This window comes from Methyloligella sp. GL2 (assembly GCF_013341275.1).
Taxonomy (GTDB): Bacteria; Pseudomonadota; Alphaproteobacteria; order Rhizobiales; family Methyloligellaceae; genus Methyloligella.
Map to the genome: position 1 here is coordinate 1723157 of NZ_CP054476.1, position 922746 is coordinate 2645902.

Below are 922746 nucleotides of genomic sequence, written 5' to 3' on the forward strand. Positions count from 1 at the left end.
CGAACTTGTCCAGCTTCTTGCCGTCGATAGCGGCAAGGCGCGCAGCGAAGGTCTCGTTCGCCTTGGTGGCGAGCTCGGCCGTGAGGCTCCAATACTCCTGCGCCTTGAAGCTCTCGATCTCCAGCTCGCGGTCGCAGACCAGGCGCAGCGCCACGGACTGCACGCGGCCGGCGGAGCGGGCGCCCGGGAGCTTGCGCCACAGCACCGGCGAGAGGGTGAAGCCGACCAGATAGTCGAGGGCGCGGCGGGCGAGATAGGCATCCACCAGCGGTTCGTCGATCTTGCGCGGATGGGCGATGGCATCCAGCACTGCATTCTTGGTGATGGCGTTGAACACCACGCGCTCGACATCGACGCCCTTCAGCGCCTTCTTATGGTCGAGCACCTGCAGCACGTGCCAGGAGATGGCCTCGCCTTCGCGGTCGGGGTCAGTCGCCAGGATCAGCTTGTCGGCGCCCTTGACCGCCTTGGTGATGTCCGCCAGCCGTTTGGCCGATTTCGGATCGACCTCCCAGGTCATGGCGAAATCGTCGTCCGGCAGGACCGAACCGTTCTTGGACGGCAGATCGCGCACGTGACCGTAGGAGGCCAGCACGTGATAGTCCTGTCCGAGATACTTATTGATGGTCTTCGCCTTTGCGGGCGATTCGACGATTACGACGTTCATGCGCCTTCCTGCTATGGCCGTTCGGGCCGTATGCCAGTTCGTTTTGCTTGAGTCGAACCGGTCTCGTTACGCGCGAAAATGGTGTCTCAGCCGCGAGGTGTCAATTTCCGCTCTGGTTTGCCCCCGTTTTGGTTGACAACCTTAAGGGGTATAAAATACTCATCACAACTTAAGAGGGAGTCCAGACAGTCCTGCAACGTGGCGCAAAACCGCCGAGTAGGGAACTTCGGGAGGTCATGCTGAGTAACGGCCGGCGTAGCGACAAGACCCGCGGCGAGAAAGGGTCCAAGGACGAGCAGGGCGAAAAGGTAGACGAGGCGGTTTTCACGGAGAAGACCGATGCTGCCGAGTATATCGCCTCCCTGCTGGAGGGGTTGCGGCATGTGGCGGACGGTGCCGAGCTGTCGTTTCTTGCCTATCTGATCGGGGTTGCTTTGGAAGAAGCGCGCTCGGAGCAGGCGCGGGGCGACACCGCCTAGAACTCCTCCTGACGATTTTCCACCAACGAGACCAGCTGCTGGCCATGGCGCTGCAGGCGTCCGGCAAGATCCAGCTCCAGCAGCACGATCTGTACCGCGCGCGGCGCAATGCCGGTGGCGCGGATAATCTCGTCGATATCGACGGGCGAGGGGCCGAGCGCCGCCAGCACCTGCTCGCGCTCGGAACGGCCGATCTCCGGCATGGGCTCGGGCGTCGGCTGTTCGTCGGAGGCGGCCAGTTCATCCGGGAGGCTGCGCTTGCGGCCGAGCAGGGGGGCGATAGCCTCGAGAATATCGGCGGTCTCGGTGATCAGCGTCGCGCCCTGCTTCAGAAGCCGGTTGGTGCCGTAGGCGCGCGGGTCCATGGGGCTGCCGGGGACGGCGAACACCTCGCGGCCTTGCTCGCCGGCAAAGCGGGCGGTGATCAGCGAACCGGAGCGTTTCGCCGCTTCGACCACCACCACACCCAGCGAGATGCCGGAGATCAGCCGGTTGCGGCGGGGAAAATCCTTGCCGCGGGGGATCAGCCCCGGCGGACGCTCGGTGAGCAGCAGGCCGGTCTCGCCGATGGCGGCGTGGAGGTCTTCATTCTCAGGCGGATAGATGCGGTCGATGCCGCCGGCCAGCACCGCGACGGTGCCGCGCTCCAAAGCGGCGCGGTGGGCGGCGGTGTCGATGCCGCGGGCAAGGCCCGAAGCGACGACGAAGCCTTCCATGCCGAGCTCGATGGCCGTGGTGCGGGCGAATTTCTGACCGATGGCCGAGCCGTTGCGCGAGCCGACCATGGCGATCATCGGCCGCTCGGCGAGATCCAGCCGGCCCTTCACGTAGATCAAAGGCGGCGGGGCATCGATATGGGCCAGGGCCGGGGGATAACCGGTCTCGCCGGGGACCACGGCATGGGCGCCGAGCCGTTTGGCTGCCGCGAGCTCGCGTTTGGCATCGTCATAGCTGTAGATCTTCACCGCGCTGCGACCGCCCCGGCGCGCAAGTTCGGGCAAGGCCTCAACGGCGGCCTCGGCGCTGGCGAATTGATTGATCAAGGCACGGAAGGTCGTCGGTCCGACATTCTCGCTGCGGATCAGGCGAAGCCAGGCGATACGCTGCTCTTCGGTCAGCCGCCGGGCGGGCAAAATTTCGTCGGGCGGCTTACTTGCTACCAATACGTGTCTCCTCGCCACGCAACAAACGGCCGATATTGGCACGATGTCGCATATAGAGGATCACACTTAGGAACAAGGCGGCAACTGCAAGTTGCTGTTGCCCGGTGACGGCGAGGAAGACAGGCACGGCGGCCGCGGCGATCAGCGCGGAGAGCGAGGAATAGCGGGTCAGCACCGCAACGGCGATCCAGACCAGGCAAAACACCAGCGCCGCCGGCCAGTGCAGGCCGATCAGCACGCCGATATAGGTGGCGACGCCCTTGCCGCCGTGGAATTTGAGCCAGACCGGAAAGATGTGGCCGATGAAGGCGCCGAAGGCGGCGGCGATGGCGGCATTGGGCCCCCAATAGGCGGCGACCAGCACCGGCACGGTGCCTTTCAGCACGTCGCCGAGCAGGGTCAGGCCGGCGATCAGCTTGTTGCCGGTGCGCAGCGCATTGGTGGCGCCGATATTGCCGGAGCCGATCTGGCGGAGATCGCCGAGCCCGGCGGCGTGGGTCAGCAAGAGGCCGAAAGGAATCGAGCCCAGCAGATAGCCGCCGAGAAAAGCAGCCGCGTAGACGGCAAGCATAGTCCAGTCCTGCATGATTGGCCGTCCCCCCGGCGGCGCGCGTTCACAGCTTTGACGTTAGCTGTTCCGGTCCTCTGCGTAGCGATAGACGATACGTCCTGCAACCAGGGTGAGGAGCGGCCGGCCCTCCAGGCGCGCCTCGTCGAAGGGTGTGTTCTTGGACTTCGAATGCAGCGTTTCGGCATCGACCACCCAAGGTACTGCCGGATCGAAAATCACCAGGTCGGCCGGTGCGCCGATGGCGAGCTTGCCGGATTCCAGCCCCAAGATGCCCGCCGGGTTGCTGGTCAGGGGCCGCAGCAGGCTGGCCAGCGGAATGTCGCCATTGTGATAGAGGCGCAAGGCCACCGGCAGCATGGTCTCCAGCCCGATGGCGCCGTCGGCGGCCTCGGGGAAGGGGTGGCGCTTCACATCGGCGTCCTGCGGATCGTGGGCTGAGACGACGACGTCGATATCGCCGGAGGCGAGGCCTTCGGCCATGGCCTGGCGGTCGTCCTCGGTGCGCAGCGGCGGGCGCATCTTGAAGAAGGTGCGGTAGGGGCCGATGTCGTTCTCGTTCAGCGACAGGTGATTGATGGAGACGCCGCAGGTGACGGGGAGGCCCTTCTCCTTGGCCCGGCGGATGATCTCCAGCGAGGCGCGGCAGGAAATCTCCGCGGCGTGATAGCGGGCGCCGGTCATCTCCACCAGGCGAAGATCGCGCTCCAGCATGATGGTCTCGGCAGCGGCGGGAATGCCTTTCAGCCCGAGCCGCAAGGAGACCTCGCCGGAATTCATCACTCCTCCGGAAGAAAGCGTCGGCTCTTCCAGGGCGTGGATCACCAGCATGTCGAAATCATGCGCGTAGGCGAGCACGTTGCGCATAATGCGGGCATTGGCCAGGCTCAGCTTGCCGTTGGTGACGGCGATGGCGCCGGCGGCCTGCATCAGGCCGATCTCGGTCATCTCCTCGCCGGCGAGGGCCTTGGTCATGGCCGCCAGCGGATGGACGTTGACCTCCGCGGTATCGCGAGCACGGCGGAGCAGATAGTCGACCAGCGCGACATCGTCGATCACCGGATCGGTATCGGGCATGCAGATGATCGTGGTGACGCCGCCCGCGGCGGCCGCGCGGCTGGCATCGGCGAGGGTGCCGCGATGCTCCGCACCTGGCTCGCCGGTGAAGACCATCATGTCGATCAGGCCGGGGGCGAGTACGGCGCCGCCGCAATCGATCAGCGCGGTATCGCCGCCTATCTCGCCATGGATATGGCGCCCGACATCGGCGATCTTGCCGTCGGCCACCAGAACGCCACCTTGCTCGTCGAGGCCGGTGGCCGGATCGATCAGCCGGGCATTGATATAGGCGGTGGGCCGGGTCTCGGCCGCATGGGCTTTGGTGATCTCTTCCAGCAGCATCAGGCTTGGCTCTGCAAATGCGGGGCAAGGGCCTGCAACACCGCCATGCGCACGGCGACGCCCATCTCCACCTGCTCGTTAATGACGCTGCGCTGATCGTCGGCGATCACCGAGTCGATCTCCACGCCGCGATTGATGGGGCCGGGATGCATGACGATGGCATCGGGCTTGGCGAAGCTCAGCTTCTCGCGGTCGAGGCCGAAGAAGTGGAAATATTCGCGGCTACTGGGGATCAGCGCGGTGGACATGCGCTCGCGCTGCAGGCGGAGCATCATCACCACGTCGGCATCGGCGAGGCCTTCTTCCATGGAGCGGTAGACCTCCACGCCGAGGCGCTCGATGCCGCCGCCAAGCAGCGGCGAGGGGCCGATCACCCGGACGCGCGCGCCCATGGCGTTGAGCAGCAGGATATTGGAGCGGGCGACGCGGCTATGCAGGATGTCGCCGCACAGCGCCACGATCAACCTTTCGATGCGGCCCTTATGGCGGCGGATGGTGAGCGCATCGAGCAGCGCCTGGGTCGGGTGCTCATGGGCGCCGTCGCCGGCATTGATCACCGAGCAATCGACCTTCTGCGACAGCAGCTCCACCGCGCCGGCCGCCTGATGCCGCACCACCAGAAGATCGGGGCGCATGGCGTTCAAGGTGACGGCGGTATCGATCAGGGTCTCGCCCTTCTGCACCGAGGAGGTGCGGATCGACATGTTCATCACATCGGCGCCGAGGCGCTTGGCGGCGAACTCGAACGAACTCTGGGTGCGAGTGGAGGCCTCGAAGAACAGATTGATCAGGGTACGGCCGCGCAAGGCGTCGCGCTCCGCCGCCGGATGGCGGATGGCATGGGCGGCCTCTTCGGCGAGGTCGAGAAGAAAGGTGATTTCGGGAGGTTTCAGCCCTTCGATCCCCAGCAAATGCCGGTGGGCGAACGGTGGCGGAGACGTTAAGGGCGCGATGCTCATTAAAGGGAACGTATAGGCCTGGCCGCCGGTGGCGGCAAGCGCTGCAATCGGGTTTTTCCGGCAACAGTTTCTTAACCATTGATGAGATGTAAATGGCGCCAACGTAGCGGGCGATTTGCCGGGGGCGGCATTTACGTAACGTTGCGAATCAACGAAAATACAAGCAACGGTGAAGTCTTTACGGCTTTGTCAAAGGCAGTCTGGCGGAGACTGCAACAAGAGGGGCCAGGTTCAATCATGATGAGCTTGCCGTTTTTTCTATTCGCATGCGGTCTAGGTGCGGCCTGGACCCATTGGCGAAGCACGGCGATGGGATTTTGGGTGGCCGGAGTATTGGTGCTGCTCGTACTTTTCCGGGTTCATGCCAACGACGTGCTGAATATCGCGCTTTAGCGGAGCAAACATCTTGATTTCTCCGATGACGGCTTTGCGCCTGAATTCGCTCGGTTTGCTCGCCATCTGCGCGGTGTTTGGCTTCGCCTTCGCCGATCAGCTCATTTTCCACGATCTGCCGTGCCCGCTCTGCATTCTGCAGCGCGCCGGTTTCTTCGCTGCCGGGTTCGGCATTGCGCTCAATCTGACCTTCGGGCTGAAGCCCGGCCATTACGGTTTGGCGATTCTCGGCGCGATCCTCGGCGGGGCGATCGCCGTGCGGCAGGTGCTGCTGCATATCGTGCCCGGCACCGGCGCCTATGGCGACGCGTTTTTCGGGCTGCACTTCTATACCTGGGCTTTTCTGGTGTTTCTGGCCATGGTGGTGGGCTCGGCGGTGATGCTGCTGTTCGAAGAGCAATTCGCCGGGGTGAAGGAGCACGATCCTCTCACCAAGAACCTCGCCGCCTTCGCGGTACTGGCCTTCGGCTTCTTCGCGCTGGCCAACGGCGTCTCGACGGTGGCCGAGTGCGGGGCAGGGCTCTGCCCCGATAGTCCGACCGACTATCTTCTTCTGCAAAAACCGTAAGGTCGCTTAGCGGCCAAGATGCTGCAGCCGGTCCAGCGCGCCTTGCAGGATATAGGCGGCGGCCATGCGGTCGACGACCTCGCCGCGGCGTTTGCGGCTGGCATCGGCCTCGATCAGATGACGCTCCACCGCGGCGGTGGAAAGCCGCTCGTCCCAATAGACGATGGGAAGTTCGGTGAGCTTCCGCAGATTGCGGGCGAAGGCGTGAGTGGATTGCACCCGCGGGCCTTCGGTGCCGTCGAGATTGAGCGGGAGCCCTAAGACAATGGCGCCGACGCCATGCTCCTCGATCGCCGCCATCAGCTCGGCCACATCAGTGGTGAACTTGGTGCGCTTGATGGTCTTCAGCGGCGTTGCCACCGAGCGGGAGACGTCGGAGAGGGCCAGGCCGATGGTCTTGCTGCCGAGATCGAGGCCGATCAGCCGCATGCCGGGGGCAAGCTTCGGCGGCAGGTCTTCGATAGGAATGTCAGGCTCTGCGGCCACGGTGCCTCCGCATGGTTGTCATTAGGGTCAGCTTTCCTATAGTCCGCAGCAATCGGAATTAGCGAGACAAACTCGAGATAGGCTTATGAAAATCACCTGGTTCGGCCATTCCTGTTTCCGCATCGATCTGGAAGAGAGCCACATCCTGATCGATCCCTTCCTCACCGGCAACGGCGTGTTCGAGGCGGCCAATATCCCGGTTTCGGAGGTCGCGAAGGGGATCACCCATCTGGCGCTGACCCACGGCCATGACGACCACACCGGCGATACGGTTTCGATCCTGAAAGAATCGAATGTGCCGCTGATCGCCGTGTTCGAGCTTGCCGCCTATATGCAGGGCCAGGGCGTGGAGACGGCAGAATATGTGAATACCGGCGGCACGCTGCAGTTCGAGGATTTCTCGATTTCCTACGTGCCGGCCTGGCACTCCTCCTCGACCATCGTCGACGGCAAGCCGCTTTATCTCGGCGCCTGCTGCGGGATCGTGATCACGCCGAAGAACGGCAAGACCGTCTATCACATGGGCGATACCGATATTTTCGCCGATATGGCGCTGATCAACGAGATGTACGCGCCGGAAGTCGGCATCGTGCCGATCGGCGACCGGTTCACCATGGGGGCGAAATCGGCCTCGCTGGCTTGCAAGACATATTTCGGTTTCGAGACGGTGTTCCCCTGCCATTACGGCACGTTTCCGATCATCGATCAGACGCCGGATAAATTCGTCTCCGAGATGGAAGGGCAGAACGTGGTGGTGCCGAAGGTCGGCGAGCCGGTCGAGATCTGAGGCAAGGGCCGGGCTTTCGGCCCAATGGTCTCAGGCGGCTTGACCGGCCGGGCCAATTTCCCGATACCTCTGTTGCCATTATAAGGGCGCGACGCATCGAAAGCGCCTCACACCCCAACAGGTTCTTGCCAGACAGGTTCTTGAAAACATGTCCGTCGACCGCGCGACCGTTCACCGTATCGCCAAGCTGGCCCGCATCGCTATCACCGAGGAGGAGGCGGCGAAGCTGGAGGGCGAGCTTTCCGGCATCCTCGATTGGGTGGCGCAGCTCGACGAGGTGGATACGGCCGATGTGCCGCCGATGACCCGGGTGGAGGATGTCACCATCAGGATGCGCGAAGATAAGGTGACCGACGGCGATATCGCCGACGATATCGTCGCCAACGCGCCGGAAGCGGACGACCATTATTTCGTCGTGCCGAAGATTGTGGAGTAGGGCGCGATGACCGAGCTGACCGATCTCACTATTGCCGAGGCGCGGGCCGCGCTGGACAAGAAAGAGTTCTCCGCCAAGGAGCTTGCCGAAGCGCATCTCGGCGCCATCGAAGCGGCGAACGGGGCGCTGAACGCCTATGTGCTGGCAACGCCGGATCAGGCGCTCGCCATGGCGGCGCGGAGCGACGAGCGCCTCGCTAACGGCGAGGCCGGAGCGCTGGAGGGCATCCCGCTCGGCATCAAGGATCTGTTCTGCACCCAGGGCGTGCCGACCACCGCCTGCTCGCATATTCTGGAAGGCTTCACCCCGACCTACGAATCGACGGTGACCCAAAATCTCTGGAATGCCGGCGCGGTTATGCTGGGCAAGCTGAACAATGACGAGTTCGCCATGGGCTCGTCCAACGAGACCAGCTATTTTGGCCCGGCGGCCAATCCCTGGCGGCGCGAAGGCTCCGACGCCAAGCTGGTGCCCGGCGGCTCCTCGGGCGGCTCGGCGGCGGCGGTTGCGGCGCGGCTCTGCATGGGTGCGACGGCCACCGATACGGGCGGCTCGATCCGCCAGCCGGCGGCGATCACCGGTACGGTCGGCATCAAGCCGACCTATGGGCGCTGCTCGCGCTGGGGCATCGTTGCGTTTGCCTCCTCGCTGGATCAGGCCGGCCCCATCGCCCGCGATGTGCGCGATGCGGGGCTGCTGCTCAATGCCATGGCGAGCTTCGATCCGAAGGACACCACCTCGGTGGATCGGGCGGTGCCGGATTACACGGCGGAGCTCGATGCCGGTGTCAAAGGCCTCACCATCGGCGTGCCGAAGGAATACCGCATCGAAGGCTTGCGGCCGGAGATCGCCGCACTTTGGGATAAGGGCGTGGAGTGGCTGAAGGCGGCCGGCGCCAATATCGTGGAGGTCTCGCTGCCGCATACGAAGTATGCGCTGCCGTCCTATTACATCATTGCGCCGGCGGAGGCCTCGTCCAACCTCGCTCGCTATGACGGGGTGCGCTACGGGCTCCGGGTCGAGGGCGAGGATGTGACCTCGATGTATGAGAATACCCGCGAGGCAGGGTTCGGCGCAGAGGTGAAGCGGCGCATTCTGATCGGCACCTATGTGCTGTCGGCCGGCTATTACGACGCCTATTACCTGAAGGCGCAGAAGGTGCGCACGCTGATCAAGCGGGATTTCGACACCGCTTTCGAGAGCTGCGATGCGATCCTGGCGCCGGCGACGCCGTCACCTGCTTTTGCGATGGGCGAGAAGACCGGCGATCCGCTGGAGATGTATCTGAACGACATTTTCACCGTCACGGTGAACATGGCCGGGCTGCCGGGCATCAGCGTGCCGGCGGGGCTTTCTTCGGAAGGCACTCCGCTTGGCTTGCAGGTGATCGGGCGGCCTTTCGACGAGGCGACCATGCTGCGCGCCGGGCGCGCCATCGAGATCGCCGCCGGGCCGCTGGCGCGGCCTGAAGATTGGTGGAGCAAGGCCGCGTAAGGCCTTCAGGGAGGACGAAACACCATGCCGGTACCCGCGGGCAGATGCGCTAATATGGATGAGGTGCGCCAGGAGATCGACCGCATCGACAAAACCCTGGTCGATCTGATCTCGGAGCGCTTCGCCTATGTCGACCGCGCCTGGCAGCTGAAGGCCTCTCCGGCCGATGCCATGGTGCCCTGGCGGGTGCAGCAGGTGATCGACAAGGTGAAGGCGCGGGCCGAGGAGAAGGACCTGCCGCCAGAGCTGGTCGAGGCGCTTTGGCGCCAGATGATCGGCTGGTTCATCCAATATGAGGAAGAGAAGCTGCGCGCCAATGGCGCCAAATAGCTTCTGAGGCGGATAAAACGCGATGCAGGATACGCTGGAAAAGAACGAGCTTCTGATCGAGGGCGAGACCGGGCCCTGGGAGATGATCATCGGCATGGAGGTGCATGCGCAGGTGACCTCCAACGCCAAGCTGTTCTCCGGCGCCTCGACCGCGTTCGGCGGCGATCCGAACTCCCATGTCAGCCTGGTGGATGCGGCGATGCCCGGCATGTTGCCGGTGATCAACGAAGAATGCGTGGCCCAGGCCATCCGCACCGGGCTGGGGCTGAAGGCGGAGATCAACCTCTATTCGATCTTCGACCGGAAGAACTATTTCTATCCCGATCTGCCGCAGGGCTATCAGATCTCGCAATACAAGCAGCCGATCGTCGGCGAGGGCGAGGTGATCGTCGATCTGCTCGACGGCAGCCGCGTGGTCGTCGGCATCGAGCGGCTGCATCTGGAGCAGGATGCGGGCAAGAGCCTGCACGATCAGCATCCGAAGAAGAGCTTCGTCGATCTGAACCGCTCCGGCGTTGCGCTGATGGAGATCGTGTCCAAGCCGGATTTACGCTCCTCGGAGCAGGCCAAGGCCTATGTCTCCAAGCTGCGCACCATCCTGCGCTATCTCGGCACGTGCGACGGCAATATGGAAGAGGGCTCGCTGCGCGCCGACGTCAACGTCTCGGTGCGGCGTCCGGGCGACCCGCTTGGCACGCGCTGTGAGATCAAGAACGTCAACTCCATCCGCTTTATCGGCCAGGCCATCGAATACGAAGCGCGGCGCCAGATCGAGATTTTGGAGGAGGGCGGCGAGATCCATCAGGAGACCCGCCTGTTCGACGCCAAGACCGGCGAGACGCGCTCCATGCGCTCGAAGGAAGAGGCACATGACTACCGCTATTTCCCCGATCCGGATCTGCTGCCGCTGGAGCTGACGCAAGGCTGGGTGGATAGCCTGGCTGCGGATCTTTGCGAGCTGCCGGACGAGAAGCGCGAGCGGTTCATCGCCGAATTCGGGCTTTCGCCGTATGATGCGAGTGTTCTGGTGGCGGAGAAAGAGCGGGCCGACTATTTCGAAGCCGTTGCGGAAGGGCGCGACGGCAAGCTTGCCGTGAATTGGGTGAACAACGAGCTGTTCGGCCGTCTCAATAAAGAGAGCCTCGGCATTGCCGAAAGTCCGGTCTCCGCAGATCAGCTGGGCAAGCTGATCGATCTGATCAAAGACGGCACCATCTCCGGCAAGATCGCCAAGGATGTGTTCGATATCGTCTGGAGCGAAGGCGGCGAGCCGGCGGATATCGTCGAGGCGCGTGGGCTTCGCCAAGTCACCGATACCGGCGCCATCGAGGCGGCGGTGGACGAGGTGATCGCCGCCAACCCGGACAAGGTGGAGCAGGCGAAAGCGAAGCCGCAGATGATCGGCTGGTTCGTCGGCCAGGTGATGAAGGCGAGCGGCGGCAAGGCGAACCCGCAAGCGGTCAACGCGTTGCTGAAGAGCAAGCTTGGGGTGGAGTAGCCCCATTGCCGATGTCCGTCATTGCCGGGCTTGACCCGGCAATCCATTCCACTGGCCTCTCAGCGTGTTGAGACGTAACGGCATGGATGCCCGGATCAAGTCCGGGCATGACGAAGCAGAATGAGGAAGTCACCCATGACCCAGGCCATCCGCGTACATCACTATGGCGGGCCGGAGGCCCTGCAATGGGACGAGGTGGCGCTTGGGGCCCCCGGGCCGGGCGAGGCGGCGATCAGGCACAGCGCCATCGGGCTGAACTTCATCGACATCTATATGCGCACGGGCCTCTATCCGCAGGCTGAGTTTCCCTTCGTGCCTGGGGTGGAGGGCGCCGGGGTGATCACCGCGCTGGGCGAGGGCGTCAGCGATCTGGAGGTGGGCGACCGCGTCGCCTATGCCGGGCCGGTCGGCGCTTATTCGGAAGAGCGGCTGATCGCGGCCGACAAGCTGGTCAAGATTCCCGAAGGCGTCACCGCCGAGGAGGCGGCTGCCGCCATGCTGAAAGGCCTCACCGCGCAGATGCTGCTGCGCCAGGTCTATAAGGTCGGGCCGGAAACGGTGATGCTGTATCACGCCGCGGCGGGCGGCGTCGGGCTGATCGCCTGCCAATGGGCGGCTTCGCTCGGCGCTACGGTGATCGGCACGGCCGGCGGCAAGGAGAAATGCGAGCTCGCCGCCCGCCACGGCTGCACCCATGTGATCGACTATAAGAACGAAGACTTCGTCGAGGCGGTGCAGGCCTATACCGACGGTAAGGGCGTGGACGTGGTCTACGATTCGGTCGGCAAGGATACGTTTCCCGGCTCGCTGGATTGCCTGAAGCCGCGCGGGCTTTGGGTCACCTTCGGCAATGCCTCCGGTCCGGTGCCCGAGTTCAGCGCGCTGCTTCTGGGGCAGAAGGGCTCGCTCTATGCGACGCGTCCCTCGATGTTCACCTATGCGGCGGAGCGCGCCGACCTCCTGGCCATGGCGGAGGAGCTGTTCGGCGTGATCAAGGACGGTACGGTGAAGATCGACATCGCCCAGCGCTACGGGCTGAAGGATGTCGGCCGCGCCCATGCCGATCTCGAGGCGCGCCAGACCACCGGTTCCACGGTGCTGCTGCCGTAAGGCGGCGAAGTTTTTTCGCGATATCGGATTTGAAAAGAGTCCCATGGTTACGGGGCCGTGACCTGGAAGAGTCAACAGAGTCTTTCAAAATCGCCTAAGTTTACGAATAGACCCCGATATAGGCCTTTGCGTAAACCTAGATTACCAATCGGTATCCAGAAGGTTATTTTGCGTTAATACTGCCGTTTAGGAGTTATTCACTCGAAAAACCCCATGCTTCCCCTCGCTTTGATGTGCAAAACAAGCCCTCGCTCCGAAAGCACTGCGCAAGTATTTCGGAAGTTCAGGGGTAGACGTTACGGGGAACTATGAAATGGCACGTTTGGATATCTTTTCGGAGCAGATGGATCGCGCCAGCCAGAGCAGCGCACCGGACGTTCTTTTCCAGCTGGGCATCCAGTATTCGACCGGCCGCGATGTCGAGACCGATCTGGTGACGGCGCATAAGTGGTTCAATCTTGCTGCGGTGCGCGGCAACGATACGGCCAAGACCTATCGGGTCGAGCTGGCACAGCAGATGTCGGCCGATCAGATCGCCGAGGCTCAGCGCCAGGCGCGGGAGTGGCTCTCCACCCATTAAGACCTGAGGCGGCCGCGTTGGGGAGCGGCCGTCTCAGCTCTGAACTCTCGAGCTATTGGGCGTTCTTGTCTTCGCTGCCGCAATTGCGGAAGAACGATCGCATGCAGCGATAGGAGCGTCCGGCCCAGGATTCGCTGTCCTCGGGCGCGGCCTGCGGCGCGTGTTGCATCATCGCCGATGTGGAGGCGGAAGGCGGCGCTGCGCTGGGCCTTTGCGGGGCAGCAGGCGAGGGGGCATAGGCGGCGCCTTGCTCGGGAAGCGCCGATCCGTCCGCGCCATAGCCGAAGCGCGCCTTGGCATTGTCGATGCCCTTCTTGGACGCGCCGACCATGCCTTTGCCGAGATCCATCAGCGATTTGCGCTTATCGGCATCTTCTGGATCGGGGAATTTCTGTTGTTCGCGGCTGAGCCGCTGCTTGTATTCGCGCAGCTGCGGATTGGCGCTGAGCAGATCGTCGATCGGCGGCCCGTCGTAATTATAGACCTTCTCGATACCGGCACAGTTGGCCTTGCGGCTCGCCGAACAGCGCTTATGCCCGCCTTCCTTGCTGGTTTTCATCACGCAGAACAGCTTCACCGCATCGGAATAGCTGGCGCTGACTCCGCTCACCTTGCAGCGATAGGTCTGTTCGGGGCCGGTGCAGCGCACGCAGAAATCGACCGTTTCGGCGGCGGCGGGGAGGGTGGCGACGCATAGGCCGGCGGTGGCCAACCCGGCAGACGCCAAGGCTGCGCTACGCACATGCTGCAAGAGCTTCGTGCGGTTTCTTCGCACCAGCGGCATAGTTGCCAATCCCCCCTTCTTCGCCTGAAGTTATAGCACAAGAGAAGGGAGGTTGTGGCCCGTCTTGACGTGTTGTGTCGCATGCCAGCCCACGTTTGGCGCAAGGGCGGCGGAATCCTGCAAATAATTCACCCCGCGCCCCTCTCACCCATTCTCGCCTCTTGCGTGGGCCGGTTGGCGTCGAGTAGGAAGGGGGCTCGATTCTTTCAGGAGACGTATTTCAGGAGACGTGGCCGAGAGGCTTAAGGCGGCGGTTTGCTAAACCGTTATACGGTGATAAGCCGTATCGGGGGTTCGAATCCCCCCGTCTCCGCCATTTTTTATCTCACGCGAGTTCGCTTCGCTCACCGCTCCGATGGGGCGGCCTGACCGGCCGGCGCACGGTCGTGCGCTGGCTTCGCGGTTTCTTTTCGCTCACGGCAATTCGCTTCGCTCGCCGCCTCCGCGGGCGCGCCCTTCGGGCGGGGCGCGGTCGCGCCCTGGCTTCGCTTCTTTGTCGCGCGGGGGGCGATGGCTTATAGCCGCGAAGGGAGAGGTTGGTTGAGCAGGGCCATGAGGCCTTTCAGGCGACCGGTCTCCACCTCGCTGGCCTCTCCATCGGCCATGACGATTTGCGGGATCAGCGCCAGCACATAGCGGGCATCGGCCTGGTCGCCGCGCAGCAGCTTATCCAGCGCATCGGCGAATTGCTGGGTGTCCGGCACGGTCGCCGCCATCCAGACGTCCAGCGTGGTCTTGTTGACCTTGCCGGCGATGCCGCAGCGCTCCTTCTGCCAATCGAGATAGCGCCAGAGCAGGGCGGCTTCCGCCGGATGCAGCGCTTCGTCGGCATGGGCGAAGAACAGCAGGGCGATCAGCCCGTCCTCGGCCTCGGCGATGAGCCGGGCGGTGGCGTCCTCTTGCGTCTCTTTCGATTGGTTCACCGGCTTGCGGCGGCGCCCCGACCGCGCCTCGGCAATGCGGATCAGCTCGGCAAGAAAGACCGGCGGCTCTTCATGCACCTCGCCGGTGCGCGGATCGACGATCTCGATGATGCGGTCGATGCGGAAGGCGCGGATATCGCCGCGCGGCTCGCAATAGGCGCGCAACGATGTGGAGCCCATACGGCGCACGGCGTTCTCCACCACGATGAAATAGTGGCCGACGTCATATTTGTTGTCCTGGTATTTGATGCCGAGGCGGACGCCCTTGAGGCTGCCGACATCCTCTTCGTCCCGGCCGTCCAGCCGGGCGTCCCGCGCCGCGGCGCCGTCCACAGGCGCTCCCCCGGGCTGAAACCCGGGCGGCGGACCAATCCGGCGATCGCCAAACAAAGTGCGCAGTGAGAGCGACATGCAACCCTCCCGCGAAGAGAATAGCCCTATGCGGGAAGCGGATAAAGAGCGAAACGCGAGGGCGCCGGGCGGTCAGCTTGCGGCGGCGATGGTGGTGCCGGACGTACCGGCGAGCACCGCTTCCGCCTGATCCAGCGCGCCGATGGTGACGCTTGCCTTGGCTGCGAGGGCAAAGCGGCAGGCGGCCTTGACCTTCGGCCCCATGGAGCCGGAGGCGAAGCTGCTCGGGTCGCAGGTCTTCGCATCGATTTCGGTCAGCAGCCTGGCGTTCGGTGTGCCCCAATCGGCGAACACGCCTTCCACATCGGTGAGGATCACCAACCGGTCGGCGTCTAGCGCGATGCCGAGCTTGGCGGCGGCGAGGTCCTTATCGATCACCGCTTCGACACCGGTGAGGCGGCCTTCATTGTCCCGCGTCACCGGCACGCCACCGCCGCCGCAGCAGATCGGGGTCATGGCATCGGCGAGGAGATCGCGAATGGCGGGGAGCTCGACGATCTCCAGCGGCTCGGGCGAGGCGACCACGCGGCGGAAATACGCGCCGTCCTTGGCGATGTCCCAGCCTTCGGATTTGGCCAGCGCCTTCGCCGCCGCCTCGTCATAGATCGGGCCGATGGGCTTGCTCGGCTTGCCGAAGGCTGGATCGTCGGCGGCGACCACGGTCTGGGTCAGCACGGTGACGAATTGGCTCTTGGGCTGCGCGCGCTTCAGCTCCTGCTGGATGACGTAGCCGATCATGCCCTGGGACTCGGCGCTGAGCACGTCGAGCGGCATGGGCGGCGCCTCCTTATAGGCGTCCGCCTCGAGCGCCAGCAGCCCGACTTGCGGGCCATTGCCATGCACCAGAATGAGCTGATGCTCTGCGGCGATGCCGGCCAGGGCCGGCGCCACTTCGCGTAAGTTACGGCGCTGGTTCTCGGCCGTGAGGGGCTCGCCCCGCTTCAGCAGGGCATTGCCCCCGAGCGCCACCACGATCCGCATGAGGCTTCTCCGGCTTAGCCGCGGGGCTCGGCCAAGGGCTGCTGCTGGGTGATGCAGTGGATATTGCCGCCGCCGAGCAGGATCTCCCGTGCCGGCACGGCGATCACCTCGCGGTCGGGGAACAGCTTGGCCAGGGTCTCCTGCGCCAGCTTATCCGCCGGGTCGCCGAAGGCCGGCATCACGATGGCGCGGTTGGCGATGAGGAAGTTCACGTAAGAAGCCGCCAGCCGGTCGCCCGGCATGCGGGGCAGGGTGCCCTCGACGCTATCGACGCCGCCGCTCTCCTCCTCGGTGATTTGGATCGGGGTCGGCTGGTACAGCTTGTGGATCTCGAAGGGGCGGCCCTTGGCGTCGGTGGCCGCGGAAAGCCGCTCATAGGCGTCCTTGGAGATGGCGTATTGCGGATCGCTCTCGTCGTCGGTCCAGGTCAGCGCCACGACGCCCGGACGGATGAAGCAACACAGATTGTCGACATGGCCGTTGGTCTCGTCGAGATAGGTGCCGGCGCCCAGCCAGACGATCTTCTCGAGCGAGAGATACTCCTTCAGCGCCTGCTCGATCTCATCCTTGCTCAGCGAAGGATTGCGGTTCTTGTTGAGCAGGCATTCCTCGGTGGTGATCAGCGTGCCTTCGCCGTCGACATGGATGGAGCCGCCTTCCAGAACGATGGGGGCGGCATAGCGGTCCGTTCCCTCGATCTCGGCGACTTTCTGCGGCACCAGATCGTCCTGGTCCCAGGGGAAGTAGAGCCCGCCATCGAGCCCGCCCCAGGCGTTGAACTGCCAGTCGACCGCCCGCACGGCGCCCTTGTCGTCGACCACGAAGCTGGGGCCGCAGTCGCGCATCCAGGAATCGTTGTTGCTGATCTCCACCACCCGGATGTGATCGGGCAGCATGGCCCGGGCATTCTGGAACTGGCGGGGGGAGACTCCCATGGTGACCGGCTCGGATGTGGCGATGGCTTTCGCCACCGCCACGAAGGCGTCCTGCGCCGGCTTGGCGCCGAGGCGCCAATTATCCGGCCGCTCCGGCCACAGCATCCAGGTGCCGGCATGGGGCTCGAACTCGCCGGGCATGCGGAAACCGTCCGCGCGCGGCGTCGTCTCAAACGTCTTGACCATGGATACTCCTTAAGCGCGCTTGCCGCGGCTGATCAGAAACTCGCCGATAATCACGGTGACGATAACGCCGATGACGATCTGCGAGGCGTAGACGATGTCGAACTCCCCTGGCGTGTAGACGAAGAATACGATGGCCTGAAGGATGAAGGCCATGCAGATCAGCGCCAGGATCACCGCCGTGCCCCAGCCGCCCGGCACCTTATAGGGGCGCGGGCGGGCGCTGTCGGCGCTCCGCAGCTTCAGGAAGGCGCTGAAGAGCAGGAAGTAGGGCAGCAGGAAGATGATCGAGGAGAAGGCGAACAGCGCCCAGAACAGATCTTCCGCCGTCGCCGCCATCAGCCCGTAGACGATCATCACCACCGTGGTGATCACGCCGGTCCAGATCGCCGCGGTGGCCGGGGTCTTATGCACCGGATGCAGCTTGCCCAGCCCCTCGGGCAGATCACCGGCGATGGCCGCTTCCGAGGCGGAGCGATTGGCGCCGATGGTCCAGGTCACCATGTTGGAGAAGAAGGTGTACATGGCCATCAGCCCCAGCGCGGCGACCAGCGCGCCGCCGGCTCCGGTGGTGCCGAAAATCTGGCGGAAGGTGTCGATCAGACCCTCGATCAGGTTGATCTCCTCCAGCGGGATGGCGGCGAGGATGCCGAAGGTGCCGAGCAGATAGAAGGTGGCGATGATGACGCCGGCGATGAGGATGGCCAGCGGCACGTCGCGGCCCGGATTCTTCATCTCCGCGCCCGCGCCGGACATCAGCTCGAAGCCGAGGAAGTTGTAGACGATGACCGGCAGGAAGGCGAGCGAGGCATCCCAGCTCGGCGCCATGGTGCTGAACGAAATCTCGTTGGCCGGGCCGTTCTTCCAGGCCAGATAGAAGCCGCCGATGCCGATCAGAACCATGATCAGCGATTTGAACAGCGCGCCGAGATTGGGCACCCATTTGCCGACATCGAGGGCGATGATGTTGGTCCAGACGGTGATCCAGGTCAGCGCCAGGGCGATGCCGATCTGCGCCCACAGGCTGAGGCCGGGGAAGAACAGCGTGGCGAAGATGCCGGCGAACAGGATGAACACCGAAGGCTGCCACAGCGCCACGTTGATCCACCACAGCCAGGCGGTGCGGCCGCCCCAGCGGTCGCCGAAGGCGCGCTTCACCCAGGCATAGATGCCGCCTTCATCCGGGTAGGTGCTGCCGAGCTCTGCGGTGATCAGGCCGTAAGGCACGAAGAAGAAGACGAGGGTGAAAATCCACCAGAACACGGATTGGACGCCGATGGCGGCCGATGCGGGAAGCTGGTCGATGACCAGGATCGCGCAGACCGTGAACAGCGTCATGTCGAAGAGACGCAAGACTTTGTTGAAGCCGGTTCCCCCTGCAGCTTCGGTGTTTGCCGTATCAGCCATCTCAGATCCTCCCCTGGCTTTGGCTTTTCCGTCAGGTCGCGTTTGGTTGCTAGTTGGACAAGAAATCCTCGATCAGCCCTTCATGGCGCTCCTTGAGCGCCGGGGCCGGATGCCTGAGCCGCGGGTAGACGAAGGCGACCAGAAGCGCCTTCTCCGTGTGCAGCCGGTTCTCGGCCTGGTCGAAGATGATCGACTGCTTGGAATCGAGCACCTCGTCGGTGGCTTCCACGCCGCGCGAGGCGGGCAGGCAGTGCATGATCTGCACGGTCTCCGGCGCATGGGATAAAAGCTGCCGGTTGACCTGGTATTTCGGCATGAAGGCGGCGGTGCGCTCGGGAATTTCCTTCTCCTGGCCGACCCACCACCAAAGATCGGTGTAGATGAAGTCGGCATCCTTGACCGCGTCGATCGGATCGTCGGTGACGACGAAGCGGGCGCCTGAGCGCCCCGCATTCTCGCGGGCGATCTTCTGCGCGTCTTCGGAGACCTGATATTGCTTGGGCGCGGCATGGGTGAAGGAGATGCCGAGCGCGGTGCAGATCAACATCAGCGAGTAGCAGACATTGGTGGCGTCGCCCACGAAGGTGACCTTGAGGTCCTTCAGCCCTTTGGCCTTGGAGGCGTGCTCCAGCATGGTGAAGACATCGCAGACCACCTGGGTCGGGTGATTGAGATCGCTAAGGCCGTTGAGCACCGGCACATCGGAATATTTGGCGAACTCGGTGATGGTGGCGTGCTTGAGGGCGCGGATCTCCACCGCATCGACCATGCGCGAAATCACCCGCGCCGTGTCGGCGATGGATTCGCGGACCCCCAGATGAATCTCGCCCGGGCGCAGATAGAGCGCGTGGCCGCCGAGCTTTGTCATGGCGACCTCGAAGGAGACGCGCGTCCTCGTGGAGGGCTCCTCGAAGATCATGCCGAGGGAAGCGCCTTCCAGCAGACGGGGCACGGCGCGGTCGCGGTCGGCGTCCTTCAGCAGACGAATCAGCTGGAACAGCCAGCCGAGCTCGGCAGGGGAGAAGTCTTGGGTTTGGATGAAGTGGCGGAGTTTTGGGCGTTCGGCGGTGAAAAATTCCGCCGCGAGTATGTCAGACACGGTAGGTATCCATTCGAAGCAGTTTGTGGATCAATTTTACGCCTAAGCGCTTCTCAACAAAATGAAATTCTAATGATGCACAAGTGGCATTTCGTCTGTGACGTAAATGCAGGCTTAGCGGGATCGCGCGAATGCGCTAAATCTGTGCAAATACGCGCAACCAAAGCCTAGCCCGCACTCCGAATGGATCGGGACGCGGCGCTGTCGCCGGATGAGGCTCGATGCGAACTCTCCCGGCGCGCCCTCCGCTGGGGAAAGCGGCCAAGGTGCCTGCTAGCGATTCAGCAGGAAGGAGACCTTGGCGTTGATTCGGTATTTGGTGATCTTGCCGCCATCGACCGCCGCCTCGAAATTCTTGATGTAGATGGATTTTATGCCGTCGACGGTCTTCGAGGCATCCTTCACCGCATTGGCGGCGGCGTCTTCCCATCCCTTATCGGACTCGGCCAAGACCTCGATCACTTTGAGCATGCCCATCGCGGCGTCCTCCTTCGTGCGCTCGGAACTTCGATGTCAGGAGCATGACGGCCCCTTACACCTAAATGGAGAGCTGCGCGGCGATGTTCCGGCGATGTGCGAATAAAGGGGGAGGGGTGAGGGAGGCGAGCTGGCTCGCTAGTGCGGGTTGCCCGCGCCGCCGAAGACGCCGGCAGCGTTGTAGTTGCCGCCCCCGACATTCCAGGCGCCGAGCACGCCGCCGGCGGCAATGCCGTTGCGGTTGGCGAAAGAGCCGACAGCTCCACCAGTGAGATTATCGCCGGCGAGGTTGCCCTTGAAGCGATTGATTTGGCCGACCTGCTTCATGGTGCCGCCGAAGCTGCGGTGATCGAAATTCATGTTCATCTGGCCGGAGCGCAGGGCAAAATCCCAGCTCATGTTGAAATTGCCCGCCTTGGGATTGGATACGAACCCGTTCTGGCCGTGGGTGACGACGGTGCCATACATCTTGCCTGTGTAGGTCGCCGTCGCGTTCTGCACCGCAAGAGAGTCGATCTGAGCTCTGGTCGAGAGATCGTTGGAAGCCACGACCCAAATCGGATCGAGCGAGTCGATATACGTGGCTTCTCCGTAATTGCCGAAGCCGACATGCGCCCCTGCAGCGCCCCATTTCAGAAAGTCGCAACTCCCACAGCCGGGAGGATTAGGGTCTTCATCGAACCCGCCTGCAAACGGGCTCACGTAGGAATAGGGTTCTCCGTCATTATCGAAGACGCCAACACCGTCGAAGCCGAACACCTTCTCGCCTTCGACGTATTCTTGTTGGTATCTGAACCGATAGGCGGTCGTGGCCGGATCGTCATCGTTCACGTCATAGAGCACGACACGCAGCGAGTCTAAATCGCCGCTGGTATTGTAAACCGTGTCATCAGGAGACTGACTCATAACGCGGTTTACGAAACCTTCTTCCGGCACATCGGACGTTACCACGGCGGCCGAATAGCCCTTATAGACCTTCGAATCCGACACCGGCACGATGAACGGGTCGTCGCCGCCACCGCCGCCGGTTCCACCGCCACCAGTCCCGCCGCCGCCGGGATTGTTGGTGTGGTTTTCCTGGTTCTGGATTTCCTGATTGAGCTGGGTGGTGGTCGCGTCGCTCACCAGGGAGCCGAAGACCTGGACGTCGTTGAAGCTGTTGTTCTGGGCTTGCTGGGAGCCGGACTGGCCGCTGCCGCCGGTCGTGCCGCCCGCGCCACCGTTCTGGCCCCCGGCACCGCCGCCTTGGCCGCCGACGACCACGCGGCCGCGGCCCGAAAGCTGCTGGCTGAACAGGGCGGTGTCGGAGCCCGTGGTCGGACGGATGTTGGGTTTGCCGCCGGTCAGGTCGAGGGTGTAGCCCGGCTGATAGACCCTATAGGTGCGGCCGCTCGACGTGGTCAGCACCATCTGATTGCCGAACAGGAAGGAGAACAGGGTCTTGTTGCCGCCGATCATGCCCTGAAAGATGCCGCCGCGGATGGCCAGGGCGCCGGTCGGCGTCTTCACCGAAACGGAATCGGCATTCTTGGAGATCTTGCCGCCGACGAAGCGCAGCACGCCCTTGGAAAAGGAGGCGGCGATCTCGCCTTCCTTCTTGTTGGGATCGTAGACGAATTTGTCGATCACTAGGTCGGAGCCGGGGCCGACGGTGAAGGTGGAGCCGTCCACCAGCAACACCTGCACCAGGCCTTCGCCATTGGTGTTGATGCGCTCGTTGTAGAAGATGGATTTGCCGAGCTTGATCTGGGTCTTCTTGCCGTTCTCGGGCTCGCTGAAGGCGTCGGGACGCACGGCGGCGGCGACGCCCACCTTGCCGGCATCGGCCGCGCCCGCGCTAAAGCCGATGGCGGCGGCCAAAAGCCCCGCCGTCAGATAGCGCGTATTTCCCGCAAGATTCCCCATAGCGCAGCTTAGAACCTCTTCTGGATGCCCACCAGAGTCGACAGATCGTCGAAGTTGCGAATGTCATAGTTAGAATTCTGCTTGCGATATTCAAGCTGCGGGATAATCGACCAGGTCTCCGCAACCGGAATAATCAGCGCCGTACGGCCCCAGAAGGTGTCGTCCTCCTCGGTTTCGGTGCTGATGGTGTAGTCGGGCGCATCGTATTCGCGGGCGATCACGCTGGCGCCGATCTGCCAGGTCCAGGGAAAGCGATTGTTGGGCAGGGGGCTTTCGAAGCTCCAGGCAAGCCCGGCGGTGAGGGCGATCTGCCAGTTGGCGTAGAAATCGGCATCCGCCGCCTCGCGCTGGGCCTGGCCTTCCACGGTCAGGATCACGCCCGGCGAGAGGAAATAAGAATAGGTGGTGGTGGCGCGAGTCTGCCAGCCGGTCCACAGCGAGTTGGTTGGCAGCTCGTTGGAGTTCTGGAAGTCGCGGTAGCGGGTCTCCAGCCGGACATCGAGCAGGCTGCGCTCATTGGCGAAGGTGTAGAGGCGGGTGCCGGCGCCGGGCGCACCGAAATAATAGTCGCCGCCGAGATAAGTCAGGTCGCCGATGGCGTAGACATAGAGGCGGCCGTTATTCACCCCGAAGCGGCGCAGATTGTAGGAGGGGCCGGCGGTCACCTCCAACACGTTGAGATCGACGTCGGACAGCTCGAAATGGGTCGAGCTATAGGCCAGGAAGTCGAAATCGAACGTGTCGCCCTGGCGCTCGCGGTCGTAGGAATAGTGCACCGTGCCGACATTCAGCGAGCTCCAGTCGGACTGGCCCGAGGATTGCTCGTCGATGGTGAAGGGCAGGCCGTTCAGCGTCACGGTGCGGCTGGCCGGGCCGGCATTGGCATTGCTCTCCCAGCGGAGCGCGCTGAAGATCTGCGCTTCGAACGGGGCCGGCTCGACCGAGAGCGAGAGCTGCTCCAGATAAAGGCGCACCGTCTTGGCCACGTCCGGCGGGGTGGCCGGGTTGGAGAGGGTCTGCTCCAGATAGCTGCGCGAGGTCTCATAGGCGCCGAGCTTGTAATAGAGCAGGCCGGTCTTCAGCTGCAGCTGCGGCGTGTTGGGCGAGAAGATCAGCATCCGCTCCAAGGTGGTGACGGCGCCTTCGTAATCGCCCGCGGCCTCGGAGAGCTCGACATATTGGAAGGCGAGGTCGAGATCGTTGGGCCGCTCGAGCATCTGCTCCAGCAAGGCCTCGCGGCGGGCATCCAGCTGCTCTGGAGTCAGACGGGATATCTCGGCGTTGGACGAGCCGGCGGCGGCCGCGGGCATAGCGATACTCGCAGCTAAACCAAAGGCGGCTATCAAAGCCGCCAGATACGCGCCCAGCCTCATTACACCCGCCACCCTGTCTTGAAGCGGTAAAACTACCGAAGCGGCGGAGGCGCGGCAAGCGAAGGCAGGGTTCCACAAGGCGGGTTTGGCGGCTCTGTTGCCTCCGGAACACGCTGAAAAAGCGTCCGAATTTGAAACACTTCGGCCGGTTTCTTCAATGCTTAACGGGCATTAACGCTTTCTCAATGCTCCAGGCGTCTGATGAGGGCAAGCAGCGCAAGGCGGCCGACGGGCCGGAGCCTCGCGCGAGGGATGCTCCTTTCGTATCAGCGTAACCGGGGGCCAGACGTGAATAGGGTGGGTCTGCCCAGCGCAATGCCGGGCAAGAGCCATATGCTGCAAAGCCCGGCGGGTATTGCAGATGGCTTTCGCTATCTCATTGTCATTGCGTTGGTTTTTTGCCTGACCGTGTGGCTTGGCGCCTGCGGCAAGGGCAATGGCGAGAAGCTTGGCGAACGCATCGTGCCGTTGGGGCAGACCGCGCCGAAGGGCGGCGGGCGCCGTCTGGTCGGCGAGCCCTATAAGGTGGCCGGGCGCTGGTACACTCCAAAAGAAGTCCGCTCCTACAGCAAGGTGGGCGTCGCCTCCTGGTATGGCGACCTGTTCCATGGGCGCCGCACCGCCAATGGCGAGATCTACGACGTGAACCGGCTTTCGGCGGCGCATAAGACGCTGCCGCTGCCGGCCTATGCCAGGGTCACCAATCTTTCCAACAACCGGACCATCGTGGTGCGGGTCAACGATCGCGGGCCGTTCTCCAACGACCGGCTGATCGATCTTTCCAAGAAGGCGGCCGATGCGCTGGGGTTCCGCCAGCATGGGGTGGCGAAGGTGCGGGTGACCTATATGGGGCCGGCGCCGCTTTCCGGCGACGACAGCTATGAGCGGCGCTTCCTGGCCAGTCAAAGCTGGGTCCGGCATTACGCCTCGGCCGAACCGCCGCCGAACGCCGATCCGATAACCGTTGCGAGCGTCTCCAAGCCGGTCCCGGCACCGCTGCCCAAGCCTGCCGCGCTCGGTCCGCTGCCCAGCGAGCCGGCTCCGGCGGGCGGGGCGTTCTCGATTCAGGCCGGCTCGTTCAGCCAAGAGGGGAATGCCGCCAAGGCGCGCCAGACGCTTGGGGGCATTGGCCACGTTGATGTGGCGCCGGTGATGGTTGGCGATGTGCGCTATTATCGGGTGCGGGTCGGGCCTTTCGCCGACCGGGGACGGGCCGAAGCGGCGCTGCAGCAGATCACCGCCGCCGGTTATCACGGGGCGCGGGTGGTTTCGCAGTAACAGGGGTCCGCAAGAGCGCCTTGCCGCACAGTTGCACCGATTGATTTTTGCGCCTCAGGGCGAGATAGTAAACGCGGCTGTCCCGGGGGTGGGGTAGCGCGCCCCTTCCAGACCGATTGATGATGTCGCCCTTTCGAGGTTGCAAAAAACTGTCCCGGCGCCTTTTGAGCTTGAGCGCGGCATGTGCCGTGTTCTTGACCATGTTCTTGGCCGGGTTTGGCGTGGGCGTGGCGCCGGCGCAGGCGGCCGAGCCGTTCAAGACCGAGGCAGAGCACGCCATTCTGGTCGACAGCAATACCGGTCTCGTCCTTTACGAGAAGGACGCCGATACGCCGATGCCGCCGGCCAGCATGAGCAAGCTGATGACCTTGGCGGTGGTGTTCCGGGAGCTGAAGGCCGGGCGGATCAGTCTGAACAAGGAATTCGAGGTCAGCGAGCATGCCTGGCGCAAGGGTGGGGCGCCGTCCGGCACCTCGGCGATGTTCGCGCCGATCCATTCCAATATCAGCGTCGACGAGCTGATCCAGGGCACTGCGGTGCAATCGGGCAACGATGCCTGTCTGATCCTCGCCGAGGGCATCGCCGGCTCGGAAGAGGCGTTCGTCAAGATGATGAACGACTACGCCAAAGAGATCGGGCTGACCGGATCAGTGTTCAAGAACGCCACCGGCTTGCCGGAGGAGGGCCATGTGATGACGGCCCGGGATCTCGCCAAGCTGGCGCAGTATCTGATGGATACGTACCCCGAATATTATCACTATTTCGGCCAGCCGACCTTCGAGTTCACCAAGTTCACCTTCCGCAACCGCAACCCGCTGATCTTCGACGATATCGGCGTCGACGGGATGAAGACCGGCTATACCAAGGAAGCCGGCTACGGGCTGGTGGCTAGCGCCACCCGGGGCGGACGGCGGCTGATCGCCGTGGTCAGCGGGCTGAAATCGAAGAAGGCGCGGGAGAACGATCCCCGCCGCATGCTCGATTGGGGCTTCGACGGGTTCAAGCCCTATCTCCTGTTCGACAGGGACGAGAAGGTGAGCCGGGCGCTGGTCTGGGGCGGCGAGAAACATTACGTGCCGCTGGTCGGCGATGGCGATATCCATATCCTGCTGCCGGCCTTGGACGATCCGCAGCTCACCGCCACCATCGCCTATGAAGGACCGGTGAAGGCGCCGATCAAGAAGGGGCAGAAGGTGGGCGAGCTTCGGATCGTGTCGGAAGATTTGAACGCGACGAACGTTATTCCGCTTTATGCCGGCGAGGATATCGGCCAAAGCAATTTCGCCTGGCGGGGGCTCGATTCCCTGTTCGTCCTCGCGTTTGGCTGGGCGCTCTAAGCGCTGGAACGGATTTCGATATGGTGCGCTACGATCCTGGCAAATTGATCACGCTGGAAGGCGGCGAAGGCTCCGGCAAGTCGACGCAAGCGGAGATTTTAGCGACGCGTCTGGCGCGGGCCGGGCGGCGTATTCTGGCGACCCGCGAACCCGGCGGCTCGCCCGGCGCCGAGGCGATCCGCGACGCGCTGCTGCAGGGCGAGGTGTGGCGCTACGGGCCGTTCGCCGAGGCGCTGCTGTTCTCCATCGCCCGCAAGGATCACATCGACTACTCCATCGCCAAGGCGGTGACCGATGGGCGCTGGGTGGTATGCGACCGGTTCATGGATTCCACCCGCGCCTATCAGGGCGAGATGGGCGGCGTGAAGCCGGAAATTCTTCATGCCTTGGAACGCGTTACCATGGGCGAGTTTACGCCCGATCTGACCTTGATTTTGGACATTCCGGCCGAGCAGGGATTGGCGCGGGCCCATGCAAGGCGCGAGGAGAGTGAAGAGCCGGACCGGTTCGAGCGGGAAGAGGTCCGCATGCATGACCGTATCCGCCAGGCGTTTCTCGATATCGCCGAGGAGGAGCCGGAGCGCTGCGTGGTGATCGATGCTTCGCAATCGGAGGCCACGGTCTCGGAGGATATCTGGGAGGCCGTCAGCGAGCGGCTGGGGCCGTAATGGCGGCCGCCAAGAAATCCGCAAAAGCCGACGTCAAAACCGACGAGCCGGACCGGCTGGCCGGCTTTGCCGCGCCGCGCGAGGTGGCCAAGGTGTTCGGCCATGAGGGGCCGGCGCAGGAATTCATGGACGCGCTGGCCAGCGGCCGGCTGCATCACGGCTGGCTGCTGACCGGACCGGAGGGGGTCGGCAAGGCGACGCTGGCTTATGCGTTGGCGCGGCGGCTTCTGGCGCAAAATCATGCCGAACGGGGCGGCGATCCGGACGATCCGGGCGCGCCGCTTTTCGTGCAAATCGCCGGCAAGGCGCATCCTAATCTCTTGGTGCTGACCCGCACCTATAATCCGAAGACCAAGCGCTTCATGCAGTGGATCAGCGTCGACGAGGTGCGCCGCTTGCGGGGCTTTCTCGGCGCCACGGCTGCCGAGAGCGGCTGGCGGGTGGTGATCGTCGACCGCGCGGACGAGCTGAACCAGAGCGCCGCCAACGCGCTGCTGAAGGCTTTGGAAGAGCCGCCGCCGAACACGGTGTTCCTGCTTCTGGCCAATGCGGAAGGGCGGCTTCCCGCCACTATTCGCTCCCGCTGTCGCAGCTTGCGGCTTTCGCCTTTGGAGATGGCGCCGTTGCGCCAGGCGGTGGAGCAGGGCCTTGCTCTGAGCGACAGGGACGCCTCGCCCGATGCGCTGGAGACGGCGCTCTCTTTGAGCGAAGGCTCGGTGCGGTTGGCGCTGGAGCTCGCCACGGGCGAAGGGATCGGGCTTTACCGCGATATCCTCTCCGCCTTCGCCGGGCTGCCGGCTTTGGATGGCGTCTGGCTGCATAGCGAGGCCGACCGGCTTTCCAGCCCTGCCAATGTGGAGCGCTTCGAGCTGTTCTTCGCCCTGCTGCTGGGGCTGATGGAACGGCTGATCCGGCACGCCGCGACGGGGCACGGGGCCAGCAACGACGAAGAGGCGGCGATCGCGGCCCGTCTGCTCAGCAGCTCCAATCTCAAGGCCTGGGCGGAAGCCTGGGAGGCGATCACCAAGTCGAAGGCCGAGGTGCTGGGGCTCAATCTCGACCGCGGGCTTTTGCTGGTGGAGAGTTTTGGGCGGCTGCAAGCGCTCGCGAGCAAGGCCGCCGCTTAGGTTTTCTTGACGCTCCCGCCCTCAGCATGCTTGCCGGGAGAGGACGGCGCGGCTATTCCTGCCGCCATGTCAGACAGCGACGCTTACTACCTCACCACCGCCATCTCCTATCCCAACGATGTGCCCCATATCGGCCATGCCTATGAGGCCATCGCCACGGATGCGCTTGCCCGTTTCCGCCGCCTGCAGGGGCGCGACGTCTATTTCCTGACCGGGACCGACGAGCACGGCATCAAGATGGTGCAGACCGCAAAGGCGCAAGGCATCACCGCCGCCGAGCTCGCCGATAAGAACACGCCGCGCTTCCGCGCCATGGCCGAGGCGCTGAACTGCTCCAATGACGATTTCATCACCACCCGGGAAGAGCGCCATGTCCGCTCCGTCACCGAGCTGTGGAAGCGGATGGCCGATCATGGCGACATCTATCTCGACACCTATGCCGGCTGGTATTCGGTGCGGGACGAGGCCTATTACGACGAAAGCGAGCTGACGGAAGCAGACGGTCAGAAGCTCTCGCCGCAGGGAACGCCCGTCGAATGGGTCGAGGAGGAGAGCTATTTCTTCAAGCTCTCGGCCTATCAGGACAAGCTGCTGGCCCATTACGAGGCGCATCCTGAGTTCATCGGCCCCGACACCCGCCGCAACGAGGTGGTGAGCTTCGTCAAGGGCGGCTTGCGGGATCTCTCCATCTCGCGCACCAGCTTCGATTGGGGCGTGCCTGTGCCGGGCGACCCCAAGCACGTCATGTATGTCTGGGTCGATGCGCTGACCAATTACCTCACCGGGGTCGGCTTCCCGGACGAAGACTCCGACAAGTTCAAGCGCTACTGGCCGGCCGATCTGCACGTCATCGGCAAGGATATCGTGCGCTTCCACGCGATCTACTGGCCGGCCTTCCTGATGTCGGCGGGCGTCGCCGTGCCGAAATGCGTGTTCGGCCACGGCTTCCTCTATAACCGTGGGGTGAAGATGTCGAAGTCGGTCGGCAATGTGGTCGACCCGTTCACCTTGGCCGACGAGTTCGGCGTCGATCAGATCCGCTACTTCCTGTTGCGCGAAGTGCCGTTCGGCCAGGACGGCAATTATTCCACCGAGGCGATCTCCCAGCGCATCAATGCCGATCTCGCCAACGATCTGGGCAATCTGGCGCAGCGCTCCTTGTCGATGATCGCCAAGCATTGCGAGGGCGCGGTGCCGGCCCCATCTGACTTTACGGATGCGGACAACGCTATTCTGGTCGCCGCCGACGGGCTGCAAGCGCAAGTGACCAAAGCGATGGACGATTTCGCTATTCATCGTGCGCTGGAGGCGATCTGGACAGTGGTGGCCGAGGCTAACCGCTATTTCGCCGGCGAGGAGCCTTGGGCCAAGCGCAAGACCGATTTCGACCGGATGCAGACCATCCTCTATGTGACGGCGGAGGTGGTGCGCCAGGTGGCGATTCTGGCCCAGCCGGTGATCCCGCAAGCGGCCGGCGAGCTGCTGGATCAGCTCGGCGTGGAAGAAGGCGCCCGCGATTTTGCCAGCCTTGGGCAGAAAGGCCGGCTCAAACCCGGCACGGCCCTGCCGGCGCCGCAAGGCGTGTTCCCGCGCTATAGCCTGGAGACGACGGACTAAGCCCATGCCTGTGATCGACAGCCATTGCCATCTCGATTTTCCCGAGCTCGCCGCCGACCGGGAAGGCGTTCTGGCGCGCGCCCAGGCCGCCGGGGTCGATCTGATGGTGACCATCTCCACGCGGGTGAAGCGTTTCGACGAGATCCGGGCCATCGCCGAACAGAACGAGCAGGTCTTCTGCTCGGTCGGCACTCATCCGCATAATGCCGATGAGGAGCTGGACGTGACGGCGGAGGATCTGATCGCGCTTGCCGCCCATCCCAAGGTGGTGGCGATCGGCGAGGCGGGGCTCGACTATCATTACGACAACGCCCCGCGCGAGGCACAGGCGCAAGGCTTCCGCGCCCATATCGCGGCGGCGCGGGAGACCGGCCTGCCGCTGGTGATCCATGCCCGCGATGCCGACGAAGACGCGGCGGCGATCCTGGAGGAAGAGACGGCGAAGGGGGCGTTCCCCTTCGTGCTGCATTGCTTCACCGCCGGGCCGGAGCTGGCCAGGCGCGGCCTGGCGCTGGGCGGCTATATCTCGGCCTCCGGCGTGATCACCTTCAAGCGCTCGGACGAGCTGCGCGGCATCTTCGCCGATGTGCCGTTGGATCGGCTGCTGGTGGAGACGGATTCGCCTTACCTTTCGCCGGAGCCCCATCGCGGCCAGCCCAACGAGCCGGGCCGCGTGGTGCATACCGCGGCAAAGCTCGCCGAGGTGAAGGGGGTGAGCGAGGCGGAGATCGGGGCGATCACCACGGAGAATTTCTTCCGCCTGTTCAGCAAGGTGCCGCGCGAGGCGCTGCGCGCCTCCGACGCTGCGTAATTCAGAAAGCTCCGCGCCCTCGATGACCTTGAAGATCACGATCCTCGGCTGCGGCACCTCCGGCGGTGTGCCGCGTATCGGAAATTATTGGGGTGCCTGCGATCCCGCCAATCCGAAGAACCGCCGCCGCCGCTGCGCCATTCTGGTGGAGCAGGCGGGGCCGGAGGGCGTGACGCGCATTCTGGTGGATACGCCGCCGGATATCCGCGAGCAGCTTCTGGATGCCGATATCGGCTGGGTGGATGCGGTGCTGTTCACCCACGCCCATGCCGACCACGTGCATGGCATCGACGATTTGCGCATGCTTGCCATCAACGGCCGGCGCAAGGTGGAGACCTATCTCGACGCCACCACCGGGGCGGCCTTGCGCAACCGGTTTCAGTATTGCTTCGAGACCCCAAAGGGAAGCGAATATCCGCCGATCCTCAATGCCCATGAGATCGCGCCGGGGGAGGCGTTCACCGTCTCGGGGCCGGGCGGGGATATCCCCGTCATGCCGTTCCTTCAGCGGCATGGCTCGATCGATACGCTGGGCTTTCGCTTCGGCAATACGGCTTATTCACCCGATGTCAGCGATCTGCCGGAGGCGAGCCTAAAGCATTTGCAAGGGCTCGATCTTTGGATCGTCGATGCGCTGCGGCCGAGTCCGCATCCCAGCCATTTCAGCCTGTCGGAGTGTCTGGACTGGATCGCGCGGCTGAAGCCCGCCCGCGCCGTGCTCACCCATATGCATGTCGATCTCGATTACGAGACGACCAAGCGGGAGACGCCGGCGCATGTGGAGCCCGGCTATGACGGGATGGTGCTGACCAGCTCGTGAGCGGCCGGCCCGGCTATTTCCGGGTGCCGAGGGGCACGTTGACCGAGAAGCGTCCGGTCATCGAGGGATCGATATCGGAGTTCATGGTCTCGGTGTAATCCGCCGTCGCCCGGATGTTGTAGTAGTCGGTCTTGCTGATGGCGAGGCCGCCGCCGATGCTGTTCTGCGGCGAGGCCTCCGATCCGTCGGGCGTGTCGACATCGACGCTGCTTTGAAGATAGGCGAAGGGCTCGATGGTGTTGCCGTTCCAGCCGTCGATGGGCCGTCGGATCTCCGGCCGGATGGAGACTTTGGTCTCTTCCAGCTTGGTGGCGTCGGCGCCGGCAATGGGCGAGTTCGCATCCTCGGTCACGCGCGTGACGGTGCCGCTCGGGGTGAGCTTCCAATTGTTCTCCAGATTCCAATTGCCGCTGAGCCGCGCCTGGCTCAGGGTGCGGTCGGTGCCGAAACTCGCCACCGCATCCTCTCCGGCGCGGGCCCGGTCGTCGGCGTGACCCCAAGCGGTCTTGGCGTCGAAGATCACGTTGGAGGTGACCCGGTAGGCGGCGTAGGGGCCCGCCATAAAGGCTTTGCCCGACATCGATTCGGGAGTTTGAACCACGTTCTCGCGGGTTTCGTCCATCTGCACCATGCCGCCCATCAGCAGCCGGTCGTCGACCCGGTAATCGGCGCCGACATAGGTGGTGGTCGCTGCGCCATGGGTTTCGGTCTCGCCATCGGTTCCGAGATCCTGATGGCGGGTGCTCACCCAGACATCGACGGGCGCGGGGGCGCGTCGGACGGGTCCAGGAAGATGCAGCTCGTCATTGTCCTTGGCGATTTCTTCCAGCCGCTTGCGCTCGGCGGCGCTCAGCGCCGACTGCCATTCGGTCAGGCTGGTCTGCACATTGGTGACGGTGCCGCTCGGCGAAATGGTGAAAGGCGTGCTGACGGTGGTGCTGGGCGACCAGCTTCCCGAATTCAGGCGCTTGGTGACGCGGTCCTGGGTCGGGTTGCTGGAGAGCGTCCGGTTCAGGCGCTGCTCCATCAGCTCGGTGCCCATGCCCGGAATGGCTTCGCACCCGGTCGTGTCGGTGGTGGTGCATTGCGCGTTCGCCGCGCTCCCGGCAATCAGGAGCGGCAGGACGGTTAGAACGGTGTAGGCGAAAGACGTATGCCGCATGCTCATGTCCCTCGGAAGATGCGCTTTCTCGTCTATCTTCCCTCTTGAAGCAGCCTCTTTAATGAGGTCTTAAATCTAGGCGCTTCGTTGGCAGGTACGACCCGCCGCGACAATTGGCGCAGGGGGCCGGGCGGGCTCCGGCAATGATTTCAGCCTGTTACCCCGCATCTTGCGGCGCGGTTCGACCGGGTGTGGGGCTTCAATCGAAGGAGAGTGGCTTGTCACCGGAAGACTTTCTGAAACAGCGCTACGAAGCGGCGGCGGATGCGCATGATCTCGACGCGATACTCGCTTTGATTGGCGAGAATGCGGTTTATTTCTTCAGTAATGGTACGGCCTATCTTGGCAAAGATGAGATCGCCAAGGCGATTGCGGCCAATTTTGCAGCCGTTTCCAATGAGCAATTCGAACTCCGGGATGTCAGCTGCTTGCTCAATACCGGCGAGGTGGCGGTGCTGCTCTACGAGTTTCACTGGTCGGGCGACGTCAACGGCCGGCTGGTTTCCAGCGGCGGGCGCGGCACCACGGTGCTGGAGAAGGCTGACGGCAGCTGGATGGTGATGCACGAGCATCTGAGCCAGGGGCCGTTCAAGGGCGAGCGCTGAGGCCAGGCGCGGCGCGCGGCGTCAGACGTCGATGCGCTGGCCGGTCTCTGTGTAGTTGGGACCCGCCAGCTCGACGAAGGTCTCGGCGATGGCTTCCGGCGGGGTGAGGGTTTCCGGATCCTCGCCGGGAAAGGCCTCGGCGCGCATATCCGTCGCCACCACGCCGGGATCGACGATATTCACCTTCACATCGCTATCGGCGGTCTCGTTGGCGTAGGTCCGCGCCAGGGCCTCCAGCGCCGCCTTGGAGACGGAGTAGGGCGCCCAATAGGCGCGTGTGCTCTTGGCGGCGCCCGAGGTGACGAAGATGGCGCGCCCTGCATCGGAGCGGCGGAGCAGCGGATCGAGGGTGCGGATCAGCCGCCAATTGGCGGTGACGTTGATGGTCATCACCTTTTCCCAATTCACGGTCTGGATATGGGGCAGGGGCGAGAGCCCGCCGAGCACTCCGGCGTTGGCCACCAGGATGTCGAGCTTGCCGAAGCGCTCGTAAAGCGCCGGGCCCAGCGCGTCGATGGATTTGCCGCTGGCGAGATTGAGCGGGATCAGGCTCGCCGTGCCGCCGATCTGCTTGATTGCGTCGTCGACCGGCTCCAAGGCCTTCTGGCTGCGGGCGAGCAGCAGCACATGGGCGCCTTGCTTCGCGAAGGCGAGGGCCACGGCGCGGCCGATGCCACGCGATGCGCCGGTCACCAGCGCGATACGGTCTTTAAGACGGGCGGTCATAGCCACACCGTCTTATGCCGATTGGCACGGTAAGAGAAGGGAGATGCGCTTAGCCGACTTCGGCGAGCAGGGAGAGCTGCTTGTGCGGGGACGGGCCCTCGCGGTCGCGCAGCCGGGTCGGGTAGTCGCCGGTGAAGTGATGGTCGGTGAATTGCGGATTTTCGTTGTCGCGGCCTTCGAAGCCAAGCGCCCGATACATGCCGTCAACGGTCAGGAAGTTGAGGCTGTCGGCGCCGATGAAGTCGCGCATCTGTTCGACGGAGTGGGTGGCGGCGAGGAGCTTTTCCTGCTCCGGGGTGTCGATGCCGTAGAAATCGGGGTGGCGGATCGGCGGGCAGGAGACCCGCATATGCACCTCGGTGGCGCCGGCATCGCGCATCATCTGCACGATCTTGATCGAGGTGGTGCCGCGGACCAGGCTGTCATCGAGAAGGATGATGCGCTTGCCTTTGATGCGGGCCTGGTTGGCGCTGTGTTTCAGTTTCACGCCGAGCTGGCGGATCTGCTGTTCCGGCTCGATGAAGGTGCGGCCCACATAGTGATTGCGGATGATGCCGAACTCGAAGGGAATGCCGGATTCCTGGCTGTAGCCGATGGCGGCGGGCACGCCGGAATCGGGAATTGGTACGATCACATCGGCATCGAGGCCGCTCTCCTGGGCAAGTTGGCGCCCCATCTCTTTGCGCACGTCATAGACGGAGCGGCCGCCGACGATGGAATCGGGCCGGGAGAAATAGATGTATTCGAACAGGCAGAGCCGCGGCGGATGCGCGGGCACGAAACGGTGGCTCTCGAGGCGGACCTTGCCGGTTTCCTCGTCGCGATCGATGACGACGATCTCGCCATTCTCGACCTCGCGCACGAATTCGGCGCCGATGATGTCCAGCGCGCAGGTCTCGGAGGCCAGCACGTAGCTGTCTTCGCCGAGCTTGCCGAGCACCAGCGGGCGGATGCCGTACGGATCGCGCGCGCCGACCAGCTTCTTGTTGGTGAGGCCGACCAGGGCATAGGCGCCTTCGACCTGGGTCAGCGCCTCGACGAAGCGCTCGATGAATTTGTGCTTTCCGCTGCGGGCGACGAGGTGAAGGATCACCTCGGTGTCGGTGGTGGACTGGCAGATAGCGCCTTCGCGGACCAGCTCCTCGCGCAAGGTGAGGGCGTTGGTGAGATTGCCGTTATGGGCGAGGGAGAAGCCGCCGGAATTGAGATCGACGAAAAGCGGCTGGACGTTGCGGATGATGTGATCGCCGGTGGTGGAGTAGCGGACATGGCCGATGGCGGAATCGCCTTTCAGCCGATCGATCACGGAGCTGGATGCGAAATGATCGCCGACGAGGCCGAGGCGCCGTTCGGGATGGAAGCGTTCGCCGTCGAAGGTGACGATGCCGGCGCCTTCCTGGCCGCGATGCTGCAAGGCATGCAGCCCGAGCGCGGTCAGCGCTGCGGCGTCCTTGTGGTTGAAGATGCCGAAAACGCCGCATTCTTCATGCAACCGGTCCTCTTCGAACCAGTCTTTTGCGCGCTCGAGGTTTCCCATTTGCTCTGTCACCGCAACCCTCATCTCTGCCCTGTAGATAGGGCCCGTAAGATGCGCTTCAATGCTTTCGGACTGTTTGCGCTCTCCGAACCGTGAATCCTAGTGCGACCCTTCACCGCGTCTGGGTGTCATAGGACCGTTACGCAACGCGATTCCAGCAAATCCGGCCGTTAACCGACGGACTCGTTTTTTCTACTGCTGCGGTGCCGGTTCAGCCGGCGGCGTCGCAGGTGCGGCTTCCGGCGTCGTTTCCTGGGGCGCATCGGTGGCGCCCTCTGTGGATTGTTCCGACGAGCCGGGGAGTTGCAGATGCTCTTCCGGGTTTTGCGGAATGAGCGATTCGATGGCGATCTGGGTCTGCTGCAGCAGCGGGAAGGACCGCGCGTCGCGAATCCATTGCGGCTGGTCCTTGGCCAGAGCGCTGAAGATCACGAAGACGATGGCAACCAGCAGGAAGCCGCGGGCAAGGCCGAAGATGAAACCGAGGGTGCGGTCGACGGCGCCGACGCGGCTGTCCAGGACCCGATCGGAAATGCGCAAGGTGATCAGGCTCACGACGATGAGCACGATGATGAAGACACCGACGCCGAAGATGATTTGGGCTGCGGTGTCGGACGGGAAATACGGCTCGATGATGGTCCAGTATTTCGGCGTCAGATAGAGGGCGGCGACGGCTGCAACGGCCCAGGAAAAGATCGACAGGACCTCGCGGGTGAACCCGCGCACCATCGCAAGCAATCCCGAAACGAGCATGATCGTTACGAGGATGATGTCGAGCCACGAAACCGGCATGGATTAAGCCCCCTCCCATCGGTTTTCAGATTAGCATGATTCCCCGGCATGAAGCACAAATGGGGCGGAACGGCAATCATCGCGGGGCAAAGCCGCGGCGATTTTCAGCCCGCTGTTGCCGTTGCGGCATGGCGGGCGATGCGCTTTGCAACTTCCCCGGCTATTCGTCGAAAGGACCGAACTGGCTGACCAGCTCCACCAGCTCGCTCACTTCGGCATGGGCGAGGCCGGCGGATTTGGCTTGCGGCACGGCGCTGGCCGGCAGCACGGCGCGGGAGAAGCCGAGCTTGGCCGCTTCCTTCAGCCGGGTTTCGCCATGGCCCACGGGGCGAATCGCACCGGTGAGACTGACCTCACCGAAATAGACGCTGCCCTCGGGCACGGATTTATTGGCGAAGGAAGAAACAAGCGCGGCGGCGGCGGCCAGATCCACGGCGGGCTCGTTGAGCCGCAAGCCGCCGGCGACGTTGAGATAGACGTCATGGCCGCCGAGGCGCACGCCGCAGCGCGCTTCCAGCACGGCGATCAGCATGGCCAGGCGGCTGGTGTCCCAGCCGACCACGGCGCGGCGCGGCGTGCCGAGAGAGGAGGGCGCGACCAGGGCCTGGATCTCCACCAGGATGGGGCGGCTGCCTTCCATGCCGGCCAGCACTGAGGTGCCGGGGCTGGCTTCGTCGCGGTCGCTTAGAAACAAGGCCGAGGGGTTCTCCACCTCGTTCAGCCCGTCATAGCGCATCTCGAAGACGCCGATCTCGTCGGTGGGGCCGAAGCGATTCTTGACGCCGCGGAGGATGCGGAATTGGTGGCCGCTCTGGCCTTCGAAATAGAGCACGGTATCGACCATATGCTCGATCACCTTGGGGCCGGCGATCTGGCCTTCCTTGGTGACGTGGCCGACCAGAATCAGGGTCGAGCCGGTGCGCTTGGCAAAGGAGATCAGCGCCGCGGCGCAGCCGCGCAGCTGGGAGATGGTGCCGGGCGCCGAATCGATATTCTCCGCCCACAGGGTCTGTACCGAATCGATGATGATCAGCGCCGGCGCTTCGCCCTCGGAGAGGCTGGCGATGATATTGGCGGTGTTGGTCTCGGTGCCGAGTGCTACGGGCGCCTTGGAGAGGCCGAGCCGTTCGGCGCGCATGCGCACCTGGGCCGGGGCCTCTTCGCCGGAGAGATAGACCACCGGCTGGCCGGCAGTGGCGAGTTTCGCTGCGGTCTGCAGCAGCAAGGTCGACTTGCCGATGCCCGGCTCGCCGCCGACCAGGATGGCCGAGCCCGGCACCAGCCCGCCGCCGGTCACCCGGTCGAACTCGCCGATGCCGGAGGGGATGCGCGGGGCATCCAGGGTCTCCGCTTCCAGGCTCTCGAATTTCGCCGCGCGGCCCTTGCCGCCTTTGATGGAAACGAGATTGGCCGTGGCCGGCGGGGCCGGGGTCTCCTCGACCATGGAGTTCCAGGCGCCGCAGGTGACGCATTTGCCGGCCCAGCGGGTGCTGACGGCGCCGCATTCCTGGCAGATGAAATTGCGTGTCGCTTTGGCCAAGCCTTATCCCTCGCCCCCGATAAAGCGCCGGAGGGCGCGGCGGCAGATATTGGTCAGAACCTCGTAATTCACCGTGCTGGCATGGCCCGCAAGGGTCTCCAGCGGCACGTTGGGGCCGATCACCTCGGCAAAGGCACCGCGTTTGGCGTGAGTTTCCGGAATGCCGGTGACGTCTAAGGTGACGAGATCCATGGAGACGCGGCCCAGAATCGGCGCAGCGTGCGGCCCAAGATAGGCGTGGAGGCCATCGACAGCATCGCCGGCCGAGAGCAGCCAGGAGAGCCCGTCGGCGTAACCTGCTGCGATCGTTGCGATACGGGTCGGGGCTTGAAGCGTCTTGGTGGCGCCATAGCCGACCGTCTCGCCGGCTCCCGCCTCGCGGATCTGCAAGATGCGGCAGCTCAAGGTGACGACGGTCTGGAAGCGATGCTCGCACGCCTCGCTCGGCTGACCGCCGTAAAGTGCGATGCCCGGGCGGACCAGATCGAAATGATAGTCAGCTCCCATCACCACGCCGCCGGAATTTGCAAGCGATGCGGTGACTTGTGGCAGACGGCTGATGGCTTGTGCGAATCGCGTCTGCTGCGCGGCATTGGCCGGGTGCTCCGGCGTATCGGCGCAGGCCAGATGGCTCATGACCAGGGTGAGCGCGAAGGCGGAAGTGTCGGTTTTGCCGTCTAGAAACTGTTCCAGCTCATGGCCGGAGAGGCCGAGCCGGTTCATGCCGGTATCGATATGGATGGCGGCGGGATGCTTGGCGCCGGTTTCGGCGCAGAATGCGGCCCACTCGGCGATCTCGTCGGCGCTGTTCAGCACCGGGCGGATGGCGTTTTCGGCGAAGACCGGGGCGGTGCCAGGCAGCAGCCCGTCGAACACATAGATGATCGCTTCGGGGAGGAGGGCGCGCAAGGTCAGGGCTTCGCCGAGGGTGGCGACGAAGAAGCTACGGCAGCCTTCGTTCCAGAGAACCGGGGCGACCTTGTCGACGCCGAGGCCATAAGCATCGGCCTTGACCACCGCGGCGCATTCGGCCGGCGCGGCGCGATCGCGCAAGAAACGGTAATTGGCGGCGAGGGCGTCCAGATCGATGGTGAGAACGGCAGGGGCCGTCTTCACCGCATCGCCGTCTTCGCCTGTGATGTCGGAATTGGGGGCGTGTGCCCTCACTCCAACCGCTCCGGCAGCTGATCCTCCACCGCCAGATTGCCGAACTTGGTGTATTGCGACTCGAACTGCAGACCCACCGTCCCCGTGGGGCCGTGCCTCTGCTTGCCGATGATCAGCTCGGCCTTGCCGGTCACCATGTCCATCTCTTCCTGCCACTGGCGGTGCTCTTCGGTGTTCTCGCGCGGTTGGCGCCGTTCCAGATAATATTCCTCACGATACAGGAACAACACCACATCGGCGTCTTGCTCGATGGAACCCGATTCACGCAAGTCCGCCAGCTGCGGCCTTTTATCGTCGCGCTGCTCCACCTGACGGGAGAGCTGGGAGAGGGCCATGATGGGCACGTTCAGCTCCTTGGCCAGCGCTTTGAGCCCGGTGGTGATCTCCGAGACCTCCTGCACGCGGCCCTCCGAGGCGCGGCGCGAGGAGCCGGTCAGAAGCTGCAGATAGTCGACGATAATCAGGCCGATGCCGCGCTGGCGCTTCAGGCGGCGGGCGCGGGCGGCGAGCTGGGCGATGGAGATGCCGCCGGTCTGGTCGATATAGAGCGGCACCTCCTGCATCTCTTGCGCCACCTCGACGATGCGGTCGAACTCGCCCGGCTCGATACGGCCGCGGCGGATACGCTCGGAAGGAATCGAGGCCTGCTCGGAAATGATACGGGTGGCGAGCTGCTCGGCCGACATTTCCAGCGAGAACAGGCCGACCACGGCGCCGTCGGCGACTTTCCCGGTATTGGGATCGAGCTGATACGACTTCGCCACGTGATAGGCGATGTTGGTGGCGAAGGCCGATTTACCCATGGCCGGGCGACCGGCGAGGATGATCAGGTCGGAGGACTGCAAGCCGCCCATCTTACGGTCGACATCGACAAAGCCGGTGGAGAGACCGGAGAGGCCGCCATCGCGGGAATAGGCGCTCGCCGCCATGTCGATGGCGTCGGTGAGGGCGGAGGAGAAGGGGGTGAAGCCGCCGCCGTATTTACCGGTCTCGGCCAGCTCGTAGAGCTGCTGCTCGGCCATCTCGATCTGGGAGGCGGGCGGCGAATCGATCGGCGAATCGTAAGCGGTGTTGACCAGCTGCTCGCCCACCTGAATCAGCTCGCGGCGGACGGCGAGGTCGTAGATGGTGCGGCCGTAATCCTCCGCATTGATGATGGTGGTGGCGTTGGCGGCGAGGCGGCCGAGATATTGCGGCACGGTGAGGTCGTTCACCGGCTCTTCATTCTCGAAGAAGGTCTTCAAGGTGATTGGGGTGGCGCGCTTGCCGCCGAAGATCAGCTTGGTTGCTGCCTCGAAGATGCGGCCGTGCAGCGGCTCGAAGAAATGCTCCACTTTCAGGAAGCTGGAAACCCGGTCGCTGGCCTCGTTATTGACCAGGATAGCGCCCAAAAGCGCTTGCTCAGCCTCGATATTATGGGGCTGCTGGCGGAAATCCTCCGGCTCTTCGGCCGGCTCGCGCGAAAGAATCAGTGCGTTGCTCATTGGCCGGACACTAGCTCAAACGTGAAGTTTGAACAGGGGCAAGGACGTGGGGCCCGTGCCCTATGACATTGTCATCAACGCTATACACAGGAGGCGTGGAAACGCGGCTTAGAACGCGTCACAAACGAATCAGGTGAGCCTCAAACGCGACGAGGCGAAGGGGCCGGCTATTCCGGCGCGCCGGCGGTCTGCGAGCCGACGGCCCCTTCATCGGCTGCCCGAAGCTCCCGCTCGGTGTCGACCATATAGTCGCGGGTGAGGGGAAGGGCGTGCTGATTCCGGGTCAGCTGGATCTGGAACACCATCATGTCCTGATAGCGGAAGGCGGTCTCCGATCCGGCCAGATAGAATTCCCAGACGCGGCAGAAATGCTCTCCGAATCGCTCGGCCAGAATTGGCCAGGAGGCGCGGAAGCGCTGACGCCAATGGCGCAAGGTCATGGCGTAATGCAGGCGCAGGATCTCGATATCGGTGGTGTAGAGCCGTTCTCGCTCGATCGCCGGCAGCACCTCCGACAAAGCGGGGATATAGCCGCCGGGGAAGATGTATTTGGCGATGAACTTGTTGGTGGCGCCGGGACCGTCGAATCGACCGATGGAATGGATCACCGCGACGCCGTCCTCGGTGAGGAGCTCGCGGATGCGCTTGAAGAAGGCGCGGTAATGGCCGACGCCGACATGCTCGAACATGCCGACGGAGACGATGCGGTCGAACCGGCCTTGCAGGTTCCGGTAATCGCACATGCGGAAATCCGCCGCGCGGGAAAGCCCCAAGGTGCTGGCCCGCTCCTGCGAGACTTTCAGCTGCTCCTCGCTCAGGGTGATGCCGGTGACGTCGACATGGGCTGTTTGCGCTAGATAGAGGCCGAGCCCGCCCCAGCCGGAGCCGATATCCAGCACTTTCTGGCCGTCCTCCAGCCGCATCTTGGCGGCGAGGTGGCGCTTCTTGGCGAGCTGGGCATCCTCTAAGGACTGGTCGTCGCTTTCGAAATAGGCGCAGGAATATTGCCGGTCCGGGTCCAGGAACAGATCGTAGATATGCCCGTCGATATCGTAGTGATGGGCGACGTTCTTCTTGGAACGGGAGACCGGATTGAATTGGGCAATGCGCCGGGTCAGGTAGCGGAAGCGTTCCGGGACCTCGACGACGCCCGGCCATGAACCGGGCTCCAGATCCTGCAGCAGAACCACGAGCAGGTCGTAGACGGTGCCTTGTTCGACGGTCAGATGGCCTTCGGCATAGGCTTCGCCGAGGGCAAGACCGGGATCGAGGAGGATGCGCCATTCGGTTGCCGGATTGGCAACCCGGATGGCGACCTCCTGAGCAGAAGAATCACCAAACTCATACGCGCGGCCGGCAGGGTCGATGTACCGCAGATGGCCGCGGCGGACGAGCTTGTTTAGTACGTAGCGTAGCGGGCGAAGCATAGAATCCGCTGAAGTCAGTAATGGCAGGTTTCCAAAACGAACTCAGAACAGGTTCTGGAGGCGCGTCCCTAGAAACCCAGGAAACATGATAATCATGTCTCACATAGGTTCCTAGGATATTTACACGCGGATTTTTGTCGCCGTTACTACGGTTGTGGTCTCGAGCCTTACGCCTTCCCTAGGCTTTGGGCTCTTCGTCGCTCTCGCCGGCGTCCGTTTCGGTGTCTTCGACCTCCACGGTCTCCTCGATCTCGAGCTCCACCTCGGCGTCTTCCTCGAACAGCTCCTCGGCCGCGCGCAGGGCTTCGGCTTCTTCCTCTTCCTGCTCGTCCAGCGGACGGGTCACATCCTCGCCGCGGGCCTGGCGCTCCGCTTCGTCGGCAGAGCGGGCGACATTGATGGTGACGACCGGCTCGACCTCAGGATGAAGCGAGATATTCACGTCGGTCAGACCCAGCAGCTTGATGGGACGGTCGAGCATCACCTGGCGGCGGTCGATGGAGAAGCCATCGGCGACGATCTGCTCGGCAATGTCGCGGGCCGCGACGGAGCCGTAGAGATGACCGGTCTCGCCGGCCTGGCGGATGACCACGAAGGTCTTGCCTTCCAGATCCTTGGCGACGCGCTCGGCTTCGCTCTTCAGCTCCAGATTGCGGGCCTCGAGCTGGGCGCGCTCACGCTCGAAACGCTCGCGATTGGCTTTGTTGGCGCGGAGGGCCTTGCCTTGCGGCAGCAGATAGTTGCGGGCGAAGCCGTCTTTCACATTGACGAGATCGCCCATCTGGCCAAGACGGCCGATACGCTCTAGCAGAATGACTTCCATCTTTAGCTCCTATTTCAAAAGGTCGGTTTGTCAGTCGGTTTTGGTGTTGCTGCCGCCACGGGCGCGCAGGTTCAGCATCGGCTCGGCGAGGCCGATAATGGCGATCACGATGGCCACCCAGCCGAGCAGGAAAATGCCGGCATAGATGGCGGCCAGCAGCAGGCCGCGCATCGGCATGCCTTGGGTGGCGGCGTGAATGACGGCGAGCCCCTGCAGCACGAAGGCGAGGAGCAGGGCGCCGGCGAAACCGGTGGCGACCAGTCCGATCATGCCGGGCATAAAGGAGAGGATCAGCGTGACGACGAAAGCGAGGAAGAAGACATTCGGCACTTCCATCGCATTGAGCTTCGGCCAGGGGCGCATGGCGCGGCCCGAGGCGTGGCTGATCAGCCCGCCGATCCACAGGTTGAACAGGGTGACGGTCATCCAGACGATGGCAAAGGCTGCAGGCAGCGCCCGCGCCAGCACATCGCTAAGCCGTTCGGCGTTCTCCGGGGTGAACAAGGTGCCGTCGGGATCGAGCTGCTGGAAGGCGTCGCTCTGCAGCATCTGGCGAATCGATTCGCGCAAGGCATCCAGATCGTAGCCGAGGATCAGGATCATCAAGGCGCCGAGGGCGCCGGCGACCACCGCGGTCCAGCCGACCAGCCGTCCGATCGGATACCATTCGACCACCGGCAATTCGCCTTGTGGCAATTCGCCTTGGGTGGTGGAGCGCGACAGCAGCAGGAGATGGCAGAGGAAAGCGACTGGCGCGCCGATGACCAAGGCGAAGGCCAGTCCGACTATGGGGCCGAAGCTGAAGGCTAGCACGAGGCTGCCGGTAATGGCGGCGGCGATGGCGGCGCTTGCGCCCCAGCCGAGCCCGGCCAGGCAAACCGGCAGCGGCGCGAGATAGAGCAGCGCGCCGGCGAAAACCGCAGCGGTCGCGGCTGCGGCAAATAATGCGGAAGAAACCAGACCGGCGCCTGCGCCGATCAAATAGCTGGTTCGCATTTGCTGTCCCGCCTTCCTTTCAAGAAGGGGTTAGGGGCGGCCCGTCTGCCGGGCCGGCCCAACCGCGATATCGGCCTCAAAGGTGAGGCCGCGTGTCCTTACTGGACGAGATAGGGCAGGAGGCCCAGAAAGCGCGCGCGCTTGATGGCGCGGGCGAGTTCACGCTGCTTCTTCGCCGAGACGGCGGTGATCCGGCTCGGGACGATCTTGCCGCGCTCCGAAACGTAGCGCTGCAGCAGCTTCACGTCCTTATAATCGATCTTCGGCGCCTTATCGCTGGAGAAGGGGCAGGTCTTCCGGCGGCGATAGAAGGGGCGGCGGGCTGCTTGAGCGGCACTCATTCGGCCTTCTCCTCTTTTTCAGTCTTGGTTTCGGCCTTCTCGGAAGACCGGCTCTCGCTGTCACGATCCCGATCCCGATCCCGGTCCCGGGGCGGGCCACGGCGATCGCCGCGGCGGCCATCGCGATCGTCACGATCGGAGCGGCGCATCTGAGCGGAAGGCTCTTCCTCCAGCTCGTCGACGCGGATGGTCATGAAGCGGAGCACATCGGAGTTGAGGCGCATCTGACGCTCCATCTCGGCCACCGCCTCGTGCGGGGCGTCGATATTCATCAGCGTATAATGCGCTTTCCGGTTCTTCTTGATCCGGTAGGCGATGGTCTTCAGGCCCCAATACTCGGTCTTGCCGATGGAGCCGCCGCCATCTTCGATCAGTTTCTTGAAATCCTGGACCAGGGAATCGACCTGCTGGCCGGAGATATCCTGACGTGCCAGGAACACATGCTCGTAAAGAGCCATGGCTGCCTTTCCTTCTTATCGATGCTTCGGCGCGAAGCCTCTCTTGAGCACAGTCGAGGAAAGGCTCAAGAAGACGTCCTCAAGGAGCGGAGACACCGGAGGGCGGCTCAATCGCCTGGCCGCGGAAAATACGGCTCCTCCGTTCAGCCTCCGACCGAAGCTGATTTCTGTGGCGCGTTTATACGGTTTCGCCGCGCGAATGCAAGCGCTTCGACGGGCAGTTTGCCGCGGCTACATCTCTTCGTCCTGCAGCACGCGGGTGGTGCAGGGCACCTCTTTCTTCTCGGCAAGGCTGTAGGCGAGGCAATTCTCCTTGGCGAAGACCTCGACCACGTTGACGCTGGCAATCGGCGCGCCCTCGTAAGTGCCGCCAATGGAAACCGTCTCTGGGGCCTCATCGGTATTGGGCCGCTGCGGCGGGCGGCCACGCGCCTCGAAGGCGAAAATGCGGTCGTTGAGCTTGCCGGGACGGCCCACCAAGGTGAGATCGGTAAAGCCGGGATAGGGGGTGGCGGCCTCGATCTCGATCTTGACCAGCAGATTGTTCTCGTCCTCGCCGACAAGCGAGACCTTCAGCGTGTCGATCTTGGCGAGGAGGGCGAGGGCCGGATCGCGCGGGGATCGGGATTCGCCAAAGGGCCAAGCTAATGGCGCCGCGGATGCGCTCGTCACGATGGAAAAAGCGGCGACCAGTCCGGTAATCAGCGTCAGAATGCGGACGCGCGGGGTTTTCATCGACATTTCCTCCTTAGAACCTTGCTTTTTTCCGATCGCGGCGCGGCAGTTCGGCGATGGGGCCGTCGAGTTTGATGATTTGAACCGGCCGAGGGGGCCGATTCTCAATCGGCTAAACCCGGAAACCTGCGCTGGCGTTGCATCGGACACCGGTTGCCGTGTACCAATTCACGGCCCGCGATGCGGCGTTTCGCACCGGATTTTGGCGAAACCGGACTGTCAACTTGACAGCCGTGTCGCATTCGGTGTCTTTGGCGCGCTTCTGCGACAGGTAAATCCTCATTAACAATTTTCGGCACGACGTTTCTATGAGCAACGCATTCCTTTTTCCGGGACAGGGCAGCCAAGCCGTTGGCATGGGCAAGCAGCTTGCCGACGCCTTTCCGGAATCGAAGGCCGTGTTCGACGAGGTGAACGAGGCGCTGTCGCAGGATCTTTCCAACATCATGTGGGAAGGTCCGGAGGAGACGCTGACCCTGACGGAGAATGCGCAGCCGGCGCTGATGGCGGTGTCGATGGCTGCGATGGCCGCATTGCAGGCGAAGGGCGTGGACCTTGCCAAGTCCGCCGCCTTCGTGGCCGGCCATTCCTTGGGCGAATATTCGGCGCTTGCCGCCGCAGGATCCTTGAGCCTGGCCGATACGGCGCGGCTCCTGAAGACCCGCGGTAAGGCGATGCAAGAGGCGGTGCCGGTGGGGCAGGGCGCCATGGCGGCGCTGCTCGGGGCGGATCTTGCGCAAGCCAAGGCTCTGGCCGAGGCGGCTGCCGAGGGCGAAGTCTGCGAGGCGGCCAACGACAATGCGCCGGGCCAGGTGGTGATTTCCGGCGCCAAGTCGGCGGTGGAGCGGGCGGTGAAGATCGCGGCCGATTACGGCGCGCGCCGCGCGGTTCTGCTGCCGGTGAGCGCGCCCTTCCATTGCTCCTTGATGCAGCCGGCGGCCGAGACCATGGCCGCGGCGCTGGCCGATGTGGAGATCAAGGCGCCTGCGGTGCCGCTGGTCGCCAATGTGCTGGCCAGCCCGATCACCGATCCGGAAGAGATCCGCAAGCGGCTGGTCGAGCAGGTGACGGGCACGGTGCGCTGGCGGGAATCGATGCTATTTCTGCAGGAAAAGGGCATCGATGTGGTTTATGAGGTCGGTTCGGGCAAAGTGCTGACGGGCATTACGCGGCGGTTCGAAGGAATCGACGCCAAAGCCGTCGGCACACCGGACGATATCGAGGCGGCTGCGGCCGTGCTCGCAAGCTAGGATTTAGGAGAGACGCGCGATGTTCGATCTGAGCGGTAAAAACGCGCTCGTCACGGGCGCCACCGGCGGTATCGGCGGGTCCATTGCCGAGGCCCTGCATGCCCAGGGCGCCACGGTGGCGATTTCCGGCACCCGGGCGGAAAAGCTCGAGGAGCTGGCCAAGAAGCTCGGCGACCGTGTGGTCGTGCTACCTTGCGACCTGAAAGACCGGGACGCGGTGGCCAAGCTCGGCGAGGAGGCGGAAGCCGCTCTCGGCCAGGTGGACATCCTCGTGAACAATGCCGGCATCACCCGCGACAATCTCTTCATGCGGATGAAGGATGAAGAGTGGGACGACGTGCTGGCGGTCAATTTGACCTCGGTGTTCGTGCTGACGCGCAGCATCTTGCGTAATATGATGCGCCGCCGGGCGGGCCGGATCGTCAACATCGCCTCGATCAGCGGGGTGATCGGCAATCCGGGCCAGCCGAACTACGCCGCCTCCAAGGCGGGGCTGGTCGGCATGACGAAATCGCTGGCCCGGGAGGTCTCTGCCCGGGGTATCACGGCCAACTGCATCGCACCGGGTTTCATCCAGACGCCCATGACTGATGCGTTGACAGAGAAGCAAGTGGAGACTATTGCGGCTGCAATTCCGGCTGCGAAATTCGGTGTGCCAGAAGATATCGCAGCAGCGGTGGTCTTTCTTGCCAGCGACGAGGCCGGTTACATTACCGGTGAAACCATGCATATCAACGGCGGTATGGTAATGGCGTAATCGTTGATTTTTAGAGCTTGATGAAGGAATTTCAGCGGGGCAAACGGGGGTTCTCACCTTAGCCTTGGCTGCTGGCAATGTCCCACAAAGTGTGTTACCCAAACGCCGCTTTGTGGGATGAATAACAGGAAAAATCCCACTCGCTATCGACCCTATGATTTTACCGCTCGGAGGTTTCGTTAGGCCATGAGCCGGACTCGAGGGGAAGTGCGAGGCCTAAGGACTGACAGAAGGACGATGAGGCGGAAATGAGCGATATCTCGGAGCGTGTTAAGAAGATCGTTGTGGAGCATCTTGGCGTAGAAGCCGATAAGGTAACCGAGAATGCCAGCTTCATTGACGACCTGGGTGCCGATAGCCTGGATACGGTCGAACTCGTGATGGCATTCGAAGAAGAATTCGGATGCGAGATTCCCGATGATGCCGCCGAGACCATTTTGACGGTCGGCGATGCCATCAAGTTTCTCGAAAAGAACAGCTCCTAAGCACCTCTCGCTAGGCGCAGAGTTTCCTCGATTGTGCTAAATCTGGCCCTCCAGAAGAGGGTCCAAACCCGGAATCCGTGAAGCGCTCGATGCGACGTGTTGTCATAACAGGTATGGGTCTCGTCTCGCCGCTGGCTTGTGGCGTGGAAGAGTCCTGGAAAAAGCTCATCGCCGGTGAGAGCGCCGCTGCGCGGGTGGAGGGATTCGATACCTCGGATCTCGCCTGCCAGATCGCGTGCGAAATTCCGCGGGGCGATGGGTCCGACGGCACTTTCAATCCCAACGATTGGATGGAGCCGAAAGAGCAGCGCAAGGTCGACGACTTCATCGTTTTCGCGATGGCGGCGGCGAGCCAGGCGCTGGAGAATGCCGGCTGGAAGCCTACCGATTACGAAGATCAGATCCGCACCGGCGTGCTGGTCGGATCGGGTATCGGTGGCTTGCAGGGCATCGAGAAGAACTCTCTGCTGTTCCACGAAAAAGGACCGCGGCGCATCAGCCCGTTCTTTATTCCGGGACGGCTGATCAATCTCGCCTCGGGCTATATCTCCATCGAGCATGGGCTGAAGGGCCCGAACCACGCCGTGGTCACGGCGTGCTCGACCGGGGCTCATGCCATCGGCGATGCGGCCCGTCTCGTGGCCCTCGGCGATGCCGAGGTGATGCTGGCGGGCGGCACCGAATCTCCGGTCTGCCGTCTGGCGCTGGCCGGGTTCGCCGCCTGCAAGGCGCTCTCCACCCATTTCAACGATGAGCCGGAACGGGCCTCGCGCCCCTACGACCGCGACCGTGACGGGTTCGTCATGGGCGAGGGGGCCGGCATCGTGGTTCTGGAAGAGCTGGAGCATGCGCTGGAGCGCGGTGCCACGATCTATGCCGAGGTGATTGGCTACGGGCTTTCGGGCGATGCCTTCCACATCACCGCGCCGGCGGAAGACGGTGACGGGGCTTACCGCTGCATGGTCGCGGCGGTGAAGCGGGCGGGCATCGATCCTTCCGATATCGACTATATCAACGCCCACGGCACTTCGACCCCGATGGGGGACGAGATCGAGCTGCGTGCGGTGGAGCGTATGTTCGGCAATGCCGCCGGCAAGATCGCGATGTCTTCGACCAAGTCGGCGACCGGGCATCTGCTCGGTGCGGCAGGCGCGGTGGAGGCGATCTTCTCCACCTTGGCCATCCGCGACAATATCGCGCCGCCGACGCTCAACCTGGACAACCCGTCCATGGAAACGGCGATCGATCTGGTGCCGTACGAGGCGAAGGAACGGCAGATCGATACGGTGCTGTCCAACTCCTTCGGGTTTGGCGGAACCAACGCCTCCCTCATCCTGCGTCGCTACGACGGCTGACGGGCGTCCGCATTGGCTTGCCACGCCCACCCGCCTTTGGCCATATTTCGGCTGCAGTGGATAGGGGCTGCTGCGGCAAAACCGGGGCCGGTATTGCATGTCCATAAACAGCAATGGGTCGCAAGGATCGGATGATCGAGACTTGGCGCTACCGGACGAGCAAGGGGGCCATGGCCTCTCGCCGCGTGCGCGCAGCCCGCAAGAGGCGCTGCAGCCAAGACGGGTTCCGGAGCCTCCCAGAAGCGAAGCCAAGGCGGCGCAAATGCACCCAGTTCTAAGATTCTTCAATCGGCTTTTGACGCTCATCCTGCTGGTCACGGCGGTGGTGCTCGGCGGGCTGTATTTTCTCAAAGTGCAGTTCGACAAGCCGGGCCCGTTGCAGGCCGATGCGGTGACCGTGATCCCGCAAGGCAAAGGGGTGAGCGAAATTGCCGATCAGCTGGAATCGGACGGCATCATCGCCGACCGGCGGCTGTTCGTTGCAACGGTGCTGTATTTCAATACGCTGAAGCGCAAGATCAGCCTGAAAGCGGGCGAGTACGAGTTCGGGGCCAACGCCTCGATGCGCGACGTGCTCGACAAGCTGGTGGAAGGCAAGGCGATCCAGCACAAGGTGACCATCGCCGAAGGGCTGACCAGCCGGCAGGTGGTGCAGAAGCTGCTGGAGGATCCCGAGCTCACCGGAGAGATCGCCGAGGTGCCGCCGGAAGGCTCGCTGCTTCCCGATACCTATCTCTATACCCGCGGCACCAGCCGGCAGGCGATTCTCGACCAGATGCGGCAGGCGCAGCAGCTGTTCCTGGCCAAGGCCTGGGCGGCGCGTCATGACGGGCTGGCGATCGAGACCCAGCAGCAGGCGTTGATCCTGGCCTCCATCGTGGAGAAGGAGACCGCCATTGACGGGGAGCGTCCGCAGATTGCCGCGGTGTTCCATAACCGGCTGAAGAAGGGGATGCGGCTGCAATCCGATCCGACCATCATCTACGGCCTGGTCGGCGGGCAGGGCTCGCTGGGGCGGCCGATCCTGCAGAGCGAGCTGGATAAGAAGACCGAGTACAACACCTATCAGATCGACGGGCTGCCGCCGACGCCGATCGCCAATCCGGGGCGCGAGGCGATTATCGCCACCTTGCAGCCGGCGGAAACCACCGATCTCTACTTCGTGGCCGACGGGACGGGCGGGCATGCCTTCTCCGCCACGCTTAAGGAGCACAACAACAACGTCGCCAAATGGCGCAAGGTGCAGCGTCAGCTCGCCGAGGAAGCCAAGAAGAAGGCGGAGGCTGCGGCTGCCGCGGCGACGACCGACACGCCGGCCTTGGATGAAGACGCCGCGCGTTCGCTTCTGGATGCAGGCGGCGAGCCGCCTGCGCCGGTGCGCAAGCCCGATTCGGCCGGGCAGTAGCCGGGAGCGGAGCGTCTTTCCACGGACGGACGGCTCAGTTCGGGCTTTGGCAAAACCGGTGCGACTCGGCGTATAAGCCCCGGTGGGCTTTTTCTCGGCTCCGCTTTTCGCGCCATATCACGGTAGGATCATGACGCCATGAGCCTCAAAAGCATGACCGGCTTTGCCCGGGCCGACGGCGTCCATGACGGCGTGCATTGGCACTGGGAAGGGCGCAGCGTGAACGGGCGCGGGCTGGAGCTGCGCTTCCGCCTGCCGCCGGGATTCGATGCGCTGGAGCCGGAGGCGCGGAGCCTGTGCCAGAAGCTGTTGGCGCGGGGCAATTGCTCCATCAATCTGGTGATTCAGCGCGAGGCGGCTTCGGCCGAGCTGCGCCTCAACGAGGCGAGCTTGCGGCAAGCATTTCAGGCCGCGCGCCGGGCGAGCGAGATCACCGGCTTGCCCGACGTTTCCCTTGACAGTCTGCTGGCCATGCGCGGCGTGGTGGAGATTCGCGAAGGCGAGGAGAGCGAGACGGCGCGGGCGGCGCTCAATGCGGCGCTACTGGACGGGCTGTCGCAAATGCTGACCGGGCTATCGCAAGCGCGGACGCAAGAAGGCACGCGGCTTTTCGCGGTGCTGGAGGATCAGCTGGCGCAGATCGCGGAGTTGCGGGAACAGACATCGGAGGCCGCGGCGCGGCAGCCCGATGCCTTCGCCGCGCGGATCGAGGAGCAGGTCGCCAAGCTGATTTCGGGCTCGGTGCCGCTGGAGGCGGAACGGCTGCATCAGGAGGCGGCGCTGCTCGCCGCAAAGGCGGATATTCAAGAAGAGCTCGACCGGCTGCTGGCCCATATCGCGGCGGCGCGCGAGCTGATCGCGAGCGACGGGCCGGTCGGCCGCAAGCTGGAGTTTCTCGCTCAGGAGCTGAACCGGGAGGCCAACACCGTCTGCTCCAAGGCGGGCGATGTGGAGGTCAGCCATCTGGGGCTCGCGCTGAAGGGCGTGATCGACCAGTTCCGCGAGCAGGTGGCCAATATCGAATGAGAGGCAAATGACGGGGGAGATTGCACGACGGGGGCTGATGCTGGTGCTGTCCTCGCCTTCGGGGGCGGGGAAGACGACGCTGGCGCGCAGGCTTTTGGAGTCCGATGACGATATCGCCATCTCGGTCTCCTGCACCACGCGGGCGCCCCGGCCCGGCGAGGAAGAGGGCAAGGATTATTACTTTGTCAGCCGCGAGCGCTTCCTGGAGATGCAGGCGGAGGACGCCTTCCTCGAATGGGCGGTGGTGTTCGACAATTATTACGGCACGCCGCGCCGTCCGGTGGAGAAGGCTTTGGCCGCCGGGCGCGATGTTCTCTTTGATGTCGATTGGCAGGGCGCACGCAAGCTGCGCGACAAGGCGGCGGCCGATGTGGTCTCGGTCTTTGTGCTGCCGCCCTCGGCCAATGCCTTGGAGGAACGGCTGACCCGCCGGGCGCAGGATCACCCGGAAGTGGTGCAGAAGCGCATGCGCGGCGCCACCAACGAGATCCAGCATTGGGACGAATACGACTATGTGATCGTCAATTCCGATGTCGATCACTCGCTGTCCTGCCTGCGGTCGGTTTTGCAGGCGGAGCGGGTGCGTGCCGGGCGGCTCACCGGCCTGAAGGGGTTCGTGCAGAAACTGCTCAGCGAGCTTTAGCGCCGCGCGTCCAGCGCATTGGCGATCCGGCAGAAGGCCTCCACGGGCAGCTCTTCGGCGCGCGCCGTCGGGGCGATGCCGAGCCCCTCCAACACAGAGACGATGTCGGGATCGAGGCCGCGCAGCGCGCCGCGCAGCATCTTGCGGCGCTGGCCGAAGGCGGCCGCGGTTACCTTTTCCAAGGTCGCGATCTTGCAGGCCGGCTCCGGCACGTCGCGGGGAATAAGCTCGACGATCGCCGAATCGACCTTCGGTTTTGGGGTGAAGGCGCTGGCCGGCACGCCGAACAGGATCTTCGTCCGGCAGCGCCAATTGGCCAGCACCGAAAGCCGGCCGTAATCCTTGGAGCCGGGCTCGGCGACGATGCGCAAGGCCACTTCTTTCTGGAACATCAGCACCATACGGTCGAACCAGGGCGGCCAGGGCGCGGTTTTCAGCCAGCCGATCAGCAAGGGCGTGGCGACGCTATAGGGGAGATTGGCGGCGATGCGGGCCGGGGGTTCCAGCCCAAGCCCGCCATAGTCGATCTCCGTGGCGTCGCCCCTGACGACCTCCAGCTTATCCGGATAGGCGTCGGCGATCTGGGCCAAGGCCGGCAGGCAGCGCTCGTCCTTCTCGATAGCGATGACGCGCTTGGCGCCTTCCATCAAAAGCGCGCGGGTCAGCCCGCCGGGACCTGGGCCGACCTCGACGATGGCCGCGTCTTCCAGCGGGGCGGCCGCCCGGGCGATGCGCCGGGTGAGATTGAGATCCAGCAGGAAATTCTGCCCTAAGCTCTTGCGCGCCTGAAGGTCCAGCGCGGCGATCACCTCGCGCAGCGGCGGCAAGCCGTCTGGCGCGCTCACGCGGCGCTCGTCTTGGCTTCGGCGGCGTGTCCCGCCATGGCGCGGGCGAGCTTCAAGGCTTCGATCAGGCTGGTGGGATGGGCCTTGCCGGTGCCGGCGATGGCAAAGGCGGTGCCGTGATCGGGCGAGGTGCGGATGAAGGGAAGGCCGAGGGTGGTGTTCACGCCGGTATCGAAGCAAAGCGTCTTCACCGGGATCAGGGCCTGATCGTGATACATGGCCAGCGCCACGTCGTATTCGGCGCGGGCGCGCTCGTGGAACATGGTGTCGGCGGGAAAGGGGCCGGCGACGTCGATCCCTTCGGCTTGTGCGGCATCGATCGCCGGCATGATGATGGTCTGCTCCTCGTCGCCGAGACTGCCGTTTTCGCCGGCATGGGGGTTGAGGCCGGTCAGCGCCAGGCGCGGGGACGGGATGCCGAAATAGCGCCGGATGTCGTTTGCGGTGATGCGGATGGTCTTCAAGATCAGCTCGGTGGTGAGCTGCGCCGGCACCTCGCGTAGCGGAATATGGATGGTGACGGGCACGATCTTCAGCGCATCGGAGGCCAGCAGCATCACCGGCATCAGCGCTGCCTTCGGATCGGCGAGGGCGGCGAGATACTCGGTGTGACCGGGAAAAGGAAAGCCCGCCCGGTGCAGCACCTCCTTGGCGATCGGATTGGTCACCACAGCGGCGGCCTTGCCGCCCATCACCAGATCGACGGCCTGCTCGATGGCGCCTTGGATTGCCGGCGCGGCGGCCGGGTCCGGCGTGCCGGCTGCGATCTCCACCGAAAGCGGCACCGGAAGCACCGGCAGAGCACGGGAAAATACCGCAGATGCCTCGGCCGGGTCGTCGATCACGGCGATGGGGATATCCAGCCCCAAGGTCTCGGCGCGGGCGGCGATGAGATCGGGATCGGCCAGCAGCATGAAAGGCGGCAAGCCGCAAAGCTCCCGTCCCTGCCAGGCCAGCAAGGTGATATCGGGGCCGATCCCGGCGGGATCGCCCATGGTCAAGGCCAGAGGTTTGTCGCTCATGTGATTGCCTAAGGCGTTGGCGCCTCAGGGTCAATTAGCGGCGTTCGATGAACGCCTCCTTGCGCAATTCGGCGAGATAGTCGTCCGCCTTGTCCATCATTTCCTTGTTCATCAGCTCGCGCCGGGCGGTATCGCGCTCTTGCGGCGCTTCGGCCTTGGTGTCCTTGCCGCAAAGCGCATAGAGCTCGACCCGGCCGGAGGCGATGGAGGGCGCAGTCATCTGGTTGACCTCGGCATGCATCAGCATGGCGCGCTGCGGCTGACGCACCGCGGAGGCCTTGGTGGTGGAGACGCCGCCGACGGAGGCGCCGGAGAAATCCTTGGCGATCAGCGGCAGGGTATTGCAGCTGCGGAAACGCCGGCGCAGATCCTCCGCCTGGGCCAGACGCCGGGCGATGCCGGCATCGCCGCCGCCGCCGGAGAAGCTCACCCGGCGCAGCTGCAGCGTGGTGCTCTGGGCCAGGTTGATGGTGCCCGATTGGGCCAGCGCCGCATCGATGTCGCGCTGGCCGACCGTCACCGTATGGCTGAACTTCTTGCGGATCACATCCTGCCAGACCAGCTGTGCGCGAATACGGTCCTTGAGGGTCTTGACGTTGATGCCGGCCTTACCGAGGGCCTGTGCCAGGCCGGCGGCATCCAGCTTGTTCTTCTGGGCCATGCTCTCGACGACCCGGTTCACATCGCCTTCGTCGGCATAGAGCTTCTGCTCCTTGCCGGCCTCGATCTGCAGCCGCTCGTCGATGAGCATCTCGGTGGCTTTTTTCTGCAGCTCGGCGGAGGGCTTCTCGCCCGAGGTCACTGCCAGGAAGCGCATGCGCTGCTCGATATCGTAAGCCGAGATCGGGTTGTCGTTGACGATGACCTTGATGGATTGCTCGACTTGGGCGTGCGCCGGCAGCGACGCGGCAGGACTCAACGCAAGCCAAATGCCCGCGGCGAGACTGGCCCGCGCGGCGGTGCGAACGATACTGGAAATGAGGGCTGCCATCGCGGCGCTCCTCCTAGTTATCCGAATCCATCGCCGAGGCAGAGGTCTTCACGGCGTAGTCGCCCAGATATTTAAGCGAGAACTGGGCGATAATACGAGAGTCGGGCTCAATATCGCGGTCGATATAGTTGGTCCGCAGATAGGTGAGGGCGAAGGTAAAGCAATCGTCCTCATATTGCAGACCGATACCGTCCTGCAGGCGGAGGTCGTTGGCCAGGTCGTAGCGGAGCTGGCCAAGCACGGCCCAGTTGTCGGTCACAGATAGCGCGCCCCTGGTCCGGACTTCCTCGCGGCCGGAAGCGGGGTTGTGCTCTTCGTCGGCGGCGACATCGGCGTAGTCGACGGCAAGCTGGATCGGGCCGTAATTGGCGTTGGCGCCGAGATCGGTGCGCTGGATAGCCCAATCGTCCTGATCGAAGCGGCTCTGGGCGGTGAAGCCGAGATACTGATTGGCCTGGATATAGAGACCGCCGACATAGTCGGAGCTGTCGGTATAGAGGCCGGTGCCTTCGTCGAAGGCGTTGTCGCCCGCCAAGTGGAAGCTCTCGCCGAACACGGCGCGCAAGTAGGCGCCGGAGTAGAGCGAAGCGGTATAGCGGGCGCCCACATTGGCGGTGGTGCCGGTCTCGATCCGGTCGTAGCCGGAGAACTTGTCGATATCGAACAAGATGGTGTCGTCGAACACCAAGCTGTTGGCGTCCTCATTCGGGATCTTGGCCTGATTGCCGACTGAGTTGGGACGGGCAATGATCTGGCCGACCGGCTCCACCACATGGGTGATGTTGCCGGTGGTCCCGACGAAGGGATAGCTGTACTGGGCACCGGCGACGGCCTGGCCGCGCACCAGCGAGTCGTCGCCATTGGCCGAGACGTTATCGTCGTGCGAGAAGTCCTCGATGCTATAGGCATCGCCGCGCAGCTGGGCGAACGGCGTATAGACCTGGCCGAAGCCATCGATCATCTGGCGGCGCCAATTCGCCTCGATGATGGCCCGCGCCGAGTCCGGCCCGTCCTCGCGGGTCAGGCTCATGGCATTGGAGGTGAAGCTCAGCTCGCCACCGAGGACCGGCTGGTCGACGATGTAGTCGTAATCCAGGATCGGCAGCACCGAAGCCTGCGCCTCGTCGGAATCGTAATATGTCAGCCCGCCGACCTGATAGCCGCGCAGCGAGATGTAATTCCGGTCGTGCAGGCCTTCGATATAGACCTGCGAGACGCGGTCGGTCTTCAGGTTGCTGTCCAGCTTATAGTAGCGGCGGAAGGTGTCGTCGCTCTCAGCCAGGATATCCCAGCCCCAGGAGTAGTAGGGGTTGATGGCGAACTGGCCGGCGGTCTTGATGCTGCCGCGGAAATCCGAGGACGATCCGCTTTCTTCCTCGTAGCCCGGGTCGCCGACGCCGGCGAGCTCGATCTGAAAGCCGCCATTGGCCAGGCGCTGCCGCCAGGTGCCCATGAACAGCGTGCCGGCGCTCTCGGTGATCATCGGCTCGAAGGTGAAGTCGTAGTGATCCGACAGGGCGAAGTAGTACGGGACCGTCACGGTGTTCCCGAGATCGTCCGAGTGGCTGTAGCTCGGGATCAGGAAGCCGGATTTGCGCTTCACCGTCGGATCGGCGGTCTTGAAGTAAGGCGTGTAGGCGATCGGCACGCCGAACAGGTCGAACGCGGCACCCTTGAAGGTGATCGTCGCATCTTCCTTGTCGTGCTTGATCTCCTTGGCCCGGATGCGCCAGGTCGGCGCCTTGTCCGGGTTCTCGCGGCAGGGCTTACACGGGGTGAACCAGCCATTGTTGAACACGGTGACGTTGCCGGCCTCGCGTGAGGCGGTATTGGCGACGATGCGCGTGTCTTCCTGGGTGACCACCTTCAGCGCGTCGATGAAGCCGTCGCGGAAATCGTCGGTCAGCGTCATCTGGTTGGAGGTGATGACGGCGCCGTCGGGATCCTTGATGCGCACATTGCCGGAGGCCGACAGCGTGTTGGCGTTGCGGTCGTAGGTCACCTGATCGGCGAGCAGGGTGTAGTCGCCGTAATAGATCTCGACATTGCCCTTCGCCATGACCCGGTTGCGGTCGTTGTCGTAGACCATCTCGTCGGCCTGCAGCAGCATCGGCGCGTTCTCCGCTATCGACGGAGGGCTCATGATGTTGTTCAGATCGTCGGGCTTTTTCCGCTGCGCATGAGCTTGCTGGGGGAGGGCAAGCGATGCGCAAATCCCGAGCAGAAGAACGGCGGCAAGTCCCGGTAGCGACGACCGGACTGCACACGCGAAACGGCCTGCCTTAGACGCAGCAAGGCCGGGCAGGGCCCGGCTTGCGATACGCGGCATTTGGCGTACGGCTTGGTACCTGACTGGGTGTCTAAGCGCCATCACCCGTCCTCCTTGTACAAGAGCACGGTGAGGGCGAGGCTTGCGGTAATGATGACCGGCACCCACGCGGCCGCGACCGCCGATGTCAGTCCGGACATGGCGAAGTTGCGCGAGATCTCCGAAAACACGAAGAAGCCGAAACCGGCGGCAAGCCCGATGACAGCCTGGAGCTGGACGCTGCCGAAGCGGAAGGCGCTCAAGGAGCAGGTGGCGGCGATCAGAACCATGGTGGCAAGCAGGAACGGCCGGGACAGCAGCAGTTGGTACTGCACCCGGTATTGGGTGGCCGGAAGGCCGGCCCGCTCGGCAATCTCGATGAAGTTGGGCAGGTCCCAGAACGAGATCGAGAACACAGTGCCGAGACTGTCACGCACCTGGGTGGGGGAGAGATAGGTGCTGAGCAGATAACGCTCGTGCTGGGCCGGTTCCTGGCCGACGGCGCTGACCAGGGCATTCTCCAGCTCCCAGCGGCCGCGCTTGAGGATCGCACGGTTGGCGGAGATACGCTCCAGCAGATTGTTGTCGTGGTCGTATTGGAACACCGTCACGCTGCGCAGCTCCAGCCCCTGCCGCAGCACCCGGGAGGCATGCAGGACCGAGGGGCCGTCGACGCCGTCCTCGCGCAGCCATGCGCCGCCCTTGCTGCTGGTGAGCAGGGATTCGTCCTTGCCGAAGGCCGAGGTGTAGAGCTCCTCCGCTTTGGCGCGGGACGCGGCGGCGATGGGGTTGTAGGCGAGCACGAAAATCACGCCGAGCGTGAAGGCGACCAAAATCGCCGGCAGGGTGAACTGCCAGACGGAGATGCCGGCGGCGCGCACCACCACCAATTCCGACGACCGGCTCAGCATCAGGAACACCACGATGGTGCCGATCAGAACGGCGAAGGGCAGGGTGAGTTCGGAGAAAGACGGCATGCGCAGCAAGGTGATCCCCAGCAAAACGCCAGAAGAAACGTCGCCGCTGTAGTCACCAGCGCGCCGAAGCATCTCGATGAAGTCGACAAAGAAGATCAGCAGGCAGCAAAGGGCGAACATCGCCACCATTGCCACCAGGAAACGCACCGAAAAATAGCGCGCAAGCGTCCCTGCTGCACTGATGCCTGGCATCTGCGCTCTCACTTTGCCTTTATCCCCCGTGCGAACCAGTATTTTATCTTTGCTGGCTGGAACTTAACGTCCCAGCTTAATTTGGATCGCAGTTCTGGCTGCATTCTAACGTGTGCGACCCATGCCGCAACGAGAATCGCCGCTATCGGGATAGCATAAAGCGGTACGGCCGCCCATGGATTCAGGGCCACAAGGTTCGTCATTGTGATGCCGGCTAACCTCAAAGACACACATATCCCGACAACGAGCATAATCTGCCCCCAGCGACCCTGGCGCGTTGTTCGCGCGTGACCCAAAAAAGTCACCGCAATCAATGTGAAGAGGAAGGGGTAAAGGGGCGATGAAAGCCGCTCATGAAGCTCCGACCGTATCTTCCCCAACCCTCCGTCCACCTGCTTCGGGTCAAGCTCTGGATTTAAAAGCTCTCCCAAGTATAGCTGGCGAGGCTTTACATTCTTCTTACGCTTCCCGGGGGGTGCGAAGTCGGCAATGCTGATCATGTACTGGTCGAAAGCGATGATCTGCGCGCCTTTTTCTTTTTCCTTGGCGTCGGCGCTGTGCACTTCGCCGTCGAACATCACCAGATAAGAATCGTCACCCCGCTTCAGGATGCGGCTGCGCTCGGCGAGATAGGTCATCACCTTACCCGGATCGCGCTCGTCATAGACCAGGAGGCCGAGCAGATCGCCGTTTTTGTCGCGGTCGCGGATGTGGAAGGTGAGGCCTTGCTCGGGGCTGGAAAACCGGCCCGGCTGCAACACTTGCGAGATCAGATCGGTGCGCACCTGGGTCACCAGATTGGTCAGGGCGCGCACCGCCATGGGAGAGATGTAGAGGTTGATGATCAAAATCCCGATCGAAACCAGCACCCCCAAGACCAGAAAGGCGGAGCAGATGCGCCAGATGGTGGCGCCGGCCGCCGTCATCACGATGATCTCGCTGTCGCTGTTCATGCGGTCGAGCGTATAGAGCGCCGACATCAGCACGGCGTTGGGCGCGATCAGGCTGATCAGGCTCGGCAGAGAGAGCAGGGTCATCTTCAGGAAGAGGATGAAGCCTTGCCCTTGCGAGGTGATTAAGTCCAGCTGTCTCAACGCCATAGCCATCCAGACGATCATCGTCAGGGTGAGCAGGATGAGCGCGAAGGCATTCAAGACCTGCTTGAAGACATAACGGCTGAACAGCGGCGCAAAGGCCGGTATGGCGAGCGGAATATTAATGTCGCAAATCCCCGGGTCAGACGGCCCGAATCCCCTTCGCAAGCTCTCGCTTGCGAACCCCCACCGGACGCGCCAAGTCCGATAAGCACAGGGTAAAATGGCGGAAATTCGGCCAGCGCTGCGGCTTGCTTTCCACTGCGGCAGCCGGTACCACCGCCACTATACAATCCTTGCCGCTGTTGCGCATTTGCATCAATGTTCCGCGGGGGAGGGGCCGGCACCATCCGGCGCCGGTCCGTGTTTACTCAAATGCGACCTCCAGGGCCACTCTGGAGTCTTCTATATGCGGCATCCATGGAGCAGCAAGTGACAGATCAAACCGCCATTTCTTTTGCCAGTTTCACCGCCCGTGCCGACGGGACCGTCATCGTCTTCGCGGAGGAGGGGCCCAAACTGACCCCCGCCGCCAAGGAATTCGACAAAAAATCCAAAGGGGTTTTGACCAAGGCGGCGAAGCTCACCGATTTCAAGGGCAAGCCGGGCAGCTCGGTGGATCTGCTCGCTCCGGCGGGGATCGAGGCGGCGCGCCTCGTGCTGGCCGGGCTGGCCAAGCCCGCCGACATGAGCGGCGAGGATTGGCTCAATCTCGGCGGCGCCGTGCGCGGCGCGGTGACCGGCAAGGAAGCCCCGGCGGTGCATGTCTTCCTGCAGACGGTGCGCGGCGATGTCTCGCCGGAGCATGCGGCGCAATTCGCGCTCGGCGCCATGCTGCGCAGCTACAGCTTCAAGAAGTACAAGTCGCAGAAGAAAGACGCGCCCAAGGCGCCGGTGCTGAAGAAAGTGGTGATCCATTGCGCCGATCCGCGCGCCGCGCAGCGGGCCTTCCAGAAGGAGAAGGCGCTGGGGGAGGGGGTGATGCTCGCCCGCGATTTGGTCAACGAGCCGGCCAATGTGCTGACCCCGCCGGAATTCGCCAAGCGTGCCAAGGAGCTGACCAAGGCCGGCGTCGAGGTCGAGGTGCTGACCGAGGCGCGGCTGAAGCGTCTCGGCATGAACGCGGTGCTGGCCGTGGGGCAGGGCAGCGAAGAGCCGAGCCACGTGGTGGTGATGAAATGGAACGGCGCCGGCGAGAAGGGGGGCGCTCCCATCGCTTTCGTCGGCAAGGGCGTGGTGTTCGACACCGGCGGCATCTCGCTGAAGCCTGCCGCCGGCATGGAAGACATGAAGGGCGACATGGCGGGCGCGGCCTGCGTCGTCGGTCTGATGCAGGAGCTCGCCGCGCGCAAGGCCAAGGTCAACGCGGTCGGCGTGATCGGCATCGTGGAGAACATGCCCGACGGCAAGGCGACGCGGCCGGGCGATGTGGTGACCGCGGCGTCTGGCACCACCATCGAGGTGCTGAACACCGACGCGGAAGGGCGCATGGTGCTGGCCGATTGCCTTTGGTACGCCCAGGACAAGTTCAATCCGAAGGCGATGATCAATCTCGCCACCTTGACCGGCGCTATCATGGTGGCGCTCGGCAAGGAGCATGCGGGCCTGTTCTCCAATAACGACACGCTGGCCGACGAGCTTATCCAGGCCGGCAAGGAGACCGGCGAGAAGCTGTGGCGGCTTCCCATCGGTCCGAAATACGACAAGCTGATCGAGTCCAAGGTGGCCGACATCAAGAACACCGGCGGACGCTGGGGCGGGTCGATCACCGCCGCGCAGTTCCTGCAGCGCTTCGTCAAGCCGGAGACGCCCTGGGCGCATCTCGACATCGCCGGTACCGGCATGGCGTCGGGCGACACCGATGTGAACCGCAGCTGGGGCTCGGGCTTCGGCGTGCGGCTGCTGGACCAGCTGGTGCGCGATCACTACGAGAAGTAAGGCCGCAGAAGCGGGTTCGAGAGGGGGCGCCGAAATGGGCGTCCTAAGAGGGGGACGTGACGGCGCGCTTATCGGCGCGCCGTCGGCACGACAAAGACGGCGAACTGCCCAGATGCGCATAAGCCAATATTTTCCATAATATACCTTATGCGAATTTCGGATATGGGCTGCTCTGGGCGCCCTCGCGGCGTTTTCGCCAGCAATTGCAAACCCCTACACGATTTGGAGGTTGGAGATGCTCAGCGGCCGATGTGAGTGCGGCAAGGTTCGCTTCGAGGTGGAAACGGTCAGTGGGACGGTGACGGCGTGCCATTGCACCCAGTGCCGGCGGCTGAGCGGTCACCTTTGGGCTGTCACCCATGCGCCGATGGCGGGTCTGCACTTCTCTCATGACGAAAGCCTCGCCTGGTACGCCTCTTCCGACTTTGCTAAGCGCGGATTTTGCCGGTCTTGCGGCTCGAACCTGTTCTATCGCCTCAATGACGAGGACGAGATTGCGATCGCCGCAGGCTGTCTGGATGCGCCGACTGGGCTCAAGCTCGAAAAGCACATCTTCGTCAAAGACAAAGGCGACTATTACGAGATCACCGATGGCCTGCCGCAGATGCAGCGGTTCTGAGTAAGTAGGGGGCTTGCCCTGCCCTTTGGCGGTATGGCGGGAAGCGGGGGACAACGGCGCCCCCTGCTTGACGTCATTTTCTCCCCTCACGGCGTAACCTATTGCTGGGGGCGCGAAAAACGCTCTGCCGCTAGATGGAGCGGACGGCGCGATTGGGTTCCGTATGTAGCTGCAGCCTGGTTTTCTTCTTCCACGGATCGAGATCGAAAATGGCGGACGAGACTGAGCACGAAAAAGACGCGGCCGGCCGGTACACGCTGGCGGCGCTGCGCGCGATCATGGCGCGGCTGCGCGATCCGGAGACCGGCTGTCCTTGGGACGTGAAGCAGGATTATGCCTCCATCGCGCCCTACACCATCGAAGAAGCCTACGAGGTGGCGGACGCGATCCATCGCGGCGAATTCGAAGAGCTGAAGGACGAGCTGGGCGATCTCCTGCTGCAGGTCGTCTATCACGCCCAGATGGCCTCCGAAGAGAACCGCTTCGATTTCGACGATGTGACGGACGCGATCGCCGCCAAGATGGTGCGCCGGCATCCCCATGTGTTCGAGGATCCCTCGCTCCGGGACAGCTTCGAGGGCTCGCGCCGCTGGGAGGAGATCAAGGCCGCCGAGAAAGCGGCGAAGGTAAAACCGGGCGAGGGGGTCCCTTCCCTGCTCGACGACGTGCCGGCCGGGCTGCCCGGTCTCACCCGCGCGGTGAAGCTGCAGAACCGCGCCGCTAGGGTCGGCTTCGACTGGCCGGCGCTCGGCTTCGTGTTCGATAAGGCGGAGGAAGAGATCGGCGAACTGAAGGAGGCGGCGTCGAGCGGCGACCGGGCGCATATCGAAGAAGAGCTCGGCGACTTGCTCTTCGTGATGGCCAATCTGGCCCGGCATCTGAAGGTCGATCCGGAAGCCGCTTTACGCGGCGCCAACCGGAAATTCATCCGCCGCTTCACCTTCATCGAGGATGCGCTGAAGACGGACGGTAAGCGCGCCGAGGAGGTCTCGCTGGAAGAGATGGACGCGCTATGGGATGCGGCGAAGCGGGAGGAGAAGGCTTAGAAGCCCCTCCTCCGCTCGTAATCCTCCGGCTGAAGCGGCAGCCGCGGCGCCCTATTTCGGGGCGCTTTCCAGCTCTTTCTCGGCCGACTTTTCGGCCGTGCCGGTGCCGAGCGCGGCATGGGCCTCTTCCTTCTTCTCGAAGACATGCGGCTGCAGCCCGCGCTTGCTGAGCGCTTCCTGCATCTTCATGCGCATGAAGGCCGAGGTGGTGTAGCGCGTGGTGGACGCATAGTAGTGCTTCAGCATGTAGTCGATCATCTCGGCGTAGCGGTCGTAGAGGTCGCCGGCGATGCGGCAGCCATCGTGGTTGACCACGGCATTGACCCGCTTGCCCGCCTTCTTGGAGGCGTCGACCAGCACTTTCTGCAGATCGTCGACATCGGCAGGCTTGCGCACGCTCCAGCCCTCCAGATTGAGGAACAGGATATTGCGGTCCGGGTCGTAGGAGACGCGCTCGCAGAGATTGAGGTTGAGCAGATCGTCCAGCAGCTTCATCGGCTTGTCGAGGAACAGGCGCGGGTTCATCGGCACCGGCTTATGGATGATCGGTTTGAAATCCATATGGGCCAGAATATCGCGCTCGATATCGATGCCCGGCGCCACCTCAATCAGCTCCAGCCCCTCGGGGGTGAGTTGGAACACGCAGCGCTCGGTGACATAGAGCACCGGCTGAGACTGCTCGGCGGCGTATTTGCCGGCGAAGGTGATCTGCTCCACCGATTTGACGAATTTCCGGAACTTGCCCTCCTGGGCGATGACCAGCTTGCCGTCGTCGATCTCCACCTTCAGCCCGCCGGCGGTGAAGGTTGAGACGAAGACCACGGCGCGGGAGTTCTGCGAGATGTCGATGAAGCCGCCGCAGCCGTTCAGCTTGCCGCCGAAGCGGGAGGTGTTGACGTTGCCCTGCTCGTCGCATTCGGCCATGCCGAGGCAGGTCAGGTCGAGACCGCCGCCATGGTAGAAATCGAACATCTGGTTCTGGTCGATGATGGTGTCGGCATTGACCGAAGAGCCGAAGCTGGAGCCGCTGGCGAGCACGCCGCCAAGCGCGCCGGCCTCGGTGGTCATGGTGAGATAGGTGCTCACCTGCTCTTCGGCCGCGACCGAGGCGACACCGTCCGGCGCACCGACGCCGAGATTGATGACGCCGTTCATCGGCAGTTCGAAAGCGGCGCGGCGGGCGATGATCTTGCGCGCATCGAGCGGCATTTTCGGGATCGCATCGACGGGCACCCGGATCTCGCCGGACAGGGCCGGGTCGTACATCACGCCGTAATTCATGCGGTGCATTTCGGGGTCTTCGGCGACCACCACGCAATCCACCAGGATGCCGGGAACCTTGACGTCCTTCGGCTTGATGGAGCCCTGCTCGACGATGCGCTCGACCTGGGCGATGACGACGCCGCCATTGTTATAGGCGGCCATGGCCTGGGCCATGGTGTCCAGGGTCAGCGCTTCCTTCTCCATGGAGAGATTGCCGGACGGATCGGCGGAGGTGGCGCGGATCAGGGCGACGTCGATGGGGGTCGCCTTGTAGAACAGCCAGTCCGTGCCCTCGACATGGACCAGATCGACGATGTCCTCGGTGGTGATGTCGTTGACCTTGCCGCCGCCGAGACGCGGATCGACGTAAGTATGCAGGCCGACCTTGGAGAATAGGCCCGGCTGGCCGGAGGCGCAGGTGCGGTAGAGCTTGGAGATCACGCCCTGCGGCAGGTTATAGCCCTGAATCTTATTGTCGGTCGCTGCTTCGGCCACTTTCGGCATACGGCCGAAATTGGCGGCGATGACCCGCTTCAAGAGCCCTTCATGATGCAGCCGGCCCGTGCCGAGGCCTTTGCTGTCGCCGGCGCCGGCGCACATGATCAACGTCAGATCCTTAGGGGACTGCGTCTCTACGTAGCGCTTCTCGAGCGCCGCGTGCAGCGCTTCGGGGATACAGCTTTGCACGAAACCGGTCGTGCAGATCACGTCGTCGTCGCTGATAAGGGCGATGGCCTGATCGGCCGTGATGACCTTGTTTTTGTTCATGTCGAAGGCGTTTCCCAGGGCTTCCGCAGGGTTTTTCGCTCAAAACGACACGAATTGAGCGCATTGCGGCGTGTTTTGATCCCAACCGCGAGCGGCGGAACCGAAACTCATAGCCGGAATTTGCCTGTCGGCTCAAGTGGTCACCGTCGCCCAGCGCCAGGGGTGCGACATGATGAGGCCATGTTTTCGCCGCTATTCGGCAGCCGGAAGCAGTCTTTCCGGCCCGGCCAGCTTATCCAGACGCTGGCGCTTTTCGGGGGCCACGCGGATACCGAGATCGACAACGCCTTCGTCGAGCTCGGTGCGTTCCACCACCTCGCAATTCTCGTAGATCCAGTGGGTCAGCCGGCCTTCTTCGGGGCCGAGCTTGATATGCAGGCTCTCGCGGGCGGCATTCAGCCGGGCTTCGATCTCGGCGAGCAGGGCATCGAGCCCCTCCCCGCTCATGGCCGAGATCAGCACGGGGCGCGCCTGATCGCGCGGTGCCTGGTTCAGCACCTCCTGGCGGCGTCCGGCGTCGAGAAGATCGATCTTGTTCCACACCTCCAGCATCCGGTCGGGATCGGACTCGATATCGAGACCCAGCTCGGCAAGGACGGCGAGCACGTCGGCGCGCTGGGCGGCGCTGTCGGGATCGGCGATATCGCGCACATGCAGGATCAGATCGGCCTCCTCCACCTCCTCCAGCGTGGCGCGGAAGGCGGCCACCAGCATGGTCGGCAGGTCGGAGATGAAGCCCACCGTATCGGACAGCACGGCCTTGGAGCCACCGGGAAGCCGGATGGCGCGGATGGTGGGGTCGAGGGTGGCGAAGAGCTGATCTTCGGCCAGAACTTCCGCCCCGGTCAGCCGGTTGAACAGGGTGGACTTGCCGGCATTGGTGTAGCCGACCAAGGCAACCGTCGGATACGGCACGCGTTGGCGGGATTTGCGGTGCAGCTCGCGGGTGCGCTTCACATGGGCGAGATCGCCCTTAATGGCGGTGATGCGCTCCTGGATCATGCGGCGGTCGGCCTCGATCTGGGTCTCGCCCGGCCCGCCGAGGAAGCCGACACCGCCGCGCTGGCGCTCCAGATGGGTCCAGGAGCGGACCAGACGGGATTTCTGATAGGTGAGATGGGCGAGCTCCACCTGCAGCCGCCCTTCCCTTGTGCGGGCGCGGCGGCCGAAGATCTCCAGGATCAGCCCAGTGCGGTCGAGCACCTTGGCGTCCCAGGCGCGCTCCAGATTGCGTTGCTGCACGGGAGTGAGCGCGTGATCGACGATCACGAGGTCGATTTCCGAGGCGCGGACGAGGCCCTTGATCTCCTCGACCTTGCCGGCGCCGAACAGCGTTGCGGGCCGCGGCCGGGGCACCGGCACGAGGCCCTGTTCCTTCACGTCAAGGTCGATGGCTTGCGCCAGGCCGACGGCTTCTTCCAGCCGTGCCTCGGGCAGACGTTGGGAAATTTCCGGTGCCGGATGCCCGTCCTTATCGGGCCGGGGCGGCAGCACAGGCGTCAGCACCAAGGCACGAAGAATCTCGCCCGGGGCGCGGTCTTCCTCACCCCGGCGCGATTCGCCTTGCTCTAAACGTCTCGGATCGGTTCGCCGCAATTACTCGTTTGCGCTTTCCGCCTCGCCGATATCACTGAGCTGGACCGGCTGGCCTGGCATGATCGTTGAGATCGCGTGTTTATAGACCAATTGTGAGTGCCCGTCCCTGCGTAACAAGACGCAAAAACTATCGAACCAAGTCACAACCCCCTGAAGTTTAACGCCATTCACCAGAAAAATGGTGAGGGGGGTTTTTGCCTTCCGGACATGATTGAGAAACGTGTCCTGAAGGCTTTGCGCGCGCTCTGCTGCCATGGGCTTCCCCGTCCCTTTTGGTTTGGCTTGAGCCCAATTTGCTGGGCTTGTTGTCTCTCTCTCCCTAGACGCGCCATTAGACGCGAAGGAAGGCCGAATCCGCAAGAGAAGACTGTCTCTTGCTGACTCTAGGATGGTGGTTTTCGCCTAGCGAACCGCGGCGTTTCGGTCGGATGAATTAACCCCGAGGGCGCGCAATTTGCGGTGCAGCGCGGAACGCTCCATGCCAATAAACTCGGCGGTGCGGGAAATATTGCCACCGAATCGATTGACCTGGGCGAGCAGATATTCGCGCTCGAAAATCTCGCGGGCATCGCGCAGCGGCAGCGACATCAGATGCTCGCCGCCGCCGTTCACCGAAAGAGGGACCGGGGAAACGATCTCCTCGGGCAGCATTTCGGCGGTGATGATGGTTTCCGGCCCGCCGCCGACCAGAATCATCAGCCGCTCCACATTGTTCCGGAGCTGACGGATATTGCCGGGCCAGTCGTGGGATTGCAGCACGGCGACGGCGTCCTCGCCGATGGTGCGCGGCGGAAGTCCCGAGGCGTTGGAGATCTGGCCGATGAAATGGCGGATCAGCTCGGGGATGTCGTCGCGGCGCTCGGAAAGCGAGGGCACCTTGATCGGCACCACGTTGAGGCGGTGATAGAGATCCTCGCGAAGATTGCCTGCGGCCATCTCCTTCTGCAGATCGCGGCCCGTGGAGGAGACGATGCGGACATCGACATGCACCTTGGGGCCGCCGCCGATGCGCTGGAAGCGCTGCTCGACCAGGACGCGCAAGATCTTGCCTTGCGTCTCCAGCGGCATATCGGCGATCTCGTCGATATAGAGCGTGCCCTTATGGGCCTCTTCAAGCGCGCCGACCTTGCGGGGCCCGCTCCCCTCCTCGGTGCCGAACAGCTCCAGCTCCACCCTGTCCGGCACCATGGCGGCGGCGTTCATCACCACGAACGGGCCTTCGGCGCGGGCCGATTTCATATGCAGAACGCGGGCGGCCAGCTCCTTGCCGGCGCCGGAGGGCCCGGTGATCAGCACGCGGCTATTGGTGGGCGCGACCTTTTCGATGGCGTGCTTGAGCTGGGTGATGGCGGCGGAGTGGCCGACCATATCGTTGGAATGGGCGCTCTTCTCGCGCAGCTCGCGGTTCTCGCGGCGCAGCTTTGAGGCTTCCAGCGCGCGGGCGACGATCAGCACTAGCCGGTCGGCCTTGAACGGCTTCTCGATATAGTCGTAGGCGCCGCGCTTGATGGCGGCGACGGCGGTTTCGATATTGCCGTGGCCGGAGATGATGATCACCGGCAGATCGGGATGGGCATCCTTGATACGGTCAAGCAGGTCCAGCCCGTCGAGCTTGGAGCCCTGCAGCCAGATATCGAGGATGACGAGGCTGGGGCGCCGCTCTTCGATGGCGATCAGGGTCTCGTCACTGTCCTTGGCGAGGCGGGTCTCGTGGCCCTCATCCTCCAAAATGCCTGAGATCAGCTCGCGGATGTCGGCTTCGTCGTCGACAACCAGAATGTCAGACGCCATCGGTCACTCCCTCTTTCTCCTTGGCGGTCTCCGCTTGACTTTCGTCGCTGGTCGCGGGGCTGCTCTGTGATTGGGCCGGGGGCTCCTCGGCCGCCTCCTCGGTTTCAACGATGGGCAGATCGATGCGGATCGCCGCGCCGCGGGCGGCGCTGCCCTGCTCCGATTTGTCCTCAGATTTGTCTTTGGATTTGCCCTTGGACTTGTCCTTGGGGGCATCGGACAGGAACAGCGTGCCGCCGTGCTGCTCCACGATGCGCTGGACGATGGCAAGGCCGAGCCCCGTGCCTTTGGTGCGGGTGGTCATATAGGGCTCCACCAGGCGCTGGCGGTTCTCTTCCGGCAGGCCGCAGCCATTGTCGATCACGGTGATCTGGATGTGGTCGCCCTTGGGCACGTCCAGCTTGGCGGTGATCTTGCCCTTCTCGGTGCGCTCGGGATCGGCCTCGAAGGCGCTGTCGATGGCTTCGGAAGCGTTCTTCACCAGATTGGTCAGGGCCTGGGACAGAAGCCGCCGGTCGCAATTGGCGATCACCGGCTCGTCGGGCAGCTCGACCTCGAAATCGATCTCCGGCCGGCTGACCTGGAACAGGAAGATCGCCTCGCGCAGGATCTCGCGCAGATCGTGGGGCTCCATCACCGGCTTCGGCATGCGGGCGAAATCGGAGAACTCATCCACCATGCGGCCGATATCGGAGACCTGGCGGATGATGGTGTCGGTGCACTGCTCGAAGATCTCGCGATCCTTGGTGATGCTATCGCCGTATTTGCGGCGGATGCGCTCGGCGGAAAGCTGGATCGGGGTCAGCGGGTTCTTGATCTCGTGAGCGATGCGCCGGGCGATGTCGGCCCAGGCAGTGGAGCGCTGGGCGCTGACCAGCTCGGTAATGTCGTCGAAGGTGACGACATAGCCTTCCATGGTCTTGCCGGCGCCCTTGGAGGTGACGCGGACGGCGAAATAGCGCTCCTGGTCGCCGACCCGCAGCGTGATCTGATCGGTGATCAGCCGCCGCGATTGCTTCTGCTGGGCCCGCTTCAGGGAGGGGCCGAATTGCGGGATGATCTTGGCCAGTGGCTTGCCCATGACGCCCTTGGCCTTGAGGTCGAGCAAGGTCTCGGCGGAACGGTTCACCAGGGTGATGGCGCCTTCCAGATCGACACCGATGACGCCGGCGGTGACGGATGAGAGCACCGCCTCCATGAAGCGGCGGCGCTCGTCCAGCTTGGAGTTGGCGCCGACCAGCTCGTCATGCTGGCTCTTCAGCTCCGAGGCCATGGTGTTGAAAGTGGTGCCGAGGGTGGCGAGGTCGCCATCGGCCGGATTGACCGGCACCTCGATGTCGAGATTGCCCTCGGAGATCTGGTTCGCCGCGCTCATCAGCTTGCCGATCGGGGCAACCAAGCGGCCGGCGAACCACATGCCGATCCAGATGGCGGAGAGCAGCAAGGTGAGCGCGATGGCGACATACATCAGCCCAAAGGCGACCTGCACGCCGGCGCGGCGCTGCTCCAGCACCTGATATTCGGCAACGGAGGCCCGGGTCTGGCGCAGCTGGGTGAGCACCTTCGCATTCACCGGGCGGATCACGTAGAGATAGGTGTCGTTGAAATTGTCCAGGCTCTTCAGCGCGCCGACCATATTGGTGTGGCCTGGCGCGATGACGATCACCTGCCCCTTCTTGGCAAGGTCCATGGCCTGCTGCGGCGGCGGCCGATAGGGGAAGTCGGGCAAGGTGGAGGCGGTGGCGAGGATCTTGCCCTTCTCGTCGATGAGATAGGCGATGGGAATAGAGCGGATCGCGGCTTGCGCGGTGAGGAAATTGCCGAAGCCTTGCGGCCTTGAGCGGACCAGCCCCACCGCCTCGTCGATATCCTTGGCCATGCCGAGCGTGTCGGCGCGGATCACCTGGCCGTGCTCCTGCAGGTAAGCGGTGGCGACGTCGATGGAGTTCTGGATGATCGACTTGGTGCGGTCGGAGAACCAGTGATCGAGACCGCGGTCGAGCGAGATCGAGGCGAAGATCGCCAGCAGAATGGCCGGCGCCACGGCGATGACGCTGAACAGCCCGGCGACGCGGATCAGAAGCTGGGCGCCCGCCGCCTTCCTCCGCCGCGCCTTCCACAGCCCAGTGACCTGCCAGGCGAGGATGGCCACCATGGCCAGCACCAGGGCGGCGTTGATCAGCAGAACGCCGACCACAACGGTATGGGTCGGCACGATCGGCGTGAGGCCGGTGAGGATCAGATAAGTGGCAAGTCCCGAACACAGGGACAGCACCATGATGACGAGGCCGACAGTGAAGGTGATGCGCCGCCGGCTCCAGCGCTTGCGGCCTTGCGATGCGGCCGCGGGCGCCTCCTCTTCCAGAGGGTCGGCGTCGCTGGCGATGGACTCCGCTACGCCAGATGCGCCGGCTTCGTCGCTCGGCGCGTCAGCCGTCTTTGTGCCGTGCTTCTTCTTGGCGCTGTCGTTGCCGGTGCGGTCCTTGGAGGAGGTGTCCGAACCGCCGGCTCGTCGCGCCAAGGCTTTGCGCAGGCTGTCGAAAACGCTACTCACCGCTCCCCCGGACATTGCTAGAGGCTTTCAGCGTCGCTGTGGCCGAAGCGCACCGCCCTGGTGCATTAAGATCACATTGTGGCGCTTTGGCGACTAGACGCGGAAAAATCACATCCCAGGGCCGATATCTGGGGATAAGCGGGTCCGACTGCAAGACGAGCGGCAAGCCTCTAACTGCCCGGCGTGCGGATCACCTTGATGCCGAGGTCGCGGATCTTTTTACGCAAAGTGTTGCGATTGAGGCCAAGAAGATCGGCGGCACGGATCTGATTGCCGCGTGTTGCGGTAATCGCGGCGGTGATCAGCGGGAACTCCACTTTGCGCAGGATGCGGTTGTAGAGACCGGGCGGCGGCAGGTCCTGGCCGAATCCCATGAAGTAATCGGAGAGGAAGCGCTCCACGGATTCGGACAGATCGCTCGGCTGTTCGGACGGATCGGCGAAGGGCGGCCGCGTGGTGGTGGTGAGCTCGGCCTCGATCATGTCGCCGGTGATGGTGTCCTGGGCGTAGATGGCCGAAAGCCGCCGCACCAGATTCTCCAGCTCGCGGATATTGCCGGGCCAATGATAGCGCTTCAGCCGCTCGATGGCCGCCGGCTCCACGGTCTTGGGCGGCAGGCCCTCCTTCTCCGCGGTGGCCAGGAAGTGGCGCACCAGATCGGAGATGTCCTCCAGGCGCTCGCGCAAGGGCGGCAGGCGCAAGGGCACGACGTTCAGCCGGTAATAGAGATCCTCGCGGAAGAAGCCCTGGTCGATCTGCTGTTTCAGGTCGCGATTGGTGGCGGCGATGATGCGCACATTGGTGCGGATCGGGGTGCGGCCGCCGACGGTGGTGTATTCGCCCTCCTGCAGCACGCGCAGGAGACGGGTCTGGGCCTCCATCGGCATATCGCCGATCTCGTCGAGGAACAGGGTGCCGCCCTCGGCCTGCTCGAAGCGGCCGATATGACGGTTCTGGGCGCCGGTGAAGGCACCCTTCTCATGGCCGAACAGCTCCGATTCAATGAGCTCGCGCGGAATGGCGGCCATGTTGATGGCGACGAACGGGCCGGTTTTGCGCTTGCCGTATTCGTGCAGCGCGCGGGCGACCAGCTCCTTACCCGTGCCGCTCTCGCCGGTGATCATCACGGTGAGGTCGGTCTGGGTGAGCCGGGCCAGCACCCGGTAGATATCCTGCATCGCCGGGCTGCGGCCGATCAGCGGCAGGCCTTCGGCATGCTCCGGCCCGACGCGCTGCGCCTTGCGGCGCGGCTCGGCGAGCGCCCGGCCGACCACCGAGACCAGCTCGTTGAGGTCGAAGGGCTTGGGCAGATATTCGTAAGCGCCGCGCTCGGTTGCGGTGATCGCGGTCATGAAGGTGTTCTGGGCGCTCATGACGATAACGGGAAGCTCGGGACGGAGCTTCTTCACCCGCGGGATCAGCTCGAACGCATTCTCATCGGGCATCAACACATCGGTGATGACGAGATCGCCCTCCCCTTGGGAGATCCAACGCCACAGCGTGGAGGCGTTGCCGGTGGCGCGCGGCGTATATCCGGCCCGGGCCAAAGCCTGGTTCAGGACCGTTCTGATCGCTGCGTCGTCATCAGCGATAAGGATGTTTCCTTTCGCCATGGCTTATTCCTGTTCTTGTGTGGGTTGAGCGGCACCGGGTTCGGCTGCCGGCATCAGAGCGCGGAAGATCGTGCTGTTGGGACGGGAATCGCATTCGATGATGCCGCCGTGATCGTTGATGATTTTGGCGACGAGGGCGAGCCCGAGCCCCGATCCGCTCTGCTTGGTGGTGACGAAGGGGTCGAAAAGATGCGGGCGGAGATCGGCGGGGATGCCGCTGCCGTTATCCTCCACCGAGATGACCAAGGGTAAGGCGACCTTGGCGCGGCTGCCCGGCACGGAAAGCCGCACGCCCGGCCGGTAGGCCGTGGACAGGGTGATCTGCCCGTCGGTGCGATCGGCGCCGATGGCTTCGGCGGCGTTCTTGATCAGATTGAGGAAGACCTGCACCAGCTTGTCGCGGTCGCCCGGGACCGGCGGCAAGGACGGGTCGTAATTCTCCACAATCTTGATGTTCTTGGCGAAGCCGTTCTGCGCCAGCTGCTTCACATGGTCGAGCACGTCGTGGATGTTGACCGGCTCGCGGTCCAGCGGGCGCTCGTCGCCGAAGATCTCCACCCGGTCGACCAGCTTCAGGATGCGGTCCGACTCGTTGCAGATCAGCTGGGTCAGGGTGCGGTCGGCTTCGTTCATATCGCTCTCGAGGAGCTGCGCCGCGCCGCGAATGCCCGAAAGCGGATTCTTGATTTCGTGGGCAAGGATAGCGGCGAGTGCTGAGACGGAACGTGCGGCGCCGCGATGGCTGAGCTGGCGCTCGATCATCTGGGCGATGCTACGCTGCTGCAGCATGATCAGAGCGCGGCCGGGGCTGTCCGGCACCGGGCCGGCATAGAGGTCGACCAGCTTCGGGGAATCGAAGCGGAACGAGGACAGCTCCACGCCATATTCGTTGACCGTGCTGCCGGTGCGCTGCACCTGCTCGGCGAGCGAGATCACCGGGCTGCCGAAAGCGACAACCTCATCGAGCTTATGGCGGCACAGCACGGCCAAGCTCATTTGGAAGAAATCTTCCGCTGCGCTATTGGCATATTCGAGCTGAAGATTCTCGCCAACCACGAGCAAGGGATGCGGGAGAGCGCCAAGCAGAGCCTCGAACTGGAAGGTTGTTGATGATGGGCGGGAAACTGGTTCTTTCTCCAAGGCCTTCAAAAGGATATTTCCTCCTCGACCTATCTCTTATTACGTGCACATTTTTTGCGCAAATGATCCCGGTGAACTTTAATTGTGCAACATACGCAGGTTTGTTCCGCAGAGCAACATGTGAGATGCAGCGATGCGACAATCTGTTTGATCGCCGTTTTTCGGCTTATGTGAGGCCAAATTCTTGACTATCGCAGCTTTGATCGTGGCCGCGGGGCGCGGCCGCCGGGCAAGTCCCGGTACGGGGGCACCTTCAGAGACGGAAGCCGCGGCCGGCGAAGTGCCCAAGCAATATCGCGATGTGGACGGGCGGTCCTTGCTTGCCTATTCCATTGCAGCCTTTGTCGACCACCCGCGCGTCGACCAGGTTCTGGTGGTGATCCACGAGCAGGATGCCGCCCATTACGAGAGAATTGTCGGGGAATTCGGCAGCGGGCTGCTGCCGCCGGTGGAAGGCGGTGCGACGCGGCAGGATTCGGTCCGCGCCGGGCTGGAGGCGCTGAGTGCCTCAAATCCGGACAAGGTGCTGATCCACGATGCGGCCCGGCCCTTCGTCGATGCGGCGCTGATCCAGCGGGTGATCGACAGTTTGGATGCCCATACCGGCGCCCTGCCCTGTCTGGCGGTGACCGATACGCTGAAGCGCGGCAAGAACGGGATCGTCACCGAGACCGTCGACCGGGCCGGGTTGTGGCGGGCGCAAACGCCGCAAGGCTTTCATTTCAAATCGATTTTTGAAGCGCACCGGGCGGCGGTCTCGCTCGGCGGCGACTTCACCGACGATGCCTCGATCGCCGAATGGTACGGGCTGGACGTGGCCCAGGTGGAAGGCGCCGAGGCCAACCGAAAATTCACGACGGCTGAGGATTTCATCATGGCGGAGGCGATGCTGTCGGGCGGCGGCACTGTATCGGGATTGCGTGTCGGGTCGGGCTATGACGTGCATCGGACCGAGCCCGGCGATCGGGTGATCTTGGGCGGGGTTGCGATCCCGAGCGACAAGCAGCTGGTCGGCCATAGCGATGCCGATGTGGTGCTGCATGCGATCACCGATGCGTTGCTCGGCGCCATTGCCGACGGCGATATCGGGCTGCATTTCCCGCCCAGCGACGCGCGCTGGCGCGGCGCCGACTCCGTGGCCTTCCTCGAAGATGCCTTGGCCAGGGTGAAGGCCAAAAATGGTGAAATCCTCAATGTGGATGTTACGGTTCTGTGCGAGCGTCCCAAGATCTCCCCGCATCGCGATGCGATGCGCGGACGCATTGCGGAAGTTTTGGGACTGCCGTTGGATCGTATAGCGGTGAAGGCCACGACCCATGAAAAGTTGGGCCCGATCGGTAGAGAAGAAGGCATCGCGGCGATGGCCACGGTGATGCTCAATCTTGTATAGCGAACTGGACTGCGAAGAATCGGTCGAGATCGGCGAGACGCTGCGGGCCGAGGCGAAGGCGGTGCTGGAAGCCTGCCGGGCCGCGGGGCTGAAGCTTTCGGTCGCCGAATCCTGCACGGGCGGGCTGGTCGCCGGCACGCTGACGGCGATCCCCGGCTCGTCCGATGTGCTGGATCGGGCCTATGTCACCTATTCCAATACGGCGAAGACCGAGATGCTCGGCGTGCCGGCGGAGCTGATCGACGCCGAAGGCGCGGTGAGCGAGCCGGTGGCGGCCGCCATGCTGGAAGGCGTGTTCGAGCGGAGCCTGGCGGATATCGCCTTGTCGGTGACCGGTATTGCCGGGCCCGGCGGCCAGGAGACGCAAAAGCCGGTGGGGCTGGTCTATTTCGCCGCCGCCAAGCGGGGCGAAAATCCCAAGCATGAACGCGCGCTGTTCGGCGATGCGGGCCGCTCGGAGGTGCGCTCGCTCAGCGTCGACCGGGCGCTGAAGCTGCTACGCTCGGTGGTTTAGCCGGAACGGATATGGCTTGTTGGGGGCGGCTCGTCCCTTCCCTCGTCATGCCCGGCCTTGAGCCGGGCATCCAGGGGCGGTTATCTCCCGGCGGGTCGCTCTGGATTGCCGGGTCAAGCCCGGCAATGACGGAAGACGAGCTGTCGATACAGTCCTCTCCCCCCCCTCACCCGGTCCTTTGGACCGACCTCTCCCCAGCGGGGAGAAGTAAGACACTTGTCTAAGCGACAGGGCGCGGGGCGAATTTCGGCGCGCCATAGACCTTGTCGGCGCGCTCCTCGAAGGCCGCGGTGTATCGCTCCACCGCCTTGGCGAACAACCCCCCCATCAGCTTCTCCAGCATGCGCGAGCGGAACGCGTAGCGGATGTAGAAATCGATATCGCAGGTCTTCTGGTCGGTTTCGACGAAGCGCCAGCGGTTCTCCAGGAAGGAGAACGGCCCGTCGAGATACTCCACCAGGATCTGGCGGTTCTCCGGATCGAGCACCACCTCGGTGGTCAGGCTCTCGCGGATCAGCTTATAGCCGACCACCATCTTGGCGATCAGCACCTCCTTGCCCTCGCGCGTCTCCCGCTTGGTGATCTTCAGCTCTTCGCAGAGCGGCAGATAAAGCGGGTATTTCTCAACATCGGCGACGAGATTGAACATGTCCTGCGCCGAATGGCCGACATGATGGATGACTTCGTAGGTATGCATAGCGGAGGTTTAGCGCGTCTTCGTTCTCATTTGCTGCATGTCTGATTTTTCTTCCCCCGTCATTGCCGGGCTTGACCCGGTAATCCAGGGGCCGCTTGCACTGCGTTTTCCGTCCTGGATGCCCGGCTCAAGGCCGGGCATGACGCTGAGAATAATGCGGCGTATCTCCAAACGGCGGCCTCGCCGTTATTCCGCAAGACTCGCATTGCGGGCCGCTTGCAGGCGGGCGAAATCCTCGCCGGCATGGAAGGACGAGCGGGTGAAGGGGCTGGAGGCCACCAGCAAAAAGCCGCGCTCATAGCCCTCTTGCTTATAGCTCTCGAATTCCGCCGGGCTGACATAGCGGTCGATCTTGGCGTGTTTGCGTGTGGGCTGGAGATATTGGCCGATGGTTAGAAAGTCGATATCGGCCTGGCGCATATCGTCCATCACCTGCATGACTTCCGCCGCCGTCTCGCCGAGCCCGACCATGATGCCGGACTTGGTGAACACCGTGGGGCTGATTTGCTTGGCCTGCTTCAGCAGTGCCAGGGAGTGGCGGTAATCGGCGCCGGGGCGGATCGGCCTGTACAGCGAGGGCACGGTCTCCAGATTGTGGTTGAAGACGTCGGGCTCGGCCGCCAGCACGGTCTCCAGCGCCCCCTCTTTGCGGCGGAAATCCGGGGTCAGCACTTCGACGGTGGTTGCCGGCGCCTTCTCCTTGATGGCGCGGATGGTGGCGGCGAAATGCGCCGCGCCGCCGTCGCTAAGATCGTCGCGGTCGACCGAGGTGATGACGATATGGTGCAGGCCGAGATCGGCGGTCGCATCCCCCACCCGCTCCGGCTCGCTCCGATCCAGCGGGCCCGGCTTGCCGGTCGCCACGTTGCAGAAGGCGCAGGCGCGGGTGCAGATCTCGCCGAGGATCATGAAGGTGGCGTGGCGCTTGTCCCAGCACTCGCCGATATTCGGGCAAGCGGCCTCCTCGCAGACCGTGCTGAGGCCGTGGCCGTGGACGATCTTATGGGTGTCGGTGAAGGTGCGCCCGGACGGGGCGCGTACGCGAATCCAGTCCGGCTTGGGCAGCACCGGGGTATCGGGCAGCCGCGCCTTCTCAGGATGACGCGGCCGCCGTTTGTCGTTTCCGATCGTGTCGATCAGCGTTGCCATGGTCGCTCATGGCTCCTTTCAAGCTAGCTCCGGATTTTGCGCCAAACGAAGAGAAACAGGATGGCGCCCAAGGTGGCGACGATCAGCGCGCCGAGGAAACCTTGAAAATCGAGGCCGATGGCGCGGGCGAGAAAGCCGCCGATCAGCGCGCCGATAATACCGACCACCAGATTGGTCAGAAGACCGTGATTGCTGTCCGTCACCTTCTCCGCGATATAGCCCGCGATCAAGCCGATGACGATCATCCCGATAATGCCAACTCCAAGACCCATTGCTACCTCCCCAGTAGATCGAAGACCCTGACGCCTTCGGCGCCACTATAGGCGCTTCGGGCTTGCGGTGTAAGAAGCGCCACGGCAACGCACAGGCTTAATCTGCGACTTGCTATGACTTGCCGTGATTTGGGCATTCAAAGCGCTTTCACCAGCAGCTGCCAGGCGCCGTGATGGGAAAAATCGGCGAAGGGAATGGCTTCTTCTTCCGCCTCGAGCCGGAAGCCGGCGCGCGCGTAGAGCTTTGAAGCCTCCTCGTTCCAGCTCGCCACGATGACGGAGAGCGAGGATGCGTTGCTCTCCCAGGCCTTCTGGTCGGCGATGTCGAGCAGTGCCTTGCCGAGGCCGAGGCGGCGGAATTCGGGAAAGACGGCGAGCACGTTGACGTACCAGGAGCCAGGTGCCTGGGATTCCAGCTGCAGCAAGGGCTGCAGGAATTCGGGCAGCTCACTGAGGTCGCCGGTGTCGTACGGGTCGGGCTGGCGGTATCCGATCAGCGCACCGGCGGTCTCGCCGCCGATCTCGGCCAGGGTCGCGTTGCGGTAGGAGAAACCGCCCTCCTCGCGGCGGGCGCGCTCGCGTCCGACCTCCAGGATCGACTGTCCCGGCGTTTTCAGCTGGCCCCAGAGATAGGCGGCAAGGCCTTCGCCGGCGATATCGACCAGCACGGCGAGCGACGCGGTATCGCCGATTTTCGCGGGCCGAAAGCTGGCTTGCGGATGGCTGTCCACGGGCACCTCTAAAGCAGCATCAGGACCGGGTCTTCGACGTAAGTCTTGAAAGCGCCAAGCAGCTTTGCCCCCAGCGCGCCGTCGATCACCCGGTGGTCGCAGGACAGCGTCACCGCCATGACGGTGCGGGTGGCGACATCGTTGCAGACCGGTACGACACGGCGCTCGGCCCGGCCGACGGCGAGGATGCTGGACTGCGGCGGGTTGATCACCGCGGAGAAGCGGCGGATGCCGTACATGCCGAGATTGGAGATCGAGGTGACGCCGCCCTGATATTCGTGCGGGGCCAGGCGTTTGGACCGGGCACGATGGGCCAAGTCCTTCATTTCCATAGAGATTTCCTTGAGGCCTTTAAGCTCTGCCTGGCGCACCACCGGAGTGTGCAGCCCACCCTCTTCCAGCGCCACGGCAACGCCGATATCGGCATGGACGTGGCGCAAGAGGCCCGCTTCGGCCCAGGTGGCGTTGGCTTCGGGCACTTTCGCCAGCGCCATGGCCATGGCCTTGATCAGGAAGTCGTTGACCGAGACGCGGAACTTCTCCGGTCCTTCGGCAGGCGATCTGGCGTTGACCTCTTTGCGGGTCTTCAGCAGCTCGTCGATCTGGCAATCGACGCTGAGATAGAAATGCGGGACCGTCGCCTGCGCCATGGTCAGCTTCTCGGCGATCATCCGGCTCATGGTGCTGTGGGGCTCGAGCTCGTAGCTATCCGGCTCGTAAAGGGCGAAGATCTCCTTATCCGTCATGCCGCTTATGCCCGACGGTCCGGGCGCGGCGGCCTCGGCATGTTCGGGCGCGTCGCGGGCGACGATGCGGCCATGCGGGCCGGAGCCGGAGAGCGCGGCCAGCGGAATCTGCCGCTCGTTCGCCAGGCGCCGCGCATAGGGCGATGCGACGATGCGGTTGCCGGCTTTGTTGCTGCCTTTGTTGCCGCCTTGGATCCGTCCGTCCGTGCTCATAGGCCCCGCTCCACCCACCAGGCTTCGCTATGGAACTCTTTGGGCAGCGTGTCGATCTTCGGATCGAGCAGGCCGACATCCGGGCCGAAGCGCTTCTCGGCTTCGTCCATGAAGGCGTCGCGGAGCGAGGCCGGCAGGGTCTTGCCGGTCCAGGGGTCGAAGGGAATGGTTATATAGGACGGCCCGCCGTCGAAGACGGGATAGCCGAACTCGCGGAATACCGGATCGTAGAGGATCGGCTGCTGCGGATCGCATGCCGCGGCGAGCAGCTCGGGAAATTCGCCATAAAGCGCCGAGCGGCGCGGATCGAGCTCGAAGATACGCAGCACGGCTTTCTTGAAGTCGACCAGGATGGCGAAGCTGCCCTCCCAGATCTCGTCCCAGGCGGCCTCGTCGCGCTCGAAATCGTCGAATCTGCGGCAGGCCGCAAGATTGGCGGCAATCGCCTGGTCCAGCGCGTCGTCGCTTTCGCTCATCGCTGCCTCCTAGCTCCGATACGCGACCGCCTTGGCCGCGGCGACCACCTTCTCCGCCGAGGGCAGAGCCAGCTTCTCCAGATTGGCGGCATAGGGCATGGGCACATCGGCGCCGGCGACCAGGGTGGGCGGCGCATCAAGATCGTCGAAGCCCTCTTGCGCGGCGCGGGCGCAAAGCTCCGAGCCGACGGAGCAGACCGGCCAGCTCTCCTCCACGACGACCAGGCGGTGAGTTTTGGCGAGGGACCCAAGCACCGTCTCCAGATCGAGGGGGCGAAGCGAGCGAAGATCGATCACCTCCGCCTCGATTCCCTCGCCCGCCAGCGTGTCGGCGGCGTCCAAGGCGTAGGTGAGGCCGCGAGCGTAAGAGGCGAGCGTCACGTCATTGCCGGGGCGGAGGATGCGGGCGCGGCCGATGGGCAGCACCCAATCGTCGAGCTGCGGCACCGGCGATTTATGGCCGTAGAGGATCTCGTTCTCCAGGCAGATCACCGGATTGGGATCGCGGATCGCCGCCTTGAGCAGCCCCTTGGCATCGGCCGCATCGAACGGGGCGATCACCTTCAGACCCGGCACATGGGTATACCAGGCCGAGTAATCCTGGCTGTGCTGGGCGGCGACGCGGGAGGCGGCGCCGTTGGGTCCGCGGAACACGATGGGGCAATGCATGGTGCCGCCGGACATGTAATGGGTCTTGGCGGCGGAATTGACGATGTGGTCGATGGCCTGCATGGCGAAGTTCCAGGTCATGAACTCCACGATGGGCTTCAGCCCGGCGAAGGCGGCGCCGACGCCGATGCCGGCAAAGCCGTATTCGGTGATCGGCGTATCGAGCACGCGCTTTTCGCCGAACTCCTCCAGCAGGCCTTGGGAGACCTTATAGGCGCCGTGATACTGGGCGACCTCCTCGCCTATCAGGAACACATCCGGGTCAGTGCGCATCTCCTCGGCCATGGCGTCGCGCAGGGCTTCGCGCACGGTGAGCTCGACATAGTCGGTGCCGGGCGGCACGTCGGGATCGGGTGCGATCTCGGCTTTGGGGCGCGGCGTGGCGGCAGCTTCGGGCTTTGCTTGCTGCGCGGCTGGCTCGGCTTGCGGCTTGGCTTCGGCTGGCTTCGGTTCGGGCGCGGGCTCAGGCTCCGGGGCTTTCGCTTCCGCCGCGGCGATGGCGCTTTCGTCTTCGCCGTCTTCCAGCAGCACGGCGATGGGGGTGTTGACCTTCACCCCTTCGGAGCCTTCCGGCACCAGGATCTTGCCGAGCTTGCCGTCGTCGACCGCCTCCACCTCCATGGTGGCCTTATCGGTCTCGATCTCGGCGATGACGTCTCCGGTCTTCACCGCATCGCCCTCGGCGACCAGCCATTTGGCGAGGGTCCCCTCCTCCATGGTGGGAGACAATGCCGGCATGAGAACCTGGTGCGACATGGATCAGCCTAGCTCGCGCGATGGAAAGAACAGAGGACGGTCATGGGAGGTCAGGACACCAATACGTCTGTGTAGAGCTCGTCCGGATCGGGCTCCGGATCTTGCAGCGCGAAATCCGCCGCCTCGCCGACAAGCGCCCGGATCTCCTTGTCGATGGATTTCAGATCGGCCTCGGTGGCCTCGCCCGTCTCGACCAGATGCTTGCCGAGGAGATCGATGGGGTCGTGATGCTCGCGCATATCCTGCACCTCCTCGCGGGTGCGGTACTTGGCCGGATCCGACATGGAGTGGCCGCGATAGCGATAGGTCAGCATCTCGATGATGTAGGGGCCGGCGCCGGAGCGGGTATGCTGCATGGCGCGTTTTCCGGCGGCGCGCACGGCGTGGATGTTCATGCCGTCGGCCTGCTCGCCGGGAATGCCGAAGGCCGAGCCGCGGTTATAGAGATGATGCGCATTGGCACTGCCGCGCTCCACCGCGGTGCCCATGGCGTAGCGATTGTTCTCGATCACATAGACGACGGGAAGCTTCCATAGCGAGGCGATATTGAAGCTCTCATAGACCTGGCCCTGATTGGCCGCGCCTTCGCCGAAGAAGGTGACGCAGATGCGTCCATTGTCGCGATAGTGATTGGCGAAGGCGATGCCGGTGCCGAGCGGCGCCGGGGTGCCGACGATGCCGTGGCCGCCATAGAAGTCGCGCTCCACCGAGAACATATGCATCGAGCCGCCCTTGCCCTTGGCATAGCCATGGCTGCGGCCGGTGAGCTCGGCCATGACGTATTTTGGCTCCATGCCGGAGCTCAGCATATGGCCGTGATCGCGATAGGCGGTGATGATCTGGTCGCCGTCTTCCATCACCTGGCGCATGCCGGTGACGATGGCCTCCTGGCCGATATAGAGATGGCAGAAGCCGCCGATATGGCCCATGCCGTAGAGCTGGCCGGCCTTCTCCTCGAAGCGGCGGATCAGCAGCATGGCGCGATAGGCGTCGAGCTCGCTCTCATGGGCTTGCTTGGTGATCACCTTGTCGGCGATCTCCTGCGCCAAACCCTCGCCGACCGCTTCGCCATTGCTGGTGTCGGCGGGCATGGGCGAGGCGTCGTCCTGGTCTTGCGACAGGAAGCGCGGGATCGGTTTTTCGCCGTGGCCTTCAGTGCTCAAGCGGGCCTCCGTCTGCTTGTCTGCACCAGAGGCAAAGCTAGCACGGTTCGCCGAGCCCTCGCCAGATAAGCGGCCGATGATTCATAGGGAAAACGCCGCATGACGCGTGCGTCCGGCTCAGCGCTCGGAGCGCGGCATCAGCTCGGCGGTGGGCGGCTTTCGCTTCAGCATCACGATCTCGTCCTTATGGGCGAGATTGAGGATCGCACGGGCGCGCTCGTCCAGCATGTCGGGATCGAGGCTCTCGGGACGCAGCAAGGCGACGTCGCGCTCCAGGCGCTTGCGCACCTCTTGCAGTCCCGCCAGCTCGCCGTCCAGCACGTCTTTGCGCGACTGCAGCTCGGCCCGGGCCTTCAGCCCGTGGTCGCCGCTTTGCAGGCTATAGCCGAAATAGGCGCCGATCCCGCAAGCGATGAGCGGAAAGATCAGCGAGCGAACATGCAGTGCCAAGGCGGACACCCTCCCCGATTTGCGCGAATCGGCAGCATCGGGGAGGAGGCGTTAAGCCCTGGTTAGCGGCCGCGCTTGAGGATCGATTTTCCGGCGTAGCGGGCGGCGGTGCCAAGCTGCTCCTCGATGCGGAGCAGCTGATTGTACTTGGCGATGCGGTCGGAGCGGGCCAGCGAGCCGGTCTTGATCTGGCCGCAGCTCGTGGCGACGGCGAGATCGGCGATTGTCGCGTCCTCGGTTTCGCCGGAGCGGTGAGACATCACCGCGGTGTAGCCGGCATCGTGGGCCATCTTCACCGCATCCAGGGTCTCGGTCAGGGTTCCGATCTGGTTCACCTTGACCAGAATGGAGTTGGCGATGCCCTGGTCGATGCCCTGCTTCAGCCGGGTGACATTGGTGACGAAGAGATCGTCGCCGACCAGCTGGACCTTGTCGCCGAGCAGTACGGTCAGCGCCTTCCAGCCGTCCCAATCGTCCTCGGCCATGCCGTCTTCGATGGAGAAGATCGGATAATTGGCGACCAGTTCGCCGTAATATTCGGCCATGCCGGCGGCATCCAGCATCTTGCCTTCGCCGGCCAGATTATATTCGCCGTTCTCGTAGAACTCGGTCGCGGCCACGTCGAGGGCGAGATAGACATCCTCGCCCGGCTTGTAGCCGGCCTTCTCGATGGCGCCCACGACGAAGTCCAGCGCTTCGCGGGTGGATCCGAGATTGGGGGCGAAACCGCCCTCGTCGCCGACATTGGTGTTGTGGCCGGCGGCCTTCAGCTCCTTCTTCAGCGCATGGAAGATCTCCGCACCGCAGCGAAGCGCCTCGGAGAAGCGGTCCGCCCCGATGGGCATGATCATGAATTCCTGCACGTCGATGGGGTTATCGGCATGGGCGCCGCCATTGATGATGTTCATCATCGGCACCGGCAGCAGATTGGCGTCGGCGCCGCCGAGATAGCGGTAGAGCGGCTCGCCTTTGGCGGCCGCGGCCGCCTTGGCCAGGGCCAGGGAGACGCCGAGAATGGCGTTGGCGCCGAGGCGGCCCTTATTGTCGGTGCCATCGAGCTCGCAGAGAAAATCGTCGACGGCCTTCTGGTCGAAGGCGTCCTTGCCCTTCAGCTTGGCGGCGATCTCGTCATTGACGCCGGAAACCGCCTTGGTCACGCCCTTGCCGAGATAGCGGGAGCCGCCGTCGCGCAGCTCGTGGGCCTCATGGGCGCCGGTGGAGGCGCCCGAGGGCACGGCGGCCCGTCCGAAGGCGCCATCGTCCAGGGTGATATCGACTTCGACGGTGGGGTTGCCGCGGCTATCGAGGATTTCGCGGGCGTGCACGGTTGAGATAGCGGTCATGGCGTTTCCTCGCTCTCAAAAAGCCAGAATCGGAGACGGGCTTGGAATTTCGTGATTGAACGCGCGAGTGTTCACGCGAAAGGTCAGTTCAAGCCCTCTTAACAAAGGCCCGGATAAAGCGAAAGCGCGTTGTTACGTCGCTTCTGCGGGCGTGATGCATTTGCCGGCGAATTCGGCGATGCTTTTGCACAAAGAGCTTTGCGGCCTTCGACGGCGTTCATAGATGCAGGATGCGACATGTCTGTAACAGCAGGTAACACCGGCGAGACAGCGGCCTTGGTGCTGTTTTCCGGCGGGCAGGATTCGACCGTGTGCCTGGCGCACGCACTGTCCCGCTACGACCGGGTGGAGACGGTCGGCTTCGATTACGGCCAGCGCCACGAGGTGGAGCTTTCCTGCCGGGCAAAGCTTCTGGAGGCATTGCCGAAGGCGTTTCCCGATTGGGCGCCAAAGCTCGGCCCCGACCATATGCTGGATCTCAAGGCGTTGGGCGAGATCAGCGAGACGGCGCTGACGGGCGATGCCGAGATCGTCATGATGGAGAACGGGCTTCCCAGCACCTTCGTGCCTGGCCGCAATCTTCTGTTCTTCACCTATGCGGCGGCGCTCGGCTACCGGCGCGGGCTGAAGGTGCTGGTCGGTGGGATGTGTGAGACCGACTATTCCGGCTACCCGGACTGCCGCAACGAGACCCTGCAGGCGCTGCAGCAGGCGCTGCGGCTCGGCACCGAGGAAGATTTCACCCTCGAGACGCCGCTGATGTGGCTGACCAAGGCGGAAACCTGGGCTCTGGCCGACGAGCTCGGCGGCCCTCTCCTCGTCGATCTCATCGTCGAGCTGAGCCACACCTGCTATCGCGGCGATCATCAGACCCGCCACGATTGGGGCTATGGCTGCGGGGAATGCCCAGCCTGCCAACTCCGGGCTAGGGGATTTGCGGAGTGGCAGGACTTGGGCAATGCCCGCGATGCAGGCTAGAGCGGCTGCACCGTGGGACGGACGATCAGCTCGTTCACATCGACATTGTCGGGCTGGCCGATGGCGTAGGCCGCCGCTTCCGCAATCGCCTGGGCGGGGATGGCAAGATCGCGCAAGCCGTCGACCATCTTCGCGGTTTCCTCATCGGTGATGGTATTGGGCAGCTCCGATTCGACCGCGCCGGGCGAGATGATGGTGGCCCGGATATCCTGATTTTCCTGACGCAGCCCCTCGGTCAGCGCGCGGACGGCGAATTTCGTGGCGCAATAGACCGCGCTGGTGGGGAAGACGACATGGCCGGCGACGGAGGAGACGTTGATCACCTGGCCGGAGCCCTGGAACTTCATGATCGGCAGCGCCGCGGCGATGCCGTAGAGCACGCCCTTGATGTTGACGTCGACCATGCGGTCCCACTCATCTACCTTGAGGGCGGTGAGTGGCGAGAGCGGCATCAGCCCCGCATTGTTGATGATGACGTCGAGCTTGCCGAATTCCTTGTTGGCGGCATTGACGAAGGCCTCGACCGCTTCGCGGTCGGTGACGTCGACGGTCCGGTAAGCGGCGGTGCCGCCCTCAGCTTGGATTTCCTCGACCAGCGCTTTTAGCCGGTCCTCGCGGCGGGCGCCGAGCATCACATGGGCGCCGAGCGCGGCGAGATGGCAGGCAATGGCCTCGCCGATGCCGGAGCTAGCGCCGGTAATGGCGACGGATTTTCCTGCGATATTGCTCATAGGGGGAATTCTCCTTTGGTCACGAGGCGGGGCGCCCCCGCGTTCGACTAAAAGAGACAATGACGGCCAAAGGTTCGCGAACGGTAGAATGATGCTCCGGGTCTCTTGCCTAATCCTCCAAGAAACGCGTTTCCGGCCTGCGGCGGTCTTGGCATGATAAGATTGCGCACGTAGATAGGCGGAGCATGAACGGCCTGGAAAACCGGGTGTTTGAAGGAATTTGAAATGTCTGGCGAGCAAACGGAATTCGCAGCGCTTATTGATCGATACGCCAAGCGAGACGGGGTGAACCCCACGCCGATCCCCCGGCTGGCGCTGGTCCGCAGCGAGATGGCTACCATGCCGCTGCATGGGGTTTTTGAGGCTGCTCTATGCATCATTGCGCAAGGCTCTAAGCGGGCTTTGCTCGGCGACCAGGTGCTCACCTATGACGAGAACAAATTCCTTGTCATCTCCGTAGATGTGCCGGCGATCGGGCAGATCATCGAGGCGAGCCCGGAAAAGCCGTATCTTTGCGTGGTGCTCCATCTGGACCGGGAGACGTTGGCCAGCCTGCTGCTCGATGAGGCGAATGGGACTGCGCGGCCGCAAGCGCCGGCCCCTGCCCTTGCGGTGAGCACGGTCACGCCGGAATTCACCGATGCGGTTGTGCGGCTGCTGAAGCTGCTTGCCGCGCCGGAGGATATTCCGGTGCTGGCACCGCTCGCCGAGCGCGAAATCCTGTTCCGGCTGCTGCAAGGCGAGCAAGGCGCCCGGGTTCGCGAGATTGCCCTGGCCGATAGCCGGCTGCAGCGGATCAACCGAGCCATTCAATGGATCCGGGAGCATTACGCCGAGCCGTTTCGTATCGACGATCTGGCGGCGATGTCCGGCATGAGCGCATCGGCGCTGCATAGCCATTTCAAGGCGGTGACCACGATGAGCCCGCTGCAATATCAGAAGGAGCTCCGCTTGCGGGAGGCCCGCCGGCTAATGTTGATCGGCGAGCGCGATGCCGCCACGGCAAGCTTCGATGTGGGCTATAGCAGCCCGTCGCAATTCAGCCGCGAATATCGCCGCTTGTTCGGATTGCCGCCGCAGCGGGATATCGAGCGCTTGCGCGAGCTGCCGCCAGGTCTGGTCGCGGCTTGAGGCGTGGCGTGACGTGTGAAAGCGAGAGGCGACGGCGTCATACTGGCGAAAGCCGGTATCCAGCGGGTTTTCCATCGTTGGTTGCTGGATTCCGACTTACGTCGGAATGACTCCGCAGCGAAGCGCCGACGCCGACGTTCTACCTTGCGCAACTCACGCGAAATCGCCAATTTCCGCCCGAGATGACTTACGCCGTCAAAGAGATCTATTACACGCTGCAAGGCGAAGGGGTGCAAACCGGCCGGCCGGCCGTGTTCTGCCGCTTTGCCGGCTGCAATCTGTGGTCCGGCCGCGAGCAGGACCGGGCGACGGCCGTGTGCGATTTCTGCGATACGGACTTCATCGGCACCGATGGGCCGGGCGGCGGCAAGTTCAAGCAGGCCCCTGCTCTGGCGGAAGCCTGCAAGGCGGCCTGGAAAGGCAATTCCGGCACGCCGCCTTTCGTAGTGCTGACGGGCGGCGAACCGATGCTGCAGGTGGACGAGGCCCTGATCGAGGCCCTGCACGCGGCCGGGTTCGAGATCGCCATCGAGACCAATGGCAGCCTGCCGGTGCCGCGCGCCATCGACTGGATCTGCGTTTCGCCGAAAGCCGGCGCGAAGCTGACTCAGCGCTCGGGCGATGAGCTGAAGCTGGTCTATCCGCAAAGCGCCCTGCTGCCGGAGACGGTGGAGGCGTTGTGCTTCAGCCATTTTCTGCTGCAGCCGATGGATGGGCCGGCCCAGGCCGCCAATATGCAGGCGGCGGTTGACTATTGCCTCGCCCATCCCAAATGGCGCTTAAGCGTGCAGACCCATAAAGTGTTGGGACTGCGCTAATTCTGCTTAGCGATAATCGCCCTTTGCCTCTGGCTTGGGCTTAAGAAATCCCATAAACAGCGGCCATGCGTATCTATAAGGAATTCTATTTCGAGGCGGCGCACTTTCTGCCGAGCGCACCGGAGGGCCATCCGAATTCGCGGATCCACGGCCATTCTTTCCGCGTGCGGATCTCGATCGACGGGATGCCGGGTGCCGATACCGGGCTGATCGTGCATTTCGACGAGCTGGAGGCGGCAATCGCGGATGCGCGCGACGCCCTGGATCATCGGCTACTGAACGAGGTGGAAGGTCTGGAGAAGCCGACCCTGGAGCACATCACCATGTGGCTGTGGGACAGGCTGGACAACCGGCTGCCGGGCCTGGCCGAGGTCGGTATTTTCCGCGACAGCTGCCATGAGGGCTGTCTCTATTCCGGCCCGCGCCCCACAGAACGCCCTTTGGCGGCGGAGTAGGATCGTCTTATGGCCGATCTGAGCCAGCTTGGCAGTCAGACGCCGCTTCCCGCCTCCCCGGATGAAGCGGTGCTGGAGCGGGTGCCCAATCCGCATGCGGGCACGAATTATCTCGCCCGCTTCACCTGCCCGGAATTCACCTGTCTTTGCCCGGTGACGGGGCAGCCGGATTTCGCCCATCTCGTCATCGATTACCTGCCGGGCGATTGGCTGCTCGAATCCAAATCGCTGAAGCTCTATCTCGCCAGCTTCCGCAATCACGGCGCCTTCCACGAGGACACCACCGTCGCTATCGGCAAGCGCATCGTTTCTGAGATCGCGCCGCGCTGGTTCCGCATCGGCGGCTATTGGTATCCGCGCGGCGGCATCCCCATCGACGTGTTCTGGCAGGATGGCGTTTTGCCCGACGGGCTATGGGTGCCGGATCAAGGCGTTGCGCCCTATCGGGGGCGCGGCTGAGACTTTCCCGCTTGAGGTTTTATGGAACACGATCTGATCATCACCAATGGCGATGCCGCCGGCGAGCTTTTGCGCCGGAGCATTGCCGGGGCGGAGATTCTGCCGTGGCGCGATGTGCTGCATGACGGTCCGGTTCCCTTTACCGAGGATCTGGACGAGCTGAGCGCCATCCGCGCCGATTTTCTTGCCAGCCGCGGCTGGGGCACGTCGGAGCAGCTGCGCAACGATTTCGAGGCGCGGGACCGGGGGCTGGCGGTCTCCGAAGTGTTCGACCGGGTGGCGCTGTGGTTCGAGCACGATCTGTTCGACCAGCTGCAGCTGTTGCAGATTCTCGATTGGTTCGAGGCGCATCCGCCCGAGCCCGGCAAGCTGCTGCTGGTGCAGTCCTCCACCTTCCTCGGCACGCTGACGCCGGAGGATATTCCGGATTTTCGCGCTTCCGAACAGCCGGTGACCGACGAGCAGCTCTCCTTGGCGGCGCTGGCCTGGGCGGCGTTCCGCTCCGATACGCCGGAGGAATGGGCCGAGCTAATGCATCGGACCGACGATGCGCTGCCTTATCTGAAGCCCGCCGTGCTGCGCATGCTGGAAGAGCTGCCCGATCAGCGCGGGCTGAACCGCACCGAGCGGCAGATGCTGCAGCCGCTGCTGACGACCCCACTGAACCCGCCGCAGATGTTCGCCCTTTCCCAGCGCCAGGAAGAGGCGATGTTCATGGGGGATTGGAGTTTTTGGGCCTTGCTGGACGGCTTGGCGTTCGGCGAGACGCCGCTGGTCGAAGGGCTCGAGAACGCGTTCGCGGGGCCGGACGACGCGACTGCGACGCAGGTCTATCTGCAGAGCACGGTGGAGCTGACCGAGTTCGGCAAGGCGGTGCTGGCGGCCGAGGAAGATCGCTATGCGGAGAATACCATGGACCGCTGGTGGGGCGGCACCCGGCTCACGGACGAGAATCTGTGGCGCTGGAATGCCGATTCCCGCTCGCTGATCCCGCCGGGCGTGCTTTAGCTGGACGGCGACGAGGCTTTCGGTCTGCTGATACGACGGGCGTCATCCCGGCGTAAGCCGGGCGATGACGGATGAGGCGTCTCGGTTCACCACGCAATCCGACCCCCACCCTGGCTCTCCCCCTTTTAGGTGGAGGGAGACCGTGCGGCATCGTTCCTCCCCCCTAAAAGGGGGGAGCCAGAGGGGGGTCCTGTTTCGGCGCTGGAAGTCTCGCGCGGGTGCGCTGCCGCCTCGCCCTCGCCGCTAGCCCTCGTCCCGGGGCGTCTTCACCAGATAATCGATGGCAATGAGCTCGGCGAGCAGCGGCTCGAGCTCTTTCAGCGGCACCATGTTGGGGCCGTCGGACGGTGCGCTGTCGGGGTCCTGATGGGTCTCGATGAACAGGCCCGCCACGCCGACCGCAACGGCGGCCCGCGCCAGCACGGGCACGAAGCGTCGCTCGCCGCCGGTGGAAGTGCCCTGCCCGCCTGGCTGCTGCACCGAATGGGTGGCATCGAAGATCACCGGGGCGCCGGTCTCGGCCATGATCGGCAGGCTACGCATGTCGGAAACCAGCGTGTTGTAGCCGAAACAGACGCCGCGCTCGGTCAGCAGCACGTTCTGATTGCCGGCGTCGCAGAGCTTGGCGATGACGTTCTTCATGTCCCACGGCGCCAGGAACTGGCCCTTCTTGACATTGACCGCCTTGCCGGTTTCGGCGGCGGCGAGAAGAAGGTCGGTCTGGCGGCAGAGGAAGGCCGGAATCTGCAGCACATCCACCGCCTCGGCGACCGCGGCGCATTGATCCGGCTCGTGTACGTCGGTGATAACCGGAAGATCCAGGCTCTCGCGAATCTCGGCGAAGATCGGCAGCGCCTTCTCCAGCCCGATGCCGCGGGCGCTTGACGCGCTCGTGCGGTTCGCCTTGTCGAAGGACGACTTGTAGACCAGGCCGATATCCAGGCGCTGGGCCATTTCCTTCAGCGCCGTGGCCATTTCCATGGCGTGATCGCGGCTCTCCATCTGGCAGGGACCGGCGATCAGGGCGAAGGGCTTGGTGTTGTCGAAATCGGCCTTGCCGACGGCGACGGTCTTGTGGGGAGAATTCTTGAACAGAGCCATGCGCGCTTTCTGCCATCAATCGGCGCGGAAAGTCGAGATGGCAATTAGGCGGCCTTCGGTCCCAATGGAGGCTTAATGATCGGGGACGAATTCGACCCAAAGCGGGTAGTGATCGGAGACCCGGTGCTGCATTTGCGCCTTGGGCAGGTCGATATCGCGATAGAGCAGCGGGACGAAATCGATGCTGCCGGCCTTGGTGTGGTTCAGATTGAGCAGCCGCTTGTTGCCCTCTTCGAACCAGGCGATCTGGTCGTAATAGTGATCCTTCTTCGCGCCGTCCTTGGCGAAGATCGAGCGCATGACCTCATCCAAGTCCCTTGGAACGGTGAGGCCGGTATCGCTGAAAGCCCGCCAGAGCGGCGAATCGTGGCGCTCGATATTGAAGTCGCCGAGCACGATCAGATTCTGTTCCCACTCTGTGGTTTGCTCGGCCCAATCCGCCATCCACTTGGCGATGGCCCGTAATTCCGGAACGCGGCCGAGGACGTCGTCGCCATAGAGGACGTGCAGCGTGACCAGCACGAAGGTGATGTCGCCGGCGCGAAAGCCTACGGCATAAGGGGTGCGTGCGAACTGGGTGGTCAGCGCATCCGGGGAGATATCGTTGAGCTCCTCCTCCGGCACGACCAGCTCGCAGGCCAGTCCCGACAGACCGACCCGGCGTGAGTCGAACAGAAAGGCCAGGCGCTCGTTATTGCCCGCAGTGCCGCGGGTGACGTCGGTCATCAGAAGCTGCCAGTCCCGCCCGAGCGTCTTGAGCATGGTGCGGAGCGCTTTCAGATCGCCCTTCACCTCCTGGATGGCGATCACATCGAAACGCGAGACGATTTCGGTGATCGCCCATAAGGCGCGCCAGTCGCGTTTCGGCGAGTCGTCTGCGCCCGCGGTCCAGACATCGGAGAGCGAGCTGAACGCCTTCAGATTCCAGGTGGCGATAAGGAGATTAGGGACGCCGTCGCGCTTGGGGGGAATGGTGGCGTCGAGCGCTTCACGTAAGGCGAGGATTTCGGCGGTCACGGCCGGGGGCGTGTCAGTGCCATCGAATGGCCGTAGCGGACCTGACATGACGCGCCCTCCCTCTATGGTTGCAGAGAGAGGTTACACTATTTCTGCGGATAGGCGAGCCTTTAGGTGTCGGCTGGGGGTTAAACCAGCCGGCTCTGCTCCACCGCGGCCTCGATGAAGGAGGCGAAGAGCGGGTGCGGGGCGAAGGGGCGGGATTTCAGCTCCGGGTGGAACTGCACGCCGACGAACCAGCGATGCTCCGGAATCTCGACGATCTCCGGCAGCAGGCCATCGGGTGAGAGGCCTGAGAAGCGCAAGCCTGCCGCCTCCAGCGCATTGCGGTAGCGCATATTCACCTCGTAGCGGTGGCGATGGCGCTCGGCGATCTGGGTGCCGCCATAGATCTCGGCCACCTTGCTGCCGCCGGCGAGCACCGCGTCATAGCTGCCAAGCCGCATGGTGCCGCCGAGATCGCCGCCGGTCTTGCGGGTCTGCAGTTCCTCGCCGCGCATCCATTCGGTCATCAGGCCGACGACCGGTTCCGAGGTCGGGCCGAATTCGGTGGAGCTTGCCTCGGGGATATTGGCGAGATGCCGAGCGGTCTCGATTACCGCCATCTGCATGCCGAAGCAGATGCCGAAATAGGGAAGATTGCGGGAACGGGCGAATTGCGCCGCCTCGATCTTGCCTTCCGCGCCGCGCTCACCGAAGCCGCCGGGGACCAGGATACCATGCACATCCTCCAGATAGGCGGCGGCGTCCTGCTTCTCGAAGATCTGGCTCTCGATCCAGCGCTGATTGACAGTGACGTGGTTGGCGATGCCGCCATGGACCAGCGCCTCGCTCAAGGACTTATAGGCGTCCTTCATGCCGGTATATTTGCCGACGACGGCGATGGTGACCTCGCCGTCCGGGTTGGCGATGGTGTTGGAGATCTCGGTCCATTTGTCGAGATTGGGCGGCGGGGCATCGTCGATGCCAAATGCCTCCAGAACCTCGCGGTCGAGCCCTTCCCTATGATAGGCGGCGGGCACGTCGTAGATGCTGCTGACGTCCAGCGCCTGGATCACCGCCTCGGGGCGGACATTGCAGAACAGTGCGATCTTGCGGCGCTCGTCCTCCGGGATCTCCCGGTCCGAGCGGCAGAGCAGTACGTCGGGCTGGATGCCGATGGAGCGCAGCTCCTTCACCGAATGCTGGGTCGGCTTGGTCTTCAGCTCGCCGGCGCTGGGGATGAACGGCACCAGCGTCAGATGGATGAAGATCGAATCGCCGCGCGGCAGCTCGTTGGAAAGCTGGCGGATCGCCTCGAAGAACGGCAGGCCCTCGATATCGCCGACCGTGCCGCCGATCTCGCAAAGCACGAAATCGACGCCTTCATTGCCGGAGGTGATGAACTCCTTGATGGCGTCGGTGACATGGGGAATCACCTGCACGGTGGCGCCGAGATAGTCGCCATGGCGCTCGCGGGCGAGGATGTTCTGGTAGATGCGCCCGGTGGTGATGTTGTCGGCCTGGCTCGCCGGGCGGCCGGTGAAGCGCTCGTAATGGCCGAGATCGAGATCGGTTTCGGCACCGTCATCGGTGACGAAGACCTCGCCGTGCTGATAGGGACTCATAGTCCCCGGATCGACATTCAGATAGGGATCGAGCTTGCGTAGGCGGACTTTATAGCCGCGCGCCTGAAGCAATGCACCGAGGGCAGCCGAGGCAAGACCCTTGCCGAGGGAAGAAACCACGCCGCCGGTAATGAATATGTACCGCGCCATGGGCCTCGAACATACACCGGAATTGAAATGAGTCGTAGCGGAAACGGCCGTAAATCCACCGGCCATTCCGCGCAAAGTTGCCGCAAGCCTACTCGGATTGCGGCGGGGTCGGCGTTGCCGGAAGATCGGGCGCCGGCGCGGTGGCCGGAGCTGCGCTGGAGGGAAGCGCCGGAAGGTCGGAATCGGCGCCCGGAATGAGCGAGCTTCCGCCCTGATGGCCGGCGAGAATCGTGAGCAGCAGGCTGGTTGCGAAGAAGGCCGCGCCCAGGACCGCCGTGGCGCGGGTCAAGGCATTGCCCGCCGCGCGGCCGCTCATGAAGCCGCCGCCGCCTCCACCGCCGCCGCCTCCGCCGATACCGAGGGCACCGCCCTCGGAGCGCTGCAGCATGATGACGACGACAAGCGCCGCTGCGACCATCAGATGAATGACCAGTAGAACTGTGCTCATGAATCAGGTTTCCGGCGGTCTCCCGAATGGGGCCGCGTCTAACGCTTCGAATTTGCCAGGGTCTTAGCTAATTGGCGCGCGCTTGGCTAGTGGTGACTGAGGCCTTCACCTGGTTTTCGGCTTGCATCTTCGGCGGCTCGGGGCGCCGCAGAGGCATCGGCATGTAATTATTGTAATCGGTGATGTAGCGGCCGGTGCGGCATTGGAACTCGATTTTCGCCTCAAGCTCCAGATATTCGCGGACCATATCCAGCTTGGCGACGTCGAGATGCTCTTTCACCCAGTCGGGGCCGCGGGCCAAGGCGTCCTCGATTTCTGGGGTCAGCTGCTTGTCGTGCTGGGCCTTCAGCTCCTTGCAGGATTCCTTGTCGAGCGGCATGGCGGAGGCGCTGCCCATGCATGGCAGGGCCAAAGCAAGCGTCAAAACGGCCAAAGCGCAGTGTCGCAACATCGAAAAGCGTTCCGCGGAAAATCGCCTCAGAGTTGGCTGGTCTCAAAGAGCCGCGTCCGAGTTCAGACCGCTGCCTTGATAAGAGCTGTGTAAGATCAGGCCCCTCCGGCCGCCAAAATTCGCGGCCGATCTCTGCAACCAAAGCGGAGCATGGCGAAGAATCGGGCGCTTGCCAACTGCGCAGCAGCGCCGAAACGGGCTCCGGTTAACGGTTTTTAGGCATAAGTTGCCAGAATGCCATAGAAATCGTCGGCCCTGAGGCTGGCGCCGCCGACCAGGGCGCCGTTGACGTCGTCGACGGCCAGGAGCTCGGCGGCATTGGACGGTTTCACCGAGCCGCCATAGAGGATGCGCACGGCACTCCCCTGCTCCACGCCGAGCTTGGCGATGAGCTGCTTACGGATGAAGCCATGCACCTCGGCGACGTCCTCCAAGGTCGGCGTCAGGCCGGTGCCGATGGCCCAGACCGGCTCATAGGCGATCACGGTATTGGCGGCGGTTGCGCCCTCGGGCAGCGAGCCGGCGAGCTGGCCGCCGACGATATCCAGGGTGATGCCGTCCTTCCGCTGGGCTTCGGTTTCTCCGACGCAGACAATGGCGGTGAGCCCGGCCCGATGGGCGGCTGCGGCCTTCTTCGCCACCAGCGCGTCGGTTTCGCCGTGGTCGCTGCGGCGCTCCGAATGGCCGACGATCACCGCCTCGGCGCCGGCATCGGACAGCATCTCGGCGGAGATATCGCCGGTATGGGCGCCGGCGATCCCGGTATGGCAGTCCTGGGCGCCAAGGGCGACGGGGGCGCCGAACAGCGCGTCGCGGGCGCGGGAGAGCAGCGTTGCCGGCGGGCAGATCATGATGTCGGCGTTTGGCACCGCTTGCTTGGTCAGAAGATCGGAGAGGCTGCGCAACTCGCTTAGCGAGGCGCCGAGCCCGTTCATCTTCCAATTGCCCGCAACCAACGGTCTCACCACGTGCCCCCCTCTCCGGTCCGGCGCGTTCTGCGCGCCTTCTCTTTCGCTCGGTCTATCTTCGGAAACGGTGTCCGATTCTGCGGGTCAGCGGCATGGGCTTGAATGGCCTCTTAACGGCTTCTTGGCTTTACGCCTTCGTCTTGCCGGCCCGCGGCTTGCTACCTATGATGCCGCCGCCTCCCCGGAATGTCCAAAGATTGCGCTTGCATTCGGCGCTTCTGGCGTGGAAACCGGGCGGGCCGAAGACGATAAGAAACGAGACAGAACGAACAGGGCAGAGGAAACTCGACTGCCGGCGCTTTCCAGCCTTCGCGGCGAGCGCTCCCAAAGGAAGGTTTGAACCTGTGGCACTGAATACGTTGCGCAAAGGCGCCGGCCGTATGTTCGGCGTGATCCTGATCGGCCTCCTGGTGATCAGCTTCGCCGTGTGGGGCATCGCCGACATCTTTACCGGCTATGGCAGCCAGACCGTGGTCAAGGTCGGCGATATCGAGGTGGACCCGCAGGAATATCTTCGCGTGCAGCGCGAGGTGGTGCAGTCCATGAGCCAACAGGCAGGCGAGCGGCTGACCTTGCAGCAGGCGCGCGGCATGGGGCTGGATTCACGGGTGATGGATCAGCTGATCGGCGGCGCGGCGGTGGATAGTCACGCCCAGGCGCTGCATCTTGGCATTTCGGACGATGCGCTGCTCAAGGAGATCATGAAGGATCCGGGTTTGCAGGATTCGTCGGGCCAGTTCAGCCCAGCCATGTTCCAGCAGGTGCTGCGCGCTATCGGCATGAGCGAGCAGGAATTCCTGGAGACCCAGCGGCAGCGGAATCTGCGCCGCCAGCTTTTGTCCACCCTGGGCGAGGGCATCACCGTGCCGGAGGTGCTGATCAACGCGCTCGACACCTACAACAACCAGACCCGCACGCTGCGCTACATGCTGGTGCCGGAGGATTCGGTGCCGGCCTCGCCGGAGCCGACCGAGACCGAGCTGAAGACCTATTACGACAACCATGTTGCGGTGTTCACCGATCCGGAATTCCGCAAGATCGGCATCCTGTCGGTCACGCCGCAGACGGTGAAGGACCAGGTCGATCTCAGCGAGGACGAGCTGAAGAAGACCTACGAGGCGGAGAAGGCGAAGTTCGACAAGCCGGAGAAGCGCCATATCTGGCAGATCTCCTTCCCCAGCGAGGAAGCCGCGCAAGAGGCCTACGACAAGATCCAGGGCGGTGAGGATTTCGAAGCCATCGCGAAGGCGCAGAATCTCGACAGCACCGATATCGATCTCGGCGTGCTGGCGCACGATCAGATGGCCGACAAGGTGCTGGCCGACAAGGCGTTCGCGCTGGAGGAGAACAAGGTCAGCGAGCCGGTCAAGGGCCAGCTCGGCGCCATCGCGCTTCTGCGCGTGAGCAATGTCATCGCGGGCAAGGAGTCCACCTTCGAGGAGGCCAAGCCGGAGATCGAGAAAGCGCTGCTCGCCGACCGCGCCGAGAACGCCATTCTCGACCTGCACGACAAGATCGAAGACGAGCGGGCCTCCGGCGCCACCTTGGCCGAGGTGGCCAAGAAGCTTGGGCTCAAATATCGGGTGATCGATCAGGTGAGCCGCCAGGGTAATGCCCCGGACGGTAAGCCGGTCGCCGATATTCCGGACAAGGACAAGCTGCTCGGCGACGCCTTCGCCTCCGATGTGGGGATCGAAAACGATCCGATCGATGCCGGCGACGATGGCTTCTTCTGGTATGAGGTGGCCGAGATCACGCCGCAGCAGGTGAAGCCTTTCGATCAGGTCAAGGACGATGCCGCCAAGCTGTGGCGCCGCGACGACCGCCAGGCGCGGCTAGCCGCCTTCACCGACAAGATGGTCGACGAGCTGAAGACCGGAAAGTCGTTCCAGGATGTGGCGAAGGAGATCGGCACCGACGTCGAGACCACGGTTCCGCTGAAGCGGACCGGCATCGCGCTGAACGTGCTGCCGCCCGCGGTCAAGCAGGCCTTCGCCCTGCCCGCGAAAGGGTTCGGCTCGGCCGAGGCCGGCGTCCAGGGCGCGCGCATCATCTTCCAGGTGGATGCGATCCATCCGGCCGAGCCGCTGCCGGCACCGGCCAAGGCGCAGCTCGAGCAGCGTTTGAAGCTCTATGTCAGCGACGATGTGCTGGCGCAGTATTTCGATGCGCTGCAGGACCGCTACAACGTGAGCGTGAACACCGCCGTGATCGGCCGGCTCACCGGATCCGAAGGCCAGCCATGAGCGATCGGCTGACCGCGGCGGCTCAGGCGCCCGGAAACGCGGCCGGTTCCGCTGCGGTCCAGCCCGGCTTTGACGCCTTCTCGAAAAGCTATGAGGCGGGAACGCCACAGGTGGTCTGGACCCGGCTGGTCGCCGATCTGGAAACGCCGGTTTCCGCCTTTCTCAAGCTCGCCCATGAACGGCCCAACAGCTTCCTGCTGGAATCGGTGGAAGGGGGCGCGGCGCGCGGGCGCTATTCCATCATCGGCTGCGATCCTGACGCGATCTGGCGGGCCGAGAGCGAGAGCGCCACGATCTGCCGCGATCCGGAGACCGGTGAGTTCGAGGCGGAAAGCTTGCCGCCTTTGGATTCGCTGCGGGCGCTGCTGGCCGAGTCCAAGATCGCCCTTCCCGCCGAGCTGCCACCGATGGCGGCCGGAGTGTTCGGCTATATGGGCTACGACACGGTGCGGCTGGTCGAAAATCTTCCCAACGACAAGCCCGATCCGCTGGGCCTTCCTACCTCGCTGATGGTGCGGCCGAAGCTGATCGTGGTGTTCGATTCGGTGCGCGACGAGATGATCGTGGTCACGCCGGTGCGCCCTGCGGACGGTGTGGAGCCGCGCGCCGCCTATGACGCTGCCGCCGCGCGGCTGGACGAGGCGCTAAACCGTTTGGAGCAGCCGCTGCCGCATATGCCGGCGCCGGAGACCGAAGGCGTGCATCCGGAGCCAGTCCCGGTGACGGCGCCGGAGGCCTATATGCAGAAGGTCGAGCGCGCCAAGGAGTACATCACCGCCGGCGATATCTTTCAGGTGGTGCTGAGCCAGCGCTTCGAGGCGCCCTTCCCGCTGCCCTCCTTCGCGCTTTACCGGGCGCTGCGTCGGGTGAACCCCTCGCCCTATCTCTATTATCTGAATTTCGGCGATTTCGCCGTGGTCGGCTCCAGCCCGGAGATTTTGGTGCGGGTCAGCGACGGCGTCGCCACCATCCGCCCCATCGCCGGCACCCGGCCGCGCGGCAAGACGCCGGACGAGGATAAGGCGCTGGCGGAAGAGCTGCTGGCCGATGCCAAGGAGCGGGCCGAGCATCTGATGCTGCTCGATCTCGGGCGCAACGATGTCGGGCGGGTCGCCGAGGTCGGCACGGTGGAGGTCACCGACAGCTTCTTCCTGGAGTATTACAGCCAGGTGATGCACATCGTCTCCAATGTGCAGGGCAAGCTGTCCTCCGACTACGACGCGGTCGATGCGCTGATGGCGGGCTTTCCTGCCGGCACGGTCTCCGGCGCGCCGAAAGTCCGCGCGATGGAGATCATCGACGAGCTGGAGGACGAGAAGCGCGGGCCTTATGCCGGCTGCGTCGGCTATTTCTCCGCCGGCGGCGAGATGGATAGCTGCATCGTGCTGCGCACTTCGGTGGTCAAGGACGGCAAGATGTATGTCCAGGCCGGCGCCGGGCTGGTTGCCGATTCGGTGCCGGAAAACGAACAGGCCGAATGCGTAAATAAGGCGAAAGCCCTCTTCCAAGCGGCGGAAGAAGCTGTACGCTTCTCGGAACGGGCCAAGCGAGGAAGCTAACGTGGCATTGCGCGTCCGGCGTCCGCAGATCCCGTTCGGTGCAACGCCTTCGCTCGACCTCGTGCCATGCTCATTTTAAGCCTTCTGCGTCACGCCAAATCGAGCTGGAAGAATCCGTCCGTTTCCGATGCGGAGCGGAGCCTTTCGTCGCGCGGACGCGAGGCGGCGCCGGTGATGGGCGAGGCGATCGCCAATCGCGGGCTGATCCCCGATTTGGTGCTGTGCTCCACGGCGCGGCGGACGCGCGAGACCTACGATCTGGTGGCGCCGTTTCTGGAGCCGAAGCCGGAGGTCCGCTACGAGAAGGCGATCTACAATGCCGCGCCGGAGACGCTGCTGGCGCTGATCCAGGATCAGGCGCCCTCCACCGGGCATCTGATGATGGTGGGGCATAATCCCGGCTTCCACGAGCTGGCTTACGATCTGACCGGCAGCGGGCCGCAGCTTGCCCGCGACCGGCTGAGCGCCAAGCTGCCGACCTGTGGTCTGGTGGTGCTGACCTTCCAGACCGGCGATTGGCTGGATGTCGATTACCGCAAGGGCGAGTTGGCGCTGTTCCTAGTGCCCAGCGATCTGGGGCTGATCCCCTCGCCCATCGACCCGTGAGGGGTTTCCCGCAGGTGAGGCCTGGCGCCGCAAGCTCTCGAAATTGACCCTGGCAGTCGCCTTATCTTGACGGATAAGGAATGCAGGCCTAAGCCCAAGTTATGCTGACGCTGATCGATAACTACGACAGTTTTACCTACAATCTCGTCCATTTCCTCGGCGAGCTGGGCGCGCCTTGCCGCGTCTACCGCAACGACAAGATCACCGTCGAGGAGGTCTTGGCCGAGAACCCGGCGGCGATCGTGCTGTCGCCCGGTCCCTGCACGCCGAACGAGGCGGGGATCTGCCTGGACCTGATCAAACAGGCCGACGGCAAAGTGCCGATCCTCGGGGTTTGCCTCGGGCATCAGGCCATCGGCCAGGCCTATGGCGGCAAGGTGGTGAACGCGCCGGTCTTGATGCACGGCAAGCTTTCCACCGTGCATCACCAGGACCGGGGGCTATTCGCAGGCCTGCCGCAGGATTTCTCCGCCACCCGCTATCACTCCTTGATGATCGAGCGGGAGAGCCTTCCCGATGTGCTGGAGATCACCGCGGAGACCGCCGACGGCATTATCATGGGCGTGCAGCACAAAGAGTTTCCGGTGCATGGGGTGCAGTTCCACCCTGAGAGCATCGCCTCGGAGCACGGCCATAAGCTGCTCGCCAATTTCCTCGACCTTGCCAGGGTCGAGCGGCGCGGGCGCGAGACGTTGTCCAAGGACCGGGTCGGTGCCGTCTGAAGCGGTCGCCGAAATCCCCAGCATCGCCGACCTGAAACAGGCCATCGCCAAGGTTTCGGCGGGCGAGAGCCTGACGCGGCTCGAGGCGGCGGACGCCTTCGGTCTGATGATGTCCGGCGAAGCCACCCCTGCACAGATGGGGGCGTTTTTAATGGCGCTCCGCATGCGCGGCGAGACGGTGGACGAGATCGCCGGCGCGGCGCGGGCGATGCGGGCCAAGGTGCGGAAAGTCGAAGCCCCGGAAGGCGCCATCGACACCTGCGGCACGGGCGGCGACGCCAAGGGCACCCACAATATCTCCACCTGCTCGGCCTTCGTGGTGGCCGGCGCCGGGCTTCCCGTCGCCAAGCACGGCAACCGCTCGGTCTCCTCCAAATCCGGCTCGGCGGATGTGCTGGCCGCGCTCGGCGTCGATATCGAGCTTGAGCCCGAAGCCGTCAGCCGCTGCATCGAAGAGGCCGGGATCGGCTTCATGTTCGCGCCCGCCCATCATGCCGCCATGCGCCATGTGGCGCCGGTGCGGGCCGAGCTCGGCATTCGGACCATCTTCAATCTGCTGGGGCCGCTCGCCAATCCGGCGAGCACGCAATATCAGCTGATCGGCGTGTTCTCGAAGGATTGGGTGGAGCCGATGGCCGAGGTGCTCGGCATCTTGGGGCTGAAGCGCGCCTGGGTGGTGCATGGCGCCGATGGGCTGGACGAGCTCACCACCACCACGGTCAGCTATGTCTCGGCGCTGGATCGCGGCAAGGTGACGAGCTTCAAGGTCTCGCCGCGGAACGCCGGCCTGCCCGAGGCCAAGCCCGAAGATCTGATCGGGGGCGATGCGGCGGAGAACGCCGCCCATCTGCGCGCCGTGCTGGAAGGCATGGCGGGGCCGTTCCGCGATATCGTGCTGTTCAATGCCGGCGCGGCGCTAATGGTGGGCGGCAAGGCGAACTCGCTGCAGAAGGGCGTCGCCATGGCGGCGGAAGCCATCGATAGCGGTGCGGCCAAGGCGGTGCTGGAGAAGCTGATCGCCGTTAGCCAGGGCGAGCGTTAAGTCATGGCCGATATCCTCGATAAGATCATGGCCTATAAGCGCGAGGAGGTCGCCGCCGCCAAGGCGCGCGAGAGCTTCGATGCGCTGTGCAAGCGGGCGGAAGCCACGCCAGAGCCCCGCCCCTTCGCCGACCGGCTGAAAATCGGCGCCGAACACGGTTTCGCACTGATCGCCGAGATCAAGAAGGCGAGCCCCTCCAAAGGCGTGATCCGGGAGGATTTCGACCCTGTCTCCCTGGCCAAGGCTTATGAGGCCGGCGGGGCGAGTTGTCTTTCGGTGCTGACCGACGCGCCCTCCTTCCAGGGCAGTCCGCAATATCTGCGCGAGGTGCGGGAGGCGGTGAGCCTCCCGCTCCTGCGCAAGGATTTCCTGTTCGATCCCTATCAGGTGGCGGAGGCGCGCGCCTGGGGGGCGGATTGCATTCTCATCATCATGGCTGCGGTGGACGACGAGACGGCGCGAAGCCTGATCCGGGCGGCGAAGGCTTTCGGCCTCGATACGCTGGTGGAGGTGCATGACGCGGCCGAGCTGAAGCGCGCCCTGCGTCTGGATACGCCGATGATCGGCATCAACAACCGCAATCTGAAGACCTTCGAGACGACGCTGGCCACCAGCGAGGCGCTGGCGCCGTCGATCCCCGACGGTGTTTTGGCCGTCGGCGAGAGCGGCATTTTCGTGCATGACGATCTGGTGCGCCTGGCGGCGGCGGGGATTCGGACCTTCCTGGTGGGCGAGAGCCTGATGCGCGAGGCGGATGTGGCCGCGGCGACCCGAAAGCTTCTGAGCGGCAATGGCGCGGAGGCGGCGCTATGAGCGGATCGGAATTCTCCCATCTCAACGAGCGGGGCGAGGCCCGCATGGTCGACGTCTCTGCCAAGGACGTGACCAAGCGGATGGCCATTGCCGAGGGCACGGTGCTGATGGCGCCCTCGACCCTCGACCTGATCGCCGCCGGCAAGGCGCAGAAGGGCGATGTGCTGGCGACTTCTCGTATTGCGGGTATAATGGCGGCAAAGCGCACTCAAGAGTTGATTCCGCTTTGTCACCCGCTAATGCTGAACCAAGTGACAGTCGATTTCGCCATGGACCGGGATAAGGGCGCTTTGCGCGTGGAGGCCATGGTCAAGGTGGACGGAAAAACCGGCGTAGAGATGGAGGCGCTGACCGCAGTCTCGGTCGCCTGCCTCACCATCTACGATATGTGCAAGGCGGTGGATCGGAACATGGCGATCTCCGACATCCGCCTGCTGGAGAAATCCGGCGGCCGGTCGGGCCATTACCGGGCCGTGCCGGGCCCCTCGGCGGAGTAAGTCATGGCATTGCTGCCGGTCGAGGATGCGCTGGCCAAGGTCACGGAGGGGCTGCTGCCCCTGCCCGCCGAGCGCGCCTCGCTGGGTGCTGCCAGAGGCCGTGTGCTGGCTGCTGCCGTGCAGGCCAGCCTCACCCAGCCGCCTTTCGACTCTTCGGCGATGGATGGCTACGCAGTGCGCTCGGAGGATCTGGCTTCGCTTCCGGTCTCGCTGCAGCTGGTGGGCGAATCGGCCGCCGGCGGCGCCTATAACCACACTGTGGCGGCGGGCGAAGCGGTGCGTATCTTCACCGGTGCGCCGGTGCCGAGCGGTGCCGACAGCGTGGTGCCGCAGGAGAATACCGAGCGGAACGGCGAGACCGTGACGATCCAGGACGCCGAACCGCGCCGCCATATCCGGGAAATGGGACAGGATTTCCAGGAGGGCGAGACGGTGCTTGCCGCCGGGGCGGTGCTCGGCGCGCGGGAGATGATGCTGGCCGCCGCCTCCAACAATGCGGAGCTGGAGCTGCGGCGAAAGCCGTCGATCGCGATCATCGCAACGGGCGACGAGCTGGTGCCGCCGGGCTTCGATCCGGCGCCGGATCAGATCATCTCCTCGGTGCCTTACGGGATTTGCGCTCTGGCGATCCAGGCCGGCGCCGAGGCCCGCGTGCTGGGCATCGCTGAGGATCGCCCCGACAGCCTCGCCGACCTCGTCAATGCCGGCAAAGACGCCGATATCCTGGTCACCATCGGCGGCGCCTCTGTCGGCGACCGGGATTTGGTGCGGCCGGTGCTGCAGGCGCAAGGCATGACGCTGGATTTCTGGAAGATCGCCATGCGGCCGGGCAAGCCTTTGCTGTTCGGCAAGATGGAGAAGCAGCGGGTGCTCGGACTTCCCGGCAATCCGGTCTCGGCGATGGTCTGCGCCATGGTCTTCCTGAAGCCGATGATCGACAAGCTGCTGGGGCTGAAGCCGGCGGCGGTGCCCTGTGTTGGGCGGCTGGCGGAGGCTTTGGAGGCCAATGGCGAGCGCCAGCACTATATGCGGGCCACCTCGCAATGGAACGATGCCGGCGAGCGGCTGGTGCGTCCGCTTGCCTCCCAGGACAGCTCGCTGATGGCGGCGCTGGTCAAGGCCGATTGTCTGATCGTGCGCCCGCCGGATGCGTCGAAAGCGGCGCGCGGCGCGCGCGTGCCGATCCTGCCGTTCGATCTGTAGACCCAGCCCCCTATTAAGGCCTCGGCAACCGAATCAGCCCATAGACCGGAAGAGCATTTCGGGAACAGGCGGATGTTTTCGGGTTTTTCAGCCGCCGCCCTTGCGGAACACAACTAGAACATGTAGTGTTGTTCATGCTTTGTCCAATGCGGTGGCCCGAGGATTAACGATCGGGCGGGGGAATTTTCAGGGGCCTATATGCTGACTTCCAAACAGAAAGACCTCCTCATGTTCATTCATGAGCGGCTGAAGGAGACGGGGATTCCGCCCTCCTTCGACGAGATGAAGGAGGCTTTGGATCTCCGCTCGAAGTCGGGCATCCACCGGTTGATCACGGCCCTGGAGGAGCGCGGATTCGTGCGCCGCCTGCCCCATCGCGCACGGGCGCTGGAGATTTTGCGCCTGCCCGAATCGGTGCCGCAGCCCTTGGGCGCGGGCCGGCAGAAGGGATTTTCGCCGAGCGTGATCGAGGGGAGCCTCGGCCGCGTGCCGAAGGCGGATGAGGGCGAGGCCCTGCCCCAGACGGTCAGCGTGCCGGTGATGGGCCGGATTGCCGCCGGCGTGCCGATCGAAGCGATTCAACACCGCAGCCATTCCATCGACGTGCCGCCAGATATTCTCTCCAAGGGCGAGCATTTCGCCCTCGAGGTGAAGGGCGATTCGATGATCGAGGCCGGTATTCTGGAGGGCGATATCGTCGTCATCCGCAAATGCGACGATGCCAATAACGGCGATATCGTCGTGGCGCTGGTGGACGAGGAAGAAGCCACGCTGAAACGGCTGCGCCGGCGCGGCGATTCCATCGCCCTGGAGGCCGCCAATCCCGCTTACGAGACCCGGATCTTCGGGCCGGATCGGGTGCGGGTGCAGGGCCGGCTGGTCGGCTTGGTGCGGCGCTACTAGGCGCCGTTTTTCCTGGACCGCCTCGCGCGGCCTAGCGTTTTTTATCTTTGATGCGGGCGTAGTGCGACCAGGGTCTATCGCCTTGGGCGTCCGCCACAGTTTCCACTCTTAATCCTCCTTCTCTATCGTCACTGAGATAGACCGCCATGGCGCCTTCGCGTCGGAGCCGCCCCTTGTCGATGACAAGGCGTGGGGTCCGGCAGGCCGGCGGCAGATAGAGCGCGGCGATGACGATTGTGGCGCGCGCGCAGTCCTCTTCCGCCGCGGCCAGATGGTTCAGATAGGCCACGCGCAAGCCTGCGGCCTCCGTCATGCAGCCGAGGGAATCGCAGGCGAAGGCGCCGTTCGCGGCGGCGAAGGCCGGATTGCGGTCGTCGCCGTCGGCCTCCAGCCATTTCTGGGCGCTGTAATTGCGCTCGCTGCCGGGCGACAGGGCGAGCTCCCCATTGGCGCTGCGGACGGCAATCGCCTCCCCGTCCCGCTCGATCAGGAGATCGGGCCGTGCCGCCATGGTGCCGAGGAGAAGCCCGCCGGCAATGGCGGCAAGGCCCAATAGGCGCCAGGTTCTGGTCCACAGGCAAAGCCAGAGCGCGCCGATGGCGATCAGTGCCAGGCTCACCCCCGAAATTGCCGGCACGCGATCGACGGCGCCGGGCCAGGCGGAGACCGTCTTGCCGATGCTCACCATGAGCTCCAGCCCAAATCCCATGGCGGCAAGAGGCAAGGCCTCCAGGCCGAACGGCATGGCGATCAGCGCCAGCAGCGCCATAGGCATGACCAGCAGACTGATCAGCGGCGTCGCCAGGAGATTGGCGGCGAGGCCGTAATAGGCGATGCGGTGAAAGTGGAAGGCGGCAAACGGCGATGTGGCAAGGCCTGCGACAATGGTGGTGAGCGCCGCGCCGGCGATCAGCAGCGTGGCAAAGCGGAAATGCCGCCAGAGCGGGCTGACATCAGGGAGATCGGTTCCAGCCTTGGCGGCCCGCCGGGCGGATAGGGTCTCATAGATCGCCACCAGGGCGACCACCGCGGCAAAGGACATCTGGAAGCTTGGCTGGAAAATCGATTCCGGTGCCACCGCCAGGATAGCCAGCGCGGCCAAGGCGACGTTGCGCATGGTGATGGCCGGCCGGTCCAGCAGCACCGCAAGCAGCACGATGCTCATCATGATCCAGGCGCGCACGGTCGGGACCGCCGCGCCGGAAATCGCGAGATAGGCAAGCGCGGCGATGAGCGCGCTACCGGCGGCCCATTTGCGGATGGGAAAGCGCAAGGCCAGAGACGGGATCGTGGCAAGCAGCGCCCGGGCGGCCCAGAACACGGTGCCGGCCATCAGCATCATATGCAGGCCGGAGATCGCCAGAATATGGGCGAGGCCGGAGTCGCGCATGGCTTGCTGCACCTCGTCCGGCACACCGCCGCGGTCGCCGGTGATCAGTGCGATGGCAAGACCACCCTCCTCTCCCGGCAGTGCGGCTGCGATCCTGGCATTGATCGCATTTCGCACCCGGTCGATGGCCGCCCAGAGGCGAATGGTGAGGGGCAGCGGCGTTTGAAGCGCGATCTTCTCTACCCGGCTGACAGCATAGCCGGTGCCGCCGATGCGCTCGAACCAGGCTTTACGGGAAAAGTCGAAGCCGCCGGGCCTTGCCGGTGCCGGCGGCGGCATCAGCGTAGCGCGAAAACGCACCGCCTCGCCGGTGGCGAAGCCGCTTGCCGCCTCCCTTCCCGTGGTTGCGGTGATGCGGTAGGGCGTTTCGTCTTGCGGCAGCCGGTCCAGCGAGACGAGCCGCACGGTCAGCCGGCTTCTGCCATTCGGCCGCTGTTCGATTCCCTCGATCCAGCCGGTGACGGCGACGAAGGCGAGTTCGCGCTCCAAGACCGGCGCGCGCACCAGCTCGGTGCGCAGTTTGGCGGTGGCAAATCCGAGGGCGAAGCCGAGCAGCGCGATGCCGATTGCAGCGCCGAGCGGAGCCCTGCGAAGCGCGATCAGGAGACTTGCGCCAAGTAGTGTGAGAAGAGAGGCGAGCCAGATCCCCGGTTCTTGCGAAAGCGAGAAATAGGTGAGAATCCCAGCGCCGAAGACCACCGGAAGCCAAAGAAACAGGCGTGCGGCTTCGGCTTCCAGGGTCCCCACCAGGCGGCGAAAACCGGCCAGGCCGAAGCTTCGATGCCCCGGCGAAAACGCCGTTTCCTGTTCCAGCCCGCGAGTGGTCATCGCGCCCCTCAGCTGGGCGGCCGCAACGCCCTTTCCTGCCCTTACCCCGGCAGGCGCCCTATGCTAAATACGCCTCCATCGGCCCCCGGCCCTACCCCCATCTGTCATCTTAGGCTGAATCCATTCCATGAGCGATCAGGTCATCACGCGCTTTGCGCCTTCGCCGACCGGCTATCTGCATATCGGCGGCGCGCGCACCGCTTTGTTCAACTGGCTCTATGCCCGCGCCAATGGCGGCAAGATGCTGCTGCGGATCGAGGATACCGATCAGGTCCGCTCCACCGAAGGCGCGATCCTGGCGATTCTGGACGGGCTGCGCTGGCTGGAGCTCGATTGGGATGGCGAGGAAGTCTATCAGCTCTCCCGCGCCGAGCGGCACCGCGAGGTGGCCGAGCGGCTGCTCGAAGAGGGTAAGGCCTATCGCTGCTATGCCTCCGCCGAGGAGCTGCAGGCGATGCGCGAGAAGGCCCGCGCCGAGGGCCGCGCCCCCGGTTATGACGGGACTTGGCGGGACCGGCCGGCCCATGAAGCGCCAGAAGGCGTGCCGCCGGTGATCCGCTTCAAGGCGCCGGAGGATGGCGAGACGGTGATCGACGATCAGGTGCAGGGCAAGGTGACCTTCGCCAATAAGGATCTCGACGACCTGATTCTGCTGCGCAGCGACGGCTCGCCGACCTATATGCTCTCGGTGGTGGTCGACGATCACGATATGGGGATCACCCATGTGATCCGCGGCGACGACCATCTCACCAACGCGGCGCGCCAGACCCAGCTCTATAAGGCGATGGGCTGGGAAACGCCGGTCTTCGCCCATGTGCCGCTGATCCACGGGCCGGACGGGGCCAAGCTTTCCAAGCGCCACGGCGCGCTCGGCGTGGAGGCCTATCGCGAGATGGGCTATCTGCCGGCGGCGCTGCGCAACTATCTGGTCCGGCTCGGCTGGAGCCATGGCGATGACGAGATCATCTCCCCCGAACAGATGATCGAATGGTTCGAGCTTTCCGGTATCGGACGCTCGGCGGCGCGGTTCGATTTCGCCAAGCTGGAAAATCTCAACGGCCATTATATCCGCGAGACGGACGACGAGACGCTGGTGACACAGATCGAGGCGCTGCTGCCGCTTCTGGCCGATAGCGAGCCGGTTTTGGCAGCTTTGCGCGAGGGCGGCCGCGACAAGCTCCTGCGCGCCATGCCGGGGCTGAAGGAACGGGCTAAGACCCTGATCGAATTGATCGATAGTGCCGGCTTCCTGTTCGCCGTGCGGCCTTTGGCTTTGGACGAGAAGGCGGCTAAACTGCTGGACGATGCGGGACGGGAGACCTTGGGTGCCCTGCTCCCCGATCTGGAGAACATCGAGACATGGACGCCGGAGACGCTGGAGGACGCGGTTCGCGGCTTCGCGGAACGGACCGACCGCAAGCTCGGCAAAGTGGCGCAGCCTTTGCGCGCCGCGCTGACCGGGCGGACCACCTCTCCCGGTATTTTCGATGTGCTGGATGTGCTCGGTAAAACGGAATCGCTGGCCCGGATTTTGGACCAAACCGAATAGCGCCAGTTTGCCTAGAGTTTGGGCGTGCGTCTTTGCTGCAATGCAGTAAAATACTGCGGTAAATTCTTGCGGTGCAATATATGTTCCTACGCGCCGTTCTAATATCGATGAGTTGAGGGCTTGGCGGTGACGACCGATTGAGCCCGGGTCGGGGAAAATCCCCAGGGAGGCGAAAGATGAGTGTTGCAGAGACCTATGCGGCCCCGCCGGTATCGGAAGCGGCCCTGACGGCCGATGGCGAGCAGTGTCAGCTGCCAATCCGCAAAGGCACTCTGGGACCGGACGTGATCGACATCACGTCGCTCTATTCCAAGACCAATCACTTCACCTTCGATCCGGGCTTCACCTCCACCGCGAGCTGCGAATCGAAGATCACCTTCATCGACGGCGACGAAGGTGTGCTGCTGTATCGCGGCTATCCGATCGACGAGCTGGCCGAGACCGGCAAGTTCCTGGAGAGCGCCTATCTGCTGCTGAATGGCGAGCTGCCGACCCAGGATCAGTTCGACGATTTTTCTACCCGCATCGCCTACCACACCATGGTTCACGAGCAGATGAGCCAGTTCTACAAAGGGTTTCGGCGCGATGCGCACCCGATGGCGGTGATGGTGGGCGTGGTCGGGGCGCTCTCGGCCTTCTATCACGACTCCACCGATATCCGGGATCCGGAGCAGCGGGAGATGGCCTCGATCCGGATGATCGCCAAGATGCCGACCATCGCGGCGATGGCGCATAAATATTCCATCGGCCAGCCTTTCGTGTATCCGCAGAACCACCTGGATTACTCGGCGAACTTCCTGAACATGTGCTTCGCGGTGCCGTGCGAGCCCTACAAAGTCGATCCGGTGCTGTCGCGGGCCATGGACCGCATCTTCATCCTGCATGCCGATCACGAGCAGAACGCCTCCACCTCCACGGTGCGGCTGGCCGGCTCGTCGGGCGCCAACCCGTTCGCCTGCATCTCGGCCGGCATCGCCTGTCTGTGGGGCCCGGCCCATGGCGGCGCCAACGAGGCGGCGCTCACTATGCTGCAGCAGATCGGCACGGTGGAGCGCATCCCGGAATTCATCGCCCGGGCCAAGGATAAGAACGATCCGTTCCGGCTGATGGGCTTCGGTCACCGGGTCTATAAGAATTACGATCCGCGGGCGAAGATCATGCAGAAGACCTGCCACGAGGTGCTCGAGGCGGTCGGCCATGGCGACGACCCGACCCTGAAGGTCGCGCTGGAGCTGGAGCATATCGCGCTCAACGACGACTACTTCATCGAGAAGAAGCTGTATCCGAATATCGACTTCTATTCCGGCATCACGCTGCGGGCGCTGGGTTTCCCGACCGAGATGTTCACGGTGCTGTTTGCGATTGCGCGTACCGTGGGCTGGATCGCCCAGTGGAAGGAGATGATCGAGGATCCCTACCAGCGCATCGGCCGGCCGCGCCAGCTCTATACCGGCGCCAAGCAGCGCTCTTACGTGCCGATTTCGGAACGCGTGTAAGTCAGAACGGGGCTAAACCGGAGCGTGCATAAGTGAGAGCGCGCCGAAGGGCGCGAGGCTAGCCGGCGGCTTTGGCCGCCGCTTCCGCGGCAGCGCGGGTATCGCGATAGTCCAGCACCACCTTGGTGGCTTCCAGCGCCGGCGCCCGGTGTTCCTTGGCCACTTTGGCAATCACCTCATCGAGGCTTTTGAGCTGGGCGTCCCGTTCCGGCCCGCCTTGCAGCAGCGGCAGCAGCGCCTCGGCGAGCGCTTCCGGGGTGCAGTACATCTGCAGCAGCTCCGGGAAGGCCTTGCGGCCGAGGATCAGATTGGGCAAGGCCACCATATCCACGGTCATGAAATAGCGGATATAGGCGGCGAGCGGGTCGACCTTATAGGCGACCACCATGGGGATGCGGGCCAGCGCCAGCTCCAGAGTGACGGTGCCGGAGGCGGCCAGCGCCGCATCGCCCAGCTTGAAGCTCTGGAACTTGGCGTCGCTGCCTTCGACGATATGGGGCGCGATGGGCCAGTCTTTCGTGGCGGCCAGCACCCTCTCCTTCACGCTTTGCATGGTGGGGAGCACCACGGCGAGATCGGGGATCTTCTCCTTGATCAGCGCCAGCGCTTCGCCGAAGGGCTGCATCAGCCGCTCCACCTCGCTGCCGCGGCTGCCGGGCAGCACGGTCAGCACCTTGACGCCTTCGGGAATGCCGAGCTGCTCGCGCAGCGGCGCGCCGTCGAGCTGCTTAAGCCATTCGATGCGCTCGGCCAGCGGATGGCCGACATAGGTGCAAGCCGGCCCGCCGAGGCGGCGATGCGCCTCCGGCTCGAAGGGTAGGATGGCGAGGATGTGATCGACATAGCGGCGCATCTTCTTCGCCCTGCCCGGCCGCCAGGCCCAGACGCTGGGCGAGACGTAATCGATAATCGGAATCTGCGGTGCTTTCTTGCGCACGCGCTTGGCCACCTGATGGGTGAATTCCGGGCTGTCGAGAATGATCAGGATGTCTGGATCGAAGGAAAGCGCATCGCGCGCCGTCTCGTTGATGCGCCGGAGCAGGAATGGAAGCTGGCGCAGAATGGCGATGGGGCCCATCACCGCGATATCGCTCAAGGGAAACAGGCTGGGGCAGCCTTCGGCCTGCATCAGCTCGCCGCCGACACCGGCCAGCTCTAGCGGCACGCCCGCCTCTTCACGTAAGGCCGCGATCAGCCTTGCGCCGAGGGCATCGCCGGAATGCTCGCCGGCGACGAGATAGAGGCGCAAGGGGCGAGCCGTGTCAGCCATCGCTGGGCGCCTCGGCAATGAGAAACAGGCCGTGCTTGTTGGCGGCGGCGATGGTGGCCTCCCGGTCGACGATCAGCACGCGGCCGGCGCCGATGGCGATGCCGGAGAGTCCGGCTTCCGCCGCCCGCTCTATCGTGCGCGGTCCGATGGTGGGCAGATCGATGCGCTCCTCCTGGCCGGGCTTCGGCGCCTTGACCAGCACGCCGAGGCGTTTGCGGCGGAAGCGATAGCGGTTCTTGCGCAGATCGGCGCAGCGGGACAGCATGGCGTCGGTGCCTTCGGCGGCTTCGACCGCCAGCACATGGGCATTCACGATCACCGCGGCCTGGCCGATATCGAGAGCGCCCAGGGTCTCCAGCACGCGGAAGCCGACGGCAATATCCTCGCGGTCGTCGCTGCTGGGTGTCTTCTTGCCGAGAATCCCCTCGCCCGCCAGAAGCTCCGGCGCGACCTGACCGACGCCGAGCACGCGGAAGCCCTTCTCCTCGAAGAAGTTGACGATGCTGGAGAGGATCTTGTCGTCGCCGCCAGTGCCGAGGGTGATTAGGAACGGCAGGCTTTTCAGAGCACCGAAATCGACGCTCAGATTCTTCACATCGGGGCGTGTGACCTTGCCGATCATCACCAGGTCGCGGCAGCCGTTCTTTTCCAAGATCGAGAACAGCTTGCCGATCTCGCCCCATTTCATCCAGCTATGGGGATAGCGGGTTATCGCCTCGTCCGCCTCGCCTACCAGGCCAATGATATGCACCGGGCGGCCGCGGCCGAGGGTGATGTCGGCCAGCACGCAAGGCAGCGGGCCGCCGCCGGCAATAATGGCAAGGGGGCTGTCGCCGTCCGGCGCCTGCGCGCCGTCCTCAGTCCTGGTCTTGCGTAGCGCCATGGGCCGGCACGCAGAAGGATCGGTCGGAGTTGGAGCGGATGAAGGCGATGACCTGAGCGACAAGCGGATTGTCGGCGAATTCGGCCTCCACGGTCTCGCAACGCTCCATCAAGGTGCCCTCTTCGGCGAACAGCGCACGATAGGCCTGGCGCAGGCCATGGATCTGCTCGCGCGGCAGCTTGCGGCGCTTCAGCCCGACCAGGTTCAGCCCGCCGAGCACGGCGCGGTTGCCGATGGCCATGCCGAAGGGGATCACATCGCGCTCCACGCCGCTCATGCCGCCGATGAAGGCGCCGGCACCGATACGGACGAATTGGTGGATGGCGGAAAGCCCGCCGACGATGACGTGGTCTTCCACCGTCACATGGCCGGCGAGGGTCGCGTTGTTGACCAGGATGACGTGATCGCCGATGCGGCAGTCATGGGCGATATGGGCGCCCACCATGATCAGGCAATGGGAGCCGACCGAGGTCAGAAGCCCGCCGCCTTCGGTGCCCGGATTGATGGTGACGTGCTCGCGGATCACCGTGTCTTCGCCGATGGTCAGCCGGCTGGTCTCGCCGCGGTATTTCTGATCCTGTGGGCTATGGCCGATGGACGAGAACGGATAGATCTCGCAGCCGGCGCCGATTGCCGTCTTGCCTTCGACCACGACATGGGAATGCAGCCGGACGCGATCGTCCAGCTCCACTTCGGGACCGACAACGCAGAACGGGCCGATTTCGACATCCGCCCCGATTTTCGCGCCGGGCTCGATTACGGCCGTCGCATGGATTTGAGCCATGCCTATTCCGGAATTTCGGATTCTTCGACGATAACGGCGCTGACTTCGCCTTCGGCGACCACTGCCCCATCGACGACGGCTTCGGCGCGGAAGCGCCAGACCTTGCCGCGATTGCGCACCTTCTTGACGCGATAATAGACGGTATCGCCAGGCACCACCGGACGACGGAACCGCGCCCGGTCGACCGCCATCAGATAGACGATCGGCGGCTGCGTGATGTCGTCGACAAAGCGCATGCACAAGGCGCCTGCGGTTTGCGCCATACCCTCGATCAACAACACGCCAGGCATCACCGGCCGCTCAGGGAAATGGCCTTGGAAATAAGGCTCATTGGCGGTCACGTTCTTAATGCCGGTCGCGGACCGATCGCCGTCCATATCGACGATGCGATCGACCAGAAGAAAGGGATAACGATGCGGCAGGAGCCTCATGATCTCGACGATATCCGCCGTCCCGAGCTCCTCCTTAACACCGCTCTTTTCCATGCGGCCTCACTCCTATAACGAAAAAATCAAGGACTAGCCGGCTTCGCCGCTTCCCTTGTCTTCCTCAACCTTCAATTTTCCTTCGGCGAGCTGGCGCAAAATCGTCACCTCGCGGAACCAGATCCGAACCGGTTTTGCCGGCACGCCGCCCCAGCGGACGCCGGGCGGCACATCGCCCCGAACCACACTGGTGGCGGCGATCTGAGCGCCGGTTCCGACCTTCACATGGCCTTCGACACCGACCTTGCCGCCGAGGGCGACGAAGTCTCCCAGCTCAGCGCTGCCTGAGATACCGGTTTGGGCGACGATAATGCAATGCCTTCCGATCGCGACGTTGTGCCCGATTTGGACCAGATTATCAATTTTTGTCCCCTCGCCGATGACAGTATCCTTTAGAGCGCCCCGGTCGATGGTGGTATTTGCACCGATTTCAACGTCATCCTGGATCACAACACGGCCGATTTGCGGGACTTTTGCGTGTCCTGCGGGGCTCATAGCGAAGCCGAAACCATCCTGGCCGATGGCGACGCCCGAATGAATCACCACGCGGTTTCCGACCAGCGCATGGGTCAGAACGGCGTTCGGGCCGATATAGCTGTCCCGGCCGACATGGACGCGATAGCCGATCACCGCACCTGCGGCGATGCGGGTGCCGGCCCCGATATTGGCTTCCGGTCCGACGACCGCGCCGGGCTCGACGATCACGCCGTCTTCCAGCGTTGCGGTGGGATCGACGAAACCGCCGGCTTCGCCGCTCGACGGCGCCGTCTTGGGCCGCATGGAGTCCGGATAGAAGATCTCGAGCGCCTTGGCGAAAGCGCGATAGGGATCCTTGGTGATAAGACAGGCGACGCCGCTCGGCGCCTTCTCCGCAAAGCGCGGATTGACCAGACAGGCGGCCGCCTTGGTGGCCTCGAACATCGGCAGATATTTGCGATTGTCGAGGAAGGCTAGATCGCCCTGCCCGGCCTCTTCCAACGGCTTGATGTCGGAGATTTCGGTGCTGGGATCGGCGCCTTCGGCGAGTTCGGCTCCGAGCCGTTCGGCAAGCTCGCCGACGGCAAACGGACCCGCGCGATGGAAAAAGCCGGGATGTTGCATGGTTCGTTATCCACCGACTGGATGCCGAGGGCAAGCTGCCCCGGACGGGGCAGCCCTTATGAGTAACGCCGGCTTGACCTAGAAGTTGGTCGAGGCGCCGAAGCGGAAGACCTCTGTCTCGTCGTAGTCGGTCTTCAGGAAGGCCTGGGCGATATCAGCCCGCAATGGCCCGAGCGGCGAGGCCCAGATCACACTGAAGCCGGCCGAGGCGCGAAGATCGTTGCCGTCGGCAATATCCACCGCGACGTTCTTCGCAAGAGAGCTGGCGTCATAGAGCGAGCCGGCATCGACGAAGAAGGCGCCCTGCATGCCGAGATTCTCGGGGATCAGCGGCATCGGGAAGCGCACCTCCGCGGTGGCCGCATAGTAGACCTTGCCGCCAAGTGCGTCGTGGTTGGACGAGCCCAAGTCACGTGGGCCGATACCAGCGCGCTCGAAGCCGCGGATGGTCTCGCCGCCCTTGAAGAACAGGTCGGTCAGGCGCAGACAGCCCGGATCGGAGGTCGAGAGGCTGTCGCCGCAATGGGTATCGCCCCAGCCCTCGATCACACCACCCTGCAGGCGGCCGGCCAGGGTGATCTTCTTGGTCAGCGGGTAGTAGCCGCGGGCGTCACCCACGGTCCGGATGTAGTTCACCGTGCCGCCGAGACCCGCCATATCCTGGCTGAAGGAGACGAAAATACCCTGGGTCGGAGACTGCGGAAGGTTCCGGGTGTCGTAGGCCAGCGTATAGCCGATGCTGGAGACGTCGGCGGTGCCTTCGGAGGCCTTGATCACAGGCGACGCATTATTGGTAACGTCGTAGATCTCTTCATGCTCGTAGGAGTAGCGCAGGCCGAGGCGGGTATCCTCCGCCACCGGGAAGCCGAGGCGCAGCGTGCCGCCGGAGTTTTTCTGCGAGAACGAAGCGACGTCGGAGTAATCGACATCCTTGTGGAACAGGTCGAAGCCTGCCGCCAGATTGCGGCCCAGGAAGTGCGGCTCGGTAAAGCTGAAGTCGACCTGCGAGCGCTCCATACTGCCGGACACGCCCAAGCGGACATACTGGCCGCGGCCCATGAAGTTGCGTTCGGAGATCGCGATATCGCCGATGATGCCTTCGCTGGTGGAGTAGCCGACACCGAAGGAGAGCTCGCCGGTGGGCTGCTCTTCGACGCGCACAGTCAGCACCACGCGGTCGGGCGCGCTGCCGGGGCTGGTATCGATGTCGACGCTCTTGAAGAAGCCGAGCTTGCGCAGGCGTCCGCGCGCCGCTTCCACCAGGAGGCGGTTATAGGCATCGCCTTCCGACAGGCGGAACTCGCGGCGGATGACGGAATCGTGGGTGCGGTAATTGCCGACGATGTCGATACGCTCGATATAGACCCGCGGCCCCTGCTCCAGGAGATAGGTGATGTTGACGATCTGATTGGTGGGATCGCGCTCCAGCCGCGGCTTGACCTGGCTGAACGCATAGCCCTGCTGCGAGACGTCCACCGTCAGCGCCTCGACGGTCCGCTCCACCTTGGAGGCGTCATACCATTTGCCGGTGCGGGTTTTGATGTCGCCGCGCAAGGCTTCGACGTTCACCGCAGGCAGATGGGATTCGATATCCACTGCGCCGATCCGGTAGCGCGCACCCTCATCGATGGTGAAGGTGATGACGAAGCCGTCCTTATTGGGATCGACCTCGGCGATGGCGGAGACGACCTGAACGTCGACATAGCCTTCCTTCAGATAGAACTGACGCAGCAGCTCCTTATCGAGGTTCAGGCGGTCGGGATCGTAGATATTGGTGTTTTTCAGGAAGCTCAGCCAGTTGGTCCGCGTGGTGGAGATCACATAGCGGAGCTGGGAGTCGCTGTAGGAATTATTGCCGACGAAGTGGATGGCGCGCACCTTCGTGGTTTCGCCCTCGCCGATCTGATAGGTGACGTCGATCCGGTTATTGGCGACGTTGGTGACGACCGGATTGATCGACACCGAATACATGCCCTGCCGCTCATAGAGCGTTCGAATGCGTTGAACGTCAGCCTGAACCCGCGCCTGAGTGAAGACGGTCCGCGGCTTCAATGACACTTCGGCCATGAGCGCGTCGTCCTTGATCTCCTTATTGCCCTCGAAGGTCACCCGATTCACGATCGGGTTCTCGACCACGTAGATGGTCACCACCCCGGCATTGCCGCGGATGCGGACATCCTTGAACAGGCCGGTGGAGAACAAGGTTTTCAGGGATTCATCGACTTCGGCGGGGTCGTAGGTGTCGCCGACAGAAAAGGTCAGGTAGGCACGAACGGTCGCCGCTTCGACGCGCCGATTGCCCTGGACCTGAATGGAGGTGATGGTTTGTGCCTGAGCCTCGTCGCCGACAACGAGGCTGATCCCGACGGAAAGCGGAATTGCGCTAACAATCGTCAGGACGGCGAAGACCAGTCCTTTTAACAAGCTACAGCGCACCATTTCTGGTGTTGTCCCCCTCACGCCGATCCCCGTTGACGCAGTACTCGAGATCGAAGCTGGCCACTCTTTATGGCCGTAATTTGTTGACAGTCCCCCGCGGTGCGCTGGGTTCGTCTACTGCCTGGCTACACCGCAATGCGTCATACGACGACTATGAAAAGCTAATGTGAATCAGATCATTCCAAGTAGCGAAAATCATTAGCATAAGAACCAGTGCGAGGCCAATGCGGAAACCCACTTCCTGGCTTCTTTCGCTCAACGGCCGCCCCCTGATTGCCTCGATCGCGTAGAACAGAAGATGTCCCCCATCCAACATTGGAATTGGGAACAGGTTGATGAGGCCAATACTGACCGAGATGATAGCTGCGAGATTGATGACCGCAAGAATTCCGAGACTCGCAGCTTGGCCAGAGACTTGCGCAATACGAATAGGCCCCCCGAGTTGATCGGGCTTCGCCTTGCCCGTCACCACCTCGAAAATATAACCCAAGGAGCGGCTAACAACCAGATAACATTGGTTAACCGCCGAACCGAGGGCGCTAATTGGGTCTTGCCGTTGCAGGGAAACCTCACCTGCCCCGGCTTTTCGCTCGATTCCCAAGATTCCCATGGGAATCTTATTGCCGAAGCGGTCTTCGATCTCTTTCAGCTCCGGCGTGGCGGTGAGATTGACCAGATCGCCATTGCGGTCGACCACGAATTGCAGGGCATTTCCGGCGTTCATGCCGACGATCTGCTGCAGCTCGCGGAAACTGTCGATCTTGCTGCCGTCGACTTCCACGACCATGTCGCCGGGCTGGAAGCCGGCGCGCTCGGCGGCACTGTCGGGCCGCACCACATCCACCTGAGGTGCGGTGACCTGCTGGCCGAAGACGCTGAACATCACCGTGAAGATGGCGATGGCGAGGATGAAATTGGCGATCGGACCGGCAGCCACGATGGCGGCGCGCTGAGCTAGGGTTTTGCCCTGAAAACTGCGCTTTTTCTCCGCTTCGGAGAGGTTTTCGAAGGCTTCGCCGCCTTGCGCTTGGGCGCTCGCGGCGTTCTCGTCGTCGATGAATTTCACGTAGCCGCCAAGCGGGATCCAGGAGAGCCGCCAGCGCGTATCGTGCTTATCGGTGAACCCGCAGATTTCCGGGCCGAAGCCGATCGAGAATACCCGGACATCGACGCCGCACCAGCGGGCGACCAGGAAATGGCCCAGCTCGTGGAAGAAAACGACGATGGTCAAAACCAGGAGGAACGGCAGCAGGTAAGACAGGAAGGAGCCGCCATAGCCGAGAAGGCTGGTGAGAATGTCCATGGGTATCCCTTAAGGTTTTGATTTTCTTAAACGGCGGAGGCGCGCGATGCAAACCTCTTGATTGCGCTTTGAGCGCTTGCCCGCGCCGCCCGGTCGATTGCTGTGACGTCTTCGAGGCGCATGGCCGGCGTCCCGCCGCCGCTGCCCTGCTCGGTCAAGGCCGATTCGACCACCTCGGCAATCGCCAGAAAGCCGATTTCGCCGGCGAGAAAGGCTTCGCCTGCCACCTCATTGGCGGCATTGAGCACGGTGCCGGCATTGCCGCCCGCGGCCAGCGCTTCGCGGGCCAGACGCAGGGCCGGAAACCGGGCTTCGTCGGGCGATTCGAAACTCAGCGTGCCGAGCTTGGCCAGATCCAGCGGCGCCATGGGAACCGGCATGCGCTCCGGCCAGGCCAGGCTATAGGCGATGGGGGTGCGCATATCCGGCGGGCTCATCTGGGCCAGCACCGCGCCGTCGCGGTAATAGACCAGGCAATGCACCACCGATTGCGGGTGAATCAGGGCGTCGATGCGATTGGGTGCGAGGCCGAACAGATGGTGGGCCTCGAGCATCTCCAGCGCCTTGTTCATCAGCGTCGCCGAATCGAGGCTGACTTTCCGCCCCATGGACCAGGTCGGATGCTTGATCGCCCGCTCCGGCGTGACCTTGGCCATCTCATCGCGGCTCAAATCGCGGAACGGGCCGCCGGAAGCGGTCAGGCAAAGCCGCTCGATGCCCTTTTCCTCGGCCAGATTGAAGCTGCGTCCTGGTGCCGGCGTCTCGGCGGTCATCAGCTGGGCGGCGGCGGCATGCTCCGAATCGACGGGAATCAGCGTTGCGCCGTGACGGGCCACCTCGGCCATGAACAGGCTGCCGGCCGAGACCAGGCATTCCTTGTTGGCCACGGCGACGGCGTTACCTTGCGCCACGGCGGCCAACGTCGGCTCCAGCCCGGCGACGCCGACGATGGCGGCCATGGTCCAGTCGGCGGGGCGGCCGGCCGCCTCGATCACGGCCGCGCGCCCGGCGGCAGCCTCGATGCCGGTGCCGGCAAGACGGTCCTTCAGCTCCGCATAGCGGGTTTCGTCGGCGATCACCGCCAGCTCAGCCTTATGCAGAATGGCCAGCTCGGCAAGCCGCGCCACCTTGCTGCCGGCGGTCAGCGCGACGACCCGATAGGCTTCCGGATCGCGGCCGACCAGGTCCAGCGTATTCTCGCCGATGGAGCCGGTCGCGCCCAGAACCGTGACGCTCTTCGGCGCGGCGGGCGCGGAAGATACCGGAATCGGCTCAATGTGTTGGCGCAGGACGCTCATATCAAATCTCGAATTCGGGTGAGGCTACCATAGCAGAAGCCCCTGCCCCGGATGAGGGATGTTTCGCAATGCGATCAGCGCCGCAACGATGCCGGCGAGCATCAGACCGTCGATCCGGTCGAGCAGCCCGCCATGGCCGGGAATAAGCTTGCCGGTGTCTTTGGCACCAAAAAGGCGCTTCACGCCGCTTTCGGTGAGATCGCCGAGCTGACAGGCGAGCGCCAGCACCATGGCGATCAGGGCAAGGCACACCCATGAGGTGTCAAGACCGAGCGCGAAAGCGATGCCGACAAGGGCCGGCAGACTGACGCCGCAGAGAAACCCGGCCCAGGTCTTGTTGGGCGAGATCTTTGGGGCGAGCTTCGGTCCGCCGATCAGCTTGCCGCCGGCATAGGCGCATGTGTCGGCGGTCCAGGCAATGGCGAACAAGAAGAGCAAGGATGTGATGCCGTAGGCTTCGCCGGTGCGCAGCCAGATGAAGGCCGCGGCGGCGGCGCTGAAATAGACCAGCCAGCCGGTGGACCATATGAGGGCCGGCTTGCCGCGGCCGATAATCAGGGTGACGCCGAGGGCGACGGCGAGCACGAGCGCCGCTTCCGCCGGGCGGTCCACCGCCATGAACACCACCACGGCGAGAATGGTGGCGGCATGAATGACGGCGAGGCGGTCGGCCCCCTCGCCCCGCACCAGGCGCGACCACTCCCAATTGACGATGAGAGAGCCGGCGATGATCAGCAGCGCGAAGGCCCAGACGCCGACAAGCACCGCGGCGATGGCGCCGGCGGCCATGACCACGGCGGAAAAGGCCCGGGTTGCGAGTTCCCTAGAGCTTTTATTCTCGGTGGGCAGGTTCGCCTTGGCGAGATCTGGCTTGGCCGGGTCTGACTTGGCGCCGTTCGGGTCGCTCACGCGGTGGATCTCGCCGAAACGCCGCCGAAACGCCGGTTTCGCTGCTGGTATTCGGCGAGTGCGCCCTCAAACAGCTCCCTGGAGAAATCGGGCCAATAGGCGTCGACGAAGACGAATTCGCTATAGGCGAGCTGCCAGAGCAGGAAATTGCTGAGGCGCTGCTCGCCGCTGGTGCGGATCAGGAGGTCCGGATCGGGCAGACCGGCCGTGTCGAGATATCCGGCAAACGCGTCTTGCGTGACGGCGTCCGGCTCGATCCTGCCGGCGGCGGCGTCTTCGGCCAGACGCTGGGCGGCGCGGGCAATCTCGTCACGCGCGCCGTAATTGAGCGCGATGGTCAAGGTCAGCGCGGTGTTGTTCTGGGTCAGGGCGACGGCATCGTCGATCATATGCAGCACGTCGGGATCGAGCCCCTCGCGCGCGCCGATCATCTTCAGCTTGATGCCATGCTTGTGCAGATCGGCCAGATCGCGGCGGATGAACATGCGCAACAGGCCGAACAGATCGCGGATCTCGCTTGGCGGCCGCGACCAGTTCTCCGAGGAGAAGCTGAACAGGGTGAGATGGGTCAGTCCGAGCTCGAGAGCGGCCTGCACGGTCTTGCGCACCGTGTCGACACCGCGGCGGTGCCCTTCGGTGCGCGGCAAACCGCGCTCGGCGGCCCAGCGGCCGTTGCCGTCCATGATGATTGCAACATGGAACGGTACGGCTCCGTCTCCGTCGGCGAGCGAGGGCTTATCCATCGCAAGGGTCACGTCGTGCTCCTCGTTGCAGTTCGATCAGCGGCCCGGACAGGCCGCAGGCAGTCTAGACCTGCATGATTTCGGCTTCCTTGGAGGCCAAGGATTCGTCGATCTCTTTGATGACCGTATCGGTCAAATCCTGCACCTTGGTTGAGAAACCGTGGTGCTCGTCTTTGCCCATTTCGCCATCTTTTTCCATGCGCTTCAAATGTTCCATGCCATCGCGGCGCACATTGCGCACAGCAACGCGGGCTTGTTCGGCATATTTATGGGCGACCTTGGCCAGGTCCTGGCGGCGCTCCTCGTTCAGCTCCGGGATCGGAAGCCGCAGAAGCTCGCCTTCTATCACTGGATTGAGGCCGAGATCGGATTCGCGGATCGCCTTCTCCACCGCCGAGACCAGGGTTTTGTCCCAGACCTGGATGGTGAGCATGCGCGGCTCCGGCACGTTCACCGAGCCGACCTGGCTCAGCGGCATGGAGCTGCCATAGGCGTTGACGGTGATCGGGTCGAGCATGCTGGCGCTGGCGCGGCCGGTGCGTAGCCCGGCGAATTCGTGCTTCAGCACGCTCAGCGCGCCGCGCATCCGCTTCTCGATGTCATTTAGGTCGAAATCGGCCATCACACGCTCTCCCCGCGCTTCTCATCCCGGTGCGGCCGGAGACCGGATGCGCACCTTTTATATCGTTCAACCGTCTTATCCCGGCCGCGATGGCTTGCGGAATCCGCAAAAGCCGCCCGGCCGGGTGCCGGAACCGTTACCGGCCCTCGCCGCCAATGGTGGTGAAGGCCCCCTTATCCTGCAAAACGGCGGCGATCCCGCCTTTCTGCTTCAAGGAAAAAACAACTATCGGAATCTCGTTGTCCCGGGCAAGGGCGATTGCAGCCCCGTCCATGATGCGCAGGTCCTTCTCCAGCACCTCATGGAAGCTCAAGGCGTCGAAGCGGGTGGCATCGGGCACTTTCTTCGGGTCGGCACTATAGACGCCGTCGACCTGGGTTGCCTTCAAAAGCGCATTGCAGTTCATCTCCGCTGCGCGCAAGGCGGCCGCCGTATCGGTGGTGAAAAACGGATTGCCGGTGCCGCCGGCAAGAATGACGATGCGGCCCTTCTCGAGATGCTGCAAGGCGACGGGGCGGATGAACGGTTCGCAGACCGTCGGCATCGGGATCGCCGACATCACCCTTGCGGCGTGGCCGCGGGCCTCGATGGCGCTGCCGAGCGCCAGCCCGTTCAGCACCGTCGCCAGCATGCCCATATAGTCGCCGCTGACCCGGTCCATGCCCTGGGCCGCCCCGGCGAGGCCGCGATAGATATTGCCGCCGCCGACGACGAGACAGATCTCGGCGCCGAGATCGACGGCCTCGGCAACGTCGGTGGCGATGCGGTCCAAGGTGGCGACGTCGATACCGCCCTGGCGGTCGCCCATCAGGGCTTCACCGGAAAGTTTGAGAAGGACGCGCCGGTAGTTCAGAGCTGCCTGTTTTGCGGCCATAAGGTTCCGACTCCAGCGATGCGCGCCGGCGGCTTAGCGCCAGCGGTGATCCTCCCGCGAAATGCGGGAGAATCGGCCAATACACCGCATGTTTCTAAAAGCCGGAGACGGCGGCTGCAACTTCACTCCTCGCCGTCGCCCTGCTCGATCCCCTCGCCGAGGGCAAAGCGGTAGAAGCCGGTGACCTTGATCGGCGCGCCGACGGTCTTTTCTGCCTCGGTGACGGCCTTGCCGACGGACAGGTCGGTGTCCATGACGAAGGCCTGGGACAGAAGCACGACCTCTTCGTAGAACTTGCGCAGGCGCCCTTCGACCATCTTCTCGATGACGTTGTCCGGCTTGCCGGATTCCTTGGCCTGCTCGACCAGCACGGCGCGCTCGCGCTCGACCAGCGCCGGATCGAGATCTGCGGTCTCGACGGCCTGCGGATTGGCGGCGGCGATATGCATAGCGATCTGGCGGCCGAGATTGGCAAGGGCGTCCTTGTCGCCGGTGGATTCCAGGGCAACGATGACACCGATCTTGCCGAGCCCGTCGCTCATGGCATTGTGGATGTAGTTGGCCACGGTGCCGTTATCGACCGAAAGATAGGCGGTACGGCGGAGCTGCATGTTCTCGCCGATGGAGCCGACCATCTCTTTCAGGGTCTCGGCGACGGAGCTGGAACCGCCCGGATAGGCAGCCTTTTCCAGCGCGTCCAGATCACCCTTCGCGCCGAGCGCGGCTTCGGCGATCTTGGAGACCAGCTCCTTGAAGGTGTCGTTGCGGGCGACGAAGTCGGTCTCGGAATTGACCTCGACCAGAGCGGCCTCGCCATCCTTGGCGGAAAGGCCCACGAGCCCGTCCGCAGCCACGCGGCCAGCCTTCTTGGCGGCCTGGGCCAGCCCCTTGGTGCGGAGCCAATCGGTTGCCGCCTCGATGTCGCCGCCGGCCTCGTTGAGGGCCGCCTTGCAGTCCATCATGCCTGCACCGGTCTTTTCGCGCAGGTCCTTCACCATGCTCGCGGTAATCGTCGCCATTCCTTAGCCTCTAAATAGATGTTGGCGGCCCCGGGCGCGTTGCTCGGGGCCGCGAATGGGAGCCGAGTTACTCGGCCTTTTCGGTTTCGCTGCCTTCGGCGTCGCCGGACTCGTCCTTGGCGGCCGCCTTGGTCTTGGCAGGAGATTTCTTGGTGGCCGGCTTCTTGGCGGATTTGGCAGCCGTCTTGGCCGGCGCCTTCTCCTCAGCCTCGGCCGGAGCGGCTTCGGCGGGGACTTCCGCTTCGGCGGTCACCGTTTCCTCGACCACGACTTCCTCGGTCTCGAGGGCCGGCTCGGCGATGGGCTCTTCGGATTCGCCGATATCGACGCCGATCGAGCCCTGAGCACGCTCGATACCGTCAAGCGCGGCACGGGCCACCAGATCGCAATACAGCGTGATGGCGCGGCCGGCATCGTCGTTGCCCGGGATCGGATAGGTGATGCCGTCGGGATCGCAATTGGAATCGACGATCGCCACCACCGGCATGTTCAGCTTGCGGGCTTCCGCAATGGCGATGCTTTCCTTGTTGGTGTCGATCACGAACATCATGTCCGGCGGAGCACCCATATCCTTGATGCCGCCCAGCGCCCGCTCAAGCTTGTCGCGCTCGCGGGTGAGCTGCAGCAGCTCCTTCTTGGTCAGGCCGTGCGTGTCGCCGCCAAGCAGTTCCTCGAGCGATTTCAGACGCTTGATGGAGTGCGAGATGGTGCGCCAGTTGGTCAGCGTGCCACCGAGCCAGCGGTGATTGATGTAGTACTGGGCGCAGGAGCGGGCGGCTTCGGCGATGGCCTCGGAAGCCTGGCGCTTGGTGCCCACGAAGAGCACGCGGCCGCCGCTGGCCACCACATCGGAGATCTGAACGAGCGCCTGATGCAGCAGCGGGACCGTCTGGGTGAGGTCCATAATGTGGATGTTGTTGCGGTCCCCGTAGATATAGGGGGCCATTTTCGGGTTCCAGCGATGCGTCTGGTGGCCGAAATGCACGCCAGCTTCCAAAAGCTGACGCATGGTAACGTCGGGCAGTGCCATGGGCCTGCGTCTCCTTTTTTCCGGTTCTTCCTCCGCGGGGCTTGTGAAACCGGCTAAATCCGAGCGTTTCGGAGCTATCCGGCCACCGGAGCGAGAGCTGGCCCGTTGTCGTGGACCCGCAACGCATCTCCCCGCGTGTGAGATGAAGCGGGTTATAGGCAGCGATTATTTCGTTGGCAAGACATGCAGGGCAGAAAAGACAAGACATGCGGGGCAGAAAACCGTGCCCCTCGGGGCCGGCTTTCGGCGCAATCCGCCGCTCAGAGCGACTGGATCTGGCGCACCCCTTCGATCACCGACAGGGCGCCGCGCTGTTTCGGCGTGGCGCTGATGCCCTGCGGCAGGGTCAGTTCCACCTCGCGGTCCATATCGTCGAGGCGGACCAGGAGGCGAAGCGGCCCCCGGCCATTGCCGTTTCCGTTCTTGGCGAGAGTCTCGGCGATGGCCTTCATAGCGGCGTGGCTGTCCAGCACGAGACGCAAGCCGGTCGGCACACGGGCGGCGGCTTTCTCCAGCGAGGAGACGCCGAGGATGCGGGCCTTGACGGTGTCGCCGTCCATCTCCGCCTCCAGATCGAACAGCACCACATTGCCGGTCTCCAGCATCGGGCGGGCTTCGTTCAGCGCTTCGGAGAAGATCACCGCTTCGAACTGGCCGGTGCGGTCTGAGGCGCCGACGAAGGCGAAGGCATTGCCGGCGCGGCTCTTGCGCTCGCGTTTGGAGACCACGGAGCCCGCCACCTTGCCGACCACCTTCTGGGATTTGGCCTTGGCGGCAAGAGAGGACCAGCTCTCTGCGCCGATGGCATCGAGAATTTCCTGATAGTCGTCGAGAGGATGGCCGGTGAGGAACACGCCGACGGCGTCGAACTCCCGTGCCAGCCGGTCGGTGGGAAGCCAGGGCGTTACTTTGCGCAACGGCACGGGCGGCGGCGGGCTGTTATCGCCGCCGAAGAGATTGTTCTGGCCGTCATTGGCATCCTGCTGGCTTTGATTGCCGATGGCGAGGATGCGGTCGATATTTTCGAACGCTAGCGCCCGGTCGATATCCAGGCAGTCCAGAGCGCCTGCGGCGCACAGCATCTCCAGTGCGCGCTTATTGACGTGGCGCGGATTGATGCGGCGGGCGAAGTCGGAAATGTCCTTGAACGGCCCCTTCGCCTGCCGTTCGGCCGCAATATGCTCCACCGCCGATTTGCCGACATTGCGCAGCGCCGCCAGGGAATAGCGGATGGTGTCCTCTCCCGGTATGAACGGAACGTCGGAGTGGTTCACCGAAGGGGGCAGAATCTCGATGCCGAGGCGGTGGGCCTCCTGCACGAAGCCGGCCAGCTTCTCCGTGTTCCCCATATCCAGCGTCATCGAGGCGGCGAGGAACTCGACCGGGTAGTTCGCCTTCAGATAGGCGGTTTGATAGGTCAGGAAGGCGTATGGCGCGGAGTGGGATTTGTTGAAGCCGTATTCGGCGAACTTGGCGCAGGCGTCGAAGATCTCCTGGGCGGTGATCTTCTGGATGCCCCGCTCCTCGGCGCCCTTCATGAAGCGGCCGCGCTGCTTGTCCATCTCCGACTTGATCTTCTTACCCATGGCGCGGCGGAGGAGATCGGCCTCCGCCAGGGTGAAGCCGGCCATGTCGCGGGCGATCTGCTGCACCTGCTCCTGATAGGTGATGACGCCGTAAGTCGGGGCCAGGATCGGCTCCAGCTTGGGATGCAGATATTGGATGCTCTCCTGGCCGAGCTTGCGGGCGCAATAGACCGGGATATTGGCCATCGGACCCGGACGGTAGAGCGCGACCAGGGCGATCAGGTCTTCGAAGCGGTCCGGCACCATGTCGACCAGGGCGCGGCGCATGCCGAGACTTTCCACCTGGAACACGCCGACGGTCTCGCCATGGGCCAGCATCTCGAAGGTGTTCTTGTCGTCGAGGGGGACATGGAGCATGTCGATCTCCTCCCCCTTCTCGCGGATGAAGTTCACCGCCTGCTGGATGACGGTGAGGGTCTTCAGCCCGAGAAAGTCGAACTTCACCAGCCCGGCATTCTCCACCCATTTCATGTTGAACTGGGTGGCGGGAAGCTGGGCGCGCGGGTCGCGGTAGAGCGGCACCAGATCGATCAGCGGCCGGTCGGCGATCACCACGCCCGCGGCATGGGTAGAGGCGTGGCGGTAGAGCCCTTCCAGGCGCTGGCCGATATCCAGCAGCTTGGCGACGATCTCTTCGGAATCGCGGGCTTCCTGCAGCAGCGGCTCGCCTTCGATGGCCTCGGCCAGGGTCACCGGATTGGCCGGATTGTTGGGCACCAGCTTGCAGAGCTTGTCGACCTGGCCGTAGGGCATCTGCAGCACGCGGCCGACATCACGCAACACGGCGCGGGCCTGCAGCTTACCGAAGGTGATGATCTGAGCGACGCGGTCGGCACCGTAATGATCGCGCACATAGGCGATCACCTCGTCGCGCCGGTCCTGGCAGAAGTCGATATCGAAGTCCGGCATCGACACGCGGTCCGGATTGAGGAAGCGCTCGAAGATCAGGCCGAAGCGGATGGGATCGAGATCGGTGATGGTCAGCACCCAGGCGACCAGAGAGCCGGCGCCGGAGCCGCGGCCCGGACCGACCGGAATGCCATGGGCCTTGGCCCATTGGATGAAGTCGGCAACGATCAGGAAGTAGCCCGGATATTTCATCCGGATGATGACGTCGAGCTCGAACTCCAGCCGCTCGGCATAGTCCTGCTCGGTATGGCCGGGGGCGAGGCCTTGCGCCTCCAGGCGTTTGGCCAGGCCGGCCTTGGAGCGCTCGCGCAAGGTCTGCGCCTCGGCCTCGGCCTGCGCTTCGGGGGATGCGGCATCGGCGACGAAGCTCGGCAGCATCGGCGCCTGCTTCACCGGGCGGTAGGCGCAGCGCTTGGCGATCTCCACCGTATTGGCGATGGCCTCGGGCAGATCGGCGAATAACGCCGCCATTTGACTTTGCGTCTTGAAGTAATGCTCCGGGGTGACCCGCCGCCGTTCGTCGACGGCGATATAGCTTCCTTGCGCGATGCAGAGCAGCGCGTCATGGGCCTCGAAATCGTCTTGGCTGGCGAAATAGGATTCGTTGGTGGCGACGATGGGAAGCTCCAGCCCATAGGCGAGCTTCAGGAGTTCCGGCTCGACCGCCCTTTCCTTCTGGGTGCCGTGGCGCTGGATCTCGACATAAAGCCGGTCGCCGTAGAGCCGGTGCAGCAGGCGCAGCCGTTCCTCGGCCGTGTCCAGGTTGCCCTCGGCGATAGCGCTGTCGATGGGCCCCTCGGGGCCGCCGGTCAGGGCGATCAGCCCTTCGGTGCAGGCGGAGAGCTGGTCGATGCCGACGACAACCGTGCCGGTGTCTGCTGCCGTCTGATAGGCGGTGCTGGAAAGCCGCATGAGATTGGCATAGCCAGTCTCGTCCTTGGCCAGCAGCGCGATGCGGCCGGAAGGCTCCGGCGCTTCGATCTCGCCGCCGGGTCCCTCTTCCGCCGCTGTCTCGAGGCTGACGGCGAGGCTGGATCCGATGATGGGTTGGATGCCGGCATCGGCGATGACGCTGGAGAATTCCAGCGCGCCGAACAGGTTGTTGGTGTCGGTGAGTGCCAGGGCCGGCTGCGCATCGCCGAGGGCCAGATCCTTCAGCTTGCCGATCTTCAACGCCCCTTCCAGCAGCGAATAGGCCGAATGGGTGCGAAGATGGATGAAGGTCGGCTGGCCAGAGTCAGGCATGTAAACTGTTAATTCCACTGTGAGAATTCGAGCGAACGGCGCTCTTTAGCCCTCCCAGATTCTAAGGGAGCGGTGAAGCGATAGAGTGCTGCGCTCGACCGGTTATCCAGAGAGTATCCACTGAAACTGCGATGTTCGCACTCTGTTCTTACATCAAACTGTTAGATTGAAGTTATACTTTAACTGCAACCATAGGGCGGCTAAGGTTGCGAAATGGCACGGTTGAATGGGGATTTAGACTGCTACCTTAAGATGGAAATGGAGTTGCGCGTGTCCCGGACCACCCAATTTTTCATCGTGTTCAGCGACAATGCTTGGCATGTCACCGTGAATGGCGGGCGTTACGGACCGTTCCGCCAGCAGGAAGCGGCGGTGCAGGCGGCGGTCGATGCAGCCTATAGCGTCGGCAGCAAAGGCGAGGCAGCAGAAGTCCTGGTGCAGGAGCCGGAGAGCGAGATTCGCACGGCCTGGATCTACGGCCAGGATCCCTACCCGCTGGCAGCGTCCAGCCGCGCCGAAGCCTCCTAAGCGCTGACCCCTCTCCTAAGCGGGAGCCTCTACGGGCTATTCCGAGACGATCTCGGCTGAGATCACGGTTTCTTCGATCAGCTGACCGTCGACGACTCGCAGCACGCGGTCCATGCGAGCTGCGAGGTCGAGGTTATGGGTGGCGATCAGCGCCGCGACGCCGGTCTCGCGCACCAGAAGCAACAGCTCTTCGAAGACGCGTTCGCCGGTCGGCGGGTCGAGATTGCCGGTCGGCTCGTCGGCCAGCAGCAATTTCGGCGTATTGGCGACGGCGCGGGCGATGGCTACGCGCTGCTGCTCGCCGCCGGAAAGCTCTGCCGGACGGTGCTCCGCCCGCTCCGCGAGGCCGAAGGTCTCCAGCAGCGTCTGCGCCCGCGTCGCGGACTCGCTGCGGGAGCGGCCGAGGATCATCTGTGGGATGATCACATTCTCCAGCGCGGAAAACTCCGGCAGCAGATGATGGAACTGATAGACGAAGCCGATCTCCCGGCGGCGCATGCGGGTGCGCTCCTGATCGTTTAGGCGTCCGCAATCGGTGCCGCCGATGATCACCTTGCCGTCGCCCGGCTGCTCCAGGAGCCCGGCGATATGCAGCAGAGTGGATTTGCCGGCGCCGGAGGGGCCGAGCAGCGCGACGGTCTCTCCCGGATAAATTTCCGCGTTCACGCCATCCAGCACGGTGAGCGCGCGCGGGCCCTGCTTGAAGCTGTGGGTCAGCCCTTCCAGCTTGAGGGCGGGTGTTTCGGATGACGAACTCAAGGGAAACCTAGCCGTAACGAAGCGCTTCGACCGGATCGAGCCGGGACGCTTTCCAGGATGGATACAGAGTGGCGAGCACGGAGAGCGACAGCGCCATGATGACCACGGAGACGGTCTCGCCCGGATCCATATCCGCCGGCATCTGCGACAGATAATAAAGCTCCGGCGAGAACAGCTCGGTATTGGTCGCCCAGGCGATGAACTCGCGCAAGGATTCGATATTGACGCAGACCAGCACGCCGAGGATCAGCCCCGCCAGCGTGCCGACGACGCCGATACTGGCGCCGGTGATGAAGAAGATGCGCATCACCGCGGCGCGCGAGGCGCCCATGGTGCGTAAGATCGCAATGTCCGAGCCCTTATCCTTCACCAGCATGATCATGCCGGAGATGATGTTCAGCGCGGCGACCAGCACGATCAGGGTGAGGATCAGGAACATCACGTTCCGCTCCACCTGCAGCGCGTTGAAGAAGGTGGCGTTCCGCTGCCGCCAGTCGCTGATATAGATGGTGGGGCCGCCGGCATCGAGGATCTTAGGGCCGAGCTCGCCGACCTCGTCGGGGGAATGCAGCACCACTTCCAGCACCGTCACGCTGTCGGGCTTGTTGAAGTAGAGCTGCGCCTCCTTCAGCGGCATGAATACGATCGAGGAATCGTATTCGGACATGCCAAGCTCGAAGATCGCCTTGACGGGATAGCGCTTCACCCGCGGCGCGGTGCCGAGCGCGGTTGAGGCGCCGCGCGGGGTAAGCAGGCTGACCTGATCGCCGACCTTCACATTGAGGCTGCTGGCCAGCCGGGTGCCGATGGCCACGCCGTCGCCCTTGTCGAAACCGTTCAGCGTGCCGAAGCGGATATTGCCGGAGACCGATTTCAGCTCCTTCAGATCCTTCTCGCTGAGGCCGCGCACCAGAGCGCCGGTGGCGGTTGAGGGCGTGGAGATCATCACCTGGCCTTCAATCAGCGGCAGCGCATAGCGCACGCCGGGCACGGCGGCGATATTCTTGGTGACTTCGGCGTAGTTGGTGAAATCGTCGCCGAGGCTGTGCACCACGACATGGCCGTTGAGGCCGAGCATCTTGTCGAACAGCTCCTGGCGGAAGCCGTTCATCACCGCCATGACGATGATCAGCGTGGCGACGCCGAGCACGATGCCGAGAAACGAGAAGCCGGCGATGACGGAGATGAAGCCCTCCTTCCGCCGCGGCTTCAGGTAGCGCAAGGCCACAAGCCATTCATAGGGCGCAAAGGCCCCGCGGCTTGTGGGGGCATCGCTGCCGGATACGCTCATGCGTCCTCCTTGGCCTCCGCGACGGCGCCCGCCACGAGCTGGCAGGCGGCATCGAGACTGAGATTGCTCTTCTGGCCGGTGGCGCGATTCTTTACCTCGATCTCGCCGGCGGCCAGTCCCTTCGGCCCGACGATGATCTGCCAGGGCAGCCCGATCAAATCCATGGTGGTGAATTTGGCCCCTGCCCGGTCGTCGCGATCGTCATAGAGGATGTCGAGCCCGGCATGGGTCAGTCTCTCGTAGATCTGCTCGCAGGCAGAATCGGTGGCGCTGTCGCCAGATTTCAGATTGATCAGCCCGGCATCGAACGGTGCCACGGCCTGCGGCCAGACGATGCCCGCATCGTCGTGATGGGCCTCGATGATGGCACCGACAAGGCGGGAGACGCCGATGCCGTAGGATCCCATCTCGACCGGCACCAGCTCGCCGTTGGGGCCCTGCACCTTGGCATTCATCGGCTCCGAATATTTGGTGCCGAAATAAAAGACCTGACCGACCTCGATGCCGCGCGCCGACAGGCGCTTGTCTTCGGGCACTTCTTTTTCGAAGCGCTCCGGCTCGTGCACATCCTCGGTGGCGGCGTAGAGCTCGGTCCGCTGACGCACATAAGGGGTGAGATCGCCGGAATAATCGACGTCCCTCGGCGGGGCCGTCATCTCCACCAGATCCTTGTGGCAGAACACCGCCGATTCGCCGGTCTCGGCGAGAATGATGAACTCGTGGGAGAGATCGCCGCCGATCGGGCCGGTCTCGGCACGCATCGGCACCGCCTGCAGCCCCATGCGCGCGAAGGTGCGCAAATAGGAGACGAACATCTTGTTGTAGGACTTCACCGAGTCGTCCTTGGTGAGGTCGAAGGAATAGGAATCCTTCATCAGGAATTCGCGGCCGCGCATGACGCCGAATCGGGGCCGGACCTCGTCGCGGAACTTCCACTGGATGTGATAGAGGATGCGCGGCAGCTCCTTGTAGGATTTGACGCCGGCGCGGAAGATCTCGGTGATCATTTCCTCGTTTGTCGGGCCGTAGAGCATGTCGCGCTCGTGGCGGTCGGTGATGCGCAGCATCTCCTTGCCGTAGGCCTCGTAGCGCTTGCTCTCGCGCCAGAGCTCGGCCGGCTGAATGGTCGGCATCAAGAGCTCCAGGGCGCCTGCCCTATTCTGCTCCTCGCGGACGATCGTTTCGATCTTGTTCAGCACCTTGTAGCCGAGCGGCAGCCAGGAATAGATGCCGGCGCTGGATTGGCGGAGCATACCTGCGCGCAGCATCAGCCGATGCGAGACGATCTCGGCTTCTTTGGGGTCGTCGCGCAGGATGGGAAGGAAATATTGGCTTAGACGCATGAGGGCCCGTCTGAATCAAAATGCGGCGTGTCGGTCGCTGTTGTACCCGCCGCGCCGCGCCGCGAATAGTTCAATTTCGGTTTGTCGAAGAATGGGGCGCTCATACATCACTTTAGCGAAACGGTGCAATGTTAGGCGAAGGACTCGCGAGCAGCCGTCGAAATTGCACAAGCGATAAGCAGAATGATGCGAAAATCCAAAAAGATGCGGCGTCCGGTCACAATCCTTGGTGACATTTTGGCGCGGCTGGGATAGTGTCCTTTCACAACGTGTTGGAAGACGGGACTGAGAACGATCTCGTGTCACCGCGTTGAGATTGGACCCGGTCCAAGTCTTGGGAGGAAAGAGCTCTAGGCGCGCACCAACGACATAGACGCAGCCTTTTCGGTCCACCTTTCCTTTGTGCTCATACGCGGGCACGGCATGGCCAAGGACCGGGAAATCGGAGCCTAAAAAACAACTTCAAAAGGAGCGAGGCGCGCCGGCCTTGCTCTTTTTTTTGTCCGGATTCGGGCCTGCCGGCTTGGCGGGATTCGCGCCTAGCGGACGGTCTCGTAGCGCGGCAGGAACGGGATATCGTCGAGGCTGAAGCGGCCGCTGAAGACGAAGAAATAGACGGCGCCGAAGACGATGGTCGCGACCACCGTGGTGGCGATGATCTTGGGCAGGAAGCGCGGATTGGTCGGTGCGCTGGCCGTGGTGCCCGGCGGGATCTCGCCCTCCTCGCCTTGCGGCTTCACGCCGAAGGGCAGCATGGCGAACAGCACGATCCACCAAATCACAAAATAGATTGCGATGCCGAAGGCGAGGGTCATTGCTCTTACGCCTGTTCCAACTCGACCAGGGTTCCGGCGAAATCCTTCGGATGCAGGAACAGCACCGGCTTGCCGTGGGCGCCGATCTTCGGCTCGCCCTCGCCCAGCACCCGGACGCCGTCGGCAACCAGCTTGTCGCGGGCGGCGACGATGTCGTCCACCTCGTAGCAAATGTGGTGGATGCCGCCGCCGGGATTGCGCTCCAGGAAGCTTGCGATCGGGGATTTGTCGCCGAACACGCCGAGCAGCTCGATCTTGGTATTGGGAAGCTCGATAAAGACGGTGGTCACGCCATGCTCGGGCTGATCCACCTCCTCCGACACCTTGGCGTTCAGGGTGTTGCGGTAGAGATCCGCGGCGGCTTTCAGATCCGGTACGGCGATGGCGACGTGATTCAAGCGTCCGATCATGGGGAGAGATACTCCTTCACAAATGAGCTTTTGGCGGGGATGGCCCCGATATTGCGGCCAGTTGTACTGGGGTTCTGCGGCTTTCGCTAGGGGCCGTGCGTTCGCGATTTTCCTCTTACGTCATGCCCGGGCTTGACCCGGGCATCCAGTGCGTCAGCCCTGGGGCGCTTGGCTCTGGATTGCCGGGTCAAGCCCGGCAATGACGAGGAGGTATTCGCCTGAAGTTCTCAGAGCCGCGTCACCAGCACCGAGCAGACCGGCTTCTTGCCGAGCTTCTGGTTGACCGCGGCGCGGATCGCCCGGCGGAGCGCATCGGCCACCATCTTGGCGTCTTTGCGCCTGGGCCGCGGGATGCTTTCCAGCGCGCCGATGGCGGCATCGATCACCAGATCCTCGACGGGTTCGCCTTCTGCGGTCTCCTCGGCAAGGCCGATCACTGCGGCCTCCGGCTCGGCCACCAGCGTGCCCTTGTCGGAGAGAACCACGGAAAGCGCCACGGTGCCGACGAAGCTCAGCTTGCGGCGGTCGCGGACATGGCTCCCCTCCTCGGAGACGACGACGCTGCCGTCGCGATAGAGCCGGCCGCAGGGAAGCTCGTCGATGATGCGCGGCTCGCCGGGGGCCAGGCGCACCAGGTCGCCATTGCGGATGCGCAAGACCTGGGGCACGCCCATCTCCTCGGCGAATTCGGCATGGGCCTCCAGATGGCGCCCCTCGCCGTGCATCGGGATGGAGAGCTTCGGCTTCACCCAGCTATAGAGCTGTTTCAGCTCGCCGCGGCGCGGATGGCCGGAGACGTGCACCAAGTGATCCTGGTCGGTGATCACCTCGATGGCCCGGTCCGACAGGCTGTTCTGCACCCGGGAGACCGCCCGCTCATTGCCGGGAATGGTGCGAGAAGAGAAGATCACGTGGTCGCCGGCATCCAGGCTGATATTGGGATGGGATTCTTGCGCGATGCGCGCCATGGCGGCGCGGGGCTCGCCTTGGCTGCCGGTGCACAGCGCCACGATCTTGGAGGGCGGCAGGGAGGAGAATTCCGTATCCGGCACGAAGCGGAAATCCTTGTCCAGATAGCCGGTCTCCTGCGCCGCCTCGATCACGCGGTACATGGCACGGCCCGCCACCACCAGCACGCGGCCGGCATCGCGCGTCGCCTTGGCGACGGAGATGATGCGGGCGACGTTGGAGGCAAAAGTGGTGACCGCCACGCGGCGCGGGGCTTCGCGAATCAGCCGTGCCAGATGCTGGGCGACATCGGCCTCCGAGGGCGAGATGCCCTCGCGCATGGCATTGGTGGAATCGCAGATCAGCGCATCCAGCCCGGCATCGCCGATATTGCGCAAGCGCGGCTCGTCGGTCGCTGCCGAGGTGAGCGGCGTCTCGTCCAGTTTCCAGTCGCCGGTATGCAGCGCATTGCCGAGCGGCGAGCGGATCAGCACCGCGGACGGTTCCGGGATCGAGTGGGACATGGCCACCAGCTCGATCTCGAACGGGCCGATCTTGCGCGTTCCGCCCACCGGAATGACGTGGATCGGCACGTCGTCGGCGAAGCCGGTCTCCTTCAGCTTGGCTTTCAGCATCTCGGCAGTGAAAGGCGTGGCGTAGATCGGCACCTGCAGGCGCGGCCATAGATCGACGATGGCGCCGTAATGGTCCTCATGGGCGTGGGTGAGCAGCAGCCCGGCGATATTGCGGCGCTCTTCCTCGAGGAAGCCGACATCGGGAAGGATGACGTCGACGCCGGGCTCGACCTCGGTCGGAAAGGTGATGCCGAGATCGATCATCAGCCAGTCGCGGTCTTCTTCCGGACCGAAACCATAAAGATAAAGGTTCATGCCGATCTCGCCGATGCCGCCGAGCGCGGCGAACACGAAATCGGTCTCTTGGCGGGATTTACGTGAAGCCATGAAGAACTTTTACTTGAAAATGAACGCCGTTCGGAGTGGCACAACGGCGCGAATGTGACAATGCGGCCGGTTGTAATGCGCTTTTATGCGCTTGGGAAGAAGACGTCGCCGGCGGTGAGCCGTCGCTCGTCTCCGTCCTTGGTCTTGAGGCGTAGGGCACCGCCCGCATCGAGGCCAGCAAAAACCCCTTCTAAGGTTTCCTGCGGCAGCTTCACCTGCAGCGGCGTGCCGGGCGGCGCAGACCGCTCCAGCCAGGCGCGGCGGATGGCCTGAAACGAGGCTCCCTCGTCCCAGCGGGAGAGCCAGCGCGCGGTATGGGCGGCGAGCGCCTGCAAGGCGTGGCCCGGATCGGCGCCGATGCCTTGCGCGGCAAGGCTGGTGGCGGGCTGGGGAATATGATCGGGATAGGAGGCCAGGTTCAGCCCGGTGCCGATCACCACGGTGGAGCGGTTATCGGCCGGCGCGCCGACGCTCTCGATCAGGATGCCGCCGAGCTTCATATGCTCCAGCATCACGTCGTTGGGCCATTTCAGCACCAGACCGTCGGGTTTTCCCGGATCGCCCATCAGCTCGGCGACGGCGTCGTAGGCGGCAATGCCGGCCAGCAGCGAGAGCTGGCTTGCCACCCCGAGCGGCCCTTCGATGGTAAGCAGCAGGCTGGCGAAGAGATTGCCGGGGGCGGATTGCCATTCCCTGCCCTGGCGGCCGCGCCCCGCCGATTGGCGCAAGGACCAGATCCAGAGCGGCCCCTTCTCGCCGGCCTTGGCGCGGCGCTTGGCTTCGGCATTGGTGGAATCGACGGATTCGAGGCGAAGCAGGCGAAAGCCCGGGGGCAGCTTGGGTTCGGAGACCGGGCTTGCGGCCATCAGAACAGCGACTGGGCGCTTGCCCCGGCGATGGCGACCAGCGGGGCCGGATAGAGGAAGAACAGCAAGATCATCAGCCCGCTTACCGTCAGCACCGCGGCCAGGGACCGGGGCATGGGATCGAAGCTCTCGGCCGGATCGTCGAAATACATGATCTTGACGATACGCAGATAGTAGAACGCGCCGACCACGGAGAGCAGCACGCCGATGACCGAGAGCGCATAGAGCCCGGCATTGATGGCGGCGAGGAAGACGTAGAACTTGGCGAAGAAGCCGGCGAGCGGCGGAATGCCGGCCAGCGAGAACAACAGCACGCCGAACATGAAGGCCATCAGCGGGTTGGTCTGGGAGAGGCCGGAGAGCTGGTCGATGCGCTCGATCTTCTGGCCGTCGCGGCGCATCGCCATGATGAAGGCGAAGGAGCCCAGCGTCATCACCAGATAGACCGCCAGATAGACAATGAGGCCGGTGACGCCCTCCTCCGTGCCAGCGGCAAGCCCGACCAGCGCATAGCCCATATGGCCGATGGAGCTATAGGCCATCAGGCGCTTGATATTGGTCTGGCCGATAGCGGCGAAGGAGCCGAGCGCCATGGAGGCGATGGCGAGGAAGACGATGATCTGCTGCCATTCCGGCGCGATGCCCGGAAAGGCGGAGAAGATGGTGCGGGTGAACAGCGCCATGGCGGCGAGCTTGGGCGCGGCGGCGAAAAATGCCGTCACCGGGGTCGGCGCGCCTTCATAGACGTCCGGCGTCCACATATGGAAGGGCACAGCGGAAATCTTGAAGGCGAAGCCCGTCAGCAGGAAGACCAGGCCGAAGATGACGCCGAGGCTCGCTTGGGTGCCGCTGAGCGCCGTGGCGATCTCGGAGAAGCCGGTCGAGCCGGTGAAGCCGTAGATCAGCGAGGCGCCATAGAGCAGCATGCCGGAGGACAGCGCGCCGAGGACGAAATATTTGAGCCCCGCCTCGCTGGATTTCACCGAATCGCGCTGGAAGGCGGCGACCACATAGAGCGCCAGGCTCTGCAGCTCCAAGCCGACATAGAGGATGATCAGATCATTGGCGGAGATCATCAGCATCATGCCGGTGGTGGCGAGCAGCACCAGCACGGGGAATTCGAATTTCAGCGTGCCCGAACGGTGCCAATACTCGGCCGACATATAAAGGGTCACGCCGGAGCCGATCAGCGTCATGATCTTCATCATGCGGGCGAAGGGATCGGCGATGAAGGCGCCGTTGAAGGCGGTCTCGGTGCCCTGCCCCATGGCCACATAGAAGCCGGCGATCACCAGCACGACGATCGACAGACCCAGCACCAGCATGCCGGAATCGCGCCGCACAAGCACGCCGACCATCAGCAGCGCCAGCGCGCCGACGGGCAGGATCAGCTCCGGCAGAATGGTGAGAAAATCGGCGGACGACACGGGGGCGAACTCCTACGGCACCAGGGCGTAGCGGGCCTGGTCGGCCGCCGCCAGCGCGGAATGATACTGATCCATCAGCGCCGTCACCGAGACGGTGCTGAGATCGAGGATCGGCTTGGGATAGAAGCCGAAGAAGATGGTGAGCAGGATCAGCGGCGCCATGATCGCGATCTCGCGCCAGTTCATATCCTGGATCGCCGCAAGGCTCGGCTTCTCTAGCTTGCCGAACACCACCCGGCGGTAGAGCCACAGCGCATAGCAGGCCGAGAGGATCAGGCCGAAGGCGGCGAAGAAGGCCACCCAGGTGTTGACCTCGAAGCTGCCCAGCAGGGCGAGAAATTCGCCGATGAAGCCGGACGTGCCGGGCAAGCCGACATTGGCCATGGTGAACAGCATGAAGCAGAAGGCGTAGATCGGCATGCGCGCCACCAGGCCGCCGTAAGCGGCGATCTCGCGGGTGTGCATGCGGTCGTAGATCACGCCGACGCAGAGGAACAGCGCGGCGGAGACGATGCCGTGGGACAGCATCTGGAAGATGCCGCCTTGCAGCCCCTGCATGGTGACGGTGAACAGGCCCATGGTGACGAAGCCCATATGGGCGACGGAGGAATAGGCGATCAGCTTCTTCATGTCCTCCTGGGCCAGGGCCACCAGCGATGTGTAGATGATGGCGATCACCGAGAGGGCATAGATCAGCGGCGCGAAATCGGCGCTTGCCAGCGGGAACATCGGCAGCGAGAAGCGCAAGAAGCCGTAGCCGCCCATCTTCAGGAGAATACCTGCCAGAATCACCGAGCCCGCGGTCGGCGCCTCGACATGGGCGTCGGGCAGCCAGGTATGCACCGGCCACATCGGCATCTTCACCGCGAAGGAGGCGAGGAAGGCGAACCAGAGCCAGCCTTGCATCGAGGCCGGGAAGTCATGCGCCAGCAGAGTCGGGATGTCGGTGGTGCCGGCGTCCCAATACATCGCCATGATGGCGAGCAGCATGAGCAGTGAGCCGGCCAGCGTATAGAGGAAGAACTTGAAGCTGGCATAGATGCGCCGCGGCCCGCCCCAGATGCCGATGATCAGGAACATCGGGATCAGCCCGCCTTCGAAGAACAGGTAGAACAGCACCAGATCCAGAGCCGAGAACACGCCGATCATCAGCGTCTCCAGCACCAGGAAGGCGATCATGTATTCCTTCACCCGCACCTTCACCGAGATCCAGCTCGCCAGGATGCAGAGCGGCATCAGGAAGGTGGTGAGCACGACGAAGGGCATGGAGATGCCGTCGACGCCCATATGGAAAGTGATGGCACCGAGCCATTCGCGCTTCTCGACGAATTGGAAATCGGCGGTGGTGGGATCGAAATCGCGCCAGATCAGCAGCGAGATGGCGAAGGTAATCACCGTGGTCCACAGCGCGATCCAGCGGGCATTGCGCTGGGCGCTGGCATCGTCGGTGCGCAGCAGCGCGATCAGCAGCGCGCCGAGGATCGGCAGGAAGGTGACGGTGGAGAGGATCGGCCAGCTATAGCTCATCGCGGCAGCCCTCCCCCGGTGAACATGAAGTAGGTAATCAGGATGGCCACGCCGATCAGCATCACGAATGCGTAGTGGTAGATATAGCCGGTCTGGATCTTCACCACGCGGTTGGTGATGTCGATCACGCGGGCCGAGACGCCGTCCGGCCCGATCCCGTCGATGATCTTGCCGTCGCCCACCTTCCAGAGCTTGTAGGCGAGCCATTTGGCCGGACGGACGAAGATCCGGTCATACAGCGCATCGAAGTACCAGGCGTTGAGCAGGAACTGGTAGGCGCCGCGGAAACGCTTGGAGAGGCCGAACGGGATCAGCGGCTTCACCATGTAGAAGTACCAGGCGACAGCGAGCCCTGCGAACATCACGATGCTCGGCGACAGGAAGACCAGCCAGGAGACCTCGTGATGCCCGGTATGCTCGGGCAGGAAGATGGCGTTACGCCAGAAGCTGTGCACGTCGATGCCGATGAAGTCGTGCATGAAATAGGCGCCGGCGAGCAGCGAGCCGATGGCAAGCACGGCGAGCGGGATCGCCATCACCATGGGCGCATCGTGGGCGTGCTCGTAGACGTCCTTCGGTCCGCGATTGCGGCCCTCGAAGGTGAGGAACATCAGCCGCCAGGAATAGAACGAGGTCAGCGCCGCGGCGAGCAGCGTCATGACATAGCCGTACATGGCCATGGAGCCATGGGCGAGCCAGGCGCCCTCGATGATGGCGTCCTTGGAGACGTAGCCGGAGGTGAAGGGGAAGCCGGTCAGGGCCAGGGTGCCGACCAGCATCATCGCCCAGGTGAACGGCATCTTGGCGCGCAGGCCGCCCATGCGGCGCATATCCTGCTCGTCATGCACGGCGTGGATAACGGCGCCGGCGCCGAGGAACAGCAGCGCCTTGAAGAAGGCATGGGTGAAGAGGTGGAACACGCCGGCATTGAACGCGCCGATGCCGAGCGCGGTGAACATGTAGCCGAGCTGCGAGCAGGTGGAATAGGCGATCACCCGCTTGATGTCGGTCTGCACCAGAGCGACGGTCGCGGCGAAGAAGGCCGTGGTGGCGCCAATGAAGGTGACGACCTCCAGCGCGAAGGGCGAGTGCTCGAAGACCGGCGAGAACCGCGCCACCATGAAGACACCGGCGGTGACCATGGTCGCGGCATGGATCAGGGCGGAGACCGGGGTCGGGCCCTCCATGGCGTCTGGCAGCCAGGTATGCAGCAGGAACTGGGCCGACTTGCCCATGGCGCCCATGAACAGCAGCAGGCAGATCAGCGTCAGCGCATCGACCTGCATGCCGAGGAATTCCATGGTGCTGCCGACCTTGTCGGGCGCCGCGGCAAAGATCGGGTCGTATTGGATGGTGCCGAACAGGGTGAAGGTGGCGAAGATGCCGAGCGCGAAGCCGAAATCGCCGACGCGGTTGACCACGAAGGCCTTGATGGCGGCGGCGCAGGCGCTTGGCTTCTCGTACCAGAAGCCGATCAGCAGATAGGAAGCGAGACCCACGCCCTCCCAGCCGAAGAAGAGCTGCAGCAGATTATCGGAGGTCACCAGCGTCAGCATGGCGAAGGTGAACAGCGACAGATAGGCGAAGAAGCGCTGCTTGTGGGGGTCGTGGTCCATATAGCCCACCGAATAGAGGTGGACGAGGGCCGAGACCGTGTTGACCACCACCAGCATGACGGCGGTCAGCGTGTCGACGCGGATATCCCAGGATGAGGTGAGCTCGCCGGACTGGATCCAGGTGAACAGCTCGATGCGCACATCCTGGCCCTGCACGGTGACGTAATAGAAGGCGATCCAGGACAGCGCACAGGCGACCATCATAAAGGTGGTGGTTACGACCTCGCAGGCGCGGTAGCCCACGAGGCGGCCGAAGAAGCCCGCGAAGATTGCGCCGGCAAGCGGCAGGAAGAGGATCGCCTCGTACATCTCTAAGCTGTCCCCCTAGCCTTTCATCGAATGGATGTCGGCGACGTCGATGGTGCCGCGGTTGCGGAAATAGACGACGACGATGGCCAAGCCAATGGCCGCTTCCGCCGCAGCCACGGTGAGCACGATCAGCGCGAAGACCTGGCCGATCAGATTGCCCAGGAAGGACGAGAAGGCGACCAGGTTGATGTTCACCGCAAGCAGAATGAGCTCCACCGACATCAGAATGACGATGATGTTCTTCCGATTGAGGAAGATGCCAACGATGCCGAGGGTGAACAGGATCGCCGCGACGGTCAGATAATGGGAGAGACCGATGGTCATGAGAGTACCTCCCATGCGGTAAGCCGACCCCCTCCCCGGCCCTCCCCCTTGCAGGGGGAGGGAGAGAGAGCCGATAGCCCGGAATTCCCTCCCCCTAGAAGGGGGAGGGTTAGGGTGGGGGTCAAATCAGTGGCCTGCATCATGAGAGCCCCCTCCCCGATTGGACTTTGACCACTTCGATCGCCTTCTTCGGATCGCGCGCCACCTGATCGGCCGGCTTCTGCCGGCGCACGCCTTCCTTGTGATGCAATGTGAGCACGATGGCGCCGATCATGGCGACCAGCAGAATCAGCGAGGCGGCCTCGAACAGATAGACGTAGTCGGTATAGAGAATACGGCCCAGCGCCAGGGTGTTGGTGACGTCTTCTGCTTGCGCCGGCACGGTTGCGATGGTTTCCGGCGCGGTGATCCAGGCGGTGACGACGAAGATCAGCTCCAGAGCCATGATGGCGCCGACGGCGACGCCGACGGGCAGATAGCGCAGGAACCCGGCCTTCAGCTCGGCGAAATCGACATCGAGCATCATCACCACGAAGAGGAACAGCACCATCACCGCGCCGACATAGACCACGACGAGGATCATGGCGAGGAACTCGGCGCTGAGCAGCACGAACAGCCCGGCGGCGTTGAAGAAGGCCAGAATCAGGAACAGCACCGCGTGCACGGGATTGCGCACGGTGATGACCATGAAGGCCGAGCCGATCAGCACCGCGGCGAAGAGATAGAAGAACAACGCCGAGATCATGAGCGGTCCGCCATCGCAAAGTGCAATCCGCCGAGCAACCGACTTTTAATCAGTCGGTCTGCAGTGCGGACTGCCTTGGGCGCCAAAGCCGGTATTTGCATCCGACCCCCTCCCCGGCCCTCCCCCTTGCAGGGGGAGGGAGAGAGAGCCGATAGCCCGGAGCTATCCCCTCCCCCTAGAAGGGGGAGGGTTAGGGTGGGGGTCTCAAAACGTCGACGCGCAAACGCAGCCAGCCGACTCTTCATCAGCGGCTCCAAGCGTGTCTGTGTTTGCGAAGCGTACAAACCTTCCCCCAATTGATGCGGCTTACCGGTAGGGCGCATCTAAAGCAATGTTCTGCGCGATCTCCCGCTCCCAGCGGTCGCCATTGGCGAGGAGCCGCGCCTTGTCGTAGTAGAGTTCTTCGCGGGTTTCGGTCGCGAATTCGAAATTCGGTCCTTCGACGATGGCGTCGACCGGGCAGGCTTCCTGGCAGAAGCCGCAATAGATGCATTTCACCATGTCGATATCGTAGCGGGTGGTGCGGCGCGTGCCGTCATTGCGGCGCGGCCCCGCCTCGATGGTGATGGCCTGGGCCGGGCAGATCGCCTCGCAAAGCTTGCAGGCGATGCAGCGCTCCTCGCCATTGGGATAGCGGCGCAAGGCATGCTCGCCGCGGAAGCGCGGGGAAAGCGGCCCCTTCTCGAACGGATAGTTCAGGGTCGGCTTCGGCGACACGAAATAGCGCATGGCGAGCCAGAAGGCCGAGATGAACTCCAGCAGCAACAGGCCCTTGGCGGCTTTCAGCAAGCGCTTCACAGGCAGGCTCCTTGTCGGATGGCGGCGCTCATGAGCCGGTCCCCCAGAATTGCAGGACGGCGGCCACGATGACGACCATTGCCAGAGAAAGCGGCAGGAAGATCTTCCACCCGAGCCGCATCAGCTGATCGTAGCGGTAGCGCGGCACCATCGCCTTCACCATGGCGACGAGGAAGAACAGGAAGCAGACCTTCAGCACGAACCATATCACGCCGGGAATCCAGGTGAAGGGCGCCACCGGGAACGGGGCCAGCCAGCCGCCGAGGAACAGCACGGTGCCGAGGCCGCAAAGCATGACGATGGCGACGTATTCGCCGAGCATGAAGAGCAGATACGGGGTGGAGGAATATTCCACCATGAAGCCGGCGACGAGTTCCGATTCGGCCTCCAGGAGGTCGAAGGGCGGCCGGTTGGTTTCGGCCAGGGCCGAGATGAAGAAGATCACGAACATCGGCAAGAGCGGCAGCCAATACCAGCCGAACAGGCCGTAAGGGCTTTGCTGCGAAAGCACGATGTCGGAGAGGTTCAGGCTGCCGGCGCAAAGCAGCACGGTGACGATGACGAAGCCGATGGAGACCTCGTAGGACACCATCTGCGCGGCGGAGCGCAGCGCCGAGAGAAAGGCGTATTTCGAGTTCGACGCCCAGCCGGCCATGATCACGCCGTAGACCTCGAGGGAGGAGACGGCGAAGACGAAGAGAATGCCAACATTGAGATTGGCGACGGCCCAGCCCTCGTTCACCGGGATCACGGCCCAGGCGGAGAGCGCCAGCCCTGCGGTGACCAGCGGAGCGAGCAGGAACAGCCCCTTATTGGAGCCGGCCGGAATGATCGGCTCCTTGAACACGAATTTCAGAAGATCGGCGAAGGACTGCCACAGGCCGAACGGGCCGACCACGTTGGGTCCGCGGCGCATCTGTACCGCCGCCCAGACCTTGCGGTCGGCATAGAGCAGGAAGGCGATCATCACCAGAAGGATGACGATCAGCGCCACGCTCTGCACCACGATCAGCGCGAACGGAATGCCGTATTGCTGCCAGAAATCAGCCATCGGTACCGGTCGCTCCTGGGTCGGCGCCCGCATGCAGAGCGCTCAAATTGGCCATGATGGCGCTCGCCCGTGCGATGGGGTTGGTGAGATAGAAATCGGCGATCGGCGACTGGAACCGGGCCTTGTTCAGCTTGCCTTCGGTCTTAGCCAGGCTGTGCAGCGCATCGGTGCCGGCCGGGCTCACCTGGCCGAGCATAGCAAGATGGGGATGCGCGGCGAACATCGCGGCACGAAGCTGGCTCTGGCTGTCGAAGGGCAAGGTCTTGCCCAGCACGCCAGACAGCGCGCGGATAATGGTCCAATCCTCACGGGCATAGCCGGGCGGGAAGATGGCGCGCATACCTTCTTGCGGGCGGCCCTCGGTGTTGACGTAGAGGGCGTCCTTCTCGGTATAGGCGGCGCCGGGCAGGATCACGTCGGCGCGGTGGGCACCACGGTCGCCATGGCTGCCCTGATAGATGACGAAGGCCTCGCCCAGGCGGTCGACTTCCAGCTCGTCGGCGCCGAGGAGATAGACCACCTCGATATCGCCCTTCTCCGCGGCGTTGAGGATGCCGCCGACGTCCTTGCCGCCCTTGCCCGGGACGAAGCCGAGATCCAGGGCGCCGGTGCGGGCAGCCGCGGTGTGCAGCACGCTGAAGCCGTTCCAATCGTCGGTGAGCGCGCCGATCTTCTCGGCGGCCTTGGCGGCAAGCGCCAGCACCCCTGCCCCTTCGGTCCGCGCCAGAGCGCCCTGGCCGATAACGATCAGCGGCTTCTTGGCGTTCTTCAGAGCTTTCGAGAAATCATGGCTGCCATCGGCGATCTGGCCCAAGGTCTCCGGCCCTGCGCCGAGATACTCATACGGGTAAGTGAGATCGGCCTCTTCGCCGATCACCCCGATGGGGACCAGGCCTTCGCCGGACTTATAGCGCTTGCGGATGCGGGCATTGATGATCGGCGCTTCGATGCGCGGATTGGTGCCGACCAGCAGGATGGCGTCGGCCTCGTCGATCCCGGCAATGGCGGAATTGAACAGATAGCTGGCCCGGCCGAGGCTGGGGTCGAGCTTGGCGCCGTCCTGGCGGCAATCCATATGCGGCGAGCCGAGCGCCTCGGTCAGCTCTTTCAGGGCATAGACCTCTTCCAGGGCGGCGAGATCGCCGGCGATGGCGGCAAAACGCTTGCCGTCCAGCCCGTCGAGCTTCTTGGCAATGGCGGCGAAGGCCTCGTCCCAGCTGGCGGGCTGAAGCTTGCCGCGCTTGCGCAAATAGGGCTGGTCCAGGCGCTGGGTACGGAGCCCGTCCCAGACATGGCGGGTCTTGTCGGAAATCCACTCCTCGTTCACCGCATCGTTGATGCGGGGCAGGATGCGCAGCACCTCGCGATCGCGGGAATCGACGCGGATGGCGCTTCCCACCGCATCCATCACATCGGTGGATTCGACCTTGGACAGCTCCCAGGGCCGGGAGACGAAGGCGTAAGGCTTGGAGGTCAGCGCGCCCACCGGGCAGAGATCGACCACATTGCCGGAGAGCTCCGACATCATGCCCTTCTCCAGATAGGTGGTGATCTCCATATCCTCGCCGCGGCCGATGGCGCCGAGCTCCTCGACGCCGGCGACCTCGGTCATGAAGCGGACGCAGCGGGTGCAGTGGATGCAGCGCGTCATATAGGTCTGGATCAGAGGCCCGAGATATTTCTCCTCCACGGCGCGCTTGTTGTCGGCGTAGCGGCCGGCATCGAAGCCGTAGGCCATGGTCTGATCCTGCAGGTCGCATTCGCCGCCCTGATCGCAGATCGGGCAATCCAGCGGATGGTTGACCAGCAGGAACTCCAGCACGCCCTCGCGGTCTTTCTTCACCGCCTCGTTGTCGGTGTAGATGGTCGGCGGGGTACCGTCGCGCCCCGGTCGCAGATCGTTCACGCCCATGGCGCAGGAGGCCACCGGCTTCGGCATGCCTTCGACCTGCACCAGGCACATGCGGCAATTGCCGGCGATGGAGAGGCGCTCGTGATAGCAAAAGCGCGGGATCTCCACGCCCGCCATCTCGCAGGCCTGGATCAGGGTGATGCCGTCGGGGACCTCGATCTCGGCGCCGTTGATGATCAGCTTAGGCATGGGCGTGCCTTCCAGTTTCGTCGTCATTGCCGGGCTTGACCCGGCAATCCAGGGTCGAGAGCGTGGCGTTTGCAGCTCTGGATCCCGGGGTCGCGCTGCGCGCGCCCGAGGATGACGTCATAAAGTTCCTGGCCATCATCATCGCCCTACTCCGCCGCCACCGGCACCGAGGCCGGAATGGGCTTGGCTGCGTATTGATCGATGCGCTCCTCGATGACGTGGCGGAAATGGCGAATCAGCCCTTGCACCGGCCAGGCGGCGGCATCGCCCAGGGCGCAGATGGTGTGGCCTTCGACTTGGCGTGAGACGTCGAACAGCATGTCGATCTCGCGCTTCTCGGCCTTGCCTTCGGCCATGCGCTCCAGCACGCGCCACATCCACCCCGTGCCCTCGCGGCAGGGCGTGCACTGGCCGCAGGATTCGTGCTTGTAGAAATAGGAGATGCGGGCAATAGCGCGGACGATGTCGGTGGATTTGTCCATCACGATCACCGCCGCGGTGCCGAGGCCCGTCTGCAACTCCTTCAGCGTGTCGAAATCCATGTCGAGATCGTTGCACTGATCGGCCGGCAGGCACGGCACCGAGGAGCCGCCCGGAATCACTGCGAGAAGATTGTCCCAGCCGCCGCGCACGCCGCCGCAATGCTTGTCGATCAGCTCGCGCAAGGGAACACCCATCTCCTCTTCCACATTGCAGGGCTCGTTCACATGGCCGGAGATGCAGAACAGCTTGGTGCCGGTGTTGTTGGGCTTGCCGAGTGCGGCGAACCAGGTCGCGCCGCGGCGCATGATGTCCGGCACCACAGCGATGGATTCGACATTGTTGACGGTGGTCGGTGCGCCATAGAGGCCGACATTGGCGGGGAATGGCGGCTTCAGCCGCGGCATGCCCTTCTTGCCTTCCAGGCTCTCCAGCAGCGCGGTCTCCTCGCCGCAGATATAGGCGCCAGCGCCGTGAGCCAGGTAGAGATCGAAATCCCAGCCGTTTTTGTTGCCCTTGCCGATGAGCTTCGCCTCATAGGCCTGGTCGATGGCGGCCTGCAGGCGCTCGCGCTCGCGGATGAACTCGCCACGGATATAGATGTAGGCGGTGTGCGCCCGCATGGCGAAGGAAGCGATCATCGCCCCTTCAATCAGGAGATGCGGGTCGTGGCGCATGATCTCCCGGTCCTTGCAGGTGCCGGGCTCCGATTCGTCGGCGTTGATGACCAGGTAATTGGGGCGGCCGTCGGACTCCTTCGGCATGAAGGACCATTTTAGCCCGGTCGGGAAGCCGGCGCCGCCGCGTCCGCGGAGGCCGGAGCTTTTGACCTCCTCGATCACCTCTTCATGGCCGCGCGCCAGGATCTCCTTGGTGCCGTCCCAGGAGCCTCGGGACATGGCGCCCTTCAGCCCCCAATCGTGCAGGCCGTAGAGATTCTTAAAGATGCGGTCCTTATCGGCGAGCATCAGCCCTCCTCCCCATCTTTTTCGGCTTTCGCATTCATCAGCGCCGGATCCATCGCCGAGGATTCGATCGAAGCGGCGTAAAGCTCAGAATCGGTCAGGCTGCTCGGGCCGCTGAGGGGCGCGGAGAATTGCCGGCCGTTCTGGGGACCGGGCACGACCTCGCGGCCCTCGCGCAGCTCGGTGAGGATAAAGGCGAGCTTCTCGCCGTCGAGATCCTCGTAATAATCCTTGTTGATCTGCACCATCGGCGCGTTGCAGCAGGCGCCTAAGCACTCCACCTCAATCCAGGACAGCATGCCGTCCTCGGTGACGTGGCCGGGCTCGCCGATGATCTCGCGGCAGGTCTTCTTCAGCTCGTCGGAGCCGCGCAGCATGCAAGGCGTGGTGCCGCAAAGCTGCACGAAGTATTTCCCGACGGGAGCGAGGTTGAACATCGTGTAGAAGGTGGCGACCTCGTAGACCCGGATATAGGCCATATCCAGCATGTCGGCGACGTAGCGGATCGCCGGCTCGGGCAGCCAGCCGCCCATCTGCTCCTGGGCGCGCCACAGCAGCGGAATCACGCCAGAGGCCTGCTTGCCTTCGGGGTATTTCTTCAGCGTCGCCTCGGCCCAGGTCAGATTCTCCGGGCTGAAGGCAAAGCCTTCCGGTTGGTCGGTCGTTAGGCGCCGGACGCTCATCGGGCAGTCTTCTTTTGCTTCGCCTTACTCTGCACCGAGCCTGCACCGGGCGCGGCCACCAATAGACGCCGGAGGGGCGATACGCCCTCCGAGCGAAAATCGATGGTTGCCCACAATGAAGCTCTCCACAGACAGGGTCGAACCGATGCGGTTCCCCGCATCTTGCCCTCCCCCAGCATTCTCATCTCTCAACTTCGAATCTTGCCTGCATGGGCCATTGAATCAAGAGGCCGAAATATCGCGCTTCTCCTCGGTTCACCGATCGACCTCGCCGAAGACGATGTCGATGGAGCCGAGGATGGCGGAGACGTCGGCCAGCATGTGGCCCTTGCAGAGAAAATCCATGGCCTGCAGATGGGCGAATCCCGGCGCCCTGATCTTGCAGCGATACGGCTTGTTGCTGTCGTCGGCGACGAGGTAGACGCCGAATTCGCCTTTCGGCGCCTCGACGGCGGCATAAACCTCGCCTTTCGGGACGTGATAGCCCTCGGTGTACAGCTTGAAGTGGTGAATCAGGGCTTCCATCGAGGTCTTCATCTCGCCCCGGCGCGGCGGCACCATCTTGTGATTCTCCACCAGCACCGGACCGATCTCGGTGGAGAGCCGCTCGCAAGCCTGCTTCATGATTTTGACCGACTGGCGCATCTCCTCCATGCGGATGAGATAGCGGTCGTAGCAGTCGCCGTTCTTGCCGATGGGGATGTCGAAATCCATGTCGGCATAGCATTCGTAAGGCTGGGATTTGCGCAGGTCCCAGGCGGCGCCGGAGCCGCGCACCATGACGCCGGAGAAGCCCCAGGCCCAGGCATCCTTCAGATCGACGATGCCGATATCGACGTTGCGCTGCTTGAAGATGCGGTTCTCGGTCAAGAGCCCTTCGATATCGTCCAGCACCTTCAAGAAGGGATCGCAGAAGGCGTAGATATCGTCGACTAGCTTGGGCGGCAGATCCTGATGCACGCCGCCGGGCCGGACATAGGCCGCATGCATGCGGCTTCCCGATGCGCGCTCATAGAACACCATGAGCTTTTCGCGCTCCTCGAAGCCCCAGAGCGGCGGGGTCAGCGCGCCGACATCCATGGCTTGCGTGGTGACGTTGAGGAGATGCGACAGGAGCCGGCCGATCTCCGAATAGAGCACACGGATCAGCTGGGCGCGGATCGGCACGGTGACGCCGACGAGCTTCTCCACGGCCAGGCTGTAGGCATGCTCCTGATTCATCGGCGCGACATAGTCGAGCCGGTCGAAATAGGGCAGCGCCTGGAGGAAGGTCTTGTATTCGATCAGCTTCTCGGTGCCGCGATGCAAGAGGCCGATATGCGGATCGACGCGCTCCACCACCTCGCCGTCGAGCTCCAGCACCAGGCGCAGCACGCCATGGGCGGCCGGATGCTGGGGACCGAAATTGATGGTGAATTTGCGGTCCTCGGTATTCGCCTTCTCGTCGGCGGCGTCCTCGGCCTGGAATTCGGTCTCGATGCTCATGCGTTCACCCCCTCGGCCGGCTTGGCCGATGCGGCTTTGGCGTCGATGGATTTCTGAAAGCGGTCCCAGGAGACGACGAATCGCTCGTGATGGCCCTTGCCGATCTCGTGCACCCCGTCATGGGCGATGACGGCGAATTTCACCCGCGGACCGCGCACCTCAAGGCACTCGGCATCGACGGTGACAGTCATCCCGGGTGGCGTGGCCGAGGTGTGGGAGACGTCGATATGGGTGCCGAGGCTCCCCTCGCCTTCGTCCAGATGCGGCTGCAGCAGCTTCAGGCAGGTCCATTCCATCAGCCCGACCATGAAGCCGGTGGCGAAGACTTCCGGCATTGCCTGGAACTCCGGCGCTTCCGGATAAAGATGCGGCACGGTCTTGGTGACGGGCACCTCGAAGGCGAATTGCTGCTTGAGGCCTGGCGCGAGGGTGGACTTCATTTACGAATCCTCCCGCTTCTCGGCGGCAAGTCCCGCCTTCTCGTCGCCGGGAATGGCGTCGTCCATGCCTTCCCACGGGCTCATGAAGTCGAAATTGCGGAAGCCCTGCATCAGCTTCACCGGCTCGTAGACCACCTTCTTGGCCTCGTCGTCGTAGCGCACCTCGACATAGCCGGTGAGCGGGAAATCCTTGCGCAAGGGATGGCCCTGGAAGCCGTAATCGGTGAGCAAACGGCGCAAATCCGGATGGCCGGAGAACAGCATGCCGTAGAGGTCGTAAGCCTCGCGCTCGAACCAGTCCGACGCCGGATAGACGCTGACCGTGCTCGGCACCGGGGTCTCCTCGTCGGTGGTGACGCGGATACGGATGCGCGTGTTCATCTCCGGGCTGAGCAGATGATAGACCACGTCGAAGCGGCGCTCGCGCTCCGGATAGTCGGCGCCGCAAATATCGATGAAGCAGACGAAGCGGCATTTCGGGTCGTCGCGCAGGAAGGTCAGCACCTTGACGATATCCTCGCGGACCGCCTCCAAGGTGAGCTCTTCATGAGCGACCGCGAAGCCGCTCAGCGAAGATCCGAGGCTATCTGAGATATAGCCGCCTAGCTCTTCCAGTGATTTCGCCATAGGTCGGACTAGCGCTCGATGGTTCCGGTTCGCCGGATCTTTTTCTGCAGCAGGAGGATGCCGTAAACCAGCGCCTCCGCCGTGGGCGGGCAGCCCGGGACGTAGATATCGACGGGCACGATGCGGTCGCAGCCGCGCACCACCGAATAGGAATAGTGATAATAGCCGCCGCCATTGGCGCAGGAGCCCATGGAGATGACGTAGCGCGGCTCGGGCATCTGGTCGTAGACCTTGCGCAGGGCCGGCGCCATCTTGTTGGTCAGCGTGCCGGCGACGATCATCACGTCGGATTGCCGGGGGCTGCCGCGGGGCGCGAAACCGAATCGCTCGACGTCGTAGCGGGGCATGGAAGCCTGCATCATCTCCACCGCGCAGCAGGCGAGACCGAAGGTCATCCACATCAGCGAGCCGGTGCGGGCCCAGTTGATGAGATCGTCGGCGGTGGTGAGCAGAAAGCCCTTATCGGCGAGCTGATCGGAGAATTCGTCGAATCGGGAGACCTGCGGCGTCAGCAGCTCATTGGCGCTGCGCGGCCGGGCGGAGCTGCGTGCCTGATCGAGAATCGCTTCGTCGCTCAATCCCATTCCAAGGCTCCCTTCCGCCATTCATATATGAAGCCGATGGTGAGGATGCCAAGGAAGACCATCATCGCCCAGAAGCCGAAGGCGCCGACATCGTCGAAGGCGACGGCCCAGGGGAACAGGAAGGCGACTTCCAGATCGAAGATGATGAAAAGCAGCGAAACGAGATAGAATCGCACGTCGAATTTCATGCGCGCATCGTCGAAGGCGTCGAAGCCGCATTCATATGCGGAAACCTTCTCCGGATCGGGATGCTGCGGGGCGATGAAGAACGGAACGATCAGCAGCACCGCGCTGATTGCGAAGGCGATGCCGATGAAAATCACCAACGGCAAATACTCTAACAGCAGCTCGTTCATACGCTCTGCCTTCTCCCCATCTCTCAACCCGCTCCCAGCACGGGGTTGGACCGACAGCAAAAGCCATTCGTCAGTCCACCCTTCTGGCTTACCCCAGCCGGGCGTCGATGCGCAAGGCTCCGGGCGTCGCAGGTGGCGGCTTGCACGGCGCTTTCACCCGAAAAATCGGGTGGTGCGTTTCGGAATGGAAAAATGGGGAAAGTGGCGGGAGTGACGGGACTCGAACCCGCGGCCTCCGGCGTGACAGGCCGGCGCTCTAACCAACTGAGCTACACCCCCATGCCGCCCCGCTTCGGCGCTCAACGCGCGGCGGGGTCTCAGCGTGTAAGACGTCCGATTCCCCAAGTCAACACAGCAAAGCGAAGCTTTATGAGATATCTGCACTCTCGTGCGATTCGGTTAAGAAAAACCGCACCTTGAGAGGTCCCCAAAAAGACGAAGCGCTGCGCAACGGGTAGCCCAAAGGGCGACGGATGAGACCTCTTCAGGTCAGCCTTTTGGCGGTAAATGCGCGTCCCGAATGGGACTTGAGATATTTCTCAAAGTCCAGCGCGCGCTGCTTATGGCTAAACGCGCAATACCAGATGAGTTCCCACGGTATGTATTTTGCTGTGTGGGTCGATTTTCCCGCATTGTGATCTGCTAATCGGCGGCGAAGGTCAGAGGTCGCACCGATATAGTCTTGTTCGGGAGCAGCGGAGCTTCGGATGATGTAGACGTACCACATGGTCCAGCGTTGCCCGTCGTCACTTTCGCTTCGCTCAAGTTATGCCGGGCACTGCTTCGGCCTAATGGTCTAATCGTGGCTGCGCCACGCATAGCCCAAAGGGCGAAGCGTGGTGGGCGGTGAGAGGCTCGAACTCCCGACATCCACGGTGTAAACGTGGCGCTCTACCAACTGAGCTAACCGCCCCTTTTTGCTGGGGATAACAGTCGCGGGAACGGCGGCAAAGCTGATTTGCGCCGGTCCCCGCGAGGGTTTTAGCAATTTTCATAAAATATGCGAGGCCGGTATGCCGAAAATCGGCAACGCCGAAATGGGCGTCAGAACTGTCTGGCCTCGCGCCGGGACTCCTCGAAGCATCGTGGCGTCCCGAAAAAGGCGCGGCGCCCGGACGAGCCGGGCGCCGACGAGAAACTAGCTGTTGCAGGCTTCTTTAAGAGCCTTGCCGGCGCGGAATTTCGGTACGCGCGATGCCGGGATTTGCACGGTCTCGCCCGTACGGGGATTCCGACCCGTGGACGCCTTGCGATCGGCGACCTGGAAGTTGCCGAACCCAACGATACGCACCGTATCGCCGTTCTTGAGCGCCATCTCGATAGTCTTGAAGGTGGCGTCGACGGCCTTCTCGGCGGATTCCTTCGAGATCTCCGAATCCTTCGCCACTTCGGCGACGAGGTCAGCCTTGTTCATGGGTCTTTCCTTTCGTTCGGCCCCTAAGTTCCGATGCGCTTCCCGGGGCCGTGAGGAAGCGTAACCGATTCACACTCTAAAGCGTAATGACTGGCCTAAAAGCCCAGTAAAATCAACAAAAATGGTCCGACCAACATCGTTGGCCGGACCATAAAAACGCGTCAAATTTTGGACAATTTGAGTCTGGTCGAAAGCTCAGTGCGCGGTGACGCCGGTGGTCGTCTCCTTCGCCGCCGTAACCACGGAGCTGTCGTCCTGACCGCTGTCCTCGCTCCACTCGATCGGTTTGGGCTCGCGGACGAAGGCAATCTTGATCACCTCCTCCATGCGCGAGACCGGGAGGATCTCCAGCTTGTTTTTGATCTCATCGGGAATTTCGGTGAGATCCTTGGTGTTCTCCTCCGGAATGACCACGGTCTTGATGCCGGCACGAAGCGCCGCCAGCATCTTCTCCTTCAGGCCGCCGATGGGAAGCACCCTGCCCCGCAGCGTAATCTCGCCGGTCATGGCGACATCGCGGCGGACCGGAATGCCGGTCATCAGCGAGACGATCGCGGTGACCATGGCGACGCCGGCGGACGGACCGTCCTTCGGCGTTGCGCCCTCGGGCACGTGGACGTGGATGTCCCGCCTCTCGAACAGCGGCGGCTCGATGCCGAACTGAACCGAACGGCTGCGCACATAAGCGTTCGCCGCCTGGATCGATTCCTTCATGACATCGCGCAGGTTGCCGGTCACGGTCATCTTGCCCTTGCCCGGCATCATCACGCCTTCGATGGTCAGGATCTCGCCGCCGACCTCGGTCCAAGCCAGACCGGTGACGACGCCGACCTGGTCCTCCAGCTCCGCCTCGCCATAGCGGTATTTCGGCACGCCGAGGAAGTCCTCGAGATTATCCTTGGTGATCTCGATCGACTTGACGTCGGAGGTCAGCAGCTCCTTGACCGTCTTGCGGGCAAGCTTGGCCAGCTCCCGCTCGAGGTTACGCACGCCCGCCTCGCGGGTGTAACGGCGGATCACCTCAAGCAGCGCATCGCGGGTGATGCTCCACTCATTCTCCTCCAGACCGTGCGCCTTGGTCTGGGCGGGGATCAAATGGCGCCGCGAAATCTGGAGCTTCTCCTCCTCGGTGTAACCGGCGAGGCGAATGATCTCCATACGATCCATCAGGGCCGGCGGAATGTTCAGCGTATTCGCCGTGGTGACGAACATCACGTTGGACAGGTCGTAATCGACCTCCAGGTAATGGTCGGCGAACGAGCTGTTCTGCTCCGGATCCAGGACCTCGAGCAAGGCCGATGCCGGATCGCCGCGGAAATCGGCGCCCATCTTGTCGATCTCGTCCAGCAGGAAGAGCGGGTTGGTCTTCTTCGCCTTCCGCATGGACTGGATGACCTTGCCGGGCATCGAGCCGATATAGGTGCGGCGGTGACCGCGGATCTCGGCCTCGTCGCGCACGCCGCCAAGGCTCATGCGCACGAACTCGCGCCCCGTCGCCTTGGCGATGGAGCGGCCGAGCGAGGTCTTGCCGACGCCGGGCGGGCCGACCAGGCACAGGATCGGGCCTTTCAGCGTGTTGGTCCGGTTCTGCACCGCCAGATACTCGACGATGCGGTCCTTGACCTTCTCAAGACCGTAGTGATCCTCGTCCAGAACCGCCTGGGCTTCGTCCAGGTCGCGCTTGACCTTGCCCTTGACGCCCCACGGGATCGACAGCAGCCAATCCAGGTAGTTGCGGACGACGGTGGCTTCCGCCGACATCGGGCTCATCTGGCGCAGCTTCTTCAGCTCGCCGAGGGCCTTCTCCCGCGCTTCCTTGGACAGCTTGGTCTTCTCGATCTTCTGCTCGAGCTCGGCCAGATCGTCCCGGCCTTCGTCGCCGTCGCCGAGCTCCTTCTGGATCGCCTTCATCTGCTCGTTCAGATAGTACTCGCGCTGCGTCTTCTCCATCTGGCGCTTGACGCGGCTGCGGATCTTCTTCTCCACCTGGAGCACGGAGATCTCGCTCTCCATCAGGGTGAAGACGCGCTCCAGCCGCTCGGAGACCGAGGTGATCTCCAAGACCTGCTGCTTTTCGGCGATCTTGATGGCCAGATGCGAGGCGATGGTGTCGGCCAGCTTCGAGTAATCCTCGATCTGGCTCAGCGTTGCCAGGACCTCGGGCGAGATCTTCTTGTTCAGCTTCACATAGCCGTCGAACTGGGAGATGACCGAACGCGCTAACGCCTCGATCTCCTCTTCGGAGCCCATTTCCTCATGGACGCGGCTGATGCGAGCCTCGAAGTAATTGTCGTTCTCGGTGAACTCCTCGATGGACGCGCGCACGGTGCCCTCGACCAGCACCTTGACGGTGCCATCGGGCAGCTTCAGCAGCTGCAGCACAGAGGCGAGCGTGCCCATGCGGTAGATGCCGTCATGCTCGGGCTCGTCGTCATTGGCGTTCTTCTGCGCGGCAAGCAGAATCTGCTTGTCGGAGCGCATCACCTCCTCGAGGGCGGCAATGGACTTCTCGCGCCCGACGAAGAGCGGCACGATCATATAGGGGAAGACGACGATGTCCCGGAGCGGCAGGACCGGATAGACCTCCGGGACTTCGGAGCCCGTTTCTGGTTTGTTGGTGTCGTCTGTCATGGCGTTCCTTTACGCAGTCCGTCTGCTTTGTGGCTGCGGGCGCCGTTCCCGGCTCCTGCGGCCTCTGGTTTGATCCTCCCCCAAGGACCGGATGTTTTTGGGCGGTTATTCCAAGATCCCGCCTGGAAGCCATTTCAGTTGTGGCTTCGGTGGCATGGCAAGCTTAGATGGCGACCGAGCGGGCCAAATTCAAGGGCCGTCCGGCCGCCGCAACCTGTTCTGAGTCAATCGGTTGCGGGGCCTTTCCGGCGCGATCCAAGCTCGCAATACCATTAAGTCAGCGCCCATGTTGCGGTGGATTCGCAAGCATGGGCAAGCCTAAAGGCTTACGCGCTGGTGCCCAGCTCCTCGTGCCGTTCGGAATAGATGCGCAGAGGCCTCGCCTTGCCCTCGACCACTTCGGGGCTGATGACGACCTCCTCGACACCTTGCATGCTCGGCAATTCGAACATGGTGTCGAGCAGAATGCCCTCCAGAATGGAGCGCAAACCACGGGCACCGGTCTTCCGCTCGATGGCCTTGCGCGCAACGGTGCGCAATGCCTCGTCGGCGAAGGAGAGCTGGATGTCCTCCATCTCGAACAGCCGCTGATACTGCCGGACGAGCGCATTCTTGGGCTCGCGCAGGATCTCGATCAGGGCGTCCTCGTCGAGGTCGTCCAGCGTCGCAATGACGGGAACACGGCCGATGAACTCGGGGATCAGGCCAAATTTCAGCAGATCCTCGGGCTCGACCTCCTTCAAGATGTCACCGGTGCGGCGCTCGTCGACATTGCCGACCTTGGCACCGAAGCCGATCGAGGTGGATCGGCCGCGGCTGGAGATGATCTTCTCCAGGCCGGCGAAGGCGCCGCCGCAGATGAACAGGATGTTGGTGGTGTCGACCTGCAGGAATTCCTGCTGCGGGTGCTTGCGGCCGCCCTGGGGCGGGACGCTGGCCACCGTGCCTTCCATGATCTTCAGAAGCGCCTGCTGAACGCCCTCGCCCGACACGTCGCGGGTGATCGAGGGGTTGTCCGCCTTGCGGCTGATCTTGTCGACCTCGTCGATATAGACGATGCCGCGCTGGGCGCGCTCGACATTATAGTCGGCCGCCTGCAGCAGCTTCAGAATGATGTTCTCGACATCCTCACCGACATAGCCGGCCTCGGTCAGGGTCGTGGCGTCGGCCATGGTGAAGGGCACATCGAGGATGCGGGCGAGCGTCTGGGCGAGCAGCGTCTTGCCGCAGCCCGTGGGCCCGACCAGCAGGATGTTGGATTTTGCCAGCTCGACATCGCCGTTCTTGCCGGAGTGATTGAGCCGCTTGTAGTGGTTGTGCACAGCGACCGACAGGACGCGCTTGGCGTAATCCTGGCCGATGACATAGTCGTCCAGCACCTCGCAGATTTCCATCGGGGTGGGAACGCCATCGCGGGATTTCACCAGCGAGGATTTGTTCTCCTCGCGGATGATGTCCATGCACAGCTCGACGCATTCATCGCAGATAAACACCGTCGGCCCAGCGATCAGCTTACGCACCTCATGCTGGCTCTTGCCGCAGAAGGAGCAGTAAAGAGTGTTCTTAGAGTCGGATCCGCTCACCTTGCTCATTCGCCTATCCAGTTCTTAGCTGCTGTGTGGCAGACGGGATCGGTCAGCCTGCAACGATTCGGCATCATACTCCTGAAAAAGCCCCATTTCTGGGAAGGAGATTGATCTGCAACCCCCACCATAACAGCAATCTGATCATGGTAGGTTGCACTGATCAAGGATTGATTAATCGGACATTTGAGCTATAGGCCGCGCAACGCGGGATTCGCAAAAGCCCGATTTTCTTCCATGATTTGCCGGTTTTTCGGCTTGCCGAACGATGCCGCTCCCGCCCCGGGAGCCACGCCCTATTGTGACGGAATACCGCGTCTGAAGCGGCTACTCCTCGGGCGTGTCGACTTTGGCCTCGAGAATCTCACGGTCGGTGATCACCTCGTCGATCAGGCCGAAGCTTTTCGCATCGTCGGCCGTCATGAAGTAGTCACGGTCGAGCGTCCGTTCAACCGTCTCGTAATCCTGGCCCGTGTGCTTCACGTAAACGTCGTTGAGACGCTTCTTCATTTTCAGGATGTCCTCGGCATGGCGCTCGATATCGCTCGCCGTGCCCTGAAAACCGCCGGAAGGCTGGTGCACCATGACGCGGGCGTTGGGCAGCGCATAGCGCATGCCGGCCTCGCCTGCGGCCAAAAGAAGCGAGCCCATGGAGGCGGCCTGGCCGATGCAAAGTGTCGCGACCGGCGGACGGATGAACTGCATGGTGTCGTAGATCGCCATGCCCGAGGTCACCACGCCGCCCGGCGAGTTGATGTACATCGAGATCTCTTTCTTGGGGTTCTCGGCCTCCAGGAAGAGAAGCTGGGCAATGATGAGCGAGGCGACATTGTCTTCGATCGGTCCGGTGACGAAGATGATGCGCTCCTTGAGGAGCCGCGAATAGATGTCATAAGCCCGTTCGCCGCGGTTGGTCTGCTCGACGACCATGGGAACGAGGGTGCTCATATGCATATCGTGCAGGTCGCTCATCGGTATCCTTAAAAGCTTTGGTGCAAGACGCTTCGAGAGATCGCTTCGAGATGTCTCGCCAAGATGGCTCGTGAGCGGCGGATCGCGTGAGGACTCATCCCGCCGCCCGATGTCTTGGCGCTACACTATATGGGAGGGCAGACGCAAGCAGGGAAGCCCAAAAGCGTTAGCCCGCCGCCTTAGTGGTCATGATCGTGGTCGTGATCATGGTGATGATGCTCGCTCTCGCCGCCTTCCAGATCGGCGTAAAGCTCCTCTGGCGTCACCTTCTTCTCGCTGACCGTGGCGAGCTCGGCGATATAGTCGATCACCTTGTCCTCGTAGAGCGGCGCGCGGATCTCGTTCAGGGCCTGCGGGTTGTTGCGGTAATACTCGAACACCTCGCGCTCCTGGCCCGGGAACTGGCGGACGCGCTCGATCAGCGCCTGGTTCACCTCTTCGTCGCCGACCTCGACCTTGTTGCGGCTGCCGACCTCGGAGAGAAGCAGGCCTAGGCGCACGCGGCGCTCGGCGAGCTCGCGATACTCCTTCTTGGCTTCCTCTTCGGTCTTGCCCTCGGCCTCGAAGCTCTTGCCGTGATGCTCGATGTCGTGAGTGACCTGCTGCCAGATCGCGTCGAACTCGTTATCCACCAGCTGGGCCGGCAGCTCGAAATCGTGCTCCTTGTTGAGCTCGTCGAGGATCGCCCGCTTCAGCTTCATGCGGGAGGCCTCCTTGCGATCCTGCTCCAGACGCTGCTTGGCCATGTCCTGCAGCTGCTTGAAGCTCTCCAGCCCCAGCCCCTTAGCGAACTCGTCGTCCAGGGTCGGCTCGGCGGGGGCTGCGACCTCGTTCACCTTCACATCGAACTGGGCCGGCTTTCCGGCCAGGCTGGCTTCCGGATAATCCTCCGGGAAGGTGACCTCGACAGTCTTCTCGTCGCCGGCCTTGGCGCCGATCAGGCCTTCCTCGAAACCGGGGATGAAGCGGTTGCTGCCCAGCACCAGCGGCGCGCCTTCCGCAGCCCCGCCCTCGAACGGCTCGCCGTCGATCTTGCCGACGAAGTCGATGGTGACCTGATCGCCGTCGGCCGCGGCGCCATCCTTCGGCGCATAGGTCTGATTGGCCTTGGCGAGGCGCTCGATGGCCTCCTCGATCTCCTTGTCGCTGACCTCGGAGACCATGCGCTCCACCTTCAGCTTGGAGAAATCCATCGGCTCGAAATTGGGAATCACCTCGAAGGACATGGTGTAGGCGAGATCGGCGGCGCCTTCGAAGATCTTGTTGATCTCGGCCTCGTCCTCGGGCAGCTCGATCTTGGGCTGATAGGCCGGCTGCTCCTCGCGATCGGCAATCGCCTTCTGGCTGGCCTCGGTGACGGCCTGCTGCACGACCTCGGCCATGACCGAGCGGCCATAGACCTTGCGCAGGTGGTCTTTCGGCACATGACCGGGGCGGAAGCCCTTCAGACGCACCTGGCCCTTCAGCTGGTCGAGACGGTCGGACAGGCGCTGCTCCAACTCATCGGCGCCGATGACGACCTTCAATTCGCGGCGAAGGCCTTCGTTGTTGGTTTCGGTGACATTCATACGGGCTGATCCATTCGCTTATGAGTGCGGCCGGCTCGATGGCCTCGGCCGGCATTGGCAAGGTCGTGCCTTTACGGGTTGGTGCGGGCGGAGGGACTTGAACCCCCACGGCCGAAGCCACCAGAACCTAAATCTGGCGTGTCTACCAATTTCACCACGCCCGCAAGACGGATTGGCTTAAGTCACGCGCGCTATATCATAGGGTTGAAGCCCGCCGCTAGTGGGAGAAGCGGCGTTCTGGTCTCAACCTAGCGGGGCGCGACAGCGCACCCTGCTCGCATCGGCGCCGGCCTCTATTGTGGATTCCGGTTAGAGCGCTTAGCTCTCCTTGCGGACAGGCTTACCGCTAAAGTAGGTTGCCGCACCCACCTTGCAAGCCGGAAGACGCCACGTGGATTATCGAGACGGGATTATCGAGGCGATCGGCAATACCCCGCTGATCAAGCTGAAACGCGCATCCGAGGAGACCGGATGCACCATTCTCGGCAAGGCCGAGTTCATGAACCCTGGCCAATCGGTGAAAGACCGGGCCGCCCTGTTCATCATCCGCGATGCGCTGGACAAGGGCACCTTGCAGCCCGGCGGCACCGTGGTGGAAGGCACGGCCGGCAATACCGGTATCGGGCTTTCCCTGGTCGGCAATGCGCTGGGGCTGAAGACGGTGATCGTTATCCCTGAGACCCAGTCCGACGAGAAGAAGGACATGCTGCGCCTTTCCGGCGCGGAGCTGATTGAGGTACCGGCGGTTCCCTACAAGGACCCCAACAACTACGTGAAATATTCCGGCCGCCTGGCCGAAGCGCTGGCCGCCACCGAGCCCCACGGCGCGATCTGGGCGAATCAATTCGACAACACCGCCAACCGCCAGGGCCATATCGAGACCACGGCGGTAGAGATTTTCGAGCAGACCGACGGCAAGGTGGACGGGTTCATCTGCGCGGTCGGCACCGGCGGCACGCTGGCCGGCATCTCCATGGGGCTGAAGGCTAAGAATCCGGAGGTCACGGTCGGGCTCGCCGATCCCATGGGGGCGGCGCTGTACAATTATTACAAGCATGGCGAGCTGAAATCGGAAGGAAGCTCGATCACCGAAGGCATCGGCCAGGGGCGCATCACCGCCAATCTGGAAGGTGCCGAGGTGGATACGGCGTTCCAGATCCCCGATGCCGAAGCGCTGCCGGTGCTGTTCGACCTTCTGCAGCATGAGGGGCTGTGCCTGGGCGGCTCGTCCGGCGTCAATGTCGCCGGCGCCATTCGCCTGGCCAAGGAGATGGGGCCCGGTCATACGATCGTCACCATCCTTGCCGATTACGGCTCCCGGTACCAAAGCCGGCTGTTCAACCCCACCTTCCTGAAGGAGAAAGGGCTTCCGGTTCCGCCGTGGCTCGATGCGGCACCTGAGCCCGTACCTTCAGTCTTTGTTTGAATAGGATCGTTATGGACACTCTCTCCAAAGGCGCCTTGTCGACCACCTGGCTGATGGAGACCGACGAGCTGGCGCGCGAACTCGAAGCGCCCGATCTCGTGGTCGTGGACGCCTCCTGGCATATGCCGGCCGAGGAGCGCGACGCCTATCAGGAGTATCTCGCCGAGCATATTCCCGGCGCGGTGTTCTTCGATATCGACGAGATCGCCGACAGCAACAGCCCCCTACCCCATATGCTGCCCTCGCCGGAGAAATTCTCTTCCCGCATGCGGGCCATGGGTATCGGCGACGGCGCCCGGGTGGTGGTCTACGATTCGGGCGCGCTGTTCGGCGCCGCCCGGGTGTGGTGGACCTTTCGGGTGATGGGCGTGGAAGACGTCTTCGTGCTGAATGGCGGCTTGCCGAAATGGAAAGCCGAGGGGCGCCCCCTGGAGGACGGCCCGCCGCCGGTGCGCACCGCCCGCCACTTCACCGCACGGCGCCATGCGGAGCTGGTGCGCGATGCCTCCGACGTGCTCGGCATCGTCAAGGACGGCTCGGCGCAGATCGTCGATGCGCGTTCGCCGGAGCGTTTCGCCGGCAGCGCGCCGGAGCCGCGCGAAGGCTTGCGCTCGGGCCATATCCCGGGCTCGCGCAACCTTCCCTACAAGACGCTGCTCAACGAGGACGGCACGCTGAAATCGCCGGACGAGATCCAGGCGGTGTTCAAAGCGGCCGGCATCGATGTGGCCAAGCCCGTGGTGACGAGCTGCGGCTCGGGGGTCAGCGCCAGCGTGCTTGCCTTGGCGCTGGCCTTGATCGGCAATCGCCGCACGGCGGTTTATGACGGGTCGTGGACCGAGTGGGGCGGCAATGCCGATCTTCCCATCGAAACGGGCGAGAGCCGCTAGATGAGTAAGCGCTCCGCTGCCGGCAAGAAGCCGTTCACCAAGCTCGGCCATTTGGGCCGGGATCCTGAGCTCTATCGCGGCTTCGTCAATGCGCCGGCCTATCGCGGCTCGACGGTGATCTTTCCGACGCTCGATTCGCTCCTCGCCGACGATCAGGAATTCTCCTATGGGCGGCAATGCACGCCGACGGTCAAGGAGATGCAGGAGGCGTTGGCGGATCTGGAAGGCGGCGATGCCTGCTTTCTGAGTTCGTCGGGGCTTTCGGCGATCGCGGCGGTGCTGCTCGCCTTCGTCGAAGAAGGCGACCATCTCTTGGTCACCGACAGCATCTACAAGCCGACCCGGCGCTACTGCAACGATGTGCTGAAGCGGCTGGGCGTTGAGACCACCTATTACGACCCGACGATCGGCGCCGATATCGCCGAGCTGCTGCGGCCGAACACCAAGCTGGTGTTCACCGAATCGCCGGGCTCGCAGACCTTCGAAATTCAGGACATTCCGGCCATCGCCGAGGCGGCGCACAAGGCCGGCGCGCTGGTCGCCATGGACAACACCTGGGCGACGCCGCTGTTCTTCAAGCCGTTCGAGCATGGCGTCGATATCTCGGTGCATGCGGCGACGAAATATATCGTCGGCCATGCCGATGCGATGCTGGGCGCGGTGATCGCCAAAGGCGACGACCCGGTAGAGCGACTCGCCGCAATTCACGATGCGAGCGGCATGTGTCCCGGACCGGAAGACGTTTATCTCGGTTTGCGCGGCATGCGCACCATGGGGGTTCGTCTGGAGCGCCATCAGGCCTCGGCCATCGCCCTGGCCGAATGGTTCGCCGCCCGGCCGGAGGTGGAGCGGGTGCTGCACCCGGCCTTTCCCTCCTGCCCGGGGCACGAACTTTGGCGACGGGACTTCACCGGCGCCTCGGGTCTGTTCTCGGTGGTGCTGAACCCGATGTCGAAAGCGGCGCTGGCAGCCATGGTGGACGATATGGAGCTGTTCGGCATGGGCTATAGCTGGGGCGGGTTCGAGAGTCTGATCCTGCCCTTCAATCCGACCAGCTACCGCAGCGTGACGCCATGGGATGCGGCCGGGCCGGCCTTGCGCATTCATGCCGGGCTGGAGGATATCGACGACCTGAAGGCCGATCTCGAAGCCGGTTTTGCCCGCGCCGCCGAGGCGTAATACGGCGCTCCCGCCACGACCTGTTGAACACCTGCCGTTGAACACCTGCGCCCTACTGGCACGCCCCCTTCAAATCTTGCGTCTGCGCGCAGATATGCGGGGCGGGAAAGGAAGGTGCATCAATGGATTTCAAGCTCAACGATAAGCGCGCATTCGTCTCCGGCTCCACGCAAGGCATCGGCTATGCCATCGCCAAGGGGCTTGCCGAGGAAGGCGCCGATGTGGTGATCAACGGCCGCCGCCAAGACAAGGTCGATGCGGCGGTGGCGAAGCTGAAAGACGAGACCGGCGGCAAGGTCTCCGGGGTCGCTGGGGATCTCGGCACGGCGGAAGGCGTCGATAAGGTCGTCGCCGCGCTCGGCGATGTCGATATCCTGGTCAACAATGCCGGTATCTTCGAGCCGAAGCCGGTTCTGGAGATTACCGACGCGGACTGGCAGCGCTTCTTCGACGTCAATGTGATGAGCGGCATCCGCCTCACCCGTGCCCTGCTCCCGGCCATGCTGAATAAGGGCTGGGGCCGGGTGATCTTCATCTCCTCCGAATCCGGACAGAACATCCCGGCGGAGATGGTGCATTACGGCGTGACCAAGACGGCGCAGCTGGCGCTGACCCGCGGCTTTGCCGAGAGCTTTCCCGGATCGGGCGTCACCGTGAACGCCGTGCTGCCGGGTCCGACCCGCTCCGAGGGCGTGGTCGACTTCCTGAAAGAGATGGGCGGCGACGGCGATACCAGCGCCGTGGAGGCCGACTTCATCAAGCAAGGCCGCCCGACCTCCATCATCCAGCGCTTCGCCGAGCCGGAAGAGGTCGCCAATATGGTGGTCTATTTGTGCAGCGAGGCGGCCTCCGCCACGACCGGCGCCCCGGTCCGGGTCGAAGGCGGGCTGCTCCGCAGCATCGTCTAGCTCTGCCTTCGTCCAGACCTGTCGCAAACGGACAGGCGTAGCCCCCCGAATAATGCTATGAGGTGGCGATTTGGGGGGCAGCCGTCTTGCATCTCATCAAGACCATCACCGCAACGCACGCTCGGGCATTGTTGCAGCCGGGTGTCTTGGTTTGCCTGCTTTTCGCGGGGCTGTTGGCGGCGTTCACCGTGCCGGCCGAGGCGCGCAAAGCAGACATTCCCTATGCGGTGGCCCAGGCGATCGCCGAATCGCCCGCGCCTGACGGGCCGGAGAAGGTGATCGTCGGCGCCTATATCAACGATATCCAGCAGCTCGACTTCAAGACCAACAATTACACCCTTGATCTCTATGTCTGGTTCCGCTGGCGCTCGCCCGAACTCGACCCCTCCAAGACCATGGAGTTCATGAACCGCTATGCCTCGGACGACAATCTGCGGCAGGAGCTGATGGACGCGCCGGAGCGCATGCCCGACGGCAGCCTCTATTCGATCCTGCGCTATGAGGGGCGCTTCTCCACCAAATTCCACCTGGAGAAATATCCCTTCGACACCCAAGGCATGACGGTGATCATGGAGGACACGCTCTCCGGTGCCGACAGCCTGATCTATGTACCGGATGGGGAAAGCCCCATTGCCATCGATCCGGTGATCACCCTGCCCGGCTTCACCGTGGGCAAGCCGGTCATGCAGGTCACCACCAAGACCTATCCGACCAATTTCGGCGATCTTTCCGTGGCCGATGCGGAGCCCTATTCCCGCGTCGTCCTCTCCGTGCCGGTGACGCGCCCCGTGGTGGCGATGTCGATCAAGGCCTTCGTGCCCATCGCCCTGATCATCGTCTGCGCCTCGCTCGTCTTCTTCGTGCGGCCGCTCTATGTGGAGGGGCGCATCGGCCTCGGCATCACCGCCCTCCTCACCCTCGTGGCGCTGCAGCTCTCCTCGACCTCGTCGCTGCCGGATGTCGATTATCTGATGATGCTCGATAAGATCTATCTGCTGGCTTACCTGTTCATCATCCTGGCGCTGACCCGCATCGTCGCGACCTCCTGGAAGGGCGAGGATGTCAGCTATCAGGACGCCATCACCCGCACCGACCGGCGCTGGGTTTTCTGGCTGCTGCTGGCTTATGTGGCCGGCAATGTCATCGTCGCTGGCACCACGCTTTGGGCGTAGGTGCCTGGCGAAACGCATCCATATTCAGGAAATGGCGATCCCGGCAGGACTCGAACCTGCAACCCCCTGCTTAGAAGGCAGGTGCTCTATCCGGTTGAGCTACGGGACCGGTGTGTTTGCCCGCCAGCTTCGTCCCGCCGGCGGGGCGCTTAATGGGTCCAGCGGTCGGGCCGGCCGTATTTGAAATTCTCCGCATAGGATTTGGGGCGGATCTTGCTCACACCCGGCTCTTCCAGCCGGAAGGCGATGCCGTGGCGCGTGGCGTAGGCGATGGCCTCTTCCTTGGTGTCGAAGCGCATGCGGATCTGGCGCTTGGTATCGTAGGACGAGGTCCAGCCCATCAGCGGCTCGATGACGTTGGGCGTCTCGGGCTCGAACTCCAGCACCCATTCGTTGGTGCCGGCACGCCCCGACTGCATGGCGTTCTTGGCGGGTTTGTGAATCCGAGCGACCATGATTTCCCCATTCTCTTGCGGCGATGGTCGGGGCAGCAAGATTCGAACTTGCGACCCCCTGCTCCCAAAGCAGGTGCGCTACCAGACTGCGCCATGCCCCGATCGACCGCAATTGCGCAAAATGCACATTCCGCAGCCCCGCGAAAAGCAGATACAAGCTTCGCCGGCCCACGGCAAGATTGGCCAAGAGGCTTAATACCCAAACTGGCTTAAGCGAAGCTTATCCGGCGGGCGGCGCTCCGGCTAGCGAATGGCGGCGCTTCCTGGCTGAAGCGGCGTATAGTCCACCTTATCGCCCTTTTTTATGCCGGTTTTGCGAATGGTGCCGGCGGCGAGCTCGACAATCCCAATGACCGGACCGTCGGAGGGGATCGGCGTCAGCGAGAACGGCTTGGCCCGCTCATGCACACGGTTCACCCGCCAATCGGCGCCGATGAACACCATGTCCAGCGGGATATAGGTGTTCTTCATCCACATCTGGATCGGCTGGGATTCGTCATAGAGGAACAGCATGCCGGCATCGTCGGCGAGCGCCTGGCGGAACATCAGCCCCTTGGCGCGCTCTTCCGGCGTGACGGCGACCTCGACATTAAAACGGTAGGCGCCGGTCGCGGTGTTCAGCACCAGCGTGCCGTTGTCCATGGCGAAGCCTTGCGCCGGCCATAAAAGACCGAGGCCAAGAAGCACCAGGACGGCGAGCTGTGCCAGGCGCGGCGCCGCGAACGCGAAGCGCCGCGGCCCGATGCCGTTCACCTGTGAAAGGCTCAGTGAGAGGATGGACCGGCCACGCCCTCGGGGCGCAGCTCGGCGGCTGAGAGCCCCTTGGGCCCGTTGCCGTAACGAACCAGAACCACCTGCCCCGGGCGAAGCTCGGCGAAGCCGAAGCGCCGCAGCGTCTCCATATGCACGAAGATGTCCGAGGTCTGAGGACCGCGAGTCAGAAACCCGAATCCCCGTTGGCGGTTGAACCACTTTACGACGGCCCTTTCCCAATCGCTTTCCGGCACCACCGAGACGTGGGTCCGGTCCGGCAATTGCGACGGATGCACCGCGGTGGAGTCATCCATCGAGATGATGCGCAAGGCCTGTAGGCCCTTGTCGCGCCGCGCCGCTTCGCAGACGACGCGGGTGCCTTCATAAGCAGTCTGGTAATTGTCTTTTCTGAGGCAGCTTACGTGCAGCAGCACGTCGGGCAAACTCTCGTCTGGGACGATAAACCCGTAGCCCTTGGATGCATCAAACCACTTGATCGATCCGGAGACTTCAATGACCTCGAGGGTGGCGTCCTCTTCACCTCGGGTTTGATCCTCCAGATGTGGCGATTCTTTCGCCCCCATTGCCGCACTCCCCCGCTTTACACTTGCAACTTCCGGCCCTTCGACGCCCAAACGAATCGACCAGATTGCCTTCAGCGAACATAGCATCGAGGCGGTGCCTGGCCAGTGGAAAGTTCCCGGAAACCCTTGCTTCTCCACAAAATCTCGGCGAGTTCCACGAGGCGCAGAGCGTTTCGCTTTAACCGCATGATCGGCAAGCACTATCGCCGGTTTCGCAAGGATCGCGCCAAGCTTCGGTGCGGCTGTGAGACGGTTTTGCGGGGAAGGATGCAAGCGCTTCTGTAACCAGATAAAATTTCGGTTACGGTGAGGCGCGCCGCGGCCCTAAGGCGGTTGTGGATGTTGTGCAACAATATCGGGGAAAACGCCCGGCGCGATCGTCGGAGCTTCGTGCCGACGTCACGGCATTGTGCTTACCGAGCGCCCCAGTCGCGGACGCGCGTATCGTTTGAATTGAGAGATTGGAGGAACGGCCAATGAAATATCTGCACACCATGGTGCGGGTGTCCGATGTGGACCAGTCGATGGACTTCTACTGCAACAAGCTGGGGCTGAAAGAGGTCCGCCGTATGGAGAGCGAGAAAGGCCGCTTCACGCTGATCTATCTGGCCGCGCCGGGGGACGAGGGTGCCCAGGTGGAGCTGACCTATAACTGGGATCCGGAGACGTATTCCGGGGGGCGCAATTTCGGCCATCTCGCCTATGAGGTCGAGAATATCTACGAGACCTGCCAGAAGCTGATGGATGCCGGGGTGACCATCAACCGGCCGCCGCGGGACGGCTATATGGCGTTTATCCGCTCCCCCGACGAGATCTCCATCGAGCTGTTGCAGAAGGGCAAGCCGCTGCCGCCGCAGGAGCCCTGGAAGTCGATGGAGAACACTGGAGAGTGGTAGGCGCGGAGCCGTTGTCTCGAGGTCTGGGGCCGTTCAGAAGGACAAGAACAGCTGGATGATGACGGCGTTCATCAGGTCCACGAAGAAGGCCGAGACAAGCGGCAAGACGATGAAAGCGAGCGGACTGGGACCATAATGCTTGGTCACTGCGCTCATATTGGCGATTGCTGTCGGCGTGGCGCCGAGGGTGAACCCTGCGAAGCCGGCCGACAGCACCGCCGCGAAATAATCCGCCCCCATGACCCGGTAGAAGATCAAGAGGACAAATGCGGCGGTCACGGCGACTTGCAGCGCTGTGGTCGTCAGCAGGACGCCGATGGAGTCGCCGAGAGTCCAAAGCTGGAGACTCATAAGCGACATCGCCAGAAAGACCGACAGGCTGAAATCGGAGACCAAGGCCAAGGCTGGCGTGCGGCAAGGCCAGTTGAGCTTCGGCAGAAGCGCGGTGCCGAGATTGGTGATGAGTATTCCGGCCAGCAGGCAGGGAACGAAGAGCGGCAGCATGAGGCCGGCTTCGTCCAGCAGGTCCGAGGCGGCAAAGCCGATAATGATGGCGACGTGGACGACCAGCAGCGAGCGAATGACATCGACATAGTCGAAGTGATCGCTGCGTGGCTGCTCTGCGGTGACGATAAAGGCCGCTTCGTCCTTGGGGTCGGGCTTCAGCGCGTCCTTTTCGACGAGATATTTGGCGATCGGGCCGCCTAGAAAGCTCGCGGCGATGAGGCCCATGGTTGCCATCGCGACGCCAAGCTCCGAGGCGCCGGTTACACCGAATCTGTCGGCGACCGTCGGTCCCCATGCGATTGCGGTGCCATGGCCGCCGATCAGGGAGGCGGTTCCCAACAGGATGCCGGCTTGGGCCGGCAAGCCCCAGAGTGCGGCTCCGAGGAGGCCGACCGTTTCCTGAAGCAGCATGAAGACGACGGTCAGCACCAGCAGCAGGACGAGCGGACGTCCGCCGCGCGCCAAGTCCGAGAGCCGGGCGTTCAGGCCAACGGTGGTGAAGAAGTAGACCAGCAGCACATCCCTGGCGCTCAGATCGAAGACCACTTCACGGGAGAACAGAGTGTGAAGCGCCCAGGTGATCAGGGCGATCGCGATCCCCCCGCTGACTGGCTCAGGAATATTGTAGCTGCGCAGGAACGGGATCCGTTGCGTCAGATATTGGCCGACGAAGAAGACGACGAAGCCGATGGTCAAGGCGAGGAAAGCGCCGATTTGGGTCGTCTCGGTCATGAGCTGTGCCCGCTTGCCATGAGGCTTGCGCATTCGGCATGCCGCCGTCCCGGCAACGTCCGACTCGTGTCATGCCATCATGACCGATGGCGGGGATTTGGCCAGCGCAGAGGCAAAGCTTACGGAGAGATCGGCGTGAGGCGCGTGGTACCCCCTAGGGGAATCGAACCCCTGTTTCCAGGTTGAAAACCTGGCGTCCTAACCGTTAGACGAAGGGGGCGTACCGTACGCGTATGGCCCGGCGGGCAAAGCGCCCGGAGCACATCAAGGCGCCTCATATAGAATCCTTGAGCGCGGGCCGCAAGATGGCAGACGGCTTTAGAGCCGGTCAATTTTACGCGGCGGCGCTTTAAAGGGCCGCTGCGTCCTCGATGGAAAGCTCCACCGTCTCCCGGCCCTGCCAGCGATTAAGGCGGAGGCTGCCGGCGAAATGCAGCGGTTTTCCTTGCGATGCAAGCAATAGCTCGCCGAGCGGCGTCTCGGCGGCGCGGAAGGCGCAGGCCTCCAGCCGGCTGCCGTCGGGTGCGGCAAGGCTGACCCGGACATGGCCGCTGCCGACGACGCGAAGCCGGGTGATTCTGTGGGCGGCGAAGGCGAATCGCGGTTTCGGCTGGCCCGGGCCATAAGGTCCTGCCCGGTCGAGCAGGTCTAAGAGCTCCGGCGTCGCGCCCGATGCGCTCAACGTGCCGTCGAGAGAAAGCCGGCGACGCTCCATTGCGGCGGCATAGCTTTCGGCGAAGCTCTGGTTCAGAGCGGCGTGCAACGCCTCCAGCTTTTCTTGGCTTAAGCTGAAGCCCGCCGCCATGGCATGGCCGCCGCCCTTGGTCAGCACCTCGCTGTCGACCAGATCGCGGATGGCGCGGCCAAGATCGATGCCGGGAATGGAGCGGGCGGAGCCGGTGCCCTCCCCGTCGGCGCTCCAGGCGATAACCAGGGTCGGCCGCTCGAAGCGTTCGGTGATGCGGCTCGCCACCAGGCCGAGCAGGCCCTTGTGCCAATCCGCGGCCCCCAGCACCAGGCAGGCGGTGTCGGGCGTCTCGGCCACCGCCATCTCGGCGAGCTGGGCGGCCTCTTCCAGCATGCGGTCCTCGATAGCCTTGCGCTCGGTGTTGAGGGCTTCCAGCCGGTCGGCGAGGCCGCGCGCCTCGACATCATCGTCGGTGCAAAGCAGCTTGGCGCCGAGGCCGGAGAAGCCGGTGCGGCCGCCGGCATTGATGCGCGGGCCGAACACGAAGCCGAGCGTATAGGAGCTGGGCGCGGCTTCCAGGCGGGCGACATCGGCCAACGCGCGCAGGCCCGGCGTCTTCCGCTGCTGCATGATCTTGAGGCCCTGGGTAACGAAGGCGCGGTTGACGCCTTTCAGCGGCACCACATCGCAGACCGTGGCCAGGCCGACCAGATCGAGGAAGGACAGGAGATCGGGTTCGGCCAAGTCCTTATAGGCACCGCGGGCGCGGAGCTGGCGCAGCGTTGCGACGAGGAACAGGAACACCACACCGGCGGCGGCGAGATGGCCTTGGCCGGAAAGATCGTCCTCGCGGTTCGGGTTCACCACGGCATAGGCGTCCGGCAGCTCCTCGCCGGCCTGGTGATGATCCAGCACAAGCACTTCGGCGCCGGCGGCATTTGCCGCTTCGACGGCCGCATGGCTGCTGATGCCGCAATCGACGGTGAGGATCAGCGAGGCGCCCTCCTCGGCCAAGCCGCGCATGGCCCCAGGCGACGGGCCATAGCCTTCGGTCAGCCGGTCGGGAATATAGGCGCTCGCGCTTTGGCCGTGATGGCGCAAGAATCGCTCGACCAGCGCCAGCGAGGCGGCGCCGTCGACGTCGTAATCGCCGAAAACCGCCATCGGCTCGCGGGCGAGGATGGCATCGGCGAAGCGGCTTGCCGCCTTGTCCATATCCTGTAGCGAGGAGGGATCGGGCAGCAGCGCACGCAAGGTGGGGTTGAGGAAATCGGCGACCATGGCCGGCTCGGTGCCGCGGGCGGCCAGCACCCGGCCCAAGATCTCCGGCACGCCGCCTTGCTGGGCGACGGCGAGCGCCAGGTATTCGCGCTCCGGGCCGAGTCGCTCCACCCAGCGCTTGCCCAGCACCGAGCGCGCGACGCCGAGCAGCGGCTCTGCTTCGTCGGCTGTCTCGCTGGCGCGTGGAAGTGCCGTCACGGCCCCCGTCCCTTTCGTCTGACGTGTGATTTTAACACCCCGTTGCCGGGGCAAACGCCGATTTTAGCCGATTCGGCCCGGATTTCCGGCTTCGGAGCCTTCCGCGTCCAGACGTTCGGTGCGGATCCAGCGGATGGTGTGGTTCAGCGCGCGCATCACCACGGTGTGGGTGGTGACGGTCTTGGAGGTGAAGCGCACCCCTTCGATGAAGCTGCCGGAGGTGATGCCGGTGGCGGCGAAGCTGACATCGCCGGAGGCCATGTCGGAAAGCTCGTATTTGCGCTTCAGATCGGTGATCTCGGCGGCGGCGGCCTTCTCGCGCTGCTCGTCGCTGGTGATGCACAGGCGCCCCTGCATCTGCCCGCCGATACAGGCGAGTGCGGCGGCGGCCAGCACGCCCTCATGGGCGCCGCCCACCCCCATATAGACATCGATGCCGGTGGCGCGGGCGGCGGTGGTGTGGATCACGCCGGCAATGTCGCCATCGCCGATCAGGCGGATCGCGGCGCCGGTCTCGCGCACCTCTGCGACCAGCTTGGCGTGGCGGGGACGGTCGAGAATGCAGGCGGTGACGCCGGAGACGGGCACGCCTTTCGCCTCGGCGATACGTTCCAGATTCTCCTTCGGGGTGGCGTCGAGATCGACCACGCCCGGCTCGTAACCGGGGCCGACGGCGATCTTGTCCATATAGACGGACGGGACCTTGAGCAGATGGCCGCGCTTGGCGACGGCCATCACCGACATGGCGTTGGGCAGCGCCTTGGCGCAGACGGTGGTGCCTTCCAGGGCATCGACGGCAATATCGATCTCCGAATTGCCGTTGTCGTCAGTGCCGACCTCCTGGCCGGTGAAAAGTTGGGGGCTCTCCCCTTCTTCACCCTCGCCGATAACGATCCCGCCCTTGGCCGGCAGGCGCTGCAGGGCGGCATAGGCGGCGAGCACGGCGGCCTTGTCGGCGGCGGCTTCGTCGCCCCGGCCGCGCCAGCGTGCGGCCGCAACGGCCGCCGCCTCGGTCACGCTTCCGATGTCGAGATTCACGGTGGCCCAGGACTCGGCCATGTTGGCACTCGGCAGCATTGGCGGATCCTCCCAACGATCCTTGTTATCGGCCCGATTCTTTTTTCTTATACGGGGATTATAACCCTTCGATACGGATCATCTGCGGTTTGGTCACGATGTGACCGTCCTTTTCGATATCCGTCAGGGCCGCGTTGACCGCCGCCTCATTGGTCTCGTGGGTGATCATGACAACGTCGATGGGGCCGGAGGTCTCTTCCTCCTCAATCCCCGGAATCTCGGTCTTGTTGCGGTGCTGGACGATGCTTTCCAGCGAAATATGCTGTTCGGCCATGCGGGTAGCGATGGCGGCGATGACGCCGATACGGTCGAACACCGTCAGGCGCAGGTAGTAGCTGCCCTCATGGCTGCCCATCTCGGCCTTCTTGAACGGCGCTAGGGCCGAGGTCGGCACTGCGAGCGGGGGCAGGATCTGGCCGCGGGCGATATCCACCAGATCGCCGACCACGGAGGATGCGGTGGGGCCGGCACCGGCGCCGGGGCCGCTCAGCATGACGCCTTCGATGAAGTCGCCCTCCACCATGACGCAGTTTTGCGGTCCGTAATTCTCGGCGATCGGAGTGTGCTTGGCGACCATGGCCGGATGCACGCGCTGCTCGATGCCGCTTTCGGTGGCGACAGCCACGCCGAGCAGCTTGAGGCGGTAGCCGAGCGTGTCGGCGGCCTCGATATCGGCCGGGGTGATGCGCTCGATCCCCTCGACATAGATCTGGTCGAAGGCGGTCTCCACGCCGAAAGCCAGGCTGGTCAGCAGAGCAAGCTTATGGGCGCTGTCGAAGCCGCCGATATCGAAGGTGGGATCGGCCTCGGCATAACCCTTGAGCTGGGCATCCTTCAGCGCGTCCTCGAAGGTGGCGCCCTCCTCCTGCATCAAGGTGAGGATGTAATTGCAGGTGCCGTTGAGGATGCCGTAGACGCGGGAGACGCGATTGCCCTGCAGGCTTTCGCGCATCACCTTGACCACGGGGATGCCGCCGGCGATGGCGGCCTCGTAATTCAGCGCCCGGCCATGCTCTTCGGCGAGTCTTGAAAGCGCGGTGCCGTGATGGGCGAGCAGCGCCTTATTGGCAGTGACGACATGCTTGCCGGCGATCAGGGCCGCTTCGACCGCCTCTTTCGGCGTGCCGTTCTCGCCGCCCATCAGCTCGACGAAGACGTCGATCTCGGGATCGGCGGCAAGCGCAACCGGATCGTCGACCCAGCGCAGGCCGGACATATCGGCATCGCGGGGCTTGGTCTTGTCGCGGGCGGTGACGGCGACGACGGAGATCGGCCGGCCGGCGCGCTCGGCGAGCAGGTCTTTATGGGCGGCAAGCAGGCGAAGCACGCCGCAGCCGACCGTGCCAAGGCCGGCAAGGCCCAATTTCAGCGTATCGGACATAAGAAGCGGCTAGCGTGCGCGGTTAGCGGTGGAAGTCATGGGGACGACGTTATGCAGCGACTGCGCCGAGTCGGAAAGCAATTTCCGAATGTTGCGCGCAGCCTGACGAATGCGCTGCTCGTTCTCGACCAGCGCGATGCGCACGTAGCCCTCGCCATATTCGCCGAAACCGACACCCGGCGAGACCGCGACACCGGCCTTCTCCAGCAGCAGCTTGGCGAATTCCAGCGAGCCGAGATGAGCGAACATCTCCGGGATCGGCGCCCAGGCGAACATGGTTGCCGGCGGAGACGGGATTTCCCACCCGGCCCGGCCGATGGAATCGACGAGGCAGTCGCGGCGGCTCTTATAGACCTGCCGGATCTCGTCGACGCAGTCCTGCGGCCCGTTGAGCGCGGCGGTGGCGGCCACCTGGATCGGCGTGAAGGCGCCGTAATCGAGGTAGGATTTCACCCGGGTGAGCGCCTGGATCAGCCGTTCGTTGCCGACGGCAAAGCCCATGCGCCAGCCCGGCATGGAATAGGTCTTCGACAGGCTGGAGAACTCCACCGCAATATCCATGGCGCCGGGCACCTGGAGGATCGAGGGTGGCGGATCGCCTTCGAAATAGATCTCCGCATAGGCCAAGTCGGAGAGCACGATCAGCTCGTGCTTCTTCGCATAGGCCACGATCTCCTTGTAGAAATCGAGATCGGCGACCAGCGCGGTCGGGTTGGACGGATAGTTCAGCACCAGGGCCGAGGGCTTGGGCACCGAATGGCGCATGGCCCGGTCTAGCGAGGTCATGAAGGCGGAATCGGTGGAGGCCGGCAGATGCCGGATCACGCCGCCCGACATGATGAAGCCGAACTCGTGGATCGGATAGGTCGGGTTGGGCACAAGGATCACGTCGCCTGGCGCGGTGATGGCCTGCGCCATATTGGCGAAGCCTTCCTTGGAGCCGAGGCTGGCGACGATCTGGGTGTCGGGGTTCAGCTTCACCCCGAAGCGGCGCTCGTAATAGGCGGCCTGGGCCTTGCGCAGGCCCTGAATTCCCTTGGAGGCGGAGTAGCGGTTGGTGCGCGGGTTGCGCACCGTCTCCACCATCTTCTCGACGATGTGGGTCGGGGTCGGCATGTCCGGATTGCCCATGCCGAAATCGATGATGTCCTCGCCATTGGCGCGGGCCTGGGCCTTGAGCTTGTTGACCTGCTCGAAGACGTAAGGCGGAAGCCGCTTGATCCTATGGAAATCGGTTGTCATCGGTTTGTCCCTGACGCTGCTTAAGCATCATCAAAACGCTAATTGATTAAGTATCGCCTATTGAGCGCCAAGGGGCCAGCGGCGCAAGGGAAAAAGCTCAATTCTTGGCTTGAGCTTCGGCTTGCTTGGCCTCGTTTTGCAGGTCGGAGATCACGTCCTGCTGCTGATCCTTGGTCAGCGTGTCGTCATAGCTGCGGATCAGCTTGGAGATCGGCGGTGCGGTGGCGATGCCCTCCGAACAGCCGCTGACGGCGAGCGCTGCCGCGGCGAGAACGGCGAAGGGAACGAGTCGTGATACGGCCCGGCTTACCCGGCTGGAATGCACGGCTATTTCCTTTTGGTTGAAAGGCAGCGCTTAAGCCTCATATCACGCGATGCTGCGCTGCGAAAGCGACAAGAGAACCCCCCGCGAGAACCGCATAAATGTGCCATCCGATTGGGGATAAAAAGCGGATTTTGGCGCGGCGTTTCGCCTCTCCCAGACGGCGAGGAACATCTGCCTCTAGGACACAGTTTTTCTCAAGAGGTGCCGGCCGGCGGCGGCTCGCCGGCCATACAGTCCTTGTAGTCCGTGGTACGAAAGGAGATGGCGATGACGCGGCAAACCCGGCGCTCCCACGCGAAAAAGGACGGACGGACGATTTCTGCGCGGAATGCCCGGCAAGGCGAGATCATCCTGACGACGCCCTCGATGCGGGCGGTGTTTATCGCCGGACTGATTCTGGCACTGCTGGTCGCCCTCGCGGCGGGGCTCCTGACCTAACCGCCGATTTTTCCTGGAAAAAACGTCTGCAGCTCTGGACGATGCGTTTTTTCGTCCGCAGGCTGGAGTGGCAGTGGGTAATATTCCTATAGTCCAAGGCCGCTAAGAGTCGAATTCGGGTCTAGGGATGAACGGTTATGGATCAGCGGACTGACGGGACGGGGCCGACGGACCCGCCTCAGCCAGATGTTGAACGTATGGACGCATTTGCGCAGAACCTGATGCGTCTTTGCGGGGAAGGCGCGCGGGTGATGAGCGCCGTGGCCGAACGCACCAAGAGCGAGGGGCCGTACAGCGTCGCCACCGAGATGAGCGAAGCGCTGAAGGCGCTGGGCGAGGTCGCCAAGCAATGGGTGAGCGAACCGGCCAAGCTGGCCGAGGCGCAGCGCGACCTGATGCAGTCCTACAGCGAGCTTTGGGCGCGTTCCATGCGCCGCTGGCTCGGCGAAAAGGTCGATCCGGTGATCGCGCCGGATCCGACCGACAACCGCTTCTCCGACCCGGAATGGACCGACAACCAGCTGTTCGATTTCTGGAAGCAGGCTTATCTGCTGACCGCGCGCTGGGCGGAGGGGCTGACCGAGAAGACCGAAGGTATCGACGAACAGACCCGGCATAAGGCGATGTTCCATCTGGAGCAGATGCTGAGCGCGATCTCGCCGTCGAATTTCCCGGTGACCAATCCGGTGGTGGTGCGCACCACGCTTGAGAGCAACGCCGAGAATCTGGTGCAGGGCATGCAGCACCTGGCCGAGGATCTGGCCCGCTCGCCGGATATCCTACGTATCAGCCAGACCGATTATTCGGCCTTCGAGGTCGGCCATAACCTCGCCACCACGCCGGGCAAGGTGGTGTTCGAGAACGATATCCTGCAGCTGATCCAGTATCAGCCGACGACGGAGCAGGTCTATGAGCGGCCGCTTCTGATCGTGCCGCCCTGGATCAACAAATATTACGTCCTCGATCTGGTGCCGCAGAAATCGCTGATCAAATGGGCGGTGGACCAGGGCTTCACCGTGTTCGTGATCTCCTGGGTGAACCCGGATCAACGCCTGGCCCGAAAGACCTTCGAGGATTACATGCGCGAGGGCATCCTCGCCGCGCTGGAGGTGGTGAACCGCCAGCTCTCGCTGCATTACGTCAATCTCTTAGGCTATTGCGTCGGCGGCACGCTGCTCTCCGCCACCCTCGCTTATCTCGCCAATAAGGGCGACGACCGTATCGCCTCGGCAACGCTCCTGACCACCCAGGTGGATTTCACCAGCGCCGGCGATCTGATGGTGTTCATCGACGAGGCGCAGCTTTCGGCGCTGAACGAGATGATGAGCGAGCAAGGCTATCTCGACGGCTCGCGCATGTCGGCAGTGTTCAACATGCTGCGGCCGCGGGATCTGATCTGGCCCTATGTGGTGAACAACTATCTGCTGGGCAAAAAACCCCTGCCCTTCGATCTCTTGTATTGGAACTCGGATTCGGCGCGGCTGCCGGCGCTGAACCACGCCTTCTATCTGCGGGAGTTCTACCAGCTCAACAAGCTGAGCCGGGGCGAGATGACGCTTGCCGGCGAGAAGCTCGATCTGAAGAAGGTGACGATCCCGATCTATCAGCTCGCCTGCCGCGACGATCATATCGCGCCTGCGGCCTCGGTGTTCCTGGGCTCGCGGCTGTTCGGTGGGCCGGTTCGCTTCGTGGTCGCCGGTTCCGGCCATATCGCGGGGGTGATCAACCCGCCAGCCAAGCACAAATATCAATATTGGACCGGACCCTCGGCCAATACGCTTGCCGAATGGCTCGGCCAGGCGACGGAGATGCCCGGCTCCTGGTGGCCGGATTGGGCGACTTGGCTTGCGGGGCTTTCCGGCGAGAAGGTGCCGGCGCGCGATCCCACGCATGGCCGCTACCGGCCGCTGGAGGATGCGCCGGGCTCCTACGTCAAGGTGCGGACTTAAGCCTTGGCGCAGCTTTCCCTCGACGGGCTGACCATGTTCGGCCTTGCCGCCGTCAGCGCTATGCTTCTGTTCTATGCGCTGGAAGACCGCAGCCCTTGGTATGTGCTGGCCTTCGCCGTGGCGTGCCTGTTCGCGGCGCTTTATGGCTATCTGCAAGGCGCCTGGCCGTTCGCGCTTGTTGAGACGATCTGGGCCGGCGTTGCTTTCCGCCGCTGGTGGCTGCGCCGGGCAGCGTAAAGCGCTGCTCGCCCTTACGGGAAGAGCGGCAGCTGCTCGAGCCCGGTGGTCTCGTCGAAGCCGAACATCAGATTGAAGTTCTGCAAGGCCTGGCCGGCCGAGCCCTTCACCAGATTGTCGATGGCGCCGATGACGATGGCGCGGCCCGGCACCCGGTCGGCGAAGACGCCGATCTGGCAGAAATTGGAGCCGCGCACATTCTGGGTCGCCGGCACCAGCCCTTCGGCCAGCACCTGGATAAACGGCGCATCGGCATAGGCCTCTTCGAGGACGGCGCGTAAGTGGGCCGCCTCCGTGCCGGGCTTCATGGCGACATAGGAGGTGGTGAGCTCGCCCCGGCTCATGGGCACGAGATGCGGGGTGAAGGTGATGGTGACGGGGGCGTTTGCCGCCGCGCCGATCTCCTGCTCCAGCTCCGGCAGATGCCGGTGGCTGGCGATGCCGTAGGGCGAGAGCCCCTCGCCCGCCTCGGCGAACAGCGTGTTTTGCTTCAGGCTGCGGCCGGCGCCGGTGACGCCGGATTTGGCGTCGGTGATGATGCCGTCCGCTTCGATCACCCCGGCCTTCACCAAGGGGAGCAGCGACAGCAGGATGGCGGTCGGGTAACAGCCGGGGCATGCCACGATGCGGGCGTCCTTGATGGCCGGGCCGTAATGCTCGCTCAGGCCGTAGACGGCCTGTTTCAGCAGCTCAGTGGCGCCGTGGGTGCCGCCATACCATTTGGCGTAAAGCTCCGGATCGCGCAGCCGGAAATCGGCCGACATGTCGACGACCCGGATGTTGTCGGGAAGCTTGGCGATTTCCTGATGCGCGGCGGCGTGAGGCAGGCCGCAGAACACCACGTCGATGCCGTCCCAATCCACCTCGTCGGAAGAGACCAGATCGGGCAGCCCTAACGATGCAAGATGCGGGAAGACGGCGCCGAGCGGTTTGCCCGCATGGCTCTTGGCAATCAGCGTGGTCAGCTTGATGCCGGGATGGCGCGCGGCAAGCCGGATCAGATCGGCGCCGGTATAGCCCGATGCGCCGAGCACGGCTGCATTGACGATGGGATCGCTCATAGGTCGCATCTCCTAGGGTGCCGCCAGCTTTCGGGCTTTGGCGCACCGGTTATGCACGGATACCGGCCCGAAGGCCGGTATCCAGCACAATGACCTATGAGTCTCAACTGGATTCCGGCCTTCGCCGGAACACGTCGCCGACGATTAGCGCTTGGAGAACTGGAAGCTACGGCGGGCCTTGGCGCGGCCGTATTTCTTACGCTCCACGGTACGCGCATCGCGCGTCAGGAAGCCTTCCTTCTTCAGCACGCTGCGCAGCTCCGGCTCGTAGCGGGTCAGCGCCAGCGAGATGCCGTGACGGACGGCGCCCGCCTGGCCCGACAGGCCGCCACCGGAAACGGTGCAGACGATGTCGAACTGGCCCTCGCGGTTGGAGGTGACCAGCGGCTGCTTCAGGATCATCTGCAGCACGGGGCGCGCGAAATACTTATCGTGCTCCTTGCCGTTGATCTGGATGCGGCCGGGCCCCGGCTTCACCCAAACGCGGGCGACGGCGTCCTTCCGCTTGCCCGTGGCATAGGCGCGGCCTTGCGCGTCGAGCTTCTGGACGTAGGTCGGCGCCTCGGGGGCGGCGTTCTCGGTCTGGAGCGCGCCGAGATCCTCCAAAGTCTTCACCTCAGGATCGGCCATTATTCGCTCCTCGCATTCTTGGTGTTCAGGCTCGCAACATCCAGCGTCTGCGGCTGCTGCGCCTCATGCGGATGCTCGGTCCCGGCATAGACACGCAGGTTCTTCAGCTGCTTGCGGCCGAGCGGGCCCTTGGGAAGCATGCGCTCGACGGCCTTGTGCAGCACGCGGTCGGGATGCTTGCCTTCGAAGATCTTCTGGGCAGTACGGCTTTTGATGCCGCCCGGATAACCGGTGTGCCAGAAATATTCTTTGTCCCAATACTTATTGCCGGTGAACACGGCCTTGTCGGCGTTGATCACCACGATATTGTCGCCGCAATCCATATGCGGCGTATAGGTCGGCTTGTGCTTGCCACGCAGACGCGTCGCGATCAGCGCTGCAAGACGGCCGACGACAAGCCCCTCGGCGTCGATCAACACCCAGGACTTCTCGATTTCGCTCGCTTTGGCGGAATAGGTTTTCATGTTCCTCGCCTCTTTAAGATCGGCGCTTCTAACCGGAACAGCGCGCGAGCGTCAAGCATCGCGTGTTAAAAAAGTGCATTTGTTTTAGTGCATTAGCTGAGCGGTAAAATAATACCACATCGCGCGGGTTGCGACTGAGACGGGATGCGCCCTTGTGTCATAAAGAGGAATGTCCCCTAATCAAAGGCTTAGCGGCAGGGGTGGGAAATGGGCGAGCTTCAGACCAGGGATAAACAGGAGCAGCCGGCGGAAGAACCGCTGGTGCTGGAGGAGATTCGCGAGCGTGTCGCGATCCTCACGCTGAACCGGCCGAAAAAGCGCAATGCGCTGTCGGAAGCTATGATTGGGGCGCTGCAGAAGGCCGTCAGGCGCGCCGGGCAGCAGAGCGATGTGCGGGTGATCGTGCTCACCGGGGCCGGGCCGGTGTTCTCCTCAGGGCACGATCTGAAAGAGCTGACGGCGTATCGCAGCGAGGCGGATAAAGGCCGGGCAGCCTATCAGCGGATCATGACCGCCTGCTCGCGGCTGATGCTGACCATCGTGCATTCGCCGAAGCCGGTGATCGCGGCGGTGAACGGCATCGCCACCGCGGCGGGCTGCCAGCTGGTGGCAAGCTGCGATCTTGCCGTGGCGAGCTCCGAAGCCGCCTTTGCCACGCCTGGGGTCAATATCGGCCTGTTCTGCTCAACGCCCATGGTGGCGCTGTCCCGTAACGTGCCGCGCAAGAAGGCGATGGAGATGCTGCTGACCGGCGAGATGACGAGCGCGGAGGATGCGCTGGCCATGGGGCTGGTGAACAGGCTCGCCGCGCCGGACGCCTTGCTCGAGGAGACGCTTGGCTTCGCCGCGCTGGTCGCCACCAAGCCGCAAGCCACGCTGAAGATCGGCAAGGAGGCGTTCTACCGGCAGATCGACATGCCGCTGGAGGAGGCGTACGGCTATGCCTCCTGCGTCATGGTCGACAACATGCTGCATGCCGAGGCAAAGGAAGGCATTGGCGCCTTTCTCGATAAGCGCAAGCCGGTCTGGCCCAAGAACGACGAGTAGCGATACGTAGCGAATGAGCCAGGCAGAGGGCTATCACGAGCATTATAGCGATGCGGAGATCCGCGCCGTGCTGAATGGGGTGCGCAGCATCGCCATTGTCGGGGCGAGCCCGAATCCGTCGCGCCCGAGCTATTTCGTGACCAAATATCTCAAGGCCAAGGGCTATGAGGTGCTCCCGGTCAATCCGGGCCATGCGGGCAAGGAAATTGCCGGGGCGAAGGTCTACGGTTCCCTTGCCGAGATCGGCCGCCCGGTCGACATGGTCGATATCTTCCGCAATTCGGATGCTGCTTTCGGCATCACAGAAGAGGCCATCGCCATCGGTGCCAAGGTGGTGTGGATGCAGCTCGGCGTGCGCAATGACGCGGCGGCCCGGCTTGCCGAAGAAGCCGGGCTCACGGTGATCATGAACCGCTGCCCGAAGATCGAATATGGGCGCCTGTCCGGAGAGATCGGCTGGACCGGCGTCAACTCCAAGGTGCTCTCCTCCAAGCGGCCTTCGATGCGGGGCGGCACGATACAGCAGCGCATGCTGAAAGAGGACTGACGTCCCTCCCGGCTTGCTAAGATTCGCACTGCCTCCGGGCATGTCCGCCATTCTTCCCGCCCGTCTGCACTGGTAAAGTCGCGTGCGATTTATAGGGAGGAAATGCCATGAGCGATGAAAAAGCGCCCGGGTTCGACACGTTGGCGATCCATGCCGGCGCCCGGCCGGATCCGGCGACGGGGGCGCGGGTGACGCCGATCTATCAGACCACGTCCTATGTCTTCGACGATACGGAGCATGCCGCCTCGCTGTTCAATCTGGAGACCTTCGGCAACATCTACAGCCGGATGATGAACCCCACCAACGCGGTGCTCGAAGAGCGGGTCGCGGCGCTGGAAGGCGGCACGGCGGCGCTTGCCACCGCCTCGGGCCATGGCGCGCAAACCCTCATCTTCCATACGCTGTTGGAGCCGGGCGACGAGTTCATCGCCGGCCGCCAACTCTATGGCGGTTCTGTCAACCAATTCGCCTACTCCTTCGCCAAATGCGGCTGGAGCGTGAAATGGGCCGATGTCACCGATCCGGAGACTTTCCGCGCGGCGCTCAGCGACAAGACCAAGGCGATCTTCATCGAGTCCATCGCCAATCCGGGCGGGGTTGTGTCCGATATCGAGGCGATTGCCGAAATCGCGCATGAGGCGGGCGTGCCGCTGATCGTCGATAACACCCTGGCGACGCCCTATCTGATCAAGCCGAAGGAGTATGGCGCGGACATCATCGTGCACTCGCTGACCAAGTTCCTCGGCGGGCACGGCAACTCGATCGGCGGGGCGTTGGTCGATTGCGGCACGTTCGATTGGCAGGGCAGCGGCGGCCGCTATCCGACGATGACCGAGGCTTGCGAGAGCTATCACGGTATCAAGATGGCCGAGACGTTCGGCGATTTCGCCTTCGCTATCGCCGCGCGGGTGCTGGCCTTGCGCGATCTCGGCCCTGCCCTCGCCCCGTTCAACGCTTTCCTGATCCTGACCGGCATCGAGACCTTGCCGCTCCGCATGCAGCGCCATTGCGACAATGCTCTATCCGTGGCCAAGCATCTGGCGGCGCACGACAAGGTCGCTTGGGTGAATTATGCGGGCCTGCCGGGCAGCGCCTCACATGCCCTTGCCGAGCGGTATTGCCCGAAAGGCGCCGGCGCGGTGTTCACCTTCGGGGTGAAGGGCGGCTATGAGGCTGGGGTGAAGCTGGTGGAAGGGCTGGAGCTGTTCAGCCATCTGGCCAATATCGGCGATACCCGGAGCCTGGTGATCCATCCCGCCTCGACCACGCACCGGCAGCTCTCAGACGAGGCGCGCGAGGTGGCGGGTGCCGGGCCGGATGTGGTGCGGCTTTCCGTTGGTCTGGAGGATAAGGCCGATCTGATGGCCGATCTGGATCAGGCTCTGGCGAGAGTCTGAGCCCGCTCTTCCGGCACGCCGTTGGTGGCGAGCCAGAAATGGAACACGGCGGCGCCGAACAGCACCACGGCGCCGGCCTGATGCGCCAGCCCCAGCGTGATGGGTACGGCGAGCAGCAAGGTCCAGACACCGAGCGTGGCCTGCAGCATGGCGATGACCGCGACGGTGAGGCCCGATCCGATCAGGAGCTGGGGTTTCTTCGTCGCGGCGAGCCAGACGGCCTGGGCGATGGTGGCGGCGAAGACCAGATAGGCGACCATGCGGTGGTCGAACTGCACGGTGAGCGGGTTGTCGAAGAAATTGCGGATCCAGGGGGTCGCTTCCCAAAGCCCGTCCGGGATAAAGGCGCCGGCGATCAGCGGCCAGGTGTTGTAGCCGAAACCGGCATCGAGCCCGGCCACCAGGGCGCCGAGCAGCAGCTGCAAATAGATCAGCCCGAGGATAAGACCGGCGACCCAGGGGACAGCGCGGGAGGTAACGGGCTCGCGCTTTGCCGGGCCGAGGCCGAAGATCAGCCAGAGCGTGTAGCCGAAGATCAAAATGGCGAAGCCGAAATGGGCAGTGAGCCGATATTGGCTGACATCGACCCTGTCGATCAGCCCGCTTTTCACCATGTACCAGCCGACGGCGCCCTGCAGCCCGCCGAGCACAAAAAGACCGATCAGCTTGGGCCAGAGCTTCTTCGGGATATAGCCCGCAGCCCAAAACGCCAGGAACGGCAGGAAGAAGACGAAGCCGATCATGCGGCCCAAGAAGCGATGTCCCCATTCCCACCAGAAGATGCCCTTGAACCCGGCGAGGTCCATATTCGGGTTCACGCGGGAATATTCGGGAATCTGCTTATAGGCCTCGAAGGCGGCGTTCCAATCGGCATCGGAGAGCGGCGGCACGATACCGACGATGGGCTTCCACTCGGTGATGGAAAGGCCGGAATCGGTCAGCCGGGTCGCACCGCCGACCAGAATCATCGCCACGATCAGGAGCGCGACGGCCCAGAGCCAGATCCGCAAAGCGCGGATATGGTGGGGTTTGCCTGCGGTCTCGACCGCGGGCGCCTCTAGGCTATGGGCGGCGGCTGTAGCCATGGCAGATGTGTTAGCGAGCCACGGTGCGAAACTCAATGAGAAGCTGCCGCGATAGTGCCGCAGGGCGGGAGGCCCCTAGTGCCGGTCCCTGCTTCCCGCATTTGGCCCCTTCGGCTACGATGCGGCCATGGGCATACGGGTGCGCAAGCTGATCGGTACGGTAGCCATTTTGGCCTTCGTGCTCACCTATGTGCTGATCGTTGCGGCGATCGGCTCCGGCCATATTGCCGAGGCCGGGCTATGGGCGCGTTTCTTCTTTTTCCTGATCGCCGGGCTGATCTGGGTGATTCCTGCGGCGCTGATCATCCGCTGGATGCAGAAACCCGATCCCCTGCCCGGGTCTAAGTAACCACAAGTCATACTTGGCCGTTCAGGCCGCATTGACCTCGCGGAAGCGGTTCCACAGGGCGAACGGCGCGCCGGAGAGATAGAGCGCGGTATAGGTCAGGGATTGGTAGTCGCCATTGAGCGAGACCCGCGGCAGTGCGGTCAGATGCTCGCGATGGGCCGGGAAGATCATGCCCTTTCGCGTGGTGACGGCGGTCTTGAAGCCGCACTCCTTGGCCAGCCAGAAATCGCGCGGGCCGGCGCTCAGCTCGTCGCCGTAAGGATAGGCGAAATGCTCCGGCCTTGTGCCGAGCTCGGCCTCGATGCGGTCGGCCCCGCCGATCATCTCTTCCTTGGCATTGGCGGCGGAGAGCTTGGCGACGGCGTAATGGCCTTTGGTGTGGCCGCCGATGGTGACCAGCGGATCGGCGGCGAGCTCCCGCAGCTCGTCCCAATTCATGATCAGCTCGCGGCACCGCGCCATCATGTCGATGCCGTGGCGTTCGGCCAGGACGCGGACGACCTGGCGCTGCAGCACCTCGTCGATCGAGCGAAGCCACCAATAGATCTGATCGAAGCTCTTCTTCTTCTCCGCGATGGTCGCCGTGGGAAGCTGCCAGAGCGCACCGTCGCGGCAGAGCTCGATTCTGTCCGCCTGGCGGACCACCTCCTCCAGCGCGAGCCACCAAAGCTCGCCGCGGCCGTCGGCGTAATCGCTCGGCACGTAGATGGTCATCGGGATGTTCCGCTTCTTGAACAGCGGATAGGCGTATTCGGCGTTGTCCTTATAGCCGTCGTCGAAGGTGAAGCTGACGAAGCGGCGTTCATCGCCCTGTTTCAGCCGGCGTACGGCCTCGTCGAGGGTGACGACATCGAGCCCCGCCTCTTCCACCTGGTTGAGCACGGCTTCCAGGAAGTCCGGCGAAATCTCCAGGATGCGGTTGGGCGCGAACTCTTCGGGCTGCTCGGGGTGCACGCGGTGCAGCATGTAGATGAGACCGCTACCTTGGGTGTAGGGGGCGAGGAGCTTGGTGGCGCCGGAATGATACAGGCCCGACATGGCGGCCTTGAAGACGGCGGTCTTTACCTTACTCACAACAATTCTCCCCGCGCCATCAACCATTAATGCTTCTATGCCATCTACGCTTGGCAAGCCGGCCCAACATGCATTGCGGTTTCTTTCGAAAGCATTGCTAGGTGCGGATTTTGCTTAAAAAACGGTTGGGGGTTCTCGGGTCGAAAAGATGGGTCATTTTATGACATCTACAGTGTTGCAGCGTACCAGTCCGGAACGTCTTGAGCCGCTATTTGGGACAACCGAGCCGTTTCAGGTCGAGACCGGGATGGGGCCGATAACCTTATACGTGACGGACGAGATCGAGCCGCTCGAAACGGTCTGGGAGGCGCTTCAGAGCGTCTCGCCCTGCAGCCCCAGCCAGACCTTTAATTATGCCCGGGCCTGGCAGCGGCACGTGCTCCAGCCGGAGGGACGCCGCGCCATCATTGCTATCGGTTACGACGCCGACCGGGCGCTGTTTCTGTGGCCGTTCGAGCTGCGGCGGAAATTCGGTCAGACCGTGCTGGTCTGGCTCGGCCAGGATCACGCCAATTACAATATGGGCCTGTTCACGCCCGGCGTGCCGGCGCAGCTCAAGGGCCCCGATATCGCGCGGCTGCTTAACCATATCGGCGCCTGGGCCGGCGCTAGCGCGGCGCTGCTGGAAGCCCAGCCTTTCGAGTGGGGCACGTTCCGCAATCCCGTTGCCGAGCTGAAGCATCAGCCGCATCCGAGTGAGGGCTATGCGGTGAAGCTCGGCGATTTCGAAGAGCTCTACCACGCGAAGTTCAAGAAGGCGTCGCGCCGCAAATATACAACGCGCGAACGTAAGCTTGGCGAGGAAGGCGAGCTGGTCATCGGTTGGGCTTCGAGCGATGCGGAGCGCAAACACGTGCTGGAGACCTTCTTCGCCCAGCGCGAGACCCAGTTCGCCGCCATGGGGGTGGAAGACCCCTTCACCCCGCCGATCCGGGATTTCTTCCGCGAGCTGGCCTTTCTTCCCGACGACGATCCGGCGCGGTTGCGTTTGGGTTATATCCGCGTCGGCGACTTCATTGCCGCCACGTTCAGCGGTTCGGTCTGCCAGGACACACTGGCGGTCTGCATGTCCTCGCTCGGCGAAGGCGACATGCAGCGCTATTCGCCCGGCCTTGTGTTGCTGCGGCGGCAGATCGAGTGGGCCTGCAACGAAGGACTGGCCTATTACGATATCGGCGTCGGCGGCGCGCGCCATAAGGAACGCTGGTCCGACGTCGTCCGCGAGCTGTTCGACAGCTATCAGGCCTTCACGCCCCAAGGGTATCTGCTGACCCTGCCCCTGACCGGCTTCATCTGGGCCAAGCGCCGGGTGAAGCAGAACAAATATCTGTGGCCGCTGGCCAAGAAGGTGCGCAGAGCGCTGTTCGGCAAGCAGCAGGTCGAGGACGAGGACTAGGTCCCCTTCCCCGAAACGACTCTAAGTGGCGGCGACACGGCCGAACGGATGCCGCGCGCCCGCTTTGACGGTCTGGGCGCGCCGTTCGTAGATCAGCACCGGGCAATCGAAGCTGGCAAAATCGGCCAGGGCTTCGTCGGCCATGCTCTTGGCGGTGTCGGGAGCGAACAGCGCCACCATGGCCGAGAGCATGCCTTCCAGCGCCGGCTGGAACGTAACCGCCTGTGGCCGGTCGGCATGGATCACCACGCAGTCATAGACATGGCTCAGGGCATCGAAGATGCGCAGGAAACTGGCCTGGGCATTCTCCGGCGTCACCTCCGGATCGCCGGCCGGGATGACCTGCAGCTCCGATTCCTGATCGACCTGGATGACGTCCTCGAAGGCCGCCTCGCCCGCGGCCAGCTCGCGATAGCCGGGGATGCGTTCTAATCCGAGAAAATCGGAGACGGTGACCTGTCCTTGCGCGATATCGAGCAGCACGACGCGCTCTTCCTCGGCGCGTTTGCGGGCGATCTGGATCGCCTCGGGCAACGCGTTCATGGCAGTGGCCGGCACGATCAGAATGGAGCGCGGGCTTACGCCTGCGAGCTTCGCATCGAGCTGTTCCGACACGGCGTCGACGGAATGAACAACGGCGCCCTTCTCGCCCACCGTCTTACGCTCGCCGCTTGTATCGCCGGCGTGCTCGCCTTGCCGACGCTTGCGGAGATAAAGATCGAGCGCCGAAGGCGTTCCCATAGCCGCTTTGGCTGCGCTCTCGGCGCTCAGCTTGCCATTAGGCTGTGCGGCGGTGGCGGTAGTTTGGCCCTGGCGGATGCGGGAGGCCAGACTGTCGCTTTGCGGGCTTTCGTCGGTCTGTTTCCGGCGGGCAGCAGCCGGAACCGGAGGGCGGCTTCCTTGCCCGAAGAGCGATGGGGCACTTGCCGCAGCAGGCTCGGTGGCCGCTTCCATCGCCGGCTCCACCGGTACGGGATACGCGGATCTGCGCCCGGATGCATTCGGTGTGGCACGGATCAGCTCGCGGGCCACGATAAAGGCGAGCATCAGCAAGCCGACGGCCACGGTGACCAAGAGGGTGATCGGAAGCTTCTTCGGGAAAGACGGCTTCAGCGGCGGATAGGCTTTGGAAATGATGGACGCGTTGCTCGGCACTGCCCCGATATCGTGGCGAGCGCTCGCATCGCTATAGCGGGCCAGATAGGATTCCAGCAGATCGCGTTTGGATTTTGCGTCGCGTTCCAGGGCGCGCAGCTTGATCTCGGCGGCGCTCTCGCCCGAGGCCTCGGTCTTCGCCTGGCCCAAGCTTGCCGATAGCGAGTTCACACGGACGCCGGCGACTTGCGCCTCGCTCTCCAGCCCTTTGACGATCTTCCTGGCTTCGTCGCGAATCTGACGGCGCACGTCGGCGAGCTCGGAATTGAGCTGCTCGATGCGCGGATGGGAGGGCAGCAAGGTGGCGGAGAGCTCTGCGAGCTGGCGCTGCACCTGGACGCGCTGCTCGATCAGGCGCGAGATCAGCGGAGATTTCAGCACTTCGGGGGTGGCGTCGATATCGCCGTTGTCCTGGAGCATCTGGCGGATCAGCCGGGCGCGGGCTTCGGCTTCGGATTTCTGCGCCTTGGCCATGATCAGCTGGCTATTCAGCTCCGAAAGCTGCTGCGCGCTGAGATCCACATTGTTGCTGCCGGCATAGATGCCTTCCTTGGCGCGGAAGTTCTCCACGGCGGCTTCCGACTCGGCGACCTCGGTGCGCAAGGAGTCGATCTGCTTCTGCAGCCAGGCGGTGGCGTCCTTGGTCTGCTCCAGCTGAGCGTCGCGCTGCCAATTAATATAGGCCTCGGCCAAGGCGTTGGCGGCATCGGCGGCGAGCTGCGGATCGCCGGAAGTGTAATTGATGGCGATGACGCTCGATTTCTCACGCTGATAGACGATCAGGTGACTCATAAAGGCGTCGGCGGCCTTCTCGGCTTCCGACTTCTTATCGGTGCCGGTGAGCCCGATCTGTTTGAGAATCATGCCGATCAGCCCGACGCCGGAATCCTTGGCGAAGGTCGGATTGTTGATCAGGTCGAGCTTGCGTACGACTTGAAGCGCGAGATCGCGGGAGGTCAGCACTTGGACCTGGCTCTGAATGGCCTGTTCGTCCAAGCTTCGAACCGGCGCCGTGGAGCCTGCCGGCTGCCGATAGACCGATTGCTCATTCTCGATGAGGATGCGGGTTTCGGCCGTGTATTGCGGCCGCATCATCGAGAGGCTGACGAAGGTCAGGAAGCCTACGGCAAGCGAAATGCCGACGATCCAGCCTTTGGCGCGCCAGATGGCGCGGCCCAAGGTGACCAGATCGATGTCGTCGGTCACGGGTTGATTTTGCTCAGGCGGCATAGACTCAGAAACTCCCTGGAAATCCTGGCGACATTACACCCGAGCTCAGTAACCAAATGCTTAAGTGGTGGCCGGCTTCAGGACGGCTGGTGAGTATTCGTTAACTATAGAGGCTCTAAATCGAGTCCTATGGAATCGCACCTCACCAAAGGATTCGGCTGGGTCCGTATGTTGTTGATCGGACTCGCTGTTTGCACCGCCCTCGGCGGTTGTAAGATGAATGGCCCCCGGCTGAACGTGCCGGGCGCGTCGTTCTTGAACACCCCCTCGCCTCTGCCTCCGCCCGGCATGGGATTGAGGCCGGCCCGGAACACCGTTCCCGGCGCGCCTGTGGTGCAGAATGCGACGTATACGCTGGATGCGGGCGACCAGGTGCGTGTCGTCGTGTTTGGACAGGAGAATCTCTCCAATGTCTATGCGGTCGATACCAGCGGCTATATCTCGATGCCGCTGATCGGCCAGGTGCATGCCCGCGGGCTGACCACACGGCAGCTTTCCTCGGTAATTACCCAGCGGCTCGGCTCCCGATACATCAAGAATCCGAAGGTTAGCGCCGAGGTACAGACCTATCGTCCGTTCTTCATACTCGGCGAGGTGCGCACGCCCGGGCAATATGCTTACGTCAACGGTATGACGGTGGAGACGGCGGTGGCGATCGCGCAAGGCTATACGGAGCGGGCCAACGAGCGGAAGTTCCGCCTGAGCCGGAAATTCGGCGGGGTGCAGAGCACGGTCATGGTTCCGCCCGATTATCCGGTGAAGCCGGGCGACACGATCTATGTGCTTGAGCGCTTCTTCTAAGCCAAGCTTCGAGAATCAAGTCTACAAACTGAAGTCGAGGGTCCAGTGACTGAGGCTGTCCGTGTCCTTCATTGCCTCCGTGCCCCGGTCGGCGGGCTGTTCCGCCACGTGCACGATCTGGCGAAGACGCAAGCCGAGCTGGGACTGGATGTCGGCATCGTTTGCGATTCGCGCACCGGCGGCGAACGGGCCGAGACCATGCTGCGCGAGTTGTCGGATGTCTGCCGCCTCGGGATTACGCGCTTTTCCATGGCGCGCCAGCCGGGGATCGGCGATTGGCTGGCGACCCGCAAGGTCGCCAAGATCGCGGCCGAAACGGGCGCGCATATTTTGCATGGCCACGGCGCCAAGGGCGGCGCCTATGCCCGGCTCGCCGGACGCCGTTTGCGGCGTAAGCGGCCGTTTCCGCTGGTGATCTACACGCCCCATGGCGGCAGCCTGCACTATTCTCCGAAGAATCCGATCGGGCGGATCTATATCGCCGCGGAGCGCTGGCTGGCGCGGATGACCGACGCGATGATCTTCGAAAGCGAGTTCGCCGCGCGGACCTATGAAGAGATGATCTGTGTGCCGCCCTGCCCGGCCCGCATCGTCCATAACGGACTCTATCCGTATGAGTTCTACGAGGTGGAGGTGGTCGACGATGCGGCGGATTTCCTGTTCGTCGGCGAGCTGCGCGAGCTGAAAGGCGTCGATGTTTTCCTCAAGGCGCTGGCCAAGCTGCAGCAGGATCGGCCGCGGGCGGAGCGTGATGCGCGCGCGGTGATCGTCGGCGTCGGCGCCGATGCCGCCAAATTCCACCGGCTAGCCAACCGGCTGGGCTTGCGCAAGCGTGCGATCTTCGCCGGGCCGCAGCCGGTGGGCATCGGATTTGCTCGCAGCCGCTGCCTTGTGGTGCCCTCGCGGGCCGAATCCCTTCCCTATGTGGTGCTGGAGGCGGTCGGGGCGCGCATGCCGCTGATCGCCACCGATGTCGGCGGGATTCCGGAGATCACGGCCGGCGTTCCCATGCCTCTGGTTCCACCCGGAGACGTCGATGCGCTGGCGGTGCAGATGGACAGCTTCCTCGTCGATCCGCATGCCTTTGCCGAGCGCGCCGCGGCCCTGCAAGGGGTCGCCAGGCAGCGTTTTACCGTGCAGGAGATGACCGAACGCATCACCGGTCTCTATTTCACCTTGCTGGAAACCGAACCGGACGCCTGAATTAAGGCAAATCCTTTTTAACCAAGCTTGCAGGCAGAGCTTTTGCTTTGCCGCGTCTTCACTCATCCCAAAACCTTCTATGCCAAGACTGGCACCGTCTGGGAGCGGCCGCCGGACTGTGCTTGCTCGGCCTCGCGCCTGCCGCCCCGGAAGACAACGAACAACGATCCTCAAGGCCGTCCGCGGTCAAGGGGGCGCAAATTCGGTCTGGGTGGAATGCCAGGAAGCGGACGGTGGGTCGTCGGATGAGCATCATGGAACGCAGTGGGGAGTTCCCTAAGAACAAGAAGGCGTCTTCGGACCGCCGCCGCAAGAGCGGCCAGCCGCCGTTCAAGGAACGCCGCAAGGTGCCGCGGCCGCCCTTGGCGGAGATTCGCCGCGGCGCCAATCTGGATCTGCTGCCGGCGCCGGTGCTGACCGGCATCGTCCGTCTTATGGAATTTCTGCTGATTTCCGGGATCGGCTTCCTGATCTATTTCCTGCATGTGGAGTGGGAGGGACGGACCACGCATCTGGTCTATCTCGGCACGGTGCTGGCCACTGGCGCTCTCTTCACGGGCGTGGTGCAAAGCTTCGGGCTGTACCGGGTGCAGGCATTCCGCGATTTCGCGGTGAGCTATGCCAGGCTTGCCGTGGCCTGGAGCCTGGTTCTCGCCGGGCTGATGGCCTTGGCCTTCTTCGCCAAGGTCGGGGCCGAGTTCTCACGGCTATGGCTCGGGACTTGGTATTTCTCGGTGCTGGGCGCCCTGCTCGCCGAGCGCGCCACGCTCACGGTGCTCATGCGGCGCTGGGCGCGCGAGGGCCGGCTCTATCGCCGTGCCGTCATCGTCGGCGGTGGTGCGGAGGCCGAGGATATGATCAAGTCGCTGGAGGCCTCGCCGAATACCGATATCCGCATTGCCGGGATTTTCGACGATCGCGGCAACGACCGGGTTTCGCCGGTGGTGGCCGGCTATCCGAAGCTCGGCAAGATCGCCGATCTGGTGGAGTTTGCCCGCAATTCGCGCGTCGATCTCTTGATCATCTCGCTGCCGATGCGGGCGGAGAAGCGCGTGCTGGAGATCCTCAAGACGTTGTGGGTTCTGCCGGTCGATATTCGGCTTTCGGCCAACAACAACGCGCTGCGTTTCCGGCCGCATACCTATTCCTATATCGGCAATGTCCCGTTCATCGATATCGCCGACAAGCCCATCGCCAATTGGGACTTCGTCAGCAAATGGCTGTTCGACAAGATCGTGGCCGGGCTCGCGACGATCGTGCTGGCGCCGCTGATGGCGCTGATCGCAATTGCCATCAAAGTAGACAGCAAAGGGCCGGTGCTGTTCCGCCAGACCCGCCAGGGCTTCAATAACGAGCCGATCAATATCTACAAATTCCGCTCCATGTATCAGGAGAAGACGGATGCGGAAGCCGACAAGCTGGTGACCAAGGACGACCCCCGCGTAACGCGGGTCGGGCGGATCTTGCGCAAGACCAGCCTGGATGAGCTGCCGCAGCTCTTCAACGTCTTGAAGGGCGAGCTCTCTTTGGTCGGGCCGCGGCCGCATGCGCCCAAGGCCAAGGCGAAGGACCGGCTCTATGCCGATGTGGTGGATGGGTATTTCGCCCGCCACCGGGTAAAGCCCGGGGTGACCGGCTGGGCGCAGATCAATGGCTGGCGCGGCGAGACCGACACCGAGGAGAAGATCCGCCGGCGCGTCGAATACGATCTCTACTACATCGAGAATTGGTCGGTGATGCTGGACCTCTACATCCTGCTGATGACGCCCTTCGCTCTGCTCAAAACGGAGAACGCGTATTGAGTGCCGTCGCCGACCAGTTTGGCGTTGCGCGCCCGCCCTATGGCGGCAGTGCCGGGGGTGTGTTGAGTCCCGGCCTGATGCGCCTGGTGCTCGCCTATGTCTGGATTTCGGTGGCGAGCATCTCGGTGGTGCTCGCCGATCCGGCGCCGCCGGATATCCTGATCATGGGCTTGGCGCTGCTGCTGCCGGTGGTCGGGCTGGTGCGCTATACGCCGGGCCTGGCGCTCTACATGATGATCTGGTGCCTGATCATCGTCGGCGGGCTGATCGCCACCACTCAGGCCGGCATTTTCGATGTGCCGGTCAAGCATACGGTAATCACACTTTATCTTGCATTCACCTCGGTGGTGCTGGCCGGATTTATCTCATCCGATCCGCCCCGCTACATCCGGCTGATCATGTCGGCCTATCTATTTGCGGCGGTAATTGCGGCGATCGCCGGCATCATGGGCTATTTCGGCGTGGCGGGGACATATGACCTGTTCACCGAGTATGGCCGCGCCAAGGGCACCTTCCAGGATCCCAATGTGTTCGGCGCGTTTCTGGTGCCGGCGATCCTGTATTGCTTCAACACGGTGCTGCGCAGCAAGGCGCCGAAGGCGCTGCTGACCATCGGCATCGCCGCCATCTTGATCCTTGGCTGTCTGCTTAGCCTCTCGCGCGGCTCTTGGATCAACCTGATCGTCTCGATGGCGATCTTCAGCTATCTGACCTTCATCACCGCGCAGCAGAACCGCCGCCGGGTGCAGCTGCTGTTCTATCTGCTGCTTGGGATCCTGTTTGCCGTCGGACTCGTCGTCGCGGTGTTGAGCGTTCCGAGCTTTGCCGATCTGTTCGGCCAGCGCTTCGCCTTCGAGCAATCCTACGATGCCGGGCCGGAGGGCCGCTTCGGCGGGCAGTTGCGGGCGATCGGTGTCATTCTCGATCATCCGCTGGGGTATGGCGCGCTGGAGTTCGCCCGAATTTACAAGAAGGGCGATGTGCACCAGGTCTATCTCAGCATGTTCCTCAATACCGGATGGCTCGGTGGCGTCCTGTTTATCGGGCTGGTGCTCGGAACCGTGTTCTTAGGTATCCGGCGCGTGCTCGGCGGCGGAAATGCCGACGGTCTGGGCGCCGTGGTGGTGGCCGGATTCACCGGCGCCGTGCTGGAAGGCGTGGTGATCGATATCGACCACTGGCGCCATCTCTTCCTGCTGATGGCGATCGTTTGGGGGATGGCGCTCGCCAGCCCGCCGGGCGCGAGCGCGGCGATGCGGCGAGATTAGCGGGCCTCTGTCCGGAAGCGGCACACGCTTTTTCAGAAGACAATGCTTCAGAAGGCAGGGCTTCAAAAGGCAAGGCTGGTCGGAGCGGCGAGATTTGAACTCGCGACCCCCGGTCCCCCAGACCGGTGCGCTAACCGGGCTGCGCCACGCTCCGAGCCGAACCTTGAAGGGTGTGGGTATACACGCTCAGCCGCGCCAAGCAAGCGGCGTGTTCACTTCATTGACGACGAGAGGCAAATTGGTCCTCTAATCCTCGGCTAAAGCCCCCGGCCTCACTCTTTGGCTTCGGCGAGAATCCTCTGACAGGCATCGATTTCGTCGAGCAGTCCGTGGATGAATTTGCCGTAGTCGAACTCGCCGTTCGGCGCTTTCACAAATCCCACACTGCTGGCTGCCTCGGCTGCGAGATCGGGAATCAGGTGCCCGGGCGCCGACTGCCCGGCTTCGGCCGATTCGCTGGTCGACATCACCGAACGTGGACCGTTCTCGCGCAGGATCTTTTGCACGCCGCGGATGGTGTAGCCCTCGCTGTAAAGCAAGTGCCGGATGCCCTTCAGCAAAGCGACATCCTCCGGCCGGTAGTAGCGCCGGCCGCCACCGCGTTTCATCGGCTTCAATTGTGTGAATTTGGCTTCCCAAAACCGCAAGACGTGTTTGGGAACGTCGAGGTCATCGGCGACCTCACTGATAGTGCGGAATGCCTCCGGCGCTTTCTCCATGCTCTTACCCCCGCTTCGGGGCTTGAGCCTAATCCCTCAATCAGCGCAAGCCCGGTTGCAAATCTTAGCGCATATTACAACTGTCTTTCAGGTACTTGCTACGTTGCGCTCACCCTATTCCGCAGCCTTCCTCCGAGACAAAGCATTGTTGATGCTTTGCTTCATGATGTTGCTGGCCCGGAACACCAGGACGCGCCGTGGTGTGATCGGGACTTCCTCGCCGGTTTTTGGATTGCGGCCAATGCGTTCGCCCTTGTCGCGGATCCCGAAAGACCCGAATGAGGACAGCTTGACCGACTCTCCGCGCTCAAGGCTGGAGACGATCTCACGCAACACCAATTCGACCAGTTCGGCCGACTCGTTACGTGGTAATCCGACTTTCTGAAACACGGCCTCCGCCAAGTCGGCGCGTGTTAGTGTTTTCCCGCTCATACAGCACTTCCCCCAGATCGCGGGCCGAGGGAAAATGCTAATCGAGTAACTAACCTCCGGTCAATGACCGTTCGTTCAAATTCCTGATTTTGCGTTCTTTTCGACGGCGAAGTGTGGCCAAAGCGGCACGCAACTTACGATATCACCAGCGCACCAGCAGCGCGCCCCAGGTGAATCCCCCGCCCATCGCCTCCATCAGCACCAGATCGCCCGGCTGAATGCGGCCGTCCTTGACGGCGGTGTCGAGCGCGAGCGGAATCGAAGCAGCCGATGTGTTGGCATGCTTGTCGATTGTGACCACGATGCGCTCGGGCGGCAAGTTCAGACGGCGCGCCGCGCCGTCGAGGATGCGTTTATTGGCCTGATGGGGCACGAACCAGTCGATATCGGACGGCTCCAGCCCAGCCTTTTCAAGGGCTTCGTCGATCGCTTCGGCGATTTTCACGACGGCGTGGCGGAACACCTCGCGGCCATCCATACGCAGATGACCGACGGTCTTGGTCGTCGCCGGGCCGCCATCGACATAGAGCTTGTCGCGGTAGCGGCCGTCGGAGCGGATGCAGGCGGCCAGGATGCCGCGATCGGTGGCGTCGCCCGGCTGCGGCTCGGCCTCGACAACGACCGCGCCAGCGCCGTCGCCGAACAGCACGCAGGTGCTGCGGTCCTCCCAATCGAGGATGCGAGAGAAAACTTCAGAGCCGATGACAAGTGCGCGGCGGAACTGGCCGCAACGCAACATATTATCGACCGTAGCAAGGGCGAAGACGAAGCCTGAGCAGACCGCCTGCATGTCGAAGGCGGCGCCGTTGGTGATGCCGAGTTCGGCCTGGATGGTGGCTGCGCTGGCCGGGAAGGTCTGGTCCGGGGTGGAGGTGGCGAGCACGATGAGGTCGATATCCTCCGCCGCCATACCGGCATTGGCGAGAGCCGCCTTCGCCGCCTCGACGCCCATGGACGAGGTGGTCTCCCCCTCGCCGGCGATGTGCCGTTGCTTGATCCCCGTGCGCGTGGTGATCCAGTCGTCGGTGGTGCTGACGAGTTCGGAAATTTCTGTGTTGGTCATCACGTGCTTCGGAAGATATCCGCCGCACCCTTTGACAACCGTCCGCAACACACTCACGTCGACCTACACTCCCATGCCTTACGCCGCACCGCTGAGTTCAAGCTCGGCATGGAAGCGGGCGACATCGTCGGCCAGACGGTTGACCACGCCGTTGGAAGCCATGTCACAGGCCAGATCGATCGCACTGGCAAAGCCAGTCGCGTCGGTCCCGCCGTGGCTCTTCACGACAATGCCGTTTAGACCGAGAAATATGCCGCCGTTGAGCTGGCGCGGATCCATCTTTTCCTTGAGAGCGCGGAACGCGCCCTGTGCCAGCACGGCTCCAATTCGAGCGAGTAGCGAACGGCCCATGGCCGCCCGCAAATATTCCGCGATCTGCTTAGCCGTTCCTTCGGCGGTCTTCAAGGCGATGTTGCCGGTGTAGCCGTCGGTGACGACCACATCCACGGTGCCGCGGCCGATATCGTCGCCCTCCACGAAGCCGTGATAATGGATCGGAAGCGGGGCGTCCTTCAGGGCAACGGCGGCTTTCTTGATCTCGTCCAGCCCCTTCACCTCTTCCACGCCGATATTGAGCAGGCCGATATTGGGGCGCTCCAGGTGGAATACGGCGCGGGCCATGGCGGCGCCCATCAGCGCGAATTCCACCAGCTGGCGGGAATCGGCACCGACATTGGCCCCGATATCGAGGACGATGCATTCGGATTCGATGGTCGGCCAGATCGCGGCGATGGCGGGCCGGTCGACCCGCTCCAAGGTGCGCAGGCAAAATTTGGCCATGGCCATCAGCGCGCCGGTATTGCCAGCGGAGACTGCCGCCCCCGCCCTGCCGTCCTTCACCGCCTCCAAGGCAAGCCACATGCTGGAATGCCAGCGGCCCTTGCGCAGCGCCACGGAGGGCTTCTGGTCCATGGTGATGGCGACGTCGGTATGAATGATCTCGGACCGACGGCTCAGCGCCGGATGCTCGGCCAGCACCGGCTCGATCACGGTCTGGTCCCCGACCAGGATAAAGCGCAGGTCAGGATTGCGGACGAGCGCCTCCGCCGCGCCGGGAATAACCACGGCGGGGCCATAGTCTCCGCCCATCGCATCAAGCGCTATGGTGACTGGCGCACCCATACTTCCGTACCGATTAAGATGAAATAAGATGAAATAAGATGAAACATGTCTCTTGGCCGACCGGCCTTGAAGAGCCCCCGAAGCGGCCCCAGAACATACCCAAACGCGCTCGGCTTACAACCCATTACCATGCGGCGTCTGGCCCTGGTCCGATCAGCGTTTGAGCCTTTCCAAGATTGAGAATGGGTTCTCTTTAGCGGATTCTTCCGGCTCGTCCCCCTGTTCTGGCTCCCAATCGAGGTTTGCGCCTTCCTTACGGGGATAGGGATCGAGGGCGGTGGCGAAGGATTCGTAGATCAGCGGGCCGATATCGATCTTGCCGCCTTGAATCGGCTCCGGCCACTCGGCCAGCGGATCGCTCAGCGTCTCCTCGTCGAGCTCGGCCTGCCAGCGCTCGATGGCGCTTTGCGGCAGATAGTCGGCCTCTACGGGAATTTCCAGCGATGCCGGGACGGGATCCAGGCTGACCACGCAAGTCTGCGTGGCATCGGCGGTGAGCTTGCCCTTGAGAGTGACGCCACCGCCGGAGACCCGGTTCAGCGTGTAGACGAATCCGAAACGGTCAAGTGACTGAAGATCTTGAAGAGTTTTGATCTCTTCCAGCTCCGCAGGGGTGAAGCTGGCGGTTTCCTCCAGCCCATCGCGAATGGAGTCGACGGCAATGACGCGTTTGAGCGGCGACGGCGGCTCTTCGGACGGGATTTCGGGCTGGTTTCGGTCAGTTTTGCGTTTGGCCATGGTCAAGCCATCTCCGGGAATTGCACGTTGCCGGTTTCCAGTGTCTCCAGCGGCTGGCTGCGCAGATGCGCGACCGTCTGCTGCAGATATGGACTTAACAGACGGGCGGAACGCATTGCTTCTGTTTGCGGAAGCGGCAAAACCTCGGCAATGGTCTCTTCCAGCGCCGCGTTGCCTTCAGCCAAGGCTTTTTCGAAGGCAAGCGCCAGGCCGTGATTGGTGGCCGAGACGCCGCGGACCCGCTTTGGGATACGCAGATCGCTGATGCCGAGTTCCCGCAGCACGGTCTCCATATCGGCGCTGAAGCGGTCCACCAGCTCTTGCGCCAGCTCCTGGGCGGCGGGGCCCTCCTGCTTGAGCCGGTGCAGCAGCGCGAAATAATGCATCGACAGCATGACGAATCGGCCCTCGAGGGTATCGGGGACGCCGGCCTTGGCATAGAAATACGGCAGCCGCGCCTGCGCCACAATCGCGCTATAGAGTTCTTCGGCGTTGTCACGGGCGGGAGGCGTCTGCCATAACCGGCTGATAATGTTCATGGAGTTGGCCTTCGGGTAAGGTTCCACTGTAACGCGGACCAGCGCTCCGCTATAGAGTTTTTCAAGACCTTTGAGGGAGCCTGACCCTCCATGCTGGTGCCCCGCGTTTTTTGCGGATGCTCGGCGCCGGGGGCAAGCGATTTTCGAATGACGGATTGTTGGGGGCAGCCTCAGTGAAAAGGGTTACGTCGAGAGACGCCGTATCGTCAATCTCCGGGCTGATGGGGCTGGCATTGCTGGGCCTTGCCGCCGTGCCGCTATCCGGCTGTGGCGGGCAAATCGATCATCACGGCCATGTCTTCACCGATGTGGATACCAGCCTGGTGCGTCCCGGCATGACCAAGGAAGACGTCAAGCTGACGCTCGGCTCGCCCGACACGATGGGCACCATCGGCGGCGATACCTATTATTACATCTCGAGCACCAAGAAGACGGTGGCCTTCCTGAAGCCGAAGGAAATCGACCGCCAGGTCATGGCGGTTTATTTCAATAGCGCCAGTCGGGTGCAGCGGGTCGCTCATTACGGGCTGAAGGACGGTATCGTGGTGGATTACGCCAGGGACGAGTCCCCTGCCCGCGGCAAGGATATGAGCCTGGTGGAAGAGCTGTTCGGCAATGTCGGTCAGCGCAGCATGTTCAAGAAGAGCCACGAAAACCGGTCGACGCCTGGGCCTGGCTTGTAAGAGCCGGCGGCGGAGCTGGAAGGCCGAGCGCTTGCTTGGCACTCACGGACCGACAAAGAAAAAGGCCGGACCCTTCTTGGGATCCGGCCTTTTCTTTCGTCTATGCGCTTTCACCTAGTGGGCGAGAACCGCCAACAGCAGCAAGGCCACGATATTGGTGATCTTGATCATCGGGTTCACCGCAGGGCCCGCGGTGTCCTTGTAAGGATCGCCGACCGTATCGCCGGTGACGGCGGCCTTATGGGCCTCGGAGCCCTTCCCGCCGAAATTGCCGTCCTCGATATACTTCTTGGCATTGTCCCAGGCGCCGCCGCCGGCGGTCATGGAAAGGGCCACGAACAGGCCGGTGACGATCACGCCGAGCAGCATGGCGCCAAGTGCCGAGAAGGCCGCGCTTTTGCCGGCGATCAGGTCGATCAGAAAGAAGAAGGCGATCGGGCTCAGCACCGGCAGCAGCGAGGGAACGATCATTTCCTTGATCGCCGCCTTGGTAAGAAGGTCGACGGCGCGGCCGTAATCGGGCCGCTCGGTCCCCTTCATGATGCCCGGCTTCTCCTTGAACTGGCGGCGCACCTCTTCGACGATCGAGGCGGCGGCGCGCCCCACCGCGGTCATGGCGATGCCGCCGAACAGGTATGGCAGCAGCCCGCCGAGGAAGAGCCCCACCACCACGTAAGGGTTGGACAGGGTGAAGGCTGGATTGACGCCCTCAAAGTATGGGAACTCAGCCGGATTAGAGGCGAAGTAGTTCAGATCCTGGGTATAGGCTGCGAACAGCACCAGGGCGCCGAGACCGGCGGAGCCGATAGCATAACCCTTGGTGACCGCCTTGGTGGTGTTGCCGACCGCATCCAGCGCGTCGGTGGTTTTGCGGGTCGCCGCCGGCATGTTGGACATCTCGGCGATGCCGCCGGCATTGTCGGTGACGGGGCCGAAGGCATCCAGCGCCACGATCATACCGGCCAATGCCAGCATGGTGGTGACCGCAATGGCGATGCCGAACAGGCCGGCGAGCCCGTAGGTGACGAGGATGCCGGCCATGATCACCAGCGCCGGGAGCGCGGTGGATTCCATCGAGATGGCGAGGCCTTGGATCACATTGGTACCGTGGCCGGTGACCGAGGCCTGAGCCACGGAATGGACCGGGCGGTAGCCGGTGCCGGTGTAATACTCGGTTATCACCACGATCAGCGCGGTGATGACGAGGCCGACCACGCCGCAGAAGAACAGCGATTGGCCGGTGAAGGAGACATCGCCCACGGTCAGCGTCGTATCCATGCCGACGAGATAGGCGGTGAGCGGCCATAGCCCGATCAGCGAGAGCACCGCGGTGGCGATCACCCCCTTATAGAGCGCGCCCATGATCGACTTGCTCTGGCCGAGGCGAACGAAGAATGTGCCGACGATCGAGGTGACCACGCACATGCCGCCGATGGCCAGCGGATAGAGCATGATGGCCAGGATATCGGCGCTGTCGCGGAAATAGATCGACGCCAGCACCATGGTGGCGACGACGGTCACGGCATAGGTCTCGAACAAATCGGCCGCCATGCCAGCGCAGTCGCCGACATTATCGCCCACATTATCGGCGATGGTGGCGGGATTGCGCGGATCGTCCTCCGGAATGCCGGCCTCGACCTTGCCCACCAGATCGCCGCCGACATCGGCACCTTTGGTGAAGATGCCGCCGCCGAGACGGGCGAAGATGGAGATCAGCGAGGCGCCGAAGCCGAGCGAGACCAGCGCGTCGATCACCACGCGCGAGGTCGGCGCGTAGCCGTAGAACTGGGTCAGGACCAGGAAGTAGACGGAGACGCCGAGCAGCGCCAGACCGGCCACCAGAAGACCGGTGATGGCGCCGGAGCGGAAGGCGATGCTCAAGCCCTCCGCCAGGCCCTTCTTGGCGGCCTGGGCGGTGCGGACATTGGCGCGCACCGAGACATTCATGCCGATATAGCCGGCTGCGCCCGACAGAATTGCGCCGATGGCAAATCCGATGGCTTGCGGCAGGCCGAGCAGGAACAGACCGGCAAAGAAGATGACGACGCCGACGGCGCCGATGGTCATATATTGCCGCGAGAGATAAGCCCTCGCGCCTTCTTGGATCGCTGCGGCGATCTCTTGCATTTTTTTGGTGCCGGCATCGGCGGCAAGCACCGCCCGTGTCGTGGCAAGACCGTAAACGATCGAAAGCGCTCCGGCGGCGATGATCGCGTAAAGAACCCAATTCATGTGGACTGCTCCCATTCGATGCAGTTTCAACATTATTTTGGGGAGCGAGCAGGAACGATCGCCCCTGCTCAAATACACGCCTGTCCTCCCCCGTGTCAGGCGCGATTCTTAGCGGGACAAAAAAAAATGCCAAAGTTAAGGGGGAGGCGCAACAAGTGCTTCTGTGCTGCAATGCAGCATAAGCGTTGTTGTTCTGCAAAAAGAACTTGCGCTTATTTGTTGTTTTGGCCACCGAAATGGGTATAGCCGCGCTGCGATACCGGGAGTGTTTTACCGCCCTCCCCGAGGAAGCGGACCATCCCGCCCGCCTCGGTGACGGTGCCGATCCGGCGGACCGGGACAATGGCACGGGCGGCGGCGGATTCGAAGGCGACCGCTGAGGTCTCCGGCACTGCTGTCAGGATCTCGTAATCGTCGCAGGCGGAAAGGATCTGCGAAAATGCGTCCGGCTCCGCTTTACAGGCCTTTTTGGCTGCCTCGGAGAGCGGCACGGTCGTCGCATCGACTTCAGCGCTGACACCGCTTGCCGTGCAGAGCTTGGCGATATCTCCGGCCAGCCCGTCGGAGATATCCATCGCGGCGGAGGCAAACTCGCGAAGCGCCGAAGCAAGCTGCAGCCGCGGTTCGGGATAGCGGTAGCGGCGGATCAGCGCCTCGACCTGCATGGGATCGAGCTGCCAGGTGGCGGCGAGTTTCGGGTTCCGAAGCAGCCGCAGGCCGAGGGCGGCATCGCCGATGGTGCCGGAGACATAGAGCCGGTCACCGGGCTTAGCGCCGCGGCGCAACGGCGTCTTCCCCTCGGTGCCTTGGCCGAACGCCGTAATGGAAATGGTCAGCGGCCCCGGAATCGCCGAGGTATCGCCGCCGATCAGGGCAATGCCGGCAAGCTGCTGCATGGCCCTCAGCCCGTCGGCAAAGCCCTGCAGCCAGTCGGGTGGTATCGCGGGCCGGCCGTCTTCGGACGGAAGGCAAAGGGTGAGCACATAGCCAACCGGCGTTGCGGCCTTGGCGGCAAGATCGGAGAGGTTTACCGCAAGCGCCTTATGGGCGATGGCGTCGGGCGGATCGCCGGAAAGGAAATGCACCGTCTCGACGATCACATCGGTGGTGACGATGAGCGTGCTGCCGTCGCGGCGCAGGATCGCCGCATCGTCCATTAGCCCCAGCGCGGCGTCTGAGCTGGCGAGGGGCGCGAAGTAGCGGGCGATGATCTCGAACTCGCCCTCCGGTTCCGACCCCTTGGCCATGTCAGGTTTCCCGCTCTTTCAGATCGGCTGAGGCTGCGGTCTCCGCTGGCGTTTCGGTACGCGGCGGCAGATCTTCGGGCCGCACTTCCCGGGCAATGCGGTCGAGCAGCCCATTCACGACCTTGCGCTCGTCGCCTTCGAAGAAGGCCTTGGCGAGATCGAGATATTCGTTGATCGCCACTTTCGGCGGCACGTCGTCCCTGAGCAAGATCTCATAGGTGCCGGAGCGCAGGATGGCGCGCAAGGTGCTGTCGATGCGGCTGAGATGCCAGCCCTCGGCCAGGCGCGCATTGATCAGCGGATCGATGCGGCGTTGCTCGCGCACCACGCCGCGCACGATATCGTCGAAGAAGGCGAGTTCCGCCTCGTGCAGCTTCTCGCCTTCGATCTCGCTGCCGAGCCGGTGCTGGGCGAACTCGGTCACCACCTCATTGAGGTCGATGCCGGTCATGTCCATCTGGTACAGCGCCTGAATGGCGGCGAGGCGCGCAGCGCTTCGAGCCGATGCGCGCGACGGGGCTGGTTTGGTTTCGGCCATGGCTTACCGCCGGCTCGCTTGCGAGAAATGCTGTTCCAGCTCCATCAGGGCGAGACAGGCCGCGGCGGCGGCCCCGCCCTTGTTGCGCTTGTCGACGCTGGCCCGGTCCCAGGCTTGCTCCCGGCTTTCGCAGGTGAGGATGCCATCGCCGATGGGAACGGCGTGGCTGACGGCAATCTGATGCAGCCCGGCGGCAGACTCCTTGGCCACGATATCGTAATGGGTGGTCTCGCCGCGGATCACGCAGCCGAGCGCAATGGCGGCCCGGTGGCGTCCGGCGCGTCCGACGAAGCCATTGGCCAGTGCCAGGCTCAAAGCGAGCGGAATCTCTAGGCAACCCGGCACGAAAATACGTTCGTACTCGACGCCGTAACTATCGAGCTCCTCGATCGCACCGCGGGCGAGTTCCTCGGCGATGTCGTCGTAGAAGCGCGCTTCGACGATCAAGACGGACGGTGAGAATTTGCGAGCCATGCTGCCCCTACTCCAAGGTACGGTGTCCGGCTACGGTGAGGCCGTAACCTTCCAGCCCGACGATCTTGCGGGCCGGCGAATTGCTGAGCAGCACCATCTGCTTGACCCCGAGATCGAGCAGGATCTGCGCACCGATACCGTAATCGATCAGGCGCTGCTGACCGGCATCGCCATTTGCCTTGGCTTTGATGCGGCTGGCAATGGGATGAGGGTTGCCGTCCTGGATCAGCACGATGACACCGCGCCCCTCGCGGGAAACCGCCTCCATGGAGCGGTGAATCAGGCTTTCGCGCTCGCCGCCGCCGGCGAGAAGGTCGTTGAGTGTGTTCACCGCATGGACGCGCACCAGAACGGGCGAGCCGTCGGAGACATCCCCCTTCACCAAGGCGACATGCTCTGCATTGTCGACCCGGGTGGCGTAGACCTTGAGATCGAAATTGCCGCCGAAGGCACTGTCGATACCGGTCTCTGCAGCCACTTTGACCAGTTGGTCGTAGCGCAGGCGATAGGCGATCAGATCGGCGATGGTGCCGATCTTGAGATTATGGCGTTCGGCGAAGCCGATTAGATCGGGCAACCGCGCCATGGTGCCGTCGTCGTTCATCACCTCGCAGATGACGCCCGCGGGGATCAGCCCGGCGAGGCGAGCAATATCCACCGCCGCCTCGGTGTGGCCGGCGCGGACCAACACGCCGCCTTCGCGTGCGACCAGCGGGAAGACATGGCCGGGCGTGACGATATCGCGATAGTCCTTCGAAGAGTCGATGGCGACGGAAATGGTATGCGCCCGGTCATGGGCCGAAATACCGGTGCTGACCCCTTCGCGCGCCTCGATTGCCACGGTGAAGGCGGTGGCGTGGCGGGATTTGTTATCCCGCGCCATCAGCTCCAGGCGAAGCTGGTCGGCCCGGTCCTGCAGCAGCGATAGGCAGATCAGGCCGCGCCCGTGGGTGGCCATGAAATTGATGGCGTCAGGGGTGGCCATCTGCGCCGGGATGATGAGATCGCCCTCATTCTCGCGCTCTTCGGCATCGACCAGGATGAACATGCGCCCGTTACGGGCATCCTCGATCACGTCTTCGATCGGCGAGAGAGCCTGATGGGGACTCGGCTTGGCTAAGGTCACTTCGGTTTTCTCTATCCTGCCGCCTGCAAAATCTTCGGCGCGGTCCCGGAGGCTTGGACGTCGGCGCCGCTGAGGCGCTCTGCATAGCGCGCCAGACGATCGACCTCCAGGTTCACAAGGTCGCTGGCCGACAGATGCTGGAACGTGGTGTGGCTCAGGGTAAAGGGAATCAGGTTGACGCCAAATTGGCTTCCCGCCACCTCGTTAACAGTGAGCGAAACGCCGTTCAGGGCGACGGAGCCCTTGGCGGCGATATAGCGGGCAAGCTCCTGCGGCGCCTCGAAGACGAAACGGCGGCTGTCACCGTCCGGCGTAATCGAGACGATCTTCGCCAGCCCGTCGACATGACCGCTGACCAGGTGACCGCCGAGCTCGTCGCCGACCCGCAAGGAGCGCTCCAGGTTGATCTTGCGCCCCGGCTGCCATGCACCGAGCGTGGTGACGTCCAAGGTCTCGTTGGAGACGTCGACGTCGAATTCGGCTCCCTCGCCCGCTTTGACGATGCGAATCGCGGTGAGGCAGCAGCCGTCGCAAGCGATCGAGGCGCCAAGGGCGATGCTGTCTGCCGGAGAGTGACAGGCAATGCGAAAACGTCCCGCCTCGCGGGATTTCAGCTCGCCTATGTCTTGGATGAGTCCGGTGAACATGGCCTGTTCCGTTTCCACTCGGTCATGGTATCGCGGCCGAAGGAGCGGGTATGGGTGGGGATGAAGGCGCCGTTGCCGGTGAGCTTGTCGATGCCCTCGTCGACGAAGGGGAGCAGCCCCTCCTCGCCGACCTCTTCGGCGCCCTGATAGATGATCGCCTCGTCGACTAGATCGGCGTCGAGGAAGCTCTTGGCGACGGCGGGGCCGCCTTCCACGAGGACACGGGTGATCCCGGCCAGGGCCAGGCCTTCCAGCGCCTCGCGGACGCAAGGATAGCCTTCTTCGTCGCAATTCACGCGGATGATCTCGGCGCCGCGCTCCTGCAGCGCGCTTTCGTTGGTCTGGGGTTCGTCGGCACAGACGAACCAGACCGGCACCATCTCGTCGTCGAAGAGCTGTGCCTTCTTCGGCGTGCGCAGGCGGCGGTCGAGGATGACGCGGACCGGAGAGCGGCATTCCAGGCCGGGCAGCCGGCAGGTGAGGCTGGGATCGTCGGTGGTGACGGTGCCGCGGCCGATCAGGATGGCATCGCAGCGGGCGCGCTGCAGATGGGCATGGGCGCGGGCCGCTTCGCCCGTGACCCAGACCGGGCTGCCATTGCCTTCCGGGATACGTCCATCGGAACCGACGGCAAGCTTCAGGATCACCTCGGGGCGGTTCTCCGCTACGCGAAGAATGTGGCCTCGGGTAATCTCGGTGGCCTCCTCGGCCAGCACGCCTTCATCGACGGCAATCCCCGCAGCGCGGAGCTCTTCGATTCCCTTGCCGGAGGTGCGGGGATCGGGGTCGCGGATGGCGCAGACCACGCGGGCCGGGCTGGCGGCGGCAAGTGCCGAGGCGCAGGCCTCGCCCCTGCCCTCATGGGCGCAAGGCTCCAGGGTGACATAGACGGTGGCGCCCATGGCCCGCTCGCCGGCTTGCGCCAGGGCGATCGCTTCGGCATGGGGCCGTCCGCCCGGCGCGGTGACGCCGCGGCCGACGATCTCGCCTTCGGGGGTGACGATTACGCAGCCGACGGAAGGGTTCGGCCACGTGGTGCCAAGGCCGCGCCGCGCCATGGCGAGCGCCTGGGCCATATAGTCTTCATCTGTCAGTGTCATGGACCGGTAACAGCGCCGCTTTTTCGGGCGTCGCCCTTAGTCGTCTTCGAGGATCGGACCGATGTCGTCATCGGGATCGGGGCCGGTAAGCTCTCCAAGTACCGCCTCGAAATCCTTGGCCTCTCGGAAGTTCTTATACACGGAGGCAAAGCGTACATATGCAATGTCATCGAGGGTCTTCAAGGCCTCCATTACCAACTTGCCGATGGTTTCCGATTGGACATCGCTTTCGCCCATATTTTCCAAGCGGCGGACGATGCCGCTGACCAGCCGTTCCAGGCGCTCCGGCTCCACCGGGCGCTTGCGGGCGGCGATCTGAATCGATCGCATCAGCTTGTCGCGGTCGAACGGAACGCGCCGGCCGCTTCGCTTGAGCACAGTCAGCTCGCGAAGCTGGACACGCTCGAAAGTGGTAAAGCGGCCGCCGCAATCTGGACAGACGCGGCGGCGCCTTATCGTGGTGTGATCCTCGCTCGGGCGCGAGTCCTTCACTTGCGTGTTGGTGCTGCCGCAATACGGGCATCGCATGAAGGACGGCCCCCCTCTTCGGCTTCAGCAGCCTTAAGCGTTAGCGATAGATCGGGAAGCTCTCGCAAAGCGCGATGGCACGCTCCTTGACCGCTTTCTCGACCTCGGCATTGCCCTCCTCGCCATTGGCCGCGAGACCGTCGAGAACCTCGAGGATCATATTGCCGATGGTCTGGAACTCGGTGACGCCGAAGCCGCGGGTGGTGCCGGCGGGCGAGCCGAGACGGACGCCAGAGGTCACCATCGGCTTCTCCGGATCGAACGGCACGCCGTTCTTGTTGCAGGTGATGTGCGCCCGCTCCAGCGCCTTCTCGGCAACCTTGCCGGTCAGGCCCTTGGGCCGCAGATCGACCAGCAGCACATGGGTGTCGGTGCCGCCGGTGACGAGGTCCAGGCCGCCGCCGACCAGGGTCTCGCCGAGCGCCTTGGCGTTATCGACGACCTGCTTGGCGTAGAGCTTGAACTCGGGCGACAGCGCCTCTTTGAAGGCGGTGGCCTTGGCGGCGATGACGTGCATCAGAGGTCCGCCCTGCAGACCCGGGAAAACGGCCGAATTGATCTTCTTGCCGATCTCCTCGTCGTTCGACAGCACCATGCCAGAGCGCGGGCCGCGCAGGGTCTTATGGGTCGTGGTGGTGACGACATGGGCGTGCGGCAGCGGGCTCGGATGCATGCCGCCGGCGACCAGGCCGGCAAAATGCGCCATGTCGACCATCAGATAGGCACCGACGGAATCGGCGATCTGACGGAAGCGGGCGAAATCGATCTGACGCGGATAGGCGGAGCCGCCGGCGATGATCAGCTTCGGCTGGCACTCCTTGGCCAGGCGCTCGACCTCGTCATAGTCGATCTGCTGGGTGTCCTCGCGGACGCCGTACTGCACGGCGTTGAACCATTTGCCGGACTCGTTCGGCGGGGCGCCATGGGTGAGATGGCCGCCAGCGGCGAGCGACAGGCCCATAATGGTGTCGCCCGGCTTGATCAGCGCCAGGAACACCGCCTGGTTGGCCTGGGAGCCGGAATGGGGCTGCACGTTGACATAGGCGCAATCGAACAGGCGCTTGGCGCGGTCGATGGCCAGCTGCTCGACGACGTCGACATACTGGCAGCCGCCGTAATAGCGCCGGCCCGGATAGCCCTCGGCATACTTGTTGGTCAGAAGCGTGCCGGCGGCATCCAGCACAGCCTGGGACACGATGTTCTCCGAAGCGATCAGCTCGATCTCAGTCTGCTGGCGCTCGGCTTCGTCTTCAATGGCGCTCCAGAGCTCCGAATCGGAATCCTCCAGATGCTTGGTGAAAAAGCCAGATCCGCGCGTTTCGCTGCTGGTTTCGCTTGCCGTCATCTCTCACGCTCCTCGAACTAATGCCAGCCAATCGGCGGCCCTGCTTCTGCGATTGGGGCTCGTTTTCCGGCTCAAGAACCCTGCCGGGACCCATAGATTGCGCTGCCCTTAGCATATGTCGCCGGGTCAGGCTAGCTGCTGGCGCAGCAAGACCCACAGGCCGGATAGCATGGCCGATTTCGTCAAGAAAAGCGATATGAGCCGGCGCGCCCTGCCCGGAATCGGCAGTTACGCAGCGCGGGCGAGATCCATCTCGCTCCACAACACGTTCAGCGCATCCATCAGATAATCCATGTCCGCGTCGCTGTGATACGGCGCAGGCGTGATGCGGATGCGCTCGGTGCCGCGCCGGACGGTCGGATAGTTGATCGGCTGCACATAGATGCCGAAGCGGGTAAGCAGCGCATCGGTCAGCTGCTTGCAGCGGACCGGATCGCCGACCATCACCGGCACGATATGGCTGGGATTTTCCAGCACCGGCAGATTGGCCTCGGCCATGCGGCGTTTGAGCTCGGCGGCGCGCTCCTGCAGCTTCTCGCGCTCCGCCTGGCTCTCTTTCAGATGACGCACCGATGCGATGGCGCCGGCAACGACGGCCGGGGCCAGCGAGGTGGTGAAGATGAAGCCCGGCGCATAGGAGCGGACGGCATCGATCATATTGGTGGAGGCGGCGATATAGCCGCCCATCAGGCCGAAGCCCTTGGCCAGGGTGCCCTCGATAATGTCGAGCCGATCCATCAGCCCTTCGCGGTCGGCGACGCCGCCGCCATGGGGGCCGTAAATGCCGACGGCATGCACCTCGTCGAGATAGGTCAGAGCACCGTGACGCTTGGCGATCTCACAAATCTCGGCGATCGGGGCGATGTCACCATCCATGGAATAGACCGACTCGAAGGCAACCACTTTCGGTGCGTCGTCGGCATATTCGGAAAGCTGACGGTCGAGATCCTCCAGATCGTTATGGGCGAAGATGCGCTTCGGCCCGCCGCCATGGCGGATGCCCTCGATCATGGAGGCGTGATTCTGTTCGTCGGAGAAGATCACGCAGCCCGGCAGGATGCGGGCCAGCGTGGAGAGCGTCGCCTCGTTGGAGATATAGCCGGAGGTGAACAGCAGGGCCGCCTCTTTGCCGTGCAGATCGGCAAGCTCGGCTTCCAGCTCGACGTGATAATGGGTGGTGCCGGAAATATTGCGGGTGCCGCCTGCCCCGGCGCCGGCGGTGTCGATCGCCTCGTGCATGGCAGCGAGCACCTTGGGATGCTGGCCCATGCCGACATAATCGTTGCTGCACCAGACCTTGATTTCGGCCGGGCCCTCGGCCTGAAAATGCTCGGCGTGGGGAAAGTTGCCACGCTTGCGGCGGATATCGGCAAACTCGCGATATCGGCCTTCTTGCCGGAGCGCGTCTATAGCCCGCGCAAGCTCCGCTTCGTAATCCATCGGCTCTGTTTCCACCCTGAAAGGCTGCGGCCCAATTGGAAAGGACGTTCCGCTTACCCCCCTGATTACATCATAGGCCGTTCGCTCAAGGATTGGGCGAGCCTATGGTCGCAGGGTCCCTGCTGTTTGGCATAGCACAGCGATATGGGAAACGCCTATCTCCAAGGGGAGATAACCTTTCCGGCGAAGGCTTCAAGATCGGCGACCTGCGTATTTAGTACGCAGACGCCGTCGTGGAGGTGGTATCGACCTGATAGATGTCCGGGCGGAAATTGGCCATGCCGTCGGGCGTGGTCCAAGCCGAGACATAGATGAACATCACCGGCACCGGGCGCTTGAGCTTCACGATCTGCTGCTCGCCGGTCATCTTCATCTGCTGGATGCGGTTGATGTCCCAGCCGGGATTGTCCTGCAGCAGCCAGGCGACGAGATTCGAGACATTGTGCACGCGCACGCAGCCATGGCTCTCATAGCGAAGCTCCTGGGAGAAAATCGCCTTTTCCGGCGTGTCGTGCATGTAGACGGCGTGCCGGTTCGGGAAGTCGATCTTCACGAAGCCGAGGGAATTCTCCTCCCACGGAAGCTGACGGAAGCGATAGCCGTAGACCGCGTCGGAGTACCAATCCACCTGCCCCGGCCCGAGGATCTGGCCCGAGCCGTCGATGGCCTGCATGCGGTAGGTCGCCAGCATGTCGACGCCGCGTGCCTGCAGCTCCCGGGCCTTCGGCACCAGGTCGTTGCGCACGATGCTGCGCGGCACGTTCCAATACGGGTTGAAGCTGATCTGCATGATCTTGCTTTCAAGCGTCGGCGTGGCGAGGTTCGCCTTGCCGACCACCACCGTATAGCGGTCCACAACCTGGCCGTTATCCACGGCCTCCGACTGCGCCGCCGGAATATTCACGATGACGTAGCGGCCGTGCGCCTTCGGCGCCAGCTTGCGCAGGCGGGTCAGCGAGGCTTTCAGCTGCTGCAGGCGGACCGATGCCGGCACGTTCATCGCATCGACGGTCGGGCGGTCGAGCACCCCCGTCGGCGGCAGGCCGTGACGGACCTGGAATTTCTGCACCGCGCGGGTGACCGCCTCGTCATAGACGTTGGGCACGCTGGTGCCGACGAGGTCGCCGCTGATCTCGAGCCGCTGATGCAGCGTGATCACCGCCTGGCCGCGCGAGCCGGGCTTCAGGGCAAGCTCGGGCACCCGGGGCCAGCCGCCGCGGGCAACGATATTCTCGTATTGCTCGACGGTCTGACGGGTCAGCTCGATATTCTGCGAGGACAGGGTCGGGAAACCGGGGCGCGGGTTGGTGACCCATTGCGCCTTGAACGGATCGTTGCCGTCCTGATCGGTATCGCCGCGGCGGAACCAGCCCCAGCCGCGCCGCTGGCTGCTTTCCGCTGCCGGGCTGCCGCTGCTGCTGTCCTTATTGCCGAGGAATTTCTGCAGGCCGAGAAACTGGGCATGGCCGGTCGTCGGCGTATAAGCACAGAGAACCGCGCCAGCCAATGAGGCGGCGATGAGGCGCGTTGTATTGCGCTGCCAAATTTGCATTTACCGCTTCCCCCGTATTGCGGCAACCGGGGTCCCTAATTCAAAGCATAGACCCGATGGGTGCGCCACACTAGTCCCTTCGGCGTTAATGAAAAGCCAACCGGCATGCCCAACCGGGAGACCTTACGCGGACGTATCCACGCAATAAGCTTCGGCCAACATGTTGACCGGATGCGATGACTTCAAGGCCTAGCGGGGGATTGGGGCGATTTTTAGCGGAAACCGCGTCATTCGGGCACCAGAACGCCACTTTAGACGCCGAAAAACACCAATCGCCCGGACGGTTTCCCATCCGGGCGATCAAATCTCGTGGTGAAGCTCTTCGCGAGTATTCCGGCGAAACGCCGCTCGTCCTTAGAGCTGGTAGCGGATCTGATCGGTCCAGAAGCGCTCCAGCCGGATCAGCGACTGGTTCAGCACATCCAGATCGTCGCCGCCGATGCCGCCAACCTTCTGCAAGGACTTGAGCTGGCGGTCGTAGAGGTCGTTCACCACCTGAGAGACGGTGCGTCCCTTCTCGGTCAGGCTGACCCGGACCGAACGGCGGTCGGTGGTCGAACGCTCATGGCGGATATATCCGGCTTCCACCAGCTTCTTCAGGTTATAGGAGACATTGGAGCCGAGGTAATATCCGCGGCTCGTCAGCTCTCCTGCTGTCACTTCAGCATCGCCGATATTGTAAAGCAGCAATGCTTGGACGCCATTGACGTCGGAGCGACCCATACGGTCGAACTCATCCTTGATGACGTCGAGCAGAAGACGATGCAAACGCTCAACTAGTTTCAAGGAGATCAGGTAGCGTCCTTTAAGATCTTCTACCTCACCGGCGCTTTCATGCGCGCCCATATCCAGGGCTACATTCATCACCTACCCTCAGTTGTTTTTGTTCCCCAACTTTATGGTGATGACTATAGGGGCGTTGCGCTAAAGACAGCTTAAGCAAGACGCTTAAGATTGCATGAAATACCATGTTTAACTTTTGGTGATTTCACCCGGAAATTGAAGCGTATCAAAGGCCCGGCGTTAGCTCCTCCAAATGGAGCTCTTCGGGGGCCGGTTCGTCGAATAAAGAATCGATCGCCTTATCGTCGACATCGGCGAGGGTTTCGGGGTTCCATTTCGCAGGGCGCCCCTTGCCGTTGATGCGGGCATCGATGCCCTCGGCATAGTCGCGGCTGCGGATCACCTTCTGAACCAGGCGGTATTCCAGCTTCAGCGCCTCGTCGAGGCTGAGCGTCTTGCCGCGGCGCATCTGCTGCAAGGCGATCTTCAGCGAGGTGGGCGACTTCTTGCGCATTTCGGCGGCGGTTTCCTTGGCCCAGTCGGCGTAAGGCCCCTCCTCGGCGTCCAGCCGCTCCAGGATCTCTTCGACCGAGCCGAGACAGAAGATCTCGTTGATCAGCGGGCTGAGCCTTGCCAGCTCGCCCTCGCCTGGATCGCGGTGCAGCCCGTCGAGCAGCCGGTCGATGGGGTGATTATATTGCATGCCGTCGGCGATGACGTGGAAATGCGCTGCTGGGATGCAGTGGCTGACCAGCTCCAGCCGGTAGGCGTCGGCGCGGCTAAGGGTCTTGCCGGTCAGAGCCAGATAGACGCCGGTCTGGTGGCGCAGCCGCGGCAGGAAGTAGGTGCCGCCGCTATCGGGCACATGGCCGATGCCGACCTGCGGCATGCCGAGAGCATAGCCCTCGCCGGCGATGCAGTGGGTGCCGAGCAGGCTGATGCCGACCCCGCCGCCGAGGCAGAGCCCATTGATCAGCGGCACGTTGGGGCGGATGAATTTCTCCAGCACCCAGACATGCTCATAGGCCTTACGGTAGAAGGCGGCGAGACTTTCGAAGTCGCCGGCCTGCAAAAGGCCATGAACCAGCTTCAGATTACCGCCGGCACAAAACACCTTGGGATGGGTGGATTGGGTCACCACGCCGTAGATATGCGGCGCGGGCGTCCAGCGCTGGTAATGCTCGCTCAAGGCGTCGAACATTTCCGGCGTGAGGGCGTTGAGGGAGGCCGGGGAATCGAGCGTGATCATCCCGGCGCGATCGACTTCTTCGAAGGTGATGCCGAGGGTCTCGCTCACCATATATCCTCTTGATCGGATGGTCGGCGTTTGGTTGGAAGGTTGGCGGGCAGCTAGCATTTCAGAGAAAAAACCACAAGAGCGACCGATCGCCGTGCTAGACGGGAGAGGATGATCGGGAGGGAATGAAGAGTTGCGCAAAGTTCAGCCGATTGCGGTCGCTGCTTTCCTGTTCGCTTTAAGCGCCAGCGCGTTCGCCGACGAGGTTCCGCCGCTTCCCGAGCGCAAACCGACCGGAAATGCGTGGAGCGACCTGGTGGACAAGTTCAAAGCCGCGGTGCCGAAGCCCGATCCGGGACCGGTGCTGCCGGAGGATCGCCCGGCCGTCGCCTGGACCGACGAGGAGGTGAGCACCGCCAAGGCGGAATGCGATCAGCTGCTCTCTGAGTTCAAGATCGACTACGAGCCGCTTCCACCGATCCGCCAAGGGGCGTGCGGCACCCCTGCGCCGATCCTGGTGAAATCCATCGGCGACAATCCGAAGATCGACATCGTCCCGCCGGCGAAGCTGCAATGCAAAATGGCGGCGCATCTCAATAGCTGGTTCAGCGAGGTGGTGCAGCCCAAGGCGAAGAATCTGTTCGGTGCGCCGGTGGTCAAGGTGCGCAATGCCGCCGATTACGACTGCCGCAACCGCTATGGCGCCAAGGTCGGCAAGCTGAGCGAGCATGCCAGGGCGGATGCGCTGGATATCTCCTCGTTCACGCTGGAGAGCGGCTCGACGGTGGCGCTGGCCAGCAATTGGCCGAAATTCGTCACGCCTACGACGCCGCCCTTGCCGGTGCGCAATCCGAAGCGCCTCGCCGACGAGGCAGCGGCCGCCAAGCAAGCGGCCGAACGGAAGGTGCAACTGGCGCGCGCCGAATCCTCGATGATGCGGCTGGTCGGCGACAGCATTCTCGAAGTGGTCAAGATGCCGGCACGGGCGGAAGCCGCCGAAGCGCCGGGAGGCGCTGCGTTGACGCCTGCCGTCGCCGACGGTTCGCTGAAGCCGACTTTGGCCGTGGCCGGTCCGCCGAGCGAAACCAGCAAGGGCCAGTTCATGCGGGCGATCCACAAGGGCGCCTGCGCCTATTTCGGCACCGTGCTGGGGCCGGAAGCCAATGCGGCGCATAAGAGCCATTTCCATCTCGACGGCATCGACCGGGCCTCGAATTACTGCCAGTGACGCCAAGGACGTATTGCCGCTGGGCTTGGCAATGAGATGGCAATGAGGGCTCGCAAACCTTATTTCAGCCCTATCCTGGCGCTCCTGTGGCGCGGGTGATAACGTCCTGAGATTCACGGTTTTCCTCTCGTTACCCCAAGAAAAGACGTGCAGCACTCCGACGATAAAACCATTTCGCTCCGCAATGCGCGGATCAAGCGCGCCGGCACTCTCACACCGGAGATGCCGCAGCCCGGCTTTCCCGCAACGCGCCTCCGCCGCAATCGCATGGACGACTGGACCCGGCGCCTGGTGCGCGAGACGACCTTGAGCGTCAACGATCTGATCTGGCCGCTCTTCGTCATCGAGGGCGAAGGTCAGCGCAAGTCGGTCGAGACCATGCCGGGTGTGGAGCGGCTTTCCATCGACTTGGCGGTGCAGGCGGCCAAGGAAGCGGCTGAGCTTGGCCTGCCGGCGATTGCGCTGTTTCCCTACACGGAAGATGCCTTGCGCGACGAGGTGGCGAGCGAAGCGGTCAATCCGGCCAATCTGATCTGCCGGGCGGTGCGCGCCATCAAGCAAGAGGTGCCGGAGATCGGCATCATCTGCGACGTGGCGCTGGATCCCTATACCAGCCACGGCCATGACGGCATCATCATCGACGGCGAGATCGACAATGACCGCAGCGTCGAGGTGCTGGTGCGCCAGGCGATGGTGCAGGCCGAGGCCGGCTGCGATATCCTCGCTCCCTCCGACATGATGGACGGGCGCATCGGGGTGATCCGCATGACGCTGGAAGATGCCGGCTTCGTGAACACCAAGCTTCTATCCTACGCGGCGAAATATGCCTCCGCGCTGTATGGCCCGTTCCGCGATGCGGTCGGCTCCGGCCAAATGCTGAAGGGCGACAAGCGGACCTATCAGATGGATCCGGGCAACACCGAGGAAGCCATCCGGGAAGTGGCGATGGATATCGCCGAGGGCGCCGATATGGTGATGGTGAAGCCGGGGCTCGCCTATCTCGACGTGCTGCACCGGGTGAAACAGACCTTCGGCCTGCCCACCTTCGGCTATCAGACCTCCGGCGAATACGCGATGATCATGGCCGGCATCCAGAATGGCTGGGTCGACCGGCAGAAGGTGGTGCGCGAGATTTTGATCGCTTACCGCCGCGCTGGGGCCGATGCGGTGTTCACCTATTTCGCCCGCGAGATGGCCGAGATCTTGCGCGAAGAAGGCTAAGCCCGGCGGTAATCCCAGCGCCCTGCCCGTCTCTCATCGCTCAGCTTGCCTAATCGGTGACCTTGACCGAGGAGAACACGATCTTCTCGCTCGCCTGCTTGTCGAAATTGTCGCCGCTGAGACCGAAGCGCCAGCCGCGGGCTGGCGGCTGGCCGCGCAGCTCGCGCAGTTCGTCACCGTTGACGAAGAAGCTGACATGGTTGCCGCTGGCCTTGACCCGGAGCTGATTGGTGCTGCCGGGCTGCACCTTGATGGCGTCGGATTTCATGTTCTGGACGATGACCTGCCAGCGGCCGTCCTGCCGCCGGGCGATCCAGTATTTGCCGTTATTGAGGATGCCGAACTGAAAGAAGTTCGACGAATCTTCGCCCCAGAACAGGATGCCGGCGCCGAGGATGCCGTTCTCCTCCTTGGGCCAGACCGCATCGGCGCAGATATCGACATTCTCCTCGACCGTGTGGCTGATATTGAGATTGGCCTGCATATCGTCGGGCTCGAGGGCGAAGGTGAAGTTGCCGTCGGCAATCTCGACCGCGTTGTTCAGCGCCCAGCCGCCGGCGTCGTCGTCGAAATCGTCGCTGAATTTGAGCTGTGTGCCTTCGCAGGCCTGCGCGGCGGGGGCGAGCCCCAGAGCGACAGCGGAAACGAGAAATGCGAGCAGAGCGATGCGACGCGTGTTCATGGATGGCCCCTCTTCTCCAAGCGCGACAGCGTGACTTTGCAATCTCTAGCCGCTCCCCCTCTTTCCGGCAACCATACGTCGCAAATGTCCGGTAAAAACACGAGGCGTTTCATCGTTTATCCCCGTGGGTCCGCGCCGGGCTCGCCCGATGATTGCATTCGGGGCCGCAATGCCCATGTTGTAGCGTGAAGACGGGCCGCGGCTTTTATCGGCGGCGCATGGTCAGCACAGGCGAAACGAGAGGCAGATGAGCGACACCAGCAACGCATCGGACGAGATGGGCACGCCGTTCAATCCGGCATTCGACGCCGCGACGCATCCGGAACTGTTCCAGGGTGTGCTGAGGCGGCGCATCGCAGCCTTCATTCTCGACGCGCTGATCATCACCCTGTTGTGGATTTTAGCTGTCGTCGTGGTGCTGGTGCTCGGCGTGCTGACCTTGGGGCTGGCCTGGCTGCTGATCGGTGCGATCTTCCCGATCGTCGGTCTCGGCTACAACGCCATGACCGTCGGCGGGCCCAACCAGTCGACCATCGGCATGCGCCAGATGGGGCTCACGGTGAAGATGTGGCATGGCGGAACCGTCTCGCCGCTGATCGGGGCGTTCCATGCGCTGCTTTTCTGGCTGTCGCTGACCATCTTCTTCCCGATCCTGCTCTGGCCGATCATCGACCGGCAGAAGCGCTGCCTGCACGATATTTTCGCCGGTGTGGTGCTGGTTCGCGACCGTTAAGCCGGTTTTAGGGGCCGCGCGCTTCAATTCTTGGCGGGCGCCGCATCGCCAATTGCTCTCAAGGCGGACTATCCACTAGACTGCGGCTAAGGTCGAATTTTCGGGGCGAGCCTTGCGTGACGGAGCATAAGAGCAACTTTCCGGAGTTCTATATCACGGCGCCGCAGCCGTGCCCGTATCTGGCTGGGCGCTTCGAGCGCAAGCTGTTCACCCATCTCACCCCCGACAAGCCCGACGTCCTTATCGACAATCTGCTGAAAGGCGGTTTCCGGCGCAGCCAGAACATCGCCTATATGCCGTATTGCGATTCCTGCGCGGCCTGCGTGCCGGTACGGATCCTGGTGGACGAATTCCAGCCCAGCCGTTCGCTGAAGCGCATCGCGCGGTCCAACCGCGATCTGATGATGTCGCGCTGCAATCCGGTGCCCAATAGCGAGCAATATTCGCTGTTCCGCAGCTATATCGATTCCCGCCACGCGGACGGCGGCATGGCCGAGATGTCGGTGCTCGACTATTCGCTGATGGTCGAGGATAGCGTGGTGGACACCTTCCTCACCGAATACCGGGTGAAGCCCGATCCGGAAGGCGACGGTGAGACGCCGCTGGCCGCGGTGTGCCTCTGCGACCGGCTGAGCGACGGCATTTCCATGGTCTACAGCTTCTACGATCCGGAGCAGAACGCGCGCAGCCTCGGCACCTATATGATCCTGGAGCATGTGGAATACGCCAGGAGCCTCGGGCTGCCATACGTCTATCTCGGCTATTGGATCGAGGGCTCGCGCAAGATGCGCTACAAGAACCGCTTCCACCCGCAGGAGCATCTGACCTCCAAGGGCTGGGTGCGGTATGACGGCACCTCGCCGTGCGAGGAGAGCGGGCCTTGCGATGGACGGCCGCGCAAAGTCGCCCCCGCCATCACCGATTTCTAGAAAAGCCGCTTAAACGCCGATTCGCTCAGCCCTGGTTGTCGAAACGCGGGCCGAAGCTGTTCGACTTCGGGAAGCCGCGCGGTGCCATGCGGCCGGCCTGGGCGCGGTCGCCCCACCAATCGGCAAGCTCCTCGCCGGCCAAAGTGAAGGTGCGGCCTGCATTGCTGTAGGCAAGCCCCTCGGCTTTCGAGAAGGTCTTGGCATCGGCGATGCCGCCATCCTTATAGCGCTGCAGGCGGACGCCCTTGCCGCGGGGCATTTCGGGCAGGTCCTGCAGCGGGAACAGCAGCAGCTTGCGGTTCTCGCCCATCACCGCGACGCTGTCGCCGACCGCAGGCGCGCAAAGCGCCGCCTCGCCGGTGCCGACATTAATCACCTGCTTGCCCTTGCGGGTCATGGCAACGACGTCGGCCTCGGGCACCACGAAACCGTGGCCCGTGGCGGCGGCGACCAGAAGCTTGCGCTCCTTGTCGTGCACGAAAAGCTCCACCGCGTCGGCGGTGCCTTCGACATCGATCATCAGGCGGAAGGGTTCGCCATGGCCGCGTCCGCCGGGCAGCTTATTGGCGGGCAGCGCATAGAAGCGGCCATTGGTGGCGAACAGCAGCAGCGTATCGGTGGTGTAGGCTTTGACCGCCCGCTTCAGCCGGTCGCCGTCCTTGAAGCTCAGGCTTTCGATGCCGTTCTGGTGGCCCTTGATGGCGCGGATCCAGCCCTTCTCCGATAGGATGACGGTGACCGGCTCCTTCTCGATCATGGCTTGCGCCAGGTCGACTTCGGTTTCAGGCGCATCCTCGAAATTGGAGCGGCGCCGGCCGAGCTCGGTATCGGGGCCGAAGGCCTTGCGCACCTCCCTGATCTCGCCGGAAATCTTCTTCCATTGCAGATCTTCGGATTCCAGCAGCGCTTTCAGCTCTTTGCGCTCGGCCGTCAGCGCCTCGTGCTCCCGGCGGAGTTCCATCTCCTCCAGCTTGCGCAAGGAGCGCAGCCGCATATTGAGGATCGCCTCGGCCTGCACCTCGGTCAGCTCGAAGGTTTGCATCAGGGCGGGCTTGGGCTCGTCCTCCTCGCGGATGATGCGGATCACCTCGTCGAGATTGAGGAAGACGATGATGTAGCCGTCGAGCACCTCCAGCCGGTGATCGATCTTGCCGAGACGGAAATTGGTGCGCCGGATCAGCACTTCGAGCCGGTGATCGAGCCATTCGCGCAACACCTGGCGCAGGCTCAGCACATTGGGGACGCGGCCGCGGCTCAGCACATTCATGTTGAGCGAGAGCCGCGATTCCAGCTCGGTCACCTTGAACAGGGATTCCATCAGCACGACCGGATCGACGGTGCGGGTCTTGGGCTCCAGGATCAGGCGGATCTCTTCGGTGGATTCGTCGCGGATATCGCCGAGCAGCGGCAGCTTCTTCTGCAACAGAAGTTCGGCGATGCGCTCCACCAGGCGCGATTTCTGCACCTGATAGGGAATCTCGGTGATGACGATCTGATAGGCGCCGCGGCCGGTGTCTTCCTTCTCCCAGCGGGCGCGAACCCGGAAGGCGCCCTTCCCGGTCTTATAGGCCTCGACGATATTCTCGCGCGGCTCGACGATGATACCGCCCGTCGGGAGGTCCGGCCCCGGCACCAGCTCCACCAGCTTCTCTGCCGTGGCATTGGGAAATTTGATCAGATGCAGCGCCGCATCGCAGAGCTCGGCGGCATTATGGGGCGGGATGCTGGTTGCCATGCCGACGGCAATGCCGGAGGAGCCATTGGCCAACAGGTTGGGGAAATTGCCGGGCAGCACGACCGGCTCGTGGTCCTCGCCGTCGTAAGTGGCGCGGAAGTCGATGGCGTCTTCGTCGATGCCTTCCAGCAGCAGAGCGGCGACCTCGGTCAGCCGCGCCTCGGTGTAGCGCATGGCGGCGGCGTTATCGCCGTCGACATTGCCGAAATTGCCCTGCCCGTCGACCAGCGGATAGCGTACCGCGAAATCCTGGGCGAGACGCACCAACGTGTCGTAGACGGCGCGGTCGCCATGGGGATGAAACTTGCCGATCACGTCGCCGACGACGCGAGCGCATTTCTTGAAGCCGCCTTGCGGGTCGAGCTTGAGCTGCCGCATGGCGAAGAGCAGCCGCCTATGCACCGGCTTCAGCCCATCGCGCACATCGGGCAGCGCCCGCTGGGTGATGGTCGACAGTGCATAGGCGAGATAGCGCTCTTCCAGCGCCTCGCGCAGATTGATCGGCTCGATCGGCCCCGAATCGGGGGGCGGTGCTGCTTTTCCCATGAGAGTCGGTTAGCGCATCGCTCCGGCGCACTCAAGGCGGGGCATCGCTGCAGGGGTTTTGCAGTTGCCTGACGCGGGTATTGTCATCACTATTGCAATCCTGAATAGCAATAAACATCTCGATCCGGGGGGGACGATGAGTGATCAAGAATTCGGGAAGCGAAATCAGACGCCCGCAGTAAGGCCCAACCCGCCGCCGCCACATCCCTTGGATCGGCAATGGTTCGTGCATTCCAATGGAGCTTCATCGGGGCCGTTTTCCGGCCATGAGATCAAGCAGATGAAGCAAGACGGCAGCTTATCGGCAAGTGACTATCTTTGCGCTGTCGGCGCGTCCCAATGGAGCCTCGCGAGCGAGGAGCCGGTCCTAGGCAAGCTTTTCGCACCGCCACCGCCGGATCCTGTCGCCCCGGTCTCTGGCAATAGCGGGACGGTGGTCCAAGTTACCAACACCGTACAGGCCGCGCCGGCAATCAATCCGGATGGTACGTTTGGTCCGAAATCGCCGGGCGTGGCCCTACTGCTCTCGTTGCTGTTTTGCGGTGCCGGTCAGCTTTATAACGGTCAGGTCGGCAAAGGTATCTTGATGTTCGTCGGCTGCGTCTTGCTTTGGTTCGTGTTTATGGGATGGGCGATTTGGATATGGTCGGTAATCGATGCCTATACGACCGCCAAGCGGCTGAACCTTGCCTATCAGCAGCAAATGGCAATCAGGACCGTCTAGGGTGAGTGACTCTTACCATCCGGCTTCGTGCCCCTCTTGCGGCACACTACTTCGTGGTCGGTCGATCTGCCCGCAATGCGGCGCGCTCGTCCCTTTGGAATCTGGCGCTCTCAATTTCTGGCTTTCGCTGAAAGACCGAATGAGGAACCTCGGATACGGCGTTTCCCAGTCTGCACGGCGTCGGATATTGCTATGGACGGGCGCTCTGGTCCCTCTGTTGGTTTGGCCTGCCTTGTTCAGCCTTGCCTACGCGTCTTGGAAAACACGCCGCGGCGAAGGTGCCACGGAAGAATATCGCTGGATCAGCCTCATTGCGCTGGCGAATGTGGTGATAAGTTTTGTGCTTCTCTACAGCATCCACGGATGGCTAGCGGACCATTTTCTTCAATTGGTCTCCGGGCTAAAGGCCACTCTGTTTGGCGGTCAAACAGATTCCTCCCACATCTCGCCAGGCGTCCGGAAACTCGATATCTGAGCTGACTCGTATGGAATCGTTTTTGGCGACTGATTTTGCGTTTCGGAGCGAAAATTCGCGCGATCTAGGTCGCACTAAGCCGGCGCCGGCTTCTTCCGGTTCAGAAGCGTGATCATCCGCTCGCGGGCTTGCGGCATGGCCACGCCTTGCGGGCCGAAGATATGCCGGTCGAGGAAGAAGCCGGTGAGCTCGAAGCCCGAGCTGAGGTCGTTTGCCGTCACCTCCACCTGGGCATCGCGCAAAAAGGCCGGCAGCGGCAATAGCTTCTCCGCATATGGCTCGCCGGCCTCCGCGGAGACGGCCCGGCCGGAGCGCGGCGAGACATAGGTCAGCGCATCGGTGACGCCGGTGGCGGCGCAGGCGCTGAGGTCCAAGCCAAACCCCATATCGCCAAGAAAATCGAGCTCCCAGCGGACCAGCTGGGCGGGCCAGATCTCGCGCTCATCCAGATTGGCGAAGACGGCGAGCGCGGAGCGATACAGCGCCGGATGGGGATCGCGCTCGGGCAGGAGCCTAGCCATAGATGTGAGGGATTCGATGGCGGCGAGCGCCACCGGATCGTCCAGCACGCCGGCGGCATTGGCGTCGATCAGCTCCACGGTCATAGAGCCGAGATGCTCGGCCAGCCGGGCGCGCCAGGTGATGTGAACGTGATTGCTCGGCTGCAGCAGCGGACGCAGACGGCGCGAACGGCCGCCGCGCACCAGGCCGAGATGGCGGCCATGCTCGGCGGTCAGCATTTCGGCGATCACATTGGCTTCGCCCAAAGGCCGCACCGAAAGCACGATAGCGTCGTCGCGCCAATCCATGGTTTTTCACGTCCATGCCGGCAGGGGGCTTCTTGAGCCCCCATCAAACCCAGCTCTGACCCCCTCCCCGACCCTCCCCCTTTTAGGGGGAGGGAGGCCGCTGTGCCTTTGCTCTCCCCTCCCCCTGAAAGGAGGGCAGAATTCGAGATAACAGTTCTGCCTTATCCCTTGGGATAATCCAGCCCCATTTCGCGATAGCGCTCCGGATCCTCGGACCAGCGCTCGCGCACCTTCACGAACAAGAACAGATGCACCGGCGTGCCGGCGATCTCGGCAATCTCTTTGCGTGCGGCCTGGCCGATCTCCTTGATCGTCGCGCCCTTGGCGCCGAGCACGATCTTCTTCTGACTATCGCGCTCCACATAGATGGTCTGCTCGATGCGGGCGCTGCCGTCGCGCAGGGTCTTCCATTCGGTGGGCTCGACGGTCAGCGAATAGGGCAGCTCCTCGTGCAGACGCAGAAACAGCTTCTCGCGGGTGATCTCGGCGGCGGCCTGGCGCAGCGGTGCGTCGGTGAGCTGATCCTCCGGGAACAGCCAGGGGCCCGGCGGCACGCTCTCGGCGAGATAAGTCTTCAGATCGGCGACGCCGTCGCCGGTGAGCGCGGAGATCATGAAGATGCGGTCGAAGCTTCCGGTTTCGGAGAGCTTGGCCACCAGCTCCAGAAGCTTCGGCTTCTTGACTAGGTCGACCTTGTTGAGCGCGCAAGCGACGGGGCGCTTCACCTCGCCGATATGTTCGAGCACCGCTTCCAGCCCCTCGTCGATGCCGCGCTTGGCATCGATCACCAGGAGGACGAGATCGGCATCCCCTGCCCGGTCCCAAGCCGCCGCGGTCATGGCTCGGTCCAGGCGCCGCTTGGGCTGAAAGATGCCGGGCGTATCGACCAGGACGATCTGCGATTTGTCCTGAAGCGCCAGCCCGCGCACCGGGCCGCGCGTGGTCTGGGCCTTGTGGGTCACGATGGAGATCTTGGCGCCGACCAGGGAATTGGTCAGGGTGGACTTGCCGCTATTGGGCGCGCCGATCAGAGCGACGAAGCCGCAGCGGGTGCCGGTCTCGGATTCAGGCATATCGGGCGTCTCGGCCATATCAGCCATGGGCGCGCTCCCAGATCTTTTCGCGAAGCAGAAAGGCCAGTGCGGCGGCCTGCTCGGCGGCGCGTTTGCTGGCCCCCTCGCCGCGGGCCGGCTCCTCGCCCTCGATGCAGACTTCGGTGGTAAACAGCGGGGCGTGATCGGGGCCGGAGCGTCCGGCTTCCACATAGCGGGGAAGCGGCAGGCCGCGCCCTTGCGCCCATTCCTGCAATGCCGATTTGGCGTCGGCCGCGGCCTCTTCCAGCTCGTGCAGATACGGCTCCCAGAAGCGGTGGATCAGATCGCGGGCCCTCTGATAGTCGGCATCGAGGAACACCGCGCCCAGCACCGCCTCGCAGGCATTGGCGAGGATAGTCATCTTCTTGCGCCCGCCGCTGCCGGCCTCGCCGCCGCTCATTACCAGCACATTGCCGAGCTCCCAAACCTGGCCCACCTCGGCGCAAGTGTTGGCGCGGACGAGATGATTGAACCAGCGGGCGAGCTGACCTTCCGGCGCATCGGGAAAGGTGGCGGTCAAGAGTTCGGCGATGGCGAGGCCCAGCACGCGGTCGCCGAGGAATTCCAGCCGCTCATTGTCCTTGTCGGCCTTGGCCACGGCACGGGCGCTGGAATGGGTCAGCGCCAGTTTCAGAAGGCCGGGATCGCTGAAGTGGTAGCCGAGCCTATCGCAAAGCTGTTTCAGGCCGTGGTCGTTCTGCTTGCCCAAGCCTAACGCACCAGATCGAAGAGGCGCGAGCCGCGCACCGCGGTCGGCCAACGCCAGAGCTGCCAGAAATGAGCGCCCTCGCCGAGGGAGAAGAAGATCACCTGAGCATGGCCGATCAGATTCTCCACCGGCACATAGCCGACCTCGGAGAGGAAGCGGCTGTCGGTGGAGTTGTCGCGGTTGTCGCCCATCATGAAGAGATGGTTCGGCGGCACCTTATAGACCTCGGTGTTGTCGCTAATTCCGTTCTGCACCAGGTCGAGGGTGCGATAGCTCACCCCGTTGGGCAGGGTCTCGCGATATTGCGGCAGGTGCCGTTCGGCGCCGGTCGGCGTGTAGGAGGTGAAATCCTCGATGCGCTCCTTCTTCACCGGCGTGCCGTTGATGTAGAGCACGCCTTTGCGCATCTGGATCTCGTCGCCGGGAAGGCCGATGACGCGTTTGATGTAGTCGGTCTTGTTGTCGGTGGGCAGCTTGAACACCACCACGTCGCCCCGCTTCGGCAGGCTGCCGAAGATGCGCCCGGAGAACAGGTCCGGGCTGAAGGGGAAGGAATATTTGCTGTAGCCGTAGCTGTATTTCGAGACGAACAGATAATCGCCGATCAGCAGCGTCGGAATCATCGAGCCGGACGGGATATTGAACGGCTGGAACAGGAAGATCCGCACCAACAGCGCAAGCAGCAGGGCCGGAATGATGACCGTGAAGATACTGCTTCGCGGCTCGGCGTCCTGCTTCTCGACGTCGGCCGACGCCTTCTCCTCGCTGGATGATGTCATAACCGGTGCTGACCTTTCGTTGGAGAGAGCCCTATAGACCCTCGTCGGGCGCGAGGCAAACGCCTCAGCGAAGCGCCCCCTCTGGGACGGCGGAAATTATCACGATGGCCTGCGCCGTCGGGAAATCGTCGGTGATGGTGAGATCGATTCGGGTGGTGAGGCCTTCGGGCGTGATACGTTCCAGCGCCTGCAGTGCCCCGCCGGTGAGTGCCATGGTGGGGCGGCCCGAGGCAAGGTTCACCACACCCATATCGCGCCAGAACACGCCTTCGCTGAAGCCGGTGCCCAGCGCCTTGGAGCAGGCCTCCTTGGCGGCGAAGCGCTTGGCATAGGAAGCGGCGCGCAGCGCGCGGGCGTCGGATTTCGCCCGTTCGATATCGGTGAAGATGCGGTCGAGAAACCGGTCGCCGTAGCGCTCGATGGTCTTCTCCACCCGCCGGATGTCGATAATGTCGTTGCCGAGGCCGATGATCATGTCGTTTCGCTAAAGTGCGCCCTCTTCCGCCTGCGCCGCCGCCTGTTTGCGGGTGCGCCGCATGATGTCGTGCATATGGCGAATGGATTCGCGAAGTCCCACGAAGATGCCTTCGCTGATCAGGAAGTGGCCGATATTCAGCTCCACCACTTGCGGGATCGCCGCAACCGGCTTGACGTTGGTGTAGGTGAAGCCGTGGCCGGCATGGACCTCCAGCCCCTTCTCGGCGGCGAAGGCGGCGGCGGTCTCGATCCGCGCCAGCTCCCTGGCGAAATCGTCGGCCCGGCCGTCGATCTCCGCATTGCAATAGGTGCCGGTGTGAAGCTCCACCGCATCGGCGCCGACATCGGCGGCCACCGCGATCTGCTCAAGATCGGGATCGAGGAACAGGGAGACACGGATACCGGCGGCCCGCAAGGCGCGGATGAAACGGCTCAGCCCCTCGCCCTGGGCAGCAGCATCGAGGCCACCTTCGGTGGTCAGCTCCTCGCGCCGCTCCGGCACCAGGCAACAGGCATGGGGGCGATGCTGCAGAGCGATCGCCTGCATCTCCGGCGTCACTGCCATCTCCATGTTCAGCGGAATGGGCATTTCGGCGAGCATGGCGATATCGGCGTCGCGGATATGGCGCCGGTCCTCGCGCAGATGGGCGGTGATGTTGTCGGCGCCGGCATCGATCGCCACCTGGGCGGCGCGTTTGAGATCGGGATAAGGCGCGCCGCGAGCGTTCCGCAAGGTGGCGACATGGTCGATATTCACGCCGAGGCGTATGGGAGGAAATTCGGGCATTACGGTTTGTCCATTGGACGGTGGCCCTTGCGGGCCGCATGAGGCGGTTACGGTGCGCTGACGATCTCGCCCTGGGGACGGCGCAAGGCGAAACGGCGACGGCGGCGCTCCTGATAGACCTGCACGGCGGTCTTCATCAGGAAATAGGCGATCGCCGCGACGAGAAGGCCGATAGGAATACTGCCGAGCAGCGTCGGCTTGAAGATCGGCCAGATCTGCTCCCAGGAGGCGCTGAACAGGTTCCTGGAGAAATCGGCGTGGAGATGGTTTGGCGGCAAGCCGAGCAACACGGTGCCGACCTTGTAGCTGGCGTACCAGGCAATCGGATAGGTCACCGGATTGCCGACGAAGGTGCCGAAGAAGGAGGCGACGATGCTGCCGCCCATGGCCCAAGCGACCAGGGCGCTGAGGATGACATGGCAGCCGAGCAGCGGCGTGGTGGCGATGAAGCAGCCGATCGCGAAGCCCAGCGCGATGGCATGGGGGCTGGCGCTCAGGCGTTTCAGCCTGTGGGTCACGTAGAGAGTCGAGCGGGTCCAGCTCCGCCGCGGCCAAAGATGCACTCTGGCCTTGGTCAGCAAGGGCTCTTCCTCACGGCGTTTGAACAGCATGAGCAACCTCAAAGCATGCAAACGGGCTGGAAAAATGGCAGCCACTGCACGTTTCTAAGCCCTATAAAGGTAAGAAATGAACCAACGCAACCAAGTCCGCGGACGATGCGCCGCAGGATTGGGCTCCAGCGCCCGAGGTCTCGGCCAAGGTTACGGCCAAGATCACGCTTCAGCCCGTTTGACGTCGCTGACCACATCGACCGCCCGCAACTGCGAGATGAGGCCGTTCAGATGCTTCAAATCCCAGATGTCGACATCGATCAGCATTTCGGTGAAGTCGGGTAGCTGATTGGTCATCTTGATGTTGGTGATATTGCCGTCCGCCTCGCCGATAATCGCGGCGATCTTGGCCAGGCTGCCCGGCTCGTTGAGGGCCACCAGCTCCAGCTGGGCCGGAAAACGCTGTGGGTTCTCCTCGTCCATATCCCAGGTGACGTCGATCCAGCGGTCCAGCTCCTCGTCGAATTGGCGTAGCGCCGGGGCGTGGATGGGATAGATGGTGATCCCCTCCCCGGGGGTGAGAATGCCGACGATACGGTCGCCCGGGACGGCGCCGCCTTCGGCGAATTTCACCGGCAGATCGCCAGACAGGCCGCGGATCGGAATGCCGGCGAGCGGGTCCTTGCGGGACTTGCCGGAGCCGGGCCAGCGGAATTTCAGCCCCATCACCTTGCCGAATCCGAACCAGCCTTCCTCGTCGCCCTTCACCTTCTTCTGCCTGGATTTGCGCTTCGGCGCGGGCGGTGACGTGGTCTCGGCGGTCTCGTCGGGGAACACGGCCTTGACCACATCGGCGGAGGACAGCTCGCCGCGGCCGACGGCGGTGATCACGTCCTCGGCGGTTTTCTGAGACAGGCGGTCGAGGGCGCCGGCAAGGGCTTCCTCGGCGAACTCCCTGCCCTGGCGGGCGAAGGCACGCTGCAGGATCATGCGGCCCAGCCCGCCATATTGCTCGCGCACCGCCACTTTGGTGGCACGGCGGATATTGGAGCGGGCCTTGCCGGTGATCGCCAGCTTCTCCCAGGCGGGCTTCGGGTGCTGGCCGGCGGAGCAGATGATCTCCACCTCGTCGCCATTGCGCAGCGCGGTGGCGAGCGGCATCGGCCGGCCGTTGATCTTGGCGCCGACGCAGGTGTTGCCGACATCGGTATGCACCGCATAGGCGAAGTCGATGGCGTTCGCCCCGCGCGGCAGCGCGATCAGGCGGCCCTTGGGGGTGAAGCAGAACACCTGGTCCTGAAACAGCTCCAGCTTGGTGTGTTCCAGGAATTCCTCGGAGTTGTCGCCCTCCTGCAGCATCTCCACCAGATGGCGCAGCCAGCGATAGGCATTCGAGTCCTTGGACGGCACGATGGCGCCGGAGCCGTTGTCCTTATAGAGCGCATGGGCCGCGACGCCGTATTCGGCGACTTGGTGCATGCGCTCGGTGCGGATCTGCAGCTCGACGCGCTGATGGCGCGGTCCGACGATGGTGGTGTGGATCGACTGATAGTCGTTCTGCTTCGGATTGGAGATGTAGTCCTTGAAGCGGCCCGGAACGGTGTGCCAGGTGGTGTGCACCACGGCGAGCGCCCGGTAGCAGTCGACCAGATCGTCGACGATGATGCGGAAGGCGTAGATGTCGGACAGTTGCTCTAGGCTGATCTGCTTGCGCTCCATCTTGGCCCAGATGGCGTAGGGTTTCTTCTCGCGGCCGACCACCTTGGCCTCCAGCTTGGCCTCTTCCAGCTTGGCCTTGAGCGCGATCTCGATCTCGTCGATGAGGCCTTGATTGGCCTCGCGCAAGGTCTCCAGCCGGTTGACCACGGCGCGGTAGCCCTTCGGGTTCAGCCAGCGGAAGGCGTGATCCTCCAGCTCCTCGCGCAGCCATTGCATGCCCATGCGGCCAGCCAGCGGCGCATAGATATCCATGGTCTCCTGGGCCACGGTCTTGCGCTTCGGCGCCGGCATGTGCTTCAGCGTGCGCATGTTGTGCAGCCGGTCGGCCAGCTTCACCAAAAGCACGCGGATATCGGAGGAGATGGCGAGCAGCAGCTTGCGGAAATTCTCCGCCTGCTCGGCCTTCTTGGTGACCAGGTCCAGCTTCTTGATCTTCGTCAGGCCCTCGACCAGCGAGCCGATCTCGCGGCCGAACAGACTGTCGATCTTGTCCTTGGTGGCGTCGGTATCCTCGATGGTGTCGTGCAGCAGCGCGGTGGCGATGGTGGCATCGTCCAGGCGCATATCGGCGAGGATCGCAGCAACTTCGAGAGGATGGGAGAAGAACGGCGCGCCGGAGGCCCGCTTCTGATTGCCATGGGCGCGCATGGCATAGACATAGGCGCGGTTCAGCAGCGCCTCGTCTGCGTCCGGCTCATAGCTAAGGACGCGTTCGACAAGCTCGTATTGGCGCATCATGGGCGGCGTCCTGGACGAAACCGCGCAGGCGCAATGGCAGCTGCGCAAACTTGCGACGCGCGCCGCTTGAGATTTGTGGTGTGCGTTTTGGGTTTCAGGGTCGCGCCCGCACTGTAGCGGGCGCCCCTAAAATTTCGAAGCTCAGCGCGAGCGCGGTCCCGCATTGGAGCCATCCGACGGTGCCTGGGTGGCCATCCTGCGAAGGAGTTCTTCCTCGCTCATCTTATCGATCTGCGTATCGATAGACGGATCGTCCTGACCCAGCAGCGGAACGCGGCCCTCCGAATGCATATCGGGAACGGCATCGGCCTCGGGCTCATCCACCTCGACATATTTCTGCATGGAGTGGATGAAGTCCTCTTTCAGATCGTCGGTCGAGACCTTCTCGTCGGCGATCTCACGCAGAGCGACAACCGGGTTCTTATCGTTGTCGCGATCCACGGTGATCGGCGCGCCAGCCGAAATGGTGCGCGCGCGATGGCTGGCGAGGAGAACCAGCTCGAATCTGTTTTCGACCTTGTCGACGCAATCTTCGACGGTAACGCGTGCCATCGAGTCTTCCTTATTTTCGGGCTTTGCTTCTGCGCTTTATTTAGGCGTTTAAGGCCGCTAACGCAAGCGACGTCAAGTATTTCCGGGGTTTGAAGCGGGCCAATTCGCAGGCAGTAGCCCGCCATCTTGGCCCTGGCGCAGCAAATCCCGCCATAACCGGGATGCGGTCTTATGCAGCACCGGGTGGCGCCAATGGGGCGCGATATCGGCCAGGGGTCGAATCACGAAGGGCCGGTGCTGAGCTTGCGGATGGGGCAGGATCAGCGGCCGTTTACCAGCTCTGGCGAAAGGCGATGCCTCTCCGTCCCAGCCCCGAACCTGCCCGGCATAGTCCAGCAAATCGAGGTCGAGGCTGCGCGGCCCCCAGGGGGCGTGCTCGCCGCGCCGGCCGGCTTTCGCCTCGGTTTGCTTCAAAAGCCGCAACACCGCCTCGGGCGGCAGCGCGGTTTCGAAGAGGGCCACGGCATTGGCGTAGGGCTCCTGCCCCGGCTGGCCGATGGGATCGCTGCGATAGAGCGGCGAGACGGTGCTAAGGCGAAAGCGCGGGGATTGAAGCGTCTTGAGGGCTTTGGCCAGGGCGGCGTCCGGCGCGCCCCAACGGCCACGGATATTGGCGCCGAGGGCAATCAGGACCTTGGCCATGCCGCACCCCGCGGATTCGCGCTTGAACAAGCGATCGAAGGTCGCGCCTGCCACCAGGATGCCGCACTCGCGTCCGAACAGTGAACCTGTTGCGCTTTCTTGCGTTTAGCCAGTTTTGACAGGTTTGATAAATGCATTTCTATCCTGATGAACGGATGGCCTTGTTTGTCGACGGGGCCAATCTCTACGCCGCCGCCAAGGCGCTCGGTTTCGATATCGACTATAAGCGGCTGTTGCAGGTGTTCAGCGGCGAGGCCCGGATGATCCGGGCGCTGTATTACACCGCGCTTGCCGACGAGCAGGAATACTCCTCCATCCGGCCGTTGATCGATTGGCTGGACTATAACGGCTACACCATGGTGACCAAGCCGACCAAGGAGTTTACCGACGCGGCGGGCCGGCGGCGGATCAAGGGCAATATGGATATCGAGCTTGCCGTCGATGCCATGGAGCTCTCCGAATTCCTCGACCATGTGGTGCTGTTCTCGGGCGACGGGGATTTCCGCTCGCTGGTGGAGGCGCTGCAGCATAAGGGCAAGCGGGTGAGCGTGGTCTCCACGCTGGTCACCACGCCGCCCATGGTGGCCGACGAGCTGCGGCGGCAGGCGGACCACTTTATCGATCTGGCCGATCTGCAAGCCGAGATCGGTCGCAAGCCGAGCGAGCGTCCGCCGCGCGAGGCAAGGGCGCACACCGAGGAGGAAGACATGGGAGAGCAAGACATGGACGAGCAAGACATGGGCGAGCCCGACGACTTCATGGAGCCCTAGCGTATCGGTTAGGCTGCTGCGCAGCGCATTTCCCCCGAATCGCCAAGTCTCGGCGTTTACAAGTCTCGGCGTTTAGACGCCTCAGCTTTTGGATCATCGTTTCATGAAAATCGGTTTTGTCGGCCTCGGCGCGATGGGAAGCGCCATGGCCCCGCATCTTCTTTCCCTGGCCTCGCCCTTGAGCGTGCATAACCGCACCAAGGCGAAGGCCGATTTCCTGATCGCGCAAGGTGCCGAATTCGCGCCCACGCCGGGTGACGCGGCGCGCGGCGATATCGTGGTGTCCATGCTCTCCAACGACGCGGCGGTGGAAGCTGTGGTGTTCGGCGAGGACGGGATCCTGGCCGCCCTGCCCCAAGGTGCGCTGCATATCTCCATGAGCACGATCAGCATGGCGCTGGCCGAGAAATTGGCCGAGGCGCATAAGGCGGCCGGCCAGCAATATCTCTCCGCGCCGGTGTTCGGGCGTCCCGATGCCGCCGCGGCGGCCAAGCTGTTCGTTGTCGCCGCCGGCCCGGAGGATGCCTTGGCCAAAGCCCAGCCGGTGTTCGACGCGCTGGGTCAGCGCACCTTCCCCTATGGTGCGGAGGCCGAGAAGGCCAATCTGGTGAAGCTCAGCGGCAATTTCCTGATCACCGCGGTGATCCAATCGCTCAGCGAAGCGATCACGCTCGCCTCCAAGGCGGGCATCGATAAGCGGCAATATCTGGACATGCTGACCGAAACCCTGTTCACCGCGCCGGTCTACAAGACCTATGGCAATATGATCATCGAGGGGCGCTATGAGCCTCCGGGCTTTACTGCAACGCTCGGCCGCAAGGATCTCGGGCTGGTGCTGGATGCGGCAGAATCCCTGCAAGTTCCGATGTCGACAGCAAGCCTGATCGCCGACCGTTTCCTGACCTTGATGGCGACCGGCGATGGCGATCTGGACTGGGCCGCGTTGGGGCTTCTGGTCGCCCGCAATGCCGGCGAAGCGCCTGCGAGCGGCGGTCAATGACAGCGGAGCTGGCGGCGGAAACCTATGCCGCATGCGGTGCGGAGCCGCCGCCCGACTGCCGTATCTGTCCGCGGCTGGTGGAATTCCGCGAGGAGAACCGGGCGGCCCATCCCAACTGGTTCAATCATGCGGTTCCTTCATTCGGGCCGGACGATGCGCGGCTGCTGATCGTCGGGCTGGCGCCCGGGCTGAAGGGCGCGAACCGCACCGGGTTTCCGTTCATGGGGGATTTCGCCGGCGATCTGCTCTATTCGACCTTGCTGAAATTCGGCCTCGCCACGGGCCGTCACGCGCCAGAGACGCCGCAAGCCCTGAGGCTGGTCGATTGCATGATCACCAATGCGGTGCGCTGCGTGCCGCCGGCCAACAAGCCGACGCCGAAAGAGATCAGCGCCTGCCGGCCCTTCCTCGTCGAACGCATCGCAAGCCTGCCGAAGCTGATCGCGATCCTGGCGCTGGGGCGCATCGCCCATGACAGCACGCTGCGGGCCTTCGGGCTGAAGCTGAAGGATTATCCGTTCGGCCATGGGGCAAGCCACGCCCTGCCCGGCGGGCTCCACTTCTTCGACAGCTATCACTGCTCCCGCTACAACACGAATACCGGCGTGTTGACCGAAGAGATGTTCGAATCCGTCTTCGCTTCGATCCGCGAAACGCTTCGGGGAAGCTAGGCTTCGAGCTTGGCGAGCAGCTCTGCCGCGTGGGCGCCGGGATCTCGGATCTTGTCGAACACGCGGGCGACCGCGCCGTTTTCGATCAGCAAGGTGACGCGGGTCAGATAGGTCTCGCCGCCGGTCTCGAATGTCTCGAGGCGAAGCGCCGGCCAGACCCGATCCTCCACATCGCTCAGTATTGGAAACGGCAGGCCGAGCCGCGTGACCAGCTCCTGCTGATAGCCGGTGGCCTGGCGGCTGAGCGCCAGAAGCGCGATGCCCCGGGCGGCGAATTGCACGGCGAGATCGCGAAACGCCTCCAGCTCCGGGGTGGAGCCATGGGCGCCGGGAATGTCGTCCCAATTGGGCGGGTTGGGCGCGCCCGGCTGTCCGGTCCAGGGATAGACGATCAGCAGCACCTTTCCCGGCAAGGCGCCAAGATCGATGTCGCGCCCGTCGGTGGACGGCAGGGCGACGTCCGGCAGAGTCATCCCCGGCTGCATGTCTTCACCCGCGCTCACGCATGATGCGGGCCTTCTGGCGGTCCCAATCGCGCTTCTTCTCGGTCTCGCGCTTGTCGTGCAGCTTCTTACCCTTGCCGACGCCGAGCTCCACCTTGGCCACGCCGCGATCGTTGAAATAGAGCCGCAAGGGAATGACGGTGATGCCCTCGCGCTGGATGGCGCCGGAGAGCCGGTCCATCTCCTTCTTGTGCAGCAAGAGCTTGCGCCGCCGGCGCGGGTCGTGATTGTCCCGCCCGGCCTGCACGTATTCGGGGATATGGGCGTTGATGAGATACATCTCGCCGTCTTCCGCCGAAGCGTAAGATTCGGCAATATTCGCCTTCCCCGTGCGCAAGGACTTCACCTCGGACCCGGCTAGGACGATCCCCGCCTCGAGCTTGTCGCCGATCTCGTAGTTGAAGCGGGCCTTACGGTTCTCGGCGATGGTTTTGCCGGTCCCGTGCTTTGCGGCCATGACATGTGCCCTTCCCGGCTAAAGCAGCCCGGCTTTTTCGAGCGCCGCATCCACGCGCTTCGCGGTCTCCGGCATGATCGGGGCGAGCGGCAGCCGCGTCTCGCCGCTGCACAGGCCAAGGCGTTCGGCGGCGTATTTCACCGGGCCGGGATTGGATTCGACGAACAGCGCCTCGTGCACCGGCAGCAGCCGATCCTGGATTTCCAGCGCCTTCTTGTAATCCCAGTTGAGGCAGGCCTCCTGGAACTCGGCGCAAAGCGCCGGCGCGATATTGGCGGTGACCGAGATGCAGCCGCGCCCGCCATGGACGTTGAAGGAGAGCGCCGTGGCGTCCTCGCCGGAAAGCTGAATGAAGCCCTCTCCCATGGCGGCACGCTGCTGGCTGACCCGGGCGAGATTGGCGGTCGCGTCCTTCACCCCGACGATATTGGGCAGCTCGGCGAGCCGCGCCATGGTCGCCACCGACATGTCAATCACGCTGCGCGGCGGGATGTTGTAGATGATAATCGGCAGATCGACGGCATCGTTGATCGCCTTGAAATGCAGATACAGCCCTTCCTGGGTCGGCTTGTTGTAGTAGGGCGTAACCACGAGCGCGCCGTCTGCGCCGGCGGATTTGGCGTGTTTGGTCAGACGGATCGCTTCGGCCGTGGCGTTGGAGCCGGTGCCGGCGATGACCGGCACGCGGCCCGCCGCGGCCTCGATACAGGCCTCGATCACCTTGTCGTGCTCGGCATGGGTGAGAGTCGGCGATTCGCCGGTCGTCCCCACCGGGACCAGCCCGTGGGACCCTTGCGCAATCTGCCACTCGACGAATTTCTGAAACGCGTCGAGATCGAGAGCGCCGTTCTTGAAAGGCGTGATCAACGCCGTAAGTGAGCCGCGAAAAGAAGCCGTAGACACGCGGAGAAACTCCTGAGCTGAACGAGGCGCCGCCTAGGCGCCTTAGGGACCTTGGAAAAATACGGCGGACAATAGGGATTTGCGCTCAGGCCAGCAAGCATGACGATACGGCCAAGCGGTCGCATCTCTCCTCGGTTTCCCGCATTCCTTGAAACTGGTGCGGGGGACACACCATGTTTCCGACGTATTTTGGCACATTGATGGGAACGCCTCGTCGAAAATTGGTAAGGTTGTGGGGGTGTTCCGCTTCCGGTGGCGCCGGTGTTCCGGTGCTTCGGCCAATGTTCAACAGAGAGACGCAAAGATGAAACGCAGCGGCGTGTCCGCTTTCTTTGTGCTTGCTGCCGGGCTTGCGGCGGCCCTGCCCGGCACCGACGTCCTCGCCGGCAGCATCGGCATGCCGGAGCGGAACCCGACTCTGCTCGCCCCGCCGGACGTGATTCCCGAGAAGAAGAAGCCGGAGCCCGAAGAGCCCTCTCCGGTGCCGGGGATGGATTTTTCGAAGATCCTGAAACCGATCCTCGAATACAAGCTCAGCGATTCCGACAAGGCCCATTTGGGCGAGGTCGTGCGCAGCGCCTATGCCGGAAACGGCAGCGAGGCGGCGAAGGCGATCGAGCGCATCCAGGACCCGGCGGCGAAGAAGCTCGCCACCTGGTACGCCTATAAGAGCGATAACGCGGCCGCCAGTGCCCAGACCATTGAGCGCTTCCGGCTGGAAAATCCGCTTTGGCCCTCGCGCGACGATCTGCGGGAAGAGGCCGAGGCGCGGCTGTTTTTCGGCGAGGCGCGGGCGGATGAGATCGAAGCCTTCTTCCAAGTGAGCCCGCCGGAAACAGGCGCCGGCAAGGCGGCCCTGGCGGAAGCCTATCTTTCGGAAGGAAACAAGGACGAGGCGCAGAAGCTGATCGTGTCCGCCTGGCGTCAGCACCGCATGAGCGAGCGCGCCGAGAAGAAGATCCTCGAAGATTTCGACGGCATGCTGAGCGAGGCCGACCATCAGGCGCGCGTCGACATGCTGCTCTACCCGGACAAGAACAGCCTTCTTGGCGATGCGGAGCGGACCGCCAAGCTGCTGCCCGAGAAAAAGCAGAAGGTGATCGAAGCGCGCATCGCCGTGGTGAAGCGCAGCTCCAATGCCGGCAAGCTGCTGGAGGCTCTGCCGAAGGATGGCCAGGACGGCGATGTCGGGCTACTGTTCAACCGCATCCAGTATCTCCGCCGCAACGACAAGGAGGAGGAAGCCTGGACGCTTCTGCTCTCCGCCCCGCAGGATCCCGCCAAGCTCATCGACATGGAGGAGTGGTGGATCGAGCGGCGGATCAATTGCCGCGCCGCGCTGCAGGCTCATAACTACGAGGCGGCCTATCGTATCGCCGCCGAGCACGGGCCGCTCGAAGGCGAGGATTTCGACGAGGCCGAATTCATGGCCGGGTGGATCGCGCTGCGCTTCCGCAAAGATCCGAAGACCGCGCTGACCCATTTCGTGGCGCTGAAGCGGGCCGCCGACGATTCCAACAGCATGTCGCGGGCCGAATACTGGCTCGGCCGCACGGCCGAAGCGCTGGGCGACCGCAACACGGCGATCATCCATTACGCGGCGGCGGCGCGCTTTCCGCAGCATTATTACGGGCAGCTCGGCCGCCAGGCGCTGGATGCCAAGCCGGCGCGTCTTGCGGTGACCGGCACGCCGCGGCCCTCCGAAGCCGATATTCAGCGCTTCTTGCAGCGGGATTCGGTGCGGGCGATCGGGGTGGCGATGGCGGCGGATTCCGATTACCTGGCGCCGCTGTTCTACATCTCGCTGGCGCGCACGCTGAACAGCCCCGAAGAGGTGGTGCTGCTGGCCGAGCTGGCGAAACGCTGCGACCACCGGCAGATGAGCATTCGCCTCGCCAAGATCGCCTTCAACCGGGATATGCCGGTCGGCGATTACGCCCTGCCCGTCGGCATGCTGCCGGATTTCGTGCGCCTTGCCGACAAGGTGGATGTCGCGCTGGTGCATGCGCTCTCCCGCCAGGAGAGCGAGTTCAATGCCGAGGCGAAGAGCCCCGCCGGCGCCCGCGGTCTGATGCAGCTGATGCCGTCCACGGCGAAGCTTATCGCGCGCCAGTTCAAGGTGAAGTACAGCCTGGCGAGCCTCACCAACGCCGCCTACAACGTGCAGCTCGGCGAGGCCCATCTCGGCGATCTGATCAACAATTACGACGGCTCCTACTTCATGGCGCTGGTCGCTTACAACGCCGGGCCCGGCCGAGTGCGCGACTGGGTGGAGGCATATGGCGATCCGCGTGATCCCAATGTCGATCCGGTCGATTGGGTGGAGAGCATCCCCTATACCGAGACCCGCAACTACGTGATCAAGATCATGGAGAGCCTGCAGCTCTACCGCTCGCGCCTGCATGGCGAGGACGGCGCCTTGCAGCTTTGGCAGGACCTCAATCGCGGCAAGCGCGACGAGGCGGAAGAGGCCGAGGCCATGCTGTGGGTAGAGGCCGATTCCAACTAGCCGATCACCGGCGCTTCACGTTTCTCCGCTAACAGCTGTTTCCTCGCGACCAAAGCGTGGCAAAGTGGATGCGTGTGTTTTCCGCTTCGCTCCTTTCGCAACAGGACCTGTGCGAGTTTCCGATGTTCTCTTTCCGCAAACGATCAGAGCCTGCTCCGGTGCCGAAGCCGACCGTCGAGATCGACGGCTATGAAGAGATCTTCTACCGCTCCAACGACGATCTGCAGCTTTATGCGCGGGTCTATCCAGCGGCCGGCGCCGAGAAGGGGCGCCCTGCCCTTTGCCTTCCCGGGCTGACGCGGAATTCGCGCGACTTCCACGATCTGGCGATGTTCCTCTCGCAGCATCCGGAGCATCCGCGCGACGTCTATGCCGTGGATTACCGCGGACGCGGCCTGTCGGACCGCGATTCCGATTGGGAGAACTACAGCCTGCTCGTCGAGGCGAATGACGTGCTCGATCTGATGGCCATTGCCGGGTTGCATAAGGCGGCGATCGTCGGCACCTCGCGCGGCGGGCTGATCGCTATGACCTTGGCCTGCATCCGCCCCGCCGCCATCGGCGTGGTGGTGCTTAACGATATCGGGCCGGTGATCGAGACCCGCGGGCTCGCCCGCATTGCCAGCTATGTCGGCAAGATGCCGCTACCGGAGAGCTGGGACGATGCCGCCGAGATGATGCGGGAGGTGAACCAGAAGGCGTTCTCCGCCATTGGCGATGCGCAATGGATGGAGGTCGCTCGCGCCGCCTTCAACGAGAAGGACGGCAAGCCGGCGCCCGGATACGACCCGGCACTGGAGAAGGATTTCGAGGCGCTGGATCTCAGCCAGCCCGTGCCGCCGCTATGGAACCAGTTCACGGCGCTGACGCCCTTCCCGGCTTTGGTGCTGCGCGGCCAGAACTCCGATCTTCTGTCGGAGGAGACGGTGGCCGAAATGGCCAGCCGTCATCCGAACCTAAATCACGTCACCATCCCCGGCGAAGGGCATGCGCCGCTTTTGAAGGACCAGGAGTCGGTCGAGGCCGTCTCCCAATTCCTGATCGCCAACGACTAGGCTTTGGCAGCCTAGCTCTCTTCCGGGGTGTTGCTTTCCGGCGTGGTCTTGCTGGCCGCAGTGCTGCGGCTACGGCTCGACGTGGTGCGCCGCCGTGTGGTGCCCGACTTCGCGGTCGTCGATTTGGCAGCAGTTTTGGCCGTGCCGCGCTTTGCCGCCGTGGTCTTTGTTGTCGTGGTCTTGGTTGCCGTCGACTTCGTTGCGGTGGATTTGGCTGCCGGCTTCCGCGTAACAGGTTTGGCCGCCGGCTTCGCGGCGGTTTTTGCGGCTGCCGTGGATTTGGCCGCTGCCGGTTTCGCGGCGGCGGTCTTGGTGTCCGCGGCTTTGCTGGTGGTGGATTTGGCAGCGGTTTTCCGGGCGGTGGTTTTGCGCGCTGCCGGTTTCTTTGCAGCGGGCTTCTTTGCAGCGGGCTTCTTGGCAGCAGGTGTCTTGGCCGCCGGCTTTTTCGCCGCTGCAGGTTTGGCGGTGGCGGATTTCGTCGCCGTGCTTCGCGCGGTGCGCGGCTTCGCTGCCGGTTTCGGCGCTTCCGCCGCGGCCGTGCTTGCAGGCGTCTCGGTCTTCTCCGGCGCAGCAACGCTTTCAGCCTTCACGGCGCTCACCGCAGCTTGCGCCGGTGCGGTTTCCGTCTTGGTGGCAGTTGCTGCCGTGCTCGCAGCGGTGGTGGTGGTCTTATCGCCGCCGATCGGGCCGCGCTTTCGCTGCTGCCGGGCATAGAGCCAGCTGACGAAAACCAAGGCCACGATTCCAGCCGCCAGAATCAATGTGGTCGTAGAAAGATCGCTCATGAGCTTCCATTCATTCTTTGAGTTATGCGTGTGTGAGGAGCGGCTCCCCCGCCGCTTGGACAGCTATTCAGTTGTATATTGCAGCAGTATTGCAAGCGCGCAGGCCCGCGCTTGGCCGACTAACGCCCCCCGTTCCCGCCGAAGGACGGCAGAACGCGATCCAGGGCGAGACCTTCAGTGTCGGCAATCTCTTTTATGCGGGGAAGAATCGTGTTGGCAACGTCCCCTTGCGTCCCGGCTTCTTTCCACCGGATCGTCTCGGAGGAGTGGAACACCGAGGGCAGATCCTTACGCAGCTGGAAGGAGAGCTCAGTCGCCGTGCTGCGGTCGGGCGCCATACCGTCGATGGTCAGCTCCGAGCCGGACAAGGTGACCTTGCCCTCATTGAGCCGGCTGAGCGCCGCGATCGCGGCGAGTGCCGCATCGTCCCAGCGCTTCGGCGCGCCGGAGGCGACCATCAGCTTGTCGTTCAAGGTGGCGCCGCCGAAGGCGGCCTCGGCGAAATCCAGAATGCGCTTATGCATCTCCTCGCTCGGCACATTGCCGGCAAAGGTGAGGATGTTCGCTTCCAGCGCGGCGGAGAAGACGAAGGGATCGGCAACCGGGGCTTTGACCTTGCTACCCTGAATGCTGAGGCCGGTCGGGAACGGTCCGGTCAGCGCCTGGCGGAGCTGCTTATAGTCTTCGGCGCTCTTGGCCGCGCCATCGACCTGAAAACCGCTATCGGTGAGCCGCACGCCGCCGTCGCTCAAATGGGTGAGCTGTTTGAGGGCGAAGCTGACCGCGCCGAGCCATTGCTCCTTCGGCGGGCCGCCGGCCTTCACCTTCTGCTGGTCCTCGATCTCAAGATCGGCGAAATGCGCTTTGGCCATACCGAGCACCGTGCGCCGGTCCTCTTCGGAGGGCACCGAACCGCGCAGCTTGATCTTGGCGCCGTCGCGCACCGCGCTCCAGCCATAGGACTGGCTGGCCGCGTCTTTGTCCGAAGCGGCCTTGTTGTCGGCGGCGGATTTCGCTTCGTCCGGCGTCTGCTGCTTGGCGTTTTTCTTCTCTTTGGACTCGCTTGCCGCGGCCGCTTCGCCGCTGGCTTGGTCCGCACGGCAAGCATCATGCATGCCGGCAAGACCGACCGCGGCCGCCAGCAGCATGGCACCAGCAATGGACAACAGGGTCGGGCGCACCGACATGGATCTTCCAGCCCTCCGCGAGCGCAATGTTTTGGCTTGGGCCCCTGCCGTCCAAACCGCGAAACCGATGCAACCTTCGGCGCAGATGAGGAAGAGATGGCTGCCGTCTTGCTTCATGAGCGGAGCTCATGGGCGAAGCGGCGCAACTCAACCGATTTTCATTGCCTCTACGCCTCGCGCCCTGTCGCGGGGTCATCGTCAAGCGACGATTTTTGCTAAGGGCAGCGCGGCGCAGCCTGCGCAAAGATGTTGCGTTGCAGAACTATAGGCCAAGCCCGCCCCGCGAGCTAGGCAGCTTCTTGTTACAAAACATTTCGCGGCAATGGGCGGTTTGCGCGGCTTTGTCGCGGACGAAGCCGGTGCCGCCTACATTTGGCCGGTCAGGCCGAGAATGCCGAAGATGATGAGATAAGCGGCGACGATGAAGTTCAGCAGCCGCGGCATCAACAGGATCAGAATGCCGGCAATCAAGGCGATGCCCGGGCTGATCAAGGACGGGTCCAAGCTCATGGATATGTCTCCCCCTGGGGTTGGTTTGCCGCACGGATGACGAATCTGCCGGCAGCGAGCGGTAAGATAGGTGAGCCATCGCGCCTTGTCGCGTTTCGTCAGCGCCTTGTGGATGTTTCATTCGATGTCTGGCGCCGCCCGGCAACAGGTGGGAATCGGACGGTTTTTGCCCGCTTCCTTCAAACTTGGCGCCGAAACCCCCATATCGGTCATACCCTTGCTGTCTTCGCCTGCAGCCGGTAGGCACGGCAAGGGATCGGGCCAAGAGATCGAGCCTTGACCCGGTGGCGAGGGGAAGACGCTAGAATGATATTCGACGATCCGACTTTCCTGCTGGCCGTCCTGCAGATCATCTGGATCGACCTTCTTCTTTCGGGCGACAACGCCGTCGTCATCGCCCTCGCCTGCCGCAACCTGCCTGCCAATCAGCGTCTTTGGGGCCTGGTGCTCGGCACACTGGTGGCAATCACCATGCGGATCGGCTTCGCCGGCGTGGTGACCACGCTGATGACCGTCCCCTATGTGAAGATCTTCGGCGGGCTGCTGCTGGTCTGGATCGCCATCAAGCTGCTTTCGCCCGATTGCAGCGAGGAAAACGATCACGTCGAATGCGGCGACACGCTATGGCGCGCGGTGCGCATCATCGCCGTCGCCGATATCGTGATGAGCCTCGACAATGTGATCGCCATCGCCGCCGCGGCACGCGGCAGCATGGAGCTTCTGGTCTTCGGGCTCATCGTCAGCATCCCGCTGATCATGGCCGGCGCGGCCATCGTCATGGCGGCGGTGGAGCGTTTCCCCATCGTGGTCTGGGCCGGCGGCGCCCTGCTCGGCTGGATTGCCGGCGAGATCATCGTCTCCGATCCGTTCATCGCCGAGCAGCTCGACGCGGCGCATCACCACAATGTCTGGCTCTTCGGCGGGCTGATCGGTGCGGCCGCGGTGCTGAGCCTCGGCTATCTGCGGCGGCGTCACTCCCGGCGCGAAAATCCCGATCTTATCTAGCCCGGCGTGACCCCGCGCCCATCCTCCCGCCATTCGCCGGCTTCCGGATTATAGGGGCGCATGGCACCTGTCGGCCCGCCGGCCACGTGATCGGCGACGAAGGCGCCGCGCTCGCCCATGGGCTTGGGCGTGCCGGAGGTGGTGTCCTTGGCGGTCTGCAGCTCCAGCTCGGCGTTGATCTCGGCGCCGAGGATGACGATGAAGAACGACAGGTAGAACCAGAACAGCAGGATGATCACCGCGCCGAGCGAGCCGTAGATGCGGCCATATTGGGCGAAGTCGGCGACATAGAGCGAGAAGCCGGCCGAGGCGGCGAGCCACAGCACCGTGGCGATCACCGAGCCGACGCTGGCCCAGCGCCAGCGCGCCGGTTTGCGGCACGGGCCGTAGCGGTAGAGCGCGGTCAACAGCACGAAGGCGACCAGCGCCAGGAACGGCCAGCGGGCGAGCCGGACGATATAGTCGAAGAAATCGGAGAAGCCGAAGAAGGCGAAGATGTTCGGCACGTAGACGATGGCGAGCAGCATCAACAGCCCGCCGAGGATGCCGACCAGGCTGAACACCGTGGCGGCGAAATAGAATTGCAGAACTGAGCGCCGCTCCGGCTCCTCATAGGCGATATTGAGGGCGGCGAACATGGCGAGCGCGGCGTTGTTGGTACTCCAGAAGGCGAGCCCCAAGCTGAGGCCCAGCCCCCAGCCCAGCGATTGGCCGGAGGCCCCCGCCAGGCGCTCGATCTGCTGCTGCACGATGGCATAGGCCGCATCGGGCAGCAGCGTGTTGAGGAACTTGAAATGCTCCTCAATGGTATCGGGGCTGATCATCAGACCGTAGAGCGCGATCAGGGCCGCGAGCGCGGGGAAGATCGCAAACAGCGCATAGAAGGCGCAGCCGGCGGAGACGACCGAGATATTGTCCCGGCTGCTTTCATACCAGACGCGGTGGAAGATCTGGCCCCAGCCGCGCAAAGGAATCTGCACCGGCCAGGTCGCGTCCCGCCCATAGAGGTCTTCGCCCTTCGCCCCCTTCTTCGCGGCCTTGGTGGCGGCGGCAGTCTCTGTGGTCATGGGCGGCGCTTACTTTCGGTCCACTGGTCTGGCGCGCCAAAGTCTGCCATATCGGGCCGGGCTTCGCATCGGCCTCGCGCATAATCGGGGAAAAACGCCTCGCGCGGCAATTTCTGCACAGCGCGTTTTGCGCAGATCTTTTGCGTGGGTCTTTTTGCGCAGCTTTTGGGCCCTGCCCCCGGCTTTTGCTTGACGTTAAGCGGGGCGCGGCAGTGTAAAGGGCCGTTGCGTTAAGGATGGGTGGCCGAGCGGTTGAAGGCACCGGTCTTGAAAACCGGCAGGCGCGAGAGCGTCTCGTGGGTTCGAATCCCACCCCATCCGCCAAACCGTGGCCTCAGGGGACGCTTAGTGGCGGCGGTATGGAGGTCGTTCCAGTTTGACTACGATTCGAACAAGGTGATGAGGTCAGACCTCTGAGACCACTACAGCTCCTCCACCGGCGTTCAAGATCGTCTTGAGGTCGGTGACGCGGCTCTTGGGCGTGGCAATGGCGAGCAGGCGCTCCGCCCGGGATGCTGCCACATAGATTTTGCGCGCGTTCTCGACGTCTTCTTGCGCGGTGTTTGCACCAGTCAGGACACCGATAATCTGGCCGGAAGTTTGCGGTGACAGGACCACGCAGATAGCCGGAAATTCTAATCCTTTCACATCATGGATGGAGCGGGCGGGCAGGTCCGTGGCTCGTTCTGTGGACAGAAGCGACGCGAGCGAGGCATGGTTCCTCAAGCGCCGGTTGATCGTGGAGGTTCCGACCAGATCCTTGTCGAGCAGCGTCCGCGCACGCTTCAGCCATTGGTCCGCGGCCTCTCCAGACTTAGGCTCGAGCGCCTGGCCAAGGGTGATGATATCCGGTCGCCAATCACTGCCCTCGACTTCGAGCTCAGTGATATAGTTGCCATAGTCTCCTAAATTCGCAATGTGACCGCGAATTGTCAGAACGGCGCGATGAAGGCGTCCCAGTGCCTCACGACGGTTACCGGCCTCGAAGGCGTTCAGAAAGCGCATGATCGACTGCGCAAGAAGCAACGTCTTGTTGTTGCGTACATCGACGGCGCGACGGCCGGCAGCATTGCTCGCGCTAGCCCAGGTCGCTGCGAGGATCTGCGCCTCGTTCGGCCTAAGTTTGAGGTTCATAGCCAGTGCCTGAAACGCCGACCCGATCTGGGGAGACACGCCTTGCCCGCCATAGGACAGTAGGTAAACAGGCGTAGTCTCGCTCTTGTAGCGGCCGAGCGCCTTGTCGGGCGTTCCCCGGGAGGACGGGGGACGCAATTGACTGATCGCGGCACAGATCGCCGGCGAGGACCGAAAGTTGCCGCTCATCGGAAGGTGATCGACCTGGTCGAACGTGTCGGCGAACGCCTCTAGCTCACCAGTCACGCCGCCGCGGAAGCCGTAAATTCCCTGGTTGGGGTCGCAGATAATCTTAATGGTCAGGCCTGACCGTCGAAGCCAGGCGATGATGTCCAAGTCGGCTGGATTGCAGTCCTGGGCCTCGTCGACCACGATCTCGCGAAACCGGGCGGCAAGCGCAGCGCCGACGCGATCAGCGAACGTCTTGTCCGCCAATCGCTTTCGAACAACGGCGCGCACATCGTCAAAGTCCACGCGCCCTTCCTGAACGGATCGCGCTATGATGTTACGAGCGATTGTCTCCCATGCGCCAGGGCCATTCTTCGGCTTGAAACCGATGTCGTTCGCCTTGCTCTTAATCAGCGCACCCGTTTGACGGTTAAAATAGTCGAGGGTCAGGGCTCGTGCTTTGTTGTATGGCGGCTTGACGACCCAGTCCTTCTTGTCCGGCACCAACCTGGGCGCCGCCGAACACCCATCGACGCCGAAGGGCACGATGAAGAATTGCCAAAGAAAGCGATCAAAGGTTCCGATGAAGTTTGGGAATATCGGAGTGGGCAGCGCGCCGAACATCGCCAGACGCGCTGTTAACTCGTCGACAGCGGCATTCGTGAACGACAGAAACGCCACGCTTCGGTGACCAGCCTGGTCGGCGAGCAGGGCCCGGGCTCTTTCGACCATAGTCCTAGTCTTACCGGCTCCGGGGCACGCCCGCACGAACGCATGGCCGTCGCGTCCGATAATCGCTGCCTGCTCGGACGTCGGATTAAAAGCCGTTGCTGTCATGCCACCACCGCCAGGATCGCGTCTTCGATATATTGGGGAACGGTGAAGGGGTATTTAGGATCATTGGATTCGATCAGATCCGCCAGGATCTGCGCAAAGTCGCCCTTGCGGGACGCTTTGAAGATCTCGTCCAGCTTCTCCGCGCGCGTATCGCCTTCGAGTTGAACCGCCGCGTCCCACTTCTTCGCCGAGCGCTCATGAAGGGTCAGGAACGCCTTACGGAGGATGGCCGCGTTTCCGACCTCCAATAGCTCAGTTTCCAAGGTGTAGGTCGAGGTGATCGCCGTGAGACAGTCGGACGCTCGGTTCTTCACCGCTAGCTTTTCGAGGTCGACCTTGCGTTTTTCGCCGGGCAAGAGTGCGGATTTAGCTTCAGCGGATGCGTCTTCTGGGACCTGATCTTCCTTGCTGCCGAGCGGGCCGGCTTCGGCATCTTCGGCTTCGTTTTCCTGGTCCTTAATGTCGTCTGCGTTTTCGCCCTCTTTCTTAATTTTCCCCTTATCTCCGTCGGTCATGATAACTACCCGCTCCGATATTCGGGCGCCGTTCAAAGTTGCTGTCAGAAGTTTGGCGTAGGGAAGGAAATCGACCCCATCGATGGGAACGAATACGGCCGACCGGAAGAGGCGCAGTTTGTCGGGTGTATCCTTAAGTGTATGATGTTTGGCGATGACTGGCAGAAGCAAGGCTTCAGCGATACCTTCGACGAGCAACACCCTGCCGCCGAACAGAAGCGCGGCCTTGGTGACATCGAGATAGCGATCAATCTTCCTGCGATCCGTTTTGGCAAGAGCGACATGCGCCAGCGGAATGCACCGCGTCGATCGCCGCGTCATCGCCTTAAATCCTTCGAGCAGCTCCTCATCCACTGCCGGATCAGCCTTTCCTGATGACCGCATTTCGAATGCCGCGGCGTCGACTTGGGGTGGCTGGTCCGGCTCCGCAGCTTCCTTTGCAGTTGGCGCTTCGGCCTTAGCAATTGGGGCGTTGACCGACTTGAACACCACCAGCTGCTTGCTGCTGACCCAGGCCGAGAGATTGGGAGAGTGGCTAGCGACGATGACCTGTACTTGGCCGGCGGGCCCCTCTTTGGGCTTGTTCGCACGAGACTTGACGGCTTGTTCGTTCAGGAACTCCAGGACGGCAGCCTGCAATTGTGGGTGTAGATGTGCCTCGGGCTCTTCAACTAGGAAGAGGGTCAGGTCCGATTTACTGACATTCTCTAGTTCAACCGCGATCGTCGCCATGAAGAGGAGATTCGCAAAGCCGTGTCCCGAGTACTGCAGATCTTCAGGATCAACACCGTGATCAGCGAGCTTGAAGCGCAGGTCACGGGCGATTTCGACGAGATCTTCGTGCGAGGCAAAACCGAGCGCCGCTGCTTGTGGGCGCACCCCTGCTGTCAGTGCTGACAGTCCCTTTGCCACCGCTTTATCGATTTTATCGAGGACCTTATGGGTTGTGGGACGGGCAAGATGCTTAGCTAGATCCGCGGCGTCCGCGTCATCAAGAAAGTGATTGAGCAGGGCCATGATTCGGGTCGGATTGCCTGACGCCAGGACCCGCTTGGCGTCGCGTAGTGGCGGCAGGTAGACGTGCCGGATCATGTCGTGACAACCGGGTTCGGGCGTGTTGCCGAACTTCCCGGCCCAAAGACTGGGGCGATCTCCTATTGTGCCGCCAAATCGTAGCCCAAAGAGTGCTTCGATCAGACTAGCGTCTGTCGCGGCTGTGATCAGGCGCCCCTGCTGCCCCGCGTCGAGCCCGGCGAAGAGGGCCTCGAGTTCGAACCCCTTTTTGGGACTTTGGAATCGCACGTCCGTCGGTTCGCAATAGATCTCCCGACGGCCACCAAGAGGTTGTGTCAATAGGCGTATGGCATCAATCGCATTGCTTTTGCCGCTGTTGTTCTCGCCGACAAAAACCGTGAGGTCCTCCTGAAGTTCGACTTCGCCTTCATCAAACGAACGAAAATTTCGTAGCGTGATATTCTTTAAGTACATCCTCCCCCCTCGGTGCATTCCTTCCGCAACGCGCCGGCGATGGCACCTGTTAGTTATTGCAAATAACGGATAGCGGCTTTCGTAGCCGCCGAAATTGTATCTCCAATAGCTGACCTAAGGCGCAACACCTCCGTTGCAACTTATGGATGAAGGGCGGCTTACGTCTTTTCGTCAGAACCAGATCAACTGTACTGTCCCATATTGCCGCCACGGCGCTCAAGACAATCCGATAGCCGCTTCCAGCCTCTTCGAATAACACCCCGGAGTTCTGGAATGGGGCGTGAGTATTCGCTCAACCCCTGAATGTATTTCGTGTTGTTACGGCACCATCAAGACGGTATCCGGCCCCTCCTTCCTACGGTCTATGGCGTAGTCTTCGTTCTCATCGCTATCCCGCGCGCAGCCCTCCGCCTTCGGTGCCGTGACTTCCTCGCACTGCTAGATCCCGCAAAACCCCGATCCCGCGACGACGTGGCCGTCGCTTGGGTCTTGCGCTGCGGCGTGAAATCGCAAGACTGCAGCTGTTCTCAGGGCGGGGCGAAATTCCCCACCGGCGGTGAGCGGCCATGGCCGCAGAGCCCGCGAGCGCCTTCCTCTTAGGAAGGGTCAGCAGATCAGGTGCAACTCCTGAGCCGACGGTCATAGTCCGGATGGAAGAGAATGTGCGGCGCGCCCCTGCTTTGTCTTGCGGGCGCGCTTGCATGTGATCGCCTTGGGTGACGTGTCGTTCGACAAGGAGATCACATGACACACACCCGATATGCCTTCCTCAAAGCGAGCTGGCAGTCCGAAATCCTCGATCAGGCGCTTGCCGGATTTTTGGAGGTCGTGCCCGAAGACCGGGTCGATATCTTTCAGGTGCCCGGCGCATTCGAGCTGCCTTTGCTGGCGAAGACGCTTGCTAAAAGCGGCCGCTACGGTGCGATTGCTGCGGCGGCGCTTGTCGTCGATGGCGGCATCTACCGGCACGAATTCGTCGCCCAGGCCGTCGTCGACGGGCTGATGCAGGCGGGGCTGGAGACCGGGGTTCCGGTGCTCTCGGTTTCGCTGACGCCGCACGCCTTCCAGGACACCGAGCACCACCGCCGGATCTACAAGGAGCACTTCGTCCAGAAGGGCAAGGAGGCCGGCGAGGCCGCTCTCCGTGTGGCGGAACTCTATCGGGAGCTCGCCTAGGCTCTTGGCGGCGCTGGGCCGATGCGCCCCTGCAGCCGCCAAGTCGCAACGCGTTTTGAGATGCGCCCCTATTTCGACGGGCGCAGCCCTTCCCGCAGCTGATCGAGCCAGGCGAGCACGCTGCCGGCGAGCGCGCTGCCCTTGCCGAGAAGCCGGGAGAGCTCGGCTTCGGCATGGGCGCGGAGGGTCTCCTGTTTTTCCGGCAGCGGCGGCAGGATATGGGCGTAGTAGGTCTTGCCGAGGAGCCAGTGCAGCAGCCGTTCGCCGGGGAACGGCTCGTTGTTGTTGAGCGCCCGGGCGCCCTTCAGAAGATTGCGGATATCGTATTGCGTGGGGCTGATATCGGCGACCTGCTTGGGCAGGCCTAGAAGCGTGTAGACGCCGATGCGCGCTGTGCGCACCGAGCATTCCATGGTGAAGATGATGTCGTTGCTGGTCTCCACGAACTGGCCCAGCAGCGCCAGGTTGGTGCAGCCTTCGGGCACGACATGGGGGCGGTCGCCGGCTGCGCGCGGCATGAATTGCGCGGTGATATAGGGCATCAGCGCCAAGCGCACCTTGGTGTTGGCGGCGATCTCGTCGAGCCGGTCGGCGATGCCGAGGTGATAGCAAAGCTCGGCCAGCACCTCCTTCCCGGTGCAGGCGGGCATCGGCTTCTTGACGTAATTGCCCTCCTTATCCATCAGCAGCGCATAGACCCAGATCACCAGCACATCGTCCGGCTGGTCCGGGAAATGCGGTTGCCGGTTGCAGGTGAAGCTCAGCACCCAGTTGGAATCGGTGAAGGTGATGACGCCGCCGGTGACGGTCTTGCCGGAATAAGGATCGTTGACGGAAAGCTGTTTCAGCTTGTCGACGAAGGGCGAGGGCTTGCAGGTCAGGGTCGCCGATTCCCACATGGAGCCAGCGACATTGCCGTAGAATTTCTCCGGCTTGCCGAAGACCGGGGATTTCTTCGCCAGGTTCTTCCAGAGCGTCCAGTCGCTATCCTCGCCCGGATCGGTGTTGCCGCGGTCCAGCACCGGCGCGGTGTCGCTATCGCCATAGGCGGTGCCTTCGGTCATCGAGCCGGTGAGCGCGAAGACCATATCCTTCGGGCCGACGGGGATGATCTCGTCCTTGCTGCCGACCTTGCAGCGGATCGCGGTGACGGTGCGCTTGCCCCCCTCCTCGGCCATGTCGAGGTCGTAGCCGCGCGTGTCGAACTGGATCTTCACGCCCTTTGATTTCAGCAGCCGGGTGAGCGGCACGACGAAGCTGTCGTATTGATTGTATTTCGGGAAGACCAAGGCCGACATATCGTGCAGCCCGTCGATCGCATCGAGGAAGCGATGCATGTAGAGCTTCATTTCCAGCAGGCTCTGCCAATTCTCGAAGGCGAACATCGAGCGCCAGAGGAACCAGAAATTGGTCTCGAAGAAGCTGTCGCTGAAATATTCCTCGATGGTGATGTCGTCGAGGTCTTCCTTGCGCTTCAGTAGCAGCTTCAGGAGATCCCATTGGTGGGATTTGCTGAGACCCAGGGTCGAGAAATCGCGGATCTCGCCCTGTTTGTGCATCAGCCGCGACTTGGACCAGTTCGGGTCGTTGTCGTTCACCAGCCGGTATTCGTCGAGAACGCTATAGCCTTCGGGCAGCTCCAGCGCCGGCACGTCCTGGAACATGTCCCAGAAATTGTCGTAGTTCCAATTCATCTCCCGGCCGCCGCGGACGATATAGCCCTCCTCCGGACTGCCGGCGCCGTCGAGCGAGCCGCCGGCGATATCCAGCGTATCGAGGATGGTGATGTTCTCGCCTTTCACGCCGCCGTCCCGGATCAGATAGAAGGCGGCTGCGAGCCCTGCGATGCCGCTTCCGACAATCCAGGCCTTGCGCCCGTCGACCGGCTCGGTGGGAACGGGACGGTTGCGCATATAAGGCCCCATCATGTCCGGCGGGGGCAGCGTGACCGCCGGACCCTTGTGCCAGAACCCCTCCCCCACATTGGCCTCCACTTGGAATTTGGCCGGCCCCGATGCTTCTGTGGTTGAGGCTTTCTCAGTCATGCTGGTTCCTTCGTTTCGGCGAGATGTCGTCGGTGCCGGATTTGGCTCCGGCACTTTCAGATGGTGATCCACGTCTGGCTTTTGCCTGCGGCACGCAGGCTCAGGGCCGGTCCCTCGACTCCATGCTTCAAAGATGGAGAAGAGGTGAATCGCCCGCAGGCGGACATGGCTAATAGGCCAAGGCCGGATCGGGCTCGCTCCAGATCAGGAACTGGCCCACCGCTTCGACGGCCAGCGAGCCTATGGCCACTGGCAGACCGCCACTGGCAGACCGCCGAGACGATCGGGAAGATGACCGAACAGGATCCGCACCAGAACGAAGCCGCCGCCAAAGGCGGTGAAGCCGAGACCGGCATAGCCGCGCGTCGCGATAGTGGCGAGGAAGGCAATGCCGACGGCAAGCCCTGCCCAGACATTGCCCAGGCCGAGAGTCTCGGTCACGTAGACCGGGACGACGGGGAGCGGAATCGCGACGCAAAGATAAGAAACGAAGAGAATGGACGTCAGCAGATAGAAGCGCCCTGGCGTCTTGTCGCGTGTCGATTGGAAAGCCACAAGAGTCTCCTGGCTCTTCCCCGGGCCGGCGGCACAAAAAACGCACTCCGACCGGCGAGGATCGTTGAGTGCGTTGCTTGACGTGAGACGCTTACGGCCAGTTCGACTGACATCGGGTAGATAGGCGGTCCGATATTGCGTCTCAACGTCAGGCACTGTCTCGGAACCGTCTTCGGAGCCTCGTGCCGCTTCGCATCATCTAGCCTTCGCCGATGGCCGAAATCCGAGGCCGAGAAGGCCCCGGATTTAGCGATCGGACAGCTGTTCTATTTGCCGGCTTTGGTCAGCCGGCTGAGATCTTGCTCGGAGAGCGACAAAGACGCCGCTTTGGCGAAGCTCTCGACTTGCGTCACATTGGTGGCGCTGGCAATCGGCGCGGTGACGCCGTCTTGCGCCATCAGCCAAGCAAGCGCCACTTCGGCCGGCTTGGCGGAATGGGATGAAGCGACATCTTCCATCACGTCGAGAAGCCGCATGCCCCGTTCGGTCATATATTTTTCCACGCGGCTTGCACGCTTACGGCCCTTAAGGTCGGCTTCGCTGCGGTATTTGCCGCTGAGGAAACCAGAAGCGAGGCTGAAATAAGTGACCACGCCGAGCCCCTTCTCGATGCAGAGCTTCTGAAGCGCCCCTTCATAGGCGCTGCGGTCGTAGAGGTTATATTCCGGCTGCACCACCTGATAGGCTGGCAATCCTTCGGCCTCTGCCGTGGCCAGAGCTTCGCTCAGCAGCTTGGCGTCGTAATTGGAGGCACCGATGGCGCGGATCTTCCCCGCCTTCAACAGCTTGTCGTAAGCGCCAAGGGTCTCGGCATGGGTCGCTTCGGGATCGGGCCAATGGGAGAAGTAGACATCGATGGTGTCGGTCCCCAAGCGCTTCAGCGAGTGGTCGACGGCTTTGAGGATCCAGGCCTCCGAAAGTCCCTTCTCGCCGGGTCCGCCCATATCGGAGCCGACCTTGGTGAACAAGGTGATCTTGTCGCGCATGCCCGGCCGGGCGGCGAACCACTTACCGAGCATGGTTTCGGATTCGCCGCCTTTATTGCCGTCGACCCAGGCCGAATAGACATCGGCGGTGTCGATGGCGTCGAAGCCGTGATCGACAAAGGCGTCGAGCACGCGAAAGCCTTCCGCTTCGTCCATGGTCCAGCCGAGCACATTGCCGCCGAATACGATGGGGGCAATGTCGAAACCGGTATTTCCAAGTTTTCTCTTTTCCATTTTCGGTCTCCTTCTGGTTCGGACCGTGGCGCCGGTCCCGCGGCAAAGGCGGTGGCGACGGTCCTCGTTTAGGCTTGGTGTGGTCTTGGAAGGCGCTAGCGCGGTGCGGGCAGCCAGCGAGTTGTGCTGGCGCCCTCGTCATAGGTCATCGGTGCGGGGAGCTGCTCCAACTCGATGAGCAAGCCCCAAGGGGCAAGACCGAAGCGGCCGCGATTGCCCGGCCCCTCTTCCTGATCGGTCAAGGGGTATGGGCCTTCGAGAAGCGTGCCGCCGGCTGCGGCGAAGCTTTCCGAGGCGGCGTCGATATCCTCAACGGTGATGCTGAAATGGCTGATGCCGATATCCGAAATGCTCGCATTCTGCGTGCTGCGCGGACGATCGATCTCGAAGAGCTCCACATTGGGACCGTTGCCGAAGCGGAGCATGGAGACCGCGACGATGGCGGTGCTCTTGAGCAGTCCATTTTTGGACCCGATAGCGTCGCCGCTGAGGGGCGGCCGGCTCTTATCGGTCAGGGAATAGAGAACCTCGGCGCCGAAGGCCTCGACGAAGAAGGCGACCGCCTCGGCGTGGTCGGGCACGGTGATGCCGATATGTTCGATGCCGCGAAAGTTGGTTTGCTGGCTCATGTCTTGCGCGCTCATGGGATGATCTTCCTTTCGCGAAACTCGTCGATCAGGCGGAGAAACATCGCCTCGCTATCGACGACGCTTCCAAAGCCTGCTTGCCGGATGCGGGTGGTCGAGGAGATCACGTCCCAGTCGCAGTTGAAGATGAAGTCGCCGAAGCCCCACGCCGCGATCTTGTCGAAGGGCACATCGACAAGGCCGTATTTCTGCTTGATGCGATCCCAGAGCGGGCCCTTATCGGCCATCATCTCGGAGAGAGAGATCGGCATCGGCTCGGCCGGATCCATCTGCAGATGGGATGCGATACGCTTCCACAGATGGCTCCAGCGAAAGATGTCGCCATTGGTAAGGTTGTAGGCCGTGTTGCCCGCAGCCTCGGTCACGGCCCAGGCCGAACCACGCGCGAGCTGGCTCGCATCGGTCACCTGGGCCAGCTTGCCGTAGCAGATTGGCGAGCCGGGAAAACGCAGCGGCAGGTTCAATTCCTTGCAGATGGCGGCATAGACGGCGATCACCATGGCGAGGTTCATGGGATTGCCGATGGCGAAACCGCAGACCACGTCCGGGCGCAGCACCACGTAATCCCAAGCTTTGTCTCGAGGCTTGTCTTCGGCGAAGCCGGTCAGCCAATCCTCCTGGTCGTAATAGAACATCGGCGGCATGACCCGCGGATCGTCCTCATGGGCGGGCGTCGGAAAGGCGCCGAGATGAGCGCCGTAATATTTCGCCCCTTCATAAAGCAGTACCCGCTGCAGATCGGGCGATGCCGCATCGGCCGCGGCTACGAAATTGCGCAGCATGGCGAGATTGACTGCCACCTGCTCGCCCGGATCGGCATGCTCCTGATAGGCGGCGTAGAAGACATGGGTGAAAGGCCCTGCCCCGGCGAACGCGGTACGGGTCGCCGCCTCGTCGAGCAGGTCGACGGAGAGGTATTGCGCTGCGGTCTCGAAATTGGGCTTTCGCCGCGAGACGGCGGTCACCTGCCAGCCGAGCTCGTCGGCGAGATGGGTGACCAGATTGCGGCCGATCACGCCGAGACCGCCGGCAACCAGGGCGTGGTTCTTCAACATAAGCTTCTCTTCAGATGCTGTGCTGTGGGTCATTTGAGGCTGTAACGCCTCAGATATCTTTTTAGTGCCAAATAATAATACTCTATGATTTGCAATGACTTTTCGACTGGAATGAACAATGGACGATCCGAAGCTGATGCGGCTTTTCATGGCCATTGCCGATCGCGGCAGCCTGTCGGGCGTTGCGCGCGCTTGGGGCATGGCGCCCTCCACGGTGACCCATGGGCTGAAGCAGCTCGAAGACCGGCTCGGCACGCAGCTGGTGCTGCGCACCACACGGCAATTGTCGCTGACGCCGGAGGGGGAGCGCTTTCTCGGCGATTGCCGCCGCATCCTTGCCGATCTCGACGAAGTGATGACCGGGTTTTCCGAGCAAGGCCCGCTTGCCGGCGAGATCCGCATCACCGCGACGAACGATCTGGGACGCTTACGTATCGCACCGCTCATCGATCGGTTCATGGAGGCGCATCCCGATCTCCGTATCCAGCTCTTCCTCAGCGATACGGTGGTCGATCTGGTGGATGCCGGTTTCGACGTCGGCATCCGCACCGGACCGTTGCGGGATTCCGATCTCAAGGCACGGCTCTTGCTCAGAGGCAGCAAGCGGGTCTGCGCCGCGCCCGGCTATTGGCGCCGCCGCGGCAAGCCCAGCCATCCGCGCGAGCTGACGAGCCATAATTGCCTGGTGCTTAGCTCACCCGGAGACAGCCAGGCGTTCTGGTCGTTTCGCGACGGGGCGAACCGGTTTCGCGTCCGGGTGGCCGGAGACCGCACGGTGAATGACGGTCAGGCGGTGAAGGATTGGGCGATTGCCGGCGCCGGGGTGGCGATGAAGTCGGTGTTCGACGTTGCCGACGACATTGCCGCCGGACGGCTGGAAACCGCGCTTGAGAGCTACACCGCCGAGCCCACCAATCTCTATGCGGTGTTTCCGCCGCGCGGCCGGGAATCCCGCCGGGTGCGGGCGCTGCTGGATTACCTGGGCGAACAGCTCGCCAGCACCGAAGAATAGCGGCTCTTTAGACGCCGGGCGGGAGCTTTTCCAGCATCATCTCTTTGCGGTCGAGGATCTCGCCATCGACGACGAAGTTGCCGTCGCCCACGGCATGAAGCGTGCGCTTCTCTTTGCGCTTGCTGTCGTAATAGGCGGCAACGCCCTCCAGCACGATGATTCCGTGACGGTCGACGGTATCGACGACGCGGCATTCGATATTGGCCAGGCACTCCTCGATCAGCGGGGCTTGCACATGGCTCCCCTCGACCGCCGTGAGCCCGAATTTCTCGAACTTGTCGGTGTCCTCGCCGGAGCACATGCCGATGCCGACCGCCGTATCGAGCATGTCGACCGTCGGAATGGAGAGCACGCATTCCTTGGTCTCGGTGAGCGCCGTGTAGGAGTAGTTCCAAGGCCCGGTGGTGAGGGCGAACTCCGCCGAAAAGCCCATCACCATGGTCCAGGTGATGGTCATGATATTGTTCTTCTCGCCGTCATTGGTGGTGACCAGCACCACCGGTCCCGGCTCCAGCAGTGTGAAGGCCTTGTTCAGCGGCAGCGTCTCCATAGGTGTTTCTCCCGTGCTCGCTTCGTTTCGTGTCGCGTCGTCTCCTAATCTCCAGGGACTATAACGCGCCGCGATGCTGCGAGAGAGCTAGCGGGCCAGCAGCGCGTCGATATGTGCCGGGCCGATGGGCACGATGCCGGTCGGGTTGAGCGCCTTCACCGAATAATAGCCGCGGGTGATGTGCTCCATATTGACGGTCTCGCGGATACCCGGAAGCGCCAGGATGCGCTCCATATAGGCCTGAAGCTTCGGGTAATCCTTGATCTGCCGGCGGTTGGTTTTGAACAGGCCGTGATAGGCGGCATCGAAGCGGATCAAGGTCACGAAGATGCGCAGATCCGTCTCGGTGATCTTATCGCCGAAGATGTAGTCGCCGGTCAGCCTCTCCTCCAGCTCGTCCAGCATCCGAAAGACGCCCGCGACCGCCTCATCATAAGCCTCTTGGCTGGAGGCGAAGCCGGATTTGTAGACGCCGTTATTGAGCAGGTCGTAGATGCGCGGGTTGAGGGCATCGATCTCTTCGGCGAGGTCCGCCGGATAGAGCGTCACATCGGAGGGCGCGATCGCCTCGAATGCCGTATCGAACATGCGGACGATATCGGCGCTCTCATTGTTGACCAGCACATGCTGCTTCATGTCCCAAAGCACCGGCACGGTCGCGCGCCCGGTGAAATGGGGATCGGCGCGGGTATAGAGCTCGTGCATATAGGTCGAGCCGAAGAGCGGATCTTCGTCGGCGCCGTCATAGCTGCCGAAGCGCCAGCCCTGATCGGTCAGGGTCGGATTGACCACCGTCACCGGGATCAGCGTATCGAGTCCTTTGAGCTTGCGGGCCATCAGGGTGCGCGAGGCCCAGGGGCAGATATAGGCGACATAGAGCCGGTAGCGTCCGGCCTCCGCCTTGAAGCCACCCTCCCCGGTCGGCCCGGGCGCACCATCGGGGGTGATCCAGTTGCGGAAGCTGGAGACCTGGCGCACGAAGCGACCCTTTTCATCGGCCTTTTGCACCGGGTCCCAGTCTTTGGTCCATTTTCCGTCGACGAGCATTTTCGCTCTCCTCAGTAATAGATGAAGCTGCGCATGGAGACCGAGGCGATATCGATCGTCTCGTTCATGAACAGCAGCCGGTCCTTCGGATCGGCGGCGCCGGCTACGGTCAGCGCCGGGACGTAATGCTCCAGCGAGGGATGGGCGACGCTGAGCAGCGAGCCCAAGCCTTCCCGGTCGGAAAGCGCTCTGACATCGCCCGCCCCGAGCCGCTCGGCGAACAGCGCGTCGAACTCCAACGCCCAGTCGTAAGGCGTGCCGTGGCGCATGGCGCGGAGGTTATGGACGATATTGCCGGAGCCGAGGATCAGCACGCCGCGGTCGCGCAGCTCCGACAGGGCCCGGCCGATCTCTAGGTGATGGCTCAGGTCTTGCGTCATATCGATGGAGAGCTGAAACACGGGCACATCCGCTTCCGGATAGAGGTGCTTCAGCACCGACCAGGCGCCGTGATCGAGGCCCCAGCTCTCGTCGCCCTCGGCGTGATGGCTGGCAAGGATGGAGACCACCTCCTTGGCCATCTCCGGCGCGCCGGGGGCTGCGTATTGCTGGGCGAACAGCTCCGGCGGAAAGCCGTAGAAGTCGTGGATGGTCTCCGGCATGGCCGAGACGTTCACCAAGGTCGTGCCGCGCGTCATCCAATGGGCGGAGACCACCAGCACGGCCTGCGGGCGCGGAAGATTACGGCCGAGCTCGGCCCAGCTGCGGGAATAGGCATTGTCCTCGATGGCGTTCATCGGGCTGCCATGGCCGAGGAACAGCACGGGCATGCGGTCGGAGGCTTTGAGGCTGTCTTTCAGCGTTTGCAGGGATTGGGCGATACTCATAGCGACTCTCTCAAATCGAAATGTGGGGGTCGCCGCCGCGCCGTCGCCGCGGCGGCCTTGCGTCATTTGCGCCCCGGCGAATAGAGCGCGAAGGCGCCGCCACCGAGCAGGGCCAAGGCAGCCTGCACCGAGGCCCACATGACGGGGTATTCCCAGCCGCCGCCCTCATTGGCCCAGCCGAAGCCGTGGGGAAGATGCGCGCTATAGGCGGCACCCAGCAGCAGCGCGACGAAGACGGCGGAGACGATGCGCGTGGCGAAGCCGAGGATCAGGGCGATGCCGCCGGCGATCTCGAAGATCATGGTGGCGATGCCGAGCCAGCCCGGCAGGCCGAGCGATTGGAAGAAACCCGCCGTGCCAGCCGGGGTAAACACGAAAAGCTTGGTGAGCCCGTGCGCCAGAAACAGGGCGCCGGTGGTGAGGCGCAGCAGGAGCGCGGCATACGGGGCGGTCTTCATATCGATCATCGGTTTATTTCCGTCTCAGTGAGTTTGCGGCCGCTGGCCCCCATCGTAGCGGTGTCCGATGCCGCGTTGCTTGCGATGAGACGAAGGTGGGGCTTGCCGATAGAGAATGAAATGCCGATATTTGCGAAAGACCTTCGTCATTTTGTTCGTAGTAGCCAGCCATGGATCTGATCGACGGAATACGCGCCTTTGTCGCCACGGCGGAAACCGGCTCCTTCACCGGCGCGGCGGAGCGGCTTGGCATCTCCAACCGCCTGACCTCGAAATATGTCGCGGCGCTGGAACGGCGCCTCGGGGTGCGCCTGCTTCAGCGCACCACCCGCAAGGTGGGCATTACGGCGGCCGGCGAAGAGCTGCTTGCGCAAGCCCCGGCCCTGCTCGACGAGCTCGATGTCATGTTGTCGGCGGTGAGCGAGGACGCCAAGGGCTATTCGGGGGTTTTGCGGATTTCCGCGCCGATGACCTTCGGCGAGATTTACGTGCAGGAGATGCTCAGCCGGTTTGCCGCGCCGCATCCGGGCCTCACCATCGATCTTCGGCTGAGCGACACCCATGCCGATCTTGCCGCCGAGGGGATCGACCTCGCCTTCCGTATCGGCGAGGCGGCGGTCTCGTCGCTAAAGCGGCGCAAGCTGGGAGCGATCCAAAGCCTGCTTGTGGCTTCGCCGGACTATCTCAGCCGTCACCCGACCCCGAAATCGCCGGAGGATCTGATCGAGCATATCTGCATCGTCGATACCAACCGGACCAATGCCAGGCGATGGGTGTTCCGCAAAGGGGAAGAAGAGACGGCAGTCAGCGTGCCGACGCGTTTCCTGGTGAATAGTGCGCGCGTGACCCGAGATCTGGCTCTCGCCGGGCATGGCATCGCCTACCCGCCGCACTTCGTGCTCGGCGACGATCTGGAAGCCGGCCGTTTGGTGCGGCTTCTGCCCGATTATGAGAGCCCGCTGCATCCGCTCAGCGCCGTCTATCTGGAGGGCCGCACCCTGCCCCGCAAGGTCCGCGCGCTGATCGACTTCGCCTATGAGGATATCCGCCGCTCGGGGCTGGTGTGACGGAGATTTATCCTTCGCTTGGCGTCGCCGGGGCCGGTCAATCGGCGGAATTCCCCTCGACCCGATACTTGGCCGGGATATGAGCCGGCAGTTCGCCCTTTGCATCGGCCCTTGCGAGAACCGATGCGTGAATGCGAGCGTTATGCGGTATGGTACGGCCCTTTCCCCGCGTAATCGACATGCCCGCCATGCCTCTGAGCTTTGTCGGTAGCGGCACATATTCCAACGTCCGCCAGCCGAAGGTCATGGAGTCGTGCGGGGCGGCGAAGGCATCCGGCGGCGCATAGCGCTTGGGCGCGTCCGCGTCCGTGCCGAGAACGATGCGGTTGATGGTGCGGGTCTTGAACTTCAGCCCTGTGGCTTTGGCCTCTTCGATCATCCACTGAAGCGGGATCTTTGCGAGACCCGACTCTGCCTCAGCATGGCCGCCGCCGACATCGCCGTGACTGCCGGTGAACCAAACCTCGCGGGCATCTTGCCGGACGCTCTCATCATTGCTGAAGCGGTTTCGGCGATAAGGCTGATCCTCCGGCCAGAGCGTGGCGCCGAACATCCGGCGCCGTTCCGCCAGGGCCACGGCATGGCGCACCGCCTCGACGCTGGCGTTGTTCGACGTCGAAGCATGACTCTTGAGCTGCGGCACGATGCCGGGGCCGGGCTCGATCACCGAAGCCACGGTGTCGAACAGGCCGAGCAGACGGATCGGCGGACGTTCGGTTTCGAGGATGCGCTCATAGAGCTGCACCTCGGCGAAGGGCGCCTCGCGGTTGGCGCCGATGCGCTTATAGGCGCGATAGGCATAGTTCAGCAGATTGAGATTGCGCGGCGCGATCAGGCCGATCTCATGAATGAAGCCGGCAAGCATGCGCGCGGTATAGGCGCCGCGGGAAAAGCCGAAGATATAGATACGGTCGCGCTCCGTGTCGGCGGCCTTTCCATCATCGTAATGCTCGATGAGGAAGCGGTAGGCCTCCTTGACGTTCTGGTCGACCCCGAAGCCGGTGGCCATGCCCCATAGCTCTGCCGTGTGCTGCTTTGTGCGCGACCAGATGCCGTCCGGACCGATGGTGCCGACGCCGGGATCGTAATAGACGAGCTGTTCTTCGGATTTCTTCAGGCAGCCGTAAAGGCGAAGGATGTTGGTCCGCTGCAAGGCGATTCCATTGGTCGTGCCGTCCATCAAGATGACGATGTTCTTGGCCATCAGCGATCTTCCCCCAGAAAGGCCCTGCGGCGCATAGCGGCAATGCGCGCATAGGTGGCGCCCGTCCGCACCACCCGCAGTCTTGCCGGGATCGATTTGCATGGCAAGCCGAGAGAGGCGACGCTGCTCTGTCGGGGGATTGCGTTCAAGCGTTCAGCCCGGATGGCGCCAAAGGGTCTTCATTCCGGAATAATTGGCCGGTATCACAAGGCCCGTGCCGCCTGATCGTACGGCGCCAGCGAACCTGCATCTTTTCCGGAGACGTCCTCCATCATGTTTCTCAGCCCTCACATTCTCTCATTGGCTTCGGCCTTTGCGCTCTTCCTTAGCGTTTCGAGCGCGGCAAGCGCCGCTTCGTCCAAGCCATGCTCCGATGGCAGCGCGCGGCTTCCGGCGACGGGTATCTGCAGCGGCGAGGCGATGCAGCGGCTTGCCTTTGGCGGCGCCAAGAAGGCCCCGCCACCTGGCTGCGAATGGGGCGTCAACGAGACCCCGATGCCGGGCGGGGCGTATCTGCTGTATCTCGCGGCCAAATGCGGCGGGCAGGTTTCCAAGCTGAAATTTTCCGGCGGGGCACAGTCGGGGCGCTTGAGCCTCGCGACCTCGGCGTTGGGGCAAGGCAAGACTGGCGCCACCGTGGCCACGGCTTTCGCCGCCAAGGGCTCGCCCGAAAAAGCCATCTTCAAGCTCGCCGCTGCCGCGATGCCGGCTTCGGAGAAGGCGAAATGTGAGGTGCGCGAAGTCGCGCTGGATGGCGGGTACGGGTCGGATGCCTATGAGGTCGACTACAAGCCGAAATACCGGGCCGCGCTTCCCACCGACAAGTTGAATTGGGTCTGCGGAAAATACGGGCTGAACGAGGGGCGTGCCTCGTTCTGGCGGGTGTTCGGCGATTTCTCCTGGTTCTTCGATATGGGCCAGGCCTCCTATTGGGATGTCGACCCCTCGACCATCACGCTTTTGACGGCGCGGGATCTGAAGCACTGAAGCAAGCGCCTTGTGGCAACGGGCAATATTCGCCCCGCCGGTCTTGCCGATGTAAGTTGGAAGGGTGAGCGAGCAGCGACCATCGACGGGGATCAAGCGCGGCGTGTTCCGCGCAGTGGGGCTCTGCATGGTCGCCATCGGAGCGCTCGGGGTCGCCCTACCCGTTCTGCCGACCACACCGTTTCTGATTATCGCCGCCGCCTGCTTCGCCCGCTCATCGCCACGCCTCGAGGCTTGGCTGCTCGATCACCCGCAATTCGGTCCGTTCTTGCGTGAGTGGCGCGCACGCGGCGCGATCCCGCGCAGAGGAAAAATCCTCTCACTGGTGGGAATGACCTTCGGCTTCTTCCTGTTCTGGCATTTCAGCCATCCGGGCTTGCTGTTGAGCCTTGCGGTGCTTGGGCTGATGGGTATCGGCGCCGGCTATGTGCTGAGCCGGCCGTCCTGAGCCGCGCAGGCTCCCCGATGCCCTAAAGAAACATGCCGCCGGAGACCTCGATGCACTGTCCGGTGAGCCAACGGTTCCGACCGGTCAGAAGATCGGCGATCATCGGTCCGATATCATCCGGCACACCAGCCCGGCCCATAGCCGTGACCGAGGCGATGAAGGCGTTGTGGTCGGGATTGTCGCGCACGGCACCGCCGCCGAAATCGGTCTCGATGGCGCCGGGAGCCACGGTGTTCACCGTGATGCCGCGGTCGCCGAACTCCCGTGCCATATAGCGGGTCATCACCTCGACCGCGCCTTTCATCATGGCGTAGGCGGACATGCCAGGGACGCAGAAGCGGGCAAGACCCGAAGAGAGGTTCACGATGCGGCCGCCATCGCTCAAAAGCGGCAGTAGCTTCTGCGTCAGGAGATAGGGTCCCTTTACATGGATGGCGTAGAGCCGGTCGAGATCGGCTTCGCTGGTCTCGGCGATGGGCATGAGCATGCCTATGCCGGCATTGTTCACCAGATAGTCGAAGCGCTCCCTACCCCACGCCTTCAGTGTCTTACCGACCTCGGCGACGAAGCCGTCGAAAGAGGACGGGTCGGCGGTGTCGAGCTGAAAGGCGACCGCTTTCCGTCCGAGCTTCTCGATCTCGGCGACGGCGCTCTCGGCCTCCTCCTTGTTCGAATGATAGGTGAGGATGATATCGGCACCGCACGCCGCCAGATTGAGCGCGGTGTTGCGGCCAAGCCCACGGCTAGCGCCGGTAACGATCGCCGTCTTCGCGGCGCTCTGTCGGTTTTCTTGCTGTGTCATCGTACAACTCGTTTGTCATTACGTCCGTGGCTTGGATGTAATGCCTAGGCGCGCGGATTCCTTTGCCGGAAGCTCGTCGCCTCTTGCCCGATCGTCCAGATTTGGCGCGTTTTGCGCTGTTCGACGATCAGTGCGGTTCTTCGCCGTCGCTCTTGCCGGCGACCTCAAGCGCCGTCACTTTGCGCACCCAGTCCTGCCAGACCGGGTCTTGCACGATATGTGCACCGGTACGCTCCGCGCCGAGGGGCGCGAGATGGCCGCTATCGATCAGCAGCGGCGTTCCCTCGACGAAGGCCACGCAGCGTCCCGCTGCATTGCCGCAAAAGCTAAGCCGCTTGCTGATCACGGTGATGTTCGGGCTTTCGGCAAGCCCTTGCAGGATGGTGTCGATCCTCGCGAGTTTTTCGCGGTCGTAGTCGATATCGGTCAGGGGCGCACCATGCAGTGCATGGGCTGCGAGCCGCTCGCGAAGATAGGTGAATTCCGGCATCTGGCTGAAGATCAGGATCGGCACGTCTGCCTGTTCCCAGAAGGCAGTCATCGCCTTGAGGTTGTCAGGCTCCAGATCCTCCTTGCCCCAGCTATTGGCGAGCAAGATGCCGGACACCTTACCCGCCTTGGCCAGACCGACAGCCTTGCGCATCATCGCCAGGCATTCGGGACGTGTCGGCGTCGGATAAAGCGGACAGGCCACCCCGCCAATATTGCCGACCGCCACGCCTTGCGTACGGAGCGACCAGGCCGTGTCGGCGCCATGGCTGTCGCCATAGAGCAAGAGGCTCGGATGGCTGCCCGACAGGCAATCCCAATCGGCGAGGAATTCCGGGAAGGGTCCCGAATGGCTGGGATTGTAATGGCAGGTGCCGAGCCGCACCCCTTCGTAGCGGGTCCGCACGCCGTCTTGGATCTGCGCGAAGATCCGCTGCGCCTCGGGGCCGAACCGGCCGGGAAGACCGTCGGCCTGCTGCAGCCCCAAGCCGACCGCCAGGGGAAGCGCCAGGAAGACGACCGAGACCTGAACCAACCGCGGCCGCGGGATCCACTCCCGATTGCGGAACGGCCGCTCGACAAAACGCCAGCTGAGATAGGCGAGAAGCACTGAAAGCGCGATCAGCGGCAGCAGCGCGACCGGCCCGACCGGTTGGCCGAGATAGAGGCGGTAGAAGGCGAAGAGCGGCTGATGCCAGAGATAGAGCGAATAGGAGATCAGCCCGATGCCGACGAGCAGCGGCGTCGCCAACAGCCGGCCGGCGGCATTTTCTTTTGCGGCGAAAGCGACGATCAGCCCGGCAGCGCCGACGGGCACCAAACTGATCAGCCCCGGATGCGGCGTCTCTGCGTCGAACACGGTGAAACAGACGATGCTGACGGCGAGGCCCAAAAGCGCCAGAGCGTTTCGTAACCGTTCGGGCACGCGTGCGAGGCTTTCGGCGCTCAAGGCGATCAATGCGCCGAGCAGCAGCTCCCAGCCCCTTGTATGCAGGGCGAAGAAGTCGAGCGCGGGATTGGTCCGAACCGTATAGGCGGCCGAGGCAAGCGAGATGGCGGCGAGCACCAGCAGCGCCGTCCGCAGCCCGATCCGGCGGATCGAGGTCAGCGCGATCAGCAGCACCGGAAACACGATGTAGTACTGCTCCTCGACGGCGAGGCTCCAGGTGTGCAGCAGGGGCGTCAGTTCGGCGGCCGTGGCGAAATAGTCGGTCCGCAAATAGAAATAGACATTGGAGAGGAACAGCGAGACCGCGACCATGCTCTCGCCGAGCTCGGTCAGCGCGAATGGGCTCATCACCAGATAGCCGAGCACGGTGCTTGCCGCACAGATTAGAAACAGCGCCGGCAGGATGCGCCGGGCGCGGCGTTCGTAGAACCCGGCGAAGGAAAAGGTGCCGGCCTCGATGTCCTTGGCGATGATCGAGGTGATCAGATAGCCGCTGATCACGAAGAAGATGTCGACGCCGAGATAGCCGCCTTGCAGGTACGGAACCCCGGCGTGGAACAAGATCACGGGGACGACTGCGACGGCACGCAGACCGTCGATCTCCGGCCGATAGCGAAGCGGCTGCATCCCGATGTCAGTCCCCCTGCCCGGCTTTGCGGCCGCGGCTTACCACTCCTGCCTGCTTCGGTTGCAGGCAGGCCGTTGCGTTTCTTTAGCTTAGGGGAACTGAGCGGATCTGCCTCGGGTATTCTTCCGTGTACGCACAAGTTTCTCGCGCCGGCGCCGCGAGGCTATCGCTTGTTGCCGGCGGGTCTGTTGTTGGCGGTAGACTTGCCGCCCTGCTCCTTCGCAGCTGGCCGCCAGACCATCCAGGCGATCACGGCGACCGGCACGGCGAGTGTCGCCCAGGACAGCACGTCCCAGATGTCGTCGCCGAGCAGCGCAGAGGTCAGCCCTATTGCGCTGACGACGGCAATCAGCAATGGCACGCCGAAGATCCCGCCAAGGCTTTTGGCGGCTACAGGTGAGCGTTTGCGCGTCATTCTGCTGGTTGTGGCGCGGAGCTGCCGTAGCCCCGTTCAAGTTCGGCGACTTTGACGTCGGAGGTAACCTTGCGGCGGGCCAGCCACAGATAGAGGCCGCTTCCGAGCACGATGATGGTGACGATGTCCAGGATGGCCCAGAGGATCTTCAGCGGCATGCCGCCGTAATCGCCAAAATGCAGCGGCTGGGAGATCAGCAGCGTCTTCGCATACCAGGGCAGATCGCGCATATCGGTGAGCTCGCCAGTGCTGGAATCGACTAGCGCCGGTTTCAGCAGGCGCGAGGTGAGTGGCGTGTCGCCGTGCAGGAAGATGCCGTAATGGTGGCCGCTGGAGAAAGGCGATTGCGGAAAAGCGACGAAGGACGGCGTCATGCCGGGGGCGGCCGCCTCGGCGGCCTCGATCGCACTTTGCAGCGAAGCCGTCGGCGCTTGCGGCGGCTGGCCGGCATACGGCGCCACCATCTCTGCGAGCTGGCCGTTGCGCCATGCGGCAAAGACCACATCGGCGAGCGTATTGACCACGCCGGTGGCACCAACCAGCAGCGCCCAGGCCAAGGTCACCACGCCGAGAAGATTATGCAAGTCGAGCCATTTCACCCGTGTCGCCTTGTTGCGGCGGACGGTGCCGAAATCGAGCCGCCGCATGAACGGGGCATAGATCACCACGCCGGAGACGATGGCGATCACGAACAGCAGCCCCATGAAGCCGAGGAACAGCATGCCCGGCAGGCCGGCGAACATGTCCACATGCAGCCGGAACAGGAAGTACATCACCGTGTTCTGGAATTTGTTCTCACCGAGCACCTCGCCGGTCCGGGCATCCGCCACCAATCGGCGGTTGTCGGTGCCCGGTGAATCGGGCGCCGTCGCCATGCTGACGAAGACTTCGTTGGGGTGATCCTCGTCCCAGCTGACATATTGCGGGACCCAGCCCGGCATGAAGTCCTTGGCCGCGGCGAGCGCTTTGTCGACCGCGGCCTTCGGCGTGCCGGCCGGCATTTCCGGCGCTTCGATGCTGTTGCCGAGTGCCTCTTCGATCTCGTGATAGAAGATCAGCGGCAGTCCGGTGATGCACAGCATCAGCAGGAACAAGGTGCAGATCAGGCTGGTCCATTTATGGATCCAGCACCAACGTTTGATGGTTTGCGGTGTCATGACCCTCGCTGCCGCATGTCTAGAGCCGGTGGCGCCCCGATATGGCCTTATCGCGCCCGCCAGTGTTTTGTCGACTCCAACAGTCAAATTTGTGCGACGTCAACAGGGCAAGCCGCGGCACCGGCCGGAACCGGCGCCGCAGCCCTAAATTTTCGTTCAAAACTTGTAGGTGACCTGGCCGAGAACCGTACGACGTACGCCCAGGAAGCAGTCGCCGCGTGCCAGGCAGGTGCTCATATACTTCTCGTCGCCGAGATTGGTGCCGTTGATCTGATAGCGCCAATGGTCCGTCTCAAAGGACAGCATGGCGTCGTACAGCGTATGAGACGGCGTCTCGATCGTGTCCACACCATCCCAGGACGAGCCGACGTAGCGAACACCGCCGCCGACAGCGAAGCCGGAGATACCCATCACCGAGAAGCGATAGGTCGCCCAAGCGGAGGCCTGATGTAGCGGCACGGAGGCCACCTGATTGCCCTTGTTGTCGCCCTGCGTGATCTCCGCATCGGTGTAGGAGTAACCGGCGATGACATCGAGATTCTTGTTCAAGGTGAAGATGGTCTCGATCTCGCCACCGCGGGAGCGCGCCTCGCCGAGCTGGATTTGATTGAACGGATTGTTCGGATCGGTGCTCTGACGGTTTTTCTCCGTGATGTCGAACAGGGCGGCATTCACGGCGAGTGGCATGCTGTTGGAGCGGTATTTGAAGCCGACCTCCCACTGCTCGCCTTCCAGCGGCTCATAGGGCTGGTTGTAGAAGTCCAGACCCAGCACGGGTTCGAAGGACTGGATGTAGCTGACATAGGGCGTGAAGCCGTTGTCGAAGGCGTACATCAAGCCGGCGCGATAAGTGGTGGCATCGTTATTCTCATCGGCCGATCCCTCGGTCGAGTTGGTCACGTCGTCATAGCGGATGCCCAGCACCGTGATCCAGCGCCCGAACTCGATCTGATCCTGTGCATAGACGCCGGTCTGGGTCGTCCCGCTTTCCGGTACGTAAGACAGGGGCGGTGGCGTGAAGCCGTTGTTGTAGACCGGGCTGTAAAGATCGAACGGCGTTGCGACGTAGCCATAGCCCGCGCTGTTGCGCTCGGTGAAGTGGGTGTAGTCCACGCCGGTCAACAGCTTGTGGGTTATCGGCCCGGTGTTGAAGTCGGCGATCAGGTTGGTGTCGGAATTGAAGACATGGGTGGTCGGATGGCTGGAATAGCTATAGCGCGTCACGGTCCGCCGTGCCGGATCCAAGAATGGATTGAGCGGGTTGGAATAGACGTTCGGGTATAATGACCGGTAGTCCACCTTCGTGTGCGTGTAGCGCATGTTCTCGCGGAAGGTGAAAGTGTCGTTCAGCTGGCGGTCGAACAGCACCGTGACGGATTGGGTCTCGGTCTTGTACTGATCCCAGCTCGGCTCGCTGGTCATGCGTCCCCAGCGGATCTTACCGTTGGGTCCCTTGAACAGCGTTCCCTCCCAGGGAAGGAAGGCGGTGGTCGAACCGCTGTCATCCTTCTGGAAGTTGGCCAGGATGGTCAGGTTGGTGCGATCGTCCGGGCGCCAGGTGATCGACGGCTGGATCACGTAGCGATCGTAGTCGGTGTAATCGACCTGGGTGTTGCTCTCCCGGGCCACGCCGACCAAGCGATACAGCCACTTGCCGTCCTTGGTGATCTTGCCCGTGGAGTCACCCTGGACCTGCTTAAAATCGTTGGAGCCATACATCACGCCGATCTCGGTATGGTTCTCTTCCTGAGGCCGTTTGGAGATCATGTTGATGATGCCGCCAACCGAGCCGGCGCCATAGAGCACCGACGCGGGGCCTTTCAGCACCTCAATACGCTCCAGCGTATACGGGTCGACATTGCTGTTGTTGTAGTAGCCGTAGAAGCGGCGCAGCCCGTCGAGATACTCCACCGGGGCGACACCGCGCACCAGGGCCGCATCGCCGCGAACGTCGAAGCCATAAGCCTCGGCGTAGACGCCCGGCACATAGCGCAAGGCCTGCATCACCGAGGTGGCGGCCTGCTGCTGGATCTGCTCGCTGGTGACGACGGTGATCGATTGCGGGATCTCATCCAGCGGCGTGTCGGTCTTGATACCCGTGGAGCTGTTCTGAGCAATGAGGCCATCGACCGGACCCCAGGCCGATTCGACGGCCGGCTCGCTCTGCGCCGCCTCCGTCTGCTCGTTGGATGGGACGGTCGCGGTCGCTCGCACCGGCGTGGCAGTCGGTGTGGGCGGCGCTACGGGCTCGGACGGGGCCTCGACGGTGATGGCGGGTAGATCGGCGCTCGGCTCGCCGCTACTGCCATCTTGCAGGGCCGCAGGCTGTTCTTGTTCCTGCACGGGCAGCGGTGTCTGCTCCTGCGCTATGGATTCTTGTGCATAGGCGGAGCTCGCTGGAATCAAGGCAGCCGCAACGGTCAAAACGGCCAGGCGCGATGCCTGCCGCGTAAATTCGCACGCCATATCAAGGTCCCCCGGTAACTGGCGGTGTTTTCGTTCTTTTATGGCTGGCTACTTGACCGGGTTTTGGCCTTTGGCTTGCGGACGTGGCTGCCTCGTTATCCCCCGGGCGGCCAATCGTTAACGACTTGGATAGATTTCCTGACTGGAGGAGTCAACATTGTCAGCGGGACGCGGATTGCCATCCTTCGCCCCCTCGGGGACAGGTCTTGGCGATTTCTTTAGCGCGCTGAAAGAATCTTCCAACGAGCGTCGCTGCAGCAGATAAATCTTCTCAACCCTGGAACGTCGGCGCGATTCCGGCAATACTGCGTGCCGTCTTCATGCCTTAGAGAAGCAAGTCTCAATCACGAGAGAATTTTCGATGGCCGCGAAGATTATAGCTGTGGCGAACATGAAAGGCGGTGTCGGCAAGACCGCCACCGTCGTCTGTCTCGCCGAGGCGCTGGCCGCCACGGGGGCCCGTGTGCTGGTCATCGACGTGGATGCCCAGGCCAATGCCTCCCTCGTTATCGGCGGCGACCATCAGCTCGCCGAACTGATCGAAAACCGCCTAACCATCGACGGCTATCTCGACGACTATTACCTCGGCGAGAAGAAGCTCACCCTGGCCGACTGCATCATGCCGAAGGCCAGCGATGTGACCCATGGGCCCGACCATCTGGCGATCTCGCTGCTGGCGTCGAGCCCGGAGCTGCGGCTGCTGGAGCGCGAGATCATGATCGCCCTGACCGAGCGCGGCATCGGGCTGAACGCGGTGATCGGGCGCCTGTCGCGTCTGCTGGAGACCCAGCTTGCCAAGGTCTCGCGGCGCTACGACTACATTCTGATCGATTGCGCGCCGGGCATTTCGGCGATCACCGAGGCGAGCTTACGTATCGCCGATCTGGTGTTGGTGCCGACAATCCCGGATTTCCTCTCCACCGCCGGATTGCAGGCCTTCTGCAACAGCGTCTGGAAGGGTTCGCGCTTCGGCAAGGGCGTGGCCAAGGAAGGCGTGCAGCCGCGGGTGCTGGTGACGCGCCGGCGCGAGACGCGCGAGCATCGCCGCTTCATCGAGGAGATGGCGAATGAGCGCTACAAGCCGGAGCCGGCTTTCAAGCTGATGAAGACGCAGATCCCGGAGCGCACGAGCATCGCCGAGGCGATGGGCAAGACTGGCAGCGAGCCGACCTTCACCAATAAATGGGGTCCGGAGGTGGTCCCGATCCTGGAGGCTCTGGCAAAGGAAACCAAGGAGGCCGTCAATGGCACTTAGCTTGAACGGGATGGCGGTGCTCGGAAAGATTTCCGCCAATGCGAAGCTGTTCGGCGACGTCAAGGCTGATGCCGACAAGCAGGCCCGCAGCATGGTGGTGAAGCAGCTGAAGGCCAAGGCCGACGATGTGGATCAGCTTCGGGCGGTGAAGAAGGCGATCGGCCCGGCCGCTTTCGAGCATATCGTCGATGGGCTTTCGGATAACGACATCAAGTCGATGCTGAACAAGGCCGACAAATACAATCCGGCGATGAAGAAGGCGCGGCCTGCGGCACGGCGAGAGCATTTCCGCGAACTAGCCGCGGGCAAGGCGAAGCCGGTGCCGGCGCCCGAGACGCCGGCGAAGCGTCCGGCCAAGCGGAAACCCCGCCGCACGCTCAATCTGGAATCGATGAAGGCAAAGCCGCGGGCGAAGAAGCGCTAACCTCTCCGCCCGCCATCCCTCGCGGTAGTGCCTTACGCTGGCTGTTGCTCCGGCGGCATTTCCTTATTCAGCTGGCGCACGAAGCGGTCAATGATCCGCTGGATCTCGTAATGGCCGCCGGGCGCCCATTCGCTGAAGAACTCCTCCAGGATAGCTTTGCGCGCTTCGCCCATCTTCCGAAGCATCGCCCTGCCCTCGTCGGTCACGCCTAGGCTTTCATCGCCTTTGGTGACGAGACCGGCGACCTGTAAATTGGCGAGCGGCCCGGCCAGGCGATTAGGGCTAAGGCGCAAGGCTTCGGGCAGATCGGCCTCGGTCGCACCGACGATCACCTCCAGGCGCTGCAGCAGCCACATCTCCTGCGGATTCAGGGCGACGCCGGCGCGCTCTGCGAATTGGATATAGGCGAAGGCCTGGTTTTCCGGCTTGGACAGATTGCGGAAGATCCGGTTGAGGTCGCCGATGGAATTGGCGCTGCGGGGCTCGGGAAAGCCACGATTGCCGCCGCCCCCACCGCTTTCCGCGGCGCCCATCATCGGATTGGGGCGCCCGCCCTGCATCGCAGGAGCGTTTGCCCGGATCAGCGCCTTGGCGCTCCAGGCTGCATAGAAGCCGACGGCTACGACCAGAGCGAGGCTCCAAGTCGAGGGCTGGTGAACCAGGCTGGAAAGCTCGGAAAGCGAAAGCTGCGAAATCATCGTGCGCGGGCCTCCGACCGCTATGGGGTTACGCGACTTGAGCGGGGCTTTTCGACTTGCCTTGCGCCCAAATAAAAAGAGCCGTCCATTGGACGGCTCTCCAAACACTCAAAAACGATCAAGACGCGTGAAGCGCTCAACCGCCGATCCGAGCCGTCCCGGATCGTCCGTCGTTGCGGACCCAACGTACGTTGCTGCCCGACTTGGTCAGGCGGTAGCAGTAGGAGCGGCCATCCATCCAATGGCCCCATTGCTGGCAGAGCTGATCGCCCTTGACCCACCACTTGCCGGTGTCGGATGCGCTCTCGCCGCGGGCGAAGCTGGCCGCCACGGCACCGAGCGTGCCGGACATGCGCCCGCCGGTGTTGTAGCGGATCGGGATCTCGAAGCCGGAGATGCGCAGATATACGGTCTTGCCGGAGATCGCCTGGCGAAGCTCGTCGCCGGACAGCGCCGCGTTGGCAGCCATCGCAGGGACGGAAGGAAGGGCGACACAGGCGGCCAAGAGAACTGCCTTGAGTTTCATTACTACCCCATGGGATTTCGTCAGATTTGACGTGCTTTTGACTGACGGGATATGGCGCTCAGAAATTGGTCAATTCTGGGCTCGTATAAGGAGAAGTTGCGGCGCGCCGATTCTTAACCTTACCGGGAAATGAAAACCGGCCGTGGACGGCGGCTATTTCTGGTGGCTTCTCTGCCGCCGGCGCCGCGAAGCCAGCACATTGATGAACTCCACACAGGCGGCGAAGGCCATGGAGGAGTAGATGTAGCCGCGCGGAATATGGAAATCGAGGCCGTCGGCGATCAGCGCCGCGCCGATCAGGAACAAGAAGGACAGCGCCAGCATCTTGGTGGTCGGGTGGCGCTCGATGAAGGCGGCGACCGGCTCGGAGGCGAAATACATCACCGCGATGGCGACCGCCACGGCGGCGATCATCACCCCGAGATGATCGGCCATGCCGACGGCGGTGATGATGGAATCCACCGAGAACACGATGTCGATCAGGGCGATCTGCAGAATGGCCGAGGTCATCGAGCCGGTGATCGCCTTGACGCCCTCATTCGCCTCGTCGGCCTCTTCGATATCGTGATGGATCTCCCGCGTCGCCTTGACGATCAGGAACAGACCGCCGGCGATCAGGATCAGATCGCGCCAGGAGAATTCGTAGCCGAAAGCCGTGAAGGCGGGCTTGGTGAAATGCATGAACCAGGCGATGCCGGCGAGCATGATCACCCGGAAGACCAGGGCCAGCATGAGCCCGACGCGGCGGGCCATCAGCCGGCGATGCGGCTCCAGCCGCGAGACCATGAGCGAGATGAAGACGACGTTGTCGATGCCGAGCACGATCTCCATCGCGCTTAGCGCGACAAAGCTCGCCCAGGCATGCGGGTCGGTTAGCCACTCGAACATCGTCAAAGCCGGAAGACACTCATGGATGGTTGCCGCACCGCTAATAATGCAGCCAATGCGTCAGGTCCATGTTGAAGTGGGATCTGGCGGGCGCGTTTCCAGCGGCCGCGACAAAATGGTAACGGGTGGACGCCGGATCGCGCTTCAGAAGCGGCGCTTGACCTTGCCGACGACCCCGACATCCTCGCCGGAATTGAGATCGCTGCCCGGCTGCATCTTCAGATCCTCGCCCTTCTGGCCGTAAAGCACGTCGAGCCCGAAATCGAGACTCGGCAGCACGCCGAAGCTGAACACCTCGACATCCTTAGTCGTGCCTGCGTCGTTCGTGGGCGCTGTGGGCGTGCTGAGATCGGCATTGGGCGGCGCCACGGCGAGACCCGGCGCGGCCGGCTTCGCCTTATTCTCCGGCTGCGGCACCTCGGTGGTCTCAGGCGGTTTCATCTCCTGAAAGGCGCGCGCTGAAGGAGCCCCTGCCAAGAGCAGAAGGAAAGCTCCTGCAATTCCCAGAACGACCCTGCTCATTTTCCGTTCTCCAGCCTTCAGACTAACACGCCCGATAGGGCAAAACCCTGGCGGAAGCGGGTTACTCGCGGGCTAAACTTGTCGCATCGGTGCTTTTTCCGGCAAGGCGTTGCATTTGAGCAACGAAAATCGCCGTAAGCTCCCGGCGCTATTGATATTTTTCCGACAGATAGCCGATCGCGGACTGCGGTGCCAGCGGCAAAAAAGAAGCCGCCCCGAGGGGCGGCTTAGCAGGGACTGCGGCACTCGCATGGAGGCCGCTAAGGAAACTCTATGGTGCGACAGTCTTTGCCTGGCCTTCTTCAAGAGAAAGGCCGCCGCCCCTTTCGGGGCGGCGGTGGTCAGGCGAAAGGGGACTGACGCTTTCGCTTTCCAAGAACTAAGTCGTCGACACCAACTACCAGTCGACCTGGGCACGCATACCCACACCGGTGATCTGGGCGCCGTCATTGGCACCGCCGTCGATCTCCGACTGGTTCACGTTCAGCATCAGACGGGTGTAGTTGTTGAGGTGCCAGTTCAGGCCGATGAGCCAGGTGTTCTGCTCACCGCAATCGGCGCAGCCACCGTCCGACAGGTCGATGACGTCATAGCGGGCAGCGATCTGCCAGGCACCGGGACCGCCCTCGTTGACCGGACGCAGAACCTTGGTGCGGCCGAACTCACCCTCGTCGTAGTTGCGCATTTCACCGGTGATGAACCAGCTCGCATCGACATACCAACCGTCATAGGTCGGGGAGCCAAGACCGACGGAGGTCGGCGTATCGGCATTCAGCTGCATGTACTCAGACTGGACCGAGAAGGAGCCCAGCACCGCGGCGAATTCCAGACCCCAGAGGTTGTCGGCATCGGCGATCTCGCCGGTGTCGACGAAGCGGTCGGTCAGGTGGAAGTCAGCGGCGCGCTGACGGTAACGGTACAGGCCAACCTCGTTCGGGTTGCCGTCGTCACGCTGACGAACGTGGGCACCCAAATGCACGACCTTGCGGTCGGTCAGGATCGGGGCGACGGTGACACGAGCGGCGAAGGTGCTGCCCTCGTCATGGGCGTCGTCGTTGATGTTGCCGCTATAAAGACCGGCGGACGCCGTCCACTGCTCTTCCTTCTTGGAGAGACCGATACCGATCTGACGCTGAAGATCGAAAGCGTCGGTGATGGCGGCACGCTCCATAAAGGTGATGTAGCGGGAGCTGGTCTGCTCTTCGAGGGAGTTGTAGGTCTTGAACTGACCGATGGTGATGCCGACCGGCAGCGACTTGTACTGCAAGTAGGCGTCGGTCACGTCGGTCTCGCCGTCGGCGAAGTCGACCTCGAACTTGTACTTGATGTTGGTGTAGACGACACCCTCGACACCCAGACGGCAGCGACGGCATTCCGTGGCGTTGACGTCAGGCTCGCCGGTGATCGGCTGGTCCTGGTCGGCGCTGACATAGTCGGTCATCACGCGGCCGCGGACCTTGAACTTGAAAGAGCCATCCTTGCTGGAAAATTCCGGCGCACCCTTCCACTTCACCTTGAGGTCGAGATCGTCGTCCTCGGCATGCGCCATGGTGGCGCTGGTCGCGAGGATAGCGAGCGCGCTCACCCCGGCGATTAGAAATCTGTTCATTTTAAACAGTCCCCCAGTCATAACCCCTGTTCTCCTCTGAAAATGCTCACCCCATTCCGGCAGGGATCTACCGGCTGGGGCTTCTTTGCTTCCGGCTGGCACGTTCAGACGGCGTTGCACCTTTTCGCGCCAGCGAATGGTTACCGTTCTATTTCCCGGCCAATGACGGGCTTGTGACACTCAGACGACAGACAGGTTTTCAAAGGGGGACTGTGGCGCAACAAACACAGTGCGGCGGAGGCGCGCATCCACGCCTCCGCCGCATACTGAGAAAATGGCGGTATTCGCCTGTTTTTATGCGAGATTTACGCGCACGGCTGGCGCGTGCAGGACTGCGCTATTCGCGCAACGCGAAGCCTTGGGCTTCGAAAAGGGCGGCAGCTTCGGCGCCGGCCAGAAAATCCAGGAACGCCGCCGCATCGGGCGAGCTCGCCTCTTTTAGCATCGTAACCGGATAAATGATTGGCGGATGGGACTCATCCGGGAATGCGCCGACGATTCTCACCTTCGGCTCGGAGGTGGCGTCAGTCTGGTAGACGATGCCGAGCGGTGCCTCTTTCCGCGCCACCAGCGCCAGGGCAACGCGCACATTTTGAGCCTGGGCAATCTTGTCGGCGACGCTGTCCCATACGCCGAGGGACTGCAAAGCGGCCTTGCCGTATTTGCCGGCCGGCACGGAATCGACATTGGCCATGGCCAAACGCCCGTCTCCGAGAAGTTTGGCCAGGGGGAATCCCGGTGCGATCTCCGCCGTGACCTCAGAATCGGCGGGCGCCACCAGGACGATTTTATTGCCGAGCAGATTTTTCCGGGTTTCCGGATCGATCAGTCCTGCCTTTTCGACATAGTCCATCCAGTCCAGATCGGCGGAGAAGAAGATGTCGGCAGGTGCCCCCTGCTCGATCTGCTTGGCCAGGGCCGAGGTGCCGGCATAAGAGATCGCGGCACGCTTGCCGGTCTCCTTCTCCCAGGCATCGTTCACCTCATCCAGAGCGTTCTTCAGACTGGCTGCGGCGAAGACCGTCGGCCCTTTCGCATCCGCCGCCATGGCCGGCAGCGTTGCCAGAGAGACTGCCGTTATAAGAAGTGCGGCGGCGAGCGCCCGAAATGGCGCGGCTAAGACGGAATGGCGGTCCGGCATGCTTTATTCCCTCCTGGATACAGCGTTCTCCCTCATCGATAATCGGCTGCGTCATTCCCGTCCAGATACAACGCTGTCATATTCGGCCGGCCTGCTTTTACTCCGCTCTGCGAAAGCCGGTGCAGAGCGGCGTCGCGCCACTAGGAAAGCGCATCGTGCAGTGCCAAACTCAGCCCCATGACCAACTTCGGAAATAGCAATGCCATGGGCTACGATGCGGCGATTATCGGGGCCGGACCTTCGGGGCTCGCGGCGGCCTTGGCCCTGGCGCATATCGCGGAGGGTACGGGACGCCGGTTTTGCCTGATCGGGCCGCCGCCGCTTCCCGGCAGCGCGCAGGCCCGCGATACGCGGACGGCGGCGCTGATGGACAGCTCTATCGCCCTGCTGCGCCAGCTCGGGGTCTGGGAGATGCTGGCCGCCCATGCTGCGCCGCTAAAGGCGATCCGTATCGTCGACGGAGCGACGGCCGAGGGGCATACGCCGGAGATCCTGTTCAAGGCGAGCGAGATCGGGCTTGGCGCCTTCGGCTACAACATTCCCAACGCCATCTTGGTGCAGGCGCTCTATGAGCGGCTGCAGGGGCGCATGCAAGGCCGTATGGAAGTAATCCCGGTTCCGGCCGAGGCGGTGCGCCTGAGCGAGAGCGAGGCGGAGATCCGCCTCAATGACGGCCGCACGCTGCGCGCTCAGCTCGTCGTCGGCGCCGACGGGCGGCGTTCGGTCAGCCGGTCAGCCGCCGGAATCCCGGTGCAGGAATGGCGCTATCCGCAAGCGGCGATCGCGGCGAGCTTCGCCCATGAACGGCCGCATGAGAATGTCTCGACCGAATTCCACCGCCGCCAGGGCCCGCTCACCACGGTGCCCCTGCCCGATCAGCAGCGCTCCAGCCTGGTCTGGGTGACGGACGAGGCGGAGACGGAAGAGCTGATGGGGCTGGACGATGTGGGGTTTGCCGCCCGGCTGCAGTCGCATCTTTCCAATATCACCGGTGCCATTGGCGCGATCGGCGCCCGGGCGAGCTTTCCCGTCGCCGGTCTCACCGCCAAGGAATTGATCGGCGAGCGTACGGCGCTTGTCGGCGAGGCGGCGCATATTCTTCCCCCGATCGGGGCGCAGGGGCTCAATCTCGGCTTCCGCGATGCCGCCTGGCTCGCCGAGCAGCTGAAATCCGCCGTGGCGGAGGGCAGCGATCTTGGCGCGCGCGGGCCGCTCTTACGCTACGCCGACAGCCGCAAGATCGACGTAATGACCCGGACTGCCGGGGTCGATCTGCTCAACCGCTCGCTGCTGACCGAATTCCCGCCGGCGCAACTGGCGCGCGGGGCGGTTCTGCTTGGGCTCAAGGCCTTTCCGGCACTGCGGCGCCTCGCCATGCGGGCGGGGATTTCCCCGCCGCCGCCCTTGCCCCCTTTGATGCGGCAGGCCAGTTGAGACCGGGAGCGCGGCAGGACAAGTTGTCCGGCGGATCGCCGCAACCAGGGCTTCCAGGCTTGACGATCGCCGCGGCACCTGCCACGAGAGCGCGCCAGAGCGCAGTTTATCTCCCACATTCGAAACCTTGAGTTCCGTGGCCACTCCTCCTCGTATCCCGTTCTTCCGCGACCTGAAATACCGGCTGGAATATGTCGTGCTGCGGCTGTTGATCGGCTTCGTGCGGCTGTTTCCGATCGATCTCGCCGGCACGATTTCGGGCAAAACCTGGCGGCTGATCGCGCCGTATAACCGGCGACACAAGCGGGCGCTGAAGAATCTGGAGATCGCCTTCCCGGAGAAGACGCCGGAGGAGCGCGAGAAGATCGCGCTGGCGATGTGGGAAAATCTCGGCCGGGTGATGGCCGAGACCATGAATATCGACCGCATCCTGAAAGAGCCGGAGCGGCTGCACGTGACCAACGGGCACGTGATCAAGCGCTACAAGGACAAGATGGGGCCGGTGCTGATCGTCACCATGCATATGGGCAATTGGGAGCTCGGCATGTGGCCGGTGACGCTTGCGGGCGTGCGTCCGGCCGGCGTCTACCGCCTGGTGAAGAACCCCTATGTGGACCGCTATTTGCGGGCGCAGCGCAAGGCGCTCTATCCGGGCGGGCTGTTCGGGCGCGGCCGCGCCGACGGCACCCAGGAGGGCCAGAAGACCGCGCGCCTGATCATGGATTATGTGCGCCAGGGCGGCCGGCTGGGCTTCATCTCCGACCTTTACGATGCCCAAGGCATCGAGGTGCCGTTCTTCGGCTATCCGGCCAAGAGCATGCCGATCACCGCGATGATCGCCCGCCGCGTGGGCGCGCGGATCTGGATCGGACGCTGCATCCGAATCGGCAACCGGGCCTGTTTCGACGTCAATGTGAACGAGCTGCGGGTGCCGCGGACGCAAAACCAGGCCGAGGATATCCGCGAGATCACGGCCGCGATTCAGCGCTGTTTCGAGGGCTGGATTCGCGAAAATCCCGAACAATTCATGTGGTCGAACCGGCGCTGGTTCTGACCCGGCCCTGCGCCAGATGACGCCGTTGACAGCTCGGAACAGATGCGCTCATCATTTGGCTAAAAGCGAAATAAAGGGGACTGCGCCATGGCGATGGTGAGCAATGCGAAGTTCCAGATCGGCCAGGTGGTTCGCCATCGGGTCTATTCCTTCCGAGGCGTGATCTTCGACGTCGATCCCTCATTCAGCAATACGGAAGAATGGTACCAGTCGATCCCGGAGGATGTCCGGCCGTCGAAGGACCAGCCTTTCTACCACCTGCTGGCGGAGAATTCCGAGACCGAGTACATCGCTTATGTCTCGGAGCAGAATCTCATTGCCGACGGCTCCGACGAGCCGTTGCGCCATTCGCAGGTGCCGGAGCTGTTCGAGGATCTGCAGGACGGCGTGTTCCGCTTCCGCTTCGTGCAAGAACATTAGATCGGCATTAGATCGGCAATAGATCTCGGTGCTGCCGTAAGGGGCTTAAGAGCCCGCCTGCCCTGCCCCGCAGACAACCGCATCCAGATACGAAAAAGGCCGCGCGCCCTTCCGGGTCACGCGGCCTTTGAATTTTTGCGGCGCCTTCTTGCTGCGCGCTGGAGGTCCTACTGGACCGGAACGGCGGTCTTCGGTGCCACGGAGCTTCCGCCGCCGCCTTGCGATTCCTTCTGCTGCTCGGCCTCGGCTGCCTTATTGGCCAGCTCCATCTGCCGCTTGCGGATCATCTCCATCAGCTTGCGGCGGGCTTCCTGGTATTTGGCGGTATCCACCGGCGGGCCGTCATAGGCCTTGGTGAAGCCCTCCAGCGGAACCGGGAAACCGATCGCCTTGCCTTGCAGATTGACCGCCGCGACGACGATCTGCTTGCCCTTGCGGAAGCTGTCGAGCAGCTCCGGGGTCAGCTCGGTCTCGGCCTGGCAGCTGGTGGCGTAGCACAGGGTATATTGCAGACGGATCGGCTCCTGCTCGTCCACCTTGATCTGCACGCCGGCGGGAATCGCCAGGGCGATCGCGGTGGGCAGACGGACCAGAAGCGTCTCCTTGTCCTCGCCTTCCACCTTGCGGATCGCGGCGGCGACCAGCACCATGCCGGAATTGCCATCGAGTCGCTCATGGTGGGTGAGGCAGATTTCCTTGTCGTTGGTCTTGGCGGTCTTCTCGCAAAGCTTAACCCAGGCTGCCTGCGGCTGGACGGCTTCGCCGTTGGCGGCACCTTGCTGAGCAGGTTGTGCTTGCTGGGCCATTGCGGGAGCCGCGGCCAGAACAACCAGTCCGGCCAATGCACCCAGCGCCAGCGACCGCAGCGCGTTCCCCCGGGGCTTGTTCCATTGATCGTTCGACCCAAGCATAGTGAAACCCTTCCTTCATTTCGCATGTTGCAGCGATTGCGGCGAGATCGCCGTGACGCTGCCATGTTCGCGCGCCGGTCTTTGGCTACCGGTCAATACCCGAATTGAGGCGTAGACGTGACTAGAGGCATTATTCAAGAGGCTTGGCGGCGTCTGGAGCTGCATGCTGTGTTTTTTTCGCCACAGATGACCAAATGGACACAGCTTTGTGCTTCGAAAAGAGCAGCAAGCCTGAAGGCCCTTGACCGTTGCAGCATCTATAGCCAGAGGCCTTGCCGGTTGAAAGTCCTAATTGCATCCCGTGCCGCGCTTCTCGCTACAGGGCTGTTCGTCGTGATCGGCGCCGCCTCCGGTGCCGGCGCAGCCGAGCCGCAGACGGGCATCGCCATGCACGGCCAGCCGCTGCGCCAGGGCGACTTCACGGCGTTCCCTTACGTCAATCCGGATGCGCCGAAAGGCGGGCGGCTGGTGCTTGCCGAGCAAGGCTCGTTCGACAGTCTCAACCCGTTGATCGTGAAGGGACAATATGTCGAGGGCATCCGCGACTACGTCTACGAATCGCTGATGGCCCGGGCCTATGACGAGCCCTTCACCCTCTATGGGCTGATCGCCAAGACGGTCGAGACGCCGGAGGATCGGAGCTATGTGGAGTTCCAGCTCGATCCGCGCGCCAAATTCTCCGACGGCGAGCCGATCACGCCGGAGGACGTGCTGTTCAGCTTTGCGTTGTTGCGCGACCACGGTCGGCCGAACCACCGGAGCTATTACAAGAAGGTCGAAAGGGCCGAGAAAGCCGGGCCGAACGGCGTGCGCTTCACCTTCGATAGCAGCGGCGACCGGGAGATGCCGCTGATCATGGGGCTGATGCCGGTACTGCCGAAGCACGCCATCGATCCGGACCGTTTCGAGCAGACCACGTTCAAGCCGCTGATCGGCAGCGGTCCCTATACGGTGGACAAGGTGGAGCCGGGCAAGAGCATCACTTACGTCCGCGATCCCGATTATTGGGGCGCCGATCTTGCGGTCAATCGCGGCCGCTTCAATTTCGATAAGATCCGCATCGATTATTACCGCGACACCGGCGCCATGTTCGAGGCGTTCAAGTCGGGGCTGGTGCAGTTCCGTTACGAGGAAGACCCGACCCGCTGGACCGAGAGCTACGATTTTCCGGCGGTGCATGACGGCGAGGTGGTGAAGGACGCCCTGCCCCTCGGCGTGCCGGCGGGCATGTCGGCATTGGTGTTCAACACCCGCCGCCCGGTCTTCCAGGACGTGCGGGTGCGGCAGGCTTTGATCGCGCTGTTCGATTTCGACTGGATCAACCGCACGCTCTATCACGGCCAATACGAGCGCACACAAAGCTACTTCTCCCGTTCGGCGCTGAGTTCTCATGGCAAGCCCGCCGACGCCCGCGAGCGGGAGCTGCTGGCGCCCTACCCCGATGCGGTGAGCCCGGAGATCATGGATGGGAGCTTCAGCTTCCCGGAAGGCTCTCAGAGGGGGCAGAACCGCCAAAGCCGTCTGGCGGCCCTGAAGCTTCTGCAACAGGCCGGCTATACGCTGAAAGGCGGGCGGCTGGTCGATGCGAAGACCGGCACGCCCTTCACTATTGAGATCTTGGCGGCGACGCGGACCCAGGAGCGTTTGCTGCTGACTTATGCCAGAGCCTTGAAACAGCTAGGCATTCAGGTGCGAATCCGGCAAGTTGACTCGGCGCAATATCAACGGCGGAAGCAGACTTTCGACTTCGATATGATCCAGTATTACTGGCCGGTCTCTCTTTCACCCGGGAATGAGCAATCGTTCCGCTGGGGCAGCGATGCGGCCGTGACGGATGGATCTTTCAACTATCCCGGGGTGACATCGCAAGCCGTCGACGCAATGATCGCCGCACTGCTTGAGGCCAAGGACGAAAAATCCTTCGTCTCCTCGGTCCGCGCATTGGACCGTGTGCTGCTCTCCGGCGCCTATGTGGTGCCGCTGTTCCATCTTCCAAAACAATGGGTTGCCTATTGGCGCCCGCTGCAACGACCAAAACAGACCTCGCTGTTCGGCTATCTACTGGATAGCTGGTGGATCGCGCCGGAGGGAGAGGCATCGCCAGAGCCTTCCGCGCCATGAGCCCGCTTCCCGCCGAGGAACTGCAACGACCGGGGGCCGGGCCGAGCGAGTCCGTTGCCGTCGGCGGCCCGGCGCTGTTCCGCCAGCGGGCCGAACGCCGGCCTGATGCGCTGGCGCTTGCCGATACCGGCGACCGGGCGAGCTTCGGCTTTCATCCGGGCCGGAGCTACACTTACGCGCAAGGCGAGCGGGTGATCGACCGGCTGTGCGGGTTCTTTACCGATCACGGGCTGGCGCCCGGCGATATCGTGGCGATCCAAATGCCCAATGTCGCCGAGACGGTGCTGACCTATCTGGCCGCCTCGCGGGCCGGGCTCACCATCGCCGCGCTGCCCTATCTTTGGGGCGCCTTGGAGGTCTCGGAGGCCTGCGTGGCGCTGGAGCCGGCGGCGCTGATCGGCGGCGGCAAGGTTACCGACAAGACGATCCCCGAAACCCATCGCGACGTGGCGGCGTTGCATATGTGCGTGCGGCTGGTGGCGGGGCTCGGGCCCGACCTTCCCGACGGCATTGCCGGGCTCGACGCTCTGTTCGACGACGAGGCGGCGAATACAGCGGAGCCGTTCCAGCCGCAAAGCTCCCATGCGCCGGTGATGTACACCTTCACGGCGCGCCCCGATCATCCGCTGCTGCCGGTGCCGCATCGCTGCGACGAGCTGCTGGCGCTGGGCGCCATGGCAGTTCTTGCGCTTGGGCTGACCGCCGAAGACAGGCTGCTGAACGCTTTTCCCCTGACCGGGCCTGCCGGGCTCGCTCTTGGAGTGATGCCGTGGCTGGTTTCCGGCGGCGCCTTGATCCAGCATCAGCCTTTCGATCTTGAGCGCTTCAAGCATCAAGCCTTGCGCGATAAGGCGACCGTCACGGCCTTGCCGCCGGCCTATTTGGCGGCTTTCGCCGAGGACGAGGCGCTGCTCGCCGATCCCGATCTGTCGCTGCGCTGGCTGGGCCGTGTGGTGTTCGCCTGCGGTCAGGTGCTCGAGGCGCCGGATCTGTCGCGCTCGCGCATCTCGCTATTCGACGCCCATCCGCTGGGCGATCTCACCTGCGTGCTGCTGCGCTATGCCAAGGGGGCCGATCCGGCCTTGCTGCCGCGGGGCAAGCTCGCCCTCGGGCCGAAGCAGGACGACAGCATGGTTTTCGTGGAGACGGCGCTCAGCAAGAGCACCGATGCGGAGGGCGCCGAGCTTCTGTTGCGCGGGCCTGCCGTGCCGAAGGCGCAAGGGCCGGGTCTGCTCAGCGCCGATGCGCGCGGGTTCGTCGGCTCGGGGCTTCCCTGCCTTCCGGAAGAGGCCTCCGAGCCGCTGCTGCGTCTGAAATGCGATAACGAGCTAATCCAGCTCGGCGGGTTCTCGATTGCCGCCAGCGAGCTGGATACGCTCTATACCGCCTATCCCGCCTGCGAGGACGCCGCCGTCTTCACCCTGCCCGATCCGCTGCTTGGCAACCGGCTTTGCGCGGCGCTGGTGCCGAAGCCGGGTCAGGAGTCAAATTTGGTCTCGCTCAACTGGTATCTGGCCAAGCGCCAGGCGGCGGTATTCAAGCAGCCGGACCGGGTGATCACGGTGGATCGGATTCCGCGCGACCGCGAAGGCCGCGTCCTGCGCCACGAGCTGGCGGAGATGGCGGAGGCTAAAACGACCGAGACCGAGACCGCCTCTTAAGCGGCCTCTTTCACCTCGCCGGCGATTCTGGCGAGCTGCTTCAGCACCTCGCGTGCGCCGTTCAGCCGGTCTTCCGGCGTCGGCCAGTCTTCGTAATAGACCAGCTTGTGATCAGGCTGCAGCTTCACGCCAGCGCCTTCCTTGGCGATGAAGGCGATCAGCCCTTCCGGATTGGCGAAGCTCTTATTGCGGAAGGCCAGCACCGCGCCCTTGGGCCCGGCATCGATCTGCTCCACGCCAGCCTGGCGGCAGAGGCGCTTGATCTCCACCACGTCGAGAAGATGGCGCACTTCCAGCGGCAGCGGGCCGAAGCGGTCGATCATCTCGGCGGCAAAGGCCTCGATGCTGGCGGAATCTTCGGCGGAAGAGAGCCGGCGATAGAGACCGAGGCGAAGCTGGAGATCGGGCACGTAATCTTCCGGGATCAGCACCGCGGTGCCGAGATTGATGCGCGGCGACCATTGATCCTCGACCTCGCCCTCGTCGCCGCCCTTCATGGCCTGGATCGCCTCTTCCAGCATCGACTGGTAGAGCTCGTAGCCGACCTCGCGGATATGGCCGGACTGTTCCTCGCCGAGGAGGTTGCCGGCGCCGCGCAGATCCAGATCGTGGCTGGCCAGCATGAAGCCAGCGCCGAGGCTATCCAGCGATTGCAGCACCTTGAGCCGCTTCTCGGCGGCCGGCGTTAGCCGCCGGTCGGACGGTACGGTGAAATAGGCATAGGCGCGGATCTTGGAGCGGCCGACGCGGCCGCGCAGCTGATACAGCGCCGCCAGGCCGAACATATCGGCGCGATGCACGATCATGGTGTTGGCCGAGGGAATATCGAGGCCGGACTCCACGATGGAGGTGGAGAGCAGCACGTCGTATTGCCGGTCGTAGAAGGCGTTCATCACCTGGTCGAGCTCCTTGGAGCCCATCTGGCCATGGGCCTTGCCGACTTTCAGCTCCGGCACATGCTCGGCCAGGAATTCGCCGGCCTCCTCCAGATAGGAGATACGCGGCACGACATAGAAGGTCTGGCCGCCGCGATAGCGCTCGCGCAGCAGCGCCTCGCGCAGGATCACCGGATCGAACGGCGTCACATAGGTGCGCACCGCCAGGCGGTCGACGGGCGGGGTGGCGATGATCGACATCTCGCGCACGCCGGACAGCGCCAGCTGCAAGGTGCGCGGGATCGGCGTCGCGGTCAGCGTCAGCACGTGCACATCCTCGCGCAGCTGCTTCAGCCGCTCCTTATGGCCGACGCCGAAATGCTGCTCCTCGTCGATGATCAAGAGGCCGAGATCGCCGAACTCTATGCTCTTGCCCAGCAGCGCGTGGGTGCCGACGACGATATCGATATCGCCGGAAGCGATCTGCTTCTTGGTCTCGTTCAGCTCCTTGGTGGAGACCAGGCGCGAGGCTTGGGCGATCTTCACCGGCAGGCCGCGGAAGCGCTCCACGAAGGTAGCGTAATGCTGGCGGGCCAGAAGCGTGGTCGGGACAACGACCGCCACCTGCTTGCCGGCGAGCACGGCGATCAACGCGGCGCGGAGCGCCACCTCGGTCTTGCCGAAGCCGACATCGCCGCAGATCAGCCGGTCCATGGGCTTGCCCGAGCCGAGATCCTCCACCACCGCCTCAATGGCATTGGCCTGATCGCCAGTCTCCTCATAGGGAAAGCGCGCGGAGAACTCCTGATAGACGCCCTCGGGCGGATAAAGCGGCGTGGCGGAGCGGAGCTCGCGCAAAGCCGCCACCTTGATCAGCTTCTCGGCGATATCGCGGATGCGCTTCTTGAGCTTGGCCTTGCGGCTCTGCCAGCCGACGCCGCCGAGCTTATCGAGCTGCACGCCCTGCTCTTCGGAGCCGAAGCGGCTCAGAAGATCGATATTCTCCACCGGCAGATAGAGCTTGTCGCCGCCGGAATAGGTCAGCTCCAGGCAGTCATGCGGCTGGCCAACCGCCTCGATGGTGTTGAGCCCGGCGAAGCGGCCGATGCCGTGATCGGCATGGACGACGAGATCGCCGACGGTGAGGCTGGAAGCCTCAGTGAGAACGTCGCTGCCCTTCTTGGGGCGGCTACGGCGGACCAGGCGGTCGCCCAGGATGTCCTGCTCGCCGATAACGGCGAGGCCCGGCGCCTCGAAGCCGGTCTCAAGCGGCAGCACGCCGAAGGCGGCGATGTCGCGCGGAATGGCAGCGATCTCGGCAAAGCTATCGATGCTGCGGGTCTCGCTGAGCCCGTGCTCTTGCAACAGTGTCGACAGGCGCTCGCGGGCCCCCGGCGTCCAGCAGGCGATCAGCGCCCGTTTCTTGCCCTGGCGCAGCAATTTGATATGGCTGACCACGGCATCGAAGACGTTGCCGCCTTCGGCCTTTCGCTCGGCGGCGAAGGAGCGGCCATGGCGGCCGCCGAAGGAGATCACCTCGGCGCCCTCCGCGCCGTCGGGCTGCTCGAAGGGCGAGATGCGCACCACGCTGCGGTCCGACAGTGCCGCATCCCAATCGGCGCCGGTCAAATAGAGGCTCTCCGGCGGCACCGGATTATAGGGCGCCGCGCCGAAAGCCTTGCGCTCCAGCGCCTGCTCGCGGGCCTCGTAATGGTCCTGGATCTGCTCCAGACGCTTCTCCTTGGCGTCCTCGTCCAGCGGATCGAGGCTCACCGCGGCGTCGGGCAGATAGTCGAACAGCGTCTCCAGACGGTCGTGGAACAGCGGTAGCCAATGTTCCATGCCCTGGTGCTGATGCCCGGCAGAGATCGCCTCATAGAGCGGGTCCTCGCTGGTGACGGGACCGAACAGCTCGATATAGCGCTGGCGGAAGGCACGCCGCGTCTCCGGGGTGAGCGCCAGCTCGCTCATGGGCCGGAGCGTCAGCTCCTCCAGCGTGGCAGTGGAGCGCTGGGTCTCCGGATCGAAGCATTTGACGGTCTCGAGCTGATCGCCGAAGAAATCCAGCCGCGCGGTCTGGCCGCCCGGCGGAAACAGATCGACGATGCCGCCACGCACCGCATATTGGCCCGGATCGGTGACGGTGCTGGCCCGGGCATAGCCGGACATCTCCAGCCCCTCGACCAGCTCGGCCATCTTCACCACCTGGCCGGGCTTCAAATGCTGCACCGAGGCGGAGACGAAATCCTTCGGCGGCACGCGCTGCATGGCGGCGTTCACCGTGGTGAGCACGATCAGCGGCTTATTGCCGGCCTCGCGCTTGGCCAGAGCGCTCAAGCTGGAAATGCGCTCGGCGACGAAGGCGCCGTTGGGTGCCACGCGGTCATAGGGCACGCAATCCCAGGCGGGAAAGACCAGCTGCTCCACATCGGGGGCGAAGAACGAGATCGCCGCCTGCAGGCCGGCCAGGCGCTGCCCGTCGCGCGCGATATGCAGAAGCGGCTTGCCAGCGGTGCCCGCAGCGGCGGCCAGCGCGCCAAGCAGCATGGCGTCGAAGCCTTCCGGCACGCCGCCGGCGATCACCGGCTTGTTCTTCAGAAGCTCCGTCACCGGCGCGGAGAGATAGGGCGATTTTGCAGTCACGATACGAAACTCGGGCGGTTCAATCAGTCTTGTGGCGACCCTTTACGGGGTCTCTTCAGTTTTTGGTCAGCTCTTGCGGCGGCTCCGCCGGGAAGCCATGGAAACGGCGGATCTCGCCCAGCAAGCTGTCGAGCTCGGCGTCTCCGAGGCGCGTTCCCTCATAGATGCATTCGGCGAGCAGCGGGTCCGGCGCGTCGATCAGCCGTTCCAGCACGGTCAGATCGCCGTCGTCCATGGCGCCAATCGCCTCGCCGGCATAACGCCCGAGCAGAAAATCCATCTCCTTGCTGCCGCGATGGGTCGCCCGGTAGAGGGCACGGCGGCGGCGAAGCTCAAGGGTCTCGGACATGATCGGCTAGAAATCGCTTTCCTGGCGGCCCGGCGCTGCTCAAATTGGGCGTTGTCCCGGCAAATGCCAAGGGCTGATGCACCGAAGCGCGTCTCGGCTTGCCGCGGCAAGGGGCCGATGGTTAGTGCCGAGACGGCCTTCATCTGTCAAGCCAAGCGGCGCTACCCTGCGAACCGACGCAGCGATTCTCGCCATTTGCGAGGTCTTATCTTCGAAAGCTCATGCGCCCCTACGAACTCGCCCCTCTGTTTGCTCCGGTGGAAACGCTGAAAGGCGTCGGTCCGCGGGTTGCCAAGCTCCTGAAGACGCTTCTGAAGCCAAGGCGGCAGCCGGAGAGCGTGATCGTGCTGGATCTGCTGCTGCATCTGCCGGCGGGGCTGATCGACAGGGGCGAGATCGTTCCGATCTCTGAGGGGCGTATCGGCGAGGTCGCGACCTTGAAGATCCGCGTTGCCGAGCACCGGCCCGGTGGCGGCAGACGCTATGGGCGGGCGCCCTATCGCATTCTGGCGGAGGACGAGACCGGGGCACTGGAGCTGGTCTATTTCAATGCCGACAAGCGCTATCTGGATCGCATGCTGCCGGTCGGCGCGGAACGGCTCGTCTCGGGCAAGCTGGAAGCCTATGACGGGCTGTTGCAGATGCCGCATCCCGACTATATCGCCACGCCCGAGGACGGGCTTCCGGCGCTGGAGCCGGTCTATCCGCTGACGGCGGGGCTGGGCAACGCTTACGTGCGCAAGCTGATGGCCGAGGCGCTGCCGCGGGTGCCGCAGCTGCCCGAGTGGATCGATGCGGCCTGGAAGGAAAGACAGGCCTGGCCGAGCTTCCCCGAGGCGATCCGGATCGCGCATGCCCCGGAAGCGGAGAGCGATCTTCTTCCCACGGCCAAGCCGCGCGAGCGCCTGGCCTATGACGAGCTGTTGGCCAATCAGCTTGCTCTGGCGGCGATCCGCAGCCGGATGCGGCGCGCCAAGGGGCGCTGCATCAAGGGCGACGGGGCGCTGCGCGACAAGATCCTCGCCGCCCTACCCTTCGAGCTCACCAAGTCGCAGCGTTTCGCTCTGGCGGAAATCGACGGCGACATGGCGGCGGAGACCCGCATGCTGCGGCTGCTGCAAGGCGATGTCGGCAGCGGCAAGACGGTGGTGGCGCTGCTTGCCATGGCGACGGCGATCGAGGCCGGCGGCCAGGCGGCGCTGATGGCCCCGACGGAGATTCTGGCGCGGCAGCATGCCAAGACTATCGGCGATCTGGCCGAGACGGTCGGGCTCAAGCTTGCGATCCTCACCGGACGGGAGCGTGGCGCGGCGCGGCAGGCGGTTCTCGATGCCCTTGCCGCGGGCGAGATCGATATCCTGGTCGGCACCCATGCGCTGTTTCAAGAAGGCGTCGAGTTCAAGGATCTGGCCTTGGCCGTGATCGATGAGCAGCACCGCTTCGGGGTGCATCAGCGCCTTTCCTTACAGGGCAAGGGCAATGCCGCCGGGGCGGAGCTTCTGGTGATGACGGCAACGCCGATCCCCCGCACGCTGCTCCTCACCACCTTCGGCGATATGGACGTCTCGCGGCTGACCGAAAAGCCGCCGGGACGGCGCCCGATCGCCACCCGCATCGTTCCCGACGAACGGCTGGAAGAGGTGATCGCCGCGGTCTCCAGGGCGCTTTCCGACGGGGCGCAGATTTATTGGGTCTGCCCGCTGGTCGCTGAGTCCGAAACCCTTGACCTTGCCGCCGCCGAAGACCGCTATGCCGATCTGAAGGACCGGTTCGGCGACAAGGTCGGGCTGATCCACGGCAAGCTGAAAGCGGCGGAGAAGGATGCGGTGATGGCCGCTTTCGCCGGCGGCGAACTCTCCATCCTGGTCTCCACTACGGTGATCGAGGTGGGGGTGGACGTGCCCAACGCCTCGATCATGATCATCGAGCATGCCGAGCGCTTCGGCCTATCGCAGCTGCATCAGCTGCGCGGCCGGGTCGGCCGCGGCGCCAAAGAGTCCGCCTGCATCCTGCTCTACCGGGCGCCGCTCACCGAAACGGCGCGGCAGCGTTTGGCGGTGATGCGGGACACCGAAGACGGGTTCGTGATCGCGGAAGAAGATCTGCGCCTGCGCGGCGGCGGTGAGGTGCTGGGCACGCGGCAAAGCGGCCTGCCCGCCTTCCGGGTGGCGCGTCTGCCGGAACATCAGGAGCTGCTGGCGGCGGCCAGCGACGAGGCCCGCCTGGCCCTGACGCGCGATCCGACCCTGAAGGAGCCGCGCTCGGCGCCCTTGCGCACCCTGCTCTATCTGTTCGAGCGGGACGATGCGATCCGCTTGCTGCGGGCCGGATAAACGTCCTTAGGAGGCAGTCTCGTCCTCCGGAGCCGTGGCATCCTTGGTCGCGGTATCCTTGGCGGCTTCGGCCTCGAGGGCCTTCTGCTTGCGGCGCCGGCGCCCGCGGGTCTGTTCGACCAGCGACTCGATGGTGTGTTCCTTATCGGGCGAGACCAGTCCGGCCGAGATCACCAGCTTGACGCCGTCCTCGATCGGCATGTCGAGAACGGTCACGTCCTTCTCCGGCATGAACATGACAAAGCCGGTGGTCGGGTTCGGCGCATTGGGCATGAAGACGGTGATCAGCCGGTCGCCATTTCCCGCCTTCTGCTTGATCTCGTTGGGGGTCTCACCGGAGATGAAGACCACGGCGAAGACACCTTTGCGCGGAAACTCGATCAGCCCGACCTTCTTGAAGGACTGGTCGGTATCGGCGAACACCGATTGGAAGATCTGCTTCAGCAGGCGATAGACGCCGCGGACCACGGGCATACGGTCCAGCATCATCTCGCCATAGCTGAACAGCGTGCGGCCGAAGAGATTGGCGGTGAGCGCACCGATCAGCATCAGCGCCACGATGCCGACGATCAGGCCGACGCCCGGCACGTTGATCGGCAGATAGGTCTCCGGCAGATAGGCCTTTGGGATCAGTGGCTTGACCCAGGTGTCCACCAGATTGACGAAGGACCACACCACGTAAATGGTGATGGCCACAGGGCCGACGATGATCAGTCCGGTGAGGAAATAGCCGCGCAGCCGGGCGCCGAAATGCGAGGAATGACGCTCACCCGCAAGACGCAGGCGTTCCAGGCGGCTCACGTCGTCTTCGTCTTGTTCTTCCATTTGCGCTTTCTGTGTTGGCGGGCGCCCGCTGGATGCGAAACGATCTTAGGCTTGCCGCTCCTGTCGAAGCCGCGCGCCCATGCACGTCAGGGTATCTAGTCTGTGCAGCAGCCGCGCGACAATAGGCTGACGCGAATCAATTTGCACGGCTTGTGGGGCGGCGGCGGGCGCTATTCCGAGGACACCAGGAAGCAGTCGATGCCGGAGCGCTTCAGGCTGTTGCAGGCGGCGTCACTCTCCGCCTTGCTGGCAAACGGGCCGACCTGCAGCCGGTAGAAGGTGCCAAGATTGCCGAGATCGGCTTTTTTGACGCTTGGCGTCTTGCCGGCAAGGTTCGGATTGGACTGAACCTGACGCCACAACGCCATCGCCTCGCTATTCGATTTTCTCGGCGCGAGCTGGATATTGTAGGTGCCGCCCGTGGAAGCCACCTCATCCTGCTCCGGCGGCTCCGCCGAGGTGCCGCCCCAAGAGCCGAACCAGCGCGTGAAACGATTGCCCTTGGGCTCCGGCTCCGTTGCTGGCGGCGGCGCCTCCTGGGTCAGGACGGCGCGGGTTTCCGCGCTCATGCCGCTGGTGGCTGCCGGCTTAGGCGGCGACGGTCCGGCCGGCTTGCCGGGGATCAGCTCCGGGGTGGCGCTGCCGCCGCCGACGCCGAAACGGTTGAGCCAGCTGCCACTCGCCGCTGTCGGGGCCTGAGCGGTCAGTTGGCCGATCGTGCCGCCGTCCTTGATCAGGCGGCTGGCCTGGCTGGGGGCGGCTTTCTTGGCATAGCCGAACTCGATATCGGCCTCTTTCTGCAGGCCGAGCGCCTGATAGGCAAAGCCGCGATAGACTTGCGCCTCGACCCGCTGGCTCGACGGAAGGCCGAGCCAGATGGCGGCGCCGAGATCGGAGATGGCTTGCGCGGCCCGTCCCATCTTGCGGTAGGCAATGCCGCGGTAGAACAGGATCTCGGCGGCATCGCGCGAGGAAATCTCGTTCTTGTTCAGGGCGGAGCTGAGCCGCTGGGTGGCGCCGGAATAATTGCCCTGATTGATATCGACGACCGCGCCGCTCACCGCCGGATCGGTGGCGAAAGCCGGAGCTGCGGCAAGCACGGCGAAGACCGCAGCCAATACCGGCGCCAGAAAAAGGCGTTTCAGCCCTTGGCGGCGGGGTGTGCTTTGCAAGGTCTTCATCGGAGCGTCGTTCATCACCGTGCTCAAACAGTAAAAATCGGGCGAATCCGAGGCTTCGCAGCCTATTCCACGGTGACCGATTTTGCCAGATTCCGGGGCTGGTCGACATCGGTCCCCATCACCACCGCGGTGTGATAGGCGATAAGCTGCACCGGAACGGCATAAACAAGCGGTGCCACAAAGGGATGCACCGCCGGCACCGGAAGCAGGGCTTCGATTTCGCAGCCTGCCTCAGAGGCGTCGGCATCGCTCATCAGCACGATCTGACCGCCGCGGGCGGCGATTTCCTGCATATTCGATACGGTCTTTTCGAACAGATCGTCCTTCGGTGCAATCACGATGACCGGCATATTCTCGTCGATCAGCGCGATCGGCCCATGCTTCAGCTCACCCGCGGCATAGCCTTCGGCATGGATATAGGAGATTTCCTTCAGCTTCAGCGCGCCTTCCAGGGCCAGCGGGTAATTCATGCCGCGGCCGAGATAGAGCACGTCATGGGCCTTGGAGAGGTTATGGGCCAACTCCTCGTAAGCGCGTTCGTCGCGGAGCAGCGTCACCATATGGCGCGGCACCTCGCTTAAGGCGCCTACCAGCTCGCGCTCCTGGATCTCGTCCAGATGCCCCCTCGCCTTTGCCGCCGCAATGGCGAGACAGGCCAGCGCCATAAGCTGGCAGGTGAAGGCCTTGGTGGAGGCGACTCCGATCTCCGGCCCTGCCAGCGTCGGCAGCACCACCTCCGAATCCCGCGCGATGGAGGATTCCACCACATTGACGATGGAGACGATGTGCTGGCCATGCTCGGCGCAGTGGCGCAAGGTGGCCAGCGTGTCGGCGGTCTCGCCGCTTTGCGAGATGAACAGCGAAACGCCGCCCGGCTGCAGCACCGGATCGCGGTAGCGGAACTCCGAGGCGATATCCACCTCGACCGGGAGACGTGCGATCTTCTCGAACCAATATTTGGCGACCAGCCCGGCATAATAGGCGGTACCGCAGGCGGAGATATTGAGCCGGTCGATCTTGGCGAAGTCGAAGGGAAGATCGGGGATCTCCACCTGCTCGGTCTCGAAGCGGACGAAATTCGCCAAGGTATGGCCGACGACTTCTGGCTGCTCGTGGATCTCCTTGGCCATGAAATGCCGGTACTTGCCCTTGTCGACAAGCAGGGTGCGGGCCTGGGAGCGGGAAACCGGCCGCTCCACGGGGCGGCCTTTGCGGTCGCGGATGGCGAGGCCCTTGCGGGTCAGCACCGCCCAGTCGCCATCTTCCAGATAGACGATCTCGTCGGTGAACGGGGCGAGCGCGATGGCGTCGGAGCCGACATACATCTCGCCCTTGCCGAGGCCGACGGCGAGCGGGCTGCCCTGGCGGGCGACGATCATTAGATCCTCGAAGCCGGCGAAGATGATGGCCAGGGCGAAAGCGCCTTCCAGCTTCTGCAAGGTATGGAAGACGGCGCGCACCGGATCGTTGCCGGCGGCGAGCTCGCGGGAAATCAGATGGGCGATGACCTCGGTATCGGTGTCGCTGGAGAAACGGACTCCACCGGCCTCCAGCTCGGTCTTCAGCTCGCGGAAATTCTCGATGATGCCGTTATGCACCACCGCCACATCCTCGGTCATATGCGGATGGGCATTGGGCACGGTCGGGCGGCCATGGGTGGCCCAGCGGGTGTGGCCGATGCCGGTCTTGCCGGAGAGCGGCTCGGCGGCCAGCAGCGCCTCGAGATTGCGCAGCTTGCCTTGAGCGCGCCTGCGATCCAGCTTGCCGTCCTCGACAGTCGCGACGCCAGCCGAGTCATAGCCCCGGTATTCGAGGCGCTTCAATGCATCGATAAGCTGGTCTGCGACCGGCTCCTTGCCCAGAATGCCGACGATACCGCACATATTTTCTTCAAACCTTTTGGAGTTTCGCCACGATAGCTAGCCCGCGAGGGTAGCCGTCGCAATTCAAACGCTATTTCCCATTGTTTCCGTCTTTTTTGGCGCGGGCGCGGCGGGCGCGGAAACGGGTGGCCCAATCGGCGCGCTCCTCTTGCGGGGCGCGGGTGAGCGCCAGAGCGCCCGGCGCAACATCGCTGGTGATCACGCTACCCGAACCGACATAGGCGCCATCGCCGATCTTCACCGGCGCGACCAGCGCACTATTAGAGCCGACGAACGCCTCCTCGCCGATCTCGGTCAGATATTTGTCGAAACCGTCGTAATTGCAGGTGATGGTGCCGGCCCCGATATTGGCGCCCTGCCCGATCACCGCATCGCCGATATAGGTCAGGTGGTTGACCTTGGCGCCGGTTCCGACGCGCGCCTTTTTGATCTCCACGAAATTGCCGACATGGGCGCTCGCGGCGAGCTCCGCACCGGGCCGCAGCCTGGCGAACGGACCGATGGTGGCGCTCTCACCGATGGTTGCCCCTTCGATGCGGCAAAAGGCGCGGATCACCACGCCATCGCCGACGCTGACGCCGGGGCCGAACACCACATTGGGCTCGATCACCACGTCGCGGCCAATCTCGGTGTCATAGCTGAAAAATACCGTCTCCGGCGCAATCAGCGTGGCGCCCTCGGCCATGACGCGGGTGCGAATGCGCTCTTGCAGCACCGTCTCGGCGATGGCGAGCTCGGCACGGGAATTCACCCCGAGCACCGTGTCGGGATCGGCGGTGACGATACGGGCCGTCAGCCCCGCTTCGGCGGCAAGCCCGACGGCGTCGGTGAGGTAATATTCGCCCTTGGCGTTGTCGTTACCGATCTTGGAGAGCAGCTCCAGCAGCGTCTTGCCGGAGCAAAATCCCATGATGCCGGAATTGCACAGGCGGATCTTGCGCTCTTCCTCGCTGGCATCCTTGTCCTCGCGAATGCCGATCAGCGCCCCGCTGGGCTCCAGCATCAGCCGGCCATAGCCGGCCGGATCGTCGGGCTCGAACCCCACCACGACGATATCGGCGCCGTCTTTCAGCGTCTTGCCGACCTCGGACAGGGTGGCGCTGTGCAGCAGCGGGGTGTCGCCATAGAGCACCAGCACCGGCCCTGCGGCCTGCGCGATCGCGTCCTTGGCCGCGGAAACCGCATCCGCCGTGCCCTGCTGATCGGCCTGGATAAAGCTCGCGATGCCCGGCGCCAACGCTTCCGCCGCCTCAGTCACATCCTCCATACCGGGACCGACGACCAGCGCCTGCTTGCCGATTCCGGCCTGTTTCACCGCCGCCATGACATGGGCGAGCATCGGCGCGCCGGCCAGAGCGTGCAGCACCTTCGGCAGGGCCGATTTCATGCGCGTGCCCTTGCCGGCGGCGAGGATCACGGCGGTCAGATCGCTTTCAGGCGTGGCGGAGTCGGTCATGGCTTGATCTTGCATGGCTTGATCTTGGCTCGATCTTGGTCGCTTGATTTTGGCAGCTTCGATATGGGCAAACCCGGTTCCGGCCGGCCCAGTTGTGACGTATTCTTGCGCTAAATACGGTTGTAAATGCTGCGCTGCTTAACGAGTGGCGCGCCTGTCTTCCTAATGCAAACCGGTTTGAAGAGCCATAACAGGAAGATTTCTTTTGCAGCGCGGTGTGAACAGCCGCTTGGCGTTAATTGACGTTAACCGTGAAGCAGATAATCTCCCGCTTTCAGCGGCGGCATAGCGTCCGGATCGCGAGGCTGCGGCCCATTCGCCGGATCCGGATCTTAGGGCGGCAATTAGGAGGCTTACGAGTTCGATGTTTGTGAAGGATCGCGGCAGCGGTGCCCGGGGGATGGCCTCGAGCGTATTCGCAATATTCTGGGTTGTGCTTGCGGGGTTTGCCGGCGCCTATCTGTTCAGCGTGATGACCGAGCTGCCGAAAGCGGCCGCGACCGCGCCGGTGATCCAGCGCGTCACCGTCCCCGACAAGAAGGAAACCGCCGAGCTCAAGGAAGCCCTGAAAGCCCGCGAAGCCGAGGTGGCGGAGCTGAAAGCCCAGCTCGCCACAGTCACCGAACAGCTCGGCAATGTGGATCGCCGCCTGGCACCGATCGAAAAACTACTCGGGCCGGTTGCCGCTATGCCGGAGCACGACTCCGCGGTGACCACCGCGCCGCCGACGCCGGACCCGGCACCGATAGAGACGCCCGCTTCGCCGCCGCCGCCCGCACCCAAGCCGGATGCGCCCGATCGCAGCGAGGCGGAGACGCCTGCCCCGGCCCCGCAGGCCGAAGCCGAGGTGGAGCCGGAACCGGCGCCGGCGCCGAAGCCCAAACCGGAGCCGAAAGAGACCGCAGTGCCGTCGGGCAACGTTCCAGAGCCCGCTTCCGAGCCGGTGGAAGAAGCCGAAGCGCCGGCAGTTGCACCTCCGCCTCCCCCGCCGCCTGGCGGCGAGCTGACCGAGGAGCCGACCCGGACCGCGGCGCTTAACGTCACCGATCTGCCGCCCGGCACCAATCGCTTCGGCATCGAGCTCGGTGCGGTGGACTCGGCCTCCGGTCTGCAGCCCATGTGGCGCAATCTTCTGACCAAGCATGCCGCTCTGGTCGCCGGGCTGGAGGCACGGCGCGTCAAGGCGCCGGACAATCAGTGGCGTCTGGTGGCCGGACCGTTCTCCAGCGCCACGGAAGCCTCGCGCGCCTGCGCGCTGTTCAAAAAGGCCGAGCTTCCCTGCGAGCCGACCGTGTTCGCGGGCGACGCTCTGTAAGCGCCGAGGCGCGCATCCCAAAAATTCGGGCGGTTGGCACCGCAGGTATTCGCCTTGCTAAGGCTGAATGACCACGTGCCGGCCGCCTACCACTCTGGTGACGACCATCTCTTTGGCGATATTCTCGCCGCTCGGGCCGAAGGCCACGGGGCCGTAGAACGTATCGAGCTTGGTGTCGCCGACCTTATCCAGCACCTCTTCGGTCTCGATACTTTCGGCGCGCTCCAAGGCATCGGCATAGACCACCACCGCTGCGGCGCTTTGCGCGGCATGGTAGGGCGGTTCATACCCGTATTTCTGCTCAAAATGCCTGGCGAAATTCGCCGCCGAACCGAACCACTTGCCGCGGTAAGCGGCGCTCTTGATCCATTGCATCGGGCAATAAATGCCTTCGGCGGCCTTGCCGGTCTGCTCGATAATCTTCGATGAATCGCAATGGCTGACGGCGAGGATCGGCACATCGATATCGGCGGCGTCGAACTGATTGACCGCCTCGATCGCACCCCGCTCTCGGCCGGAGACCACCATGATGTCGGGCTTCAGCACACGGACCCTGGCCAAGGTCGAGCTGAGATCAGTCGGCGGGTCGGGAAGCCGGTCGTCGAGGACCAGCCGCATCCCGTTTTTCTCCGCATCGGCGAGCACGCTCGCGCGCACATCCTGGCTGAACCTGTCGCCCCGGGTGGCAATGGCCAAAGTGATCGGCCCGCTATGGGACCGTTTTTCCGTCTTGAGGATACGTTTTGCCGAGGCGAAGAGCGCGGTGAAATACCGGTCGGTGCTGGAGAGCACCGCGAAGAAGCAGCAATAATGCTTGTCGTAGAGGCTGCGTCCGGCGGCGTTTCCGGAAATCAGCGGCACGCGGTACCTTTCGGCGACCGGTGCGACGGCTTCTGTCAGATCGGTCGAATACGGGCCGAGCAGAAACCTCACCCTGTCTTGTTCGATCAGCTTCTCTGCGATTGCGGCGCTGAGATCGGGGCGCGAGCGGTCGTCGTAGAATTTCAGCTCGAGCTTATAGGGCTTGCCGCGGACGACCACGCCGCCGGCGCGATTGATGCTCTGCACGGCGAACTTGTAACCGTCGCGCATAAAAGCACCATTCTTCGCATAGCTGCCGGACAGGGAAATTGGCGCGCCTAAGACAATCACTTCCGCCTTGGCCGCATTGCCGCTCAGTGCCGCCGCGCTCAAAAACGCAGAGGCAATAGCAACAAGGACCACGGCCCAAGAAAGGCACCGCCGCATCGCTACCCCAACCTTTTCGGGAGCCTACAAAGCACTCCCGCCCTCAGCACCCGGAGCATACAAGCTGGGGGCTTTGCCGTCCATTGACGCCCAGTTGTGGTACGGGTGCGGCTCGAGCCAATACGGAAACGGCCGAAACCCTAGAGCTGCTTGGCCTGGAAAGTATCGCAGTCGGAAAACCGGCCGCTCTCGTAGCCGCGCTTGAACCAGCGCACACGCATCGCCGAGGAGCCATGGGTAAACGAATCGGGCACCACATATCCCTGGCTTTGACGCTGGAGTCGGTCGTCGCCGATGGCACTGGCCGCCTGCAACGCCTCATCGATATCGCCCGGCTGCAGGATATCGGACATCCGGTCGGCCCTATTGGCCCAAATACCGGCAAAGCAATCCGCCTGCAGCTCCATGCGCACTTGGAGCGCATTGGACTGGCTCTTGCTCGCCCCGCGCTGGGCCGCGGCCACCTGATCGGCGATGCCGAGCTGCTTCTGCACGTGATGGCCGACCTCATGGGCGACGACATAGGCTTGTGCGAAATCGCCCGGCGCGCCGAAGCGCTGCTTTAGCTCGCGGAAGAAGGACAGGTCGAGATAGACCTTCTGGTCGCCCGGACAATAGAAGGGCCCCATGGCCGCCATGCCGAGACCGCAGGCCGAACTCACCCGGCCGGAATAGAGCACAAGGGTGGGATCGCGGTAGCTGCGGCCGTTATCGGAAAAGATCTTGTTCCAGACATCCTCGGTATCGGCCAGCACAACAGAGACGAATTGCTTGAGATCGTCGTCCTCGGCAGTTCTCGGCGCCTGAGTCTGCGGTGCGGGCCCCTCGCCGGACCCCTGCAGCAGGACACTGGGATCGATGCCGAGGAACAGCATTAGCCCAAGCAGGATCAAGATGCCGACGATGCCTATTCCGCCGCCGCCGCGTCCGCCACCCATAGGTATGCGCAGCCCGCCGCCGCCGGGAAACCCGGCGCGGAAACCGCCCTGCCCGCGGCGGTCTTCGACATTGCTGCTTTGCCTGCGGCCGCGCCAGCGCATGAGAACTCCTCGGTTGTATCCGGCCCCTTTGACGACCGGAAGCCGTCATTTTGCATGGCGGGCCGCAACGCACAAGCATCCGCGGCGCCGGTCAGAGAAGCTTCAATGGACCGTCAAAATTCTGCAACATGCGCAAGGCATGTTCGCTTTGCCCGCGGCCAAAGAGCCCGGACGTATCTGCGTTCACAGTATAGCGTTGAGCCCTGGCAATCCCCGCGCCGGGGCTCGTTTTTTTTGCATCGGACCGCAGAATTCCCTGCACAAGCGCCCATCCCGGGACTCGAGCCGCCAACGAAAAGGGCGGCCAAGCGCTATGCCGGCCGCCCCGATCTCGTTGATCCGTCTTGAAGCCTCTTGAAACCTTACGGGCTGATCGAATCCGACGGCTCTTCGGAGTCCATCGACGGCGCAGCATTGGGCTCCGGCGCATCGCTTTCCATCGAGGAATCGTCGGGCATCGCGCTATCCTCCTCCGGAGGCGTCGCGTTCGGCTCGGGCTCCGCCGGCGCCATCGTGTCGGACTCCGACGGCATGGTGGATTCTTCTTCCGGCGCCGCCGCGTTCGGCTCAGGCGCGGGCGCAGGTGCGGATTCTTCCACCGCGGGCTCTTCGGTCATGGTGCTTTCGCCACCGCCGAAATATCCCATGAAATACGCGGCGATAATCAAGGCCAGGATAATCCCGCCGAGCACTATCGCCAGAAAGGCTTTGCCGCCCCCATCGCGATCACTTGCCATCTATGCCTCCCTAATAGGCTTGGTTCAGTCGCAAAACGAGCCTAGCCATGAATTGAGGCGCGGTCGAGTGACGTTTTTCCGGATTCTTCTTGCGCAAACTTCACGCTGTTTGGGGTTTGGTTTTGAAGAAGGGAAGAAGTTGCAAGAGAGCGACGGCGGCAAAATTGAGCAGAACCGAATAAAGCGCTGCATAAGCCGGTATCTCTAGGCCAAACACCTGCAACGGATAAACCGAAGAGGAAAAGCTTTGCGTTGCAGCCATATAGCTGCCGGTGGCGATACCGACCAGCCAGCCGCCGAAGATCGGCATGGCACGGAAGCTCTTGGTATAGAGCCCGAACAGGATGCCGGGGAGAAGCTGGATGATCCAGATGCCGCCGAGGAGCTGAAGCTGAATGGCGTATTCCTGCGGCAGCAGAAGGATGAACAGAACCGCGCCGACTTTGACCACAAGCGACACGATTTTGGCGACTTGCGCTTCTTCGGCATCGCTGCAATCGGGCCTGAGATAGGCCTTGTGCAGGTTGCGGGTATAGAGATTCGCGCAGGCGATCGACATGATCGCCGCCGGCACCAGCGCGCCGATTGCGATGGCGGCGAAGGCCAGCCCGACGAACCAGGACGAGAAACTGTCCAGGAACAGCGCCGGCACGGCGAAATTCGGCCCGTATTTCTCGAAACCAAAGCTATAGGCCGGGTTGTCGCCGACGCCTGCGGCAATGGCCATGTAGCCAAGCAGCGCGATCAGCCCCAGCACGAAGGAATAGGCCGAGAGCAGCCCGGCATTGCGGCGGATCACATTGCCGTTGGACGAGCTCAAAATGCCGGTCATGCAGTGGGGATAGAGGAACAGCGCCAGAGCCGAGCCGATGGCCAGGGTGACATAGACAGAGTAGCGGCCAAGGCTGTCTCCGTCCGGGACCGGCAAGGTCAGCTTGTCGGCCGGCACGGCGTCGAAGATCGCGCCATAGCCGCCGAGCTTGGCCGGGATAACGATAATCGCGGCGAACACGGTGATGAAGATCAGGAGATCCTTGACGATGGCAATCAGCGCCGGGGCCCGAAGCCCGCTGGTGTAGGTGAAGGCGGCGAGAATGACGAAGGCGATGATCAGCGGCATATGCCCCATCAGCCCATCGGCATGAAAGCCTAGCGCGCCGATCACCACCTCCATGCCGACGAGCTGCAGCGCGATATAGGGCATGGTGGCGAACAGGCCGGTGAGCGCCACGGCCAGCGCCAGCAAGCGGCTGCCGAAACGGTCGCCGATATAATCCGCTGCCGTGACATGGCCCTTCTCATGGGCGATGCGCCAGAGCCTGGGGAACACCAGATAGAGCACCGGATAGATCAGGATGGTGTACGGCACGGCGAAGAAGCCGAGAGCGCCGACGCCATAGACCAGGGCCGGAACGGCGATGAAGGTGTAGGCGGTATAGAGATCGCCGCCGAGCAGGAACCAGGTCACGACGGTGCCGAAGCGGCGGCCGCCGAGCCCCCATTCATGCAGCGCGTTGAGATCGGCCTTGCGCCAGCGGGCAGCGACAAATCCGACCCAGGTGACGAACAGAAATAGGCCGATGAAGACGGCGGTGGCGGTGATATCCACGATGCGGCGCTCCCCCTAGAGCCTGGCTATGCTTTCGGCTCGCCGCCCCGCTCCAGGGCGTAGACCAGTCCGACGATCGCTGCGCCGACCAGGACGAATCCGAGCTGAAACCAATAGAAGAAGGGAATGCCGAGAAGTGCCGGCTCGACCCGGTTATAGAACGGAACCGACATCACCACGATAAGCGGGATGGCGAAGAGAAGCCGCGGCCAGTAGCGCCGCCAGCCGGTCTTCGGCGCCTCGTTGCTCATGGTCTCCCCCCTTCTTGCAGCGGTTTTTACGTCTTTTGCTTGCCGCCTTTGACTATGGCCTTGCGCCCTTCCCGTCAAAACCTTATTGCCGGTGTGCGCGGCGCGCTTCGCGCCGATTCACCCGCATTGCCGCCTGAAGCGCAAAACCTGCCTCTATGCCCTATCGCGGCATAGACAGATGCCAGACCCGGTGATAGGCAAACCCACGCCTTTACGGGAGCCGATAGCTCAGCTGGTAGAGCAACTGACTTTTAATCAGTAGGTCCAGGGTTCGAATCCCTGTCGGCTCACCATCCTCCCTTCGCCAGCACCGCATCCACACTTCTGTTGACTTCCACATTTATGTGGAGCACCCTATCTTGCGTGAATGCGCAAGAGCTGAAGAAATGGCTGGCCAAGCAAGGTTGCACCTTCGAGACCAAGAAGGGAGGATCCGGCCATATCGTCGTTCGGCGCGGGGACCGCAAGTCGGAACTCCCTATGCATGGCGGCCGAAAGGAGCTCGGTACCGGGCTCGTGAACGCAATCAAACGGCAGCTGGGATTGAAGTGATGCTCGAATATCGGATCGAATTGGCGCCGGACGACAACGGCACCCTTCTGGTCACCTGCCCGCAAATTCCGATGGTTGCGACGTTCGGGGAGAGCGAGGCCGATGCTCGTCAGCATGCCGTCGACGCGATCGAGACCGCGCTCGCAAGCCTGATCGACGATGGCGAGGAGATTCCGGTGCCTGACGGTTCCGCCGGCCCGGCGGTACGTCTGCCCTTGCTGACCACGCTTAAGGTGCAGCTTTACTGGGCGCTTCGTTCGGCGGGGATCACCCGTGCCGAGCTCGCAAGGCGGCTCGGCTGGAATCGCGAATCCGTGGATCGGCTATTCCGCCTCGACCACCGCTCTCGCCTGGAGCAACTCGAGGCCGCGTTTGGCGCGCTCGGGCGAATCGTCGATCTGCAAGTCAGGGACGCCGCCTAGCCGGCCGCCGCATCAAGCCATGGTGAAAATGCTCGTCGTTGGCCGGGAGGGGCAGCTCGGCCGGTCTCTGGCCGAGGCCGCCAAAACCTCAAGCGATATCGAAGTGCTCGCCCTCGGTCGGCCGGATCTGGACATCACCAAGGCCGAGACCATCTCCGCCGCGCTTGACCGCTTCTCCCCCGACATTGTGGTCAACGCTGCCGCCTATACCGCGGTGGACAAGGCCGAGAGCGAGGCCGAGCAGGCCTATGCGGTGAATGCGGAGGGCCCTCGCCTTCTGGCCGAGCTTTGCGCGGCGCGGAACATTCCGCTGGTGCATATCTCCACCGATTACGTGTTCGATGGAAGCAAGGACGGGTTCTACGCCGAGACCGATGCGGTGGCGCCACTCGGCGTCTATGGGGAAAGCAAGCTCGCCGGCGAACGGAAAGTGGCCGAGGCCAATCCGAAGCACATCATCCTACGCACCGCTTGGGTGTTCAGCCCCTATGGCGGCAATTTCGTGAAGACCATGCTGCGCCTGGCCGAAACCCGGCCGGAGCTCGGTATCGTCGATGATCAGCGCGGCAGCCCCACCTATGCGCCGCATCTGGCAGAGGCGATTTTGGCCATGGCAGCGCCGATCGCCGAAGCGGATGCATCGAGCGATATCTGGGGTATCTATCACGCCGGCGGCGCGGGAGAGACGAGCTGGCACGGGCTGGCGGCAGAGGTCTTTCGCCGCTCCGCCGAACATGGCGGACCGGCGGCGGCGACCAAGCCCATCACCACCGCGGACTATCCGACGCCGGCTGCCCGCCCGGCGAATTCGCGGCTGAACTCAGGCAAGCTGGCCGAGACTTTCGGCGTGCATCTGCCCGACTGGCATGACGGCGTCGCCGAATGCGTTGCCGCGTTGGCGGCGGCGCCCGCACGCTAGAAATCGCGCTAATTTCGCGCAATCCGTTGGGGTTTGCGGCTTATCGTGCTATCGGCGCCTGCATCGTTGAGACGGGACCGGCTTCCTTGGCACTTCGTACCGCCCTCGGGCTTGGCAAAAACGCATTCGAGATCGGCGGCATCCGCGCGCCGTGGCTGCTCGCCCGCTATGGCAAGCTGGCGCTGCTGCACCGCATGGCGGATGCCTTCAACGTCACCGTGGCGCCGCGCCCGCTCGAGCCGAGCAGCGATGCGCCTTCCGGCGGGGACGCGGACATTATCGTCCCGGTCTACGACAATTACGACGACACGGCTGCGCTTCTGGAGGCGCTCCGGGGCGAGGCTCCGGGTCAGCGCAGCATCATCCTGATCGACGATTGCAGCCCCGATCCGCGCATCGTTCCGCTTCTGGAGCGGTTCGCCGCGGAGGTACCGAATGCGGTGCTGCTCAAGAATGACAGCAATCTCGGCTTCGTCGCCTCGTGCAATCGGGGCTTTGAGCAAGCCACCGGCGATGTGGTGCTGCTCAACACCGATATCGAGCTTCCTTCAGGGGCGCTTTCGCGCCTGCTTGCCCGGCTGCGATCGGACGATGATATCGCCAGCGTCACGCCCTTCTCCAACAGCGCCTACGGCGCCGGCGTGCCCGATCCGATCCGGTCCAATCCCCGCCCCTTCGGCGCATCGACGGACGAAATCGACCGGGCCTTCCAGAGCCTCGCCGGATTTGCCTCCATCGATATTCCCCGCGGGGTCGGCTTCTGCATGGCGATCTCGCGCAAAGCCCTGGACGAGGTCGGGACGTTCTCGCCGGTGTTCGGCAAGGGCTATGGCGAAGAGGCCGATCTTTGCCGCCGCGCCGCGGCCTTCGGCTACCGCAATATCGTCGCCCCGGACGTCTATGTGTTTCACAAGGAGGGGCAGAGCTTCGGCGATCTCTCCAAGCCGCGCGCCCGCGAAGGGTTGATGCTGTTCCTCGACCGGCATCCCAGCTATCCGCCAGCGCAGGAGAGCTATTTGCGCGCCGGCGATATCCGCGCTGCAGGCTTCATGGGGCTGGTGGCCCTCGCCCGGTCGCTGGGCGGCGTCGAGGATGGCAGCGACAGCGAGGATGCCCCGAAGATCTCCATCAACAAGCGCAAGCGGCACAAGGGCTATCGGCTCGGTCTGCGCTACCGGGACGAGGCCTATTTCTGCTTCGTGGAGGATGCGGAGATCGCCAAGCTGGTGTTGCAGGCTGCCGGCGTGCCGGTGCAAGACGGCTTCCTGGAGTGAGAGCGGGCCGCGCCGACATGACGGCTTGCAAGCCTGGCTTCCCAAGCGATACTAGCGGCGTTCCGGATGCGCGTGGCGAGGGTTTCACCCGCATTGCGGCCGGATTTCCGCGTGGCGTGTTTTGGGTAAGGGGTTAGGCGTGCTGCTTGTGTTTGCCGGCGGACATCGTATGGGCTCGACCTATCAGTATCTGATCGGGCTCAACGCGCTGAAGCAGCTTCGCATCCCGATTCGCCATACCGACAACCCCGCTCTCAATGTCTTCCATTTGCAGAAGATCCGCGACGGCTTCGCCAAGGCGGAAGAGACGCCGGAAACCTATTTCATGGCCAAGACGCACCCGGCCTTTCCCGAGCAGGCGGAGGCAGTGCTGAGCGCCGAGCATGCCCGGGTGTTCCTGGTCTGGCGGGATCAGGAGGATGCGCTGGTCTCCGACTTTCATTTCGCCCAGCGCCATGCCGGCCATATCTACCGCGACTTTGACGACTATTTCGCCCGGCGCGGCCGCAAGATCCTGCTGCGCAACTGCCTGCAGAAGGTCACCTGGGATGCGATCGACGACCTGCGCGTCCGGGCCTGGGATTATCTGGACCTGGTGCACGAGTTCGACCGGTCGGCGGCGGAGATGCTGGATTTCGCCGGGCTCGAAGGCGTCGACCTCACCGCGCTGAAAGACAGCGTTTCCATCGAGCAACTGCGCAAGACGCGCAACGATCCGACCGGCACCTTCTTCCGCAAAGGCGGCAAGCAGGATTTGACTGCGCTCAATCCGAGCCCGCAGGTTTTAGCGGAGATCGAGGCAATCACCTCGGAGACGGACGGCGCCAAGCTCGCCGCCGGGTTCGAGCGCGAGGACTGGCTGCGGGTGCTGTTGTTCGGCCGCGAATGCCGCGAGGCCGGTCCGCGCAAGCTTTTGCATTGGTGGCTGCAGCAGCCCCATCGGGCGAAATATTTGCGCGAGACGCTGCTGCCGAAATTCTATCGCCTCTCGCCGCGCCGCTTCATTGGCGCCATACGTAGCCGCTAAGACGCCGGCCATCACCAGAAGGACCCCTCACCCCAGATGAAGGAGCTGATCCTGCATATCGGCCTGGCCAAGACGGGCACCAGCACGCTGCAGCATTATCTGACCCAGAATGCGCTGCGGCTGGCCGATTTCGGCATCTGCTATCCCAAGACCGGACGGCGCGGCGTCGCCCATCACGGCCTCGCCGAGGTCTGCCGCATGCCCCTCACCCCGCACTTCCCGACGCTGCGCAAGAAGCTCGCCGCGGAAATGGCGCCGTTCGACCGCGCCATCATCTCCAGCGAGGGTTTTCAGAGCGCGCGCTGCTATCCCGGCGTCGTCCTGATGTTCGGCTTTCCGACACGCAAGCGACCGGTGATCCGGACAGTCTGCTATTTGCGGGAATTCCTGGAGACCGCCTGCAGCAGCTATGCGCAGAAGGTGCAGAACTCCAATCTGGCGACGGGGCTGGATGCCTTCTGCGAGCGGCGTTTCCGTGGGCTCGTCATGCAGCGCCTCTCCTTCTGGCGCTGGTTCTCCGACGATGCCCGCTTCGTGCTGTTCGACCGCGGCGAGCTGCAGGGTGCGGATATCGTGGAGGATTTCTTCTGGCAGGCCGAGGCCAAGATGCCAGGGCCGGTCTCGCAGACCGATGCGAACCCGTCGATCTCGGGCAATCTGCTTGGCTTCAAGCTGCTGCTGAACGCCCGAAAGCTGCATAATCAGGATTATTACCGCGCCTTCCTGGCACTGGCCCGGGAAGACGCCGCCTATCGCGGCCGCTTCCGGCTCTCCGATGAGGCGGCGGCCGGCCTGCGTGCCCGTTTCTCCAGCTACAATGCTTCGGTGGGTAAGCTTGCGGGCGATGTGACCTGCCGCAGCTTCGATGGAGAAAAGCCTGTCTTCGACCCCGCGACATGGGATGCCGATCTGGAGCGCTTCCTTTCCCACCCGGCCCTGGCCGAGATGCGCGAGGATGCGTCCCTAATGGCGACGCTCCGCGACAAGGCCGGGATCGCCGCCTTCACCCGAAAGCTCGGCTTCTAGAGCGTCCCGATCTCGCCGACGATCTCGCGCAGGAACCGCTCCATCGAGCGGTTCTCCGCCGTCTCCGTCAGATGCGTGGTGATGTGCTGATAGAGGCCGGGCTCGGTCGCCAGACGCTTGACCGCCTCGGCGAAGCCTTGCGGCGTCATGCGCCGGGAGAGCACGCCAGTCTCGCCATCGACCACTTGCTCGGCAATGCCGCCAACGGGCATGGCAACGACGGGCATGGCGGTGCCGAAGGCGGCGCAGACGACGCCGGATTGGCTCGCTTCCATATGGGAGCAGGCCATGGCGTCATAGCGGGAGAGGATGCCGTGAATCTCCGAATCCGGGATCCAGCGATTGATGATCTCTGCGCCGAGCCTCTCCAGCCGCGTCCGCTCCGGGCCCAGATCGCCGGAGCCGGCGAGGCCGACCTCGATGGGCACACCCTGCTCCCGCAGGATCTCCATGGCATCGACGAAGAGCGGCAGGCCCTTGTATTTCATGATGCGGCCGAAGAAGAGCAATCGAAGCGGGCGCTTGCCGTCATAGTCGCGCTCTGGCGGCATATCGCCGAAATGAAGATCCGGGTGATAGAGCGGAAAAACGCGGCGCGGATCGGCCAGGCCCCGTTCGATCAGCCGGTCGGCCACGGCATGGCTTAAGGTGATCGTGAGATCGGCCGTTTTGGCTTCGCTGCGCATCCAGCGCGTCATCCAGCCGGTCTGATCGCCGGGATGGCGCACCGCGTCGTGGATGATGGTGAGATATTTGACGCCCATCTTCTGGATTGCCGGTGCCAGCGCCGGGGTCCAGATATGGGGCATCAGCGTCACCACGGCGGCGGGCCGGTTTTTGGCCAGCCAGTCGGTCAGCTCGCGCTTCGCCTCGAAGAAGCCTGTGACGAGATCGGGAGACGCGGCCCGCTCGAAGGTCTTGATCTTGGTGACGGGAAGCCCGCTGCCTTCGAATTCCGGCGCGATCTCGCTATTGGCCGAGATGACGAAGGCGAAATCGGCGTCGTCGATCTTCGCTGCCGTCTCGGCCAGCGCATAGGTGAAGCGGCCGAGCGCACCCCGCCGGCCGAGATACATGAAGGCAACGAGGGGCTTGCTCGGGGGCGTCATCGCGGGACCGCCCCTAAACGGCGTCGATTGCTGCCGGGCGGCTCAAAGCTCGCCCCGGGCTGCGGCCAGCAGATATTTGCCGTAATCGGATTTGCCCAGCGCCGTGCCGAGCTTCTCAAGCTGTTCGCGTCCGATGAAGCCCATATGGAAGGCGATCTCTTCGGGGCACGAGATGCGGTAGCTCTGGCGCTTCTGCAGGGCGGCGACGAAATCGGCCGCATCGTTCAGCGCATCGGGCGTGCCGGTATCGAGCCAAGCATAGCCGCGCCCCATGGTCTCCACGAAAAGCTCGCCCTTCTCCATATAGGCGGCGTTGACGTCGGTGATCTCCAGCTCGCCGCGGGCGGAAGGCTTAAGATTGGCGGCGATCTCCACCACGCTCGGATCGTAGAAATAGAGCCCGGTCACCGCCCAGCGGGATTTCGGCACTTTCGGCTTCTCCTCGATGGAGAGCGCCTTGTTGTCGGCATCGAGCTCGACCACGCCGTAGCGTTCCGGATCGGAGACGTGATAGGCGAAAACCGTGGCGCCGGTGTCGCGTTCGCGCGCCCGGGTCAGTATCTCCGGAAGGCCGTGGCCGTAGAACACGTTATCGCCGAGGATCAGGCAGGAACTCTCCCCGCCGACGAAATCGGCGCCGATATGATAGGCCTGGGCCAGGCCTTCGGGCTTCGGCTGCTCGGCATAATGCAGCTCCATGCCCCACTGGCTGCCATCGCCGAGAAGACGCTGGAAATTCGGCAGATCTACGGGCGTGGAGATGATCAGCACCTCGCGGATCCCCGCCAGCATCAGCGTGGTCAGCGGGTAATAGATCATCGGCTTGTCGTAGACGGGCAGAAGCTGCTTCGAGGTGACCAGCGTCATCGGATGCAGCCGCGTCCCGGAGCCGCCAGCGAGAATGATGCCTCTCATGAAATCCCCCTAACGCGAAACTTTTAGGCCGACTGCGCCACTTTCCCGAGCCGCTCGCCGGCATAGCGCTTGTCGCGGATCGGGCGCCACCAATCCTCGTGATCGAGATACCAGGCGATGGTCTGGGCCAGCCCTTCCTCGAAACTGCAGGACGGTGTCCAGCCAAGCTCGCGCTCGATCTTGGAGCAGTCGATGGCATAGCGCCGGTCGTGGCCCGGCCGGTCGGTCACGAAGGTGATCAGCTCACGGCGCGGCGTACCATTGGCGCGCGGGCGGACTTCGTCGAGAATATCGCAGATGGCTTCCACTACGCCGAGATTGGTGCGCTCGGAGCGGCCGCCGACATTATAGGACTGGCCGACCTCGCCTTCGGTGACGATGGTGGCGAGCGCCCTTGCGTGGTCCTCCACATGCAGCCAGTCGCGGACATTGTCGCCCTTGCCATAAACCGGCAGCTCTTTCTCCTCCAGCGCATTCAGGATCACCAGCGGGATCAGCTTCTCGGGGAAGTGATAGGGCCCGTAATTGTTGGAGCAGTTGGAGAGCACGATCGGCAGGCCGTATGTGTGGTGCCAGGCACGGACCAGATGGTCGGATGAGGCTTTCGAGGCCGAATACGGCGAGGACGGCGCGTAAGGCGTGGTCTCGGTGAACAGGCTGTCGTCGAAGGGCAGATCGCCGAACACCTCGTCGGTGGAGATGTGATGGAAGCGGAAGCGGTCTTTGCGCTCGCCCGGCAGGCCGTTCCAATAGTCCCGCGCCGCCTCGAGCAGCTGATAGGTGCCGGTGACATTGGTCTCGATGAACACTGCCGGCCCGTCGATGGAGCGGTCGACATGGCTCTCGGCCGCCAGATGCATCACCGCGTCGATATCTTCTTTCCGCATGATCGCGAGCAGCGCGTCGCGGTCGCAGATATCCTGCTGATAGAAGCTGTAATTCGGGCTGTCGGCGATGGGATCGAGCGAGGCCAGATTGGCCGCATAGGTCAGCTTGTCGACATTGACCACGGCATCGCCCCGGTCGGCGATGAGATGCCGGCAAACCGCCGAGCCGATGAAGCCTGCGCCGCCCGTCACCAGTATCTTCACAAGCTTACCCTCGTCTCGTCGAAGAAAAACACCGCCTCGCTATCGGCCAGGCTCGGCGCCTCGGCGTCCTTTCCCGATAGGACCGGCTCGCCTTCGAGCGGCCAATCGATGCCGATATCGGGATCGGCGTAATGGATCGAGTGCTCAGTCTCCGGCGCGTAGAAGTCAGAGACTTTGTATATGACTTCGGTGTCCGGCTCTATGGTCAGAAACCCGTGGGCGAAACCTTTCGGGATGAAGAGCTGGTTCCAGCTTTCCTCCGACAGGACGCGGGAGCACCATTTGCCGAAATTCGGCGAGCCTTTGCGGATATCCACGGCGACATCGAAGATGGCGCCCTTCACCACCCGGATCAGCTTGTCCTGGGCGTGGGGCGGCGCCTGAAAATGCAGGCCGCGCAGCACGCCCTTAGCGGCGGAATAGGAGTGGTTATCCTGAACGAAGGGGACGGTGATGCCCGCTTCGGCCAGCTTTTGGGTGCTGAAGGTCTCGGAGAAAAAACCGCGGCTATCGCCAAATTTCCGTGGTGTCACTTCGACCACTTCCGGCAGCCCCAGCGGCGTCACCTGCATAATGGACAGGCCTTCTTTTGTTGGAGTACGGCGCCCTTCGACAGCGCGGTCATCTAACGTATGGACAATGTTGGCGTCAACCAGCAGCACGGGCTACAGAGCATGTGCAGCATTAAGGGGCAAAACGGCGGCAGGACGGCAGCAGGCCCAGCCCGCGACTTGAGGGAAATGCGGTGAAGAGTTTCAAGCGTTGCATCTTGCATATCGGCACCGCGAAGACCGGCACGACGACGCTGCAAGCCTCGTTTGCCGCGAACCGGGCAAGGCTCGCCGAGCATGGCATCCTCTATCCTCAGAGCCCCGGCGAGACCAACCACACCAAGCTTGCCGCCTATGCCACCGACGCTGGCCGGATGACACCGCAGAAGCGCTTCGCGCTGCTCCGCTTCGGCGGGAATGTCGACGCTTTCCGGCGCGATCTGGAAGAGAAGATGGCGGCGGAGTTCGAGGGAGCGAGCCAAGACACCCTTCTCTTCTCCAACGAGCATCTGCAGCTGCACCTGGCCAGCCAGGCGGAAAAGCAGCGGCTGAGGCAGCTTTTGGACCGCTGGTGCGAAGACTACCGGGTCGTCGTCTATCTCCGCCGTCAGGACAAGGCGGCCGTCAGCCTCTACAGCTCACGGCTGAAAGCGGGCGAGACGGATTTCGACCAGGTGCTGCCGAAAATCGGCCGCCGCCTGCCGGCTTTCTACGATTACCGCAAGCTTCTGGAGGAATACGGCGCTGTGTTCGGAATGGACCGGCTGGAGCCGGCGATCTTCGAGCCCGACGCACTGAAGGATGGAGATATCGTCGCCGATTTCTATGCCCGGCTTGGGATTGCAGATTTGAGCGGCTTCAAGACGGTTACCCCAGCCAATGAATCCCTGAACGTGGAAGCGCAGGCATTCCTCGCCAGCTTCAATCGATTTGTCCCCAGATTTGTTGCCGGCATTCCCGTTCCCGGGCGGGCGAGTCTGATCAATGCTCTGGGACGGGACTTCACCGGGCCGGGCCGCACCGTTTCCCGAGCAGAAGCGGAAGGCTTCTATGCCCGCTTTGCTGACGACAATGCCTGGATCCGGGAGACGTTCTTCAACCCTCGCAACACCTTGTTCGACGAGGATTTCAGCGCCTATCCGGAACACGCTGCGTATGAGCTCGCACGGGGTAACACCCTGAAAGTCGGGGCAAGTCTTGCAAGACGCGTTTTATCCAACGCCATAGGTAGGCCGACCGGGTCATAACTTCGCCAATCTGTTTTCTCCCGCGCAGCGCCAGTTGCAATCCGGCACTTGACCCGCCTTCTCCCCCTGTTACGCTCCTGGCGATTACCGGTGGGGCGCCTGCAATTTGGCCGTGTGCCGCGGGCTGCCGGTCATAAGGGCGGACAACCGCCTGATTTTGGTTGAGTGGAAGGGCGACAAGCGGAAATGGGGCGGTCCGCGAGGACGGGCGTTGGGTCCCTGCTCCGCTGCGATGTATGCCGCAGGCGGCGGCTTTGGGGGGCACGATGCCGACAGTCTATATTCATGCGGGGTCGCATAAGACCGGCACCAGCACGCTTCAGCAATTCTTGCTGCAACATTCGAATTGGCTCGCCGCGCGCGGGCTTTACGTGCCGAAAACGGGTCAAACGACAAGCGGCGCGCATCATGTCTTGGGGCGGGGGCTCGCCGAACTGCCTGGACCGCCACGGCATGCCAAGATGGGAAAGCTGTTGGCGCGGGAGCTGCGCAAGGCCGAATTGCCGGACGTGCTGATCTCCACCGAATCGTTTTCCCATATCTTCCAGACGCCGGAGCTGCTCGACCGGGTGGTGCAGTATTTCGACGGGCTGGGCTACGAGGTCGCGATCCTCTATTACCTGCGCCACCTGCCCGCCTTTCATAACAGTGCCTATAGTCAGGTCGCCAAATTGGTCCGAACTCCCGGCAGCCTGGAGGATTTTATCGGGCTTCCCGATCTCCGCCGCTCGACCGTTTGGCGGAATATCCAATCGGCCCAATCCTTCCGTCCCATGCTCCGTCCGTTCAACAAGAAGGTCCGCTCCGAGGGCATCGTCCGCTCGGTGCTTGGCGAGCTGGGGATCAGCGACCAGCCGCCGGAGGTTTTGTCCGTCAATGAAAGTCCCGGCCCCCTCACGGTGCATCTCGGCCGCTGGCTCTGCCGGGCCTTAGAGGAGGACGGCACGCAACTGATACCGCGCCAATCCAAACAATGCAGCAAGGCGATCGAGACCGCCGTCAAGGCTTATGGCGGCGAGACCGAGCGCTATATGGGGCTTACTTCTGAGCTCGCCGGGACGATCGAGGCGGTAATGGAAGAGGAGCACGAGGAGATGGCGCAGCTCCTCTGGGGCACCTCCTACGTGGAGAGCTTTCCCGGCGAAGTTGGCCGCGACTATGACTGCAACGATTTCGACGTGACGGATGCCGCTAAGCCGCCCGCCGACGAGCTGCGCGCGTTGGAACAGACGGTTCTGGACCGGTCCAGGCCGATCCTGGCCGACAGATCGCTGCAACAGCGCAACGCTTGGCCCGTTAATCTGAAGGCCTCGCTTGCAAGGATCGGGTCGTCAGTCTAGCGCACCCCACGAATGCAGACAGATTCACCGGTTGCCATCGTACCGACGCAATGGAGGCAAACGCTCCCGGTTTCTGCACTGGAAAATGCGTAAAACGGTCAGAGAAAGGCCAAGTCCGGCGGCTTGCCTTTAAAGGGCGGAACGGCTAAAGCCCACTTAAAGTCGTGGACGCAACCTCCCACGGTCTAATGTTATTACGGGTGATAGGGTTATGGGGCGTATGGGGCGCGGCAATCCACCATCCGGGCCCGGCAAAGGCTCCAAGGACGTGAAGTCAACCGCGCCGGGCGCGCGCACGTGCATTCTTGTGCTCGGCATGCACCGCTCGGGCACGAGCGCCCTAACCCGACTCCTCAACTTTGGCGGTGCGGCTCTCCCGCAAAGACTGCTCGGCGCCGGCGATGGCAACGAAACCGGGCATTGGGAACCGCAAGCCCTGGTCGATTTCCACGATCGCCTGCTGCAAGAGGTCGGCGCCACGTGGCACGATTGGGGCAGTCTCGATTTTTCGCGCCTGTCGCAAGAGCGCGTCGGTCAGCTCCGCGGCGAGCTTCTGTCGATCATCAAACAGGATTTTGGCGAAGCGCCTCTCTTCGTCGTCAAGGATCCCCGCATCTGCCGCTTCGTGCCGTTCTTCACCTCGACCTTGGCGGAAGCCGGCATCCGCGTCGCGCCAATTCTGATCTTACGCAACCCGCTGGACGTGGTGCGCTCGTTGGAAGCGCGCAAAGAGGTCTGGCCGCCGGAGTTCGGCACGGCCGACGGGGCTCTGCTCTGGCTGCGCCACGTGCTCGATGCCGACGAGACCACGCGCAAAACGCCACGTGCCGTCATCACCTATGACGACGTGCTGCAGGATTGGCGGGGAACATTCGCAAAGATCGCCAGAGACGCTAAGATCGCCTTCCCCAACGCGGCCGACGATTTCGCCTCCGACGCCGAAGGCTTCTTATCGCAGGGCCAACGCCACCAGCGCCATAGCGATGCCGAACTGCTCCTCGATCCGATCATGCGCGGCTGGGTGAACGAGACCTATAGCGCGGGCGAAGAGTTGGCGCGCAAATCCGGCTCGCCGGCGGCCCTCGCCAGGCTCGACGCGGTGCGGACCGCGTTCTACGAAGCCCTGCCCTTGCTGGCCCAGATCAGTTCCATCCGCCAAGGCGCCCTTGGTCTGCTCATCGAACGCAACCGGCAGCTGGAAGAGGCGCAATCCAGGCTGGATACCCTGGCGGAAGAGCTCATCGAAACTCCGGAGATTGAAGAACTGGAGCTGGGTGACGACGACTCGGCTCTGCCCGAGGTGCAGCAGATCCGGGCCGGAATTTCAGCGTTTAAGGCCCTCGCAGTCGGCCAGAAGGAAAAGATCAGGGAGCTCAATCGGCTGCTCACCGAGCATCAACGCGATCTTCAAGACGCCCGAAACAAGCTTAGCGCAATGCGGCGCAACGCGGCCCAATTCGATAGCCAGCTCGCCACTGCGAATGCCGAGATTGCGGCCATGAAGAACTCGGCAAGCTTTCGGATCACCGCCCCACTGCGCAAGGCAAAGACGGCGGTGAAGACCATGGCCGTCAGCAGCGCTGCGATCCGGACCGGCATCAAGCGCCGCGGCGGTCTGATCCCCACTGCCAAGAAAACGGTTCACGTCTTGCGGCATCACGGCATTTCGGGAATGCGGCTCCGGCTGCGGGCGCTTACCGACGCCCAAAAGCAGCGCACCTCAATTCGCCGGACGCTGAATTCCTATCCGCTGGTTTCGATCATCGTCCCCAACTACAACCACGCGGCGTTTCTCGAGCAGCGCTTGAAGACTATCTTCGCCCAGGCTTATCAGAACTTCGAGTTGATCATGCTCGACGACTGCTCCACCGATGGCAGCATGGCGATCATGAGGCGCTTCGAGGAGCAGTATCCCGGCAGAGCGCGTATCGTCGCCAATATCGAGAACTCCGGCAGCGGCTACCGGCAATGGGCCAAGGGCATCGCCATGGCCAGGGGCGACCTGATCTGGATCGCCGAGAGCGACGACTGGTCGGATCCGCGCTTCCTGCAAGCCCTGGTCCCCTGCTTCGAAGACGAAAGCGTCATGCTGGCCTATTGCAACTCGGCCTTCATGGATGCGGAAGGCGAGAACGTCATCTGGTCGACGCCGGAATATCTCAGCGATCTCGACAAGACGCTGTGGACCAGGCCGTTCTCGATGACGGCACCGCAGCTGGTCCGCAAAGGCTGGGCGCTGAAGAATATCGTACCGAATGTCAGCGGCGCGGTATTCCGCAATCCGCGGCTCGACACCGAGCTGTCGGCGATGCCGTGGACCGAGATGAAGATTTGCGGCGACTGGCTGTTCTATCTCGGCCTGGTGCGCGGGGGCTCCGTCGCCTATCTGCCCGATACGCTGAACTATTACCGTATCCACGAGGCCAGCACCGCCAAGGGCACCTTCCGCAAGGACGTCTATTACCGCGAGCACGAGATGATCGCGAAATATGCACTCGAGCATTTCGACGTGCCGGACGACTTTATCGAGAAGCAGCAGGAGAACCTGCAGCGCCACTGGAAGAGCTATCGCGACGACTATAGCGACGATCTGTTTGTGGCCTGCTACGAGCCGGAGCGCCTCCGCGCGGCCATCGGCCAACGCAAACCTTCGATCATGATGGCGGGTTTTGCGTTTTGCGCCGGCGGCGGTGAGACCTTTCCGATCTTCCTCGCCAATCTTCTGAAAGAGCGCGGTTACCCGGTCACCTTTCTCTCCTGCGAGATGGAGGACCGCGAGGAAGGCATCCGCAGCCTGCTGCGGGCCGATATCCCAATCGTCACCGATCTGGAGAATATTGCCGAGGTGGTCGAGGATTACGGGATCGACATCATCCACTCGCATCACGCTTCGGTGGATCACAGCATTGCCACTCAGCTTCCCAAGTCATGCAGCGCCAAGACGGTGGTTTCGATGCATGGCATGTATGAGATGATGGAACCCATCGACCGCGACGCGGTGCTGCCGCGGGTGATGGAGCGGGCCGCGGCGCTGGTGTTCACATCGCAGAAGAACCTCGAGCCGTTCGAAAATCTCGGCGTTCTGGACCATCCCAAACTGGTCGGCATTCCCAACGCCCTGCCCGAGGTTGCGTTGGCGCCCGTCAAACGCGCCTCGCTCGGCATTTCAGAAGAGGCATTCGTCGTCTGCGTCGTCACGCGGGCGATCCCGGAAAAAGGCTGGGCCGAGGCGATCGAAGCGGTGTCCCTGGCGCGGGAGAAGAGCGGGCGCGACATCCAGCTCCTGATGATTGGCGAAGGTCCCGAATACGACCGGCTCAGCAAGCCCGGCGCTGCTGGAGATTTCGTCAAATTTCTCGGCTTCAAGCAGAACCTGCGAGACTATTTCGCTGCTGCCGATATCGGACTACTGCCTTCGCGGTTCCGCGGCGAGAGCTTTCCGCTGGCGCTGATTGATTGTCTCGCGGCAGGACGGCCGATGATCGCCTCCGATGTCGGCGAGATCCGGGAAATGCTGGACGCCGATGGCGAGCTCGCCGGTGCGGTTTACAAGCTGAACAACTGGCAGCTTCCAATCGAAGACATGGCCGACTTGATCGCCGAAGCCGCAATGCGCGGGGATACGTACGATCAGATGGTCGAGGCCGCCCCGGAGGCCTATCGGAAGTTCGATCCCGATCTCATGGTCGATCGCTATATCTCCGTCTACATGACGATCCTGCGCGGCGAGGCGCCGCTCGCCGCCGCCGGGCACAGCAGCGCGGTGCCCCCCCCCGAAGAGACGGGGGCCGGCTTGTCGCGATGATTGTCTTGGTCACAGGCGGGTCCGGCTTCTTGGGCCGCCATCTGGTGCAGCGTCTGGTCGATGACGGCCATCACGTCCGCGTGCTGGATGTTGCCGATACGCGCTCGCGCGATCCGCGGGTGGAGTTCGTCGCCAGCTCGATGACCGATGAGAGCGTGCTGAACGCCGCCGTTTCGGGGTGTGAGGCGGTGTTTCACCTCGCCTCCTCGGTGGTACCGAAGACCTCGAACGACAACCCGATTCTCGATGCCCGCTCCAATCTGATCGGCACCCTGCAGCTGATGGATGCCAGCATCGATGCCGGGGTGAGCCGCTTCATCTTCGCCTCCTCCGGCGGCACGGTCTATGGCGAGCCCACGGTGGTGAAGGTGAAGGAGAGCCATCCGACCGAGCCGATCTCCTCCTACGGCATCGTCAAATTGGCGGTGGAGAAATATCTGGCTCTCTATGCGCGCCTCTACGGCCTCAACAGTATCGCGTTGCGCATCTCCAATCTCTATGGCGAGCATCAGCGCCACGATACCGGCCTTGGCGTGATCGCCTCGTTCTGCCACGGTGCCGTCACCGACAACCCGGTGAAGGTCTGGGGCGACGGCTCGGTATCGCGGGATTTCATTTATGTCGGCGACGTCGTCGATGCGATGGTCGCGGCGCTTCGTTACCGGGGCTCGCATCTGGTGGCCAATATCGGCTCCGGCGAGACCGTGAGCCTCAGCGAGATCCTGGCGCTGATCGAGGAGCTGACCGGCCGGGAGGTGGCGAAGGAGTATCTGCCCGGACGTCCGTTCGACGTCCACCGCACCTGCCTCGACGTCACCCTCGCCGACGACGCCTTGGGCTGGCGCCCCAAGACCAGCCTGCGGGACGGTATCTCCCGCGTGCTTCAGACGGTCGAGCAAGAAGAACGCTCAAGCTGACGGCACGCCTTCGCAACAACGACAACAACAAGATCTGGCTCACGTGGCAAAGAAACAGCTCTATCTTCATATCGGTCTAGGAAAGACCGGAACGACGTCGCTCCAGACCTTTTTCTGGGCCAACCGCAAGCCGCTCGCAAAGTACGGCATCCTCTATCCGACGACCGGCGCCGTGGCCGGCGCACACCATCTCTTGTCGCCGCACATCCCGCCGTTTTTGAAAGATGTCTGGGATTTCGTGCCGACCTCGAAATGGGCCCCGGAGCTGGCCCAGGCGGCAAATATGCCGGTGCTGCTCTCCAGCGAGCTCACCTCGAGCGCCAAACCCGACGTGGTCGCCCGCTTCGGCGAGGAGCTGCTGCCCTATTTCGATACCAAGGTGATCATCTATCTCCGGCGCCAGGATCACCTGATCGTCGCCGGCTACAGCCAGCAAATCAAAGCCGGCACCCAGAAGATGGATATTGGCGGGGCATTTGCCCGGCTGTTCGGCCAGTTCGACTTCAAGGCGCGGCTGATGCCCTGGATCGAAGCCTTTGGCGCAGAGAACCTCATCCTTCGCCCCTATGAACGGCGCCAACTCATAGGCGGCGATATCCGCAAGGATTTTTTGAGCGGCATTCTCGGCATCGACGATCTCAGCGGTTTCCAGACATCGACCACCAATGAGAACCCGCGCTTCGCCTATCCGGCGCTGGAATATAAGCGCATGATCAACAACGTGATCCCGGACACGCAGGCTTCGACGCGGTTCAACGAGCCGCTGCTCGCCTATTCGGCGGCGATCGACAGCAGCTCGACCGCGATCTTCCACGAATCCGATCTCTTGGCCGCCGCGGAACGGAAGATGGTGCTGAACCGGGTCCGCCCGGTGAATGCCTGGATCGCCAAGGATCTGATGGGGCGCAATGACGGGATCCTTTTCCAGGACCCGGAGCCGGATGTCGATCTTGAGCGGATCGCTTCGCTGAAGGACGTAAGCTGGTCGGCGCCGAGCGTTACGGATCAGGATCTGGCCGAGATCGGCACATTTCTAACGTCAAAGAAATACGATAAGGAATTGCTGCAGCACATCGAACAGGCGCTGCGGGAGAATAGGTTCGAGGCCTATCGCTATGCGGGCAAGCTCGCGGCCAGTGTTGGGACTTAAGGATTGAGCTAAAGAGCGCAATACCGCGGATGCATACTGGGGAATGCCAATGACGCAACTCGAATGGATCGACTCGGACAGTTTTTCGATCGGCGATTGCCGTTTCACCATTGACGTCACGCCGGGACCTAAGCGGCGCCTGTCGACAGAGAACAACTTCACGCTGGTGAAGACGAAGCGGTTTCTGTCGCTCTACGACGAAATCGAAGAAGATCTTGCGGGCAAGAAGATCCTCGAACTCGGTATCTTCGAGGGCGGCAGTCTGGTGTTCTTCGACAAGCGCTTCCGGCCGAGCAAGCTGGTGGGGCTGGATATCCGCGAAGAGCCGATCCCGGCGCTGGATGCCTATACGGCCGGCCGCGGCGACGCGGTGAAGGTCTATTACGGCACCTCGCAGGCCGATCAGGGCGCGCTGGACAAGATCTGCCAGGACGATTTCGACGGACAGGTCGACGTGGTGATTGACGATGCCTCGCATCTCTATGATCTCACCAAGGCGAGCTTCGAGATCCTGTTCAAATGGCTGGCACCGGGCGGCACCTACATCATCGAGGATTGGGCCTGGAGCTATCAGGTGCCGACCCAGGAGCGCAAACATCCCTGGTACAAGAAGACCGGCATGGCCACGCTGCTGTTCGAGCTGATCGGCGATCTTGCCGCCAATAACGCGATCGACTTCATCAGCATCGACCGCACCATGGCGATCATCACCAAGTCCAAAGCGCCGAACTCGCAGCTAACCTTCGGCAAGGATCGCCTGCGGGGCCGGTCGAGCCCGGAGGTCTAAGACGGTCCATTTCGCGGCGTCCGATGGCCACCCGCCTCGCGCATAAGCACGGCCGCCACCGTATTGGGAGACGAGAGCCACCAGTGATGAATGGGCAGAACAAGAAACGGGCGATCGTGCATGCCGGGTTGCCGAAGACGGCGACGAGCACGATCCAGAACGCTTGTTTCGAAGAGCGCGAGATGCTGCGCAAGCATGCCGGCATAGTTTATCCCGGCAGCGACCCGGCGCAGCAGCTCGCCTTGCGCACGATCTTTTCCGATACGCCGCACAGCCATCCCTCCAGTATCAACAAGGGCAAGCATAACCGTCGGAAGCTTCGGGCGGAGCTGGATCAGACTCTCGCCGCGCTGACTGCCGAAATCGAGCAGTCGGATGCGCCGGTGGTGCTGCTGTCCAACGAGGCGCTGACCAACTTCAATGCCGGCGAACTGACCCGCTTCCGCGAGTGGCTCGCCCGACTCGTGGACAGTATCGAGATCTTCTACGTGGTGCGCGAGCCGGTGGCCTACGCGACCAGCGCCATGCAGCAGATCCTCAAGCAGGGCCGCGTGCTGGAGGAGATGTATGTGAATCCGCCGAAGCCGCTTTTTCAGCAGCGGCTGAGCCTTGCCATGGAGCTGTTCGGCGCCGACAACGTCAAGGCGCTGAGCTTCGAGGCGATGTGCGCTCATGAAAAAGGTGTGATGGGCGCATTTCTCGACTTTCTCGGGGTGACGGACGGAACTGCCCGCAGCGCTCTCATGGATGCCGCTCAAAGCAAGAATAGCTCGCTCTCCGACGAGGCGGCGCAGATCCTCAGCAGCCTGAACCGGCAGCGCCCCCCAATCGTCAACGGACGGAAGGCGCGAAACCGCGCTTTGCCGAAAGAGATCCGAACCCTCGGCCGTATCGGCAGCGCCAAGTTCCGCCCGCCACGCGCGGTGGCCAAGAAAATCTTCGACGAGACCCGGGCCGACGTTGCCTGGCTGAAGGAGAATTTCGGTGTTGGCGGCTATGACGAGATCGATCTCGACCGGTACCGCGACGGGCCTATCCTGACGCCTGAGCTCGCCGATAGCCTGGCGCTCACAATCTCCGATCTGATCAACCGGCAGAAGGTTCTGTTCGATCCCGATCGCGGCATCGCACGGATGGTCTCCGAGCGCCTGCATAAGCTGGATTTTTGGGTGAGCGGCAATCTGCCGGGGCTGAAGCGCTGGTACCGATAGGACGGCTCGAACTCCGTTTTGGCAGCCGATTTCCATACCATCGTCGTCGGAGGCGGCGTTGTCGGCCTCGCCATCGCCCATGCGCTCGCCAAGCAAGCGCCGTCGGTTCTGCTGCTTGAGCGGCATGAAGCGCTCGGCACCGAAACCACCTCCCGCAATTCCGAAGTTATCCATTCGGGCATCTACTACCCGCAAGGCTCGCTACGCGCGGCGCTCTGTGTGCGGGGGCGCCCGCAGCTTTACCGCTTCGCCGCAGAGAACGGCGTCGCGACGGAGCGCTGCGGCAAGCTGATCGTCGCCACTAGCGCGGCCGAGACCGATGCGCTGAAAGCTCTGAAGGAGAACGGCGAGAAGAATGGCGTCGAGGGACTCGCCCTGCTTTCGGCGACCGAGGCAAAGCGGCTGGAGTCCGCCCTTGCCTGCAAGGCGGCGCTTCTGTCGCCGGTCACCGGCATCGTCGATGCGCATGGGCTTGTGGTGGCGCTGGAAGGCGGCTTCACCTCTGCCGGCGGCGAAGTGGTGCTGAATAGCGCCGTCGATGCCATCGCCAAAGAGAACGGCTCCTTCACCCTCGATGTCGCGGACCGGCAAGGTGGCACGGCCCGGATCACGGCCGAGCGCCTGGTGCTCGCCGCCGGGCTTGAAGCGACGCGGCTTGGCCGCATGCTGCGCTATCCCTCAGGCTACCAAGTTCCGGTCACGCGCTACGGCAAAGGGCATTATTTTGCCTTCAGCGGCAAGGCGCCGTTTCAACACCTGATCTATCCAATGCCGAGCGGCGCATGGCTCGGCACCCATTTCACCCGCGATCTTTCCGGGCGCGGCAAGTTCGGTCCCGATCTGGAGTGGACCGATCACGTGGATTACAGCTTCGACGATGCGAATGAGGCCCGCAAAGCGGCTTTCGAATCGGCCGTGCGGCGCTACTGGCCGGCTCTACCGGAGGGTGCGCTTACCCCCGACTATGTCGGCATTCGGCCGAAGATCTACGCCCAAGGCGAACCGGCTGCGGATTTCGCCATAGATGGGCCGGAAACCCATGGCATTGCAGGATTGATTGCGCTTTACGGTATCGAAAGTCCCGGCCTCACCTCATCGCTGGCGATCGGCGATTTCGTCGCCAAAATGGCCGCCAGCGGCGCGTAGCGCTAGCCCGGGACAGACAAAATGTGTATAGGGACGGAACTCTTATCGCGCCCTTGCAAGCCCGGGCGAGATAGGGTCTAAAAGCGCGCAACGCATGCGAAAACAGCCCAGAAGCGACCCCTTTTCTCGCCCACGGTTGATTTAGCTGGGCAGCCCTTACGGGCGGCCTCTTCGGGCTTTGCAATACGCGTAAGCCATGGATTTCGGTTGAGCTATTCGATGAGCGACCAGACAAGCACGGCTGCCAGTTTCAATCCCGGCGGGATCGGCGCAGGCGCAGCCGATTTCCTCAAGGCCTGGAAGCGTTGGCCCGACTGGCTGATGCTCGGCTGGTACGATTTCTCCATCAAACATCGCCGCACGCTGATCGGCCCGTTCTGGGAAACGCTGCAGGTGGGAATCTGGGTTGGGGCGCTGGTCTTGATCTTCGGCGCGATGCGCGGCGGCCAGGACTATTACCCAGTCTATGTCGCGGCCGGCGTCACGGTCTGGAATTTCATCTCCAGCAATCTGACGCGCGCTACGGCGGTGTTCTCGAAGAACTCCAACTTCATCCTGAATGTCGACAATCCGCTGATGTTCTACGTGCTGCGGCAGGTGGCCTATAACGTCTTCCGCATGGCGTTCCAGCTGCCGGTCTACATCGTCTGTGCGCTCTGGTTTCAGCCGCCGTTCGGACTGGTCACCTTGATGGCGATCCCGGGGCTGATCGCGGTGATCCTTACCGGCGTCTTCATCGCGCCTCTGATGGGCCTGATCGGCGCGCGCTACCGGGATTTCGGTCAAGCCATGTCGACGGTCACGCGGTTCTTGTTCTTCACCACGCCGATCTTCTGGTCGCCGGGCAATAACGCGATCAAGACGGCGGCAGCGGCCTATAATCCGTTCAGCTATTTCATCGCCGTGGTGCGGGAGCCGCTGATGGGCAACATGCCCTCGCTCCTCGCCTGGGTGGTGGTCCTCACCTGCGCCCTCGCCTCGCTGCTTGTCACGCTGTGGCTGTTCGGCCGCTATCAACGCAACATCGTATTCTGGCTCTAGCCATGTCCGAAGAACCTATCGTCATCAAAGCGGACAAGCTCGGCCTCAAGCTGCCGATCTTCGGTTTCAGCGGAAAGCGCCGCAAGAAGAAGAACGCCAAGGCCACCGTCGGCGGCCAGATCAAGCGCGGCAACAATCATCATGCCGCGGTGATTCCTCTGGACGGGGTCTCGTTCGAAATTCGCCGCGGCGAGCGCGTCGGGCTGATCGGACGGAACGGCGCGGGCAAGAGCTCGCTACTGCGTGTGCTGGGCGGCATCTACCGGCCGACCTCAGGCTCTGTCATGGTGGAGGGCAAAGTCTCCACCTTGTTCACCAACCAGATCGGGCTCAGCCACGAGGCCACCGGCTACGAGAACGTGTTTCTCTATGGCCGCCTGCTCGGCTACTCCAACGCCCAGATGCAGGAGATCGCCGAGGACGTGGCCGAGTTCTCCCAGCTCGGCGACTATCTCGATCTTCCGATGCGCACCTATTCGGCTGGCATGCGCACCCGGCTCGGATTTGCGGTGGTGACCGCGATGCAGCCGGACGTGCTCCTGATCGACGAGATTTTCGGCGCCGGCGACCGGCAGTTCCAGGACCGGGCGCGGGAGCGGATGAGCAACATCATCGGCCAGTCCAATACGCTGATCCTCGCCTCCCATTCCGACGATATCCTGCGCCGGTTTTGCGACCGGGTGCTGTGGCTCGACCACGGCCGCCTGGTTCAGGACGGGCCGATCGACGAAGTCCTGGCGCGATACGAACCGCCGGAGGAGGACGAGGACGAAGACGACGGTCGGAAACCGCGCGCACGGCGTGCTTCGAACAAGCCGCAGAAGCCGCGCGATCCGAACAAGCCGCAGCGCAAGAGCCGTGCCCGCAAGGATGACAAGGCGCAGCCGGAGCCCGACGCCGGCTAAACGGATTTTCGCACCTGTTATTCCCCTAAATCGCCGCTAAACATTTGCCCCGCTTTCCGGGGCTGCTAAGAAGCCTGTCTTGGGGATCGGTGCGCAGGGGACGCCGCTCGGCTCAAGACGACTTGGAAGACTTGACCCAAAGCCTGGCTCAGACTGCGCCAAGCGACTTCGTCCCGCCGCTGCGGAGAGTTTCGGAAGGATAAGTCGAGGTATGAGCGTTTGGCCCGTAATACTTTCCGGCGGCGCCGGCACACGCCTTTGGCCGCTTTCCCGTTCGCTCTACCCCAAGCAGTTCCTGAAGCTCTGGCCCGACGACGACCGCTCCATGCTGGAGGCGACGCTGGCGCGGCTGCCCAATAGCGAGGCTGTGAAGCCGCCGCTGGTGGTCTGCAATAACGACCACCGTTTCCTGGTCTCCGATTGCGCCGAAGAGGCTAGCATTCCGCTATCGGAAATCGTGCTGGAGCCGGTGGGCCGCAATACCGCACCGGCCATCGCGGTTGCCGCGCTGCTGGCCACGGAAAGCGATCCCGACGCCATTCTCGTGGTGATGCCGAGCGATCACGTGATCGCCGGCGAGGCGCAGTTCCGCGTCGCGGTGGCCAAGGCGGTCGAGGTCGCGGCGACGGGCAAGCTGGTGTTGTTCGGTATCAGCCCGGACCGGCCCCATACCGGCTACGGCTATATCGCCAAGGGCGAGGCCCTGCCCGGCTTCGGCGAATCCTACAAAGTCGCCCGCTTCGTGGAGAAGCCCGACGAGGAGACCGCTGCGGGCTATCTCGCCGAGGGCAACTACTACTGGAACAGCGGCATCTTCGTGCTGCACGCACAGACCTTGATCGACGAGCTGACCCGCGAGCAGCCGGAGGTGATCGGCGCGGCACGCGATGCGCTGGACGGGGCGGAGCGCGATCTCAACTTCCTACGGCTGGACGAGCCGAGCTTCGCCGCCTCCCCCTCCATCTCCATCGACAACGGGGTGATGGAGCATACCGGGAAAGCGGCGATGCTTCCGATCGATGTCGGGTGGAGCGATGTCGGCTCCTGGTCCTCCCTCGCTGAGCTCGGCAAGGCCGACGCGCAAGGCAATGTCCTGGCCGGTTTCGCCGCGAGCGGCGAGCAGACCGTGCTGCAGGACACCTCCAATTGTTTCGTCTACTCCACCGGTGCGCTGGTTTCGACCATCGGGCTGGACAATCTCGTCATCGTGGAGACACCGGATGCGCTGCTGGTCGCCGACAAGGCCCGCGCGCAGGAGGTGGGCAAGATCGTGGAGCGGCTGAAATCCGGCGATGGCCGCCAGCACGAGCAGCATCTGCGCCATTACCGGCCCTGGGGCTATTTCGAGCAGCTCAATCAGGGCGACCGCTTCCAGGTCAAGCTGCTGCACGTCAAACCCGGCGGCAAGCTCTCCATGCAGATGCATCATCACCGCTCCGAACATTGGGTCGTGGTGCGGGGCACGGCGCTGGTGAGCGCCGGCACCGAGGAGAAGCTCGTGCACGAGAACGAGTCGTTCTATATCAGCGCGACGGAATGGCACCGGCTGGCCAATCCCGGCAAGCTTCCGCTGGTCATCATCGAGGTGCAGTTGGGCTCATATCTCGGCGAGGACGACATCATTCGCGAGAACGACATCTACAATCGCGGCCAAGACGAGACCAATTAGCCGGCGCGCAGCCTAGCGACAAAAATCCCAAGGCATTCAATGAGCTGCGGCCATATGCGGTGGCGGTCGCGACCGTCATGGAACCGACTTGCTTCTCGTTTATGGGGACCTTGTTTATCCTGCGAAAGCATCCAAGGGAGGGAGGCAGGTTTATGCGCGTTGTGGTCTTATTGATTATCGTCATTGCGGCGCTGGTGATCGTGCAGCATCAGCGCAATGGCTGCGAATGGGGCGAATCGGGCTGGGCCCAGTGCATCCTGAGTTTCGACAAAGACGAAGCGCCGGCAACGGACGCGCCAGTCGAGCCGCAGCCGGACGTTTCTCCGTAACTTTTTCAGCTTGGCGAAGACGCGGCGCATTGCCTGCATCGCGTCTTCGCATCTCTTTGCTTCCGCCGGAGAATATTTTCCGGCCCTGCCCTTCGCCTCAGCGGGCGCGAATCAGCCAATCGGGATTGAACCAGCGATCGGCCTCGCCATCATAGGGAAGCCGGTTGATGTCCCAATGGCGGATATAGGGGGCGTAGACATCCCACACCGGCGGACCGCCGCCGACATAGACGACGCGATCGTTGAATTGCGCCAGCACCTTCTCCGGGTCCATATGGGAGCGAATCTCGAACACGGTCCGGTCCTTGCGGGCATAATCCGGCACCGCGGAGACAGTGGTCGGGCCGGCGATCAGCACATGGCCGCGGGTAACATCGAAGAAACGGGCGACGTCTTGAACGAATTCCCTATCCTTGCAGCCCTCCCATGGAAGGCGCCCGTGCAGTCCGAGCTGGCCGCGCAGGCCAATTGCAATGATGGAGCGGACATCCGCCATATCTTACCTCGCCGAGTCACTCTATTTGTGGCGGCGCATCATGGACAGATTGTCCGCCGCAGTGAAGTGCCTCGCACCCGCCCTATTCGATAAATGACAACAAACTCTCACGAGGCCGAATCCGGGCGGGAACGGCTGATGGCGATCGGGCTGATGCTCTGTGCCGTCGTCACCTTCACCTGCCTCGACACCACGGCGAAATATCTGGTCACCACGGCCTCGCTCCCGGTGAGCGAGGTCGTCTGGGTCCGCTTCACGGCCCATGCGCTGTTCACCTTCGTGCTGCTTCGGGGGCTGGGCCGGCGCGCCACGCTGAAGTCGAAGAAGCCGGGCCAGCAAGCCTTGCGTTCGCTGTTCATGTTCGGCGCCACGGCGCTCAACTTCCTGGCACTGAAATATCTGCAGCTCGACCAGACGGTGACGATCTTCTTCCTGACTCCATTGCTGGTCGCGGCTCTGGCGGGGCCGCTGCTCGGCGAATGGGTCGGCTGGCGCCGGCTGCTGGCCATTCTGGTGGGCTTCGCCGGTGTGCTGATCGTGATCCGCCCCGGCTTCGGCGGTATTCATTGGGCCGCCAGCCTCTCCTTCCTCGCGATGATCTGCTACGCGCTCTACAATATCTCCACGCGCTATCTCTCCCGCTACGACCCGCCGGAGGTCACCCAGCTCTATACGCCGCTTGCCGGCATCTTGCTGATGGCGCCGCTTGCCTTTCTCGATTGGCAAATGCCGTCCGGGCTTACGATTTGGCTGATCCTGGCGACCCTCGGCTTCTGGGGCGGCCTCAGCCATTGGCTGCTGATCCTGGCCCACCGGCACGCCCCCGCCCCAGTGCTGGCGCCGTTCATCTATATCGACCTGCTGACCAATTCGGTGATGCAGTATTTCGTGTTCGGCGACGTGCCGAGCCCGTGGACGCTGGCCGGCGGTGCGGTGGTGATCACATCGGGACTCTATCTCCTGGCCCGCGAGCGCAAGGCTGAGCCGGGCAAGGATGGCGGCCCGGCGTCCGATATCGCCGCGCTGTAGGCGTCTCCCGCCTTTTCCGATCCGATCTTCTACCCCTGCGCATTTTTCTGCGCGACACCGCGAAACTTATCCGGGGCTAAAAGGTTAATGAGGCCCAGAGGGCGTTTTGTATCGGGGGAGTAACTTTAGCGAACGTAGGGAGACGTTCGATGAAATCGCAGAAGAAGAAAGTGTCGGTATTGGCGGCGTTTATGTTGTTTTTCTCAACGACGCTCGCAATCGGCCAAGAGGCAACGGCGCAAGATCTAGCATCGACCGAGCCTGGCGTCACATCCCCCGAGCTCAAAATTGCCAAGCGCATGCCTTCGAACGTGACAATCGTTCCGAAGACACCTCTACATGCCACTGTTTCACAAGCCATTCCTGTCATCACCGGCAAAGAAAAGGCGGTCATCGAGGATACGGTGCGGATGCAGATCAAGGCGCTCAGCAAGGGCGATGCGGAAGGCGCGTTCGCCAACCTTTCGCCAAGCACGCAGCGCTATTTCGGCGGGGCGACGGCGTTCCTGACCGAGGTGCGCCACGAGGCGGCGCCGGTCACCAAGACCCAAAGCTTCAGCTTCCTGAACCTGGAGCGGCGCGATGCCGAGACGCTGCAGCCGGTACTTCTCACCGACAAGCGCGGGCAGAGCTGGCTGGCCAAGTTCCGGCTGGAGCGCCAGGGGGCTGGCGACTGGCGGGTGCTGAGCTGCGAGATCGAGGCGATCCCGGGCCAGCAGGCCTAACCCGCCGGACTTGAGCGAGGGACAGTCTAAGCGTTCCCCTCGCCGTAGCGGCGATTGAGATCGTCGGCGAAGGCTTCGTAGCGGCCTTCGCTGATCGCCTCCCGGGCCTGGGCCATCAGCTCCTGATAGAAATGGACGTTGGCCCAGCTCAGAAGCATGGCGCCGAGAATCTCGCCCGATTTCACCAGATGGTGCAGATAGGCGCATGAATATTGCGCCGCCGGGCAGCTGCTCTCAGGGTCGAGCGGGCTGTCGTCCTCGGCATATTTGGCATTGCGCATATTCTTGCGCCCGGCCCAGGTGAAGGTCTGGCCGTGGCGGCCGGATCGTGTCGGCATCACGCAATCGAACATGTCGACACCGCGCCGCACCGCTTCGACCAGATCCTGCGGCGTGCCCACCCCCATCAGATAGCGCGGCTTGTCTTCTGGGAGAAAGGCATTGGTCACCTCCACCATCTCCAGCATGGCCGCCTGCCCTTCGCCCACGGCGAGGCCGCCGATGGCGTAGCCGGGGAAGCCGATCTCGATCAGCGCGCGGGCGCTTTCCGCGCGGAGATCGGGATAGGTGCTGCCCTGCACGATGCCGAACAGCGCCTGGCCCGGCTTGGACAGCTTTCCGAAGGCGGCCTTGGAGCGGTCGGCCCAGCGCATGGAAAGATCGAGCGAGCGCTTGGCCTCTTCACGGCTAGCCGGGAACGGGGTGCATTCATCGAGCACCATCTGGATATCGGAGCCGAGCAGGCACTGAATCTCGACGGCGCGTTCCGGGGTCAGCTCGTGGCGCGAGCCGTCGAGATGGGATTGGAAGGTGACGCCGTTCTCGGTGATCTTGCGCAGCTTCGACAGGGACATGACCTGATAGCCGCCGGAATCGGTGAGGATCGGCTTTTCCCAATGCATGAAGCGGTGCAGCCCGCCGAGCCGGGCGATGCGCTCCGCGCCGGGGCGCAGCATCAAATGATAGGTGTTGCCGAGAATGATATCGGCGCCGGTCGCCTCCACCGTCTCCGGCAGCATGGCCTTCACCGTCGCCGCGGTGCCGACGGGCATGAAGGCCGGCGTGCGGATGACGCCGCGCGGCGTGGCGATCTCGCCGCGGCGGGCCGCGCCGTCTTTTGCCAGCACCGAGTATGAGAATGTGTCGGTCACGACGTTGCTCCTTCACCTCTCCCCTTTGGGGAGAGGTCGGCATGCGACGCATGCCGGGTGAGGGGTATCAGGAGATCGCGCGTTCGGTCCCCCCTCACCCCAGCCCTCTCCCCGCCGGGGAGAGGGAGCAGGCCGTGCGATTTGGATGGCCCGGTCCTCATTCGATCTCTGTCTTTCCAGGGCTAAGCAGGCAGGCATCGCCATAGGAATAGAAGCGATAGCGCTGGCGAATAGCATGGGCGTAGGCCGCTTGCATCGCCTCCAGCCCGGAGAAGGCCGAGACCAGCATGAACAAGGTCGAGCGCGGCAGGTGGAAATTGGTCAGCAGCAGATCCACGGCGCGGAAGCGATAGCCGGGGGTGATGAAGATATCCGTGTCGCCGGTGAAGGGATGGATGTGCCCCGTCTCGTCGGCGGCGCTCTCCAGGAGCCGCAAAGCCGTGGTGCCGACGGCAACGATACGCCCGCCCCTCGCCCGCACGTCATTCAAGGCCTCGGCCACGTCCTCGCTCAGCACCCCGGTCTCCGAATGCATCACGTGATCCTCGGTGTCATCGGCCTTCACGGGGAGGAAGGTGCCCGGACCGACATGCAGGGTCAGCCGGTGGGTGGAGATGCCCTTCCCCTCCAGCTCGGCAATCAGATCGTCGGTGAAATGCAGCCCGGCCGTGGGCGCCGCGACGGCGCCTTCATGCGCGGCATAGACGGTCTGATAGTCCTTCACATCGCTGGCGTCGGCCCGGCGGCGCGAGGCGATATAGGGCGGCAGCGGCATGGCGCCTATGCTGGCGATGGCCTCGTCCAGCGCGGCGCCTTCGAGGTCGAAGCGAAGCGCGATCTCGCCGCCCTCGCCTTTCCCCTCCACCGTCGCGTCCAGACTGCCGGCAAGACAGGCGCCGTTCCCGGTGCCGAATTGGATGCGGTCGCCGGGCTGCAGCCGCTTGGCCGGGCGGGCAAAGGCCTGCCAGCGCGTGGCGTCGAGCCGCTTGGTCAGATTGACGGAAATCTCGGCGACCGCCTCGCCGCGGGTGCGCGTGCCGTGCAGCTCCGCAGGGATGACGCGGGTGTCGTTGAACACCAGCGCATCCCCCGGCCGCAGCAGAGCGGCCAGATCGCGGAACTGCTTGTCCTCAAGCGCGCCGGTCGCGCCATCGACCACGAGCAGCCGCGCCGCATCCCGAGGGACGGCGGGCCGCAAAGCGATCAACGCTTCGGGAAGCTCGAAATCGAAGGCGTCGACGCGCAAATGAGGACGGTCTGCTAGCTGGCGTCGGCGGCGATGCGCGCGGAGACGATATTGTCGGGCTGGGCCGGCGGCTCGCCGCGGTTCAGCTGATCGACATTCTCCATGCCTTCGATCACCTGGCCCCAGACGGTGTATTGCCCGTTGAGGAAGGAGGCATCGTCGAAGCAGATGAAGAACTGGCTATCGGCGGAATCCGGCGACATCGCCCGCGCTGCGCCCACCGTGCCGCGCCCGAAAGGCGCGTCGGTGAACTCGGCCTTGATGTTCTGGCCAGAACCGCCCGTGCCGTTGCCCTTCGGGTCGCCGCCTTGGGCCATGAAGCCGTCGATGACGCGATGGAACACGGTGCCGTTATAGAACCCGTCGCGCACCAGCTCCTTGATGCGGGCGACATGGTTCGGCGCCAGATCGGGCCGCATCTCGATGGTGACGGGGCCGCGGCTGGTCTCGATGATCAGGGTATCTTCAGGGGTTGCCATGATGTCCTCCTCTACTGGCCGAGCAGCTCGGCCGCTTTCGCCTTGGCGGCGGCATCGCTGCTGTCGGCCGCAATTTCCATCTTCACGATCTTGTCCGGCCCCTGCACGGCGCCGGACTGCGGATCGCCCTTCTTGATCTTGTCGACCACATCCATGCCGTCGATCACCTCGCCCCAGACGGTGTATTTCCCATTCAGGAAGGACGCATCGTCGAAGCAGATGAAGAACTGGCTGTTGGCGCTGTCGGGATCCTGGCTGCGCGCCGCGCCGACCGTGCCGCGCACGAAGGGCGTGTCGGTGAACTCGGCCTTCACATCGGGATAGTCTGAGCCGCCCATGCCGGTGCCGGTCGGATCGCCGGTCTGGGCCATAAAGCCGTCGATGACGCGGTGGAACACGATACCGTCATAGAAGCCTTCGCGGGTGAGCTTTTTGATGCGCTCCACGTGCTTGGGCGCCAGATCGGGGCGCAGTTTGATGATCACGGTGCCGTCCTTGGTCTTCAGGAAGACGACATTCTCCAGATCGGCGGCGGCGGATGCGGGCTTGGCGGCAAAGGCCGGAACCAGCGCGAGCATGAGCCCGGCCAGAAAAGCGATTTGAGCTATTTTCATTTGGGCAGTTTCCTCTTGAATGCGTCGGCAACACAGGCCGGCACGAAGGCGGTCACATCGCCGCCCATTTCGGCAATCTGTCGGACAAGGGTGGCGGTGATGTGTCTGGTGCCCGGCGAGGAGGCCAGGAACACCGTCTCCAGGCTCGGCATCAGCGCCGCATTCATGCCCGCCATCTGCATCTCGTAATCGAAATCGCCGGCATCGCGTAAGCCCCGGATCAGGATGGTCGCCTTCTCGGCGCGGGCGGCGTCCACCACCAGCCCGTCGAAGGTGGCGAGCTTGAGCTCCAGCCCGGCATCCTCAGCCACGGGACGCAGCGCCTGGCCGGCAAGATCCAGCCGCTCGCCGGTGCTGAACATCGGCGTCTTCTGATGATGGGTGCCAACAGCGATCACCAGGCGATCGACCAGCTTGGCGGCACGCCGCACGATATCGACATGGCCGTAAGTGATGGGATCGAAACTGCCGGGATAAAGAGCTGTACGCATACGGGCGGGAACTCCAGACCTCTGACGGCGCCCTCCCCGATGGAGACGCCTCAGGATTCGTGAGGCCCCCTTCTAGCCGTGCGGCGGCGCTGTGGGCAAGCCCCGCGCTGCCGATGGTGAACGGTGTACTGCGCGCGGCCCCGCAATGACAAAGGGCCCGGCAATGCCGAGCCCTTAAATCGAAGTCTTTTGTTCCGTCGTCGGCGCTTCGGAGCGCTAGAAGCGCGGCCCCAGAACGTCGCTCAGATTGAAGCGATAGCCGGCACCGGCGGAAACGATCCAGGGATCGATATCCACGTCGGCGCGCACGCCGGCACCGTTCCAATGGACGTCGGTGTCGATGAAGGTCTTCTTCACGTCGGCATTGAGATACCAGCCATTGCCGAGGGAATAATCGAAGCCCGCCTGCAGGGTGAAGCCCAGCGCATCGTCGATGCTGACGCTTCTGGCGCCAAGGCGGTTCTTGCCGGTGCCTTCATCGAAGAAGGCGATATATTGCAGGCCCGCGCCGACATAAGGCTTCCACGCACCGAACGAGGTGAAGTGGTATTGCGCGGTCAGAGCCGGCGGAAAGATCCAGGAATCGGCGATCTCGCCAAGCCCTGCAATCGAGCCTTTGCCGTCGACATCGATCTTGGCGAAGCAGCAGAACAGCTCAACCGCCAGATTGTCGTTCAGAAAATAGGTCAGCGTCGCCGCCGGAATCACCTCATCGTTGACCTCGGCGTTCGCTCCCGGAATTCGCGAACCGCCGGCAGAAACCGATGCATCGGTGTCGGGCAGAACGCCGGACACCAGGCCGCGAATCATGAAGTCGCCGTGCTCGTCGCCGGCAGCCGCAGGCTGAACCGCGAAAGCGCCGCCGGCCAGGGCGAGCGCCGCGACGATGAAGGTGCTGATTTTTCTCATTTGAATGTCTCCCAGTCCCCCGCGCGACTCGCGTGTTGAGTCTCGCGTAAGTCACTCTAGTAACCGGAAGTACCGCAAATCGAGCGGCAGAGGGCCGCAGCGGTGAGATCGCGCGCCGACCGTTGCGCGGATGCAACGCTCGGCCCGCGCTAACCCCTTGAGGCTGCGGTTAGAATTGCTGTGAGAAACCGGCGTGCTGCAGCGCGCGGTTCATCCACAATGTTACGCCTCGGACCCGTCTTCGGTGTCGTCCGGGCCGACATCGTCATCGCCGTCCTCAGCGTCCTCGTCGCCCTCGCCATTCTCAATATCGGCGGGGATATGCTCCACAGAGACCACCTTCTCGTCGGCGGCGGTGTCGAACACGATGACGCCCTGGGTAGAGCGGCCGACCACGCTGATGTCGGCGATGGGGATGCGGATCAGCTGGCCGCGATTGGTCACCAGCATGATCTGGTCGCCTTCCTCCACCGGGAAGGACGCGATCAGCTCGCCATTCCGCTTGTTCACGGTCATGGCGATGATGCCCTTACCGCCGCGGCCGGAGACCCGGTATTCATAGGCGCTGGAGCGCTTGCCGTAGCCGTTCTCGGAGATGGTGAGCACCAGCTGCTCATGGGCGCTCAGCTCGGCGTAGCGCTCCGGGCTCAGGGCAACGGCTTCGTCGCTGCCCTCCTCCGGATCGGTCTCCGGCTCCACCTCGGCGCTGCCGCGGCGGATAGCATTGGCCTGGCGCACATAGGCGGCACGCTCGGCGGGGCTGGCCTCGATATGGTTGAGGATAGCCATGGAGATGATCCGGTCATCCTTGTCCAGCCTGATGCCGCGCACGCCGATGGAGTTGCGGCCCTTGAACTCGCGCACATCGTCTACGGGGAAGCGGATGGCCCGGCCGGCGGCCGTGGTCAGCAGCACGTCCTGCGCCACGCTGCAGGTCTCCACGTCGACGATCCAGTCGCCCTCGTCGAGCTTCATGGCGATCTTGCCGTTCTGGCGCACATCGGTGAAGTCGGAGAGCTTGTTGCGGCGGACGGTGCCCATATTGGTGGCGAACATCACATCCAGCTCGGCCCAGGTCTCCTCGTCCTCGGGCAGCGGCATGATGGTGGTGATGTTCTCGTCCTTGCCGAGCGGCAGCAGGTTCACAAGCGCCTTGCCGCGGGCCTGCGGCAAGGCAACCGGCAGCCGCCAGACCTTCATCTTGTAGGCCATGCCGCGGGAAGAGAAGAACAGCACCGGGGTATGGGTGTTGGCGATGAAGATGCGAGTGACGAAATCCTCGTCCCGCGTCGCCATGCCGGAGCGGCCCTTGCCGCCGCGGCGCTGGGCGCGATAGGCGGAAAGCGGCACGCGCTTGATGTAGCCCTTATGGGACACGGTCACGACCATGTCCTCGCGCTGGATCAGATCCTCGTCCTCGACCTCGCCTTCGGCCTCGACGATCTCGGTGCGGCGCGGGGTGTCGAACTCTTCCTTGACCGCGACAAGCTCATCCTTAGCGATCTCGATGATGCGGGCGCGGGAGCGCAGGATGTCGAGATAATCGTTGATCTGATCGCCGAGCTTCTTCAGCTCGTCGCCGATCTCGTCGCGCCCCAACGCGGTGAGGCGCTGCAGGCGGAGATCGAGAATGGCGCGGGCCTGCTCCTCGGAAAGCCGGTAGGTACCGTCGGCGGCGACCTTGTGGCGCGGATCGGCAATCAGCTCCACCAGCGGCGCCACATCGGTGGCCGGCCAATCGCGCTCCATCAACTGGGCGCGTGCCGTCGCCGGATCCGGCGCCTGGCGGATCAGCTTGATCACCTCGTCGATATTGGCCACGGCGATGGCCAGACCGACCAGGATATGGGCCCGCTCGCGCGCCTTGCGCAGCAGGTATTTGGTGCGCCGCCCGATCACCTCCTCGCGGAACTCGGTGAAGGCGACGATCATGTCCTTCAGATTGAGCTGCTCGGGGCGGCCGCCATTCAGCGCCACCATGTTGCAGCCGAAGCTCGATTGCAGCGGCGAGAAGCGATAGAGCTGGTTCAGCACCACGTCGGCCATGGCGTCGCGCTTCAGCTCGACCACGACGCGCATGCCCGAGCGGTCGCTCTCGTCGCGGATATCGGAAATGCCTTCGATGCGCTTGTCGCGCACCAGATCGGCGATCTTCTCGATCATCGAGGCCTTGTTCACCTGATACGGGATCTCGGTGATGATCAGGGCCTCGCGGTCCTTGCGGATGGTCTCGACGGCGACCTTGCCGCGCATCAGGACCGAGCCGCGCCCTTTGTGATAGGCGGAACGGATGCCGGTGCGGCCGAGGATGATGCCGCCGGTCGGGAAATCCGGCCCCGGCACGATCTGATTCAGCTCGTCGATATCGATGGCCGGATTGTCGAGATAGGCGATACAGGCATCGACCACCTCACCCAGATTATGGGGCGGGATGTTGGTCGCCATGCCGACGGCGATGCCGCCTGCGCCATTGACCAGCAGATTGGGGTAGCGCGCCGGCAGCACCACCGGCTCGCTCTCGGAATTGTCGTAGTTGTCCTGGAAGTCGACCGTGTCCTTGTCGATATCCTCCAGGAGATTGCTGGAGATCTTCGCCAGGCGGCATTCGGTGTAACGCATGGCCGCCGGCGGGTCGCCGTCGACCGAGCCGAAATTCCCCTGCCCGTCGACCAGCATGGCGCGCATGGAGAAATCCTGCGCCATGCGCACCAGCGCGTCGTAGACCGCGCTATCGCCATGAGGGTGATACTTACCGATCACGTCGCCGACCACGCGGGCCGCCTTGCGGTAGGGCTTGTTCCACTCCAGCCCCATCTCCTGCATCGAATACAGGATCCGGCGGTGCACCGGCTTCAGACCGTCGCGCACATCGGGCAGCGCACGGGACACGATCACGCTCATGGCGTAATCGAGATAGGACCGCTTCATCTCGTCGACGAGAGAAATGGGCCGGATATCGGATGGGCCTTCCGGGCCCCCCGGCAAGTCAGTCTGATTGTCGTCAGTCAATGCCCGAAAACCGTGTGGTTGGGTGGTGGCGGGGATCGCATTTCAGCGCCGGCGCCGCGTGTCGAAAACGGCCTCAAGAGCGGTGCCGGCGAAGGCGATGTCGGTGGCCTCTGTATAGCCGATATGACACCTGCGTCGCAACTTTTCCCCTGCGCTTTTTCGACCGCCATATTCGGGCCATTATCACAGCAATTACAATTGCTTACTCAGCCCTTCAGAGCACGGCACAAGGCATTGGGAAAGCCGGCTGCCATCCGGCTTCGAAAAACGCCGAATCTCGGCTCTGCGGGCGGAACGATTGAAAGGGAATCACGTTGGTTTTTGGTGGCCCCTGCCCAAGGGGCCGCTGCTGCGCAATAGGCGGTTCTGCCGCTTCACATTCAACTGGAGATATCGATGCGAGGCATCCTGATTTGCTCGGTTGCCGGTCTCATCGCGTGTACGGCGCCGTGCTACGGGGAAACGGCACAGCAAGAGCCGCTCGACACGCAACACCCCACCGAGACCATGGCGCAATCCCGAACGCCCGGACAGATCAACGGTCTGCCGAGCACACGACCGCGATTCCTCACCGAGCAGGAAAGCGGCGATTGGCGCGCCGGCGATCTGATCGGCTCGGCGGTGGAGACACCGGCGCATGAGACCGTCGGCGAGATCAACGATCTGGTGTTCGACGATAACGGGCGCGTGGTCGCCGCGGTGGTCGGCGTCGGCGGGTTTCTCGGCATCGGCGAGAAGAACGTCGCGCTGCGTTTCAAGGATATCCGCCTCGACCGCTCCGACGATGGCGGGGTGACGCTGATGGCCAATGTCACCCGCAACACGCTGTCCGCCGCGCCGAGCTATCGCACGCTGGAGCAGCAAGCGGTGGTCCCTGTGCAGCGGGAAGAGTGAGGCGGGCAAGGCAACAGTCTCGCCTGCTATGCGCCGACGGCGCATTCTGTCTCCCTCGTAATCTGTCTCCCCCGTAAGATGGGTTCGCGTTAAGCTCGACGCGAAACAGCACGTGGTTTTCAGGAGGGGTTCGTGGCTGCCGGCTCGCGCAAAGTCATCTTCGCCGCATTGGGCGCCAATACGCTGATCGCGCTCAGCAAGTTCGCCGGTGCCTTCTACACCGGCTCCTCGGCGATGTTCTCCGAGGCGATCCACTCGGTGGTGGATACCGGCAATCAGGGCTTGCTGCTGCTCGGCATGAAGCGAGCGCAAAAGCCCCCCGACAGGCATCACCCCTTCGGTTATGGCGCGGAGGTGTTTTTCTGGGCCTTCGTGGTGGCGATCCTGATCTTCGCCGTGGGCTCGGGCATCTCCTTCTATGAGGGGATGGTCAAGATCCTCGATCCGCACCCGGTCACCGATGCCTATGTGAACTACATCATCCTCGGCGGCGCGGCGGTGTTCGAAGCCTTCGCCTGGATCGTCGCCTTCCGCGAGTTCCGCCAGGCGCAGGACAAGCAGCGGCCGTTCCGGCTGCTTTCGGCTGTGCGGCAGTCGAAAGACCCGACCATCTTCACCGTGCTGTTCGAAGATACCGCGGCGATCCTCGGCCTGCTTGCGGCGGTGACCGGCATCGCCGTGGCCGATATCTGGGGTATTCTGTGGGCCGACGGGGCGGCCTCGCTGGTGATCGCCGCCATCCTCGCCGGCGCCGCCATCATGCTGGCCTACGAAACCAAAGGACTGCTGATCGGCGAAGCGGCGAGCCGCACCGTGACCCGCGCCATCCGCGATCTGGTCGCCGCCGAGCCGCGCATCATCAATCTCAACGAGATGCGCACCATGCATCTGGCCCCGCATGAGATCCTGCTGGCACTCAGCGTCGATTTCGCCGACCGGCTGTCCTCGCAAGAGGTCGAGGAAGCGGTGAGCCAGCTGGAGATCAAGATCAAGCAGGCCTATCCGGAGGTCTCGCGCATCTTCATCGAGGTGCAGTCGCAGAAGCGGCACGAGCAATTTGCCGCAGAAGAGGCGAAAGCGCAGGGCGCCTCTTAACGCCGCCCTGCCCGCTCCCCACCTTGGGCAGAACGCCTGGCACCCGCCGGGCGCCGTTACACCCAAGATGTTGGCAATTCAGGAGATTTCACTCATGCGTCACGCATTGTTCGCCGCAGGCCTCGCGCTCGCCCCGATCTTCGCGGTGCTTCCCGCCCAGGCTACCGAATACACGCTTGATCCGGGCCATACCCAGGTGCGGTTCGGCTGGACCCATTTCGGGTTCTCCGGCCCTGAGGCGAATTTCGACGACGTGACGGGCACGCTGAATGTCGACGAGGACGATCCGGCCAAATCGACCGTCGAGGTGACGATCCCGGTGAAGAGCATCGACACTCATGTGCCGGCGCTGGACGAGCATCTGCTGACCAAGCCGGAATTCTTCAAGGTCGAAGAGTATCCGGAGATCACCTTCAAGAGCACCAAAGTGCGCAATATCAGCGACAACAAGAAGCGCTTCGAGGTGGTCGGCGATCTGACCGTGAACGGCATCACCAAAGAGGTGGTGCTGAAATCGAAGCTCAACAAACATGGCGAGCATCCGATGTATGGCGGCGCCGAGGCGGCCGGGTTCGACGCCACCACCACGCTGAAGCGCTCCGATTTCGGCATGGACGCCTTCGTGCCCAATGTCAGCGACAAGCTGAAGGTGCGCATCACCACCGAGGCGATCGAGGCTGATGCCTATGCCAAGAAGCTGGAAGAGATGAAGGCGAAGGAAGAGTAGCCTTCGTCTAACGGGTGGGGGTCTCCGGCGGCATGAGCTTCGGCGCTTGGCGCACTTGATGCCTTTCGCCGCGGAGACCTGCGACCCGTTTGTTTAGCCAAACCACCGTCGCGTCAGCCTTGCGCATGGCCCTCTCCTTCTGGCGCAGCGCCGGGTGCTCAACGAGGTGCCACGACAGGGCCGCGAGCGCCAACGTCACTGGAAAGCTGACGGCGAAGAGCACGAGCGCGCTGGCCTGCGGCATCGCCAGGATCAGGGTCTGCTGCACCGGCCAGCACAAGATATATAGCCCGTAGGAATAATCCCCCAGCCGGTTGAAGCCGCGGATCGCACCGCCGGGAACCAAGGCGAGCCAGATCACGCCATAGGCGAGCGCGATACGGAAGGTCAGCTCGGCGAACACGGTCTCCCGGGTGACCCAGGCAAGCGCGGCCGCCCCCAAAACGGCGAGCCAATGCAGCCGGATCTTCTCGGCAAAGACAAAGAAGAAGCCGCCGAGGAAGAAACTCAAGACAAAGCGCGCGGCGCTGTCGATGGCGGCGACCTCTCCGCGCCATGGCGTGGCGAAGGTGACGAGAAGATAGGCGGCGAACAGGCCTGCAAAGCTATAGGCGATACGCCGGTTAATCAGCGCGCCGACCATCGCGAGCCCGGCCAGAAGCACGTAGCAGATCGCCTCGTAGCGCAAGGTCCAAAGCGGCGAGTTGATAATGCCGGGCGCCGGTCCGGTCTCGAACACCCCCGGCAGCGGGCTGTTATTGTCGGCCAGGCTGGCGGTGATCGGCCCGTAAATCCAGGTCTTCAAATCGGTGAAATAGGCGCTCAGCGGCAATGTCGTGACCAGCGGGCCGAGTAGCAGGGCCACGGCCAAGGAGACGACGATCAGCGCCGGGAACAGCCGCAAGGCGCGCGCCACAACGTAATCGGTCACGGTCGGCCGGGTGAGCGCGCTGCGGGTGACCAGAAAGCCGGAGACGACGAAGAACACATCAACCGCCATACGGCCGATAGGGAACGCCGCGAAATCGAATGTGAGCGGCCCCAGCTGGAGCAGACGCGGGTGGCCACCCGCGCCGAGCGCCACGCAATGATCCAGCAGCACGGCGCTGGCCGCGAGAAAGCGGATCAGATTGAAGTTGTTATCGCGCCCGTTAAAACGCGCAGCAATTGTCGGCGTCATGGGATTTCGGCGGATTTCGGCTGTTCCAACACATCCCACCCTGCCCCCGAATTGAGACAAGGCTTTGGACGCAACAGCTTACGCCACGCCGTTAAATCCCGACGATACAATTAAATTTAGCGTTAAATAATCAGAGGCGAAATTAACCAAGACCGGTCAAGATACCGGTTTAGAACGGAATTTCGTCATCCAGCTCTTTGTCGAACGAGCCGCCGCCCCCGCCGAGCGCGCTGGTCTGGCCGAACGAGCCGCCGGAATCGGGCGTATCGCTCATGCCGCCGCCGCCCTGGCGGCCATCCAGCATGGTCAGAGACGAGTTGAAGCCCTGCAGCACCACCTCGGTGGTGTAGCGGTCCTGCCCCGACTGATCCTGCCATTTGCGGGTCTGCAGCTGGCCTTCCAGATAAACCTTGGAGCCCTTGCGCAGATACTGCTCGGCGATACGGCAGAGCCCTTCATTGAAGATCACAACGCGGTGCCATTCGGTGCGCTCGCGCCGCTCGCCGGTCGACTTGTCCCGCCAGCTATCGGTGGTGGCGACGCGCAGATTGGCAATAGGCCGCCCGTCCTGGGTTTGGCGGATTTCGGGATCGGCACCCAGATTGCCGATCAGAATGACTTTATTGACCGATCCGGCCATGATGACACCTCCAGCTCGCGCATTTGGTCGGGTTTGTTTTCGTCCAGCCCCGTTCGGGCTCGCCGAGCCTTATTGAGACCGCTTGGTCTTCCGACCGCTTTATCTTTCAACCGCTTCGCCGCCGCGCAAGCCACACCTCTCTTAGGGGCGCCTGACAGGGCACGTCGTCTACCGAGGCATCGTCAGGCGAAGCCGCACCGAATCGATGCCGCCACCGCCGCCCTCTGCGATTAAAGACGCACCCTAACGCGCCGGCCGCCACCCCCGCCAGCCCGGTTTCGAGCTATCCACAGGCGCCGCAGCGTGGCTTTGTCGCGGCCATTCGCGGGCTACTGTACTCGTTTTGTTCTCATCTATCCAGCGGAAAATGCGCCTCTTTAGATTGCTCTTTAGATCTTCTATGCCTTATGAAACGCCACAACATGCCGAGATGTTATGTCGGGAGGTGCAGCTGAGCCGCGAGTAATGGCCAGCTCCTCCTGTCGGATTGAGGATTATATGCAGCGTAACGTGCAAACCCATTCTGCGCCGTCGCGGACCAAGCGCCGCCGTAAGCGCCCGGACCCCCGCAAGAAACATTTCGGCTTCACGTCGCATCAGTGGCCGTTCCTCCTGGTGCTGGTGAGCAACTGGCTGTTCGCCCTCGTCTTTCTGATCATCTGCAAGCTGGTCTGGCATTGGGTGCCGGCGGAGTGGAACACCATGGGCGACAGGATCGCTCTGGTGATCAAGGATTCGGTGTTCGCCATCCTGCCCGGCGTGATCGCCATCTGTATCGTGGCTGCGGAGCGCCTGGATCCGAAGATGTTCGTCGGGCGCATGGCCAAGCCGAACTCGGCGCTGGATATCAACACGCGCTTCATCCTGAACACGTTCGAGCAGTTCACCGCCTATTTCATCGCCCATTGCGCGCTGGCGATCTATTCGCCGCCGGAAGAGGCCCGCACCGTGGTGATCCTGACGGCGCTGTTCGTGCTGGGCCGCATCCTGTTCTGGATCGGCTATCACAAGAACCCGTATTTGCGCGCGTTCGGCTTCGGCATCACCTTTTACCCGACGGTGGCGGCGTATTTCTGCCTGGTGGTCTATATGACGACGGGCATCCGGGTTCCGCTTTAGGGGCTTCCGGCTCTCGGATCACCGCAGAGCTTTGTCAGCATCCCGATTAGGGTCTGCATCCTTCGAGACGGCGCCTTCGGCGCCTCCTCAGGATGAGGATCGAGGCGGTGCCTTTCGCCTCATGGTGAAGGGCTCGCTCGTCGCGCTCAAGTCATGCGAAGCGCGGTAGCGTCTCAAAGATAGCGAGCGTCTCGAACCGTGAGGCCCGCTTTTGCTCTTACTGAAACGCGCGGGATTGCCATTCGACCACGGAATCCAGGGGCCAGACGAACATCAGCACGTTCAAGGTGAGGTTGTCGCGGGTCATCACCCCGGTGAACAGCTCCAGCGCCACGGCGACGGCGACCGTCACCCAGACCGGCCATTTGGCGGCGAGGAAGAAGCCGACCACCATGGCCAGGATATCCATCACCGAGTTGAGCACGCTGTCGCCGTAATAGGTGTGGGAGATGGTGCCTTCGCGGTAGCGGTCGATCGCCCAGTTGCTGTTCTCGACGAGCTCCCAGCTGCTCTCGATCACAAGCGCCAGAATCAGCCTTGTGCCGAAGGAAAGCCGCCGGCCGAAGGCGAGCCACAACACGCCATAGAAGATGAAGCCGTGGATGATGTGGGAGGGCGTGTACCAGTCGGTGAGCTGCTGCGAGTTGCCCTCGCTCATCACTTCGCCTTCCCAAAGTTTCACATAACCGCATTTGCAGATCGGCAGCCTTCCCATGGCGAGCAGGATGGCGGCGGTGCCGACGATAATGCCGAAGGCGATGAGAAGCTGGGTCCGGGTGAGTCGCATGGCTGCGGAGTTTGACCGAAGCGGCGGGGCGACGCCACGGGCATCCGTATTTGGCACGACGTCATGCCCGGCCTTGTGCCGGGCATCCATGACCTCCGAGTTCACGATGAGACGAAGGTGTTCATGGATCACCGGGACAAGCCCGGTGATGACATCGGAGGGCGCGACAGGCTCGGAAGCTTATCTCTCCCTCGGCGGAAGGGAGTTCGCCATGCCATAGGCGCAATGGCGCGTCTGCTCGCTCGTTCGAGCGCTTCAAGGGAAAGCCGGGTCCTCCCCCCTAAAAGGGGGGAGCTAGAGGGGGGTCCTCTCTAGCCTCACAAGACGAGACCCTTCGCCCCCCACCCCAACCCTCCCCCTTCTAAGGGGAGGGAGTGCGCCGTGCCGCATCGCCCCTTTCGCCGGCGGCGCAGGCCCCCTATCCTTCCCCGCAAACCTCAAATCGGAATCGCGATGAAACAGACCGACGCCCTGGCGCTGCTGAAGACCGGGGCCAGCATCTTCCTCACCGGCGAGCCGGGAAGCGGCAAGACCCATACGGTCAACCGCTATATCCGGACCTTGCGCGAACACGGCGTTGCGGTGGCCTATACCGCCTCCACCGGCATCGCCGCGACCCACGGTAACGGCATCACCATCCATGCCTGGAGCGGTATCGGGGTGAACCAGTCCCTGTCGCGGCGCGATCTCGACCGCATCAAGGCCAACCGGCGCGTGGCCGGTCGGATCGAGAAGACCCAAGTCTTGATCATCGACGAGATTTCGATGCTGCCGGCCTATGCGCTGGATCTGGTGGATCAGGTCTGCCGCCATGTGCGCGAGAATCCGGCGCCGTTCGGCGGGCTGCAGCTGGTGCTGGTGGGCGATTTCTTTCAGCTGCCGCCGGTGGTGCGCCGGGAGCGGAGCGATCAGTATTTCCTCGGCGATATGGAGAGCGATTCCGGCCCGATCTTCGCCTATGGCTCCTCGGCCTGGCGCGATCTCTCGCCCGCCATCTGCTATCTCTCCGAGCAGCACCGCCAGAGCGACCGCGACTTCGTGGAGCTGCTCGCCGCCATCCGCGCCAATCGCTGCAACGGCGCCTTCCGGGAGCGGCTGCAGCAGCGCATGGCGCCGCGCGAAGCTCTTCCCGCCGATTGTACCCGGCTGTTCACCCACAACGCCTCGGTGGACGAGATCAATGCCCGGGCGCTGGATCGCCTGGAGGGCAAGCCGCACAGCTTCGCCATGGTGAGCAAGGGGCCGGAAGCCTTCGTGCGCACCTTGCAGCGCGGCTGCCTGTCGCCGGAACGGCTGGTGCTGAAGCTCGGCGCCGTGGTGATGTTCACCAAGAACGACCCCAAGGGCCGCTATGTGAACGGCACGCTGGGCGAAATCGTCGATTTCGAGCCGGAGCATGGCTACCCCGTGGTGCGGGCCCGCGACGGACGCCAGATCGTGGCCGAGCCGGCGAAATGGAAGATCGAGGAGAACGGCAAGGAGCGGGCGAGCCTGACGCAGCTGCCGCTTCGCCTTGCCTGGGCGATGACCGTGCATAAGAGCCAGGGCATGTCGCTGGATGCGGCGGTGATCGACCTCTCCCGCGCCTTCGAATACGGCCAGGGCTATGTGGCGCTGTCGCGCTTACGCGGTCTTTCCGGGCTGCATCTCCTCGGCCTCAACGACCGGGCGCTGCAGGTGCATGGCGCGGCAGTGGAGAAGGACGAGGAGTTCCGCCAGCTTTCGAAGATGGCCGCCAAGGCGCTGACTGCGGCGGAGCCGGAGGCGCTTGCCCTGCGTCAGGAGACATTTCTCGGCTCGGCCCGCGAGGCGGAGGCCCCCGCCGGCGGCTCCTTCGCGGAGCTGCGCGAAACCCATGCCAAGGCTTATATGCCTTGGAGCAAGCAAGAAGAGGCCGAGCTGGTGCGCCGCTATCAGGGCGGCGACACGGTGAGATCCATCGCCGAGAGCTTCGGCCGCAAGCCCGGCGCCATCCGCTCGCGGCTGAAGAAGCTGGAGCTGATGTAGAGGGGGCACCAACGAGCCTCCTCTCCGTCATCGTCATGCCCGGATCAAGTCCGGGCATGACGAAGTGCAAGACGGCGCGGCAGGGCCTGCCCCCTCCCCTTGAAAGGGGGAGGGTTGGGGGGGGGGGTCGGCCGGATGCGTAAGGGTCGGCAGGGGAATAGCAAGGCGCCAACGGAAGATGCTAGGAGACCCCCACCCGGCTTGGGGAAGCCCCCAAGCCGACCTCCCCCTTCTAGGGGGAGGTGCAAGGCCGTGCCCTACGCCCCTGCGCCCCCTCCCTGCGCCCACTTGCCCCTTGGAGACAACGGGCTTAAGCCTTGTCTCTGGCCCGTAGCCCCCCGACATTGGCATTCATGACATCGAAATCCATTTCCGTGCGCGGCGCGCGGGAACACAATCTCAAGAACGTCTCCGTGGACCTGCCGCGGGAGGAGCTGGTGGTGATGACCGGCCTCTCCGGCTCGGGCAAGTCCTCGCTTGCCTTCGACACCATCTATGCCGAGGGCCAGCGCCGCTATGTGGAGTCGCTCTCCGCTTATGCGCGCCAGTTCCTGGACATGATGCAGAAGCCCGATGTCGACTATATCGAGGGGCTGTCGCCGGCGATCTCCATCGAGCAGAAGACCACCTCGAAGAACCCGCGCTCCACGGTCGGCACGGTCACCGAGATCTACGACTATATGCGGCTGCTCTTCGCCCGCGTCGGCGTGCCCTATTCGCCCGCCACGGGTCTACCCATCGAAAGCCAGACGGTGAGCCAGATGGTGGACCGGGTGCTGGAGCTGGAGGAAGGCACGCGGCTTTATCTCTTGGCGCCGGTCGTGCGCGGCCGCAAGGGCGAGTACAAGAAAGAGCTCGCCGAGCTGATGAAGAAGGGTTTTCAGCGGGTCAAGATCGACGGCGAATTCTACGAGACCGGCGAGGCCCCAGCGCTGGACAAGAAGTTCAAGCACGATATCGACGTGGTGGTGGACCGCATCGTGGTGCGCCCCGACATGGCCTCGCGCCTGGCCGACAGTTTCGAGACGGCGCTCGGCCTTTCCGACGGCATCGTCTTCGCCGAGTTCGCCGACAAACAGGACGACAAGGGCGAGCCGGAGCGGATCACCTTCTCCTCGCGCTTCGCCTGCCCGGTCTCCGGCTTCACCATCGAGGAGATCGAGCCGCGGCTGTTCTCGTTCAACAATCCGTTCGGCGCGTGTCCCGCCTGCGACGGGCTGGGTACGGAGCTTACCTTCGAGGCGGAGCTGGTGGTGCCGAACCCGCTGCTGAGCCTGGACCGCGGCGCGATTCTCCCCTGGGCGCGCACCTCGGCCACCTCGCCCTATTACCGGCAGACGCTGGAGGCGCTGACCCGCCATTACAAGCAGTCCATGACCATGCCGTGGAAGGATCTGCCGGAAGAGTTCCGCGCCGTGCTGCTCTACGGCTCGGGCGACGAGGAGATCACCTTCACCTATGACGACGGGGTGCGGCGCTACTCCACCACCAAGCCGTTCGAAGGGGTGATCGTCAATATCGACCGGCGCTGGCGCGAGACCGAGAGCAGCTGGGTGCGCGAGGAGCTGTCGCGCTATCAGTCCAGCCAGCCCTGCCAGGTGTGCAACGGCTACCGGCTGAAGCCCCAGGCGCTGGCGGTGCGGGTCGGCGGCATGCATATCGGCCAGGTCTCGGACATGTCGATCCGCGAGGCGGCGGCGTGGTTCGAGGCGCTGTCGGGCACCCTCTCGCCGAAGCAACAGGAGATCGCCACCCGCATCTTGAAAGAGATCCGCGAGCGCTTACGCTTCCTCAACGATGTGGGGCTCGACTATCTGACCCTGTCGCGCGGCTCCGGCTCGCTCTCCGGCGGCGAGAGCCAGCGCATCCGGCTTGCCTCGCAGATCGGCTCCGGCCTCACCGGCGTGCTCTACGTGCTGGACGAGCCCTCCATCGGGCTGCATCAGCGCGACAACGACCGGCTGCTGGAGACCCTGAAGGCGCTGCGCGATCTCGGCAATTCGGTGATCGTGGTGGAGCATGACGAGGACGCCATCCTGCAGGCCGATTACGTGGTCGATATGGGGCCCGGCGCCGGCGTCCATGGCGGCCAGGTGGTGGCGCAAGGCACCCCGGCGGAGATCATGGCCAATCCGGACAGCCTCACCGGGCAGTATCTCACCGGCATGAAGCAGATCCCGCTGCCGAAGAGCCGGCGCAAGCCCGGCAAGCGCAAGCTCAGGGTCGTCGGCGCGCGGGAGAACAATCTGAAGGACATCTCGGCGGATATTCCGCTGGGCCTGTTCACCTGCGTCACCGGGGTCTCCGGCGGCGGCAAATCCACCTTCCTGATCGAGACCTTGTACCGGGCCGTCGCCCGAAAGCTGAACGGCGCCCGCGACATCCCCGGCGCGCACGACGCCATCGAGGGGCTGGAGAATCTGGACAAGGTGATCGATATCGACCAGAGCCCGATCGGGCGCACCCCCCGCTCCAACCCGGCCACCTATACGGGCGCCTTCACACCGATCCGCGAATGGTTCTCCGAGCTGCCGGAGGCGAAGGCGCGCGGCTACAAGCCCGGGCGCTTCTCGTTCAACGTCAAGGGCGGGCGCTGCGAGGCCTGCCAAGGCGACGGGGTGATCAAGATCGAGATGCACTTCCTGCCCGACGTCTACGTCACCTGCGATGTGTGCAAGGGCAAGCGCTATAACCGCGAGACGCTGGACATCAAGTTCAAGGGCAAGTCCATCGCCGACGTGCTCGACATGACGGTGGAGGAAGCGGCGGAGTTCTTCAAGGCGGTGCCGGTGATCCGCGACCGCATGGAGACGCTGAAGCGCGTCGGCTTAAGCTACATCCACGTCGGCCAGCAGGCCACCACCCTCTCCGGCGGCGAGGCGCAGCGCATCAAGCTGTCAAAGGAGCTGTCGAAGCGCGCCACCGGGCGCACCCTCTATATCCTCGACGAGCCGACCACGGGCCTCCATTTCCACGATGTGGCCAAGCTCCTGGAGGTGCTGCACGAGCTGGTCGAGCAAGGCAACACCGTGGTGGTCATCGAGCATAATCTGGAGGTGATCAAGACGGCAGACTGGATCATCGATCTCGGCCCGGAAGGCGGCGACGGCGGCGGCCGCATCGTCGCCCAGGGCACGCCCGAGGATGTCGCACGCGTGCCGGAAAGCTATACCGGGCAGTATCTGAAAGAGGTTTTGGGCCGGCGGAAGAAGGCTGGTGGGGCTGGTCGTGGGGCTAAGGCCGCTGAGGCGGCGGAGTAACTCCTTATTGCAATAGACGCCTTCGTGCCAAAAGCCTGCTTTTTGCGTTTAGAAGGCCCGCACGAATTTGATTTGCTCCCGTCGCCGCCTTTTCTTCCACTGGAAGGAAGTCGAGATTTTCTCGTAGTAGGTCGATATTGTAAATCAACGATTCAATCTCGGATGGTCCAAACGAAGATAGTCGCTGAGATACAAATGGTTCAATTGCATCCAAGACCTGTATCGCGTGAAATCGTCGACTTTGATCACGGACCATCGACCGAACACGTTCTATCTTACCAAGAATCTCATCAAAGCGTTTTACCGGCTCCTCATCGTCGACGCGCTCCTCAATTGTCAAAAGTAATCGAAGAGCATAAGTGTCAATCTGAAATGTCTGGAATCCCGGGCTTGCCGCCGCCCGCGCATAAGCCGTCCTGATGAAGTTCTCGGCAGCAGGAAGATTATCGGCGGCCGTCATTAAAATCGAATACTGAAGCCAGAATAACGGCTCCTTATTGACATCGACATCTCGATGAAGCCTATCAAAAAGTTCTGTGATCGCAGTAAGTCGATTTGGATCGCGCGAAAGCACATCCTCCAATATTGTAAATCTCATAAGGCTGCTCAATGCCGCCTGATACTGCCTTTCACTTTTTCTCCGTACTGCTTCAACAATAATCGAGTACGCGCTATCGACAATGTCATCGGTACTGAGGTGATTCTTAATCACGTACTCGCAGAATACTGATGACCTTACTTGAAGTATATCATCATCTAGCGCAGCAGGTCTCCAACAACCTCCCTAAACCGTGCGACGGCAGAATACGGATCCATCCTGGTCACGCTTCTCAAAAACGCCGGATCGGCCTCTTGACCGATCCACTTGAGAAGATGAATTGCAACAAACACCTTTCCGAACTCTCTATCCCCAAGCAGAGGAACCAACTCTCTATGTATCGCCTGCCTTATCTCGCTATTGTCGTATAACTGTACGACCACTTCCCTGACGTCTTTACACTGGGATATGACATCTTCTAGATTCGATGCTCTAACCCCTGATCTATCTAGCAAGCTAAGAAAATCACCTACGTCTTGTGCCCGAAATCCATTTAGATTAACGCGTTCAAGCGGCATTGGAAGCTTCTCTTGAATCTCGTGAAGCCGCACTTCTTGAACGCCAGTTCGTACCGTTACGATATATTTCGTATCGTCTGGAAGATCCGTAAGCTGCGGAATCGTTTCGACCGCTGCATTATATGAATCAAATATTATAATTATCTTTTTAAACTTCTTTAACAGCTCTATATCCTGTTGCAGCGTAACCGCGTTCGGACGGCACATAAAGCATCTATACCCATGTTCTGATAGCGTATTCGATAGTATATACAGAAATATTGTTTTGCCGTTTCCAATCCTTGAATGTATTAATAAACACTTTGATTTGGAAAGCGCCTCAACTGATTCAGAAACGATTTCTTGCCGTGCCACTACGTAATCTGACTTTGGAAGCGTTGACAGGCATCGTTTATAGTTGAAGGTGCCAAATGTAACGAGATTTCGGATTTCCAATGCGGTGGGCGGCGCAAGGGTATGCTTGTCTTTATGGGGATCGATAAATTTGAAACACTTAAGATTATACGGATCGATCGAAGGAGCTGGTTCAGGTAATGAATAGCAAAGTCTAGTGAAATTTTCTGCCCCAATCGGCAACACCTTTCCAAACGGTTTAATTCGATTCGCAAATATTCGATCTGGCTGTCCATTCGTTACAAAGAATATCTTCTCACGGGTGTTTGGATTCTGCATGAGAAGCGCTGATATATGATAATCATTCAAGCTATATCCTACAAAAAAACACGCGTCAGCGAATCTTATGTCTCGTACAAAGTCATCATACCAAATAGATTGCTCAAAATGCTGGCGTATATACGATGTCTCATTCAATACAATTTGGTCTAATACATTATCTTCTGTCGCGTTTCTTATAGTTCCGTGCAAGTGTATGACTGATCGATTTTTTAATCGTCTTGGTTTTACATCATTGTAACTATAGCTTACGGCATTTATTCGTTTAGATGAATAAGAAAATTCAACAGAATCATCGTAATTTGTAGTATAAAGTCGCATCCACGGGAGGGACACGAGATCGGACTGGTATTTCGCAACCTCTGTAACGGTAAATAGCTCGTATAGGATTTGGTATAGATTGTGATTTGATGAGTTTAATTCGTCAGCCAATACTTTTAAGTCATAGCGATCAGCCGGTACTGAAAGGATGTTTTCAAGTTCTCGTTTTAACGCGCTGCCAGCAGGAAGATGCGTTTTTCTGATATTTTTTGCTTCCTTCGAAAATCCCGACCCGAGAAACAGAATTGACCCATTTGGATTCAGCTCGTGCGGGGAATCCGAAAATGCGGGTTCTTCGATCGTGGTAGAACTCATGAAGCGCATCCCCCTAGCGAACAATAGCGTTAAGTGTGTTCAGCTAGTTAAGCACACGTAAAACGTGCCGCGCTAGTCCTACAGCGAAGTCAAATGTTGAAATCGCGGTGCCTGGTATGCCATGGGCTAGCTTCACTTGGCCTCAGCATGAGGCTTTGAGCTTGAGCTTAGGACGTGGCGATTTCGCTCGGCTCCGTCGTCATGCTCTCCCCTGCATCCGGCTAAGTCGCGTCGTGCATGCCTCCACGCACGTCTTCGGACATCCTCTGCACACAGGCGCCGACCTTCAGGATGCGGAGCGTTGCAGGACGGCGCGAGCTAGCGGTAATCACAGCCGTCACCCCGCACTTGATCCGAGGTCCAGGTGCCGGCGTGGCGCGTTTCTGTAGACCGCAGTGATTACCGGATTGCCCGGTCAAGTTTATGCTCGGGTCCGCGATGCGGGACCCGGATGCCGGGCAATGACGCCGTGGTGAGGGTTCCGGACCTCGATCCTTCGAGACGCGCGCTTTCGTTATCGCCGTGCCCCTTGGCAAACCGACTGCCATGCGCGCCCTCGGGATGAGGCGGTGGGGTGATGGTTCGGGCTTACCTGGGTGGTGCCCGCTCGGATGCTCCCCTGAACCGTTTGCCTCCACCCGCCCGCTTCGGCCTTCCCTCCCTGCGTAACTGGCTTCGTGGATGGCCGGGACATGCCCGGCCATGACGCCCTGCGTTAGGGCGACCCGCCCGGCTCGCGAGGCAACGCCTCAACACAAACAGCAGCCGTCACCCCGGACTTGATCCGGGGTCCAGTAGCCGGCGCGGTGCGTTGCGGTAGGCGGCGGTGATTACTGGATTGCCCGGTCAAGTTTATGCTCGGGTCCGCGATGCGGGACCCGGATGCCGGGCAATGACGGTCGGAGAGAGGCCTCTAACGCGCGGACTCAACATTCCGTCGTCATGGCCGGGCGTGTCCCGGCCATCCACGTATTGTCGCAAAAGCCGTTCGTGGATCCCCGGGTCAAGCCCGGGGATGACGAAGTAGAGACTGCGCGTCCTTGCCCGGAAAGGCGCCCCCCCTCAATAAATCGCCGGCACCCAGCGCTGGCTGTCGATGGGCGGGCGGACATAGCCGGGATCGGGCTGGCGCGGGGTGAGCTCGATATGCGGCCGCTCCACCTCCTCGTAATCGATCATGGAGAGAAGGTGCGAGATGCAGTTGAGCCGCGCCTTCTTCTTCACATCGGCATTGACCACATACCAGGGCGAGACGCCGGTATCGGTGTGGTGCAGCATGACGTCCTTGGCCTTGGAATATTCCACCCAGTTCTCGCGGGATTTCAGATCCATGGGCGAGAGCTTCCAGCGCTTGATCGGGTTCTCGATGCGCTCCTTGAAGCGCTTTTCCTGCTCCTCGTCGGAGACCGAGAACCAGTATTTGAGCAGGATGGTGCCGGATTTGACGAGCATCTCCTCGAACAGCGGACAGGCGCGCAGGAACTCCCAATATTCCTCGTCGGAGCAGAAGCCCATGACGCGCTCGACGCCGGCGCGGTTGTACCAGGAGCGGTCGAACAGCACGATCTCGCCCTTGGCGGGGAGATGGGGTACGTAGCGCTGGAAATACCATTGGCCGCGCTCGCGCTCGGTGGGCGTGCCGAGGGCCACGATCTTGCAGACGCGGGGGTTCAGGCTCTCTGTGATGCGCTTGATCACCCCGCCCTTGCCGGCGGCGTCGCGCCCCTCGAAGATCACCGCGACCTTCAGCCCCTCCTTCTGCACCCATTCCTGCAGGCGGATGAGCTCGAATTGCAGCTTCACCAGCTCGTCGATATAGCGGTATTTCTTCTTGGCCTTGGTCTTGGTCTTTTTGGCCTTCTTTTTCTTCTTGGGCGGCTCGGGCTCCGCGGGGGCTTCGCTGGCGCCATTGCGCAAATGCCAATGGGATTCGCGTTTCACGTCCTCGATCACGTCCTCGCGGACCTCGCCGTCATCCGGCGAATCCCCGTGCGCGGCTGCATCTCCGTTGACCTTCTTGTCCATGAACTCCATCCCCTTCGATGACGCGCGCCCTAAGCAATCGGCACGGATGCGATGCGTTTTCGCCGCCCGTTTTGCGCGATCCTGACACTGTCACAAAGATTCCATATCCCTCTGCGAAAGCAGTCAAGCTGGCCCAACGAAAGCTCGGCGAGATATTCTCTGTTTCGTCCGAATACTGCCGACGCATTGGGCGGTTTTTTCGCAATATTCCGGTTTCCCCGCTTCTCGCGCCGGGTTTTTCCCCGCATCTGCGCAACCGTTGCGCGGTTTGACCAGGCGGTACGCAACCGTGAATAAATATGCGGCAGGTCTTCGCGCGCACCGCGAAGGCGCCGGGCCGGCCGGGATTTCGCGCCGCTGTCGCAGCGCGCCCTCGGCTCTTCAGGCTTGAGACGCCGGCGGCTTGGCGCGTATTGTGCCGCGCGCCCGGGATGCGGGCGGATTATGGACGAGGCCCAATGACCGAAGATCTTTCCCTGGCGGAAATCGAACGCCGCATTCAGATCGTGGAAGACAATTTGCGCGAGCTGCAGGAGCAGGCCGCCGCCTTCTCCGGCGCGGCGGACGAAGAGCGCAGCGCGCAGCGCATCGCCGAGCAGCAGGAGAAGCTGGACCAGCTGCGCGCCCGCCGGGCGGAGCTGGTCGGCGAGGAATAGTCGCCTCGCGTCTCCGGCCTGATAGCCCTCTCCTTCGTCATGCCCGGACTTATTTGAGTGCGCTATCGCTCCGCTACTTGAGCGCGGCCCGGGCATGCATGCCGTTCCCGTGCAGCGCGATCAGGGGCCTAAGACAGGTCGCGCGCAAGCGGCGACGAAACGGAATGGATCACCGGGTCAAGCCCGGTGATGACGGTGTGCGTTGGAACGCAGGTGCCCAGCGCACTCGCCTTTTGTCATGGCCGGGCGTGTCCCGGCCATCCACGTATTTCGTCGAAGGCCATGCGTGGATGCCCGGCACAAGGCCGGGCATGACGAAACTTGAGGATTGCCGTCCCGGCCCCCTAGACCTTGCCGATCTCGGTGGCGGACGGCACCTCGATCAGCTTACCGGACTTCACGTCGTAGATATAGCCGTAGATCGGCACGTCGGCGGGCACCAGCGGGTGGGCGCGGATCACGGCAACATCCTCGGTCACGCTCTCGGCCTGGTCGGCAATAGTGAGCCAGTCGATCTGCGCGCCCATATCGGAGCCCGGCCCCTGCCCCACATCCTTCCAGCCGTCGGGGCCGATCTCGGCGGTGTCCAGGCTCTTGCTCAAGAGATCGCCCATGATCTCGTTGGTGAAGGTCTCCATGCCGCAATCGGTGTGGTGGATGACGAACCACTCCTTGGTGCCGAGCAGCTTGTGGGAAATGACGAGCGAGCGGATGGCATCGTCGCTGGCGCGGCCGCCGGCATTGCGGATGACATGGGCGTCGCCCTCGGCGAGCCCTGCGAATTTCGCCGGGTCGAGCCGCGCATCCATGCAGGTGAGAATGGCGAAGCGGCGCGCCGGCGGCATGGCGAGATCCGCCTTGTCGCCGAATTCCGCCGCATAGCCTTCATTGGCCGACAGGACCTCGTCGTGAACTTTGCTCATTGCATCTCCTCCCCAAGATTGACGCGTTTTTCTGGCGCCGGAGTGGCACGAGGCCGGGCAAGCGTATAGGCCCGGCGCGCGGCAAAGCCACCGGGGAGCTGTCTCTATTTCGGGGGAGAGTTTTGCCCTATTGGGCGGGCGTCACCGACACCACAGCCTCGTCTCCGCAATCGCCAAAGGCCGGTGCATCGCCATAGCGCAGGCAGGTGCCTTCAGCGGACTCGCTCGGCCCCAGCGCCATAGGCAGAGCCGGCTGCTGCTCCGTCACGCAGCCGCCAAGGGCCAGCGGGATAAGCAGGATGAATAGCCAACGCATCGGGTCTCGCGCTCCTCACATGATAGGCGGCAAGCGAATCGCCTGCCCTAGAGATATTGCCCTAAAACCCGTTTACAAGACGTTGGCCCGCCTCCTTGCATTGAAGATTGTCGAATTCCATTCGGCCCGCGATAGTTGCAGGTATCGAATAAGATTCCGCTTTAGCGCATATCCGACGCCGCAAGCGCCGATTTCCGGCGCACGATGACCGAAGCCATCGCCGCCGAAAATGCAATTCGCTTCTAAGGGCGGCCGGAGCCTATTCCGCGCCGGGCTTCAGCACCAGCGGCAGCACGGTGCGGCCGGGCGGGTTGCCCTCGCCGCCGGAGACGTCTTCTTCGTAGACTTCCAGATGGCCGAGCTGCTGGGCATCGGTGGAGAAGGTCACGGTGAAGTCGAACGTGCCGGGCCCGTCGGACCCGCCGCCCTGGGTATGGCCGCTGGCGAGCTCGGAGCCATCCGTGCCGGTCAGCTTCCAGTTCACGGTGCCCTCGAAGGTGCGCGAGCATCCGGTCACCTGGAAGCCGCTCTCGACGCGGGCGCCGGCGCGCGGCACCGTCACCATGACGAAGGCGGCATCGTTCAGCGCACCGTCGGAATTCTCGCAGTTATCGGGATCGGGATTGGGGGAGTACCAGCCGCTCATCGCGGCTGCCGGTCCAGTCGGCAGCAGCAGCGCAAGCGCGAACAGCCCCATGAGAGCGCTTGCCGCGCCCAGCCCCTGTCGTTTCCTCATCGCCAGCTCCTTATCGTTGAAATCCGTTGCGACCGATTCCTCAGCCGAGCGGCGCCAATTTACGCGGGCGTGCGGCGGCTGACAATTGCACTTGCGGGCAAGATTGGCGGCAGCGCCTTGCCATGTGGCCGATCGGCCCTGGAACGAGGCGGCTTTAGTCGAGGGCGCGCAGCAGGGTTTCGAGCGCGGCTTTCGCTTTGGCGTAAATTCCCGGCGCCTCGCTCTCCCGCGGTCCGCCGATGGCAATGCGGAAATGCTGATCCACGCGATGGGCGGTGGTGAGCTCGGTCAGCCATTCGATGGCGCGTTGCAGCCCGTCTTCCGCATCCATGTCCCAGACCATGACCGGCGTCCGATAGGTCTCGGCCAGCCGCTCAGCAAGCTGCGAGCCAGGCGAGACGGCAAGCCCGCTGGCATCGGTCAGGAACAGCGCCGCGTCGGCATCGCGGATATTCCATTCGGTGCGCATCGCCGGATCGGCGCTGGGCGTTTCCCGAAGCGCCGGATAGTCCTTCAGCACGCCGGGCGGCTCCGGCTTATCCTCGGCCCAGCCGCCTTGCGGGCACCAACCGCCATAGGGCACCTCATGGGCAACCGCCACATCCAGCGCGGCACGATCCACCCCGCTCTGCCCGCCGGAGATGATCTTGAGCATGTCTGGTCCTTTCACGGCGCGGCGCACGCGTCCTCGACATATTGGCAAGGTGCGGCGAATAGGCTAGAGGGCTGCAAAGCTTATCGAGGAGCGGGCTTTGCGCGAAACATTACGACTGCTGTATTACGGCCGCAGCCGGGCCGCGCACCGGTTCCGCTATGCCCTGCTGGCGTTCGATATCCTCACCATCTTGTTCATCGTCGGCACCTCGTTCGTTCCGCGCGAGCCGTGGATCGAATGGGTCGATGTGGCGTTCGGCGTGCTGATCCTGATCGAATTCGTCACCCGGATCGCCGCCACCGAAAAGCCGCTGAAGGAATTCACCCATCCCTCCACCTGGGCGGACATGGTGGCGATCGGGTCGTTCCTCGCGCCGGTCGCCGGCGAAGGGCTCGGCTTCCTGCGCATCCTGCGCACGCTGCGGCTGCTGCACACCTATCAGCTGGTGTCCCGGCTCAGGGCCGATAGCAGCTTCTTCCGGCGCAACGAGGAGACCATCATCGCGCTGGTCAATCTCGCGGTGTTTCTGTTCATCATGACCGGCGTGGTCTACGAGACCCAGCATTGGCGCAATCCGGCGATCACCAATTACGTGGACGCGCTGTATTTCACGGTGACGGCGCTGACCACCACCGGCTTCGGCGACATCACTCTGGAAGGCTCGATGGGGCGGCTTACCGCCGTCATCATCATGATCTTCGGCGTGACGCTGTTCTTGCGCCTGCTGCAGACGCTGCTCCGGCCGCGCAAGGTGCGGTTTTCCTGCCCCTCCTGCGGGCTGCAGCGCCACGAGTCGGACGCCGTCTACTGCAAGGCTTGCGGCGAAAAGCTGAATATCCCCGATGAGGGGCGGTATTAGAGATCGAGCTTGCTCTGCTGCTCGTCCTCGGCGAGCGCGGCATCGATAAAGCGTTCCGGATCGTTCAAGAAATCCCGCATCAGCCGGAAATGCTCGGTCTCCTCGACCGCGGACGGCTCCAGCCCGGCGGGGGTGAGACGCATCAGCGCCGCGCCGGGATAGGCCATCAGAATCGGCGAATGGGTGGCCATGATCACCTGACAGATGCGCGAGCGCTCCATGCGGCGCAGCAGCTTGAGGAATTCGATCTGGCGCGAGGGAGACAGCGCCGATTCCGGCTCGTCGAAGATGAAGAGGCCCTGGCGGCTGCAGCGCTCCTGAAAGAAGCGCAAGAACCCTTCGCCGTGGGAATGGGAGAGGAAGTCCGGCGGCGGGCCGCCGAGAGGCTCCCGCGCTGCCTCGTCCAGATAGCGGGCGACGGAGAAGAAGCTCTCGGCGCGGAAGAACCAGCCATTGGTCAGCTTGGGCAGCCAGCTGGCCCGCAAGGCCTGGGCCAGCTCGCCGCCCGTCGTCTCCAGCGCCTGGGAATGATCGACGGGCATATAGCCGTTGCCGCCGCCGGCCTGGTCGAAACCGGCCAGCGCTGCAATGCCTTCCAGCAGCGTCGATTTCCCGGTGCCGTTCTCGCCGACGATGATGGTGATCGGCTGTTCGAAGCGAAGCTCGAAATCGCCGCGCAGGAACGGCAGGCAGAACGGGTAATCGATCTTCGACGGCACGCGGGTATCGTCGAGCCATATCTGCTTCAGATACGGCGCCGGTAGCTTGGTACCAGATCTTCGACGGGCCATGATTCGCGTTCCCTCCGGCCGGTGTGGGGGCAGGGCCACGCTCGGCGCAGGCGTGTCCGCTGCCCAATCTGCGGCGGCTTATTCCGCTTGCGCGGTCTCGGCCTGCTCAAGCTGCAAGGTACGCTGCAGCGCCGGGCGCTGCTCCAGCCGGGCCACGTAGTCTTTGAACTCGGCGCGCTCGGGCAGCAGCTTGAACAGCGTGCCCCAGCGGAGCAGCGAGCCGATAACGATGTCGGCAGCGGTGAACTCTTCACCGAACAGATATGTGCCCTTCGACACGGCCTCGGCGGTGACATTGGTCACCCGGTCGAAATTGCCGTAGCCGAGGGTGCCCTCGCGCGGCTCCTCCTTGCGCGGGAAGGCCCGGTCGAACATGGCAGGCTCGATGCAGCTTGGCCCGAAGAAGAGCCATTTCAGATAGGCGCCGCGGTCGGGATCGCCGATCGGCTTGTTGAGCTTGGCTCCTGGAAATTCATCAGCCAGATAGGTGCAGATTGCCGCCACTTCGGAGACCACAGCATCGCCGTGGCGGAGCGTCGGCACCTTGCCCATGGGATTGAGCGCCAGATAGTCCGGCGTCATTTGCTCGCCTTCGAAGACATTGAGCAGCACCAGATCATAGGGCTCGCCCAGCTCCTCCAGCATCCAGCGGACGATGGAGGACCGTGTGGGAATGGCGTGATAGAGGGTCAACTCAGCCATGGCGTGCAAGCTCCTAGAAAAACATGGGAGGCGGACTTTACCCATTTTCCGCGACATGAAAACGGCAATCGGCGCGGCCTGCGCGCGTGCCGAAACCGGCTTGAAGCGCAAGGGCTTTCCCGATAGCAGAAAGCCATGAAACAGGTTCACATCATCGGCGGCGGGCTTGCGGGCTCGGAGGCCGCCTGGCAGCTGGCGCAGGCCGGGATTCCGGTCGTGTTGCACGAAATGCGCCCGGTGCGCGCCACCGATGCGCACGCCACCGACCGCTTTGCCGAGCTGGTCTGCTCCAACTCGTTCCGCTCCGACGATCACGAGGCGAATGCGGTGGGGCTGCTGCATGAGGAGATGCGCCGGGCCGGCTCGCTGATCATGGCGGCGGCCGATGCCCATAAGCTGCCGGCGGGCGGTGCGCTTGCCGTGGACCGCGAAGGCTTCGCCAATGCGGTGACCGAGCGGCTGGAGGCCTGCGAGACGCTGACGGTCGTGCGCGAGGAGATCGATGGGCTGCCGCCGGAGGATTGGGATAGCGTGATCGTCGCCACCGGCCCCCTCACCTCCGAGGCCCTGGCCGGCGCGATCAAGCAGCTGACTGGCGAGGACGAGCTCGCCTTCTTCGACGCCATCGCGCCCATCGTGCATCGCGACAGCATCGACATGGATATCTGCTGGATGCAATCGCGCTACGACAAGCCGGGGCCCGGCGGCGGCGATGCCGATTACATCAACTGCCCGCTCTCCAAGGACGAGTACGAGCGCTTTATCGATGCGCTGATCGTCGGCGAGAAGACCGCCTTCAAGGACTGGGAGCAATCCACCCCCTATTTCGAGGGCTGCCTGCCGATCGAGGTGATGGCCGAGCGCGGACGGGAGACGCTGCGGCACGGGCCGATGAAGCCGGTGGGGCTGACCAATGCCCATAAGCCGGAGGAGAAGTCTTATGCCGTGGTGCAGCTTCGCCAGGACAATGCGCTTGGCACGCTGTGGAACATGGTGGGCTTCCAGACCAAGCTGAAATACGGCGCGCAGACGGAAGTCTTCCGCATGATCCCGGGACTGGAAAGGGCCGAGTTCGCCCGGCTCGGCGGGCTGCACCGCAACACCTTCCTCAACAGCCCGAAACTGCTGGATGGCGCGCTCCGTCTGAAGGCGGCGCCGCGGCTGCGCTTTGCCGGCCAGATCACCGGGGTGGAAGGCTATGTGGAATCGGCGGCGATCGGGCTTTTGGCCGGACGCTTCGCCGCCGCCGAGCGCAACGACCTCCCCTTCGCACCGCCGCCCGAGACGACGGCGCTGGGCGCCCTGCTTACACACATCACCGCCGGGCATCTGGCCGATGACGCCAAGGCCAGCTTCCAGCCGATGAATGTCAATTTCGGGCTGCTGCCGCCTTTGGCCGAGCTTCCCAAGGTGAAAGGCCGCAAGAACGCCCGGACCCTGGCTAAGAAGCAGGCGATGACGGCGCGCGCCTTATCGGATCTCGAGGCCTGGCTTTCCGGAGCGCGTGCAGTCGCCGCCGAATAGGCTTCAGGCGCGCCAGCTGGCCAGACGCCAAAGCCGGTAGAGCGGATTGATGCCGGAGCCGGCTCTGCTCCCTTCCCGCCGGCTCTCCATGGCATTGAGATAGGGCGCGACCAGCGAGAGCGGCTGGAAAGCGAGCTGGATATCGCTCGGCAAAGCCCTGATCGCCGGCCGGGCGCGCCGAAGCTCGGTGCGGGCCTGACGGCGCATCTCGGCGATCAGCCCCAGCATCTCCGGATCGGGTTTTTCCTCCAGGGCTTGGCTTGCCCCGCTCACTGCCACGGCTTGCGCCCTTTGCTCTCCCTCCCCGCCGCGCCGCACATGGGCACAGACGGCACGGGCCAGTCCGGTGAGCCCATAGGCGCGGCCGGCCGAGCGCGCGGCAAGCTCCACTTGGGATTTTCCGGCACCGAGAAACTCCGCCGCCAGGGTGAAGACCTCGCCGGCGGTATTATCCAGAAAAGCGATCAGACCGGCGCTGTAAGGCTCAATCTGCTCCATGGCATCAACCCGCCGGGCATCGATCATCGGGGCTAGACGCTCCGGCGCGATATCGTGCTTGCGCAATGTCTCACCGAAGGCATCGGCGACGGGGTGACCGGTCTTCTCCTCGCCGGCACGCGCCACGACAAGGGCATCGCGCCACCATTGCAGGCGGATCTCGGCGAGCGGCATCTCGCTCACCTCTTCGGGGATGCGGGCGATCTCGGCATTGAAGGCGTAAAGCGCGAACAGATCGTCGCGCGCCTCTTTGGGCGCGAACAGAGCCGACAGATAACGGTCCGGATCCTCCGTCCGAACCATCTGCCGCACGGTCTGGTGCAGCTCGGCTTCGTTCACGGCCTCTTACGCCTCACGCTTTGCTTCGAAATGCGAGGGAAGAGCTTGCCACGACAATCCGGTTTTCTAAACCCCGACCGGACTTCCGGACTTGGCGCGTTTTGTCGTCGCCGTCGCGCCCCAGTCGCGGCGCATGCCGAGCACAAGCAGCAAGGGCGAGGCCACGAAGATCGACGAATAGGCGCCGACAACGATGCCCCAGAGCATGGCGATGTTGAAATTCTCGATCACCTTACCGCCGAACAGATACAGCGCCAGCACCGCCAGGAAGGTGGTGAAATGGGTCAGCGTGGTGCGCGACAGGGTCTCGTTGATCGAAAGATCGATGAGATCGGCCATGGGCAGCTTGCGGTATTTGCGCAAGTTCTCGCGGATGCGGTCGAACACCACCACGGTATCGTTGAGCGAGTAGCCGATGATGGTGAGGATGGCCGCGAGCGCCGCCAGGTTGAACTCCAGCTGAAAGATGCAGAACAACCCAATGGCGCTCACCACGTCGTGGGTCAGCGCGGCGATGGCGGCCACGGCGAACTGCCATTCGAAGCGGAACCAGACATAGAGCAGGATCGCGCCCATGGCGACGACCACAGCGATGGTGCCCATATAGATCAGCTCGGTGGAGATGGTGGCGCCGACCGTCTCGATGCGGCGGTACTCCGCCACCTGATCGCCCAGCGCTTCCTTCACCTTGCCGACCGTCGCCTGCTGCGCGCCTTCGCTATCCTGCTCGCCGATACGGATCAGGACGTCGTTGGGCTCGCCGAATTGCTGGATCTGCACTTCGCCGAGATCGAGATCGTTCAGGGTGGAGCGCAACGTCGCCAGATCGGCCTGGGGCGCCTTGGTGCTGATCTCGATCAGCGTGCCGCCCTTGAAGTCGATGCCGAAATTGAGCCCGTAGACCTGCGCGGCCACCAGCGACAACACCATCACGAGGGCAGAAACGAAGAAGCTGATCCCCCGCATGCCGATGAAATCGATCTTGGTATTGGGGGGAACGAAGCTGAAGCCTCGAAACATCGCGCGTCTCCTAAATCGGCACGTATTGCGGCCGCGTCCAACGCAGCCAGAAGGACACGATCATCCGCGAGAAGGTGACGGCCGTGAACATCGAGCACAGAATGCCGATGCACAGGGTGACGGCAAAGCCGCGCACCGGACCCGATCCCAGCCAGAACAGCACCAAGGTCGAGATCAGCGTGGTCACGTTGGAGTCGATGATGGTGGCCATGGCCCGCGAATAGCCCGCATCGATCGCCGCGAGCGGCGATTTTCCCGAGCGGACCTCCTCGCGGATGCGCTCGAAGATCAGCACGTTGGAATCGACCGAAATACCGATCACCAGCACGATGCCGGCGATACCCGGCAAGGTGAGCGTCGCGCCGATCAGCGATAGCGCCGCGAAGATCAGCACCGCATTGATCATCAGCGCCAGATCCGCGAACAGGCCGAATAGCCCGTAAGCCAGCACCATAAATACGGCGACGGCAATCAGCGCGATGATCGCAGCGCTCTTGCCGGCGGCAATGGAATCAGCACCAAGGCTCGCACCGACGGTGCGCTCCTCGATCGGGGTCAGCTTGGCCGGAAGCGCACCGGAGCGCAGCAGAATGGCGAGGTCGTTGGCTTCCTCGACGGTGAAGTTGCCGCTGATCTGGCCGCTGCCGCCGAGAATCGGCTCGCGGATCACCGGTGCCGAGATCACCTTGTTGTCGAGCACGATGGCGAAAGGCAGCCCGACATTCTCCTGGGTCACCCGGGCGAAGCGCTGGGCGCCGGTGGAATCGAAGCGGAAGGTCACGATCGGCTCGCCGGTGCGCCCGTCGAAGCCGGGCTGGGAATCGACCAAGCTTTCGCCGCTGACCAGCGAATCTTCCTTCAGCACGTAGGGAACCGGCGGCTCGTCGGCGGAATAGACCAGCTCGTCGCCGGCCGGTGGCCGCTTGCTGGCGGCAACCTCTTGGGCGTTGGCGGCGGGATCGACCAGCTTGAAGTCGAGCTTGCCAGTCTCGTTGATCAGGCCTTTGAGGCGCTGCACATCCTGAATGCCGGGAAACTGCACCAGGATACGGTCGGCGCCCTGGCGCTGGATGCTGGGTTCGGTGGTGCCGAACGCATCGATACGGCGGCGGATGGTCTCGATGGACGATTCGATGGCGCCGTTCATGCGCTGGGTCAGGCCGGCATCGGTGATGGTCAGGGTGATCTGGCGGTTGTCCGCCTGCTCGACATCGAGATCCTTGCCGCCGGACATGCCGCCGAAAGCGCCCTGATTGATGGGCGCGGCGAGCTCGCTCAGGGCGTCATAGGCTTTGTCGAGATCGAAACCGTCGCGGATGCGCACCGAGACCTGCTTCTGACCCGGCTTGACCCCAAGATTGGTGTAGCCGATGCGCGCGGTGCGCAAGGCCCCGCGGACCTCGCCGCGGATATTGCCCAGCCAGTCGTCGATCAGCTGTTGCTGGTCGATCTCATAAAGCAGATGGGCACCGCCCTGCAGATCGAGGCCGAGATTGACCTGCTTATGGGGCAGCCAATCGGGCAGCTCCGCCACGGTCTTGGACGGGAAAACATTGGGCAAGGCGCACAGAATACCGACGATGACCACGCCGAGAATCAGCACCACCTTCCATCGTTGGAAATGCAGCATCGCCGCCGAAGCTCCGGATCGTTAACAGGGCTGGCCAGAAATTTGGCGAAACGTCGTCACGAGGTTTTGTCCTCGGATTTCGCCGGCGTCTTGGAGCCGGATTTCGAGCCGCCGGAGGCCGGCTCCGGCTTGCCGCGGACCTCGGAGATGGTCGAACGCAGCACCCGGATCCGGACGCCTTCGGCCACTTCGAGGGTCAGCTCCTCCTCGTCGGCCTTGGACACCTTGCCCAGAATGCCGCCGGCCGTCACAACATTGTCGCCGCGGCGGATGGCACCGATCATATCGCGGTGCTCGCGCATGCGCTTCTGCTGCGGGCGGATCATCAGGAAGTACATGATGCCGATGATCAGAATCGTCGGAATCAGGAGGCTGTTAAAGAAGTCCATGGCGCCACCCGGCGCCGCTTGGGCAGTGACCGCGTCGATCATTTGCTCCCGTCCCTCGATATCATTAAGGATGGCCGCCCTGGGCCAAAATGGTGTGTTTCCTCGTGCAGGGGCTTATGCCCTCTCGCTTTGGGCGCGACTATAGCCAGCTCGCCCGCCTTTGCAACGGCTGTGAACGCTTCCGAGGCGGTTTCGAAAATTTAGCTTTTGGACGGCATTACAACAGCATGAGTAAGAAAGACGTGTTGCGCCGCATCGCCGGCGCGCTGGAGCGGCTTGCGCCGGCTCTCCCCGAGGCTCCCGATTTCGCGGCGGCCGACGCCTTCGTCTGGCAGGCCGAGCCGGAGGGCTTCGTTCCCGTTTCCGCCGTCAACCGCGTGCCGCTGCCGCTTTTGAAGGGCATCGACACCATGCGCGATACGCTGGTGGAAAACACGGAACGCTTCGCCCAAGGCCTGCCCGCCAATAACGCCCTGCTTTGGGGCGCACGCGGCATGGGCAAGAGCTCGCTGGTCAAAGCGGTGCATGGCGACGTCGCCGATGCCACGGCGAAGACTGGCGGCGCGGCGTTGAAGCTGATCGAGATCCACCGGGAGGACATCGCCACCCTGCCCCATCTCCTGGGGCATCTGCGCAATACGTCTTACCGCTTCATTTTGTTCTGCGACGACCTCTCCTTCGAGACTCAGGACACCTCCTACAAATCGCTGAAGGCGGTGCTGGAGGGCGGCGTCGAAGGGCGGCCGGAGAATGTGCTGTTCTACGCCACCTCGAACCGCCGGCATCTGCTCTCCCGCGAGATGATCGAGAACGAGCAATCGACGGCGATCAATCCGTCCGAAGCGGTGGAGGAATCGGTTTCGCTCTCCGACCGGTTCGGGCTGTGGATCGGCTTCCACAATTGCAGCCAGGATCAGTATCTGCAGATGGTGAAGGGCTATGCCGCCCATTACGGGCTGGAGATCGGCGAGGAAGAGCTGCGCCGCGAGGCGCTGGCCTGGGCCATGGGCCGCGGCAGCCGCTCGGGCCGCGTCGCCTGGCAGTATATCCAGTCGCTGGCCGGCCGCCTCGGCAAGAATTTCGACGCAGCTTAGGCCGGTCCTCCCCCTTAAAAGGGGGGAACTAGAGGGGGGTCGTATCGGAGACGCAGCCGTCTCTCGCCACCGCTTCTTGACCCCCACCCCGGCCCTCCCCCTTCCAGAGGGAGGGAGCGGGCCGTGCCAGCCGGAACTCACTCGCTATTGTCATGCCCGGCCTTGTGCCGGGCATCCATGACCCCGGAATTTCGGCTCTAGCAGAGGTGTTCATGGATCACCGGGCCAAGCCCGGTGATGACGCCGTGATGTGACGCGTGATGCGTAAAGCTGCGGCCGGTCCTCCCCCTTGAAAGGGGGGAGTTAGAGGGGGGTCAAAGGCCTATGTGAATGCCGTTCGGCTTCTTGACCCCCACCCCGACCCTCCCCCTTTCATGGGGAGGGAGCGGGCCGTGCCAGTCTCAGCCGCCAGAAACGCGAATGGCCGGGACAAGCCCGGCCATGACGTCTCGCTGTAATCGATAACGCTAGTTCGCGTTGGCGGTGGCGCTGCTCATATATTGCAGCGGATCCACGGGCCGCGAGCCCTTGCGCAGCTCGAAGTGAAGCTGCGGCTGGCTGACCGAACCGGTGGCGCCGGCCTTGGCGATGACCTGGCCGCGGGTGACCTTGTCGCCGCGCTTGACCAGCAGATCCTCGTTATGGGCGTAAGCCGTCACCCAGTTGTTGGAGTGGCGCACCAGAACCAGGTTGCCGTAGCCCTTCAGCTCGTCGCCGGCATAGGCGACGACACCGTTCTCGGCGGCTTTGACCGGCGTGCCCTGGGGCACAGACATGTCGATACCGTCGTTATGACCACCATCGGAACGGGCGCCGAACTTGGAAACGATGCGGCCGTTGACCGGCCAGCGGAAACGCTGCCCCGACATGGGATCGGGCGCAGGCAAGGTCGTGGAGCTGGCCACGCTGCTCGCGCTCGAAGCACTGCTCGAGGCTTGCGTCTGGGCGCTGGACGAAGCGCGCGGTGCCGGGGCGCTCTGGCTCGCCGTCTGCTTCGGCTCGTCGAATTTCGGCGCTTCCACCTTGGTGGTGGTCACGACCCGCACATTGCTGTTGCTGGCCGAGGTGGAGGGCGCGGGAGCCGGCGTCGATGCAGGCTTGGGCGCAGGCGCCGGTTTGGGCGTGCTGCTTGCGACCTGAGACGGCGCGCTTGCCCCGCCCTTCGGCAGGATCAGCTCCTGGCCGATCTGCAAGGAGCGCACATCGGTGATGTTGTTGACCTCGGCGAGCTTCTGCTCGCTGACGCCTTGCGACTTGGCGATGGAGTTCAGGCTGTCGCCGGCCCTCACGATATAGGAGTTGCCGTGCACCGTGGTGCCGCTGGCCGGGATCAGGATCTTCTGCCCGGCGGTCAGGCGGATATCGTCGAGATTATTGGCTTTCTGGATCGCCTCGACCGACACTTTATAGCGCAGCGAATAGAGATACAGGCTGTCGCCCGGCTGTACAGTGATGGTCTTGGAGCCCGGACCGGCGAAAGCCTGATTGGTGGTAGAGGCGACACGGCGCGTCGGCTGCGGCGCAGGCTTGGGGGCCGGCGGCGGAGACGGCGGGGTGTAGACGGCCTGCTGCACCGGGTACCGGTTCGACGAAGACGAATAGCTTCCGCTTTGCGGCTGGTAAGAGGCCGGCGTCGGCCGGGTGCCGTAGGAATTTGACGACGTGTTGCCGTATTGGCGCGGCTGGTTATACGAGCCGCCGCCATAGGAGCCGGTGCTCGCGTAGCGGTTGTTGTTATAGCCCGCGCCATAGCTCTGCGAGCTGGCGTAAGCGCCGCCCTGCCCGCCATAAACGGATTCCGGAGGCACGGGGATCGAAGCTGTGGTGGCAGGATCGGCCGCATAGCCGCCATTGGAGGCCTGCGGATTGCCGGTCATACCCATCGCCGGCATATCGAAACGGGAGCCCCCAGAGCTGCAACCGGCCAGCGCGGCCGCCGCACCCATGGCAGCAGCCAGCACAGCGCCGCGGCCAAAACTCGACCAAAACGCTGCTTCCCTCATCACTTGAGACCCCCAAACACAATACGCAGAACGAAGAGGCTCAGTTAAGCGCCGCTTGGGTAAACAGGACTTTAACACGCACGCCTCCATGCACAGTTTGCCGGCCGGACGGTCATCGCCGCTTCACCCGCCCCTTGACCAAGGGAACGAAGCGCACCGGCAAAAGCGGCGTCTCGCTGATCCCTTCTGCGTATTTGTCGATTTGCACCAGGGATTGGGAATCCCGGTTCTCGCCGATCGGAATGATCATCCGCCCGCCATCCTTCAGCTGATCGATCAGCGCTTCGGGCGGCTCGGGCGCGGCAGCCGTGACGATGATGCGGTCGAACGGCGCCTGGGGCGGCCAGCCGATCCAGCCATCGCCGATGATGGTGGAGATGTTGTTGATGCCGAGCTCTTCGAAATGGCGGTCGGCGATCTGCTGCAGCTCGCGATAGCGCTCAATGGTGTAGACCCGGCGGCAGAGCTGCGACAGCACCGCGGCCTGATAGCCGGAGCCGGTGCCGATCTCGAGCACCTTGAAGCGCTCTTCCACCTCCAACTTCTCGGTCATGAAGGCGACGATATAGGGCTGAGAGATGGTCTGGCCGCAATCGATGGGCAGCGCGATATCCTGATAGGCATGCTTCAGAAAGGCGGGATCGACGAAGATCTCGCGCGGCACGCGTTCGATAGCGCGCAGCACCCGCGTATCGCGAATGCCGCGGTGCCTGAGCTGCATGATCAGGCCGATCTGGTCTTGGGCGCTCGCCATGTGGAACCGCCGATGAGCTGCGAATTCCGGAATATCGACTGATTCTAGGGCGTTACGCCACTTCCGCGGGACTTACGGCGCAAGCATCGCGCGCAAGCTGTCGCAAGTCGGCTGGTGGGTGAAGTCGAGGCAGAGCGGGGTGACCGAAATCCGCTGATGGGCGATGGCCCAAAGATCGGTGCCTTCAGGCGGTTTTGAGCTTTGGCGGCCCATCCCGATCCAGTAATAGGCGCGACCCCTTGTATCCATTCGGCCATCGATATTCAGAAGGCCCGAATCGCGCTCGCCCTGACGGGTGATCTCGATCCCCTCCACGGCATCGGGCTGGCAGTCGGGGAAGTTGATATTGAGCATCACGCCTTTCGGCAGCTCCGCCTTGAGCAGCTTCTTCACCACATCGGAGCCGTGGGCCATGGGCGTATCCCAGATCGGAACCCCCTGGTCCATAGGACCGGTGACCAGGCTCAAGGCCATGGAGCGCACGCCGAGCAGCGTGCCCTCGATGGCGCCGGCGACGGTGCCGGAATAGGTAATGTCGTCAGCGAGATTCTGGCCGCGGTTCACCCCGGAGAGGATCAGATCCGGCGGCTCGTCAAGCAGCAGCGAGCGCACGGCCATGATCACGCAGTCGGTCGGGGTGCCTTTCACGGCAAAGCGCTTCTCGCCGATCTGACGCATGCGCAACGGCTCGGCGAGGGTCAGCGAGTGCGCCGCGCCGCTATTGTCGGTCTCCGGCGCAACGATCCAGACATCGTCGCTGATCTCGGCGGCAATCTTCTCCAGCACATCGAGGCCCGGAGCCTCGATGCCGTCGTCATTGGTCAAAACAATCCGCATCTCGCTTCTTCCTTATCGCGCCGGGCTCGCCTGACGCCCAATATACGGCGCCGGCCGTCTGGCTCAACGTGCCGGCGCTTCGATTTTTTCCAGGCCGCCCATATAGGGCTTCAGCACGTCGGGAATGCGAATGCTGCCGTCTTGCTCCTGGTAATTCTCCAGCACGGCGATCAGCGCGCGGCCGACAGCGACGCCGGAGCCGTTCAGGGTGTGGACCAGGCGGTTCTCCTTTGCGTCCTTCACCCGGTAGCGGGCATTCATGCGCCGCGCCTGGAAGTCGCCGCAGACCGAGCAGGAGGAAATCTCGCGATAGGCACCCTGCCCGGGCAGCCAGACCTCGATGTCGTAGGTCTTGCGGGCTGAGAAGCCCATATCGCCGGTGCAAAGCGTGATGACGCGATATGGCAGGCCGAGGCGCTTCAGCACCTCTTCGGCGCAGGACGTCATGCGCTCCAGCTCTTCGAGCGACTGTTCCGGCGTGGTGACGGTGACCAGCTCCACTTTCGAGAATTGATGCTGGCGGATCATGCCGCGCGTGTCGCGCCCGGCGGCGCCGGCCTCGGCGCGGAAGCACGGGGTGAAGCCGGTCACCCGCATCGGCAGCTCGTCCTCCGCCATGATGCTCTCGCGCACCATATTGGTCAGCGGCACCTCGGCGGTGGGGATCAGCCAATGGCGGTCAGTGGCCTCTTCGCCGACACGGACGGCGGCAAACTGATCCTCTTCGAATTTCGGTAGTTGCCCGGTGCCGAACATGGTGTCGTCGCGCACCAGCAGCGGCGGATTGATCTCGGTATAGCCGTGCTCACCCGTATGCAGGTCGAGCATGAACAGGCCGAGCGCCCGCTCCAGCCTTGCAAGCGCGCCTTTCAGCAGCACGAAGCGCGATCCGGACATCTTGGCGGCGGTCTCGAAATCCATCAGGCCGAGGGCCTCGCCGAGCTCGAAATGCTGCTTGGCCTCGAAGCTTAGCGCAGGCGGCTCACCGATTTTGCGAATCTCGACATTGGCGCTCTCATCCGGCCCCACCGGCACATCGTCCAGCGGCATGTTGGGAATGGCGGCAAGCATCTCGCGCTGCTCGGCATCGAGTTCGCGCTCCTTGGCCTCGCCTTCCTGGATGGCGCTTTTCAGCCCGGCCACCTCATCCATCAGCTTTTGCGCGCCGGCCTCGTCCTTGGCGGCCTTGGCCTTGCCGATCTCCTTGGAGGCGGCGTTGCGCCGGGCTTGCGCTTCCTGCAATTGCTGAATCGTTTCGCGGCGTTGCTCGTCGCGCTTCAGAATTTGAGTCAGAACCCCTTGCGGGTCGTCGTATTGCCGCTTCTTAAGCCCGTCGAGAAATGCGTCCGGGTTTTCGCGAATCCATTTGATATCGAGCACGTGTCACCTGCCGCTGGTGTGGTGGCCTTGAAGGCTTCCCCTAATAGCGGCGAAGCCCGGCTTTGTCATGGGGGCTCATTGGGGGGGCAGGCCCGCTATTGCGCCGCCGCGCTCGATCCCTTGGTACTGGATTGCCGGGTCAAGCCCGGCAATGACGTGGAGAGAGGAGCACGGCCGTGGGATACCCAAGCTCCGTCATGCCCGGCCTTGAGCCGGGCATCCAGGACAACACGACAGGCCATCGGGCGAGTCGAAGCTGGCTCGGCTGTGCTCATCGAACACGGCCCTTCCGAATGACGGGCGTGGCCCCCGCCCGTTAGCTGCTCTCGTCATCGCCATCATCCGCCTTTTTCCGCTTCTTCTCCGACATGGCGACGGCAATGATCGAGATCTCGTAGAGCAGGATGGTCGGCAGGCCGAGAGAGATCTGGCTGACCGGGTCTGGCGGGGTGAGAACCGCGGCGACCACGAACACGGCGAAGATGGCATGGCGGCGATAGCGTTTCAGCCCGTCGGAAGAGACGATGCCGGCCCGCGCCAGAAGCGTCAGCAGCACCGGCAGCTGGAAGCAGACGCCGAAGGCCAGGATCAGCGTCATGATCAAGGTGAGGTACTCGCTGACCTTGGCGGTGAGCGAGATATGCACCTGCCCCTCTCCGGTCTGCTGCATGGAGAGGAAGAACTTCATCGCCAGCGGCATGGCCACGAAATAGACCAGCGCCGCGCCGAGCAGGAACAGAAGCGGCGTTGCGATCAGGAACGGCAGGAAGGCTTTGCGTTCGTTGCGGTAGAGGCCGGGCGCCACGAACATGTAAATTTGCGAGGCGATCACCGGAAAGGCGATGAAGATGGCGCCGAACAAGGCGAGCTTCATCTCGGTGAAGAAGAATTCCTGCGGCGCCGTATAGATCAGCTCGATCGGGGTATCGACGCCGGCCGCCAGCCGGTAGGGCCACAGCAGCAGATTGTAGATATCGCGGGCGAAATAGAAGCAGACCGCGAAGGCGGCGGTGATCGCCAGGACGGTCCAGATCAGGCGGCGCCGGAGCTCGATAAGATGCTCCATGAGCGGCGCTTTGCTTGCCTCGATATCGTCCTCGGGCGCCTCGCCGGCCTCGTTCGGCTCATTCGGCTCGTTGGTCTCCGCGCTCATGACGTCTCGCCTTCGGGCGCGGTCGTCTTAGATGCGGCTGTCTTGGACGCAGCTTTCTTGGTTGCGGTCGATTTAGCCGTCGTCGTTTTGGCAGGCGTTTTCCTGCGCGCCGCGGTTCCGGTCTTCGCCGTGCTGCGGCTCGCCGGCTTTTTCGCCGCCGCGGGTTTGCGCGCCGTCGTCGACTTGCGGGCCGCTGTCGACTTGGCCGCGGCAGGCTTGGCGGACGTGGTTTTGCGCGTGCCACGGGCGGCAGGCTTCTTGGCCGACGCCTTGGTGGACGTCGTGCTCGAAGGCTTGCTGGCAGTTTTGGCCGAAGTTTTGGGCTTGGCCGGGCTGCGCTTGCGCGCCGTGCTGCTGGCGGTCTTCGGCTTGGCTGCGGGTTTTGCCTTATCCGTCTCGGCTGGCTCTGCCGGGGCGGCCTCCGCCGACGCATCTGCCGTCTTTTTCGGCGCCTTGTCGGCCTTCTTGTCCGCGGTCGTATCTGCCATCGGCTTGGGCAGCATGGCCGGCGCGCTCACCGAGCTGGCGACCTTCTCGGCCGACTTCACCGCGTCCTGATAGCTGCGCTGCATCTCCTCCAGCTCGCTATCGGACATGGCCTGCTCGAATTGCTGCTGGAAGTCGCCGGCCATGCGTCGGGCCATGCCGATGTAATGGCCGATGGTGCGCATCAGCTTCGGCAGGTCCTTCGGGCCTACGACGACAATGGCCACCACGGCGATGACCAGAAGTTCGAACCATCCAATGTCGAACATGGGTTTGACTTACGGCCGAGGGCGAAAGCGGCGCTTCGCCTTCGCCAATGGGGCCTAACCGGAGCTGCGGCTGCGCGTGGTCTTGGTGGCCGCGCTCTTGGAGGAAGAACTCTTCGCACGCGACGTCTTGGTGCTGGCCGTTTTGGCGCTAGCGGTTTTGGCGCGCGAGGCCGCCGCGGGCTTGCGGGTGGTGGTTTTCGCCTTGGTTGCCGGTTTGGCAGCAGCCTTGGGCTTCGCCTCGGGAGCCGGCGTCACAGGCTTGTGCTCCACCGCCTTGATCTCCGGCTCAGCCTCTTCGTCGGGCTCTTTCTCGTCCTCGGCGAGCCCCTGTTTGAAGCTCTTGATGCCCTTGGCGACGTCGCCCATCAGATCGGAAATCTTTCCCCGACCGAAAAGCAGGACAAACAGCACCAGAACGATGAGGATATGCGACCAGCTCAGTCCCATAGACGGATTCCACTCCCCTTAATCTTGCGCGTTTCGCGCGATCGAGCGGGCACTATTGCAGCAAGCACGCGATGCCGCAAGCAGAGCGCCCGTGTCAGTTCGTTCCAGGCTGTTTTGGCGGCTACCGGTTGGCGCTTTTCGGAAAAATCAGGTCGCTATCGGCTTCGACCTCGATGGCGATCTCCGTCCCCGCCTGCGGCACCGTATCGGCATCGAGGCGGGCAAGCAGCGGCTGCGCGATTCCTTCCACACTTAGCTCGGCCAAAGCGATCTCGCCCAGAAAGCGGATACTGCGGATTTCGGCGCGGGTACCCTCCCCCAGCGCGCAGGGACGGAGGCTCGTCTGGCGCAAGCAAACGATCGCCGTCTCGCCCTCGGCAATGCCGGGCGCGGCGAAGGCACCGAGCGGCGTGACGGCCTTGCCGTTTTCGATCCTCGCCTCGATCTCATTCAGCTCGGAGAAGAAGCGGGCCGCGGCGAGATCCTTGGGCCGGCGATAGAGCTCCTCGGCCGTGCCTTGCTGGATCAGGCGGCCATCCCGCATCAGGGCGATGCGGTCGCCGAGCTGCATCGCCTCTTCCGCATCGTGGGTGACGAGAATGCAGGTGGCGCCGGTACCGCGCAGAATCGCATGAGTCTCGCCCCGCATTCTTTCGCGCAGCCGCGCATCGAGATTGGAGAACGGCTCGTCCATCAGCACCACGGCGGGCCTCGGCGCAATGGCGCGAGCGAGCGCGACGCGCTGCTGCTCGCCGCCGGACAGGGTATGGGGACAATCCTCCGCGTGGCGGCTTAGACCGACGCGTTCCAGCGCCGCCAGGGCTTCCGCCGCCGCCGCGCGCTTGGACATGCCGCGCAAGCCATAAGCGACGTTCTGCAGAACGGTGAGATGCGGGAACAGCGCATAGTCCTGGAACATGAAGCCGATGCCGCGCTTCTCCGGCGGCACGAAACGCTCCGGTCCGGCGATCTCGGTTTGCCCCAGAAGCACGCGGCCCGAGGCGGGGCGCTCGATGCCGGCGGCGATGCGCAAAAGCGTGGTCTTGCCGCAGCCGGAGGGGCCGAGCAGGCAGAGGATTTCGCCGTCGCCGACCTCCAGGCTGACATCGGCAACGGCGCTGCTTCCATTGAAATCGCGGCTGACGGACTCGAACTTCAAGGACATGGTGCCGGCTCACATCCGGCGGACAGGGCTATCAGCCCCGCGCCTCTTCGTCGGCATCTGCCCCATCGTCGGCATCGGACTCTTGGGCGCTCTCTTGCGCGTCGACTTCCGATTCAGCTTCGGCCTCGGGCTCAGAGTCAGCTTCGGCGTGCGACTCGGCTTCCGACGAGACGTCGTCCTCAGCCTCGGCCCGCATCTCTTCGCCGGCTTCCTCGTCGTCGAAAGCCTCGCCCTCATCCTCGTCCTCGAGCGGATCTTCGTCCTCGCGCAGCTCGGCGGAATCGGAGGGGCTCGGCATGGCGAAGCCCGGCGGCAGGTTGGAATCCAAGAGCCCTGCCCCTTTCAGCTCGCCGAGGCCCGGCAGATCCTCGATGCAGTCGAAGCCGAAATGCTCCAGGAAATACGGCGTGGTGCCATAGGTGACCGGACGGCCCGGCGCCCGGCGGCGCCCGCGCAGCTTGATCCAGCCAGTCTCAAGCAGCACGTCGAGCGTGCCCTTGGAGGTGCTGACACCGCGGATCTCCTCGATCTCGGCGCGGGTCACCGGCTGGTGATAGGCGATGATGGCCAGGGTCTCCAGGGCGGCGCGGGACAGGCGCCGCTGCTCCACGGTCTGGCGCTCCAGCAGATAGGACAGATCATCGGCGGTGCGGAATGCCCATTTGCCGGCCACGCGCACCAGATTGACGCCGCGGCTGGCATAGACGCCTTTCAGCTCCTCCAGCAGCGCAGGAATATCCTCGTCGGCGCCGAAATGCCGGCCGAGCTCGGCCTCGTCCAGCGGCTCGTCGGCGGCAAACAGCAGCGCCTCGATAATGCGCAGCTTCTCGCCCCGGTCGGCGGACGGCAGCGAGGTTACATTGGAGGAAAACGGCAGCGGCAGCCCAAGCTCGGGCACCTCGTCCCTTTCCTCTTCGTCTTCTTCCATTTTCGCTGCTCTATCCAAGTTTTCCGCTGTCATGTTGCGACCTCTTGTTATCTTTCTAGAGCGTCTCTTCGGCAGTCTCGTGGCGGCGGCGCACCAAAAGCGGCGCGAAATTCTTAGACTGGCGCAGCTCCACTTGGCCTTCGCGCGCCATTTCCAGGCTAGCGTTCAGCCCGCTCGCCAAAGCGGTCCGGCGCAGCTCCGGCTCCACGAGGAATTCGGCAAATAGATCGTCGAGCGGCGCCCAGTCGACGGCAACCCCGAGCAGACGTTCCAGCTCGGTGCGCGCCTCCTTGATCGACCAGACGGTGCGCTTCTTCATGTGAATTGTGGTCACCGAATTGCGCTGGCGCTGCTGGGCATAGGCCTTCAGCAGGTCGTAGACATTGGCGTCGTAGATGCGCTTGCGCAGGACGGTGATGGGTTCGGGCATGCCGCGGGGGAACACGTCGCGGCCGAGACGCTTGCGGGTCATCAGCGTTGCGGCGGCATCGCGCATGGCATCCAGGCGCTGCAGGCGGAAGGCCAGAAGCGCGGCCATCTCCTCGCCGCTCGGCCCGTCCTCTTCTTCCTCTTCCGGCGGCAGCAGCAGCTTCGACTTGATGAAGGTCAGCCAGGCGGCCATCACCAGATAGTCGGCGGCAAGCTCCAGCCGTACCTTGCGGGCCGCGTGGATGAAGCCGAGATATTGCTCGGCCAGAGCCAGCACGGAAATCTTGGCAAGATCCACCTTCTGGGTGCGGGCCATGGCCAGCAGCAGATCGAGCGGACCTTCGAAGCCTTCCACGTCGACGACCAGCGCCTCGCCCTCGGGCAGCGCGCGGGCCGGATCGTCCTCCCACGGGTCGCTGGAGGTCTCGGCGGTGCCTTGCGCCGTGGCATCGGACGAGGCAGCGGCCTCGCCGACGGCGGCCTGTTCTGTTTGCTCCTTCGGCGCCTCTTCCTCAGGCGCCGGATTTTGCTCTTCGTCGGACACGTGGCTCATCTCTCAAGTTCGGTGCTCAAGCGACGGGGCGGGCTTCGACCTCGCCCAGAAGCGCCATGGCCTCGGCACGATCGAACGGCTCCGGGGCGTGCAGCTTATCGACGGCGGCGCTGAAGCGAGCTGCCGCCTCCCCTTCGAGCAAAGGCACCGCGCCGGCCGCCTCTTCCATCTCGGACAGCACGCCGCTGCAATGAAGCGCGACGTCGCATCCAGCTGCAATCGCGGCGGCGGCCTTTTCCGCCATGGTGCCGGACAGCGCCTTCATGCCGAGATCGTCGCACATCACCAAGCCGGTCAACCCAATCGTCTTGCGAATCACTTCTGCCATTATAACGGGAGAGATGCTGGCCGGTCGGTGCGAATCGAAGGCCGGCAGAAGCACATGGGCGGTCATGGCGAGCGGCGCATCCTTCAGGGCCTGGAACGGCTTGAAATCGGTCGCGGCCAGCTCTTCGGCATTCGCATCGATCCGCGGCAGGGAGAGATGGCTGTCGGCAAGGGCGCGGCCGTGGCCCGGCACATGCTTGATCACCGGCAGTATGCCGCCGGCGAGATACCCGTCCATCACGGCGCGGCCGAGATTGGCGATGGTCTCCGGATCGCTACCATAGGCCCGGTCGCCGATAATCTCATGAGCGCCGGGCTGCGGCACATCGAGGACCGGTGTGCAGTTGACGGTGATGCCGAGGGGCTGAAGCTCTTCGGCGATCAGCCGTGCGCCATAGAAGGCCGCCTTGCGCCCCAGCTCCGCATCCTTGGCATAGAGCGCGCCGTATTTCCGGGCCGGCGGCATCTGCCGCCAGTGCGGCGGCTTGAGCCGCTGCACCCTGCCCCCTTCCTGATCGATCAGGATCAGGGCATCGCTGCCGGCAAGCGTCTTGAAGTCGTCGGTCAGGCGCCGGATCTGATCCGGGCTCTCGCAATTGCGGGCGAACAGGATCAGCCCGCAGGGACGGCTCTCGGCGAAAAACCGGCGTTCCGCCTCGGTAAGGCTCAGCCCCGAACAGCTTGCGATGAAGGCGCGATAAGACATGACGCCGGGCTAGCCGCGACAAGAGCCGCGGTCAAGCCCGGTTTCGCATGTGAGGTGCGGCGCTATTGCGCCATCACGAGGCAGTCGCTCAGACCTTGCGCTTTAAGATCGCTGCAGAGCTTGGAGGCGGTGGCCTGGTTGGCCATCGGACCGATCTGCAGGCGGTACCAGACGCCCTTGGAGCCGAGATTCACCCGGTTGACCATGGGCCGGTAATTGCCGAGCAGCGAGGGATATTTCTGCTGCATGTCGGCAAAGGCAGCGAGCGCCGAGGTCTGGTCCTGTTTGGAGGCGACCTGCACCACATATTTGCTGGCAGCAGCGGCCGGCGCCTGAGCCGGGGCCGGCGGAATGGCGGCGGTGGTGGCCGGAGCCGTCGCCGCGGCAGCTGCCGTCTGCAGCTCGTTGGCGCCCGCAGCATCCACGGTGCCGTCAGGACGGATCGCCAAGGTCTGCACCTTGCGAGGGCCCGTATCGGCACCGGCGGCGGCCATTTCGGTCGGGGCCGGGGTGCCGCCAGCACCGGCGGCGAAGTCCGGAATATCGGTGGCGGCCGGCATGTTCGGCAGAGCCAGCTCTTCCTGGCGCGGCACCAGCTTATCGGCTTCCGGCTGGTCGCCATTTTCGAGCCGGTCGTAGATCAGCTTGTTCTTATGAGGAAACTCCTTGCCGCCGGGGGCGTCGGGCGCCTCCTTCACGGGAGAGTTCTCCGCCTGGATGATCGGCGGTGCGCCATCGGAAAGCCCGCCGCCGGTCTGCTTGTAGACGAAGGCGAGCGCACCGCCCAGAGCGATAGCCCCGACCAGCGCGGCAGATACCATCGCCATGTTGCGGGCGGCGAAGAGCGAGCGCTTCGGCTTCTCCGCGACCTCGGCCGGGGCGACTTCGCCATCGGATAGGAAGTCGGCATCGACTTGCTCGGCGCCTTGCGCATATTGCGGCGCGGCCTGCTGCGGCTGCGGTTGGCCAAGGGCGATCTCCGGCGGATGATCGTAAGTGGCCTCGTAGGGCTCGACGGCGCGGTGCGGATCCTGCGGGCCGGGATACTGCCCGTCGGAATAGGCCGCCTCGCCATTCACCGGCTGGGCGTAATCCTGCCCCGCATAGGCGTCGCCGTTATAATCCTGGCCATTGTAATCCTGACCTTCGTAGCCCTGACCTTCGTAGCCTTGGCCGTTGTATTGCTGCGGGTCGTAGCCCTGCTCGGCATAGGCCTGAGCGTTATAGTCCTGCTGCGGCTGACCGTTGTAATCTTGAGCCGCGTAATCTTGGGCCGCATAGCCTTCGCCGTTATAGGCCTGCTGCTCGGGCTGATATTCCTGCCCGGCATAGGCCTGCTGATCGTAACCTTGCGCGTCGTAAGGCTGCTGCTGCCCCTCATAGGCCTCGAAGCTCTGCTCGACGGGATAAGCCTCGGTCCCTGCCCCATTGTCGGTGCCGAGATCAAGCGGCTGATCCTGATAGGCCGGCTCCTGGTAGGCGGCAGCGTCATAACCTTGCGCGGGCTGCTGATAGCCCTGCTCGGGATAAGCGCCGTTCTGATAGCCGGGCTGCTGCTCGTAGCCCTGCTGATCGTAGCCTTGCCCCTCATAGCCCTGGCCGTAGTCGTAGCCCTGCTGAGCCTCGCCCTGATACGGCTGCTCGGCATATTGCGGCTGCTGCGGCTCTTGATACTGCGGTTCTTGATATTGCGGCTCTTGCGGATAGGCCGGTTCGGGCGCGCGGGTCACGGGCGTGTAGGCGGGCATACGCGCGAACATGGACGAGCCGCCGCCAAGACCGGTCGCCGCCTGAGGCCTCGGAGCCCCGTGCTGAGCGGCTTGCGCACGCTGATCCGGCTGAGCGTAATTCTGCTGTCCCGCAGCGGGGTTGGCAGACGCGCCAAACCGCTGATCCTTCATAGACATAGCTACTCCCTCGACCCCACCGTGCCCCGGCTTAATTCAACTCTTCAACGGCATGAACGCCCAGAATGCCCAGTCCGGAGGAGAGGACACGTCTTAAAGCCTCGACAAGCATAATGCGTGCTTTGGTCAACTCTGGGTCGTTTTGGTGAATAAATCGTAATTGTGGCGAGTCTTTGCCTCTATTCCAAAGGCTGTGAAAGTCGCTCGCAAGATCATGAAGATAAAAACTGATGCGATGCGGCTCATGAACGGCAGCGGCAGCATTAACGATACGCGGAAAATGCGCGATGCGATGCATCACCGCCGATTCTGCTTCGTCGTCCAGACGATTTATTGCCGCGTCCGTCAACTCTACGCCCTCTAGATCAAGATCTGGAAAGACCTCGCGCACATTACGCAAGACTGAACAAGCCCGGGCATGGGCATACTGAACATAAAACACCGGGTTGTCGCGCGACTGCTCGGTCACCTTTACAAAGTCGAACTCGAGCGGCGCATCATTCTTGCGATACAGCATCATGAAACGAACCGGACCTGGGCCCACCTCGTCCACGACGTCCCGCACAGTCACGAACGTCCCGGCACGTTTTGACATTTTTACAGGGGCGCCTGCCCTAAACAAGCGAACAAGCTGACATATCTTAACGTCGAGATCGGCGTCGTCTCCGACCAAAGCTTTCAGCGCCGAAATCATGCGTTTGACATGGCCGGAATGATCGGCGCCCCAGACGTCGATCATGGTCTTAAAGCCGCGTCTGAACTTCTCGCGGTGATAGGCGATGTCGGCTGCGAAATATGTCGGCGAGCCATCGGACTTCAAAAGCGCCCGGTCGAGGTCGTCGCCGAATTCGGTGGAGCGGAACAGGGTCTGTTCGCGGTCTTCCCAGTCTTCGTCGACCACACCCTTGGGCGGCGGCAGGCGTCCCTCATAGACCAGGCCTTTGGCCCGCAGATCGGCGATGGTCTCGCCCACCAGGTCCTGCCCCTCGCTCATCCAGCGCTCGGAGAAAAACACTTCATGATCAATGCCTAGCTCGGCGAGATCATCCTTGATCACAGCGAGCATGGCGTCGATGGCGAACTGCCGAACGATAGGGAGCCAGTCGGCCTCCTCCATTTTCAACAGCTTATCCCCATATTTCTCGGCCAGAGCGGTTCCGACGGGCTTCAGATAGTCTCCCGGATAGAGACCTTCGGGGATTTCGCCGATTTCCTCGCCCAGCGCTTCGCGGTAGCGCAGGTAAGCGGAGCGGGCCAGCACGACGACCTGGGCGCCGGCATCGTTGACGTAGAACTCGCGGGTCACGTCATAGCCGGTGAAGTCGAGAAGATTGGCCAGCGCATCGCCGAACACCGCGCCGCGGCAATGGCCGACATGGAGCGGGCCGGTCGGGTTGGCGGAGACGAACTCGACATTGACCTTCTGACCTTTGCCGAGATCGCTACGCCCGTAGGCCTCGCCCTGTTTCAGCACGGTGCGCACCACGCCCGGCCAGAAGCTCGGCTTCAGGGTCATGTTGATGAAACCGGGACCGGCGATTTCGACCTTCTCGACCAGCGGGTCCTCGGCGATCAGCGGCATCAACTTTTCGGCGATGGCGCGCGGCGCCATCTTGGCGGGCTTGGCCAGCACCATGGCGGCATTGGTGGCGAGGTCGCCATGGCTTTCGTCGCGCGGCGGCTCGATGGTGACGGCGGTCAGCTTGGCATCGGCCGGCAAGACGGAGTCCGCCTGAAGCTGCGCAACCGCGCCCAGCACACGATCGTAAAACGGGGCAAACACATCCATGGAATCAGTCCGAAAAAGGCGGGGGCACCTAACGCAGATCGGGAGTGACGTCAAATAGGCGCCGGTGCTCGGCCAGCGCGTAGCGGTCCGTCATGCCGGCGATGAAATCGCAGATATGGCGGGCATAAGCAGGCGAGCCCTCCTCCGGCGCCTGGTCGCTCCAATTCGGCGGCAGGGCTTTGGGGTTCCGGTTATAGAGATCGAACAGATCGCTGACCACCTGTTCCGCATCGCCCATGATCGCCATCACCCGCTTGTGGCGATAGACGCGCTGTTTGAGGAAGTCGCGCAGCACTTGCAGCTCCGCCACCATCCTTTCGGAGAAGGCCGCGGTGGCCATCGGCGCATGGCGGATAGCCGCCGAATCGGCGGGGGCGAGAAATTCGATGCGCCGCATGGTCTCGCTGCGGGCATCCTCGATCATGCGGGTGATCAGCCGGCGGTTCAGCTCGTTCAGCATGCGGGAGGCTTCCAGCCCCGGATAGCGCAGCTGCAGCTCGGCCAGGATATCGCCGACCAGCGGCACCTCCCCCAGCTCCTCGAAGGCGAAGCAGCCGAAGCGGTAGCCGTCCTCCACATCGTGATTGTTGTAGGCGATGTCGTCGGAGAGCGCGGCGAGCTGGGCCTCGAGCGAGGCGTAAGTGGCAAGCTCCAGATCGTGCTTGGCGTTATAGCCGGTGATGGGGCCCGGAATCGCGGCCAAGTCGAGCATCGGCCCGTTATGCTTGACCAGGCCCTCGAGGGCCTCCCAGGTGAGGTTCAGCCCGTCGAACTCGGCGTATTTCCGCTCCAGCTCGGTGACCACGCGAAGGCTTTGGGCATTGTGGTCGAAGCCGCCGGCGCCTTGCATGGCGCGATGCAGCGCCCGCTCGCCGGAATGGCCGAAGGGCGAATGGCCGAGATCGTGGGCCAGCGCCACCGCCTCGGTCAGGTCCTCGTCCAGCGCCAGGCTGCGGGCCATGGTGCGGGCAATCTGGGCCACCTCCAGGCTGTGGGTCAGCCGGGTCCGGTAATGGTCGCCCTCGTGATAGATGAAGACTTGCGTCTTATGGGTCAGGCGGCGGAAGGCGGAGGCGTGCACGATGCGGTCGCGGTCGCGCTGAAACGGCGAGCGATGCGGGCTCATCGGCTCCGGCACCAGCCGGCCGCGGCTCTCGGACGCATCGGCCGCATAGGGCGCCGGACCCGAATAGAGGGCCGATTCCTGCGGCATTTCGCGGTCGTCGCGGATGTTCAGACTATAGGTCAGTTGCGTCTCATCGGGCCCATCACGATTGACAAGCCGGGCCGCCACCTTATCTCTTCGCTATATATGTAGAATACGCGCCGGCTTACAGGCGCCGAACATCAATCGATCTACGAAAATCAGACCTAACCCAGTATGAGCAACGCGTCCATTACCATAAGCGAGAGCGCCGCAAAGCGCATCGAGGAGATCCTTGCCAGCGAAAACCCGGAGACCATGCTCCGCGTCACGGTGGAAGGCGGCGGCTGCTCGGGATTCCAGTACAAGTTCGATCTGGTCACCGACCGCGAGGCGGACGACCTCCTGATCGCCCGCGACGGGGCGAAGGTGGTGATCGATCCGATTTCCATCGCCTATGTCGAGGGTAGCGAGATCGACTTCGTCGACGATCTGATCGGGGCGCATTTCACGGTCAACAACCCGAACGCCACCGCCTCTTGCGGCTGCGGCACCAGCTTCTCGCTGTAGCGGGGGCTTCTCCCTTGTCATACGTCATGGCCGGGCTTGTCCCGGCCATCCACGTTGGCCCTCACGTTCAGAAAGTCGTGGATGCCCGGCACAAGGCCGGGCATGACGGTCTCTAGAGTGCTACGACAGTCGTCCCATGAAGATCGCCACCTGGAACATCAACGGCATCAAGGCGCGGCGCGACACGCTGCTGACCTGGCTCGGCCAGGACGCGCCGGACATCGTCTGCATCCAGGAGATCAAATGCATGGACGAGGCCTTCCCGTCGGAGGCCTTCGAGGATCTCGGCTATAACGTCGCCGTGCACGGGCAGAAGAGCTTCAACGGGGTTGCGACCCTGTCCAAGCTGCCCTTCGACGAAGTGACCCCGCGGCTTGATGGCGACGAGGCCGACGAGCAGGCCCGCTATCTGGAGACGGTGGTCTCGGTGCCCTCCGGCGTGCTGCGCATCGCCAATCTCTATCTGCCCAACGGCAATCCGGTGGACAGCGAGAAATACCCTTATAAGCTCGCCTGGATGGCACGGCTGCAGGCTCGCGCCGAAGCGCTGCTGGCGCTGGAGGAGCCGTTCGTGATGGCGGGCGACTACAACGTCATCCCGATGCCGGACGACGTGCATAATCCGGCGGCCTGGACGGACGATGCGCTGTTCAAGCCGGAGACCCGCGCCGAATTCCGCAAGCTGCTCAATCTCGGCCTGACGGACGCTTTCCGCGCCTGTCACGACGAGCCGCACCGCTATAGTTTTTGGGATTATCAGGCCGGCGCCTGGCAGAAGAATAACGGCCTACGCATCGACCATCTGCTGTTGTCGCCGCAAGCCGCCGACCATCTGGTGGCCTGCGATATCGATTCCACCCCGCGCGGCTGGGAGAAGCCGTCGGATCACGTGCCGGTCTGGATCGAGCTGAAGCTTTAAGCCGGTTCGGGCTTTACGGCGCCGGGCTTCCGCTGAACCCCATGGACATACCGCCCATGCCTGCGCCTGTGCCGGGGAAGGAAAACCCGCCGGACGCGCGCTCGGCCGAGGCGGCGGCTGCGGAGCTGGAACTCGGGACCGGCGCCGGCGGCGCATCGGTGCCGAAGCCCAGAATCGTCTCGCTCTGACCTGCGGGCCGGAAATCTTCGGCAAACACCTCCGCCGGCGTGCCCTCAAGTGCGGTGGCGGTGCCGGCGGCGACCGGGACATGGTCTACAGCGCTATTGGCGGCGTCGCGCACCGCATTGCTGGCGGCGGAGGCCGGTTCGGCGTTGCCAAGCAGGAAGCCACCAAGCGACGCTGCTGCCGGGGTCTCGACGCTGACCACCGGTGTCTCCACCTCGGTCGGCAGCAGCGCGATCTGCGGGCCGCCCCAGCGCGGGATGGCCGCTTCGGTCGCTTTCAAGACCCGCGGGTCGGCATCCTCGAACGCCTCGTCGTAAAGCTGCTTGATCCAGGCCGGCTCGGCCTGGCCGTGCTCGCTGGCGTTGTGATGGGCCAGCGCGATCAGCGCGAGGCCGCGCACCTGGCGCGATTGCAGCTTCTCGCCGCGCCAGATCATCTCGCCGAGGGTCGCCTGCGAAGCGGCGTGCTGCTTGCGCGCGGCGGTGGCGAGCCAGTTGGCGCCGAGGCGGAAATTGCGCTCAACGCCGGTGCCGGACAGATAGAGCTTGGCCAGCTCATACTGCGCATCGGCATCGCCGAAATAGGTCGCCGCATGCTGGAACAGTCCCGCAGCGTGACGCGGATTGGGCGCCAGCTCGATCTCCGGGATGCCTTCGAGCTGATAGCGGCCCAGGGCCACGAAGCTCTGCGCCACATATTTGGAAACCGGATTGCGCGGCGTGATCTCCGCATAGGTGTCGGCGATCTGCCGGTAATAGTAATAGGCCTTGCCGTCGTCCTTCGGCACCGAATCGCCGGCCGCATAGAGCTCGGCGAGACGGAGCTGAGCACCGAGCACGCCGCGATCGGCGGCGAAGCGCAAGGCGGGAAGCCCCGCCTTGATGGCACCGGAGCGGAAGGACGAGATGCCTTGCCGATAGGCGGCGGTCGCGGAGCTGAAGACACCGGTTTGCGTTGCCGCCTCGCCTGCCGCATCGACCTGCGCCAGGGCGGGCGTCCCGCAAAATGTCATCAGCGCGACCGCGCCCAGGGCAAGGCGTTTACACATCGGCGTAACAAGAGACTTCCGCCTCTGCCCCTGGATGGGTCACCGCGCCGTCGCGCGCCGCCCCGACCTGATCGGAGTACTTCCAGATGGCGCCGCTGCGAACGTCGTTTTCCCGCGGGGTCCAGCTCTTCTTACGCTCGGCCAGCTCCTCGTCGGAGAGCTCGACCTCCAGAGTGCCCTTCTCCGCATCCAGCACGATGATGTCGCCGTCGCGCAAGAGGCCGATGGGACCGCCGATGGCGGCTTCCGGCCCGACATGGCCGACGCAGAAGCCGCGGGTGGCGCCGGAGAAGCGGCCGTCGGTGATCAAAGCGACCTTGTCGCCCATGCCCTGGCCGTAAAGCGCCGCGGTGGTGGCCAGCATCTCGCGCATGCCTGGACCGCCGCGCGGCCCTTCATAGCGGATGACCAGCACCTCGCCTTCCTTGTAGTCGCGGCTGGAGACGGCGGCGAAGGCCTCCTCCTCGCAGTCGAAGCAGCGAGCGGGGCCGCGGAATTGCAGCTTCTTCATGCCGGCGACCTTCACGATGCCGCCCTCGGGCGCCAGGTTGCCGCGAAGCCCGACGACACCGCCGGTCTTGGAGATCGGCTTGTCGGCCGGATAGATCACGTCCTGATCCGGGTTCCAGGCGACCTTGGCCAGGTTCTCGGCGATGGTGCGGCCAGTGACGGTCATGCAATCGCCGTGCAGATAGCCGTGATCGAGCAGCGTCTTCATCACCAGCGGGATGCCGCCGACCTCGAACAGATCCTTGGCAACATAGCGGCCGCCCGGCTTCAGATCGGCGATATAGGGCGTCTTCTTGAAGATCTCGGCGACGTCGAAGAGATCGAACTTGATGCCGCATTCATTGGCGATGGCCGGCAGGTGCAGCCCGGCATTGGTGGAGCCGCCGGACGCGGCGACCACGGCGGCGGCATTTTCCAGCGCCTTGCGGGTGACGATGTCGCGCGGGCGGATATTCATGGCGATGAGGTCCATCACCTTGGCGCCGGCGGTCATGCAGAACTGGTCGCGCATCTCGTAGGGCGCGGGCGCACCGGCCGAATAGGGCAGCGCCAGGCCGATCGCCTCAGAGACCATGGCCATGGTGTTGGCGGTGAACTGCGCCCCGCAAGCGCCGGCCGACGGACAGGCCACCTGCTCCAGCGCCTCAAGATCCTCGTCGGACATATTGCCGACGGAGTGCTGGCCGACCGCCTCGAACACGTCCTGAACGGTGACCGGCTTGCCCTTGAAGGTGCCGGGCAGGATCGAGCCGCCATAGATGAAGATCGAAGGCACGTTGAGACGGCACATGGCCATCATCATGCCGGGCAGCGACTTATCGCAGCCGGCCATGCCGACCAGCGCGTCGTAGCAATGGCCGCGCATGGTGAGCTCGACGGAATCGGCGATCACCTCGCGGGAGGGCAGCGAGGCCTTCATGCCCTGATGGCCCATGGCGATGCCGTCGGTGACGGTGATGGTGCAGAATTCGCGCGGCGTGCCTTGCGCCGAGGCGACGCCCTTCTTCACGGCCTGAGCCTGGCGCATCAGCGAGATGTTGCACGGGGCCGCCTCGTTCCAGCAGGTGGCGACACCGACGAAGGGCTGATGGATCTGCTTACCCGTCAGCCCCATGGCGTAATAATAGGAACGGTGCGGGGCCCGGCTCGGGCCCTCCGTGACATGCCTGCTCGGCAGGCGCGATTTATCGAAAGTCTTGGCGTCCATGGAACCTGTACTACTCACCCCCCAAAGACGGCGGCAGAATGGCGCACATTAGGCCATTTCGGTATCCGAAATCGTAGTCTTCGCCGCACATGGCGAAGAGGCAATTACGGAGCGTGCTCCACCGTCTTCCGTTACCCTTACGGGCATGACTTATGGGGGCGAGCGGTAGCAAGGTTTTATGGCGCAAACGGGGCGCAAATGCCGCACTGCGTTGCCGATCCGCCACAATGGCACGCAATTACGGCCGGTCGTCCCTCACAGCTCATGTGAGGTCCAACCGGTTATGTCATTGATTTCAGTGTCTGTTTTGACCTAAAGCGCGGCCTGAAGCCGCTCCAGCGCCTGATTGAGGCGCGCGGCGGTGGCTTCCGCATCGGTCTTGCGCTCGCGCTGCTCCTCCACCACGTGCTCCGGCGCGCGGGAGACGAACTTCTCGTTGGCGAGCTTGGCGGTGAGCTGCTTGATCTCGCCCTCCACCTTGCCGATCTCTTTTCGGAGCCGGGTCTGCTCGGCGTCGACATCAATGATGCCGGCGAGCGGCAGCGCCAGCACCGCCTCGTCGAGAACAACCTGAACTGCGCCTTTCGGGGTCTCGCCGAAATCGATGGTCTCGATACGGGCGAGACGCTTCAGGGTCGCCTCGTGGCGGGCGATACGGGCTTTGGTCTCCTCGCCTGCCCCGGAGATCACCAGCGGCGCGCGGGCGCCGGCAGGGACGTTCATCTCGGCCCGGACCGAGCGAATCTCGGAGACGAAGCGGATCACCCAGTCGATCTCGGCATCGGCGTGCGAATTCTCCAACCCCTGATGGGTGGGCCAGGCGCTGAGCATCAGCAGCTCGTCGCGGGTCTCGCCTTCGGCAACGCGCTTCTCCCATAGCTCCTCGGTGACGAAGGGCATGAAGGGATGCAGCAGCTTCAGGGCGCGGTCGAGCACGAAGCTCGCCATGGCGCGGGTCTCGGCCTTGGCCGCCTCGTCCTCGCCATTCAGGATCGGCTTGATCAGCTCCAGATACCAATCGCAGAAGATGTGCCAGACGAAGTGATAGATCGCGCCGGCGGCATCGTTGAAGCGGTAGGTCTCCAGCGCTTCGGTGACCGCGGCCGCGGCCCGCTCGCTCTCGCCGGCGATCCAGCGATTGACCGTCTCCTTCGCCGCTGCGGGATCGAAATCGGGCTTATGAGCGCAGCCGTTCATCTCGGCGAAGCGCGCCGCGTTCCACAGCTTGGTGGCGAAGTTGCGATAGCCCTCGACGCGGGAGGTGGCGAGCTTGATGTCCCGCCCCTGGGCGGCCATGGCGGCCAGGGTGAAGCGCAGAGCGTCGGCGCCGTATTGGTCGATCAGCTCCAGGGGATCGATGACGTTGCCCTTGGATTTCGACATCTTGGCGCCCTTCTCGTCGCGGACGAGCGCATGGATATAGACCTGATGGAACGGCACCTCTTCCATGAAGTGGAGGCCCATCATCATCATGCGGGCGACCCAGAAGAAGATGATGTCGAAGCCGGTGACCAGGACCGAGGTCGGGTAGTAGCGCTTCAGCTCCGGCGTCTGGTCGGGCCAGCCCAGGGTGGAGAAAGCCCAAAGCCCGGAGGAGAACCAGGTGTCGAGGACGTCTTCGTCCTGGGTCAGTTCGACCTCGCTGCCGAAATGCTCTTTCGCCTTGGCGTGGGCGGCCTCTTCGTCTCCGGCGACGAAGATTTCGCCGTCCGGTCCGTACCAGGCCGGGATCTGGTGGCCCCACCAGAGCTGGCGCGAGATGCACCAGGGCTGGATGTTCTCCATCCAGTGGAAATAGGTGTTCTCCCAGTTCTGGGGGACGAAACGGGTGGCGCCGCCGCGGACAGCCTCGATGGCCGGCTTGGCCAGGGTCTTGGCGTCGACATACCACTGGTCGGTGAGGAAAGGCTCGATGACGACGCCGGAGCGGTCGCCATGGGGCACCGCATGGGTGTTGTCCTCGATCTCCTGCAGGAAGCCGCGCTCGGTCAGCATGGCGACGACCATCTTGCGGGCGGCGAAGCGCTCCTGACCCTCCAAAGCCTGAATCGTCTCAGAGAGTTCGGGCGTCTCCTCAAGCCCCTGCATGAACTCCGGATTGTCCTTCAGGAGGATATTGGCCTCCTTGTCGAGGATGGAGATCATCGGCAGGTCGTGACGCTTGCCGACCTCGAAGTCGTTGAAGTCGTGGGCCGGGGTGATCTTCACCGCGCCGGAGCCCTTCTCCGGATCGGAATATTCATCGGCGACGATGGGAATGCGGCGGCCGACCAGCGGCAGGACGACGTGTCTGCCGACCAGATCGGTGTAGCGCTCATCTTCCGGGTGAACCGCAACGGCGGTGTCGCCGAGCATGGTTTCGGGGCGCGTCGTGGCGACGACGATATAGGTCGACGGATCGCTCGGATCGAAATTCTTGCCCTCGAGCGGATAGCGGAAATGCCAAAGATGCCCCCTCACCTCCTTCTGCTCGACCTCGAGGTCGGAGATGGCGGTGAGCAGCTTGGGGTCCCAGTTGACCAGGCGCTTATCCTTGTAGATCAGCCCGGCCTCGTAGAGCTCGACGAAAACCTTGCGGACGGCCTTCGAGAGCCCTTCATCCATGGTGAAGCGCTCGCGCGACCAGTCGCAGGAGGCGCCTAGGCGCTTCAGCTGCGAGAGAATGGTGCCGCCGGATTCCTGCTTCCAGGCCCAGACCCGCTCGATGAACTTCTCGCGGCCCATGGCGCGGCGGCCGGGCTCCTGGCGCTCCATCAGCTGGCGCTCGACCACCATCTGGGTGGCGATACCGGCGTGATCCATGCCCGGCTGCCACAGCACGTCCTTGCCGCGCATGCGCTCGAAGCGGACCAGCACGTCCTGAAGCGTGTTGTTCAGGGCGTGGCCCATATGCAGCGAGCCGGTGACGTTCGGTGGCGGAATGACGATGGCGTAGGATTGGCCGCCAGTATCCCTGGCTGCGAAGGCGTTTTGCTCCTCCCACGCGGCGTAGATCTCGCCTTCAATCGCGGCAGGGGAATAGGTTTTTTCAAGCATGATCGGGCGGAAGTTGATAAAGGCCGGTCGCCGGCGCAGCCGGTCTGGCCACGCCGTGCGTGTCAATCGAGACCTGTCAATAGAACGGCTGGCCCCGGAAGGGAAGACCAGGCGGGGCGAGACTTAAAAGCCCGCCCCTTTTGCCGAAGCCGATTGTCGTGCTGGAGGCTAGTTCTTGCCTAGTTTTTGCGCCGCGTCTGAGCTGCGAGCTCTTCCTTCAGCGTCTCTTCCAGGATGCGCGACATGTTGTGGTCGAGCCAATGGCGCAGCATGGGCCGCAGCATCTCGCGTACGGTCTCTTCCATGGACTTCTCGGTGTCGTCGTCCGTATAGGACGCGAAGCTCGAAGACGGACGCGAGGCAGCGCCGTTGCGCGAGGTCAGCTCCGGCATCGGGCTCGTCGGGAAGGCAGCGGCATCCTGAGCGATGCGTGCGTCTTCATCCTCGGCCGTGGAGACCTCTACGCTCTCCTCTTCCGCACTTTCGGCCTCGCTAGAGAGGTCGGGTGCGGACGGGGCCTGGGGGGCCAGGCTGGACTCGATATGGCCGCCGCGCAGAGCGGCGATCGCCGCCTCGAGGGCCGAGCCCTGCTCGACCACCGCGGCAGCGGCGCTCGGGGTCTCTTCTTCCTCGAAGGCAAAACCGAATTCTTCGCCAAGCTCCAGCAGCTCGTCTTCGCCGCCAGCGCTCGGTGCCTCGGCCGGCTCCTCGCTTGCGGCGCCGACCGGCTCAGCAGGCTCAGCCGGAGCAGGCGGCTCGACCGGCTCGGGCTGCTCGAGCTCCAGAGGCTCGGCCTCGCCTTCGCCGGAAAGATCGAGAATCTCCTCCTCGGCCTCTTCCAAGCTCGGTGCTTCCTCGCTCGAAGCTTCCGCCGCCGGCGCGCCGAGCTCCATGGGCTCCTCCTGTTCGGGAGAAGCCGCAACCGGCTCTTCTTCGCCAAGGACCAGCTCTTCTTCTGCCGTGTCCTCCGGCGGCGTCGCCGTCTCCTCTTCGGAAATGATTCGGCGGATGGAAGCGAGGATCTCTTCCATCGTGGGCTCGGGTGCCCGATCCGTACTGCTCATCACAAAACCTTTCGCCGCAATTCAACCTGCATCATACACCTCGATGCAGTACGCCCCCGCGCGAGCGCAGCTTAACATAGGCTTAACTTACAAGTCTCGGCCTGGTTGGGGGAAGAGTCGCGCTAACTATGGTTAAAACGAGGCAGGCCCCTACTCGTCCGCCATGGGCGGAGACGGCGGACGCAAGCCGAACCACTTGTTCTTGACCGTGTCATAGTGCTCGAACGGATCGTAGTAAGGCACGTTCAAACCTAGGGTTTGTGCGTCCATCCGTCCGATCGAGGAGTACAGGGAGTACTCGGCAACCACCCGGTCGCGCAAAGCCTCCACCAGACTGATCTGCGACTGCAGATATTCCAGCTGGGCGTTCAACACATCCAGCGTGGTGCGCTGGCCGACCTGGGCCTCCTCGCGCACACCGGCCAGAGCGATCTTGTTGGCCCGCACGGCGGACTCCGCAGATCGGATCTGTGCGGTGGTGGATTGCAGCACGCCCCAGGACGAGATCACGTCGGAATGCACCGCAAGCCGCGCTTCCTCGACCTGCTTCTTGAACTGGTGATTCTGCTCCTTGGCCTGGCGAACCTGCGCGGCCACACCGCCACCCTGATACAGCGGCACGGTCACGCGACCGGTCACCGTGGTGGCTTCCTGATCGGTGATGGAGCTGGAAAGACCGAAATCCTTCTCGTAGCCGGCCTCGATCGAGACCTCCGGCAGGAGCCCGCCCGTCAGCTGATTGACGTAATATTCGGAGGCTTCCTCCTGATACACCGACGTTAGGATCTGCGGGTTCTCGCCATCGCCGAGGGTCATCGCCTCGCTGAGGCTGGTGGGCAGCAGATGCAGGATCGAGGGCGGCTTGATCAGGTTGCTGGGCGGATGACCGATCAGTTGTTCGTAGGTCGCCCGCGACTGCTTCAGGTCGGCCTGGGCGATGCTGAGCTCCGACAAGGCATCGGCATGGCGCGCCTCGGCCTGAGCGACGTCGGTCCGGGTGACCTCGCCGACCTCGAAACGGTCTTGAGTCTGCTTGAGCTGCTCGGCCAACACCTTGACGTTGTTTTCGCGCAAGCGCACGACCGCCTCGTTCTGCACGACGTCGACATAGGCCGTGGCCGACTGAAGCAGCACCTGCTGCTCGACATAACGCAGATATTCGCGCTCGGCCTGGACCGTCGACTTGGCGTTGCGGACGGCATTGAGGTTCTGGAAGCCCTGGAACAGCGGCTGGCTCAAGGTGATGCTGTAGCCATAGGGCCGGGTCACACCGTCGCCGGTCAGCGTCGAAACACCGCCCGTGCCCGTGCCGATCCCGACGCCGACTCCGGTGGTGCTGTTCTGGTTGAGGTAGCTCTTATAGGCACCGCCGAAAACTTGCGGACGCATGCCGGATTTGGCGATGGACACATCTTCGTCCGTCGCCCGAAGCGCGGCGCGCTGAGCGTTCAATGTCGGATTGACGACATAGGCGTTGGCGAGTGCGTCCCGCAGCGTCTCGGCGCTCACCGGCGAAACCGGAAAAGCCAAGAGCACGGAAAGCGCAACTGCACCGTAGCGAGACAGGCGACGAGCGCCATGCCCCGCGCGAGATTTCATCCGCCTTACCCGCCGCATACGGGACATGGCGTATTGTTTGGTCGCGCGACCCACGTTGTGGTCTCCTGCAAAATGAGACGCCCCCCGACCCTTTCTGCAGCCTGGAGCATAGAGCAGCGCGGCTGAGATGGCACACGGTCGTGGCACGAGAAAACCCGATTCTTGAAAAATTTCAAAGTGCTGTGTGAAGCCTGCAACAGTGCAGAACGAACGGAATACAGCCTAGAAACTGAACGTCGTTTCCAGCGAAAATCCAGGCAGCGGCTTGGCTCCCGCAGCGAATTGCGGGAGCTTCGTCAACGCGCCATCGGCTTTGACGAAGAGATTGGCCTGGCCCTGGCTTCCCTGCTGGATGATCCCGGCGATTCGTCCCCCTTCCTTGAGTTGCGCAGCTAAACCGTCAGGAACGGCGGGGACGCTACCACTCAGAAAAATAAGATCATAGGGGCCGTCTGCCGCAGCGCCTTGGGCCAGCGGCCCGGTGACGATTTTGGCGTTGGAGATGCCCAGCGCCTGCATATTGGCGGCGGCGGTTTCGGCCATCCTGGGGTCCGATTCGAGCCCGACGACGGAAGCTGCGTGGCCCGCCAGCACCGCGAGGGAATAGCCGGTGGCGCAGCCGATATCGAGGATATGCTCGCTCTCGCCGATCTCGGCCATCTGGATCAGCTTGGCCAGCACCATGGGCTCCATCAGATAGCGCGTGGCACCGTCGGCGCCGGTTCCGGCCGGCACCGCGCCATCCATATAGGCGAGCGGCTGGGCCTCCGGGCTGACGAAAATCTCCCGCGGCAAGCTTTGCATGGTGGAGAGCAAGGTGCGGTCGGTGATCCCTGCCGTACGCAGCTGGGATTCGACCATGGTCTCCCGTGCATGGGTAAAGTCGATCATCTGCCCCGCTTTCGTCCCCTCATCGCGTCCGGAACTTACGTCTACGACCGGCCCGCCGAGCCCACGACGATGCGGCCTTAGCGCCCCCGCGCCGCTCCGATCGATCACGACCATAACCGCGCGCAGGGTTTTTGGCGATGATTTTGCGCCTCCCGCAAGAAGGCTTGTTGACGCAAGCGCGGCTGCGACTTACTAACACGATCTCTTGTCCCGCTTGCTTCGCGGGCATTTTGGCCACGTGGCGGAGTGGTGACGCAGCGGACTGCAAATCCGTATACCCCGGTTCGATTCCGGGCGTGGCCTCCATGTTCCCAACATCTTCGATCTGCGCAGCGGATTTGCCGCCATAGGCAGCGCTTCATGGGCGGTGCTTCATGGGCGGCGCTTTGCGCGCAGCTAGCCCGCGGCCTGATCGGGCTTGGCTCCCTCCTTCGGCGCGCGCCGCCTGTTCCACCAGACCACGAAGCGGCGGCGCCAGCGGCGCACGATGGGAATATCCACAGACAGGATAAGGATGCCGAGGGGAATCATCCAGAAGCCCAGCACCGGCAGAAAGCCCAGGCAGCCGAAAACGATCAGCAAGACGCCGATGGTGATTCGCAGCAGCCGGGAACCGGGAAGATGGACGTGGCGGTCGCCAAAGCGCAGTTTGTGGGCCATTATCGCTATCAACGCCTGTGGGGTCTGGGTGAGTTCCGGCGCGCCGGGTCTCCCCCCTTGCTATAGCCTCGCCGGATTGGCTGCGAAATCGGGTTTTGCATCTAAGATTTCAAGTTGATGCGTAAAGCCCTTTAAAGCGGGCGCGGCTTTTGCTATGACGCCCCTCTCGCGAGCGCGGATCGACCAAATCCGCACCGCTGTTCCCCGGTAGCTCAGTTGGTAGAGCAAGCGGCTGTTAACCGCTGGGTCGCTGGTTCGAGTCCGGCCCGGGGAGCCACTCTTCTTCTCTTCAAACAAGTTCGCTGGCTTTTGTTGCGAGCATAGTACAGGCGGTCCGCAATTGGGCACCGCTCCAGGCGCCAGCTACTTTAGCCAATTATCCGCACCCTTGTTTTGCGAGGCCGGCTCCGCTCTTGGCGGAAATTGGCTCCAACACTTGACCGATACACCTTATGGTTGCAATCTCGCCATTCACCATGTGGAGGATGGCATGGCAACGAGAATTCGTATCCGCTGCATAAACAAGACTGACAGATATAGTCCTTACGATCGCATCTCTCATGTGGGGGGCGGCACTGGCGACCACCGCTGGCGACAAACTCAAGAGCAAACAATCCGCGAGATTGAGAACGGGGAATATGAGTACTACGTCGAGGTGGACGGCGAGACGGCGGACGTTATTGTCGCTACGAAGGACGATCGAAAATACATTAAAACAAAGCCCGACGGAGAGCAGCCGAATAACCTTTTGAGCTTACCTGAGTGCCCCAAAAACTAGCGTCCGCAGATATATATTGGCGGAGTTATAGCTAAGCGCACGCGGCGATCGCCCGGTCGAGCTCGCTCAGCTCCCGGATGATGGTGCCGCCGCTGGCGCGGATGAAATATTCCACCTGCAGATTGACGATGCCGCCTTCATTGTCGGCCGAGAGGCGGAAATCGCCGCGATAGCCGACGATGGGCTTTTGGCGGGCGAAGGCATAGCCGATCTCCGCCGCGGTGCCGCTATCGACGTCCACCCCGTCGAGCACCGCGAAGACCACATCGCAGCCATCGATCAGATCCTGATTCTTCCTGCCGATCTTCAGATTGGCGGCTTGCCAGGCGGCACGCTTCTGCGCGCCATAGGGCATCGCGGCAATGCGCGCGATCTCTTCATCCTCTTCCCAAGGATCGTGCAGCACATGGCCGAGCCGCTCCAGACGGGCGACGATCTCCTGCTGGTGAAAGGCCCGGCCGGCTTCGGAGAAGCCCAGCGGCCCGGCGAGATAGATTTTGATGGTGCTCTCCTTCAGTCCATCATTCGGCGTCGCACTGGGCGGTCTTCAGCCGCTCGATGAGCCAGCGGCCGGCGGGGCCGGGCGGGGATTGGCTGCGATAGGCGGCGACCATGGGCACGGTAAAGCCAGTGCCCGCCTCCTCCAACTCGATGCGTTTTAAGCGCCCGGCCTTGAGATCGTCCTCCACCACAGCCGCAGGCATGCTGCCGAAGCCGAGCCCGGCGAGAAGGAAGGCATGCTTGGCGCCGAGATCGGCGAGGCGCCAGCTGCGCGGCGAGTAGACGCCGAAATCGGTGCCGGCGGAGAGCGCCGAACGGTCGGAGAGCACGAGCTGGACATGCTCGCCGAGAATTTCGGTCGGAATCGGCCCATTGCGCTTGGCCAGCGGGTGCTCCGGGGCGCAGGTGTAGATCATCTCCACGCTAAGCAGACGCTCGCGGCTGATTCCCGGCGGCATCAGGTCGAGCGAGCCCATGATGGCGAAGGCGCAGCGGCCATCCAGCACCGGCTCGATCACCGCGCCCAGCGCCTCGACGTCGAGACGCAGCGGCGTGTTGGGAAACGCCTCCTGAAACCCGACCACGGCGCAGGTCAGCCCGCGAATCGGAAAGAACACGTCGACGGCGACGGAAAGCTCCGGCTCCAGCCCTTCCGCCAGGCCCTTGGCGTGGGCCTTGAAGCTGTCCATGCGGCGGGCGACGGCATGGGCCTCGGCGAGCAGCACCCGGCCTTGCGCGGTGAGCACCGGATAGCGGCCCTGGCGTTCGAACAGGCGCACGCCGAGCTGGTTTTCCAGATTGGCGAGGCTCTGGCTCACCACGGATTGGGCGCGGCCGAGCTTGCGGCCGGCGGCGGAAAAACTGCCCTCCTCCGCCGCGGCGATGAAGGTACGCAATTGATCGAGGGAAAGACCGTCGAGCATCTATCGTCTCACGCGATGGATATTATCGAGAAATATAGTCTACCCCGAGAGGCTAGCGCTTCCTAAATCTGGTGCAAAGCAGGCGGACATAAAAGGAGAGAAGACCATGAAACTGCTGCATGTCGATTCCAGCATCCTGGGCGAGAATTCGGTCAGCCGGCTGCTGTCGTCGGAGATTGTCGCCGCGGAGCGGGCCAAGCATCCGGGGATCGAAGTCACCTATCGGGACCTCGCAGCCAAGCCGTTCCAGCATCTTTCAGGGTTGCATCTCGCCGCGGCGATGGGCGCCGAGCCCGATGCTTCGATCACGGACGATCTTGCCGACGGGCAGCAGGCGCTGGAGGAGTTTCTGGCCGCCGATATCGTGGTGGTCGGGACCCCGATGTATAATTTCGGCATTCCGAGCCAGCTCAAGGCCTGGATCGATCGGCTGGCGGTGGCGGGCAAGACGTTCCGCTACACCGAGAACGGGCCGGAAGGGCTCGCCGGCGGCAAGCAGGTGATCGTCGCCTCCTCGCGCGGCGGGTTCTACGGGCCGGAGACGGATATCGCCTTCCTCGATCACCAGGAAGCGTACTTGCGCGGCATCTTCGGCTTTTTCGGCATTACCGACGTCGTCTTCATCCGCGCCGAGGGACTCAATCTCGGCGAGGAGCAGAAGACCAAGGCAATCGCCGAGGCAAGAGACGCGATTTCCGCCTTCGCCGCCTAGGCGGCGAAGGCACTTCATTGTGCGATCCGCGAGGTGTCCCCCCTACTCCACCTTGCGGATCGCCACGTTGATGCGCGGCGCGACGACGCCGGTGAGCTGCAGCAATACCGGTTTGGCTTCGACCTCGAAGCGTACGCTCTTCTTCACGCCGCGGCAGTGGGGCGCGCCGGAGTGATCGCTGGATTCGATGGCCTTGCCGTCCTGCACCAGCTCGATCCAGCCGCCCGACGAGATGGTGACTTGATAAAGCCCGGGGCTTTCCGGCGCCGCAAACCGGACCGTGCCGGCGTAATCCCCGACGAGATAGGTCTCAGGCTTTACCGCCAGCTCGACCTTGTCTTTCCGCTCCAGGCCGAGCTGGAAGGCGGTCTCATGCAGCGCACCTTCTTCGGCCCCGGAGGCAAGCTTCGGCAAGTCCTCCGCCTGGAAGGCCGCCTGCTCGGCCGCGAGAGACCATTTCATGCCCTCGCAATCGCCCGCCTCCTCGGCCAGGACACCGCTGCTACCGGCAAAGCTCAGCATGGCGAGGCCGAGCCCGACCAAAGCGGATCGTGTTTTCCCGTTGATGCGCATCAGAAGGTCGCTTTGAGGTTGGCATAGAACATACGTCCGGCCTCCGGGAAGCCTTCGGTCAGCTCATAATTCTGATCCAGAAGGTTGGTGGCGCCGAGGCCTACCGTCACAGTGTCGGAGTAACGATACTCCGCCTGCAGGTTGACCAGGGCGTAGGAGCCGAGGCTGGCATAGTTCGGCGTGCGTGGCAGCGCGCCCGAAAGCAGCGAGCTCGAAGAGCTTGTGATCAGGCTGTAGCGGCTGGAGGCGAGCTCCAGATTGGGCGTGATGGTCAGCTTGTCGGTGGCATCCCAGGCCAGATAGACGAAGCCCTCGTGCTGGGGCGTACCTTCCGGTTTAGCGCCTTTGGTCTCGTAGTCGAAATCGCGGTTCAGATACGTGTAGTTGCCGCCGACACGCAGCCGCTTATTGATGGTCCAGTCGACAGAGAATTCGACGCCCTTATAGGTGCCATCGATATTCTGGTTCTGGATTGCGGTGCTGCCGCTGCTGGAGACATAGACCGGCTGAATCGAATCCTTCAGGTCGGAATAGAACACCGCGCCGGAGAGCTTCACCGTATTGTTGAATAGCGTGTCGCTCGCGCCAATCTCGTAATTGATCGCCCGCTCCGGCCCCAAATCGGGGTTCGGGTCGACCAGGCCGAAGCGCGTGCTGAAGCGCTCGAACATGGTCGGGAAGCGGGTCCGGTCGGAGACGGTGGCGTGCAGCTTTCCGGTGTCGGAATAGCTGTAGATGGCGCCGCCCTGATAGTCGAAGGCGTGGGTGGTCGAGGTCGGGTAGTTGAACAGCCCGTCGTCATAGTCTTGCGCCTGCACCACTTCGAGCTGGTTGAAGGCGATGCCGCCGATGAAGTCGAGGCGCGATGTGGCGTGGAAGGTGTTCTCCGCCGCGACCGACCAGGTATCCTCGACATTCTCCTGCACCGGCTCGACGAAATTGGAGCCATCCGGTGCATCGTGGGACCATTCCTTGTGGTCGTCGCGCCGGTAATGCACCGCGGTCTTGAAGGTGTTCATCGGCATCAGATCCGTGCCGAACTCCACCGAGCCGCCATAGGCGTAATCCTGATAGTAGCTGTTGAAGGTGCGGAAGCCTTCCTGCGTCGTGTAGCTCGCATCGTCATAGGACGAGAGCAGATTGTCGAAGGTGTTGTAGTAGGCGTTGGTCTTCACATAGGACTTGTTGCCGAGCTTGGTCTTCGACAGCCAAGCCGCGCTCTGCATGTCCCAATAGGGCCAGCTCCAATAGCGCGGGCCCTGCACCACCTGCCCCTTCACATGCAGAGGCGCGCTCTTGTCGCCGGATTGCTTGGTGTAGTTGAAGCTGTATTCGTCGGTGGCGTTCGGGGTGATGCCGAACTTGGCGTTCAGCCGCCAATCCTTGGCGTTGGAATGATTGCGCGCGCCGCCATCTTCGTTCGCCCGCAGCACAGGATCGAAATCCTCCGACATCCACCAGTGATCCTGGTCGCGGATGGTGCCGCTGACCTGCGCGTAATAATGCTTCTGCCTCGTGCCGGTGAAGGCATAGCCGTTCCAGACCGCCAGCGAGCCGAGATCGCCGTCGAACTCGAAGCCGGTCCGGGCTTCGATCTCCAGCGGCTTGGTGGGACGGCGGGACACCATGTTGATGGCGCCGCCCATGCCGCCCGGTCCGTCGAGCACCGAGACGTAGCCCTTCTGCACCTGGATCTCGGAGAGGTCGGGGGTGAGGAAGCGGTTATAGTCCAGCCGGTTGTCGGCGGGCAGGTAAAGCCGCACGCCGTCCATGTAGAGCGGCACGCGATAGCGATTGAAGCCGCGCACGAAGATGTCGCGCTCGTTCCGGCTGCCGCCGGTATTCTGCATGGTCACGCCGGGCACGATGCTGAGCGCCTGATCGAGCGTGTTCTTGTTGTAGGTCCACATCGTCTTGTTGGTGATGACGCTGCCGCCGATCTGGTCGAGCTCGCCGAGGGTGAAGATGCCCCGTGCGCCCGGATCGCCTGCGACCGTGGCCTCGCTCCCCTGCTCGGCGGTGCCCGGCGCCCCGCCGGTGGCCGGCGCGGGCGTGCTGGCCGGCGCATAGGTTCGCGGCCTCGCCGGTGCGGGCGGTTCGGCCACCACCACGATGGGCGGCAGCACGCTAACGTCGGAGGCGGAGTAATCGCCGCCGGAGGTCAGGTCGGCCGGTACGCCAGCGGCGCCATTGATGATCGAGGTCTGAGACGATGGATCCTGAGACGCCTCTTGAGCGTGCCCGGAAAAAGGCACAACGAGACTGGTCGCGGCGCTCAGCAGCGCCACGCGCGAGAATTGCAACACGGAAAGCCCCCCGGCTATGTATGTTTTATGACGGCGTTATATCGTTAACGATATAGCGAGTCGAGACGCTAGGAGGCAAGCGCGAATTTACGCGCCCTGCGGCGCTGTTATATTGGCCGGCGAATCCGATGCGCTAAGAGGACGAAGCATTTGAGCGCGAAAGCAAAGCCTGCTGCCGAGACGGCAGCGCAAAAGCCGAAGCCGCGCAAGCGCAAGGCGAACCCGAACAGGGTGCCGCGTTTGCGCATCCGGATCGGCGAAGGGCTGGTGCTCGGTCCCGGCAAGGTCGATCTGTTGGAGACCATCGATCGGACGGGGTCGATCTCGGCGGCGGGGCGCGAGATGGGCATGTCCTACCGGCGGGCCTGGCTTCTGGTCGATGCGCTGAACCACATGTTCGCCGAACCTTTGGTCGTCGCTTCCCCCGGCGGGGCGAGCGGCGGCGGCGCTTCGGTTACCGATTACGGGCGCGCCGTGGCGGCCGCCTATCGCCGCGCCGAGGACCGCACGCAAGCGATCATCGAAGAAGAGCTCGGCACGCTGCCGCAAAGCGCAAAAGACTAGCGGGCCGCAATCGCGCCTTCGCTTTACCTCGAAAACGCCCTCAAAGCGGCCGCAATGGCGGCTAGGCAAAACGTTCGGCATCGCTGCGGTGCCGGAACTTGCTGATTGCTGCGCGGTTTATGAGGTGCTCGTCGACGGAACGGGGGGCTTGGGCCGTTTTTTCAGTATCGGTCCTTTGCACTTCCCTCTCGTTTTGAACGTTCCGCGGCTGCCTTGTTGGGGCACCTCCTTGGGGCATGGCTGAGTGAATGGAACGCGAAGACCAGAATACCGATTCGAGTCCGCCCGCTAAGACGGGCACCGAACACCACACCGTCATCGACCGGATTTTCGGCTGGGCCGCATTGGCAGGGGGGCTGGCGCTCGCGTTTATCGCCGGCAGCTGCCTCACCGCGGCCGACACTTTTCCGGGCAAGCAGATCGCCAACGCCTATCAGGGCGGCAAGGCGCTCTACGAGCAGGCTACCCGCTATGCCGACGTGTTCAAGACCGACCTCTGGTACGAGGCGCGCACGGCGGAGCGCGGCGTGGTGGCGAACCAGCCCGACAGAATCGCGCCGGGCGTGACGCTCTATACCTCCGGCGAAGAGGCGAAAGCGGTTCTGCTCGGCGCCGATGGCGAGGTACTGCATGAATGGCACCGGCCGTTCAGCACGGTGTGGGACCCCGCACGATCGAGCATCAAGCAGCCGCAGCCCGATTCCCACGTCTATTTCCGCAAGGCGAAGATGTTTCCCAATGGCGATCTGCTCGCCATCTATGAGGGCAGCGGCGACACGCCTTACGGCTATGGCATGGTCAAGCTCGACTGGAACTCCAACGTGCTGTGGAGCTTCTTCGGCCGCACCCATCACGATTTCGACGTCGGGCCGGACGGGCGCATCTATGTACTGACCCACGGTTTCGAGACCAAGAAAGACCCCTACTTCACCAATCTGGCGGCGACGCGCCTGCTCGATTCCCTGGCGATCCTGTCGCCGGACGGCGCGCTGCTCGACACTATCCCGCTGTTCGATGCGGTGGTGAACTCCCGCTACAAGCAGCTGATCCACACCGTGTCGAAATACGCCGTCGCCGATCCGCTGCATGCCAACGACGTGGATGTGATCACGCCGGAGATGGCTAAGAACTTCCCCTTCGGCGAGCCGGGGCAGCTTCTGGTCTCCTTCCGCGAGCTCGGCGCGGTGGGTGTGCTGGACCCGAAGACCAAGACGATGGTCTGGGCGACGCGCGGCCCGTGGCTCGGCCAGCACGATCCCGACATTCTGCCCAACGGGCACATCCTTCTGTTCGACAATTACGGCCAGTTCGGCACCCCGAAATCCACCACCCGAATCCTCGAATTCGATCCCGCCACCATGGAGATCGTCTGGCAGTACGGCGGAACCGCCGATCATCCGCTGGGTTCTCTCATACGTGGGTCGCAGGAACGCCTCGAGAATGGGAACACCCTGATCACCGAATCGAGCGCCGGACGCATTCTCGAAGTGACGCCCGAGGGGCGCATCGTTTGGGAATATGTCGTGCCGGTGCGCGATGGGCCCGCCGGTCAGCCGCCCAAGCTTCCGATCACCTGCTGGGCGCAACGGCTGGATCCTTCCAGCTTCGATCCGAAGCTTCTCACCACCGAATTGAGCCAGGTGGAACATAAGGAGGAAACGCAATGAAACGTCTTGTCTCCGTCCTTGCTTTGACGGCACTCGCCGCGAGCTTCTCGACCGCCGCGAGTGCCTATGTCGGCCCCGGCGCCGGGCTCAGCATGCTGGGTGCGTTCTGGGCACTGATCGTCGCGCTCGGCACCGCGCTGTTCTTCGTGGTGGCCTGGCCGGTGCGCAAGATGCTGCGCCGCTCGCGCAATTCCGGCGCGGCCGAGACCGGAGCTGCGACGGACGACGCGCAGCGCCCGGACGCCGCGTAAGGCGGACGGCTCGCATGGGATTGTTCGATCTGCCATCGCCGGTTTTCGATTATGTCGACGGCGCGCTGCTCGGCACGCTGGCGCCGGCTTTGCGCATCGTGATCTGGGCCGCGCTCGGCGCCCTGCTCTCGATGGAGCTGTACCGGGTGCTGTCGCCGCAAGCCAAGGCCAAGGCGCTGAAGTTGGAACTGCGCGAAGCCCAGCAGAAAGTCGCAAGCTTCGACGGCGAGTTCGAAGATGCCTGGCCGCTGATCAAGCGGATGCTGGGGCTCGCCTTCAAGCGCATCTTTCTGATCTTCCCCTCCACGCTGATCGCCTCGCTGCCGCTGCTGTTCCTCGTGGTCTGGCTCGATAGCAGCTACGGCCACCGCTTCCCGGAATTCGGCGAGCCGGCCTCGGTGGAAGCGCCGGCGCCGTTCGAGGGAAAATGGATCGACCGGGGGGAGGACGGCACGCCGCGGGCGCAAGTCCTCGACAAAGGCAAGGTGGTGGTGGATACACCGCTGAAGGCCGCGATCCCAGTCGTCCACAAGTGGCATTGGTGGAACTTGCTTCTGGGCAATCGGGCCGGTTACCTCACAGGCGATGCGCCCATCGAGCAAATCTCGATCGGCCTGCCGCAGCGCGACATCTTCACAACAGGGCCGGATTGGGTGCGTGGCTGGGCGCCCGCCTTCTTCTTGGCCGTACTGCTTTTCGCGATGACGTTGAAATGGATCAGACGAATAGAATAGATGCGCCGCGCGCGGCGCCCGCAGCTCCCGACACCGCCCCGGAGATCAGTCTTTGGACCGATCGCCTGGGCGGTTTTATCGAGCGCCATCCGAAACTGATGCGGAAGCTGGCGTCGTGGGAGAACAAGGCGCTTGGCGAGCAGCTCGCCGAGACGCAGATTCGCGCGCCGGTCTACGTCACCGGGCTTGCCCGCTCCGGCAGCACGATTCTGCTGGAGCTGCTGAACGCGCATCCGGCCTTCGCCAGCCACCGCTACCGCGATTTTCCGGCGGTGATGACGCCGTGGATGTGGAACTGGTTCGTGGACAAGGCCTCCCGCCGCGAGGCGGCGCCGGCCGAGCGCGCCCATAAGGACCGGCTCAAGGTCACGCCGGAGAGCCCGGAAGCCTTCGAGGAAGTCCTCTGGATGAACTTCTTCGAGGGGCTGCATGGCGGGGGCGCCGACGAGGTGCTGGACGAGGAGACCTCCAACCCCGAATTCGAGGCGTTCTACCGCGACCATATCCGCAAGATTTTGATGATCCGCGGCGGGGCACGCTATCTCGCCAAGGCGAATTACCACGTCACCCGACTCGCCTATCTCCACAAGCTGTTTCCCGATGCGCGCTTCGTGGTGCCGATCCGCGACCCGGTCTGGCATATCGCTTCGCTGATGAAGCAGCATTCGCTGTTCACCCGGCAGCAGGCTTACGATCCGCGGGTGTTGGATCATTTCCGGCGCGCCGGGCATTTCGAGTTCGGCCTGGGGCGCCGGGCCATTGCCGTCGGTCCGGAGGGCGGCGAGGACATCGAGCAGCTCTGGAAGACAGGCGAAGAGGCCGCCGGATGGGCGGCGCTGTGGAACCTGGTCTACGGCCATCTGGCCCATCAGCTGCAGTCCAATCCGGAGCTTCTGGCGGCCACCGTCATCGTCCGCTACGAGGATCTTTGCGCCAATCCGCGGGCGACGTTCGGCGATATCCTGGCCCATTGCGGACTGAAATCGGGTGGGCTGGCCGATCTCGCCGCCTCCACATTGAGCGCGCCGGATTACTATCAGCCCAAATTCAGCCGGGCCGATCTGGACGAGATCGAGGCGCGCACGCGGGCCACGGCACGGCTGTTCGGCTATCAGGTCAGAGAGAAAGCGGCGGCCGGGAGCTAGGCCGCCGCACGGCAGATGCGATTCCCCGCTTAGGCGGGGATGAATTTCAGCGCCACGCCGTTGATGCAGTAGCGCAAGCCCGTGGGCTTCGGCCCGTCCTCGAAGACATGGCCGAGATGACCGCCGCAGCGGCTGCAATGCACCTCCTGGCGCACCATGCCGAGGGACATATCGGTGTTCTGCTCCACGGCGCCCTTGATCGGTGCCCAGAAGCTCGGCCAGCCGGTGCCGCTGTCGAATTTGGTGTCGGAAGAGAAGAGCGGCAGGTCGCAACCGGCGCAGGCGAAGGTGCCTTTGCGCTTCTCGTCATTAAGCGGGCTGGTGAAGGGACGCTCGGTGCCCTCCTCCCGCAATACGTAATACTGCGTTGGCGTCAGCAGCTCTTTCCACTCTTCCTTGCTGTGAGTCACTTCGAACTCCTTGGTCTTGGCGAGGCTCGCGCGGGGCAGCAGATTGGCCGCACCGGCCGCGACCAGGACCAGCGCATTCCATCCAAATTGGCGTCTCGTGATGGTCATTGTTTTGTCCTCTCGCGCTTTAACCGCTTCGCCATTGTTGGCTGAGATTAAAATGGGCATTGTGGCAGCGCAGGTTCAAATCAACTTCAGTGCACGGGCGATCACGAGAGGTTTATAGGACCGGAGGGCTCCGCCACGGAGTTCGGCTTTAAGGGAATTCGCCGTCAATGCGTGCACTGGTTCTGGTCAATCCCAACGCCTCCCGGGCCGAGGCGGCGATGCCCTGGTTGGCCTATTGGGCGGCGCACGATCCCCGGGTCTCGCTGATGGAAGTGTCCTCGGCCAAGGCCATGGCGGATGCCATCGAGGTCCATGCCGACAACGCCGACCGCATCGTCCTCGGCGGCGGTGACGGCACGCTTTCCAGCATGCTCCCCTCGCTGCTGCCGCTCGGCAAGCCGCTGGCCGTGCTGCCGCTCGGCACGGCGAACGATTTCGCGCGCACCTTGAGCATTCCAGAGAACCTGCAGCACGCCGCGGCGCTGACCCTTGGCGGGCGCGAGCACCGGATCGATGTCGGCATGGTCAACGGGCATCCGTTCTTGAACGTTGCCAGCGTCGGGGTCGCCTCGACGGTCAGCGAGATGCAGAACGAGGACCTGAAGAAGCAGTGGTCGGTGCTGAGCTACGGAATCAGCTTCCGCGAGGCGATCCGCCGGGCGACGCCCTTTCACGTGCATCTGAAGTTCGACGGCGACGTCACCTGGCGCGGCATGGTCTATCAGGTCAGCGTCGGCAATGGCCGTTTCCATGGCGGCGGACTTGTGGTCGGGGAGAATGCGGCGATCGACGACGGCAAGCTCAATGTCTATGCGGTGCGCCCGGGCACGGCGCTGCAGCTCGTCGCCTGTCTGGCCACACTGCGGCTGGGTCTTGCCGGCGAGTTGCGCACCTTGAAGCGCGGCTTTGCGCAAGACGTGGTGATCGCCACCGCCCATCCCCGGCCGATCAATGTCGACGGCGACATCCGCACCGAGACACCGGCGCATTTCTCGATCCACCCGCGCGCGCTGAGCGTGGTGATCCCGGAGCGCCTTCCCCTGCTCCAGCGCGGTCTGGTCAATCTGCAGGAGACCGGCACTTAGACAGCAAACGGCCGGCATCCTTGCGAATGCCGGCCGAGGCAAGAGATCGAATGCTGTCGCTTGGTCCGGCTCTTATTTGGCCATCATATTTTTCACCATGCCCGCCAGGACAGTCAGAATGGCGCCACCGGCACCGCCGCCGACCACCTGGCCGATGATGGAGCCGATATCGAGATCGCCGCCTGCGGCCGCGGTGGCCAAGGCCGGTACCAGCACCTGAAGAAGCTGCCCGCCACCGACACCGCCGATCGCGCCGGCAATGGTATTGCCGACACCGCCCAGCGAATAATTGCTCGCCGCACGGCCTGCTGCCTGGCCGCCGATAACTCCGGCGACCAGCTGAATGATCAAATTGATAACTGCACTCGACATGGTTTCCCTCCCGTTTTTCCGACGCCTGAAGCGGGTTACTTCAGGCTGTCGGGAACCTTGCCGCCGCTTTCCGCCAACTTCTCCATGACCTCTTTATGCAGCCAGATATTCATCTCCGCTGAGCCGTTGAGCTCGCCGGTATAGCCGAGTTCCTCGGCCAGCTCCTTGCGGGCGCTGAGGCTGCTGTCGAGATCGAGCAGCTTCATCAGATCGACGATGGATTGCTTCCAGTTGTACTGCCCCGGGCGCTCGTCGGCGATCTTGGCGATCTTGACCTCGACCGCTTCGATGGTGATCGGCTCGCCGGCGCTCGGGCCGAGCGGCTCCGCAGTGGCTGCGCTCTCTTCTGCCTTGGCCTCGTCCGAGCCGAAGATCGACGATACGATTTTTCCGAATATGCTCATTTTTGTCTCCTTACTGGCCGCAACAGAACGGCATACGGGTACCGGCCCGATTCGGGCCAGCATGGCTACCAAACATATGGAGTCTGCGTGTTGATGAAGGCTGCGCCGGCCGCTCTCCCCCCTTCCGACCCCGCTATTGCATTCGCGGAGCGGCCACACGCCATGATGGTATGGCACAGCCGGGGTGGCTGTCGAGAGATCTAGGCTGGGGTGCCGGGCTCGCCGTCGCCGTTGGGAAGCACCTGATTGGGCGGAATGTCGATCTCGCAGCGGACGCCTTTGGGATCGAACGCCAGGTCCACATGGCCGTCCAGCGCCTTGCCGACGACGTTCTCGATCATCATGCGGCCGAAGCCCATACAGTCGGGCCGCGGCACGCGCGGGCCGCCGCTCTCCTTCCAGGTGATCTTCACGCCCTCGCCGTCGGCGACCTTCCAGCGCAGATGTACCTGGCCGTCTTCGGTAGAGAGCGCCCCCCATTTCTGGGCGTTGCTGAACAGCTCGTGCAAAGCGAGGCCGACATTCTGCACGGCGTCGGGCTTCAGCATCACGTCGGCGCCTTCGATATCGATCCGGTCCAGGGCGCCATCGCCGCGGGCGGAAAGCTCCGCCTCGACCAGGGATTTTAGCGGCGCGCCTTTCCAATCGTCGGCGACCAGAAGATCGTGGGCCGCGCCGATGGCGATCAGCCGGGCGTTGAAATTGTCGATGAAGTCGGTCACCGAGCTGGTGCGGCTTGCCGTCTGGCGGGCAATGGCGTTGATCACCGCCAGCAGGTTCTTGGAGCGGTGGGTCAGCTCGCGCAGCAAGAGGCGGAGCTGGACTTCCTGCGCCCGCCGGTGACTGACATCGACGGCAACGGAGATGGTGCCCGCCGGGTCCTTCAGCGGCTCGATGCGCAAATAGAGCGAGCGCTGCTCGCCCGCCAGCTCGAAGTCGATTTCCAGCTCTTGAGGCTTCAGGCTCTCGATGGCGGCGCGCTTGGCCACCATGATCTTGGCGGCGGCGGTGGGGGGAAACACCTCTTCGTCGGATTTCCCGAGCAAAGCCTCGGGCGCCAGGCCGAAGGGCGGGTTGTGCACCCAGGTGAAGCGCATATCGGCGTCCTGGGTGAAGACGGTGATCGGCGAATTGCGCAAGGCGATCTCGAAGCGCTTCTCGACTTCGCCGAGCTGCCTTTTATGGCTGGCAATGCGGCTCTTCAATTCGGACCGGGCATCGGCCAGCTCTTCCTTGGTCATCAGATGGGCGGCGATCTCGGTCTCCAGCCGGCCCTGCGATTGGCGCAGCCGCGGCAGGTGGCGCCACAGCAGCACCGCACAGCCAATCACGAGCAGCGCCGTAACTACCTTGAGCAGCCCCTCTACGCCGCTCATCGGCGTCCACAGGTCGAAGAACGAGGCAAAATGTTCCAGTCCCGCCGCCAGCATGGCCACGCAGCCAAGCACGAGCAGCGCGCGGATGCCGCGGTCGCCGCCTTCGCGCTGCGTGGATGTCGTGCTCACCAGGCGGGTGAGCAGCACCACGGAAATGAAAAGCAGGGAAGCGGCGAGCAGGAGATTGCCCGCGACGTGCAGATAGGTCAGCTCCAGCGACCAGCGCACCGCCCGGGCCGCCGCACCTTGCGAGCCGAACAAAGACGAAATCCAAGGCTCCATCGCCTAATATCCACCCGGATTAAACAGACTCGGCTTGGCCAAGACACGTACCGCGACACGCACGGCGACACCCCTAGCGACCCTCATGTGACGCGACCCAGCAATGGCGGACGCGCTGCATCCCCTGATTCAATCGCCAGCCAGTCCCGGTATCACGGTCCCGGTATCGCCGTCTTGGACCCATAGCTTTGGCCTCGCAACGCAGAGACTGTTCGCTTAACCCCCCGAAGAGAATTTCGTTCTCGCGGTGCTGTCGTTTTGCCACGGTTTTTTGACAGCGGGGCCTGAATCACAGCCCGCCCGGCCGCCTAAGATGCGATGGTGCATTTTTTTGTTAATCAAACGGGAACCGGTTGCGGGGTGCCGCGTTATCTCGCCGTTCGAACGCTCGCGCCCCCTATCCCCCCCGCCCCTCCGCGGCGCTCGAATGCAACGTCCGTATCCGACTCTTCGGGTGCGGACGTTTTGCTTTTGGCGCCCGTGGCTTCGCCGATTTCCGCGAACGGATATGTGAACCCCGCGTCCCGCAACTTTCGCCGCGGCCTCTGCGTTTTCCATCCAGTCCCGCCGGCAACTCCGGCGGACTGCATCCAGAACTCCATTGGACGAAGGCAAAGGAGGTTTTCAAAATGAATTGGGATCGTGTCGAAGGAAATTGGAAGCAGCTGCAGGGCAAGGCCCAGCAGGAATGGGGCAAGCTGAGCCATGACGATCTCGAGCGGGTGAAAGGCCGCCGCACCGAGCTCGTCGGCAAGATCCAGGAGCGCTACGGCATCGCCAAGGACGCGGCGGAGGCCGAGGTCAATCGCTGGGCCGACAGGCTCTAGCGTCACAGCCGGATTTTCCGGGCCCGCCCCTTGCTATGGGGACGGGCCCGTTGGGGGGCTCGAACAAACGTCGCAATGCGGCGCGCGCTATTTGCTTGCAACGGCCAGCTTCGACAGCCCTGATGCGTTCGAGGTTTTAGGCGCGAGAACACATCTTGGGAGGCGACAATGCTGGGCACAGTTCTCATCATCATTTTGATCCTGATCCTTGTCGGCGCATTTCCGGCTTGGCCCTATAGCCGGGCATGGGGATACGGCCCGACCAGCGTCGTCGCGCTGATCCTGGTGATCTTGATCATCCTGATGCTTCTGGGGCGGATCTGACGATCCGGCGATCGATGCCAAAAAGGGCGCCGCTTCGGGCGCCCTTTCGTTTTCGCAAACAGGTTGGCTGCGGCGCGCGTCAGGCGCGCATCGAGGATTGATCGCGCAAGCGCGCCTTGCGCTCGAAGAACAGCGCCTGGCTGACGATCGCCTTCACCGTATCGGGCTGATAGGGCTTGGTGATCAGGAACGCCGGCTCGGGCCGCTCGCCGGTGAGCAGCCGGTCGGGATAGGCGGTGATGAAGATCACCGGGACCTCGAAACCGCCGAGGATTTCGTTCACCGCATCGAGGCCGGAGCTGCCGTCGGCAAGCTGGATATCGGCCAGCACCAGGCCGGGCCGGTGTCTCTTCACCGCCTCGACCGCTTCGCCGTGGGTGCGGGCAACCTCGGTGACGGAATGGCCCAGGGTTTCGACGATGCCTTCCAGATCCATGGCGATCATCGGCTCGTCCTCGATGATCAGCACATCGGTGGCCACCTGCTGGGCGATCTCCTGCCCCGCCTCCTCGACCAGCCGGTCGAGCTGATCCTCGCTAACGCCGAGGATCTGAGCGGCTTCGGCGGGCGTGAATCCCTCCACCGAGCAGAGCAAGAACGCCTGGCGCGGTAGCGGGGTGATGGATTCCAGCTTGCGATCGACGACATTGGCCAGGTCGGTCGAAACGTCCGACTGAAGATTGACGTCGAGGGAATTCCAGAGCCCGGCGAAGGTGCGGTAAAGCGCGATGCGGGGCTCCAGCTTGGTATTGAAAAGCGAAGGGTCTTCGACAAGAACCTCGAGGGTTGCGGCGACATAGGCATCGCCGGCTTGCTGGGACCCGGCAAGCGCCCGAGCAAAGCGGCGCAGAAACGGAAGATGGGGCGCGATGGCCTTGGATATGGACATCTCAATCCTGAATTTTGGTTTGGCGTTCGCAGGTTAACCCGGTTCCCCCAATGGCATGGCCGGGTGAAGGGGTGCAACTCAATTCGACTACGGGTTAATCAACACATATCTTTCGACCGAAGTTCCGCAATTCGGGAACTGATAAAGATTTCAAACGTTTTTTCGGCAGTGTTCAGCGTGTCCGCTGTCGGGGAGCGGCAATTGGGGCGGATAGGGATTCAGTGTGAACGAGAAGGAAAAGTCAGAACGCCGGGACGAAAAGCCGGCGGGGAACGAGATGGATATCACCAGCGCAGAGACCGAGAGCGCAAGTCATACGGAAGAGTTGGAGCGCCAGGGAATGTCCCGGGATCTTCAGGGCCATATCGGACGGCAGCTTCGGGCGTCGTTCGACGAGGTCGCCCGCGAGCCAATTCCAGATCGCTTTCTTCAGCTCCTGCAAGAGCTTGAGAAGAACGGGCAAAATAAGTGAAGCAACAGGTATCTGCCAGCCTTCGAGACGCCCTGGTGGGCGAGATGAGTTCCTTGCGCGCCTTCGCCGTGTCGCTTTGCGGCGACAAGGAGCGCGCCGACGATCTCGTGCAGGAGACGCTGTACAAGGCGTGGAACCATCTGGACTCGTTCCGCGAGGGCACCAATCTCAAGGCTTGGCTGTTCACAATTCTGCGCAACACCTATTTCTCCGAGCGGCGCAAGCGCCGGCGCGAAGTCGAGGACGCCGACGGCAGCTATGCGGCCAAGCTCTCCACCCGTCCCGAGCAGGACGGCCATATGGATCTACAGGATTTCCGCGAAGCTCTGGCGCAGCTGCCGGACGATCAGCGCGAGGCGCTGATCCTGGTCGGCGCGGCCGGCTTTTCCTACGAGGAGGCGGCCGATATTTCGGACTGCGCCGTGGGCACCATCAAGAGCCGGGTGAATCGCGCCCGCAACCGTCTTGGCGATCTGCTCGACACCAAGGATGCGTCGGGAGACGACTCGACCTTGCGGGCCGCCATCGCCTCGGCCGGCCCATCCGGACGCTGAGCGCCGCAACGTTGCGAGACGCCCGCTTGCTTTAGGCTTGCGCTGTTCCCCTACCCGCGCCGCAACACATTGGCGAGAATGGAAAGCGCGAACAGCACCAGCGCCACGACGAAAATGATCTTGGCGATCCCGACTGCCGTTCCGGCGATGCCGCCAAACCCAAGCACCGCGGCAATCAGGGCGATGACCAGAAATGTGAGAGCCCATCCCAACATCATTCAATCTCCCTTATCGTTGCTTCGGTATACCCATGAGAAACGCTGGGATCGGCGCAAGGTTGCGCTAATCTGTCCCGCATCTGTCTCGAACGCCCGAACGGCGGCAACAAGGAGTCCAACGATGACGTCGGTGACGAAGGAAGAACTAGAGCAGGCAAAGCTCGATCCGGCTTCGGTGTTTCATAAGCCGGCCGATGTTCTGGCCGCCGACATTGCTAAGGACGACAAGCTGGCCATTCTCAAACGCTGGGAGCTCGATGCCGATGCGCTGCTGCGCGGCGGCGACGAGGGCATGATGGAAGATCCCAGCAGCGCCGAGCTGGTCCGTGCCGTGCAAGCGGCGATGGAAGAGCTGGACGCCCTATAAAGCTCCCGCCTTCACCTCCCCGATCATCGCGACATCAGCCAGCCGGGTCCGGCCTGTTTCGGAACATCGCCGCCCGGCTCTGCGTTTGTCCCTCAGGCTCCGGCCAGAGGCACGCTGGCGAGTCTCCGTCGGCATATGCCCAAAGCTGAGCGTTTCAATTTCCGGCCGCGAGCCTTGTGATCGAGACTTGCGATATAGAACCGCAGTTTTCCAGAGGTGATCTTATGGCCGAACAGAGTACATCCACCGAGTTGAACCCCAAGGAGGCCCGCCAGGGCACCCGGCCCAATGCTATGGTCTGGGTTCTCGGTATTTCGACCGTGGCCGCCGCCGTGCTGCTCTATCTGATCCTCGCGGTCGGCTGGACGGGCGCGCCCTAAGCGGTGCATCTTGAAACGGGCACTGATCGAGGGAGGCGGATTTTGCGCGAATTAAGGCGTCACGGCCGGCTCGCCGGCATGCTTGCCGGTGCGATGTTGCTGCTTGCGCCGCTCGGCGCAGGCGCGGCGGAACCGATGCCGGACTCTGAGCCCGCACCCCGCGCCGCGGAGGATCCGGAGCGCAGCTTCGCCGAGAAGCTCAGCGAGGCCCAGGCGCTTGCCGCGACCCGGCTCGCGGAGGGAATCGCGGCGCTGGAGCGCCAATCGCAAGAGGCCGCCGACACCCTGCAGGATTGGCAAGACGACTTCGCCGCAACCTGGTCCGATATGGAAGCCAGCTTCGATACGCTCGGCGAAGAGCTGTCGCGCTCCTTCACCGAAATGAAGCGCCTCACCGAAGAGACGCTGGATACGCTGTCATACTGGATGCACGGCTCGCCGGCCGAAGAGTCGCCGGAGCGGGCCCGCCCGAAGACGCCCTCCGAGAAAAACAAACCCGTCGGCGAAGGCCCGCCGATCCGGATCTAGCTGCCCCGGCAGCTCCCCTGCCCTTCGTTCTTATCGCTTAGCTCTCCGCGGCGACGGATTCGCCTGCCGCGGTTTCGCCGCCGGCGTCCTGCAGCTCGGCGAGAATCAGGCCGCGCACCGAATTGCCGAGATAGATGCGGTCGGCGCGGGCAAGGTCTTCCAGGGTCAGGATCGCTTCGGAGGCTTCCACCCGCGGCAGATCGAGCAGCTCCTCTCGCAACGTGCCCGGCAGCAGCCCGCACGCAACCGCCGGGGTATAGAGACGTCCGTCCTGTTCCAGGAACAGATTGGTGCGAGTGCCTTCGGTCAGCTCGCCCTTGCTGTTGACGAACACCACCTCGTCGCAGCCGGTACGCTCCTTCTGCCGCGCCAGCTCGCCATCGTAGAATTGGCGGTGGGTGGTCTTGTGGAAGAAGAACGGATCGGTCTCGTCGACCGGCTTGTCCGAGACCACGAAGCGCCACACCGTGCCTTTCGCCGGCAGCGCGATCTCGGTGGAGGTGACGGTGATTGCGCCATCCTCGGCGAGCAGCAGCCGCACCATATGCACCTGGCCTTCCAGACGCTCCGCATGAGCGGCCAAAGCGGCACGGATATCGTTGCGGTCGAAGGGATAGCCGAAATGATGCGCCGAGGCCTGCAGCCGGCTCAAATGTCGGTCCAGCAGGTAGAAGCCGTGCTCGCGCTCCCAGCGGATGGTCTCGATCAGCTCGAAGCTCTCGGCGGGCTTGGTGAGGAATTCGCCCTTCAGCAGGCATTCCTCATATTCGGCATCGGCCTTGGAATCGGCGACGACACCGCTGCCGATGCCCATCTCGCCCTGATAGTGCCCGTCATGGCCGTGCAGCATCAAGGTGCGGATGGCGACGTTGAACTCCGCATCGCCGGTCGGTGCGATGGTGCCGACGGCGCCGGTATAGACGCCGCGGGGCAGAGCCTCCAGCTCGCGGATGATCTCCATGGCGCGCACCTTCGGCGCACCGGTCACCGAGCCCGAGGGGAACAGCGCTTTCAGCATCTGGGCAAGGCTCAGCTCCGCGCGCAGCTTGGCGCGAATGCCGGAGGTCATCTGATGCACCGTGCGGTAGGTCTCCACGGTGAAAAGATCGGTGACCTCGACGGAGCCGATCTTGGCCAGACGGCCGACATCGTTGCGCAGCAGATCGACGATCATCAGATTCTCGGCGCGCTGCTTCTCGTCCACGGCGAGCCAGGTCTTCAACCGGCCGTCCTCGCGCGGGGTGCGGCCGCGCGGGGCGGTGCCCTTCATCGGGCGGGTGGCGATCTCGTCGCCCTCCTGCTTGAAGAACAGCTCCGGCGAGAAGGAGAGGCACTGAAAATCCTCGGCGCTGATCAGGGCACCATAGGAGACGCGCTGCTTGCGGCGGAGCGCCGAATAAAGCGCCACCGGATCGCCGTCGAAGCCGAAGAAATATTTCAGGGTCAGATTGATCTGATAAACATCGCCGGCGGCAATGTACTGCTTCACCTTGGCGAAGGCCTCGGCGTATTCCTCCTGCTCCCAGGACAGACGCAGATCGTGCACCTCGGCCGGCTCGCGCCCGCCATGGCGGTCGAGCCAATCCTTGGTCTCGGCATCGTTGAAGCGCTGGGGTCCGCGGAACAGGCCGATCCAGAACAGCGGCTGATTGCGGTCCATGGGCATGAGACCGGCGAGCTTCGGCTCCATGCAATAGCCGAGCTCGTAGGAGAAGAAGCCGGCGGCGTAGAGGCCGCGCTTCAGCCCTTGCGAGACCGCTTCGATCTTCTCCTCGACCTCGTCCGGGCTATTGCAGACGATGATCTCCAGCGGCTCGCGATACAGCAGGCAGACCCCGCCCGGGGTCAGGCTGTCATCCAGTAAGACGTAAGGGGATGTGCTCATCTAACAATAGCGGCCTTCGGCTGTCCGCCCATAAACGATCATAGGGACAAACGGGCCAAGATCGAGGCGCTGCCCTTCGAAATCCGGGGCGAAAGCACTCAATATAGAGGCTTTGTCAGCGCAGGATAAGCATTTCGCCTTTGCCGAGGGCGGCCATATCGCCCATCAGCCGCTGGGCTTCGCGCCCCAGGCGAACCTTGATCCCATCGGCTTTCAGCGCGCGTTCCAGCAGATTGAGATAGGTGAACTCGATCACGCCGCAATCGGCATAGGTCGGCAAAATCTGCTTCGGCTTCTTCTTGAAGATCAGCGAGCCGCGCTTCAGCCCATAGCCGGCATTGCGGCCGACCTTGCCCTGAAACAGGATGGTGCCGGCCACCACGCGGGCGCCAGCATATTCGCCGGCATCGCCGCCGACGGTGATCAGGCCGCGGCGCATGCGCTCGGCAAGATACGGGCCGGCATTGCCGCCGATAAACAGGCGTCCGCCGCGCATACCATGCACCTCACCCACGGTGAGGCCACCTGCCCGCTCGCCGACATTGCCCTTGATGTCGATGGTGCCGTTGGACATGGCCGCGCCGGCATAGGCGGCGGCATTGCCCGTCACCTCCAGCGTGCCGCCCTTGAACTTAGCGCCAAGATAAGCACCGGCATCGCCGTCGACCAGGATCTCGCCCTCGCTCGAGCCGGCGCCGATACGGTCGCAGCGGTCGGTGGTGCCGAGGAAGCGCAAGCTGGCGGCGTCCTTGCCGGTCACCTTGAAATAGTCGCCGACAGAGGCTGTGCCGGCCAAGGTCGGGAGCGCCAGGCCGGCGATATCCTTCGCCTTCATCCCGGCCAGGCGGTCGGGGATCAGCGCTGAGAGGTCGAGCGGCTCTTCGGGAGCCTGCTTCAATTCGAAAGTCAGGGCGCTCACGCGATGACCTCCTTCAGATGAAAGTGGTGGGGCCCGAGATTGCCGCCGTAATTGCCGGCCGCAATGCGCAGCACGCCGTCGCGCGTGCCGCCATCGACAATCGCCTTGATGCCGGCACCCATGGCCTTGGCAATGGCCTCAGGCGTCAGACCGTCGATAACGATCTCCAGCACCGCCTCGGCATTCATCGGCAGCTCGCTCTTCACCGCGCCCTTCAGGGTCGGGCAATAGGCATCGTTGGTGGAGGCCATCTGGCCCTTATATTTCGAGCCCACCTTGGAGCCGGAGCGGACGATACCGCCGGGGAACGGGGTGATGATATCGGGCATCGGCGCCATCGCCTTCACCGCGCGCTCGCAAGCCGCCAGCGCGCCGGCATGGGACTTCGCCACCACCAGCAGGTTGCCGCCGCCGACCGCATCGCGGGTATAGCCGGTGCGGTCCTCGCAGACGAACTCGCCGTCCATCACGGGCACGCGCCAGAAGCGGCGGCCGTTCAACACTTTCGACATCTGCCAGCCATCGCCGAAGAAGCGCAGCGAATGGCCAAGCTTCAGCCCCTTCTTGGGCGGCAGCCCGGCGAAGCAGGCGGTTCCGGGACAGGTCAGCACGCATTGGCCGACGCGGTCGCGGAGCTGGGTCTGCAGCTTGCTCTGGCTCATGGTGAAGAGCAGCACGGAGACGCCGGGGCGTCCGTCATAGGTCTCGCTGCGCGAGAGCGTGCGTTCGATGCCGCCCTCTGCGCCGCAGGCGATCACCGAGGTGGCGAACCCGGTCATGGTGCGCGCCGCGATATCCGCCCATTTCGCGGTCGGGGCGGTGATGATCACCCGGGTTCCCACCATGGGGAAGGCCTCGGCGAACGTGTCGACGATCGTGACGCCTTTGAGCTTTATGTCCGACATGGCACCATCTGGAAGCGATCTTCAGTGTTGGCGATATCTTCCGGCACACCGAAGACCTTGGGATCGATACCGTAGCTTTCGCCGTAGAAATCTTTGACGCGGCGCTCGATCTTGGAATCGAAGCCGGGATCGGCCTGGAACACCTTGCCCCAGGTGACCTCGACGACGTCGCCGTCGCGCATGATCAGCTTGCCGTCCTTGAACACGTAAGATGCGCGATCGAACATCTCCGCCTTGTTGGGCTTGTCGGTATAGACCGCCACGTCGCCCACGGCGCCGGGGCTGAGATGGCCGCGATCGGTCAGGCCGAGCAGCTTGGCCGGTGCGGCGCGGGTCATCACGGCAAGATCGGAGAGCGTGATCTCACGCTCGATCTCGGCCAGGTTGGTGGCCTCCTTGACGCCCTCGGGCAGCTTGTCCAGCCAGCGGGCCCGCTCGTCCTTGTCCATCAAGAGCTGGAAGATCTCCGGATAGCGGGTGAACAGCGCGCCGTTCGGGTGGTCGGTGGAAAACAGCACCTGCCAGTAGCTGTCGGCGAGGAGGAAGATCTCCAGCCCGATAGCCCATTGCACTGCGTTGATAAAGCTCTTGGCCTTGTATTTGTAGGGCACCACGCCGGTGCCGTTGCCCTCGCCCTGATACAGCGCCCATTTGCCGGGGCTGGCGGCCTTGCGGCCGTCGAACTGGCGCAGCACGTCGCCGGAAATGGTGACGGTCTGGCCGAATAGAGGCTGGCCGACATCGACGGTGACATTGGGATGGGCCTTGAGCGCTTCGACCAGGCGTGGCGCAGCGGAGGAGAAGCCCTTCTCGCCTTCCTTGCCGTAGCTGTAGAACTGGATGTGGGCGAAATGGATCGGCACGCCGTCCGAAGCTTCTATCGTGGCGATGGCGGTATCGATATTGCCGGCGATGCCGAGATTGTTGCAGTGGACATGGGCCGGGTGCGGCACGCCGAGATCCTGCACCGCATGCTGCATGGCCTGCACGATCTGCCGCGAGGTAGTGCCGTATTCGGGCACCTCGTCGTCGAGATCGAAGGTGCGGGCATTGAACTTGAAGGCTTCGGCGCCGCCGGCATTGATCACCTTGAGGCCGATGCCGCGGGCATGCTGCAAGGTCCAGGCGACGTAGTCTTCGATCTCGTTCTTGCTCGCCTTGCGGTGAAGCTGGCGCAGCGCGAAATCGTCATTGCCGAGGATGATCAGCCCGCCGGTGTCGATCATCGGGATCTGGGCGAGCTCCAGATGGGTCTGGATGGCATGGGTCGGCTGCACCGCCGGCTCGATCACCGTTGTGTAGCCCATCTGCGCATAGCGCAGGCCCGTCGCGTAAGCGCCCCAGGAGGACGGGTTGGGCGGGATCGCCACGCCGCCGGATGCGGCGAGATAGGGAAGCTCCGGCATGAGCTGGCGCGCCAGCGTCACGTTGGAGCCGCCGATATGGGAATGCACGTCGACGGCGCCGGCCATCACCACCTTGCCCGAGACATCGTAAGTCTGATCGGGCTGGCGGCCTTCCGGCGCTTCGACGATACGGCCATTGTCGATAAACACGTCGCCAACCGCGTCGCGGTTATTGACGGGATCGACGACCCGGCCGCCCTTCAAGCGAATAAGCATGCTTACGCGGCCTCCTTGGCGTTCAGCTTGGCGCCGATGGCGTCGAGGATGTCGGAGACTTGCGGCAGGCCGCTGGCTTTGCCCTTGCCGGCGATCATGCCGATACCGGAAATCTCCGGAAGATACAGCGCCGCGTCGTGATCCTCGCCGGGAACGCCGACCTCGATGACGATCTTGGCGGCGCGCGGAGCGGCCTGGCCCGGATTGGTGATCAGGATGGTCGGCACACCTTTCGGCGGCTTCACGTCGGAACCGCCAAGCGCATCGACCCAGACCAGCGCATCCCCCTCGCCCGACTTCACCAGACGCTCGGCGCTGTAGCGCCAGGCGTCGTGCTCCGGCTTGCCATGAGCGAAGCTGGTGCGCACGGGCAGCCCGCAGGTCCAGACCGAGCAGAGATTGACGCCGTCGCCATTGCCGGGCGCGGCCACGGTGTAGCCGCCGGCGCGGGTGTCTTTGCAAAGCTCGCGGATCATATCGAGCACCACATGCAGGCTCGGCTCGTCGAGCTCCAGCGGCGAATAGACGAATACGGCGAAAGCGGAATCCTTCAGCTTCTTGGCCGCGGTGGCGATGGACTTGCCGAGCGCCGACTCGCCATCGCCGAACGAACGCCCCGCAACCGCGGCGGCGAGCATCGAGATGCCGGTGGCCAGCGACTGATTGCCGAGATCGACCTTGCTCGACTTGGCCGAGGACGGCACGCCCTTCGGCTTGCAGCCGATGGCGATCAGCTCGCGCGGATTGTCGCCGGGCCGCGGCAAGGTCTTCTCGGGGAAAATCTTGGTGAGCAGATCGGGATCCGCCTGCAGCGGGGCCTCGCCGAGAACCACCACCCGGTCGGACCGGTTGCGCAGCTCGCCGAAGCTGACGGGGTTCATGCCCCCTTCGCGCATCAGCCGGCTCGCGCGGGCAATCCCTTCGCCAGCGGCGTGATCCACCACGCCGCCAATCTTCTGAGCAAGCGCCAGAGCACTCTGCGCGCCCGCAATATCGGTCATCAGGCCTGCGATGACGGGTAGCTTCGCCTCTGCCAAAAGCTCGGCAGCGCGCTCCAGCCCGTCCGCTTCCTCAACCTCAGTACCGTCTAAATATACCGCCATGGGGCCGCACCTTTACGAGGAAGCAGATCGCCGCGCAAGCGCTGCGGTGACACAGCTCGGCGAGCTCCTCTTCCCGCCGGACGTCGCTCCGGCTCGAACCTTAAGATTTCTCTTTGTCGTATTTAATATAAGCGAAACGCTGATCGTCGCCCGGCGTGCCTTCGAGGGTGTTGTCCTCCAGCCGGGGCTGCCAATGCACCACATCCTCGATCTTCTTCGCCAGGGCAAAATCCTTGTCTGTGATTCCCTTGGCGTGATGATTCTTCAGCCGCACCTCGACCCAGGCATAAGAGGCCGTGATGTCGGGGTGGTGCCAGGCGGCCTCGGCGAGATGGCCGACCGTGTTGATCACCATCAGTGTGGATTTCCAGCTCGAGGTCTTATAGCGCCGGCGGATCCAGCCGCCCTCGAGTTGCCAATGGGGAAGCTCGGCCTTGAGCTTTTCCTCAACTTCTTCGTCGGTATAGACGCGTTCTGAATCTGCCATGAGAATTTGTCTTTTCGAAATAAGGTGGCGCCGCTGAATGGCCCTCACCATATCGAGAGGCTCCGGGGCCATCAATGGACGCCTCGTCTATCGAATAGCCACACAGCAGCAACGCGACAAGCCGACAGTGGTTGCATTCGACATCTTCCGATTGGATGAAGGGGGCAAGATCGACGACGAGTGGGACAGCCCGCCAATCGCGCCGCAGACGCCGGCGCCTGCGAGCGGGACGTTCCGAGGATTTGCATGACGTTGGCGACTCTGCTTCTCAGCGTCCCTGACTTTCGTATTTGGTAGTTTCGTTTTGGCCGAGCTTCACCCGACACTCACTCCCGCCCCCGACGGCTCCGGAACGCCTGGCGGCCCATCCGGCGCCGAACGCGTCACAGTGGATACCGCCGCGCGGGTGCATTTCGGCTTTTTCGATCCGAGCGGGAAAAGCGCCCATCCCTTCGGCAGTTTCGGGCTCGGGCTCGATGCGCCGCGCACGCGGCTGACGTTGCGCCGCGCCGAGCCGGATGCCGTGGAAGACAAAGACACCGGCCGTGCGGGGGAATATTTGCGCGATCTGGCAAAGGCCTACGGTACATACCGCACCTATTCTCTCAATATCGACGAGGCGATTCCGCGCCATGCCGGGCTCGGCTCCGGCACCCAGCTGGCCCTGGCGGTGGGAACCGCCTTCGCGGCGCTGGAAGGCATCGAATTGAGCCTGGAGGAGATTGCCATGCGGCTTGGCCGCGGGCGGCGCTCGGGCATCGGGCTCGGCACCTTCACCACTGGCGGGGTGGTGATCGATGGCGGTTCGGGGCCGGACAGCTTGCCGCCGATCCTGGCGCGTGCCGCCTTCCCGCAAGATTGGCGGGTGCTTCTGATCTTCAATCCGGGCTGCAAGGGGCTGCACGGTTCGGGCGAGCTGGCTGCCTTCGACCAGGCGCCCGCCTTTCCGGACGAGGCGGCGGCCGAGCTTCGGCGGCGCGCGCTCGAGGTCGCCCTGCCCGCGCTGGAGGCCTGCGATTTCAAGACCTTCTGCGCCGAGGTTGGCGGTTTACAGCAAATGATGGCCAGCTATTTCGCCCCGTATCAGGGCGGCGGCTTCGTCAGCACGTCCGTCGGCGCGGCGGTGGAGTGGCTTCGCGGCGAAGGCCTCACCGGCGTCGGACAAAGCTCCTGGGGCCCGACGGGATTCGCCCTGGTCGAGAGCGCGGCGGAAGGGGAACGCTTGCTGGCGAAAGCGGCGGCGGATGCGCGCTTTGCCGATCTGCGCTTCCAGCTGGTCTCCGGCTCGGATCGCGGCGCGTCGATCGAGACGAAATAAGCGTTACGTCGTCGCGTGACCTTTGCAGGTTTCGCCTTTGGGTTTACCTCTCACCCGGTTTTCAGCGATAAGGCTGATGGGGAGAGGCCGGCCGGGCCGTTCAAAACCGGCAAGGGATGAGAGACGCGATAACTGGCTTCAAGGAGATTTTGGCACGATGGCGCACCGCCACATTCTGCATATGCTGACCCCGCTGAAATATATGAGCCCCTTCGACGTCAACATGGCGGTCGATGCCGGGTTCGACGTGGTGATTCCCTATACCAGCGTGACGGTGAGCGACGTCGCCGGGCTGGTGCAGGACGCGATCTTCTCGCGCGGGCCCGAAGGGGTGAAGCGCACAGGCGTGTTCATCGGCGGCAAGAAAGCCATCGAAGCGCTGGACATGATGGACAAGGCCAAGGCGGCGATGGTGCCGCCCTTCGAAATCTCGGTGTTCGCCGATCCGGCCGGCTCCTTCACCACGGCCGCAGCCATGGTGGCCTGCGCCAACAAAGCGCTGCAGGACAAATTCTCCACCAATCTCTCCGGCAAGCGCATCGCCATCTATGGCGGCACCGGCGTGGTCGGCTTCGCCTCGGCGGTAATCTCCGGGCTGAACGGCGCGACCCCGGTTCTGGTCGGCTATGACGGGCCGGAGCGCGTGCGGCGTCTGGCGGAAGAATCCAACGCCCGCTTCGCCGCCAATCTGCAATATGCCGACGGCAGCACCGAGGAGCAGAAGACCGAGATCCTGAAAGAATGCGATCTTACCTTCTCCGCCGGTCCTGCCGGGCGCCAGCTCCTCACCACGCGGCAGCTGCATGAGGCCAAGGACCTCTTGGTCGCGGCGGATGTGAACGCGGTGCCGCCGGCCGGCGTCGAGGGTGTCGGCATCAACGACAATGGCGAGCAGATCGGCGATCTGAAGACCGTCGGCATCGGGGCGCTGGCCATCGGCAATGTGAAGTACCAGACCGAGGCCGGGCTGTTTAAGAAGATGATCGAGTCGGACAAGCCGCTCTATCTCGACTTCCGCGACGCCTACGATCTGGCCCAGACGCTTGCCCCTTAAGGACGCCTCCGTCCTGATCGCGAGCGTTTCGGCGCGGAGCCTTGCCGCCGCGGCGCGCGCGGCGGGGCTCGTCCCGCTCACAGCCGATTTCTTCGCCGACCGGGATACGCAAGAGCTGGCTGCCGCCAGTCTCAAGCTGCCCGGATCGCTGTCGGTCGGCTTTACCGAAGCGCCGCTGATGGAGGCGCTTCAGCAGCTTGCGGATAAGGCCCCCTCGCCCGTTCAAGGCGTGATCTACGGCTCCGGCTTCGAGGATAAGCCGGAGCTGCTGCGGCGCATCTCCGAACGCTGGCCACTGCTCGGCAACGACGCCGATACGGTGGACGCGATCAATTCGCCGGATATCTTCTTCGGCGCGCTGGAAGCCCTCCATATCCCGCATCCGGAAACCTCGCTCACCCCACCGCCCGATCCGGAAGGCTGGCTGGCAAAACGCATCGGCGGTGCCGGCGGCAGCCATGTGGTCTGGGCCGGTTCGGCGCATGGCTCGCATGGGCTCTACTATCAGCGGAAGATCACCGGGCGCCCGGTTTCCTGCCTGTTTGTCGGCAATGGCGAGGAGGCGCGTATCCTCGGTTTCAGCATGCAGTGGGCGGCGAGCACCTCGGGCAGGCTGTGGCGCTATGGCGGGGCGGCGCAGCCCGCCGAGCTCGATGCACCGATAAAGGACGCGATGTCCGGCTGGGTGGCGCAGCTGGTCTCCCATTTCGGGCTGCAGGGCCTGGGAAGTGCCGATTTCCTCGTGGATCGGGAGGATGCGCAGCTTCTGGAGATCAATCCACGGCCCGGCGCGACGCTGGATATCTTCGCCGCGACCGAGGCGCCGCTGCTGAGTTTTCACCTTGACGCGGTAACGACGCGAAAGCTACCCAGCCTTCCTGTCCCACCGGGCGCGGCGGCCTCGGCGATCGTCTTCGCACCGCGCGCCCTGACCATACCGCCGGACTTCGATTGGCCGCCCTATGCCGCCGACCTGCCGAAGCCCGGCGAGCGAATTGAACAGGACCGCCCCATCTGCACCGTGCAGGCGGACGGCTCCGATGCCGAGGCGGCACGCCGCCTCGCGGAAAAACGAGTTTCGTCTATTCTAGCCGCGCTAGCGGCCCCCTAGGAGGAGAGCAAGTGACAAAGATCAAGGCGCCCAGCGTGAATGCCAATGTGCAGCCCTTCATCGAGGACATGATCGAGGAGGCCGACGACCTTCGCGTCATCGTCTCCAAAGGCTCTCTCGGCGAGACACTGATCGATTGCGGCGACAAGGCTCCGGGCGGGCTGGAAGCCGGCCGGCGCATGGCGGAGATCTGCCTTGGCGGTCTCGGCTCGGTGACCTTCGAGGTTGCCGATGCGGCAAGCCCCTGGGCCTTCAACATCACGGTGCATACCAGCCAGCCGGTGCTGGCCTGCCTCGGCTCGCAATATGCCGGGTGGAGCCTTTCGGCCAAGCTGGATAACGGCAAGACCTATTACGTGCTGGGTTCGGGCCCGGCACGCGCGCTCGGCTCCTCCGAGCCGCTGTTCGAGGAGCTCGGCTATCGCGACAGCGCGAAGACCGGCTGCCTGGTGCTGGAGGCCGATTCGCCGCCGCCGCCCGCCGTGGTCGAGCAAGTCGCCGAGGCCTGCAAGCTGAAGCCGGAAGACCTCACCTTCATCTATGCGCCGACCTCCAGCATCGCCGGTTCGGTGCAGATCGTCGCCCGCAGCCTGGAAGTCGCCATGCACAAAGCGCATGAGCTGCACTTCCCGCTGGAGAATATCGTCGACGGCATCGCCTCGGCGCCGCTCGCTCCCCCTGCCCCGGATTTCATCCAGGCCATGGGCCGCACCAACGACGCCATCATCTATGGCGGCCGGGTGCAGCTCTATGTGAATGGAACGGAAGACGCCGCCAAGGAGCTGGCCGAGAAGCTGCCGAGCTCGGCGTCGAAGGATTACGGTGCGCCGTTCGCCGAAATCTTCTCCGCCGTGAAGGGCGATTTCTACGCCATCGACAAAATGCTGTTCAGCCCGGCCAAGGCGATGGTCACGTCGCTGGAGAGCGGCAAGAGCTTCGCTGGCGGCGGCATCGACGAGGTGCTGCTCGAGCGCTGCTTCGGCTAAGCCGCAGCCCTCTCGGATCGACGCCATGACTCACACCGGCGCGCCCTTACAGCCGATCGCCGCCGAGGATACCGGAACCCCGGCGCCTCAGGCGGCGGCGGACAATGCCGTCCTCGTTTTCGGGGACGGCAAAGATTGGCATGGGCGCCAGCTTGCCAAAGCCTTCAAGGCACGGGGCATCACGCCGCTCAACGTGCCGCTGATCTCGTGCGGCTTCGATACGGCACAGCCGCACGGGCTGCATATTCCGGGCCTCGGCGGGAAGCTGCCGCGTGCCGCCTTCGTGCGCTTCGTTCCGGGCGGCAGCTTCGAGCAGGTGACGGTCTATCTCGGCGTGCTGCATGCGCTTCGCGATCTCGGCGTCATGGTGTGGAACGATGCCCGCACCATCGAGGCCTGCGTCGACAAATCCACCACCAGCTTCCGGCTGCAACGCGCGGGGCTTGCGACACCGCGCAGCTTCACCACATCGAATCGCCAGGCGGCGGAGGAATTCGTCGCGGCGCTCACCGCTGAGGGCGCCAAGCTGGTGCAGAAGCCGCTGTTCGGCGCGCAAGGGAACGGACTTCATCTGATCGAGCATGCCGGCGACCTCGTCGATGACGAGGAGATGAGCGGGATCTACTACCTGCAGGAATTCGTAGCCCCGGCTTTCGACGATCTCTATCAGGATTGGCGGCTGTTCATCTGCCGCGGCCAGGTGGTCGCCTCGATGCTGCGCCACGGGGTGAGCTGGATCACCAATATCAAGCAAGGTGCGCGCGCCAAGGCGGCGATCCCCTCGCAGGAGCTCGCCGAGATGGGCTTGAAAGCCGCCGCCTGCGTCGGCGCCGATTATTGCGGGGTCGACGTGATCCAGGGCAAGGACGGCGCCTTCCAGGTGCTGGAGGTGAACAGCATGCCGGCCTGGAACGGGCTGCAGCGGGTCACCAAATTCGGCATCACCGAGCATGTGGTGGACCGGTTCCTCGATGCCGCGTTCGGCAGCGCCGTACCGCAAAGCCAGGAGGGCGTTTGAGCGCCCCGCTCCCAGACGACGTGGTTGCTGAGGCCTTCCGGCAGGCCTGCCTCGCCGAGCTCGATGCGCTGAAGCCGGGCAATGTGCATCGCCATGCCGGCGGTCATAGCCTTGATGTCGTAGATTTCGAAAAAAGTGCCGATGTCGCAGCCCCTTCGATCGGTGCCGATCTCAGCGTCGGCGCGCGCATCAAGGGCGCCGCCGAAGCCACCGCCAAGGCGACCGGCACCAACACCAATCTCGGTATTCTCTTGTTATGCGCGCCCCTCGCCGCGGCGGCGCAGAAGGACAGCAAACACAGCCTGCAGACCCGTCTCGCCAAGGTGCTGATGAAGCTCAGCCGGGAGGACGCCATCGCGGCCTATGCCGGTATCCGGGCCGCCAATGCCGGCGGGCTCGGCGAAGTCGCCGAGCACGACGTCGCCGACGAGCCTGGGATCACGCTGCTCGAAGCGATGGCCGAAGCGCAAGGGCGCGACCGCATCGCATGGAACTATACCCATGATTTTGCCGACATTTTCGAGCTCGGCCTGACGCGGCTGGACGAAGGTATGCGGCGCTGGGACGATCTGTCCTGGGCGATCTCCTCACTCTTTCTCGGCTTTCTCGCCGCCCATCCGGACAGTCTGATCGCGCGGAAATTCGGGATCGACGTGGCGGCCGCGTTGCGCAAGGAGGCTGTCCCCTTCGACGAAATGCTGGCCGAGACCAACACGCCGGACGAGGTCAGGCCGCAGCTTCTGGCGTTCGACCGCTCCTTGAAGGCGCGCGGCTTCAACCCCGGCACCTCCGCCGACCTGACGGTCGCGACTTTGTTCGCTGCCTCTTTACAGAGGCTGGAAACCCCGAAATGATGCCGCACGGTGCGGCGAAACAACGGGCTTGCCGATGCGTTGCGCACCGGACTATGTTCCTGCCCGTGGCTCGATGAGAGTTGTGGACAGGGGTCATTTTGAATACCTCTTTCGTGTGTGGACCGACCGGTTGCCCAAAGGTGAGCGGCGTCGGTTTTTGTTATGGTTGCTCTAACTAGGGAGGACTTGGTTTATGGCCAAGATCACCAATGTATGTGTCGGCGAGTCGCTCGTCGGTGAAGGTAACGAGGTCGCTCACATCGACCTGCTGCTCGGCCCGCGCGGCAGCGCCGTCGAGACGGCTTTCTGCAACGCGCTGACCAACAACAAGGATGGTTTCACCACCCTGCTCGCCGTGGTCGCTCCGAACCTGCTGTGCAAGCCGAACACCCTGCTGTTCAACAAGGTCACCATCAAGGACGCCCGTCAGGCCGTTCAGATGTTTGGCCCGGCTCAGTACGGCGTTGCTAAGGCCGTTGCCGACTCCGTCGCCGAGGGCGTGATCCCGGCTGACGAGGCCGACGATCTGTATGTCTGTGTTGGCGTGTTCATCCACTGGGAAGCCAGCGACGACAAGAAGATCCAGGACTGGAACTACCAGGCCACCAAGGAAGCTATCGCCCGCGCCGTCGCCGGCGAGCCGAAGGCTGCCGAAGTGACCGCCAAGAAGGATTCCGCTGCGCATCCGTTCGCCGCGGGCTGAAAAGAGACGCCCCCCGATCGGGGCAAATCCGGCACTTCACCGGGCCCGATACGGCGGTGGTTACAAAAGCTGGGTTTTTGAGTTCTTTTCCGGTGCTCGTATGAGCGCCGATTGAGGCCACTAGAATCGCCGCCTTCTCCGGAAGGCGGCGATTTCTTTTTGGGTGAGCGCCCCGCTATGCAGCGCGCTGGCAATCAGTGCCCCCGACACCCCCGCCTCGCGCAAGCTTTCCAGATCGGCGATCCCGCGCACGCCGCCGGCGGCGTAGAGCTTGGTGCCTTCTGGCGCGTTTCGAGCGATCTCGGCGAGACGAGCAAGATCCGGTCCGCCATCCATCCCCACCTTGGCCAAGGTCATGACGATGACCCGGCCCGGCCAGTATGCCGGATCGAGCAGCTCCACCGGGCCACGGAAGCCTTGGGCATCGAAATCCAGCGACAACACGCTGGCGCCCTCCTGGCGGAGGTCTTGCCATTGTTCCAGGGTGCTCAGGCTCTCGCTGCCGATCACCGGCACCGCACCGAGCGCCGACACCTGACGAAACGCCTGCACGCCGCTCACGCCCGAATCGAGCCAGAGCTCTGCCGGGCGCAGCGCCTCGGCAATAGCGGCGGCGATATCCGCCTGCAGCATCCCCTCCTGAATGGCATCGAGATCGGCGGCGTAGAGGATCGGCGCCTCGGCAAGATCGTGCAACGCGAGGCCAAGCGCCACGGGCTGGTCCGCCGGCCCGAGCGGCGTCTCAATGGAGCGGTATTCGGCACGGTTTCCGGCAACCCCCCGCACCACCTGGCCGGCTTTCAGATCCAGCACCGGGATGGCGGCAAAATCGGACGTGACAGGATCAGACATGACAGGACCAGATATGACAGGACCAGACATGGCAGCGCTTTCTTAGCAGCGCGGCGCTAAGCCATCTTGCGTCACGGTCCGGTTTGGCGGAGAGAAGAGGCATGAGCGATATCATCGGTTGGGATCTGGGCGGCGCCAATCTGAAGTTTTGCCGGCAGGTGGACGGTCGCCCCGTTGCGATCATGCAGATTCCCTGCCCCATCATCCCGGACCGGCGCAAGTTCGACGACGCCGCAGAGGCGGCGCTCGCCGCCATGCCGGAGATTGCGAAGGCCCGCCGCCACGCCGTCACCATGACCGGCGAGTTGTCGGACGTGTTCGAGAGCCGGCCCGAGGGCGTCACCTATCTGGTCGACTTGATGCTGGGCCTGGCCAAGAACGCTCCGGTCTGCGTCTATGGCGGCCGGGCGGGCTTCCTGAAGCCGGTGGACGCGATCAAGCGCTGGGAAGACGTCGCCTCGGCCAATTGGCACGGTACGGCGGCGTTTGCCGCCTCGGTGGTCGGCGACGGGCTGCTGATCGATATCGGCACCACCACCGCCGATCTGATCCCTCTGCGCAAAGGCGTGCCCTGCCCCCGCGGCTATAGCGACGGCGAGCGGCTAACCGAGGGCGAGCTGATCTATCGCGGCGTGGTGCGCACGCCGGTGATGGCGCTGCGCCCCACCGCTCCCTTCCAGGGCCGCATGCAAGGCGTCGCGGCGGAGAAATTCGCCACCCTCGCCGATATCTACCGGCTGACGGGCGCCCTGCCCGGCGATGCCGATCCCTATCCGACGGCGGATTCGCGCGGCAAGAGCGGCCCGGAAAGCGCCGCCCGCCTTGCCCGCATGCTGGGTCGGGATCTGGAAGATGCCACCTATGCCGAATGGGTGGCTCTGGCCGAGTGGTTCGCCGCCTGTCAGTGCGAGGATTTCGTCAACGCGGCCTTCGCGCTGATCGACCGCGACGGCATTCCCCCGGACGCCCCGGTGATCGGCGCCGGATGCGGCCGGTTCGTGGCCGAAGCGGTAGCAAAACGGCTGCAGCGCCCGTATCGCGATTTCGGCGCATTGGCCGGTGCACCGGCGGATTTACGCGGAAAAGCCGCCGATTACGCCCCCGCCGTGGCGATGGCGCTGCTCGCCGAAAAATCCTCTGCAACCAATCCGCTGCCCGAAAGTTGTCTCTGACGAGGAAACGCCCACGGAAGGGCTAAGGCCTTCTGTCGTGGCTGTTGTTAAGTCGTTGGAGTGACAGATGGGCCGATTCTTCATTGGGACCGCTTTTGCTGTGGGCGGTCTGCTTGTTCTCGGCGTCGGGCCTGCAATGGCCGCGCCGGGACAAGCGTTGGGCGGTTGGGGGCAAAGCCCCGATCTCCTGATCCAAGTCGACAGCACCACCCGGCAAATCCGGCGCTTGGAGCGCAAAGGCTTCACGGTGATTCCGCCCGTTCCGCCCATCGTCGTGCGAGAACCGGCGATGGTAGCGCCGGCAGCGGAGCGCCCGACCTCGTGCGGCGAGTATCACTTTTGGGACGGAACCCAATGCCTGGACGCCCGCTATCACGACCCGGATCTCAGCCCAACGCCTTAGCTGGATTGTACAGCGTCATGCCCGGGCGAAGACCCGGGCATCCAGGGGCTGGAGGACTCAGAGTGCGTAGCTCTGGATTGCCGGGCTATTTCCTATGCGCTACCGCGCTTCGCGCTGCTTGAGCGCGATACCCGGCAATGACGCGGTAGAAGTTTCCCCTATTCCACGGCGACGTAAAACGCGTCGATCTTCGCCATCAGTAAATCCCAGGCCTCGCGCTCGCGTGGGCCGGCGGTCTTCTCGATGGCGATGGTGAGATAGGCAATCTCCTGCTCCACCTTTTCGCGCGGCAGCATGGTCAGACGGCTGGCCAAAATCGCCGCTTCGATGACGGCGGATTTGGCGCGGTTCATGCCGAAGAACGGGGCGTGATTGACCACGCGCACCACGCGGCAGAAGAAGCGCGGACGAAGCTCGTCCTCCTCGATCCGCTCCACCGCAAGCTCGGCATGGGCCAACGTCTTGGCCAGGCGCGCACCGGGGATCTCTTCGGCCGGCACGGTCGGCCAGTCCTTATTGCCGGTGAGGCAGGCGGCGAAGATCAGCGCATCGTCGGTGAAATTGGCGACGGCGTAAGGCACCGCGCGGAGATTTTCCAGCGTGGTCGAGGGGTAGAACGGCGCAATGCTCCAGCCGTCCTCCTCGGCGGTGATACCGAGCGGCGTGACATGCAGCTTCCCTTCCGCATTCATGGTGGTGAGGATGGTCTCGCGGATCATCGGCATATCAGCTCGCCGGCTCCTTGGAAGATTTGGAGGTCTTGCCGGTGCCCTTATCGGTACGCTTGGCGGTCGCCTCCTGCTTCTTGGTGATCAGGGTGTGGCCGGCCTGTTTCAGCCTTGTGCGATCTTCCTCAGGCCGCTCCACAGCAACGCCGAAGCCCAGCGGCTCGTCCTGGGCGTAGCGCTTGCCGAGACGCCAGGCGATCTCCGCCTTGGCCAGCTCAGCGGCGAGATAGAAGGCGTGGGCGCCATCGGTATCGACGCCGAGCTTCGGGAAGAGATCGAACACATCCTGGGCGACCTCGTGCATATCGCGGTTGTAGATATGCACCCCATCCTCGGCGACCTCGATACGGAAATTCTTGTCGCGCACCTCGGCGGCGATCTCGGCGATCTCCTCCGGGGTCTGCACGAAGGGGCGCCGGTCGTGCAGCCCCATCAGCCCGTCGTCGTAATCCTTGGGTAGATCGTGCTCGGCGCGGGCGGCATACATGATGCGGCGGGCGAGATCGTGCTCCTCCACGGTGCGCCGCGTATGGGGGCTGACATGCACCACCAGCACATTGCGGATGGCGAGCTCGGCGCAAATCCCCATCAGCATGGCGGTGACGCCACCGGAATCGGCATCCGTCAGCTCGGTGAGATTGCCGGTGCCCATCAGGATCTCGCATTCCGGATAGTCGCGGCGGGTTTGCGCATAGCGCTCCAGCGAGGTCATGAAGCCGAAATTGATCGGATCGAGCACCGGGTCCGCCATATAGGGCAGCCCCTTCTTCTCCATGGCGTCCATGGCGCGATACAGCGATTGCAGATCGCCGTGATCCTTGGGGATCAGCACCGGGACCGAGGAGACTTCGTCGGCGATATGCAGCGTCTCCTCGTTGAGACTGAGCAGGAAGTCGGCGCCGGCCTTGCCGCCGCGCAGCAGTTCTTCGGGGTTCGCCGAATCCACGCTGACCTTCATCCCTTCCGCCTGCAGCGCATGGATGGCGTCGGCGAGATGGGGAAACGGCGTATCGGGCAGGCAGCCGAGATCGATCACATCGGCCCCGCCCTTGGCGAGCGTCGTGGCCCGGCGGAGCAGCGCCTCGATGGTGAGGTCGGAGGCATCGACGATCTCGGCGAAGATTTTGAGGTCGTATTTGCTCATATCGGCCTGGCGCTTGGCACGACCGAAATAGCTCGGCAGATCCTTCAGCTCGTCGGGCCCGCGCAGGAACGGCACGCCAAAGCGTTGGCTCAGCGCGTCGAGATCGGCGCGGCAGCGGCCGGGCACCATCACCTTGTCGGCGGTGATCGGCGTCGGCAGGCGGCGGGCGATGATCTCCTCGGTCATCAGCGCGGCGACTTTCACCCCGATATCGAACACCTCGTAGTCGAAATCGGGCTCCATGCCGGCGAGCACCGATTCCAGCCGCGGCTTGGCGATATGTCCGGTCAGGAAAAGAATGACGTCATCCACCACGTAAAAGGCACCAGTTCCGCCTTGCGGGAGGTTTTACCCCGCAACAGGCCGGTGCGCGAAGGTTTAGGCCGCGATCCGCGTGCCGCAGGTCGCCGAACGGGCAAGCGCGGCGCCAAAGACGGCCCGGTCCTCGGGACCGAGCAGATAGGCCGGCACCGCCGTGCCGCCCAGCATCTCCGGGAAGGCCTCGTCGACCACGCCATCCGCCGCCAGCATCGCAGCGCTCACCGCACTGCCGGTCCGCGGCACTTGCTTGATCATATAGCAGCACTCAGCGCCGAGCTGGCCAGCAAGCCACAGCGCCAGGCTGTCGGAAGTGATGGCCCAGGAGGGGGCGATATCGCTGCGCTTGCCGATATGGGCAAACGGCGCCCAGACGGCGATGCGGTTTTGGCCCAAGCTCTGCAGCAAGGCCTGCTCGCTGTCGCCGACCTCGAAATCGGGACGCAGCCCCGCCACCGCCCAGGCAAGCTGATCCATGGCCAGAAGCGCCATGCGATGGGCGGCGAGATCGTCGAAGCCGAGCGAGGTTTGGCAGTCGCGCACTTCGTCGGCAAGTGCCCCACCCCCCGGCACCACCACGATGGGGCGCGCGGCGGTGGCGACGGCATTCAGCCAGTCTTGCAAGTAAGGCGAGCGGACGACGCTACCGCCAAGCTTGACGACCACCGGGCGGATCATCTCGCCGCCATCGGGCGCGATCGCGTCCTGCCGCTTGAGGCCGGTTTCTGCCATCAGCTGCCGACCCGCTGGCGTACGATCTCCACGCCCACGGATCCCGGCGCCTTGTCCAGCTTCTCCACCTTCACCTTCACCAGATGCGCGCGCGGATGGGCCAGGCAATGAGCGGCGATCTCCTCGGCGATGGTCTCGGTGAGATTGATATGGCCGTTCAGCGCCACATCGCGCACGCCGTTTATGATCACGTCGTAATCGAAGGTATGGGCGATATCGTCGTTCAGCGCCTCGTCGGTGGCATCGATCTCGACATCCACCGAGATGCGCACCCGCTGGGTGACGCCCTTCTCGTTGGTATAGACGCCGATCTCGCAATCCAGCACGTAGTCGCGCACGAAGATGACGTCGCGCCGCGGCGCCTCGACGCCCGCGCTGCCGCCTGCATTCTCCTGCTTGCCCTTGCGGGGCATCGTCTTATCGGCAACGTCGTTCATTCAACCGCACTCACTACGCACAACAGCTGCATTCAAAACATTCGCTCCTAATGAAAAGCGCCTTCTCTCTAGCATATCGGGGCCGCCCCGCCGTCCGGCAATGGCGATTGGGTTAGCGGTTCCTGCCGCACCTCTTGCGGGATCAGCGCGCGGATCTTGGCGCAGCGCGCCGCATCCATCGCATTGTTTCGGGTTTCGCCATCGCAAAGTGCGCCGCGGAAGCCGAGGAGATCGGGCTGCAGCGGCAAGAGATATTGCAGATGGTGCGGTTTCAGCGACCCGGCAAGACCAGCCATCACCCCCTCCTGCTGCACCGTCTCAACGAAGCGGCGGAGCGATGCAAGATGCAGGTGGTCGAGCAGCGAGCCGTGCCCCTTTCGCCGCGTATCCAGCATCACGCCGGCCACGCCGATATTCTTCAGGATCGGCAGATATTCGAATTTGGGAAGATCGTCGGCGAACAGCACAGCGACGAGCCCCGCCCCGCCCGCAGGCGGCACGAGCGCGCCGAGACATGCTTCCGCTCCGGGGCCCGGGAAGACGCCGAACTTGACGTAATCGGCGCCGGTCTTCGCCGTCGTCTCGATTGCCGCCTGCACGCTCTCAGGCACCATAGGGAGATCGCCGATGGTGGCGCTGACCTTGGCCCGGCCGCCGATCTGCGCGACCACCACCGCGGCAGTTTTCGGGGAAACGGCACCAAGCGCCCCCCCGTCCGGCTCCTTCAGATCGATGATATCGGCGCCCGCCTGAAGAGCGGTTTCGGCCTCATCGGCGTTGCGCACGCTGGCAAGAAATTTCGTCATCGATGTCTGAATCTCAAAAAGCTGATCAATTGGGACGGACAGTATGCCAGACCGGCATCGCTTGCCAGACGGTGCGGCTAGCGAAGCAGCCAATCGAACAAGCCGCCACCTCCGCCGCTCCGGCGCCGCCGCTGTCGCGGGCGTTCATACTCGCGCGCGGTTTGCGACACCGCCGGGCGCGGGCGCCGAAGCTGAACTTCGTTGGTATTGCCTGCCGGATCGGTCACCGCCACCGAATACGGCGCCCAAGTCCAATCGGCACTGTTGGAGCCCCAACTATAGGGCTCTACCGCCACCACCTTCTTGGCCCAAAGATCGACGATGGCGACATAGACCAGGTCGCTGTCGCTGCCACTTGAGAAGCTGCCGGCATAGTAGCGCAACAGGCCGATGCCCTTCAGGCCGCTTTCCAGAAGCGACCATTGCAGGATCTTCGGCTTGCCCGATCCGAACATCTCGATCTCGGCGCGAACCGCCGGATACTCGTCGTTCACCGCCACGTAGCGGCTCGGCTCCAGCTCCTTGATCACCCAGCCGGAGACCGGCGGTCCCAGCGGGGTGCCTTCGGCGGGCGGCACCTCCTGATCCATAGCCAGCAGCGCCTCGCGGGCATCCTCGTCGAAAGGATCGTGCTTTAGAGCGGCACGGTAGGCGTCGATGGCATCGTTGTCGCGCTCCAGCGCCCGGTAGACATCGCCGCGCATCCGGGAGGCGAAGGCATCGTCGGGCGCCAGCGAGACGGCTTCCAGCGCGTCGGTCAGGGCTTGGTTAGGGCGCTCTGCCTTCAGCTTCGCTTCGGCCCGCAAGGCATAGGCCTCCGCCGTCGGCGCAAGGGCGATGGCGTGGGTCAGATCCTCGATCGCGTCTTCTTCCTTGCGGTAACTGGCGGTGCGCACCTTGCCGCGCTCCATATAGGCGGCGACCCGGTCGGGCTCCAGTTCGATGAGCTTGTCGAGATCGGTCTCGGCTGCGCGGTAATTGTTGGCCCCGTTATAGGCCTTGGCCCGGGAAAGCAGCAGATCGGGATTGTCCGGCTTGATGCTGAGGCTTTGGCTGAAGTCGGCCGCCGCTTCCTTGTATTTGCCGATAGCGAGGTAAGCCTCGCCCCGGTTGGTGTAGCAAGGCGCACAGCGCGGATCGAGCTGCAGCGCCCGGCTATAGTCGCGGATACCCGCATGATAGCGCTTCAGCTCGGCATGGGATTTGCCGCGGCCGTTCAGCACCACGGCGCTGTTCGGCATCAGCTCGACGGCCTTGCGGAAGTCCTGGAAGGCAGCATCGTGCTCGCCGAGCGCCTCATGGGCATTGCCGCGATTGTTATAGGCGACGCCGTAATTGGGCGAGAGCGCGATGGCGCGGTCGAAATCCTTCACCGCCTCTTCCGGATGGCCGAGATCGAGCAGCGCATTGCCGCGATTGTTGTAGACGGTGGCGTTTTCCGGCGAGATGGCGATGGATTGGTTGAAATCGTCGATCGCCTCCTTGGTCCGCTTCAGGCGCCATTTGGCGATGCCGCGGTCGCTATAGATGCTGGCCTTCACGAAGTCGGCGATCTCCGGCTCGCTCAAGGCCCGGTCGAGGATTCCGATCGCCTTCTCATACTGGCCGCGCAGCAGCGCCGCGGCACCCTCGCGCGCCCGCAGCAAGGTGACGTCCTCCTTGGCTACGGCTTGCGGCACAGGACAAAGCGCCAGAGCCAGAAGGCCGGCGAGGCAAGCGGTGCCAAGGGCTTTGCAGGTCAGTCCGCGGAGCATGGCCTTAATCCGAATGCACCACCCCCTATCGGCGGCGCCTCTCCTCCCGTGATCGATCGCAGCTTGCTAGACAAGCTGCTGCAGCTCGCGAAGCACTTTCGGAATCATCTCTGGCACGTCTTCGGAGATCAAGCCAGGACCAAACGCTTCGGCCGCCGCGCCGTGGAACCAGACCGCCGCGCAGGCCGCCTCGAAACCGGACATATGCTGGGCCAGCAATCCGCCGATCATGCCGGAGAGCACGTCGCCCGTGCCGGCGGTGGCGAGCCAGGGCGAGGATGTGGCGTTGACCGCCGCCCGGCCGTCCGGCGCCGCAATCACCGTATCGGAGCCTTTCAGAACGACGATGGCGCCGGAGAGGCTGGCCGCCTGGCGCGCCCGCTCCAGCTTGGAGACCTCCGGCTCAGTCTTCTCGCCGGCGATATCGGGGAACAGCCGGGCGAACTCGCCCTCATGCGGGGTAAGCACCACGGGCGCCTCGCGGCCCTTGATCTCGCCAAACAGCGTTTCCGGCACCTCGGCGAAGGAGGAGATGCCGTCGGCATCGATCACCACGGCGGCCGGGCTGGCGAGCGACGCTGCCACCAGATTGCGGGTGCGCCGTCCGACGCCAAGGCCCGGGCCGAGCACCACGGTATTCTTGCGGGTATCGGCCAGAAGCTCGGCCAACTCGTCGGCGGTATCGGCGGGCCGCACCATGATGGCGGTGAGCTGGGCGGCATTCACGGGAAGCGCATCGCGGGGCGAGGCGACCGTCACCAGCCCTACCCCGATGCGAAGCCCGCCGCGGGCGGCGAGCCGCGCCGCGCCGGTAGCGTCTTCCCGGCCGGAGACCACGAGAAGATGACCGCGGGAATATTTGTGACCGTCGGGCTGGGGCCAGGGAAACGCGTCGAGCCAAAGCGCCGGCTCATCGAGAAAGGCGTCCGGGTCGATGGTCTGCAGCACATCGCCATCAATGCCGATCTGCGCCAGGGTAACGTCGCCACAGCAAAGCCGGCCCGGCAACAGCACATGGCCGGGCTTGAGCCGGAAGAAGGTCACGCTGGCGATCGCCTGAACCGCGATCCCCCGCACCTTGCCGGTGCTGCCGTCAATGCCGCTCGGCACGTCGATGGCGATCACCGGCAGTCTGCTGGCATTGACCGCCGCGACCAACTCGGCCAGCGCGCCTTCGATCGGCCGGGCGAGCCCTGCCCCGAAAATACCGTCGATTAGGATTTCGGCGCCGTCCAGGAGATCGGCCGAAAGCGGCTCGATCGTGCCCTCCCAGGCTTTCGCATTGGCCGCCGCGTCCGCCGGCAACTTGCCGGCATCGCCCAGCAGCCCCACGCGCACGGTATAGCCCTGACCGGCCAGAAGCCTGGCGGCGACAAAGCCGTCCCCGCCATTATTGCCCGGCCCGCACAAGATGCTGACCTTGACGGCGTCGGGAAACCGCTCGGCGACTTCGGTCGCGATGGCGTCGCCCGCCCGCTCCATCAGCGACAAGCCCGGCGTGCCGGCTTCGATGGTCAACCGGTCCGCATTGCCCATCTCGGCGGAGGTCAGGAGTTCCAGCATAATTTTCCGTCTCCGTTGTGATTAGTTCTTAAGCAGTTTGATGTTTTCATGTGCAGTCCGCCCACTTGACTCCGCCAAAAATTTGGGCGGTTTTAGCTACCCCTTTGAACCACAACGGATAATGCGTCGCATCGAGATTGGCACAGGGCATGCTTAGACCTGTGCCTTAATGACTTCAAAGGGCGGAGCGTGTTGTCAACCGCCCATATCCGTTTAACGGGAGAGGTGCCCACCGGGATGAAAAAAGTTGAAGCTATCATCAAACCCTTCAAGTTGGATGAAGTGAAGGAAGCACTGCAGGAAATCGGCCTGCAGGGTATCACCGTCACCGAAGCGAAGGGTTTCGGACGCCAGAAAGGTCATACCGAACTCTATCGGGGGGCCGAATATGTGGTGGATTTTCTCCCCAAAGTGAAATTAGAACTCGTAGTCGACGACGGTATGGTCGAGAAGGCCATCGAGGCAATTTCCGCCTCGGCCAAGACCGGCCGCATCGGCGACGGCAAGATCTTCGTATCGGCCGTTGAGGAGGCGGTGCGTATTCGCACCGGCGAGACAGGATCCGAAGCCATTTAGCCAATTGACGCACGCTGGCTGGAACGACGGGATTAGTCATCGTTTTGCCGTGGGTCGGGACTAAGCGGCTTGTCCTGCATTGCCAAACCTACAGGGGAGAAACATGGCAGACGCTGAAAGCTTAGTGAAAAAAATCAAGGACGAGGACATCAAGTTCGTCGACGTCCGCTTTACCGATCCGCGCGGCAAGATGCAGCACGTGACGATGGACGCCAGCGTGATGGATGCGGAAGCCTTCGCCGAGGGCGTCATGTTCGACGGCTCCTCCATCGCCGGCTGGAAGAGCATCGACAAATCCGACATGAAGCTGATGCCGGATTGCGACAGCGCCTTCGTCGATCCGTTCTTCGCTCAGAGCACCCTTGCGGTGATCTGCGACGTGCTGGAGCCCCTCACCGACGAACCCTATGAGCGCGATCCGCGCGGCATCGCCAACAAGGCGATGAACTACCTGAAGCAGACCGGTGTCGGCGACACCGCGGTGTTCGGTCCGGAGCCGGAGTTCTTCGTCTTCGACGACGTGCGCTTCGTCGCCGATCCGTATTACTGCATGTACAAGCTCGACTCGGTTGAGCTGCCCTCCAACATGGGCACCGAATACGATATGGGGAACCTGGCCCACCGTCCGCGCACCAAGGGCGGCTATTTCCCGGTTCCGCCGATCGATTCGGCTCAGGACCTGCGCGGCGAGATGCTGAGCGTGATGTCCGAGATGGGCGTCACCGTGGAAAAGCATCACCACGAGGTGGCCGCCGCCCAGCACGAGGCCGGCATCAAGTTCGGTCCGCTGGTCAAGACCGCCGACCACGTGCAGCTCTACAAGTACGCTGTGCACATGGTGGCCCAGGCCTACGGCAAGACGGCGACCTTCATGCCGAAGCCGGTGTTCGGCGATAACGGCTCGGGCATGCACACACACCAGTCGATCTGGAAGGACGGCCAACCGACCTTCGCCGGCGACAAATATGCCGACCTGTCCGATACCGCGCTTTGGTATATCGGCGGCATCCTGAAGCACGCCAAGACGCTGAACGTCTTCACCAACCCGTCCACCAACTCCTACAAGCGTCTGGTGCCGGGTTACGAGGCGCCGGTGCTGCTGGCCTACTCCTCGCGCAACCGTTCGGCCTCCTGCCGTATCCCGCTCGGGTCCGGTCCGAAGTCGAAGCGCATTGAGATCCGCTTCCCCGATGCCATGGCCAATCCGTATCTGGCCTTCGCCGCCATGCTGATGGCCGGTCTCGACGGCATCGAGAACAAGATCGATCCGGGCGAGGCGATGGATAAGAACCTCTACGACCTGCCGCCGGAAGAGCTGGCCGGCATCCCGACGGTCTGCGGTTCGCTGGCCGAGGCCTGCGAGGCGCTGGATTCGGACCGCGAGTTCCTGAAGAAGGGCGGCGTGTTCACCGACGATGCGATCGACGGCTATCTGGAGCTGAAGGCCGAAGAGGTCGACAAGCTGCGCCTGATGCCGCATCCGATCGAGTTCGAGATGTACTACAGCTGGTAGTCGCGAACTGAGCTATCGCTTCGGCGGCCTCGCCGCCGGAGCAAAAAATTGGGGCGGCTGTCTGCGCTATGACAGCCGCCCCTTTTTTAGCCCGACCTGCCCTTTCAAGGCCGTTTTCCGCATCCCCCGTCGAACACGGGGCCTAATCTCAAGAGTTGCGGCCGGGCTCCCCCAAACTCGAAAGCTCTTCGCCTCCTACAGCCAGTAGAAGACGATGATCACCAGCACGCCGAGCAGCGCCCACCCCAACCATTCGCGGTTGTCGGTGCACCACTCCGTCAGCATCGACGGCATGCCGAAAATCATGAATCGGAACAGGGAGACGGCCGAGAAGGCGACGATGCCGGCGAGCGCCCACAGGCTGTATTCGGGCGCAGCGGCGCTCATGCCCGCATCGACGAGCAGCACCTGGCCGGTACTCGCCCCGGTGATCAGGACCCCATAGAGCGATCCCAGCACCATGGCGACCAGTATGGCGTAGCGAAACAGCATCGCTCGCGTCTTCCCCCTTAATTTGAGACAAATTTTAGAGGGACGCCGTAAAGGAAACGGAAAAGAGTAGGCTTAGCGGCGCGTTAAGCGGCTCGCCTTTTTGAGACGGCTGGGTTGTGGAGGCGACGCTCCTTCACCTCGTCATGCCCGGCCTTGAGCCGGGCATCCAGAGCAGCCAACTCAGAGCGGGCGTCTCTGGATTGCCGGGTCAAGCCCGGCAATGACGAGTGGGATTATGGGGCCAGCCTAAGCCGCCTTCCACTTGATCGAGCAGCCAATGGAGGCGGTCTGCTGTTTCGGCCCCTCCCCGGTCTCAGCGACCTGCTTCATCGCCTCGAACAGATCGCGGCGGACGTCCGGGCCTGCCGGTGCCTTGCCGCTCTCATCCAGCCGCCCGCGATATTGCAGGCCGAGATCCTTGTTGAAGCCGAAGAAGTCCGGCGTGCAGACCGCGTCATAGGCGCGGGCCACCTGCTGGGTCTCGTCATAGAGATAGGGGAAGGTGAAGCCGTTCTCAGCGGCGAAAGCCTTCATGTTGTCGAAGGAGTCTTCCGGATAATGCTCCGCGTCGTTGGCGGAGATGGCAACGGCGCCGATGCCGTAGGGCTTCAAGGCCTCCACGTCGCGCACGATGCGGTCCGCCACCGCCTTCACATAGGGGCAGTGATTGCAGATGAACATCACAAGAAGACCGTTCGGCCCCTTCACATCGCCTAGGCTGTAAGTCTTGCCGTCGACGCCGGGCAGCTCGAAATCCGGTGCCTTCCAGCCAAAATCGCATAGCGGTGTCTCTGCGGCCATGTCTCCTCCGTGACGCTCTTCGACATTCAAAAATGTGCAATGCGCTGGGACTAGATTTCGCGCCCCTACTCCCATTGCACGGTTTCAACAGATATGGCCAAGAGCCCGTTTTACTGCAACCGCTCCGAAGCCTTCGAGGCGCATGACGATATCCCGCTGAGCCCGAAAGACGCCCCGACCATCGGCGAGGTGGTGTATCGGCGCTATAGCCGCCGCGATGTGATCCGCGGCAGCTTAGGGGTCGCCGCCGCGGCGGCGCTGTTCGGATCCGGGGCGCTCGGTGCAGACACTGCGGCGGCGAAACAGGCACCCGAAAGCCGCTTCGATTTCGACGAGGTGGCGGCGGGGATCGACGAGACCCATCACGTGGCGGACGGCTACGAGGCGCAGATCCTGTTGCGCTGGGGCGATCCGCTATTTCCGGATTCGCCGCCTTTCGATCCCAACAATCAGAGCCCCGCGGCGCAGCTGAAGCAGTTCGGCTACAACAACGACTATATCGGCTTCATCCCGCTGAACGAGGACGGCAGCCAGGCCCTGCTCTGCGTCAATCACGAATACACCAATGAAGAGGTGATGTTTCCGGGGCTAGGGCGGCAGGACAAGGAAGCCTGCTTCAGCGGCATGACCAAGGAGCTGGTCGATATCGAGATGGCGGCCCATGGCGTCAGCATCGTGGAGATCGCCAAGCAGGACGATCTCTGGAAGGTCCGGCTCGACAGCCCCTATAACCGCCGCATCTCGTCGCTGACGAAAATGTCGGTGGACGGGCCGGCGGCGGGCCATGCGCGGCTTCATACGAAGGACGATCCGGACGGCCAGACCATCACCGGCACGCTGAACAATTGCGCCGGCGGCGTCACGCCGTGGGGTACCTATCTCGCCTCGGAAGAGAATTTCCACGGCTATTTCTGGACCGAAGATCATGACGGTGCCTGCACCCCGGCGGAGGGGCTTGGCGGCGATCAGGCGGAAAGCTATGCGCGCTATGGCGTGCCGGCGCTCTGGTATGCCTGGGGCCGGTATTACGACCGCTTCAATGTCGACAGGGAACCGAACGAGGCGAACCGCTTCGGCTGGGTCTGCGAGATCGATCCGTTCGATCCCGCCTCCACGCCGGTGAAGCACACCGCGCTTGGCCGCTATCGCCATGAGGGCGCCGAATGCCTGCTCAACAAAGACGGGCGCGCCGTGGTCTATTGCGGCGACGACGGGAAGTTCGACTATGTCTACCGCTTCGTCAGCAAGGGCACGTACGACCCGGACGACCGGGCTGCGAATATGTGGCTGCTTTCGGAAGGCACCCTGTCTGCGGCCCGCTTCAACGATGACGGCTCGGTGGATTGGCTGCCGCTGGTGTTCGGCGAGAACGGGCTGACGCCAGAGAACGGCTTCGCTTCCCAGGCCGATGTGGTGATCAATGCGCGGCTCGCCGCCGATAAGCTGGGCGCCACCCGCATGGACCGCCCCGAGGATATCCAGCCGAATCTCGAAAACGGCCGCGTCTATCTCATGCTCACCAACAATACCAAGCGCGAGGCCGACGACACCGACACCGCCAATCCGCGCGGCGACAATGCCTTCGGCCATATTATCGAGATGACGCCGCCGGACGGCGACCACGCCGCGGCGCATTACGCCTGGGACATGCTGGTGCAATGCGGCGACCCCAGCGTCGCCGGCATCGGCGCGGTGTGGAATCCGGACACTTCCGAGTCCGGCTGGTTCGCCTGCCCCGACAATGCGGCGGTGGATAGCGAGGGCCGGCTGTGGGTCGCCACCGACCAGGGCGAATATTGGGACCGCACCGGCAAGGCGGACGGGCTCTACGCGATGGAGACGGAGGGCGACGGCCGCAGCACCGCGAAGCTTTTCTTCCGTTGCCCCGTGGGGGCTGAGATGTGCGGCCCCTGCTTCGCCCCGGATCAGGAAACAGCGTTCGTCGCCGTGCAGCATCCGGGCACCGATGGGACGGACAAGTATCCGGGCTTCGAGCGGGCCTCGACCTTCGAGGACCCGGCCACCCGCTGGCCGGATTTTGATCCCGCCATGCCGCCGCGGCCTTCGGTGGTTGCGATCACCAAGAAGGGCGGCGGCAAGATCGCCTGAACGGGCGAGACCAATATTCGGCGTCATGCCCGGCCTTGTGCCGGGCATCCATGATCACTGTGCCCATAAATGAAACGCGGGTGTTCATGGATCACCGGGACAAGCCCGGTGATGACGGATGCATGTGTGACGCGCTCTGAGCTTCAGCCTCAACCCCCTCACCCCAACCCTCTCCCCACCGGGGAGAGGGAGGAGGCCGTGCCTTCATTCCTCGTCATTGCCGGGCTTGACTTTAGCCTGTACCCGGGTCGGCGAAGCCGAACCCGGGTGGCAATCCAGAGCCACATGCCGCGTGCCAGCCGCCCTGGATGCCCGGGCCACGCCCGGGCATGACGCAGAGCATAGCGCCCTCGCCCGCGGCGCGGGGCGCTCTTGAAAAAGCCATGGGCCCGTGTAACCAGAGACGATGCACGGGAGCGGACTGATTCTCGTCCCCCTCCCGCCAAAACCCAACTCCGAAACGTCCCGTATATGGCTTCATCTCGCGACCTTTTCGCCAAGATCGACGACGGCGCGGACAAAGCGCCGCGCAAGAGCAAATCCGCGCCTTCCAAGGCGACTGCGGCCAAATCTGCGCCGGCGAAGGCCGCGGCCGCGCCGCGGGTGCAATCGGCGGAGGAGGCCTACAGCGCCGCGGATATCGAGGTTCTGGAGGGGCTGGAGCCGGTCCGGCGCCGGCCGGGCATGTATATCGGCGGTACCGACGCCACTGCCCTGCACCATCTCTTCGCCGAGGTGCTGGACAATTCCATGGACGAGGCGGTGGCAGGCCATGCCAGCCGCATCGAGGTGGAGCTTCTGGCCGACGGCTCGCTGAGCGTTGCCGATAACGGCCGCGGCATCCCCGTCGACCCGCATCCGAAATTCAAGAGCAAGTCGGCGCTCGAGATCATCATGACGACGCTGCATGCGGGCGGCAAGTTCGACTCCAAGGCCTATGAGACCAGCGGCGGCCTGCATGGCGTCGGCGTCTCGGTGGTGAACGCCCTCTCCGAAGATCTGGAGGTCGAGGTCGCCCGCGGGCAGCAGCTCTATCGTCAGAGCTATTCCCGCGGCCTACCGCAAAGCGGGCTGGAGAAGCTCGGCGCGGTGAAGAACCGGCGCGGCACCAAGGTGCGCTTCAAGCCGGATGCGCAGATCTTCGGGCAAAGCGCCGCCTTCGAGCCGGCGCGGCTGTTCCGCATGGCCCGCTCCAAGGCCTATCTGTTCGGCGGGGTGAAGATCGAATGGTCCTGCGCCCCGGAGCTACTGGAGACCGATTCGAAGACGCCGCAAAAAGCGGTGTTCCACTTCCCCGGCGGACTGAAGGATTTTCTGGAAAGCCGCATCGAGGGCGAAGAGCGGGTGGTGAAAGACCTGTTCAGCGGGCGCGTGGAGAAGGCCAAGGGCCACGGCACGGTGGAATGGGCGATCAGCTGGATCGCATCCGCCGACGGCTTCCTCAACTCCTACTGCAACACCGTGCCGACCCCCGACGGCGGCACCCACGAGAACGGCCTCCGGGCCGCCCTGCTCAAGGGCCTGCGCGCCTATGGCGAGATGGCCGGGCATAAGCGCACCGCACAGATCACCGCCGATGACGTCTTGATCAGCGCCGGCGCCATGCTCTCAGTGTTCATCCGCGAGCCGGAATTCCAGGGCCAGACCAAGGAGAAGCTCTCCACGCAGGAGGCTGCCCGCGTCGTCGAAGGCACGGTGCGCGATGCGTTCGATCACTGGCTGACCGGCAATCCGGCCCGCGCCAGCCAGCTGCTAGATTGGGTGGTGGAGCGTTCCGACGAGCGGCTGCGCCGCCGCAAGGAGAAGGAAGTCAGCCGCCAGAGCGCCACGCGGCGCTTAAGGCTTCCCGGCAAGCTGGCCGATTGCTCCTCCAAGGGCTCGAAGGGCACCGAAATCTTCCTGGTCGAGGGCGATTCCGCCGGCGGCTCGGCCAAGCAGGCGCGGGACCGGGCGACGCAAGCCGTGCTCCCCTTGCGCGGCAAGATCCTGAACGTCGCCTCCGCCAGCTCCTCCAAGCTCGCCGACAATCAGCTGATCTCCGATCTGGTGCAGGCGCTGGGCTGTGGCACCGGCAGCCGCTTCCGGGAAAGCGACCTTCGCTACGAGCGGGTGGTGATCATGACCGACGCCGACGTAGACGGCGCCCATATCGCAGCGCTTCTGATCACCTTCTTCTACCGAGAGATGCGGGCGCTGATCGAAAGCGGGCATCTCTTCCTTGCCGTGCCGCCGCTCTATCGCATCAGCCAGGGCGCCAAAACGCTCTATGCGCGGGACGATGCCCATAAGGACGAGCTGATGGAGAGCGAGTTCACCGGCAGGGGCAAGATCGATATCGGCCGCTTCAAAGGTCTTGGCGAAATGCTGCCGCGGCAGCTGAAAGAGACCACCATGGACCCGAAGCGGCGTACCCTGCTCCAGGTCGAACTGGAGGAGGATGAGGAGAAGCTCGTATCCAAGACGGTGGAGCAGCTGATGGGCAATAAGGCCGAGGCGCGCTTCAAATTCATCCAGGAGCGGGCCGAGTTCGCCACCGCCGACGACCTGGATATCTGATCTTTCCCACCCGATTCGGCCCAAACGCGTTAGATTTCCTTAATTTCTCTTTGGACTGTGCGCGATTGTCACTTGCGTCCAAACGCGCACCGGCTTATCTGGGAGAGAGTGGAAGATCGTTTTGCGCTCTATGGTTTTGCGAGACTTTCGTAAACAGCGCAAAGCCTTGCAGCACAAACTGCATGCAAACAAGAAAGTAGAACCGCGGCGCGGGGCTCCGCCCGTGGCATCTTTGCTAACGTATGAGCTTTGCAGACCTTGGCTTAAGCCCGAAGATTTTGTCAGCCGTCGAAGCTGCGGGCTACGACAAACCCACACCGATCCAGGCCGAAGCCATTCCCCACGCCATGATGGGGAAGGACGTGCTCGGTATCGCCCAGACCGGTACCGGCAAGACGGCCTCGTTCGTGCTGCCGATGCTGACCAAGCTGGAGCGCGGACGGGCGCGGGCCCGTATGCCGCGTTCGCTGATTCTGGAGCCGACACGCGAACTCGCCGCCCAGGTGGCCGAGACCTTCGAGGTGCTGGGCAAGAATCACAAGCTGACCGTGGCGCTGCTGATCGGCGGCGTCTCCTATGACGAGCAGGACCGCAAGCTGGACCGTGGCGCCGATGTGGTGATCGCCACGCCCGGCCGCCTGCTGGACCATTTCGAGCGCGGCAAGCTGCTGTTGAACGGCATCGATATCCTGGTGGTCGACGAAGCCGACCGGATGCTCGATATGGGCTTCATCCCGGATATCGAGAAGATCTGCAAACGCCTGCCCTTCACCCGCCAGACCCTGTTCTTCTCCGCCACCATGCCGCCGGAGATCCAGCGCCTGGTCGACAACTTCCTGCACCAGCCGGCCCGGGTCGAGGTGGCGCAGCAAAGCTCCGCCGCTTCCACCATCGTGCAGCGCCTGGCAAAAACGCCGGACGAGCCGAAGGCCAAGCGCGAAGCCTTGCGCGAGCTGATGCGGGCGTCCGACGTGAAGAACGCCATCGTGTTCTGCAATCGCAAGAAGGATGTCGGCATCCTGCTGCGCTCGCTGATCCGCCACGGCTTCAATGCCGGCGGGCTGCATGGCGATATGGACCAGCGCCAGCGCACCGCGACGCTGGAAGGCTTCCGCAACGGCACCATCACCTTCCTCGCCGCTTCGGACGTGGCGGCGCGCGGGCTCGACATCCCCGATGTGAGCCATGTGTTCAATTACGACGTGCCGGTGCATCCGGAGGATTACGTGCACCGTATCGGCCGCACCGGCCGGGCGGGCAAAGAAGGCTTCGCCGCCACCTTGGTGACGCCGAAAGACGCCAAGGCGATCAAAGCCATCGAGTCGATGCTGAAGCAGGATATTCCCTGGATCGACGGCGAAGGCCTGAGCGAAGACGAAATCGCCGAGGCCGAGAGCGGCCGGGGTCGTGGGCGCGGCCGGGGTTCGCGCTCCAAATCGCGCGGCGGCCGGAAGTCTGCGCCGAAGGACGGCGCCAAATCGGAAGCCAAAGTCGAAGCGAAGGCTGAGACCAAACCGGAAGCGAAATCCGAGAGCAAGCCCGACTCCAAGCCCAAGCCGGAAAAGAAATCCGGCGATGCGCCCTCCCCGAAACGGGAAGCCAAGAAGGGCAAGCCGGCGGCAAAGGTTTCGGGCAAATCGTCCGGCAAGGGCCGTAAGGACGAGAAGGACGACGGCAAGGTGCGCGGTATGGGCGACCACGTCCCCGCCTTCATGATGCGCTCGGTCCGGCCGGAATAGTTCCCAGCTCCAAACGATTTCACCGACATTGAAGACTTACGAGGAGGTGTGCCTCCTCGTCCGAGTCATGCTCGGCCTTGTGGCGGGCATGACGACTGAGAATTGCGGGGCGCTCTAATTGAAGGCGTCATACCGGCAATAGCCGGTATCCAGCCCAAAACGACTTCGCGCGCTACTGGATCACCGGGACAGACCCGGTGATGACAATGGAGTGGGACGCGCGCTCGGTACACGACGCCCGTGGATGCCCGGGTCACGCCCGGGCATGACGCTGAAAAGTGATGCCATGCACGGCGCCTCACCTCTCCCTTAGGGAGAGGTCGGATCGCCTGCCCTCAGCGAAGCGGTAGGGCGCTCGAATAGCGATCCGGGTGAGGGGTTCCGGCATCTCGATAGGGTTCTCCCCCCTCACCCCAACCCTCTCCCCACCGGGGAGAGGGAGCAGGCCGTGCCGAAGGCACGCAGTGACGCCCCCCGAAAGCGTCATCCTGAGCTGTGCGCTTGCGCGCCTCGATGGAGGGGCCGCGTGCTTCGAAGCGCGCTTTTGGCGTGCGCCTCAGCATGGCGGGTATAAAACGCGTGGAAAGGCGTATTGCCTAGGAAGCGCGGGTGGTCGGCTCGAAGCCTTTGCGCGCGGCTTCCGAAGCCGGCGACAGCATAACGGATTCGCCGCAACCGCAGGCGGAGGTCTGGTTCGGGTTGTTGAACACGAAGCCCGAGGTCAGCCGGTCGGTCTTGTAATCCATCTCCGCGCCGAGCAGAAACAGCACCGCTTTGGGGTCTATGGCCAAGGTCACGCCCTGATCTTCGACCACCTCGTCCATGGGGTCGATCGCATCGACATACTCCATGGTGTATTCCATGCCTGCGCAGCCGCCATTCTTCACGCCGACGCGAAGCCCGGCGACGGACTTGGTCGAGGCGGCCATCAGCTTGCGGACGCGGTCTGCAGCCGCATCCGTCAGGGTCATCACTTTGGGTCTCGGTCGTGTGCTCATGGTGCTGAGTTAGGACTTAAAACGGCGCGCTGCAAGGGATCGTGCGCGGGCCAAGCGACGCGGGCGGCCTAAAACATGTTCAGGGCGACGCGGGCTTCCTCGCTCATCCGGCTCATATCCCAGGGCGGATCGAACACCAGATTGACCCGCACCTCGCCGACGCCGGGGACGGAGGAGATGGCATTCTCCACCCAGATCGGCATTTCGCCGGCCACCGGGCAGCCCGGCGCGGTCAGGGTCATATCGGCCTCGACATTGCGGTTCTCGTCGATATCGACGCGGTAGATCAGGCCGAGCTCGTAGATATCGACCGGGATTTCCGGATCGAACACCGTCTTCAGCGCCACCACCAGATCGTTGCTCAGCCGCTCGATCTCCTCAGGCGGCAGATCGGTATGGGCATGGGTGACGCCGCTGGCGACGACATCGGCGCTGGCGCTCTGGCTCGCTTGCGCTGCCTCGGGGGCCGGTGCGGCCGTCTCGGTTTCAGGTGTCTTGTTCGGTTCGTCTTGCATGGCTCACCTCAGGCGAACATCTGCCGGGTCTTCTTCAACGCCTCGATGAAGGCGTCGATCTCGGCTCGGGTATTATACATGGCGAAAGAGGCGCGGCATGTCGAGGTCACACCGAAGCGCGCCATAAGCGGCTCGGCGCAATGGGTGCCGGCCCGCACCGCCACGCCATAGCGGTCCAGGATGGTGGAGACGTCGTGGGCATGGGCCCCGTCCATCTCGAAGGAGATGATACCGCCCTTCCCCGGCGCGGTGCCGATCAGGCGCAGCCAGTTCAGCTTGCTAAGCTCTTCCATGGCGTAATCGGTCAACGCCGCCTCATGGGCGGCAATGGCCTGGCGGCCGATCCCCTCGACATAGTCGATGGCGGCGCCAAGGCCGATGGCCTGGGCGATCGGCGGGGTGCCGGCCTCGAAACGATGCGGCGGCACGGCGTAGGTCACCTCGTCTTCGGTGACATAGCCGATCATCTCGCCGCCGCCGCGATAGGGCCGCATGGTCTCCAAGAGGTGTTTCTTGCCGTAGAGCACGCCGATGCCGGTCGGCCCGTACAGCTTATGGCCGGTGAAGGCGTAGAAGTCGCAATCCAGCGCCTGCACGTCGACGGGAAGATGCACTGCGGCCTGGGCGCCGTCGAGCATCACCGGGACCCCGTGCGCATGGGCGATATCGATAGCCTGCTTCACCGGCACCACGGTGCCGAGCACGTTGGACATATGGGTGAGCGCGACCATCTTGGTGCGCGGGGTAATCAGCTTCTCGAACTCATCGAGCAGGAACTCGCCCGTATCGGACACCGGCGCCCATTTCAGCACCACGCCTTGGCGCTCGCGCAGGAAATGCCAGGGGACGATATTGGAATGATGCTCCATGACGGAGAGCACCACCTCGTCGCCTTCCTTGAACTCGGCGCCGAAGGACGAGGCGACCAGATTCATCGAATCCGTCGCATTTGCCGTGAAGATGATCTCTTCCTCGTGGGCCGCGTTGAGGAAGCGCTGCACCGTCCCCCTCGCCTTCTCGAAATTGGCGGTGGCGAGGTTGCTCAAATAATGCAGCCCGCGATGGACGTTGGCGTATTCCTCGCCATAGGCGCGGGTGACGGCGTCCAGCACCGCTTTCGGCTTCTGGGCCGAGGCGCCATTGTCGAAATAGACCAGCTTCTTGCCCTGCACCTCGGTGGCGAGGATCGGGAAATCGGCGCGGATGCGCTCGACATCGAACGCCGTCCCGGTCTCGGTTTGGCTCGCAGGGCTGGGCATTACGGACATAGCAGCCTCAATCGAACGCGACGCCGAGCCAGTCGGCAGTGGCGGCGGTGAGCGCTTCACGAACCGGCTCGTCCTCGATCTGCTCCAGCGCCTCGCCGACAAAAGCCTGGATCAGCAGCGCCCTTGCGGTGGGCTCGGGAATGCCGCGCGCCTCCAGATAGAACAGCAGATCCTCGTCGATCTGGCCGGAGGTGGCGCCATGGCCGCAGACCACGTCGTCGGCGAAGATCTCAAGCTCCGGCTTGGTGTCGAATTCCGCCCCTTGCGACAAGAGCAGCGCCTGGCCCATCTGCTTGCCGTCGGTCTTCTGAGCGTCGGGGGCGACGATCACCTTGGCCTGGAACACGCCGCGGGAGTCGCCGTCCAGCACCGCCTTATAGAGCTCGCGGCTGGTGCAATGGGGCACCATATGCTCCACCACCATGGTGGTGTCGCAATGCTGGCTGTCTTTCAACAGCGCGGCGCCATTGAAGCTCATGGTGCCGCCCTCGCCTTCGAACAGCACCCGCACGTCGTTGCGGGAGAGGCGCGCACCGAGCGAATACTGGAAGCCGTTATAGCGGGCCTCCGCGCCCATGGTGACGATCAGATTGGCCAGATGCATGGCCTCGGCATCTTCGAGCTGCAGCTTGCTGTGCTCGATGGCGGCGCTTTCCCCGAGGACGATCTGGGTCATGGCATTGCGTTGCAGGCCGCGGCCGCCGAGGCTGGCATAGCTCTCGATCAGATCCAGGCTAGTGCCCTTCTCCAGCACCACGATGGCGCGGGTCACCGAGGCAGACGGCTCGCCTTCCCCATCCAGATTGATCAGATGCACGGGCTTATCCAGCGCGGCGCCCTGTTTCAGGCGCAAGATCACGCCGCCGGTCATCAGCGCCTTGTTCAGGGCGATGATCGGGTCGGGGATCTGCTTCGTCGCGGTGGGCGCCACCTCGAAGCCTGAGCGCTGATAGCCGCTCTCGGCGAGCAAGGGTTTCAGCTCCTCCGGCAGATGCTCCAGCGTCTCGGCCAGAGAGTGCAGCTCCGCGCCCTTCTCCTTCAGTGCCGTGACATCGGAGAGCTCGGGGCGGAACTCGCCCTCGGCCACCACCAGGCGGTAAGCGTCGATCCCGGCGATCCGGGGCGACAGCGCGGTCTCGATCTCCGCATCGCTGATCGCCCGGCCGCTCGCCTGCACCAGGGGAAAGGCCTCCGGCATCTGCGAGCGCAGATCGGTGTATTTCCAGGCTTCGACGCGGCGGTGGGGCAGCCCCACCGAGGCATAATCGGCCAGAGCATCGCTCCTGATCTTGGCGACGGTCTTGTTCTCAGCGCCGGGCAAAGCCTCATTCACCGCGCTGAACACGTCGAGTAGATCCTGCTCGGCCTTGGACCGAAGCTGCTTGACGGGCAAATCCATCTTTACGTCCTCACGCGGCAGATCACGCCGCCTCGCCGCGGAATTCTGCATAACCGGTTTTCTCGAGCTCCAGCGCCAGATCAGCATCGCCGGAACGGGCCACCTGGCCTTGCGACAGCACATGCACGCGGTCGGGCACGATATAGTTCAGAAGCCGCTGATAATGGGTGATGACGATCATCGACCGGTCGGGCGAACGCAGCCGGTTCACGCCGTCGGCGACGATGCGCAGCGCGTCGATATCGAGGCCGGAATCGGTCTCGTCCAACACGCAAAGGCTCGGCTCCAACAGCGACATCTGCAGGATCTCGTTGCGCTTCTTCTCGCCGCCGGAGAAGCCCATGTTCAACGGGCGTTTCAGCATCTCCGGATCGATCTTCAGCTCCTTGGCATGCTCGCGCACCACGCGCATGAATTCCGGCGTGGAATATTCCTCTTGGCCGCGGGCCTTGCGCACCGAATTCACCGCCGTGCGCAGGAAGGTCATGGTGGCGACGCCGGGGATCTCGATCGGGTATTGGAAAGCGAGGAAAACGCCGGCGGCGGCGCGCTCGTCGGGGCCCATCTCCAGCAGGTTCTGGCCGTTCCAGGTGATCGAGCCTTCGGTGACCTCGTACTCCTCCTTGCCGGCGAGCACATAGGCCAGCGTCGACTTGCCGGAGCCGTTCGGGCCCATGATGGCGTGCACCTCGCCGGCCGGGACCTTCAGATCCAGCCCCTTGAGGATCTCGCGGTCGTCGATGCGGGCGTGAAGGTTCTTGATCTCAAGCATTGGTGTTTTCTCTTCGCCTCAAAAACTCATTCAATTCGTCATGCCCGGAATGCCAGGCGCTCGTCCGTCCTATTCCGTCTCGGCGGGGCTTTCGCCTTCGTACGCGCCGACTTTGCGAACCCTGTCCGGCAACTCGCGGTCGAGCGACTGTCGATACTTGATGCAGCCGGCCATGAATTCCGGCCACTCCGGCACCACGGGCATGGACTCGCGCGGATCGGGCAACAGGCCCCAAAGCTGGGGGTGATGCCAGCAAAGATCGTGGCCGGTGGAATCGCGGTGTTCGCGGATTCCGGCGCGCAGGCGCTTCACCTCCGCGATCAGCGCCTCGCGGGACATCGCCTCCAGATCGGCATCCAGCTCCGCCGCCATTAGCCGACGCTCCCTTCCAGGCTGATGCCGATCAGCCGCTGGGTCTCGGCCATGAACTCCATGGGCAGATGCTGCAGCACGTCGCGCACGAAGCCGTTGACGATCAGCGCCACCGCCTCCTCCTCCGACAGGCCCCGCTGCAGGCAGTAGAACATCTGGTCGTCGGAGATCTTCGAGGTGGTCGCCTCGTGCTCGAAAATGGCAGTCGCGTTCTTGGCCTCCAGATAGGGCACGGTATGGGCGCCGCATTTGTCGCCGATCAGCAGGGAATCGCAGCAGGTGAAGTTCCGCGCATTGGTGGCCTTGCGATGCGCCGAGACCAGGCCGCGATAGGTGTTGTTGGAATTGCCGGCGGAGATGCCCTTGGAGATGATCCGGCTGGAGGTGTTCTTGCCCAGATGGACCATCTTGGTGCCGGAATCGATCTGCTGATAGCCGTTCGAGATGGCGACCGAGTAGAACTCGCCGCGCGAGTTATCGCCGCGCAAAATACAGCTCGGATATTTCCAGGTGATGGCCGAGCCGGTCTCGACCTGGGTCCAGGAGATCTTGGAGTTCCTGCCCCGGCAATCGCCGCGCTTGGTGACGAAGTTGTAGACGCCGCCCTTGCCTTCGGCATCGCCCGGATACCAGTTCTGCACCGTGGAATATTTGATCTCCGCATCGTCCAAGGCGACGAGCTCGACCACCGCGGCATGGAGCTGGTTCTCATCGCGCATCGGCGCGGTGCAGCCTTCCAGATAGCTCACATATGCGCCCTTATCGGCGATGATCAGCGTGCGCTCGAACTGGCCGGTCTGCTTCTCGTTGATGCGGAAATAGGTGGAGAGCTCCATCGGGCAGCGCACCCCTTCGGGCACGTAGACGAAGCTGCCGTCGGAGAACACCGCCGAGTTCAGCGTGGCGTAGAAATTGTCCGAGGTCGGCACCACGGAGCCGAGATATTTCCGCACCAGCTCCGGATGCTCGCGGATCGCCTCGGAGATCGAGCAGAAGATGACGCCGGCCTTGGCCAGCTCCTTCTTGAAGGTGGTGACCACGGAGACCGAATCGAACACCGCGTCCACAGCGACGCCCGGGGCGCCCGACGCGGTCTCGTACTCGGCATCCTCGACGCCGGCCAGGATCTTCTGCTCGGAAAGCGGAATGCCCAGCTTCTCATAGGTCGCCAGCAGCTCCGGATCGACCTCGTCCAGGCTCTTCGGCTTATCCATGCTCTTGGGCGCGGCGTAGTAATACAGCTCCTGGAAGTCGATCTTCGGATAATGGACGTTGGCCCAGCTCGGCTCGCTCATGGTGAGCCAGCGGCGATAGGCCTCCAGGCGCCACTCCAGCATCCAGTCCGGCTCGCCCTTCTTCTCCGAGATGAAGCGGACGATCTCCTCCGAAAGCCCGCGCGGGGCCTTCACCATCTCGATATCGGTGCTGAAGCCGTATTTGTATTTGTCGACGTCGATCTCGCGAACGCGTTCGACTGTCTCGTCAACTGCTGGCATCGATCCTACCCTCGGCTGGCCCTTTCGGGCCTTATTCTGGCGTTACGCGGCAACCCGCTGCTGCTGTAAGCGCTTCACCAAAGCGGTCCAAGCGCCAAGAAACTTCTCCACATCGATTTCTTCGCTCTCCCATCCGAGGGAGACGCGAATGGCGCCTTCGGCCACCTCCGGGTCGAGCCCCATGGCGGTGAGCACATGGGAATTCTCCACCTTGCCGGAGGAGCAGGCGCTTCCTGCGCTGACGGCGACACCTGCGAGATCGAGACCGATCACCAGGGTCTCGGCCTTGGCGCCCGGAACGGCGATGCACACCGTGTTGGGAAGCCGGTCCACGGCGCCGGCGATTACCACAGCATCGGGGATCGCGGCCATCGCCTCTTGCTCAAGTATTGCCTTTAGGGCGCCGATCCGGTCCTCTTCGGCCAGCTCGGCAGCCGCGGCTTCCGCCGCCGCACCGAAACCGGCGATCCCAGCGACATTCTCGGTGCCGGCCCGGCGGCGCGTCTCTTGCGCCCCGCCGCGGATCAGCGGCTTCACCTTCAGCCCTTCACGGACGACCAAGGCGCCGATGCCCTTGGGGCCGCCGATCTTATGGGCCGACAGGCTCATCAAATCGGCGCCCGTCTCGTCGAAGCGAAGCGAAAGCTTTCCGGCCGACTGTACGGCGTCCGTGTGCAGCAGGCCGCCCGCCTCATGCACCAGCGCGGCAATCTCCGCCACCGGCTGAATGGCGCCGGTCTCATTGTTGGCGGTCATCACCGAAACCAGGAACGGCGCCTTCCCGTCTAGGTGGTGGCTTTCGATAAGCTCCGCAAGCGCCGCAACGTCCACGATTCCCTCGCTGGTGACGGGGATAAGCACCGCATCTTCAGCGCTCAGAACCGAGGGATGCTCGATGGCGGAGATGAAGCGCGGCCCGTCGACGGCGCCGAGCGACATGGCATTGGCCTCGCTGCCGCCGCTGGTGAAGACGATTTCGCCGGCAGAGGCCCCGACCAAGCGGGCCAGCTTGCCGCGGGCGGCCTCGATCGCGGCCCTCGCCTCGCGGCCCTCGCCATGAACGGAAGACGGATTGCCGACCAGATCCAGCGCATCGACCATAGCGGCGCGGGCTGCCGGCCTCAGGGGCGCAGTTGCATTATAGTCGAGATAGGAGCGTCTTTTCATGCTCTCCCCGGAGCCTTTCGGCCGAACTGCGTCGCTTAGCGCTTGCACCGAACCCCGCTCTGCATGCTATGTAGCGCGGCCTGTGGAACAAATGCGCGCCCACCTTCAGCGCATCTTTCCGGGCGCGGTTTGGAACAATTCTAAATATACGCCCGTAATAGGATTCCTGAACGGCAGAGTCAAGTTTACGGCACCGTTTCCGACGGGTTTTTCGCTGTTGCAACTCTGCAGGCGGCCGCGGCGCCAATCCCGGCCCTTACCTACCTAACATCAGAACGAGGTTCGTGTTTCATGCCCGAGGTGAATATCAGCGGCCCGGCCGGCAGGATCGAAGCCCGCTATCACCACGACAAGACCCCGAATGCGCCGGTTGCGCTGATCTTGCATCCGCATCCGCAATTCGGCGGCACGATGAACAATCAGGTGGTCTACCACCTTTACTACGCCTTCCAGCGGCGGGGATTTTCCGTCCTGCGGTTCAATTTCCGCGGGGTCGGACGCTCCGAGGGGCTGTTCGATAACGGCCCCGGCGAGCTTGCCGACGCGGCGACGGCGCTGGACTGGCTGCAGACCTATAATCCGGATGCGCGGACATGCTGGATTGCCGGCGTCTCGTTCGGCGCCTGGATCGCCATGCAGCTTCTGATGCGGCGGCCGGAGGTCGAAGGCTTCATCTCGGTGGCCCCGCCGGCCAATCTCTACGATTTCAGCTTCCTCGCCCCCTGCCCGTCCTCCGGGCTGATGGTCAATGGCGAGAACGACCGCGTGGTGCCGACGGATTCGGTGCGCGGCCTGGTGGAGAAGCTGAAGACCCAAAAGGGCATCGTCATCGACCACGCCGTGGTGCCGGAGGCGAACCACTTCTTCGAAGGCCGCATGGATGCGCTGATGGAAGCGGTGGACGGCTATCTCGACAAGCGCCTCGGCAAGGCGCCGGAGCCCGCCGAGGAAGACTAGCGCCGCTCGTTGCCGGTCCGTTTTCTGCGTCCGCATACGGGCCGGTTCTCCCCCTTAAAAGGGGGGAGCTAGAGGGGGGGGCAAAATCGGGGCTCTGTTTCGCGAAGCGATGCCCCCCACCCCGGCCCTCCCCCTTTCTGGGGGAGGGAGAAGCAGATCTCGTAAAATCGTTTTTTTCGGCTAACGCCGCGGCGCCCGGATCAGGCGTCCGCCGGTCAAAGGCTGGCGCACGCCTGTGGTGCCCGGATAGGTCAGCGGCAGCTTGCGGAGCGAACGCACGGCGAGGAAGGCGAAGGCCTCCGCCTCCAAATGCTCCGAGGAAAGGCCGATCTCGTCGGCCAGCACCACCGGCGCGCTGACGTTCTTGCTGATGGCCTGGACCAGAGCGGGGTTCTTCGCTCCGCCGCCGGTCAGCACCCAGAGCCTCGGGGCATGCGGCAGAAAGCGGGCGCTTTGCGCGATCTCGCGGGCGGTGAATTCGGTGAGCGTCGCCGCCCCGTCCTGCACCGAGAGGCCGGCCTCTTCCAGCGGCGGAAAATCATAACGATCGAGCGATTTCGGCGGCTGCCGCATGAAATAAGGATGCGCGGCGAGGCGTTTCAGCACCTCGCGGTTCACCCGGCCGCGAAGCGCCAACGCACCGTGGCGGTCGAAGGGCTCGCCGGTGTGGCGCTGCACCCAATCGTCGAGCAGCGCATTGCCGGGACCGGTATCGAAGGCGACGACGCTGCCGTCGGCACCGATGAAGGTGATATTCGCCACCCCGCCGATATTGACGATGGCGACGGGGCGGTCGAGCCCCACCTCCACCGACAGCGCGCGGTGATAGGCCGGCACCAGCGGCGCGCCCTGCCCGCCGGCGGCGATATCGGCGGCGCGGAAGTGATGCACCACATCGAGGCCGGTAAGCTTGGCGAGCAGCGCTCCGCTGCCGAGCTGGCGGGTGATACGGCGGGAGGCATCGTGATAGACGGTCTGGCCGTGAAACCCGACCACCTTGATCTCGCTGCGGGGAATGCCGAAGGAATCGAGAAAGCGGTTGACCGCGTCCGCATGGGCCCGGGTGAGTTCGTCCTCGACCTGCTCCAGCAACGCCATATCGGCCGGATCGGGGTGACTCCCGCCCGACCTTGAGCCCCAAATGCGCCAAGCGGCCTGTGCGGCGGATTTCAGCCTCTCGCGCTCCTCGGCCGAATAGGGATAGCTGAGCCCCTGGCCGCGCGCGAACAGGTGCTCCCCATCGGTCGAGATCACCGCGACGTCGATCCCGTCCATGGATGTGCCGCTCATCAGGCCGAGGGCTGTCATCCCTTCATGCATAGACGTTCCCTTCCGTGCAATTTGCCGGCAAAGCTGCTAGAGGCTCTTGGCGCTTCCGGCACCGCTTCCTAAACCAGATATGCGGCAGCCTTACAGACGAAATTTTGCAGACAAAAATTACGACGAATGAGCGACTTTCAATCCGACTTCTTAACGACGCTTGAAGCCCGCGGCTATATCCACCAATGCACCGACGAGAGCGGGCTGGACGAGCTGCTGCAAAAGGAGGTCGTGACCGGCTATATCGGCTTCGACTGCACCGGACCGAGCCTGCATGTCGGCCACCTCCTGGGTATCATGATGCTGCGGCGCCTGCAGCAGGCCGGCCACAAGCCGATCGTGCTGCTCGGCGGCGGCACATCGAAGGTCGGAGATCCCTCGGGCCGGGACGAATCCCGCAAGCTGCTGACGACCGAGGATATCGAGGCCAACAAGGCCAGCATCCGCAAGGTCTTCGCGCAATTCCTCAGTTTCGGGGACGGCGAGACCGATGCCATCATGGTCGACAACGCCGAATGGCTCGACAAGCTGAAATATATCGACTTCCTAAGGGATTACGGCCGTCACTTCAGCGTCAATCGCATGTTGGGCTTCGAGTCGGTGAAGCTGCGCCTGGACCGTGAGCAGCCCTTAAGCTTCATCGAATTCAATTACATGGTGCTGCAGGCTTACGACTTCGTCGAGCTTTACCGGAGCCGCGCCTGCCGCCTGCAGATGGGCGGCTCCGATCAATGGGGCAATATCGTCAACGGCATCGAGCTCGGCCGCCGCACCGAAGGCGTTGAATTGTTCGGCCTGACCACCAATCTGCTCACCACCGCCTCCGGGGCCAAGATGGGCAAGACCGCCAAAGGTGCGGTCTGGCTCAATGCGGACATGCTAAGCCCTTACGATTATTGGCAGTTTTGGCGCAACACAGAAGATGCCGATGTCGGGCGCTTCCTCAAGCTGTTCACCGAGCTGCCGCTGGACGAGGTCGCCCGGCTGGCTGCGCTGCAAGGCGCGGAGCTGAACGAGGCCAAGAAGGTGCTGGCGACGGAAGCCACCGCCATGGTGCATGGCCGCCAGGCCGCCGACGAGGCCGCGGAGACGGCGCGGCAGACCTTCGAGCAGCATAAGACGGCCGAGAGCCTGCCCACCTTCCCGGTCGCTCAGGCGGCGCTGGATGAAGGCTATGGTGTGCTGACCGCTTTCGTCGATGCGGGGCTCGTCGCCTCCACCAGCGAGGCGCGGCGTCAGATCAAGGGTGGCGGCCTGAGGGTCAATGACGTGGTGGTGCAGGACCCGAAGCGGGAACTCACCGGCGAGGATCTCACCCCGGAAGGCGTGATCAAGCTCTCCTTCGGCAAGAAGCGCCACGCGCTGCTGCGCCCCGAATAGCGCGGTGCGCTCTCGCGGCGCTGGGACCTCGCGGCTTAGCGGATACTGCCGCTTCGCGTCGCGCTGCCGTTGGGCGGCTGGCCGTTGAACTCGAAGATCTGCCGGAAGATGCCGGGCGCCACCACCGACATCGGATTCACCAGCACCGCGGGGTCTTGCAGCTTGCCCTTGATGGCGAAGGTGATGCCGACGATGCCCTCACCCTGGCGGCCGACCAGAATATTACCGAGGATCGGAATCTGCCCCAGCGCCGAGTTGAGCCCGTAGAGCGGCACATAGGTGCCGCCGAGATCGACGGTCTGGGCCTTGAAGTTGACGCTGCCGCGCATGGTGGCGCCGAGGATCGGCCCGTTCATATAGGCATCCTGCAGCAGGAACTGGTTGTTGCCGACGGCAAAGGGCGCGCGGAGGCGGTCGAAGCGCAGGCGGTTGCGCAGGCGCTGGCGGTTGTTGGGGCCGAAGGCGGCCTGGGATTGCTGGTCGGTCAGAAGATTGCTGACCACGTCGTCGCTGACCACCTCGAAATTGCGCACCCATAAGGTGCCGCGCTTCATGTCATTGCTGCCGGCATCGAGATTGACCAGCAAGGTCCCCTCGCCGCCCTGCACCTGGCGATAAAACCCGACTAGGCGGAAGGCATCGCCGGCATTGCGGGATTCGGCACGGATGACGCGCGAGCCGCCCTCATTCTCCAGCCGCACGCCGACCGGCGACTTGCCGTTCAGATTTCCCTTGGCATCGAGCGCCACCAGATCCCCTTTGCGGGTCTTCAGGTCGACATCGACATTCTGCAGTGTGGTGCCGTAATTGCCGATCACGGTGCCGAAATGCGCCGTCATATCCATGCCGGCGGACTCATCGGATTCAGCCGGCGCATCGGCCGCCAGCTGACCGGCGGAGAACAGCGATTTGAAGAACTGCTTGCCGTCATAGGTCGGGCCGTTGGCCTTGACCTTCAGGATGCCGTCCGCGCCCGTCTCGCCGGTGATCTCGACATGGGTCAGCGAGTTGAACGAGAAGTCGGGGAAGTGGAAGGATTGCAGCTGCTTGTTCTTGTCGAGCGCCACCCAGCCCTGGATATCGATCTCGTTCTCGCCGGTGATGGCAAAGTTCTCGAGGCGGGCCGAGCCATCCTTCGCCTGATTGACCTTGAACTTGGCGACGGCGCGCTGGCCGGCCGGCTTGATCCAGCCCATGCTGGAGACGGTCAGCTCGGTATTGGTGAGATCCGCCTCGAACTGCATGTTCTGCATGGCCTCATCCCCGCCCCCGTCGCCATTCGGGAACAGCAGGGTCACCGGCAGCACACCCTTGACCAGATGGTTCACCTTCATACCGAGCTTGTCGCGCTCGGCGGCATCGAGATTGGCGGTGAGCCGCACCGGAGGCTGGCTCTCTTCCGGCAGCTTGAACAGGCGCTGCCAGGTGACCTGGGCCGGCACGCCCTCGAAGGCGACCTCGCCGCTCACCTCGACCGACTGCTCGGTGAGGCTGACGTCGTAAGTCCCGCCCTTGATATCGAGATCGCCCACCACATCGTTTGCGACGACATTCTCGATCTGGGCTGAGCCGTTCAGCCCGATATCGTCAAAGGTTAGATCCGGCTTCGCCGGAATGCTCACCGCGAAATCGCCGGTCATGATGCCGCCGAAGCTGGTCGGGTCCCGCCCCAGATCGCTGATCAAATGCAGCGGCGGATGATCGAGGAGCTGCAGCACGGCGGAGGTGCCGGCGCGGCCGGAAAAGGTCAACACGCCGAGATGCGGCTTGGGCCTTAGATCGGCAACTTCATAGCGCCCCTGGTTCAACGCGATCTGGTCGCCGGAGGGCAGCGTGATGGTGCCTTTCGGAACGTCGGCATAAAACGTCGTGCCGCGCATATGGACCGATGCCGTCGGCAGCGAAACCGGCGGCAGCCCATCGATATAATTGATGCGCAGATCGGCGGCATCCATGTCGAAGCTGACGGTGCCGGCATAATCGGCACCCTGATTCTTGACCGCGTCGAGCTCGCCCGGCCCCATATTGATATCGACCTTGCCGCCCACGACGCGCCCGGCGAGCACGTTTTTGCCGGCCCATTCCTTCGCCCCCGGGGCGATGAATTTGGGCCAGATCTGTTTGAAAATATCCGCTGGCATAGGGCTGATCGTGCCTTGGATATGCATCTCCGGCGATTTCGGCGCATGGATGAAGCTGCCGGTCAACTGCACGGAGGCCTCGCCCAGCTTGGCGAGGAACTTGGAGATATCGATGCGCCCCTGTTCCGGGGTCACGACACCGGTCGCCAGAAGCGTATCCACATTCACCGGCGGGATGCCGAACTCATCGGCGGCGAGAAAGGCTTTGTCTCCATCGAGCCTGAAATCCCAGCGGTCGGGCTGGCCCGCTTGCGGCTTCTGGGGGGTAAAGGCGCCGCTGATGGCGATCTTGCTGCGTCCCCAACTCAGGCTCGAGGGCAGCAGCCGGACGATACGCTGGTCCTTCTGATAGCGAACATGCAATTCGCCCTCGTCGACCTCCATGGGATGCTCCTTCTCCCATGGCACGGTAATCAGGCCGTGGCCGACATTGAAATCGGCGGACCATGCGAGAAATTCCCCGCTATCGGCCAGCTCGACATTGGCCTCACCGGTGATGGGGATATCGATGCCGGCGAGCCCTTCGGCCTCCGGCAAATTGCCGGAAAAGGCCGACGGCTTCAGATCCTCCACATTCACGGTCAGGGCCATACTGTTCTGCCGCGGCCGCTGGGCGACCTTGAAGTCGAAATGCCATTGCGCATCCGGCGCGCCGACGGTCAGAGCGCCAATCAGAATGCTACGTCCGCTGCGGTGATCCAGATTGGCGGAGAATTCCGGCACCTGGACAAAGGTCTGCCGGCCATTATGGCTCAACACCACCTCGGCATCCTTCACGCCAAAACGGGTCAGATAGGAATTGTCGCCGGTGCGTGCCTCGTCGAGCACATGACCGACCATCTGGGTGACGTTGAGCTTGGCCCCGGATTCGGCCAGTGCCGCCTCCTGCGAGGGCTGGGTGGCGATAGCCGGGGCGGCGGGGTCGCGGGTCAGAGGACCGAAGGGCGAGGCCTGGGAGGCGTCTCCGCCAAGTCCATCCTTCTCCTCCGCCTCGGAGAAGGTGAGCGCCAGCCCCTGCTCGTCGCTATAGAACAGCAGCAACCTCGGACCGATGAAATCGACGCTGCCGACAGCAATACGGCCGGTGAGCAGCGCGCTTCCGCTCAACCCCACGGCGGCGAAGGGCGCCTGAGCGACGACGGAATCCTCACGGTCGATGAGCCGGATATTCTTCAGTCGGAAAACGATCCCCGGCCCATCCGGGCTGCGCATCAGAACCGCATTGTCGATATCGACGTGGAGATCGGTGAGCTCGCCATTGATGGAGGCCTCGATCGCCGGCACCAGATTGGGCAAGAAGACCGGTCCGTGGGAAAGCCGCGCATAGCCGGCGACGATGGCGATGAGGCCGCCGACCAGAAGGCCGGCAAAGATTTCACGGCTGAGACTGACGCCGCCGGAAGAGAGCTTCTTCAGCTCGTGTTGTACGGGTTCGGGAACCCGCTTCACCAAGGCGCGCCCTTGGGCAGGCAAGGTGAGGAGGACCTTCCCCTTCGAGGTCCATTTCACAAGAGCAGTTGACGTCCGTTTCTTCATGTAACCGAGATCGACAAACTGCCTCGCGCAAAGATGGCGGTCGCCTCGCGTATCCCGTCACACCGATTCCCGTCAACCGTAGACGGACCACGCTTGCCGACATTCATCGCCACCGGCCCACCGCGTTGCTTCAATGGCCGAATTTTTCGATGTCCCCCTCGCCCGGCACCGTCGGTTTCTCAACATGCGCCGACTCTTTGTGCACGCCGCTCATAAGACGGGCGAAAATCGGCCAAAGGAAGGCATTTCCGGCGCTCCGACTCACTGTGTAAGCCGCGAAAAATTGCCATGCCGAATCAGAAACTCCAGGACAAGTGCGCACAAGCGCATTAGTGTGGAAAACAGCAGGACGCTGGGGGCACGCTTCTGGCGATAAGGTGCAATTTGCTTTGGAGAGGGGCGAGTTATGTTTACGAAAAAACCAGAGCGGGGAACACCGGGCGACAAGCAACCGTCCTTCGGATCGAGCGCCGAGAAGAGCCGTCCGTTCGGTGAGCGCGCCAGCCAGGCGGCGCCGAAGCCGGCAGCGCCGGTTGCCACACCGAGCCCGAGCAGCGCTTCCAAATCCTATTCGAAGGCCGTGCCGTCGATCATCGGCGAGGACCTGACCATTATCGGCAACGTGATCTCGAAGGGCGAAATCCAGGTCGATGGCGAGATTCAGGGTGACGTGAAATGCGTCTCTCTGCTGCTCGGCGAGAAATCCCGCGTCTCCGGCGGCGTGATCGCCGACGATGTGGTGGTGCGCGGCAACGTCAGCGGCTCGATCCGCGGCTTGCGGGTCACCTTGCAGGCCGAATCCCATGTCGAGGGCGACATCTACCATCAGAGCCTGGCGATCGAGCAAGGCGCCTATTTCGAGGGTAAGTCGCGCCGCTCCGAAGATCCGGTCAACGTCTCAGTGGGCGAAACGCCGAAGCCGGCCGCGAGCAGCCCTGCCCCGTCCTCTTCGCCGAGCGGGTTTTCCTCCGCACCGGTCAAGGCGGTGAGCAGCGAGCTGGAAGCGGCCAAGCCCGATCCGGCGGCGCCGGAAACCAAGGCGAGCGCCGCAGAGTAAGCCGCCCCGCGAAGACGAATAGACGTTTTTAGATTTGCATCGGCGCCGGCAAGCACTTGCCCGGCGCCGATTGCGTTTGGAAGGGCCCCTGCCCGTTAGGCGTCTTCGCTGGCCTGCAGCTTGCCGGCCAGCGCCGCCTCGATGAAGGGATCAATGGCGCCGTCGAGCACGGCGTTGGGATTGGTGCTTTCCACACCGGTGCGCAGATCCTTCACCAGCTGATAGGGCTGCAGCACGTAGGAGCGGATCTGGTGGCCCCAGCCGATCTCCGATTTCGATTCGGCCTCCGACTGGGCCTCCTCCTCGCGCCGCTTCAGCTCCGCCTCGTAGAGCCGGGCCCGCAGCATCGACCAGGCGGTGGCCCGGTTCTTGTGCTGGGAGCGCTCGCTCTGGCACTGCACCACGATGCCGGTGGGCAGATGGGTCAGGCGCACCGCGCTATCGGTGGTGTTGACGTGCTGGCCGCCGGCACCGCTCGCCCGGTAGGTGTCGACCCGGACATCCTTGTCCTCGATCTCGATCTCGATGGCATCGTCGACCACCGGATAGACCGAGACGGAGGCAAAGCTGGTATGGCGCCGGGCGGCGGAGTCGAACGGCGAGATGCGCACCAGGCGGTGCACGCCGTTCTCGGTCTTCAGCCAGCCATAGGCGTTGGTGCCCTTGAGCAGCAAGGTGGCGGATTTGATGCCCGCCTCTTCGCCGGCACTCTCGGCGATGACCTCCACCTTATATTTGCGGTCCTCGGCCCAGCGAAGATACATGCGCTCCAGCATCTGGGCCCAGTCCTGGCTCTCGGTGCCGCCTGCGCCGGCATGGATTTCCACATAGGTGTCGTTGCCGTCGGCCTCGCCTGAGAGCAGCGCCTCGACCTCGCGGGTGTGGGATTCCTTGCGCAAGGCCTCCAGGGCGGCGGTCGCTTCGCCGATCACCTCCTCGTCGCCCTCCTCCTCGCCGAGGGTGGCAAGAGCGATATTGTCCTCAAGGTCGCGCTCCAGCGCGGCATAGGCCTGCAACGCCGAATCCAGATGGGTGCGCTCGCGCATCAGGCCTTGGGCCTTTTGCGCATCGTTCCAGAAGTTCGGATCCTCGACCTCGCGATCAAGCTCGGCTAGACGATTTTTCGCGGCAGCCGGGTCAAAGATGCCTCCGTAGCAAAGACATGGATTCCTTGATGTCGTCGACGATTGCCTCGATTTCCGCGCGCATCGTTTCCTCTAAAACTCGAACCGTGAAAAATAAGGGTGTGGAGAGCGCGGCATTCAAGGCTCAACCGCCGCTCCACGGAACGGAGCGGTGCTCGAACGCCGGTCGCTTGATTATGCTGTCCTAATAGAGGCCGCCAGTACCGGAATTCAAGCCCTGGCCGCCGCCGAAGCTCCGCTGGCCGGGGTTCTGGTAGCCGGGCTGCGCCTGAGGCGCCTGCCCGCCATAGCCGCCACCGTCATAGGGTTGTTGGCCGCCATAGGGCTGCTGCCCCCCATATTGCTGCGGGGTGCCGTATTGCTGCTGCTGGCCGTATTGCTGTTGGCCGTTATAGCCGCCGCTATTGTTATAGCCGCCGGTGGTCGAGGCCACCGCGCCCAAGGGCTCCTCGCCCGGCTTGAAGGCTTCCATGATCGCGTAAGAGTCGCCGCCGGTGGTCGGCAGGCCGGTCTTGCGGTTGATGCGCACCAGCTTGATGCCCGGGGGCGCCCGGAACGGAACCGCCGGCGTGCCCTTGGTCGCCATCTTCATGAACTCGAGGAAGACCGGACCGGCCACGCGGCCGCCGGTCTCGCCATGGCCCATGGGCTTGGGCGTGTCGAAGCCCATGAAGACGCCGGCGACGAGGTTCGGCGTGAAGCCGATGAACCACGCATCCTTCTCGTCATTGGTGGTGCCGGTCTTGCCGGCCACGGGACGGCCGAGCGCGGCGATGCGGCGGCCGGTGCCGCGCTTGACCACGCCTTCCAGGATCGAGGTGATCTGATAGGCCGACATCGGGTCGACGATCTGCTTGCGGTTCTCGATCACGTCGGGCTCGGGCTGGCCGCGCCAAGCCTTGGCGGCGCATTGCGGACATTTGCGCTCGTCATGGCGCCACACGGTGCGGCCGTAGCGGTCCTGGATGCGGTCGATCAGGGTCGGCTTAATCTGCAAGCCGCCATTGGCAAACATGGAATAACCGCCGACCAGCCGCATCAAGGTGGTCTCGCCCGCGCCGAGCGACATGGAGAGCACCGGCATCAGATTGTCGTAGACCCCGAAGCGGCGCGCATATTCGGAGATGATCGGCATGCCGAGATCGCGCGCCAGACGCACCGTCATCAGATTGCGCGAATGCTCGATGCCATAGCGCAAGGTTGACGGACCTGCGGCGGAGCCGGCCTCGTAGTTCTTCGGCTGCCATGGCGGCAGGCCCGGCCCCTGATCGATGGAGATCGGGCCGTCATAGATGATGCTGGCAGGCGTATAACCGTTATCGAGCGCAGTGGTGTAGATGAACGGCTTGAACGAGGAGCCCGGCTGGCGGCGCGCCTGCACCGCACGGTCAAACTCGCTCTGAGCGAAACTGAAGCCGCCGACCAGCGCCAGGATACGTCCGGTATAGGGATCCATGGCGACGATGGCGCCGCCGATCTTCGGCACTTGCTGCAAGGCCCATTCACCCTCGACGACCTTGCCGTCGTCATCCTCGCGCGGCGAGACGTAGATCACGTCGCCCGGCTTGACCACATCGGTCATCGCCCGGGGCGAGCGGCCGAGGCCGCGCTCCAGCACAGGGCGCGCCCATTTCGCTTCAGAGAACGGAACGACGCCCTTCTCCCGGTCTTCGCGCAGCTTGCCGTAATCGTCCTTGGTGGGGCGCAGACCGACAGTCGCCTTGTCGGAGGAGACCTCCAGCACGACAGCCAGGCGCCAGGGCTCGATATCGGACCAGACGTCGATATCGGCGAGTTCCTTGCCCCAATCGCCATCGATGGCGATGGTCTTCTCCACGCCGCGATAGCCATGACGATGGTCGTAGGCGACCAGCCCGTCGATCAGCGCCTTGCGCGCCATGCGCTGCAGCTTGGGATCGAGGGTGGTGCGGACCGAGAGGCCGCCGCCATAGAGCTTGTCCTGGCCGAACATGTCGAGCACTTCGCGGCGCACCTCTTCGGCGAAGAACTCCGAGGCGAAGATGCGCGGACCGGTCGGGCGCTTGGTGACACCGAGGGGCTGGGCCTTGGCCTTCTCCCCCTCCTCCGGGGTCGCGTAGCCGTTTTCAACGATGCGGTCGATCACCCAGTTGCGGCGGGCGAGCGCGCGGTCGGGATGGCGGAACGGATCGTAATTGCTCGGTGCCTTGGGCAGCGTGGCAAGATAGGCGGCATCGGCCAGGGTGAGCTCATTCAGGGATTTGTCCCAATAACTCTGGGCCGCCGCGGCCACGCCGTATGAGCCGACGCCGAGATAGATCTCGTTCAGATAGAGCTCGAGGATCTGGTCCTTGGTGAAGGCGCGCTCGATACGGATGGCGAGAATCGCCTCCTTGATCTTGCGCTCGATGGAGACCTCGTTGGTCAGCAGGAAGTTCTTGGCCACCTGCTGGGTGATGGTCGAGGCACCGACCATGCGCCGGCCGGACTGAATGTTGTTCAGATTGGTGACGACGGCACGGACGATGCCTTGGATGTCGAGGCCGCCATGCTGATAGAAATTCTTGTCCTCGGCGGAGATGAAGGCCTGGATCACCCGGTCGGGAATCGCGGTGATTGGCACGTAGATACGGCGCTGGCGCGAATATTCAGCGATCAGGCTGCCGTCATTGGCGTGAATGCGGGTGGTGACCGGCGGCTCGTATTTGGCCAGCACCTCGTAATCGGGCAAATCCCTGGAGAATTGCCACAGCACGAAGGCAACAGCGCCCGCACCGGCGACGAAGACGATCATCCCGGCTGCGAAAAGAAATCCAATAAAACGGAGAAAGAAGCCTCCGCGACGCCGCCGGCGCCCGTTCTCCGGCGGCTTAATCGGCGCTGTAATGTCCATGAACCCGTCCCGTTCCGCGTTCAAAGCGGTCTGCTTGGACCCTAGTCAAGAATATGGCAACAAAAGGCTGATGTCGCGCCGAATATTGCCGCGACCAGCCGCTATGCCACGACTCGGCTAAGGCTTCAAAGGCTCAAAATGGCATACGCGCGATGCGCTGCTCGAAATAGCCCTCCACCGCCTGGGTGACGGCGTCGGCGGTGTTTTCCCGCCATTTGTCCGAAAGCAGCAGCTTCTCGTCCTCCGGATTGCTCAGATAGCCGAGCTCCAGCAAGACGGACGGAACATCCGGGGATTTCAACACCAGGAAGCCGGCCGATTTCGGCTTGCGGCTATGCAGATGCACCTGGCCTTCGAAATTCGACATGATCGAGCCGGCGAACACCACGGAGCGGTTCTGGGTCTCGCGCTGGGCGAGATCGATCAGAATGTCGGTGACCACCGCGTCGGGCTCTTCCGGCAAGGTCACGCCGGCCATGGCATCGGCGAGATTCTCGTTGGCGGCAAGTGCCCGCGCCTCCTCGTCGGAGGCCTTCTCTGACAGGGTGAAGACGGTCGCGCCGCGCGCCGCCTCCGCCTTCTTCGGGTAATAGTCGGCGTGGATGGACAGAAACAGGCTCGCCCCCTTCTTGTGGGCGAAGGCGACCCGGTCGCGCAAGGTGAGGAAGGTGTCGTCGTCCCGGGTGAGCACCACCTCGAATTTGTCGGTCGCCTTGAGCTTCTTGCTCAGCAGCTCGGTGAAGGCGAGCACCACATCCTTCTCCTGGGTGCCCTTGGGGCTCACCGCACCGGAATCGATGCCGCCGTGGCCGGGATCGAGCACCACGATAGGCTTGGCATTGGCCGGACGGTCTGCGGTGGGCGGCAACGGCTTGGGCGCGACGGCGATCTGGGTGCCCGCATCCTCGGCATGCTCCAGGAAGGTCTTGCGGTCGGTCGGCACCAGATCGACGACCAGCCGCGCCGGCTGACCGTTATTGGCATCCAGCACGAAGCTTTTATCGACCAGCACAGGACCGTCGACATCGAGAACGATACGGGATTTGCCGGGGGCGAACAGGCCGTAGCGGTAACCTCTCACCAGCCCCTTGGTCTCCTTGCCGATCCCGGTGGGAAGCTGAAAGCGCACATCAGCGAGGTCGATGATCACGCGATACGGATCGTCGAGGGAGAAAACGTTGATCCCCACCTTGCTGGAGAGATCGGCGATAAAACGGGTGCGCTTGCGGTCGCCGGCCAGCCTTGCGTCATTGGCAATGCTCGGATCGGCATGGACCGGCGCCGGCTGGCCGAAAAACATGCCGCAGAACAGCGCCAGAAGCAGCGTCGCAATGGCGGCACGCCCTACCGCCGTCATCCGCTTTCGAGCTGGAAAGCCAGGCACGCTACGCATTTCTCCCCGCAGAATTCGACCAAAGACGTGTTGTGGACGTGCCTTCAACCGACGGTCGGCGACACAATCCGGCCTCAACGCCTTGCGAACATGCCAAAATTCCGGAAAGGGATAGTTAAGGAAACCCAGTTGCGCTTCGACGGCAAAAATCGCGTCAGACTTGCCAAATCTCTTTGCACCACACTAAATAGAGAGGTTCGAATCTTTCGAACCGGCAAGGCCTTCCAACGCGAAGGGGCGATATAGGCCTTTAGAATCAACATTTTCATGCGTCCGAGCCGCAAATGGTAGCGGCGACGCAGAATTGGCGGCGGGTGAGAGACGACCGCCAGAACGGATGATCCCGAGCCGCAGATGCGGCTTTCCGGAGATTATTTATGCAGATCGTGAGCACAGAACGAAGCCTCGGACGAAGCACTGCTTCGCCCAAGCCGTCCACGGCATGGCAACCGAGACCGGTTGTGCCGGGATGCCTTGCGCTTCGCGCCTCGCTCACGCGTTCAAATACAGTATCTATTCCAGATAAGCGCGCGCAGGGCCTCGGGTCATTGCTTTCGCGGCGGCAGCACATGCCGCCCTTCCCGTCCCGCGCGGCGGAGAACCTACAACATGCCAAGCAAAATGCTGATCGACGCGGCCCACCCGGAGGAAACCCGGGTGGTCGTCGTGAAGGGGAACCGTGTAGAGGAATTTGACTACGAGTCAGCCAACAAGAAACAGCTACGCGGAAATATCTATTTGGCGAAGGTCACACGTGTGGAGCCTTCGCTCCAGGCGGCCTTCGTCGATTACGGCGGGAACCGGCACGGTTTCCTCGCCTTCAATGAAATCCACCCCGACTATTATCAAATTCCGGTTGCCGACCGTCAGGCCCTCCTAGAGGAGGAGGCCGAGGAAGAAAGCCGGGCGCAGGCGGCCGAAGACGCCGAGGACGAGGCGGTCAGCGGCAAGCGCCGCAGCCGGCGCCGCCGTGGCCGCGGACGCGGCAAGTCCGAGGTGCAAGAAGCCGAGGCACAAGAAACCGAGGCGCAGGACGGCGAGACGCCGGAGATCGAGGCTCAGGACGCCGACGCCCAAGAGGCCGAGGCGGAGAGCGCCGAGGCGGCCGAGGGCAAGACTGAGAAGGCCAAGCCGAAACGTGCCCGGTCCCGGTCCAGGTCCAAGGCGACCGCGCCCGAGGAGACAGAAGAGGCTGCTCCGACGGAGGGCGAGGAGGACGATACCGATCTCGCCCTGGCTAAGAGCGACCTGAACCACGTCATCACCAAACAAGCCCCGGCGCCGAAAGACAGCGACGAGGATGACGACGAGGACGAGGAATCCGAGGACGCACGCGGCGAAAGCTCCGACGAGGATGAGGAGTCCTCCGAGGATGCCGGCGAGACGCGCGGCCGCAAATCCCGCGGACGCCGCACCAAGGCCAAATCCAAGGACGACAAGGAGTCCGGCGAGGAGAGCGTCGAATCCGTCGGCTCCGAGGACGCCATGGAAGAGGTGCCGGAGCGTCCGCGCCGCCGCCGCCGGTCCTACAAGATCCAAGAGGTGATCCGCCGCCGTCAGATCATTCTGGTGCAGGTGGTGAAGGAAGAGCGCGGCAATAAGGGCGCAGCTCTGACCACCTATCTTTCGCTTGCCGGCCGCTACACGGTCTTGATGCCCAACACCGCACGCGGCGGCGGCATCTCCCGCAAGATCACCCAGGCGCCGGACCGCAAGCGGCTCCGCGAGATCGCCGACGATCTGGAAGTGCCCCAGGGCATGGGACTGATCATCCGCACGGCTGGCGCCCAGCGCACCAAGTCGGAGATCAAGCGCGATTACGACTATCTCCTGCGTCTGTGGGAGACGGTGCGCGACCTCACGCTGAAATCCACCGCTCCCAGCCTCGTCTACGAGGAAGGCAGCCTGATCAAGCGATCAATCCGCGATCTCTACAACAAAGATATCGACGAGGTTCTGGTCGCGGGCGAGGACGCCTATCGCGAGGCGAAGGACTTCATGCGCATGCTGATGCCGAGCCATGCGAAGAACGTGAAGCTCTACAAGGAGCCAGACCCGCTATTCATCCACTACAAGGTGGAACGACAGCTGGCGGCGATGTTCAGTCCGCAGGTCACGCTGAAATCCGGCGGCTATATCGTCATCAACCAGACCGAAGCGCTGGTCGCGGTCGACGTGAACTCCGGCAAGGCGACGCGCGAACACAATATCGAGGACACGGCGCTGCGCACCAATCTGGAGGCGGCGGAAGAGATCGCCCGCCAGCTGCGGCTGCGCGACCTCGCCGGTCTGATCGTCATCGACTTCATCGACATGGACGAGCGGCGCAACAATCGCCACGTCGAGAAACGGCTGAAGGACTCCTTGCGCAACGACCGGGCGCGCATCCAGGTGGGCCGTATCAGCCCGTTCGGCCTGCTGGAGATGTCGCGCCAGCGCCTGCGCACCGGCATGCTGGAAGGCAGCACCAGCCCCTGCCCGATGTGCCAGGGCACCGGCATGGTCCGCTCCGTCGAATCGGTGGCGCTGGATGTGCTGCGCACCTTGGAGGACAAGCTGATCTCCGAGGGCGTGACGGCGCTCACCGCGACCACCGCGCCGGAGGTTGCGCTCTACATCCTCAATCAGAAGCGCAGCCATCTTAAGGATATCGAGCAGCGCTTCGCCGTGCCGATCATGGTGACGGCGAGCGAGGCAATGCACGGGGCGACCTTCTCCATCGAGAAGATGGCCGAAGCGGAAATGGCCACGGGCGAAGGCGCCGTGGTGCAGATGGATTGGGCGCATCATCAGCCCTCCTCCAGCGAGGACGGCGAGGAATCGGGCGAGTCCGGCCGCCGCCGTTCGCGCCGCCGGCGCAGACGCCGCCGCGGAGGCGGTGGTGACGGCGATGGCGAAAGCATCAGCGCCGAGAGCAGCGCGCAGGACGAGACCGAGGACGAGGCCGTTGCTGCCGTCAGCGACAGCGAGGACGGCGAAACGGACGATGAGGAGCAGAGCAAGCGACCGCGCCGGCGCGGTCGCCGCGGCGGCCGCCGGGGACGGCGCGGCGGTGCCAACCGGGCGGCCGAGGCCGATGCAGCCTCGGAGAACGATGTAACGGGCGAGACTTCCGAAACCTCGGAAGACTCTTCGGAAGAGACCGTAACGCCCGAACCGGCGCCTGCGCCGCAGGCCGAAGCCGAGACCGAGGACAACACGCCTGAGCCCGTAGCCGTGGAGGCAAAGCCGGAAGAAGAAACGGTAGAGCCGGTGCTCGCGGCGCACAGCGAGGAAACCGAGGCGGTGAGCTTCGAGGTCGAGGAAGAGACCGAGACCCGGGTCTATGCCGAGCCGGAGACGGCCGAGACCGAGACCGCCGTCGCCGAGGAAACCACTGAGGAGCCGGACGACGACCGGCCGCGGCGCCGGGGCTGGTGGCAGCGCTAAGCGCCACGCTCGGAAATCGACAAATGCAAGAGGCTCCCCTTTCGGGAGCCTCTTCGCTTTTTGGGGCGGTGTTTTCGGGCTAGTTGCGGGTCTTCAGCCAATCGGCCAGCCGCTTGGCCGCTTCGGCCATCTCCGCCTCGCTGCCGGCATAGGAGAAGCGCACGAAGCGGTTGCCCCGCACCGGATCGAAATCGATGCCCGGCGTGGTGGCAACGCCCGCCTCGCTCAGCATGCGGCGGCAGAACCCGGCGGCATCGTCGGTGAGATCGCCGACATCGGCATAAAGGTAGAAAGCCCCGTCGGCCGGCAGGATCTTGTCGAAACCGGCGCGCGGCAGCGCGTTCAGCAGAAGCGTCCGGTTCTTGGCATAGCCGGCCTTGATCGCCTCCAGCTCCTCGATGCCATCGAACGCGCCGAGCGCGGCATGCTGGGAGATGGTGGGGGTGGAGATATAGAGATTCTGGGTCAGGCGCTCGATGGGCCGCACCAGGCGCTCCGGCACCACCAGCCAGCCAACGCGCCAGCCGGTCATGCTGAAATATTTCGAGAAGCTGTTGACCACGATGGCCTCGTCGGAGGCGGCAAGCGCGGTCTCCGGGGCGCGGTCATATTCCAGCCCGTGATAGATCTCGTCGGAGATCAGCCACAAGCCGCGGCGGTCGCAGTCGCGGGCGATATCGGCCAGCGTGCCGCCTTCGCACATGGTGCCGGTGGGATTGTTGGGGCTGGCAACCAGAAGGCCCCGCGCCCCCTGCCCGGCCAGGCTTTCCACATCGGCGAGGGTCGGCATCCAGCGTCCCGCATCGCTGGTTTCGATCTCGACCGGACGGCCGCCGATGGCGCGCAGGATATTGCGGTAGCAGGGATAGCCGGGCGACGGCAGGCCGAAGCCATCGCCTGCTTCCAGCAGCGCCAGGAAGGCCAGCAGAAAGCCGGCGGAAGAGCCGCTGGTGACGATCACCCGCTCCGGCGACAACGACAGCCCATAGCGCTCCTTGTAGAAGGCCGCGATCCGCTCGCGCAGCGCCGGCAGGCCGAGCGCCAGGGTATAGCCGAGCTTGTCGCCGGCAAGCGCATCGGCCGCCCGCTCCCGGGCCGCTTTCGGGGCCGGGGTGGCCGGCTGGCCGACCTCCATATGGATGATATCGGCGCCCTCCGCCTCGGCCTTGGCCGCCGCGCTCATCACATCCATGACGATAAACGGATCGATCAGCCCCGCGGCGGAAGAGATTCGTTTCGCCGTGTCGTCGTGGTTCGGAAACGGCTTGGCTTGGCTGGTCGTCTGGCTGGTCACGCGCGTCCTACTCATATCCGAAGACTCATCTAACGATTCATGGCAGAAGAGTTTTTCGCCGAATTTCAGGGCTCCCGGCGCGTCTCCGGCGCGGGCCGGTCACGCTGTCGCCGTATTCACAGCCCTGAATTGCGTGAGGGTGGGCATCGCACGAAACCGGTTTCCGCGCCATAGGCTACGAAGCGCCATTTTACCGCGATCAATTCGCGGTGATCTCGGCCGGAATCGGATTGGCCGACGGCTCTTCGGTGTGCGATATGCAACCTAGTCGCTAAGGCGCATTGACCCTTAGAATACCGAACTATGGTTGAGACAGCGGCAAGATCGATCCGAACGCGGCTCCTCGGGAGTTGGAAGGCACTGGCGGTCGCCACGCTTGCCTTCTCTCTGGTTGCCACCGGCCAGGCGCAAGCGGCGGGGCTGATCCGCGATGCGGAGACCGAGAAGCTGATCCGCGACTACGCCAAGCCGATCTTCAAGGCGGCAGGGCTCGGCTCGCAAGGCATCGAGATCCATATCGTCAACGACCGCGCCTTCAACGCCTTCGTGGTCGACGGCCACAACATGTTCATCCATGCCGGCACGCTGATGATGGCCGATACGCCGAACCAGGTGATCGGCGTGATCGCCCATGAGAGCGGCCATATCACCGGCGGCCATCTGGCCCGGCTGCGCACGCAGGTCTCGCGGGCGAAATCCGCGGCGCTGATGCTGCAGCTGTTGGGCCTTGCCGCCATGGCGGCGGGCGCCGTGGCGGGCGACGGCAATATCGGCCAGGCCGGCGCCGGCATCGCCTTCGGCGGCACCGAAGCGGCGATGCGCTCGGTTCTCGCCTACCGGCAGGACGAGGAATCCTCGGCCGACCAGGCGGCGGTCACCTTCCTCAATGCCAGCCATCAATCGGGCAAGGGCATGCTGCAATCCTTCGAAAAGCTGGCCACCAAGCTGATCGGCATCGAGGGCATCAACCCGTTCCTGCAGAGCCATCCTTTGCCCACGCAGCGCCTGTCGCAGCTGCGGGCCCTGGTGAGCTCCAGCCCCTACTACAATGTGAAGGATCCACCGGAGCTGCAGTTCCGGCACGATCTGGTGCGGGCCAAGCTGGTCGGCTTCCTGGATAAGCCGGAAGTGGTGTTCAACAAATATCCGGAAAGCGACCGCAGCTATCCGTCCTATTACGCGCGGGCCATCGCCACCTATCGCGACAAGGGCGTCGATGCGGCCATGCCGCTGCTCGATGCGCTGACCGAATCGCAACCGGATTGGCCGTATTTCCACGAGATTAAGGGCCAGTTCCTGTTCGAGAGCGGCCGGGCGAAAGAGGCAATCCCCTCGCTGAAGCGGGCGGTGGAGCTTTCGCCCGACGAGCCGCTGATCCGGGTGATGCTGGCGCAAGCCCAGCTCGGCGACCCGACGCCCCAGAATGTGGACGACGCCATCACCAATCTGCAATTCGCCCTGGCGCGGGAACGCACCTCCGCCATGGGCTACCGGCAAATTGCCATCGCCTATGGCCGCAAAGCGGACAAGCTTTCCGGGCAAGCACGCATTACATATCTCGCCAAGGCTGACCTCGCCTCGGCGGAAGCCTATTTCTATGAAGGGCAAATCGGCCTCGCCAAGCAGCAGGCCAAGCGTGCCCAGCACGGATTTGTCGAAGGGACGCCGAACTGGATCCAGGCCGACGACATCCTGCGGTTCGAAGTCCCTCAAACCAACTAGGACCGTCCCGGTCTTAAGGAGAAAATTATGAACGTGAAAACTGGCCTTGCCGTAGCCGTTGTGGCGGCGGTCGTCTCCGCCGCAGTGACGGCGGCGGGGCTGATGCTGACCGGTGTGATCGGCGAGAACAAGATCGAGATGGCCGGCGGCGGCACCGTTACCGCCACCCCGGGCGGCCTCGATCTCAGCAAGGAAGAGGACCGTCAGGCGCTTCTGGACGTGGTGCATGACGATCTGATCGCCAATCCGGAGATTCTGGTGGATATGTCCACCGAGCTCGATAAGCGCCAGCAGGACGCGCAAGAGGCGATGCAGAAGGAAGCCATCGGCAAGAATGCCGAGAAGCTGTTCCGCTCGCCGCGCAGCTTCACCGCCGGCAATCCGGAGGGCGACGTCACCGTGGTCGAGTTCTTCGATTACAATTGCGGCTACTGCAAGCGCGCCCTGCCCGACGTGATGCGGCTTGCCGAGACCGATCCTCACGTCAAGCTGGTGCTGAAGGACCTGCCGATCTTCGGCGAAGATTCCGAAGCTGCCGCACGCGTCGCCTTGGCCGCCGGCAAGCAGGGCAAATATCTGGAAGTGCACCAGCGGCTGTTCAACGATCCGGGCAAGGCCAATGAGGAGAAGGGCCTGGAAATCGCCCGCGATCTCGGCCTCGACATGGACAAGCTCAAGGCCGACATGACCGATCCGTCGATTGGCGCCACGCTGAAAGAGAACGAGGAGCTGGCCCAGGCCATCGGCCTGCAGGGCACCCCGCTCTATCTGATCGGCGACAGGATGATCGCCGGAGCACCGACCGATCTGTTCGATCAGCTGGAGAACGAGGTCGATCAGATCCGCGAAAACGGCTGCACCACAACGTGCTAACACGATCTTCCGCCGGAAGGCCGGTTTCCACCGGCTTTTCCGGTTTTTTTGCTACGCTTAGAAAAATTTGATAAGTAGCCGCGCAGCTTGGCTCTGCCCCTGGTGATCGGGGCTTGCAGAGCGCCGCCAAGACTATCTATCGTCCCGCTTCATTTTCACGTCACCCATTTCTCAGCCGGTGCTGCCTGCCCCATGGCCAAACCGATCTTCATCTTAAACGGCCCCAACCTGAACCTGCTCGGTACGCGGGAGCCGGAGATCTATGGGCATGAGACCTTGGCGGACATCGCCAAGCGCTGCGAGGGGCGCGCGGCGGATTTCGGCCTCACGATCGATTTCCGCCAGAGCAACCACGAGGGTGAGCTGATCTCCTGGATCCAGGAAGCGCGGGAGAAAGCCTCAGGGCTTATTGTCAACGCCGGCGCGCTATCGCATACATCGGTCGGGCTTCTGGACGCCCTGATGGCGGTTTCGCTGCCGAGCGTGGAGGTTCACCTCTCCAATATTTTTGCGCGCGAACCGTTTCGGCATCATTCCTATATCTCCGGCGGAGTATCGGGAGTGATCTGCGGTCTGGGCGCATTGGGTTACGAGCTTGCGATCGAGGCGCTCGCCGCCGCTATCGCCGAAGGCAAGGCAAGGTAATGTCCGACGAGAACAACAGCGGTAGCGGCTTCGACGAAGCCTTCATTCGAAAACTGGCCGAGCTCCTTACCGATACGGAGCTGACCGAGATCGAGATCGAGCAGGACGGACGGCGGATCCGCGTCGCCCGCAATCAGACGGTGATCGCCGGCGGGTTCGCGCCGGCTGCTGCTGCTCCGGCCCCTGCCGCGGGCGAAGCGGAGAAGCCCGCCAAGGCCGAGGCCGGCCCGCATCCGGGCACCGTCACCTCGCCCATGGTCGGCACCGCCTACCGGGCGCCGGAGCCGGGCGCGCCGCCTTTCGTGGAGGTCGGCACCCGGGTCAGCGCCGGCCAGACCCTGCTCATTATCGAGGCGATGAAGACGATGAACCATATCCCCGCGCCCCATGCCGGCACGGTCATCGCCATTCTCGTGGAGGACGGCCATCCGGTCGAATACGGCGAGCCGATCGCCATCATCGAAAGTTAGCCCGCGTCGATGTTCGACAAGATCCTGATCGCCAATCGCGGGGAAATCGCGCTGCGTATCGAGCGCGCCTGCAAAGAGCTCGGCATCGCCACCGTGGCGGTGCATTCGACGGCTGACGCCGACGCCATGCATGTGCGCCTCGCCGATGAGAGCGTCTGCATCGGCGGCGCCGCGGCCAAGGACAGCTATCTCAACATTCCGCAGATCGTCTCGGCCTGCGAGATCACCAATGCCGATGCGGTGCATCCGGGCTACGGCTTCCTAGCGGAGAACGACCGTTTCGCCGATATCCTGGATGAGCACGAGATCGCCTTCATCGGTCCTAGCGCCGAGCATATCCGGCTGATGGGCAATAAGATCCAGGCCAAGGAAACCGCGCGGAAGCTCGGCATTCCGGTGGTGCCCGGCTCCGACGGTCCGGTCTCCGATGTGGAGGAGGCCAAGCTGCTTGCCCGCGAGATCGGCTATCCGGTGTTGATCAAGGCGGCCTCCGGCGGCGGCGGGCGCGGCATGAAGGTCGCCAATTACGAGAGCGAGCTGGAGCTGGCTCTGGCCACGGCCCGCACCGAGGCGCAGGCGAGCTTCGGCGACCCGACGGTCTATATCGAAAAATATCTGGCCAAGCCGCGCCATATCGAGGTGCAGGTGCTGGCCGACGGCAAGGGTAACGCCATTCATCTGGGCGAGCGCGACTGCTCCTTGCAACGGCGCCACCAGAAGATCTGGGAAGAGGCCCCCTCGCCGGCCCTGAACGCCGCCGAGCGCGCGCGGATCGGCGAGACCGTGGCTCAGGCCATGCGCGACCTGAAATACAAGGGCGTCGGCACGGTCGAGTTCCTGTACGAGAACGGCGAGTTCTATTTCATCGAAATGAACACCCGTCTGCAGGTGGAGCACACCATCACCGAGATGATCACCGGCATCGACCTGGTGATCGAGCAGATCCGGGTCGCCTCCGGCGCGCCGCTGACCATCAAGCAGGAGGACGTGACCTTCAACGGCCACGCCATCGAATGCCGTATCAATGCCGAGGATCCGCGGACTTTCCGACCCTCCCCCGGCAAGATCACCCATTTCCACCCGCCCGGCGGGCTCGGGGTTCGCGTCGATTCCGGTGCTTACGCCGGCTACACCATTCCGCCCTATTATGACAGCATGATCGGCAAGCTGATCGTTCACGCACGCAACCGGAACGAATGCCTGATGCGGCTGAAACGGGCTCTGGGCGAATTCGTCATCGACGGGATCGATACGACGATCCCCCTGTTCACAGCGCTTCTTTCAGAGCCGGACATCATCAATGGGATGTATGATATCCATTGGCTGGAAAATCATCTGGGTCAAAGCTGAGTCGCGCTGACAGGAGGGGTCGATGAGTTCCCTCGACGACATCATGATCGAGATCACGCCGCAGGTTTTGCTGAAGGCCTACACCTGCGGCATCTTTCCGATGGCGGAGAATGCGCGGGATAACGCGCTGTATTGGATCGAGCCGGAGCGGCGCGGCATTCTCCCCCTGGACAAGGTGCATGTGCCGAAGCGGCTTGCCCGCACCATCCGCCAGCAGGTTTTCGAAATCCGCGTCGACAACGATTTCGATGCGGTGATCGAGGGCTGTGCGGCGCCGGCGGAAGGCCGCCGCTCGACCTGGATCAACGCCCGCATCCGCAGCCTCTACAAAGAGCTGTTCGAGCTCGGCTATTGCCACACGGTGGAGGTCTGGAAGGACGGCGAGCTGGTGGGCGGGCTCTACGGCGTGCATCTGGGCCGCGCCTTCTTCGGCGAGAGCATGTTCAGCCGGATGCGCGATGCCAGCAAGGTGGCGCTCGTCTATCTGGTGGCGCGGCTGAAGGCGGGCGGCTTCACCCTGCTCGACACCCAATTCGTCACCGATCACCTGGCGCGGTTCGGCACCATCGAGGTGGAGCGGACCGAATTTCAGGGATTGTTGGACGAAGCGTTGTCCGACGGGGCCGGCGAATTCGGCGCGCTCTCGGCGGCGGAATCGCCCGAGGGCGTCTTGCAATTGGTCAGCCAGACGTCGAACACCGGGTGCTCCACGGCGTGAAGCCCAGGGCTTTCGGCGAACATCCAACCGGTGAAGATACGGCTGGTCTCGCCTGAGAGCTTGGTCTCGTCCACTTCCACGAAAGCGGCGGTGCGCGGCGGCTCGGTCGGCGGGCGCGTATCGCAGATGCGCGGCGTCACGGTCAGGGCGCCGAACTTCACCGTCTTGTTGATGGGGATCTCCAGATGGGAGATGCGGCCCGTCACCTTATCCAGCGCGGCAAAGACGGCGAGCTTGTTGTGAATGACCTCGGCCGAGGCCTGCCCCGCCCAAAGCAGCCCCGCCGCAGGGGTCAGAGCCAGCAAGACAATAAGGCTGGCGCGCAAGCTTACGATTCGCGTTGGATTGATCATCGCTAGGCACTTACCGGATGGCGCTGGAGCCGTCCATATTCCTCTGGCCTTTGGGTGGGGCAGGAATTTGACCCTCATATGACGCAGGCGCCCGCCGATTTGCAAGATTGCGCGCCGGCATCGGGAAATTTCCGTCTTTGCCGTCTTACGAGGCCCGCTCGGCGGCGAAACGCAGGCGGGCATAATCGGCCACCCAAAGCCCGTCGCTGTCGCATAGCGCCGGCTTCAGCAGGGCCGCGGTCTCGGCCACCGCATCGGCGCGGGTCTGCTCAGGCAGCTGCTCGAAGAACGGTGCGCTGAAGGTGGCAAGCCAGCCTTCGATATCGCCCGGCAGCGGCGTCGGGCGCGAGAACAGCTTCATCTCCTGCACCAGAAAGCCGCCCTGCTCCAGGCGCTGGGCATATTCGTTGGCGCTCGGAAAATACCAGGGCGCGGCGAGGTCCGGATCGGCATCATGGGCTTTGGCGACCGCACGCAAGGCCGTCGCGATAGCGGCGACATTGCCGTGGCCGCCAAGCTCGGCAACGAAGCGCCCCTTCGGCTTCAGCGCCCGGAAGACACCTTCGATCACCTTGTCCGGCTGGTTCATCCAATGCAGCGCGGCGTTGGAGAACACGGCATCGAACTCGTTCTCGAACGGCAGATCGTGACCGTCGGCCCAGACCACGTCCAGGCCGCGCGCCTTGGCGGCCGCCAGCAGGTTCTCGCTCATATCGGTGCCGAGCACATCGGCGCCGGTGGCAGCAATCTTCTCGGTCAGGGCGCCGTCGCCGCAGCCCAGATCCAGAATGCGCTCGCCTTCGCGCGGGGCAAGCAGGCCCAGAAGCGGCGTGCCGAGCTCGGCGACGAAGCGTGCATTCTTGGCATAATCATCGGCCGACCAGCGCTGGGCCGGCTCGCTCGGACGGGCCGAGGAACGAGACATTTGGCTTCCTTCGTGGAATGCGTCGCGGGATCGCGGCGCGAAATGCCAGATCAGCTCGGCTGCCAGGGCTCGTAGGCCCGGGTGGCGGGACGCGGCTCATCGAGCGGCCGCAAGGTGCTGCCCGGCGGGTGATAGGCTTCCGGCGTTCCGGTCATGTTGGGCCGGGACGGCTTCTGCCAGGGTTTGGCGTGATAATCTTCTTCCGTCGGCGGCACGTCGACCACATGGTGCATCCAGCCATGCCAGGCGGCGGGGACTTGTGTCGCCTCCCACCCCTTTTTGTAGACGACCCAGCGGCGCTCGCCGGTCTTGTCCTGGTAATAGGTGTTGCCGTCTTCGTCGGTGCCCACCTTCTTGCCGTAGCGCCAGGTCCAAAGACGGGTGCCGATGGTGTTCCCGGTCCACCAGGCGAAAAGCTCTGTGAAAAGCGCCACGGGCTCAGATCCGCTCAAATTCGAATGGGTAAGCTCGCCGGACTATGCGGCCAAAGGCTTTCCGCTGTCCAGGGGGAGCGGCAATTCGCAACTGAAATAGCGGGGAAATCTATGCCCTCCCCCCTCCACTTAGGGCATCAGAATCACCATATAGTTGAGGCAGGGGCAGCGGGCTTTGTACCGGGCGAAACCGCTTTGCTAATCCACAGGTATAGTGGATAATTAACTTCTGGCCACTAGATATAGCGTTTGTGTTGCAGTGCACGACGAATCGAAACACCGTGGCCGGCTCGAATTGACAACACCTGACGACGCTGGGGGAGCAGATGCGGATCGAACGACATTTTACGCAACAGGGCCAATCGCCTTACGAGACCATCGAATTTCGCGATAGTGCGAGCGAGATTCGCAATCCCGATGGCTCGCTGGTCTTCTCGCTGGAGCGCTTCAGCGTGCCGGCGCAGTGGAGCCAGGTTGCGGCCGATATCCTGGCGCAGAAATACTTCCGCAAAGCCGGCGTCGCAGCACGTCTGAAAAGGATCGAGGAAAACGACGTCCCGTCCTGGCTATGGCGCTCCGTGCCCGACGAAGCGGCGCTTGCCGAGCTCCCCGAAGACGAGCGCTACGGTTCGGAGACCGATGCGCGACAGGTGTTCGACCGTCTCGCCGGCACCTGGACCTATTGGGGCTGGAAGGGCGGCTATTTCTCCTCCGAAGAGGATGCCCGCGCCTTCTTCGACGAGCACCGCTACATGCTGGCCAAGCAGATGGCTGCCCCCAACAGCCCGCAATGGTTCAACACCGGCCTGCACTGGGCCTATGGCATCGATGGTCCGGCACAGGGCCATTACTATGTCGATTTCCGCACCGGCACGCTGACCCAGTCCGACTCCGCCTACGAGCATCCCCAGCCGCATGCCTGCTTCATCCAGTCGGTCGAGGACGACCTGGTGAACGACAGCGGCATCATGGATCTGTGGGTGCGCGAGGCACGGCTGTTCAAATACGGCTCCGGCACCGGCTCCAACTTCTCCGCGCTGCGCGGCGAGAACGAGCCGCTTTCCGGCGGCGGCAAATCCTCCGGCCTGATGAGCTTCCTGAAGATCGGCGACCGGGCGGCCGGCGCGATCAAGTCGGGCGGCACCACGCGCCGCGCGGCGAAGATGGTGGTGGTCGATATCGATCACCCCGACGTCGAGGACTTCATCAACTGGAAGGTGGTCGAGGAGCAGAAGGTGGCGGCGCTGGTCGTCGGCTCCAAGGTGCTGAGCGAACGGCTCAACGCCGTCATCCGGGCCTGCGTGAATTGCGAGGCCGATGACGATCATTGCTTCGACCCGAAGCGGAACCCGGCGCTGAAGCGCGAGGTGAAGGCGGCGCGCAAGCTGAAGGTCCCGGACAACTACATCAACCGGGTGATCCAGTTCGCCCGCCAGGGCTACACCTCTATCGAGTTCCAGACCTACGACACCGACTGGGACTCCGAAGCCTACCGCACGGTCTCGGGTCAGAACTCCAACAACTCGGTGCGCGTCACCGACGATTTCCTCAACGCGGTCGAGGCGGATGCCGATTGGGATCTGATCCGGCGCAAGGACGGCACGGTCGCCAAATCGGTCAATGCGCGGGAGCTGTGGGAGCAAGTCGGCAACGCCGCCTGGTCCTGCGCCGATCCGGGCATCCAGTTCCATTCCACCATCAACGACTGGCACACCTGCCCGGCGGCCGGTCAGATCCGGGCCTCCAACCCGTGCTCGGAATACATGTTCCTGGACGACACGGCCTGCAATCTCGCCTCGCTCAATCTGATGAGCTTCCGGCGAGAGGATGGCGGCTTCGACGCCGATGCTTACGAGTATGCGGTGCGGATGTGGACCATCGTTCTGGAGATCGCGGTGACCATGGCGCAGTTCCCCTCGCGGGCGATTGCGCAGCTCTCCTACGAGTACCGCACGCTCGGTCTCGGCTACGCCAATATCGGCGGGCTCCTGATGGCGAGCGGCGTGCCTTACGACTCCGACGAGGGCCGTGCGCTTTGCGGCGCGCTGAGCGCGATCATGACCGGCGTCTCCTACGCCACCAGCGCGGAGATGGCACGCGAGCTGAACCCCTTCCCCGGCTTCTCGGCCAACCGCGAATCCATGCTGCGGGTGATGCGCAATCACGCCCGCGCCGCGCATGGCGAGACGGAAGGCTATGACGGACTGGCCACCACGCCGGTGCCGCTGGACCATGCCTCCTGCCCGCATCCGGAGCTGCCGGCGCGCGCCGTGCAGGCTTGGGACCGCGCGGTGCTGCTGGGCGAGATGCACGGCTACCGCAATGCGCAGGCCTCGGTGATCGCGCCGACCGGCACGATCGGCCTGGTGATGGATTGCGACACCACCGGCATCGAGCCGGACTTCGCCCTGGTGAAGTTCAAGAAGCTGGCCGGCGGCGGCTATTTCAAGATCATCAACCGGATGGTGCCGGAAGCCTTGCGCGTGCTCGGCTATGACGAGGCGACGCGCCAGGAGATCATCGATTACGTGGTCGGCTACGGCACGCTGAAGAACGCGCCGCATATCAACCACGAGAGCTTGGCGGCCAAGGGCTTCACCGAAGAGAAGCTGGCCGGCATCGAGAAGGCGGTGGAGACGGCCTTCGACATCAAGTTCGTGTTCAACAAGTGGAGCCTGGGCGAGGATTTCTGCACCGAGGTGCTCGGCCTCGACGCGGCGCGCCTCGATGCGCCGGACTTCGATCTCCTGGCCGAGATCGGCTTCTCGCGCAAAGAGATCGATGCGGCCAACGAATATGCTTGCGGGGCGATGACCCTGGAAGGCGCGCCGCATCTCGATGCGGAGCATCTTCCCGTTTTCGATTGCGCCTCGCCTTGCGGCCGCAAGGGCAAGCGCTCCCTCTCCACGGAGAGCCACATCCGCATGATGGCGGCTGCGCAGCCGTTCATCTCCGGCGCCATCTCCAAGACCATCAACATGCCGACCGACGCGACGGTGGAGGATTGCAAGGAGGCCTATCTGCTGTCCTGGCGTCTGGCGCTGAAAGCCAACGCGCTTTACCGCGACGGCTCGAAGCTGTCGCAGCCGCTGAATGCGCAGCTCCTCGCCGACGACGAGGACGAGCAGGACGAGGTCGCCGCACAGCTGGCGTCCGATCAGCCGACGTCACAGCGGGCGACGGTCGTCGCCGAGCGCGTCATCGAACGCATCGTGGAGCGTGCCCGGGTGAACGCCGAGCGCGAGCGCCTGCCGCATCGGCGCAAGGGCTACACGCAAAAAGCCGTGGTCGGCGGCCATAAGGTCTATTTAAGAACTGGCGAGTACACAGACGGTCGCTTGGGTGAGATCTTTATCGATATGCACAAGGAAGGCGCCGCCTTCCGCTCACTCATGAACAACTTCGCGATCGCGGTTTCGGTTGGACTGCAATATGGCGTTCCGTTGGAAGAGTTCGTCGATGCATTTACATTCACGCGCTTCGAACCGGCCGGCCTCGTTCGCGGAAACGAAGCAATCAAGAATGCAACTTCCATTCTTGACTACCTGTTCAGAGAGCTTGCCGTCTCCTATCTTGGACGGTACGAGCTCGCGCATGTCGATCCTTCGGAGATCGGCAGCACGACGCTCGGTTCGAGTGACGAGAACGGCGATGCCGATGCAACGGAAGCTCTCGTGTCTCCTGGCTTCACGCGCGGACTGCTCAGCGAGTTCCGCCGTGCAGCGCAAGCGAAGGGGCAGCAGCCCAATGCGTTCAGGAACGACAGCAATGACGAGCCTGATCCACGAGTCGAAACCGTGGCAGTCTCACCCGCCTCTGACTCTGTTCCCTCCCAGACAACCTCGGAGCAAGTTGCCCGAGCTGTGGAAGCTCTCGCCGATCGCGGAGCAACCAGCCTTATCGCCGAAGCGCGCGTTAAGGGGTATGAAGGGGAAGCGTGCTCAGAATGCGGGAACTTCACGCTCGTCCGAAATGGCACATGTCTCAAATGCGACACTTGCGGTGCGACGAGCGGTTGTTCATAGACCAACTGACACCGACCCCCATAGGAGGGACTAAGTGATGGCCATACTGAAGACTCCGAAGAAGAAGCCGGCGGCCAAGAAGCCGACGGCGGCGGCAAAGCCCGCAGCCAAGAAGCCGGCTGTGAAGCGTACGGTCGCCAAGGCAACCACCACTGCCCGCAAGACGGCCGCCGCCAAAAAGCCGGCCACCACCGCTCGTAAGACGGCCGCCGCGAAGAAGCCGGTAGCCCGCAAGACGACGACCACGGCGCGGAAGGCGACGACCACCGCCCGCACCGCGACCGCGGCACGCAAGACGGCTACGGCTCGTAAGGCGACCACAGCTAAGAAGCCGACCGCAGCCCGCAAGACGGCTGCGGCGCGCAAGCCGGTGACGGCTAAGACCACCACGGCGAAGAAGCCTGTGGCCAAGAAACCCGCAGCGAAGAAGCCGGCAGCGAAGAAGCCCGTCGCGCGCAAGACCGCTACGACGGCGCGCAAGACTGCCACCGCCCGTAAGCCGGCGGCGGCGAAGAAGCCGGCCACCACCGCGCGCAAGACGGCAGCCGCCAAGAAGCCGGTTGCCCGCAAGACCGCCACCACGGCCCGCAAGACCACGACTGCCCGTAAGCCGGCGGCCGCGAAAAAGCCCGCCGCCAAGCCTGCAGTCCGCAAACCTGCCGTCCGCAAGGCTGCCGCGGCACGCAAGCCGGTGACGGCCAAGACCACCACGGCGAAGAAGCCTGCGGCCAAGAAGCCGGTGGCGAAGAAGCCCGCGACCCGCACGGCTGCGGCCAAGAAGACCACGCCGCGCAAGACCGGCGCTGCCAAGAAGCCGGCAGCCCGCAAGACCACCAAGGCGTAAGCTCCGCAAGAGGCGGCGCTTCGGCGCCGTTTTCCTCTTCTGCCTTTTCCAACACGGCGCTCTTCGGGGCGCCGTGTTTGTTTTGGCAGAGCGTTAACCCGCCGCCTCTAGGCTTTGGGGCAAAGCAAGACTCGCAAGCTGCCGAGGGAGTATCGATGGCACTTTTCCGACTGGCCTATATCAGCACGTCGACGATCAACGGTTCGCCAGAGGACCATCGGCGCGAGCTCGGCGCTATTCTGCTGTCGGCGCGCACGAACAACGAGAAGGCGCAGATTACCGGTGCGCTCCTCGCCACCAAGGATCGTTTCACGCAAGTGCTGGAAGGCGACCGTGTCGCCGTGGAGCAGACCTATGCGCGCATCGCCGCCAATCCCCGGCACAAGGATCTGACCTTGCTGCTAGCCGAGGAAATTCAAAAGCGCGAATTTCCGCAATGGTCGATGGCCTATATCGATCCCACCCATACGGCGGAACAGGCCGTCGCGGAAGTGGCGCAAGGGCTGCCGGTGGCCGGCGGGGCATCCAAGCTGCGCGGATTACTGGCGATGATGGCCGACATGGTGTCGGAGGAAAAAGCACCGGACGTAAAAACCAACGCCGCTTAAGCTTCGTCTATTTCTTCCCGTCGTCGGCATCGCTGGCGGCAAAGCCTTGCTCGGCGATGAGACTCCAAAGATCCTCCAGCGCACGCGTCAGGTCGCTCGGCTCGACGCTGCGCAGCACCACATAGGTGCCGACGGAACCTTCTTCGTAAAACGGATAGCTGCCGATCTGGACGCTTGGGAAAGCGGTCTGCAAGGCGGCGAGCCCGGGGGCGACATCGCCCTCCGGCGCATCGACGCGGACCTGGCGCGCGGCGATCTTGCGGCCCTTCTCCAACCGCGGCAGCACGGCCTGCATCATCGCCTGCATGATCCTGGGAATGCCGGCCATGACGATGACGTTCTCCAGCATGTAGCCTGGCGCACCGGAGACGATATTGTCGACCAGCGTTGCGCCTTCGGGAATGCGGGCCATGCGCATGCGGCGGCCGGAGAGCTTGGCGTCGGGGGCATGCTTGCGCATCGCTTCGACCGCTCTTTCGTCCTCGTTCACCGCCACGCCGAAGGCGCGGCCGATGGCGTCGGTGGTGATGTCGTCATGGGTGGGGCCGATGCCGCCGGTGGTGAAGAGATAGCGATAGCGCCGGCGCAAGCTGTTCACCGCATCGATAATCTCGCACTCGACATCGGGCACGATGCGCACCTCGCGCAGCGAGATGCCGGCCTCGCTCAGCACATTGGCGATATGGCCGATATTGCGGTCTTGGGTGCGGCCGGAAAGAATCTCGTCTCCGATGATCAGGAGCGCGGCGGTTACGCTGCCCGGCTGTTTGGGCTCGTCATTTGTCATCACGGTCTCGCTACGCATTTTTCCGGCAAGCAGCCGACGAAAACCACACGCCCGCCTTGCTGCCACAGGCCCACGTGCTTACCCTCTCCAGCCATGCTTGTCAGTTTTTCCTCACCCTTGATCGAAGGCACCCTGCTGCGCCGCTATAAGCGCTTCCTCGCCGATATTGAACTAAACACGGGCGAGATCGTGACGGCGCATTGCTGCAATCCCGGCGCCATGCTGGGGCTCAATGCGGAAGGCGCCAAGGTCTGGCTGTCCAAGTCCAACAATCCGGCGCGCAAGCTGCGCTATTCCTGGGAGCTGGTGGAGGTGGATTTGGGCGACGGGCCGGCGCTTGTCGGCATCAATACCGCCCATCCCAACCGCGCTGCGGAAGCGGCGATCGCCGCCGGGCTCATCCCTGCCCTTGCCGGCTATGACGAGATGAAGCGCGAGGTGTCCTATGGCACCGGATCGCGCATCGACATTCTGCTGCGCAGCGAGGACAAGCCGCCCTGCTATGTGGAGGTGAAGAACGTGCATCTGATGCGCAAATCGGGGCTTGCCGAGTTTCCGGATTCGGTGACATCGCGCGGTGCCAAGCATCTTCGCGAGCTCGCCAATGTGGTGGACGCCGGCGGGCGCGGGGTGATGCTGTTCCTGATCCAGCGCGACGATGCGCAAAGCTTCGACATCGCGCGGGACATCGATCCGACCTATGCGGCGGCATTCGAGACGGCGCGCGCGCAAGGCGTCGAGGTCTTTGCCATCGCCTGCCCGATGAGCCTCAAAGGCATCGGGCGCCCGCGCGCGGTGCCCGTGAGCGAGCCTCCGGCGCGCTCGAATCGTCTCAGTGCCGTTGCACAGGGAGAGATTACGCCTTAAGTCAGCAAGGGGCCGACAGCGTTTACTGCCCCCAAAGGCCCGGTTGGGGCCGAAAACAAACGCATTGGAACAGCATGACAAATCTCGATTTCGCATCGGCGCGCGCCGCCAATATCGAACTTCACGGCCCTGAGGCTTTCGAGGGCATGATGAAGGCAGGTCAGCTTACCGCCGAGGTGCTCGACCTATTGGTGGACATGGTCAAGCCGGGCGTGACCACCGGCGAGCTCGACGATTTCATCTATCAGTTCGCCATCGATCGCGGTGCGCTTTTGGCGACGATGAATTATCGCGGCTACACCAAGGCAAGCTGCATCTCGCTGAACCATGTGGTCTGTCACGGCATTCCGGGTAAGCGGGTGCTGAAGGAAGGCGACATCCTGAATATCGACGTGACCTATATCGTCGATGGGTGGCATGGCGATTCCAGCCGCATGTATGGGGCCGGCAAGATCTCGCGCGCCGCGGAACGGCTGCTCGAGGTCACCTATAATTCCTTGATGCGCGGCATCGCGGTGGTGAAGCCAGGCGCTACCACGGGCGAGATCGGCCATGCGATCCAATCCTACGCGGAAGCGGAGCGCTGCAGCGTGGTGCGGGATTTCTGCGGCCATGGGCTTGGCCGGGTGTTCCACGACCGGCCCAATATCCTGCATTACGGCGAGCCGGGCGAAGGCCTGAAGCTGCAGCCCGGAATGCTGTTCACCATCGAGCCGATGATCAATCTCGGCAAGCCGCATGTGAAGATCCTGTCCGATGGCTGGACCGCGGTGACCCGCGACCGCTCGCTCTCGGCGCAATACGAGCATTCGGTCGGCGTCACCGAGACCGGGGTGCAAATTTTCACCGAGTCGCCGCGCGGCCTGTTCCGCCCACCGGTCGAAACCAACTAACGCAGCCGGCACAGGCTTGGTAGGTCATGGGGTTCAAGGACGCTGGCAAGCCACATTATCTCGGCCACCGTCAACGGCTGCGGCAACGTTTCCGCGAGGCCGGGGCGGATGCCCTCCCCGATTACGAGCTTCTTGAGCTGATCCTGTTCCGCGCCGTGCAGCGCCAGGACACTAAGCCGCTGGCCAAGGCGCTACTCTCCCGTTTCGGCAGCTTTCCGGAGGTGATCAGCGCGCCGAAGGAGCGCCTGCTAGAGGTGCCGGGGATTGGCGAATCCGCCGTCACGGAGCTGAAGCTGATCGGGGCCGCGGCGCTCCGCCTGGTGCGGGCGGAGGCGCTGGAGCGGCCGGTGCTGAACTCCTGGAGCCAGCTTCTGGATTATTGCCGCGGGGCGATGGCTTTCGAGCCGAAAGAGCAGTTCCGCATCCTGTTTCTCGACAAGCGCAATCAGATCATCGCCGACGAGGTGCAGCAGACCGGCACGGTCGACCACACGCCGGTCTATGTGCGCGAAGTGGTGAAACGGGCGCTGGAGCTTTCGGCGACCGCCATGGTGCTGGTGCATAACCACCCTTCCGGCGATCCGACGCCCTCGCGCGCCGATATCGAGATGACCAAGCAGATCGTCGAAGCGGCGCGCAATCTCGGCATCGTGGTGCACGACCACATCATCGTCGGCAAGCAGGGCCATGCCAGCTTCAAGGGGCTGGGGCTGATCTAGGCCCTCTTCTCTAAGCCCTCTTCCGCCCGCGGTTTGCAGCGATCGCCGCGTCCGGCCCGGTCTTCTGCCCGCACCGAGAGCGCCCTTGAGCGCCCTTGCCGCCCCGCCGCCGTCACGCGCGGGCCGCTTTTATGCGAGGCCGCTGTTGCTCCACCGCGGTGTCATAGGCAGGCGACGCTTCCGCCCATCTACTCGAAAAAACGCACTTGGATTCGAGTACTACTCAGGCATTCGCCCGAGGAAAGCCGGAATAGGCCATAATGTGCTGCGTTTTGACGATACCTTGCCTCGCAAGACGGTCCAAACTTTGATTAATCGATCAACTATTACTTATCGGCACCGCAGATCCAGTTCCGACCTCGCCTGCATTCGCCGCTCGCTTCTGCCGGTCGCGTTCGAGCTGCGCCCTCACGACCCTCCCGATAGGCCGCGCAAAGCTGCACCCACGAACCTCCGCCGGACCTCCAAAAATCGTTGCTTTTTCGAGCGAATCATTTGCTCCCGACAACGAAAAACCCGCCCGACGCGGCCCTATGCGCGGCATTCGATCACGGCCCATGCTCGTAAAATTTGCCAACACACGCGCGTAAGTTGTTGATCCGAAATTCCTCACCCATCGCCCTCTTACTCGTTAGGAAATAATTAATACTTGGAGTCCTCACTTACTCGGACAACCCCCAGAAGCTTGTATTCGTTCAAGTATTTCTTGGTCTCGCTTTCAGTTCCGGTCCTGGGAAAAGGATTGATCTAAAGGAGGTGAGGCAATGAGCCCTACTCATGCATATGGCTCGATACTCGAGCGGACTTCTTCGAAAATCGGATCGGCGACGGCCTCCGAGCATCTGCAACCGACAGTCCTGCGCGGCGGCAATGCGCGCAGAGCGGGACTGAACCGAAATGCTGCCGGCAATCGGACGGCCGGTGCAGGCATCGCGGGTCTGGCCTTGGCCGCCTTGCTGGCGGCGGCGGCGCCCAACAAGGCCCTGGCCGCCGATGAGTGCGGAGCCCCAGCCACGGAAAACGACTGTACTAGCGCCAGCTATGCGTCCGGCATCACCTATACCGGTGTGGATGGGCTCCAGCTCAACCTGAAGAATTCTTCGATGGTTGTCGGCGATCCCGGCGTGTCGGTCGAAACGAGCAGCGGATCGACCGAAGGGATTAACGTGTATGGTTTTGGCTTTTCGTCGATTACGACGTCGACAGATAATACCTCGGGCATAAGCGCGATAAGCAACGGTCCTGGGTACGCTCAGGTGCAGGTGGGGAGTGGGCTAGGCTTCACAGCGGGAGACATCACCACGACGGGCGACAACGCTCACGGCGTCTATGCGGAATACACCGATACGACCGCCGCCGCCAACCTCAGTTCGGCGAGTGTTTCATTCAGCGGCGGAGATATCACAACATCCGGCCAAGACTCCTACGGTCTCTACGCCCTCAATGCGGGACTGGGACAAACCAGTGCGCAATGGACCGCATTCACCTCGACATTAACGACCGCGGGGTATTGGGGCGTGCTCGCGGAGACCACCAACACGTCGAACACCGGCGGTGTGTCAGCGTACGCCGCGGGCGGCGTAATCAATTCCATCGGCAGCGGGAGCACCTACTAAGGCGGCGTGATGGCGAAAAATGCTGGCCTGGGCGAGACCGACGTCTTTATCACCGGGACCTCAATCACCACCAACAGCGACTACGGCTACGGAGCCGCTGCATCGAACGACAATCCACTTAGCACAGCAGACGTAACCGTGGATCTCTATGACGGAAGCGTGACGACGTCGGGGGAATACGCCCACGGAGTCTATTCTTTCGCCAGCAGGGGGGCCGCAAGCGCAGACGCCGGAAGTGGGAATGGAGCGGCGATCGAAACAACTGGCGACAATGCCGTTGGCGTATATGCCACTACGAACAGCGGCAGTGCGGCTGCAACCATGTGGGAGGGGACGATCGTCACAACAGGCGCAGGGAGTGCGGGTGTCGAAGCGTCCACCGGCGGATCTTCTGATTCGACAGCGTACGCGGGCCTGCGTGGAGGGAAAATCACCACGAGCGGCGGATTGGGAGCGGGCAATTATTCAGCCTATGGCCTCTTCGCGACCACGGATGGCACGGGTGAAACCTATGGCGACAATCGCGACACGATCGAGACTTCGGGCGAAAGCGCACACGGCATTTTCTCCGACCGCACATTCGGCGGAGGAAGCGCGCGTGCAATCGCGGTCAATAAAGGGTCCGTCACGACATCGGGCGACGGCGCTTACGGCGTCCATGCGGTGCAAGGTTCCGGCATCTATTCGGCAGGTCCCAACACCGGCGACGCGATTATTCAGATGGAAACTTCGGGCTCTTCTGTGACGACGACGGGTGCCAATGCCTACGGGCTCTATGCCTACAACTTCTCTACGGGCAAGGCCCAGGTCGGCATGACGGGCGGAACGGTCACGGTGTCGGGTACCGACAGCATCGCCGTCAGCGCCTACGGGCAAGGCGGCGGCAAGGCCACCCTCGGCCTGTCGGCAGGCCGCATCGTCGCCAAGGGCGATGCCCAGGCCGCGATCGGCTTCGCAGACCGGTCTTCTCTCGGCACCTCCGTTGCAACGGATGCCACCGTCACCATCGGCTCGGGTATGACCGTCGATGGCTCAGGCACGGCGAACGGCTACGCCATCTGGAACGGCGACGACCGGGCGGCGACCAAGATCGAGGTCACCTCCCATGGCACGGTAAAGGGCCATGCGATGATGGGCGGTGGCGATTCCACCTTCACCCTCGCCGGCGGCTCCTATACCGGCAACATCTACGGCGACTACGACGAGATCAACGGCTCGCCCTCCGATACCGTCAACCAGGGTGCGGATGCCTTCGTCTGGACCGGGGGCTCGCTGCATAGCGGTTTCTACGGCCAGGGCGGCAACGACACCGCGACGATCTCGGTCGGCACGTCGGGGATGAACTACTCCGCCGCGCTGTTCGACGGCGGCGTGGGAACCGACACCATCACCTTCACCGGCGCGGACAATGACGGCGTCGTGGGTGGCAACATCACCAATTGGGAGAAGCTCATCGTCAACGGCGCCAATATCGCGTTTACCGATAACGCATTGACCTTGAATGGCTATTCCGGCTCCGCCAACGGGGTCGGTGACTTCACTGTCCAAAATGGCGGCAGTGCGACGACCAATGCGCACGGCGGCAACTTCAGCCTGACCGGCAATCTGGCGATCGCCGATGCCAACAGCACCTTCCTGTCTCGCGGCAAGGGCACCACCAGCATCGCTGGCGACGTCACCAATGCCGGTCTTCTGTCGATGCAGGACGGCACCCCTGGCGGCAGCATCGCCATCCGCCATAACTACACCGGCAAGGGCGGCAAGGTCGCCATCGACACGGTGCTTGGCGGCGACGGCTCGCCGACCGACCGGCTGCAGGTCTCCGGGAACACATCGGGCAAGACCGGCCTCTTCGTCGTCAATCAGGGCGGAACCGGTGCCCAGACGTCGAAAGGCATCCGGGTGGTCGATGTGCGCGGCCAATCCTCCGGCGACTTCACCCTGGCCAATCCGGATTACGTGATCAAGTCGACCGGCGAGAAGGCTCTGATCGCCGGCGCCTATGGCTATGCTCTGCGTAAGGACGGCAAGGATTGGTATCTGCAGTCGCGGTCGACCGGCGGCGGTGGTGGTGGCGGCGGTGGTAGGACGCCGCATTATCAGCCCGCGACCGCCGTCTACGAGGTCTACGCCCCGGCGCTGCTGGCGACAATGCAACTGCCCACCATGCGGCAGCGTATCGGCAGCCGCTGGGACGGCAGCAGGGGATGGGCGGTTCCGGCCCTGGAGCCCGGCGTCAACAGCGACAGCCCGCTTTGGGTGCGGGCCGAGGGGACCCATGCCCATCGCGAGCCCACCACCTCCACCGTCGACGTCTCGTCCTTCGACCAGAATATCGGCGGCTTCCACGCCGGGCTCGACGCCATGCTGCATGAGGACGCGGCCGGCAACCGGCTGATCGGTATGCTGACCTCGCACTACATCAACTCCTCGGCGGATATCGAGGCAAAAACCACCGGCAACGGCAAGATCGACACGGACGGTTACGGGTTCGGCCTAACGGCAACCTGGCTGCAATCGAACGGCGTCTATGTCGATACCCAGTCGCGCTTCAGCTGGTTCGAGAGCGATCTCTCCTCCGATGTCCTGGGCTCGCTGGCGAAAGACAATGGCGACTTCGCCTTTGCCTTCAGCGGCGAGATCGGCAAGGAGCTGCCGCAATCGGGTGATTGGACCTACATCCCGCAGGTTCAGCTCACCTATGCTTCGGTGAGCGGCGACAGCTTCACCGGACCGAATGGCGAGCGTATCTCGGTGAAGGATGGCGATAGCCTGACCTTGCGCACCGGTATCGCCAGCGACAAGGCGAGCTACTGGACCGGCGCAAGCGGCGGCGAGAGCATCCATGCCTACGGGATCGCCAATCTCTACTACGACTTCGAGAGCGAGACCCTGGTCAATATCTCCGGCGCACCGCTGACCCACGACCTCGGCGGATGGGCCGGTGAAATCGGCCTCGGGCTCACCCGCAACTTCAGCGACGACAAGTACTCGCTGTTCGGCGAGGTCAACACCGCCACGGGGCTGGAGAATTTCGGGGACAGCTATCTCGTCACCGGCAAGGTCGGCGCGCATATCTACTGGTAGCGCGTCGCCACACGCCTAGAAGATCAGAAAGCCGCGGTGCCCCCGTTCTCACGGATATCGGCCACCGCGGCTTTCAGCTTGTCGTAGAGGTCGTCGCCTTCGGTGACGCGTTTGTCGCCGACAAGGAAAAACGGCACGCCGGGAACGCCGAGGGCCTCGGCAAGGCGGCGGTTCTTATCAAGCGCATCCAGCACCGCCTGACTGTTCGCCGTCTCCACCAGAGCCGGCAGATCGAGGCCGAGTTCCTTGGCATAGCGCTGGGCGCGGGTGGGCGTCGCCCTCCCCTTGGTCTGGAACAGCTTGCGATGCAGGGATGCGTATTGGCCTTGCGCGTCGGCAGCCAGCGCCAGCCGGGCCACCATCTCCGAATCCTGCCCCATGATGGGGAGCTCCTTCATCACCACCCGGAGCTTGCCGCCATCGGCCAGCAGCTTCTCCACGGCGGGATCGGCCTTGCGGCAATCGGGGCAGTTATAGTCGGAGAAGATCACCAGCGTGACGTCGCCGTCCGGATCGCCGAGCACCGGCGTGGCGCTGTCGCGATAGAGCGCCTGGCTATTGGCGGCGATGGCGGTTTGCAGCGCCGATTGATCCCGCGCCGTCATGGCGAGGGACCCGAAAACGGCAATCGCGCCCACCGTAACGATGAGCGCGATTGCAATCAGGATCGATTTTCTCACGGGAGACCCCGCGTTCGCTGGCTTTACGCCGGCGCCGGACCGAACACCAGAACGGCGTTGAGACCGCCGAAGGCAAAGGAGTTGGACATCGTGTAGGTGACGTCGCGCTCTTTGCCGACATTCGCCGTGTAGTCCAGATCGCATTCCGGATCGGGATCGTTGAGACCGATGGTCGGCGGCACGAAATTGTCTTCCATTGCCTTGATGGCGGCAACGGCTTCGATACCGCCGCCGGCGCCGAGGCAATGGCCATGCATGGATTTCGTCGAAGAGATCGAAACCTTGTTGGCCGCGTTGCCGAACACGCGCTTGATGGCACGGGTCTCGTTCAAATCGTTGGCGGACGTCGCCGTGCCGTGGGCGTTGATATAGTCGATATCGCTGGCCGACAGGCCGGCATCGTCCAGCGCCATCTGCATGGCGGCGGAGGCACCGTCGATCGACGGATTGACCATATCGGCGGCATCGGCCGTGCAGCCATAGCCGGTCAGCTCCGCAAGAATCGTCGCACCGCGCTCTTTGGCGTGCTCGTATTCCTCAAGCATCAGGATGCCGGCGCCTTCAGCCAGAACGGTGCCGTTGCGCTCCTTCGAGAACGGGAAAATCCCGTCGGGGCTCAGCACGCGCATCGCCTGCCAGGCACGGGTGGCGCCCCAGTTCAGCGACGCTTCCGCTGCACCGGCAACGCCGATATCGACCAGACCTTCGCGGATCATGCGGTAGACATTGCCGATGGAGTGGCTCGCGGTGGAGCAAGCGCTGACCAGACCGTAGGTCGGGCCCTTGATGCCATATTCGATGGAGACATGGGCCGAGGCGGAAGAGCCGATGGCCTTCAGCAGGGTCAGCGGATGCGTGGCCCGCTTCTTCTCCTGGAACAGCATCTTGTAGGAGAATTCCAGCGTCGTCAGACCGCCGACACCAGATCCAATCACGCAGGCGGAGCGATAGGCCTCGTCGTCGCGGATCGGGGTCTCGATCCCGGACATCTCCACCGCTTCGGTGGCGGCACAGCCCGCATATTGGGAGTATTTGTCCGCCATCATAAGAGCTTTGCTCTTCAGGCGCGTGCGCGGATCGAAATCGGGAACTTCACCGGCGATGGTGATGTAGAGATCCTCGGTCTCGAATCCCTGTACCTCCCGGATCCCGCATTCTCCTGCTTTGAGAGCGGACCAGAATTTATCAACCCCTGTTCCCACAGGAGTAACAACGCCGTGGCCTGTGACCACAACGCGTCTGCGACCATTGGTTTTTGTCATAGAGTGCTAAGCCGTGTCTCCAGACCGTGCAACAACCCGAGGACACCCCCGAGCGGAAGAGCCTGGTCTAAGCTGCTGCGCCCGAAGACTTCGTCTCGGAAATGATGTTCTTCACGCGATCGACAACAGATCCGACCGTCGCAAACGCCTCGACTTCTTCGTTGGCATTATACGGAATTTCGATACCAAAGGTATCTTCAATATCGAACACGATCACGGCCAGGTCGAGCGACTCGATCTCCAGCTCGCTGAGCGGAGTCTCCAGCGTGACGTCCTTCGTCGGATCCTTCATGTTCTTGCGCAAAATCTCGATGATTTTGTCAGCCACATCGTCCATAATTACTCTCCCTGCCCCGTCTACGGGGTCCGATCGAATGGGTCCCTGAGCTAATTCATAGCTAATGCAAGGGCAAGTCGCGGAATGGAATAGACTTAAAATCTTTTCCAGTCTACCGGCTCGTGTTGCAATCGCTCCCTAGCCGAGGGTTCTCATCCCCAACAAAATTGGCGTTTTTACGCCTCGCTGCGCCACGGTTTCAGCATATTTGCTACCGTTCAGCAGATTGGCTCGTTCCGGTTGTCCCGTCCTTTGTATACTAATTCTCCAAAGCGGGCCCAACAAGAGTCTGCCTTGCACCCGCTCAACGCGTTAGACGTAACAGCCTACGAGTTAGACCAAAAAGTCTTTAAGAAAGAGCCAAGAGCTCATGGAGAGGAACATAAAGACGGAGGGTCGACGCTCGCCTCTAAAGCAGAGCGCCCCTGGATGCAAGGGGCGTCCTGACGCACCTATAGAGGCGAATCGCAAACCCTGGCTGAAACATTACCCGGACGCTATCGACTGGGAAATGCCGCTGAAGCCTGAACTTCTGACCGATATGTTTGATCGCTCGGTAGCGACATATCGGTCACGGTCCTGCACATATTTTCTAGGGCGGCGCCTCAGCTACGGCGAAATCGGCGACTTGGCCGATAAAGCGGCAAAGGGTCTGCAAAGCCTCGGAATCGGCAAGGGCACGCGTGTCGGACTGCTTTTGCCCAATACGCCGACCTATCCGATCTATTATTTCGGCGCGCTGAAGGCTGGCGCCACGGTGGTCAATTTCAATCCGCTCTACAGCGACGAGGAAATTGCCAATCAGATCGCCGATAGCGGCATCGATCTGATGGTGACGCTGGATCTCGCCCTCACCTTTTCCCGGGTGGAGACGGCGCTGGCCAGCGGCGTCTTGAAACGCGCGGTGATCGCCTCGTTCACAAAATTGCTGCCGGCACTGAAATCGGCGTTTGCGCGCATTTCACCGCACATTCGGCTGGCCAAGCCGAAGACATCAAAGATGCGTGATCGCATCGTTCTGGAGGCGGAGCTGCTGGATAATGACGGGCGCTACCAGGTCCCCGCCCTCACGCCGGACGATATCGCGGTGATGCAATATACCGGCGGCACCACCGGCACGCCGAAGGGGGCGATGCTCAGCCACGCCAATCTCACCATCAATGTGGCGCAGGTGAAGGCTTGGGCACAGCTGGAGGGCGACGACCAGAAGCGCATCCTTGGAATTCTGCCCTTCTTCCACGTCTTCGCCATGACCGGGGTGATGAATTTCGGCGTCTCGGAGGGAATGGAAATCATCCTGGTGCCGCGCTTCGATCTGGTCGGCACCTTGAAGCTGATCGACAAGCTGAAGCCCAATCTGATGCCGGGGGTGCCGACGCTGTTCGGCGCCATGATCCGCTTTCACGGCATCGGCAAATTCGACCTCACCTCGCTGCGGCTCTGCATTTCCGGCGGGGCGGCACTGCCTTTGGAGATCAAGCACGATTTCGAGAGGATCGCCGGATGCCATCTGATCGAGGGCTACGGCTTGAGCGAGACTTCGCCGGTGGCCACCTGCAATCCGATGGACCGGCCGCCGAAGGAGGGCTCGATCGGCCTTCCCCTCCCCGGCACCGAGCTTTCCATCCGCTCGCTGGAGGATCCGGCGAAGGAGATGCCGCAAGGCGAGAGCGGCGAGATCTGCATTGCCGGGCCGCAAGTGATGGCGGGGTATTGGCGGAACCAGGCGGAAACCGAGGCTACCTTCACCGGGCGATTCTTCCGCACTGGCGATGTGGGCTATATGGACGAAGAAGGCTTCGTCTTCATCATCGACCGGATCAAGGACATGATCACCTCCTCCGGGTTCAACATCTATCCGCGGCGGATCGAGGATGCGCTTTATACCCACCCGGCGGTCCAAGAGGTCACGGTGATCGGCATTCCCGATACGTATCGCGGGGAAGCGCCGAAGGCCTTCGTCAAGCTGAAAGCGGACCAGGAGGTCAGCGAGGAAGCGCTGGTCGGCTTCCTCAAGACCAAGCTGGCGAAGATCGAGATCCCGACCGAGATCGAGTTCCGCGACGAGCTGCCCAAGACCATGGTGGGCAAGCTCTCCAAGAAGGAGCTGGTGGCAGAGAGCGCCGGCAAACATGCCGGCGCTCAAAAGAAAAGCGGCGGCCCGAAGGACCGCCGCTCGTCTTAAACCGTCTTTTTCAGACTTTCCCGGCTACTGCTGCGCCACCGAGGTGATGGTCTGCGACGTCGCCGCCTGTTGCGGCTGCGGCTGCAGCAGCCAAGGCGCCTCACGCCGGATCCGCTTCAGCCGGCGCCGGTCGCGCCAGGACAGATGATCCTGCTGCAGAAGCGCCTGAGCCTCGGCATAAGCCTGAGCGTAGGCATCCATCTGGGCAGGACGCTGATCGGGCATCGGCACGGAGTCGGCAGTCGCCGTGCGCGGGATCGACTGGGTGCTCACCGGATCCATCGGAGAGCCAGCAGCGGACGCCATCACCGGCCTGGGGGCCGGTTTGGGTGCGGCCTGGCGCGGAGCCGGGGCGACAACCTGCTGATAGGCTACCGGCTGCACCATCGGCTTGGTGCTGACCAGATACATGTTGGAGGGATCGCCCTCCATCACCTGGGGCGGCGAATCCGGGCTCGCCGTCGTCAGCACGAACCCGTAGCCCGCCGTGGCGTCCTTGTGGGACGGCGGCAGCGAAGGCCGCAGCACATCGGCATTGGCGCTGTGGGTCTTCGTGGTGAAGGTCGGCACACCGCCCGCGCTGGCCTCAATCGTCTTGGCCTCGATTGCCTTGGGCTCGGCTGCCGGCGCGCGATTGACCGCAGGCTCGACCGCCGGCGTCGCCGGCTCCTCGTTCTTGACCTCAAGCTGCTCCGGCTCGGCCGGCGTCTCGGGCTCGGGATTGAACGTGGTCCGGGTCCAGGTCTTCTGGCCGCACAGGAACATCGCCAGGCAGCCCTTGAGCAAGATCTGGTTGGAGGAGACGAGCGTCAGGGTCGCCTTGTATGTTCCGCCGTCTTCCGGGTTGTAGATCTGGCCCTTCCAGCTGTTGCGGCTGTCGGGGACAAGGCCCTGGAAGATCGGCAGGCCGATAATCGTCCGACCGCGCAGCGCAGGATTTTCGTTGCGCGCATCGTGCAAGGGCTCGCCCCTGCTGTTGGTCGGATCCCGCAGCCAAACGATCTTGCTGCAGAGCTGATTGTTGCCGCAGGAGCTAATCTGCAGCTTGGCGGCACCATCCTCCTTCAGCCAATAGCCGACAGGAGTCGCGGCCGAGGCTTGGGCGGATAGGCCAAATAACGCCAGGACCGATAGGCCCAAGGTCGCAGCGAACCATTGATGCTTCATAAGCACCTCCTCGAATTGGGCACCGCCAACGCTTTGCAAGCGTCAGCATAACTCCGAACCCCCTGTTCCCTGCAAGTCCCGTTACCCGGGCTATAGGCTCTTTTTATGACCGGCTTGGGCCGGTTCTTAGCCTTTTGGCAGTGGAGCGCCATCATACAGCCTCCGTGCCGGCCCCTGCGGCCGTGCTTTCTGCCGAATTCGCCTGTGTCGCTCCGGTCATTGCCGGCTCCGCGTTTTGGCTCTTTGGGTCAGTCTCCACCCCTTCGAGGATGGCTGCAACCCCCATTCCGCCTGCGGTGCACACAGAAATCAGGCCCCGGCGGCCGGCGCTTTCGCTCAGCAGCTTGCCCATAACCGGCAAGATGCGGCCGCCCGTGGCAGCAAAAGGATGCCCGAAAGCGATGCTCGAACCCTTAACGTTCAGCTTTTTACGATCGATTTTCCCCAAAGCCGCGTTCCGCCCCAAACGCTCCCGGCAATAGCCGTCACTTTCCCACGCAGCCAGGGTCGCGAGGACCTGCGCTGCAAACGCTTCATGTATTTCATAGTAATCGAAGTCTTGCAGTTCAAGGTTGCAGGCCGAAAGAAGTTCGCTAACGGCGATGGTTGGGGCCATTAAAAGCCCTTCGCCGGCGGTAAAATCCACAGCCGCGGTGCGCCCGGTGGTCAAATAGGCCAGAATCGGCAGGTTGCGGGCCTTGGCCCAGTCCTCCGAGGCGAGCAGCACGGTGGAAGCGCCATCGGTCAGCGGGGTGGCGTTGGCCGCGGTGATGGTGCCGCCCTCGCGGTCGAAGGCCGGCTTCATCTCCGCCATCTTCTCCAGCGAGATATCGGGGCGGATATTGTTGTCCATGAAGATTCCGGCGCAGGGGACGACCAGATCGTCCATAAAGCCTTCCTCATAGGCGGCGGCCGCCTTTTTATGGCTCTCATAGGCGAGCTCGTCCTGGGCTTCGCGGGTGATTCCCCATTCCTTGGCCATCAGCTCGCAATGCTCGCCCATGGTCAGGCCGGTGCGCGGCTCGGCGGTGGATGGCGGCTGTGGGGCGAGTTCGCCGGGGCTGAAGCCCTTGAAGGCGGCCAGCTTGTCGCCGACGCCCTTGGAGCGGGATTGGGTGATCAGGCGGCGGGCGAATTTGCGGTTAAACACCACCGGCGCATCGCTCACCGTGTCGGCGCCCATGGCGATACCGGATTCGATCTGCCCTGTGGCGATCTTGGCGGCGATTCCAAGGGCGGCCTGAAGGCTGGTGCCGCAGGCCTGCATCATGGTGGTGGCCGGGGTGGTGGGGCTGAGCTCTGAGCCGATCACCGCCTCGCGGGCCAGGTTCCAATCCTTGGCGTGAGTGACCACGGCGCCGCCGGCCACCTCGCCGATATGGGCACCATGCAGCGCGTATTGGTCGACCAAGCCTTTGAGGGCGGCCTCCAGCATGTTCAGATTGGTGAGCTCGGCATAGGCGGTATGGGACCGGCAGAACGGGATTCTGATCCCGCCAACGATCGCCACACGCCGCATTTCGGTTTGCATCGCGCCTTTCCCCTTACTCATGCCGCCACGCTCTGCTTGTTGTCCTCAGTCGCGCGGTAATGCAGTGGCCCGCCGAGGAAGGGCGCAAAGCCGGTTCCGAAGATGACGCCGGCATCGACCAGATCGGCACTCTCGACGATCTTCTCGTCGCGGGCGCGCTCCGCCTCCTCCAGCATCGGCTTGATCAGCTCGCGCCCGAGCTTGTCGAGATCCTGCGGCGGATATTCGGCTTCCTTGTCGTGCTCGGCCTTGCCGTCCTTCCAGACATAGAAGCCCTCGCCCGATTTCTTGCCGAGCTTGCCGTCCTTCACCAGCCGGGCCAGCACATGCTCGCCATCCTCGCCGGCCAGCCCCAGCGTCTCGCCGACATGCTTGCAGATATCGAGGCCGACCATGTCCATCAGCTCCAGCGGCCCCATGGGCATGCCGAACTTCACCGCGGCCTGATCGATCTTCTCGCGCGGCTGGCCGTGCTCGAACTGCTTGGCCGCCTCCATCATGTACGGGGCGAGCACGCGATTGACGAGGAAGCCGGGGCAGCTCTTCACGATCAGCGGCATCTTGTTGATGGCGACGACGAAGAGGCAGGCTTTCTTGACCTCCTCCTCGCGGCTCTGATCGCCGCGCACCACCTCCACCAGGGGAAGCTGGGCGACGGGGTTGAAGAAATGCAGGCCGATCAGCCGGCCGGGATCGGACAGCCCCGCGGCGATATCCTCGAGCTTCAGCGAGGAGGTGTTGGTGGCCAGCACCGCACCGGGCTTCAGCTTGGTCTCCAGATCGCGGAACAGCGCCTGCTTGACGTCGAGCTTCTCCACGATGGCCTCGATCACCACGTCGGCGCGGCCGATATGGGCGCCTTTGGGATCGGCGATCAGGCGGCTCATCGCGGCCTTTTGCTCGGCGCGGCTGCGCAAGCGCTTCTTGAACAGACCATGGCCGCGGGCGATCCCCTTTTCGATCTGAGCCTCGTCGAGATCCTGCAGGCTCGCCTCCATGCCGGAGACGACGCACCAGGCGGCAATATCGGCGCCCATGGTGCCGGCGCCGATGACATGCACCCGGCGGGGCACGAAGGCGCCAAGACCGGTCTCCTGCTTCGGCGCTTCGGCCTTCAAAAGCTCGGAGAGCTTGAACACGCGGCGCAAGTTGCGGGAGGTCTCGCTCGCCATCAGCGGGGCAAAAGCTTCCGTCTCAGCGGTCTTCATCTCGGCGAGATTGTCGCCGTGCTCCTCGAACAGGTCGATGAGGCGGAACGGGGCGGGATAATGATCCTCGCGCACCTTGGCCGCCGTCTTCTCGCGCATCTTCTTGACCAAAAGCCCGCGCGCCGGCGACTTGGCCATCAGCCGCTTGGTTAGGCCTGCGCCCTTGGAGCGGCGATTCTTGAGCACCGCCTTGCGAGCGGCCCAGCGCAGGCCATGGCGGCTCGGCACAAGCTGATCGACCAGGCCGATAGCGCGGGCGGCGCTGGGGCGCAGCATCTTGGCGGTCAGCATGGCGGTCATGGCATCCAGCGGACCGGCGGCCTTGATGGCGCGCACCGTGCCGTTGAGGCCGGGGAAAATGCCGAGCTTCACTTCCGGAAAGCCGAGCCTCGTCGCCTCGTCGCGATCGGCGATGCGGTAATGGCAGGCGAGCGCCAGCTCCAGACCGCCGCCGAGGCAATAGCCGTGAATGGCGGCGACCACCGGCACTTTCATCGCCTCGATCTTGTCGAGCAGCGCCAGCGGGCCGGACAACGCCTCCTTGACCTTGTCCTCGGTGTCGAAGGCTTCGAACTCGCGGATATCGGCGCCGACGATGAAATTGTCCTTGGCGCTGATGATGACGAGGCCTTTGACCTCGCCCTTGGCGGCAAGCTCCTCGGTTTTATCGACGATGGTCGCCAGCTCCTCGAGGGGCCGGCGGCCGAGGGAGTTCACGCTCTCGCCTTCGCGGTCGAACGTCGCCCAGGCGACACCCTCGTAGTCGACCTCGAAGCGCCAATCCTTCAATTTGCGGAGCGGGTGTTTCACATTCATGCTCATTCGGCTGCCATATGCTGGGAGGATTTATCGGGGCCGGGACGAAGCTTGGCGTTGCCGGTGAGCTCGGCGGGATCGAAATCGTCGACGGCAATGGCGCGGGCGACGCGGTCGTACATGACGCGCAGCTTCTCCCCCTCCTCTTCCGTCACGATCCCCTTGGTCACGGCCTCGCCGATCCAATCGGTTTCGAAATTGCGCGTCACCGCGCCCTTGCGGATGGCGCTTTCCAGCTTCCGCTCCGCCGCCTCGCAGGCGGTCACCTGCAAAAGCGCATCCTCCAAAATGCCGGTTGCATTCTCCGGGTCGTAGCTGACGAAGATGTCCCGGGTGAGACGGTCGCGGAAGGCTCCGGGTGTCAGTGCCTGGCGGACGATTGCCTTGGCCTCGCGGCCGGGCGCGCCGCGGCGCTTGAAGCCGAAGGGGAAGACGAATTGCCGGAGCGCCGGCCCGACACCCGGAACGGGATAATCGGCCAGCGCCGCATCGAGCGCGGCATCGAAGCGGGCGAGCGTATTCTTCGCCGCGTAGCCCATCAGCTTAATATCGGCCGGCTGGGCGCCGTCATCCTCGAAGCGCTTCAGCAAGCAGGTGAGCATGTAAAGCTCGGCCAGGGCATCGGCGAGATGGCCGGTGAGGCGCTGATGCTTCTTCAACCCGCCACCGAGGGAGGCAATGGAGACATCGGCCACCAGTGCAAAGCTCCGCGAGGCGCGCGCCAGCTGGCGCCACCAGCGGCGGGTGAGCCCGGTCTCGGCGGGTGCGCCGGCGAAGATGCCGAAGGTGGCGTTGTGGAAGAAGGCGCCGAACAGATTGCCGTGGCTGAAAGAGAGATGGCCGTCGAACGCTTTGGCAAAACGCTCGAAGCCCCGCTCCTTGTCGCTGTCGGCCAAGGCCTCAAGCTCCTCCAGCAGGTAGGGATGGCTGCGGATCGAGCCTTGCGCGAAGACGATCAGGCTGCGGGTCAGGATATTAGCGCCCTCCACGGTGATGCCGATGGGCATCATCTGATAGGCGCTTTGCAGATAGTTGGAGGGGCCGTCGCAGATGCCGCGCCCGCCATGGATGTCCATGGCATCGTTCAGCGATTGGCGCATGCGCTCGGTGGAGACGTATTTCAGCAGCGCCGAGATCACTGCCGGTTTTTCGCCGGAGGAGACCATGGAAGCGGTGACGGCGCGGGCGCCTTCCAGCACATAGGCGTTCTCCACCATGCGGGCGAGCGGCTCCTCGATACCTTCCATATAGCCGATGGGAAGGCCGAATTGGCGGCGCACCCGGGCGTAAGCCGTGGTGTTGCGCAGCATGGATTTGGCGGCGGCGGCCCCCATGGCGGGAAGCGAGATGGAACGCCCGGCGGCAAGGCAGCTCATCAGCATGGGCCAGCCCTGGCCGATACCGGCTTCCCCGCCGATGATCCATTCCAGAGGAATGAACACGTCCTTGCCGGAGGTCGGGCCGTTGGGGAAGGCCGCACCGGTCGGCGCATGGCGGCGGCCGATCTCAACCCCCGGATGACCGGTCGGGATCAGGCCAAGCGTGATGCCGAGATCGGTGCCCTTGCCGAGCAGATTCTCCGGATCCTCGAGGCGAAAGGCGAGGCCGAGCAGCGTCGCCTTGGGGGCGAGCGTGATGTAGCGCTTGTTCCACGTCAGGCGGATGCCGAGGGTGGCTTTGCCCTCATGTTCGCCCATGGTCACGGTGCCGACATCGCGCATAGCGGCGGCGTCGGAGCCGGAGAACGGTCCGGTGAGCGCGAAGCAGGGAATCTCCTCGCCGCGGGCAAGCCGCGGGAGATAGTGGCTCTTCTGCTGCTCGGTGCCGAAATTCTCGATCAGTTCGCCGGGGCCGAGGGAATTCGGCACCATGACGATGACAGTGCCGTCGGCACTGCGCGAGCCGATCTTGCCGAGCACCAGGGATTGCGCCTGGGCGGAGAAGCCGAGACCGCCATGGGGCTTGGAGATCAGCATGCCGAGGAAGCCTTCCTCGGCGATGAAGCGCCAGACATCCTCCGGCAAATCGCGCTGGCGGCGGATCTGCCAGTCGTTCAGCTTGGTGCAAAGCTCCTCCGTCGGTCCGTCGAGGAAGGCGCGCTCCTCGTCGGTCAGCTCGAGGCCCGGCACATCGCGGATCTTGTCCCAATCGGGCGTGCCGGAGAAAAGCTGCGCATCCCAGCCGACCGTGCCGGCCTCCAGCGCCTCGCGCTCGGTGGCGGAGATTTTCGGCATGGCGCCTTTCAGGGCGCGGAAGGCGGGCTTGGTGACGAAGCGGCGGCGAATATCCGTAAAGGACAGCGCGAACAGGCCGGCGGCGATCAGCCAGCCAATCCAGGCCCAGAGCGGGAAGACCGGCGCATGCAGGGTCCCTACCCCGAGGCCGAGCTGCAATGCGAAGGTGTAGACGGCCAGGCAAGCCGCCCAGAGCACGAGCGGCGCGCGCGTCATCGCAAGCGCGAAGACGCCGGCAAGGCCGATAAAGAACAAGATCAAGCCGGGCAGCATTGGGACCTCTCAATAAGAGCTTTTGCCCTGTGCCCCCCGCATCTCAAGGCGTACGTCAACATTGGCACCATACAGCAATGGAAAGCCCGGCCAAGCGGCGGGCGCTCCCATGTTTATGGTTAACAATAGTTGTGGAGTTATCACCAGGCGATTAACGCGCGTGCCGATTTCGCACGTCTTTTGCGCGCTGCGCCTTTCGTCGCCCCTTCCTTGTGCGCTTACGGCGAATTCGCTAAGCAGAATCCCTGGGATTTTCAAAGCACGGTTGGATTACGCCGCCTATTCGGCGGCGCGGAATAGGGAAAAAGCGGCATGGACGAACCAGAACGGCCCCAACTCAATCCGTATCAAGTCGAGCTCGTGGAGGGTAAGCGCTACGCTTGGTGCGCCTGCGGGCTGAGCAAGCGTCAGCCGTTCTGCGATGGCTCCCATGCCGGCACCGGCTTCGAGCCGGTAATGTTCACGGCGGAGCGCACCGAGACGGCGCTGCTTTGCGGCTGCAAGGATACCGACACGCCGCCGTTCTGCGACGGCTCGCATATGCTGATCTTCTAGTCGATCGTCCGTTGATCTTCTCATGGCGCCTGAAGGCAAGCTGTCGCCTTCAGGCAACTGGCGCCCGCTGCAGAGGCGCCTCGCGGTGTAAAACCGCCTTGCCTGGCTTGCCAAGCCCCGCGCAATCCTTTCTTGTTGAGCACATCACATCGGATATAGGCGCGGGGCAGCCTCGCGTTACTTCTCTCAGGATCGCCTAAACGTTCGGGGGCAGCAGGCAGCACTGGGCAGATGGAATATTTTCTGCAGCAACTCATCAACGGGATCGCGCTGGGCTCGATCTACGGGCTGATCGCCATCGGCTATACGCTGGTCTACGGCATTATCGGCATGATCAACTTCGCCCATGGCGATGTGTTCATGGTGGGATCGTTCATCGCGCTGATCGCCTTTATCGGGCTTCTCAGCATCGGCATAACCTTCATTCCGCTGGCGCTGATCCTGGTGCTTCTGGTGGCGATGCTGCTGACCGCGGTCTGGGGCTGGACCATCGAGCGGGTGGCCTACCGGCCCTTGCGCGCCTCCTTCCGCCTCGCCCCGCTAATCACCGCCATCGGCATGTCCATCGTGCTGCAGAATTTCGTGCAAGTCTCGCAAGGCGCGCGGGTGAAGACGCTGCAGCCGGTGATCACCGGCGGCTACGAGCTGATGCATGCGGAGAATTTCGCGGTCAGCCTGTCCAACATCCAGATCCTGATCGTGGTCACCACCATCGCGCTGATGACCGCCTTCTGGCTGCTCATCGACCGGACGCCCTTGGGCCGGTCGTTGCGCGCCTGCGAGCAGGACCGGATGATGGCGGCGCTTTGCGGGGTGAATGTCGACCGCACCATCTCACTCACCTTCGTCATGGGCGCCGCGCTCGCCGCCGTGGCCGGGCTGCTCTACCTGCTCTATTACGGGGTGATCGACTTCTTCATCGGCTTCATCGCCGGCATCAAGGCCTTCACCGCCGCCGTGCTCGGCGGCATCGGATCGCTCCCCGGCGCCATGCTGGGCGGCATGATCATCGGCCTGATCGAGACCTTCTGGTCGGCCTATTTCACCATCGAATATAAGGACGTCGCCGCCTTCTCGATGCTCGCCTTGGTGCTGATCTTCTTCCCGTCCGGCCTGCTCGGCCGGCCTGAGGTGGAGAAGGTATAATCTTGGACACGCCGGAGACCACAACAGGCCGCCGGCTCGGCCCCGCGCTTCTGGATGCCACGATCTCGGCCGGCATCGCCTTCCTGCTGTTCTGCCTACTGCTCGGGGTGCGCACCGTCGACAGCGTCACCGGCATCACCTTGCAGCCCCGGCCCATCCTTCTCGCCGTCGTAGTCGGGCTGGTGTTCTTCGGCCGGCTGGCGCTGAACCTGTTCTGGTGGGACCGGGATTGGACATTCCCCGCCCTGCCCTTTTTGCCGAAAAAACAAGGCGATGGCGCTTCGAGCGCAGCAAACGAGGCCAATCGGCTCGGGCTGATCCTGGTGGCCTTCGCGGTGCTGTTCCCGATCGTCGCCTATTTGCTCAATACCGCCTTCGGCCTGCATCTGCCGCTGCGCTACTGGTTCGATCTCTCCATCCTGGTGCTCACCTATGTGATGCTTGGCTGGGGGCTGAACATCGTGGTCGGCCTCGCCGGGCTGCTCGACCTCGGCTATGTCGCGTTCTACGCGGTGGGCGCCTATTCCTTCGCGATCATCTCGGCGCATTTCGGCTGGTCGTTCTGGATGTGTCTCCCCATCGCCGGCATTCTCGCCGCGCTCTGGGGCATCATGCTGGGCTTTCCGGTGCTGAGGCTTCGCGGCGATTATCTCGCCATCGTGACGCTGGCCTTCGGCGAGATCGTGCGCATCGTGCTGCAGAACTGGACCGATGTGACCGGCGGGCCGAACGGCATCTCCAACATTCCCGGGCCGAGTTTCTTCGGCCTGGATTTCGGGCTTCGCGCCGAAAACAGCTTCCACGCCTTTTTCGGCCTCCGATACGACCCGCTCTACGGCACGATGTGGCTCTACTACATCATCCTCGTGATGGCACTGATCACCAATTTCGTGACCTTGCGCCTGCGCCGCCTGCCCATGGGCCGGGCTTGGGAGGCGTTGCGCGAGGACGAGATCGCCTGTCGCTCGCTCGGCATCAATACCACCGTCACTAAGCTCTCCGCCTTTGCCACAGGTGCCCTGTTCGGCGGCTTCGCCGGCAGCTTCTTCGCCGCAAGACAGAGCTTCATCAGCCCGGAATCTTTCACCTTTATCGAATCGGCGATCATCCTTGCCATCGTCGTGCTGGGCGGCATGGGCTCGCAGCTCGGCGTGGCGATCGCCGCGGCGGTGATGATCGGCGGCTTCGAGGCGCTGCGCCACACCGACAGTCTGCAGCTGATCTTCGGCCAGGGTTTCGATCCGGCGCTCTACCGCATGCTGTTCTTCGGCCTCGCCATGGTGGCGATCATGATCTGGCGCCCGCGCGGGCTGGTCTCCACCCGCGCCCCTTCGATTACGCTGCGCAAGGGAAAGGCCGCCATTGCCGGCGAGCTGGTCGGCGAGGGCCGCGCATGAGGGGGCGCCGATGAGCACCGCGCCGCTTCTGAATGTCGAGCACCTCACCATGCGGTTCGGCGGGCTGGTGGCGGTGGACGATGTCTCCTTCGCCGCCGAGCGGGGGCAGATCACCGCGCTGATCGGGCCGAACGGCGCCGGCAAGACCACCGTGTTCAACTGCATCACCGGGTTCTACAAGCCGAGCGAGGGGATGATCGCCCTCACCCATGCTTCCGGAAGGCGCTTCCTGCTGGAACGGCTGGACGACCACGCCATCAATGCCAAAGCCAAGGTGGCCCGCACCTTCCAGAATATCCGGCTGTTTCCCGGCATGACCGCGCTGGAAAATCTGATGGTGGCGCAGCATGAGCGGCTGACCGCCACGGCCGGGCTCACACTCGGTGCGCTTTTCGGGCTGAAGCGGTTTCACGCCGCCGAGCGGCAAGCGGTAGAGCTCGCCTCCCATTGGCTGGAGCGGATCGGGCTGATCGACCAGGCCGACAATGCCGCCGGCAATCTGTCTTACGGCGACCAGCGGCGGCTCGAGATCGCCCGCGCCATGTGCACCCGCCCGGAGCTGCTCTGTCTGGACGAGCCGGCTGCGGGGCTGAATGCGCGCGAGAGCGACAGTCTCAACGCCCTGCTGCGCACCATCTGCGCAGAGGAGAACACCGCGATCCTCCTGATCGAGCACGATATGAGTGTGGTGATGACCATCTCCGACCACATCATTGTGTTGGATCACGGGGCGATCATCGCCGACGGGCCGCCTCAAGCCGTGCGCGAGGACGAGGCGGTGATTGCCGCCTATCTCGGCGTGCCGGACGAAGAGGTCGAGGACGCCGAACGCGAGGTCGGGCTATGACCGCGCCGCTGTTCAAAATCGACAAGCTGGTCGCCGGCTACGGCCACCTACCTGTTCTGCATGGGATCGACCTGGAGGTGCAGGCCGGTGAGATCGTCACCATCATCGGCGCCAACGGGGCCGGCAAGACCACGCTGATGATGAGCATCTTCGGCGCGCCGGAACCGACCTCCGGCCATATCCTGTTCGAGGGCGAGGACATCACCGCCCTTCCCGCCTTCGAGGTGGCGCAAAAATCTATCGTGCAGTCGCCGGAAGGGCGGCGCATCTTCGGCCGCATGACAGTGATGGAAAACCTGCAGATGGGCGCGATCATCGCCAAAGAGCCGGAGCGCTTTGCCGCCGATCTCGATCACGTGTTCGCGCTGTTCCCGGTCTTGAAGGAGCGCCAGGCCCAGCGCGGCGGCACGCTCTCCGGCGGCGAGCAGCAGATGCTGGCCATCGCTCGGGCGCTGATGGGGCAGCCGAAGCTGTTGCTGCTGGACGAGCCCTCGCTCGGCCTTGCGCCGCTGATCACCAAGCAGATCTTCGCCGCCATCAAAGCGCTGAACGACGAAGGGCTCACCGTGCTTTTGGTGGAACAGAACGCCTATCACGCGCTGAGCCTGGCCGATCGCGGCTATGTCATGGTCAATGGCAAAATCACCCTGTCCGGCACGGGCAAGGAGCTTTTGGCCTCCGACGAGGTGCGACGCTCCTATCTGGAAGGCGGTGCGGCGCCGGAGAAGAAGCCGGCCCGGAAGCGCTCCAAGCCAAAGGGAGCAGCGCAATGAGCTGGCTCTCCGACGACGGTTTGGTGGTCTTTCTCGTTCTCACCGTGGCGATCGGCGGCGGGGCGGCGTTTCTCGCCGGACGCGGCCTGGCGCGAAGCTGGCGGCCGTTCTGGCGGGTTTGCTTCTATATGGCGCTACTCGCCGCTGCGGTGCGCTTCTTCCACTACGCGCTGTTCGATGGCGCCCTGCTCTCGGCCTATTACTGGCTGGTCACCTATCTGGTGCTGCTCGGCTCCGCCGCGCTCGGCTACCGGCTGATGCGCACCACCCAGATGGTGACCCAGTATCGCTGGCTGTATGAGCGGACCAGCCCGCTCACCTGGAAGAGCCGCTAGGCCGAAGCTTCTTGGTATTCAGCGCCGTCATGCTGAGGTGCCCGCCTTGGCGGGCCTCGAAGCATAAGCGTCATCGGCCACGCCTCCTTCGAGGCGCGGCTTCGCCACGCTCCTCAGGATGACGTGGCCTGGCCGTGTCCCTCAGTGACGTGGCCTTGCCGTGTTAAGGTGCATTCAGCGCCCGATATTTGTTCAGGAAATGCTCGAATCCCGAGCCCGAATCCGTTGGGTTCAGGGCATTTTGCGATAGAGTGCGGCCCAGTTTCAGCGGATTTCGAGATCGGAGGACGCCCATGCGACGGCTCACATGGATCATCGCGACGCTTGCCGCCCTGGCGGGGCTCACGGCCCTCACTGGCTGCGGCGACGGTAGCGACGACAACACCATCCCCGTCGCGACGGTCGGACCGCTGACCGGGCAATACGCCTCCAACGGCCAGCAGATGAAGCAAGGCGCTACGCTGGTGGTGGAAGACCTCAACGCGGCAGGCGGCGTGCTGGGCAAGCAGCTGAAGCTGGAGATCGGCGACGATGCCTGCGATCCGAAGCAGGCCGTGGCGGTCGCCGGCCAGATGGTGGGCGAAGGCGTTCCCTTGGTGGCCGGGCATTTCTGTTCCGGCTCCTCGATCCCCGCATCGCAGATCTACGGCGATGCCGATACGGTGATGATCTCCCCCGCCTCCACCAATCCCGCCCTTACCGACGACCGCGCCGGGCCGAATATCTACCGCGTTTGCGGGCGCGACGACCAGCAAGGCAAGGTGGCCGGCGAATACATCGCCAAGCATTTCGCGGGTAAGAATATCGCCTTCGTCCACGATAAGACGGCCTACGGCAAGGGGCTAGCGGACGAGACCAAGAAGGCGATGAACGCCGCCGGGCTGCAGGAGAAACTCTACGAGGCGATCTCCGCCGGCGAGAAGGACTATTCGGCGCTGGTCTCCAAGCTGAAGCGCAACGATATCGATCTGATCTTCCTCGGCGGCTATCACACCGAGGCCGGGCTGATCGCCCGTCAGATGCGCGGCCAGGGGATGGATACCGTGCTGATGGGGGGCGATGCGCTGGTGAACCAGGAATACTGGTCGATCACCGGCAAGGCGGGCGAAGGCACGCTGATGACCTTCTCGCCCGATCCGCGCAAGAACCCGGCCGCCAAGGATGTGGTGGCGCGGTTCGAGGCCAAGGGCATCGAGCCTGAGGGCTATGTGCTCTACACCTATGCCGCCATGCAGGCCTGGGCGCAGGCGGCCGAGAAAGCCGGCTCAACCGCCTCCAGCGATGTGATCAAGGCGCTGAACGACACCGAGTTCGACACGGTGATCGGCAAGTTTCGCTTTAACGAGAAAGGCGATCCCAGCCTGCCGCCCTATGCGGTCTATCGCTGGCACGACGGCGACTACGCCGAGATCGAGAAGTAGCGGCTAACTTTCGCTCTTCTTCTTGGCCGCGGCGAACTCCGCTTCCAACGCCTCTTCCAGATCGACCAGGTCCTGCGGCAGCGGCATGCCGTAGGCGCGCATCTCGTTGAGCTTTTCGCGAATCTGCAAATAAAGCTCATGCCGGTCCTCAGGCTGATCTTCCATCTGATTGATTAGCAAGGCGAGTTCCGCCTGCAGATCCTCGAATGCCATACGCGCCACGCGCCTCCTCAATTGACTTCGCCGGATGGCAGCACAAAGCATGCCCCGCGGCAAGGGCGGGATTTCGCGCCTCTCCCGCCCTTGCGCCATTGCGGCCATCCGCAATCGCTTGCATAGTCGGCTCGAGGCGACGGCTCGATACGTAGGCTCGATACGAGGCTTGGGGCAGCCTTAAGGACCGGGGGGCTTGGATGGGCATCACCATCAACACGATCGTGGGGTTTGTACTGGCGCTTCTGTTCGCCGCGGTGATGGGAATTTCCATGCAGGGGATCCTCATCGGCGATTACCTGCAATCGCAAATTGATAACCAGACGGTGTTGATCACCCTACGCACCGCCGGTTTCGCCGGGGCGTTGGCCGCCCTGCTCGCCTGGTGGGCGCAGCGCTTCGCTGCCTCGCGCGGGCCGGTTGTCCGCTTCCTGTTTGGCCTCGTGATCTTCGTGCTGGCTTATTTCAGCTTCGGCGGGCTGCTGCGGCTGATCTATAGCCACGTCACCTATCCGAGCCAGCAAGATTGGTCCTTGTCCGGGCTCTATTTCGCCTCGATCAACGATTTTTACTCCTTCGTTTTGTTCATGCTTGGGCCGTCCCTGCCGGCCCTGATCGGGCTGATCGTCGCGGCCGGACTCTATCTGGCCCTGTTCGGGCCGGTGGAGCGGCGGCGGGCGTAAAGCCGCTCTCACGCTTTGCGAATTGAGGCGCGGTCCCGGCTCTGCTAGACCCTCGGCATTCACTCGCCTCGCCTACGCGCTTTAGCTTTTTAAGGTTAGACTATGATCCCTCGTTACAGCCGGCCGGAGATGGCCAGCATCTGGGAGCCGGAGAACCGTTTCCGCATCTGGCTCGAAATCGAGACCTCGGCCGCCGAGGCCATGGCCGAGCTGGGGATGATCCCCGAAGAGGCGGCCAAAGCGGTGCGCGAGCGCGGCGGGTTCGATATCGACCGGATCGACGAGGTCGAGCGGGAGGTGAAGCACGATGTGATCGCCTTCCTCACCTCGGTCGCCGAGCATGTCGGGCCGGAAGCCCGTTTCCTGCATCAGGGGATGACCTCCTCCGATGTGCTGGATACCTGCTTCAACCTGCAGCTCACCCAGGCGGCGGATCTGCTGATCGCCGATCTGAAGGGGTTGCTGGAGGCGCTAAAGGCCCGCGCGTTGGAGCATAAATACACCGTCACCGTCGGCCGCAGCCACGGCATCCATGCCGAGCCCACCACGTTCGGGCTGAAGCTCGCCTTCGCTTACGCGGAGTTCGACCGCAATCTGGCGCGGCTGGAAGCGGCGCGGGCCGAGGTCGCCACCTGCGCCATCTCCGGCGCGGTCGGCACTTTCGCTCATCCCGATCCGCGCATCGAGGAGATGGTCGCCGCCAAGCTGGGGCTGAGCCCGGAGCCGATCTCCACCCAGATCATTCCGCGCGACCGGCATGCCGCCTATTTCGCGACGCTGGCGGTGATCGCCGGGTCGATCGAGCGGCTGTCCACCGAGATCCGCCATTTGCAGCGCACCGAGGTGCTGGAGGCGGAGGAGTATTTCTCGGCCGGCCAAAAAGGCTCCTCGGCGATGCCGCATAAGCGCAACCCGGTGCTGTCGGAGAACCTGACTGGTCTCGCTCGGCTGATCCGCGGCTATGCCATGCCGGCGCTGGAGAATGTGGCGCTGTGGCACGAGCGCGATATCTCCCACTCCTCCGTGGAGCGGGTGATCGGGCCGGACGCCACCATCGCGCTGGATTTCGCCCTTGCCCGCCTCACCGGCCTAATCAAGGGGCTTGTGGTCTATCCGGAGCGGATGCAGGCCAATATGGATAAGCTCGGCGGTCTGATCCATTCCCAGCGGGTGCTGCTGGCGCTGACCCAGGCTGGGGTCTCCCGCGAGGACGCTTACCGCCTGGTGCAGCGCAACGCCATGAAGGTGTGGGAGCAAGGCGCCGACTTCTTGACCGAGCTCCTGGCCGACCCGGACGTCACCAGGGCGCTGGACGAAGAAACGCTGCGCGCCCAATTCGACCTCGGCTATCACACCAAGCATGTGGATACGATCCTGGACCGGGTGTTCGGCTAAGCCGGAAGCCCGCGAGACCAGGGCGAAACGAAGACGGGCCGGATGCTGCGATCCGGCCCGTTTCTTTTTGGGGTTCGATCGGCGTGAAGGCCGGCCGATCAGCGGTTGCGGTTTCCGCCGCCGCCTTGCTTGGGCTTGTTGCCGCCGCCACCTTGCTTGGGCTTATTGCCGCCGCCGCTGCGATAGTCGCCGCGGCCGCCGTGGTATTGGCCACTGCTAGGCTTCTTCTTGACGCCGCTCTGGTAGCCGCCGCGGCTTGGCTTCTTCTTGAAGCCGCTCTGGTAGCCGCCGCCGCTGCGATAATCGCCCCGGCCGCCATGATACTTGCCGCCGTCGGACTTTTTCTTCTTGCCGCCATCGTGATGACCGCCGCCGCTATGGTGGTGGCCGTGATGATGGTCGTGATCGTGATAGGGACGGCGATAATACGGGTATGGCCGCCGATAGCCTCCGTACGGATAGACTCCGATATAGGGGTATGGCCGCACATAGGGATAAGGCCGGACATAGGGGCCGCTGTAAGGATAGCGCGGTGCGTAACCGCCGCCGAAGCTCAAATAGCGGGATGAGGCATAGCCGCCCCGGACGCTGCACCAGCCGCTATAGCAATTGGTGGCGTCCACCACCGTGCCGGCGCGAAGCACGCCGATCACCGGCGAATAGACGGTGCGGCCGGCACGGACATTCAGATCGGCGGTGGTTACGGCCTGCGCCGCCAGAGCGGCAGCGCTCGAGGCCAGCAGCAATCCGGCCGCCAGCCCAAATCGGGCAAATAACAATTTCATGGGGTACACGTCTCCTTCGCCGCCGAAGGCGCTATCGCACCTCCGGGCAGCTTCGTTCCTCGGCAACTCCCCCTTATTCAATCGCCCCCTATGTGGTGACCGGTTATGGCCAGACCGAGGCAGACCGCCCTAATTGTAGGCGGCGGCAGCTTCGGCGGGGCTGAAGATATGCGGCCGGTAGCGATACCGGTTGCGCTCCCGCGGCGAGAGCAGGAAGCGCCGCCGATAGAAGTGCGGCGGCTCGGCCGCATAGGGCGGCAGGTCGAAATAATCATCCGCCGTGGCGTAATGCCCGGCGTGCCAGGGATAGCGCGGATCGATCACCACCACTTCCGGCGCGCGTCCCCGCTTGCCGGCCTCGGCCAGCATGGAGGCGGCGGCAAAACCTTGCGTGCCGCGCCAGCCGACCTCGCACCAGCCGCCGGAGCAGCCGCCGACATCGACCTTGGAGCCGTTCGGCATGGTGGCGATGATGGGATAGCCGGTGGACGGCCCCTGACGCAGATTGAGATCGGCCGTCGTATAGGCGGTCCAGGCATGGGCCGGGGCGCCGGCAAGGCCAAGTCCCGCCAGCAGCATGGCGGCGAAAAGCGCAGCCTTCCGGAGCGGGCGGACCCGGATTGGGGTTTGCCTGATAAATCGTCTCATACCGCTTCTACCTCTTCTTCGTCGCGGATTCGCGCCCCGCGCCATGATGCACCGGCAAAGGCTCCCCGCCTAGCCCCGCTCATTCGGAGGCTTTCCGTTTCATTTCCGCCGCCGTGGCGCCAAGCCAGGAGGCATCGGAGCCAACCGCGACCATATCCCAGCCGGCTTTCACCGCATCGCGCGCAAATTCCACGTCATTGGCAAAAACGAAAGCGATCACACCGTGTTGCTTGGCCTTGTTCAGAACCAGAGTCATCGCATCGGCCACTTCCGGCGCCCGGATATCCAGCCGGCCGGTGAGGGCAACGGAGAGATCGTTGGGGCCGAGGCAGATCATATCCAGCCCTTCGAGCGACAAGATGTCGTCCAGCGCTTCCAGCGCGCCTCGGGTCTCCACTTGCGCACAAGCGATGGTCCAGCCATTGGCGATGGAGAAATAATCGCCTTCGAATTCCAGCCGCGCCCGGTACGGGCCCCAGCTCCGCATGCCTTGCGGCGGGTATTTCACCGCGCGGATGAAGTCGGCGGCATCGTCCAGCGATTCGATCAGCGGGCAGATCACGCCTTGGGCGCCAGCATCCAGCGCCCGGCCGACCAAGCCCATATCGTTATCGGCGACACGCACCAGCGCCGGCAGCCGGGCCGCCTTGGCGGCGGTCAGGCAGGCGACCATCTCGCTATGGCCGCCCAGCCCGTGCTGCTGGTCGATGGTGACGCAATCCCAGCCGGCCTTGGCGACCAGCTCGATGGCGTAGGGAGAATTGAGGGTGAGCCAGGCGTTATAGAGCGGCCGCCCGGCCTTTTGCGCGCTCCTGAAGCGGTCCTCGCTCACCGGCGCCCCATCGGGTGTCCCACCCGGTGTCCCTTGGGGTAGGCGTTGGAGGCCCGGAGCGCGGCCACCTTAGTTGCCCTCGTTCTCGATCTGATTGACCGCCTCGGCCATCAGCTCGAGCATATGACGGCGAATCTGATGATCCGACTGGTCGATGCTCTTGGCGTCGAAATCGGCGCGGATCTTGCGGAACACGTCCTCCTCGCCCGGCTCGTCGAAATCGGCCTTCACCACCGCTTTGGCGTAATCTTGCGCCTCGTCGCCGGAAAGCCCCATCAAATCGGCGGCCCATAGCCCCAACAGCTTGTTGCGGCGGGCAGTCGCCTTGAACTTCAGCTCTTCGTCATGAGCGAATTTTTTCTCGTAACCCTTTTCGCGATCGTCGAAACCGGCCATTTCGGGGCAATCCTCCAACAAAAGCGGCCTCCCCGCTCAGCTTTCGGGGAATCGCCGGAAATTCCTTAATTTCGAGCCGGAGACATAGCCTTGCCCGGCCACAGAATCAATAAACGCCAGGGCTATTCCGCCACATCCGACAGTCGTTGTGTCGCTTTCGCCCTTCCGCTAAGCTCCGGGGAGATTTCCGCTAGGCGATTCCGACCATGGCAATTAGCTAAAGCGCGCGCGGCTTTTATCGTTTTCGCCTCGCGCCGTTTCGTGCTTGTTCGGTCAAGAAGCCCGTTCGAAAGGACACACATGAACCGCCGCCGCCGTGTCTATGAAGGCAAAGCCAAAATCCTCTACGAAGGCCCCGAGCCCGGAACGCTGATTCAGCATTTCAAGGACGACGCCACCGCCTTCAACAATCAGAAGCATGCCAAGATCGAGGGCAAGGGTGTCCTCAACAACCGCATCTCGGAATATCTGTTCCAGAAGCTGGGCGATATCGGCGTGCCGACCCATTTCATCAAGCGCATGAATATGCGCGAGCAATTGGTGCGCGAAGTCGAGATCATCCCGGTCGAGGTGGTGGTGCGCAATGTCGCCGCCGGCTCGCTGTCGAAGCGGCTCGGACTCGACGAAGGCACCCAGCTTCCGCGCTCGATCATGGAATTCTATTACAAATCCGACGAGCTCGGCGATCCCATGGTCTCCGAAGAGCACATCACCGCCTTCAACTGGGCGGCGCCGCAAGAGATCGACGACATGATGTCGGTGGCGCTGCGGGTGAACGACTTCCTCACCGGGCTGTTCCTCGGCATCGGCATCCGCCTGGTCGACTTCAAATGCGAGTTCGGTCGGCTGTGGGAGAACGACACGATGCGTATCGTGCTGGCCGACGAGATCTCGCCCGATTGCTGCCGGCTGTGGGATATCGAGACCGAGGACAAGCTGGACAAGGACCGCTTCCGCCGCGATCTCGGCGGGCTGGTCGAGGCTTATCAGGAAGTCGCAAGGCGGCTTGGCCTGCATGTCGACAATCCGACGCAGAACCAGGGCGGCCCGGTTCTGGTGCGCTCGCAGTAAAAGGCGCGGTCAAGGCATGAAGGCGCGCATCACCATCACCCTGAAGCAAGGGGTTCTCGACCCGCAAGGCAAGGCCATCGAGGGCGCTTTGCATGCGCTGGGCTTTGGCGGCGTGGACGACGTGCGCCAGGGCAAATATATCGAAGTGGCGCTTTCGGAGAGCGATCCGGAAGCGGCAAAGGCCGAGGTGGAGCGGATGTGCGAAGCGCTGCTCGCCAATACGGTGATCGAAAACTATTCCTACGAGCTCGAGGCGGCGTGACTAGCTCATGTTCGAATGGCTCCGCCGATTTTTCGGGACTAAGGCGCCGATCTCTTCGGAAGCGGAAGCGACGCGATATCTCAAGTCGCGGGGCTACCACGTAGCCCCGCCCGACGACTGGGATAAGAAGGCTGAAGGTCCCTACGTCACCGAGGAAGAGCGCCAAGAGTGGCGAAACCGTATGGAGACGATGGAGTTTCCACCCGCGGATTATAGCGAGCCTACACCTCAAGTCGGGATGCTGTGCACATACTATCGACATCCCATACTCCAGGCGGCAGAGATTGTGAAACTGAACAGCAGCGGGACTGAGGTCACAGCTCGCCTGGAATACCGGAAGGCTGAGCGAGTGTTCACCTATCGGAAAGACAAGACCTATCGAGAGCAGTGGATCCGCGGTCGGGATGCGCCTCGTCTCGTTCTTGGGATTTGTGAATCCAATTTCACGGCGTTCAAAAGACACTGGAAACAAGCCGAAGTGAATGCGGGGCCGATAAGATGAAAGCAGCCGTTATCGTCTTTCCCGGATCGAACTGCGATCGCGACGCGGCCGTGGCGCTGGAAGCCGCCACCGGCGCCCCGCCGGCCATGGTTTGGCACGGCGACGCGGAATTGCCGAAGACCGACGTCATCGTCGTTCCCGGCGGGTTCTCCTATGGCGATTACTTGCGCTCCGGCGCCATGGCAGCCCATTCGCCGGTGATGCGCGAGGTGGTGGCGCGGGCCAAGGCCGGCACGCCGGTGCTCGGCATCTGCAACGGGTTTCAGGTGCTGACCGAGACGGGGCTGCTGCCGGGCGTTTTGATGCGCAACCGCTCGCTGCGCTTCATCTGCAAAGACGTGCATCTGAAGGTTGAGCGGGACGATACGCTCTACACAAACGGCTATGCGGCCGGCAGCGTGATCCGCATCCCCGTCGCCCATAAGGACGGCAATTATTTCACCGACGACGAGACGCTGGCACGGCTCGAGGGCGAAGGCCGCATCGCCTTCCGCTATTGCTCGGCCGAAGGCACGGTGGACGATGCCGCCAATCCCAACGGCTCGCGCAACAATATCGCCGGGCTCTACAACGAGAGCGGCACTGTGCTCGGCATGATGCCCCATCCGGAGCGCCTGGCCGATCCGGCGCTTGGCGGCACGGACGGCGCGCCGATCTTCTCCTCCATCGTGGAGCGTCTGCAATGAGCGGCGGTGCACCGGCAAAGAAATCCGAGGGCGGGCTCTCCCCTGCCCTGATCGCCGAGCATGGGCTTTCGCAAGACGAATATGCGCGGATCCTGGAGACGCTGGGCCGCGAGCCGACCCTGACCGAGCTCGGCATCGTCTCGGTGATGTGGTCGGAGCATTGCTCCTACAAATCCTCGCGTATCTGGCTGAAGACCCTGCCGACCGAGGGGCCGCAGGTGATCGAGGGTCCGGGCGAGAATGCCGGCGTGGTGGATCTCGGCGACGGCCAGGCGGCCGTGTTCAAGATGGAGAGCCACAACCACCCCTCCTATATCGAGCCCTATCAGGGCGCGGCGACCGGCGTCGGCGGCATCATGCGCGACGTGTTCACCATGGGCGCGCGCCCCGTCGCCAATATGAATGCCTTGCGCTTCGGCTCGCCCGAGCATGCCAAGACCCGGCATCTGGTTTCGGGCGTCGTCTCCGGCATCGGCGATTACGGCAACTGCATGGGCGTGCCGACCATCGGCGGGGAGACCAATTTCGATTCCCGCTATGACGGCAATATCCTGGTCAACGCCATGTGCGTGGGACTGGTGGACGCGAACCGCATCTTCAAATCCGCCGCGCGGGGTGTCGGGTTGCCTGTGGTCTATGTCGGCTCCAAGACCGGCCGCGACGGCATTCACGGCGCGACCATGGCCTCGGCCGAATTCGACGATGCCTCGGAGGAGAAGCGCCCCACGGTTCAGGTGGGCGATCCCTTCACCGAGAAGCTGCTGCTGGAAGCCTGTCTGGAGCTGATGGCGGAAGACGCCATTGTCGGCATCCAGGATATGGGCGCCGCAGGGCTCACCTCCTCCTCAGTCGAGATGGCGGACAAAGGCGGGGTCGGCATCGAGTTGAATCTCGATCACGTCCCCTGCCGCGAAGAGGCGATGACGGCCTACGAGATGATGCTGTCGGAGAGCCAGGAGCGCATGCTCATGGTGCTGAAGCCTGGCGCGGAGCCCATCGCGGAAAAGATCTTCAAGAAGTGGGAGCTGGATTTCGCGGTGATCGGCATCACCACCGATACCGGCCGCTTCATCATCAAGCATGACGGCGAGGTGGAAGCCGACCTGCCGCTCTCGGCCCTGGCCGACGGGGCGCCGATCTACGAGCGGCCGCACGCACCGAAGCCGAAGCTGGCCACTGTCACCGCCGACGACGTTCCCGCCCCCAACAGTCTGCTGGGTGCCTTGCAGGAGATGATGGGCGGCCCGCATCTTTGCTCCCGCCGCTGGATCTGGGAGCAATACGATCACATGGTGATGGCCGATACGGTGGCGCGCCCCGGGGGCGATGCCGGCGTGGTCCGCGTACACGGCACGAGCAAGGGCCTGGCGGTCTCTTGCGACGTCACCCCCCGCTACTGCGCAGGCGATGCCTTCGAGGGCGCCAAGCAGGCGGTGGCCGAATGCTGGCGCAATCTGACCGCGGCCGGCGCCGATCCCCTGGCGATCACCGATTGCATGAATTTCGGCAGTCCGGAGCGCCCGGAGATCATGGGCGAGTTCGTCGATGCGGTGAAAGGTATGGGCGAGGCTTGCACTGCGCTCTCCTTCCCCGTCGTCTCGGGCAATGTCTCGCTCTACAACGAGACCAACGGCACCGCCATTCCGCCGACCCCGGCCGTGGGTGGCGTCGGGCTGATCCCGGATATCGCGCATATGGGCCAGATGGCTATCGCCGAGGGACAGGCCCTGGTGGTGCTGGGCGAGACTAAGGGCGCGCTGGGCATGAGCCTCTACCAAGAGCATGCCACGGGCGCATTCACCGGTGCGCCGCCGCCGGTCGACTTGGAGTGCGAGAAGCGCGCCGGCGATCTGGTGCGCGATTTGATCCGCAAGGGCACGGTTTCTGCCGTGCACGATGTTTCCGACGGCGGGCTGCTTGTGGCGGTGGCCGAGATGGCTTTGGCCGGCAAGACCGGCGTGACACTGCAGGCCGAGACGCCGCTTGCGCCGCACGCCTTCTGGTTTGGCGAGGATCAGGGCCGCTATGTGGTCGCCGTGGAGGCTTCGCGCCTGCGCGAGCTGCTGCTGCAGGCCGCCTCTTCCGGCGTGCCGGCCCTGGCTATCGGCACCAGCGGGGGCGATGCGCTGCAATTGGAGGGCGAGCCCCCCTTGCCCCTCGGCGGTTTACGGTCCACTTATGAAGAGTGGCTGCCGGACTATATGTCCGCCGGCCGGGGCTAACATTTCGAGATCCAGGAGTTTGGCCGAATGGCGATGGAGCTGAATGCGATCGAGCGGATGATCCGCGATGCGTTTCCGGATGCGGAGATCAAGATCGAGGATCTGGCCGGCGACGGCGATCATTATTCCGCGACCATCATCTCGGAGGCCTTCCGCGACAAAACCCGCGTACAGCAGCACCAGCTCGTCTATGACGCCCTGAAGGGCAATATGGGCGGGGAGCTGCATGCGCTTGCCCTCAAGACCTCGGCGCCGGCGGTGGCGACGGTCAGCGAGGAGGAAAAGGAGCTGCATCAAATGGACAATCAGGAGATCCAGGACTGGATCCGGCGCAAGGTCGCCGATCACGACGTCGTGCTGTTCATGAAGGGCACGCGCGAGATGCCGCAATGCGGCTTCTCGGCCCAGACCGCCTATATCCTCGGGCATCTCGGCCTCGACTTCGACGACATCAACGTGCTCGAGGACCAGGGCTTGCGCGAAGGCATCAAGGTGTTCAGCAACTGGCCGACCATCCCCCAACTCTATGTGAAGGGCGAGTTCGTCGGCGGTGCCGATATCGTGCGCGAGATGTTCCAGGCGGGCGAGCTGCAAGAGCTTTTGACCTCCAAGGGCATCAGCCACAACAATCAGACCCTGACGGCATAGGGGCGCATTCCACCGCATAAGCCTCCTCTGCCGCAGGCCCTTTGGTTGTCCTCGGAGTTTCCTTGAATCTTCCTGGGACGTTCGGCGTGGAGGTTGCGATGACGGAATGGGAGATCAGGGGCCGCGAGTTCGGCAACTGCAATTGCGACTATAGCTGTCCCTGCCAGTTCAACGCCCTGCCCACTCATGGCCATTGCCGCGGCCTGTCGGTCTATGAGATCGACGAGGGCTATCACGGCACGACGCGGCTGGACGGCTTGCGGGCCGGCGGCGTGTTTTTATGGCCCGGCCCGATCCATGAGGGCGGCGGCGAATATTTCCACATCATCGATAGCCGGGCGACGCCGGAACAGCAGCAGGCCTTGCGCCGGATCCTCCGCGGCGAGGACACCGAGCCCTTCGCCACGGTGTTCCAGGTCTTCTCCTCGACCTGCGATGTCGAGCACGCGCCGGTCTTCGCGGAGATCGATTTCGTGGTGGATATCGACGGCCGCACCGCCGAGGCCAAGATCGACGGCATCCTGGAGATGCGCGGCGCGCCGATCGTGAACCCGGTCACCGGCGCACCCCACAGGGTCCGTATCGTGCAGCCGAGCGGCTTTGAGTTCGCCGAGGCGGAGATCGGGCGCGGCTGGTCGAAGGTCACCGGACCTGTCGCCTACGAGCTTGCCGACAGCTATGGCCAGTTCGCCGAGATCCATCTTTGCCAGACTGGCGTGGTTCGTCCGAACGGGTGACCCCGGCCATGCTGGCGCTTCTGTTCAAGCGGGAAAATGCCATTGTTCTGCTGGCGCTCTGCCTGCTGATCGCGCTCGCCTGGCTGTCGCTGCTGACCGGCGCGGGCACGGGCATGGATCCGCGCATGATGAGCGGCTGGTGGCTGCCCCTCTCCGCCCCGGCAAGCCCTATGAGCGGCTGGAGCCCCGCCTACTGGCTGATCGCCTTCTTCATGTGGGTGGTGATGATGGTGGCGATGATGCTGCCCTCCGCCTCTCCTGCGGTGCTGCTGCACGCCCAGGTGCTGCGCCGCTCGAAGCCTGACGCGCCCGGGCAACGCGCCGCCACGGCCGCCTTCGCCGCCGGCTATATCGCGCTCTGGGTGCTATTCAGCGCCGCGGCCGTTCTCCTGCATTTCGCGCTTGAGCGCGCCGGCCTGCTATCGGGGACGATGAGCTCGCGCAGCGCCCTGCTCTCCGGCGGGCTGCTTGTCGCTGCGGGGCTGTATCAGCTCACCCCGCTGAAAGACGCGTGCTTGCGCCATTGCCGGGGGCCTGCGCACTTCCTGACCCAGCACTGGCGTCCGGGCCTTCTGGGCGCGTTCCGCATGGGGCTCGCCCATGGCGCCTATTGCCTGGGCTGCTGCGCCGTTCTGATGCTGCTGTTATTCGTCGGCGGGGTGATGAACCTGGTCTGGATCGCCGGGCTCACCCTGTTCGTGGCGGTGGAAAAGCTCGCACCGCACGGCGCCGCAATCTCCAGGCTAACCGCCATTTTGCTGATCGCCGCGGGGCTCGCGCTGATCGGTGCCAATCTCGCCGCCGCCTTCAGCTAGCGCCGGCGCCAAACGAGAAAAAGGGCGCCTGGGAAAAACCCGGCGCCCTTCTTCATCATGCGCTGCGTTCCGTCTCGACCGTCACGCAAAACGCGTGTCCGGGAGACGTTAGCCGCTAGCGCGAATAGAATTCGATGACGAGGTTCGGTTCCATCATCACCGGATACTGCACATCGGAGAGCGCCGGGATGCGGGCGAGCTTCGCCGTCATCTTGTTGTGGTCGACATCCAGATAATCCGGAATGTCGCGCTCCGAGCTCTGGGCAGCCTCCAGAACGATGGCGATGTCCTTGGCCCGGTCGCGGACCTCGATGACGTCGCCCTCGCGGCAGCGATAGCTCGGGATGTTGACCTTCTTGCCGTTCACCAGGACATGACCGTGGGAAACGAACTGCCGGGCGGCGAACACCGTGGTGACGAACTTGGCCCGGTAGACGACGGCATCGAGACGCGATTCGAGAAGACCGATGAGACGCTCGCCGGTATCGCCCTTCAGGCGCGCAGCCTCATGATAGATCGCCTTGAACTGCTTCTCGGTGATGTTGCCGTAATAGCCCTTCAGCTTCTGCTTGGCGCGAAGCTGCACACCGTAATCGGACAGCTTCTGGCGGCGGCGCTGGCCGTGCTCGCCCGGTCCGTATTCCCGCTTATTGATCGGGCTCTTCGGACGACCCCAGATATTTTCGCCAAGACGACGGTCGATCTTGTACTTGGCCTGAATGCGTTTGCTCATCAAAAACTCCAAAGCTCGTATCGCGCTGGCCCGCTGCGTTTTGCGTTTCTACGGCCTTTTGAGACGGCGGGGGCCCCAGGCGAATACGCAATTTTCGCGGATTCGCCAAGCCCCGAAAACGGCACCGGCTCGTGAAAATCAAGAAACGCGCCCAAGAAACGCCCGGGGTCTAGCCTCATCCAGCAGGCGTCTTGCGCGCAAGCACAGCTTTCGCTGGCGCTCTGTTACACGCAAATTGGAGAAAGTGTCAATTGGCGCCTGCAGTTTCCGGCGCAATTGGCTCGGCGACCGGCGCCTGGGCGGCCCGCACCGAGGTGACGAACTGGTTGATCGCCTCGATCACGTTTTGCTTCTTTTCGGCGGTGCAGCTCGGCCGTTTCGGCTTGAATCCCTCATCCTCGGACGGCGAGGCCTTAGCGGCGGCATCGCCCGACCCTTCCCCTGCGGGGGCTTTTTCCTCGAATTTCAACGTTCCGGTGAAATACGAGACCGAGAAACTATAGAGCGCATCGATGAATTGAAGCTGCTCGAAGCTCCAGACATTCCGATTCTGCTCGCCTTCCATCAGGGCGACATAGTTCTGCTGCTCCAGATCGGGCAAATCGCAGACCTGGGCATAAGTGGAGCGCATGGCCGCACGGATCACCATGCGGGCATCGTCCAGCGGAATGAAGAATTTCTTGGGGTCGCGCTTATCGAGCTGCACCGTGGCGCCGCCCGGCATAGCGACCGAGTCCGGGAGAATCGAAATGGCGTAGCTGCTCATGACGCGGACGGCGCTGTCGCTGAGGCCGTCGTTATCCTCGGAGCTGGAGGCCGGCGCCTTGGTGCGGGAGTTCAGCTCCTCGGAGACCATGGTCTCCGTTTGCTCGGCTGCCTTGGCCGGAAGGGCCGCCAGCACCGCCAACATCAGGGCCGCGCCGGTACTCCACTGGACCAAACAAACCTTCATTGAACATCCCTCTCCCTACCGCGCGGAAGCTATCATTGTTCTTAGCCATCGCAATAGGAGAAAGCGGGCGGAACTATGACAGTTCTGTCTTGCGTCTCAGGACCGCCGGTCGCCGCCCGTCAGCGCCGAAACGATGCCGCGCCAGGTGCGGACATCCTGTTCAGTCAATCCCATACGATGGAACATGTTGCGGATATTCCGCACCATGGTGGGCCGCTTCTCCGGCGGCCGCAAGAAACCGGCCTGATCCAGCTCGCGCTCCATATGCTCGAACAGGCCGAAAACCTCCGCCCGTTCCGCCGGGCGTGTATGCGGCAGGGTTACTCCTTCCTTGGCCGGGCCGTCAAATGTCGTGGCGCGGCCGAGGCCCTTTTCGGCGCCGGCTTTGCGCCATTCATAGCTGATCAGCAGCACGGTCTGCGGCAGGCTGAGGGAGGCGAAGGCGGGATCCACGGGGGCGGTGACGATACCGTCGGCAAGCGCCAGCGCATCGTTGTCGAGCCCGCTCCGCTCGGCGCCGAAGAGGATGCCACAGCGTTCCCCCTGCCCTGTGCGGTAAGCGAAATCCTTCGCCGCGCTCTCCGGGGTGAGCACCGGCTTGACCATATCGCGGGGCCGCGCCGTGGCGGCCAGCACGTGATGCAGATCGGCGACCGCCTGCTCGGTGGTCTCGAAGAGACGCGCGGCCTCGGCGATGGCCTTGCCGCCGGCCGCGGCGGAGAACGCCTTCTCGTTAGGCCAGCCGTCGCGTGGGGCGACCAGACGCAGATCGCCAAGGCCGAAATTCGCCATGGCGCGGGCGGCGAAGCCGATATTCTCGCCGAGCTGCGGGTTGACCAGAATCACCGCCGGCCCGGGACCGCCCGCCGCGCCCGTCTCTCGTTCTGCCTGTTTCCGCTCCAACGTCTTGCTTCCGCTCACCTCGGTCTCCATTCCACCTGCCCGCTATGCCGCGGACACGCCCGCTTTCAGGATCGGCGGCACGATGGTATAGGAAGGGCTTGCCCGTAAAGAGCGCAAATCGGTGGCGCGGGTTTTTCCGCGGCCATCACGGGTGGGCTTACGTTCATTTCCGGAGTCGTTTCCTTGCAAAAGATCGTCGTTGAGAACCCTATCGTGGAGCTGGATGGGGATGAGATGACCCGCGTCATCTGGCAGCTCATCAAGGACAAGCTGATCCATCCCTATGTCGAGGTTCCGCTGGAATATTACGACCTCAGCATGGAGAACCGCGACGCCACCGACGACAAGGTCACGGTGGATGCGGCCGAGGCCATCAAGGCCTGCGGGGTGGGCGTGAAATGCGCCACCATCACGCCGGACGAGGCGCGGGTGGAGGAATTCGGCCTGAAGAAGATGTGGCGCTCGCCCAACGGCACGATCCGCAACATCCTCGGCGGGGTGATCTTCCGCGAGCCGATCATCTGCAAGAACGTGCCGCGGCTGGTGCCGGGCTGGACCAAGCCGATCGTGATCGGCCGCCATGCCTTCGGCGATATCTACCGGGCGCAGGATTTCGTGGTGCCGGGCAAGGGCACGCTGTCGATCCGCTTCGTCGGCGAGGACGGCACCGAGATCGAGCGGGAGGTCTACGACTTCCCCGGCGGCGGCGTCGCCATGGGGATGTTCAATCTCGACGAGTCGATCCGCGACTTCGCGCGCGCTTCGCTGAATTACGGTCTGGCGCGCAACTATCCGGTGTTCCTGTCGACCAAGAACACCATCCTCAAAGCCTATGACGGCCGCTTCAAGGATCTCTTCCAGGAGATCTACGATGCAGAGTTCCGCGAGGAGTTCGAAAAGCGCGGCCTCACCTACGAGCACCGGCTGATCGACGACATGGTGGCCTGCGCCTTGCGCTGGTCGGGCGGCTATGTCTGGGCCTGCAAGAATTACGACGGCGACGTGCAGTCCGACACGGTGGCGCAAGGCTTCGGCTCGCTGGGGCTGATGACCTCGGTGCTGATGACGCCGGACGGCAAGATCGTGGAGACGGAGGCCGCCCACGGCACCGTCACCCGGCATTATCGCCGGCATCAGCAGGATCTGGAGACCTCCACCAACTCCACTGCCTCGATCTTCGCCTGGACCCGGGCGCTGAAGCACCGGGCCAAGCTGGACGGCAACGAGCTCCTCGCCAGCTTCGCCGCGACGCTGGAGACGGTGGTGGTGGACACTATCGAGTCCGGTTCCATGACCAAGGATCTGGCGCTGCTTGTCGGCCCCGATCAGGGCTGGCTCTCGACCACCGGCTTCCTGGACAAGATCGACGACAATCTGAAAAAGGCGATGGCGGCGTAAGCCGCTTTCGCTTACCGGCGCGGCGCGGCTTTTCGTTTCGCAGTCCGGGCTTTGCCGGGCGCGGCGGCGGCCTGGCGCTGCTGTCTTTCCCGGCGCTCGGCTTCGGTCCGGATCGTGGTCAAGAGCTCCGGATGCCGGTGCACCAGCTGCGCCAGCGCCACCGAATCCAACACATAGACCCGGCACGGCGTCTTGGCGGTGACGGTGTGCTGGTGGCGGCGATGCTCCAGAAGCGCCATCTCGCCGAAGAAATCCCCCTCCTTCAGCAGACGCTTTCTGCGCCCTCTCTGGGAGAGCTGGGCTTCGCCGCTCTCCAGAATGAACATGGCGCCGCCCGGATCCCCCGCCGAGACGATGGGAGAGCCCGGCGCGAAGACCTGGGTGAACACCAGCTTGGTAACCTCGGCGATCTCCGCCGCATCCAGGGTGGCGAAGAGCGGCACCCGGGCGACCTTGCCCCAAGTGGCGACGAAAGCATGGCGGTTCACCTCCTGGCCGAAGCCGGCGGCGAGAATGGCGACGGGCATGGCGAAGGCGGCAAGGCCGAGCACCATGACGAAGCTGCCGAAGATCTTGCCGAGGGGGGTGATGGGAACGACGTCGCCATAGCCGATGGTGGTGATGGTGGCGAGGCCCCACCACAGCGCGGCGGGAATCGAGCCGAACTTATCGGGCTGGGCGTCGCGCTCCAGGAAATACATCATGCTGGCGCAGAACAGCAGCATGACCACGAGCACCAGCAGCGCGCCGAACAGGGCGCGCCATTCCTGCACAAAGACGCGCTGCATGGTTTGCAGCGCCGGCGAATAGCGCGCCAGCTTGAGCAGCCGGAACAGGCGGATGACCCGCAGGATGCGGAGATCGAGGGGGATGAACGCGCCGAGATACCAGGGGGCGACGGCGAGGAAATCGATCACCATGATGGGACGGGCGGCGAATTTCGCCCGCGCGCGCCAGGGCCGCTCGTTGCGGAAGAGCGGGATCTCCACCGCGCTCCAGAGGCGCAGGATGTATTCGATGGTGAAGACGACCACCGAGATGGCATTGAAGTGCCAGAGCGCCCGGGCATGCTCGGTGGCGAACGGCTCCACGGTCTCCAGCGCGAAGGACACCGCATTGGCGACGATCAGCGTGATCAGGAAGGCATCGACGAAGCGGGCCGCGGGATGGGCGGTGCCGCCGACCTCGAGAATGTCGTAGGTCTTCCGGCGCCAGCGGCGCCAGAGCGACCCGTCGCTCATATGGCCTCTTTGGCGACGCCGGCGGAGGCGGCTTGCAGCTCCGCGGCGATGGCGGCCAGCGCATCGTCCGCCTTGCTGCCATCGGTGCCGCCGGCCTGAGCCATATCCGGGCGGCCCCCGCCGCCCTTGCCGCCAAGGATGGAAGCGCCGAGCTTGGCGAGATCGACGGCATTGGCGCTGGCGGTGAGATCGTCGGTGACGCCGACCACAAGGCTGGCCTTGCCTTCCTCGCTGATGCCGATAATGGCGACAACGCCCGAGCCGAGCCGCTTCTTGGCCTCGTCGACCAGGCCGCGCAGCTCCTTCGCCGGCACGCCCTTGGCGGTGCGGCCGAGAAATTTCAGCCCGCCGATATCCTGGACGGCATCGCCGCCGGAGGCGCCGTCTCCGCCGCCGCTAAGCGCGAGCTCCTTCTTGGCCTCGCCAAGCTGGCGCTCAAGCTTGCGGCGCTCGTCCACCAGAGCGGCAAGACGGGTCAGCAGATCGTCGGGGCCGACCTTCAGAAGCTCGGCCGCCTCGCGCACCTTGTCGTCCTGAGCGGTGAGATAGTCGCGCGCCGCCTCGCCGGTCAGCGCCTCGATGCGGCGCACGCCGGAGGCGACGGCCGTTTCGGCCACGACTTTCAGAATGCCGATCTCGCCGGTGCGGCCGACATGGGTGCCGCCGCAAAGCTCGATGGAATAGGCATTGCCGGCTTTGCTGCTGTCCGGGCTCGTGCCCATGGAGACGACGCGGACCTCGTCGCCGTATTTCTCGCCGAACAGGGCCAGCGCGCCCTTCTCGATGGCCTCGTCGGGGGTCATCAGATGGGTCTCGACGGCGCTGTTCTGCAGGATCATGCGGTTGGCCAGGGCCTCGACCTGCATGATCTGGTCGTGGGTCATGGGCTTGGGATGGGAGAAGTCGAAGCGAAGCCGGCCCGGCTGCACCAGCGAGCCCTTCTGGGCAACATGGGTGCCGAGCACCTCGCGCAAGGCCTCATGCAGCAGATGGGTGGCGGAATGGTGCGAGCGCGCGCCGCGGCGCCAGTCGTGATCGACCTCCAGCTCCACCGTGTCGCCGAGCTTGAGGCTGCCCTTCTTCAGCGCGCCCTCATGCACGAAGAGGCTGCCGAGCTTCTTCTTGGTGTCTTCCACCTCGAACAGAGTGCCGTCTGCGGCGATGACGCCGTGATCGCCGACCTGGCCGCCGGATTCGGCGTAGAACGGGGTCTGATTGAGGATCACCGCGCCGCGATCGCCGGCGTTCAGGCTGTCGACGCTGGTCCCGTCCTTGACCAGGGCGACGATCTCGCCGGAAGCGTTCTCGCTGTCATAGCCGAGGAATTCGGTGGCGCCGGTCTTCTCCTTCAGCTCGAACCACAGTGTCTCGGTGGCGGCCTCGCCGGAGCCGGCCCAGGATTTGCGCGCCTCGGCACGCTGGCGCTCCATGGCGGCCTCATAGCCTTCCGCATCGATGCCGATGCCTTTGGCCTTCAGCGCGTCTGCTGTGAGGTCGACCGGGAAGCCATAGGTGTCGTAGAGCTTGAAGGCGACCTCGCCGGGCAGCGTGCCCCCTTCCCCGATGCCGCCGACCGCTTCGTCGAGCAGCTTCAAGCCGCGGTCCAGGGTCTCGCGGAAGCGGGTCTCTTCCAGCTTCAGGGTTTCGGTGATCAGGGCTTCGCCGCGCTCCAGCTCCGGATAGGCGCGGCCCATCTCTGCGTTCAGCGCCGGGACCAGGCGGTAGAGCAGCGGTTCCTCGGCGCCGAGGATATGGGCGTGACGCATGGCGCGGCGCATGATGCGGCGGAGCACATAGCCGCGCCCCTCATTGGAAGGAAGCACGCCGTCGGCGATCAGGAAGCTGGAGGAGCGCAAATGATCGGCAATGACGCGGTGGCTCGCCTTGGCCTCGCCTTCTGCCGGCTTGGCGGTGAGATCGACCGAGGCCTCGATCAGATGGCGGAACAGGTCGATATCGTAATTGTCGTGGGTGCCCTGCAGCACCGCGGCAATGCGCTCAAGCCCCATGCCGGTATCGATGGAGGGTTTGGGAAGATCGGCGCGGGGGCCGTCCTCGCGCTGGTCGTATTGCATGAAGACCAGGTTCCAGATCTCCACGAAGCGGTCGCCGTCCTCGTCGGGACTGCCGGGCGGGCCGCCGGGGATCTCCGGACCGTGATCGTAGAAGATCTCCGAACAGGGGCCGCAGGGGCCGACATCGCCCATGGACCAGAAATTGTCGGAAGTGCCGATGCGGATGATCTTGTCGTCGGAGAAGCCGGAAACCTTGCGCCAGATCTTGGCCGCCTCCTCGTCCTCGGCATAGACGGTGATCAGCAGCCGCTCGGCGTCGAGGGCGAAATCCTTGGTGAGCAGATCCCAGGCCAGCGCGATCGCCTGCTCCTTGAAGTAGTCGCCGAAGGAGAAATTCCCCAGCATCTCGAAGAAGGTGTGATGCCGGGCGGTGTAGCCGACATTGTCGAGATCGTTATGCTTGCCGCCGGCGCGGACGCATTTCTGCGACGAGGTCGCGGTCTTGTGATGACGGGTCTCGGCGCCGGTGAAGACGTTCTTGAACGGCACCATGCCGGCATTGACGAACATCAAGCTCGGATCGTTATGGGGGACGAGCGGGGACGACGGCACCACCTCGTGGCCGTGCCGTTTGAAATACGCCAGGAAATTCGCCCTGATATCGTTGACGCCGGTGTTGTGAGCCAAGCTTTGTCGTTCCGTCGGTTGGTGGTTTTCGGCATCGCACCGCTTGCGGCGCGAAGGCGTTTATCCGGATTTTCCGGCCTTCGCCCATACGCCTTCAGCTTACGGCAAAAGCCTTAAAAATTGGGCTGAGACATAGGATGGCGAGGAAAAGCTGTCCAGGCGTCTACGTCAAGAAAAACGCGACCGAAAAGCGCCGCTTCGCGTCATCGCCTGGTGTCAAAACGCAAGCGGGCGACCTTGAACCCAAGGCCGCCCGCAAGACTTTTCAATTCGATTGCCGTCTCAAGGCGCTTTTCCCGACGCCTTTCCAGGAGCCTTGCCCGGCCCCTTGCTCGGTCCGTTGCCCTTGCGCGGCTTAGCCGCGGCGGCGGCGTTTGCCGGCGGCACTGGCGATGGAGGCGATGCCCTCCTCCTCGTTCGCAGCGGCCGGCTCTTTCACCTCGCCGGTCTCTTCGTCGATCTCGGCCCCGTCATCGTCGAGGATGCGTTCGGCAATCAGCCCGGCATTCTGGCGCACGGCCTGCTCAATCTTGTCGGCCATCTCCGGATGCTCTTTGAGATAGGCCTTGGCGTTCTCGCGGCCCTGGCCGATGCGCTCGCTATCGAAGGAGAACCAGGAGCCGGATTTCTCCACGATGCCGGCCTTGACGCCGAGATCGATCAGCTCGCCCATCTTGGAGACGCCCTCGCCATACATGATGTCGAACTCGACCTGCTTGAAGGGCGGGGCCACCTTGTTCTTCACCACCTTGACGCGGGTCTGGTTGCCGACCACCTCGTCGCGCTCCTTGATGGCGCCGATGCGGCGGATATCGAGACGGACGGAGGAATAGAATTTCAGAGCGTTGCCGCCGGTGGTGGTCTCGGGCGAGCCGAACATCACGCCGATCTTCATGCGGATCTGGTTGATGAAGATCACCATGCAGCGGGATTTGGAAATCGAGGCGGTGAGCTTGCGCAGGGCCTGGCTCATCAACCGGGCCTGGCTGCCCATCTGAGCCTCGCCCATCTCGCCTTCCAGCTCCGCCTTGGGCGTCAGCGCCGCCACGGAGTCGACCACCAGCACATCGATGGCACCGGAGCGGACCAGGGTATCGGCGATTTCCAGCGCCTGCTCGCCGGTATCGGGCTGGGAGACCAGAAGATCCTCCAGGTTCACCCCGAGCTTGCGGGCATAGACGGTATCCAGGGCGTGCTCGGCATCGACGAAGCCGCAAATGCCGCCCTTCTTCTGAGCCTCGGCCACGGCATGCAGGGCCAGGGTCGTCTTGCCCGACGATTCAGGCCCGTAAATCTCGATGATCCGCCCCCGGGGCAGGCCGCCAATGCCAAGGGCAATATCCAGCCCCAGCGAGCCGGTGGAGATCGCCTCGACCTCGACCACCTTCTCATTGGCGCCCAGGCGCATAACCGAGCCCTTGCCGCAATTCCGTTCGATCTGGGAGATCGCGGCCTCGAGGGCTTTTTCCTTATCCATATCTTCTCCCTCTACGAGGCGCAGCGCAGCGTTCGACATCCGATTTCTCCCCTATTTCACACGCGATTCGGCGTGGGTAAACGGTTGAATTGCGATTGCGTGGCGATTGAGCCAATCGTACCCGGTTTGTTCTCTGTTCGCAAGATGTTCTTTTGGGTCGATGCAGCAGGGTTAGTCGAAATGTCTTAGCTGGCTCGGTTGCGTGAGCGGCTCCCGATCACCATTCCGACCGCGTACAAAAGTGCTCCAATCGGAATTAAAATTGCCGCGTGTATGTGCGGCCATTCTATCCCCGGGAGCGCCCTAGCACCCAGGATGATCCATATTAAAACGGTGAAATCGCTTAGAGCTATAGCGAGCCGAGAGACTGAGTAATGAGATTTGCGCGAAAGAACTCCCCACCAGTGCGCATCATCCTCTCTGGGGGTAATAGCTTCGGTAAACAGGCCTTTGACTAGGACATCTTCATACGTCTCCAGCTTGGCCTCCCATGCCATCTGCCAATATTTACTCCCGCGATTGGCAAGGGTCCATGCCACGCTACACACAAAGCCAAAGCTGGAAATGGTGAGCAACAATACAGCGTCATCTTGAGGGCGACTACCTAACGCTCCGTAAGCCAGAAATGCCGCAGCGATAAACCCCCAAAAAAATAGAGATCTTTTCCAGAATAGATCGATCTCAAATTTCCGAGTGTCCGCAGCAATTTCGAGAATCTTTTCTTTCTTTTTGCGTTCTGCGCTCTCTGATTCCGACATACCCCCACAACCTCTTGGATGTCCCTTCTAAAAACACTACCCGTTTGCTTTTTCCAAGTCGAGCATTCGGACATCTCCCTTGGGCGTGGCGGCGATGCTCTACCGCTACCGCCAGGGCGATTCCAACATGCGCTCGGTGTGGATCTGCTCGCGCAACGATGCCTATAGCAATCTGGCGGTGCTCGCCGCCGCGCTCGGCGTGTTCGGCACCGGCAGCGCGCTTCCCGATATCGGGGTTGCCGCAGTGATGGCGGGGCTGGCCCTGCATGGCAGCTACAGCGTGATCCGCCATGCCTTTGCCGATCTCAGACGCGACCGGGCAGCGCAAGCGGACGCCGCCTCCGGCCAGGAGCCGGCGCTGTAATCCCCCTACCCCGCCTCGTCGTAGCGGCGCGAAGGGTAGTGATCGCGGATATGCTCTTTGAAGTAGGTGCCCCTGGATGGGGCCTCGGCGAGCGCGCGATAGACCTCTTCGGGCACCTCGTCGTAGACATAGAGGCCGCCGCTTTGGAAGCGGACGGTCAAGCTACGGTCGGCAACATCGTAGAAGAAGGCGCGGATGACGTCGGAAGGCATAAGGCGAATTCCAAGGGCTCGCCGCCCCGGAACCCGCCCGCAGCGGCATTGATCCCTTAGGATATGGTTGTTTTCGCCGTTTGTGCCAGTGCGAAGCGCAGTTAATCCCCTACGCGGTTACAAGAAGGTTTCGGCTGCAGCCCGCGCATTTGGCTTTCGCGCTCGGTTTGCGCGCCGGGCCTAAGTAGCGAAGCTCGGCGCGGCCGCGAGCGGCTCAAGCACGTCGCCCTGGAAGGTGGAAGGGTAGTTCTGGCGGATATGGTCGTTATAGAAGCGCCCCTGAGAAGGCGCCTCGAGAAAGGCCTGATAAACCGCCCCGCTCACGCCATGAAAGCTATAGGTGCCGGCATCGCGGAAGGTGATGCGAAGCTCGGAGGATTGCGCATCGTGCTCAACATGGACGATGCTCCCCGAATTCACGTAAGGCATGGTCGTCTCCGTTTCCCCGTCTTTTCAAATGGGGGATTGGCTTCGGAGCGCACTTGAGAAAAGCGCGCACCACAAAATACGCCAGGTGAACCCAACGCTGCACAAAAACGCCTGGGTTGGTTGACGGCCCGTCTCCGGCCTTTCCCCCGTCTTTGCGGCGTGGAAATCGCAAGGGAGCTGCCGGCTGTTGCCTGCGCTGCTCGAAGGCGGCCCTCTGCGTTTCTCAAGGCCGCTTGCGATCTGCCGCACCCTTGAAGCCGTTCTTGTCCGACTCAGGAATGCGGTGCTGAGTCGCGTGCGACCTTGGGTGCCAAATAGTGATCTGGAAGAATTCTACGCGTCAAGCGCTTATGCGGCCTACTCCGAAGCCGCTTGAGCGGGCGCATCTTGCGCCTTGTCTTTGCTGGCTTCTTCGGCACTGTAGCCGTAGCGGTCCATGAGCGGCTTCATGCGCTCGACGATGCGGGCCTTGATGTCGGCGGGCAGCTCGTATTCGGAGGTCTTGTGCTCCGAGCGGCTGTCCAGATAGGCCTGCATCTTCGGCTCGGCGGCGGAGAAATCGCCAATGTCGAGCTTCTCGTAGGTCTCGCGCAGCCGGCCGATCGGGTCCTTGACCAGATCCTCGTAGCGGATTTCCACCAGCTTCTCTTCCGGAATCAGGTGCTTGTCGGCCTCGAAGCGCTCGGTCAGGCGCTGCATCATGTCGAGCACGTAATCGTCCAGCCAGCCGCTGACATAAGGCGGGTTGTGCAGGCCTTGGGTGGAATAGAGCGCGCGCCACAGCTTCACCGTCGAAGGGAAGACGTGCAGCGGGTTGCGGGTGATGTAGATGAAGCGCGCCTCGGGGAAGCGCTCGACCAGATAGCGCACCCGCGCCGAGTTGGCCGGCGATTTCATGATCAGCGGCTTGTTATGCTTCACCATGAGGCGGCGGTAGAACCACATGTAATGGTCGAACCAGCGCTCGCGCTTCTCCGCCGGGACGCCCTCGAAATCGAGATATTCGGTGTCGGCCGGGCCGTGGCGCGGCCAGGCCATGGTGATCAGCGGGCTCCCTTCGCCCAGCATGATGACGCCGAACTCCTCCTCCTGCGGGCGGTCGAAACCGACCGGCACATCGTCCTGCGGGCGCTTCTTGGGCAGCAGCACCTTCATGATGCGGGACAAGATTCGCTCGGTGATCAGGAAGTGGTGCGGGAAGAAGCACTCATAGGTGGTCGGGTAGGCGGTGTTCGGATCGGAGGCCAGAAGATCGTGCAGGAAGGTGGTGCCGGTGCGCCAATGGCCGATGACGAAGACCGGCGGCTGGTCCAGCTTCACCTGCTTGATGCGGCGGCGATAGATCAGCTCGCTCAACAGATAGAGCGGCGTGTTGATGGGACACCACAAGATCAGGGTGAGCACATCGGGAATGCAGTTGGAGGTGAAGTCGAAACGGCCGCGGGCAAACAGCTTCATCAGCGTGCCGAAGCGCATGCCGTACCACATATAGAGCAGCTTGCCGCCATAGCGGTGGATGCCTAGGAATTTCGCCTTGGGCTTCCGCTTGGCGAGCTTGGTCGCGGCCTTTTGCGGGTCGTCGGGAATCTTCTCGTAATCGGACACGAAAGAGCGCTCCAGATGCTGTCTGACCGGTGTCTGTCAGCACGGGGTGTTAAAGGGGATTGGGGCTGAAGGGAACCCCTAAGGCAAATCGAAGGTCGATGCCAGGGAAACAGCGGTAATGCGGTGAGGAAAACGCCGCCGAACCGGCGTTTCGCTCAAGCCTCGAAGGCCTCTTTCACCGCCGCGGCGAGGCTTTTGAGATCGAAGGGCTTCTGCAGGAACATGAAGGCCTCGTTCTCGTCCAGATTGCGCTTGAAGGCATCCTCGGCATAGCCGGACATGAAGATGATCTTGAGGTCCGGATGGGTGGCGCGCAGCTCCTTCATCAGGGTCGGGCCGTCCATCTCCGGCATCACCACGTCGGAGACGACGAGATCGACCTCGCCGTTCTGCTCCTGGAACACCTCCAGCGCCTCGGCGCCGGTGCCGGCTTCGAACACCTTGTAACCGCGCTGGCCGAGCGCCCGGGCGGCAAAGCTGCGCACGGCATCCTCGTCCTCCACCAGAAGCACCGTGCCGCGGCCGGTCAGGTCCTTGGCGCTCTCCTTCTTCTCCGGCTTCTCGACCGGGATCTCCTCGGGCGCGGCGATATGGCGGGGCAGATAGACCTTCATGGAGGTGCCCTTGCCCTCCTCGCTCTCGGCGAAGATATAGCCGCCGGTCTGCTTGACGATGCCGTAGACGGTGGACAGGCCAAGACCGGTGCCGCGGCCCACCTCCTTGGTGGAGAAGAACGGATCGAAGATTTTTTGGATGACCTCCGGCGGCATGCCGGTGCCGGTGTCGGTGACCTCGATCAGCACGTATTCGCCGGGCTCCAGATGACGCTGGCCGAGCTCTCGGGAACGGCGCTCGGAGACATTGGCGGTGTGGATGGCGAGCTTGCCGCCATCGGGCATGGCATCGCGGGCATTCACCGCCAGATTGATGATCACCTGCTCCAGCTGATGCTGATCGGCCTTCACCGGCCACAGGTCGCGGGATTGCTCCAGCTGCAGCTCGATATTCTCGCCCAGCAGGCGGCTGAGCAGCGCCGAAAGCTCGGAAACGAGCTCGCCCGGCTGCAAGACTTGCGGCCGCAAAGTCTGCTGGCGCGAGAAGGCCAGAAGCTGACGCACCAAGCCGGCCGCCCGATTGGCGTTCTGCTTGATGTTCATGATGTCCTTGAAGGCCGGATCGGTGGGCCGGTGGTTCTGCAGCAGGAAGTCGGAGAAGCCGATGATCGCCGTCAGCATATTGTTGAAGTCGTGGGCGATGCCCCCGGCGAGCTGGCCGATGGCCTGCATCTTCTGGCTCTGGGCGATCTGCAGCTCCAGCGCCCGCTGCTCGGTGGTGTCCACGGCATAGGCGATGGCGATGTCGTTTTCGCCGTCGACCTGCTCCACGGGGCTGAGATAGAGCCGGCCGCTCTTTTCCTTGTCGGCCTGGAGGGTGAAGTCGATGGGCTCGATCAGCCCCTGGCCGCCAGCCGCCAGCTCCAGCGCATTGGCAAGCGCGCCCTGGCCCTCGTCGTCGATCAGGCTGCCGATGGCGACCTTGACGGATTTGCCATTGGCCTTGCCTTCCACGGCCTGGCCGAACAGGCGCGCGAAGGCGGCGTTGGCGGCGCTGATCTGGCCTTGCCGGTCGAGGGTGGCGATGGCGATGGGCGAGGCCTGGAACAGCCGCGTGAAGCGGAGCTCGGCGGCGCCCGCCTCGACCGCCTCGCCTGGCGCCCGGTTCAGCACCAAAGCCTGGGCCCAGCCGGCCTGGCCGCCGCGCGGCAGACGATGCAGGATGCGCACCGGCAGGGTGGTGCCGTCGGCCTTGACCAGATCGAGATCGAATTTGCGGGTGATCGGGCTGGAGGCGCGCTCGCGCCCCGCCCCCGCCAGGAGCGCGGCGCCATCGCGCGACATGATCTCGTCGAGCTTCAGACGGCGGGTGGCCAGATCCGACAGATCGAGGCCGAGCCACTGGGCCAGCGTGGCGTTGAGATATTCGATATTGCCTTGCGCATCGGCGGTGAAGAAACCGGCCGGCGCATGATCGAGATAGGCGATGGCCTGCTGGATCTTCTCGAAGCTCGCCTCCTGGTTCTGGCGCTCCTCGGTGATCTCCTCCACGCCCCAGACGGTCAGCGGCGCTCCGCGGTCCGACTCGGGGTGGGACGGCATCGCGCGCACCGAGATGCGGAACCAGCGCGGGGCGAGCCCCGGCTCCTCGTAACTCTCGCCAAGCGGCGGAATGCGGAACTCTTCGCTCAAGGCCCGGCCCTGCTGGGCGGCGCGGGTGAGGCGGAAAATCGGCTCGGCCAGATGCACATTGCCGGCAAAGGCGCGGTCGGGCGCCGGCACGGCTGCGCCCTCCTCCAGCCCGACCAGGGACCGGTAGGCTTCGTTGGCGTAGAGCACGCGACCGCTATTGTCGGTGATCAGCGTGCCGCTGGGCAGATTGTCGAGAAAGGACTTGGCGATATCGTTGCGCGCGGCGCGCTGGCCGAAATGCAGAATGCCGACAGCGCCGGCGAACAGGCAGAACACGCCGACGACCGCGAGGCCGGCCAGAATCGCCAGCACGACGGGCTGGGCGATCTCGCGCGAGACCAGGGCGAGGCCTACGGCCACGGCGGCGAGGCCCAGCGCGAGCAGGACCACGAGGCCGACGCTGCCTTCGCGTTCGGTCCGGTCGGTTACAGGCTCCACATAGCGCATTGGCGCTCCAATATCGGACATGGCAGGAAAATAGCCGATTCGGTTGCAGGTCAGCCGCGGATAATGCGCAAGGAGCGGCTGGCGCAAATGCTTACCGATTCGGTGTTAACGTCTTCTGAGGACCGAAATATCTTGCGCTTTAGACGAGGATAAGGCTATCGCAGCGGCCCGCTGGCCTGTGCCTGACCGCAATCCTTTGCTAGAAGAGGCGCCGGGGCGCAAGGTTAACGGCTGCAAGATACGGCCTTCTTACGAGTGGTTCGCCAAAGTGATGGATACCAGCAACCTCATCCTCGCAATCGCCCTCTTCCTGTTCATCATCGCGCTGATCGCGTTGCTGGCCTGGGGGTTCAAGGCGTTCTTTTCCAGCAGCAATGCCGGTCCGAGCTTCCTGCGCAGCCGCGAAAAACGGCTCGGCGTCTCTGAGACCTACAATATCGACGGCAAGCGCCGGCTAATGCTGGTGCGGCGCGACGACAAAGAGCATCTTCTGATGATCGGCGGCCCCGTCGACGTCATCATCGAGACCGAGATCGAGGCGCGGCGGCCGCTGGAGCATCCGCTGGAAGACGTGGTCATCGATCCAGGCGAGCGGCGCCAGGCGCCGCCGGAAGACTACCCGCAATCCTAAGCGCTTAAGGCGGCTTCGGCGCGCCTTCCCCTCACCGAATGCGGTCGGCATCCGGGCAGCCTCGTCTGCGCGGCTCATAAACTGGTGCAGGATTGCCGCAAATCGACGTGACGGGTTGAACGAAAGGTCGCAACCCATTTGATTCCTTAGCCTATTGACTGATGCAGAAAGGCCACGCCAGTTTTGCTTGTCGAGGGGCAGAAAATAGGCTAAAAACAAAACAGTACTTACGGTGTGCTGCGCCAAGTCGTAGCAGGTAGATGGGTGTCGCCGGTGCTTTCATCTGCTCTCGCCGTAAGAACGCCGGCAGTTCCCTGCTAATGGTCCGACATCGGCTGGTTTTCCAGCCCTGTCAGTCCCCCAAAAACCTCTCCACTCCCCGCTTCCCCAGCGGGGAGTTTTTTTATGCGGAATCGGCTGTGCTCTGGGGAAGCGGGGTTCTCGCGTTCAACGCCCACTGACGCGGGCTTTTGGCTTCCCCAGCGGGGCGTTTTTATGCGGAATCGGCTGTGCTCTGGGGAAGCGGGGTTCTCGCGTTCAACGCCCGCTGACGCGGGCTTTTGGCTTCCCCAGCGGGGCGTTTTTATGCGGAATCGGCTGAGCGCCCGGGCCTGTCATTCCGGCGTCAGCCGGAATCCAGCTCCATATGCCAAGCTTCCCGCTGGATACCGGCTTTCGCCGGTATGACGCCGTGCCTTGCGGCCACTCTCTCCCCCACTCGTCATCACCGGGCTTGTCCCGGTGATCCACGACTTTCTAGGCATGATCGCGCGCGCTGTGTTCGTGGATGCCCGGCACAAGGCCGGGCATGACGCCTTGAGTGTGTCTGGCGAACGCGGACTTCCCTCCAGCGTTGACCGCAAGCCGGCCTTCCTGAACATTTGGCGCATCATGTTCGCACGCCGCATCATTCGGCTCGGAGTCGTCTTCGCCGCGCTCGTAGCTTTGGCCTGTGCGGCCAGCGCAGACGAAGCCGCCATGCCCAAAGGCTTCGTTTATCTCCGCGACGTGGATCCAACCATCCAGCAGGATATGCGCTATGCGGGGCCGGACAATTTCACCGGCCGGCCGGTGCCGGGCTATGAGGCCGGCGAATGCATTCTGGTGCGGCCAGCCGCCGAGGCGCTGAAGGCGGCGCAGGCCGAGCTCGCCGCCAAAGGCCTCTCGCTCAAGGTCTATGACTGTTACCGCCCCACCCGAGCGGTCGCGGCTTTCGTCGCCTGGGCCAAGGAGCCGGACGACCTGCGCATAAAGCGCGTCCATTACCCGGACTTGCAGAAAACCGCGCTGTTTCCGGCGTATATCGCCACGCGCTCGGGCCATTCCCGCGGCGCCACAGTCGACGTCACCCTGGTGCCGGCCGGCTCAACGCCGATGGGAAACGCTCCGCCGGAGACGGCCGCCTGTACCGATGCGGCGCCGCGCGACAACAGCCTCGATATGGGCGTCTCCTTCGACTGCTTCGACCCGAAAGCCAATAGCGATACGCCCGGTCTGACGCCGGAGCAGCGTCGGAACCGCAAGCTGCTGCTAGATGTCATGGCCCGCCATGGCTTCCGCAATTATCCGAAGGAGATCTGGCATTACAGCTTCAAGCCGGAACCCTACCCCGGCACCTATTTCGACTTTCCCGTCCGCCCGCGCCAGACCGCCGGCACGCCGTGACCGAGCATAGGCACGGCCCCATCATCGAAAGCGATATCCCGGCGCGGCTGGAGCGTCTGGCCTGGGGCTTGTTTCATTCCAAGGTGGTGCTGGCACTCGGCATCACCTGGGTGCTGGACGGGCTGGAGGTGACGCTGGCCGGGGCGGTGGCCGGCGCGCTGAAACAGAGCCCGGCGCTCGATCTCGACAATGCCGGAGTCGGCATCGCCAATAGCGCCTATCTCGCCGGGGCGGTTCTGGGGGCGCTTGCCTTCGGCTGGCTGACCGACCGGCTGGGGCGCAAACGCCTGTTCTCCATCACCCTCGGCGTCTATCTGATCGCCACCGGCGCCACCGCTTTTGCCTGGGACGCGCCGAGCTTCATCCTGTTCCGCTTCCTCACCGGGGCCGGGATCGGCGGCGAATACACCGCCATCAACTCGGCGATCCAGGAGCTGGTGCCGGGGCGGTTCCGCGGCTGGACCGATCTGGTGATCAATGGAAGCTTCTGGATCGGCGCGGCCGTGGGGGCAGCCGGCTCGCTGATCCTGCTCGACCCGGCGCTGCTGCCTGCCGATATGGGCTGGCGCGCCTGCTTCTTCATCGGCGCGCTGCTGGGGCTGATCATCCTGGTGCTGCGGCAATGGATTCCGGAATCGCCGCGCTGGCTGATGACCCATGGGCGCCCCGAGGAGGCCGCCACGGTGATCGCCGAGATCGAACGTCAGACCAAACAGGTGCCGCCCGGCGCCGCAGGAGATGGGCATCCGCCGGTAAAAATCCGGCCGCGCAGCCATACGCCTCTGCGCGAGGTCTGGCACAGCCTGTTCGTCGGCCATCGCCGGCGCACGCTGGTGGGCCTCAGCCTGATGACGGCGCAAGCCTTCTTCTACAACGCGATCTTCTTCACCTATGCGCTGATCCTCACCGATTTCTACGATATCGCAGCCGATCGGGTGGGCTGGTACATCCTGCCCTTCGCGGCGGGGAATTTTCTCGGACCCCTGCTGCTCGGGCGGCTGTTCGATACCGTCGGGCGGCGTCCGATGATCGCCCTCACCTATGGCATCTCGGGCATTCTCTTGGCGCTAACCGGCGCGGGCTTTGCTGCCGGGCTGCTCTCGGCAACGACGCAGACGCTGTGCTGGTCGGTGATCTTCTTCTTCGCCTCGGCCGCGGCGAGCTCGGCCTATCTCACAGTGAGCGAGACTTTTCCGCTGGAGATCCGGGCGCTGGCCATCGCCTTCTTCTATGCCATCGGCACCGGCATTGGCGGGGTGTTCGCGCCGGCGCTATTCGGCGTTCTGATCGACACTGGATCGCGGGTCAGTGTGTTCTGGGGGTATCTGTTCGGCGCGGCGCTGATGCTCGGCGCGGTGGCCGTGATCTTGCGCTGGGGCGTCGCCGCAGAACGGCGTTCCCTGGAAGAGGTTGCAAAGCCGCTTTCATCCGCCGACTGAGCCGGCGGGCAAACGCACACCCTCCCACTGGGCGGCGGCTTCGGCGTCTTACCCGTCCCGGTAAACGCGTTCGCGTTTCTCGTGACGCCGGTCTTTATTCGTCCCGGAAGACGCGTTCGCGTTTCTCGTGACGCCGGTCTTTAGCGTTCGCGTTTCTCGTGACGCCGGTCTTTATTCGTCCCGGAAGACGCGTTCGCGTTTCTCGTGACGCCGGTCTTTACTCGTCCCGGAAGACGCGTTCGCGTTTCTCGTGACGCCGGTCTTTACTCGTCCCGATAAACGCGTTCGCGTTTCTCGTGACGCTCTTGCGCCTCGACGCTCAACGTGGCGATCGGCCTTGCATCCAGCCGTTTCAGGCTGATCGGCTCGCCGGTCTCCTCGCAATAGCCGTAGGTGCCTTCGTCGAGCCTGGACAGCGCCGCGTCGATCTTGGCGATCAACTTGCGCTGCCGATCGCGGGCGCGAAGCTCGAAGGCACGCTCGCTCTCCGAGCTCGCCCGGTCGGCGATATCGGCATGCTGCTCGGATTCGTTTTGCAGATGTTCGAGCGTCTGTTTGGTGGAGCGGAGAATCTCTTCCCGCCAGTCCAGCAGCTTCTGCCGAAAATAGGCAAGCTGCCTTTCATTCATGAAGGGCTCGTCGTCGGTGGGACGATAGTCCTTGGGGATCGCATTCTTGGGCCGCATGACAGCCTCATTTTTCACAACGAGTTCACCTGCTTGGGGCGACTAACTTTGCCCCACCTGCCAGCACTGACCGTTCATAGGTCACGTTCCCCCCGCTGGCCGCCCCTATTTACGGAAGCGGTGTGCCAAGTCAAGCGGAGAGGTTGGGTTGACAGTGCGGAGTTTTGTTAAGTGTGGGAAATCGGTCGCGCTGCGAAACTCGTGCTAGAGCTAGCGTTGCGCATGCCAGAGGCCAGGCAGGCGCAAGCGACGAAGACGGCAAACGAAGGTTCATTTTCCGTGGCGATCTCCCATATCGCGCAAGATACCGCCGATGCGTTCCGCAATGTCGGCCATTTCGCCTCCGACCTGACGCACCCGACCTTGCGGCTCGGCGTCACCGGGCTGGCGCGCGCCGGCAAGACGGTTTTCATCACTGCCCTCATCCACAATCTTTTATCCGGCGGGCGGCTTCCCTTCTTCGACGCGGTGGCCGAGGGTCGGGTGACGCGGGCTTTTTTGGAGCCACAGCCGGACGATACGGTGCCGCGCTTCGATTTCGAATCGCATCTGGCGGCGCTGACCTCCGAGCCGCCACACTGGCCGGAGAGCACGCGGCGGATCAGCCAGCTGCGCCTGGCGCTGGAATACGAACCGCAGAAATTCTGGAAGCGGCAATTCGGCTATGACCGGTTGCATGTCGATATCGTCGATTATCCCGGCGAATGGCTGCTCGACCTGCCGCTGCTCAGCCGCGACTTCGCCGAATGGTCGGCGGATTCCCTGGAGCAGAGCCGGCTTGCGGGCCGCACGGGCATCGCCAAGGACTGGCACCAAGCCTTGAGCGCGGTGGATCCGGCAGCACCCGCCGACGAGGCGCTGGCCGTCACCCTCTCCGATCTGTTCAAGGATTACTTGCGCGCGGCGCGCTCCGATCAATATGCGCTGTCGACGCTGCCGCCGGGGCGCTTCCTGATGCCGGGCGATCTGGAAGGCTCGCCGGCGCTGACCTTCGCTCCGCTGGATGCCAAGGGCGAGACGCGGTTTCCGCGCAATTCGCTGTGGGCGATGATGGCGCGGCGCTACGAGGCCTATAAGACCCATGTGGTGCGCCCGTTCTTCCGCGATCACTTTGCGCGGCTGGACCGGCAGATCGTGCTTGTCGACGTGCTGGCGGCGCTGAATGGCGGCCAGGAGGCGGTGGCCGATCTGGAGCGGGCGATGACCGATATTCTCGGCTGCTTCCGCACCGGCGCCAATTCGCTGTGGTCGAGCCTGTTTCGGCCGCGCATCGACCGCATCGTGTTCGCCGCCACCAAGGCGGACCATCTGCACCATTCCAGCCATGACCGGCTGGAGGCGATCTTGAAGCTACTGACCGAGAAGGCGATCGATCAGGCGCAATTCGGCGGGGCGGAGGTAAAGGCGCTGGCCATGGCGGCGATCCGCGCCACGCGCGAGGGCGAGGCCAAGCGCAATGGCGAAGTTCTCCCTTGCATCATCGGCAGCCCGCTGGCCGGCGAACAGATCGGCCGGCGCAAATTCGGCGGCAGTGATGAATTCGCCATTTTTCCCGGCGACCTTCCCGAGGATCCGGAGGAAGCGCTGCGCGGCGGACAGATCCAGCCCGACGCGATGCGCTTCGTCCGCTTCCGCCCGCCCGATCCGGTGAAGCTGCCGCAGGGCGGCTTCGCGCCGTTTCCGAATATCCGCCTGGACCGGGCGCTGCAGGCTCTGATCGGAGATCATTTGGGATGAGCAACAACCGCCGCAAGCCCGCCTCCTTCCGGGTCGAGGAGGTGGAGATCGTCACCCCGCCACCTTCCGCGCCGCCGCCGGGCCAGGCGCTGTCAGAGCCGCCCGCCAAAGTGCCGGGCCTGCCCGAGCTGCGCAAAGGCATCGCCTGGGGCAGCCTGTTTCTGGCCGCCGCCACGGGGCTTGTCGGCATCGCCGCGGCGATCTGGTTCGATGCGCTGATCAAGGATCTGCTGGCCCGCGACGACTGGATCGGCTGGGCCGCCATCGGGCTGCTCGGGATCGTGCTGTTTGCGCTGCTGATGATCGTGCTGCGCGAGGTGGCCGGTCTGTTGCGGCTGCGCCGTCTTGGGCTCCTGCGCCACGAGGCGGACAGCGCCATGCGTCAGGACGACAAGAAGCTGGCCGTCGACGTGACCCACCGGCTGAAGCAGCTCTATCACCGGCGCCAGGACATGGCCTGGGGGCTACAGCGCCTGTCCGAGCACGAGAACGACATCATGAATGCCTCGGAGTTGATGCTGCTGGATGAGCGCACGCTGGTCGCGCCGCTGGATGCGCCGGCCCGCGCCATCGTCGCCGATGCGGCCAAGCGGGTCTCGGTGGTAACGGCGGTGAGCCCTGCGGCGCTGGTGGATATGATGTTCGTGGCGGCGGAGAACCTCCGCATGCTGCGCAAGCTGGCGACGCTTTACGGTGCGCGGCCCGGCACCCTCTCCCTGATGCGTCTCGCCCGCATGGTGATCAGCCATATCGTGCTCACCGGCGGCATCGCGCTCGGCGACGACGTGATCCAGCAGGTGATCGGACACGGGCTGACGGCACGGCTTTCGGCGCGGCTCGGCGAAGGCGTGTTCAATGGCGCGCTGACCACCCGTATCGGCATCGCGGCGATCGATGTCTGCCGCCCCCTGCCCTATATCGAGGCGAAGCGGCCGCGCTTCCGCGAGCTGGTTGCCGAGGTCGCCGGGCTCAGCTGAGCTTTGCGGCGCGCACGCTTACTCCGTGGTCGTGAGGGGAATGGCCTGAGGCGGGTCCATCGGCGGCGGCTGGCTGGCGGCTTCCGACTTGTTTGAGACCTTGGGCTCGACCTTCTTCTTCAGCGGTGCTCCGGGCACCGGCTCAAGAAGCGCAGAGTCGGGATCGATGGCGTCCCAGGGCAAAGCCTCGGAGCTTGCGCCTGCCTCTGACGGCGCTGCCTTGCTGCTCTGCTCGGCGCCCTTCTCCTCGTTCTTCTTGTCTTCTTCGTCCTTCTCCGGCTCGGCGTTGAGCTCGTTCACCGCGTCGTTGATGTTGAGCTGGATCGGACCGTCGAGGGGCGGCGCATTGCTTGCGTCACCCTTGCTTGCGTCATCCTTGGCCATTTCATCCTCGCCCGGCGCCAAAGTCGCATCGCTGCCGGCTCCGTCTGGGCCTTGCCATCCGACCGGGCCGTTTGTGGGCTTGTTCGTGCCTGCCGCCTCGGGCTTCGGCGGCGGCGCCATCAAGTCATCGTCGGGCTCTATGGCATCCCAGGGCAGCACTTCGGTGGTGACTTCGCCCTCACCGCTCGACTCGCCGGGTTCGGGCGGCATCTCGGGCGGGTTGGCGGCGGAGGCATCGTCTCCGGGCGCCGCGCCAGGCGGCGGAGAAATCCGCGTGGCGGTGCTGGGCGCGATATCGCTATGGCGGAGCGGCGCAGAGATCGCCTCTTGCCCGTCGCGGGGCTTGCCGCGGAGCTCGACCAGATAGACTCCCGGCACACCCGCCACGCCTGCGACCGCCACGAGGATGGCCTGGAACAGGAGGAGCGCCAGAACCCCGCCCGCAACGATGCGGCCGGTGCGGCTTTCGAACAGAATGGCCTTCATGCCTCATATGCCCTTAGCACCGCTGCGGCCCCACGCACGGCACGGTGGTATAGCACAGGCTTTACACGGCAGGATAATGGCCAACTCGATAGGCAAATGGTCACGGCCGTCTCTCTTCTACACCCCGTCCGAGGCGCCCCACTCGGCCCCGAATATGGGGGCGATGGGTGCGAAAGAGAAGTCGTGAAAAACGGGAGTTTCGCTTTTATCCGCCTGAAATCGCTGCAAGATCACCGGGACTTCCGGTGCCCTTGCAGGCCTTGGCGTTCCGCCAAAAATGCAGCCAGCCGGTGGATATCGGGGATAACATGCGCGGCATGCGTGCACTAAAATTCGCACCATGTATCATCAAATTTGTGAGCGGCCCGGTTGTCTCGGGCGCCAGCGGAAAGCTCCAAAAAGGCGAGCGGAGAAATCCGGGAGGCTCGGCGGAAGGATCCGAGGACGCTCGAAGCTTCTGGAAAGTTCATAGGGCACGGCAAGCCTAGGTCGTCCATTGCCTTGGACGGCTGAAGGCGGGGTTGCCAGAGGGTGTGAAGGGCCAACGGCCTATCGGCTTTGCCGAACTGCCGTTTTGGCTTCGCCGGTAGGGTCTTTCGCATCGGACGCCTCACCGCCGGCCGGGTTCCGGTAGGGCCAATACCGGTTCCGCGTCGTTGCAGCGCGACGTTAAATAAGTGGCTGAAGCCAGGTCACACTGGCGATGTGCGGGCAACCGCGCAGCACCGGTGTGGCACGAGACCGGAAGGTCTCGCGGCGCCGAGCCAATCGTTCCGAACGGGCGAGAGGATCGACATCGCAAAGGAAGGCGGAGCTGGCCAGCTCCGCCTTTCCTGGTTTCAGGGTCCGGTTACGGCTTCCTTTCCCCTCACTTGGGTGCTGCCGATAGCAGGCTTATGCGTCAGCGCCAAGTCATTCTAAGTGTCATGTCATTCGACATGTCGGCCCGAATGTCGGCTTCCATGTCGGCCTACATGTCGGTTTACATGTTGACCTTCCTGCCGGCCTCGATACCGGCGGGCGATCGGCGCTCTTGCTCCGGCCTTGCGAAATCCGCTAATCGGCTACGGTGAGGCCGGCCAAGATCGGCCCCGGGGTTTGCGTAAACGGGAGGATTGGCTTTGCGGACAATTCGGCGAAGCTTGGCGATAGGTGCCGCGGGATTATGTCTTGCGGCGTTCACCGGCTGCAGCGCCATGAAAGGCGGGAGCAGTCCGGAAGGCGGCGTGAAGACCGAAGATGCGGCCTGGAAGGCCGATGCGAAGGATCCGCTGTCGCGGCCGGTGCAGGTCGCCTGGACCTCGGCGCGGGCGCGCTATTGCGGCTTCGTGTTCGATCCGAACCAGCTCAGGACGAGCTATCTCAGCGCCGAGCAGCGGGCGGGCAATTCGGAAGCCCAGATGCGCAAGATCGAGAAGGCCTACGACTATACGGTCCAGTCGGTGACGGATTCGATCAAATCCAACAGCCACTACTGCACCAAGGACCGCACCACGGCGATCCGCAAGGATCTGAAGCAGTATCTTTCCGGCAATTTCACCCACCGGGCGAGCCCGGCGGATTAAGCGCTATTCGGCCGGCACGGTCTCGGCGGCCGGCGCTTCGTCGGTAGCATCGTCGGCCGCTTCGCTATCCGGCGTGCGTTCGGGCATGGGCGGAGTGGTCTCGTCTGCGCCCGCATCCGCTCCGGACTCATCGGCTGCCGGTTCGGCGCTTGTCTCAGCGCCGGTGTCGGACGCTGCCGGCTGAAGCTCCTCGCTCGATGCCTCAGGCGCCGCGGGCTGCTCATCCGTAGCGTCGGGCGCCGGCTCGCCCGCCGGTTCCTCGACCGCCGGGCTCTCATCGGCCGCATCGTCGCCGGGCTGCGCCGCCGGCGTCTCGGGCGATGCCGCTTCGGGCGCAGTCTCTTCTGCCACGCTGTCTTCTGCCACGCTGTCTTCTGCCGGGCTCTCTTCTGCCGGACTCTCTTGGGCTGCCGCATCGGAAGCGGGGCTTGCCGATTGCGTCGCGGCCGCTTGCGTGCCCTCTTCCGCCGCCGCCGCTGCCGCATCCGGCGCAGACGTCTCGAGCTCGGGCCGCGGCGCGTTGCGGATCTTCTCCGCCATACGCATCAGCACATCTTCCGGCACTTCCGCAGCCAGCAGATAGGACACGTCTTCCTGGGTCCAGCTCACGGCGCCGACCGCGCCCTCTTGCAGGAATTTCGGATCGCTGTCCTCACCGCCGGGCATGGCATAGAGGGCGAGCGGTTCGCCGGTCTTGGGCAGATAGAGCATCTGCGCCATGGGCTTGTCGCCGTAGCGCAGCACCTGGGCGCGGACGAAGCGATAGCCTTCGGGGCGAAGATCCGGGCCGCGCACCGATTGGCCGATCTCCTTGGTGAGCTGGAAAGCCAGCAGATAGGGATTGCCCTGGCTCTCCAGGCTGACCTCGAGGCTCTCGCGGCTGACCAGCGCATGGGCGCGCGCGGTGTCCTCCTGCCAGGTGGGTGTCGGCGGCGGCGGAGGCGGCAACGGCACCTCGACGATTTGCGGCGGCGGCGCGGGTGGCGCTTCCGGCGCGGGCATGGCGAAATAGCCGAGCGCGCCGCCAACCAGCCCGCAAGCCAGGCCGACGCCCGCAAGCGCCGATTTCGGGAAACCTGAGGACGCCTGTTCCGGCTCGCTCCAGCGTTCCTCGACTTCCGTTTGCAGCGGCGGCTCTTCCGCCGGCGGCGCCAGAGAAACCGGGACCAGCTCTTTCAGCTCGCCGGCGAGAATGGAGTCGAAAGCGAATTCCAGCCGCTCATGGGCTTCCTGCAGAGCTTGCGCGCGGCGGGCGACGACCTCGTCGTCCTTGAGCACCTTCTCCACGGCGCGGGCCTGGTTCTTGGCAAGCTGGCCGTCGACATAGGCGACCAGTAGCTCGTCACTCAGCTCGCTCATTGCGCAGCCTCGCTGGTTTGCGGAAAGGATTCGACCTCGGCCTCCATCGGCGGAAGTTTCTCGTCGTCGGACAGCGCATCGGCCAAGGTCGCGCTGGCGCGGATCAGCCGCGCCTCGATGGTTTCGGCCGGGCAGTCGAGCACCTGAGCGGCCTCCTCGTGGCTGAAATCCTCGCCATAGACGAGCAGCAAGGTGCAGCGCTGCTGCGGGGCCAGCTCGGCCAGGAAGGTGACGGTCAGATCGTCGGGCGTGACGTCCTGGTCTTCGCTGATCAGCTCCTCGAAAGCCCGAAGCCCGCGCGGGCGGCGCATCGGATCGGCATGGCCGCGCAGCTCGTCCAGCCAATGCCGGTAGATCTCGCCGAAGGCCCAGCAGTCGAAGGCGACATCACCGGAATAGCGGCGGTCTTCTTCCAGGATCTTGGAGAGCGCCCGCCCAAGCAGCGCCGTGCCCCCTTCCCGCTCGCCGAGCAGGACTTCGGCAAACCGCTTCAGTCGGGGCAAAATAGCGACGAGACCATCCCGAACGGAATCGTCAACTGACTCTTGCAGCACCGATCAAATCCCCCGCTTAACTCTCGCGGGGCCCGCCGTGGCCCCGACGACGCGAATCAAACGTTAGCATAGCCTGATTCCGTCCAACTTCATGAGACGGTACAGACTGTTAGGGAAATTCGGTAGAATTGGCGGGCGGGGCGTGGAAAACGGGCCTCTGCACCAGGTCCATCTCCTTCACCGAAGACGACGATGATGCAAACCCAGAAGCAATGCCAGGTCGAAGACGAGATGGCGGAAACACCGGACGAGACCGAGGCCAAGAAGGCGACGAAGAAGGAAGCGCGCGCTTCCGGCAAGGCGCACAGCAAAACGTCTGCCAAAAAAACGCCCGAGCCGATTGAAGCCGAGGCCGCAAAGACGGACGAAAAATCCGACACCGACACGAAGCCCGGGACAGAGTCCGAGACCGCCGACGGCGACGAGGCGCCGCTCTTCACCACGCTCAGCTCCGACGCAGTGGCGGCCCGGCTTGCCACGGCCGGCGTTGTGCAGCGGACCCGGGAGACCCTGGCGCGAGTCGCCGAGCTGGAACAGGCCGCCGCCAATTCGGCTGTCACGCAGCAGCTGAAAAGCGTCTCCGGCATGGCGGGCAAGCAGGCCTTACGGCTCGGCGAAGGCGGGCTGAAGGTCAGCCGCAAGGGCGCGGGCCGCGCGGCGGAAGCCTCACGGACGATGCTGTTGCCAAGGCTAAAAACGGCTGCCCTGGCCCTCGCCCGGCAGCTTTCGCCGAAACAGATCGCCCGGGATATCCAAGCCATCGTCGTCTTCGGCCATCGGATCACCGCCGACCGGCCGATCGAGAAACTGATGTTCCGCCCCACGGCGGCGGCGGTCTCGCTCGATGCGCTGACCATCCGCGGCACCGGGCGGCAAGAGGCGCATAACTACCGACCGACCCCGCATCTGGTTTTCGACTGGGCGATGTCGGCAATCACGGACGATCTGCAGCGCTTCGCCTTCATCGATTACGGCGCCGGCAAGGGGCGCGTCTTGCTGATGGCCTCGCTTTATCCGTTCCGCTCGATCGGCGGTATCGAATGCACCGAGGAGCTGCATGAGGATGCGCGGATGAATATCGCGCAATTCCCGCGCTCGCCGATGCGCTGCCGGCGGATCGAATGCGTGCTGGAGGATGCAACCCATGTGGCGACGCCGCGCGGGCCCGGCGTGCATTACTTCTTCGACCCGTTCTCGCGGGTTGCCTTCGCGCAGGTGCTGAACGGGATCGCGGCCTCCTACCGGGAGGATCCGCGCCCGCTCTATCTGGTGCTGGTCGATTGCAAATACGGCGATCTGGTGCGGCAGACCAAGCTGTTCCGCCGCGCCCGGATGCCGTTCCGGGCGCAGCTTGCCAGCTTCTTGTTCAGCCCCTACCGGATCGAGGTCTACAAGACCGATCCGGCGTAGCTATTTGACGCCGAGCTTCTTCTGCAGGTTGGACGAGGAGGTGGTGTACTGGAACACCAGCTTCTGGTCCGGATGCACGATCTGGTGCACCTTCTGGGCCATCAGCGCCGCCTCGTGGAAGCCGGAGAGGATCAGCTTCAGCTTGCCGGGATAGGTGTTGATATCGCCGATGGCGAAAATCCCCTCCTCGCTGGTCTGAAACATCTCGGTGTCCACCGGGATCAGGTTCTCCTCAAGATTGAGGCCCCAATCGGCGACGGGTCCAAGCTTCATGGTCAGCCCGAAGAAGGGCAGCATGACTTCGGTCGTCTGCTCGAAAGTATTGCCGTCCGGCCCTTTCACGGTGACCGAGGTGAGCTGGCCGTCATCGCCATGCAGCTCGGTGACTTGGCCGAGCTCGAACTTGATGTCGCCGCTCTCCACGAGCTGGAACATCTTGTTGACCGAATCCGGCGCGGCGCGGAACTGGTCACGGCGGTGAATCAGGGTCAGCGACTTGGCGACCGGCTGCAGGTTCAAGCACCAGTCGAGGGCGGAATCGCCGCCGCCGACGATCAGCACGTCCTTGTCGCGGAAATCCTCGATCTTCTTCACCGAGTAGAAGACGGAGGTGCCCTCATAGCCCTCGATGCCCGGAAGCGGCGGACGCTTCGGGGTGAAGGAGCCGCCGCCGGCGGCGATCACCACGGCCTTGCATTCGAGCACGACGTCGCCATCGGTGGTCAGGCGGAAGCCGCCATCGTCCAGGCGCTCCAGCTTGTCGACGCGGTGGTTGAAATGGAATTCGGCACCGAAGGGCTCGATCTGCTCCATGAGTCGGTCGGTCAAATCCTGTCCGGTCACCGACGGCAGGGCCGGAATGTCATAGATCGGTTTTTCCGGATAAAGCTCGGTGCACTGCCCGCCGGCACGCGGCAGGATATCGACAACGTGGCATTTGATATCGACCAGGCCAAGTTCGAACACGGCGAACAGACCGCACGGCCCTGCGCCAACAATAACGACATCGGTCTTGATGGGTTCTTCCGACATTGCTTCCTACTAGAATTGTTTTTCGGGAACACGGACTACAAGTCCGTCCATCTCTTCCGTGACCTGGATCTGGCAACTCAGCCGGCTTTCGTCGCGTACGTCGAAAGCGAAATCGAGCATGTCCTCTTCCATGGGCTCAGGCGTTCCGACCACCTCGCGCCACGGCTCCTGCACGTAGACATGGCAGGTTGCGCAAGCGCAGGCGCCGCCGCATTCGGCGGCAATACCGGGAATCGAATTCCGGACGGCGGTCTCCATCACCGTCATTCCGGGCTCGGCTTCGACGGTGTGTTCGGTGCCGTTATGCTCAATAAATGTTATCTTAGCCATGGCGTTGGCTGAGTACCGGTTTCATCGTTCAGTGGGAGGCGGGCTCAGCTGTTCCGTACGCCCGCAAGTAAAGACGCTTAGGTAGCCTAAAGCTGCCGTGTAAGCGTTGCTCTATAGGGCAATTGGCCCACAGACTCCAGCCCCTTCGGGCGAATTGCAGGAGCGACCGTTTAGCGCTCCGCTAGTAGAGACTTAACGTAGGACTTGGTCTCTTCTAGCAAGCGTTGCAACCGATCCAGCGTGTCTTTGCGGTCCTGCATCAGCGCCTCGCCGCTCAGGGCCTCCGCCGCAGCCGCAGCTTCGGCCACACGCCATGCCCCGACCGCGCGGGCGGAACCCTTTAGAGAATGGGCCGCATCGGCCCAGGCCTTGTCGCTATCGGCGTTGGCCAGGCGGTCCAGATACACCATCGACTGGCTACAGAACAGCTCCAATGCCTCCTGCTCCAGGGATCGGTCTCCCAAGGTATAGCGGGACAGATGCACCAGATCGATCGGCCGGCTTGTGTTCCGGCCTGTGGATAACTTTGCCCGATCCGGGGTCGCCGATGCGTTTAACTGCATTTTGTTTGGGCTCCGCTTGCTGTCGTGCCGTGACAGGGCTGCCTTCCTGTCGGCAAATTGAGACGGTTTTTAGGTAGGTTGGGCGCCAAATTTGGGCGCAGCTCTGAAGCTGCGCGGCTATCCCGCTGTGCGGGATAGAGCTTGTCTCGCAACGTTGCGATCTGGCCATCAGAGTTCAGCACGGATTTCCTGAAATCTTGGCGCAAAATAGCGGTTCTTGTCCGCGTTAGGGATATTCACCGATTCACCTTCCCTTGCCATTAAATTTTCGCTAACCATGAACAAGCGGGGAATGAGATCGGAAGATTGGGCTGGCCTAAACAGCCCTATGAGGGGTCTTCCGAGAGACGCCGCTTTGTAGCGGGTCGTTTTGAGTTGGGCGGCGCTAAGTTCTCTCGTGAGTGTTAGAAGTACGAGGAATGCGTTATGGCGCAGGAACGAGCCCAGTCTGGGAGTCGCAAGCTCGACACCGCCGAAAACGAGGCCGAAGCGGTCGAAACCGGCGAAAAGACGTCCCGGCTCAGCTTTATCGAACGGCGCAAGGCCGCAGCGGCCGAAAGCGCTTATAGTCCGGACGCTCCGCGTAAGCGCGGCTCGCTAAGCGAGCGTCTGCAAGCCCGCAAATCGTCCGACGGCAAATCCGAAACTACGCCCGAGCCGGATTTCGGCAGCGAGCCGAAATTCGGGATGTCGTCGTCCTCATCTTCCAAGACCGACTCTATCGCGAAAACGCCCGAGCCTGCGGAGGTCGAGAAGCCGGCCGCGCGCACGGTGACGTTCGATCCCCCCTCCCCGGCACGCAGCGAGCCTGCATCTGCACCGCGCAGCTTCGAGAGCGCCTCTTCGCCGCGCCGCTTGGAGATGTCGGCAACGCCGAGAACCTTCGATGCCAAGGCCTTCGAGACGGCTGCACCGCAAACCGAGGCGATGGCAAAGGCCGAGCCCGCGCCGGAACCGGAGAGCGACGATCCGAGCGCGTTCCGGCGCCGTCCTGCCGGCCCGGCGCCGCGGCGCCTGGCGACACCGGCCAATGACGATCTTCCTTCGATCGGCGGGCTGATCTTCGCCCTGCAGCAGAAGCCTTCGCGCACGCCGTTCCTGATCGCGCTGGTGGCCTCGCTGGTGTGGTTCGTGATCGGCGGGCTGTTCGCCTACGGGCTGATGTCCTCCGACACCAATCCCGGCGGCATGCTGTCCAGCCCCACCACGCTGACCTCGGCGATGGCCATTATCGTGCCGATCGCCATTTTCTGGTTCCTGGCGCTGCTGATCTGGCGCGCCCAGGAGCTGCGCCTGATGGCCTCGGCGATGACGGAAGTCGCGGTGCGGCTGGCCGAACCCGACAAGCTCGCCGAGCAGTCGGTCGCTTCGCTCGGCCAGGTGATCCGCCGCCAGGTCGCGGCGATGAATGACGGCATCTCCCGGGCCATCGGCCGGGCGAGCGAGCTGGAAGCGCTGGTGCACAACGAAGTCGCCGCGCTGGAGCGCTCCTATAACGACAACGAGACCCGGGTGCGCGGTCTGATCAGCGAGCTTGCCAGCGAGCGCGAGGCGCTTGCCAATAACAGCGAACGGGTCAGCGCGGCGCTGGAAGGCGTCGGCGCGCGCGTCTCCAAGGACATCACAGCGGCCACCAACGAGATCGACCGGAGCCTGGCCGATCGCGGGCTGAAGCTGACCGAGCTTCTGGTCGCCCGCTCCAACGAAGCGGCCTCGGAGGTCTACCGCGCGCAGGAGACCATCGCGACCAACGTGCCCCGGCTGATGCAGCAGCTCGGCAAGGAGCAAGCCGGGCTGAACAAGCTGGTGGAGGATGCGGTGTCCAATCTGGCGGCGCTGGAGAATGCCGTCGGCTCGCGGACCCAGGCGTTCCACGAGACTATGCAGACCAGCTCCGTCGCCTTCGCCAACTCTTTGAGCGATCACACCAACGCATTCGATCAGGTGATGCGGGCCCATAGCGAGGGCTTCACCAGCCGGCTGGCGGAGCGCATCCAGGCGCTCGAGGGTCTGGTGACCCACGGCACCTCGATGATCGACCAGACGCTGGAATCGCGCACCGATGCGTTGAGCGCCCAGATCGACCGCGGCGCCCAGACCCTGGTGAAGACGCTGGAAGACGGCACCGAGGTGTTCGCGGTGGCTGCCGATACGAGCGTGACGGGGCTGGAGGGCGCGTTGAAGAAGCGCACCGACGCCTTCACCACGGCGATCAATCAGGGCGGGGTCGCCATCGACAAAGCGATGGCGGAGCGCACCGGCGCCTTCGCCAATGTCATCAACCGCAGCGCCGATGCGCTGGATCAGACCATCGCCGAGCGCACGAGCGCCTTCGCCAGCACCATCAACAAGGGCACCGAGGCTCTGGACCACACCATGGCGGAGCGGACCGGCGCATTCGCAGGCGCGCTCGATCAGACGACGCAAGCGCTGGACAAGGCGATGGCCGAGCGCACCGGCGCGTTTGCCAATGTGCTCGACGAGAAAACGCAGGTCCTGGACAAGGCGATGGCGGAGCGGACCGGCGCCTTTGCCAATGCGATCGACGAGAAGACGCATGTGCTCGACAAGGCCATGGCCGAGCGGACCGGCGCCTTCGCCAATGCCATCAACCACACGACCGAGGCGCTGGACAAAACCATCGCCGAGCGCACCAGCGCCTTCACCCGCGCCATCAACTACAATGCCGAGGCGCTGGACAAGAGCTTGGCCGAGCGCGGCGAAGGCGTGATCAAGTCGCTGCAGGACCGGCTGAACGCCATCGACACCACCTTCCGCCATCGCGGCGAGGAGGCCGACAAGCTGCTCGCCCGCCATGCCCAGGCGGTGGAGGAGACCTTCGGCCGCCAGACCGCGCAGCTGCATAAGGTGCTGGCGGAGAATTCCAACGTGCTGCGCCAGACCGCCGATGTGGTCGGCAACCAGTCCGGCCAGGCGGTGGAGGTCCTGACCAAGCAGACCGAAACGCTGCGGCAGGTCTCCTCCGGTCTTCTGGAGCAGATCCACGCCCTGACTCAGCGCTTCGAGAATCAGGGCCAGGGCATCCTGACCGCGGCCAAGGCGCTGGAGACCTCCAACACCAAGATGGATTCCATCCTGGAGAGCCGGCATCAGGCGATCATCGGTCTGCTGCATGCGGTCACCGGCAAGGCGCGCGATCTGGACAGCCAGATGCAGAACTACGTCACCGTGATCAACACGGCGATGACGGAGGCCGAGTCGCGGGCCAAGCAGGCCAGCCAGCTTCTGGCGCGGGATACCTCCACCCAGGCGCAGCAGGCGGTGGCGCAGATCGAAAAGATGCGCGCCGAGGCCCAGGCCCATACCGCGCGGGCGGTGGACGATCTGAAGACCAGCTTTGCGCGGGTGATCGGCCAGATCGGCCAGCAGCTCGATCAGATGCGCGGCCAGTTCGACACCACCTCGCGCGGCATGCGCGAGGCGGCACAACAGACCGCGACGGATCTGGATCAGCTGCGCACCGAGATGCAGACGCGCATGGACGCCCTGCCCGAGCACACCGCCCAGGCCACCGCGGCGATCCGCAAGGCTCTGGCCGAGCAGATCTCCGAGATCGAAGCGATCACCCCGGTGCTCACCAGCGCGGCGAGCCAGGGGCTGGAGCAGAACTTCAAGCCGGCGCCGTCCACTCCTGAGCCGGCCCCGTCCCTGGCCTCTTCGCCGGCCCCTTCCGCGCCTGCGCCGGAACCGGAGCCGCGCTTCGAAGCGCCGTCCGCGCCGTCGCGCAGCGCGCCCGAGCCGAGCCCGGATTTGGATTATTCCGCATTGCCGCAATTCGACGCTTACGGGCGCCCGGCCGGCGGGGCGGATAACGACGACGATCTGGGCGAAGTCGCCGGCAATCTTGCCGAGCAGCTGAGCGGGGCGACCTCCGGCGGCACCCAGCCGCGCAACGCGCCGCGTGCCGGTCAGCCGGCCCCTGCCCCGCAGCAGCAGGCGGCAAACGCGCCGAGCGGCAGCGGCGGGCTTCGTCTCGACGAGCTGGCCCGCGCCGTCGATCCGCGCACCGCGGCGGATGTGTGGGCCCGCTATCGCGGCGGCGAGACCGGCGTGATGGCCCGCCAGCTCTATACCCGCGAGGGGCAGCGCACCTATGACGAGGTGAGCCGGCGCTATACTCGCGATCAGGAGTTCCGCGGCACGGTGGACCGTTACATGTCGGATTTCGAGCGCCTTCTGGGCGAGGCCGAGCAGGCCGATCCGGAAGGGCGGATGCTGGACGATTATTTGGTCTCGGAAACCGGCCGCGTCTATCTGCTACTGGCCCATGCCAGCGGACGGCTTCGCTAGCCTGCCGCGATCTAAAGACTGCCAAGAGACACGGCCCGCGCGTAGACTTCTACCCGCGGGCCGTTTCGTTTGAAGGCCCGGAAAAATTCGAAGGAGTGGTTCAGGCATGGAGTTGGAGCTTGCCGTCGAGCGCTGGCCGATCGCCGGTGGCTTCACCATCTCCCGCGGCTCCAAGGACGAGGCGGAGGTGGTGGTCGCCACCTTGCGCGAGGGCGATCTGCGCGGCCGCGGCGAATGCGTGCCTTACGCCCGCTATGGCGAGAGCGTCGCTAGCGTGAGCGAAGAGATCGAGGCGGTGGCATCCCGCTTCGGCGATGCGCTGAGCCGCGTTTCTCTCAGCCAGCATATGGCGGCGCCGGGCGCGGCGCGAAACGCACTCGATTGTGCGCTATGGGATCTGGAGGCGAAGCGCCAGGGCGTGCCGGTGCATGTGCTGGCCGCGCTGCCGCCGCTGCATCCGGTGCTCACCGCCTTCACCATCTCGCTTGGGTCTCCCGCGGAGATGGCATCCGCGGCACGCCGCGCCGAGGAGCGTCCGCTTTTGAAACTGAAGCTCGGCGGCGATGGCGATGCGGAACGTCTGGCGGCGGTTCGCGAGGCGGTGCCCTCGGCCCGTTTGATCGCCGATGCCAACGAGGCCTGGCCCATCGAGCAGCTTGAGATGCTGATGCTGGCGGCGGAGGCCAATGGCATCGAGCTGATCGAGCAGCCGCTGCCGGCGGAGGAAGACGCGATCCTCGCCGAGATGCCGCGCCCGGTGCCGATCTGCGCCGATGAATCGGCCCATGACAGGACCGGGCTGGAAGAGCTCGCCCGCCGCTACGATGCGATCAATATCAAGCTCGACAAAACCGGCGGGCTGACCGAGGCGCTGGCCATGGCCGGCAAGGCGCGCGAGCTCGACCTGGAGATCATGGTCGGCTGCATGGTGGCGACGTCGCTGGCCATGGCTCCTGCCCTGCTGCTGGCGCAAGAGGCCGAATGGGTTGATCTCGACGGGCCGCTTCTGTTGGCCGAAGACCGCGAAGCGGGCCTCGCCTATGACGGCGCCCTGCTCTACCCGCCCGACCCGGAGCTTTGGGGCTAGCTCTTCCCCTCCCAAGTCCCCTGCCAAGCCACCAAAACCTGCTCGAATCAGCTAGCTTCGTCGCAACTTGGCGGATTGAGGGCATGCGCCCTTGGGGCAGAGGTTCATGGGGCAGAAACTTTCGCTGACGGAATTCTCGCTGATCGAGTCGGCGCTTCAGGACAGTCCGCGCGGCCGCTGGTTCCTGGCCGAGTTCGCGCGCCGCAACCGCAGCGCCGATACCGAGGTCCTGCTGCGGGCGATCGCGCGGCTGGAAGCAGCGATGATCCGGGCCGGCGGCGGCGGGCGTGTCGGCTTGCAGCCGAAAAAGCCTGCGGCGGCGCGAAAGCCATCCGCCTCGAAGCCCGCCACTCAGCCTGCACCGTCCGCCTCGCTGGCGCCGGTCGCGGCGCAGGTGGAACGGGTCGCGGCGGAGCTGGAAGCGCTGACCGCCTCCGGCGCCAAGGCGACGGAGCAGATTCTTCTGGCCGCCGAAACCCTGCAGGACGTCGCCTGGGAGATGCGCGACGGTGCCCCGGATACCCGCTATTGCGAGCGGATCGAGACCGGGGTGCGGGACATCTTCGGGGCATGCACGGCGCAGGAGGCGATCTTGCGCAAGCGCCACCGTGCGGTTTCGGTGCTGCAGGAGATCCGCGCACATCTCATCGCCATGGCCGAGGGGCGCGTGGTGAAGCCGATGGCCTCACCGACAGCTTCGCCCGCATCTTCGCCTGCACCGGAGAGACGTGCCGAGACGCCCCCTCCCGCCGAGACTTCTCCGGCAGCGGCCCCCGCTACGCCGCAAGCCGCAGGGCATGAGACGGCCCCGCCGGAGCCAAGCGCGGCAGTCGGCGAAGCCGCTCTCCCCGGGCTTCCAGAGATGCCGGAAATCGCGCCCGAGGCGAAGCACGATGGCGGCATCGAACAGCCCCCAACCGCGGCGTCGAACGAACCGGAAAAGGCCCCGGCCGCGACCGCCACGCAAGCGCTGCAGAAGCTGCATGCGGCCAAGCGGGCGGCCATGTTCGGCTAGGCAACCGGCATTCACGCGACGTATTCGCGTGTAATATCAGCGGATTACAATTTTTTGCTAGGGACGCGGCTGGGGGGCCTTGACTCCCGGCTGGGATGTTCCCATTTCCTGGGAGACGCACTTTCCCCCAAGCGTCCCCCACATTGACGCGCGAGTGCGAGACGGCCCGGTTTCCCCCCAACCGGGCCGTCCTTTTTTGCGCCTCAGCAAGCGCCTGCGGCGGCGCGGCGGAACGTCGTTTGCCGCCAGCACATTGTCGATGAACTGCTCCGCGGCGCGTTCCCAGCTATAGGTGAGCGCATGCGAGCGGGCCGCGGCGCGGTCCAGCTTCATGGCCTTCAGGATCGCATCCTTCAAATTCTCGCTCAGCGCGCCGACCGCCGGATCGGTGATGATGTCCTTCGGCCCGCAAACCGGGAAGGCCGCGACGGGAACGCCGCTCGCCAACGCCTCCAGCAGCACCAGGCCGAACGTATCGGTCAGGCTGGGGAAGACGAACACATCGGCGGAGGCATAGATCTCGGCCAGCTCTTCGCCGTGCTTCGGCCCGGTGAAGGTGGCGGACGGGTATTTCTTCTGCAGCTCGGCCAGCTGCGGGCCGCCGCCGGTGACCACCTTCTGGCCCGGCAAATCGAGCTCCAGAAAGGCCTCGATATTCTTCTCAACCGCCACGCGGCCGACATAGAGGAAGACCGGCTCATCGCCGAACAGCCGCACCGGGCGCGGCCGGAACAGCTCGGTATCGACGCCGCGCGACCAATGCATCAGCCGCTCGAACCCGTGGCGCTGCAAATCCTCGGCAATGGAATCGGTGGCGACGAAGGTCGCTGCGGCGCGGCCGTGAAACCAGCGCTCCATGGCATAGCCCAAGGCCAGCGGCACCGGCAGCCGGGCGCTGATATATTCGGGAAACCGCGTGTGATAGCTGGTGGTGAAGGGGATGCGCCGCTTGATGCAATATTTGCGGGCGCCGAGCCCCACCGGCCCTTCCGTGGCGATATGGATGAAATCCGGCGCCAGCTCGTTGATGCGCTTGGCGACCTGGCGGCTGCCGGTCATCGCCAGCCTGATCTCCGGATAGGTCGGGCACGGCACGGTGCGGAAATCGGACGGGGCAAGGAACAGCAGCTCATCGCCGCGCGCGGCGATCTCTTCGGCCAGCCGTTCATAGGTGCAGACCACCCCATTCACCTGGGGATGCCAGGCATCGGTCGCGACGAGCACCTTCATCAGGCTGCTGCCTCGAGCTCCTTGTCGGATACCGTTCTGGGACCTACCCCGGAGTGTGCGGGATTCCAACGAATGATCTCGAAGGTCCCCGCATGGGTCTCTGCGATCGCGGTGCAGCTTTCGACCCAGTCTCCGGTGTTCATATAGGTTATCTCGCCGATCGGACGGCTGGCGGCATGATGGATATGGCCGCAGATAACCCCTTGTGTCCCACGGCGGGCGGCCTCTTGGACCAGCGCCGCCTCAAACTCTCCGATATAATTCACTGCGCGTTTCACCCGATTTTTCAGATAGGCCGAAAGCGACCAGTAGGGCAGACCGAACCAACGCCGCATGGTGTTGAAATGCGTGTTCAGCCAGAGCGCGAAATTGTACCCCCAATCGCCAAGGAACGCGATCCACTTGGCGTAACGCACGACCACATCGAACTCGTCGCCATGCATCACCAGGTACCGCTTGCCGTCCGCGCCTTCGTGGATGGTGTCGCGTTCGATGGTGATGGCGCCGAAGGAACTGCCGCAATATTCGCGCAGCACCTCGTCATGATTGCCGGGAATCATGATCAGCTTGGTGCCCTTGCGCGCGCGCCGCAAAAGCTTCTGCAGCACGTCGTTGTGCAGCTGGGGCCAGTAGACGCTCCGGCGCAGGCGCCAGAAGTCTACAATGTCGCCCACCAAGTAAATCTTCTCGGCTTCGCATGACTTCAGGAAATCGAGAAAGGCTGCCGCCTGACAGGCTTTCGTCCCCAGGTGAATATCGGAGATGAACAAAGCCCGGTAGTGCTGGGTTTGGCCGGGTTTATTGAGATTTGAGACCTGCATATCCATAGCGAGTTCCGCAGTTAAGCTGATTTTGTATCAGGGTTGTGACAGAGCGAGAGCTGTACAAGAAACGGAGGAAATGCGCCGATGCTGGAGAGCGAGCTGGAAGTCCTTCTCGGCGCGAAGATCGCAGCCTCCCGCTCCTTGGGGGTGGGATTCGGCCTTCAGGGGCTGGTGCTGACGCTGGAAGACGGGCGCAAGCTTGCGGTGAAGGCGGCGCGGGACCGCGCGGCGGGCGATGGGGCCGGGTTTCAGATCGAGGCCTTTATGCTCGCCGAGCTGGCGCGGCTTTCCGATTTTCCGATTCCAAACGTGGTGCATGCCGAGCCCGGCCTCTTGGTAATGAGCTATATCGAGAATGACGGTGGTGCGATCACCCCGGCGGCGGAGCGCGATGCGGCGTCTTACGTCGCGGCGCTGCACGGCATTCCCGGCGAAGCGTTCGGCTATGCCCGCGATACGCTGATCGGCCCCCTGCCCCAGCCGAACCGGCAGATGGCAAGCTGGACCGCCTTCTTCGCCGAGGAGCGGCTGCTCGCCATGGGTCATGCCGCGCTGGACGAAGGCGTGCTGCCGGCGGCGGAGTTTTCGCGGCTGGAACGGCTTGCCGGCAAGCTCGACCGCTATCTCACCGAGCCGGCCTATCCCAGCCTGCTGCATGGCGATCTTTGGGGCGGCAATGTGCTGGTGAAGGAAGGGCGCATCGCCGGCTTCGTCGATCCGGCGATCTATTTCGGCCATCCGGAGGTGGAGCTCGCCTTCACCACCATGTTCGGCACGTTCGGTGCGCCGTTCTTTTCCGCTTACGAGGACTTGCGGCCGCTGGAGCCGGGGTTCCACGAGCTCCGCCGGGAGATCTACAATCTCTATCCAACGCTGGTGCATTTGCGCCTGTTCGGCGCCGGATATCTGAACGGAATCACCCGGGTGTTGAACCGATTGGGCTTCTAGGCGTTTAAACCTTCGCACCCCAAATCGCAGACCACGGCACAAAAAAAACCGGCCCGCCAAAGCGGGCCGGTTTTCCCTGCGAAACGAGTCGGGCTCCGAGGCTTTCGCCTCATCGTGGCCTCCAACTCGCCCCCCCAATGTTATCCGGATCCAAGTCTCTTCTTGATTGGCGGATCCGTTTAACTGTCCCTCGAACCTCTCGGCTTTTCCGTTCGGTTCATGGAGCCGCATGTCCCCCATTTGGCTCCCGTCTGACGCCTCTTGAGGCATTGGCCCCCCAGCCCGTGCCCCCGTCGTGTGTGAGCTAAAGCTAGCTGACCGGCGGGCGCTGCTTCAAGTTTGGGCAACAGCCGAAACGCAAATCGTCCGCACCCTGTTGCAAAAATGCACACACGGTCTTTGCGGTCATGCGACAATCAATTTTTCTTCTTTTAAAACAATTAATTACCAATCCTCCTTCATAAGGTGTCGAGCTCTCCCCCTCCGCAAAATCCGCCTTCCGAAGGCCGATCGAGGGACGCGATAGAGCCCGTATCGACCGTCTTCGCGTGGCTTTTGCGCAACAGGGGTGTCATTTGCCCTGCCAAGCGGTGGATTTGGAGACTGCATTTCCACGGCGGGCGGCGGAAAAAACCACCAATTTCCGCCAATCTCGGAAAGCGGCCCGGTAGAACCGAATCAAAAGGGCGGCCGACGCCGCCCTTTCCAGGTCCGATTGGCTAGCGTCCAACAGAGCCGGCGCCAGCACCGTTTGCTCAGATCGCTGCAATGACCGCTTTCAATCTCGTGGCCTAGCCAACGCGGATTAACTGGATCAGCTGATCGATGGATCGCGCAAGATGGTCAGGCCTTCCGGTCCCTCTGGCGATCATCATGGCGCCCTCCAAGCCAGAGATATATGTCTCCGCAAACACATCAGGATCGATCTCGGGCTTGATGTCACCGTCTTGCTTGCCCTTTCGCACGACATCAGTCAGCCATGACCGCTGCTCTTCGAAAAAGCGGCCCACTTCTACCGTGATGCGCTCAGGCAGGGTCGATGCCTCGGCGGCGAGGATCCCACAGAGGCACACGCTGCCCTGATCGCGCAACGTCGCGACGAAAAGATCGCCGTAAGCCGCCAGCATCGCTGGCGCATCGGTTTCCGGCAGCATCGTTAGCGCGTTGCCGCAGGCTTCGCGATAACTGCGGACTGCCGCTTCCGCCAACTCAGCCTTGGTCGGATAGTGATGGTGAATGCTCGCACTCTTGATGCCGACTTCGGCCGCGACGTCCCGGAAGCTGAATCCGTTATAGCCCCGATCCATCATAAGCCTGCGGGCGGCGTCTAGAATTTCGGTGGCTTTTTGGCTCTGCATATCTGCGACCCGTCCAATTCTACCAAGTACTAGATAGGGGGTTGACGACCGCGGGGTCAACCGGACATACATCCTACCAAGTACTAGATAGGCTCTCCTGCGGATCGCATTCATGACGAAGCTCTCGACCGAAAACACCGCAATGCTGGCGGTGGCTCTCTCCGGGCTGGCCTGGGGCCTCTTCTGGATACCCTTGCGAGCCCTGGATGTAGCCGGGATCATGGGCGTTTGGGCTGTCGTCCTGTTCTACGTTCTGCCGGCTCTCTTTCTGTTACCGGCCATTATTCTGCGCCGTCGCCGGATCATCGCAGGGGGATGGCGGCTTCACCTGGCGGGCCTCCTCGCCGGGACGTCGCTCGTTTGCTATGCGGGGGCGCTCGTCTTCACGGACGTGGTTCGGGCACTCCTCTTCTATTACCTGACGCCTGTCTGGAGCACGTTGCTCGCCCGCGTCCTGCTCGGCGAGCGCATCACGATGCATCGCTGGGCGATGATCGGCCTGGCTCTGACCGGTCTGATGTTCATCCTCAGGGTCGATGAGGGGCTGGGCGGCGCTTTCAATATCGGAGACTGGATGGGGATTGCGGGCGGACTCCTGTGGGCCGTCGCCGCGGTCGTGATGAACTCGGACGAGGGCGGCAACGGCATCGATTTCACACTGTCGTACTTCGTCTGGGGTAGCGTCGCGGCGCTCTTGCTGGCGTTACTGCCGATCGAAGGCGCGACCTCGGCGCCGGATTGGGAAACGATACGGAGCGTATTGTGGTGGATCGTTCCCGTCGCGATTGTCCTCGTCATCCCGCCAGCGTTTGCCATCATGTGGGGTGCCACTGTGCTCAGCCCCGGCCTGCTTGCGATCCTGTTCATGACGGAAATCAGCGCAGGGACGGTGACCGCGGCGATCTGGGCAGACGAGCCGTTCGGCTTGAGACAGATCTTGGGCGTGCTCTTGATCACGGCCGCAGGCGTTTTGGAGCCGGTCACAAATCTGCTTCGCGGCAAAACCCTCGAAAGCCGACCTTGATGCCATCTCCAGCCTCATGAAGCGTGGGTTCGAACCGGACGTTCGCGTCGTAAGCTTTGAGTGATTGAGATAGATCGGCTCCTCCCTGTCGGCAAAGACCTGTTTTCCGACAGGTCCCTCGGCGCGCCGTCAATGCCCTGATGGCGATGCTGCCAGGCGAATTGGAATTCCGAATCAAAAGGGCGGCCGAAGCCGCCCTTCACTCTTATCTGGCTGCCCTATTGGCTGCGTTCCGAAAGGCGCAAGCCGCCTTCTCTCTAAAGACCGTTGCCGCCCAAGGTGAGCTTCAGCCCGCCATAGACGGCTGCGCCCGCCGTCTCGTAGCCGAACACCTCCTGATAGTCGGCATCGAACAGGTTTTCGGCACGGGCGAAGACCTCAAGCCCGGGCCGCAGCTCGTAGCTGCCGGCCAGACGCACGGTGGTGTAGGAATCGAGCGTGGTGATGGAGGTGTACGGGGCGTAGGCCGTATAGACGAAGTCGTCCATCGCGCCGTTATAGATGACGCCGAGCCGCAGATGCGCCTTGTCGTCGGCAAAGCGGTAATCGACATCCACCCGGCCGGCATGCTCCGGGCGGCGCACCTCGCGGATCCCGCTCGGATCGGTGGCGTGCAGATGGGTGTAGGCGCCACTCAGGGTCAGCCCGTCGACGATCTCCCAGGCGGCGGAAACCTCCTCACCGTCCCGGTCGCTGGTGCCGGGCATGTTGACCGGCGAGGAGGTAAAGTTCGGCAGGAAGGCGGTGGTGATCTCGTTCTCCAGATCCTGCTCGAAATAGGTCACGTCGACGACCAGCCGCCCGCGCATCAAGCTCACCTCGATACCGGCATCCCAGCCGAAGGATTCTTCCGGCTTCAGGTTGGGATTGGGCGTGAAGGTGTTCGGCACATAGCCGTAGAGCTCGTACATGGTGGGCGCGACCACGGCGGTGCCGACGCTGGAATGCAGCCGCATCGGCGTGTTCGGCACGGCGAGCGAGCCGGCCACGCGATAGGTGGTCGAATCCTCGAAGCTGTCATTGTCGTCGTGACGCAGCGAGGCGGTCACCCCAAGCAGATCGTAGAACTCACCGCGATATTCGGCGGCGGCCGAATCGGTGCCACGGGTGCGCTCGATCCGGTCATGGCTCGGGGTGAAGTTCTCGTCGGTGGTCTCCAGCATGCCGGTCACCGCGTGATGGCTGTCGAAGAAGCCGGGCGTTTCCCCTTTCAGGGTCGAGAAATAGGAGAACCTGGTCCGGTCGCCGTCGTATTTGGAGAAGCCGTTCGCCTCGCTGCGGTTCTCCGACTCGGTGTCGCTGTAATCGGCATGGAAGCGCTGCACCCAATGGCCGTCCAGCAAGGTCGCGGTGACATTGGAGCCGGCCATCTGGTTGGTGAGGTCGAAGCTCGAATTGGAATCGAGCGGCAGGTAGACGCCGTTGAACGGAATCACGGCGCCCGCATAAGGAAGGAAGTCGTCGATATCCGACTCGTTCTCATCGCGGCGAAAGACGCCGTCGACCTTCAGCCAGGGCAGGATCTGGAGCCCGCCCTTGGCCACCGCATTGCTGATATCGGAGCCCTCATCCTCATTGCCGAACATCGAGGTGTTGAACCCATCGGTCTTGCGCCGCTGGAAGCTCAAAATGCCGTGGCGCTTGTCGTCGCCGCCGGAGACGCTGGCGGCGATGCCGCCCGTGTCGAAGCTGCCACCCTCGCCGCGCAGTTTGACTTGCGCCGGGCCCTTGCCGGATTTGGTAACGATGTTGATCACGCCGCCGAGCGCATTGGCGCCGTAAAGACCGCTCTGGGGCCCGCGGATCACCTCGATCCGCTCGATATCGTCGGCCAGGAGGCTGGCGAAGTCGAACTCGTCATTGGCGAGGTCGTTGGCCTCGATGCCGTCGATCACCACCAGGGTGTGATTGCCCTCGGCGCCGCGGATGCGGACTTGCGTAAGGCTGCCGAAGGCGCCGGACTGGCTGACGGCAACGCCGGGCAGACTGCGCAAGGCATCCGCCGCATGGCGAATCTGCTGAGCACGGAGATCCTCGCCGGTGACCACGGTCACCGAACTGCCCGTGGTGCCGAGGCCGAGCGTCCCGCCGCCGGGTGCGCCGGCCGCACCCTGATTGGCGCCGGCGGTTGCCGCTTCGGTTCCCGGCACAGGCGCGGCGGTCCGGGTCGACGTCGTCGTGGCGCCAGGCTGGCTTACGCGCTGCGGCGTCCGATCCAGCGTTGCACCCTCGACCACGATCGGAGACAGGACCAGCGCGTCAGCTGCGTCCTCTGCCCGCGCCGTCGAGATTTCTGCGATAAGTGAAAAGCAAGCGAGGCAGCCGACAAGGCCCCCGCACAAAGATTTGGTTGTCATTGACACCCCCAACTGTCCCAGTGGTTGGGCTGGGATAGGAGGCGCAGCCGGACGACAACCGTTTGCCCCGATGGCAAAGGCTACTATTTCGCAAGACGACCCCCCTTTCACAGCCCGAGGAATCGTCACCACTCCGGGGGTAACTCCGTTCTTACGAGCCCCACGCACGTAAGATGGGTGACGCTCGCAGGCAGGTCTCCTGGCTTACAGCTCGTTTCGCCTGTCCCTGCCTTCCCAGCCTTTCCGGCCAGTGGCATCGTTGGGGCAGACAGCGCTGCTTACAGTTGCGGGGGCAGCCGCGGATTGGAGGGAGAAAACCTCTTCACCGCGTTCCCTTTTCACCTTCGGACGGAATGTCTTCGGGAACCTACGAAGCGCTCATCTAAACGGAGCATTAACCACGGCGTCAAGCGGCTTCCGCTAAGCCGTTGAGCGAAGGGGCATATTCCGCCGGTCAGCGCCGCAAGGTGACATTGGCGACGTTGGAATAGCGTCCGGTCTTCTTATTCAGCTGGTTGATGGAGATGGTGTGCTGCCGGCTGGAGACCGCGATGTTCATATTGCCGGAGAATTTGTTGCCGGCGATGTTCACGCGGATGGCTCGGTCGCTGGCCGTGCCGGAGACCGTGCCGTTGGCCTCGTAGGTGTTCTCCTTCCAGGTGCCACGCACCCGGCCGTTGCCGTAGGTGAGCGCCGAGGTGGCCCAGAACTTATAGTCCGTGCTGGCGCAGCGGATATTCTGCTTCACGTTGGGGCCGGTGACGAAATAGGTCACCTTGCAGGAGACCCGCTCCGGCTGGCCGTTGACGGCGATCAGCGTTCCGCCGCCGCTCCAATAGCCGGCGAGGGTCTGAAACGGGTTGGCGGCGGCCGGCGCGGAGGTCGCGGCGACGACCGAAAGCACGGCAAAGACGGCGATAGCCGCGGCGGCGGCGCGAGGCGCCGCTTTTATTGCGAACGAAGTCAAGCGTGTGAGCATGGTTGCTTGCCCTATTCCTGAACCTGGTCGTTGGGAGATGGGGTGAAGCACGCGTCGAAGCAAATGAATTTCACGGCGGCCCATTGCCGCCCCATAGGCCGATGTGCATCATGCAGAAAATTTTCGGCAGGGGAAAGTTGCGATGAAGCTTTTGCGTTTTGGTGACAAAGGGCAGGAACGCCCAGGGATCCTCGATAAAAATGGTAAAATCCGCGATCTTTCGGGGATCGTGGACGACATCGCCGGCGATGTGCTGACCTCGGCGGGGCTGGCGAAGATCGCCGAGATCGACCTGGAATCGCTGCCCTTGGTGGAGGACAACCCGCGGATCGGCGCGCCCGTCGGCGTGGTGCAGAAGTTTCTCGGCATCGGCCTGAACTATCGCGATCACGCCGAGGAGACCGGGCTCGACATCCCCGAAAAGCCCATCGTGTTCTTCAAGGCGAGCTCCTGCGTCAACGGTCCCGACGACGAGGTGCTGATGCCGAAGGGCTTCGAGCGCATGGACTGGGAGGTCGAGCTTGCCGTGGTGATCGGCGATCCGGCCAAGAACGTCTCCGAGGAAGACGCCCTCTCCCATGTCGCCGGCTACACGATCTGCAACGACGTCTCGGAGCGGCGGCTGCAGGTGGGCGGTTCCGGCGAATGGTCGAAGGCCAAGAGCTACGATACGTTCGGCCCGCTCGGCCCCTGGCTGGTGACGCGGGACGAGATTCCCGATCCGCAGGCGCTCTCCTTAAGCCTCGATATCAATGGGGAGCGGATGCAGACCGGCACCTCCTCGACGATGATCTTCAGCATCGCGCAGCTGATCGCCTATATCAGCCGCTTCATGACCTTGATGCCCGGCGACGTGATCACCACCGGCACCCCGCCCGGCGTTGGCATGGGCCGCAAGCCGCGCATCTTCCTGAAAGCCGGCGATGTGATGCATCTGGCCATCGAAGGGCTCGGCGAGCAGACCCAGACGCTGGTGCCTGAGGCTTAGAGGTCGTCTTACGCACTTCGCCAAAGTGACCCCCCCTCCGGCTCCCCCCTTTAGGGGGGAGAGACGAGACGGCTCGCCCCCCTCCCCCTGCAAGGGGGAGGGTTGGGGTGGGGGTCATTCGTTATCTCCGCAGAAGATCAGCGCTATTCTTCCGGCCAGAGCCGGTAAAAATGGTGCACCGGCCCGCAGCCCTTGCCGATCTTGAGTTGATCGGCAGCGGCGATGGCGCCGGTCATATAGCGCTTCGCCGCAGCCACGGCATCGCCCAGATGGGCGCCCTTGGCCATCTCCGCGGCGATGGCCGAAGACAGGGTGCAGCCGGTGCCGTGGGTGTTCTTGGTGTCGATCTTGGTCTCGGCGAAGCACCGCACCTCCCCGTCATAGAGGATATCGACGGCCCGATCGCCCGGCAGGTGGCCGCCCTTGACCAGCACCGCCGGGGCGCCGGCGTGAAACAGCTGCTCGGCCTGGGCAATCATTCCCGCCTCATCCTCCGCCGGAGACGCACCCAGCATGCGCGCCGCTTCGTGCAGGTTCGGCGTGATCAGATTGGTCAGCGGAAATAGCCGGGTTTGCAGGCTCTCGACGGCGCCGTCATCCAGCAGCGGATCGCCGCTCGCCGCCACCATCACCGGATCGAGGATCACCGGGATACGCGGCAGGTTGGGCAGAGCGCGAAGCGCATCCGCCACCGCACCGATGGTGGGCACATCGCCCAGCATGCCGATCTTGATGGCGGCGATATCGAGATCGCTCGTGACCGCCTCGATCTGGGCGGTGACGAAATCCGGCGGCGCGATCAGCACCCCCTTCACCCCTTCGGTGTTCTGGGCGGTGAGCGCGGTGATCACGCTGGCGCCGTAAACGCCGAGGGCCGAGAAGGTCTTCAAATCGGCCTGGATACCGGCGCCGCCGCCAGAATCGGAACCGGCAATGGTGAGTGCGATCGGAATCATGACACTTGCAGACAAAGCGCGCGCGAATGGAGCCTCATCTTAGGCCCCGCTTAGCGGTTTGCGAATCGTGTGAATCGGTTAGCCGATCGTAGTGAGACCCGGGAACAAGTCTATCAGCCATCCGGCGATCAGCGTCATGGAGTTCGTCAGGAACAGAACACCGGTGAGGATGAGGAAGATGCCGAGCACCTTCTCCATCCGGGAAAGATGCTTCCGGAAGCGCTGCAACACGTCGAGGAAGGGGCGGATGGCGACAGCCGCCAGGATGAAGGGAATGCCCAGCCCCAGCGAATAGACCAGCAGCAGGCTCACCCCCTGGCTCACCGTCTGCTCACCGGCCGCAACCACCAGGATCGCCGCCAGCACCGGACCGATGCACGGGGTCCAGCCGAAGGCGAAGGCAAGGCCGATGACATAAGCGCCGACCAGCCCCGCGGGCCGCGATTCATGCTGGTAGCGCGCTTCGCGATGCAGCAGCGGGATATGGAACAGGCCGAGGAAATGCAGACCGGCGATGATGATCACCACGCCGGCAATCTGGCTCAACAGCTCCAGATGGCTGGTGACCAGCTGGCCGAGGCTGGTGGCAGTGGCACCGAGGATGACGAACACCGTGGTGAAGCCGAGCACGAAGGCGATCGCCGACATGACGATGGTGCCGTAGACATGGGAGGGGGTCTCCTCCTCGCCGGCAAGCTGGTCGAAGGTGGTCCCGCCGAGGAAGCAGAGATAGGGCGGCACCAGCGGCAAGACGCAAGGCGAGAGGAAGCTCAAAAGCCCCGCGATAAGCGCTCCGACATAGCTGACAGTCATGGGTTTATCCGCCGTTTCCGTGTTCCTTCAGCGGCTGATTTTCCGCTGCATATTCATAGGCTTATTCTTAGGCTTGCCTAGGCTCTTTGCGATAACACCGCAAGGCAGCGCGGCAATTCGCTCAAGCTGTCCATGACCAGATCTCCGCCGAGCTCGGAGGCCGGAAGCGGCGTATAGCCGAAGCTCACCAGAACCACTCCGGCGAGCGAGGCGGCACGTGCGGTTTTCACGTCGGTCATGCTGTCCCCAACCATAACGGTTTCGTGCGGCGCCGCGCGTAACTTCGACATCACATGTATGAGAGGGCTGGGATCGGGCTTCTTGGGAAAGCCGCTATCGGCGCCCTGGATGAAGCCGAAGCTGCCGGCAAGGCCGAGGCCGTTCAGCACGTCGTCGGCGATGGGTTGCGGCTTGTTGGTGCAGATACCGCATTTGATGCCGGCCTCGGTCAGGGTCTGCAGCAGGTCGACCGCGCCTTCGTAAGGCTTGGAATGGACCACGGGGCGCGCCGCGTAAAGCGCCAGCAGCCGCTCCAGCATCTCCGCCCTCGCCGCCTCGTCGCGCTCCACCTCATGGGCGTAGAGTGCCCGCTGCAGCAGCTTGGCCAGCCCGCCGCCGACCATCTTGCGCACATCCTCGATGGCGTGCGGCGGCAGGTCGAACTCGCTCAGAGTCTGGTTGAGGGCGGCGGCAATATCCTCCGCCGTATCGACCAGCGTGCCGTCGAGATCGAACACCACGGCGCGGGGCCAGATGCCGCCCGGTTTGCGCAGCTCCGGCAACACGGAGGCGAGATAAGCGTCGGCAATATGGTGCTGGCTGCTATCGGGCATTATGCGGCGGCGATCCGGGCATTGTCGGCGCCGGCTCTGAGCGCGGCGATATTGGCTTCGAGCGCGCGGTCCTTGAACACGGCGGAGCCGGCGACGAAGGCGTTGGCGCCGGCCTTGGCCGCCTCAGCCACGGTCTTCGGATTGATGCCGCCATCGACCTCCAGATGGATCGGGCGGGCGCCGATCATGCTGCGGATATTGCGGATCTTCTGTAGCTGGGAGTCCAGGAAAGCCTGGCCGCCGAAGCCGGGATTGACGGTCATCACCAAGATCAGATCGACCTTGTCGAGGAGATATTCAAGATGCGATTCCGGCGTTCCCGGCGTGAGGGTCACGCCGGCCTTCTTGCCGAGGCTGCGGATCAGCTGCAGCGAGCGGTCGATATGCGGGCCCGCCTCGACATGCACGGTGATGATGTCGGAGCCGGCCTTGGCGAAAGCCTCGATGTAGGGATCGGCGGGCGCGATCATCAGATGCACGTCGAAGGGCTTTTGCGAGTGGGGCCGCAGCGCCTTCACCACATCGGGACCGATGGTGATATTGGGCACGAAATGGCCGTCCATGACGTCGACATGGATCCAGTCGCAGCCGGCCGCATCGATCGCCCTCACCTCTTCGCCGAGCTTGGCGAAGTCCGATGATAGGATCGACGGGGCAATGATGGTCTCGCCGGCCATGGTTTTCCTCTTCTCTCAACCCTTGGCGCGCGGGCGCGCTTATTGTGTCTCGTCGGCCTTGGCCGCGCGGTCGATCTCGAACACGCGGCTGGCCAAGATGTCTTCCGGTTCGATGGTGATCAGGTCTTCGGCCGAAAGTTTGGCGGATCTGTTCGCCACCAGCCGATTTGCCTGGCGGAGCCGGGCGCGGTCAAGCGCATTCCGGATCGAACGGCCATTGGCGAAAAGCGGCTGGGCTTTCCGCGCTTCGATATAGCGGGCGAAGGCGGCGCGCGCCTCCGGGCTGAAGCGGTAATTCATCTCGTGCAGCAGCAGATCGGCAATGCTCATCAGCTCCGCATCGGAATAGTCGGGAAAGTCGATGTGATGGGCGATGCGCGAGCGGAAGCCGGGATTTGAGGCGAAGAACGTCTCCATGCGGTCGGCATAGCCGGCCAGAATCACCACCAGGTCCTCGCGCTGGTTCTCCATCACCTGGAGCAGGATCTCGATCGCCTCCTGGCCGTAATCGCGCTCGTTTTCGGGCCGATAGAGATAATAGGCCTCGTCGATGAACAGCACGCCGCCCATGGCCTTCTTCAGCACCTCTTTGGTCTTGGGCGCGGTATGGCCGATATATTGGCCGACGAGATCGTCGCGGGTGACCGAGACGAGATGGCCGCGGCGGACGAAGCCGAGCCTGTGTAGGATCTCCGCCATGCGCAGCGCCACGGTGGTCTTGCCGGTCCCCGGATTGCCGGTGAAGGACATATGCAAGGTCGGCGCCTCGACGCTGAGGCCAAGCTGGCGGCGCATGCGCTCCACCAGCAGAAGCGCCGCGATCTCGCGGATGCGCTTCTTGACCGGCGCCAGACCGACCAGCTCGCGGTCGAGCTCGTCCAGCACCTCCTCGATGCCGCTCTCGGCGATCTCCTTGTTGAGATCGATCTCGCCTGCGGCGTCGCTCGACGCAGGCGCGGCGGCGGTCTCTTCGGTCTCGCTCATCTCATCCGGCACATCGTTATCCATCTTCGTCGTTGCCCGGCTCGACCGGGCAATCCAGTAACCGGCACTGACGCGAAATCGCCAAGGCTGGGAATACCGGATCCCTGCTTTCGCAGGGATGACGCCCGCGGAATGTTTCGGCGTCTCGCTACGCCTTATACCACACCGAGCTTAACCAGGGTTTGCGCCGATGGGTTGCGTTTTGCCGCCCTGGCGCTGTGGTTTGCCGGCGCAAAGCGGGACCAAATGAAGCACAACGCCCCCGCGCCATTGCATGGCACAGGACTCCGCCTTAACTCGCGCTATCGGGCAGAGGCCGCGTTTTGAGCCGTCTGCCCGCGCCATCTTCAAATCGCCGGGCATGCGGTCCGGACAAAAGGACAAGCCCGGCGTGGGGCGCGCCGCCGCTTCTCCCGCCAGCGACGTGACAGCATGAGCCTTACGACCGAGAGAACCGGCGCCCCGCTGGGGCTGATCCTTTTCGCGCTTGCCATTGGCGGCTTCGCCATCGGGACGACGGAATTCGCCTCGATGAGCCTGTTGCCGTTCTTCTCCAAGGATCTCCAGCTCGACGAGCCGACCGCCGGCCATGTGATCAGCGCCTATGCCCTGGGCGTGGTGATCGGCGCTCCGGTGATCGCGGTGCTGTCGGCACGTCTCCCGCGCCGCAGCCTGCTGGTCGGGCTGATGCTGGTCTTCGCGCTCGGCAATCTCCTCTCGGCGCTGGCCGACAGCTATCACTTCATGCTGTTCGCCCGCTTCCTTGCCGGCCTGCCCCATGGCGCTTATTTCGGCGTCGCGGCATTGCTTGCGGCCACGCTGGCGGGGCCGGAGAAGCGCGCGCAAGCCTTCTCCCGGATCATGCTCGGGCTGACCATCGCCACCATCGTCGGCGTGCCGCTGGCCAACGGCATCGGCCAATATTTCGGATGGCGCTGGGCCTTCGTGCTGGTGGCTGCGCTGGCACTCCTGACGGCAAGCCTGGTCGCCATCTTTGCGCCGGGCGGCGGACATGACCAGGGCGGCGATCCCCTGACCGAGCTCAGCGCGCTGGCCCGGCCGCAAGTCTGGCTGACGCTTGGCATCGGCGCGGTCGGCTTCGGCGGCATGTTCGCGGTCTATACCTATCTCGCCTCCACCATGCTTGAGGTGACCCATGCGCCGGCCGCCGCGATCCCCTTCGTCCTGGCGGTGTGCGGCATTGGGCTGACCATCGCCACGCTGATCTCGGGCTGGGCGGCCGACCGGGCGCTGATGCCGACGGCGGGCGCCTTTCTCCTCTGGAGCATCGTCGCGCTCGTCATCTACCCGTTCGCGACGGGCAGTCTTTGGACCCTGGTGCCGGTGGTGCTGGCGGTGGGCTGCAGCGGCGGGCTGGCCGCCGTGCTGCAGACCCGGCTGATGGATGTGGCCGGCAAGGCCCAGACCTTGGCTGCGGCGCTGAACCACTCGGCGTTCAACGTCGCCAATGCGCTCGGGCCTTGGCTCGCCGGCATGGCGCTCACCGCCGGATGGGGCCTGCCCTCGACCGGTTGGGTCGGGGCGGCGCTTGCCACGGGCGGTCTGGTGTTCTGGGGCTTATCGCTTGCGCTGGAGCGCCGGCAATTGGCGCTGGCGCCGGCGGAGTAACCGACCGGCTCTGCTTCGAACCAAAAGGTCCGCCGCCTACCCCTTGCCGTTATAACGCTTTCCTTCGGGAAGCTCGGCGGCGTAGGCGTGGGTGGTGTAGCGGATGTTGCGCCCTTCGGTCTCCTGCCGGTCGAGGCGGAAACCCGGCTCGTTCTCCGGCCGGTTGACGATGAAGGACAGGCGCAAGGATTCCCAGCCCGGCGAATTGTCGAAGGCGGAGATGCGGATATAGCGCTCGCCGTAAATCTCGCGGCATTTGCCGAGCTCGGCCATGACGCCGGCCGCATCGGCCAGATCGAACATCGGCTCGCCCCACATATCCCAATAGGTGTTGCGGGGATGGGGATCGTCGGTGAACTCGATATTCACCGCCCAGCCATTGTCGATGCAGTACTGCACCTGAGCGGCGATCTGGCTATCGGTCAGATCGGGCAGGAAGGAGAACGTGCCTTGGGTGAGACGCATGGAGACTTCTCCTAATAGGCCACGTCTGGCGTCGGCACGAAGTCCGGCGTGTCGGTGGAGGTGTAATCGAAGCTGACGTCCTTCCAGGTCTCCAGCGCCTGGGCCAGCGGGGTGCAGCCGCGCGCCGCCTCTTCCAGGATCTCCGGGCCTTCCGCGAGATAGTCCCTGCCCTCGTTACGGGCGAGGATCATCGATTCCAGAGCGACGCGGTTGGCGGTAGCACCGGCGGCGATGCCGCCCGGATGGCCGATGGTGCCGCCGCCGAACTGCATGACGCAATCCTCACCGAGATAATGCAGCAGCTTGTGCATCTGCCCGGCATGGATGCCGCCGGAGGCGACGGGCATGACTTTGCGCAAGCCGCCCCAATCCTGATTGAAGAAGACGCCGTTGCCGAGATTCTCCTCGACATGGTCCTGACGCAGGATGTCGTAGAAGCCGCGCACCGTGGCGGGGTCGCCCTCCAGCTTGCCGACCACCGTGCCGGCATGGATATGGTCGACGCCGGCAAGCCGCGCCCATTTGCAGATCACCCGGAAGGAGACGCCGTGGCTCTTCTGGCGGGTATAGGTGGAATGGCCGGCGCGATGCAGATGCAAGATCATGTCGTTCTTGCGCGCCCATTTGGAGATGGACTGCATCGCGGTCCAGCCGATCACCAGATCGATCATCACCACCACCGAGCCGAGCTCCTTGGCGAACTCGGCGCGCTCATACATGTCTTCCATGGTGGCGGCGGTGATATTGAGATAGGTGCCCTTGATCTCGCCGGTCTGGGCCTGCGCCTTGTTCACCGCCTCCATGCAGTAGAGGAAGCGGTCGCGCCAATGCATGAAGGGCTGCGAGTTGATGTTCTCGTCGTCCTTGGTGAAGTCGAGCCCGCCCTTCAGCGCCTCGTAGACGACGCGGCCGTAATTGCGGCCCGAAAGGCCGAGCTTCGGCTTGACCGTGGCGCCGAGCAGCGGACGGCCGAACTTATCCAGCCGCTCGCGCTCCACCACAATTCCGGTGGGCGGGCCGTCATAGGTTTTCACGTAAGCGACGGGGAGGAACATATCCTCCAGGCGCAGCGCCTTCAGCGGCTTGAAGCCGAACACATTGCCGATGATGGAGGCGGCGAGATTGACCACAGAGCCGGGCTCGAACAGGTCCAGGTCGTAGGCGATATAGGCGAAATACTGGCCTTCGGCGTTGGGCACCGGATCGAGGCGGTAGCATTTGGCGCGGTATTTCTCCGAGGCGGTCAGCCGGTCGGTCCAGACCACGGTCCAGGTGGCGGTAGAGCTTTCGCCGGCCACCGCCGCGGCGGCCTCAGCCGGATCGACGCCGTCTTGCGGGGTGACGCGGAACAGCGCGATGAGGTCGGTCTCTTTGGGCTGATAGTCGGGCTCCCAATAGCCCATGCGCTTATATTCGAGAACGCCGGCTTTGTAGCGCTCTTCGCCGCGCAGGGTTTGAGAACCGCCCGCGCCGTCGCCCTTATCGGCCTTGGCCTCTTTCATCTGCTTCTCTCCTCCCGCAGCTCCCACTGCTGGGATGTTTTCAAGCGGCCCCGTGCCCGATCCGCTTGAAGGCTGCCGGTTACTCGGCCGCCTTCACGCCCTTGGCGGCGCCGACCTTGGGGTCGAGCTCGCCGGAGGCGTAGCGTTCGGCCATGGTGGCCATGGGGATCACCTTGATCTTGGACGCCCAGCCGGCGGTGCCGAAGGCTTCCAGCCGGTCGACGCACACCTTCTTCATCGCCGCCACGGCAGGCTTGAGGAACTTGCGCGGGTCGAACTCCGACTTGTTCTCGGTGGCGACCCGGCGCAGCGTCGCCGCGCAAGCGATGCGAAGGTCGGTGTCGATATTGATCTTGCGCACGCCGTGCTTGATGCCGCGGACGATCTCCTCCACCGGCACGCCGTAAGTCTGGGGCATCTCGCCGCCCCATTTGTTGAACTCGTCCTGCAGGTCCTGGGGCACCGAAGAGGAGCCGTGCATCACCAAAGGCGTGTCGGGCAGACGCTCGTGGATCGCCTCGATGACGTCCATCGCCAGCACCTCGCCGGTCGGCTTGGCGGTAAACTTGTAGGCGCCGTGGGAGGTGCCGATGGCGACGGCCAGCGCATCGACCTTGGTCTCGGCGACGAACTCGGCCGCCTGATCCGGATCGGTCAGCAGCTTGTCGCGCTCCAGCTTGCCCTCGAAACCGTGGCCGTCCTCGGCCTCGCCCGAGCCGGTCTCCAGCGAGCCGAGGCAGCCCAGCTCGCCCTCCACCGAGGCGCCGACCATATGGGCCATGTCGGTGACCTTCTTGGTGACGCCGACATTGTAGTCGTAATCGGTCGGGGTCTTGCCGTCCTCGCCCAGCGAGCCGTCCATCATCACCGAGGTGAAGCCGTGCTGGATGGCGGACAGGCAGGTGGCGGCGTTGTTGCCGTGATCCTGATGCATGCAGATCGGGATATTGGGATAGAGATCCTCAAGCCCCTCGATCAGCTTGGCCAGCATCAGATCACCGGCATATTGGCGCGCGCCGCGGCTCGCCTGGATGATCACCGGCGCGTCGGTCTCGGCCGCGGCCTGCAGGATCGCGAGCCCCTGCTCCATGTTGTTGATGTTGAAGGCCGGCACGCCGTAGCCGTGCTCGGAAGCGTGATCCAGAAGTTGTCGCAGGGTGATCAGCATGTTTCCTACCTCTTAGCTATCCGTAGCGGCGAGTTCGGACGCCTTCTTTGTGGCCCCGCTCGCCAGGGCTGCGACAGCCGGGAGCTCCTTGCCCTCCAGCCACTCCAAAAATGCGCCGCCCGCCGTCGACACATAGGTGAACTTGTCGGCCACGCCCGCCGCTTTCAGGGCAGCCACCGTGTCGCCGCCACCGCCGACGCTGACGAGGTCTCCGGCCTCGGTCAGCCGCGCCGCCTCTTTGGCGATCGCCATGGTGCCGGCATCGAAGGGCGCCGTCTCGAAGGCGCCGAGCGGGCCGTTCCACAGCAGCGTGTTGACCTCGCTAAGGCGGCGCTTCAGATCGGCGACCGTCTCCGGCCCGACATCCAAGATCATGCTATCGCCGGCGACCGCGGAAATCGAGCAGGTCTCGGTCTCCACCCCCGGCTCCAACGCCTTTGCGGTTACCGCATCCTGGGGCAGCACGATCTCGCAAGCCGCGTCTTTGGCGTGCGCCTCGATCTGTTTCACCGTGGTCACGGCATCCTTCTCGCACAAGGACTTGCCGACATTGAGGCCGTCGGCGAACAGAAACGTGTTGGCCATGCCGCCGGCCACTACGATGACATCGACCTTCTTGGCCAGATTGTCGAGCACCGCGATCTTGGTGGAAACCTTGGATCCGCCGACAATGGCCATCACCGGCCGGCGGGGATTTTCCAACGCCTGCTCCAGCGCCCGGATCTCGGCGATCATCAGCAGCCCCGCATAGGCCGGCAGCAGCTGGGCGATGGCCGCCGTCGAGGCATGCGCACGGTGCGCGGAGGAAAAGGCATCATTGACGTAAATGTCGCCCAGCTTGGCAAGTTCCCGGGCGAAATCGGCATCGTTCTTCTCTTCGCCGATGTGATGGCGGAGATTTTCCAGCAACAGCACGTCGCCCGGCTCCAGCGCATCGACCGCTTCGGCCGCGGTCTCGCCGACGCAATCGGCAGCAAAGCTCACCTTGGCATCGGGAACCAGCTTGGCCATGGCCTCGGCGATCGGGCGGAGCGAGGTCTCCTGGCTCGCCGTGCCCTTCGGGCGCCCCCAATGGGAGAGCACGATCACCTTGGCGCCCTTCTCCCGCAGCAAGCGGACGGTCGGCAGAATGCGTTCGATGCGGGTGGTGTCGCCCACCACCCCCTCGCGCATCGGCACGTTCAGATCGGCGCGCAAGAGAACGCGCTTATCCTTCACATCTGCATCCTCGACCGACCGGATGCGGGAGAGATCGAAGGCGCTCATATCAGGCGATCCATCTCCACGGCGACGTCGCTCATGCGGTTGGAGAAGCCCCATTCATTGTCGTACCAGGCGACGATGCGGCAGAAGGTGCCGTCGATCACATGAGTGCCATTGGCATCGAAGATCGAGCTCATCGGGTCATGGACGAAATCGGAGGAGACCAGCGGCTTGTCGTTATAGCCGAGGACCCCCTTCAGCTTGCCCGAAGCCGCCTTGGCCATGGCCTCGTTGATCTCTTCGGCGCTGGTGGCGCGGGAGGCGACGAAGGTGAGGTCGACCATGCTGACATCCGGCGTCGGCACGCGGATCGAAGCGCCGTCCAGCTTGCCGGCGAGATCGGGCAGCACCAGGCCGATGGCCTTGGCGGCACCGGTCGAGGTCGGGATCAGGTTCACGGCGCTGGCGCGGGCGCGATACGGATCCTTATGGAAGGTATCGACGGTGCGCTGATCGCCGGTATAGGCGTGGATCGTCGTCATATAACCGCGCTCCACGCCGACCAGATCCTGCAGCACGCTGGCCACCGGGGCCAGGCAGTTGGTGGTGCAGGAGGCATTGGAGACGACGAGCTGATCCTTGGCCAGCTTCTCGTCGTTGACGCCATAGACCACGGTGAGATCGGCGCCCTTGCACGGGGCGGAGACCAGCACGCGCTTGGCGCCGGCTTTCAGATGCCGGGCCGCCGCCTCGCGGTCGGTGAAACGGCCGGTGCATTCCATGACGATATCGATGTCGAGATCACCCCAGGGCAGATCCTCCGGGTTCGCCTCGGACAGCACCTTGATGGTCTTGTCGCCGGCGCGGATGGCGTCGCCCTCGACGCTGACATCCATCGGCAGCGTGCCATGCACGCTGTCGTATTTGAGGAGATGCGCGTTCATGTCGGCGGGGGCGAGATCGTTGATGGCGACGAACTCCAAATCGTCCCTGCCGGATTCCAGGAAGGCACGAAGGGTAAGCCGCCCGATCCTGCCAAAGCCATTAATGGCGACGCGCTTGTTGGACATATCTCCTCACTGATTGTGTTTGTTATGCAATCTTGGCTTCAAATTTATGGCGTCAGGCTTTGCCGAGAGCGCTGCGCGCAGCAGCACTGACGGCCTCGGCCGTGATTCCGAAGTGGTTATAAAGCTCTTTGGCGGGAGCAGAAGCCCCAAACCCGGTCATTCCGATGAAAGCGCCGCCCTCGCCTAGCCATTCCGACCAGCCGAAGCCGATGGCGGCCTCAACGGCGATGCGCGGGCAGTCGCCCAGCACTTCATTGCGGTAGACTTCGTCTTGTGCGGCGAACAGCTCCCAGCACGGCATGGAAACCACGGCGGCCTTGATGCCCTCCTTCGCGAGGGTCTCGGCGGCTTCCGCCGCCAGCATCAGCTCCGAGCCGGTGCCGATCAAAGTCACGTCGCGGCCGCCTTCGGGCTCCGACAAGACATAGGCGCCCTTGGCGGTGAGGTTCTCGGCGGTGGGCGCGGTGCGCAGCAGCGGCAGCCCTTGCCGGCTCAGCGCCAGGATCGACGGCCTCTTCGGATTGAGCAGCGCCAGCTCCCAGCATTCGGCCACTTCGACGGAGTCGGCCGGGCGGAACACGTTGAGATTGGGAATGGCCCGCAAAGCGGCGAGATGCTCGACCGGCTGATGGGTCGGACCGTCCTCGCCTAAGCCGATGGAATCATGGGTCATAACGTAGATGACCCGCTGCTCCTCCAGAGCCGAAAGGCGGATCGCCGGACGGCAGTAATCGGTGAACACCAGAAAGGTGCCGCCGTAAGGCACGATACCACCATGCAGCGCCATGCCGTTCATCGCCGCGCCCATGGCGTGCTCGCGCACGCCGTAATGGATGTAGTTCCCGGAAAAATCCTCCGGAGTCACGGACTTATGCAGCTTGGTCAAAGTGCCGTTTGAGCCGGTCAAGTCGGCCGAACCGCCGATCAGATCGGGCAGCACCGCGACGAGCTTCTCCAGCACCTTCTGGGAGGATTGCCGGGTGGCGAGCTTCTCGGCACCTTCGGCGAATTCGGTCTTGGCGGCGTACACCGCATCGGCGACAGCGGCGGCAAGATCGGCATCGATGGGCTCGACCAGCCGGTTGCGGGCGGCGGGCTCGAGCTGATCGGCCCGCGCGGTCCAGGATTCGAACGCTTCGCGATTGCGGGTGCCGGCGGCGCGCCAGGCGGCGAGGATGGGCTTGGGGATCTCGAAGGGCGGGTACGGCCATCCCAGCTTCTCGCGGGTGGCGGCAATCTCCTCATCGCCCAGCGGCGAGCCGTGGGTAGAGGCGGTGCCCTGCTTATGAGGGGCGCCGAAGCCGATGATGGTGCGGCAGGCGATCAGCGAGGGCCGGTCGGCGACCTGACGGGCATTCTCGATGGCCACCGCGACCGCTTCGGGATCGTGGCCGTCGACCCGCGCCACATGCCAGCCGGAGGCCTCGAAGCGCTCGAGCTGATTGTCGGAAACGGCCAGATCGGTGTCGCCGTCGATGGAGATGTGGTTGTCGTCGAACAGCACGATCAGCCGGCCGAGCTTGAGATGGCCGGCGAGCGAGATTGCCTCATGGCTGATGCCTTCCATCAGGCAGCCATCGCCAGCGATGGCGTAGGTGAAGTGATCGACGATTGTCTCGCCGTAGCGGGCCTTGAGCAGCCGCTCGGCCATAGCCATACCGACGGCATTGCCGACGCCCTGCCCCAGCGGGCCGGTGGTGGTCTCGACGCCCTTGGTGTGGCCGTATTCGGGATGGCCCGGGGTCTTGGAGCCCCATTGGCGGAAATTCTCGATCTCCTCGATGGTCATCTCCGGCGAGCCGGTGAGGTAGAGCAGCGCGTAGAGCAGCATCGAGCCATGGCCGGCCGACAGCACGAAGCGGTCGCGATCGGGCCAGTCCAGATGCTCGGCATCGTATTTCAGGAACCGGGTGAACAGCACCGTGGCGACATCCGCCATACCCATGGGCATGCCCGGATGGCCGGATTTCGATTTCTGCACCGCGTCCATGGCGAGGGCGCGGATGGCATTGGCCATATTTTCGTGGGTAACGGCAGGCGCCGCCTGCTCGACATCGAGGCTCTCGGCCATAAAATTCTCCAAACGCTGCTCTTGCGGCTAGTAGGCCCTCACGCCCATGGCCGCTTTCACGGCGTGGTATCCCACAAGTAGCTGGGTCAGCGCTAGGGGATGACTGACTCGAGCACCATTTGCTACGTCGATGCGCCCTACCTGATCGCGCAAATGCCCGGCCTCGGGGATTAGATCCCAAAGCAGATCCTCGATTTTCTCGGCCCGCGCGTCGGAAATATCGCCGTTGATTTCCAACACGTCCACCGGCTTGCCGTCGCTGTCGCGGGCCAGTTCGAGCTTCATCCCGGCCGGATTGTTGGCGTCGAACAGCGGCGAGAAATCCGGATGCGGCAAGGTCGGGCGCAGCAGATGGCGGACATCGAGATGGGTGTCGGAGCCGTTGGCATGGGCCGGGAGCTGAAACCGAATCACGATATCGGCGAAAGTGCGCTGGGGATGGATGAAGATCGGACTGTCCTTCTTCCGCTTCTCCAGGGACTGGGCCACCTCTTCCTTGGTGTAGCCGCGCTTGGTTGTGTCGCGATGCATCTTCCACTTCACGCGCAGATCCTCGATCGGGTCGAGATAGATCTTCACGTCGTAGCAATCGCGCATGGCGCGGGTGGTGTAGCCGAGCAGCCCCTCGGCGATGACGAAATCCTTGGGCTGGACATAGACCGGCCGCTCCAGCGTGCCGTGGGTGTGATTGTAGATCGGCTTGAGGATCGGCTGGCCGTTGCGCAGCAGGCGTAGATGCTGCTCCAGGATATCGACGTAATTGGCGCGCGGATCGAGAGCCGAGAGGCCGTACTTAGCCCGCTCGGCGCGGTCATAGGCGTGATAATCGTCGGTGCAGATGACGGTGCAGCGGTCTTCACCCAGAATCTGGGCGACGCCCGCCGACAACGTCGTCTTGCCCGACGCCGAGTCGCCGACGATGCCAAGAATGATCGGATGATCGACCTGCTTGGGCATTCCTACTCCCCGCACTCCTTCTTTTTGTTGTGTGACATCCTATGTCATGTCGCCTGCGATGTCTCAGAGCAAGCCTTGGGCGCCCAAAAGACTTAATCGGGGGCGCCCCTGTTAGGCGACATCCCGCGCCGTAACCGCTTGCGCGCGGGGCGGGAGAGGAAGGTAACTGGTCATCACCTGACGTTCGCCAGTGGCACCGGTAATCATCATGGTTTGCAGCGTATAGGAGTTCTTGCTGTGGGACACGCCCTCCAGCAGAAGGCCCGAGGTGATGCCGGTAGCACAGAAGAATAGCTCGTCTGAGCCGACCAGCTCGTCGCGGTCGAACCAGCGATCGGTATCGATGCCGGCCTGCTTCACGGCGATGGCCTCGGTCTGCAGCTGCGGCGCCATGCGGCCTAAGAATTCGCCGCCCATGGCGCGGATCGCCACCGCCGAGATCAGCCCTTCGGGCACGCCGCCGATGCCCATTAGCGCATCGATGCCGGATTGTGGAATGGCGGCCATCAGCGCGCCGGCGACGTCGCCTGCCGGATAGAGCGCGACGCGGGCACCGGTGGCGACAATCTCCTCGACCAGCTGGCGGTGGCGCGGCTTCTCCAGTACATAGACGGTGAGATCGGGCACCGCCTTGTTCAGCGCGCGGCCCAGAACCTCCAGCTTCTTCGCCGTCGGCCAGGTGGGATCGATCTTGCCGCGCGCCGCCGGCTCGGCGACGAACTTCTCCATATAGAAGGCCGGGCCCGGATCCATCATGGTGCCGCGGGGTGCGACGGCAATCACGGCCAGCGCGTTGGTCTGCCCGCGGGCGAGATAGCTGGTCCCCTCCACCGGGTCGGCGGCGACATCGGCTTTGAAGGCGGCGCCGGGCTTGCCAACGATATCGCCGCGGGCGAATTGCGGCGCCTCGTCCTTGCTGACCTGGCCGCTGACCGCGGCACCTTCGAAATCGAGCTTGGCGAGGCTTTCGCGCATCGCATCCAGCGCCGCACCACCACCGCCTTCGCGGTCGCCGCGGCCGATCCAATCATACGCCGCCAGGGCCGCGCTCTCGGTGGCGCGCCGCAGCGAAAACACGAAGTCCGGACTGACGGACTGCGCGCTATCCATGGCTCTCTCCTCTGAAGGCTCGCTTGCTTGCGTTCACTTCCTTCGGGTCACTTCCTTGGGGTTGCTTCAATTGGGCAGTTAGGGACTGCCGAATCGAATTACAAACGCCCGCTCAACCGTGCTCCCACCCTAACGCAGCAGCGTTTCGATCAAACCCCCGCTCGGCGGTTTGGTTGACGGTGTGTGAGGAAAGGACGGGCTAGAGGGCGCCCTCGCCCGCACCCCGCTTGAGGCGCGGATCGAGCGCATCGCGCAAGCCGTCGCCCAGAAGATTGACGCAGAGCAGCAGCACGACAAGCACGGCACCTGGGATCAGCGTCACCCACCAGGCGCCGGCGAAGATCAGATCGTAGCCAGAGCGGATCAGGGTGCCGAGAGAGGGCTGGGTCGGCGGCATGCCGAGGCCGAGAAACGATAGCGCCGCCTCGGCCATGATGGCGTTGGCCATACCGATGGTGGCGACGATGATCAGCGGCGCGCCGATATTGGGCAGGATATGGCGCAGCACGATGGTCGTGCCGGTGGCGCCGAGCGCCCGACTGGCACGGACGTAATCCTTCTGCTTCTCCACCAGCATGGCGGCGCGGGCGGTGCGAGCGAAGAACGGCCATTCGGCAAGCCCGATAACGATCACCAGCACCGGCACCGCGCTTGCCCCCAGGGTTTGCCCTCCGAGCGCGGCCCGCACCAGGGCCAGGGCGACGATGGCCAGCATCAGGGTGGAGAGCGCGAGCTGGATATCGGCGATGCGGGTGATCAGCGTATCGAGCCTGCCGCCGAGATAGCCGGCGAGCGCCCCTAAAGTGATGCCGATGGCGGCCTGGATCGTCACGGCGAGGATGCCGATGATCAAGGAGATACGCAGCCCGTAGAGCACGGTGCTGAACAAGTCGCGGCCTTGCGCGTCGGTGCCGAGAGGAAAACGCGCCTCGCCGCCGGGCAGCCAGCTTGGCGGGATCTCCGAATCCAGCACGTCGAGGCTGGCCAGGTCATACGGGTCTTGCGGCGCGATCACCGGGGCAAAGGCCGCCGCCAGCGCAATAACGGTCAGAACGGCAATCACCAGCCCCATGCCCGGATGGCGCTTGATGCTGCCGGTCAGGCTGCGCGGCAGCGCGTAGGTCCCGGCTGCGGTCCGGCTCATGCGTCCGCCTCCGAGAACGTGACCCGCGGATCGAGTGCCAGGCTCAACAGATCGGCGATGGTGTTGGCGATGACGAAGATCGCGCCGACCGCCACGAGATAGGTGGTGATCAGCGGGATATCGGCGCGGGTCACCGCCTCTAAGAAGAGAAAGCCCATGCCCGGCCATTGGAACACCGTCTCGGTGAGGATGGTGAAGGCCAGGAGATTGCCGAATTGCAGCGCGCCTTGAGCGACGATGGGCAGCATGGCGTTGCGCAAGCCGTGGCGCAGCCAGATGCGCGGCGGTTTCAGCCCCTTGGCGCGGGCGGTGCGGATATAGTCGCGGCCGAGCTCGTCCAGCATGGCGGAACGGATCAGCCGCACGAAGAGCGGCAGCATGATCGAGGACAGGGTCAGCGCCGGCAGCAAGAGATGGGCGAGCCCGTCGAGGCTGAGGAAGCTGGTCTCCCAGCCGCCGATGGAGACGACCTCCCCGCGCCCGAAGGCCGGTAGCCAGCCGAGCAGCACCGAGAACAGGCTGATCAGCAAAATGCCGGTCAAGAACACTGGCACCGAAACGCCGAGCACGCTGACGCTCAGGATCAGCTTGGCGGTCCAGCTGCGCGGCCGCACCGCGGCGGCGATACCGCCGGGCAGCGCCAGCACCGCGACGATCAGGCTTGCCGCCAGCACCAGCTCGAAGCTGGCCGGAAACTTGTCGAGGATCACCGCAACGGTGGGGCGCTTATAGATATAGGAGGTGCCGAGATCGCCTTGTGCCGCGCCCTTCAGATAGTCGAGAAGCTGTGCCGGCCAGGACCGGTCGAGCCCCAGCTCGTGGCGGAGCGCGGTGCGCTCAGACTCCGAGGCCGCCTGCCCGGTCAGCTCCCGGACGGGATCGCCGAGGGAAGAGCGGATGGCGAAGGCGATCACCAGGATCACCAGCATGACGCCCAGGGCTTGCAGCAGGCGTTGGATGACGAAGACTGCGGCGTGCCGGGCGGCATCCATAAAGGCCAGATCCTATTCGATCACCAGATCGCCGAGATAAGGCATGCCGAGCTGGTTCAGCACGGCGCCGATATCGACCCCTTTGCGCGCGCCCCAGGACAGATGCTGCCATTGCAGCGGCACCATCGCCCCGTCGTCATAGAGAATGTGCTCGACCCGCTGCAGCAGCTCCGCGCGCGCCTCGCTATCGATGACGGTCTGGCTCTCCAGCGTCAGCTTATCGACCTCGGGGTTGGAATAATCGCCGGCATTATATTGGCCGTAGCCGGTCTTCGGGTCCGGGGTCATCGCCAGGAACTCGAAGAGGTTGGCAGAGTCCTGCGTATCGGACTGCCAGCCGATCATCAGCATATCGCCCTCGCGGGCATCGAAACGCTGCCAGTATTGCGCTTTCGGCATGGCCTGCAAATCGACCTTGATGTTGATCTTGGCGAGCATGGCGGCGACCGCCTGGGCGATGCGGTAATCGCCGGCATAGCGGTTGTTGGGCGCGATCATGGTGATGGAGAAGCCATCCTCGTAGCCCGCCTCGCGCATCAGATCCTTGGCCTTGGCCAGATCGTAGCGCGGGGTCAGCGCCGGATCGTGGCCGGCATAGCCGTCCGGGCTCAGCTGTCCCGCCGGGGTGGCGAAGCCGCGCATGATCTTGGCGACGATGCCTTCGCGGTTGATGGCGTAGTTCACCGCCAGCCGCACCCGCTTATCCTTGAAGGCCGGCACGCGGTCCTGATTGAGCTCGAAGGTCAGGATGCGCGTGCTTTCCATGGTGATGAGATCGCAACAATCGGCGGCGCGCAGGCGGTCCAGATCGCCGGGCGGCACGGGCGCGATGAAGTCGACGTCGCCGGCCAGCAGTGCTGCGACGCGGGTCGCCGGCTCGCGGATTGGGGTGAAGACGATGCGCTGCACATTGCCGGGCGACTGCTTGTCCCAGTAATCGTCGAAGCGCTTCAGCACCAGCTTCACCCCCTGCTCGCGCTTGACCACCATGAACGGGCCGGTGCCGGAGACATGGGTGGAGGCGAAAGAGGCGCCGTGCTTGACGATGGCGTCCTTGGCCTCGCCGCGCTCATCCTCGCCGGAATAGAAGGCCTGATCCATCGGGAAGATGTAGGTGGCGAGATTCAGCACCAGCGGATACGGCTTCTTGGTGATCAGATCGACGGTGAGATTGTCGATCACCCGCGCGCCCTCGAACGGCTCGAACAGCGCCTTGAAGTCGGGGCTGCGCTTCAGCCGGTTCAGGGTCCAAACCACGTCATTGGCGGTCAGCTCGCGCCCGGAATGAAACTTCACGCCGGGACGCAGATAGAAGCGCGTGGTGCGCTCGTCGATCTGCTCCCATCGTGTGGCGAGCCGCGGCTGCAGCTTCATCTCCGTATCGAAGCGCAGCAGCGGATCGAACAGAAGATGCGACATCTGCAAGGTGGCGCCGGAGAGCTGTTCGTGAGGATCGAGGGAGACGGGATCGGCGTCATAGGCCATGCGCAGCGTCTTGCCGCCCGCCGCAATGGCAGGCGAGACACCGAAGCTTTGTCCCGGCGCAAGCAGCCCCGCCGCGGTAACAGCAAGGACAAGGCTGGTCAGGAGGAGGAGACGCGTCAGAAAACCCATTTCACCAATTCAATACTCCGGGAGCGGGCAGCCGCATAGCCTGGACTAAGCCTATGGTTGCGGGCAAAGGGGCAATTGGCCGCTTTTTCTACCCATGTCGGTTCCCTCGCCGGTATCCCTTGTCGCTGCCCCTTGTAACGCGGGGCGAGCCGGATAAAGTCGCGGCGCGGCGCGAGAGCGCCCCGTTGAGAACAGGAGCGCGCATCGCAGTGCAAGGATTTTTCGTCACCGGAACCGATACGGATATCGGCAAGACAGTGGTCTCCGCCTGGCTGACGACGCATCTTGGCGCCAAATATTGGAAGCCGGTGCAGGCGGGCATCGAGGGCGAGACCGACACCCAGAAGGTGACGCGGCTCGCCGAGCTTTCCGCCGACCGGGTGGTGCCGGAGACTTACGTGCTGCCCGACCCGCTCTCCCCGCATGAGGCGGCGCGCCGGGCCGAGACCGAGATCGACCTCACCACCTTCAAGCTGCCGGAGACCGACGACTTCATCGTCGTCGAGGGCGCCGGCGGCCTCTTGGTGCCGCTCAACGACAGCGAGCTGGTCGCCGATCTCGCGGAGGACCTGCATTTGCCGCTGATCGTGGTCGCCCGCTCCGGCCTCGGCACCATCAACCACACTTTGCTCACCCTGGAGGCGGCACGCCGGCGCGGCCTGACCATCGCCGGCGTGATCATGGTGGGGCCGGAAATGCCCCATAACCGCGCGGCGATCGAACGCTACGGAAAGACCCAAGTGATCGCCGAAATTCCCCTCTTCGAGACTCTGGACCATGCCGCGCTTCGCGCGATACAGCCCGAGCTCGATCTCACCAAGCTTGCTCAAATTACTCAATGACATACTCCATCGAAGAACTCCTGGCGCTGGATAAGCGCCATCTCTGGCATCCCTTCACCCAGCACGGCACCGAATCCGCGCCGCTGCCGATCGTCGGCGCCAAGGCGGCGACCCTCACTCTCGGCGACGGCTCGGAGCTGCTCGACCTCGTCTCGTCGTGGTGGACCTGCACCCACGGTCACGCCCATCCGGAGCTGAACAAAGCCCTCGCCGAGCAGGCGGAGAAATACGAGCATGTGATGTTCGCCGGTTTCACCCACGAGCCGGCGGTGGAGGTGGCGGCCCGCGTCTGCGCGCTGATGCCGGGCGACCTCAACAAGGTTTTCTATTCCGACGACGGCTCCACCGCGGTCGAGGTGGCGCTGAAGATGGCCTATCAGCATTGGGTCAATCGGGGCGAGCCGCGCACCGCGTTCCTCGCCTTCGACGGCGCCTATCACGGCGACACGGTCGGCGCCATGGCGGTTGGCCGCGGCTCGGAGTTCTTCACCCTGTTCCACGACCTCCTCTGCGAGGTGAAGGTGGTCCCCTACCCCTATACCTGGAACAACGATCCGGACGTGCAGGCGAAAGAGGATGCCGCGGTCGAGGCGCTGGAGAAGCTGATTGCCGAGATGCCGGGCAAATTCGCCGGGATGATCATCGAGCCGCTGATCCAGGGCGCCGGGGGCATGCGGGTGTCGCGGCCGGAATTTTTGAAGCGCATCGTGGAGACGGCGCAAGCGGCCGGCATTCTGGTGATCCTCGACGAGGTCGCCACCGGGTTCGGCCGCACCGGCACCATGTTCGCCCATCAGCAGGCGGGCATCACGCCGGATATGGTCTGCCTCTCAAAATGTCTCACGGCCGGCTATCTGCCGATGGCGGCGACGGTGGTGCGCGACGAGGTCTATGACAGCTTCATCGGCGAGAGCTTCAACAAGGCGCTGGCCCACGGCCATTCCTTCACCGCCAATCCGCTGGCTTGCGCGGTGGCGCGGCGCTCCTTGCAGCTTTTCGAGGAGGAAGGAACGCTCGCTCGCATCGGCGAGATCGTCGCCAAGCACAAAGCCTTCCTGGAGAGCATCGCCTCGCGCCCCGATGTGGAGAAGACCCGCCAGGCGGGCACCATCATGGCCTTCGATATCGTCGGCACCGGAAGCTATCAGTCGACCCAGAGCCGGAGCTTGCGCGATTGGTTCTTGGGCAACGGGCTGAATATCCGCCCGCTCGGCACCACGGTTTATCTGATGCCGCCCTTCTGCATCACCGATGCGGAGCTTACCCGCGCCTATAGCGGCATCATCGAGGGGCTGGACCGGCTGGCCGCCAACGAGCTCTCCATGGACGACAGGCGTCCGTAGACAATCTCCCAGGTGACCTTGCCGCCATGGGATCTCTCCAGGCGGCGAAGCGCCCGGCGCAGCGCGCCGGGCGGCAGGGAGCGATACCCTTCCGCCGGGGTGATCCCGCCGATGGCTTTCAGCCGGCGCAGGAAGGCGAGCCCGTCCTGCTCCATGACCAGGGCCTCGCTGTCCTTCACGCCGGGCAGAGGCGGCAGCGGCACGATCCCATCGGGCAGGCCTTCGGCGGCGAGCGCGGCGCGCCATTCGGCGAAGCAATTCTCGCCGAGCCCGGCATAGACCAGCGCGCCGCCGGGCTTCAGATGGGCGCGCAAGGCTTGCAGGGAGGCGGCCGGATCGGCGAGCCAATGCAGGCTCATGCTGGTGGCGATGAGATCGTAGCGCTCCAGATCGCCCGGCGCGTTAGCGTCGACCTCCACGAACCGCCGCGGCGCAGTGCCGATATGGGCGATATTGCGCTTGGCCTCGGCGAGCATCCCCTTCGACAGGTCGCTGAAGGTGAAGTCGCCATCCGGGTACTCAGCAAGAAGATAGCGGCTGAACAGGCCGGTGCCGCAGGCGAGCTCCAGCACTTTCGGCGCCTCGAGCTGGGGCAGCGAAGCAGCGAGCTTTGCGGCGACCATGCGCTGCAGCTCCGCATGGGTCTCGTAGGCATGCGCATTGCGGCCGAAGCTTGCCGCCACACGGGCGGGCTTCGGAGCGGTCTTTCGCATTCTGTCGGCGCTCGATGCCATATCAGCCGTCGATACTCTTCGAAAATTCCAAGATCTTTTCCGCACACCATTTCGGATGGCGCAGCGGCAATGCGTGCCCGGCCTCCGCCGACCAGACCACCGCATCGCCCCAAATGGCGTCGCTCATGGCTTGCGGCACGATCGGATCGTCCTTGGAGGCAAGCGCCAGAACCGGCGCTTTGAGGCTTTCTCGCGCCTCCGTTTCCTCCCATTGCATCAGCCAGTCCAGCCCTTCGGCCAATCTTTCTTGCCGGAGCGCTTCGGCGGGCGCGAAATCCGGGACGCCGCAGCTTTGCCAGAACATCTGCATCAGGGAGAGCGGATCGCGGGACAGCGCCTTCTGCATGGAGCGGACGCGGGCCATCCCGACATGGGCGGCGAAACGGTCGAAGCCCTGTAGGCTGACCAGGCCGCGGAAGTTTCTACGTCTTTCATGCAAGAGCCAAAGCACGCCCAAAGAATGGCCGACGGCAATGGCGTCTTGCGGCCATTCGTCCGAGGGGCTCAAGGCTTGCCCGCCGCCTGCGACGAAGCCGAGATCGACGCGCGAGACTTCCGCGTCATCCGGCAGATGGGCGATGAGCGGATCGAAAATGCCGGGGTGGAAGCCCCAGCCATGGACGAGAACGAAGCGCATGGAGGTCTATTCCGCCGCGAGCGGCCCTTCGGGAAGCGTGTCGCGCTCCCGCGCCAGCACCGAAAGAAGTCCGTCGATATCGGCCTCGGTATGGGCGGCGTTGAAGGCGAAGCGAAGCCGCGCGGTGCCGGCCGGCACGGTGGGTGGGCGGATGGCGGTGACCCAATAGCCGTTGGCCTTCAGGCTGCGGCTGAGATTATTGGCGGCCTCGGCGGTACCGACGATGACGGGGACGATCTGGCTGGCCGAAGCGCCGGTCTCCAGCTTCAGCATCTTGGCGCCTTCGCGGAAGCGATTGGCGAGGTTCGCGACGTGGGCACGCTCGGCGGAAAGCTGCGGGATCAAGTCGAGCGCCGCATCCATGGCGCCGAGCACCGAAGGCGGCAGCGCGGTGGAATAGATCAGCCCGCCGCAGCGATTGATCAGATAATCCTTCACCGTCTCGGAGCAGGCGATATAGGCGCCGAACCCGCCCAAAGCCTTGGAAAACGTGCCGATGACGATATCGGCCCCGCCACTGAGGCCCTCGCCCGCCTCGCCCATGATGCCGGTGCCGTGGGCATCGTCGACCACCAGCGTCGCCTCGTGCTTGCGGGAAAGCTCGGCGATCGCATCGATATCGGCGATATCGCCATCCATGGAGAAGACGCTCTCGGTGAGGATAAATTTCGGGGCCTCGTCCTCGCTGCGCTTGTCCAGAAGCTCGGCGAGATGGGCGGTCTCCAGATGGCGGTAGCGCTGCTGGCGGATACCGGCCGCGGCGCAGCCGAAATGCATCGAGGCATGATTGAGCCGGTCTGAGAAAACGGTGGGCTCGGCGCCAAGCACGGCGCGGTCAAGCAGCGCCTGGAGCCCGGCAGCATTGGCCTGGAAGCCCGACGCCATGACAAGCGCGGCAGGCTTGCCTTTCAGCAAAGCGAGCTTTGCCTCCAGATCGGCGAAGGCGGGCAGATTGCCTGTCACCAGACGCGATGCGCCCGATCCCGCCCCGTAGGCCTCCAGCCATTCCTTGGCGCGAGCGATCAGCTCGGGCCGGAAACGCAAGGCCAGATAGTCGTTGCTGGAAAAATTGATATAGCTGCGCCCGGCCACATTCAGGCTGCGGGCGCCCTCCGGCGCACTGTCGATCAGCTGGCGCCAGAGCCCTTCGCCCGCCCGGTCTGCGAGATATGCGCCGTAGCGGCTTTCACTCCTGCTCATCATCCTGTATTAGCGAAGGCTTGTCCTTGCAGCAATGAAGAGCGCCAATCGTGCTTGATTTCCCCGAAACGCCGAATTCTGCCAACCCCCTAGCCGACGAGGCTCAGTCCCGCGCCGAGGCCATCGAGTCCGCCGATCTCCGCCATGATTGGGAGACGGCCGAGATTCTGGACCTTCTGACCGCGCCGCTGATGGAGCTTCTGGACCAGGCCCGCGCCACCCATCGCCGCTTCCACAAGGACGGCACGGTGCAGCTGGCGAGCCTGCTGTCGATCAAGACCGGGGCCTGCCCGGAAGACTGCAAATACTGCCCGCAGAGCGCCCATTACGCCAAAAAGACCGGGCTGCCGCGGGAGACCTTGCTGGACGTAGACGACGTGCTGTCCAAGGCGGCGCGAGCGCGCGAGGCCGGCGCCAGCCGCTTCTGCATGGGCGCCGCCTGGCGCCAGGTGCGCGACGGGGCGGAGTTCGACAAGGTTCTGGAGATGGTGCGCGGCGTGCGCTCCATGGGTATGGAGGCTTGCGTCACCCTCGGCATGTTGACGGAAGAGCAAGCCGAACGCCTGGCCGAAGCCGGGCTCACCGCCTACAACCACAATCTCGATACCTCGCAGGAATATTATGACAAGATCATCACCACCCGGACCTTCCAGGACCGGCTGGACACGATCGGTCATGTGCGCAAAGCCGGCGTGGAAGTCTGCTGCGGCGGCATTATCGGGATGGGCGAGACGCTAGAAGACCGCGCCAGCCTGCTGCGCAGCCTCGCCGAGCTGGAGCCTCATCCCGAAAGCGTGCCGATCAACGCGCTGGTGCCGGTGGACGGCACGCCGCTGGCCGGCCGCTCCAAGGTCGATCCCATCGAGCTGGTGCGGATGATCGCCACGGCCCGCATCGTGATGCCGCTGTCGCGGGTCCGGCTCTCGGCGGGACGCGCCAATCTCTCCAAGGAATCGCAGCTGCTCTGCCTGATGGCGGGCGCCAACTCGATCTTCTACGGCGAGAAGCTGCTGACCACCGACAATAACGACACCACCGAGGATCTGGCGCTGATCGAGCAGGCCGGCCTGGTGGTGGAAGCGCCGGATGCCTCGGAGGCCTGCGGCTGCGGCAAGCCTGCCGGCTCTTGCGGCGACCATTAGAGCATCCGAGAGATGGGCCGCACGGTCTATGTGAACGGCGCCTATCTCCCGGAGGAAGACGCGACAGTTTCCGTCTTCGATCGCGGTTTCCTGTTCGCCGACGGCGTCTATGAGGTTTGCGCGGTGCTCGGCGGCAAGCCGGTCGATTTCGATTATCACCTCAGCCGCCTCGCCCGCTCCTTGGGCGAGCTGCAGATCCCAGCACCGCTCAGCGACGACGAACTGCGCGTCCTGCATGCGGAGCTGATCGCGCGGAATGCTCTCGACGAGGGTATCGTCTATCTGGAGATCACCCGCGGTGCGGCGGATCGCGACTTCGCCTTCCCCAAAGGGCTGACGCCCACCGTCGTCGCCTTCACCCAAGCCAAGACATTGGCCGATAATCCGGCCGCCGAAACCGGCGTGAAAGTGGTGACCATCCCGGATATCCGCTGGAAGCGGCGGGATATCAAATCGGTGGCGCTGCTGCCCCAGACCATGGGTAAGCAGGAGGCGAAATCCCGCGGCGCTTACGAGGCCTGGATGGTGGAGGACGGATTCGTCACCGAAGGCACCTCCTCGACGGCGTTCATCGTGGATGCGGAGGGTGTGCTGCGCACCCAGCCGCTCGGGCATCAGATCCTGCCCGGCGTGACGCGGCGGCAATTGCTGGAAATGCTGGCGGCGGAAGATATCCGGATCGAAGAGCGCCCCTTCACCGTGGACGAGGCCAAGGGCGCCCGCGAGGCTTTCCTCACCGCGGCTTCGGCCTTCGTGCTTCCCATCGTGGAGATCGACGGGGTGACGCTGGGCGACGGCAAGCCGGGCCCGATCTCAACGCGCTTCCGGGCGCTTTATCTGGCGCATGCCCGAAGCATCGGCTGAGATCCGGCCGAGCACTCGCGTCGCTTTCCACCCGCGACCCGCAAGAAAAAACGCTATCGCCGGAAACCGGTCGCCAATATCGGCGTTAACCGGCCATGACAAACTTACTTTATTGGCTCGTCTATCATGTGGATCTCGGTCCCTTCGGCCAGCGCGCGATGCGTATGGCCGTGCAGAGCTGGCTCCGGCGCGACGCCAGGGCCAACGAGCCAAATCCGCTGCGCGTTGCCTTGAATGGAATAAATCCCGCCCGCATGCAGAAACTTGGCAATTAGGCGCCGCAACAGAGCCGTATACCAGCGTCGCCCGCGGCGCGTCAGACGTTTGACCCGGCAAGATCTTCGACGATATCCGCCAGGCGCTGCATGCCCTTTCCGGTGAGCTCGACGGACTCGCCCTCCAGGATCTTGGCCTCGGTGATCGCGCCCCGGAACAGACCCGCATTGTGCTTCAGCGTCTTGTTGAAATTGCCGTCATAGAGGCCGGCATCTCTGACCGCGTCGCGCAACTCTGGGTAAGCAATCTTGATCCTGTCGTTGCGCAGGCCGTTCTCCAGCAACACCATCATGACCTTCTGCAGCTGGGCCCGCGATTTGACCTTCGTCTTGATCTTGTAGACGGCCAGAATTGGATCGTGATCGATCAGGAACAGCTTGTGCAGCTGCGCCGACGAAACCCCATACTTGCGCGCGAAGACCGCAACGCTCCCCGGCAGTTCGCGCTCGCCAGTCTCCTGCAAGCTCCCATTCGCAGCCAGACCGACATTCGAACGCGGTATCGGAACCTTGCCCTGAGGATTAACCTTAGGCAGGTCCGCAAATGCGACGCCAAACAGAAGTTCAAAGCATCTTGCTTTGAGTGGTTCCGGGCATTCCTCCACAATAGAGAGAATCTCCGTTACCTGTCGCCTCGCGGCTTTGAAATCGAAATCCCTCACGATTCACCTATCAATTAGAACCACCCCGGAACACGGTTTACGTGCATATCAGGCTAAAATAAGGCCTGTAAAGCTATGGTCTTGCCCCCAAACATCACAACCAATCTCTACTTATAATTGTATTTAAACTTGCCGCAAAGTACCGGAATTACAAATGCCTGATTGCGCGAATAGTTTCATCGCCTCCGCTCAAAACAGGAGCGAACTCTTGGACGGAATGGCTGCTCCGGCGCAGCTCTTCTGCTTGTTCGCGTTAAGGTTAAATGGGCGCCCGAAAAGCCGATACGAACGGCACCGAGGTGCGTACACCCGACCATCGGGCGGCCGACCGCGTGGGCAAAGCGCACCGCCAGGCTGAAACGATGCGGCGGAGTCAGGGCGCGCTATTTACTGTCCGCCACCCGGCGCGGCGGCGGAGTCGTCTGGTCCTGCCGCTTGGTGAGGCGACGAGCTCCTGCAGCTTCTTGAAGCTCAGCGTGCCGTTGGACATCACCACCTGGATCGCGTCGCCCGTGAACGATACATCATCGTCGCTTGCAACTTATCCGCGTTTTTCTTTCGGCGAGGCTTCCCGCGTCGGCGAAGGGGCTTGGGCTCGGCTGCCAGGGCCGGATATGACACGCCACGCCATCGGCGCATTCGGCACAGTCTCCGCAAGCACCTCGATGGATTTCCCCATCCCGGCAATTTTTTTACCACGCTTGGCAATGGTGCACCCCTCAAAAACATTTCGGCAGGGCATCGGAGCGGCCGATATCGGCGATTTTCAAGAGCAGGCGCGGAAGCATCGCGAAGCCGATTATCGCGGCTAGCGCGGATCCACCTCAGCATGCGGCGGAATCCCCTTCACCGCCTCGGCGAAGGGGCGGTCGGAGATTCGGACCGGCCCCGTGAAGGGGTAGTTCAACAGCAGGGTCGGCAGCATCACGAAACCAACCATCGCGGCCATCGCCGCGGCCATGGCGATCTGGGCGGTCTGGCTCGGCGTTCCGAAAATGGCCGGATAGCCGAGCACGATCATCGCTCCGCCGAACAACGCAAGCCACAGGATCGGCGCAACGGAGCCTTCCGAGTTCTCCACTCTCTCGCTGCGGTTGTCGTGCACCACCGCCAGCAGCCGCACAGCCTCTTGATAGAGCGCCAGCTCGCGAAAATCCTCGGCCTTGAGGTTGAGGATCGACTGTTCCAAACGGGCCAGATGATCGGCCGGCGTCTCGTGCAGCCTCCCCTCCGCCATGGCGGGCCATTCCCGTTTGCGGACATGCTCGGCATAGGCGACGAGCGGCGCGCGGATCTGCTCGGCTTGCGCCTTCGGCATCGCATAGGAAAGCTGGAGGAGATCGCGAACGGCCGCCGCCTCGTCGCGCACCGCCGATGCGGTGTCCTTGTAGTCCTCCCAGACGGCAATCGCCACGAAACCGAGGAGCACCGCGTAAAGAACGCTGATGGCGGCGAATTTGAGCCCGCCGACCTCGTTATTTAGCTTCAGCCGGTGCGGTCCCCAGATGCGCCGGAAAAGAAGAATCAGGCCGATGCTGTAAGCCTCGACGAGGGCCAAGGTGAGCAAGACCGCCAATAAAATCGGCGCTTGATTGAGGAGATGCAGCAGGCTCACGGGGCACAGGTCTCCGCTGTCGTTCGGCAGGATTCCCCTACAGGAAACAGAGTCCGCTGAACAGTTGGCGTCTACTTCGCCCTGCTCGCAGGACGCGGCGCCGGCTTCTGGTCCTGCCGCTTGGTGTAGGCGACGAGCTCCTGCAGGTTCTTGAAGCTCAGCGTGCCGTTGGACATCACCACCTGGATCGAGCCGTCCTCGAACAGCACGTAATGGCCGTTGGCAACTTCTCCGCGTTTCACCACCCGGCGCGGCGCGACCTTCGGCGAGGGTAAACTGGCGACCGTGTCAGCCAGGCTCTCCGCATCGGTGATCGGGCTCGGGCTCGGCTGCCAGGGGCGGATATGACGGGCCACGTCGTCGTAGAATTGCGGCACCGCCTCTTCCAGCACTTCGATGAATTTGCGCACCCCGGCGAATTTCTTGCCAAGATCGGTAATTGTGACCACCTCGAAGCATTTCGGCAGAGCGCCGGATCGGTCGATATCGGCAGTCTTCGGATCGTTGCGCAGCTCCTCGGCCCAGCCGAAGGACGTCCCGCCATTCCGCCACCTGATATGGATGCCGACCGGGCCCGCCGTCTCATCCGGCAATTGCCGCAGCAGCCAGTTGAGACGGGATTCGTAACGTTTCCTGTCCTCGGGCGCCTCGACGCTCATGCGGCACATCACCGTCCGCTTTGAGACGTCCGCGGTGACTTCGATGGACGAAGCGACATTGGGCACTTCGAAGATGGCGCGCAGCTTCTTGCTGGCGACCAACTCCTCAGCGTCGGCCTCGATGCGCGAGGTCTGATCGTTGCGGTAGTGCTTCTTGATCTTCAGGCGCACCGGCACTTTCAGCTTGCGGCTCATGATCAGGCAGAGGTCGCTTTGCTCCTGATGCCAGGCGGAGACCGTATTGGTGACGATGTTGTGGGTCTTGTGCAGCTTGGCGCCGGATTGCACCCGCTCCTGCAAATCGGGCCATTCGGCGTTCATCTGATGGAAGCCGCGCACATCGGTGTTGTCGTGCGAGAAATAGCGCAGCACCTCCTTGAGCAGAAAATGCTGCTCCGGATCGAAATTTTCGTCCGCCTCGCTGAGGAGATTGGTGCCCAGCGTGATCAGCCGCATCCATGACCAGTGATAGACCTCCACCTTTCCGGCGAGTGCCGCCGGCACCTCATAAGGCGGGTGATCGGGAAAGGCGGTGAGCTCGTTGGATATGGTGATGACGGCGTCGATACCGTTCTCGATGGCCAGCTTGCCGTAGCGGGCAAGTTGCTCTTCGGTAATCGTGGCGGTGCCGATCTTGGCCTCGATAATGGCGCGCCATTCCGAGCGCGAGCTATCCACCAAGAGCAGCCCGTCGGGCCGGCAACGCGCCTCTTCCGGCTGTTTCTTGAATTCCACCTCGGTGAAAGCCGATACGGTGCTGCGGGACCGGAGCGGTTTCTTGAGCGTATCGAAGACGCCTTCGGCGAAGGGACGGACCACGGTAAGCGCGGCGAGGAAGACGGAGGCGGCCGCGCGCTCGCGTTGGCTGGCGCTTCCGACGGGAATGAGCCTGGCGGGCTCACCCGACTTCAGGAACTCAGGCAGATCGACGGTCATCTACTCCCCCCACCTTGACGCAATACTAGAGGCCTCGTCCAAGCGCACGCAAGAGTACATGTTTCGAAGCGCTGGGAAACGAGCGTTTGCAACGCGCCTCGAGGACGCGCGGGGTGGGAAAAGTCGCGGCTGGCTTAAGGCTGGCTAAGCATCGCGGCGGGACCGGCATGCTGCTCCGCCGTGCTCGCGCCGCAGAGCCGGTGGCGGTAATAGCAATCTCCGAAGGAGAAGCCGGTGCTTTCTTGCGCCATCTCGGACTTGGCACCGAGATCGAAGCGGTATTCCACCGAGGCATCCGGGCCCCAAGCGCTGCAGGACATGCGCACCACGCCCTCGTAAGGCTTGTCGCAACGATTGCGGATGCGCAGGGTCTTGCCGTCCTGGGCGACGAAGATGCTTAAGCACGGCGGCGGCGAAGCGGATTGATCGCAGGCCGAACCGTTATCCTGCGGCATGGCAGCGATACGGTCGTTCCATTGCTCGGTCACCCGCCGCCAATTGGCCAGATGATCCAGCACATCGTCCTCGACGGTTTCCGGCACTTCCAGCATGAGCTGGTGGCCGGCATTCACCGAATGGAAGCGGTAGGGCCCGTCGATAAAATTGGCGGTCTCGATGGCGGCGCGGCGGCCAAACGCCTGGTCGCGATGACCCCAGATGAACAGGGTCGGCGGGGTGATCTTGCCCAGGGGATCGAGGGAGCGGAATTCGAACATCCGGTACCAGTCGAGCGCCGCATGCAGGGCGCCGGGCTCGCCGAAGACCTGTTCATATTCGGCGATCTGTTCGGGCGGCGCGTCCTGCCATCTGAAATGCCGTAAATAGGCGGCCCGGTCGAAGCCGAGCACGAGCTCGGGCAGCACCGGCATCTTATAGAACAGAATGTAGCTGCTGAGCCGGATCTGCGGGGCGAGATCCTGCAGGGATTCGGCTAGTGCCGAGGGGTGCGGCATCGACATGGCGGTGAGGCTCATCACCCGTTCGGGATAGCGGTCGGCCACCACCCAGGCCATGGCGCCGCCGAAATCGTGACCGATGACATGAAAGCGCTCGAACCCCACCGCATCGGCGATGGCCAGCACGTCGCGGGCGATCTTGCCCTTGGTATAGGCCTTATCGTCTTCGGGCCGAGCGCCGGGGCTGTAGCCGCGCTGATCGAAGGCGACGACGCGGTATCCCGCTTCGCTGAGCTTATCGATCAGCGGCTGCCACATGATGGAGGTCTCGGGGAAGCCGTGCAGCAGGATCACCCCCTCGCCGTCCTTATTGTCGAAACCGGCGACGCGGGCGCGGAATTCCATACTATTGGCGTCGATGCGCACCAAACCCTGCTGCGTGCCGTCGAAGAGCGGCAACTTGCTTGTCAGCTCGCTGTTGCAGTCCGGGCATTCGGGGGCCAGGAATAGCCGATCGACGGCATAGGCAGTGCCCACGGGAATCAGACACAGCAGCCACAGCAGCCAGATCGATCGGAAGCGTTTTATCAAACAGGCGTGCGGTCCCAGTCCGCGAATGCAGGCGCCTTGGCATCCCGAATCGCCAAGGTCTTGGGTTCTCAGCCGAAAGTTGAGGAGCATTAGCAGAAAGGCGCAACCCGTTCTATCGGGGAAAAACGGGTATTTCCGCCTCTTGCACCTCATATGAGGCGATGAGAAGGCCAAACGCGGCGGCGGGGGCTGCGAGGCTGTTGCTCATGCGCGCCATCGTGGCGTAACTCGCCAGCTTCGTGCAGGGTCTAGCAATGCGCATCCTGATCCTGACTTATGGCTCACGCGGCGACGTGCAGCCTTTCGAGGCGCTCGGCAAAGGGCTGACGCATGCGGGGCACGATGTCACGCTGGCGACGAGCGCGCGCTTCGCGGACTTCGTCACCGCTCAAGGGCTCGGCTTCGCGCCGATGAACGACGATCTCCTGGCGTTGCTCGACACCGATCAGGGGCGCGATCTGATTGAGAACACCAACAACCTGTTTCAGGTCGTGAAGCGCAGCTTCCAGATGATGCGCCAAGTCCGCCCGACCCAGCATGCCTTGCTGCGCGAGGGCTGGGCGGCGGCGGAGGCAATGCAGCCCGATATCATCGTGTTCCACCCGAAATCCTATGGCGGGCTGTTTTATGCGGAGAAGCTCGGCATACCAGCGGTGCTCGCCCTGCCGATCCCGATGATGGTGCCGACGGCGACGCGGCCCAATCTGGGCTTCCCTAAGCTGAAGCTCGGCGGCTGGTATAACCGCATGACCTATCGTCTTGTGACCTGGCTGACCGGACTCTCGGCAAAGGGGCCGGTGAATGCCTGGCGGGCGGCGAACGGCCTGCCTGCCCTGAAGCGGTTCCGTCTTCTGCACGATGCGGCAGGCGCGCCGGTCCCAGTGCTGCATCCGATCAGCCGGTACGTGATGCCGGAGCCGAAGGATTGGCCGCCGAGCGCGCATATGACTGGTTACTGGTTCCTGGACGAGGCTGAAGATTGGTCGCCCCCGCCGGCGCTTGAAGCCTTCCTGAAGGCCGGCCCCGCGCCGGTCTATATCGGCTTCGGCTCCATGGCGGGGCGCGATCCGGGACGGCTCGGGCGTATCGTGGTCGAGGCGCTTAGGCGCACGAACTTGCGCGCGGTGATCGCCACCGGTTGGGGCGGGCTGAAGGCGGATTCCCTGCCCGAGACGGTGCTGCAGATCGAGCAGGCGCCGCATGACTGGCTGTTCCCGCAGCTAGCGGCGATCGTGCATCACGGCGGAGCCGGCACCACGGCGGCGGCGCTCCGTGCCGGCAAGCCGTCGGTCATCATCCCCTTCTTCGGCGATCAGCCGTTTTGGGGATGCCAGATGCAGGCGCTCGGCGTGAGCGCAGCGCCGATCCCGCAGAAAACACTCACGGCGGACAATCTCGCCGCGGCGCTCCACCAGGTCACGGGAGACGAGGAGATGGCCCGCAAGACGAAAGCTCTGGCCAAGAAGATCCGCCGCGAGGACGGCGTCGCGAAAGCCGTCTCGCTGATCGAGGCGGCGGCTTCGGCTTAGGCCCGATCAGCGGATGATATGGCCGCCATCGATCTCCAGATCGGCGCCGGTGACGTATTTCGCATCGTCCGAGGCGAGATAGACGATGCCGGCGGCGACGTCCTCGGGCTGACCGATGCCGAGGGGGCAGATCTTGCCCCATTCTTCTTCCACCGGCTTGGTGTCGGGAAGGCCGCGTTCGGCCGCGACGTCGGCGATCTCGCGCTCCAGCATCGGCGTCATCACCACGCCCGGATGCACGGCGTTGACGCGGATGCCATAGCCCTTCTCAGCGCAATAGAGGGCAGCCGCCTTAGTGAAATGGCGCGCCGCCGCCTTGGAGGCACAATAGGCGGCATTCAGCGGATCGGCGATGAGAGCGTAAGTCGAGCAGACATTGACGATGGCGCCGCCGCCCGTCTCCTTCATCCGCTCGACGGCAAGGCGTGTGCCGATAAACGGACCCTCGGCATTCACGGCAAACACCTTCCGCCAATCGGCAAGGCTGGTCTCCTCCAGCCCGCAGGTGAGCTGAATGCCAGCATTGTTGACCAGCACGTCGAGGCGCCCGAAGCGCTCCAGAGTGCGGTCCATGACGGCGGTCCAATCGGCCTCGTCCGCAACGTCGTGCCAAAGCGCGATGGCCTCGCTGCCTTCGGGCAGGCTTGCCACCGTCGCCTCGGCCGCCTCTCCGTCACGGTCGGTGACCACCAGTTTGGCGCCCTCCTCGGCGCAGCGCATTGCCGTGGCGCGGCCAATGCCGGCGCCTCCCCCGGTGACGATCGCCACCTTGTCCTTAAGCCGTCCCAAAATCGGTGCTCCTTACTTGAATGGTGTTCAGCCGATGAAACTGCCGCGGTCGACGCCAAGCACCTGGCCGGTGATATCGGCGGCGGCATCGGATGCGAGAAACAAAAACGCGCCGGCTTGCGAGGATGGCGGCATCATGCCGGGGATCGGCTGACCCTTGAGATACTGCTCAACCAGCTGCTCCAGAGAGATGCCGGCGGCTTCGGCCTCTGCCCGCACCGGGGCGAGCGCCCCGTCGGTCTCCACCCAGCCGGGCGCCACCGCATTGACGGTGATCCCGTCGGGGCCGAGCTCCATGGCAAGAGACCGCATGATACCGAGCACCGCATGCTTGGAGGCGGCATAGGCGGCGAAGCCCACCTCGCCGGTGCGGCCCCAGATGGAGGAGGTGAAGATGATGCGGCCGCCACGCGGAATGCGCGGCAGCGCGGCACGGCTGACATTGAACGCCCCCATCACGTTGACGTCGATGATGCGGCGGATATCGGCCTCGACCTTTTCGCTCGTATCGCGGATCGGCGTCATCGGCTGATAGCCGGCATTGTTGATCAGAACGTCGATCTTGGCGATTTGCCCCAAAGCCTGCTGCACCTGATCGCGCTCGGCGATATCGCATTGCAGCCCCTTGATCTCGCGCCCATAGCGCTCCGACAGCGTGGCCGCGGCCTCATGCACCGCATCGTTTTCGGCGAGGATGAAAAGCGTTGCGCCGGCCTTGGCGAAGCCATCCGCAATGGCGAAACCGATGCCGGAGCTGGCGCCGGTGATCAGAACGGTCTTGCCGGCGAAGGAGAAGTCAACGGACATGCTCTAACCTCTGTAACGGGTGGTCTTGAAGGCGATGATGCTGGAGCCGACGGTCATCACCAGCACCAGCGTGCCGAGCGCGTTGATGCTGGGGTCGAGCGAGGTGCGCAGCATGCCCCAGATCAGGGTCGGCAAGGTCATGCCGCCGCCGATGGTGAAGAAGGTGATGACGAAATCGTCGAGCGAGACGGCCATGGCAAGGAAGCTGGCCCCGATCAGGTTCGGCGCGATGATCGGCAAGGTAACGTTCAGAAAGATGCTGAGCGGCGAGGCGCCGAGATCGCGGGCGCTCTCAATCAGTGCGTAATCGAAGGTGGCCATGCGGGAATAGATCACCAGCACCACGAAGGGCTGGGTGAAGACGAGATGGCTCGGGATCACGGTCAGCACGCCTTGCGGGGCATCGATCGCGGCATAGGCGGTGGCTAGCGCCAAAGCCAGGAAGAGCGGCGGCAGCATCACCGGCGCGGTGATGAATTGCAGGCCAATCTGGGCCGGCCCTTCGCGCATATTGGAAAAGCCGAAAGCGGCGGCAGTGCCGGTAATGGCGGAGAGCACGCCGACGCTCAAGGTGATGATGGCGCTGTTCTTGAGCGCCGCCCAGAAGTTGGAATTGGCGAACAGCTCTTCGTACCAATGCAAGGTCGGATGGCCGAAGGGCAACGTTGCGTGCGGGTTCTCGCCGAAGGAGAACAGCACCACCAGCACCAGCGGCGTCAACAGGAAGACCAGCGAGAACAGCGCGAAGCTAAGCGAGCCTGCGGACCAGCGTCTCATCGCCTGAGCCCTCCGAGGGCAAGGCGGAAGCCGTAGCGGAGCGCAAGGAACACTATCAGGGTCGCCAGCAGGGTGGAAAAGGCGAGCGCCGAGCCGATGGGCGCATTCAGCCGGTTGATGAACTGGCTCTGCATGAAATTGCCGACCATCAGCGTGTTCGGCCCGCCGACAAGCTGGGCGGTGACGTAGTCGCCGACCGAAATGAAAAAGGTGAGCGCGAAGGCGGTGACGACGCCGGTCTCGCATTGCGGCAGCACCACCTCGGCGAAGATGCGAAAGCGCGAGGCGCCGAGGTCGCGGGCCGCATCCACCGGTGCGTCGGCGATGCCGCGAAGCGAGGCGTGCACCGGCAGGATAGCGAAGGGCAGCAGGAAGTGCACCAGGGTGATGACCACGGCGAGCGGCGTATAGAGCAGCCAGTCCAGCGGCTGTTCGATAACGCCGATGAGCATCAGCGCCTGGTTGATGATGCCGGTGCTGCCGAGCAGCGTCTTCCAGGCATAGATTTTTACTAGATAGCCGCCGAACAGCGTGGTCAGAGCGACGAACAGGATCAGCGTGCCGAGGCGCCCTTCCCGGAAGCGGATCAGATAGGCGATGGCGAAGGCGAAGCTGGTGGTGATCGCGGCGATGATCAGCGCCAGGGTGATGGAGAAGCCGATGGAGGGGAGATACTCCCGCACCACGTCGACATAGTTCTCCAGGGTCGTTTCGCGGACCAGCTTGTAGCGCTTGATCTGCCAGAAGCTGACCAGGAAGAAATAGGCCCCCGGCAGCAGGAAGAAGACGGTGAGAACGGCCGCGGCGGGCGCGATCTGCGCGACGGTCCGCCGGGAGGATGATGCGCCGCGGCTCATGTCTCGTCGATCACGTGGCAGTCGGCGGGCTCCCAAAAGGCCGTGGTGCTACCGCCGGTCTGCGGCGCCTTGCTCTGGCCGGAGGGCTGCTGCTGGTGGACGATCAGATCCTCGCCCGATTGCAGCTTCAGCCGGATATGCCAGTAATCGCCCATGAAGACCGCTTCGGCGATGGTGGCGGGCAGCTTGGGACAGCCGGCCTTGCCGCGCCCGAGGCGGATATTGCTCGGCCGCACCATCAAGGTGAGCTTGCCGTCCGGTCCTTGCAGCGGAAAGCTGGTACCGGCGACATGGCAGGTGTCCCCTTTCCGCTCCGCAGCGAGCAGATTGCTCTCCCCGATGAAGTTGGCGACGAAGCGGGTGCGCGGATGCCGGTAGATCGCTTCAGGCGATTGCTCCTGCACGATGCGCCCCTGATCCATTACCGCGACGCGGTTGGCCAGCGCCATGGCCTCGCTCTGATCGTGGGTGACGTAGACGAAGGTGCCGCCAATCTCGTGATGCAGATTGCGCAGCTCTTCCTGCATCGCCTTTCGGAGCTGCAGGTCGAGGGCGGCGAGCGGCTCGTCGAGCAAGAGCACGCTCGGCTTCATCACCAGGGCGCGGGCCAAAGCCACGCGCTGCTGCTGGCCGCCGGAAAGCGCCGCCGGCAGCCGGTCGGCGAACGGCGCAAGATGCATCAGCTCCAGGATCTCGGCGGTGTCGCGGTCGCGCTCGGCGCGGCCGCGCTTGGCGACCCGCAGACCGAAGCCGACATTCTGCCGGACGGTCATATGCGGAAACAGGCCGTAGCTCTGGAAGACGATATTGGTGTTGCGCTGCTCGGGGCCGAGCGCGGTGACGTCCTGGCCGTCGATCTCCACCCTGCCGCGATCGGGGCTGAGAAACCCGCCGATCATGCGCAGCAGCGTGGTCTTGCCGCACCCGGACGGGCCGAGCAGGGCGAGAAAATCGCCCCGCTCGACCTCTAGATCCGTCGGATGCAGCGCCACATGGGCGTCGTACGACTTGGTCAGTCCGCGCAGCCTGAGAAGCGGCGTCGCATCGGTCATATGGCCCGGCTCAGCTCTTCAGCACCTTTTCCCAGGCTTCCTGATAATCGTCCCAGACTGCCAGGTCGCCGTCCTCCTCGACCGGATACATCGGGACGACCATGGTCTTGACCTCGAAGTACTCGGAAAGATCGGCGTAATCGTACATCGCCTTGTTGGCGTCGTCTGCCTTCTCCATGGCCTCATCGGTCACGACGGGCATGGAGTTGGCCGTGGCGCCGGCGAGCTGCCCCTTCAGCGACAGGGCATTGTTGATGTAAGCGTGGGCGGCGTCGACATCGCCGGAGCCCTTACCGATGGCATAGCCCTCGATGAAGCCCATGCTCTTCTCTTTCGGATAGGCGATCTGGATATTGGCGCCATCGCCGACCCAGGTGGTCACCGGCTCCCAGCCCTGGCACATCACCACCTCGCCGGAGGAGAGCATGTTGACCAGGTCGCCGTAGCTCGGCGCGATGGTGCGAAGATGGTTCTTCTTCAGGTCGATCAGCAGCTCGACCGTCTTGGCCAGCTCTTTGTGGGTCATGCGATGGGGGTTCTTCACGCCCGCCACGCGGCCCCAGGCGAACAGGTTGCCGGTATAGTCGGCGGTGATCGCGCATTTGCCCTTGTACTCGTCCTTCAGCATGTCGGTCCACGAGGTGGGCTTCTCCGCCTTGTCGGCGTTGTAGAGCATGCAGATGGAGCCGTAGGTCATCGGCGCGGCGTACCACTTGCCTTCGAGCTGCATGTTCTCCTTGCAGTACTCGGAGACGGTGGAATTGATCTTCGAAAAATTCGGGATCTTGGCGATATCCAGCGGCTCGAGCAGGCCTTCGGCGGCCAGGAAGTTGTCGTGGATGAAATACGGCGTGCAGATATCGACCTGGTCGGCGCCGAGGCGCAGCTTGGTGACGACCTCGTCGGCGCTGGAAATATAGGTATTCTGCAGCGTCTTGCCGGTACTCTCGGCGATATCGCCTTCGGTGAGGAAGGTGTCGTAGCCCTCCCAGCCGACATAGTTCAGGGAGTCGGCGGCGTGCGCCTTGCGGGGAAGCCCCGGCAAGCCGATGGCAGCCACCGCCCCTGCAGCGGCGGCCGTCTTCAGCAACTGGCGCCGATCGAGATCGACATACTGCCTGACACGAACGATGCCGTCTGGTTGCGTGGTGTCTTTACTCATAATCTTTATCTTCCTCACGCTTTTCGGTTTTTGACGGTCGGCCGTGTCATCCAGGCGATTACTCCGTGTCGGGAAGCCTTTGCAGCTCATGACAGGAGCAATGGACGCCGCCACCCCCAAGGGCGAACATGTCGAAATCGACGGCCAGCACTTCAAAGCCCTCGGCTTTGAGAGTCTCATTGATCTTCACGTTGTGGGACATGGAGAGGACGCGGTTGCCGCCGAGGTTGACGACATTGCCGCCGAGCTTCACGCATTGCGCATAGGGCACGTTGATGGTGCGGATGCCCTGCTCCTTCTTGATGAAGTCGAGCGCGTATTCGGGAAGCGCATCCTCGCAGACCAGCGCGACGTCCTTCTCCAGCATGACGACGCAGGCATCCATATGGACGAATTGGTGCGGGATCGGCACGACGAAGGCTTGCCAGCCCTCCTCCCGAAGCCAACCGGCCACCTGCTCGGCGCCCTCGCGGGTGGAGCGGCTGCCGGAATAGCCGAGCAGCGCCACGCCGGGCTTCAGGATCACGAAATCGCCGCCCTCGAAGAAGCCGGCAGTGACCCAATGCCAGATCGGAATGCCGGCATTCTTGTAGAACTCCGCCACCACGGCGTAGTCGCGCTGGCGCGGCGGCGTCTGGATGCTGGCGACGACCGCGCCCCATGGCGTCATGAAGCTTGAATCGCGCGCAAAGACGCTGGATTTCAGACCTTCGTCGGCCTCCAGAAAATGGCAGCGCACGCCTGCCGCTTCGAAGGCCTCAACGAGCCCGCGGTGTTGCCGCATCGCGAGCTGCTTGTCGAAATGGTAGCCAAGCCGGTCCAGGTTCTCCTGAACCACGTCGGAGATCGCATTCAGCTTGGTCCATGCAAAATGGTCGGGCTTGCCGAGCAGCACATCGGTCAAGATACCGGTGTGATTGCCGACGCCCCACGGCACCGATGCTTCGGTCTCTTTGCCGTTTTCGGCGCCGCTTTCTGTGCACTGCGAAATTTCCATGCTGCAGAGCGTAAAGAAAAGATGCCTTGCCGCAATCGAGAAGGATTCGTAGTTAGTGTAAGTCTCGCTTACAGTATGTCGCCTTCCACGCCGAAAATGGGGTGTGGCGCGAAGAACCATCCGATCGGGGGCGAATGAAGCGGTCGCGAATTCCCTTACACGCCTTGCGCGCCTTCGAGGCAGCCGCGGAAACCGGGAATCTGACCCGGGCCGCCGAAACGCTGGGCGTCACCCATGCGGCGATCAGCTATCAGATCCGTCTGCTGGAAGATCATCTCGGCCTCGCCCTGTTCGAGCGGCGGATGCGGCCGATGCAGCTCACCGATGCCGGGCAGCGCCTGCTGGAAGGCACCCGCGGCGGGTTCGACCGCATCGCGCACTGTCTCGACGATCTCAAGGAGGAAGAGGATTATGCCGGCGAGCTGAGCGTCGTCAGCGTGCCGGGGCTCGGCGGCAATTGGCTGACCAGCGTTCTCGGCGAATACGTCTCGCAATTTCCGAAGGTCACGGTGCGGATGATCACCAGCCCCTGGCACCGGCAGACCGAGTTCGAGCCGTCCGATTTCTCGATCGTCTATGGCAGCGCCGAGCAATCCGGCCGCCGGGTCACCCTGCTCGGCCAGACCAGCTTCTTCCCCGTCTGCAGCCCAAGCCTGCCCATCGCCGGCAACCGCTACCCCGATCCGCGGGACATGCTGAACTACACGCTGATCCACGAATACAACACCGACACCTGGAGCCGCTGGTACATGGCCTGCGGCGTGGAGCCGTTCGCCGGCACGCGGCGGATCTATTTCGACGGGGCGCATCTCACCTTGCATGCGGCCCGGGCCGGAACTGGGATCGCCATGGCGGATTTGCCGACCGTGGCGGCGGATCTGAAAGAAGGCCGGCTAGTGCGCCTCTCCGATCTCACCGTGCCGGCGACCCATCCCTATTACATCACCACCCCGCCGCTGGGGCGTCTGAAGCCCGCGGCGAAGGCGCTGGAGGATTTGGCGGTGAGACGCTTCCGCCAGATCGAGGCGGAGTAAGCGATCTAGGCGCGGCCGATCAGCTTCATCACCGCGCCGACATGCAGGTCCACATCGGCGAGATAGCGGTCGAAATCCGGGCGCTCGGCGGCGACCAGCTCGACGAAGGCCGCATTATGGATGCGGTGGATGCAGCGGCCGATCACCAGCGGATCGATCTCCGATGCCGCGCCCTCCCCCTCGCCGATGAGGCCGGCGATGGCGCGCACCAGCTCCTCTTGCAGCTTGCGGAAGCGGCCGGCGAATTCCGATCCCCGGTCGGTGATCAGCGTCGAATAGACATGGCACCAGGCGGCAGGCGGAACCAGGCTCAAGGATTCGGCGGCGATGCTCTCCAGGAAGCCGCAGACATCTTCCTTGCCGCGGGCGCGGCTCTGCGGCTCGAAGGCGGCGGCGAGGATCTTTCTGTTCTCGATTTCGATGAGCGAGAGCAGGATGTTGACCTTGGTGCCGTAGTAATTGAACACCGTGCCGGGCGAGACCTCGGCATGCTCGGCGATCTCTTCCACGGTGGTCTCGTCAAAGGATTTCCGCCGGAATAGGGCCGAAGCGGCATCAAGGATGCAGGCCTGGCGCTTGCGCTTCTGGCGGTCGCGCAAGCCTTCGGTCCGCACCGGCTGCGTTTCGGTCTCCTCGGCAGCGTTCTCGCTCATACCGCTTTCCCTCCCCGCATCTTTGCCTCCGCTTCGCCGGGCTCCGCCATCACGCGCCCGCCGTCAGGCCTTTGACGGCAGGAGATCGTCCGGCAGGCCCTTGTCATAATATGGCAGCCGGATGCGCCGCGGCTCATAGATGCCGTCTTTCTCAAGCTGCTGCAGATGAGCGGCGATCTCCTCCATGCTGGCGATCCAGACATCGCCGCGGGAGATCATCTCCTCCATCATCTCGGCGATGGCATCGAGCCGTGCCGGACGGGCGCTGACCCAAGGATGCCAGATGCCGACCCAAAGCCCGCCGAGCCGGTAGGTGGCCTCGAACTCGGCGCGATAGACGGCGCAAGCCTCCGCTGGCGAGCGCACGGTCATCTGATAGCCGAAATCCGGCGCGTGCACATATTGCGGCCAGTCGTCCAACGCCCAATGGGTGGGGATCTCGACGAAGCTGCCGCCTTCGGCATCCACCATATGGGGGAAGTCGTCGGTCATCAGCGAGGCGTCGTATTGGAAGCCGTATTTCACCAGCAGCGCGGCGGTATGGCGGGAGAAGTTGTAGGTCGGGGCGCGGAAGCCGCGCGGCGCCTGGCCGGTCATGCTCTTATGCACCTCCAGCGCGCGGACGAACCACTTCTCCTCCTCCTCGGCCGGCAGCACGTTGTAATTCTCGTGGATATAGCCGTGATGGCCGATCTCATGGCCGTCCTTCAGGATCGCTTCGACCAACTCAGGGTAATTCTCCATGCACCAGGCGGGATAATAGAAGCTCTGCTTCAGCCCCAAGCGGCGGTAGAGCTCCAGGATGCGCGGCACGGCCACCTCGTCGTAGCGGCACCAGGAGGTGGTGGCGACCATGTCCGGCGCGCGGTCGCGATAGAACAGATGCACCAAGCTGTCGGTGTCGATATCGAAGGTGAAGGCAGCGGCGCAGCGCGCCCCGTTCGGCCATGGCGGCGGATTATGGATCATGTCGTCGCGTCCTCACTCTGACTGTTGGCGCCCAGCCTCTTATCACGAGGCCTTGGCGGCGATGATGGAGAAGGCGGAAGGCTCCGCCGTCACTGCGATCTCTGCTCCCGGCTCCGGCGGGGTGCGATCGTCGGAATGGACATGGAAGGCCATGTCCGGCGCGACCTCGGTCCGCACCCGCAAGCCGTAATAGGTACCCAAGAAGGTCACCTCTTCCACGGTGCCGCGCAAGAAATGCTTCGCCCGGCTGCCCGGCGTTGCAAGCCGCAAGCGGTTCGGCCGCACCGTGACATAAACCTCGTCCCCTTCCGGCGCTTCGCTCTGGACCTTCACCGGGCCGAGCGCGGTCTCGATCACCGTGCCGGTTTTGGCACGGGAGGTGATGCGCCCGCGCAGCACATTGTTCTCGCCGACGAAGGTCGCCGCGAACAAGCTCGCCGGGGAATCGAAGATCCGGTCCGGCGGGCCGGCATCCTCGATCCGGCCTCCATTCATCACCACCAGAAGATCGGCGAGGCTCATCGCCTCCTCCTGGTCGTGGGTGACATGCAGGAAGGTGGTGCCGCTCTTCTTCTGCAGGATGCGAAGCTCGCGCTGCATCTGGCGGCGGAGGCTGAGATCGAGAGCGCCGAGGGGCTCGTCGAGCAGCAGGACCTTGGGCCGGACCACGAGCGAGCGGGCGACCGCCACGCGCTGGCGCTGGCCGCCGGAGAGCTGGTCGATGCGGCGGTCGGCGAAGCTTGCGAGATCGACGAGCGCCAGAACCTCGGCGACCTGACGATCCCGCTCCGCCTTGCCGAGCCCATGCATGCGAAGGCCGAAGCCCACATTGTCGGCGACGCTCATATGCGGAAACAGCGCATAATCTTGAAACACGGTGGCGGTGGGACGCAGGCGCGGCGGCAGACCGCCGACATCCTCATCGTCGATCATCACCAGGCCCTGATCGGCCTCTTCGAAGCCGGCGACGATATTGAGCAGCGTGGTCTTGCCGCTTCCCGAGGGGCCGAGCAGTACCACATAGCTGCCGCTGGCGGCGGTGAGGTCGATGCCGCGCAGCACATCCTGCTGCCCAAGGCGCTTTTCGATGCCTTGCAGATGGAGCCCGCGGCTCATTGGCTCTTCTCCTGTTTGCCTTGCTTCATCAGCACGATCCATTCCACGAAGATCACCAGCACTGCCGAAGCCATGAACACGACGCTGCCGATAGCATTGGTTTTCGGATTGAGGCCGCTGCGGAGCTGCGACCAGATCTCGACCGGGAGGGTGACATCGAAGCGGCTGAGAAGCAGCGCGATGATGAACTCGTCCCAGGAGAGCGTGAAGCAGAGCAGGAACGCGGCGACCATCGGCCAGGTCAGGCTCGGCATCACCACATGGGCGATCACCTGCCATTCCTTGGCGCCGAGATCGCGGGCGGCCCGCTCCAAGGTCAGCATGTCGGGCTTGATCTGGCTGGAGATCAGCGCAATCGCGATGGGCATATGCATCACCGCATGGCCGAGGATCACCGCGCCGAGAGATTTCGGAATCTGGAACCACATCAGCGTGATCAGAAGCCCCATGCCGACGATGATGTAGGAGATGGTCAGCGGCAGTAGGAAGAGACCCTGCAGCCGTCGCAGCCAAGGGCCGCCATAGCGGGCCGTTGCATAGGCGGCGAGCATGCCGAACGCCGTGGCGATGGCCGAGGATGCCGCGCCGACGAGAAGCGAATTGCGCAGCGCATCGGTCATGCGGCGGTCGGCGAACACGGCTTCGAACCAGCGGAGCGAGGGCCCGTCGAAAGGCGGCACCGGCACCGAGGAGGACTGGAAGGCGAATAGGATCAGCGCCGCCACGGGTAGATAGATGAAGACCAGCACCGCGGCGACATAGCCAAGGCGGAAGCTATGGCCACCGAGTTTGCGCGCGCCCGTCATCGGCTCGCCTTCGAGATGGCGCGGTTGGCGATCAGCGTCACGGCGATGGAGATCGCCATCAGCACTAGGTTTATGGCGCCGGCCATGGGGAAATTTCCCTGGCGCTGCACCTGCAGCATGATCACCTGGGTGAGCACCAGCTCCTTGCCGCCGCCGAGGATCTGCGGCGTGACGTAATCGCCGAGGGTCAGCACGAAGGTGAGCATGACCCCGGCGATGACGCCCGGCAGGCTCAAGGGCCAGATGATGCGGGTGAACACCGACGGCCAGCCGGCGCCGAGGTCTTGTGCGGCACGGATATAGCTCCGCGGGATGCGCACCAGGCTGGAGAAGATGGTCAGGCTGAGCAGCATGACGAAGAAATGCACGAAGCCGATGATGGTCGCGGCGGTGGTGTTGGCGAGACCGACCGCCGGAAAGAAGCCGATGCTGTCGGCGGCCTGCGAGACCACGCCGTTATTGCTCAAGGCCAGCAGCCAGCTATAGGAGCGCACCACGTAAGAGGTCCAGAACGGCAGCATGCAGACCATGATGCCGATGCGCTGCCAGGTGGCGCTGGCGTGAAAGCTCAAGATGTAAGCCAGGGGATAGGCGATCAGCAGGCTGATCCCCGTCACCACCATGCCCATCCAGAGCGAGTTCCACAGCGCCTGCAGGTAATAGGGCTTGGAGAAAAAATTGAGGTAGTTGGCGAGCGTCGCCTCCGTGCCGAGCACGAAACCCTGCTGCTGGTAGAAGCTCATCCAGATCATGGCGGCGAGCGGCAGCACGAAGAACAGCACGAAGAGTGCGCTCGCCGGGAATAGATAGAGTGTTGGCCACAGGCCCTTACGCATGATCCGCTCTCATTGCCGCTCGCCAAGGGGTGAGCGCACGGCCGGCGGCTGCCGGCCGTGCGTCATCCACTTTGCGTCGTCGCTTCAGATTAGTCCTGCTGCAATTCGGCCCAGGTCTCGACCATCAGCTTGTCGAGCTCGGGGTCCGTTGCGGTGTAGGCGTAGGACCGCTCCAGATAGGCAGGCTGCTCCTCCCATTGCAGGCGCGCCTTGGCCTCGTCGGAGATCAGCGGCCCGGCCTTCTTGTTGCCCGGCATGCCCCAATAGCAGCTCGACTGGGCAAAGCGGGCCTGGCCTTCCGGCGACAGGGTCCATTCGACGAACTTCTTGGCCAGGTCCTTCTGCTTGGAGCCCTCGAAGATGCCGATGGAGGATTGCCAACGCAGACCGCCCTGCTCCGGCAGCAGCCAGGTCAGCTCCGGCTTGGTATCGCCCATGCCGGCGACCAGGAACTCCGCCCCGCCGAACACGATATCGACATCGCCGGTGGCGAGCGCCGTCTGCACGGTCGGGATATCGCCGAACAGCTTGGCGTTGGCCTTCAGCTTCTTCAGCGTCTCGGCGATCTTCGGCATGTTCTCCGCATTGATCTCGTCCGGCTCGATGCCGTTCATCAGCGCAGCAGTCTGGATCGCGGTGAAGTAGTAGTCGTAGATCGCGATGCGATCCTTGTATTTCGGATCGAGCAGCGCGTTCAGATCCTTGATCTCGTCGGCGTCGACATTCTTGGAGTTATAGGCCAGCGCGTTGTAGCCGAACTTCTCCGGAATGCCGTAGCGCTTGCCGTCGAGGGTCTCGCTCTCGGGCATAAAGATTTCCGGATAGATGTCGTCGAGCGGATAGGCGCCCTCTTCCAGCGGCTCCAGCAGCCCGGCCTTGGCCAGCTTGATGATGTCGACGGAGTCCACCGAGACGATATCCCAATCGCCCGGCGTGGATTGCTGGATATAGGAGACGAGAGTCCCCGTGCCTTCGTAGCTTTTGACGTTGACCTTGACGTCGTTGGCCTTCTCGAACGGCTCAAAGGTGTTCGGATCCTGGTGGTCGCACCAGGCAACGACGTTGAGCTCGGCGGCATCGGCATGGCCGACGACCAGAGTGCCCGCGACGGCGAGCGCGACAAGAAGGGCCCGACGCGGACGGACGGCCCTAGGTTTTGCAGGCGATACTTTCGACATTTGCTTTCCCCATGTTTCTATGACCCTCCCTTGAATTCCTTTTCGCAGCGGTTGCACCCGCTATCGAAGCTCCGACAGAAGACCGCCGAAAACCCTTGCGCGCGGCACCAGCGAGGAGACCAGAATATGCTCCCCGAGGGTGTGGAACCCATCGCCGCAGACCCCGAGCCCGTCGAGCGTCGGGATCCCGAGCGCGCCTGTGAAATTGCCGTCGCTGCCGGCGCCGACGCTGCCATGGCCGACCTCGTAGCCGGCCTCCCGGCTGAGATCGCGCGCCAGCTCGTACATCCTCATGGTCTCCTCTGAGGCCTCGAAGAGCGGACGCACCGGCCCTTCGGTAACGGTGAAGGCGATGCCCTCATTGAGCGGGCCGAGGGCCATCATCTGCGCGCGGACTTGATCGAGATCGGCTTGGGTCTCGGCGATGGCCAGCATCTCGGCGCTGCATTCGGTGGGCACCACGTTGGAGTAGGTACCGCCGTGGACCTTGCCGACGGTGAAGACGACATTGTCCTCCGGGCGGGACATGGTCTCGATGCGCGGGATCTGCTCGGCCATCTCGCGGATGGCGCTGCGGCCGGTGCCGAGATTGGCGCCAGCATGGGCCGGCTGGCCGGAGGCTTTCAGAAAGAAGCGGGCGAAGGCCCAGCGGCCGGTGATCAGATTGCCCTTATCCTGGGCGGGCTCGGGCACCAGCACATATTTGTTGGCCCGCGCCTCAGCCTCGATGCGGGCCCGCGTGGTCGGGCTGCCGATCTCCTCGTCGGGGATCAGCATGAAGGTGACGGGCAGCGTCGGGGCGCCTTCAGAGCGGAGCAGCTGGCGCATCGCCTGATAAGCGATATAGGTGCCGCCCTTCATGTCGTAGATGCCGGGGCCATAATAGCGGTCGCCGTCGCGGCGCATCGGCAGGCCGCGCTCCAGCGTGCCGACCAGATGCACCGTATCGAGATGGGCGAGTACCAGAATGCCCGGCCCGGCGGTGCGTCCGGCAAAGCGCGCCAGCACGATATCGCCATAGCCTTCCTGGCCCGGCAGAGTCTCGATACGGGCACCGATCTCAGCGAGATCGCGCGCTGCGGCGGACATCATGCGATTGACCGCGGCCGCGTCATAGGTGGGCGATTCAATCGCTACCCAACGGAGCAGGCCGTCCAGGATTTCGCCTTCGTCAAACAGGCTTGCATCCGGTAGCGGCATCTCCGTTAGCTCCCGGTTTGCGGGAGCGGGGCCGCGTCATGGCTGGGCTCGCGGCTGAGCGGCAGGGTCACGCAGCGCACCGCCCCGCCCCAATCGGTCAGCTCGTCGATCTCAAGCGGCACGCAAGTCAGGCCGCGCGCCTCCAACTCGCCGATGATGCGAGTCTGGCGCCGATCGATGAGATGGGTTTTCTCGTCGGTGTTCATGCCGACCGTGCCGAGCGCCTGACACTCTTCAAGGCTCAGCTCGATCACGTCCCAATCGCGTATCGGCTCCGGCAGCTTGCCGCCAAGCGCCGGCATATAGGCGATCGCGAGGCCCGGCCGGATCAGGCAAAGCACGCCAAGGAGATGCAGGAAATCGCCCCGCACCTCGACCGGGTGAACATCGTAGCCGAAGGGTGCGAGATAGCGGCGGAGCCACTTGCCGCCCGCCGGGCTGCTGGTCAAAGGTCCGTGGCCGACCATGACGGTGCGGCCCAAAATGATGATGTCGCCGCCTTCCAGATAGATGCCGTGGCCGGTGCCTTCCACATCCGCAGGATCGGGCTGGGCTTGCGGCATGGCGACATGGAAGGCGTCTGGGGTGCGCTCGACATGAGGCTGCACCACATCGCGAATGCCCCAGACTTCCTTGCGGCGGAAGGGACGCCGGATGCAGGCCTCGACGAAATGCTTGCCGACGGGGAACACCGGATCGGCCGGGTAAAGCTGGCTATAGCCGAGCTGCAGCTCTCCTAAGTACCGCTTCTCGGGATCGGTGAAGGTGCGCGGCCGGCAGACCTCTACGCCGCGTGCGCGGAACGCATCGCAGACCGTCTCGAGCTGGGCGACCAGCGTGTCGTAAAGCGCCGGTTGCTCGGATTTGAGGTCGTAGACCTTGCCGCCTGTGGATTCCAGGGTACGTCGCTTATCGCCAGTGAGATAGCGCAAACTGTGGGAATAGGGCGGATAACCGAAGTCTTCCACCTGCCCCACCATGACGGCATTCAGCTTGCCGTATTCGCTGTGAACCCCGAAAGCCCAGTCCGCCACCAACGTCCCCTCCGTCTAATTTTAAAGTGACTATAAGTTTATTGCCCATTCAAACTCTGTCAAGGGCATCCCTCCCCGTCCGGCCGCCTTTCGGCGTCCGCGGCAAATCCAGGCGCGGCGCATATCGCCTTTTTTGGAGAGAGAGAGAGAGGCCAGTTACCTCACATTGAAGCGCACCGGTGCGGTGATAGTTCGTTGCACGCCGGGCGGGGGCGCCGGCACGGGAGAGGCACGCCGCACCATGGCGACCACCTCCCGGTCGAGGGCGGAAAAGCCGGAGGAGCGGGCCAGCGAGACCGACAGGACATTGCCCCGGCTATCGATGCGGAAGCGGACATAGGCGACGCCCTGCTCGCGGCGCGCCCGCGACGATGAGGGGTAGCGCTTATGGCGCTCCAGATGCGCCATCAGCCGCGAGCGCCAGCGGGCCGGCGAAATCGACGGCGCGTTGCCCTTACTCGATTGCTGAGCCGAGAGACGAGGCGCAGATTTCTGCGCCCGCACGGCTGCCTTGGAGGCGCTGGAGGGCGCGGTTTTCTTCGGCGGGCTCGCGGCCTTTTTCTGCAGCGGCTTTTCTTCGGGCGGCGGCTCTTCGCGATGGGGACGGCGAAGGGGAAGCGGCACCTCGACGTCCTGATCGAGCTCTTGCATCTCCACCGCCGCCGCATCGGGCAGCATCTCTTCGGCGGCGATCTCGGCCGGTTCTGCCGACAGCGTCTCCTCGGGGTCTATCGTCTCCACCGTCTCGACCGGTTCCTCGGTCAGCTCCTGCTGCTGCTCGACGGGTTTTTCCAGATCGCGCTCGACCCGATCGGTGCGCTCAGCGATCGATTCCTCCTGAGCGCTCGGTGCAACGGTCTCGGCAGACATGTCGATCATGATCGCCGCCGGCGCGGCGGGCTCGAGCTTGGGCTCGGGCCGCGCATTGGCGACCAGATAGAGCCCGCAATGAACCAGCAGCACGAGAAGTGCTGCGGCGCCCCAGCGTAGGAAGCTGCGGCCGGAGACGACGCCTGCCGTCAGGCTCGGGCTTGCGACGGCATAGATATACCGCCGGGCTTGGGCTTTTCGGCGCGCCAGATAGAGGCCGGCAAGGGCTCTTCTGATCCAGCGCGCCCGTCTTTTTTGCGGCATTCCCGGAAGGAATGGGCGGCTATGCCTCACCCCTCACCACTCATAGGAGAGCGTCGCATACACCGTCCGTCCCAGCCCCCAGCGACAGCCGGCGGCGGTGCAGTAGGAGACGTATTTCTTGTCGCCGATATTCGTCGCGTTCACGGCCAGCTTGGTGCCGTCCAGATTGGGCAGCAGCTCGCCGAGCTCGTAATGCAGCCCTGCGTCGAACAGCGTGTAGTCCGGAATCTCCAGGAGATTTGCGTTGGTGGCGTAGGTCTGGCCCACATAGCGCACGCCGCCCAAAACGCCGAAGCCGGAGAGCGCCCCTTCGTGGAAGGTGTAGTCGGCCCAGAGGCTGGCGAAATCCTCCGGCGTGTTGGCCAGAGCGTTGCCCTCGGTGCCGTCGTTCGAGCGCGTGATCTCCGAGTCCAGATGAGTGTAGGAGGCCCGCGCATCGAGACTGTCGGTGAGGCTCGCCACGGCCGACAGCTCGATGCCGCGGGACCGTACCTCGCCGGTCTGCACCTGGCTACCGATTGAGTGGCTGGGGTTTGGATCGGCGGTCAGGACGTTCTGCTGCGTCAGCTCGAAGATCGAGGCGGTGAACAGCGCGTCCATGCTCGGCGGCTGGTATTTGATGCCCGCCTCATATTGCTCGCCGGTGGTGGGGTCGAACGGACGGCCGGCGAAATCGGTGCCGATGGTCGGCTGGAACGAGGTGGCGTAGCTCACATAGGGCGCAAAGCCGCTATCGAAGTGATAGAGCAGCCCGGTGTTCCAGGTGAACTTGCTGTTGTCCTGATCGGTCTTGGTGCCGGCGAGATAGTTGTTGGTGTCGCTGCTCGCCCAATCCTCGCGGCCGCCGATGGAATAGTAGAAGCGTCCGAACTCGATCTGATCCTGAGCATAGAGTCCGACTTGCTCCTGAACCTGATTGGCGTCCTGAAACAGAGGCGGGATCGCGATATCCTGGGTATAGTCCGGATGCAGGATGTCGAGGGTCGGCGCCAAGCCGAATCGCGAGAGATTGTCCCAATTCCGATACTGGTAGTCGGCACCGAACAGCGCCGTATGGGTTAAAGCACCGGTGTTGAAATTCGCCGTCGCCTGATTGTCCAGCGTCACGGCGTCGAGGGACTCATCGGCGGTATAGGCGTTGCGGTTGAGGGTGCGCTGGTCGGCCTGGAGGGTCGATCCCTGCACCGCGCGATAGTCGGTCTCGATCCCGGTGTAGCGGAAATTCTGCCGCACCGACCAGGTGTCGTTGAACCGGTGGGTCAGCTCATACCCCACCATGCCCTGCTTGAAGTCGAAATCCTCAAAGTCGACATCGCCGACATAGAAGTCGCGCGAGAACTTGCCGTATTTGTTGGGCAGCAGCGTGCCCTGATAGGGCAGCAGGTTCCAGAAGCCGGCCTTGGGATCGTGCAGATAGCTGGCGAGCAGGGTCAGCGAAGTGTCGGCGTTCGGGCGCCAGGTCACCGAGGGCGCGATCGCCAGGCGCTCCTCGTCGACATGATCGACCTGGGTGCCGGTCTTTCGCGCCAGACCCGTCACCCGGTAGAGCACGCGGCCCTGATCGTCGACCGGACCGCCGAGATCGAAGGCGCCCTGTATTCGGTCGTAGCTGCCGGTCTGGATCTCCACCTGGTGATGCGGCGTCTCGGTCGGGCGCTTGCTGATCATGTTCAGCAGGCCGCCGGGCGAGCCCTGGCCGTACAGCGTCGATGAGGGGCCTTCCAGCACCTCGGCACGCTCCAGAAAATACGGATCGATCCTGGGCCGCGCCCAGGTTCCGGTCAAAAGGCTGAGCCCGTCGAGATATTGATCGAGCAGGAAGCCGCGCGCATTGATCAGCTGGAGCCGGGAATCGGCATCGTCGCTGTAATAGACGCCCGGCGCATAGCGGACCACGTCGCGCACGCTCTGCGCCTGCTGATCGGCAATCTCGTCGGCGGTGATCACCGAGATGGTCTGCGGGGTATCGATAATCGGCGTGTCGGTCTTGGTGGCGGTCGCGCTCTGCTGGGCGACATAGCCATCGACCGGCCCCCTGGCGGTCTCGGCCGTCACGTCGATGGTGTCCAGCATCAGGGAGCCGTCATCGGCGAGCCCCATGGGCGAAACTTGCGGCGTCACCAGCGCGGCGCTTTTCGGTCCGGTGAAGCGGATGCTGACGCCGGTGCCGGCGAACATGGCCTGCAGCGCCTGGCGCGGCGTCTGCCGGCCCGAGACGCGATTGGTCGTGACCGCGGAATCGACAGTGGCCGAATAGCCGACCTGCCAGCCCGTGGCGCGGGTGAACGCATCGACGGCCGAAGGCAGCGATTGGGCCGGGATCGAAAACCTGACCGCCTGTTCCGCCTCGGCTTGCTGCGCCCAGGCGATTGCCGTGCCCCCCAGCACGGTGCCGCCGAGAGCGGTGGAAAAAAGCAGCGATGAAAGAATAAGAGCGGCAGTGCTTTTGGCCCTGCCCCGCTCTACCCCACGCGCAGCCGGCTTTTCGCTCTGTGCTGCGATACCCCCTGAAATCATCGAAAACACCCCTATCGTCTCGCGCAGAGGGCCATTGCGCATACGGTCGGAACCGGCCCCCGATTGAGAGACGAGCGGGCGATAGCGACGTCACAAAAAAAGTCGACTATTTATTGCAGGATTATGAGACCGGGCAAACGGGTGACATTGGCCCCCGCCGCTTCGGCCAGGGTGCGGATGGCGGCCTCCGGATCGTCGATGCGGTAATTGCCGCTGACGGTCACGCGATTGAGCTTGGACTCGGCGACGATCACCTTGCCGCTGAAATAACGCTCCAGCTCTTGGAGGGCGGTGGCGAATTTCTCGTTGCGGAAGATCAGCAAGCCGTCGGTCCAGGCGAAGGACTGATCCAAATTCGCCGCGCTCACCGCCGAAAGCCGCTGCTCGGTGGCATCGATCTCCTGGCCCGGCTGGAGCGTCACATTGCGGCCCTCCCCTTCGAGACGGCGCACGGCAATGAGCCCCTCGCGCAGGATGACGGTGTCTTTCCCGTTGTCGCGGCGAACCAGAAATACCGTCCCCAGATCGTGGGTATCGCTATAGGCGCCGCTGACGGTGAAGGGATGGGTCTCGTCGTGGCGGACATCGAAATAGGCCTCGCCCCGCAGCAGGCGGACATGGCGGCGGCCGTTTTCGAAATCGATCGCCGCGGCGGAGGCCGTGTTGAGCATCATGGTCGAGCCGTCGGGCAGCCGGATCTCCTGCTGCTCGCCGGTCTCGGTGAGGTAGTCGGCCTGCCAGCGCAGCAGCATCTCCGGCGCCTGATAGATTGCCAGCGCCAGCACGAGACCGGCCGCCATCGCTGCCGCCCTTCTGATCCAGGGGCGGCGGGCAACGCTATGGCTCCGGGCCAAGCGTGGCTGATGCCGGATGGGCGGGGTCGCGGGACCGGCATTTTCCAGGCTCGCCTGCCGCAATGACGGCATCGCCTGCATCCGCTCAAGATCCTTGAAGGCGCGGTCGCGGCGAGGATCGCTTCGCCGCCAGGCTTCGAAGGCGGCACGGGTTGCCGGATCGACCGCCCCCTCCTGGAGGCGCATGACCCAATCCAGCGCCTCGTCGGTTATCGGGTCGTCATGCCGATAGCGCGGCTGCCCGTCATGTTCGCCAGAGTGATCGTGCCCCAAAGGATTATCCGCAGTTTCGGTTCGGATGGTCTCTATAGATGAGACGTTCCATCTTGCAACGCTTCACAAAAAATGCACCGGCCCGGCCGGCCAGACCGAGACGTCATGGCGCGTTTGAAGGATGGCAGCGGGCGGAAACGAAGGCTTGCGATCATCGAGTCTCGAAGCGCCGCAAGGCATCGTAACAATGGCCGAGCGCCCGCTTCACGTCGTTATAGACCGTGTTGCGCGAGACGCCGAGATGCTCGGCGATTTGCGCGTAGGACCAGCCATCGACTTGCGACAGCTTCCAGGCTTGCCGCACGCGCGGGGGGAGACTCTTCAGCGCCGCATCGAAATGGCGGAGGCGCTCCTTCTCGATCAGCGCCTCTTCGGCGCTGGGAATCTCGTCGGCGACGGCAACGACATTGTCGTGGTCGATGTCGCGGTCTTCGAAGCGGTCCCGCACCCGCCTGTGGCGAATATAATCGAAGGCGAGATTGCGCGCGGTCTGATTGAGGAAGGCCTCCAGGTGACGAATCGGACCCGCTTCGATCGCCCGGCGCGCGCGCAAATAGGTCTCCTGGGCCAGATCTTCGGCGACCTGCGGATCGCGCACGATGCGCATCACGTTGCCCATCAAGGCCTGGCGGCGACTCATAAAGACAGCCGTGAGCCGTGCCGACATCTCGGCCCTCGCATCGCTGGCAATCGTTTGCGGCCCGCCCTCGACCGGCAAGGAGACCACCCCGGCACTGGCAAGCGCCGGATTCGATATCTGAAACGGGTTGATCCGGGACGTCTTGGCCACGGGAGTAAGGCAACTCTACGATTACGCGTTACGCTGATTTCCGACCGTCGCACTCCACGGCCTATTTTTCCTTAGCAGTCTCGGGATTTTATACGCAACGCCAGAGCGTTAGCCGAAGGCGATAAGGAGCCTCCGGAGATAAGCTCAAATCCGACTGCAAAAGTCAGCTTTAGTTGTTGATTTTATTGGAGACAGTGGCGTTGTCGCGCTCGGCATCCCGGGGCCAAGCCGCGAAAACCAGCAGCGCTTTCAAAGGCTTTCGTGACCGATTTGCCACAACGAGACGCGGGTGTGTGCCGCCGTCCCTGCCCGCCCGGCACCCAAAAAAGAAAGCCGCCGGAGCAGGGACACTCCGACGGCGATCCTAGAAGCCGCGAAGGCAGGGACCTCGTGCGGCTTTCCGATGGGTCTCGACGCTAATGGCAGAACCAATCCTGGTGAGATGACAGCTTCGCCGGCGTCCTTACGCCGGTTTCCCGGCGCGGTCTGCGACCTTCGCTCCCAAGACATTCGAGCATCAATCGACAGCAAGCCCACTGTAGGGCAACGAAAAATTCCTGCTTACCGACAGGTGACATAGATTTGCCTCAGTGCGTCTGGTGTCGAAATCACGCATGGCTTACCCGTGCCACCACCCATTCAACGCATGCGGACGGCAAACAGCTTGGCCAATTTGAGACCGGCGATATAGCTCGTCGCATTGAGCGGCCATTGCGAGACGATCTTGCCGGTGCCGGCACGGAAATAGTTGCTCGTCGTGCCCCAGACCGTCTTCGACAACAGGTTCTGCAGCCATTTGTTGAAGCGTTGCGTTGCTTCCGGCTTGACGTCGATCATGGTCTTGCCGCGGCGGATCATGGTCTTGATCATCGATGCGGCAAAGCTTGCCTGGGCCTCATAGAAGGTGACCAGCGGAACGCTGTTGGTGTTGGGCCCGTACATCATGAAGAAGTTGGGAAAGCCCGGCACCATCATGCCGAGCAGGGCTTCGGGCTCGCCGGCCCATTGCTGGTGCAGGTCCCTCCCCCCAATTCCTTTCACCTGAAGCGTGCACAGATAGTTGGCGGCATCGAAACCGGTGGCATAGACGATCATGTCCACAGGGTATTCCTTGCCGGTGCTGTCGACGATGCCGGTCTCGGTGAGGGATTGGGCGCCGTGGGGCACCAGATGCACCTTCGGGCTCTTGAGCGAGTCGTAATATGTGTCGCTGAGCACCGTGCGCCGCGCCTCGAACGGAAATTTCGGCGTGGCCAGCTCCAGCAGGTCGGGCCGGTCGGCCAGCGACTCTTTCAGATAGGCCAAAGCCGCCTCGGCCCGGCTCTTATTGGCCTTCCACCCGGCGCGCGCATGGCCGGCGAACCATTGGCGCATGTCGTAGCGCCAGTAGAGCTGGGCCCGCTTCCACCAATAGATCAGCGGCAACTTGAACCAGCGGCGCTCCTTCTCGGTGAAGGCCAGGCTGCCCTTGGGCAGGATCCAATTCGGCTCCAGCTGGAAGATGGTCACATCCTCGGCCTGGCGCTCCGCCTCGGTCACCACCTGGACGGCGGAGGAGCCAGTTCCGAGAATGCCGACCCGCTTGCCGGTCATCTCCAAGCCGTGCGGCCAGCGGGAGGTATGGCACTGAACGCCTTTGAACGGTGTCTCGCCGCGGGCGAAAGGCGGCAGAAGCGGGACGTTGAGAAAGCCCACCGCCGAGATCACCGCACAGAAGCGGCCGTGATCTTCTCCCGAGGCGGTGGTGACGGTGTATTGGTGGTCGGCATCGTTCCAAGCCACCTGCTCCACCTTCTCGCCGAAGCGGATGCGCTTCACCACCTGCCATTTCTTGGCGACGTGGTTGAGATAGTCCAGCAGCTCCTCTTGCGTGGCATAGATGCCGGACCAGTCATACGGCTCGAAAGAGAAGGAATAGATATGGGATTCCAGATCGACCTCGGCGCCGGGATAGTGGTTGTTCCACCAGGTGCCGCCGAGGCCGGCTTCCTGCTCGAAAATCACGAAATCCTCAATGCCCTGCTTGATCAGCGCAATGGCGGCCGCAAGTCCGCTGAATCCCGCTCCGATAATGGCGACGCGGTGCTCTCCGGCGCTTTTTTTCATCTCCGACGCTCCATCTCCCATAGTCAAAATTACAATGGTCTATTGAGTAGACCTTTGCACCATTGTCAATGGCAAAGCATGGAAGCGCGCCGACGCGTCGCAAGATCGGCGGAAAAATCAGCCGTTTTCCGGGGATAAAACGGGCGAACGCGAGATACCGCAGGCCACAAAGAAGCGGCGCCAACCGCGAAATCAGCGCCTGAGCCAAGAAGCCCGCCAGCCGCAGGAGGGAGCAGCCGACGGGCCTCCGGCAAATTTCCGCGATGGAAGGTGGAATTCGGCCGACCGCTCTAGCGCAGCGCGTCCTTCACCGCCGCACCGCATTCGTTCAGCGCCTTTTCCGCCTCGGGCAGAAGACCGCGCAAAGAGACGAAGCCGTGGATCATGTCCTGGTAGCTTCGGTAGGTTACGGCGACGCCGGCCTCGCGCAGCTTGTCGGCATAGGCGACATCGTCGTCGTGCAGAGGATCGAACCCGGCAGTCAGGACATAGGCCGGTGGCAGCCCGGCAAACGACTCCGCATAGGCCGGCGAGGCCTGGGGATCTTTGCGGGTCTCCTCCTCCGGCAGATAGCTCGCCGTATAAAACGGCATGGAATCAAGCATATAGCCGTTTGAATAAAGGCGCTTAGACTCGGTCTCGCTGACGTGATCGGTGACCGGATAGATCAAGAGCTGGAAGCTTGGCAGTGCGATTTCCTTGTCGCGAGCAAGCAAGCAGACCACCGCCGCCAGATTGCCGCCGGCGGAATCGCCGCCAACAGCGATGCGCGCGGGATCGATACCCAGAGTTTCGGCACCGGCCTCGCCGATGGCCCAAACATAGGCGGCGAAGGCGTCCTCGACCGCGGCGGGGAACGGGTGCTCCGGCGCCAGCCGGTAATCCACCGAGAGCACCTTGCAGCCCGAGGCATTGGCCAGCACGCGGCAGGTGGAATCGTGGGTGTCGACGCTGCCGCGGATATTGCCGCCGCCATGGTAATAGATCAGCAGCGGCGCCGGCTGGCGCACCAGCTCCGCCGGCACGAACAGGCGCCCGGCACAGCTGACATCGCCGCATGGGATCTGCAGGTCCCTCACCTCGCCGATCTCCGGCGGGGCGGCGTCAACCGCCTTCATATCTGCGGTAAATTCGGCACGCGCCTCGTCGGGAGTCTGCTTCTCGACGGGCACCGCATTGGGGTCGGAGGGGGTTTTGAGAATATCCGCTAACACGGGATTGAGAGACTTCGTCACACTTCCTCGCCGCTTGCTGCAATTCGGATCCGGCGCCGCGTTTTCTGGCGCATTGGCCTGATAGCTATACCATTAGATCAGGCATGCCAAGCGGGTTTTCGGAGGATCGCAGGCGCAAAAGCCGCGTCAGCGGCGGCCGTCGAGAAATTCCATCATGGCGCGGCGCGTGGCCTGCACGTGCTCGACCATGAACTCGCCGGCCCGCTGCGCATCGCGGTCGGCAATGGCGTTATAAATCGGCTCGTGGATGTCGTTGGCATCCTTGCGCAGCTTGATGAAGACGCCGCCAACGGGCAAGAACATGGCCCGCCGAATGCCTTCCACGCTGGCCAAGAGGTGGGCGTTCTTGGACGCCTTGGCGATGCCCATGTGAAACCGGGTGTCGGCCGCATTGAAGCTGGCGATCGGATCGGGATCGTTATCGTCCTCGGAGGTCGCAGCGATCGCCGTATTCATGTCCTGCAACGCCGCCAGCATGTTCTGCAGATCCGCCTCGGTGCGCCGCTGCGCGGCAAGCTCCGCGGAGGCCTCCTCGATAATCACCCGGAAGTCGAAAATCTCATTCAGTTCCAGACGTTTGCGCTGCGCATAGATACGTAGCTCTTCGGTATCCTTGGCGTGGACGTGATTGACGATCAGCCCGCCACTGGCGCCGCGCCGCACCGAAACGCTGCCATCGGCCACCAGCACGCGCACCGCTTCGCGGATGGTACTGCGGGATACCGACATCTGCTCGGCCAGGTCCCGCTCCGACGGCAGCTTCTGGCCGGGGAGGAACATGCCCAGATGGATGGCCCTGCGGATCTGATCGACCACCAGCTCATAGGCCGGTGTCAGGTGTACCGGCGAGATCTTCTTCTCCGGTCCCTGGCCCGAGGCCGATACGTCCATTGTGTTGTCTGTCATTGATCCGATTCCCGCATAGCTTTGGATCGTGCGCCGCCGCAGCCTGCCTCAGGCGTCGCTCCAAATTCGAGACTGCCAAATTCGAGGCTGCCAAATTTGGGGTTGCCTGATCGCATATTGGACTGATATGCATACCTTTCAAGGCCGCATCTTACGGATATCGGTCTGTCACCTTTGGATTTCAACAAATCCCCGCCAGCCGCCACTCCTCGTCGATTGCGTGAGACTAGCATTGCGTCCGTCAAACTTCGAGCCGAAAGGTGAATGGTCGGAAAATCAAACAATTGGGCCAGGCACTGCGGATCGTGCCGTAACCTCGCCCATTCAGTGCGGGTATCGCGTCTATGAAACCGGATCATCGACCTGACGAGCTGAAGCAACGGCTGGAACAGCTGAAACAGGCGGGGCTCCGCCAGGTCGAGCTGCAGGTTCCCGATCTCGACGGCGGACTGCGCGGCAAGATCGTGCCGCTGGAGAAGGGACTTTCCGCTTCGGGCGGCGCGTTTTGCACCATCCTCTACGGTCTCACCGTCGGCGACGACGTCTACGCCTCCCCCCACAGCTCGCCGGAGAACGGGTACCCGGACAATATAATCCTGGCCGATCCCGATACGCTGGCCACCATCCCGGTGGGGGAGCGCAGCCTGGCGCTGGCGATTTGCGATACGATCTCGCCCGACGGCACGCTCTGCCCGCTCTCGCCGCGCACGGTGCTGCGCCAGGCCCTGGCGCAGGCCGAACCGCTGGGCTTCGAGATGCGCTTCGGCTTCGAATACGAAATCTGCCTCACCAAGGCGGATCCGGAGAAGCTGGCGGCCGGCGCGCAATACGATCTGGCGCCGCCGAGCTTCCGGCGCAACGCCTATAGCCTGCTCCGCAGCGAAGAAATCCATCAGCTGGGGCTGGAGCTTTATGACCGGCTGGCCGAGGCGGATATCGCCTTGGAAGCGCTGCATAGCGAACTCGGCCACGGCATGATGGAAATCGCCCTGCCCCCGGCCCCGGCATTGCGCGCCGCCGATCAAGCCGTTCGCACCAAGCTTCTGATCAAGCGCGCCGCACACGATCTCGGCTACACCGCCTCGTTCATGGCCAAGTGGAAGATCTCCGAATCCGGCTGCGGCGGACATATCCACCAGAGCATTTGGCGCGACGGCGCTCCTGCCTTTCTCGGCGCCGACGGGGCGCTCTCCGAATCCGGCCTGGCCTATGTCGCCGGTCTTTCCAAGACCATGCCGGATTTCGCCGCGATTTTCTTTCCGACGATCAATTCCTATCGCCGGCTCGATGCCGGGGCCTGGGCGCCGGAAAACGCCGCCTGGGGAATCGACAATCGCAGCGCGGCACTGCGCGTCATCACCGGCCCCACGCCAAAGGCGGCGCGGGTGGAGCACCGGGCGCCCGGCGCCGACAGCAATCCCTATCTGGCGCTTGCCGCCATGGTTGCCGGCGGTGCGCACGGCTTGCGCGAGAAGCTCGATCCCGGCGCGCCGGCGCAAGGCAATGCCAGCGAAGATACGCGCTTTGCCGCCCTGCCCCGCAGTCTCGACGCGGCAGCCTCTTTGTTCGAGGCCTCAGATATCGCCCGCCAAGCCTTCGGAGATCAGTTCGTCGACCATTTCGCGCTGTCTCGGCGCGAGGAATGGCGCCTGTGGCAAGCACATCTGGAAGCCCATGTCAGCCAGTGGGAGCTCGACCGCTATTTTACGTCGGTCTAACCGCATCGTTTCGTGCGAGGGGGAAACACTATGAGTGTCGAATCTGGCGATAAGTCCGCCATGGACGAAGCCGCCGTCAGAGCGTTTTTGGACGAGAACGCCATCGAGACGGTGGTCTGCGCAATTCCCGATCTGTGGGGCCGCCTGGTCGGCAAACGCCTGACCCGCCGGAGCTTCGAACGGGTGCTGCTGGAGGGCGAGTCCCTCAATGCGTCCGTTTATCTGTTCTGCGTCGACATGGATATGGAGCCGCAGCCGGGCTACGCGATCACCGATTGGAGCCGCGGCTTCCAGGATTGCCGCTTTGTACCCGACGCCGCCACCTTGCGCCTGGTGCCCTGGATGCCGGGCACGGCATTTGCCTTATGCGATGTGGTGGACGAGCAAACCGGCGCGCTGCTGGAGCTGGCGCCGCGCACCATTCTGAAGCGCCAGATCGAGCGCGCCGCCAAGGCTGGGCTCAGCTTCAAATGCGCCACCGAGCTCGAATTCTACATGTTCGAGGACAGCTTCGCCGAAGCGTGGGAGAAGAAATACGAGGCTTTGACGCCGACCTCCCGCTACCGGGCCGATTATCACGTGCTGCAATCGACCCTGGACGAAAGCTTCATCGGCCGGGCGCGGCAGCAGCTTCTGCAGGCCGGTGTGGAGGTCGAATTCTCCAAGACCGAATGGGGCCTCGGCCAGCAGGAGATCAATCTCCGCTATGCCGAAACGCTGGAGATGGCCGATCAGCACATTCTCTATAAGACCTGGATGAAGGAGCTGGCCGGGCTCGACGGCAAATCGCTCACCTTCATGCCGAAGCCGTTCTTCGAGGATGTCGGCTCCTCCTGCCATGTTCATATGAGCCTGTGGGACGCGGCGGACGGCACGCCGAAAGGCTGGCAGGACGGACAGCCGGCCAATCTCTCGCCGGTGTTCGATCAGTTCCTTGCCGGGCTGCTGGCGGGCAGCCCGGATCTGATGGTGCTCTTCGCGCCGACGGTGAACGCCTATAAGCGGCTGCAGCCAGAATCCTTCGCCCCCACGGCCATCGCGCTCGGTCTGGACAACCGCACCTGCGCCTACCGGCTGGTCGGCCATGGCGCCGGCTACCGGGTGGAAAATCGCGTACCCGGCGCCGACACCAATCCTTACCTGGCGCTTGCCGGAATGATCGCCGCGGGGCTCGAGGGCATCGAGAACGGCCGCAAGGCGCCGTCGCTGTATGACGGCAACGCCTATCTCGACGAGGCGCTGACCCGCGTGCCGGGCACGCTCGGCGAGGCGATCGCCTGCTTCCGCAATAGCGCGCTCGCCAAGTCTGCGCTGGGCGAAGAGGTGCACACCCATCTGCTGAATTTCTACGCCCGCGAGAACGCCGCCTATGAGAATGGCTGCGTCACCGACTGGGAACGCAAGCGCTATTTCGAGCGCATCTGACCGCCGCCCAATCCGGCCAGTCCGGCCAATCGACTTTTGGAGAGTTGCATGACGTCATCGACGAATATCGCCCTTGTGACCGGCGGAACCGGCGGCATCGGCAAGGAGATCAACCGGCGCCTGCTGGCGGACGGCTACAAGATCGTCGCCGCCGATATGACGGTGCCGGAAGAGCTTTCCGGCAAACAGGATCCCGAGCAGCCGGAAGGCGTCCTGCTTTACCGCATGGATGTGCGGGACAGCGAAAGCGTCGATGCCTGTATCGCCTTCTGCGTCTCGCAAGGGCGCTTGAAGACGGTGATCAACTGCGCCGGGCTGCTGCGCCACGGCGAAATCGAGGACGTCACCGACGATGCCCTGGCCACGGTCTGGGATGTGAACGCCGCCGGCGCGACGCGGGTCTGCCGCGCCGCCAGCCCGCACCTCACCGAGGGCGCCTCCATCGTCAACATCTCCAGCATCACCGGCCGGGTCGGCCGGATGCGCGGCGGCTCGATGTACGGCGCCTCCAAGGCGGCGATGGAAGCCTTCACCAAATACCTCGCGGTGGAGTTCGCACCGCGCGGCGTACGGGTCAATGCGGTGGCGCCGGGCTTCATCGCGGTGCTGCCGATGAGCCCATCGATGCGCTTCATCGCTCATGCCGATAACGACCAGGACGCGCTGGCCTGGTGCCAGGCGCAAAGCCCGATGGGGCGCACCGGCCGCCCCGAGGAAATGGCCGGCCCTGTCGCCTTTCTCGTCTCCGACGATGCCTCCTTCATCACCGGCCATGTGCTGGTGGCCGATGGCGGCGTCGCGGCCGTCTAACGACAACAAGGGAGACCCACATGCCCCGTTGGGATAAACTCACCAGCCCCGAGATCGGCGAGATGATCGACGGCGGGATGGACCTGGCGGTCCTTCCCATCGGCGCCACCGAGCAGCATGGCGGCCATCTGGCGACCGGCACCGACACCTTCTCGGCCGGCACGCTTGCCGCGCACGCTGCGGCCGAGGCCGACGTGCTGGTGTTGCCGGCGATTCCTTACGGCTGCTCCCACGGCCATACCGAGCTTTGGCCCGGCACCTTGTCGGTGGAGCCGGAAACCCTGACGGCATTGATCCTGGACGTCTCGCGCTGGGCGATCCGCTCCGGCATCAAGCGGCTGATCTATCTTTCCGGCCACGCCACCAACGGACCGTGCATCGGCAGCGCGATTTTGAAGCTCCGCTACGAGCAGCCGGAGATCCGATTCCGCAGCGTGGATATTTGGACCATCTCCAAGCGCGTCGGCGAGCTGTATTTCCGGGACGCGGAGGATTTTCACGCCAATCGCGGCGAGACCTCTTTGCTGATGCATGCAGCGCCCGACATGGTGCGTCCCGACAAGGCCGAGGACGTGGAGGACGTCACCCCCGGCCTGGTGTTCCAATATCCGATGCCGCGCACCACGCCGACCGGCGCGGTCGGCCGCCCCAGCGAAGCCAGCCCCGAGGATGGCCGAGAGATGATGGAGATCATCGTGGAGGATCTGACGGCGCTGCTGCAACAGGCCCTGGCCGAAGAGTGGCCGCGCATTCCCGCCGCCACGAAGCCTTAAGACGGCTCAAGGCGTGGGCGAGATCTGTTCGCCGGCGCTTTCGGCGACAAGCGCCATCCAGCGCCGCATGATGGTTTTGGAGAAGGCTTCCTGCGGCTGCTGATAGGTCTCGAAATCCGCCGTGTGGCGCGGCAGAGGGTTGTTGCGCCCGAGCCGTTCGAAGAAGGCCGGATCCTCGCTTAAGACCCGATCGTTCCAGCTCTCCACGATTCTCGGCGTGACCTCGAAATGGCATTGGAAGCCGTAGGTCCGCTCGCCGAGGCGGAAGGCCTGATTGGGGACCGTGCGCCCCGACAGCAGATGCACCGCGCCGTCGGGCAAGTCGAACGTATCCTCGTGCATCTCGTACAGCCAGACCGGCTCATCGATCCCGCCGAGCAGCGCGTCGCCCGCCGCCTCATGGGTTGCCTCCAGCCGGGTGAAGCCGCATTCGAAGAATCCCAGGCGCCGGATCTTGGCGCCATAGGCATGAGCAACAATCTGGGCGCCGAGGCAGGAGCCGAGGATCGGTTTTCCCGCGGCGTGAAATTCGCGCACCAGCGCCTTGAGTTCGTCGAAATAGCGCCGGTAGGTCTCGTCGTTGACGCTCATCTCGCCGCCGAAGACGATGAGCCCGTCATAGCCTTCCGATGAGGGCGGCAGCGGATCGCCGAGCCGCCGGTGGCGCCAGGCGAGCTTGCCGCCGCATTCGGTGACGGTGCTGCCGATAGTGCCGGCCTCGAACTCCTCCATATGATAGGCGCTGCCGACGGCCAGAATTCTCATGACTTGATTCTCATGGCTTGTTGCCGCCCTCTCCCCTGCGCGCAGGCGGCGTTGCGCCCACTTCCAAAAACGCCTCGTCCGGAATCAAATCCGGGTGCTTGTAAAAGCGCCAGGTGCAGACCGATTTCTCCCGGTCGCGCGGCCAGACCGGCGGGCTGACCACGCGGGCCGGATAGCCCATGGCCTCGATGGCCTTCTGCTGGCCGAGCCGGCAGCAATGGGTGCAGTACAGGCAAACGCCTTCCAGGTTCCAGGCCCAGTCGTGCTTGCCCTCGACCAAAGCGTGACCGTAGGGCGGCTCGAAGCGCGGCGGGGTGCCGTCGGGGGCGGTGTCGAAGGTGCGGCCGCCGGAGCCGCAGGGGGCGAACTCCACGGCGATGCAGTCGCCCTCGTCGCGATAGGTGATGTCGCCGCCGCGCTTCGGCCCCGGCATATGACCGCGCAACGCGAAGATCGCCATATCGACCAATTGCCGGTGCGAGAGCGACCAATCCTGGTTGTCGGGGGCGAAGCGGCTGTAATTGCCGTACCAGATCGCCATGCCTTCATCCCAGAACTCGACCACCCGCTCTTGCCCGAGCGTCTTGGCGAGAAAGCCGAGCAGCTCGCAGACCCAATCGCATTTGCGGTCGTGGTCCTCGCGCCAATGCAGCGCGGCGGCCTCGATGGCGGCAATGGCCCCGGGTTTGTCTTTTTTCTCGCAGCAGGCAACCGCCTCGGCAATCAGCTCTTTATAGCGGTCCCAGCCGGGCTCGAAGTCGAGAGGATTATCTTCGTCCGGAGAAAGCAGCGCCGTGATGCGCGCGATCTCGGCTTCGACAGCTTCTCGCGGCACGCCGTTGCGGATCAGAAACTCGGGGATCGCCTCGACCCAGGCGACATACACCTCCTGCGGTTCGGTGCCCTCCTCGATGACGTAAGCGGCAAGCGCGGCGGCATCGTCGAACCGTCCCTCCTCGATCGCCTCGATCGCCACCGCATGGGTCGAGCGTTCCAGTTCGGACGGGCTCCCCCGCCGAAAACTCATATCCAGATCGGAATCGTAGCGGAGCGGAGAAGACGCAGTTTGGTGTTCCAAAATGTTTTCCAGTTAGACGGATTTTGCCAGTTAAACGAGTTTGGCCAGCAGCCCGCCATCGACGGGCAGGTCGACGCCGGTGATGAAGGAGGCCTTGTCGGAGAGCAGGAAGAGGCAGGCAGCCGAGATGTCTTCCGGCAGTCCGACGCGTCCGATGGGGGTGCGGTCGGACATGGCCTGAACCCGCGCCTCGTCGGCATAGATCCCGTCGGTCATCGGCGTCCAGATCGAGCCGGGGCAGACGGTGTTGGAGCGGATGCCTTCCCTGCCCAGATCCACCGCCAGGCTGCGCGATAGCGAGTTCACCGCCGCCTTGGAGATCTGATAGGCGTCGAGCGGCCCGTCCTTCATGATGTTATCGGCGGTGCGCAAGCCGACCACGCTGGAGACATGCACCATGGAGCGCGGCGAGGTCTTGCGCATATGCGGGACCACTGCCCGCACCACGGCGATCAGCCCGTCCAAATTCACCGCAAGAGTCTTGCGGTAATGCTCCAGCGGCATATCGACGACCGAGCCGTCCCGCCCCCACATGGCGATACCCGCCACATTGGCCAGATGGTTCGGGGGGCCGAACTCGGCCGCCACCTGATCGATGAAAGCGGTAACCTCGTCCGGCTCGCTCAGATCGATGCAGCCATAGTGCAGCCGGTCGCCATAAGCCTCCAACTCGGCGGGCATCGGCTTGATGTCGATGACGCCGACGCGCGCGCCTTCAGCGAGAAGATCGCGGGCGACGGCCAAGCCGATTCCCCCGCCACCGCCGGTCACGATGGCAACTCTGTCGGTAAACATCATTGTGCCCGCCTATCGGCCGGCTTCGCCCACATGCGGGCATGGAGGCTGGTGTCGGGTTTGCTGTGTCTCATGCTCGGCTGAAGAAATCGGTTGAGAGAGAAATCGAGAGGGCCAAAGCCCCCGGAGGGGGCCGACCGAAACCACGAAAAGTCCAGCCGAGTCCCGCCCTTATGGGTTAGATAACATACCATTGATTTCGCGAAGTCAATGCATCGTTTGGCCGTATGGCGGCGGCACTCTCTCGCGCCTTTTCAATTCTCACTCTACCCGTTGAACTCACTCACAACTAAAGGTTTTTACAGATGTCCAAACGCGCAATAATCAGTCAGGCCACGCCAGAAGTTTGAGCAGAAACTGCGATCTCCGGCAGTTGACATGCCCTGTGTTTTGGTCTGATCTATAGACCATAGCGTCTACACCCAGTAACAACGCGATCGGGTTTATCCTTGGCCACGTCTTCCCAAGCTGCCTCCACTGCAACGCCGGCAGGAACACACGTCGATTTCGCGCCAGCCTTGGTGGTCGACGGCATCTCCAAGCATTTCGGCGGCGTCTACGCGGTGAGAGATGTCTCGCTCACCTGCGCGGTGGGCGAAATCGTCGGCCTGATCGGTCCGAACGGCGCAGGCAAGACCACGCTGATGAACCTGATCTCCGGCGCGCTGACGCCCGACGAGGGCAGCGTATCTCTTGGCGGCGTCTCGCTGAACCAGGCGGGGCTATCGGCCCGCGCCATCGCCGGCATCGCACGCACGTTTCAGAACATCCGCGTCTTCGGGCGCCTGACCGCGCGCCAGAATGTCGAAGTCGCCCATACCAGCTATTTGCGCGACCGGGCCGACAAGCGGCGCGACCACAGCATCGACGAGATCATGGCGATGCTCGGATTGACCGATGACGCCCAGCGCAAGGCCAGCACCCTGCCCTACGGCCAGCAGCGGCGCCTGGAGATCGCCCGGGCACTCGCCCTCGCGCCGGACATCCTGCTGTTGGACGAACCGGCGGCCGGCATGAACGAACAGGAATCCTTGGCGCTGATCGAATCCGTGCAGTCCATCCGGGACGAGTTCGGATGCGGCGTCATCGTCATCGATCACGACCTCAAATTCATCATGCGCGTCAGCGAGCGGATCTACGTGATGAATATGGGTGAGCTCATCGCGAGCGGGACACCGGCCGAGGTCCGGCAGGACCCGCATGTCATCGAAGTCTATCTCGGCAAGAAAGCATCGGTCAGCTAGACCGCAGCCGCTTGTCCAAGGGGGGCAAGCCAAAAGGAGATTTGCGTACGTCTTCGCCAAGCCATGGGCCCCACACTTGGGCATGGCCTGTCGTCTTTTGCGCTCAACCGAACGCCGCACTCAGGAAAGGACAGAATAGGAAACCGACATGACCATCCAACGCAATCCGAAAACATTCCGACGCAAGGCGGGGTCTGCCTTCGCTGCCGCGCTGCTTACCACGGCCACAATCACCCCGGCCTTGGCCGAAGACAAAGACGATATCGTGATCGGCTATGCCGCCGCGGTCACCGGCGCGCTGGCGCCTTACGATAGCCCCGACGGCGTGCAATGCCGCATCGACCAGATCAACGATGCCGGCGGCGTGCTCGGCGGGCGCAAGCTGAAGCTGGAGCTGCGTGACATGAAGAGCGACAGCGCTCTGTCCGCCACCGTGGGCCAGGAATTGCTGGATATGGGCGCGGCGGCCATCCTTTCCCCGCCCACCGACGACACCTCGATTCCGATCGCCACCCTGGCCGCGGCCACCAGCACGCCGGTGCTTTCGGTCGGCGGCACCCAGCCGGCCTTTCCGCTGGCCATGCCCACGAACGGCTATCTGGTTCCCTATGGCGACAACGCGTCTGCCTCGGCCGCCGCGCAATACGCCTGGAGCCAGGGCATGAAGACGGCGGTGCTTATGATCTCCCACGATGTGGGCAGCTACTCGCTGATGACGCCGGAATATTTCGCCGACGCCTTCGAACATCTAGGCGGCAAGGTCCTCGGCCGCATCAACTATAATTCCGGTCTGTCGGATTACAGCGCCCAGATCGCCGAGATCCAGGCGATGGATCCCAAGCCCGACATGATCTTCGGCGGTCTGATCGTTCCGGAAGCCGGCGTGCTTCCGCGCCAGCTCGATGCGGCCGGTCTCGATATCCCGGTCTACAGCACCGACGGACCGGACGATCCGGGTGTGCTGGAGATCTCCGGCAAGGGCGGCAAGCTCCTGCACTTCGTCACCCACGGTTTCCCGGCGGAAGGCTCACCTCTGGCGGAGTTCTATGCCGACTGCGAGAAGCGCGGTTATAAGGTGCAGAACATCTTCTTCGGCCTCGGCGGCGACGCCGTGACCGTGTTGGCCGACGCCATCGAGAACGCCAAATCGGCCGAGCCCGCCAAGGTCAATGCCGCCATCAAGGAGCTCGACGGCATCGAGGGCATCACCACCGACAGCATCACCTATAAGGACCGCAAGGGCATTCCGCTGAAGGGCATGTCGGTGATGGAGATCAAGGACGGCAAGTTCTCGATGATCGAGCCGATCAAGCCCGACTACGTCGCGGCGCCTTAGATGCTGCAACTGACAGACGTTTCGGTCAGCTACGGTCCGATCCAGGCCGTGCGGAACGTCAGCGCCACGGTCGAGCAGGGCGAAATCGTCGCCCTGCTCGGCCCCAATGGCGCCGGCAAGACGTCGCTGGTTTCCTCCATCGTCGGCATCATTCCGGTGAGCTCCGGCTCGGTCGGCTTCGACGGCGAGGATATCACCCGCACCCCGGTCGAGAGCATCGTGCGCAAGGGCCTCACCCTGACGCCGGAAGGCCGCCGGGTTTTCGCCGGGCTCTCGGTGGCGGAAAACCTGCGCCTCGGCGCCAGCACGCAAAGCGATCGCGCGGCGGTGGAAGAGACGCTGGAAACCTATCTCGAGATGTTCCCGATCCTGCGGGAGCGCTATCACCAGACCGCCACGACGCTCTCCGGCGGCGAGCAGCAGATGCTGGCGATCGCCCGCTCGCTGATGTCGCGGCCGCGCATGCTGATGCTCGACGAGCCCTCTTTGGGTCTGGCGCCGCGCGTGGTGGAGCGGATCTTCGAGCATATCGTGGAGCTGAAGCAATCGGGGCTGACCATGCTCGTGGTCGAGCAGAACGCCACCGAGGCACTGGCCTTCGCCGACCGCGCCTATGTGCTGGCAAGCGGCAAGCTGGTCTTCGAAGGCGCGGCGAGCGAACTCGCCTCGTCCGACCGTCTTATGGAAGCGTATCTGGGAACCGGCGTCGACTAAGCTGCGCAAGCCACGTCGAGTGCCTCTCAACTGGAAACATCATGGAATATTTCGTTCAGCAGACCATCAATGCGCTGAGTGTCGGCGGGGAATACGCGCTGCTCGCACTCGGTCTTGCGATCGTCTTCAGCATCATGAACTTGGTCAACTTCGCCCATGGCGAGCTCATCACTTTGGGCGGCTATGCCATGCTGTTCTCGGCGGCCTGGTTCGTGTCCGATCCGATTTATCTGCTGCCGATCTGCGTGCTTGCCGCGACGGGGGCGGCGATCCTGTTCGAGCGCGTCGCCTTCCGGCCGGTGCGCAACGCGCCGGAGACCACCGGGCTGCTGACCGCCTTCGGCGTCAGTATCGTGGTGCAGAACGCGTTGCTGATCTTCGTCGCCACGCGGCCCAAGCCGGTGCCGATCCCCGATTGGATGCAAGGCACCATTCAGATCGCCGGCCTGCATCTTCCCATGGTGCAGGTGCTGGAGACCAGCTGCACGGTGGTTGCCGCCACGGGGCTGATCCTGCTGCTCACCAAGACCAATCTCGGTCTCGCCATGCGGGCCGCGGCCAAGGATTTCACCGTGGTCCGGCTGATGGGCATCAAGGCCGACCGGGTCATCCTCGGTGCCTTCGCCGTTTCCGGCTTTTTGGCCGGGCTGGCGGCGGTGTTCATTTTGGCGCGGCGCGGCGCGGTCGATCCGATGATGGGGTTCAGCCCGGTGCTGAAGGCCTTCGTGGCTTGCGTTCTCGGCGGCTTCGGCTCGCTGCTGGGCGCCGCCGTCGGCGGTCTCAGCCTCGGTATGCTGGAAGTGCTGCTGCAGGCAACGCTCCCCAGTGAGGTCGCGGGCTTCCGCGATGCGATCGTCTTTCTGCTCGTCGGCGCCGTTCTGATCTGGCGCCCCACCGGGCTTCTCGGCAAGCGCGTCGAATTGGGGGACAAGGAGTAATGGGACTGGTCAGCGCAACGCTTCTCAGGTCGCTGGCGCCGATCTGTCTGCTCATCGCCATCGCCGGCCTGGTGATGAGCATCGGCGAGCCCTATCAAATCCGGGTCGCCTATATCTTCTTCATCAATCTAACCGCGGTGTTCGCCCTGCAGATCTATATGGGCGGCACGGGGCATGCGAGCTTCGGCCATGCGGCATTCCAAGGGATTGCCGCCTATTCGGTCGCGATCCTGATGACGCCGCTGGCTCTGAAGCGGCTGCTGATTCCCGATGCGCCGTTCGGGCTCGCGGCGGTGCATCTGGGCGCCGTGCCGTCGATCCTCATCGCTCTCGTGCTCACCGGGGTGATCGCCTATATCGTCGGCCTCGCCATCAGCCGGCTTGGCGGCGTCGCAGCGGAGATCGCCACGCTGGCCTTCCTGGTGATCGTGCATGTGATCTTCACCAATTGGATCGAGCTGTTCCGCGGGCCGCGCGCCTTCTACGGCATCCCGTCGATCTCCAACCTGTATTGGGGGCTTGGCGCGGCGATCATCGCGCTGCTGATCGCCAAGCTGTTTCGGGATTCGCCGTATGGGGTTCAGCTCCGCGCCGCCAGCGACAATCTTCTTGCCGCGCGGGCAATGGGCGTTCCGGTGGAACGGCTGCGCCTTTTGGCCTGGACCTTAAGCGGCATCGTCATGGGCATGGCGGGCATCCTGCTCGCCACCTATCTCGGCACCATTGCCCCCTCGAGCTTCTATTTCAATCAGACCTTCCTGATCATGGCGATGCTGCTGCTCGGCGGCATGCGGAGCGTCAGCGGCGCGCTTTGCGGCACCCTGGTGATCTCCATCGGCTCGGAGCTCACCCGGAGCCTGGAAAGCGGCCCGGTGATCGCCGGCATCGACCTGCCGGCGATGTTCGGTCTCACCGGCTTCTTCCTCGGCGCCATCATCGTGCTGGTGATGTCGTTCCGGCGCGAAGGGTTGCTTGGCGGCGAGGAGTTCGAAGATCTGTTCCGGCAATGGAAGCTGAAACGCAAATCCGCCGCGGACGAAACGTCAGCGGATGCACCGGCGAAACAGGAGGCATGAGCGCCATGACCGGACGGCTGAACGACAAGATCGCGGTGATCACCGGCGCCGCGAACGGGATTGGCAAGACGGCGGCCTTACGCTTCGCCGAACAGGGCTGCGCCGTTGCCGTAGCCGATATCAATCTGGAGAATGCCTGGGCCACCGCCGATGCGATCGACCAGGCTGGCGGCAAGGCGCTGCCCATTGCCGTCGATGTATCCGATGCGGAGAGCATCGCTGCGATGTACAGGGAAACGGAGCGCCATTTCGGCGGCATCGACATCCTGTTCAACAATGCGGCCGTGGTCGATCCCGGCGACAAGGATATCTGCGACACCAGCCTTGAGGCCTGGTCGAAGACCATTGCGGTCAATCTCACCGGCGTGTTCCTGTGCTGCAATCTCGGCATCCCTGCCCTGCTGCGCCGGAATGGCGGGGTGATCCTCAACACCGCCTCCATCGTCGCCCTGGTCGGGTCCACGCCTTCACAGATCGCCTACACCGCTTCCAAGGGAGGCGTGGTCGCCATGACCCGGGAGATCGCCGTCGCCTATGCCAGGAAGGGCATCCGCGCCAATAGCATCTTGCCGGGAGTGACCCGCACGGCGATGGGCGATCAGATGGTCAAGGACGAAGAGGGCTTCGCGGTGCGCCGTCAGCACATGCCCATGGGGCGGCTGGCGGAGCCGCGCGAGATCGCCGATACGGCGCTCTATCTCTGCTCGGACGAGGCGAGCTTCGTCACCGGCCAATCCGTCGTCGTGGATGGCGGGCTGACTTCCGCCTATCTTTGCCCGACGGACTGAGCGCCTGACGCCTGCCCTGCCCGGGCTCGGGAAGCTGAGGAGGCTCGCGACTGCGCGTCACCCTTCCGTGGCAAGAACCTGCTTGAGCTGGTCCAGATCGATCGCCTTGCAGACGCCCTTCGGGGGACGCGCCAGGGGAACGTCTTCAGCGGCACAAAGCGCATTCAGCACGGCTTCGTCCACGGCCTCCACGGCGGCGAGATAGACCGGATCCAGCAATTCGTCGTTGATCATCGTCATCTGCCGCCATGGGCCCGAGAGCTGCGGGAGCTTCATCTCGTTTGCCGTGGAGAAGGCGAGGAAGATATCGCCGGAATTGTTGCCGCCGGGGCTGCCGGCCCGGCCAATCCCGATCGAGGCGCGCCGAGCCAGCCGCTCCAATTGGCCGGGGGCGAGCGGCAGATCGGTGGCCAGGATGACGATGATGGAGCCGCGCTCGGCCGACATGCCGGGAATGCGATCCTCGGTCATGCGCCGCCCGATCGCCTTGCCGGCGACCCTGAACCAGGGCCGCATGCCGTGATTGGCTTGCACCAATGCGCCAAGCGTGAAGCTGCCGCCGCCAGCGTCGATCCTGCGGGAGGCAGTGCCGGTGCCGCCCTTGAACTCGTAGCAGATCATTCCGGCCCCACCTCCGGTATTGCCCTCCGGGACCGCCCCCCGCTTGGCGGCGTCCAAAGCCTTGCGGACATGGGCCTCGGTGACATGCAGGCCGTTGATGTCGTTCAGAACGCCGTCATAGGTTTCGGCGACCACCGGCATCGCCCAAAGGTGATTGTTCTCCCAGACATCGCCATAGGTCTCCACCATCCACCGCACCGCCGCCGCATGCGCCGGACCGACGGAATGGGTGTTGGTGATCACAATCGGCCCGCAGAACCAGCCGCCGTCGCGCACCCAATGGGTTCCGGTCATCTCGCCATTGCCGTTGAGGCTGAACTGTCCGGCCCAGACGGGCTTCGGCTCGGAGTCGCGGCCGCGGGGCAGGATGGCGGTCACGCCGGTCTGCACCTGGATGCCGCGGGTCATAAGCGCGGGGTCGCGGGAGGAAAGCAGCTCCACGGTGCCGACCTCCACGCCCGGCACATCGGTCACGGCATTCAGAGGGCCCGGCTTGCCCGGCATATCGATGCCGAGGTCGCGGGCGCGGGGCTTTGGCGTTGTCATCACTTCCGTCTCGATCTGATGTAGAGGCCGATGCTTGCAACGGCGATGGTGAAGAGGAGCATCAGCGTGGCGATTGCGTTGATCTCCGGTTTAATCCCCCGGCGAAGCATCCCCCAGATATGGATCGGCAGCGTCGTGCGGCCCGCTCCGGCGATGAAATAGGTGATCACGAGGTCGTCCATCGAGATGATGAAGGCAAGCAGCGCCCCACCGAAAACGCCCGGCGCGATGGTGGGCAAGGTCACCTTGCGGAAGGTTTGCAGCGGGCTCGCCCCAAGATCCGCCGAAGCCTCCTCGATCGAGCTGTCCAGCTGCGCCAAGCGGGCGGAGACCGTGACGAAGACGTAGGAGATCAGGAAGGTGCATTGCCCGACAATGATGGTGAGCACCGACAGGTTCATGCCGATGGTGATGAAGAAGATCAGCAGCGCGATGCCCAGCACGATGTCGGGCATGATCATCGGCACCAGCAGAAGCGCCCGGTAGAGGCCGGCCAGACGGAAGCGATAGCGCGCCACCGCAAGCGCCAACGCCGTGCCGAAGAGGGTCGAGATGGCCGTGGTCGACAGCGCGACGATGAGACTGGTGCGCACCGCCGCGTAGAGTTGCGGGGTGGAATCGACATAGGTGCTGCTCTTGGTGACCTCGGTCTCCATGCCGAAGATCAGCCGGTACCAGTCCAGCGTGAACCCGTCCCAGATCATCATGTTGACCGGGTTGGCATTGAACGAGAACAGCACGACGAGCAGGATCGGCGCGTAAACGAACACGAAGAAGGCGATGCCGTAGACCGTCAGAAGGCGCGAGAGCCTCATAGCGCCTCCCCTCTTCCCTTCACCAGCCGCAGCTGCAGCAACAGGAGCAGCAAGACGGCGGCCATCACCATCATCGCCAAGGCGGAGCCGAAGGGCCAATTCCGGGCCGACAGAAATTGCTGTTCGATGAGATTTCCGATCATCACGACCTTGGCGCCGCCGAGCACCGAAGGCACGATGAAGTTGCCGAGCGCGGGGATGAAGGTCAGCACCGAACCGCCGACAATGCCGGGGAGCGTGGCCGGAAGGATCACTTTCCGGAAGGTCTGGAAGCGCGTCGCTCCAAGATCCGACGAGGCCTCGAGCTGATCGACGTCCAGCTTCTCGATCGAGGCATAGAGGGGCAGGAACATGAAGGGGATGAACACATAGGTCATGCCCACGATCACCGCGAAATCGGTATAGAGAAATTCGATCGGCTCGGAGGTCGCGCCAATCCCCATCAGCCCCTGATTGAGGAAGCCGGTCGGGCGCAGGATCAGCACCCAGGCAAACAGCCGGACGATGAGGCTGACAAAGAAGGGCAGCGTCACCAGGAAGATGGCGAAGGTTCTCCTCGCCGGCGTCATGCGGCTGATCCAAAAGGCGGTCGGATAGCTCACGATGAGCGAGGTGAGCACGGTCAGCGCCGCAAGCCGCAACGAGCGCAGGAAGATCTCCAGATAGACCGGGTCGAAGCGTTCGTACTTGGTGTCGGCCCAGCCGAGAATGCGGCCGTAATTGAGATCGAAGAACGTCCATTCGACGCCGCCGTAAAGGCCGGGCGTGAGGAAGCTGTAGACCGCCATGATGATCAGCGGACAGAAGAAGAAAAAGAGCAGGAAGGCCGTCGGCAGCCCGAGCAGCCCCAGCAGGCTGAGCGTTCGCCGTCGCATGGGCTTCATGCCACGACCTCGTCGATCACATGCAGGTTCTGGAGACTTGAGTAGAGCGTGACCGCCTCGCCGATGGCAGGCACGGCGCCATCGTCGCGCAAAGAGGCTTGCAGCGCGCCAAACGTCTCGCTGGCAAGCTCGAGCTGATAATCCTTGCCCGTGTAGTAGCGGGCGCTCACGCGTCCGGGAAAGGCCAGTGCCGGGCCATCGCCAGCGGCGCGGCTCAGCTCTTCGGGGCGCAGCATCAACGTGCCCCTCCCCTCCAGGCCGCTATAGGGAAAATGCTGGCCGTCGCCGAGATGCGCCGTGCCGCCCGCCGCCTCGACCGGGATCAGATTGCTCTCGCCGAGAAAATCGGCGGTGAACAGATTGGCCGGACGCTTATACAAATCCTCCGGCGCGCCGATCTGTTGGATTTGGCCGTGCGCCAGAACCGCCACGCGATCCGACATGGTGAGGGCTTCGTCTTGATCGTGGGTCACGAAGACGAAGCCGATACCAAGCTCCTGCTGAATGGTCTTCAGCTCGTGCTGCATCTTCTGGCGGAGATTCTTGTCGAGCGCGGATAGCGGCTCGTCCAGCAGCAGAAGCTGGGGCTTTGCGGCCAGCGCGCGCGCCAGGGCGACGCGCTGCCGCTGCCCGCCCGACAATTGCGAGATACTGCGGTTCTCCAGCCCCGTGAGACCGACCAGCTCCAGCATCTCGCCCACCTGAGAGCGTATCGTCCGCTGGTTCTGTCCGGCGATCTCCAGCGCGTAGCCGACATTCCGGCCCACGCTCATATGGGCGAATAGCGCGTAGGTCTGGAACACCGTGTTGACGGGCCGCTTATGGGCGGGCCAGTCGGTGACGTTCCGGCCGTAGATGACGATATCGCCGCTATCGAGGGATTCGAACCCGCTGATGGTGCGCAGAAGGGTTGTCTTGCCGCAGCCGGAGGGACCGAGAAGGGTGACGAATTCCGATCCCCCCAACCTGACGCTGACGTTGTCCAGCGCCGTTACCGTGCCACCTTCGGGCGTTCGAAACGACTTGCTGGCCGCGACGATTTCAAGTGGAGCAGCAGACGCAGACATAGAACGCAAATCCGAGGTAGAGCCGAGTATCGATCTTCTTACTGGGCGGTTTTGATGCGCGTCCATTCCCGGTTGTAGAGCTGAAGATCGCGGCCGAGATCCTCGAAGATCTGCAGCTTGTCCATCGTCTCCTGGTCGGGATAGATCGTCTCGTTGTCGGCGATCTCTTCGGGGATGAGATCCTGAGCGGGAACGTTGGGCGTGCCGTTCATCTGCTGCTCGACGTTCAGCGCCGCGATCTCCGGCTTCAGATAGAATTCCAGGAACTTGACGGCGTTGTCGTAATTGGGCGCCGATTTCAGCACGCACATATCTTCCTGATACATGGTCGCACCCTCCTCCGGGATGACATAGGCGAGAATGTCCGGATTCTTGGCGACGAAGATATTGGCCCCGACATACCAATGGGCGGCGGCGACATCGCCGGAGGTCACCAGCGGAATGGAGTCGTAGGAGAAGGCCGAGACGGCGTCGGCATGGTCGATGACATACTGGGCCGCGGCGGCGACCTCTTCCTCATCGGTGGAATTCACCGAGGTGCCGTTCATGATATGGCCGATGCCGATGGTCTCGCGCAGATCGTCAAGCAGAATGACCTTCTTTCCCTTGTCGGCCAGGGCGAAGAAATCCTTCCAGCCCTTGATCTCGCCGGCCTCGGCCTTGTTGTAGACGATGCCGACATTTCCCCAGGCATAGGGCAGACAATACGCTGCGTCGGGATCGGTCTTGGCGCGGATGAATTGGGGATCGATGTTCTTGAAATCGGGATGCTCGCCGATATCGGTCTTCGCGAGCAGGCCGAGCTTGAACATGATGTCGTGCATATGCACCGACGGGAAGACGATGTCGTAGCCGGTCGCGCCGGCCTGGATCTTGGCCAGCATCTCCTCATTCGACCCATAGGTGTCGAGGGTCACTTTGATCCCGGTCTCGTCGGTGAATTTCTCCAGAACCGCCGGATTGATGTAGTCGCCCCAATTGTAGATGTGGAGCTCCTCTTCGGCCGAGGCGGCCGTGGAACTGAAGGGGCTGAGCCCGAGAAGGAAGACGAGCGCGGCACGGGCGAAGGTGCGGGTCATGGGTCTTTGTCCTCTGCAATGGTCGGTGCGTTTGTTCTTGCTTCCTTATGTTGATTGTCTACTGTCGTTTCAGTCAAAAGATATTTTTCTGTCATCAAGGTTATCTCCGATGTCTCAGGGATTTGCCTCCTATTCCGAGGTCTCTCTCGATGATCTCTTGAGTAAGATTGAAGCAGGACTCGCCGCATTGCCTAAGCAGGAGGCGAAGATTGCACAATATTTACTCCTGAATGTCGACACGATGTCGTTCGAGACTGGGAAATCCATCTCGCAAAAAACTGGTACGGCGGAGATTACTGTCGGGCGCATGTTACGAAGGTTCGGATGCGCCGGCATGAAGGAGTTCAAATCCCTGCTCCGCCAGCGTTATTCGATCTCCGGCGAGGTGCTGCGGCACAAGGGAGACGACCTGTCGCCGGCCTGGCGCGATCAGCTGGCCTTGGAAATGCGCGCGCTCCAGTCGGTCTACGATCAGCTCGACGGCGCGGCGTTCAAAGCGGCCGAGCGCCGTCTGTCGGACGCGGACGAGGTGTACGTGACCGGGTTTCAGACCGTGCGCGGGCTTGCCGAGGATAGCGCCCGGCGCCTGGGGCTTGCGCGCAGCCATGTGCGCTTCCTGTCGGCGCATGACAGCATGCTGTCGGAATGGATCGAGCCGGCCCGGGACAAGACCAGCTGTCTCTTGCTGATCGATGTGGTGCCCTACGCGGCCGAGTGCCAAACGCTGGCCGCCTTGGCCAAGGAGCAAGGCCGCAGCGTCGTCGTCGTCACGGACGAATATTGCCATTGGGCGCATGAGGTGACGGACGCCGTGCTCAATGCGCCGTCGGCAACCGGGCTGTTTCTGGAATCGATCCTGGGCCTGAATGCCGCCCTGGCCTTGCTGATCCATTCGGTTGCGAACCGGCAAGCCGCCGGGCCGACACCGCGCTTACGCGAATGGAAGCGGATGTCCCAGCGGCTAAAACTGTTCTGAGAGAAGTGGTGGGCGCACAAGGACTCGAACCTTGGACAATATCGGCGCAGACCTCTTCGCTGACTATAACGTGGGTATCTGGTGTTCGACTGGTGCGCGCGACAAGCCTTAACGGTTCCCACACACTAAACCGACAGCAATATTCAACCCAAGATTGCCCCTTGTTAAACAACACCACCCCCTCCCTTCGTCGTGGGCTCAAGCGATGCGCCACCTTCTCATTATCAGCTTGCTCGCTTTGGCCATCTCGCCAACGGCAGCGGCAGAGTTCGTCGGCTCCCCCGGAAAGGTCAGCGACGGCTACACGTTCCATGTGTGCGATGAAGATAAGTGTACGAAAATCCAGCTTTGCGGCATCAATGCCCCGGAGCTTGGCACACCCGCCGGCGATGCCGCGACAGCAGCTCTAAGCCGGTTGGTCGAAGAGCGCACGGTCAAGTGTGTGCAGGTGGGTGACGGGACGCCTTGTGATCGACGCTCAAGCCCGACCAGCGGCGACCGGATCGTGGCTCAGTGTTTCGTCGGCGGCCGAGATATCGCAGAGGTCCTAGTCCGCGACGGCCATGCCTGCGATTGGGTAACGTATTCCGGCGGTGCCTACTCCCGCAACAATGCCGACAAGCAATGCGAGAATGTGGATACGCTCAGAGATAGCTCACGCGCGAACCTCGAGGTCTGCATGAACGGTGAGCCCGGCTGCAACTTCACGGTGCTTACCAATGAGCAGCGCGCGGTGGCGATCCAGCGCCTGGAGGAGCAACGCCTCCCGACGATTCTCTATGGGTACGGAGGCTCAGTAAGCATCTATCCGTGTGATCATTCTTGGCAGACGGCCCGCGATGGCTCGCGTTGCGGCGGGCGGGCAGCGGACCAGCGTTTGGGTGGGCGGTAAGTATCGAAAGCGAGCAAGGCGGCTGGTCGTCCAGAGCCGGAGGGACGCCGTATCAACGGCTCGCCAAATGCCACCGGCGGGCTCTGCCGCCTGCCTCGTTACCGATACGTTTTGGGAATGGTGGGCGCACAAGGACTCGAACCTTGGACCCGCTGATTAAGAGTCAGCTGCTCTACCAACTGAGCTATGCGCCCGACCGGCATCCCTGTCGGGTGTCACCACTTCGGTGTTTGGGGATGCAAAATCGAAGCGCTCCCATTAGCACCCGGCTCGGTGCCCTGTCTAGAGCGCTTAAGCGGATAAACCGCCTGCCCGCAAAACTATTTTGCTCCCCGGAACGGCGCAATCCCGCCGAAAACCACAACGTGCGCGAGAAACCAGCCGAATCGCTCTTGCTAAAGCGGCGAGAGCCATCCATATAGCCGCCAGACGGTACGCCCATGCTGGGCGTGGACTTATGACGACGGCAAGTTATCGCGCCGATTACGTGCACGACCTTTCCCGAGATCTGAAGACGCCAAATGGCTCTGCCACGTGGCCCGCTATTTGACCCAACTACCGGGAAAGGATTCCCAATATGTCCCGTATCAACGGCACTGTTAAATTCTTCAATCACTCCCGCGGCTTCGGCTTCATCGCCCCGGAAGGCGGCGAGAAGGACATCTTCGTCCATGCCTCCGCGCTCGAGCGCTCCGGCGTTCCCTCCGTCGACGAGGGCGACAAGGTGACCTTCGAGATCGAGGACGATCCGCGCGGCCGCGGCAAGCAGGCGACGAATATCGAGCTCGCCTAACGCTTACGCGATCGATTGACGATTTGCGGAAGGGCACGCCCCTTTCGCACCGAGATGGCGGTCCGGTTTCCGGGCCGCCATTTTCGTTTCCGGCCTGTGTGCTTTGCCAGGCGCCTCCGCCGGCCAGGCCGAAACGAAAAAGGCGGCGCCTTCCGGCACCGCCCTTCCCTGTATTCTTGAAGCTTGCAGCGTGGCCTAAGACGCCATCATGCTCTCCGGCTTGCGGCGGACATCGCGGGCCAGCAGCTTGTTCAGCGCGCTGACATAGGCGCGGGCCGAAGCCACCAGCGTATCGGTGTCGGAACCGCGCCCCGTGGCGATCTTGCCATCCTCCTCCAGCCTTACGCTCACCTCGGCTTGGGCGTCAGTGCCTTCGGTGACGGCGCTGACCTGATAGAGTTCCAGCTTGGCCACATGGGGCACCAGCGCGCGGATGGCGGCGAAGGTGGCATCCACCGGCCCGTCGCCTTGCGCTTCATGGGTGGTCTGCTTGCCGTCGATATCGAGGGTCAGGGTCGCCTTCTGCGGCCCGCTGGTACCGGCGATCACCGTCAGCGAGACCAGCTTGATGCGGTCATGAGCGCTTGCGATCTCCTGATCGACCAGCGCCTCGATATCCTCGTCATAGACCAGCTTCTTGCGGTCGGCCAAAGCCTTGAAGCGCTCGAACGCATCCTGAAAGGCATTGTCGCCCAGCTCGTAGCCCATCTCCTTCAGCTTCTCGCGGAAGGCGTGGCGGCCCGAATGTTTGCCCATCACCAAGGAGCTTTCCTTCAAGCCGACGCTCTCCGGCGTCATGATCTCGAAGGTCTCGGCGTTCTTCAAAACGCCGTCCTGGTGAATGCCGCTCTCATGGGCAAAGGCGTTCCGCCCGACGATGGCCTTGTTGTACTGCACCGGAAAGGCGGTCACCGCGGAGACCAGCTTGGAGGCGCGGGTCAGCATGGTGGTGTCGATCCCGGTCCAATACGGCATCACGTCGGAGCGAGTCTGAACCGCCATCACGACCTCTTCCAGCGCCGCATTGCCGGCCCGCTCGCCCAGCCCGTTGATGGTGCATTCCACCTGGCGCGCGCCGCCGGTGACGCCGGCCAGAGAGTTGGCCACGGCCAGGCCCAGATCGTCATGGCAATGGGTGGAGAAGATCACTTCGTCGGCGCCCGGCACCTTCTCGATGAGGGTGCGGATCAGCGCGGCGAACTCTTCCGGCACGGCATAGCCCACCGTGTCGGGGATATTGATGGTGGTGGCGCCCGCCTTGATCGCCGCCTCAACGCACTGGCAGAGGAAATCCTCCTCGGTGCGGGTCGCGTCCATCGCCGACCACTCCACGTCGTCGGTATGGGTGCGGGCGCGGGAAACCGATTGGCGCACCTTCTCCAGCACATCCTCCTTCTCCATCCCCAGCTGATATTTGCGGTGGAGGGGGGAGGTGCCGATGAAGGTGTGAATACGGCCGCGGCGCGCGGGCTTGATGGCCTCGGCGCAGCGGTCGATATCGGGGATCTGGGCCCGTGACAGGCCGCAGATCACCGAATTCTGGGAACGGCGCGCGATCTCGGCCACGCTTTCGAAATCGCCTTGAGAGGCGATGGGAAAGCCGGCCTCGATCACGTCGACGCCCATTTCGTCGAGGAGTTCTGCCACCTGCAGCTTCTCCTCGAACGTCATGGTTGCGCCCGGGCATTGCTCTCCGTCCCGCAATGTGGTGTCGAAGATCAATACCCGGTCTTGCTCGCGGCGTGCCGGTGTGTCCTGTTCCGAACTCATCCCTATAGTCCTTTAGCTCCTGCCGGCGCGTATCTAGGCGCGCGGACGTTTAGTATCGTATCGCGAAGGTGTTTGCGATCCCCTGAACGCCCGTCTCGGCAGAGACTTATGGAGCTCAGGGGTTGATAAGGAGGAGCTTGGAAAGGGCGGCAAGCGCGCAGGCGACGACGCCGGGCTCTTTCGCCCCGGTCTCAATCGTCTTGTGCTCTGTATCGCGGTGCATCGTTATGCCCTTAAGTCAAAGTTGCGACAGGCGGTGTTGCCTCCCGATGAAGCGGAAAATAAGCACAGATTGTGAAACCCGCAAGGGGGGAGAAACCGGCCATTTTGTCCTGGGTGTTGCGGGCCTCGACACGGCCGCCTCGCTCCTTCGTCATGCCGTGACCGGGCGGCAACCACAGCTCCGGATCCGAAACGCCGAACCGGCCGAAAGGGAACGGCGTGGACCCCCGGGTCAAGCCCGGGGGTGACGAGGGAAAGAGAAGGTCGCCCAGCGAGCCGGGAGGCGGTCCGAGGCCGCACGCTTGTTGCCGCCCCCGCCACTGTTGCCGACCCCCACCCCTGCCCTCCCCCTTCTAGGGGGAGGGAGAAAGCTCCTCGTCGCGCATCATCACGAAGATCAGCACCAGCAGCACGGTGACGTAGAAGCGAAAGGCGGCGGCCTGGCCGTTCCAGGTTTCCGACTGCCACATGGAGAAATACTCCCCGCCCACCACCATGAAGCCGAAGAACCAGAGCAGGAAGGCGAGCGTGGCGCCGGCGACGACCCACGCCTTGGCTTTGTGGAACGCCGCGGCGGGTTTTCGCAGCGCCCGGCCCATCTGGACGGCGCCGATCAGAAATAGCAGCCCAGTCAGCGCCTCGGTGACGATGATAGCGGCATAGGCAGCGCGCCAGATGCCTTCGTTTTGGATGGCGCGGTCGCGCATGGGATTGTCGGGAAAGGTCGTGTCCATGGAGAGGACATGACCGACGAAGCCGTAATTGGCGCTGTAATCGGCGACGTTGTCATAGGCGACGATCAGGCAGAACGCCGCCAGACAAAGGCACATCACGATCTTGGCAAGGCGGGCAATGAGCATGACAGGATATTGTCATTGCCGGGCTTGTCCCGGCAATCCATGAACACCTTGTTCCGATAACGAGCACCGTGTTCATGGATGCCCGGCACAAGGCCGGGCATGACGCCGTTCTTGGGCTTCGGGCCCCATGGGTCGAGGACGTGCGTCTTGCAGACGCGCCCTCACCATCAGGCCGTATGATGTCGCCTTTGCCTTAAGAGGAGAAGAAGGCTGCGCGAAACCTCCCCCAGAAAGGGGGAGGTCGGCTTGAAGCTCGCTTCAAGCCGGGAGGGGGTCAAAAGCAGCAGCCCGCCTGCCGTAGGGTCAGTGACCCCCACCCCAGCCCTCCCCCTTCCAGGGGGAGGGAGCTGCCAAGCGCCTTAGTTCTTGGACTTGTCCACCATGGCGCGCTCGGCGATCCACGGCATCATGCCGCGGAGCTTCTTGCCGACCTCTTCCATCTGGTGGTCCTCGCATTTGGCGCGGGTCGCCTTGAAGCTGGTCTGGTTGACCTTGTTCTCCAGCATCCAGTCGCGAACGAACTTACCCATCTGGATGTCGTCCAGCACGCCCTTCATGGCCTTCTTGCTCTCGGCGGTGACGACGCGCGGGCCGGAGACATATTCGCCATATTCGGCGGTGTTGGAGATGGAGTAGTTCATGTTGGCGATGCCGCCCTCATAGATGAGGTCGACGATCAGCTTCATCTCGTGCACGCATTCGAAATAGGCCATCTCCGGAGCATAGCCCGCCTCGACCAGGGTCTCGAAGCCGCTCCGCATCAGCTCCACCACGCCGCCGCACAGCACGGCCTGCTCGCCGAACAGGTCGGTCTCCACCTCTTCGCGGAAGGTGGTCTCGATGATGCCGGCGCGGCCGCCGCCGATGGCGGAGGCATAAGACAGCGACAGGTCATGGGCGTTGCCGGAGGCATCCTGGGCGATGGCGACCAGGGTCGGCACGCCTGCGCCGCGCTGGTATTCGGCGCGCACGGTGTGGCCCGGGCCCTTGGGCGCTGCCATGCAGACATCCATGTCGGGGCGCGGCTCGATCAGGTTGAAGTGGACGTTCAGCCCGTGGGCGAAGAACAGCGCCGAGCCCTCCTTCATGTTGTCCTTCAGGCTGTCGTTCCAGATATCGCCCTGCAGCTCGTCCGGGGTGAGCATCATCACCACGTCGGCCCATTTGGCGGCTTCGGCAACATCCATCACCTTGAAGCCTTCCTTCTCGGCCTTGGCGGCGGAGGAGGAGCCGGGGCGAAGACCGATGGCCACGTTCTCCACGCCGGAATCGCGCATGTTCAGCGCATGGGCATGGCCTTGGGAGCCATAGCCGATGATCGCAACATTCTTGGACTTGATCAGATTGAGATCGGCATCCCGATCGTAATAAACGCGCATGGAGAACTTCCTTGGAAACGTTTCTTCAGATGGTGATTGTTTAGGCAGGGCCTTAGCAGACTTGGCAGCGCCCCGGAAGCCTCATAGGCGTCCCAGGGCGGTGCCCCAAAGCCCCTCGAGGCCCTCCAAGGCCCCTGCCCGGCTATGATTTATCAGTTATGGATCACGATGGATTCATGATGGATTCATGAAGGATTCATGGGCTTATCGCCCCGCGAGATGGCGGCGAGACCGGTGCGGGCAACCTCCACCATCCCGAGCGGCTGCATCAGGGCGACGAACTGCTCGATCTTGGATTGCTTGCCGGTGATCTCGAACACGAAATGATCCAGCGAGGTGTCGACGGTCTTGGCGCGGAAGGCATCGGCCAGGCGCAAGGCCTCGACGCGCTTCTCGCCCTTGCCGGCAACCTTCACCAGCGCCAGCTCGCGCTCCACGGCATTGCCCTGGACCGTGAGGTCGATGACGGTGTGCACCGGCACCAGCCGCTCCAACTGCGATTTGATCTGCTCGATCACCATGGGCGTTCCCGTGGTGACGATGGTGATACGGGAGAGATGCGCCTCGTGCTCGGTCTCCGACACAGTCAGGGACTCGATGTTGTAGCCGCGGCCGGAAAACAGGCCGATCACCCGCGCCAGAACGCCCGGCTCGTTGTCGACGAGCACGCTCATAGTGTGGGTTTCGGGCTGCTGCTCGGTGGTCTGCAGCGAATAGACCGAACCGGGATGCTTCGTTGCGGCCTGCTTAGTCGTGGCTTGCTTAGTCATGGCTTGCTTAGTCATGGCCTGGATCCTCCACCGCGTCGGCGGGCATGTTGGCAATCAGGGTCTTGCGGTAGACCTCCATGCCGTATTCATCGACGAGCGCGACGAACTGATTGATCGAGCCGTCGGGCATATTGAAATGGTTGAACATGTTCTGGATGCGCAGCGCCATGTCCTGCAGACCTTGCTGGGGATCCGGAATGCCCTTCTCTTTGCGCTCCTCGGGGGTATGGCGGTCGTCCATCGCCGAAAACAGGCGCGAGACGGCGATATCCTGCATCATGCAGCCCTCGATCCCCGGGGTGACCGTGGTCGCGCCCTTCAATTCCCGCGCATAGCAGGCATTGACCTCGGCAACGGCAGCCTCGCCGCCCTCCTTACCCTGTAGGGCCGCGATCTTCTTGGCGGCGGCCTGGATATTCGCCACGCGCTCCACATTGGCCGCCACCGGCGGCGCGCCGCTCTTCTTGGCGTCGTCTGCGGCGTCTTGAGCGTCTTGGGCCAGAGCCGCGCTGCCGGCGAGCAGCAATACGGCCAACGCCCCGGCGGCAAAACTATAGCGGTGATGCTTGCTCATCGGCGCTACTCGCTCTCCGTGTTCTTGGCTTTGGCCAGCTTGCCATTGCCGTTCTTCGCATGACCGCTGCCCAGATCGATCATGCGAAGCGCAATGGCGATCATCAGGATCGAGGCCGGCAGCACCAGCATCTCGTAAGTAAAAGCGCCGCCGGATTCCACCACCACGCGGGCGAACATGACGATCAGCACGACGATGACGACTTCCGACAGGCTGGCCTTGAGCTGGCCGATGCCGTCCACCTTCATCCAGGCCGGTAGCCGGTCGCCATAGCCTTCCGGCAAGGTGAAGACGAAGCCGATGGCAATGCCATAGGCGAAGATCACCAGCACCAGGCCGAACAGGAAGGCATCGACCGCCTCCAGCACCGGCACCGTCACCTGGCGTTCCGACGCATGCTCGAAGCCGTGGCCGGTGCCGAGCGCGATATGCCAGGCCTCGGCCAGGTAGAAGCCGCCCTGGAGGAACATCAAAAGCGCGCCCACGATGGCGCCGACCGAGCCGATCAGCATGATCGCGCGCAGGCCCAAGAAGAACGTCAGTAAAGTCCGCATTTCCGCCCTGCCGGATCCCCGTTAGACGAGGATCTTCCCCTTTTCGGAGATCGCCTTGTCGATATTCTCGCTGCTCACCTCATCGCCCAGAAGCATGTGGTTATGGGCTTCGCCGCTCGGGATCATGGGGAAGCAATTGGCGTGGGAATCGACCCGGCAGTCGAAGATGACGGGACGGTCGATGGCGATCATCTCCTTGATCGCGTCATCCAGCTCGTCCGGCTTCTCGCAGCGCAGACCCACACCCTGATAGGCCTCGGCCAGCTTGACGAAATCGGGCAGCGCCTCCGAATAGCTATGGGAGTAGCGCCCGCCATGCAGCAGCTCCTGCCACTGGCGCACCATGCCCATATATTCGTTGTTCAGGATGAAGATCTTGATCGGCAGATCGTACTGCGCCGCCGTCGACATCTCCTGCATGGTCATCAGCACCGAGGCTTCGCCGGCAACGTCGACCACCAGCGCGTCGGGGTGGGCGACCTGGACGCCGACCGCAGCCGGCAGGCCATAGCCCATGGTGCCGAGGCCGCCAGAGGTCATCCAGCGGTTGGGCTCCTCGAAGTGCAGAAACTGGGCGGCCCACATCTGATGCTGGCCGACTTCCGTGGTGAAATAGACGTCTCGATCCTTGGTCAGCTCATAGAGCCGCTGAATGGCGTATTGCGGCATGATCACGTCCTTGCCCTGCTTATAGGCAAGGCAATTACGCCCGCGCCACGTATCGATCTGCTGCCACCAGCTCTTCAGCGCGGCCTGATCGATCTTCGGCTTCTGCGTCTTCCACTCGGCCAGCATCTGATTCAGCACATGGCCGCAATCGCCGATGATCGGCAGCTCGACCCGGACATTCTTGTTGATCGAGGACGGGTCGATATCGATGTGGATCTTCTTCGAGCCCGGCGCGAAAGCGTCCAGCCGCCCGGTGATGCGGTCGTCGAAACGCGCACCGACGCAGACCATGACATCGCAATCGTGCATGGCGTTGTTGGCCTCGAAGGTGCCGTGCATGCCGAGCATGCCGAGCCATTGCGGATCGGCAGCCGGATAGGCACCCAGCCCCATCAGGGTGGAGGTGACAGGATAGCCGGTCAGCCGCGCCAGCTCCCGCAAGGCAGCAGAAGCCTCGGGGCCGGAATTGATGACGCCGCCGCCGGTATAGAAGATCGGCTTCTTGGCGCCCGCGATCATCCGGACCGCTTCGGCGACCTTGTCGTCATCGCCCTTCACCTGCGGGTGATAGCTCTTATGTTGCGAGTTGCTGACGCCGGTATAGGTGCCGGAGGCGAACTGAACGTCCTTCGGGATGTCGACGACGACCGGGCCGGGACGGCCGGTGCGCGCGACATAGAAGGCTTCGTGCAGAACGCGCGGCAGGCTCTCGATATCCTTCACCAGGTAATTATGCTTGGTGCACGGACGGGTGATGCCGACCGTGTCGCATTCCTGGAAAGCGTCGTTGCCGATCAGATGGGTGGCGACCTGGCCGGTGATGCAGACCAGCGGAATCGAATCCATCAGAGCGTCGGTCAGGCCGGTGACCGCGTTGGTCGCACCGGGACCGGAGGTGACGAGCACCACGCCGACCTTGCCGGTCGAGCGGGCATAGCCTTCGGCCGCATGCACGGCGCCCTGCTCGTGGCGCACCAGAATGTGCTGCAGCTCAGGCCGTTTGAACAACTCGTCGTAAATCGGCAGAACGGCGCCGCCGGGATAGCCGAAAATATGTTCGACTCCCTGATCGGCCAAAGCCTGAAGCACCATTTCTGCGCCGGTCATTGCGCGTGACATCTCATCCTCAACTGAAAATTCGACCGTGCGAAACGCGGCGGGACTCGCCTCGAGGCTTGCCTCACCGCTCCAACTTTCTCGGCATTATCCGCAGATAACGTTGCGAAAACCTGGAAATGAGGCGCGCACCCTAGGGAGTCAAGCCCAAAGGGTCAATCGGAAATACGAACGAATGTAACATCAAGCCGCGCAACGCTTTGCATAAGTTACGTTTAGCAGGTGAATTTGACAATTTTGTTTCCGCCAATCGCGCGACTTCGGGGGCTTCTCACAGCTTGTCCCCAACCGGCACTTGGCCAAGCGCTAGACAAGCGCGCCGCATGCGCCTATTGGGAAAGTGCTCGTCCATAATGGAAAGCGTTCGCAGAAACCGACGCCTTTTTCTTCAGTTCAGACGAAATCTCTTTCTCCCAACTCTTCGCTTGATGACGCAGGCTTCCAACGACACCCCTGCCGAGAATGGCGGCCACGCCGACGCAGCCGAGCAAAGCCCAAAGACATTTTGGATGCTGGCGCTGGGCTCGATGGGCGTCGTCTACGGCGATATCGGCACCAGCCCGCTCTATGCGTTCAAGGTGGCGCTGCAGACCGCCGGCGGCACCGACAGCGTGGCCCGCTTCAACGTGCTGGGCGTGTTGTCGCTGATCCTTTGGGCGCTGATCCTCGTCGTCACGGTCAAATACGTTCTCATTCTGCTGCGCGCCGACAATAAGGGCGAAGGCGGCACGCTCTCGCTGATGGCGCTGGCATTGCGCACCATCCAGGCATCGAGCATGCGCTATGTGGTGATGCTGCTCGGTATGATCGCCGCGGCGCTGTTCTATGGCGATGCGCTGATCACGCCGGCGATCTCGGTGATCTCGGCGGTGGAAGGCTTGGAGGTCGCCGCGCCGCAGCTGGAGACCTATGTCGTCCCGCTCACCATCCTGATCCTGGTCGGGCTGTTCGCGGTGCAGTCGCGCGGCACGGCCAAGGTGGCCGCCTTCTTCGGCCCGATCATGCTGCTGTGGTTCGGCTGTCTGGGGCTGCTCGGGGTGATCCATATCTTCGACGACCCCAGCGTCTTCCTCGCCATCAACCCGTATTACGCCATCGCCTTCTTCGCCCAGCACGCCTTTATCGGCCTGCTCACTCTCGGCGCGGTGTTCCTGGCGGTGACCGGCGCCGAGGCGCTCTATGCGGATCTCGGCCATTTCGGGCGCAAGCCGATCCAGACCGCCTGGCTGTTCTTCGTATTGCCGGCGCTGGTGCTGAACTATTTCGGGCAAGGCGCGCTGGTGCTCTCCGACCCTGCCGCCGTCACCGCCCCGTTCTATCGCATGGTGCCCTCCTGGGGCCTCTACCCGATGATCATCCTGGCGACGCTGGCCACTGTGATCGCCTCTCAGGCGGTGATCACCGGCGCCTTCTCGCTGACCCGCCAGGCGGTGCAACTCGGGCTTCTGCCGCGCTTCCAGATCCGCCGTACCTCCGAGACGCAGGCCGGGCAGATCTACATTCCGCGCATCCGCGCTCTGCTGCTGGTGGGCGTCCTGTTTCTGGTGGTGCTGTTCCGCTCCTCGGAAGGCTTGGCGCATGCTTACGGCCTGGCTGTCTCCGGCACAATGTTCGTCGACGGGCTGATGGCCTTCATCGTGATCTGGCGGGTGTGGAACTGGTCGGTCTGGTGGGCAGCGGTGCTGATGGTGCCGTTCATGCTGATCGATTTCGCCTTCATCGGCGCCAATATGCTGAAAGTCCCCGAAGGCGGCTGGGTGCCGCTGCTGATCGGCGGTTTCCTGGTGCTGGTGATGCTGAGCTGGCGGCGCGGCGCCCGCATCCTGGCCGAGAAGACCCAGCGCATGGAGATGCCGGTCGAGGAGCTGATCGAGCAGCTGCAAAAAAGCGCACCGCATCGCGTGCCCGGCACGGCCGTGTTCCTCACCGCAACGCCCGGCAGCGCGCCGACCGCCCTGCTGCACAGCCTGAAGCACTACAAGGTGCTGCACGAAAACAACGTGATCCTCACCCTGGTCACCGAGGACGTTCCGCGGGTGTCGCTTCAGGACCGGGTGGAGATCAGCGAGATCGGCGACAACTTCATGCGGGTGATCCTGCATTTCGGCTTCATGGAGACGCCGAACATCCCGCGGGCGCTGGCCATCGCCCGCAAGCTGGGCTGGACCTTCGACATCATGTCCACATCGTTCTTCCTGTCGCGAAGATCGATCCGGCCCGATGCCCGCTCGCAAATGCCGCTGTGGCAGGACAAGCTGTTCATCTTCCTGGCCCAGACGGCGGACGACGCCTCCAGCTACTTCCAGCTGCCGACCGACCGGGTGGTTGAGATCGGCACCCAAGTTACGATCTAGAACTGTCACGATCTAAGGCTGTCGCGCCTCTACCTAGCCGATGTGCTGGGCCTCGACCCAAGCGACCGCCGAAGGCCCATCCTCGAACCAATTCCAATCGGCCATGAAGCGCCGCGCCCAGGTGAGCTGCCGCTTGGCATAGCGGCGGGTCACGGTCTTGGCCCGGGCGATCGCCTCCTCGCGGGAAATCTCGCCGCGCAGCCAGGCGGCGATTTCCGGCACGCCATGGGCGCGCATCGCCGGCAGGCCGGGATCGAGATCGAGCGCCAGCAGCCGCTCCACCTCTTCGCCTGCGCCCATATCCAGCATGGTATCGAAGCGACGCTCGATCTTGGCGTAAAGCGCTTCGCGATCGGGGGCGATAAGGAGCCGCAGCGCTTGAGAGGGCCGCAGCACCGGCGGGGTCTCCTGCCCCTTCTGCCATTCGGCAAGCGAGACGCCGGTGGCCTCGATCACCTCCAGGGCGCGTACGATGCGCTGCGGATCGGTCGCGGGCAGCCGCGCCGCCATTTGCGGATCGCGCGTCACCAACAGCGCATGCAGCTCCTGTGGGGGCAGCGCCTCGGCCTTTTCGCGCCAATGTTCGCGTGTCTCTTTCGGGATCTCGGGCACCGCCGCCAGGCCTTCGGTCAGCGCCTTGAAATAGAGACCGGTGCCGCCGACCAGGATGGGCAGCCGGCCCTCGGCGCGGACTTCGGAAATCGTCCGGGCGGCATCGGCAAGCCAGCGGCCGACGGAATAAGGCTCCGCCGCCGAGACGATGCCGTAGAGCCGATGAGGGATCAGCCGCTCCTCGTCCAGATTGGGACGGGCGGTGAGCACCCGCAGCTCCTCATAGACCTGCATGGAGTCGGCATTGATCACGGTGCCATTGCGGTGCACGGCCAGCTCCAGCGCGGCGGCGGATTTTCCGCTCGCCGTCGGCCCTGCGATCAGCACCGCGCCGGGCATGCCGGCATTTCGCGTTTCGAAGCTGTTCACGCCACTCCCCGCCCCCCGACCGGGCCATTCTGCCGTTTTTGTTGTGGGACCGGAACCCATGCGCAGCCGCGGGCGCGCGTTTGCCTTAACGGATGCGCTAGACGTGCCGGATGACGGGCTATTGCAGAGACAGCGCGACGAAGCTGAGCTCGCCCTTGCCGTCGGAGATCAACAGCAAGACGGATTTGCGGCCGGATTTTTTCACCGCATCGATGCGCGCCAGGATCTCGTCCGGGTCGGTGACCTTCTCCTGGGTCACCTCGACGATGACGTCGCCGGGCTTCACGCCCTTCTCGGCGGCCTGGCTAGCCGGATCGACGGCGGTGATGATGACGCCCTCGACATCGTCGTCGATCTCGAATTGCTCGCGCAAACCATCGGTCAGCGGCGAGACCCGAAGTCCCAGCGGGATGTCGGTTTCCGGCGCCGGCAATTCCTTGTTCTGGGCGCTCAGATCGGTGACCTCCTCGCTCTCCGGCAGGCGGCCGACCGTCACTGGCACGGTCATCACCTTCTTGTTGCGCAGAAGCGTGACCTCGACGGTCTTGTCGATCGGAGTACTGGCGACCACGCGCGGCAAGCTGCGCATGGTATCGACCTCCTGGCCGTCGAAGCTCAAGATCACGTCACCGCTCTTGATCTCGGCGGCTTCGGCGGGGCTGCCCGCCATGACCTTGGCGACCAGCGCGCCCTTGGTGTCGTCCAGGCCGAGGCTCTCGGCAATTTCATCGGTGACGTTCTGGACATGCACGCCGAGCCAGCCGCGGCGGGTCTCGCCGTATTCCTTGAGCTGGGCGATGACCTGCTCTGCGGTGGTGGACGGCACGGCGAAGCCGATGCCGATGGAGCCGCCGGTGGGAGAGATGATGGCGGTGTTCACGCCGATCACCTCGCCGTCCATGTTGAACAGCGGGCCGCCGGAATTGCCGCGGTTGATGGCGGCGTCGGTCTGAATGAAATCGTCATACGGCCCGGCGTTGATATCGCGCCTTGTGGCGGAGATGATGCCGACGGTGACGGTGCCGCCGAGGCCGAACGGGTTGCCGATGGCCATCACCCAGTCGCCCACCCGCATCTTGGAGGAATCGCCGAATTTGACCGCCTTCAGCGGCTCCTCCGGCTCCACCTTCAGAAGCGCAAGATCGGTCTTCGGGTCGTGGCCGAGCACCTTGGTCACCTTGAGCTTCCGCCCATCGGTGAAGTTGACGATGATCTCGTCGGCGCCCTCGATGACGTGGTTGTTGGTGACGATCAGACCGGAAGAATCGTAGACGAAGCCGGAGCCGAGCGAGCTGACCCGGCGCGGCGGGCCGTCGCCTTCGGGGGAATCGAAGAAATCGTCGAAGAACTCCTCGAAGGGCGAGCCCTTCGGCGCCGGCACGCCGGGTTCTTCCTGAATGCCCTTCACGGTCTGGCTGCTGGAGATGTTAACCACCGTCTCCTGCAGGCCTTCGGCGATGTCGGCGACGGATTCGGGGCCGCGGGCGAAGCTCGCCGGAGCGGCAAAGAGGAGGAGCGCGGCGCAAAGCACAAGCCCAGCGGCTAAGCGGATGGGCGGAGCATGCCGCCCGTTACGATCTAGCATCGCAAAATCCGTCTCTCTCCTCGCTTTGGCAAATCAAGCTGCCACGAGGCGGCCCGGTTGCTCAATCCTCAAATATACACTGGGTTGCTCATGGCTATGAGCTTGCCTATGCGCTTGCCGCCACCTCAGCCACGCACCAGCCAGACCACCACGACGCCGATGGCCACGGCGAGCGTGCCGGCCACCCGCAAGGAGGATTCCGGCGTCTCGGCCGTCGCTTCGCAGCGCTCGGCCGAGCCGCGGCGCAAGCGCCCAGAGCAGCCCCTCGATGACCAGCACGAGACCGATGGCAACCGCGAGATCCGCCATAAGGCCGGTTACGGGCTCGCCGGGGTCTCGTCAGCGGGCGCAGTGTCGGTGCTGGCCTGCGGCGCAGGCGACGGCTGGCTGGTGTCCTTCGGCGCCAGGCTCTCATTGGGCGCCAGTCCGCGCTTTTCCATGGAGGTCGCACCGGGGACACGAGGTCCGCCGGAGGCGTCGTTGAAATACTGGAAGAACTGCGAATCCGGGCTCAGCACGAAACGGGTATCGCCCTGGGTCATGGACTTCCGGTAGGCCTGCATCGAGCGGTAGAAGGCGAAGAAGTCCGGATCCTGGCCGAAAGCCTCGGCGAAGACCTGGTTCCGCTGGGCATCGCCCTGACCGCGGATGCGCTCGGCCTCGCCTTGCGCATTGGCCTTGAGCACCGTGACCTGGCGGTCGGCCGTGGCCCGGATGCGGCGAGATTCGCCTTCACCCTCGGCGCGGAACTCGGCTGCTTCGCGCTGACGCTCGGTGTTCATGCGGCGGAAGATGGCGTCGCTATTGGCCTCGGGCAGATCGACCCGCTTGATGCGGACATTGAGGAAGTCGACCCCGTAGGTCTTCGCCTTCTCGTTGATCTGCTCGTTGATCGTCTTCATCAGCTCGTCGCGGCGGTCGCGGACGATGGCCTCGAAGGTCGAAGCGCCGAGCACGCCACGCAAGGTCGATTCCAGGATATTGGCCAACTGGCCGCGCGCATTCTGCTCATTGCCGGCGCTCTGATAGAACAGCAGCGGATTGGCGATGCGGTAGCGGGCGAAGGCATCCACGACGAGGCGCTTCTGGCCGGCGGCGATCACCTCTTGCGGGGCCGTATCGACCTCCAGAACCCGGGTATCGAAATACAGCACATTATCGACGAACGGCACCTTGGCATGGAGGCCAGGCTCCTTGATGACACGCTTCGGCTCGCCGAAACGCAGCACCAGCGCCTGCTCGGTCGGATCGACGGTGAACAGGCTGAGATAGGCGCCAAGCGCCGCAAGGCCGATCAGAATGAGAAGGCCAACACCGAAAATACGCATTACTGGCCTCCCGTCTGTCCGGTTGTGGATGAGCTGCTGCCGGAGCTCTTGTTAAGCTCCGTAAGCGGCAGATACGGCACGACGCCGCTGCCGCCCGCTTTGTCGTCGAGGATGATCTTGTCGGTATTGGCAAGAACGTCCTGCATGGTCTCGATGAAGATGCGTTTGCGGGTCACGTCCGGCGCCAGCTTGTATTGCTCGTAGATCGACAGGAAGCGATCCGCCTCACCCTTGGCTTCGGCAACCACACGGTCGCGATAGCCTTGCGCCTGCTGCAGAATGCGCTCTGCCTCACCGCGCGCCTCGGGGATCACCTTGTTGGCGTAGGCGTCGGCCTCGTTCTGCAGACGCTCCTGGTCGGCTTTCGCCGCCTGCACGTCGCGGAAAGCATCGATCACCTGCTCGGGTGGGTCGGCCTTCTGCAGCTGGACCTGGCGGATTTCGACGCCGGCCTTATAGCGATCCAGCGTGCTCTGCATCAGCTCCTGCACGGCGGTTTCCGTCTTGGTGCGGTCCTCGGTGAGGATGCGCCCGATATTGCTGCGGCCGACCACCTCGCGCATGGCGCTTTCGGCCACGTCGCGCACAGTGCCCTCCGGGTTCTGCACGTTGAACAGGTAATCCGGCGCGTTGTTGATCTTCCAGAACACGACGAAGTCGATATCGACGATGTTCTCGTCGCCGGTCAGCATCAGGCTCTCCTGCGGACGCGGTGCGCCGGCGGTGGAGCCGATCTCGATGCGGTTGACGCGGGTCACCTTGGGCAGAAGCACTTCCTCGATAGGATAAGGCATGCGGAAATGCAGACCCGGCGGGAGCTGGCGCACATATTCGCCGAAGCGGAGCACCACGCCCTCTTCGTCGGTATCCACCCGCACGGTGAAGGCGAAGAAGCCGACCACGGCCGCAAGCACGAGGGCGATGAGGACGGCAAACCAGCCGCCCATGCCGCCGCCGCCCGGGAAAGCCTGGCGAATCTTATCCTGGCCGCGGCGCAGAATCTCTTCCAGGTCGGGCTGCTGGCCGCCACCGCCGCCAGGTCTGCCGCCGCCGGGGCCGCCGCTCGGGGGTTGTCCCCAAGGTCCGCCGCCGCCGCTTTTCCAACCGCCGCCGCCGCTCTGATTGCTCCAAGGCATATTTGCTTCTAATCCCGATGTGGTTTGAATTTTCCGCCCGGTGCGGCGCCACAAGACCGCGTCCCGGATAGGACCTGCACGAAGAAAGTGGCAGCCCTTAGATGCGTGTTGCGCAGGTTATAGGCAAGTCCCCGGCGCCGCGCAATGCGCCAGGGCCGGCAAAGCCGCCGATTCTCAAGCCATTCGGCGGCGTTCAGACGGTGGATGGCGCCGCTTCCCGTTCCAAAATCACGATGCTCATCGGGTGATCGTCGCGCGGGCCGGGTTCGAAGCGCTCGCGGGAGACCTCATGCCAGAGGCTGCGGTCCCATTCGGGGAACCAGGTATCGGCGTCGGGCTCGGCATGCACCTCGGTGAGGTAGATGCGGGTGGCAATGGGCAGGCAATGCTTGAACAGCGCTTCGCCGCCGATCACCGCGACCTCCTCGGCGCCGGTTTCCAGCGCCTCCTGGCGGCCGATGGCCAGCGCCTCCTCGAGGGTATTGGCGACGGCGCCGTCTGGCACGTGGAAGTCCGTGTCGCGGGTGAGGATGATATTGAGGCGCTTGTCGAGGCAGCGGCCGAGGGAATCGTAGGTCTTGCGGCCCATGACGATGGGCTTGCCTAAGGTCACGCGGCGGAAATGCTTCAGATCGGAAGACATGCGCCAGGGCAGATCGCCATCCTTGCCGATGGCGCCGTTCTCGCCCACGGCAACGACCAAAGCGAGGCCGATATCCGTCTCCTCGCTCATACCGCCACCGGGGCCTTGATCGCGGGATGGGGGTCGTAACCTTGCAAAGCAAAATCCTCGTAGGCGAAATCGAAAATAGAGCCGATCTCCGGGTTGAGGCTCATGGTCGGCAAGGGGCGCGGCTCGCGGGAGAGCTGCGTCGCCGCCTGATCCAGATGATTCAAATAGAGATGCACGTCGCCGAAGCTATGCACGAAATCGCCTGCCTCCAGCCCGGTCACCTGGGCCATCATCATGGTCAGCAGCGCGTAGGAGGCGATGTTGAAGGGGACGCCTAAGAAGATATCGGCGGAGCGCTGATAGAGCTGGCAGGAGAGCTTGCCGTCGGCGACATAGAACTGGAACAGGCAGTGGCACGGCGCCAGCGCCATCTTGTCCAGCTCGCCGACATTCCAGGCGCTGACGATATGGCGGCGGGAATCGGGATCACGCTTCAGCCCTTCGACAATCTGCGCAATCTGATCGATATGGCGCCCGTCCGGCGCCGGCCAGGAGCGCCATTGCCGGCCATAGACCGGACCGAGCTCGCCTTCCGGGTCGGCCCACTCGTCCCAGATGCTCACCCCGTGCTCGGTGAGATAGCCGATATTGGTCGCGCCCTGCAGAAACCACAGCAGTTCGTAGATCACCGACTTCATATGCACTTTCTTGGTGGTGACCAGGGGAAAGCCCTTGGCCAGGGGAAAGCGCATCTGCGCACCGAACAGGCTGAGCGTGCCGGTGCCGGTGCGGTCCGATTTCTCGGTTCCGGTGTCCCTAATGCGGGCAAGAAGATCGAGATATTGGCGCAAAGTGCTCGGCTTCCTCATCGGGCCCCGGCCCCAATCTCGTCATGCTGAGGCCTAGGCGTCATCCAGCCTTTCGATATAGGCTGAGCGGCGTGCCGACACCAACCTTCTGATCCAAGGAGATCCGAACTCATGTTGAAAAGTCTCTGGCTCGGCGCCCTCACCGCCATGATCGCGACGCTCGGCTTTTCCGCCGATCCGGCGCTGGCCAAGAAATATCGCGGCTCTTACATCGATGCCTATCAGGCGCGGGAGATCGCCTTCGATGTCGGCATCGTGGAGATCCGCGAGCTCGAGCTCGACGGCAAGAAATGGGAGATCGAAGGCTGGGATGCCCGGCATCGCGAAATCGAGCTGAAGCTCGATGCGCGCGACGGCCGGATCATCAAGCTGGAGCGGGATTGACGAAAATCTCCGCCACAACTGTGGGCAGAGTTCCGGCTAACCTTTTTTTCCCCGCCGGAAGGGCATATATATGAAATGTCGATGCAAATCGACTATGGCGATAAATGGCCTTCGTAATAAGCCTATCGGACCCGGGGGCGGTACCCGGCGCCTCCACCAAATTCCAGACTGCCATGGGGAAGCATCCCTTGGATCTGGAATCCGGCGGGGGCGAAATAGGATCGACGAGGGTGTAAAGGTTGAGCTTTCGCTCGGCATGGTTCCGCCGTTATCGGGCCATTCAATAGTTGCAAACGACAACTATGCCGAGGCAGCTCTCGCTGCGTAAGCAGTGCGATAGCCTCAAATTCAAGCCCTAACCGGTCGCACGGTTAGGCGCGGTTTCGGAGGGCACCGGGCAACAGAAGCCCTCCACTTCGCGCGACGGGGGACATTCGCCAATTCCAAGGTGCATCCTTCGTCGCTATGCAAAACGACGAAAACCGAAACGACGGGCTGATGGCTGAGGACGAGATTCGCTACGATAATCTTATCCAAGACGCGCTACGCGGTGTGATCCGCGAGGTGCTGGTTCTGGTGAAGCAGCACGGCCTGCCCGGCGACCACCATCTTTACATTGCGTTCGACACCAACGCCGAGGGCGTTCAAATCTCCAAACGGCTGCAGGAACAGTATCCGGAGGAGATGACGATCGTGCTGCAGTACCAGTTCTGGGATCTGCTGGTGGCCGAGGACCGGTTCGAGGTGAAGCTCTCCTTCTCCAACGTGCCGGAGCGGCTGGTGGTGCCGTTCGGCGCGGTGAAGGCGTTCTACGATCCGAGCGCGCAATTCGGACTGCAATTCTCCAAGCCCGGCGCGGCCAATGACGCAGCCCGGCAGCATCTTGCCGCTGCCCTGCCCGATCTGGTCGCCGAAACCGACGAGGTCAGCCAGGGCATGAACGCGCCGGACATCCCCACGGACGCCGATGACGAACGTGCCGACGAGATCGAGCTGGAGGAGCCGGAGACCGAACCCGGCCGAAGCACCGGCGAGGTCGTTCATCTGGACCGTTTCCGGAAGAAATAGAGTTTCGCGCTCTACGCGCGGCTACGCCGTTTCGCGCTCGGCCGAGGTGATCTGCCGGCGCGTCGCAGGTTTCGGCGCCGATTCTGTCTCCAGCGGCACGTTCAAATCCACGTAGAGCCCTTCGGGGCGGAATTCCAGCTTGGTCTCGCCGCCGAGATTGTGGCGGATTCCCTTCTCGATCAGCTGAGTGCCGAAGCCGCCGCCGCCGGGCTGGGGCGGCGGGGCGCTGCCCTTCTCCTTCCAGGTGAGGCGCAAACGCTTGCCGCGGCGGCGCCAGGTCACCTCCAGCTGGCCCTCGTTCTGAGACAGGGCGCCGTATTTCACCGCATTGGTGGCCAGCTCGTGCAAGGTCATGGCGAAGATCGAGGTGCAGCTCGGCGGCAGCAACACGTCCGGCCCCTTCATCACGATCTGCGGCCCGTCCTCCCGGCAATAGGGCTCCAGCTCCCGCTCCACCATGGCTTTCAGGCTGGCGCCGGACCATTGCGATTCCAGCAGCAGATCGTGGGCGCGGTGCAGCGCGCGCAAGCGCTCGCCGAGGGTGGCCGCCATGGCCATGGCGGGAGCGCTGTCGGCCTGGCGCAAGCTCGCCTGCACCAAGGACTGCACGATGGCGAGGGAGTTCTTCACCCGGTGGTTCAGCTCGCCGACCAGCATGGTCTGGCGCTGTGCCGCCCGGCGCGGTTCGGTCACGTCGCGGAAGATCAGCACCGCGCCGGTGAGCGAGCCGTCGGAGCCGTAGATCGGCGCGCCGACATCCTCCACCGGCAACTCGCTGCCATCCTTGGTGATCAGCAGGCTGTCGGTCTCGTGCCGCGCCAGACCGCCATTGGTCAGCGCCGCGGTGGCGGGATCGGGCAGCGTCTTGCGGCTCTCCTCGTCGACCACCCGGAAGATCTTGGAGATATGGCGGCCGCGCGCCTCCTCCTCCATCCACCCGGTCATATCCTCGGCGACCTTGTTGATGATCAGCACCTTGCCGCGGGCATCGGTGGCGATCACGCCCTCGCCGATGCTGCTCAAGGTGATCTGCAGCCATTCGCGCTGGCGGCGCAGCTCGTAGAGTGCCTCGTTGCGCACCTCGTCGGCGCGGCGCACCGCGTTGGTGGTGGTCCAGGAGAAGACGGCAAGCACCACGACGCTCGCCACGGCGAAGAGGGCGAAGCTCGCCGCGCTGTCGTAGAAGCCGCTAAGCTCGGCCTGATGGGCGAGCCAGCCGGTGACCAGCGGCAAGACCAGGATGCCGGGCAAGAGCCGGCGCAGCATCTCGCCGGCCGGCGAGCGCTCCAGCACGGCGGCGGCGAGACCGTCATCCGGCGTCGCCGCCAAAAGCCCTACGCCAAGCAGCAGCGCGCTGGCCGCGCCGTCCACCGACAGGGCCGAGAACGGGAACGGGTGATAGGCGGAGGTGATGCCGTAGGCGTAGCCGGTCAGCACCACCAGCACCTGTACCAGAAGCGCGATGGCGAGAACCTGGCTGAGCCAGGTCAGGAAGCGGCCGCGGGCGGCGGCGGCCAGCGCCAGGCCAAACAACAGGATCGCCAGGCCGATGCCCAGAGCGAGGCGCTGGGTCTCCTGGGTGTTAAGCGTGTCGACGACCGGCGTGGCCGGGCTCATCAGCACCTCGTTCAGCCCGGAGCGGAGATCGATCATGTCGTAAAACAGAATCAGGATCGCCACGGCGATGACCGGCATCGCCAAAAGCCGCGCGGTCACCCGCAGGACGCGGAAACTGAAGCTAAAGCAGAGCAGCGCCACGCCGGAGAGCACCACGGCTACGGCCGCATCGGGGCGCATGGTGACCATCTCGCCGGCATAGTCGCGGATGTTCACGTCATCCAGACGCCAGCTCGCCAGCACGGCGGCGCCGATCAAAATGGCGAAAATCGCGCAGGCGCGCGCCAGGCCGAGCGAGATACGCTTGCCGCGCGGCATAGGCAGGGGAAGATTGATAGGGACGTCAGTCATGGACCCGTCCGCCATTTCCGTGTAGGGCGCAAGGCGTGAGCCCCGCCCGGCGCCGGCATAAAACCGGATCGAAGAAGTCTACACCGCCAGCTGATGCTATAGCGTTCATCGGTGACAAGAGCATTTCGCTTAAAAGCCGGACCGGAAACAATGGGGCGCGCCGCCACAGCGCCCGTCAGCTTGGGAGAGTAAGAAATGTCCGCAGAAGACATCGTGGAAACGCGGGTCGAAACCGACGCCTTCGGACCCATCGAGGTGCCCGCCGACCGGTATTGGGGCGCGCAGACCCAGCGCTCGCGCCAGAATTTCAAAATCGGCGACGAGACCATGCCGCTGCCGCTGATCCGCGCCCTGGCGCTGGTCAAGAAGGCCGCCGCGCTCACCAATATGGAACTCGGGCGCCTGGACGAGAAACTCGCCCACGCCATCGCCGCAGCAGCAGATGAAGTCATCGACGGCAAGCTCGACTCCCATTTCCCCCTGGTGGTCTGGCAAACCGGATCCGGCACCCAGTCCAACATGAATATGAATGAGGTGATTGCCAATCGCGCAAGCGAGATGCTCGGCGGCGGCCTCGGCAGCAAATCCCCCATTCACCCCAACGATCATGTCAATCTCGGACAATCGTCCAACGACACGTTTCCGACCGCGATGCATATCGCGGCGGCCTCGGAGATCGCTTACGCGCTCGACCCTGCCCTGGCGCATCTCTTGGAGGCCCTGAAAGCCAAGGCCGAGGCTTTCAGGGATATCATCAAGATCGGCCGAACTCACATGCAGGATGCGACGCCGTTAACGCTAGGCCAGGAATTCGGCGGCTATGCGGCACAAATCGCCAGCGGTATCGAGCGGATGAAGCATTCGCTCTACGGGCTGTACCAGCTGGCGCAGGGCGGCACGGCGGTCGGCACCGGGCTGAACTCCCATCCGAAGTTCGCGGAGATGTTCGCCGCCAAGGTGGCCGAGCTCTCCGGCCTGCCCTTCAAGACCGCGCCCAACAAGTTCGAGGCGCTGGCCGGCAACGATGCCTATGTCGCCGCCCACGGGGCGCTCAACACCGTGGCGGTGGCGATGTTCAAGATCGCCAACGACGTCCGGCTTCTGGGCTCAGGGCCGCGCTCCGGTCTCGGCGAGTTGAAGCTGCCGGAAAACGAGCCGGGCTCGTCGATCATGCCGGGCAAGGTGAACCCGACCCAGTGCGAGGCGGTTACCATGGTCGCCACCAAGGTGATGGGCAATCAGACCACCGTCAGCTTCGCCGGCAGCCAGGGGCATTTCGAGCTCAACGTGTTCAAGCCGGTGATGGCCTACGCCATGCTGCAATCGATCCGGCTGATCGGCGATGTCGCCATCAGCTTCACCGATAATTGCGTTGCCGGGATCGAGCCAAACCTGGAGCGGATCGCCGAGCATATGGGCCGCTCCTTGATGCTGGTCACCGCGCTCGCCCCGCATATCGGCTACGACAAGGCGAGCGAGATCGCCAAAGCGGCGCATAAGAACGGCACCACCTTGAAGGAGGAAGCCGCCCGTCTCGGCTATGTCGAGGAGGCCGAGTTCGACCGGCTGGTGCGGCCCGAAGATATGATCGCGCCGAAGGCGTAAGGCTTAAGGCGTCCCGTGTCCTCAAAACGCTCCATCACCATTGCCGGGCACCGCACCAGCGTGTCGGTGGAGGATCCGTTTTGGGAGGCGCTGAACGAGATCGCCGAGACCCGCGCCACGTCGGTGGCGAGCCTGGTGGCCTCGATCGACGAGACCCGCGGGGAGCAGAGCCTCTCCGCGGCGATCCGGGCTTTCGTGCTGAACGAGGCCCGCGCGCGGCCCGCATGAAGGCCGCTTAGCCGCGACCGCCGAAGATGGGAATGCCGCGCTTCCAGTCGTCGCGGGCGGGCTCCGGCCGCCGCCGGCGCACAGGAGCAGGCGGTGGCGGCGCCAGCTCTTCCTGCCCGTTCTCGCCGGTCATCGCCGCGGTGGGATCGGTCCAGCCTTCGCCGAAGGGCGAACGCTCGGGGATTGGCGGCGGTGCGTCGCTTGGGGCGACCGCCGCGCCGCGATCCGGCCGCTGCGGGGGCGGCGCCGGATTGTTCTGAGGCTGGGGCGGCTTGCGGCCGCCGGTCACGTCGAGATTCTCCAGCCGCTCGACATCCTCCTGCATACGGTGAACGGTGAAGTAGCTCTCGATCGCCTTGGTGCCGATCTGCGGCGCGATCGTTGGCGCGCGCTCCAGCGGGCCGGCCAGCACCATGGTGAGCGGCGGCAAATCCTTGGCCGCCGGATCGGTCAGCCGCATCTTCCATTCGCTGTCGAGGCGGAGGCTGGCGAGCGCCAGATAGCCGGAAATATCGGTGGCGGCTTGCGGTCCGTCGAGCGTGCCCTTGTCGAGCCGCAGCACGCCGTTGGCGATCTCGAATTTGAGGCTGGTGGCGCGGAAGTGAAAGCCGCCCTGCTTCAGCTCGGCGCGCAGCGTCTCGGCGAGCGCACCGACCTTCTCTTCGTTGACCTTGTTCTGATCGGTCCTGGCGGCGCCCGCGATCATGCGCTGCAGCGCGGCCGGATCAAAGCTGAGAATTTCGCCGGGGCGGAAGGTGATCATGCCCTTGCCGCTCAGGCCCGCCACCAGGCCGGGCGGGCTCAAACCTTCGCCGGAGACCGTCATGTTGACGCCGAAGACACTCTTGGCCAGCGGCTCGCCGGCGATGGCCGTGGTGGCCTCGGAGAGCTTGGCCGCGGCGAGCTCGGCGCGGGCGTCGAGATGCACGCCCTGCCCCCGCGGGGTCAGCTTGCCGGAGGCGGCAAAGATGCCGCCGAACAGCTTGCCCTTGAGCGCGGAGATGGTCAGCCCACCGGCGCTGGCATCGGCCTTAAACTGGGCGCTCTGCAGGGGAAAGGCGCTGCCCATGCTCAAGGTCTTGCTGTGTAGATTGAGATGGGCGTTCAGCCCTGCGAGGGAGTCCAACGCAAAGCCGCGCACCGGCCAGACATCGGCCTTGCCGGCGATGACGGTGCCGAGCATCTCCTCGGTGGAGGCGGTGCGTTCCCAGGCAATCAGCAGCCCCAACAGGCCTGGGAGCGAGGCGGTCTCGGTATCGGCATCGAGGAAGATCTCGGTGCCTTGATCGCGGAACAGCACATGGGCCTTTCCGCTCACCGGCTGGCCGCCGAGGGTGCCCTCAATGGGGGCGAAATGCAGCTCGTCGGCGGTCTTCTTCACGGTCGCGGCGAGATCGGCGCTGAGGCCTTCGGCGCTCGGCGGCAGCTCGAACCCGGCCAGCGCCACCAGCAGCCCGGCATTCCCGGTCCGGGTGCGGAGCTTGCCGTCGAGGAAAAGCTGGCTCTCTTTCAGGCTTCCCGTCCCCTCGAAGCGCGCCGAGACGGGCCCCCGGAGCGACAGGCTCCCGGTCACGGATTTCTCCGGCACGCCTTTCAGCGCGATTTGGAGCCGGCTGGTGTTCGGCGTTTCGCTCGCTGAACTTCCAACGCCCTTTGCGGCGCGGGCAAAGCGGCGGTCGACCTCCTCGGCGCTCAGGCTGGGAACCAGCAGGCTGATCAGCATCTTGCTGTCGGCGCCGTCGATGGTGCCGTCCACATCGAGATCGGCGGCTTGCAGATCCTCCACGTCGCCGAGCAGCGTGGCACGCAAGGCGACATCGGCGCCTTTGGCGGTGCCGGATATATCGGCGCTGGCCCGGCTCGCCTCGCCCTCGCGCGTGGCGGACAGCGCGATATTCAGATCCATCGGTGCCATGGCCGGCAGATAGTTGGTGCTGAGCTGCTCGGGCAGGCCGAGCAGAGTCGCCAGCGCCATCACGCTTTCTGGCTTTTGCCCGTTGAGGCTGAAGCGAACCTCGCCGACGGGCTGCTCGCTGAGGGCATCGATATGGCCCTTGCCCTGCAAGGCAACGGCGCCGGGCGCGGCAAAGTCGAGACGGCTGATATCGAGCCGGTCGCCGGCATAGTTGAAATTGGCTTCCAGCGCGCCGCCCGGGGTATCGGGCATCAACAGCTCGCCGACCTGCAGGGAGATATGCGCCTCGTCATTGCGGAACGCGGCGAGCGAGAACGGGCCTGCGTTCTTCGCCGGCGTCGCGCCCTGCTTCTTCGCGCCGCCACCGGAGAGCACCTGCCAGACGCCGCCCTCCCCCATCACGTCGCGGAGGTCGAGCCGGTTGCTGTCGAGGGTGAGATAAAGCACGCGCTTGTCGCCGGAATGGAAGCGCAGCGCCCCGCCGAAGCCGGTGCCGCTCACCTCGCCCTTGATGGCAGAGAGCTGGATGTCGTCGGCGGCGATCTGTGCATCGGCGGCGACGGAGAAGCCTTCCGAGGCGACCGGGCCGGCAAAGCCCCGCTCACCGATAGCCCAGCGAGTCACGGTGGCGAGCTTCTTGCCGGATAGCTTCATCTTTCCGGTGAAGGACGATGCGCCCTCGGCGCGGGCGATCACCCCTTGCGCCTCGATGCGGCTCTCGCCGGGCAGCCCGGCAGTTAGATGGTCCAGGCGCAGGCTGCCGTCCTGCTGCGAGGCCAGCGCCAGATCGACGCCGGTGACCAGGTCGCCGCCGAGGCTCGCCTGCTCGATCTTCACATCGAGATCGGCGCTCTGAAAGCGGCCGGCCTCGCCGAACACCACGCCAAGCAGCTTGCCAAGAGCAACGGCGGGAGTCGGTGCAGCCTGCCCCTTCTTGGCCAGCAGCAGACTGTCGAGATCCACCCAGCGGGCGGCAATTTCTCCCCTGGCGGTGAGCGGCCCGGCATAATCGAGCGCCAGCTTGCCCTTCATGGTCTGGGACCGGCCGCCGGAATGGATCGACAGAGTGAAGGGATCGAGCCTGGCGCTGGCCAGATCGGCGACCAGCTCGCCTTTCAGATCGATCACCTTGCCGGCGGCGCCGTTCGCGGATGTGCCGTTGCCGCTTCCCGGTGCCTCTGGCGCCTCCACTGCCGGCATGGCGCCACTTTGACTTGCGCCCTGTTGAGGCACGCGGCGGGCGGTGAGATTACCCTCATAGCGCGGGCGATCGCCAAGCCCGGAGACCACGCCGTCGAGCAGCACGGCGGTGTCGGTCTGCAAATCGCGCAAGGTCGATTTCAGGCGGAAGCTGCCGGCCTCGCCCGCCGCGCCGGTGGAAAAGCGCAGCTCTTGCGGCTTGCCGCCGGTCTCGTAGGTGAGCGCCACCTTATAGGGCCCCTGCAGCGAGCCGGCGCTGGCCTGGCCTTGCACCTTGTCCAGGATCAGCGCCTCCTCGCCCTCTCGTGCGATCTCGATGCGCCCGCCGGTGACGGTGACGGCATCGAAGGCGATGCGGCGCGGGCCGAAGCGGAGTTGCTCGGCGCCCGCGCCGATATCCTCCCAATTGCCGATCCCGTCGGCACCGATATTCAGCCGCAGCACCGGCGCGGTGATGTTCAGGGTCTGGGCCTCGATAGCGCCGCGCATCAGCGCGCCGATATTCAAGGTCGCCTCGATCGATTGGGTCTTGAGGAAGGGCTGCGCCAGATCGCCGTTGCGATCGGCCACGCTGACCTCGTCGAAGCGGAGCTCCGGCACGGGGAGCAGCTCCAGATGCACCGGCCCTTCGACCTTCACGGTGCGGCCGAGCAGCTTCGTCGCCTGGGCTTCCAGCACCGGGCGGTAATCGTTGAAGTCGACGAAATACGGAATTGCGAACAGCGCGCTCAGCGCCAAGATCAGCAAAGCCGCCAGGGTGAGTAAGAACGAGTTCACGGAAATCCCGACCTTAAGGGCGTCGAAGCCAGTTCTCGCATGGTTCGGGGTCGCGCGCCCCGCGCGTCCCGGGCAGCCGCCTTTCTAGCGCGCCCGCCCTATTCTGCCATTCTATCGCAAACTGTTCACCCGGCGGCGGCGATATTCGCGCCGAAGGCGCTGTTTTTGTGGCAAACCGGGGCTCCGCGCCCGTTCCGCGGCAGCCTCAAGGACCGCCGGGGCCGCTATCGGCTCAGCTCCAGACCGAATCGACCACGGCGGCGTAATGGAAACTCGCCGCGGTGAGCACGAAAACGTGCCAGATCGCCCGCTGATAGGGGATCCGCGAGAGGTGGAAGACAACCCCCACCGTATAGAGCAAGCCGCCGATCATGAGCAGCACCGCGACCCGGGCGGAGATCGCCTCGGTCAGCGGATACCACACCGCCAGCACGGCCCAGCCCTGCACCAGATAGAGCGCGACGGAGACGCCGTCGAGATAGCGCGGCGCGGTCAGCCGGATGACGATGCCAAGCGCGGCAATGATCCAGACCACCGAGAGCAGGATCAGGCCCGAAGGCGCATCCAGCTTCATCACCGCGAACGGCGTATAGGTGCCGGCGATCATCAGGAAGATGGCGGCATGGTCGAGGCGGTGGAACACCTCTTTCAGCTTCGGCCGGACGATCAGGTGATATCCGGCCGAGCAGCTGAAGCAGGTCACCAGCGCCAGCCCGTAGATCGTCAGGCTGACCACCCAGAGCACGGTCTGGGATTTCACGCCGACAATCAGCAGGCCGAACAGCGCGACGAGGCTGGCGGCGACGCCGATGACATGCACGCAGCCATCGGCGATCCGTTCGCCCAGACGCTGTTGCGGCACCGCATTTGCGGGGCTCTGCTTCAGACTTGCCAATAGCTTTGGCATTTCACCTTCGAACGCGAATTACCTTCGTCGGCATCACGTTACGGCGGCGTGTGGCGAGTATGAGGCAAGCCGGTGGCGCTTATTGTCCTAGTTTCGGCGTGCGGAAGAGGTCTTGCGTCAGTTGCCGCAGGCGACCGAACCGGAGGTGCAGACATACGGCACCACCACGCCCGGCCAGCACTGGGTGTAGGTCTTGGAGGTCACCACGTCGGGCTTGATCAGGATTTCCGGCGGCACCACGGGGCGCACGGCCTTCCAGAACGGATCGGGCTTCACCTTGCGGGCGCGCATGGTGACATAGCTCCAGCCGCGGCGCTTGCGGGTGGCCTCGGCGACCTCCTTGGCATTGGCCTGGGAGGCGATGACGGCCTCCCTCGGCGTGGAGGCGCTATTGGTGGCGCGAATGAGCTCGCAGCCGGCGAAGGCAGGCGCGGCGTCGAGCCCGGCCAAGGCAACGAGGCCAAAGACAAGAAATGCGATTTTTGTAGCGTTTTTCATTGATCCCCCAGGTCTCAACAACGCGATGAGAAGAAGCGCGGCCGACACCAAATCGCGGCGCGGCCGGCGTGACTTTACGAAAATTGCAGCAGCTGACCAGTGTTGAGAAGCCACAATCCGCCACAAGTTTTTGGCGGATTGCCCGGCACCCGTGGCGCATAGTCCCGCTTATGGTGCGGTGTCCTTTTTTGCGCCCTTCGGCGTGCTATATCTCCCAGCATCATGACGAAGAATCACTCAGCCGCCGTTTCCGCCGAGGACGAGGCGCCGCGCGAGCTTTCCATCTCGCAGCGGGCGATGCGCCGCCCGGCCGGGGCGGATTATCTCGATGCGCTCAATCCGGAGCAGCGCGACGCGGTGGAGACCACGGAAGGTCCGCTTCTGGTGCTGGCCGGCGCCGGCACCGGCAAGACGCGCGTGCTGACCACCCGCATCGGCCACATCCTCAATCTCGGCAAGGCGCGGCCGAGCGAGATCCTCGCCGTCACCTTCACCAATAAGGCGGCGCGGGAAATGCGCTCCCGCATCGGCGATATGATCGGCGGCGCGGTCGAGGGCATGCCCTGGCTCGGCACCTTCCACGCCATCGGCGTGAAGATCCTCCGCCGCCATGCCGAGCTGGTCGATTTGAAGCCGTCCTTCACCGTGCTGGATGTGGACGATCAGATCCGCCTGATGAAGCAGCTGCTCTCGGCGGAGAATATCGACGAGAAGCGCTGGCCGGCGCGGATGCTGGCCGGGCTGATCGATAGCTGGAAGAATCGCGGCCTCACCCCCGACCGTATCCCGGAGGGCGAGAGCTTCGCCTTCGGCAACGGCAAGGGCGCGCAGCTCTATGCCGCCTATCAGAAGCGGCTGAAGGAGCTGAACGTCGTCGATTTCGGCGATCTCCTGCTGGAAAATCTGCGGCTGTTCCGGGAGCAGCCGGAAGTGCTCGAACGCTATCAGCAGCGCTTCCGCTACATGCTGGTGGACGAGTATCAGGACACCAATGTCGCCCAATATCTGTGGCTGCGCCTTTTGGCCCAGGGCAAGGAGAGCCCCAATCTTTGCTGCGTCGGCGACGACGACCAGTCGATCTATGGCTGGCGCGGTGCGGAGGTCGACAACATCCTGCGCTTCGAGACCGACTTCCCCGGCGCCAAGGTAATCCGGCTAGAGCGCAATTATCGCTCCACCGGCCATATCCTCGGCGCGGCGGCCGGACTGATCACCCATAACGAGGGCCGGCTCGGCAAGACGCTGCACACCGAAGACGTCGCCGGCGAAAAGGTCGAGGTGCGCGGCTGCTGGGACGAAGAAGAAGAGGCGCGGCTGATCGGCGAGGATATCGAGCAGCTGCAGCGGCAAGGCCATAACTTGAGCGAGATCGCCATCCTGGTGCGGGCGAGCTTTCAGATGCGCGCCTTCGAAGACCGCTTCCTCACCCTCGGCCTGCCCTACCGGGTGATCGGCGGCCCACGCTTCTACGAGCGCCAGGAAATCCGCGACGCCATCGCCTATCTGGCGGTGACGCTGAACCCGGCGAACGACATCAAGTTCGAGCGCATCGTCAACGTGCCGCGGCGGGGCTTAGGGGATTCCAGCGTCAAGGCGGTGCATCAGCTGGCCCGCTCGCGGGACATTCCGCTGACCCAAGCGGCGCGGCTGATCGTGGAGACCGAAGAGCTGACCGCGCGGGCGCGCAAGTCACTCGCCTCGCTGATCGGTGCTTTCGACCGCTGGCGCAAGCTGATCGATTCCATGCCGCATACCGAGCTCGCCGAGCTGATCCTGGATGAGTCCGGCTACACCGCCATGTGGCAGAACGAGAAGTCGCCCCAGGCCCAGACCCGGCTCGACAACCTGAAAGAGTTGATCCGCTTCATGGAGGCGTTCGACAGCCTGGCCGGGTTCCTGGAGCATGTCTCGCTGGTGATGGATACGGAGACCGACGACACCGAGGACCGGGTCAACCTGATGACGCTGCACAGCGCCAAGGGGTTGGAGTTCGACACGGTGTTCCTGCCCGGCTGGGAGGAAGGTCTCTGCCCGCATCAGAGGAGCCTCGACGATCAGGGTCGCGCCGGGCTGGAGGAAGAGCGTCGCCTCGGCCATGTCGGCCTGACCCGGGCGCGCAAAGCGGCGCTGATCTCGTTTGCCCAGAACCGCCGCACCCACGGCACCTGGCAGGCGGCGATCCCCTCGCGCTTCATCGACGAGTTGCCCATCGACCATGTCACCGTGGCCGAGGAGCGGAGCTATGGCGGCTATGGCGCCAGCCGCTTCGACAATGCCGAGACGGTGTTTGCCGGCGGGTTCTATGATACGCCGGGCTGGCAGCGGGCCAAGGCCAACCGCGCGGCCAATCAAGGCGGGCCGCGGCGGCGCGAGCCGATGACCATCGAAGGCACGCTGGTGGCGGCGAGCACGGCGCAAGGTGCCGGCTTCCGCGCCGGGATGCGCGTGTTCCACCAGAAATTCGGCTACGGCTCGATCGCTTCCGTCGACGGCAACAAGCTGACGGTGGATTTCGAGAAGGCCGGGCGGAAGAAGGTGGTCGACAGCTTCGTCGAGCGCGCCTGAGCTTTTCCACAATCTTAAACAGCGACAACGCGGCTATTGGCGTGCACGCGCCGCTTATGCTCAACTTATCGGGTTGGCGCCTTTTGGGACCCTTTCCGGTTTTGCTCTGCTATGCTCGGCAGCGGACCGGCATGTTAGGCTGGATGCGATAAATGAGGGTGGCCCAGGAACGGGCCCGGAGACGAAACGGGGCGGAAACAGATCGTTTAGGAGATAGCAAGCAGCAACGAACGAGCTGAACCATGCGAAGCCTCATCGCTAGCGTCGCCCTGACGCTGTTCTTCTTCGCCGCGCCTGCCGCGACGCCGGCGATCGCGCTGAACGGCGCCACCGCCGATAACGCGGACCGCTTTCCCTTCGTCGTCGAGATCAAATCCGGCGATCATCTGATCTGCTCCGGCACGGTGCTGTTTCCGCGCATCGTGATCACCGCCGCCCATTGCGTGCAGCAGAAGGTCTATTGGCGCGGCGGTGTTTCCTATGTCGACGACTATCTCGATCCCAGCACGCTCAGCATCGCCTCCAGCGCCGGCGGCACGATCCGCTATTACGACGTCGTCGATGTGGATGCGTCCCCGGTCTGGCGCAGCCTGGTCGACGATCCCCATTCCGGAGAGCGCTTCGCCCACGATGTGGCGCTGCTCGTTACCAAGGAGCCGATCGATGTCGGTCTGCCGGGCAATCCGCTGGCACTCCCCGGAGGCGCCGGGCTTCGGCCGAAGCCGCGCTATCACGCCGACGACCGGCCGGGCGATGCGGAAGCGCGAGCCATGGCGGAAGGGCTTCAAGGCCTTACCGACCGCGCCGTGCTGGTGGCCTTCGGCGCCGATAGCTGCCTCTCCTATAACCGCTGCGGCAATGCCGGGGTGCGGCGCTACCAGCCGGTGGCGATCATCAGCGGCAAGGAATGCTTCGCAAGCCGCTACGGCCGGCCGGAACAGCTCTCTCTGCCGCCGGAGATTGCCGCCGATCTTCCGCCGGTGGTCTGGTGCACCGAATCTGTGGTGCTGCCGGGCGATAGCGGCGGGGCGCTGCTGGTGCAAGGCGCGGACGGCGATTATCACTATCTCGGGGTGATCTCGGCCCAGCGGGGCATCTCGCCGATCATGGCGCTTGCCACCTCGCGCCAGCGCAGCGTCGCCACGGCGCTTTATCCCAGTCTCGATTTCATCCTGTCGCGGGCGCGCCAGCTCGGCTATCTGCCTTAAGTGCAGATCGCGCCGGCTCTGCCGTTCGCACCCCGCACCAAGCAAGGCGTCATTCCGGCGTAGGCCGGAATCCAGCTACGCGATGGTGTTGTGTTGCTGGATGTCGGCCGTTGCCGGCATGACGGCGTCGAGAGGCGTTTTCCGATCCCGGCACAAATCGTATCGGAGACAATCTTCCCGCTTTGCTTGCAGCCTTGCCGTCAGGCCTTAAACTCTCGCTCGCGCTCGTCGCTTGCGGGTCGCGAAGCATTGCTGATTTTCAACATTTGCCAGGCTGGCAGGAGGGATTATGGCGTACAAGTTTCAAGTCTATAAGGACCGGAAGGGCGAGTTCCGGTTTCGCTTCAAAGCATCCAACGGCGAGACCATGTTCGCCTCGGAAGGCTACAAGGCGAAGGCCTCGGCAATGAGCGCCATCGCCTCGATCCAGAAAAACGCGCCCGGCGCGACCGTCGAAGAAGAATAGCTGAAATCGCCGAATTCGAAGAAGGCGCGGGGGACGCATACCCTCGCGCCTCTTGCGGTGCCCCAAGTGCCGCGAGCCCGCCGGCTTAGTCGGTCGTCACCGGTTCGAAATCGTCCTCGCCCGCCGGAATAGCTTTCGGCCGCATCCAAACATAAAGCCCCAGGATTCCGAGCAGCAGCACGCCGGCGACGGCCGGCGCCTCGAGATCTCCGGTGGTGACGCGCACCACCACCAGCACCAGGCAGGTGACGGCGCCGAGCGCCGGAATGATCAGCGGGATCTCGAACTGCCCCTTCGGCTCGCCCTTCCTGTGCTTCAGCGCCAGAAGCGCCGCATTGACCACGGTGAACACGGTCAGCAGCAGCAGCACGGTCGCCGCGGCGAGCGAGGAGATCGAGCCGATCAGGGTCAGCGGCAGAGCGATCAGAAGCAGCACCAGAATCGCGATATGGGGCGTCCGCCGCACATCGTGCACCTTGCCCAGATGCTTGGGCAGCAGGCCCTGGCGGGCCATGCCGTAAACCAGGCGCGAGGCGGTGACGTAGTTCACCAGCGCGGTATTGGCCACGGCGAAGATGGTGATGGCGGTGAACAGGATCGGCGGGATGATCGGCGCGGCGCGCACCACCACCTCGGTCAGCGGACCGGGCACATGGGCCAGCTCGTCGGCCGGCACCACCGAGACGGCGGTGATCGCCACGGCGATATAGAGCAGCGCGGCAAGGCCCATGGCCAGGATGATGCCAAGCGGCACGTTGCGGCCAGGATCGCGCACCTCCTCGGCGACATTGAGCGTATCCTCATAGCCGATGAAGGCGAAGAAGGTGAGCACCGCGCCTTGCAAGATCAGCAGCCACTGGGTATCGGCGCCCGGGACCTCCGGCATCTCCAGATAGTCGACGCTGCCCCAGTAGGACAGACCGACGGCGATCACCAGCAACAGGCCGGACGCCTCGATGATGGTGCAGATCACGTTCACCCACATGGATTCGCGGATGCCGCGGAACACGATACCGGCGAGGATGCAGAGGAAGCCGATGGCGAGCCAGGTGATCGACAAGGTCTCGGCGCCGAATAGCGAGGCGAGATTGGCGGCGAACACCCGCGACTGGGTGGCGACGGAGGTGATGCCGGAGCAGACCAGCGCCAGGCCGACGACGAAGCTGAGCAGCGGCCAGCCGAAGGCGCGATGGGCGATATAGGAGGCACCCCCTGCCCGCGGGTAGCGCGAGCCGAGGGAGGCATAAGAAAGTCCGGTCAGCAGTGCGGCGACAAAGGCCACGATGAAGGCGAGCCAGACGGCATTGCCCACTTGGCCTGCCGCCTTGCCGATCAGGCCGTAAATGCCGGCGCCGAGCATGCTGCCGAGGCCGTAAAGCGCCATCTGCACCGGGCCGATGCTGCGATGCAGGGTCGTTTTGCCGGATTGGTCGTCGGAAGAAGTCGTCATTTTGCGCCCAATGTCTCCTTGCGCTAGCCGCAGAGCCGAAGCCCCGGTAAAGACAGGGCGCCAGTTGTCTAAAGGCAGAGATGAGATGGAACAAGCTAACCCGACCGATCGCATCCGTCGATCCGTGACGATCGAAGCCCCCACAAACGCCGCCGCGCGCATCGCCTCGGCGCTGGAAGAGTTCTGGCCGGCGCCCGATGCGGTGGGGCTGTTCGAGAAAGGCCCGGAGCTCGCCGAGGTATTCGCCCATTACAGCGAGACGCCGGATATGACGATGCTGGAAGCTTTGGTGGCCGCCGCCGCGGATGGCGAGATGGTCGGCCCGCTGCGCATCGAGGAGATTCCCAACGAGGATTGGGTGACGCTGAGCCAGGGCCAGCGGGGGCGGGTTGCCGCCGGGCGGTTTCTGGTGCACGGCAGCCACGAGCCGATCCCGCCGCGGCGCGGGGTGATCGAGATCGACGCGAGCCAAGCCTTCGGCACTGCCCATCACGCCTCGACCAAGGGCTGCCTGATGGCGCTGGACGCGGTGCTGAAATACCGCCAGCCCAGGACGGTCGCCGATATCGGCACAGGGTCCGGCCTGCTCGCCATTGCCGCGGCAAAGGAAACCAATGCGCGCGTTCTCGCCAGCGACAATGACGAAATCGCGGTCCGCATCGCCGAGGAGAATGCGCAGATCAACGGCACGCCGCATATCCGCTTCGTGACGGCGGAAGGCTTCGCCCATCCCACCTTTCTCGGGCTGCAGGCCGATCTGATCTTCGGCAATCTATTGAAATCCATACTTTTCGCGCTCACCCCGGGCTTTGCCCGACATACCGCCCCGGGCGGCCTAGCGATCCTCTCCGGGCTCACCGAGGATCAGGCGCCGAGCGTCGAAGCGCGGTTTGGGGATTTCGGCTTCATGGTGAAAAGGCGATTCATTCTCGATGGTTGGGCGACTTTGCTGCTGTGCCGACGTAGTGCCGGCCCTCTCTCAGATTGATTGCGGGACGCCGCGGCCTTACAAACGCGGCCATGTTCCAGACCTACGATGAGACGCCGCCCTCCGGCTCGGCGGCAGACCGGCTCGGCGCTTTGCGCGACGCGCTGGACACCCACGGCATTCAGGGCTTCCTGGTGCCCCATAGCGACGAGCATCAGAACGAGTTCCTGCCGGCCTCGGCCGAGAGGCTGCATTGGCTGACCGGCTTCTCCGGCTCGGCCGGCACGGCCATCGTCACGCTGGACGATGCGGTGCTGTTCGTTGATGGGCGCTACCGGCTGCAGGCGCGGCAGCAGGTCGATACCGGACTGTACGAGATCCTGCAGATTCCCGGCCACCGCCCTTCTCATTGGATCGCCGAAAAACTCTCCGCCGGGGACAAGCTCGGCTATGACGCCAATCTGCACACGGTGAAGGAGATCGAGCGGCTCACCGAGACGCTTGGCGAATCCGGCATCTCGCTGGTGCCGCTCGCCGACAACCCGATCGATTCGCTGTGGACTGGCCGGCCGCCGGCCCCCTCCGCCCCCGCCTACCCGCATGGGGAGCGCTTCTCCGGCAAAAGCGCGCAAGAGAAGATCGCCCATGTGCGAGAGCAGCTGGATCACGCGGGTGCCGATGCGCTGCTTCTCACCATGCTCGATTCTATCGCTTGGCTGTTCAATATCCGCGGCGGCGATATCAGCCATACGCCGCTGGTGCTGTCTTTCGCGCTTGTTCCGGCAGAGGGCCGCCCCACCCTGTTCGTCGATCCGGCCAAGATCGGCGACAATGTGCGCGGCGCGCTCGGCGAGTTGATCGACTTCCAGCCGCCGAAAGCCCTGGACGATGCGCTGGCCGCACTGGGCGCGGAAAAGGCGGTGGTGAAGCTCGACCCGACCACCACGCCTGCCCGGTTCGAGAATGTGCTGCGCGATGCCGGCGCTAGCATCCTGCACCGCACCGATCCTTGCATCGCGGCCAAGGCGATCAAGACGGAGGCCGAGATCGAGGGCGCGCGGGCGGCGCATCTGCGCGACGGGATCGCCATGGCTCGCTTCCTCGCCTGGCTCGACCGGGAGGGGCAGGACGGCGGCGTCGACGAGGTGGACGCGGCGGTAAAACTGGAGTCTTTCCGGGCCGATACGGGCGAATTGAAAGAGATCAGTTTCGACAGCATCTCCGCCGCCGGACCCAACGGGGCGGTGGTGCATTATCGGCCGATGAACGCGACCAAACGCAAGCTCGAGCCGGGCTCGCTCTATCTGATCGATTCGGGCGCGCAATATGAGGACGGCACCACCGACATCACCCGCACCGTCGCCATCGGCGCGCCGACGCCGGAAATGCGCCGGCATTACACGCTGGTGCTGAAGGGGCATATCGCCGTCTCCCGCGCGCGCTTCCCGGAGAAAACGCGGGGGCAGGATCTCGATCCGCTGGCGCGGCTGCCGCTGTGGCAGGCCGGGCTGGATTACGATCACGGCACCGGCCACGGGGTCGGCAGCTTCCTTTCGGTGCATGAGGGGCCGCAGCGGCTCTCCCGCGCCGGCACTGTGGAGCTTAAGCCGGGCATGATCCTCTCCAACGAACCGGGCTATTACCGCGAGGGCGAATACGGCATCCGCATCGAGAATCTGGTGCTGGTGACGCCGCCGGCGCCGATCGAGGGCGGCGAGCGTGAGATGCTGGGCTTCGAGACGCTGACGCTGGCGCCCTACGACAACCGGCTGATCGAGATCGCGCTGCTGACTTCCGAGGAGATCACCTGGCTCAACGATTACAACACCCGGGTGCGCGATGCGCTGATCCCCGGGCTTAGGGGTGCGGATATCGACTGGCTGCGCCAAGCCACGGCGCCCTTCGCATGATCTTCGACTTCTGGGCCAATGTCGTCTCCGGGCTTGCCGCGACGCTGACGACGGCGGCCTTCCTGCCGCAGGCGCTGCACATCATCCGCTGCAAGGACACCAAGGCGATCTCGCTCACCATGTATCTGATCTTTGCGGCCGGGGTCGCCTGCTGGCTGACCTTCGGGGTGATGATCTGGAACTGGCCGATGATGATCGCCAACCTGATCACCCTGTCCCTGGCGCTGGCGATCATCGCCATGAAGCTGCGCTATGGGTGAGGCTCAAAGCATTGGGAACACTGTCGTCATCGCCGGGCTTGACCCGGCGATCCATGCCGTTCCCTTGCCGCTTGCGCCCTGCTGAGATGGGCACCGCTCCCCGCGCCGAGCGGTCACGGCGTGGATGCCCGGATCAAGTCCGGGCATGACGAAGGTGTATTTGGCGAGTGACGAAAGAGGGTGGAGCTTCGCTATGGGTGAGGTCCCAAATACCTCGTCATGCTGAGGACTGCCCCCTCCCCCTAAAAGGGGGAGGGTCGGGGTGGGGGTCAGGCGACAGGCCTCCGTCCGTAAAACAGAGACCCCCCTCTAACTCCCCCCTTTTAGGGGGGAGGATTCGGCCGTGCATAACGGCACGGACTTCTCCCTCTCCCCTCTGGGGAGAGGGCTGCGGTGAGGGGGTGCCAACCTATCGAGAGTCCTCTCCCCCCCCTCACCCGGTCCTTCGGACCGACCTCTCCCCACAGGGGAGAGGTGAAGCGTCAGGAGCTCAGGGCTCACCCCTGCCCGATCAGCGTCAGCCACTCGTCTTCAGTCAGCACCTCGACACCCAGCTCTTTCGCGTTCTTCAGCTTGGAGCCAGCGCCGGGGCCGGCCACCACAATATCGGTGTTCTTGGAAACGGAACCTGAGACCTTGGCACCGAGGCGCTCGGCGGTGGCCTTGGCCTCGGAGCGGGTCATCTGCTCCAGACTGCCGGTGAAGACGACGCGCTTGCCCGAAATCGGCGTCGATTGATCGGCCTGCTCCAAGGGCTCGGGCGTGACGTAGTGGACCAGCTCGTCCAGCACGTCCCGATTATGCGGCTCGGCGAAGAAATCGATCAGCGCCTCGGCCGCCGTCTTGCCGATCCCGTCGATGGAGAGCAGCTCCTTATAGGCCTCGCTCTCCTCCCCCTCGCCCGCCGCCTGCATGGCGTTGCGGAAGGTTTCGAAATCGCCATAGGAGCGGGCGAGCAGCCGGGCGGTGATCTCGCCGACATGGCGAATGCCGAGCGCATAGATGAAGCGGTCGAGGCCTATTCGGCGCCGCTCGTCGATAGCCTTGAACAGGTTGGAAACGGAAAGCGGTCCCCAGCCTTCGCGGTCCTGCAGCTTGGTCTTCCGGGCTTCGTTCTCCGCCTCCAGCTTGAAGATATCCGGGGGCGAGGAGATCAAGTTCTCGTCGTAGAAGCTCTGGATGTTCTTCTCGCCGAGCCCTTCGATATCGAAGGCGTTGCGGGAGACGAAATGCTTCAGCCGCTCCACTCGCTGGGCGGCGCAGATCAGCCCGCCGGTGCAGCGACGCACGGCGTCACGCCGTCCGGTTTTCTCGTCGACCTCGCGCACCGCAAGGCTGCCGCAGACCGGGCATTTGGTCGGAAATTCGTAGGGCTCCGAGTCCTTCGGCCGCTTGTCCAAGACGACATCGACCACTTGCGGGATGACGTCGCCGGCCCGCTGGATGATCACCGTGTCGCCGACGCGGATATCCCGCCCCTCGCGGATCGGCTCGCCCTTGGCGCCGATGCCGGCGATGTAATCCTCGTTGTGCAGCGTAGCGTTCTGCACCACGACGCCGCCGACAGTGACCGGCTCCAGCTTGGCAACGGGGGTGAGCGCGCCGGTGCGGCCCACCTGGATATCGATCTCGCGCAGCACGGTGGTCGCCTGCTCGGCCGGGAATTTCTGCGCCACGGCCCAGCGGGGCGAGCGGGAGACGAAACCGAGCCGCTCCTGAAGGCTGAGCGAGTCGACCTTGTAGACGATGCCATCGATATCGTAGTCGAGATCGGCGCGCTCGCCCTCGATATGGTGATAGGTGTCGAGCATGGCCTGCAGGCCGTCGGCGAGACGCATCAAGGGGTTCACCGGAAAGCCCCAGCGCTTCATCGCGTCATAGACGCCCCATTGGCTCTCGGCGGGCAGCGCAGCCACCTCGCCCCAGGCATAGGCGAAGAAGGCGAGCGGACGGCCGGCGGTGACCTTGGGATCGAGCTGGCGCAAGGAGCCGGCGGCGGCATTGCGCGGATTGGCGAACAGCCGATCCCCCTTCTTTTCCTGCTCCTGGTTGAGCTGGAAAAACGCGCTCTTGCTCATATAGATCTCGCCGCGGATCTCGAACGGATCGGGGAAATCCTTGGCTTTCACCGTGTGGGGAATATCGGGGATGGTGCGCACATTGGCGGTGACATCCTCCCCCTCATAGCCATCGCCCCGGGTCGCGGCCTGCACCAGGCGGCCCTTCTCGTAGCGCAACGAGATGGAGAGCCCGTCGATCTTCGGCTCGGCAGTGAATTCCAGCGGCTTGTCGTCATCGAGATTGAGGAAGCGGCGGATGCGGGCGACGAATTCGGCGACCCCCTCATCGTCGAACACATTGCCCAGCGACAGCATCGGCACTTTGTGGCGCACCTTGCCGAACGCGGCGGACGGTGCCGCACCGACACGCAAGCTCGGGCTGTCGGAGCGGACCAGCTGCGGGAACAGCGCCTCGATGGCCTCGTTGCGCAGGCGCAGCTCGTCATAGTCCGCATCGCTCAGAACCGGCGCGTCCTCGACGTAATAGAGCTCGTCATTCTTGGCGATCTCTTGCGCCAAGCGCTTCAGCTCGGCGGCGGCTTGTTCCTCGGTCAGTGCCTCGGGTGCGATGTCCGGAAAGCCGGTCTCCGCCGCCTCATCCGCCTTACTCTCGGTCTTGGCTTTGGTCTTGGTCTCGCTCATGAGCTCCGCCCCATCAACCGCTCGGCGGCGGCGCGGGCCTCGTCGGTGATGTCGTGGCCGGCCAGCATACGGGCGATCTCTTCGCGGCGGTCCTCGCCGTTGAGCGGCGAAACGCGGGTGGCCACGGCCTCCTCCTTGCCGGCGGCGACGGTCTCCTTGGCGATGCGCATATGGCCGGAGGCAAGGGCTGCGACTTGCGGCGCGTGGGTCACCACCAGCACCTGGACTTGCTCGGCGAGCCGGGCGAGACGTTCGCCGATGGCGGCCGCGGTGGCCCCGCCGACGCCGGTATCCACCTCATCGAAGACCAAGGTCGGCGCGGAGCCGCGCGAAGCCAGCACCACTTTCAGCGCCAGGATGAAACGGGCCAGCTCGCCGCCGGACGCGACCTTCATCATCGGGCCAGGCTCGGTGCCGGGATTGGTCTGCACCCAGAAAGCGATGCGGTCGATGCCGCTGGGGCCGCCCTCCTCCAGGCTGACGGTCTCGCATTGGGTGATCAGCTTGGCCTTCTCCAGCTTCAGCGGGCCCAGCTCGGCCTTGACCGCCTTGTCCAGCTTGCCGGCGGCGCTGTGGCGGGCCTTGCTGACGGCCAGGGCCTGGCGTTCATACTCGGCGAGGGCCGCCTTCGCTCCCTTGGCCAGCTCTTCAAGCTGCTCCTCGCCATGGTCGAGAGTGGCGAGCTCAGCCTCCAGCTTGGTGACCAGCTCGGGCAGATCGTCGACGCCGACCTTGTGCTTGCGGGCCAGCGCGCGCAGGGCAAACAGACGCTCCTCGGCGCGTTCCAGCTCGTCGGGCTCGAAGGCAGTCTCGGCGATGGTGCGTTCGATCAGGGTCTGAGCGGAATCGGTCTCGGCCAGCACCTTTTCCAGGGCTTCGGCCACGGGGGCGAGAAAATCGCCGGCCGCGCCGGTCTGGCGCTCGATGCGGCGCAGCGCGGCGGCGATGCGGGCGTTCGCGGTCCCCTCGCCGCCAAGCGCATCCAGCGCCTCGTTCAGCTCGTCTGCGATCTTCTCCGCATTCATCATCATCTGGCGCCGTTCGGCCAAAATTTCCTCCTCGCCCGGCTGCGGCGCGAGGGTCTTCAGCTCTTCCAACGCATGAGAGACGAAATCGGCATCGGCGCGGATGGTGGCGAGCTCCGCCTCATGGGCGCGCAAGGCCCGCTCTGCGGCACGCCAGCCGTCCCAGGCGCTTGCAAGCTTCGCCACCTTGGCGTCGAGCCCGGCGAAGGCATCGACCAGATCGCGATGTCCGTTGGGATCGACCAGTGCGCGGTCGTCATGCTGGCCGTGGATCTCCACCAGAGCCTGGCCGATGCGGTGCAGGAGCTGCACGCCGACGCTCTGATCGTTGATGAAGGCGCGGGTGCGGCCATCGGCGTTCTGCACCCGGCGCAAGATCAGCACGCCTTCGTCGGGAATGTCGTTCTCGGCAAGATGCTGCAGGGCCGGATGCTCCGGCTCCAGCTCGAACACGGCGGTGACCTGGCCCTGGCTCTGGCCCTTGCGCACCAGCGCCGCGTCGCCCCGCCCGCCGAGAGCGAGCGCGAAGGCGTCCAGCAGGATCGACTTGCCGGCGCCGGTCTCGCCGGTCAGCACCGAGAGGCCGGGACCGAATTCCAGATCCAGCGTGTCGATCAGAACGATGTCGCGGATCGACAGAGAAATCAGCATGGGCGTGCCGTTAGGCCGGATTGCCGCTGCCTTCGAAGGTCTGGGTGATCCACGAGCCTTCGTGCTCCTGAGGCTGGCGCCCCTTCTTCTGCAGCAGAGCGTAGGCGTGTTTGTACCACTTGCTGTCCGGGAAGTTGTGCCCCAGCACGGCTGCGGCGGTTTCCGCCTCGTTGACGATGCCGAGAGCCAGATAAGCCTCGGTCAGGCGCATCAACGCCTCTTCCACCTGCTCCGTCTGCTGGTACTTGGTGACCACGTCGCGGAAGCGGTTGATGGCCGCCAGATAATTGTTGTTGCGCAAATAGTAGCGGCCGACGGTCATCTCGTTGGCCGCCAGCAGATTGCGCAGGATCAGAACCCGATTCTGTGCCTCCGCCGCATAACGCGAGTCGGAATAGCGCTGCAACAGCGTCTCATAGGCGCCGAGGGCTTTGCGGGCATTGGTCTGGTCGCGCTTCGGATCCAGCACCTGATCGTAATACGACATGGCGATGATGTTCTGGGCGAGCGGCGCTTCTTCGGTGCCCGGATGCAGGGTCAGATAGCGCTGCCCGGCGGAGATCGCCTCGGTGTATTTGCCGACCTTGTAGTAGGAATAGGCCGCCATGACGATGGAGTGGCGCGCCTCTTGCGAGTACGGATGATTGATATCGACATCTTCGTACTTCTGGGCGGCGTCCTTGTATTTCTGCTCGTTCATCAAGGTCTCGGCTTCGCCGTAGATCACCTCCGGCGGCCGGGAATCCATCTCCGGACCGGTCTCCTTCTTGTTGAACAGCCCGCCGCTGAACACATCCTTGCCCGGAAGCCCGCCGCCACAGCCGGCAAGCGCGAACGCCGCCAGAACCAGGACGGCCCCTGCGGTCAGGCGCTTTGGGCGCACGCTGATCGATTGGAAACGCGGCAAAACGGCAAACCCCCCGAACATTTGATCCCTTGCAATGCGAGCCTTCGGACGGCCCGTTAAATGCTGCAGTCGCATCTAGCACGCATCCTCACGTACCGGCCATACGCTCTTTTGCCTCGCGCCCGGCCACGAAGCGCCCGGATTATGGTGTTTTTTTGCCCCGGAGGCAGCAAGAAACGGCGTATCCCCTTCTCTTAGCAGATTTCGCCGGAGCCGCATAAGCAAACGGCGGAGCGTCGCCGCTCCGCCGTTCAATTCAAACTTGGCACGTCTGGCTACTGGCTTAGCTGCGATCTGCTGCAAAGTTCGCCGCGGCAAGGCGCGGGCTGAGCTCGGCATGGCGAATCTCACGGGCCCGGGGCGCCTCGACCATGGTCCAGGCTTCCGGATCGGCGAGAAGCTCTTTCACCACCAGGCTGTTGAGGCGATGGCCGCCGCGCACCGAGCGGTAAGACCCGAGGATCGGCGCACCGGCCAGAGCCAGATCGCCAACCGCGTCCAGAGCCTTATGGCGCACGAACTCGTCTTCGAAGCGCAGGCCCTCGGGGTTGACGATCCGCTCGTCGCCGATGGCGACGGTGTTTTCCAGCGAGGCGCCAAGGGCAAGCCCGGCAGCCCAAAGCTTCTCCACATCCTTCATGAAGCCGAAGGTGCGGGCGCGGGACAGCTCGCGGCGGAAGGAGCCGGGATTGAGATCCAGCTCGATGCGCTGCTTGCCGATGAAGCAATCCTCGAACTCGATTTCGACGTCGAGGTGAAAACCGTTATAGGGGGTGAGTTCGCCGGAGGCGGCGCCATCCTGGACGCGGATGGGCTTGAGAACCTTGATGTAGCGGCGGGGGGCGTCCAGCTCGGTAAGGCCGATCTCGTCGATGGCGTCGACGAACTGGATCGAGCTGCCATCCATGATCGGCACTTCGCCGCTGTCGATCTCGACGATGACATTGTCGACACCGAGGCCGCGCAGCGCCGCCATCAGATGCTCGACCGTCGCCACCGAGGCGCCGTTGCCGTCGCCGAGAACCGTGCAAAGCGTCACGCCGGTGACCATCCGCTGATCGGCGGGGATCTCCGTGCCTTCGGCCTCGCCATTCCCGATCAGGAAGCGAATGCCGGTGTCGCTATCGGCAGGATAAAGAAGCATGGAGACTGGTGCGCCGCTGTGGACCCCCGTCCCCGTCAGAACGACTTCGCCAGCGAGTGTGGTCTGGCTTGCCCCGATAAACCCCTTCATAGTCCCCCACGCCGTAGTTTTGAGTTCCCAAACTCAGTTCGAGCCAATTCGTTAAACTCGAACCCCCCTGGACCGACGCGTTGAACCTCTTAAACGTGCTCGTGGTCGCGTTCGATCAACCTATTGAGAACCATAAACGGGGCTGCGTGGGGCGACAAATCACGCTTTCTTTCAATGTGTTACCGCCCCCGTAACCATATAACTCCTTGAATTAACTACACATCTTTACCGTATGTGGCGGTTGCCCGCTCGCAATTTTACAGAAACTGCGAGCGGTTAGTTGGCCTGGCGGCGGAGAAAGGCGGGAATCTCCAGATCGTCCTGATTCTCCGATTCGTCGCTCCCCTCAGCCTGGAGATCGGCACGGCGCTTCAGCGATGCCCGCTTCGGCATCGGCGTCACGCCAGCGCGGTCGGTGCCACGCTCCGGAGCGGACTCTTGCGGCCGCACGATCTTGGCACCGCCCTGCTGCTCGGCACGCGGAGCCGGCGCGGCAGGCGCCTCCTCCGGATCGGCCAGCTTGGGCTCGGCACGCCGCGGCTCGCCGAGCTGGGGCTCGCCGAAATTCGGCTCGTGCTTGGAGTCGTCTTCCTCGTCCTCCTTACGGAGCGCGACGCCGGCGAGGCGCTCCAGGAAGCCCACTTTACGCTTATGGGCATCCAGGCCTTGGGCGTCGTGATCGCCCGACTTGGCCCGGATCTCGTTCTGGGCCACGACGGGAAGCTCGTCGACATTGGGCATGCGGCGCACGGGACGCGCGGCGCTAGCCGGCGGGGCCGGGCTGAACTTCGGCGCAGGCGCAGCCGGCTTCTCCGCGGCGGGAGCCTGGGCACGCGGGGCCGGAGCCGGACGGCGCTCGATGGTGACGTTGCCCGGAGCCTGCCAAAGCGGTGCCTGGTTCTCGGTCCGCGGCGCGGCCGGCTTCTCCTCGGCCGTGGCTTCGCGCTTGCCGCCGATGCTCGGCGGCATGGCGCTGAGGCCGGCCAGACGCTCGGTCAGGGTCAGCGGCTCTTCTTCCGCACTCTCCTGACGCTCCTCCGGCACGGTCGCCTCGAAGTCGACCGGACCGAGGCCCGTGGCGACAACGGAGACGCGGATCACGCCATCGAGCTTATCGTCGAAGGTGGCGCCGACGATGATGTTGGCGTCCTCATCGGCCTCGGCACGAATACGGCTGGCCGCCTCGTCCACCTCGTAGAGGGTGAGATCGTTGCCACCGGTGATCGACACCAGAAGGCCGCTCGCCCCGCGCATGGAAACGTCGTCCAGCAGCGGATTGGAAATCGCCGCATCGGCGGCTTCGACGGCGCGGCGCTCGCCGGAGCTTTCGCCCGTGCCCATCATCGCCTTGCCCATGCCGGCCATGATGGTGCGGACATCGGCGAAGTCGAGATTGATCAGGCCTTCCTTCACCATCAGATCGGTGATGCAGGAAACACCCGAGCGCAGGACGTCGTCGGCCATGGCGAAGGCGTCGGAGAAGGTGGTCTTCTCGTTGGCGACGCGGAACAGGTTCTGGTTCGGGATCACCAGCAGCGTGTCGACATACTGCTCAAGCTCGGAGATGCCGGATTCGGCGGACCGCAGGCGCTTCACGCCTTCGAACTGGAACGGCTTGGTGACGACGCCCACGGTGAGGATGCCCTCCTCGCGGGAGGCGCGGGCAATCACCGGCGCGGCACCGGTGCCTGTGCCACCGCCCATGCCGGCGGTGATGAACACCATGTGCGATCCGGTGAGATGGGACTTGATGTCGGCCATCGCCTCTTCGGCGGCGGCGGCACCGATCTCCGGCTTGGAGCCGGCGCCCAGTCCTTCGGTCACGTTGGTGCCCATCTGGACGCGGCGCTCGGCGGTAGAGCTGTGCAGAGCCTGGGCGTCGGTGTTGGCGACGACGAAGTCCACCCCCTCGACACCGGCTGCGATCATGTTGTTGACGGCATTGCCACCCGCGCCACCGACACCGAATACGGTGATGCGCGGCTTTAGCTCCGTCACGTCGGGGACTTTCAGATTGATGGTCATGGCGCTGTTCCGTTCCTCTGTCCTAGGACGTGTGTCCTTCGTATCCGGCTCCCCCTCGCGAAACTTCTAGCGAAGAGCCTGCGGTGTTCGACTTCGTCAAAAATTGTCCCGGATCCACTCGCTTACCCAGGCGAAATAGCCTGTGCCGGTTCCGAGAAAACGCTGCTGCGACCGGCTCGACAGCCGGTCGTCTCCCCGCGCCCACTGGTGCAGAAGCCCGGTGGCCGTGGAAAAATCTGGGCCCTGCCCGACATCGCCGGCGCCGAGCAAAGGCTTCGGCCGCCCAAGGCGTGCGGGCTTGCCAAACATATTGGAGGCGAGCTCCGGCAAGCCGGTGAGCTGGCTGCCGCCGCCGGTCAGCACCAGGTGCTGTGCCGCATCGGCTGCGTGATCGTTAGCCGCGAGACGCTTGCGCATCTGATCGAGAATCTCCTCGATGCGCGGCCGCAGCATCACCGCCAGCTGAGCCTTGGTGATCTGATTGAGATTATGGCCGTGCGCATCGCCCACCGTCGGATAGGTGATGATCTCGCATTCGTCGGAGGGCGTGGCGAAGGCGCTGCCATGCAGGGTCTTCAGCCGCTCGGCATGCTCGATCGGGGTCGACAGGCTGCGGGCGATATCGGTGGTCAGGCCGTAGCCGCCCATGGCGATGGCATCGACATGGATCAGATGGCCATCCTGGAACACCGAAAGCGTGGTGGTGCCGGCGCCGAAATCGATGGTGGCGACGCCGAGCTCGGCCTCGTCCTGGCTGATCACCGACAGTGCCGAGGCGTAAGGCGCGGCGACCAGGGCCGAGACGCCGAGATGGCAGCGCTCGACGCAGAGCATCAGGTTGCGCATGGCGACGTCGTCGGCGGTCACCGTATGGATGTCGATGGCCAGGCGCTCGCCGCTCATACCGAGGGGATCGTGGATGCCGCGATTGTCGTCGAGGTCGTAGCTGATCGGCAGGGCGTGCAGCACGGTGCGACCGTCGCGGGCCGCGTACTGCCAGCCGCCGGCCAGGATGCGGGCGATATCGTCCTCGCGCACCACGCCGTTGGCCAGCGCCACGCTGGCGGAGAAGCTGTCGCTCTTCAGGCGGCCGCAGGTGACGGCGATGGCGACGTCCTCGACGGTCACCTCGGCCATGCGTTCCGCCTCGTCGACGGCCGAGCGAATGCAATGCTCGGCGCTGTCGAGATTGACGATCATGCCGCCCTTCATGCCCTCGGCGCGATGATGGCCGAAGCCCAGCAGCCCGAACTGCATAGGCTCGCCATCGAGCCAATCGGGAGCAGCCTGCGCCTTGGCGATCAGGCAGCCGATCTTGCTCGTGCCGATATCCAGCACTGCGAGGGTTTTGGGGCGCCTTGCCCTATTTAAGATTGGATGCCGCATCCTTCGTTAAATCCAATCGGGTCCTTTACTTGCCTCGGTTCGTTACGTGTTCCCCTTCGGCACTGCGCTCGTGCTCGCCGTCGGTGTTGTCGGCTGTCCGGCGGGTGGCCCCCCGTCAGGCAGCGATGGTGTCTCATGCAGGCGGACAGTGACCCGGTCGGCGAGACGCAGATCCACGCTCGCGATATGCCGGTTCAGCAGCCCGCGCTGGCTGTCGAGTTCGCTCAGAGCCGTCAGCGCCTGGCCGATATTGTCGTCCGGCAGCATGACGTCGAGCCCTGAGGTGAGCTTCAGGTTCCAGCGGCGGTCGCCGACGCGGATCGCCGCCAGCAGCTGGCGCTTCAGCTCGGGAAAATCCGACAAGGTGGCATAGAGCGCCTTGGCGCCGGTCGCCGCGCCCTGCCCCACCACGATGGGAAGCTCCGGATAGGCATCCGGCACGGCGGGGGCGAGCACCACGCCTTCGGAATCGATGACGTAGGTCTTTCCCTTGTTCTGCCAGACGGCATAAGGGGTGCGCTCCTCGACCACGACCTTCAGCGTCGAGGGCAGAAGCCGCATCACCTGGGCATGTTTGATCCAGGACAGCTTCTCCAGCCGCTCTTTCGCCGCCGCGGTATCGAAGGCGAGCAAAATCGTGTCGGGCGTGACGTCGAGCGCCTGGGTGATCTGGGCGTCGGAGGCATGGCCCTGGCCTTCCAGCGCGATCTGGCTGGTGCCGAGACCGGCCGCCACGGCGAGCGCGCCGATGCCGTTCTGAGCCTGGGTGTAGAGCGTGCCGATCTGGCCGCCATACCAAAGTCCGTAAGCGGCGCCGAGACCGACGAAGCCGGCGGCCACCACGCGCCAGGACCGGGTGCGCCGGCTGCGGTGCAGCTCGATGCGGCGCAGGCGCCGGCTGGAGACGCGGCGGATGTCGCGGGAGCCGGTAAGCTCGACGGGCTTGAGCTTGGATTGGCGCGCAACAGCGAGCGCCCGCTCGCGCAGCGGGTCGGCAGGCTTTTTCGCTTTCTTAAGTCCAAGCCGTTTAGGCAAAGACGTTAGCGATTGCACGACGCATCCTCCACAATCCAACGGACCAGATCGCCAAATGAGCGACCGCTATACGCCGCAAGCTCGGGCACGAGCGACGTAGAGGTCATTCCGGGCTGGGTGTTGACTTCGAGGCAGATCAGGCCGTCCAGGCCGTCTTTGGTATCGTCGTAACGGAAGTCCGCTCGGCTTACCCCTCTGCAGCCCAGTGCCCGATGAGCCGCAAGGGACAGCTTCCGTACCAATTGGTAAACATTAGGTAAAATTTTAGCGGGCAGGACGTGGTCGGAGCCCCCAGCGGCGTATTTTGCCTCATAGTCGTAGAATACCGCCTCGCCCGCCGGCAGAATCTCGATCACGTCCAGCGGATCGTCGCCCATCACCGCGCAGGTTAGCTCGCGGCCGGGGATGTAGCGCTCGATCATGACCTCCTCGCCAAATCCCCATTCGGAGGCGAACAGCTCTTGCGGCGGATGGCTCTGATCCTCGCGCACGATGAAGACGCCGACCGAGGAGCCCTCATTCACCGGCTTGATCACGTAAGGCGGCTCCATGGGGTGGGCCTTGGCGGCCTCCAGGCGCGGCAGCACCAGGCTCTCGGCGACGGGAACGCCGCCTGCCTTCAGCGCAGACTTGGCGCGCTCCTTGTGCATGGCGAGAGCGGAGGCCAGCACGCCGGAATGGGTATAGGGGATGCCGAGGGTCTCCAGCACGCCCTGCACGCAGCCATCCTCGCCGTAGCGGCCATGCAGAGCGTTGAAGCAGACATCGGGAGAGACTTCGGTGAGCTGCGCGGCGACGTCGCGGCCGGCGTCGATCTTGGTGATGCGATAGCCTTCGCCCTCAAGCGCGGCGGCGCAGGCATCGCCCGAGCGCAGAGAGACCTCGCGCTCGGCAGACATGCCGCCCATCAACACCGCTACATGAATGTCGTTCGCGCTCATCTCGCGCCGGCCCCCCGAAGCTCGATTCGCGCTCAGAGCCTGCCTGCCGAATCGGCCAAGTGGTTGAAAAACCACACGAAGCAGGGCCCATTAGCGAATCACTTGCTCTAACTGGTCTACGATAGAGACGCGCAAGAGACAATGCCGGACCGTCCACAGGAATCGGATAAAGCGATTTTTATGGTTTTACGCCGAGGCGCTTGATTTCCCAGTCGAGTTGCACGCCGCTGGTCTGTTTCACGCGGGCGCGCACGGTCTCGCCCAGCTCTTCCAGATCGGCGGCGCTGGCGCCCCCCTCATTGATGAGGAAATTGCAGTGCAATTCGGAGACTTTGGCGCCTCCGATCTCCAGCCCGCGGCAGCCGGCAGCGTCGATCAGCTGCCAGGATTTATGGCCTTGCGGGTTCTTGAAGGTGCTGCCGCCGGTGCGGCTCTTGATCGGCTGCACCTCCTCCCGGTAATCGGCGATCTCCTTCATCTCCGCCTGGATCGCGGCGGTGTCGCCCGGCCTCCCCTGGAACAGGGCTTCGGTGAAGATGAAATCCTCCGGCGCGCCGCAATGGCGGTAGGTGTAGCCGAGCGCGGCGACGGGCAGAATATGGATCTTGCCGCGGCGGTCGACGGCGCGGGCCTCGATCAGGATATCCTTGGTCTCGCCGCCATGGGCGCCGGCATTCATGCGCAGCGCTCCGCCGATGGAGCCGGGAATGCCGCGATAGAAGGCGAGCCCGGCAATACCGGCATCGCCGGCGGCACGGGCGACCTTCACGTCGGGCACGGCGGCGCCGGCGCGGATGCGGCTTCCCTCCTCGACCTCGATGATGCCGAAGCCTTTTCCGAGGCGGATCACCACCCCGCCGATGCCGCCATCGCGGATCAGCAGGTTGGAGCCGAGCCCGATGGTGGTCACCGGCACCTCTTCGGGCAGGTTGCTCAGGAAGTAAGCGAGATCGGCCTCGTCGGCCGGAATGAACAGCGCCTCGGCCGGACCGCCGACCCGGAACCAGGAAAGATCGGCCAAGGTCACGGCAGGCCTCAGCGCGCCGCGCAGCTCGGGCATGGCGGCGGCAAGCTCTCCGGCAAGTCCGGTATCGGCAATCTCGCTCACGATTTCGCCCCCGCAGCGTCAAGCGATTTGGGCAGGCCGTAGATCCATTCGGAGATGGTGCCGGCACCAAGGCCGATCACCATATCGCCGGGCTCGGCCAGCTCGGCCAGGCGCGCCGCCAAATCGGTTTCGCCGTCGATGGTCACCACATGGGGATGACCGTGGCGGCGGAGGCTTTCTGCAAACTCGTCGCGGTCAATGCCGGGGATCGGCGCCTCGCCCGCCGAATAGATCGGGGTGACGATGGCGATATGGGCATCGTCGAGACAGGCGGAGAATTCGTTGAACAGGTTCTGCAGCCGCGTATAGCGGTGCGGCTGGATCACGGCGATGACGCGGCCGGCCTCGGCGCTTCGCGCCGCGCGCAGCACGGCGGCGATCTCCACCGGGTGATGGGCGTAATCGTCGTAAAGATGGATGCCGTTCCACTCGCCGACATGAGTGAAACGCCGTTTCACGCCGGAGAACACGCCGAGACTCTTGCGCAGCGTCGCGTCGGAGAGTCCCGCCTCGACGCCGACCGCCAATGCAGCGAGCGCATTCAGCACGTTGTAATGGCCGAGCATCGGCAGCTCGAGGCCCTCGAGATCGCGCGCGCCGCCCTGCACCGCAGAGCCGAAGCGAACATCGAAGGTGACGCCGCCGGGCCCGCTTTTGAGATTGGTCATGCGGATATCGGCGTCGCGCGCCACGCCATAGGTGAGCACGCGGCGGCCGTTCGCCGCCCCGCCGAGCCGGGCCAGCATCTCGCGCACCACGGGGTGATCGATACAGGCGACGACGAGGCCGTAAAACGGAATCGCGTCAATGAATTGCTCGAACGCCTTGTGAAGCTTCTCCAAGTCTCCCCAGTAATCCATATGCTCCGGGTCGATATTGGTGACGACGCCGATCTGGGTCGGCAGCTTGACGAAGGTGCCGTCGGATTCGTCGGCCTCGACCACCATCCACTCGCCCTCGCCGATGCGGGCATTGGTGCCCCAGGCGTTGATGATGCCGCCGGCGATCACGGTGGGATCGAGACCGGCATCGTTGAGCAGATCGGCGATCATCGCCGTGGTGGTGGTCTTGCCGTGGCTGCCGGTGATCGAGACGGTGGCGCGGTCGCGCATCAGCTCGGCCAGCATCTCGGCGCGGCGGATGATGGGTACGCCCCGCTCCTTGGCCGCCTCGAATTCCGGATTACCCGGTTTCACGGCGCTGGAGATCACCAGATGCCGGGCGCCCTCGATATTGTCGGGGGCGTGGCCGATCATGCAGGTGACGCCCATCTTGCGCAGGCGCTCCAGATTGGGGCTGTCCTTCAGGTCGCTGCCCTGCACGGCATAGCCACGGGTCGCCATCACCTCGGCGATGGCGCTCATGCCGATGCCGCCGATCCCGACGATATGAAAGATGCCGGCTTTTTCCGGCGGTGGCAGACGCATGGGTGTTCCGTCCTGATCCTTGTTCGCATGCCGCGCCTAGCGGGAGGCGGCGAGACCTTCAGCGAAATCGGCGAGCTTCTCAACCGCATCGGGTTCGCCGAACGCTCTGGCCGCCGCTGCAGCGTCGGCGAGACGCTGCGGCGCGGAAAGCAGCGCTTCCAACTCCTTCGCCAAACGCTCCGGGCTCAACTCGCTTTGGGGAAAGCACCAGCCCCCGCCGGCTTCAGCGAGCCGAGTAGCATTGCGGAGCTGATCGTTGTCAAGAGCATGCGGCAGCGGCACCAGCAGGCCGGGGCGGCCGATGACGGCGATTTCCGCCACGGTGGAGGCGCCGGCGCGGGCGATCACCAGATGGGAATTGGCGATGCGCTCGGGCAGATCCTTGAAGAAAGGCGCAAGATGGGCGGCGATGCCGGCCTTCGCGTAAGCGGCCTTCACCGCCTCAAGATCCTCCGGGCGGCATTGCTGCACCACGGTGAGCCGGGCGCGTATCGCCTCGGGGAGAAGCGGCAGGGCGGCGGGCATCGCCTCGGAGAAGAAATGCGCGCCCTGGCTGCCGCCGAAGACAAGCAGCAGCAGGCGCCCGTCGGACTCCGGCGGCGTATAGGGCATGTCGCGGAAGGCGAGCACGGCATCGCGCACCGGCGTTCCGGTGACGGTGGATTTCTCCTCCACCGCCTGGCTCATCGCCTGGGTCTGCGGGAAGGTGAGCGCGACCTTGCTGGCGAATTTGGACAACAGCCGGTTGGCCCGGCCCATCACGGCGTTCTGCTCGTGCAAGGCGGAAGGAATGCCGAGCGTTCTGGCGGCGATCAGCGGCGGCAGGGTGGGATAACCGCCGAAGCCGATCACCGCGCGCGGCCGCATCTTCGTCAGGAGCGCCAAAGCTTCGAAATAGCCGCGGCCGAGCGTGGCGAAGGTCTTGGCTATGGCAATCGGATTGCGTCCGGACAGAGTCGCCGAATGCAAGGGATGCATGGCGCGGCCCGGGAAATCGCCCCCATACTTCTCCGCCCGCATATCGGTGGCGAGCTCGACCGGATGGCCGCGCCGGACCAGCTCCTCGGCCAGAGCGGCGGCGGGGAAGAGATGGCCGGCGGTACCGCCGGCCGCCAGAAGAAACGGTGCTTCGCTCATGCCGCCTGCTCCTGGGTCTTCTCCTCCTTCGCCTGCGCCCGCGCGGTGCGCGGCTTCGGACGCGGCTTGGGCTGCACCGCCATGGGCCGCTTGCGGGTCAGGCCGAGCACGAAGCCCATGGTCAGCGCCATGGAGAGGAAGGAGGAGCCGCCATAGGAGATGAAGGGCAGCGTCATGCCCTTGGCCGGCAGCAGCCCGATATTCACCGAGACATTGATCAGCGCCTGGAAGCCGAACAGCATGATCAGCCCGGCGACGGCATGGCGGATGAAACCGTCGGGCTCCTGTGCTGCCTTGGAGAAGCCGCGGATGACGATGAAGGCGAACAGCGCCACCAGGACGAGGCAGACGGCGAGCCCGAACTCCTCCGCCGTGACGGCGAAGATGAAGTCGGTATGGGCGTCGGGCAGCACATTCTTGATGGTGCCCTCGCCCGGCCCGCGGCCGAACCAGCCGCCATGGAGGAAGGACTCCAGCGCCCGGTCGGATTGGTAGGTGTCGCCCGAGGATGGATCCAAGAACCGGTCGATACGCGAGGCCACATGGGGCACGAGGAAATAACTCGCGGTGACGCCGACGATGGCGACGATGCCGAGCGCCACGATCCAGACCAGGTCCATGCCGGCCATGAAGAACAGCCCGCCCCAGACCAGGGTGACCAGCAGGGTCTGGCCGAAATCCGGCTGCATCACCAGAAGCGTGACGAAGATGGCGTAGAACAGCACCGCCAGTTCCAGGCCGGGCACGTCCTTGCGGGTCTGGTATTCGTTGAACAGCCAGGCGACCAGCACCACGAAGGCCGGCTTGACGAATTCGGAGGGCTGGATCGACATCGGCCCAAGCTGCAGCCAGCGCTGGGCGCCCTTGATCTCAGGCCCGATCCACAGCGCCAGCAGCATCATGAAAAGTCCGCCGGCGAAGATCACCAGGCTGGCGCGGCGGATATATTTCGGGCTCAGGGTCGAGGCGGCGAACATGAGGATCAGCGCCGGGACCATCATGATGGCGTGGCGGCGGACGAAATAGAGCGGCTCCAGATCGTAGCGCGCCGCCATGGGCGGGCTGGCGGCAAAGGACAGCAGCAGCCCCGCCACCATCAGCAGCAGCAGCGCCACCAGCATCAACCGGTCGACGGTGAACCACCAATCGGAGAGCACGCTGCGGTCGGCGCGGGCCAGTCTCATGCGACCGCTCCTTCCGGCGCCGTGACGCCCTCCAGAGCCGTCACGGCTTTGCGAAAGGCGTCGCCGCGCATCTCGAAATTGGGGAATTGATCGTAGGACGCGCAGGCCGGCGAAAGCAGCACCACGGGCTCCGCCGCATCGTCGCTTGCCGCATCGGCCGCAGCCAGGCGCACCGCCTCGTCCAGCGTGCCGGCAATCGTGTGAGGCACGGCGTCGCCGAGCTGGGCGGCGAAGTCCTCCGCCGCCTCGCCGATCAGATAGGCCTTGGCGATATGCGGGTAGTAGCTCTCCAGACCGCTCAAGCCGCCGGCCTTGGCGCGCCCGCCGACGATCCAATAGATCGGCTGGAAACTCGCCAGCGCCTTGGCGGCGGCATCGGCATTGGTGGCCTTGGAATCATTGACGAAGAGGACGGAGCCGCGCTTGGCCACCTGCTCCATGCGGTGAGCGAGGCCGCCGAAGCTCTTGAGACCGCGCGCAATTTCTTCGCGGGAAAGGCCTTCGGCGCGGGCCAGCGCGTAGGCTGCGGCGGCATTCTGCCAGTTATGGGCGCCGCGCAAGGAGGCGATGCCGTCCAGGCTGGCGGTGGCGATCTCGTCGCCCGCCGCCATCTCGTGCAGCGTGGCCTCGGCGCCATAGACGCCGGTCTCGACCTTGCCCGTCACGCTGATCTGTTTCACCGCGTAAGGCCCTTGCAGCGTCTTTGCGATGGCGCGGGAGGGCGCATCGTCGATGCCGATCACTGCGGTATCGCCCGCCCCCATCAGAGCGAAGATGCGAGCCTTGATGGCGGCGTAAGCTTCGAGCGTGCCGTGGCGGTCGAGATGGTCCGGGGTGATGTTCAGAAGCGCGCCGGCATTGGGATGCAGCGAGGGGGTGAGATCGATCTGGAAGGAGGAGAGCTCCAGCACATAGGTGAGATCGTCGGCGAAGGGATCGAGATCCAGCACGGCGCGGCCGATATTGCCGCCGAGGGCCACGCGCTTTCCCGCCTCCTCCAAGAGATGGGCGGTCAGCGCGGTGGTGGTGGATTTGCCGTTGGTGCCGGTGATCACCAGCACCCGTGCCGCGCTCCCTTGCGCTTCCTTTTCGCGGAACAACAGCTCGGTATCGCCGATTACCTCGATCCCGGCGGCTTTTGCCTTCTCCACCGTCCAATGGGGCTTGGGGTGGGTGAGCGGTACGCCCGGCGCCAAGACGAGCGCGGCGATCCCGCTCCAATCTTCGGCGTTCAGATCGGCCAGGGGCACGCCCGCAGCCTGCGCCTTCTCCCGGGTCTCCGGCTTGTCGTCCCAGGCGAGCACGTCCGCACCGCCGGCTTGCAACGCTTTAGCGGCGGCAATTCCGCTTAAGCCGAGGCCGAAGACGGCGACACGCCGTCCGCCGAAGAGGGTGCAGGGAATCATTGCAAGAACTTAGCGCAATTTCAGCGTCGCAAGGCCCAACAGGGCGAGAACCACCGCGATAATCCAAAAGCGAACCACGATGGTGGATTCTTTCCATCCCTTTTGTTCGAAATGATGGTGAAGCGGCGCCATGCGGAAAACCCGGTAGCCGGTGAGCTTGAACGAGGCCACCTGGACGATCACCGAGACCGCCTCCAGCACGAACAATCCGCCGACCACCGCCAGCACCAGCTCGTGCTTGATGGCCACCGCGACGGTGCCGATCGCCCCGCCCAGGGCCAGCGAGCCGGTATCGCCCATGAAGATGGAGGCGGGCGGCGCGTTGAACCATAGGAAGCCGAGACCGGCGCCGACCAGGGCGCCGCAGACCACGGCCAGCTCGCCGGTGCCTTGCACGAAATGCAGCTGCAGATAGTCGGAGAACAGCACGTTGCCGACCAGATAGGCGATCAGGCCGAAAGTGGCCGAGGCGATCATGACGGGGACGATGGCGAGACCGTCCAGCCCGTCGGTAAGATTCACCGCATTGCCGGCGCCGACGATGATGAAGGCGCCGAAGGGCACATAGAACCAGCCGAGATCGATGGTGACGTTCTTCAGGAACGGGATCGCCAGCTGGTTGGCGAGCTCCGGATCGGAAAGATAGGAGATCACGGCAGCGGCGATCACCGCGGCGATGGCCTCGATGACGATCTTCACCCGGCCGCGGAAGCCGGCGGTCGATTGCCGGGTGACCTTCAGATAATCGTCGTAGAGCCCCACCGCGCCATAGACCATGGTCAGGCCCAGCACCACCCAGACGTAAGGGTTGGTGAGGTTGGCCCAGAGCAGGATCGAGACCAGCGCTCCGGACAGGATCATCAGCCCGCCCATGGTGGGCGTGCCCTGCTTCTCCAAAAGATGATGGGCCGGCCCGTCGGTACGGATCGGCTGGCCCTTGCCCTGGCGGATACGCAAGGAGCGGATGATCGCCGGGCCGAACAGGAAGACGAACAGCAGCGCCGTCAGCAGCGCGCCGCCGGTGCGGAAGGTGATGTACCGAAAGATGTTGAAGACGCTGAGCTCGCCTGAGAGCTCGAACAGCCAGTACAACATCCCCCTACCCCCTCTACGGCCCCAGGCTAATCCAGGGCGCCGCCTTTCAGATGATTTTGCAGCGCCTCGACCAAGGGCCCAAGCTTGGACCCGAACGAGCCCTTGACCATGACCACGTCGCCCGGCTGAAGCGCTTGCACGACTCGCAGCGCCAGCTCGCCGGATGCGGCAGCATAGGCGCCCTGCTTAGCAGGCGGCAAATCGCGATAAAGCGCACCCATCAGCGGGCCGCAGGCAAAAACAACATCTACCCCCGCCGCGTCAATATCTGGGGCGAGCCCGGTATGGAAGCTTTCCGCCGCCTCGCCAAGCTCCAGCATATCACCCAGCACGGCAATGCGGCGCGGATAGTCGGACCTGGGCGTCAGGCCGAGAATGGCCAGAGCGGCGCGCATGGAGGCCGGATTGGCATTATAGGCCTCATCGATAATGGCCACTTTGCCGGTCTTGCCTTCGAAGACATGCCAGGCGCCGCGCCCGGCCTGGGCGTGGACATGGGACAGCACATCGGCGGCTTTTACCAGATCGGCGCCCGCCGCATCGACAGCCGCCAGAACCGCCAGAGAATTTTGCACCAGATGGAGGCCAGGCGCGCCGAGCCGGTAGCGCAGGGTCTGGCCGCGATAGGAAGCGGTGACTTGCGAGCCCGTGGCATCGAGATCCGCCTGGACTAGACGCATATCGGCTTCTTCCGCTTCGCCGAAGCCGACCACCTTGGCGCCCTCCGTCTTCGCCGCCTCGGCCAACCGCCCGTAGAATTCGTTGTCGCGATTGAGGATCGCGGTGCCGTCCTTCTCGATCCCGGCGAAGATCTCCGCCTTGGCATCGGCAATGGCGGCAAGGTTCGGGAACTGGCCGAGATGCACCGCGGCAATGGTGGTGACGATGGCGATATGGGGCCGGATCATCTGGCTGAGCGGGGTCAGCTCGCCGGCATGGTTCATGCCCGCCTCGAAGATGCCGAAGCTCACATCCTTCGGCATATTGGCGAGGGAGAGCGGCACGCCCCAGTGATTGTTGTAGGACTTTGCCGAGGCATGCACCGTGCCTGAGGGGCTGAGGGCGATGCGCAAGGCCTCCTTGGTGCCGGTCTTTCCGGCGCTGCCGGTGACGGCGATGATCCGGGTCTCGGTGGCGCGATCGCGCGCGGCGCGGCCGAGCTGCTGCAAGGCTTCGAAGGGATCTTTGACCCGGATCAGCTTGGCCTCGTCGGCGGCTTCGTAGTCCTCCGCCACGATGGCGCAGGAGGCGCCGGCCTCGAAGGCGGCGGGCACGAATTCATGACCGTCCTTGGCGACGCCGCGAATGGCGATATAGGCCTCGCCCGGCTGCAATGTCCGCGTATCGATGGAGATGCCGGTGACCGTGGCGGCAGGATCGAGCGCCGAGCGGCCGCCCGTCGCCTGACAGATTTCGTCAATGATCCAAAGGGCTTCAGCCACGCGCCTGCAAATCCTTCAGAGCCGTGGCCACGGCTTCGTGGTCGGTATAGGGGATCACCTTGTCGCCGATAATCTGGCCGGTCTCGTGGCCCTTGCCGGCGACCAGCAGCACGTCGCCCGCCTCCAGATGAAAGATCGCCTCGGCGATGGCGGCATGACGGTCGCCAATCTCGATGGCGCCCGGGGCATGGGAGAGGATGGCGCGGCGGATCTCCGCCGGATCCTCGCTCCGCGGATTGTCGTCGGTGACATAAACCTGGTCGGCGAGCTTGGTCGCCACCGCGCCCATTTGCGGGCGCTTGCCCTTGTCGCGGTCGCCGCCGCAGCCGAACACCACCAGCAGGCGGTGCTTCACGTAGGGCCGCAGCGCCGCGATGGCTTTCTCTAGCGCGTCCGGTGTGTGGGCGTAGTCGATGAAGATCGGCGCACCGTCTGTCGTGGTGCCGGCAAGATCGAGACGGCCCTTGGCGCCCTCCAGCCCCTCCAGCATGGGCAGCACCTCTTCCGCCCCCGCCCCTGTCGTCGCCATGACGAGACCGGCGGCGACCAGCGCGTTGGAGGCCTGGAAATCGCCGACCAGCGGCAGCTTGATTTCGAAGGTCTTGCCTTCATAGAGCACGCGCAGGCGCTGGGCGAAGCCGTCGGGCACAGCTTCGAGCAGCCGCAAGGTCTTGCCGCGCTTGCCGACCGAGATCAGCTTCAGATCACGGGCGATGCATTCGGCCGCCACGCGCTCGGCCGCCTCGCTGCCGATATCCACAACGGCGGTATCGCCGGGCTGCAGCCGCTCGCGGAACAGGCGGAGCTTCTGGTTGAGGTAGTCCTCGAAATTGGCGTGATAATCGAGATGGTCGCGGGTGATGTTGGTGAAGCCGCCGGCCTTCAGCTTCAGCCCGTCGAGGCGATGCTGCTGCAGCCCGTGGCTGGAGGCCTCGATGGCCAGATGGGTGACGCCCTCGCCCGCCAGCTCCGCCAGGATGCGGTGCAGCTCGATCGGGTCGGGCGTGGTGTGGTGCAGAACCTTGCTTTCCTTCGGCGCGACCACGCCGATCGTACCGACGCTCGCCGCCGCAAAGCCTTGGCGCGCCCAGAGCTGGCGCACAAAGGCGGCGACGGAGGTCTTGCCGTTGGTGCCGGTGACGGCGATCGCGGTCTCCGGCTGGGCGCCGTAGAATTTCGCCGCGGCCATGGAGAGGGCGTGGCGCGGTTCGGCATCTTCCACCAGCGGAATATCCGTTCCCGCAGGAGCATGCCCGCGCGGCAGAAGGATCGCCGCGGCGCCGTTGTCGATCGCCTGCTGGATGAATTTCGCCCCGTCGGTCTTCACGCCCGGAAGGGCGGCAAAGAGATAGCCGGGCCGCACGGTGCGGCTATCGGCGCTGAGCCCCAGAATGGGGGTATCGGACCAGCCTTGCGGCAGCACGGCATCAGGACCGATCAACTCGCCAAGCTTCATAACCGGTTTTGCCCCGTCACGCCTGCTCATGAATGAATGACTTCGCCAAAGATACGGCCCCGATTCCGGCGCCTCGGCCCCATCGCGGGCGAGCAGGATAAGCGGTTTGCCTTATGCTCTAATGCTTGCGCTCTAATAGGAGGCCATGACCGGCGCGTCAAACCGCGCGGTGAGACCCCGGTCGGGCGCTTCGATCTTCGGCTCCACACCAAGGATCGGCGCGATGCGGGCAACGATCCGCCCCACGGTCGGCGCGGCATTGGCACCGGCCGTGCGCAGGTAACGGCTCGCCTCGACCTTCTGCGGCTCATCCAGCATCACCAACACGACATATTCGGGAGCGTCGGTCGGAAATGTGGCGAGAAACGAGTTGCGCAGCGCCGAGGAGGAATAACGGCCGTCAACCACCTTCTCCGCGGTGCCGGTCTTGCCGCCGACGCGGTAGCCGTCGGCCTCGGCCTGTCCGCCGGTGCCATCCAGCACGTTCAGCCGCATCAGCCGCACCATATCCTTGGCGGTGGAGGTCTTCACCACCCGGTGGCCGGAGGCCATGCCGTCAGCCCGGGACCGGGGCAGGAAGGTCGGCTGAATGGCGATGCCGCCATTGCACAGAGGGATCGCAGCGGCGGCGTATTGCAGCGGCGTCACCGACAGGCCGTGACCGAAGGCGATGGTCATGGTGTTCAGCTTCTTCCAATGCTTGGGCACCAGAGGCGCCGCCGTGGCGCCAAGCTCGGTCATGGTGCTGTCGAGCAGCCCCATCTTGCGCAGGAAGGCCTTATGGCGGTCGACGCCGAGATCCAGGGCGATCTTCGCAGCGCCGATATTGGAGGAGTGGGTGAACACCTCCTCCACAGTGATCGGCCGGTGCAGGCCGTGGAAATCGCCGATGGTGAAGCCGCCCATATGGATCGGGTTGGTGGCGTCGTAAATGGAATGGATCGTGGCGACGCCCTCGTCGAGGCCCGCGGCGACGGTCATCACCTTGAAGATGGAGCCGAGCTCGTAAACGCCGGCGGTCATGCGGTCGTGACGGTTCTTGTCCAGCGCCTGTTCGCGATGGTTCGGATCGTAATCCGGCAGCGAGGCCATCCCCACCACCTCGCCGGAATGCACGTCGATCACCACCCCGGCCGCGGCCTTGGCCTTGTAGGTGGTCATGGCGTTTTTCAGCTCTTCATGCAGCACGTGCTGCACGCCGAGATCGAGGGAGATGTTGATGGTCTCCTCGCCGGCCTCGGTCTGCGGGTTCATGAAGGCCAGCTGCGGGTTCTGGTCGACGAACTTTTCCATCCCGGCAAGGCCGTTATTGTCGACATCGACGAAGCCGACGACATGGGAGGCTGTGGCGCCGACGGGATAGACGCGACGGTATTCCTCGATGAAGCCGAGACCCGGGAGACCGAGCTCGTGGATCTCCGCCTGTTGCTTCGGCGTGAGTTCGCGGCGGATACTAACGAAACGGCCGCCCTTGTTGATACGCTTGCGGATTTCGGTCCGGTCGATATCGGGCAGAACGGTGGCCACCTGCTCCACCAGCTCGTCGCTGTCGATCACCTTCTTGGGGTCGGCGAACAGGGTCGCGCCCTTGATGTCGGTGGCCAGCAGACGTCCCTTGCGGTCCAGAATATCGGGGCGGTGCACTGTGGTGGAGATGTCGTAGAGCCCGGGCTCGCTCTCGTCGGTGACGGTGAAGCCGAGACTCACCAGACGTCCGCCGACGGCCAGGAAGCCGCAGATGAACGCTAGAAAGACCAGGCGGAAACGGTTGCGGCTGCGGGCGATATAGGCCCGTTCGGCGCGGGCCGTGGCCGTGTTGGTTTTTTCGTTCTCCTCCACTGCGCTTCCTTCCCGCTTAGTCGGTGTCCTGCAGCAGCTTCACGTAGTCCGGCACGTCCTGTTCGGGCGGTCCGGCCGTGGCGAGCTTGGCGTCGAACTCGGCCTGGGAGACCGAATCCAGGGTGAGGATCTGACGCGGGTTGGACGGCTCCAGATTGAGGAATTTCCCGGCCAGGCGCTCAATGCGCTCAGGCCGATTGAGCAGGCTCCATTCGGCGCGCAGCACCGCGATGGAATCCTTCTCCTCGTCGATCTTCTTGTGCAGGACCGTGATGTCGTGATCGAGCCCGCGGGCCTCATATTTTACGTCGTAGATGACGTAGGAGAGGCCGACCAAGCCGAGCAGAAGGCAGATATTGACGAAACGCAGCATGTCACTAACCCAAAACCAATTGACACCGAGCCGGTGCGTCCCCTCCCCGTTAGGCCGGACTTGCCAGCTTGGGGACGCCGAGCGCGGAGAGGTCGAGAGGATGAGCCGGAGCCGTTGTCCTGATGCCGGCGCGAAGCCGGGCGGAGCGGGCTCTTGGGTTCAATCCGATCTCTTCCTGATTCGGTGATACAGGACGACGGTTAAGAAGCTGGAAGCTTGGCGCAGAAGTTTCTTCGCCCGGATCCGGCAGATGCCGCGACCCCTTGGAGGGCGGCAGGCTGCGGGAGGCGAGAAACCGCTTGGCGATGCGGTCCTCCAGCGAATGGAAGGTGACCACCACGAGGCGGCCTTCCGGCGCCAGAAGCCGCTCCGCGGCACTCAAGCCATAGGCCAGCTCGTCCAGCTCGGCATTCAGATAAAGCCGCAGCGCCTGAAAGGTGCGGGTCGCCGGATGCTTGGTCTCGTCGCGCTTGCGGCCCAGCACCTTGGCGACGATGGCGGCGAGCGCGCCCGTGGTCAGGATCGGCTCGTCGGTGCGGGCGGCGCAGATGGCGCGGGCAATGGCGCGGGCGCGGCGCTCCTCGCCGAGCACGGCGATGATGCGGCTCAAATCCGCTTCCGGCATTTCGTTGACGATGTCGCTGGCGGTCGGGCCTTCCGCCCCCATGCGCATATCGAGCGGGCCGTCCTGCATGAAGGAGAAGCCGCGCTCCGCCTCGTCGAGCTGCATGGAGGAGATGCCGAGATCGAGGGCGACGCCGTCGACGGCGGCAATGCCCAGATCCTCCGCGATATCCGCCATCTCGCTATAGCGGCCGAGGATCAGCTTCAAACGGTCGGGAAAGCTTTTAGCGAGCTCCGCGCCGCCTTCGATGGCGGTCGGATCGCGGTCGATGGCAATCACGCTGCAATCGGCGGCTTCCAGGATGGCACGGGTATAGCCCCCTGCCCCGAAGGTGCCGTCGATGATGGTCTGCCCCTTCTTCGGCGCGAGAGCCTCAATGACCTCTTGAAGCATCACGGGAATGTGGCGAGCCAGTCCGCCAGCGGCTGAGTTGCCGCGGCCCGCCATCATTCCCGTGTCCCCTCAGGCCCGCCGCTTGGGCGCCCCGCGCCGAGTAACTTTCGGAGATCGCGCACCCTCTGCTGCGCCTCCGCCAAGTGGGCCTCGAACTTGCTCGGTTCCCACATCTGAAATTTGTCGCCGAGCCCCACAAAGGTGACTTGATTGGTGATTCCGGCATGTTCGCGCAGGCGCTCCGGAAGGATCGTGCGGCCATCCTGATCGACAGAGAGGATGTCGCTGGTGCCGTAGAGCGCCGTGGCGAGGTGATCGTATTCGTCTGAGTAAGGGGCGAGTTCGCCGACCAGATCGGTGATCTTGTTGACCAGACGGTTGCCGCCCGCATCGAGCGCCGGGGCGTCGAGAGACGGGTAGCAGTAAATCCCGTCGTAACCGTCTTTTGCGAGAACCGTCCGGAAGGAAGCAGGGACGGAGACCCGACCTTTGGTGTCGATCCGATTGGTGAACCGCGACACAAACTGATCCATCTCCCCCTCATCATCCTCAGCGACGCGGCGACTGAATGCCGAGGCGGCTAAGCCTTGCCGGGATTTGGTGATGGGAGAGGCGGCGCTGCTCCTCGTGGCCTGTAAGGAACGCGGCTCAGCCTCTCCCAACCCCAGTACCGAACGGGCATTTATGGGATAGCATGGGATATCATGGGCGTCAATGGGAATAACCTGGGCAAGCCCGGGTTTCTACTGCCTTCCGGCTGGGTTCGCACCAACGCCATCTTTGCGGCCGAGACTGCGTCTTCGGACCCCCGGGGATGGCGCTAACGCTTAATCAGGGGTATGGAGGGAAACTATGGATCGGCTGCGCGCGCTTGCCGCTCGCATCCCGCGAGACCGGACGGGGGCAAACCCTTGAGAACGGTTTGGCGATGGTTTGCATGACTTGGCTTGCATGACATGGCTTGCATGACGGCGTGATGCATCGGGCGAGCGGTATGGGACAGACTTTCGGATCGAGATTGCGCCGCGCCGCTTTTGCGCGAACCGCTGCCTTTGCCGCCGGGCTGCTGGCGCTGTGCCTGGCCTCGCCCGCCGGGTTTGCCGCAGACGGCGGCTATGCGCGGCTCGGCCCGCCGAGCAAGCCGGTGGAGCTCTATTACGACGAGCAAGGCAAGGGCTCGCCGATCCTGCTGATCCACGGTTTCGGCTCCAGCACCTTCACCTGGAAATACGTCATTCCCGGCCTGGCCAAGAACCATCGGGTGATCGCCGTCGACTTGAAAGGCTTCGGCCGCTCCGACAAGCCTTATGACGAGCGCTATTCGGCGATGGATCAGGCCGAGCTGCTGGCGCAGCTAATCGAGCGGGAGAACCTGCACAACGTCACGCTGGTGGGGCATTCCTTCGGCGGCGGCGTGGCGCTGGCCCTGGCGCTGCAAGCCGATACCCGGCTGAAGGGCCGCATCTCGAAGCTGATCCTGCTCGACACCATCGCCTATCCGCAACGCGTGCCGGTATTCTTCAAGCTGTTGGGCGTGCCCGGCCTCTCCCAGCTCGGCGTGCGCATGGTGCCGGCGAATTTCCAGGCCGAGACGGCACTGAAGCTCGCCTATTACGACAACGCCAAGATCACGCCGGAAGCGGTGAACGCCTATGCCGCGCCGCTGAGGACGGCGGAAGGCAAGAACGCCATCATCTATAGCGCGCGGCAGATCGTGCCGCCGGATCTGGACGCGATCTCACAGCGCTATGGCTCGATCCAACTCCCGACCCTGATCATGTGGTGCGACCACGATAAGATCGTGCCGATGGATATCGGGCTGAAGCTGCGGCGCTCCATCCCCCACTCCTCCTTCCAGCTGGTGAAGTCGTGCGGACACATGCCGCAAGAGGAGCAGCCGGGGCAGACCTTGCAGTTCATGCAGAAATTCTTGAGCGGCCAAGCCTCACACGGATAAGCCTCGCAGGGCTAAGCCAGCGCAGCCGCCGTCTCCGACATCGCCCGCGGGGCGTTCTCCTGCCAGCTCTCCTTCAGGAAGCTGCCGAGCTTTTGCAGCTGACGCCGTCGGGGCGAAGAGGCGCGCCAGGCAAGGCCGATCTCGCGCGCCGGCTCCGGCGCCTTGAATCGGATCAGCTTGAGCTGACTTTGCGGCCGGATCTCGCTCGGCACCGCGATCTCCGGCACCAGGGTGGAGCCGTAACCGCTCGCCACCATCTGCAGGATGGTGGTGAGACTGGTGGCGCCGAAGCGGCGGAGCGCGGCGGGATGAGCAGCACTGCACAGCGCCAGGGTCTGATCGCGCAGACAATGCCCTTCCTCCAGCAAGAGCAGCGGCTCTCGTTCGAGATCCTCGGTGCGCATGCTGCGCGGCATGGCCCGGCTTTGCGGCACGGCCAGCAAGAACCGGTCCTCGAACAGCGCCATGGTCTCGAGCTTGGGCGCATCGATCGGCAGCGCCAGCAAGGCGGCGTCGATCTCGCCCTCCTGCACCCCGTCGACCAGAGACTCGGTGCGGGTCTCGTGCAGGCGAAGATCGAGATCGGGATATTGCCGCTGCAGGCGCGGCAGCACGGCGGGCAGAAAATACGGGCCGAGGGTCGGGATCACGCCGAGGGTGAGGCTCGGGCCCAGATCCTCGCGATGCTCCGAGGCATAGTCTTTGAGATCGCGCACGTCGCGCAAGATCTGGTCGGCGCGGCGCACCACCTCGCGGCCGGCCGGCGTAAGGCGCATATCGCGGTTGGCGCGCTCCACCAGCGGCACGCCCAGCTCCTTCTCCAGCTCCTTGATCTGCATGCTCAATGCGGGCTGCGACACGGCGCAGGCGCGCGCCGCCCGGCCGAAATGGCCATGGCTGGCAAGGGCCTGCAGATAGCGGAGTTGGCGTAATGTGACCATGATCAGTTTTCCTTATCACAAATCGCCGCAAATGCAATTTGCTGTTATCGGAAACCGCGCGCAAAGTGCGCTCCCAGGGCGGGTGAACACCACTCGAAAGCTAAGCACGGGAGAGAACGATGGACGTTAAAGTCGACAAGGCGGGCGGTTGCCCAGTGGCGCACGGCACCACGAGCCTGAGCATGTTGCAGAACCGCGACTGGTGGCCGAACCAGCTGAACCTCAAGATCCTCAGCCAGAATTCGGCCAAGTCCGATCCCATGGGCAAGGACTTCAACTACGCGAGAGCATTCGAGACGCTGGACCTGAAAGCGGTCAAGGACGACCTCTACGCGCTGATGACGGAGAGCCAGAGCTGGTGGCCGGCCGATTACGGCCATTACGGCGGCCTGTTCATCCGCATGGCCTGGCACAGCGCCGGCACCTACCGCACGGCCGACGGGCGCGGCGGCGGCGGCTCGGGCTCGCAGCGCTTCGCGCCGCTGAACAGCTGGCCGGATAACGGCAATCTCGACAAGGCGCGCCGGCTGTTGTGGCCGATCAAGCAGAAATACGGCAACAAGCTCTCCTGGGCCGATTTGTTCATCCTGGCCGGCAATTGCGCCATCGAATCCATGGGCGGCAAGACCTTCGGTTTCGCCGGCGGGCGCGAGGATATCTGGGAGCCCGAGGAAGACGTCTATTGGGGCGCCGAGAACGAATGGCTCGCCACCAGCGATCACGAGCTCGCCCGCTATACCGGCGACCGCGAGTTGGAGAACCCGCTGGCGGCCGTGCAGATGGGCCTGATTTACGTGAACCCGGAAGGCCCCGACGGACAGCCGGATCCGCTGGCCTCGGCCAAGGATATCCGCGAGACCTTCGCGCGCATGGCGATGAACGATTACGAGACCGTGGCGCTGACGGCGGGCGGTCACACTTTCGGCAAGACCCATGGCGCTGGCCCGGTCGATCAGGTCGGCCCGGAGCCGGAGGCCGCCCCGATCGAGGCGATGGGCTTTGGCTGGCTGTCGACCTGGAAGAGCGGCAAGGGAAGCGATTCCATCACCAGCGGCCTGGAAGGCGCCTGGACCTCCCATCCGACCAAATGGGACATGGGCTATTTCGACGTGCTGTTCGGTTATGAGTGGGAGCTTGCCCAGAGCCCGGCCGGGGCCTGGCAGTGGCACGCCAAGGATCTGAAGGAAGAGGACATGGCGCCCGATCCGGAAGATCCGAGCAAGCGCCTGCCGATCATGATGTCGACCGCCGACATGGCGATGCGCATGGACCCGGACTACGAGAAGATCTCGCGTCACTTCCATGCCAATCCGGAAGAGTTCGCCGACGCCTTCGCCCGCGCGTGGTTCAAGCTGACCCATCGCGATATGGGGCCGAAGTCGCGCTATCTCGGCTCCGAGGTGCCGGCGGAGGACCTGATCTGGCAGGACCCGATTCCGGCCGTCGATCATCCGCTGATCGACGCTGCGGATATCGCCGATCTGAAGGCAAAAATCCTCGCCTCGGGCCTGTCGATCGGCCAGCTGGTGAACACCGCCTGGGCCTCGGCCTCGACCTTCCGCGGCTCCGACAAGCGCGGCGGCGCCAACGGTGCACGGATCCGGCTCGCCCCCCAGAAGGATTGGGAGGTCAACGAGCCGGAACAGCTGGCCAAGGTGCTGGAGGTCTATGAGGGCATCCAGAAGGCGTTCAACGAGACGGCAAGCGGCGGAAAGAAAGTCTCGCTGGCGGATCTGATCGTGCTGGGCGGTTCGGCGGCGGTCGAAGCGGCCGCCAAGAAGGCCGGCCATGCAGTGACGGTGCCGTTCTTCCCGGGTCGCATGGATGCCAGCCAAGAGCAGACCGACGTGGAATCGTTCGACGTGCTCGAGCCGATGGCCGATGGCTTCCGCAATTACGAGAAGACCAAATACACCATCACCACCGAGGAGCTGCTGATCGACAAGGCTCAGCTGCTCACCCTGACGGCGCCGGAGATGACGGTTCTGATCGGCGGCATGCGGGCGCTCGGCGCCAATTACGGGCAGTCGCCGCACGGCGTCCTCACCGACCGGCCGGAGACCCTGAGCAACGACTTCTTCGTCAACCTGCTCGACATGGGCACCGCGTGGAGCGCGGCGGAGGACGACGAGGATGTGTTCGAGGGGCGCGACCGCGAGACCGGCGAGACCAAATGGACCGCGACCCGCGCCGATCTGATCTTCGGCTCCAACTCGCAGCTGCGGGCTTTGGCCGAGGTCTACGGTCAGGAGGACGCGAAGGAGAAGTTCGTGAACGACTTCGCCGCGGCCTTCGCCAAGGTGATGAACGCCGACCGGTTCGATCTCACCGCGGCGTAAACGCTAACCGACGCGCCGCCGCAGGGGCGGAGAGCAGGCTTGCGCGCGCTGCTTGAAACCCTGCCGAACGTGCGGAGACCGGTGTGGAGATCTCTCACCTCCACGCCGGTCTTTTTTTGCGTGATCGCGCGGAGGCCGAAAATAGGGAGGCCGGCGCGAGGGGTTCCCCTCACGCCGGCCAGAATTCACCAGGCAAGCCTATAAGCCGGGTTCTGTACCGCGGATGCGGCGATGGCCATTCATCTGGGACGCACCTCGCAGTGCGCCTCGTGCAACCAACCCGGGCAGCGGGTCTGGAAACCGACCTGGAAGCGGCTTTCGCCGTCTCCGTGCCGCCCCTATTTGGTCTTGCTCCCGGTGGGGTTTACCGTGCCGCCGCCGTTACCGGCTGGCGCGGTGCGCTCTTACCGCACCCTTTCACCCTTACCCAGCTTCGCAACTCCTGACGGAGCGCTACGCAGGGCGGTTTGCTTTCTGTGGCACTTTCCCTGGGGTCGCCCCCGCCGGACGTTATCCGGCACCGTGCTTCCATGGAGCCCGGACTTTCCTCCCCGCCTCTACTACCCAACGATATCGGCGGAGCGGCCATCCGGCCTGCTGGCTCCTCTTATAAGGGCCTGAACCGGCGCTGCGTCAAGCGGCGCGACGCCGCCCGCCGACACAGCGTTAACGCCCACCTCACGCATTGTTTGAAAGACGTGAAAAGCCTTTCCGCAACCGCAGGCATAGGCTCGGCGTTGCTCAATTGCCAATTGAGCGACCCAACCTCAGGAGGATGCGACCATGAAGACTTTCACTCTGACCGGTGCCGCAACCGGCCTTTTCTTTCTTGTCTCGACGACGCTGGCTCTGGGCGCCACCGGCCAATATGACAATCTATGTGCCATGGGGCTCGCCACGGGCCAGGAGATCCAGACCGACTGTTCGATCAACGCCGATATCGGCGGCAAGATGTATTGCTTCGGCAGCAAGGCAGCCAAGACCGAGTTCATGAAGGACCCGGAAGGCAACCTGGCCAAGGCCGACGCGACCTACTCCAAGATGAAGCACTAAGCACCCCCTTCCACCTCCCAGGGCGAGGGTCTGTCTCCGGGCAGGCTCTCGCCTTCTTTTTTTGAGGAAAGGTCGTTTTACCGAGGAGTGGCCTTACGCGCCCGCCGGCTGCAGCGCGGCGAGCAGAGCGTCCAGGGTGAGCCGGGTGGAGAGATCGGCGATGCCGTCCACCTGGGCGGGCCGGAAATGCCGCTGGAAAGCGGTGACGACATTCTCCATGCCGCGCCCGTAAGTCCCGGTAATTTCAAGCCCATAGCCATAGCGGGCGAGAGCCTGCTGCAGCGCTTCGATTGCTTCCCCCTCGTCGCCGACCGAGAGCGTCCTCCCCGGTTCGATCGGCGCCGGTGTCACCCAATGGCCGATGCCGGCCGCGTGCAACCGCTGCCAATCGAAGCTCTCGCCGGGGTCCTGCTTGCGGGCCGGCGCCACGTCGGAATGAGCCAGCACGCGCTGCGGCGGGATCGCGTGGCGGGAAAGGATATCGCGGCAGAGCGCTTCGACCGCCTGCATCTGGGCTTCCGGAAACGGCTCCAGCCCGGCCTCAGTATGGCCGATGTGATGGATCTCGATGCCGATGGAGCAGGAGTTGATATCGGTCTCGCCGGCCCAGCTGCTCTGACCGGCATGCCAGGCGCGCATCTCCTCGGCCACCATCTGGGTGATGCGGCCAGCTTCGTCGATCAGGTAGTGGGCGGAGACCTTGGACTCTGCGTCGGTCAGCCGGTCGAGGGCAGCCTCGGCCGACTCCATGCCGGTGTAATGCAGAAGCAGCATATCAGGCTTGCGGCCGTCATGGCGCGGCTCGCAATTGGGCGATGGGCACCACAGGCGCGCAAGCGGGCTATCGGGCGCGGCGCTCATCGGTCCCCATCGCGGTGAGGTGTGGCGCCGCTCTTAAAGCCGGCGCCCCTCTTAGATGCGGCGTTCTTTGGCGATCGCGTCGTAGGATTCATTGATCGCGGCCAGCTTCTCGGTGGCAATGGTGATGAACTCCGGCGGCACACCGCGGGCCAGCAGCTTGTCGGGATGATTGTCGGCGACAAGCTTGCGGTAATGGGCCTTGAGCTGGTCGTTGCCGACGCTCGGATCGATGCCCAGCACCTCGTACGGATTGCGCTTCGCGGCCACCACATGGCGCGCCTTGATGTAGTCGAAGTGGGAATCGCTGAGGCCGAAGCGCTTGGCCACCTGGCGCAGGAACTCCTCCTCGCGCGGATGCACGGTGTCGTCCGCCTTGGCGATGTGGAACAGGCCTTCCAGCACGTCTTCCAGCAGCTTCTCGTCGTTCTTGAACATGGCGGCGAGCTGCTCGGCATAGGCCTCGAAACCGGAGACATCCTGCTTGGCGAGGTTGAACACGCGGGCGACATTCTTCATCTCGCCCTCAGGCACCTTGAACACCTCCTTGAAGGCGTTCACCTCGTCGACCGTGACCACGCCATCGGCCTTGGCCATCTTGGCGCCAAGCGCGATCACGCCCACGGTAAAGGCGACCTGGCTCTCCGCCGGCGTGTCGTGATCTTCGCGGTCGATCGCGAAATGACCGGCGACACCGCCCAGCAGCGCGCCGATCGGCCCGCCGATGGCGAGTCCGGCTGCCGCTCCGGCTATTTTCCCCCAAACTGACATCGGGCTACCCCCATAACCTCACCGCCCGAGCATACGGAGTTTTGCACCTCCGCGCATTGGCAGAATTGCGTAAAGCGGCTGGATGAACCGGAAAACTGTTTAGCTTTGCTGCGCTACAGGCTTGGAATCGCGGAAATTCGCCAGAATCGAGAGGTCCGGCTGATCGACGTCCAGCCCGGCCCGAAGCCGGCGCTCCACATGAATTGCGCGGGCAAAGCACCAAAGGCCGAGCCATAGCGTGCCGATGGCGATGGCACCCCCGGTGATCCACAAATAGGTGGTGCCGAATTCGAACAGGCCGCCCGCGGCGACCGCGAAAGCCGCCAGCACCAGGCCGAAGGACAGTGCAAGGCAGATCGAGGCGCTGAGCGCGGTGATGAAGATCGCCAGCGGATTGCTGCTGCCGCGCTTGGCGAAGGGATGATCGGTGCTGTCCGTTTCGCTGCTCATCGTGGTCCTAGGTCCGTTTTCCACTTTCGAGGGAAGCTAATAGCCGGAGAGTCCCTTGCGGCACAAGGGCTGGTTTCCCGGATGGTTTCGCGCCTGCCCCCTCAAGCGGTGCCCGGAGGCCGGTTCGCCAAGCGTTTAAGACTGGGGAACGTTGCGGCGGACGGTGCGGGTCGCGCCGACGATTTCCACGCCGCGGGTGCCGACGAAGTCGGTGAGCGGCATGGTGACATAGTACGGCGTCGGCACCGGCAGCACGAGAAAGTTCTTCCAGCAGCCGACCACCACCGTGGTCCAATAGGCGGGACGCCGGCTATAGGACTGATGGCTCAGGGAGACCTCCATATTGGAGAACTTCTTGAAGCCGCTGACTTTCAGCTGATAGATGCCGCGGCCGCGGTAATACTGGATCTCGACATTGTCGAAATCGATCGGCTGGCATTCGCCGGCAACGCCGAAAGCCGGCTTGACCAGGCGCGGGCCGGGTCCGATGCCGCTGCTCACGCCGGGCAAGGCGGTTTGCGCATTTGCGCCCCCTGGCAGCGCGAGCGCCAAAATGGCGGCTGCGAAAAGCGCGATTGTGAGAATGCGGCCTGGAATCAATGTCATCTGCGACCCCCTGATCTTGGCGCCACCCTAGGACCGAAGATGCCGCCGCTCAAGCCCGCGGACGGCTTTCGCCTGCGATTTTCGCTCAAATGGGGTAGAACCGCCACGGGTGGAGACGATCCTCCAACGCCCTCCATGAATCGGCGAAACGGCGAAGGTGAGAATGGCGATTTACGAGCTCGACGGGATTGCTCCCGAATTTCCGCAAGACGGTCTTTATTGGGTGGCCGAGACGGCGAGCGCGATCGGCAAGGTGCGCATGGCCTCCGACACCAGCATCTGGTGGGGCGCGGTGCTGCGCGGCGACAATGAGTGGATCGAGATCGGGGAGCGCTCGCAAATCCAGGACAATGCCACGCTGCATACCGATCCCGGCTTTCCGCTCTCCATCGGCAAGGATTGCGTGATCGGCCATAACGTCATCCTGCATGGCTGCAGCATCGGCAACGAGACGCTGATCGGCATGGGGGCAATCGTCCTGAACGGCGCCAAGATCGGCAATAACTGCCTGGTCGGCGCCGGTGCCCTGATCACGGAAGGCAAGGAATTTCCCGACAATTCGGTGATCGTCGGGGCGCCAGCCAAAGTGATCCGCGAGGCAGACGAGAAAACCCGGGCGATGGTGGCCCGCGGCGCCGATGTCTATGCCAAGCGCTGGAAGCAATACGCCAAGGGCTGCAAAAAGATCGGCTGAGGCCAACGGGCCATGAGACCAGCAGCTCGGAATGTGGATCCCGAAATCTGCGTTCCCATGGCCCTGTTCGCCTAAGACTTGTTGCGGATTTCCCAGCGCCTCTCTTCCCAGCGCTGGGCCTGGAGGAAGCGGGCATCCGCCCTCTCCTTCCAATCCACCGGGCTGATCAGATCGAGATCGCGATAGACCACCAGGCTACGCAGGCTCACCACTTGGATGATGGCCATCACGATCAGCAGCGCGCCAATCCGCGTGCCGTCGAGCAAGACCGCCTCGCTCGCACTCACCGACGCATCGCCAAAGGCCAGCGCCAGGAACATGAAGCCGCCGCTCAGCGCGTAGAACCGCACCATGAGCTGATCGGCCATGGATTCGGCGAGTTGATCGCGATCGCCGAGATGGGCGCTCAACATCATCCACCAGCTCCTGTGAAGCTGGCGGCCCGCGATGAAGATGAGATACGCGCTGATACCGACATAAACGGCGTTGCTGAGGGGCAGCATGGCTTTTCTCCTTCACTCGAGGGTGACGCCCCCTAGTTATGCTCATAACATGCATAAGTCAATCGGCAGAGGCGGACAGGGTGTCGCAGAGATGCCGTATCGGCTGTCAGCCTTGCGAAATTCGGCAGGGTTTCCCCACTTCCGGCTTTGCAAGCCTGCGAGATTTGCTTAACTCGGCGCGATGACTTCCCGCGGCGCAGAAAACGGCTCCCCGACAGGACCTTGGCAATTCTTCATCGACCGGGGCGGCACGTTCACCGATATCGTGGCGCGGGCGCCGGACGGCGCGCTTGTCAGCGCCAAGCTGCTCTCGGAAAACCCGGAAGCCTATAAGGACGCCGCCATTGCCGGCATCGCCGATATCCTCGGCGTGGCGCGGGACGCGCCTCTGCCCACGGAAGCAATCGAAAGCGTCAAGATGGGGACTACGGTCGCCACCAATGCGCTGCTGGAGCGCAAGGGCGATGCCGTGCTGCTGCTCACCAGCCAGGGCTTCAAGGACGCTCTGGAGATCGGCTACCAGGCGCGCCCGAAAATCTTTGCGCTGAATATCGAGAAACCCTCGATGCTCTATGCCCAGGTCGCCGAGGTGCCGGAGCGGATACGCGCCGATGGCAGCGTGGAGACGCCGCTCGATCTGGACGCGGTGCGCGCGGCGCTGCAAGCCGGGCGCAATGCCGGGATCGGCGCCGTCGGCATCCTGTTCATGCATGCCTACGCCTATCCCGAGCATGAGCGCCAGGCGGCGGCGCTCGCCCGCGAGCTCGGCTACATGCAGATCTCGGTGAGCTCGGAGGTGAGCCCGCTGGTGAAGCTGGTGGGGCGCGGCGACACCACCGTGGTGGACGCCTATCTCTCCCCTATTCTCCGCCGCTATGTGGCGCAGGTGGCCGACGCGCTGGATGCGAAATCACCTCTCCCCGCCGGGGAGAGGTCGGATGCGCAGCATCCGGGTGAGGGGGCGGAAGACCCGCATGGGCTGTCCCCCCTCACCCCAGCCCTCTCCCCCGAGGGGAGAGGGAGTCCGTCCGAGCAAGCGGCCCTGGATGGCCGGGTCGAGCCCGGCCATGACGAGGATGGCGGTGGAGAGAGCGAGCAGGCTGGCCAAGGCCCGCGGCTCCTTTTTATGCAATCCTCCGGCGGGCTGACCTCGGCGGGGCTGTTCCAGGGCAAGGACGCGATCCTCTCCGGTCCCGCCGGTGGCGTGATCGGCGCGGTGGAGACCGCGGGCATTGCCGGATTCGACCATGTCGTCGGCTTCGATATGGGCGGCACCTCGACCGATGTCTGCCACTACGCCGGCACTTACGAGCGAAGCTTCGACAGCGAAGTCGCCGGGGTGCGGGTGCGGGCACCGATGATGCTGGTGCACACGGTGGCGGCGGGCGGCGGCTCGATCCTCACTTACGACGGCAGCCGCTTCCGGGTGGGGCCCGAGTCCGCCGGCGCCGATCCGGGCCCCGCCTGCTATCGCCGCGGCGGACCGCTCACCGTCACCGACGCCAATGTGATGACCGGCAAGCTGCTGCCCGATTTCTTCCCGAAGATCTTCGGCCCCGGCCAGGATCAGCCTTTGGGCGAGACGGCGGTGCGGGAGAAGTTCACGGCGCTGGCGCTTCAGGTCGGCGACGGACGCACACCGGAGCAGGTCGCCGACGGGTTCTTGCGCATCGCGGTGGAAAGCATGGCCAACGCCATCAAAGCCATCTCGGTGCAGCGCGGCCACGATGTCAGCCGCCACCTGCTGAACTGCTTCGGCGGGGCCGGCGGCCAGCATGGCTGCCTGGTGGCGGATGCGCTGGGCATCAAATCGGTGCTGATCCATCCTTTCTCCGGCCTGCTCTCGGCTTACGGTATCGGCCTTGCCGAGATGACCGCCAACCGCAATCACGCGGTGCTGGCCGGGCTCGACGCGGATGGTCTTGGCAAGGCCTATGAGATCGCCGCGCCGCTGCAGCAGAACGCCGTCGGCGAGCTGGAGGCGCAAGGGCTCAGCGCCGATGCCATCGCGGTGACCTTGCGTTTGCAGCTGCGCTATCTCGGCACCGACAGCGCACTGCCCATCGGTTACCCCTCCCCGCTGGCACCGGCAAAAAGCGGAGTCATTTCAGGCGCAGAAGCCCCTTCGCTTGAGGATCTGCGGCAACGCTTCGAGGCGGCGCACCGGGCCCGGTTCGGCTTCGTCAGCCCGGAAAAACCGATCGAGATCGAGGCGGTTGAGATCGAAGCGCGCGGCGGCGGCGCCCATCGCGACGAGCCGAGCCTACCTCTCACCGATGCGCCGCTCGGGAGCCCTGAGACCGTGACGCGCATCTTCACCCTCGGCGCCTGGCACGAGGCACCGGTGCATAGGCGGGCAAGCCTCTCTCCTGGTCAGTCGGTCATGGGTCCTGCCCTGATCATCGAGGATCACCAGACCGTGGTGGTGGAGCCGGGCTGGTCGGCTTCGCTCACCGAGAAAAACCATCTGCTGCTGACCAAGACGCAAGCGCAAAGCGCTGGACCGTCGGTCGGCACCGACGCCGATCCGGTGATGCTGGAGGTGTTCAACAACCTGTTCACGGCAATCGCCGAGCAGATGGGCTATGCGCTGCAGAACACCGCCCGCTCGGTGAACATCAAGGAGCGGCTGGATTTCTCCTGCGCCATCTTCGATGCCGACGGCGGGCTGGTCGCCAACGCGCCGCATATCCCGGTGCATCTGGGCTCCATGGACCGGAGCGTGGAGACGGTGATCCGCGAGCTGGGCGACAGACTCAAGCCGGGCGACGTCTACATGCTGAACGCGCCCTATAACGGCGGCACGCATCTGCCCGATATCACGGTGATCACGCCGGTGTTCGACGAGGCGGGGGACGAGATCCTGTTCTATGTGGCGAGCCGCGGCCACCACGCCGATGTCGGCGGCATCGCGCCGGGCTCGATGAGCCCCAACGCCCGCACCATCGACGAGGAAGGCATCTATATCGATCCGTTCCTGTTGGTGGAGAACGGCGCCTTCCGCGAGGGCGCGGTCGAAAAACTGTTCACCGACGCGCCCTACCCGGCGCGCAATCCGGCGCAGAACATCGCCGATCTAAAAGCGCAAGTTGCGGCCAACGAGAAAGGCGTGCAGGAGCTCGCCAAGATGACCCGCCAGTTCGGGCTCGATGTGGTGGCCGCCTATATGGGCCATGTGCAGGACAATGCGGCAGAAAGCGTCGCCCAGGTGATCGAGAACTTGAAGCCGGGGCGCTTTGCGGTGGAGACCGATCAGGGCAGCCGCATCCAGGTGGAAATCCGCGTCGATCCTGCAAGCCGCCGGGCGGTGGTCGACTTCACCGGCACCAGCGAACAGCAAGCGGATAATTTCAACGCGCCGGAGCCGATCACCCGCGCCGCGGTGCTCTATGTCTTCCGCACGCTGGTGGAGGACAATATTCCGCTGAACTCCGGCTGCCTTCGCCCCATCGAAATCATCGTGCCCGACGGCTCGATGCTGAAGCCGCACTATCCGGCCGCCGTGGTCGCCGGCAATGTGGAGACCAGCCAGCAGATCGTGAATTGCCTCTATGGCGCGCTCGGCCTGCTCGGCTCGGCGCAAGGCACCATGAACAATCTCACCTTCGGCAATGCGGCGTATCAATATTACGAGACGATCTGCTCCGGCGCGCCGGCGGGGCCGGGCTTCGACGGGGCGGCCGCGGTGCAGACCCATATGACCAATTCGCGGCTCACCGATCCGGAAGTGCTGGAGCTGCGCTATCCGGTGCTGCTGGAGGAATTCTCCATTCGGCGGGGCTCGGGCGGTGCCGGCAAATGGCGCGCCGGGGATGGCACGCTTCGGGTGCTCCGCTTCCTGGAGGAGATGGACTGCGCCATCCTTTCCGGTGCGCGCACTGTCGCCCCCTTCGGCACCGATGGCGGCGCGCCGGGCGAAACGGGCGAAAACAGCGTCCGCCGAAACTCCGGCGAAATCGACTCGTTAGGGGCTTGCGATCAAACCGTGCTGCAGCCGGGTGAAGCGATTCTGATCAAGACACCGACCGGCGGCGGGTTTGGCGTCTGACGCCAGAGACGCGATCTTTCCCCGGGTCATGCCCGGCCTTGTGCCGGGCATCCATGAACACCGTGCTTTGAGAGAGCCCCGGCAAACCCTCTCCCCCGTCATTGTCGATTGACGTGACGCCCGCAGACTTCGCACACTCGGTTGCCGTGCAGCACCGACACGCAACCCAAGGGATTTCAATGCCAAGCTTTCGCCGCTCCTTCATCGCCGCCTGTTTGACCGTGGCGAGCCTGTTTGCCGTCGGTGTTGCCGCGCTGGCGGAGGATCTCGACGTCACCATCTACGAGAGCGGCGGCGACGGGCAGATGGCGGAATGCTGGCTCGGCATCGTCAAGGGGCTGGACCCGAAGGGCGACGGGTTTCTCGCCGTGCGCTCCGGACCCGGCGGCAAATACCGCAAGATCGATGAGGTGCATAACGGTGATCACGTCATGGTCTATGACGAGCGCGGCAAGTGGCTCGGCGTGATCTACGGGCCGGGCGACAGCATTATCCAGAAAGACGTCTTAGGCTGCGGCTTCATCGGCAAGGGCAAGCGCCCGGTACCCTATCCCGGCAAGAAGGGCTGGATCCACTCCAAATGGGTCGACATCCTCGCCGGCTAGGATCGCCAAAACACAAAAGGCGCGGGATCGAAATCCCGCGCCCTCGCCGAGCATTGCCTCTTCTTCTAAAAGAAGGCCCGGCTAGCTGGTTGCCGTCGGCGCAGAGCCGCTGCGGCGTTCGGCCATGAACTGATCGAACTCGGCCTTGTCGCGCGCCTCACGCAGACGGGTCAGGAACTGGCGGAACTCCTCCGCCTCGTCCTCAAGCTTTTTCAGGGTCTCTTCCCGGTAAGCGTCGAAGGCCGCATTGCCGGTGGGCCGGAAGTGGCTCTGAGCCTTGGCCCAGCGCTTGGCGCCGCAGCCCCAGGATTTCGCTTCGCGTTGCATGTCCTTGCGCCATGCTTCACCGCCAAAATTTCCCATTCGTCCGCTCCAGATTAAAAATGCGAGTACTCCGAGACCGACCGGCCAAAAGAGAATGAAGCTCAGCACCATGACGGTGATCCAAGCGCCCTTCCCGTAGCCATCCAAAGTGTCGATTACGTGCATTGGGGACCTTTCTTCAGGTGTGAATGTTATTCACATTTACATTAGATGGGCGAAGCCGCTTGCAAGTCAAGGGGCGCTGGCAGCACGCTTGGCGAAAAATCGCACCAGATCGCTCGCCTAACCAACAAAACGCAAAGGGTTTTTAACCCCGGCTGTTCTTAGATAGGCATTCGAGGCAAAATTTCACGAGTTTGCGGAAAACAGTGTCTGCTTCTTCGCTCATCCGCCGCGCGGCGACCGTGATGTTTGTAGGCTTATGCCTGGCGTCTGCAGGCGCGGCAGCGGTCAATGCAAGCATGTCCGACGTCGACCCGCACAAGAAGGTGTGGCGAGCGCATCGCGCACCGGTGCAAGGCATCGACGTCTCGCAATGGCAAGGCGATATCGATTGGCGCGCGGTGCGTGCGGCCGGCGTCCAGTTCGCCTTCATCAAGGCGACCGAGGGCGGCGACCATATCGATCCCAAATTCATGCAGAATTGGTATGCTGCCAAACGGGCCGGCATTCCGCGCGGCGCCTATCACTTCGTCTATTGGTGCCGTTCGGCGCAGGACCAGGCACGATGGTTCATGCGCAACGTGCCGCGGGATCCGGACGCGCTGCCGCCGGTGCTGGACGTGGAGTGGAACCATCACTCCAAGAGTTGTCCGCAGAAGATCTCCCGCAGCCAGGCGCTGGCAAAGATCAAGATCTTGCTCGATGCGATGTATTCCCACACCGGCATGCGGCCGATCATCTATACCGACCCGGCCTTCTATCGCGACGTGCTGCGGGGCGAGCTGGTGCAGTATCCGTTCTGGCTGCGCTCGGTGGCGGCCGAGCCGCACGAGGTCTATCCGGGTCGCCCCTGGGCGTTCTGGCAGTTCACCACCACGGGGCGCGTGCCCGGCATCCGCGGCGATGTCGACCGCAACATCTTCAACGGCACCCGCCCGGCCTGGGAACGCTCCATCGGCCTGACCCAGGCCGCCAGCCGCTAGGGGCTGGCTTAAGCCGGCTTCCCCTCAGAGCCGGCGTCGAGAATGCCGAGTCCTTTCAGATAGATCAGGATGCCGCTTTCGAGCACCTCTTCAGGGCTGACCGGCACTTTGCGGCGCTCGTCGCGATTCTCCGCAAGCAGGGTGGCAACGCCATGGGAGAGCGCCCAGACATGTAAGGCGACGAGGCGAACAGGCGGCCGGTCCTTCGGGTCCAGCGGCTCGCACAAAGCCGCGGTCGCCTTCTGCAGGATGTCGAAGGCGTGGTCGGCCGCCTTAATGCGCCCTGCTCTCCCCTCGCCGTCCTCGCCATGCTCGGAGCCGAGCGCGGTTTCGAACATCACCGCATAAGCCGCCGGCTCCTCGCGGGCGAAAGCGAGATAGGCGCGGCCGAGATTTTCGAACGCCTGAAGCGGGGTCGGGCGGCCATTGTCCCACGCCGTCTCCAGCCGGGCGGCGAAACGCTCGAACCCGGTGCGGGCGACCTCGCTCAGAAGCGCGTCGCGATCGCGGAAATGGCGATAAGGCGCAGCCGGGCTGACCCCGGCCAGCCGCGCTGCCTCCGCCAGGCTGAAACCGACGGGGCCGTGGCGCTCGATCAAGGTGCGCGCCGCCTCGAGCAGCGTCTCTTTCAGATTGCCGTGGTGATAGCCGCGGGCGCGGCGCCAATCGCGATCGGATGGTCCCATGTGAATGGTTTTTACTTGAAGCGTCACAAACCCGCCAGCCACTCCATGGTGTAAATCGCGGTTTTCTGCCCGCCGCTTTCACCCTTCCAAAACTTCGTTCCGCTAGGGAATTCCTCTATGGGTTGAGCGTGGCGCGGGGCGCGGGGCAGCTTCCGGTTTCACACCGGGGCAAGACAGGAAGGCTGGGGCAGTGAACAAAGAAGAGAAGAAGCACGCGGCGATGCACGAGAAGGGACTCGCCGCGACGGTGATCTCCGGCGGGCCGGCCGGTGTCGGCCTCGGCACCATGCTGGCCTTCGTGCTGCTGGAATCGGTCTTCTTCCAGGATCTGCACAACTACCCCGTCACCATCCTTCTCTTCATCTGGCTGTTCGTGGTGATGATCTGGTGCGCCTTCGGCGTGCTGCGTCATGCGGAGGTGATCGCGGCGAGTCTCGGAGAGCCGGCGGGCACGCTGGTGCTGACCTTCGCGGTGACAGCGATCGAGATCGCGCTCCTCGCCACCATCATGCTGCATGGCGGACCGAACCCGACGCTTGCGCGCGACACCATGTTCGCCACCTTGATGCTGGTGCTGAACGGCATGGTCGGCACCGCGCTGCTCTTGGGCGGGCTGCGCTATGGTGCGCAGGAGTACAATCTGGAAGGTGCCCGCGCCTTTCTCGTCGTTCTGGCGCCGCTGGCGGTGTTCGCTTTGGTGCTGCCAAGCTTCTCGGTGACCGCGCCCGATCCGGCGACGGCCCCATGGAAGGCTGGCGTTTTCGCGGTGATCGCGGCGGCATTCTATTTCATCTTCCTGGCCATTCAGACCACGCGCCACCGCAGCTTCTTCGACATGCCCGATGACGGGCATAATCACGACGAGCAGTCGGAACCGGTGGTGCGGGACGCCAAGCCGACGCGGGATCTTCTCTTTCACGTGGCGATGCTGTTCCTGACGCTGCTGCCCATCGTGGTGCTGTCGGAATATCTGGCCGTGATCATCGATCTCGGTATCGAGGATCTGAAGCTGCCGGTGGCGCTGGGCGGCGTGTTCGTCGCCATCGTGGTGCTGGCACCGGAAGGGCTGACGGCAATGAACGCGGCGCGTGCCAATCATCTGCAGCGCTCGGTCAATGTCTGTCTCGGCTCGGCGCTGGCCACGCTGGGCCTCACCATCCCGGCGGTGCTGATCGTGGGGCTGATCACCGGGCGGCCGGTGCAGCTTGGGCTCGGCGCCGAAGAGATGGTGCTTCTGGTGCTGACACTCTGCGTCAGCGCGCTCACCTTCGGCGGCAGCCGCACCACCATGCTGCAGGGCCTGGTGCATCTTCTTCTGCTGGCGATCTATATCGTTTTCGTGTTCTCTCCATAGAGATCAACGAGTCGAAAATACGATGGGCCGCTCCTCTCGCCAGTCCGACGTCTCAGCAAAAGAACCGGTCCTGCATATCGGCTGGCGCGAATGGATCGCCCTCCCCGAGCTCGGCATCCCGGCAATCAAAGCGAAGATCGATACCGGCGCGCGCACCAGCTCGCTGCATGCCTGGAATATCGAACCGTTCCGGCGCCGCGGCGTGCTGTGGCTCCGCTTCGACGTGCACCCCTTACAGCGCAGCCAGGCCAAGACGATCCGCTGCGAAGCGCCGGCGGTGGATAAGCGCAATGTGCGCAATTCCGGCGGCCATGTGGAGGAGCGCCATGTCATCGAAACGTCGCTCCGGCTTGGGACTTATGCGCAGAAGATCGAGCTCACCCTGACCGACCGGGACCAGATGGGCTTCCGCATGCTGCTCGGCCGCACGGCGCTGCAGGATGGGATCCTCATCGATCCGGCGCGGTCGTTTCTGGTGAGCACGAACCGGCCGCCGATCCGCCGCAAATCCGCCGCCAAATCAGTTCTATGACGGGCTTTGAAGAGCGACCTCTTCTCCACCCTCTTGCTGTGAGACCTGCCGCATGAAGATCGCCCTGCTGGCGCGCAATCCCAATCTCTATACCCACCGCCGCATCTGCGAAGCGGCGGAAGCCCGTGGCCATCAAATCGAGATCATCAACACGCTGCGGGTCTCGATCAATATCAGCTCGGGACGGCCGATGCTGTATCACAGCAGGCGCTCCTTGGAGGATTTCGACGTGGTGATCCCGCGCATCGGCGCATCGATCACCGCCTACGGTCTTGCGGTGCTGCGGCAGTTCGAGGTGATGGGCATCTATCCGCTCAACGAATCCGTCGCCATCGGCCGCTCGCGCGACAAGCTGCGCTGCATGCAGCTTCTGGCGCGGCGCGGCATCGGGCTTCCCTCCACCGCCTATACCAACGACCCGAAGCAGGCCGAGGACGTGATCGACCTGGTCGGCGGGCCGCCGGTGGTGATCAAGCTGATCGAAGGCACGCAGGGCATCGGCGTGGTGCTCGGCGAGACGCTGCAATCGGCCAAGTCGGTGATCGAGGCCTTCCAGGGCGCCAAGGTGAATATCCTGGTGCAGGAATATGTGAAGGAGGCCGGCGGCATGGATATCCGCGCCCTGGTGATCGGCGAGCGGGTGGTGGCGGCGATGAAGCGGCAAGGGCCTCCAGGCGAGTTCCGCTCCAATCTGCACCGCGGCGGCGAGGCTTCCGCCATCAAGATCACGCCGGCTGAACGCGCCTGCGCGGTGAAGGCGGCGCGCACGCTGGGGCTCAATGTCTGCGGCGTCGACATGCTGCGCTCCTCCCACGGACCGCTGGTCATGGAGGTCAATTCCTCGCCGGGAATTCAGGGGCTTGAGAAGGCGAGCGGCGTCGACGTGGCAACCAAGATGATCGAATTTCTGGAGCGTCATGCGAGCCCCGGAAAGACTCGCACCAAGGGCAAGGGCTGAGCGCCGGCGCCTTCGCGCAAGGCTTCTGGAATCAGAAAAAGTCTAATGATTTCCAGTACTTCCCGCACCGCTCAGGAAGCTTTGGCAAAGCTCCGATGACAGGCTCCGAACTTGTCCACAGCATTTTCTGAGCAGGAAATGGCGCGTTTCTGCGCTTCTCGGAGCAAGAAAAAATTAATTCTGTCAAAGCGGCGAACCGATCAGCTTCGGCGACGTTTAGATGCTCACCAAAAGGCTGCCAAAGCATAGTGCAGTGCAGCACAGAAGTTTCTTGGCGTGGGGCCAAGAAGCTACGTAAACTCATCAATTCCGGCCCCAGAGGGCCCTCCAACGGAAAGGAGGCTTCCGATGGAACTGACAAGCGCAATAACCACTGTGGTCGCGTTCACGTCGTTTGGGTTTCTGGCTGCCGTGGTTTTCGGACTCATCTGACATCGGGGACTTAGCGGGGTAGCTTGTCCCTACCGGATCAGATGGTCTCTCGCCCATCCGGGCGAGAGACCTTTTTTTATGTCCGGCACCGAAGCGGCGGAGCCTTGCCACCGCTCCGGCTAGGCCGCTGCGACATCCACCGCCGCCGGATCGTAGTTGAGGAGCGGTGCCAGCCAGCGCTCCGCCTCCTCCACGCTCCAGCCCTTCCGGACCGCATAATCCTCCACCTGATCGCGACCGATCTTGCCGACGCCGAAATAGCGTGCTTCGGGGTGCGCGAAGTAGAGACCCGAGACGGCGGCGCCCGGCCACATGGCATAGCTCTCGGTAAGCGTCACGCCGATCTGCTTCTTCGCATCCAGAAGATCGAACACGGTGCCTTTCTCGGTGTGATCGGGCTGCGCCGGATAGCCGGGGGCGGGGCGGATGCCTTGATAGTTCTCGGCGATCAGCCCCTCGTTATCGAGAGCCTCGTCCGGCGCATAGCCCCAGAGCTCCTGGCGCACCTTCTGGTGCAGCCGCTCGGCGAAGGCTTCGGCCAGCCGATCGGCCAGCGCCTTGACCATGATCTTGGAGTAGTCGTCATTGGCGCGCTCGAAGCGGGCGGCGACATCATCCTCGCCGATACCCGCGGTGACGGCGAACGCCCCGACATAATCGGCCGGGCCGCCCTCCTTCGGCGCGACGTAATCGGACAGCGCCAGGTTCGGGCGGCTGGACTGCTTGGCGATCTGCTGGCGCAGCGTATGCAGCATGGCGCGCCGCGTCCCGCGGCTGTCGTCGGTATAGAGCTCGATATCGTCGCCGATGGCGTTGGCCGGCCAAAACCCGACCACGCCGTTCGCCTGCACCCAATTCTCGGCGATCATCTGCTTCAGCATGGCTTGCGCATCCTCATACAGGCTGCGCGCCGCCTCGCCGTACTTTTCGTCGTCCAGGATGCGCGGGAACTGGCCTTTCAGCTCCCAAGCCTGGAAGAACGGCGTCCAGTCGATATAGCCGGCGAGCTCGGCGAGATCGTAATTGGCGAACAGCTTGGTGCCGAGAAAGCTGGGCTTCGGCGGCTGATAGTCCGACCAGTCGAGCTTCAGCCCCTTGTCCCGGGCTTGCGCGATGGAGATGCGCGCCTTTTGCTCACGGCCGCGCGCGTGGCTTTCCGCCAGGTTGATATAATCGTCGCGGATGCGCTGGATGGTGCGCGGGCGCTCCTCCGGGCTCATCAGGCTGGAGACCACGCCGACGGCACGGCTGGCATCGGTAACGTAGATCGCCTGGCTTCTCTGATAGTTCGGGCTGATCTTCACCGCGGTATGCACACGGCTGGTGGTCGCCCCTCCGATCAGCAGCGGCGCCTCGAAGCCTTCGCGCTCCATCTCGGCGGCGACATGGCACATCTCGTCGAGGGACGGGGTGATCAGACCGGAGAGGCCGATGATGTCGACTTTGCGCTCGCGGGCCTCGTCCAGGATCTTCTGAGCCGGCACCATGACGCCGAGATCGATGACCTCGTAATTGTTGCACTGGAGCACGACGCCGACGATGTTCTTGCCGATATCGTGGACATCGCCCTTCACCGTGGCGAGCAGGATCTTGCCGTTGGAGGGGGCGTCGGTCAGGCCGAGCTCCTCTTTCTCCTTCTCCATATACGGCATCAGATAGGCCACGGCCTGCTTCATCACCCGGGCCGACTTCACCACCTGGGGCAGGAACATCTTGCCGGCGCCGAACAGGTCGCCGACCACGTTCATGCCGGTCATCAGCGGCCCCTCGATGACGTGCAAGGGACGCTCGGCCTTGGCCCGCGCCTCTTCGGTGTCTTCCTCGATAAAGCTGGCGATGCCATTGACCAGGGCATGGGTCAGGCGCTCCTCCACCGGCTTCTCGCGCCAGGCGAGGTCCTGCTCCTTCTTCTTGGCGCCGCCGCCCTTATAGCGCTCGGCCGCCTCCAGCAGCCGGTCGGTGGCGTCGTCGCGGCGGTTGAGGATCACGTCCTCGACCAGCTCGCGCAGCTCCGGCTCGATATCGTCATAGACGGCGAGCTGGCCGGCATTGACGATGCCCATATCCATGCCCGCCTGGATGGCGTGGTAGAGGAACACCGAGTGCATCGCCTCGCGCACCTGCTCGTTGCCGCGGAACGAGAAGGAGAGGTTGGAGACGCCGCCGGAGACATGGCAGTAAGGCAAGTTCTCCTTGATGCGGCGGGTGCCCTCGATGAAGGCGACACCATATCCGGCATGCTCCTCGATACCGGTGGCGACGGCGAAGATATTCGGATCGAAGATGATGTCTTCGGGCGGGAAGCCGACCTTCTCGGTCAGCAGCTTGTAGGCCCGCTTACAGATCTCGAACTTGCGGTCCGCGGTTTCGGCCTGGCCGGTCTCGTCGAAGGCCATCACCACCACGGCGGCGCCGTAGCGGCGCACTTTGCGCGCCTGCTCCAAGAAGGGCTCCTCGCCTTCCTTCATGGAGATGGAGTTCACGATGGCCTTGCCCTGGCAGCATTTCAGGCCCGTCTCGATCACCGACCATTTGGATGAGTCGATCATGACGGGGACGCGGGAGATATCCGGCTCGGCGGCGATGAGGTTCAGGAAGGTCTTCATCGCCTTCTCCGAATCCAACATGCCTTCGTCCATGTTGATGTCGATGATGGCGGCGCCATTCTCCACCTGCTGGCGCGCGACCTCGAGCGCGGCCGGGTAGTCGTCGGCCTCGATCAGTTTCCGGAACTTGGCGGAGCCGGTCACATTGGTCCGCTCGCCGATCATGATGAAATTCGTTGCCGCGTTACTGGTCATGCTTGCTGGCTTTTCCGATTTGAACTTGCGGGGGCAATGCCCTCTCCCCGCCGGGGAGAGGGTGGCGCGTAGCGCCGGGTGAGGGGGCGTGATCGATGGCTTCACCAATCGTGTGCATCACGCCTTCGATATTCTTCAGCACATCGTTGTTCCAAAAACGGATCACTCGAAATCCTTGTTGCTCCAAATAAGCGGTGCGCTGCGCATCTTTCTCCATTGTCAGCTCCGCATGCTGGCCGCCATCAACCTCTATGATCAGCCCTAATTTCTTACTCGCGAAATCGGCAACATAGGACCCGATCGGCACTTGCCGCCGAAACTTCACACCGCGAAATCGGCGGTCGCGGAGCTCGAACCACAGCTTTGTCTCCGCCTTGCCCATCTCCTTGCGGAGCTTTTTCGCGACGGGTGTGAGCTTTGTTTTCATCCCCCTCACCCAACCCTCTCCCCAAGGGGCGAGGGGCTTCACTTCGTGCGTACTTCCCTACCCCGCCACGAAGGGCTCGAGGCCGGAGAGGCGGAGCTTGTGCTCAGGGGTCGGCAGCTTGCGCGGGGCGAACGGCGCGACCGCCTCGGCGATCGCCTTGATGTGCTCCGGCGTGGTGCCGCAGCAGCCGCCGACCAGATTGAGCAGCCCGTCCTTGGCCCAGCTCTCCAGCAGCGCCGCCATCATCTCCGGGCTCTCGTCATATTCGCCCATCTCGTTGGGAAGCCCCGCATTGGGATAGGCGCTGACCCATGCATCGGCGACGGCGGCGATCTCGGCCACAGCCGGGCGCAGCTGATCGGCGCCGAAGGAGCAGTTCAGCCCGATGGAGAACGGCTCCAGATGGCGCATGGAGTACCAGAACGCCTCCGGCGTCTGGCCCGAGAGGTTGCGGCCCGACAGATCGGTAATGGTGCCGGAGATCATGATCGGCAGCGCGACGCCCAGCTCGTCGAAGACCTGGCGCACGGCAAAGCCCGCCGCCTTGGCGTTCAGCGTGTCGAACACCGTCTCGATCAGGATCAGGTCCGAGCCGCCCTCGATCAGCCCGCGGGTCTGGTCGGCATAGGCTGCGACCAGCGTGTCGAAATCGACATTGCGGAAACCGGGATCGTTCACGTCCGGCGAGATTGAGGCGGTGCGGTTGGTCGGGCCGATCGCTCCGGCGACCAGGCGCGGCCGCTCCGGCGTCTTCGCCGACCAGATATCCGCCGCCTCGCGGGCAAGCCGCGCCGCGGCGACGTTCATCTCGTAGGACGCATCCTCCAGATGATAATCGGCCTGGCTGATCACCTGTGCATTGAAGGTGTTGGTCTCGACCACATCGGCGCCCACCTCGAAATAGGCTCCGTGGATCTCGCGGATGATATCCGGCTGGGTCAGCACCAGAAGGTCGTTATTGCCCTTCAGGTCGTGGGGGTGATCCTTGAAGCGCTCGCCGCGATAATCCTCCTCGCCGAGCTTATAGCTCTGGATCATCGTGCCCATGGCGCCATCGAGGATCAGGATGCGCTTCTCGACCTCGGACTTCAGATAGGCAATCCGTTCTTCGCGTGTCATTGGCTCTCTCCACCTCGCCCGTCATGCCCGGGCATCCAGGGGCGATTAACTCCGAGCCAGTGGCTCTGGATCGCCGGGTCAAGCCCGGCGATGACGAAATAATAATGGGACGGCAGGCACAAACGAACGGCTGTCGCTGTCATAGCGCGGCGCCCTCCTTTGCTTCGGCCTGAACTGTCGGGCGCAGACCTAGCAGATGACAAACGGCATAGACCAGGTCGGCGCGGTTCAGGGTGTAGAAATGAAACTCGGTGATGCCGTGATCGACGAGATCGAGCACCTGCTCGGCCGCCACGGCAGCCGCCACCAGATTGTGGGTGGTGGGATGATCTTCAAGCCCTTCGAAACGATGGCCCAGCCAATCGGGCACCGAGGTGCCGGAGCGCATCGCGAAGTTCGAGACCTGCTTGAAATTGTGGATCGGGATAATGCCCGGGGTGATCGGGATGTCGATGCCGCGCGCCCGCACCTTGTCGATATAGCGGTAATAGACATCGTTATCGAAGAAGAACTGGGTGATCGCCGCGTCGGCCCCAGCGTCGATCTTGGCCTGGAGGTTGTCGATATCGGCCTCCACGGTTGGCGATTGCGGGTGCTTCTCCGGATAGGCGGCGACGAACACCTCGAACGGCGCGATTTTCTTGATCCCCGCGGTGAGATCGGCGGCATTCACATAGCCGCCGGGCGTCGGCTCGTAAGGCGCGCCGACACCGCCCGGCGGATCGCCGCGCAGCGCCACCATATGGCGAACGCCGATCTCCCAATAATCGCGGATCACCGCGTCGAGATCCTCGCGCGTGGCGCCAACGCAAGTCAGATGCGCGCAAGGCTTCAGATCTGTCTCCTCGAGCACGCGCGCGATGGTGGCGTGGGTGCGCTCGCGGGTGGAGCCGCCCGCCCCATAGGTCACCGAGACGAAGCTCGGATGCAGCGGCGCCAGCATGCCGATGGAGTTCCACAGGGTCTGCTCCATCTTCTCGGTTTTCGGCGGGAAGAACTCGAAGGAGACGGTGATATCGCCGATATCCAGCCCGCGGCTCTTCTTATGGTTTTGTTGCAGCATTACGCGGCGACCTCGACTGATGAGTTTTGCTTGGTGTTGGGTTCGATATCCGGCCCCGCCTCGGCTTCCGCCGGTTTCTCGGCGAGCCAGAGCGAGACGGTGAGCTTTTCCGGGGTATCGCCTTGCGGGCTGAGGTCGGTGTGCCGGGTCAGGCGGAGCCCCGCTTCGGCGCACCACCGGGCGATCTGATCGCTGGGGAAGCCGAGCCTGGTATGGGCCTGCTCCTCGCGCAGGAACTCCACATCATGGGGCGCAAAATCGACGATCAGCAGCTTGCCGCCCGGCGCCAACAGCCTGGCCGCTTCGGAGAGCGCCAAGGCCGGCTCGTCGAGGAAATGCAGCACCTGATGCAGCACCACGGCATCGGCCGCGCCATCGGCCAGCGGCACGTTGAAGATATCGCCGTGGCGCGCCTGGGCGTGGGAGAGCCCGGCCCGCTCCAGCTTCATGCGGGCATAGGACAGCATCTCGTGGCTGACATCGAAGCCGAGCGCGCGGGTGGCCGCGCCGCCGAACAGCTCGATGATGCGGCCCGTGCCGGTGCCAAGATCGACCAGCAGCTCGAACGGCCCCTCCCCCAGGGCATCGAGCATGGCCGCCTCGACCTGATCCTCGGCGACATGCAGGCTGCGGATGCGGTCCCATTCGGGGGCGTGGGCCCGGAAATAGCTTTGCGCGGCCTCGGCGCGCGCCTTCTGCACCGCTTCTGCCCGGGCGGCATCGCGGGCGATCACCGCATCTTCGCAATCGAGACTGCCGACGATGGCCTCGGCGAGGGCGGCTTCGGCGCCGGTATCGGCCAGGCGGAAGAACACCCAGCTTCCCTCGCGGAAGCGGCCGATCAGCCCGGCTTCGGCGAGCAGCTTCAGATGCCGGCTGATGCGCGGCTGGCTCTGGCCGAGGATCTGCGTGAGATCCTTGACGTTCAGCTCGCGCTTCGCCAGCAGGGCCAAAATACGCAACCGCGTCGACTCCCCGGCCCCGCGCAAGGCGGCGACGGCGGCCTCAGACGACAGAGTGGGCTGCGGCTCGCGATCTGACATAAAGATATCTTTATGCGTTGTTCGCGGGTGTGGCAAGGGGGTTTGGTGGGGTTGGCCGGAACAGGTGCGAGGAGGGCTAAGCGCCGCCCCTTGCTCCGCGTCATACCGGCAACAGCCGGTATCCAGCCGCAACAAAGGCCTCACCACTTGGCTGGATTCCGGCTGACGCCGGAATGACGGTGCCTAGAGGCGCACGCTTTACTCTCCGTCGTCATACCCGGACTTGTTCCGGGCATCCACGAAGCGCTCTGCGATTTGGCCAGACGTGGATGGCCGGGACATGCCCGGCCATGACGGTGCTTGTAGCTAGCGCCCCCCTCCTTCGTCACCCCCGGGCTTGACCCGGGGGTCCATGCCGTGACCGTGCCGCTTGCGCTGAGCCTTAGTTGCACCGCAGACCGAGCCGGGCCGTAACGGCATGGATGCCCGGATCAAGTCCGGGCATGACGAGTTTATTCGTGGCAACCGCTTCCACCTCCGTCGTCATCACCGGGCTTGTCCCGGTGATCCACGAGAGGTTTTCCCCTTGGGCCAGACGTGGATGGCCGGGACACGCCCGGCCTTGACGGAGTTTGTGGCGGCCGCCCCCCTCTCCTTCTCCTCTCCAATCTCCCTCTTGCCATCCCCTTTTGCCTGTGATTGTTATCTTATAACATTTCAGACGATCTGGGAGACTAGCTCATGACCGACCGGCTTTTGCCCGTCACGGTGCTGTCCGGCTTTCTCGGCGCCGGGAAGACCACTGTGCTCAACCACATCCTCTCCAATCGCGAGGGGCGGAAGGTGGCCGTCATCGTCAACGACATGTCGGAGGTGAATATCGACGCCGATCTGGTGCGCGCCGGAGACGCCAATCTCTCGCGCACCGAGGAGACGCTGGTGGAGATGACCAATGGGTGCATCTGCTGCACCTTGCGCGACGATCTCCTCAGCGAGGTGGAGCGGCTCGCCGCCGATGGGCGCTACGACTACCTGCTGATCGAAGGCACCGGTATCGCCGAGCCCCTGCCCGTCGCCGCCACTTTCGATTTCCGCGACGAGCGCGGCAAGAGCCTCTCCGACGTCGCCCGGCTCGACACCATGGTGACGGTGGTGGATGCGGTGAACCTGATTCGCGATTTCGGCAGCCACGATGCGCTCTCAGCGCGCGGCGAGACGGCGGGCGAGGGAGACGAGCGGACCGTCGTCGATCTTCTCACCGACCAGATCGAGTTCGCCGATGTGGTCCTGGTCAACAAGGCCTCCGACGTCTCGGCCGAGGACCGCGCCAAGGTGCAGAAGATCATCCGCGCGCTGAACGCCGATGCCAAAATCGTGGAGACCGATTACGGCAAGGTGGATCTCGGCCAGGTGCTGGATACCGGCCTGTTCGATTTCGACAAGGCACAGGAGCATCCGCTCTGGGCGAAAGAGCTTTACGGCTTTGCCGACCACGTGCCGGAGACGGAGGAATACGGCATTTCCAGCTTCGTCTACCGCACGGCCCTTCCCTTCGAGCCGGCCAAGCTGCAGGCGTTTCTGGAGAAGACCTGGCCGGGGCTGATCCGCGCCAAGGGGCATTTCTGGCTGGCCACGCGGCCCGATTGGTGCGGCGAGCTTTCGCTAGCGGGCAGCCTCTGCCGGGTCTCAGGCATCGGCTATTGGTGGGCCTCGGTGCCGAAGGCACGCTGGCCGCAGCACGCCGAATGGCATGCCCAGCTGATTCGCAATTGGCATGACGATTTCGGCGACCGGCGCCAGGAGCTGGTGTTCATCGGCGCCGGAATGGACGAGGCGGCGATCCGCGCCGCACTCGACGATTGCCTGGTGGCGCCGAAGTCCCGGGCGCGCTTCATGCCGGCGAAATGGGCCAAGCTTCCCGATCCCTTCCCGCGCTGGGGGCTGGAGGCGGCTTGAGGGGGCGCGGCTCTCTCCTTCGTCATATCGGCAACAGCCGGTATCCAGCGACAATGAAGGCCTTAGCGCTTGGCTGGATTCCGGCTTGCGCCGGAATGACGGCCGCGAGCCATGGACTTCACCCTCAGCGTCATTGCCGGGCTCGTCCCGGCAATCCATGAACACCGGTGTTCGTTGAAGGAACCACCACAGGGATTATGGATCCCCGGCACAAGGCCGGGGATGACATCCGTCATGCACGACAGGTTTCGTCAAAGCGTCAGGAGCGTGGATGGCCGGGACACGCCCGGCCATGACGGTGTACGAACACCGCGCCCAAACTTCTTCGTCATGCCTGGACTTGATCCGGGCATCCACGCCGTTACGTCTCAGCCCGATCAGCAGCGCGACTGAGACTCCAGCGCAAGCGGCACGGTCACGGCATGGCCCCCCGGGTCAAGCCCGGGGGTGACGAGTCTATTTGAAGTAACCCGCCCCGCTAACTCCGGGCGAATTTCTTGTACTTGATGCGGTGGGGCACGATGGCGTCGTCGCCGAGGCGGCGCTTCTTGTCCTCCTCGTAATCGGCGAAGTTGCCCTCGAACCACTCCACATGGCTGTCGCCCTCGAAGGAGAGGATGTGGGTGGCGATGCGGTCGAGGAAGAAGCGATCATGGCTGATGATCACGGCGCAGCCGGGGAAATCCTCCAGCGCCGCTTCCAGCGAGCCGAGGGTCTCCACGTCCAGATCGTTGGTCGGCTCGTCGAGCAGGATCAGGTTGGCGCCCGATTTCAGCATCTTGGCGAGATGCACCCGGTTGCGCTCACCGCCGGAGAGCTGGCCGACGCGTTTTTGCTGATCAGGGCCTTTGAAGTTGAACCAGCCGACATAGGCGCGGGATGAGACCTCGCGCTTGCCCAGCTCGATCACGTCGCTGCCGCCGGAGATCTCTTCCCAGACATTATGCTTGTCGTCCAGCGTATCGCGGGACTGGTCGACATAGCCGATATCGACGGTCTCGCCGATGCGGATATCGCCGTTATCGGGCGTCTCCTGGCCGACAATCATGCGGAACAGCGTGGTCTTGCCGGCGCCGTTCGGGCCGATCACGCCGACAATGCCGCCGGGCGGCAGCTTGAAGGAGAGATCGTCGATCAGCAGCCGATCGCCGAACGCCTTGCTCAGGTGATCGGCCTCGATCACCACGCCGCCGAGACGCTGGCCGGTGGGGATTTGGATCTGCGCCTTGCCCTGGGTCTCGCGCTCGGACTCGGCCACCAGATCCTCATAGGCGCGGATACGGGCCTTGGATTTGGCCTGGCGCGCCTTGGGGCTGGAGCGGATCCAGTCGAGCTCCCGCGCCATGGCCCGCTGCTTGGCCTCGTCCTGGCGGCCCTCCACCTCCATGCGCTTTTGCTTCTGCTCCAGCCAGGAGGAGTAGTTGCCCTCGTAGGGCACGCCGTGACCGCGATCGAGCTCCAGGGTCCAGTTGGTGATATTGTCGAGGAAGTAGCGGTCATGGGTGACCATGACGACGGTGCCGGCATACTCGGCGAGGTAGTGCTCTAGCCAGGCGACGGTCTCGGCATCGAGATGGTTGGTCGGCTCGTCGAGCAACAGAATGTCGGGCTTGGAGAGCAGCAGCTTGCACAGCGCCACGCGGCGGCGCTCGCCGCCGGAGAGCTTGGCGACGTCGGCGTCGCCGGGCGGGCAGCGCAGCGCATCCATCGCCTGTTCGACCTGGGAATCGAGGTCCCACAGGTCTTGCGCGTCGATCTCGTCCTGCAGCTGGGCCATCTCCTCGGCGGTCTCGTCGGAATAGTTCATGGCCAGCTCGTTATAGCGGTCGAGCTTGGCCTTCTTCTCCGCAACGCCCTCCATCACATTGCCGGTGACGTCCTTCTCCGGATCAAGCTGGGGCTCCTGGGGCAGATAGCCGACCTTGATGCCATCGGCCGCCCAGGCCTCGCCCAAAAACTCCGTCTCATCGCCGGCCATGATCTTCAGCAGGGTCGACTTACCGGCACCATTGACGCCGACCACGCCGATCTTGGCGCCGGGCAGGAAGGAGAGCGTGATGTCATCCAGGACCTTCTTGCCGCCTGGATAGGTCTTGGAGAGGTTCTTGATGACGTAGACGTATTGCGGGTTGGCCATAGGTGCTCGCTGGCTGACGTTGAAAATGAATTGCTGTGAAAGAGCCGCGTTCTGGCGCCCTCTCTAGCGAGGTTGGGGCCGCGAATCCAGCCCCTCGCTCGCACGCGGCAATCGGCTCAGGCGGGCGGCGCGGCGAGCAGCTCCGGCAAGCGCTGTTTCAGCTTCGCCGCCAGCATGTCGATGGGGTTGCCTTCGATGGGCTCGATTTCGGAGAGCGCATTCTCGAAGGTTTCCGGGCTGAGGCCGGCGATTGGAAGCGTGCGGGCCCAGTTCCGGTGCAGCATCAGAGCGCGGTATTCGCGCTCTTCTTGAGTGAAATGATGCAGCTTGGGCGCCACGCCGACAACAGGCAGCCGGGCGGAGACCGCTTCCGACATCATGGTGGAGGAATCCTCGGTGCAGACCAGCACCTCCGCCTTGCCGAACACCTCGTTCAACGTGCCCGGCCCGCTCTTGCGGAAGTCGATGAAGCGCTCCACCACATCCCCCTCCCCGGCCAGCGTTCCGAACATATCCGCGACGTGGTCGGGGGTGCGGCGCGAGGTGGAGATCATCCAGCGCGTGCCCCAGGCTTTGGAGACGGCGCGGACGAACTCTATCAGCCTCTTCCACTCGCTGCGGCGATAGCGGAAGGTCCCGGCATCGCCGCCGATCAGCAGGCCGGCCAGCTTCGGCCGGTTGCCGGGTCCGTATTGCGGCACCTCGGCCGGACGCCCCAGCGCGTCCGGATCGATGGAGGACGGCTTCAAGGTCACGATATGGCGGGGGCTTTTTGCGTCCCGTTCATAGGACGAGATCACCAGGCTGAACTCGTCCGCCTCCAGATCGCGCAGCGAGCCGCAGAAGATGTTGGGGATGCCGAGATAGCGGCTGCAGCAGATATTCGGCATCAGCGTCTCGCCGCCGGCGGAGATCACCAGATCGGCCTTCGGGAGCTCCTCGGCGCGGATGCGATAGGTCATCCACAGCATGCGCGGCGGGAAGAAGTTCTTGGAGTGGATCCGGCGGCGCAGCCAGCGAGTCGGGATGATCCAGCGGCGGTTGACCTCTATTCGCCTCACTTCGACAGCAGATAGCCGCGTTAACGCCGCAATCACGCCTTCGGACAAATGATAATGGCCAGGACGCGAGTCGGCGAGGAACAAGACCTTGAGCGGCGACATTGAACCGAGGGAAGCCTTCTTTGGGCGGTTTAGCGTTTGCAACACTGTAACGGATGACAGCTAATAGACATGGTTGGATATGGATTTTCGACTCCGGTCCAGCTCTTTGGGCTCGGAGCAGGACATTACGCTTTCACTGGGAGCAACGGAGCAGAACAGGTGACTGATACGGTAACTGGATCTGACGCCGAGTGGATTTTGAAGACGATGGTGGCGATGGCCGCGGCGGACGGCAAGCCGGACGCTAAAGAAATCAGCCTGATCCAGCAAATCTACGAAAAGGATTCGGGGCGCACGGTCGGTGCGGCCGAGGTCGAGGCGATGGCCAACGACATGGTCGCCAATCCCGACTTCCTGGCAAGCCTTCGCGCCGCCGCCCGGCATTTGGACACGCCGACCAAGGAAGAGATCGTCCGGGCGGCCTATCTGGTGCTCTTGGCCGACGGCATCATCCAGGCGACCGAGCGCAAGAAGCTCGCCGATATCGCCGCGGCGCTGGAAATCCCCGAGATCCATTTCGGCGCGATTTTGGAAGACCTCGCCGTCTGGCTGGCCGCGCAGCACCGCTAAGCGGGCGTCTGAGATGTTGACAGGGGCGGCAGCCCCCGGCACATCTGGCGGCAATGGCCCTTAGGGGCGCAAACGCAGGTTGAGAGCCCCGCCGGGCTCTCCGCCGGTGCTCCTGGTCTCAGCCGCTAATGATCGTCTCTCACGAACACAAATTCATATTCCTGAAGACCAAGAAGACCGCGGGCACCAGCCTGGAGCTGGGGCTGCGGCGGTTCTGCGGCCCCGACGACGTGATCACGCCGGTCTCGCCGCAAGACGAGCTCCTCGCCGAAGAGGGGCCCGGCGCGCAGAACTGGTGGGTGCATGGCTGGTGGCAGTCGCGGCGCCCGCTCTATAAGCGCCGCTGGTTCCGGGCGGTGCCGCAGGATCACGGCTTCTACAACCATATGCCGGCGGCGGAAGCGAAAGCGCTGATCGGTGACGATCGTATCTGGAACAGCTATTTCAAGTTCGCCTTCGATCGGAACCCCTGGGACCGGCAGGTCTCCTATTATCACCACTGCTTCCGCGGCAAGGACAAGAAGCCGAGCTTCTCCCACTTCATGCATCACGACCGCCGGGCGCGTCTGAACAATTTCGAGATCTACAGCGTCGACGGTGAATCCTGCGTCGACTTCCTCGGGCGCTACGAGAATCTGATCGACGATCTCGGCAAGGCGCTGGGCGAGCTCGGGCTCTGCCTCGATTGCCCCCTGCCCCGGGCCAAGGGCGGCTTCCGAACCAACAAGGCGCCTTATCAGAGCTTTTACGACGAGGAGACGCGCAATATGGTCGCCGCCTGGTATCCGCGCGAAATCGCGCTCCTCGATTACAGCTTCTAGCGGCCCGCCGGCGCCCCTTCCGATGATCATTTCCCACGAGCACAAGTTCATCTTCATCAAGACGAAGAAGACCGCGGGCACCGCGATCGAGGCGGCGCTGTCGGAGCTTTGCGGCCCGGACGACGTGATCACCCCTTATCGGGAGCAGAGCGAAGCGCAGCGCAAGGGGCGTAAACCCCAGAACTACCGCGTCGAGCACCCGGAGAAGCCGCAGCGCCCTCTGTTGCGGCGCCTGCTACGGCGGCCGGAGCGCTATTACCACCAGTCGGTCGGCTATTACGAGCATATGCCGGCCTGGCGGGTACGCACCTATATCGGCGAGGCGATCTGGAACAGCTATTTCAAGTTCGCGTTTGAGCGGAACCCGTTCGACCGCCAGGTCTCCTGGTATTTCTACAAGACCAAGTCGATGCGGAAACGGCCGAGCTTCGAGCGCTTCATGGCCAAACGCGCGCGCGCCTTCGTCAACAATCACGACCTCTATCTGATCGACGGCAAGCCGGCGCTGGATTTCGTCGGCCGCTACGAGAGCCTGGAAGAGGATCTGAACCGGGCGCTGACGCTCGCCGGGGTGGCGCAGACCCTTTCCATCCCCAAGGTCAATGTCGGGCCGGGCAAGGAGTCCCGGGAGAGCTATCGCAGCTACTTCACGCCGGAGCTGCGCACCTTGGTGGCCGAGTGGTACCGTCCCGAAATCGAGATGTTCGACTACCGGTTCTAGCCGCACGCTGGCCCTGCGAGCCGGGGCGCGTCTACGGGCGGTTCGCCGCTTGCTCTACGCGGGCCCGGCGCAGCAGCCATGCGAAGGCCACGACCGGGGCGGCCACCAAGGCGCAGGCAATCCACTCCCAGGCGCCGTCGGCGATCAAGGCGAGGACAAGCCCCGCCGCCGCGCCGAGCGCGAACAGCGCCGGCAGAGCATAGGTGCTGGACCGCATCACGCTTTGCTCCCCACCACGGGCTCGGCATCGCGCTTGTCGAGCGGCGAAAGCCGGGCAAGCTTCCGCGCCCGCCGCGCGACCCAGAGATAAAGCCCGGTGATCAAGACGACGATGGTGCCGATATCGAGCAGCGCCCAGAGGATCTTCAAGGCGAGCCCGCCGTAATCGCCGAAATGCAGCGGCTGAGACAGCAGCAATGCGGAGACATACCAGGGCGCTTGGCGCGCATCGGTGAAGGCGCTGTTCGTGGCATCGATGAGCACAGGCTTGACCAGGCGCGCGGTGAGCGGGGTCTTGCCTTTCATGAACACCATGTAGTGGCTTTCGCTCGAAAACGGGGTGCCGGGGAAGGCGATCACGGACGGCTCCATGCCCGATACGTTCGCCTCGGCGGTAGTCACCGCCTGCTGCAGCGAGCTTAAGGTTTCGGGATGCGGCCGCCCCCGATGCTCGCCGACCATCTCGGTGAGCTGGTCGAAGCGCCAGACCTGCAGCACCAGATCGGCCCAGGTGTTGACCGCTCCGGTGAAGCCGACCACCAACGTCCAGGCGATCAGAAGGGTGCCGGCGAGATTGTGCAGATCGAGCCAGCGGATCAGCCGGATGCGCTCCAGGCGCAGATCGCCGAACGACAATTTCCGCATCGACGGGCCGTAGACGACGATGCCGGAGATAACCGCGATGCAGAACAGAATGCCCATGGCGCCGAGGAAGAGCTTGCCGGGCAGGCCGAGAAACATATCGGTGTGGAGCTGCAGCAAGAAGGCCATCACGCCGGTCTGAAGATCGGGGCGGTCGAGAAAGACGCCGGTGCCGGCATCCATGCGCAATACCGAGGCATCGCCGGGATTGCCGTTGACCGCGCTATTCACCGTTAGCATGACGACGTCGGGCTGCTCCTCGTCCCAGCTGACATATTGCACCACTTGGCCCGGCGCCGCGGCCAGGCCATTGGCGACGACGGTATCGAGGCTGGCCGGTTGCTCGGGCGCGGGCGATGCGGGCTGCACGAGCTCCACGGTGAAGTCGTGGATTTCGTGATGGAAGATCAGCGGCAGCCCGGTAATGCACAGCAGCAGCAGAAACGGCGTGCAGATCAGGCTGGACCACTCATGCACCCAATTCCAGCGACGCAAACTCTTCTGTCGCACGTCTCTCTCCTTGTCGGTTTAGGCGGCGGCGCCCTCTAGAAACAGCGCCCAGGCGGCTTTGAAATGCGCATCGCGCGCCGCTTTCCCTGCATAGCTCTCGCCGCCGACCAGCGCGTCGTTCAGCGGCACGGCGACGATGCAGTGGACGAGTTGCAGGGCGATAAACAGGCTGTCGCCCGGCGCGATCGCGCCCGCCTCTTGCGCGGCTTCCACGTGGGAGACCAGCACCTCCATGAACGGATCTTTCTGCGAGCCCGGCTGCGGTCCGCTGGCGAGCACTTGCGATTCGGTCATGGCGATGCGTTTGAAGGCGACAAGCTCGGGATCGAGATTGGCGTCCAGGAACCAGCGGGCCACCTGCTGGAGCCGGCCCAGCGGGCTTCCGTCCTTCGGCAGCGCCGCGGTGAAGCCGGCCAGGAGTGTCACACGGCTATCGCGCGCCTGCTCCAGCACCGCGCCGAACAAGGCCAGCTTGGATGGAAAGCGGCGGTAGATGGTGTCCTTGCCGGCGGAGCATTTGGCTGCGACCTGCTCCACCGAGGTGGCGGCGTAACCTTGCGTGGCGAACAGCTCCGAGGCCGCCTCGACGATGCGGAGCGTGTTGTCGTCCCGCGCGGTCTTGCGCTCCGCCATCGCCGGCCCGCCTGAGCTCGGCTCTTGCGTCTTCGGCAGAGTTGTCGATTTCCCAGCGCGCGCGTTCACCCTCATTCCCTCATCCGTCTGTCGAATCCCCGTGGCGAGGATAGTCAGCCGCCCTGTTTCTCCGCGAGCGGAAACTCATATTTTTTGGCGTTTTCCGGCGCTCCCGAAAAAATACGACCCTGAAAGTCTGATTAAACTGGACGGGACCGTCCCGTTTGGTTATTCGAGATTCAAAACAGTGTCTAGTGATCGTTGGGGGACGATAATGACGAAGAGTTGGGGACGGCTATCGGCCGTTTTGATGTTTGCCGTTGCCGGTGCGAACGGCGTTCAGACTGTCCATGCGCAGGACGCCGAGAATTACGAGCTCGATCCGATCGTGGTGGAAGCGGCGCCGGAGACCCGGCAAGCCGAGACCGCCTCCCGGGCGGTCAATCAGGCTCCAGTTGCGAGGCAGAGCACGGCTCCCGCCACGCCGCAAGATGCCCTTCCGGCAGTCGCCTCGCCTTTGGAGGGCGCAGGCGGCTCGACGCGCAACACCTATCAGCCGGAAGACATGTATGCGGCAACCAAGACGGAGACGCCGATCGCCGAGACGCCGCAATCGGTCTCGGTGGTGACCCGCAAGCAGATGGACGACCAGAACTACGCAACGGTCGGCGGGGCGCTGGGCTACACCGCGGGCGTGCTTTCCACCTTCGAGCAGAACACCCGCTACGACAATGTGCTGATCCGCGGGTTCGGCGGCTTCTCGACCGCCGGCTCCTATGTGCAGTTCATGGACGGGCTGAAGCTGCCGCAAGGCCAGGTGTTCGGCATCATGTCCGTCGATCCCTTCCTGCTCGACCGCATCGATGTTCTGAAAGGCCCTTCGGCGGTGCTGTACGGCCAGGTGAGCCCCGGCGGCATGGTCGACATGGTCAGCCGGGCGCCGAGCGCCACGCCCTATAACGAGATGCGTCTGGAGGCCGGCAGCCATGGCCGCGTTCAGGCCGGCTATACCAGCCAGGGCAAGCTGAACCGCGACGGCACGCTGCAATACAGCTTGACCGCCATCGGCCGCGATTCCGGGACCCGCTATAATAATGTGGACGAGGAGCGCTTCGCCGTCGCGCCGGCAGTGGCTTGGCAGCCCAATGCCGATACCCGCATCACGCTGATGGGCTTCTATCAGGAGGATCCGGAGGGCGGCTATTTCAATTCGATCTATCCGAAATCGCTCTCGCCGAAGCAATATCGCCGTTACCTGAATTCGGAGCTGAATGTCGGCGATCCCTCCTTCGACCACTTCCACCGCAAAGAGGGCGGCATCGGCTATCAGCTCGAGCACCGCTTCAATTCCGCGGTGATGCTGAACTCCTCGCTGCGCTACGCCAAGGTCGATCTCGATATGGCGGGATTGCAAATGTCGGGGCCGATGACGGCGACCGGTATTCTTCCCCGCCAGGCGGCGCGCACGACGGAGGATGCGTGGAATGTCGCGAGCGACAATCACCTGCAATTCGACTTCGCGACGGGCGCGTTCCAGCATCGCGTGCTGACCGGGCTCGATATCCAGAGCTCCGACAGCGACGCCGAATTCTCGGTCAATTTCTTCGCCCCGACCTTGAATGTCACCCATCCGGTCTACGGGCAGCCGGTGACCGACACCTTCTTCCCGCTGATCGATTCCAAGCAGCGGCTGGAGCAGACCGGCACCTATCTGCAGGATCAGATCGCGATCGGCAATTGGCGCTCGGTGTTCGGCATCCGGCGTGACTGGACGGAGCAGGTAACCAAGCCCGATGGCGGCCTCAGGCAATCCCAGGATGCCGACGAGACCACCTATCGCGCCGGCCTGCTCTATATGTTCGACAACGGCCTGGCGCCTTACGCGAGCTATTCGACCTCGTTCGAGCCGGTGATCGGCGTGGGGCTTGGCGGCGTTCCCTTCGTGCCTACAACGGGGGAGCAATACGAGGTGGGCGTGAAGTATCAGCCCTCCTTCCTGCCTGGCGCGCTGTTGACCTTCTCCGCCTTCGACATCACCCAGCAGAACGTGCTGGTTCCGGGGCCGATCGTCGGCATCAATATCCAGCAAGGCGAGATCCGTTCGCGCGGCTTAGAGTTCGAGGCGCGTGGCAATGTCACCGAGCAGCTGGAGCTGATCGGCGCGCTGACCCTGCTCGACATGGAGGTGACGGAATCGACCGACCCGGCGGCCATCGGCAAGCGCCCGCAAGCCGTGCCCGATTATTTCGGTTCGGTCTGGGCCAACTACGCCTTCGACCAGGGCATCGTCGACGGCGTCACCCTCGGCGGCGGGATCCGCTTCGTCGGCTCCAGCTTTGGGGATGACGCCAACACGCTGGAAGTCTCCGGCTATACGCTGGTCGACATGGCGGTGAGCTACAATCTCGGCAAAATCACGCCGAAGCTGGAGCGGACGGATCTGACCTTCAATGTCTGGAACCTGTTCGACAAGGAGTACTATTCCAGCTGCAGCTACAGCATCTATTGCGAATATGGCGACCGGCGCACCTTCCTCGCCGGCATCCGCCACCGCTGGTAGCGCGCGAGAAGAACGAGCGCTCCGGCGCTCGCAAGCCTGACGGGGCGCCGGCCGAAAAGCCGCCCCGTCAGTGGCTAGCGGCTCTCGCCTTGGGTCAGGAGATGGTCGAAATAGTCGATCGTACGACGCAGCCCCTGCTCGAGGCCCACGTTCGGCTTCCAGTCCAAGGTAAGCTCGGCATTGGAGATATCTGGGCAGCGCCGCACCGGCTCTTCCGGCAGTGCCGGCACCTCAGAAACGCGCGAGCGCGACCCCGTAAGATCGATGATCATGTCGGCGAGGTCGCGCACAGAAATTTCCTGCGGGTTACCGATATTCATCGGTCCGGTCACCTCCGCAGGCGTTTCCATCAGGCGCACCAGCCCCTCGATCAAATCGTCCACGTAGCAGAATGAGCGCGTCTGGCGCCCGTCGCCATTGACGGCCAGATCTTGGCCGATGAGGGCGTTGACAATGAAGTTCGATACGACGCGCCCATCGTCGGCCCGCATCCCCGGCCCATAGACATTAAAGAGTCGCGCAATCTTGATGTCCAAGGCATGCACGCGGTGATAGTCGAAGAACAAGGTCTCGGCGCAGCGCTTTGTCTCGACGTAACAGGAGCGCGGACCGACGGGATTGACGTTGCCCCAATAGGACTCGTCTTGCGGGTGCATGACGGGGTTGCCATAGACTTCGCTGGTGGAGGCTTGGAAGATCTTTGCGTTGGTGCGCGTTGCCAATTCGAGCATGTTCAGGGGCCCGAGCAGGTTGGTCTTGGCAGTTTGAATCTGATCGCTGTTATATCGGGCGGGAGAGGCGAGGCTGGCCAGATTGTAAATCTCGTCAACCTCCGCAGAGAGCGGGACACACACGTCTTGCTGAATGAAAGTAAAGCGGGGCTCGCCGTCTCGCTGGCGAATCTTGCTTAAGCTTCCTGATGTCAGATCGTCGACGCAAATGACGGAATGGCCTGAGCTGAGGAGTCTGTCGACGAGATGTGATCCGATAAATCCCGCGCCGCCGGAGACTAAGACGCGCTTTATATTTTTACTCTGCACTATCTACTTCTATAAGTTAAAAACGATTCTTGAAAACAGAATGAAATGCTTAGCGAACTAAAGTACCTGCTCGGCCTCAAGACGAGACCAAACGCATACTGGCTCAACATCCGAAACAACGGCGGAAGCGTTGAGCACTACTACCATTTCCTGCTTGGATATCTGCTTCCGCTCTGTGGATATGCGGAGGAAGAGAAAACTGAAGCGCCAATCCTATTGGCGCGGGCCTGTGGTCCGCTAAGTCGTCTTGTGTGTGAGGTGGGGATTCCCGGGTTGGTTTTGTGCGAGCCATACAGTCATTCGTTGCTTTCCAGCGAGGCTGAAAAGCTCAGGCTCGAGAATGTTGACATTTTGGGTCTAGATTGCAGTGAGGCGCGGCGAGAATATGACGCCGACCGTCTGGCAAGCGTTGCGGCCCTCGCAAAGCGGTATATTCAACAACGGCTTGGCGACAAAATCGACCGGTTTTGTGAAGAGCTCGACTCCAATTGGACGCCGTCGCCGCGTCTCCTGCTCATCAAGCGGGAAGCGCCGGATCCGTTTTACCAATCGGATCTTGCCGAGACCAAGGGAGCGGGCACGGATAGACGATCGATCGCCAATATGGCGGAGCTGATTGCGGCCTTAAGTGGCAGATTTCCGCAAACGAAGGTCGTCTCTCTCCAAGGCCGGGGACTGGCCGAGCAGATCGCCCTGTTCAAGATGGCGGATATTGTCGTCGCGCAGCACGGGGCGGCGCTTGCAAATATCGTTTGGATGCGCCCTGAGACACAGGTGTTCGAGTTCCTGCCTGATCCCGCTCAGCATATCTTTTTCCAAAACCTGTCGCCCATCTTCGGTATCGAGCATCATGTCCTCGCCCAGGAGGATCGAAAGGGCCCGGTGGACGTGGCAGCGCTCATGGACGCGGTGGCGTCGAACCTGCGAAGCAGCGCGCGACCTGCGCTGGCGTGAGCGAGAAAAACGAGCGCCTTGGCGCTCGCAAGGGCAACTGCCCGTCACGCGGTAGCGCGCCTCGGAGGCGCGAACGAAGTGAGCTGCCGTGAGACAAAAGACGAACCGAACACAAAGCGCTCCAGGGCGCGACTGCGCCCCGGCCGAAGGCCGCCCCCGCGGAGCCGCGCGCTGGCGTACATGAGAAAAACGAGCGCCACCAGCGCTCGCAAGGGCGACCGCCCGTCGCGCGAATGCGCGCCCTGTCGGAGGCGCGAACGAAGTGAGCTGCCGTGAGACAAAAGAAATGGTGGGCCCGGCTGGACTCGAACCAGCAACCAGACGGTTATGAGCCGCCGGCTCTAACCAATTGAGCTACGGGCCCCCGCGCATGCGGTTGGCCACGGGTCATATCAGCTTCATGCGATTCCGGGAATGGTCGAGCAGCAATTGCGCTTTTCGCTTCCGCTTGGCATCCTCAGCCTCGCTGGGGAGCACCAAGGAGGATATATTTTATGACGCTTTCTGCCCTGCCCGTCAGGCTACTTACTTGCTTCTCGCTCCTCGCCGTCGGCCTTGCCGCGCCTGCGGTCCACGCCGACGAAGCGGAGCCGCCGCAGCGCACCATCAGCCTCACTGCTACGGGCGAAGTCGATAGCGCTCCCGATCTCGTCGAGATCAGCACCGGCGTGGTGAGCGACGCGAAGAGTGCAGCCGACGCGCTGGAGAAGAACAGCAAGGCGATGACCAAGATGATCGCGGCGCTGAAGGCCGAGGGCATCGCGCCGAAGGACATCCAGACCTCGAACTTCTCGATCCGCCCGCGCTACGACCGGCCGGAGAAGAACAAGCCGCAAGTGCTGGTCGGCTACCGGGTCAACAATTCGCTGCATCTGAAGGTGCGCGACGTGAAAGCGCTGGGCGCGATCCTCGACAAGCTGGTCAGCCTCGGCGCCAATAACATCGGCAATATCGCCTTCGGCCTGGCCGACCCCGCCGCCACCGAGGACGAGGCGCGCAAGCTCGCCATGAAAGAGGCGATCGCCCGCGCAGAGCTCTATGCGGAGGCGGCCGGCGTCAAGCTCGGCAAGGTGATCAGCATCAACGAGCAAGGCGGCGTGCGTCCCTATAAGGCGGTGGCGCGGATGGAGGCTGCATCGGCAGCGCCGGTTCCGATCGAGGCGGGCACCACGACTACCTCGATCACCGTTAACGTCACTTGGGAGCTTGAGTGACAGACTGGGAACTCGATTAGCAGGCTGTGCGCTTGAATAGGCGCGTAAGCCGGTTTGCCGAGAGGACGATGCCACGATGAAAGCTGAAAACGGGAACAACGCTTACGCCCGGGACCGGGCTTTCATGGTGGAACGGCACTTGCGGGCGCGGGGCATCCGCGACCCGCTGGTGATCGCCGCCATGGGCGCGGTGCCGCGCGAGGCCTTCGTCGCCGGGGGGATGGAGGAGTTCGCCTATGAGGATTCCGCCCTTCCCATCGAGGCGGGGCAGACCATCTCCCAGCCTTATATCGTGGCCCGCATGGCGGAGCTCGCCGCGCTGACCCCGACCGATAAGGTGCTGGAGGTGGGCGCCGGCTCCGGCTTCGCCGCTGCGGTGTTCAGCCGGATCGCCGCACAGGTCTTCGCCATCGAACGCCACGAGCAGCTGGCGGATCTGGCGCGGGCGCGGCTTGCTAAGCTCGGCTACGACAATGCCACCATCATCTGCGGCGACGGCACCAAGGGGCTGCCCGACGAGGCGCCGTTCAACGCCATCATCGTCTCGGCCGGCGGTCCGCGGGTTCCCGAAGCCCTGAAAGAGCAGCTGGCGCCGGGCGGCCGTCTGGTGATCCCGGTCGGCACCGGCATGATGCAGGAGCTGATCCTGGTCCGCCGCAACGAGGACGACACGTTCGACGAGGAGAGCTTTGGCGGCGTCGCCTTCGTGCCGCTGATCGGGGCGCAAGGCTGGGCCGACGAGGAGCGCTCGCAAGAATCGCCGCGCGAGGAAGCCGCGCCCAGCCCTTCGGCGAGCCTCTACCGCCCGGCCCGCCGCCCTTCCGGCCATGCGCTCAGCCATCTGATGGCCGAGCGGGCGGAGCCTTTCGGCGAGCTGGACGAGCTGGCCTCCATGGTGGAGCGCTTTGCCGACCGGCGCGTGGTGATGCTCGGCGAAGCGAGCCACGGCACGGCGGAGTTCTATGACGCCCGCGCCGCGATCACCGAGAAACTGGTGCGCGATCACGGTTTCAACATCGTCGCCGTCGAGGCCGATTGGCCCGATGCGGCGGTCTATAACGCGGCGATCTGCGGCCTGCCGCGGCCGAAGACGCCTGAGACCCCGTTCTTGCGCTTTCCCACCTGGATGTGGCGCAACGCGCAGGTCTTCCGCTTCCTGGAGCGGCTGAAGACGATCAATGGCGAGCGCCGGGCCCCGGAAGAGATGTGCAGCTTTTACGGGCTCGACATCTACAGCCTGGCGACCTCGATCGCCGCGGTGCTCGACTATCTCGACAAGGTCGACCCTGAGGCGGCGGCCATCGCGCGGGAGCGCTATAGCTGCCTTGCCCCCTGGCGCGCCGAGCCGGCCGGCTATGGCCGCATGGCGATCACCCGCGGCTTTGCGCTGTGCGAAGATCCGGTGGCGCAGACCTTGCGCGATCTTCTGGCCAAGCGGCTGGACTATCTCTACCGCGACGGCGAAGCGTTTTTCGGGGCGGAGCAGAATGCCCGCATCGTGGCTGGCGCCGAGGAATATTACCGCGCCATCTATTACGGCGGGGCGATGTCCTGGAACCTCCGCGACGAGCATATGTTCGACACGCTGGAGCGCGTTCTGGCGCATCGCGGGCCGAGCGCCAAGGCCGTCGTCTGGGCGCATAATTCGCATATCGGCAATGCCGCCTTCACCGAGATGGGGCAGGTGCGGGGCGAGCACAATATCGGCCAGTTGGCGAAGCAGCGTTTCGGCGAGGAGGCGGCACTGATCGGCTTCGGCACCGACCGCGGCACCGTGGCCGCGGCCTCCGATTGGGACGGGCCGATGGAGATCAAGAAGGTGCGGCCCGGACGTAGCGATTCCTACGAAGGCATCTCGCGGGATTCGGGACTGCCGGCCTTCTTCCTGGAGACCGGCGCGGGCCAGGATGCCTCGGTGCGCGAGGCGCTGGCCGAGCCGTTCCTGGAGCGGGCCATCGGCGTGATCTACCGGCCCGAGAGCGAGCGGCTGTCGCATTATTTCGAGGCGGAGCTGTCGCGGCAATTCGACGGCTGGGTCTGGTTCGAGGAAACCGAAGCGGTGACGGCGCACGCCCTGCCCCAGCACGGGCCCGACGAGACGTTTCCTTTCGGGGTTTAGCGCTGGCCCCGCTCCTCGGCTCGTCATCGCCGGGCTTGACCCGGCGATCCATGCCGTTGCCTTGCCGCTTGCGCCCAACGTTTAACAGCACCGCTCCCCGCGCTGGGACGTAACGGCATGGATGCCCGGATCAAGTCCGGGCATGACGAAGGAGAGTGTGGGCAGTTCGGGGCACCGTCATTCCGGCGCAAGCCGGAATCCAGCAAAACGGCAGGACCTCTGCATAAGGCGGGATACCGGCTTGCGCCGGTATGACGCCCTACAAAACCGGAAAACGCCCCTAGCCGATCTTGGCGATCTCGTTGTTCTCGCCGAACAGCACCACGGTGGGCTTGTAGTTGCGGGCTTCTTCCGCCGGGATCTGGCAATAGGCGACGACGATGATCTTGTCGTCCTTCTGCACCAGCCGGGCGCCGGCGCCGTTGATGGCGATCTTGCCTGAGCTGCGCGGAGCCTCGATGGCATAGGTGGTGAGGCGCGCGCCGTTATTGATGTTGAGCACGTCGACCTGCTCGTGGGGCAGAATGCCGGCGGCATCGAGAAAATCCCGGTCGATCCCGATGGAGCCTTCGTAATTCAGATCGCACTCCGTCACGCTGGCGCGATGGAGCTTGGCTTTCAACATGGTCAGAAACACTGCGACTTCCCCGTCTAGATCGGATACCGGCGAGGCCCGGCGTATAGGGCAAAATCCCTGCCCTTGTAAACGCGGCGCAACCGCGCCGGCCGCTCACCGCCTAGCGGGAGCAGCCGATCTCCGCTTCGATAGCCTTCACGATGGCGCGGGTGGGGCAGACATTCTCGCACGGAATGCCGTCGCCATCGCCGTCGGCGCGGGGGTGGGTGCCGGCGCACCAGGCGCGCACCGCCTGCTCGCAGCTATAATAGGATTTGCAGCTCGCCGCCGCGGCGGGGCCGGCGGCCACGGTGAGCGCCAGCATGAGCGCTACGGTCAGCATTACCATCGGCGCCACCGCCGGCACGATTGAACATCGCATCGCGATCGCCCCCCTTCCAAACTGGAATGCGACCACGGTTCCGGCTTTTCTTCAACCTACGGGAGCGCCGATACTTAACCTCTAGCGGCCCTCGCCTGCCGTCCGCCCGGCGCCGCGCCCGCGTCGTTTTGCGCCAGAGCACGCCGGAAAATGGCGCTTTGCCTAGGGTTGCGCTGTCTCGTCCTACGCCCCCGCCACAGGATGACGCCGTCGCCGCTCGATTTCGGCCATGATTGGCGATTAACGCGAGCCCGGCCTTCGCTGCGGCCCGCCCGTTCATCTCAAGTTAAGGCGCGGTTTGCCAGGATTTCGGCGCTTTTCGCTGCGGATCCATGAAGATAAGCGAAAGGCTGAAACGACCCGCCCTTGCGCGAAAGCAAGTGGAAACCAATTTGTAATAGGGTCTGTTTCGAACCCCCGTCTGCAAACAGTTATTGGTCCCCTCATGGCGTATCACCGTTTCGAACGTATTCTTCACACCGCGTCCCACCCCGTGGCGCTGATGGCGCTCGGCCTCGTCATTGCCGTCGCCCTCGCCTTCGCCTCGCCGGCGAATGCCGCGGTGCAGATCAATATCGACAAGAGCACCCAGAAGATGGACGTGCTGGTCGATGGCGTGCCGACCTATCATTGGAATGTCTCCACCGGGCTTGCCGGCTACGACACCCCGTCGGGCAGCTACACCCCGTTCCGCATGGAGGCGGATCATTATTCCCGCCAGTATGACGATGCGCCGATGCCGCATTCGATCTTCTTCACCCATCAGGGCCACGCCATCCACGGCACCATGGACCAGCGCTATATGGGCCGCGCCGCCAGCCACGGCTGCGTGCGGCTGATGCCGGCCAATGCGGCGGTGCTTTACGACCTGGTGAAAGAGCAAGGCATGACCAACACCAGCGTCTCGATCTACGGCACCATTCCCGGCGGACCGGGCGGGCAGCAAATGGCCGATCAGGACCGCCGCCGCCAGGGGCCGGGCTGGTTCTCCTTCGGCGATCCGCGTTCTTCCCAGCCGGCCTACGCGCCGGCCAATCAGGATTATCAGGTCTACAACTCCCGCGCCGAGCGCCGGGCCGCCCGCCGCGCCGCCCGCCGCGCGCGGAACTAACGGCCGGCTTTTCCGGCTCCTCTCAGGCTCTTCAAAACCCGGCGCCCCTCGCGCCGGTTTTTTTGTGTTTTAAGTGCGCTACCGGCCTCCGGCCTACTTGAGCGCGGTTTAAGTGCGCTACCGGCCTCCGGCCTACTTGAGCGCGGGGTTTACCTCTCCCAGGGGGAGAGGTCGGATCGCGTTCCGCGATCCGGGTGAGGGGTTACGGCCTCTCGATAGCGCGGCCCCCCTCACCCCATCCCTCTCCCCACCGGGGAGAGGGAGATCCGCGCCGCCAGCGCTTCATCCGGTCGCCAGTCGCCCCCTGCCCTGCACTTCCCTTCGTCACCCCCGGGCTTGACCCGGGGGTCCATGCCGTTCCCAAGCCGCTTGCGTCCGACGCTTAAGGACACTGCTCCCCGTGCTGTGAAGTCACGGCGTGCCGAGGTGCCCGCTTTGGCGGGCCTCGAAGCATGGGGCCTTCACCCTTCGAGACGGCGCGGTTCCCGCGCCCCTCAGGGTGAGGAGCAAAGGCCATCCCGAACAGCCTCATGGTGAGGGCGCTTCGCCAAGGGCGAAGCGTGTCTCGAACCATGACGCCAGCCGCATTCTTCGAAGCGCTACACCCCCCCTTGTCATCCCCGGCCTTGTGCCGGGGATCCATAACCCCTGTGGTCGATCCTTCAACGAGCGGTGGTGTTCATGGATTGCCACCCGGGTCCGGCTTCACCGGCCCGGGCGCAGGCTCAAGTCAAGCCCGGCAATGACGCCAGAGGGTTGCGCACCCCACCTCCAGCTCCCTGGGTGCTTGTTTGGAGCGCTACCGCGCCCTTAACGTTGGCCACAATCTCCTAACCCTTTGGTGCTAGGGTCCGCGCGGTTTTTTGCTTGCGTGTTCAACCACGGGGAGAGTCCCTCAGATGATGCGGATCGGGTTTGGCTTTGCGGCGCTTTTGGCGCTTTGCATCGTGGGGTTTTCGGGTGGCGCGGAGGCGGCGCGCTGCGGCAACAATGCGTCCGGCTTCGAGGCCTGGAAGCGGCAATTCGCGGCCGAGGCGCAGGCCCGCGGCATCGGCCGGCGCGGCATCTCCGCCCTGATGGGCACGCAATACGCCTATGGCACCATCAAGGCCGACCGGGGCCAGCATTCCTTCAAGCTTTCGCTGGACCAGTTCATGCAAAAGCGCGGCGCTTCCACCATCGCCCGCCAGGGGCGCAGCAAGAAGGCGCAGAACGCGGCGCTGTTTGCCGCCATCGAGCGGCAATACGGCGTGCCGGCCGGGCCCTTGGTCGCCATCTGGGGGCTGGAGACGGCCTTCGGCAGCTATATGGGCAACCAGCACACCCTCTCCGCGGTGGCGACGCTGGCCTATGACTGCCGGCGCACCGAATTCTTCTCCGACCATCTGATGGCCGCTTTGCAGCTGATCGACCGGGGCCGGCTTTCCGCCTCCCAGCGCGGGGCGATGCATGGCGAGGTGGGGCAGACGCAGTTCCTGCCCAAGGCGATCCTGCTCTATGGCGTGGATGGCGACGGCAATGGGCGGGTGGATCTCAACTCCCGCGCCGACGCCCTGGCCTCCACCGCCAATTTCCTGCGCGCCCATGGCTGGCGGCCGGGGGCCGGCTATCAGCCGGGGCAGCCGAACTACCGGGCGATCCAGGGCTGGAATGCGGCGGGGGTTTATCAGCAGACGATTGCCATTGTCGGCCGGCAGATCGACGGGGGGTAGGCGGGCTACCCCCTTCCCTTCGTCACCCCCGGGCTTGACTTGAGCCTGCGCCCGGGCCGGCAATTCCGGACCCGGGTGGGGGTCCATGCCATTCCCAACCCGCTGGTTCCCGACGCTTAAGGGCACCGCTCCCCGTGCTGTGAAGTCACGGCGTGGATGCCCGGAGCTCTCATTTGCGCTATCGCGCTTCGCGCTACTTGAGCGCGAGGTCCGGGCATGACGCGGGAATTTGTGGCGAGCGCCTTCTCCCACAGAGAATCTGAAGCCCCCTCACCCCAACCCTCTCCCCACCGGGGAGAGGGAGAACCGTGCTGCCGGCGCCTCATCCGGTCGCCAGTCGCCCCCCTTCCCTTCGTCACCCCCGGGCTTGACCCGGGGGTCCATGCCATTCCCAACCCGCTTGTTCCCGACGCTTAAGGGCACCGCTCCCCGTGCTGTAAAGTCACGGCGTGGATGCCCGGAACTCTCATGTGCGCTATCGCGCTTCGCGCTACTTGAGCGCGAGGTCCGGGCATGACGAAAGAGTTCGTGGCCGCGTCCGGCGCCCCCCTGCCCTCAAGGCGTCGGCGCATCGTCCTCCCCGTCGAAGGTCCAGTAGCGCCCGGTATCGGTGACGACGGGTTCGAGGCGGGTGCGGGATTCGGCGCGCTTTCCCTGCAGGATCAGGTCGCGCAGATCGCCGAGCACGGATTCGGAATCGGCGTAATAGCTGTGGCCGACGAAATCGGTGCTCGTGGTGCTGGCATCGATGGTGTCGATACCGGGCACGATGGTGATGCCGCCGGCGGTATCGCCGGCGCGGCGATAGCCGGCAAAGCTCTTCGAGGCCATCAGCGCATAATCGCCGGAGGAGGCATAGAGCGTGGCGCGGCGCTTGCCGGCCAGGATCTTCGGCGCGATATCGCGGCGGAAGGTGTCGGCATCGATATCCGGCGCGGCCAGGATGATCTCGTCGAACCGGTCGCGCAGCTGTGGCTCCTCCAGGAACAGCTCCTTCAGCGCGCCGGTCAGCACGCGGGTGCCCATGCTGTGGGCGATGAGATAGATGTGCTCCGCCTTGGATCTGGCGGCGAAGTCGCGCAGGAAATTCTGGAAATCGTGACGCGACCACTCGGCGTTGGTCTCGTCGACCTTGTAAGCGGCATAGCGGGCTTGCGAGGGCCAGCTATAGAACACCGGCGCGCCGGCAAAGCCGAGATCGTAGGCCATCTGGGCGGTGCGCCGGGCGGCATCGACGAAGGCGACGTTGTAGCCGTGCACGAAGATGAAGGCCGACTTGCCGGGGGCGCTTTCCACCCGCTTGGCGACGGCATCGAAGAAGCGCTGCTTGCCGGTCTCATCGACGTCGAGCAGCACCACGAAGCGCTCCGGATCGTTGCACCATTCCAAGCGCCAGATCGACGGGGTCTCCACCTCGCCCATGCGGTGATCGCGCGGGATGGAAACCTCGACCTCGCCGAACACCAGCGGCCCGCGGTCGCCGCCGTAAATCTCCGCCGGATCGTCCGCGCCGGTATTCTTGCGGTCGGTGGCATAATAGGCCTTCACCACGGCATAGGAGGGCTGCTCGGCGCGGAAGGCGGCGCGCATGCGGGGCTGGTCCTTCTGCAGCGCCGCCGCCTCGGCATAGAGATCTTCGGCGTTTTGCTGCAGGCCTTGCGCCTCGTAGAGCCCGGCCAGGGCGTAGAGCGTCTCGATCACCAGCTCGTCGCCGCGCTCCAGCTGCGCTTTCCGGATGGCGAGCACGCGTTTCAGCAGCGGCTCGGCGTCCTTTTCGCGGCCCTGCGACTGATAAAGCCGGGCCAGCCGGTCGAGGCCTTCGGCCGCCTCCAGGCTTTCGGTGCCGTAAGTCTTCTCCTCGATGGCGAGGGCCTGTTTCAGCAGGGCTTCGGCCTCGTCGATGCGACCGGCCGATTCATAGAGGAAGGCGAGCTCGATCAGCGCCGAAACGAGGCGTGGCTGATCGGCGCCGTAGCGTTCCTTGGCAAGGGTAAGATAGCGGTGGCCGAGCTGCAGCGCGGCGTCTTCCTTGCCTGCGCGGGAAAGCTCAACGATGCGGCGGGGCACGGTTTCCAGGTCGCCGACGCCGGCCAGCTTGGTCTTGATGGCCTCGGCCCGGGCGATCAGCTTGGCGGCTTTCGCATCGCGCCCCTGATCCTCATACAGACCGGCCAGATTATACAGGCTGGTGGCGACCAGGGCGTGATCGGGGCCGAGCCGGCGCTGGCGGATGGCAAGCGCCTTGGCCAGCAGCGGGGTGGCCGCGTCATAGCGCTGGTCCTTGCGGTAGACCCAGCCGAGCCAGGTGAGCGCGGTGGCGTATTCAGCGCTTTTTTCGCCGTAAATCTTGGCGGTCTCGGCGACATAACGCTTGGCCAGGCGCTCGGCCTTCTTCGTCTCGCCGTCTTGGACCAGGGCCGGGATCTGCCGGTTGATCCGGCTCAGATCCGCAGATTCGGCGGCAGTTGCCGAACCGGAGGCGGCGAGCAGGCAAGCGGACAGGAGAACTGCGGACAGGAGAACTGCGCCCAATAAAAATGCGGCCAGCACGGCACCTAACGGCGCGCGCACTGACCGCATGATCGTCTTAGAGCGGCAACCTTTGAAACCCATTCTCGCCTCCCCTTGGACGGGAGCGGGGCGGGCGCCTCTCTATCGGCGTTCCGCCGCTTACGCGGCCTTCTTGGCGTAGTAGGACTGCAAGCCCGCCATCACCTGCGCCTTGTCGAAATCCGCGCCCATCTCGAGCATGGCGTCGGCGAAGCGGGAGACGATCTCGGTGATCTGCTCCTCGGACAGCTGGTTCAGGATACCGATGCGGACCTGGACCGGCTCCGACAGGGTCGGCCAGATGCCGAAGCCCTTGGCGCGGGCGCCCTGCACCAGCTCCTTCTCGCGGCCAGCCAGCTTGCCCGGCAGGTTGAGCACGACGAGGCTGGTCATGTCGGAGGTCACATCGCAGCCCATGGCCTCGACGGCCTCGCGCAGCGCGCGCTCGTGATAGGCGTAAGAGGCAGCCTTGGCGGCCTTGCCGTAGTTCAGGATGATGCGCAGCGCCTCGTGGAAGGCGGCAACCGCGTAGCAAGAATGGGTCTGGTGATAGCCCGGCGCCTCGACATCCTTGCCGTCCATGATGCCCCAATGGCGGGCATTGAGGATCGGATGGTTCACATAGGTGCGGCAGCCGCGGTCCTTCACCACCTCGATCGCCTTATCGGTGAAGGAGACCGGAGCATAGGTGAGCGGCAGGGACAGCACGCCCTTCTGCGGACAGGAGGCCCAGGCGACGACGCCCGGATAATCGTCGATGTTGAAATCGTCCACGCCGAGCGAGGAGACGGCATCGACGATGCCCATCACGCCATGCTTCACGCAGGCGTCGGAGAAGCCCTTCAGGTCGTTGATGCGGCCCGAGCCGGTCTCCCAATGGGCCATGAACGCCCACATCGGCTTGTGCTCGGCCAGCGCCTTCTCGACGGTCTCGCCGGTGACCGACTGGCCGTGGGGCGTCTCGACGATGGTGACGGAGGACGCCTTCGGATCCAGGCTGTTCTCGGCCAGCTCTTCCTTGGTGGCCGCCTTCATGCGGATGGTCAGCGAATCGATGCCGGAGAAGGTGCCGTTGGGGAAGGCCACGACCTTGTCGCCCGGCAGGATCATCGACAGCACGCAATCGAGGCCGGTGAAGCCGGTGCCCGCCACGCCATAGGTATAGACGTTGTCGGTGCCCCAGAGCTCGCGAAGCATGTACTTCGCCTCAATCATGCCGCGAAGAACGTCGGCCTGCATGTGGTCGGCGACGCCGGTCTTGGCAAAGCGCTCCAGAACGCGCGGATCGGTGTTCCCCGGCCCGGGGCCGGCGGCCAGCGTTTCAGGGATTTCAAGCGGCGGATAGATTTTCGTCATCGGAACACCTCAACTGATTGGCGATCGTGGAATAGTGCAGAATAATTCGGGATATCGTGTAGCGGGCAAGCCGCGGCGGGGCAAGTCCCCGGCAGCGCCCTTGGCGCAATTGTGGCGCGAATTCTAGGCCTCGCAAAGGCGGAAAAGCAGACGGCGCGCGGATGGAGCCGCGTTTTGCAACCTTTGCGGGTGCCGCGCACGCAGCCGACGGCGCGGCTGGCTGGCTCGCAGCGCCCCGGCCTCCCCTACCGCTTAGCGGGCGGGCCGCTCGTCGAAGAGATGGGTGATGGCGCGGCTGGCGGTGCGGCCGACATTGACCACCACATTGACCAGATCCTCGCCGGCCTCTGCGATATTGTCGGTGATGTCGTCCTGCTGCTGCGGCGCGGCCTGATCGGGCTGCCTATGGGCCGCCTGGCCCGGCCCTGCGACCAGCCCGGCTGCAGCCAGAACCAGCACGGCGATCACAACGATGCGTAGCATGATACCCCCTCCGTCTTCTTGACGCCCGGGCCTCGGCTCTTCGGCCTCTCTTAGAAGCCGCCGCGGCGCCAAGCCATGCGGGCCGACGCAGCCCGAAGCGTTAACGAGGCTAGCACCATGGCGCGCATCGGCAATGGGGATTTTCGGTTTTCCTGCGGCGGAACGGCGCGGGGAAGAGAGGGAGAGCGAGAGAGCCCCCCAGCCGCCGGCGCCACACGCCTTCGTCATCCCCGGGCTTTTCATTTGCGCTACCGGCCTCTGGCCTACTTGAGCGCGTTTCGTTTGCGCTACCGGCCTCTGGCCTACTTGAGCGCGTTTCGTTTGCGCTACCGGCCTCTGGCCTACTTGAGCGCTTGTCTGGTGCGCCACACTCCTTCGTCATCGCCGGGCTTGACCCGGCGATCCATGCCGTTCCCTCGCCGCTTGCGCCCAGCGCTTAAGGTCGCCGCTCCCCGTGCTGCGGCGTAACGGCGTGGATGCCCGGATCAAGTCCGGGCATGACGACCCGTATTTGCGGCAAAGGCCAGACACAAAAAACCCCGGGGCGAGGCGTGCCTCGCATCCGGGGTTTCATCGTCTCAAGCAAAAGCGCTCAGCAGCGCCCTCAAGAGATTAAGTGCAGACTAGCACTTCTTGCCGAGGGTGGCGATGCAGCCGGCGCCCTTGCCGGCGCCTTCCAGCACTTTCTCGCCGCCCTTGACGACGCCGCCGCCGACCTTGCCGGCACCCTTGGCGACGCCCTTACCGGCATCGACGGTGCCGCCGACGACACCCTTGCCGACTTCGCCGGCGCCCTTCACCACGCCGGTGGCCGCGCCGACCGGACCGGTGGAGACGCCCTTGCCGACTTCGCCGACGCCCTTGACGACGCCGCCGCCGACTTCACCGGCGCCCTTGGCAACGCCCTTGCCGGCCTCACCGGCACCCGAAACGGTGCCCTTGCCGACTTCGCCGGCGCCCTGCACCACGCCGGAGCCGGCCTTGCCGGCGCCCTTCACGGTGCCCTCGACCGGCTTCACCGCTTGCGCATTGGCAACCTGCGCGGTGCCGGCAAAGGCAAACCCTGCAATGGCCGCCACCGCGACAGTCGAAGCTAAAATACGCATTTCACGTTCCTCCCCTGCTGGGCTTCAACACAAAATCGAAGCCTGTCACATGGGCGTTAACAGATTGATTTGCAAGCCGAGATTTGTGGGTGTGCGGGGACTAAACAGCACGGATAGGATTATCCGCGGGAACCGGGCGCTTCCGGCGGACCTCGTCGGGAGAGGCGCGTAGGAGAAGTCGGGCTGCTCAATCGAGAGGCCCCGCATCTCTAACGTGTAAGGGGAGAGGTGGTTCAGTGTTCGCCTGTTTCGTCCGTCTCCCACGACAGCCCACACTGCCGCCGGCGCCAGCGCGATGGTTTTCCACTAGAGCCCACCAAGGGAAGCTTGGCCGAGTTCGACGAAGAAGGCCATTGGCACACTCGGCAAGTGCCTCTCAGAACTCGACATCAAAAGCAGCCGGTTGACCGTGTTGTCCTGTATACCGCCCGGAGGGAAGACGCACGAGATGCGCCCCTCCTTCACGGGCACGCCCGACTTCTTGATTCCGGCCTGCGCCGCGGCATGCACTTTGGCGAACCGGCTGACTAACTGCGCCTCGCGATTGGGTTTCGCCCCGCGCTCCTCCAGATTGGAAAGGTACTTGAAAAGGTCTCGGAGCAAATCCGGGTAGCCCGCGCCAGTCTTGCTTAAGACCGCGGCCACAACATCGGTCGCGCTCTGCGGGAATGCAAATTTCGAGCGCTCGATGTCGGTCACGAGCGGGGCGAGACCAGGTGTCGCGGCCATGTACCGCCGCCGGATAGCACCCTGGACCTCGCTCCAGCGCAATGGGCTATCCGTAACAATGCAGGCACCCGTTGCCTGTGCCAAATACATCGTCATCTCGAAATTCGGTACAAGCTTGAACATATTCATCTGCCCACCACCTTTGCCGCCTTCCAGTGAGCCTTCCTGGAGGACGGCCAACGGATCATCCTCACGCATATGCACGCTGGCGCGCATGAGCGCCTCGACCTTCGCCTCACTAAGGTCCGGGTGAAGCTCGCGAAGTTGCGCGCGCATCGCGTCAGGCGGCATCAACATGATGCTGCGCCGATGGTCCTCTTCCATGGTCTCTAGCAAGCGGGGGTCGTACTTCGGGCTCAAGCGATGAGCTCGAGCCCGTGCCATGCTCATCATCTGTTCGCGAAGATGGAAGTCGAAGTCGCAGGGATCCGGTATGAGATTAATCAAGCCGAGATCGACGAGCGGCATGACGTTCAGGAAGAACAAAATCGTCTTCAGGAACTCCTGCCGATAGGACTTCGGGTTGCCGGTCGGGCTCATCTCCTTTTTCATTATTCCGGGGTGGACGAACGGGTGCGCCACAATCAGTTCGCCGAAGTACAGGGGAGCCGCCAGGGCGAAGTCCGTGATCGACGACGGGTGGATAGACCCGGTGTAGATGGCCCGAGCCTCTCCGTCGGGCTTGGGCAGCAGCGCGAGCAGATCAGTCTCTCGCGGCCATAGCCCTTCGTAGAGATTGTAGATCGTGCCAATCTTCTCGTCGGTGAGCTCGCGGCGAATCTGCACCCAGTCCTTCCCGGACTCTAGTTCCAGCACATTCACGATAGCGTTCTGGAGCATCAAGTTGCGCTCGCGGATGCTCTTCTCTTTCCAGGCCGGGCGCAGTGCCTCCGGCTTGGACTGGCAGCACTCTTTGAAAGATTTGCCACGCCCACATCCGCAGTAGTCGCCAGGCCGCAACGGCTCGTCCGGCGGCTTCTTAATCAAGAACTCCCGCGGCTTCTCGGTCCTGCCGAACTCGTCCTGGTAGTGAACATCGCCGCTATCGTACCCGACGAATATCTCGCCACCGAATTTGAACAGGCCGAGTTCTGGCGGCATTAGCGTTTTCCGGAGTTCGGTCCACGGCTTCGTTACAGTCTTTTCCGGATATAGCCATTCCTTGCGCCCGCCACCGATATACCGGCGCGCGCGCTTCTTGATGATGAAATTGATTTCAGCGACTTCCTCCGCGGAAAGCTTCCGCTCGCGGATAAACGCGTCGATCCTCGTTACGGACTGTCGGTAGTTACGCGCAAAGGTCCTTTTCTGGAGCGGGTCGGTGCTCGGGTCCTTCGCGTACTCCAGGTTCGTGAGGATTAGGCAATGGTCCCGGTCCATCGGGTAAAGCGTTTGCGAACCCCGCAGCGCTATTCCGGGATCAAGCGGGTACGCGCACGCGCCATCCGTGGGAGGGATCGCGTGATTGTAGACGGTCACGGGATGGTCGCTCGTGATGAACTTCACATCAGAGTCTTCGGCAGAAGCAATCTCGCGCACGCCGCCGGCCCAGATCGTATAGTTCAACATTCGTATGCCTTGCATCTCGAACATCAGCTCGTCCTGCGTGAGGGCCGGATATTGGGCCTTTAGCCAGTCCAAGCCCTTCGGCGTACGGAGTTTCTGGATATCGAGAAAGTCGAAAAAGTCTTGGAAATGGTCGTGCCATTTGCGCACGTCCTTGCCTATGAAGGCGCGGACGGCTTGCGAGCCCCTAGTATCGATATCGCCGAAGAGTCGGCGCTCGATCTCGTCGTTGACGGACGTGCCGAAGAAGGTCGAATACAAATCCGTCTGAACGAATGCCCTTGAGGTCGGCGTATTATTCCACGCGCCGTTCTGAGTGATCACGCGCCCGTCGGGGAGGACTTTCTGGTCCGGGGTCATATCGACATAGGCAAGCGATTTCAGGCCGGGCTCGAAGAAGCCCTCCTGGTACCATTGCGGGACGTAGTGATTGTCTCTCGTGACCGACATCGCAGCGATTTGTATTACATCGAGACGCCAATGCCTTCGCCAATATCAAAATCGACAGTTCTTCAGCTGATCGCTTGGAACGATCGATGCAGCCGTGATCAATTTTAAGCTCCGCAGCTTCCGGACTTCGACTTCCCCCGTTCCAACTGGGATGAAGTTGGCGCTGAAAGGCGGATCGACAAGCTTCAAATCGTGGATGGCCGGGACACGCCCGGCCATGACGTCGTGTTGGGAGGCGGATTTCCACTTTAGCAAGCCCCCCTCACCCGCGCGCGTTTCGATGCCCTACCGCTTCGCTATTTGAGGGCAAGCGCGCGGCCTCTCCCCGCCGGGGAGAGGTGAAGCGACCTAGCTATCCAGGAACGAGCGCAGCTTCCGCGAACGCGACGGGTGCTTGAGCTTGCGCAGTGCCTTGGCCTCGATCTGGCGGATGCGCTCGCGGGTGACGGAGAATTGCTGGCCGACCTCTTCGAGGGTGTGGTCGGTATTCATGCCGATGCCGAAGCGCATGCGGAGCACGCGCTCCTCGCGCGGGGTGAGCGAGGCGAGCACCCGCGTGGTGGTCTCGCGCAAATTGGACTGGATGGCCGCATCGATCGGCAGCACGGCGTTCTTATCCTCGATGAAATCGCCGAGATAGCTGTCTTCCTCGTCGCCGATCGGCGTTTCGAGAGAGATCGGCTCCTTGGCGATCTTCAGAACCTTGCGCACCTTCTCCAGCGGCATGGCCAGCTTCTCGGCCAGCTCTTCCGGGGTCGGCTCGCGGCCGATCTCGTGCAGCATCTGGCGGCTGGTGCGGACGATCTTGTTGATCGTCTCGATCATATGCACCGGGATGCGGATGGTGCGCGCCTGGTCGGCGATGGAGCGGGTGATGGCCTGACGGATCCACCAGGTGGCGTAGGTGGAGAATTTGTAGCCGCGGCGGTATTCGAACTTATCCACTGCCTTCATCAGGCCGATATTGCCTTCCTGAATCAAATCAAGGAATTGCAGGCCGCGGTTGGTGTATTTCTTGGCGATGGAGATCACCAGGCGCAGGTTGGCCTCGACCATCTCCTTCTTGGCGATGCGCGCCTCGCGCTCGCCCTTCTTCACGATGGAGACGATGCGGAGGAACTCGCCGATCTGCAGGCCGGTCTCGGCGGCGAGGTTCTGAATCTCGCCGCGGATGTCTTTGACGATGCCCTTCTCGTCATGGATGAAGTCCGACCAGCCCTTCTTCTTCAGGCGGCCGACGCGGCGCAGCCAGTTGGGGTCCAGCTCGTTGCCGCGATACTCCTCCAGGAAGTCGGTGCGGGCGACGCCATAGCTCTCGGCCAGGCGCAGCAAGCGGCCCTCATAGCCCATCAGCTTCTTGTTGATGTCGTAAAGCGTCTCGACCAGGCTCTCGATGCGGTTGGCATTGAGGGAGAGCGACTTGATCTCGGCGACGATTTCGTCCTTCAGGGCGTCGTAGCGCTTCTCCTGAGCGGAGGAGAGCGACTCGTTCTTCATCGCCTTCTCGACGAGCTGATCCTGCAGCTTGCGGAGCTTCTTATAGTTGGTGGCGACGAGATCGAAGGTCTCCACCACCTTGGGCTTGAGCTCGGCCTCCATGGCGGCGAGAGACATGTTGTTCTCCATGTCGTCATCGTCGTCGTAATCGTCTTCGGATTCGCCCTCGCCCTCGCCCTCTTCTTCGTCGCCCTCGGCTTTCTCGGATTTGGCCTCGTCCTCGTCGGCCTTGCCGTCCTCGCTCTCGGAGGCGGCCGGGGCCTTGGCGTCGGGGCCGGCATAGGTGGCCTCGAGGTCGATGATGTCGCGCAGGAGGATCTTGCCTTCGTTCAGCTCCTCGCGCCAAATGATGATGGCCTGAAAGGTGAGCGGGCTTTCGCAGAGCCCGGCGATCATGGCCTCGCGGCCGGCCTCGATGCGCTTGGCGATGGCGATTTCGCCCTCGCGGGAGAGCAGCTCCACCGAGCCCATCTCGCGCAAATACATGCGCACCGGATCGTCGGTGCGCTCGGTCGGCTCTTTGGCAGTGGTCTCGGGTTTGGCGACAGCCTGCACCTTGGCGACCGCGCCGCCGCCCTCGCCTTCCTGCTCCTCGGCCTCGTCGGAATCGATGACGTTGATGCCCATGTCGGACAGCATCGACATGGTGTCCTCGATCTGCTCGGAGGAGACTTCCTCGGACGGGAGGACCTCGTTCAGCTCGTCATAGGTGACGAAGCCGCGGGCTTTCGCGGTCTTGATAAGCTTTTTGACCGCGGCATCGGACATATCCAGGACGGGGCCGTCCTGCGTCTCTGCCGGGGCTTGTTCTTGGGTCTGGGCTTCAGCGGTTTTGGCTGCCATTCAAATACTCCGAAGCGCTTTTCTCGCGGCGCGCCAACCGGTATGTTCTCTACGACGAATCGCGCAAGGCTCAGCCCTTAACCCCGATGTCGTTAACCGGCGATTAAGCATGCGCGCCTGGGCCGGCTGGCCGGTCCCTCATGTCATCCCTTCCAAACCTTCGGCAGCCCTTCGAAAGGGCCGCAAGCGGAACGGGCGTTTATACGCCAGATAAGGGGTGCAAGCTCAAGAGCGCCGTAACGGGTCCGGCTCGCCCTAGACGCGCTCCCCTTGGCGGGGCGGGTGATCAGTATAGGGCTCTCTATGGGGAGGCGTTCAACGCTTCGCCCCTGAATAACTTGGCCAGCCCTCTTCTCACCTCTTCCAACTTTAAGACGGAAAACGCAAGAAAAGCGCCGATTCTTCGAGGCTTGACCTTGCGCAGACCGTTTTCAGGTATGGAATTGGCGAGGCAAAGCCCCCCTGTCAAGGCCAAGAGGCGAAACGCGCCTGAGAATCGCGGCGAAGCCGCGCCTTGGCCGGAATGCGGCGTTGTGACGCCGGCCCGCGAGAGACAGCTTCGCGAATCGCGATTCATCCGCGTTTTTCCGGCCGCCGGCCGCGGCTTTGGCCGATCTTTTCCCGCCGCACCCGGGCGATCACCTCGCGAAGACGTTCCTGCCCTTCGCGATCGCCGGCATCCTCATGGGCTTCGGCCACGCCGTCATTGGCGACCTGCTCCTGCAGCCGGGTGAATTGCTCGAATTCCGCCTCCGTCGCATCGGCCAGACGGTCGGCGATCTCCAGCAGCTCGCGCTTCAAGGTGGGAAGCGCCCGCCAGCGAAACAAGAGATCGCGGAACTGTTCGGAAACTTCGTCGGTCGCGGTGTGGGTCTGCAGGAAGGCGACGCGGGCGAAGGCGCTCTCTGTCGCGATCTTGGCGAAGCGCTCGCCATGGGGCCGGGCGGCAAGGCCGGCGGCCAGATTCTCGCGGGAGATGCCGGGATATTCCAGAATCGCCTGGGTGACGTGGTCCAGCACCTGGGTGAACAGCCCACCCTGCAGATCGATATCGCCGATCTCCTCGGTGTATTCGTCGAGCAGCCAGGGATGGTTGATCAACGCCAGGATCAAGGTGATGGCGAAGCCGCGGGGCGATGTCGGCAGGTCCTTCAGGCGGCGGATCTTCTGATCGCTGCGCGGCTCGAAGCCGGTGCGCCCCTTTGCTGAGGCCGGCAGGCGACCGCGGGCATCGTTGCCGCGGCGCTGCGGCGCGGGACGGCTCGCGCTCTGCCACAAGGCGCCAAGGCGCGATTTGAACTCGCGGCCGTAATGCTCCTTTACCCGGATATTGCCGATCTGACCGAGCAGCTGCTCCAGCCGGCTTTCCAGGGCAGCGCGGCGCTCCGGCGTATCCAGCTCCTGGGCGGCGATCTCGCGGCTCCACACCATGTCGATCAGGGGCTTGGCCTTGGCCAGCACGGATTCGAAGGCCGCCTTGCCCTGATTTTGCACCAGGCTGTCGGGGTCCTCGCCTTCGGGCAGAAAGGCGAAGCGGAAGGAGCGCCCCTCTTTCAGCACGGGCAGCATACGATCGATGGCGCGGGCGGCGGCGGCTTCGCCCGCCCGGTCGCCGTCGAAGCAGATGACCGGCTCCGGCGCGAGCTGCCAGAGAAGCTGCATCTGCCGCTCGGTAAAGGCAGTGCCCAAGGTGGCGACCGCATTGCCGAAGCCGGCCTGATCCAGCGCGATCACATCCATATAGCCTTCGGCGACGATGACGGACTGGGTCTCGTGGGCGGCGCGGCGGGCGCGCGCGAAATTATAGACGCTCGAGCCCTTGTCGAAGAGCGGCGTGTCGGGCGAGTTGAGATATTTCGGCTGGCCGCCCTCCTCCAACGTGCGCGCGCCGAAGGCGATGATGCGGCCGCGGCTATCGGGGATCGGGATGATCAGCCGGTTGCGGAAGCGATCGTAGGACGCCCGTCCGTCATCGGGTTTGATCAGGAGGCCTGCCTCGATCAGCAGGTCCTCGCCGAAGCCCTTGCCGATGAGCGCGTTCTTCAGGAAGTCGCGGGAATTGGGCGCCGCGCCGACGCGGAAGGTTTTGATCGTCTTTTCCGAAAGCCCGCGCCCGAGCGCATAGCTCCGGGCGGCGCGTCCCTCGCGGGCGACGAACTGCTTCTCGAACAGCTCGGCGGCCGCTTCCATCGCCTCGATCAGGCCGAGGCGCTTCTTTTCGACCTTCTCGTAGTGCGGGTCGGGCTTCGGCATCGGCAGGCCCGCCTCGCCCGCCAGGCGCTCCACCGCCTCGGGGAAGCTGAGGCCCTCGGTCTCCATCAGAAAGCGGAAGATGTCGCCATGCGCCCCGGAGGAGAAGTCGTGATAAAATCCCTTCTGGTCGTTGACCGTGAAAGAGGGCGATTTCTCCTTGTTGAAGGGGCTGAGCCCGACGAATTCCCGGCCGCGGCGTTTTAATTGCACGCGCCGGCCCACGACCTGCGAAACCGGCAGGCGTGCGCGAATCTCATCCAGGAATGAGTCGGTAAATTTCATGTTCCCGATTCGGCCTCTCTTTGTGCAGCTAACAGGCGAAAAGCGCGGCGTACCAACGAAAGCGGCCGCTTTTCACCATGTTTCACCGCCGGAACAGAGCATGAATATGGGGATATCCCGCGTTTTCCGCCGATCACCACTTCCAAGTTACCAAAAGACTAACGCAGGAATCGGGCGCGCGCCGCGCCGCATCGACGGGGGCGCGAAAGCTGCGATAATGGAGATATCATGCTGATCGTTGCTCTTCTGATCATGGTGCTGGCGGTGATCGCCATCGGCTACTTCCTATGGAAGAGCCCGCGAAAGCTCAACGCGGCCGATTTCGCCTTCGCGCTAACCCCGCTGCTGGTCGGCGTCCTGCTGGTCGGGCGCTGGCCGGGCGACCCGCTGGCCGATGCGGCCGGCATCGTGCTGATGCTGCTCGGGGTCTATTCCGCCTCGCGGCTCTATCGCGGGCATTAGGCGCGCTCCCCTCCTCCTTCGTCATGCACCACGACGGGCGTCATCCTGAGGCGCTCGGCGCGGAACGCGGCGAGCCTCGAAGGATGGATTGCGCGCGGGCCACGTCTCCTTCGAGGCGCGCGATGCGCGCTCCTCAGGATGACGAGGCGCGAAGACGGTGCCCACCCGCACAGAGCACCGACCTTGATGCCGGAATGACGAAAGTGAAAAAGCTTCAGCCCAGCTTGGCTTTGACCGCTGCGCCCGCCTTGCCGAAATCCATCTGGCCGGCGTAGTCGGTTTTCAGCGCGCCCATCACCTTGCCCATATCCTTGATGCTTTCCGCGCCGGTCTTGGCGATGGCGGCATCGATGGCCGCGGCCATCTCCTCATCGGAAAGCTGCTTGGGCATGAATTCGCCGATGATGACGATCTCCTCGGCCTCCTGGGCGGCGAGCTCGTCGCGCCCGGCTTCGGCGTAGACTTTGCGGGACTCTTCGCGCTGTTTGACCATCTTGGCGAGAAGCTGCAGCAACTCGTCCTCGCTGGCCTGCTCCTTACCGGCGCCGCGGGCTTCGATATCGCGGTCCTTGATGGCGGCGGAGACCATACGCAAGGTGGAGGTGCGGCGCTTGTCTTGCGCCTTGAGCGCCTCTTTCAAGGCGGCGGTGATCTGATCGCGCATGGGTTCGATTTTCCGGGAGCTTGAAGTGAACCGCCAACCTATCGTGAAGCGGCCTTTTTACGCAACTGATTTTGCTCCGCTAACCCATTGTTTCCACAGCATAATTTCTAACGCCTCAACTTGACGGCGAGAATGCTATGGCGTAAACGATGTCGGGTTCTTACAAGCCCTCGCCAAGTCCACGCCTTCTTAACGGTTGAGAAGGCGGCGAATGTCGCGCGGCGCGAGGCTCAAGTTCACCGAAAGACCATGGATCAGGCAAAAACCGAAAACGAGGCTGGCGCCGGCGCGGCGTCGAGCGTGCCCGGATGGGCCGATCAGGTGCCGACAGCGCTGCTGGTGCTGGCCGACGGCACGGTGATCGAAGGTATGGGCGCCGGCGCGCCGGGCGTCGCCGTTGGCGAGGTCTGCTTCAACACGGCGATGACCGGGTATCAGGAGATCCTGACCGACCCCTCCTATTCGGGGCAGATCATCACCTTCACCTTCCCCCATATCGGCAATGTCGGGGCGAACCCGGAGGATATCGAGACGGCGAATCTGGCCGCCTCCTCCGGCGTGAAGGGCTGCGTGCTGCGCGAGCCGATCACCGCGCCCTCCAATTACCGGGCGGCGCAAGGCTTCGACGAATGGCTGAAGGCGCGCGGCATCATCGCCATCACCGGGGTGGATACCCGGGCGCTGACGGCGCTGACCCGCGAGAAGGGCATGCCGAACGCGGTGATCGCCTTCGATCCCAGCGGCAATTTCGATATCCCCGATCTGAAGCGCCAGGCCGCCGAATGGGGCGGCATGGTGGGGCTGGACCTCGCCAAGGACGTGACCACCGCCCAGACCTATTCCTGGGACGAAGGCGCCTGGGAGTGGGGCAAGGGCTTCACCGCCAAGGCCGAGCCCCGCCACAACGTGGTGGCCATCGATTACGGGCTGAAGACCAATATCCTGCGCGAGCTGGTGGCCTCGGGCTGCCGGGTGACAGTGGTCTCGGCCAGCACGAGCGCCGAAGAGATCTTGGAGCGCAAGCCCGATGGGGTGTTCCTCTCCAACGGACCGGGCGACCCGGCAGCGACCGGCGCCTATGCCGTGCCGGAGATCCGGAAGCTGGTCGATTCGGGCCTGCCGGTGTTCGGTATCTGCCTCGGCCATCAGCTGCTGGGCCTGGCGCTTGGCGCCAAGACCTCGAAGATGCATCAGGGCCATCACGGTGCCAATCATCCGGTGAAGGACCACACCACGGGCAAGGTCGAGATCACCTCGATGAATCACGGCTTCACCGTGGACCGGGAGAGCCTGTCGGACGCGGTGGAAGAGACCCATGTCTCGCTGTTCGACGGCTCCAATTGCGGCCTGCGACTGAAGGGCAAGCCGGTGTTCTCGGTGCAGTATCATCCGGAAGCCTCACCGGGCCCGCAGGACTCCCATTACCTCTTCACCCGCTTCGTCGAGGCGATGGACGCAGCGAAGGACGGCAAGTCTTAGATCCGTCGCTGCTCTAACCTCGTTGTCATGCCCGGCCTTGTGCCGGGCATCCATGACCACGGTGCCAGAGATCATGCCGAGGTGTTCATGGATTGCCGGGACATCTCTTTGCCAGCGCTACCGCGCTTTACGCTACTTGAGCGCTTGCCCGGCAATGACGCCTGGGCTGGGCTAAACCGCTCTCCCTCTCAAGGGAACACGCCGAGGTTTCGCCGCGTTTGGTGGGCGAGAGAGGACAACAAGCTGGGGAGGAGACGCAGCCCCCCTTCCCTGGCCGCGCTTTCTGGTCTAAAGAGCGCTCCTAGCCCGCAATTCTGAAGGCTGTCGATCTCCGGTCACGGCGAAGCTGACCGGTCGGAGCATTACCCCGCGCCTGATGCCCAAACGCGACGATATAAAATCCATCCTCGTTATCGGGGCTGGGCCGATCATTATCGGCCAGGCCTGCGAGTTCGATTATTCTGGCACACAAGCCTGCAAGGCCCTGAAAGAAGAGGGCTATCGGGTGATCCTGGTCAATTCCAATCCGGCCACGATCATGACCGATCCCGATGTGGCGGACGCCACCTATATCGAGCCAATCACGCCGGATTTCGTCGCCAAGATCATCGAGAAGGAGCGGCCCGATGCGGTGCTCCCCACCATGGGCGGCCAGACGGCGCTAAACACCGCGCTCAGCCTGCACCGCTCCGGGGCGCTGGAGCGCTATGGCGTGGAGATGATCGGCGCCCGGGCCGAAGCCATCGACAAGGCCGAGGACCGCGAGCTGTTCCGCGAGGCGATGAACAAGATCGGCCTGGAGACGCCGCGCTCGCGCCTGGCCGATGCGGCGGAGCTGAAGCGCGCCGACCGGGAAACCTATCAGGCCGAGCTCGACCGCATCGCTGGTCTCGACGCCAGCGCCGAGGAGAAGGCCGAGCTGCGCGACGCTTTCGAGAAAGAATGGGCGCAAGGCGATGCGGAGCGGCGGCGGCGCTATGTCGAGAAGGGGCTGATCGAAGCGCTGGAAGCGCTGATCGAAATCGGCCTGCCCGCCATTATCCGTCCCTCCTTCACCCTCGGCGGCACGGGCGGCGGCATCGCCTATAACCGCGAAGAGTTCCTGGAGATCATCGAGCGGGGGCTGGACGCCTCCCCGACCTGCGAAGTGCTGATCGAGGAATCGGTGCTCGGCTGGAAGGAATACGAGATGGAGGTCGTCCGGGATAAGGACGACAACTGCATCATCATCTGCTCGATCGAGAATATCGATCCGATGGGCGTGCATACGGGCGATTCGATCACCGTGGCGCCGGCGCTGACTCTGACCGACAAGGAATATCAGATCATGCGCAACGCCTCGATCGCGGTGTTGCGCGAGATCGGGGTGGAGACCGGCGGCTCCAATGTGCAGTTCGCGGTGAACCCGGAAGACGGGCGCCTGGTGGTCATCGAGATGAACCCGCGCGTGTCGCGCTCGTCCGCGCTCGCCTCCAAGGCGACGGGCTTCCCCATCGCCAAGGTCGCCGCCAAGCTGGCCATCGGCTACACGCTGGACGAGCTCGCAAACGACATCACCGGCGGGGCGACACCGGCCTCGTTCGAGCCAACCATCGATTACGTGGTGACTAAGATCCCACGCTTCGCCTTTGAAAAATTCTCCGGCTCCAAACCGGTCTTGACCACGGCGATGAAATCCGTCGGCGAAGCCATGGCCATCGGCCGTAGCTTCCCCGAATCCTTGCAAAAAGCGCTCCGCTCCATGGAGACCGGGCTGACCGGGCTGGACGAGTTCTGGTTCGAAGGCTTAGGCGAAGGCGACGACAAGAACGTGATCCGCGCCGCGCTCGGCACGCCGATGCCTGACCGCCTCTTGAAGGTGGCGCAGGCCATGCGCCTCGGCGTCGATGCGGAGACCATCTACGAATTCTGCAAGATCGACCCGTGGTTCCTGCGCCAGCTGCAGGACATCCTCTATTGGGAAGAGCGGGTGAAGCAGCACGGCCTGCCGACCAGCGCCGGCCAGATGCGCCAGCTGAAAGCCATGGGCTTCTCCGACGAGCGGCTGGCCAAGCTCACCGATAAGACCCCGGCGGAGGTCTACGAGGCGCGCACCGCCCTCGACGTGCACCCGGTCTATAAGCGGATCGACACCTGCGCGGCAGAGTTCGCCTCCCCCACCGCCTATATGTATTCGACCTACGAGGCCGATTTCGCCGGCACGGCCATGTGCGAGGCGCGTCCTTCCGACAAGCAGAAGGTGATCATCCTCGGCGGCGGGCCGAACCGTATCGGCCAAGGCATCGAGTTCGATTATTGCTGCTGCCACGCCGCCTTCACGCTCTCCGATGCCGGGTTCGAGACCATCATGGTCAACTGCAATCCGGAGACGGTCTCCACCGATTACGACACCTCCGACCGGCTGTATTTCGAGCCGCTGACGGAAGAGGACGTGCTGGAGATCATCGCCAAGGAGAAGACCAACGGCACGCTGAAAGGCGTCATCGTGCAGTTCGGCGGGCAGACGCCGCTGAAGCTCGCCGCGGCGCTGGAAGCGGCGGATGTGCCGATCCTCGGCACCTCGCCCGACGCCATCGACCTGGCCGAGGACCGCGACCGGTTCAAGGCGCTGATCGAGGAGCTGGGACTGGTTCAGCCGGTCAACGGCATTGCCCGCTCGGCCGAGCAAGCCGTCGAAATCGCACGGGAAATCGGCTTCCCGCTGGTGATCCGGCCGTCTTACGTGTTGGGCGGACGGGCGATGGAGATCGTGCGCGAGGAAGCCCAGCTGGAGCGCTATATCGCCGAGGCGGTGGTGGTCTCCGGCAAAAGCCCGGTGCTGATCGATACCTATTTGCGCGACGCCATCGAGGTGGATGTCGACTGCCTCTCCGACGGCAAGGACGTCTTCATCTGCGGGGTGATGGAGCATATCGAGGAGGCAGGCGTGCATTCGGGCGACAGCGCCTGCTCGCTGCCGCCGCACTCCTTGAGCGACGCCACCATCGCCGAGCTGGAGCGCCAGACCGAGATGCTGGCGCGCGCCCTCGGCGTGATCGGGCTGATGAATGTGCAATACGCCATCCAGGGCGATGAGATCTTCATCCTGGAGGTGAACCCGCGGGCGAGCCGCACGGTGCCCTTCGTCGCCAAGGTGATCGGCGTGCCGATCGCGGCGATCGCCGCCCAGGTGATGGCGGGCAAGCCGCTGGCCGATTTCGGGCTGCGCCCCCGCAAGCTGGAGCATATCGCGGTGAAAGAGGCCGTGTTCCCCTTCGCCCGCTTCCCCGGCGTCGATCCGGTGCTGGGGCCGGAGATGCGCTCCACCGGCGAGGTGATGGGTATCGACAAGGATTACGCCATCGCCTTCGCCAAGAGCCAGCTCGGCGGCGGCAGCAAGCTTCCCCTCGGCGGCACAGTGTTCGTCTCGATCAAGGATGCCGACAAGGCCAAGGTGGTGGCGCCGGTGCGCACGCTCGCCGAGATGGGCTTCCGGATTCTCGCCACGCGCGGCACGCAGCGCTTCCTCTCCGAGCAAGGCATTGCTTGCGAGCGGGTCAACAAGGTGCTGGAGGGCCGGCCGCATATCGTCGACGCGATGTCGAACGGCGAGGTGGATATGGTGTTCAACACCACGGAAGGGCAGCGCGCGCTGGCGGACAGCTTCTCCATCCGCCGGACGGCCTTGCTCTACCATATCCCCTATTATACAACTTTAGCCGGTGCGATGGCCGCGACAGAGGCCATCAAGGCACTCCGGGCCGGAAGTCTCGAAGTGGCGCCGTTGCAAGACTACGTAGCTGCGCGCCCGTAATCGGTCCGTTTTCTCGCTTTTCAAGCATCGTAGTCGCCAAGTTATTGGCGGGGCATGCAATTTGTGACTTTAATTTAGCGGTCCGGCAGCGGCCGGTCGGCTAAGGAGCAATTGGAATGGACAAGGTCCCGATGACCGCGGAAGGCTTCGCCGCACTTGAGGCGGAGATCAAGCACCTGAAGACCGTGGAGCGTCCGCGAATCATCAAGGCCATCGCCGAGGCGCGCGAGCATGGCGATCTCTCAGAGAACGCCGAGTATCATGCCGCCAAAGAGCAGCAAGGCATGACCGAAGCGCGTGTCGCCGACCTCGAAGACAAGCTCTCCCGCGCCGAAGTGATCGACATCTCCAAGCTCTCGGGCAATCAGGTGATGTTCGGGGCGACGGTGACGCTGATCGACGAGGATACCGAGGCGAAGGTCAAATACCGCATTGTCGGCGAGCTGGAAGCGGATGTGAAGGAGGGCAAGATCTCCATCACCTCGCCCATCGCGCGCGCCCTGCTCAACAAGAACAAGGGCGATGTCGTCGAGGTGTCTACGCCAGGGGGCGGCAAGTCCTACGAGATCGTCAAGGTCGAGTATAAGTAGCGGCCCGCGCCGGACGTGCTTCTCCCCACCCCTATTGCCATCGTTGTGTCGCAGCCGCCGCGTATGGCGGCGCGATGATGCATCGTCGCGAATTTCTGAACGCTGCAGTCGCGGCTGCGGTGCTGGGCGGTCTCGGCCCGGCACGGGCTGCGGCATCTGCCCTGACATCTGACGATGCCCTGAGTGCGCGGCTTGCCGAGATCGAAGCGGCGAGCGGCGGACGGCTGGGCGTTGCGGTGCTGGATACGGGTAGCGGCAGGCTGACGGCGCATCGCGGCGACGAGCGTTTTCCCATGTGCTCGACGTTCAAGCTGCTCGCCGTGGCGGCCGTGCTTCACAGGGTCGACGAAGGCGAGGAGTCGCTGGATCGCCAGATCCTGGTGCCGGCGGATGGCATCCAAGAATACGCCCCCGTCACCGAAAACCACGCCGGCGAGAAGATGACGCTCGATGCTTTGTGCGAAGCGGTGATGGCCTGGAGCGACAACACCGCGGCCAATCTCATTCTGACAAGTCTCGGCGGGCCGGAGGCGGCGACCGCCTATGTGCGCGCACTCGGCGACGACAAGACCCGGATCGACCGCTACGAGCCCGACGCCAATATCATCGCATCCGGCGATCCCCGCGATACCACCACGCCGATCGCCATGGTCCGCGATCTGAACCGGCTGGCGCTCGGCGATGCGCTGTCGGAAAAATCGCGCAAGCAGCTGACGGCGTGGCTGATCGCCAACGAGACCGGTAAGGACCGTTTGCGGGCCGGGTTGCCGGATGGCTGGCGCGCCGGGGATCGGACCGGCACGGGGCCGGATGGCACCAGCAACGATGTCGCGATTTGCTGGCCGCCGGACCGGCCGCCGCTTCTCATCGCCGCCTATCTGACGGCGAGCCCGGAAGACAGGCCTGCGCGGGATAGCGTTCTTGCCGCCGTCGGTAAGGCGGCCTCTGCGGGCTAAAGCCCGGCCGGCATGCCGCTCTCCATCTCCGCCCGCAAAGCCGCCGCCGCGCCCTGCAAGGCCGGCGCTTCGGCGCCGATGACATAGATCGGGATCGGCTTCAGCAGCTTGTCGCGCATGCGGCCCTTGGCTTCGAAATAGTGGCGGAACTTGCCCTGGCGCAGGAAGTCCAGAATGCGCAAGGAGACGCCGCCGCCGAGATAGACGCCGCCGCGGGCGCCCAGCATCATCGCCATATCGCCGGCGAAACTGCCGAGCCAGGCGATGAAATGCTCCAGCGTCTCGACCGCGATGGGATCGCTATTGTCGCTCGCGCGGGCGACGATATCGCGGGCGTGCAGCGATGTGGGTTCGGCGCCGCGCTCCTCGGCGACATAGCGGTAAAGATCGCAAAGCCCGGGACCGGACAGGATACGCTCGGCGGAGAGATGCTCGCGGTTTGCCATCATGCGGGAAAGCAGCGGGATCTGATCGGTATGGGCCGGCGCCAGATTGATATGGCCGCCCTCGCCCGGCACCGCGATCCAGCCCGTTTCCGACCAGACCAGGCTCGCCGCGCCAAGGCCGGTGCCGGGGCCCAGCACCACCTTGGTGCCGCGCTCCAGCGGCTCCTCGCCGCCGATCTGGCTCAGATCCACCGGATCGAGATGGGGTAGCGATAGGGCCAGCGCCTCGAAATCGTTGAGCACCAGGAGACCTTCGAGCCCGGCCTCGGCGCAGAAATCGCGCCGGCTGAACGACCAGGGCGAATTGGTGAATTCCACGCTCTCGCCGGTGACCGGGGCGGCGACGGCAAAGGCGCCGTAATGCGGGGCCTGCGGCAGCTCGGCGAGATAGAGCGCGGCGGCCTCCGCCAGATTGCCGTGCTCGGCGCAGCTGAAGGTGCGGAAATTGGAAATCTCCAGCGTCTCCAGATGCGCCAGGGCAAAGCGCGCATTGGTGCCGCCGATATCGGCGACCAGCGCTTGGGCCTCGGCCCGCGGTGCGGTTTCTCCAATCTGATCCACGGTACTCCTGGTCCTCCCTTCCGAAAACGCCACGCCTGGGGCGCCCGGTTTGTTCCGCCCTCTCCTAACATCGAATTTTGAATGATGGGAAACGGGTGCTTTTCGCCTCCCGCCCTGTCATAAGGCGTTCAGGAGGCGCGCGCAGCATCTACGCCTCCTATATGATGGTTTTCCAAGGATCATTGGGAGTTTGCCGTTGAGCCCCGCGGTTGCGGGGATCAAAATCGTGCAAGCGCCGAAGAACAGGCAGACGACTTGGTAGAAGACTTGGCAATTGGGAGCGGCCGCCGCAATTCATGATCGACAAGCTCGAATTCATCATCGCCCTGGCCCGTGAGCGCCATTTCGGCCATGCGGCCGAGGCGTGCGGGGTCAGTCAGCCCACCTTGTCCGCCGGCATCAAGCAGCTGGAGGACGTGCTCGGCGTGCTTCTGGTGCAGCGCGGCTCGCGCTTCCAGGGGCTGACGCCGGAAGGCGAGCGGGTGCTCGACTGGGCACGGCGCATCGTCTCCGACACCCGCGCCATGCGGCAGGAGATCGAATCCCTGAAGCACGGGCTAACCGGGCATATCCGCATCGCCTCGATCCCGACGGCGCTGGCCATGGTGGCGATGATCACCACGCCATACCGGGCGCGGCATCCCGATGTCAGCTTCACGGTGCTGACCCGCAACTCCATCGAGGTTCTCGGCATGATGGAGAATCTGGAGATCGATGCCGGGCTGACCTATCTGGACAACGAACCGCTCGGTCGGGTGAAGACCTACCCGCTCTATAGCGAGCATTACCGGCTGCTGATCTCGGCCCAGCACGAGCTCGGCCAGCGTCAGACGGTGACCTGGGAAGAGGTCGGCAAGGTGCCGCTTTGCCTGCTCACGCCCGACATGCAGCACCGGCGAATCATCGAGGGCCTGCTGCGCTCCTCCGGATCGGAGGTGGCGCCGACGCTGGAATCGGATTCCATCATCTCGCTGTTCGCCCATGTGCGGACCGGGCAATGGGCCAGCGTGATGCCGGCAAAATTGGCGGAAGCGTTGGGATTGAAGGGGACGGTGAACACCATCCCCATCGTCGACCCGGAGGTGACCCATACGGTCGGCCTGGTGGTGCCGCATCGCGATCCGCTGACTCCCCTGATCAGCGCGCTGGTTTCGGAGGCACAGCAGCTGGCGCCCTTGCTCAATAGCGACAGCGTCGACATGGAGGCGATGCTCAGACAAATCTGAGGATCGAAAAAATATTCTTGAGAAATCCTCATGGATGCAGGTGGGGATTTGGCAACCAGAGGGACGTCAAACGGCGTTTTCCCCTTCCGCGAACCCAATTTTACCGAATGAAGACAATGCCTTAGCATTAGGCAGCCGGCGGCGCGAAACCGCGACAAGCCGTCGCGAACGATAGGCAAATCCTATCGGTCGATAGGCTAGCTTTGTTGATTCTAAAGGGGTTTCTCGCCATCTTTCAGAGACGTTCTAGGGAGCGGCTCTGTATGCACAATTATGAATCATTCAGCGCCGAACGCGCTGAGCAAATCATCAGTCGGCACAAAGACCGTAAAGGCGCCACGTTGCCGATCTTGCATGATTTGCAGGAAACCTTCGGCTGTGTGCCGGACGAAGCTGTGGTGATGATCGCCGAGACGCTGAATCTGTCTCGGGCCGAGGTCCATGGCTGCGTTACCTTCTATCACGACTTTCGCAAAAAGGTTCCGGGACGGCGGATTCTCAAGGTCTGCCGGGCGGAATCCTGCCAGGCGGCCGGCGGCAATGCGCTGATCGCCCGGGCCGAGGAGCGTCTCGGCATCGGCATGGGCGAGACCACCGCCGATGGCAGCGTCACGCTCGAACCGGTCTACTGCCTGGGGCTCTGCCACAGCTCGCCGGCGGCGATGCTCGACGACAAGGTCTATGCCATGCTGGACGAGGCCAAGATCGACGCCATCGTCTCGGAGGCAGACCGATGAGCACGCGAATCTTCATTCCCCGCGACGCCGGCTCGCTGGCTTTGGGCGCCGACGAGGTGGCCAAGGCCGTCGCCAAGCGCGCGCAGAAAGACGGCATCGACATTGAGATCGTGCGCAACGGCTCGCGCGGCATGTTCTGGCTGGAGCCTCTGGTCGAGGTCGAGACGCCCGAGGGCCGCATCGGTTACGGCCCGGTGCAGGAGTCCGATGTCGACAGCCTGTTCGAGGCAAATTTCTTCGAGGCCGGCGATCATCCGCTGAAGCTCGGCCTGGTGGAAGAAATTCCGTTCTTCAAACGTCAGACCCGGCTCACCTTCGCCCGGGTCGGCATCACCGATCCCCGCTCCATCGAGGACTACAAAGCCCATGGCGGCTATGTCGGCCTGAAGAAGGCCATCGAGATGGGGCAGGAAGCCATCATCGAGGAGATCACCACCTCCGGGCTTCGCGGCCGCGGCGGTGCGGGCTTCCCCACCGGCATCAAGTGGAACACGGTGTATCAGGCGCAATCGCCGGAAAAATACATCGTCTGCAATGCCGACGAGGGCGATAGCGGCACCTTCGCCGACCGCATGCTGATGGAAGGCGATCCCCTGATGCTGATCGAGGGGATGACCATCGCCGGCATCGCGGTGGGCGCCACCTACGGCTACGTCTATATCCGCTCCGAATATCCGCATGCGGTCGAAGCGATGAATGCGGCGATCGAGGCGGCACGCGAGGCGGGCACGCTCGGCGACAACATTCTCGGCTCCGGCTTCAGCTACGACATGGAAGTCCGGGTCGGCGCCGGCGCCTATGTCTGCGGCGAAGAGACCTCGCTGCTGGACAGCGTCGAGGGCAAGCGCGGCGAGGTCCGCGCCAAGCCGCCGCTTCCGGCCCATGTCGGCCTGTTCGGCAAGCCGACCATCATCAACAACGTGCTGTCGCTTTCCGCCGTGCCGCACATCATCGCCGATGGCGGCTCTCACTATCAGGAGTTCGGCGTCGGGCGCTCCCGCGGCACGATGCCGATCCAGCTTGCCGGCAACATCAAGCATGGCGGGCTTTACGAGACCGCGTTCGGCATCACGCTCGGCGAGCTGGTGAACGATATCGGCGGCGGTACGCGTTCGGGCAAGGAGGTCCGCGCGGTTCAGGTGGGTGGCCCGCTCGGCGCTTATCTGCACCCGTCCCAGTTCCAATTGCCGTTCGGCTACGAAGAATTCTCCGCCGAGGATGCTCTGATCGGCCATGGCGGCATCGTGGTGTTCGACGAGACCGTCGACATGGCCAAGATGGCACGCTTCGCCATGGAGTTCTGCGCCGTAGAGTCTTGCGGCAAGTGCACGCCATGCCGGATCGGCTCCAGCCGCGGCGTGGAGCTGCTCGACAAGATCATGGCCGGCGAGAACAGGCAGGCGAACCTCGCTGTGCTCGAGGATCTCTGCGACACGATGAAATTTGGATCCCTTTGCGCGCTCGGTGGGTTCACCCCCTACCCCGTGATGAGCGCGCTAACCCATTTCCCGGAAGATTTCGGCGCCGAGCCTAAGCGCCTGGAAGCTGCCGAGTGAGATTGAACACGAGATTCTGAGATGAGGAAGCTGTCATGTCGCTGATTGAAGAAATCGACTACGGCACACCGCGCTCCAAATCGGAGACCATGGTGACGCTGACCATCGACGGCAAAGAGGTCACGGTGCCCGAAGGCACCTCGGTGATGCGGGCCGCGATGGAAGCCGGCACCGAGATCCCGAAGCTGTGCGCCACCGATATGCTGGAATCGTTCGGCTCCTGCCGGCTCTGTCTGATCGAGATCGAGGGCCGCAACGGCACGCCGGCCTCCTGCACCACGCTGGTCGCCGAGGGCATGGCGGTTCACACCCAAACCGAGCGGCTGAAGCGCTTACGCAAGGGCGTGATGGAGCTCTACATCTCCGAGCATCCGCTGGACTGCCTGACCTGCTCGGCGAACGGCGATTGCGAGCTGCAGGATATGTCCGGCGCGGTGGGCCTGCGCGAGGTGCGCTACGGCTATGACGGCAAGAAGCATCCCAATCCGGGGATCGATGCGTCCAACCCGTACTTCACCTACGAGCCGTCCAAATGCATCGTCTGCTCGCGCTGCGTGCGGGCTTGCGAGGAGGTGCAGGGCACCTTCGCGCTGACCATCGCCGGCCGCGGCTTCGACTCTGTGGTTTCACCCTCGATGCAGGAACCTTTCATGGAGTCCGAATGCGTCTCCTGCGGCGCCTGTGTCCAGGCCTGCCCGACGGCGACGCTGAACGAAAAATCGGTGATCGATATCGGCACGCCGGAGCATTCGGTGGTGACGACCTGCGCCTATTGCGGCGTCGGCTGCACCTTCAAGGCGGAGATGCGTGGCGAGGAAGTCGTGCGCATGCTGCCCTATAAGGACGGCAAGGCCAATCGCGGCCATTCCTGCGTCAAGGGCCGTTTCGCCTGGGGCTATGCCAGCCATAAGGACCGCATCACCACACCGATGATCCGCGAGAACATCAACGATCCGTGGCGCGAGGTGTCTTGGGAAGAAGCCATCCAGTTCGCCGCCGACAAGTTCAAGGCAATTCAGGCCAAGCACGGCCGGAGCTCGATCGGCGGCATCACCTCGTCGCGCTGCACCAACGAGGAGACCTTCCTGGTGCAGAAGCTGGTGCGCGCGGCTTTCGGCAACAACAATGTCGACACCTGCGCCCGGGTCTGCCACTCGCCGACCGGCTACGGTCTGAACACGACCTACGGCACCTCGGCGGGCACGCAGGATTTCGACTCCATCGAATATTCCGACGTGGTGCTGGTGATCGGCGCCAACCCGACCGACGGCCATCCGGTTTTCGGCAGCCGCATGAAGAAGCGTCTGCGCGAAGGCGCCAAGCTGATCGTCGCCGATCCGCGCCAGATCGATCTGGTGCGCAGCCCCCATGTGGAGGCCGACTTCCATATGCAGCTCAAGCCCGGCACCAATGTCGCGCTGCTCACCTCGCTCGCTCATGTGGTGGTGACCGAGGGGCTGGTGAACGAAGACTTCGTGCGCGAGCGCTGCGACTGGGACGAGTTCCAGGATTGGGCCGCTTTCGCCGCCGAGGAGCGCAACAGCCCCGAGGCGATGGAGAAATATACCGGCGTTCCGGCCGAGACGGTACGCGGCGCGGCCCGGCTTTATGCCACCGGCGGCAATGCGGCGATCTATTACGGCCTCGGCGTCACCGAGCACAGCCAGGGCTCGACCACGGTGATGGCCATCGCCAATCTCGCCATGGCCACCGGCAATATCGGGCGCGAAGGCGTCGGCGTGAACCCGCTGCGTGGCCAGAACAACGTGCAGGGCTCCTGCGATATGGGCTCCTTCCCGCACGAGTTCCCCGGCTACCGCCACGTTTCCACCGACACGGTGCGCGAGACCTTCGAATCCATGTGGGGCCGCGAGCTCGACTCCGAGCCGGGCCTGCGCATTCCGAACATGATGGATGCCGCCATCGACGGCAGCTTCAAGGGGATGTACATCCAGGGCGAGGACATTCTGCAGTCCGATCCCGACACCAAGCATATGATCGCCGGCCTCTCCGCCATGGAGTGCGTGGTGGTGCAGGATCTGTTCCTGGTGGAGACGGCGGATTTCGCTCATGTCTTCCTGCCGGGCTCGACCTTCCTGGAGAAGAACGGCACCTTCACCAATGCTGAGCGCCGCATTCAGCCGGTGCGCAAGGTGATGGCGCCGAAGAACGGCTATGAGGACTGGGAGATCACCCAGATGCTCGCCAATGCGATGGGCTATCCGATGCATTACGAGCACCCGTCCGAGATCATGGACGAGATCGCGGCGCTGACGCCGAAATTCGCCGGTGTCACCTTCAAGAAGCTGGACGAGGAAGGCTCGATCCAGTGGCCCTGCAACGAAGAGGCGCCGAACGGCACGCCGGTCATGCATGTGGACGGGTTCGTGCGCGGCAAGGGCAAGTTCGTGGTCACCGAATACGTGCCGACGGACGAGAAGAGCGGCCCCCGCTTCCCGCTGCTGCTCACCACCGGACGTATCCTGTCGCAGTACAATGTGGGCGCGCAGACGCGCCGCACGGCGAACTCCGAATGGCATCCGGAAGACCTGTTGGAGATCCATCCCTTCGACGCCGAGACTCGCGGCATCCGCGACGGCGACTGGGTGAAGCTCTCTAGCCGCTCCGGCGAGACGGCGCTGCGGGCGCAGGTCTCCGAGCGCATGGCGCCGGGCGTGGTCTACACCACCTTCCACCATCCGAAGACCCAGGCCAATGTGGTCACCACCGACTTCTCCGACTGGGCGACCAACTGCCCGGAATACAAGGTGACGGCCGTGCAGGTGATGCCGTCCAACGGCCCGACCGAGTGGCAGGAGGAGTATGACGAGTTCAGCCGCAAGTCGCGCCGGATCGAAGAAGCGCCGACGGTCGTCGCGGCGGAGTAAGCGGTGATCGAGCGGCTCGCGCGCGTCCTCCGTTCCGCTTGGCGGAGCGGAGGGTTCAGTTCCGGGACACGGGCCGTTCCGCAAGAAACGGCGATCGCCTTCACCTACGACACCGCCACTTACGCGGTGATGATGGCTTCGCCCGGCGATCTGGAAGATTTCGCCGTCGGCTTCAGCCTGACCGAACAGGTGATCCCCTCTCCCGACGCCATCGAGCAGCTTGAGATCGTGGAGAGCGATGTCGACGGCATTGCCGGCATCGAGCTTCGCATGTGGCTGAAGGGCGAGGACGGCACCAAGCTGGCCCGCCGCCGCCGGAGCCAGGTCGGTCCCACGGGCTGCGGGCTTTGCGGCATCGAGAGCCTCACCGAAGCTTTGCGTCCGCCGCCGGAAGTCGGCGAAGGCGCGATCTATACCGCAGACGAAATCATGCAGGCTGTGGAGGCCACGGGGCCGCTGCAGGCGCTGAACCACGAGACCCGGGCGGTTCATGCCGCCGGGTTCTGGACGCCTTCCGAGGGCGTCGTGGCGCTGCGGGAGGATGTCGGACGGCATAATGCGCTGGACAAGCTGGTCGGGGCGCTGGCCCGGCAGGGCCGCGACGCCGCGGACGGCATCGTGGTGCTGACCAGCCGGGTTTCGGTGGAGATGGTGCAGAAGGCCGCCTTTGCCGGCGCGCCGGTGATTGCCGCCGTTTCGGCGCCGACGGCGCTGGCCATCCGCATGGCCGAAGCGGCCGGGATCACCTTAATCGCGATTGCAAGAAAAGACGGGTTCGAGGTTTTCACCCATCCGGCCCGCGTCACGGGAGAACGCACAAGCCATGTCGCATAGCAATGTCGACCGCCTGGTCTACATGGTTAATCAGATCGGGGACTTCTTCAAATACCAGCCCCATGAGGACGCCGCCGAAGGCATCGCCAATCACATCAAGAAGTTCTGGGATCCGCGCATGCGCAAACAGATCCTGGAGCATCTGGAAGCCGGCGGCGAAGGGCTGGAGGGGCCGTCCCGCAAGGCAATCGAGATCTTGCGCGACATGACGCAAAAGGCAAAATCGGACGCCTGACGCTTAGCCCGATTCTTCGGGGATGCGGCTCCGCCCTCCCCCAATCGATTTTTTGAGAGCACGAACTTGCTCACCCTCACGCCCGAAGAGCTCACCGCCATCGGCCTAAGCCTGAAAGTGGCGAGCTGGGCCATGCTGGCGAGCCTGCCGCTTGCCGTAGCTGTGGCGCTGGTTCTGGGGCGCTGCCGCTTCTTCGGCCGCGCCATCCTCAACGCGCTGGTGCTGCTGCCTTTGGTGCTGCCGCCGGTGGTGACTGGCTACGGGCTGCTCTTGCTGTTCGGGCGGAACGGGCTGATCGGCCATTGGCTGGCGGAAAATCTCGGCCTGGTGTTCGCCTTCCGCTGGACCGGGGCAGCGCTGGCCGCAGCGGTGATGGGCTTTCCGCTGATGGTGCGGGCGATCCAGCTTTCCGTCGAGGGGCTGGACCGCGGGCTGGAGCAGGCCGCCAGCACGCTCGGCGCCAACCGGTTTCTGGTCTTCCTCACCGTGACCTTGCCGCTGATCGCGCCCGGCATCATCGCCGGCGCCATTCTGTGCTTCGCCCGGGCCATGGGCGAGTTCGGCGCGACCATCACCTTCGTCTCCAATATCCCCGGCGAGACCCAGACCCTGCCGACACTGATCTACAGCCTGACGCAAGTGCCGGGGGGCGATGCGGCGGCGCTGCGGCTGACGCTGATCTCGGTGACGATTTCGCTGACCGCGCTGTTCGCCTCCGAGGCGGTGGCGCGGCACATCGGCGAGCGGGTGAAACGGCAATGAGCATCGCCTTTCAAGCCAAGGGCATGATCGGCGATCTCACCCTCGATATTGCCTTCCAGAGCGAAGGACGGCTGACGGCGCTGTTCGGCCCATCCGGCGCCGGCAAAAGCACCATCGTCAATATCATCGCCGGGCTGCTGCGGCCCAAGCAGGCGAAGGTAACGGTGGACGGCACGGTGCTGACCGATACCGCCGCAGGCATCGGCGTGCCGACCCATAAGCGGCGCATCGGCTATGTGTTCCAGGAGGCGCGGCTGTTCCCGCATCTTTCGGTGAAGGGCAATCTGCTCTATGGCCGCTTCTTCTCCGGGGGCGACGGGCGGAGCCTTGAGGAGGTCACCGCCCTGCTCGGTCTCGACCATCTCCTAGACCGGGGCGTCGGGCGGCTCTCGGGCGGCGAGCGGCAGCGTGTGGCTATCGGGCGGGCGCTGCTTGCCGCGCCGCGGCTCCTGCTGCTGGACGAGCCGCTCTCCTCGCTGGACGAGGCGCGCAAGCAGGAGGTGATGCCCTATCTGGAGCGGATCCGCGACGAGGCCGGTCTGCCGATCGTCTATGTCAGCCATTCGATTGCCGAAGTGGCGCGGCTTGCCACCAGCGTCGTGCTGGTGGAGCGCGGGCATGTGCTGGCCGCAGGCCCCGCTTCGGAGATTTTGAGCCGGATCGATCTTGCCGTCGCCGAGGAGGCGGAGACCGGTGCGCTGGTCGAGGGGCGGATCGCAGCGCATGAGGCGGAGACCGGGCTCACGGTGCTGGAGACGCCGGCCGGAGATTTGCGCGTGCCGCGGCTGAACCGGCCGCAAGGCGCCTCGGTGCGCGCCCGCATCCGGGCGCGCGACGTGATGATCGCCACCAAGAAGCCGCAAGGTTTGAGCGCGCTGAATATCCTGCCGGGCACGGTGACGGAGATCGGCCAGCCGCACGGGCCGGTGATCGAGATCGCGCTTCAATGCGGCGAAGCCCGGCTGGTGGCGCGGCTCACCCGTCACTCGGTGGATGCGCTGGGGCTGAAGCCGGGGCGCAAAATCTACGCGGTGGTGAAAAGCATCGCCTTCGATCCGGAGGCGACAACGGGGGCGCCGGACGGCAAGACAGCGGCGAAGACCGCGGCGGCCTCGTAGAGACGAGACCGCCCGCGCGCGCCAGGTGCCCTGCCCTCTATTGCTTCGGCGGATTGCGCTTCAGCGCATCCGGATCCGGCTTTCCTTCCCAGACGGCGACGCCCCAGGGCAGCCGGCCAACCGGCACCGATTTGATCGGCTTCAGGCTTTCCACGTCGATCACGGTCAGATCGTTGGTGAGGCCGTTGGCGACATAATAGAGCTTGCCGTCGGGGGAGAGCTCGCCGTGCCAGGGGCGCTGGCCGACCAAGATGTAATCCTCGACCTCATAGGTCTTGGTGTCGATCACCGCGACGCGGTTGGCCGGGCCGAGCAGCACGAAGAGCTTCTTGCCGCCGTCGATGAAATCCATGCCCACCGGCTGCAGCAGCTCAGGCCGCACGCCTTCCACCTCGAAGCGGATGGTGTCCTTCACGGTCCAGTCGGAGGTGTCGATCACCGAGATCGAGCCACCGACCTCGGAGGAGACCCAGACCTCCTTGCCGTCGGCGGTGAACTTCGCCTCGCGCGGACGGGTGTCGACCAGCACATTGGCGATCAGCTCGTTGGTGTCGTTGTCGATGACATGGGCCATCGAGGTGCTCTCGGAGGTGATGACGGTGTATTTATCGTCCGGACTGACACCGACGCCTTCCGGCTCGACACCGACCGGCACCTGGGCCAGCACGTCCCCAGTGGCGACGTCCATGATCGTCGCCATCGAGTCATCCTCATTGGCGATATAGATGATCTTGCCGTCGGCGCTCGTTGCCATCAGCTCCGGGTCGGGGCCGGAGTTCAGCTCATGGGTGATCTTCAGGCTTTTCATGTCGATCACGTCGATGGTGTCGCCATCGCCAGCGGCCACATAGAGCTCGTCATTCTTCGGGTTCTTGATGATGCCGCGCGGGCGCCGGTGGGTCGGCACCGTGGCCACCACCTTCAGCGTGTCGGCGTCGATGACGGTGACGGTGTTGTCCTTCTCGTTGCTGACGAAGATGGTGGTCGCGAAAGCCGATGGCGAAAAGCCGAGCAGCGCGGCGGCGGCCGCGGCAAGCATAAAGCGTTTCATTTTCACTCCCTTGGATCTTGTTTGTTTTATTTGAACGCGTTTTTGGTCTTAGCGCTATTTCTGTTTGAATTCACATAGGGATTCACGCTCGTCAAAGCCAAGCGTATCGGTCAGATATTTCGGGTGCAGGAAGCCCTCCTGCGGCGACACGCTGACGATGGTGCGCTGGCCAGCGAGCAGCACCGGCTGGCGGAGCTGATGGTTCCAGGAGCGGAAGTTCATGGCCTCGCCCTTGAAGCCGGCGACCTTGTATTTGTCGCTCAGCATGTAGTCGCGCAGATCCTTCACCGCGGTCTTGCCGGAGCGGACCGTCGCCTCGCCAATGGCGCGTATGGCGAGCCAGGCGGTGTAGTCGCGCTCCACGGCTTTGCGGTGCGCCTTGTCGCGCAAGGCGCGCTGGAAGGCCATGCCGCCATATTCGGTATAGGAATCGTCCCAGGCGACGGGACGCATGCCTTGAGTGCCGACCACGGGACGCGGCGTGTAGCTGCGATACATCAGGTATTCGCCAAAGCCGTCCTGGGTGTCGGCGACCCAGATAATGTCGTGCTCGGGTGCGCCCTGGGTGGCGAGCGCCATCTGGCTTTGCACCTGCTGATGGCCGGAATCGAGACGCCGCGAGCCGGTCTCGAACTTATAGACCCGGTCCTCGACGATCTTGCCGCCGAAGCGCTTGGCGGAGCGTTCGGTGGCTTTGGCGAAGGCCTCGTCCGAGGGCGCCTTGCCCTTGATCAGGAACCAGCGGGGCCATTTCTTCACGATGAGATACTGCGCCACCGCGTCAGCCCGCATCGCCCAGCTGGGGATGATGTGGAACACGTTGTAGCGGCACTGCTTCTGGCGGAGCTTGTCGTCGCTGTCGCGGATATTGAGGATCACCGAGCCTTGCGCTTGCGGCAGGTCGGCGACGGCAAGGAGATCCTTCGGCTCAAGATCGGCGACGATCAGCGCATCACCGTCCTTCAAGACCTCCTTGGCCTTGGCGACGATATCGCCGTCGGCGGGGATGATCGCCTCGACGAGCTCGAATTCCTGGCCGGTGAATTGGCCGGTGCGATTGTTGTCGTCGATGCCGACCCGGGCGCCCTGGATACCCTTATCGGTGACGATGTCCTCGGCGATGGTGAGGGGCGGCGGCTCGGGATATTTTTTGCCGAGATAGACGACCTTGAAGACCGTCTTCGGCTTTTTGGCCGCAGCCTTCTTCGGCGCATCTTTCGATGCGTCTTGGTTGGGCTCGGCGGCCTTGTCGGAGGATGCCGCGGCGGCATCGCTCTCCTGCCCAAAGCTCGGTTGCGTGCCGTAAAAGCCCGCCGAAAACGCAACGATCGCCAAGCCGGCAAGCAGCTTGGCGATCGAGTTCTTATAGCGATTGCATGAGCTCAGCATGGAGCGAGGTCTCACAATCACCGACGTTCGCTGCGTCCGTTAGTCGAAGACCGGCGGCGGCGGAACGTGCGATTCGGTGTCCAAAGAAGACGGGTTGATCGTACGGATCCAGGCGATGATTTTCCACAGATCCTCGGAGGTCTTGATCGCAGGACCCATGGCCGGCATCGGACCGACCACGTTCTCCGACCCGATGCGGGTCAGGCCGTAGTCCTTCTGGAGCTTGTCAGAGCCGTCAGTCACGAGACGGAACAGCGTGTCGTCATCGGCGCCATAGACCCAGACGGAGTTGGTCAGAGGCGGGCACATGCCACCACCGCCGCCGCCGCCGTGGCAACCGTTGCAGGAGAGGCCGAGATAAATCTTGTGGCCTTCTTCGGCGACCTTATCTCTCTCTTCCTTGGTCTTATACGGGCTGTGCAGGGTGCCCTTTTCCTTGTAGCGCTCGACCGCCTTGACCGGCGGCATGGTCCAGTCAGCACCAGCAGCTTTAGATTCCCACTGAAAGCTGGAAATGCCCAACAGGCAGATGGCGAGACCCGCCAATCCGAAAATCAGTTTACGCACTGTATCGTTTCCTCATCCTAGTTGGTCTAGTTCGCTTCATGCAGACCTTAGGAGATCTTCCCGTTTGGCCTGCACTATCTCCCGACCGGAGCCGGGAGCTGACGACCTAGCCCGTCCTACCATATGGCGTCCCCTCCCCAAAAGCATAAGCGCCCGCCGCTTGGCAAAAATCCAAGCCGGACAAGCCTTCCCTGCTCACGCGAAAGGAGGAAAACGCCGCTACCGAGAAACTGTCAGCTTCCCCGACATCCTTGCCCCGATGGGGGCTGCAAAGCATTGCGTCGCAAGCACCGACCGCGTCCTGCGCAAGATGGCAAACGGAGCCATGCTCGGTGCAGAACCGATCCTGGTCCCAGCCGCCGGGGCGGCCGAAATTGCTCGATAGGCCTAAAGGATCATAGAGCATTGGTGCATTCCGCGACGGCGCGTCGCTAGAGAACGGGAAGTGACGGGTAAACTCATAACCGATAAATACCGATGATGCCTGCGACTCTCTGACCTAGAAGCCAATTGGACTGCCAACTCGTCTGAGATGCCGCAAAGCTTTTGCTTTCCGGCATTTCGATTTCGACAGAAATTATACTTCGTTCCTGACTGACTTCGCCTGTATATCCGCTCTCCATCATTAATAACTGCCTATTTGCCGCACCTCCTACCAACGCCGGGCAAGACCTGCGGATCGCACCGGGTAAAATTTCCCGAAAAGCTGCTGCAAGAAACCCTTTCCCGCCGGCACCGTCCGGTTCGAAAACCTTCGATCCGGAACGGTCGGCGAATGTGATCTTAAGGGCTTACGGGGTCGATGCGCCGGCACCGGATTCGGTCTGCGCCCGCTTGGTATTGGATAGAGCGCGCCCCAGCACGGTGATCGCCTGGGCCGCGGACTGGGCATCGTTCATCTTGGCGATGTCGAGCGCTGTCTGGCCCTGGTCGTTCTTCATTTCCGGGTCGGCGCCCGACTGCAGCAGAAGCCCGATCACCGGCGCGTTGTCGCGCGCCGCAGCGATCATCAGCGGCGTGGCGCCGGTGCTCGAGGTGGCGTTCACATCCGCCCCCTTCTTGATCAGCATGCGGGCCAGATCGATAGGCCGGGTGCTGTCGGGGAGGAAGATCGCGCCTTCCGCCGGGCGCATCTTGGCCGATGCGATCATCAGCGGGGTCAGCTTCTGGTCGCCGACGGGGGTGTCGATCGCGGCGCCGGCTTCGATCAGAGCCTTCGCCGCCTCGTAACGCCCCTCCTCGATGGCAAGAGCCAGCGGGGAATAGCCTTGCGGGCTCGTCTTGTCGAGATCGGCGCCGGCATCGATCAGCACTTGCGCGGTTTTCACATCGTCGCGCAGCAGCGAATAGATCAGCGGCGTCATGCCGGTATCGTCGGGGAGGTCCGGATCGGCGCCCTGCTCGATCAGGAACTCGACCATGCCGGCATCCTTGGCATTGGCGGCGATGTGGATCGGCGCGCTGCCGTTATTGTCGAGCTGGTCGATCTTGGCGCCCTTGGTGAGCAGGAAGGCGACGCGGTCCTTGTCATTGCCGGTGACGGCGTTGAACAGCTCCTGAGTGGGATCGGCCCCCTCTTCCAGCCAGCCTTCGAGCTTCTCCTTGGTGACGCGCTGATCGGGCGATGCAAGATCCGGACGCGCCTTGAAGTCCGATTGCGAGATGGCGGTATAGCTGCCGTGGGAGGGCAGATCGCCAGGGATAAAGCACTGGCTGCACTTCACCAGCGGCACGCCGTAATCGCGCAGGATCTTCTCGATCTCGTCCTTGTTGTCGTCCAGGGCGTAGTCGAGCATGTATTTCAGAAGGACGTCGGTCTTGCGGACACCGAGAGCGAGGGAAAACTCGAGCGGCACGGTGTCGTCGTCCAGATTGACGGGCAGGATGGTGACGTCCTCGCCCTTGATGGTCTTCACCCATCCGGCAAAGGGACCCCAGACGCCGGCCACATCGACATCGCCGTCAATGGCGCGCTGGATGATGTACCAGGGCTGATGCTCGACGACGAGGTCGCCATCGTGGCTCTGCACCTGCTTGACGACATTCTCCATGATACCGCGCTTGGCCAGAGCCTGGCGGATGGCGGAGGTCTGGAACACGCCGATCTTCAGATCCTTGAGCTTGGGATCGTCGAGGCCGGTGAGCTCAAGCCCCTCGTCGGTCGGCCAGACCAGCACATAGGCTGAGCGGTAGAGCGGCTCGGTGGTCAGCAGGCGCTCATAGTTCTCCGGGATGTCGAGCATGACATCGCACATGCGCTGGCTGAAGGTCTCGCGGGTAAGGCCGCGCTCGATGAAGGGGCGCCAGTGATAGGTCACGCGGGCGCCGAGCGACTTGCCGAGCACTTCGATGATCTTGTTCTGGAAGCCTTCGCGATCGATGTCGGACAGCGGCATGTTGCCGGGATCGGCGCAGACATGCAGCTCTTTGAGCTTCTTGTTCTTATAGGCGGATTTGGCGGCGGCCTTGATGGCGATCTTCTCGGCCGGGCTCAGCTCTTCGTAGGTTTTGTCGAGCTGGCGTGTCAGCGGCTCGGCGCGGGCCATGCCGCTGGCGAAGCCGGTGCCGATCAAGGCGGCGCAGGTGAATACGAGGGTAAGGCGCTTTAGGTCGACCATTTGGCTGCTCAATCCTTGGGGGCAAGGTCAGCTGCCGGGAAAGGTCCTGTGAGGGTCTCAGAAGACGCGTCCGGCAGAAAATCCCGCATTCTGCCCTCCCTGAGCAAAAATGCAGGCTCACCGTGCAAACGTTCTTATTACTACCAGGTAGATATGGAATGACGCCCGGTGCCGCAAGGGCACCGGGCGCCGAACCTTAAAGGATCTCGATTACTCGAAGACCCGGAAGGTGTTGAGCGTGCCGCCCTGGGGGATCTTGTCCAGGTTGGCCGCTTTGGTCATGGCCGTTGCACCGATGGCACCGAACTTGTCGTTCAGGTCCAGACCGGCGGTAACGGGCAGGCCGATCCAGCCACCGATACCGGAGAACACCGACACATACTGCTTGCCGCCCACCTTGTAGGTGATCGGGTTGCCGATGATGCCGGAGCCCAGCTTACGGCTCCAGAGGATCTTGCCCGAGTCGCGATCCACGGCGCGGAAGTCACCGCCGAGGCTGCCATAGAAGACCAGGCCGCCGTCGGTAACCATGGTGCCGCTCCAGTTCGGATACGGATCCGGGATCTCCCAGATGGTCTTGCCGGAAAGAACGTCGAACTTCTTGATCTTGCCGGTGGTGCCGGGCTTCTCAGGATACATGTACACGTTCGCGAACACGTAGACCGTGCCCTGGTTCGTGTGGGTGCGCTCCTGAGGCTCAAGCTCCATGCACCAGTTGTTGGTCGGCATATAGAAGATGTTCGGCTCTTTCGGATCGACCGAACCAGGCTGCTGGTCCTTACCACCCATGGCGGAGGGGCAAGCCTGGACGTTACGACCAACCTCGAGCGGAGAATGCTCGCGGACCTTGATCGGACGGCCGGTCTTCATGTCGATCTTCTCGGCCCAGTTCGCGGTCACGTATTTGTGGGCGCGAAGCAGGGTACCGTCGGTACGATCGAGCACATAGGCAAAGCCGTTACGGTCGAAGTGGCTCAGGGCCTTAACGTCCTTACCGTCGATCTTCATGTCGGTCAGGAAGTTCTCGTTGATGCCGTCATAGTCCCACTGATCGAAGGGGGTCATCTGGTAGGCCCAAACAGCCTCGCCAGTTTCCACCTTGCGGGCAAAGATGGTCATCGACCATTTGTTGTCGAAAGCACCACTGTTGCACTCTTCGTGGGTCTTGTCGGGGCAACGATAGGACGGGCTCCACAGGCCGGGGTTACCGGTCGAGTAGTAGACCAGCTTCAGCTCCGGATCGTAGGAATACCAACCCCAGGCAGCACCGCCACCGAGCTTGTAGTCGTCGCCCGGGAAGGTCGTGATGCCAAGGCTCTTCTTCGGATCACCGGATTTGATGCCTTCGGCCTGGCCATATTGCGGGTTGGCCTTGTTGGTGTCCGCAGTCAGGCAGACCTGCTCGTCGGTACCCGTGCTCTGGCAAAGCCAAGCCTGCTTACCGTCGGCAAGGTTGTAAGCGGTGACACGGCCGCGGGCGGCGAACTCGTCACCACCGAAGCCGATGATCACCTTGTCGTCGGCGATCAGCGGAGCCGGGGTGATGGTCTCACCACGCTCGGGCCAAGCATGCTTGACAACCCAGACCTCTTTACCGGTCTGGCCGTCGAGGGCGATCAGCCAGCCGTCCAGCGTGCCATAGACGAACTTGCCGTCGGCGTAGGAACCGCCGCGGTGAACCGTATCGCAGCAAGCCCGCGGGATAGCGGATTCGTCACGATCGGTCGTCTTGACGTAGTGCCAGATCTGCTTGGGATGATCCGGGTCGGTCAGGTCCAGAGCCTGCACGACGTTACAGTTGGCCATGGACGGGCAACCGCTGACGAAGAACATCACCGGCTTGCCGCCGACGTCCTTGATCACCAGAGGCTGGCCTTCGTGACCACGCAGAGCACCGGTCGACTGGTTCCAGATCATCTGGAGGTTGCCGACATTGTCGGTGGTGATGTCGCTCAGAGCACTGTGCCGGGTAAGCTCGAAGTCACGACCAGGGGCAGGCCACTGATCGGGATCCTTCATGCGCTCCAGCTGCTCGCTGTCGCTGTTTGCCATAGCCTGACCCGCAAGGCCGACCATCATCGCGACGACGCCTCCCAGGATCAGACTACCCTTAAGGTATTTCATCTCTGTCTCCTCTCCCTAAGCTACTCAGTTCAGAGATAATGCTGAGTTTGCTATGGACGAACCGAAGCGATCCCTATCGGCCACATGGCTTCTAGGGGGCGACTGCTCGACCGATTTCCAATGAATTGGCTGAGGTTGCCCGAAAGCGCTTATCTGATCGAACGCGCCGGCTTCTTTCTTGGCCCGCTGATAACGACATCACTTTGTGACACCTCACGAGGACTGCAACCATTCGCCGCTGAGCCCTTTTGCCCACTTGCGAAAAGGCAAATGCACACAGCGCCCATTGGCAAGCTGCCTGCTCATAATTGCCAAATGTTTCCCCTTTGCAAGTGAAAAGTGCCGGATTGACGCAGGGGGAGGCACGGGTTTCGTTTCTAAAACTTCCCGAAAAAAATTACGCGCAAACCGGTTTCTCACCGAGTTCGCGCGTGCCAATCGATTGAATCGAAATAGTTATTCCGGCCACCTGTTTGCGGTTAAAAAATTACGCAATTTGGTTCAGAGCGGCCCGTTAAGCACGTAAGCGTGGCAATGGTTTTTGCCAATCAGACGATCCCGGATTCCGATCACACCGCCCGATGCGGCGCGAATCTCGCCCCTATTGCCAGGCTTTCGGGGGCTTGCTGGAAACCGACGGCAAGTGCTGGATGGCAATCCTCATCAGCTCGGCAAGGGTTTTGACCCCGAGCTTGGCCTTGAGCTGGGTGCAGGTATTGGCCACCGTCTTGTAGCTGACGTGAAGCTGCTCGGCGATGACACCGTAGGGCTTGCCCTCGGCCACCAGAGCCAAGGTCTGCAGCTCGCGCACGGTCATCTTCTTCAACGGATTGGTGGTGCCGCGGGCTTCCATGAAAGCGACCTCGGAGGCGAGGTCGTGGCTGATATAGGGCTTATTCTCGCGCACCCGCTGGAAGGCTTTGAGCACCTCTTCAGACGAGGTGTCTTTCAGCACATAGCCGGTGGCGCCGACTTCGAGCGCCCGGCTGACGATCACCGGGTCGGAATGCATGGTGAAGACCAGGATCGGCGTCTCGGTATCGTGCAGCCGCAGGCGGCGAATGAAGGACAGGCCGCCGAGAGCCCCGGTGCGCATGGCGAGATCGACGATCAGCACATCCGGCTTCTGATTGCGATACATGCGGAAGCCGTCGGAGAGGCTCTGCGCCTGGGTGATCTCCGAAACGCCGGCATCTTCCAGGAGCTGGCGGCAGCCTTGGAGCACGATGGGATGATCGTCGATAATGAGAACGCTCGTCACGTTAAGCCTCCAACCAATTCAGCCAATTGCGCCGGCTTCGCAGTGCCGGCCGATACGGGGATTGCGATACGGAGCGTCGTGCCTTTGCGGCTGGAGTCGATCTCGCAGCTGCCTTTCAGCGACAGGACGCGTTCGTTCATGGTGGTCAGGCCGAAGCCTTTCGGGGTGCCCGGCGCGATGCCGCTGCCGTCGTCGCGCAGCACGAGGCGAAGCGTGGCGCCCTCGCCTTCCGCCGCCGGCCCCTCCTCCTTGAGGTCGATGAAGATATGCTTGGCGCGGCCATGGCGGATGGCATTGGTGATGCCCTCCTGCAGGCAGCGATAGATGGTGAGGTCGGCCTGCTCGCCGTAGGATTTGGCGAGCTCGCCGAGCTCGGCGTTGATCTCGGTCTCCGGATGGCTGCGCTGCATGTTGGAGATCTGCTCCTCCAGCAGATCGCTCAAGCGCACCTCGCCCAAGGGGCCCGGACGCAAGCGCTTGATCAGCCCGCGGTTGAGCTGCTTCAGCCGCTCCACGATGGAGAGGATCTCGCCGACCCGCATGGAGATCTCTTTGGTCGCCCGTTCGCCCTCCTGCCCGGTCAGGGTTTTGATGGAAGAGGCGTTGGCGGTGATGCCGAACAAACAGGGCCCGGCCTCGTCATGCAGCTCGTTGGCGATCTCGCGCCGCTCGCTCTCCTGCACCGAGATGAGCTGGCGGTAGAGCCGGCTGTTCTCCTCCTGCGCCACGTCGAGAGCGCTGGCCAGAGTGTTGAAGCGGTTGGTGATGACGGCGAGCTCCTGCACCTTCGGCACTGGCAGGCGGGTGGCGTAGTCGCCGTCTTCGAGATTGGCCATGCCGCTGGAAAGATTGGCCAGCGGCTCCAGCACCCGGCCGAGCACGACATAGAGGATGACGAGGATGACCGCCCCCAGAGCCAGCCAGACCAGCACCAGGGCGGAGAAGTCGTTCCAGGCTTCGGCGATCTCGTCGGCCGGCTCGCCGACGATGACGATGGGATTCATGCTCTCGGTGGTGACGACGCGGACGGCGCGGCCTTCAAGACGCGGGCGCACCAACGCGGCGAACCAGCCGGGCGCCTGTTCGGACGGCTCCATCCAGCCGGTCTCCGAGGCTTCCGGTGCCAGCTCGGTGAACTGGCCCATGGGATCGATGAAGAGTATGCGCACATGGCGCAGATGCTTGAGCTGCCGGGGAAGCTGCTCGCGCAGCTCGTCCAGCCGGCCTTGCGCGGCGAGATCGCGGACCGTCGCGGCGACAAAGCGCTGGGCGACGTCGAGAGAAGATTCGATCTCCACCCGCGTGGCGGTGCGGGTGTTGAGAATGGACACTGCGCTGGCCGCCAGCGCCGCAAGCAGATTGATGGCACAGACGGCCACCAAGAGCTGAATGCGCACGGGCTGGTTATACCAGAGCTTCTGCCAAAGTCGTTGCAGCACGCCCGACATCTCTCCCTCCCCGGCTCCTTGCCGGAATGCCCATCTCAATGCGAGATCGTCCCCGACCGCGCAGCGAATCCTTCCCTTGCGATCACTCGCAAATTTGCCGGATTTTTCACCGGCTTGGGCAAATGCGTTAGGCATCGGACCCCGCATTTTTGCCACGACATACACTCCATGACGCTTGCGCGGAAAAGATCAATGGCAGGTTTGCTAAACCCGTTGCCACTTTTTCCCGGAACGCCCTGGGCCGGCTCGGCGCGAGGCGACTGCCGACATCGGTTTTGCTTCATGTTTTCTCTAATTTTCAGGATGTTAGCTTAAGATTCCGGGGAGCTACTTTGCAATTTATCCGCAGAAAAGAAGTTTACTGCGGGAACTTTTCCGCGGGGCTTCGCTTTCACTTGCCGTGCGGAAACTGCATAAAATTTGACCAGGAGGAGACGCAAATGAAATTGGCATTCCTTGCGGCTGCGACGCTGCTCATCGCCGGCACCGGTTCCGCCCTCGCCGCCGAGGCCGGGCCGCCGTTGAGCGATTCCGATTGCCAGAAGGTGTGGGGTATGACCGAGCGTGACGGTGATACCCTGTCGAAGGACAAGGCCACCGATTTCGTTATCAATTACGAGATGGTCGATACTGACGGAAGCGGCGATATTTCCGCCGACGAGTTCAAGAAAGGCTGTGCGGGCGGCTGGATCAAGTCGCAAGAGGGAACCGACGCCGAGTAACCTCTCCAACAACTCCCTCGCAAATGGGTCGGGGATGGAGAACCCTCTGTCTCCTAAAGCCAATCGCGCTACGCGGTTGGCTTTTTTTTCGCCCATCCGCCGGTCAATTTCCGGCGAAGCTGCATTTCGATTCCAGCTTATCGAAGCCGAGCGTATCGGTCAGATGGTTGGGGTGGAGGAAGCCCTCCTGGGGCGAGGTGGAGACCAGCGAGCGGGGACCGGCGATCAGGATCGGCTGGCGCAGCTGGTTGTTCCAGGGGCGGAAGGACATGCCCCTGCCCTTGAAGCCGGCGACGGTGAAAGCATCCGATAGCATATAGGCGCGCAAATCCGCCGGATCGCTTTTCGGAGACCGGGTGGCCGCCTCGCCAATCGCCCGCACCGCCAGCCAGCCGCCATAGTCGCGCTCGGTCATCCAGCGATGGGCGGCGCGCTCGAAGCGGTCCTGAAGCTGGGTGCCGGCATATTCCTCGTAGGAGCGGTGCCAGGCGGTGGCGACGAGCCCTTGGGTGCCGACCACGGGCTTGGGCGTATAGACCCGATAGGGCAGATATTCGCCGAAGCCTTCCACCGTATCGGCGACCCAGAGCACATCGTGATCGGCGGCGGCTTGGGTCGCGGCCGGCATCTGGGTCTGGATCTGCTGATGGCCTGAATCGGCGCGGTTGTTGCCGGCCTCGAATTTGTAGCTGCGCTCCTCGACGATATCGCCGCCGAAGCGCCTTGCGGCGCGCTTCACCGCCTTGGCATAGGCGATGTCGGTTGGGGCGGTGCCCTTGAGCAGGAACCAACGATCCCATTTCTTCCAGATCAGATATTGCGCCAGCGCATCGGTGCGCATCGCGTCGCTCGGCAGAATATGGAAGACATTGGCGCGGCACTGCTGCTGGCGCAGCGTGTCGTCATGGGTGCGGATGTCGAGGATCAGCGCATCGCTCGCCTCCGGCATGTCGGCGAGCGCGAGAAGATCCTCCGGCTCCAGATCGGCGACAATCAGCTTGCGCCCCTCATCGAATAGCTTTTTCGCCTCTTCGCGGATATCGGCATCGGGCGCGATGCGATGCTCCTCGAGGGAGAAATGCTTGCCGAGAAAGCTGCCGGTGCGGTTGTTCTCGGCAATGGCGAGGCGCGCGCCGTCGATCCCCTTCTCGGTGGTTTCCTGGTCCAGCAGCGAAAGCGGGATCGGCTCCGGGTAGGTCTTGCCGAGATAGACGATGGGATATTCGGTGACGGCTTTTTCCGCCGGCTTTTCCGGCTGGGCTTCTCGCTGACCTGCTTGCTGGTTTTCTTGCGGTTTCGCCTCATCGGCCGCCTGGGCGGCGAACACGGGAAACAGGACAGCAAGACAAACACCGATCAACCAGCCAATACGCACGGACAACACCTCTCGCTCCATCTCAACGTTCGGCGCGACGGTACCGGAGAAGCGGCATGCAACGCTTTGCAAAGGGATAAGAAGTTGTGGCGCGGCGGTTGCTTAGTCTTCCCGGACCGCTTGCACGCTATCGGGGCTGGCTGACGGGGCAGCGTGATGCGGATCGACAATCGCCAGACTGCGGGCGCCCTCGCCGGCTTCGATGCGTTTCAGCTCCTCGCCGCTTTCGCCGTCGAGCACAGAGATGTCGCCGGAGAACCAGTTGATGACATAAGCCTTGCTGCCGTCGGGCAGGATGGCGATGCTCTCCGGATAGCGGCCGACCTTGGCGCGCTGCACCACGGCCATGATCTCCGAATCGACGATGCTGACGGTGCCGCCCTGCTGGCTTGCGACCAGCACGCGCTCGGCATCCGGATAGACGGCAACGCCATAAGGCATCGGCCCCATCTTCACGGTGGAGACCTCTTGCAGCCCCTTGGCATTGATCACGGTCAGATCGGAGCTTTGCACGTTGGCGACGTAGAGCCGATCGCCCTTGGGCGATGCGGCGAGCGCAAACGGCGCCTTGCCGACGGCGACGGTGGCCAGCACTTGCAGCCGGTCGGTATCGACGACGCTGACGCTATCGCCTTCCCGGTTGGCGACGAAGATGCGCGTGCCATCGGGCGAGGCAACGAGATGGGCCGGCGACTTGCCTGTCTTGATCTCGGCCAGCTCGGCGCAGGTCTTGGCATCGTACACGCTGACGGTATCGCGGTTCCAATCGCTGACGAAAACGCGGTCGTCGGCGGTGGCGGTGATGCCGAAAGGCGTGCCGCCGATATCGCACACCCGCGGCGTGCGCAGCTCGCTTCCCTCCAGCACGGTCATCTTGCCGCTATCGGGATGGGTGACAAACAGCCGGTCGGCATTGGGCGAGACGGCGATCACCGCAGGTCCCGCCTCTACGGGAAACGTGGCGACGGTCTTGTCCGTTGCCGTGTCGATGACGGTGACCGAGGCCCCGTCCTGGTTGGTGACGTAGAGCAGCGGCGCGGCAGCAGTCGGGGACGGACCGGCAAAGGCGGCGATCGCCCCCAGCATCAGAAACGCCAATGATATGAATCGCTTCGTGACTGCCGCGCGCATCATGCTTCTCCCGCTTACTGGCCTTCGACCTCGGCCTTGAGGCCGCCGAGCCCCTGCTGGAAGTACGCCGTCATCGCCGCGATGGCCGCCTCGTCGTTCTGATTCTCGGACGGGAAATTGCCGGTATCGGCGCGATAGAAACGGCCCATCCAATCGACGGTCGTCTTGCCGCCATCGGCGGGCTTCAGGCTGAAGGTCGCCGAGTAGAAGCTCACCGGGAAATGTTCGATATCCTCATTCTCCAGCCGATAGGAATAGGACATCTCGTCGTCGAGATACTCGTCGAGGCTGTCGATCAGCGTGCCGCCATTCTCAAGCGTCAGGGTGCGCTCGGCATCGACCTCATTGCCCCCCTTGCTCGTAACCTCGGTGACGCCGGGATGCCAATCCTTGATGCCGGCGAAATCCTTGGCGACGGCCCAAACCTCGTCGGGGGCGGCATCGATGGTGATGGTCTCTTCCACCTTCTTCGGGGTCGGCCCGTGGGCTGCGGCCGGTGCCGCGATGCCGAGAACGAAGGCGATAAGCAGATACGGGGTGAGACGTTTCATGTCAGTTCTTTCTTTCTTCTGGGTTGGTCGTGAGTCGCGATCCTGGGGCGGATCTTGAGGTGAGGCTTTGGTGGATCTGCCGAAGGCTCCGGACGATCCGGTCCCGCAGCGGCAGGACGCCATAGCTGATGACGAGAAGGACAAGGGCAAGCGCCACCGGATACGGGCGGATATCGGTGGCCACCACCACCTCGCGCGGGCTGGCCGCGGCCTCGAACACATCGATCAGACCGTCGGGCGAGGACATCGGCGCATAAGAGAGACCGGTCTGGGCGGCGATCTCCTTGAGATGCTTTTCCTTGACCTGGCCGAGATGCTCGTTGCCCTCGGGCATGGCGCCGAAGGGGGCATTGCGCGGGTGATAGCCGGGCCGGTCCTTGGCGTCGGTCGGGGCGACGCCGAAGCGGGATTCCTGCAGCACATCGCGCGGACCGTAAACGCCGATCTCGCGGCCTTCCTCGTCGAATTTCGGCATCGGCGAGAGAGACTTTCCGCCAACGCCGACAAGCAGGCCCTGCACCTTGCCCGGCTCGCCTTCGAAAGGCGGCATGCCGGTATGCGGCAAAGGTGGCGCCTCGTGCCCGTCGGTGAAGAACAGCAGGCTCGATTGCAGGCGCTCGGTGAGTGCGATGGCGGCGTGCACGCCCTTGGTGACGTAGCTATCGCCTTCCCAGGCCATGCGCCAATCGAGATTGGCGATGGAGCTATCGATGGAGGAGAAGTTCTCGCAAATCTCCATCGGATCGTAGAGCACAAAAACCCGGCGTTCGGTGAAGAGCCCCAAGCCGAAACGCGACTGGCAGGGCAGCCCGGCGACGAAACGCGGCAGTACTTGCTTGATCTGCTCGAGGCGGCTTGCCGGCGTGCCGTCGACCATGACATCGCGTGTGTTCATACTCTTGGTGATGTCGACAAAAGCCATGATGTCATAGACTTGGCGGTTGAGCCGGACCTTGGGCAGGATGAAACCGATGGCGACGCAGACAAGCGCTGCGGCAAGCAGCCAGAAGCGCGGATCGCGAAATGCAGGACGGTTGGCAAGGTCGAGCATGACGGTCCTTACGGCGCTCCTTGCGGCGTGCCCGGAAGGTCGGTCCACATCTGAGACGGCGGCTGCTGCTCATCCTCCTCATCTTCGGGCAGATTGGCTTGCGGCAGGTCGCGTACCAGGCGCATGGAGACATCGAGATTGAACTTCGCGTCCCAGTCCTCCGGTTCGATATGCAGGGCGCGGCGGTATTCGTCCTTGGCCAGATTGACCAGCGAGATGCCTTTCTCGAAATGGCCGACGCGCACCTGCTCATAGGCAAGGCGCATCCGGGTATTGGCCATGTTGTAGAGCAGCGCGGTGCGGTCCTTCGGATCGGCGCGCCAATTGGCCTGGTCGAGGACGGGCTGAGCCTGCTCCATACGATCGCGGGTCAGCAGGTAATAGCCGCGTGCGGCGAGCAGCTTGGAGCCGGCCTTGTCGAGCTCGACCTCGAGATTCTCGCCGCCGAGCAGCGCGGCGATCTTGGCGTTCTCCTGTTTTTCCAAGACCAGCTGCCAGCCGGTGAAGACCGTCCCGGCGAGCCCTAAGAACAGCACCAGCCACAAAGCGGGACCGCGGCTGCGGGCGAAGATGCGGTGGGCAAGGCTCATGGATGGGCGCTCCCATAATGCGACCCGGCATGCGGCGTGGCGCGGCGGCGGGCGGGACTCTCGCGCCGGCGGGCGCCGTTCTCGGTGAGCTTTACTTCAGCGAGCTTGGCGAGAAGCAGCAGCGCCAGGCAGATCGCGGCGATGGTGTAGGCGAGCCAGGACAGATCCTTCTGCGGCACGCGCTCCGAATAACGGATCGGCTGACGCTCCAGCCGGTCGATGGCGGCAGTCGCCTCCTCCACCGCGGCGGGGTTTTCCGCCTCGAACGCCTGATAGGGAATGCCGAGGCTCTCGAAGAACAGGTTCAGGTGCCGCTCGGGCATGGCATAGGCGGTGTCCTGATCGTTCGGGCCGGGCTCATCGAAGATGCCGCGATGGCCGACGGTGCGCAGGAAGATCCAATAGAGATTGACCGGCCGCTTGGTGACCGCGGCGCGGAGCTGGTCTTGCACCTGACGGCTGATCACCGCGGCGCCGTCGGAGACCAGCACGATGGCGCGGCTGCCGCCGAGATTGCCGGCATTGGCCTCGATATCGGCCTCCTGCATGGAGAGCGCCATGGCCAGGCCCTTGGCGACATTGGTGTAGGCGAGCCCAGGCAGATCGATGGCGTCGATGGCGGCGAGTGTCGCGTCCTTGTGATCGGAGAGCGGCAGCACATACATCGGCGAGGTGGAGAAGGCGGCAATGCCGATGCGATCATGCTCGCGCTTCTTGACGAAGTCCTTGAGGAAGATCTTCGCGGCGGTGGACTTGGAGAACTCCTCGCCGGTGGGCACGCTGCCGGCGAAGGTATTGTCCATGCTGGAGGAGCGATCGAAGAGCAGCACGATCTGCGCCCCCTCCCCCAGCCGCTCGATGCTCTGGCCGAGATGATGCAGCCCGGCGAGGCCGACGATCAGCGCAGCGATGGCCAGCGCTCCGGTAAGCCGCAAAAGAATAGCGAGCGCGGTGGAGAAGCCGTCGGCATGGACGGCCTGCAGCGAGGGGAAGCCTTCGGATTTCTGCACCCCGAAGATCAGCGGCAGTGCCGCGAGCGGCAGCAGCAGCAAGAGGCCGGGATGGGTGAAGGCAAGATTCATCTGCTATTGCCTCCGCTCCGCGGCGCCGAGCTTGTCGCCAAGTGCGGCGATGGCCTTTAGCGGCATGTGCTGCTTGGCACCGGGCAGATCGTCGTTGAAGAAGACCTGCCGCGAGCTTTCGAAAAACCGATCGATTTCAGCATCGTATGGCGCGTAGGCGGCGTGGCTCCTGAGGAAGCCCGGCATGTCCTCGGCGAAGAGGCGGCGACCGGCGGCATTGTCGAATGCACGGTGCAGCGCCAGCAAGCCGCCGCGGTAGCTCTCCGGCCGGTCGGGTTTGCGCAGATAGATCCGGATGGCGCGAGCGCCCTCGGTGAAGGGCCGTGCGGCGCGCTTATGGAACGGCCAGCGTGCGTAGTGATAGGCGAGCAGCAGCAGGCCAAGCAGCACCACGGTCAGCGATGCGCCAAGACCGATCTGCCAGGGGCGCGTATCGTTTAGCCGCGGCGCCCGATCGGGCTTCAGGAAGCCGGCGGGTTCGTCCGGCCGCTCGCTGGCTTCGATCTCGCGCAAGGGCGACATCAGGAAGGACCAGGGCGGGATATTCGCAGCGGCAGCGGCTTTCTCGCCGCCTTCGGCAACGAAATCCAGCGTGAAGCCAGGCAGACGCCGCCGCTTCACCTCCAACGGCACATAGAAGCTTTGATAGTCGAGGGTGAGCCGGTAGCGACGCACCCCGCCACTCTCAGCCTCTTTCAGCTCGACGCTGTTGAGATCGAGCCAATAGTCGAGCGGGCCGGCGGCAGGCTGGGAAGCCGGCTGCAGCTTATAGGCCGAGTCGATCGCGATATAGATTTCGCGGCGGATCAGGTCGCCGGGGAAATAGCCGAAGTCGCGCGGCTCGCTGACGCGGACCGACCGCACGGGCGAAACCGTCTCTTCCGGAGCAGCCTGGTCTTGCGCAACCGCGCCTCCAGGGACGAACCCTGATACGACGCCCACGGCGAGAAGCAGCAAACCGGTAAGCAGCAATAGACGCCGTTTCATGCCGCTTCCCCCATCAGATATTCGGTGAAGCGGTCCCAATTCACCGGGGTGGTGAGACGGCAAGGCGCGCGGCCATGACGGCGGGCGATGGAGCCCAGCACGCGGTCGCGGGCGTCCGCCTCGGCGATCAGTTGCTTGCGGAGGCTGGGCCGCATGGCCAGCATGCGATGGCCGCCGGTCTCCAGATCGCGCAAGGTGAGAAGCCCCCAGGCGGGCAGCTCGCGCGCCTCGGTCTCGTCACGCAGCACGATGGGGACGACGTCATGGCCGGTCAGCGCATCGAAGATCGCCTCGACCGTCTCGTCGGGGAAATAGAAATCGGAGATCACGAAGACCAGCTTGCGGTGACCGGCGAGATAGCCCGCCGCTTCCAGCAGACCGCCGACGCTATGGCCCTGCGGCTCGGCGTGGCGCAGCCTCTCGATCATCTCGTTCTCGCCACCGCGGGAACGGGTGGCCGGAAACATCAGCTCCGGCACGATATGGCGGCCGCAACCGATCAGCCCGAAGGAATCGCCGATGCGGCGGGACGAGGCGGCGAGCGCACCGACGATATCGGCGGCGGCATCGAGCTTCGGCGAGGCACCGCCAAAGGCCATAGAGCCGGAAAGATCCACCAGGCAGTACAGGGTGATCGCGCTCTTCTGTTCGAAGCGCTTCACATAGAGATTGCCGTATGGATCGCGCATGCTCACGCGCAAATCGATGCGCCTTGGATCGGGCGAGCGCAGAAGCTGTACATGATCGCGGAACAGACCGCCGGCCCCTTCGATGGTGCCGCGATGGGCGCCGGTGCGAACCGCGGTGCTGCGCCAGGCGAGCCGGTAGGGCAGATCGACCGATTGCCGCTCCTTCGTCCGTTTCTTTACGGGGCCGGTCGAACCCGCTGTTGGCTGTTCGCTTGCCATCTGTTGCCGTGCGCCGTCGGTCATCGGACCACCCTCAAGGCGCCGGCACCGTCTCGAACACCGCCTTGATGAAGCGGCGAACGATCTCGGTGCGTCGCAGCTCGTAGATGGGATCGAAGAAGATGCGGTGCCCCATGGTCTCCGGGAACACCTCGCGGAGGTCCTCCGGCACCACCATGTCGCGGCCGTGCAGCCAGGCATGAACGCGGGCGGCGCGGAGCAGATAGCTCATGCCGCGCGGGCTCGCCCCGCCGACCACCAGGCGGTCCATATCGATATCTTCCAGGACGATGCCGGCGCCGACCGGATCGCGCAAGGCCTGCCAGATATCCAGGGCGTAGCGCTCTAGCGCCTCGGAGGTATGGATCTCAGATTGAATGGCGCGTGCGATACCATCGAGCTTGGTGTGGTCGAGCACATTCTCCTGCACCGAGTTCACCAGCGCATCGACATCGTGGAAGGTGGTGGAGAAGGCGAGATCGCGGCGCACCTCGCGGTCGTCGGGGAGCTCGATATTGATCTCCATGAAGAAGCGGTCGCGCGCCGCGGCGGGAAGCTCGAAGGTCTCCTCGCGCTCGATGCGGTTGCGGTCGGCGAAGACCTGGAGATAGGGGAAGTGATACTCGCGGTTGAACGCGGTGACCGAGCGTTCGGCCATGATGCGCAACAGCAGCGAATGCACCTGCGGCCGGGCGCGGTTGATCTCGTTGAAGAAGAACACGGCAAGATCGGAGCCGTAGCGCAGCACCGGGCCGGGATCGACGCGGGGCCGGCCATCCTCGCCGAGATAGGTGTAATAGATCAGGTCGGCGGGCATCAGATCGATCGTGCCTTCGACCCGCTCGAAATCGCCGCCGAGGGCGCGGGCGGTGGCGCGCAGCAAGGTGGTCTTGCCGACACCGACATCGCCCTCCAGAAGCACATGGCCGCGGGCGAAGACGGCAATGGTAATCAGCCGGATCACGCGTTCCTGACCGACGATGGCTCCGTTGATGGAGGTCTCGAAGGTCAGCGCCTTGTTGCGCCAGGTGTCCAGCTCGGCTGCATCGACATGGGCCGTTTTAGCGGTTTTCTTCTCGGCCACTTCCTTGGACGTCATATCTCCCCCCTTGACCGCCGCCGCATGCCTCCCCTCCCGTGGTGGCACGCCCGGCTAAACAGAAGAAAAGGGGGTGCAGCCGAAGCCGCACCCCGCCCCCCTCAAACGGATCGTGATCCGCCTTGGAGGTTAGCTCTGGGAGAAGCAGTCAGAGCTAAAGCTTATCGACGTCGTAGACCCACTCGCCGGTCTCCTGGAAATGCTTGGTGCGCGCGGCGTTGCGTGCCTCCATTTCCTTGATGGAGTTACCCTGCTTGGCGAGTTCTTCCGGGTCGTGCTTGGGATCGTATTTGGACCCCTTCACCTTCTCCGGGTAACCCGGCTTCGGCTCCCAGCAATTGCCGGGCGCCTTGCAGTTGGTGCCGTCATAGGCAAACGCCCCGGCGGTGGAGATGAGAAGCGCAGCGGCCGTTGCCAGCACCGCACCCGTAGCTTTCGCAGTCAGTTTCATGGGACAGTTCCTCCGTCGTCACTCTTCCTTCTGTCGGCGGGTTGCATCCGCCTCTTTGCTCCGCAGCCTGGGAGATCTCAGATCGTCTCCGTCAGGACGCGGGAACCTCGCATTTGCCCTCGGCCGTCATAGGCTCCGGATGCTCGATGTCGTATTTGACGAACGTCTCTTTCTGCTCGTCGGTGAGCCAAGTCGCCTCGTCGAGCGGACCCTGGTAGAGATGGCGGATCCAGGCGATCACCTTCAGGCTCTCATCGACACCCAAATCGTTATGCGGGCCCATCATGGAGCGGGCACCGCCCCACATGGTCTCGAACAAGCCCTTGTCGGTGTCGTTCTTCGGATAGGTGTAATAGTCGTCGTTCAGACCGGGACCGATCTTGCCCTCGCCGACATGACCATGGCAGCCCGAGCACGAGGCCAGAAAGGTCTGCTCACCTTCGGCGAGACAGTTGGGAACCTCGGTGTAGAGGTTCTCACCGGTCTCCAGGAAATGCTTGGCGGCCGGCGTGTCGACGCCTTCCGCATCGCTCATATCGAGGGCTTGGCCCGTGATGGTATGAACGAAAGTCAATTGGGCAGCAGCAGCAAGCGGCATAGACGCGAACGCGGCAGCCAAAACACAAATTCTCAACCGTTTCATTCTCAGTAACTCATTCTTTTTGTGAACACTTGCGGGGCCGCGTCACGCGTCCACGCGCTCCCTGCTTTAAGACTTCGATGTCGTCTCCTTGTTCTTGGGCTCCTCAACCGGAATCCCTTCCTCTTCCAGCACTCCGATGATGCGGGGCTTGGCGCGCTCCAGTGCGGCATTCACCTCATCAAGCAGTTCCTGGTCGCCCTTGCGGACGCCCATGGCCTGGTCGAAATGGAAGGGCACTTCCTCACCGTCAACGCGGACATTGCTGTCCGGGACGACGACCATTTTCACCGCATCGTTTTCGGTGACGTAGCGGGCCACCTCGGGCGCGAAGACAATGGCCAGATCGGCCTTGCGCGTGGCGACATCGCTCACGAACTTAGTCGGCTCGACGCGGATGTACTGATTGCGCCGGCTCTTAAAGTTGGTCAGCGAGCGGTGGTAGTTGAAGTTGCGGTTATAGGCGCCGACCTTCTTCAGCATGGTCTCCACCGGACCGCCGGGATCGAAGCCGATATTGCCGGTCTTGCTGAAGTCCGGGCTGTCGAAATCGGTGATCTGAAGAGGCGTATCCTCACGCATCACGAAGACGTAAGGCGCCCGGTAATACGGCGTGGAGGTCAGGACGCGCGGATCGCCGGCATCGAGGCCGATGACGAGATCGCATTTGTTCTTTTCCAGCAGATCGCGAACGACATAGATCGCGGGCTTGTCGATCCAGACGAACTCGGCCTCGCGGCCCATCTCGTCGGCCATGATCTTGGCGATCTTGTTCTCAAAGCCGGTCTCGTCGTCGACCGAATACGGGGCCTCCTTGGCGGAAGCGCAAATGCGAAGCACGTCTTCATTCTTGGCTGCGGCTTGGGACTGATCGGCGCTGTCGGCGGCGGCCGCCGGGCTGATCATGAAGCCGAGTAAAGCGGCGGCCGCAAGCGGGCGCACTGCCTTGGTCATGTAAGATGTGAAGGTCATGGTTCTGCTTCTCTCTATGGGGGGTTCGTACGCCACGAATTCCGCCCTGCCGGATTGCTCCGGCAGGGCGGTTTTTCGTTATTGCCGAATGATTTCGGTGGTGTACTCGTCCAGGGTCGGGTCGTCGTAAGGTCCCTTGCCGTTCAGCGAGAAGACCAGAAGACCGCCGCCCTGCTGGGTCCAGTTCTGCAGGTTGCGGAACGCACCCACAGCACCCAGACCAGCCGTCGGGTCATCAAGGTCGAAGACCAGACCAACACCCGGCCAGCCGCCAACACCATAGTAGATGCCGACATACTGCGTGCCGTCATGCTCGTAGGTCATCGGATAGCCGATGGCACCGGACGGCATCTTGAACTTCCACAGAAGCTCGCCGTTGGCCGAGTTACGGGCTTTGAAGTAGCCGTCGAGCGTGCCGTAGAAGACCAGATCGCCAGCCGTGGCGAGCGTGCCGCCCCAAGCCGCGAAGCGCTCCATCACCGACCAGTCGTATTTGCCGGAGATGGCGTTGTAGGCCTTCACCTGGCCAAGACCCAGGTAGTTCTGACGGTCACCCTTCGGCCCCGGGTACATCGACAGGGTCGCACCGACGAAGAACTGGCCGGCACGATAGGGAAGCATGAAGGGCTCCCAGTCCATGCAGATGTGGTTGATCGCGAGATAGAAGAGCTCCTTCTCGGGATCGTAGGAGTCGTGCGCCTGGTCGTGGTAACCCATGGCCGAGGGGCAGATGTCCTTGCCCTTGTGGTCCATGCGGGTGCCATACTCAGGATCACGCACCGGGATACCGGTCTTCATGTCGACATGGGTCCAAACGTTGACCGTGTCGTCCAGGAAGTCGGCCGAAACCAGATCGCCATTGGTGCGATCCAGGGTGTAGATGATGCCGTTACGGTCCGGATGGGTCACCAGCTTGCGCATGTTGCCGTCCTTGTCCTTCTGGTCGGACAGCATCATCACGTTCACGCCAGCGTAGTCCCACTCGTCATGCGGGGTCTTCTGGTAGCCCCACTTGAGCTCGCCGGAGTCAATATCGCGGGCCATCATGGTCATGGTCCACTTATTGTCGCCAGGACGCATGGTCTCGTTCCACGGCGAGGGGTTACCCGAACCGTAGTAGAGCAGCTCCAGGTCGGGGTCGTAGGCATACCAACCCCAGTTGGTGCCGCCGCCGATCTTCCAGGCGTCGCCTTCCCAAGTGGCAAGACCCAGGCCCTTCTGGCCGTATTGCGGGTTGTCCTTGTTGAAGTCGTCGCCGATGCCGATGTCCGCATCGGGACCGGTGGCATACATGCGCCACACCTGCGAGCCGTCATGGGCGTTGTAGGCGGTGGCGTAACCGCGGACACCCAGCTCGGCGCCCGAGGAGCCGACGATCACCAGGTCCTTAACGACGTAAGGCGCAACGGTGAGAGTCGAACCGACCTTGATGTCGGAGTTCTCGACCTTCCAGTACAGGCTGCCATCCTCAGCTTTCAGCGCGACGACGTTACCGTCGAGCTGGTTGGAGATGATCAGCGCCGGGGTCTTGTCGTCACCCGGCCAGTAGGCCAGGCCACGATTGACCAGGTCGCAGCAAGCGACCGAACGGGCGGCCGGATTCTGCTTCGGCTTGTACTGCCACTTGATCTTGCCCGGATTGTCGAGATCCAGGGCATAGACGTTATTGGGGAAGGACGAATTGATGTACATCACGCCGTCCACGACGAGCGGCGTGCCTTCGTGACCATTCAACAGACCCGTGGAGAAGGTCCAGGAAACCTTCAGGTCCTTGACGTTGTCGGTGTTGATCTGGTCAAGCTTTGAGTAGTTGTCACCCGTGTAGTCCTTACCCGGCATCACGTAGTTTTCGTTGCTCTCCGACAGCTCGATGAGCTTGTCGTTGGCAACGGCTACGGAAGAACCGAGGAGGCCACAGACGGCAAGTGCGACGCAGGACGCTGACGCAAGCCTGCCGATACTTGTAGATCCGTTCATAATGCTGAACCCTCGCGTTTTCTCTCCCAACAGCGAAGTTCAGGCCCAACCGGTCGCCCGATTTTATGCGGGCAATCGTGGAGGGCCCCTCTCCGCCTCTCATTCGGCTCCGTCAGAACGGCTTAGCGCCGTCTTGCGGGCCTGCCGCCAGGTCCGGACCTGCCGGACCTCGATCCGTAAAGGCGGAGGCCGGCGCGCAGCCGGTCTCGCCCTACTTCGGCGATAGGGCATCGTAGGAGCAGGGCTTCGCTTGCGTCTTTGGGAGGGTTCCTAGAACCGCGCTAGGACGAGTTCTCGATCCTTGCCAGGAGAACTGTGCGAAGCGGGTCGGGAGAAATGCCCAGCGATGGAAGGAAACTGTCGCCACAACCTAGGAAAGAATGGCAAGGGGATTGAGACCCACCGGCAAGCCCGGGAATGCCATTATCGGCGCGACGTAAGCAGCGGAAATCGCAGAGTTTCCGCGCTTCGATCAAATTACACGCTGGACACTTTAAGAAAGAATACCCGCCGTGACTTCCTATGTCCCGCTACCCTTCGCCGCAACTTGGCGGGAGTCGGAGAAAACTTTGCGCGTGCAACCGGCACGGCGTGCCGGCGCCTTAAGCCGGCGTCCGGTGCTGGCGGCTCTGCTCGCGGTGATTTTCCTCGCCGGTTGCGGGGACGAGGTCGCCGCGCCCGAGACCAGCAAGGAGCTTCCCGGCCAGGCCGCCAAGTCGCACACCATCGCCGACACGCCGTGGCTGGCGCCGTACAACAACACACCGCCGGAGCTGTGGATGGCGAGTCGCGAGGCCGGTTACGACCTGGCCATGGACGATCCGGCGGTGGATGCCATGCGCGAGCGGCTGGAAGTGGCGCGCAAGACGTTCGGCACCCCGTACCGGATGACCGCCAATCGAGCGGTGCAGCTGGAAGCGATGGTCGCCGAAGAGGGATGGAAGCCGGAGAGCGCGGCCGATCTGATTATCACCCTATCGGAAGTCGGCTCACTGGAAACGGGGCGCGAGGGATTCGGCCAAGCCTGCCAAGCCTACTTCATCTTGCGGAAGCAAGGCCAAAGCCGCGAGCAAGCGCTGCAAAGCCTCCGCGAAGAAAACAATCGCAGCTAGGCGCACCGTTCCCAAGACCGTTTTCCCAAGCTATCGCCCAAAGGTATGATCCGTGCTTAGAAAGCTTTGGTACAATACGACAATTCGAACCCAGCTTCTGGTCGCCATCGCCGCGATCAATCTCGGCGCTTTGCTGATTGCCGGGGTCGTCACCGTCTATAACGGCCGCAAGGCGACGGAGGTGGAGGTCTCCGCTTCGCTGGAGCTGGCCAAGCAATTCGTGCAGGCGACAATCCGGACGCTGGAGCCGGACGGGCGTTACACCGAGCTTTCCAGGAAGATCAGCCAGCTTTCGGAGCGGCTGCAGCTTGCCCATCTTCGCCATGTACGCATCTATGTGGCGGACGCCGCAGGCAATCTCGATCCGGTTTCGCCGGAGCCGAACGGAACGGCAGCAGAGGATGAGCCGCCGGCGCCGGGCTGGTTCACCGCGCTGGTCACGCCTCGGATCGAAGCGCGCCGGCTGAACGTGGTGCAGGCCGACCCGGCAAGCGGCCGGCTGCTGATGCTGGAAGAGCCGGCCGACCAAGCCTCCAAGGTCTGGGGCCTCGGCACGGTGGTGATCCAGGGCCAGCCGGCGGACGAGATCGCCGAGGTGTGGCAGGACCTTTCCAGCCTGATGCTGCTCTGGTTCGTCCTGGACGTGGCGATCCTGGTCATTCTCTATGTGCTGCTCGGGCGCATGCTCGATCCGCTGGCCAGCGTAGCGCGAGGCCTATCGCAGCTCGATCACGGCAAATACGCCACGCGCCTCACCCCGCCGAAGATTCAAGAGCTGGCGGCGATCACCGAACGCTTCAACGTACTCGCCGAATCGCTCGGCCGGGCGCGGGCGGAGAACGCGCAACTCTACGAGCAGTTGCTCACCGTGCAGGAGGACGAACGGCGGGAGATCGCATCGGAGCTGCATGACGAGGCGAGCCCCTGCCTGTTCGGCATCGCCGCCAACGGTTTCTCCATCGCGCAGATGACGCAAGGCCGTAAGGACAAGCGTAGCGTCGAGATTGCCGGCCATATCGGCGAGATCCTTAAGATCACCGACCATCTGAAAGCGCTGAACCGGATGCTGATGAAGAAGCTGCGTCCGGTGGCGATCGGCAAGATCCCGATCGGCGACGTGATCACCGATTTGATCAACGATCTCGCCCGGCGCTATCCGGAGGTGGAGATCGACGGCAAGGTCGCCACCCGCACCGACAGCTACGGCGAGAAGATGGATCTGGCCATTTATCGCTGCGTGCAGGAAGGCGTGACCAACGCCATCCGCCACGGCAAGGCCGATCTGGTGCGGGTTGCGCTTTCGGAGAAGCGGCGCTCGCGCAGCGGTGCCGGCGAGATTCGCCCCCGGACGCTGCAGCTGACCGTACAAGACGACGGGCGCGGCATCTCCGCCGACACCCCGCTCGGCTTCGGCATGACCGTCATGCGCGAACGCATCCATGCGCTTCACGGCTCATGCGCCATTCAGAGCACACCGTCGCAAGGGGCCACCTTGCGCGTGATCATTCCATTGGAACCCATTGAAACCCAAAGCGAAGCGGCTTTGGGTGCACTCGAGGCACGACCATGACAGAGGTATTGATTATCGACGACCACCCCATCGTTTTGGAGGGGACCAAACAGCTGCTGAAATTCGCCGGGGTGAAAGGCATCGTGCAAAGCCACAGCCTGGCGGAAGGGTTCCGGCTCTACCGCGCCAAGAAGCCCGATGTGATCATTGTCGATCTGGCGCTGCGCACCGGCGCGCTGGGCGGGCTGTCCTTCATCCGGCGGCTTCGGCTGCACGACCGGAGGACGCCGATCCTGGTGTTCAGCATGCATAACGACCCGTTCATCGTCAGCCGGGCGCTGAAGATCGGGGCCAACGGCTATATCCTGAAAGACACCCCGTCGGACGAGATCCTGACCGCGTTCGACCGCGTGCGCCAGGGCGGGCCCTATCTCAGCCACGCCATCGCCTCCGAGGTCGCCTTCCTGGAGGCGAAGGGCAATACGGCCAATCCGTTGCGCAATATCTCGGTGCGGGAGCTACAGATCCTGTCGCTGATCGCCGAGGGCAAGCCCTATGCGGAGATCGCCGACGAGCTGCATGTCAGCTACAAGACCGTGGCCAATACCTGCGGCCAGCTGAAGACCAAGCTCGGCGTGCGGTCCTTGTCGGAGCTGATGCGCATCGCCATCGAGCACCTGCCCTCGGTGCCGGGGAAGAATTTCAAGCACTGAGGCTTCCCGGAGACCGGACCTGAAACGAAAACAGCCCGCCGCGGCGCAATTGCCGGGCGGGCTGATCTCTTAGACGATTAGCGCGTGTGGCCCGCTAACAGTCGAGGGTCGCGCGGCGCTCCCATTCGGTGAGCGAGCGCGAATAGTCGTTCCACTCGGTGTTCTTCAGCTTGACGAAGGCGGAGACGAACTCCTCGCCGAGCCGCTCTTTCAAGATGTCGCATTTGTCCAGCTCGCGAAGCGCGTCGAGCAGGTTGAGCGGCAGCTTCTTGGCGTCGGTGACGGTATGGCCTTCGGCATACATGTCGATATCCAGGCGCTCGCCCGGATCGCGGTTGTTGTCGATGCCGTCGAGACCAAGCGCCAGCACCGCCGCCTGGAAGGCGTACGGGTTGACCGCACCGTCAGCGAGGCGGAACTCGAAGCGGCCGCCACCGGGAAGCCGGATCATGTGGGTGCGGTTATTGCCGGTATAGGTGACGGTGTTGGGCGACCAGGTGGCACCGGACGAGGTGACCGGCGCATTGATGCGCTTATAGGAGTTCACCGTCGGATTGGTGATCGCCGAGAGGCCCTCGGCCGAATGCATGATGCCGGCGATGAAGTTATAGGCCAGCGGGGACAGACCCAGCTCGCCATTGGCATCGTCGAACACGTTCTCGCCGGTCTCGGTGGACCAGAGCGAAACATGCATATGGCAGCCATTGCCGGTCAGATGACCGAACGGCTTGGGCATAAAGGTCGCCCGCAGGCCGTGCTTCTCGGCGATGGATTTCGTCATATATTTGAAGAAGACATGGCGATCGGCTGTGACCAGCGCATCGTCGAAGGCCCAGTTCATCTCGAACTGGCCGTTGGCATCCTCATGGTCGTTCTGATAGGCGCCCCAGCCCAGTTCCAGCATGCAATCGCAGATCTCTGAGATCACATCGTAGCGGCGCATCAGGGCCTGGGTATCGTAGCAAGGCTTGGCCTGATAATCGCGGTCGTCGGCAATAGCGTCGCCTTCCGGGGTGATCAGGTGGAACTCGCATTCCACGCCGCTCTTCAGCTGAAAGCCTTTCGACTTGGCCTCGGCCATGAGGCGCTTCAGCGTGTTGCGCGGCCCCTGCTCGACGGACTGACCGTCCATCACCAGATCGCCAGCGACCCAGGCGACTTCCGGCTTCCAGGGAAGCTGGATGACGCTGTCCGGATCGGGAATCGCGAGCATGTCGGAATCGGCTGGCGTCATATCCAGCCAGGAGGCGAAACCGGCAAAGCCGGCTCCATCTTCGGACATCTCCGCGATCGCCGCGGCAGGCACCAGCTTGGAGCGCATGACGCCGAACAGATCGACAAAGCTGATCAGGAAGTATTTGATCCCACGCTCTTCGGCGAACGCGGCAAGGTCTTTCGCCATTGGCTTATCCCCTTTTTGACCTAAAACCCACCGTTGGACTTGCCAGGGATCCAGCTGGTGCCGGCAAGCGGCACCTGGGCCATGGCGGCGGATTCCACCGTCAACGCAGCAAGGTCTTCGGGCTCTAGATGATTGACATGGCTCTTACCGCAGGCCCGGGCGATGGTCTGGGTCTCCAGCGTGAGAACCGACAGGTAGTTGGCAAGACGACGGCCGCCTTCCACCGGATCGAAGCGCTTGTAGAGCTCCGGATTCTGGGTGGTGATGCCGGCCGGGTCGTTGCCCTCGTGATAGTCGTCGTAGCAACCGGCCTTGGAGCCGATCTTCTCGTACTCCTCATCCAGATGCGGCGCGTTATCGCCGAGGGCGATCAGCGCGCCGGTGCCCACGGACACCGCGTCCGCACCGAGCGCCAAAGCCTTGGCCACATCGGCGCCGGTGCGAATGCCGCCGGAGACGATGAGCTGCACCTTGCGGTGCATGTCGAGATCCTGCAGCGCCTGCACGGCGGGCCGGATCGCGGCCAGGGTCGGAATGCCGACATGCTCGATGAAGACTTCCTGGGTTGCCGCGGTGCCGCCCTGCATACCGTCGAGCACGACCACGTCGGCACCCGACTTCACCGCCAGCGCGGTGTCGTAATAGGGCCGCGAAGCGCCGACCTTGATGTAGATCGGAACCTGCCAGTCGGTGAGCTCGCGCAGCTCGCCGATCTTGATCTCAAGATCGTCGCAGCCGGTCCAGTCCGGGTGACGGCAGGCCGAGCGCTGGTCGATGCCTTTCGGCAAGGTGCGCATCTCGGCGACGCGGTCAGAGATCTTCTGGCCGAGCAGCATACCGCCGCCGCCGGGCTTGGCGCCCTGGCCGACCACGACTTCCAGCGCGTCGGCTTTGCGCAGATCGTCCGGGTTCATGCCGTAGCGGGAGGGCAGCACCTGATAGACCAGGATCTTGGAGTGACCGCGCTCTTCCGGCGTCATGCCGCCATCGCCTGTGGTGGTCGAGGTCCCGACGGCGTTGGCGCCGCGGCCCAGGGCCTCCTTGGCCGGTCCCGACAGGGAGCCGAAGCTCATGCCGGCGATGGTGATCGGCACTTTCAGATGGATCGGCTTCTTGGCGAAGCGCGTGCCCAGCACCACATCGGTGGCGCATTTCTCGCGATAGCCTTCCAGCGGATAGCGCGTCATGGACGCGCCCAGGAACAGCAGATCGTCGAAATGCGGGACTTTGCGCTTGGCGCCGAAACCGCGGATATCGTAGATGCCGGTCGCAGCAGCGCGCTGAATTTCGGCAATGGCATATTCGTCAAACGTCGCAGAAGGCCTGGGCGGCGAATGAATCCAGCGTCCGTCCCTACTCATCAATACGCCTCCAGATTATCGATTTTGAAGTTGTAAAGCTGCCGGGCGGAGCCGTAGCGCTTGAACTCGGAGACATCGACCTCGGGGCCGATGCCGGCTTTGTCCAAAAGCTCGCGCAGCAGTTTCTTGTGCTTGTCCTTCATCTCCTTCTCGACGCAGTCGGCGCCGAGGCTCTTCACGTTGCCGCGCACGAAAAGCTTGGCTTCGTAAAGGGAGTCGCCGAAGGCCTCGCCCGCATCGCCGAGCACGACGAGATTGCCGGCCTGGGCCATGAAGGCGGACATATGTCCGACATTGCCTTTGACGATGATGTCGGCACCGCGATTTGAGATGCCGCAGCGGGACGAGGCATTGCCGTCGATGACCACCATGCCGCCGATGCCGGTGGCGCCGGCGGAGGAGGAGGCATCGCCCTTCACGTGGACAATGCCGGACATGATGTTCTCGGCCAGGCCGACGCCGGCGCTGCCATTGACCACCACGGTGGCCTGCTTGTTCATGCTGCCGCAGTAATAGCCGACGCTTCCCTCGATCTCGACATAGGCCGGCGCATCGATACCGGATGCGACGGCATGCTTGCCGCGGGGGTTCAGCACCTGAAAGCTCGCCTCGTCGCTCTTGCCTGCGAGGTCGTGCAACGCCTGATTGAAGTCGCGGAGCGGCGTTTTCTCCAGATCAACCACGTCCATTAGTGCCGCTCCCAGAAATACACGGTCGCCGGCTCCGGCTCCCAGACTTTCGCCTTGTCGACGCCGGGAAGTCCGGCCAGGGCGCGGTACTCCGAACCGAAGGCGACATAATCGTCGGTCTCGGCCATGACCGCCGGCTTGCAGGCGATGGGATCGCGCAGCACGCCGAAGCCGTTCTCGGTGCCGACCACGAAGGTGTAGAAACCGTCGAGATCCTCCAGGGAGCTTTCCAGGGCTTCGCCGAGGCTGGCGCCCTGCTGCATGCGCCAGGTCAGATACACGGAGGCGACCTCGGTGTCGTTCTGAGTCTGGAAGGTCATGCCCTTGCGCTGCAGCTGGCGGCGCAGACCTGCGTAGTTGGACAGCGAACCATTATGCACCAGGCACTGGTCCATACCGGTCGAGAACGGATGCGCACCGGCGGCGTTGACGGCCGACTCGGTGGCCATACGCGTATGACCGATGCCGTGACTGCCGCTCATATTCTCCAGATGGAAGCGATCGGCAACGGTGTTGGGCCGGCCGATCTCCTTATAGATCTCGATCCGGGTGCCGCTGCTGAAGACCTGCACGTCATCGCCGCCAAGAGCGGTGATGGCGGCGCGCGCCTCATCGGCTTTATCCGCCGCCACGACCAGCACCGCATGGTTGCCGTGGTCGGTGAAAGCGATATGAGATTCAATCTGATGCGAGACGGTCTCGGCGAGCTTGCCGAGATCGAAATCGGGCTTGCGCGCCCGCAAGGTGAGTTTCACGCGCCCCTCATCGCCGGCGCCATAGACGGCGAAACCAGCGCTATCGGGCCCGCGATCGCACATGGTGCTGAGCATGCCGGCCATCATGCCGCCGAGCTCGGGCTCCAGTGCCTTATCTTTGAGAAAAAGGCCTACGATTCCGCACATAGTTGACTGTAAACACTCTTATAAATGGTGGATGCAACCGGGGTTCCCGGGGTTTTTCCAACCTAGGGTGCTGGCAGACCAATGTCAACTGTCAGGAATATTATTTTCCTCAGAAGAAAGTTTTCTATCCCGTGTTCCGGGGGTAGACGATGATCGAAAGGTAGGTCATCGGCAGCTCCAACAGCTCATGCGGACCGTGCAAGGCGGTAGCGTCGAAGAACAGCGCATCGCCCGGCGACAGGGTGTAGATCTTGTCGGCATGGCGGTAGAGCGACTTGCCGGTGAGCTGATAGATGAACTCGACCCCGGCATGCTGGAACAGGTCGTACGGGTCGGCTTCCTCGGTCAGGGTGATGAGGTAAGGCTCGACCACGATATCGCCGGAGATGGAGTGACCGAGGAGCTGGTATTGATGTCCGGCCTTGGTACCGCGGCGTTCGATGACGACGCCGTTGCCGGCGCGGACATAAGAGCAGTCGCGCTGATCCTCATAGGATTGAAAGAACGAGGTAATCGGCACGTTGAGGGCGCGGGCCAGCGCCTCCAGGCTTTCGATGGAAGCGGAGACGGCGCCGTTCTCGATCTTCGACAGCATGCCGGCGGAGATACCCGCCTGCTCGGCCAGCTCGGCACCGGTGAGATCCAGCTTGCGGCGCAGCTCGCGCACCTGCATGCCGATGGCCTTGGCCAGAGAATGGGTGGCGGCTTCTTGCGGCGCTGAGGATCCGGTGCGGAGGATATCGTCCTCTCCGCCCTGCCCGAAGGCGCCGAACTTGGCACCTGCGCCGGCAATGGTGTTGGGTGTGATGACTTTGCGGCTTGCGCTTTGCGGCGGCGATGCTTGCGCCGGCTTACGTTCCTTGAGCTTGGTGGCCTTCTTCCTGCCCGTCATAGTTGAATTCCCGGTGGGCGAGGACTTGATTCCTCGACTTGGTATGACCTCACATCCGTTCGGCATAGCAAGTCAACTTGTGATTGAGGGGGAAAAATCGAACCCGAGCCACCCGCAATACGCCCCAACGGGGGAAGACTTCCCTAGCCGTTTTCGTGAGAGAGGCGTGCTTCGATCCGAGAGCTTCTTGATGGCTTTTCCCGGATCGGAGCCCGGTGCGGCAGCTTGCGCTGCCGATGGCCGCCAAACCGGCGGCGAAAAAGGGCCGGCGCGCCCCCGGTAAAGGGACGCGCCGGGTAGTTGCTCTACTAGTGGAGGGTAAACGACCGGTAGAGAAACCAGAGTGTGATCACGACGCTGAGGATCAAAGTGATGGTCCCGAGCGCTGGGCTGGCCGTGAAGCTGTGGAAAGCTCCTTCAGCATTCATGTAGCCGTCTGCACCGTCGAAAGGTGAACCCATTTTCTAGCTCCTTTCCCCTTAGCTCTTCGCCGGGGCGACAAAGGTTTGTTCCGGATAGGCGGCAACGCCCAGCTCTTTGAGGTCGAGGCCGGCCTCTTCGTACTCCGCCGTCACCCGCAGCAGGCCCATGGACTTCAGGAGCAAGCTGACGAGATATCCGGGAACGAAGCCCAGCAGGATGGCGCCGATGAAGGTACCGCCAAGCTGGCCGAGGAGGTTGATCGGGGGCTGACCGGTCTGCTGGATGTAACCAGCAGCAAAGATGCCCGGCAGGATACCGCCGATCATGCCGATGAGGCCGTGCACCGAAACGGCGCCCACCACATCGTCGATACCGATCTTTTCGATATAGGTGACGAATTTCGGCATGATCCAGGCACCGCAGAAGGCCAGCACGATCACCAGACCCGGATGGTACAGATCGATTGCACCAGCCACCGTGATGATGCCCGCCAGACCGCCAGAGATGGTCAGGAACGGATCGGCCTTGGAGGAGACATAGGCACCGATCAGACCGGCGGAAAGCGCCAGCGTCACGTTCATTGCCAAGGTCGCCAAGGTCGTCGGACCGCCATAGATGGTGGTCAGACCGGTGTAATCGGGCAGGAAGATCACACAGTCGGCCAGGAAGAAGAAGAAGCCGATGAAGATCAAGAAAAGCCCGATCAGGGTCAGCGAGATGTTGTGCGGCAGGATCGGCTGCGGCACGCCATCGATGTATTTGCCGATACGCGGCCCGAGATTGAGCAGCACGCCGAGAGCGAACATGCCCGAGCAGCCATGCACGACGACGGCACAGCCAAAGTCATGCCAGCCCCATTCGGTGGTCCACCAGCCGTAGTAGTTCCAGCCCCAAGCGGCCGCCAGAACCCAGCAGAAGCTGCCGAGCACGATGGCCAGGATGAAGTAACCGCCCATCTGGATGCGTTCGATGACCGCGCCCGAAAGGATCGAGGCGGTGGTCATGGCGAACAGTGCAAAGACCATCCAGAACACGCCGGTGAGCTCGTCGCTCTTGGTCGGGGCAAGCGCCTCGGACCAAGGATAGGAGCCAACGACGAGGCCGTAAGCGTCGGATGCGACGCCCGACAGGCTGCTTGGATCGGTCCAGGGACCGAACAGCGGACCGGTGACCGGCCATAGCGGAAAGGCGTTGTAGACCCAGAAGCCGAAGAAGAAGAAGGTCAGACCGACGATCGGCACGGTCATCAGGTTCTTCAGCATGGTGGCCAAGAAGTTCTTGGACCGGGCGACACCGCCTTCATAAGCCAAGAAGCCGACGTGGATCAAAAGCATGAGCACGCCGGTGATGTAGTAGTAGGCTTCCGCCACAAATAGTTTGAGAAACGGGAGGGCCGCTAAGCCCTCGATAGCTTGTTCTTCCATTCAATTTCCCTCCGTTAAACCCGCAGCAAAATGCTAACGAGGCATTAAGCAGGTTTCGTGCCAAGAAATAATAATTCCGCTGAGGAATGTGGGCTAAACGGCGGATTCCTTGAAGGAACGCCTTGGGATATGGGATTTCTCGCGCGCCGCGGACGCAGCGCTGAAGGCGCCCCGGAGCAGGCATTGCCCCTATGGCGAGCCCCCCTGCCCACGCTGCAACTCTGTGCAAATTAATCGGTTAATTGCCTAATTAAGATGCATTTGCGCCGGTCGAATTTCGGCTTGTCTTCGCCGCCCCGATCCGGCACGGTCTACCGGAGCGACAGGGGCAACAGCATAAGAAATGGCGCTGGGCGGACCTCACCTGTTTGCTGCATAAGGCATTCCGCACTTTTCGGGACGCCATCGCGGCAGATGCTGAGGCCAAATGGATTCATTTTTTCTTTCAAAGCCTTATTCCGCGTCTGCTGACGCCGAAGCTGATGGCTTTCGTCGACATCGTCTCGTGATCCAAAGACGGCAAAGAGTCTTCTAGAATATGTGTGGAATTGCCGGATTTCTGGCCGGAAGCGCCGCCTCGGCCGACGAGCTGTCGACCGGGGTCGAGGCGATGACGGTAGCGCTGAGCCATCGCGGCCCCGATGCATCGGCCTTTTGGCTGGATCAAGACGCCGGAATGGCGCTGGGGCACCGGCGGCTTTCGATCATCGACCTTTCCGAGACCGGGGCGCAGCCCATGGTCTCCGAGTGCGGCCGCTACGTGATCAGCTATAACGGCGAGATCTACAATTTCCAGGAGATGCGCGAGACGCTTGAAGCGGCGGGGCATCACTTCCGCGGCAGTTCCGATACCGAGGTGGTGCTGGCCGCCTGCTCCGAATGGGGCATCGAGAAAGCGGTCTTGCAGCTGATCGGCATGTTCGCCATCGCGCTATGGGATCGGCAGGAGAAGCAGCTTTTCCTGATCCGCGACCGGCTCGGCATCAAGCCGGTCTATTGGACCGATACCGGCAAGAGCTTCCTGTTCGCCTCGGAGCTGAAGGCGCTCAGGGCGCATCCCTCCTTCCGGGTGGAGATCAATCACGGCGCGCTGGCCGGTTTCCTGCGCCGGGGCTATATCGCCGCCCCGCGCACCATCTATCGCGGCGTCTACAAGCTGATGCCGGGCGAGATGCTGACCATCGCGCCGAAAGGCGAGCCGAAGGTTTCGCGCTATTGGAGCCTGGCCGGTGTGGTGCGCGAGGGCGCGGCGAACCCGTTCGAGGGCAGCGAGGCGGACGCGGAAGAAGCGCTGGATGCGCTTTTGCGCGATGCGGTGGGGCGGCGCATGGTGGCCGACGTGCCGCTCGGCGTGTTCCTCTCCGGCGGCGTCGACAGCTCGCTGGTGACGGCGCTGATGCAGGCGCAGTCCGGGCGCCCGGTGAAGACCTTCTCGATCGGCTTCGAAGACGACGATTACGACGAGGCGGGCCATGCGCAGGCGGTCGCGGCGCATCTGGGCACCGAGCACACCGAGCATTATGTCGGGCCGCAGGAGGCGCTCGACGTGGTGCCGCATCTGGCGGAGATGTATGACGAGCCGTTCGCCGATCCCTCGCAAATCCCGACCTATCTGATTTCCAAGCTGGCCCGGCAATCGGTGAGCGTGGCGCTATCCGGCGATGGCGGGGACGAGCTGTTCGGCGGCTATAACCGCTATCTCGCGGCAGCCCGTTTCGGCCCGCTGCTGTTCAACCAGCCAGGGGCTTTGCGGGATATCGAATCGGCGATGCTGGGCGCTATTCCGCCGGCGGGCTGGGAGTTTCTGGCCAAGGCGCTGCCGGCGAGCAAGCGCCCGCGGCAGCTAGGGCAGAAGATGCAGAAGCTTTCCGGCGTGCTGGCCGGCGGGGTGGAAGAGTTCTACCGCAACGTCACCGGCCATTGGGAGGAGCCCTCCACCATGGTGATCGGGGCGAGCAGCACCCCCCTTCCTTACGATCCGAAAGAGGCGGAGGAGCTGCTGCCGGACGCGGTGGAGCGCATGCAGTATCTCGACAGCCTGAGCTATCTGCCGGACGATATTCTGACCAAGGTGGACCGCGCCTCCATGGCGGTGTCGCTGGAGGTCCGGGTACCGCTGATCGACCACCGGGTGGCGGCGTTCGCCTGGTCGCTGCCCAAGGCCTGGAAGATCAAGCCCGGCCGGTCGAAACGCATCTTGCGCGGCGTGCTGGAACGCTATGTGCCGGCTAAATTGATCGAGCGTCCGAAAAGCGGCTTCACCGTGCCCATCGACGCCTGGCTGCGCGGGCCGTTGCGCGACTGGGCGGCGAGCCTTCTGGACGAAAGCCGCCTGCGCGGAGAAGGCTATTTCAAACCGGAGCCGATCCGGCGAAAATGGGAAGAGCATCTCGCCGGCAAGCGCAATTGGCAAAGCGAGCTGTGGGATGTGCTGATGTTCCAGGCTTGGCTGGAGCGCTGGAAGTAACGGCAGATCGAAGCCCGGACCAAAGCCGATGACGGCTGATACAGCGCCTCTCACGCTTTCCATCGTCATCCCCAGCTATGCGCGCCCGGACCAGATGGCGCTGGCGATCCGCTCCGCCGCAAAGCAGCCGCTGGACAATATCGAAATTATCGTCGTGGCGTGGGATGACGCGTCCCTGCCGGAGGATCTTGCCGGTCTGCCCAATCTGCACGTGCTGCCGCCGAAGCCGGGCGAGAGCCTTGTTGCGGCGCGCAATCGCGGCATGGCGGCAGCGAAGGGCGCCTGGCTGATCGTTTTCGACGAGGGAGATGTGCTGCTTCCGGGCAGCTTGCTGCGGCGCATCCGCTATGCGGAGGAATGGCTGCGGGTGCAGGACGGTCTCATCCTGCCGGTCTTCGTCTGCGGTTTCGTGCCTCTCTACGGGGGGCGCTGGCCCGGGCTGGTGCGGCGGCCGCGCGGGGCGCACGGCATCGAAGGCTTCGCCGGCAAGGGCGAGGTCGCGCCGGGGGCGGCGCTGCTTTTCCCCCGCGCCTTTCTCTCCAAGGTGGGACGGCTGGACGACACGCTGGATGGGCTAGCGCGGTACGACTGGTTCTTGAAGGCGGCGCTGCAAGGGGCCGATCTGATCGCCGATCCGAGCATCGGCGTCGTGCGCCTCCCCTCGCGGAACGCGGACGGCGGCTATGACACGGCGGCGGAGATTTTACGCAAGCGCTGGGCCGGGCTGCCGCAGGGTGCGCGGGCACGGCTTCTGGCGCAGCTCGATCTGGCGCTGGCGCGGCATGGACGCGGAGCCGCCCGCGCAAAACATCTAGCGCGCTCCTTCCGGCATCTGCCGCGGGCGCGGCTCGCGACCGGCTCCGGATTGCGGCTCAGCTTCCCCTCCAAGAAGCTCGCCGCCTCGCTCGCCAAGTTTTTGGAATCAAGCGGTTTTTGAATCGCGCCGGCAGACGGCAAAGGGGAACCGAAACGCCGCCTGCGGCGATGTGATACTGTCGGACGCTTCCGTCGCTTGGGATACTCGCCTCATGCTTTTGCGATCGCGACCGCTGGCGCGCACCCTGCCCGCGCTGGTTTTTCTGGGCTTGGCTCTTACCGGCTGCAATTCCGAGGAGAGCTGGCACGAGACCGATGTCACCGGCAGCCTGCCGCCGCTGCAGTTCACTATGACCGAGGCCTCCGACGGCAAGACGGTCACGGCGCAAGATTTCGCCGGCACGGTCGATCTGATCTATTTCGGTTACACCCATTGTCCGGATGTCTGCCCAATGACTTTGGCCAATCTCGGCCGGGTGCTCGATGGGCTGGGCGATGAGGCGAAGCACGCCCGCGTGCTGTTCGTCACGGTCGATCCGGAACGCGATACGCTCTCCCTCCTCAAACAATATACCGCCAGCTTCGGCCCCGAAGTGGTGGGCCTGCGCGGCACGCCGGATCAGATCGCGGCTTTGGCAAAGCGCTACCGCGTGGCTTATTCGGTCACCCCGGCGAAGGGCGACCAGCCCGCCGAGGTGAGCCATAGCTCGGCGATCTACGCGTTCGACGAGAGCGGCGATGCGCGGCTTCTGCTGACCTCGATGGCGACGGCCAAGCCGGATGTCGAAGGCGCTGTGGCCGATCTCAAGACGCTGATCGGCGAGGCCGGCAACAAAGCGCCGGATCTGCTGCAAGAGCTGTGGCAGATGGTCTAGCGGCCGGTCCAGTCGCCCGCCGAAATGCCGCCTTCGTGGCTTGGCCCGCTCAGCCTTTCTTCCCGCTCTTCCTGCAGACGCAGGGCGTTGATCACCAAGAGGAAGGCGATCACGCTCATCATCGCCGGCGGGACCCAGGCATTGAGCCCGCCGAATTGCTGGTCGTCGATGGCGCCGATCGAAGCGAAGATACGGCCGCACCAATCGTAATAGGGATAGATGTCACGGTCGGAGAAGGCGATCAGCGCGCCGATCAGGATCTGCGGCGGCATCACCACGAAGGCCATCAGCGCCCGCCCACCGAAGGAGACCCGCGCCGGTGGCTGGGAGCGCATATCCAGCACCACGGTCCAGAACAGGAGACCGTCGACCACCATGGACCAGTTCATCACCCGGTAGAGGGTGGGATCGATCATGGCGCGAAAATGCACCGCCGGGATCAGCCACAACCCGACCAGCCCGACGAAGAGAATGGAGCCGATGGCCGGCTGCTGCAGCACCAGAAGCGGGTAATGCCAAAACCGCCAATCGACGATGCGGCGGACGAGGCCGGGCATGCCCCGGTAGAGCGCCGCGCCGGGCCAGGCCAGCGCAATCAGAAACGGCCCCAAATGGTGCATGGCGACATGCTGGATGCGGTTCAGGAAGAACATATGCAGCGCGAGATATTCGTACTGCGTCTGCAGAACCGCATAGATGGCGAGGACGCCCGCCACATAGAGCGCGCTGCGCCAAAGCGGCGGCCGCTCCTCCGGCGCCATGCGGAAGACGCCGCGCCAATACCACCAAAGCCCGAGCGAAGCGGTGAGGAACCAGGCCCAGGAAAATTCCCACGGACCCCAAATCGGCATGGCGGTGGCATGATCGGCGCTGATCCACCAGAGCAGCAGACCTAGGGTTAGAATCAGGGCGTAGACGCCCCATTCGGTGAGGCCTTCAGTCTCCTGCCGGCCGGCTTCGGCTGTCGGTGCGGAAAAGATCGGTCCACCTCCGGGCCCGATATCGCACCGGACCGCAGAAATTGCGCGAAAGCTCTTGGAATTGCGGCCAACTTGCGAGTTCCCGCCTGCCCGCGCAAGAGGGGCAATGCCGCAGGCTTTTACCTCTTAGCTTAGCCTTGCGCCGGGCCGACCCAGACCTGTTGGGCGTTGACGAAGGCGAGAATGCCGTGGGGCCCGAGCTCGCGTCCGTAGCCGGAGCGTTTGATGCCGCCGCTGGGAAGCCGCGGATCGGTCTTGACGATGCCGTTCACCGCCACCTGCCCCGCCTCGATCTTGGAGGCCAGCTTTTCGCCCCGCTCCGGCGTCGACCAGACGCTGGCGGCGAGCCCGTATTCGGTATCGTTGGCAAGACGCAAGGCGTCGTCCTCGTCGGTGGCCCGGATCATCGCCGCGACGGGACCGAAGGTCTCCTCCACGAAGGCGCACATGCCGGGTTTCACATCGGCCAGCAGCGTGGCGGGGTAGAAATAGCCCGGTCCTATGGGAAGCTCGCCCCCCAGCACGCAGCGCGCGCCGCCGGCGATGGATGCGATCACCTGACGGTGCAGCTCGTTGCGAAGATCGTCGCGGGCGATGGGGCCGATATCGGTCTCTTCAAGCGCCGGATCGCCGAGCTTTAGAGCGGCAAGCTCGGCCCGCATGCGCTCGACCATCTCGTCATAGACCGGCGCCTCGACGATGATGCGCTTGGCGGCGATGCAGGACTGGCCGGCATTGATGATGCGCGAGAGGCGAAGCACGGCGGCGGCTTTCTCCAGATCGGCATCGGCCAGAACGATGGATGGATCGGAGCCGCCAAGCTCCAGCACTGCCGGCTTGATCTCCGAGGCGGCAATGGACGCAACGGCCGAGCCGCCGCGGGTGGAACCGGTGAAAGAGACGGCGCGGATACGGGAATCGCGGATCACCGGCTCGACCGACGGGGTCTCCAGCAGCAGCGCCTGGAACAGGCCTTCCGGCGCGCCGGAGGCCTTGAACACCGCTTCGATGGCCGCGGCGCAGCCGGGCACGTGGGGGTCGTGCTTCATCAGGCAGGTATTGCCTGCCATCAGCGCCGGGGCACAAAAGCGGAAGGCGAGCCAGAACGGCGCGTTCCACGGCAGAATGCCGAGCACCGGACCCAAGGGCAGATGCTGCACATAGCTGCGCGCAGCGTCGGATGCGAGGAATTGCGGGGCGAGATAGCCTTCCGCATGCTCGGCGTAATGCTCGGCGCACCAGGCGGATTTCTCCACCTCGCCGCGCGCCTCGCGCTTCGGCTTTCCCATCTCCTCGGTCATCACCGCGCCCAGCGGATCGGCCGCATCGCGCATATGACTGGCCACCGCGCGGAGCAGATCGGCGCGCTCGGCGAAGCTGGTTTCCCGCCATGATTTGAAAGCCTTGGCGGCGGCGGCGAGCTTTTTCTCGACGACTTCCGGGGAGTCAGGGGTGACCTGCCGGACCACCTTGCCAGTGGCCGGATTTGTCGCTGTCAGCATGACACCGATCTCCTTGCGAACTTACCTAGGGTTACTCGGCGGCGACGTCGCGATTGGAGGCAAGCGTCAGCTTGGTTTCCTCCTCCGCCGCTGCCGAAGGCTTGGATACGATCTCCCGCGCCAGGGTGAAGAAGGACTCGCAGCCATCGGCCGTCACATGGATGGTGTCGGAGATGCCCATGGTCTTGTTGCCGTCGACGCCCCAGATCCAGGGGATCAGATGGAAGGTCATGCCTTCCTTCAGCGTCGTGGAATCGCCCTGCATCAGGCTGAGGATATAGCCCTCGTCCCAGCTCGGCGGAAAGGCGATGCCGATGGAATAGCCGGAGCGGGTGATCAAGGTGCCGCCGTGATCGCCATGGCAGATGATGTCGCGGACGATATTGTCGGCATCGGAGACGGTCAGGCCGGGACGGATCGCCTTCTCCACCTCCTTCAGCGCTTCCAGCATGTGCCACTCGGCGCTCTTCACCGACGGGGTGAGCTCGCCGAGCACCACGGTGCGCATCAAGGCGGCGTGGTAGCGGCGATAGCAGCCGCCGACCTCCATGAAGACATGCTCGCCCGGCTGCACCACGCGGCCTTCCCAGGTGGCATGGCCGATCATCGAGCGCGGGCCGGAGGTGACGTAAGGCATCACCGCGGGCGGCTCGCCGCCGGCGCGGAACATCGCCTCGGAGATGGCGGCGCCGATCTCGTTCTCGGTGACGCCGGGAACGCAGGCCTCGATCCCGGCGCGCATGCCGGCCTCGGCGGCGATGGCCGCCTTCTTCATGATCGCGATCTCGGCCGGCGATTTCTGGATGCGGCCTTCCTCGACGATGCCGAAACAGTCGAGCAGCTTGCCGTCGGTGAAGGCGCTGCGCACGCGGTCCTGCTGATAGGCCGGAAAGAAGTAGCTGTTCCGCTCATAGCCGACGGTGGCGTAAGCGAGGCCGGCACTCTTCAGGCTCTCCACCAGGCTTTGGATGGCGTCGCCGTTATCGGCATAGGGCCGGGTCTTGGTCACCCAGGTGCGGGCATAGACGTTGGACTCCTCCATCTGGCGGGTGACCATGTAGCACTCGCCCTCCAGCGGCACGACGAGGGCCTGGAAGAAGGAGTAGCCGGTGGTCTGGTAATCCGTGAGATACATGATGTTCTCCGGATCGGTGATGATCACCGCATCGAGTAGCCGCTCCTCCATGCGCCCGCGAAGATCGTTCAGCCGACGGCGATACTCCTCAGCGGGAAATGTCATGTCGTCACGGTTTCTCATGCTCATGCTGCCTCCGCGAGGGATTGGGTGGACGCTTCGAGGATATCGAGTCCCTCATCGAGATCCTCATCCGGAATGGTCAGCGGCGGGATCAGCTTCAGCACCCGGCCGGCCGGGCCGCAACCGCCAATCAAAAGTCCGCTCTCGAAACAGCGGGCGACGATCTGCTTGGCGATCTCACCATCCTGTGTATCGATCGCCTGCATCATGCCCCTGCCCCGCACCTCAAACCCGCGGCCGGAATGGCTTGCGGCGATGGCATTCAGCCGTTCGGCGATATGGGCGCCCTTGCGCTTCACCTCGTCCATGAAGCTGTCATCCTCGAAATAGCGCAAGGCCTCGCGGCCGGCGACGAAGGAGATGCCCTGGCCGCGGAAGGTGCCGGTATGCTCGCCGGGGGACCAATGCTTGTCGTGCTCGGGCTTGACCATGTTCATGGCGATCGGCGTGCCGAGCCCGCCAAGCCCCTTGGCAAGGCAGATGATGTCGGGATCGAGATCCATACCGTCGAAGCTGAAATAGGAGCCGGTGCGGCCGTAGCTGGCCTGGATATCGTCGACGATGAACAGCGCGCCGCGACTCTGCGCGAAGGCTTGCAGCTCGCGCAGCCATTCGGCGCTCGCCACATTCACCCCGCCCTCGGCCTGGATGGTCTCCACCAGCACGGCGGCGGGCGGCTCGTAGCCGGAGGAGGCATCGGCGTACGCGGCCGAGACCTCCTGCAGGGAGCGATTGAAGGGCAGCCGCTGCACATTATCGAGGGAGACGCCGGCGGCATTGCGGAAGTAGGAATTCGCGGTGCAGGCGAGGGAGCCCAAGGTCATGCCGTGGAAACCATGGGTGAAGGCGATCACGGTGCTGCGCCCCGTGACGCGGCGGGCCAGCTTCAAGGCCGCCTCCACCGCATTGGTGCCGGTGGGGCCGGTGAATTGCAGCTTATATCTCATGCCGCGGGGCTTCATGATCGAATCGATGAAGGCCTGCATGAAATCGCGCTTCACCGTGGTCGACATGTCGAGGCTGTGCACCAGCCCGTCCTTCTCCAGGAAGTCGATAACGGCGCGCTTGATGCGCTCGTTGTTGTGGCCGAAATTCAGGACGCCGGCGCCGGCGAAGAAATCGATATAGGAGCGGCCGCCCTCATCGGTCTGGCGTGCATTCGATGCCGACTTGAACACCGTCGGGTAGATACGGCTATAGCCGCGTACGTCGGATTCCCATTCATCGAACACATCCGTCATCTATTTCTCCTACTAGGCAGTCTCTTCCATAAAACTCAGGCCTCGGCTTGTGCGCGTGACGAAGGGCTATCCGACGTCCCCGTCAGAGGCACCCCGGCGAGGCGTGCGTAAAGTCGCGCCACGACGGGAATAAGCCGGTCGTTGAAATCGTAATACGGGCTGTGACAGGGATGGGCATGGCCCGCCCCGTCATCGGCGCCGATCAGCGCAAACGCGCCGGGGCGCGCCTGCAAGTAATAGCTGAAATCCTCCGAGGCCATGATGGGCAGCGGGATCGCCGCCTGCCAGGGCTCGCCCAGCTCCTCGGCCAGGGCTTCGCGCATCTCGGCCGCCGCGGCGGGGTGGTTGACGGTGGCATCGTAGCGGGTGAAAGGCTCGACCGTAGCCTCGACGCCATAGCTCCTGGCGGTATCGGAGGCGATCTCGTCGATCAGCCCGAAAATCACATCGCGGTCGGCGCTGCGGGCAAAGCGGATGCTGCCGCCGATCACCGCCTTTTCGGGGATCACGGTAGCGAGGCTCGGTGCCTCGATGGAGGTGACGCTGACCACTGCCTCGTGCTGCGGCGGTAAGCGGCGGCTGACGATCTGCTGCAGGTTCAGCGTGATGGCCGAAGCGGCAAGCACCGGATCGCGGCAGCTCTCCGGCTGGCTGGCATGGCCGCCGACGCCGCCCAGCGTGATGCGGAAGGTAGCGTTGCCCGCCATCACCGGACCGTCGGGGCAGACGGCATGGTCGAAGGGAATGGCCGGCCAGTTATGCCAGCCAAACACGACGTCGACGCCCTCCAGCGCGCCATCCTCGATCATCGCCTTGGCACCGTGACCGCCCTCCTCCGCCGGCTGGAACAGCAAGGTGACCGGGCCGGGCAGCTTATCCTCGTGCTGCTTCAGCCAAGCGCCGGCCGCCAGCAGGGTTGCGGTATGGCCGTCATGGCCGCAGGCATGCATCTTTCCATCGCGGGTGGAGACCCAGTCGTGCTGGCCTTTCTCGGGAATCGGCAGCGCATCAATATCGCCGCGCAGCGCGATATGGCGGCCCGGCGCGTCCTTGGCCAGGATCGCCACCGTTCCGGTGCGGGCGCATTCGCGCCAAGGGATATCGAGCAGATCGAGGCATTTTCGGATGAAGAGCGCCGTCTCTTCTTCCTGCCAGGTCAGCTCGGGGTAGCGGTGGAGATGACGGCGGAGGCTGATGGCCTCGCCGATTAAATCTTCCCAGGACTCACCGGTGGAACCGAACCCGACCGGCACAGACAAAACGGACATGGCGCAAGACTAGCGGGACAATAGCGATGGGCACAAGCAAAGCGCGCGATTTGCTTACCGGCAGCCGAAATTTTCCGGTGTGCGTGGCTGGTTTATCCAACGCGCCAGGCGCTGAATCGTTCGTGGCCGGCGCTTAGCCGCTGAAGCAATAGGCCATATCGGCGGATTGGAAGACGGTAAAAATGGCGAGCCCGACGAGGCTCAGCCCCATGGTGACGCGCAGCCAGGGCTTGCTGCGGACGCTGCGGGCAAGCCCGGCGAGGCTGGTGGCGCCGAAGGTGGTGGCGGCGATGGACGGCATGGTGCCGAGGGCAAAGCCGGTCATCAGCTCCGCCCCGCCAAGCGCCGAGCCGCCGGCCATGGATAGGAGCAGCGCGTTATAGACCATGCCGCAGGGGGCGAAGCCCCAGAGCAGGCCGGCGGCGAGCGGCGAGAGACCGGCATAGGGTTTCGGGATGCGGGCGACGTTTGCCGTGAGGGAGGCGAGCAGGGAATCGAAGCGGCTGGCGCCCGGCAGAACGCCGCAAATGGACAGCCCGACCCAGATCAGCATTCCCGCCGCCACGTAGCGCAGCACGCTCTGGGCGCCGGCCATGGCGGCCAGCTCGCCGATGCCAGCGCCTGCAGCGCCGACCGCGGCCCCGGCGATGACATAGCTCAAGGCCCGGCCGAATTGCAGCAAGGCGAGAGTCGAGGTCCGCTCCGCAACGCCCGCCCCGTCCGGCGTGGTGGCCAGATAGAGCGAGCTGGAGATGCCGCCGCAGATGCCAGCGCAATGGGCGCTGCCGGAGAAGCCGATCAGCAGACCGCCTATAAGCGCGACGCCGCTATCCATGCCGGCTTCTCCTCACAGCGTTCTCCGAATGATCAGACCTTGGCGTTGCAGCTTCCCTCATTGACGTCCGGCGGTAGGTTGATCAGCGGATTGCCGTCGAAGAAGCCGGTCGGCATCAGCATGAAGCCGGTGGAGATGCAGGGCTGGACCGGAAAGTCCTCCACGCGCACCGAATGGTGCAGGCCGAAGACGTGCCACAGCACGATGTCGGTGTTCTCGATGGAGCGCCCCTTGGCGGCGAACTCGGCGAGGTCCTCGGTGCCGTCGGAATGGTTCATGAACTCGCCGGCGGGGTAGCGCTCTTCGGAATCGAAGGCCGTGACCCAGACGTGGTTCTGCACGAAGTTCGCCCGCTGGCCGGAATAGGAGTTCGGATCGACGAACGGCGTCACGCAGCTGGAGGGCTCCAGCTTGTAGGCGGTCGGCGTGCCGGTGAAGTTCTTCTTGTTGGGATTGATGAACTTCCAGTAGCGCTGCGAGGGCGTGTTGATGCGCCGCGCCGCCTCGTTCTCGTTTCTGATGACGGTCTCTTCCTCGTAGAAGGCGTTGCCGTAAGGGTTCTCCGGCCCGAGTGGCTCGGCGTAGGTGTTGCACTCCACGAAGCTGTTCTCGTCGCCGTCGATAGCCAGGTCCAGCCTGGCGCAGAAGATGTGCTGATGGATCTGGCCCACCACGCCCGGCATCACCTCGCGGCCGTATTTCGGCGGCTGGCCGGGAAGGCAGGCGACGGTGTTGATGACGCCGGTCGCCTTCACCTCGAACTCGATGCGGCCATCGGTATGGAGATACCAGTAGAGGGCGTAGTCGTAGTTGCCCACGGTGCAGATGGAGGAGATCACCAGCTTGGCGCCGCGGCGCACCTCGACCCGCTCGGTGCGGAAATCGGTGTGCTTCCAGGCGATGCCGGTATCCTCCTCGTGGATGCAGATGGCTTTCGGGATCGACCAGGGCTCGCCGTCCATGGTGTTCATGTGGACGTCGAGATATTTGATCACGCCGAGACAGTCGCAGCCGAGCTCCAGCGAGTTGGCGAGCTTGCCGACACCGTATTCGCCGACATCGAAGACATGCTTGCGGAAATGGCCATTATCGGGCGAACCGTAGGGCACCGTCATCTCCACCAGCGAGGCGCGGTGAACGACGGGGCGTCCGGCAAACTGAATGTCGTGCAAGGTCACTGCCTCGCGGGCGTTGAAGCCGATGACGAGGGACCAGTCGCGCCAGACGATCTTGCCGTCCTCGAAGGTGAAGTTCACGCCCTCGGGCTGGACCACATTGATGGGCTTGGTCTTCGGCCGAAGCTGATCTAGGAATTGCGGCTCGTAGTTGAACTCGCCCATGGGGATCGGGGTGACGCCGTAATCGTCGACGCGGATCACCTCCGAGGAGATGAGATCGACGACGGCATTCACGCCCTCGATGGGGTGAGCGTAGAAATTCTCGTTATCGCGCAGACGTACCCAGGAGAAGACGTGGCAAAGATGGCGGCCCTCCTCGTCCTCCAGGCCGAAATTGCCGGCCGACCAGGGATCGACGCAGACCGTCTCCATATCGGTGATGCCGCGCTTGGCGCAGGCCTCGATGAAGCGCGGATCGGAGCGGACGATATCCTCGATGGCGAGGAACTGCTCCAGCTGGATCATCGGGCGGCGGCCAGGCTGCGGAATGGACGAAACCACCTCGCCGCTATTCAGATCGACGACCATCTTGGTCACCGCCACCTCGGCGGCGCTGAACACGTTGACCCGCGCCTGACGGGGGATCGGCATGCCCGGCTTGAAGCTGCGGATGAAGCTCTTCTCCGGCTCCATCAGCTCGATGGTCTCGAAGCGCGTATCCTCACCATAAGGCGCGTTGGCGCTCACGATCTCGGCGGCCTTCTTGATCTCCGCCGGTGTCAGCGGCTGTAGCGGATGCGCCACCGCCTCTTCCGGGCCTTCCGATTCAGTCGATTTGCAGCAAGTCTCCAACATAGCGCCATGCTTCCCTTACAACGCCCGCGGCATCGCGTTTGGCCGCGGGCCCGTCCCACATCTATCCGGCAAGCGCGGCAGGCGCTCGCCGCTCAGTCTTGAGGGGAATTATCGGTTCGGGGCGCCGCGCTGTAATTGACATTGCACGCCAAACGAGAGCGGCGCCGGCGGGGCGGCGAAGCTGCCTGCTTTCGCGCCAGGCTCTGCTTATTCCTTGGGAACGGGCGGCCCTATTTGCGATGCGGTGCCGGGCACGCCTGAAGGGCGAGGCTAGGGCTCACCGTCACCGCTGAGAGCGTTGGGATTTATCGGGTTCTTGCCACTCCGGACGCCGCCGCGCGGCATCGCATCGGCCCCGCCGGGAAGCACTGGCATGGCGCTTGCTACTTCAAAGCCAAAGAGCCTAGAGGGAGCCCGGGCCATGGAAAACTCCAGCGTGATCTCCACCGCCATTCTGGATGGCGTTCTGGCGACGATCGACATGCGCGGCATGGACCCGCAAGAAGTCTCGGCGCGGGCCGGGATCGGCAATGCCTCGCTCTACGGGCAATCGCATTTTCTGCCGCTGCTCTCCTTCACCTCGATCCTGGAAATGGTGTCGGAGCACAAGAACGATCCGGCCTTCGGGGCCAAGCTGGGCAAGAGCTTCGACTTCGGGTCGCTGGGCGCGGTCAACCAGATCTTCCTGACGGCCCCGACCCTCGGCGCCGGGATCGAGCAATTCATCCGCTATTTCCCGACGCTGCAGACCAATACGGTGTGCGGCTTGTCGGTGAGCGGCGACCTGGCGCGGTTTTCCTATTTCATCCAGGACCACACGGTGAAGCACCGGATCCAGGACGCCAATTTCACCGAGGCGGTGCTGTGCTCGATGTTCGAGGCGGTGCTGGGCAAAGGCTGGAGGCCGTCTTGCGTCGAGCTCGCCCATTCCGGCGGCGACGACGTTTCCTCCTATATCGAGCAATTCTCCTGCCCGATGCGGTTCGAGCGGCGCGACAACGCGATCCTGTTTCCCGCCGATTGCCTGGAGAAGCCGAGCGCCTATGCCGACCCGATGCTGCATCGCGCGCTCGAGGAGGAGCTGCGCGAGACGCTGCAGCACAAGACGTCCCACACGGATTTCGCCACCAGCGTGAAGGGCTGGATCACCTCGGCGCTGTGCAATTCGTCGAGCACCGACATCCATCTGGCGGCGATCGATTTCGGCATGAGCCAGCGCAGCTTCCAGCGCAAGCTGTCGGAGCATGGCGTCAACTATATCGGCCTGCGCAATACGGTGCGAATGGAGATCGCCAAATGCATGCTGGCGCTAACCAGCCTGCCGATCCCGGAAATCGCCTATCATCTCGGCTATAGCGAGACGAGTGCCTTTGCCCGCAGCTTCAAGAATCTGGCCGCAGAGACGCCAGCGCGGTTCCGGGAGATCGCCACCGGCGATCTGAACCAGGACAATGCGGGGTCCGAGGCGCTGTTCCAGTTCCTGGACAGCCGGTCCTTCGCCCAGCACTGAGGGGCGCCCGGCAAAACGCCGGAGCCCCCCTCACCTCCTTGGAAAGTCTTGATCCGCTAGAGCGCCGCCTCGCCGGTATCGGCGAGCGCATTGCGGCTGCGCGAGATGGCGAAGCCGAGCACGATCAGCACCACCGAGAGCACGACCACGAGGGTGGCGATGGCGTTGACCTCCGGGGTCGCTTCGCGGCGCAGCATCGACCACAAGGTCATCGGCAAGGTGTTCTCTCGCCCGGTCAGCAGATAGGTGACCGCGATTTCGTCGAAGGAGATGGAGAAGGCGATCAGCATGGCGCCGAGCAGCGCCGATTTGATGTTGGGCAACGTCACCTTCCAGAACACCTCGAGCTCGTTGGCGCCGAGATTGACCGCCGCCTCGCTGGTGCTGCGGCCGAGCTGCTGCAGCCTGGCGAAAACCTCCGTTGCGGTGATGCAGATCAGCGCCGTGCCCTGCCCCAGCATGATGGTGTAGAGCGACAGGTTGAGGCCGATAGCGACATAGAAGCTGAGCAGCGCCACACCGGTGATCACGCCGGGCAGCACGATGGGCAGCATCACGATGCGCCGGAACCAGGCCTTACCGGGAAAGTCGTAGCGGTCGAGCGCGATGGCGGCCGGAAGCCCGAAGGTCACGCTCAAGATCACCACGCCGACGGCGACGAAAACCGAGGCGCCGAAGGAGCGGATGATCTGCTCGTTGGCAAACACCTTGGCGTACCATTCCAGGGTGAAGCCGTTGAACGGCAGCCCGGTGTAATTGCTGTCGTTGAAGGAGAACACCGCCATGGTGAAGAGCGGCGCGTAGAGGAAAAACAGCACTGCCAGGCCGAGGATGGTGACGAGGGCTTTGTTTCCGAAGGCACGCATAATGATCGAGGCTCCTTAGCTCACAGCCGGTGCTGGAAGCGGTGCTCCAGGTAATGGGCGACCGAGATCAGCGCCAGGCCAAGCGTGATCACCACCAGGCCGATTGCCGCCGCCATGGGCCAGTCGAAGGCGACGCCCAGAAGATTGATGACGATGTTGGAGATCATCAGCGAGCTCGGACCGCCGACCAGGACCGGGGCGACGAAATCGCCGAAGCCCAGAGAGAAGGTGATCACCGCGCCGGCCAGGATGCCGGGGATGCTCAACGGGAACACCACCTTCCGGAACACCTCCCAGCGCGTTGCGCCGGCATTCAGCGCCGCATCGATCAGCGATGTCGGGATGCGTTCCAGCTGGGCGTAGATCGACAGCACCGCGAAGGGCGTGAAGATATAGACCAGAGTCAGCGTCACGCTGAACTGGTTATAGAGGAAGATGGTCAGCGGCTCGTCGATGATGCCGGCGCCGATCAGCATGGTGTTGAGAATGCCGCCAGTGCCGAGGATGGTCTTCCAAGCATAGGCCTTCACCAGATAGGACGCCCACCACGGCACGATGACCAGAAGATAGACGAACCGCTTCACCGTCTCGGGCGCATGGAAGGCCAGATAAAACGCCAGCGGATAACCGATGATCGCGGAGAAGATGGCAGTGAACAGGCCGAGCTTCGCCGACAGGAGCATCACACCGAGATAGGGCTCGGTGGTGAACACCTTGATGAAATTGGCCGGTGACAGGCCCGGCGTGAAGGTGACGTAATCCACCGAGCCGAGGCTGTAATAGAACAGCATCCCATAGGGGATGATCATGAAGACGAAGAACCACAGCGTCGGCGGCAGCACCCAGAACAGCATGCGCCGGCGGTCGATGCGCTTGGCGCGCTTCAGGCCGGATTCGCCTTCGCTCGGCAGGTAAGTGTCGGCAGTCAAATCGGTCACGCCCCTACTCCGCCAGAAGCCGCACGTCTTGCGGCGAGACGGAGAGCATCACCTCGCCGCCGAGACCGTCGGGCATCTCCTGCTCGAAGACATTGAGCTGGCCCGCCTCGCCGGCCAGATCGACGACGAATTCATGCTTGGCGCCGAGGAACAGGCGTTCGGCCAGCATGCCTTTCAGCATGTTCATGCCGTCCACGGGGCCGCCGGCGATGTTGATGCGGTCGGCCCGCATCATGACGCCGACCGTCGAGCCGGCCGCAACGCCATTGCCCTCGCAGCGGAGGATCTGTCCGTCGCCAAGACGCACCTGAGTCTGTCCGCCCTCGGTCGAGACCACGATGCCGGAGAGCACATTGGCACGGTCGATGAAGCGGGCGACGAACTGGCAATTGGGCGCGGCGTAAATCTCTTCCGGCGAGGCCACCTGCAGGATCCGGCCGCCATTCATCACCACGATGCGGTCGCTCATGGCCATGGCCTCTTCCTGGTCGTGGGTGACGTAGATGAAGGTCTTGCCGAGCTGGCGGTGGATGCGCTTGATCTCGATCTGCATGGCCTTGCGCAAATTCGCATCGAGCGAGCCGAGCGGCTCGTCGAACAGCACGATATCCGGCTCGGTGATCAGGGCGCGGGCCAGCGCGGCGCGCTGCTTCTGGCCGCCGGAAAGCTGATGGGGTTTCTTGCCGCCATGATCGGCAAGATGGACGAGATCGAGATATTCGCCGATGCGCCGCTTCACCTGCTCCGGGGTATATCTGCCGCGATAGCGCTTTAGCCGAAGGCCGAAGGCAACATTGTCGGCGATGGTGAGGTTGGGGAACAGCGCATAGTCCTGGAACACCATGCGCATGTCGCGTTCCGAGGGCTGATCGTAGGTGATGTCCTTGCCGTCGAGCAGGATCTCGCCGCTATCGGGCCGCTCCAGCCCGGCGATGCAGCGCAAGGTGGTGGTCTTGCCGCAGCCGGAAGAGCCAAGCAGGGTGACGAACTCGCCGCGATCGATGGAGAGGTCGATCCCGTCGACCGCCGGCTTGAGCCCAGCGCCGTAGGACTTCCTGAGCTTGCGAATATCAATATAGGACATGAACCGGACCCGTCTGGTGAAAGGGGTGAGGCGCGGGAGCGCTATTACGCGCGCCCCCGCGCCCCGAGAGACGTCACTGTGCAGCTTTGACCTGGTTCCAGATTTCCAGGTATTTCGCGCGCTGCTTGACCGGCTGCCACCAGCTGACGGTCTTCAAGGTCTCCGGATCGCTCATGCCGAGAGTCTCGAAGGACTCCTTCTCTTCCGGGGTGAGCTCGCCGACGAGGTTCTTGTTGGCATAGCCGAAGCCGGTGACCTTGTGGCCGAGCGCCTGGACCTTGGCGGTCGAGACGTAGTCGAGCCATTTGTAGACGCACTCGTTCTCGGAGGCGCCCTTGGCGATCATCCAGCTATCGCTCCAGCCGCCGCGGCCTTCCTTCGGGTCGACATCGATGATGTCGCGGCCGTCCTCTTTCAATTTGAGGAGGGTCTCTTCCCAGGAGTTACCTCCGACCACCTCTTTGCCTTGCATCAAGGTGCCCATCTCGGAGGTGGTGAACCAGTATTTGCGGATGTTGGGCTTCAGCTCCAGCAGCGCCTCTTTCACCTTGGCGAGCTGCTCGTCATCCATGTCGTAGATGTCTTCGATGCCGAGATAGCGGGCCGCGGTGTAGACGGTCTCGATATCGTCCCACATGGCGAGCTTGCCCTTGAACTTCGGATCCCAAAGAAAGGCGAGGCTGTCCGGGGTGCCGTCGACCGCATCGGCATCGACGATGATACGGATGATGCCCCAGGCGTAAGGCACGCCGTAGGTCTTGCCGTCCTTGCTCAGCCAGGCGGGAGATTCGAAGGTCTCGAAGAACTCCTTCGAGGCCGGCACCTTGCTCATATCGACCGGATCGACGAGACCGGCATCGATCAGCTTCATGGTGGTGTCGTTGGAGGGGGAGATCAGGTCGTAAGCGCCGCCGCCACCCATCAGCTTGGCGAAGAACTCGTCATTGGAGCCGACATAGACGGCGTCGACCGAGCAGCCCGTGTCTTCCTCGAACGGCTTGACGAAGCTGTCGTCGGCATAGCCTTCCCAGGTTAGAAGATTCAAACTTCCGGCCTGGGCCGACGCTGCACCGGCAAGGCTTAGAAAAAGCCCCGCGACGAGAGATTTGCCCAAATTTTTACTCAAGCTCCTGCAAACCGACACTGATCCACACTCCTTATATTTCTTCACCCTGCACGACTTATCCGCTCCCCGCGCAGCGTTACTTCGGGTTGGAACGCCAACCCGAAACAAGACACACGGGAATGCTCGACCGATCGGCGACCGGACGGGATTTTTGCTTATCGTATATTGCTTCCCGAGAAGATTTTCTCCTCAGCGCAGCAAAAGTTCTCTTGAGGATACGCGTGACACCCGGCGTGTAATTGACAATTGGTGCCAAATGCGCGGACGGGCGCGCCATTGCTGACGCGCCCGTGCCGGGTCGGATGCGGTGAAGGCCGAAAGGCGAGCGCGCGTCAGCTCCACGCGCGCGGCCTATCGCTTAGGATTGCTGGTCTTCTTCATAGCCCTCGGCGCCCTGGGCTTCGGCCTCGGCGGGATTTTTCGGCGTCGGATTGGGCTTGGAGCCGCCATGGGTCTTATGGGACGGCGCGGGCGCGGCAAGCTCGGGGGCCGAGGCGTTGTAGACATGGATATCGCGCTGCGGGAACGGGATGGAGATGCCGTTCTTGTCGAAGGCTTCCTTGATCTGCCGGGTCAGATCCCAGCGCACCGCCCAGTAATCGGCGCCGCGCACCCAGGGGCGGACGATGAAATTGACCGAGTTGTCGCCGAGCTCCGAAACGCGGACCACCGGCGCCGGATCCTGGAGCACCAGCGGGTGCGCGGCGACCGTCTCCTCCAGCACCTCCGTCGCCTTCTCGATGTCGTCGTCATAGCCAATGCCGGCAGTGAGATCGACGCGGCGGGTCGGCGAGACGGTAACATTGGTGATGACCTCGCCCCAGACCTGCTTGTTGGGAATGACGATGATCTGGTTGTCGGGCGTGGTCACCGTGGTGGCGACGATGCTGACCGCCTTCACCGTGCCGGCCACGCCGCCGACATCGACATAATCGCCTTCATCGAAGGGCCGATAGACCATGATCATCAGGCCGGCGGCGAGATTGCTCAACGTATCCTGGAAGGCGAAAGCCATGATGAAGGAGGCGCCACCGATCAGGGCGAAGAGCGGGGTGATATCGACGCCGAGCATCGATACGACGATCATCAAGCCGAGGGCCAAGGTGATCCAGTAGACCACGGTGACGATGAAGGCCTGTAGCAGCTTGGAGAGGTTCTTGACGTGGCCGATCCAGCGGGCGACGGAGCGGCGCACCAGCCGCGCGATGATCAGAAGCGCGGTGAAGGCGACGGCGATCACAATGACGAAGCGAAGCACCCGCAGACCGCCCTCGTCGGAAGCGAGCCAACCCTGGAACTGGGCGAAGAGGGTGCGGTAATCGTTGGAGCGGGCCTCTTCCGTCGCGATGGCGGTGCCGTAGGTGCGGTAGTCAGCAATGGTCTCGGCATTGCCCCCCTTACGCTCCAGCGCATTGACGACGATGCCGAACTTCTTGAGATACTGATTGCGCTCGTTAACGCGCTCGAGCAGGTGCTTGCGCGCCTCATCCTTCTGCTTGCCCTGCAGACTGAGCAGCGCGACCTGCGCATCGGAGACCTCGGTGGTTTTGGCTTCGACGAGCTTCTGCCATTTCGCAGCTACCTCGACGAGTTCCTCCTTAGTCAGGGGAACGAGGCGGATGGTCAGCACCTCGCCGGTGATGGAAGGGTCGGTGACCGCCGGGGGCAGTTCGGCGGCGGTGTCGTTTGCCGCTGCCGTATTCTCGGCTGGCGCCGGGGCGGCAGCGTCTTGTGCAAAGGCCGCGCCCGAGAGGCCGGCGGCAAGAATGAAGACAAACAGAAGAGCCCAGATATTTCGAAGGAACGGCATGGCGCGACGACTCGCTTTCCCGGATCGCTAGGTTGATATGGCGCCCCGTGGTTAGAGGACCGGGCGGCGGCAATCAACCCGCCGGGATATTTGGGCATATCTCATTATGCCGACGCGATACGGCGATGCCGTGACATGGCTCCGAGTCATGGCTCCGTGACATGGCGCCGTGACATGGCCCGGCAAAGCCCCTATCGTTGAGCCGTCGCCGTTTCCGTTGCCGGACCCGGCCGACATCGTGACCGGGCTGGAATTCTTCGACAGCGCAGATGATTTTCGTTCTGCTCCAATTTGCGATCTGCGCCGGCGTCATTGCCGTCGCCGGCTCGGCGTTGAGCCGGCAGGGCGACGCGATCGCATCGAAATCGGGCATTTCGCGAAGCTGGATCGGCCTGGTGCTGTTGGCCACGGCCACCTCCCTGCCCGAGCTGTTCACCGGACTGAGCGCTGTGACGCTGGCGAACGCGCCGAATATCGCGGTGGGCGATGCGCTGGGAAGCTGCCTGTTCAACCTGGTCATGGTGGTGCTGCTGGATGCGCTGAACCGGGAGGAGCCGTTCTTCACCACCGCCGATCAGGGGCATATCCTGAGCGCCGGATTCGGCGCCATTCTGATCGGCTTCGCCGGCGCCTCGCTCTTGATCGAGCGGGAGACCTTGCTGCCCACGGTCTGGCATTTCGGCTTCTCCACGCCGCTGCTGATCCTGGTCTATTTCTTCGCCACGCGATCCAGCTTCCTCTATCAGCAGCGCCACGGGCAGCAGGAGCTGTCGATCGATACCTATCCCGACACGACGCTCGGCAAAGCGATCCGCCGCTATCTGCTCGCCGCAGTGTTCGTGGTGGCGGCGGGCATCTGGCTGCCCTTCATCGGCGTGGAGATCGCCGACCGGCTTGGACTGCAGGCGACCTTCGTCGGCACGCTGATGATCGCGGCGGCGACCTCGGTGCCGGAGCTGGTGGTGGTAATTTCGGCCTACCGCATGGGCGCCACGGATCTGGGCATGGCGAGCCTCTTGGGCAGCAACCTGTTCGACATTCTGATCCTCGGCATCGACGACATCGCCTATCGCGACGGACCGCTGCTCGCCGCCGCCTCAACCACCCATGCGGTGACGGCATTCGCGGCGGTGGTGATGACCGGTATCGTGATCGTGGCGCTGCTCTACCAGCCGCGCACGCGGCTGGCCGGCACGGTGGGCTGGGCCAGCCTGGCGTTGCTCGCGGTCTATCTCTTCAGCTCTTACGTGATGTTCCTGCACGGCCACTAGCCGCGGCGCTTGCGCCAGAGGCGCAGAACCGGATGCACCAGGCTGCCGACGACGAGCGGCGCCAGGCTGCAGGCCAACACCAGCCCCCAGGCCTTGGCATCCAGATGGACGAGCCGCAGGGCTTCCGCCACCGGCGAAATCAGCATGGCCAGGAAGATCAGGCCGACGCAGAGCTCCAGCGACAGCCAGATATAAGGGTTGGCGGTCACCGCATTGCGGAACACACCGGCATTGGCGCCGCGCATGTTGAACACATGCCAGAGCTGGCCGAGGCCGAGGGTGAGGAAGGAGACGGTGACCACCGCATCGCCCTCCAGCTCCAGCCAGTATTCGGCGAGCAGCAGCGCGCTCAAGGTCGCGATGGTGAGCAGCACGCCATAGAAGACGATGAAGCCCCAATGGCGGCGGGCGAGCAGCGGCTCGCGCGGATCGCGCGGCGGCTGTTGCAGCACGTCCTTCTCGCCCTCGCCGGCGGCGAGCGCGAAGGCGGGGAAGACGTCGGTGACCAGGTTGAGAAACAGGATCTGCAGCGGCAGCAGCGGCAGGGGCAGGCCGGCGAGCATGGCCAGGGCCACCACCATGACCTCGCTGAAATTGCAGGAGAGCAGATAGAGCAGGAAGCGGCGGATATTGCCGAAGATCACCCGGCCTTCGCGGATCGCGGCGACGATGCTGGAGAAGGCATCGTCGCGCAGCACGATATCGGCCGCCTCGCGGGCGACCTCGGTGCCGCGCTGGCCCATGGCGATGCCGATATCGGCCTTCTCAAGAGCCGGGGCGTCGTTCACCCCGTCGCCGGTCATGGCGACGATCTCGCCTTCCGACTGATACAGGGTGATCAGGTCGAGCTTCTGCTCCGGCGAAACGCGGGCGAGGATGCGGGTGGCGAGCAGGCCCTGGCGCTCGGCCTCGTCCTGCTCGGCAAGCGGCTTCAGCTCGCTGCCGGTGACGGCGGGCGTGGCGGAATCGGCAATGCCGACCGCCTCGCCGATCTTGCGGCCGGTGACGGCGTGATCGCCGGTGACCATGATGACTTTGATGCCGGCCTCGCGGCAGGCGAGGATGGCGTCGCGGGCATCGGCACGGGGCGGATCGCGCAGGCCGATCAGACCGATAAAGAGAAGATCTTCGTAATCGGTCGCCGCCGGATCGGCGGTCTCTTTCTCGGCGAAGGCGAGGACGCGAAGCCCCTGCTCGGCCATCTTCTCGGCCGCATCCAGCCAATAGCCGCGATCGAGCTTGACGCGGTCTGCCTTGTCGCCGAGCTGGCCCGTGGAGGCGCCGAGCACGGCTTCCGGCGCACCCTTGACCAGCATCACCAGCGCACCGTCGGTGTGATGCACCGTCGCCATCATCTTGGTGGCGGTGTCAAACGCCTCCTGGCCGATCTCGGGCCACTCGGCGAGCAACGTATCGCGCTCCAGCCCGGCGATGCGGCCGGCGCGCAGAAGCGCCAGCTCCATGGGATCGCCGGTCCCTTCCTCGCCGGCTTCGTCCTTGCCCTCTTGGCCGAGGCTGGCGCTGCTGCACATCACGCCGACGCGCAAGGCGCGGATCAGGGCCGGATCATCGCTGGCGTCGTTGCCGTGGGCATCGGCGATGGCGCCGTCACCGATGCGGTATTCGCCGCGCGGCAGCCACAGCGCCTCCACCGTCATGCGGTTTTCGGTGAGGGTTCCGGTCTTGTCGGTGAAGATCACCGTGGTGGAGCCGAGGGTCTCCACCGCCGAGAGCCGCTCCACCAGCACGTTGCGGCGGGCCATGCGCCACATGCCGCGGGCAAGCGCGATGGTGGCGACGATGGGGAGACCTTCGGGCATGGCGGCGACCGCCAGTGCCACGCCGGCCTCGATCATCAAGGGAAGATCTCGCCCGCCAAGCACGCCGACCAGGGTGGTGAGCGCGGCGATGACGATGACCACCCAGACGATCTGGCCCATGAGCTGCTGCAGCTTGCGGTCCAGGGGCGAGGATTCCGGCTCGGCTTCGAGCACCAGATCGGTGATCCGGCCGAGCTCGGTCTTCATGCCGGTGGCAGTGACCACGCCGAGGGCAGTGCCGCGCACCAGGGCGGTGCCTTTGTGCAGCATGCAGTTGCGGTCGGCGAGGATGGTGTCGGGCGGGACGGGGTCGAGGGATTTCTCCACCGGCACGGATTCGCCGGTCATGGTGGATTCATCGCACCAGACATTGGCCGCCTCGACCAGGCGGAGATCGGCGGCGACCAGATCGCCGGCTTCGAGGAAGACGATATCGCCGGGCACCAGGGCTTCGGCGGGAATGCGGTGCAAGGCGCCGTCGCGCCTCACCTGCGCCGATTGCACGCCGAGCTGGCGCAGCGCCTCCATGGAGCGCACGGCGCGGATCTCGGAGAAGAAGCCGGTGGCTGTGTTGATCACCAGCACCAGCAAAATGGCGACGCATTCAGTGATGTCGCCGAGAATCAGGGACAGCGCCGCGGCGGCGGCGAGCAGCCAGACCACCGGGCTTTTGAGCTGATCGACGAAGATCTCGAAGGCCGAGACCCTGGGCGCGTGACGCAGCGTATTGGGACCGTAGCGTTCCCGCCGCCGATCGGCCTCCGCATCGGAAAGGCCTTGGGCAGGATCGACGTCGAACTCTTGCAGCACCGCGGCGGGCGGGGCGGCATAAGGCTTATCGTCTCCTTCGTCGACGGTTCGATCCTGCATGTTTCCGGCTGTTACTCTCAGGTGGGCAGCCCTGCGGACGCCGAAGCGCGCGACTATCAGCTTGGCGCCGGTGGTGCTTGTGTCAATGCTCCGGTTCGGGACATAGCCGCGCGCTCGCTTCCGTTATTTTTCGGGCGCGATGCCGAGATGGGCCTCGGCGGCGGCGATCTGCTCCTTTACCCGCACGAAACGGTCGGGACTGACCGACATGGAATCGATCCCCTTCTCGACCAGGAAGCGGGCGAACTCGGGGTGATCGCTCGGCGCCTGGCCGCACAGCCCGGTATGGGAGCCGGTCTTCTGGGCCTTCTCCAGCAGCTCCTCGATCATGGCGAGCACCGCCTCGTTGCGCTCGTCGAACAGATCGGTCAGCCGGTCGCTGTCGCGGTCGACGCCGAGGGTGAGCTGGGTGAGGTCGTTGGAGCCGATAGAGAAGCCGTCGAAGCGCTCGGCGAATTTCTCGGCCAGCTTCACGTTGGCGGGGATCTCGGCCATGACGTAAAGCTTCAGCCCATCCTTGCCGCGCTCCAGCCCATGCTTGGCCATCTCGGCGATCACCTTATCGGCCTCGGCCAGGGTGCGGCAGAACGGGATCATCATCACGATATTGTCCATGCCGATCTCGTTGCGGGCACGAGCCAGGGCCTGGCATTCCAAGCCGAAGCCCTCGCGATAGGCCGGGTCGTAATAGCGGCTCGCCCCGCGCCAGCCGAGCATCGGGTTCTCCTCATGGGGCTCAAACTGGGCGCCACCGAGAAGATCGGCATATTCGTTGGTCTTGAAGTCGCTCATGCGCACGATCACCGGGTTCGGGTGATGCGCGGCGGCGATGCGGGCCATACCGCGGGAGAGCTTATCGATGAAATACTCTTCCCTGGACGGGTAGCCGCGGGTCAGCTTGGCGATCTGTGTCTTGGCCGCCTCGTCCTCCACCTCGTCGAAGCGGATCAGCGCCATGGGGTGGATCTGAATATGCCGCCCGATGATGAACTCCATGCGGGCCAGCCCCACACCGTCGGCGGGAAGCCGCCACCAGCGGAAGGCGCCGGCCGGATCGGCGAGATTGAGCATCGCCTTGGTGCGGGTCTCGGGGATGTCGGCGATCTCGATTTCGATCTTCTCAAACTCGGCGATGCCCTCATAGACATGGCCTTCGCTGCCTTCGGCGCAGGAGACGGTGATCGGCTGGTCCTCCTCCAGGCGCTTGGTGGCATCCCCTGCCCCGACGATGGCGGGTAAACCGATCTCGCGGCTGACGATGGCGGCATGGCTGGTGCGGCCGCCGTGATCGGTGATGATGGCGGCGGCGCGGGTCATGATCGGCACCCAGTCGGGGCCGGTGGTGGCGGTCACCAGCACGGCACCGCGGGGAAAGCTCTCGATCTCGTCGGGGCTTTGCAGCTTGCAGACCTTGCCGGCGCCGATAGCATCGCCAATGGCAAGACCGGAGAACAGCAACTCGCCCTTGCCCTTCAGCTTGTAGGTATGCAGCGCGCTCGCCTCGCGGCGGGACTGCACCGTCTCGGGCCGAGCCTGGACGATGTAGAGCTCGCCGGTCTCACCATCCTTGGCCCATTCCATATCCATGGGGCAGCCGTAATGGCGCTCGATGGTGGCGGCCCAGCGGGCGAGCGTCAGGATCTCGTCGTCGTCGAGCACGAAGCGGCGGCGCTCATCGCGCTCGGTCTCCACCACCACGGTGGAGCCCTGCTTGGCGTAGATCATCTTGGAGCGCTTCACGCCGAGGGATTTGTGGATGATCGGGGTGAGGTCTTCGCGGTCGAGGAACGGCTTGTAGACCTGGAACTCGTCGGGATCGACCATGCCTTGCACGATGGTCTCGCCGAGCCCCCAGACGCCGGTGATCAGGATCGAGCGGGGGAAGCCGGTCTCGGTGTCGATGGAGAACATCACGCCGGAAGAGGCGAGATCGGAGCGCACCATCTTCTGCACGCCGACGGAGACGGCGACCTGGAGATGGTCGAAGCCGTGGTTCTCGCGATAGCTGATGGCCCGGTCGGTGAACAGCGAGGCATAGCATTTGCGGCAAGCATCGAGCAGCGCCTCCTCGCCCTCGATATTGAGATAGGACTCAAGTTGACCGGCGAAGCTCGCCTCGGGCAGATCCTCGGCGGTGGCGGAGGAGCGCACCGCGACGGTACGGTCGCCGCGGTCACGCATCTCGTCATAAGTGCCGAGAATCGCGTCTTTCAGAGCGGGCGGGAACGGCGCATCGAGAATGGATTTTCGGATGGCGCTGCCGACCTCGGCCAAAGTGCCCAGATCGTCGCCCAGCTTGGCGACCTCCGCGGCGATGGTCTCATGCAGGCGGTTCTCCTTGATGAACATCCAAAAGGCGTCCGACGTGGTGGCGAAACCGCCGGGGACGTTGATGCCTTCTTTCTGCAAATGGCCGATCAGCTCGCCCAATGATGAATTCTTACCGCCGACTTTTGCGACATCGCTCCGGGCGATCTCAGACAGCGGGATGACGAGAGACTGATCGTTCATGCGGCTTCTTCCTCCTCAGGATCACAGCCGCGGATTTTCGCGGCTTTTTCTTGTTCACGTTCTCGCTCGGGCCGGTCGGGCTTGTACTCCTCGACCAGCTCGACATCGAAACTTTGCCCCGGACTGATCGGCCGGATCTGGCCGCGATAGCCCAGGGTGATCGGATCGGCCGTGGTGGGACGGCTGGAAACGGACAGGTGGTGCTGGGTCACTTTGACGTCGAGGATGTGGCGCCGGTAGCGGAAGGTCACCTCGAGCTCCTGCACCTCTTCGGGCAGACGCGGATTGAACATCAAAATGCCGGCGCGGGCTTCGAGCCCGGTATAGCAGCGCTGGAAGATATCGACGGTGCCGGCCATGGCGCCCAGATGAATGCCCTCGGCGGTGGTGCCGCCCTGGATGTCGGCGATATCGGTGTTGAGCGCGGACTGCACCAATTGCCAGGAGCGCTGGCGGTCGGCACGGGCCAGAATCCAGGCATGGGTGATCCAGCTCAGGCTGGAGCCGTGCGAGGTGCGGCACATGTAATATTGGATGTTCTTGAAGATCAGATCCGGCGAGAACGGATAGCCGAGCCGGTGGAAGATCTCCTCCAGTTCCTCGCGGCTGAACAGGTAGAAGATCATCAGCAGGTCGGCCTGCTTGGAGACCTTGTAGTCGTTGGGGTCCTTGCCTTCCGCATCGAGGATGCGGTCGAGCCGCTGCATATCCTCGTATTTCTCGGAATAGCCTTCCCAGTCGAACTCCTGCAGCTTCTCGTAGCCTTCGAACTGGCTGATCACGCCGTCCTGGAACGGCACGACCAGATTGGTGCTGATATCGCGCCAGCGGTCGAGCTCCTCCTGGTCCAGATGCAGGCGCTCGCACAGGCGGCGGCGCTGATCGGCCGGCATAAGATCGAGCACGTCGAAGACGCGGGTCAAAATCCAGGACACCATGATGTTGGTGTAGGCATTGTTGTTGAGCCCGCCGCCGATGGAGGGATCGGCGTCCGGATAGGCGGTATGGAATTCGTCCGGTCCCATCACGCCGTTGATATCGAAACGCCCGTCGGGCCGCAGCTTGGCGAGGCTCGACCAGAAGCGCGCGATCTCGCAGAACAGCTCGGCGCCGCAATCGATCAGAAAATCGCGATCCTCGGTGGTCTGGTAGAACTGCCAGATATTACGGCAGATGGCGGCGCCGACATGGCGCTGACGCCAGGAATTGTCGGGAATCCAATCGCCGGAGACGGGATTGAGGTGGATGCGCTGGCTTTCCTCGCGGCCGTTGGAACCGCTCTGCCAGGGGAACATGGCACCGCGGAATCCGGCTTCCTTGGCCGCGTGGCGCGCCTCCTGCAGACGCCGGAAGCGATAGAGCAAAAGCTCGCGGGTGAGCAGCGGCAGACGCAGATCGAGATAGGGGAAGATGAACAGCTCGTCCCACATGATGTGGCCGCGATAGGCCTCGCCATGCCAGCCGCGCGGAGGCACGCCGACATCGGTACCGATGGTGTGGGGCGAGGCGGTCTGCAGGATATGGAAGATGTGCAGCCGAAGCTTGAGCTGGGGGCCGCGCTCACTGGTCTGCACGCGGATATCGCATTGCTCCCAGAGGTGATCCCAGGCCCGGCTATGCGCCATCAGAAGCTCGGCGAAAGGCGGCGCGGCGCGCACGCGCTTGATCGCTTCCAGAAGCGGCTCGGAGATGGCGTTGTCCTTGGAATTGAAATAGGCGGCGGTCTTCTCGACATGGATCGGACTGCCCGCCTTGGCCTCTAGCGTATAGTCGGCCCAAATCGCATCCTCGCCGGTCGCGGGGGTTTGCGGCGATACGCCCATGCCCTCGCACTCCACCCGGGTGCGGGCGGCAAGTCCGATCTCGCGCCGCGCCTGCACCATGCGGCTGCGCAAGGTGAGGATCACGCCGTCGTCGGGGCCGAGCTCCAGGGTTTCCAAATGCTGCCCGTTGAGCGAGCGGTAGCGCGGCACGCCCCAATTGGTCACGCCGCCATCGAGAGTGGTGCGGATGGTGGCTTCGCCCGACCAGTTCTCCGGGGTCATGGTGATCGAAAGCCCGGCGAGGTGGCGGTCGGCCATGGAGACGATGCGCTTCTCCTCCCAGCGGGTGACCCTTCCCTCCCCGTCTTGGAAACGCGTGGTGCGGGTCAGGAGGCCTTGGCGCAGGTCGAGCTCCTGGCGGTAATCGAGATACTCGATGTTGTCGGGGGAGATCCAATCGCCCTCGCCGATCTTGAGAGAGATCGGCAGCCAGTTGGGCAGATTGACCAGATCCTCGTTCTCGATCTTGCGCCCGGCAATCTCGGTGGTGAGGCGGTTATAGCCGCCGGCGAGATAGGTGCCGGGGTAATGCACCTCGTCGGCCTTCGAGTCGGCGGCGGCGCCGCGGGTGACGATATAACCGTTGCCGAGAGCGCAAAGGGTTTCGCGGTTGCCCTCCATGCCGGGGTCGTAACCCTCGTAGATCAAAATCCATTCGCTCACGAGCGGACCTCCAAAGCGTTTTGCGGTCGACGTTGCATGATTGATTGGGAAACGGTCAAAGAAGTCTCTGCCGCGCCGGGCTCCCTTCGCGAAGCAGAGCGGCAAGATCGTGGGTCACGATATCGGCGCCGCTTCGGCGGAGCGCCTTGGCGTGGGCGTCGCTGCCTTCCGGCTCGCGGGTGACGCCGATAACCAGGCGGAAATGGCCGGTGGCGCCGGCGCCGACGCCAGAGACGGCGTCCTCCACCACGGCGCAATGGGCGGGGTCGGCACCGAGGCGCCGGGCGGTCTCGATCAGCATGGCGGGATCGGGCTTGCCGGGAAGGCCGAGCTCTCTCGCATCGGTGCCATCGACATGGGCGTCAAACAGATCGGCGATATGGGCACTTTTCAGCACGTCTTGCGAATTGCGACTCGCGGAGAAGATACCGACCTTGATGCCATGATCTTTGAGCGTTTGCACGAAACTTACCGCATCAGGGTAAGCGGGCACGGTCTCTTTGGCCAACCAATCGCGGAAGACCTGGTTTTTGCGGTTACCGATGCCGTGGATCGTCTCCAGAGTTTGGTCGTCCTCGGCGCCCTCGGGCAGCGCGATACTACGGGATTCGAAGAAGCGGCGCACCCCGTCGAAACGCGGGATGCCGTCGACATGGGCGAAATACTCGTCCTTGGTGAAGGGTCGGAAGGGCTCGCCTCCCTTTTCGCTGCGCGCCCGCAAGGCTTCGTCGAACACCTGTTTCCAGGCGGCGAAATGCGCCTCCATGGTGTTGGTCATGACGCCGTCCATGTCGAACACCACCGCCTGAATGGCGGGCTCGTTCTCCACATCGCGCCGGGCTTGCGGTTGCATCTCACCTCCAGCTTCGCCTGCGGACGTAAGTCCGCGACGCTTCTTCGGGCCGCCCAAAGACCTAGACCTACATCAACATGTCGCTCTTTGCGTGACATTGAAGGGGTCTGGTAGAAAAAGACTGAAGATCGCCGGAACGGGCTGGACGCTCCGCCGTTGGTCACGAAGACAAGGAGACGAAAGACCCATGGATGCAGAAATCGCCACTATCAATCCGCTGCTGCGCGCCAAGTCGCTGGGGCAGAGCATCTGGCTCGACTATATCCAGCGCGGGATGATCGAGGACGGCGAGCTGGCCCGCCTGATTGCGGAGGACGGGCTTGGCGGCATCACCTCCAACCCGGTGATCTTCGAAAAGGCGATCAGCCATTCTAAGGATTACGAGGCGGCGATCGCGGCGATGCGCGGCAAGACAAGCGACGTGGCGGAGCTCTACGACACGCTGGTGCTGAAGGATATCGGCGATGCGGCCGATATGTTTCGGCCGATGTTCGAGGAAAGCCACGGCGCGCACGGTTTCGTCAGCCATGAGGTCTCGCCGCATCTGGCGCTGGATACGGACGGCACGCTGAGCGAGGCGCGCCGGCTTTGGCAAGCGCTGGACCGGCCCAACGTGTTCATCAAGGTGCCGGGCACCAAGCCGGGCATTCCGGCGATCGAGACGCTGACCTCCGAAGGCATCAACGTGAACGTGACGCTGCTGTTCGGCGTCAACCGCTACGAGGCGGTGGCCGAGGCTTATATGGCGGGGCTGGAAAAACGCCTGGAGCAAGGCCTGCCGGTGAGCGGCGTGTTCTCGGTGGCGAGCTTCTTCCTGAGCCGCATCGATCACATGGTGGATGCGGAGCTGAAGGAAAAAGGCGGCGAAGCGCTTTCCTTTCGCGGCAAGACGGCGATCGCGCTGGCCCGGCTCGCCTATCAGAGCTACATCGAAATCATGGAATCCGACCGCTGGCATCGCCTGGCGGAAGCCGGCGCCACGCCGCAGCGGCTGCTCTGGGCCAGCACCCAGCCGAAGGATCCGGAATACCCGGACACCAAATATGTCGATGCGCTGATCGGGCCGGAGACGGTATCCACCCTGCCGATGGAGACGCTGGAGGCCTATCGCGAGCATGGCGATCCGGCACCGCGGCTGGAAGACGATATCGAGGCGGCGCGCGCCCTTCCCGGCGAACTCGCCAAGCTCGGCATCGATGTCGATCAGGTGGCCGACAAGCTCGAGGAGGAAGGCATCGACAAGTTCATCAAGCCGTTCGATGCGCTGCAGAAGGCGCTGGCCGCAAAGCTCGGCTAAGCGCGCCGCTCACACCTCCTCCAGGCTCTCCGCCGGCCAGACCCAATCGCGGATCTCGGGCATATCCTCGCCATGGGCGGTGATGTAATGCCGGTGATCGGAGAGCTTGTTCTCCATGGATTGGCGCAGCTCGGCCCGTTCGGCAAGGCCGGGCACGCGGTCGATCACATCCATCACCAGATGGAAACGGTCGATGCCGTTCAGCACCGCCATGTCGAAAGGCGTGGTGGTGGTACCCTCCTCGATATAGCCGCGGGCATGCAGATTATGGTGATTGGTGCGGCGGTAGGTGAGCCGGTGGATCAGCCAGGGATAGCCGTGGAAGTTGAAGATGATCGGTTTGTCCTTGGTGAAGATGGAATCGAAGGCCGCGTCTGAGAGCCCGTGGGAATGAAACTCCTCCGGCTGCAGCCGCATCAGATCGACGACATTCACCACCCGCACCTTCAGATCGGGCAGATGCTGGCGCAGCAGGCTGACGGCGGCCAAGGTCTCGATGGTCGGCACGTCGCCGGCGCAGGCCATCACCACGTCGGGCTCGCTGTCATCCTCATTGCCGGCCCAGGGCCAGATGCCGACACCGGCCTCGCAGTGATGGATCGCCTGCTCCATGGTCAGCCATTGCGGCTCGGGCTGCTTGCCGGCGACGATGACGTTGACGGTGTTGCGGGTGCGCAAGCAATGATCGGCGGTCACCAGCAGCGTATTGGCATCCGGCGGCAGATAGACCCGCACCACTTCCGCCTTCTTGTTCACGACATGGTCGATGAAGCCGGGGTCCTGATGGCTGAAGCCGTTATGGTCCTGGCGCCAGACATGGGAGGTGAGCAGATAATTCAGCGAGGCGAGCGGGCGCCGCCAGGGCACCTCCTGGCTGACCTTCAGCCATTTGGCGTGCTGGTTGAACATGGAATCGATGATGTGGATGAAGGCTTCGTAGCAGGAGAAGAAGCCGTGGCGGCCGGTGAGCAGATAGCCCTCCAGCCAGCCCTCGCAGGTGTGCTCGCTCAAGATCTCCATGACGCGGCCACTGGGATCGAGATGATCGTCGGTCGGAAGACGCGTGGTGTCCCAGCTGCGGTTGGTGACGTCGAACAGCGCGCTGAGGCGGTTGGATGCGGTCTCGTCGGGGCCGAAGACGCGGAAATTGCGGTCCTCCAGGTTGAGCCGCATCACCTCGGCGAGAAAATCGCCCATCACCCGCGTCGCCTCGCCGCGCTTTGCGCCCGGCGCTTCCAGATCGAAGGCGAAGTCTTTGTAATCAGGGATTTTTAGCTCGCTCACGCCGGGGTTGGAGGCGGGGTTCATCCCCATGCGTTTGGCGCCCTCCGGCGCAAGCGCGGCAAGCTCGGAGCGAAGGCGTCCCTCCTCGTCAAACAGCTCCTCCGGCTTATAGCTGCGCAGCCAGCTTTCCAGCAGCTTCAGATGCGCCGGGTTCTCGCGCACCTTGGCGAGCGGTACCTGATGGGAGCGCCAGGTGCCTTCGGTGGGGAGCCCGTCCACCTCCTTCGGCCCGGTCCAGCCCTTCGGCGTATTGAGCACGATCATCGGCCAGTGGGGACGGTCGAGCACGCCCTCCTCCCGGGCCCGCGTCTGGATCGCCTTGATGTCGGCGGTAACGGTCTCCAGCGTGGCGGCCATCTTCTGATGCACATCGGCCGGATCGTCGCCTTCGACGAAATACGGCGTATAGCCGTAGCCGCGCATCAGATCGGCCAGCTCGTCATGGCCGATGCGGGCGAGCACGGTGGGGTTGGCGATCTTGTAGCCGTTGAGATGCAGGATCGGCAGCACGGCGCCATCGGTGGCAGGGTTGAGGAATTTATTGCCATGCCAGGCGGTGGCGAGAGGGCCGGTCTCGGCCTCGCCGTCGCCAACCACGCAAGCGACGATCAGCTCCGGATTGTCGAAAGCCGCGCCAAAGGCATGGGACAGGGAATAGCCGAGCTCGCCGCCCTCATGGATCGAGCCGGGCGTTTCCGGCGCGGTATGGCTGGGGATGCCGCCGGGGAAGGAGAATTGCCGGAACAGCGTCTTCATCCCGTCGGCGCCTTGCGGCACGTCGGGGAAGAGCTCGCTATAGCTGCCTTCCAGATAGGTGTTGGCGACGATGGCGGGAGCGCCGTGGCCCGGTCCGGTGACGAAGAGGATGTCGAGATCTTTCTCCCGGATCATCCGGTTGAGATGCACGTAGAGAAGGTTGAGGCCGGGGGACGTGCCCCAATGGCCGAGCAGGCGCGGCTTGATGTGCTCCGGCTTCAGCGGCTCGCGCAGCAGCGGATTGTCGTAAAGATAGATCTGCCCGACGGCCAGGTAGTTCGCCGCCCGCCAATAGCGATCGAGTGTCTCCAGCTCTTGCGGTTCCAATCGATCAGCCATTCGCGTCTCCTTCCGGTTTGGGCCCTCTCGGGCACGCGTTCCATTCGCTCCCGCATAACCGCCGCGGCGGCATGCGCCGATGCTTAGCATCAAAGATATCGCGCGCCGGTAAAGCCTATACGACCCTGTCTTCGCAGTCCTGCGGCCCGCGGCCCCCCTCTCCTAAGCCTCCACATGGCGGATGAGTTGCGTGCGAACGATCGGCGGGATTGGATTTTCGGTCTAAGCGAGCGCGCGATAGGCCTCGATCTGGGAGCGGTAGATCTTGCCGGTCAGCTCATCGAGGAAATGGGTGCGTTTGAGCCGGTCCATCACCGGCCCCTTCACCTCGGAGAGAGAGAAGGTGACGCCGGCATCCTTCAGGCTGCGGTTGATGGCTTCCAGGCTCTCCAGGGCGCTGGCATCGATATGGTTCACCGCCGGGCACATCAGCACCAGGTTCTCCACCTTCGGGTTTTCGGCGACGAGCTCGGAGATCCGATCCTCCAGGAAGCGGGCATTGGGGAAATACAGGCTCTCGTCGATGCGAAGGGTGATCAGCCTGTCGCTGGTCTCCACCTCATGGCGGTTGATGTTGCGGAAATGCTCGGTGCCGGGAATGACGCCGACCACGGCGCAATGGGGCCGGCTGGTGCGCCAAAGATGCAGGACGATGGAGACGGCAACGCCAGTCACCACGCCGACCTCGACGCCGAAGCCGAGGGTCAGCAGGATGGTCGCCGCCATAGCTGCGAAATCGGCGCGGGAATAGGCCCAGGTGCGCTTCAGCGCGCCGAGATCGACCAGCGAGAGCACGGCGACGATGATGGTCGCCGCGAGGGTTGCTTGCGGCAGGTAGTAGAGGAACGGCGTCAGCAGCAGCGCGGCGACGAGAATGCCGATGGCGGTGAAGGCGCCGGCCGCCGGGGTCTCGGCGCCGGCATCGAAATTCACCACCGAGCGGGCAAAGCCGCCAGTGACCGGAAAGCCGCCGGACACGGAGGCGGCGATATTGGCGGCGCCGAGACCGATCAGCTCCTGATCGGGATGGATGCGTTGACGCCGCTTCGCGGCGAGGGTCTGGGCCACGGAAACGGATTCGACGAAGCCGATAATGCTGATCAGCAGCGCCGGCAGCCAAAGCTGCTCGATCAAAGACAGGTCGAGAGGCGGCAGTGCAAACGGCGGCAAGGCTTGCGGAATTTCGGCGACGATATGCACGCCGCGCTGATCGAGGTGGAACCACCAGGCAAGCGCGGTGGTGACCAGGATCAGCAGCACCGGCGCGGTCTTGGCGACGATATCGGCCGCGCGCGGGCTCGCCCCCCATGCGGTCAAGAGCGGCTTCAGCCCGAGCCGCACCCAGAACAGGAAGGCGATGGCGCCGGCGCCGATGGCGAAGGTCCAAAGATTGGTCTCGCCGATATGGCCGGCCATGCTGGCGAGCAGGCTGGCCAGATTGCTGCCTTGCGCCTGGATGCCGAGGATATGTTTGAGCTGGCTGGCGGCGATGATGATGCCGGAGGCGGTGATGAAGCCGGAGATCACCGGATGGCTCAGAAAATTGGCCAGGAAGCCAAGGCGGAACAGGCCGATGGCGAGCAGCATCAGCCCGGAGAGCAGCGCCAGCAGCAAAGCGGCGGACGCGTAGTCGGCCGTGCCGGAGGCGGCGATGGCGCCGACCGACGATGCAGTCATCAGCGAGACCACGGCGACGGGGCCGACCGCCAAGGTACGGCTGGTGCCGAAGATCGCATAAGCCACCAGCGGCAGCATGCTGGCATAGAGGCCGGCTTCCGGCGGCAGGCCGGCGAGCATCGCATAGGCGAGGCTCTGCGGGATCAGCATGACGGTCACGATCACCGCAGCGAGGAGATCGTGACCGAACAGCGTGCGCGAATAGCTGGCGCCCCAATCGAGGATCGGCAGGTAGCGGCGGAGCGTCGATCCGCCTTTCGCTGCAGGGCGCCGTGGAAGACTCTCTGTCGTCACGGGAGTGCGAGCCTTTCAGCTCAAATGTGGGCTTACGACGATTTACGAGCCTTGCGAGGGTTTCGGCTTGGCCAGCCACTCATGGCCCTTCAGCATGGCGCGCCAATAGATCGGCGGCAGGATGCGCTCCTTCAGCCACCAGGCCATACGCGAGGGCTTCTTGCCGTCGATGAAGAAGCTGGGGAAGCTCGGCATCAGCTTGCCGCCATACCCGAACTCGGCGAGCACGATCTTGCCGTTCTCCACCGTCAGCGGACATGAGCCGTAGCCGTCATAGGCGGCGGTCAGCGCCTTGCCCGAGATGTCGTGGATCAGGTTCTGGGCCACCACCGGAGCCTGCTTGCGGGCCGCCGCCGCGGTCTTGGCATTGGGGGCGGATGAGACATCGCCCAGGGCGAAGATGTTGGAGAACTCGGTGTGGCGCAGAGTCTCCTGATCGACCGAGACCCAGCCGGCCTCGTTGGCGAGCGGGCTCACCCGGATGAAGTCGGGCGCGCATTGCGGCGGGGTGACATGGATCATGTCGAAGGGCACCTCGACGGTCTCCTCCGGCGTATCGGGAAGCGTCTTGGAGAACCAGGCCTTCTTGGCCGGCCCGTCGATGGCGACCAGGTTGTGATGGAAGTTCAGCGCGGCGTGATAGCGCTCCACATATTCCATCAGCGCCGGCACGTAGTCGGCGACGCCGAACAGCACGCCGCCGGCATTGTAGAAGCCGACATCGATATCTTTCAGATGGCCACTGCGCAGCCAGTGGTCGGCGGAGAGATACATCACCTTTTGCGGCGCGCCGGCGCATTTGATCGGCATCGGCGGCTGGGTGAAGACGGCCTTGCCTTCCTTGAAATTGCTCACCAGCTCCCAGGTATAGGGGGCGAGATCGAAGCGGTAATTGGAGGTGACGCCGTTGCGGCCCAGCGTCTCGGGCAGGCCTTCCACCTTGTCCCAATCGAGCTTGATGCCGGGACAGACCACCAGCCACTTATATTGGACGACGCGGCAGCCCTCCAAGATCACCGCATTGTCCTTCGGCTCGAAGGCGGTGACCGCGGCCTTGATCCATTTGACGCCGCTCGGGATCACCGAGGCCATGGTGTTGACGGTGAAGGAGGGATCGAACACGCCGGCACCGACCAGGGTCCAGCCGGGCTGATAATAATGGGTATCGGCCGGATCGATGATGGCGATGTCGAGATCGGGATCGCGGGCCAGGAGGCTGGAGGCGGTGGCAATGCCGGCAGCGCCGCCTCCGACGATGACGATTTCGTGGGTCGCGTCGGCCAGCGCGGTAGGGGTGCGGCCCTTATTGGCGATGCGGCGGACGATGCCGCTCATGTCGTAGCCGGCGTCCTGCGCGGCAGAGACGATATCGGAGAGCGGCTTGGAGGCGGCCTGAGACAGCGCCCAGAGCGAGGTGGAGCGGGTGCCGGTGCGGCAATAGGCGAAGACCGGCTTGGGCAGCTCCTTCACCAGCGTGGCATAGGCTTCGATATCCTGGTCGGAGATCTTGCCGGAGGTCACCGGCTGATACCGAACCTCGAGCCCGGCCTCTTTCGCCGCCTTCTCGATCTCGGCGAAGCTGGGCTGATCGGCGGCCTCGCCATCGGGGCGGTGGCAGACGATGGCGCGGAACCCCGCCTGTTTGATCTTCTCGAGATCGCCGGCCTCGATTTGCGGGGAAACCGTGATCTCGTCACTCAGCTTGCGGAATTCCATTCTCTCCTCCCGGTCACGACCGACCGCCTTGCCGCGCATCTTGCTACACGTCCTGCAAACGACCGCCTGCAGCACCCGCTCGGGTTGTCCGGCGCGGCGTGTCGCAAGATCTCTTCAAAGGCTGTCGACAGGCAATGGCACATTTCAAAAAAGCCGCCCCCCATGCTTCGCTGTTTTTGTGTGAGCGGCAGCGAGGAGAATATATTTCCCCAATAGATCAATGTCACGAATGACATTGATTGAATTAATTGATCGAAATCATCATTGGAATCGATCGGATGCCGGTTCGACTACGCGGAAAACGCGCAAAAGCGAGCCTTTCAGGACGGAAGCTTCGTCCCAACAAATCTCAAAGATAGAGCGTGGCGCCAACGGTGCGCCTAGCGCAGACCGCCGGTCAGGATATGCAGCAAGCTGCGCTCCAAGGTGCGCTGCACCAGAGTGGCGAACACCGCCTGCCCGACGATCTTGCCGACGCCGCGGGAGACCTTCTCCCGATCGTGGCCGTTGGCTTTGGGCGTGAGCGGGATCGGGTTCGGCCCGCCCGGCTCGGTGGTGATCGGCAGCGTGCCGCCATGCATATGCAGAACGGCATCCTGCAGCGGATCGCTCTCCATGGCCGCGTCGTAATGGACGATGACCGACCAGGCCGAATGATTGATCTCGACGCGGGTGACTCCCGGCAGTGCGGAGAGCTTCTCGTCGATCTCCTTGGCGAAATCGCGATCCTGTTTCAGGCGCGGAACCTTGAAGCGCGCGCGCCCCGGTACGTGATGTATGCAGTAGACCATACCCATCCTCCTCACCCGCCGGCCGCCGGACCGACTGGGTCCGGTTGGCGGGTTGCTTACGAGATCGCCGGCCGACATTGCGCGGCAGGCGCTTCCGAACCGTCGGCGTCTTCGGGGCCGTCTTTCTCGGCCTCGGTCTGGCAATCCGGTTCGGGAAAATCCGTGGCCGACAAAGCACGGCCCAACAGCGCCAGCGTCGTGCCATTATGGAGGATGGCGGCGGCGACCGGGCGCAGCCAGCCTAGCGAGGCCAGCACGTAAAGTCCCGTGTTGATACCGATAGCGGCGCGGAAATTACTGCGTATGACAGCCATGGCGGTTTGCGCCGCCTCGCGGGCATCGCCGACCATAGCAAGGTCGTCACGCAGCAGAACGATATCGGCGGTAGCGCGGGCGATATCGGCGCCGCGCGGCATGGCGATGCCGACATCTGCGGTGGCCAGCGCCGGAGCATCGTTGATGCCGTCGCCGACGAAGGCGACGCGCCGCCCCTCGCCTTGCAGCCGCTTGACGATGTCGGCCTTATCCTCCGGCTGCAATTCGGCGAACACCTCGTCCACGCCGACCGCGGCGGCGAGCGCCTTGGCCCGCTGCTCCCGGTCGCCGGTGAGCATGATCAGCCGCTCCACGCCAAACTCTCGCAAGCGCTGCATGGTCTCGGCGGATTCGGCGCGCAGCTCGTCGCGGATGGCGATGATGCCGACAGGCGTTCCGCCATAAGCGGCGTAGAGCAGCATCTTGCCCTGCCCCGATAATTCGTGCGCGGTCGCTTCGTAAGGATGCAGATCGATGCCTTCGTGATCCTGCAGGAAATGGCGGCTGCCGATGACCACGCGCTTGCCGTCGACCTTGGTGCGCAGGCCATGGGCGATCTCGACATCGATATCGTCGTGATCGACGTGGTCGAGGCCGCGGCTCCTGGCGGCGGAGACGACGGCATCGGCGATAGGGTGACGCGAATGCTCCTCGATGGAGGCGGCCATGGCCAGCATCTCATGCTCGGAGCAAAGCTCCGGCGCCAGGGGAACGATATCGGTGACGGCAAGATCGCCGCGGGTCAGCGTGCCGGTCTTGTCGAACACCATGGTATCGACCTTGGCGAGATCCTCGATGCTCGGGCCGCCCTTGATTAGCACGCCGCGATCGGCGGCGTCGGACATGGTGGAACGGACGGCCACCGGCGCACTCAGCTTCACCGCGCAGGAATAATCGATCAGCAGCACCGACATGACGCGGGTGATGTCGCGAGTCAGCAGGAAGGTGGCGATGCCGAGCCCGAGGGTGAGCAGCACCCGCTGATTGGCGAACTCCTCGGCCACCCGCTCGGTGTTGGACTGAATGGTGAGCGACTCGTGGATGAAGGCGGCAATGCGTGCGGTGGTGGTCTCGTCGCCAACCTGGCGCGCCTCAATCTTCAGGCGGCCGCTCTCCACGATGCTGCCGGCGATGACGCGGTCGCCGGCTTCCTTGCCGACGGGGATGCTCTCGCCGGTGACGGAGGCCTGGTTCACCTGGGCGACGCCCTCAGCGATCACCCCGTCGATGGGGATCAGCTCGCCAGTGCCGGCGACCACGATCTCGCCGGTGCCGACCTCGGCGAACGGCACCTTGATGGTCCTGCCGTCGCGCTCCACCCAAACCGCGGAGGGGTGCGGATAAAGCAGATGGGTGAGGAGATCCTCGGAATGCCGCTCCGTGGTCTCTTCCAGATAATCGCCGCTGGCCATCAGCGTGTCGGTGACCAGCGCGGTGGTGTAGCGGCCCATGCGCGCGCCGAGCGCCACGGCGACCGCATCCAGCAACTCGACGCTGACGCCCTTGGTGAACACGGACCAGACGCCCCGCGCCAGGCGGGGGGCGATGGTGCCCCAGATCAACAGATGGCTGAGCGCGGCCGGCAGCACCGGCATTGCCAGGAGCAGGCCTAAGCGTAGCGCGATCGGCGCAAAGCTGGGCTCGCTGATGCCATTGTTGAACTGCAGCTCGCCCGGGGACAGCGTCGAAAGCCGGTCGAAGATCGCCTGACGCGCCCCGGCGCTGCCGTCATAGGCGATGACGATGGAGGACGCGGCGGCATTGATGCGGACGGAGTCGACGCCGTCATATTCGCCGACCAGGCTGGCCAAATGCCCGGTGTCCAGACGCGGGGTGCGAAGCAGCGGCATCTTCAGCCGCAGCCGCTTTCGCAGCTCGTGGGCCACCACGAGCTTGTTCCGGACGGGGCGAAGGGTTCGGAGCTTGTCTTCGCCGAAAGAAAGGGCGGCGTCGCGCTGCATGGCCGTTACGAGGCTACTCCTCGTGCTCCGCTTTGATCTCGGACTCGGCGTCGCGGAAGCGCTCCTTGGTCTCCTCCAAGCCGCCCTGGATGCCGAGCCAGAGCTGGGTGATGCCGCGGATGGCCGCGTGCTGCACCGCCTCGTTGGTCAGCACATAGGTCAGCGCGCCGCCCACCAGCAGGCCGGTGACGAAACGATTGTTGATCAGGCCGGTGACGCCCTGCGCCGGCGCCTGTCCGTTGCCGGCCGGAGCCCAGCCGGGACCGGGCGTATAGGCGTAGTAGCCGGCCGGTCCGGGCATCGGGCCAGGCATTGAACCCGGCATGGGGCCGTAATGCATCTGGGCGTGGCCTTGCGGCGCCTGAGGGCCTTGCGGGCCGCCCCGCGGACCGTTGGGCATAGCGCCCCCATTGCCGGGGAACATATAGGGGTTCATCGCTCTATTCCTTTTTCGCTTATGCGCATTGTCGGTTCTTCGAGGCTTTGCCGCGGCTACTCGGCCTTGCCGGGCTCCTCGCCGTTTTCGGCCTTGGCCTTCTTCTGGCCCGCCAGATAGAGCGCGCCGGACCCGGCCGCGAGCACCACGGCGACGCCGGCCAGCGGATAATTGCGGGCAAGATGCGCCGCGCTGCCGAGCAGCACACCGGCGCCGGCACCGAAAGCGGTGTTGCACAGCGTGTGCTTGATGGCCTCGTCGCGGGAGATCTCGTCGTCGCGCATGCGGCGCAAATCCGTCACCGCGGTCCAGCCGCCGGCAATCATGGCGCCGGCCGCGGCCGAACGCACCAGCATGGGACCGGCAGGGATTGCCGCACCGCCGTAAGCGTAGTTCTGCACATGGCTTGGAAAGGTCACGTCTCGTTCTCCTTGGCTGCAGGCTCGACAGGTTTGTCTTTATCGGGTTCGGGCTGTTCGGATTGGCCGCCCTTGTCCGGGGTTGCGGCGGCAAGAGCGCCCGCCAGCATTGCCTTGAGGGCGGGAAGATTTGTGGCGAGCAGTGCCGCACCGGCACCGACCAGGGCGCCTTTCCAAAAATCCCGCTCGTCGAGAGAAAGCAGCTTGGCGATGGTCTCGGCATCGACATTGCCGCGCGAGAGGCGCTCGAAAGCCTCCTTATGGGCGGCGTTCTCGTCGTAGCCGGGGCTTTGGCCGCCGTGTCCTGGCCCGCCTTGTCCTTGCGAGCCTTGTCCTTGCGAGCCTTGTCCGAAAGCATTGCCGCCGGGACCGTACCCAGCGCCTTGCCCAGCGCTTTGCCCGGCATCATGGCCGGCCGCTTGTCCCGCGCCGGGTCCGCCGGTTTGCCCCGCATCCATGCCGGCGCCGCCGCCCTGGTACTGGGGGCCGTTGCCGTAAGCCGGGATCACCGGCGGTTCGGGACCGAAATAATACCAGCCGCAAGGGATTTCGCCTTCGCCCTGCATCTGGCCCGCATTGGGGTCGTCATAGCTGCCAGCGCCGCCGCCGGCTTGCTGCTGCTCGGGGGTGGGCTGCTTCGGCCCAGCCTTGCCATCCATGCTCTATCCACTCATTGCCGCGCTTGGCATGCAAGTCTGCCAAAATGCGCAAAACTCCCGCAGGAAGCGCACTTTGACTGCTTTCCCTCTCTTGAGATAGAAAATATGACTTTCTTTGTCCACATCTAGGCGCAGCGGTTTCATACTAATTTCCTAACCGTTCATAGAACGCTGAGTGCGGAACGAATGAGTGTCGAGAAATTGCCGCTGGCCATGGTCGCCGCGGAAGAGCGGGTCACCGTGGTTGCAGTCGTTGGCGATGCGGCGGTCCAAAAGCGCCTGGTGGATCTCGGGGTCGTGGTCGGCAAAGAGCTCACCGTCACCCAGCGCCAGGCGGACGGGCCGATGGTCGTGGCGATCGACGATGCGCGTTTGGCGCTAGGCCTGGAGGTGACGCAGAAGGTCTTCGTCACGCCGGTCAGGGAAGCAGAGAAGGTGTAGGGGCATGGGCGACGGACTTCGCAGCGGGGACGGACTTCGCAGCCTTGCGGTCGGCGAGCGGGCATCGGTGATCGGCTTCAAGGAAGGCACCAAACATTACCGGCAAAAGCTGCTGGCGATGGGTCTGACGCCGGGTGCGGAGATCACGGTCGTGCGTGTGGCGCCGCTCGGCGACCCTGTGGAGATCAAGGTGCGCGGCTTCTCGCTTAGCCTGCGCAAGGACGAGGCCGATGCGCTGAAGATCGAAAGGCTCGCACCATGACCGAGACGAGCATTGCGATCGTCGGCAATCCCAATTGCGGCAAGACCACCCTTTTCAACGCCCTGACCGGCACCCAGCAGCGGGTCGGTAACTGGCCCGGCGTGACAGTTGAGAAAAAGGTCGGGACGTTCCCCTATCGCGGCCAGCAGATCGAGGTGGTGGACCTGCCGGGGGTCTATTCCCTGGACGGGGCCGCCGGCACTGTGTCCCTCGACGAGCAGATTGCCCGCGACTACGTCGCCTCCAGCGACTCCCGGCTGGTGGTCAATATCGTCGATGCCTCCAATATCGAGCGCAATCTCTATCTCACCTCGCAATTGCTGGAGATGGGCGTTCGGCTCGTGGTGGCGCTCAACATGGTCGATATCGCCAAGTCCCGGCATATCGACATCGATATCGATGCGCTGTCGAAGCGCCTGGGCTGTCCGGTGGTGCCGATCGTCGCCTCGGCGGAAAAGGGCATCGAGGCGCTGAAGGCGGAGATTATCCACGCGGCCCGGGAGCAGGCCTCGGCTCATGCGGCTATCGTCTACAATCCGGAGATCGAAGCGGCCATCGCCGAGGTGATGCCGCATATCGCCGAAGCGGCAACAGGCGGCTCGCCCCGTTGGCTGGCAATCAAGCTCTTGGAAGGGGACGAGATCGCCGCCGACCACGTGGACGAGAAGGCGGCAGCGCTAGCCGCCAAGCACAGCGAGACGCTGGAAGAGACGCTCGGCGCCGATGTCGACACGCTGATCGCCAGCGGGCGCTACGACTTCGTCAACGGCGTGACGTCGAGCACGGTTCGCCGGACCACCGAGCTGAAGAAGACGGTCTCCGACAAGCTCGACCGGATCGTCCTCAACCGCATGCTCGGCATCCCGATCTTCCTCTTGGTCATGTACGCGATGTTCATGTTCACCATCAACATCGCCGGCGCCTTCATCGATTTCTTCGACATTGCCGCGGCGACCCTCTTCGTCGACGGGTTCGGCCATGTGCTGGAAAGCATCGGCACGCCAGACTGGCTGGTCACGCTGCTCGCCACCGGCGTCGGCGGCGGCATTCAGACGGTGGCGACCTTCGTCCCCGTCATCGCCGGGCTGTTCCTGTTCCTCTCGATCCTGGAGGATTCGGGCTATATGGCCCGCGCCGCCTTCGTCATGGACCGGCTAATGCGGATGATCGGGCTGCCCGGAAAATCCTTCGTACCGCTGATCGTCGGCTTCGGCTGCAACGTGCCGGCAATCATGGCGGCCAGGACGCTGGAGAACCAGCGCGACCGCACCATGACCGTGATGATGGCGCCGTTCATGTCCTGCGGGGCGCGGCTGCCGGTCTATGCGCTGTTCGCTGCCGCGTTCTTTCCCGTCGGCGGGCAGAACCTGGTGTTCGCGCTGTATCTGATCGGGATTTTCGCCGCGATCCTTACGGGTCTGATCCTCAAGCACACGCTGCTGCGGGGCGAGACCTCGCCCTTCGTGATGGAGCTGCCGCCCTATCACATCCCAACTCTCAAGGGCATTTTGCTGCGCACCTGGGACCGCTTGCGCAGCTTCGTGCTCCGCGCCGGCAAGGTGATCGTCGGCATGGTGGTGGTGATCGCCTTTCTGAACTCCTGGGGTGCCGATGGCAGCTTCGGCAACGAGGACACCGAAAACTCGGTGCTGTCGGAGATCGGCCGCGGGCTGGTGCCGCTGTTCGAGCCCATGGGCATCAAGGAAGACAACTGGCCGGCGACGGTCGGCGTGTTCACCGGCATCCTGGCCAAGGAGACCGTGGTCGGCACGCTCAACACGCTCTATGGCAGCATGGCGGCGGACGCCGAGCCCGGCTCCGATGAGGGGGACGAGGCGTTCGATTTCTGGGGCGGCATCGGCGCCGCCTTCGCCAGCATCGGGCCGAATTTGCGCGATGCGTTCGGCATGGCGCCGGACCCGCTCGGCCTCGATGTCGGCGATATCGACTCGCCGAGCCTCGCTGCCGAGGAGCAAGGGGTGAGCGTCGGCATCTTCGGCTCGATGGCGAGCCTGTTCGACGGCAAGGTGGGCGCCTTCGCCTATCTGCTCATGGTGCTGCTTTACATGCCGTGCGCGGCGGCCATCGCCGCGGTCTACCGGGAGACCGGCCGCGGCTGGGCGATCTTCATCAGCCTGTGGACCACCCTGCTCGGCTATAGCGCGGCGGTGCTGTTCTATCAGGCGGCGACCTTCGCCCGGCACCCGGCCTACTCGGCCTGGTGGATCGGCGGGCTGATCGCGCTGTTCGCCGCCGTGGTTCTGGGGATGTGGTACTACGGCAAACACAATGAGCATTCGCGACCGGTGATTATCCCCGGCGTCTGAAGCCTGCAGAGCCCGGATCGTCCGGAGACGAACGGGATACAGACCAATGTTGTTGCTGGATCTGAAGAGCTATCTGGAAAGCCATACGCCGGTCAGCATGATGGACCTGACGGCCCATTACCGCGTGGAGCCAGATGCCTTGCGCGGCATGCTCGATCACTGGATCCGCAAGGGAAAGCTGAAGCGGCTCGATTTCGGAAGCACCTGCCAGGCCTGCCCCCATGGCGGCGCCTGTGGGGCATGCTGCGCGAGCTGCTTCGAGATGTATCAATGGCTCGATGGCACCGGAAATGGAAAAGCCGCTTCTCCTGATCGGCGTTCATAGGGACGAGCTCGCCTTCGGCGAACATGTGGCGGCGCTGCTTGAGGGCCGCTGCGACATTCTTCGTGTCGAGCAGGGTCTCGATAACGACAACCCGACCCCGGATGAGCAATTCCACTACCGCATCCGCCATGCCGAGATGTACCACCAGGTGCTGCAGAATATCGGCCGGCGCACGGGCCCCGTGATCGACATCCATTCGGGGCTGAATGCGCGGGGACGCTGCGCCGATATCTATTGCCACGACGAGCGCTTTCTCGCTTGCGCGGAGGCGGCAGTCGCGCCGCAAACGGAACGCGCCGGCGCGTTCAAGGATGTCCGGCTGGTGCAGATCGTGGCGCACGATGCGCCGGAACGCGAACTGAGCGCTTCGGTGGCGCTGCGCCCGGTGGTCTGGACCTATATTCCGCATGTGGTCTGGCAGAACCCGCACTTCCTCTATATCGGCATCGAGGTGTTTCTCGCTTCGCGTGGCGCCGGCACCCCGCAAGACCATGCCTATGGACGCGATTTGGTGCTGCTGTCCGCCGATTGTGCGTCCCGCTCTTCGCGCGACGCAGCGCGTGTCAAAACCGGCGTCTGAAGCCTCCCTGCCAGCCGCGCCTATCGCCATCCCCGCCCGCAGCGGGGAAAAGCGGAGATGTGCAGCGGGACATTGCACCGCCCTTTCAAACCTGACTGAACGAGTCCATATTTAGGGCTGTATCGAACGCTGACTCTGCCCACCTTAGATTCAGTCTAAAAAACCTTGGAAATCCGGGACTTCTCCAACATTGACTTTCTAAGTCACGTTTTCTAATCGGAATGACGTGCGGAGGAACCGAGAGTGCTGGCCCCATTTCTGATCATGCTGAGAGAGGGGTTGGAGGCTGCCCTGATTACAGGGATTGTCGCCGCCTATCTCAAACAAACGGGACGTATGGCCTGGATGCCTGCTGTGTGGGTCGGCATCTTTTTGGCGCTCGCCCTGTCGCTTTTCGTCGGGGCCGGGCTGCAACTGATCAGCGCGGAATTCCCGCAAAAGGCGCAAGAGCTGTTCGAAGCCATTGTCGGGCTGATCGCCGTAGCGATTCTGGTCTCGATGGTGTTCTGGATGCGCAGCGCCGCCAAGAATATGAAGGCCACGCTGCACGATTCCATCGATCATGCGCTGTCCTCCACCTCGGCCCAGGGCTGGGCGCTGACCGGCATGGTGTTCTTCGCCGTCGCCCGCGAAGGGCTGGAATCGATCTTCTTCCTTTTGGCCATTTTCCAGCAGAGCAGCGGCCCGGCCGCGCCGCTGGGCGCGCTGGCCGGATTGCTGGTCGCCGCGGTGCTCGGCTACGGGCTCTATATCGGCGGCATCCATCTGAACCTGCGCCACTTCTTCCGCTGGACCGGCGTGTTCATTCTGATCGTCGCCGCCGGGCTTCTATCCAGCAGCCTCGGCGCGCTGCACGAGGCGGGGCTGTGGAACCATCTGCAAACCCGGGTCTACGACCTGAGCGGCGTGCTGCCGGTCTCCAGTCTGCCCGGCACGATCCTGTCCGGCCTGTTCAATTACGAGGAGGCGCCGACGCTCGGCCAGGCGATCATCTATGTCGTCTTCCTCGGCGTGACCCTCTACCTGTTCCTGCGGCCGGTCGAGACGGCCAAAGCCGCCCCGCCCCAGGCCGAGCGGCGCTCCTTGGCGTGAGCGCGTTTCCCGGCATGAGAAGACAATGACCGAACCCGCCCCCTCCCATTCGATGCGTTTCGCCGTGGCCGGCGCTGCCTTGCTGGCGATTGCCGGCGGCGCTGCCTTCTATTTCGCATCGCAGGCCAATCAGGGCTCCAAGCAGGAGGCCGGCGATTTCTACGAGGTGACGGTCACCGCCAAGGCCTGCGAGCCCAATGCGCTCACCGTACCGGCCGGCAAGCGCAGCTTCCGCATCCTCAACAGCTCCGACCGTCCGGTGGAATGGGAAATCCTCGACGGTGTGATGGTGGTCGAGGAGCGGGAGAATATCGCGCCCGGCTTCAAGTCGACCATGACGGCGCGGCTTGTCCCCGGCGAATACGAGATCACCTGCGGGCTGCTGTCCAACCCGCGCGGGACGCTGACGGTGACGCCGTCGGAAGAGGCGGAAACCGCCTCCGGTCCGAGCTTGCGCGCCCTGCTCGGCCCGCTCTCCGAATACAAGGTCTATGTGGCGCTGCAGAGCGCCGAAATGGTGGCGGGCGCCGAAGCCCTGGCGGCGGCGATCGATGAGGGCGACCTTGAAAAGGCGCAGGCGCTCTATGTGCCGGCCCGCCTGCCCTATAAGCGGCTGGAGCAGCTCGCCTATCGCTTCGCCGATCTGGAGAACGCCATCGATCCGGTGGCCGATTATCTGGAGAAGCGCGAGGCGGACGCTGCCTTCACCGGTTATCACCGCATCGAATACGGGCTGTTCCAAGAGCAGAGCCTGGAGGGGCTTGCGCCGGTCGCCGACAAGCTGGTGGCCGACGTCACCACGCTGAAGGACCGCTTGCGCAGCATGAAGCCTTCGACGGCGATGCTGACCGATAGCGGCGCCACGATCGCCGAACAGCTTGCCCATGGGCGGATCGAGGCGGGCGAGAACCGCTACGCCCATACCGATCTCGACGACATCGCGGCCAATGTCGAAGGCATCCGAAAAACCACGGACGTTCTGAAACCGGTGCTGGAGCCGCACGCGCCGCAGGTCGCCGCCGAGATCGACGCGGCGCTGCAGCAAGTCACCGCCGAGCTGGATGCGCTGAAAACGCAAGACGGCTTCGTCTCCTATGACGAGGTCGACGCCAAGACGCGGGAGAAGCTGAGCCAATCGTTCCAGAGCTTGGCCGCCGCATTGCAGAAGCTCACCGACGCGATCCAGGTGAGCTCATGAGAGAAGAGAAGCCGATGAAGAAATCCCAGCAAGCCACGCCGCAGGACGAGACCGTCTCGGCGAACCGTCGCCAGGTGCTTCTAGGCGGGATCGGCCTTGCCGCCGGCACCGCGCTTGCGCCCGGCCAGGCTTTCGCCAAAAGCACCGAAGAGGAGGCCGGGCAAGGCCAGGTCGCCGAGGCGCCGATCGCCGGCAAAACGGTGAAGCAGCGGGTGCCGTTCCATGGCGAGCATCAGGCCGGCATCGTCACGCCGCGCCCGGCCAACGGCATCGTCGCCTCGTTCAACGTGATCGCCGACGATCCGGAGGATCTGGAGGCGCTGTTCCGCGAGCTGACCGCCCGGATCGCCTTCCTGACCCAGGGCGGCGAGGTGCCGGAGCTCAATCCGAAATTGCCGCCGGCGGATTCCGGCATTCTCGGCCCGGTCATCGAGCCGGACAAGCTGACGGTGACAGTCTCGCTTGGCGCCTCGCTGTTCGACAAGCGGCCCTGGCTGCGCGAACTGAAGCCGAAGCAGCTGATCCGCATGGCCGAGTTTCCCAACGACGCGCTGGATAGCGAGATCTGTCATGGCGATCTGGCGCTGCAGCTCTGCGCCAATCTGCAGGACACCTGCATCCATGCCTTGCGCGACATCATGAAGAACATGCCAGAATATCTGGTGCTGCACTGGATGCAGGAAGGCAATGTGCCGGTGGTCCAGGCCAGCGCCGGCGGCGAGCATGGGACGGCCCGGAATTTCCTGGGCTTCCATGACGGCTCGGCCAATCCGAACTCCACCGATGCTAAGGAGATGGACCGCATCGTCTGGGTGACGGAAGACAACGGCGAGCCGGACTGGGCGATGGGCGGCAGCTATCAGGCGGTCCGCATCATCCGCAATTTCGTGGAGCGCTGGGACCGCACCCCGCTGGGCGAGCAGGAGCTGATCTTCGGACGCAAGAAGGACAGCGGTGCGCCGCTGGACGGCGGCAAGACCGAGTTCGCCGTTCCCGACTATGCCAAGGATCCGGACGGCAAGAAGACGCCGCTGGATTCGCATATCCGGCTGGCCAATCCGCGCACCGCGAAATCGCAGAAGAATCTCATTCTGCGGCGGCCCTTCAACTATTCGAACGGCTTCACCAAATCGGGCCAGCTCGACCAGGGGCTGCTGTTCATCGTCTACCAGGCGGATTTGATGGAAGGCTTTCTTGCCGTGCAGAGCCGGCTCAATGGCGAGCCGCTGGAGGAATACATCAAGCCGATCGGCGGCGGGTATTTCTTCGTTCTGCCCGGCGCACGGGACCGGGATGACTATCTGGGACGTACCCTGATCGAAGCCATTCGATCGGAACCCTCACAGCAAGCAGCAGAAGGACTTTAACCATGCATGCATGGAAGGCGCTGAGCGTCGCCGCCTTAGCATTCGCGATCGGCGTCGGGAGCGCTAACGCGAAACAAGAAGACATCACCCTGGAGCTGGTCGAGCCGCTCGCCGACTATAAGATCTATGTCGCCGAGAACACCAAACAGCTGGTGAAAGACACCACCGCGTTCGTCGCCGCGATCAAGGATGGCGACGTGGAGAAGGCCAAATCGCTGTTCGGCCCGACCCGCACCTCTTACGAGAAGATCGAGCCGATCGCCGAACTGTTCTCCGATCTCGACGTGTCGATCGACGCCCGCGCCGACGATTACGAGAAGGCCGAGCAGGACCCGGATTTCACCGGCTTCCACAAGATCGAATATGTGCTGTGGGAGAAAGACACCACGGACGGGCTGGACGAGATCGCCGACAAGCTGCTGGCCGATGTCACCGATCTGGATAAGCGCATCAACGATCTCACCTTCCCGCCCGAGAAGGTTGTCGGCGGCGCGGCGGTGCTGATGGAGGAAGTGGCGGCGACCAAGATCTCCGGCGAGGAAGACCGCTACAGCCACACCGATCTGTGGGATTTCGACGCCAATTTCGCCGGCTCGAAGAAGATCTTCATCCTGGTGAAGCCGCTGATCGTCGAGGACGATCCGGAGTTCGTCGCCAAGGTCGAGGAGAATTTCGGCGATGTCGACGAGACCCTGGCGAAGTACAAGACCGACGACGGCTTCGTGAGCTACGAGGAGCTGACCGACGAGGACCGCACGGTGCTCTCGGCCCGGGTCAATACGCTGGCGGAGGATCTCTCCACCTTGCGCGGCAAGCTCGGCCTCGACTAGGCGCCACGCCAAAACGAGACTGCAATCTCACCCCGGCCCGGGATATTCGGGCCGGGGTTTGTTTTGCCTTTTTTCGCGCGGGGCTATTTCTCGGTCATGGTCAGCACGCCGTCCCAATCGGCGGGCGGGCCGGCTTCGGCCAGATTCTCGCAACGGGCTTTCAGCTCCCTGGCGGCGACATCGCCGGGTAGCAAGGCGAGCAGCGTCTCGCAGGTCTCGGCGGCGGCCTTAAAATCGCGGGCGAGATAGGCGGCCATGGCCTCCTCTCCCAGCGCGGCGATGCGGATCTGATCGTCGCTCGCCTCATCGCGCAGCGCCAGCAGCTCGTAGACGAGGATGCCCTCCTCCCTGCCCTTCACGGCGATCTTGTCCAGCGGGCGGGCGACGATAGCCGTACCGGCAAGTTCGCGGGTGCGCTGGCCGATGATGATGCCCAGGGCATAGCGCTTGCAGAGCTGCTCGACACGGCTGGCGACATTCACCGGATCGCCCATCACCGTGTAGTTCATGCGCTCGTCGGAGCCGATATTGCCGACCAGCACCTCGCCGGTATTGATGCCGATGCGGGCGGCGAAGCCGGCACGGCCCTCGATCTCCCATTCGGTCTGAAGCGCGGCGAGCCGGGTCTGGCAGCGGAGCGCCGCTGTGCAGGCGGCGAGCGCATGATCGGCCACTTCAAGCGGTGCGCCCCAAAAGGCCATGATGGCATCGCCGATGAACTTGTCGACGGTGCCCTGCTCGGCGCGGATCACCCCGCTCATGGCGGTGAAGTAGTCGCCGATCTGATCGACCAGCTCGTCCGGGGTGAGCTTCTCGGCGAGCGCGGTGAAATCGACGATATCGGAGAAGTAGACGGTCAGTTCGCGAGTCTCGCCGCCAAGCTCGGCCACCTGCCCGCGCTGCATCAGCTCGCGCACCAGCCCGGCAGGCACGTATTTGGCGAAGGAGCGAAGCCCGCCGGTCATGCGGTCGCGCGCATCCAGCATGGCGGCGATCTCGCGGATGCGGCTTCGCTGTTCGCCGCGGGGCTGGCTGAAATCGAGGCGGCCGATCTGGTCGAGATCGCCGGCAATGCCGCGCAAGGCATAGACCAGGCGTTCGGCGATGAGGACGCCGAGCAGCACGCTCGCCAGGGCCACGAGACCGGCGATCCAGGCGGCGGCGCGGTTGTTGTCGTAGATCGGGCCGAGCAGCGCCTTTGCCGGCACGGCGACGATCACGGTCCAGTCCGGCTTGCCGTTCTCGGTGAAGGGGGCGGTGACGGCGAGAAAGGGCTTATCGCCGACTGAGAAGCTGAAATGCTGCCGGGTGCCCAGGCCCGCCGCTTCCGCCTTGGCATAGGCGGTGGCGAGCTTGCGGTCGGGATGCTCGATGGCCGGGATCAGCTCCGGCGCACCGTTCCGGTCGCGCGCCGTCTCGCCACCGGGATGGCCAATCACCATCCCCTTGCCGGAGACGATATAGACATTGGCGTGGGATTGCGGCCCGCCGTCGATCTCCGCCGATTGCTTGATGCCGCGCAAGAAACGGGCGACGGCGCTGAGCTCATATTCCACCAGCCAGGCGCCGGTCATCTTGCCGTCTTCGCCCTCCTGACGCTGCACCAGCACCACACCGGGCTGGCGGCGGGAGGCAAATAGGAACGGCTCCGACCAAGCGGGCGCCCTGGCCGCTTCGGCTATCGGCCACCAGGGCCGCTTGCGGGAATCGAAATCGCCGATTTCATCGAGGATCAGCCGATGGCTGCCGCCGCGCCGGACGCGATAATCGCGATAGCGGGTGCCGTCTGCTTCCTGTTCGCGGCGGGTCAGGCGCAGGCCGCCACTGGGCTCGCGATAGGCAGAGATATAGGCGCCGTCCGCCCCGCCCCAGGAGCACCAGGTGACGTTGGGATGGCCGAGCAGACAGAGATAGAGATAGTCGAGCAGCGCCGGCCGGTCGGCGGGATCGATCAGGCCTTCGTCAGTCAGCAGGCGGCTCATGCGGAGCTGGGCGGTGCCGGCCTCGACATAGCGGAGCGCCTTCTGCCGGGCATCCTCGATCATCTCGTCGGCGAGGTCCTGCCAAAGCAGCTCCACCGTGGCGCGGGAGTTGAGATAGGCGGAGACGCCGATTCCGGTCGCAGTGGGGACGATGGCCGCCAGCAGCAGCGCGATCAACGCGAAACGAATGGTGATACGCGGCACCCGGCACGCCCTCCCGACAATTCCGCCGGCAGTCTATATCGGGGCGCTCACCGAGGCGAGGTGCGCGATCTGCGCGGCAAGCAGCGAGCCTTAGCTTGCGCTCTTGCAGGTGTTGATGCCGAAAATCCCATAAGCCGGGCACCAGCCGATCAGGCCGGTGATAAGCGGGATCAGACCGATCCAGCCCCAGGGCGTCTGCGGCCCGACGAACACCAGGGCGACCAGGATCAGCCCGACCACGATGCGCACACCCCGATCGACGGGACCTACATTCTTGGTCATCGTTTTCTCCTCCAAAGATATAGGAATCATAGCATCGCTATATCGGGCCGGATAGCGCGACATGACCGCATGATCGGGTCCGTGCCGCGCACTTCGAAACGTGTGGCGGCGGCTTACCGGCCGCCCTGCCCTTCCGGCTCGAGCACCGCTTCGGCGCCGACGACAACATCGAGCAGCTCGGTGGTGATGGTCTCCTGGCGGAGATTGCGCGCCTTGCGGTTCAGCTCGTCCAGCTTGTCGGCAATGTTCTGGCTGGCTGCGGTGAGCACGCCGAGGCGGATCTGGTTCTCCGCCGCCATGGCCTCGATCAGGGCGCGGGTGATCTCGGCGAGAAGATATTCGCCGGCCAGCTCGGCGAGCAATTCGCGCGGCGGCAGCTGATGCAAGGGCGGCGGCCGCGTGCTGGTGCCCGGCGCGGGCAGCTTGACCGGCAGCACCTGGCGTGAAGCGACCTCCGCCGCGGCTTGACCGGGATCGTGCTTGGCGGTGGCGATGCGCACATGGCTGGCCGGCCCGATGGCTTCGGCAATATGGCGGGCGAGCCGCGGCACGCCGGCGATATGGGTGGTCATGGACAGCACAGCGGCAGGCTCGAGCTTGCGCTCCGTGGCCGCCCCTTCCAGACGCCGTCCGACCAGGACCAGCCGGGTGCCCGGCGGGATCTCTGCGCGCTCCAGAAGCTCGGCATTGAGATCGCCGACAAAGCCATGTTCGGTGCCGATCAGGCAGAGGGTCTCCGGCTCGCCATTCTCGCCATCGGACGCCGGCTCGGCGGTGGCATCGAGCAGCGCGGCGACATCGGCGATGCCCTCCTCGATGAAGCCGGCATAGCGGCCGACCGCGGGCAGCGCCTTGCGCCCCTCCTGCAAGGCAGCCGCCGCCATGGCGCGCATGGCGACGATGATATCGTCCAGCTCCGAAAGGGTGGTGAGCCGGGCCTTAAGTCTGGCGAGCTGCTCCATCGGATGCGTCTTCCGCAGGTTGTTGTCCAGCGCTCTCTTGGGGCGCGGACGGGGCGATCTTCGCCAAGGTCTGTTTGAGATAGTCCAGCAGCGCGGCGCGGTCGTCGTCGGACAAGGCGCCGGTTTTGTCGATGCGCTCCGCCAGATCGGGTAGATCCTTGGCCAGCGAGGCGGCGAGCGCGGCCTGCAGCGCGGTCACAGCAGAGAGCGGCAGCGCATCGAACAGCTTCTCCTCCACCGCCAGCAACAGCCCGGCCTGCTCGGCGAGAGTGAGGGGCGCGTTCTCCGGCTGGGACAGCACCGCCCGGATGCGGCGGCCATGCTCGATGGTCTGGCGGGTACGGTCGTCGACGATGGCGCCGAAGCGCATGAAGACTTCCAGCTCGAGGAACTGGGCATAGGCGAGGCGGAGATTCTGGGCCAGATCCTTCAGCACCGGCGGCTGGGCCTTGGCGCCGACGCGGGAGACGCTGAGGCCCACATTCACCGCCGGCTTATGCCCTTCGTGGAACAGCTTCGGCTCCAGATAGATCTGCCCGTCGGTGATGGAGATCAGATTGGTCGGGATATAGGCGGAAAGATTGCCGGCCTGGGTCTCGGCGATGGGGAGCGCGGTGAGCGAGCCGCTGCCGTTCGCTTCCGAAAGCTTGGCGGCGCGTTCCAGAAGCCGGGAGTGGATATAGAACACGTCGCCCGGATAGGCCTCGCGGCCGGGCGGGCGGCGGAGCAGAAGCGAGAGCTCGCGATAGACCGCGGCATGTTTGGTGAGATCGTCGATCACCAGCAGCGCATGACGCCCCTTGTCGCGGAAATATTCCGCCATGGCGCAAGCGGCGTAAGGCGCCAGCCATTGCAGGCCGGGCGGCGCATCGGCCTCGCCGACGACGATGATGCTGCGTTCCGGCGCGCCGTGCTGGCGGATGGTCTCGGTCACCCGGGCGACGGTGGAATCCTTCTGCCCGATGGCGGCGTAGATCGAGATCACATCGCTGTCGCGCTGGTTCAGAATGGTGTCGACGCCGATTGCGGTCTTGCCGGTCTTGCGGTCGCCGATGATCAGCTGGCGCTGGCCGCGGCCGAGCGGGATCATGGCATCGACCACGGTCAGCCCGGTGGAAAGCGGCTCATGCACGACGTCGCGGTCGATGATGCCGGGGGCGGGACGCTCTACCGGATCGTAGCGCTCCGCCTTAATCGCATCGCCGCCATCGAGTGGCCGCCCCAGCGGATCGACGACGCGGCCCAGCAGCCCCTCGCCAACAGGGGCGCGGGCGATGGCGCGGGTATCGACGGCCTGCATGCCGGCGGTGACCGAGGTGCTGGGCGAGAGCAGCACACAATGGGCGATGTCCTTGTTGAGAGACAGGGCGAGCCCCAGCCCTTCCTCGCCGATCTTCACCAGGCCGCTGAGCTTGATGCCGGGAAGGCCGGAGACGGTGGCGATGCCGTCGCCGCAATGCTCCACCACGCCGACGCGCTGGAAGGCGCCTTCGACATCGAGCCGGTCGAGCTCGCCTTGCGCCGCGGCGAGCCATTTCGCCAGATCGCTCATGCGGCGCCTCCCCGGCTGTTCTGCAAGATCTCGCCGGCCTTCTTGAGCTGATCGGACCAGGCGAAGCGGATGGTGGCATGGGGAAAGCGTAGCTCCGCCCCGCCCAGCAGGGCCGCGTCGACGCTATAGCGCGGCGCGCCCGTGAATTTCAGGGCAGCGCGCAAGCTTTTGGTCCAGGCCCCCTGCTCGGCCCTGGAAAGCTTGGCAGCCGTGGCGATCTCCGGCGCGCCGCCGGATGCAATATCGCCATCGATGCGGGCGCGGTCCTCCTTGCTCAGATTGCCGATCTGATCCAGCAGGCGGGCGAGAAACACCTCGTTCAGCGCGCCATCGCCGGTCTTGGCGAGGATGGTGCCGGCCATCTTCACGGCGGTCTGCACGATATCCTCTCTGACGCCTGCGACCGCTTCGGCCTGGCTTTCCTTGGCATCCCTTTTGGCCTCGGCGCGGATGGCATCGGCCTGTTGCCTGGCATCGGCGAGGATCTTCTTGGCCTCCGCTTCCGCCGTCTCGTGCGCTTGTTTCAGCTCGGCTTTGCGGGCCTCGTCTAGCCCGGCGGTCTTGGCCTCGAAATCCGCCTTCGCCGCGGTGGCCTGCTTCTCGGTCGCTTCGGCTTGCGTCAGCGCCCGCTCGGCCAGGGCGCGGCGCTTCTCGATCACCGCGCGCACGGGCTTATAGAGGAAATGCTGCAGCAGCCAGACGAGGAGAAGAAAGTTCACCGTCTGGAGGAGAAGGGTCCACCAGTCGATTGTCATGTCACTGCGTGAAGGGGTTGGCGTAGAGCAGCAGAAGGGCGACCACCAGGCAGTAGATCGCCATGGTCTCGATCATCGCCAGACCGACGAACAAGGTGCGGGAGATGGTGCCGGAGGCTTCCGGCTGGCGGGCGATGGCCTCCATCGCCGCAGCAATGGCGCGGCCCTCGGCGAAGGCCGGGCCGATGGCCCCGACGGAGACGGCAAGCGCCGCCCCGATGATGCTCAACATGTCTACGGTCATAGTCGCTCCTATCCTGCTTCGCCGCCGCCGACGGCGCCGCCAATATAAACCGTGGCGAGAACGGTAAAGATAAAGGCCTGGATCAGGCCAATGAGAATGCCCAGCAGCATGAATGGAACCGGAACGAACAGCCCGGCCAGAAACAGGATGATGGCCAGCACCAGCTCGTGGCTCATCATGTTGCCGAACAGGCGCATCATCAGGGAGAAGGAGCGCGTCACCTGGGACACCAGGTTGAGCGGCAGGAGCAGCGGGTTCGGCTCCAGATAGCGCTTGGCATAGGCTTTCAGGCCTTGGCTCCTCAGCCCGTAGAATTGCACCGAGAAAAACACGATCAGGGCGAGCGCCGCCGGGGTCTCGATATGGGCGGTGGGCGCTTCGACCCCCGGCAGCATGCCGGAAAGATTGGCGAAGACGAGATAGATGAAGAGGGTCGCGAGCAGCGGCAGGTATTTCCACGGATCGACGCGGAGGATCGCTTCGACCTGATCGGCGATGGCCTCCACCGCGACCTCGACCACCGTTTGCAGCCAGCCGCCCTTGACCTTGGCGTGCCGCATGGCGAGCCAGGAGATTGCCACCAGCACCGCCATGATCGCCCAGGTGGTGGTCACCTCCGAGGTGATCGGCACGGGTCCGAGATGAAACAGGATCTCGGTCTGGAGCGGATGCAGCTGAAGCGTCATGAGCTGGTCAAAGGCTTGAGGCTGAAAAGAACGAGGGTGAACCCGGCAAGCGAGGCCAGCAGCGCGGCGGCGCCATATTGGGCGATGATCCAGAACAGGCCCGCCGCGCCCACAAGGCGCACAAGATGCAGGGCGACGAGTTTGCCCGAAGGCGTGCCATCGGCGAACTGCCCGACCTCCTTATGCAGCAGGGCGAAGAAGCCGGCGCCGAGCGCCATGCCGATTGCGGCGAAGAGAGCGATGTGAAGAGCCAGCTGCATTACGGGTCGTTTCGAATCCTCTGCCAGACGAGATAGAAGCCGAGCCCGGCGCCGAGGAAAATCAGGCTTCCGGTCCAAAACACGCCCTGGTCGAACATCTTGTCGAGCCAGCGGCCGAGCAGCGCGCCGAGCACGGCAGGCGCCACCACCAGCCAGCCAAACGCGCCGATCATCGAGAGGTTCTGCCAGAGCGGCCGTTCGCCTTCGCGCTCCCAGCGGGCGCGGCGTTCGGTCCGCCGTTCGACGGAGCGGTAAAGCCCGTTCTGCTTGCCGTCACCGTTGGCGTCTTTTGGCTCGTCATTCATCGGCGGATATCTCATCCTCCCCGCCGGCGGCAAATCCCCCGGCGCGCGGCACGTAGAAGCCGCGGCGGGTTTGCAGATAGCGGTTCAGCTGGCGCATCAGCCCCATATGCAAACGCGCGGCTCCGGTGCGGGTCTTGGCTTCGGCTTCCGCCTCGTCGCGCAGCTCGTCGAGCACGGCAGGGCCGAGCTTCTCCAGGGTCGGGCCGGAGATGGCCTGGCGGGTGGCGATCTCGATCCTCTCGCCTGCCTCGACGCGCAGGATGCCGCCGCGCACCGCGACATGGCCGGTGCCGCCGGAGCCGGTCTTCCATTCCACCACGGTGATGGCCAGCGTAGTGAGAAAATCGGCATGATGCGGCCAGATCGTGAACGAGCCCGTTGGATCGTCGGCACGGAGCGAGACGACATCGTCGATATCGGCGGCAATCTCCAGCGGCGTGACGATCTGCAATTTCATGATCCCGCCTTCTGCACTTTCTCTTGCTTGGCGCGGGCATCCTCCAGCGTGCCGATCATATAGAGGGAGGCTTCGTCCCAAGCGTCGGTCTCGCCATTCAGGATCGCCTCGCAACCGGTGAGCGTATCCTCGATGGACACCGAAGCGCCAGTCTCGCCGGTGAATTGGGCGGTGACGGCGAAGGGCTGGGTGAGGAAGCGCACCAGGCGGCGGGCGCGGCGCACCGCCTGGCGGTCCTCGGTGCTGAGCTCGCCCATGCCGAGCAGCGAGATGATCTCCTGCAGCTCGCGGTAATGCTCGATCACGCGGCGGCAGTCTTCCGCCACGCGGTGATGGCGCTCGCCGACGATGCGGGTGTCGAGCATGATGGAGGAGGAATCCAGCGGATCGACCGCCGGATAAAGTCCCTGGCTCGCCATATCGCGGCTGAGCACGATGGAGGCGTCCAGATGGGTGAAGATATTGGCGACGGCCGGATCGGTGAAATCGTCGGCCGGGACATAGACCGCCTGGATCGAGGTGACCGCCGCACCGCGCACCGAGGTGATGCGCTCCTCCAGATCGGCGATCTCGGTGGCAAGCGTCGGCTGATAACCGACTTGCGAGGGAAGCCGCCCGAGGAGGCCTGAGACCTCGCTACCCGCCTGCAGGAAGCGGAACACATTATCGATCAGGAACAGCACGTCCTTCTGCATCTGGTCGCGGAAATATTCGGCGATGGTGAGGGCGCTGAGCCCGACGCGCCAGCGCGTGCCCGGCGGCTCGTTCATCTGGCCGAAGACAAGCGCGGTGCGGTCGATCACGCCGGTGCGCTTCAGCTCCTCCCAGAGTTCGTGGCCCTCGCGGGAGCGCTCGCCGATGCCGGCGAAGATGGAGAGCCCGGCATATTTCTCGCCCGTGGTGTGGATCAGCTCCATAATCAGCACGGTCTTGCCGACGCCGGCACCGCCGAACATGGCCGCCTTGCCGCCGCGGGCGAGCGGGGCCAGAAGATCGATCACCTTGATGCCGGTGAACAGAACTTCCGGCGCGCCGGTCTGCTTGTCGAGCGGCGGCGGATCGCGGTGGATGGGAAGATGCGGCGTCTTGGCGGGAAAGCTTTTGCCCCCGTCAATGGCGCGGCCGGTGACATTAATCATGCGCCCGAGCATCGCTTCGCCGACGGGAACGGAGATCGGCGCGCCGGTGTCGGTGACAGCCGCGCCGCAAGCCAGCCCTGAGGTATCGCCCATGGCGACGCAGCGCACGGTATGGATATCGAGCTGCTGCTGCACCTCGAGCACGATGGGCTCGCCCTGGTCGCCGGCAACCTCTAGTGCGCGGTTGATAACGGGCAGCGGCCCGGCCTCGAACTCCACATCGACAATGGAGCCGACCACGCCGGAAACCGTGCCGGCTTTGGGCTTCGTTGCCTCGTTTTGCGCGGGCTTGCCGCGATGTGTTTTGGTTTCGGCCTGCATCGGCAAGAAAGCTTGCCTCCGGAAATCGCTGCAGTCACGTTCTGTATCTTATACCGGTTTCGCTTTACTGAATGGACCTTAGGCCCAAGCGAGACGGTGCGCCGCATGCCGACAACAGCCCGAAAGCGATGACGAAATCGTTATTCGGGTTTGAGCGGCGGGCTTCCCATATCGGGGATACGCAAATGGAGGTTTCGAATGCCGAAATATACAAAAAATCCCGAAGCCATCTCGCAACTGACCCCCGAGCAGTATCGCGTGACCCAGGAAAGCGGCACCGAGCGGCCGTTCAGCAATGAATTCTGGGACAATCACGCGCCGGGGCTCTATGTCGACATCGTCTCCGGCGAGCCGCTATTCTCGTCGAAAGACAAGTATGACAGCCATTGCGGCTGGCCGAGCTTCACCAAGCCGGTGGAAGAGAGCCATGTGCTGGAGAATTCCGACACCAGCCACGGCATGGTGCGCACCGAGGTTCGCTCCACCCATGGCGACTCTCATCTCGGCCATGTCTTCGAGGACGGGCCGCAGGAGACCGGCGGGCTTCGCTATTGCATCAACTCCGCCTCGCTCCGCTTCATCCCGGTGGATGAGCTGGAGGCGGAAGGCTATGGCGACTATCTGAAGCTGTTCGACACGGAAGGAGCAAACAAATGACGGCAGAGACGAGCGAACGCGCGGTTCTGGCGGGCGGCTGCTTCTGGGGCATGCAGGATCTGCTGCGGCGCTATCCCGGCGTGCTCTCCACCCGGGTCGGCTATACCGGCGGCGACGTTCCCAACGCCACCTATCGCAATCACGGCGACCATGCCGAGGCGATCGAGATCGTGTTCGATCCGGCGAAGCTGAGCTACCGCAAGCTGCTGGAGTTCTTCTTCCAGATTCACGATCCGACCACCAAGGACCGCCAGGGCAACGATATGGGCCGCAGCTACCGCTCGGCGATCTTCTATACCAGCGAGGCGCAGAAAGAGACCGCGCTGGACACCATCGCCGATGTCGACGCTTCCGGGCTTTGGCCGGGCAAGGTGGTGACGGAGGTCGTTCCGGCCAGCGATTTCTGGGAGGCCGAGCCGGAGCACCAGGATTATCTGGAGAATTACCCCAACGGCTATACCTGCCATTTCGTCCGGCCAGGCTGGGTGCTGCCGAAGCGGCAGCAGGCCGCCGCGGAGTAAGCGCGAAACGCACTGATTGGGAGATCCGGCGGGCCGCGCGGCGGCCTGCCGGATCCCCTTGCGCTTGCAACAGAGCCGCCGAAGGCTTAGCCAAGCCGGCCATGTCTGCAAATTCAAAGCCTGCCATTTTCGACCAGGGCCCGCCGCCGCCCTGCCCGCACGCCTTCAATCTCGCCGCCTATGTGCTCAGCCACGCGCAAGATCTGGCCGAAAGAAGCGCGCTTTGCGTGCTCTCCGCCGACGGGGCTGAGCGCTGGAGCTATGCGGCGCTGGAGGCCGCCGTGCTGGGGACGGCGCGGGGCTTCCTGGATCAGGGTTTGAGGCCCGGCGACCGGGTGCTGATGCGGCTGGGGAACAGCGTGGAATTCCCGGTCTGCTATCTGGCAAGCATTGCCGCCGATCTCATTCCGGTGCCGACCTCATCGCTGCTGACCGCGCCGGAAGTAGCGCAGATCGCGGACGATGTCTCGCCTGCGCTGATCGTGGCCGAGGACGGGCTATCGCTGCCGCCGGAGCCGCCCTGCCCGGTGATCTCGGCGGAGGCGATGCGGCAGATGTATGCCCTGCCGCCGGCCGACTATGCGATGGGCGATCCGGAGCGGCCCGCCTATATCATCTATACCTCCGGCACCTCCGGTTCTCCCCGCGCCGTCACCCATGCTCATCGGGCGATCTGGGCGCGGCGGATGATGTGGGAGGGCTGGTACGGGCTGAAACAGAGCGACCGGCTGCTGCATGCCGGCGCCTTCAACTGGACCTATACGCTCGGCACCGGCTTGATGGATCCATGGACCGTCGGCGCGACGTCGCTGATCCCGGACAAGAGCGTGACGCCGGACCAGCTGGGCGCGCTTCTCGCCGAGCACGAGGCGACATTGTTCGCCGCCGCGCCCGGCATCTATCGCCGGCTGCTGCGAAACGACCTGCCGAAGCTGCCTGCCCTGCGCCACGGGCTCTCCGCCGGCGAGAAGCTGCCCGATGCCACCCGCGCCGCCTGGGAGAGTGCGACGGGCACGCCGGTGTTCGAAGCCTTCGGCATGTCGGAATGCTCCACCTTCGTCTCCGGCTCGCCGAGCCATCCGGCGCCTGCCGGCACGCTGGGCTATCCGCAAACTGGGCGTCGCGTGGCGGTGCTCGGCGAGGACGGACCGGTGGCCGTCGGCGCGCCCGGGGTGCTTTCTGTCTCGCATCGCGATCCGGGACTGATGCTGTGCTATTGGGGTGCGGAAGACGAGACGAAAGCGCGCTTTCAAGGCGAATGGTTCTTGACCGGCGACATGGTGCGCATGGGCGAGGACGGGGCGCTGACCTATCTCGGCCGCGCCGACGATATGATGAATGCCGGCGGCATCCGTGTCTCGCCCATCGAGGTGGAGCATGCGCTGAATGCTCATCCGGCCATCGCCGAGAGCGCGGCCGCCGAAGTACAGGTGAAGGCCGACACCACGGTGATCGCGGCGTTCTATGTGGCGAAGTCCGACGTTGCGACCGAGGAGCTGGAGCGTTTCGCCGCCGAGCGGCTGGCCGGCTATAAATGTCCGCGTATCTATGCGCAGGTGGAGGCCTTACCGAAAGGCGCCAACGGCAAGCTGCTGCGCCGGGCCTTGCGCGAGGCATACGAGAAGAGCCACAGCCCGGCCTGATCTCTCACGCAAAGACGCCCGCACCGGTCCCCGATGCGGGCGTCTTTCTTGCGATGTGCGGCAGCGGTTAGAACTTCATATTCGCCGCGACATAGAAGGAGCGGCCCATGCCGGGGACCGGGATGCCCCAGGGCACGCCGCCGGCGGACATGGTCGCGCCCTGGCCGAGATAGAGCCCGCCTAAGGGAAGCTCGTAATAGGTATCGAAGACATTCTCGACACCAAGATCGAGCCGCCATCTCTTCCCCTGATAGGAGGTTCTAAGGTGCAGCAGCGCGTAGGCGCCGGTCTCCACCTCGTTATGAACTTGCGAGACTTTGGTCTTGGCGCCGACGAGTTGGGTCTCGACGGTGTTGGTCCAGCGGCCGAGCTTCTGCTCCAGGGCGAGCGCCGAGTTGACCGGCATGATGTGGTAGAGATTATCGTCCAGCTCAGTGTTTTCGCCGTATGTGTAGGACAGCAATCCGCGCGCGGTGAAGGTGCCGTAGCGGGTATCTTCCGCCAAGGTCATGTGACCGGACAGATCCACGCCGAACAGGCTGGCATCCTGATTGGCGAATTGCAGGAAGACAAACCCTTCCTTAGCCGTCAGGCTGTCCCGCACCGCTTGCGAATTGCCGCAAACCCCGACGGGGCAGCGGCGCACGCCGATATAGTCCTGGATATAGGTGTAGTACGGCGTGACCTTCAGCCCGGCCCGGTCGTCCGGCTTGTGCCAATCCGCGGTGGCGCTGATGGTATGGGCGACTTCCGGGTCGAGATCGAGATTGCCGATATAGTAGTTGCCGTCGCCGAACCAGCCATTCATCTCCATGGCCATCATCACGTTGGACCAGGTGTAGCGCTCGTAGAGATTGGGCGAGCGGGCTTTGCGGGCATAGCCGAAGGAGTAGGTCTTGCGCTCGTCCGGCTTATAGAAGGCTTCCGCCGTCACGTCCCAATTCTGGTCGGTGCGGCTGCGGTCGGCATTGTTGAAGGTCGTTGCCGGGAAAAGCGGCGCGGCATCGTACATGGCGTTGTAGCCATGCACCGGGCCGGTATCCATCATCACCGTGTCGGAGCGGACGCCGAGCTGCGTGGTCCAGCGGTTGCTCCATTTGGCCTCCCACTCGGCGAAGACATCGAAGCGATCGCGCTTGCCGTCATTGATGTTGAGGAAGGTGTCCGGAGCCATCATGCTCATCGCACCGGCGGGCAGATTGCGCGGCGATGGCGGCCACCAGTCGTTGTAATCGTAGTGCTGATATTCGCTGCCGACGCGCAGGATATGCTGATCCGTTACGTCGATGCTGGCCTTGATCTTGGCGCCGGTGTTCAGCGCCTTGGTCTTCATCGGCATGCCCGGGGCGACGATGCCGGTCATCATGTTCTGATAGTAGAATTGCTTGTCGTCGCCGAAATCCATCTCGTGACGGACATTCTGGTGATAGGCCTGGGCCTCCAGCACACCCCAATCGTATTCGCCGGTGTAGCGGAGATTGGCCTGCAGGGTGTTGTTCGCGGTCATGTCCATCCGCTGGTTCGGATAGTTCTGGAACGGGATGTTCTGGATGCCGAGATCGAACTGCAGCAAGTGATTGCGGTTGCGGGCAGCCACCGAGACGTTGTGGTTCTGGGCCTCGTAGGCCGAAGACCCCACCTCGTTGCCGCGCAGCCAGGGGATCGAGACCGGCACGGAGGGCACCTGCGTGAACGCGGGTCCGGCCGGCTTGAAGCTGCCGCCGGCGCTGTAATTGCCCGATGCCGCATAGGAGCCGTCATAGCGGATGCTGAAATTCTGCGTCGCGGCAGAGGCGGAAGCATTGCCGCCATAAGCATCGCCATTGGTGCGGTAATAGGAGCCGATCTCAGCGGAGGTGGCGATGCCCTGCTTGGCGGCGGCGAAGACCGGGGCCGGCGGGTTGACCACGATAGCGCCGCCCACCGCATCGCCGCCGACGCTGACCGGCACGAGGGCGGAATAGACCTCGATGGAGCCGACTTGCGAGGGGGCGACATAAGAAAGCGGCGGGTTCATCTGATTGGCGCAAGCGGCGATCAGATCCATGCCGCCGACTTGGGTGGTGAGGCGGTCCGCGGCGAGGCCGTTGAGATAGGGAAGGCCCGAGACGCCGCCTGCGCTATAGGTGGCGCCGCCGGGAATGCCGTTCAGCAGCGCTGCGGTATCGCTGGTTTCGGCGCGCTGGGCGGCGATGTTGCGCACGCTCGACGGCATCCCTGCCGGCTGGCTGGCGCTGGGCAGCGGGGTCATGACCGGTTCGGGCGGCATCGGCGCTGCAGCGGGGGCACCGGTGCTGGCTGTGGACCGCGTGGGCGGGCGATAGACCGGCACCGGGGTTGGGACCGGCGGCTGGACCACCTCGACCGGCGGCACCATGACCTCCTCGGCGGTTTGATCGATTTGGGCCGACTGGCCCGACGATGTGGCATTTTCCTGCGCCATCGCAGGACCTGCAATGCAGGCGAAAACAATTGCGCAGGCAAAGGCTGCGCGACGACGAGCCGGCATGGCGGCATCCCCCGTTCAGACAAATAAGCTCGCGCCGTTGGCCGGCGCGATAGGTTGAAGCGATTGTCAGGCGGAGATGTGCGGGGGCCCGCGGCTTTGCGGGGTGATGCTGCGGTGCCCGGCCCCGATCTCATCGGAGGCCGGCAGAAAGACGCGCGGCGGGACCGGCGGCAGCTGGAAGGCAAGGCCGGCGCCGAGCGCGGCGAGCTGAAAGCCCGCATGGCCGTGACAGAAGGGACAGCCGTGATCGGCCTTCTGGCGGTCGGAGTCCTGGGAGCCGTCGCTATGACAGATGACGACGCTACCGAGCTCCGACTGAACGAGAGCCGTGACGGTCTGGGAGACCAGATGACCGGGGATCAGCGCGGCATAGAACAGCACGCCGAGAAGCCCGAGAGCTCCGGCCATGCGCCGCCAGATTCCGTGTCTAAATCCCCCCATAACCCTACAACTATTCCCTGCGGTCGAAGCGCGGGACAATGAGACATCCTGCCCCGCCGGGCAAGATGGAAGCCTGGCAATCTTTGCGGGAGGAATTCCGCCCAGCTTGACGGCGCCCCTCCCCATGGCGTCCATTCCGGCTACCTACCGAACTCCGAAAGACCGCACGTGCCTCTGATCGATCTGATCCGCCATGGCGAGACCGAGACGCCCGGCCTGCTGCTAGGGCGGACCGATTCCGCCCTCTCGCCGCTCGGCTGGCAGCAATTTGCGCGGCAGACGGAGGGCGGAAATTGGCCGCTGGTAGTGAGCTCGCCGCTCGCCCGTGCACGCGCAGCGGCGGAGACGCTCGCCGGCACGCAAGGCCTGTCGCTGCGGGTCGACGAGGATTGGGCGGAGCTCGATTTCGGCGCTTTCGACGGGCGGCATCCGGGAGAGCTGCGCAAAGACGTCGAGACGGCGGCGGCGCTGGATGCGCTCTACAGACGCGAGGATGCCGTCCCGCCCGGCGGCGAAAGCTGGGCCTCTCTTCGGGCGCGGGTGGAGCGGGCGCTCTCCCGCATCGCCGATGAGGCGGATGACACAGACGCGGATAGGGCGGCGGCGCTGGTGGTCACCCATGGCGGGCCGATCCGCGCGGCGGTGGCCGTCACCTGCAATATTCCGTTTGCGCATCTCTGGACGCTGCGGATCGGCTATGGCACACGGCTGAAGCTGCGCTTCGGGCAAGACGAAAGCGGCGCGTTCTGGGGCGAAATCATCGAGATCGGACAACCATGACTTTGAGCGGCCTGATCCATGCCTTTCAGTTTCTGACCAGGCTGCCGACGCCCCGTCTCAAGACGTTCAACCCGGCGGATCTTTCGCGCGCGGCCGGCTGGTTCCCGCTGGCGGGGCTGGTGATCGGGCTTTGCCTGGCGGCCGCCTTCCTGCTCGGCGGACAAATCTCGCCGCTACTCGCCGCCTTGTTCGCGCTTCTGGTCTGGGTTTGGATCACCGGCGCGCTGCATCTCGACGGGCTGGGCGATGTGGCCGATGCCATGGGGGCGGCGCACCGCTCGCCGCAGCGATTCCTGGAGGTGATGCGCGATCCCCATATCGGCACGTTCGGCGTGGTCGCGATCTTGCTGCAGCTTTTCGCCAAGCTGCTCTTGCTGATGCAGCTTGCCGCCGCCTCTTCCCTCGCCGCGGCAATGCCGGTGCTGGTGCTGATTCCCGCCTGGGCGCGCTGGGGGCCGCAAGTCTGGAGCCTGATGGTGCCGCCCTATGCCAAAGGCACCGGCGACCGCTTCTCTTGGCAGATCAGCAAGCCGGCGATGATCGGCGGTGCGGTGGTGCTCGCCGCGCTCAGCTTCTGGTTCGATCCGATACTGCTCGCCGCCCTCGCCGTGGTTCCGGCGATCGCGCTCTATTGGCGGCAGCGGCTCGGCGGCATCACCGGCGACTGCCTCGGCGCCAGTATTGAGGTCACCGAGACGGTGCTGCTGCTTCTGGCGGTCATTGTGCTGTCGATCGGGGGCTAGCGGCGGCCGTCCCGGACTCCCCTTTGCGGAACGCCGAGGGGCTGACGCCCAGCGCCTCGCGGAAGGCGCTGGAGAAATGCGCCGAGGTGGCAAAGCCGGTGGCGAGCGCGATCTCGGTCAGGGACAGGGTCGATTGCCGCAGCAGGCTGCGGGCCATATCGATGCGAAGCCGGCGATAAAATTCCATGGTGCTGCGGCCAAGCCGTTCGCGGAACAGCCGGTTGAGCTGGCGCGGGCCGGTGCCGGAAAGCTCGGCGAGCTGCGCCAGGCGCAACGGATCGGCGATGTGGTTCTCCATCGCCTCGATGGCGCGGATCACCGCCGCTTCGGTGGTGCCGTGGCGCTCCACGAGACCAGCACGCTGGGGACCGCCGGAGGGGCGCACCTCGGTCTGCATGAACCAGTCGCCGACCTGGCGGGCGAAGCCCGGGCCGTGACGCTCGGCGAGAAAGGCGTAGATCAGATCCAGCGGCGCGGTGCCCCCGGCGGAGGTGATTCGGTCGCGATCGATGACGAAGAGCGTCCGCTCGATCAGGAGGTCGGGATAGATCTCGGCGAGCGCGCCGGCATGCTCCCAATGCACCGTCATGCGCCGCCCTTCCATCACCCCGGCGGCAGCAAGGATGACGGGTCCGCCGGAAACGCCGCCGAGGCGCACGCCGTGGCGGGCCAGCGCCCGCAGCCAGCTGAAGGTGGCCTCGTCGTGGAAGCTCACCGGATCGCCGCCGGCCATCACCAGCACCAGATCGAAGTCGAAATCGCGGCCGAGCTTCACATCGGCCTCGATCCGCGCACCGCTGGAGCTGGTGGCGTGATCGCCGGAGACGGCGGCGTGATGCATCTCATAGACGGTGCGCCCGGCGAGGATATTCGCCGCGCGCAACGGCTCCTCCGTTGCCGCATAGGACATCAGGGCGAAGCCGTCGATGAGCAGGAAGCAGATGCGGTAGGTGCCGGGCTGACGGGCGTTCATAGGCTTGTCATGACTATTTCTCGATAATTTCCGACCACAATAGAGAAGTCAGACACCCAAAGCCAGGTCAACGTTTTGGTCTGAACCAGACGGAGCGATTGCCGCCGATGCGCTATTCACTGCTGAAGATCCTCGCCGAGGGGCTTAAGGGGAATACCGGCTGGACGCCGGTGTGGCGCAATCCTGAGCCGCGCGAGGCGTATGACGTGGTCATCGTCGGTGCGGGCGGCCACGGGCTCGCCACCGCCTATTACCTGGCCAAGGAGTTCGGCATCACCAATGTGGCGGTGCTGGAGAAAGGCTGGCTCGGCTCCGGCAATATCGGCCGCAACACCACCATCATCCGCTCCAACTACCTGCTACCCGGCAACGAGCCGTTCTACGAATTCTCGATGAAGCTGTGGGAAGGGCTGGAGCAGGATTTCAACTACAACGCCATGGTCTCGCAGCGCGGGATCATCAATCTCTACCATAACGACGGGCAGCAAGCGGCTTACCTGCGCCGCGCCAATGCCATGCGGATGGCCGGCGCCGATGCGGTGATGCTGAGCCAGGACGAGGTGCGCCGGCTCTGCCCGTTCCTCGATTTCGACAATGCGCGCTTTCCCATCAAGGGCGGCTTGATGCAGCCGCGCGGCGGCACGGTGCGCCACGACGCCGTCGCCTGGGGCTATGCCCGCGGGGCGGACGAGCGCGGCGTCGACATCATCCAGAATTGCGAGGTCACCGGCTTCCAGATCGAGGACGGGGTCTGCCGCGGGGTGGAGACCAGCCGCGGCAAGATCTCCGCGAAGAAGGTCGCCGTCTGCGTCGCCGGCTCCTCCAGCCGGGTGATGAGCCTCGCCGGGATGCGGCTTCCCATCGAGAGCCACGTGCTGCAGGCCTTCGTCTCCGAAGGGTTGAAGCCGACCATTCCGGGCGTTGTCACCTTTGGCGCGGGGCATTTCTATGTCAGCCAGTCGGACAAGGGCGGGCTGGTCTTCGGCGGCGATCTCGACGGCTACAACTCCTACGCCCAGCGCGGCGGCTTGCCGGTGGTGGAGGATGTCTGCGAGGGCGGCATGGCGGTCATGCCGATGATCGGCCGGGCGCGGCTGCTTCGCGGCTGGGGCGGCATCATGGATATGTCGATGGACGGCTCGCCCTTCATCGACCGCACCTCGATCGACGGGCTCTATTTCAACGGCGGCTGGTGCTATGGCGGCTTCAAGGCGACGCCCGCCTCCGGCTTCACCTACGCCCATCTGATCGCGCGCGACGAGCCGCACCCGGTCGCGGCCGCCTACCGGCTCGACCGCTTCCAGCGCGGCGCGATGATCGACGAGAAGGGCATGGGCGCCCAGCCCAATCTGCATTAGCGGGACGGATAGGAAGCGAGCCAAAGCATGATCATCAATCATCCCCTTCTTGGACCGCGCGACTCCGCCGAGTTCACCTATCTCGGCGACGCATCCTTGATCGAGCGTCCCGACTGGCAGGCGGAGGACGCGGCCGATCAGTTCCACGACTATCTTTATTTGCGGGACAATCCGGCGGGCGAGCACCGCGAGCTTTGGTTCCACGAGCAAGGCGACCGCTCCTGGCTGGTGGTCACCCGCAACACCCTCACCCATGAAATCACCAAGGTCGAGCTGGCCCGGGATGTCGCCCGCTCGCTCGGACGCAGCCGATGAGCACGCAAGACAATCGCCTTTCCGGCGGCCTGATCGACCGGGAGCGGCCGCTTCGCTTCCGCTTCAACGGCGAGGAGCTGCAAGGTTTCCAGGGCGACACCGTCGCCTCGGCCCTGGTGGCGAACGGGGTGAAGCTGGTCGGGCGCTCGTTCAAATATCATCGCCCGCGGGGCATCCTCACCGCAGGCTCCGAAGAGCCGAACGCCCTCCTCACCATCGGAGAAGGCGCCTATGCGGAGCCCAATACCCGCGCCACGGTGGCGGAGCTCTATGACGGGCTGAGCGCCAAGAGTCAGAACCATCGCGGGCCGCTCGGTTTCGACGTTATGGCGGTGAACGATTTTCTGTCGCCGTTTCTTTCGGCCGGCTTCTACTACAAGACCTTCATGTGGCCGCGCGCCTTCTGGGAGAAGCTCTACGAGCCGATCATCCGGAAATCGGCGGGGCTCGGCGCGCTCTCCGGCGAGCCGGATCCCTCCAGCTACGACAAGGGCTTTCTGCATTGCGATCTGCTGGTGATCGGCGCCGGCCCGGCGGGGCTTGCCGCGGCGCGTAGCGCGGCCCGCGCGGGCGCGAAGGTGATCCTGGCGGATGAAGATTTCCGCTTCGGCGGACGGCTGAACGCCGAGACCTACGAGATCGACGGAAGGCCCGGCGCGGTCTGGGCCGAGGATACTGCGAAGGCGCTCGCCGAGATGGAGAATGTCCGGCTGATGCCCCGCACCACCGTCTACGGCGCTTACGATCACGGCGTCTATGGCGCGCTGGAGCGGACCGGCGACCACCTGCCCGACACGGACGGCAAGCCGCGCCAGGTGTTGTGGCGTATCTATACGAAACGCGCCCTGCTCTGTGCCGGCGCCACCGAGCGGCCCATCGCCTTCGGCGATAACGACCGGCCGGGCGTGATGCTGGCGAGCGCGGTGCGGAGCTACGCCAACCGCTTCGCCGCAACGCCGGGTAAGCGCATTGCCGTGTTCACCAATAACGACGATGGCTGGCGCACGGCGTCGGACTTGGCCGCGCGCGGCGTCGAGGTGGCGGCGGTGATCGATCCCCGCGACGGCAGTCCCCGTGCCGAGATCCCCGGTGCGTCTGTCTTCATGGGCGATGCGGTGGCCGGCACCAAGGGACGGAAAGCGATCCGCGAGATCACGCTTGCCAGCGGTCGGAGCCTCGCCGTCGATTGCCTGGCCGTCTCGGGCGGCTGGAATCCCAATCTTCAGCTCACCTGCCATCAGCGGGGTAAGCCCGCGTGGAACGCAGAGATCGCCGCCTTCGTGCCGGCCGATCCCTTGCCCGTGGGTATGAGCGTTGCCGGCGCTGCACGCGGCGCGCTTTCGCTGCAGGCGGCGCTCACGGAAGGCCAGGCGAAAGCCGAAGCGGCGCTGAGCGATCTCGGCTTCAAGGTGAGCGGCGAGCCGGTTCCGGCGAGCAGCGACGAGAGCTTTGCGGTCACGCCGCTCTGGCATGTGAAGGAAAGCAAGAGGCGCGCCTGGGTCGATCTGCAGAACGACGTCACGGTCAAAGATGTGAAGCTGGCGCATCAAGAAGGCTTCCTCTCGGTGGAGCATCTGAAGCGCTATACGACGCTCGGCATGGCCACCGATCAGGGCAAGACAGCGAATGTGCTCGGCCTTGCCATCATGGCCGAGCAGCGCGGCATCTCCATCCCGGAAGCCGGCACCACGATCTTCCGCCCGCCTTATACGCCGGTGCCGATCGGCGCCCTGGCCGGCCGGGCGCGGGGCAAGGATTTCCGCCCCTATCGCCTCACCCCGAGCCATGACTGGGCGGAGGAGCAAGGCGCGGTGTTCGTCGAAGCCGGGGCCTGGATGCGGGCGCAGTATTTCCCCCGTGAGGGAGAGACGCATTGGCGCCAGAGCGTCGACCGCGAGGTCTCCACGACGCGCAATTCCGTCGGGGTCTGCGACGTCACCACGCTCGGCAAGGTGGATATTCAGGGCCGCGATGCGGCGGAGTTTCTGAACCGCGTCTATATCAACGGCTTCGCCAAGCTGGCGGTGGGCAAGACTCGCTACGGCATGATGCTGCGCGAGGACGGCATCGCCATGGATGACGGCACCACGGCGCGGCTCGGCGAGACCCATTACGTGATGACCACGACGACGGCCAATGCCGGCCCCGTGTTCCGGCATCTGGAATTCTGCCGGCAATGCCTGTGGCCCGATCTCGACGTGCATCTGATCTCCACCACCGATGGCTGGGCGCAGTTTGCAGTGGCCGGGCCGAATGCCCGCAAGCTGCTGCAGAAGGTGGTGGATGCGGAGTTCGATATCTCCAACGAGGGCTTCCCCTTCATGGCCTGCGGCGAGATTACGGTTTGCGGCGGCACGCCGGCGCGGCTGTTCCGCATCTCGTTCTCCGGCGAGCTGGCTTACGAGATCGCGGTGCCGGCGCGCTATGGCGATGCGCTGATCCGCGTGCTGATGCAGGCGGGCGAGGAATTCGGCGTCACGCCTTACGGCACCGAGGCGCTGGGCGTGATGCGCATCGAGAAGGGCCATGCCGCGGGCGCGGAGCTTTGCGGCACCACGACGGCGCAGGATCTCGGCATGGGCCGCATGGTCTCCAAGAAGAAGGACTGCATCGGCAATACGCTCTCGGAGCGGCCGGAGCTAAACCGCGAGGACGGCTTGCGCCTGGTGGGCTTCCGCCCGGTAGACAAAAGCCACGCGCTGAAGGCGGGCTGGCATTTCGTCTCCAAGGGTTCGCCCACGGATATGGCCCATGACGAAGGCTGGATGACCTCCGTCGCCTTCTCGCCCTCGCTCGGTCATTCCATCGGGCTTGGCTTCATCAAAAGCGGCGATACCCGCATGGGCGAGATCGTCCGTGCGGTGAGCCCGGCGACCGACAGCGATATCGAGGTCGAGATCGTACCGTCCCATTTCGTCGATCCGGAAGGAGAGCGTCTTCGTGGCTGAGTTCTCGCTTTACGCAACCCCTGCCCTCGGCGGCTATAGCACGACGCATGACGGCATCGCGCTGGAGGAGCTGGATGGGCTCGGCCTGATCTCCATCGCCACGCCGCTCGATAGCGACGCCGCACTGGCCGCCGCCCTCAAGAAGGGCTTCGGGGCCGAGATTCCGGCGGTCGGCAAGGTCGCCAGCTCCAGCGACAGCAAGATCCGCTTCCTCGGCATGGCGCCGGGGCAGCTCTTCGCCGCCTTCGAGCATGACGGGCCGAATGCGGAAGGCGCGATTGCCGATAAGCTGGCCGGCGCCGGCTACACCACCGATCAGAGCGATGTCTGGGTGGGCTTGCGGATCGCAGGGCCTGAGGTCCGCACCGTGCTGGAGCGCATCTGTCCGCTGGATCTGGCGCCCAATGCCTTCGCGCAAGACAAGGTGGCGCGGACGGCGATGGAGCATATGGCGGCGATCGTCTTCCGCGAGGGCGAGGACGGTTTCGTCCTGCTGACCGCCCGCTCCTCGGCCAAATCTTTCTTGCATGCGTTGGAGGTCTCGATCGCCAACGCCCTCTAGTCACGCCTGTCGGCGTGCTCCCCTCCTCTCCGCTGGGTCCCCGTTTGCCGGGATCCAGCGTTTTTTTTCGTAAGCGCCGGTGGGCCGAGCGTCAGGCGTCGGAACCGCTATCCCAATGGACTTGATCCCAGCGCACCTGCAGCTTCTCGCGCCAGGCGAAGCGCTCCAGATGGCCGCCGACCACGCCTTGCATCTTGCTCATCGAGAGATCGTCCGGGGAATCGCAGCTGATCGCCAGCTCGTTGTCCCGCGCCTCCAGCTCGCATAGGCCGAAGGGGAACTCGACCCGCCCCTGCTTGGTGTCGAAGGTGGCGGGCGCCTTATGGGCGAAATGCTTGCAGAGCTGCTGCAGATATTTGCTGGCGGCTGGCGTTGCGACGGTGGTGCGGGCTTTGATCATGACACTCCCAAGGCTGGCAATAAGGCTGGCAGTCTGGCTGGCTAAGAATATTGGCTGGCTAGGGTCGTTCGGCTGGCTGGTCCTATTGGCTCGCTAATCTCGCACCGGCCGGTCTCCCGCCGGCGCAGGCACCGCGGGCGCGGCGATGGGTAAGGTGTGGGTGATGAAGACCGGCAGGATGGTGCCGTGGTTCTCGCCCGGAAACACATGCAGCTCGGCGCTCAGCGCCGGCGCCTTCTCCTTCAGGGCCCCGACCAGTTCGCTGGCATTGCCGATCATGCGGTTATGGTCCTTCCATTTCGCATGCAGCTTTGGATCGTCCACGGTCTTGTCGTCGGGAGCCGGCGCCTCCTCCAGACCGCCGACGCCGATATAAAGCTGCTTCTCGTCGAGATCGGCCGGGAGATCGGCCAAGAAGCTATCCATCTCGGTGAGCACTTGCCGGTCGTTGAACCAGATGGACGGACTGGCGGCGAGATAGGTGTCGAACAGACCGGGCCGCGTGAACAGCGTGTGCAAGGCGAACAACCCGCCGAAGGAATGCCCCATCAGGGTCTCCTTGGCGGGAGCGATGGTGAAGTCGCGGGCAATCGCCGGCTTCAGATCGTTCTCGATGAAATCGAGGGTCTCGTCGGCCCCGCCCATGGGCGGCCAGGGCTTCTTATTGGGGCGCTGCGGCAGGTCGTAACGTTCCGCAGGCAGCGTGTAGTCCAAGACCCAGCGCTTGATGTCGAAGCTGCCCTCGATGGGAAAGCCAATGCCGACGACGATGGCGGGCGCGATGCCGGTGCGGATGGGATTCTCCGAGCCGTTGCGCATCGCCTCGACGAAGGTCAGGAAGTTGGCGTTGGCGCCCACCGCGTAGATCACCGGAAAGCCTTCCGGCGGGGGCGGCGTTGCAGGCTTGCGGATGAAGATGCGGTAAGGCCGGCCCGAACCGCTGGCGGTCATATCCCGCACTTCGGTGTCCTTCAGGGTGAGCGGCGGATAGGCGGATTGCGCAGGCGCCGCATCCTGCGCCGCGCCGGGCGTCGAAACGCCGAACGCGCCCAAGCCGGACGCCAGAAGCAGAATTGCAGCGAAGATCGCTCTCATTCGAACTCGGTCCCAAACATCAACCGTAAACGCGACAAGGCGGGAGCTTGCGCCCCCGCCCCGTCAGTCTCGCATTTCGCGCTAGAAGGCCGCCTTCGCGCTGAGCCAGTAGCTCCTCGGCGCGCCATAGAAGTTGAAGGTCACCGGCGACCCCACCCGCTCGTAATATTTCTCGTCGAACACATTGTTGACGCTGAAAGTCAGGTCGAGATTGTTCTTGAAGGTGTAGCCGATGGCGGTGTCGGCGACGAAGTAGCCATCCGCGGTGAGCGTCTGGCCCATGGCCTCGCTGTAGAAGCTCGACAGGTAGCGGCCGCCTGCACCGACATGCAGGTTTTTGAACTGGCCGTTCTGCACCGTGTACTTGCCCCAGAGCTGGACGATGTGCTTCGGCGTGTAGCTGCTGTAGGTCTCGCCCTCGGCATCGGTGGCGATCTTAAGATATTCGCTCTCGGTGTAGGTGTAGCCGGCATAGACCTGGAAGGCGTCGGTCACCTGGCCGGCGACTTCCACCTCGACACCCTTCACCAGCACGTCGGCGGCGCCATAGATCGGACCGCCGAGAGAGACGGCCTGGTTGTTGATCTCCGAATGGAAGTGGGCGATCGAGGCGTTCAGCCGGTCGTTGAACCAGCTTGCCTTGAGGCCGATCTCGTATTGCTCGCCCTCCATGGGATCGATCAGCCTGTTGGTCGCCGCATCGAACTCGCTGTTGGGCAGGAAGATCTCTGTATAGCTGGCGTAGGCGGAGACGTTGTCGCTGAGATCGAACACCGCGCCGAGATAAGGCGTGGTCTTGCCGTTCACCTCCAGATCGCTGGGCGTCACGTCGCCGGTGGCCAGGTTGGTGGTCGAACCGTTGGATTCATACCAATCGACGCGGCCGCCGAGGAACACGGTCAGCGGCTTGATCGGCTTCAGGCGAAGCTGGCCGTAAATGCCGGTGTCTTCCGGGTTCTGTGCCACGCGCTCCTGCCAGTCATGGTCCGGGCGCGGCAGATGCGCATTGGGATGGAAGACGTTGATGGAGCCGGGAACCGCACCGCGATAGCCGTCATAGCTGGTCTCGAACTGCTTGTAGTCGACGCCGAAGATGACGTTCTGCTCCTGGCCCAGGGCCTGGAACGGCAGGCTGGCATGGGCGTCGGCGGCGAAGTCGTCCTCGGTATAGCGGCGCGCCAGTCGGCTGACAGAGACATTGCCGTCAGGGCCCACCGCGGAGCCGGAATAGGCGTAGTCCATATTGGCTTCGCGATCGACCCAGCGGGCGCTGGCCTGGAAGTAGCCGCCGCGGTCGAAGGCGTGATGCAGATCGACCTGGTAGTCGTTGCTCTGATTGTCGAAGCTATTCCAGTCGGCGCCGATGAAGGTGGAGCGGTCGACATTGAGCAGCGTGCCGTCGGCATAGGCCGGCAGGCCGTTGCTCGGGGTGATGTCGCGGTCCTGGCGCGTATAGGAGAAGGACAGCGTGGTGTTGTCGGTCAGATCCGCCTCGATGATGGCGTAGCCGACGCCGACCTCGTTGTCGTTGTAATCGACCCAGGTATCGTTGCTCTGATAGGCGCCGACCACGCGGGCACGGACCCGGTCGCTATTGCCGAGCGGCGTCGAGACGTCGACCTGGCCGCGATAATAATCCCACGAGCCGATAGTGCCGGTGGCGCTGACCTTGGCCACGTCATAGGGGCGCTTGCGCACCATGTTGATGATGCCTGCCGGCTGGCCGGTGCCGGCATAAAGCCCGGCCGGTCCCTTCATCACCTCGATACGGTCGTAGGCGGCGAGGTCGGGCTGGGTGCCGTAGATGCTGGAAAGCGGCGCGGCGAGACCGTCGACATAGACCGTGTCGAACTCATAGCCGCGGGAGAAGATCGAGGAGCGCCCCTGATCGTTGCTCAGCACCACCATGCCGGTGGTCTTGCGCATGGCCTGATCCAGGGAGGTGAGATTCTGATCCTCGATACGCTCCTGGGTGACCACGCTGACCGATTGCGGGATGTCCTTCAGCGGCATCGGATCGCGGCCGCCATTGGTGGAGTCGGTCACCGTGTAGCTGTTGTCGGTGGTGATCGGGTAGCCTTCGAGCCCGTAGATATCCTCCATCTCGATCTGCGGCGCCTCGGCGGTCAGCGGCTCGCCGACATCCACATTCGAGCGAACCGGAGCGCTGGGCGGCGCCGGCACGCGGGCCGGACGGGACGACTGGATGTCCGCGCCTTCCACCACGATCGGCGGCAGTTCGTTCTCCGATGGCACCGGCGCGATTTCCTGCTCCTGCACGGTGCTGTCGACACTTTCCGCCTCTTGCGCATAGAGCGTCGCCGGCGCGACAAGGCTCGAACTCAGCAGGAGAAGCGCAGTTGCGGACAAGGCGCCCCCCGGCACCCGCCAGCTTCGGTCGAAACTCATTAAAAGCCCCCAATCAAAAACATGACATTCACAATCAGCTTTCTTTTAGAGGCGGCGTCGCGGCGCTCTCAAGCAAGGCATCTTTTCCCAGCGACCAGAAATCTTTGAGAGAAATCCAGAGGATGCGCTTTCAGGCTAACTGTTGCAGATCGGTCACTTCAATCCGGCGTAAGGCCGCTATCGAAGGGGGGAAGCAGCGCTGCGACGGGCAAGACGGCGCGTCACCATGTTAAATTGACTTTTTGCGTCATGTTTTTCGATAATCGGATTTCCTTTTTCCATCAGTGGGGACGCATCGTGGACGAGTGCTCGAGCGCGACTTCGATTCGGTGCGGCGACCTGGCCGCCGCTTCGACCTGCGTCGGCTCCGATTTCAAGGTTCTGAGCGAGACCGGCAAGCCCGATGCGCCGGTGCTGGAAGGCAATTACCAACTGCTGAAGCTGCGCTCCGGCCTGGTGCTGCATGCCACCGACGCGACCGAGCTGCAGGATCTGACCACCCATGTGGTGCACCAGCCGGGACTGACCATCTCGATCTTCCTGCTGGGCCGGGTGCGGGTGCGCCAGGGTGAGGAGGAGCATCGCCTCGGCACCGCCGAATCGGGCGCGGCGCATTGCTATCTGCTGAACCGGACGCGGCCGGATGTGTTCGTGCGCCATTCGGTGCGCGGCATGCGGGTGCGCAAAGTGAACGTGACCGTCTCGCCGGACTGGATCGCAGCCGCGATCGGCGATCTGCCGGCGCAAGCCTCGCTGTCCCATTTCATCAAGAATCATCAGGCGCGGACCGATTGGCCCGCCTCGCGCCGCCTGGTCTCGCTGGCCGAGCAGGTGCTGCAGCCCGACGAGCTCGATCCGGCCCTGCAGCCGCTCTATCTGGAGAGCCGGGCCATCGAGATCCTGTTCGCCGCTCTCTCCAGCCTCGGCCAGGACAACGCACCGGCGGCGGAGCGGCCGCTGCGCGCCTCGGACCGGCAGCGGCTGCAGCGGGCGCTGACCCTGTTCGAGCCGAAGGACGGGCCGAGCCCCAGCGTGGATGAGGTGGCGCGGGAGATCGGCAGCAGCGTCAGCAGCCTGCAGCGCCTGTTTCATGCCGCCTACGGCACCTCGATCTTCGAGCATGTGCGGGCGATGCGGCTGAAGAAGGCGCGCGATGCGCTGGCCGCCGACGGGGTGAGCGTCGCCGAGGCGGCACGGCTTGCCGGCTATGGCAATCCGGCCAACTTCGCCACCGCCTTCAAACGGGTCTACGGGGTCTCGCCGCGCGAGGCGCGCAGCAAATCCTGATTACGCCTTCTGGCAGTTTCGGAGAGACAATGACAGTTGCGATGAGACGCGCCGCTCTCGGCTTCGCCTTGCCGGCTTTTCTGCTGTTCGCCGCATTGGCGCCGGCCTTGGGCGCCGAGGTCACGGTGAAGCATGCGCAAGGGGAGACGGTGCTGGAGGACACACCTGAGCGCGTGCTGGTGTTCGACCTGGCTTCGCTCGATACGCTGGACAGTCTTGGCGTGCAGGTGACAGGCGTTGCCGGCGATTTCTTCCCCGGCCATCTGGCCAAATATGCCGGCGACGAATACGCCAAGGTCGGCTCGCTGTTCGAGCCGGATTACGAGGCCGTCGCCGCGGCGGATCCGGACCTGATCATCATCGGCGGGCGCTCGGCCACGAAATACGAGGCCCTGGCCAAGATCGCACCGACCATCGACCTGACCGCCGACAATCGCGACTATCTGCCAAGCGCGCTGCGCCATGCAGAGACACTGGGCAAGATCTTCGGCAAGCAAGCTGAAGTCGATGCCCGCATCGCTAAGCTACGGAAATCAATCGAAGATCTGAAGGCGCAAGCGGCCGATGCCGGCACCGGGCTGATCGTGCTCACCACCGGCGGGCGGCTCAGCGCGTTCGGGCCCGGCTCGCGCTTCGGCGTGCTGCACGATGCGTTCGGCATTAAGCCTGCGGCCGGACATCTGGACACCGCCGTGCACGGCCAGGCGATCTCCTCGGAGTTCATCCTGAAGACCGATCCCGACTGGCTGTTCGTGATCGACCGGGACGCGGCGATCGGCCGAGCCGGCGAAGCGGCGGAGCAGCTTCTCGACAATGAGCTGGTGCGCGAGACCAAGGCCTGGAAGCAAGGCCATGTGGTCTATCTCGATCCGGCCAACTGGTACCTGATCGGCGGCGGGCTGACCTCGCTGCAGGCGCAAGTCGACCAGATCTCGGCCAGTCTGAAACAGAAGCGCTAGGCCGCCGGCCTGCCGCCTCACAGCATCTCCGCCCCTGCCCCGCTCATGCGCCTCGCCCTCGCCATCCTCGCCATTCTCGGGCTCGCCGCCGTCAGCCTGTTCGTCGGGGTGGAGGATGTCTCTCCCGCCGCGCTGATCTCACAGCATGCCGACCGGGACGCGCTGTTGGTGCTGCTGGCAAGCCGCATTCCGCGCACCCTCGCGCTGGTGCTTTCCGGCGCCTCGATGGCGGTGGCGGGCTACATCATGCAGATGCTGGCGCGGAACCGCTTTGTCGAGCCGACCACGGCGGGGACGGTGGAATCGGCCAGTCTCGGCATTCTGGTGGTGATGCTGTTCGCGCCCGGCCTGCCGATCTTCGGCCGGATGATCGTGGCAACGCTCTTCGCGCTGGCCGGCACGGCGCTGTTCCTGCAAATCGTGCGGCAGATCCCGCTCCGCTCGCCCTATATCGTGCCGCTGGTCGGCATCATGCTCGGCGGGGTGATCAGCGCGGTGGCGACCTTCCTCGCCTATCGCTACGACATGCTGCAATCGCTCGGCGCCTGGACCACGGGGGATTTCTCCACCGTGCTGCGCGGGCGCTACGAGCTGCTTTGGATCTCCCTGGCGCTGACCGGGCTCGCCTATATCGCCGCCGACCGCTTCACCGTCGCAGGGATGGGCGAGGACTTCACCACCAATCTCGGCATGAACTACCGCAAAGTCGTCTCGCTCGGGCTCACCATCGTCTCGATGGTCACCGCGGTGGTGATCACCACGGTCGGGGTGATCCCTTTCGTCGGGCTGGTGGTGCCCAACATCGTCAGCTTGGCGCTGGGAGACAATGCGCGCCGCTCGATCCCCTGGATCGCGCTTGCCGGAGCAGGCTTGGTGCTGTCCTGCGACATCATCGGGCGCATCGTGCGCTATCCTTACGAGATCCCGGTGGGCACGGTGCTCGGCGTGGTCGGTGCGGCGGCGTTCCTCTATCTGCTGCTGAGACGGGGGACGCGCCTTGCTTAAGCTGTCGCGCCGCTCCCCGCTTGCCATGGTTTTGGCTTTGGGCGGTCTTGCGACCGTCTCCGCCATCGCCTTCATGACCATCGGCGCCAAAGGCAATTGGGATTTCGTGCTGCCGTTCCGCGGCGTGAAGCTCGCCGGCATGGTGCTGGTCGGCTATGCCATCGCGGTCTCCACGGTGCTGTTCCAGACCGTGACCCAGAACCGGATCCTGACCCCTTCGGTGATGGGGTTCGATGCGCTGTATATCCTGATCCAGACTTGCCTGGTCTATTTCGTCGGGGCGGCCGGCTTCGCAAGCATCGATCCGCGGCTTCTGTTCGGGCTGGAGGTCGCAGTGATGGTGACCTTCGCGGTGCTGCTATTCCGCTGGCTGTTTTCGGGGCGGGTGCGCAGCATCTATCTCCTGATGCTGGTGGGGCTGGTGTTCGGCATCCTGTTCCGCAGTCTTGCCGGCTTCCTGCAGCGGATCATCGACCCGAACGATTTCGTCGCCCTGCAGGGGGAGATCTTCGCCAGCTTCAATGCGATCGACCAGCAGCTTCTGCTCGTCGCCGCGATCGCGGTGCTGCTCGTCTCGCTGATCGGCTGGCGGCTGCTGCACACATTCGACGTGCTGGCGCTGGGGCGCGAGACGGCGATCAATCTCGGCGTGGATTATCGGCGCACCGTGACGCTCATCCTGATCCTGATCTCCATCCTGGTCTCGGTCTCCACAGCGCTGGTGGGCTCCACCGCCTTCCGGGGGCCGGCGATGTTCTTCGGGCTGCTGGTCTCCAATCTCGCCTATCAGCTCGTCCCCACGCACCGGCATGTCTATCTGCTGCCGGCGGCAGCGTTCATCGCCATTATCTGCCTCGCCGGCGGCCAGACTCTGTTGGAGCAGGTCGTCGATTTCGGCACGGCGCTGCCCATCGTGATCGAATTTCTGGGAGGTCTCGTGTTTATCCTGCTTTTGCTGAAAGGGGCCGCGCGGTGATCGAAGTCTCCAATGTTTCAAAGCGCTATGGCGAAACGCTGGTTCTGGACGAGGTCTCGGTGCAGCTTCCTGCCGGCAAGATCACCTCGATCATCGGACCGAACGGCGCGGGCAAGTCGACGCTGGTTTCGATCATGGGGCGGCTTCTGCCGATGGATGCCGGACACGTCTTGGTCGACGGGCTGGACGTCACGGAAACCGCCGACGACGTGCTGGCGCGGCATCTCTCCATCCTGCGCCAGGAGAACCAGATCGTCTCGCGGCTGACGGTGCGCGATCTGGTGGCTTTCGGCCGCTACCCCTACACCAAAGGACGGCCGACGGTGGAGGACCGGGAGCATATCGCGCAGGCGCTAAGCTATCTGCAGCTTGAGCCGCTGGCCGGCCGGTTTCTCGACGAGCTCTCCGGCGGGCAGCGCCAGCGCGCCTTCATCGCCATGGTGCTGTGCCAGGACACGAAATACGTGCTGCTGGACGAGCCGCTGAACAATCTCGACATGAAGCATGCGGTCGGGATGATGAAGCTGTTGAAAGACGCGGCGGCCAAGCTCGGCAAAACCTTCGTGCTGGTGCTGCACGATATCAATTTCGCGTCCTGCTATTCCGACCACATCGTCGCCTTGCGCGACGGCAAGCTGGCTTACCAGGGCACGCCGGAGGAGATCATGCAGCCGGATGTTCTGGCGGAGATCTACGACCTTCCCATCGATATTCACGAGATCGGCGGACACCGCATCGGGCTCTATTTCACCTAGAGCCCGAGCAATGGCGCCGCGTCTCTAGCGGCGCTTCCGGCGCTTTTGCTGCGGCGGCCGCTTGGGCCTTGTCTGCAGCTTGATGCGCGTGCTGGCGGCACCGAATGCCGGGGCCTCGCCTTGCGCACCGAACCCGGCAAAGGGGTTCACCGGCTTCTTGCCCCCGGTCTTCAAGAACTCGGCATGGCTGATGAGGCCGGCGAGCTGTTCGGGGCGGGCCTTATGCATCGCGGCGCGGTGGCGCTCATAAGCAGCGCGGTTGAGCATCGAGGCGCGGGCCAGGCGGTGCTTCTGATAGAAGCCCTTGGCGACCAGAAGCAGCGTGTAGACCGGACTTGAGAACAGGAAGGACGTGTCGAGATCGATGGATTCGGGCGTCACGTTCTCCCAAAGCTTCAGGTTCTCCTTGAGCCGGTCGGAGAGCTTCATCTCCTCGCGGGCGACGCGCCAATACTCCGTGTCTTGCCGGTTGTTGAGGTGATAATGGGCCTGGATGAAATCGCGCACCTCCTCATAGACCCGGCTCACTTGCCGGTTATAGGCGGCGGCGAGCTCGGGCTCGAAATCCTGGGTCGGCAGATAATGCTGCAGCCAGCGCACGCCGAGATCGGTCATGAAGATGGCGGTCGCCTCAAGCGGCTCGATGAAACCGCCGGACAGCCCCAGCGCGACGCAGTTCTTCACCCAGGCATTGCGCACCCGGCCGGTGCGGATCGGGATGATGCGCGGCTCGGCGTCCTTGGCCTGATCGCCGTAGAAGGCGAGCAGCTCGTCAATCGCTTCGTCGTCTGAGAGAAAGCGGCTGGAGAACACATAGCCGGTGCCGACGCGGGTGGTGAGCGGAATGTTGAAGTTCCAGCCGGCGGAGAAACCGGTCGCCAGGGTGGTCGGCGCGATGACGTTGGGATCCTTATGGGGGATCTGCATCACCGCGGCGCGATCGTTCAACAGATGATCGCTATAGGATTGGAACGGCTCGCCGAGCGCCTTCTGCACAATCGAGCCGCGGAAGCCGGTGCAATCGACGACGAGATCGACGGGGAAGTCGCCCTTCTCGCGCAAGCTGAGCGATTTGACGAATCCGCGCTCGTCGAGATTGACCTCATCGACATCGTCGAGGATGTGCTTCACGCCGCGCCCCGTGGCCAGCTCGCGCAAGAAGGCGGCCAGCTTGGTGGCGTCGAAGTGATAGGTGTAGCCGACCTCGCCGGAGAATTCCGGCTCGCCGGGGCCGCGCGGGGCGAGATTGTTGCGGACGATCTCGGTGACCGGCGAGAAGGCGCGGGCATAGGCAAGGCCAGCATCGGGCGCATTGCGGGCCGGATCGAAGGTGACGAAATAATCGGCCAGCGGATGGCCATCGATATGGCCGGGCGAGTTCAGGATATTCAGGAACTCGATGGGCTGGCCCTTCTCGTCATGGTTCCAATTGATGAATTGGGCGGCGACCTTGAAGGTCGCGTCGGTCTTCTCGAAGAACTCAGCCTCGGAGATGCCGAGCTGATTGAGCAGGAAGACCATGCCCGGCAGACTCGCCTCACCCACCCCGACGATGGGGATGGTCGGCGACTCGATCAGGGTGATCTTGAGCCGATGCTTGGCATCCTTGGATTGGCAGAATTGATTGAGAAACGCGGCAGCAAGCCAGCCCGCCGTGCCGCCGCCAACGATGGTGATACTGCGTAAAGCTTCGCCCATTCGGCCCCCGGAAGTTGCGAGCGCCAAGACTAGTTGCACGGGGGACGGGTGCCAAGATGCGAATGCCGGGATACGCTCTTAGAGATCGGAAAATCTTCGGCGCCCCCTTGCAGGAAGACCGATATTTCCCTCTGACATCACCGGTTTTTGACGAATTGTCATATTGATGAAGAACACTGGCGCCGTCCCGGTGCGGCTTGTTCCACGGGACGATGCGCCGGTTCTTGCAGATCGGCGCCGGTCCCGTGTTTTAGAGGTGCGAGTCCCAGGTGGCGCTGAAGCTGGAAATCGTGGAGGAGCTCGGCGAGGACGGTCTTCTCCTGCCGGAGCGGATCGGCGAAGCGCTGACCGCCAATGACCAGGTCAAATATTACTTCGCGCTGCTGCAGATGGCGCGGGCCAATGCCGACCGCCCTTCCCTGCCGGTGCAGGATCTGAAGACCGAGCGTCTGGCCAGCCGGATCGAGGACACCGCGCTGGACGAGGTCGTCGCCACGGCCAAGCGGGTGGGCGAGGACCGTTATGCGATCCCCCAGACTCGCACGATCCTGGCCGCCATCTCGGCCGGCATCGACACCATGCTCGCCTGTCTGCCGGAGCCGCAACGCGCCGCGCTTGCCGACCGGGCGCGCGAGCTGAAGCCGCCGCTTCTGGAGGACGACACGGTCGAGGGCGCATTGATCGACCGTATGACCTCGGGCGAGCGCGAACACGGCGACAGCCTGCATCTGGTGGTGATGGACGCCCATAAGGCGATCAACGCGCTGCAGGCGGAGACCGCCGTGGAGACCCTTGCCGGTGCGCGGGTGCATAACCTCTCGCCGCGGGCGCGCGGCCTGGTCGAGGCGTTCATGAACGGCTTGAACCGCACCGCGCCGCTGAAATTCGATCATCCGGGGCTCGGCACCACGGCGACGGAGCATGAGGGACGCATCCTGATCCAGAACGATATCGGCACCACCGACGCCCATGTGCTGGTGGTCCGCATCGACGCAAGCACTGCGAGCCTCACCTATACCGACATCCACCGGCAGCGCTTGGGCTTCTTCAAAAGCCTGTTCGAGGATTGGGATGTCGATTGGACCGATGTCGATACGCGGCGGAGCGGCCGGCTGGAGAACGCTTCCTATCTTCTCACCACCGGCAGCTATCGCGCCGGCGACGAGGCCGAGCTTGCGCGCTATCTCGATCACTTGGGCTCTCGCATCGTGTTCCTGATCGACTGGAACAAGGCACGCAAGCGCTTGCGCAACTTCGTCAGCAATGAGCGTGCGGTGGAGGTGCTGCATTGGGCCGCCGCCCACGATTTCGGCCATCGCGGCCTGCTCGAGGTCGGCGGCGAGAAGGCGCTGGCCGAGGCGGTGGAATTCGCAGCCGGCGAGCGGCTGCATTACGGCGACCGGCTGGATACGCTGATCGAGGAGGAGAGCGCGGCGGCGTTTTTGCGCAATGCCTGCGAGCTGGCCTCGGCGGGGCTGCGCCAGCAGCGCTCCCGCCGGGTGATCGCCGACGAGATCAAGGCGGATCTGCGCCGGCATTTCGAGAAGACCCAGCTCGCCATCTTCGCCATCGCCGGCCGTCATGCGGCGTGCGGCTACGATCTGGCGGTGAGCCTGAGCGAGCTGTTGGACGATCCGGAAAGCGGCGGCGCCGCATATAAGCGCTTCGCGCAGCGGGCTTCGATCTGGGAAGGCCGCGCCGATATCCTGCTGAACGAGGCGCGGGACGATATCCGGCGCTTCGACCGACCGGCGGTGCTGATGCAATTCTTCGAGCGCTCGGACGATGCCGTCGATCAGCTCGAGGAAGCCGCCTCGCTGATGGAGCTGGCAACGCTGGTGCATCCGGTCGGCGAGCCGCTGAAACAGCTGCGCCTGCTCTCCGAGACGGTTCTGGCCGCCGCCCAGGAGCTGATCAAATGCATCGAATGCGCCGCCACCATCACCCGTAGCGATGTGCGCGACGATCTCGACGACTTCTTGAAATCCTTCGATCAGCTCGTCGCCCTGGAGCATCGCGGCGACGATCTGATCCGCGAGATCCGCCGGGTATTCCTCGCCGACGGAAGCGATGCGCGGATGATCTATCTCGTCGATCACATCGCCCGGGCGCTGGAGGCCTCGACCGATGCCTATGCCCATGCGGCGCAACACTTGCGCAGCTATCTGATGGAAGAGGTTCTGTCGTGACCAGCAACGCCAACGGGACGGACAAACATCGCGCATACCGGATCCCCTTCGACAGCAGCGATGCCGGAATGCCGGAGAAAGGCGATATCGGCGCCAAGGCCTTCAATTTGATGATCATGGCGCAGCACGGGCTGCTGGTGCCGCCGGCCTTCGTGCTCGGCACCGAGCTTTGCCGCGCCTATGTGGCGGACGGCCCTTCGGCGCTGGACGGGCTGGAAGCGGTGCTGGAAGAAGAGCTGGCGCATATGGGCACCGTCATGGGCCGGCGCTTCGGCGACCGGCGCCGGCCGCTGCTGGTCTCGGTGCGCTCCGGCGCTGCGGTGTCGATGCCGGGCATGATGGAGACCGTGCTCGATGTCGGGCTTTCGCCGGATGCGGTGCAAGGCCTCATCCGCCTCACCGGCAATCCGCGCTTTGCCTATGATTGCCGCCGCCGTCTGGTGCAGCAATTCGCCGAGGTGGTGCATGGCGCCAGCGCGCGCCCGTTCGATGCGCTGCTCGAGGCCTGGCTGCGGCGCGAGGACGTGTCCCATGTCAACGAGCTCGATAGCGAGGCGCTGCACGGGCTTGCAGCGGCGATGCAGGGACAGTTCGAGACCGTGACCGGCGACGGCTTTCCCGACGATCCCATGGCGCAGCTGACGGCGACGGTCGAGGCGGTGCTGAAATCCTGGTCCAGCGACAAGGCCAAGCGCTATCGCGCGCTCAACCATCTCGACGACACGGCCGGCACCGCGGTGACCATCCAGGCGATGGTGTTCGGCAATGCGGGGCCGACCTCCGGCTCCGGCGTCGGCTTCACCCGCAATCCGGCCGACGGCAGCAATGCGCTCTACATCGATTATCTGCCCAATGCGCAAGGCGAGGATGTGGTCTCCGGCCGCCGCAATGCGCTGGGCACGGCCGAGCTGCAGCGCCGCGTACCGGCAGCCTATCGCGATCTTGTCGCGCGCAAAGAGGTGCTAGAGCAGGCTTTCGGCGACATGCAGGATTTCGAGTTCACGGTGGAGGATGGCCGCCTCTACATGCTGCAATGCCGGACGGGAAAGCGCACCCCCCTAGCGGCGCTGCGTATCGCCCACGATCTCGTCGCCGAGGAGATCATCACGCCGGAGAGCGCGCTGCAGCGCCTGGCGCAGATCGATCTGCACGCCATCGAGACCACCGAGCTGGCGCCCGGCGAAGACAGCGTCTTGCTGGCGCGCGGCGTCCCGGCCAGCGCCGGCGTCGCGGTTGGCGCCGTGGTGCTGGACCCGGCCCGTATCGATGAGATCAAGGGCCGCGGTCAGCCGGTAATCCTGCTGCGCCAGCACGCCGAGACCGGCGATATCGCGGCGGTCTCGGAGGCGGACGGGCTGATCACCGCGCTCGGGGCGCGGACCTCGCATGCCGCTGTGGTAGCACGGCAGCTCGGCAAGCCCTGCCTGGTCGGCTGCGAGGCGCTTCGAATCGATGCCTCGCTGCGGCGCTGCAGCTTCGGCAAGACGACCGTCAACGAAGGAGACGTGATCTCCCTGGATGCCGGGACCGGCGCGATCTATGCCGGCGCGGTGCCGATCCAGCGCTGCAAGCCCGAAACGCTGCTCGCCGAGGTGCAAAGCTGGCGCGATCACAGCGCATCCGCCGAGATGGACGCGATTTCCGAGCCGCGCAGCAGCGCCGGCGGAGGCTGAGGCGCCTCGCAAAACCAGGATTTATGCCCAAAAACTGATCACATGGCTTGCCGCCGGTCATGAGCTAGGATATTTGATCAAATTATTCGAGCTCATTGTCTTACCCGGATTTGGCATCCCGAAATGACATCAGACCCTTCAGAATGGCTGGCGGCGCGGCCGGAGATCACCTCGGTCTTCGCCTGTGTGTGCGATCTCAACGGCGCGTTGCGTGGTAAGTGGCTTCCGGTCGAGCAGAGCGCAAAGCTGCTGAAAAGCGGCGCCCGCATGCCCTTCTCCACCTTCAACCTGGATATCTGGGGCACCGATATCGTTGGCAGCCAGTTCGTCTACGAGACGGGCGATGCGGACGGGACCTGCGCCTTCACCGGACGGCCGCTGGTGGCCACGAGCTGGACCAGCCGGCCGAGCGCCATGGCGCTTTTGTGGATGGGGTATGAGGACGGCACGCCTTTCCCGGGCGATCCGCGCCAGGCGCTGGCGGCAATCTGCGAGCGCTACAAGGCGGCGGGCCTCACCCCGGTGGTCGCCGGGGAGTTCGAGTTCTATCTGTTCGATCCCTCGGGCGAGCGGCCGATGCCGCCGCATTCCCCGATCTCGGGCGACAGGCTGAACAGCAACAACGCCATCTCGATCACCGAAGTGCAGCAGTTCGAGGCGTTCTTGAACGACGTCTACGATTGCTGCCGCGATCAGGACATCGCGATCGACGCCACGATCTGCGAGAACGGCTTCGGCCAGTTCGAGGTCAGCATGAAGCATATGCCCGATCCTTTGCGGGCGGCGGACGACGCCATTCTGTTCAAGCAGATGGTGCGCGGCATCGCCCGCAAGCACGGCTTCGGCGCCACCTTCATGGCGAAACCTTACGGCGAGGATTCCGGCAGCGGGCTGCACTATCACGTCTCGATGCTGGATGCGGACGGCAACAACGTGTTCGACGACGGCAGCCTGAAGGGCTCCGATACGCTGCTTCATGCCGTGGGCGGACTGGTGGCGACGATGCAAGAATGCATGCTGGCCTTCGCGCCGCACGAGAATTCCTACCGGCGCTTCCAGCCGGGCACGCATTCTCCCGCCTCGGTGGGCTGGGGCTATGAAAACCGCACCGCGGCGATCCGCATTCCCGGCGGGCCGGGCATGGCGCGGCGCTTCGAGCACCGCGTCGCCGGCGCCGACGCCAACCCCTATCTGGTGCTGGCCAGCATTTTGGGCGGCGCCCTGCTCGGCATGGAGAAGAAGATCGCACCGCCCGCCCCAGTCGAAGGCAATGCCTATGACGCCGATCTGCCGGCGCTGCCGCAGGATTGGGGCACGGCGATCGAGGCGTTCCGCAGCGGCCAATACGTGCCGGAGATCTTCTCCCCGACGCTGCAGGCCATGTTTGCCGACTGCAAGGCGCAGGAGCTGCAGCGCTTCCGGCGCACGGTCACCGAATTCGAATATCAAAGCTATTTGGAAGTCGTGTAGTGGCGAAAAATGCGAGCTACGCCGGCAGCGGCGACTACGTGAACAGCTATTACGCCTATTCGGCCAATCCGGCGCCGGAGCGCCCGGCGCTCACGGACGCGGTGGAGACGGATGTCTGCGTGGTCGGGGCCGGCTATAGCGGGCTTTCCGCCGCGATCACCCTGGCCGAGAAGGGCTACCGCGTCGTCATGCTGGAGGGCGCCAAGGTCGGCTGGGGCGCCTCGGGCCGCAATGGCGGGCAGATCGTCAACGGGCTCAATGCCAGCCTGCAATCCATCGCCAAGCGCTATGGCGAGGACAAGGCGAAGTTCGTCGCCGGCGTGGTGCAGGAAGGCGGCGAGATCATCCGCGACCGGGTGAAGCGATACGATATCGCCTGCGATCTGAAGGACAACAACATCTTCGCCGCGCTGAACGGCCGCCATATGCGCGAGCTGGAGGAGCGGATCGCGGTCTGGGAAGGCTATGGCCTGCGCAATCAGGAGCTGCTGTCGCGCGATCAGATGCGCGAGCATGTCGGCTCCGATCTCTATGTCGGCGGCGCGATCGACCGGAGCGGCGGGCATATGCACCCGCTCAATCTGGCGCTCGGCGAGGCGGCGGCGCTGGAGAGCCTCGGCGGGGTGATCTACGAGCACAGCCCGGCGGTGAAGGTGGACGATAGCGGGCCGACCCCGGTGGTGGAGACGCCGCAGGGCAAGGTGAGCTGCAAGACGCTGGTGCTATGCGGCAATGCCTATCTCGGTTCGGTGGTGCCGACGCTGGCCTGGCGGGTGATGCCGGTCTCCACCCAGGTGATGGCGACCAAGCCGCTCGGCGACAATCTCGCCGCGAGCCTGCTGCCGACGGACGCCTGCGTGGAGGATGTCCGCTACATCCTCGACTATTACCGGCTCTCGGCCGATAAGCGGCTGCTATTCGGCGGCGGCACGGTCTATGGCGGCGCCGACCCAAGCGACATCAAGGCCAAGCTGATGGGCAATCTGGTCAAGGTGTTCCCGGCCCTGAAGGACGTGCAGATCGACTTCGCCTGGAGCGGCAATTTCGCCCTGTCCTTCACGCGCGTGCCGCAGCTCGGGCGCATCGGCGACAACACCTATTTCGCGCAAGGCTATAGCGGCCACGGCGTGGTGGGATCGCATCTGTTCGGAAGAATTCTCGGCGAAGCTATTGACGGCGACAGCTCGCGTTTCGATGTATTCGCCGGGCTTCCTTGGGTGCCCTTCCCCGGCGGCCGTATGTTCCGCGTCCCCTACTCCACCATCGGTTCGTGGTGGTATGCGTTGCGGGACCGGCTCGGCGTCTAGGCACCGGCAATCCCTGTATCTCGCTTCACTCTTTCTCCGAACGTTGCATCATGAAGATCGGTATCCTGCAGACCGGGCGCCCGCCCGAAGAACTCCGAGACGAGCACGGGGACTACGACACGCTGTTCCACGCGCTGCTGGACGGAAACGATTTCACGTTCGAGAGCTATGCGGCGCTGGACGGGGTGTTTCCGGCGCGGCCGCAAGAGGCCGATGCCTGGCTGATCACCGGATCGAAGCACGGCGTCTATGAGGACCATAGCTGGATCCCACCGCTGGAGAATTTCATCCGGCAAAGCTATGCGGCGGCGGTGCCGCTGGTCGGTATCTGCTTCGGCCATCAGATCGTGGCCCAGGCGCTTGGCGGCAAGGTGGTGAAATTCGACGGCGGCTGGTCGGTCGGGGCAACCGCGTACCGAACGCAGGATGGCGAGGACATCCGCCTGATCGCCTGGCATCAGGATCAGGTGATCGAACCACCGGCGGATGCGGTCGTCGAGGCGTCCTCCGATTTCTGCCGCTATGCGGTGCTGCGCTACGGCGACAAGGCGCTGACCATGCAGCCGCATCCGGAGTTCACGCCGGAATTCTCGCGCGTGCTGCTTGAGGCGCGCGGCAAGACGCTGCCGCGCGAGATCGCCGAGCGCGCCGATGCGAGCTTCGACTCGCCGCTGGACCGGGCAGCGGCGGCCGAAACAATCGCAAATTTCCTGGCGCGGAAGCGCTCTGCTTAAGCCGGCATCGAGACGGCTTTGATCTCGCAGAAATCCTCAAGACCGAAGACGCCGCCCTCGCGGCCATTGCCCGACATCTTGTAGCCGCCGAAGGGCGAGCCTGCGCCGATATCGCTGCCGTTGATATGCACCATGCCGGCGCGCAGGCGCCGCATGACCGCCTTGGCGTGATCCAGATCGCCGGACTGGATATAGGCGGCAAGGCCATAGGGCGTGTCGTTGGCGATGGCGACGGCATCATCGTCGTCATCATAGGAAATCATCACCAGCACCGGACCGAACACCTCTTCCTGGGCGATGGTCATGTCGTTGGTGACATTGCCGAACACGGTGGGGCGGACGAAATAGCCGCGATTGAACCCGGCCGGACGCCCCGGACCGCCGGCGAGCAGCTTGGTGCCCTCGCCCATGCCGGTCTCGATCAGGCCCTGCACCTTGTCGAACTGCATCGCCGAGACCAGCGGGCCAATATGCGGCCCCCGCTCCGCCGGCTGCCCGACCTGGGTCTCGCCGGCAAGATCGGCGGCAAGCGCCATGGCATCCTCATACTGGCTCTTATGGACCAGCATGCGGGTCGGCGCGTTGCAGCTCTGGCCGGTATTATGGAAGCAATGGGCGAGGCCGCGTTGAACGGCGTCCTTCAGGTCGGCATCGGCGAGAATGACGTTCGGCGACTTGCCGCCCAGCTCCAGAGTGACGCGCTTGATGGTCTCGGAGGCATCCTTGGTGATCAGACGGCCGGCCCGGGTGGAGCCGGTGAAGGACATCATCTGGATATCGGGATGCTTGGACAGCGCCGAGCCGACATTGATGCCATCGCCGTTGATCATGTTGAACACGCCGGCCGGCACGCCGGCCTCGTCGAGGATCTCGGCAAACAGCAGCGCGTTGAGCGGGGTGATCTCGGAAGGCTTCAGCACCACGGTGCAGCCGACGGCGATGGCCGGAAACACCTTCAGGGCGATCTGGTTGATCGGCCAGTTCCACGGGGTGATCAGGCCGCAAACGCCGATGGGCTCGCGGCGGATGAGATCGCCTTCGGAATTGATGTGCTCGAAGTCGAAATTCTCCAGCGCGGCGATGGTGGCGTTGACATGGGCCATGCCGACGGCGGTCTGCGCATCGTCGCAAAGGTCGATGGGCGCACCGAGCTCGTCGCGGATCAGCGCCGACATCTCGTCGTAGCGCCGCTGATAGATGTCGCGGATCTTCTTCAGCAGTGCCAGGCGCTCGTCCTTGGTGGTTTCGGAGAAGCTGGCAAAGGCGCGCTTCGCGGCGGCCACGGCGACATCGACATCATCCGGGCTGCCCATGGCGATGGTCGCGATGACCTCCTCATTGGCCGGGTTGATGACGTCGGCGCTCTCCTTGTGCTTGGGGTCGACCCAGGCGCCGTCGATATAGAATTTGTCGGTGTGCAAACTGGTCATATGAATTGCCGTCTTGGTTTGGAGGAACACGTTCTACAGCCGGTCGCGCATGGCGTACCACGTCATGGCGACGGCCAGGAGCGGCAGGCGCATGGCAGGCCCGCCGGGGAAAGTAGCGTTCGGAATCTCGCTCATTATGTCGAAGCGCCCGGCCTGGTTGGCAATAGCGTCGGCGGCGATCTTTCCGGCGATGGTTGCCATGCCGACGCCATGGCCGGAAAAGCCGGACATGGAGAGAATGTTGCGGTCCGCGCGGTAGAAATGCGGAAGACGCGAGCGCGTGATGGCCAGCGTCCCGCCCCATGCATAGTCGATTCGGGTGTCGCGCAGCTGCGGATAAATCTCCAGCATCGGCTTGCGCACCGTGGCAGCGATGTCGTCGGGGAAGCGGTAATTATAGGTCTCGCCGCCGCCGAACAGCATGCGCCGATCCTCCGTCAGCCGGAAATAGTTCACCACGAAGCGGCTATCGGCGACGGCGTAATTGTTGCGGATGAGGGATTTGGCGAAGTCCTCGCTCAAGGGCTCGGTGACGACGATATAGTTGTTGATCGGCATCACGCGGGAGGAAAGCTCAGGCTCGATATTGTTGTGATAGCCGTTGAGGCCGAGCACCAGATGCTTGGCGCCGACCACCGCCTTTTCGGTCCGCACCTTGACCATGGCGCCCTTGTCGAAGCCGGTCATGCGGCTCATCTCGAAGATCCTCACGCCTGCAGCTACGGCCATCTTGGCAAGGCCGAAGGCATAGCGGAGCGGGTGGAGATGGGCGGCGCCCATATTCAGCGAGCCGGAATAATAATCGGGTGAGCCGACCTCGTGGCGAATGGCCTCCTTGTCGAGAAAGCTGATCTCCTCGGCGCCGTAGACCTTTCGCATATGCTCGACATATTCGGCCGTTTCGGCGGTGAAGCGGGCGCGATGGTCGGCATGGATGATGCCAGGGGTGAGGCCGCAATCGATCTTGCCCCTGGCGATTAGCGCCTTGACCAGAGCGACGGAGTCCTGGCCGATATCCCAGAGGATCTTGGCCCGCTCCAGGCCGAAATTCTTTTCCAGCTCCGGCTGCTCGACGCGCTGGCCGCCGCTGAGCTGTCCGCCATTGCGGCCCGAGGCGCCGAAGCCGACGCGGCTTGCTTCCAGCAGCACCACATCGAGCCCCTGCTCGGCCAGATGCAGGGCGGCGGAGAGGCCGGAGAAGCCGGCACCGACGACACAGACATCGGCCGAGATCTCGCCTTCCGCTTGCGGGTAAGGCCCGGGGGGCGTGGCAGTCGCCGCGTAATAGGAGTTCGGATACTCCCCGGGGCGATCGTTGATGGTCAAAATATCCATGAGACCAGAGGGGCTAGCATTTCAGATAAGGCGTGCTGTCAGGCCGCTTGCCACAGACCTTCGGACTTCACCTGTTCGTGGGTTTCGTCGAGGGACTGCCAGACCCGCTCCATCATCAGGTCGATCTCCTCCGGCGAGATGGTGAGCGGCGGGGCGATGACCATGCGGTCGCCGACATGGCGCATCACCAGCCCGTTGCGGATGGCGTTGTCGCGGCAGATCACGCCGACCGTGCCTTCCTCCTCGGCGAATTTGGCGCGCGAGGCCTTATCGGGGGTGAGCGCGATGGAGGCGATCAGACCCTGGATCTTAGCCTCGCCGACGAGGGGATGATCGGTCAGGCTCTCCCACTTCTCCTTGATGTAGGGCCCCACCGTCTCCTTGACACGGGTGACGATGCCTTCCTCGTGGAGGATGCGGAGATTTTCCAGCGCCACCGCCGCGGCGACCGGATGGGCCGAATAGGTGTAGCCGTGATTGAACTCGCCGCCCTGGTCGATGACCTCCGCCACCTCGTCGGAGACGATGGTGCCGCCGATGGGCATGTAGCCGGAGGACAGCGCCTTGGCGACGGTCATAATGTCGGGCTGGATGCCGTAGACCTCCGAGCCGAACCATTCGCCGGTACGGCCGAAGCCGCAGATGACCTCGTCGGCGATCATCAGGATATCGTATTTCTTCAGGATACGATTGACCTCGGGCCAATAGCTGGCCGGCGGGATAATCACGCCGCCCGCCCCCTGGATTGGCTCAGCGATGAAGGCGGCGACCTTGTCCTCGCCGAGCTCGAGAATCTTCTCTTCCAGCTCGCGCGCCCGGGCGAGGCCGAACTCCTCGGGCGCCATATCGCCGCCCTCGCCCCACCAATCGGGCTGATTGATATGCGCGATGCCGGGGATCGGCAGACCGCCTTGGGCGTGCATACCTTTCATGCCGCCGAGAGACGCCGCGCCCATGGAGGAGCCGTGATAGGCGTTCCAGCGGGTGATGATGACCTGCTTCTCCGGCTTGCCCTTGGCGGCCCAGTAATGGCGCACGAGACGGATATTGGTGTCGTTGGCCTCCGACCCCGAGGAGCTGAAGAAGACGTGGTTGAGATCGCCCGGCGCCAGCTCGGCCAGACGCGTCGCCAGGCCAATGGCCGGCACGTGGGAGGTCTGGAAGAAGGTGTTGTAGTAGGAGAGCTGCTTCATCTGGCGCGAGGCGGCCTCGGCCAGCTCCTCGCGGCCATAGCCGATGGCGACGCACCACAGCCCGGCCATGCCGTCGAGGATCTCGTTGCCTTCGCTGTCGCGCAGGAACACCCCATTGGCCTCGGTGATGATGCGGACGCCCTTGGCGTTCAGCTCGCGGCCGTCGGTGAAGGGATGCAGGTGGTGAGCGGCGTCCAGACGCTGCAGCTGTTCCGTCGAGTAGTTCCAAGCCATAACAAATGCTCCTCAGCTAGACGTTGAGCAGCAAATGCTCGCGCTCCCAGGGAGAGATCTCCCGCTGGAACTCGGTTAGCTCAGCGTTCTTGATGGCGGCGAAAAGCTTGCAGAAGGATTCGCCGAGCACCTTCTGAATTTCGGTCGCGTTGGCAAAGCCGTCCAAGGCGGCGGAGAGCCCCCCGGGCAAGGCGTTGGCCTCGCGCCAAACCTCGTGGGTGGCTTCGGGCCTCGGCTCGATCTCGTTGATCATGCCGAGATAGCCGGCAGCCAGGCTGGCGGCGATGGCGAGATAGGGATTGGTGTCGATGCCGATGATGCGGTTTTCGATGCGCCGCGCCTCGGGCCCGGAAATCGGAATCCGCAAGCCGGTGGTGCGATTATCCCGCGACCATTCCAGATTGCCGGGTGCGCTCATGCGGCCGTTGAGGCGGCGATAGCTGTTCACATAAGGCGCCAGCACCGGCATCACCTCAGCGAGATAGCGCTGCGAGCCGCCGATGAAATGCAGGAAGGCAGGAGACACCGTGCCGTCGGCCTCGGAGAAGATATTGGCACCGGTCTTTATGTCGACGACGCTTTGATGCAGGTGCATGGCCGAGCCGGGCTCGTCGCGCATCGGCTTGGCCATGAAGGTGGCGAAGGTATTGTGCCGGAGCCCGGCCTCACGGATGGCGCGCTTGAAATAGAAGACCTGGTCGGCGAGCTCGAGCGGATCGCCATGCAGCAGATTGATCTCGATCTGGCCTGCCCCGCCCTCCTGGATCAGGGTGTCGATGCCAAGCCCCTGCGCCTCGGCGAAATCGTAAATGGTATCGATGACCGGTCCGTACTCGTCGACGGCGACCATGGAGAAGGGCTGCCGGCCGAAACCGCGGCGCCCGGTGCGGCCGATGGGCGGCTCAATCGGCTCGTTCGGATCGACATTCGGCTTGGTGAGGTAGAATTCCAGCTCCGGCGCGACGACCGGCTGCCAGCCCCGCTCGGCATAGAGAGCCAGGATGCGCTTCAGCACATTGCGGGGGGCGACCTCCACCGGATCGCCGGCGCGGGTCGTCAGATCGCAAATCACCTGCAAGGTGACGTCGTCGGCCCAGGGCGCGGCAGAGGCGGTGCCCATATCCGGATGCAGCACGATGTCCTTTTCCATCCACTGATCCTCGATCTCGCCGATCTCGACATAGTCGCCAGTGATGGTCTGGTAGAACAGCGAGTCTGGCAGGAAGAAGGTGCTGTCCGGGGAGAATTTGTAGAACGGCATGGCCTTGCCGCGGGACATGCCCACGAAATCGGGCACGATGCATTCCACCTCCTCGATACGGCGGCTGCCGCGGAAGGTCTGGAACGTCTCGGGGAGACGGGAAAGCCAGTCTGGATCAGTTGAGGCCGTCAAGATGCACACATGTTCAGCAATGGAGGCAATTCAGATCTAACGATGCTGATTGGCCGGAGACTCCCGGCCGACGCCAAACTGCCAGCAAAGATAAATAGGATCGAAAAATTCCGGTCAAGAAATTTTGATCAAATTTTCGCTTTCTGCCGGCGCTTCGAATAGCGAGCTGCGGATGTTGTCGATGCCTTGCAGGATGTCCTCGCGCATCGCCTCCTCGACCTTGTCGGCCCGGTTGTCGCGCAAAGCCGCCAAGGCTTCCTGATGCATATCGGGCAGGTAGAGCTTGCCCTTGAACCGGCGGAACATCATGCGCAAGGACGGGCCGGTCTGCAGCCATAGCCGCTCGACCATGCCGATCAGCTCGCGCTTCTCGGAGGCCAGATACAGCGTCATGTGGAAGCGGTAGTTCTGGATCAGATATTCGCGCACGTTCTGATGGGCGATGGCCGCGTTGACGGCCTGATCGATCATGTCGAGCTCAAGGATCTTGGTGGCGCCGATCTTCTCTGCGCCCCAGCGCGCCAGCTTCGGCTCGATCGCCAGCCGGGCGAAGGCGAACTCCTCCAGCTTCGCCTCGGTCAGCTCCGGAACGCAGACGCGGCGATTGCCCATGAACTCCAGCGCACCCTCCGCGGTCAGACGCCGGATCGCCTCGCGGACCGGCGTCATTCCGGCGCCCAGCACGTTGGTCAGACCCTGGATGGTGACCGCGTCTCCCGGGGCCAGCTCGCCGTAGAGGATCATGTCCCGAATAAGCCGATAGACGCGAACATGCGCCGGCTGTTTCAAGCTAGTGACTTCCAACGAACCTGCCCCTTCCACAAGTTTTATCTTTAATTTCATCCTGTTGTAGCGCGCCGCGCATTGATTTACGCAGACAACCGTTTCCGCCTTGCCATGCAGAAATAAATTTGATCAAATGTTTTATCGCAATGCAAAATCCAAGTCACGGAGTGGATGCACGACATGAGAAACATCCGGCTATTCTGCGCTTGCCTGCTGGCTATCGGCGCTGCCGTACTAGCGACAAGCCCGTCCGTTTCCGCTGAAGAGGTCCATGTCTACAACTGGTCGGACTACATCGACGAATCCCTGCTCGACAAGTTCGAGAAAGAAACCGACATCAAGGTGATCTACGATGTTTTCGACAGCAATGAGGTGCTGGAGACCAAGCTTCTGGCAGGCGGCTCCGGCTACGATGTCGTGGTTCCGTCGGCAACGTTTCTAGAGCGCCAGATTCAGGCCGGCGTATTTCAGCCGCTGGACTATTCGAAGCTGCCGAACTCGAAAAATCTCTGGGACGTGATCAAGGAACGTCTCGAGCCTTACGATCCGGGCAACAAATACTCCGTGAACTATATGTGGGGCACCACCGGCATCGGCTACAATGTCGAGAAGGTGAAGGAAGTGCTCGGCGAGGATGCGCCGACCGACAGCCTCGATCTGGTGTTCAAGCCGGAGAACATGGAGAAGCTGGCCAAGTGCGGCGTGATGTTCCTCGACGCGCCGACGGAGATGATCCCGGCCGCGCTGAAATATATCGGCGAAGACCCGAACTCCCACGATCCTGAGGTCATCGCCAAGGCCGAACCGGTGCTGATGGCGGTCCGCCCCTACATCAAGAAGTTCCACAGCTCCGAATACATCAACGCTCTGGCCAATGGCGACATTTGCGTCGCGTTCGGCTGGTCGGGCGACATCTTCCAGGCCCGCGACCGTGCCGACGAAGCCGATAACGGCGTGGAGATCGCCTACACCATCCCGAAGGAAGGCGCGCTGATGTGGTTCGACGAGATGGCCATCCCGGCGGATGCGCCCAATCCGGATGCTGCGCTCAAGTTCATCAACTTCATGATGGACCCGGAGAACATGGCTGCAGCTTCGAACTACGTCTACTACGCCAACGGCAACCTGGCGTCGCAGAAATATCTCGAAGAGGACGTGATCGACGATCCGGCCATCTATCCGGACAAAGAGACCATGGACAACCTCTTCACCGTCTCGGCCTACGATCCCAAGGTCCAGCGCAAAGTCACGCGCATGTGGACCAAGATCAAGTCCGGCACCTAATCACAATCACTGGTAATTGCGCGGGGCCCAGCGTCCCGCGCAATCCATCCTCGGGGGCGGTCTCTAAGTACAATGAAACCGATAATGGCTGAGACGAAACCTGCGAGCGTCTTCGCTC

General features: G+C 63.7%; 819 protein-coding genes, 14 tRNA genes, 2 other RNA genes, 5 pseudogenes and 2 riboswitches (2 of these 842 only partly in view). Of the genes and pseudogenes, 317 read left to right on the forward strand and 523 right to left on the reverse strand.

Features of this window, described 5'->3' with window-relative positions; all coding sequences use genetic code 11:
• Window positions 1-667, reverse strand: partial view of a type I DNA topoisomerase gene (topA, locus tag HT051_RS08145; protein WP_174541573.1) — the start only. 1988 nt of this gene lie to the left of the window's left edge; 667 of the gene's 2655 nt are visible here — the first part of the coding sequence; its start codon is at window positions 665-667; its stop codon lies beyond the left edge, outside the window.
• Between the two features lie 236 nt (window positions 668-903).
• On the opposite strand from topA, the gene HT051_RS08150 reads away from it, so the two are divergent.
• Window positions 904-1146: a hypothetical protein gene (locus HT051_RS08150; protein ID WP_174541574.1), complete on the forward strand. Its 243-nt coding sequence runs from the start codon at window positions 904-906 to the stop codon at window positions 1144-1146.
• Here HT051_RS08150 and dprA read toward each other — a convergent pair.
• Genes dprA through HT051_RS08170 form a run of 4 tightly spaced genes read right to left on the reverse strand, consistent with a single transcriptional unit; the run spans window position 1143 to window position 5237 of the window.
• The gene (dprA, locus tag HT051_RS08155) at window positions 1143-2309 is read right to left on the reverse strand and encodes a DNA-processing protein DprA (RefSeq protein ID WP_246810022.1); all 1167 of its coding nucleotides are present in this window, start codon (window positions 2307-2309) and stop codon (window positions 1143-1145) included. The two genes, HT051_RS08150 and dprA, sit on opposite strands and share 4 nt — an antisense overlap.
• Window positions 2296-2895, reverse strand: a complete 600-nt coding sequence (gene plsY, locus HT051_RS08160) for a glycerol-3-phosphate 1-O-acyltransferase PlsY (RefSeq protein WP_174541575.1) — start codon at window positions 2893-2895, stop codon at window positions 2296-2298. Before plsY ends, dprA begins: the two co-directional genes overlap by 14 nt.
• 42 nt (window positions 2896-2937) lie before the next feature.
• Complete coding sequence (pyrC, locus tag HT051_RS08165) at window positions 2938-4278, reverse strand: dihydroorotase (RefSeq protein ID WP_174541576.1); 1341 nt, start codon at window positions 4276-4278, stop codon at window positions 2938-2940.
• Complete coding sequence (locus tag HT051_RS08170; RefSeq protein WP_174541577.1) at window positions 4278-5237, reverse strand: aspartate carbamoyltransferase catalytic subunit; 960 nt, start codon at window positions 5235-5237, stop codon at window positions 4278-4280. Before HT051_RS08170 ends, pyrC begins: the two co-directional genes overlap by 1 nt.
• A gap of 240 nt (window positions 5238-5477) precedes the next feature.
• Here HT051_RS08170 and HT051_RS15290 point away from each other — a divergent pair, with 240 nt between their 5' ends.
• Together HT051_RS15290 and HT051_RS08175 are read left to right on the forward strand one after the other, a co-directional pair.
• Window positions 5478-5630, forward strand: a complete 153-nt coding sequence (locus HT051_RS15290) for a DUF5993 family protein (protein ID WP_371740606.1) — start codon at window positions 5478-5480, stop codon at window positions 5628-5630.
• A 13-nt stretch (window positions 5631-5643) separates the two neighbouring features.
• Window positions 5644-6198, forward strand: coding sequence for a disulfide bond formation protein B (locus HT051_RS08175; protein WP_246810023.1), 555 nt, complete (start codon window positions 5644-5646; stop codon window positions 6196-6198).
• Between the two features lie 6 nt (window positions 6199-6204).
• Here HT051_RS08175 and ruvX read toward each other — a convergent pair whose 3' ends face one another.
• Window positions 6205-6684 carry a Holliday junction resolvase RuvX gene (ruvX, locus tag HT051_RS08180; RefSeq protein WP_174541578.1) on the reverse strand — a complete coding sequence of 160 codons (480 nt, stop codon included), beginning with the start codon at window positions 6682-6684 and terminating at the stop codon, window positions 6205-6207.
• 85 nt (window positions 6685-6769) lie between these two features.
• On the opposite strand from ruvX, the gene HT051_RS08185 reads away from it, so the two are divergent.
• The 7 genes from HT051_RS08185 (at window position 6770) to HT051_RS08215 (ending at window position 12919) form a co-directional block, all read left to right on the forward strand.
• Window positions 6770-7471, forward strand: a complete 702-nt coding sequence (locus HT051_RS08185; RefSeq protein WP_174541579.1) for a metal-dependent hydrolase — start codon at window positions 6770-6772, stop codon at window positions 7469-7471.
• Between the two features lie 148 nt (window positions 7472-7619).
• On the forward strand, window positions 7620-7907 hold the full coding sequence (gene gatC, locus HT051_RS08190) for an Asp-tRNA(Asn)/Glu-tRNA(Gln) amidotransferase subunit GatC (RefSeq protein ID WP_174541580.1): 288 nt from the start codon (window positions 7620-7622) through the stop codon (window positions 7905-7907).
• Window positions 7908-7913: 6 nt separating this feature from the next.
• The gene (gene gatA, locus HT051_RS08195; protein ID WP_174541581.1) at window positions 7914-9401 is read left to right on the forward strand and encodes an Asp-tRNA(Asn)/Glu-tRNA(Gln) amidotransferase subunit GatA; all 1488 of its coding nucleotides are present in this window, start codon (window positions 7914-7916) and stop codon (window positions 9399-9401) included.
• 54 nt (window positions 9402-9455) lie between these two features.
• Entirely contained in the window at window positions 9456-9731 is a 276-nt protein-coding gene (locus HT051_RS08200; RefSeq protein ID WP_246810024.1) for a chorismate mutase, read from the forward strand.
• A gap of 22 nt (window positions 9732-9753) precedes the next feature.
• Window positions 9754-11229, forward strand: a complete 1476-nt coding sequence (gene gatB / locus HT051_RS08205; protein WP_174541583.1) for an Asp-tRNA(Asn)/Glu-tRNA(Gln) amidotransferase subunit GatB — start codon at window positions 9754-9756, stop codon at window positions 11227-11229.
• Window positions 11230-11364: 135 nt separating this feature from the next.
• Window positions 11365-12339 (forward strand): quinone oxidoreductase, encoded by a 975-nt coding sequence (locus tag HT051_RS08210; protein ID WP_174541584.1) that lies wholly within the window; start codon window positions 11365-11367, stop codon window positions 12337-12339.
• A 313-nt stretch (window positions 12340-12652) separates the two neighbouring features.
• Window positions 12653-12919, forward strand: coding sequence for a sel1 repeat family protein (locus HT051_RS08215; RefSeq protein ID WP_174541585.1), 267 nt, complete (start codon window positions 12653-12655; stop codon window positions 12917-12919).
• A gap of 52 nt (window positions 12920-12971) precedes the next feature.
• Here HT051_RS08215 and HT051_RS08220 read toward each other — a convergent pair whose 3' ends face one another.
• Window positions 12972-13661 (reverse strand): hypothetical protein, encoded by a 690-nt coding sequence (locus HT051_RS08220; protein WP_174541586.1) that lies wholly within the window; start codon window positions 13659-13661, stop codon window positions 12972-12974.
• 265 nt (window positions 13662-13926) lie between these two features.
• Between HT051_RS08220 and HT051_RS08225 the strand changes: the two genes are divergently transcribed.
• Window positions 13927-14019 (forward strand) — tRNA-Ser (locus tag HT051_RS08225).
• Window positions 14020-14218: 199 nt separating this feature from the next.
• Here the strand turns inward: HT051_RS08225 and HT051_RS08230 are convergent.
• The 8 genes from HT051_RS08230 to HT051_RS08265 all read right to left on the reverse strand — a co-directional run bounded on the left by HT051_RS08230 (window position 14219) and on the right by HT051_RS08265 (window position 23334).
• On the reverse strand, window positions 14219-14959 hold the full coding sequence (locus HT051_RS08230; protein ID WP_174541587.1) for a hypothetical protein: 741 nt from the start codon (window positions 14957-14959) through the stop codon (window positions 14219-14221).
• A gap of 150 nt (window positions 14960-15109) precedes the next feature.
• A complete protein-coding gene (gene arcC / locus HT051_RS08235; protein ID WP_174541588.1) occupies window positions 15110-16018 on the reverse strand; it encodes a carbamate kinase in 909 nt (302 codons plus the stop codon).
• A 14-nt stretch (window positions 16019-16032) separates the two neighbouring features.
• Window positions 16033-17139 (reverse strand): agmatine deiminase, encoded by a 1107-nt coding sequence (aguA, locus tag HT051_RS08240; protein WP_174541589.1) that lies wholly within the window; start codon window positions 17137-17139, stop codon window positions 16033-16035.
• Between the two features lie 9 nt (window positions 17140-17148).
• Window positions 17149-18543, reverse strand: coding sequence for an APC family permease (locus HT051_RS08245; RefSeq protein WP_174541590.1), 1395 nt, complete (start codon window positions 18541-18543; stop codon window positions 17149-17151).
• A gap of 49 nt (window positions 18544-18592) precedes the next feature.
• On the reverse strand, window positions 18593-19642 hold the full coding sequence (argF, locus tag HT051_RS08250; RefSeq protein ID WP_246810025.1) for an ornithine carbamoyltransferase: 1050 nt from the start codon (window positions 19640-19642) through the stop codon (window positions 18593-18595).
• Between the two features lie 273 nt (window positions 19643-19915).
• Window positions 19916-20119, reverse strand: coding sequence for a dodecin family protein (locus HT051_RS08255; protein ID WP_174541591.1), 204 nt, complete (start codon window positions 20117-20119; stop codon window positions 19916-19918).
• Window positions 20120-20257: 138 nt separating this feature from the next.
• Entirely contained in the window at window positions 20258-22024 is a 1767-nt protein-coding gene (locus tag HT051_RS08260) for a FecR domain-containing protein (RefSeq protein WP_174541592.1), read from the reverse strand.
• Between the two features lie 8 nt (window positions 22025-22032).
• Window positions 22033-23334 (reverse strand): surface lipoprotein assembly modifier, encoded by a 1302-nt coding sequence (locus HT051_RS08265; protein WP_174541593.1) that lies wholly within the window; start codon window positions 23332-23334, stop codon window positions 22033-22035.
• 351 nt (window positions 23335-23685) lie between these two features.
• Here HT051_RS08265 and HT051_RS08270 point away from each other — a divergent pair, with 351 nt between their 5' ends.
• The 7 genes from HT051_RS08270 (at window position 23686) to HT051_RS08300 (ending at window position 31055) form a co-directional block, all read left to right on the forward strand.
• Window positions 23686-24675 (forward strand): septal ring lytic transglycosylase RlpA family protein, encoded by a 990-nt coding sequence (locus tag HT051_RS08270; RefSeq protein WP_174541594.1) that lies wholly within the window; start codon window positions 23686-23688, stop codon window positions 24673-24675.
• Between the two features lie 188 nt (window positions 24676-24863).
• The gene (locus tag HT051_RS08275) at window positions 24864-26012 is read left to right on the forward strand and encodes a D-alanyl-D-alanine carboxypeptidase family protein (RefSeq protein ID WP_246810026.1); all 1149 of its coding nucleotides are present in this window, start codon (window positions 24864-24866) and stop codon (window positions 26010-26012) included.
• 20 nt (window positions 26013-26032) lie between these two features.
• Complete coding sequence (gene tmk, locus HT051_RS08280) at window positions 26033-26680, forward strand: dTMP kinase (protein WP_174541595.1); 648 nt, start codon at window positions 26033-26035, stop codon at window positions 26678-26680.
• Window positions 26680-27807 (forward strand): DNA polymerase III subunit delta', encoded by a 1128-nt coding sequence (locus HT051_RS08285; RefSeq protein WP_174541596.1) that lies wholly within the window; start codon window positions 26680-26682, stop codon window positions 27805-27807. Before tmk ends, HT051_RS08285 begins: the two co-directional genes overlap by 1 nt.
• A 66-nt stretch (window positions 27808-27873) precedes the next feature.
• Window positions 27874-29424, forward strand: coding sequence for a methionine--tRNA ligase (gene metG, locus HT051_RS08290; protein WP_174541597.1), 1551 nt, complete (start codon window positions 27874-27876; stop codon window positions 29422-29424).
• 4 nt (window positions 29425-29428) lie between these two features.
• Window positions 29429-30235 carry a TatD family hydrolase gene (locus HT051_RS08295; RefSeq protein WP_174541598.1) on the forward strand — a complete coding sequence of 269 codons (807 nt, stop codon included), beginning with the start codon at window positions 29429-29431 and terminating at the stop codon, window positions 30233-30235.
• Between the two features lie 22 nt (window positions 30236-30257).
• Window positions 30258-31055, forward strand: coding sequence for an MBL fold metallo-hydrolase (locus HT051_RS08300; RefSeq protein ID WP_174541599.1), 798 nt, complete (start codon window positions 30258-30260; stop codon window positions 31053-31055).
• A 13-nt stretch (window positions 31056-31068) separates the two neighbouring features.
• Here HT051_RS08300 and HT051_RS08305 read toward each other — a convergent pair whose 3' ends face one another.
• Window positions 31069-32217 carry an autotransporter outer membrane beta-barrel domain-containing protein gene (locus HT051_RS08305; protein ID WP_174541600.1) on the reverse strand — a complete coding sequence of 383 codons (1149 nt, stop codon included), beginning with the start codon at window positions 32215-32217 and terminating at the stop codon, window positions 31069-31071.
• Window positions 32218-32408: 191 nt separating this feature from the next.
• Between HT051_RS08305 and HT051_RS08310 the strand changes: the two genes are divergently transcribed.
• Complete coding sequence (locus tag HT051_RS08310; protein WP_174541601.1) at window positions 32409-32822, forward strand: DUF4440 domain-containing protein; 414 nt, start codon at window positions 32409-32411, stop codon at window positions 32820-32822.
• A 21-nt stretch (window positions 32823-32843) separates the two neighbouring features.
• Here the strand turns inward: HT051_RS08310 and HT051_RS08315 are convergent, their stop codons facing one another.
• The 12 genes from HT051_RS08315 to HT051_RS08370 form a co-directional block, all read right to left on the reverse strand.
• On the reverse strand, window positions 32844-33548 hold the full coding sequence (locus HT051_RS08315; protein WP_174541602.1) for an SDR family NAD(P)-dependent oxidoreductase: 705 nt from the start codon (window positions 33546-33548) through the stop codon (window positions 32844-32846).
• Window positions 33549-33597: 49 nt separating this feature from the next.
• Complete coding sequence (gene purF / locus HT051_RS08320; protein ID WP_246810027.1) at window positions 33598-35085, reverse strand: amidophosphoribosyltransferase; 1488 nt, start codon at window positions 35083-35085, stop codon at window positions 33598-33600.
• 192 nt (window positions 35086-35277) lie between these two features.
• The gene (locus tag HT051_RS08325; RefSeq protein ID WP_174541604.1) at window positions 35278-35877 is read right to left on the reverse strand and encodes a CvpA family protein; all 600 of its coding nucleotides are present in this window, start codon (window positions 35875-35877) and stop codon (window positions 35278-35280) included.
• A 160-nt stretch (window positions 35878-36037) separates the two neighbouring features.
• The gene (gene radA / locus HT051_RS08330; protein WP_174541605.1) at window positions 36038-37417 is read right to left on the reverse strand and encodes a DNA repair protein RadA; all 1380 of its coding nucleotides are present in this window, start codon (window positions 37415-37417) and stop codon (window positions 36038-36040) included.
• Between the two features lie 3 nt (window positions 37418-37420).
• On the reverse strand, window positions 37421-38584 hold the full coding sequence (gene alr, locus HT051_RS08335) for an alanine racemase (protein ID WP_246810028.1): 1164 nt from the start codon (window positions 38582-38584) through the stop codon (window positions 37421-37423).
• Entirely contained in the window at window positions 38581-40068 is a 1488-nt protein-coding gene (locus tag HT051_RS08340; RefSeq protein WP_174541606.1) for a replicative DNA helicase, read from the reverse strand. The genes alr and HT051_RS08340 overlap by 4 nt, the downstream gene beginning before the upstream one ends.
• A 167-nt stretch (window positions 40069-40235) precedes the next feature.
• A complete protein-coding gene (locus HT051_RS08345) occupies window positions 40236-41495 on the reverse strand; it encodes a cyclopropane-fatty-acyl-phospholipid synthase family protein (RefSeq protein ID WP_174541607.1) in 1260 nt (419 codons plus the stop codon).
• A gap of 178 nt (window positions 41496-41673) precedes the next feature.
• Window positions 41674-42318: a 50S ribosomal protein L9 gene (gene rplI, locus HT051_RS08350; RefSeq protein ID WP_174541608.1), complete on the reverse strand. Its 645-nt coding sequence runs from the start codon at window positions 42316-42318 to the stop codon at window positions 41674-41676.
• 30 nt (window positions 42319-42348) lie between these two features.
• Window positions 42349-43314 (reverse strand): DUF2232 domain-containing protein, encoded by a 966-nt coding sequence (locus HT051_RS08355; protein WP_174541609.1) that lies wholly within the window; start codon window positions 43312-43314, stop codon window positions 42349-42351.
• A gap of 98 nt (window positions 43315-43412) precedes the next feature.
• Window positions 43413-43655, reverse strand: coding sequence for a 30S ribosomal protein S18 (gene rpsR, locus HT051_RS08360; RefSeq protein WP_174541610.1), 243 nt, complete (start codon window positions 43653-43655; stop codon window positions 43413-43415).
• Complete coding sequence (rpsF, locus tag HT051_RS08365) at window positions 43652-44113, reverse strand: 30S ribosomal protein S6 (protein WP_174541611.1); 462 nt, start codon at window positions 44111-44113, stop codon at window positions 43652-43654. Before rpsF ends, rpsR begins: the two co-directional genes overlap by 4 nt.
• A 231-nt stretch (window positions 44114-44344) precedes the next feature.
• Window positions 44345-44848 (reverse strand): hypothetical protein, encoded by a 504-nt coding sequence (locus HT051_RS08370; RefSeq protein WP_174541612.1) that lies wholly within the window; start codon window positions 44846-44848, stop codon window positions 44345-44347.
• A gap of 308 nt (window positions 44849-45156) precedes the next feature.
• On the opposite strand from HT051_RS08370, the gene fabD reads away from it, so the two are divergent.
• The 7 genes from fabD to gmk all read left to right on the forward strand — a co-directional run bounded on the left by fabD (window position 45157) and on the right by gmk (window position 51769).
• A complete protein-coding gene (gene fabD, locus HT051_RS08375) occupies window positions 45157-46098 on the forward strand; it encodes an ACP S-malonyltransferase (protein WP_174541613.1) in 942 nt (313 codons plus the stop codon).
• A 19-nt stretch (window positions 46099-46117) separates the two neighbouring features.
• Window positions 46118-46855 (forward strand): 3-oxoacyl-[acyl-carrier-protein] reductase, encoded by a 738-nt coding sequence (fabG, locus tag HT051_RS08380; RefSeq protein ID WP_174541614.1) that lies wholly within the window; start codon window positions 46118-46120, stop codon window positions 46853-46855.
• A gap of 248 nt (window positions 46856-47103) precedes the next feature.
• On the forward strand, window positions 47104-47340 hold the full coding sequence (locus HT051_RS08385) for an acyl carrier protein (RefSeq protein ID WP_174541615.1): 237 nt from the start codon (window positions 47104-47106) through the stop codon (window positions 47338-47340).
• A gap of 89 nt (window positions 47341-47429) precedes the next feature.
• Window positions 47430-48695 carry a beta-ketoacyl-ACP synthase II gene (fabF, locus tag HT051_RS08390; protein ID WP_174541616.1) on the forward strand — a complete coding sequence of 422 codons (1266 nt, stop codon included), beginning with the start codon at window positions 47430-47432 and terminating at the stop codon, window positions 48693-48695.
• A 295-nt stretch (window positions 48696-48990) separates the two neighbouring features.
• A complete protein-coding gene (gene mltG / locus HT051_RS08395) occupies window positions 48991-50100 on the forward strand; it encodes an endolytic transglycosylase MltG (protein WP_246810029.1) in 1110 nt (369 codons plus the stop codon).
• A 138-nt stretch (window positions 50101-50238) separates the two neighbouring features.
• Complete coding sequence (locus HT051_RS08400) at window positions 50239-51126, forward strand: YicC/YloC family endoribonuclease (RefSeq protein ID WP_174541618.1); 888 nt, start codon at window positions 50239-50241, stop codon at window positions 51124-51126.
• Window positions 51127-51133: 7 nt separating this feature from the next.
• A complete protein-coding gene (gmk, locus tag HT051_RS08405) occupies window positions 51134-51769 on the forward strand; it encodes a guanylate kinase (RefSeq protein WP_174541619.1) in 636 nt (211 codons plus the stop codon).
• On the opposite strand, the gene rsmA is transcribed toward gmk, so the two are convergent.
• The 6 genes from rsmA to lptF all read right to left on the reverse strand — a co-directional run bounded on the left by rsmA (window position 51766) and on the right by lptF (window position 59366).
• On the reverse strand, window positions 51766-52614 hold the full coding sequence (gene rsmA, locus HT051_RS08410; RefSeq protein ID WP_174541620.1) for a 16S rRNA (adenine(1518)-N(6)/adenine(1519)-N(6))-dimethyltransferase RsmA: 849 nt from the start codon (window positions 52612-52614) through the stop codon (window positions 51766-51768). The genes gmk and rsmA overlap by 4 nt on opposite strands.
• Window positions 52611-53636 carry a 4-hydroxythreonine-4-phosphate dehydrogenase PdxA gene (gene pdxA / locus HT051_RS08415; protein ID WP_174541621.1) on the reverse strand — a complete coding sequence of 342 codons (1026 nt, stop codon included), beginning with the start codon at window positions 53634-53636 and terminating at the stop codon, window positions 52611-52613. Before pdxA ends, rsmA begins: the two co-directional genes overlap by 4 nt.
• A 34-nt stretch (window positions 53637-53670) precedes the next feature.
• Window positions 53671-54627, reverse strand: a complete 957-nt coding sequence (locus HT051_RS08420) for a SurA N-terminal domain-containing protein (RefSeq protein WP_174541622.1) — start codon at window positions 54625-54627, stop codon at window positions 53671-53673.
• 13 nt (window positions 54628-54640) lie between these two features.
• A complete protein-coding gene (locus HT051_RS08425) occupies window positions 54641-56770 on the reverse strand; it encodes an LPS-assembly protein LptD (RefSeq protein ID WP_174541623.1) in 2130 nt (709 codons plus the stop codon).
• 227 nt (window positions 56771-56997) lie between these two features.
• Window positions 56998-58104 carry an LPS export ABC transporter permease LptG gene (lptG, locus tag HT051_RS08430; RefSeq protein WP_174541624.1) on the reverse strand — a complete coding sequence of 369 codons (1107 nt, stop codon included), beginning with the start codon at window positions 58102-58104 and terminating at the stop codon, window positions 56998-57000.
• Window positions 58105-58112: 8 nt separating this feature from the next.
• Complete coding sequence (gene lptF / locus HT051_RS08435; protein WP_174541625.1) at window positions 58113-59366, reverse strand: LPS export ABC transporter permease LptF; 1254 nt, start codon at window positions 59364-59366, stop codon at window positions 58113-58115.
• A gap of 264 nt (window positions 59367-59630) precedes the next feature.
• On the opposite strand from lptF, the gene HT051_RS08440 reads away from it, so the two are divergent.
• The 3 genes from HT051_RS08440 (at window position 59631) to mazG (ending at window position 62801) form a co-directional block, all read left to right on the forward strand.
• On the forward strand, window positions 59631-61136 hold the full coding sequence (locus HT051_RS08440; RefSeq protein ID WP_246810030.1) for a leucyl aminopeptidase: 1506 nt from the start codon (window positions 59631-59633) through the stop codon (window positions 61134-61136).
• 235 nt (window positions 61137-61371) lie between these two features.
• Window positions 61372-61755 carry a GFA family protein gene (locus HT051_RS08445; RefSeq protein WP_174541627.1) on the forward strand — a complete coding sequence of 128 codons (384 nt, stop codon included), beginning with the start codon at window positions 61372-61374 and terminating at the stop codon, window positions 61753-61755.
• A gap of 209 nt (window positions 61756-61964) precedes the next feature.
• On the forward strand, window positions 61965-62801 hold the full coding sequence (mazG, locus tag HT051_RS08450) for a nucleoside triphosphate pyrophosphohydrolase (RefSeq protein WP_174541628.1): 837 nt from the start codon (window positions 61965-61967) through the stop codon (window positions 62799-62801).
• 51 nt (window positions 62802-62852) lie between these two features.
• Here mazG and HT051_RS08455 read toward each other — a convergent pair whose 3' ends face one another.
• The 7 genes from HT051_RS08455 to HT051_RS08485 all read right to left on the reverse strand — a co-directional run bounded on the left by HT051_RS08455 (window position 62853) and on the right by HT051_RS08485 (window position 73382).
• On the reverse strand, window positions 62853-64832 hold the full coding sequence (locus HT051_RS08455) for an acyl CoA:acetate/3-ketoacid CoA transferase (RefSeq protein ID WP_174541629.1): 1980 nt from the start codon (window positions 64830-64832) through the stop codon (window positions 62853-62855).
• A gap of 192 nt (window positions 64833-65024) precedes the next feature.
• On the reverse strand, window positions 65025-66428 hold the full coding sequence (gene hflX, locus HT051_RS08460; RefSeq protein WP_371740570.1) for a GTPase HflX: 1404 nt from the start codon (window positions 66426-66428) through the stop codon (window positions 65025-65027).
• Window positions 66429-66683, reverse strand: a complete 255-nt coding sequence (hfq, locus tag HT051_RS08465) for an RNA chaperone Hfq (protein WP_174541630.1) — start codon at window positions 66681-66683, stop codon at window positions 66429-66431.
• A gap of 147 nt (window positions 66684-66830) precedes the next feature.
• Window positions 66831-68219, reverse strand: a complete 1389-nt coding sequence (locus HT051_RS08470; RefSeq protein WP_174541631.1) for a sigma-54 dependent transcriptional regulator — start codon at window positions 68217-68219, stop codon at window positions 66831-66833.
• The gene (locus HT051_RS08475) at window positions 68209-70773 is read right to left on the reverse strand and encodes a PAS domain-containing sensor histidine kinase (RefSeq protein ID WP_174541632.1); all 2565 of its coding nucleotides are present in this window, start codon (window positions 70771-70773) and stop codon (window positions 68209-68211) included. The genes HT051_RS08470 and HT051_RS08475 overlap by 11 nt, the downstream gene beginning before the upstream one ends.
• Before the next feature lie 170 nt (window positions 70774-70943).
• Entirely contained in the window at window positions 70944-72386 is a 1443-nt protein-coding gene (ntrC, locus tag HT051_RS08480) for a nitrogen regulation protein NR(I) (protein WP_174541633.1), read from the reverse strand.
• Window positions 72387-72389: 3 nt separating this feature from the next.
• The gene (locus HT051_RS08485) at window positions 72390-73382 is read right to left on the reverse strand and encodes a nitrogen regulation protein NR(II) (RefSeq protein ID WP_371740571.1); all 993 of its coding nucleotides are present in this window, start codon (window positions 73380-73382) and stop codon (window positions 72390-72392) included.
• 328 nt (window positions 73383-73710) lie between these two features.
• Here HT051_RS08485 and HT051_RS08490 point away from each other — a divergent pair, with 328 nt between their 5' ends.
• Complete coding sequence (locus HT051_RS08490) at window positions 73711-74916, forward strand: bifunctional 2-C-methyl-D-erythritol 4-phosphate cytidylyltransferase/2-C-methyl-D-erythritol 2,4-cyclodiphosphate synthase (RefSeq protein ID WP_174541634.1); 1206 nt, start codon at window positions 73711-73713, stop codon at window positions 74914-74916.
• On the forward strand, window positions 74909-75430 hold the full coding sequence (locus tag HT051_RS08495) for a CinA family protein (RefSeq protein ID WP_246810031.1): 522 nt from the start codon (window positions 74909-74911) through the stop codon (window positions 75428-75430). The genes HT051_RS08490 and HT051_RS08495 overlap by 8 nt, the downstream gene beginning before the upstream one ends.
• A 220-nt stretch (window positions 75431-75650) precedes the next feature.
• Here the strand turns inward: HT051_RS08495 and HT051_RS08500 are convergent, their stop codons facing one another.
• From HT051_RS08500 to eno, 10 genes are all read right to left on the reverse strand, one after another.
• Window positions 75651-76127, reverse strand: a complete 477-nt coding sequence (locus tag HT051_RS08500) for a type II toxin-antitoxin system RatA family toxin (RefSeq protein ID WP_174541635.1) — start codon at window positions 76125-76127, stop codon at window positions 75651-75653.
• A 186-nt stretch (window positions 76128-76313) separates the two neighbouring features.
• Window positions 76314-77276, reverse strand: coding sequence for a lipoyl synthase (gene lipA / locus HT051_RS08505; protein WP_174541636.1), 963 nt, complete (start codon window positions 77274-77276; stop codon window positions 76314-76316).
• A 23-nt stretch (window positions 77277-77299) separates the two neighbouring features.
• Complete coding sequence (locus tag HT051_RS08510) at window positions 77300-77548, reverse strand: GlsB/YeaQ/YmgE family stress response membrane protein (protein WP_174541637.1); 249 nt, start codon at window positions 77546-77548, stop codon at window positions 77300-77302.
• Between the two features lie 137 nt (window positions 77549-77685).
• Complete coding sequence (locus tag HT051_RS08515) at window positions 77686-78279, reverse strand: N-acetyltransferase (protein WP_174541638.1); 594 nt, start codon at window positions 78277-78279, stop codon at window positions 77686-77688.
• A gap of 8 nt (window positions 78280-78287) precedes the next feature.
• A complete protein-coding gene (locus tag HT051_RS08520; RefSeq protein ID WP_174541639.1) occupies window positions 78288-79238 on the reverse strand; it encodes a 2-oxo acid dehydrogenase subunit E2 in 951 nt (316 codons plus the stop codon).
• Window positions 79235-79714 carry a hypothetical protein gene (locus HT051_RS15045; protein ID WP_208454297.1) on the reverse strand — a complete coding sequence of 160 codons (480 nt, stop codon included), beginning with the start codon at window positions 79712-79714 and terminating at the stop codon, window positions 79235-79237. The genes HT051_RS08520 and HT051_RS15045 overlap by 4 nt, the downstream gene beginning before the upstream one ends.
• 9 nt (window positions 79715-79723) lie before the next feature.
• Window positions 79724-81139 (reverse strand): pyruvate dehydrogenase complex E1 component subunit beta, encoded by a 1416-nt coding sequence (locus HT051_RS08530; protein WP_174541640.1) that lies wholly within the window; start codon window positions 81137-81139, stop codon window positions 79724-79726.
• Window positions 81140-81189: 50 nt separating this feature from the next.
• On the reverse strand, window positions 81190-82116 hold the full coding sequence (pdhA, locus tag HT051_RS08535; protein ID WP_246810243.1) for a pyruvate dehydrogenase (acetyl-transferring) E1 component subunit alpha: 927 nt from the start codon (window positions 82114-82116) through the stop codon (window positions 81190-81192).
• Window positions 82117-82419: 303 nt separating this feature from the next.
• Entirely contained in the window at window positions 82420-82752 is a 333-nt protein-coding gene (locus HT051_RS08540) for a septum formation initiator family protein (RefSeq protein ID WP_208454298.1), read from the reverse strand.
• Between the two features lie 62 nt (window positions 82753-82814).
• Window positions 82815-84095 carry a phosphopyruvate hydratase gene (eno, locus tag HT051_RS08545; RefSeq protein WP_174541641.1) on the reverse strand — a complete coding sequence of 427 codons (1281 nt, stop codon included), beginning with the start codon at window positions 84093-84095 and terminating at the stop codon, window positions 82815-82817.
• Between the two features lie 237 nt (window positions 84096-84332).
• On the opposite strand from eno, the gene queC reads away from it, so the two are divergent.
• Complete coding sequence (gene queC, locus HT051_RS08550; RefSeq protein ID WP_174541642.1) at window positions 84333-85073, forward strand: 7-cyano-7-deazaguanine synthase QueC; 741 nt, start codon at window positions 84333-84335, stop codon at window positions 85071-85073.
• On the opposite strand, the gene HT051_RS08555 is transcribed toward queC, so the two are convergent.
• The gene (locus tag HT051_RS08555; protein ID WP_174541643.1) at window positions 85070-85804 is read right to left on the reverse strand and encodes an SDR family oxidoreductase; all 735 of its coding nucleotides are present in this window, start codon (window positions 85802-85804) and stop codon (window positions 85070-85072) included. The genes queC and HT051_RS08555 overlap by 4 nt on opposite strands.
• A gap of 225 nt (window positions 85805-86029) precedes the next feature.
• On the opposite strand from HT051_RS08555, the gene HT051_RS08560 reads away from it, so the two are divergent.
• From HT051_RS08560 to HT051_RS08580, 5 genes are all read left to right on the forward strand, one after another.
• On the forward strand, window positions 86030-86935 hold the full coding sequence (locus HT051_RS08560) for an AraC family transcriptional regulator (protein ID WP_174541644.1): 906 nt from the start codon (window positions 86030-86032) through the stop codon (window positions 86933-86935).
• A gap of 182 nt (window positions 86936-87117) precedes the next feature.
• Window positions 87118-87753 carry a 7-carboxy-7-deazaguanine synthase gene (gene queE / locus HT051_RS08565; RefSeq protein WP_174541645.1) on the forward strand — a complete coding sequence of 212 codons (636 nt, stop codon included), beginning with the start codon at window positions 87118-87120 and terminating at the stop codon, window positions 87751-87753.
• 65 nt (window positions 87754-87818) lie between these two features.
• The gene (locus HT051_RS08570; protein WP_174541646.1) at window positions 87819-88208 is read left to right on the forward strand and encodes a 6-carboxytetrahydropterin synthase; all 390 of its coding nucleotides are present in this window, start codon (window positions 87819-87821) and stop codon (window positions 88206-88208) included.
• A gap of 9 nt (window positions 88209-88217) precedes the next feature.
• Window positions 88218-88667 (forward strand): preQ(1) synthase, encoded by a 450-nt coding sequence (gene queF / locus HT051_RS08575; protein ID WP_174541647.1) that lies wholly within the window; start codon window positions 88218-88220, stop codon window positions 88665-88667.
• A 21-nt stretch (window positions 88668-88688) separates the two neighbouring features.
• Window positions 88689-89675 carry a hypothetical protein gene (locus tag HT051_RS08580; protein WP_174541648.1) on the forward strand — a complete coding sequence of 329 codons (987 nt, stop codon included), beginning with the start codon at window positions 88689-88691 and terminating at the stop codon, window positions 89673-89675.
• 243 nt (window positions 89676-89918) lie between these two features.
• Here HT051_RS08580 and kdsA read toward each other — a convergent pair whose 3' ends face one another.
• The 6 genes from kdsA to tpiA form a co-directional block, all read right to left on the reverse strand.
• Window positions 89919-90776, reverse strand: coding sequence for a 3-deoxy-8-phosphooctulonate synthase (gene kdsA, locus HT051_RS08585; RefSeq protein WP_174541649.1), 858 nt, complete (start codon window positions 90774-90776; stop codon window positions 89919-89921).
• Between the two features lie 72 nt (window positions 90777-90848).
• Window positions 90849-91793, reverse strand: coding sequence for an endonuclease/exonuclease/phosphatase family protein (locus tag HT051_RS08590; protein WP_208454299.1), 945 nt, complete (start codon window positions 91791-91793; stop codon window positions 90849-90851).
• A gap of 128 nt (window positions 91794-91921) precedes the next feature.
• Entirely contained in the window at window positions 91922-93550 is a 1629-nt protein-coding gene (locus HT051_RS08595) for a CTP synthase (RefSeq protein ID WP_174541651.1), read from the reverse strand.
• A gap of 88 nt (window positions 93551-93638) precedes the next feature.
• Complete coding sequence (secG, locus tag HT051_RS08600; protein WP_174541652.1) at window positions 93639-93998, reverse strand: preprotein translocase subunit SecG; 360 nt, start codon at window positions 93996-93998, stop codon at window positions 93639-93641.
• A 67-nt stretch (window positions 93999-94065) separates the two neighbouring features.
• Window positions 94066-94422 (reverse strand): hypothetical protein, encoded by a 357-nt coding sequence (locus HT051_RS08605; RefSeq protein WP_174541653.1) that lies wholly within the window; start codon window positions 94420-94422, stop codon window positions 94066-94068.
• Window positions 94423-94664: 242 nt separating this feature from the next.
• Window positions 94665-95384, reverse strand: a complete 720-nt coding sequence (gene tpiA, locus HT051_RS08610; protein WP_174542941.1) for a triose-phosphate isomerase — start codon at window positions 95382-95384, stop codon at window positions 94665-94667.
• Between the two features lie 377 nt (window positions 95385-95761).
• Here tpiA and HT051_RS08615 point away from each other — a divergent pair, with 377 nt between their 5' ends.
• From HT051_RS08615 to lexA, 9 genes are all read left to right on the forward strand, one after another.
• Window positions 95762-97663 (forward strand): SurA N-terminal domain-containing protein, encoded by a 1902-nt coding sequence (locus HT051_RS08615; RefSeq protein WP_174541654.1) that lies wholly within the window; start codon window positions 95762-95764, stop codon window positions 97661-97663.
• Window positions 97660-99222: an anthranilate synthase component I gene (trpE, locus tag HT051_RS08620; protein WP_174541655.1), complete on the forward strand. Its 1563-nt coding sequence runs from the start codon at window positions 97660-97662 to the stop codon at window positions 99220-99222. The genes HT051_RS08615 and trpE overlap by 4 nt, the downstream gene beginning before the upstream one ends.
• 66 nt (window positions 99223-99288) lie before the next feature.
• Window positions 99289-99828 (forward strand): histidine phosphatase family protein, encoded by a 540-nt coding sequence (locus HT051_RS08625; RefSeq protein ID WP_174541656.1) that lies wholly within the window; start codon window positions 99289-99291, stop codon window positions 99826-99828.
• A 101-nt stretch (window positions 99829-99929) separates the two neighbouring features.
• Window positions 99930-100550, forward strand: coding sequence for an aminodeoxychorismate/anthranilate synthase component II (locus HT051_RS08630; protein WP_174541657.1), 621 nt, complete (start codon window positions 99930-99932; stop codon window positions 100548-100550).
• Window positions 100551-100572: 22 nt separating this feature from the next.
• Window positions 100573-101592 (forward strand): anthranilate phosphoribosyltransferase, encoded by a 1020-nt coding sequence (gene trpD, locus HT051_RS08635; RefSeq protein ID WP_246810244.1) that lies wholly within the window; start codon window positions 100573-100575, stop codon window positions 101590-101592.
• A gap of 3 nt (window positions 101593-101595) precedes the next feature.
• On the forward strand, window positions 101596-102405 hold the full coding sequence (gene trpC, locus HT051_RS08640) for an indole-3-glycerol phosphate synthase TrpC (RefSeq protein WP_174541658.1): 810 nt from the start codon (window positions 101596-101598) through the stop codon (window positions 102403-102405).
• Window positions 102402-102902, forward strand: a complete 501-nt coding sequence (gene moaC, locus HT051_RS08645) for a cyclic pyranopterin monophosphate synthase MoaC (RefSeq protein WP_174541659.1) — start codon at window positions 102402-102404, stop codon at window positions 102900-102902. Before trpC ends, moaC begins: the two co-directional genes overlap by 4 nt.
• Before the next feature lie 3 nt (window positions 102903-102905).
• On the forward strand, window positions 102906-104105 hold the full coding sequence (gene glp, locus HT051_RS08650) for a gephyrin-like molybdotransferase Glp (RefSeq protein WP_174541660.1): 1200 nt from the start codon (window positions 102906-102908) through the stop codon (window positions 104103-104105).
• 198 nt (window positions 104106-104303) lie between these two features.
• Window positions 104304-105008, forward strand: coding sequence for a transcriptional repressor LexA (lexA, locus tag HT051_RS08655; RefSeq protein WP_174541661.1), 705 nt, complete (start codon window positions 104304-104306; stop codon window positions 105006-105008).
• Window positions 105009-105039: 31 nt separating this feature from the next.
• On the opposite strand, the gene HT051_RS08660 is transcribed toward lexA, so the two are convergent.
• Complete coding sequence (locus tag HT051_RS08660; protein ID WP_174541662.1) at window positions 105040-107226, reverse strand: ComEC/Rec2 family competence protein; 2187 nt, start codon at window positions 107224-107226, stop codon at window positions 105040-105042.
• A gap of 127 nt (window positions 107227-107353) precedes the next feature.
• On the opposite strand from HT051_RS08660, the gene gltX reads away from it, so the two are divergent.
• Both gltX and gltA read left to right on the forward strand, forming a co-directional pair.
• Window positions 107354-108775 carry a glutamate--tRNA ligase gene (gene gltX, locus HT051_RS08665; protein WP_174541663.1) on the forward strand — a complete coding sequence of 474 codons (1422 nt, stop codon included), beginning with the start codon at window positions 107354-107356 and terminating at the stop codon, window positions 108773-108775.
• 176 nt (window positions 108776-108951) lie between these two features.
• The gene (gene gltA / locus HT051_RS08670; protein WP_174541664.1) at window positions 108952-110271 is read left to right on the forward strand and encodes a citrate synthase; all 1320 of its coding nucleotides are present in this window, start codon (window positions 108952-108954) and stop codon (window positions 110269-110271) included.
• A gap of 58 nt (window positions 110272-110329) precedes the next feature.
• Here gltA and lpxB read toward each other — a convergent pair whose 3' ends face one another.
• The 15 genes from lpxB to dnaE all read right to left on the reverse strand — a co-directional run bounded on the left by lpxB (window position 110330) and on the right by dnaE (window position 128771).
• Entirely contained in the window at window positions 110330-111541 is a 1212-nt protein-coding gene (gene lpxB / locus HT051_RS08675) for a lipid-A-disaccharide synthase (RefSeq protein WP_174541665.1), read from the reverse strand.
• Window positions 111534-112424, reverse strand: a complete 891-nt coding sequence (locus tag HT051_RS08680) for an LpxI family protein (protein ID WP_174541666.1) — start codon at window positions 112422-112424, stop codon at window positions 111534-111536. The genes lpxB and HT051_RS08680 overlap by 8 nt, the downstream gene beginning before the upstream one ends.
• Window positions 112399-113208, reverse strand: coding sequence for an acyl-ACP--UDP-N-acetylglucosamine O-acyltransferase (gene lpxA, locus HT051_RS08685; protein ID WP_174541667.1), 810 nt, complete (start codon window positions 113206-113208; stop codon window positions 112399-112401). Before lpxA ends, HT051_RS08680 begins: the two co-directional genes overlap by 26 nt.
• A gap of 2 nt (window positions 113209-113210) precedes the next feature.
• The gene (gene fabZ, locus HT051_RS08690) at window positions 113211-113693 is read right to left on the reverse strand and encodes a 3-hydroxyacyl-ACP dehydratase FabZ (protein ID WP_174541668.1); all 483 of its coding nucleotides are present in this window, start codon (window positions 113691-113693) and stop codon (window positions 113211-113213) included.
• Window positions 113694-113726: 33 nt separating this feature from the next.
• Entirely contained in the window at window positions 113727-114794 is a 1068-nt protein-coding gene (gene lpxD / locus HT051_RS08695) for a UDP-3-O-(3-hydroxymyristoyl)glucosamine N-acyltransferase (RefSeq protein WP_174541669.1), read from the reverse strand.
• Window positions 114795-114872: 78 nt separating this feature from the next.
• Window positions 114873-117218: an outer membrane protein assembly factor BamA gene (gene bamA / locus HT051_RS08700; protein ID WP_246810032.1), complete on the reverse strand. Its 2346-nt coding sequence runs from the start codon at window positions 117216-117218 to the stop codon at window positions 114873-114875.
• Window positions 117219-117384: 166 nt separating this feature from the next.
• Window positions 117385-118536: an RIP metalloprotease RseP gene (rseP, locus tag HT051_RS08705; RefSeq protein WP_174541671.1), complete on the reverse strand. Its 1152-nt coding sequence runs from the start codon at window positions 118534-118536 to the stop codon at window positions 117385-117387.
• 26 nt (window positions 118537-118562) lie between these two features.
• Complete coding sequence (dxr, locus tag HT051_RS08710) at window positions 118563-119834, reverse strand: 1-deoxy-D-xylulose-5-phosphate reductoisomerase (RefSeq protein ID WP_174541672.1); 1272 nt, start codon at window positions 119832-119834, stop codon at window positions 118563-118565.
• A gap of 24 nt (window positions 119835-119858) precedes the next feature.
• Complete coding sequence (locus tag HT051_RS08715) at window positions 119859-120743, reverse strand: phosphatidate cytidylyltransferase (protein WP_174541673.1); 885 nt, start codon at window positions 120741-120743, stop codon at window positions 119859-119861.
• On the reverse strand, window positions 120740-121486 hold the full coding sequence (locus HT051_RS08720; protein ID WP_174542942.1) for an isoprenyl transferase: 747 nt from the start codon (window positions 121484-121486) through the stop codon (window positions 120740-120742). Before HT051_RS08720 ends, HT051_RS08715 begins: the two co-directional genes overlap by 4 nt.
• Window positions 121487-121550: 64 nt before the next feature.
• A complete protein-coding gene (gene frr, locus HT051_RS08725) occupies window positions 121551-122108 on the reverse strand; it encodes a ribosome recycling factor (RefSeq protein WP_174541674.1) in 558 nt (185 codons plus the stop codon).
• Between the two features lie 136 nt (window positions 122109-122244).
• The gene (pyrH, locus tag HT051_RS08730) at window positions 122245-122982 is read right to left on the reverse strand and encodes a UMP kinase (protein ID WP_174541675.1); all 738 of its coding nucleotides are present in this window, start codon (window positions 122980-122982) and stop codon (window positions 122245-122247) included.
• A 122-nt stretch (window positions 122983-123104) separates the two neighbouring features.
• On the reverse strand, window positions 123105-124001 hold the full coding sequence (gene tsf, locus HT051_RS08735; RefSeq protein WP_208454300.1) for a translation elongation factor Ts: 897 nt from the start codon (window positions 123999-124001) through the stop codon (window positions 123105-123107).
• 67 nt (window positions 124002-124068) lie between these two features.
• On the reverse strand, window positions 124069-125031 hold the full coding sequence (gene rpsB, locus HT051_RS08740) for a 30S ribosomal protein S2 (protein WP_174541676.1): 963 nt from the start codon (window positions 125029-125031) through the stop codon (window positions 124069-124071).
• A 260-nt stretch (window positions 125032-125291) separates the two neighbouring features.
• Entirely contained in the window at window positions 125292-128771 is a 3480-nt protein-coding gene (gene dnaE, locus HT051_RS08745) for a DNA polymerase III subunit alpha (RefSeq protein ID WP_174541677.1), read from the reverse strand.
• A 270-nt stretch (window positions 128772-129041) separates the two neighbouring features.
• Here dnaE and HT051_RS08750 point away from each other — a divergent pair, with 270 nt between their 5' ends.
• Window positions 129042-129299 carry a DUF2188 domain-containing protein gene (locus HT051_RS08750; protein ID WP_174541678.1) on the forward strand — a complete coding sequence of 86 codons (258 nt, stop codon included), beginning with the start codon at window positions 129042-129044 and terminating at the stop codon, window positions 129297-129299.
• 36 nt (window positions 129300-129335) lie between these two features.
• Here the strand turns inward: HT051_RS08750 and HT051_RS08755 are convergent, their stop codons facing one another.
• The 31 genes from HT051_RS08755 to HT051_RS08905 form a co-directional block, all read right to left on the reverse strand.
• Window positions 129336-130058 (reverse strand): ABC transporter ATP-binding protein, encoded by a 723-nt coding sequence (locus HT051_RS08755; protein WP_174541679.1) that lies wholly within the window; start codon window positions 130056-130058, stop codon window positions 129336-129338.
• A gap of 7 nt (window positions 130059-130065) precedes the next feature.
• A complete protein-coding gene (locus HT051_RS08760; RefSeq protein ID WP_174541680.1) occupies window positions 130066-131349 on the reverse strand; it encodes a lipoprotein-releasing ABC transporter permease subunit in 1284 nt (427 codons plus the stop codon).
• Entirely contained in the window at window positions 131346-132692 is a 1347-nt protein-coding gene (proS, locus tag HT051_RS08765; RefSeq protein ID WP_174541681.1) for a proline--tRNA ligase, read from the reverse strand. Before proS ends, HT051_RS08760 begins: the two co-directional genes overlap by 4 nt.
• Before the next feature lie 539 nt (window positions 132693-133231).
• Complete coding sequence (locus tag HT051_RS08770; RefSeq protein WP_174541682.1) at window positions 133232-133507, reverse strand: DUF1467 family protein; 276 nt, start codon at window positions 133505-133507, stop codon at window positions 133232-133234.
• A gap of 5 nt (window positions 133508-133512) precedes the next feature.
• Window positions 133513-133917: a methylmalonyl-CoA epimerase gene (gene mce, locus HT051_RS08775; protein WP_174541683.1), complete on the reverse strand. Its 405-nt coding sequence runs from the start codon at window positions 133915-133917 to the stop codon at window positions 133513-133515.
• Window positions 133918-134144: 227 nt separating this feature from the next.
• Window positions 134145-135827 (reverse strand): ribonuclease J, encoded by a 1683-nt coding sequence (locus HT051_RS08780; RefSeq protein ID WP_174541684.1) that lies wholly within the window; start codon window positions 135825-135827, stop codon window positions 134145-134147.
• 83 nt (window positions 135828-135910) lie between these two features.
• Window positions 135911-136693: a biotin--[acetyl-CoA-carboxylase] ligase gene (locus HT051_RS08785; protein WP_174541685.1), complete on the reverse strand. Its 783-nt coding sequence runs from the start codon at window positions 136691-136693 to the stop codon at window positions 135911-135913.
• Window positions 136693-138120 carry an NADH-quinone oxidoreductase subunit NuoN gene (gene nuoN / locus HT051_RS08790; protein ID WP_174541686.1) on the reverse strand — a complete coding sequence of 476 codons (1428 nt, stop codon included), beginning with the start codon at window positions 138118-138120 and terminating at the stop codon, window positions 136693-136695. The genes HT051_RS08785 and nuoN overlap by 1 nt, the downstream gene beginning before the upstream one ends.
• 12 nt (window positions 138121-138132) lie before the next feature.
• Window positions 138133-139647 (reverse strand): NADH-quinone oxidoreductase subunit M, encoded by a 1515-nt coding sequence (locus HT051_RS08795; protein WP_174541687.1) that lies wholly within the window; start codon window positions 139645-139647, stop codon window positions 138133-138135.
• The gene (gene nuoL / locus HT051_RS08800) at window positions 139644-141572 is read right to left on the reverse strand and encodes an NADH-quinone oxidoreductase subunit L (protein ID WP_174541688.1); all 1929 of its coding nucleotides are present in this window, start codon (window positions 141570-141572) and stop codon (window positions 139644-139646) included. The genes HT051_RS08795 and nuoL overlap by 4 nt, the downstream gene beginning before the upstream one ends.
• Window positions 141573-141587: 15 nt before the next feature.
• Window positions 141588-141896 carry an NADH-quinone oxidoreductase subunit NuoK gene (gene nuoK / locus HT051_RS08805; RefSeq protein ID WP_174541689.1) on the reverse strand — a complete coding sequence of 103 codons (309 nt, stop codon included), beginning with the start codon at window positions 141894-141896 and terminating at the stop codon, window positions 141588-141590.
• 139 nt (window positions 141897-142035) lie between these two features.
• The gene (locus tag HT051_RS08810) at window positions 142036-142641 is read right to left on the reverse strand and encodes an NADH-quinone oxidoreductase subunit J (protein ID WP_174541690.1); all 606 of its coding nucleotides are present in this window, start codon (window positions 142639-142641) and stop codon (window positions 142036-142038) included.
• A gap of 306 nt (window positions 142642-142947) precedes the next feature.
• Window positions 142948-143370: an NADH-quinone oxidoreductase subunit NuoI gene (gene nuoI, locus HT051_RS08815; RefSeq protein WP_371740607.1), complete on the reverse strand. Its 423-nt coding sequence runs from the start codon at window positions 143368-143370 to the stop codon at window positions 142948-142950.
• Window positions 143371-143467: 97 nt separating this feature from the next.
• Entirely contained in the window at window positions 143468-144490 is a 1023-nt protein-coding gene (gene nuoH, locus HT051_RS08820; protein ID WP_174541692.1) for an NADH-quinone oxidoreductase subunit NuoH, read from the reverse strand.
• Window positions 144483-146591, reverse strand: a complete 2109-nt coding sequence (gene nuoG / locus HT051_RS08825) for an NADH-quinone oxidoreductase subunit NuoG (protein WP_174542943.1) — start codon at window positions 146589-146591, stop codon at window positions 144483-144485. Before nuoG ends, nuoH begins: the two co-directional genes overlap by 8 nt.
• A gap of 146 nt (window positions 146592-146737) precedes the next feature.
• Window positions 146738-148039: an NADH-quinone oxidoreductase subunit NuoF gene (gene nuoF / locus HT051_RS08830; protein WP_174541693.1), complete on the reverse strand. Its 1302-nt coding sequence runs from the start codon at window positions 148037-148039 to the stop codon at window positions 146738-146740.
• A complete protein-coding gene (gene nuoE / locus HT051_RS08835; protein WP_174541694.1) occupies window positions 148039-148719 on the reverse strand; it encodes an NADH-quinone oxidoreductase subunit NuoE in 681 nt (226 codons plus the stop codon). Before nuoE ends, nuoF begins: the two co-directional genes overlap by 1 nt.
• A gap of 255 nt (window positions 148720-148974) precedes the next feature.
• Entirely contained in the window at window positions 148975-150204 is a 1230-nt protein-coding gene (locus tag HT051_RS08840) for an NADH-quinone oxidoreductase subunit D (protein WP_174541695.1), read from the reverse strand.
• Window positions 150201-150644, reverse strand: coding sequence for a thioesterase family protein (locus HT051_RS08845; protein WP_174541696.1), 444 nt, complete (start codon window positions 150642-150644; stop codon window positions 150201-150203). Before HT051_RS08845 ends, HT051_RS08840 begins: the two co-directional genes overlap by 4 nt.
• The gene (locus HT051_RS08850) at window positions 150645-151271 is read right to left on the reverse strand and encodes an NADH-quinone oxidoreductase subunit C (RefSeq protein ID WP_174541697.1); all 627 of its coding nucleotides are present in this window, start codon (window positions 151269-151271) and stop codon (window positions 150645-150647) included.
• A gap of 8 nt (window positions 151272-151279) precedes the next feature.
• Window positions 151280-151855 carry an NADH-quinone oxidoreductase subunit B family protein gene (locus HT051_RS08855; RefSeq protein WP_371740573.1) on the reverse strand — a complete coding sequence of 192 codons (576 nt, stop codon included), beginning with the start codon at window positions 151853-151855 and terminating at the stop codon, window positions 151280-151282.
• Window positions 151846-152211, reverse strand: coding sequence for an NADH-quinone oxidoreductase subunit A (locus tag HT051_RS08860; RefSeq protein WP_174541699.1), 366 nt, complete (start codon window positions 152209-152211; stop codon window positions 151846-151848). The genes HT051_RS08855 and HT051_RS08860 overlap by 10 nt, the downstream gene beginning before the upstream one ends.
• Window positions 152212-152413: 202 nt before the next feature.
• Window positions 152414-152490: transfer RNA gene (locus HT051_RS08865), tRNA-Asp, on the reverse strand.
• Between the two features lie 205 nt (window positions 152491-152695).
• Complete coding sequence (locus HT051_RS08870) at window positions 152696-152938, reverse strand: GIY-YIG nuclease family protein (RefSeq protein WP_174541700.1); 243 nt, start codon at window positions 152936-152938, stop codon at window positions 152696-152698.
• Window positions 152939-153048: 110 nt separating this feature from the next.
• Window positions 153049-153124 (reverse strand) — tRNA-Val (locus HT051_RS08875).
• A 225-nt stretch (window positions 153125-153349) separates the two neighbouring features.
• Complete coding sequence (locus tag HT051_RS08880; RefSeq protein ID WP_174541701.1) at window positions 153350-153625, reverse strand: HU family DNA-binding protein; 276 nt, start codon at window positions 153623-153625, stop codon at window positions 153350-153352.
• 195 nt (window positions 153626-153820) lie between these two features.
• Window positions 153821-156256, reverse strand: a complete 2436-nt coding sequence (gene lon, locus HT051_RS08885; RefSeq protein ID WP_174541702.1) for an endopeptidase La — start codon at window positions 156254-156256, stop codon at window positions 153821-153823.
• A 326-nt stretch (window positions 156257-156582) separates the two neighbouring features.
• On the reverse strand, window positions 156583-157848 hold the full coding sequence (gene clpX, locus HT051_RS08890; protein ID WP_174541703.1) for an ATP-dependent Clp protease ATP-binding subunit ClpX: 1266 nt from the start codon (window positions 157846-157848) through the stop codon (window positions 156583-156585).
• Window positions 157849-158166: 318 nt separating this feature from the next.
• Window positions 158167-158793, reverse strand: a complete 627-nt coding sequence (gene clpP / locus HT051_RS08895; protein WP_246810246.1) for an ATP-dependent Clp endopeptidase proteolytic subunit ClpP — start codon at window positions 158791-158793, stop codon at window positions 158167-158169.
• Window positions 158794-158990: 197 nt separating this feature from the next.
• Window positions 158991-160379 (reverse strand): trigger factor, encoded by a 1389-nt coding sequence (tig, locus tag HT051_RS08900; RefSeq protein WP_174541705.1) that lies wholly within the window; start codon window positions 160377-160379, stop codon window positions 158991-158993.
• Between the two features lie 79 nt (window positions 160380-160458).
• A tRNA-Leu gene (locus tag HT051_RS08905) sits at window positions 160459-160543 on the reverse strand.
• Window positions 160544-160770: 227 nt separating this feature from the next.
• On the opposite strand from HT051_RS08905, the gene HT051_RS08910 reads away from it, so the two are divergent.
• From HT051_RS08910 to HT051_RS08930, 5 genes are all read left to right on the forward strand, one after another.
• Window positions 160771-161805 (forward strand): cysteine synthase A, encoded by a 1035-nt coding sequence (locus HT051_RS08910; RefSeq protein ID WP_174541706.1) that lies wholly within the window; start codon window positions 160771-160773, stop codon window positions 161803-161805.
• 11 nt (window positions 161806-161816) lie between these two features.
• Window positions 161817-162695 (forward strand): 3-mercaptopyruvate sulfurtransferase, encoded by an 879-nt coding sequence (gene sseA / locus HT051_RS08915; RefSeq protein ID WP_174541707.1) that lies wholly within the window; start codon window positions 161817-161819, stop codon window positions 162693-162695.
• Window positions 162696-163874, forward strand: coding sequence for a cystathionine beta-lyase (gene metC / locus HT051_RS08920; RefSeq protein ID WP_174541708.1), 1179 nt, complete (start codon window positions 162696-162698; stop codon window positions 163872-163874).
• Between the two features lie 122 nt (window positions 163875-163996).
• Window positions 163997-164782, forward strand: coding sequence for an SDR family NAD(P)-dependent oxidoreductase (locus HT051_RS08925; RefSeq protein WP_174541709.1), 786 nt, complete (start codon window positions 163997-163999; stop codon window positions 164780-164782).
• Window positions 164783-164955: 173 nt separating this feature from the next.
• On the forward strand, window positions 164956-165954 hold the full coding sequence (locus HT051_RS08930) for a hypothetical protein (protein ID WP_174541710.1): 999 nt from the start codon (window positions 164956-164958) through the stop codon (window positions 165952-165954).
• A gap of 32 nt (window positions 165955-165986) precedes the next feature.
• Here the strand turns inward: HT051_RS08930 and HT051_RS08935 are convergent.
• The 5 genes from HT051_RS08935 to HT051_RS08955 all read right to left on the reverse strand — a co-directional run bounded on the left by HT051_RS08935 (window position 165987) and on the right by HT051_RS08955 (window position 167746).
• Window positions 165987-166063: transfer RNA gene (locus tag HT051_RS08935), tRNA-Arg, on the reverse strand.
• A 40-nt stretch (window positions 166064-166103) separates the two neighbouring features.
• A complete protein-coding gene (locus HT051_RS08940; RefSeq protein ID WP_174541711.1) occupies window positions 166104-166409 on the reverse strand; it encodes an ETC complex I subunit in 306 nt (101 codons plus the stop codon).
• A 24-nt stretch (window positions 166410-166433) separates the two neighbouring features.
• Window positions 166434-166510, reverse strand: a tRNA-Pro gene (locus HT051_RS08945).
• Between the two features lie 142 nt (window positions 166511-166652).
• Window positions 166653-167162: a DUF192 domain-containing protein gene (locus HT051_RS08950; protein WP_246810033.1), complete on the reverse strand. Its 510-nt coding sequence runs from the start codon at window positions 167160-167162 to the stop codon at window positions 166653-166655.
• An 11-nt stretch (window positions 167163-167173) separates the two neighbouring features.
• The gene (locus HT051_RS08955; protein ID WP_174541712.1) at window positions 167174-167746 is read right to left on the reverse strand and encodes a cold-shock protein; all 573 of its coding nucleotides are present in this window, start codon (window positions 167744-167746) and stop codon (window positions 167174-167176) included.
• Between the two features lie 476 nt (window positions 167747-168222).
• Here HT051_RS08955 and HT051_RS08960 point away from each other — a divergent pair, with 476 nt between their 5' ends.
• A complete protein-coding gene (locus tag HT051_RS08960) occupies window positions 168223-168642 on the forward strand; it encodes a VOC family protein (protein WP_174541713.1) in 420 nt (139 codons plus the stop codon).
• 33 nt (window positions 168643-168675) lie between these two features.
• On the opposite strand, the gene gltS is transcribed toward HT051_RS08960, so the two are convergent.
• The 7 genes from gltS to HT051_RS08995 all read right to left on the reverse strand — a co-directional run bounded on the left by gltS (window position 168676) and on the right by HT051_RS08995 (window position 176073).
• A complete protein-coding gene (gene gltS / locus HT051_RS08965) occupies window positions 168676-169845 on the reverse strand; it encodes a sodium/glutamate symporter (protein WP_246810034.1) in 1170 nt (389 codons plus the stop codon).
• Window positions 169846-170026: 181 nt separating this feature from the next.
• A tRNA-Glu gene (locus HT051_RS08970) sits at window positions 170027-170101 on the reverse strand.
• Window positions 170102-170230: 129 nt separating this feature from the next.
• Entirely contained in the window at window positions 170231-172048 is a 1818-nt protein-coding gene (recJ, locus tag HT051_RS08975; RefSeq protein WP_174541715.1) for a single-stranded-DNA-specific exonuclease RecJ, read from the reverse strand.
• 63 nt (window positions 172049-172111) lie between these two features.
• Window positions 172112-173125 (reverse strand): class II fructose-bisphosphatase, encoded by a 1014-nt coding sequence (gene glpX / locus HT051_RS08980; protein ID WP_246810035.1) that lies wholly within the window; start codon window positions 173123-173125, stop codon window positions 172112-172114.
• A gap of 58 nt (window positions 173126-173183) precedes the next feature.
• Window positions 173184-174506 (reverse strand): homoserine dehydrogenase, encoded by a 1323-nt coding sequence (locus tag HT051_RS08985; RefSeq protein WP_174541716.1) that lies wholly within the window; start codon window positions 174504-174506, stop codon window positions 173184-173186.
• A gap of 9 nt (window positions 174507-174515) precedes the next feature.
• A complete protein-coding gene (locus HT051_RS08990; protein WP_174541717.1) occupies window positions 174516-175748 on the reverse strand; it encodes an LL-diaminopimelate aminotransferase in 1233 nt (410 codons plus the stop codon).
• 97 nt (window positions 175749-175845) lie between these two features.
• Entirely contained in the window at window positions 175846-176073 is a 228-nt protein-coding gene (locus HT051_RS08995; protein WP_174541718.1) for a hypothetical protein, read from the reverse strand.
• Window positions 176074-176340: 267 nt separating this feature from the next.
• On the opposite strand from HT051_RS08995, the gene HT051_RS09000 reads away from it, so the two are divergent.
• From HT051_RS09000 to HT051_RS09010, 3 genes are all read left to right on the forward strand, one after another.
• Entirely contained in the window at window positions 176341-176511 is a 171-nt protein-coding gene (locus HT051_RS09000) for a hypothetical protein (RefSeq protein WP_174541719.1), read from the forward strand.
• Between the two features lie 197 nt (window positions 176512-176708).
• A complete protein-coding gene (locus tag HT051_RS09005; protein ID WP_174541720.1) occupies window positions 176709-178460 on the forward strand; it encodes an alpha/beta hydrolase in 1752 nt (583 codons plus the stop codon).
• A 33-nt stretch (window positions 178461-178493) separates the two neighbouring features.
• Window positions 178494-178697, forward strand: coding sequence for a hypothetical protein (locus HT051_RS09010; protein ID WP_174542946.1), 204 nt, complete (start codon window positions 178494-178496; stop codon window positions 178695-178697).
• A 14-nt stretch (window positions 178698-178711) separates the two neighbouring features.
• On the opposite strand, the gene argC is transcribed toward HT051_RS09010, so the two are convergent.
• The 3 genes from argC to rplM all read right to left on the reverse strand — a co-directional run bounded on the left by argC (window position 178712) and on the right by rplM (window position 180852).
• On the reverse strand, window positions 178712-179758 hold the full coding sequence (gene argC, locus HT051_RS09015) for an N-acetyl-gamma-glutamyl-phosphate reductase (RefSeq protein WP_174541721.1): 1047 nt from the start codon (window positions 179756-179758) through the stop codon (window positions 178712-178714).
• 144 nt (window positions 179759-179902) lie between these two features.
• Window positions 179903-180388 carry a 30S ribosomal protein S9 gene (gene rpsI / locus HT051_RS09020; RefSeq protein ID WP_174541722.1) on the reverse strand — a complete coding sequence of 162 codons (486 nt, stop codon included), beginning with the start codon at window positions 180386-180388 and terminating at the stop codon, window positions 179903-179905.
• Window positions 180388-180852: a 50S ribosomal protein L13 gene (rplM, locus tag HT051_RS09025; RefSeq protein WP_174541723.1), complete on the reverse strand. Its 465-nt coding sequence runs from the start codon at window positions 180850-180852 to the stop codon at window positions 180388-180390. Before rplM ends, rpsI begins: the two co-directional genes overlap by 1 nt.
• Window positions 180853-181059: 207 nt before the next feature.
• On the opposite strand from rplM, the gene HT051_RS09030 reads away from it, so the two are divergent.
• The 3 genes from HT051_RS09030 (at window position 181060) to HT051_RS09040 (ending at window position 183843) form a co-directional block, all read left to right on the forward strand.
• Window positions 181060-181899: an enoyl-CoA hydratase gene (locus HT051_RS09030; protein ID WP_174541724.1), complete on the forward strand. Its 840-nt coding sequence runs from the start codon at window positions 181060-181062 to the stop codon at window positions 181897-181899.
• 13 nt (window positions 181900-181912) lie between these two features.
• Window positions 181913-182446, forward strand: a complete 534-nt coding sequence (locus tag HT051_RS09035; protein WP_174541725.1) for a CoA-binding protein — start codon at window positions 181913-181915, stop codon at window positions 182444-182446.
• A 107-nt stretch (window positions 182447-182553) separates the two neighbouring features.
• The gene (locus HT051_RS09040) at window positions 182554-183843 is read left to right on the forward strand and encodes an O-acetylhomoserine aminocarboxypropyltransferase (RefSeq protein ID WP_174541726.1); all 1290 of its coding nucleotides are present in this window, start codon (window positions 182554-182556) and stop codon (window positions 183841-183843) included.
• Here HT051_RS09040 and HT051_RS09045 read toward each other — a convergent pair.
• Window positions 183822-184928: a COX15/CtaA family protein gene (locus tag HT051_RS09045; RefSeq protein WP_174541727.1), complete on the reverse strand. Its 1107-nt coding sequence runs from the start codon at window positions 184926-184928 to the stop codon at window positions 183822-183824. The two genes, HT051_RS09040 and HT051_RS09045, sit on opposite strands and share 22 nt — an antisense overlap.
• A 127-nt stretch (window positions 184929-185055) precedes the next feature.
• On the opposite strand from HT051_RS09045, the gene HT051_RS09050 reads away from it, so the two are divergent.
• Window positions 185056-185277: a DUF2842 domain-containing protein gene (locus HT051_RS09050; RefSeq protein ID WP_174541728.1), complete on the forward strand. Its 222-nt coding sequence runs from the start codon at window positions 185056-185058 to the stop codon at window positions 185275-185277.
• A 21-nt stretch (window positions 185278-185298) separates the two neighbouring features.
• Here the strand turns inward: HT051_RS09050 and HT051_RS09055 are convergent, their stop codons facing one another.
• Window positions 185299-186351, reverse strand: a complete 1053-nt coding sequence (locus HT051_RS09055; RefSeq protein WP_174541729.1) for a polysaccharide deacetylase family protein — start codon at window positions 186349-186351, stop codon at window positions 185299-185301.
• A 160-nt stretch (window positions 186352-186511) separates the two neighbouring features.
• Here HT051_RS09055 and HT051_RS09060 point away from each other — a divergent pair, with 160 nt between their 5' ends.
• Window positions 186512-187747 (forward strand): GNAT family N-acetyltransferase, encoded by a 1236-nt coding sequence (locus HT051_RS09060; RefSeq protein WP_174541730.1) that lies wholly within the window; start codon window positions 186512-186514, stop codon window positions 187745-187747.
• A gap of 21 nt (window positions 187748-187768) precedes the next feature.
• Here HT051_RS09060 and HT051_RS09065 read toward each other — a convergent pair whose 3' ends face one another.
• Window positions 187769-190108 (reverse strand): exopolysaccharide transport family protein, encoded by a 2340-nt coding sequence (locus tag HT051_RS09065; protein WP_174541731.1) that lies wholly within the window; start codon window positions 190106-190108, stop codon window positions 187769-187771.
• Window positions 190109-190465: 357 nt separating this feature from the next.
• On the opposite strand from HT051_RS09065, the gene HT051_RS09070 reads away from it, so the two are divergent.
• From HT051_RS09070 to HT051_RS09085, 4 genes are all read left to right on the forward strand, one after another.
• On the forward strand, window positions 190466-190933 hold the full coding sequence (locus HT051_RS09070) for a polysaccharide biosynthesis/export family protein (protein WP_174541732.1): 468 nt from the start codon (window positions 190466-190468) through the stop codon (window positions 190931-190933).
• 45 nt (window positions 190934-190978) lie between these two features.
• Window positions 190979-192136, forward strand: a complete 1158-nt coding sequence (locus HT051_RS09075; RefSeq protein WP_174541733.1) for a glycosyltransferase family 4 protein — start codon at window positions 190979-190981, stop codon at window positions 192134-192136.
• 254 nt (window positions 192137-192390) lie between these two features.
• Entirely contained in the window at window positions 192391-193938 is a 1548-nt protein-coding gene (locus tag HT051_RS09080) for an undecaprenyl-phosphate glucose phosphotransferase (RefSeq protein WP_246810036.1), read from the forward strand.
• The gene (locus tag HT051_RS09085; RefSeq protein ID WP_174541734.1) at window positions 193935-195206 is read left to right on the forward strand and encodes an O-antigen ligase; all 1272 of its coding nucleotides are present in this window, start codon (window positions 193935-193937) and stop codon (window positions 195204-195206) included. Before HT051_RS09080 ends, HT051_RS09085 begins: the two co-directional genes overlap by 4 nt.
• A 76-nt stretch (window positions 195207-195282) precedes the next feature.
• Here HT051_RS09085 and HT051_RS09090 read toward each other — a convergent pair.
• The 7 genes from HT051_RS09090 to HT051_RS09120 form a co-directional block, all read right to left on the reverse strand.
• Window positions 195283-195360: transfer RNA gene (locus tag HT051_RS09090), tRNA-Pro, on the reverse strand.
• 118 nt (window positions 195361-195478) lie between these two features.
• The gene (locus HT051_RS09095; protein WP_174541735.1) at window positions 195479-195925 is read right to left on the reverse strand and encodes a MerR family transcriptional regulator; all 447 of its coding nucleotides are present in this window, start codon (window positions 195923-195925) and stop codon (window positions 195479-195481) included.
• Window positions 195926-196039: 114 nt separating this feature from the next.
• Complete coding sequence (locus tag HT051_RS09100) at window positions 196040-196357, reverse strand: integration host factor subunit alpha (protein ID WP_174541736.1); 318 nt, start codon at window positions 196355-196357, stop codon at window positions 196040-196042.
• 142 nt (window positions 196358-196499) lie between these two features.
• Window positions 196500-197477, reverse strand: a complete 978-nt coding sequence (locus HT051_RS09105; protein WP_174541737.1) for a beta-ketoacyl-ACP synthase III — start codon at window positions 197475-197477, stop codon at window positions 196500-196502.
• A 21-nt stretch (window positions 197478-197498) separates the two neighbouring features.
• Window positions 197499-198542: a phosphate acyltransferase PlsX gene (gene plsX, locus HT051_RS09110; RefSeq protein WP_174541738.1), complete on the reverse strand. Its 1044-nt coding sequence runs from the start codon at window positions 198540-198542 to the stop codon at window positions 197499-197501.
• Window positions 198543-198695: 153 nt separating this feature from the next.
• Complete coding sequence (locus HT051_RS09115) at window positions 198696-199280, reverse strand: DUF177 domain-containing protein (RefSeq protein WP_174541739.1); 585 nt, start codon at window positions 199278-199280, stop codon at window positions 198696-198698.
• Window positions 199281-199282: 2 nt separating this feature from the next.
• Window positions 199283-199819 (reverse strand): ubiquinol-cytochrome C chaperone family protein, encoded by a 537-nt coding sequence (locus HT051_RS09120; protein ID WP_174541740.1) that lies wholly within the window; start codon window positions 199817-199819, stop codon window positions 199283-199285.
• A 173-nt stretch (window positions 199820-199992) separates the two neighbouring features.
• Here HT051_RS09120 and HT051_RS09125 point away from each other — a divergent pair, with 173 nt between their 5' ends.
• Window positions 199993-200502 (forward strand): outer membrane protein assembly factor BamE, encoded by a 510-nt coding sequence (locus tag HT051_RS09125; RefSeq protein ID WP_246810037.1) that lies wholly within the window; start codon window positions 199993-199995, stop codon window positions 200500-200502.
• 114 nt (window positions 200503-200616) lie between these two features.
• Here HT051_RS09125 and HT051_RS09130 read toward each other — a convergent pair whose 3' ends face one another.
• From HT051_RS09130 to HT051_RS09190, 13 genes are all read right to left on the reverse strand, one after another.
• The gene (locus HT051_RS09130; protein WP_174541741.1) at window positions 200617-202734 is read right to left on the reverse strand and encodes a sodium-translocating pyrophosphatase; all 2118 of its coding nucleotides are present in this window, start codon (window positions 202732-202734) and stop codon (window positions 200617-200619) included.
• A gap of 212 nt (window positions 202735-202946) precedes the next feature.
• Window positions 202947-203981 carry a thiamine-phosphate kinase gene (gene thiL, locus HT051_RS09135; protein WP_174541742.1) on the reverse strand — a complete coding sequence of 345 codons (1035 nt, stop codon included), beginning with the start codon at window positions 203979-203981 and terminating at the stop codon, window positions 202947-202949.
• A 1-nt stretch (window position 203982) separates the two neighbouring features.
• Entirely contained in the window at window positions 203983-204519 is a 537-nt protein-coding gene (gene nusB, locus HT051_RS09140; protein WP_174541743.1) for a transcription antitermination factor NusB, read from the reverse strand.
• Between the two features lie 3 nt (window positions 204520-204522).
• The gene (gene ribH, locus HT051_RS09145) at window positions 204523-204993 is read right to left on the reverse strand and encodes a 6,7-dimethyl-8-ribityllumazine synthase (RefSeq protein ID WP_174541744.1); all 471 of its coding nucleotides are present in this window, start codon (window positions 204991-204993) and stop codon (window positions 204523-204525) included.
• Between the two features lie 7 nt (window positions 204994-205000).
• A complete protein-coding gene (ribB, locus tag HT051_RS09150; protein ID WP_174542949.1) occupies window positions 205001-206041 on the reverse strand; it encodes a 3,4-dihydroxy-2-butanone-4-phosphate synthase in 1041 nt (346 codons plus the stop codon).
• Window positions 206042-206130: 89 nt separating this feature from the next.
• On the reverse strand, window positions 206131-206766 hold the full coding sequence (locus HT051_RS09155) for a riboflavin synthase (RefSeq protein WP_174541745.1): 636 nt from the start codon (window positions 206764-206766) through the stop codon (window positions 206131-206133).
• Window positions 206739-207866 (reverse strand): bifunctional diaminohydroxyphosphoribosylaminopyrimidine deaminase/5-amino-6-(5-phosphoribosylamino)uracil reductase RibD, encoded by a 1128-nt coding sequence (gene ribD, locus HT051_RS09160; protein ID WP_174541746.1) that lies wholly within the window; start codon window positions 207864-207866, stop codon window positions 206739-206741. The genes HT051_RS09155 and ribD overlap by 28 nt, the downstream gene beginning before the upstream one ends.
• A 36-nt stretch (window positions 207867-207902) precedes the next feature.
• On the reverse strand, window positions 207903-208394 hold the full coding sequence (gene nrdR, locus HT051_RS09165; RefSeq protein WP_174541747.1) for a transcriptional regulator NrdR: 492 nt from the start codon (window positions 208392-208394) through the stop codon (window positions 207903-207905).
• A 40-nt stretch (window positions 208395-208434) separates the two neighbouring features.
• A complete protein-coding gene (gene glyA, locus HT051_RS09170; RefSeq protein ID WP_174541748.1) occupies window positions 208435-209739 on the reverse strand; it encodes a serine hydroxymethyltransferase in 1305 nt (434 codons plus the stop codon).
• Window positions 209740-209967: 228 nt separating this feature from the next.
• Entirely contained in the window at window positions 209968-211179 is a 1212-nt protein-coding gene (hemA, locus tag HT051_RS09175; RefSeq protein WP_174541749.1) for a 5-aminolevulinate synthase, read from the reverse strand.
• A gap of 214 nt (window positions 211180-211393) precedes the next feature.
• Window positions 211394-212731 (reverse strand): murein L,D-transpeptidase, encoded by a 1338-nt coding sequence (locus HT051_RS09180; protein WP_174541750.1) that lies wholly within the window; start codon window positions 212729-212731, stop codon window positions 211394-211396.
• 354 nt (window positions 212732-213085) lie between these two features.
• Window positions 213086-213595 (reverse strand): transcriptional regulator LdtR, encoded by a 510-nt coding sequence (gene ldtR, locus HT051_RS09185; protein WP_174541751.1) that lies wholly within the window; start codon window positions 213593-213595, stop codon window positions 213086-213088.
• 145 nt (window positions 213596-213740) lie between these two features.
• The gene (locus HT051_RS09190; RefSeq protein WP_174541752.1) at window positions 213741-214814 is read right to left on the reverse strand and encodes an enoyl-CoA hydratase/isomerase family protein; all 1074 of its coding nucleotides are present in this window, start codon (window positions 214812-214814) and stop codon (window positions 213741-213743) included.
• A gap of 130 nt (window positions 214815-214944) precedes the next feature.
• Between HT051_RS09190 and HT051_RS09195 the strand changes: the two genes are divergently transcribed.
• Complete coding sequence (locus HT051_RS09195) at window positions 214945-215979, forward strand: extensin family protein (protein ID WP_174541753.1); 1035 nt, start codon at window positions 214945-214947, stop codon at window positions 215977-215979.
• 222 nt (window positions 215980-216201) lie between these two features.
• Window positions 216202-217200, forward strand: a complete 999-nt coding sequence (hemB, locus tag HT051_RS09200; RefSeq protein WP_174542950.1) for a porphobilinogen synthase — start codon at window positions 216202-216204, stop codon at window positions 217198-217200.
• A 49-nt stretch (window positions 217201-217249) separates the two neighbouring features.
• Here the strand turns inward: hemB and HT051_RS09205 are convergent, their stop codons facing one another.
• The gene (locus HT051_RS09205; RefSeq protein WP_174541754.1) at window positions 217250-217882 is read right to left on the reverse strand and encodes a hypothetical protein; all 633 of its coding nucleotides are present in this window, start codon (window positions 217880-217882) and stop codon (window positions 217250-217252) included.
• A 247-nt stretch (window positions 217883-218129) separates the two neighbouring features.
• Here HT051_RS09205 and HT051_RS09210 point away from each other — a divergent pair, with 247 nt between their 5' ends.
• Both HT051_RS09210 and HT051_RS09215 read left to right on the forward strand, forming a co-directional pair.
• Window positions 218130-218615 carry an RDD family protein gene (locus HT051_RS09210; protein WP_208454301.1) on the forward strand — a complete coding sequence of 162 codons (486 nt, stop codon included), beginning with the start codon at window positions 218130-218132 and terminating at the stop codon, window positions 218613-218615.
• Between the two features lie 116 nt (window positions 218616-218731).
• Window positions 218732-219544: an arginyltransferase gene (locus tag HT051_RS09215; protein ID WP_174541755.1), complete on the forward strand. Its 813-nt coding sequence runs from the start codon at window positions 218732-218734 to the stop codon at window positions 219542-219544.
• 25 nt (window positions 219545-219569) lie between these two features.
• Here HT051_RS09215 and parC read toward each other — a convergent pair whose 3' ends face one another.
• A complete protein-coding gene (gene parC, locus HT051_RS09220; RefSeq protein WP_174541756.1) occupies window positions 219570-221825 on the reverse strand; it encodes a DNA topoisomerase IV subunit A in 2256 nt (751 codons plus the stop codon).
• 136 nt (window positions 221826-221961) lie between these two features.
• Here parC and HT051_RS09225 point away from each other — a divergent pair, with 136 nt between their 5' ends.
• Window positions 221962-222549 (forward strand): GYF domain-containing protein, encoded by a 588-nt coding sequence (locus tag HT051_RS09225; protein ID WP_208454302.1) that lies wholly within the window; start codon window positions 221962-221964, stop codon window positions 222547-222549.
• A 549-nt stretch (window positions 222550-223098) separates the two neighbouring features.
• Here the strand turns inward: HT051_RS09225 and recO are convergent.
• From recO to folK, 10 genes are all read right to left on the reverse strand, one after another.
• Window positions 223099-223833, reverse strand: coding sequence for a DNA repair protein RecO (recO, locus tag HT051_RS09230; protein ID WP_174541758.1), 735 nt, complete (start codon window positions 223831-223833; stop codon window positions 223099-223101).
• Between the two features lie 161 nt (window positions 223834-223994).
• Complete coding sequence (gene era, locus HT051_RS09235; protein ID WP_371740608.1) at window positions 223995-224924, reverse strand: GTPase Era; 930 nt, start codon at window positions 224922-224924, stop codon at window positions 223995-223997.
• A gap of 1 nt (window position 224925) precedes the next feature.
• The gene (rnc, locus tag HT051_RS09240; RefSeq protein WP_174541760.1) at window positions 224926-225636 is read right to left on the reverse strand and encodes a ribonuclease III; all 711 of its coding nucleotides are present in this window, start codon (window positions 225634-225636) and stop codon (window positions 224926-224928) included.
• 2 nt (window positions 225637-225638) lie between these two features.
• A complete protein-coding gene (gene lepB, locus HT051_RS09245; protein WP_174541761.1) occupies window positions 225639-226415 on the reverse strand; it encodes a signal peptidase I in 777 nt (258 codons plus the stop codon).
• Window positions 226416-226479: 64 nt separating this feature from the next.
• On the reverse strand, window positions 226480-226890 hold the full coding sequence (acpS, locus tag HT051_RS09250) for a holo-ACP synthase (RefSeq protein WP_174541762.1): 411 nt from the start codon (window positions 226888-226890) through the stop codon (window positions 226480-226482).
• Window positions 226891-226899: 9 nt separating this feature from the next.
• Window positions 226900-227679, reverse strand: coding sequence for a pyridoxine 5'-phosphate synthase (locus HT051_RS09255; RefSeq protein ID WP_174541763.1), 780 nt, complete (start codon window positions 227677-227679; stop codon window positions 226900-226902).
• A 47-nt stretch (window positions 227680-227726) separates the two neighbouring features.
• Complete coding sequence (locus tag HT051_RS09260; protein WP_174541764.1) at window positions 227727-228290, reverse strand: DUF2062 domain-containing protein; 564 nt, start codon at window positions 228288-228290, stop codon at window positions 227727-227729.
• 162 nt (window positions 228291-228452) lie between these two features.
• Window positions 228453-230687: a bifunctional (p)ppGpp synthetase/guanosine-3',5'-bis(diphosphate) 3'-pyrophosphohydrolase gene (locus HT051_RS09265; protein ID WP_174541765.1), complete on the reverse strand. Its 2235-nt coding sequence runs from the start codon at window positions 230685-230687 to the stop codon at window positions 228453-228455.
• Window positions 230688-230828: 141 nt separating this feature from the next.
• Window positions 230829-231239, reverse strand: a complete 411-nt coding sequence (rpoZ, locus tag HT051_RS09270; protein ID WP_174541766.1) for a DNA-directed RNA polymerase subunit omega — start codon at window positions 231237-231239, stop codon at window positions 230829-230831.
• Window positions 231240-231311: 72 nt separating this feature from the next.
• A complete protein-coding gene (gene folK / locus HT051_RS09275; protein WP_174541767.1) occupies window positions 231312-231881 on the reverse strand; it encodes a 2-amino-4-hydroxy-6-hydroxymethyldihydropteridine diphosphokinase in 570 nt (189 codons plus the stop codon).
• A gap of 131 nt (window positions 231882-232012) precedes the next feature.
• Between folK and HT051_RS09280 the strand changes: the two genes are divergently transcribed.
• The 3 genes from HT051_RS09280 (at window position 232013) to HT051_RS09290 (ending at window position 234322) form a co-directional block, all read left to right on the forward strand.
• Window positions 232013-232651 carry an NYN domain-containing protein gene (locus HT051_RS09280; protein ID WP_174541768.1) on the forward strand — a complete coding sequence of 213 codons (639 nt, stop codon included), beginning with the start codon at window positions 232013-232015 and terminating at the stop codon, window positions 232649-232651.
• Window positions 232652-232754: 103 nt separating this feature from the next.
• The gene (locus tag HT051_RS09285; protein ID WP_174541769.1) at window positions 232755-233651 is read left to right on the forward strand and encodes an NAD(P)-dependent oxidoreductase; all 897 of its coding nucleotides are present in this window, start codon (window positions 232755-232757) and stop codon (window positions 233649-233651) included.
• The gene (locus HT051_RS09290; protein WP_174541770.1) at window positions 233648-234322 is read left to right on the forward strand and encodes a uracil-DNA glycosylase; all 675 of its coding nucleotides are present in this window, start codon (window positions 233648-233650) and stop codon (window positions 234320-234322) included. The genes HT051_RS09285 and HT051_RS09290 overlap by 4 nt, the downstream gene beginning before the upstream one ends.
• Here HT051_RS09290 and HT051_RS09295 read toward each other — a convergent pair.
• Genes HT051_RS09295 through dapA form a run of 3 tightly spaced genes read right to left on the reverse strand, consistent with a single transcriptional unit; the run spans window position 234319 to window position 236149 of the window.
• Complete coding sequence (locus HT051_RS09295) at window positions 234319-234825, reverse strand: redoxin domain-containing protein (protein WP_174541771.1); 507 nt, start codon at window positions 234823-234825, stop codon at window positions 234319-234321. The genes HT051_RS09290 and HT051_RS09295 overlap by 4 nt on opposite strands.
• Window positions 234812-235282 (reverse strand): SsrA-binding protein SmpB, encoded by a 471-nt coding sequence (smpB, locus tag HT051_RS09300; protein ID WP_174541772.1) that lies wholly within the window; start codon window positions 235280-235282, stop codon window positions 234812-234814. The genes HT051_RS09295 and smpB overlap by 14 nt, the downstream gene beginning before the upstream one ends.
• 18 nt (window positions 235283-235300) lie before the next feature.
• Complete coding sequence (gene dapA, locus HT051_RS09305; protein WP_246810039.1) at window positions 235301-236149, reverse strand: 4-hydroxy-tetrahydrodipicolinate synthase; 849 nt, start codon at window positions 236147-236149, stop codon at window positions 235301-235303.
• Between the two features lie 355 nt (window positions 236150-236504).
• On the opposite strand from dapA, the gene HT051_RS09310 reads away from it, so the two are divergent.
• From HT051_RS09310 to HT051_RS09320, 3 genes are all read left to right on the forward strand, one after another.
• Window positions 236505-238694: a lytic transglycosylase domain-containing protein gene (locus HT051_RS09310; RefSeq protein ID WP_174541774.1), complete on the forward strand. Its 2190-nt coding sequence runs from the start codon at window positions 236505-236507 to the stop codon at window positions 238692-238694.
• Window positions 238695-238852: 158 nt separating this feature from the next.
• Window positions 238853-239749 (forward strand): alpha/beta fold hydrolase, encoded by an 897-nt coding sequence (locus HT051_RS09315; protein ID WP_246810040.1) that lies wholly within the window; start codon window positions 238853-238855, stop codon window positions 239747-239749.
• 48 nt (window positions 239750-239797) lie between these two features.
• Entirely contained in the window at window positions 239798-240463 is a 666-nt protein-coding gene (locus tag HT051_RS09320; RefSeq protein ID WP_174540125.1) for a hypothetical protein, read from the forward strand.
• Window positions 240464-240653: 190 nt separating this feature from the next.
• On the opposite strand, the gene HT051_RS09325 is transcribed toward HT051_RS09320, so the two are convergent.
• Both HT051_RS09325 and HT051_RS09330 read right to left on the reverse strand, forming a co-directional pair.
• Window positions 240654-241721: a hypothetical protein gene (locus HT051_RS09325; protein WP_174541776.1), complete on the reverse strand. Its 1068-nt coding sequence runs from the start codon at window positions 241719-241721 to the stop codon at window positions 240654-240656.
• 366 nt (window positions 241722-242087) lie between these two features.
• Window positions 242088-242231, reverse strand: coding sequence for a DUF3096 domain-containing protein (locus HT051_RS09330; RefSeq protein WP_174541777.1), 144 nt, complete (start codon window positions 242229-242231; stop codon window positions 242088-242090).
• Between the two features lie 306 nt (window positions 242232-242537).
• Here HT051_RS09330 and HT051_RS09335 point away from each other — a divergent pair, with 306 nt between their 5' ends.
• Entirely contained in the window at window positions 242538-243236 is a 699-nt protein-coding gene (locus HT051_RS09335) for a TerC family protein (RefSeq protein WP_174541778.1), read from the forward strand.
• On the opposite strand, the gene HT051_RS09340 is transcribed toward HT051_RS09335, so the two are convergent.
• A complete protein-coding gene (locus HT051_RS09340) occupies window positions 243233-244303 on the reverse strand; it encodes a YihY/virulence factor BrkB family protein (RefSeq protein WP_174541779.1) in 1071 nt (356 codons plus the stop codon). The genes HT051_RS09335 and HT051_RS09340 overlap by 4 nt on opposite strands.
• A gap of 234 nt (window positions 244304-244537) precedes the next feature.
• Here HT051_RS09340 and HT051_RS09345 point away from each other — a divergent pair.
• Window positions 244538-244627 (forward strand) — tRNA-Ser (locus tag HT051_RS09345).
• Window positions 244628-244708: 81 nt separating this feature from the next.
• Here HT051_RS09345 and HT051_RS09350 read toward each other — a convergent pair.
• Together HT051_RS09350 and HT051_RS09355 are read right to left on the reverse strand one after the other, a co-directional pair.
• A complete protein-coding gene (locus HT051_RS09350) occupies window positions 244709-246442 on the reverse strand; it encodes an ATP-dependent helicase (RefSeq protein ID WP_174541780.1) in 1734 nt (577 codons plus the stop codon).
• Complete coding sequence (locus HT051_RS09355; RefSeq protein ID WP_174541781.1) at window positions 246439-248445, reverse strand: ATP-dependent endonuclease; 2007 nt, start codon at window positions 248443-248445, stop codon at window positions 246439-246441. Before HT051_RS09355 ends, HT051_RS09350 begins: the two co-directional genes overlap by 4 nt.
• 519 nt (window positions 248446-248964) lie before the next feature.
• A riboswitch (FMN riboswitch) is annotated at window positions 248965-249111 on the forward strand.
• Window positions 249112-249189: 78 nt separating this feature from the next.
• Between HT051_RS09355 and HT051_RS09360 the strand changes: the two genes are divergently transcribed.
• Complete coding sequence (locus HT051_RS09360; RefSeq protein ID WP_174541782.1) at window positions 249190-249621, forward strand: 6,7-dimethyl-8-ribityllumazine synthase; 432 nt, start codon at window positions 249190-249192, stop codon at window positions 249619-249621.
• Window positions 249622-249689: 68 nt separating this feature from the next.
• Here the strand turns inward: HT051_RS09360 and HT051_RS09365 are convergent, their stop codons facing one another.
• From HT051_RS09365 to HT051_RS09385, 5 genes are all read right to left on the reverse strand, one after another.
• Window positions 249690-251666 (reverse strand): oleate hydratase, encoded by a 1977-nt coding sequence (locus HT051_RS09365; protein ID WP_174541783.1) that lies wholly within the window; start codon window positions 251664-251666, stop codon window positions 249690-249692.
• A gap of 240 nt (window positions 251667-251906) precedes the next feature.
• On the reverse strand, window positions 251907-252221 hold the full coding sequence (locus HT051_RS09370; RefSeq protein ID WP_246810041.1) for a hypothetical protein: 315 nt from the start codon (window positions 252219-252221) through the stop codon (window positions 251907-251909).
• A 266-nt stretch (window positions 252222-252487) separates the two neighbouring features.
• Complete coding sequence (locus HT051_RS09375; RefSeq protein WP_174541784.1) at window positions 252488-253441, reverse strand: aldo/keto reductase; 954 nt, start codon at window positions 253439-253441, stop codon at window positions 252488-252490.
• A gap of 95 nt (window positions 253442-253536) precedes the next feature.
• Complete coding sequence (locus HT051_RS09380) at window positions 253537-254085, reverse strand: VOC family protein (protein ID WP_174541785.1); 549 nt, start codon at window positions 254083-254085, stop codon at window positions 253537-253539.
• Window positions 254082-255143 carry an SDR family oxidoreductase gene (locus HT051_RS09385; protein WP_174541786.1) on the reverse strand — a complete coding sequence of 354 codons (1062 nt, stop codon included), beginning with the start codon at window positions 255141-255143 and terminating at the stop codon, window positions 254082-254084. The genes HT051_RS09380 and HT051_RS09385 overlap by 4 nt, the downstream gene beginning before the upstream one ends.
• Window positions 255144-255261: 118 nt before the next feature.
• Between HT051_RS09385 and HT051_RS09390 the strand changes: the two genes are divergently transcribed.
• The gene (locus HT051_RS09390) at window positions 255262-256155 is read left to right on the forward strand and encodes a LysR family transcriptional regulator (protein ID WP_174541787.1); all 894 of its coding nucleotides are present in this window, start codon (window positions 255262-255264) and stop codon (window positions 256153-256155) included.
• Window positions 256156-256162: 7 nt separating this feature from the next.
• On the opposite strand, the gene HT051_RS09395 is transcribed toward HT051_RS09390, so the two are convergent.
• The 4 genes from HT051_RS09395 to HT051_RS09410 all read right to left on the reverse strand — a co-directional run bounded on the left by HT051_RS09395 (window position 256163) and on the right by HT051_RS09410 (window position 259046).
• Window positions 256163-256705 carry a flavin reductase family protein gene (locus HT051_RS09395; protein ID WP_174541788.1) on the reverse strand — a complete coding sequence of 181 codons (543 nt, stop codon included), beginning with the start codon at window positions 256703-256705 and terminating at the stop codon, window positions 256163-256165.
• A gap of 87 nt (window positions 256706-256792) precedes the next feature.
• The gene (locus HT051_RS09400) at window positions 256793-257752 is read right to left on the reverse strand and encodes a glutathione S-transferase family protein (protein ID WP_174541789.1); all 960 of its coding nucleotides are present in this window, start codon (window positions 257750-257752) and stop codon (window positions 256793-256795) included.
• 11 nt (window positions 257753-257763) lie between these two features.
• Window positions 257764-258579, reverse strand: coding sequence for a 4,5-DOPA dioxygenase extradiol (gene ygiD, locus HT051_RS09405; RefSeq protein ID WP_174541790.1), 816 nt, complete (start codon window positions 258577-258579; stop codon window positions 257764-257766).
• A gap of 62 nt (window positions 258580-258641) precedes the next feature.
• On the reverse strand, window positions 258642-259046 hold the full coding sequence (locus tag HT051_RS09410) for a DoxX family protein (RefSeq protein ID WP_174541791.1): 405 nt from the start codon (window positions 259044-259046) through the stop codon (window positions 258642-258644).
• Window positions 259047-259207: 161 nt separating this feature from the next.
• Here HT051_RS09410 and HT051_RS09415 point away from each other — a divergent pair, with 161 nt between their 5' ends.
• Window positions 259208-260104: a LysR family transcriptional regulator gene (locus tag HT051_RS09415; RefSeq protein WP_174541792.1), complete on the forward strand. Its 897-nt coding sequence runs from the start codon at window positions 259208-259210 to the stop codon at window positions 260102-260104.
• A gap of 37 nt (window positions 260105-260141) precedes the next feature.
• Here HT051_RS09415 and HT051_RS09420 read toward each other — a convergent pair whose 3' ends face one another.
• Entirely contained in the window at window positions 260142-261308 is a 1167-nt protein-coding gene (locus HT051_RS09420) for a DUF2235 domain-containing protein (protein ID WP_174541793.1), read from the reverse strand.
• A 273-nt stretch (window positions 261309-261581) separates the two neighbouring features.
• Here HT051_RS09420 and HT051_RS09425 point away from each other — a divergent pair, with 273 nt between their 5' ends.
• Window positions 261582-262295, forward strand: coding sequence for a hypothetical protein (locus HT051_RS09425; protein ID WP_174541794.1), 714 nt, complete (start codon window positions 261582-261584; stop codon window positions 262293-262295).
• A gap of 127 nt (window positions 262296-262422) precedes the next feature.
• Window positions 262423-262743, forward strand: a complete 321-nt coding sequence (locus tag HT051_RS09430) for a YbaN family protein (RefSeq protein ID WP_246810247.1) — start codon at window positions 262423-262425, stop codon at window positions 262741-262743.
• 22 nt (window positions 262744-262765) lie between these two features.
• Here the strand turns inward: HT051_RS09430 and HT051_RS09435 are convergent, their stop codons facing one another.
• The 5 genes from HT051_RS09435 to HT051_RS09455 form a co-directional block, all read right to left on the reverse strand.
• Window positions 262766-263545 (reverse strand): SDR family NAD(P)-dependent oxidoreductase, encoded by a 780-nt coding sequence (locus HT051_RS09435; protein ID WP_174541795.1) that lies wholly within the window; start codon window positions 263543-263545, stop codon window positions 262766-262768.
• Window positions 263546-263672: 127 nt separating this feature from the next.
• A complete protein-coding gene (locus HT051_RS09440; RefSeq protein WP_174541796.1) occupies window positions 263673-265610 on the reverse strand; it encodes an acyltransferase family protein in 1938 nt (645 codons plus the stop codon).
• Window positions 265611-265774: 164 nt separating this feature from the next.
• Entirely contained in the window at window positions 265775-266026 is a 252-nt protein-coding gene (locus HT051_RS09445) for a hypothetical protein (protein ID WP_174540126.1), read from the reverse strand.
• On the reverse strand, window positions 266023-267183 hold the full coding sequence (locus HT051_RS09450; RefSeq protein WP_174541797.1) for a PepSY domain-containing protein: 1161 nt from the start codon (window positions 267181-267183) through the stop codon (window positions 266023-266025). Before HT051_RS09450 ends, HT051_RS09445 begins: the two co-directional genes overlap by 4 nt.
• A gap of 156 nt (window positions 267184-267339) precedes the next feature.
• Window positions 267340-269526, reverse strand: coding sequence for a TonB-dependent siderophore receptor (locus HT051_RS09455; protein ID WP_246810042.1), 2187 nt, complete (start codon window positions 269524-269526; stop codon window positions 267340-267342).
• Window positions 269527-270010: 484 nt separating this feature from the next.
• Here HT051_RS09455 and HT051_RS09460 point away from each other — a divergent pair, with 484 nt between their 5' ends.
• Both HT051_RS09460 and HT051_RS09465 read left to right on the forward strand, forming a co-directional pair.
• On the forward strand, window positions 270011-270904 hold the full coding sequence (locus HT051_RS09460) for a ParA family protein (protein ID WP_174541799.1): 894 nt from the start codon (window positions 270011-270013) through the stop codon (window positions 270902-270904).
• The gene (locus HT051_RS09465) at window positions 270894-271328 is read left to right on the forward strand and encodes a hypothetical protein (RefSeq protein ID WP_174541800.1); all 435 of its coding nucleotides are present in this window, start codon (window positions 270894-270896) and stop codon (window positions 271326-271328) included. Before HT051_RS09460 ends, HT051_RS09465 begins: the two co-directional genes overlap by 11 nt.
• A 32-nt stretch (window positions 271329-271360) precedes the next feature.
• Here HT051_RS09465 and HT051_RS09470 read toward each other — a convergent pair whose 3' ends face one another.
• The 6 genes from HT051_RS09470 to modA form a co-directional block, all read right to left on the reverse strand.
• The gene (locus HT051_RS09470; RefSeq protein WP_174541801.1) at window positions 271361-272026 is read right to left on the reverse strand and encodes a MarR family winged helix-turn-helix transcriptional regulator; all 666 of its coding nucleotides are present in this window, start codon (window positions 272024-272026) and stop codon (window positions 271361-271363) included.
• A gap of 136 nt (window positions 272027-272162) precedes the next feature.
• Window positions 272163-272552 carry a hypothetical protein gene (locus HT051_RS09475; protein ID WP_174541802.1) on the reverse strand — a complete coding sequence of 130 codons (390 nt, stop codon included), beginning with the start codon at window positions 272550-272552 and terminating at the stop codon, window positions 272163-272165.
• A gap of 153 nt (window positions 272553-272705) precedes the next feature.
• A complete protein-coding gene (locus HT051_RS09480; protein WP_174541803.1) occupies window positions 272706-273440 on the reverse strand; it encodes a TerC family protein in 735 nt (244 codons plus the stop codon).
• A gap of 144 nt (window positions 273441-273584) precedes the next feature.
• Window positions 273585-273881, reverse strand: coding sequence for a hypothetical protein (locus HT051_RS09485; protein ID WP_174541804.1), 297 nt, complete (start codon window positions 273879-273881; stop codon window positions 273585-273587).
• A 478-nt stretch (window positions 273882-274359) separates the two neighbouring features.
• Window positions 274360-275571, reverse strand: coding sequence for an OprO/OprP family phosphate-selective porin (locus tag HT051_RS09490; RefSeq protein ID WP_174541805.1), 1212 nt, complete (start codon window positions 275569-275571; stop codon window positions 274360-274362).
• Window positions 275572-275908: 337 nt separating this feature from the next.
• On the reverse strand, window positions 275909-276712 hold the full coding sequence (gene modA, locus HT051_RS09495; protein ID WP_174541806.1) for a molybdate ABC transporter substrate-binding protein: 804 nt from the start codon (window positions 276710-276712) through the stop codon (window positions 275909-275911).
• Window positions 276713-276889: 177 nt separating this feature from the next.
• On the opposite strand from modA, the gene HT051_RS09500 reads away from it, so the two are divergent.
• From HT051_RS09500 to hspQ, 3 genes are all read left to right on the forward strand, one after another.
• Complete coding sequence (locus tag HT051_RS09500) at window positions 276890-278146, forward strand: FAD-dependent monooxygenase (protein ID WP_174541807.1); 1257 nt, start codon at window positions 276890-276892, stop codon at window positions 278144-278146.
• Between the two features lie 136 nt (window positions 278147-278282).
• Complete coding sequence (locus tag HT051_RS09505; RefSeq protein WP_174541808.1) at window positions 278283-279200, forward strand: lysophospholipid acyltransferase family protein; 918 nt, start codon at window positions 278283-278285, stop codon at window positions 279198-279200.
• Window positions 279201-279287: 87 nt separating this feature from the next.
• Window positions 279288-279620, forward strand: coding sequence for a heat shock protein HspQ (gene hspQ, locus HT051_RS09510; protein WP_174541809.1), 333 nt, complete (start codon window positions 279288-279290; stop codon window positions 279618-279620).
• A gap of 167 nt (window positions 279621-279787) precedes the next feature.
• On the opposite strand, the gene HT051_RS09515 is transcribed toward hspQ, so the two are convergent.
• Entirely contained in the window at window positions 279788-280426 is a 639-nt protein-coding gene (locus HT051_RS09515) for an invasion associated locus B family protein (protein WP_174541810.1), read from the reverse strand.
• 492 nt (window positions 280427-280918) lie between these two features.
• Between HT051_RS09515 and HT051_RS09520 the strand changes: the two genes are divergently transcribed.
• Entirely contained in the window at window positions 280919-282652 is a 1734-nt protein-coding gene (locus tag HT051_RS09520) for an extracellular solute-binding protein (RefSeq protein WP_371740609.1), read from the forward strand.
• Window positions 282649-284313, forward strand: coding sequence for a class I adenylate-forming enzyme family protein (locus HT051_RS09525; RefSeq protein WP_174541812.1), 1665 nt, complete (start codon window positions 282649-282651; stop codon window positions 284311-284313). Before HT051_RS09520 ends, HT051_RS09525 begins: the two co-directional genes overlap by 4 nt.
• Here HT051_RS09525 and mfd read toward each other — a convergent pair.
• Both mfd and HT051_RS09535 read right to left on the reverse strand, forming a co-directional pair.
• Window positions 284310-287735: a transcription-repair coupling factor gene (gene mfd / locus HT051_RS09530; protein WP_174542953.1), complete on the reverse strand. Its 3426-nt coding sequence runs from the start codon at window positions 287733-287735 to the stop codon at window positions 284310-284312. The genes HT051_RS09525 and mfd overlap by 4 nt on opposite strands.
• 151 nt (window positions 287736-287886) lie before the next feature.
• The gene (locus tag HT051_RS09535; protein ID WP_174541813.1) at window positions 287887-288180 is read right to left on the reverse strand and encodes a succinate dehydrogenase assembly factor 2; all 294 of its coding nucleotides are present in this window, start codon (window positions 288178-288180) and stop codon (window positions 287887-287889) included.
• 221 nt (window positions 288181-288401) lie between these two features.
• On the opposite strand from HT051_RS09535, the gene recG reads away from it, so the two are divergent.
• Window positions 288402-290513 (forward strand): ATP-dependent DNA helicase RecG, encoded by a 2112-nt coding sequence (gene recG / locus HT051_RS09540; protein ID WP_174541814.1) that lies wholly within the window; start codon window positions 288402-288404, stop codon window positions 290511-290513.
• 6 nt (window positions 290514-290519) lie between these two features.
• Here recG and HT051_RS09545 read toward each other — a convergent pair whose 3' ends face one another.
• The 4 genes from HT051_RS09545 to glmU form a co-directional block, all read right to left on the reverse strand.
• A complete protein-coding gene (locus tag HT051_RS09545) occupies window positions 290520-291338 on the reverse strand; it encodes a DUF502 domain-containing protein (protein WP_174541815.1) in 819 nt (272 codons plus the stop codon).
• A gap of 170 nt (window positions 291339-291508) precedes the next feature.
• Entirely contained in the window at window positions 291509-292534 is a 1026-nt protein-coding gene (locus tag HT051_RS09550) for an SPOR domain-containing protein (protein WP_174541816.1), read from the reverse strand.
• Window positions 292535-292581: 47 nt separating this feature from the next.
• The gene (glmS, locus tag HT051_RS09555; RefSeq protein WP_174541817.1) at window positions 292582-294402 is read right to left on the reverse strand and encodes a glutamine--fructose-6-phosphate transaminase (isomerizing); all 1821 of its coding nucleotides are present in this window, start codon (window positions 294400-294402) and stop codon (window positions 292582-292584) included.
• A gap of 70 nt (window positions 294403-294472) precedes the next feature.
• Window positions 294473-295858, reverse strand: a complete 1386-nt coding sequence (gene glmU, locus HT051_RS09560) for a bifunctional UDP-N-acetylglucosamine diphosphorylase/glucosamine-1-phosphate N-acetyltransferase GlmU (RefSeq protein ID WP_174541818.1) — start codon at window positions 295856-295858, stop codon at window positions 294473-294475.
• 400 nt (window positions 295859-296258) lie between these two features.
• Between glmU and HT051_RS09565 the strand changes: the two genes are divergently transcribed.
• The gene (locus HT051_RS09565) at window positions 296259-297173 is read left to right on the forward strand and encodes an SPOR domain-containing protein (protein WP_174541819.1); all 915 of its coding nucleotides are present in this window, start codon (window positions 296259-296261) and stop codon (window positions 297171-297173) included.
• Window positions 297174-297230: 57 nt separating this feature from the next.
• Here HT051_RS09565 and HT051_RS09570 read toward each other — a convergent pair whose 3' ends face one another.
• From HT051_RS09570 to HT051_RS09590, 5 genes are all read right to left on the reverse strand, one after another.
• On the reverse strand, window positions 297231-298265 hold the full coding sequence (locus tag HT051_RS09570; RefSeq protein WP_246810045.1) for an amino acid ABC transporter substrate-binding protein: 1035 nt from the start codon (window positions 298263-298265) through the stop codon (window positions 297231-297233).
• A gap of 296 nt (window positions 298266-298561) precedes the next feature.
• Window positions 298562-299461, reverse strand: coding sequence for a neutral zinc metallopeptidase (locus HT051_RS09575; protein WP_174541821.1), 900 nt, complete (start codon window positions 299459-299461; stop codon window positions 298562-298564).
• A 362-nt stretch (window positions 299462-299823) separates the two neighbouring features.
• Window positions 299824-300198: a hypothetical protein gene (locus HT051_RS09580; protein ID WP_174541822.1), complete on the reverse strand. Its 375-nt coding sequence runs from the start codon at window positions 300196-300198 to the stop codon at window positions 299824-299826.
• Window positions 300199-300298: 100 nt separating this feature from the next.
• The gene (gene mctP / locus HT051_RS09585; protein WP_174541823.1) at window positions 300299-301807 is read right to left on the reverse strand and encodes a monocarboxylate uptake permease MctP; all 1509 of its coding nucleotides are present in this window, start codon (window positions 301805-301807) and stop codon (window positions 300299-300301) included.
• A 26-nt stretch (window positions 301808-301833) separates the two neighbouring features.
• Window positions 301834-302058 (reverse strand): DUF3311 domain-containing protein, encoded by a 225-nt coding sequence (locus HT051_RS09590; RefSeq protein ID WP_174541824.1) that lies wholly within the window; start codon window positions 302056-302058, stop codon window positions 301834-301836.
• Window positions 302059-302275: 217 nt separating this feature from the next.
• On the opposite strand from HT051_RS09590, the gene HT051_RS09595 reads away from it, so the two are divergent.
• The 7 genes from HT051_RS09595 to HT051_RS09625 all read left to right on the forward strand — a co-directional run bounded on the left by HT051_RS09595 (window position 302276) and on the right by HT051_RS09625 (window position 307278).
• Window positions 302276-302351 (forward strand) — tRNA-Lys (locus tag HT051_RS09595).
• 49 nt (window positions 302352-302400) lie between these two features.
• Entirely contained in the window at window positions 302401-302610 is a 210-nt protein-coding gene (locus tag HT051_RS09600) for a type II toxin-antitoxin system HicA family toxin (RefSeq protein WP_333502672.1), read from the forward strand.
• Window positions 302610-303032 (forward strand): type II toxin-antitoxin system HicB family antitoxin, encoded by a 423-nt coding sequence (locus tag HT051_RS09605; RefSeq protein ID WP_174541826.1) that lies wholly within the window; start codon window positions 302610-302612, stop codon window positions 303030-303032. Before HT051_RS09600 ends, HT051_RS09605 begins: the two co-directional genes overlap by 1 nt.
• A gap of 19 nt (window positions 303033-303051) precedes the next feature.
• Window positions 303052-303951, forward strand: coding sequence for a dTDP-4-dehydrorhamnose reductase (rfbD, locus tag HT051_RS09610; protein ID WP_246810046.1), 900 nt, complete (start codon window positions 303052-303054; stop codon window positions 303949-303951).
• A gap of 86 nt (window positions 303952-304037) precedes the next feature.
• Complete coding sequence (locus tag HT051_RS09615; protein WP_174541827.1) at window positions 304038-305225, forward strand: glycosyltransferase family 2 protein; 1188 nt, start codon at window positions 304038-304040, stop codon at window positions 305223-305225.
• Window positions 305226-305364: 139 nt separating this feature from the next.
• Window positions 305365-306252 (forward strand): sulfotransferase domain-containing protein, encoded by an 888-nt coding sequence (locus HT051_RS09620; RefSeq protein WP_174541828.1) that lies wholly within the window; start codon window positions 305365-305367, stop codon window positions 306250-306252.
• 36 nt (window positions 306253-306288) lie between these two features.
• Complete coding sequence (locus tag HT051_RS09625; protein WP_174541829.1) at window positions 306289-307278, forward strand: hypothetical protein; 990 nt, start codon at window positions 306289-306291, stop codon at window positions 307276-307278.
• Here HT051_RS09625 and HT051_RS09630 read toward each other — a convergent pair.
• Genes HT051_RS09630 through rfbC form a run of 4 tightly spaced genes read right to left on the reverse strand, consistent with a single transcriptional unit; the run spans window position 307275 to window position 310965 of the window.
• Window positions 307275-308387, reverse strand: coding sequence for a glycosyltransferase family 4 protein (locus HT051_RS09630; protein WP_174541830.1), 1113 nt, complete (start codon window positions 308385-308387; stop codon window positions 307275-307277). The two genes, HT051_RS09625 and HT051_RS09630, sit on opposite strands and share 4 nt — an antisense overlap.
• A 42-nt stretch (window positions 308388-308429) precedes the next feature.
• Window positions 308430-309302 (reverse strand): glucose-1-phosphate thymidylyltransferase RfbA, encoded by an 873-nt coding sequence (rfbA, locus tag HT051_RS09635; RefSeq protein WP_174541831.1) that lies wholly within the window; start codon window positions 309300-309302, stop codon window positions 308430-308432.
• Window positions 309303-309325: 23 nt separating this feature from the next.
• Window positions 309326-310393: a dTDP-glucose 4,6-dehydratase gene (gene rfbB / locus HT051_RS09640; RefSeq protein WP_174541832.1), complete on the reverse strand. Its 1068-nt coding sequence runs from the start codon at window positions 310391-310393 to the stop codon at window positions 309326-309328.
• Entirely contained in the window at window positions 310390-310965 is a 576-nt protein-coding gene (gene rfbC, locus HT051_RS09645; RefSeq protein ID WP_174542955.1) for a dTDP-4-dehydrorhamnose 3,5-epimerase, read from the reverse strand. Before rfbC ends, rfbB begins: the two co-directional genes overlap by 4 nt.
• A 173-nt stretch (window positions 310966-311138) precedes the next feature.
• Between rfbC and HT051_RS09650 the strand changes: the two genes are divergently transcribed.
• From HT051_RS09650 to HT051_RS09705, 12 genes are all read left to right on the forward strand, one after another.
• Window positions 311139-312191: a hypothetical protein gene (locus HT051_RS09650; RefSeq protein ID WP_174541833.1), complete on the forward strand. Its 1053-nt coding sequence runs from the start codon at window positions 311139-311141 to the stop codon at window positions 312189-312191.
• 461 nt (window positions 312192-312652) lie between these two features.
• Window positions 312653-313531 (forward strand): hypothetical protein, encoded by an 879-nt coding sequence (locus HT051_RS09655; protein WP_174541834.1) that lies wholly within the window; start codon window positions 312653-312655, stop codon window positions 313529-313531.
• A gap of 268 nt (window positions 313532-313799) precedes the next feature.
• Window positions 313800-317336: a glycosyltransferase gene (locus tag HT051_RS09660; protein ID WP_174541835.1), complete on the forward strand. Its 3537-nt coding sequence runs from the start codon at window positions 313800-313802 to the stop codon at window positions 317334-317336.
• Window positions 317333-318253, forward strand: a complete 921-nt coding sequence (locus tag HT051_RS09665; RefSeq protein ID WP_174541836.1) for an NAD-dependent epimerase/dehydratase family protein — start codon at window positions 317333-317335, stop codon at window positions 318251-318253. The genes HT051_RS09660 and HT051_RS09665 overlap by 4 nt, the downstream gene beginning before the upstream one ends.
• A 43-nt stretch (window positions 318254-318296) precedes the next feature.
• Entirely contained in the window at window positions 318297-319403 is a 1107-nt protein-coding gene (locus HT051_RS09670) for a hypothetical protein (RefSeq protein WP_174541837.1), read from the forward strand.
• 49 nt (window positions 319404-319452) lie between these two features.
• Window positions 319453-320190 (forward strand): class I SAM-dependent methyltransferase, encoded by a 738-nt coding sequence (locus HT051_RS09675; protein ID WP_174541838.1) that lies wholly within the window; start codon window positions 319453-319455, stop codon window positions 320188-320190.
• Window positions 320191-320276: 86 nt separating this feature from the next.
• Complete coding sequence (locus HT051_RS09680; RefSeq protein ID WP_174541839.1) at window positions 320277-321401, forward strand: hypothetical protein; 1125 nt, start codon at window positions 320277-320279, stop codon at window positions 321399-321401.
• Between the two features lie 18 nt (window positions 321402-321419).
• Window positions 321420-322547, forward strand: coding sequence for an NAD(P)/FAD-dependent oxidoreductase (locus tag HT051_RS09685; RefSeq protein ID WP_174541840.1), 1128 nt, complete (start codon window positions 321420-321422; stop codon window positions 322545-322547).
• Between the two features lie 219 nt (window positions 322548-322766).
• Window positions 322767-323588, forward strand: coding sequence for an ABC transporter permease (locus HT051_RS09690; RefSeq protein WP_174541841.1), 822 nt, complete (start codon window positions 322767-322769; stop codon window positions 323586-323588).
• A 2-nt stretch (window positions 323589-323590) separates the two neighbouring features.
• Window positions 323591-324493, forward strand: a complete 903-nt coding sequence (locus tag HT051_RS09695; RefSeq protein ID WP_174541842.1) for an ABC transporter ATP-binding protein — start codon at window positions 323591-323593, stop codon at window positions 324491-324493.
• A gap of 211 nt (window positions 324494-324704) precedes the next feature.
• Window positions 324705-326162, forward strand: a complete 1458-nt coding sequence (locus tag HT051_RS09700) for a mannose-1-phosphate guanylyltransferase/mannose-6-phosphate isomerase (protein WP_174541843.1) — start codon at window positions 324705-324707, stop codon at window positions 326160-326162.
• Window positions 326163-326314: 152 nt separating this feature from the next.
• On the forward strand, window positions 326315-326491 hold the full coding sequence (locus HT051_RS09705; RefSeq protein WP_174541844.1) for a hypothetical protein: 177 nt from the start codon (window positions 326315-326317) through the stop codon (window positions 326489-326491).
• A 97-nt stretch (window positions 326492-326588) separates the two neighbouring features.
• Here HT051_RS09705 and HT051_RS09710 read toward each other — a convergent pair whose 3' ends face one another.
• Complete coding sequence (locus HT051_RS09710) at window positions 326589-326987, reverse strand: diacylglycerol kinase (RefSeq protein WP_174541845.1); 399 nt, start codon at window positions 326985-326987, stop codon at window positions 326589-326591.
• 93 nt (window positions 326988-327080) lie between these two features.
• On the opposite strand from HT051_RS09710, the gene HT051_RS09715 reads away from it, so the two are divergent.
• On the forward strand, window positions 327081-328016 hold the full coding sequence (locus tag HT051_RS09715) for a DMT family transporter (RefSeq protein WP_174541846.1): 936 nt from the start codon (window positions 327081-327083) through the stop codon (window positions 328014-328016).
• Between the two features lie 149 nt (window positions 328017-328165).
• Window positions 328166-328741 (forward strand): DUF4864 domain-containing protein, encoded by a 576-nt coding sequence (locus HT051_RS09720; protein WP_174541847.1) that lies wholly within the window; start codon window positions 328166-328168, stop codon window positions 328739-328741.
• Between the two features lie 26 nt (window positions 328742-328767).
• Here HT051_RS09720 and tgt read toward each other — a convergent pair whose 3' ends face one another.
• From tgt to gyrA, 7 genes are all read right to left on the reverse strand, one after another.
• Window positions 328768-329892 (reverse strand): tRNA guanosine(34) transglycosylase Tgt, encoded by a 1125-nt coding sequence (gene tgt, locus HT051_RS09725; protein ID WP_174541848.1) that lies wholly within the window; start codon window positions 329890-329892, stop codon window positions 328768-328770.
• A 157-nt stretch (window positions 329893-330049) separates the two neighbouring features.
• Window positions 330050-331138: a tRNA preQ1(34) S-adenosylmethionine ribosyltransferase-isomerase QueA gene (queA, locus tag HT051_RS09730; protein ID WP_174541849.1), complete on the reverse strand. Its 1089-nt coding sequence runs from the start codon at window positions 331136-331138 to the stop codon at window positions 330050-330052.
• A gap of 14 nt (window positions 331139-331152) precedes the next feature.
• The gene (locus tag HT051_RS09735; protein WP_174541850.1) at window positions 331153-331617 is read right to left on the reverse strand and encodes a peptidylprolyl isomerase; all 465 of its coding nucleotides are present in this window, start codon (window positions 331615-331617) and stop codon (window positions 331153-331155) included.
• Between the two features lie 11 nt (window positions 331618-331628).
• Window positions 331629-332231, reverse strand: a complete 603-nt coding sequence (locus HT051_RS09740) for a peptidylprolyl isomerase (RefSeq protein WP_174541851.1) — start codon at window positions 332229-332231, stop codon at window positions 331629-331631.
• Window positions 332228-332722 (reverse strand): pantetheine-phosphate adenylyltransferase, encoded by a 495-nt coding sequence (gene coaD / locus HT051_RS09745; RefSeq protein ID WP_174541852.1) that lies wholly within the window; start codon window positions 332720-332722, stop codon window positions 332228-332230. Before coaD ends, HT051_RS09740 begins: the two co-directional genes overlap by 4 nt.
• A gap of 216 nt (window positions 332723-332938) precedes the next feature.
• Complete coding sequence (locus HT051_RS09750; RefSeq protein ID WP_174541853.1) at window positions 332939-333631, reverse strand: OmpW family protein; 693 nt, start codon at window positions 333629-333631, stop codon at window positions 332939-332941.
• A gap of 222 nt (window positions 333632-333853) precedes the next feature.
• A complete protein-coding gene (gene gyrA, locus HT051_RS09755; RefSeq protein WP_246810047.1) occupies window positions 333854-336640 on the reverse strand; it encodes a DNA gyrase subunit A in 2787 nt (928 codons plus the stop codon).
• Window positions 336641-337036: 396 nt separating this feature from the next.
• Between gyrA and HT051_RS09760 the strand changes: the two genes are divergently transcribed.
• The 3 genes from HT051_RS09760 (at window position 337037) to HT051_RS09770 (ending at window position 339356) form a co-directional block, all read left to right on the forward strand.
• Entirely contained in the window at window positions 337037-337534 is a 498-nt protein-coding gene (locus HT051_RS09760; RefSeq protein WP_174541854.1) for a PRC-barrel domain-containing protein, read from the forward strand.
• Window positions 337535-337666: 132 nt separating this feature from the next.
• The gene (locus HT051_RS09765; protein ID WP_174541855.1) at window positions 337667-338629 is read left to right on the forward strand and encodes a cation diffusion facilitator family transporter; all 963 of its coding nucleotides are present in this window, start codon (window positions 337667-337669) and stop codon (window positions 338627-338629) included.
• Between the two features lie 94 nt (window positions 338630-338723).
• A complete protein-coding gene (locus tag HT051_RS09770; RefSeq protein WP_174541856.1) occupies window positions 338724-339356 on the forward strand; it encodes a YceI family protein in 633 nt (210 codons plus the stop codon).
• 7 nt (window positions 339357-339363) lie between these two features.
• Here the strand turns inward: HT051_RS09770 and HT051_RS09775 are convergent, their stop codons facing one another.
• Both HT051_RS09775 and HT051_RS09780 read right to left on the reverse strand, forming a co-directional pair.
• Window positions 339364-340536: an acyltransferase gene (locus HT051_RS09775; protein WP_174541857.1), complete on the reverse strand. Its 1173-nt coding sequence runs from the start codon at window positions 340534-340536 to the stop codon at window positions 339364-339366.
• 169 nt (window positions 340537-340705) lie between these two features.
• On the reverse strand, window positions 340706-341176 hold the full coding sequence (locus HT051_RS09780) for a single-stranded DNA-binding protein (RefSeq protein WP_174541858.1): 471 nt from the start codon (window positions 341174-341176) through the stop codon (window positions 340706-340708).
• Between the two features lie 498 nt (window positions 341177-341674).
• Between HT051_RS09780 and HT051_RS09785 the strand changes: the two genes are divergently transcribed.
• Window positions 341675-342295, forward strand: coding sequence for an MAPEG family protein (locus tag HT051_RS09785; RefSeq protein WP_174541859.1), 621 nt, complete (start codon window positions 341675-341677; stop codon window positions 342293-342295).
• Window positions 342296-342512: 217 nt separating this feature from the next.
• On the opposite strand, the gene HT051_RS09790 is transcribed toward HT051_RS09785, so the two are convergent.
• Window positions 342513-343082: a DUF2585 domain-containing protein gene (locus HT051_RS09790; protein WP_174541860.1), complete on the reverse strand. Its 570-nt coding sequence runs from the start codon at window positions 343080-343082 to the stop codon at window positions 342513-342515.
• A 453-nt stretch (window positions 343083-343535) separates the two neighbouring features.
• On the opposite strand from HT051_RS09790, the gene HT051_RS09795 reads away from it, so the two are divergent.
• Together HT051_RS09795 and uvrA are read left to right on the forward strand one after the other, a co-directional pair.
• Window positions 343536-345089, forward strand: coding sequence for an ATP-dependent RecD-like DNA helicase (locus tag HT051_RS09795; protein WP_174541861.1), 1554 nt, complete (start codon window positions 343536-343538; stop codon window positions 345087-345089).
• Window positions 345090-345442: 353 nt separating this feature from the next.
• Window positions 345443-348349 (forward strand): excinuclease ABC subunit UvrA, encoded by a 2907-nt coding sequence (gene uvrA, locus HT051_RS09800; RefSeq protein ID WP_174541862.1) that lies wholly within the window; start codon window positions 345443-345445, stop codon window positions 348347-348349.
• Window positions 348350-348353: 4 nt separating this feature from the next.
• Here uvrA and HT051_RS09805 read toward each other — a convergent pair whose 3' ends face one another.
• The 3 genes from HT051_RS09805 to ppk2 all read right to left on the reverse strand — a co-directional run bounded on the left by HT051_RS09805 (window position 348354) and on the right by ppk2 (window position 352798).
• Window positions 348354-349061 (reverse strand): hypothetical protein, encoded by a 708-nt coding sequence (locus tag HT051_RS09805; protein WP_174541863.1) that lies wholly within the window; start codon window positions 349059-349061, stop codon window positions 348354-348356.
• 44 nt (window positions 349062-349105) lie between these two features.
• A complete protein-coding gene (locus HT051_RS09810; protein WP_174541864.1) occupies window positions 349106-350773 on the reverse strand; it encodes an SIR2 family protein in 1668 nt (555 codons plus the stop codon).
• Between the two features lie 1062 nt (window positions 350774-351835).
• The gene (gene ppk2, locus HT051_RS09815) at window positions 351836-352798 is read right to left on the reverse strand and encodes a polyphosphate kinase 2 (RefSeq protein WP_174541865.1); all 963 of its coding nucleotides are present in this window, start codon (window positions 352796-352798) and stop codon (window positions 351836-351838) included.
• Between the two features lie 458 nt (window positions 352799-353256).
• On the opposite strand from ppk2, the gene HT051_RS09820 reads away from it, so the two are divergent.
• Entirely contained in the window at window positions 353257-353454 is a 198-nt protein-coding gene (locus HT051_RS09820; RefSeq protein ID WP_174541866.1) for a hypothetical protein, read from the forward strand.
• 344 nt (window positions 353455-353798) lie between these two features.
• On the opposite strand, the gene HT051_RS09825 is transcribed toward HT051_RS09820, so the two are convergent.
• The 4 genes from HT051_RS09825 to HT051_RS09840 all read right to left on the reverse strand — a co-directional run bounded on the left by HT051_RS09825 (window position 353799) and on the right by HT051_RS09840 (window position 356084).
• Complete coding sequence (locus HT051_RS09825) at window positions 353799-354377, reverse strand: carbonic anhydrase (protein WP_174541867.1); 579 nt, start codon at window positions 354375-354377, stop codon at window positions 353799-353801.
• Window positions 354378-354504: 127 nt separating this feature from the next.
• A complete protein-coding gene (locus HT051_RS09830) occupies window positions 354505-354693 on the reverse strand; it encodes a hypothetical protein (protein WP_174541868.1) in 189 nt (62 codons plus the stop codon).
• 259 nt (window positions 354694-354952) lie between these two features.
• Entirely contained in the window at window positions 354953-355429 is a 477-nt protein-coding gene (locus tag HT051_RS09835) for a Gmad2 immunoglobulin-like domain-containing protein (RefSeq protein WP_174541869.1), read from the reverse strand.
• A gap of 154 nt (window positions 355430-355583) precedes the next feature.
• Window positions 355584-356084: a putative molybdenum carrier protein gene (locus tag HT051_RS09840; RefSeq protein ID WP_174541870.1), complete on the reverse strand. Its 501-nt coding sequence runs from the start codon at window positions 356082-356084 to the stop codon at window positions 355584-355586.
• A 97-nt stretch (window positions 356085-356181) separates the two neighbouring features.
• On the opposite strand from HT051_RS09840, the gene HT051_RS09845 reads away from it, so the two are divergent.
• Complete coding sequence (locus HT051_RS09845; RefSeq protein WP_246810048.1) at window positions 356182-356943, forward strand: ion transporter; 762 nt, start codon at window positions 356182-356184, stop codon at window positions 356941-356943.
• Here HT051_RS09845 and HT051_RS09850 read toward each other — a convergent pair.
• Both HT051_RS09850 and HT051_RS09855 read right to left on the reverse strand, forming a co-directional pair.
• The gene (locus HT051_RS09850) at window positions 356940-357734 is read right to left on the reverse strand and encodes an AAA family ATPase (protein WP_174541871.1); all 795 of its coding nucleotides are present in this window, start codon (window positions 357732-357734) and stop codon (window positions 356940-356942) included. The two genes, HT051_RS09845 and HT051_RS09850, sit on opposite strands and share 4 nt — an antisense overlap.
• Window positions 357735-357812: 78 nt before the next feature.
• Window positions 357813-358436, reverse strand: a complete 624-nt coding sequence (locus HT051_RS09855) for a glutathione S-transferase family protein (RefSeq protein WP_174541872.1) — start codon at window positions 358434-358436, stop codon at window positions 357813-357815.
• Window positions 358437-358571: 135 nt separating this feature from the next.
• On the opposite strand from HT051_RS09855, the gene trmFO reads away from it, so the two are divergent.
• On the forward strand, window positions 358572-359960 hold the full coding sequence (gene trmFO, locus HT051_RS09860; RefSeq protein ID WP_174541873.1) for a methylenetetrahydrofolate--tRNA-(uracil(54)-C(5))-methyltransferase (FADH(2)-oxidizing) TrmFO: 1389 nt from the start codon (window positions 358572-358574) through the stop codon (window positions 359958-359960).
• A 3-nt stretch (window positions 359961-359963) separates the two neighbouring features.
• Here trmFO and HT051_RS09865 read toward each other — a convergent pair whose 3' ends face one another.
• From HT051_RS09865 to yajC, 4 genes are all read right to left on the reverse strand, one after another.
• On the reverse strand, window positions 359964-360797 hold the full coding sequence (locus tag HT051_RS09865) for a squalene/phytoene synthase family protein (RefSeq protein ID WP_174541874.1): 834 nt from the start codon (window positions 360795-360797) through the stop codon (window positions 359964-359966).
• Window positions 360798-360863: 66 nt separating this feature from the next.
• A complete protein-coding gene (gene secF / locus HT051_RS15145; protein ID WP_246810049.1) occupies window positions 360864-361817 on the reverse strand; it encodes a protein translocase subunit SecF in 954 nt (317 codons plus the stop codon).
• Between the two features lie 10 nt (window positions 361818-361827).
• Entirely contained in the window at window positions 361828-363447 is a 1620-nt protein-coding gene (secD, locus tag HT051_RS15150; RefSeq protein WP_246810050.1) for a protein translocase subunit SecD, read from the reverse strand.
• A gap of 56 nt (window positions 363448-363503) precedes the next feature.
• A complete protein-coding gene (gene yajC / locus HT051_RS09875; protein ID WP_174541875.1) occupies window positions 363504-363878 on the reverse strand; it encodes a preprotein translocase subunit YajC in 375 nt (124 codons plus the stop codon).
• Between the two features lie 185 nt (window positions 363879-364063).
• On the opposite strand from yajC, the gene HT051_RS09880 reads away from it, so the two are divergent.
• Window positions 364064-364930 carry an ATP-binding protein gene (locus HT051_RS09880; protein WP_174541876.1) on the forward strand — a complete coding sequence of 289 codons (867 nt, stop codon included), beginning with the start codon at window positions 364064-364066 and terminating at the stop codon, window positions 364928-364930.
• A gap of 467 nt (window positions 364931-365397) precedes the next feature.
• Here HT051_RS09880 and HT051_RS09885 read toward each other — a convergent pair whose 3' ends face one another.
• The 14 genes and pseudogenes from HT051_RS09885 to HT051_RS09950 form a co-directional block, all read right to left on the reverse strand.
• Window positions 365398-366933, reverse strand: coding sequence for a LysM peptidoglycan-binding domain-containing M23 family metallopeptidase (locus HT051_RS09885; RefSeq protein ID WP_246810248.1), 1536 nt, complete (start codon window positions 366931-366933; stop codon window positions 365398-365400).
• 112 nt (window positions 366934-367045) lie between these two features.
• Window positions 367046-367687, reverse strand: coding sequence for a protein-L-isoaspartate(D-aspartate) O-methyltransferase (locus tag HT051_RS09890; protein WP_174541878.1), 642 nt, complete (start codon window positions 367685-367687; stop codon window positions 367046-367048).
• 72 nt (window positions 367688-367759) lie between these two features.
• Window positions 367760-368524: a 5'/3'-nucleotidase SurE gene (gene surE / locus HT051_RS09895; protein WP_174541879.1), complete on the reverse strand. Its 765-nt coding sequence runs from the start codon at window positions 368522-368524 to the stop codon at window positions 367760-367762.
• 63 nt (window positions 368525-368587) lie between these two features.
• Window positions 368588-369904, reverse strand: a complete 1317-nt coding sequence (serS, locus tag HT051_RS09900) for a serine--tRNA ligase (protein WP_174541880.1) — start codon at window positions 369902-369904, stop codon at window positions 368588-368590.
• A gap of 316 nt (window positions 369905-370220) precedes the next feature.
• Complete coding sequence (tatC, locus tag HT051_RS09905) at window positions 370221-371057, reverse strand: twin-arginine translocase subunit TatC (RefSeq protein ID WP_174541881.1); 837 nt, start codon at window positions 371055-371057, stop codon at window positions 370221-370223.
• Window positions 371054-371812, reverse strand: coding sequence for a Sec-independent protein translocase protein TatB (tatB, locus tag HT051_RS09910; protein WP_174541882.1), 759 nt, complete (start codon window positions 371810-371812; stop codon window positions 371054-371056). Before tatB ends, tatC begins: the two co-directional genes overlap by 4 nt.
• A gap of 177 nt (window positions 371813-371989) precedes the next feature.
• A pseudogene (locus HT051_RS15155) lies at window positions 371990-372259 on the reverse strand (twin-arginine translocase TatA/TatE family subunit); the annotation flags it as partial.
• A 121-nt stretch (window positions 372260-372380) separates the two neighbouring features.
• Window positions 372381-373424: an ABC transporter ATP-binding protein gene (locus tag HT051_RS09920; RefSeq protein ID WP_174541884.1), complete on the reverse strand. Its 1044-nt coding sequence runs from the start codon at window positions 373422-373424 to the stop codon at window positions 372381-372383.
• A gap of 31 nt (window positions 373425-373455) precedes the next feature.
• Window positions 373456-374352 (reverse strand): SMC-Scp complex subunit ScpB, encoded by an 897-nt coding sequence (scpB, locus tag HT051_RS09925; RefSeq protein WP_174541885.1) that lies wholly within the window; start codon window positions 374350-374352, stop codon window positions 373456-373458.
• Window positions 374353-374407: 55 nt separating this feature from the next.
• Window positions 374408-375325 (reverse strand): ScpA family protein, encoded by a 918-nt coding sequence (locus tag HT051_RS09930; protein ID WP_371740576.1) that lies wholly within the window; start codon window positions 375323-375325, stop codon window positions 374408-374410.
• Between the two features lie 25 nt (window positions 375326-375350).
• Entirely contained in the window at window positions 375351-376367 is a 1017-nt protein-coding gene (gene nagZ, locus HT051_RS09935; protein ID WP_174541887.1) for a beta-N-acetylhexosaminidase, read from the reverse strand.
• Between the two features lie 62 nt (window positions 376368-376429).
• Window positions 376430-378127 (reverse strand): SPOR domain-containing protein, encoded by a 1698-nt coding sequence (locus HT051_RS09940; protein WP_174541888.1) that lies wholly within the window; start codon window positions 378125-378127, stop codon window positions 376430-376432.
• 178 nt (window positions 378128-378305) lie between these two features.
• Window positions 378306-380063, reverse strand: coding sequence for an arginine--tRNA ligase (gene argS / locus HT051_RS09945; protein WP_174541889.1), 1758 nt, complete (start codon window positions 380061-380063; stop codon window positions 378306-378308).
• 28 nt (window positions 380064-380091) lie between these two features.
• Entirely contained in the window at window positions 380092-381276 is a 1185-nt protein-coding gene (locus HT051_RS09950; protein WP_174542958.1) for a deoxyguanosinetriphosphate triphosphohydrolase, read from the reverse strand.
• Between the two features lie 168 nt (window positions 381277-381444).
• Here HT051_RS09950 and erpA point away from each other — a divergent pair, with 168 nt between their 5' ends.
• Both erpA and xth read left to right on the forward strand, forming a co-directional pair.
• On the forward strand, window positions 381445-381777 hold the full coding sequence (erpA, locus tag HT051_RS09955; protein WP_174541890.1) for an iron-sulfur cluster insertion protein ErpA: 333 nt from the start codon (window positions 381445-381447) through the stop codon (window positions 381775-381777).
• Between the two features lie 136 nt (window positions 381778-381913).
• Window positions 381914-382696, forward strand: coding sequence for an exodeoxyribonuclease III (gene xth / locus HT051_RS09960; RefSeq protein ID WP_174541891.1), 783 nt, complete (start codon window positions 381914-381916; stop codon window positions 382694-382696).
• A 13-nt stretch (window positions 382697-382709) separates the two neighbouring features.
• Here xth and HT051_RS09965 read toward each other — a convergent pair whose 3' ends face one another.
• From HT051_RS09965 to HT051_RS09990, 6 genes are all read right to left on the reverse strand, one after another.
• Window positions 382710-383894, reverse strand: coding sequence for a tetratricopeptide repeat protein (locus HT051_RS09965; RefSeq protein ID WP_208454303.1), 1185 nt, complete (start codon window positions 383892-383894; stop codon window positions 382710-382712).
• A 28-nt stretch (window positions 383895-383922) separates the two neighbouring features.
• Window positions 383923-385647, reverse strand: coding sequence for a dihydroxy-acid dehydratase (gene ilvD, locus HT051_RS09970; protein ID WP_174541893.1), 1725 nt, complete (start codon window positions 385645-385647; stop codon window positions 383923-383925).
• Between the two features lie 312 nt (window positions 385648-385959).
• On the reverse strand, window positions 385960-388683 hold the full coding sequence (locus HT051_RS09975) for a valine--tRNA ligase (protein WP_174541894.1): 2724 nt from the start codon (window positions 388681-388683) through the stop codon (window positions 385960-385962).
• Between the two features lie 179 nt (window positions 388684-388862).
• A complete protein-coding gene (locus HT051_RS09980; RefSeq protein WP_174541895.1) occupies window positions 388863-389747 on the reverse strand; it encodes a DUF2497 domain-containing protein in 885 nt (294 codons plus the stop codon).
• Between the two features lie 150 nt (window positions 389748-389897).
• Window positions 389898-391283, reverse strand: coding sequence for a TolC family outer membrane protein (locus tag HT051_RS09985; protein WP_174541896.1), 1386 nt, complete (start codon window positions 391281-391283; stop codon window positions 389898-389900).
• 285 nt (window positions 391284-391568) lie between these two features.
• A complete protein-coding gene (locus tag HT051_RS09990; protein ID WP_174541897.1) occupies window positions 391569-392237 on the reverse strand; it encodes a protein-L-isoaspartate O-methyltransferase in 669 nt (222 codons plus the stop codon).
• Between the two features lie 232 nt (window positions 392238-392469).
• Here HT051_RS09990 and HT051_RS09995 point away from each other — a divergent pair.
• Window positions 392470-392543, forward strand: a tRNA-Cys gene (locus tag HT051_RS09995).
• A gap of 90 nt (window positions 392544-392633) precedes the next feature.
• On the opposite strand, the gene HT051_RS10000 is transcribed toward HT051_RS09995, so the two are convergent.
• Complete coding sequence (locus tag HT051_RS10000) at window positions 392634-392897, reverse strand: hypothetical protein (protein WP_174541898.1); 264 nt, start codon at window positions 392895-392897, stop codon at window positions 392634-392636.
• 201 nt (window positions 392898-393098) lie between these two features.
• On the opposite strand from HT051_RS10000, the gene HT051_RS10005 reads away from it, so the two are divergent.
• A tRNA-Asn gene (locus HT051_RS10005) sits at window positions 393099-393174 on the forward strand.
• Window positions 393175-393333: 159 nt separating this feature from the next.
• The gene (locus HT051_RS10010) at window positions 393334-393675 is read left to right on the forward strand and encodes a DUF3892 domain-containing protein (protein WP_246810051.1); all 342 of its coding nucleotides are present in this window, start codon (window positions 393334-393336) and stop codon (window positions 393673-393675) included.
• A gap of 31 nt (window positions 393676-393706) precedes the next feature.
• Here the strand turns inward: HT051_RS10010 and HT051_RS10015 are convergent, their stop codons facing one another.
• The gene (locus tag HT051_RS10015; protein WP_174542960.1) at window positions 393707-394192 is read right to left on the reverse strand and encodes a nucleoside 2-deoxyribosyltransferase; all 486 of its coding nucleotides are present in this window, start codon (window positions 394190-394192) and stop codon (window positions 393707-393709) included.
• Window positions 394193-394196: 4 nt separating this feature from the next.
• Window positions 394197-395099, reverse strand: coding sequence for a LysR family transcriptional regulator (locus tag HT051_RS10020; protein ID WP_174541899.1), 903 nt, complete (start codon window positions 395097-395099; stop codon window positions 394197-394199).
• A 106-nt stretch (window positions 395100-395205) separates the two neighbouring features.
• On the opposite strand from HT051_RS10020, the gene HT051_RS10025 reads away from it, so the two are divergent.
• Complete coding sequence (locus HT051_RS10025; protein ID WP_174541900.1) at window positions 395206-395811, forward strand: FMN-dependent NADH-azoreductase; 606 nt, start codon at window positions 395206-395208, stop codon at window positions 395809-395811.
• A gap of 42 nt (window positions 395812-395853) precedes the next feature.
• Here HT051_RS10025 and HT051_RS10030 read toward each other — a convergent pair whose 3' ends face one another.
• A complete protein-coding gene (locus HT051_RS10030; RefSeq protein WP_174541901.1) occupies window positions 395854-396384 on the reverse strand; it encodes a hypothetical protein in 531 nt (176 codons plus the stop codon).
• A complete protein-coding gene (locus HT051_RS10035; RefSeq protein ID WP_174541902.1) occupies window positions 396384-398690 on the reverse strand; it encodes a TonB-dependent siderophore receptor in 2307 nt (768 codons plus the stop codon). The genes HT051_RS10030 and HT051_RS10035 overlap by 1 nt, the downstream gene beginning before the upstream one ends.
• A gap of 150 nt (window positions 398691-398840) precedes the next feature.
• On the opposite strand from HT051_RS10035, the gene HT051_RS10040 reads away from it, so the two are divergent.
• The 5 genes from HT051_RS10040 to HT051_RS10060 all read left to right on the forward strand — a co-directional run bounded on the left by HT051_RS10040 (window position 398841) and on the right by HT051_RS10060 (window position 403051).
• Window positions 398841-399254, forward strand: a complete 414-nt coding sequence (locus HT051_RS10040) for a winged helix-turn-helix domain-containing protein (RefSeq protein WP_371740577.1) — start codon at window positions 398841-398843, stop codon at window positions 399252-399254.
• A 248-nt stretch (window positions 399255-399502) separates the two neighbouring features.
• Entirely contained in the window at window positions 399503-400921 is a 1419-nt protein-coding gene (locus HT051_RS10045) for an arylsulfotransferase family protein (RefSeq protein ID WP_174541903.1), read from the forward strand.
• Entirely contained in the window at window positions 400918-401172 is a 255-nt protein-coding gene (locus HT051_RS10050) for a hypothetical protein (RefSeq protein WP_174541904.1), read from the forward strand. The genes HT051_RS10045 and HT051_RS10050 overlap by 4 nt, the downstream gene beginning before the upstream one ends.
• A 14-nt stretch (window positions 401173-401186) precedes the next feature.
• A complete protein-coding gene (locus tag HT051_RS10055; RefSeq protein ID WP_174541905.1) occupies window positions 401187-401906 on the forward strand; it encodes a hypothetical protein in 720 nt (239 codons plus the stop codon).
• Window positions 401885-403051, forward strand: coding sequence for a sulfotransferase (locus tag HT051_RS10060; RefSeq protein WP_246810052.1), 1167 nt, complete (start codon window positions 401885-401887; stop codon window positions 403049-403051). The genes HT051_RS10055 and HT051_RS10060 overlap by 22 nt, the downstream gene beginning before the upstream one ends.
• Before the next feature lie 29 nt (window positions 403052-403080).
• Here HT051_RS10060 and msrB (HT051_RS10065) read toward each other — a convergent pair whose 3' ends face one another.
• Window positions 403081-403569, reverse strand: coding sequence for a peptide-methionine (R)-S-oxide reductase MsrB (msrB, locus tag HT051_RS10065; protein WP_174541906.1), 489 nt, complete (start codon window positions 403567-403569; stop codon window positions 403081-403083).
• Window positions 403570-403736: 167 nt separating this feature from the next.
• Between msrB (HT051_RS10065) and HT051_RS10070 the strand changes: the two genes are divergently transcribed.
• Window positions 403737-404654 carry a lipid kinase gene (locus HT051_RS10070; RefSeq protein WP_174541907.1) on the forward strand — a complete coding sequence of 306 codons (918 nt, stop codon included), beginning with the start codon at window positions 403737-403739 and terminating at the stop codon, window positions 404652-404654.
• Window positions 404655-404726: 72 nt separating this feature from the next.
• On the opposite strand, the gene HT051_RS10075 is transcribed toward HT051_RS10070, so the two are convergent.
• The 3 genes from HT051_RS10075 to HT051_RS10085 all read right to left on the reverse strand — a co-directional run bounded on the left by HT051_RS10075 (window position 404727) and on the right by HT051_RS10085 (window position 407088).
• Window positions 404727-405026, reverse strand: a complete 300-nt coding sequence (locus tag HT051_RS10075) for a hypothetical protein (protein WP_174541908.1) — start codon at window positions 405024-405026, stop codon at window positions 404727-404729.
• A gap of 35 nt (window positions 405027-405061) precedes the next feature.
• Window positions 405062-405430 (reverse strand): DUF3597 domain-containing protein, encoded by a 369-nt coding sequence (locus HT051_RS10080; RefSeq protein ID WP_174541909.1) that lies wholly within the window; start codon window positions 405428-405430, stop codon window positions 405062-405064.
• 200 nt (window positions 405431-405630) lie between these two features.
• Complete coding sequence (locus HT051_RS10085) at window positions 405631-407088, reverse strand: HWE histidine kinase domain-containing protein (protein WP_174541910.1); 1458 nt, start codon at window positions 407086-407088, stop codon at window positions 405631-405633.
• Window positions 407089-407717: 629 nt separating this feature from the next.
• Between HT051_RS10085 and HT051_RS10090 the strand changes: the two genes are divergently transcribed.
• Window positions 407718-407915 (forward strand): CsbD family protein, encoded by a 198-nt coding sequence (locus HT051_RS10090; protein WP_174541911.1) that lies wholly within the window; start codon window positions 407718-407720, stop codon window positions 407913-407915.
• 168 nt (window positions 407916-408083) lie between these two features.
• On the forward strand, window positions 408084-408239 hold the full coding sequence (locus HT051_RS10095; RefSeq protein ID WP_174541912.1) for a DUF3309 family protein: 156 nt from the start codon (window positions 408084-408086) through the stop codon (window positions 408237-408239).
• 79 nt (window positions 408240-408318) lie between these two features.
• Here the strand turns inward: HT051_RS10095 and HT051_RS10100 are convergent, their stop codons facing one another.
• A complete protein-coding gene (locus tag HT051_RS10100) occupies window positions 408319-409128 on the reverse strand; it encodes a response regulator (RefSeq protein ID WP_174541913.1) in 810 nt (269 codons plus the stop codon).
• A 223-nt stretch (window positions 409129-409351) separates the two neighbouring features.
• On the opposite strand from HT051_RS10100, the gene HT051_RS10105 reads away from it, so the two are divergent.
• Window positions 409352-409600 (forward strand): NepR family anti-sigma factor, encoded by a 249-nt coding sequence (locus HT051_RS10105; protein ID WP_174541914.1) that lies wholly within the window; start codon window positions 409352-409354, stop codon window positions 409598-409600.
• Window positions 409601-409644: 44 nt separating this feature from the next.
• Window positions 409645-410154 (forward strand): sigma-70 family RNA polymerase sigma factor, encoded by a 510-nt coding sequence (locus HT051_RS10110; protein ID WP_174542963.1) that lies wholly within the window; start codon window positions 409645-409647, stop codon window positions 410152-410154.
• A gap of 50 nt (window positions 410155-410204) precedes the next feature.
• Here the strand turns inward: HT051_RS10110 and HT051_RS10115 are convergent, their stop codons facing one another.
• A complete protein-coding gene (locus tag HT051_RS10115) occupies window positions 410205-410369 on the reverse strand; it encodes a DUF1328 domain-containing protein (RefSeq protein ID WP_174542964.1) in 165 nt (54 codons plus the stop codon).
• A 124-nt stretch (window positions 410370-410493) separates the two neighbouring features.
• On the opposite strand from HT051_RS10115, the gene HT051_RS10120 reads away from it, so the two are divergent.
• The 3 genes from HT051_RS10120 (at window position 410494) to HT051_RS10130 (ending at window position 411647) form a co-directional block, all read left to right on the forward strand.
• The gene (locus HT051_RS10120; RefSeq protein ID WP_174541915.1) at window positions 410494-410739 is read left to right on the forward strand and encodes a hypothetical protein; all 246 of its coding nucleotides are present in this window, start codon (window positions 410494-410496) and stop codon (window positions 410737-410739) included.
• A gap of 224 nt (window positions 410740-410963) precedes the next feature.
• Window positions 410964-411119: a hypothetical protein gene (locus tag HT051_RS10125; RefSeq protein ID WP_174541916.1), complete on the forward strand. Its 156-nt coding sequence runs from the start codon at window positions 410964-410966 to the stop codon at window positions 411117-411119.
• A gap of 42 nt (window positions 411120-411161) precedes the next feature.
• Window positions 411162-411647, forward strand: a complete 486-nt coding sequence (locus tag HT051_RS10130; protein ID WP_174541917.1) for a hypothetical protein — start codon at window positions 411162-411164, stop codon at window positions 411645-411647.
• Between the two features lie 37 nt (window positions 411648-411684).
• Here HT051_RS10130 and pabB read toward each other — a convergent pair whose 3' ends face one another.
• From pabB to HT051_RS10160, 6 genes are all read right to left on the reverse strand, one after another.
• A complete protein-coding gene (gene pabB / locus HT051_RS10135; RefSeq protein WP_174541918.1) occupies window positions 411685-413532 on the reverse strand; it encodes an aminodeoxychorismate synthase component I in 1848 nt (615 codons plus the stop codon).
• 115 nt (window positions 413533-413647) lie between these two features.
• The gene (locus tag HT051_RS10140) at window positions 413648-414451 is read right to left on the reverse strand and encodes a formylmethanofuran dehydrogenase subunit C (RefSeq protein ID WP_174541919.1); all 804 of its coding nucleotides are present in this window, start codon (window positions 414449-414451) and stop codon (window positions 413648-413650) included.
• Window positions 414448-415356, reverse strand: a complete 909-nt coding sequence (fhcD, locus tag HT051_RS10145; RefSeq protein ID WP_174541920.1) for a formylmethanofuran--tetrahydromethanopterin N-formyltransferase — start codon at window positions 415354-415356, stop codon at window positions 414448-414450. The genes HT051_RS10140 and fhcD overlap by 4 nt, the downstream gene beginning before the upstream one ends.
• On the reverse strand, window positions 415344-416978 hold the full coding sequence (locus HT051_RS10150; RefSeq protein ID WP_174541921.1) for a formylmethanofuran dehydrogenase subunit A: 1635 nt from the start codon (window positions 416976-416978) through the stop codon (window positions 415344-415346). Before HT051_RS10150 ends, fhcD begins: the two co-directional genes overlap by 13 nt.
• A gap of 2 nt (window positions 416979-416980) precedes the next feature.
• Window positions 416981-418081 (reverse strand): hypothetical protein, encoded by a 1101-nt coding sequence (locus HT051_RS10155; protein ID WP_174541922.1) that lies wholly within the window; start codon window positions 418079-418081, stop codon window positions 416981-416983.
• Window positions 418082-418181: 100 nt separating this feature from the next.
• Window positions 418182-418568 carry a 4a-hydroxytetrahydrobiopterin dehydratase gene (locus HT051_RS10160; protein WP_174541923.1) on the reverse strand — a complete coding sequence of 129 codons (387 nt, stop codon included), beginning with the start codon at window positions 418566-418568 and terminating at the stop codon, window positions 418182-418184.
• A gap of 304 nt (window positions 418569-418872) precedes the next feature.
• On the opposite strand from HT051_RS10160, the gene HT051_RS10165 reads away from it, so the two are divergent.
• The 7 genes from HT051_RS10165 (at window position 418873) to fae (ending at window position 425612) form a co-directional block, all read left to right on the forward strand.
• Window positions 418873-419886: a GHMP kinase gene (locus tag HT051_RS10165; RefSeq protein ID WP_174541924.1), complete on the forward strand. Its 1014-nt coding sequence runs from the start codon at window positions 418873-418875 to the stop codon at window positions 419884-419886.
• A 157-nt stretch (window positions 419887-420043) separates the two neighbouring features.
• On the forward strand, window positions 420044-420940 hold the full coding sequence (locus tag HT051_RS10170; RefSeq protein ID WP_174541925.1) for an NAD(P)-dependent methylenetetrahydromethanopterin dehydrogenase: 897 nt from the start codon (window positions 420044-420046) through the stop codon (window positions 420938-420940).
• Window positions 420930-422051, forward strand: a complete 1122-nt coding sequence (locus HT051_RS10175) for an ATP-grasp domain-containing protein (RefSeq protein WP_174541926.1) — start codon at window positions 420930-420932, stop codon at window positions 422049-422051. The genes HT051_RS10170 and HT051_RS10175 overlap by 11 nt, the downstream gene beginning before the upstream one ends.
• Before the next feature lie 68 nt (window positions 422052-422119).
• On the forward strand, window positions 422120-423037 hold the full coding sequence (gene mch, locus HT051_RS10180; RefSeq protein ID WP_174542965.1) for a methenyltetrahydromethanopterin cyclohydrolase: 918 nt from the start codon (window positions 422120-422122) through the stop codon (window positions 423035-423037).
• Window positions 423038-423062: 25 nt separating this feature from the next.
• Complete coding sequence (locus HT051_RS10185) at window positions 423063-424055, forward strand: RimK family alpha-L-glutamate ligase (protein ID WP_174541927.1); 993 nt, start codon at window positions 423063-423065, stop codon at window positions 424053-424055.
• A complete protein-coding gene (locus tag HT051_RS10190) occupies window positions 424052-424909 on the forward strand; it encodes a triphosphoribosyl-dephospho-CoA synthase (RefSeq protein WP_174541928.1) in 858 nt (285 codons plus the stop codon). The genes HT051_RS10185 and HT051_RS10190 overlap by 4 nt, the downstream gene beginning before the upstream one ends.
• A 193-nt stretch (window positions 424910-425102) precedes the next feature.
• The gene (gene fae / locus HT051_RS10195) at window positions 425103-425612 is read left to right on the forward strand and encodes a formaldehyde-activating enzyme (RefSeq protein WP_174541929.1); all 510 of its coding nucleotides are present in this window, start codon (window positions 425103-425105) and stop codon (window positions 425610-425612) included.
• Between the two features lie 120 nt (window positions 425613-425732).
• Here fae and HT051_RS10200 read toward each other — a convergent pair whose 3' ends face one another.
• Entirely contained in the window at window positions 425733-426464 is a 732-nt protein-coding gene (locus tag HT051_RS10200) for a HisA/HisF-related TIM barrel protein (RefSeq protein ID WP_174541930.1), read from the reverse strand.
• Window positions 426465-426565: 101 nt separating this feature from the next.
• Here HT051_RS10200 and HT051_RS10205 point away from each other — a divergent pair, with 101 nt between their 5' ends.
• On the forward strand, window positions 426566-427636 hold the full coding sequence (locus HT051_RS10205) for a hydantoinase/oxoprolinase family protein (protein ID WP_174541931.1): 1071 nt from the start codon (window positions 426566-426568) through the stop codon (window positions 427634-427636).
• Between the two features lie 561 nt (window positions 427637-428197).
• On the opposite strand, the gene HT051_RS10210 is transcribed toward HT051_RS10205, so the two are convergent.
• The 7 genes from HT051_RS10210 to HT051_RS10240 all read right to left on the reverse strand — a co-directional run bounded on the left by HT051_RS10210 (window position 428198) and on the right by HT051_RS10240 (window position 435521).
• Window positions 428198-428764: a DUF447 domain-containing protein gene (locus HT051_RS10210; RefSeq protein ID WP_174541932.1), complete on the reverse strand. Its 567-nt coding sequence runs from the start codon at window positions 428762-428764 to the stop codon at window positions 428198-428200.
• Between the two features lies 1 nt (window position 428765).
• Complete coding sequence (locus HT051_RS10215) at window positions 428766-430223, reverse strand: DUF6513 domain-containing protein (protein WP_246810053.1); 1458 nt, start codon at window positions 430221-430223, stop codon at window positions 428766-428768.
• A gap of 66 nt (window positions 430224-430289) precedes the next feature.
• Complete coding sequence (locus tag HT051_RS10220) at window positions 430290-430961, reverse strand: hypothetical protein (RefSeq protein ID WP_174541933.1); 672 nt, start codon at window positions 430959-430961, stop codon at window positions 430290-430292.
• A complete protein-coding gene (locus tag HT051_RS10225) occupies window positions 430961-431398 on the reverse strand; it encodes a dihydroneopterin aldolase (RefSeq protein WP_174541934.1) in 438 nt (145 codons plus the stop codon). Before HT051_RS10225 ends, HT051_RS10220 begins: the two co-directional genes overlap by 1 nt.
• A gap of 68 nt (window positions 431399-431466) precedes the next feature.
• Entirely contained in the window at window positions 431467-432204 is a 738-nt protein-coding gene (locus HT051_RS10230) for a (5-formylfuran-3-yl)methyl phosphate synthase (RefSeq protein WP_174541935.1), read from the reverse strand.
• Between the two features lie 77 nt (window positions 432205-432281).
• A complete protein-coding gene (locus tag HT051_RS10235; protein WP_174541936.1) occupies window positions 432282-433958 on the reverse strand; it encodes a tetratricopeptide repeat protein in 1677 nt (558 codons plus the stop codon).
• Window positions 433959-434024: 66 nt separating this feature from the next.
• A complete protein-coding gene (locus HT051_RS10240; RefSeq protein WP_174541937.1) occupies window positions 434025-435521 on the reverse strand; it encodes an NAD(P)H-hydrate dehydratase in 1497 nt (498 codons plus the stop codon).
• Window positions 435522-435758: 237 nt separating this feature from the next.
• On the opposite strand from HT051_RS10240, the gene HT051_RS10245 reads away from it, so the two are divergent.
• Together HT051_RS10245 and glnA are read left to right on the forward strand one after the other, a co-directional pair.
• Window positions 435759-436097 (forward strand): P-II family nitrogen regulator, encoded by a 339-nt coding sequence (locus HT051_RS10245; protein ID WP_174541938.1) that lies wholly within the window; start codon window positions 435759-435761, stop codon window positions 436095-436097.
• Window positions 436098-436200: 103 nt separating this feature from the next.
• Window positions 436201-437610 (forward strand): type I glutamate--ammonia ligase, encoded by a 1410-nt coding sequence (gene glnA, locus HT051_RS10250; RefSeq protein ID WP_174541939.1) that lies wholly within the window; start codon window positions 436201-436203, stop codon window positions 437608-437610.
• A 195-nt stretch (window positions 437611-437805) separates the two neighbouring features.
• Here the strand turns inward: glnA and HT051_RS10255 are convergent, their stop codons facing one another.
• Window positions 437806-438102: a hypothetical protein gene (locus tag HT051_RS10255; protein WP_174541940.1), complete on the reverse strand. Its 297-nt coding sequence runs from the start codon at window positions 438100-438102 to the stop codon at window positions 437806-437808.
• A gap of 246 nt (window positions 438103-438348) precedes the next feature.
• Complete coding sequence (locus HT051_RS10260; protein WP_174541941.1) at window positions 438349-438903, reverse strand: thioredoxin family protein; 555 nt, start codon at window positions 438901-438903, stop codon at window positions 438349-438351.
• A gap of 93 nt (window positions 438904-438996) precedes the next feature.
• Between HT051_RS10260 and HT051_RS10265 the strand changes: the two genes are divergently transcribed.
• From HT051_RS10265 to HT051_RS10275, 3 genes are all read left to right on the forward strand, one after another.
• Window positions 438997-441012: a PhoX family phosphatase gene (locus tag HT051_RS10265; protein ID WP_174541942.1), complete on the forward strand. Its 2016-nt coding sequence runs from the start codon at window positions 438997-438999 to the stop codon at window positions 441010-441012.
• Between the two features lie 471 nt (window positions 441013-441483).
• Window positions 441484-443568 carry a DNA topoisomerase IV subunit B gene (gene parE / locus HT051_RS10270; protein WP_174541943.1) on the forward strand — a complete coding sequence of 695 codons (2085 nt, stop codon included), beginning with the start codon at window positions 441484-441486 and terminating at the stop codon, window positions 443566-443568.
• A gap of 242 nt (window positions 443569-443810) precedes the next feature.
• Window positions 443811-445307 (forward strand): DEAD/DEAH box helicase, encoded by a 1497-nt coding sequence (locus HT051_RS10275; RefSeq protein WP_174541944.1) that lies wholly within the window; start codon window positions 443811-443813, stop codon window positions 445305-445307.
• Window positions 445308-445903: 596 nt separating this feature from the next.
• Here the strand turns inward: HT051_RS10275 and HT051_RS10280 are convergent.
• The 8 genes from HT051_RS10280 to HT051_RS10315 form a co-directional block, all read right to left on the reverse strand.
• Window positions 445904-446278: a HesB/IscA family protein gene (locus tag HT051_RS10280; protein WP_371740610.1), complete on the reverse strand. Its 375-nt coding sequence runs from the start codon at window positions 446276-446278 to the stop codon at window positions 445904-445906.
• A gap of 95 nt (window positions 446279-446373) precedes the next feature.
• Entirely contained in the window at window positions 446374-446820 is a 447-nt protein-coding gene (locus tag HT051_RS10285) for an SUF system Fe-S cluster assembly protein (RefSeq protein ID WP_174541946.1), read from the reverse strand.
• 8 nt (window positions 446821-446828) lie between these two features.
• Window positions 446829-448079 carry a cysteine desulfurase gene (locus tag HT051_RS10290; protein ID WP_174541947.1) on the reverse strand — a complete coding sequence of 417 codons (1251 nt, stop codon included), beginning with the start codon at window positions 448077-448079 and terminating at the stop codon, window positions 446829-446831.
• A gap of 16 nt (window positions 448080-448095) precedes the next feature.
• Window positions 448096-449487: a Fe-S cluster assembly protein SufD gene (gene sufD, locus HT051_RS10295; protein WP_174541948.1), complete on the reverse strand. Its 1392-nt coding sequence runs from the start codon at window positions 449485-449487 to the stop codon at window positions 448096-448098.
• Between the two features lie 22 nt (window positions 449488-449509).
• Entirely contained in the window at window positions 449510-450259 is a 750-nt protein-coding gene (gene sufC / locus HT051_RS10300) for a Fe-S cluster assembly ATPase SufC (RefSeq protein WP_174541949.1), read from the reverse strand.
• Window positions 450260-450328: 69 nt separating this feature from the next.
• On the reverse strand, window positions 450329-450619 hold the full coding sequence (locus tag HT051_RS10305; protein WP_174542966.1) for a hypothetical protein: 291 nt from the start codon (window positions 450617-450619) through the stop codon (window positions 450329-450331).
• Window positions 450620-450630: 11 nt separating this feature from the next.
• Complete coding sequence (gene sufB / locus HT051_RS10310) at window positions 450631-452127, reverse strand: Fe-S cluster assembly protein SufB (protein WP_174541950.1); 1497 nt, start codon at window positions 452125-452127, stop codon at window positions 450631-450633.
• 42 nt (window positions 452128-452169) lie between these two features.
• Window positions 452170-453294, reverse strand: coding sequence for a cysteine desulfurase family protein (locus HT051_RS10315; RefSeq protein ID WP_174541951.1), 1125 nt, complete (start codon window positions 453292-453294; stop codon window positions 452170-452172).
• A 291-nt stretch (window positions 453295-453585) separates the two neighbouring features.
• Between HT051_RS10315 and HT051_RS10320 the strand changes: the two genes are divergently transcribed.
• Complete coding sequence (locus HT051_RS10320; protein ID WP_174541952.1) at window positions 453586-454251, forward strand: alpha/beta hydrolase; 666 nt, start codon at window positions 453586-453588, stop codon at window positions 454249-454251.
• A 180-nt stretch (window positions 454252-454431) separates the two neighbouring features.
• Here HT051_RS10320 and HT051_RS10325 read toward each other — a convergent pair whose 3' ends face one another.
• Entirely contained in the window at window positions 454432-455559 is a 1128-nt protein-coding gene (locus HT051_RS10325) for an anhydro-N-acetylmuramic acid kinase (RefSeq protein ID WP_208454304.1), read from the reverse strand.
• A 138-nt stretch (window positions 455560-455697) separates the two neighbouring features.
• Here HT051_RS10325 and tyrS point away from each other — a divergent pair, with 138 nt between their 5' ends.
• Complete coding sequence (gene tyrS, locus HT051_RS10330) at window positions 455698-456951, forward strand: tyrosine--tRNA ligase (protein ID WP_174541954.1); 1254 nt, start codon at window positions 455698-455700, stop codon at window positions 456949-456951.
• A gap of 35 nt (window positions 456952-456986) precedes the next feature.
• Here the strand turns inward: tyrS and HT051_RS10335 are convergent, their stop codons facing one another.
• A complete protein-coding gene (locus HT051_RS10335) occupies window positions 456987-460565 on the reverse strand; it encodes an AsmA-like C-terminal domain-containing protein (RefSeq protein ID WP_174541955.1) in 3579 nt (1192 codons plus the stop codon).
• A 469-nt stretch (window positions 460566-461034) separates the two neighbouring features.
• Between HT051_RS10335 and HT051_RS10340 the strand changes: the two genes are divergently transcribed.
• Complete coding sequence (locus HT051_RS10340) at window positions 461035-461685, forward strand: polymer-forming cytoskeletal protein (RefSeq protein ID WP_174541956.1); 651 nt, start codon at window positions 461035-461037, stop codon at window positions 461683-461685.
• Window positions 461686-461780: 95 nt separating this feature from the next.
• On the opposite strand, the gene prfB is transcribed toward HT051_RS10340, so the two are convergent.
• From prfB to HT051_RS10355, 3 genes are all read right to left on the reverse strand, one after another.
• A protein-coding gene (gene prfB / locus HT051_RS10345; protein WP_174541957.1) for a peptide chain release factor 2 occupies window positions 461781-462894 on the reverse strand; the annotation gives its coding sequence in 2 pieces (ribosomal slippage) (window positions 461781-462824 and window positions 462826-462894; 1113 coding nt in all).
• 120 nt (window positions 462895-463014) lie between these two features.
• Window positions 463015-465603 carry a penicillin-binding protein 1A gene (locus HT051_RS10350; protein WP_246810054.1) on the reverse strand — a complete coding sequence of 863 codons (2589 nt, stop codon included), beginning with the start codon at window positions 465601-465603 and terminating at the stop codon, window positions 463015-463017.
• Window positions 465604-465835: 232 nt separating this feature from the next.
• Entirely contained in the window at window positions 465836-467086 is a 1251-nt protein-coding gene (locus tag HT051_RS10355) for an N-acetylmuramoyl-L-alanine amidase (protein WP_246810055.1), read from the reverse strand.
• 618 nt (window positions 467087-467704) lie between these two features.
• Between HT051_RS10355 and HT051_RS10360 the strand changes: the two genes are divergently transcribed.
• A complete protein-coding gene (locus HT051_RS10360) occupies window positions 467705-470524 on the forward strand; it encodes a ribonuclease E/G (protein ID WP_174541959.1) in 2820 nt (939 codons plus the stop codon).
• 79 nt (window positions 470525-470603) lie between these two features.
• Here the strand turns inward: HT051_RS10360 and HT051_RS10365 are convergent, their stop codons facing one another.
• Window positions 470604-471716: a pyridoxal phosphate-dependent aminotransferase gene (locus HT051_RS10365; protein WP_246810251.1), complete on the reverse strand. Its 1113-nt coding sequence runs from the start codon at window positions 471714-471716 to the stop codon at window positions 470604-470606.
• Window positions 471717-472121: 405 nt separating this feature from the next.
• Between HT051_RS10365 and HT051_RS10370 the strand changes: the two genes are divergently transcribed.
• The 6 genes from HT051_RS10370 (at window position 472122) to aat (ending at window position 477596) form a co-directional block, all read left to right on the forward strand.
• Window positions 472122-473540 (forward strand): M48 family metalloprotease, encoded by a 1419-nt coding sequence (locus HT051_RS10370; protein WP_174541961.1) that lies wholly within the window; start codon window positions 472122-472124, stop codon window positions 473538-473540.
• Between the two features lie 27 nt (window positions 473541-473567).
• The gene (locus HT051_RS10375) at window positions 473568-474413 is read left to right on the forward strand and encodes a DsbA family protein (RefSeq protein ID WP_174541962.1); all 846 of its coding nucleotides are present in this window, start codon (window positions 473568-473570) and stop codon (window positions 474411-474413) included.
• A 192-nt stretch (window positions 474414-474605) separates the two neighbouring features.
• Window positions 474606-475058, forward strand: a complete 453-nt coding sequence (gene aroQ, locus HT051_RS10380; protein ID WP_174541963.1) for a type II 3-dehydroquinate dehydratase — start codon at window positions 474606-474608, stop codon at window positions 475056-475058.
• Entirely contained in the window at window positions 475058-475528 is a 471-nt protein-coding gene (gene accB, locus HT051_RS10385) for an acetyl-CoA carboxylase biotin carboxyl carrier protein (protein WP_174541964.1), read from the forward strand. The genes aroQ and accB overlap by 1 nt, the downstream gene beginning before the upstream one ends.
• A 9-nt stretch (window positions 475529-475537) precedes the next feature.
• Window positions 475538-476878, forward strand: coding sequence for an acetyl-CoA carboxylase biotin carboxylase subunit (accC, locus tag HT051_RS10390; RefSeq protein ID WP_174541965.1), 1341 nt, complete (start codon window positions 475538-475540; stop codon window positions 476876-476878).
• Window positions 476879-476900: 22 nt separating this feature from the next.
• Entirely contained in the window at window positions 476901-477596 is a 696-nt protein-coding gene (aat, locus tag HT051_RS10395) for a leucyl/phenylalanyl-tRNA--protein transferase (RefSeq protein ID WP_174541966.1), read from the forward strand.
• Between the two features lie 14 nt (window positions 477597-477610).
• Here aat and HT051_RS15295 read toward each other — a convergent pair.
• The 3 genes and pseudogenes from HT051_RS15295 to HT051_RS10410 all read right to left on the reverse strand — a co-directional run.
• A pseudogene (locus HT051_RS15295) lies at window positions 477611-478132 on the reverse strand (DUF2155 domain-containing protein); the annotation flags it as partial.
• Window positions 478095-478874 carry a trans-aconitate 2-methyltransferase gene (locus HT051_RS10405; protein ID WP_174541967.1) on the reverse strand — a complete coding sequence of 260 codons (780 nt, stop codon included), beginning with the start codon at window positions 478872-478874 and terminating at the stop codon, window positions 478095-478097. The gene HT051_RS10405 and the pseudogene HT051_RS15295, both read right to left, overlap by 38 nt.
• Before the next feature lie 50 nt (window positions 478875-478924).
• Window positions 478925-479308 (reverse strand): NADH:ubiquinone oxidoreductase subunit NDUFA12, encoded by a 384-nt coding sequence (locus HT051_RS10410; RefSeq protein ID WP_174541968.1) that lies wholly within the window; start codon window positions 479306-479308, stop codon window positions 478925-478927.
• Window positions 479309-479634: 326 nt separating this feature from the next.
• Here HT051_RS10410 and HT051_RS10415 point away from each other — a divergent pair, with 326 nt between their 5' ends.
• The 3 genes from HT051_RS10415 (at window position 479635) to HT051_RS10425 (ending at window position 484785) form a co-directional block, all read left to right on the forward strand.
• A complete protein-coding gene (locus HT051_RS10415; protein WP_174541969.1) occupies window positions 479635-483333 on the forward strand; it encodes a vitamin B12-dependent ribonucleotide reductase in 3699 nt (1232 codons plus the stop codon).
• Window positions 483334-483370: 37 nt separating this feature from the next.
• Window positions 483371-484177: a histone gene (locus HT051_RS10420; protein WP_174541970.1), complete on the forward strand. Its 807-nt coding sequence runs from the start codon at window positions 483371-483373 to the stop codon at window positions 484175-484177.
• Between the two features lie 77 nt (window positions 484178-484254).
• On the forward strand, window positions 484255-484785 hold the full coding sequence (locus tag HT051_RS10425) for a BLUF domain-containing protein (RefSeq protein WP_208454305.1): 531 nt from the start codon (window positions 484255-484257) through the stop codon (window positions 484783-484785).
• A gap of 7 nt (window positions 484786-484792) precedes the next feature.
• Here the strand turns inward: HT051_RS10425 and HT051_RS10430 are convergent, their stop codons facing one another.
• Window positions 484793-485590 carry a molybdopterin-binding protein gene (locus HT051_RS10430; RefSeq protein ID WP_246810056.1) on the reverse strand — a complete coding sequence of 266 codons (798 nt, stop codon included), beginning with the start codon at window positions 485588-485590 and terminating at the stop codon, window positions 484793-484795.
• 75 nt (window positions 485591-485665) lie between these two features.
• Between HT051_RS10430 and sfsA the strand changes: the two genes are divergently transcribed.
• From sfsA to HT051_RS10455, 5 genes are all read left to right on the forward strand, one after another.
• A complete protein-coding gene (gene sfsA / locus HT051_RS10435; RefSeq protein WP_174541972.1) occupies window positions 485666-486439 on the forward strand; it encodes a DNA/RNA nuclease SfsA in 774 nt (257 codons plus the stop codon).
• 74 nt (window positions 486440-486513) lie between these two features.
• The gene (gene map / locus HT051_RS10440) at window positions 486514-487332 is read left to right on the forward strand and encodes a type I methionyl aminopeptidase (protein WP_174541973.1); all 819 of its coding nucleotides are present in this window, start codon (window positions 486514-486516) and stop codon (window positions 487330-487332) included.
• 26 nt (window positions 487333-487358) lie between these two features.
• The gene (gene radC / locus HT051_RS10445) at window positions 487359-488051 is read left to right on the forward strand and encodes a DNA repair protein RadC (protein ID WP_174541974.1); all 693 of its coding nucleotides are present in this window, start codon (window positions 487359-487361) and stop codon (window positions 488049-488051) included.
• A 764-nt stretch (window positions 488052-488815) separates the two neighbouring features.
• Window positions 488816-489667, forward strand: a complete 852-nt coding sequence (locus tag HT051_RS10450) for a hypothetical protein (RefSeq protein ID WP_174541975.1) — start codon at window positions 488816-488818, stop codon at window positions 489665-489667.
• A gap of 447 nt (window positions 489668-490114) precedes the next feature.
• Window positions 490115-492754 (forward strand): autotransporter outer membrane beta-barrel domain-containing protein, encoded by a 2640-nt coding sequence (locus HT051_RS10455; RefSeq protein ID WP_174541976.1) that lies wholly within the window; start codon window positions 490115-490117, stop codon window positions 492752-492754.
• A gap of 23 nt (window positions 492755-492777) precedes the next feature.
• Here HT051_RS10455 and HT051_RS10460 read toward each other — a convergent pair whose 3' ends face one another.
• From HT051_RS10460 to HT051_RS10470, 3 genes are all read right to left on the reverse strand, one after another.
• The gene (locus HT051_RS10460; protein ID WP_174541977.1) at window positions 492778-493434 is read right to left on the reverse strand and encodes a DsbA family protein; all 657 of its coding nucleotides are present in this window, start codon (window positions 493432-493434) and stop codon (window positions 492778-492780) included.
• Window positions 493435-493457: 23 nt separating this feature from the next.
• Window positions 493458-494636, reverse strand: a complete 1179-nt coding sequence (locus HT051_RS10465; protein ID WP_246810057.1) for a beta-ketoacyl synthase — start codon at window positions 494634-494636, stop codon at window positions 493458-493460.
• A 127-nt stretch (window positions 494637-494763) separates the two neighbouring features.
• On the reverse strand, window positions 494764-495033 hold the full coding sequence (locus HT051_RS10470) for an acyl carrier protein (RefSeq protein WP_174541979.1): 270 nt from the start codon (window positions 495031-495033) through the stop codon (window positions 494764-494766).
• A 541-nt stretch (window positions 495034-495574) separates the two neighbouring features.
• Here HT051_RS10470 and HT051_RS10475 point away from each other — a divergent pair.
• A complete protein-coding gene (locus tag HT051_RS10475) occupies window positions 495575-497218 on the forward strand; it encodes a long-chain fatty acid--CoA ligase (RefSeq protein WP_371740578.1) in 1644 nt (547 codons plus the stop codon).
• A 24-nt stretch (window positions 497219-497242) separates the two neighbouring features.
• Here HT051_RS10475 and HT051_RS10480 read toward each other — a convergent pair whose 3' ends face one another.
• The 4 genes from HT051_RS10480 to HT051_RS10495 form a co-directional block, all read right to left on the reverse strand.
• Window positions 497243-498385: a DUF2147 domain-containing protein gene (locus HT051_RS10480; RefSeq protein ID WP_174541981.1), complete on the reverse strand. Its 1143-nt coding sequence runs from the start codon at window positions 498383-498385 to the stop codon at window positions 497243-497245.
• A 151-nt stretch (window positions 498386-498536) separates the two neighbouring features.
• A complete protein-coding gene (locus HT051_RS10485; protein WP_371740579.1) occupies window positions 498537-499937 on the reverse strand; it encodes an acetyl-CoA C-acetyltransferase in 1401 nt (466 codons plus the stop codon).
• The gene (locus HT051_RS10490) at window positions 499934-501940 is read right to left on the reverse strand and encodes a 3-hydroxyacyl-CoA dehydrogenase NAD-binding domain-containing protein (protein ID WP_246810058.1); all 2007 of its coding nucleotides are present in this window, start codon (window positions 501938-501940) and stop codon (window positions 499934-499936) included. Before HT051_RS10490 ends, HT051_RS10485 begins: the two co-directional genes overlap by 4 nt.
• A gap of 2 nt (window positions 501941-501942) precedes the next feature.
• Window positions 501943-504447: an acyl-CoA dehydrogenase gene (locus HT051_RS10495; RefSeq protein WP_174541983.1), complete on the reverse strand. Its 2505-nt coding sequence runs from the start codon at window positions 504445-504447 to the stop codon at window positions 501943-501945.
• A 312-nt stretch (window positions 504448-504759) separates the two neighbouring features.
• On the opposite strand from HT051_RS10495, the gene HT051_RS10500 reads away from it, so the two are divergent.
• The 7 genes from HT051_RS10500 (at window position 504760) to HT051_RS10530 (ending at window position 510921) form a co-directional block, all read left to right on the forward strand.
• Window positions 504760-505002: a CDGSH iron-sulfur domain-containing protein gene (locus tag HT051_RS10500; RefSeq protein ID WP_174541984.1), complete on the forward strand. Its 243-nt coding sequence runs from the start codon at window positions 504760-504762 to the stop codon at window positions 505000-505002.
• Between the two features lie 231 nt (window positions 505003-505233).
• Entirely contained in the window at window positions 505234-506148 is a 915-nt protein-coding gene (locus HT051_RS10505; RefSeq protein ID WP_174541985.1) for a branched-chain amino acid ABC transporter permease LivH, read from the forward strand.
• Entirely contained in the window at window positions 506148-507545 is a 1398-nt protein-coding gene (gene livM / locus HT051_RS10510; protein ID WP_371740611.1) for a high-affinity branched-chain amino acid ABC transporter permease LivM, read from the forward strand. The genes HT051_RS10505 and livM overlap by 1 nt, the downstream gene beginning before the upstream one ends.
• A gap of 10 nt (window positions 507546-507555) precedes the next feature.
• Entirely contained in the window at window positions 507556-508392 is an 837-nt protein-coding gene (locus HT051_RS10515) for an ABC transporter ATP-binding protein (RefSeq protein WP_174541986.1), read from the forward strand.
• Window positions 508389-509165, forward strand: coding sequence for an ABC transporter ATP-binding protein (locus HT051_RS10520; protein WP_174541987.1), 777 nt, complete (start codon window positions 508389-508391; stop codon window positions 509163-509165). The genes HT051_RS10515 and HT051_RS10520 overlap by 4 nt, the downstream gene beginning before the upstream one ends.
• Entirely contained in the window at window positions 509162-509500 is a 339-nt protein-coding gene (locus HT051_RS10525; protein ID WP_174541988.1) for a DUF6867 family protein, read from the forward strand. Before HT051_RS10520 ends, HT051_RS10525 begins: the two co-directional genes overlap by 4 nt.
• 293 nt (window positions 509501-509793) lie before the next feature.
• Window positions 509794-510921 carry a branched-chain amino acid ABC transporter substrate-binding protein gene (locus HT051_RS10530; protein WP_174541989.1) on the forward strand — a complete coding sequence of 376 codons (1128 nt, stop codon included), beginning with the start codon at window positions 509794-509796 and terminating at the stop codon, window positions 510919-510921.
• A 3-nt stretch (window positions 510922-510924) separates the two neighbouring features.
• Here the strand turns inward: HT051_RS10530 and HT051_RS10535 are convergent, their stop codons facing one another.
• The gene (locus tag HT051_RS10535; RefSeq protein ID WP_174542971.1) at window positions 510925-511134 is read right to left on the reverse strand and encodes a hypothetical protein; all 210 of its coding nucleotides are present in this window, start codon (window positions 511132-511134) and stop codon (window positions 510925-510927) included.
• A gap of 200 nt (window positions 511135-511334) precedes the next feature.
• Between HT051_RS10535 and HT051_RS10540 the strand changes: the two genes are divergently transcribed.
• Together HT051_RS10540 and purB are read left to right on the forward strand one after the other, a co-directional pair.
• On the forward strand, window positions 511335-511817 hold the full coding sequence (locus tag HT051_RS10540) for a hypothetical protein (RefSeq protein ID WP_174541990.1): 483 nt from the start codon (window positions 511335-511337) through the stop codon (window positions 511815-511817).
• A gap of 102 nt (window positions 511818-511919) precedes the next feature.
• Window positions 511920-513212, forward strand: coding sequence for an adenylosuccinate lyase (gene purB / locus HT051_RS10545; protein ID WP_174541991.1), 1293 nt, complete (start codon window positions 511920-511922; stop codon window positions 513210-513212).
• 98 nt (window positions 513213-513310) lie between these two features.
• On the opposite strand, the gene HT051_RS10550 is transcribed toward purB, so the two are convergent.
• The 4 genes from HT051_RS10550 to HT051_RS10565 all read right to left on the reverse strand — a co-directional run bounded on the left by HT051_RS10550 (window position 513311) and on the right by HT051_RS10565 (window position 515873).
• Window positions 513311-513997 carry an SH3 domain-containing protein gene (locus tag HT051_RS10550; protein ID WP_174541992.1) on the reverse strand — a complete coding sequence of 229 codons (687 nt, stop codon included), beginning with the start codon at window positions 513995-513997 and terminating at the stop codon, window positions 513311-513313.
• Window positions 513998-514126: 129 nt separating this feature from the next.
• Window positions 514127-514645: an SH3 domain-containing protein gene (locus tag HT051_RS10555; RefSeq protein ID WP_174541993.1), complete on the reverse strand. Its 519-nt coding sequence runs from the start codon at window positions 514643-514645 to the stop codon at window positions 514127-514129.
• 79 nt (window positions 514646-514724) lie between these two features.
• Window positions 514725-515477 carry an HpcH/HpaI aldolase/citrate lyase family protein gene (locus HT051_RS10560; RefSeq protein WP_174541994.1) on the reverse strand — a complete coding sequence of 251 codons (753 nt, stop codon included), beginning with the start codon at window positions 515475-515477 and terminating at the stop codon, window positions 514725-514727.
• Window positions 515478-515546: 69 nt separating this feature from the next.
• Window positions 515547-515873, reverse strand: coding sequence for a DUF1476 domain-containing protein (locus HT051_RS10565; protein ID WP_174541995.1), 327 nt, complete (start codon window positions 515871-515873; stop codon window positions 515547-515549).
• 300 nt (window positions 515874-516173) lie between these two features.
• Here HT051_RS10565 and purC point away from each other — a divergent pair, with 300 nt between their 5' ends.
• The 9 genes and pseudogenes from purC (at window position 516174) to HT051_RS10610 (ending at window position 522816) form a co-directional block, all read left to right on the forward strand.
• Complete coding sequence (gene purC / locus HT051_RS10570; protein WP_174541996.1) at window positions 516174-516944, forward strand: phosphoribosylaminoimidazolesuccinocarboxamide synthase; 771 nt, start codon at window positions 516174-516176, stop codon at window positions 516942-516944.
• Between the two features lie 16 nt (window positions 516945-516960).
• Window positions 516961-517206 carry a phosphoribosylformylglycinamidine synthase subunit PurS gene (gene purS, locus HT051_RS10575; protein WP_174541997.1) on the forward strand — a complete coding sequence of 82 codons (246 nt, stop codon included), beginning with the start codon at window positions 516961-516963 and terminating at the stop codon, window positions 517204-517206.
• 7 nt (window positions 517207-517213) lie between these two features.
• Complete coding sequence (locus HT051_RS10580; RefSeq protein WP_174541998.1) at window positions 517214-517708, forward strand: hypothetical protein; 495 nt, start codon at window positions 517214-517216, stop codon at window positions 517706-517708.
• Window positions 517705-518394, forward strand: coding sequence for a phosphoribosylformylglycinamidine synthase subunit PurQ (gene purQ, locus HT051_RS10585; RefSeq protein ID WP_174541999.1), 690 nt, complete (start codon window positions 517705-517707; stop codon window positions 518392-518394). The genes HT051_RS10580 and purQ overlap by 4 nt, the downstream gene beginning before the upstream one ends.
• Window positions 518391-520616 carry a phosphoribosylformylglycinamidine synthase subunit PurL gene (gene purL, locus HT051_RS10590; RefSeq protein WP_174542000.1) on the forward strand — a complete coding sequence of 742 codons (2226 nt, stop codon included), beginning with the start codon at window positions 518391-518393 and terminating at the stop codon, window positions 520614-520616. The genes purQ and purL overlap by 4 nt, the downstream gene beginning before the upstream one ends.
• A 57-nt stretch (window positions 520617-520673) precedes the next feature.
• A pseudogene (locus HT051_RS15160) lies at window positions 520674-520811 on the forward strand (BolA/IbaG family iron-sulfur metabolism protein); the annotation flags it as partial.
• A gap of 102 nt (window positions 520812-520913) precedes the next feature.
• Entirely contained in the window at window positions 520914-521264 is a 351-nt protein-coding gene (gene grxD / locus HT051_RS15165; protein ID WP_174542972.1) for a Grx4 family monothiol glutaredoxin, read from the forward strand.
• A gap of 98 nt (window positions 521265-521362) precedes the next feature.
• Window positions 521363-522001 (forward strand): DUF1326 domain-containing protein, encoded by a 639-nt coding sequence (locus HT051_RS10605; protein ID WP_174542001.1) that lies wholly within the window; start codon window positions 521363-521365, stop codon window positions 521999-522001.
• Window positions 521968-522816 carry a DUF2182 domain-containing protein gene (locus tag HT051_RS10610; protein ID WP_246810060.1) on the forward strand — a complete coding sequence of 283 codons (849 nt, stop codon included), beginning with the start codon at window positions 521968-521970 and terminating at the stop codon, window positions 522814-522816. Before HT051_RS10605 ends, HT051_RS10610 begins: the two co-directional genes overlap by 34 nt.
• Before the next feature lie 115 nt (window positions 522817-522931).
• On the opposite strand, the gene rpsD is transcribed toward HT051_RS10610, so the two are convergent.
• The 3 genes from rpsD to HT051_RS10625 form a co-directional block, all read right to left on the reverse strand.
• Window positions 522932-523549: a 30S ribosomal protein S4 gene (gene rpsD / locus HT051_RS10615; RefSeq protein ID WP_174542002.1), complete on the reverse strand. Its 618-nt coding sequence runs from the start codon at window positions 523547-523549 to the stop codon at window positions 522932-522934.
• Window positions 523550-523796: 247 nt separating this feature from the next.
• On the reverse strand, window positions 523797-524501 hold the full coding sequence (locus HT051_RS10620; protein WP_174542003.1) for a hypothetical protein: 705 nt from the start codon (window positions 524499-524501) through the stop codon (window positions 523797-523799).
• A gap of 96 nt (window positions 524502-524597) precedes the next feature.
• Window positions 524598-525422: an RNA methyltransferase gene (locus tag HT051_RS10625; protein ID WP_246810061.1), complete on the reverse strand. Its 825-nt coding sequence runs from the start codon at window positions 525420-525422 to the stop codon at window positions 524598-524600.
• A 165-nt stretch (window positions 525423-525587) separates the two neighbouring features.
• Between HT051_RS10625 and HT051_RS10630 the strand changes: the two genes are divergently transcribed.
• On the forward strand, window positions 525588-526802 hold the full coding sequence (locus HT051_RS10630) for an NADP-dependent isocitrate dehydrogenase (protein ID WP_174542005.1): 1215 nt from the start codon (window positions 525588-525590) through the stop codon (window positions 526800-526802).
• A gap of 11 nt (window positions 526803-526813) precedes the next feature.
• Here HT051_RS10630 and HT051_RS10635 read toward each other — a convergent pair whose 3' ends face one another.
• From HT051_RS10635 to HT051_RS10650, 4 genes and pseudogenes are all read right to left on the reverse strand, one after another.
• Entirely contained in the window at window positions 526814-528043 is a 1230-nt protein-coding gene (locus tag HT051_RS10635; RefSeq protein WP_174542006.1) for a cyclic nucleotide-gated ion channel, read from the reverse strand.
• A complete protein-coding gene (alaS, locus tag HT051_RS10640) occupies window positions 528040-530745 on the reverse strand; it encodes an alanine--tRNA ligase (RefSeq protein WP_174542007.1) in 2706 nt (901 codons plus the stop codon). The genes HT051_RS10635 and alaS overlap by 4 nt, the downstream gene beginning before the upstream one ends.
• A 454-nt stretch (window positions 530746-531199) precedes the next feature.
• Window positions 531200-532261, reverse strand: a pseudogene (gene recA, locus HT051_RS10645) (recombinase RecA); the annotation flags it as partial.
• A 146-nt stretch (window positions 532262-532407) separates the two neighbouring features.
• A complete protein-coding gene (locus HT051_RS10650; protein WP_174542009.1) occupies window positions 532408-532980 on the reverse strand; it encodes a hypothetical protein in 573 nt (190 codons plus the stop codon).
• A 94-nt stretch (window positions 532981-533074) separates the two neighbouring features.
• Here HT051_RS10650 and HT051_RS10655 point away from each other — a divergent pair, with 94 nt between their 5' ends.
• A complete protein-coding gene (locus tag HT051_RS10655) occupies window positions 533075-533344 on the forward strand; it encodes a hypothetical protein (RefSeq protein WP_174542010.1) in 270 nt (89 codons plus the stop codon).
• Between the two features lie 5 nt (window positions 533345-533349).
• Here the strand turns inward: HT051_RS10655 and HT051_RS10660 are convergent, their stop codons facing one another.
• From HT051_RS10660 to cckA, 4 genes are all read right to left on the reverse strand, one after another.
• Window positions 533350-533556, reverse strand: a complete 207-nt coding sequence (locus HT051_RS10660; protein WP_174542011.1) for a KTSC domain-containing protein — start codon at window positions 533554-533556, stop codon at window positions 533350-533352.
• A 180-nt stretch (window positions 533557-533736) separates the two neighbouring features.
• Window positions 533737-533985 (reverse strand): KTSC domain-containing protein, encoded by a 249-nt coding sequence (locus tag HT051_RS10665; RefSeq protein WP_174542012.1) that lies wholly within the window; start codon window positions 533983-533985, stop codon window positions 533737-533739.
• Window positions 533986-534342: 357 nt separating this feature from the next.
• Window positions 534343-535590, reverse strand: coding sequence for a sulfotransferase (locus tag HT051_RS10670; protein ID WP_174542013.1), 1248 nt, complete (start codon window positions 535588-535590; stop codon window positions 534343-534345).
• Between the two features lie 155 nt (window positions 535591-535745).
• Window positions 535746-538304, reverse strand: coding sequence for a cell cycle histidine kinase CckA (gene cckA, locus HT051_RS10675; protein WP_174542014.1), 2559 nt, complete (start codon window positions 538302-538304; stop codon window positions 535746-535748).
• Window positions 538305-538554: 250 nt separating this feature from the next.
• Between cckA and HT051_RS10680 the strand changes: the two genes are divergently transcribed.
• From HT051_RS10680 to HT051_RS10690, 3 genes are all read left to right on the forward strand, one after another.
• On the forward strand, window positions 538555-538914 hold the full coding sequence (locus HT051_RS10680; RefSeq protein WP_174542015.1) for a flagellar biosynthetic protein FliO: 360 nt from the start codon (window positions 538555-538557) through the stop codon (window positions 538912-538914).
• A gap of 762 nt (window positions 538915-539676) precedes the next feature.
• On the forward strand, window positions 539677-540579 hold the full coding sequence (locus tag HT051_RS10685) for a M15 family metallopeptidase (RefSeq protein ID WP_246810062.1): 903 nt from the start codon (window positions 539677-539679) through the stop codon (window positions 540577-540579).
• The gene (locus HT051_RS10690; protein WP_174542016.1) at window positions 540576-542018 is read left to right on the forward strand and encodes an MFS transporter; all 1443 of its coding nucleotides are present in this window, start codon (window positions 540576-540578) and stop codon (window positions 542016-542018) included. Before HT051_RS10685 ends, HT051_RS10690 begins: the two co-directional genes overlap by 4 nt.
• 263 nt (window positions 542019-542281) lie before the next feature.
• Here the strand turns inward: HT051_RS10690 and dksA are convergent, their stop codons facing one another.
• On the reverse strand, window positions 542282-542704 hold the full coding sequence (dksA, locus tag HT051_RS10695; RefSeq protein ID WP_174542017.1) for an RNA polymerase-binding protein DksA: 423 nt from the start codon (window positions 542702-542704) through the stop codon (window positions 542282-542284).
• A gap of 222 nt (window positions 542705-542926) precedes the next feature.
• On the opposite strand from dksA, the gene HT051_RS10700 reads away from it, so the two are divergent.
• Window positions 542927-544441: a YcjX family protein gene (locus HT051_RS10700; RefSeq protein ID WP_174542018.1), complete on the forward strand. Its 1515-nt coding sequence runs from the start codon at window positions 542927-542929 to the stop codon at window positions 544439-544441.
• Complete coding sequence (locus HT051_RS10705; RefSeq protein ID WP_174542019.1) at window positions 544438-545418, forward strand: YcjF family protein; 981 nt, start codon at window positions 544438-544440, stop codon at window positions 545416-545418. Before HT051_RS10700 ends, HT051_RS10705 begins: the two co-directional genes overlap by 4 nt.
• A gap of 18 nt (window positions 545419-545436) precedes the next feature.
• On the opposite strand, the gene HT051_RS10710 is transcribed toward HT051_RS10705, so the two are convergent.
• Entirely contained in the window at window positions 545437-546288 is an 852-nt protein-coding gene (locus HT051_RS10710) for a hypothetical protein (protein ID WP_174542020.1), read from the reverse strand.
• 1196 nt (window positions 546289-547484) lie between these two features.
• On the opposite strand from HT051_RS10710, the gene HT051_RS10715 reads away from it, so the two are divergent.
• Window positions 547485-547853, forward strand: coding sequence for a hypothetical protein (locus HT051_RS10715; protein WP_174542021.1), 369 nt, complete (start codon window positions 547485-547487; stop codon window positions 547851-547853).
• A gap of 3 nt (window positions 547854-547856) precedes the next feature.
• On the opposite strand, the gene HT051_RS10720 is transcribed toward HT051_RS10715, so the two are convergent.
• Together HT051_RS10720 and HT051_RS10725 are read right to left on the reverse strand one after the other, a co-directional pair.
• On the reverse strand, window positions 547857-549212 hold the full coding sequence (locus HT051_RS10720) for a hypothetical protein (RefSeq protein ID WP_174542022.1): 1356 nt from the start codon (window positions 549210-549212) through the stop codon (window positions 547857-547859).
• Window positions 549209-549715 (reverse strand): RNA polymerase sigma factor, encoded by a 507-nt coding sequence (locus HT051_RS10725; protein ID WP_174542023.1) that lies wholly within the window; start codon window positions 549713-549715, stop codon window positions 549209-549211. The genes HT051_RS10720 and HT051_RS10725 overlap by 4 nt, the downstream gene beginning before the upstream one ends.
• A 243-nt stretch (window positions 549716-549958) precedes the next feature.
• Here HT051_RS10725 and HT051_RS10730 point away from each other — a divergent pair, with 243 nt between their 5' ends.
• Window positions 549959-551176, forward strand: a complete 1218-nt coding sequence (locus tag HT051_RS10730) for a hypothetical protein (RefSeq protein ID WP_174542024.1) — start codon at window positions 549959-549961, stop codon at window positions 551174-551176.
• On the opposite strand, the gene HT051_RS10735 is transcribed toward HT051_RS10730, so the two are convergent.
• The 3 genes from HT051_RS10735 to HT051_RS10745 form a co-directional block, all read right to left on the reverse strand.
• Window positions 551177-552208, reverse strand: a complete 1032-nt coding sequence (locus HT051_RS10735) for an NAD(P)/FAD-dependent oxidoreductase (protein WP_174542025.1) — start codon at window positions 552206-552208, stop codon at window positions 551177-551179.
• A 9-nt stretch (window positions 552209-552217) separates the two neighbouring features.
• A complete protein-coding gene (locus tag HT051_RS10740; RefSeq protein WP_174542026.1) occupies window positions 552218-552538 on the reverse strand; it encodes a 2Fe-2S iron-sulfur cluster-binding protein in 321 nt (106 codons plus the stop codon).
• Between the two features lie 170 nt (window positions 552539-552708).
• A complete protein-coding gene (locus HT051_RS10745) occupies window positions 552709-553101 on the reverse strand; it encodes an Hpt domain-containing protein (protein WP_174542027.1) in 393 nt (130 codons plus the stop codon).
• A 426-nt stretch (window positions 553102-553527) separates the two neighbouring features.
• On the opposite strand from HT051_RS10745, the gene HT051_RS10750 reads away from it, so the two are divergent.
• From HT051_RS10750 to HT051_RS10760, 3 genes are all read left to right on the forward strand, one after another.
• Window positions 553528-557412 (forward strand): hypothetical protein, encoded by a 3885-nt coding sequence (locus HT051_RS10750; protein WP_174542028.1) that lies wholly within the window; start codon window positions 553528-553530, stop codon window positions 557410-557412.
• A gap of 106 nt (window positions 557413-557518) precedes the next feature.
• Entirely contained in the window at window positions 557519-558499 is a 981-nt protein-coding gene (gene dgcA / locus HT051_RS10755) for an N-acetyl-D-Glu racemase DgcA (protein ID WP_174542029.1), read from the forward strand.
• A 106-nt stretch (window positions 558500-558605) separates the two neighbouring features.
• Window positions 558606-559514 carry a hypothetical protein gene (locus tag HT051_RS10760; RefSeq protein WP_174542030.1) on the forward strand — a complete coding sequence of 303 codons (909 nt, stop codon included), beginning with the start codon at window positions 558606-558608 and terminating at the stop codon, window positions 559512-559514.
• A 57-nt stretch (window positions 559515-559571) separates the two neighbouring features.
• Here the strand turns inward: HT051_RS10760 and HT051_RS10765 are convergent, their stop codons facing one another.
• Both HT051_RS10765 and HT051_RS10770 read right to left on the reverse strand, forming a co-directional pair.
• On the reverse strand, window positions 559572-560744 hold the full coding sequence (locus HT051_RS10765) for a glycosyltransferase family 1 protein (RefSeq protein ID WP_174542031.1): 1173 nt from the start codon (window positions 560742-560744) through the stop codon (window positions 559572-559574).
• Window positions 560744-561571 (reverse strand): UDP-2,3-diacylglucosamine diphosphatase, encoded by an 828-nt coding sequence (locus HT051_RS10770; RefSeq protein ID WP_371740581.1) that lies wholly within the window; start codon window positions 561569-561571, stop codon window positions 560744-560746. Before HT051_RS10770 ends, HT051_RS10765 begins: the two co-directional genes overlap by 1 nt.
• Window positions 561572-561652: 81 nt before the next feature.
• Between HT051_RS10770 and HT051_RS10775 the strand changes: the two genes are divergently transcribed.
• Window positions 561653-562516, forward strand: a complete 864-nt coding sequence (locus tag HT051_RS10775; protein WP_174542032.1) for a fructosamine kinase family protein — start codon at window positions 561653-561655, stop codon at window positions 562514-562516.
• 791 nt (window positions 562517-563307) lie between these two features.
• Here HT051_RS10775 and HT051_RS10780 read toward each other — a convergent pair.
• Complete coding sequence (locus HT051_RS10780) at window positions 563308-563874, reverse strand: TetR/AcrR family transcriptional regulator (RefSeq protein WP_174542033.1); 567 nt, start codon at window positions 563872-563874, stop codon at window positions 563308-563310.
• Between the two features lie 112 nt (window positions 563875-563986).
• Between HT051_RS10780 and HT051_RS10785 the strand changes: the two genes are divergently transcribed.
• Complete coding sequence (locus tag HT051_RS10785; RefSeq protein WP_174542034.1) at window positions 563987-564898, forward strand: DMT family transporter; 912 nt, start codon at window positions 563987-563989, stop codon at window positions 564896-564898.
• 257 nt (window positions 564899-565155) lie between these two features.
• Here the strand turns inward: HT051_RS10785 and HT051_RS10790 are convergent, their stop codons facing one another.
• Together HT051_RS10790 and HT051_RS10795 are read right to left on the reverse strand one after the other, a co-directional pair.
• A complete protein-coding gene (locus tag HT051_RS10790; RefSeq protein ID WP_174542035.1) occupies window positions 565156-567135 on the reverse strand; it encodes a TonB-dependent siderophore receptor in 1980 nt (659 codons plus the stop codon).
• Window positions 567136-567426: 291 nt separating this feature from the next.
• Window positions 567427-567641, reverse strand: a riboswitch (cobalamin riboswitch).
• A gap of 68 nt (window positions 567642-567709) precedes the next feature.
• Window positions 567710-568234: a hypothetical protein gene (locus tag HT051_RS10795; RefSeq protein WP_174542036.1), complete on the reverse strand. Its 525-nt coding sequence runs from the start codon at window positions 568232-568234 to the stop codon at window positions 567710-567712.
• Window positions 568235-568376: 142 nt separating this feature from the next.
• Here HT051_RS10795 and HT051_RS10800 point away from each other — a divergent pair, with 142 nt between their 5' ends.
• Window positions 568377-569222 (forward strand): fumarylacetoacetate hydrolase family protein, encoded by an 846-nt coding sequence (locus HT051_RS10800; RefSeq protein ID WP_174542037.1) that lies wholly within the window; start codon window positions 568377-568379, stop codon window positions 569220-569222.
• A gap of 143 nt (window positions 569223-569365) precedes the next feature.
• Here the strand turns inward: HT051_RS10800 and thiD are convergent, their stop codons facing one another.
• The 5 genes from thiD to cbbX form a co-directional block, all read right to left on the reverse strand.
• Complete coding sequence (gene thiD, locus HT051_RS10805; RefSeq protein ID WP_174542038.1) at window positions 569366-570178, reverse strand: bifunctional hydroxymethylpyrimidine kinase/phosphomethylpyrimidine kinase; 813 nt, start codon at window positions 570176-570178, stop codon at window positions 569366-569368.
• 78 nt (window positions 570179-570256) lie between these two features.
• Entirely contained in the window at window positions 570257-570991 is a 735-nt protein-coding gene (locus HT051_RS10810) for a cytochrome c biogenesis CcdA family protein (protein ID WP_174542039.1), read from the reverse strand.
• A 77-nt stretch (window positions 570992-571068) separates the two neighbouring features.
• Entirely contained in the window at window positions 571069-571824 is a 756-nt protein-coding gene (locus HT051_RS10815; protein WP_174542040.1) for an HAD family hydrolase, read from the reverse strand.
• Window positions 571824-572501, reverse strand: coding sequence for a ribulose-phosphate 3-epimerase (gene rpe, locus HT051_RS10820; RefSeq protein ID WP_174542041.1), 678 nt, complete (start codon window positions 572499-572501; stop codon window positions 571824-571826). The genes HT051_RS10815 and rpe overlap by 1 nt, the downstream gene beginning before the upstream one ends.
• A gap of 39 nt (window positions 572502-572540) precedes the next feature.
• Window positions 572541-573485, reverse strand: a complete 945-nt coding sequence (cbbX, locus tag HT051_RS10825; RefSeq protein ID WP_174542976.1) for a CbbX protein — start codon at window positions 573483-573485, stop codon at window positions 572541-572543.
• A gap of 432 nt (window positions 573486-573917) precedes the next feature.
• On the opposite strand from cbbX, the gene HT051_RS10830 reads away from it, so the two are divergent.
• A complete protein-coding gene (locus HT051_RS10830; protein ID WP_174542042.1) occupies window positions 573918-575114 on the forward strand; it encodes an MFS transporter in 1197 nt (398 codons plus the stop codon).
• 36 nt (window positions 575115-575150) lie between these two features.
• Here the strand turns inward: HT051_RS10830 and HT051_RS10835 are convergent, their stop codons facing one another.
• From HT051_RS10835 to HT051_RS10885, 11 genes are all read right to left on the reverse strand, one after another.
• Window positions 575151-575579, reverse strand: a complete 429-nt coding sequence (locus HT051_RS10835; protein ID WP_174542043.1) for a ribulose bisphosphate carboxylase small subunit — start codon at window positions 575577-575579, stop codon at window positions 575151-575153.
• Window positions 575580-575590: 11 nt separating this feature from the next.
• A complete protein-coding gene (locus HT051_RS10840; protein WP_174542044.1) occupies window positions 575591-577081 on the reverse strand; it encodes a ribulose-bisphosphate carboxylase large subunit in 1491 nt (496 codons plus the stop codon).
• A 79-nt stretch (window positions 577082-577160) separates the two neighbouring features.
• Window positions 577161-578249, reverse strand: coding sequence for a class II fructose-bisphosphate aldolase (gene fba / locus HT051_RS10845; protein ID WP_174542045.1), 1089 nt, complete (start codon window positions 578247-578249; stop codon window positions 577161-577163).
• 12 nt (window positions 578250-578261) lie between these two features.
• Entirely contained in the window at window positions 578262-579515 is a 1254-nt protein-coding gene (gene pgk, locus HT051_RS10850) for a phosphoglycerate kinase (protein ID WP_174542046.1), read from the reverse strand.
• Window positions 579512-580522: a type I glyceraldehyde-3-phosphate dehydrogenase gene (gene gap / locus HT051_RS10855; RefSeq protein ID WP_174542047.1), complete on the reverse strand. Its 1011-nt coding sequence runs from the start codon at window positions 580520-580522 to the stop codon at window positions 579512-579514. The genes pgk and gap overlap by 4 nt, the downstream gene beginning before the upstream one ends.
• Window positions 580523-580574: 52 nt before the next feature.
• Window positions 580575-582593 carry a transketolase gene (gene tkt, locus HT051_RS10860; protein ID WP_174542048.1) on the reverse strand — a complete coding sequence of 673 codons (2019 nt, stop codon included), beginning with the start codon at window positions 582591-582593 and terminating at the stop codon, window positions 580575-580577.
• Between the two features lie 27 nt (window positions 582594-582620).
• Complete coding sequence (locus HT051_RS10865) at window positions 582621-583550, reverse strand: phosphoribulokinase (RefSeq protein WP_174542049.1); 930 nt, start codon at window positions 583548-583550, stop codon at window positions 582621-582623.
• 111 nt (window positions 583551-583661) lie between these two features.
• Window positions 583662-584660: a class II fructose-bisphosphatase gene (gene glpX, locus HT051_RS10870; protein WP_174542050.1), complete on the reverse strand. Its 999-nt coding sequence runs from the start codon at window positions 584658-584660 to the stop codon at window positions 583662-583664.
• Between the two features lie 199 nt (window positions 584661-584859).
• A complete protein-coding gene (locus HT051_RS10875) occupies window positions 584860-585804 on the reverse strand; it encodes an ABC transporter permease (protein WP_174542051.1) in 945 nt (314 codons plus the stop codon).
• Window positions 585801-586796, reverse strand: a complete 996-nt coding sequence (locus HT051_RS10880) for an ABC transporter permease (protein ID WP_174542052.1) — start codon at window positions 586794-586796, stop codon at window positions 585801-585803. Before HT051_RS10880 ends, HT051_RS10875 begins: the two co-directional genes overlap by 4 nt.
• Before the next feature lie 12 nt (window positions 586797-586808).
• Window positions 586809-588410, reverse strand: a complete 1602-nt coding sequence (locus tag HT051_RS10885; RefSeq protein WP_174542053.1) for an ABC transporter substrate-binding protein — start codon at window positions 588408-588410, stop codon at window positions 586809-586811.
• Window positions 588411-588619: 209 nt separating this feature from the next.
• Here HT051_RS10885 and bioD point away from each other — a divergent pair, with 209 nt between their 5' ends.
• Entirely contained in the window at window positions 588620-589252 is a 633-nt protein-coding gene (gene bioD / locus HT051_RS10890; RefSeq protein WP_208454307.1) for a dethiobiotin synthase, read from the forward strand.
• On the forward strand, window positions 589249-590595 hold the full coding sequence (bioA, locus tag HT051_RS10895) for an adenosylmethionine--8-amino-7-oxononanoate transaminase (protein ID WP_174542055.1): 1347 nt from the start codon (window positions 589249-589251) through the stop codon (window positions 590593-590595). The genes bioD and bioA overlap by 4 nt, the downstream gene beginning before the upstream one ends.
• Here the strand turns inward: bioA and HT051_RS10900 are convergent.
• The 3 genes from HT051_RS10900 to HT051_RS10910 are packed head-to-tail and all read right to left on the reverse strand — an operon-like array spanning window position 590523 to window position 593169.
• Window positions 590523-591308 carry a methyltransferase gene (locus HT051_RS10900; protein ID WP_174542056.1) on the reverse strand — a complete coding sequence of 262 codons (786 nt, stop codon included), beginning with the start codon at window positions 591306-591308 and terminating at the stop codon, window positions 590523-590525. The two genes, bioA and HT051_RS10900, sit on opposite strands and share 73 nt — an antisense overlap.
• 22 nt (window positions 591309-591330) lie before the next feature.
• A complete protein-coding gene (locus HT051_RS10905; protein WP_174542057.1) occupies window positions 591331-591966 on the reverse strand; it encodes an alpha/beta fold hydrolase in 636 nt (211 codons plus the stop codon).
• Window positions 591967-591972: 6 nt separating this feature from the next.
• Window positions 591973-593169 (reverse strand): 8-amino-7-oxononanoate synthase, encoded by a 1197-nt coding sequence (locus tag HT051_RS10910; protein WP_208454308.1) that lies wholly within the window; start codon window positions 593167-593169, stop codon window positions 591973-591975.
• A 119-nt stretch (window positions 593170-593288) separates the two neighbouring features.
• On the opposite strand from HT051_RS10910, the gene bioB reads away from it, so the two are divergent.
• Together bioB and HT051_RS10920 are read left to right on the forward strand one after the other, a co-directional pair.
• Entirely contained in the window at window positions 593289-594308 is a 1020-nt protein-coding gene (bioB, locus tag HT051_RS10915; RefSeq protein WP_208454429.1) for a biotin synthase BioB, read from the forward strand.
• Between the two features lie 12 nt (window positions 594309-594320).
• A complete protein-coding gene (locus tag HT051_RS10920; RefSeq protein WP_174542058.1) occupies window positions 594321-595172 on the forward strand; it encodes a D-amino-acid transaminase in 852 nt (283 codons plus the stop codon).
• A 316-nt stretch (window positions 595173-595488) separates the two neighbouring features.
• Here the strand turns inward: HT051_RS10920 and HT051_RS10925 are convergent, their stop codons facing one another.
• Complete coding sequence (locus HT051_RS10925) at window positions 595489-596109, reverse strand: hypothetical protein (RefSeq protein ID WP_174542059.1); 621 nt, start codon at window positions 596107-596109, stop codon at window positions 595489-595491.
• Window positions 596110-596372: 263 nt separating this feature from the next.
• Between HT051_RS10925 and HT051_RS10930 the strand changes: the two genes are divergently transcribed.
• On the forward strand, window positions 596373-596921 hold the full coding sequence (locus HT051_RS10930; RefSeq protein ID WP_174542060.1) for a hypothetical protein: 549 nt from the start codon (window positions 596373-596375) through the stop codon (window positions 596919-596921).
• Here HT051_RS10930 and HT051_RS10935 read toward each other — a convergent pair.
• The 3 genes from HT051_RS10935 to HT051_RS10945 form a co-directional block, all read right to left on the reverse strand.
• Complete coding sequence (locus tag HT051_RS10935) at window positions 596918-597724, reverse strand: DUF4239 domain-containing protein (RefSeq protein ID WP_174542061.1); 807 nt, start codon at window positions 597722-597724, stop codon at window positions 596918-596920. The two genes, HT051_RS10930 and HT051_RS10935, sit on opposite strands and share 4 nt — an antisense overlap.
• A gap of 71 nt (window positions 597725-597795) precedes the next feature.
• Window positions 597796-599319: a hypothetical protein gene (locus HT051_RS10940; protein ID WP_174542062.1), complete on the reverse strand. Its 1524-nt coding sequence runs from the start codon at window positions 599317-599319 to the stop codon at window positions 597796-597798.
• A 134-nt stretch (window positions 599320-599453) separates the two neighbouring features.
• Complete coding sequence (locus HT051_RS10945) at window positions 599454-600806, reverse strand: alpha/beta fold hydrolase (protein WP_174542063.1); 1353 nt, start codon at window positions 600804-600806, stop codon at window positions 599454-599456.
• A 254-nt stretch (window positions 600807-601060) separates the two neighbouring features.
• On the opposite strand from HT051_RS10945, the gene HT051_RS10950 reads away from it, so the two are divergent.
• On the forward strand, window positions 601061-602335 hold the full coding sequence (locus HT051_RS10950; protein ID WP_174542064.1) for a glycosyltransferase: 1275 nt from the start codon (window positions 601061-601063) through the stop codon (window positions 602333-602335).
• A 6-nt stretch (window positions 602336-602341) separates the two neighbouring features.
• On the opposite strand, the gene HT051_RS10955 is transcribed toward HT051_RS10950, so the two are convergent.
• From HT051_RS10955 to HT051_RS10985, 7 genes are read right to left on the reverse strand one after another with little or no spacing between them, the layout of a single operon-like run.
• Entirely contained in the window at window positions 602342-603124 is a 783-nt protein-coding gene (locus tag HT051_RS10955; RefSeq protein ID WP_174542065.1) for a glucose 1-dehydrogenase, read from the reverse strand.
• A gap of 27 nt (window positions 603125-603151) precedes the next feature.
• Window positions 603152-603931 carry an SDR family NAD(P)-dependent oxidoreductase gene (locus tag HT051_RS10960; RefSeq protein ID WP_174542066.1) on the reverse strand — a complete coding sequence of 260 codons (780 nt, stop codon included), beginning with the start codon at window positions 603929-603931 and terminating at the stop codon, window positions 603152-603154.
• Window positions 603932-603934: 3 nt separating this feature from the next.
• Complete coding sequence (locus HT051_RS10965) at window positions 603935-604708, reverse strand: ABC transporter permease (RefSeq protein WP_174542067.1); 774 nt, start codon at window positions 604706-604708, stop codon at window positions 603935-603937.
• Complete coding sequence (locus HT051_RS10970; protein WP_174542068.1) at window positions 604705-605565, reverse strand: ABC transporter permease; 861 nt, start codon at window positions 605563-605565, stop codon at window positions 604705-604707. The genes HT051_RS10965 and HT051_RS10970 overlap by 4 nt, the downstream gene beginning before the upstream one ends.
• Window positions 605562-606617 carry an ABC transporter ATP-binding protein gene (locus HT051_RS10975; RefSeq protein WP_174542069.1) on the reverse strand — a complete coding sequence of 352 codons (1056 nt, stop codon included), beginning with the start codon at window positions 606615-606617 and terminating at the stop codon, window positions 605562-605564. Before HT051_RS10975 ends, HT051_RS10970 begins: the two co-directional genes overlap by 4 nt.
• Before the next feature lie 10 nt (window positions 606618-606627).
• Complete coding sequence (locus HT051_RS10980) at window positions 606628-607779, reverse strand: PotD/PotF family extracellular solute-binding protein (RefSeq protein WP_174542070.1); 1152 nt, start codon at window positions 607777-607779, stop codon at window positions 606628-606630.
• Between the two features lie 58 nt (window positions 607780-607837).
• Window positions 607838-608776, reverse strand: a complete 939-nt coding sequence (locus tag HT051_RS10985) for a dimethylarginine dimethylaminohydrolase family protein (protein ID WP_174542071.1) — start codon at window positions 608774-608776, stop codon at window positions 607838-607840.
• A gap of 134 nt (window positions 608777-608910) precedes the next feature.
• Here HT051_RS10985 and HT051_RS10990 point away from each other — a divergent pair, with 134 nt between their 5' ends.
• Window positions 608911-609810: a LysR substrate-binding domain-containing protein gene (locus HT051_RS10990; protein ID WP_174542072.1), complete on the forward strand. Its 900-nt coding sequence runs from the start codon at window positions 608911-608913 to the stop codon at window positions 609808-609810.
• A 5-nt stretch (window positions 609811-609815) separates the two neighbouring features.
• Here HT051_RS10990 and HT051_RS10995 read toward each other — a convergent pair whose 3' ends face one another.
• From HT051_RS10995 to HT051_RS11065, 15 genes are all read right to left on the reverse strand, one after another.
• Window positions 609816-610463: a TetR/AcrR family transcriptional regulator gene (locus HT051_RS10995; RefSeq protein WP_174542073.1), complete on the reverse strand. Its 648-nt coding sequence runs from the start codon at window positions 610461-610463 to the stop codon at window positions 609816-609818.
• A 63-nt stretch (window positions 610464-610526) separates the two neighbouring features.
• The gene (locus HT051_RS11000) at window positions 610527-611432 is read right to left on the reverse strand and encodes a polysaccharide deacetylase (RefSeq protein WP_174542074.1); all 906 of its coding nucleotides are present in this window, start codon (window positions 611430-611432) and stop codon (window positions 610527-610529) included.
• Window positions 611433-611474: 42 nt separating this feature from the next.
• Window positions 611475-612548: an ABC transporter ATP-binding protein gene (locus HT051_RS11005; RefSeq protein ID WP_174542075.1), complete on the reverse strand. Its 1074-nt coding sequence runs from the start codon at window positions 612546-612548 to the stop codon at window positions 611475-611477.
• On the reverse strand, window positions 612545-613354 hold the full coding sequence (locus HT051_RS11010; protein WP_174542076.1) for an ABC transporter permease: 810 nt from the start codon (window positions 613352-613354) through the stop codon (window positions 612545-612547). The genes HT051_RS11005 and HT051_RS11010 overlap by 4 nt, the downstream gene beginning before the upstream one ends.
• Entirely contained in the window at window positions 613351-614190 is an 840-nt protein-coding gene (locus tag HT051_RS11015; RefSeq protein WP_174542077.1) for an ABC transporter permease, read from the reverse strand. The genes HT051_RS11010 and HT051_RS11015 overlap by 4 nt, the downstream gene beginning before the upstream one ends.
• An 89-nt stretch (window positions 614191-614279) precedes the next feature.
• Window positions 614280-615368: a PotD/PotF family extracellular solute-binding protein gene (locus tag HT051_RS11020; RefSeq protein ID WP_174542078.1), complete on the reverse strand. Its 1089-nt coding sequence runs from the start codon at window positions 615366-615368 to the stop codon at window positions 614280-614282.
• Window positions 615369-615428: 60 nt separating this feature from the next.
• Complete coding sequence (locus HT051_RS11025; protein ID WP_174542079.1) at window positions 615429-616568, reverse strand: M20/M25/M40 family metallo-hydrolase; 1140 nt, start codon at window positions 616566-616568, stop codon at window positions 615429-615431.
• A 5-nt stretch (window positions 616569-616573) separates the two neighbouring features.
• Window positions 616574-617602 carry a dimethylarginine dimethylaminohydrolase family protein gene (locus tag HT051_RS11030; RefSeq protein WP_174542080.1) on the reverse strand — a complete coding sequence of 343 codons (1029 nt, stop codon included), beginning with the start codon at window positions 617600-617602 and terminating at the stop codon, window positions 616574-616576.
• A gap of 156 nt (window positions 617603-617758) precedes the next feature.
• Complete coding sequence (locus tag HT051_RS11035) at window positions 617759-618736, reverse strand: energy transducer TonB (protein WP_246810064.1); 978 nt, start codon at window positions 618734-618736, stop codon at window positions 617759-617761.
• A 33-nt stretch (window positions 618737-618769) separates the two neighbouring features.
• Window positions 618770-621124 (reverse strand): TonB-dependent siderophore receptor, encoded by a 2355-nt coding sequence (locus tag HT051_RS11040; RefSeq protein WP_174542081.1) that lies wholly within the window; start codon window positions 621122-621124, stop codon window positions 618770-618772.
• A gap of 239 nt (window positions 621125-621363) precedes the next feature.
• Window positions 621364-622380, reverse strand: a complete 1017-nt coding sequence (locus tag HT051_RS11045; RefSeq protein WP_174542082.1) for a FecR family protein — start codon at window positions 622378-622380, stop codon at window positions 621364-621366.
• A 151-nt stretch (window positions 622381-622531) separates the two neighbouring features.
• Window positions 622532-623170, reverse strand: a complete 639-nt coding sequence (locus HT051_RS11050; protein WP_333502668.1) for an RNA polymerase sigma factor — start codon at window positions 623168-623170, stop codon at window positions 622532-622534.
• Between the two features lie 639 nt (window positions 623171-623809).
• Window positions 623810-625276: an NAD(P)/FAD-dependent oxidoreductase gene (locus tag HT051_RS11055; RefSeq protein ID WP_174542083.1), complete on the reverse strand. Its 1467-nt coding sequence runs from the start codon at window positions 625274-625276 to the stop codon at window positions 623810-623812.
• Window positions 625277-625566: 290 nt separating this feature from the next.
• Complete coding sequence (locus HT051_RS11060; RefSeq protein ID WP_174542084.1) at window positions 625567-626511, reverse strand: alpha/beta hydrolase; 945 nt, start codon at window positions 626509-626511, stop codon at window positions 625567-625569.
• Between the two features lie 126 nt (window positions 626512-626637).
• The gene (locus HT051_RS11065; RefSeq protein ID WP_174542085.1) at window positions 626638-627417 is read right to left on the reverse strand and encodes a FadR/GntR family transcriptional regulator; all 780 of its coding nucleotides are present in this window, start codon (window positions 627415-627417) and stop codon (window positions 626638-626640) included.
• Between the two features lie 344 nt (window positions 627418-627761).
• Here HT051_RS11065 and HT051_RS11070 point away from each other — a divergent pair, with 344 nt between their 5' ends.
• Genes HT051_RS11070 through HT051_RS11085 form a run of 4 tightly spaced genes read left to right on the forward strand, consistent with a single transcriptional unit; the run spans window position 627762 to window position 632143 of the window.
• Window positions 627762-629135, forward strand: a complete 1374-nt coding sequence (locus HT051_RS11070) for a glutamine synthetase family protein (RefSeq protein WP_174542086.1) — start codon at window positions 627762-627764, stop codon at window positions 629133-629135.
• A gap of 30 nt (window positions 629136-629165) precedes the next feature.
• On the forward strand, window positions 629166-630560 hold the full coding sequence (locus HT051_RS11075) for a glutamine synthetase family protein (RefSeq protein WP_174542087.1): 1395 nt from the start codon (window positions 629166-629168) through the stop codon (window positions 630558-630560).
• Window positions 630561-630608: 48 nt separating this feature from the next.
• Window positions 630609-631370, forward strand: a complete 762-nt coding sequence (locus HT051_RS11080) for an SDR family NAD(P)-dependent oxidoreductase (protein ID WP_174542088.1) — start codon at window positions 630609-630611, stop codon at window positions 631368-631370.
• A 20-nt stretch (window positions 631371-631390) separates the two neighbouring features.
• Window positions 631391-632143 carry a creatininase family protein gene (locus HT051_RS11085; protein WP_174542089.1) on the forward strand — a complete coding sequence of 251 codons (753 nt, stop codon included), beginning with the start codon at window positions 631391-631393 and terminating at the stop codon, window positions 632141-632143.
• Between the two features lie 6 nt (window positions 632144-632149).
• Here the strand turns inward: HT051_RS11085 and HT051_RS11090 are convergent, their stop codons facing one another.
• The 3 genes from HT051_RS11090 to HT051_RS11100 are packed head-to-tail and all read right to left on the reverse strand — an operon-like array spanning window position 632150 to window position 634784.
• A complete protein-coding gene (locus tag HT051_RS11090) occupies window positions 632150-632908 on the reverse strand; it encodes a type 1 glutamine amidotransferase (RefSeq protein ID WP_174542090.1) in 759 nt (252 codons plus the stop codon).
• 10 nt (window positions 632909-632918) lie between these two features.
• Entirely contained in the window at window positions 632919-633986 is a 1068-nt protein-coding gene (locus HT051_RS11095) for a hypothetical protein (protein WP_174542091.1), read from the reverse strand.
• Between the two features lie 30 nt (window positions 633987-634016).
• Window positions 634017-634784, reverse strand: a complete 768-nt coding sequence (locus HT051_RS11100) for an SDR family NAD(P)-dependent oxidoreductase (protein WP_208454309.1) — start codon at window positions 634782-634784, stop codon at window positions 634017-634019.
• Between the two features lie 446 nt (window positions 634785-635230).
• Here HT051_RS11100 and HT051_RS11105 point away from each other — a divergent pair, with 446 nt between their 5' ends.
• From HT051_RS11105 to HT051_RS11130, 6 genes are all read left to right on the forward strand, one after another.
• On the forward strand, window positions 635231-636025 hold the full coding sequence (locus HT051_RS11105; RefSeq protein WP_246810065.1) for an ABC transporter ATP-binding protein: 795 nt from the start codon (window positions 635231-635233) through the stop codon (window positions 636023-636025).
• Between the two features lie 148 nt (window positions 636026-636173).
• The gene (locus HT051_RS11110) at window positions 636174-637361 is read left to right on the forward strand and encodes an ABC transporter substrate-binding protein (protein WP_174542092.1); all 1188 of its coding nucleotides are present in this window, start codon (window positions 636174-636176) and stop codon (window positions 637359-637361) included.
• A complete protein-coding gene (locus tag HT051_RS11115) occupies window positions 637362-638075 on the forward strand; it encodes an ABC transporter ATP-binding protein (protein ID WP_174542093.1) in 714 nt (237 codons plus the stop codon).
• Between the two features lie 41 nt (window positions 638076-638116).
• Entirely contained in the window at window positions 638117-639013 is an 897-nt protein-coding gene (locus HT051_RS11120; protein WP_174542094.1) for a branched-chain amino acid ABC transporter permease, read from the forward strand.
• Window positions 639013-640089 carry a branched-chain amino acid ABC transporter permease gene (locus HT051_RS11125; protein ID WP_174542095.1) on the forward strand — a complete coding sequence of 359 codons (1077 nt, stop codon included), beginning with the start codon at window positions 639013-639015 and terminating at the stop codon, window positions 640087-640089. Before HT051_RS11120 ends, HT051_RS11125 begins: the two co-directional genes overlap by 1 nt.
• Window positions 640086-640877 carry an SDR family NAD(P)-dependent oxidoreductase gene (locus HT051_RS11130; protein WP_174542096.1) on the forward strand — a complete coding sequence of 264 codons (792 nt, stop codon included), beginning with the start codon at window positions 640086-640088 and terminating at the stop codon, window positions 640875-640877. Before HT051_RS11125 ends, HT051_RS11130 begins: the two co-directional genes overlap by 4 nt.
• Before the next feature lie 57 nt (window positions 640878-640934).
• On the opposite strand, the gene HT051_RS11135 is transcribed toward HT051_RS11130, so the two are convergent.
• From HT051_RS11135 to HT051_RS11155, 5 genes are read right to left on the reverse strand one after another with little or no spacing between them, the layout of a single operon-like run.
• On the reverse strand, window positions 640935-642044 hold the full coding sequence (locus HT051_RS11135; protein WP_174542097.1) for a P1 family peptidase: 1110 nt from the start codon (window positions 642042-642044) through the stop codon (window positions 640935-640937).
• Complete coding sequence (locus HT051_RS11140; RefSeq protein ID WP_174542098.1) at window positions 642044-642859, reverse strand: ABC transporter permease; 816 nt, start codon at window positions 642857-642859, stop codon at window positions 642044-642046. The genes HT051_RS11135 and HT051_RS11140 overlap by 1 nt, the downstream gene beginning before the upstream one ends.
• A complete protein-coding gene (locus HT051_RS11145; RefSeq protein ID WP_246810066.1) occupies window positions 642856-643734 on the reverse strand; it encodes an ABC transporter permease in 879 nt (292 codons plus the stop codon). The genes HT051_RS11140 and HT051_RS11145 overlap by 4 nt, the downstream gene beginning before the upstream one ends.
• A 5-nt stretch (window positions 643735-643739) precedes the next feature.
• Window positions 643740-644810, reverse strand: coding sequence for an ABC transporter ATP-binding protein (locus tag HT051_RS15300; RefSeq protein WP_174542100.1), 1071 nt, complete (start codon window positions 644808-644810; stop codon window positions 643740-643742).
• Window positions 644811-644848: 38 nt separating this feature from the next.
• Window positions 644849-645889 (reverse strand): PotD/PotF family extracellular solute-binding protein, encoded by a 1041-nt coding sequence (locus tag HT051_RS11155; RefSeq protein ID WP_174542101.1) that lies wholly within the window; start codon window positions 645887-645889, stop codon window positions 644849-644851.
• Window positions 645890-645998: 109 nt separating this feature from the next.
• Between HT051_RS11155 and HT051_RS11160 the strand changes: the two genes are divergently transcribed.
• Window positions 645999-646865 (forward strand): MurR/RpiR family transcriptional regulator, encoded by an 867-nt coding sequence (locus HT051_RS11160; RefSeq protein WP_174542102.1) that lies wholly within the window; start codon window positions 645999-646001, stop codon window positions 646863-646865.
• 205 nt (window positions 646866-647070) lie between these two features.
• Window positions 647071-647757, forward strand: coding sequence for a thermonuclease family protein (locus HT051_RS11165; protein WP_174542983.1), 687 nt, complete (start codon window positions 647071-647073; stop codon window positions 647755-647757).
• 118 nt (window positions 647758-647875) lie between these two features.
• Here HT051_RS11165 and HT051_RS11170 read toward each other — a convergent pair.
• Window positions 647876-647951, reverse strand: a tRNA-Lys gene (locus HT051_RS11170).
• A gap of 383 nt (window positions 647952-648334) precedes the next feature.
• On the opposite strand from HT051_RS11170, the gene HT051_RS11175 reads away from it, so the two are divergent.
• Window positions 648335-648550: a cold-shock protein gene (locus HT051_RS11175; protein WP_174542103.1), complete on the forward strand. Its 216-nt coding sequence runs from the start codon at window positions 648335-648337 to the stop codon at window positions 648548-648550.
• Between the two features lie 195 nt (window positions 648551-648745).
• Here the strand turns inward: HT051_RS11175 and HT051_RS11180 are convergent, their stop codons facing one another.
• From HT051_RS11180 to HT051_RS11210, 7 genes are all read right to left on the reverse strand, one after another.
• Window positions 648746-650320 (reverse strand): 2-isopropylmalate synthase, encoded by a 1575-nt coding sequence (locus HT051_RS11180; protein ID WP_174542104.1) that lies wholly within the window; start codon window positions 650318-650320, stop codon window positions 648746-648748.
• Between the two features lie 575 nt (window positions 650321-650895).
• Entirely contained in the window at window positions 650896-651402 is a 507-nt protein-coding gene (locus HT051_RS11185; protein ID WP_174542105.1) for a DUF2165 family protein, read from the reverse strand.
• A 359-nt stretch (window positions 651403-651761) separates the two neighbouring features.
• On the reverse strand, window positions 651762-652781 hold the full coding sequence (gene ilvC, locus HT051_RS11190; RefSeq protein WP_174542106.1) for a ketol-acid reductoisomerase: 1020 nt from the start codon (window positions 652779-652781) through the stop codon (window positions 651762-651764).
• Between the two features lie 185 nt (window positions 652782-652966).
• Window positions 652967-653551 (reverse strand): acetolactate synthase small subunit, encoded by a 585-nt coding sequence (gene ilvN / locus HT051_RS11195; RefSeq protein WP_174542984.1) that lies wholly within the window; start codon window positions 653549-653551, stop codon window positions 652967-652969.
• 7 nt (window positions 653552-653558) lie between these two features.
• Complete coding sequence (locus tag HT051_RS11200) at window positions 653559-654125, reverse strand: hypothetical protein (RefSeq protein WP_174542107.1); 567 nt, start codon at window positions 654123-654125, stop codon at window positions 653559-653561.
• A 5-nt stretch (window positions 654126-654130) separates the two neighbouring features.
• Window positions 654131-654679 (reverse strand): YqhA family protein, encoded by a 549-nt coding sequence (locus HT051_RS11205; RefSeq protein ID WP_174542108.1) that lies wholly within the window; start codon window positions 654677-654679, stop codon window positions 654131-654133.
• Between the two features lie 21 nt (window positions 654680-654700).
• Window positions 654701-656467: an acetolactate synthase 3 large subunit gene (locus HT051_RS11210; protein WP_174542109.1), complete on the reverse strand. Its 1767-nt coding sequence runs from the start codon at window positions 656465-656467 to the stop codon at window positions 654701-654703.
• 425 nt (window positions 656468-656892) lie between these two features.
• Here HT051_RS11210 and HT051_RS11215 point away from each other — a divergent pair, with 425 nt between their 5' ends.
• Window positions 656893-658818 (forward strand): potassium transporter Kup, encoded by a 1926-nt coding sequence (locus HT051_RS11215; RefSeq protein WP_174542110.1) that lies wholly within the window; start codon window positions 656893-656895, stop codon window positions 658816-658818.
• A gap of 33 nt (window positions 658819-658851) precedes the next feature.
• On the opposite strand, the gene miaA is transcribed toward HT051_RS11215, so the two are convergent.
• From miaA to HT051_RS11250, 8 genes and pseudogenes are all read right to left on the reverse strand, one after another.
• On the reverse strand, window positions 658852-659799 hold the full coding sequence (gene miaA, locus HT051_RS11220) for a tRNA (adenosine(37)-N6)-dimethylallyltransferase MiaA (RefSeq protein WP_333502667.1): 948 nt from the start codon (window positions 659797-659799) through the stop codon (window positions 658852-658854).
• A gap of 118 nt (window positions 659800-659917) precedes the next feature.
• Window positions 659918-661384: a DegQ family serine endoprotease gene (locus HT051_RS11225; RefSeq protein WP_174542111.1), complete on the reverse strand. Its 1467-nt coding sequence runs from the start codon at window positions 661382-661384 to the stop codon at window positions 659918-659920.
• Between the two features lie 125 nt (window positions 661385-661509).
• Window positions 661510-661632, reverse strand: coding sequence for a DUF2065 family protein (locus HT051_RS11230; RefSeq protein WP_371740582.1), 123 nt, complete (start codon window positions 661630-661632; stop codon window positions 661510-661512).
• A 13-nt stretch (window positions 661633-661645) separates the two neighbouring features.
• Window positions 661646-661693, reverse strand: a pseudogene (locus HT051_RS15305) (hypothetical protein); the annotation flags it as partial.
• An 8-nt stretch (window positions 661694-661701) separates the two neighbouring features.
• Window positions 661702-662712 carry a protease modulator HflC gene (hflC, locus tag HT051_RS11235; protein ID WP_174542112.1) on the reverse strand — a complete coding sequence of 337 codons (1011 nt, stop codon included), beginning with the start codon at window positions 662710-662712 and terminating at the stop codon, window positions 661702-661704.
• The gene (gene hflK / locus HT051_RS11240; protein WP_174542113.1) at window positions 662712-663848 is read right to left on the reverse strand and encodes an FtsH protease activity modulator HflK; all 1137 of its coding nucleotides are present in this window, start codon (window positions 663846-663848) and stop codon (window positions 662712-662714) included. The genes hflC and hflK overlap by 1 nt, the downstream gene beginning before the upstream one ends.
• Before the next feature lie 193 nt (window positions 663849-664041).
• Entirely contained in the window at window positions 664042-664581 is a 540-nt protein-coding gene (locus HT051_RS11245) for a dihydrofolate reductase (RefSeq protein ID WP_174542114.1), read from the reverse strand.
• On the reverse strand, window positions 664578-665372 hold the full coding sequence (locus HT051_RS11250) for a thymidylate synthase (protein WP_208454431.1): 795 nt from the start codon (window positions 665370-665372) through the stop codon (window positions 664578-664580). Before HT051_RS11250 ends, HT051_RS11245 begins: the two co-directional genes overlap by 4 nt.
• 129 nt (window positions 665373-665501) lie before the next feature.
• Between HT051_RS11250 and HT051_RS11255 the strand changes: the two genes are divergently transcribed.
• From HT051_RS11255 to HT051_RS11265, 3 genes are all read left to right on the forward strand, one after another.
• Window positions 665502-665774, forward strand: coding sequence for a PepSY domain-containing protein (locus HT051_RS11255; protein ID WP_174542116.1), 273 nt, complete (start codon window positions 665502-665504; stop codon window positions 665772-665774).
• Window positions 665775-665812: 38 nt separating this feature from the next.
• Window positions 665813-666190: a transfer-messenger RNA gene (ssrA, locus tag HT051_RS11260) on the forward strand.
• 82 nt (window positions 666191-666272) lie between these two features.
• Complete coding sequence (locus tag HT051_RS11265) at window positions 666273-666842, forward strand: SspB family protein (protein WP_174542117.1); 570 nt, start codon at window positions 666273-666275, stop codon at window positions 666840-666842.
• A 21-nt stretch (window positions 666843-666863) separates the two neighbouring features.
• On the opposite strand, the gene HT051_RS11270 is transcribed toward HT051_RS11265, so the two are convergent.
• Window positions 666864-668810, reverse strand: a complete 1947-nt coding sequence (locus HT051_RS11270) for an HWE histidine kinase domain-containing protein (protein ID WP_174542118.1) — start codon at window positions 668808-668810, stop codon at window positions 666864-666866.
• A gap of 195 nt (window positions 668811-669005) precedes the next feature.
• Here HT051_RS11270 and fumC point away from each other — a divergent pair, with 195 nt between their 5' ends.
• Window positions 669006-670415: a class II fumarate hydratase gene (fumC, locus tag HT051_RS11275; protein WP_174542119.1), complete on the forward strand. Its 1410-nt coding sequence runs from the start codon at window positions 669006-669008 to the stop codon at window positions 670413-670415.
• A gap of 15 nt (window positions 670416-670430) precedes the next feature.
• Window positions 670431-670643, forward strand: coding sequence for a ribbon-helix-helix domain-containing protein (locus HT051_RS11280; RefSeq protein ID WP_174542120.1), 213 nt, complete (start codon window positions 670431-670433; stop codon window positions 670641-670643).
• 7 nt (window positions 670644-670650) lie between these two features.
• On the opposite strand, the gene HT051_RS11285 is transcribed toward HT051_RS11280, so the two are convergent.
• The 3 genes from HT051_RS11285 to HT051_RS11295 all read right to left on the reverse strand — a co-directional run bounded on the left by HT051_RS11285 (window position 670651) and on the right by HT051_RS11295 (window position 675940).
• Window positions 670651-674535 (reverse strand): AsmA family protein, encoded by a 3885-nt coding sequence (locus HT051_RS11285; protein ID WP_174542121.1) that lies wholly within the window; start codon window positions 674533-674535, stop codon window positions 670651-670653.
• Between the two features lie 232 nt (window positions 674536-674767).
• Entirely contained in the window at window positions 674768-675442 is a 675-nt protein-coding gene (locus HT051_RS11290) for a hemolysin III family protein (RefSeq protein WP_174542122.1), read from the reverse strand.
• A gap of 117 nt (window positions 675443-675559) precedes the next feature.
• Window positions 675560-675940 (reverse strand): hypothetical protein, encoded by a 381-nt coding sequence (locus tag HT051_RS11295; RefSeq protein WP_174542123.1) that lies wholly within the window; start codon window positions 675938-675940, stop codon window positions 675560-675562.
• Window positions 675941-676162: 222 nt separating this feature from the next.
• Here HT051_RS11295 and HT051_RS11300 point away from each other — a divergent pair, with 222 nt between their 5' ends.
• From HT051_RS11300 to HT051_RS11310, 3 genes are all read left to right on the forward strand, one after another.
• Window positions 676163-678505, forward strand: a complete 2343-nt coding sequence (locus HT051_RS11300; protein ID WP_174542124.1) for a UvrD-helicase domain-containing protein — start codon at window positions 676163-676165, stop codon at window positions 678503-678505.
• 242 nt (window positions 678506-678747) lie between these two features.
• Window positions 678748-679713 (forward strand): trypsin-like serine protease, encoded by a 966-nt coding sequence (locus HT051_RS11305; RefSeq protein ID WP_174542125.1) that lies wholly within the window; start codon window positions 678748-678750, stop codon window positions 679711-679713.
• 289 nt (window positions 679714-680002) lie between these two features.
• Window positions 680003-680179 (forward strand): DUF1508 domain-containing protein, encoded by a 177-nt coding sequence (locus tag HT051_RS11310; protein WP_174542126.1) that lies wholly within the window; start codon window positions 680003-680005, stop codon window positions 680177-680179.
• 85 nt (window positions 680180-680264) lie between these two features.
• On the opposite strand, the gene HT051_RS11315 is transcribed toward HT051_RS11310, so the two are convergent.
• On the reverse strand, window positions 680265-681629 hold the full coding sequence (locus HT051_RS11315; RefSeq protein ID WP_174542127.1) for an APC family permease: 1365 nt from the start codon (window positions 681627-681629) through the stop codon (window positions 680265-680267).
• Between the two features lie 124 nt (window positions 681630-681753).
• Here HT051_RS11315 and HT051_RS11320 point away from each other — a divergent pair, with 124 nt between their 5' ends.
• Genes HT051_RS11320 through HT051_RS11330 form a run of 3 tightly spaced genes read left to right on the forward strand, consistent with a single transcriptional unit; the run spans window position 681754 to window position 684727 of the window.
• Window positions 681754-682617, forward strand: coding sequence for a 50S ribosomal protein L11 methyltransferase (locus HT051_RS11320; protein WP_174542128.1), 864 nt, complete (start codon window positions 681754-681756; stop codon window positions 682615-682617).
• Between the two features lie 32 nt (window positions 682618-682649).
• Window positions 682650-684467 carry an aminopeptidase P family protein gene (locus HT051_RS11325; protein WP_174542129.1) on the forward strand — a complete coding sequence of 606 codons (1818 nt, stop codon included), beginning with the start codon at window positions 682650-682652 and terminating at the stop codon, window positions 684465-684467.
• The gene (locus tag HT051_RS11330; RefSeq protein ID WP_174542130.1) at window positions 684464-684727 is read left to right on the forward strand and encodes a SemiSWEET transporter; all 264 of its coding nucleotides are present in this window, start codon (window positions 684464-684466) and stop codon (window positions 684725-684727) included. Before HT051_RS11325 ends, HT051_RS11330 begins: the two co-directional genes overlap by 4 nt.
• Window positions 684728-685224: 497 nt before the next feature.
• Here the strand turns inward: HT051_RS11330 and ligA are convergent, their stop codons facing one another.
• The 20 genes from ligA to mraZ all read right to left on the reverse strand — a co-directional run bounded on the left by ligA (window position 685225) and on the right by mraZ (window position 710651).
• Window positions 685225-687429 carry an NAD-dependent DNA ligase LigA gene (ligA, locus tag HT051_RS11335; protein WP_174542131.1) on the reverse strand — a complete coding sequence of 735 codons (2205 nt, stop codon included), beginning with the start codon at window positions 687427-687429 and terminating at the stop codon, window positions 685225-685227.
• Entirely contained in the window at window positions 687426-689105 is a 1680-nt protein-coding gene (gene recN / locus HT051_RS11340; protein WP_174542132.1) for a DNA repair protein RecN, read from the reverse strand. Before recN ends, ligA begins: the two co-directional genes overlap by 4 nt.
• 10 nt (window positions 689106-689115) lie before the next feature.
• The gene (locus HT051_RS11345; protein ID WP_246810067.1) at window positions 689116-690012 is read right to left on the reverse strand and encodes an outer membrane protein assembly factor BamD; all 897 of its coding nucleotides are present in this window, start codon (window positions 690010-690012) and stop codon (window positions 689116-689118) included.
• Window positions 690013-690295: 283 nt separating this feature from the next.
• On the reverse strand, window positions 690296-691246 hold the full coding sequence (lpxC, locus tag HT051_RS11350; RefSeq protein ID WP_174542134.1) for a UDP-3-O-acyl-N-acetylglucosamine deacetylase: 951 nt from the start codon (window positions 691244-691246) through the stop codon (window positions 690296-690298).
• 276 nt (window positions 691247-691522) lie between these two features.
• Entirely contained in the window at window positions 691523-693271 is a 1749-nt protein-coding gene (gene ftsZ / locus HT051_RS11355; RefSeq protein WP_174542135.1) for a cell division protein FtsZ, read from the reverse strand.
• Window positions 693272-693367: 96 nt separating this feature from the next.
• Window positions 693368-694609 (reverse strand): cell division protein FtsA, encoded by a 1242-nt coding sequence (gene ftsA / locus HT051_RS11360; protein WP_174542136.1) that lies wholly within the window; start codon window positions 694607-694609, stop codon window positions 693368-693370.
• 90 nt (window positions 694610-694699) lie between these two features.
• A complete protein-coding gene (locus HT051_RS11365; RefSeq protein WP_174542137.1) occupies window positions 694700-695710 on the reverse strand; it encodes a cell division protein FtsQ/DivIB in 1011 nt (336 codons plus the stop codon).
• Complete coding sequence (locus tag HT051_RS11370; protein ID WP_174542138.1) at window positions 695698-696633, reverse strand: D-alanine--D-alanine ligase; 936 nt, start codon at window positions 696631-696633, stop codon at window positions 695698-695700. The genes HT051_RS11365 and HT051_RS11370 overlap by 13 nt, the downstream gene beginning before the upstream one ends.
• 178 nt (window positions 696634-696811) lie before the next feature.
• Entirely contained in the window at window positions 696812-697693 is an 882-nt protein-coding gene (gene murB, locus HT051_RS11375) for a UDP-N-acetylmuramate dehydrogenase (protein WP_174542986.1), read from the reverse strand.
• 44 nt (window positions 697694-697737) lie between these two features.
• Window positions 697738-699168, reverse strand: coding sequence for a UDP-N-acetylmuramate--L-alanine ligase (gene murC, locus HT051_RS11380; protein ID WP_174542139.1), 1431 nt, complete (start codon window positions 699166-699168; stop codon window positions 697738-697740).
• A 36-nt stretch (window positions 699169-699204) separates the two neighbouring features.
• On the reverse strand, window positions 699205-700305 hold the full coding sequence (gene murG / locus HT051_RS11385; protein ID WP_174542140.1) for an undecaprenyldiphospho-muramoylpentapeptide beta-N-acetylglucosaminyltransferase: 1101 nt from the start codon (window positions 700303-700305) through the stop codon (window positions 699205-699207).
• Window positions 700302-701489 (reverse strand): putative lipid II flippase FtsW, encoded by a 1188-nt coding sequence (gene ftsW, locus HT051_RS11390; protein WP_174542141.1) that lies wholly within the window; start codon window positions 701487-701489, stop codon window positions 700302-700304. Before ftsW ends, murG begins: the two co-directional genes overlap by 4 nt.
• Window positions 701486-702895 carry a UDP-N-acetylmuramoyl-L-alanine--D-glutamate ligase gene (gene murD, locus HT051_RS11395; RefSeq protein ID WP_174542142.1) on the reverse strand — a complete coding sequence of 470 codons (1410 nt, stop codon included), beginning with the start codon at window positions 702893-702895 and terminating at the stop codon, window positions 701486-701488. Before murD ends, ftsW begins: the two co-directional genes overlap by 4 nt.
• 9 nt (window positions 702896-702904) lie before the next feature.
• Entirely contained in the window at window positions 702905-703990 is a 1086-nt protein-coding gene (gene mraY / locus HT051_RS11400) for a phospho-N-acetylmuramoyl-pentapeptide-transferase (RefSeq protein WP_174542143.1), read from the reverse strand.
• A gap of 26 nt (window positions 703991-704016) precedes the next feature.
• Window positions 704017-705432, reverse strand: coding sequence for a UDP-N-acetylmuramoylalanyl-D-glutamyl-2,6-diaminopimelate--D-alanyl-D-alanine ligase (locus HT051_RS11405; protein ID WP_174542144.1), 1416 nt, complete (start codon window positions 705430-705432; stop codon window positions 704017-704019).
• Window positions 705425-706888 carry a UDP-N-acetylmuramoyl-L-alanyl-D-glutamate--2,6-diaminopimelate ligase gene (locus HT051_RS11410; protein WP_174542145.1) on the reverse strand — a complete coding sequence of 488 codons (1464 nt, stop codon included), beginning with the start codon at window positions 706886-706888 and terminating at the stop codon, window positions 705425-705427. Before HT051_RS11410 ends, HT051_RS11405 begins: the two co-directional genes overlap by 8 nt.
• Window positions 706889-707020: 132 nt before the next feature.
• Window positions 707021-708727: a penicillin-binding protein 2 gene (locus HT051_RS11415; protein WP_208454311.1), complete on the reverse strand. Its 1707-nt coding sequence runs from the start codon at window positions 708725-708727 to the stop codon at window positions 707021-707023.
• Window positions 708728-708743: 16 nt separating this feature from the next.
• Window positions 708744-709100 carry a hypothetical protein gene (locus tag HT051_RS11420; RefSeq protein WP_174542146.1) on the reverse strand — a complete coding sequence of 119 codons (357 nt, stop codon included), beginning with the start codon at window positions 709098-709100 and terminating at the stop codon, window positions 708744-708746.
• Window positions 709101-709149: 49 nt separating this feature from the next.
• On the reverse strand, window positions 709150-710118 hold the full coding sequence (gene rsmH / locus HT051_RS11425) for a 16S rRNA (cytosine(1402)-N(4))-methyltransferase RsmH (RefSeq protein WP_246810255.1): 969 nt from the start codon (window positions 710116-710118) through the stop codon (window positions 709150-709152).
• Between the two features lie 53 nt (window positions 710119-710171).
• Window positions 710172-710651, reverse strand: a complete 480-nt coding sequence (gene mraZ, locus HT051_RS11430) for a division/cell wall cluster transcriptional repressor MraZ (protein WP_174542147.1) — start codon at window positions 710649-710651, stop codon at window positions 710172-710174.
• Window positions 710652-711112: 461 nt separating this feature from the next.
• Here mraZ and HT051_RS11435 point away from each other — a divergent pair, with 461 nt between their 5' ends.
• Complete coding sequence (locus HT051_RS11435) at window positions 711113-712075, forward strand: alpha/beta fold hydrolase (RefSeq protein WP_174542148.1); 963 nt, start codon at window positions 711113-711115, stop codon at window positions 712073-712075.
• 11 nt (window positions 712076-712086) lie between these two features.
• On the opposite strand, the gene HT051_RS11440 is transcribed toward HT051_RS11435, so the two are convergent.
• A complete protein-coding gene (locus HT051_RS11440) occupies window positions 712087-713016 on the reverse strand; it encodes a LysR substrate-binding domain-containing protein (protein ID WP_174542149.1) in 930 nt (309 codons plus the stop codon).
• Between the two features lie 119 nt (window positions 713017-713135).
• Here HT051_RS11440 and katG point away from each other — a divergent pair, with 119 nt between their 5' ends.
• Complete coding sequence (gene katG / locus HT051_RS11445; protein WP_174542150.1) at window positions 713136-715355, forward strand: catalase/peroxidase HPI; 2220 nt, start codon at window positions 713136-713138, stop codon at window positions 715353-715355.
• Window positions 715356-715539: 184 nt separating this feature from the next.
• Here katG and rnpB read toward each other — a convergent pair.
• An RNA gene (gene rnpB / locus HT051_RS11450) (RNase P RNA component class A) lies at window positions 715540-715956 on the reverse strand.
• A 182-nt stretch (window positions 715957-716138) separates the two neighbouring features.
• Between rnpB and HT051_RS11455 the strand changes: the two genes are divergently transcribed.
• Complete coding sequence (locus tag HT051_RS11455; protein ID WP_174542151.1) at window positions 716139-716408, forward strand: hypothetical protein; 270 nt, start codon at window positions 716139-716141, stop codon at window positions 716406-716408.
• Between the two features lie 93 nt (window positions 716409-716501).
• Here HT051_RS11455 and HT051_RS11460 read toward each other — a convergent pair whose 3' ends face one another.
• The 4 genes from HT051_RS11460 to HT051_RS11475 form a co-directional block, all read right to left on the reverse strand.
• Window positions 716502-717269 (reverse strand): N-acetylmuramoyl-L-alanine amidase, encoded by a 768-nt coding sequence (locus HT051_RS11460; RefSeq protein WP_174542152.1) that lies wholly within the window; start codon window positions 717267-717269, stop codon window positions 716502-716504.
• A gap of 51 nt (window positions 717270-717320) precedes the next feature.
• Entirely contained in the window at window positions 717321-718037 is a 717-nt protein-coding gene (locus HT051_RS11465) for a TerB family tellurite resistance protein (RefSeq protein ID WP_174542153.1), read from the reverse strand.
• Between the two features lie 99 nt (window positions 718038-718136).
• A complete protein-coding gene (locus HT051_RS11470; RefSeq protein ID WP_174542154.1) occupies window positions 718137-718487 on the reverse strand; it encodes a hypothetical protein in 351 nt (116 codons plus the stop codon).
• A 135-nt stretch (window positions 718488-718622) separates the two neighbouring features.
• Window positions 718623-719093, reverse strand: coding sequence for a hypothetical protein (locus tag HT051_RS11475; protein ID WP_174542155.1), 471 nt, complete (start codon window positions 719091-719093; stop codon window positions 718623-718625).
• Window positions 719094-719256: 163 nt separating this feature from the next.
• Between HT051_RS11475 and HT051_RS11480 the strand changes: the two genes are divergently transcribed.
• The gene (locus HT051_RS11480; protein ID WP_174542156.1) at window positions 719257-719787 is read left to right on the forward strand and encodes a gamma carbonic anhydrase family protein; all 531 of its coding nucleotides are present in this window, start codon (window positions 719257-719259) and stop codon (window positions 719785-719787) included.
• A gap of 71 nt (window positions 719788-719858) precedes the next feature.
• Here the strand turns inward: HT051_RS11480 and HT051_RS11485 are convergent, their stop codons facing one another.
• Entirely contained in the window at window positions 719859-720290 is a 432-nt protein-coding gene (locus HT051_RS11485; protein ID WP_174542157.1) for a hypothetical protein, read from the reverse strand.
• A 181-nt stretch (window positions 720291-720471) separates the two neighbouring features.
• On the opposite strand from HT051_RS11485, the gene HT051_RS11490 reads away from it, so the two are divergent.
• The gene (locus tag HT051_RS11490; RefSeq protein WP_174542158.1) at window positions 720472-724338 is read left to right on the forward strand and encodes a hydantoinase B/oxoprolinase family protein; all 3867 of its coding nucleotides are present in this window, start codon (window positions 720472-720474) and stop codon (window positions 724336-724338) included.
• 179 nt (window positions 724339-724517) lie between these two features.
• Complete coding sequence (locus HT051_RS11495) at window positions 724518-724943, forward strand: SH3 domain-containing protein (protein WP_174542159.1); 426 nt, start codon at window positions 724518-724520, stop codon at window positions 724941-724943.
• 81 nt (window positions 724944-725024) lie between these two features.
• Here HT051_RS11495 and HT051_RS11500 read toward each other — a convergent pair whose 3' ends face one another.
• Entirely contained in the window at window positions 725025-725432 is a 408-nt protein-coding gene (locus HT051_RS11500) for a DUF2852 domain-containing protein (protein ID WP_174542160.1), read from the reverse strand.
• 296 nt (window positions 725433-725728) lie between these two features.
• Between HT051_RS11500 and HT051_RS11505 the strand changes: the two genes are divergently transcribed.
• On the forward strand, window positions 725729-726412 hold the full coding sequence (locus HT051_RS11505; protein ID WP_246810068.1) for a glycoside hydrolase family 25 protein: 684 nt from the start codon (window positions 725729-725731) through the stop codon (window positions 726410-726412).
• Window positions 726413-726420: 8 nt separating this feature from the next.
• Here HT051_RS11505 and HT051_RS11510 read toward each other — a convergent pair whose 3' ends face one another.
• Entirely contained in the window at window positions 726421-727098 is a 678-nt protein-coding gene (locus tag HT051_RS11510; protein ID WP_174542162.1) for a TetR/AcrR family transcriptional regulator, read from the reverse strand.
• Window positions 727099-727288: 190 nt separating this feature from the next.
• Here HT051_RS11510 and HT051_RS11515 point away from each other — a divergent pair, with 190 nt between their 5' ends.
• Genes HT051_RS11515 through rimK form a run of 3 tightly spaced genes read left to right on the forward strand, consistent with a single transcriptional unit; the run spans window position 727289 to window position 729942 of the window.
• On the forward strand, window positions 727289-728452 hold the full coding sequence (locus HT051_RS11515; RefSeq protein WP_174542163.1) for a calcium:proton antiporter: 1164 nt from the start codon (window positions 727289-727291) through the stop codon (window positions 728450-728452).
• Between the two features lie 22 nt (window positions 728453-728474).
• Window positions 728475-728984, forward strand: a complete 510-nt coding sequence (locus HT051_RS11520; RefSeq protein ID WP_174542164.1) for an ATP-dependent zinc protease — start codon at window positions 728475-728477, stop codon at window positions 728982-728984.
• A gap of 52 nt (window positions 728985-729036) precedes the next feature.
• Window positions 729037-729942 carry a 30S ribosomal protein S6--L-glutamate ligase gene (gene rimK / locus HT051_RS11525; protein ID WP_174542165.1) on the forward strand — a complete coding sequence of 302 codons (906 nt, stop codon included), beginning with the start codon at window positions 729037-729039 and terminating at the stop codon, window positions 729940-729942.
• Between the two features lie 551 nt (window positions 729943-730493).
• On the opposite strand, the gene metH is transcribed toward rimK, so the two are convergent.
• From metH to HT051_RS11550, 5 genes are all read right to left on the reverse strand, one after another.
• Window positions 730494-733280, reverse strand: a complete 2787-nt coding sequence (gene metH, locus HT051_RS11530) for a methionine synthase (protein WP_371740612.1) — start codon at window positions 733278-733280, stop codon at window positions 730494-730496.
• The gene (locus HT051_RS11535) at window positions 733165-733602 is read right to left on the reverse strand and encodes an endonuclease domain-containing protein (RefSeq protein ID WP_174542167.1); all 438 of its coding nucleotides are present in this window, start codon (window positions 733600-733602) and stop codon (window positions 733165-733167) included. Before HT051_RS11535 ends, metH begins: the two co-directional genes overlap by 116 nt.
• Window positions 733603-733659: 57 nt before the next feature.
• Complete coding sequence (locus HT051_RS11540) at window positions 733660-734721, reverse strand: homocysteine S-methyltransferase family protein (protein WP_174542168.1); 1062 nt, start codon at window positions 734719-734721, stop codon at window positions 733660-733662.
• 139 nt (window positions 734722-734860) lie between these two features.
• Entirely contained in the window at window positions 734861-735784 is a 924-nt protein-coding gene (gene metF, locus HT051_RS11545) for a methylenetetrahydrofolate reductase [NAD(P)H] (RefSeq protein WP_174542169.1), read from the reverse strand.
• Entirely contained in the window at window positions 735784-736827 is a 1044-nt protein-coding gene (locus HT051_RS11550; protein ID WP_174542170.1) for a metalloregulator ArsR/SmtB family transcription factor, read from the reverse strand. The genes metF and HT051_RS11550 overlap by 1 nt, the downstream gene beginning before the upstream one ends.
• A gap of 681 nt (window positions 736828-737508) precedes the next feature.
• Between HT051_RS11550 and zigA the strand changes: the two genes are divergently transcribed.
• On the forward strand, window positions 737509-738723 hold the full coding sequence (zigA, locus tag HT051_RS11555) for a zinc metallochaperone GTPase ZigA (RefSeq protein ID WP_174542171.1): 1215 nt from the start codon (window positions 737509-737511) through the stop codon (window positions 738721-738723).
• A 478-nt stretch (window positions 738724-739201) separates the two neighbouring features.
• On the opposite strand, the gene ettA is transcribed toward zigA, so the two are convergent.
• Together ettA and HT051_RS11565 are read right to left on the reverse strand one after the other, a co-directional pair.
• Window positions 739202-740860 (reverse strand): energy-dependent translational throttle protein EttA, encoded by a 1659-nt coding sequence (gene ettA / locus HT051_RS11560; protein WP_174542172.1) that lies wholly within the window; start codon window positions 740858-740860, stop codon window positions 739202-739204.
• A 116-nt stretch (window positions 740861-740976) separates the two neighbouring features.
• The gene (locus HT051_RS11565; RefSeq protein WP_174542173.1) at window positions 740977-742023 is read right to left on the reverse strand and encodes an ELM1/GtrOC1 family putative glycosyltransferase; all 1047 of its coding nucleotides are present in this window, start codon (window positions 742021-742023) and stop codon (window positions 740977-740979) included.
• 159 nt (window positions 742024-742182) lie between these two features.
• Here HT051_RS11565 and HT051_RS11570 point away from each other — a divergent pair, with 159 nt between their 5' ends.
• The 3 genes from HT051_RS11570 (at window position 742183) to HT051_RS11580 (ending at window position 744135) form a co-directional block, all read left to right on the forward strand.
• Window positions 742183-742593, forward strand: a complete 411-nt coding sequence (locus HT051_RS11570) for a TerB family tellurite resistance protein (protein WP_174542174.1) — start codon at window positions 742183-742185, stop codon at window positions 742591-742593.
• Between the two features lie 128 nt (window positions 742594-742721).
• A complete protein-coding gene (locus HT051_RS11575) occupies window positions 742722-743414 on the forward strand; it encodes a sulfotransferase family 2 domain-containing protein (RefSeq protein ID WP_174542175.1) in 693 nt (230 codons plus the stop codon).
• Between the two features lie 22 nt (window positions 743415-743436).
• Window positions 743437-744135 (forward strand): sulfotransferase family 2 domain-containing protein, encoded by a 699-nt coding sequence (locus tag HT051_RS11580; protein ID WP_174542176.1) that lies wholly within the window; start codon window positions 743437-743439, stop codon window positions 744133-744135.
• A gap of 31 nt (window positions 744136-744166) precedes the next feature.
• Here the strand turns inward: HT051_RS11580 and HT051_RS11585 are convergent, their stop codons facing one another.
• From HT051_RS11585 to HT051_RS11595, 3 genes are read right to left on the reverse strand one after another with little or no spacing between them, the layout of a single operon-like run.
• The gene (locus tag HT051_RS11585; protein ID WP_174542177.1) at window positions 744167-744352 is read right to left on the reverse strand and encodes a hypothetical protein; all 186 of its coding nucleotides are present in this window, start codon (window positions 744350-744352) and stop codon (window positions 744167-744169) included.
• Entirely contained in the window at window positions 744352-745506 is a 1155-nt protein-coding gene (locus tag HT051_RS11590; RefSeq protein WP_174542178.1) for a PepSY domain-containing protein, read from the reverse strand. Before HT051_RS11590 ends, HT051_RS11585 begins: the two co-directional genes overlap by 1 nt.
• A gap of 18 nt (window positions 745507-745524) precedes the next feature.
• Window positions 745525-746214 (reverse strand): TetR/AcrR family transcriptional regulator, encoded by a 690-nt coding sequence (locus HT051_RS11595; protein ID WP_246810069.1) that lies wholly within the window; start codon window positions 746212-746214, stop codon window positions 745525-745527.
• 199 nt (window positions 746215-746413) lie between these two features.
• Here HT051_RS11595 and HT051_RS11600 point away from each other — a divergent pair, with 199 nt between their 5' ends.
• A complete protein-coding gene (locus HT051_RS11600; protein WP_246810070.1) occupies window positions 746414-748699 on the forward strand; it encodes a TonB-dependent siderophore receptor in 2286 nt (761 codons plus the stop codon).
• Window positions 748700-748773: 74 nt separating this feature from the next.
• On the opposite strand, the gene HT051_RS11605 is transcribed toward HT051_RS11600, so the two are convergent.
• On the reverse strand, window positions 748774-749739 hold the full coding sequence (locus tag HT051_RS11605) for a UDP-glucuronic acid decarboxylase family protein (RefSeq protein WP_174542179.1): 966 nt from the start codon (window positions 749737-749739) through the stop codon (window positions 748774-748776).
• Between the two features lie 45 nt (window positions 749740-749784).
• On the opposite strand from HT051_RS11605, the gene HT051_RS11610 reads away from it, so the two are divergent.
• Complete coding sequence (locus HT051_RS11610; RefSeq protein WP_174542180.1) at window positions 749785-750693, forward strand: glycosyltransferase 61 family protein; 909 nt, start codon at window positions 749785-749787, stop codon at window positions 750691-750693.
• A 287-nt stretch (window positions 750694-750980) separates the two neighbouring features.
• Here HT051_RS11610 and HT051_RS11615 read toward each other — a convergent pair.
• Window positions 750981-751057 (reverse strand) — tRNA-Ile (locus tag HT051_RS11615).
• A gap of 130 nt (window positions 751058-751187) precedes the next feature.
• Here HT051_RS11615 and HT051_RS11620 point away from each other — a divergent pair.
• Together HT051_RS11620 and HT051_RS11625 are read left to right on the forward strand one after the other, a co-directional pair.
• Window positions 751188-751907: an SIMPL domain-containing protein gene (locus tag HT051_RS11620; protein WP_174542181.1), complete on the forward strand. Its 720-nt coding sequence runs from the start codon at window positions 751188-751190 to the stop codon at window positions 751905-751907.
• A gap of 76 nt (window positions 751908-751983) precedes the next feature.
• Window positions 751984-754026 (forward strand): protein-L-isoaspartate(D-aspartate) O-methyltransferase, encoded by a 2043-nt coding sequence (locus tag HT051_RS11625; RefSeq protein WP_208454312.1) that lies wholly within the window; start codon window positions 751984-751986, stop codon window positions 754024-754026.
• Between the two features lie 280 nt (window positions 754027-754306).
• On the opposite strand, the gene panD is transcribed toward HT051_RS11625, so the two are convergent.
• Both panD and HT051_RS11635 read right to left on the reverse strand, forming a co-directional pair.
• Window positions 754307-754663 (reverse strand): aspartate 1-decarboxylase, encoded by a 357-nt coding sequence (gene panD / locus HT051_RS11630; RefSeq protein WP_174542182.1) that lies wholly within the window; start codon window positions 754661-754663, stop codon window positions 754307-754309.
• A gap of 100 nt (window positions 754664-754763) precedes the next feature.
• Complete coding sequence (locus HT051_RS11635) at window positions 754764-755024, reverse strand: hypothetical protein (protein WP_246810071.1); 261 nt, start codon at window positions 755022-755024, stop codon at window positions 754764-754766.
• A gap of 445 nt (window positions 755025-755469) precedes the next feature.
• Here HT051_RS11635 and HT051_RS11640 point away from each other — a divergent pair, with 445 nt between their 5' ends.
• Both HT051_RS11640 and HT051_RS11645 read left to right on the forward strand, forming a co-directional pair.
• Window positions 755470-756135, forward strand: coding sequence for a L,D-transpeptidase (locus tag HT051_RS11640; RefSeq protein WP_333502660.1), 666 nt, complete (start codon window positions 755470-755472; stop codon window positions 756133-756135).
• Between the two features lie 899 nt (window positions 756136-757034).
• On the forward strand, window positions 757035-757847 hold the full coding sequence (locus HT051_RS11645; RefSeq protein WP_371740583.1) for a lytic transglycosylase domain-containing protein: 813 nt from the start codon (window positions 757035-757037) through the stop codon (window positions 757845-757847).
• A gap of 555 nt (window positions 757848-758402) precedes the next feature.
• Here HT051_RS11645 and HT051_RS11650 read toward each other — a convergent pair.
• The 7 genes from HT051_RS11650 to dnaG all read right to left on the reverse strand — a co-directional run bounded on the left by HT051_RS11650 (window position 758403) and on the right by dnaG (window position 770962).
• On the reverse strand, window positions 758403-760379 hold the full coding sequence (locus HT051_RS11650; protein WP_174542183.1) for an alpha/beta fold hydrolase: 1977 nt from the start codon (window positions 760377-760379) through the stop codon (window positions 758403-758405).
• Window positions 760380-760517: 138 nt separating this feature from the next.
• A complete protein-coding gene (locus HT051_RS11655) occupies window positions 760518-761753 on the reverse strand; it encodes an alanine--glyoxylate aminotransferase family protein (RefSeq protein WP_174542184.1) in 1236 nt (411 codons plus the stop codon).
• A 252-nt stretch (window positions 761754-762005) separates the two neighbouring features.
• Window positions 762006-762236, reverse strand: coding sequence for a hypothetical protein (locus tag HT051_RS11660; RefSeq protein ID WP_174542185.1), 231 nt, complete (start codon window positions 762234-762236; stop codon window positions 762006-762008).
• 623 nt (window positions 762237-762859) lie between these two features.
• Window positions 762860-763342 (reverse strand): hypothetical protein, encoded by a 483-nt coding sequence (locus tag HT051_RS11665; RefSeq protein ID WP_174542186.1) that lies wholly within the window; start codon window positions 763340-763342, stop codon window positions 762860-762862.
• A 306-nt stretch (window positions 763343-763648) separates the two neighbouring features.
• A complete protein-coding gene (locus tag HT051_RS11670; RefSeq protein WP_174542187.1) occupies window positions 763649-766087 on the reverse strand; it encodes a DUF4238 domain-containing protein in 2439 nt (812 codons plus the stop codon).
• A 348-nt stretch (window positions 766088-766435) separates the two neighbouring features.
• A complete protein-coding gene (gene rpoD, locus HT051_RS11675) occupies window positions 766436-768427 on the reverse strand; it encodes an RNA polymerase sigma factor RpoD (protein ID WP_174542188.1) in 1992 nt (663 codons plus the stop codon).
• A gap of 573 nt (window positions 768428-769000) precedes the next feature.
• Entirely contained in the window at window positions 769001-770962 is a 1962-nt protein-coding gene (gene dnaG / locus HT051_RS11680) for a DNA primase (protein WP_174542189.1), read from the reverse strand.
• 228 nt (window positions 770963-771190) lie between these two features.
• Here dnaG and HT051_RS11685 point away from each other — a divergent pair, with 228 nt between their 5' ends.
• On the forward strand, window positions 771191-771424 hold the full coding sequence (locus tag HT051_RS11685; protein WP_174542190.1) for a hypothetical protein: 234 nt from the start codon (window positions 771191-771193) through the stop codon (window positions 771422-771424).
• Window positions 771425-771638: 214 nt separating this feature from the next.
• Here the strand turns inward: HT051_RS11685 and HT051_RS11690 are convergent, their stop codons facing one another.
• Window positions 771639-772088: a GatB/YqeY domain-containing protein gene (locus tag HT051_RS11690; protein ID WP_174542191.1), complete on the reverse strand. Its 450-nt coding sequence runs from the start codon at window positions 772086-772088 to the stop codon at window positions 771639-771641.
• 249 nt (window positions 772089-772337) lie between these two features.
• On the opposite strand from HT051_RS11690, the gene carA reads away from it, so the two are divergent.
• From carA to bla, 4 genes are all read left to right on the forward strand, one after another.
• Window positions 772338-773567: a glutamine-hydrolyzing carbamoyl-phosphate synthase small subunit gene (gene carA / locus HT051_RS11695; protein WP_174542192.1), complete on the forward strand. Its 1230-nt coding sequence runs from the start codon at window positions 772338-772340 to the stop codon at window positions 773565-773567.
• Between the two features lie 376 nt (window positions 773568-773943).
• The gene (carB, locus tag HT051_RS11700; RefSeq protein WP_174542193.1) at window positions 773944-777360 is read left to right on the forward strand and encodes a carbamoyl-phosphate synthase large subunit; all 3417 of its coding nucleotides are present in this window, start codon (window positions 773944-773946) and stop codon (window positions 777358-777360) included.
• A gap of 116 nt (window positions 777361-777476) precedes the next feature.
• A complete protein-coding gene (gene greA, locus HT051_RS11705; RefSeq protein WP_174542194.1) occupies window positions 777477-777950 on the forward strand; it encodes a transcription elongation factor GreA in 474 nt (157 codons plus the stop codon).
• A 74-nt stretch (window positions 777951-778024) separates the two neighbouring features.
• Complete coding sequence (gene bla / locus HT051_RS11710) at window positions 778025-778906, forward strand: class A beta-lactamase (RefSeq protein WP_174542195.1); 882 nt, start codon at window positions 778025-778027, stop codon at window positions 778904-778906.
• On the opposite strand, the gene glk is transcribed toward bla, so the two are convergent.
• The gene (gene glk, locus HT051_RS11715) at window positions 778903-779913 is read right to left on the reverse strand and encodes a glucokinase (protein WP_208454313.1); all 1011 of its coding nucleotides are present in this window, start codon (window positions 779911-779913) and stop codon (window positions 778903-778905) included. The genes bla and glk overlap by 4 nt on opposite strands.
• Before the next feature lie 296 nt (window positions 779914-780209).
• On the opposite strand from glk, the gene HT051_RS11720 reads away from it, so the two are divergent.
• The 8 genes from HT051_RS11720 (at window position 780210) to modC (ending at window position 789269) form a co-directional block, all read left to right on the forward strand.
• Window positions 780210-781139, forward strand: a complete 930-nt coding sequence (locus tag HT051_RS11720) for a LysR family transcriptional regulator (protein WP_174542196.1) — start codon at window positions 780210-780212, stop codon at window positions 781137-781139.
• Window positions 781140-781402: 263 nt separating this feature from the next.
• Window positions 781403-781876: a formate dehydrogenase subunit gamma gene (locus tag HT051_RS11725; RefSeq protein WP_174542197.1), complete on the forward strand. Its 474-nt coding sequence runs from the start codon at window positions 781403-781405 to the stop codon at window positions 781874-781876.
• Entirely contained in the window at window positions 781873-783432 is a 1560-nt protein-coding gene (locus HT051_RS11730) for an NADH-quinone oxidoreductase subunit NuoF (RefSeq protein WP_174542198.1), read from the forward strand. The genes HT051_RS11725 and HT051_RS11730 overlap by 4 nt, the downstream gene beginning before the upstream one ends.
• A gap of 35 nt (window positions 783433-783467) precedes the next feature.
• Window positions 783468-786320: a formate dehydrogenase subunit alpha gene (gene fdhF / locus HT051_RS11735; RefSeq protein WP_174542199.1), complete on the forward strand. Its 2853-nt coding sequence runs from the start codon at window positions 783468-783470 to the stop codon at window positions 786318-786320.
• A 3-nt stretch (window positions 786321-786323) separates the two neighbouring features.
• A complete protein-coding gene (gene fdhD / locus HT051_RS11740; RefSeq protein ID WP_174542200.1) occupies window positions 786324-787154 on the forward strand; it encodes a formate dehydrogenase accessory sulfurtransferase FdhD in 831 nt (276 codons plus the stop codon).
• Window positions 787144-787389: a formate dehydrogenase subunit delta gene (locus tag HT051_RS11745; protein ID WP_174542201.1), complete on the forward strand. Its 246-nt coding sequence runs from the start codon at window positions 787144-787146 to the stop codon at window positions 787387-787389. Before fdhD ends, HT051_RS11745 begins: the two co-directional genes overlap by 11 nt.
• Before the next feature lie 66 nt (window positions 787390-787455).
• Window positions 787456-788151 (forward strand): molybdate ABC transporter permease subunit, encoded by a 696-nt coding sequence (gene modB / locus HT051_RS11750; RefSeq protein ID WP_174542202.1) that lies wholly within the window; start codon window positions 787456-787458, stop codon window positions 788149-788151.
• Window positions 788148-789269 (forward strand): molybdenum ABC transporter ATP-binding protein, encoded by a 1122-nt coding sequence (gene modC / locus HT051_RS11755; RefSeq protein ID WP_174542203.1) that lies wholly within the window; start codon window positions 788148-788150, stop codon window positions 789267-789269. Before modB ends, modC begins: the two co-directional genes overlap by 4 nt.
• A 37-nt stretch (window positions 789270-789306) precedes the next feature.
• Here the strand turns inward: modC and HT051_RS11760 are convergent, their stop codons facing one another.
• The 7 genes from HT051_RS11760 to HT051_RS11790 form a co-directional block, all read right to left on the reverse strand.
• Window positions 789307-790320 carry a PQQ-dependent catabolism-associated beta-propeller protein gene (locus tag HT051_RS11760; protein WP_174542204.1) on the reverse strand — a complete coding sequence of 338 codons (1014 nt, stop codon included), beginning with the start codon at window positions 790318-790320 and terminating at the stop codon, window positions 789307-789309.
• Window positions 790321-790374: 54 nt separating this feature from the next.
• The gene (locus HT051_RS11765; RefSeq protein ID WP_174542205.1) at window positions 790375-791709 is read right to left on the reverse strand and encodes an ABC transporter substrate-binding protein; all 1335 of its coding nucleotides are present in this window, start codon (window positions 791707-791709) and stop codon (window positions 790375-790377) included.
• A 39-nt stretch (window positions 791710-791748) separates the two neighbouring features.
• On the reverse strand, window positions 791749-792276 hold the full coding sequence (locus HT051_RS11770; RefSeq protein WP_246810072.1) for a cytochrome c: 528 nt from the start codon (window positions 792274-792276) through the stop codon (window positions 791749-791751).
• A 791-nt stretch (window positions 792277-793067) separates the two neighbouring features.
• Window positions 793068-794894: a quinoprotein dehydrogenase-associated putative ABC transporter substrate-binding protein gene (locus HT051_RS11775; RefSeq protein ID WP_174542206.1), complete on the reverse strand. Its 1827-nt coding sequence runs from the start codon at window positions 794892-794894 to the stop codon at window positions 793068-793070.
• 210 nt (window positions 794895-795104) lie between these two features.
• A complete protein-coding gene (locus HT051_RS11780) occupies window positions 795105-797018 on the reverse strand; it encodes a PQQ-dependent dehydrogenase, methanol/ethanol family (protein ID WP_174542207.1) in 1914 nt (637 codons plus the stop codon).
• 601 nt (window positions 797019-797619) lie between these two features.
• Window positions 797620-798279: a response regulator transcription factor gene (locus tag HT051_RS11785; RefSeq protein WP_174542208.1), complete on the reverse strand. Its 660-nt coding sequence runs from the start codon at window positions 798277-798279 to the stop codon at window positions 797620-797622.
• The gene (locus tag HT051_RS11790; RefSeq protein WP_174542209.1) at window positions 798276-799718 is read right to left on the reverse strand and encodes an ATP-binding protein; all 1443 of its coding nucleotides are present in this window, start codon (window positions 799716-799718) and stop codon (window positions 798276-798278) included. The genes HT051_RS11785 and HT051_RS11790 overlap by 4 nt, the downstream gene beginning before the upstream one ends.
• A gap of 449 nt (window positions 799719-800167) precedes the next feature.
• On the opposite strand from HT051_RS11790, the gene HT051_RS11795 reads away from it, so the two are divergent.
• Window positions 800168-800449: a hypothetical protein gene (locus tag HT051_RS11795; protein ID WP_174542210.1), complete on the forward strand. Its 282-nt coding sequence runs from the start codon at window positions 800168-800170 to the stop codon at window positions 800447-800449.
• Between the two features lie 103 nt (window positions 800450-800552).
• On the opposite strand, the gene HT051_RS11800 is transcribed toward HT051_RS11795, so the two are convergent.
• The 13 genes from HT051_RS11800 to HT051_RS11860 all read right to left on the reverse strand — a co-directional run bounded on the left by HT051_RS11800 (window position 800553) and on the right by HT051_RS11860 (window position 813263).
• Entirely contained in the window at window positions 800553-801824 is a 1272-nt protein-coding gene (locus tag HT051_RS11800) for an ABC transporter substrate-binding protein (RefSeq protein WP_246810073.1), read from the reverse strand.
• Window positions 801825-801926: 102 nt separating this feature from the next.
• A complete protein-coding gene (locus HT051_RS11805; RefSeq protein WP_174542212.1) occupies window positions 801927-802922 on the reverse strand; it encodes a YncE family protein in 996 nt (331 codons plus the stop codon).
• Window positions 802923-802969: 47 nt separating this feature from the next.
• Window positions 802970-803506: an SRPBCC family protein gene (locus HT051_RS11810; protein WP_174542213.1), complete on the reverse strand. Its 537-nt coding sequence runs from the start codon at window positions 803504-803506 to the stop codon at window positions 802970-802972.
• 1 nt (window position 803507) lies between these two features.
• Window positions 803508-804557 carry a VWA domain-containing protein gene (locus tag HT051_RS11815; protein WP_174542214.1) on the reverse strand — a complete coding sequence of 350 codons (1050 nt, stop codon included), beginning with the start codon at window positions 804555-804557 and terminating at the stop codon, window positions 803508-803510.
• Between the two features lie 8 nt (window positions 804558-804565).
• Window positions 804566-805147: a M48 family metallopeptidase gene (locus HT051_RS11820; RefSeq protein WP_174542215.1), complete on the reverse strand. Its 582-nt coding sequence runs from the start codon at window positions 805145-805147 to the stop codon at window positions 804566-804568.
• Window positions 805144-806229 carry a vWA domain-containing protein gene (locus tag HT051_RS11825; protein WP_174542216.1) on the reverse strand — a complete coding sequence of 362 codons (1086 nt, stop codon included), beginning with the start codon at window positions 806227-806229 and terminating at the stop codon, window positions 805144-805146. The genes HT051_RS11820 and HT051_RS11825 overlap by 4 nt, the downstream gene beginning before the upstream one ends.
• Window positions 806230-806232: 3 nt before the next feature.
• Window positions 806233-807216, reverse strand: a complete 984-nt coding sequence (locus HT051_RS11830; protein WP_174542217.1) for a hypothetical protein — start codon at window positions 807214-807216, stop codon at window positions 806233-806235.
• Window positions 807213-808148: a DUF58 domain-containing protein gene (locus HT051_RS11835; protein WP_246810074.1), complete on the reverse strand. Its 936-nt coding sequence runs from the start codon at window positions 808146-808148 to the stop codon at window positions 807213-807215. The genes HT051_RS11830 and HT051_RS11835 overlap by 4 nt, the downstream gene beginning before the upstream one ends.
• Window positions 808149-808158: 10 nt before the next feature.
• Entirely contained in the window at window positions 808159-809223 is a 1065-nt protein-coding gene (locus HT051_RS11840; RefSeq protein WP_174542218.1) for a MoxR family ATPase, read from the reverse strand.
• Window positions 809224-809377: 154 nt separating this feature from the next.
• Window positions 809378-809674 carry a methanol dehydrogenase gene (locus HT051_RS11845; RefSeq protein WP_174542219.1) on the reverse strand — a complete coding sequence of 99 codons (297 nt, stop codon included), beginning with the start codon at window positions 809672-809674 and terminating at the stop codon, window positions 809378-809380.
• Window positions 809675-809765: 91 nt separating this feature from the next.
• On the reverse strand, window positions 809766-810248 hold the full coding sequence (gene moxG, locus HT051_RS11850; RefSeq protein WP_371740584.1) for a cytochrome c(L), periplasmic: 483 nt from the start codon (window positions 810246-810248) through the stop codon (window positions 809766-809768).
• A gap of 135 nt (window positions 810249-810383) precedes the next feature.
• A complete protein-coding gene (gene moxJ, locus HT051_RS11855; RefSeq protein WP_174542221.1) occupies window positions 810384-811286 on the reverse strand; it encodes a methanol oxidation system protein MoxJ in 903 nt (300 codons plus the stop codon).
• A 78-nt stretch (window positions 811287-811364) separates the two neighbouring features.
• Window positions 811365-813263, reverse strand: a complete 1899-nt coding sequence (locus HT051_RS11860; protein WP_174542222.1) for a methanol/ethanol family PQQ-dependent dehydrogenase — start codon at window positions 813261-813263, stop codon at window positions 811365-811367.
• Between the two features lie 512 nt (window positions 813264-813775).
• Here HT051_RS11860 and HT051_RS11865 point away from each other — a divergent pair.
• Genes HT051_RS11865 through HT051_RS11875 form a run of 3 tightly spaced genes read left to right on the forward strand, consistent with a single transcriptional unit; the run spans window position 813776 to window position 816598 of the window.
• Complete coding sequence (locus HT051_RS11865; protein WP_174542223.1) at window positions 813776-814375, forward strand: hypothetical protein; 600 nt, start codon at window positions 813776-813778, stop codon at window positions 814373-814375.
• 52 nt (window positions 814376-814427) lie between these two features.
• Window positions 814428-815945, forward strand: coding sequence for an ATP-binding protein (locus tag HT051_RS11870; RefSeq protein WP_174542224.1), 1518 nt, complete (start codon window positions 814428-814430; stop codon window positions 815943-815945).
• Window positions 815942-816598, forward strand: a complete 657-nt coding sequence (locus HT051_RS11875; RefSeq protein ID WP_174542225.1) for a response regulator transcription factor — start codon at window positions 815942-815944, stop codon at window positions 816596-816598. The genes HT051_RS11870 and HT051_RS11875 overlap by 4 nt, the downstream gene beginning before the upstream one ends.
• Before the next feature lie 94 nt (window positions 816599-816692).
• On the opposite strand, the gene glnT is transcribed toward HT051_RS11875, so the two are convergent.
• From glnT to HT051_RS11905, 6 genes are all read right to left on the reverse strand, one after another.
• Complete coding sequence (gene glnT, locus HT051_RS11880; RefSeq protein WP_174542226.1) at window positions 816693-818000, reverse strand: type III glutamate--ammonia ligase; 1308 nt, start codon at window positions 817998-818000, stop codon at window positions 816693-816695.
• A 20-nt stretch (window positions 818001-818020) separates the two neighbouring features.
• The gene (locus tag HT051_RS11885) at window positions 818021-819361 is read right to left on the reverse strand and encodes an FMN-binding glutamate synthase family protein (RefSeq protein WP_174542227.1); all 1341 of its coding nucleotides are present in this window, start codon (window positions 819359-819361) and stop codon (window positions 818021-818023) included.
• Window positions 819361-820050: a protein GlxC gene (locus tag HT051_RS11890; protein WP_174542228.1), complete on the reverse strand. Its 690-nt coding sequence runs from the start codon at window positions 820048-820050 to the stop codon at window positions 819361-819363. The genes HT051_RS11885 and HT051_RS11890 overlap by 1 nt, the downstream gene beginning before the upstream one ends.
• A complete protein-coding gene (locus HT051_RS11895; protein ID WP_174542229.1) occupies window positions 820050-820952 on the reverse strand; it encodes a glutamine amidotransferase family protein in 903 nt (300 codons plus the stop codon). The genes HT051_RS11890 and HT051_RS11895 overlap by 1 nt, the downstream gene beginning before the upstream one ends.
• Window positions 820953-821076: 124 nt before the next feature.
• The gene (locus tag HT051_RS11900; RefSeq protein ID WP_174542230.1) at window positions 821077-821844 is read right to left on the reverse strand and encodes an XRE family transcriptional regulator; all 768 of its coding nucleotides are present in this window, start codon (window positions 821842-821844) and stop codon (window positions 821077-821079) included.
• A 479-nt stretch (window positions 821845-822323) separates the two neighbouring features.
• The gene (locus tag HT051_RS11905; protein ID WP_174542231.1) at window positions 822324-823691 is read right to left on the reverse strand and encodes an ammonium transporter; all 1368 of its coding nucleotides are present in this window, start codon (window positions 823689-823691) and stop codon (window positions 822324-822326) included.
• A 368-nt stretch (window positions 823692-824059) separates the two neighbouring features.
• Here HT051_RS11905 and HT051_RS11910 point away from each other — a divergent pair, with 368 nt between their 5' ends.
• The 4 genes from HT051_RS11910 to HT051_RS11925 all read left to right on the forward strand — a co-directional run bounded on the left by HT051_RS11910 (window position 824060) and on the right by HT051_RS11925 (window position 827849).
• Entirely contained in the window at window positions 824060-824200 is a 141-nt protein-coding gene (locus HT051_RS11910; protein WP_174542232.1) for a hypothetical protein, read from the forward strand.
• A gap of 29 nt (window positions 824201-824229) precedes the next feature.
• Window positions 824230-826158: an asparagine synthase (glutamine-hydrolyzing) gene (gene asnB, locus HT051_RS11915; RefSeq protein ID WP_174542233.1), complete on the forward strand. Its 1929-nt coding sequence runs from the start codon at window positions 824230-824232 to the stop codon at window positions 826156-826158.
• A 28-nt stretch (window positions 826159-826186) separates the two neighbouring features.
• Window positions 826187-827095, forward strand: coding sequence for a glycosyltransferase family 2 protein (locus HT051_RS11920; RefSeq protein ID WP_174542234.1), 909 nt, complete (start codon window positions 826187-826189; stop codon window positions 827093-827095).
• Window positions 827096-827186: 91 nt separating this feature from the next.
• Window positions 827187-827849: an SCO family protein gene (locus HT051_RS11925; RefSeq protein ID WP_174542235.1), complete on the forward strand. Its 663-nt coding sequence runs from the start codon at window positions 827187-827189 to the stop codon at window positions 827847-827849.
• On the opposite strand, the gene HT051_RS11930 is transcribed toward HT051_RS11925, so the two are convergent.
• The 7 genes from HT051_RS11930 to HT051_RS11960 form a co-directional block, all read right to left on the reverse strand.
• A complete protein-coding gene (locus HT051_RS11930) occupies window positions 827846-828700 on the reverse strand; it encodes a cytochrome c oxidase assembly protein (protein ID WP_174542236.1) in 855 nt (284 codons plus the stop codon). The genes HT051_RS11925 and HT051_RS11930 overlap by 4 nt on opposite strands.
• 260 nt (window positions 828701-828960) lie before the next feature.
• Window positions 828961-830331, reverse strand: a complete 1371-nt coding sequence (locus HT051_RS11935; RefSeq protein WP_174542237.1) for an NAD-dependent succinate-semialdehyde dehydrogenase — start codon at window positions 830329-830331, stop codon at window positions 828961-828963.
• A 31-nt stretch (window positions 830332-830362) separates the two neighbouring features.
• A complete protein-coding gene (gene doeA, locus HT051_RS11940) occupies window positions 830363-831571 on the reverse strand; it encodes an ectoine hydrolase (RefSeq protein ID WP_208454314.1) in 1209 nt (402 codons plus the stop codon).
• A 20-nt stretch (window positions 831572-831591) separates the two neighbouring features.
• Window positions 831592-832830: an aspartate aminotransferase family protein gene (locus tag HT051_RS11945; RefSeq protein WP_174542239.1), complete on the reverse strand. Its 1239-nt coding sequence runs from the start codon at window positions 832828-832830 to the stop codon at window positions 831592-831594.
• A 35-nt stretch (window positions 832831-832865) separates the two neighbouring features.
• Window positions 832866-834098, reverse strand: a complete 1233-nt coding sequence (gene doeB2 / locus HT051_RS11950) for a N(2)-acetyl-L-2,4-diaminobutanoate deacetylase DoeB2 (protein WP_174542240.1) — start codon at window positions 834096-834098, stop codon at window positions 832866-832868.
• 133 nt (window positions 834099-834231) lie between these two features.
• A complete protein-coding gene (locus HT051_RS11955) occupies window positions 834232-834933 on the reverse strand; it encodes a sulfite exporter TauE/SafE family protein (RefSeq protein WP_174542241.1) in 702 nt (233 codons plus the stop codon).
• 32 nt (window positions 834934-834965) lie between these two features.
• Window positions 834966-836906: a primary-amine oxidase gene (locus tag HT051_RS11960; protein ID WP_174542242.1), complete on the reverse strand. Its 1941-nt coding sequence runs from the start codon at window positions 836904-836906 to the stop codon at window positions 834966-834968.
• Window positions 836907-837327: 421 nt separating this feature from the next.
• Between HT051_RS11960 and HT051_RS11965 the strand changes: the two genes are divergently transcribed.
• Complete coding sequence (locus tag HT051_RS11965) at window positions 837328-838416, forward strand: AraC family transcriptional regulator (RefSeq protein WP_246810075.1); 1089 nt, start codon at window positions 837328-837330, stop codon at window positions 838414-838416.
• A 56-nt stretch (window positions 838417-838472) separates the two neighbouring features.
• Here HT051_RS11965 and HT051_RS11970 read toward each other — a convergent pair whose 3' ends face one another.
• The 5 genes from HT051_RS11970 to HT051_RS11990 form a co-directional block, all read right to left on the reverse strand.
• Window positions 838473-839282: an ABC transporter permease gene (locus HT051_RS11970; protein ID WP_174542243.1), complete on the reverse strand. Its 810-nt coding sequence runs from the start codon at window positions 839280-839282 to the stop codon at window positions 838473-838475.
• A gap of 20 nt (window positions 839283-839302) precedes the next feature.
• Window positions 839303-840220 (reverse strand): ABC transporter permease, encoded by a 918-nt coding sequence (locus HT051_RS11975; RefSeq protein ID WP_174542244.1) that lies wholly within the window; start codon window positions 840218-840220, stop codon window positions 839303-839305.
• 4 nt (window positions 840221-840224) lie between these two features.
• Window positions 840225-841304: an ABC transporter ATP-binding protein gene (locus HT051_RS11980; RefSeq protein WP_174542245.1), complete on the reverse strand. Its 1080-nt coding sequence runs from the start codon at window positions 841302-841304 to the stop codon at window positions 840225-840227.
• A 73-nt stretch (window positions 841305-841377) separates the two neighbouring features.
• Window positions 841378-842349: an ABC transporter substrate-binding protein gene (locus HT051_RS11985; RefSeq protein ID WP_174542246.1), complete on the reverse strand. Its 972-nt coding sequence runs from the start codon at window positions 842347-842349 to the stop codon at window positions 841378-841380.
• 439 nt (window positions 842350-842788) lie between these two features.
• Window positions 842789-844240 (reverse strand): mechanosensitive ion channel family protein, encoded by a 1452-nt coding sequence (locus HT051_RS11990; RefSeq protein ID WP_208454315.1) that lies wholly within the window; start codon window positions 844238-844240, stop codon window positions 842789-842791.
• A gap of 269 nt (window positions 844241-844509) precedes the next feature.
• On the opposite strand from HT051_RS11990, the gene HT051_RS11995 reads away from it, so the two are divergent.
• Window positions 844510-845511: a sodium:calcium antiporter gene (locus HT051_RS11995; protein ID WP_174542247.1), complete on the forward strand. Its 1002-nt coding sequence runs from the start codon at window positions 844510-844512 to the stop codon at window positions 845509-845511.
• On the opposite strand, the gene HT051_RS12000 is transcribed toward HT051_RS11995, so the two are convergent.
• The 4 genes from HT051_RS12000 to HT051_RS12015 form a co-directional block, all read right to left on the reverse strand.
• Complete coding sequence (locus tag HT051_RS12000; protein WP_174542248.1) at window positions 845508-848201, reverse strand: cation-transporting P-type ATPase; 2694 nt, start codon at window positions 848199-848201, stop codon at window positions 845508-845510. The genes HT051_RS11995 and HT051_RS12000 overlap by 4 nt on opposite strands.
• Before the next feature lie 123 nt (window positions 848202-848324).
• Entirely contained in the window at window positions 848325-850712 is a 2388-nt protein-coding gene (gene ppsA, locus HT051_RS12005; protein ID WP_174542249.1) for a phosphoenolpyruvate synthase, read from the reverse strand.
• The gene (locus HT051_RS12010; protein WP_174542250.1) at window positions 850709-853198 is read right to left on the reverse strand and encodes a glycoside hydrolase family 65 protein; all 2490 of its coding nucleotides are present in this window, start codon (window positions 853196-853198) and stop codon (window positions 850709-850711) included. Before HT051_RS12010 ends, ppsA begins: the two co-directional genes overlap by 4 nt.
• A 55-nt stretch (window positions 853199-853253) precedes the next feature.
• A complete protein-coding gene (locus HT051_RS12015; RefSeq protein WP_174542251.1) occupies window positions 853254-854051 on the reverse strand; it encodes an HAD family phosphatase in 798 nt (265 codons plus the stop codon).
• A 187-nt stretch (window positions 854052-854238) separates the two neighbouring features.
• On the opposite strand from HT051_RS12015, the gene tal reads away from it, so the two are divergent.
• Window positions 854239-855348, forward strand: a complete 1110-nt coding sequence (tal, locus tag HT051_RS12020; RefSeq protein WP_174542252.1) for a transaldolase — start codon at window positions 854239-854241, stop codon at window positions 855346-855348.
• Window positions 855349-855357: 9 nt separating this feature from the next.
• On the opposite strand, the gene HT051_RS12025 is transcribed toward tal, so the two are convergent.
• The 8 genes from HT051_RS12025 to HT051_RS12060 all read right to left on the reverse strand — a co-directional run bounded on the left by HT051_RS12025 (window position 855358) and on the right by HT051_RS12060 (window position 865995).
• Complete coding sequence (locus HT051_RS12025; RefSeq protein ID WP_174542253.1) at window positions 855358-857727, reverse strand: phosphoketolase; 2370 nt, start codon at window positions 857725-857727, stop codon at window positions 855358-855360.
• Between the two features lie 222 nt (window positions 857728-857949).
• Window positions 857950-859698, reverse strand: coding sequence for a SulP family inorganic anion transporter (locus HT051_RS12030; protein ID WP_174542254.1), 1749 nt, complete (start codon window positions 859696-859698; stop codon window positions 857950-857952).
• Window positions 859699-859740: 42 nt separating this feature from the next.
• The gene (locus HT051_RS12035; RefSeq protein WP_174542255.1) at window positions 859741-861414 is read right to left on the reverse strand and encodes a bifunctional protein tyrosine phosphatase family protein/NAD(P)/FAD-dependent oxidoreductase; all 1674 of its coding nucleotides are present in this window, start codon (window positions 861412-861414) and stop codon (window positions 859741-859743) included.
• A gap of 380 nt (window positions 861415-861794) precedes the next feature.
• On the reverse strand, window positions 861795-862205 hold the full coding sequence (locus HT051_RS12040) for a heavy-metal-associated domain-containing protein (RefSeq protein WP_174542256.1): 411 nt from the start codon (window positions 862203-862205) through the stop codon (window positions 861795-861797).
• Window positions 862206-862261: 56 nt separating this feature from the next.
• On the reverse strand, window positions 862262-864481 hold the full coding sequence (locus HT051_RS12045; RefSeq protein WP_174542257.1) for a heavy metal translocating P-type ATPase: 2220 nt from the start codon (window positions 864479-864481) through the stop codon (window positions 862262-862264).
• Window positions 864482-864494: 13 nt separating this feature from the next.
• Window positions 864495-864917: a hypothetical protein gene (locus HT051_RS12050; RefSeq protein ID WP_174542258.1), complete on the reverse strand. Its 423-nt coding sequence runs from the start codon at window positions 864915-864917 to the stop codon at window positions 864495-864497.
• Between the two features lie 56 nt (window positions 864918-864973).
• Window positions 864974-865336, reverse strand: coding sequence for a hypothetical protein (locus HT051_RS12055; RefSeq protein ID WP_174542259.1), 363 nt, complete (start codon window positions 865334-865336; stop codon window positions 864974-864976).
• Entirely contained in the window at window positions 865333-865995 is a 663-nt protein-coding gene (locus HT051_RS12060; RefSeq protein ID WP_174542260.1) for a hypothetical protein, read from the reverse strand. Before HT051_RS12060 ends, HT051_RS12055 begins: the two co-directional genes overlap by 4 nt.
• Before the next feature lie 186 nt (window positions 865996-866181).
• Here HT051_RS12060 and HT051_RS12065 point away from each other — a divergent pair, with 186 nt between their 5' ends.
• The 9 genes from HT051_RS12065 to efeO (HT051_RS12105) all read left to right on the forward strand — a co-directional run bounded on the left by HT051_RS12065 (window position 866182) and on the right by efeO (HT051_RS12105) (window position 874417).
• Entirely contained in the window at window positions 866182-866436 is a 255-nt protein-coding gene (locus HT051_RS12065; RefSeq protein ID WP_174542261.1) for a FeoA family protein, read from the forward strand.
• Window positions 866437-866440: 4 nt separating this feature from the next.
• The gene (locus tag HT051_RS12070) at window positions 866441-866698 is read left to right on the forward strand and encodes a FeoA family protein (protein ID WP_174542262.1); all 258 of its coding nucleotides are present in this window, start codon (window positions 866441-866443) and stop codon (window positions 866696-866698) included.
• Window positions 866695-869025 (forward strand): Fe(2+) transporter permease subunit FeoB, encoded by a 2331-nt coding sequence (gene feoB / locus HT051_RS12075; protein ID WP_174542263.1) that lies wholly within the window; start codon window positions 866695-866697, stop codon window positions 869023-869025. Before HT051_RS12070 ends, feoB begins: the two co-directional genes overlap by 4 nt.
• A gap of 46 nt (window positions 869026-869071) precedes the next feature.
• Window positions 869072-869350 (forward strand): FeoC-like transcriptional regulator, encoded by a 279-nt coding sequence (locus tag HT051_RS12080; protein WP_174542264.1) that lies wholly within the window; start codon window positions 869072-869074, stop codon window positions 869348-869350.
• Entirely contained in the window at window positions 869316-869930 is a 615-nt protein-coding gene (locus HT051_RS12085) for a hypothetical protein (protein WP_174542265.1), read from the forward strand. The genes HT051_RS12080 and HT051_RS12085 overlap by 35 nt, the downstream gene beginning before the upstream one ends.
• 243 nt (window positions 869931-870173) lie before the next feature.
• Window positions 870174-871022 carry an iron uptake transporter permease EfeU gene (efeU, locus tag HT051_RS12090; protein WP_174542266.1) on the forward strand — a complete coding sequence of 283 codons (849 nt, stop codon included), beginning with the start codon at window positions 870174-870176 and terminating at the stop codon, window positions 871020-871022.
• A gap of 25 nt (window positions 871023-871047) precedes the next feature.
• Window positions 871048-872220 carry an iron uptake system protein EfeO gene (efeO, locus tag HT051_RS12095; RefSeq protein ID WP_174542267.1) on the forward strand — a complete coding sequence of 391 codons (1173 nt, stop codon included), beginning with the start codon at window positions 871048-871050 and terminating at the stop codon, window positions 872218-872220.
• Window positions 872221-872234: 14 nt separating this feature from the next.
• On the forward strand, window positions 872235-873587 hold the full coding sequence (gene efeB / locus HT051_RS12100) for an iron uptake transporter deferrochelatase/peroxidase subunit (protein WP_174542268.1): 1353 nt from the start codon (window positions 872235-872237) through the stop codon (window positions 873585-873587).
• 2 nt (window positions 873588-873589) lie between these two features.
• Entirely contained in the window at window positions 873590-874417 is an 828-nt protein-coding gene (gene efeO, locus HT051_RS12105; protein WP_174542269.1) for an iron uptake system protein EfeO, read from the forward strand.
• Between the two features lie 83 nt (window positions 874418-874500).
• On the opposite strand, the gene HT051_RS12110 is transcribed toward efeO (HT051_RS12105), so the two are convergent.
• The 11 genes from HT051_RS12110 to atpD all read right to left on the reverse strand — a co-directional run bounded on the left by HT051_RS12110 (window position 874501) and on the right by atpD (window position 883566).
• The gene (locus tag HT051_RS12110) at window positions 874501-876603 is read right to left on the reverse strand and encodes an adenylate/guanylate cyclase domain-containing protein (protein ID WP_174542270.1); all 2103 of its coding nucleotides are present in this window, start codon (window positions 876601-876603) and stop codon (window positions 874501-874503) included.
• A gap of 90 nt (window positions 876604-876693) precedes the next feature.
• Window positions 876694-876885, reverse strand: a complete 192-nt coding sequence (locus HT051_RS12115) for a DUF2892 domain-containing protein (protein ID WP_174542271.1) — start codon at window positions 876883-876885, stop codon at window positions 876694-876696.
• 113 nt (window positions 876886-876998) lie between these two features.
• On the reverse strand, window positions 876999-877847 hold the full coding sequence (locus tag HT051_RS12120) for a F0F1 ATP synthase subunit gamma (RefSeq protein WP_174542272.1): 849 nt from the start codon (window positions 877845-877847) through the stop codon (window positions 876999-877001).
• Window positions 877825-879399 carry a F0F1 ATP synthase subunit alpha gene (locus tag HT051_RS12125; protein WP_174542273.1) on the reverse strand — a complete coding sequence of 525 codons (1575 nt, stop codon included), beginning with the start codon at window positions 879397-879399 and terminating at the stop codon, window positions 877825-877827. Before HT051_RS12125 ends, HT051_RS12120 begins: the two co-directional genes overlap by 23 nt.
• Window positions 879396-880154, reverse strand: a complete 759-nt coding sequence (locus tag HT051_RS12130) for a hypothetical protein (protein ID WP_174542274.1) — start codon at window positions 880152-880154, stop codon at window positions 879396-879398. The genes HT051_RS12125 and HT051_RS12130 overlap by 4 nt, the downstream gene beginning before the upstream one ends.
• Window position 880155: 1 nt before the next feature.
• The gene (locus HT051_RS12135; RefSeq protein WP_174542275.1) at window positions 880156-880398 is read right to left on the reverse strand and encodes a F0F1 ATP synthase subunit C; all 243 of its coding nucleotides are present in this window, start codon (window positions 880396-880398) and stop codon (window positions 880156-880158) included.
• An 8-nt stretch (window positions 880399-880406) separates the two neighbouring features.
• Window positions 880407-881084, reverse strand: a complete 678-nt coding sequence (gene atpB, locus HT051_RS12140; protein ID WP_174542276.1) for a F0F1 ATP synthase subunit A — start codon at window positions 881082-881084, stop codon at window positions 880407-880409.
• Window positions 881081-881344: an ATP synthase subunit I gene (locus tag HT051_RS12145; protein ID WP_174542277.1), complete on the reverse strand. Its 264-nt coding sequence runs from the start codon at window positions 881342-881344 to the stop codon at window positions 881081-881083. The genes atpB and HT051_RS12145 overlap by 4 nt, the downstream gene beginning before the upstream one ends.
• Complete coding sequence (locus HT051_RS12150; protein WP_174542278.1) at window positions 881344-881649, reverse strand: AtpZ/AtpI family protein; 306 nt, start codon at window positions 881647-881649, stop codon at window positions 881344-881346. Before HT051_RS12150 ends, HT051_RS12145 begins: the two co-directional genes overlap by 1 nt.
• Window positions 881642-882106, reverse strand: a complete 465-nt coding sequence (locus HT051_RS12155) for a F0F1 ATP synthase subunit epsilon (RefSeq protein ID WP_174542279.1) — start codon at window positions 882104-882106, stop codon at window positions 881642-881644. The genes HT051_RS12150 and HT051_RS12155 overlap by 8 nt, the downstream gene beginning before the upstream one ends.
• On the reverse strand, window positions 882103-883566 hold the full coding sequence (gene atpD, locus HT051_RS12160) for a F0F1 ATP synthase subunit beta (protein ID WP_174542280.1): 1464 nt from the start codon (window positions 883564-883566) through the stop codon (window positions 882103-882105). Before atpD ends, HT051_RS12155 begins: the two co-directional genes overlap by 4 nt.
• 198 nt (window positions 883567-883764) lie before the next feature.
• Between atpD and msrB (HT051_RS12165) the strand changes: the two genes are divergently transcribed.
• The 3 genes from msrB (HT051_RS12165) to HT051_RS12175 all read left to right on the forward strand — a co-directional run bounded on the left by msrB (HT051_RS12165) (window position 883765) and on the right by HT051_RS12175 (window position 886387).
• Entirely contained in the window at window positions 883765-884223 is a 459-nt protein-coding gene (msrB, locus tag HT051_RS12165) for a peptide-methionine (R)-S-oxide reductase MsrB (RefSeq protein WP_174542281.1), read from the forward strand.
• Entirely contained in the window at window positions 884220-884744 is a 525-nt protein-coding gene (msrA, locus tag HT051_RS12170) for a peptide-methionine (S)-S-oxide reductase MsrA (protein WP_174542282.1), read from the forward strand. The genes msrB (HT051_RS12165) and msrA overlap by 4 nt, the downstream gene beginning before the upstream one ends.
• Before the next feature lie 101 nt (window positions 884745-884845).
• Window positions 884846-886387 (forward strand): class I adenylate-forming enzyme family protein, encoded by a 1542-nt coding sequence (locus tag HT051_RS12175; RefSeq protein ID WP_174542283.1) that lies wholly within the window; start codon window positions 884846-884848, stop codon window positions 886385-886387.
• A 67-nt stretch (window positions 886388-886454) separates the two neighbouring features.
• Here HT051_RS12175 and HT051_RS12180 read toward each other — a convergent pair whose 3' ends face one another.
• Together HT051_RS12180 and HT051_RS12185 are read right to left on the reverse strand one after the other, a co-directional pair.
• Window positions 886455-888830, reverse strand: coding sequence for a TonB-dependent receptor (locus HT051_RS12180; protein ID WP_246810076.1), 2376 nt, complete (start codon window positions 888828-888830; stop codon window positions 886455-886457).
• A 132-nt stretch (window positions 888831-888962) separates the two neighbouring features.
• Entirely contained in the window at window positions 888963-889304 is a 342-nt protein-coding gene (locus HT051_RS12185; RefSeq protein ID WP_174542285.1) for a DUF2946 family protein, read from the reverse strand.
• Between the two features lie 201 nt (window positions 889305-889505).
• On the opposite strand from HT051_RS12185, the gene HT051_RS12190 reads away from it, so the two are divergent.
• Window positions 889506-890117, forward strand: coding sequence for a histidine phosphatase family protein (locus tag HT051_RS12190; RefSeq protein WP_246810077.1), 612 nt, complete (start codon window positions 889506-889508; stop codon window positions 890115-890117).
• Complete coding sequence (gene cobS, locus HT051_RS12195; protein WP_174542286.1) at window positions 890114-890860, forward strand: adenosylcobinamide-GDP ribazoletransferase; 747 nt, start codon at window positions 890114-890116, stop codon at window positions 890858-890860. Before HT051_RS12190 ends, cobS begins: the two co-directional genes overlap by 4 nt.
• Here cobS and HT051_RS12200 read toward each other — a convergent pair.
• Window positions 890835-891833 carry a GlxA family transcriptional regulator gene (locus HT051_RS12200; RefSeq protein WP_174542287.1) on the reverse strand — a complete coding sequence of 333 codons (999 nt, stop codon included), beginning with the start codon at window positions 891831-891833 and terminating at the stop codon, window positions 890835-890837. The genes cobS and HT051_RS12200 overlap by 26 nt on opposite strands.
• 107 nt (window positions 891834-891940) lie before the next feature.
• On the opposite strand from HT051_RS12200, the gene HT051_RS12205 reads away from it, so the two are divergent.
• The 4 genes from HT051_RS12205 to HT051_RS12220 are packed head-to-tail and all read left to right on the forward strand — an operon-like array spanning window position 891941 to window position 897016.
• Window positions 891941-893191 (forward strand): sarcosine oxidase subunit beta family protein, encoded by a 1251-nt coding sequence (locus HT051_RS12205; protein WP_174542288.1) that lies wholly within the window; start codon window positions 891941-891943, stop codon window positions 893189-893191.
• 27 nt (window positions 893192-893218) lie between these two features.
• Window positions 893219-893506, forward strand: coding sequence for a sarcosine oxidase subunit delta (locus HT051_RS12210; protein WP_174542289.1), 288 nt, complete (start codon window positions 893219-893221; stop codon window positions 893504-893506).
• Window positions 893503-896454: a sarcosine oxidase subunit alpha family protein gene (locus HT051_RS12215; protein WP_174542290.1), complete on the forward strand. Its 2952-nt coding sequence runs from the start codon at window positions 893503-893505 to the stop codon at window positions 896452-896454. The genes HT051_RS12210 and HT051_RS12215 overlap by 4 nt, the downstream gene beginning before the upstream one ends.
• A complete protein-coding gene (locus HT051_RS12220; RefSeq protein WP_174542291.1) occupies window positions 896447-897016 on the forward strand; it encodes a sarcosine oxidase subunit gamma in 570 nt (189 codons plus the stop codon). The genes HT051_RS12215 and HT051_RS12220 overlap by 8 nt, the downstream gene beginning before the upstream one ends.
• Before the next feature lie 91 nt (window positions 897017-897107).
• Here the strand turns inward: HT051_RS12220 and HT051_RS12225 are convergent, their stop codons facing one another.
• The 3 genes from HT051_RS12225 to HT051_RS12235 form a co-directional block, all read right to left on the reverse strand.
• Complete coding sequence (locus tag HT051_RS12225) at window positions 897108-897416, reverse strand: DUF2218 domain-containing protein (RefSeq protein WP_174542292.1); 309 nt, start codon at window positions 897414-897416, stop codon at window positions 897108-897110.
• 93 nt (window positions 897417-897509) lie between these two features.
• A complete protein-coding gene (locus HT051_RS12230) occupies window positions 897510-898511 on the reverse strand; it encodes an alpha/beta hydrolase (RefSeq protein WP_174542293.1) in 1002 nt (333 codons plus the stop codon).
• Between the two features lie 81 nt (window positions 898512-898592).
• Window positions 898593-900881, reverse strand: coding sequence for a TonB-dependent siderophore receptor (locus HT051_RS12235; RefSeq protein ID WP_174542294.1), 2289 nt, complete (start codon window positions 900879-900881; stop codon window positions 898593-898595).
• Between the two features lie 336 nt (window positions 900882-901217).
• Here HT051_RS12235 and HT051_RS12240 point away from each other — a divergent pair, with 336 nt between their 5' ends.
• Genes HT051_RS12240 through HT051_RS12260 form a run of 5 tightly spaced genes read left to right on the forward strand, consistent with a single transcriptional unit; the run spans window position 901218 to window position 905902 of the window.
• The gene (locus HT051_RS12240; protein ID WP_174542295.1) at window positions 901218-902207 is read left to right on the forward strand and encodes a helix-turn-helix transcriptional regulator; all 990 of its coding nucleotides are present in this window, start codon (window positions 901218-901220) and stop codon (window positions 902205-902207) included.
• A gap of 29 nt (window positions 902208-902236) precedes the next feature.
• A complete protein-coding gene (locus tag HT051_RS12245) occupies window positions 902237-903166 on the forward strand; it encodes a siderophore ABC transporter substrate-binding protein (protein ID WP_246810078.1) in 930 nt (309 codons plus the stop codon).
• Between the two features lie 45 nt (window positions 903167-903211).
• A complete protein-coding gene (locus tag HT051_RS12250; RefSeq protein ID WP_174542297.1) occupies window positions 903212-904171 on the forward strand; it encodes an ABC transporter permease in 960 nt (319 codons plus the stop codon).
• A gap of 25 nt (window positions 904172-904196) precedes the next feature.
• A complete protein-coding gene (locus HT051_RS12255) occupies window positions 904197-905147 on the forward strand; it encodes an iron chelate uptake ABC transporter family permease subunit (RefSeq protein WP_174543000.1) in 951 nt (316 codons plus the stop codon).
• Complete coding sequence (locus HT051_RS12260) at window positions 905144-905902, forward strand: ABC transporter ATP-binding protein (RefSeq protein ID WP_174542298.1); 759 nt, start codon at window positions 905144-905146, stop codon at window positions 905900-905902. Before HT051_RS12255 ends, HT051_RS12260 begins: the two co-directional genes overlap by 4 nt.
• A gap of 24 nt (window positions 905903-905926) precedes the next feature.
• On the opposite strand, the gene HT051_RS12265 is transcribed toward HT051_RS12260, so the two are convergent.
• Window positions 905927-907600, reverse strand: a complete 1674-nt coding sequence (locus HT051_RS12265; RefSeq protein WP_174542299.1) for a tryptophan halogenase family protein — start codon at window positions 907598-907600, stop codon at window positions 905927-905929.
• Window positions 907601-907869: 269 nt separating this feature from the next.
• Between HT051_RS12265 and HT051_RS12270 the strand changes: the two genes are divergently transcribed.
• From HT051_RS12270 to HT051_RS12290, 5 genes are all read left to right on the forward strand, one after another.
• On the forward strand, window positions 907870-909789 hold the full coding sequence (locus HT051_RS12270) for a DUF47 family protein (protein WP_174542300.1): 1920 nt from the start codon (window positions 907870-907872) through the stop codon (window positions 909787-909789).
• Window positions 909786-911462: a PEP/pyruvate-binding domain-containing protein gene (locus HT051_RS12275; protein WP_174542301.1), complete on the forward strand. Its 1677-nt coding sequence runs from the start codon at window positions 909786-909788 to the stop codon at window positions 911460-911462. The genes HT051_RS12270 and HT051_RS12275 overlap by 4 nt, the downstream gene beginning before the upstream one ends.
• 123 nt (window positions 911463-911585) lie before the next feature.
• The gene (locus tag HT051_RS12280; protein ID WP_174542302.1) at window positions 911586-912932 is read left to right on the forward strand and encodes a glutamine synthetase family protein; all 1347 of its coding nucleotides are present in this window, start codon (window positions 911586-911588) and stop codon (window positions 912930-912932) included.
• Complete coding sequence (locus tag HT051_RS12285; RefSeq protein WP_208454316.1) at window positions 912932-914239, forward strand: FAD-binding oxidoreductase; 1308 nt, start codon at window positions 912932-912934, stop codon at window positions 914237-914239. Before HT051_RS12280 ends, HT051_RS12285 begins: the two co-directional genes overlap by 1 nt.
• A gap of 50 nt (window positions 914240-914289) precedes the next feature.
• Window positions 914290-914973 carry a type 1 glutamine amidotransferase gene (locus HT051_RS12290; protein ID WP_174542303.1) on the forward strand — a complete coding sequence of 228 codons (684 nt, stop codon included), beginning with the start codon at window positions 914290-914292 and terminating at the stop codon, window positions 914971-914973.
• Here the strand turns inward: HT051_RS12290 and HT051_RS12295 are convergent.
• The 5 genes from HT051_RS12295 to HT051_RS12315 all read right to left on the reverse strand — a co-directional run bounded on the left by HT051_RS12295 (window position 914970) and on the right by HT051_RS12315 (window position 921347).
• Entirely contained in the window at window positions 914970-916403 is a 1434-nt protein-coding gene (locus HT051_RS12295; protein WP_174542304.1) for an aldehyde dehydrogenase family protein, read from the reverse strand. The two genes, HT051_RS12290 and HT051_RS12295, sit on opposite strands and share 4 nt — an antisense overlap.
• Window positions 916404-916436: 33 nt before the next feature.
• Window positions 916437-917738 (reverse strand): FAD-binding oxidoreductase, encoded by a 1302-nt coding sequence (locus tag HT051_RS12300; RefSeq protein WP_174542305.1) that lies wholly within the window; start codon window positions 917736-917738, stop codon window positions 916437-916439.
• Window positions 917739-917776: 38 nt separating this feature from the next.
• On the reverse strand, window positions 917777-919165 hold the full coding sequence (locus HT051_RS12305; protein WP_174542306.1) for an aspartate aminotransferase family protein: 1389 nt from the start codon (window positions 919163-919165) through the stop codon (window positions 917777-917779).
• A 16-nt stretch (window positions 919166-919181) separates the two neighbouring features.
• The gene (locus HT051_RS12310) at window positions 919182-920567 is read right to left on the reverse strand and encodes a glutamine synthetase family protein (protein ID WP_371740586.1); all 1386 of its coding nucleotides are present in this window, start codon (window positions 920565-920567) and stop codon (window positions 919182-919184) included.
• A gap of 105 nt (window positions 920568-920672) precedes the next feature.
• Window positions 920673-921347: a GntR family transcriptional regulator gene (locus tag HT051_RS12315; protein WP_208454318.1), complete on the reverse strand. Its 675-nt coding sequence runs from the start codon at window positions 921345-921347 to the stop codon at window positions 920673-920675.
• A gap of 177 nt (window positions 921348-921524) precedes the next feature.
• Between HT051_RS12315 and HT051_RS12320 the strand changes: the two genes are divergently transcribed.
• Both HT051_RS12320 and HT051_RS12325 read left to right on the forward strand, forming a co-directional pair.
• On the forward strand, window positions 921525-922628 hold the full coding sequence (locus HT051_RS12320) for a polyamine ABC transporter substrate-binding protein (RefSeq protein WP_174542308.1): 1104 nt from the start codon (window positions 921525-921527) through the stop codon (window positions 922626-922628).
• An 84-nt stretch (window positions 922629-922712) separates the two neighbouring features.
• Window positions 922713-922746, forward strand: the beginning of a protein-coding gene (locus tag HT051_RS12325) for an ABC transporter ATP-binding protein (RefSeq protein WP_174542309.1). It continues 1109 nt past the right edge of the window; 34 of the gene's 1143 nt are visible here — the first part of the coding sequence; its start codon is at window positions 922713-922715; the stop codon falls past the right edge of the window.

Bases quoted from the DNA above. Each gene is read 5' to 3' on its own strand.
- HT051_RS09565 (WP_174541819.1), top strand. From the start codon at position 296,259: ATGGCCTCGAGCGTATTCGCAATATTCTGGGTTGTGCTTGCGGGGTTT.
- fhcD (WP_174541920.1), bottom strand. From the start codon at position 415,356: ATGTCGGACATAAAGCTCAAAGGCGTCACGATCGTCGACACGTTCGCC.
- HT051_RS09450 (WP_174541797.1), bottom strand. From the start codon at position 267,183: ATGACACCGCAAACCATCAAACGTTGGTGCTGGATCCATAAATGGACC.
- trmFO (WP_174541873.1), top strand. From the start codon at position 358,572: ATGAAACAGGTTCACATCATCGGCGGCGGGCTTGCGGGCTCGGAGGCC.
- HT051_RS11600 (WP_246810070.1), top strand. From the start codon at position 746,414: ATGACGAAGAGTTGGGGACGGCTATCGGCCGTTTTGATGTTTGCCGTT.
- clpX (WP_174541703.1), bottom strand. From the start codon at position 157,848: ATGAGCAAGGTGAGCGGATCCGACTCTAAGAACACTCTTTACTGCTCC.
- HT051_RS10485 (WP_371740579.1), bottom strand. From the start codon at position 499,937: ATGAGTAAGGGGAAAGGCGCGATGCAAACCGAAATGCGGCGTGTGGCG.
- HT051_RS09630 (WP_174541830.1), bottom strand. From the start codon at position 308,387: ATGACGCCCCCGAGCAAGCCCCTCGTTGCCTTCATGTATCTCGGCCGG.
- HT051_RS08185 (WP_174541579.1), top strand. From the start codon at position 6,770: ATGAAAATCACCTGGTTCGGCCATTCCTGTTTCCGCATCGATCTGGAA.
- arcC (WP_174541588.1), bottom strand. From the start codon at position 16,018: ATGCGGATCGTGGTGGCGCTCGGGGGCAATGCCCTGCTGAAGCGGGGC.
- HT051_RS11905 (WP_174542231.1), bottom strand. From the start codon at position 823,691: ATGGAAGAACAAGCTATCGAGGGCTTAGCGGCCCTCCCGTTTCTCAAA.
- HT051_RS09520 (WP_371740609.1), top strand. From the start codon at position 280,919: ATGCACGGCCAGCCGCTGCGCCAGGGCGACTTCACGGCGTTCCCTTAC.
- HT051_RS12280 (WP_174542302.1), top strand. From the start codon at position 911,586: ATGACATCAGACCCTTCAGAATGGCTGGCGGCGCGGCCGGAGATCACC.
- HT051_RS10240 (WP_174541937.1), bottom strand. From the start codon at position 435,521: ATGCTGGAACTCCTGACCTCCGCCGAGATGGGCAATGCGGACCGGTTG.
- hemB (WP_174542950.1), top strand. From the start codon at position 216,202: ATGCCGCAGCCCGGCTTTCCCGCAACGCGCCTCCGCCGCAATCGCATG.
- HT051_RS10525 (WP_174541988.1), top strand. From the start codon at position 509,162: ATGAGCTGGCTCTCCGACGACGGTTTGGTGGTCTTTCTCGTTCTCACC.
- HT051_RS12070 (WP_174542262.1), top strand. From the start codon at position 866,441: ATGGGCGACGGACTTCGCAGCGGGGACGGACTTCGCAGCCTTGCGGTC.
- HT051_RS09035 (WP_174541725.1), top strand. From the start codon at position 181,913: ATGAGCCAGGCAGAGGGCTATCACGAGCATTATAGCGATGCGGAGATC.
- tal (WP_174542252.1), top strand. From the start codon at position 854,239: ATGGATGCAGAAATCGCCACTATCAATCCGCTGCTGCGCGCCAAGTCG.
- era (WP_371740608.1), bottom strand. From the start codon at position 224,924: ATGGCCGAGACGCCCGATATGCCTGAATCCGAGACCGGCACCCGCTGC.
- HT051_RS09045 (WP_174541727.1), bottom strand. From the start codon at position 184,928: ATGGCTACAGCCGCCGCCCATAGCCTAGAGGCGCCCGCGGTCGAGACC.
- HT051_RS10205 (WP_174541931.1), top strand. From the start codon at position 426,566: ATGAGCGATATCATCGGTTGGGATCTGGGCGGCGCCAATCTGAAGTTT.
- HT051_RS11440 (WP_174542149.1), bottom strand. From the start codon at position 713,016: ATGGTCACATTACGCCAACTCCGCTATCTGCAGGCCCTTGCCAGCCAT.
- HT051_RS11175 (WP_174542103.1), top strand. From the start codon at position 648,335: ATGTCCCGTATCAACGGCACTGTTAAATTCTTCAATCACTCCCGCGGC.
- lepB (WP_174541761.1), bottom strand. From the start codon at position 226,415: ATGACATCATCCAGCGAGGAGAAGGCGTCGGCCGACGTCGAGAAGCAG.
- HT051_RS10880 (WP_174542052.1), bottom strand. From the start codon at position 586,796: ATGGATGCCGCCCGGCACGCCGCAGTCTTCGTCATCCAACGCCTGCTG.
- HT051_RS12115 (WP_174542271.1), bottom strand. From the start codon at position 876,885: ATGACCAAGAATGTAGGTCCCGTCGATCGGGGTGTGCGCATCGTGGTC.
- glnT (WP_174542226.1), bottom strand. From the start codon at position 818,000: ATGGCGAAAGACCTTGCCGCGTTCGCCGAAGAGCGTGGGATCAAATAC.
- HT051_RS10450 (WP_174541975.1), top strand. From the start codon at position 488,816: ATGAGCCCTACTCATGCATATGGCTCGATACTCGAGCGGACTTCTTCG.
- HT051_RS12185 (WP_174542285.1), bottom strand. From the start codon at position 889,304: ATGGCCGGAGCTCTCGGGCTTCTCGGCGTGCTGTTCTATGCCGCGCTG.
- HT051_RS08485 (WP_371740571.1), bottom strand. From the start codon at position 73,382: ATGAGCTTGGCCGTGCTGTGCCGCCATAAGCTCGATGAGGTTGTCGCT.
- rpsF (WP_174541611.1), bottom strand. From the start codon at position 44,113: ATGGCTCTTTACGAGCATGTGTTCCTGGCACGTCAGGATATCTCCGGC.
- metC (WP_174541708.1), top strand. From the start codon at position 162,696: ATGAGTAAGCGCTCCGCTGCCGGCAAGAAGCCGTTCACCAAGCTCGGC.
- HT051_RS11090 (WP_174542090.1), bottom strand. From the start codon at position 632,908: ATGAGAATTCTGGCCGTCGGCAGCGCCTATCATATGGAGGAGTTCGAG.
- dksA (WP_174542017.1), bottom strand. From the start codon at position 542,704: ATGCGGCCCAAGAATGCGATCCCCAAGGACTATCGTCCCACCGACGAC.
- HT051_RS10970 (WP_174542068.1), bottom strand. From the start codon at position 605,565: ATGAGCCGCGGCGCATCATCCTCCCGGCGGACCGTCGCGCAGATCGCG.
- rplI (WP_174541608.1), bottom strand. From the start codon at position 42,318: ATGGAAGTCATTCTGCTAGAGCGTATCGGCCGTCTTGGCCAGATGGGC.
- HT051_RS09920 (WP_174541884.1), bottom strand. From the start codon at position 373,424: ATGTCCTTGAAGTTCGAGTCCGTCAGCCGCGATTTCAATGGAAGCAGC.
- sfsA (WP_174541972.1), top strand. From the start codon at position 485,666: ATGCTTGTCAGTTTTTCCTCACCCTTGATCGAAGGCACCCTGCTGCGC.
- HT051_RS11410 (WP_174542145.1), bottom strand. From the start codon at position 706,888: ATGAAGCTTGGCGAGTTGATCGGTCCTGATGCCGTGCTGCCGCAAGGC.
- HT051_RS09475 (WP_174541802.1), bottom strand. From the start codon at position 272,552: ATGAAACTCAAGGCAGTTCTCTTGGCCGCCTGTGTCGCCCTTCCTTCC.
- uvrA (WP_174541862.1), top strand. From the start codon at position 345,443: ATGACATCGAAATCCATTTCCGTGCGCGGCGCGCGGGAACACAATCTC.
- HT051_RS09550 (WP_174541816.1), bottom strand. From the start codon at position 292,534: ATGAACGACGCTCCGATGAAGACCTTGCAAAGCACACCCCGCCGCCAA.
- sufD (WP_174541948.1), bottom strand. From the start codon at position 449,487: ATGGATTTGCCCGTCAAGCAGCTTCGGTCCAAGGCCGAGCAGGATCTA.
- HT051_RS11135 (WP_174542097.1), bottom strand. From the start codon at position 642,044: ATGACAACGCCAAAGCCCCGCGCCCGCGACCTCGGCATCGATATGCCG.
- HT051_RS10900 (WP_174542056.1), bottom strand. From the start codon at position 591,308: ATGCGAAAGACCGCTCCGAAGCCCGCCCGTGTGGCGGCAAGCTTCGGC.
- HT051_RS12230 (WP_174542293.1), bottom strand. From the start codon at position 898,511: ATGAGAGCGATCTTCGCTGCAATTCTGCTTCTGGCGTCCGGCTTGGGC.
- HT051_RS09710 (WP_174541845.1), bottom strand. From the start codon at position 326,987: ATGGCGGATGTCCGCTCCATCATTGCAATTGGCCTGCGCGGCCAGCTC.
- HT051_RS11165 (WP_174542983.1), top strand. From the start codon at position 647,071: ATGCGCCACCTTCTCATTATCAGCTTGCTCGCTTTGGCCATCTCGCCA.
- purL (WP_174542000.1), top strand. From the start codon at position 518,391: ATGAGCGGCGGTGCACCGGCAAAGAAATCCGAGGGCGGGCTCTCCCCT.
- HT051_RS10745 (WP_174542027.1), bottom strand. From the start codon at position 553,101: ATGCAGTTAAACGCATCGGCGACCCCGGATCGGGCAAAGTTATCCACA.
- HT051_RS12045 (WP_174542257.1), bottom strand. From the start codon at position 864,481: ATGCAGCGCGACGCCGCCCTTTCTTTCGGCGAAGACAAGCTCCGAACC.
- HT051_RS11930 (WP_174542236.1), bottom strand. From the start codon at position 828,700: ATGCCGATTTGGGGTCCGTGGGAATTTTCCTGGGCCTGGTTCCTCACC.
- HT051_RS08880 (WP_174541701.1), bottom strand. From the start codon at position 153,625: ATGAACAAGGCTGACCTCGTCGCCGAAGTGGCGAAGGATTCGGAGATC.
- HT051_RS10770 (WP_371740581.1), bottom strand. From the start codon at position 561,571: ATGGATATGCAGGTCTCAAATCTCAATAAACCCGGCCAAACCCAGCAC.
- HT051_RS09005 (WP_174541720.1), top strand. From the start codon at position 176,709: ATGGACGCATTTGCGCAGAACCTGATGCGTCTTTGCGGGGAAGGCGCG.
- aat (WP_174541966.1), top strand. From the start codon at position 476,901: ATGAGTTCCCTCGACGACATCATGATCGAGATCACGCCGCAGGTTTTG.
- HT051_RS09205 (WP_174541754.1), bottom strand. From the start codon at position 217,882: ATGAACACGCGTCGCATCGCTCTGCTCGCATTTCTCGTTTCCGCTGTC.
- nuoK (WP_174541689.1), bottom strand. From the start codon at position 141,896: ATGACCATCGGTCTCTCCCATTATCTGACCGTCGCGGCGATCCTGTTC.
- HT051_RS09350 (WP_174541780.1), bottom strand. From the start codon at position 246,442: ATGACAGCAACGGCTTTTAATCCGACGTCCGAGCAGGCAGCGATTATC.
- HT051_RS09030 (WP_174541724.1), top strand. From the start codon at position 181,060: ATGGGCGAGCTTCAGACCAGGGATAAACAGGAGCAGCCGGCGGAAGAA.
- HT051_RS09435 (WP_174541795.1), bottom strand. From the start codon at position 263,545: ATGACACAGCAAGAAAACCGACAGAGCGCCGCGAAGACGGCGATCGTT.
- HT051_RS08630 (WP_174541657.1), top strand. From the start codon at position 99,930: ATGCTGACGCTGATCGATAACTACGACAGTTTTACCTACAATCTCGTC.
- ribD (WP_174541746.1), bottom strand. From the start codon at position 207,866: ATGACACTGACAGATGAAGACTATATGGCCCAGGCGCTCGCCATGGCG.
- HT051_RS10985 (WP_174542071.1), bottom strand. From the start codon at position 608,776: ATGGAAATTTCGCAGTGCACAGAAAGCGGCGCCGAAAACGGCAAAGAG.
- HT051_RS11310 (WP_174542126.1), top strand. From the start codon at position 680,003: ATGGCGTACAAGTTTCAAGTCTATAAGGACCGGAAGGGCGAGTTCCGG.
- HT051_RS10110 (WP_174542963.1), top strand. From the start codon at position 409,645: ATGAGTTCCTTGCGCGCCTTCGCCGTGTCGCTTTGCGGCGACAAGGAG.
- HT051_RS10125 (WP_174541916.1), top strand. From the start codon at position 410,964: ATGGCCGAACAGAGTACATCCACCGAGTTGAACCCCAAGGAGGCCCGC.
- nuoH (WP_174541692.1), bottom strand. From the start codon at position 144,490: ATGGCTGATTTCTGGCAGCAATACGGCATTCCGTTCGCGCTGATCGTG.
- HT051_RS08400 (WP_174541618.1), top strand. From the start codon at position 50,239: ATGAGCCTCAAAAGCATGACCGGCTTTGCCCGGGCCGACGGCGTCCAT.
- proS (WP_174541681.1), bottom strand. From the start codon at position 132,692: ATGCGTCTAAGCCAATATTTCCTTCCCATCCTGCGCGACGACCCCAAA.
- HT051_RS10800 (WP_174542037.1), top strand. From the start codon at position 568,377: ATGAAGCTTTTGCGTTTTGGTGACAAAGGGCAGGAACGCCCAGGGATC.
- zigA (WP_174542171.1), top strand. From the start codon at position 737,509: ATGACCGACCGGCTTTTGCCCGTCACGGTGCTGTCCGGCTTTCTCGGC.
- HT051_RS09980 (WP_174541895.1), bottom strand. From the start codon at position 389,747: ATGAGCAGTACGGATCGGGCACCCGAGCCCACGATGGAAGAGATCCTC.
- HT051_RS12015 (WP_174542251.1), bottom strand. From the start codon at position 854,051: ATGCAACCGCAAGCCCGGCGCGATGTGGAGAACGAGCCCGCCATTCAG.
- HT051_RS11655 (WP_174542184.1), bottom strand. From the start codon at position 761,753: ATGACGAAAATCTATCCGCCGCTTGAAATCCCTGAAACGCTGGCCGCC.
- HT051_RS08940 (WP_174541711.1), bottom strand. From the start codon at position 166,409: ATGGTCGCTCGGATTCACAAACCCGCCAAGAACGCCATGCAGTCGGGG.
- efeB (WP_174542268.1), top strand. From the start codon at position 872,235: ATGAAGAAATCCCAGCAAGCCACGCCGCAGGACGAGACCGTCTCGGCG.
- HT051_RS10980 (WP_174542070.1), bottom strand. From the start codon at position 607,779: ATGAGTAAAGACACCACGCAACCAGACGGCATCGTTCGTGTCAGGCAG.
- nagZ (WP_174541887.1), bottom strand. From the start codon at position 376,367: ATGTCTTATCGCGCCTTCATCGCAAGCTGTTCGGGGCTGAGCCTTACC.
- tig (WP_174541705.1), bottom strand. From the start codon at position 160,379: ATGAATGTCACCGAAACCAACAACGAAGGCCTTCGCCGCGAATTGAAG.
- HT051_RS11480 (WP_174542156.1), top strand. From the start codon at position 719,257: ATGGCGATTTACGAGCTCGACGGGATTGCTCCCGAATTTCCGCAAGAC.
- purB (WP_174541991.1), top strand. From the start codon at position 511,920: ATGATCCCTCGTTACAGCCGGCCGGAGATGGCCAGCATCTGGGAGCCG.
- HT051_RS09625 (WP_174541829.1), top strand. From the start codon at position 306,289: ATGAAGGAGCTGATCCTGCATATCGGCCTGGCCAAGACGGGCACCAGC.
- lon (WP_174541702.1), bottom strand. From the start codon at position 156,256: ATGACAGACGACACCAACAAACCAGAAACGGGCTCCGAAGTCCCGGAG.
- HT051_RS09715 (WP_174541846.1), top strand. From the start codon at position 327,081: ATGACAACAAACTCTCACGAGGCCGAATCCGGGCGGGAACGGCTGATG.
- HT051_RS10680 (WP_174542015.1), top strand. From the start codon at position 538,555: ATGGATACCAGCAACCTCATCCTCGCAATCGCCCTCTTCCTGTTCATC.
- HT051_RS11160 (WP_174542102.1), top strand. From the start codon at position 645,999: ATGTCTCAGGGATTTGCCTCCTATTCCGAGGTCTCTCTCGATGATCTC.
- HT051_RS11465 (WP_174542153.1), bottom strand. From the start codon at position 718,037: ATGTCAGTTTGGGGGAAAATAGCCGGAGCGGCAGCCGGACTCGCCATC.
- hfq (WP_174541630.1), bottom strand. From the start codon at position 66,683: ATGGCAGCAGAGCGCGCGCAAAGCCTTCAGGACACGTTTCTCAATCAT.
- HT051_RS09360 (WP_174541782.1), top strand. From the start codon at position 249,190: ATGACACACACCCGATATGCCTTCCTCAAAGCGAGCTGGCAGTCCGAA.
- clpP (WP_246810246.1), bottom strand. From the start codon at position 158,793: ATGCATATGAGCACCCTCGTTCCCATGGTCGTCGAGCAGACCAACCGC.
- HT051_RS10350 (WP_246810054.1), bottom strand. From the start codon at position 465,603: ATGATCGTCTTCGTCGCCGGTGCGGGCGCTGTTGCCTTCGTGCTGTGG.
- HT051_RS10430 (WP_246810056.1), bottom strand. From the start codon at position 485,590: ATGCGTAGCGAGACCGTGATGACAAATGACGAGCCCAAACAGCCGGGC.
- HT051_RS10290 (WP_174541947.1), bottom strand. From the start codon at position 448,079: ATGCCCAGCCCTGCGAGCCAAACCGAGACCGGGACGGCGTTCGATGTC.
- HT051_RS10360 (WP_174541959.1), top strand. From the start codon at position 467,705: ATGCCAAGCAAAATGCTGATCGACGCGGCCCACCCGGAGGAAACCCGG.
- HT051_RS10085 (WP_174541910.1), bottom strand. From the start codon at position 407,088: ATGGAGCCTTGGATTTCGTCTTTGTTCGGCTCGCAAGGTGCGGCGGCC.
- HT051_RS08265 (WP_174541593.1), bottom strand. From the start codon at position 23,334: ATGCCCGCGGCCGCCGCCGGCTCGTCCAACGCCGAGATATCCCGTCTG.
- HT051_RS08170 (WP_174541577.1), bottom strand. From the start codon at position 5,237: ATGAGCATCGCGCCCTTAACGTCTCCGCCACCGTTCGCCCACCGGCAT.
- HT051_RS10520 (WP_174541987.1), top strand. From the start codon at position 508,389: ATGACCGCGCCGCTGTTCAAAATCGACAAGCTGGTCGCCGGCTACGGC.
- dxr (WP_174541672.1), bottom strand. From the start codon at position 119,834: ATGAGCGTCCTGCGCCAACACATTGAGCCGATTCCGGTATCTTCCGCG.
- HT051_RS10995 (WP_174542073.1), bottom strand. From the start codon at position 610,463: ATGAGCGAGAACGCTGCCGAGGAGACCGAAACGCAGCCGGTGCGGACC.
- hspQ (WP_174541809.1), top strand. From the start codon at position 279,288: ATGGCGATGGTGAGCAATGCGAAGTTCCAGATCGGCCAGGTGGTTCGC.
- HT051_RS11495 (WP_174542159.1), top strand. From the start codon at position 724,518: ATGCCAAGCTTTCGCCGCTCCTTCATCGCCGCCTGTTTGACCGTGGCG.
- HT051_RS12050 (WP_174542258.1), bottom strand. From the start codon at position 864,917: ATGAACCCCTATATGTTCCCCGGCAATGGGGGCGCTATGCCCAACGGT.
- metF (WP_174542169.1), bottom strand. From the start codon at position 735,784: ATGCTGCAACAAAACCATAAGAAGAGCCGCGGGCTGGATATCGGCGAT.
- HT051_RS08985 (WP_174541716.1), bottom strand. From the start codon at position 174,506: ATGTCCGATACGCTGAAATTGGGCCTTGCCGGCCTTGGCACGGTCGGC.
- HT051_RS12295 (WP_174542304.1), bottom strand. From the start codon at position 916,403: ATGACCAGTTTGCACACCGACAAATTCTATATCGACGGCGCCTGGGTC.
- HT051_RS12120 (WP_174542272.1), bottom strand. From the start codon at position 877,847: ATGGAGCAGCTCGCCAGACTTAAGGCCCGGCTCACCACCCTTTCGGAG.
- HT051_RS10815 (WP_174542040.1), bottom strand. From the start codon at position 571,824: ATGCCCGATAGCAGCCAGCACCATATTGCCGACGCTTATCTCGCCTCC.
- HT051_RS11900 (WP_174542230.1), bottom strand. From the start codon at position 821,844: ATGACGGGCAGGAAGAAGGCCACCAAGCTCAAGGAACGTAAGCCGGCG.
- HT051_RS08370 (WP_174541612.1), bottom strand. From the start codon at position 44,848: ATGAAAACCCCGCGCGTCCGCATTCTGACGCTGATTACCGGACTGGTC.
- bla (WP_174542195.1), top strand. From the start codon at position 778,025: ATGATGCATCGTCGCGAATTTCTGAACGCTGCAGTCGCGGCTGCGGTG.
- HT051_RS09690 (WP_174541841.1), top strand. From the start codon at position 322,767: ATGAGCGACCAGACAAGCACGGCTGCCAGTTTCAATCCCGGCGGGATC.
- HT051_RS10565 (WP_174541995.1), bottom strand. From the start codon at position 515,873: ATGGCCGGTTTCGACGATCGCGAAAAGGGTTACGAGAAAAAATTCGCT.
- mraZ (WP_174542147.1), bottom strand. From the start codon at position 710,651: ATGGATCAGTTTGTGTCGCGGTTCACCAATCGGATCGACACCAAAGGT.
- HT051_RS11120 (WP_174542094.1), top strand. From the start codon at position 638,117: ATGGAATATTTCGTTCAGCAGACCATCAATGCGCTGAGTGTCGGCGGG.
- doeA (WP_208454314.1), bottom strand. From the start codon at position 831,571: ATGACATTTCCCGCTGAGGAGTATCGCCGTCGGCTGAACGATCTTCGC.
- HT051_RS09255 (WP_174541763.1), bottom strand. From the start codon at position 227,679: ATGCCCGAATTTCCTCCCATACGCCTCGGCGTGAATATCGACCATGTC.
- HT051_RS11920 (WP_174542234.1), top strand. From the start codon at position 826,187: ATGACGGCTGATACAGCGCCTCTCACGCTTTCCATCGTCATCCCCAGC.
- tmk (WP_174541595.1), top strand. From the start codon at position 26,033: ATGGTGCGCTACGATCCTGGCAAATTGATCACGCTGGAAGGCGGCGAA.
- feoB (WP_174542263.1), top strand. From the start codon at position 866,695: ATGACCGAGACGAGCATTGCGATCGTCGGCAATCCCAATTGCGGCAAG.
- HT051_RS09060 (WP_174541730.1), top strand. From the start codon at position 186,512: ATGACATCTACAGTGTTGCAGCGTACCAGTCCGGAACGTCTTGAGCCG.
- HT051_RS11265 (WP_174542117.1), top strand. From the start codon at position 666,273: ATGGCTGAGGACGAGATTCGCTACGATAATCTTATCCAAGACGCGCTA.
- asnB (WP_174542233.1), top strand. From the start codon at position 824,230: ATGTGTGGAATTGCCGGATTTCTGGCCGGAAGCGCCGCCTCGGCCGAC.
- HT051_RS09415 (WP_174541792.1), top strand. From the start codon at position 259,208: ATGGATCTGATCGACGGAATACGCGCCTTTGTCGCCACGGCGGAAACC.
- HT051_RS10320 (WP_174541952.1), top strand. From the start codon at position 453,586: ATGCCCGAGGTGAATATCAGCGGCCCGGCCGGCAGGATCGAAGCCCGC.
- HT051_RS12060 (WP_174542260.1), bottom strand. From the start codon at position 865,995: ATGGATGGCAAGGCTGGGCCGAAGCAGCCCACCCCCGAGCAGCAGCAA.
- ribH (WP_174541744.1), bottom strand. From the start codon at position 204,993: ATGGCTCGCAAATTCTCACCGTCCGTCTTGATCGTCGAAGCGCGCTTC.
- HT051_RS10405 (WP_174541967.1), bottom strand. From the start codon at position 478,874: ATGTCTCGTTCCTCGGCCCGTCCGAGCGAGCCGGCCCAGCGCTGGTCG.
- rpe (WP_174542041.1), bottom strand. From the start codon at position 572,501: ATGGCCGGCGAGACCATCATTGCCCCGTCGATCCTATCATCGGACTTC.
- HT051_RS10265 (WP_174541942.1), top strand. From the start codon at position 438,997: ATGGCCAAGAGCCCGTTTTACTGCAACCGCTCCGAAGCCTTCGAGGCG.
- HT051_RS08200 (WP_246810024.1), top strand. From the start codon at position 9,456: ATGGATGAGGTGCGCCAGGAGATCGACCGCATCGACAAAACCCTGGTC.
- ppk2 (WP_174541865.1), bottom strand. From the start codon at position 352,798: ATGGACAAGAAGGTCAACGGAGATGCAGCCGCGCACGGGGATTCGCCG.
- HT051_RS09190 (WP_174541752.1), bottom strand. From the start codon at position 214,814: ATGGTGAGCGAGACCCTCGGCATCACCTTCGAAGAAGTCGATCGCGCC.
- HT051_RS11935 (WP_174542237.1), bottom strand. From the start codon at position 830,331: ATGCTGACAGCGACAAATCCGGCCACTGGCAAGGTGGTCCGGCAGGTC.
- HT051_RS10070 (WP_174541907.1), top strand. From the start codon at position 403,737: ATGCGTGCACTGGTTCTGGTCAATCCCAACGCCTCCCGGGCCGAGGCG.
- HT051_RS12225 (WP_174542292.1), bottom strand. From the start codon at position 897,416: ATGATCAAAGCCCGCACCACCGTCGCAACGCCAGCCGCCAGCAAATAT.
- HT051_RS10555 (WP_174541993.1), bottom strand. From the start codon at position 514,645: ATGAGACGATTTATCAGGCAAACCCCAATCCGGGTCCGCCCGCTCCGG.
- HT051_RS08840 (WP_174541695.1), bottom strand. From the start codon at position 150,204: ATGAGCATCGAGACCGAATTCCAGGCCGAGGACGCCGCCGACGAGAAG.
- HT051_RS11145 (WP_246810066.1), bottom strand. From the start codon at position 643,734: ATGCGACGGCGAACGCTCAGCCTGCTGGGGCTGCTCGGGCTGCCGACG.
- HT051_RS11085 (WP_174542089.1), top strand. From the start codon at position 631,391: ATGCCCCGTTGGGATAAACTCACCAGCCCCGAGATCGGCGAGATGATC.
- doeB2 (WP_174542240.1), bottom strand. From the start codon at position 834,098: ATGTCCGTTTTGTCTGTGCCGGTCGGGTTCGGTTCCACCGGTGAGTCC.
- glmS (WP_174541817.1), bottom strand. From the start codon at position 294,402: ATGTGCGGTATCGTCGGCATTCTGGGCAAGGAGCCGGTCGCAGACCAG.
- recN (WP_174542132.1), bottom strand. From the start codon at position 689,105: ATGCTGATTTCTCTGTCGATCCGCGACATCGTTCTGATCGACACGCTG.
- HT051_RS08570 (WP_174541646.1), top strand. From the start codon at position 87,819: ATGCGTATCTATAAGGAATTCTATTTCGAGGCGGCGCACTTTCTGCCG.
- HT051_RS10990 (WP_174542072.1), top strand. From the start codon at position 608,911: ATGAAGCGGTCGCGAATTCCCTTACACGCCTTGCGCGCCTTCGAGGCA.
- gmk (WP_174541619.1), top strand. From the start codon at position 51,134: ATGACGGGGGAGATTGCACGACGGGGGCTGATGCTGGTGCTGTCCTCG.
- HT051_RS09430 (WP_246810247.1), top strand. From the start codon at position 262,423: ATGGTCGCCATCGGAGCGCTCGGGGTCGCCCTACCCGTTCTGCCGACC.
- smpB (WP_174541772.1), bottom strand. From the start codon at position 235,282: ATGGCCGCAAAGCACGGGACCGGCAAAACCATCGCCGAGAACCGTAAG.
- greA (WP_174542194.1), top strand. From the start codon at position 777,477: ATGGACAAGGTCCCGATGACCGCGGAAGGCTTCGCCGCACTTGAGGCG.
- HT051_RS09465 (WP_174541800.1), top strand. From the start codon at position 270,894: ATGGCACTTAGCTTGAACGGGATGGCGGTGCTCGGAAAGATTTCCGCC.
- HT051_RS09280 (WP_174541768.1), top strand. From the start codon at position 232,013: ATGCATTTCTATCCTGATGAACGGATGGCCTTGTTTGTCGACGGGGCC.
- HT051_RS09795 (WP_174541861.1), top strand. From the start codon at position 343,536: ATGAAACAGACCGACGCCCTGGCGCTGCTGAAGACCGGGGCCAGCATC.
- bioA (WP_174542055.1), top strand. From the start codon at position 589,249: ATGACATACTCCATCGAAGAACTCCTGGCGCTGGATAAGCGCCATCTC.
- HT051_RS10765 (WP_174542031.1), bottom strand. From the start codon at position 560,744: ATGAAGGTGCTCGTCGCGACCGATGCCTGGCATCCCCAGGTGAATGGG.
- HT051_RS09080 (WP_246810036.1), top strand. From the start codon at position 192,391: ATGGAACGCAGTGGGGAGTTCCCTAAGAACAAGAAGGCGTCTTCGGAC.
- HT051_RS09580 (WP_174541822.1), bottom strand. From the start codon at position 300,198: ATGGCAAGTGATCGCGATGGGGGCGGCAAAGCCTTTCTGGCGATAGTG.
- HT051_RS09515 (WP_174541810.1), bottom strand. From the start codon at position 280,426: ATGGCCCAGCAAGCACAACCTGCTCAGCAAGGTGCCGCCAACGGCGAA.
- ribB (WP_174542949.1), bottom strand. From the start codon at position 206,041: ATGTTCATCCTGGTCGATGCCGAAGAGCGCGAGAATGAGGGCGATCTC.
- HT051_RS10810 (WP_174542039.1), bottom strand. From the start codon at position 570,991: ATGACTGTCAGCTATGTCGGAGCGCTTATCGCGGGGCTTTTGAGCTTC.
- HT051_RS09750 (WP_174541853.1), bottom strand. From the start codon at position 333,631: ATGAGAAAAATCAGCACCTTCATCGTCGCGGCGCTCGCCCTGGCCGGC.
- queE (WP_174541645.1), top strand. From the start codon at position 87,118: ATGACTTACGCCGTCAAAGAGATCTATTACACGCTGCAAGGCGAAGGG.
- HT051_RS10315 (WP_174541951.1), bottom strand. From the start codon at position 453,294: ATGAAAAGACGCTCCTATCTCGACTATAATGCAACTGCGCCCCTGAGG.
- tatB (WP_174541882.1), bottom strand. From the start codon at position 371,812: ATGTTCGACATTGGATGGTTCGAACTTCTGGTCATCGCCGTGGTGGCC.
- HT051_RS10420 (WP_174541970.1), top strand. From the start codon at position 483,371: ATGGCCATACTGAAGACTCCGAAGAAGAAGCCGGCGGCCAAGAAGCCG.
- HT051_RS10605 (WP_174542001.1), top strand. From the start codon at position 521,363: ATGACGGAATGGGAGATCAGGGGCCGCGAGTTCGGCAACTGCAATTGC.
- HT051_RS10930 (WP_174542060.1), top strand. From the start codon at position 596,373: ATGGGCGCCCGAAAAGCCGATACGAACGGCACCGAGGTGCGTACACCC.
- HT051_RS09840 (WP_174541870.1), bottom strand. From the start codon at position 356,084: ATGCTCAAGATCATCTCCGGCGGGCAGAGCGGGGTGGATCGTGCCGCG.
- HT051_RS11115 (WP_174542093.1), top strand. From the start codon at position 637,362: ATGCTGCAACTGACAGACGTTTCGGTCAGCTACGGTCCGATCCAGGCC.
- HT051_RS09575 (WP_174541821.1), bottom strand. From the start codon at position 299,461: ATGCGCTGGCGCGGCCGCAGGCAAAGCAGCAATGTCGAAGACCGCCGC.
- fba (WP_174542045.1), bottom strand. From the start codon at position 578,249: ATGCTGATCACCCTGCGACAACTTCTGGATCACGCTTCCGAGCACGGC.
- HT051_RS09385 (WP_174541786.1), bottom strand. From the start codon at position 255,143: ATGTTGAAGAACCACGCCCTGGTTGCCGGCGGTCTCGGCGTGATCGGC.
- coaD (WP_174541852.1), bottom strand. From the start codon at position 332,722: ATGCGTACAGCTCTTTATCCCGGCAGTTTCGATCCCATCACTTACGGC.
- moaC (WP_174541659.1), top strand. From the start codon at position 102,402: ATGAGCGGATCGGAATTCTCCCATCTCAACGAGCGGGGCGAGGCCCGC.
- HT051_RS09460 (WP_174541799.1), top strand. From the start codon at position 270,011: ATGGCCGCGAAGATTATAGCTGTGGCGAACATGAAAGGCGGTGTCGGC.
- HT051_RS08990 (WP_174541717.1), bottom strand. From the start codon at position 175,748: ATGACAACCGATTTCCATAGGATCAAGCGGCTTCCGCCTTACGTCTTC.
- HT051_RS11420 (WP_174542146.1), bottom strand. From the start codon at position 709,100: ATGCTGCGTTTCGTCAATATCTGCCTTCTGCTCGGCTTGGTCGGCCTC.
- HT051_RS12320 (WP_174542308.1), top strand. From the start codon at position 921,525: ATGAGAAACATCCGGCTATTCTGCGCTTGCCTGCTGGCTATCGGCGCT.
- HT051_RS11370 (WP_174542138.1), bottom strand. From the start codon at position 696,633: ATGAGCGCGAACGACATTCATGTAGCGGTGTTGATGGGCGGCATGTCT.
- HT051_RS09775 (WP_174541857.1), bottom strand. From the start codon at position 340,536: ATGACGCCGACAATTGCTGCGCGTTTTAACGGGCGCGATAACAACTTC.
- recG (WP_174541814.1), top strand. From the start codon at position 288,402: ATGCGCCCCTACGAACTCGCCCCTCTGTTTGCTCCGGTGGAAACGCTG.
- HT051_RS12210 (WP_174542289.1), top strand. From the start codon at position 893,219: ATGATCATCAATCATCCCCTTCTTGGACCGCGCGACTCCGCCGAGTTC.
- HT051_RS09425 (WP_174541794.1), top strand. From the start codon at position 261,582: ATGTTTCTCAGCCCTCACATTCTCTCATTGGCTTCGGCCTTTGCGCTC.
- HT051_RS10750 (WP_174542028.1), top strand. From the start codon at position 553,528: ATGGCGCAGGAACGAGCCCAGTCTGGGAGTCGCAAGCTCGACACCGCC.
- HT051_RS10235 (WP_174541936.1), bottom strand. From the start codon at position 433,958: ATGCTCCGCGGACTGACCTGCAAAGCCCTTGGCACCGCTTGCCTCGCC.
- HT051_RS09375 (WP_174541784.1), bottom strand. From the start codon at position 253,441: ATGGAAAAGAGAAAACTTGGAAATACCGGTTTCGACATTGCCCCCATC.
- HT051_RS11885 (WP_174542227.1), bottom strand. From the start codon at position 819,361: ATGAGTAGGGACGGACGCTGGATTCATTCGCCGCCCAGGCCTTCTGCG.
- HT051_RS10535 (WP_174542971.1), bottom strand. From the start codon at position 511,134: ATGGCATTCGAGGATCTGCAGGCGGAACTCGCCTTGCTAATCAATCAG.
- lpxB (WP_174541665.1), bottom strand. From the start codon at position 111,541: ATGGCTGACACGGCTCGCCCCTTGCGCCTCTATCTCGTCGCCGGCGAG.
- HT051_RS10100 (WP_174541913.1), bottom strand. From the start codon at position 409,128: ATGTCCATATCCAAGGCCATCGCGCCCCATCTTCCGTTTCTGCGCCGC.
- HT051_RS09705 (WP_174541844.1), top strand. From the start codon at position 326,315: ATGCGCGTTGTGGTCTTATTGATTATCGTCATTGCGGCGCTGGTGATC.
- HT051_RS11200 (WP_174542107.1), bottom strand. From the start codon at position 654,125: ATGAGCAAGCATCACCGCTATAGTTTTGCCGCCGGGGCGTTGGCCGTA.
- HT051_RS11315 (WP_174542127.1), bottom strand. From the start codon at position 681,629: ATGACGACTTCTTCCGACGACCAATCCGGCAAAACGACCCTGCATCGC.
- HT051_RS11065 (WP_174542085.1), bottom strand. From the start codon at position 627,417: ATGACAGACAACACAATGGACGTATCGGCCTCGGGCCAGGGACCGGAG.
- HT051_RS09395 (WP_174541788.1), bottom strand. From the start codon at position 256,705: ATGGAGACGCTGCCGCTGAACAAGGCCTTCACACTGCTGGAGCCGGGA.
- gatC (WP_174541580.1), top strand. From the start codon at position 7,620: ATGTCCGTCGACCGCGCGACCGTTCACCGTATCGCCAAGCTGGCCCGC.
- HT051_RS10475 (WP_371740578.1), top strand. From the start codon at position 495,575: ATGTTTGATCGCTCGGTAGCGACATATCGGTCACGGTCCTGCACATAT.
- lipA (WP_174541636.1), bottom strand. From the start codon at position 77,276: ATGGCAACGCTGATCGACACGATCGGAAACGACAAACGGCGGCCGCGT.
- HT051_RS10090 (WP_174541911.1), top strand. From the start codon at position 407,718: ATGAATTGGGATCGTGTCGAAGGAAATTGGAAGCAGCTGCAGGGCAAG.
- tsf (WP_208454300.1), bottom strand. From the start codon at position 124,001: ATGGCGACGATTACCGCGAGCATGGTGAAGGACCTGCGCGAAAAGACC.
- HT051_RS09880 (WP_174541876.1), top strand. From the start codon at position 364,064: ATGAGTAAGAAAGACGTGTTGCGCCGCATCGCCGGCGCGCTGGAGCGG.
- rpsB (WP_174541676.1), bottom strand. From the start codon at position 125,031: ATGGCACTGCCCGACGTTACCATGCGTCAGCTTTTGGAAGCTGGCGTG.
- HT051_RS15290 (WP_371740606.1), top strand. From the start codon at position 5,478: ATGAGCTTGCCGTTTTTTCTATTCGCATGCGGTCTAGGTGCGGCCTGG.
- HT051_RS11185 (WP_174542105.1), bottom strand. From the start codon at position 651,402: ATGCTCATTGCCCGCCTTGCCAAGATCGTGATGTGCCTTTGTCTGGCG.
- cbbX (WP_174542976.1), bottom strand. From the start codon at position 573,485: ATGAGCGAGACCGAAGAGACCGCCGCCGCGCCTGCGTCGAGCGACGCC.
- dnaG (WP_174542189.1), bottom strand. From the start codon at position 770,962: ATGAAATTTACCGACTCATTCCTGGATGAGATTCGCGCACGCCTGCCG.
- trpC (WP_174541658.1), top strand. From the start codon at position 101,596: ATGGCCGATATCCTCGATAAGATCATGGCCTATAAGCGCGAGGAGGTC.
- ilvD (WP_174541893.1), bottom strand. From the start codon at position 385,647: ATGGACGCCAAGACTTTCGATAAATCGCGCCTGCCGAGCAGGCATGTC.
- fumC (WP_174542119.1), top strand. From the start codon at position 669,006: ATGTCCGCAGAAGACATCGTGGAAACGCGGGTCGAAACCGACGCCTTC.
- xth (WP_174541891.1), top strand. From the start codon at position 381,914: ATGAAGATCGCCACCTGGAACATCAACGGCATCAAGGCGCGGCGCGAC.
- msrA (WP_174542282.1), top strand. From the start codon at position 884,220: ATGACGGCAGAGACGAGCGAACGCGCGGTTCTGGCGGGCGGCTGCTTC.
- HT051_RS10705 (WP_174542019.1), top strand. From the start codon at position 544,438: ATGAGCAACAACCGCCGCAAGCCCGCCTCCTTCCGGGTCGAGGAGGTG.
- HT051_RS08420 (WP_174541622.1), bottom strand. From the start codon at position 54,627: ATGGCAGCCCTCATTTCCAGTATCGTTCGCACCGCCGCGCGGGCCAGT.
- HT051_RS10720 (WP_174542022.1), bottom strand. From the start codon at position 549,212: ATGAGCGAGCTGAGTGACGAGCTACTGGTCGCCTATGTCGACGGCCAG.
- HT051_RS08660 (WP_174541662.1), bottom strand. From the start codon at position 107,226: ATGACCACTCGCGGGCTGGAACAGGAAACGGCGTTTTCGCCGGGGCAT.
- HT051_RS10255 (WP_174541940.1), bottom strand. From the start codon at position 438,102: ATGCTGTTTCGCTACGCCATACTGGTCGCCATGGTGCTGGGATCGCTC.
- fae (WP_174541929.1), top strand. From the start codon at position 425,103: ATGGCCAAGATCACCAATGTATGTGTCGGCGAGTCGCTCGTCGGTGAA.
- fabF (WP_174541616.1), top strand. From the start codon at position 47,430: ATGCGACGTGTTGTCATAACAGGTATGGGTCTCGTCTCGCCGCTGGCT.
- HT051_RS09285 (WP_174541769.1), top strand. From the start codon at position 232,755: ATGAAAATCGGTTTTGTCGGCCTCGGCGCGATGGGAAGCGCCATGGCC.
- HT051_RS11830 (WP_174542217.1), bottom strand. From the start codon at position 807,216: ATGAAACGGCGTCTATTGCTGCTTACCGGTTTGCTGCTTCTCGCCGTG.
- rfbD (WP_246810046.1), top strand. From the start codon at position 303,052: ATGGTGAAAATGCTCGTCGTTGGCCGGGAGGGGCAGCTCGGCCGGTCT.
- hflK (WP_174542113.1), bottom strand. From the start codon at position 663,848: ATGCCTTGGAGCAATCAGAGCGGCGGCGGCGGTTGGAAAAGCGGCGGC.
- HT051_RS11860 (WP_174542222.1), bottom strand. From the start codon at position 813,263: ATGAACGGATCTACAAGTATCGGCAGGCTTGCGTCAGCGTCCTGCGTC.
- HT051_RS09325 (WP_174541776.1), bottom strand. From the start codon at position 241,721: ATGTCGGTGCGCCCGACCCTGTTGTCCATTGCTGGTGCCATGCTGCTG.
- HT051_RS11330 (WP_174542130.1), top strand. From the start codon at position 684,464: ATGATCTTCGACTTCTGGGCCAATGTCGTCTCCGGGCTTGCCGCGACG.
- HT051_RS10665 (WP_174542012.1), bottom strand. From the start codon at position 533,985: ATGCCTTACGTGAATTCGGGGAGCATCGTCCATGTTGAGCACGATGCG.
- pyrH (WP_174541675.1), bottom strand. From the start codon at position 122,982: ATGGCCGCAAAACAGGCAGCTCTGAACTACCGGCGCGTCCTTCTCAAA.
- HT051_RS09445 (WP_174540126.1), bottom strand. From the start codon at position 266,026: ATGACGCGCAAACGCTCACCTGTAGCCGCCAAAAGCCTTGGCGGGATC.
- HT051_RS09120 (WP_174541740.1), bottom strand. From the start codon at position 199,819: ATGAACATTATCAGCCGGTTATGGCAGACGCCTCCCGCCCGTGACAAC.
- HT051_RS09040 (WP_174541726.1), top strand. From the start codon at position 182,554: ATGAGCGATGAAAAAGCGCCCGGGTTCGACACGTTGGCGATCCATGCC.
- HT051_RS09885 (WP_246810248.1), bottom strand. From the start codon at position 366,933: ATGAGGGAAGCAGCGTTTTGGTCGAGTTTTGGCCGCGGCGCTGTGCTG.
- HT051_RS09785 (WP_174541859.1), top strand. From the start codon at position 341,675: ATGCAGCGTAACGTGCAAACCCATTCTGCGCCGTCGCGGACCAAGCGC.
- HT051_RS11835 (WP_246810074.1), bottom strand. From the start codon at position 808,148: ATGACCGACGGCGCACGGCAACAGATGGCAAGCGAACAGCCAACAGCG.
- HT051_RS12130 (WP_174542274.1), bottom strand. From the start codon at position 880,154: ATGACAATCGACTGGTGGACCCTTCTCCTCCAGACGGTGAACTTTCTT.
- thiD (WP_174542038.1), bottom strand. From the start codon at position 570,178: ATGATTCCGATCGCACTCACCATTGCCGGTTCCGATTCTGGCGGCGGC.
- rseP (WP_174541671.1), bottom strand. From the start codon at position 118,536: ATGGACATTCTCACCAGCCTTCTCGGCTATGGCGGCTCCTTCCTGTCT.
- HT051_RS11485 (WP_174542157.1), bottom strand. From the start codon at position 720,290: ATGCTGCCCCTCAGCAACGCCGTTTATGTCGGTATCAGCGCGTATCTC.
- HT051_RS09180 (WP_174541750.1), bottom strand. From the start codon at position 212,731: ATGCAAATTTGGCAGCGCAATACAACGCGCCTCATCGCCGCCTCATTG.
- murD (WP_174542142.1), bottom strand. From the start codon at position 702,895: ATGATTCCCTGCACCCTCTTCGGCGGACGGCGTGTCGCCGTCTTCGGC.
- HT051_RS10580 (WP_174541998.1), top strand. From the start codon at position 517,214: ATGTTCGAATGGCTCCGCCGATTTTTCGGGACTAAGGCGCCGATCTCT.
- HT051_RS08300 (WP_174541599.1), top strand. From the start codon at position 30,258: ATGACCTTGAAGATCACGATCCTCGGCTGCGGCACCTCCGGCGGTGTG.
- lptG (WP_174541624.1), bottom strand. From the start codon at position 58,104: ATGCCAGGCATCAGTGCAGCAGGGACGCTTGCGCGCTATTTTTCGGTG.
- HT051_RS09825 (WP_174541867.1), bottom strand. From the start codon at position 354,377: ATGAGCAAAGTTCACGACGAGGTCCTGTCGGCCAATGAAGGCTATGCG.
- HT051_RS12155 (WP_174542279.1), bottom strand. From the start codon at position 882,106: ATGAAATTGCAGATCGTCACGCCGCTGGAGATTGCCGCCGATATCGAC.
- HT051_RS09155 (WP_174541745.1), bottom strand. From the start codon at position 206,766: ATGTTCACCGGACTCATCCAAGACATAGGCGAGCTGAAATCCCGCGAG.
- carA (WP_174542192.1), top strand. From the start codon at position 772,338: ATGGATCAGGCAAAAACCGAAAACGAGGCTGGCGCCGGCGCGGCGTCG.
- nuoI (WP_371740607.1), bottom strand. From the start codon at position 143,370: ATGCGCTATTTCGTGTCGCCGAAGCCGACCCTGAACTATCCGTTCGAG.
- sufB (WP_174541950.1), bottom strand. From the start codon at position 452,127: ATGCCAGCAGTTGACGAGACAGTCGAACGCGTTCGCGAGATCGACGTC.
- HT051_RS11720 (WP_174542196.1), top strand. From the start codon at position 780,210: ATGATCGACAAGCTCGAATTCATCATCGCCCTGGCCCGTGAGCGCCAT.
- HT051_RS10060 (WP_246810052.1), top strand. From the start codon at position 401,885: ATGGATCAGACGAATAGAATAGATGCGCCGCGCGCGGCGCCCGCAGCT.
- secD (WP_246810050.1), bottom strand. From the start codon at position 363,447: ATGCTGCATTTCCAACGATGGAAGGTGGTGCTGATTCTCGGCGTGGTC.
- HT051_RS08260 (WP_174541592.1), bottom strand. From the start codon at position 22,024: ATGGGGAATCTTGCGGGAAATACGCGCTATCTGACGGCGGGGCTTTTG.
- purQ (WP_174541999.1), top strand. From the start codon at position 517,705: ATGAAAGCAGCCGTTATCGTCTTTCCCGGATCGAACTGCGATCGCGAC.
- mraY (WP_174542143.1), bottom strand. From the start codon at position 703,990: ATGTTGTACTGGCTGTTCGAGCTCTCAGGCGAGCTCAGCGTCTTCAAC.
- HT051_RS08345 (WP_174541607.1), bottom strand. From the start codon at position 41,495: ATGCTTCGCCCGCTACGCTACGTACTAAACAAGCTCGTCCGCCGCGGC.
- HT051_RS09820 (WP_174541866.1), top strand. From the start codon at position 353,257: ATGACCGAAGATCTTTCCCTGGCGGAAATCGAACGCCGCATTCAGATC.
- HT051_RS12180 (WP_246810076.1), bottom strand. From the start codon at position 888,830: ATGGCGCAGGAAAATGCCACATCGTCGGGCCAGTCGGCCCAAATCGAT.
- HT051_RS09890 (WP_174541878.1), bottom strand. From the start codon at position 367,687: ATGGCGAGCGCCCAAGACCAGATCGGCCTGATCATGCAGCTCAGGCAC.
- lpxC (WP_174542134.1), bottom strand. From the start codon at position 691,246: ATGAAGGGGTTTATCGGGGCAAGCCAGACCACACTCGCTGGCGAAGTC.
- HT051_RS08150 (WP_174541574.1), top strand. From the start codon at position 904: ATGCTGAGTAACGGCCGGCGTAGCGACAAGACCCGCGGCGAGAAAGGG.
- HT051_RS10540 (WP_174541990.1), top strand. From the start codon at position 511,335: ATGGGCATCACCATCAACACGATCGTGGGGTTTGTACTGGCGCTTCTG.
- HT051_RS10740 (WP_174542026.1), bottom strand. From the start codon at position 552,538: ATGGCTAAGATAACATTTATTGAGCATAACGGCACCGAACACACCGTC.
- HT051_RS11645 (WP_371740583.1), top strand. From the start codon at position 757,035: ATGATGCGGATCGGGTTTGGCTTTGCGGCGCTTTTGGCGCTTTGCATC.
- HT051_RS09480 (WP_174541803.1), bottom strand. From the start codon at position 273,440: ATGTTCGAGTGGCTAACCGACCCGCATGCCTGGGCGAGCTTTGTCGCG.
- eno (WP_174541641.1), bottom strand. From the start codon at position 84,095: ATGACCGCTATCTCAACCGTGCACGCCCGCGAAATCCTCGATAGCCGC.
- HT051_RS11215 (WP_174542110.1), top strand. From the start codon at position 656,893: ATGACGCAGGCTTCCAACGACACCCCTGCCGAGAATGGCGGCCACGCC.
- HT051_RS09735 (WP_174541850.1), bottom strand. From the start codon at position 331,617: ATGGCAACCCCTGAAGATACCCTGATCATCGAGACCAGCCGCGGCCCC.
- HT051_RS11665 (WP_174542186.1), bottom strand. From the start codon at position 763,342: ATGCGTATTTTAGCTTCGACTGTCGCGGTGGCGGCCATTGCAGGGTTT.
- murC (WP_174542139.1), bottom strand. From the start codon at position 699,168: ATGCGTCTGCCACCGCCGGAAAAAGCCGGCATCTTTCATATCGTCGGG.
- HT051_RS08510 (WP_174541637.1), bottom strand. From the start codon at position 77,548: ATGGGTCTTGGAGTTGGCATTATCGGGATGATCGTCATCGGCTTGATC.
- purC (WP_174541996.1), top strand. From the start codon at position 516,174: ATGAACCGCCGCCGCCGTGTCTATGAAGGCAAAGCCAAAATCCTCTAC.
- HT051_RS09490 (WP_174541805.1), bottom strand. From the start codon at position 275,571: ATGAACAGATTTCTAATCGCCGGGGTGAGCGCGCTCGCTATCCTCGCG.
- HT051_RS08520 (WP_174541639.1), bottom strand. From the start codon at position 79,238: ATGAGCACGGACGGACGGATCCAAGGCGGCAACAAAGGCAGCAACAAA.
- nuoE (WP_174541694.1), bottom strand. From the start codon at position 148,719: ATGAGCGTCCGGCGCCTAACGACCGACCAACCGGAAGGCTTTGCCTTC.
- HT051_RS10655 (WP_174542010.1), top strand. From the start codon at position 533,075: ATGCTCTACCGCTACCGCCAGGGCGATTCCAACATGCGCTCGGTGTGG.
- HT051_RS09000 (WP_174541719.1), top strand. From the start codon at position 176,341: ATGACGCGGCAAACCCGGCGCTCCCACGCGAAAAAGGACGGACGGACG.
- pdxA (WP_174541621.1), bottom strand. From the start codon at position 53,636: ATGAGCGACAAACCTCTGGCCTTGACCATGGGCGATCCCGCCGGGATC.
- modC (WP_174542203.1), top strand. From the start codon at position 788,148: ATGAGCATCGCCTTTCAAGCCAAGGGCATGATCGGCGATCTCACCCTC.
- HT051_RS08870 (WP_174541700.1), bottom strand. From the start codon at position 152,938: ATGTGGTACGTCTACATCATCCGAAGCTCCGCTGCTCCCGAACAAGAC.
- ilvC (WP_174542106.1), bottom strand. From the start codon at position 652,781: ATGCGCGTTTATTACGATCGGGATGCCGATCTCAATCTGATCAAGTCC.
- HT051_RS10550 (WP_174541992.1), bottom strand. From the start codon at position 513,997: ATGAAATTGTTATTTGCCCGATTTGGGCTGGCGGCCGGATTGCTGCTG.
- glpX (WP_174542050.1), bottom strand. From the start codon at position 584,660: ATGGATAGCGCGCAGTCCGTCAGTCCGGACTTCGTGTTTTCGCTGCGG.
- HT051_RS12150 (WP_174542278.1), bottom strand. From the start codon at position 881,649: ATGAATGACGAGCCAAAAGACGCCAACGGTGACGGCAAGCAGAACGGG.
- gap (WP_174542047.1), bottom strand. From the start codon at position 580,522: ATGTCCAACAAGCGCGTCGCCATTAATGGCTTTGGCAGGATCGGGCGG.
- glnA (WP_174541939.1), top strand. From the start codon at position 436,201: ATGGCAGACGCTGAAAGCTTAGTGAAAAAAATCAAGGACGAGGACATC.
- HT051_RS11180 (WP_174542104.1), bottom strand. From the start codon at position 650,320: ATGAGTTCGGAACAGGACACACCGGCACGCCGCGAGCAAGACCGGGTA.
- ntrC (WP_174541633.1), bottom strand. From the start codon at position 72,386: ATGGCGAAAGGAAACATCCTTATCGCTGATGACGACGCAGCGATCAGA.
- HT051_RS12265 (WP_174542299.1), bottom strand. From the start codon at position 907,600: ATGGGCGAAGCTTTACGCAGTATCACCATCGTTGGCGGCGGCACGGCG.
- glmU (WP_174541818.1), bottom strand. From the start codon at position 295,858: ATGACCGACTCCGCCACGCCTGAAAGCGATCTGACCGCCGTGATCCTC.
- hemA (WP_174541749.1), bottom strand. From the start codon at position 211,179: ATGGATTACGAAGCGGAGCTTGCGCGGGCTATAGACGCGCTCCGGCAA.
- HT051_RS11535 (WP_174542167.1), bottom strand. From the start codon at position 733,602: ATGAAAACAAAGCTCACACCCGTCGCGAAAAAGCTCCGCAAGGAGATG.
- HT051_RS11760 (WP_174542204.1), bottom strand. From the start codon at position 790,320: ATGAAACGCTTTATGCTTGCCGCGGCCGCCGCCGCGCTGCTCGGCTTT.
- HT051_RS12245 (WP_246810078.1), top strand. From the start codon at position 902,237: ATGACAGTTGCGATGAGACGCGCCGCTCTCGGCTTCGCCTTGCCGGCT.
- ettA (WP_174542172.1), bottom strand. From the start codon at position 740,860: ATGGCCAACCCGCAATACGTCTACGTCATCAAGAACCTCTCCAAGACC.
- rplM (WP_174541723.1), bottom strand. From the start codon at position 180,852: ATGAAAACCTATTCCGCCAAAGCGAGCGAAATCGAGAAGTCCTGGGTG.
- HT051_RS11520 (WP_174542164.1), top strand. From the start codon at position 728,475: ATGGGCCGCTCCTCTCGCCAGTCCGACGTCTCAGCAAAAGAACCGGTC.
- argC (WP_174541721.1), bottom strand. From the start codon at position 179,758: ATGAGCGATCCCATCGTCAATGCAGCCGTGCTCGGCGCATCGGGCTAT.
- HT051_RS11475 (WP_174542155.1), bottom strand. From the start codon at position 719,093: ATGACATTGATTCCAGGCCGCATTCTCACAATCGCGCTTTTCGCAGCC.
- HT051_RS09600 (WP_333502672.1), top strand. From the start codon at position 302,401: ATGTGGAGCACCCTATCTTGCGTGAATGCGCAAGAGCTGAAGAAATGG.
- yajC (WP_174541875.1), bottom strand. From the start codon at position 363,878: ATGATCGACGCGGTCACTGCCCAAGCGGCGCCGGGTGGCGCCATGGAC.
- HT051_RS11270 (WP_174542118.1), bottom strand. From the start codon at position 668,810: ATGACTGACGTCCCTATCAATCTTCCCCTGCCTATGCCGCGCGGCAAG.
- HT051_RS11005 (WP_174542075.1), bottom strand. From the start codon at position 612,548: ATGAGCCGCGGGCTCCATCTGCAAGGCATCGAAAAGCGCCTTGGGCAG.
- HT051_RS11595 (WP_246810069.1), bottom strand. From the start codon at position 746,214: ATGAGGGTGAACGCGCGCGCTGGGAAATCGACAACTCTGCCGAAGACG.
- HT051_RS08855 (WP_371740573.1), bottom strand. From the start codon at position 151,855: ATGGGATTGAGCGACGAAGCGATTCTCGATCAGGCACGCAGCTCCGCC.
- erpA (WP_174541890.1), top strand. From the start codon at position 381,445: ATGAGCAACGCGTCCATTACCATAAGCGAGAGCGCCGCAAAGCGCATC.
- HT051_RS11505 (WP_246810068.1), top strand. From the start codon at position 725,729: ATGTCCGACGTCGACCCGCACAAGAAGGTGTGGCGAGCGCATCGCGCA.
- HT051_RS10715 (WP_174542021.1), top strand. From the start codon at position 547,485: ATGAAAGGCGGGAGCAGTCCGGAAGGCGGCGTGAAGACCGAAGATGCG.
- HT051_RS10480 (WP_174541981.1), bottom strand. From the start codon at position 498,385: ATGAAGCATCAATGGTTCGCTGCGACCTTGGGCCTATCGGTCCTGGCG.
- HT051_RS09290 (WP_174541770.1), top strand. From the start codon at position 233,648: ATGACAGCGGAGCTGGCGGCGGAAACCTATGCCGCATGCGGTGCGGAG.
- HT051_RS10415 (WP_174541969.1), top strand. From the start codon at position 479,635: ATGCGGATCGAACGACATTTTACGCAACAGGGCCAATCGCCTTACGAG.
- plsX (WP_174541738.1), bottom strand. From the start codon at position 198,542: ATGGGTGCGCCAGTCACCATAGCGCTTGATGCGATGGGCGGAGACTAT.
- HT051_RS10160 (WP_174541923.1), bottom strand. From the start codon at position 418,568: ATGGCAGATTCAGAACGCGTCTATACCGACGAAGAAGTTGAGGAAAAG.
- HT051_RS11685 (WP_174542190.1), top strand. From the start codon at position 771,191: ATGCTGATCGTTGCTCTTCTGATCATGGTGCTGGCGGTGATCGCCATC.
- HT051_RS11820 (WP_174542215.1), bottom strand. From the start codon at position 805,147: ATGAGCCTTGCCCACCGCATCTTCGCCCGCAGCCGCGGTCCCGCTTTG.
- HT051_RS09835 (WP_174541869.1), bottom strand. From the start codon at position 355,429: ATGAGGAAACGACAGGGGCTGGGCGCGGCAAGCGCTCTCATGGGGCTG.
- HT051_RS10660 (WP_174542011.1), bottom strand. From the start codon at position 533,556: ATGCCTTCCGACGTCATCCGCGCCTTCTTCTACGATGTTGCCGACCGT.
- HT051_RS09095 (WP_174541735.1), bottom strand. From the start codon at position 195,925: ATGGAGAAAGCGCCGGAGGCATTCCGCACTATCAGTGAGGTCGCCGAT.
- HT051_RS09410 (WP_174541791.1), bottom strand. From the start codon at position 259,046: ATGATCGATATGAAGACCGCCCCGTATGCCGCGCTCCTGCTGCGCCTC.
- HT051_RS10685 (WP_246810062.1), top strand. From the start codon at position 539,677: ATGATCGCGCGCGCTGTGTTCGTGGATGCCCGGCACAAGGCCGGGCAT.
- HT051_RS10650 (WP_174542009.1), bottom strand. From the start codon at position 532,980: ATGTCGGAATCAGAGAGCGCAGAACGCAAAAAGAAAGAAAAGATTCTC.
- HT051_RS08960 (WP_174541713.1), top strand. From the start codon at position 168,223: ATGAAATATCTGCACACCATGGTGCGGGTGTCCGATGTGGACCAGTCG.
- HT051_RS11945 (WP_174542239.1), bottom strand. From the start codon at position 832,830: ATGACGGATGTGTTCGATGAATGGGAATCCGACGTACGCGGCTATAGC.
- HT051_RS09365 (WP_174541783.1), bottom strand. From the start codon at position 251,666: ATGACTGAGAAAGCCTCAACCACAGAAGCATCGGGGCCGGCCAAATTC.
- HT051_RS09680 (WP_174541839.1), top strand. From the start codon at position 320,277: ATGAATGGGCAGAACAAGAAACGGGCGATCGTGCATGCCGGGTTGCCG.
- HT051_RS08925 (WP_174541709.1), top strand. From the start codon at position 163,997: ATGGATTTCAAGCTCAACGATAAGCGCGCATTCGTCTCCGGCTCCACG.
- HT051_RS09770 (WP_174541856.1), top strand. From the start codon at position 338,724: ATGCGTCACGCATTGTTCGCCGCAGGCCTCGCGCTCGCCCCGATCTTC.
- HT051_RS09545 (WP_174541815.1), bottom strand. From the start codon at position 291,338: ATGGAAGAACAAGACGAAGACGACGTGAGCCGCCTGGAACGCCTGCGT.
- HT051_RS10500 (WP_174541984.1), top strand. From the start codon at position 504,760: ATGGACGAACCAGAACGGCCCCAACTCAATCCGTATCAAGTCGAGCTC.
- HT051_RS08315 (WP_174541602.1), bottom strand. From the start codon at position 33,548: ATGACCGCCCGTCTTAAAGACCGTATCGCGCTGGTGACCGGCGCATCG.
- nusB (WP_174541743.1), bottom strand. From the start codon at position 204,519: ATGGCCGAAACCAAACCAGCCCCGTCGCGCGCATCGGCTCGAAGCGCT.
- secF (WP_246810049.1), bottom strand. From the start codon at position 361,817: ATGTTTCGAGGCTTCAGCTTCGTTCCCCCCAATACCAAGATCGATTTC.
- HT051_RS10735 (WP_174542025.1), bottom strand. From the start codon at position 552,208: ATGTCGGAAGAACCCATCAAGACCGATGTCGTTATTGTTGGCGCAGGG.
- HT051_RS09535 (WP_174541813.1), bottom strand. From the start codon at position 288,180: ATGTCCGAGACCCTTGAGCTTCGCCGCCGCCGTGCCCTCTACCGGGCG.
- HT051_RS11125 (WP_174542095.1), top strand. From the start codon at position 639,013: ATGGGACTGGTCAGCGCAACGCTTCTCAGGTCGCTGGCGCCGATCTGT.
- lexA (WP_174541661.1), top strand. From the start codon at position 104,304: ATGCTGACTTCCAAACAGAAAGACCTCCTCATGTTCATTCATGAGCGG.
- ilvN (WP_174542984.1), bottom strand. From the start codon at position 653,551: ATGACTAAGCAAGCCACGACTAAGCAGGCCGCAACGAAGCATCCCGGT.
- HT051_RS09330 (WP_174541777.1), bottom strand. From the start codon at position 242,231: ATGAGCTTGGACCCGTCCTTGATCAGCCCGGGCATCGCCTTGATTGCC.
- HT051_RS10075 (WP_174541908.1), bottom strand. From the start codon at position 405,026: ATGTCGAGTGCAGTTATCAATTTGATCATTCAGCTGGTCGCCGGAGTT.
- HT051_RS11080 (WP_174542088.1), top strand. From the start codon at position 630,609: ATGACGTCATCGACGAATATCGCCCTTGTGACCGGCGGAACCGGCGGC.
- atpD (WP_174542280.1), bottom strand. From the start codon at position 883,566: ATGCAGGCCGAAACCAAAACACATCGCGGCAAGCCCGCGCAAAACGAG.
- HT051_RS08470 (WP_174541631.1), bottom strand. From the start codon at position 68,219: ATGGCGTCTGACATTCTGGTTGTCGACGACGAAGCCGACATCCGCGAG.
- HT051_RS10530 (WP_174541989.1), top strand. From the start codon at position 509,794: ATGCGACGGCTCACATGGATCATCGCGACGCTTGCCGCCCTGGCGGGG.
- HT051_RS12040 (WP_174542256.1), bottom strand. From the start codon at position 862,205: ATGGTCTACTGCATACATCACGTACCGGGGCGCGCGCGCTTCAAGGTT.
- HT051_RS11245 (WP_174542114.1), bottom strand. From the start codon at position 664,581: ATGAGCGAGGAGACGGATATCGGCCTCGCTTTGGTCGTTGCCGTGGGC.
- HT051_RS11130 (WP_174542096.1), top strand. From the start codon at position 640,086: ATGAGCGCCATGACCGGACGGCTGAACGACAAGATCGCGGTGATCACC.
- HT051_RS11295 (WP_174542123.1), bottom strand. From the start codon at position 675,940: ATGAAAAACGCTACAAAAATCGCATTTCTTGTCTTTGGCCTCGTTGCC.
- HT051_RS10025 (WP_174541900.1), top strand. From the start codon at position 395,206: ATGAAACTGCTGCATGTCGATTCCAGCATCCTGGGCGAGAATTCGGTC.
- HT051_RS10230 (WP_174541935.1), bottom strand. From the start codon at position 432,204: ATGACGAAATTTCTTGCCAGCGTGCGCAACGCCGATGAGGCCGAAACC.
- glp (WP_174541660.1), top strand. From the start codon at position 102,906: ATGGCATTGCTGCCGGTCGAGGATGCGCTGGCCAAGGTCACGGAGGGG.
- HT051_RS12290 (WP_174542303.1), top strand. From the start codon at position 914,290: ATGAAGATCGGTATCCTGCAGACCGGGCGCCCGCCCGAAGAACTCCGA.
- mfd (WP_174542953.1), bottom strand. From the start codon at position 287,735: ATGCTGCTTGGCGCGCTGGCCGCCGCTGCGGGCACCGCTGGCAAGCCG.
- murB (WP_174542986.1), bottom strand. From the start codon at position 697,693: ATGCCCGAGCTGCGCGGCGCGCTGAGGCCTGCCGTGACCTTGGCCGAT.
- HT051_RS10020 (WP_174541899.1), bottom strand. From the start codon at position 395,099: ATGCTCGACGGTCTTTCCCTCGATCAATTGCGTACCTTCATCGCCGCG.
- murG (WP_174542140.1), bottom strand. From the start codon at position 700,305: ATGAGCGAAGCACCGTTTCTTCTGGCGGCCGGCGGTACCGCCGGCCAT.
- HT051_RS11035 (WP_246810064.1), bottom strand. From the start codon at position 618,736: ATGCCGCAAAAAAGACGGGCGCGCTGGATCAGAAGAGCCCTTGCCGGC.
- HT051_RS11875 (WP_174542225.1), top strand. From the start codon at position 815,942: ATGACAGAGGTATTGATTATCGACGACCACCCCATCGTTTTGGAGGGG.
- accC (WP_174541965.1), top strand. From the start codon at position 475,538: ATGTTCGACAAGATCCTGATCGCCAATCGCGGGGAAATCGCGCTGCGT.
- dgcA (WP_174542029.1), top strand. From the start codon at position 557,519: ATGGAGTTGGAGCTTGCCGTCGAGCGCTGGCCGATCGCCGGTGGCTTC.
- HT051_RS11730 (WP_174542198.1), top strand. From the start codon at position 781,873: ATGAGCACGCGAATCTTCATTCCCCGCGACGCCGGCTCGCTGGCTTTG.
- surE (WP_174541879.1), bottom strand. From the start codon at position 368,524: ATGCGGATTGTTTTGACCAATGACGACGGCATCGAGGCTCCGGGCCTC.
- HT051_RS11610 (WP_174542180.1), top strand. From the start codon at position 749,785: ATGCTTAGCGAACTAAAGTACCTGCTCGGCCTCAAGACGAGACCAAAC.
- HT051_RS11580 (WP_174542176.1), top strand. From the start codon at position 743,437: ATGATCATTTCCCACGAGCACAAGTTCATCTTCATCAAGACGAAGAAG.
- HT051_RS10785 (WP_174542034.1), top strand. From the start codon at position 563,987: ATGACGAAGCTCTCGACCGAAAACACCGCAATGCTGGCGGTGGCTCTC.
- HT051_RS10905 (WP_174542057.1), bottom strand. From the start codon at position 591,966: ATGCGCTTCGTTCTCGTCCATGGCTGGGGCTTCCACCCCGGCATTTTC.
- HT051_RS08780 (WP_174541684.1), bottom strand. From the start codon at position 135,827: ATGGCTTCACGTAAATCCCGCCAAGAGACCGATTTCGTGTTCGCCGCG.
- HT051_RS08445 (WP_174541627.1), top strand. From the start codon at position 61,372: ATGCTCAGCGGCCGATGTGAGTGCGGCAAGGTTCGCTTCGAGGTGGAA.
- rpoD (WP_174542188.1), bottom strand. From the start codon at position 768,427: ATGGCAGCCAAAACCGCTGAAGCCCAGACCCAAGAACAAGCCCCGGCA.
- glpX (WP_246810035.1), bottom strand. From the start codon at position 173,125: ATGCTGCCGAGTGCCAACATGGCCGAGTCCTGGGCCACCGTGAATCTC.
- HT051_RS08305 (WP_174541600.1), bottom strand. From the start codon at position 32,217: ATGCGGCATACGTCTTTCGCCTACACCGTTCTAACCGTCCTGCCGCTC.
- HT051_RS08355 (WP_174541609.1), bottom strand. From the start codon at position 43,314: ATGCGAACCAGCTATTTGATCGGCGCAGGCGCCGGTCTGGTTTCTTCC.
- mce (WP_174541683.1), bottom strand. From the start codon at position 133,917: ATGATCGGACGCTTGAATCACGTCGCCATCGCCGTACCGGATCTGAAA.
- HT051_RS10470 (WP_174541979.1), bottom strand. From the start codon at position 495,033: ATGGACGATGTGGCTGACAAAATCATCGAGATTTTGCGCAAGAACATG.
- frr (WP_174541674.1), bottom strand. From the start codon at position 122,108: ATGGCCGATTTCGACCTAAATGACATCGAGAAGCGGATGCGCGGCGCG.
- rfbA (WP_174541831.1), bottom strand. From the start codon at position 309,302: ATGAGAGGCATCATTCTCGCTGGCGGCTCCGGGACGCGGCTGCATCCG.
- HT051_RS15045 (WP_208454297.1), bottom strand. From the start codon at position 79,714: ATGAGCGAAAGCGACGACGCGCTGGACCAGGCGATTGCCGCCAATCTT.
- HT051_RS11435 (WP_174542148.1), top strand. From the start codon at position 711,113: ATGGGACAGACTTTCGGATCGAGATTGCGCCGCGCCGCTTTTGCGCGA.
- HT051_RS08580 (WP_174541648.1), top strand. From the start codon at position 88,689: ATGGAACACGATCTGATCATCACCAATGGCGATGCCGCCGGCGAGCTT.
- lpxD (WP_174541669.1), bottom strand. From the start codon at position 114,794: ATGCAACATCCCGGCTTTTTCCATCGCGCGGGTCCGTTTGCCGTCGGC.
- HT051_RS11565 (WP_174542173.1), bottom strand. From the start codon at position 742,023: ATGTCGCCGCTCAAGGTCTTGTTCCTCGCCGACTCGCGTCCTGGCCAT.
- HT051_RS11810 (WP_174542213.1), bottom strand. From the start codon at position 803,506: ATGAAACGTCTCACCCCGTATCTGCTTATCGCCTTCGTTCTCGGCATC.
- HT051_RS09655 (WP_174541834.1), top strand. From the start codon at position 312,653: ATGGGAAAGCTGTTGGCGCGGGAGCTGCGCAAGGCCGAATTGCCGGAC.
- HT051_RS11895 (WP_174542229.1), bottom strand. From the start codon at position 820,952: ATGTGCGGAATCGTAGGCCTTTTTCTCAAAGATAAGGCACTGGAGCCC.
- HT051_RS09260 (WP_174541764.1), bottom strand. From the start codon at position 228,290: ATGCTGTTCAAACGCCGTGAGGAAGAGCCCTTGCTGACCAAGGCCAGA.
- HT051_RS10325 (WP_208454304.1), bottom strand. From the start codon at position 455,559: ATGACAGCCCTCGGCCTGATGAGCGGCACATCCATGGACGGGATCGAC.
- HT051_RS11925 (WP_174542235.1), top strand. From the start codon at position 827,187: ATGCTTTTGCGATCGCGACCGCTGGCGCGCACCCTGCCCGCGCTGGTT.
- rpsI (WP_174541722.1), bottom strand. From the start codon at position 180,388: ATGGCCGATCCTGAGGTGAAGACTTTGGAGGATCTCGGCGCGCTCCAG.
- recO (WP_174541758.1), bottom strand. From the start codon at position 223,833: ATGGATTGGCGCGACGACGCTATCGTGCTTTCGGTGCGGCCTTTGGGC.
- HT051_RS10045 (WP_174541903.1), top strand. From the start codon at position 399,503: ATGGAACGCGAAGACCAGAATACCGATTCGAGTCCGCCCGCTAAGACG.
- HT051_RS11100 (WP_208454309.1), bottom strand. From the start codon at position 634,784: ATGATGTTTACCGACAGAGTTGCCATCGTGACCGGCGGTGGCGGGGGA.
- HT051_RS11795 (WP_174542210.1), top strand. From the start codon at position 800,168: ATGAAATTGGCATTCCTTGCGGCTGCGACGCTGCTCATCGCCGGCACC.
- HT051_RS08530 (WP_174541640.1), bottom strand. From the start codon at position 81,139: ATGTCGCACCAGGTTCTCATGCCGGCATTGTCTCCCACCATGGAGGAG.
- HT051_RS10030 (WP_174541901.1), bottom strand. From the start codon at position 396,384: ATGCGCATCAACGGGAAAACACGATCCGCTTTGGTCGGGCTCGGCCTC.
- mazG (WP_174541628.1), top strand. From the start codon at position 61,965: ATGGCGGACGAGACTGAGCACGAAAAAGACGCGGCCGGCCGGTACACG.
- thiL (WP_174541742.1), bottom strand. From the start codon at position 203,981: ATGGCCAAGGGGTCGGAACCGGAGGGCGAGTTCGAGATCATCGCCCGC.
- HT051_RS11635 (WP_246810071.1), bottom strand. From the start codon at position 755,024: ATGCGATGTTCAATCGTGCCGGCGGTGGCGCCGATGGTAATGCTGACC.
- HT051_RS11205 (WP_174542108.1), bottom strand. From the start codon at position 654,679: ATGCGGACTTTACTGACGTTCTTCTTGGGCCTGCGCGCGATCATGCTG.
- HT051_RS08555 (WP_174541643.1), bottom strand. From the start codon at position 85,804: ATGAGCAATATCGCAGGAAAATCCGTCGCCATTACCGGCGCTAGCTCC.
- ygiD (WP_174541790.1), bottom strand. From the start codon at position 258,579: ATGAGTATCGCCCAATCCCTGCAAACGCTGAAAGACAGCCTCAAAGCC.
- HT051_RS11620 (WP_174542181.1), top strand. From the start codon at position 751,188: ATGACGCTTTCTGCCCTGCCCGTCAGGCTACTTACTTGCTTCTCGCTC.
- mch (WP_174542965.1), top strand. From the start codon at position 422,120: ATGATCGAGGAGGCCGACGACCTTCGCGTCATCGTCTCCAAAGGCTCT.
- HT051_RS09265 (WP_174541765.1), bottom strand. From the start codon at position 230,687: ATGATGCGCCAATACGAGCTTGTCGAACGCGTCCTTAGCTATGAGCCG.
- scpB (WP_174541885.1), bottom strand. From the start codon at position 374,352: ATGGAAGAAGACGAAGAGGAAAGGGACGAGGTGCCCGAGCTTGGGCTG.
- HT051_RS10340 (WP_174541956.1), top strand. From the start codon at position 461,035: ATGTTTACGAAAAAACCAGAGCGGGGAACACCGGGCGACAAGCAACCG.
- HT051_RS10940 (WP_174542062.1), bottom strand. From the start codon at position 599,319: ATGACCGTCGATCTGCCTGAGTTCCTGAAGTCGGGTGAGCCCGCCAGG.
- HT051_RS09965 (WP_208454303.1), bottom strand. From the start codon at position 383,894: ATGACATTTTGCGGGACGCCCGCCCTGGCGCAGGTCGATGCGGCAGGC.
- fabD (WP_174541613.1), top strand. From the start codon at position 45,157: ATGAGCAACGCATTCCTTTTTCCGGGACAGGGCAGCCAAGCCGTTGGC.
- HT051_RS11305 (WP_174542125.1), top strand. From the start codon at position 678,748: ATGCGAAGCCTCATCGCTAGCGTCGCCCTGACGCTGTTCTTCTTCGCC.
- HT051_RS08595 (WP_174541651.1), bottom strand. From the start codon at position 93,550: ATGGCGCGGTACATATTCATTACCGGCGGCGTGGTTTCTTCCCTCGGC.
- HT051_RS10245 (WP_174541938.1), top strand. From the start codon at position 435,759: ATGAAAAAAGTTGAAGCTATCATCAAACCCTTCAAGTTGGATGAAGTG.
- HT051_RS11890 (WP_174542228.1), bottom strand. From the start codon at position 820,050: ATGGACGTGGTTGATCTGGAGAAAACGCCGCTCCGCGACTTCAATCAG.
- HT051_RS10490 (WP_246810058.1), bottom strand. From the start codon at position 501,940: ATGAATGTGAAACACCCGCTCCGCAAATTGAAGGATTGGCGCTTCGAG.
- HT051_RS09500 (WP_174541807.1), top strand. From the start codon at position 276,890: ATGACCAACTTCGGAAATAGCAATGCCATGGGCTACGATGCGGCGATT.
- HT051_RS08245 (WP_174541590.1), bottom strand. From the start codon at position 18,543: ATGGCTGATACGGCAAACACCGAAGCTGCAGGGGGAACCGGCTTCAAC.
- rpoZ (WP_174541766.1), bottom strand. From the start codon at position 231,239: ATGGCACGCGTTACCGTCGAAGATTGCGTCGACAAGGTCGAAAACAGA.
- grxD (WP_174542972.1), top strand. From the start codon at position 520,914: ATGGACAATCAGGAGATCCAGGACTGGATCCGGCGCAAGGTCGCCGAT.
- HT051_RS10760 (WP_174542030.1), top strand. From the start codon at position 558,606: ATGGGGCAGAAACTTTCGCTGACGGAATTCTCGCTGATCGAGTCGGCG.
- HT051_RS11765 (WP_174542205.1), bottom strand. From the start codon at position 791,709: ATGCTGAGCTCATGCAATCGCTATAAGAACTCGATCGCCAAGCTGCTT.
- gatA (WP_174541581.1), top strand. From the start codon at position 7,914: ATGACCGAGCTGACCGATCTCACTATTGCCGAGGCGCGGGCCGCGCTG.
- HT051_RS10830 (WP_174542042.1), top strand. From the start codon at position 573,918: ATGAGCCTTACGACCGAGAGAACCGGCGCCCCGCTGGGGCTGATCCTT.
- HT051_RS10220 (WP_174541933.1), bottom strand. From the start codon at position 430,961: ATGGCAGAAACCGGCCTCAAGCGGCAGGACGCGATCGCGCCCGATGGC.
- HT051_RS12080 (WP_174542264.1), top strand. From the start codon at position 869,072: ATGTTGTTGCTGGATCTGAAGAGCTATCTGGAAAGCCATACGCCGGTC.
- HT051_RS12255 (WP_174543000.1), top strand. From the start codon at position 904,197: ATGGTTTTGGCTTTGGGCGGTCTTGCGACCGTCTCCGCCATCGCCTTC.
- HT051_RS09975 (WP_174541894.1), bottom strand. From the start codon at position 388,683: ATGCTTGAAAAAACCTATTCCCCTGCCGCGATTGAAGGCGAGATCTAC.
- HT051_RS12065 (WP_174542261.1), top strand. From the start codon at position 866,182: ATGAGTGTCGAGAAATTGCCGCTGGCCATGGTCGCCGCGGAAGAGCGG.
- tatC (WP_174541881.1), bottom strand. From the start codon at position 371,057: ATGAGCGCGGAGACCAACGAGCCGAATGAGCCGAACGAGGCCGGCGAG.
- HT051_RS10710 (WP_174542020.1), bottom strand. From the start codon at position 546,288: ATGAAGGCCATTCTGTTCGAAAGCCGCACCGGCCGCATCGTTGCGGGC.
- aroQ (WP_174541963.1), top strand. From the start codon at position 474,606: ATGGCCAAACCGATCTTCATCTTAAACGGCCCCAACCTGAACCTGCTC.
- HT051_RS10700 (WP_174542018.1), top strand. From the start codon at position 542,927: ATGCCAGAGGCCAGGCAGGCGCAAGCGACGAAGACGGCAAACGAAGGT.
- fabG (WP_174541614.1), top strand. From the start codon at position 46,118: ATGTTCGATCTGAGCGGTAAAAACGCGCTCGTCACGGGCGCCACCGGC.
- HT051_RS12205 (WP_174542288.1), top strand. From the start codon at position 891,941: ATGCGCTATTCACTGCTGAAGATCCTCGCCGAGGGGCTTAAGGGGAAT.
- gltX (WP_174541663.1), top strand. From the start codon at position 107,354: ATGAGCGATCAGGTCATCACGCGCTTTGCGCCTTCGCCGACCGGCTAT.
- rpsD (WP_174542002.1), bottom strand. From the start codon at position 523,549: ATGAGCAAACGCATTCAGGCCAAGTACAAGATCGACCGTCGTCTTGGC.
- HT051_RS11550 (WP_174542170.1), bottom strand. From the start codon at position 736,827: ATGTCAGATCGCGAGCCGCAGCCCACTCTGTCGTCTGAGGCCGCCGTC.
- HT051_RS10835 (WP_174542043.1), bottom strand. From the start codon at position 575,579: ATGCGTCTCACCCAAGGCACGTTCTCCTTCCTGCCCGATCTGACCGAT.
- HT051_RS11845 (WP_174542219.1), bottom strand. From the start codon at position 809,674: ATGAAACTGACTGCGAAAGCTACGGGTGCGGTGCTGGCAACGGCCGCT.
- HT051_RS11955 (WP_174542241.1), bottom strand. From the start codon at position 834,933: ATGGATAGCGGCGTCGCGCTTATAGGCGGTCTGCTGATCGGCTTCTCC.
- folK (WP_174541767.1), bottom strand. From the start codon at position 231,881: ATGGCCAAGGTCCTGATTGCCCTCGGCGCCAATATCCGTGGCCGTTGG.
- metG (WP_174541597.1), top strand. From the start codon at position 27,874: ATGTCAGACAGCGACGCTTACTACCTCACCACCGCCATCTCCTATCCC.
- lpxA (WP_174541667.1), bottom strand. From the start codon at position 113,208: ATGGCTCAAATCCATGCGACGGCCGTAATCGAGCCCGGCGCGAAAATC.
- HT051_RS11055 (WP_174542083.1), bottom strand. From the start codon at position 625,276: ATGAAAAAAAGCGCCGGAGAGCACCGCGTCGCCATTATCGGAGCGGGA.
- HT051_RS12175 (WP_174542283.1), top strand. From the start codon at position 884,846: ATGTCTGCAAATTCAAAGCCTGCCATTTTCGACCAGGGCCCGCCGCCG.
- HT051_RS10185 (WP_174541927.1), top strand. From the start codon at position 423,063: ATGACTCACACCGGCGCGCCCTTACAGCCGATCGCCGCCGAGGATACC.
- HT051_RS11300 (WP_174542124.1), top strand. From the start codon at position 676,163: ATGACGAAGAATCACTCAGCCGCCGTTTCCGCCGAGGACGAGGCGCCG.
- HT051_RS10495 (WP_174541983.1), bottom strand. From the start codon at position 504,447: ATGCTGCCCGGCTTGATCTTGTTCTTTATCGGCCTTGCCGGCGTCTTC.
- HT051_RS09830 (WP_174541868.1), bottom strand. From the start codon at position 354,693: ATGCGTTGGCTATTCATCCTGCTTATCCCGCTGGCCCTTGGCGGCTGC.
- HT051_RS11690 (WP_174542191.1), bottom strand. From the start codon at position 772,088: ATGCGCGATCAGATCACCGCCGCCTTGAAAGAGGCGCTCAAGGCGCAA.
- HT051_RS09335 (WP_174541778.1), top strand. From the start codon at position 242,538: ATGATATTCGACGATCCGACTTTCCTGCTGGCCGTCCTGCAGATCATC.
- HT051_RS11725 (WP_174542197.1), top strand. From the start codon at position 781,403: ATGCACAATTATGAATCATTCAGCGCCGAACGCGCTGAGCAAATCATC.
- HT051_RS10780 (WP_174542033.1), bottom strand. From the start codon at position 563,874: ATGCAGAGCCAAAAAGCCACCGAAATTCTAGACGCCGCCCGCAGGCTT.
- nuoF (WP_174541693.1), bottom strand. From the start codon at position 148,039: ATGCTCGCCGATAAGGACCGCATCTTTAAGAATCTCTACGGCCTGCAC.
- HT051_RS12025 (WP_174542253.1), bottom strand. From the start codon at position 857,727: ATGGCTGATCGATTGGAACCGCAAGAGCTGGAGACACTCGATCGCTAT.
- HT051_RS12145 (WP_174542277.1), bottom strand. From the start codon at position 881,344: ATGCAGCTGGCTCTTCACATCGCTCTCTTCGCCGCAATCGGCATGGCG.
- HT051_RS11325 (WP_174542129.1), top strand. From the start codon at position 682,650: ATGTTCCAGACCTACGATGAGACGCCGCCCTCCGGCTCGGCGGCAGAC.
- HT051_RS09210 (WP_208454301.1), top strand. From the start codon at position 218,130: ATGAGCGACACCAGCAACGCATCGGACGAGATGGGCACGCCGTTCAAT.
- secG (WP_174541652.1), bottom strand. From the start codon at position 93,998: ATGAGCACAGTTCTACTGGTCATTCATCTGATGGTCGCAGCGGCGCTT.
- HT051_RS10910 (WP_208454308.1), bottom strand. From the start codon at position 593,169: ATGATGAGCAGGAGTGAAAGCCGCTACGGCGCATATCTCGCAGACCGG.
- HT051_RS10275 (WP_174541944.1), top strand. From the start codon at position 443,811: ATGAGCTTTGCAGACCTTGGCTTAAGCCCGAAGATTTTGTCAGCCGTC.
- HT051_RS08720 (WP_174542942.1), bottom strand. From the start codon at position 121,486: ATGGATAAGCCCTCGCTCGCCGACGGAGACGGAGCCGTACCGTTCCAT.
- ldtR (WP_174541751.1), bottom strand. From the start codon at position 213,595: ATGAATGTAGCCCTGGATATGGGCGCGCATGAAAGCGCCGGTGAGGTA.
- rimK (WP_174542165.1), top strand. From the start codon at position 729,037: ATGAAGATCGCCCTGCTGGCGCGCAATCCCAATCTCTATACCCACCGC.
- HT051_RS09665 (WP_174541836.1), top strand. From the start codon at position 317,333: ATGATTGTCTTGGTCACAGGCGGGTCCGGCTTCTTGGGCCGCCATCTG.
- map (WP_174541973.1), top strand. From the start codon at position 486,514: ATGACAAATCTCGATTTCGCATCGGCGCGCGCCGCCAATATCGAACTT.
- nuoG (WP_174542943.1), bottom strand. From the start codon at position 146,591: ATGCCTAAGCTGATCATCAACGGCGCCGAGATCGAGGTCCCCGACGGC.
- HT051_RS12305 (WP_174542306.1), bottom strand. From the start codon at position 919,165: ATGGCTTGGAACTACTCGACGGAACAGCTGCAGCGTCTGGACGCCGCT.
- HT051_RS08850 (WP_174541697.1), bottom strand. From the start codon at position 151,271: ATGGCGAAATCACTGGAAGAGCTAGGCGGCTATATCTCAGATAGCCTC.
- HT051_RS10975 (WP_174542069.1), bottom strand. From the start codon at position 606,617: ATGACCGATGCGACGCCGCTTCTCAGGCTGCGCGGACTGACCAAGTCG.
- HT051_RS10875 (WP_174542051.1), bottom strand. From the start codon at position 585,804: ATGAGCCGGACCGCAGCCGGGACCTACGCGCTGCCGCGCAGCCTGACC.
- HT051_RS11015 (WP_174542077.1), bottom strand. From the start codon at position 614,190: ATGCGTAAGGGCCTGTGGCCAACACTCTATCTATTCCCGGCGAGCGCA.
- HT051_RS09855 (WP_174541872.1), bottom strand. From the start codon at position 358,436: ATGGCTGAGTTGACCCTCTATCACGCCATTCCCACACGGTCCTCCATC.
- HT051_RS12300 (WP_174542305.1), bottom strand. From the start codon at position 917,738: ATGGATATTTTGACCATCAACGATCGCCCCGGGGAGTATCCGAACTCC.
- ppsA (WP_174542249.1), bottom strand. From the start codon at position 850,712: ATGAACGATCAGTCTCTCGTCATCCCGCTGTCTGAGATCGCCCGGAGC.
- HT051_RS08455 (WP_174541629.1), bottom strand. From the start codon at position 64,832: ATGAACAAAAACAAGGTCATCACGGCCGATCAGGCCATCGCCCTTATC.
- HT051_RS12215 (WP_174542290.1), top strand. From the start codon at position 893,503: ATGAGCACGCAAGACAATCGCCTTTCCGGCGGCCTGATCGACCGGGAG.
- msrB (WP_174541906.1), bottom strand. From the start codon at position 403,569: ATGACCATCACGAGACGCCAATTTGGATGGAATGCGCTGGTCCTGGTC.
- HT051_RS09100 (WP_174541736.1), bottom strand. From the start codon at position 196,357: ATGAGCGGGAAAACACTAACACGCGCCGACTTGGCGGAGGCCGTGTTT.
- glyA (WP_174541748.1), bottom strand. From the start codon at position 209,739: ATGACGGCAAGCGAAACCAGCAGCGAAACGCGCGGATCTGGCTTTTTC.
- HT051_RS11155 (WP_174542101.1), bottom strand. From the start codon at position 645,889: ATGACCCGCACCTTCGCCCGTGCCGCGCTCGTCTTCCTTCTCGGGCTC.
- HT051_RS10150 (WP_174541921.1), bottom strand. From the start codon at position 416,978: ATGCTTATTCGCTTGAAGGGCGGCCGGGTCGTCGATCCCGTCAATAAC.
- HT051_RS11780 (WP_174542207.1), bottom strand. From the start codon at position 797,018: ATGAAATACCTTAAGGGTAGTCTGATCCTGGGAGGCGTCGTCGCGATG.
- parE (WP_174541943.1), top strand. From the start codon at position 441,484: ATGGCTTCATCTCGCGACCTTTTCGCCAAGATCGACGACGGCGCGGAC.
- katG (WP_174542150.1), top strand. From the start codon at position 713,136: ATGGACGTTAAAGTCGACAAGGCGGGCGGTTGCCCAGTGGCGCACGGC.
- HT051_RS12135 (WP_174542275.1), bottom strand. From the start codon at position 880,398: ATGACCGTAGACATGTTGAGCATCATCGGGGCGGCGCTTGCCGTCTCC.
- HT051_RS09790 (WP_174541860.1), bottom strand. From the start codon at position 343,082: ATGCGACTCACCCGGACCCAGCTTCTCATCGCCTTCGGCATTATCGTC.
- sseA (WP_174541707.1), top strand. From the start codon at position 161,817: ATGGACACTCTCTCCAAAGGCGCCTTGTCGACCACCTGGCTGATGGAG.
- radC (WP_174541974.1), top strand. From the start codon at position 487,359: ATGGGGTTCAAGGACGCTGGCAAGCCACATTATCTCGGCCACCGTCAA.
- HT051_RS08760 (WP_174541680.1), bottom strand. From the start codon at position 131,349: ATGAGCGTATCCGGCAGCGATGCCCCCACAAGCCGCGGGGCCTTTGCG.
- msrB (WP_174542281.1), top strand. From the start codon at position 883,765: ATGCCGAAATATACAAAAAATCCCGAAGCCATCTCGCAACTGACCCCC.
- HT051_RS11815 (WP_174542214.1), bottom strand. From the start codon at position 804,557: ATGCTCGACCTTGCCAACCGTCCTGCATTTCGCGATCCGCGCTTCTGG.
- moxJ (WP_174542221.1), bottom strand. From the start codon at position 811,286: ATGACCTTCACATCTTACATGACCAAGGCAGTGCGCCCGCTTGCGGCC.
- HT051_RS09420 (WP_174541793.1), bottom strand. From the start codon at position 261,308: ATGGCCAAGAACATCGTCATCTTGATGGACGGCACGACCAATGGAATC.
- purF (WP_246810027.1), bottom strand. From the start codon at position 35,085: ATGGGAAACCTCGAGCGCGCAAAAGACTGGTTCGAAGAGGACCGGTTG.
- tpiA (WP_174542941.1), bottom strand. From the start codon at position 95,384: ATGAACGGGCTCGGCGCCTCGCTAAGCGAGTTGCGCAGCCTCTCCGAT.
- HT051_RS11745 (WP_174542201.1), top strand. From the start codon at position 787,144: ATGTCGCATAGCAATGTCGACCGCCTGGTCTACATGGTTAATCAGATC.
- HT051_RS10365 (WP_246810251.1), bottom strand. From the start codon at position 471,716: ATGGATGTGATGAGCGCGGCGGCCAAGGCCGAGGCGGAGGGCGCCGAT.
- HT051_RS09675 (WP_174541838.1), top strand. From the start codon at position 319,453: ATGACGCAACTCGAATGGATCGACTCGGACAGTTTTTCGATCGGCGAT.
- HT051_RS09740 (WP_174541851.1), bottom strand. From the start codon at position 332,231: ATGAAAATAGCTCAAATCGCTTTTCTGGCCGGGCTCATGCTCGCGCTG.
- efeO (WP_174542267.1), top strand. From the start codon at position 871,048: ATGACCGAACCCGCCCCCTCCCATTCGATGCGTTTCGCCGTGGCCGGC.
- HT051_RS10730 (WP_174542024.1), top strand. From the start codon at position 549,959: ATGATGCAAACCCAGAAGCAATGCCAGGTCGAAGACGAGATGGCGGAA.
- HT051_RS08785 (WP_174541685.1), bottom strand. From the start codon at position 136,693: ATGGCCGCAAGCCCGGTCTCCGAACCCAAGCTGCCCCCGGGCTTTCGC.
- carB (WP_174542193.1), top strand. From the start codon at position 773,944: ATGCCCAAACGCGACGATATAAAATCCATCCTCGTTATCGGGGCTGGG.
- HT051_RS10155 (WP_174541922.1), bottom strand. From the start codon at position 418,081: ATGGCGGTATATTTAGACGGTACTGAGGTTGAGGAAGCGGACGGGCTG.
- HT051_RS11110 (WP_174542092.1), top strand. From the start codon at position 636,174: ATGACCATCCAACGCAATCCGAAAACATTCCGACGCAAGGCGGGGTCT.
- HT051_RS11225 (WP_174542111.1), bottom strand. From the start codon at position 661,384: ATGCTAGATCGTAACGGGCGGCATGCTCCGCCCATCCGCTTAGCCGCT.
- HT051_RS11025 (WP_174542079.1), bottom strand. From the start codon at position 616,568: ATGCCGCTACCGGATGCAAGCCTGTTTGACGAAGGCGAAATCCTGGAC.
- HT051_RS11290 (WP_174542122.1), bottom strand. From the start codon at position 675,442: ATGCCAAAGCTATTGGCAAGTCTGAAGCAGAGCCCCGCAAATGCGGTG.
- HT051_RS08560 (WP_174541644.1), top strand. From the start codon at position 86,030: ATGTCTGGCGAGCAAACGGAATTCGCAGCGCTTATTGATCGATACGCC.
- HT051_RS08385 (WP_174541615.1), top strand. From the start codon at position 47,104: ATGAGCGATATCTCGGAGCGTGTTAAGAAGATCGTTGTGGAGCATCTT.
- HT051_RS09570 (WP_246810045.1), bottom strand. From the start codon at position 298,265: ATGCGCGACGGTTACAAGTTCGCCGTGCAGAGCATCAATCGCGCCGGC.
- HT051_RS09990 (WP_174541897.1), bottom strand. From the start codon at position 392,237: ATGATCGACTTTACCCATGCACGGGAGACCATGGTCGAATCCCAGCTG.
- HT051_RS09760 (WP_174541854.1), top strand. From the start codon at position 337,037: ATGCGAGGCATCCTGATTTGCTCGGTTGCCGGTCTCATCGCGTGTACG.
- parC (WP_174541756.1), bottom strand. From the start codon at position 221,825: ATGGGAAAAGCAGCACCGCCCCCCGATTCGGGGCCGATCGAGCCGATC.
- HT051_RS11075 (WP_174542087.1), top strand. From the start codon at position 629,166: ATGAGTGTCGAATCTGGCGATAAGTCCGCCATGGACGAAGCCGCCGTC.
- HT051_RS09525 (WP_174541812.1), top strand. From the start codon at position 282,649: ATGAGCCCGCTTCCCGCCGAGGAACTGCAACGACCGGGGGCCGGGCCG.
- HT051_RS10965 (WP_174542067.1), bottom strand. From the start codon at position 604,708: ATGAGACGCTGGTCCGCAGGCTCGCTTAGCTTCGCGCTGTTCTCGCTG.
- HT051_RS09780 (WP_174541858.1), bottom strand. From the start codon at position 341,176: ATGGCCGGATCGGTCAATAAAGTCATTCTGATCGGCAATCTGGGTGCC.
- HT051_RS11980 (WP_174542245.1), bottom strand. From the start codon at position 841,304: ATGTCCTATATTGATATTCGCAAGCTCAGGAAGTCCTACGGCGCTGGG.
- HT051_RS12000 (WP_174542248.1), bottom strand. From the start codon at position 848,201: ATGCAGGATCGAACCGTCGACGAAGGAGACGATAAGCCTTATGCCGCC.
- HT051_RS10080 (WP_174541909.1), bottom strand. From the start codon at position 405,430: ATGAGCATATTCGGAAAAATCGTATCGTCGATCTTCGGCTCGGACGAG.
- HT051_RS11010 (WP_174542076.1), bottom strand. From the start codon at position 613,354: ATGACGGGCGCGCGCAAACTCGGTGGCCATAGCTTCCGCCTTGGCTAT.
- HT051_RS08680 (WP_174541666.1), bottom strand. From the start codon at position 112,424: ATGGCGCTACGCAAGACCAGGACTGAGGACGGCGCGCAGGCGCCGGAC.
- HT051_RS12250 (WP_174542297.1), top strand. From the start codon at position 903,212: ATGCGCCTCGCCCTCGCCATCCTCGCCATTCTCGGGCTCGCCGCCGTC.
- HT051_RS09010 (WP_174542946.1), top strand. From the start codon at position 178,494: ATGTTCGGCCTTGCCGCCGTCAGCGCTATGCTTCTGTTCTATGCGCTG.
- HT051_RS10960 (WP_174542066.1), bottom strand. From the start codon at position 603,931: ATGTCCGTTGACTTCTCCTTCGCCGGCAAGACCGTTCTGATCACCGGC.
- queC (WP_174541642.1), top strand. From the start codon at position 84,333: ATGTCTGTAACAGCAGGTAACACCGGCGAGACAGCGGCCTTGGTGCTG.
- atpB (WP_174542276.1), bottom strand. From the start codon at position 881,084: ATGACGCTTCAGCTGCATCCGCTCCAGACCGAGATCCTGTTTCATCTC.
- tyrS (WP_174541954.1), top strand. From the start codon at position 455,698: ATGAGCGACTTTCAATCCGACTTCTTAACGACGCTTGAAGCCCGCGGC.
- HT051_RS10865 (WP_174542049.1), bottom strand. From the start codon at position 583,550: ATGCCCAAGCAGGTCGATCATCCGATCATTCTTGGCATCGTCGGCGAC.
- HT051_RS11255 (WP_174542116.1), top strand. From the start codon at position 665,502: ATGTTGAAAAGTCTCTGGCTCGGCGCCCTCACCGCCATGATCGCGACG.
- HT051_RS11070 (WP_174542086.1), top strand. From the start codon at position 627,762: ATGAAACCGGATCATCGACCTGACGAGCTGAAGCAACGGCTGGAACAG.
- HT051_RS10280 (WP_371740610.1), bottom strand. From the start codon at position 446,278: ATGACCCTGACGGATGCGGCTGCAGACCGCGTCCGCAAGCTGATGGCC.
- purS (WP_174541997.1), top strand. From the start codon at position 516,961: ATGAAGGCGCGCATCACCATCACCCTGAAGCAAGGGGTTCTCGACCCG.
- HT051_RS11455 (WP_174542151.1), top strand. From the start codon at position 716,139: ATGAAGACTTTCACTCTGACCGGTGCCGCAACCGGCCTTTTCTTTCTT.
- fdhF (WP_174542199.1), top strand. From the start codon at position 783,468: ATGTCGCTGATTGAAGAAATCGACTACGGCACACCGCGCTCCAAATCG.
- nrdR (WP_174541747.1), bottom strand. From the start codon at position 208,394: ATGCGATGCCCGTATTGCGGCAGCACCAACACGCAAGTGAAGGACTCG.
- HT051_RS09720 (WP_174541847.1), top strand. From the start codon at position 328,166: ATGAAATCGCAGAAGAAGAAAGTGTCGGTATTGGCGGCGTTTATGTTG.
- HT051_RS08425 (WP_174541623.1), bottom strand. From the start codon at position 56,770: ATGAGCCCTCCGTCGATAGCGGAGAACGCGCCGATGCTGCTGCAGGCC.
- HT051_RS11640 (WP_333502660.1), top strand. From the start codon at position 755,470: ATGGCGTATCACCGTTTCGAACGTATTCTTCACACCGCGTCCCACCCC.
- HT051_RS10370 (WP_174541961.1), top strand. From the start codon at position 472,122: ATGGTTGAGACAGCGGCAAGATCGATCCGAACGCGGCTCCTCGGGAGT.
- argS (WP_174541889.1), bottom strand. From the start codon at position 380,063: ATGGATGTGTTTGCCCCGTTTTACGATCGTGTGCTGGGCGCGGTTGCG.
- HT051_RS11000 (WP_174542074.1), bottom strand. From the start codon at position 611,432: ATGATCCATAATCCGCCGCCATGGCCGAACGGGGCGCGCTGCGCCGCT.
- HT051_RS08285 (WP_174541596.1), top strand. From the start codon at position 26,680: ATGGCGGCCGCCAAGAAATCCGCAAAAGCCGACGTCAAAACCGACGAG.
- HT051_RS10225 (WP_174541934.1), bottom strand. From the start codon at position 431,398: ATGAACGACGTTGCCGATAAGACGATGCCCCGCAAGGGCAAGCAGGAG.
- HT051_RS10260 (WP_174541941.1), bottom strand. From the start codon at position 438,903: ATGGCCGCAGAGACACCGCTATGCGATTTTGGCTGGAAGGCACCGGAT.
- tkt (WP_174542048.1), bottom strand. From the start codon at position 582,593: ATGGCCGAGAGCCTCGATGTCGAGCAGGCGGCGCCTGCCGTTACCCAC.
- HT051_RS11510 (WP_174542162.1), bottom strand. From the start codon at position 727,098: ATGGGACCATCCGATCGCGATTGGCGCCGCGCCCGCGGCTATCACCAC.
- cobS (WP_174542286.1), top strand. From the start codon at position 890,114: ATGACTTTGAGCGGCCTGATCCATGCCTTTCAGTTTCTGACCAGGCTG.
- cckA (WP_174542014.1), bottom strand. From the start codon at position 538,304: ATGTCCGATATTGGAGCGCCAATGCGCTATGTGGAGCCTGTAACCGAC.
- HT051_RS11575 (WP_174542175.1), top strand. From the start codon at position 742,722: ATGATCGTCTCTCACGAACACAAATTCATATTCCTGAAGACCAAGAAG.
- HT051_RS11470 (WP_174542154.1), bottom strand. From the start codon at position 718,487: ATGAGCAGCGAAACGGACAGCACCGATCATCCCTTCGCCAAGCGCGGC.
- HT051_RS10095 (WP_174541912.1), top strand. From the start codon at position 408,084: ATGCTGGGCACAGTTCTCATCATCATTTTGATCCTGATCCTTGTCGGC.
- HT051_RS10950 (WP_174542064.1), top strand. From the start codon at position 601,061: ATGCGCATCCTGATCCTGACTTATGGCTCACGCGGCGACGTGCAGCCT.
- pdhA (WP_246810243.1), bottom strand. From the start codon at position 82,116: ATGCTGCTGATCCGCCGCTTCGAGGAGAAGGCCGGCCAGCTCTACGGC.
- HT051_RS08860 (WP_174541699.1), bottom strand. From the start codon at position 152,211: ATGAACGAGCTGCTGTTAGAGTATTTGCCGTTGGTGATTTTCATCGGC.
- pabB (WP_174541918.1), bottom strand. From the start codon at position 413,532: ATGAGCACATCCCCTTACGTCTTACTGGATGACAGCCTGACCCCGGGC.
- HT051_RS10375 (WP_174541962.1), top strand. From the start codon at position 473,568: ATGAACGTGAAAACTGGCCTTGCCGTAGCCGTTGTGGCGGCGGTCGTC.
- trpE (WP_174541655.1), top strand. From the start codon at position 97,660: ATGAGCGATCGGCTGACCGCGGCGGCTCAGGCGCCCGGAAACGCGGCC.
- HT051_RS11995 (WP_174542247.1), top strand. From the start codon at position 844,510: ATGATTTTCGTTCTGCTCCAATTTGCGATCTGCGCCGGCGTCATTGCC.
- queF (WP_174541647.1), top strand. From the start codon at position 88,218: ATGGCCGATCTGAGCCAGCTTGGCAGTCAGACGCCGCTTCCCGCCTCC.
- HT051_RS08215 (WP_174541585.1), top strand. From the start codon at position 12,653: ATGGCACGTTTGGATATCTTTTCGGAGCAGATGGATCGCGCCAGCCAG.
- efeO (WP_174542269.1), top strand. From the start codon at position 873,590: ATGCATGCATGGAAGGCGCTGAGCGTCGCCGCCTTAGCATTCGCGATC.
- HT051_RS10285 (WP_174541946.1), bottom strand. From the start codon at position 446,820: ATGCAAGACGAACCGAACAAGACACCTGAAACCGAGACGGCCGCACCG.
- sufC (WP_174541949.1), bottom strand. From the start codon at position 450,259: ATGCTTGAGATCAAGAACCTTCACGCCCGCATCGACGACCGCGAGATC.
- HT051_RS11140 (WP_174542098.1), bottom strand. From the start codon at position 642,859: ATGAGGCTCTCGCGCCTTCTGACGGTCTACGGCATCGCCTTCTTCGTG.
- rsmH (WP_246810255.1), bottom strand. From the start codon at position 710,118: ATGCTTCAAGAGGTCATTGAGGCTCTCGCGCCGAAGAAGGGGCAGACC.
- gatB (WP_174541583.1), top strand. From the start codon at position 9,754: ATGCAGGATACGCTGGAAAAGAACGAGCTTCTGATCGAGGGCGAGACC.
- HT051_RS09390 (WP_174541787.1), top strand. From the start codon at position 255,262: ATGGACGATCCGAAGCTGATGCGGCTTTTCATGGCCATTGCCGATCGC.
- HT051_RS09340 (WP_174541779.1), bottom strand. From the start codon at position 244,303: ATGACCACAGAGACTGCCGCCGCCACCAAGGCCGCGAAGAAGGGGGCG.
- plsY (WP_174541575.1), bottom strand. From the start codon at position 2,895: ATGCAGGACTGGACTATGCTTGCCGTCTACGCGGCTGCTTTTCTCGGC.
- pyrC (WP_174541576.1), bottom strand. From the start codon at position 4,278: ATGCTGCTGGAAGAGATCACCAAAGCCCATGCGGCCGAGACCCGGCCC.
- HT051_RS09695 (WP_174541842.1), top strand. From the start codon at position 323,591: ATGTCCGAAGAACCTATCGTCATCAAAGCGGACAAGCTCGGCCTCAAG.
- HT051_RS10000 (WP_174541898.1), bottom strand. From the start codon at position 392,897: ATGGCCCACAAACTGCGCTTTGGCGACCGCCACGTCCATCTTCCCGGT.
- acpS (WP_174541762.1), bottom strand. From the start codon at position 226,890: ATGATCATCGGCCTCGGCAACGACATTATCGACATCCGGCGGGTGGAG.
- HT051_RS12125 (WP_174542273.1), bottom strand. From the start codon at position 879,399: ATGAGCGATCTGGCGAAATGGCTCGCCGCGGCGCAAGGCGAGCTCGAC.
- HT051_RS09440 (WP_174541796.1), bottom strand. From the start codon at position 265,610: ATGCAGCCGCTTCGCTATCGGCCGGAGATCGACGGTCTGCGTGCCGTC.
- HT051_RS08210 (WP_174541584.1), top strand. From the start codon at position 11,365: ATGACCCAGGCCATCCGCGTACATCACTATGGCGGGCCGGAGGCCCTG.
- HT051_RS08295 (WP_174541598.1), top strand. From the start codon at position 29,429: ATGCCTGTGATCGACAGCCATTGCCATCTCGATTTTCCCGAGCTCGCC.
- pgk (WP_174542046.1), bottom strand. From the start codon at position 579,515: ATGAGCGCCTTCGATCTCTCCCGCATCCGGTCGGTCGAGGATGCAGAT.
- HT051_RS11020 (WP_174542078.1), bottom strand. From the start codon at position 615,368: ATGTCGAAAGTATCGCCTGCAAAACCTAGGGCCGTCCGTCCGCGTCGG.
- HT051_RS11490 (WP_174542158.1), top strand. From the start codon at position 720,472: ATGACTTCCCGCGGCGCAGAAAACGGCTCCCCGACAGGACCTTGGCAA.
- HT051_RS10775 (WP_174542032.1), top strand. From the start codon at position 561,653: ATGCTGGAGAGCGAGCTGGAAGTCCTTCTCGGCGCGAAGATCGCAGCC.
- HT051_RS09605 (WP_174541826.1), top strand. From the start codon at position 302,610: ATGCTCGAATATCGGATCGAATTGGCGCCGGACGACAACGGCACCCTT.
- HT051_RS09400 (WP_174541789.1), bottom strand. From the start codon at position 257,752: ATGCTCGTCGACGGAAAATGGACCAAAGACTGGGACCCGGTGCAAAAG.
- HT051_RS11540 (WP_174542168.1), bottom strand. From the start codon at position 734,721: ATGACACGCGAAGAACGGATTGCCTATCTGAAGTCCGAGGTCGAGAAG.
- dnaE (WP_174541677.1), bottom strand. From the start codon at position 128,771: ATGCCTGACTCTGGCCAGCCGACCTTCATCCATCTTCGCACCCATTCG.
- HT051_RS09485 (WP_174541804.1), bottom strand. From the start codon at position 273,881: ATGAAACCGCCTGAGACCACCGAGGTGCCGCAGCCGGAGAATAAGGCG.
- HT051_RS15300 (WP_174542100.1), bottom strand. From the start codon at position 644,810: ATGTCTGCGTCTGCTGCTCCACTTGAAATCGTCGCGGCCAGCAAGTCG.
- HT051_RS10200 (WP_174541930.1), bottom strand. From the start codon at position 426,464: ATGTCTGATCCTGTCACGTCCGATTTTGCCGCCATCCCGGTGCTGGAT.
- HT051_RS11840 (WP_174542218.1), bottom strand. From the start codon at position 809,223: ATGACGTCCAAGGAAGTGGCCGAGAAGAAAACCGCTAAAACGGCCCAT.
- rfbC (WP_174542955.1), bottom strand. From the start codon at position 310,965: ATGCAGGTGACGCCGCTGGGGCTGCCGGAAGTGGTCGAAGTGACACCA.
- HT051_RS08625 (WP_174541656.1), top strand. From the start codon at position 99,289: ATGCTCATTTTAAGCCTTCTGCGTCACGCCAAATCGAGCTGGAAGAAT.
- HT051_RS10920 (WP_174542058.1), top strand. From the start codon at position 594,321: ATGGGCCGCACGGTCTATGTGAACGGCGCCTATCTCCCGGAGGAAGAC.
- HT051_RS11775 (WP_174542206.1), bottom strand. From the start codon at position 794,894: ATGGTCGACCTAAAGCGCCTTACCCTCGTATTCACCTGCGCCGCCTTG.
- HT051_RS11670 (WP_174542187.1), bottom strand. From the start codon at position 766,087: ATGTCGGTCACGAGAGACAATCACTACGTCCCGCAATGGTACCAGGAG.
- HT051_RS11500 (WP_174542160.1), bottom strand. From the start codon at position 725,432: ATGCACGTAATCGACACTTTGGATGGCTACGGGAAGGGCGCTTGGATC.
- HT051_RS08810 (WP_174541690.1), bottom strand. From the start codon at position 142,641: ATGATCTCGGCGTTGTTCTTCTATCTCTTCGCCGCGGTGCTGATCGGC.
- HT051_RS11825 (WP_174542216.1), bottom strand. From the start codon at position 806,229: ATGAATCTTGCCTTCACCCATCCCGGCCTCTTGCTGCTGCTGCCGCTC.
- HT051_RS11660 (WP_174542185.1), bottom strand. From the start codon at position 762,236: ATGCTACGCATCGTTGTGATCGCCGTGCTGGTTCTGGCTGCAGCCGGG.
- HT051_RS11625 (WP_208454312.1), top strand. From the start codon at position 751,984: ATGAAAGCTGAAAACGGGAACAACGCTTACGCCCGGGACCGGGCTTTC.
- HT051_RS10050 (WP_174541904.1), top strand. From the start codon at position 400,918: ATGAAACGTCTTGTCTCCGTCCTTGCTTTGACGGCACTCGCCGCGAGC.
- hflC (WP_174542112.1), bottom strand. From the start codon at position 662,712: ATGCGTATTTTCGGTGTTGGCCTTCTCATTCTGATCGGCCTTGCGGCG.
- HT051_RS09950 (WP_174542958.1), bottom strand. From the start codon at position 381,276: ATGCCGCAGGAATCGGCCCTCTATTCGGGTCCGGCGCCCTATGCGGCC.
- gltA (WP_174541664.1), top strand. From the start codon at position 108,952: ATGAGTGTTGCAGAGACCTATGCGGCCCCGCCGGTATCGGAAGCGGCC.
- HT051_RS12035 (WP_174542255.1), bottom strand. From the start codon at position 861,414: ATGGAATTCCGCAAGCTGAGTGACGAGATCACGGTTTCCCCGCAAATC.
- HT051_RS08325 (WP_174541604.1), bottom strand. From the start codon at position 35,877: ATGCCGGTTTCGTGGCTCGACATCATCCTCGTAACGATCATGCTCGTT.
- HT051_RS09810 (WP_174541864.1), bottom strand. From the start codon at position 350,773: ATGAGTTCTACCACGATCGAAGAACCCGCATTTTCGGATTCCCCGCAC.
- HT051_RS11585 (WP_174542177.1), bottom strand. From the start codon at position 744,352: ATGCGGTCCAGCACCTATGCTCTGCCGGCGCTGTTCGCGCTCGGCGCG.
- aguA (WP_174541589.1), bottom strand. From the start codon at position 17,139: ATGGTCAAGACGTTTGAGACGACGCCGCGCGCGGACGGTTTCCGCATG.
- HT051_RS09355 (WP_174541781.1), bottom strand. From the start codon at position 248,445: ATGTACTTAAAGAATATCACGCTACGAAATTTTCGTTCGTTTGATGAA.
- fabZ (WP_174541668.1), bottom strand. From the start codon at position 113,693: ATGGAAAAGAGCGGTGTTAAGGAGGAGCTCGGGACGGCGGATATCGTC.
- rpsR (WP_174541610.1), bottom strand. From the start codon at position 43,655: ATGAGTGCCGCTCAAGCAGCCCGCCGCCCCTTCTATCGCCGCCGGAAG.
- HT051_RS08340 (WP_174541606.1), bottom strand. From the start codon at position 40,068: ATGAGCAACGCACTGATTCTTTCGCGCGAGCCGGCCGAAGAGCCGGAG.
- HT051_RS10885 (WP_174542053.1), bottom strand. From the start codon at position 588,410: ATGGGTTTTCTGACGCGTCTCCTCCTCCTGACCAGCCTTGTCCTTGCT.
- HT051_RS08500 (WP_174541635.1), bottom strand. From the start codon at position 76,127: ATGCATACCTACGAAGTCATCCATCATGTCGGCCATTCGGCGCAGGAC.
- HT051_RS10210 (WP_174541932.1), bottom strand. From the start codon at position 428,764: ATGCCGATGATCCGCGAGACCATCCTCACCACCATGAATGCGGAAGGG.
- kdsA (WP_174541649.1), bottom strand. From the start codon at position 90,776: ATGGCTCTGTTCAAGAATTCTCCCCACAAGACCGTCGCCGTCGGCAAG.
- HT051_RS11965 (WP_246810075.1), top strand. From the start codon at position 837,328: ATGGAAAACTCCAGCGTGATCTCCACCGCCATTCTGGATGGCGTTCTG.
- HT051_RS10795 (WP_174542036.1), bottom strand. From the start codon at position 568,234: ATGCTCACACGCTTGACTTCGTTCGCAATAAAAGCGGCGCCTCGCGCC.
- HT051_RS08845 (WP_174541696.1), bottom strand. From the start codon at position 150,644: ATGAAGTCCACCCTCGCGCCAGGCCTCAAGCAGCAATTCGCCTTCGAG.
- HT051_RS10635 (WP_174542006.1), bottom strand. From the start codon at position 528,043: ATGAGCGACGGGTCGCTCTGGCGCCGCTGGCGCCGGAAGACCTACGAC.
- HT051_RS10515 (WP_174541986.1), top strand. From the start codon at position 507,556: ATGAGCACCGCGCCGCTTCTGAATGTCGAGCACCTCACCATGCGGTTC.
- HT051_RS11990 (WP_208454315.1), bottom strand. From the start codon at position 844,240: ATGCCGTTCCTTCGAAATATCTGGGCTCTTCTGTTTGTCTTCATTCTT.
- HT051_RS10840 (WP_174542044.1), bottom strand. From the start codon at position 577,081: ATGAAAGAGGCCAAGGCCGATAAGGGCGACGGCGCGGGCGGTTCTCAA.
- HT051_RS09700 (WP_174541843.1), top strand. From the start codon at position 324,705: ATGAGCGTTTGGCCCGTAATACTTTCCGGCGGCGCCGGCACACGCCTT.
- HT051_RS09590 (WP_174541824.1), bottom strand. From the start codon at position 302,058: ATGAGCAACGAGGCGCCGAAGACCGGCTGGCGGCGCTACTGGCCGCGG.
- accB (WP_174541964.1), top strand. From the start codon at position 475,058: ATGTCCGACGAGAACAACAGCGGTAGCGGCTTCGACGAAGCCTTCATT.
- HT051_RS09130 (WP_174541741.1), bottom strand. From the start codon at position 202,734: ATGAATTGGGTTCTTTACGCGATCATCGCCGCCGGAGCGCTTTCGATC.
- HT051_RS12085 (WP_174542265.1), top strand. From the start codon at position 869,316: ATGGAAAAGCCGCTTCTCCTGATCGGCGTTCATAGGGACGAGCTCGCC.
- ftsW (WP_174542141.1), bottom strand. From the start codon at position 701,489: ATGAGACTGGCCCGCGCCGACCGCAGCGTGCTCTCCGATTGGTGGTTC.
- modA (WP_174541806.1), bottom strand. From the start codon at position 276,712: ATGCCGGACCGCCATTCCGTCTTAGCCGCGCCATTTCGGGCGCTCGCC.
- ligA (WP_174542131.1), bottom strand. From the start codon at position 687,429: ATGAGCGAGACCAAGACCAAAGCCAAGACCGAGAGTAAGGCGGATGAG.
- HT051_RS08255 (WP_174541591.1), bottom strand. From the start codon at position 20,119: ATGGGCATGCTCAAAGTGATCGAGGTCTTGGCCGAGTCCGATAAGGGA.
- HT051_RS08955 (WP_174541712.1), bottom strand. From the start codon at position 167,746: ATGGGGGCGAAAGAATCGCCACATCTGGAGGATCAAACCCGAGGTGAA.
- HT051_RS10055 (WP_174541905.1), top strand. From the start codon at position 401,187: ATGGGATTGTTCGATCTGCCATCGCCGGTTTTCGATTATGTCGACGGC.
- HT051_RS09225 (WP_208454302.1), top strand. From the start codon at position 221,962: ATGAGTGATCAAGAATTCGGGAAGCGAAATCAGACGCCCGCAGTAAGG.
- HT051_RS08770 (WP_174541682.1), bottom strand. From the start codon at position 133,507: ATGACCCTCGCCTTCGGCATCGCAATCTATTTTGTGATTTGGTGGATC.
- HT051_RS10115 (WP_174542964.1), bottom strand. From the start codon at position 410,369: ATGTTGGGATGGGCTCTCACATTTCTGGTCATCGCCCTGATTGCCGCG.
- HT051_RS11970 (WP_174542243.1), bottom strand. From the start codon at position 839,282: ATGCGTGCCTTCGGAAACAAAGCCCTCGTCACCATCCTCGGCCTGGCA.
- ftsZ (WP_174542135.1), bottom strand. From the start codon at position 693,271: ATGACCATCAATCTGAAAGTCCCCGACGTGACGGAGCTAAAGCCGCGC.
- HT051_RS10170 (WP_174541925.1), top strand. From the start codon at position 420,044: ATGGCGCACCGCCACATTCTGCATATGCTGACCCCGCTGAAATATATG.
- HT051_RS09940 (WP_174541888.1), bottom strand. From the start codon at position 378,127: ATGTTCGCGCGTATGCCCGCCTACACGCCCGTGACCCGCGCGCCCGAA.
- HT051_RS11960 (WP_174542242.1), bottom strand. From the start codon at position 836,906: ATGTTGGAGACTTGCTGCAAATCGACTGAATCGGAAGGCCCGGAAGAG.
- HT051_RS09115 (WP_174541739.1), bottom strand. From the start codon at position 199,280: ATGGCCAAACGCAAAACTGACCGAAACCAGCCCGAAATCCCGTCCGAA.
- HT051_RS11460 (WP_174542152.1), bottom strand. From the start codon at position 717,269: ATGAGCGCCGCGCCCGATAGCCCGCTTGCGCGCCTGTGGTGCCCATCG.
- HT051_RS09850 (WP_174541871.1), bottom strand. From the start codon at position 357,734: ATGGCCCGTCGAAGATCTGGTACCAAGCTACCGGCGCCGTATCTGAAG.
- HT051_RS09380 (WP_174541785.1), bottom strand. From the start codon at position 254,085: ATGAGCGCGCAAGACATGAGCCAGCAAACCAACTTTCGCGGCATCGAA.
- HT051_RS09470 (WP_174541801.1), bottom strand. From the start codon at position 272,026: ATGATTTCGCAGCTTTCGCTTTCCGAGCTTTCCAGCCTGGTTCACCAG.
- nuoL (WP_174541688.1), bottom strand. From the start codon at position 141,572: ATGTACGAGGCGATCCTCTTCCTGCCGCTTGCCGGCGCAATCTTCGCG.
- HT051_RS08795 (WP_174541687.1), bottom strand. From the start codon at position 139,647: ATGAGCTATAGCTGGCCGATCCTCTCCACCGTCACCTTCCTGCCGATC.
- HT051_RS12200 (WP_174542287.1), bottom strand. From the start codon at position 891,833: ATGAACGCCCGTCAGCCCGGCACCTACCGCATCTGCTTCCTGCTCATC.
- HT051_RS10505 (WP_174541985.1), top strand. From the start codon at position 505,234: ATGGAATATTTTCTGCAGCAACTCATCAACGGGATCGCGCTGGGCTCG.
- HT051_RS10620 (WP_174542003.1), bottom strand. From the start codon at position 524,501: ATGAAGGTTTGTTTGGTCCAGTGGAGTACCGGCGCGGCCCTGATGTTG.
- HT051_RS09050 (WP_174541728.1), top strand. From the start codon at position 185,056: ATGGGCATACGGGTGCGCAAGCTGATCGGTACGGTAGCCATTTTGGCC.
- HT051_RS11210 (WP_174542109.1), bottom strand. From the start codon at position 656,467: ATGTCACGCGCAATGACCGGCGCAGAAATGGTGCTTCAGGCTTTGGCC.
- HT051_RS10120 (WP_174541915.1), top strand. From the start codon at position 410,494: ATGACGTCGGTGACGAAGGAAGAACTAGAGCAGGCAAAGCTCGATCCG.